General features: G+C 70.6%; 815 protein-coding genes, 12 tRNA genes, 3 rRNA genes, 34 pseudogenes and 1 riboswitch (2 of these 865 only partly in view). Of the genes and pseudogenes, 529 read left to right on the top strand and 335 right to left on the bottom strand.

The annotated features are described in order from the left end of the window. Positions 1 to 562, top strand: the end of a protein-coding gene (locus V4Y04_RS18680) for a serine hydrolase domain-containing protein (RefSeq protein WP_332429349.1). 824 nt of this gene lie to the left of the window's left edge; 562 of the gene's 1,386 nt are visible here — the last part of the coding sequence; its start codon lies off the left edge, out of view; the stop codon is at positions 560 to 562. 453 nt (positions 563 to 1,015) lie between these two features. Here V4Y04_RS18680 and V4Y04_RS18685 read toward each other — a convergent pair whose 3' ends face one another. Both V4Y04_RS18685 and V4Y04_RS18690 read right to left on the bottom strand, forming a co-directional pair. Continuing rightward, positions 1,016 to 1,468 carry a GNAT family N-acetyltransferase gene (locus tag V4Y04_RS18685; protein ID WP_332429350.1) on the bottom strand — a complete coding sequence of 151 codons (453 nt, stop codon included), beginning with the start codon at positions 1,466 to 1,468 and terminating at the stop codon, positions 1,016 to 1,018. A gap of 38 nt (positions 1,469 to 1,506) precedes the next feature. Further along, entirely contained in the window at positions 1,507 to 1,971 is a 465-nt protein-coding gene (locus tag V4Y04_RS18690; protein WP_332429351.1) for a MarR family winged helix-turn-helix transcriptional regulator, read from the bottom strand. A gap of 143 nt (positions 1,972 to 2,114) precedes the next feature. Here V4Y04_RS18690 and V4Y04_RS18695 point away from each other — a divergent pair, with 143 nt between their 5' ends. Then, a complete protein-coding gene (locus V4Y04_RS18695; RefSeq protein ID WP_332429352.1) occupies positions 2,115 to 3,323 on the top strand; it encodes an MFS transporter in 1,209 nt (402 codons plus the stop codon). A gap of 185 nt (positions 3,324 to 3,508) precedes the next feature. Next, entirely contained in the window at positions 3,509 to 3,946 is a 438-nt protein-coding gene (locus V4Y04_RS18700; RefSeq protein ID WP_332429353.1) for a GlcG/HbpS family heme-binding protein, read from the top strand. Between the two features lie 55 nt (positions 3,947 to 4,001). Here the strand turns inward: V4Y04_RS18700 and V4Y04_RS18705 are convergent, their stop codons facing one another. The 6 genes from V4Y04_RS18705 to V4Y04_RS18730 all read right to left on the bottom strand — a co-directional run bounded on the left by V4Y04_RS18705 (position 4,002) and on the right by V4Y04_RS18730 (position 8,772). Further along, complete coding sequence (locus V4Y04_RS18705) at positions 4,002 to 4,874, bottom strand: GNAT family N-acetyltransferase (protein WP_332429354.1); 873 nt, start codon at positions 4,872 to 4,874, stop codon at positions 4,002 to 4,004. 152 nt (positions 4,875 to 5,026) lie between these two features. Continuing rightward, positions 5,027 to 5,509, bottom strand: a complete 483-nt coding sequence (locus V4Y04_RS18710; protein WP_332429355.1) for an NUDIX hydrolase — start codon at positions 5,507 to 5,509, stop codon at positions 5,027 to 5,029. Positions 5,510 to 5,611: 102 nt separating this feature from the next. Beyond that, the gene (locus V4Y04_RS18715) at positions 5,612 to 6,514 is read right to left on the bottom strand and encodes a LysR family transcriptional regulator (RefSeq protein ID WP_332429356.1); all 903 of its coding nucleotides are present in this window, start codon (positions 6,512 to 6,514) and stop codon (positions 5,612 to 5,614) included. Between the two features lie 214 nt (positions 6,515 to 6,728). Further along, positions 6,729 to 7,901 (bottom strand): cystathionine gamma-lyase, encoded by a 1,173-nt coding sequence (locus V4Y04_RS18720; protein WP_332429357.1) that lies wholly within the window; start codon positions 7,899 to 7,901, stop codon positions 6,729 to 6,731. Continuing rightward, positions 7,898 to 8,389, bottom strand: a complete 492-nt coding sequence (locus tag V4Y04_RS18725; protein WP_332429358.1) for a low molecular weight protein-tyrosine-phosphatase — start codon at positions 8,387 to 8,389, stop codon at positions 7,898 to 7,900. Before V4Y04_RS18725 ends, V4Y04_RS18720 begins: the two co-directional genes overlap by 4 nt. A gap of 5 nt (positions 8,390 to 8,394) precedes the next feature. Beyond that, positions 8,395 to 8,772, bottom strand: coding sequence for a phage holin family protein (locus tag V4Y04_RS18730; RefSeq protein ID WP_332429359.1), 378 nt, complete (start codon positions 8,770 to 8,772; stop codon positions 8,395 to 8,397). 59 nt (positions 8,773 to 8,831) lie between these two features. On the opposite strand from V4Y04_RS18730, the gene V4Y04_RS18735 reads away from it, so the two are divergent. The 4 genes from V4Y04_RS18735 to V4Y04_RS18750 all read left to right on the top strand — a co-directional run bounded on the left by V4Y04_RS18735 (position 8,832) and on the right by V4Y04_RS18750 (position 11,073). After that, positions 8,832 to 9,149 carry a cupin domain-containing protein gene (locus V4Y04_RS18735; RefSeq protein WP_332432902.1) on the top strand — a complete coding sequence of 106 codons (318 nt, stop codon included), beginning with the start codon at positions 8,832 to 8,834 and terminating at the stop codon, positions 9,147 to 9,149. Positions 9,150 to 9,299: 150 nt separating this feature from the next. Beyond that, positions 9,300 to 9,512, top strand: a complete 213-nt coding sequence (locus V4Y04_RS18740) for a DUF5326 family protein (RefSeq protein ID WP_042163258.1) — start codon at positions 9,300 to 9,302, stop codon at positions 9,510 to 9,512. Positions 9,513 to 9,814: 302 nt separating this feature from the next. Continuing rightward, a complete protein-coding gene (locus tag V4Y04_RS18745; protein ID WP_332432903.1) occupies positions 9,815 to 10,540 on the top strand; it encodes a helix-turn-helix domain-containing protein in 726 nt (241 codons plus the stop codon). 98 nt (positions 10,541 to 10,638) lie between these two features. After that, positions 10,639 to 11,073, top strand: a complete 435-nt coding sequence (locus tag V4Y04_RS18750) for an SsgA family sporulation/cell division regulator (RefSeq protein WP_332429360.1) — start codon at positions 10,639 to 10,641, stop codon at positions 11,071 to 11,073. Between the two features lie 218 nt (positions 11,074 to 11,291). Here V4Y04_RS18750 and V4Y04_RS18755 read toward each other — a convergent pair whose 3' ends face one another. Further along, on the bottom strand, positions 11,292 to 12,872 hold the full coding sequence (locus tag V4Y04_RS18755) for a YibE/F family protein (protein WP_332429361.1): 1,581 nt from the start codon (positions 12,870 to 12,872) through the stop codon (positions 11,292 to 11,294). Between the two features lie 515 nt (positions 12,873 to 13,387). Here V4Y04_RS18755 and thiC point away from each other — a divergent pair. Then, on the top strand, positions 13,388 to 15,202 hold the full coding sequence (gene thiC / locus V4Y04_RS18760) for a phosphomethylpyrimidine synthase ThiC (protein WP_332429362.1): 1,815 nt from the start codon (positions 13,388 to 13,390) through the stop codon (positions 15,200 to 15,202). An 89-nt stretch (positions 15,203 to 15,291) separates the two neighbouring features. Then, a complete protein-coding gene (locus tag V4Y04_RS18765) occupies positions 15,292 to 16,827 on the top strand; it encodes a VWA domain-containing protein (protein ID WP_332429363.1) in 1,536 nt (511 codons plus the stop codon). A 191-nt stretch (positions 16,828 to 17,018) separates the two neighbouring features. On the opposite strand, the gene V4Y04_RS18770 is transcribed toward V4Y04_RS18765, so the two are convergent. The 3 genes from V4Y04_RS18770 to V4Y04_RS18780 form a co-directional block, all read right to left on the bottom strand. After that, positions 17,019 to 17,888 carry a hypothetical protein gene (locus tag V4Y04_RS18770; protein ID WP_332429364.1) on the bottom strand — a complete coding sequence of 290 codons (870 nt, stop codon included), beginning with the start codon at positions 17,886 to 17,888 and terminating at the stop codon, positions 17,019 to 17,021. A gap of 183 nt (positions 17,889 to 18,071) precedes the next feature. After that, the gene (locus tag V4Y04_RS18775) at positions 18,072 to 19,163 is read right to left on the bottom strand and encodes a metallophosphoesterase (protein WP_332432904.1); all 1,092 of its coding nucleotides are present in this window, start codon (positions 19,161 to 19,163) and stop codon (positions 18,072 to 18,074) included. Between the two features lie 450 nt (positions 19,164 to 19,613). Further along, positions 19,614 to 20,726 carry a LacI family DNA-binding transcriptional regulator gene (locus V4Y04_RS18780; protein WP_332429365.1) on the bottom strand — a complete coding sequence of 371 codons (1,113 nt, stop codon included), beginning with the start codon at positions 20,724 to 20,726 and terminating at the stop codon, positions 19,614 to 19,616. 535 nt (positions 20,727 to 21,261) lie between these two features. Between V4Y04_RS18780 and hisC the strand changes: the two genes are divergently transcribed. From hisC to V4Y04_RS18805, 5 genes are all read left to right on the top strand, one after another. Then, complete coding sequence (gene hisC / locus V4Y04_RS18785) at positions 21,262 to 22,341, top strand: histidinol-phosphate transaminase (protein ID WP_332429366.1); 1,080 nt, start codon at positions 21,262 to 21,264, stop codon at positions 22,339 to 22,341. Between the two features lie 261 nt (positions 22,342 to 22,602). Continuing rightward, positions 22,603 to 24,108: a cytochrome ubiquinol oxidase subunit I gene (locus V4Y04_RS18790; RefSeq protein ID WP_332429367.1), complete on the top strand. Its 1,506-nt coding sequence runs from the start codon at positions 22,603 to 22,605 to the stop codon at positions 24,106 to 24,108. A gap of 21 nt (positions 24,109 to 24,129) precedes the next feature. Beyond that, positions 24,130 to 25,134 carry a cytochrome d ubiquinol oxidase subunit II gene (cydB, locus tag V4Y04_RS18795; RefSeq protein ID WP_332429368.1) on the top strand — a complete coding sequence of 335 codons (1,005 nt, stop codon included), beginning with the start codon at positions 24,130 to 24,132 and terminating at the stop codon, positions 25,132 to 25,134. Positions 25,135 to 25,146: 12 nt separating this feature from the next. Then, the gene (gene cydD / locus V4Y04_RS18800; protein ID WP_332429369.1) at positions 25,147 to 28,707 is read left to right on the top strand and encodes a thiol reductant ABC exporter subunit CydD; all 3,561 of its coding nucleotides are present in this window, start codon (positions 25,147 to 25,149) and stop codon (positions 28,705 to 28,707) included. A gap of 195 nt (positions 28,708 to 28,902) precedes the next feature. Continuing rightward, the gene (locus V4Y04_RS18805; protein WP_332432905.1) at positions 28,903 to 29,967 is read left to right on the top strand and encodes a M23 family metallopeptidase; all 1,065 of its coding nucleotides are present in this window, start codon (positions 28,903 to 28,905) and stop codon (positions 29,965 to 29,967) included. A gap of 80 nt (positions 29,968 to 30,047) precedes the next feature. Here the strand turns inward: V4Y04_RS18805 and V4Y04_RS18810 are convergent, their stop codons facing one another. Continuing rightward, on the bottom strand, positions 30,048 to 30,974 hold the full coding sequence (locus V4Y04_RS18810; RefSeq protein WP_332432906.1) for an HAD hydrolase family protein: 927 nt from the start codon (positions 30,972 to 30,974) through the stop codon (positions 30,048 to 30,050). A gap of 219 nt (positions 30,975 to 31,193) precedes the next feature. Continuing rightward, a complete protein-coding gene (locus tag V4Y04_RS18815) occupies positions 31,194 to 32,087 on the bottom strand; it encodes an LLM class flavin-dependent oxidoreductase (RefSeq protein ID WP_332429370.1) in 894 nt (297 codons plus the stop codon). 101 nt (positions 32,088 to 32,188) lie between these two features. Between V4Y04_RS18815 and V4Y04_RS18820 the strand changes: the two genes are divergently transcribed. Genes V4Y04_RS18820 through V4Y04_RS18835 form a run of 4 tightly spaced genes read left to right on the top strand, consistent with a single transcriptional unit; the run spans position 32,189 to position 34,478 of the window. Next, positions 32,189 to 32,560, top strand: coding sequence for a hypothetical protein (locus tag V4Y04_RS18820; protein ID WP_332429371.1), 372 nt, complete (start codon positions 32,189 to 32,191; stop codon positions 32,558 to 32,560). Continuing rightward, positions 32,553 to 33,758: a hypothetical protein gene (locus tag V4Y04_RS18825; RefSeq protein ID WP_332429372.1), complete on the top strand. Its 1,206-nt coding sequence runs from the start codon at positions 32,553 to 32,555 to the stop codon at positions 33,756 to 33,758. Before V4Y04_RS18820 ends, V4Y04_RS18825 begins: the two co-directional genes overlap by 8 nt. Before the next feature lie 49 nt (positions 33,759 to 33,807). Beyond that, entirely contained in the window at positions 33,808 to 34,089 is a 282-nt protein-coding gene (locus V4Y04_RS18830) for a hypothetical protein (RefSeq protein ID WP_332429373.1), read from the top strand. After that, on the top strand, positions 34,086 to 34,478 hold the full coding sequence (locus V4Y04_RS18835; protein WP_332429374.1) for a DNA-binding protein: 393 nt from the start codon (positions 34,086 to 34,088) through the stop codon (positions 34,476 to 34,478). The genes V4Y04_RS18830 and V4Y04_RS18835 overlap by 4 nt, the downstream gene beginning before the upstream one ends. A gap of 54 nt (positions 34,479 to 34,532) precedes the next feature. Here the strand turns inward: V4Y04_RS18835 and V4Y04_RS18840 are convergent. The 7 genes and pseudogenes from V4Y04_RS18840 to V4Y04_RS18880 all read right to left on the bottom strand — a co-directional run. Continuing rightward, positions 34,533 to 34,775: pseudogene (locus tag V4Y04_RS18840) on the bottom strand (LLM class flavin-dependent oxidoreductase); the annotation flags it as partial. Then, positions 34,766 to 35,225 (bottom strand): annotated as a pseudogene (locus V4Y04_RS18845) (DUF72 domain-containing protein); the annotation flags it as partial. The pseudogenes V4Y04_RS18840 and V4Y04_RS18845, both read right to left, overlap by 10 nt. A 39-nt stretch (positions 35,226 to 35,264) precedes the next feature. Then, a pseudogene (locus tag V4Y04_RS18850) lies at positions 35,265 to 36,733 on the bottom strand (IS3 family transposase). Positions 36,734 to 36,809: 76 nt separating this feature from the next. Further along, positions 36,810 to 37,247, bottom strand: a pseudogene (locus V4Y04_RS18860) (DUF72 domain-containing protein); the annotation flags it as partial. A 482-nt stretch (positions 37,248 to 37,729) separates the two neighbouring features. Continuing rightward, on the bottom strand, positions 37,730 to 38,188 hold the full coding sequence (locus tag V4Y04_RS18870) for a hypothetical protein (RefSeq protein WP_332429377.1): 459 nt from the start codon (positions 38,186 to 38,188) through the stop codon (positions 37,730 to 37,732). Positions 38,189 to 38,220: 32 nt separating this feature from the next. Next, the gene (locus V4Y04_RS18875; RefSeq protein WP_332429378.1) at positions 38,221 to 38,769 is read right to left on the bottom strand and encodes an RNA 2'-phosphotransferase; all 549 of its coding nucleotides are present in this window, start codon (positions 38,767 to 38,769) and stop codon (positions 38,221 to 38,223) included. 211 nt (positions 38,770 to 38,980) lie between these two features. Next, positions 38,981 to 40,753: an SDR family oxidoreductase gene (locus V4Y04_RS18880; RefSeq protein ID WP_332429379.1), complete on the bottom strand. Its 1,773-nt coding sequence runs from the start codon at positions 40,751 to 40,753 to the stop codon at positions 38,981 to 38,983. 413 nt (positions 40,754 to 41,166) lie between these two features. Between V4Y04_RS18880 and V4Y04_RS18885 the strand changes: the two genes are divergently transcribed. From V4Y04_RS18885 to V4Y04_RS18910, 6 genes and pseudogenes are all read left to right on the top strand, one after another. Further along, positions 41,167 to 42,192, top strand: coding sequence for an ABC transporter ATP-binding protein (locus V4Y04_RS18885; protein WP_332432907.1), 1,026 nt, complete (start codon positions 41,167 to 41,169; stop codon positions 42,190 to 42,192). Further along, positions 42,182 to 43,099, top strand: a complete 918-nt coding sequence (locus V4Y04_RS18890; protein ID WP_332429380.1) for an ABC transporter permease — start codon at positions 42,182 to 42,184, stop codon at positions 43,097 to 43,099. Before V4Y04_RS18885 ends, V4Y04_RS18890 begins: the two co-directional genes overlap by 11 nt. Further along, positions 43,096 to 44,007 carry an ABC transporter ATP-binding protein gene (locus tag V4Y04_RS18895; protein WP_055591752.1) on the top strand — a complete coding sequence of 304 codons (912 nt, stop codon included), beginning with the start codon at positions 43,096 to 43,098 and terminating at the stop codon, positions 44,005 to 44,007. The genes V4Y04_RS18890 and V4Y04_RS18895 overlap by 4 nt, the downstream gene beginning before the upstream one ends. 11 nt (positions 44,008 to 44,018) lie before the next feature. Next, positions 44,019 to 44,738 carry an ABC transporter permease gene (locus V4Y04_RS18900; RefSeq protein WP_332429381.1) on the top strand — a complete coding sequence of 240 codons (720 nt, stop codon included), beginning with the start codon at positions 44,019 to 44,021 and terminating at the stop codon, positions 44,736 to 44,738. Between the two features lie 305 nt (positions 44,739 to 45,043). Then, positions 45,044 to 45,252 (top strand): annotated as a pseudogene (locus V4Y04_RS18905) (SGM_3592 family protein). Between the two features lie 377 nt (positions 45,253 to 45,629). After that, a tRNA-Ser gene (locus V4Y04_RS18910) sits at positions 45,630 to 45,714 on the top strand. A gap of 63 nt (positions 45,715 to 45,777) precedes the next feature. Here V4Y04_RS18910 and V4Y04_RS18915 read toward each other — a convergent pair. From V4Y04_RS18915 to V4Y04_RS18955, 9 genes are all read right to left on the bottom strand, one after another. After that, positions 45,778 to 46,581, bottom strand: a complete 804-nt coding sequence (locus tag V4Y04_RS18915) for an HAD family hydrolase (protein ID WP_332429382.1) — start codon at positions 46,579 to 46,581, stop codon at positions 45,778 to 45,780. Continuing rightward, entirely contained in the window at positions 46,578 to 47,855 is a 1,278-nt protein-coding gene (gene serS, locus V4Y04_RS18920) for a serine--tRNA ligase (protein WP_332429383.1), read from the bottom strand. Before serS ends, V4Y04_RS18915 begins: the two co-directional genes overlap by 4 nt. Before the next feature lie 598 nt (positions 47,856 to 48,453). Continuing rightward, positions 48,454 to 49,386, bottom strand: a complete 933-nt coding sequence (gene pheA / locus V4Y04_RS18925) for a prephenate dehydratase (RefSeq protein ID WP_332429384.1) — start codon at positions 49,384 to 49,386, stop codon at positions 48,454 to 48,456. Between the two features lie 102 nt (positions 49,387 to 49,488). Beyond that, the gene (efeB, locus tag V4Y04_RS18930) at positions 49,489 to 50,781 is read right to left on the bottom strand and encodes an iron uptake transporter deferrochelatase/peroxidase subunit (RefSeq protein WP_332429385.1); all 1,293 of its coding nucleotides are present in this window, start codon (positions 50,779 to 50,781) and stop codon (positions 49,489 to 49,491) included. Between the two features lie 6 nt (positions 50,782 to 50,787). After that, complete coding sequence (locus V4Y04_RS18935; RefSeq protein ID WP_332429386.1) at positions 50,788 to 52,920, bottom strand: copper resistance CopC/CopD family protein; 2,133 nt, start codon at positions 52,918 to 52,920, stop codon at positions 50,788 to 50,790. A gap of 13 nt (positions 52,921 to 52,933) precedes the next feature. After that, positions 52,934 to 53,437 carry a copper chaperone PCu(A)C gene (locus V4Y04_RS18940; protein ID WP_332429387.1) on the bottom strand — a complete coding sequence of 168 codons (504 nt, stop codon included), beginning with the start codon at positions 53,435 to 53,437 and terminating at the stop codon, positions 52,934 to 52,936. After that, entirely contained in the window at positions 53,434 to 54,090 is a 657-nt protein-coding gene (locus V4Y04_RS18945) for an SCO family protein (RefSeq protein ID WP_332429388.1), read from the bottom strand. Before V4Y04_RS18945 ends, V4Y04_RS18940 begins: the two co-directional genes overlap by 4 nt. An 89-nt stretch (positions 54,091 to 54,179) precedes the next feature. Continuing rightward, positions 54,180 to 54,938, bottom strand: a complete 759-nt coding sequence (locus V4Y04_RS18950; RefSeq protein ID WP_332429389.1) for a YcnI family copper-binding membrane protein — start codon at positions 54,936 to 54,938, stop codon at positions 54,180 to 54,182. A 263-nt stretch (positions 54,939 to 55,201) separates the two neighbouring features. Beyond that, positions 55,202 to 56,074, bottom strand: coding sequence for a hypothetical protein (locus tag V4Y04_RS18955; protein ID WP_332429390.1), 873 nt, complete (start codon positions 56,072 to 56,074; stop codon positions 55,202 to 55,204). 219 nt (positions 56,075 to 56,293) lie between these two features. Here V4Y04_RS18955 and V4Y04_RS18960 point away from each other — a divergent pair, with 219 nt between their 5' ends. Then, positions 56,294 to 56,758: an ATP-binding protein gene (locus tag V4Y04_RS18960; protein WP_332429391.1), complete on the top strand. Its 465-nt coding sequence runs from the start codon at positions 56,294 to 56,296 to the stop codon at positions 56,756 to 56,758. Between the two features lie 455 nt (positions 56,759 to 57,213). On the opposite strand, the gene V4Y04_RS18965 is transcribed toward V4Y04_RS18960, so the two are convergent. Beyond that, a complete protein-coding gene (locus V4Y04_RS18965; RefSeq protein WP_332429392.1) occupies positions 57,214 to 58,725 on the bottom strand; it encodes an aminopeptidase P family protein in 1,512 nt (503 codons plus the stop codon). 306 nt (positions 58,726 to 59,031) lie between these two features. Further along, positions 59,032 to 60,582: a PP2C family protein-serine/threonine phosphatase gene (locus V4Y04_RS18970; protein WP_443080187.1), complete on the bottom strand. Its 1,551-nt coding sequence runs from the start codon at positions 60,580 to 60,582 to the stop codon at positions 59,032 to 59,034. 527 nt (positions 60,583 to 61,109) lie between these two features. On the opposite strand from V4Y04_RS18970, the gene V4Y04_RS18975 reads away from it, so the two are divergent. Next, positions 61,110 to 61,775, top strand: coding sequence for a bifunctional DNA primase/polymerase (locus tag V4Y04_RS18975; protein WP_332429394.1), 666 nt, complete (start codon positions 61,110 to 61,112; stop codon positions 61,773 to 61,775). 462 nt (positions 61,776 to 62,237) lie between these two features. Here V4Y04_RS18975 and V4Y04_RS18980 read toward each other — a convergent pair whose 3' ends face one another. The 3 genes from V4Y04_RS18980 to V4Y04_RS18990 all read right to left on the bottom strand — a co-directional run bounded on the left by V4Y04_RS18980 (position 62,238) and on the right by V4Y04_RS18990 (position 65,148). Beyond that, positions 62,238 to 63,227, bottom strand: a complete 990-nt coding sequence (locus tag V4Y04_RS18980) for a DUF5926 family protein (RefSeq protein WP_332429395.1) — start codon at positions 63,225 to 63,227, stop codon at positions 62,238 to 62,240. A gap of 277 nt (positions 63,228 to 63,504) precedes the next feature. Next, the gene (locus V4Y04_RS18985; protein ID WP_443080044.1) at positions 63,505 to 64,125 is read right to left on the bottom strand and encodes an ATP-binding protein; all 621 of its coding nucleotides are present in this window, start codon (positions 64,123 to 64,125) and stop codon (positions 63,505 to 63,507) included. A gap of 195 nt (positions 64,126 to 64,320) precedes the next feature. Then, a complete protein-coding gene (locus tag V4Y04_RS18990; RefSeq protein ID WP_332429397.1) occupies positions 64,321 to 65,148 on the bottom strand; it encodes a glycerophosphodiester phosphodiesterase in 828 nt (275 codons plus the stop codon). 319 nt (positions 65,149 to 65,467) lie between these two features. Here V4Y04_RS18990 and V4Y04_RS18995 point away from each other — a divergent pair, with 319 nt between their 5' ends. From V4Y04_RS18995 to V4Y04_RS19005, 3 genes are all read left to right on the top strand, one after another. Next, the gene (locus V4Y04_RS18995) at positions 65,468 to 67,060 is read left to right on the top strand and encodes a S1C family serine protease (protein WP_332429398.1); all 1,593 of its coding nucleotides are present in this window, start codon (positions 65,468 to 65,470) and stop codon (positions 67,058 to 67,060) included. 65 nt (positions 67,061 to 67,125) lie between these two features. After that, a tRNA-Ser gene (locus V4Y04_RS19000) sits at positions 67,126 to 67,212 on the top strand. Between the two features lie 371 nt (positions 67,213 to 67,583). Beyond that, the gene (locus tag V4Y04_RS19005) at positions 67,584 to 67,955 is read left to right on the top strand and encodes a hypothetical protein (protein WP_332429399.1); all 372 of its coding nucleotides are present in this window, start codon (positions 67,584 to 67,586) and stop codon (positions 67,953 to 67,955) included. A gap of 2 nt (positions 67,956 to 67,957) precedes the next feature. On the opposite strand, the gene V4Y04_RS19010 is transcribed toward V4Y04_RS19005, so the two are convergent. From V4Y04_RS19010 to V4Y04_RS19025, 4 genes are all read right to left on the bottom strand, one after another. Beyond that, positions 67,958 to 68,158, bottom strand: coding sequence for a hypothetical protein (locus V4Y04_RS19010; protein ID WP_332429400.1), 201 nt, complete (start codon positions 68,156 to 68,158; stop codon positions 67,958 to 67,960). Positions 68,159 to 68,278: 120 nt separating this feature from the next. Then, positions 68,279 to 68,878 (bottom strand): DinB family protein, encoded by a 600-nt coding sequence (locus tag V4Y04_RS19015; protein WP_332429401.1) that lies wholly within the window; start codon positions 68,876 to 68,878, stop codon positions 68,279 to 68,281. 41 nt (positions 68,879 to 68,919) lie between these two features. Then, on the bottom strand, positions 68,920 to 69,351 hold the full coding sequence (locus V4Y04_RS19020; protein ID WP_332429402.1) for a hypothetical protein: 432 nt from the start codon (positions 69,349 to 69,351) through the stop codon (positions 68,920 to 68,922). Between the two features lie 118 nt (positions 69,352 to 69,469). Further along, positions 69,470 to 70,363: a bifunctional DNA primase/polymerase gene (locus V4Y04_RS19025; RefSeq protein WP_332429403.1), complete on the bottom strand. Its 894-nt coding sequence runs from the start codon at positions 70,361 to 70,363 to the stop codon at positions 69,470 to 69,472. A gap of 359 nt (positions 70,364 to 70,722) precedes the next feature. On the opposite strand from V4Y04_RS19025, the gene V4Y04_RS19030 reads away from it, so the two are divergent. The 4 genes and pseudogenes from V4Y04_RS19030 to V4Y04_RS19045 all read left to right on the top strand — a co-directional run bounded on the left by V4Y04_RS19030 (position 70,723) and on the right by V4Y04_RS19045 (position 74,232). Beyond that, positions 70,723 to 71,046: a hypothetical protein gene (locus V4Y04_RS19030; RefSeq protein WP_332429404.1), complete on the top strand. Its 324-nt coding sequence runs from the start codon at positions 70,723 to 70,725 to the stop codon at positions 71,044 to 71,046. Positions 71,047 to 71,335: 289 nt separating this feature from the next. After that, positions 71,336 to 71,548 (top strand): annotated as a pseudogene (locus tag V4Y04_RS19035) (OB-fold domain-containing protein); the annotation flags it as partial. Positions 71,549 to 71,879: 331 nt separating this feature from the next. Then, the gene (locus V4Y04_RS19040; protein WP_332429405.1) at positions 71,880 to 72,440 is read left to right on the top strand and encodes a SigE family RNA polymerase sigma factor; all 561 of its coding nucleotides are present in this window, start codon (positions 71,880 to 71,882) and stop codon (positions 72,438 to 72,440) included. A gap of 136 nt (positions 72,441 to 72,576) precedes the next feature. Next, positions 72,577 to 74,232 (top strand): long-chain fatty acid--CoA ligase, encoded by a 1,656-nt coding sequence (locus V4Y04_RS19045; protein ID WP_332432909.1) that lies wholly within the window; start codon positions 72,577 to 72,579, stop codon positions 74,230 to 74,232. 153 nt (positions 74,233 to 74,385) lie between these two features. Here V4Y04_RS19045 and V4Y04_RS19050 read toward each other — a convergent pair whose 3' ends face one another. Further along, the gene (locus V4Y04_RS19050; protein ID WP_332429406.1) at positions 74,386 to 79,158 is read right to left on the bottom strand and encodes a response regulator; all 4,773 of its coding nucleotides are present in this window, start codon (positions 79,156 to 79,158) and stop codon (positions 74,386 to 74,388) included. Positions 79,159 to 79,615: 457 nt separating this feature from the next. Here V4Y04_RS19050 and V4Y04_RS19055 point away from each other — a divergent pair. Together V4Y04_RS19055 and V4Y04_RS19060 are read left to right on the top strand one after the other, a co-directional pair. Further along, positions 79,616 to 79,706 (top strand) — tRNA-Ser (locus tag V4Y04_RS19055). A 190-nt stretch (positions 79,707 to 79,896) separates the two neighbouring features. Then, positions 79,897 to 79,969, top strand: a tRNA-Arg gene (locus tag V4Y04_RS19060). A gap of 144 nt (positions 79,970 to 80,113) precedes the next feature. Here V4Y04_RS19060 and V4Y04_RS19065 read toward each other — a convergent pair. From V4Y04_RS19065 to V4Y04_RS19075, 3 genes are all read right to left on the bottom strand, one after another. Beyond that, the gene (locus V4Y04_RS19065; protein ID WP_332429407.1) at positions 80,114 to 80,662 is read right to left on the bottom strand and encodes a potassium channel family protein; all 549 of its coding nucleotides are present in this window, start codon (positions 80,660 to 80,662) and stop codon (positions 80,114 to 80,116) included. 28 nt (positions 80,663 to 80,690) lie between these two features. Next, complete coding sequence (locus V4Y04_RS19070; protein ID WP_332429408.1) at positions 80,691 to 81,128, bottom strand: DUF7144 family membrane protein; 438 nt, start codon at positions 81,126 to 81,128, stop codon at positions 80,691 to 80,693. Positions 81,129 to 81,247: 119 nt separating this feature from the next. After that, a complete protein-coding gene (locus V4Y04_RS19075; protein WP_332429409.1) occupies positions 81,248 to 81,724 on the bottom strand; it encodes a MarR family winged helix-turn-helix transcriptional regulator in 477 nt (158 codons plus the stop codon). A 100-nt stretch (positions 81,725 to 81,824) separates the two neighbouring features. On the opposite strand from V4Y04_RS19075, the gene V4Y04_RS19080 reads away from it, so the two are divergent. The 7 genes and pseudogenes from V4Y04_RS19080 (at position 81,825) to V4Y04_RS19110 (ending at position 90,763) form a co-directional block, all read left to right on the top strand. Next, the gene (locus tag V4Y04_RS19080) at positions 81,825 to 82,250 is read left to right on the top strand and encodes an HGxxPAAW family protein (protein ID WP_332429410.1); all 426 of its coding nucleotides are present in this window, start codon (positions 81,825 to 81,827) and stop codon (positions 82,248 to 82,250) included. Between the two features lie 93 nt (positions 82,251 to 82,343). Next, a complete protein-coding gene (locus tag V4Y04_RS19085) occupies positions 82,344 to 83,243 on the top strand; it encodes a DUF2797 domain-containing protein (RefSeq protein ID WP_332429411.1) in 900 nt (299 codons plus the stop codon). Positions 83,244 to 83,352: 109 nt separating this feature from the next. Continuing rightward, a complete protein-coding gene (locus tag V4Y04_RS19090; protein WP_332429412.1) occupies positions 83,353 to 84,312 on the top strand; it encodes an amidohydrolase family protein in 960 nt (319 codons plus the stop codon). Between the two features lie 129 nt (positions 84,313 to 84,441). Beyond that, complete coding sequence (locus V4Y04_RS19095) at positions 84,442 to 85,182, top strand: response regulator transcription factor (RefSeq protein ID WP_332429413.1); 741 nt, start codon at positions 84,442 to 84,444, stop codon at positions 85,180 to 85,182. After that, on the top strand, positions 85,179 to 86,915 hold the full coding sequence (locus V4Y04_RS19100) for a sensor histidine kinase (protein ID WP_332429414.1): 1,737 nt from the start codon (positions 85,179 to 85,181) through the stop codon (positions 86,913 to 86,915). Before V4Y04_RS19095 ends, V4Y04_RS19100 begins: the two co-directional genes overlap by 4 nt. Before the next feature lie 14 nt (positions 86,916 to 86,929). Continuing rightward, positions 86,930 to 88,162: pseudogene (locus V4Y04_RS19105) on the top strand (glycosyltransferase); the annotation flags it as partial. A gap of 354 nt (positions 88,163 to 88,516) precedes the next feature. Continuing rightward, positions 88,517 to 90,763, top strand: coding sequence for a glycosyltransferase family 39 protein (locus V4Y04_RS19110; RefSeq protein ID WP_332432910.1), 2,247 nt, complete (start codon positions 88,517 to 88,519; stop codon positions 90,761 to 90,763). A 155-nt stretch (positions 90,764 to 90,918) separates the two neighbouring features. Here V4Y04_RS19110 and V4Y04_RS19115 read toward each other — a convergent pair whose 3' ends face one another. The 3 genes and pseudogenes from V4Y04_RS19115 to V4Y04_RS19125 all read right to left on the bottom strand — a co-directional run bounded on the left by V4Y04_RS19115 (position 90,919) and on the right by V4Y04_RS19125 (position 94,140). Then, complete coding sequence (locus V4Y04_RS19115; protein ID WP_332429415.1) at positions 90,919 to 91,389, bottom strand: PPOX class F420-dependent oxidoreductase; 471 nt, start codon at positions 91,387 to 91,389, stop codon at positions 90,919 to 90,921. A 514-nt stretch (positions 91,390 to 91,903) separates the two neighbouring features. After that, a pseudogene (locus tag V4Y04_RS19120) lies at positions 91,904 to 93,547 on the bottom strand (MDR family MFS transporter); the annotation flags it as partial. A 14-nt stretch (positions 93,548 to 93,561) separates the two neighbouring features. Continuing rightward, positions 93,562 to 94,140, bottom strand: coding sequence for a MarR family winged helix-turn-helix transcriptional regulator (locus V4Y04_RS19125; protein ID WP_332429416.1), 579 nt, complete (start codon positions 94,138 to 94,140; stop codon positions 93,562 to 93,564). Between the two features lie 525 nt (positions 94,141 to 94,665). Here V4Y04_RS19125 and V4Y04_RS19130 point away from each other — a divergent pair. Continuing rightward, entirely contained in the window at positions 94,666 to 94,863 is a 198-nt protein-coding gene (locus V4Y04_RS19130) for a hypothetical protein (RefSeq protein ID WP_332429417.1), read from the top strand. A gap of 162 nt (positions 94,864 to 95,025) precedes the next feature. Here the strand turns inward: V4Y04_RS19130 and V4Y04_RS19135 are convergent, their stop codons facing one another. The 4 genes from V4Y04_RS19135 to V4Y04_RS19150 form a co-directional block, all read right to left on the bottom strand. Then, a complete protein-coding gene (locus tag V4Y04_RS19135; RefSeq protein ID WP_332429418.1) occupies positions 95,026 to 95,946 on the bottom strand; it encodes an RNA polymerase sigma factor SigF in 921 nt (306 codons plus the stop codon). Positions 95,947 to 96,191: 245 nt separating this feature from the next. Then, a complete protein-coding gene (locus tag V4Y04_RS19140) occupies positions 96,192 to 97,190 on the bottom strand; it encodes an RNA polymerase sigma factor SigF (RefSeq protein ID WP_443080188.1) in 999 nt (332 codons plus the stop codon). Positions 97,191 to 97,352: 162 nt separating this feature from the next. Further along, positions 97,353 to 97,646 (bottom strand): Dabb family protein, encoded by a 294-nt coding sequence (locus V4Y04_RS19145; RefSeq protein ID WP_332429420.1) that lies wholly within the window; start codon positions 97,644 to 97,646, stop codon positions 97,353 to 97,355. Further along, the gene (locus V4Y04_RS19150) at positions 97,646 to 97,822 is read right to left on the bottom strand and encodes a hypothetical protein (RefSeq protein WP_332429421.1); all 177 of its coding nucleotides are present in this window, start codon (positions 97,820 to 97,822) and stop codon (positions 97,646 to 97,648) included. Before V4Y04_RS19150 ends, V4Y04_RS19145 begins: the two co-directional genes overlap by 1 nt. A gap of 197 nt (positions 97,823 to 98,019) precedes the next feature. Between V4Y04_RS19150 and V4Y04_RS19155 the strand changes: the two genes are divergently transcribed. Next, positions 98,020 to 98,199: a hypothetical protein gene (locus V4Y04_RS19155; RefSeq protein ID WP_332433155.1), complete on the top strand. Its 180-nt coding sequence runs from the start codon at positions 98,020 to 98,022 to the stop codon at positions 98,197 to 98,199. Here V4Y04_RS19155 and V4Y04_RS19160 read toward each other — a convergent pair. Further along, positions 98,196 to 98,510 (bottom strand): hypothetical protein, encoded by a 315-nt coding sequence (locus tag V4Y04_RS19160; protein ID WP_332429422.1) that lies wholly within the window; start codon positions 98,508 to 98,510, stop codon positions 98,196 to 98,198. The two genes, V4Y04_RS19155 and V4Y04_RS19160, sit on opposite strands and share 4 nt — an antisense overlap. 206 nt (positions 98,511 to 98,716) lie before the next feature. Here V4Y04_RS19160 and V4Y04_RS19165 point away from each other — a divergent pair. Continuing rightward, positions 98,717 to 98,830: pseudogene (locus V4Y04_RS19165) on the top strand (bifunctional DNA primase/polymerase); the annotation flags it as partial. A 171-nt stretch (positions 98,831 to 99,001) separates the two neighbouring features. Here the strand turns inward: V4Y04_RS19165 and V4Y04_RS19170 are convergent. The 4 genes from V4Y04_RS19170 to V4Y04_RS19185 form a co-directional block, all read right to left on the bottom strand. After that, positions 99,002 to 99,086, bottom strand: a tRNA-Ser gene (locus V4Y04_RS19170). A gap of 66 nt (positions 99,087 to 99,152) precedes the next feature. After that, a complete protein-coding gene (tadA, locus tag V4Y04_RS19175) occupies positions 99,153 to 99,584 on the bottom strand; it encodes a tRNA adenosine(34) deaminase TadA (protein WP_332432911.1) in 432 nt (143 codons plus the stop codon). A gap of 71 nt (positions 99,585 to 99,655) precedes the next feature. After that, complete coding sequence (locus V4Y04_RS19180; protein ID WP_332429423.1) at positions 99,656 to 100,198, bottom strand: tRNA adenosine deaminase-associated protein; 543 nt, start codon at positions 100,196 to 100,198, stop codon at positions 99,656 to 99,658. A 371-nt stretch (positions 100,199 to 100,569) separates the two neighbouring features. Then, entirely contained in the window at positions 100,570 to 100,740 is a 171-nt protein-coding gene (locus V4Y04_RS19185; protein WP_332429424.1) for a hypothetical protein, read from the bottom strand. A 273-nt stretch (positions 100,741 to 101,013) separates the two neighbouring features. On the opposite strand from V4Y04_RS19185, the gene upp reads away from it, so the two are divergent. Continuing rightward, positions 101,014 to 101,649: a uracil phosphoribosyltransferase gene (gene upp / locus V4Y04_RS19190; protein WP_332429425.1), complete on the top strand. Its 636-nt coding sequence runs from the start codon at positions 101,014 to 101,016 to the stop codon at positions 101,647 to 101,649. Positions 101,650 to 101,846: 197 nt separating this feature from the next. Here upp and V4Y04_RS19195 read toward each other — a convergent pair whose 3' ends face one another. The 3 genes from V4Y04_RS19195 to V4Y04_RS19205 form a co-directional block, all read right to left on the bottom strand. Continuing rightward, positions 101,847 to 102,467, bottom strand: coding sequence for a LytR C-terminal domain-containing protein (locus V4Y04_RS19195; RefSeq protein ID WP_332432912.1), 621 nt, complete (start codon positions 102,465 to 102,467; stop codon positions 101,847 to 101,849). 273 nt (positions 102,468 to 102,740) lie between these two features. Next, entirely contained in the window at positions 102,741 to 103,037 is a 297-nt protein-coding gene (locus V4Y04_RS19200; RefSeq protein ID WP_055572735.1) for a type II toxin-antitoxin system VapB family antitoxin, read from the bottom strand. 302 nt (positions 103,038 to 103,339) lie between these two features. Continuing rightward, positions 103,340 to 104,062, bottom strand: coding sequence for a siderophore-interacting protein (locus V4Y04_RS19205; protein ID WP_332429426.1), 723 nt, complete (start codon positions 104,060 to 104,062; stop codon positions 103,340 to 103,342). A gap of 75 nt (positions 104,063 to 104,137) precedes the next feature. On the opposite strand from V4Y04_RS19205, the gene V4Y04_RS19210 reads away from it, so the two are divergent. The 3 genes from V4Y04_RS19210 to V4Y04_RS19220 all read left to right on the top strand — a co-directional run bounded on the left by V4Y04_RS19210 (position 104,138) and on the right by V4Y04_RS19220 (position 109,498). Next, entirely contained in the window at positions 104,138 to 106,462 is a 2,325-nt protein-coding gene (locus V4Y04_RS19210; RefSeq protein ID WP_332432913.1) for a penicillin acylase family protein, read from the top strand. Next, positions 106,455 to 107,066: a GNAT family N-acetyltransferase gene (locus V4Y04_RS19215; RefSeq protein WP_332429427.1), complete on the top strand. Its 612-nt coding sequence runs from the start codon at positions 106,455 to 106,457 to the stop codon at positions 107,064 to 107,066. The genes V4Y04_RS19210 and V4Y04_RS19215 overlap by 8 nt, the downstream gene beginning before the upstream one ends. A gap of 305 nt (positions 107,067 to 107,371) precedes the next feature. Further along, positions 107,372 to 109,498 carry a copper resistance CopC/CopD family protein gene (locus V4Y04_RS19220; protein ID WP_332429428.1) on the top strand — a complete coding sequence of 709 codons (2,127 nt, stop codon included), beginning with the start codon at positions 107,372 to 107,374 and terminating at the stop codon, positions 109,496 to 109,498. 975 nt (positions 109,499 to 110,473) lie between these two features. Here the strand turns inward: V4Y04_RS19220 and V4Y04_RS19225 are convergent. Next, positions 110,474 to 110,695: a hypothetical protein gene (locus V4Y04_RS19225; RefSeq protein WP_332429429.1), complete on the bottom strand. Its 222-nt coding sequence runs from the start codon at positions 110,693 to 110,695 to the stop codon at positions 110,474 to 110,476. Positions 110,696 to 110,777: 82 nt separating this feature from the next. Here V4Y04_RS19225 and V4Y04_RS19230 point away from each other — a divergent pair, with 82 nt between their 5' ends. Continuing rightward, on the top strand, positions 110,778 to 111,491 hold the full coding sequence (locus V4Y04_RS19230) for an AAA family ATPase (RefSeq protein ID WP_332429430.1): 714 nt from the start codon (positions 110,778 to 110,780) through the stop codon (positions 111,489 to 111,491). A gap of 157 nt (positions 111,492 to 111,648) precedes the next feature. Here V4Y04_RS19230 and V4Y04_RS19235 read toward each other — a convergent pair whose 3' ends face one another. Continuing rightward, entirely contained in the window at positions 111,649 to 112,098 is a 450-nt protein-coding gene (locus V4Y04_RS19235; protein ID WP_332429431.1) for a DUF5707 domain-containing protein, read from the bottom strand. A gap of 201 nt (positions 112,099 to 112,299) precedes the next feature. Between V4Y04_RS19235 and V4Y04_RS19240 the strand changes: the two genes are divergently transcribed. The 3 genes from V4Y04_RS19240 to V4Y04_RS19250 are packed head-to-tail and all read left to right on the top strand — an operon-like array spanning position 112,300 to position 113,655. After that, positions 112,300 to 112,566, top strand: coding sequence for a hypothetical protein (locus V4Y04_RS19240; protein ID WP_332429432.1), 267 nt, complete (start codon positions 112,300 to 112,302; stop codon positions 112,564 to 112,566). Beyond that, positions 112,563 to 113,246, top strand: a complete 684-nt coding sequence (locus tag V4Y04_RS19245) for a response regulator transcription factor (protein ID WP_332429433.1) — start codon at positions 112,563 to 112,565, stop codon at positions 113,244 to 113,246. The genes V4Y04_RS19240 and V4Y04_RS19245 overlap by 4 nt, the downstream gene beginning before the upstream one ends. 55 nt (positions 113,247 to 113,301) lie before the next feature. Beyond that, positions 113,302 to 113,655: an SCO4225 family membrane protein gene (locus V4Y04_RS19250; RefSeq protein WP_332429434.1), complete on the top strand. Its 354-nt coding sequence runs from the start codon at positions 113,302 to 113,304 to the stop codon at positions 113,653 to 113,655. A gap of 92 nt (positions 113,656 to 113,747) precedes the next feature. Here the strand turns inward: V4Y04_RS19250 and V4Y04_RS19255 are convergent, their stop codons facing one another. Beyond that, positions 113,748 to 114,128: a winged helix-turn-helix transcriptional regulator gene (locus V4Y04_RS19255; protein WP_332429435.1), complete on the bottom strand. Its 381-nt coding sequence runs from the start codon at positions 114,126 to 114,128 to the stop codon at positions 113,748 to 113,750. A 23-nt stretch (positions 114,129 to 114,151) separates the two neighbouring features. On the opposite strand from V4Y04_RS19255, the gene V4Y04_RS37780 reads away from it, so the two are divergent. The 4 genes from V4Y04_RS37780 (at position 114,152) to V4Y04_RS19275 (ending at position 119,138) form a co-directional block, all read left to right on the top strand. Then, a complete protein-coding gene (locus tag V4Y04_RS37780) occupies positions 114,152 to 114,388 on the top strand; it encodes a hypothetical protein (RefSeq protein WP_443080045.1) in 237 nt (78 codons plus the stop codon). 130 nt (positions 114,389 to 114,518) lie between these two features. Next, on the top strand, positions 114,519 to 116,456 hold the full coding sequence (locus tag V4Y04_RS19265; protein WP_332432914.1) for a glycoside hydrolase family 5 protein: 1,938 nt from the start codon (positions 114,519 to 114,521) through the stop codon (positions 116,454 to 116,456). A 399-nt stretch (positions 116,457 to 116,855) separates the two neighbouring features. Continuing rightward, positions 116,856 to 118,550 carry an aa3-type cytochrome oxidase subunit I gene (gene ctaD / locus V4Y04_RS19270; protein WP_443080189.1) on the top strand — a complete coding sequence of 565 codons (1,695 nt, stop codon included), beginning with the start codon at positions 116,856 to 116,858 and terminating at the stop codon, positions 118,548 to 118,550. 3 nt (positions 118,551 to 118,553) lie between these two features. Next, a complete protein-coding gene (locus tag V4Y04_RS19275) occupies positions 118,554 to 119,138 on the top strand; it encodes a hypothetical protein (RefSeq protein WP_332429436.1) in 585 nt (194 codons plus the stop codon). A 191-nt stretch (positions 119,139 to 119,329) separates the two neighbouring features. Here the strand turns inward: V4Y04_RS19275 and V4Y04_RS19280 are convergent, their stop codons facing one another. Continuing rightward, the gene (locus tag V4Y04_RS19280; protein ID WP_332429437.1) at positions 119,330 to 120,298 is read right to left on the bottom strand and encodes a LysR family transcriptional regulator; all 969 of its coding nucleotides are present in this window, start codon (positions 120,296 to 120,298) and stop codon (positions 119,330 to 119,332) included. Positions 120,299 to 120,519: 221 nt separating this feature from the next. Here V4Y04_RS19280 and V4Y04_RS19285 point away from each other — a divergent pair, with 221 nt between their 5' ends. The 3 genes from V4Y04_RS19285 to V4Y04_RS19295 all read left to right on the top strand — a co-directional run bounded on the left by V4Y04_RS19285 (position 120,520) and on the right by V4Y04_RS19295 (position 124,222). Further along, a complete protein-coding gene (locus V4Y04_RS19285; protein ID WP_332429438.1) occupies positions 120,520 to 121,506 on the top strand; it encodes a serine hydrolase in 987 nt (328 codons plus the stop codon). Between the two features lie 83 nt (positions 121,507 to 121,589). Beyond that, positions 121,590 to 122,621 (top strand): MBL fold metallo-hydrolase, encoded by a 1,032-nt coding sequence (locus tag V4Y04_RS19290; RefSeq protein ID WP_332429439.1) that lies wholly within the window; start codon positions 121,590 to 121,592, stop codon positions 122,619 to 122,621. 1,058 nt (positions 122,622 to 123,679) lie between these two features. Beyond that, a complete protein-coding gene (locus tag V4Y04_RS19295; protein WP_332429440.1) occupies positions 123,680 to 124,222 on the top strand; it encodes an MOSC domain-containing protein in 543 nt (180 codons plus the stop codon). Positions 124,223 to 124,274: 52 nt separating this feature from the next. Here V4Y04_RS19295 and V4Y04_RS19300 read toward each other — a convergent pair whose 3' ends face one another. Together V4Y04_RS19300 and V4Y04_RS19305 are read right to left on the bottom strand one after the other, a co-directional pair. Further along, positions 124,275 to 124,502: a DUF6480 family protein gene (locus V4Y04_RS19300; protein WP_332429441.1), complete on the bottom strand. Its 228-nt coding sequence runs from the start codon at positions 124,500 to 124,502 to the stop codon at positions 124,275 to 124,277. Between the two features lie 699 nt (positions 124,503 to 125,201). Further along, positions 125,202 to 125,750 carry a DUF4232 domain-containing protein gene (locus V4Y04_RS19305; protein WP_332429442.1) on the bottom strand — a complete coding sequence of 183 codons (549 nt, stop codon included), beginning with the start codon at positions 125,748 to 125,750 and terminating at the stop codon, positions 125,202 to 125,204. Between the two features lie 328 nt (positions 125,751 to 126,078). Here V4Y04_RS19305 and V4Y04_RS19310 point away from each other — a divergent pair, with 328 nt between their 5' ends. The 7 genes from V4Y04_RS19310 (at position 126,079) to V4Y04_RS19340 (ending at position 132,467) form a co-directional block, all read left to right on the top strand. Beyond that, complete coding sequence (locus tag V4Y04_RS19310; RefSeq protein WP_332429443.1) at positions 126,079 to 127,554, top strand: helix-turn-helix domain-containing protein; 1,476 nt, start codon at positions 126,079 to 126,081, stop codon at positions 127,552 to 127,554. A 110-nt stretch (positions 127,555 to 127,664) separates the two neighbouring features. Continuing rightward, positions 127,665 to 128,291, top strand: a complete 627-nt coding sequence (locus tag V4Y04_RS19315) for an RNA polymerase sigma factor (RefSeq protein WP_332432916.1) — start codon at positions 127,665 to 127,667, stop codon at positions 128,289 to 128,291. Further along, complete coding sequence (locus V4Y04_RS19320) at positions 128,288 to 129,457, top strand: CU044_5270 family protein (protein ID WP_332429444.1); 1,170 nt, start codon at positions 128,288 to 128,290, stop codon at positions 129,455 to 129,457. The genes V4Y04_RS19315 and V4Y04_RS19320 overlap by 4 nt, the downstream gene beginning before the upstream one ends. Positions 129,458 to 129,758: 301 nt before the next feature. Then, positions 129,759 to 130,001 carry a DUF6411 family protein gene (locus V4Y04_RS19325; protein ID WP_332429445.1) on the top strand — a complete coding sequence of 81 codons (243 nt, stop codon included), beginning with the start codon at positions 129,759 to 129,761 and terminating at the stop codon, positions 129,999 to 130,001. Positions 130,002 to 130,033: 32 nt separating this feature from the next. Continuing rightward, positions 130,034 to 130,990, top strand: coding sequence for a polyphosphate kinase 2 (gene ppk2, locus V4Y04_RS19330; protein WP_332429446.1), 957 nt, complete (start codon positions 130,034 to 130,036; stop codon positions 130,988 to 130,990). Between the two features lie 156 nt (positions 130,991 to 131,146). Next, positions 131,147 to 131,470 (top strand): hypothetical protein, encoded by a 324-nt coding sequence (locus V4Y04_RS19335; protein WP_332429447.1) that lies wholly within the window; start codon positions 131,147 to 131,149, stop codon positions 131,468 to 131,470. A gap of 130 nt (positions 131,471 to 131,600) precedes the next feature. Next, a complete protein-coding gene (locus tag V4Y04_RS19340; protein WP_332429448.1) occupies positions 131,601 to 132,467 on the top strand; it encodes an AraC family transcriptional regulator in 867 nt (288 codons plus the stop codon). Between the two features lie 260 nt (positions 132,468 to 132,727). Here V4Y04_RS19340 and V4Y04_RS19345 read toward each other — a convergent pair whose 3' ends face one another. Continuing rightward, a complete protein-coding gene (locus V4Y04_RS19345) occupies positions 132,728 to 132,976 on the bottom strand; it encodes a hypothetical protein (protein WP_332429449.1) in 249 nt (82 codons plus the stop codon). Between the two features lie 1,096 nt (positions 132,977 to 134,072). On the opposite strand from V4Y04_RS19345, the gene V4Y04_RS19350 reads away from it, so the two are divergent. The 3 genes from V4Y04_RS19350 (at position 134,073) to V4Y04_RS19360 (ending at position 138,609) form a co-directional block, all read left to right on the top strand. Continuing rightward, a complete protein-coding gene (locus V4Y04_RS19350; RefSeq protein ID WP_332429450.1) occupies positions 134,073 to 136,112 on the top strand; it encodes a flavin monoamine oxidase family protein in 2,040 nt (679 codons plus the stop codon). Further along, entirely contained in the window at positions 136,109 to 138,019 is a 1,911-nt protein-coding gene (locus V4Y04_RS19355; protein ID WP_332429451.1) for a thiamine pyrophosphate-binding protein, read from the top strand. The genes V4Y04_RS19350 and V4Y04_RS19355 overlap by 4 nt, the downstream gene beginning before the upstream one ends. Positions 138,020 to 138,099: 80 nt before the next feature. Further along, complete coding sequence (locus tag V4Y04_RS19360; protein ID WP_332429452.1) at positions 138,100 to 138,609, top strand: inclusion body family protein; 510 nt, start codon at positions 138,100 to 138,102, stop codon at positions 138,607 to 138,609. Positions 138,610 to 139,308: 699 nt separating this feature from the next. Here the strand turns inward: V4Y04_RS19360 and V4Y04_RS19365 are convergent. Beyond that, positions 139,309 to 139,974: pseudogene (locus tag V4Y04_RS19365) on the bottom strand (transposase); the annotation flags it as partial. Positions 139,975 to 140,345: 371 nt separating this feature from the next. On the opposite strand from V4Y04_RS19365, the gene V4Y04_RS19370 reads away from it, so the two are divergent. The 3 genes from V4Y04_RS19370 to V4Y04_RS19380 all read left to right on the top strand — a co-directional run bounded on the left by V4Y04_RS19370 (position 140,346) and on the right by V4Y04_RS19380 (position 143,277). Continuing rightward, on the top strand, positions 140,346 to 141,143 hold the full coding sequence (locus V4Y04_RS19370; protein WP_332429453.1) for a bestrophin-like domain: 798 nt from the start codon (positions 140,346 to 140,348) through the stop codon (positions 141,141 to 141,143). A 194-nt stretch (positions 141,144 to 141,337) separates the two neighbouring features. Further along, positions 141,338 to 141,712: a hypothetical protein gene (locus V4Y04_RS19375; RefSeq protein ID WP_332429454.1), complete on the top strand. Its 375-nt coding sequence runs from the start codon at positions 141,338 to 141,340 to the stop codon at positions 141,710 to 141,712. Between the two features lie 245 nt (positions 141,713 to 141,957). Further along, positions 141,958 to 143,277 (top strand): phosphatase PAP2 family protein, encoded by a 1,320-nt coding sequence (locus V4Y04_RS19380; RefSeq protein WP_332429455.1) that lies wholly within the window; start codon positions 141,958 to 141,960, stop codon positions 143,275 to 143,277. Between the two features lie 612 nt (positions 143,278 to 143,889). Here the strand turns inward: V4Y04_RS19380 and V4Y04_RS19385 are convergent. Then, complete coding sequence (locus tag V4Y04_RS19385) at positions 143,890 to 145,356, bottom strand: hypothetical protein (protein ID WP_443080046.1); 1,467 nt, start codon at positions 145,354 to 145,356, stop codon at positions 143,890 to 143,892. A gap of 112 nt (positions 145,357 to 145,468) precedes the next feature. On the opposite strand from V4Y04_RS19385, the gene V4Y04_RS19390 reads away from it, so the two are divergent. Further along, positions 145,469 to 146,719 carry a molybdopterin-dependent oxidoreductase gene (locus tag V4Y04_RS19390; RefSeq protein ID WP_332429456.1) on the top strand — a complete coding sequence of 417 codons (1,251 nt, stop codon included), beginning with the start codon at positions 145,469 to 145,471 and terminating at the stop codon, positions 146,717 to 146,719. Beyond that, on the top strand, positions 146,719 to 147,243 hold the full coding sequence (locus tag V4Y04_RS19395) for a hypothetical protein (protein ID WP_332429457.1): 525 nt from the start codon (positions 146,719 to 146,721) through the stop codon (positions 147,241 to 147,243). The genes V4Y04_RS19390 and V4Y04_RS19395 overlap by 1 nt, the downstream gene beginning before the upstream one ends. A gap of 79 nt (positions 147,244 to 147,322) precedes the next feature. On the opposite strand, the gene V4Y04_RS19400 is transcribed toward V4Y04_RS19395, so the two are convergent. The 3 genes from V4Y04_RS19400 to V4Y04_RS19410 form a co-directional block, all read right to left on the bottom strand. Next, a complete protein-coding gene (locus V4Y04_RS19400; RefSeq protein WP_332429458.1) occupies positions 147,323 to 148,066 on the bottom strand; it encodes a TIGR04282 family arsenosugar biosynthesis glycosyltransferase in 744 nt (247 codons plus the stop codon). Further along, a complete protein-coding gene (locus V4Y04_RS19405; RefSeq protein ID WP_332429459.1) occupies positions 148,063 to 148,758 on the bottom strand; it encodes a glycosyltransferase family 2 protein in 696 nt (231 codons plus the stop codon). The genes V4Y04_RS19400 and V4Y04_RS19405 overlap by 4 nt, the downstream gene beginning before the upstream one ends. 109 nt (positions 148,759 to 148,867) lie before the next feature. Continuing rightward, positions 148,868 to 149,905: an NAD-dependent epimerase/dehydratase family protein gene (locus V4Y04_RS19410; RefSeq protein WP_332429460.1), complete on the bottom strand. Its 1,038-nt coding sequence runs from the start codon at positions 149,903 to 149,905 to the stop codon at positions 148,868 to 148,870. Between the two features lie 165 nt (positions 149,906 to 150,070). Between V4Y04_RS19410 and V4Y04_RS19415 the strand changes: the two are divergent. Continuing rightward, positions 150,071 to 150,393, top strand: a pseudogene (locus V4Y04_RS19415) (transposase family protein); the annotation flags it as partial. A 282-nt stretch (positions 150,394 to 150,675) separates the two neighbouring features. Here V4Y04_RS19415 and V4Y04_RS19420 read toward each other — a convergent pair. Then, positions 150,676 to 151,296, bottom strand: a complete 621-nt coding sequence (locus V4Y04_RS19420) for a hypothetical protein (protein ID WP_332429461.1) — start codon at positions 151,294 to 151,296, stop codon at positions 150,676 to 150,678. 434 nt (positions 151,297 to 151,730) lie between these two features. Continuing rightward, entirely contained in the window at positions 151,731 to 152,516 is a 786-nt protein-coding gene (locus V4Y04_RS19425) for a GntR family transcriptional regulator (protein ID WP_332429462.1), read from the bottom strand. Positions 152,517 to 152,839: 323 nt separating this feature from the next. Here V4Y04_RS19425 and V4Y04_RS19430 point away from each other — a divergent pair, with 323 nt between their 5' ends. The 3 genes from V4Y04_RS19430 to V4Y04_RS19440 all read left to right on the top strand — a co-directional run bounded on the left by V4Y04_RS19430 (position 152,840) and on the right by V4Y04_RS19440 (position 155,081). Next, the gene (locus tag V4Y04_RS19430; RefSeq protein WP_332429463.1) at positions 152,840 to 153,277 is read left to right on the top strand and encodes an ATP-binding protein; all 438 of its coding nucleotides are present in this window, start codon (positions 152,840 to 152,842) and stop codon (positions 153,275 to 153,277) included. A gap of 730 nt (positions 153,278 to 154,007) precedes the next feature. After that, complete coding sequence (locus V4Y04_RS19435) at positions 154,008 to 154,454, top strand: helix-turn-helix domain-containing protein (protein ID WP_332429464.1); 447 nt, start codon at positions 154,008 to 154,010, stop codon at positions 154,452 to 154,454. 42 nt (positions 154,455 to 154,496) lie between these two features. Further along, the gene (locus V4Y04_RS19440; protein WP_332429465.1) at positions 154,497 to 155,081 is read left to right on the top strand and encodes a PIN domain-containing protein; all 585 of its coding nucleotides are present in this window, start codon (positions 154,497 to 154,499) and stop codon (positions 155,079 to 155,081) included. 453 nt (positions 155,082 to 155,534) lie between these two features. On the opposite strand, the gene V4Y04_RS19445 is transcribed toward V4Y04_RS19440, so the two are convergent. The 3 genes from V4Y04_RS19445 to V4Y04_RS19455 form a co-directional block, all read right to left on the bottom strand. Next, complete coding sequence (locus V4Y04_RS19445; RefSeq protein ID WP_332429466.1) at positions 155,535 to 155,957, bottom strand: PIN domain nuclease; 423 nt, start codon at positions 155,955 to 155,957, stop codon at positions 155,535 to 155,537. After that, positions 155,954 to 156,169: a type II toxin-antitoxin system VapB family antitoxin gene (locus tag V4Y04_RS19450; RefSeq protein WP_332429467.1), complete on the bottom strand. Its 216-nt coding sequence runs from the start codon at positions 156,167 to 156,169 to the stop codon at positions 155,954 to 155,956. Before V4Y04_RS19450 ends, V4Y04_RS19445 begins: the two co-directional genes overlap by 4 nt. Positions 156,170 to 157,280: 1,111 nt before the next feature. Continuing rightward, a tRNA-Gly gene (locus tag V4Y04_RS19455) sits at positions 157,281 to 157,351 on the bottom strand. A gap of 569 nt (positions 157,352 to 157,920) precedes the next feature. Here V4Y04_RS19455 and dcd point away from each other — a divergent pair. Continuing rightward, entirely contained in the window at positions 157,921 to 158,496 is a 576-nt protein-coding gene (dcd, locus tag V4Y04_RS19460; RefSeq protein WP_332429468.1) for a dCTP deaminase, read from the top strand. A 114-nt stretch (positions 158,497 to 158,610) separates the two neighbouring features. On the opposite strand, the gene V4Y04_RS19465 is transcribed toward dcd, so the two are convergent. From V4Y04_RS19465 to V4Y04_RS19505, 9 genes are all read right to left on the bottom strand, one after another. Next, the gene (locus tag V4Y04_RS19465) at positions 158,611 to 159,678 is read right to left on the bottom strand and encodes a Yip1 family protein (protein WP_332429469.1); all 1,068 of its coding nucleotides are present in this window, start codon (positions 159,676 to 159,678) and stop codon (positions 158,611 to 158,613) included. 361 nt (positions 159,679 to 160,039) lie between these two features. Then, entirely contained in the window at positions 160,040 to 161,749 is a 1,710-nt protein-coding gene (locus tag V4Y04_RS19470; RefSeq protein ID WP_332429470.1) for a zinc ribbon domain-containing protein, read from the bottom strand. Further along, positions 161,746 to 162,357: a phage tail protein gene (locus V4Y04_RS19475; protein ID WP_332429471.1), complete on the bottom strand. Its 612-nt coding sequence runs from the start codon at positions 162,355 to 162,357 to the stop codon at positions 161,746 to 161,748. The genes V4Y04_RS19470 and V4Y04_RS19475 overlap by 4 nt, the downstream gene beginning before the upstream one ends. Continuing rightward, positions 162,354 to 164,312, bottom strand: coding sequence for a putative baseplate assembly protein (locus V4Y04_RS19480; RefSeq protein ID WP_332429472.1), 1,959 nt, complete (start codon positions 164,310 to 164,312; stop codon positions 162,354 to 162,356). The genes V4Y04_RS19475 and V4Y04_RS19480 overlap by 4 nt, the downstream gene beginning before the upstream one ends. Next, the gene (locus V4Y04_RS19485) at positions 164,312 to 164,773 is read right to left on the bottom strand and encodes a GPW/gp25 family protein (RefSeq protein ID WP_332429473.1); all 462 of its coding nucleotides are present in this window, start codon (positions 164,771 to 164,773) and stop codon (positions 164,312 to 164,314) included. Before V4Y04_RS19485 ends, V4Y04_RS19480 begins: the two co-directional genes overlap by 1 nt. Further along, positions 164,773 to 166,677, bottom strand: a complete 1,905-nt coding sequence (locus V4Y04_RS19490) for a VgrG-related protein (RefSeq protein WP_332429474.1) — start codon at positions 166,675 to 166,677, stop codon at positions 164,773 to 164,775. The genes V4Y04_RS19485 and V4Y04_RS19490 overlap by 1 nt, the downstream gene beginning before the upstream one ends. Continuing rightward, complete coding sequence (locus V4Y04_RS19495) at positions 166,677 to 167,414, bottom strand: CIS tube protein (RefSeq protein WP_332429475.1); 738 nt, start codon at positions 167,412 to 167,414, stop codon at positions 166,677 to 166,679. Before V4Y04_RS19495 ends, V4Y04_RS19490 begins: the two co-directional genes overlap by 1 nt. A gap of 155 nt (positions 167,415 to 167,569) precedes the next feature. Then, a complete protein-coding gene (locus V4Y04_RS19500; protein WP_332429476.1) occupies positions 167,570 to 167,995 on the bottom strand; it encodes a phage tail protein in 426 nt (141 codons plus the stop codon). Positions 167,996 to 168,067: 72 nt separating this feature from the next. Beyond that, positions 168,068 to 168,667 carry an extensin gene (locus tag V4Y04_RS19505; protein ID WP_332429477.1) on the bottom strand — a complete coding sequence of 200 codons (600 nt, stop codon included), beginning with the start codon at positions 168,665 to 168,667 and terminating at the stop codon, positions 168,068 to 168,070. Between the two features lie 490 nt (positions 168,668 to 169,157). Between V4Y04_RS19505 and V4Y04_RS19510 the strand changes: the two genes are divergently transcribed. Beyond that, entirely contained in the window at positions 169,158 to 169,439 is a 282-nt protein-coding gene (locus V4Y04_RS19510; RefSeq protein ID WP_332429478.1) for a hypothetical protein, read from the top strand. A gap of 2,351 nt (positions 169,440 to 171,790) precedes the next feature. Here the strand turns inward: V4Y04_RS19510 and V4Y04_RS19515 are convergent. From V4Y04_RS19515 to V4Y04_RS19530, 4 genes are all read right to left on the bottom strand, one after another. After that, positions 171,791 to 171,949, bottom strand: coding sequence for a DUF6760 family protein (locus V4Y04_RS19515; protein ID WP_215209509.1), 159 nt, complete (start codon positions 171,947 to 171,949; stop codon positions 171,791 to 171,793). Further along, positions 171,946 to 172,488, bottom strand: a complete 543-nt coding sequence (locus V4Y04_RS19520; protein WP_332429479.1) for a hypothetical protein — start codon at positions 172,486 to 172,488, stop codon at positions 171,946 to 171,948. The genes V4Y04_RS19515 and V4Y04_RS19520 overlap by 4 nt, the downstream gene beginning before the upstream one ends. Then, positions 172,488 to 172,931, bottom strand: coding sequence for a phage tail protein (locus tag V4Y04_RS19525; RefSeq protein ID WP_065004200.1), 444 nt, complete (start codon positions 172,929 to 172,931; stop codon positions 172,488 to 172,490). Before V4Y04_RS19525 ends, V4Y04_RS19520 begins: the two co-directional genes overlap by 1 nt. A 100-nt stretch (positions 172,932 to 173,031) precedes the next feature. After that, a complete protein-coding gene (locus V4Y04_RS19530) occupies positions 173,032 to 174,633 on the bottom strand; it encodes a phage tail sheath subtilisin-like domain-containing protein (protein ID WP_332429480.1) in 1,602 nt (533 codons plus the stop codon). Positions 174,634 to 174,942: 309 nt separating this feature from the next. Here V4Y04_RS19530 and V4Y04_RS19535 point away from each other — a divergent pair, with 309 nt between their 5' ends. Both V4Y04_RS19535 and V4Y04_RS19540 read left to right on the top strand, forming a co-directional pair. After that, positions 174,943 to 176,553, top strand: a complete 1,611-nt coding sequence (locus V4Y04_RS19535) for a peptidoglycan-binding protein (protein WP_332429481.1) — start codon at positions 174,943 to 174,945, stop codon at positions 176,551 to 176,553. 60 nt (positions 176,554 to 176,613) lie between these two features. Continuing rightward, positions 176,614 to 178,014, top strand: a complete 1,401-nt coding sequence (locus V4Y04_RS19540; protein ID WP_332429482.1) for a ricin-type beta-trefoil lectin domain protein — start codon at positions 176,614 to 176,616, stop codon at positions 178,012 to 178,014. Positions 178,015 to 178,114: 100 nt separating this feature from the next. Here V4Y04_RS19540 and V4Y04_RS19545 read toward each other — a convergent pair whose 3' ends face one another. The 3 genes from V4Y04_RS19545 to V4Y04_RS19555 all read right to left on the bottom strand — a co-directional run bounded on the left by V4Y04_RS19545 (position 178,115) and on the right by V4Y04_RS19555 (position 181,796). Then, positions 178,115 to 180,307: an ATP-binding protein gene (locus tag V4Y04_RS19545; protein WP_332429483.1), complete on the bottom strand. Its 2,193-nt coding sequence runs from the start codon at positions 180,305 to 180,307 to the stop codon at positions 178,115 to 178,117. Beyond that, on the bottom strand, positions 180,304 to 180,948 hold the full coding sequence (locus V4Y04_RS19550; protein WP_332429484.1) for a DUF4255 domain-containing protein: 645 nt from the start codon (positions 180,946 to 180,948) through the stop codon (positions 180,304 to 180,306). Before V4Y04_RS19550 ends, V4Y04_RS19545 begins: the two co-directional genes overlap by 4 nt. 164 nt (positions 180,949 to 181,112) lie before the next feature. Further along, the gene (locus V4Y04_RS19555; RefSeq protein ID WP_332429485.1) at positions 181,113 to 181,796 is read right to left on the bottom strand and encodes a helix-turn-helix transcriptional regulator; all 684 of its coding nucleotides are present in this window, start codon (positions 181,794 to 181,796) and stop codon (positions 181,113 to 181,115) included. 456 nt (positions 181,797 to 182,252) lie between these two features. On the opposite strand from V4Y04_RS19555, the gene V4Y04_RS19560 reads away from it, so the two are divergent. After that, positions 182,253 to 185,246: a helix-turn-helix transcriptional regulator gene (locus V4Y04_RS19560; protein ID WP_332429486.1), complete on the top strand. Its 2,994-nt coding sequence runs from the start codon at positions 182,253 to 182,255 to the stop codon at positions 185,244 to 185,246. A gap of 505 nt (positions 185,247 to 185,751) precedes the next feature. Here the strand turns inward: V4Y04_RS19560 and V4Y04_RS19565 are convergent. Further along, positions 185,752 to 188,034: a (Fe-S)-binding protein gene (locus V4Y04_RS19565; protein WP_332429487.1), complete on the bottom strand. Its 2,283-nt coding sequence runs from the start codon at positions 188,032 to 188,034 to the stop codon at positions 185,752 to 185,754. Positions 188,035 to 188,769: 735 nt separating this feature from the next. Here V4Y04_RS19565 and dnaK point away from each other — a divergent pair. The 6 genes from dnaK (at position 188,770) to V4Y04_RS19595 (ending at position 196,056) form a co-directional block, all read left to right on the top strand. Beyond that, the gene (gene dnaK / locus V4Y04_RS19570) at positions 188,770 to 190,614 is read left to right on the top strand and encodes a molecular chaperone DnaK (RefSeq protein WP_332429488.1); all 1,845 of its coding nucleotides are present in this window, start codon (positions 188,770 to 188,772) and stop codon (positions 190,612 to 190,614) included. Then, the gene (gene grpE, locus V4Y04_RS19575) at positions 190,611 to 191,282 is read left to right on the top strand and encodes a nucleotide exchange factor GrpE (RefSeq protein ID WP_332429489.1); all 672 of its coding nucleotides are present in this window, start codon (positions 190,611 to 190,613) and stop codon (positions 191,280 to 191,282) included. The genes dnaK and grpE overlap by 4 nt, the downstream gene beginning before the upstream one ends. Before the next feature lie 90 nt (positions 191,283 to 191,372). After that, positions 191,373 to 192,569, top strand: coding sequence for a molecular chaperone DnaJ (gene dnaJ / locus V4Y04_RS19580; RefSeq protein WP_332429490.1), 1,197 nt, complete (start codon positions 191,373 to 191,375; stop codon positions 192,567 to 192,569). A 5-nt stretch (positions 192,570 to 192,574) separates the two neighbouring features. Continuing rightward, positions 192,575 to 193,027, top strand: a complete 453-nt coding sequence (locus V4Y04_RS19585) for a heat shock protein transcriptional repressor HspR (protein ID WP_332429491.1) — start codon at positions 192,575 to 192,577, stop codon at positions 193,025 to 193,027. 515 nt (positions 193,028 to 193,542) lie between these two features. After that, positions 193,543 to 194,649, top strand: coding sequence for a sugar ABC transporter substrate-binding protein (locus V4Y04_RS19590; RefSeq protein ID WP_332429492.1), 1,107 nt, complete (start codon positions 193,543 to 193,545; stop codon positions 194,647 to 194,649). A 348-nt stretch (positions 194,650 to 194,997) separates the two neighbouring features. After that, entirely contained in the window at positions 194,998 to 196,056 is a 1,059-nt protein-coding gene (locus V4Y04_RS19595) for a helix-turn-helix transcriptional regulator (protein WP_332429493.1), read from the top strand. Here V4Y04_RS19595 and V4Y04_RS19600 read toward each other — a convergent pair. Then, a pseudogene (locus V4Y04_RS19600) lies at positions 196,019 to 197,024 on the bottom strand (helix-turn-helix transcriptional regulator). The gene V4Y04_RS19595 and the pseudogene V4Y04_RS19600 sit on opposite strands and share 38 nt — an antisense overlap. Positions 197,025 to 197,033: 9 nt before the next feature. Then, positions 197,034 to 198,011, bottom strand: coding sequence for a helix-turn-helix transcriptional regulator (locus tag V4Y04_RS19605; protein ID WP_332429494.1), 978 nt, complete (start codon positions 198,009 to 198,011; stop codon positions 197,034 to 197,036). A gap of 138 nt (positions 198,012 to 198,149) precedes the next feature. On the opposite strand from V4Y04_RS19605, the gene V4Y04_RS19610 reads away from it, so the two are divergent. The 4 genes from V4Y04_RS19610 (at position 198,150) to V4Y04_RS19625 (ending at position 202,736) form a co-directional block, all read left to right on the top strand. Continuing rightward, complete coding sequence (locus V4Y04_RS19610) at positions 198,150 to 198,383, top strand: hypothetical protein (protein ID WP_332429495.1); 234 nt, start codon at positions 198,150 to 198,152, stop codon at positions 198,381 to 198,383. A gap of 3 nt (positions 198,384 to 198,386) precedes the next feature. Next, positions 198,387 to 198,722 (top strand): hypothetical protein, encoded by a 336-nt coding sequence (locus tag V4Y04_RS19615; protein ID WP_332429496.1) that lies wholly within the window; start codon positions 198,387 to 198,389, stop codon positions 198,720 to 198,722. Between the two features lie 712 nt (positions 198,723 to 199,434). Beyond that, on the top strand, positions 199,435 to 202,032 hold the full coding sequence (gene clpB / locus V4Y04_RS19620) for an ATP-dependent chaperone ClpB (protein WP_332429497.1): 2,598 nt from the start codon (positions 199,435 to 199,437) through the stop codon (positions 202,030 to 202,032). A gap of 173 nt (positions 202,033 to 202,205) precedes the next feature. Next, complete coding sequence (locus V4Y04_RS19625) at positions 202,206 to 202,736, top strand: YbjN domain-containing protein (RefSeq protein ID WP_332429498.1); 531 nt, start codon at positions 202,206 to 202,208, stop codon at positions 202,734 to 202,736. A gap of 117 nt (positions 202,737 to 202,853) precedes the next feature. On the opposite strand, the gene V4Y04_RS19630 is transcribed toward V4Y04_RS19625, so the two are convergent. Next, a complete protein-coding gene (locus V4Y04_RS19630; protein ID WP_332429499.1) occupies positions 202,854 to 204,032 on the bottom strand; it encodes a serine hydrolase domain-containing protein in 1,179 nt (392 codons plus the stop codon). Positions 204,033 to 204,314: 282 nt separating this feature from the next. Next, positions 204,315 to 204,755: pseudogene (locus V4Y04_RS19635) on the bottom strand (aminotransferase class I/II-fold pyridoxal phosphate-dependent enzyme); the annotation flags it as partial. Between the two features lie 162 nt (positions 204,756 to 204,917). Between V4Y04_RS19635 and V4Y04_RS19640 the strand changes: the two are divergent. After that, positions 204,918 to 205,472: a Uma2 family endonuclease gene (locus V4Y04_RS19640; RefSeq protein ID WP_332429500.1), complete on the top strand. Its 555-nt coding sequence runs from the start codon at positions 204,918 to 204,920 to the stop codon at positions 205,470 to 205,472. Between the two features lie 321 nt (positions 205,473 to 205,793). Here the strand turns inward: V4Y04_RS19640 and V4Y04_RS19645 are convergent. From V4Y04_RS19645 to V4Y04_RS19700, 12 genes and pseudogenes are all read right to left on the bottom strand, one after another. Then, positions 205,794 to 206,231 (bottom strand): annotated as a pseudogene (locus tag V4Y04_RS19645) (aminotransferase class I/II-fold pyridoxal phosphate-dependent enzyme); the annotation flags it as partial. Positions 206,232 to 206,266: 35 nt separating this feature from the next. Continuing rightward, positions 206,267 to 207,580 carry an SWIM zinc finger family protein gene (locus V4Y04_RS19650; RefSeq protein ID WP_332429501.1) on the bottom strand — a complete coding sequence of 438 codons (1,314 nt, stop codon included), beginning with the start codon at positions 207,578 to 207,580 and terminating at the stop codon, positions 206,267 to 206,269. Next, the gene (locus tag V4Y04_RS19655; protein ID WP_332432918.1) at positions 207,577 to 210,420 is read right to left on the bottom strand and encodes a DEAD/DEAH box helicase; all 2,844 of its coding nucleotides are present in this window, start codon (positions 210,418 to 210,420) and stop codon (positions 207,577 to 207,579) included. Before V4Y04_RS19655 ends, V4Y04_RS19650 begins: the two co-directional genes overlap by 4 nt. A 317-nt stretch (positions 210,421 to 210,737) precedes the next feature. Next, positions 210,738 to 210,998, bottom strand: a complete 261-nt coding sequence (locus tag V4Y04_RS19660; protein WP_067029017.1) for a Txe/YoeB family addiction module toxin — start codon at positions 210,996 to 210,998, stop codon at positions 210,738 to 210,740. 9 nt (positions 210,999 to 211,007) lie between these two features. After that, complete coding sequence (locus V4Y04_RS19665; RefSeq protein WP_037676836.1) at positions 211,008 to 211,265, bottom strand: type II toxin-antitoxin system Phd/YefM family antitoxin; 258 nt, start codon at positions 211,263 to 211,265, stop codon at positions 211,008 to 211,010. A 161-nt stretch (positions 211,266 to 211,426) separates the two neighbouring features. After that, a pseudogene (locus V4Y04_RS19670) lies at positions 211,427 to 211,867 on the bottom strand (aminotransferase class I/II-fold pyridoxal phosphate-dependent enzyme); the annotation flags it as partial. 69 nt (positions 211,868 to 211,936) lie between these two features. Beyond that, positions 211,937 to 212,845: a hypothetical protein gene (locus tag V4Y04_RS19675; RefSeq protein ID WP_332429502.1), complete on the bottom strand. Its 909-nt coding sequence runs from the start codon at positions 212,843 to 212,845 to the stop codon at positions 211,937 to 211,939. Beyond that, a complete protein-coding gene (locus V4Y04_RS19680) occupies positions 212,842 to 213,570 on the bottom strand; it encodes a hypothetical protein (protein ID WP_332429503.1) in 729 nt (242 codons plus the stop codon). The genes V4Y04_RS19675 and V4Y04_RS19680 overlap by 4 nt, the downstream gene beginning before the upstream one ends. Continuing rightward, on the bottom strand, positions 213,570 to 214,886 hold the full coding sequence (locus tag V4Y04_RS19685) for a WXG100 family type VII secretion target (protein WP_332429504.1): 1,317 nt from the start codon (positions 214,884 to 214,886) through the stop codon (positions 213,570 to 213,572). Before V4Y04_RS19685 ends, V4Y04_RS19680 begins: the two co-directional genes overlap by 1 nt. A gap of 2 nt (positions 214,887 to 214,888) precedes the next feature. Continuing rightward, entirely contained in the window at positions 214,889 to 215,194 is a 306-nt protein-coding gene (locus V4Y04_RS19690; RefSeq protein ID WP_332429505.1) for a hypothetical protein, read from the bottom strand. Between the two features lie 58 nt (positions 215,195 to 215,252). Further along, positions 215,253 to 215,663 (bottom strand): annotated as a pseudogene (locus V4Y04_RS19695) (hypothetical protein); the annotation flags it as partial. Positions 215,664 to 216,535: 872 nt separating this feature from the next. After that, positions 216,536 to 217,726: a pyridoxal phosphate-dependent aminotransferase gene (locus V4Y04_RS19700; protein WP_332429506.1), complete on the bottom strand. Its 1,191-nt coding sequence runs from the start codon at positions 217,724 to 217,726 to the stop codon at positions 216,536 to 216,538. Positions 217,727 to 218,565: 839 nt separating this feature from the next. Between V4Y04_RS19700 and V4Y04_RS19705 the strand changes: the two genes are divergently transcribed. The 7 genes from V4Y04_RS19705 to V4Y04_RS19735 all read left to right on the top strand — a co-directional run bounded on the left by V4Y04_RS19705 (position 218,566) and on the right by V4Y04_RS19735 (position 226,459). Then, positions 218,566 to 219,084 carry a DUF2617 family protein gene (locus V4Y04_RS19705; RefSeq protein ID WP_332429507.1) on the top strand — a complete coding sequence of 173 codons (519 nt, stop codon included), beginning with the start codon at positions 218,566 to 218,568 and terminating at the stop codon, positions 219,082 to 219,084. 142 nt (positions 219,085 to 219,226) lie between these two features. Beyond that, a complete protein-coding gene (locus V4Y04_RS19710) occupies positions 219,227 to 220,948 on the top strand; it encodes a polyamine aminopropyltransferase (RefSeq protein WP_332429508.1) in 1,722 nt (573 codons plus the stop codon). Between the two features lie 180 nt (positions 220,949 to 221,128). Next, positions 221,129 to 222,025 carry an SRPBCC domain-containing protein gene (locus V4Y04_RS19715; RefSeq protein ID WP_332429509.1) on the top strand — a complete coding sequence of 299 codons (897 nt, stop codon included), beginning with the start codon at positions 221,129 to 221,131 and terminating at the stop codon, positions 222,023 to 222,025. Positions 222,026 to 222,094: 69 nt separating this feature from the next. Next, positions 222,095 to 222,892 (top strand): aldose epimerase family protein, encoded by a 798-nt coding sequence (locus V4Y04_RS19720; RefSeq protein ID WP_332429510.1) that lies wholly within the window; start codon positions 222,095 to 222,097, stop codon positions 222,890 to 222,892. Positions 222,893 to 222,995: 103 nt separating this feature from the next. Further along, positions 222,996 to 223,544, top strand: coding sequence for an orotate phosphoribosyltransferase (gene pyrE / locus V4Y04_RS19725; protein ID WP_332429511.1), 549 nt, complete (start codon positions 222,996 to 222,998; stop codon positions 223,542 to 223,544). Positions 223,545 to 223,827: 283 nt separating this feature from the next. Then, positions 223,828 to 224,859: a class II fructose-bisphosphate aldolase gene (gene fbaA / locus V4Y04_RS19730; protein ID WP_332429512.1), complete on the top strand. Its 1,032-nt coding sequence runs from the start codon at positions 223,828 to 223,830 to the stop codon at positions 224,857 to 224,859. Between the two features lie 121 nt (positions 224,860 to 224,980). Continuing rightward, the gene (locus V4Y04_RS19735; RefSeq protein WP_332429513.1) at positions 224,981 to 226,459 is read left to right on the top strand and encodes an MFS transporter; all 1,479 of its coding nucleotides are present in this window, start codon (positions 224,981 to 224,983) and stop codon (positions 226,457 to 226,459) included. A 60-nt stretch (positions 226,460 to 226,519) separates the two neighbouring features. On the opposite strand, the gene V4Y04_RS19740 is transcribed toward V4Y04_RS19735, so the two are convergent. Then, the gene (locus V4Y04_RS19740) at positions 226,520 to 226,942 is read right to left on the bottom strand and encodes a DUF3151 domain-containing protein (protein WP_332429514.1); all 423 of its coding nucleotides are present in this window, start codon (positions 226,940 to 226,942) and stop codon (positions 226,520 to 226,522) included. 60 nt (positions 226,943 to 227,002) lie between these two features. Continuing rightward, positions 227,003 to 228,163 (bottom strand): PP2C family protein-serine/threonine phosphatase, encoded by a 1,161-nt coding sequence (locus V4Y04_RS19745; RefSeq protein ID WP_332429515.1) that lies wholly within the window; start codon positions 228,161 to 228,163, stop codon positions 227,003 to 227,005. A gap of 302 nt (positions 228,164 to 228,465) precedes the next feature. Between V4Y04_RS19745 and V4Y04_RS19750 the strand changes: the two genes are divergently transcribed. From V4Y04_RS19750 to V4Y04_RS19790, 9 genes are all read left to right on the top strand, one after another. Continuing rightward, the gene (locus tag V4Y04_RS19750) at positions 228,466 to 229,296 is read left to right on the top strand and encodes a tryptophan 2,3-dioxygenase family protein (protein WP_332429516.1); all 831 of its coding nucleotides are present in this window, start codon (positions 228,466 to 228,468) and stop codon (positions 229,294 to 229,296) included. Then, entirely contained in the window at positions 229,289 to 230,596 is a 1,308-nt protein-coding gene (gene kynU / locus V4Y04_RS19755) for a kynureninase (RefSeq protein ID WP_332429517.1), read from the top strand. The genes V4Y04_RS19750 and kynU overlap by 8 nt, the downstream gene beginning before the upstream one ends. A 181-nt stretch (positions 230,597 to 230,777) precedes the next feature. Next, positions 230,778 to 231,656 (top strand): alpha/beta hydrolase, encoded by an 879-nt coding sequence (locus V4Y04_RS19760; RefSeq protein WP_332429518.1) that lies wholly within the window; start codon positions 230,778 to 230,780, stop codon positions 231,654 to 231,656. 180 nt (positions 231,657 to 231,836) lie between these two features. Beyond that, a complete protein-coding gene (locus V4Y04_RS19765) occupies positions 231,837 to 232,802 on the top strand; it encodes an alpha/beta hydrolase (RefSeq protein WP_332429519.1) in 966 nt (321 codons plus the stop codon). 52 nt (positions 232,803 to 232,854) lie between these two features. Further along, a complete protein-coding gene (locus V4Y04_RS19770; RefSeq protein ID WP_332432919.1) occupies positions 232,855 to 234,054 on the top strand; it encodes an acyltransferase family protein in 1,200 nt (399 codons plus the stop codon). Between the two features lie 22 nt (positions 234,055 to 234,076). After that, the gene (locus V4Y04_RS19775) at positions 234,077 to 235,429 is read left to right on the top strand and encodes a sensor histidine kinase (RefSeq protein ID WP_332429520.1); all 1,353 of its coding nucleotides are present in this window, start codon (positions 234,077 to 234,079) and stop codon (positions 235,427 to 235,429) included. Further along, complete coding sequence (locus V4Y04_RS19780) at positions 235,426 to 236,088, top strand: response regulator transcription factor (protein WP_332429521.1); 663 nt, start codon at positions 235,426 to 235,428, stop codon at positions 236,086 to 236,088. The genes V4Y04_RS19775 and V4Y04_RS19780 overlap by 4 nt, the downstream gene beginning before the upstream one ends. 157 nt (positions 236,089 to 236,245) lie before the next feature. Further along, the gene (locus V4Y04_RS19785; RefSeq protein WP_332429522.1) at positions 236,246 to 237,604 is read left to right on the top strand and encodes a sensor histidine kinase; all 1,359 of its coding nucleotides are present in this window, start codon (positions 236,246 to 236,248) and stop codon (positions 237,602 to 237,604) included. Beyond that, positions 237,601 to 238,281: a response regulator transcription factor gene (locus V4Y04_RS19790; protein WP_332429523.1), complete on the top strand. Its 681-nt coding sequence runs from the start codon at positions 237,601 to 237,603 to the stop codon at positions 238,279 to 238,281. The genes V4Y04_RS19785 and V4Y04_RS19790 overlap by 4 nt, the downstream gene beginning before the upstream one ends. Here the strand turns inward: V4Y04_RS19790 and V4Y04_RS19795 are convergent. Next, a complete protein-coding gene (locus V4Y04_RS19795; protein ID WP_332429524.1) occupies positions 238,251 to 238,700 on the bottom strand; it encodes an ATP-binding protein in 450 nt (149 codons plus the stop codon). The two genes, V4Y04_RS19790 and V4Y04_RS19795, sit on opposite strands and share 31 nt — an antisense overlap. 221 nt (positions 238,701 to 238,921) lie before the next feature. On the opposite strand from V4Y04_RS19795, the gene V4Y04_RS19800 reads away from it, so the two are divergent. The 3 genes from V4Y04_RS19800 to V4Y04_RS19810 all read left to right on the top strand — a co-directional run bounded on the left by V4Y04_RS19800 (position 238,922) and on the right by V4Y04_RS19810 (position 241,814). Beyond that, the gene (locus tag V4Y04_RS19800) at positions 238,922 to 239,773 is read left to right on the top strand and encodes a helix-turn-helix domain-containing protein (RefSeq protein WP_332429525.1); all 852 of its coding nucleotides are present in this window, start codon (positions 238,922 to 238,924) and stop codon (positions 239,771 to 239,773) included. A gap of 8 nt (positions 239,774 to 239,781) precedes the next feature. Beyond that, entirely contained in the window at positions 239,782 to 239,982 is a 201-nt protein-coding gene (locus V4Y04_RS19805; RefSeq protein WP_332429526.1) for a DUF397 domain-containing protein, read from the top strand. A gap of 614 nt (positions 239,983 to 240,596) precedes the next feature. After that, the gene (locus tag V4Y04_RS19810) at positions 240,597 to 241,814 is read left to right on the top strand and encodes a cytochrome P450 (protein WP_332429527.1); all 1,218 of its coding nucleotides are present in this window, start codon (positions 240,597 to 240,599) and stop codon (positions 241,812 to 241,814) included. Here V4Y04_RS19810 and V4Y04_RS19815 read toward each other — a convergent pair. Next, on the bottom strand, positions 241,797 to 242,039 hold the full coding sequence (locus tag V4Y04_RS19815; RefSeq protein WP_332429528.1) for a hypothetical protein: 243 nt from the start codon (positions 242,037 to 242,039) through the stop codon (positions 241,797 to 241,799). The two genes, V4Y04_RS19810 and V4Y04_RS19815, sit on opposite strands and share 18 nt — an antisense overlap. Positions 242,040 to 242,233: 194 nt before the next feature. On the opposite strand from V4Y04_RS19815, the gene V4Y04_RS19820 reads away from it, so the two are divergent. Next, positions 242,234 to 242,596 carry a hypothetical protein gene (locus V4Y04_RS19820; RefSeq protein ID WP_332429529.1) on the top strand — a complete coding sequence of 121 codons (363 nt, stop codon included), beginning with the start codon at positions 242,234 to 242,236 and terminating at the stop codon, positions 242,594 to 242,596. Next, positions 242,593 to 242,964, top strand: a complete 372-nt coding sequence (locus V4Y04_RS19825) for a hypothetical protein (protein WP_332429530.1) — start codon at positions 242,593 to 242,595, stop codon at positions 242,962 to 242,964. The genes V4Y04_RS19820 and V4Y04_RS19825 overlap by 4 nt, the downstream gene beginning before the upstream one ends. Before the next feature lie 82 nt (positions 242,965 to 243,046). On the opposite strand, the gene V4Y04_RS19830 is transcribed toward V4Y04_RS19825, so the two are convergent. Beyond that, on the bottom strand, positions 243,047 to 243,943 hold the full coding sequence (locus tag V4Y04_RS19830) for a diacylglycerol kinase (protein WP_332429531.1): 897 nt from the start codon (positions 243,941 to 243,943) through the stop codon (positions 243,047 to 243,049). A gap of 185 nt (positions 243,944 to 244,128) precedes the next feature. Here V4Y04_RS19830 and V4Y04_RS19835 point away from each other — a divergent pair, with 185 nt between their 5' ends. Further along, positions 244,129 to 245,412, top strand: coding sequence for an adenylosuccinate synthase (locus V4Y04_RS19835; RefSeq protein WP_332429532.1), 1,284 nt, complete (start codon positions 244,129 to 244,131; stop codon positions 245,410 to 245,412). A gap of 128 nt (positions 245,413 to 245,540) precedes the next feature. Here V4Y04_RS19835 and V4Y04_RS19840 read toward each other — a convergent pair whose 3' ends face one another. The 3 genes from V4Y04_RS19840 to V4Y04_RS19850 all read right to left on the bottom strand — a co-directional run bounded on the left by V4Y04_RS19840 (position 245,541) and on the right by V4Y04_RS19850 (position 248,644). Beyond that, positions 245,541 to 246,191, bottom strand: coding sequence for a hypothetical protein (locus V4Y04_RS19840; protein ID WP_332429533.1), 651 nt, complete (start codon positions 246,189 to 246,191; stop codon positions 245,541 to 245,543). Positions 246,192 to 246,374: 183 nt separating this feature from the next. Continuing rightward, positions 246,375 to 247,082 carry a GntR family transcriptional regulator gene (locus V4Y04_RS19845; protein WP_332429534.1) on the bottom strand — a complete coding sequence of 236 codons (708 nt, stop codon included), beginning with the start codon at positions 247,080 to 247,082 and terminating at the stop codon, positions 246,375 to 246,377. Between the two features lie 200 nt (positions 247,083 to 247,282). Continuing rightward, entirely contained in the window at positions 247,283 to 248,644 is a 1,362-nt protein-coding gene (locus V4Y04_RS19850; protein ID WP_332432920.1) for an aspartate aminotransferase family protein, read from the bottom strand. A gap of 158 nt (positions 248,645 to 248,802) precedes the next feature. Between V4Y04_RS19850 and V4Y04_RS19855 the strand changes: the two genes are divergently transcribed. From V4Y04_RS19855 to V4Y04_RS19865, 3 genes are all read left to right on the top strand, one after another. After that, on the top strand, positions 248,803 to 249,408 hold the full coding sequence (locus V4Y04_RS19855; RefSeq protein ID WP_332429535.1) for a DJ-1/PfpI family protein: 606 nt from the start codon (positions 248,803 to 248,805) through the stop codon (positions 249,406 to 249,408). Beyond that, positions 249,405 to 249,863 (top strand): MarR family winged helix-turn-helix transcriptional regulator, encoded by a 459-nt coding sequence (locus tag V4Y04_RS19860; RefSeq protein WP_332429536.1) that lies wholly within the window; start codon positions 249,405 to 249,407, stop codon positions 249,861 to 249,863. Before V4Y04_RS19855 ends, V4Y04_RS19860 begins: the two co-directional genes overlap by 4 nt. A gap of 77 nt (positions 249,864 to 249,940) precedes the next feature. Beyond that, positions 249,941 to 251,935 carry a protein kinase domain-containing protein gene (locus tag V4Y04_RS19865; RefSeq protein ID WP_443080048.1) on the top strand — a complete coding sequence of 665 codons (1,995 nt, stop codon included), beginning with the start codon at positions 249,941 to 249,943 and terminating at the stop codon, positions 251,933 to 251,935. A 95-nt stretch (positions 251,936 to 252,030) separates the two neighbouring features. Here the strand turns inward: V4Y04_RS19865 and V4Y04_RS19870 are convergent, their stop codons facing one another. Continuing rightward, positions 252,031 to 252,783, bottom strand: a complete 753-nt coding sequence (locus tag V4Y04_RS19870) for an SLATT domain-containing protein (RefSeq protein WP_332429537.1) — start codon at positions 252,781 to 252,783, stop codon at positions 252,031 to 252,033. A 332-nt stretch (positions 252,784 to 253,115) separates the two neighbouring features. On the opposite strand from V4Y04_RS19870, the gene V4Y04_RS19875 reads away from it, so the two are divergent. The 7 genes from V4Y04_RS19875 to V4Y04_RS19905 all read left to right on the top strand — a co-directional run bounded on the left by V4Y04_RS19875 (position 253,116) and on the right by V4Y04_RS19905 (position 260,288). Beyond that, a complete protein-coding gene (locus V4Y04_RS19875) occupies positions 253,116 to 253,457 on the top strand; it encodes a YbaB/EbfC family nucleoid-associated protein (protein ID WP_332429538.1) in 342 nt (113 codons plus the stop codon). Positions 253,458 to 253,516: 59 nt separating this feature from the next. After that, positions 253,517 to 254,116 carry a recombination mediator RecR gene (gene recR / locus V4Y04_RS19880; RefSeq protein ID WP_332429539.1) on the top strand — a complete coding sequence of 200 codons (600 nt, stop codon included), beginning with the start codon at positions 253,517 to 253,519 and terminating at the stop codon, positions 254,114 to 254,116. After that, positions 254,109 to 254,768, top strand: a complete 660-nt coding sequence (locus V4Y04_RS19885) for a DUF5063 domain-containing protein (RefSeq protein WP_332429540.1) — start codon at positions 254,109 to 254,111, stop codon at positions 254,766 to 254,768. Before recR ends, V4Y04_RS19885 begins: the two co-directional genes overlap by 8 nt. A 474-nt stretch (positions 254,769 to 255,242) precedes the next feature. After that, positions 255,243 to 256,520 (top strand): aspartate kinase, encoded by a 1,278-nt coding sequence (locus V4Y04_RS19890; RefSeq protein ID WP_332429541.1) that lies wholly within the window; start codon positions 255,243 to 255,245, stop codon positions 256,518 to 256,520. Next, a complete protein-coding gene (locus V4Y04_RS19895; RefSeq protein WP_332429542.1) occupies positions 256,520 to 257,581 on the top strand; it encodes an aspartate-semialdehyde dehydrogenase in 1,062 nt (353 codons plus the stop codon). Before V4Y04_RS19890 ends, V4Y04_RS19895 begins: the two co-directional genes overlap by 1 nt. Before the next feature lie 473 nt (positions 257,582 to 258,054). Further along, on the top strand, positions 258,055 to 258,729 hold the full coding sequence (locus V4Y04_RS19900; protein WP_332429543.1) for a SigE family RNA polymerase sigma factor: 675 nt from the start codon (positions 258,055 to 258,057) through the stop codon (positions 258,727 to 258,729). After that, positions 258,726 to 260,288, top strand: a complete 1,563-nt coding sequence (locus V4Y04_RS19905; RefSeq protein ID WP_332429544.1) for a hypothetical protein — start codon at positions 258,726 to 258,728, stop codon at positions 260,286 to 260,288. Before V4Y04_RS19900 ends, V4Y04_RS19905 begins: the two co-directional genes overlap by 4 nt. Positions 260,289 to 260,306: 18 nt before the next feature. Here the strand turns inward: V4Y04_RS19905 and V4Y04_RS19910 are convergent, their stop codons facing one another. Beyond that, on the bottom strand, positions 260,307 to 261,143 hold the full coding sequence (locus V4Y04_RS19910; protein WP_332429545.1) for an SURF1 family protein: 837 nt from the start codon (positions 261,141 to 261,143) through the stop codon (positions 260,307 to 260,309). A gap of 178 nt (positions 261,144 to 261,321) precedes the next feature. On the opposite strand from V4Y04_RS19910, the gene V4Y04_RS19915 reads away from it, so the two are divergent. Then, the gene (locus V4Y04_RS19915; protein ID WP_332429546.1) at positions 261,322 to 263,367 is read left to right on the top strand and encodes a S9 family peptidase; all 2,046 of its coding nucleotides are present in this window, start codon (positions 261,322 to 261,324) and stop codon (positions 263,365 to 263,367) included. 306 nt (positions 263,368 to 263,673) lie between these two features. On the opposite strand, the gene V4Y04_RS19920 is transcribed toward V4Y04_RS19915, so the two are convergent. Beyond that, the gene (locus V4Y04_RS19920) at positions 263,674 to 265,734 is read right to left on the bottom strand and encodes a potassium channel family protein (RefSeq protein WP_332432922.1); all 2,061 of its coding nucleotides are present in this window, start codon (positions 265,732 to 265,734) and stop codon (positions 263,674 to 263,676) included. A 365-nt stretch (positions 265,735 to 266,099) separates the two neighbouring features. On the opposite strand from V4Y04_RS19920, the gene V4Y04_RS19925 reads away from it, so the two are divergent. After that, positions 266,100 to 267,131: a permease gene (locus V4Y04_RS19925; RefSeq protein WP_332432923.1), complete on the top strand. Its 1,032-nt coding sequence runs from the start codon at positions 266,100 to 266,102 to the stop codon at positions 267,129 to 267,131. A 23-nt stretch (positions 267,132 to 267,154) separates the two neighbouring features. Then, positions 267,155 to 267,961 (top strand): TIGR03943 family putative permease subunit, encoded by an 807-nt coding sequence (locus V4Y04_RS19930; protein WP_332432924.1) that lies wholly within the window; start codon positions 267,155 to 267,157, stop codon positions 267,959 to 267,961. A gap of 21 nt (positions 267,962 to 267,982) precedes the next feature. Here V4Y04_RS19930 and V4Y04_RS19935 read toward each other — a convergent pair whose 3' ends face one another. Next, on the bottom strand, positions 267,983 to 268,285 hold the full coding sequence (locus tag V4Y04_RS19935; RefSeq protein ID WP_332429547.1) for a twin-arginine translocase TatA/TatE family subunit: 303 nt from the start codon (positions 268,283 to 268,285) through the stop codon (positions 267,983 to 267,985). Between the two features lie 139 nt (positions 268,286 to 268,424). Between V4Y04_RS19935 and V4Y04_RS19940 the strand changes: the two genes are divergently transcribed. Continuing rightward, a complete protein-coding gene (locus tag V4Y04_RS19940) occupies positions 268,425 to 268,814 on the top strand; it encodes a BlaI/MecI/CopY family transcriptional regulator (protein WP_332429548.1) in 390 nt (129 codons plus the stop codon). 6 nt (positions 268,815 to 268,820) lie between these two features. Continuing rightward, positions 268,821 to 269,756: a M56 family metallopeptidase gene (locus V4Y04_RS19945; RefSeq protein ID WP_332429549.1), complete on the top strand. Its 936-nt coding sequence runs from the start codon at positions 268,821 to 268,823 to the stop codon at positions 269,754 to 269,756. A 134-nt stretch (positions 269,757 to 269,890) separates the two neighbouring features. Here V4Y04_RS19945 and V4Y04_RS19950 read toward each other — a convergent pair whose 3' ends face one another. Further along, positions 269,891 to 270,826: a sporulation protein gene (locus V4Y04_RS19950; protein WP_332429550.1), complete on the bottom strand. Its 936-nt coding sequence runs from the start codon at positions 270,824 to 270,826 to the stop codon at positions 269,891 to 269,893. Positions 270,827 to 270,954: 128 nt separating this feature from the next. Between V4Y04_RS19950 and V4Y04_RS19955 the strand changes: the two genes are divergently transcribed. Then, complete coding sequence (locus tag V4Y04_RS19955) at positions 270,955 to 271,572, top strand: hypothetical protein (protein ID WP_332429551.1); 618 nt, start codon at positions 270,955 to 270,957, stop codon at positions 271,570 to 271,572. A gap of 20 nt (positions 271,573 to 271,592) precedes the next feature. Here the strand turns inward: V4Y04_RS19955 and V4Y04_RS19960 are convergent, their stop codons facing one another. Next, positions 271,593 to 271,895: a zinc-ribbon domain-containing protein gene (locus tag V4Y04_RS19960; protein WP_332429552.1), complete on the bottom strand. Its 303-nt coding sequence runs from the start codon at positions 271,893 to 271,895 to the stop codon at positions 271,593 to 271,595. Positions 271,896 to 272,181: 286 nt separating this feature from the next. Between V4Y04_RS19960 and V4Y04_RS19965 the strand changes: the two genes are divergently transcribed. The 3 genes from V4Y04_RS19965 to V4Y04_RS19975 all read left to right on the top strand — a co-directional run bounded on the left by V4Y04_RS19965 (position 272,182) and on the right by V4Y04_RS19975 (position 275,050). Continuing rightward, on the top strand, positions 272,182 to 273,255 hold the full coding sequence (locus V4Y04_RS19965) for a TerC family protein (protein WP_332429553.1): 1,074 nt from the start codon (positions 272,182 to 272,184) through the stop codon (positions 273,253 to 273,255). Between the two features lie 66 nt (positions 273,256 to 273,321). Beyond that, complete coding sequence (locus V4Y04_RS19970) at positions 273,322 to 273,522, top strand: hypothetical protein (RefSeq protein WP_332429554.1); 201 nt, start codon at positions 273,322 to 273,324, stop codon at positions 273,520 to 273,522. A 289-nt stretch (positions 273,523 to 273,811) separates the two neighbouring features. Then, complete coding sequence (locus V4Y04_RS19975) at positions 273,812 to 275,050, top strand: RNA-guided endonuclease InsQ/TnpB family protein (protein ID WP_332429555.1); 1,239 nt, start codon at positions 273,812 to 273,814, stop codon at positions 275,048 to 275,050. Here the strand turns inward: V4Y04_RS19975 and V4Y04_RS19980 are convergent. The 6 genes and pseudogenes from V4Y04_RS19980 to V4Y04_RS20005 form a co-directional block, all read right to left on the bottom strand. Next, the gene (locus tag V4Y04_RS19980; RefSeq protein ID WP_332429556.1) at positions 275,042 to 275,470 is read right to left on the bottom strand and encodes a hypothetical protein; all 429 of its coding nucleotides are present in this window, start codon (positions 275,468 to 275,470) and stop codon (positions 275,042 to 275,044) included. The two genes, V4Y04_RS19975 and V4Y04_RS19980, sit on opposite strands and share 9 nt — an antisense overlap. 97 nt (positions 275,471 to 275,567) lie before the next feature. Beyond that, on the bottom strand, positions 275,568 to 276,524 hold the full coding sequence (locus V4Y04_RS19985; RefSeq protein ID WP_332429557.1) for a hypothetical protein: 957 nt from the start codon (positions 276,522 to 276,524) through the stop codon (positions 275,568 to 275,570). Between the two features lie 290 nt (positions 276,525 to 276,814). Then, the gene (locus V4Y04_RS19990) at positions 276,815 to 276,964 is read right to left on the bottom strand and encodes a DUF397 domain-containing protein (protein WP_332429558.1); all 150 of its coding nucleotides are present in this window, start codon (positions 276,962 to 276,964) and stop codon (positions 276,815 to 276,817) included. After that, a pseudogene (locus V4Y04_RS19995) lies at positions 276,921 to 277,723 on the bottom strand (DUF5753 domain-containing protein); the annotation flags it as partial. The pseudogene V4Y04_RS19995 and the gene V4Y04_RS19990, both read right to left, overlap by 44 nt. Beyond that, positions 277,722 to 277,847, bottom strand: coding sequence for a hypothetical protein (locus V4Y04_RS20000; protein ID WP_332429559.1), 126 nt, complete (start codon positions 277,845 to 277,847; stop codon positions 277,722 to 277,724). The pseudogene V4Y04_RS19995 and the gene V4Y04_RS20000, both read right to left, overlap by 2 nt. A gap of 254 nt (positions 277,848 to 278,101) precedes the next feature. Then, the gene (locus V4Y04_RS20005; protein WP_332429560.1) at positions 278,102 to 279,520 is read right to left on the bottom strand and encodes a DUF2252 domain-containing protein; all 1,419 of its coding nucleotides are present in this window, start codon (positions 279,518 to 279,520) and stop codon (positions 278,102 to 278,104) included. 502 nt (positions 279,521 to 280,022) lie between these two features. Here V4Y04_RS20005 and V4Y04_RS20010 point away from each other — a divergent pair. Further along, positions 280,023 to 280,301, top strand: coding sequence for a hypothetical protein (locus V4Y04_RS20010; RefSeq protein ID WP_332429561.1), 279 nt, complete (start codon positions 280,023 to 280,025; stop codon positions 280,299 to 280,301). Between the two features lie 153 nt (positions 280,302 to 280,454). Here V4Y04_RS20010 and V4Y04_RS20015 read toward each other — a convergent pair whose 3' ends face one another. The 5 genes from V4Y04_RS20015 to V4Y04_RS20035 all read right to left on the bottom strand — a co-directional run bounded on the left by V4Y04_RS20015 (position 280,455) and on the right by V4Y04_RS20035 (position 284,343). Then, positions 280,455 to 281,759 carry a cation:proton antiporter gene (locus V4Y04_RS20015; RefSeq protein WP_332429562.1) on the bottom strand — a complete coding sequence of 435 codons (1,305 nt, stop codon included), beginning with the start codon at positions 281,757 to 281,759 and terminating at the stop codon, positions 280,455 to 280,457. 1,072 nt (positions 281,760 to 282,831) lie between these two features. After that, the gene (locus tag V4Y04_RS20020; RefSeq protein WP_332429563.1) at positions 282,832 to 283,104 is read right to left on the bottom strand and encodes a hypothetical protein; all 273 of its coding nucleotides are present in this window, start codon (positions 283,102 to 283,104) and stop codon (positions 282,832 to 282,834) included. Between the two features lie 82 nt (positions 283,105 to 283,186). Continuing rightward, on the bottom strand, positions 283,187 to 283,447 hold the full coding sequence (locus V4Y04_RS20025; RefSeq protein WP_332429564.1) for a hypothetical protein: 261 nt from the start codon (positions 283,445 to 283,447) through the stop codon (positions 283,187 to 283,189). 106 nt (positions 283,448 to 283,553) lie between these two features. Continuing rightward, the gene (locus V4Y04_RS20030; protein WP_332429565.1) at positions 283,554 to 283,778 is read right to left on the bottom strand and encodes a hypothetical protein; all 225 of its coding nucleotides are present in this window, start codon (positions 283,776 to 283,778) and stop codon (positions 283,554 to 283,556) included. A gap of 4 nt (positions 283,779 to 283,782) precedes the next feature. Beyond that, a complete protein-coding gene (locus V4Y04_RS20035) occupies positions 283,783 to 284,343 on the bottom strand; it encodes a DUF5994 family protein (protein ID WP_332429566.1) in 561 nt (186 codons plus the stop codon). A 278-nt stretch (positions 284,344 to 284,621) separates the two neighbouring features. On the opposite strand from V4Y04_RS20035, the gene V4Y04_RS20040 reads away from it, so the two are divergent. Both V4Y04_RS20040 and V4Y04_RS20045 read left to right on the top strand, forming a co-directional pair. Continuing rightward, positions 284,622 to 285,152, top strand: a complete 531-nt coding sequence (locus V4Y04_RS20040) for a DUF5994 family protein (protein ID WP_332429567.1) — start codon at positions 284,622 to 284,624, stop codon at positions 285,150 to 285,152. Positions 285,153 to 285,292: 140 nt separating this feature from the next. Then, positions 285,293 to 286,267 carry a magnesium transporter CorA family protein gene (locus V4Y04_RS20045; protein ID WP_332429568.1) on the top strand — a complete coding sequence of 325 codons (975 nt, stop codon included), beginning with the start codon at positions 285,293 to 285,295 and terminating at the stop codon, positions 286,265 to 286,267. 579 nt (positions 286,268 to 286,846) lie between these two features. Here V4Y04_RS20045 and V4Y04_RS20050 read toward each other — a convergent pair. Next, positions 286,847 to 287,413: a Uma2 family endonuclease gene (locus V4Y04_RS20050; protein WP_055628263.1), complete on the bottom strand. Its 567-nt coding sequence runs from the start codon at positions 287,411 to 287,413 to the stop codon at positions 286,847 to 286,849. Then, positions 287,410 to 287,916, bottom strand: coding sequence for a helix-turn-helix domain-containing protein (locus tag V4Y04_RS20055; RefSeq protein ID WP_332432925.1), 507 nt, complete (start codon positions 287,914 to 287,916; stop codon positions 287,410 to 287,412). Before V4Y04_RS20055 ends, V4Y04_RS20050 begins: the two co-directional genes overlap by 4 nt. A 69-nt stretch (positions 287,917 to 287,985) precedes the next feature. On the opposite strand from V4Y04_RS20055, the gene V4Y04_RS20060 reads away from it, so the two are divergent. Then, positions 287,986 to 288,249, top strand: coding sequence for a group II intron maturase-specific domain-containing protein (locus V4Y04_RS20060; protein WP_332432926.1), 264 nt, complete (start codon positions 287,986 to 287,988; stop codon positions 288,247 to 288,249). Between the two features lie 425 nt (positions 288,250 to 288,674). Here V4Y04_RS20060 and V4Y04_RS20065 read toward each other — a convergent pair whose 3' ends face one another. The 6 genes from V4Y04_RS20065 to V4Y04_RS20090 all read right to left on the bottom strand — a co-directional run bounded on the left by V4Y04_RS20065 (position 288,675) and on the right by V4Y04_RS20090 (position 293,608). Next, positions 288,675 to 289,154 (bottom strand): riboflavin kinase, encoded by a 480-nt coding sequence (locus tag V4Y04_RS20065; RefSeq protein WP_332429569.1) that lies wholly within the window; start codon positions 289,152 to 289,154, stop codon positions 288,675 to 288,677. A 243-nt stretch (positions 289,155 to 289,397) separates the two neighbouring features. Beyond that, complete coding sequence (locus V4Y04_RS20070) at positions 289,398 to 289,922, bottom strand: flavin reductase family protein (protein WP_332429570.1); 525 nt, start codon at positions 289,920 to 289,922, stop codon at positions 289,398 to 289,400. 35 nt (positions 289,923 to 289,957) lie between these two features. Next, positions 289,958 to 290,893 (bottom strand): SDR family NAD(P)-dependent oxidoreductase, encoded by a 936-nt coding sequence (locus V4Y04_RS20075; RefSeq protein WP_332429571.1) that lies wholly within the window; start codon positions 290,891 to 290,893, stop codon positions 289,958 to 289,960. Between the two features lie 135 nt (positions 290,894 to 291,028). After that, positions 291,029 to 291,988, bottom strand: a complete 960-nt coding sequence (locus V4Y04_RS20080) for an isocitrate lyase/PEP mutase family protein (protein ID WP_332429572.1) — start codon at positions 291,986 to 291,988, stop codon at positions 291,029 to 291,031. Then, entirely contained in the window at positions 291,985 to 292,506 is a 522-nt protein-coding gene (locus V4Y04_RS20085; RefSeq protein WP_332429573.1) for a cupin domain-containing protein, read from the bottom strand. The genes V4Y04_RS20080 and V4Y04_RS20085 overlap by 4 nt, the downstream gene beginning before the upstream one ends. 31 nt (positions 292,507 to 292,537) lie before the next feature. Next, on the bottom strand, positions 292,538 to 293,608 hold the full coding sequence (locus V4Y04_RS20090; protein ID WP_332429574.1) for an LLM class flavin-dependent oxidoreductase: 1,071 nt from the start codon (positions 293,606 to 293,608) through the stop codon (positions 292,538 to 292,540). Between the two features lie 113 nt (positions 293,609 to 293,721). Here V4Y04_RS20090 and V4Y04_RS20095 point away from each other — a divergent pair, with 113 nt between their 5' ends. Together V4Y04_RS20095 and V4Y04_RS20100 are read left to right on the top strand one after the other, a co-directional pair. Continuing rightward, the gene (locus V4Y04_RS20095; RefSeq protein ID WP_332429575.1) at positions 293,722 to 293,988 is read left to right on the top strand and encodes a hypothetical protein; all 267 of its coding nucleotides are present in this window, start codon (positions 293,722 to 293,724) and stop codon (positions 293,986 to 293,988) included. A gap of 484 nt (positions 293,989 to 294,472) precedes the next feature. Continuing rightward, positions 294,473 to 295,546, top strand: a complete 1,074-nt coding sequence (locus V4Y04_RS20100; protein ID WP_332429576.1) for an AraC family transcriptional regulator — start codon at positions 294,473 to 294,475, stop codon at positions 295,544 to 295,546. Here the strand turns inward: V4Y04_RS20100 and V4Y04_RS20105 are convergent, their stop codons facing one another. Then, complete coding sequence (locus V4Y04_RS20105) at positions 295,547 to 296,482, bottom strand: hypothetical protein (RefSeq protein WP_332429577.1); 936 nt, start codon at positions 296,480 to 296,482, stop codon at positions 295,547 to 295,549. It lies immediately after the preceding gene. A 335-nt stretch (positions 296,483 to 296,817) separates the two neighbouring features. Between V4Y04_RS20105 and V4Y04_RS20110 the strand changes: the two genes are divergently transcribed. Then, positions 296,818 to 297,249, top strand: a complete 432-nt coding sequence (locus tag V4Y04_RS20110; protein WP_332429578.1) for a hypothetical protein — start codon at positions 296,818 to 296,820, stop codon at positions 297,247 to 297,249. A 506-nt stretch (positions 297,250 to 297,755) separates the two neighbouring features. On the opposite strand, the gene V4Y04_RS20115 is transcribed toward V4Y04_RS20110, so the two are convergent. Further along, complete coding sequence (locus V4Y04_RS20115; protein ID WP_332429579.1) at positions 297,756 to 298,469, bottom strand: GIY-YIG nuclease family protein; 714 nt, start codon at positions 298,467 to 298,469, stop codon at positions 297,756 to 297,758. 695 nt (positions 298,470 to 299,164) lie between these two features. On the opposite strand from V4Y04_RS20115, the gene V4Y04_RS20120 reads away from it, so the two are divergent. The 3 genes from V4Y04_RS20120 to V4Y04_RS20130 all read left to right on the top strand — a co-directional run bounded on the left by V4Y04_RS20120 (position 299,165) and on the right by V4Y04_RS20130 (position 302,846). Then, positions 299,165 to 300,403, top strand: a complete 1,239-nt coding sequence (locus tag V4Y04_RS20120) for an IS701 family transposase (RefSeq protein ID WP_443080049.1) — start codon at positions 299,165 to 299,167, stop codon at positions 300,401 to 300,403. A gap of 333 nt (positions 300,404 to 300,736) precedes the next feature. Further along, on the top strand, positions 300,737 to 301,960 hold the full coding sequence (locus V4Y04_RS20125) for an IS701 family transposase (RefSeq protein WP_443080050.1): 1,224 nt from the start codon (positions 300,737 to 300,739) through the stop codon (positions 301,958 to 301,960). Between the two features lie 445 nt (positions 301,961 to 302,405). Further along, complete coding sequence (locus V4Y04_RS20130) at positions 302,406 to 302,846, top strand: hypothetical protein (RefSeq protein WP_332429580.1); 441 nt, start codon at positions 302,406 to 302,408, stop codon at positions 302,844 to 302,846. A 311-nt stretch (positions 302,847 to 303,157) separates the two neighbouring features. On the opposite strand, the gene V4Y04_RS20135 is transcribed toward V4Y04_RS20130, so the two are convergent. Both V4Y04_RS20135 and V4Y04_RS20140 read right to left on the bottom strand, forming a co-directional pair. Continuing rightward, positions 303,158 to 303,400, bottom strand: a complete 243-nt coding sequence (locus tag V4Y04_RS20135; protein WP_332429581.1) for a hypothetical protein — start codon at positions 303,398 to 303,400, stop codon at positions 303,158 to 303,160. Continuing rightward, positions 303,397 to 304,485, bottom strand: a complete 1,089-nt coding sequence (locus tag V4Y04_RS20140; RefSeq protein WP_332429582.1) for a DUF1152 domain-containing protein — start codon at positions 304,483 to 304,485, stop codon at positions 303,397 to 303,399. The genes V4Y04_RS20135 and V4Y04_RS20140 overlap by 4 nt, the downstream gene beginning before the upstream one ends. Positions 304,486 to 304,570: 85 nt before the next feature. On the opposite strand from V4Y04_RS20140, the gene V4Y04_RS20145 reads away from it, so the two are divergent. From V4Y04_RS20145 to V4Y04_RS20205, 13 genes are all read left to right on the top strand, one after another. Continuing rightward, a complete protein-coding gene (locus V4Y04_RS20145; protein ID WP_332429583.1) occupies positions 304,571 to 305,311 on the top strand; it encodes a GntR family transcriptional regulator in 741 nt (246 codons plus the stop codon). 281 nt (positions 305,312 to 305,592) lie between these two features. Beyond that, positions 305,593 to 306,030 carry an ATP-binding protein gene (locus V4Y04_RS20150; RefSeq protein ID WP_332429584.1) on the top strand — a complete coding sequence of 146 codons (438 nt, stop codon included), beginning with the start codon at positions 305,593 to 305,595 and terminating at the stop codon, positions 306,028 to 306,030. 89 nt (positions 306,031 to 306,119) lie between these two features. After that, positions 306,120 to 306,848, top strand: a complete 729-nt coding sequence (locus V4Y04_RS20155; RefSeq protein ID WP_332429585.1) for a GntR family transcriptional regulator — start codon at positions 306,120 to 306,122, stop codon at positions 306,846 to 306,848. 125 nt (positions 306,849 to 306,973) lie between these two features. Next, complete coding sequence (locus V4Y04_RS20160) at positions 306,974 to 307,324, top strand: SCO3933 family regulatory protein (protein ID WP_332429586.1); 351 nt, start codon at positions 306,974 to 306,976, stop codon at positions 307,322 to 307,324. Positions 307,325 to 307,329: 5 nt separating this feature from the next. Next, positions 307,330 to 308,703: an FtsK/SpoIIIE domain-containing protein gene (locus V4Y04_RS20165; RefSeq protein WP_332429587.1), complete on the top strand. Its 1,374-nt coding sequence runs from the start codon at positions 307,330 to 307,332 to the stop codon at positions 308,701 to 308,703. A gap of 82 nt (positions 308,704 to 308,785) precedes the next feature. Continuing rightward, positions 308,786 to 309,415 (top strand): DUF2637 domain-containing protein, encoded by a 630-nt coding sequence (locus tag V4Y04_RS20170; protein WP_332429588.1) that lies wholly within the window; start codon positions 308,786 to 308,788, stop codon positions 309,413 to 309,415. Between the two features lie 18 nt (positions 309,416 to 309,433). After that, positions 309,434 to 309,625 (top strand): hypothetical protein, encoded by a 192-nt coding sequence (locus V4Y04_RS20175; RefSeq protein WP_332429589.1) that lies wholly within the window; start codon positions 309,434 to 309,436, stop codon positions 309,623 to 309,625. Beyond that, positions 309,625 to 309,816 (top strand): mobile element transfer protein, encoded by a 192-nt coding sequence (locus V4Y04_RS20180; RefSeq protein WP_086680185.1) that lies wholly within the window; start codon positions 309,625 to 309,627, stop codon positions 309,814 to 309,816. The genes V4Y04_RS20175 and V4Y04_RS20180 overlap by 1 nt, the downstream gene beginning before the upstream one ends. A gap of 12 nt (positions 309,817 to 309,828) precedes the next feature. Further along, positions 309,829 to 310,023 (top strand): hypothetical protein, encoded by a 195-nt coding sequence (locus V4Y04_RS20185; RefSeq protein ID WP_332429590.1) that lies wholly within the window; start codon positions 309,829 to 309,831, stop codon positions 310,021 to 310,023. A gap of 14 nt (positions 310,024 to 310,037) precedes the next feature. Next, positions 310,038 to 310,295 (top strand): SpdD protein, encoded by a 258-nt coding sequence (locus V4Y04_RS20190; RefSeq protein WP_332429591.1) that lies wholly within the window; start codon positions 310,038 to 310,040, stop codon positions 310,293 to 310,295. A gap of 132 nt (positions 310,296 to 310,427) precedes the next feature. Continuing rightward, positions 310,428 to 311,729, top strand: a complete 1,302-nt coding sequence (locus V4Y04_RS20195; protein ID WP_332432929.1) for a replication initiator — start codon at positions 310,428 to 310,430, stop codon at positions 311,727 to 311,729. Beyond that, on the top strand, positions 311,726 to 311,932 hold the full coding sequence (locus V4Y04_RS20200) for a helix-turn-helix domain-containing protein (protein WP_332429592.1): 207 nt from the start codon (positions 311,726 to 311,728) through the stop codon (positions 311,930 to 311,932). Before V4Y04_RS20195 ends, V4Y04_RS20200 begins: the two co-directional genes overlap by 4 nt. After that, positions 311,929 to 313,227, top strand: coding sequence for a site-specific integrase (locus V4Y04_RS20205; RefSeq protein WP_443080051.1), 1,299 nt, complete (start codon positions 311,929 to 311,931; stop codon positions 313,225 to 313,227). The genes V4Y04_RS20200 and V4Y04_RS20205 overlap by 4 nt, the downstream gene beginning before the upstream one ends. 75 nt (positions 313,228 to 313,302) lie before the next feature. Here the strand turns inward: V4Y04_RS20205 and V4Y04_RS20210 are convergent. From V4Y04_RS20210 to V4Y04_RS20220, 3 genes are all read right to left on the bottom strand, one after another. Beyond that, positions 313,303 to 313,376: transfer RNA gene (locus V4Y04_RS20210), tRNA-Pro, on the bottom strand. Positions 313,377 to 313,409: 33 nt separating this feature from the next. Next, positions 313,410 to 314,213: a Pr6Pr family membrane protein gene (locus V4Y04_RS20215; protein ID WP_332429594.1), complete on the bottom strand. Its 804-nt coding sequence runs from the start codon at positions 314,211 to 314,213 to the stop codon at positions 313,410 to 313,412. Positions 314,214 to 314,359: 146 nt separating this feature from the next. After that, the gene (locus V4Y04_RS20220; RefSeq protein WP_332429595.1) at positions 314,360 to 315,286 is read right to left on the bottom strand and encodes a metallophosphoesterase; all 927 of its coding nucleotides are present in this window, start codon (positions 315,284 to 315,286) and stop codon (positions 314,360 to 314,362) included. 175 nt (positions 315,287 to 315,461) lie between these two features. Here V4Y04_RS20220 and V4Y04_RS20225 point away from each other — a divergent pair, with 175 nt between their 5' ends. Continuing rightward, on the top strand, positions 315,462 to 315,926 hold the full coding sequence (locus V4Y04_RS20225; RefSeq protein WP_332429596.1) for a GatB/YqeY domain-containing protein: 465 nt from the start codon (positions 315,462 to 315,464) through the stop codon (positions 315,924 to 315,926). 153 nt (positions 315,927 to 316,079) lie between these two features. Here the strand turns inward: V4Y04_RS20225 and V4Y04_RS20230 are convergent, their stop codons facing one another. Next, positions 316,080 to 318,401, bottom strand: a complete 2,322-nt coding sequence (locus V4Y04_RS20230; protein ID WP_332429597.1) for a transglycosylase domain-containing protein — start codon at positions 318,399 to 318,401, stop codon at positions 316,080 to 316,082. A 417-nt stretch (positions 318,402 to 318,818) separates the two neighbouring features. Between V4Y04_RS20230 and V4Y04_RS20235 the strand changes: the two genes are divergently transcribed. Further along, positions 318,819 to 319,157 (top strand): WhiB family transcriptional regulator, encoded by a 339-nt coding sequence (locus tag V4Y04_RS20235; RefSeq protein ID WP_332429598.1) that lies wholly within the window; start codon positions 318,819 to 318,821, stop codon positions 319,155 to 319,157. A 213-nt stretch (positions 319,158 to 319,370) separates the two neighbouring features. Here V4Y04_RS20235 and V4Y04_RS20240 read toward each other — a convergent pair whose 3' ends face one another. After that, on the bottom strand, positions 319,371 to 320,888 hold the full coding sequence (locus V4Y04_RS20240) for an ArsA family ATPase (RefSeq protein ID WP_332429599.1): 1,518 nt from the start codon (positions 320,886 to 320,888) through the stop codon (positions 319,371 to 319,373). Positions 320,889 to 321,198: 310 nt separating this feature from the next. Further along, a complete protein-coding gene (locus tag V4Y04_RS20245; RefSeq protein WP_332429600.1) occupies positions 321,199 to 322,176 on the bottom strand; it encodes an ArsA family ATPase in 978 nt (325 codons plus the stop codon). Positions 322,177 to 322,257: 81 nt separating this feature from the next. Here V4Y04_RS20245 and V4Y04_RS20250 point away from each other — a divergent pair, with 81 nt between their 5' ends. The 4 genes from V4Y04_RS20250 to V4Y04_RS20265 all read left to right on the top strand — a co-directional run bounded on the left by V4Y04_RS20250 (position 322,258) and on the right by V4Y04_RS20265 (position 324,823). After that, positions 322,258 to 322,419 (top strand): DUF4177 domain-containing protein, encoded by a 162-nt coding sequence (locus V4Y04_RS20250; protein ID WP_019355547.1) that lies wholly within the window; start codon positions 322,258 to 322,260, stop codon positions 322,417 to 322,419. Next, positions 322,416 to 322,886, top strand: a complete 471-nt coding sequence (locus tag V4Y04_RS20255) for a RidA family protein (RefSeq protein ID WP_332429601.1) — start codon at positions 322,416 to 322,418, stop codon at positions 322,884 to 322,886. The genes V4Y04_RS20250 and V4Y04_RS20255 overlap by 4 nt, the downstream gene beginning before the upstream one ends. A gap of 126 nt (positions 322,887 to 323,012) precedes the next feature. After that, entirely contained in the window at positions 323,013 to 323,978 is a 966-nt protein-coding gene (locus tag V4Y04_RS20260) for an NUDIX hydrolase (RefSeq protein ID WP_332429602.1), read from the top strand. Continuing rightward, entirely contained in the window at positions 323,975 to 324,823 is an 849-nt protein-coding gene (locus V4Y04_RS20265; RefSeq protein WP_332429603.1) for an MBL fold metallo-hydrolase, read from the top strand. The genes V4Y04_RS20260 and V4Y04_RS20265 overlap by 4 nt, the downstream gene beginning before the upstream one ends. 44 nt (positions 324,824 to 324,867) lie before the next feature. Here V4Y04_RS20265 and V4Y04_RS20270 read toward each other — a convergent pair whose 3' ends face one another. Next, positions 324,868 to 325,542 (bottom strand): Crp/Fnr family transcriptional regulator, encoded by a 675-nt coding sequence (locus tag V4Y04_RS20270; protein ID WP_055572875.1) that lies wholly within the window; start codon positions 325,540 to 325,542, stop codon positions 324,868 to 324,870. Between the two features lie 334 nt (positions 325,543 to 325,876). Between V4Y04_RS20270 and nth the strand changes: the two genes are divergently transcribed. The 3 genes from nth to V4Y04_RS20285 all read left to right on the top strand — a co-directional run bounded on the left by nth (position 325,877) and on the right by V4Y04_RS20285 (position 328,962). Continuing rightward, entirely contained in the window at positions 325,877 to 326,809 is a 933-nt protein-coding gene (gene nth / locus V4Y04_RS20275; protein WP_332429604.1) for an endonuclease III, read from the top strand. A 134-nt stretch (positions 326,810 to 326,943) separates the two neighbouring features. Continuing rightward, a complete protein-coding gene (locus V4Y04_RS20280; RefSeq protein ID WP_332429605.1) occupies positions 326,944 to 327,645 on the top strand; it encodes an NUDIX hydrolase in 702 nt (233 codons plus the stop codon). Between the two features lie 117 nt (positions 327,646 to 327,762). Continuing rightward, positions 327,763 to 328,962, top strand: coding sequence for a MarP family serine protease (locus V4Y04_RS20285; protein WP_332429606.1), 1,200 nt, complete (start codon positions 327,763 to 327,765; stop codon positions 328,960 to 328,962). 214 nt (positions 328,963 to 329,176) lie between these two features. Here V4Y04_RS20285 and V4Y04_RS20290 read toward each other — a convergent pair whose 3' ends face one another. The 6 genes from V4Y04_RS20290 to V4Y04_RS20315 all read right to left on the bottom strand — a co-directional run bounded on the left by V4Y04_RS20290 (position 329,177) and on the right by V4Y04_RS20315 (position 337,748). Continuing rightward, positions 329,177 to 329,365 (bottom strand): hypothetical protein, encoded by a 189-nt coding sequence (locus V4Y04_RS20290; RefSeq protein ID WP_332429607.1) that lies wholly within the window; start codon positions 329,363 to 329,365, stop codon positions 329,177 to 329,179. Between the two features lie 187 nt (positions 329,366 to 329,552). Continuing rightward, a complete protein-coding gene (locus V4Y04_RS20295; protein ID WP_332429608.1) occupies positions 329,553 to 330,503 on the bottom strand; it encodes an alpha/beta fold hydrolase in 951 nt (316 codons plus the stop codon). Beyond that, on the bottom strand, positions 330,500 to 330,988 hold the full coding sequence (locus V4Y04_RS20300; protein WP_332429609.1) for a phage holin family protein: 489 nt from the start codon (positions 330,986 to 330,988) through the stop codon (positions 330,500 to 330,502). The genes V4Y04_RS20295 and V4Y04_RS20300 overlap by 4 nt, the downstream gene beginning before the upstream one ends. Before the next feature lie 232 nt (positions 330,989 to 331,220). Beyond that, complete coding sequence (nhaA, locus tag V4Y04_RS20305; RefSeq protein WP_332429610.1) at positions 331,221 to 332,657, bottom strand: Na+/H+ antiporter NhaA; 1,437 nt, start codon at positions 332,655 to 332,657, stop codon at positions 331,221 to 331,223. 299 nt (positions 332,658 to 332,956) lie between these two features. After that, positions 332,957 to 334,912: an acetate--CoA ligase gene (acs, locus tag V4Y04_RS20310; protein ID WP_332429611.1), complete on the bottom strand. Its 1,956-nt coding sequence runs from the start codon at positions 334,910 to 334,912 to the stop codon at positions 332,957 to 332,959. A gap of 205 nt (positions 334,913 to 335,117) precedes the next feature. Beyond that, positions 335,118 to 337,748 carry a bifunctional SulP family inorganic anion transporter/carbonic anhydrase gene (locus V4Y04_RS20315; protein ID WP_332429612.1) on the bottom strand — a complete coding sequence of 877 codons (2,631 nt, stop codon included), beginning with the start codon at positions 337,746 to 337,748 and terminating at the stop codon, positions 335,118 to 335,120. 432 nt (positions 337,749 to 338,180) lie between these two features. Between V4Y04_RS20315 and V4Y04_RS20320 the strand changes: the two genes are divergently transcribed. Continuing rightward, the gene (locus V4Y04_RS20320) at positions 338,181 to 339,452 is read left to right on the top strand and encodes a polysaccharide deacetylase family protein (RefSeq protein ID WP_332429613.1); all 1,272 of its coding nucleotides are present in this window, start codon (positions 338,181 to 338,183) and stop codon (positions 339,450 to 339,452) included. A 94-nt stretch (positions 339,453 to 339,546) separates the two neighbouring features. Further along, positions 339,547 to 340,410: an oxidoreductase gene (locus V4Y04_RS20325; protein ID WP_332429614.1), complete on the top strand. Its 864-nt coding sequence runs from the start codon at positions 339,547 to 339,549 to the stop codon at positions 340,408 to 340,410. A 449-nt stretch (positions 340,411 to 340,859) separates the two neighbouring features. Here V4Y04_RS20325 and V4Y04_RS20330 read toward each other — a convergent pair whose 3' ends face one another. Further along, the gene (locus tag V4Y04_RS20330) at positions 340,860 to 341,693 is read right to left on the bottom strand and encodes an HAD family hydrolase (RefSeq protein ID WP_332429615.1); all 834 of its coding nucleotides are present in this window, start codon (positions 341,691 to 341,693) and stop codon (positions 340,860 to 340,862) included. 578 nt (positions 341,694 to 342,271) lie between these two features. Between V4Y04_RS20330 and ssd the strand changes: the two genes are divergently transcribed. From ssd to V4Y04_RS20365, 7 genes and pseudogenes are all read left to right on the top strand, one after another. After that, positions 342,272 to 343,378 (top strand): septum site-determining protein Ssd, encoded by a 1,107-nt coding sequence (ssd, locus tag V4Y04_RS20335; RefSeq protein ID WP_332429616.1) that lies wholly within the window; start codon positions 342,272 to 342,274, stop codon positions 343,376 to 343,378. Between the two features lie 209 nt (positions 343,379 to 343,587). Continuing rightward, positions 343,588 to 344,790 carry a TadA family conjugal transfer-associated ATPase gene (locus V4Y04_RS20340; RefSeq protein ID WP_332429617.1) on the top strand — a complete coding sequence of 401 codons (1,203 nt, stop codon included), beginning with the start codon at positions 343,588 to 343,590 and terminating at the stop codon, positions 344,788 to 344,790. A 136-nt stretch (positions 344,791 to 344,926) separates the two neighbouring features. After that, the gene (locus V4Y04_RS20345; protein ID WP_332432930.1) at positions 344,927 to 345,778 is read left to right on the top strand and encodes a type II secretion system F family protein; all 852 of its coding nucleotides are present in this window, start codon (positions 344,927 to 344,929) and stop codon (positions 345,776 to 345,778) included. Further along, positions 345,775 to 346,563: a type II secretion system F family protein gene (locus tag V4Y04_RS20350; RefSeq protein ID WP_332429618.1), complete on the top strand. Its 789-nt coding sequence runs from the start codon at positions 345,775 to 345,777 to the stop codon at positions 346,561 to 346,563. Before V4Y04_RS20345 ends, V4Y04_RS20350 begins: the two co-directional genes overlap by 4 nt. Positions 346,564 to 346,656: 93 nt before the next feature. Next, positions 346,657 to 346,866: a DUF4244 domain-containing protein gene (locus tag V4Y04_RS20355; protein ID WP_332429619.1), complete on the top strand. Its 210-nt coding sequence runs from the start codon at positions 346,657 to 346,659 to the stop codon at positions 346,864 to 346,866. After that, positions 346,853 to 347,239, top strand: a complete 387-nt coding sequence (locus V4Y04_RS20360; RefSeq protein ID WP_332429620.1) for a TadE family type IV pilus minor pilin — start codon at positions 346,853 to 346,855, stop codon at positions 347,237 to 347,239. Before V4Y04_RS20355 ends, V4Y04_RS20360 begins: the two co-directional genes overlap by 14 nt. 137 nt (positions 347,240 to 347,376) lie before the next feature. Next, positions 347,377 to 347,751 (top strand): annotated as a pseudogene (locus V4Y04_RS20365) (Rv3654c family TadE-like protein); the annotation flags it as partial. 89 nt (positions 347,752 to 347,840) lie between these two features. Here V4Y04_RS20365 and V4Y04_RS20370 read toward each other — a convergent pair. Then, complete coding sequence (locus V4Y04_RS20370) at positions 347,841 to 350,411, bottom strand: DEAD/DEAH box helicase (protein WP_332429621.1); 2,571 nt, start codon at positions 350,409 to 350,411, stop codon at positions 347,841 to 347,843. A gap of 79 nt (positions 350,412 to 350,490) precedes the next feature. On the opposite strand from V4Y04_RS20370, the gene bldG reads away from it, so the two are divergent. The 9 genes from bldG (at position 350,491) to V4Y04_RS20415 (ending at position 365,527) form a co-directional block, all read left to right on the top strand. Next, positions 350,491 to 350,832, top strand: a complete 342-nt coding sequence (gene bldG, locus V4Y04_RS20375) for an anti-sigma factor antagonist BldG (protein WP_003991900.1) — start codon at positions 350,491 to 350,493, stop codon at positions 350,830 to 350,832. Positions 350,833 to 350,945: 113 nt separating this feature from the next. Next, complete coding sequence (locus V4Y04_RS20380; RefSeq protein WP_332429622.1) at positions 350,946 to 351,371, top strand: ATP-binding protein; 426 nt, start codon at positions 350,946 to 350,948, stop codon at positions 351,369 to 351,371. Between the two features lie 533 nt (positions 351,372 to 351,904). Further along, the gene (locus tag V4Y04_RS20385; RefSeq protein ID WP_332429623.1) at positions 351,905 to 354,310 is read left to right on the top strand and encodes a sodium-translocating pyrophosphatase; all 2,406 of its coding nucleotides are present in this window, start codon (positions 351,905 to 351,907) and stop codon (positions 354,308 to 354,310) included. Positions 354,311 to 354,505: 195 nt separating this feature from the next. Then, positions 354,506 to 355,099 (top strand): small secreted protein, encoded by a 594-nt coding sequence (locus tag V4Y04_RS20390; protein WP_332429624.1) that lies wholly within the window; start codon positions 354,506 to 354,508, stop codon positions 355,097 to 355,099. 132 nt (positions 355,100 to 355,231) lie between these two features. Continuing rightward, positions 355,232 to 356,752: a class I SAM-dependent methyltransferase gene (locus V4Y04_RS20395; RefSeq protein ID WP_332429625.1), complete on the top strand. Its 1,521-nt coding sequence runs from the start codon at positions 355,232 to 355,234 to the stop codon at positions 356,750 to 356,752. A 382-nt stretch (positions 356,753 to 357,134) separates the two neighbouring features. Beyond that, entirely contained in the window at positions 357,135 to 357,332 is a 198-nt protein-coding gene (locus V4Y04_RS20400; protein ID WP_332429626.1) for a hypothetical protein, read from the top strand. Between the two features lie 257 nt (positions 357,333 to 357,589). Further along, a complete protein-coding gene (gene topA / locus V4Y04_RS20405) occupies positions 357,590 to 360,535 on the top strand; it encodes a type I DNA topoisomerase (protein ID WP_332429627.1) in 2,946 nt (981 codons plus the stop codon). A gap of 247 nt (positions 360,536 to 360,782) precedes the next feature. Continuing rightward, positions 360,783 to 364,034, top strand: coding sequence for a dTMP kinase (gene tmk, locus V4Y04_RS20410; RefSeq protein ID WP_332429628.1), 3,252 nt, complete (start codon positions 360,783 to 360,785; stop codon positions 364,032 to 364,034). Between the two features lie 287 nt (positions 364,035 to 364,321). Then, positions 364,322 to 365,527, top strand: coding sequence for a DNA polymerase III subunit delta' (locus V4Y04_RS20415; RefSeq protein WP_332429629.1), 1,206 nt, complete (start codon positions 364,322 to 364,324; stop codon positions 365,525 to 365,527). On the opposite strand, the gene V4Y04_RS20420 is transcribed toward V4Y04_RS20415, so the two are convergent. Next, a complete protein-coding gene (locus V4Y04_RS20420; RefSeq protein WP_332429630.1) occupies positions 365,514 to 365,657 on the bottom strand; it encodes a hypothetical protein in 144 nt (47 codons plus the stop codon). The genes V4Y04_RS20415 and V4Y04_RS20420 overlap by 14 nt on opposite strands. 123 nt (positions 365,658 to 365,780) lie before the next feature. Here V4Y04_RS20420 and V4Y04_RS20425 point away from each other — a divergent pair, with 123 nt between their 5' ends. Together V4Y04_RS20425 and V4Y04_RS20430 are read left to right on the top strand one after the other, a co-directional pair. Then, positions 365,781 to 367,379, top strand: coding sequence for an alpha/beta hydrolase (locus tag V4Y04_RS20425; protein WP_332429631.1), 1,599 nt, complete (start codon positions 365,781 to 365,783; stop codon positions 367,377 to 367,379). Between the two features lie 120 nt (positions 367,380 to 367,499). Further along, positions 367,500 to 367,573: transfer RNA gene (locus V4Y04_RS20430), tRNA-Thr, on the top strand. A gap of 474 nt (positions 367,574 to 368,047) precedes the next feature. Here V4Y04_RS20430 and V4Y04_RS20435 read toward each other — a convergent pair. Further along, positions 368,048 to 369,217, bottom strand: coding sequence for a hypothetical protein (locus tag V4Y04_RS20435; RefSeq protein WP_332429632.1), 1,170 nt, complete (start codon positions 369,215 to 369,217; stop codon positions 368,048 to 368,050). Positions 369,218 to 369,377: 160 nt separating this feature from the next. Here V4Y04_RS20435 and V4Y04_RS20440 point away from each other — a divergent pair, with 160 nt between their 5' ends. Continuing rightward, complete coding sequence (locus V4Y04_RS20440; RefSeq protein ID WP_332429633.1) at positions 369,378 to 371,708, top strand: 2OG-Fe(II) oxygenase; 2,331 nt, start codon at positions 369,378 to 369,380, stop codon at positions 371,706 to 371,708. 99 nt (positions 371,709 to 371,807) lie between these two features. On the opposite strand, the gene V4Y04_RS20445 is transcribed toward V4Y04_RS20440, so the two are convergent. The 4 genes from V4Y04_RS20445 to V4Y04_RS20460 all read right to left on the bottom strand — a co-directional run bounded on the left by V4Y04_RS20445 (position 371,808) and on the right by V4Y04_RS20460 (position 375,094). Then, a complete protein-coding gene (locus tag V4Y04_RS20445; RefSeq protein ID WP_332429634.1) occupies positions 371,808 to 372,200 on the bottom strand; it encodes a type II toxin-antitoxin system VapC family toxin in 393 nt (130 codons plus the stop codon). Beyond that, the gene (locus V4Y04_RS20450) at positions 372,197 to 372,457 is read right to left on the bottom strand and encodes a hypothetical protein (protein WP_332429635.1); all 261 of its coding nucleotides are present in this window, start codon (positions 372,455 to 372,457) and stop codon (positions 372,197 to 372,199) included. The genes V4Y04_RS20445 and V4Y04_RS20450 overlap by 4 nt, the downstream gene beginning before the upstream one ends. Then, entirely contained in the window at positions 372,454 to 374,142 is a 1,689-nt protein-coding gene (locus tag V4Y04_RS20455) for a bifunctional 3'-5' exonuclease/DNA polymerase (protein ID WP_332429636.1), read from the bottom strand. The genes V4Y04_RS20450 and V4Y04_RS20455 overlap by 4 nt, the downstream gene beginning before the upstream one ends. A gap of 151 nt (positions 374,143 to 374,293) precedes the next feature. Continuing rightward, positions 374,294 to 375,094, bottom strand: coding sequence for a Clp protease N-terminal domain-containing protein (locus tag V4Y04_RS20460; RefSeq protein WP_332429637.1), 801 nt, complete (start codon positions 375,092 to 375,094; stop codon positions 374,294 to 374,296). Between the two features lie 86 nt (positions 375,095 to 375,180). On the opposite strand from V4Y04_RS20460, the gene V4Y04_RS20465 reads away from it, so the two are divergent. Then, positions 375,181 to 376,341, top strand: coding sequence for a DUF2786 domain-containing protein (locus V4Y04_RS20465; protein ID WP_332429638.1), 1,161 nt, complete (start codon positions 375,181 to 375,183; stop codon positions 376,339 to 376,341). Between the two features lie 222 nt (positions 376,342 to 376,563). On the opposite strand, the gene V4Y04_RS20470 is transcribed toward V4Y04_RS20465, so the two are convergent. Both V4Y04_RS20470 and V4Y04_RS20475 read right to left on the bottom strand, forming a co-directional pair. Further along, the gene (locus tag V4Y04_RS20470; RefSeq protein ID WP_332429639.1) at positions 376,564 to 377,097 is read right to left on the bottom strand and encodes a DUF4232 domain-containing protein; all 534 of its coding nucleotides are present in this window, start codon (positions 377,095 to 377,097) and stop codon (positions 376,564 to 376,566) included. A 101-nt stretch (positions 377,098 to 377,198) separates the two neighbouring features. After that, on the bottom strand, positions 377,199 to 377,756 hold the full coding sequence (locus tag V4Y04_RS20475) for a hypothetical protein (RefSeq protein ID WP_332429640.1): 558 nt from the start codon (positions 377,754 to 377,756) through the stop codon (positions 377,199 to 377,201). Positions 377,757 to 378,380: 624 nt separating this feature from the next. Between V4Y04_RS20475 and V4Y04_RS20480 the strand changes: the two genes are divergently transcribed. Next, positions 378,381 to 378,680 (top strand): DUF397 domain-containing protein, encoded by a 300-nt coding sequence (locus tag V4Y04_RS20480; protein ID WP_388438688.1) that lies wholly within the window; start codon positions 378,381 to 378,383, stop codon positions 378,678 to 378,680. Positions 378,681 to 378,806: 126 nt separating this feature from the next. On the opposite strand, the gene V4Y04_RS20485 is transcribed toward V4Y04_RS20480, so the two are convergent. Beyond that, positions 378,807 to 379,301, bottom strand: coding sequence for an ATP-binding protein (locus tag V4Y04_RS20485; RefSeq protein WP_332429641.1), 495 nt, complete (start codon positions 379,299 to 379,301; stop codon positions 378,807 to 378,809). 363 nt (positions 379,302 to 379,664) lie between these two features. On the opposite strand from V4Y04_RS20485, the gene V4Y04_RS20490 reads away from it, so the two are divergent. From V4Y04_RS20490 to V4Y04_RS20515, 6 genes are all read left to right on the top strand, one after another. Continuing rightward, entirely contained in the window at positions 379,665 to 380,489 is an 825-nt protein-coding gene (locus V4Y04_RS20490; RefSeq protein ID WP_332432931.1) for a helix-turn-helix domain-containing protein, read from the top strand. Between the two features lie 239 nt (positions 380,490 to 380,728). Further along, positions 380,729 to 382,189, top strand: a complete 1,461-nt coding sequence (locus V4Y04_RS20495; RefSeq protein ID WP_332432932.1) for an aldehyde dehydrogenase family protein — start codon at positions 380,729 to 380,731, stop codon at positions 382,187 to 382,189. A 126-nt stretch (positions 382,190 to 382,315) separates the two neighbouring features. Next, a complete protein-coding gene (locus tag V4Y04_RS20500) occupies positions 382,316 to 382,864 on the top strand; it encodes a DinB family protein (protein ID WP_332429642.1) in 549 nt (182 codons plus the stop codon). A 25-nt stretch (positions 382,865 to 382,889) separates the two neighbouring features. Continuing rightward, a complete protein-coding gene (locus V4Y04_RS20505; RefSeq protein ID WP_332429643.1) occupies positions 382,890 to 383,531 on the top strand; it encodes a PadR family transcriptional regulator in 642 nt (213 codons plus the stop codon). Positions 383,532 to 383,627: 96 nt separating this feature from the next. Beyond that, positions 383,628 to 384,656, top strand: coding sequence for an ATP-binding cassette domain-containing protein (locus V4Y04_RS20510; protein ID WP_332429644.1), 1,029 nt, complete (start codon positions 383,628 to 383,630; stop codon positions 384,654 to 384,656). Between the two features lie 29 nt (positions 384,657 to 384,685). Further along, the gene (locus tag V4Y04_RS20515) at positions 384,686 to 385,414 is read left to right on the top strand and encodes an ABC transporter permease (RefSeq protein ID WP_443080190.1); all 729 of its coding nucleotides are present in this window, start codon (positions 384,686 to 384,688) and stop codon (positions 385,412 to 385,414) included. Between the two features lie 62 nt (positions 385,415 to 385,476). On the opposite strand, the gene V4Y04_RS20520 is transcribed toward V4Y04_RS20515, so the two are convergent. Both V4Y04_RS20520 and V4Y04_RS20525 read right to left on the bottom strand, forming a co-directional pair. After that, complete coding sequence (locus V4Y04_RS20520) at positions 385,477 to 386,886, bottom strand: glutamate decarboxylase (RefSeq protein ID WP_332429646.1); 1,410 nt, start codon at positions 386,884 to 386,886, stop codon at positions 385,477 to 385,479. Between the two features lie 168 nt (positions 386,887 to 387,054). Next, a complete protein-coding gene (locus V4Y04_RS20525; RefSeq protein ID WP_332429647.1) occupies positions 387,055 to 388,341 on the bottom strand; it encodes an ion channel protein in 1,287 nt (428 codons plus the stop codon). A gap of 213 nt (positions 388,342 to 388,554) precedes the next feature. Between V4Y04_RS20525 and V4Y04_RS20530 the strand changes: the two genes are divergently transcribed. Continuing rightward, complete coding sequence (locus tag V4Y04_RS20530; protein WP_332429648.1) at positions 388,555 to 389,325, top strand: MerR family transcriptional regulator; 771 nt, start codon at positions 388,555 to 388,557, stop codon at positions 389,323 to 389,325. Between the two features lie 81 nt (positions 389,326 to 389,406). Here V4Y04_RS20530 and V4Y04_RS37785 read toward each other — a convergent pair. After that, a pseudogene (locus tag V4Y04_RS37785) lies at positions 389,407 to 389,643 on the bottom strand (YbjQ family protein); the annotation flags it as partial. A gap of 327 nt (positions 389,644 to 389,970) precedes the next feature. Between V4Y04_RS37785 and V4Y04_RS20540 the strand changes: the two are divergent. After that, positions 389,971 to 390,990, top strand: coding sequence for a DedA family protein (locus V4Y04_RS20540; protein ID WP_332429649.1), 1,020 nt, complete (start codon positions 389,971 to 389,973; stop codon positions 390,988 to 390,990). A 114-nt stretch (positions 390,991 to 391,104) separates the two neighbouring features. Here the strand turns inward: V4Y04_RS20540 and V4Y04_RS20545 are convergent, their stop codons facing one another. After that, a complete protein-coding gene (locus V4Y04_RS20545; protein WP_332429650.1) occupies positions 391,105 to 392,811 on the bottom strand; it encodes a threonine/serine ThrE exporter family protein in 1,707 nt (568 codons plus the stop codon). 151 nt (positions 392,812 to 392,962) lie between these two features. Then, entirely contained in the window at positions 392,963 to 393,454 is a 492-nt protein-coding gene (locus V4Y04_RS20550; protein WP_332429651.1) for an inorganic diphosphatase, read from the bottom strand. A gap of 79 nt (positions 393,455 to 393,533) precedes the next feature. On the opposite strand from V4Y04_RS20550, the gene dacB reads away from it, so the two are divergent. The 7 genes from dacB (at position 393,534) to V4Y04_RS20585 (ending at position 402,444) form a co-directional block, all read left to right on the top strand. Then, the gene (gene dacB, locus V4Y04_RS20555) at positions 393,534 to 395,168 is read left to right on the top strand and encodes a D-alanyl-D-alanine carboxypeptidase/D-alanyl-D-alanine endopeptidase (RefSeq protein WP_332429652.1); all 1,635 of its coding nucleotides are present in this window, start codon (positions 393,534 to 393,536) and stop codon (positions 395,166 to 395,168) included. A gap of 66 nt (positions 395,169 to 395,234) precedes the next feature. Further along, positions 395,235 to 396,386 carry a zinc-dependent metalloprotease gene (locus V4Y04_RS20560; protein WP_332429653.1) on the top strand — a complete coding sequence of 384 codons (1,152 nt, stop codon included), beginning with the start codon at positions 395,235 to 395,237 and terminating at the stop codon, positions 396,384 to 396,386. A 295-nt stretch (positions 396,387 to 396,681) separates the two neighbouring features. Continuing rightward, entirely contained in the window at positions 396,682 to 397,776 is a 1,095-nt protein-coding gene (tilS, locus tag V4Y04_RS20565; protein ID WP_332429654.1) for a tRNA lysidine(34) synthetase TilS, read from the top strand. Positions 397,777 to 397,837: 61 nt separating this feature from the next. Next, entirely contained in the window at positions 397,838 to 398,398 is a 561-nt protein-coding gene (hpt, locus tag V4Y04_RS20570; protein ID WP_332429655.1) for a hypoxanthine phosphoribosyltransferase, read from the top strand. A 187-nt stretch (positions 398,399 to 398,585) separates the two neighbouring features. After that, positions 398,586 to 400,625 carry an ATP-dependent zinc metalloprotease FtsH gene (gene ftsH / locus V4Y04_RS20575; RefSeq protein WP_332429656.1) on the top strand — a complete coding sequence of 680 codons (2,040 nt, stop codon included), beginning with the start codon at positions 398,586 to 398,588 and terminating at the stop codon, positions 400,623 to 400,625. 149 nt (positions 400,626 to 400,774) lie between these two features. Next, positions 400,775 to 401,380, top strand: a complete 606-nt coding sequence (gene folE / locus V4Y04_RS20580) for a GTP cyclohydrolase I FolE (RefSeq protein ID WP_332429657.1) — start codon at positions 400,775 to 400,777, stop codon at positions 401,378 to 401,380. Between the two features lie 182 nt (positions 401,381 to 401,562). Next, positions 401,563 to 402,444 (top strand): hypothetical protein, encoded by an 882-nt coding sequence (locus tag V4Y04_RS20585; protein ID WP_332429658.1) that lies wholly within the window; start codon positions 401,563 to 401,565, stop codon positions 402,442 to 402,444. A gap of 3 nt (positions 402,445 to 402,447) precedes the next feature. Here the strand turns inward: V4Y04_RS20585 and V4Y04_RS20590 are convergent, their stop codons facing one another. From V4Y04_RS20590 to folP, 5 genes are all read right to left on the bottom strand, one after another. After that, positions 402,448 to 402,933, bottom strand: a complete 486-nt coding sequence (locus V4Y04_RS20590) for a DUF3180 domain-containing protein (protein WP_332429659.1) — start codon at positions 402,931 to 402,933, stop codon at positions 402,448 to 402,450. 54 nt (positions 402,934 to 402,987) lie between these two features. Next, entirely contained in the window at positions 402,988 to 403,599 is a 612-nt protein-coding gene (gene folK / locus V4Y04_RS20595; RefSeq protein ID WP_332429660.1) for a 2-amino-4-hydroxy-6-hydroxymethyldihydropteridine diphosphokinase, read from the bottom strand. Further along, positions 403,596 to 403,955: a dihydroneopterin aldolase gene (folB, locus tag V4Y04_RS20600; protein WP_332429661.1), complete on the bottom strand. Its 360-nt coding sequence runs from the start codon at positions 403,953 to 403,955 to the stop codon at positions 403,596 to 403,598. The genes folK and folB overlap by 4 nt, the downstream gene beginning before the upstream one ends. A 344-nt stretch (positions 403,956 to 404,299) precedes the next feature. Continuing rightward, positions 404,300 to 404,821: a nuclear transport factor 2 family protein gene (locus tag V4Y04_RS20605; protein WP_332429662.1), complete on the bottom strand. Its 522-nt coding sequence runs from the start codon at positions 404,819 to 404,821 to the stop codon at positions 404,300 to 404,302. After that, positions 404,818 to 405,732 carry a dihydropteroate synthase gene (folP, locus tag V4Y04_RS20610; RefSeq protein ID WP_332429663.1) on the bottom strand — a complete coding sequence of 305 codons (915 nt, stop codon included), beginning with the start codon at positions 405,730 to 405,732 and terminating at the stop codon, positions 404,818 to 404,820. The genes V4Y04_RS20605 and folP overlap by 4 nt, the downstream gene beginning before the upstream one ends. Before the next feature lie 514 nt (positions 405,733 to 406,246). Here folP and V4Y04_RS20615 point away from each other — a divergent pair. Beyond that, positions 406,247 to 407,872 carry a hypothetical protein gene (locus tag V4Y04_RS20615; protein WP_443080052.1) on the top strand — a complete coding sequence of 542 codons (1,626 nt, stop codon included), beginning with the start codon at positions 406,247 to 406,249 and terminating at the stop codon, positions 407,870 to 407,872. Between the two features lie 139 nt (positions 407,873 to 408,011). Here V4Y04_RS20615 and V4Y04_RS20620 read toward each other — a convergent pair whose 3' ends face one another. Together V4Y04_RS20620 and V4Y04_RS20625 are read right to left on the bottom strand one after the other, a co-directional pair. After that, the gene (locus V4Y04_RS20620; protein WP_332429665.1) at positions 408,012 to 409,346 is read right to left on the bottom strand and encodes a PH domain-containing protein; all 1,335 of its coding nucleotides are present in this window, start codon (positions 409,344 to 409,346) and stop codon (positions 408,012 to 408,014) included. Then, positions 409,343 to 409,753: a PH domain-containing protein gene (locus tag V4Y04_RS20625; protein WP_332432933.1), complete on the bottom strand. Its 411-nt coding sequence runs from the start codon at positions 409,751 to 409,753 to the stop codon at positions 409,343 to 409,345. Before V4Y04_RS20625 ends, V4Y04_RS20620 begins: the two co-directional genes overlap by 4 nt. 265 nt (positions 409,754 to 410,018) lie before the next feature. Here V4Y04_RS20625 and V4Y04_RS20630 point away from each other — a divergent pair, with 265 nt between their 5' ends. Continuing rightward, positions 410,019 to 411,170, top strand: a complete 1,152-nt coding sequence (locus tag V4Y04_RS20630; protein WP_332429666.1) for an NADH-quinone oxidoreductase subunit D — start codon at positions 410,019 to 410,021, stop codon at positions 411,168 to 411,170. 54 nt (positions 411,171 to 411,224) lie between these two features. On the opposite strand, the gene V4Y04_RS20635 is transcribed toward V4Y04_RS20630, so the two are convergent. Beyond that, positions 411,225 to 412,367 carry an SAM-dependent methyltransferase gene (locus tag V4Y04_RS20635; RefSeq protein WP_332429667.1) on the bottom strand — a complete coding sequence of 381 codons (1,143 nt, stop codon included), beginning with the start codon at positions 412,365 to 412,367 and terminating at the stop codon, positions 411,225 to 411,227. Positions 412,368 to 412,531: 164 nt separating this feature from the next. On the opposite strand from V4Y04_RS20635, the gene V4Y04_RS20640 reads away from it, so the two are divergent. The 3 genes from V4Y04_RS20640 to V4Y04_RS20650 all read left to right on the top strand — a co-directional run bounded on the left by V4Y04_RS20640 (position 412,532) and on the right by V4Y04_RS20650 (position 415,170). Continuing rightward, entirely contained in the window at positions 412,532 to 413,731 is a 1,200-nt protein-coding gene (locus V4Y04_RS20640; RefSeq protein WP_332429668.1) for a sensor histidine kinase, read from the top strand. Between the two features lie 68 nt (positions 413,732 to 413,799). Next, on the top strand, positions 413,800 to 414,471 hold the full coding sequence (locus V4Y04_RS20645) for a response regulator transcription factor (RefSeq protein WP_332432934.1): 672 nt from the start codon (positions 413,800 to 413,802) through the stop codon (positions 414,469 to 414,471). A gap of 66 nt (positions 414,472 to 414,537) precedes the next feature. Next, positions 414,538 to 415,170: an AAA family ATPase gene (locus tag V4Y04_RS20650; protein ID WP_332429669.1), complete on the top strand. Its 633-nt coding sequence runs from the start codon at positions 414,538 to 414,540 to the stop codon at positions 415,168 to 415,170. 45 nt (positions 415,171 to 415,215) lie between these two features. On the opposite strand, the gene V4Y04_RS20655 is transcribed toward V4Y04_RS20650, so the two are convergent. Together V4Y04_RS20655 and V4Y04_RS20660 are read right to left on the bottom strand one after the other, a co-directional pair. Continuing rightward, positions 415,216 to 416,358 (bottom strand): DUF5937 family protein, encoded by a 1,143-nt coding sequence (locus V4Y04_RS20655; protein ID WP_332429670.1) that lies wholly within the window; start codon positions 416,356 to 416,358, stop codon positions 415,216 to 415,218. Positions 416,359 to 416,535: 177 nt separating this feature from the next. Continuing rightward, on the bottom strand, positions 416,536 to 417,846 hold the full coding sequence (locus V4Y04_RS20660; RefSeq protein ID WP_332429671.1) for a threonine aldolase family protein: 1,311 nt from the start codon (positions 417,844 to 417,846) through the stop codon (positions 416,536 to 416,538). 165 nt (positions 417,847 to 418,011) lie between these two features. On the opposite strand from V4Y04_RS20660, the gene V4Y04_RS20665 reads away from it, so the two are divergent. The 10 genes from V4Y04_RS20665 to V4Y04_RS20710 all read left to right on the top strand — a co-directional run bounded on the left by V4Y04_RS20665 (position 418,012) and on the right by V4Y04_RS20710 (position 426,929). After that, a complete protein-coding gene (locus V4Y04_RS20665; protein WP_332429672.1) occupies positions 418,012 to 419,034 on the top strand; it encodes a Rossmann-like and DUF2520 domain-containing protein in 1,023 nt (340 codons plus the stop codon). Then, positions 419,031 to 420,026 carry a pantoate--beta-alanine ligase gene (gene panC, locus V4Y04_RS20670; RefSeq protein ID WP_332429673.1) on the top strand — a complete coding sequence of 332 codons (996 nt, stop codon included), beginning with the start codon at positions 419,031 to 419,033 and terminating at the stop codon, positions 420,024 to 420,026. Before V4Y04_RS20665 ends, panC begins: the two co-directional genes overlap by 4 nt. Further along, complete coding sequence (locus V4Y04_RS20675) at positions 420,023 to 421,891, top strand: L-aspartate oxidase (protein ID WP_332429674.1); 1,869 nt, start codon at positions 420,023 to 420,025, stop codon at positions 421,889 to 421,891. The genes panC and V4Y04_RS20675 overlap by 4 nt, the downstream gene beginning before the upstream one ends. Before the next feature lie 5 nt (positions 421,892 to 421,896). Further along, positions 421,897 to 422,886: a carboxylating nicotinate-nucleotide diphosphorylase gene (nadC, locus tag V4Y04_RS20680; protein ID WP_332429675.1), complete on the top strand. Its 990-nt coding sequence runs from the start codon at positions 421,897 to 421,899 to the stop codon at positions 422,884 to 422,886. A 9-nt stretch (positions 422,887 to 422,895) separates the two neighbouring features. Beyond that, positions 422,896 to 423,693 (top strand): type III pantothenate kinase, encoded by a 798-nt coding sequence (locus tag V4Y04_RS20685; RefSeq protein WP_332429676.1) that lies wholly within the window; start codon positions 422,896 to 422,898, stop codon positions 423,691 to 423,693. A gap of 392 nt (positions 423,694 to 424,085) precedes the next feature. Next, complete coding sequence (locus tag V4Y04_RS20690; protein WP_332432935.1) at positions 424,086 to 424,763, top strand: hypothetical protein; 678 nt, start codon at positions 424,086 to 424,088, stop codon at positions 424,761 to 424,763. 102 nt (positions 424,764 to 424,865) lie between these two features. Then, complete coding sequence (locus tag V4Y04_RS20695; RefSeq protein WP_332429677.1) at positions 424,866 to 425,045, top strand: hypothetical protein; 180 nt, start codon at positions 424,866 to 424,868, stop codon at positions 425,043 to 425,045. A gap of 212 nt (positions 425,046 to 425,257) precedes the next feature. After that, positions 425,258 to 425,767 (top strand): BlaI/MecI/CopY family transcriptional regulator, encoded by a 510-nt coding sequence (locus V4Y04_RS20700; RefSeq protein ID WP_443080191.1) that lies wholly within the window; start codon positions 425,258 to 425,260, stop codon positions 425,765 to 425,767. 9 nt (positions 425,768 to 425,776) lie between these two features. Further along, positions 425,777 to 426,310, top strand: a complete 534-nt coding sequence (locus V4Y04_RS20705; RefSeq protein WP_332429679.1) for an amino-acid N-acetyltransferase — start codon at positions 425,777 to 425,779, stop codon at positions 426,308 to 426,310. A 283-nt stretch (positions 426,311 to 426,593) separates the two neighbouring features. After that, on the top strand, positions 426,594 to 426,929 hold the full coding sequence (locus V4Y04_RS20710) for a histone-like nucleoid-structuring protein Lsr2 (RefSeq protein ID WP_332429680.1): 336 nt from the start codon (positions 426,594 to 426,596) through the stop codon (positions 426,927 to 426,929). Here V4Y04_RS20710 and V4Y04_RS20715 read toward each other — a convergent pair. Next, complete coding sequence (locus V4Y04_RS20715; RefSeq protein WP_332429681.1) at positions 426,908 to 427,705, bottom strand: SCO3374 family protein; 798 nt, start codon at positions 427,703 to 427,705, stop codon at positions 426,908 to 426,910. The genes V4Y04_RS20710 and V4Y04_RS20715 overlap by 22 nt on opposite strands. Positions 427,706 to 428,134: 429 nt before the next feature. Here V4Y04_RS20715 and V4Y04_RS20720 point away from each other — a divergent pair, with 429 nt between their 5' ends. Beyond that, positions 428,135 to 430,660, top strand: a complete 2,526-nt coding sequence (locus V4Y04_RS20720; protein WP_332429682.1) for an ATP-dependent Clp protease ATP-binding subunit — start codon at positions 428,135 to 428,137, stop codon at positions 430,658 to 430,660. Between the two features lie 70 nt (positions 430,661 to 430,730). Here the strand turns inward: V4Y04_RS20720 and V4Y04_RS20725 are convergent, their stop codons facing one another. After that, the gene (locus tag V4Y04_RS20725; RefSeq protein WP_332429683.1) at positions 430,731 to 431,390 is read right to left on the bottom strand and encodes an HAD family acid phosphatase; all 660 of its coding nucleotides are present in this window, start codon (positions 431,388 to 431,390) and stop codon (positions 430,731 to 430,733) included. A gap of 444 nt (positions 431,391 to 431,834) precedes the next feature. On the opposite strand from V4Y04_RS20725, the gene V4Y04_RS20730 reads away from it, so the two are divergent. Beyond that, the gene (locus tag V4Y04_RS20730) at positions 431,835 to 432,551 is read left to right on the top strand and encodes a M23 family metallopeptidase (RefSeq protein WP_332429684.1); all 717 of its coding nucleotides are present in this window, start codon (positions 431,835 to 431,837) and stop codon (positions 432,549 to 432,551) included. Between the two features lie 52 nt (positions 432,552 to 432,603). Here the strand turns inward: V4Y04_RS20730 and cseC are convergent, their stop codons facing one another. From cseC to V4Y04_RS20755, 5 genes are all read right to left on the bottom strand, one after another. Then, on the bottom strand, positions 432,604 to 434,241 hold the full coding sequence (gene cseC, locus V4Y04_RS20735) for a two-component system sensor histidine kinase CseC (protein ID WP_443080053.1): 1,638 nt from the start codon (positions 434,239 to 434,241) through the stop codon (positions 432,604 to 432,606). Beyond that, a complete protein-coding gene (cseB, locus tag V4Y04_RS20740) occupies positions 434,130 to 434,828 on the bottom strand; it encodes a two-component system response regulator CseB (protein WP_332429686.1) in 699 nt (232 codons plus the stop codon). Before cseB ends, cseC begins: the two co-directional genes overlap by 112 nt. A 245-nt stretch (positions 434,829 to 435,073) precedes the next feature. After that, complete coding sequence (locus V4Y04_RS20745; RefSeq protein ID WP_332429687.1) at positions 435,074 to 435,736, bottom strand: hypothetical protein; 663 nt, start codon at positions 435,734 to 435,736, stop codon at positions 435,074 to 435,076. Then, on the bottom strand, positions 435,724 to 436,263 hold the full coding sequence (locus V4Y04_RS20750) for a SigE family RNA polymerase sigma factor (RefSeq protein WP_332432936.1): 540 nt from the start codon (positions 436,261 to 436,263) through the stop codon (positions 435,724 to 435,726). Before V4Y04_RS20750 ends, V4Y04_RS20745 begins: the two co-directional genes overlap by 13 nt. Positions 436,264 to 436,698: 435 nt before the next feature. Beyond that, positions 436,699 to 437,634 (bottom strand): A/G-specific adenine glycosylase, encoded by a 936-nt coding sequence (locus tag V4Y04_RS20755; RefSeq protein WP_332429688.1) that lies wholly within the window; start codon positions 437,632 to 437,634, stop codon positions 436,699 to 436,701. 341 nt (positions 437,635 to 437,975) lie between these two features. Between V4Y04_RS20755 and V4Y04_RS20760 the strand changes: the two genes are divergently transcribed. Continuing rightward, positions 437,976 to 438,821 (top strand): hypothetical protein, encoded by an 846-nt coding sequence (locus V4Y04_RS20760; RefSeq protein WP_332429689.1) that lies wholly within the window; start codon positions 437,976 to 437,978, stop codon positions 438,819 to 438,821. A 266-nt stretch (positions 438,822 to 439,087) separates the two neighbouring features. Here the strand turns inward: V4Y04_RS20760 and disA are convergent, their stop codons facing one another. Next, on the bottom strand, positions 439,088 to 440,212 hold the full coding sequence (gene disA, locus V4Y04_RS20765; protein WP_332429690.1) for a DNA integrity scanning diadenylate cyclase DisA: 1,125 nt from the start codon (positions 440,210 to 440,212) through the stop codon (positions 439,088 to 439,090). 306 nt (positions 440,213 to 440,518) lie between these two features. Continuing rightward, a complete protein-coding gene (gene radA / locus V4Y04_RS20770) occupies positions 440,519 to 441,928 on the bottom strand; it encodes a DNA repair protein RadA (RefSeq protein ID WP_332429691.1) in 1,410 nt (469 codons plus the stop codon). 196 nt (positions 441,929 to 442,124) lie between these two features. Here radA and V4Y04_RS20775 point away from each other — a divergent pair, with 196 nt between their 5' ends. Further along, positions 442,125 to 443,990, top strand: a complete 1,866-nt coding sequence (locus V4Y04_RS20775) for a BACON domain-containing protein (protein ID WP_332429692.1) — start codon at positions 442,125 to 442,127, stop codon at positions 443,988 to 443,990. A 95-nt stretch (positions 443,991 to 444,085) separates the two neighbouring features. On the opposite strand, the gene V4Y04_RS20780 is transcribed toward V4Y04_RS20775, so the two are convergent. After that, positions 444,086 to 444,949, bottom strand: coding sequence for a hypothetical protein (locus tag V4Y04_RS20780; RefSeq protein WP_332429693.1), 864 nt, complete (start codon positions 444,947 to 444,949; stop codon positions 444,086 to 444,088). A 95-nt stretch (positions 444,950 to 445,044) separates the two neighbouring features. Between V4Y04_RS20780 and V4Y04_RS20785 the strand changes: the two genes are divergently transcribed. The 4 genes from V4Y04_RS20785 (at position 445,045) to ilvD (ending at position 449,969) form a co-directional block, all read left to right on the top strand. After that, positions 445,045 to 445,977 carry a Ppx/GppA phosphatase family protein gene (locus tag V4Y04_RS20785; RefSeq protein ID WP_332429694.1) on the top strand — a complete coding sequence of 311 codons (933 nt, stop codon included), beginning with the start codon at positions 445,045 to 445,047 and terminating at the stop codon, positions 445,975 to 445,977. 313 nt (positions 445,978 to 446,290) lie between these two features. Continuing rightward, positions 446,291 to 447,154 carry a sugar phosphate isomerase/epimerase family protein gene (locus V4Y04_RS20790; RefSeq protein ID WP_332429695.1) on the top strand — a complete coding sequence of 288 codons (864 nt, stop codon included), beginning with the start codon at positions 446,291 to 446,293 and terminating at the stop codon, positions 447,152 to 447,154. Next, positions 447,151 to 447,900 (top strand): TetR/AcrR family transcriptional regulator, encoded by a 750-nt coding sequence (locus V4Y04_RS20795; protein ID WP_332429696.1) that lies wholly within the window; start codon positions 447,151 to 447,153, stop codon positions 447,898 to 447,900. The genes V4Y04_RS20790 and V4Y04_RS20795 overlap by 4 nt, the downstream gene beginning before the upstream one ends. Positions 447,901 to 448,115: 215 nt before the next feature. Next, entirely contained in the window at positions 448,116 to 449,969 is a 1,854-nt protein-coding gene (gene ilvD, locus V4Y04_RS20800; RefSeq protein WP_332429697.1) for a dihydroxy-acid dehydratase, read from the top strand. 135 nt (positions 449,970 to 450,104) lie between these two features. On the opposite strand, the gene V4Y04_RS20805 is transcribed toward ilvD, so the two are convergent. Then, positions 450,105 to 452,435, bottom strand: coding sequence for a serine/threonine-protein kinase (locus V4Y04_RS20805; RefSeq protein ID WP_332429698.1), 2,331 nt, complete (start codon positions 452,433 to 452,435; stop codon positions 450,105 to 450,107). Positions 452,436 to 452,617: 182 nt separating this feature from the next. Here V4Y04_RS20805 and V4Y04_RS20810 point away from each other — a divergent pair, with 182 nt between their 5' ends. From V4Y04_RS20810 to proC, 5 genes are all read left to right on the top strand, one after another. Then, positions 452,618 to 452,932, top strand: coding sequence for an SH3 domain-containing protein (locus tag V4Y04_RS20810; RefSeq protein ID WP_332429699.1), 315 nt, complete (start codon positions 452,618 to 452,620; stop codon positions 452,930 to 452,932). A 142-nt stretch (positions 452,933 to 453,074) separates the two neighbouring features. Beyond that, positions 453,075 to 453,590: an EamA/RhaT family transporter gene (locus tag V4Y04_RS20815; protein WP_332429700.1), complete on the top strand. Its 516-nt coding sequence runs from the start codon at positions 453,075 to 453,077 to the stop codon at positions 453,588 to 453,590. 415 nt (positions 453,591 to 454,005) lie between these two features. Then, positions 454,006 to 454,854, top strand: a complete 849-nt coding sequence (locus tag V4Y04_RS20820; RefSeq protein WP_332429701.1) for an ABC transporter ATP-binding protein — start codon at positions 454,006 to 454,008, stop codon at positions 454,852 to 454,854. Then, the gene (locus V4Y04_RS20825; RefSeq protein WP_332429702.1) at positions 454,851 to 455,636 is read left to right on the top strand and encodes an ABC transporter permease; all 786 of its coding nucleotides are present in this window, start codon (positions 454,851 to 454,853) and stop codon (positions 455,634 to 455,636) included. The genes V4Y04_RS20820 and V4Y04_RS20825 overlap by 4 nt, the downstream gene beginning before the upstream one ends. A 141-nt stretch (positions 455,637 to 455,777) precedes the next feature. After that, entirely contained in the window at positions 455,778 to 456,590 is an 813-nt protein-coding gene (gene proC, locus V4Y04_RS20830; RefSeq protein ID WP_332429704.1) for a pyrroline-5-carboxylate reductase, read from the top strand. 125 nt (positions 456,591 to 456,715) lie between these two features. Here proC and V4Y04_RS20835 read toward each other — a convergent pair whose 3' ends face one another. Then, positions 456,716 to 457,303: a cysteine hydrolase family protein gene (locus tag V4Y04_RS20835; RefSeq protein WP_332429705.1), complete on the bottom strand. Its 588-nt coding sequence runs from the start codon at positions 457,301 to 457,303 to the stop codon at positions 456,716 to 456,718. A gap of 110 nt (positions 457,304 to 457,413) precedes the next feature. Next, positions 457,414 to 458,436, bottom strand: a complete 1,023-nt coding sequence (gene trpS, locus V4Y04_RS20840; RefSeq protein ID WP_332429707.1) for a tryptophan--tRNA ligase — start codon at positions 458,434 to 458,436, stop codon at positions 457,414 to 457,416. A gap of 881 nt (positions 458,437 to 459,317) precedes the next feature. Here trpS (V4Y04_RS20840) and V4Y04_RS20845 point away from each other — a divergent pair. The 12 genes from V4Y04_RS20845 (at position 459,318) to V4Y04_RS20900 (ending at position 472,086) form a co-directional block, all read left to right on the top strand. Then, a 16S ribosomal RNA gene (locus V4Y04_RS20845) occupies positions 459,318 to 460,846 on the top strand. A 309-nt stretch (positions 460,847 to 461,155) separates the two neighbouring features. Next, positions 461,156 to 464,275: ribosomal RNA gene (locus V4Y04_RS20850) — 23S ribosomal RNA — on the top strand. Positions 464,276 to 464,362: 87 nt separating this feature from the next. Next, positions 464,363 to 464,479: ribosomal RNA gene (gene rrf / locus V4Y04_RS20855) — 5S ribosomal RNA — on the top strand. Together the 16S, 23S and 5S rRNA genes form the textbook arrangement of a ribosomal RNA operon. 63 nt (positions 464,480 to 464,542) lie before the next feature. Further along, a complete protein-coding gene (locus V4Y04_RS20860; RefSeq protein ID WP_332429709.1) occupies positions 464,543 to 465,190 on the top strand; it encodes an HAD family hydrolase in 648 nt (215 codons plus the stop codon). A gap of 86 nt (positions 465,191 to 465,276) precedes the next feature. Then, positions 465,277 to 465,501 carry a hypothetical protein gene (locus V4Y04_RS20865; protein WP_332429710.1) on the top strand — a complete coding sequence of 75 codons (225 nt, stop codon included), beginning with the start codon at positions 465,277 to 465,279 and terminating at the stop codon, positions 465,499 to 465,501. A 66-nt stretch (positions 465,502 to 465,567) separates the two neighbouring features. Next, positions 465,568 to 466,839 (top strand): MFS transporter, encoded by a 1,272-nt coding sequence (locus tag V4Y04_RS20870; RefSeq protein WP_332429712.1) that lies wholly within the window; start codon positions 465,568 to 465,570, stop codon positions 466,837 to 466,839. Further along, positions 466,790 to 467,962, top strand: a complete 1,173-nt coding sequence (locus tag V4Y04_RS20875; protein WP_332429714.1) for an acetoin utilization protein AcuC — start codon at positions 466,790 to 466,792, stop codon at positions 467,960 to 467,962. Before V4Y04_RS20870 ends, V4Y04_RS20875 begins: the two co-directional genes overlap by 50 nt. A gap of 395 nt (positions 467,963 to 468,357) precedes the next feature. Continuing rightward, on the top strand, positions 468,358 to 469,143 hold the full coding sequence (locus V4Y04_RS20880; RefSeq protein ID WP_332432937.1) for a phosphatase: 786 nt from the start codon (positions 468,358 to 468,360) through the stop codon (positions 469,141 to 469,143). Between the two features lie 129 nt (positions 469,144 to 469,272). Beyond that, positions 469,273 to 469,485, top strand: coding sequence for a helix-turn-helix domain-containing protein (locus V4Y04_RS20885; protein ID WP_062193679.1), 213 nt, complete (start codon positions 469,273 to 469,275; stop codon positions 469,483 to 469,485). 155 nt (positions 469,486 to 469,640) lie between these two features. Beyond that, a complete protein-coding gene (locus V4Y04_RS20890) occupies positions 469,641 to 469,739 on the top strand; it encodes a 30S ribosomal protein bS22 (RefSeq protein WP_003948845.1) in 99 nt (32 codons plus the stop codon). Between the two features lie 104 nt (positions 469,740 to 469,843). Beyond that, the gene (locus V4Y04_RS20895; RefSeq protein WP_332429717.1) at positions 469,844 to 470,914 is read left to right on the top strand and encodes an NAD-dependent epimerase/dehydratase family protein; all 1,071 of its coding nucleotides are present in this window, start codon (positions 469,844 to 469,846) and stop codon (positions 470,912 to 470,914) included. Between the two features lie 14 nt (positions 470,915 to 470,928). Beyond that, complete coding sequence (locus V4Y04_RS20900) at positions 470,929 to 472,086, top strand: lysophospholipid acyltransferase family protein (RefSeq protein WP_332429718.1); 1,158 nt, start codon at positions 470,929 to 470,931, stop codon at positions 472,084 to 472,086. A 126-nt stretch (positions 472,087 to 472,212) separates the two neighbouring features. Here the strand turns inward: V4Y04_RS20900 and V4Y04_RS20905 are convergent, their stop codons facing one another. The 3 genes from V4Y04_RS20905 to V4Y04_RS20915 form a co-directional block, all read right to left on the bottom strand. Beyond that, on the bottom strand, positions 472,213 to 473,469 hold the full coding sequence (locus tag V4Y04_RS20905; protein ID WP_332429719.1) for a DUF5667 domain-containing protein: 1,257 nt from the start codon (positions 473,467 to 473,469) through the stop codon (positions 472,213 to 472,215). A 266-nt stretch (positions 473,470 to 473,735) separates the two neighbouring features. Then, positions 473,736 to 474,566, bottom strand: coding sequence for an ECF subfamily RNA polymerase sigma factor, BldN family (locus V4Y04_RS20910; RefSeq protein ID WP_332429721.1), 831 nt, complete (start codon positions 474,564 to 474,566; stop codon positions 473,736 to 473,738). A 646-nt stretch (positions 474,567 to 475,212) separates the two neighbouring features. Then, positions 475,213 to 476,124: an HAD family hydrolase gene (locus V4Y04_RS20915; protein WP_332429722.1), complete on the bottom strand. Its 912-nt coding sequence runs from the start codon at positions 476,122 to 476,124 to the stop codon at positions 475,213 to 475,215. A gap of 151 nt (positions 476,125 to 476,275) precedes the next feature. On the opposite strand from V4Y04_RS20915, the gene V4Y04_RS20920 reads away from it, so the two are divergent. From V4Y04_RS20920 to V4Y04_RS20950, 6 genes are all read left to right on the top strand, one after another. After that, positions 476,276 to 476,554 carry a glutaredoxin family protein gene (locus V4Y04_RS20920; RefSeq protein WP_332429723.1) on the top strand — a complete coding sequence of 93 codons (279 nt, stop codon included), beginning with the start codon at positions 476,276 to 476,278 and terminating at the stop codon, positions 476,552 to 476,554. A 301-nt stretch (positions 476,555 to 476,855) separates the two neighbouring features. Continuing rightward, positions 476,856 to 477,656, top strand: a complete 801-nt coding sequence (locus tag V4Y04_RS20925) for a redox-sensing transcriptional repressor Rex (protein ID WP_332429725.1) — start codon at positions 476,856 to 476,858, stop codon at positions 477,654 to 477,656. Then, positions 477,653 to 479,449, top strand: coding sequence for a glutamyl-tRNA reductase (locus V4Y04_RS20930; RefSeq protein ID WP_332429727.1), 1,797 nt, complete (start codon positions 477,653 to 477,655; stop codon positions 479,447 to 479,449). The genes V4Y04_RS20925 and V4Y04_RS20930 overlap by 4 nt, the downstream gene beginning before the upstream one ends. Continuing rightward, positions 479,446 to 480,405 carry a hydroxymethylbilane synthase gene (gene hemC, locus V4Y04_RS20935; RefSeq protein WP_332429728.1) on the top strand — a complete coding sequence of 320 codons (960 nt, stop codon included), beginning with the start codon at positions 479,446 to 479,448 and terminating at the stop codon, positions 480,403 to 480,405. The genes V4Y04_RS20930 and hemC overlap by 4 nt, the downstream gene beginning before the upstream one ends. Beyond that, positions 480,402 to 482,117 carry a uroporphyrinogen-III synthase gene (locus V4Y04_RS20940; RefSeq protein ID WP_332429729.1) on the top strand — a complete coding sequence of 572 codons (1,716 nt, stop codon included), beginning with the start codon at positions 480,402 to 480,404 and terminating at the stop codon, positions 482,115 to 482,117. The genes hemC and V4Y04_RS20940 overlap by 4 nt, the downstream gene beginning before the upstream one ends. A gap of 605 nt (positions 482,118 to 482,722) precedes the next feature. Beyond that, positions 482,723 to 483,286 (top strand): SET domain-containing protein-lysine N-methyltransferase, encoded by a 564-nt coding sequence (locus tag V4Y04_RS20950; RefSeq protein ID WP_332429730.1) that lies wholly within the window; start codon positions 482,723 to 482,725, stop codon positions 483,284 to 483,286. A gap of 438 nt (positions 483,287 to 483,724) precedes the next feature. Here the strand turns inward: V4Y04_RS20950 and V4Y04_RS20955 are convergent, their stop codons facing one another. Further along, positions 483,725 to 483,931, bottom strand: coding sequence for a DUF397 domain-containing protein (locus V4Y04_RS20955; protein WP_332429731.1), 207 nt, complete (start codon positions 483,929 to 483,931; stop codon positions 483,725 to 483,727). Beyond that, positions 483,928 to 484,761 carry a helix-turn-helix domain-containing protein gene (locus V4Y04_RS20960; RefSeq protein WP_332429732.1) on the bottom strand — a complete coding sequence of 278 codons (834 nt, stop codon included), beginning with the start codon at positions 484,759 to 484,761 and terminating at the stop codon, positions 483,928 to 483,930. The genes V4Y04_RS20955 and V4Y04_RS20960 overlap by 4 nt, the downstream gene beginning before the upstream one ends. A 277-nt stretch (positions 484,762 to 485,038) precedes the next feature. On the opposite strand from V4Y04_RS20960, the gene tgmA reads away from it, so the two are divergent. The 4 genes from tgmA to V4Y04_RS20980 all read left to right on the top strand — a co-directional run bounded on the left by tgmA (position 485,039) and on the right by V4Y04_RS20980 (position 488,056). Continuing rightward, complete coding sequence (tgmA, locus tag V4Y04_RS20965; protein WP_332429733.1) at positions 485,039 to 485,305, top strand: putative ATP-grasp-modified RiPP; 267 nt, start codon at positions 485,039 to 485,041, stop codon at positions 485,303 to 485,305. Positions 485,306 to 485,308: 3 nt separating this feature from the next. Further along, positions 485,309 to 486,289 carry an ATP-grasp ribosomal peptide maturase gene (gene tgmB / locus V4Y04_RS20970; RefSeq protein WP_332429734.1) on the top strand — a complete coding sequence of 327 codons (981 nt, stop codon included), beginning with the start codon at positions 485,309 to 485,311 and terminating at the stop codon, positions 486,287 to 486,289. Further along, positions 486,286 to 487,497: an ATP-grasp peptide maturase system methyltransferase gene (gene tgmC / locus V4Y04_RS20975; protein WP_332429735.1), complete on the top strand. Its 1,212-nt coding sequence runs from the start codon at positions 486,286 to 486,288 to the stop codon at positions 487,495 to 487,497. Before tgmB ends, tgmC begins: the two co-directional genes overlap by 4 nt. Before the next feature lie 127 nt (positions 487,498 to 487,624). Then, a complete protein-coding gene (locus V4Y04_RS20980) occupies positions 487,625 to 488,056 on the top strand; it encodes an ATP-binding protein (protein WP_332432938.1) in 432 nt (143 codons plus the stop codon). A gap of 623 nt (positions 488,057 to 488,679) precedes the next feature. Here V4Y04_RS20980 and V4Y04_RS20990 read toward each other — a convergent pair. Both V4Y04_RS20990 and helR read right to left on the bottom strand, forming a co-directional pair. Then, complete coding sequence (locus V4Y04_RS20990) at positions 488,680 to 489,207, bottom strand: SMI1/KNR4 family protein (RefSeq protein WP_332429737.1); 528 nt, start codon at positions 489,205 to 489,207, stop codon at positions 488,680 to 488,682. 409 nt (positions 489,208 to 489,616) lie between these two features. Further along, positions 489,617 to 491,794 (bottom strand): RNA polymerase recycling motor ATPase HelR, encoded by a 2,178-nt coding sequence (gene helR, locus V4Y04_RS20995; protein ID WP_332429738.1) that lies wholly within the window; start codon positions 491,792 to 491,794, stop codon positions 489,617 to 489,619. A gap of 701 nt (positions 491,795 to 492,495) precedes the next feature. Between helR and V4Y04_RS21000 the strand changes: the two genes are divergently transcribed. Then, complete coding sequence (locus V4Y04_RS21000) at positions 492,496 to 493,083, top strand: lamin tail domain-containing protein (RefSeq protein ID WP_332429740.1); 588 nt, start codon at positions 492,496 to 492,498, stop codon at positions 493,081 to 493,083. A 298-nt stretch (positions 493,084 to 493,381) separates the two neighbouring features. On the opposite strand, the gene V4Y04_RS21005 is transcribed toward V4Y04_RS21000, so the two are convergent. Continuing rightward, on the bottom strand, positions 493,382 to 494,722 hold the full coding sequence (locus V4Y04_RS21005; protein ID WP_332429742.1) for an NAD-dependent succinate-semialdehyde dehydrogenase: 1,341 nt from the start codon (positions 494,720 to 494,722) through the stop codon (positions 493,382 to 493,384). Between the two features lie 293 nt (positions 494,723 to 495,015). Here V4Y04_RS21005 and hemB point away from each other — a divergent pair, with 293 nt between their 5' ends. Then, entirely contained in the window at positions 495,016 to 496,011 is a 996-nt protein-coding gene (gene hemB / locus V4Y04_RS21010; protein ID WP_332429743.1) for a porphobilinogen synthase, read from the top strand. 82 nt (positions 496,012 to 496,093) lie between these two features. On the opposite strand, the gene V4Y04_RS21015 is transcribed toward hemB, so the two are convergent. Continuing rightward, the gene (locus V4Y04_RS21015) at positions 496,094 to 497,017 is read right to left on the bottom strand and encodes a helix-turn-helix domain-containing protein (RefSeq protein ID WP_332429744.1); all 924 of its coding nucleotides are present in this window, start codon (positions 497,015 to 497,017) and stop codon (positions 496,094 to 496,096) included. Then, positions 497,014 to 497,901 (bottom strand): peptidoglycan-binding protein, encoded by an 888-nt coding sequence (locus tag V4Y04_RS21020; RefSeq protein ID WP_332429745.1) that lies wholly within the window; start codon positions 497,899 to 497,901, stop codon positions 497,014 to 497,016. The genes V4Y04_RS21015 and V4Y04_RS21020 overlap by 4 nt, the downstream gene beginning before the upstream one ends. Before the next feature lie 287 nt (positions 497,902 to 498,188). On the opposite strand from V4Y04_RS21020, the gene V4Y04_RS21025 reads away from it, so the two are divergent. Next, the gene (locus tag V4Y04_RS21025; protein ID WP_332429746.1) at positions 498,189 to 498,650 is read left to right on the top strand and encodes a peptidoglycan-binding protein; all 462 of its coding nucleotides are present in this window, start codon (positions 498,189 to 498,191) and stop codon (positions 498,648 to 498,650) included. Positions 498,651 to 498,744: 94 nt separating this feature from the next. Here the strand turns inward: V4Y04_RS21025 and argS are convergent, their stop codons facing one another. Continuing rightward, positions 498,745 to 500,520, bottom strand: a complete 1,776-nt coding sequence (argS, locus tag V4Y04_RS21030) for an arginine--tRNA ligase (RefSeq protein WP_332429747.1) — start codon at positions 500,518 to 500,520, stop codon at positions 498,745 to 498,747. Between the two features lie 186 nt (positions 500,521 to 500,706). Here argS and lysS point away from each other — a divergent pair, with 186 nt between their 5' ends. The 4 genes and pseudogenes from lysS to V4Y04_RS21045 all read left to right on the top strand — a co-directional run bounded on the left by lysS (position 500,707) and on the right by V4Y04_RS21045 (position 504,662). After that, complete coding sequence (gene lysS / locus V4Y04_RS21035; protein WP_332429749.1) at positions 500,707 to 502,449, top strand: lysine--tRNA ligase; 1,743 nt, start codon at positions 500,707 to 500,709, stop codon at positions 502,447 to 502,449. 500 nt (positions 502,450 to 502,949) lie between these two features. Next, positions 502,950 to 503,390, top strand: a pseudogene (locus V4Y04_RS37790) (DNRLRE domain-containing protein); the annotation flags it as partial. 79 nt (positions 503,391 to 503,469) lie between these two features. After that, complete coding sequence (locus V4Y04_RS21040) at positions 503,470 to 504,177, top strand: fibronectin type III domain-containing protein (RefSeq protein ID WP_332429751.1); 708 nt, start codon at positions 503,470 to 503,472, stop codon at positions 504,175 to 504,177. Then, positions 504,177 to 504,662: a hypothetical protein gene (locus tag V4Y04_RS21045; RefSeq protein WP_332429752.1), complete on the top strand. Its 486-nt coding sequence runs from the start codon at positions 504,177 to 504,179 to the stop codon at positions 504,660 to 504,662. Before V4Y04_RS21040 ends, V4Y04_RS21045 begins: the two co-directional genes overlap by 1 nt. A gap of 299 nt (positions 504,663 to 504,961) precedes the next feature. On the opposite strand, the gene V4Y04_RS21050 is transcribed toward V4Y04_RS21045, so the two are convergent. The 12 genes from V4Y04_RS21050 to V4Y04_RS21105 form a co-directional block, all read right to left on the bottom strand. Next, on the bottom strand, positions 504,962 to 506,374 hold the full coding sequence (locus V4Y04_RS21050; RefSeq protein ID WP_332429753.1) for an ATP-grasp domain-containing protein: 1,413 nt from the start codon (positions 506,372 to 506,374) through the stop codon (positions 504,962 to 504,964). Between the two features lie 2 nt (positions 506,375 to 506,376). Then, a complete protein-coding gene (locus V4Y04_RS21055) occupies positions 506,377 to 508,893 on the bottom strand; it encodes an ATP-grasp domain-containing protein (protein ID WP_332429754.1) in 2,517 nt (838 codons plus the stop codon). Beyond that, the gene (locus tag V4Y04_RS21060; RefSeq protein WP_332429755.1) at positions 508,890 to 510,212 is read right to left on the bottom strand and encodes an MFS transporter; all 1,323 of its coding nucleotides are present in this window, start codon (positions 510,210 to 510,212) and stop codon (positions 508,890 to 508,892) included. Before V4Y04_RS21060 ends, V4Y04_RS21055 begins: the two co-directional genes overlap by 4 nt. Beyond that, a complete protein-coding gene (locus tag V4Y04_RS21065) occupies positions 510,209 to 510,901 on the bottom strand; it encodes a hypothetical protein (protein WP_332429756.1) in 693 nt (230 codons plus the stop codon). Before V4Y04_RS21065 ends, V4Y04_RS21060 begins: the two co-directional genes overlap by 4 nt. Next, positions 510,898 to 511,899: a hypothetical protein gene (locus V4Y04_RS21070; RefSeq protein WP_332429757.1), complete on the bottom strand. Its 1,002-nt coding sequence runs from the start codon at positions 511,897 to 511,899 to the stop codon at positions 510,898 to 510,900. The genes V4Y04_RS21065 and V4Y04_RS21070 overlap by 4 nt, the downstream gene beginning before the upstream one ends. Positions 511,900 to 511,904: 5 nt before the next feature. Beyond that, positions 511,905 to 512,774: a hypothetical protein gene (locus V4Y04_RS21075; RefSeq protein ID WP_332429758.1), complete on the bottom strand. Its 870-nt coding sequence runs from the start codon at positions 512,772 to 512,774 to the stop codon at positions 511,905 to 511,907. Beyond that, positions 512,771 to 513,556, bottom strand: coding sequence for a gamma-glutamyl-gamma-aminobutyrate hydrolase family protein (locus tag V4Y04_RS21080; protein ID WP_332429760.1), 786 nt, complete (start codon positions 513,554 to 513,556; stop codon positions 512,771 to 512,773). The genes V4Y04_RS21075 and V4Y04_RS21080 overlap by 4 nt, the downstream gene beginning before the upstream one ends. Then, on the bottom strand, positions 513,553 to 514,761 hold the full coding sequence (locus tag V4Y04_RS21085; protein ID WP_332429761.1) for an ATP-grasp domain-containing protein: 1,209 nt from the start codon (positions 514,759 to 514,761) through the stop codon (positions 513,553 to 513,555). The genes V4Y04_RS21080 and V4Y04_RS21085 overlap by 4 nt, the downstream gene beginning before the upstream one ends. Before the next feature lie 4 nt (positions 514,762 to 514,765). Beyond that, entirely contained in the window at positions 514,766 to 516,685 is a 1,920-nt protein-coding gene (locus V4Y04_RS21090) for a hypothetical protein (protein WP_332429762.1), read from the bottom strand. 720 nt (positions 516,686 to 517,405) lie between these two features. Then, positions 517,406 to 518,917, bottom strand: coding sequence for a DUF2637 domain-containing protein (locus tag V4Y04_RS21095; RefSeq protein WP_332429763.1), 1,512 nt, complete (start codon positions 518,915 to 518,917; stop codon positions 517,406 to 517,408). A gap of 174 nt (positions 518,918 to 519,091) precedes the next feature. Continuing rightward, positions 519,092 to 519,955, bottom strand: a complete 864-nt coding sequence (locus V4Y04_RS21100) for a DUF3558 family protein (RefSeq protein ID WP_443080054.1) — start codon at positions 519,953 to 519,955, stop codon at positions 519,092 to 519,094. A gap of 134 nt (positions 519,956 to 520,089) precedes the next feature. Next, the gene (locus tag V4Y04_RS21105) at positions 520,090 to 521,022 is read right to left on the bottom strand and encodes a DUF3558 domain-containing protein (RefSeq protein WP_332429766.1); all 933 of its coding nucleotides are present in this window, start codon (positions 521,020 to 521,022) and stop codon (positions 520,090 to 520,092) included. A gap of 214 nt (positions 521,023 to 521,236) precedes the next feature. Between V4Y04_RS21105 and V4Y04_RS21110 the strand changes: the two genes are divergently transcribed. Then, positions 521,237 to 522,430 carry an RtcB family protein gene (locus V4Y04_RS21110; protein WP_332429768.1) on the top strand — a complete coding sequence of 398 codons (1,194 nt, stop codon included), beginning with the start codon at positions 521,237 to 521,239 and terminating at the stop codon, positions 522,428 to 522,430. A gap of 79 nt (positions 522,431 to 522,509) precedes the next feature. Here the strand turns inward: V4Y04_RS21110 and V4Y04_RS21115 are convergent, their stop codons facing one another. Beyond that, positions 522,510 to 523,286 carry an SDR family NAD(P)-dependent oxidoreductase gene (locus tag V4Y04_RS21115; protein WP_332429769.1) on the bottom strand — a complete coding sequence of 259 codons (777 nt, stop codon included), beginning with the start codon at positions 523,284 to 523,286 and terminating at the stop codon, positions 522,510 to 522,512. Between the two features lie 246 nt (positions 523,287 to 523,532). Further along, the gene (locus V4Y04_RS21120; RefSeq protein ID WP_055573912.1) at positions 523,533 to 523,868 is read right to left on the bottom strand and encodes a YnfA family protein; all 336 of its coding nucleotides are present in this window, start codon (positions 523,866 to 523,868) and stop codon (positions 523,533 to 523,535) included. A 96-nt stretch (positions 523,869 to 523,964) separates the two neighbouring features. Here V4Y04_RS21120 and V4Y04_RS21125 point away from each other — a divergent pair, with 96 nt between their 5' ends. The 8 genes from V4Y04_RS21125 (at position 523,965) to V4Y04_RS21160 (ending at position 535,173) form a co-directional block, all read left to right on the top strand. Continuing rightward, positions 523,965 to 525,050: an LLM class flavin-dependent oxidoreductase gene (locus V4Y04_RS21125; protein ID WP_332429770.1), complete on the top strand. Its 1,086-nt coding sequence runs from the start codon at positions 523,965 to 523,967 to the stop codon at positions 525,048 to 525,050. Continuing rightward, entirely contained in the window at positions 525,047 to 525,721 is a 675-nt protein-coding gene (locus V4Y04_RS21130) for a CE1759 family FMN reductase (RefSeq protein WP_332429771.1), read from the top strand. Before V4Y04_RS21125 ends, V4Y04_RS21130 begins: the two co-directional genes overlap by 4 nt. A 311-nt stretch (positions 525,722 to 526,032) precedes the next feature. Then, the gene (locus V4Y04_RS21135) at positions 526,033 to 526,890 is read left to right on the top strand and encodes a response regulator transcription factor (RefSeq protein WP_332429773.1); all 858 of its coding nucleotides are present in this window, start codon (positions 526,033 to 526,035) and stop codon (positions 526,888 to 526,890) included. Between the two features lie 210 nt (positions 526,891 to 527,100). Then, positions 527,101 to 528,480 (top strand): HAMP domain-containing sensor histidine kinase, encoded by a 1,380-nt coding sequence (locus tag V4Y04_RS21140; RefSeq protein WP_443080055.1) that lies wholly within the window; start codon positions 527,101 to 527,103, stop codon positions 528,478 to 528,480. Between the two features lie 169 nt (positions 528,481 to 528,649). Further along, positions 528,650 to 529,918, top strand: a complete 1,269-nt coding sequence (locus V4Y04_RS21145; protein ID WP_332429774.1) for an ArgE/DapE family deacylase — start codon at positions 528,650 to 528,652, stop codon at positions 529,916 to 529,918. A 304-nt stretch (positions 529,919 to 530,222) separates the two neighbouring features. Next, positions 530,223 to 531,977 carry a sigma-70 family RNA polymerase sigma factor gene (locus V4Y04_RS21150; RefSeq protein ID WP_332432940.1) on the top strand — a complete coding sequence of 585 codons (1,755 nt, stop codon included), beginning with the start codon at positions 530,223 to 530,225 and terminating at the stop codon, positions 531,975 to 531,977. A 637-nt stretch (positions 531,978 to 532,614) separates the two neighbouring features. After that, the gene (locus V4Y04_RS21155) at positions 532,615 to 534,312 is read left to right on the top strand and encodes a sensor histidine kinase (RefSeq protein ID WP_332432941.1); all 1,698 of its coding nucleotides are present in this window, start codon (positions 532,615 to 532,617) and stop codon (positions 534,310 to 534,312) included. Positions 534,313 to 534,519: 207 nt separating this feature from the next. Beyond that, positions 534,520 to 535,173, top strand: coding sequence for a response regulator transcription factor (locus V4Y04_RS21160; RefSeq protein WP_332429776.1), 654 nt, complete (start codon positions 534,520 to 534,522; stop codon positions 535,171 to 535,173). A gap of 552 nt (positions 535,174 to 535,725) precedes the next feature. Here the strand turns inward: V4Y04_RS21160 and V4Y04_RS21165 are convergent. Both V4Y04_RS21165 and V4Y04_RS21170 read right to left on the bottom strand, forming a co-directional pair. After that, positions 535,726 to 535,824: pseudogene (locus V4Y04_RS21165) on the bottom strand (FAD-binding protein); the annotation flags it as partial. A 5-nt stretch (positions 535,825 to 535,829) separates the two neighbouring features. Further along, a complete protein-coding gene (locus V4Y04_RS21170; RefSeq protein ID WP_332429778.1) occupies positions 535,830 to 536,243 on the bottom strand; it encodes an arsenate reductase ArsC in 414 nt (137 codons plus the stop codon). A gap of 88 nt (positions 536,244 to 536,331) precedes the next feature. On the opposite strand from V4Y04_RS21170, the gene V4Y04_RS21175 reads away from it, so the two are divergent. Both V4Y04_RS21175 and arsB read left to right on the top strand, forming a co-directional pair. Beyond that, positions 536,332 to 536,640: an ArsR/SmtB family transcription factor gene (locus tag V4Y04_RS21175; protein WP_332429781.1), complete on the top strand. Its 309-nt coding sequence runs from the start codon at positions 536,332 to 536,334 to the stop codon at positions 536,638 to 536,640. After that, positions 536,637 to 537,746 carry an ACR3 family arsenite efflux transporter gene (gene arsB / locus V4Y04_RS21180; protein ID WP_332429782.1) on the top strand — a complete coding sequence of 370 codons (1,110 nt, stop codon included), beginning with the start codon at positions 536,637 to 536,639 and terminating at the stop codon, positions 537,744 to 537,746. Before V4Y04_RS21175 ends, arsB begins: the two co-directional genes overlap by 4 nt. Positions 537,747 to 537,994: 248 nt before the next feature. Here arsB and V4Y04_RS21185 read toward each other — a convergent pair. The 4 genes and pseudogenes from V4Y04_RS21185 to V4Y04_RS21200 form a co-directional block, all read right to left on the bottom strand. After that, positions 537,995 to 538,502 (bottom strand): annotated as a pseudogene (locus tag V4Y04_RS21185) (GNAT family N-acetyltransferase); the annotation flags it as partial. Between the two features lie 26 nt (positions 538,503 to 538,528). After that, the gene (locus V4Y04_RS21190) at positions 538,529 to 538,900 is read right to left on the bottom strand and encodes an ArsR/SmtB family transcription factor (protein WP_332429783.1); all 372 of its coding nucleotides are present in this window, start codon (positions 538,898 to 538,900) and stop codon (positions 538,529 to 538,531) included. A gap of 39 nt (positions 538,901 to 538,939) precedes the next feature. Next, positions 538,940 to 539,554 (bottom strand): hypothetical protein, encoded by a 615-nt coding sequence (locus V4Y04_RS21195; protein WP_332429784.1) that lies wholly within the window; start codon positions 539,552 to 539,554, stop codon positions 538,940 to 538,942. Then, on the bottom strand, positions 539,555 to 540,001 hold the full coding sequence (locus V4Y04_RS21200) for an FAD-dependent oxidoreductase (RefSeq protein ID WP_332429785.1): 447 nt from the start codon (positions 539,999 to 540,001) through the stop codon (positions 539,555 to 539,557). Between the two features lie 109 nt (positions 540,002 to 540,110). On the opposite strand from V4Y04_RS21200, the gene V4Y04_RS21205 reads away from it, so the two are divergent. The 3 genes and pseudogenes from V4Y04_RS21205 to V4Y04_RS21215 all read left to right on the top strand — a co-directional run. Then, positions 540,111 to 541,517: an NAD(P)-binding domain-containing protein gene (locus tag V4Y04_RS21205; RefSeq protein WP_332429787.1), complete on the top strand. Its 1,407-nt coding sequence runs from the start codon at positions 540,111 to 540,113 to the stop codon at positions 541,515 to 541,517. Between the two features lie 38 nt (positions 541,518 to 541,555). Further along, a complete protein-coding gene (locus V4Y04_RS21210; protein WP_332429788.1) occupies positions 541,556 to 541,999 on the top strand; it encodes an ArsI/CadI family heavy metal resistance metalloenzyme in 444 nt (147 codons plus the stop codon). Between the two features lie 239 nt (positions 542,000 to 542,238). Further along, a pseudogene (locus tag V4Y04_RS21215) lies at positions 542,239 to 542,520 on the top strand (tyrosine-type recombinase/integrase); the annotation flags it as partial. Positions 542,521 to 542,587: 67 nt separating this feature from the next. Here V4Y04_RS21215 and V4Y04_RS21220 read toward each other — a convergent pair. Beyond that, positions 542,588 to 543,202, bottom strand: a complete 615-nt coding sequence (locus V4Y04_RS21220; protein WP_332429790.1) for a hypothetical protein — start codon at positions 543,200 to 543,202, stop codon at positions 542,588 to 542,590. 531 nt (positions 543,203 to 543,733) lie between these two features. Here V4Y04_RS21220 and hemL point away from each other — a divergent pair. From hemL to ccsB, 7 genes are all read left to right on the top strand, one after another. Then, entirely contained in the window at positions 543,734 to 545,050 is a 1,317-nt protein-coding gene (gene hemL / locus V4Y04_RS21225) for a glutamate-1-semialdehyde 2,1-aminomutase (RefSeq protein WP_332429792.1), read from the top strand. A 32-nt stretch (positions 545,051 to 545,082) separates the two neighbouring features. Continuing rightward, on the top strand, positions 545,083 to 545,799 hold the full coding sequence (locus tag V4Y04_RS21230) for a histidine phosphatase family protein (RefSeq protein WP_332432942.1): 717 nt from the start codon (positions 545,083 to 545,085) through the stop codon (positions 545,797 to 545,799). Between the two features lie 186 nt (positions 545,800 to 545,985). After that, positions 545,986 to 547,419 (top strand): polysaccharide deacetylase family protein, encoded by a 1,434-nt coding sequence (locus tag V4Y04_RS21235; RefSeq protein ID WP_332432943.1) that lies wholly within the window; start codon positions 545,986 to 545,988, stop codon positions 547,417 to 547,419. A gap of 66 nt (positions 547,420 to 547,485) precedes the next feature. Beyond that, the gene (locus tag V4Y04_RS21240; protein ID WP_332429794.1) at positions 547,486 to 548,166 is read left to right on the top strand and encodes a TlpA family protein disulfide reductase; all 681 of its coding nucleotides are present in this window, start codon (positions 547,486 to 547,488) and stop codon (positions 548,164 to 548,166) included. A 91-nt stretch (positions 548,167 to 548,257) separates the two neighbouring features. Continuing rightward, positions 548,258 to 548,983: a cytochrome c biogenesis CcdA family protein gene (locus V4Y04_RS21245; RefSeq protein WP_332432944.1), complete on the top strand. Its 726-nt coding sequence runs from the start codon at positions 548,258 to 548,260 to the stop codon at positions 548,981 to 548,983. Between the two features lie 5 nt (positions 548,984 to 548,988). Next, positions 548,989 to 550,794, top strand: a complete 1,806-nt coding sequence (gene resB, locus V4Y04_RS21250; protein WP_332429796.1) for a cytochrome c biogenesis protein ResB — start codon at positions 548,989 to 548,991, stop codon at positions 550,792 to 550,794. After that, positions 550,791 to 551,939: a c-type cytochrome biogenesis protein CcsB gene (gene ccsB / locus V4Y04_RS21255; RefSeq protein WP_332429797.1), complete on the top strand. Its 1,149-nt coding sequence runs from the start codon at positions 550,791 to 550,793 to the stop codon at positions 551,937 to 551,939. The genes resB and ccsB overlap by 4 nt, the downstream gene beginning before the upstream one ends. Positions 551,940 to 552,001: 62 nt before the next feature. On the opposite strand, the gene V4Y04_RS21260 is transcribed toward ccsB, so the two are convergent. Both V4Y04_RS21260 and V4Y04_RS21265 read right to left on the bottom strand, forming a co-directional pair. Further along, positions 552,002 to 552,460 (bottom strand): nucleoside deaminase, encoded by a 459-nt coding sequence (locus V4Y04_RS21260; protein ID WP_332429798.1) that lies wholly within the window; start codon positions 552,458 to 552,460, stop codon positions 552,002 to 552,004. Between the two features lie 65 nt (positions 552,461 to 552,525). Further along, complete coding sequence (locus V4Y04_RS21265) at positions 552,526 to 553,353, bottom strand: MerR family transcriptional regulator (protein ID WP_443080192.1); 828 nt, start codon at positions 553,351 to 553,353, stop codon at positions 552,526 to 552,528. 125 nt (positions 553,354 to 553,478) lie between these two features. On the opposite strand from V4Y04_RS21265, the gene V4Y04_RS21270 reads away from it, so the two are divergent. Then, entirely contained in the window at positions 553,479 to 554,375 is an 897-nt protein-coding gene (locus tag V4Y04_RS21270; protein ID WP_332429801.1) for a hypothetical protein, read from the top strand. Positions 554,376 to 554,416: 41 nt separating this feature from the next. On the opposite strand, the gene V4Y04_RS21275 is transcribed toward V4Y04_RS21270, so the two are convergent. Further along, on the bottom strand, positions 554,417 to 554,803 hold the full coding sequence (locus tag V4Y04_RS21275; protein ID WP_332429803.1) for a PLD nuclease N-terminal domain-containing protein: 387 nt from the start codon (positions 554,801 to 554,803) through the stop codon (positions 554,417 to 554,419). Between the two features lie 93 nt (positions 554,804 to 554,896). Here V4Y04_RS21275 and V4Y04_RS21280 point away from each other — a divergent pair, with 93 nt between their 5' ends. Genes V4Y04_RS21280 through mqnP form a run of 3 tightly spaced genes read left to right on the top strand, consistent with a single transcriptional unit; the run spans position 554,897 to position 557,759 of the window. Next, the gene (locus V4Y04_RS21280) at positions 554,897 to 556,348 is read left to right on the top strand and encodes a menaquinone biosynthesis decarboxylase (RefSeq protein WP_332429805.1); all 1,452 of its coding nucleotides are present in this window, start codon (positions 554,897 to 554,899) and stop codon (positions 556,346 to 556,348) included. Continuing rightward, positions 556,345 to 556,839, top strand: coding sequence for a hypothetical protein (locus tag V4Y04_RS21285; RefSeq protein WP_332429807.1), 495 nt, complete (start codon positions 556,345 to 556,347; stop codon positions 556,837 to 556,839). Before V4Y04_RS21280 ends, V4Y04_RS21285 begins: the two co-directional genes overlap by 4 nt. Further along, complete coding sequence (gene mqnP / locus V4Y04_RS21290; protein WP_443080056.1) at positions 556,836 to 557,759, top strand: menaquinone biosynthesis prenyltransferase MqnP; 924 nt, start codon at positions 556,836 to 556,838, stop codon at positions 557,757 to 557,759. The genes V4Y04_RS21285 and mqnP overlap by 4 nt, the downstream gene beginning before the upstream one ends. A 577-nt stretch (positions 557,760 to 558,336) precedes the next feature. On the opposite strand, the gene V4Y04_RS21295 is transcribed toward mqnP, so the two are convergent. Then, positions 558,337 to 558,609, bottom strand: a complete 273-nt coding sequence (locus V4Y04_RS21295; RefSeq protein ID WP_332429808.1) for a GntR family transcriptional regulator — start codon at positions 558,607 to 558,609, stop codon at positions 558,337 to 558,339. A gap of 163 nt (positions 558,610 to 558,772) precedes the next feature. On the opposite strand from V4Y04_RS21295, the gene V4Y04_RS21300 reads away from it, so the two are divergent. The 3 genes from V4Y04_RS21300 (at position 558,773) to V4Y04_RS21310 (ending at position 560,032) form a co-directional block, all read left to right on the top strand. Beyond that, the gene (locus V4Y04_RS21300; RefSeq protein ID WP_332429810.1) at positions 558,773 to 559,099 is read left to right on the top strand and encodes a hypothetical protein; all 327 of its coding nucleotides are present in this window, start codon (positions 558,773 to 558,775) and stop codon (positions 559,097 to 559,099) included. Further along, positions 559,096 to 559,383, top strand: a complete 288-nt coding sequence (locus V4Y04_RS21305) for a hypothetical protein (protein ID WP_332429812.1) — start codon at positions 559,096 to 559,098, stop codon at positions 559,381 to 559,383. Before V4Y04_RS21300 ends, V4Y04_RS21305 begins: the two co-directional genes overlap by 4 nt. 76 nt (positions 559,384 to 559,459) lie before the next feature. After that, entirely contained in the window at positions 559,460 to 560,032 is a 573-nt protein-coding gene (locus tag V4Y04_RS21310) for a Uma2 family endonuclease (protein ID WP_332429814.1), read from the top strand. 61 nt (positions 560,033 to 560,093) lie between these two features. Here the strand turns inward: V4Y04_RS21310 and V4Y04_RS21315 are convergent, their stop codons facing one another. Beyond that, on the bottom strand, positions 560,094 to 560,639 hold the full coding sequence (locus V4Y04_RS21315) for a rhomboid family intramembrane serine protease (RefSeq protein WP_443080193.1): 546 nt from the start codon (positions 560,637 to 560,639) through the stop codon (positions 560,094 to 560,096). Positions 560,640 to 560,815: 176 nt separating this feature from the next. Here V4Y04_RS21315 and V4Y04_RS21320 point away from each other — a divergent pair, with 176 nt between their 5' ends. The 6 genes from V4Y04_RS21320 (at position 560,816) to V4Y04_RS21345 (ending at position 565,348) form a co-directional block, all read left to right on the top strand. Then, positions 560,816 to 561,523, top strand: coding sequence for a UbiX family flavin prenyltransferase (locus V4Y04_RS21320; protein WP_332429818.1), 708 nt, complete (start codon positions 560,816 to 560,818; stop codon positions 561,521 to 561,523). A 167-nt stretch (positions 561,524 to 561,690) separates the two neighbouring features. Continuing rightward, entirely contained in the window at positions 561,691 to 562,149 is a 459-nt protein-coding gene (locus V4Y04_RS21325) for an Lrp/AsnC family transcriptional regulator (RefSeq protein ID WP_332429820.1), read from the top strand. A 92-nt stretch (positions 562,150 to 562,241) separates the two neighbouring features. Then, a complete protein-coding gene (gene mqnE / locus V4Y04_RS21330) occupies positions 562,242 to 563,405 on the top strand; it encodes an aminofutalosine synthase MqnE (RefSeq protein WP_332429822.1) in 1,164 nt (387 codons plus the stop codon). Positions 563,406 to 563,442: 37 nt separating this feature from the next. Next, positions 563,443 to 563,967, top strand: coding sequence for a GNAT family N-acetyltransferase (locus V4Y04_RS21335; RefSeq protein WP_332429824.1), 525 nt, complete (start codon positions 563,443 to 563,445; stop codon positions 563,965 to 563,967). 225 nt (positions 563,968 to 564,192) lie between these two features. After that, complete coding sequence (locus tag V4Y04_RS21340) at positions 564,193 to 564,513, top strand: DUF4229 domain-containing protein (protein WP_332429826.1); 321 nt, start codon at positions 564,193 to 564,195, stop codon at positions 564,511 to 564,513. Positions 564,514 to 564,604: 91 nt separating this feature from the next. Next, complete coding sequence (locus tag V4Y04_RS21345) at positions 564,605 to 565,348, top strand: TetR/AcrR family transcriptional regulator (RefSeq protein WP_332429827.1); 744 nt, start codon at positions 564,605 to 564,607, stop codon at positions 565,346 to 565,348. Here V4Y04_RS21345 and V4Y04_RS21350 read toward each other — a convergent pair. Both V4Y04_RS21350 and V4Y04_RS21355 read right to left on the bottom strand, forming a co-directional pair. Beyond that, entirely contained in the window at positions 565,318 to 566,355 is a 1,038-nt protein-coding gene (locus V4Y04_RS21350; RefSeq protein ID WP_332432946.1) for a MaoC family dehydratase, read from the bottom strand. The two genes, V4Y04_RS21345 and V4Y04_RS21350, sit on opposite strands and share 31 nt — an antisense overlap. Before the next feature lie 5 nt (positions 566,356 to 566,360). After that, a pseudogene (locus V4Y04_RS21355) lies at positions 566,361 to 566,693 on the bottom strand (SDR family oxidoreductase); the annotation flags it as partial. On the opposite strand from V4Y04_RS21355, the gene V4Y04_RS21360 reads away from it, so the two are divergent. Then, positions 566,583 to 566,840, top strand: a complete 258-nt coding sequence (locus V4Y04_RS21360) for a hypothetical protein (RefSeq protein WP_332429829.1) — start codon at positions 566,583 to 566,585, stop codon at positions 566,838 to 566,840. The pseudogene V4Y04_RS21355 and the gene V4Y04_RS21360 sit on opposite strands and share 111 nt — an antisense overlap. 402 nt (positions 566,841 to 567,242) lie before the next feature. Here the strand turns inward: V4Y04_RS21360 and V4Y04_RS21365 are convergent, their stop codons facing one another. Further along, positions 567,243 to 567,446, bottom strand: coding sequence for a cold-shock protein (locus V4Y04_RS21365; RefSeq protein ID WP_003992177.1), 204 nt, complete (start codon positions 567,444 to 567,446; stop codon positions 567,243 to 567,245). A 312-nt stretch (positions 567,447 to 567,758) separates the two neighbouring features. Between V4Y04_RS21365 and V4Y04_RS21370 the strand changes: the two genes are divergently transcribed. Beyond that, complete coding sequence (locus V4Y04_RS21370; RefSeq protein WP_332429831.1) at positions 567,759 to 568,607, top strand: menaquinone biosynthetic enzyme MqnA/MqnD family protein; 849 nt, start codon at positions 567,759 to 567,761, stop codon at positions 568,605 to 568,607. A gap of 139 nt (positions 568,608 to 568,746) precedes the next feature. Here the strand turns inward: V4Y04_RS21370 and V4Y04_RS21375 are convergent, their stop codons facing one another. Continuing rightward, entirely contained in the window at positions 568,747 to 573,495 is a 4,749-nt protein-coding gene (locus V4Y04_RS21375; protein WP_332429832.1) for an FtsK/SpoIIIE domain-containing protein, read from the bottom strand. Positions 573,496 to 573,826: 331 nt separating this feature from the next. Here V4Y04_RS21375 and V4Y04_RS21380 point away from each other — a divergent pair, with 331 nt between their 5' ends. The 3 genes from V4Y04_RS21380 to V4Y04_RS21395 all read left to right on the top strand — a co-directional run bounded on the left by V4Y04_RS21380 (position 573,827) and on the right by V4Y04_RS21395 (position 576,165). Further along, entirely contained in the window at positions 573,827 to 574,129 is a 303-nt protein-coding gene (locus V4Y04_RS21380; protein WP_332429834.1) for a WXG100 family type VII secretion target, read from the top strand. Positions 574,130 to 574,386: 257 nt separating this feature from the next. Continuing rightward, a complete protein-coding gene (locus tag V4Y04_RS21385) occupies positions 574,387 to 575,292 on the top strand; it encodes a hypothetical protein (RefSeq protein WP_332429837.1) in 906 nt (301 codons plus the stop codon). Positions 575,293 to 575,625: 333 nt separating this feature from the next. Continuing rightward, a complete protein-coding gene (locus V4Y04_RS21395) occupies positions 575,626 to 576,165 on the top strand; it encodes a Uma2 family endonuclease (RefSeq protein ID WP_332429838.1) in 540 nt (179 codons plus the stop codon). Positions 576,166 to 576,273: 108 nt separating this feature from the next. Here the strand turns inward: V4Y04_RS21395 and V4Y04_RS21400 are convergent, their stop codons facing one another. Then, positions 576,274 to 576,714 (bottom strand): hypothetical protein, encoded by a 441-nt coding sequence (locus tag V4Y04_RS21400; RefSeq protein ID WP_332429839.1) that lies wholly within the window; start codon positions 576,712 to 576,714, stop codon positions 576,274 to 576,276. A gap of 393 nt (positions 576,715 to 577,107) precedes the next feature. Between V4Y04_RS21400 and V4Y04_RS21405 the strand changes: the two genes are divergently transcribed. The 7 genes from V4Y04_RS21405 to V4Y04_RS21435 all read left to right on the top strand — a co-directional run bounded on the left by V4Y04_RS21405 (position 577,108) and on the right by V4Y04_RS21435 (position 581,235). After that, on the top strand, positions 577,108 to 577,419 hold the full coding sequence (locus tag V4Y04_RS21405) for a WXG100 family type VII secretion target (protein ID WP_332429841.1): 312 nt from the start codon (positions 577,108 to 577,110) through the stop codon (positions 577,417 to 577,419). Further along, positions 577,416 to 578,696: a putative T7SS-secreted protein gene (locus V4Y04_RS21410; protein ID WP_332429843.1), complete on the top strand. Its 1,281-nt coding sequence runs from the start codon at positions 577,416 to 577,418 to the stop codon at positions 578,694 to 578,696. Before V4Y04_RS21405 ends, V4Y04_RS21410 begins: the two co-directional genes overlap by 4 nt. Before the next feature lie 33 nt (positions 578,697 to 578,729). Continuing rightward, complete coding sequence (locus V4Y04_RS21415; protein WP_332429845.1) at positions 578,730 to 579,326, top strand: hypothetical protein; 597 nt, start codon at positions 578,730 to 578,732, stop codon at positions 579,324 to 579,326. Then, positions 579,232 to 579,975, top strand: a complete 744-nt coding sequence (locus V4Y04_RS21420) for a hypothetical protein (protein WP_332429847.1) — start codon at positions 579,232 to 579,234, stop codon at positions 579,973 to 579,975. The genes V4Y04_RS21415 and V4Y04_RS21420 overlap by 95 nt, the downstream gene beginning before the upstream one ends. Then, positions 579,972 to 580,550, top strand: a complete 579-nt coding sequence (locus V4Y04_RS21425; protein WP_332429849.1) for a hypothetical protein — start codon at positions 579,972 to 579,974, stop codon at positions 580,548 to 580,550. The genes V4Y04_RS21420 and V4Y04_RS21425 overlap by 4 nt, the downstream gene beginning before the upstream one ends. A gap of 112 nt (positions 580,551 to 580,662) precedes the next feature. Continuing rightward, on the top strand, positions 580,663 to 580,926 hold the full coding sequence (locus tag V4Y04_RS21430; protein ID WP_332429851.1) for a hypothetical protein: 264 nt from the start codon (positions 580,663 to 580,665) through the stop codon (positions 580,924 to 580,926). 12 nt (positions 580,927 to 580,938) lie between these two features. Further along, positions 580,939 to 581,235 carry a hypothetical protein gene (locus V4Y04_RS21435; protein ID WP_332429852.1) on the top strand — a complete coding sequence of 99 codons (297 nt, stop codon included), beginning with the start codon at positions 580,939 to 580,941 and terminating at the stop codon, positions 581,233 to 581,235. A gap of 514 nt (positions 581,236 to 581,749) precedes the next feature. On the opposite strand, the pseudogene V4Y04_RS21445 reads toward V4Y04_RS21435, so the two are convergent. After that, positions 581,750 to 582,090 (bottom strand): annotated as a pseudogene (locus V4Y04_RS21445) (ATP-binding protein); the annotation flags it as partial. Positions 582,091 to 582,521: 431 nt separating this feature from the next. Between V4Y04_RS21445 and V4Y04_RS21450 the strand changes: the two are divergent. Next, the gene (locus tag V4Y04_RS21450; protein ID WP_332429854.1) at positions 582,522 to 583,457 is read left to right on the top strand and encodes a phosphorothioated DNA-binding restriction endonuclease; all 936 of its coding nucleotides are present in this window, start codon (positions 582,522 to 582,524) and stop codon (positions 583,455 to 583,457) included. Here V4Y04_RS21450 and V4Y04_RS21455 read toward each other — a convergent pair. From V4Y04_RS21455 to V4Y04_RS21470, 4 genes are all read right to left on the bottom strand, one after another. Next, on the bottom strand, positions 583,446 to 583,934 hold the full coding sequence (locus V4Y04_RS21455) for an HAD domain-containing protein (protein ID WP_332429856.1): 489 nt from the start codon (positions 583,932 to 583,934) through the stop codon (positions 583,446 to 583,448). The two genes, V4Y04_RS21450 and V4Y04_RS21455, sit on opposite strands and share 12 nt — an antisense overlap. Positions 583,935 to 584,011: 77 nt before the next feature. Further along, entirely contained in the window at positions 584,012 to 585,100 is a 1,089-nt protein-coding gene (locus V4Y04_RS21460; protein ID WP_332429858.1) for a hypothetical protein, read from the bottom strand. Then, the gene (locus V4Y04_RS21465) at positions 585,091 to 585,762 is read right to left on the bottom strand and encodes a hypothetical protein (RefSeq protein ID WP_332429859.1); all 672 of its coding nucleotides are present in this window, start codon (positions 585,760 to 585,762) and stop codon (positions 585,091 to 585,093) included. The genes V4Y04_RS21460 and V4Y04_RS21465 overlap by 10 nt, the downstream gene beginning before the upstream one ends. A gap of 193 nt (positions 585,763 to 585,955) precedes the next feature. Beyond that, on the bottom strand, positions 585,956 to 586,690 hold the full coding sequence (locus V4Y04_RS21470; protein WP_332429860.1) for a hypothetical protein: 735 nt from the start codon (positions 586,688 to 586,690) through the stop codon (positions 585,956 to 585,958). A 519-nt stretch (positions 586,691 to 587,209) separates the two neighbouring features. Between V4Y04_RS21470 and V4Y04_RS21475 the strand changes: the two genes are divergently transcribed. The 13 genes from V4Y04_RS21475 (at position 587,210) to V4Y04_RS21535 (ending at position 596,504) form a co-directional block, all read left to right on the top strand. Continuing rightward, on the top strand, positions 587,210 to 587,944 hold the full coding sequence (locus V4Y04_RS21475; RefSeq protein ID WP_332429861.1) for a hypothetical protein: 735 nt from the start codon (positions 587,210 to 587,212) through the stop codon (positions 587,942 to 587,944). 17 nt (positions 587,945 to 587,961) lie between these two features. Continuing rightward, entirely contained in the window at positions 587,962 to 588,996 is a 1,035-nt protein-coding gene (locus V4Y04_RS21480) for a hypothetical protein (RefSeq protein WP_332429863.1), read from the top strand. Then, positions 588,993 to 590,300, top strand: a complete 1,308-nt coding sequence (locus V4Y04_RS21485) for a CpaF family protein (protein WP_332429864.1) — start codon at positions 588,993 to 588,995, stop codon at positions 590,298 to 590,300. Before V4Y04_RS21480 ends, V4Y04_RS21485 begins: the two co-directional genes overlap by 4 nt. Before the next feature lie 262 nt (positions 590,301 to 590,562). Then, positions 590,563 to 591,588 (top strand): type II secretion system F family protein, encoded by a 1,026-nt coding sequence (locus V4Y04_RS21490; protein WP_332432947.1) that lies wholly within the window; start codon positions 590,563 to 590,565, stop codon positions 591,586 to 591,588. A gap of 14 nt (positions 591,589 to 591,602) precedes the next feature. Further along, positions 591,603 to 592,511 carry a type II secretion system F family protein gene (locus V4Y04_RS21495; protein ID WP_332432948.1) on the top strand — a complete coding sequence of 303 codons (909 nt, stop codon included), beginning with the start codon at positions 591,603 to 591,605 and terminating at the stop codon, positions 592,509 to 592,511. A 120-nt stretch (positions 592,512 to 592,631) separates the two neighbouring features. Then, positions 592,632 to 592,883 (top strand): hypothetical protein, encoded by a 252-nt coding sequence (locus tag V4Y04_RS21500; protein WP_042176810.1) that lies wholly within the window; start codon positions 592,632 to 592,634, stop codon positions 592,881 to 592,883. Between the two features lie 71 nt (positions 592,884 to 592,954). Beyond that, complete coding sequence (locus V4Y04_RS21505) at positions 592,955 to 593,404, top strand: TadE family protein (RefSeq protein ID WP_332429867.1); 450 nt, start codon at positions 592,955 to 592,957, stop codon at positions 593,402 to 593,404. Further along, the gene (locus tag V4Y04_RS21510; RefSeq protein ID WP_332429868.1) at positions 593,405 to 593,860 is read left to right on the top strand and encodes a TadE/TadG family type IV pilus assembly protein; all 456 of its coding nucleotides are present in this window, start codon (positions 593,405 to 593,407) and stop codon (positions 593,858 to 593,860) included. Next, positions 593,857 to 594,318: a Tad domain-containing protein gene (locus tag V4Y04_RS21515; RefSeq protein WP_332429869.1), complete on the top strand. Its 462-nt coding sequence runs from the start codon at positions 593,857 to 593,859 to the stop codon at positions 594,316 to 594,318. The genes V4Y04_RS21510 and V4Y04_RS21515 overlap by 4 nt, the downstream gene beginning before the upstream one ends. 26 nt (positions 594,319 to 594,344) lie before the next feature. Continuing rightward, positions 594,345 to 594,551 carry a hypothetical protein gene (locus tag V4Y04_RS21520; protein WP_332429871.1) on the top strand — a complete coding sequence of 69 codons (207 nt, stop codon included), beginning with the start codon at positions 594,345 to 594,347 and terminating at the stop codon, positions 594,549 to 594,551. Next, positions 594,551 to 595,885 carry a hypothetical protein gene (locus tag V4Y04_RS21525; RefSeq protein ID WP_332429873.1) on the top strand — a complete coding sequence of 445 codons (1,335 nt, stop codon included), beginning with the start codon at positions 594,551 to 594,553 and terminating at the stop codon, positions 595,883 to 595,885. The genes V4Y04_RS21520 and V4Y04_RS21525 overlap by 1 nt, the downstream gene beginning before the upstream one ends. Continuing rightward, entirely contained in the window at positions 595,882 to 596,367 is a 486-nt protein-coding gene (locus V4Y04_RS21530) for a hypothetical protein (protein WP_332429875.1), read from the top strand. Before V4Y04_RS21525 ends, V4Y04_RS21530 begins: the two co-directional genes overlap by 4 nt. After that, positions 596,364 to 596,504: a hypothetical protein gene (locus V4Y04_RS21535; RefSeq protein WP_332429876.1), complete on the top strand. Its 141-nt coding sequence runs from the start codon at positions 596,364 to 596,366 to the stop codon at positions 596,502 to 596,504. Before V4Y04_RS21530 ends, V4Y04_RS21535 begins: the two co-directional genes overlap by 4 nt. Positions 596,505 to 596,706: 202 nt before the next feature. Here V4Y04_RS21535 and V4Y04_RS21540 read toward each other — a convergent pair whose 3' ends face one another. The 4 genes from V4Y04_RS21540 to V4Y04_RS21555 all read right to left on the bottom strand — a co-directional run bounded on the left by V4Y04_RS21540 (position 596,707) and on the right by V4Y04_RS21555 (position 599,727). Further along, positions 596,707 to 597,042 (bottom strand): hypothetical protein, encoded by a 336-nt coding sequence (locus tag V4Y04_RS21540; protein ID WP_332429878.1) that lies wholly within the window; start codon positions 597,040 to 597,042, stop codon positions 596,707 to 596,709. Between the two features lie 35 nt (positions 597,043 to 597,077). Further along, a complete protein-coding gene (locus V4Y04_RS21545) occupies positions 597,078 to 597,725 on the bottom strand; it encodes a hypothetical protein (RefSeq protein WP_332429880.1) in 648 nt (215 codons plus the stop codon). A 61-nt stretch (positions 597,726 to 597,786) separates the two neighbouring features. Then, the gene (locus V4Y04_RS21550) at positions 597,787 to 598,161 is read right to left on the bottom strand and encodes a hypothetical protein (protein WP_332429882.1); all 375 of its coding nucleotides are present in this window, start codon (positions 598,159 to 598,161) and stop codon (positions 597,787 to 597,789) included. A gap of 3 nt (positions 598,162 to 598,164) precedes the next feature. After that, positions 598,165 to 599,727, bottom strand: a complete 1,563-nt coding sequence (locus V4Y04_RS21555) for a putative T7SS-secreted protein (RefSeq protein WP_332429884.1) — start codon at positions 599,725 to 599,727, stop codon at positions 598,165 to 598,167. Between the two features lie 220 nt (positions 599,728 to 599,947). Between V4Y04_RS21555 and V4Y04_RS21560 the strand changes: the two are divergent. The 3 genes and pseudogenes from V4Y04_RS21560 to V4Y04_RS21570 all read left to right on the top strand — a co-directional run. Continuing rightward, positions 599,948 to 600,145 (top strand): annotated as a pseudogene (locus V4Y04_RS21560) (SulP family inorganic anion transporter); the annotation flags it as partial. Between the two features lie 315 nt (positions 600,146 to 600,460). Next, entirely contained in the window at positions 600,461 to 602,002 is a 1,542-nt protein-coding gene (locus V4Y04_RS21565; protein ID WP_332429885.1) for a M28 family metallopeptidase, read from the top strand. Between the two features lie 107 nt (positions 602,003 to 602,109). Next, on the top strand, positions 602,110 to 602,352 hold the full coding sequence (locus V4Y04_RS21570) for a zinc ribbon domain-containing protein (protein WP_443080057.1): 243 nt from the start codon (positions 602,110 to 602,112) through the stop codon (positions 602,350 to 602,352). Positions 602,353 to 602,382: 30 nt separating this feature from the next. Here the strand turns inward: V4Y04_RS21570 and V4Y04_RS21575 are convergent, their stop codons facing one another. Together V4Y04_RS21575 and V4Y04_RS21580 are read right to left on the bottom strand one after the other, a co-directional pair. Continuing rightward, a complete protein-coding gene (locus tag V4Y04_RS21575; RefSeq protein ID WP_332429887.1) occupies positions 602,383 to 602,598 on the bottom strand; it encodes a DUF397 domain-containing protein in 216 nt (71 codons plus the stop codon). An 8-nt stretch (positions 602,599 to 602,606) separates the two neighbouring features. Beyond that, on the bottom strand, positions 602,607 to 603,380 hold the full coding sequence (locus tag V4Y04_RS21580; RefSeq protein ID WP_332429888.1) for a DUF5753 domain-containing protein: 774 nt from the start codon (positions 603,378 to 603,380) through the stop codon (positions 602,607 to 602,609). A 295-nt stretch (positions 603,381 to 603,675) separates the two neighbouring features. On the opposite strand from V4Y04_RS21580, the gene V4Y04_RS21585 reads away from it, so the two are divergent. The 7 genes from V4Y04_RS21585 to V4Y04_RS21615 all read left to right on the top strand — a co-directional run bounded on the left by V4Y04_RS21585 (position 603,676) and on the right by V4Y04_RS21615 (position 612,183). Beyond that, the gene (locus V4Y04_RS21585; protein ID WP_332429890.1) at positions 603,676 to 604,101 is read left to right on the top strand and encodes an ATP-binding protein; all 426 of its coding nucleotides are present in this window, start codon (positions 603,676 to 603,678) and stop codon (positions 604,099 to 604,101) included. A 33-nt stretch (positions 604,102 to 604,134) separates the two neighbouring features. After that, positions 604,135 to 605,025: a hypothetical protein gene (locus V4Y04_RS21590; RefSeq protein ID WP_332429892.1), complete on the top strand. Its 891-nt coding sequence runs from the start codon at positions 604,135 to 604,137 to the stop codon at positions 605,023 to 605,025. A gap of 254 nt (positions 605,026 to 605,279) precedes the next feature. Next, positions 605,280 to 608,288 (top strand): BTAD domain-containing putative transcriptional regulator, encoded by a 3,009-nt coding sequence (locus tag V4Y04_RS21595; RefSeq protein WP_332429894.1) that lies wholly within the window; start codon positions 605,280 to 605,282, stop codon positions 608,286 to 608,288. A gap of 61 nt (positions 608,289 to 608,349) precedes the next feature. After that, positions 608,350 to 609,225, top strand: coding sequence for a prepilin peptidase (locus tag V4Y04_RS21600; RefSeq protein ID WP_332432949.1), 876 nt, complete (start codon positions 608,350 to 608,352; stop codon positions 609,223 to 609,225). A gap of 315 nt (positions 609,226 to 609,540) precedes the next feature. Beyond that, positions 609,541 to 610,740 (top strand): cyclic dehypoxanthinyl futalosine synthase, encoded by a 1,200-nt coding sequence (gene mqnC, locus V4Y04_RS21605; RefSeq protein WP_332429895.1) that lies wholly within the window; start codon positions 609,541 to 609,543, stop codon positions 610,738 to 610,740. 14 nt (positions 610,741 to 610,754) lie between these two features. Then, complete coding sequence (locus V4Y04_RS21610) at positions 610,755 to 611,405, top strand: imidazolonepropionase-like domain-containing protein (protein ID WP_332429896.1); 651 nt, start codon at positions 610,755 to 610,757, stop codon at positions 611,403 to 611,405. 82 nt (positions 611,406 to 611,487) lie between these two features. Further along, positions 611,488 to 612,183 (top strand): demethylmenaquinone methyltransferase, encoded by a 696-nt coding sequence (locus V4Y04_RS21615; protein WP_332429897.1) that lies wholly within the window; start codon positions 611,488 to 611,490, stop codon positions 612,181 to 612,183. A 119-nt stretch (positions 612,184 to 612,302) separates the two neighbouring features. Here V4Y04_RS21615 and V4Y04_RS21620 read toward each other — a convergent pair whose 3' ends face one another. Beyond that, the gene (locus V4Y04_RS21620; protein ID WP_332429899.1) at positions 612,303 to 612,665 is read right to left on the bottom strand and encodes a PASTA domain-containing protein; all 363 of its coding nucleotides are present in this window, start codon (positions 612,663 to 612,665) and stop codon (positions 612,303 to 612,305) included. A gap of 123 nt (positions 612,666 to 612,788) precedes the next feature. Then, a complete protein-coding gene (locus V4Y04_RS21625; protein ID WP_332429901.1) occupies positions 612,789 to 613,295 on the bottom strand; it encodes a GNAT family N-acetyltransferase in 507 nt (168 codons plus the stop codon). A 98-nt stretch (positions 613,296 to 613,393) separates the two neighbouring features. On the opposite strand from V4Y04_RS21625, the gene V4Y04_RS21630 reads away from it, so the two are divergent. After that, positions 613,394 to 614,677 carry a geranylgeranyl reductase family protein gene (locus V4Y04_RS21630; RefSeq protein ID WP_332429903.1) on the top strand — a complete coding sequence of 428 codons (1,284 nt, stop codon included), beginning with the start codon at positions 613,394 to 613,396 and terminating at the stop codon, positions 614,675 to 614,677. Between the two features lie 424 nt (positions 614,678 to 615,101). On the opposite strand, the gene V4Y04_RS21635 is transcribed toward V4Y04_RS21630, so the two are convergent. Continuing rightward, complete coding sequence (locus tag V4Y04_RS21635) at positions 615,102 to 615,965, bottom strand: C40 family peptidase (protein WP_332429905.1); 864 nt, start codon at positions 615,963 to 615,965, stop codon at positions 615,102 to 615,104. Between the two features lie 1,273 nt (positions 615,966 to 617,238). Between V4Y04_RS21635 and V4Y04_RS21640 the strand changes: the two genes are divergently transcribed. The 15 genes from V4Y04_RS21640 (at position 617,239) to recQ (ending at position 635,851) form a co-directional block, all read left to right on the top strand. Continuing rightward, the gene (locus V4Y04_RS21640; protein ID WP_055570452.1) at positions 617,239 to 617,598 is read left to right on the top strand and encodes an NADH-quinone oxidoreductase subunit A; all 360 of its coding nucleotides are present in this window, start codon (positions 617,239 to 617,241) and stop codon (positions 617,596 to 617,598) included. Between the two features lie 13 nt (positions 617,599 to 617,611). Beyond that, complete coding sequence (locus tag V4Y04_RS21645; protein ID WP_332429908.1) at positions 617,612 to 618,166, top strand: NuoB/complex I 20 kDa subunit family protein; 555 nt, start codon at positions 617,612 to 617,614, stop codon at positions 618,164 to 618,166. Beyond that, complete coding sequence (locus tag V4Y04_RS21650; protein ID WP_332429909.1) at positions 618,163 to 618,912, top strand: NADH-quinone oxidoreductase subunit C; 750 nt, start codon at positions 618,163 to 618,165, stop codon at positions 618,910 to 618,912. Before V4Y04_RS21645 ends, V4Y04_RS21650 begins: the two co-directional genes overlap by 4 nt. Then, the gene (locus V4Y04_RS21655; RefSeq protein ID WP_332429910.1) at positions 618,909 to 620,240 is read left to right on the top strand and encodes an NADH-quinone oxidoreductase subunit D; all 1,332 of its coding nucleotides are present in this window, start codon (positions 618,909 to 618,911) and stop codon (positions 620,238 to 620,240) included. Before V4Y04_RS21650 ends, V4Y04_RS21655 begins: the two co-directional genes overlap by 4 nt. Further along, complete coding sequence (nuoE, locus tag V4Y04_RS21660) at positions 620,237 to 621,208, top strand: NADH-quinone oxidoreductase subunit NuoE (protein WP_332429911.1); 972 nt, start codon at positions 620,237 to 620,239, stop codon at positions 621,206 to 621,208. The genes V4Y04_RS21655 and nuoE overlap by 4 nt, the downstream gene beginning before the upstream one ends. Then, positions 621,208 to 622,554 (top strand): NADH-quinone oxidoreductase subunit NuoF, encoded by a 1,347-nt coding sequence (gene nuoF / locus V4Y04_RS21665; RefSeq protein ID WP_443080058.1) that lies wholly within the window; start codon positions 621,208 to 621,210, stop codon positions 622,552 to 622,554. The genes nuoE and nuoF overlap by 1 nt, the downstream gene beginning before the upstream one ends. Further along, positions 622,551 to 625,076 carry an NADH-quinone oxidoreductase subunit G gene (locus V4Y04_RS21670; protein WP_332429915.1) on the top strand — a complete coding sequence of 842 codons (2,526 nt, stop codon included), beginning with the start codon at positions 622,551 to 622,553 and terminating at the stop codon, positions 625,074 to 625,076. Before nuoF ends, V4Y04_RS21670 begins: the two co-directional genes overlap by 4 nt. Further along, on the top strand, positions 625,073 to 626,455 hold the full coding sequence (gene nuoH / locus V4Y04_RS21675) for an NADH-quinone oxidoreductase subunit NuoH (protein ID WP_332429916.1): 1,383 nt from the start codon (positions 625,073 to 625,075) through the stop codon (positions 626,453 to 626,455). The genes V4Y04_RS21670 and nuoH overlap by 4 nt, the downstream gene beginning before the upstream one ends. Continuing rightward, positions 626,448 to 627,089 carry an NADH-quinone oxidoreductase subunit NuoI gene (gene nuoI / locus V4Y04_RS21680; protein WP_332429917.1) on the top strand — a complete coding sequence of 214 codons (642 nt, stop codon included), beginning with the start codon at positions 626,448 to 626,450 and terminating at the stop codon, positions 627,087 to 627,089. The genes nuoH and nuoI overlap by 8 nt, the downstream gene beginning before the upstream one ends. Then, a complete protein-coding gene (locus tag V4Y04_RS21685; protein ID WP_332429918.1) occupies positions 627,086 to 627,943 on the top strand; it encodes an NADH-quinone oxidoreductase subunit J in 858 nt (285 codons plus the stop codon). The genes nuoI and V4Y04_RS21685 overlap by 4 nt, the downstream gene beginning before the upstream one ends. Continuing rightward, positions 627,940 to 628,239, top strand: coding sequence for an NADH-quinone oxidoreductase subunit NuoK (nuoK, locus tag V4Y04_RS21690; RefSeq protein ID WP_003974374.1), 300 nt, complete (start codon positions 627,940 to 627,942; stop codon positions 628,237 to 628,239). Before V4Y04_RS21685 ends, nuoK (V4Y04_RS21690) begins: the two co-directional genes overlap by 4 nt. A 15-nt stretch (positions 628,240 to 628,254) precedes the next feature. Continuing rightward, positions 628,255 to 630,231 (top strand): NADH-quinone oxidoreductase subunit L, encoded by a 1,977-nt coding sequence (gene nuoL / locus V4Y04_RS21695; RefSeq protein ID WP_332429919.1) that lies wholly within the window; start codon positions 628,255 to 628,257, stop codon positions 630,229 to 630,231. A 4-nt stretch (positions 630,232 to 630,235) separates the two neighbouring features. Next, positions 630,236 to 631,807, top strand: coding sequence for an NADH-quinone oxidoreductase subunit M (locus V4Y04_RS21700; protein WP_332429920.1), 1,572 nt, complete (start codon positions 630,236 to 630,238; stop codon positions 631,805 to 631,807). Then, complete coding sequence (gene nuoN / locus V4Y04_RS21705) at positions 631,804 to 633,453, top strand: NADH-quinone oxidoreductase subunit NuoN (RefSeq protein ID WP_332429921.1); 1,650 nt, start codon at positions 631,804 to 631,806, stop codon at positions 633,451 to 633,453. The genes V4Y04_RS21700 and nuoN overlap by 4 nt, the downstream gene beginning before the upstream one ends. A gap of 325 nt (positions 633,454 to 633,778) precedes the next feature. Then, positions 633,779 to 635,851 (top strand): DNA helicase RecQ, encoded by a 2,073-nt coding sequence (gene recQ / locus V4Y04_RS21710; RefSeq protein ID WP_443080194.1) that lies wholly within the window; start codon positions 633,779 to 633,781, stop codon positions 635,849 to 635,851. A 144-nt stretch (positions 635,852 to 635,995) separates the two neighbouring features. Here recQ and V4Y04_RS21715 read toward each other — a convergent pair whose 3' ends face one another. Next, positions 635,996 to 636,934 carry a M56 family metallopeptidase gene (locus V4Y04_RS21715; protein WP_332429923.1) on the bottom strand — a complete coding sequence of 313 codons (939 nt, stop codon included), beginning with the start codon at positions 636,932 to 636,934 and terminating at the stop codon, positions 635,996 to 635,998. 353 nt (positions 636,935 to 637,287) lie between these two features. Further along, positions 637,288 to 638,514, bottom strand: coding sequence for a fumarylacetoacetase (fahA, locus tag V4Y04_RS21720; protein ID WP_332429924.1), 1,227 nt, complete (start codon positions 638,512 to 638,514; stop codon positions 637,288 to 637,290). 337 nt (positions 638,515 to 638,851) lie between these two features. On the opposite strand from fahA, the gene V4Y04_RS21725 reads away from it, so the two are divergent. The 5 genes from V4Y04_RS21725 (at position 638,852) to V4Y04_RS21745 (ending at position 646,611) form a co-directional block, all read left to right on the top strand. After that, a complete protein-coding gene (locus V4Y04_RS21725) occupies positions 638,852 to 640,123 on the top strand; it encodes a DegT/DnrJ/EryC1/StrS family aminotransferase (RefSeq protein WP_443080195.1) in 1,272 nt (423 codons plus the stop codon). Further along, complete coding sequence (locus V4Y04_RS21730) at positions 640,116 to 642,779, top strand: lipopolysaccharide biosynthesis protein (protein WP_332429926.1); 2,664 nt, start codon at positions 640,116 to 640,118, stop codon at positions 642,777 to 642,779. The genes V4Y04_RS21725 and V4Y04_RS21730 overlap by 8 nt, the downstream gene beginning before the upstream one ends. A gap of 243 nt (positions 642,780 to 643,022) precedes the next feature. After that, the gene (locus V4Y04_RS21735; RefSeq protein ID WP_332429927.1) at positions 643,023 to 644,921 is read left to right on the top strand and encodes a glycosyltransferase; all 1,899 of its coding nucleotides are present in this window, start codon (positions 643,023 to 643,025) and stop codon (positions 644,919 to 644,921) included. Beyond that, positions 644,918 to 645,346 carry a hypothetical protein gene (locus V4Y04_RS21740; RefSeq protein ID WP_332429929.1) on the top strand — a complete coding sequence of 143 codons (429 nt, stop codon included), beginning with the start codon at positions 644,918 to 644,920 and terminating at the stop codon, positions 645,344 to 645,346. The genes V4Y04_RS21735 and V4Y04_RS21740 overlap by 4 nt, the downstream gene beginning before the upstream one ends. A 77-nt stretch (positions 645,347 to 645,423) precedes the next feature. Further along, on the top strand, positions 645,424 to 646,611 hold the full coding sequence (locus V4Y04_RS21745) for a glycoside hydrolase family 26 protein (RefSeq protein WP_332429930.1): 1,188 nt from the start codon (positions 645,424 to 645,426) through the stop codon (positions 646,609 to 646,611). A 90-nt stretch (positions 646,612 to 646,701) separates the two neighbouring features. On the opposite strand, the gene V4Y04_RS21750 is transcribed toward V4Y04_RS21745, so the two are convergent. The 3 genes from V4Y04_RS21750 to V4Y04_RS21760 form a co-directional block, all read right to left on the bottom strand. Further along, positions 646,702 to 647,457 (bottom strand): polysaccharide deacetylase family protein, encoded by a 756-nt coding sequence (locus tag V4Y04_RS21750; protein ID WP_332432950.1) that lies wholly within the window; start codon positions 647,455 to 647,457, stop codon positions 646,702 to 646,704. Between the two features lie 146 nt (positions 647,458 to 647,603). Continuing rightward, a complete protein-coding gene (locus V4Y04_RS21755) occupies positions 647,604 to 648,995 on the bottom strand; it encodes a glycosyltransferase (protein WP_332429932.1) in 1,392 nt (463 codons plus the stop codon). A 123-nt stretch (positions 648,996 to 649,118) separates the two neighbouring features. Continuing rightward, positions 649,119 to 650,210, bottom strand: a complete 1,092-nt coding sequence (locus V4Y04_RS21760) for a GNAT family N-acetyltransferase (protein ID WP_332429933.1) — start codon at positions 650,208 to 650,210, stop codon at positions 649,119 to 649,121. Positions 650,211 to 650,490: 280 nt separating this feature from the next. On the opposite strand from V4Y04_RS21760, the gene V4Y04_RS21765 reads away from it, so the two are divergent. Further along, positions 650,491 to 651,360: an HAD family hydrolase gene (locus V4Y04_RS21765; RefSeq protein ID WP_332429934.1), complete on the top strand. Its 870-nt coding sequence runs from the start codon at positions 650,491 to 650,493 to the stop codon at positions 651,358 to 651,360. 81 nt (positions 651,361 to 651,441) lie between these two features. Here the strand turns inward: V4Y04_RS21765 and V4Y04_RS21770 are convergent, their stop codons facing one another. Further along, the gene (locus tag V4Y04_RS21770; RefSeq protein ID WP_332429936.1) at positions 651,442 to 651,945 is read right to left on the bottom strand and encodes a transglycosylase SLT domain-containing protein; all 504 of its coding nucleotides are present in this window, start codon (positions 651,943 to 651,945) and stop codon (positions 651,442 to 651,444) included. Positions 651,946 to 651,948: 3 nt separating this feature from the next. After that, positions 651,949 to 652,118, bottom strand: a riboswitch (cyclic di-AMP (ydaO/yuaA leader). A 615-nt stretch (positions 652,119 to 652,733) separates the two neighbouring features. Here V4Y04_RS21770 and V4Y04_RS21775 point away from each other — a divergent pair. The 4 genes from V4Y04_RS21775 to V4Y04_RS21790 all read left to right on the top strand — a co-directional run bounded on the left by V4Y04_RS21775 (position 652,734) and on the right by V4Y04_RS21790 (position 657,459). Next, entirely contained in the window at positions 652,734 to 653,744 is a 1,011-nt protein-coding gene (locus tag V4Y04_RS21775) for a polyprenyl synthetase family protein (protein ID WP_332429938.1), read from the top strand. Between the two features lie 477 nt (positions 653,745 to 654,221). Next, on the top strand, positions 654,222 to 655,499 hold the full coding sequence (locus V4Y04_RS21780; RefSeq protein ID WP_332429939.1) for a LolA family protein: 1,278 nt from the start codon (positions 654,222 to 654,224) through the stop codon (positions 655,497 to 655,499). Between the two features lie 48 nt (positions 655,500 to 655,547). After that, the gene (locus V4Y04_RS21785; RefSeq protein WP_332429941.1) at positions 655,548 to 656,510 is read left to right on the top strand and encodes an ABC transporter ATP-binding protein; all 963 of its coding nucleotides are present in this window, start codon (positions 655,548 to 655,550) and stop codon (positions 656,508 to 656,510) included. After that, entirely contained in the window at positions 656,497 to 657,459 is a 963-nt protein-coding gene (locus V4Y04_RS21790) for an ABC transporter permease (RefSeq protein WP_443080059.1), read from the top strand. The genes V4Y04_RS21785 and V4Y04_RS21790 overlap by 14 nt, the downstream gene beginning before the upstream one ends. A gap of 81 nt (positions 657,460 to 657,540) precedes the next feature. Here V4Y04_RS21790 and V4Y04_RS21795 read toward each other — a convergent pair whose 3' ends face one another. Both V4Y04_RS21795 and V4Y04_RS21800 read right to left on the bottom strand, forming a co-directional pair. Then, positions 657,541 to 658,683 carry an amidase family protein gene (locus V4Y04_RS21795; protein WP_443080060.1) on the bottom strand — a complete coding sequence of 381 codons (1,143 nt, stop codon included), beginning with the start codon at positions 658,681 to 658,683 and terminating at the stop codon, positions 657,541 to 657,543. A gap of 79 nt (positions 658,684 to 658,762) precedes the next feature. After that, on the bottom strand, positions 658,763 to 659,269 hold the full coding sequence (locus V4Y04_RS21800; protein ID WP_332429944.1) for a DUF6668 family protein: 507 nt from the start codon (positions 659,267 to 659,269) through the stop codon (positions 658,763 to 658,765). A gap of 214 nt (positions 659,270 to 659,483) precedes the next feature. On the opposite strand from V4Y04_RS21800, the gene V4Y04_RS21805 reads away from it, so the two are divergent. Further along, entirely contained in the window at positions 659,484 to 661,034 is a 1,551-nt protein-coding gene (locus V4Y04_RS21805) for a tetratricopeptide repeat protein (protein ID WP_332429946.1), read from the top strand. Positions 661,035 to 661,039: 5 nt separating this feature from the next. On the opposite strand, the gene V4Y04_RS21810 is transcribed toward V4Y04_RS21805, so the two are convergent. The 3 genes from V4Y04_RS21810 to V4Y04_RS21820 form a co-directional block, all read right to left on the bottom strand. After that, on the bottom strand, positions 661,040 to 661,558 hold the full coding sequence (locus V4Y04_RS21810) for a VOC family protein (RefSeq protein WP_332429947.1): 519 nt from the start codon (positions 661,556 to 661,558) through the stop codon (positions 661,040 to 661,042). Between the two features lie 26 nt (positions 661,559 to 661,584). After that, on the bottom strand, positions 661,585 to 662,652 hold the full coding sequence (gene rarD, locus V4Y04_RS21815; protein ID WP_332429949.1) for an EamA family transporter RarD: 1,068 nt from the start codon (positions 662,650 to 662,652) through the stop codon (positions 661,585 to 661,587). Between the two features lie 146 nt (positions 662,653 to 662,798). Next, positions 662,799 to 663,653: an SDR family oxidoreductase gene (locus tag V4Y04_RS21820; protein WP_332429951.1), complete on the bottom strand. Its 855-nt coding sequence runs from the start codon at positions 663,651 to 663,653 to the stop codon at positions 662,799 to 662,801. 162 nt (positions 663,654 to 663,815) lie between these two features. Between V4Y04_RS21820 and V4Y04_RS21825 the strand changes: the two genes are divergently transcribed. Next, positions 663,816 to 664,175 carry a winged helix-turn-helix transcriptional regulator gene (locus tag V4Y04_RS21825; protein WP_332432952.1) on the top strand — a complete coding sequence of 120 codons (360 nt, stop codon included), beginning with the start codon at positions 663,816 to 663,818 and terminating at the stop codon, positions 664,173 to 664,175. Between the two features lie 81 nt (positions 664,176 to 664,256). On the opposite strand, the gene V4Y04_RS21830 is transcribed toward V4Y04_RS21825, so the two are convergent. The 5 genes from V4Y04_RS21830 to V4Y04_RS21850 all read right to left on the bottom strand — a co-directional run bounded on the left by V4Y04_RS21830 (position 664,257) and on the right by V4Y04_RS21850 (position 671,539). Then, positions 664,257 to 665,258: a 2-oxoacid:ferredoxin oxidoreductase subunit beta gene (locus tag V4Y04_RS21830; RefSeq protein ID WP_332432953.1), complete on the bottom strand. Its 1,002-nt coding sequence runs from the start codon at positions 665,256 to 665,258 to the stop codon at positions 664,257 to 664,259. Between the two features lie 103 nt (positions 665,259 to 665,361). Further along, on the bottom strand, positions 665,362 to 667,293 hold the full coding sequence (locus V4Y04_RS21835; RefSeq protein ID WP_332429953.1) for a 2-oxoacid:acceptor oxidoreductase subunit alpha: 1,932 nt from the start codon (positions 667,291 to 667,293) through the stop codon (positions 665,362 to 665,364). A 382-nt stretch (positions 667,294 to 667,675) separates the two neighbouring features. Then, positions 667,676 to 668,347 (bottom strand): response regulator transcription factor, encoded by a 672-nt coding sequence (locus V4Y04_RS21840; protein ID WP_332429955.1) that lies wholly within the window; start codon positions 668,345 to 668,347, stop codon positions 667,676 to 667,678. Positions 668,348 to 668,767: 420 nt separating this feature from the next. Continuing rightward, on the bottom strand, positions 668,768 to 670,153 hold the full coding sequence (locus V4Y04_RS21845) for a sensor histidine kinase (protein WP_332429957.1): 1,386 nt from the start codon (positions 670,151 to 670,153) through the stop codon (positions 668,768 to 668,770). A 159-nt stretch (positions 670,154 to 670,312) separates the two neighbouring features. Next, complete coding sequence (locus tag V4Y04_RS21850; RefSeq protein ID WP_332429958.1) at positions 670,313 to 671,539, bottom strand: sensor histidine kinase; 1,227 nt, start codon at positions 671,537 to 671,539, stop codon at positions 670,313 to 670,315. A gap of 251 nt (positions 671,540 to 671,790) precedes the next feature. Here V4Y04_RS21850 and V4Y04_RS21855 point away from each other — a divergent pair, with 251 nt between their 5' ends. The 12 genes from V4Y04_RS21855 to V4Y04_RS21910 all read left to right on the top strand — a co-directional run bounded on the left by V4Y04_RS21855 (position 671,791) and on the right by V4Y04_RS21910 (position 683,903). Further along, positions 671,791 to 672,210, top strand: a complete 420-nt coding sequence (locus V4Y04_RS21855; RefSeq protein ID WP_332432954.1) for an NADH-quinone oxidoreductase subunit A — start codon at positions 671,791 to 671,793, stop codon at positions 672,208 to 672,210. Then, the gene (locus tag V4Y04_RS21860) at positions 672,201 to 672,935 is read left to right on the top strand and encodes an NADH-quinone oxidoreductase subunit B (RefSeq protein WP_332429960.1); all 735 of its coding nucleotides are present in this window, start codon (positions 672,201 to 672,203) and stop codon (positions 672,933 to 672,935) included. Before V4Y04_RS21855 ends, V4Y04_RS21860 begins: the two co-directional genes overlap by 10 nt. Next, positions 672,932 to 674,425 carry an NADH-quinone oxidoreductase subunit C gene (locus V4Y04_RS21865; protein WP_332429962.1) on the top strand — a complete coding sequence of 498 codons (1,494 nt, stop codon included), beginning with the start codon at positions 672,932 to 672,934 and terminating at the stop codon, positions 674,423 to 674,425. The genes V4Y04_RS21860 and V4Y04_RS21865 overlap by 4 nt, the downstream gene beginning before the upstream one ends. Continuing rightward, positions 674,422 to 675,390, top strand: a complete 969-nt coding sequence (locus V4Y04_RS21870) for a complex I subunit 1/NuoH family protein (protein WP_332429964.1) — start codon at positions 674,422 to 674,424, stop codon at positions 675,388 to 675,390. Before V4Y04_RS21865 ends, V4Y04_RS21870 begins: the two co-directional genes overlap by 4 nt. Positions 675,391 to 675,392: 2 nt before the next feature. After that, positions 675,393 to 675,989, top strand: coding sequence for a NuoI/complex I 23 kDa subunit family protein (locus V4Y04_RS21875; protein ID WP_332429966.1), 597 nt, complete (start codon positions 675,393 to 675,395; stop codon positions 675,987 to 675,989). Then, positions 675,986 to 676,744: an NADH-quinone oxidoreductase subunit J family protein gene (locus tag V4Y04_RS21880; protein WP_443080061.1), complete on the top strand. Its 759-nt coding sequence runs from the start codon at positions 675,986 to 675,988 to the stop codon at positions 676,742 to 676,744. The genes V4Y04_RS21875 and V4Y04_RS21880 overlap by 4 nt, the downstream gene beginning before the upstream one ends. Beyond that, positions 676,744 to 677,193: an NADH-quinone oxidoreductase subunit NuoK gene (nuoK, locus tag V4Y04_RS21885; protein ID WP_332429968.1), complete on the top strand. Its 450-nt coding sequence runs from the start codon at positions 676,744 to 676,746 to the stop codon at positions 677,191 to 677,193. Before V4Y04_RS21880 ends, nuoK (V4Y04_RS21885) begins: the two co-directional genes overlap by 1 nt. After that, complete coding sequence (locus tag V4Y04_RS21890; protein ID WP_332429971.1) at positions 677,190 to 679,184, top strand: NADH-quinone oxidoreductase subunit 5 family protein; 1,995 nt, start codon at positions 677,190 to 677,192, stop codon at positions 679,182 to 679,184. The genes nuoK (V4Y04_RS21885) and V4Y04_RS21890 overlap by 4 nt, the downstream gene beginning before the upstream one ends. A 6-nt stretch (positions 679,185 to 679,190) precedes the next feature. After that, positions 679,191 to 680,819, top strand: coding sequence for a complex I subunit 4 family protein (locus V4Y04_RS21895; RefSeq protein WP_332429973.1), 1,629 nt, complete (start codon positions 679,191 to 679,193; stop codon positions 680,817 to 680,819). Next, positions 680,816 to 682,315, top strand: a complete 1,500-nt coding sequence (locus tag V4Y04_RS21900) for an NADH-quinone oxidoreductase subunit N (protein WP_332429974.1) — start codon at positions 680,816 to 680,818, stop codon at positions 682,313 to 682,315. The genes V4Y04_RS21895 and V4Y04_RS21900 overlap by 4 nt, the downstream gene beginning before the upstream one ends. A 335-nt stretch (positions 682,316 to 682,650) precedes the next feature. Continuing rightward, positions 682,651 to 683,514, top strand: coding sequence for a zinc metalloprotease HtpX (gene htpX, locus V4Y04_RS21905; protein WP_332429975.1), 864 nt, complete (start codon positions 682,651 to 682,653; stop codon positions 683,512 to 683,514). Continuing rightward, positions 683,511 to 683,903, top strand: coding sequence for a YccF domain-containing protein (locus V4Y04_RS21910; protein WP_332429977.1), 393 nt, complete (start codon positions 683,511 to 683,513; stop codon positions 683,901 to 683,903). The genes htpX and V4Y04_RS21910 overlap by 4 nt, the downstream gene beginning before the upstream one ends. Before the next feature lie 273 nt (positions 683,904 to 684,176). Here V4Y04_RS21910 and V4Y04_RS21915 read toward each other — a convergent pair whose 3' ends face one another. After that, complete coding sequence (locus V4Y04_RS21915; protein WP_332429979.1) at positions 684,177 to 685,427, bottom strand: APC family permease; 1,251 nt, start codon at positions 685,425 to 685,427, stop codon at positions 684,177 to 684,179. 142 nt (positions 685,428 to 685,569) lie between these two features. Here V4Y04_RS21915 and V4Y04_RS21920 point away from each other — a divergent pair, with 142 nt between their 5' ends. Beyond that, positions 685,570 to 685,836 carry a GlsB/YeaQ/YmgE family stress response membrane protein gene (locus V4Y04_RS21920; protein ID WP_332429981.1) on the top strand — a complete coding sequence of 89 codons (267 nt, stop codon included), beginning with the start codon at positions 685,570 to 685,572 and terminating at the stop codon, positions 685,834 to 685,836. A gap of 125 nt (positions 685,837 to 685,961) precedes the next feature. On the opposite strand, the gene V4Y04_RS21925 is transcribed toward V4Y04_RS21920, so the two are convergent. Beyond that, positions 685,962 to 686,450 carry a YajQ family cyclic di-GMP-binding protein gene (locus tag V4Y04_RS21925; protein WP_332429982.1) on the bottom strand — a complete coding sequence of 163 codons (489 nt, stop codon included), beginning with the start codon at positions 686,448 to 686,450 and terminating at the stop codon, positions 685,962 to 685,964. Between the two features lie 241 nt (positions 686,451 to 686,691). Between V4Y04_RS21925 and V4Y04_RS21930 the strand changes: the two genes are divergently transcribed. Together V4Y04_RS21930 and V4Y04_RS21935 are read left to right on the top strand one after the other, a co-directional pair. Next, positions 686,692 to 686,773: transfer RNA gene (locus V4Y04_RS21930), tRNA-Tyr, on the top strand. Positions 686,774 to 687,145: 372 nt separating this feature from the next. Further along, on the top strand, positions 687,146 to 687,883 hold the full coding sequence (locus V4Y04_RS21935; RefSeq protein WP_332429983.1) for a DUF4328 domain-containing protein: 738 nt from the start codon (positions 687,146 to 687,148) through the stop codon (positions 687,881 to 687,883). A 101-nt stretch (positions 687,884 to 687,984) separates the two neighbouring features. On the opposite strand, the pseudogene V4Y04_RS21940 reads toward V4Y04_RS21935, so the two are convergent. After that, positions 687,985 to 688,335, bottom strand: a pseudogene (locus tag V4Y04_RS21940) (site-specific integrase); the annotation flags it as partial. A 214-nt stretch (positions 688,336 to 688,549) separates the two neighbouring features. Here V4Y04_RS21940 and V4Y04_RS21945 point away from each other — a divergent pair. Then, complete coding sequence (locus V4Y04_RS21945; protein ID WP_332429984.1) at positions 688,550 to 688,762, top strand: hypothetical protein; 213 nt, start codon at positions 688,550 to 688,552, stop codon at positions 688,760 to 688,762. Positions 688,763 to 688,808: 46 nt separating this feature from the next. Here V4Y04_RS21945 and V4Y04_RS21950 read toward each other — a convergent pair whose 3' ends face one another. Together V4Y04_RS21950 and V4Y04_RS21955 are read right to left on the bottom strand one after the other, a co-directional pair. After that, entirely contained in the window at positions 688,809 to 689,465 is a 657-nt protein-coding gene (locus tag V4Y04_RS21950) for an NAD(P)H-binding protein (protein WP_332429985.1), read from the bottom strand. A 145-nt stretch (positions 689,466 to 689,610) separates the two neighbouring features. Next, positions 689,611 to 690,939 carry an amidohydrolase family protein gene (locus V4Y04_RS21955; protein ID WP_332429987.1) on the bottom strand — a complete coding sequence of 443 codons (1,329 nt, stop codon included), beginning with the start codon at positions 690,937 to 690,939 and terminating at the stop codon, positions 689,611 to 689,613. A 294-nt stretch (positions 690,940 to 691,233) separates the two neighbouring features. Here V4Y04_RS21955 and V4Y04_RS21960 point away from each other — a divergent pair. The 9 genes from V4Y04_RS21960 (at position 691,234) to V4Y04_RS22000 (ending at position 696,677) form a co-directional block, all read left to right on the top strand. After that, positions 691,234 to 691,306, top strand: a tRNA-Thr gene (locus tag V4Y04_RS21960). A gap of 46 nt (positions 691,307 to 691,352) precedes the next feature. Further along, positions 691,353 to 691,425 (top strand) — tRNA-Met (locus V4Y04_RS21965). Between the two features lie 95 nt (positions 691,426 to 691,520). Next, positions 691,521 to 691,685: a 50S ribosomal protein L33 gene (rpmG, locus tag V4Y04_RS21970; RefSeq protein WP_006347275.1), complete on the top strand. Its 165-nt coding sequence runs from the start codon at positions 691,521 to 691,523 to the stop codon at positions 691,683 to 691,685. 104 nt (positions 691,686 to 691,789) lie between these two features. Continuing rightward, positions 691,790 to 692,242 carry a MaoC family dehydratase N-terminal domain-containing protein gene (locus tag V4Y04_RS21975; RefSeq protein ID WP_332429989.1) on the top strand — a complete coding sequence of 151 codons (453 nt, stop codon included), beginning with the start codon at positions 691,790 to 691,792 and terminating at the stop codon, positions 692,240 to 692,242. 8 nt (positions 692,243 to 692,250) lie between these two features. Continuing rightward, positions 692,251 to 692,679, top strand: a complete 429-nt coding sequence (locus V4Y04_RS21980) for a MaoC family dehydratase (RefSeq protein WP_332432956.1) — start codon at positions 692,251 to 692,253, stop codon at positions 692,677 to 692,679. A gap of 116 nt (positions 692,680 to 692,795) precedes the next feature. Next, the gene (locus V4Y04_RS21985; RefSeq protein ID WP_332429990.1) at positions 692,796 to 693,365 is read left to right on the top strand and encodes a TetR/AcrR family transcriptional regulator; all 570 of its coding nucleotides are present in this window, start codon (positions 692,796 to 692,798) and stop codon (positions 693,363 to 693,365) included. Positions 693,366 to 693,516: 151 nt separating this feature from the next. After that, positions 693,517 to 694,968, top strand: a complete 1,452-nt coding sequence (locus V4Y04_RS21990; RefSeq protein WP_332429992.1) for an MFS transporter — start codon at positions 693,517 to 693,519, stop codon at positions 694,966 to 694,968. A gap of 107 nt (positions 694,969 to 695,075) precedes the next feature. Beyond that, positions 695,076 to 695,456 (top strand): DUF3291 domain-containing protein, encoded by a 381-nt coding sequence (locus tag V4Y04_RS21995; protein WP_332429994.1) that lies wholly within the window; start codon positions 695,076 to 695,078, stop codon positions 695,454 to 695,456. A 165-nt stretch (positions 695,457 to 695,621) separates the two neighbouring features. After that, positions 695,622 to 696,677 carry a UDP-N-acetylmuramate dehydrogenase gene (locus V4Y04_RS22000; RefSeq protein ID WP_332429996.1) on the top strand — a complete coding sequence of 352 codons (1,056 nt, stop codon included), beginning with the start codon at positions 695,622 to 695,624 and terminating at the stop codon, positions 696,675 to 696,677. 171 nt (positions 696,678 to 696,848) lie between these two features. On the opposite strand, the gene V4Y04_RS22005 is transcribed toward V4Y04_RS22000, so the two are convergent. After that, on the bottom strand, positions 696,849 to 697,889 hold the full coding sequence (locus V4Y04_RS22005) for an adenosine deaminase (RefSeq protein WP_332429997.1): 1,041 nt from the start codon (positions 697,887 to 697,889) through the stop codon (positions 696,849 to 696,851). Between the two features lie 145 nt (positions 697,890 to 698,034). Then, on the bottom strand, positions 698,035 to 699,261 hold the full coding sequence (locus V4Y04_RS22010) for a pyridoxal phosphate-dependent aminotransferase (protein ID WP_332429999.1): 1,227 nt from the start codon (positions 699,259 to 699,261) through the stop codon (positions 698,035 to 698,037). A 269-nt stretch (positions 699,262 to 699,530) separates the two neighbouring features. Between V4Y04_RS22010 and V4Y04_RS22015 the strand changes: the two genes are divergently transcribed. The 16 genes from V4Y04_RS22015 (at position 699,531) to V4Y04_RS22090 (ending at position 720,154) form a co-directional block, all read left to right on the top strand. After that, a tRNA-Trp gene (locus V4Y04_RS22015) sits at positions 699,531 to 699,603 on the top strand. A 109-nt stretch (positions 699,604 to 699,712) separates the two neighbouring features. Then, positions 699,713 to 700,000: a preprotein translocase subunit SecE gene (gene secE, locus V4Y04_RS22020; RefSeq protein ID WP_332430000.1), complete on the top strand. Its 288-nt coding sequence runs from the start codon at positions 699,713 to 699,715 to the stop codon at positions 699,998 to 700,000. An 80-nt stretch (positions 700,001 to 700,080) separates the two neighbouring features. Next, positions 700,081 to 700,956: a transcription termination/antitermination protein NusG gene (nusG, locus tag V4Y04_RS22025; protein WP_332430001.1), complete on the top strand. Its 876-nt coding sequence runs from the start codon at positions 700,081 to 700,083 to the stop codon at positions 700,954 to 700,956. A gap of 198 nt (positions 700,957 to 701,154) precedes the next feature. Continuing rightward, complete coding sequence (rplK, locus tag V4Y04_RS22030; RefSeq protein WP_332430003.1) at positions 701,155 to 701,592, top strand: 50S ribosomal protein L11; 438 nt, start codon at positions 701,155 to 701,157, stop codon at positions 701,590 to 701,592. A gap of 84 nt (positions 701,593 to 701,676) precedes the next feature. Then, positions 701,677 to 702,402, top strand: a complete 726-nt coding sequence (gene rplA / locus V4Y04_RS22035) for a 50S ribosomal protein L1 (protein ID WP_332430005.1) — start codon at positions 701,677 to 701,679, stop codon at positions 702,400 to 702,402. Positions 702,403 to 702,571: 169 nt separating this feature from the next. Then, a complete protein-coding gene (locus V4Y04_RS22040) occupies positions 702,572 to 703,558 on the top strand; it encodes a hypothetical protein (protein ID WP_332430007.1) in 987 nt (328 codons plus the stop codon). A 672-nt stretch (positions 703,559 to 704,230) separates the two neighbouring features. Beyond that, positions 704,231 to 704,761 carry a 50S ribosomal protein L10 gene (gene rplJ / locus V4Y04_RS22045; protein WP_094215524.1) on the top strand — a complete coding sequence of 177 codons (531 nt, stop codon included), beginning with the start codon at positions 704,231 to 704,233 and terminating at the stop codon, positions 704,759 to 704,761. 115 nt (positions 704,762 to 704,876) lie between these two features. Then, on the top strand, positions 704,877 to 705,260 hold the full coding sequence (gene rplL / locus V4Y04_RS22050) for a 50S ribosomal protein L7/L12 (RefSeq protein ID WP_332430011.1): 384 nt from the start codon (positions 704,877 to 704,879) through the stop codon (positions 705,258 to 705,260). Between the two features lie 626 nt (positions 705,261 to 705,886). Further along, complete coding sequence (gene rpoB, locus V4Y04_RS22055) at positions 705,887 to 709,375, top strand: DNA-directed RNA polymerase subunit beta (protein WP_332430013.1); 3,489 nt, start codon at positions 705,887 to 705,889, stop codon at positions 709,373 to 709,375. 111 nt (positions 709,376 to 709,486) lie between these two features. Next, entirely contained in the window at positions 709,487 to 713,386 is a 3,900-nt protein-coding gene (locus tag V4Y04_RS22060) for a DNA-directed RNA polymerase subunit beta' (protein WP_332430014.1), read from the top strand. Positions 713,387 to 713,687: 301 nt separating this feature from the next. After that, entirely contained in the window at positions 713,688 to 714,155 is a 468-nt protein-coding gene (locus V4Y04_RS22065; RefSeq protein ID WP_332430015.1) for a DUF1707 and DUF4190 domain-containing protein, read from the top strand. A 510-nt stretch (positions 714,156 to 714,665) separates the two neighbouring features. Further along, positions 714,666 to 715,037: a 30S ribosomal protein S12 gene (gene rpsL, locus V4Y04_RS22070; protein WP_003948652.1), complete on the top strand. Its 372-nt coding sequence runs from the start codon at positions 714,666 to 714,668 to the stop codon at positions 715,035 to 715,037. A 2-nt stretch (positions 715,038 to 715,039) separates the two neighbouring features. Further along, a complete protein-coding gene (rpsG, locus tag V4Y04_RS22075; protein ID WP_055597737.1) occupies positions 715,040 to 715,510 on the top strand; it encodes a 30S ribosomal protein S7 in 471 nt (156 codons plus the stop codon). Between the two features lie 39 nt (positions 715,511 to 715,549). Next, positions 715,550 to 717,676 (top strand): elongation factor G, encoded by a 2,127-nt coding sequence (gene fusA, locus V4Y04_RS22080; protein WP_332430018.1) that lies wholly within the window; start codon positions 715,550 to 715,552, stop codon positions 717,674 to 717,676. Between the two features lie 155 nt (positions 717,677 to 717,831). Continuing rightward, the gene (tuf, locus tag V4Y04_RS22085) at positions 717,832 to 719,025 is read left to right on the top strand and encodes an elongation factor Tu (protein WP_332430019.1); all 1,194 of its coding nucleotides are present in this window, start codon (positions 717,832 to 717,834) and stop codon (positions 719,023 to 719,025) included. A gap of 208 nt (positions 719,026 to 719,233) precedes the next feature. Beyond that, positions 719,234 to 720,154, top strand: coding sequence for a hypothetical protein (locus V4Y04_RS22090; RefSeq protein ID WP_332430021.1), 921 nt, complete (start codon positions 719,234 to 719,236; stop codon positions 720,152 to 720,154). 42 nt (positions 720,155 to 720,196) lie between these two features. Here the strand turns inward: V4Y04_RS22090 and V4Y04_RS22095 are convergent, their stop codons facing one another. After that, positions 720,197 to 722,650: an ABC transporter permease gene (locus V4Y04_RS22095; RefSeq protein WP_332430022.1), complete on the bottom strand. Its 2,454-nt coding sequence runs from the start codon at positions 722,648 to 722,650 to the stop codon at positions 720,197 to 720,199. After that, positions 722,644 to 723,381 (bottom strand): ABC transporter ATP-binding protein, encoded by a 738-nt coding sequence (locus V4Y04_RS22100; protein WP_332430023.1) that lies wholly within the window; start codon positions 723,379 to 723,381, stop codon positions 722,644 to 722,646. The genes V4Y04_RS22095 and V4Y04_RS22100 overlap by 7 nt, the downstream gene beginning before the upstream one ends. A gap of 195 nt (positions 723,382 to 723,576) precedes the next feature. Between V4Y04_RS22100 and V4Y04_RS22105 the strand changes: the two genes are divergently transcribed. Both V4Y04_RS22105 and V4Y04_RS22110 read left to right on the top strand, forming a co-directional pair. Further along, positions 723,577 to 724,866: a sensor histidine kinase gene (locus V4Y04_RS22105; RefSeq protein ID WP_332430024.1), complete on the top strand. Its 1,290-nt coding sequence runs from the start codon at positions 723,577 to 723,579 to the stop codon at positions 724,864 to 724,866. Then, entirely contained in the window at positions 724,839 to 725,498 is a 660-nt protein-coding gene (locus V4Y04_RS22110; protein WP_332430026.1) for a response regulator transcription factor, read from the top strand. The genes V4Y04_RS22105 and V4Y04_RS22110 overlap by 28 nt, the downstream gene beginning before the upstream one ends. A gap of 182 nt (positions 725,499 to 725,680) precedes the next feature. Here V4Y04_RS22110 and V4Y04_RS22115 read toward each other — a convergent pair. The 4 genes and pseudogenes from V4Y04_RS22115 to dapF form a co-directional block, all read right to left on the bottom strand. Continuing rightward, positions 725,681 to 725,986 (bottom strand): annotated as a pseudogene (locus V4Y04_RS22115) (helix-turn-helix domain-containing protein); the annotation flags it as partial. Between the two features lie 7 nt (positions 725,987 to 725,993). Then, a complete protein-coding gene (locus V4Y04_RS22120) occupies positions 725,994 to 726,446 on the bottom strand; it encodes an ATP-binding protein (protein ID WP_443080196.1) in 453 nt (150 codons plus the stop codon). Between the two features lie 21 nt (positions 726,447 to 726,467). Beyond that, positions 726,468 to 727,460, bottom strand: a complete 993-nt coding sequence (locus tag V4Y04_RS22125; RefSeq protein ID WP_332430029.1) for a fatty acid desaturase — start codon at positions 727,458 to 727,460, stop codon at positions 726,468 to 726,470. 248 nt (positions 727,461 to 727,708) lie between these two features. Then, positions 727,709 to 728,722: a diaminopimelate epimerase gene (gene dapF / locus V4Y04_RS22130; protein WP_332430031.1), complete on the bottom strand. Its 1,014-nt coding sequence runs from the start codon at positions 728,720 to 728,722 to the stop codon at positions 727,709 to 727,711. A gap of 156 nt (positions 728,723 to 728,878) precedes the next feature. Here dapF and V4Y04_RS22135 point away from each other — a divergent pair. Then, a pseudogene (locus V4Y04_RS22135) lies at positions 728,879 to 729,755 on the top strand (helix-turn-helix domain-containing protein). After that, positions 729,752 to 729,961 (top strand): DUF397 domain-containing protein, encoded by a 210-nt coding sequence (locus V4Y04_RS22140; RefSeq protein WP_332430033.1) that lies wholly within the window; start codon positions 729,752 to 729,754, stop codon positions 729,959 to 729,961. Before V4Y04_RS22135 ends, V4Y04_RS22140 begins: the two are co-directional and overlap by 4 nt. A 32-nt stretch (positions 729,962 to 729,993) precedes the next feature. On the opposite strand, the gene V4Y04_RS22145 is transcribed toward V4Y04_RS22140, so the two are convergent. Continuing rightward, a complete protein-coding gene (locus tag V4Y04_RS22145) occupies positions 729,994 to 730,335 on the bottom strand; it encodes a hypothetical protein (RefSeq protein ID WP_332430035.1) in 342 nt (113 codons plus the stop codon). 339 nt (positions 730,336 to 730,674) lie between these two features. Between V4Y04_RS22145 and gdhA the strand changes: the two genes are divergently transcribed. From gdhA to truA, 35 genes and pseudogenes are all read left to right on the top strand, one after another. Then, entirely contained in the window at positions 730,675 to 732,033 is a 1,359-nt protein-coding gene (gene gdhA / locus V4Y04_RS22150) for an NADP-specific glutamate dehydrogenase (protein ID WP_332430037.1), read from the top strand. 214 nt (positions 732,034 to 732,247) lie between these two features. Beyond that, positions 732,248 to 732,580, top strand: a complete 333-nt coding sequence (locus V4Y04_RS22155) for a cupin domain-containing protein (protein ID WP_332430039.1) — start codon at positions 732,248 to 732,250, stop codon at positions 732,578 to 732,580. Continuing rightward, positions 732,577 to 732,780, top strand: a pseudogene (locus V4Y04_RS22160) (hypothetical protein); the annotation flags it as partial. The gene V4Y04_RS22155 and the pseudogene V4Y04_RS22160, both read left to right, overlap by 4 nt. 744 nt (positions 732,781 to 733,524) lie before the next feature. After that, entirely contained in the window at positions 733,525 to 733,833 is a 309-nt protein-coding gene (gene rpsJ / locus V4Y04_RS22165; RefSeq protein ID WP_014054162.1) for a 30S ribosomal protein S10, read from the top strand. A gap of 18 nt (positions 733,834 to 733,851) precedes the next feature. Continuing rightward, positions 733,852 to 734,496 carry a 50S ribosomal protein L3 gene (gene rplC / locus V4Y04_RS22170; protein ID WP_326754270.1) on the top strand — a complete coding sequence of 215 codons (645 nt, stop codon included), beginning with the start codon at positions 733,852 to 733,854 and terminating at the stop codon, positions 734,494 to 734,496. Between the two features lie 8 nt (positions 734,497 to 734,504). Next, positions 734,505 to 735,164 carry a 50S ribosomal protein L4 gene (gene rplD, locus V4Y04_RS22175; RefSeq protein ID WP_332430043.1) on the top strand — a complete coding sequence of 220 codons (660 nt, stop codon included), beginning with the start codon at positions 734,505 to 734,507 and terminating at the stop codon, positions 735,162 to 735,164. Further along, entirely contained in the window at positions 735,164 to 735,583 is a 420-nt protein-coding gene (rplW, locus tag V4Y04_RS22180; protein ID WP_332430045.1) for a 50S ribosomal protein L23, read from the top strand. Before rplD ends, rplW begins: the two co-directional genes overlap by 1 nt. Before the next feature lie 40 nt (positions 735,584 to 735,623). Continuing rightward, positions 735,624 to 736,460, top strand: a complete 837-nt coding sequence (gene rplB, locus V4Y04_RS22185) for a 50S ribosomal protein L2 (protein WP_332430047.1) — start codon at positions 735,624 to 735,626, stop codon at positions 736,458 to 736,460. 12 nt (positions 736,461 to 736,472) lie between these two features. Further along, a complete protein-coding gene (gene rpsS / locus V4Y04_RS22190) occupies positions 736,473 to 736,754 on the top strand; it encodes a 30S ribosomal protein S19 (protein WP_332430049.1) in 282 nt (93 codons plus the stop codon). Positions 736,755 to 736,796: 42 nt separating this feature from the next. Next, entirely contained in the window at positions 736,797 to 737,144 is a 348-nt protein-coding gene (gene rplV / locus V4Y04_RS22195; protein WP_030619142.1) for a 50S ribosomal protein L22, read from the top strand. Then, a complete protein-coding gene (gene rpsC / locus V4Y04_RS22200; RefSeq protein ID WP_332430051.1) occupies positions 737,144 to 737,986 on the top strand; it encodes a 30S ribosomal protein S3 in 843 nt (280 codons plus the stop codon). Before rplV ends, rpsC begins: the two co-directional genes overlap by 1 nt. A 5-nt stretch (positions 737,987 to 737,991) precedes the next feature. Next, entirely contained in the window at positions 737,992 to 738,411 is a 420-nt protein-coding gene (rplP, locus tag V4Y04_RS22205) for a 50S ribosomal protein L16 (protein WP_004927269.1), read from the top strand. Continuing rightward, positions 738,411 to 738,635 (top strand): 50S ribosomal protein L29, encoded by a 225-nt coding sequence (rpmC, locus tag V4Y04_RS22210; protein WP_332430053.1) that lies wholly within the window; start codon positions 738,411 to 738,413, stop codon positions 738,633 to 738,635. The genes rplP and rpmC overlap by 1 nt, the downstream gene beginning before the upstream one ends. Then, positions 738,635 to 738,922 (top strand): 30S ribosomal protein S17, encoded by a 288-nt coding sequence (rpsQ, locus tag V4Y04_RS22215; protein WP_332430055.1) that lies wholly within the window; start codon positions 738,635 to 738,637, stop codon positions 738,920 to 738,922. Before rpmC ends, rpsQ begins: the two co-directional genes overlap by 1 nt. Positions 738,923 to 739,058: 136 nt before the next feature. Next, the gene (rplN, locus tag V4Y04_RS22220) at positions 739,059 to 739,427 is read left to right on the top strand and encodes a 50S ribosomal protein L14 (protein WP_003992364.1); all 369 of its coding nucleotides are present in this window, start codon (positions 739,059 to 739,061) and stop codon (positions 739,425 to 739,427) included. 2 nt (positions 739,428 to 739,429) lie between these two features. Then, positions 739,430 to 739,753, top strand: a complete 324-nt coding sequence (gene rplX / locus V4Y04_RS22225) for a 50S ribosomal protein L24 (RefSeq protein ID WP_332430057.1) — start codon at positions 739,430 to 739,432, stop codon at positions 739,751 to 739,753. After that, positions 739,753 to 740,310 (top strand): 50S ribosomal protein L5, encoded by a 558-nt coding sequence (gene rplE / locus V4Y04_RS22230; protein ID WP_042165103.1) that lies wholly within the window; start codon positions 739,753 to 739,755, stop codon positions 740,308 to 740,310. The genes rplX and rplE overlap by 1 nt, the downstream gene beginning before the upstream one ends. 5 nt (positions 740,311 to 740,315) lie before the next feature. Next, complete coding sequence (locus V4Y04_RS22235) at positions 740,316 to 740,501, top strand: type Z 30S ribosomal protein S14 (RefSeq protein ID WP_003948630.1); 186 nt, start codon at positions 740,316 to 740,318, stop codon at positions 740,499 to 740,501. Between the two features lie 237 nt (positions 740,502 to 740,738). Further along, positions 740,739 to 741,137: a 30S ribosomal protein S8 gene (gene rpsH, locus V4Y04_RS22240; protein ID WP_332430061.1), complete on the top strand. Its 399-nt coding sequence runs from the start codon at positions 740,739 to 740,741 to the stop codon at positions 741,135 to 741,137. Positions 741,138 to 741,161: 24 nt separating this feature from the next. Continuing rightward, entirely contained in the window at positions 741,162 to 741,701 is a 540-nt protein-coding gene (rplF, locus tag V4Y04_RS22245; RefSeq protein ID WP_332430063.1) for a 50S ribosomal protein L6, read from the top strand. A 3-nt stretch (positions 741,702 to 741,704) separates the two neighbouring features. Then, positions 741,705 to 742,088, top strand: coding sequence for a 50S ribosomal protein L18 (rplR, locus tag V4Y04_RS22250; RefSeq protein WP_332430065.1), 384 nt, complete (start codon positions 741,705 to 741,707; stop codon positions 742,086 to 742,088). A gap of 41 nt (positions 742,089 to 742,129) precedes the next feature. Continuing rightward, positions 742,130 to 742,735, top strand: a complete 606-nt coding sequence (gene rpsE, locus V4Y04_RS22255) for a 30S ribosomal protein S5 (RefSeq protein WP_332430067.1) — start codon at positions 742,130 to 742,132, stop codon at positions 742,733 to 742,735. 2 nt (positions 742,736 to 742,737) lie between these two features. After that, positions 742,738 to 742,920, top strand: a complete 183-nt coding sequence (gene rpmD / locus V4Y04_RS22260) for a 50S ribosomal protein L30 (protein WP_042165115.1) — start codon at positions 742,738 to 742,740, stop codon at positions 742,918 to 742,920. Positions 742,921 to 742,922: 2 nt separating this feature from the next. Then, entirely contained in the window at positions 742,923 to 743,378 is a 456-nt protein-coding gene (rplO, locus tag V4Y04_RS22265; protein WP_332430071.1) for a 50S ribosomal protein L15, read from the top strand. Positions 743,379 to 743,610: 232 nt separating this feature from the next. After that, positions 743,611 to 744,924 carry a preprotein translocase subunit SecY gene (gene secY, locus V4Y04_RS22270; RefSeq protein ID WP_332430073.1) on the top strand — a complete coding sequence of 438 codons (1,314 nt, stop codon included), beginning with the start codon at positions 743,611 to 743,613 and terminating at the stop codon, positions 744,922 to 744,924. After that, entirely contained in the window at positions 744,924 to 745,577 is a 654-nt protein-coding gene (locus V4Y04_RS22275; protein ID WP_332430075.1) for an adenylate kinase, read from the top strand. The genes secY and V4Y04_RS22275 overlap by 1 nt, the downstream gene beginning before the upstream one ends. Positions 745,578 to 745,712: 135 nt before the next feature. Next, the gene (gene map, locus V4Y04_RS22280) at positions 745,713 to 746,549 is read left to right on the top strand and encodes a type I methionyl aminopeptidase (RefSeq protein WP_332430077.1); all 837 of its coding nucleotides are present in this window, start codon (positions 745,713 to 745,715) and stop codon (positions 746,547 to 746,549) included. 47 nt (positions 746,550 to 746,596) lie between these two features. Then, positions 746,597 to 746,746 (top strand): annotated as a pseudogene (locus V4Y04_RS22285) (type I methionyl aminopeptidase); the annotation flags it as partial. A gap of 405 nt (positions 746,747 to 747,151) precedes the next feature. Next, complete coding sequence (gene infA, locus V4Y04_RS22290) at positions 747,152 to 747,373, top strand: translation initiation factor IF-1 (RefSeq protein WP_003948620.1); 222 nt, start codon at positions 747,152 to 747,154, stop codon at positions 747,371 to 747,373. A gap of 66 nt (positions 747,374 to 747,439) precedes the next feature. Continuing rightward, positions 747,440 to 747,553 carry a 50S ribosomal protein L36 gene (gene rpmJ / locus V4Y04_RS22295; RefSeq protein WP_003974245.1) on the top strand — a complete coding sequence of 38 codons (114 nt, stop codon included), beginning with the start codon at positions 747,440 to 747,442 and terminating at the stop codon, positions 747,551 to 747,553. Positions 747,554 to 747,760: 207 nt separating this feature from the next. Then, positions 747,761 to 748,141 carry a 30S ribosomal protein S13 gene (gene rpsM / locus V4Y04_RS22300; RefSeq protein WP_065004465.1) on the top strand — a complete coding sequence of 127 codons (381 nt, stop codon included), beginning with the start codon at positions 747,761 to 747,763 and terminating at the stop codon, positions 748,139 to 748,141. Positions 748,142 to 748,206: 65 nt separating this feature from the next. Next, on the top strand, positions 748,207 to 748,611 hold the full coding sequence (gene rpsK, locus V4Y04_RS22305; protein ID WP_003956432.1) for a 30S ribosomal protein S11: 405 nt from the start codon (positions 748,207 to 748,209) through the stop codon (positions 748,609 to 748,611). Between the two features lie 259 nt (positions 748,612 to 748,870). After that, a complete protein-coding gene (locus V4Y04_RS22310) occupies positions 748,871 to 749,893 on the top strand; it encodes a DNA-directed RNA polymerase subunit alpha (protein ID WP_042165128.1) in 1,023 nt (340 codons plus the stop codon). A 114-nt stretch (positions 749,894 to 750,007) separates the two neighbouring features. After that, positions 750,008 to 750,541, top strand: coding sequence for a 50S ribosomal protein L17 (rplQ, locus tag V4Y04_RS22315; RefSeq protein WP_332430081.1), 534 nt, complete (start codon positions 750,008 to 750,010; stop codon positions 750,539 to 750,541). A 73-nt stretch (positions 750,542 to 750,614) separates the two neighbouring features. Next, the gene (gene truA, locus V4Y04_RS22320; protein WP_332430083.1) at positions 750,615 to 751,478 is read left to right on the top strand and encodes a tRNA pseudouridine(38-40) synthase TruA; all 864 of its coding nucleotides are present in this window, start codon (positions 750,615 to 750,617) and stop codon (positions 751,476 to 751,478) included. Positions 751,479 to 751,716: 238 nt separating this feature from the next. Here the strand turns inward: truA and V4Y04_RS22325 are convergent, their stop codons facing one another. After that, positions 751,717 to 752,598: a hypothetical protein gene (locus V4Y04_RS22325; protein WP_332430085.1), complete on the bottom strand. Its 882-nt coding sequence runs from the start codon at positions 752,596 to 752,598 to the stop codon at positions 751,717 to 751,719. A 509-nt stretch (positions 752,599 to 753,107) separates the two neighbouring features. On the opposite strand from V4Y04_RS22325, the gene rplM reads away from it, so the two are divergent. The 3 genes from rplM (at position 753,108) to glmM (ending at position 755,872) form a co-directional block, all read left to right on the top strand. Then, complete coding sequence (gene rplM / locus V4Y04_RS22330) at positions 753,108 to 753,551, top strand: 50S ribosomal protein L13 (RefSeq protein WP_332430087.1); 444 nt, start codon at positions 753,108 to 753,110, stop codon at positions 753,549 to 753,551. A gap of 42 nt (positions 753,552 to 753,593) precedes the next feature. Further along, positions 753,594 to 754,124, top strand: coding sequence for a 30S ribosomal protein S9 (gene rpsI, locus V4Y04_RS22335; protein ID WP_332430089.1), 531 nt, complete (start codon positions 753,594 to 753,596; stop codon positions 754,122 to 754,124). A gap of 389 nt (positions 754,125 to 754,513) precedes the next feature. Further along, a complete protein-coding gene (glmM, locus tag V4Y04_RS22340; RefSeq protein ID WP_332430091.1) occupies positions 754,514 to 755,872 on the top strand; it encodes a phosphoglucosamine mutase in 1,359 nt (452 codons plus the stop codon). Positions 755,873 to 756,144: 272 nt separating this feature from the next. Here glmM and coaA read toward each other — a convergent pair whose 3' ends face one another. Continuing rightward, complete coding sequence (coaA, locus tag V4Y04_RS22345) at positions 756,145 to 757,134, bottom strand: type I pantothenate kinase (RefSeq protein ID WP_332430093.1); 990 nt, start codon at positions 757,132 to 757,134, stop codon at positions 756,145 to 756,147. A gap of 28 nt (positions 757,135 to 757,162) precedes the next feature. Between coaA and V4Y04_RS22350 the strand changes: the two genes are divergently transcribed. The 11 genes and pseudogenes from V4Y04_RS22350 to V4Y04_RS22400 all read left to right on the top strand — a co-directional run bounded on the left by V4Y04_RS22350 (position 757,163) and on the right by V4Y04_RS22400 (position 767,827). Continuing rightward, on the top strand, positions 757,163 to 757,318 hold the full coding sequence (locus V4Y04_RS22350; RefSeq protein ID WP_332430095.1) for a hypothetical protein: 156 nt from the start codon (positions 757,163 to 757,165) through the stop codon (positions 757,316 to 757,318). A 171-nt stretch (positions 757,319 to 757,489) separates the two neighbouring features. Continuing rightward, the gene (locus V4Y04_RS22355) at positions 757,490 to 758,269 is read left to right on the top strand and encodes a hypothetical protein (RefSeq protein WP_332430097.1); all 780 of its coding nucleotides are present in this window, start codon (positions 757,490 to 757,492) and stop codon (positions 758,267 to 758,269) included. A gap of 105 nt (positions 758,270 to 758,374) precedes the next feature. Beyond that, the gene (gene glmS, locus V4Y04_RS22360; RefSeq protein WP_332430099.1) at positions 758,375 to 760,222 is read left to right on the top strand and encodes a glutamine--fructose-6-phosphate transaminase (isomerizing); all 1,848 of its coding nucleotides are present in this window, start codon (positions 758,375 to 758,377) and stop codon (positions 760,220 to 760,222) included. A 55-nt stretch (positions 760,223 to 760,277) separates the two neighbouring features. Then, a complete protein-coding gene (locus tag V4Y04_RS22365; RefSeq protein ID WP_332430101.1) occupies positions 760,278 to 760,649 on the top strand; it encodes a holo-ACP synthase in 372 nt (123 codons plus the stop codon). 10 nt (positions 760,650 to 760,659) lie between these two features. Further along, positions 760,660 to 760,839 carry a hypothetical protein gene (locus V4Y04_RS22370; protein WP_332430103.1) on the top strand — a complete coding sequence of 60 codons (180 nt, stop codon included), beginning with the start codon at positions 760,660 to 760,662 and terminating at the stop codon, positions 760,837 to 760,839. A gap of 174 nt (positions 760,840 to 761,013) precedes the next feature. Further along, positions 761,014 to 762,215, top strand: a pseudogene (locus V4Y04_RS22375) (RNA-guided endonuclease InsQ/TnpB family protein). A 154-nt stretch (positions 762,216 to 762,369) separates the two neighbouring features. Next, positions 762,370 to 763,896 carry an NAD(P)H-hydrate dehydratase gene (locus V4Y04_RS22380; protein ID WP_332430105.1) on the top strand — a complete coding sequence of 509 codons (1,527 nt, stop codon included), beginning with the start codon at positions 762,370 to 762,372 and terminating at the stop codon, positions 763,894 to 763,896. Between the two features lie 332 nt (positions 763,897 to 764,228). Further along, on the top strand, positions 764,229 to 765,428 hold the full coding sequence (gene alr, locus V4Y04_RS22385; protein ID WP_332430106.1) for an alanine racemase: 1,200 nt from the start codon (positions 764,229 to 764,231) through the stop codon (positions 765,426 to 765,428). Between the two features lie 142 nt (positions 765,429 to 765,570). Next, positions 765,571 to 766,809: an alpha/beta fold hydrolase gene (locus tag V4Y04_RS22390; RefSeq protein WP_332430107.1), complete on the top strand. Its 1,239-nt coding sequence runs from the start codon at positions 765,571 to 765,573 to the stop codon at positions 766,807 to 766,809. 91 nt (positions 766,810 to 766,900) lie between these two features. Next, on the top strand, positions 766,901 to 767,407 hold the full coding sequence (gene tsaE, locus V4Y04_RS22395; protein WP_332430108.1) for a tRNA (adenosine(37)-N6)-threonylcarbamoyltransferase complex ATPase subunit type 1 TsaE: 507 nt from the start codon (positions 766,901 to 766,903) through the stop codon (positions 767,405 to 767,407). A 240-nt stretch (positions 767,408 to 767,647) separates the two neighbouring features. Next, the gene (locus V4Y04_RS22400; RefSeq protein ID WP_332430109.1) at positions 767,648 to 767,827 is read left to right on the top strand and encodes a hypothetical protein; all 180 of its coding nucleotides are present in this window, start codon (positions 767,648 to 767,650) and stop codon (positions 767,825 to 767,827) included. Positions 767,828 to 767,885: 58 nt separating this feature from the next. On the opposite strand, the gene V4Y04_RS22405 is transcribed toward V4Y04_RS22400, so the two are convergent. After that, on the bottom strand, positions 767,886 to 768,437 hold the full coding sequence (locus tag V4Y04_RS22405; RefSeq protein ID WP_332430110.1) for a hypothetical protein: 552 nt from the start codon (positions 768,435 to 768,437) through the stop codon (positions 767,886 to 767,888). Positions 768,438 to 768,711: 274 nt separating this feature from the next. On the opposite strand from V4Y04_RS22405, the gene tsaB reads away from it, so the two are divergent. The 6 genes from tsaB (at position 768,712) to V4Y04_RS22435 (ending at position 773,063) form a co-directional block, all read left to right on the top strand. Then, entirely contained in the window at positions 768,712 to 769,365 is a 654-nt protein-coding gene (gene tsaB / locus V4Y04_RS22410; protein WP_332430111.1) for a tRNA (adenosine(37)-N6)-threonylcarbamoyltransferase complex dimerization subunit type 1 TsaB, read from the top strand. A 5-nt stretch (positions 769,366 to 769,370) separates the two neighbouring features. Further along, entirely contained in the window at positions 769,371 to 769,961 is a 591-nt protein-coding gene (gene rimI / locus V4Y04_RS22415) for a ribosomal protein S18-alanine N-acetyltransferase (RefSeq protein WP_332432957.1), read from the top strand. Further along, positions 769,954 to 771,069 (top strand): tRNA (adenosine(37)-N6)-threonylcarbamoyltransferase complex transferase subunit TsaD, encoded by a 1,116-nt coding sequence (gene tsaD, locus V4Y04_RS22420; RefSeq protein ID WP_332430112.1) that lies wholly within the window; start codon positions 769,954 to 769,956, stop codon positions 771,067 to 771,069. The genes rimI and tsaD overlap by 8 nt, the downstream gene beginning before the upstream one ends. Further along, on the top strand, positions 771,066 to 771,323 hold the full coding sequence (locus tag V4Y04_RS22425; RefSeq protein ID WP_332430113.1) for a hypothetical protein: 258 nt from the start codon (positions 771,066 to 771,068) through the stop codon (positions 771,321 to 771,323). The genes tsaD and V4Y04_RS22425 overlap by 4 nt, the downstream gene beginning before the upstream one ends. A 353-nt stretch (positions 771,324 to 771,676) precedes the next feature. Beyond that, positions 771,677 to 772,771, top strand: coding sequence for a LacI family DNA-binding transcriptional regulator (locus V4Y04_RS22430; protein WP_332430114.1), 1,095 nt, complete (start codon positions 771,677 to 771,679; stop codon positions 772,769 to 772,771). 106 nt (positions 772,772 to 772,877) lie between these two features. Beyond that, complete coding sequence (locus tag V4Y04_RS22435) at positions 772,878 to 773,063, top strand: hypothetical protein (protein WP_332430115.1); 186 nt, start codon at positions 772,878 to 772,880, stop codon at positions 773,061 to 773,063. A gap of 72 nt (positions 773,064 to 773,135) precedes the next feature. On the opposite strand, the gene V4Y04_RS22440 is transcribed toward V4Y04_RS22435, so the two are convergent. Next, entirely contained in the window at positions 773,136 to 774,356 is a 1,221-nt protein-coding gene (locus tag V4Y04_RS22440) for a class I SAM-dependent methyltransferase (protein ID WP_332430116.1), read from the bottom strand. 139 nt (positions 774,357 to 774,495) lie between these two features. On the opposite strand from V4Y04_RS22440, the gene V4Y04_RS22445 reads away from it, so the two are divergent. From V4Y04_RS22445 to groL, 4 genes are all read left to right on the top strand, one after another. Further along, positions 774,496 to 775,410, top strand: coding sequence for a polysaccharide deacetylase family protein (locus V4Y04_RS22445; protein WP_332430117.1), 915 nt, complete (start codon positions 774,496 to 774,498; stop codon positions 775,408 to 775,410). A gap of 137 nt (positions 775,411 to 775,547) precedes the next feature. Continuing rightward, positions 775,548 to 776,453 (top strand): polysaccharide deacetylase family protein, encoded by a 906-nt coding sequence (locus V4Y04_RS22450; RefSeq protein ID WP_332430118.1) that lies wholly within the window; start codon positions 775,548 to 775,550, stop codon positions 776,451 to 776,453. 343 nt (positions 776,454 to 776,796) lie between these two features. Further along, complete coding sequence (groES, locus tag V4Y04_RS22455; protein WP_055609712.1) at positions 776,797 to 777,105, top strand: co-chaperone GroES; 309 nt, start codon at positions 776,797 to 776,799, stop codon at positions 777,103 to 777,105. 117 nt (positions 777,106 to 777,222) lie between these two features. After that, positions 777,223 to 778,842: a chaperonin GroEL gene (gene groL / locus V4Y04_RS22460; RefSeq protein ID WP_332430119.1), complete on the top strand. Its 1,620-nt coding sequence runs from the start codon at positions 777,223 to 777,225 to the stop codon at positions 778,840 to 778,842. A 446-nt stretch (positions 778,843 to 779,288) separates the two neighbouring features. Here the strand turns inward: groL and V4Y04_RS22465 are convergent, their stop codons facing one another. The 4 genes from V4Y04_RS22465 to V4Y04_RS22480 form a co-directional block, all read right to left on the bottom strand. Continuing rightward, on the bottom strand, positions 779,289 to 780,080 hold the full coding sequence (locus tag V4Y04_RS22465; RefSeq protein ID WP_332430120.1) for an AAA family ATPase: 792 nt from the start codon (positions 780,078 to 780,080) through the stop codon (positions 779,289 to 779,291). A gap of 361 nt (positions 780,081 to 780,441) precedes the next feature. Beyond that, positions 780,442 to 780,918: a hypothetical protein gene (locus tag V4Y04_RS22470; RefSeq protein WP_332430121.1), complete on the bottom strand. Its 477-nt coding sequence runs from the start codon at positions 780,916 to 780,918 to the stop codon at positions 780,442 to 780,444. A gap of 347 nt (positions 780,919 to 781,265) precedes the next feature. Further along, positions 781,266 to 781,475 carry a hypothetical protein gene (locus V4Y04_RS22475; RefSeq protein WP_332430122.1) on the bottom strand — a complete coding sequence of 70 codons (210 nt, stop codon included), beginning with the start codon at positions 781,473 to 781,475 and terminating at the stop codon, positions 781,266 to 781,268. Between the two features lie 14 nt (positions 781,476 to 781,489). Continuing rightward, positions 781,490 to 781,972: a DUF3293 domain-containing protein gene (locus V4Y04_RS22480; RefSeq protein ID WP_332430123.1), complete on the bottom strand. Its 483-nt coding sequence runs from the start codon at positions 781,970 to 781,972 to the stop codon at positions 781,490 to 781,492. A 339-nt stretch (positions 781,973 to 782,311) separates the two neighbouring features. Here V4Y04_RS22480 and V4Y04_RS22485 point away from each other — a divergent pair, with 339 nt between their 5' ends. Beyond that, a complete protein-coding gene (locus V4Y04_RS22485; protein WP_332430124.1) occupies positions 782,312 to 783,388 on the top strand; it encodes a hypothetical protein in 1,077 nt (358 codons plus the stop codon). Positions 783,389 to 783,990: 602 nt separating this feature from the next. Here the strand turns inward: V4Y04_RS22485 and V4Y04_RS22490 are convergent. Together V4Y04_RS22490 and V4Y04_RS22495 are read right to left on the bottom strand one after the other, a co-directional pair. Further along, a complete protein-coding gene (locus tag V4Y04_RS22490; RefSeq protein ID WP_332430125.1) occupies positions 783,991 to 784,455 on the bottom strand; it encodes a hypothetical protein in 465 nt (154 codons plus the stop codon). Continuing rightward, positions 784,452 to 785,192: a DUF433 domain-containing protein gene (locus V4Y04_RS22495; RefSeq protein WP_332430126.1), complete on the bottom strand. Its 741-nt coding sequence runs from the start codon at positions 785,190 to 785,192 to the stop codon at positions 784,452 to 784,454. Before V4Y04_RS22495 ends, V4Y04_RS22490 begins: the two co-directional genes overlap by 4 nt. Positions 785,193 to 785,556: 364 nt before the next feature. On the opposite strand from V4Y04_RS22495, the gene V4Y04_RS22500 reads away from it, so the two are divergent. Then, complete coding sequence (locus V4Y04_RS22500) at positions 785,557 to 787,680, top strand: RNase A-like domain-containing protein (protein WP_332432958.1); 2,124 nt, start codon at positions 785,557 to 785,559, stop codon at positions 787,678 to 787,680. Positions 787,681 to 787,701: 21 nt separating this feature from the next. Continuing rightward, entirely contained in the window at positions 787,702 to 788,358 is a 657-nt protein-coding gene (locus V4Y04_RS22505) for a contact-dependent growth inhibition system immunity protein (RefSeq protein ID WP_332430127.1), read from the top strand. On the opposite strand, the gene V4Y04_RS22510 is transcribed toward V4Y04_RS22505, so the two are convergent. Continuing rightward, positions 788,308 to 788,745: an RNA polymerase sigma factor gene (locus V4Y04_RS22510; RefSeq protein WP_332430128.1), complete on the bottom strand. Its 438-nt coding sequence runs from the start codon at positions 788,743 to 788,745 to the stop codon at positions 788,308 to 788,310. The genes V4Y04_RS22505 and V4Y04_RS22510 overlap by 51 nt on opposite strands. Before the next feature lie 121 nt (positions 788,746 to 788,866). On the opposite strand from V4Y04_RS22510, the gene V4Y04_RS22515 reads away from it, so the two are divergent. Then, positions 788,867 to 789,499 (top strand): hypothetical protein, encoded by a 633-nt coding sequence (locus V4Y04_RS22515; protein WP_332433156.1) that lies wholly within the window; start codon positions 788,867 to 788,869, stop codon positions 789,497 to 789,499. A 256-nt stretch (positions 789,500 to 789,755) separates the two neighbouring features. Here the strand turns inward: V4Y04_RS22515 and V4Y04_RS22525 are convergent, their stop codons facing one another. After that, entirely contained in the window at positions 789,756 to 790,667 is a 912-nt protein-coding gene (locus tag V4Y04_RS22525) for a hypothetical protein (RefSeq protein WP_332430129.1), read from the bottom strand. A gap of 257 nt (positions 790,668 to 790,924) precedes the next feature. Further along, positions 790,925 to 791,203 carry a GlsB/YeaQ/YmgE family stress response membrane protein gene (locus V4Y04_RS22530; RefSeq protein ID WP_332430130.1) on the bottom strand — a complete coding sequence of 93 codons (279 nt, stop codon included), beginning with the start codon at positions 791,201 to 791,203 and terminating at the stop codon, positions 790,925 to 790,927. A gap of 183 nt (positions 791,204 to 791,386) precedes the next feature. Here V4Y04_RS22530 and V4Y04_RS22535 point away from each other — a divergent pair, with 183 nt between their 5' ends. From V4Y04_RS22535 to V4Y04_RS22545, 3 genes are read left to right on the top strand one after another with little or no spacing between them, the layout of a single operon-like run. Next, positions 791,387 to 791,593 carry a hypothetical protein gene (locus V4Y04_RS22535; RefSeq protein ID WP_332430131.1) on the top strand — a complete coding sequence of 69 codons (207 nt, stop codon included), beginning with the start codon at positions 791,387 to 791,389 and terminating at the stop codon, positions 791,591 to 791,593. Beyond that, positions 791,590 to 791,886, top strand: coding sequence for a hypothetical protein (locus V4Y04_RS22540; RefSeq protein ID WP_332430132.1), 297 nt, complete (start codon positions 791,590 to 791,592; stop codon positions 791,884 to 791,886). Before V4Y04_RS22535 ends, V4Y04_RS22540 begins: the two co-directional genes overlap by 4 nt. After that, positions 791,883 to 792,134 (top strand): hypothetical protein, encoded by a 252-nt coding sequence (locus V4Y04_RS22545; RefSeq protein ID WP_332430133.1) that lies wholly within the window; start codon positions 791,883 to 791,885, stop codon positions 792,132 to 792,134. Before V4Y04_RS22540 ends, V4Y04_RS22545 begins: the two co-directional genes overlap by 4 nt. A gap of 133 nt (positions 792,135 to 792,267) precedes the next feature. Here the strand turns inward: V4Y04_RS22545 and V4Y04_RS22550 are convergent, their stop codons facing one another. From V4Y04_RS22550 to V4Y04_RS22580, 7 genes are all read right to left on the bottom strand, one after another. Continuing rightward, the gene (locus V4Y04_RS22550) at positions 792,268 to 792,672 is read right to left on the bottom strand and encodes a DUF6281 family protein (RefSeq protein WP_332430134.1); all 405 of its coding nucleotides are present in this window, start codon (positions 792,670 to 792,672) and stop codon (positions 792,268 to 792,270) included. Between the two features lie 214 nt (positions 792,673 to 792,886). Beyond that, positions 792,887 to 793,309 (bottom strand): hypothetical protein, encoded by a 423-nt coding sequence (locus V4Y04_RS22555; RefSeq protein ID WP_332430135.1) that lies wholly within the window; start codon positions 793,307 to 793,309, stop codon positions 792,887 to 792,889. Between the two features lie 556 nt (positions 793,310 to 793,865). Further along, complete coding sequence (locus tag V4Y04_RS22560; protein WP_332430136.1) at positions 793,866 to 794,498, bottom strand: RloB family protein; 633 nt, start codon at positions 794,496 to 794,498, stop codon at positions 793,866 to 793,868. Further along, a complete protein-coding gene (locus V4Y04_RS22565; protein WP_332430137.1) occupies positions 794,452 to 795,792 on the bottom strand; it encodes an AAA family ATPase in 1,341 nt (446 codons plus the stop codon). The genes V4Y04_RS22560 and V4Y04_RS22565 overlap by 47 nt, the downstream gene beginning before the upstream one ends. A 120-nt stretch (positions 795,793 to 795,912) precedes the next feature. Then, positions 795,913 to 796,617, bottom strand: a complete 705-nt coding sequence (locus V4Y04_RS22570) for a hypothetical protein (RefSeq protein WP_332430138.1) — start codon at positions 796,615 to 796,617, stop codon at positions 795,913 to 795,915. A gap of 131 nt (positions 796,618 to 796,748) precedes the next feature. Continuing rightward, positions 796,749 to 797,522 carry an SDR family NAD(P)-dependent oxidoreductase gene (locus tag V4Y04_RS22575; protein WP_332430139.1) on the bottom strand — a complete coding sequence of 258 codons (774 nt, stop codon included), beginning with the start codon at positions 797,520 to 797,522 and terminating at the stop codon, positions 796,749 to 796,751. A gap of 291 nt (positions 797,523 to 797,813) precedes the next feature. After that, a complete protein-coding gene (locus V4Y04_RS22580) occupies positions 797,814 to 798,518 on the bottom strand; it encodes an MOSC domain-containing protein (protein WP_332430140.1) in 705 nt (234 codons plus the stop codon). Between the two features lie 81 nt (positions 798,519 to 798,599). On the opposite strand from V4Y04_RS22580, the gene V4Y04_RS22585 reads away from it, so the two are divergent. Beyond that, positions 798,600 to 799,496 carry a LysR family transcriptional regulator gene (locus tag V4Y04_RS22585; RefSeq protein ID WP_332430141.1) on the top strand — a complete coding sequence of 299 codons (897 nt, stop codon included), beginning with the start codon at positions 798,600 to 798,602 and terminating at the stop codon, positions 799,494 to 799,496. Positions 799,497 to 799,665: 169 nt separating this feature from the next. Here the strand turns inward: V4Y04_RS22585 and V4Y04_RS22590 are convergent, their stop codons facing one another. Continuing rightward, entirely contained in the window at positions 799,666 to 800,061 is a 396-nt protein-coding gene (locus V4Y04_RS22590; RefSeq protein WP_332430142.1) for a WhiB family transcriptional regulator, read from the bottom strand. Positions 800,062 to 800,440: 379 nt separating this feature from the next. On the opposite strand from V4Y04_RS22590, the gene V4Y04_RS22595 reads away from it, so the two are divergent. The 4 genes from V4Y04_RS22595 (at position 800,441) to V4Y04_RS22610 (ending at position 805,494) form a co-directional block, all read left to right on the top strand. Then, positions 800,441 to 801,052 (top strand): response regulator transcription factor, encoded by a 612-nt coding sequence (locus V4Y04_RS22595; RefSeq protein ID WP_003948568.1) that lies wholly within the window; start codon positions 800,441 to 800,443, stop codon positions 801,050 to 801,052. An 802-nt stretch (positions 801,053 to 801,854) separates the two neighbouring features. Further along, the gene (locus V4Y04_RS22600; protein ID WP_055591952.1) at positions 801,855 to 802,442 is read left to right on the top strand and encodes a sigma-70 family RNA polymerase sigma factor; all 588 of its coding nucleotides are present in this window, start codon (positions 801,855 to 801,857) and stop codon (positions 802,440 to 802,442) included. Positions 802,443 to 802,625: 183 nt separating this feature from the next. Further along, entirely contained in the window at positions 802,626 to 804,134 is a 1,509-nt protein-coding gene (gene guaB, locus V4Y04_RS22605) for an IMP dehydrogenase (protein WP_332430143.1), read from the top strand. Positions 804,135 to 804,369: 235 nt separating this feature from the next. Beyond that, a complete protein-coding gene (locus V4Y04_RS22610; protein WP_332430144.1) occupies positions 804,370 to 805,494 on the top strand; it encodes a GuaB3 family IMP dehydrogenase-related protein in 1,125 nt (374 codons plus the stop codon). Positions 805,495 to 806,194: 700 nt separating this feature from the next. Here V4Y04_RS22610 and V4Y04_RS22615 read toward each other — a convergent pair. After that, positions 806,195 to 807,403 (bottom strand): nucleotide sugar dehydrogenase, encoded by a 1,209-nt coding sequence (locus tag V4Y04_RS22615; RefSeq protein ID WP_332430145.1) that lies wholly within the window; start codon positions 807,401 to 807,403, stop codon positions 806,195 to 806,197. A 271-nt stretch (positions 807,404 to 807,674) separates the two neighbouring features. Between V4Y04_RS22615 and V4Y04_RS22620 the strand changes: the two genes are divergently transcribed. The 8 genes from V4Y04_RS22620 to V4Y04_RS22655 all read left to right on the top strand — a co-directional run bounded on the left by V4Y04_RS22620 (position 807,675) and on the right by V4Y04_RS22655 (position 824,818). Beyond that, entirely contained in the window at positions 807,675 to 809,381 is a 1,707-nt protein-coding gene (locus V4Y04_RS22620) for a glycerol-3-phosphate dehydrogenase/oxidase (protein WP_332430146.1), read from the top strand. Positions 809,382 to 809,949: 568 nt separating this feature from the next. Next, positions 809,950 to 812,058, top strand: coding sequence for a serine/threonine-protein kinase (locus V4Y04_RS22625; RefSeq protein ID WP_332430147.1), 2,109 nt, complete (start codon positions 809,950 to 809,952; stop codon positions 812,056 to 812,058). A 153-nt stretch (positions 812,059 to 812,211) separates the two neighbouring features. Beyond that, entirely contained in the window at positions 812,212 to 815,067 is a 2,856-nt protein-coding gene (locus V4Y04_RS22630; protein ID WP_332430148.1) for a protein kinase, read from the top strand. A gap of 168 nt (positions 815,068 to 815,235) precedes the next feature. Next, complete coding sequence (locus V4Y04_RS22635) at positions 815,236 to 817,149, top strand: serine/threonine-protein kinase (protein WP_332430149.1); 1,914 nt, start codon at positions 815,236 to 815,238, stop codon at positions 817,147 to 817,149. 178 nt (positions 817,150 to 817,327) lie between these two features. Beyond that, entirely contained in the window at positions 817,328 to 818,701 is a 1,374-nt protein-coding gene (locus V4Y04_RS22640; protein WP_332430150.1) for a serine/threonine-protein kinase, read from the top strand. Between the two features lie 98 nt (positions 818,702 to 818,799). Then, complete coding sequence (locus V4Y04_RS22645; protein WP_332430151.1) at positions 818,800 to 820,659, top strand: serine/threonine-protein kinase; 1,860 nt, start codon at positions 818,800 to 818,802, stop codon at positions 820,657 to 820,659. Positions 820,660 to 821,049: 390 nt separating this feature from the next. Continuing rightward, positions 821,050 to 822,663: a succinic semialdehyde dehydrogenase gene (locus V4Y04_RS22650; protein WP_332430152.1), complete on the top strand. Its 1,614-nt coding sequence runs from the start codon at positions 821,050 to 821,052 to the stop codon at positions 822,661 to 822,663. A gap of 214 nt (positions 822,664 to 822,877) precedes the next feature. Further along, on the top strand, positions 822,878 to 824,818 hold the full coding sequence (locus V4Y04_RS22655; RefSeq protein ID WP_443080197.1) for a GMC oxidoreductase: 1,941 nt from the start codon (positions 822,878 to 822,880) through the stop codon (positions 824,816 to 824,818). A gap of 105 nt (positions 824,819 to 824,923) precedes the next feature. Here V4Y04_RS22655 and V4Y04_RS22660 read toward each other — a convergent pair whose 3' ends face one another. Beyond that, a complete protein-coding gene (locus V4Y04_RS22660; RefSeq protein ID WP_332430154.1) occupies positions 824,924 to 825,985 on the bottom strand; it encodes an LPXTG cell wall anchor domain-containing protein in 1,062 nt (353 codons plus the stop codon). Between the two features lie 278 nt (positions 825,986 to 826,263). Here V4Y04_RS22660 and V4Y04_RS22665 point away from each other — a divergent pair, with 278 nt between their 5' ends. Further along, a complete protein-coding gene (locus V4Y04_RS22665) occupies positions 826,264 to 827,505 on the top strand; it encodes a hypothetical protein (RefSeq protein ID WP_332430155.1) in 1,242 nt (413 codons plus the stop codon). Positions 827,506 to 828,129: 624 nt separating this feature from the next. Here the strand turns inward: V4Y04_RS22665 and V4Y04_RS22670 are convergent. Then, complete coding sequence (locus tag V4Y04_RS22670) at positions 828,130 to 828,429, bottom strand: chorismate mutase (RefSeq protein WP_332430156.1); 300 nt, start codon at positions 828,427 to 828,429, stop codon at positions 828,130 to 828,132. Positions 828,430 to 828,798: 369 nt separating this feature from the next. On the opposite strand from V4Y04_RS22670, the gene guaA reads away from it, so the two are divergent. Beyond that, complete coding sequence (guaA, locus tag V4Y04_RS22675; protein ID WP_332430157.1) at positions 828,799 to 830,379, top strand: glutamine-hydrolyzing GMP synthase; 1,581 nt, start codon at positions 828,799 to 828,801, stop codon at positions 830,377 to 830,379. An 88-nt stretch (positions 830,380 to 830,467) separates the two neighbouring features. Here guaA and V4Y04_RS22680 read toward each other — a convergent pair whose 3' ends face one another. Next, complete coding sequence (locus V4Y04_RS22680; protein ID WP_332430158.1) at positions 830,468 to 830,941, bottom strand: pyridoxamine 5'-phosphate oxidase family protein; 474 nt, start codon at positions 830,939 to 830,941, stop codon at positions 830,468 to 830,470. 260 nt (positions 830,942 to 831,201) lie between these two features. Between V4Y04_RS22680 and V4Y04_RS22685 the strand changes: the two are divergent. The 3 genes and pseudogenes from V4Y04_RS22685 (at position 831,202) to V4Y04_RS22695 (ending at position 834,191) form a co-directional block, all read left to right on the top strand. Next, a pseudogene (locus V4Y04_RS22685) lies at positions 831,202 to 831,998 on the top strand (class II aldolase/adducin family protein). Between the two features lie 248 nt (positions 831,999 to 832,246). After that, on the top strand, positions 832,247 to 833,527 hold the full coding sequence (locus V4Y04_RS22690) for a hypothetical protein (RefSeq protein ID WP_332430159.1): 1,281 nt from the start codon (positions 832,247 to 832,249) through the stop codon (positions 833,525 to 833,527). A 133-nt stretch (positions 833,528 to 833,660) separates the two neighbouring features. Then, on the top strand, positions 833,661 to 834,191 hold the full coding sequence (locus tag V4Y04_RS22695) for a DoxX family protein (protein WP_332430160.1): 531 nt from the start codon (positions 833,661 to 833,663) through the stop codon (positions 834,189 to 834,191). A 148-nt stretch (positions 834,192 to 834,339) separates the two neighbouring features. Here the strand turns inward: V4Y04_RS22695 and V4Y04_RS22700 are convergent, their stop codons facing one another. From V4Y04_RS22700 to V4Y04_RS22710, 3 genes are all read right to left on the bottom strand, one after another. Then, positions 834,340 to 835,779 (bottom strand): NF041680 family putative transposase, encoded by a 1,440-nt coding sequence (locus V4Y04_RS22700; protein WP_443080198.1) that lies wholly within the window; start codon positions 835,777 to 835,779, stop codon positions 834,340 to 834,342. A gap of 481 nt (positions 835,780 to 836,260) precedes the next feature. Continuing rightward, complete coding sequence (locus tag V4Y04_RS22705; protein ID WP_332430161.1) at positions 836,261 to 836,494, bottom strand: hypothetical protein; 234 nt, start codon at positions 836,492 to 836,494, stop codon at positions 836,261 to 836,263. Then, the gene (locus tag V4Y04_RS22710; RefSeq protein ID WP_332430162.1) at positions 836,481 to 837,926 is read right to left on the bottom strand and encodes a PspC domain-containing protein; all 1,446 of its coding nucleotides are present in this window, start codon (positions 837,924 to 837,926) and stop codon (positions 836,481 to 836,483) included. Before V4Y04_RS22710 ends, V4Y04_RS22705 begins: the two co-directional genes overlap by 14 nt. Before the next feature lie 179 nt (positions 837,927 to 838,105). Here V4Y04_RS22710 and V4Y04_RS22715 point away from each other — a divergent pair, with 179 nt between their 5' ends. The 3 genes from V4Y04_RS22715 (at position 838,106) to V4Y04_RS22725 (ending at position 840,437) form a co-directional block, all read left to right on the top strand. After that, positions 838,106 to 839,398, top strand: coding sequence for an ATP-binding protein (locus tag V4Y04_RS22715; RefSeq protein ID WP_332430163.1), 1,293 nt, complete (start codon positions 838,106 to 838,108; stop codon positions 839,396 to 839,398). Further along, on the top strand, positions 839,395 to 840,147 hold the full coding sequence (locus V4Y04_RS22720; RefSeq protein WP_332430164.1) for a response regulator transcription factor: 753 nt from the start codon (positions 839,395 to 839,397) through the stop codon (positions 840,145 to 840,147). The genes V4Y04_RS22715 and V4Y04_RS22720 overlap by 4 nt, the downstream gene beginning before the upstream one ends. Positions 840,148 to 840,209: 62 nt before the next feature. Beyond that, positions 840,210 to 840,437, top strand: a complete 228-nt coding sequence (locus V4Y04_RS22725) for a hypothetical protein (RefSeq protein ID WP_332430165.1) — start codon at positions 840,210 to 840,212, stop codon at positions 840,435 to 840,437. Here V4Y04_RS22725 and V4Y04_RS22730 read toward each other — a convergent pair. Beyond that, on the bottom strand, positions 840,428 to 840,691 hold the full coding sequence (locus V4Y04_RS22730; RefSeq protein WP_332430166.1) for an ATP-binding protein: 264 nt from the start codon (positions 840,689 to 840,691) through the stop codon (positions 840,428 to 840,430). The two genes, V4Y04_RS22725 and V4Y04_RS22730, sit on opposite strands and share 10 nt — an antisense overlap. Here V4Y04_RS22730 and V4Y04_RS22735 point away from each other — a divergent pair. Beyond that, positions 840,671 to 840,871: a DUF397 domain-containing protein gene (locus V4Y04_RS22735; protein ID WP_332430167.1), complete on the top strand. Its 201-nt coding sequence runs from the start codon at positions 840,671 to 840,673 to the stop codon at positions 840,869 to 840,871. The genes V4Y04_RS22730 and V4Y04_RS22735 overlap by 21 nt on opposite strands. A 227-nt stretch (positions 840,872 to 841,098) precedes the next feature. Here the strand turns inward: V4Y04_RS22735 and V4Y04_RS22740 are convergent, their stop codons facing one another. Continuing rightward, entirely contained in the window at positions 841,099 to 842,160 is a 1,062-nt protein-coding gene (locus V4Y04_RS22740; RefSeq protein WP_332430168.1) for a C40 family peptidase, read from the bottom strand. Between the two features lie 387 nt (positions 842,161 to 842,547). On the opposite strand from V4Y04_RS22740, the gene V4Y04_RS22745 reads away from it, so the two are divergent. After that, the gene (locus tag V4Y04_RS22745; protein ID WP_332430169.1) at positions 842,548 to 842,901 is read left to right on the top strand and encodes a hypothetical protein; all 354 of its coding nucleotides are present in this window, start codon (positions 842,548 to 842,550) and stop codon (positions 842,899 to 842,901) included. Here V4Y04_RS22745 and V4Y04_RS22750 read toward each other — a convergent pair. Then, positions 842,879 to 843,895 (bottom strand): tellurite resistance/C4-dicarboxylate transporter family protein, encoded by a 1,017-nt coding sequence (locus V4Y04_RS22750; protein WP_332430170.1) that lies wholly within the window; start codon positions 843,893 to 843,895, stop codon positions 842,879 to 842,881. The genes V4Y04_RS22745 and V4Y04_RS22750 overlap by 23 nt on opposite strands. Before the next feature lie 516 nt (positions 843,896 to 844,411). Here V4Y04_RS22750 and V4Y04_RS22755 point away from each other — a divergent pair. Further along, positions 844,412 to 845,803, top strand: coding sequence for an eCIS core domain-containing protein (locus V4Y04_RS22755; RefSeq protein ID WP_332430171.1), 1,392 nt, complete (start codon positions 844,412 to 844,414; stop codon positions 845,801 to 845,803). A 592-nt stretch (positions 845,804 to 846,395) separates the two neighbouring features. Here the strand turns inward: V4Y04_RS22755 and V4Y04_RS22760 are convergent. After that, positions 846,396 to 847,619 carry a C40 family peptidase gene (locus V4Y04_RS22760; RefSeq protein ID WP_332430172.1) on the bottom strand — a complete coding sequence of 408 codons (1,224 nt, stop codon included), beginning with the start codon at positions 847,617 to 847,619 and terminating at the stop codon, positions 846,396 to 846,398. Positions 847,620 to 848,097: 478 nt separating this feature from the next. Between V4Y04_RS22760 and pcrA the strand changes: the two genes are divergently transcribed. Continuing rightward, positions 848,098 to 850,638: a DNA helicase PcrA gene (gene pcrA / locus V4Y04_RS22765; RefSeq protein ID WP_332430173.1), complete on the top strand. Its 2,541-nt coding sequence runs from the start codon at positions 848,098 to 848,100 to the stop codon at positions 850,636 to 850,638. Positions 850,639 to 850,943: 305 nt separating this feature from the next. Here the strand turns inward: pcrA and V4Y04_RS22770 are convergent, their stop codons facing one another. Beyond that, positions 850,944 to 852,728 (bottom strand): M23 family metallopeptidase, encoded by a 1,785-nt coding sequence (locus V4Y04_RS22770; RefSeq protein WP_332430174.1) that lies wholly within the window; start codon positions 852,726 to 852,728, stop codon positions 850,944 to 850,946. Positions 852,729 to 852,911: 183 nt separating this feature from the next. Next, positions 852,912 to 853,777, bottom strand: a pseudogene (locus tag V4Y04_RS22775) (esterase/lipase family protein); the annotation flags it as partial. Positions 853,778 to 854,235: 458 nt separating this feature from the next. Here V4Y04_RS22775 and V4Y04_RS22780 point away from each other — a divergent pair. Next, complete coding sequence (locus V4Y04_RS22780; RefSeq protein ID WP_332432960.1) at positions 854,236 to 854,652, top strand: cobalamin B12-binding domain-containing protein; 417 nt, start codon at positions 854,236 to 854,238, stop codon at positions 854,650 to 854,652. A 163-nt stretch (positions 854,653 to 854,815) separates the two neighbouring features. On the opposite strand, the gene V4Y04_RS22785 is transcribed toward V4Y04_RS22780, so the two are convergent. Next, entirely contained in the window at positions 854,816 to 856,618 is a 1,803-nt protein-coding gene (locus V4Y04_RS22785) for a DUF5691 domain-containing protein (protein ID WP_332430175.1), read from the bottom strand. A 103-nt stretch (positions 856,619 to 856,721) separates the two neighbouring features. Continuing rightward, positions 856,722 to 858,080 (bottom strand): SWIM zinc finger family protein, encoded by a 1,359-nt coding sequence (locus tag V4Y04_RS22790; RefSeq protein ID WP_332430176.1) that lies wholly within the window; start codon positions 858,078 to 858,080, stop codon positions 856,722 to 856,724. 133 nt (positions 858,081 to 858,213) lie between these two features. Here V4Y04_RS22790 and V4Y04_RS22795 point away from each other — a divergent pair, with 133 nt between their 5' ends. From V4Y04_RS22795 to sucD, 5 genes are all read left to right on the top strand, one after another. Then, a complete protein-coding gene (locus tag V4Y04_RS22795) occupies positions 858,214 to 859,359 on the top strand; it encodes an ATP-binding protein (RefSeq protein ID WP_332430177.1) in 1,146 nt (381 codons plus the stop codon). Positions 859,360 to 859,477: 118 nt separating this feature from the next. After that, complete coding sequence (locus V4Y04_RS22800) at positions 859,478 to 861,949, top strand: DUF5682 family protein (RefSeq protein ID WP_332432961.1); 2,472 nt, start codon at positions 859,478 to 859,480, stop codon at positions 861,947 to 861,949. 285 nt (positions 861,950 to 862,234) lie between these two features. Further along, on the top strand, positions 862,235 to 863,416 hold the full coding sequence (locus tag V4Y04_RS22805; protein ID WP_332430178.1) for a VWA domain-containing protein: 1,182 nt from the start codon (positions 862,235 to 862,237) through the stop codon (positions 863,414 to 863,416). Between the two features lie 542 nt (positions 863,417 to 863,958). Further along, positions 863,959 to 865,137 (top strand): ADP-forming succinate--CoA ligase subunit beta, encoded by a 1,179-nt coding sequence (sucC, locus tag V4Y04_RS22810; protein WP_332430179.1) that lies wholly within the window; start codon positions 863,959 to 863,961, stop codon positions 865,135 to 865,137. Between the two features lie 21 nt (positions 865,138 to 865,158). Next, positions 865,159 to 866,043 (top strand): succinate--CoA ligase subunit alpha, encoded by an 885-nt coding sequence (sucD, locus tag V4Y04_RS22815; RefSeq protein ID WP_332430180.1) that lies wholly within the window; start codon positions 865,159 to 865,161, stop codon positions 866,041 to 866,043. A 123-nt stretch (positions 866,044 to 866,166) separates the two neighbouring features. Here sucD and V4Y04_RS22820 read toward each other — a convergent pair whose 3' ends face one another. Further along, positions 866,167 to 867,486 carry a helix-turn-helix domain-containing protein gene (locus V4Y04_RS22820; protein ID WP_332430181.1) on the bottom strand — a complete coding sequence of 440 codons (1,320 nt, stop codon included), beginning with the start codon at positions 867,484 to 867,486 and terminating at the stop codon, positions 866,167 to 866,169. Between the two features lie 96 nt (positions 867,487 to 867,582). Here V4Y04_RS22820 and V4Y04_RS22825 point away from each other — a divergent pair, with 96 nt between their 5' ends. After that, the gene (locus V4Y04_RS22825) at positions 867,583 to 869,343 is read left to right on the top strand and encodes a cell division protein PerM (protein ID WP_332430182.1); all 1,761 of its coding nucleotides are present in this window, start codon (positions 867,583 to 867,585) and stop codon (positions 869,341 to 869,343) included. A gap of 58 nt (positions 869,344 to 869,401) precedes the next feature. Here the strand turns inward: V4Y04_RS22825 and V4Y04_RS22830 are convergent, their stop codons facing one another. Then, positions 869,402 to 870,211 (bottom strand): hypothetical protein, encoded by an 810-nt coding sequence (locus tag V4Y04_RS22830; protein WP_332430183.1) that lies wholly within the window; start codon positions 870,209 to 870,211, stop codon positions 869,402 to 869,404. Positions 870,212 to 870,633: 422 nt separating this feature from the next. Here V4Y04_RS22830 and purN point away from each other — a divergent pair, with 422 nt between their 5' ends. Both purN and purH read left to right on the top strand, forming a co-directional pair. After that, positions 870,634 to 871,272 (top strand): phosphoribosylglycinamide formyltransferase, encoded by a 639-nt coding sequence (gene purN, locus V4Y04_RS22835; RefSeq protein ID WP_332430184.1) that lies wholly within the window; start codon positions 870,634 to 870,636, stop codon positions 871,270 to 871,272. Continuing rightward, positions 871,269 to 872,831: a bifunctional phosphoribosylaminoimidazolecarboxamide formyltransferase/IMP cyclohydrolase gene (gene purH / locus V4Y04_RS22840; RefSeq protein WP_332430185.1), complete on the top strand. Its 1,563-nt coding sequence runs from the start codon at positions 871,269 to 871,271 to the stop codon at positions 872,829 to 872,831. Before purN ends, purH begins: the two co-directional genes overlap by 4 nt. Positions 872,832 to 873,223: 392 nt before the next feature. Here the strand turns inward: purH and V4Y04_RS22845 are convergent, their stop codons facing one another. Beyond that, positions 873,224 to 873,874, bottom strand: coding sequence for a hypothetical protein (locus V4Y04_RS22845; protein WP_332430186.1), 651 nt, complete (start codon positions 873,872 to 873,874; stop codon positions 873,224 to 873,226). Between the two features lie 369 nt (positions 873,875 to 874,243). On the opposite strand from V4Y04_RS22845, the gene V4Y04_RS22850 reads away from it, so the two are divergent. The 11 genes from V4Y04_RS22850 (at position 874,244) to V4Y04_RS22900 (ending at position 888,650) form a co-directional block, all read left to right on the top strand. After that, complete coding sequence (locus V4Y04_RS22850) at positions 874,244 to 875,098, top strand: bifunctional methylenetetrahydrofolate dehydrogenase/methenyltetrahydrofolate cyclohydrolase (protein ID WP_332430187.1); 855 nt, start codon at positions 874,244 to 874,246, stop codon at positions 875,096 to 875,098. After that, a complete protein-coding gene (locus tag V4Y04_RS22855) occupies positions 875,088 to 875,714 on the top strand; it encodes a DUF3017 domain-containing protein (RefSeq protein ID WP_332430188.1) in 627 nt (208 codons plus the stop codon). The genes V4Y04_RS22850 and V4Y04_RS22855 overlap by 11 nt, the downstream gene beginning before the upstream one ends. Positions 875,715 to 876,203: 489 nt before the next feature. Further along, a complete protein-coding gene (locus V4Y04_RS22860) occupies positions 876,204 to 877,364 on the top strand; it encodes a helix-turn-helix domain-containing protein (protein ID WP_332430189.1) in 1,161 nt (386 codons plus the stop codon). 572 nt (positions 877,365 to 877,936) lie between these two features. After that, positions 877,937 to 878,926: a malate dehydrogenase gene (locus V4Y04_RS22865; RefSeq protein ID WP_332430190.1), complete on the top strand. Its 990-nt coding sequence runs from the start codon at positions 877,937 to 877,939 to the stop codon at positions 878,924 to 878,926. Positions 878,927 to 879,583: 657 nt separating this feature from the next. After that, positions 879,584 to 879,763: a hypothetical protein gene (locus V4Y04_RS22870; RefSeq protein WP_332430191.1), complete on the top strand. Its 180-nt coding sequence runs from the start codon at positions 879,584 to 879,586 to the stop codon at positions 879,761 to 879,763. Between the two features lie 463 nt (positions 879,764 to 880,226). Then, positions 880,227 to 880,949, top strand: a complete 723-nt coding sequence (locus V4Y04_RS22875) for a hypothetical protein (protein WP_332430192.1) — start codon at positions 880,227 to 880,229, stop codon at positions 880,947 to 880,949. A gap of 211 nt (positions 880,950 to 881,160) precedes the next feature. Further along, positions 881,161 to 882,681: an aldehyde dehydrogenase family protein gene (locus tag V4Y04_RS22880; protein WP_332430193.1), complete on the top strand. Its 1,521-nt coding sequence runs from the start codon at positions 881,161 to 881,163 to the stop codon at positions 882,679 to 882,681. A 342-nt stretch (positions 882,682 to 883,023) separates the two neighbouring features. Beyond that, the gene (locus V4Y04_RS22885; RefSeq protein ID WP_332430194.1) at positions 883,024 to 884,571 is read left to right on the top strand and encodes a GMC family oxidoreductase; all 1,548 of its coding nucleotides are present in this window, start codon (positions 883,024 to 883,026) and stop codon (positions 884,569 to 884,571) included. Further along, positions 884,571 to 885,746: a quaternary amine ABC transporter ATP-binding protein gene (locus tag V4Y04_RS22890; protein ID WP_332430195.1), complete on the top strand. Its 1,176-nt coding sequence runs from the start codon at positions 884,571 to 884,573 to the stop codon at positions 885,744 to 885,746. The genes V4Y04_RS22885 and V4Y04_RS22890 overlap by 1 nt, the downstream gene beginning before the upstream one ends. Further along, positions 885,746 to 887,692 carry an ABC transporter permease gene (locus V4Y04_RS22895; RefSeq protein WP_332430196.1) on the top strand — a complete coding sequence of 649 codons (1,947 nt, stop codon included), beginning with the start codon at positions 885,746 to 885,748 and terminating at the stop codon, positions 887,690 to 887,692. Before V4Y04_RS22890 ends, V4Y04_RS22895 begins: the two co-directional genes overlap by 1 nt. Before the next feature lies 1 nt (position 887,693). Further along, entirely contained in the window at positions 887,694 to 888,650 is a 957-nt protein-coding gene (locus V4Y04_RS22900; protein ID WP_332430197.1) for an ABC transporter substrate-binding protein, read from the top strand. Positions 888,651 to 888,841: 191 nt separating this feature from the next. Here V4Y04_RS22900 and V4Y04_RS22905 read toward each other — a convergent pair whose 3' ends face one another. Then, on the bottom strand, positions 888,842 to 889,297 hold the full coding sequence (locus tag V4Y04_RS22905; protein WP_332430198.1) for a carboxymuconolactone decarboxylase family protein: 456 nt from the start codon (positions 889,295 to 889,297) through the stop codon (positions 888,842 to 888,844). 275 nt (positions 889,298 to 889,572) lie between these two features. Between V4Y04_RS22905 and V4Y04_RS22910 the strand changes: the two genes are divergently transcribed. The 3 genes from V4Y04_RS22910 to V4Y04_RS22920 all read left to right on the top strand — a co-directional run bounded on the left by V4Y04_RS22910 (position 889,573) and on the right by V4Y04_RS22920 (position 893,042). Next, positions 889,573 to 889,875, top strand: coding sequence for a hypothetical protein (locus tag V4Y04_RS22910; protein WP_332432962.1), 303 nt, complete (start codon positions 889,573 to 889,575; stop codon positions 889,873 to 889,875). 35 nt (positions 889,876 to 889,910) lie between these two features. Further along, the gene (locus V4Y04_RS22915; protein WP_332430199.1) at positions 889,911 to 891,134 is read left to right on the top strand and encodes a glutathionylspermidine synthase family protein; all 1,224 of its coding nucleotides are present in this window, start codon (positions 889,911 to 889,913) and stop codon (positions 891,132 to 891,134) included. Positions 891,135 to 891,593: 459 nt separating this feature from the next. Further along, positions 891,594 to 893,042, top strand: coding sequence for a glycine hydroxymethyltransferase (locus V4Y04_RS22920; protein ID WP_332430200.1), 1,449 nt, complete (start codon positions 891,594 to 891,596; stop codon positions 893,040 to 893,042). 63 nt (positions 893,043 to 893,105) lie between these two features. Here the strand turns inward: V4Y04_RS22920 and V4Y04_RS22925 are convergent, their stop codons facing one another. The 3 genes from V4Y04_RS22925 to V4Y04_RS22935 form a co-directional block, all read right to left on the bottom strand. Next, complete coding sequence (locus tag V4Y04_RS22925) at positions 893,106 to 893,819, bottom strand: hypothetical protein (RefSeq protein ID WP_332430201.1); 714 nt, start codon at positions 893,817 to 893,819, stop codon at positions 893,106 to 893,108. Positions 893,820 to 894,000: 181 nt separating this feature from the next. Beyond that, the gene (locus tag V4Y04_RS22930; RefSeq protein ID WP_332430202.1) at positions 894,001 to 894,909 is read right to left on the bottom strand and encodes a hypothetical protein; all 909 of its coding nucleotides are present in this window, start codon (positions 894,907 to 894,909) and stop codon (positions 894,001 to 894,003) included. Continuing rightward, positions 894,906 to 895,466, bottom strand: a complete 561-nt coding sequence (locus V4Y04_RS22935; protein WP_332430203.1) for an RNA polymerase sigma factor — start codon at positions 895,464 to 895,466, stop codon at positions 894,906 to 894,908. The genes V4Y04_RS22930 and V4Y04_RS22935 overlap by 4 nt, the downstream gene beginning before the upstream one ends. 131 nt (positions 895,467 to 895,597) lie before the next feature. Between V4Y04_RS22935 and trpS (V4Y04_RS22940) the strand changes: the two genes are divergently transcribed. Then, positions 895,598 to 896,611, top strand: coding sequence for a tryptophan--tRNA ligase (gene trpS, locus V4Y04_RS22940; protein ID WP_332430204.1), 1,014 nt, complete (start codon positions 895,598 to 895,600; stop codon positions 896,609 to 896,611). Between the two features lie 260 nt (positions 896,612 to 896,871). Continuing rightward, positions 896,872 to 897,450: a 2'-5' RNA ligase family protein gene (locus V4Y04_RS22945; RefSeq protein WP_332430205.1), complete on the top strand. Its 579-nt coding sequence runs from the start codon at positions 896,872 to 896,874 to the stop codon at positions 897,448 to 897,450. Between the two features lie 78 nt (positions 897,451 to 897,528). Here the strand turns inward: V4Y04_RS22945 and V4Y04_RS22950 are convergent, their stop codons facing one another. Beyond that, positions 897,529 to 898,326: a decaprenylphospho-beta-D-erythro-pentofuranosid-2-ulose 2-reductase gene (locus tag V4Y04_RS22950; protein WP_332430206.1), complete on the bottom strand. Its 798-nt coding sequence runs from the start codon at positions 898,324 to 898,326 to the stop codon at positions 897,529 to 897,531. A gap of 125 nt (positions 898,327 to 898,451) precedes the next feature. Here V4Y04_RS22950 and V4Y04_RS22955 point away from each other — a divergent pair, with 125 nt between their 5' ends. Continuing rightward, on the top strand, positions 898,452 to 899,363 hold the full coding sequence (locus V4Y04_RS22955) for a YihY/virulence factor BrkB family protein (RefSeq protein WP_332430207.1): 912 nt from the start codon (positions 898,452 to 898,454) through the stop codon (positions 899,361 to 899,363). Here V4Y04_RS22955 and V4Y04_RS22960 read toward each other — a convergent pair. Further along, positions 899,311 to 900,711 carry a D-alanyl-D-alanine carboxypeptidase family protein gene (locus V4Y04_RS22960; protein ID WP_332430208.1) on the bottom strand — a complete coding sequence of 467 codons (1,401 nt, stop codon included), beginning with the start codon at positions 900,709 to 900,711 and terminating at the stop codon, positions 899,311 to 899,313. The two genes, V4Y04_RS22955 and V4Y04_RS22960, sit on opposite strands and share 53 nt — an antisense overlap. Positions 900,712 to 900,883: 172 nt before the next feature. Here V4Y04_RS22960 and V4Y04_RS22965 point away from each other — a divergent pair, with 172 nt between their 5' ends. Together V4Y04_RS22965 and V4Y04_RS22970 are read left to right on the top strand one after the other, a co-directional pair. Then, a complete protein-coding gene (locus V4Y04_RS22965) occupies positions 900,884 to 901,132 on the top strand; it encodes an SCO4848 family membrane protein (protein ID WP_055606233.1) in 249 nt (82 codons plus the stop codon). A gap of 24 nt (positions 901,133 to 901,156) precedes the next feature. Continuing rightward, positions 901,157 to 902,512 (top strand): metallophosphoesterase, encoded by a 1,356-nt coding sequence (locus tag V4Y04_RS22970; RefSeq protein WP_332430209.1) that lies wholly within the window; start codon positions 901,157 to 901,159, stop codon positions 902,510 to 902,512. A 36-nt stretch (positions 902,513 to 902,548) separates the two neighbouring features. Here the strand turns inward: V4Y04_RS22970 and V4Y04_RS22975 are convergent, their stop codons facing one another. After that, positions 902,549 to 904,057 (bottom strand): sensor histidine kinase, encoded by a 1,509-nt coding sequence (locus V4Y04_RS22975; RefSeq protein WP_332432963.1) that lies wholly within the window; start codon positions 904,055 to 904,057, stop codon positions 902,549 to 902,551. Between the two features lie 56 nt (positions 904,058 to 904,113). Continuing rightward, the gene (locus V4Y04_RS22980) at positions 904,114 to 904,803 is read right to left on the bottom strand and encodes a response regulator transcription factor (protein WP_332430210.1); all 690 of its coding nucleotides are present in this window, start codon (positions 904,801 to 904,803) and stop codon (positions 904,114 to 904,116) included. Between the two features lie 161 nt (positions 904,804 to 904,964). On the opposite strand from V4Y04_RS22980, the gene V4Y04_RS22985 reads away from it, so the two are divergent. Next, positions 904,965 to 907,403, top strand: coding sequence for an MMPL family transporter (locus V4Y04_RS22985; RefSeq protein ID WP_332432964.1), 2,439 nt, complete (start codon positions 904,965 to 904,967; stop codon positions 907,401 to 907,403). Here the strand turns inward: V4Y04_RS22985 and V4Y04_RS22990 are convergent. Both V4Y04_RS22990 and V4Y04_RS22995 read right to left on the bottom strand, forming a co-directional pair. Next, complete coding sequence (locus V4Y04_RS22990) at positions 907,396 to 908,235, bottom strand: TetR/AcrR family transcriptional regulator (RefSeq protein WP_332430211.1); 840 nt, start codon at positions 908,233 to 908,235, stop codon at positions 907,396 to 907,398. The genes V4Y04_RS22985 and V4Y04_RS22990 overlap by 8 nt on opposite strands. A gap of 156 nt (positions 908,236 to 908,391) precedes the next feature. Then, on the bottom strand, positions 908,392 to 908,802 hold the full coding sequence (locus tag V4Y04_RS22995) for a VOC family protein (RefSeq protein WP_332430212.1): 411 nt from the start codon (positions 908,800 to 908,802) through the stop codon (positions 908,392 to 908,394). Positions 908,803 to 909,003: 201 nt separating this feature from the next. Between V4Y04_RS22995 and V4Y04_RS23000 the strand changes: the two genes are divergently transcribed. The 3 genes from V4Y04_RS23000 (at position 909,004) to V4Y04_RS23010 (ending at position 910,386) form a co-directional block, all read left to right on the top strand. Continuing rightward, positions 909,004 to 909,477, top strand: coding sequence for a TM2 domain-containing protein (locus V4Y04_RS23000; protein ID WP_332430213.1), 474 nt, complete (start codon positions 909,004 to 909,006; stop codon positions 909,475 to 909,477). 49 nt (positions 909,478 to 909,526) lie between these two features. Next, positions 909,527 to 909,886, top strand: coding sequence for a DUF2752 domain-containing protein (locus V4Y04_RS23005; RefSeq protein WP_443080063.1), 360 nt, complete (start codon positions 909,527 to 909,529; stop codon positions 909,884 to 909,886). Between the two features lie 233 nt (positions 909,887 to 910,119). Further along, positions 910,120 to 910,386, top strand: a complete 267-nt coding sequence (locus tag V4Y04_RS23010; RefSeq protein WP_332430215.1) for a TM2 domain-containing protein — start codon at positions 910,120 to 910,122, stop codon at positions 910,384 to 910,386. 86 nt (positions 910,387 to 910,472) lie between these two features. Here V4Y04_RS23010 and V4Y04_RS23015 read toward each other — a convergent pair whose 3' ends face one another. The 3 genes in view from V4Y04_RS23015 to V4Y04_RS23025 are tightly spaced (at most 19 nt apart) and all read right to left on the bottom strand, a layout consistent with a single transcriptional unit that may run on beyond the window. Beyond that, entirely contained in the window at positions 910,473 to 911,252 is a 780-nt protein-coding gene (locus V4Y04_RS23015) for a succinate dehydrogenase iron-sulfur subunit (protein ID WP_332430216.1), read from the bottom strand. Next, positions 911,252 to 913,006, bottom strand: a complete 1,755-nt coding sequence (gene sdhA, locus V4Y04_RS23020; RefSeq protein WP_332430217.1) for a succinate dehydrogenase flavoprotein subunit — start codon at positions 913,004 to 913,006, stop codon at positions 911,252 to 911,254. The genes V4Y04_RS23015 and sdhA overlap by 1 nt, the downstream gene beginning before the upstream one ends. A gap of 19 nt (positions 913,007 to 913,025) precedes the next feature. Next, positions 913,026 to 913,299, bottom strand: the 3' portion of a protein-coding gene (locus V4Y04_RS23025) for a succinate dehydrogenase hydrophobic membrane anchor subunit (RefSeq protein WP_332430218.1). 209 nt of this gene lie beyond the right edge of the window; 274 of the gene's 483 nt are visible here — the last part of the coding sequence; its start codon lies beyond the right edge, outside the window — the gene reads right to left on this strand; its stop codon occupies positions 913,026 to 913,028.

Genomic DNA, 913,299 nt, shown 5'->3' on the forward strand with positions numbered 1-913,299 from the left:
TGCCTACGGCCTGGGGCTGGAGTTGCGTCACCGGGACGGGCGGGCTCTCGTCGGACACACCGGATCCCTGCCGGGCTTCCTCGCCTGTCTTGCGATCGGCGTAGAGGACGACGTGGCCGCGGTGGTCCTGGCCAACTGCACTTCGGGGCCACTGCTGCTCCCGGTCGCTGCCGATCTCATCCGGATCGTCGCCGAGGCGGAACCGCGTCTCCCTGCGCCCTGGCGGCCGTTGCGGGAGTTTGATTCCGCGGTGCTGGAGCTGGTGGGCCAGTGGTACTGGGGGACGCAGGGCTTCGCTCTGCGGCTGTCGGCCGACGGGCCGCTGTCGTTGGAGCCGCTGTCCGGCACGGGTCGTCGCGCCCGCTTCCGCTCGAACGGCGACGGAACCTGGACCGGCCTGGAGGGTTACTACGCCGGAGAGCTCCTGAAGCCCGTACTGCGGCCGGACGGGTCGGTGCGCCATCTGGACCTGGGGTCCTTCGTGTTCAGCCGTCAGCCGTACGAGGACGGGGCTTCTGTGCCGGGCGGAGTGGACCCTGAGGGATGGCGGGGGATCGGATAGGGCGTGTTTCGAAAGTAGCGCCGGCTGCCCGGAGGGCGGGCCCCGCGGCGTCATGGGGGTCCCCCCTGCTCGAGCGGAGCCGAGAGCTTGGGGGAGCGTGCGATCGCACGGCGGAGGGTCGCCCGCGTACCGGGTGCGTACGTGGGCGATCCCGACAACGCGGCTGGGGGTCCCCCCTGCTCGAAGAGCTTGGGGGAGTGCGTGCCGGACGCCGCGGGGCAGGCGGGACCTTCGAAACACGCCCTGGAAGGCCGCTGAAGATCTTGCTCAGGCCGCCCGGTTCACGCCGGATTGCCAGTAAACGCCAATCGGCATGAACCGGCGCAGGACGGGCGTGATGTCAAGATCTTCAGGACGCTCCTAGGGCCCGCACACCGGGCTTGGGGTATCCAGGAGGGATTGGGATCACCGGGGCCCCAGGGCTGTTCCACGTGAAACAGCCCTCCGTCGTCCTTACAGCGCCAGCTTGAAGCCCACATGGGAAGCCGAGAAGCCGAGCCGCTCGTAGAACTGGTGGGCATCGGTGCGGGTGTTGTCGGAGGTCAGCTGGACCAATTGGCATCCCTGACGGCGAGACTCGCCGATGGCCCACTCGATGAGCCGGGTCCCCAGACCGCTGCCGCGCTCATCAGCGTGGATGCGGACGCCTTCGATGATCGATCGCGTGGAGCCGCGACGGGACAGTCCGGGAACGATCGTGAGCTGGAGTGTGCCGACGACGCGGTCCTTGTGGACTGCGACGACCAGGTGCTGGTTCGGATCGGCGCTGAGCCGCTCCAGCGCGGCCAGGTACGGACCGAGGTCCTCCGGAGACTCGCGCTGCGCCCCCAAGGGGTCGTCCGCAAGCATGCCGACGATCACGGGGACGTCGTGGGCGGCCGCGACACGTATCTCAAGATCTTCCATGACGGCACCTTACGCAGGCGTGTGCCGACGGGGTCGGCTCATGCCGGTACGGATGCCTTCAAAGTCTCCACCGTGCGAACCAGCGGGGCCAGGTCGGGGTTCTTCGCCGCCGCGTCGAGTGCCTCGCGCAGTGCGGAGTCGTTGGTCGGCCGCGCCTTCTCGAGAAGAGCGAGGCCGGCCTGCGTGACGTTGGTGTAGATGCCACGCCGGTCCGTGGGGCACAGGTAGCGCTCCAGCAGGCCACGGTCCTCGAGCCGGGTGACCAGACGGGTGGTGGCGCTCTGGCTGAGTACGACCGCGTCTGCCACTTGCTTCATCTGGAGATGTCCCCCTTCGCCGTCGTGCTGTCGGCTCAACACGTCGAGCAGGGAGTACTCCCGCACGCTCAGATCGTGCTGGGCCTGAAGAGCCCGCTCGATGTGGGCCTCGATCCTCCCGTGCAGCAGGGAGAGTGCGCACCAGCCCTGCGCAAGGGCGGTGAGTGCGGGGTCCGTGGCTGTCATTGGCGTTTCCCTCCGTCCAGGAGCTGCTGGAACCAGGATAGAGCAGCAGCGAAATATGCCGCGTTTGCATGTAGCCAGCGCATGCAACTATTGTTTGAGCGCGCAAAGTGATTCTGCAATCGTTTGGGAAGGGTTGTCTCCTCATGCCTCTCGCGCTTCTGGCTCTCGCGATCGGGGCCTTCGGGATCGGAACGACCGAGTTCGTGATCATGGGTTTGCTGCCCGAGGTCGCCGGCGACTTCGGCGTCTCCGTCCCCACGGCCGGTCATCTGGTGACCGGCTACGCCCTGGGCGTCATGCTCGGCGCCCCGCTGATGACCGTGCTCGGCACCAAGATCTCCCGCAAGCGGATGCTGATGCTGCTGATGGGTCTGTTCATCGCCGGGAACCTGCTCTCGGCCCTGGCCCCGGTCTTCGGCCTCATGCTGCTCGGGCGGGTGATCGCCTCGCTGGCCCATGGCGCCTTCTTCGGGATCGGCTCGGTGGTTGCGGCCGGTCTGGTCGCTCCGCACAAGAAGGCCGGAGCTATCGCCCTGATGTTCACCGGGCTGACCGTGGCCAATGTCGTCGGTGTTCCCCTGGGCACGCTTGTCGGCCAGTCGGCCGGTTGGCGCATCACGTTCGGGCTCGTCGCCGTGCTCGGTGTCATCGGACTGGCCGGCATCGCCGGGCTCGTTCCCGACCTTCCCGCGCCCGAGGGCGTACGGCTACGTCATGAACTGGCAGCTTTCAAGAACGTCCAGGTACTGCTCGCCATGGCGATGACCGTCCTTGGATTCGGCGGTGTCTTCGCGGCCATCACCTACATCGCACCGATGATGACGCAGGTCGCCGGCTTCGCGGACGGATCCGTCACCTGGCTGCTGGTCCTCTTCGGCCTGGGCATGGTCGGGGGCAATCTCGTCGGCGGCAGGTACGCGGACCGTGCCCTGATGCCCTTGCTGTACGTGTCCCTGGGCGCTCTCGCCGTCGTCCTCGCGCTCTTCACCCTGACCGCGCATCACAAGGTCCTGGCGGCCGTCACGATCATCCTGATCGGAGGCCTGGGCTTCGCCACCGTCCCGCCTCTGCAGAAGCGTGTTCTCGACCAGGCCCACGGTGCCCCCACGCTGGCCTCGGCCGTGAACATCGGCGCCTTCAACCTCGGCAACGCCCTGTCCGCCTGGCTCGGTGGCCTGGTGATCGCGTCGGGCCTCGGCTACACCGCGCCCAACTGGGTCGGCGCCGTCCTCGCCGCGAGTGCCCTGGTGCTGGCCTTCGTCTCCGCCGCCCTCGACCGTCGTGAAAAGGCACTCAGCGCAGTGGGCGCCGACCAAGTGCCCGCCGAGCGGGGGGCCGCGGTCCTCCACTGACCGGAGCTTCTGTGGACAACGGAGGGTGCGAGGGCCGCCCCTGTGCCCTCCGTGTCCACAGACGCCCTCACCATCACAGCCGACGTCACCTTCACCACCGACATCCCCTTCCCTGCCGACATCACTTCCTTCACGGACCTCACCGCTTCGATCGGCATCCTTCGTACACCGAGGAGTACTTGTTCATGAACACCACCGCTGTCGCCCCACTCACCACCGCCGAGGCCGAAGCTCTCGTCATGGCCGCGCACCAGGCCGCCGAGGCTGCCGGGGTCACGGTGAGCGTGACCGTCCTGGACGCGGGCGGACATCTGCTCGCCTTCCGGCGGGACGACCGTGCCGTGCTGATCTCCGGCGAGACCAGCACCCGCAAGGCGTATACCGCTCTTCAGCTGAACACGCCCACCGCAGACCTCGTCGACGCCGTACAGCCCGGAGGGATCTTCCACACCCTGCCTACCGCACTCGACCGGCCGTTGTTGTTCATTGCGGGGGGCGTACCCGTCCAGCGTGGCGGCCGTCCGATCGGCGCGATCGGCGTCGGGGGCGGTGCACCGGAGCAGGATCACTCCTTTGCCACGGCTGCTGTGGACGCCCTCGTCCAGGGCTTGCGGCGCCCATAGCGCGTACGCCGGTTCCCGGTACCTCAGGGAACCGGCGTCGTCGTGTCCGGAGGCGTCAGCCTGCCGCAACCGTCACAGGGGCGAACCTTCGGGTCCAGTCGCCGGGCAGCTCCGTGATTCCGTACGTCATCACAGTGTTGAAGGCGATGGAATCCAGGCCATGGTCCTTCGCCCATGCCAGCAACTCTTCGTGCCGTACGTCGATGTCGGTGCGCAACGGCCGGTCGGTGCGGGCGGCGAGAGAGGCGAGGAGCGCCGTGGCCGTGGGCATGTCGCGGGCGATCAGCGGACCCACGACGTGGGTGTCCATATTGGGCCACGCGGCGGCGTAGCCGACGATCCGGCCGTCCTCCTCGGCCACACGCAACTGGTCGGCGAATGCGGGCAACCGGGTGACGATGTGTGTGCGGTCCGTCCCGAACACCTCCTCGTCGAGCCGGAGAAGGGTGGGCAGGTCCTCGGCGGTCGCGGCTCGGGTGGACACCCCCACCACGTGGCCGCCCGCGTCCGGGACGAAGCGCCCGCGGAGCATCTCCGCCCGGCCGGTGGCCTTGAAACCGAGCTCTTCGTAGAGTGGGCGGCCGTGTGGTGTCGCGTGCAGCGTCAGTGGGGTGCGGCCCATCACTGAGACCACGTGGCGCATCAGACGGCGTCCGACGCCCTGCCGGGCATGCCGTTCCGCGACCAGAAACATGCCGATGGCACCGAGTGTGGGTTGTTCCTGGGACCCGTACTCGGTCACGACGCAGGCGGAGGCCAGCCCGCCGTCGGGATCATCGATGCCGTAGCCCTTCCCGGCGGAGAGGAGAAGTCTCCACTTGTGCTCTTCGCGTGGCCACCCCCGGTCCTCGGACAAGTCGGCGCAGGCCGAGAGATCGCGGAATGTCAGACGACGGATGGGCAGAGAAGTAAAGGGGGGTGTCGGCACGCAGGTCAGGTTGTCCGACGTCGACGACGGCGTCCACTTGTTTCCAAAGATCGAGGTGGTCTCTCAGTCACGTGGAGGCCCGTGCAGGGCGCGGTTTCGGATACGGGATGTTTCACGTGAAACGCGCGAAATCGGCTAGGTTTTCGGGTGAGTCAGTCCAGGTCGGGGGCTTGCAGTGCGCGCACACCCTCGATGTTGCCGTCCAGATAGTGCCGTAGTGACAGCGGGACGAGGTGTACGGAGGCGATGCCCACGCGGGTGAACGGCACGCGGACGATCTGGTACTCCCCGGCGGGTTCGTCGACCTCCGGGCCGTGCCGCAAGGACGGGTCCATGGACTCGAGGTGGCAGACGAAGAAGTGCTGCACCTTCACACCGGTGGCGCCGCCGTCCGCACCGATGTGCTCCACCGTATCGACGAAACAGGGCACCACATCGGTGATCTTGGCGCCGAGCTCTTCGTATACCTCTCGGTGGAGAGCGTCGACGACGGTCGAGTCCTCCGGTTCGACACCGCCGCCCGGGGTGACCCAGTAGGAATCCACACCGGGCTTGGTGCGTTTGATCAGGATCAGGTGGTCGTCGTCCAGCAGAACGGCTCGAGCGGTGCGCTTGACCACGGGTCGGACGGTCATGGAAGAAATGTGGCCCAGCTAGTTCCACGTGAAACATTGCGACACATCACGACCGGATTTCCGGCGTGGGGCGCCCGGCGTGGAGCGTGCCCGACCGGAGGGTCAGCACCAGCCGGTGGCTGCCTGCTGCAGTGCCTCATGAGCACGTGCGACATGCGGCATGGCCAGGGCGCCGTTACGGACCACCAGGAAGTATGTACGCAATGGCGGCACCGCGGGCTCGTGCAGGGCGGTGACCTCCCCCCTTTCGAGTGCGGCCGTACACAGGTACCGGGGCAGCACGGCCAGCCCGGCACCCGCGACGGTGCAGGCCAGCACCGCGCGTAGATCCGGGGCGACGACAGCGCCCGCGGTGGCAGGCCGGGAGTCGAAGACGGAGGCCCAGTAACGGGAGACGAGGGGGAGCGACTCATGCACCTCGATCATCGGGATCTGTTCCAGCTCGGACACCCTGGCGGGATGGGCCCCGCCGACATCGAACCGCTCGGCCCAGTGGGGCGCGGCGACCAGGACGTGTTCCTCGTCGCAGAGCGGAGTCGCCGAGAGCGGAGCGCCGCGTGGTCGGACCGTGCTGATGGCCAGATCGTGTCGCCCGGCGGCCAACCCTTCCAGGGTCTCCTCGGCGGTTCCGAAGGAGGCACGCAGGGCGAAGCTCTGGCCGTTCCGGGGCAGCGCGGTGAGGGCGGGCAGTACCCGCTCGGACGTGAACTCCAAGGGTCCTGCCAGGTGCAGCGTCCGCGAGGAGGAGTCCTCGGCGATCCCGGTCTCGGTGATTTCCATCAGGGCGTCGAGGTGGGGCGCGGCTTTGTGGGCCAACTCGTCCCCGATGGTCGTGGGTGTCACTCCACGGGCCTGCCGCAGGAACAGCGGTCGCCCCAGCTGTCGCTCCAGGGTCCGGATCTGGGAGGTCACGGCCGGCTGGGAGAGGCCGAGCAGGGCGGCGGCGCGGGTGAAGGAACCGGCTCGGTGCACGGTCACGAAGGTCCGCAACAAGGCCAGATCCACAGCACGCCCTCCCGTTTGTCGGCCTCGCTGCCGCTCCGGCACAACTATAAATATGTCGATAGGTCGCTGTCGCTACAGTGATTGGACACTGACACTGAGTCAATTAGCCTTGGCTGTGTGGTTCTTCGCGTGCGTAGAACCAGGGCGGTCCGAGCCACGAGGGGGGAGGCTCGGACCGTCCGTCGTCGGGCGCCTGGCGACCCGCCCGGACCGGTCAGCCGGCCGAATCGTCCAGTGCGCGCAGCACGTCCGCCACCAGATCGGCAGGGTCCTCGGCACCGACGGAGAAGCGGATGAAGCCATCCGGCACCGCGTCCCCGCCCCACCGGCCCCGCCGTTCGGCTGTGGACCGCACACCGCCGAAGCTCGTCGCATCGTCCACGAGCCGCAGCGCGTCGAGGAAGCGGTCCGCACGCGCGCGTGAGGGCAGCGTGAAAGACACCACACATCCGTAGCGCCGCATCTGCCGTGAGGCGATCTTGTGAGAGGGATCGTCCGGCAGTCCCGGATAGCGCAGCCCTGTCACCTCGGGCCGTTCCCGCAGTGTCTGGGCGAGCGTCAGCGCCGTGGCGTTCTGCCTGTCGACCCGCAACTGGAGCGTGGCGATCGAACGGTGCGCGAGCCAGGCCTCCATGGGGCCGGTAATGGCACCGGCGATCTTGCGCCAGCGGCGTACGGCGGCCATCGCCTCGGCGTCGCGGCCGGCGACGTATCCCAGGAGGATGTCGCCGTGTCCGGTGAGCTGCTTGGTACCACTGGCCACGGTGAAGTCGGCACCCAGCTCCAGCGGGCGCTGGCCGAGCGGTGTCGCCAGCGTGTTGTCGACGGCGACCAGCGCACCACGTGCGTGTGCCGCCTCGGTGAGCCGCCGTACGTCGCACACGTCGAGCCCGGGGTTCGACGGAGTCTCGATCCACAGCAGTCTCGCGCCGTCGAGGAGATCGAGCTGGGCGTCGCCCCCGGTCGGTGCGGTGCGCACCTCGATGCCGTACGCCTCCAGTTGGGCGCGCACCAGGGGCAGTGCCTGGTAGCCGTCGTTCGGCAGGACAGCCACGTCCCCGGAGCGGAGCTGAGAGAAGAGCACCGAGGAAATCGCGGCCATACCCGAGGGGAACACCAGGGTTTCGACACCGTCCTGCTCCGGCGCCTCCAGCTCTCCGATGGCCCGCTCCAGCAGCGTCCAGGTCGGGTTCTCGTCCCTGCCATAGGTGTAGGGACCGGTGGGATCGCCGGGCAGGTGGAAGTGGGCGGCGAAGACGGGGCCGGGCAAGGTCGGTTCGTGCTTGACCGGCTCGGGCAGCCCGGCCCGCACCGCGCGCGTGCCCTCACCCGGAGACACTCCCCCCGCGCCCGCCCCATAGCCGCCGGTCATCCTCGAATCGCTCATGCCGCCCGTCCTTCCGCCTGCTCGCGTACCGAGGAGAGCAGCCCGGCACTCGCCGCCTCCACCATCTCAAGACATGCGTGGAAGCCGTCCGCCTCCCCGTAGTAAGGGTCCGGTACATCCAGATCGTCGCCCGCTCCGGGGTCGTACGAGCGCAACAGGCGTACCTTGCCCGCGTCCCGCGGGGTGGGGGCCAGGCGGCGTAGGGTTCTGAAGTGACCCGTGTCGAGGGCGATGACCAGATCGAGGCGGGCGAACCAGGAAGGGTCGAACCGCCGGGCGGTGTGGTCGGCGGCGTAACCGCTCTCCTCAAGGACGGCCACCGTGCGTGCATCGGCGCCGTCGCCCTCGTGCCAGCCGTCGGTACCGGCGCTGTCGACCTCCACCACGTCGTGGAGGCCGGCCTCCACGACGCGCGCGCGGAAGACGGACTCGGCCATCGGGGAGCGGCAGATGTTGCCGGTGCAGACGAAACAGACGCGGTAGACCATGGTGCTCAGTCTCCGTCGGGCAGAACGACGTTGAGGGCCCAGGAGACGACCGAGATGACCAGACCGCCCAGCACGGCCGTCCAGAAGCCCTCTACATGGAAACTCAGGTCGAACACGTCGGCGAGCCAGGAGGTGAGCAGGAGCATCAGAGCGTTCACCACCAGTGTGAACAGCCCGAGAGTCAGGATGAGCAGCGGGAGGCTGAGGAGCTGCACGAGCGGCTTGACCAGGAAATTCACCACGCCGAAGATCAACGCGACGAGTATGAGGGTACCGATCTCCTTGCCCGTACTGTCGCCGGTCAGGGTGATCTTGTCGATCAGCCACACCGCGACCGCGAGGGCCGCGGCGTTGGCGATCGTCTTGACTACGAAATTCTTCATGTGTCTGATCGTGGCAGACAGGATCGGACATGAGCAGTGAGGCAGGGGCGGACAAGGCTATGAAGGCATTCCGGCTGGACGAACTGGAGACCGAACGCGCTGCCAACGAGGGTGCCTACCTCCAGTTCCTGCGGGAGCGGAACATGTCGGTCGGCCTGTACGCCCTGGACGCGGGCGAGCAGGACCCACAGCAGCCGCACGGCCAGGACGAGGTGTACTTCGTCGTCAGTGGCAGGGCGTCGATCACCGTCGACATGGAGACCACGCAGGTGGCCCGCGGCAGCATCGTGTACGTGCCGGCCGGGGTCGCGCACAAGTTCCACCACATCAGTGAGGACCTGAGGGTCCTGGTGGTGTTCTCTCCCCCCGAGAGTTGAGCCGCGCTCTTTGGGTTCCCTAGGGGACCGCTCAGGGGAGGACAAGGGATCAGAGGCCCCCAGCAGGGCTCCTGCCGCCCTAGCATCGAGTGCAGGACATCATTCACGCGACCCGGTACGAGACGGGCGGAGCAGGTAAGGACGAAGGCGATGCGAGAGATCTTCATGGGACTGCCGTGGTGGGTGAAGTGGATCGCGGTGCCGGTCATCGCCCTGGTCGTGTTCGGCGGCCTGATAGCCAGCGTGGTCGGATTCGTGATCGGGCTGCTCTTCAAGGTATTGGTCTTCGTCGCCCTGGTCGGCGGACTCATCTATGTCGTAAGGAAGTTCACGTCGAGTTCGACGTCGCGTGGCGACTGGTGAGCCTCACGGGGAGCCGGTGAAGCGGTAACAGCCGGCGCCGGTTCCCTCGGGTGGGGGAAGTTTCCCGGACGGACCGTCTGTCTGTGGTGACAGACGGTTAGAGTCCGGAAGGCCTTGCGGGGACGATCCCCGCAAGCGGCGTACACCCCCACCCGTGTTCCCCCGCACGGGCTGCCCCCTCGCTCCGGGAGTGACCCTTGGCCACGGCTGCCACCGTCCCCGCACATCTGTCCGCCGTCCCCTGCCAGCCCCATGCGCGCGCAGCGTCCGAGCCGGCGCCCACCACGACCCTCATCGGCTCGGTGCAGCGCGCGATGCGTCTACTGGAGTCCGTCGCGGGACACGAGTCCGGGGCCCCGGCCAAACAGTTGGCCCGCGAGACCGGGCTGGCGCTTCCCACGGCCTACCACCTGCTGCGCACCCTTGTGCATGAGGGCTATCTGCGCCGAGACAAGGGGCTGTTCTTCCTCGGCGACGCGGCCGAGCGGCTGACCAGCAACGGAGCCCCGCAGAAACGTCGCAGCACGGTCGTTGCCGCGCTCGCGCGCTGGCGTGACGCTCTTGGGGCCCCCGTGTACTACGCGGTGTACCGCGAGGGCGAGATCGAGCTGGTGTGCGTTTCCGACGCTCCAGGCAATCCCGCGGTCCAGGAGTGGGCCGACTTCCGGGCGACCGGCCACGCGCACGCCATCGGGCAGTGCCTGCTGTCCCAGCTCGACGAGGTCGCGCGTCGGGACCACCTCGACCGCTACCCGGTGCAGCCCGTCACGCCGTACACCGTGCGCGACGGGCACAGCCTGCTCCGGCGCCTGGAGCGGACGCGTCGCATGGAGCCGGTGTTCGCACGTCAGGAATACGCGCTGGGGACGGTGTGCGCGGCCGTCCCGATCACGGCCGGTGCCACGGCCGCGACGATCGCCGTCTCCCTACCGGTCCATCAGGCCCACCGGCTGCACCCTGCCGCCCAGCAGTTGCAGACGGAAGCGGGCCGCCTGCTGGGGCCGTTGGCACTCTCTATCAGTATCTGAAAAATCACTCCTTGTAATTCATTGTGTACGTTGAGCAAGATTCATCCAGTGTCAGGGGTCCATTCCAGGCCGGTCCGTAGCGAATGACGGGGTAGGCGATGCGCGAGTCCGTGCAGGCAGAGGTCATGATGAGTTTTCTCGTATCGGAGGAGCTGTCCTTCCGTATCCCGGTGGAGCTCCGCTACGACACCTGTGATCCCTATGCCGTACGGCTGACCTTTCATCTTCCCGGTGACGCGCCGGTGACCTGGGCGTTCGGTCGGGAGTTGCTGATCGACGGCCTGGGCAGGCCGTGTGGTGAGGGCGACGTACGCGTTTCACCGGTCGACCCCGATGCCCTGGGTGAGGTGCTGATCCGGCTTCAGGTCGGAAGCGACCACGCGCTGTTCCGTTCGTCGACGGCGCCGCTCGTGGCCTTCCTCGACCGCACCGACAAGCTGGTGCCGCTGGGGCAGGAGGGGGCGCTCGCCGACTTCGACGCCCATCTCGACGACGCGTTGGACCGCATCCTGGCGGAACAGAGCGCCGGGTGAAGCCTTCCGGCACCGGGCGGTCTGCGGCGGAATCCTTCACCGTGTCCCGCCCGGCCATGCAGGAACGCTTCCGCAGCGGTGACCGAGCGACTCCGGTGCCGGTTTGACCAGAAATTGGTAATCGGTGGCCGACGGTCGACCACCGGAGTACGGGTTGCCGGGTGAGCGGCCGCGGACGATCGGAAGACGAAGCGGCGCGCGGTCCGGTGCCGGCGAGGTCAGCGCTTCCGGCGCCTGCCCCGCCCGCCGCGTGCCGCAGTCGGCCGGACGCCTTCCTCGGCCGCTCCCTGCGTGGTCGGACGGTCGGCCGAGACCACCAGAGCGGCCAGCACCGTGGTGACCGGAACCGAGGCGACCAGACCGATCGAGCCGATCAGCGTACGCACGATCTCCACCGCCACCAGTTCACTGTTGGCGACCGTCCCCACGCTGCTCTGCGCGATGGAGAACAGCAGCAGCAAGGGCAGCGCGGCGCCCGCGTAGGCGAGGACCAGGGTGTTGACGACGGACGCGATGTGGTCGCGGCCGATGCGTATACCCGCGCGATACAGCCCGCGCCAGCCCATCGACGGGTTGGCCTCGTGCAATTCCCATACGGCCGACGTCTGTGTGACCGTCACGTCGTCGAGCACACCGAGCGATCCGATGATGACGCCGGCCAGCAGCAGACCGCTCATGTCGATATCCGGGTAAAGTCCGTGAATCAGACCGGTGTTGTCGTCGGTGTCGCCTGTCAGCGCCGCCCAGCTGATGAAGACCGAACCCAGAAACCCGATCAGCAGCAATGAGATCAGGGTGCCGAGCACAGCCACAGAGGTGCGCGCCGACAGCCCGTGACAGAGATACAGGGCTTGCAGCATGATGGCGCTCGCCCCCACCACCGCCACGACCAGGGGGTTCGAACCCTGCAGGATCGCGGGCAGGATGAAGAAGTTCAGCACCAGGAAGCTGACCGCCAGCGCGACCAGCGCCATCACACCGCGCAGCCGTCCGACAGCGACGACGGCGATCGCGAAGATGCCGGCGAGCAGGGCCAGCGGTACGCGCCGGTTCACATCCGCCACCGAGTACTGGAGGTCCTTCGGCGCGGAGGGCTCGTAGGCGACCACGACCCCCTGACCCTCACTCAGCTGACGTGACTGGTCAGGCTGCACGATCTCGGTGAAGGTGCGGCCTGCATCGTCGCCGGTGTCGACCCGGATGGTCGCTTTCTTGCACGCGCCGTCCGCCTGCTGCTGAGCGGAGGACCCCTCGGCCGTCGAGGTGTCGCCGGTCGGGACGCCTCCGGACGCGTTGACGGACGAACAGCTCACCTCGGCCACCTTGGTGACCGTGGCCTGCTGCGTCTGCCGGTCGAAACCGACGCCGGTCCGCTCGTGGCCGGGTGTGCCACCCGGCCACAGCACTGCGAGGCCGATCAGCACCGCCGCGCCGAACGGGATGAGGACCGCCGCGATGACCTTGCGCAGGTGCTTCGAGACGGGAGCGGCCGGGCCGTGGCTGTGACTGTGTCCATGCCCGCCGGCGGTGCCCTGACCATGCCCGTGCCCGCCGTCGCCCGGTGGCGGACCGCCGTGCCCGCCACCTGAGTTCGGTCCGTCACCTGAGTTCGGTCCGCCGCGTCCGCGGCCGCCGGCGCCGGGGTCCGGGCTGTGGTCATGATCCGGATCATGACCCTGGCCGCGGGCTCGGCCCTGCGCTTGCCCTCCTTGCCCTCCTTGTCCCTGCCCGTGGCCCGGGCCCGGGAGGCCCGCGCCGGACCCGGGGGCCCTACCGGAAGGCTCGAAACCCGGGCTCACGGGTCCCGGGCCGGCGGGCCCGTCGAGGCTTCCAGGGCCGGGGCTTCCAGGGCCGGGCAGGTGGTTCTGTGTCGCCGGTACCTCACCGGGGCGGTGTCCATGCCCGAACCAGTCTTCGGAGCCGGGGCTGTCTCCTCGAACGTCCCCATGGCCCAGGCCGGTGCCGGTTGCGGGCCCTCTGCCACGGCCGCCGCCGATTCGGCCGCCGGAGCCACGGGATGGTTCGGGCGGTGGGTACGGGGGAGGTTGCGTCGAGGTCACCGCCTGATCATCGCAAGAACAACGGGGGCCCTCTGTTCACCGCGCCAGGATTCCCGCTAGCGTGGAGGTACCTTTTTGCACACGCGGGAGCTCGGAGCACCGGGCTGAGAGGGCGCTGACCTCCGTCCCAGCGACGTTTCACATGAAACATCACGTGTCCGAGTGATGTTTCACACGGAACGTCGGCAGACGGAAACCGCTGCGTCGACCGCTGAACCTGTTACCGGGTAATGCCGGCGTAGGGAGTAGGTCTCATGACCAACAAGGACGCACGTACGCCTGCCTCCACCCAGAAACCGACGGAAGCGTCGGTGGGGAAGGAGGCCGGGAAGTCCATCGGCTGGCACAAGGCGTACGTCGAGGGCACACGCCCCGGCCTGCGGGTGCCGGTCCGTCAGGTGCACCTCACCAACGGGCAGTCGGTCACGCTGTACGACACGTCGGGCCCGTACACCGACCCCCTGGTCGACACCGATGTGCGCAGAGGGCTGGCGCCGGTGCGGGAGAACTGGATCACCGCGCGCGGTGACACCGAGGAGTACACGGGCCGGCCGGTCCGCCCCGAGGACGACGGGATCAGGCACACCTCGCCGCGCGGTGGACTGCGCAATCTCGACGCGGTGTTCCCGGGCCGGCCCCGTCAGCCGCGCCGGGGCCGCGAGGGCGGGGCGGTCACACAACTGGCGTACGCACGCCGCGGTGAGATCACGCCCGAGATGGAGTACGTGGCCATCCGGGAGAACGTATCGCCGGAGGTCGTGCGTGAGGAGATCGCGGCAGGCCGCGCGGTGCTGCCCGCCAACGTCAACCACCCGGAGACCGAGCCGATGATCATCGGCAAGCGGTTCCTGGTGAAGGTCAACGCCAACATCGGCAACTCCGCGGTGACCTCGTCCATCGAGGAGGAGGTGGAGAAGATGACCTGGGCGACCCGCTGGGGCGCCGACACGGTCATGGACCTGTCCACCGGTCGCAACATCCACACCACCCGGGAGTGGGTGCTGCGCAACTCCCCCGTCCCCATCGGCACCGTGCCGCTCTACCAGGCACTGGAGAAGGTCGACGGCAGGGCCGAGGAGCTGACCTGGGAGATCTACAAGGACACCGTCATCGAGCAGGCCGAACAGGGCGTGGACTACATGACGGTCCATGCGGGGGTACGGCTGGCGTACGTGCCGCTCACCGCCCACCGCAAGACGGGCATCGTCTCGCGCGGCGGCTCGATCATGGCGGCGTGGTGCCTGGCGCACCACAAGGAGTCGTTCCTGTACGAGAACTTCGGGGAACTCTGCGAGATCCTCGCGGCGTACGACGTCACGTACTCGCTCGGCGACGGTCTCCGACCGGGCTCGATCGCCGACGCCAATGACGAGGCGCAGTTCGCGGAGCTGCGCACACTCGGGGAACTCAACCGGATCGCCAGGCGTTTGAATGTGCAGACCATGATCGAGGGCCCGGGGCATGTCCCGATGCACAAGATCAAGGAGAACATCGACCTCCAGCAGGAGATCTGCGATGAAGCCCCGTTCTATACGCTCGGCCCGCTGACGACGGACGTCGCGCCCGCGTACGACCACATCACCTCCGGTATCGGTGCGGCGATGATCGCCTGGTGGGGCACGGCCATGCTCTGCTATGTCACGCCCAAGGAGCACCTGGGCCTGCCGGACCGCGACGACGTCAAGACCGGCGTCATCACCTACAAGATCGCCGCCCATGCCGCGGACGTCGCCAAGGGGCATCCGGGGGCGCAGGAGTGGGACGATGCCCTGTCCGACGCGCGCTTCGAGTTCCGGTGGGAAGACCAGTTCAACCTGGCTCTCGACCCGGACACGGCACGGGATCTCCATGACAAGACGCTTCCGGCGGAGCCCGCGAAGACGGCGCACTTCTGCTCGATGTGCGGGCCGAAGTTCTGTTCCATGAAGATCAGCCGGAGCATCACGGAGCGGTTCGGCGGGACCTCGGCGGAGGGCGCGTCGGCCGAGGAGATCGCCGAGGGGATGCTGCGGAAGTCGAAGGAGTTCGCCGAGGCGGGCAACCGTGTGTACCTGCCGTTGACGGACTGAACGAACAAGCGGACCGGATGGACAAAGGGGCGGGCCGTTCGGGCCCGCCCTCTCGCCCCTCGGGAGGACGGGTCGGCAGACTGGATGTCATGACAGCGAGATCGATGAGCAAGGGCTCCAACCTTTCCGTCGACGCCCAGGCGGTGTGCGTCGAGCTGGCTTGGGCCGCTGGGGCCGGTGTGCCCGACATCGACGGGTCGGCTCTGCTGCTCACGGAGACCGGGCGGGTGCGGGACGACGGCGACTTTGTTTTTTACAACCAGCCGCGGCACACCTCCGGCGCCGTGACGCACCTGGGGAAGCGGCACACCTCCGGCGCCGTTACCGACACGGTCGAGGTGGACCTGCGCCTGCTGGAACCGGCCGTCGAGCGAGTCGTGCTGTGCGCGTCGTCCGACGGCGGGACGTTCGGCCAGGTACCGGGACTGGTGCTCAGGCTGCTCGAGGCCGGTACGGCAGCCGAGATCGCGCGGTTCGACATGGTGGCCGGGACGGAGACCGCGTTCATCGGCGGCGAGTTGTACCGACGGCAGGGAAAGTGGAAGTTCCGTGCGGTGGGGCAGGGATACGTTGCGGGGCTCGCGGGGCTGGCCACCGACTTCGGTATCACCGTGGACGACGCTCCCCGGACGGCAGCGGACTCCACGACGGCTGCCGGCTCCACCACGGCACCTGGCGCGACGAGGCCTCCTGCCGCGGCCGCAGTGCCACCGGTCCCGCCCGCGGTCCCCACCACCCCGTCCCAGCCCTCGGGCGCGCCGGCCACCTCCGCCCCGGTGCCCCCTGCCCCCGTCCCTCCGTTCGTCCCTCCGTCCGTCCCGTCGGCCGGCCCCTCGTCCGTCCCGCCTACCGCTCCGCGGCTCACCAAGGGTGAGGAGCGGCTGCCGGTGGACATGCGCAAGCGGCTGTCCCTGCGCAAGGAGCAGGTGGCGGTCAGCCTGCGCAAGCACGGGGCCGCCGGGGTCACCGCGCGCGTGGTCCTCGTACTGGACGCCTCCGGTTCCATGTCCTTCCTGTACTCCAAGGGAGTGGTGGCGGACGTCGTCGAACGGATGGCCGCGGTTGCCGCGCAGCTGGACGACGACGGTGAGATGCAGGCCTGGACGTTCGCCTCGCATCCGGCGCGGCTGCCGGACCTGCTCCTGGGCGAGCTGCCCGAATGGCTCCGGCTGCACGTAAGGGTGGGAGAGATGAGCCTCTTCCGGCGCGGACGGAAGAAGGGGCTGGACCCGCGCCAGGTCGACATGCGGGAGGTCGGCATCCAGAACGAGGAACAGAAGGTCATCGCCGAGGTCCGCTCGTTCGTCAGGGACAGTCCCGCGGCGGCCCCGACGCTTGTGCTGTTCTTCTCCGACGGCGGTGTCCACCGGAACGCCGAGATCGAACGGGAGCTCCGCGAAGCGGTGGAAGAACCGATCTTCTGGCAGTTCGTGGGCCTCGGCCGGGCGAACTACGGTGTGCTGGAGCAGTTCGACACGCTGCCCGGACGCCGTGTCGACAACGTCGGGTTCTTCGCCGTCGATGACATCGGCACTGTGCCGGACCCGGAGTTGTACGACCGCCTGCTGTCCGAGTTCCCCCAGTGGATCACCGCAGCGGGCCAAGCGGGCATTCTCCGACCCTGAAGACCGCTCCCCGGGCCTGTACGGGCACAGGGCGGCGAAAGCCGGGCCCACCCCGGCTCACGCTCCTCGGCGCGGAGCTCTGGAACGGGCTCCGCCGGTGAGGGAGCACATGCCGACGGCTGGGCCGTCCGCATGCTTCGGATCGTCCGGTGGGCCGGCTCCGGTGGGGCCGGCTTATTCGATTGTTCCGGCTATTCGGGCTTGTGTTCCGGCCCTCCGAAGTCCGGGCTGCTGTAGTCCGGGCTCGAGTAGCTCGGCCGCCGGCCGTGGTTCGTACCCTCGCCGGGACTGGTGAAACCCGGCCGGTCGTATCCGAGATGCGGGATACGGCCGGCCGGTTCGGACGGCGCCGCGTAGTGCAGTGCGACCGCGGTACCAGGGTCGGCGAGCGCGTCCCGCAGGAACGGGACGATCCCCTGTTCCCGCAGTGCCTCGTGCCAGGCTTCCCTGGCCAGGGACAGCTCCTCGTCGGCTTCGCCGTACGGCCCGCTCCGGGCCGAGGGCTTGTTGCGCAGGGCGGTCAGCAGCAGGCCCACCGCGGCGACCAGGATGGCGACCGCGGTCACGGCGCCGAATGTCCAGCCCGTGGTGAGCATGGTCCGGGCGAAGGCCGCGCCGGGATCGAGCATGCGCAGGATGTAACCGACGAGCAGGAATATCGCGGCCGCGGTGCCGGCCAGAACAGGTGCCAGGACGGCGACGACGGCGACGGCGCCCGCGCCGGCGGTCTCGGCGACCTCTCCCATGGTGGTGGCGAGCCCCGCCGTCTCCGGCCCCGGCTCGGAGGAGCCGGACGCCCGGGTGGGCGGGGTGGACGACGCCGGTGGCCGGCGCAGTTCCTCGCGGACCTTGGTGTAGTGCTGGTATTCGGTTGCCGCGGCCACCGTGATGATCGCGGTGGCGTTGAGTGCCATCGTGCGCAGTTGTTCGGAGGTGAGCCGCTGTCCGATCGTGGCCAGTTCCGGGCGTTGTGGTGCGGAGCGCAGCACCTCATCGAGAATCCGCGCGTAATCCTGGCGGTCCTCGGTCAACAGATGCTGCGGAACGCTGTTCATGTGCATCCCCCGATGCTCCGTAGGGCTTGTGACTCGGCATGCCGACGAGCCGTTGGGCAGAAACGGAGGGGAGCCTGCTACGGATGAGTTGATGGTAGAGCGCCAACGGTGCACCGTGACAGGGGGTTTACCGAAATTGGCCTTGGTCCGGTGTGGTTCCGGGCCGGGGGTGCCGGGTCCGGAACCCGCTCACTGGGCGAGCGGCAGTCGCTGGACCAGCAGCTTTCCGTCCATCGTCACGCCACCGTCCATCGCGATGGCCAGTCCCTCGGCATAGACGTGCGGACCCTCGACGACGGGACCGTTGTCGTCCTCGCCGTCCTCGGAGCCTACTTCGCCCAGCAGATACGGAATGGGGCTGTGCCCGTGAACAACCCGGGTGCCGCCGTACGTATCCAACAGGGAGCGCACCGCTTCGGCACCGCCCTCGTCGCGGAAGGAGAACCGCTTGGTGAACTTGCGGAACAGGTCCCAGACCTCGTCGGCGTCGTTGCGGGTGATCGTCTCGCGGACGGTGTCGTTGACTTCCTCGATGGAACGGCCGTAGTCGAGGTAGGCGGTGGTGTCGGAATGCAGCAGCAGATGGTCGTCGACGGTCTCGACGGCGTCCAGACGGGCCATCCACTGCAGGTGGTGGTCCTGAAGGCGGTCCATGTCGGTTTTCTGTCCGCCGTTGAGCAGCCAGGCGGCCTGGAAGGTGGCGGTACCCGCGCCGGAGTTGACGGGGGTGTCGCCGAACCGCTTGGCGCCGAGCAGCAGCAGTTCGTGATTGCCCATCAGGGCCTTGCAGTAGCCGCCGGCCGCGGCGGCCTCGGCGGACAGCCGCATCACGAGGTCGATGACGCCGATGCCGTCCGGGCCGCGGTCGGTGAAGTCGCCGAGGAACCAAAGCCGTGCGGGGCCGGCGCACCACTGGCCCGCGGAGTCGATGAGGTCCTGCTCCTGGAGGGCGGCCACCAGTTCGTCGAGGTAACCGTGGACATCGCCGACCACGTACAGCGGGCCGGGCCCGGTGGCGGGCTGCGGTGCGGGTGTGGACGCGGGGTCGACGGTCACCTGCACAGTGTCACCCCGATTGATGACCGGGAGGTCCCGTTGCGTGGGCGTGTATCCCTCCGGGTGGCTCGTCTCGGAGGGCGGGGCCACGTCGCCGGGGTGCATGCTGTGGGCGTACGGACCGGTCTCGTGGACGTAAGCGGGCACCCGGAAGTCGCGCACCGTCGCTGTGCGCTCCACCGCGGGTCCCTGACCGGCCCCCTGAGTCATCGACCCCTCCACCATCAAGCCGCAACTGCACCGCGTCGGACTGCCTGGTCGCAGCGGCCCGCGGTGTCGTGGGCCCATCATAGGAATGCGGATCGCGCCGTGTGATGACCCAGGGGTGGTGAATCGGCGCACGCGTCCAGTTCGCTGCTTCTTTTGCCCCGTTTTGGTAAAATTCTCAGCTTTCGCTCAGGACCTCGGCCGCCCAGGTGCCGTCCGGGGACGGTGCGGGTTCCTCACGCGCCCACGACCGCTGCCTCCGGGAGGCCGGCCCGGTTTCCCGCGGAGGAGAGCTTCGAAGGCCGGAGGAGGGCCGGAGAGCGCGGTGCCGCTTCACTCCCGCGGAAGCAATGACCTCATCCCTCCGGGAATCGCTGTCTCACCCTCCCCGTCCCTTGCCGGGTCGTCCCTGCCGGAAGCCGCTGCCGCCGAGTCCCCTCCGCCCCGCCGCCGAGCCCTCGCCGTCCGTCAGGTCCGTTCCGGTGACCGTGGCGGGCTGACCGTCGTACGTGGCGGGCGGCGCTGCGACGAGGTGCGCACGATCAGCTCGGTGGGTATGACCTGTGCCACTGTGTGCTCGGCGTCGACGCCCTCGATCGCGTCGATGAGCAACTGGACCACGGCCGTGCCGATACGGCGCGGTTTGAGCGAGAGCGTGGTGACGGGTGGCTCGGTGTTGGCGTAGACGGTCGACTCGCTGCAGCAGACCAGTAACAGGTCCTCCGGGACGCGCAGGCCGTAGCGGCGTGCGGCGGCGAGCAGATCGGTGCCGTTCGGGTCGAACAGACCGTAGACGGCGTCCGGGCGGTCGGGGCGGGCGAGGAGCCGGTCGGCGGCGACTGCGCCCGCGCACGGATCGTGTGCCGGATAGGCCTCGTACACCGGATCCTGGCCGACGCGTTCGCACCAGTGCAGATATGCGGTGGTCGACAGGTGGGTGTACGTGTCGGTCGTGGTCCCGGTCAGCAGGCCGATGCGGCGGGCGCCGGCGTCGGCCAGGTGGTCGAGGATCCCGAGGACCGCTGCTTCGTGGTCGTTGTCCACCCAGGCCGTGACCGGGAGCGAGCCGGCCGGGCGGCCGTCGGAGACCACCGGTAGACCCTGCCGGACCAGCTCGCTGACGACCGGATCCTGGTCCGAGGGGTCGATGACTACCGTGCCGTCCAGGGCGACGTTGGACCACACGTCGTGGCGGGAGGTCGCGGGGAGGATCACGAGGGCGTAGCCGCGGGCCAGGGCGGCGGAGGTGGCGGCACGCGCCATCTCCGCGAAGTACGCGAACTCGGTGAAGGTGAAAGGTTCTTCCCCGTACGTGGTCACGGTCAGACCGATGAGCCCCGACTTGCCGGTGCGGAGCGTGCGGGCGGCGGCCGAGGGACGGTAGCCCAGTCTGTCGGCGACCTCGCGGACATGGCGCCGGGTGGCGTCCGGGAGCCTGCCCTTGCCGTTGAGGGCATCGGAGACGGTCGTGATGGATACTCCGGCTGCGGCGGCCACGTCCCTGATGCCTGCTCGACCCGGCCTGCTGCTTCGGCGTGAGGTTTCCGTGCGGCTCACCTGGTGCTTCCCTGCTGCTGTCATGGCGAGCCGATAGTAGGGCTCATGCGGTGGGGTAGGGCGGACGCATATGCGCGCATCGACAGGCACGTTTCTGCATGCTCATTGAGGAGTGATCTCCTTGGAAAGCAAGGGTGTTGAACGTTTCAATACCAGGATCTGGTGTCTCGGCGCATACGGACCTGCCGAGGGGGTGATGTTGCGAAGAGGTCTCAACTCACCTGCACGAGGGATGCGCGCCACGGCGCAAGCCACCGGCGCGTAGATATATGTGTGAAGCGCCCCCTGCCCGGACACTCTTTGTGTGTCTTCCTGGCGTGATGCCCCTGTTGCCGAAAGGGCTGAGGTGGCTCATGGGGCTGATCGCCTTGGCGGTGTCACTGGGCAGGCGCGCCCAGCGGCCGGACCCGCAGGCCCGCCCCGCATCCCGCTCCTCGGCAGGCCCGTCCTCGCCGTCACCGCTGTACACGTCTACGCAGTGACGCCGAATCCTCATAAGGTGAGCAGTATTGGATGTCGGCGGCGGTCGAGGGCCGCCGGTCTTCGGAGGAGGACTGCGGTGAGCGAGACGAGCCCCAAGCTGCGCGCCGAGCTGGAGGGTATCCCCACGTACAAGCCGGGCAAGCCGGCGGCGGCCGGGGGGCCGGTGGCCTACAAGCTGTCCTCCAACGAGAACCCCTATCCACCGCTGCCGGGGGTGATGGAGGCTGTGACGTCCGCGGCTTCCTCCTTCAACCGCTACCCCGACATGGCCTGTACGTCGCTGATGGAAGAACTGTCCGAGCGCTTCGCCGTCCCGGTCTCCCACCTGGCCACCGGCACCGGCTCGGTCGGCGTCGCCCAGCAGCTGCTGCAGGCCACCTCGGGCCCCGGGGACGAGGTGATCTACGCGTGGCGTTCGTTCGAGGCGTACCCGATCATCACCAGGATCAGCGGTGCCACCCCTGTGCAGGTGCCGCTGACGCCGGGCGATGTACATGATCTGGACGCGATGGCCGAGGCGATCACCGAGCGGACCCGGCTGATCTTCGTCTGCAACCCCAACAACCCGACCGGCACGGTGGTGCGGCGGGCGGAGCTGAAGCGTTTTCTCGACCGGGTGCCCCGTGATGTCCTGGTGGTGATCGACGAGGCGTACCGCGAATTCATCCGCGACCCCGAGGTCCCGGACGGCGTGGAGTTCTACCGGGACCGGCCCAACGTCTGTGTCCTGCGGACCTTCTCCAAGGCCTACGGTCTGGCGGGGCTGCGGATCGGCTTCGCGATCGCCCATGAGCCGGTGGCCGCGGCGCTGCGCAAGACGGCGGTGCCGTTCGGTGTGAGCCAGCTCGCGCAGGAAGCCGCGATCGCCTCGCTGCGTGCCGAGGACGAGCTCATCGGCCGGGTCGGTTCGCTGGTGTGTGAGCGCAACCGTGTCATGGAGGCGCTGCGCGCCCAGGGCTGGGAGGTGCCCGAGAGCCAGGCCAACTTCGTGTGGCTGAGGCTGGGGGAGCGCACGACGGCGTTCGCGCAGGCGTGCGAGCAGGCGGGTGTGGTCGTCAGGCCCTTCCCCGGCGAGGGCGTGCGGGTGACGGTCGGCGAGGCCGAGGCCAACGACATCTTCCTGAAGGTGACGGAAGCCTTCCGCGAGGAGCTGTAGCCGCGCACGGCCAGGCGTGGGGTCAGGAGTGCCGGGTGACGGGTCGGCCGTCGCCCGGCACTCCTGTGGTTCGACCGTTGCGGGCGAGGGGTTGACGTCACAGGGGACCCCCCCTTCCGAATCCGAAAAGCAGTAGGCCATAATTGCTTGTGAATGTGAACGCGTTCACAAGCGTGTCCTGTTTTCACCTGGATGTCGGGGACGAACAGGATCAAGCGGTTGTTGTGACACGACGACGCAAGGCGATGTAAGGAGTGTGACGTGGACCTGGCTCTGGCGCCGGAGACGCTGGCGCGATGGCAGTTCGGCATTACCACCGTCTATCACTTCCTCTTCGTTCCCCTGACGATCTCGCTGGCCGCTCTCACGGCCGGGCTGGAGACCGCCTGGGTGCGCACCGGGAAGGAGAAGTACCTCAGGGCGACGAAGTTCTGGGGGAAGCTCTTCCTGATCAACATCGCGATGGGTGTGGTCACCGGCATCGTGCAGGAGTTCCAGTTCGGCATGAACTGGTCCGACTACTCACGGTTCGTCGGCGACGTCTTCGGTGCCCCGCTCGCCTTCGAGACCCTGATCGCCTTCTTCTTCGAGTCCACCTTCATCGGCTTGTGGATCTTCGGCTGGGACAAGCTGCCCAAGAAGATCCACCTGGCCTGCATCTGGCTGGTCTCCCTCGGCACGTTGCTGTCGGCGTACTTCATCCTGGCGGCCAACTCCTGGATGCAGCACCCGGTCGGTTACCGGATCAACGAGGAGAAGGGCCGGGCGGAACTCACCGACTTCTGGCTGGTACTCACCCAGAACACCACGCTCAACCAGGTCTTCCACAGTTTCTCGGCGTCCGCGCTGACCGGCGGCGCCTTCATGGTCGGCATCGCCGCCTTCCACCTGATGCGCAAGAAGCACATCTCGGTGATGCGGACGTCGCTCCGGCTCGGCCTGGTCACCATGGCCGTCGGAGGCATGTTCACCGCGATCAGCGGAGACACCCTCGGCAAGGTCATGTACGAGCAGCAGCCCATGAAGATGGCCGCCGCCGAGGCCCTGTGGGACGGCGAGAGCCCGGCGCCGTTCTCCGTGTTCGCGTACGGAGACGTCGACAAGGGGCACAACGAGGTCGCCCTGGAGATTCCCGGGCTGCTGTCCTTCCTGGCCCACGGCGACTTCGAGTCCTACGTGCCCGGTATCAACGACACCAATGAAGCCCTGCAGGAGAAGTTCGGCCCCGGTGACTACAAGCCCATCGTCCCCGTCGCCTACTGGGGTTTCCGGTGGATGATCGGCTTCGGCATGGCGTCCTTCTCGCTCGCGCTGCTGGGGCTCTGGCTGACGAGGAAGAGGTTCCTGCTGCCGGCCGCCCTGCGCACCGGAGAGGACGAGGTGCCGCATCTGGTGCTGCTGAAGAAGCCGCTGGGTGCGAGGCTCAGCCGGCTGTACTGGCGCCTGGCGCTCTGGACCATGGCGTTCCCGCTGATCGCCAACGCCTGGGGATGGATCTTCACCGAGATGGGCCGGCAGCCCTGGGTCGTCTACGGCGTGCTGCAGACCCGGCACGCGGTTTCCCCCGGAGTGTCCCAGGCCGAGGTCATCACCTCGATGACCGTCTTCACCCTGCTGTACGGCGTTCTGGCCGTGGTGGAGGTCAAGCTGCTCGCCAAGTACGTCAAGGCGGGCCCGCCCGAACTCACCGAGGCCGATCTCAACCCACCCACGAAGATCGGTGGCGATCTCCGTGACGCCGACAAGCCGATGGCCTTCTCGTACTAGGCCCGAGGGAGCCGCAGAGTCATGGAACTGCACAACGTCTGGTTCGTTCTGATCGCCTTCTTGTGGATCGGCTACTTCTTCCTGGAGGGCTTCGACTTCGGGATCGGCATCCTCACCCGGCTGCTCGCCCGTGACCGCGCCGAGAAGCGGGTGCTGATCAACACCATCGGCCCCGTCTGGGACGGCAACGAGGTATGGCTGCTCACGGCCGGAGCCTCGACCTTCGCGGCCTTCCCCGAGTGGTACGCCACGCTCTTCTCCGGCTTCTACCTGCCGCTGCTGGTCATCCTGGTCTGCCTGATCGTCCGGGGCGTCGCCTTCGAGTACCGGGTCAAGCGGCCGGAGGAGCACTGGCAGCGCAACTGGGAGACGGCGATCTTCTGGACCTCGCTCATCCCCGCGCTCCTCTGGGGCGTGGCCTTCGGCAACATCGTGCGCGGAGTGAAGATCGACTCCGACTTCGAGTACGTGGGCAGTGTCCTGGACCTGCTCAATCCGTACGCGCTGCTGGGCGGTCTGGTCACGCTGACGCTCTTCACCTTCCACGGTGCCGTGTTCGCCGCGCTCAAGACCGTCGGGGACATCCGGGACCGGGCCCGGCAGATGGCCCTGCGGGTAGGGCTGCTCACCGCCGTCCTCGCGCTGGTCTTCCTTGGATGGACGCAGATCGACAGCGGTGACGGCGCGAGTCTGATCGCGATGGCCGTCACGGTCGTCGCGCTGGTCGCCGCCCTGGTGGCGAACCAGGCGGGGCGCGAGGGCTGGTCGTTCGCCCTGTCCGGCGCCACCATCGTGGCCGCCGTGACGATGCTCTTCCTGACGCTCTTCCCGAACGTCATGCCCTCCACGCTGAATGCGGAGTGGAGCCTCACCGTCACCAACGCCTCCTCCAGCGACTACACGTTGAAGATCATGACCTGGCTCGCGGTGATCGCCCTGCCGCTCGTCATGCTCTACCAGGGCTGGACGTACTGGGTCTTCCGCAAGCGGATCGGCACCCAGCACATCGCCGATCCCGTGCACTGAGGTGTGTTTCACGTGAAACCAATCGACCCACGCCTGCTCCGCTACGCCCGTGCCACACGGCTCTTCCTGGTGGCGGTGGTCGCCCTGGGCGTCGTCGGCGCGGTGCTGGTGATCGCTCAGGCCATGCTCATCGCCGAGGTGGTGGTGGGTGCCTTCCAGCACGGCATGGCCGTGGCCGACCTCGGCACTCCCCTGGTGCTTCTGGCCTGCGTCGCGGTCGGCCGTGCCCTGGTCGGCTGGCTCACCGAGCTGGCCGCGCACCGGGCGAGTGCGGCGGTCAAGTCGGAGCTGCGGGGCCGGCTGCTGGAGCGGGCGACGACACTCGGCCCGGGGTGGCTGACCGGGCAGCGGACCGGCTCACTGGTCGCCCTGGCGACCCGTGGGGTCGATGCCCTCGACGGCTACTTCTCGCGTTATCTGCCCCAGCTGGGGCTCTCGGTGGTCGTTCCGGTGGCGGTGCTGGCGCGGATCGTCACCGAGGACTGGGTCTCGGCCGCGATCATCGTCGTCACCCTGCCGCTCATCCCGGCCTTCATGATGCTGATCGGCTGGGTCACCCAGTCCCGGATGGACCGGCAGTGGGAGCTGCTGTCCCGGCTGTCCGGCCACTTCCTGGACGTCGTGGCCGGACTGCCGACCCTGAAGGTGTTCGGACGGGCCAAGGCACAGGCGGAGTCGATCCGGCGGATCACCGCCGAGTACCGCAGGGCGACCATGCGGACCCTGCGGATCGCCTTCATCTCCTCCTTCGCGCTGGAACTCCTCTCCACCCTCTCGGTGGCACTGGTCGCCGTGACGATCGGCATGCGGCTCGTGTACGGCGACATGGATCTGTACACCGGCCTGCTCATCCTGATCCTCGCCCCCGAGGCGTATCTGCCCCTGCGGCAGGTCGGCACGCAGTACCACGCGGCGGCGGAGGGGCTGGCCGCCGCAGAGGAGATCTTCGAGGTCCTGGAGACACCCGTGCCGGCACCGGGAACCGGGGCGGTGCCGTCGGGTGCCCTGTCCTTCGAGGGCGTGACCGTCCGCTATCCCGGACGGTCGGCGGACGCCGTGTCGGACGTGTCCTTCTCCGTCGAACCCGGTGAGACGGTCGCGCTCGTCGGACCGAGCGGGACGGGCAAGTCGACGCTGCTGAACGTGCTGCTGGGCTTCGTGCGGCCGGCCGAGGGGCGGGTGCGGATCGGGGGAGCGGATCTCACCGGCATCGATCCGGTCCGGTGGCACAGCCAGGTGGCCTGGGTGCCGCAGCGGCCGCACCTGTATGCCGGGACGGTCGCCGAGAACGTACGCCTGGCCCGGCCCGACGCGGACGACGACGCCGTCCGCCGGGCTCTGCGGGACGCGGGCGCCCTGGAGTTCGTGGACGCGCTTCCCGAGGGCATCGGCACGGTCCTGGGCGAGGACGGGGCGGGACTGTCCGCAGGGCAGCGGCAACGGCTCGCGCTGGCCCGTGCGTTCCTCGCGGACCGGCCCGTGCTGCTGCTCGACGAGCCGACGGCCGCGCTGGACGGCGCCACCGAGGCCGAAATCGTGACGGCGGTACGACGCCTGGCGGCCGGCCGGACGGTGCTGCTGGTGGTACACCGTCCGGCGCTGCTCGCGGTGGCGGACCGCGTGGTGCGGCTGACGGAGACCGCGCCCGGCGACCGGCCGCTGCCCGAGCACGGTGACACCTTCCTCGGTGCCGGCCGGGAGCGGGCGGACGTCCAGCCCGCACTCGACTGGGAACGGGTGGAGGAGGCCGAGCCCGCCGACTCCGCGGGCCCGACGCCGGCCGAGCCGGTCACGGAAGCCGGAGCGGAAGGCGTGTTGGCCCGCGTCCGTGCCATGTCCGGTGCCCGTCGAGGGCGGCTCACGCTCGCACTGCTGCTCGGCAGCCTCGCGCTGGGCAGCGCCGTGGGCCTCATGGCGACGTCCGGGTATCTCATCTCCCGGGCCTCGCAGCAGCCGCCCGTGATGTACCTGATGGTCGCCGTCACGGCGACCCGGGCCTTCGGTATCGGGCGGGCCGTGTTCCGGTATGCCGAACGGCTCGTGTCGCACGAAGCGGTTCTGCGGATGCTGGCCGACACCAGGGTCGCGGTGTACCGGCGGCTGGAGCGGCTGGCGCCCGCCGGACTGCGCGGGGTCCGCCGGGGCGACCTGCTCTCCCGGCTGGTCGCCGACGTGGACGAGCTTCAGGACTACTGGCTGCGCTGGCTGCTGCCGGCGGGGGCGGCGGTCGTCGTCTCGGCACTGTCGGTCGGCTTCACGTCCTGGCTGCTCCCCGAGGCCGGTGCCGTCCTCGCGGCCGGGCTGCTCGCGGCGGGAGTGGGTCTGCCCCTGCTCACGGGCGCCGTGACCCGGCGTGCGGAGCGCAGGCTGGCGCCCGCCCGTGGAGTCCTCGCGACCCGTGCCACCGACCTGCTCACCGGGACCGGGGAACTGACGGTCGCCGGCGCTCTGCCCGCACGGACCGCCGAAGTCCGGCGGGCCGACGGTGTGCTCACCCGGATCGCCTCGCGCGCCGCCACCGCCACCGCCCTCGGCGACGGGCTCACCGCACTCGTCTCGGGCCTGACCGTCACGGCCGCGGCCCTCGTCGGCGTCCAGGCGGTGGCCGCCGGCCGGCTGGACGGAGTGGCACTGGCCGTCGTCGTCCTCACCCCGCTCGCGGCCTTCGAGGCCGTACTCGGGCTGCCGCTCGCGGTGCAGCACCGGCAGAGAGTGCGTAAGAGCGCCGAGCGCGTGTACGAGGTCCTGGACGCCCCGGTGCCCGTACAGGAGCCGGAGCAGCCCCGGCAGGCACCCGCGTCGCCGTTCCCGCTCGTGGTCAGGGGACTCGAGGCCCGGCACGCCGGGCAGGAACGGGACGCGCTCGCCGGACTGGACCTGACGCTGGAACAGGGCCGCAGGATCGCGGTGGTCGGCCCGTCCGGCTCCGGCAAGACGACGCTCGCACAGGTGCTGCTGCGGTTCCTGGACCCGGGTGCCGGTTCGTACACGCTGGCCGGTGTGGACGCGTACGCCCTGGACGGCGACGACGTACGAGGACTGATCGGGCTGTGCGCGCAGGACGCCCACCTCTTCGACAGCTCCGTGCGCGAGAACCTGCTGCTCGCGAAGCGCGAAGCCACCGAGGAAGAACTGCGCGACGCGCTCGCCCGGGCCCGGCTGCTGGAGTGGGCCGACAGCCTGCCCGACGGCCTGGACACACTTGTCGGCGAGCACGGGGCGCGGCTCTCCGGCGGTCAGCGGCAACGTCTGGCACTGGCCAGGGCGCTGCTCGCGGACTTCCCCGTGCTGGTGCTGGACGAACCCGCGGAGCATCTCGACCTGCCGACCGCCGATGCGCTCACCGCCGACCTGCTGGCCGCCACCGAGGGCCGTACGACGCTGCTGATCACCCATCGGCTGGCCGGGCTCGAGGCGGTGGACGAGGTGATCGTGCTGGACGAGGGGCGTGTGGTGCAGCGCGGCGGGTACGGGGAACTGGCCGCCGCGGCCGGACCGCTGCGCCGGATGGCGCGGCGCGAGGCGGAGTCGGACCGGCTGGTGGAGCTGGTGGAGCTGGTGGAGGTGGGCTGACCGGGCACGACGGGCACATGTGACGAGGCGGGCGCGCCGGGGATCGTGCGCGTGACGCAAAATGCTTGTCGGGGCGTCAACCTCGATCATAGGGGACCCTGTTCGGCGGTACCCCTGGTCCATCCGGGTCGTACGGTCCCCCAGGCGTACGACATGAACAGGACCGTGGGCCGGGGCGGGCCCAGGATCGCTGTCATGCGCCTCACCCGTCGTCATCCGCTTCTCGTCGCCGTGCCGTTGTGCGCGCTCACCGTGCTCGCCGCCCGTCCCACCGACGGGGAGGGCGACGGGCCGTACGCTCCGGGCCACGGCCCGGAATCCGGGACCAGCGCCCAAGTGGCTCGGCTCTACGAAGAGGCGGCCGCGGCGACACTGAAGTACGAGGCAGGCTGGCGCCAGGCAGACCGGCAGCGGACCGAGGTACGACGTCTGGAGGAACTGCTCGACCGGGAGCGCCAGGAGTCCGAGGTCCTGCGCGATGACCTCGGCCGCATCGCACGGTCCCAGTACCGCAGTGGCGGCGGGCTGCCGTTGACCGTGCACATGATTCTCGCGGACGACCCGGAGAAAGTGATGCGCGGTCAGCGTGCCGTGTGGAAGGCGAACCTGACCCTCGACAACGCGATCGAGAGGAACGCGCGGGCCGAGGCCCGGCTCGCCCGCGACGAGGCGAAGGCAGAGGGGGCGTGGAAGGCGCTGGAGAAGCGGAACAAGGAGCTCGCCGACCTCAAGAACGGCATCGAGCAGAAGCTCGAGACGGCGCGGTGGCAGCTACAGGGCCAGGCGGACGCCTCGGTGGCGGCCGGTTCCTGCCGCGGGGCGGTGCGGCTCGATCAGCCGGAGACCCGGTTCAACGAATCCTGGGTGACACCGGTGGAGATCTACACGCTGTCCGCGTCCTACGGGAGCGGCGGTGCACGTTGGGCGAACCGGCACACCGGCCAGGATTTCGCGGTACCGATCGGCACGCCGGTGCGGTCCGTGGGTGTGGGCAAGGTGGTGAAGGTCTCCTGCGGAGGTGCCTTCGGTATGGAGGTCGTGGTCGAGCACGCGGGCGGCTACTACACGCAGTACGCCCACCTGGCCGCCGTCGCCGTGGAGCAGGGTGAGCGCGTCTCGCCCGGCCGGTGGATCGGCCAGTCCGGGACCAGCGGCAACTCCACCGGGCCGCACCTGCATTTCGAGGTGCGGATCACGCCCGAGATGGGCTCGGCGGTGGACCCGGTGTCGTGGCTGGCGCAACGCGGGCTGACGCTCTGAGCGAGCACCGGGCCCGACGCGCTCTGCCGTCCACGTCGGGTCCACCTGAGGCGATCGCCCCACCGGGTGATCGGACCTGGTCACGGCAGCCGGTTCAGCAGTTGTTCGATCACCACGGCCACGCCGTCCTCGTTGTTGGCGACCGTGCGCCCCGAGGCGGCGGTGAGGACGTCCGGGTGGGCGTTGCCCATCGCGTAGGAACGGCCCGCCCAGGTCAGCATTTCGATGTCGTTGGGCATGTCCCCGAACGCCACGACCTCCTCGTGCGAGATCCCGCGCTCGGCGCAGCACAGGGCGAGGGTGCTGGCCTTCGACACGTCGGGGCCGCTGATCTCCAGCAGGGCGCTGGGGCTGGAGCGGGTGACATTGGCGCGGGTGCCGATGGCCAGCCGGGCCAGGGTGAGGAAGGCGTCGGGGTCGAGCTCGGGATGGTGGGCGAGGATCTTGAGCACCGGCTCGTCGTCCGCGGGGCCACCCGGCGCCAGCAGTTCCTCGGCCGGGGCGCGGACGTCCGGTATCTCCATGTGCAGCTTCGGATACGCCGGCTCCTGGTTGAAGCGGTAGGTCTGCTCGACGGCGTACATGGTGCCCGGCGCTGCCTCGCGCAGCAGTCGCACCGCGTCCAGCGCGTTCTGCCGGGCCAGCTCGCGTACCTTCACGAAACGATGGGCACCGGCACCGCCGTGCAGGTCGACGACGGCGGCGCCGTTCCCACAGATGGCGAGCCCATGGCCGTGGACGTGGTCGCTGACGACGTCCATCCAGCGTGCCGGGCGGCCGGTGACGAAGAAGACCTCGATGCCTGCTTCCTCGGCGGCGGCCAGTGCGGCGACCGTGCGGGGGGACACCGACTTGTCGTCGCGCAGCAGGGTGCCGTCGAGGTCGGTGGCGATGAGCCGAGGCGGGGTGACAGGTCTGTCTCCCCGCTCGAGCGAGGTCGAGAACTGGGGGGAGCCCGGGGTCTCGGGCTGTGCGGTCGCTGAGGTCACCTGGCCATTGTCCCGTATGAGCCCGCACGGCCGTGCGGCACTCCGCACATATGAGGGGCTACCGCGCTCGGTGAGCTGCCGAAACGGTTGAGACGGCCGAAGCCGAAGCTGAAACCGGGGCAGTGGCGGTGAGGGTCGGCTACGGACATCGATCCGGTTCGTTGCCCGCCTGCCCGCCTGCCCGCCTGCCCGCCTGCCCGCCTGCCCGCCTGCCCGCCTGCCCGCCTGCCCGCCCGCTCAGCCCAGCTGGGCCGGTGCTTCCATGGCGATCCGCTCGAAGATCTTCTGGTCCGCCGCGAAGTCCGAATCGGGGATGGGCCAGTGGAGCACGATCTCGGTGAAGCCCAGCTCCGTATGGCGGCCCGCGAAGTCGACGAACGCGTCCAGGGACTCCAGCGGGCGCCCCCGGTCCGGGGTGAACCCCGTGAGCAGGATCTTGTCCAGCTCGGCCACGTTCCGCCCGATCTCGGCACAGGCATCGGCCAGCTTCTCCACCTGACCGCGAAGGGCGTGCACCGACTGTTCAGATGTGCCGTTCTCGTACAGCTTGGGGTCACCCGTGGTCACCCACGCCTGCCCGTGCCGGGCGGCGAGCCGCAGCCCGCGCGGTCCGGTGGCGGCCACGGCGAACGGCAGCCGGGGCCGCTGTACACACCCCGGGATACCGCGGGCCTCGTGTGCCGCGTAGAAGTCGCCCTCGTACGACACGGAGTCCTCCGTGAGCAGCCGGTCGAGCAGCGGCACGAACTCGGCGAAGCGGTCCGCCCGCTCGCGCGGGGTCCACGGCTCCCGGCCGAGCGCGGTGGCGTCGAAACCGGAGCCGCCCGCGCCGATACCGAGGGTGACGCGTCCACCCGAGATGTCGTCGAGGGAGATCAGCTCCTTGGCCAGGGTCACCGGGTGCCGGAAGTTCGGCGACGTGACGAGCGTACCCAAACGGATATTTTGCGTCACGACGGCTGCGGCCGTGAGCGTGGGAAGGGCACCGAACCACGGCCCGTCCCGGAAGGTCCGCCAGGAGAGGTGGTCGTACGTGTACGCGGCGTGGAACCCGAGTTCTTCGGCACGCCGCCAGGTCTTCTGTGCTTTGCCCCACGGGTGGATGGGGAGGATCACCGTACTCAGACGCATGACCCCGACCCTACGCGGGCTTCCCGCTGCCACGGATGAGCCGACGGAGCAGATCCGGGAAGCCACGCCGGCGTCGCGGCGGAGGGCGCTACCGTGGCGCCATGGGCGCGCTGGGAAGGGCCGAACTCGAGGCCATGATCGAAGAGGCGACTGTCGACGCCTACGGCGAGGACGAGCAGCGGACCGGTCTGTTCACCATGCTCGAGGAGTACCTCGACCTGCCCTTCACCACCGCGGTTCTCGGCGTCGAGGTCACTGTGCACGGCGTTGACCTCATGCCCGACGGCAGGGTCGTCGCCCTGTGCTCTCGTGGCCGCGTCCGACAGTCGATCGGCATCCTGGAGCTGCCGTTGCCCAGCCCGGCACCTACGGGTGCGGAGTGGATCGAGGCGTACCGCCACTGGGCAGGTGGAGGCCGGGCGCCTCACGCTTCGGGCGGAACTGGTTTGCGTGGAAGGGCTGAACGTGGCTGACGCCGTACAGGGCACGCATCAGGGTGCCGGCGGACCGTCACTGGCCGGCCTCATCGAGCGCAGTGCCGAGTTGAAAGGGGAGCTGGTCGCCTTCGCGCAGAGCGCCCGCTTCGATCGGTGGTTGACGCCCCTCCTGCTGGACGCCGCTGGGCCTGAGCGGCAGTTGGACGAGGGGGAGGCGATCCGGATCATCGACCACTTCATCCTGCGGTCCCGCCTGCCGGACGGTTCGACCGTGGTGGACCGGTTCGTCGCCGGGCGGAAGGACTTGACCGCGGCCGAGCGGGAGATGTTGCTCGGCTGGCGTGACCCGGTCGAGGGCATCTTCGAGATCCAGCGCAAGGAACGGGATGCCATCGTCCTGCTGAACCTTGTCGACGATCTGGAGTACCGCACCTACTCGAACGTCGGGCGAGCGGCGTTCCGCGCAGTATCCAAGGGAGGATTCCTCCACACCTGCCTGGTACCCATTCAATCGGCCGACGGTGCGTGGCTGGTGTCCGGGGCGATGTCGAGCTATCCCAGGTCCAGCGCCACCGAGATCGCCCAAGCCGCCCTGCAACTCGCCACCGGCCGACCCGAACTGGTCTTCCGCAATCCCCGGAAGATCGAGCAGGGGTGGCAGCGGATGCGGGAGGACCGGGCCGCGTTCATCGAGTTCTGCGGCGGCGACGAACTGGTCCTTCCGCCTGCCGAAGCCGAGGATCTCCTCAACGCCTACTACCGCCACCGCCAGGAGGCCGCCGTCGCCGCACGGCCCGGCCATGCCCGGCGCAGGCGGCTCCCCGGCCCGGACCTGCCCTTCTTCGAACTGCCGGGAGAACTGGCGGACTCGGACACCATTGGCGTCATCTACGACGAGGTCGACGGGCTCAACTTCTACGCCGACTACGGGATGCTGCGGGACCTCTTCGCGGACCCCGCCCGCACGGGCCGCGGGCGGCACCGGGATCTGCTGCGCACGTACCTGCGCGAGGAGTCGATAGGGCCATTGCCGATCCGCCGTCTGGCCGCCGCCCACCCGGAGACCGCTGACGAGGTGTTCCGGAAACTGCTGCGGGAACCCGGATTCACCTGGAGCGAGCACGGTGAGGCGCTGCTGCGCCGACGCAAGCCCTGGTACTACGAGAGCGAGCCCCGTCCGGGCGTCTCGGTCATCGGCGACCGCCTCAGCAGGCTCGCCGCCGGCCGCCGGTAGTCATCGCGGAGCGCCAGCGAGTTAACAGGTCATGTACTACACTTTTCCTATGGGTACGCCCCGCCCCGGCAAGACCCGAGTCACCAGCGTCTCCCTGCGCGCCGAGACCCTGGAGGCGATCCGCGCACGCGCCGGCAAACAAGGCGTCTCCTCCTACATCGAGGAGGCCGTACAGCGGCAGCTCCAGCGCGAGGCCATCGACGAGTACATCGCCACCGCTGAAGCGGAACACGGTCCTGTCGACCCTGCCGAGGTGTCGGACAAGGCCGAGCGCATCCGCGCCCACCACGCCGCCCACCGCGGTGAGTCCGCTCCAGCGGACGCCGTATGAGCGGGACCCTCGTTCTCGACAGCGAGGCCCTCTCCAAGCTCTCCCGTCGCCACCGTGACATGACCGTATGGCTGGACGTCGCCCGCAGACTGGACCTGCTCGTCGTGACGAGCGCCGCCACGCTGGTGGAGGCACGCGACCCGAAGGTGCCGCAGTCGGCGTTCGACCATGCCGTCTCCCTGGCCAAGGTGCGCCCCGTCACGGAGGAGATCGCACGTGCGGCAAGCAGACTGCTCGCCGCCGAAAGCCTGCACGGTCACAAGTACGCCATCGGTGCGATGCTCGCGGCCACGGCTCACATGGAGCACGGCGACGTCACGGTCATCACGAGCGACACGGGTGACCTGCGCCGACTGTGCCGCCCTCGCATCGCCGTCGAGTCGATCTGAGCGTCCACGTCGGCCCTCCCTGAACCCTTGCCGTGCTTTTTCCACAGGTCAGCATGTGAGGGGTGAACGAGACTCGACCGAGGTGACGAGCGTGCCGAGCCGGAGCTGTTCGGTGGCCGCCGCGGCGGCGGTGAGCGTGGGTACCGCGCCGAACCAGAGGCCGTCCCGGAAGGTCCGCCAGGGCAGGTGGTCGTAGGTGTGGACGGCGTGGAAGCCCAGCTCCTCGGCGCGCCGCCACTTGTCGCGGCCCTCCTCGCGTCGGCGGTCGATCGACAGAACCACAGTGCTCAGTCGCATGGGGACGACCTTGCGAGACCGAGCAGGTGTCGCATCGACTGCGCGGCACGGACGGCGGCGTCACCGCAGCAGTTGTTGAACAGGACGTGGACCTCCCGCGCCTGCTCGGCCATCTCGCGGACGCGGTGTCCACTCGGAGAGCTCTTCGGGCGTGTACGAGTGGCGGAACCTCTCCTCTTTGGTGCCGGTGCCCCACGCGCTGTTGCGACCGTGGAAGCGCACCAGGGCGAGTCCCGGGGTGGTGACCCGTACGACCGGTGGTACGGAAGCGGGAAGCGTCTGCACCATGTCCACGGCCACGGCGGCCGTGTCCAGCTCCGTCAGCAGGGCGGTCGTCGCATCGACGTGCTCCTCACTCCACCAGCCGGGGTGCCGGAACTCCACGGCCATCGGCCATTCCGCGGCACGCTCACGGCACTGGCGCAGGAACTCCACCGCCGGCCTGCCCGGTACGGAACCTGTCAAAGCGATCAAGGCAGGTAGATCGTTCTAACGTTGTGCCGGGATCAGTGGGCCGTCTGGTGTCGGCTTGTTGATCCAGGCCGCTTGGGGGAGTTTCGGCGGCTCCGGTAGCTTGCGGACGAAGCGTTCGGGGTGCTTCGCGTAGACCGCCCGGAGGACGTCGGCACGCATCTCGCGGAGCTGCCCGGCGAGACCGAAGTGCACGTCGTAGGGCGTGTGCAGGCCGATCCCGGAGTGCCGATGCTCCTCGTTGTACCAGGTGAAGAACTGGGTGCACCACGCCCGGGCGTCCTCGAGGGATCCGAAACGCTCGGGAAAGTCGTGCCGGTATTTCAGGGTCTTGTACTGGCTCTCGCTGTACGGGTTGTCGTTCGACGTCTTCGGCCGCGAATGCGACTTGGTGACGCCGAGACCGGCCATCATCTGGGCGACGTTCTGCGCGACCATCGGGGACCCGCGGTCCGAGTGGATCGTCAACTGCCCTGGCCCGATGCCGTACTTGGCGATCGTCTCGGACAGGAACCGCTCAGCGAGATCCTTGTTCTCCCGGTCGGCGATCATCCAGCCGACCGTGTATCGGCTGAAGATATCGATGATCGTGTAGAGGCAGTAGTAGACGCCCTTGACCGGCCCCTTCAGCTTCGTGATGTCCCAGCTCCAGACCCGGTTCGGGCCCTCGGCGACCAGCTCGGGCACCGTCCTTGGTGGGTGGACGGCCTGACGGCGGCGTTCACGGACCTCGCCACGGCGTCGCAGGAGCCGGTACATCGTCGACTCCGAGCACAGGTAGACACCCCGGTCCAGGAGGACCGCGTAGATCTCGGCGGGCGCCATGTCGGCGAACTCCGGGGAATGGAGCACATCGAGGACCCGTATCTCCTCTTCGGGCGCGAGAGCGCGGGGGTGCCGGCGCCGTTTTTGCCGCGGCCTGGCCGGGGCGGGGCTCTGGCGGTGGTGGCGGTAGTAGGTGGCCCGGCTCACGCCGAGCGCGGCACATGCCTGGACGCGCCCGACCAGCCCGGTGAGCTCTTCGAGGGCGTGGTCGCGGGCGGTGTCGAACACGGCCGCGGGGTCGGCCTCGATCACTTGGTGTTCTCGCCGTTCTGGTTCGCGGCGCTGTCCGTGGCGAACTGGTCGAGCAGCGCGGAGAGTTTTCCCTGAACCTCGATCACGGTACGGGCCTTCGCGAGATCGGCTTCCAGGCGGGCCTTCTCCGCCTTCAGCTTCGCGATCTCCCTGTCCCTCGGGTCCATCTTCGGCCGTCCGGCCGGCGCGGCGAGCGCCTGCTGGGCGCCCTTGTCCCGCTGCTGCCGCCACGTCGTGATCAGCGACGAGTACAGACCCTCCCGCCGCAGCAGAGCACCCTTGCCCTTCTTGTCCAAGGTCTCGTACTCGGTGAGGATCCTCGCCTTGTACTCCGCGGTATACCGGCGCGGGCCGGTCGACCGGGCTTCCACCTGCGGATCAGGGGTCCCGTGGTCGTTCGTGCTGGCCACCCGGGCACTACTCCTTCTCCGCCCTCGACTCAATGAATCATCCAGTATGCCTGACTCGACCTACTTTGACAGAGAGGGGTACGAGCCGGTAGGGAAACTGGAAAACCAGCGTCCCCAGATGACCGGATGCGCGCAGTGGTTCGAGGGCCGCGCTGTACCGGTCCCACACATCGTCGAGCAGTCCGGGATCGATGCCTGCCCGCTCCTGCTCCCGCTGCCGTGCGAGGGCCGGGCGCAGTTCGGCGGGCAGTGCTTCCGGCCGCGTCGGATGCCCGGTGAGCAGGGAGAACGCCTTCACGTTGAACCGGAATCCCTCAGGAGTGCGGTCGGTCCACAGAAGGCTGTTACGAGTGCTGGGCAGCCCGTAATAGGTGGAGTCCACCTCTGTCACCGGGAACTGTGTGGCGCAGTGCCGCAGTCTGCCCTCCGCGTCGCGGTGGCCTGCCGGATACCAGCCGCTGGACACCAGCGCCTTGTCTGTCCACGAGCAGGTTCCGACCCGGATCTCTCCCATCCCGCCCGTCTTCCCCGGACGCGGTGACGGATTCGTCCGGTACATGGGGTCATCCGCCCGGCGGTCCGCCACGGGTCCCGGTGATGAGTAACGGACCCCGGTGGTTCCGCCGGAGCCGCCGGTCAGCGGACCTTGCCGTTCCTCCAAGGCGTGAGCGAGGCGCCGGGCGCAAGTTCTCGTCCGTCTCGTCACCGGGGAACGGGACGGCCGGCCATCAGGGTGACGGCCGCGGCGGCGGTCAGGGCCGGAAGGGCGCCGAACCGCTGGTCGTCTCGAAAGGTGCGTCACGGCAGGGATCGCAGGTGTATCCCGTGTGGAATCCGAGCTCTTCGGCGTGCTCTCAGGCCGAACGGCTGCTCTCGTTCCAGCGGCGGTACGGGAGGATCGCGGCGCTCAGGCGCGGACTCATGCCGTCGAGCCCAGACCGGTGGCTTTGCCGACCCCAGATGTTTCACGTGAAACGGTCGTCACGCGTCCAGCGATCACCGCACGCGTGCACTCAGCCAAGGGGTGAGGACGATCATGGGGATGAACTCCTTGTGCGTCCGGTCGCCGGGCAGCGGCACGATCAGGAATTGGCCCGGGGGGAAGCGTCGGCTTCGGACGTGGGTGAGGCCGTCGAAGACGGAGCGGAGGAAGGTGGGCACTTCGTCGCGGGGAACGTCGGGGAACTCCACGCCCTCCACGTCGATCAGGGCGTCGTCCTCGGGATAGAGCCGCACGCTGACCCGGGGCAGGCCGCCGAACTCGACGTAGGCCTCATGAGGGAGGGAGCCGTCCGGGTCGGTGGTCACGCCCACGCCTGCCGCGGTGCGGCGTGATGTCTGGTCGGCGCCGATGTCATGGGTCACCTCGACCTCGCGCCCGTATACGTCCGCGAGCGTTCGGAGGGCGATGACGGCGGCCTCGGTGGTGGGCAGATGTTCCATACCGCTGATCATGCGGTGCCGTCGGCCGCCGGGAAACCGCTGCGTCAGTGGCTCTCGGGGAACCGCAGATACCCAGGGGGCACGGTGTCGGTCAGCCACACACCGTTCGCGCTCACCCGGAAGACATGCCCGTCACGGTGCATGGCGGCCGAGTCCACGGAGAGCACCACAGGGCGGCCTCTGCGGGCACCCACGCGGGTCGCCGTCGCGCGGTCGGCGGAGAGGTGCACGTCGTGCCGGTTCATGGACAGCAGGCCCTCGGCACGGATGGCGGCCAAGTGGCGGGCGACGGTGCCGTGGAAGAGGTACGACGGCGGGGTGGCCGACGGCAGTCCGAGGTCGATCTCGATGCTGTGCCCCTGGCTGGCACGGATCCGGGTGCCCTCGATCGCGAAGCGCTGCTTGTCGTTGGCGGCGACGACATGGTCCAGTTCCGCCCGGGTGAACCGGAAACCGTGTGCGGCCGCCACGGTGATCAACGTGTCGATCTCGACCCAGCCGGCCTCGTCGAGGGTGAGCCCGATCGCCTCGGGCTGATGGTGCAGATGTCTGGCCAGGTACTTCGACACCTTCACGGTGCGTCTTTCGTCCATCCGCTCAGCCTGCCGTGAGAGACGCGAATCACGCGATCGATTTTGACCGGAAGGTTTGATCCACAGCAAAGTCTGTTTATCCACAGCGGGTCGGTCGGCCCTGTGGACAACCGTATCGGCGGCTCCCGGACGGCCCTGCGGTGTCGGCTGTCGGCCGATGCTCGCCCGGCCGACGCTCGCCTGGGGCTTCGGGTCGGCCCTCGCCGCAGCTTCACACCGGGGACTTCACCCGAGCGATCCTGCGTAGTACCCCCGGCATCCACCGCGCCAGCATGTACGCGCCGCGTGCCTCCGGGGTCACCGGTACCATCGCGTCGTTCCGCACCACCGCGTGCAGAATCGCGGCGGCGACCTTCTCCGGGGGATAGTTGCGCAGCCCGTAGAGGCGGACCGCCCGCTGCCTGCGGTGCTGTTCCTCCTCGGCGTCCGTGCCCGCGAAGCGCGTACGGGAGACGATGCCGGTGCTGACCATGCCGGGGCAGACGGCCGTCACTCCGATTCCCTGGCCCGCGAGCTCCGCACGCAGGCATTCGCTGAGCATCAGCACCGCCGCCTTGGACGTGCTGTAGGCGGGCAGCATCCGGGACGGCTGGTACGCCGCCATGGACGCCACGTTCACGATGTGCCCGCCCTGTCCGCGCTCGGCCATATGCGCGCCGAAGAGCCGGCAACCATGGATCACACCCCACAGATTGACGTCGAGAACCCGCTTCCAGTCCTCCGGGGTGGTGCGGAGGAAGGAGCCGCCCAAACCGACACCCGCGTTGTTCACCAGGAGGTCCACCACGCCGTGCTCCGCGGTGATCTCCTCGGCGAGCTTTTCCATGGCCTGCGCGTCGGACACGTCGACGGCCCTGGCCCACGCCTTTGACGCTCCGGCCGAACGGGCCTCCTCGGCGGTGCGGGCCGCCGCCTCCTCGTCCCGGTCGACGGCCACCACGCGCGCACCCGCCTCGGCGAGAGCGAGCGCCGTCGCCCGCCCGATGCCGTTGCCCGCCCCGGTGACCAGGACGAGCTGCCCGCCGAACCGCTCCGCGTACCTCCCCGGGGCGGTGACCTCTGTCCGGCCGGCCTCCACGGAGGTCACGAACCCGGTGATCCAGGTCGTGATCCGGTCCGGGTGGGTCCGCGGCACCCAGTGCTTCGCTGGAAGCGTCCGACGGGTCAGCCGCGGTGCCCACAGTTCGAGATCGTCGTAGAGCCGCTCCGACAGGAACGCGTCCCCCGACGGCGTGACGAGCTGTACGGGCACGTGCGCGTAGGCGTCCGCGCGGGGGGCACGCAGCCGGGCCCGGACGTTGTCCCGGTACAGCCATGCCCCGTGCGCCGCGTCCGACGGCAGGGACGAGGTCGGGTAGCGGCCGTCACCTCCGCGGGGGACGTTCTCGAACCGCTCCAGGGTGCGCGGCCAGCGCATGCCGAGAGGGCCGCGCCAGGCCAGTTCGGGCAGTACCGGTGTGTGCAGCAGGTACACGTACCAGGACTTGGCGCCCTGGCCGAGCAACTGGCCGACCCGGCGTGGGGTGGGCCGCCGCAGCCGACGGTTGATCCAGTGACCGAAGTGGTCGAGCGACGGCCCGGACATCGAGGTGAACGAGGCGATCCGCCCCTCGGTACGCCCGACGGTGACGAACTCCCAGGCCTGCACCGAGCCCCAGTCGTGCCCCACCAGATGCACCGGTTCGTTCGGGCTGACCGCGTTCGCGACGGCCAGGAAGTCGTCGGTCAGCTTCTCGAGGGTGAAACCGCCCCGCAGCGGGCGCGGCGCGGTGGACCGCCCGTGGCCGCGGATGTCGTACGCCACGACGTGGAAACGCTCCGCGAGGCGCGGTGCGACCTCGGACCACACCTCCTTGCTGTCGGGGTAGCCGTGCACCAGGACGACCGTCGGCCGCCCGGGATCGCCCAGCTCCGCCACGCACAACTCGACGCCACCCGTACGCACCCGGCGCTCACGCGCGCCCCGCAGCACCGTTCCGGACAAGCACGTCACTTCCCTTCGCCCCGCGCCGACGGGTGAGCCCGAGCGGCCCTCCCGCACCGTTCACGCCGGCGGACGCCGTCTCGCGGCTCGCCATGCGTCCGTACCGCCGACTGTGCCTGCGCCCTGTGCCGCGCTCTGCGTCCTGCGTCCTGCGCCATGCGCCATGCGGTCCTGCGTCCGCGCCCGCCTGCTGTGCCACGCGTCCGTACCGCGGGCTGCGCTCCGTATCCGTAGCGTGACACCGGCGAATCTGGCAGCTCACCGGAGGCCGGGTCAAGAGGCGACTCCTGGCTGTAGACAGCTCCCCGGCGGGAGGATCCCCTACGGGCCCGTACGACCAGAGGGGGATGCCAAGACGGCTCTCCGGGCTGACGATCCGCGTGGCGCGGGTCACTAATGTCGGGGACGTGACAGTGATCGCGACCGAAAGCCTGAGCAAGCGGTTCCCCAGGGTGACCGCGCTTGACCGGCTCTCCATGGACGTCGGGCCCGGTGTGACCGGACTCGTCGGGGCCAATGGAGCCGGCAAGTCCACATTGATCAAGATCCTTCTGGGTCTTTCCCCCGCCACGGAGGGCCGCGCCGAAGTGCTCGGCCTCGACGTCGCGACCGAGGGCGCCGCCATCCGGGAACGGGTCGGCTACATGCCGGAACACGACTGCCTGCCGCCGGACGTCTCGGCCACCGAGTTCGTGGTCCACATGGCACGCATGTCCGGCCTGCCGCCCACCGCCGCGCGGGAACGCACCGCGGACACCCTGCGCCATGTCGGCCTGTACGAGGAGCGCTACCGCCCCATGGGCGGCTACTCGACCGGCATGAAGCAGCGCGTGAAGCTCGCGCAGGCCCTGGTGCACGACCCGGACCTGGTCTTCCTGGACGAGCCGACCAACGGCCTCGACCCCGTCGGCCGCGACGAGATGCTCGGCCTGATCCGCCGCATCCACACCGACTTCGGCATCTCGGTCCTGGTCACCTCCCACCTGCTGGGCGAGCTCGAGCGCACCTGCGACCACGTGGTCGTCGTCGACGGCGGCAAGCTGCTGCGCTCCAGCTCCACCACGGACTTCACGCAGAACACGACGACCCTCGCGATCGAGGTCACCGACACCGACGAGCACCCCGACGGCACCCGCGCGGTGCGTGAGGCGCTCCACGCGCGCGGGGTGTCCGTCCAGGACGGCAGCGGGCTGCCGGGATCCGGACACATCCTTCTGCTCACCGCCCAGGGCGAGGAGACCTACGACCTGGTGCGGGACGTGATCGCCGACCTCGGACTCGGCCTGGTGCGCATGGAACAGCGCCGCCACCACATCTCCGAGGTCTTCACGAACGACACGGACACCGGCGCGGACACAGGTACAGGTACAGGTACGAACACCGGGGCCGGCCACGGCAACGGCGAGCAGCGGAAGGAGGCGGTCGGCCATGGCGGTTGAGCAGCCCCTGCGGACACCCGCACCGACGCCGGGTGACCAGACCCGGATCCACAACATCGGCTACCGCTCCTACGAGGGCCCCCGCCTCGGCCGCTCCTACGCCAGGCTCGCGCTGTACTCGCAGTCCCTGCGCGGCTCCTACGGCCTCGGCCGCTCGGCGAAGTCCAAGGTGCTGCCGATGCTGCTGTTCGTGGTGATGTGCATCCCCGCCGCCATCATGGTGGCCGTCGCAGTGGCCACCAAGACGAACGAACTGCCCGTCGACTACACCAGTTACGCGATCATCATGCAGGCCGTGATCAGCCTGTACATCGCCTCGCAGGCACCCCAGTCCGTCTCGCGCGACCTGCGCTTCAAGACCGTGCCGCTGTACTTCTCGCGGCCCATCGAGACCGCCGACTACGTACGTGCCAAGTTCGCGGCCCTGACCTCGGCCCTGTTCATCCTGACCGCCACTCCCCTGCTGGTGCTCTATGTGGGCGCGCTGCTGGCCGAACTCGATTTCACCGACCAGACCAAGGGATTCGCGCAGGGGCTCGTCTCGGTGGCACTGCTCTCACTGCTCTTCGCCGGCATCGGCCTGGTCATCGCGGCGGTCACCCCGCGTCGCGGCTTCGGCATCGCCGCCGTGATCGCCGTGCTGACCATCTCCTACGGCGCGGTCTCCACTCTCCAGGCGATCGCCCACGTCCAGGACAGCTCCCAGGCGATCGCCTGGATCGGTCTGTTCTCGCCGGTCACCCTCATCGACGGTGTGCAGTCCGCCTTCCTGGGCGCGAGCACCGCCTTCCCCGGCGGAGTGGGACCGTCGAACGGCGAGGGCGTGGTGTACGTCCTCATCACCCTCGGCCTGATCGCGGCCTGCTACGGCCTTCTGACGCGCCGCTACCGGAAGGTGGGTCTGTGACCACGCTCTCCATCGACCACGTCTCCCGCTGGTTCGGCAACGTGGTCGCCGTCAACGACATCACCATGACCATCGGCCCCGGCGTCACCGGCCTCCTCGGCCCCAACGGTGCCGGGAAGTCCACCCTCATCAACATGATGGGCGGCTTCCTCGCCCCCTCCACCGGCACCGTCACCCTCGACGGCCAGACCGTGTGGCGCAACGAAAAGATCTACCGGCAGATCGGCATCGTCCCCGAACGCGAGGGGATGTACGACTTCCTCACCGGCCGCGAGTTCGTCGTCGCCAACGCCGAACTGCACGGACTGGGTGCCAAGGCTGCCCAGCAGGCCCTGGCGACGGTCGAGATGGAGTACGCACAGGACCGCAAGATCGCCACGTACTCCAAGGGCATGCGACAGCGCGTGAAGATGGCCTCCGCGCTGGTCCACGAGCCGTCCCTGCTCCTGCTGGACGAACCGTTCAACGGCATGGACCCGCGCCAGCGCATGCAGCTGATGGACCTGCTGCGGCGCATGGGAGACGAGGGCCGCACCGTACTGTTCTCGTCCCACATCCTCGAAGAGGTCGAGCAGCTCGCCTGGCACATCGAGGTCGTCGTCGCCGGCCGGCACGCGGCCAGCGGTGACTTCCGCAAGATCCGCCGCCTGATGACGGACCGCCCGCACCGCTACCTGGTGCGCTCCAGCGACGACCGCGTCCTCGCGGCCGCGTTGATCGCCGACCCGTCCACGTCCGGCATCGAGGTCGATCACAGCGAGGGTGTCCTGCGCATCCAGGCCGTCGACTTCGCCCGCTTCACGTCCCTGCTGCCCAGGGTCGCGAAGGAACACGGCATCCGCCTGCTCACGGTCTCGCCGTCCGACGAGTCCCTCGAGTCCGTCTTCTCGTATCTCGTCGCGGCGTAGGAGGCCGAACCATGTACGACCCCACAGTCGCCCGACTCACCTACCGGGCCCTGCTCGGCCGTCGCCGAGCCCTCATCCTGGGGGCCCTGCCCCTGCTGCTGATCGCGATCTCCGTGGCGGTGCGCGTCCTCGCCGGTGCCGACGACCAGACCGCGGCCGACATCCTCGGCGGGCTGGCGCTCGCCACCATGGTGCCGATCATCGGCGTCATCGCGGGAACCGGTGCGATGGGCCCGGAGATCGACGACGGCTCGGTGGTGTACCTGTTGTCCAAGCCGATCAAACGGCCCACGATCATCTACACCAAGCTGATCGTGGCGATCGCCGTGACGATGGTCTTCTCTGCGGTGCCCACCCTGATCGCCGGCTTCATCCTCAACGGCAACGGCCAGCAGATCGCTGTCGCCTACACGGTGGCCGCGCTGGTCGCCTCCATCGCGTACGCGGCGCTCTTCCTGCTGCTCGGCACGGTCTCCCGGCACGCGGTGGTGTTCGGGCTGGTCTACGCGCTGGTCTGGGAGGCCCTGTTCGGCTCCCTGGTGCCCGGCGCGCGCACGCTGAGCGTCCAGCAGTGGTCGCTGGCGGTGGCCCAGAAGGTCTCCGGCGGCGACCTGATCACCTCGGACGTCGGTCTCACGACCGCGACGGTCCTGCTGGTCGTCGTCACGGTCCTGGCCACCTGGTACGCCGGGCAGAAGCTGCGCACGCTGACGCTCGCCGGGGAGGAGTGACCTCATCCCGTTCCGTACCCCGTTCCGTACCCCGTTCCGTACCCCGCTCCGCTCCGGCACACCGGGTACGGGGGACGCGGAGGGCTATGGCTCACGGTCCGACGGAAGGACCGGTCGCGAGGACCGACCGCGATGGCGGGTGGGACGGCCGGGCACGACGAACGACGGGGGCACGGGGGTGAGAGCCGGCCGGCCCACCGGCCCGTCCACGGGCCGGACGAACGGCCGGACCAAGACCCGGCCACCGGACCCGTGGCCGGGACGCCAAGACCGAGGTCGAGGCCGAAGACAGTGTCGCCACAGCCCTGGACAACGTGGTCCCGGACGATGTGGTCCTGGACGACGACTTCATCCGTGCTGCGGAGACCACCGAACCGTCCGCCCGCGCCCGCATGCTGATCGAACGAAGGCGGCACGAGGAGCCGGAGCCACAGCCCTGGTGCTCCGACGAGCCGCCGACGGGCTGGTCCTTCAGCAGGCACGCCGACGCGGGTGGCGTCGCCGCCGGGGATGAGTGCGGCGCCCATGGCCGACCCTGCTGCCCGCTGACGGCGGAGCGGTGGGGGCCTCGCGGCCCAAGGGCCCAGGCCCAAGGACCCGAGCCCAAGGACCCAGGTCTTTGGCATGACCCAGATAGCAGGCTCTAAATGAGTGGCACCCCACTCGCCCGGCGGGCAGAGTGGTGGTGTCCGCATCGCCGGGAAGGTCCGGTGTCGTGATCCGGGAGAGGAGCGGGGCGATGCCCATGCACGGCAGTACGTCCGGCTCCTGGCAGGGCAGCCGACGGCGGGCTCCGGAGTAGTTACTGCTCCTTTGCCGAGTCCGCCCCACGCAGAGCTGCCCGGGGCGGCCGCTTCGAGCACGCGCATCAGCCGCGTGGGCCGCCCACCCGGAGGATTGGCCGAGAGGTAAGGCACCGGCTTGCTGAGCCGCGGTCGGGCGAAAGCCCGCGCACGTTCGATTCGTGCATCCTCCGCAAGATGTTGAATCCGCCCGCTGAGCCCTTCGGTTTTTGAACGGCTCAGCGGGCGTCACGTCCTCAGCCCAGCAACCGCTCCAGCACCACGGCGATCCCGTCCTCCTCGTTGGAGGACGTCACCTCGTCGGCCACCGACCGCAGTTCCTGGTGGGCATTGGCCATGGCGACGCTGTGCGCGGCCCAGGCGAACATCGGGATGTCGTTGGGCATGTCGCCGAAGGCGATCGTCTCCGCGGCCTTCGTCCCGAGCCGGCGAGCGGCCAGGGACAGCCCGGTGGCCTTGGACAGGCCGAGGGGAAGCAGTTCGACGACGCCCTCGCCCGCCATGACGACGGTGACGAAACCGCCCGCGGTGCGGGTGGCCACCTCGGTGAGTTCGTCGTCGGTGAGGGCCGGGTGCTGTATATACAGCTTGTTCAGGGGGGCCGACCACAGGTCCGACGCGTCCTTGAGCGGCGTCGCGGGCAGTCTGCCCGTCACCTCGTAGCCGGGGCCGACCAGCACTTCACCGTCCAGACCGTCGCGGCTCGCGGCCAGGTGCAGCGGGCCGGTCTCCGCCTCGATCTTGGCCAGCGCCACCGCGGCAAGCTGCCGGTCCAGCGTCACCGATGTGAGCAGCCGGTGTGCCCCGGAGTCGTACACCTGGGCGCCCTGGCCGCAGACGGCGAGGCCCTGGTAGCCGAGGTCGTCGAGGATGGGCCGGGTCCAGGGGACCGCGCGGCCGGTGACGACGATGTGGGCGGCGCCCGCCGCGGTGGCCGCGGCGAGCGCGTCCCGGGTGCGGCGGGAGACCGAGTGGTCGTCACGCAGCAGCGTGCCGTCGAGGTCGGTGGCGACGAGTCGGTACGGGAACGGCGTGCTCACTTGGCAACCGGTTCCAGGAACTCCCGGCCGCCCAGATACGGACGCAGTACCTCGGGGATCCGCACCGAGCCGTCGGCCTGCTGGTGGTTCTCCAGGATGGCCACGATCGTGCGCGGTACGGCGCACAGGGTGCCGTTGAGCGTGGCGAGCGGGCGCACCTGCTTGCCGTCCCTGACGCGGATCTGGAGCCGGCGGGACTGGTACTCGGTGCAGTCCGAGGTCGAGGTCAGCTCGCGGTACTTGCCCTGGGTCGGAATCCACGCCTCGCAGTCGTACTTCCGTGCGGCGGAGGAACCCAGGTCGCCCGAGGCGACGTCGATCACCCGGAACGGCAGTTCCAGCGACGTCAGCCACTGCTTCTCCCATTCCAGCAGCCGCCGGTGCTCCTCCTGCGACTTCTCCGGAGTGACGTAGGAGAACATCTCGACCTTGTCGAACTGGTGTACGCGGAAGATGCCTCGGGTGTCCTTGCCGTGCGAGCCGGCCTCGCGCCGGAAGCAGGGCGAGAAGCCCGCGTAGCGGAGCGGCAGCCGGTCGGCGTCGATGATCTCGTCCATGTGGTACGAGGCGAGCGCGACCTCGGACGTGCCGACCAGGTAGAGGTCGTCCTTCTCGAGGTGGTAGACGTCCTGGGCCGCCTGCCCGAGGAAGCCGGTGCCCGCCATGGACTGGGGCCGGACCAGGGCCGGGGTCAGCATGGGGGTGAAGCCTGCCGCGGTGGCCTGGGCGATCGAGGCGTTCACCAGAGCCAGCTCGAGCAGGGCGCCGACGCCGGTCAGGAAGTAGAAGCGCGACCCGGAGACCTTGGCGCCGCGCTCGACGTCGATGGCGCCGAGGATCTGGCCGAGCTCCAGGTGGTCCTTGGGCTCGAAGCCCTCGGCCCCGAAGTCGCGGGCGGTGCCGTGCGTCTCGAGCGTGACGAAGTCCTCCTCACCGCCGACGGGGACGTCGGGGTGGACGAGGTTGCTCAGCCTGCCCAGAAGTTCCTGCGTCTCGACCGCTGCCGCGTCCCGCTCCGCGTCGGCCGACTTGACGTCGGCCGCGAGGGTGCCGGCTTTCTTCAGCAGCTCGGCCTTCTCGTCGCCGGTCGCCTTGGGGATGAGCTTGCCGAGCGCTTTCTGCTCGGCGCGCAGCTCGTCGAAGCGGACGCCGGACGACCTGCGCCGTTCGTCGGCGGACAGGAGGGAGTCGACGAGCGCGACATCCTCTCCACGGGCACGCTGCGAAGCGCGCACACGGTCGGGGTCCTCACGGAGCAGGCGAAGGTCAATCACGCGGTCAAGGCTACCGGTGCGTGGTGACGCCCCACGACTCACTATTCCATCGGAGCTGCTTGCGTCCCGTTATGAGGAAATTGTGCGATGTGTTCATAGGGGTGGAGCTGAGGTCACCGCGGGGTGTACCCGAGGGGTGACTCGGCGTCGATCGGGATCAAGGAGAGCGGTCCATTCCCTGGGAAGGGTCAGTTCGCGGGCAGCTCGTTGACTGGAATTCCTCGCGGAACCGGGATTCGAGGTTCGGTTGTCCACAGGTATCCACAGGGTGGGGAAAGTTATCCACAGGGTGTGAAGAAAGTCTGTGGACTTTGGAGCGATCCATTCCGGAACGCGTGACCAGCGGTGAGGATTCCTGCCGCGAACTCTCCCTTACCTCCACTTTCGGGCGGAAAGCGGTCACTTCAAAGGGTCGGCGAAGGGAAAAGGGTGGACGAGTGGCCTCCGCCGGGCGAGTGAGGGCGATCATGAACGCCGGGGGGATTTGTCGATGGAACGACACAGCGGTGTCGACTTGTCCCCGGATCGAGAAGTTGGCCTGTGGATAACTTCTGTGGATAACGAAAATCAGAAAATATGACTGATAGGACTGGAAATGTCAGAACCGGCCGTCCTGGCAGCGCGCCACCCAGTCCGCCGCGGACGCGAATTCGTCGTCCGAGGTCCCGGGCAGCGGCTCCCGTACCGCGGACGGCTCCGCATCCGCCCGCGGGTACGAACCGAGGAAGCGCACCTGAAGGCAGACCCGCTTGAGGCCCATCAGCGTCTCGGCCACCCTGCGGTCCGAGATGTGGCCCTCGGCGTCGATGCAGAAGCAGTAATTGCCGATACCGGCTCCGGTGGGCCGGGACTGGAGCAGCATCAGGTTGACGCCACGCGTGGCGAACTCGCCCAGCAGATCGCGCAGACCACCAGGGTGGTCGTCACGCTGCCACACCACGATGGACGTCTTGTCCGCACCGGTGGGCGCGGCGGGGCGTGCGGGCCGTCCGACCAGGACGAAGCGGGTCTGGGCGTTCTCCGCGTCGTGGATCCCGGTCTCCAGGGCCTCCAACCCGTACCGGGCCGCCGCGAACTCACCGGCGAAGGCCGCGTCGTACCGGCCCTCTTGCACCAGTCGGGCCCCGTCCGCGTTGGAGGCGGCCGATTCCCAGACGACGTCCGGGAGGTGCTTCTTCAACCAGTTGCGGACCTGCGGTTGGGCGGCGGGGTGGGCGGTGACGGTCTTGACCTCCGACAGCCTGGTGCCGGGGCGGACGAGCAGCGCGAAGGTGATCGACAGCAGCACCTCGCGGTAGATCGTCAGCGGGGCGCCCGCGACCAGTTCGTCGAGAGTGGTGGTGATGCCACCCTCGACGGAGTTCTCGATGGGGACGAAAGCGGCCTCGGCCTCCCCGGCACGTACCGCGTCGAGCGCGGACTGTACGGACACGTACGGGATCAGCTCCCGGGTGGCCGCCTCCGGGAGAGTGCGCAGGGCGACTTCGGTGAAGGTGCCCTCGGGGCCGAGATACGCATAGCTCGCTGGCATGACCTCACCCTAATGGGCCCACGCCGAGGGCATCCCCGGATGCCCTCCCAGGAGTGACATGCGAGTGGCATACGGGTGGCATGCGAGTGAGGCGGGGGCGCCTCATCCCTCCAGCAACCGCTGCCCCACATACTCGCTCTCCGTCGCGCCGCCCGGCACCGCGTACAGTCCGCTCGACTCGTGCCGGAGAAACGGAGTCAGCGCGTCGCCCCGGTCGAGCTTGCGCTGCACCGGCACGAAGCCGCGCAGCGGGTCGGCCTGCCAGCAGATGAACAGCAGACCCGCGTCGGGCACGCCGTCCGCGTCCATGCCGTCGTGGTAGGAGAGGGGGCGTCGGAGCATCGCCGCGCCGCCGTTCTGGTCGGGGCGGGTGATCCGGGCGTGGGCGTTGAAGGGAACCACCAGATTGCCCGCGGAGTCGGTCTTCTCCAGGTCCATCGCAGAGGTCTCCGTGCCTCCGGACAGCGGAGCCCCGTCGGACTTGCGGCGTCCGATGACCGCCTCCTGCTCCTTGACCGCGAGCTTCTCCCAGTCGTCGAGCAGCATGCGGATACGGCGTACGACCACGTAGGAACCGTTCGCCATCCAGGTGGGGTCGCCGTTCGCCGGCACGAAGATCCGCTGGTCGAAGTCGGAGTCGGACGGCTTGGGGTTGCGGGTGCCGTCGATCTGGCCCATCAGGTTGCGGGCGGTCATCGGGCGGGTGGTGGCGCCGGGCGAGCGGTTGAACCCGTTCATCTGCCAGCGCACCCTGGCCGCCGAACCGGCGTCCTTCTGTACGGCGCGCAGCGCGTGGAAGGCGACCAGGGCGTCATGGGCACCGATCTGCACCCACAGGTCGCCATTGCTGCGGGTTTTGTCGAGGTGGTCCGAGGAGAAGTCGGGCAGGGGGTCCAGAGCCACCGGACGCCGCTTCTCCAGTCCGGTGCGGGCGAAGAAGCTGTGGCCGAAGCCGAAGGTGAGGGTCAGGGAGGAGGGTCCGGCGTCCTGTGCCACACCGGTGTCGCCGTCGGCGCTCGGCTCGCCCGCCATGAGCCGCCCAGCCGTGTCCGACCAGCGGCGCAGCAGGGCGGCCGCTTCCCGGCGCCCGGCGCCCGGCGCGAGGTCGAACGCGATGAGATGTCCACGGGCCGGGAACCCCTCGGTAATACCGGGCTGATGTTTCCCGTGAAACATTGCCCGGCCCTCACCCACGGAAGCCAGCGGGGTGGCTTCCGTGGGTGAGGCGGCGTAGCCCACGGCGCCGCCCGCAGCACCGAGCACCAGCCCGGTGGCCCCGGCGGTGCCGAGCAGGCGGCGCCGGGAGAAGCCCTCCCGGGCGACGGGTGGGGCGGCGCCTTCCCGTGGGTCCGGGGCAGCAGGGATGCGGGCCTCCGGAATGGACTGGTCAGCCATGGTGGTTCAGCCGATCTGTGCGTTCTTGAAGACGGTCACCTGGTCGATGTCGGAGGTCCGCACGGTCACCTCGACGGTCCAGTCACCCGCCACGGGGATCTGCACTCCGCTCGCCGACAAGTGCCCGGTGGCGACGCGGTCGGGGGCGACGGGCAGCGGTCCGATGTCCTTCGCGGAGAGAGTGAGGGCGACCTTGAGCTCGGGAACGTCGAAGGCCTTGCCGTCGGTCCGCTCCACATAGACGTGCATGTCGTTGCCGCCCACGCGCGCGGGGTCCAGATCGACGGTGACGACGCCCTTGCCGTCCTTGCCGCCGGTGTCGAAGGGCATGTTCAGGGTCACCGCACCGGTCCCCTGGGCGGACGAGGGCGACGACGGGGCCGAGGACGACGAGGCGGCCCTCTCGGCCTCCTGCTCCGTACGCCCCGGCTCGGTCTGTGTCAGCACGGTGGTGATCGCGAGCAGGACGACGGCGATACCGGCCTCGGTGAGCACGGAGCGACGCAGCCCGAAGCGGTTCGGGTCGGCGTCCCGCAGTCGCTTCTGCCGGGCGGCCGACACGGCGGCCCGCTGCCGGGCCAGCTGCGCGGCCCGCGCGGAGTCCCCGCCGGCCTTCGCCCCGGCCCCCGACTCCTCCGACCGGACCTGGGCGGACCCCGTGTCGGCCGCGGGCTTCTCCCGTTCGGCGTCGGCGTCGGCGTCGGCGTCGATGTCGATGTCGGCCGAGGCCGTGGAAGCGGCTGCAGCCTTCTTCGTACCGGTCTTCTTCGTATCCGCCTTGGTCTTTCCGGCCTTGGTCTTCCCGGTACCGGTGGCCCCGGCACCTTCCTGGCCTGTCCCGCCCTCAGCGGCCGACACCGCCGCCACGGTTTCCTTCTGCTCCTCCCGGAGCGCCACCGCCCTACCGGGTTCCGCCAGTCGGGCCGTCCACCTCCGGGAGGCGTACGCGATCCCGACCATGATCACCACGAGCCCGATCTTGGCGAGCAGCAACTGCCCGTACCGGGTGTCGGTGAACGCCGACCAGGAACCGAGCTGCCGCCAGCTCTGGTAGATCCCGGTGACGACCAGCGCGACCACGCTGCCGAACGCGAGCCGCGAGAACCGCTGGACGGCGGCCGTGTCGACCGCGGTGTCGGCGGGTGCGCGGTAGAGCGCGACGAGCAGGGCGGCGAGCCCGCCCAGCCAGGCGGCGACGGCCAGCAGGTGGACGATGTCGACCGGCATCGCGAGACCCGGCTGGAGCCCCTGGGAGGCGTGTTCGGACATGGCCCAGCTCGCGGCGAGCCCGGCCGCCACGACCGTCCCCCCGATGGCGAGTCCGAGGGACAGGTCCCGCTTCTCCTCGTCGTCCCGCTGGTCCTGGGCGGCGCCGAAGAGCACCGCGATGAACAGCGCCGCCGCGGCGAGCAGCAGCAGCCGTGACACGAGCGCCGCGCCGGTCTTGGTCTGCAGCACCTCGCTGAGCAGCGTCAGGTCGAAGATGTCGCCGACCTTCCCGGAGCTCGTGTAGGAACCGCGCAGGAGCAGCAGGGCGAGGGTGGCCGCGGTGAGCGTGAGCCATCCGGAGACGACCAGCCGCTGCACCGCCCGTACGCCGGAGCCGCGCGGCCAGCAGGCGAGCACGAAGGCGGCCCCGCCGACCATGACCACGAACCCGGCGTACGACAGGTACCGTCCGGTGCCGTACAGCGAGCCGACCAGTCCGTCGTCGGAGGCCTGGGCGGAGGCTTCGACGGAGGTCTCCGAGGGGGCCCCGACGGAGAAGGTGAAGGCGCCGGCGACGGGATGGCTGTCCGCGGACACCACCTGGTAGGTGACGGTGTAGGTGCCGTCGGGCAGCCCGCCGAGCAGCTGCACGGTGTACGTGGTGCCGCTCGCGTTGGCCGGGTCGCCCTTGTCGACCCGTTCGCCCTTGGGGTCGAGGACGCGCAGGGCGTCGTCGCTCACCGCGACCGGTTCGGAGAAGGTGAGCGAGACCTGGGTGGGCGCTTTGTCGACCACCGTCCCCTGCCGGGGATCGCTGCCGGTCAGCGCGGCGTGCGCGGAGGCGGGAGCGGCCCCGGCGAGGAGCGCGCCGGTGACGGCCAGGAACAGCAGCACCAGGATCCGGACGCGGGGGGCGATGGTCTGGGTCACAGGGGTTTCTCCCTCAGTGTCCGTGCTTCGGGGTGTAGGTGGCAGGCTTCACCGGAATCTCGACCGTGACGGGGTCGGAGTGGGCGAAGCGCAGTTCGACGGAGACCTTCTGCCCCTGCTTCGGTTGCCGTGTCAGCTGTTCGAACATCAGATGATTGCCGCCGCTCTCGAGCACGAGGCTGCCCCGGGCCGGGATGTCGAGCGCGTCGACCTCCTGCATGGTCCCGTCGACGGTCTCGTGCACGGTGACGCGGTCGGCGGCGTCACTGCTGACCGAGGTCAGCCGGTCGGCCGCGCCGCCCTTGTTGCTGATGACGAAAAAGCCGGCCGCCATGTCCGAGACCGGCTGCGGCATGTAGGCGGAGCCGACGGACAGGTCTGTCTTGCCGCCCGAGCTCGAGCCCGAACCGTCCGAGTCCGAACCGCCGCAGCCGGCGAGGGTCAGTACCCCGGCGACGGCCACCGCCGCGAAGGCGTGCGGCCTCCCGGGGAACTGCCTCCTCGCGAGCCGTCTCACGGCTTCTCACCCTTGATGATCTTGGGGAGGTCCGCGGTGTAGTCCTCGACGGTGGCGTCCTCGCCGTAGAGGAGGTAGCCGCCGTCGGTCTTCGGGGAGAAGGCGATGACCTGGGTGCCGTGGTCGGAGACGACCTGGCCCTTGTCGTCCTTGCGCGGCGCGTTGATCGAGATGCCGAGGGTGCGGGCGCCTGCCTGGACCGTGTCGAAGTCGCCGGTCAGGCCGACGACCTGGGAGTCGATGCCCTTGAGCCACTTGCCGAGCGCGGCGGAAGTGTCCCGTTCGGGGTCGGTGGTGACGAACACGATCCGCAGCTCGTCCTGCTGGTCCTGGGGCAACTGCTTCTTGGCCACCGCGAGGTTGTTCATGGTCAGCGGGCAGACGTCGGGACAGTGCGTGTAGCCGAAGTAGATCAGCGTGGGCCTGCCGGCGGTCTCCGCGCGGAAGTCGTACTTCTTGCCCTGCGTGTCGGTGAGGACGAGGTCCGGCTTCTCGAACGGCTTGTCGAGGGCCGTGGCGGCCTTCTCCGCGCCCGCCTCCTCGGAAACGATGGCGATGGGCTCGCCGCTGTCGCCGTCGCCACTGCCGCAGGCGGAAAGGGTCAGGGCGGCGGCGGCGAGCAGGGCCGCCGCCGCGAGGGTCTTCTTGCGCATGATGGTGTCCAGAATGTAGGTGCTCCGGCACGCACCGGGGTCCCACCGGACCGGGGAACCCCGGTGCGTGCCGTTGAACAGGGGAGGGCTCAGGCGTCGGCGCGCCGACGCCCGGCGAGTACGCCGTAGGCGACACCCGCGGCACCGACCACGATGCCGACGATGCCCAGGACCCGGGCGGTGGTGTCCGTACCGCCCGAGTCACCGGAGGCGGCCGTCGCGGTGGTCTCCGCGGAGGCGTTCTCGGTGTTCTCGTCGGACTTGGCGTCCTCGCTCTTGCCGTCCGACGCACCATGCGAGTGACCGTCGCCGGAGGCCTCGGCCAGGGCGAGCACGGGGGCCGGGAAGTCGGGCTCCTCCTGGCCCTCCTCCGGCACCTCGATCCAGCGGACGACCTCCTTGTTGGAGTATGTCTGCAGCGCCTTGAAGACCAGTTCGTCGGCGTCCTCGGGCAGGGTGCCGACGGACACCGGGAACTTCTGGAAGAAGCCGGGCTCGATGCCCTTGCCGTCGGCGGTCCAGGTGACCTTGGTGACGGCCTCGTCGATCTTCTTGCCGTGCATCTCCAGTGGCTTGTCCAGCTTGGACTTGGTGACCTTGGCGTCCCAGCCGGCGATCGGCTGCGGCATCACGGAGGCCAGCGGGTGATCGGTCGGGAACGTCACCTCGAGCTTGGTCGTCGACGCGTCGTCGCGCTCGTTGGGGACCTTGAAGTTCACGACCGCGTAACCGCCCTTGGCCGCCTCGCCCTCGGGCTGCACGCTGACGTGCGCGAAGGCGGGGGCGGACAGGGCGAGGACGGCGATACCGGCGACAGCGCCGACGGCGGCGATACGGGAAGCCTTCATGGCAGAAGCACTCCGCTTCAGTTGGGTTTCACTGACGGTGAGGGAACCGCGTACGGCGCGTACGCCCTTGCCCGTCGGTGGCGACCGGGCCACGGACGGCTCGTCGTACGAGGTGAGTACGAGCGAAGCAGACGGGAAGTACGCGGTGAGTGCGCGGGGAAATACGTGGGAAAGCAGACACGCGCGCGCCGGGCCGTGCCGCATGCGGGCACCCTCTCCTTCCGTCCGGAGGTCCGGCGGTCGCGGAGGGGGGCCCGGTCGCGTCAGGCGGCGAGGGCGAGCACGCTGTCGGCCGGGGGCGGACCTCGGCGGATCACCGAGTGCTGGAGTGCGGCGGTATGGGGCGTGGACGGCACGGCCGGCACGGTGCGCAACCGGCGCGGGGTCATGTGCGGTGCCCCCGGGAGACCCGCGCGCAGGGCGCGCACCAGAGCGAGTGCCGCGCGGAGAGACCGTACGAGGGCGCCCTCGGCGACGCCGTGCGCCGACAGTTCGGTGAGCCGCAGCAGAGCCAGGTCGCCGCGGCGCAGCAGCCAGCCGGTGGCGAGTGCCGTGAGGACGTGCGCGAGCAGCATCGGCAGGGACGGCAGCAGCGGCATCGACGAGGCCGCGGCCGTGGGGTCCGCGGCCAGGGCCATGACGCCGTCCTGGGCGTGCCCTCCGTGGGTGCCGCCGACCGCACTCTCCGTACCGGTCGGGCCGGGGTGGATCCGGGCGTCGGTGAGGATGCGCTGCGCCTGCGCGGGGCTGATGGCCACCGTGCCGGCCCCGCACATCAGCCGGGCCGCCTGCTCGATCAGCGAGGCGTCGGACAGGGACCCGGGCACGGACGACGACACGTTCGCGGAGGTCGCGGCGCCGTGCTGGCCGATGCCGAACAGGGCGTGCAGCACCGTCTGACCGGCTGCCAGTGGGACGGCGATGCCCGAAAGGGACCGCGCGCGTCCGGCGAGCGGTACCGAGGCCACGAACGTCCCGAGGAATCCGACGCCCAGGGTCCACAGCGGAACTGCGGCGTGGGAGGCGAGTGCGTGACCTGCCCCGGCCAGCACGACACAGACCGCGGCGAACACCGCGGCCCGCAGTATCCGGAGCCCGCGTCCGGAGCGCATCGTGTGCGGATGGGGGGCAGTCATGGCGGGCTCATCATCGCACTGGGCCTCCGGCCGCCGTACGGCAGGTCCGCAAGGAGAGCTACGACCGGAAGATCGCTTATACGCGAGATGCCCCACATACACCGGTCGGCTCCATGGCGCACCCGCCATATGGGGGTTATCACGTCAGCGGGACGCTTACAAGCGTGTACGCAGGGCAATAGGTAACGGTATGTCGAGCCGCGGCCGGGAGGCTGGAGCATGAGCATCTGGTGGTCACTCCATCTGCGCCGTGATGCTGCGAGCGTGCCGCTCGCGCGTCGCCTTCTGCTCGGCGCGATGGAGACCGCGGGCGTCGACCCCGACATCTCCTACGACCTTTCCGTCGCCCTTACCGAAGCCTGTGCGAACGCCGTCGAGCACGGCGGGGGCACCGCCTGGGGCGGGTTCTCGGAGGCGTACCGGGTGACCGCCTATCTCGAGGGCGAGAAGTGCCGTATCGAGGTCGCCGACGTGGGCCCCGGCTTTCCCGCCGTGGCCGGTGGCCGCGTACACCCGCCGGCCCGCCCCGCGCCGCACGACGCGGAACACGGCCGCGGCCTCTGCCTCATCCAGGAGCTCGCCGATCACGTCCACATCGGCAACAAGCCCGATCGGGGCGGCGCCGTGGTGAGCTTCGACAAGATCCTCAAATGGCGGAAGGGAGCGCCGCTGATGGCGGTGTGACCTCACCACCGGATCGGGAAGCCGTAGGCGCGGGGAAGCGCCCCCGGTCGCACCGGCGCCGATAGTGCTGGCACCGGTCGCACTGAATCCGATCACGGCGCACCCGATCACACCGCGGCCGGGCATCCCGCACGGGGTACCCGGCCGCAGTACGCACATCAGCCCTGGGGCGTGTTTCGAGAGTCCCGCCTGCCCCGCGGCGTCCGGCACGCACTCCCCCAAGCTCTTCGAGCAGGGGGACCCCAGCCGCGTTGTCGGGATCGCCCACGTACGCCCGGTACGCGGGCGACCCTCCGCCGTGCGATCGCACGCTCCCCCAAGCTCTCGGCTCCGCTCGAGCAGGGGGACCCCCATGACGCCGCGGGGCCCGCCCTCCGGGCGGCCGACGCTCCGTTCGAAACATGCCCCAGTGACGATCCGCTGCTCGAACGGTCCATCCGCCGCTCGAGCGGCGATCAGCCCTTGAGGGCCGCCATCCACGCCTCGACCTCGTCGGACCGCCTGGGCAGCGCGGCGGAGAGGTTCCGGTTACCGTCCTCGGTCACCAGGATGTCGTCCTCGATACGGACGCCGATGCCCCGGTACTCCTCGGGGACGGTCAGGTCGTCGGCCTGGAAGTACAGGCCCGGTTCGACCGTGAGCACCATGCCCGGCTCCAGGGTGCCGTCGACGTACGTCTCGGTACGGGCGGCCGCGCAGTCGTGGACGTCCAGGCCGAGCATGTGGCCGGTGCCGTGCAGTGTCCAGCGGCGCTGCAGACCCAGCTCGAGCACCCGCTCCACCGGGCCCTCGACCAGACCCCACTCGACGAGCCGTTCGGCCAGGACCCGCTGGGCGGCGTCGTGGAAATCCCGGTACTTCGCGCCGGGCTTCACCGCCGCGATGCCGGCCTCCTGGGCGTCGTACACGGCGTCGTAGATTTTCTTCTGCAGGGTGCTGTACGTACCGTCGATCGGCAGCGTACGGGTGATGTCCGCCGTGTAGTACGTGTGCGTTTCGACACCGGCGTCGAGCAGCAGCAGGTCGCCGGAGCGGACCGGGCCGTCGTTGCGCACCCAGTGCAGGGTGGTGGCGTGCGGGCCGGCGGCGCAGATGGAGCCGTAGCCGACGTCATTGCCCTCGACCCGCGCGCGCAGGAAGAACGTGCCCTCGATGTAGCGCTCGCTGGTGGCCTCGGCCTTGTCGAGGACCTTCACGACGTCCTCGAAGCCGCGCGCGGTGGAGTCGACGGCCTTCTGCAGCTCGCCGATCTCGAAGGCGTCCTTGACCAGCCGTGCCTCGGAGAGGAAGACGCGCAGCTCCTCGTCGCGCTCGGCGGTGACCTTGTCGGTCAGCGCCGCCTCGATGCCGGCGTCGTGTCCCCGCACGACACGCACCGGACCGGTGGCCTCACGCAGGGCACCGGCCAGCTCGCGCACATCGGCGGCGGGGATGCCGTACCGCTTCTCGGCCTCGGTGAGGGAGTGACGGCGGCCGACCCACAGCTCGCCCTGGCCGTCCAGCCAGAACTCGCCGTTCTCACGGTTCGAGCGCGGCAGGAGGTAGATCGTCTCCTGGTGACCGTCGGCCGTCGGCTCCAGGACGAGGACGCCGTCCTCGGTCTGGTTGCCGGTGAGGTAGGTGTACTCGACCGAGGCGCGGAAGGCGTACTCGGTGTCGTTGGACCGCGTTTTCAGGTTGCCCGCGGGGACGATCAGACGCTCGCCCGGGAAGCGCGCGGACAGCGCGGCGCGGCGGGCGGCGGTCTCCGCTGTCTGGGGGATCGGCTCGAGGTCGCGCAGCTCGGTGTCGGCCCAGCCGCTCTTCATGTTCTCGGCCAGCTCGTCGGACACGCCGGGGTAGAGGCCGTTCTTGCGCTGCTTGACGGGCTCTTCCTCACCGGTGTCCGGGCCCGCCGAGGCTTGCGGATCTTCCGGGCCCGGCGTACCGGCGGCCTCGTCGAACGCGGTCGGAAGCTCTTCTGCCACAGCGGTCATCCTCCTCGGTAAGGCTCTGGACCTCCCCCAGGGTGTCGGTTTCGTCCGGGCCGGGGGACCTCCTCCATCGTACGGTTACCGACGAAACGGTCACCGGGGGGAAGGACCTGTTACCGAGGGCGCGCGGGAGGTGACGGGAGCGAGCCATCGGTACGGGAGGGGGGCACGGCACAGGCGCAGGAACGGGCCCAGGAACGGGTGCCGAGCCGGCCGCTAGTCGATGCTGCGAACCGGTCCTGCGAACCGGTATCTCCCTGCCTGTCCGGCGTCTCCTCCGCCCCGCCCCGCCCGGGGCGGCTACTCGAACCGTGCGGCCAGCAGGACGACGTCCTCCGTGGAGTCCGTCGTCTCCCTCCCCTCGGGCAGCACGGTGCGCAGGATGTGGTCGGCGATCGCGCCGGGGTCGTGCCGCAGCGCCTGGGGCACCCCGGCGGCAGCCGCGTGCAGCCGCGCGAAGGCGCGGTCGGTGGGATCACCGGTGCGGTGCAGCAGCCCGTCGGTGTAGAGCAGAACCGTCTCTCCCGGTTCCGCGTGGACCTCCACGCTCGGCGCCTCCCAGCAGGCGAGCATGCCCAGGGGGGCCGAGACCGACGTTTCCACGAACTCCGTGCGGCGCTCGCCGAGCAGCAGCGGCGGACTGTGCCCGGCACCGGCCAGCGTGATCCTGCGCAGCGCGGGTTCGCAGTAGCCGAACAGCGCGGTGGCCGACCTGGCCGGTTCGGTGAGCCTCAGCAGCAGTTCCAGGTCGGACAGGACGGCGACCGGGTCCTCTCCCTCCATCACGGCGTACGCGCGCAAGGACGCCCGCAGCCGCCCCATCGCGGCGACCGCGCTCGGCCCGGCCCCGGTGACGGACCCCACGGCGAGGCCGAGGGCGGCGTCCGGCAGCGGCAGCGCGTCGTACCAGTCGCCGCCGCCGTACGGGGAGGTGCGATGCCGGGCGGCGAGCTGGACGCCGGGGATCCGGGGCAGACGCGAGGGGAGGAGCTCCTCGGACATGGTGGCCATGGACGCACGCGCGCGCTCGAGTTCCAGGAGGCGGGCGAGATGCTCGGCGGCGTATCGGGCGTAGAGGCCGATGAGGTGCCGCTGGCGTTCCGACGGCTCGGCGGGCTCGTCGTAGAGCCACACCGCGGCGCCCAGTCGCCGCGTCGTCTCCGCTGCCTGCGCGGCGTCCGCGTCGGCAGCGGCCTCGGGGGTGAGGGGCAGCGTGTAGCTCGCGGCGTAGCCGAGGCGGGCGGCGACCTCACGGTGCCGGGGGTCGAGCCCCTTCTCGGCCAGCAGGTCGGGTACGGCGATGCCGTCGTCGGTGCCGGACAGGCCGTCGAGGATCCTGCCGTACGGCACCGCGCTGCGCGGGATCGTTTCGATGTGGCCGAGATCGGCGCGGGCCAGGCCGAGACCGATCATGGTGTCCGGGCCGCGACCGTCGGCGGGTTCCAGGACGACGAGACCGCGACGGGCGCCCACCAGGGCGGCGCCGGCGCGCAACAGCTCCTGGAGTGCCTCGTCGAGGGAGCTCGTGCGGGCCAGGCGTTCGGTCAGCTCATGGAGGGTCGTGAGGTCGGAGACCCATCCCGCGAGCCGGTCCTGCAGAAGCGCACCCGGTGCGGTCTGGGGGTTTGCCGGGGCGATCGGGGAGGTACCCGTAGTGACGGACGCGACAGTGTGTGCGGGTGCCGGAACCGTTGAATCGATTCCAGCCACTTTAGGAGGGTGCGGGGCGCTCATGGCGTCCGACTTTCCCGCCGGTACGAACTGCTCAAAAGCATCGCAAACCCCCATGTCATCCGGCGTTGCCGACGGTGTCTCCAGATGTACACGTTCTCGTGAGGAGATGTCCAGTATTGTCCTGCTGGGATTCCTGGTGTCCGTGGGTTCGGAGGGAGTCCGGAGGGAATTCGCTCCCGCCCTCTTGCCGAAAATCAAACTTGGCTTGAAACTGCCTCAGGGGGAGGCTGATTGCGGTCGACTGGGCTCGCTCGACGGAGCGTCACAGCGGTCGTGATGGGTACGTACTCGGATAAGGCCAGGGGTGGTTGGGAATCACCCGGGAACCTGGTGACGGACCCGAGCGTCTTAACCACCGACGACCGTGCCCCATCCTCCCGTGGCGGAGGCGGAGAGAAACACGCGCGACGGTAAACGCCAGACTTCGCCACCCCCGCGCCACCCCGTGCTTCCGATCGACGCGGTACGGGTGGTACGGCCGCGGAGGCAGTCCTTGCTCGGCCCATGAGGGCTCCCCCTGCCCGGTGCGGGGATGTGATGCGCCAACAGGTACGCACAGTAGGTACGCACAGTGCAGTGATCGACACATGTTGTGATGTGGACCACGGTGTTGCCAGGCGTGCAACGGAAAGGAACGAGCGCTCATGCGCGAGATCCTCGGAAGGCGACGCAGGCTCCTGTCCCGGCGAGGCGACAGTGGGCCCCAGCTGATCGAAGCAGCCCTGACCTTCACCTCGGACTGGCAGTGGCCGGTGCTCCCGGGTGTGGCGACGGACCCGCAGGGCGGGTCCCGCTGCGGCTGCCCGGACCCCGAATGCACGGTGCCGGGAGCCCACCCCTTCGACCCCGGGCTCCTCGCCGCCACCACCGACGCGCGCATGGTGCGCTGGTGGTGGGGCAACCGGCCCACGGCCCCCGTCATCCTGGCCACTGGAGGCAGGGCGCCCTGCGCCGTCTCCCTGCCCGCCGCGCCGGCCGCCCAGGCCCTGGGCGACCTCGACCGGCTCGGCATGCGGCTCGGCCCGGTCGTCGCCTCGGCGGACCGCTGGTCGATCCTGGTCAAGCCGTACTCCCTGGAGCAGCTGGGCGAGCTGCTGTACGCCAAGGACTTCGTCCCCGGCTCCCTCCGCTTTCACGGCGAGGGCGGCTATCTCGCGCTGCCCCCGTCCACCACCGGCCTGGGTGAGGTCCGCTGGGAGCGCGCGCCGCTGCCCGGCTCGGCCTCACCCTGGGTGCCCGATGTCGAGGCCGTGGTGGACGCCGTGGTCGAGGCCCTCACACGTACGGGTGTGAGCGCGCCAGAGAAGTAGCGGCCGTCGGTGGGGACGGCGTCCGGCATTCCCTGATCTGTTGCCGCGCGGCAACCGGTGGCTGCGCCGTCTCCACGGTCTCCACCCGAACCTCGGCGGGGCGGCTTCGAGCGGTGCTCCACGCAGGTTGCGCAGACACGGAGTTCGGGAACCGGGCCGGACGCGGACCGCTGTCGTGCCGTGCTCCGGAGAGCGGCCGACCGGTGGGAACCGGTGGTGGGCATGCGGCTGTGTTCTGTGAAGAAGAGTGGTCACAGAAAGACCCGGTTGCTGGCGACGGGGGATGCACCAGCAACCGGGCTACTGGAACGGTAACAAGAGATCGGCTGTTAGCAAATTCGATCTCAGCTTTTCCGGTCACCGACTGACTTGTCTCCACCGGGAGTTGTGGAGGGATCCGGTCATGGGGTCCGGGCGGTCGTGCTGACCGGGCAGTCGGCACGACCGGGGCGCACCCACGTCTCAGCTGAGGGTGACCTGACGGTTGGTCAGGCCGCCGCGCGCGCGGCGCTCGTCGGCGGTGAGCGGAGTGTCGGTGGCGAGGGCCGCGGCGAGGCGCTCGGCGAACTCGGCCGCCGGCTTCTCCACGTCCTCGGCGCCGACCCCGCTGGGCAGGTCCCAGACCGGCACGGTGAGTCCGTGAGCGCGGAAGGAGCCCACCAGGCGGGTCCCTTCACCGAGGGAGGAGCGGCCCGCCGCGTGCAGTCGCGCCAAGGCGTCCAGAAGCTGTTCCTCGGGGTGCGGCATGACCCACCGCAGATGGTTCTTCTCGGGTGTCTCGCACCAGTACGCGGAGTCCACGCCCGAGAGCATGACGGTCGGGATGGCTGCCGAGTTGGCCCGCTCCAGGGAGGCGGTCACGTCCGGGGTGGCGTTCTCCGGGTCGGGGACCCAGAACTCGAAGCCACTGTGCACCACCGGCTCGAACGCGCCTTCGGGATCGAGGAGATCCTGCAGCCGGGGCCCGTCGGCCGGAGCGCGGCGGGCCTGTACCGGGGTGCCCGGATCGGCGATGAGCGCGCGCTGGAGGGTGTCGGCGAGGTCGCGGCTGATGTCGCCGGACGACGTGTCGTTCTGCAGGCCGAGGAGGACCGAACCGTCGTCACGGCGCAGCGCGGGCCAGGCCATCGGCAGCACGGTGGCCAGGGTGACCGACGGGATGCCGTCGGGCAGGCCGTCCTTGAGGGGCAGCTCGACGGTGGCGGCGGGCACCAGTTCGCGCAGCGCCACCCAGTCGCACTCGCCCGGCAATCCCTCGAACGGGCGGTGCACCAGTTCGGTCACGGCGTGCGCGGCGGCACGGCCGTGGCAGGCCTTGTAGCGGCGGCCGCTGCCGCAGGGGCAGGGCTCGCGGGCGCCGACGACCGGAAAGTTCCCATCAGCGCCTGCGGCGCGGGCTCCGTCCGTAAGCTGCGGGCGCTCGGCCTTGGTCTGAGGGCGCTTCTTGGCCATCGTGGGTGTCTCCCGGTTACGGCTCATCTCGTACGGGCGGGAGCCTAGTCGTTCAGGACGCGGCTGACGGGATCCTGTGGACAACATGCCGACTGTGGGCAACGCGCGAGTCGTACGGAACCGGGTCCGTACGGAACCGGGTCTGCACGGAACCGGGTCGCACGGAACCGGGTCGCACGGAACCGGGTCTGCACGATGCGGCCGTGAGGCGGCCGTCAGCGGCTGACGGTGGACGGCCGCGCGGAGTGGTTGTGGGGATCGCCGCGCGCGTGCGTCGTCAGTCGAGTCGGTCGAAGGCGTCCGCGAACTCCAGTCCGGGCATCTCGGACACCATGGGGGCCGGCACCCGCGTGGCGAAGCCATTGCGCCGGTGTCCGGCATCCGGGTCGTGCACGTCGTCGTGGACGACGGCCCACACCGTGACCTCGCCCGGTACCTCGTCGCGCACACCCCAGTCGTCGGCCAGCGCCGTGATGATGTTCAGCCCCCGGCCGCCGTGCGCGGTGACCGACGGGGTCGCCGGCGCCGGCCGGGTCGGGCCTCCGCCGTCCGTGACCTCCACGACCAGCCGACCGCAGGGATCCACCTGCCAGGCCGCGCGGACGTCGCCGTCCCCGGCCGGGGCGTCGCCCAGAGGTCTGCCGTGCTTGTACGCGTTGCTCAGCAGTTCGGAAAGGATCAGTACGGCATCGTCGATGACCGTGTCCGCCACTCCGCCGTCGCGCAACTGCAGGCGCATACGGCGCCTCGCTTTCCCCACGCCCGCAGGGCCATGGGGTACGGCCATGCTCGACGACGTGGGCACTTCTTGTGCCACCACCAACGCCACCCCCGAGACCTCCTTCGCCCCACGCCACGGTGTGAATGCCCCATGGGCTTGAACCGGAAACCGGCCCATCCATGTGTGGTGACGCACTCGAAACAATCAGGCACGTAACGAATGCGCCGGAGCACTCCCCGTAACCGGGTGGCTGGATTTAGTCAATGTGGCCGAGATGTGAGGATGGGGCGAGAGGGGGCCCGTGGTCAAGAGCCCTGCATGGACGGGTCGGCCGGGCCGCATGGCCGACCCGTCCGACCCGACCCGTCCCGCTCAGCGGCCGAGCTGGTCGAGCACCGCGCGGGGGCGGTTGGTGATGATGGCGTCGACCCCGAGGCCGACGCAGGCGTCCACGTCCTGGGGGTCGTTCACGGTCCACACGTGTACCTGGTGGCCGGACCGCTTCAGGCGCTCGATGTACGCGGGGTGGCTGCGGACGATCCGGATCGAGGGGCCCGCGATCGGCACTCCTTCCGGCAGCCGCCCGTCGCGCAGGCGGGGCGAGACGAACTGCATGAGGTGGACCGTCGGCAGGGTGGGCGAGGCGGCACGCACACGATGCAGTGACCGCGCGGAGAAGCTCATCACGCGTACCGGGGACTCCTCCGGGATGCCGGGTGCGTCCAGGCCGAATCTCTTCAGCAGGAGCAGCAGCCGCTCCTCCACCTGCCCTGCCCACCGTGTGGGGTGCTTGGTCTCGATCGCCAGCTCCACGCGCCGGCCGGCGTCGGAGACGAGCCCCAGCAGTCGCTCCAGGGTGAGGACGGAGGTCGCCTCCCGGTCCTCCGGCCGGTACTCCCAGTCGGGCTCCTCCGCCCGCCCCCCGAGTGGGTCCCGGGTCTTCCAGGAGCCGAAGTCCAGGGTGGACAGATCGGAGAGCTCCAGTGCCGACACCGCGCCGCGGCCGTTGGACGTACGGTTGACGCGACGGTCGTGAACGCAGACGAGATGGCCGTCTGCGGTCAGGCGTACATCGCATTCGAGCGCATCCGCACCATCCTCGATCGCCTTGCGGTACGCGGCCAGGGTGTGTTCGGGGGCGTCCTCGGAGGCTCCGCGGTGGGCGACGACTTGGGGCAGGTGCTGACGTGCGTGGGTCACCGCGTCATGGTGCCATCGCATGGGGGTATCTGTGCGATCGCATGGGTGTCGATGGTGTGAGGGGCGCGGACGTCTGATCGGAGGCATGGGACTGGTGCACCTTTGGTGAGTAATGCCCTATATAAGGGATGGTCTCGCACCCACAGGAACGGCTTATGGTGCCCTGACGGCCCATGGGAAAAGCTGACGTCATACAAAGAGACATGCACAGCTGAAGCGCACCGGACTCGTCGACATGCGTGATCAAGCGTGAATGAACATGAATGAGCATGACTGAGTGCGACCTGGAACAACGGCCGTGGATCGAGGAGAGAGAGCTGTGAGCACCGAGAACGAGGGCACAAACGAGGGCGCATCGGTACCCCCGGCCCCGTCCGTACCGCCCACGCCGGTGGATGCTCCCGCTGCTCAGGCGCATCCGGGGCATCCGGTTCCGGACGGGGGCAGTCCGACGACCCCCCTGCCCCCGGTCCCGCCGAACGCGCCCGGTGCGGTACAGAGCCACGGTTCGTCGCAGTACCCGGGGTACGGCGATGTCGATCGCGGCGGATACGGCGAGCCGGCCGGACACGCCGCTCAGGGCACCCACGCGGGCCAGGGAGGCTACGGCGCCCAGGGTCAGTCTCCCGTCGGCCCTTTGCCGGGAGCCCCCGCGGGAACCTTCTCCCCGCCCGACGCCTCCTGGCCCCCGCCGCCGGCGCCGGGCGCTCCGTCGTACGACGGGGGCGCGGGTGGTGGAGCCGGTGGTGGCGTGGCCGGATGGGGCTCCTCGTACCAGGAGCCGGCGCCGAAGAAGGATGGCAGACGTGGCCGCCTGGTCGCCACGGTCCTGGTGGCCGCGCTGGTCGCGGGCGGCCTGGGCGGGGGCCTCGGCTACACGCTGGCCAAGAACAACGACGGCAACGGCTCGACGACCGTCTCGTCGTCCACCAGCGGCGGCAACGTCAAGCGCGACCCGGGCACGGTCGCGGGGGTGGCCGCCAAAGCGCTGCCGAGCACGGTCACCATCGAGGCGGAGAGCAGCAGCGGCGAAGGCGGCACCGGCACGGGATTCGTGTTCGACACCCAGGGGCACATCGTCACCAACAACCACGTGGTGGCGGAGGCCGTGGACGGCGGGAAGGTCGCGGCGACCTTCCCGGACGGCAAGAAGTACGACGCCGAGGTGGTCGGTCACGCCCAGGGCTACGACGTCGCGGTCATCAAGCTGAAGAGCGCCCCCTCGAACCTGAACCCCCTCACACTGGGCGACTCCGACAAGGTCGCCGTCGGCGACTCGACGATTGCCATCGGCGCCCCGTTCGGTTTGTCCAACACGGTGACCACCGGCATCATCAGCGCGAAGAACCGTCCGGTGGCCTCCAGCGACGGCACCGGCAGCCAGGCCTCGTACATGAGCGCCCTGCAGACCGACGCCTCGATCAACCCGGGCAACTCCGGCGGACCGCTGCTGGACGCCCAGGGCAACGTCATCGGCATCAACTCCGCCATCCAGTCGACCAGCAACGGCGGCTTCGGCACCGGCCAGTCCGGCTCCATCGGCCTGGGCTTCGCCATCCCGATCAACCAGGCCAAGTATGTTGCCCAGGAACTGATCAAGACGGGCGAGCCGGTGTACGCCAAGATCGGCGCGTCGGTCTCCCTGGAGGAAGGCACGGGTGGGGCGAAGATCACCGATCAGGGGGCCGGCGGCTCCAAGTCGGTCGACCCCGACGGTCCCGCCGACCAGGCCGGTCTGCGGCCCGGTGACGTCATCACCAAGCTCGACGACCGTGTCATCGACTCCGGTCCGACCTTGATCGGCGAGATCTGGACCCACAAGCCGGGCGACGAGGTCACCCTCACCTACGAACGCGGAGGCAAGGAGCAGACCACGAAGCTCACCCTGGGCTCCCGCGTCGGCGACAGCTGACCCCACCCCGCCCGCACCGACCCGTTACCCTTGTCCCCGCGCCGCCGATTACCCGGTGAGCGTGGGGAGGTGTGCCCGAGCGGCCTAAGGGAACGGTCTTGAAAACCGTCGTGGCAGCGATGTCACCGTGGGTTCAAATCCCACCGCCTCCGCTTGCTGAGCAGTGAGCACGGCCCCTGACCAGGTCATATGGTCAGGGGCCGTGCTGCTGCGCGCTGCCCGATCGTCACCGTGTCTCCCCGTGGTTTCCCGCTTCACGTGAAGCGGGCTCGAGGGAGAGTCGCTTGCTCGGGCCGGGGCCGGGTGCCGGCACCCATGCTCATGCCTGCCCGTATCGGGGAGGGTGCTGACGACCTCACCCGCGATGGCGAGCGGGCTCCCGACGCCCTGCGGCTTCGCCTCCGGCGTTGTCGTCAGTCGCGATGGCTCCGCCATCACTCCCTCCTCCGCCTTGGATGCGAAGCCGCATGACGCCGCTCGCTGATCCACTCCCCATCGCGGGTGAGGTCGTTATGGTGCCGAGGTGAAGAGCAACCGAAGGCTCCGGCGTTTGGTGGTGGGCGACACCACCTGGTACTGGACGGTCCGGCAGAGGGTCGAGCCCGCTTACGAGGACTGCAGCCTGACGCTTTCCCTCTACCGCGAGGACAAGAGGCACCGGCTGGCTCTGATCTTTCGCCCGGACTCGGATCGGGTCGTCTCGAACTCCTATTTCGAGTCCGGAACCCTAGTGCGTCTTCCGGACCGGAGTTGGCTCAATCTCTACGAGCCGGGAACCGTCCGGCGCCTTCTGGACGCTGCTGCGCCGGTCCGGGGCCTCTCCACGTCCGAGCAGATGGTCGAGTTGGAGGGATGGCAGTACTTCGATGCGGTCGTGGATCCGCTGTCGAGATGACGTCAGAGGCCTTGGCCCAGGGTCTGCTTGACGCCGCCGAGGAGCCCGCCGAGAAGGTCATTCGGGGAGCCGAGAGCGGCCTTTCCCTGTGGGGCCTCCTGGGGCCCCGAGTCCGTGGGTGCAGCGGCTGCGGTGCCCACGGCGAGGAATCCCGCGGTGACAAGGCCGGTGAGAACGATGGCGAGGCGACGCATCATCTTCATGTCCCTACGGTGGGTGATGATTGGTCACGGATAGTATCAGGCGGCGCGCTGGGAAAAGGGGAGCTCCAAGGGGTTTCGTCGGCACTCCGCTTCCGACCGGAGGGTGCGGGCCTTCTGTGGTCAGGAGGCCGCTCGCAGCAGGCGGAGCTGGCCGATTTCCGTTGCGTTCTTCAGGAGTTCGGTGTTCACCCAGGCGACCGTGTGGGCCACCGTGTACGCCGGGTCGCCCGGCCAGGGGAACGGGGCCGTGGCGTCGAGGCCGGTGTCGGTGAGGTTGTCCAGAACCACCTGCCACTCCGTTCGCAGGCCGCGCAGCCACCGGACGGTCGGCGCTCCCTCGCCGGGCCAGGTGACGTCAGTCCGTTCCCGGGGCTGTCGCCCGCACATGTGGTCCAGGGTCACGCTCCACCACCAGCCGATGTGCCAGCTGACCCAGGCGATGGTGGGGACGGGCACGGGGTCGGGCTCGGTCTCGGCCCAGTCCGGTTCCCACGTTCCGTCGGCGGAAGGGTGCAGCGTCCAGCAGTGAGGGGTGGGTTCCCACAGGAAATCGTCCGGTTCCAGCCGCTCCAGGTGGTACTCGAACAGCGACCAGGTCAGGTCGAACTGCCAGCGCAGGAGTTGTGTCCGGGAGACGGGTGAGGGACCGGAAGCGGTGAGGTCGGGAGTGCTGGGGTCCGGGGCGTTGAGGTCCGGGGTGCTCGGGTCGGGGGTGCTCATTGGGGCTCCTTGGCCTTCCGCCATGTGTGCGGTACGGATGGTCAGATCTCGATGTCCTGGGCGAGTTGCTCCCAGGACACCTCCCGCAGTACGGGCTCCGTGTCGTGGCCCGATGGAACGTGCGCGGCCGGCTGGAACCAGACGACGGTGAGGCGGGAGCGGTACAGGGCGCGGTCGTGGGCCGGGGCGAGTGCCTCGGAGCGGAAGTGGCCCAGGCAGGTCACGGAGGGCATGACCTCCACGGGGCCGAAGGCGCCGGCGTACTGGTCGGGGAGTTCGCGCGGGGGCGGAACCAGGTGGACCGGGGTTCCGGGGAAGGCGTCTTCGGCGGACCGCAGGGCCGAGGTGATCTTCCGGTCGTTGAGGGGCTTGCACGGGTAGCCCTCGAGCATGCCGCCGTATGTCGACGACATCCGCAGCTCGGAGAGGTCGACCGAGCGGCCGGAGGCGAGGACGACGCGCGTGAGTGACATGGTCGGCACTCTAGGGCGGTGGGGCATCCGGGGCTTTCGGTTTTCGTCGGGCGGAGAAGGACTGGGGGGGAGAGGAGGGACGGAGAGGAGAGGGGGTGGGGCGGGCTGTGTGGTGCCGTCAGGGGCGATGGCCTGTCATACGGGCTGCCGAGGCGATCGTCGCGCGGGCCTCGCGTTCGGACAGGCCGGTGTTGAGGGCCGCCTCCAGCAGGGGGCCCACCAGGGCGGTGCCGATTCCGTCCTCGTAGGCGCGGCAGGCCGCCCAGAACAGGCGGGTGTTGCGCTGGCCCTCGTGCGCCGCGAGGACGAACTGGACCAGCCCCTGCCCCTGCCCGTGGCCGCCGGTCGAGGGGAGCGTGGGGTGGTGGGTAGGGGGCGGCGGCAGCAGAAGCCGCAGGAGGGCGGGCGGGCACGCGGCGGGGGTGAGGTGTTCGGTACCCGGGGCGGCGGTGTACGTGCCGTGGTCCGTACGGGAGCCGGGACCGACCAGGTAGCCGCCGGCGCCCCGGATGTCGATGCCGGGGGCGAGCCGGCTCGCGGAGTTGGGGACGACGACGTCCGGCGGGCCGCTGAGCCACAGGTGACGGCCGCCGCTGGGGGTGAGGACGAGCACCGTGGCGGGGATCGTGAACAGATGGCGCAGGGCCAGTTCGCGCAGGGCGGCGGAGGGGTCGCTCCTGCTCTTCGTGTCCAGGTCGACACCGATGAGGTGATGCGGGTGCAGGCCGCAAGCGATGCCGTAACCGGTGGCACGGGGGGCGGCGGCGAACAGTGCGCGGATGCGGGCGGGGTCGGTGGAGGCGTCGTGGACACCGTGCCCGAAACGGCCGCACTCGCCGCGGCAGCGCGTGACGGGGCCGGAGTCGGGGCCGGAGTCGGTTTCGTCGCGGTGCGGGGAACGCAGTGCGGGGAGTTTCGTCCGGGACAGCGGAATGACGGCCAGTCCGCGCTCGGCGGCTGACAGGGCGTGTGCGAGGGCCAGCGTCCTGGCCTGCCGGTCGGTGGTGGCCATGCCTCTATATTCGTACCCGTGTTCGAATAAAGGAAGGGGGGGGCGGGGCGACACGCCGGGGTTCAGGTGGTTGGCGAGAAATGTGCCGGAACGCTTCACCTGTTGTGGGGCTTGGCGTGGAGGGCTCCTTGCCAGAGGGAGGGGGTGGATCGGGAGGCGAGGAGGGGTTTATCGACTTGCCCTCACGCTTGCGTGCGAATGATGGCTTCAGGGGTGGTTCGCGGGGATTCGGTGGGCAATTCTGATTTTGCGACGTCGAGAACAGCCCGGGGCGGTCGGCCAACTTCCCTGGTGACAGCCGTAGATCGGGCACACGCGGTCATGAACCGGTGCGTCCTTGGTTCTGGAGGAAACACAACATGGCAAGCATCCGTACCGCCCGCGTCATCGCCGCCGTCTCCGCCCTTCCGCTGGTGGCAGCCCTCTTCACCGGCGTCGCGGCAGCGGACAACGGCGCTTTCGCGGACAACGGTTCGAGTGCCACGGCTGCGAGTGCCACGGCGGGCGTGGTCGGCAGCGGCGTCGGCGGGGACAACTTCGGCACCTCGTCCACCACACAGCAGCAGGCCGTCGGTTCCGGCGCCTCGAACCAGAGCAACACCGCCCAGGTCAACGGCTCCGCGTTCACGGCCGTCAATCAGGGCAACGACAACGTGGCGATCACCTTCACCCCGCTGTGGTAGTGAGGTGAGGGGATCGGCGGCTCTTTGACGGTGTGGGATGTGCCTCGGGGGGTGTGAGGCGTGTGCGCGTCGGTGCTTCGGTGCCGCCGGGCATACGCCTCGCGAGGGCCGTGCTTGTCGACCAGGGTGGGGGGAGATCGAGCCGTGTGCGTGCGTCTGCGGGGGAACGGCTTCGGTGGAGATGGGATGTGATGGCCGGCCAGGAGATCTCGTGTGGGTGCGAGGAGAGGTGGTGCTGTACGGCGGAGGGCTGCGTAAGAGGGGAGTCGGAGGTGAGGGAGGAGTCGGGGTGGCCGCTGTGCTCGTCGAGGTGTGGTTGAGGTGGGACGAGGGGCGGGCAGCCACGGTGGGCGGCGAAGGCCGGGATCCTGTCAACGAGCCGATGATCCGGCACTGGTGTGAGGCCATGGGCACCATTGACCTGGTGTACGCGAGGCCGGGGGCGATCGCGTCGTCCACCGTGCTCCAGATGTGGACGATGGGCGGCCTCGCCGGCCGCCCGTACGGCGAGCACCGGCCCGAGGGGTGGCAGGGCCGGCAGAGCGGCAAGGGCAATGGGGGCGGTAAGGGTGGCGGGCGCGGGGCGCCGGCCTGGGGGCTGATCCTCATGGCGGGCCGGTGAGGGTAGGAGGGCGTCGGTGTGGCGCCGGGAACGGGTGAGGTCCCGGGGTGCGGGTGTGTTTCCCCACCCCCAGGGGCGAACCCGCAGTGGCTCTCCACCGCTCCTCCACCCTCAGGAGGTGGAGCAGGCGCTACCCCTACAACCTGAGAGGGACGTGGCTTCGGGACTTGTGGCCGATTTGCCGAGCGTGCCCCGCTCATAGCGTTGAGCCATGACCACACCCGTCTGCACCAGCGCTTCGAACGCCGCTGCTCCAGTGAAGCAGATTCTCCCGTACCCGTCGTTCTCGTCGTACATGAGGGCCCGCCAGCCGGTGCTTCTGCGTACCGCCCGGTCTTTGACGGGGAACCCGAGCGACGCGGAGGACCTGCTGCAGACCGCGCTCGCCAAGACGTATGTCGCCTGGGAGCGTATCGAGGACCACCGCGCGCTCGACGGCTATGTGCGCCGGGCCCTGCTGAACACCCGGACGTCGCAGTGGCGCAAGCGCAAGGTGGACGAGTTCGCCTGCGAGGAGCTGCCCGAGCCGGACCCGGCGTCCGCCGCCGACGACCCGGCCGAGCAGCAGGCGCTGCGCGACGCGATGTGGCGGGCGATCATGCGGCTGCCCGCGCGACAGCGCGCCATGGTCGTCCTGCGGTACTACGAGGACCTCAGCGAGGTTCAGACGGCCGAGGTGCTCGGTGTGTCGGTGGGTACGGTGAAATCGGCCGTGTCGCGGGCGCTCGGCAAGCTGCGGGACGACGCTGAGCTGAGACTTGTTAGATCCTGAACCGAAATGTCGTTTCGCGATACGTGATCGATCATCCGTTCCTCTAGTGACATACCGCGCGGTATGTGCGCAGAATCAGCACATCCGTTACCGCCGCGTAGGCAATGTCGCCCGGGAGGACGCCGTGCTGAGCACGATGCAGGACGTACCGCTGCTGATCTCGAGGATCCTGGCCCACGGGTCGACGATCCACGGCACGTCACAGGTGACCACCTGGACCGGCGACGGCGAGCCGCACCGCCGCTCCTACGCGGAGATCGGCGCCCGCGCGGCGCAGTTGGCCCACGCGCTGCGCGAGGACCTCGGGGTGTCCGGCGACGAACGCGTGGCGACCCTCATGTGGAACAACGCCGAACATGTCGAGGCGTACTTCGCGATCCCCTCCATGGGCGCGGTGCTCCACACCCTGAACCTCCGCCTCCCGCCCGAGCAGCTCGTGTGGATCGTCGATCACGCCGCCGACCGGGTGGTCCTGGTCAACGGTTCGCTGATCCCGCTGCTCGCCCCCCTGTTGCCGCACCTGACGTCGATCGAGCACGTCGTCGTGTCCGGTGCCGGGGACCGCTCCGCGCTGGCGGACGCCGCGGCGCAGGCGCAGGTGCGGGTGCACGAGTACGAGGACCTGATCGCCGGGAAGCCGACCGCCTACGACTGGCCCGAGCTGGACGAGCGTGCCGCGGCCGCCATGTGCTACACCTCGGGCACGACCGGGGACCCCAAGGGCGTGGTCTACAGCCACCGCTCGATCTACCTGCACTCGATGCAGGTCAACATGTCCCAGTCGATGGGCCTGACCGACGAGGACACCTCGCTGGTCGTGGTCCCCCAGTTCCACGTCAACGCCTGGGGCCTGCCGCACGCCACCTTCATGACCGGCGTCAACATGCTGATGCCGGACCGCTTCCTGCAGCCCGTGCCGCTCGCCGGGATGATCGAGAGCGAGCGTCCGACCCACGCCGCCGCCGTCCCCACCATCTGGCAGGGACTGCTGGCCGAACTGCTGGCCAAGCCGCGCGACGTCTCCTCCCTCACCCAGGTCACCATCGGCGGCTCGGCCTGTCCGCCCTCCCTGATGGAGGCGTTCGACGCACTCGGCATGCGGGTCTGCCACGCCTGGGGCATGACGGAGACCTCCCCCCTCGGTACCATCGCGCGTCCGCCGGCCCACGCCGTGGGCACCGACGAGGAGTTCGCCTACCGCCTGACCCAGGGCCGTTTCCCGGCCGGTGTCGAGGCCCGGCTCACCGGCCCCGGCGGCGAACGGCTCCCCTGGGACGGCGAGTCCGCGGGCGAGCTGGAGGTGCGCGGCCCCTGGATCGCCGGCGCCTACTACAACGGCACCGACGCCGAACCCCTGCGCCCCGCCGACAAGTTCAGTGAGGACGGCTGGCTGAAGACCGGCGACGTCGGCACGATCTCCCCCGACGGCTTCCTCACCCTCACCGACCGGGCCAAGGACGTCATCAAGTCCGGTGGCGAGTGGATCTCCTCCGTCGAGCTGGAGAACGCCCTGATGTCCCACCCGGACGTCGCCGAGGCCGCTGTCGTCGCGGTCCCGGACGACAAGTGGGGCGAGCGTCCGCTGGCCACGGTCGTCCTCAAGGAGGGCTCGGCCGCCGACTTCGACACCCTGCGCGACTTCCTCGCCGGCGAGGGCAGGATCGCCAAGTGGCAGCTGCCCGAGCGCTGGACGGTGATCGAGTCGGTGCCGAAGACGAGCGTCGGCAAGTTCGACAAAAAGGTGCTGCGCAGGCAGTACGCCGAGGGCACGCTGGACATCACCCAGCTCTAGAACCGCTCCGTTGCCTCCGCTGCACTGTGAAGCACTGTGACATGGCGTGACACGTTGTGGCACGCCCCGCGTGCGCCGGTCTCCAGGCCGGCGTACGCGGGGCCCCGTCGTGCGCCCGGAGACGCGGTTCCCTTGCTACGGGTGTGGTGCGGCTCAGTTGGTGCCGATGCGGGCCAGCAGGTCGACGATCCTGTCCTGCACCTCGTCGCTCGTGGAGCGCTCGGCGAGGAACAGGACCGTCTCGCCGGAGGCCAGCCGCGGCAGGTCCCCCTGGTCGACTGCGGCGGTGTAGACGACGAGCGGGGTACGGGTGAGTTGCCCGTTCGCCCGCAGCCAGTCCACGATCCCGGCCTGCTGACGGCGTACCTGCATCAGGTCCATCACCACGAGGTTCGGCCGGAACTGCCCCGCGAGTGCCACGGCGTCCGCGTCGCCGGCGGCCCGCGCGACCTGCATCCCCCGCCGCTCCAGCGTTCCGGTCAGCGCGAGCGCGATCTCCGCGTGCTCCTCGATCAGCAGCACCCGCGGCGGATGCTGCTCACTGTCCCGCGGCGCGAGGGCCTTCAGCAGGACGGCGGGATCCGCGCCGTAGGCGGCATCGCGCGACGCCTGCCCCAGCCCGGCCGTGACGAGCACCGGCACCTCGGCGGCCACCGCTGCCGTCCGCAGTGACTGGAGCGCCGTACGAGTGATCGGCCCGGTCAGCGGGTCCACGAACAGCGCGGCGGGGAACGCCGCGATCTGGGCGTCGACCTCCTCGCGCGAGTGCACGATCACCGGCCGGTATCCGCGGTCGCTCAGCGCCTGCTGCGTGGCGACGTCCGGCGCGGGCCACACCAGCAGCCGGCGCGGGTTGTCCAAGGGCTCCGGCGGCAGTTCGTCGTCCATCGGCTGTGGACGCGGAGGATCCGCCACCTCGACGGCCCCGCCCGGACCGTCCAGCGGCTCGGGTCCCTCGGCCGCGTCCGCGTCCGGCGCCCCTATGGCGTACGAGCGCCCCGTGCCCTCGGTCGTCGGCGCGAGCCGCGACTGCCCGGGCTGACCCGGCTGACCGGCGATCGGGTGCTGCGGCTGTGCCTGGGGCTGCGACGAGGTGTGCGGCTGGGGTTGTTGGGGCTGCTGGAGCGGTGGTGACTGCGCCGGCGTCCGGGGCCGTGCGGGCGCCTGGGCCGCCGCCTGGGCCTGCCGCTGGGCGGGGGCGAATCCGGTCGTCGCGTGCGGGGGCGCGCTCTGCTCCTGGACCGCGGCCGGATCGGGGGGCGTGCCGAGCTTGCGGCGGCGGCCCGAGCCGCCCGGCTGGTGCGGGGGAGGCGTGGCCGACGGAAGCGGCTGCTGGACCTGAGCGGCCTGCCGGGTGAACGGCACACCCTGCCCCAGCGTGCGCACACTGAACGCACGCCCCTGGGTCGAGTTCGGGTCCCCCGGAGTCCCCGGAGTCCCCGGAGTCCCCGGAGTCCCCGGAGCCGATGTCTCGACGGGGAGCGGCTGAGCGGCTCGTTGCGCGGGTGCCGCCGCGTTCTCGGGAGGCAGCGGGGTGGCCGGGGCGGGCGTCGGCATCGGCATGCCGTTCGGCGGGACGGGAGCACCCTGGGGCGGTACGGGAGTTTTGGCACCGGCGGCGGGCCACGGCGGCTGCGCGGACGGAGTGCCCTGGGGCGTAGTCCCCTGATCGGGCACGGCCTCGGCAGGCAGCGGCTGGGCCACGGAAGCGGGCTGTTCCGTGACCGCAGCGACGGGCTGTGCCTGTGCCTGGGCAGCGGGCGGCAGCACCGTCGGCTGGGGCAACGGCTGTCCGGCGGAGGCCGGCTGGAGCTGATCGTGGGGTGCCGGGGCCGGGGCCGGCACCTGTGCCTGAGGCGGCTGTCCCTGCCCGGCCATGCCCTGCGGCGGAACGGCCGACGGAAGGGCCGCTCCCTGCGGCGGTACGGGGGCGCGCTCCGGGGTGGCCCCCTGTACGGGCGCCACTGGTACGGGAACGGGCTGAGCGGCACCTCCGGCCGCACCCCCCGGGACCTGGACCGGGACCTGGACCGGGACCTGGACCTGGGCTTGCGCCTGCATTTGGGCCTGGGCAGCCTGCGCCGACGAAGGGACCGTGCCCTGCTCGGCGGGCTGGGCGGCGGCCCGTCGGCGGCGTCCCGTGGGGGCGCTTGTGGGGTGCGGCTGCGGAGGAGTGTGCTCGTCGGACTGATCGTGTGGGACGGCGTCATGGCGCCCCCCGCCGATCAGCGCGTCACCGGCAGCGGCCGGTCCGGGCATCACCACGGGCGACGAGCCCTGTGCCGAGCCCTGCCCCGCCGCACCGACGGCCCCGTCCTGTCCTTCCTGCTCCGCCTCGGCGGGCGGCAGGGCGAACACGGTACGGGGCGCGGCCTCCTGCGCCGCCGCACGCTCGGTGGCCGCCGCCAGCGCACGCCGGCGACGCCCGGCCGCCTGAGTCTGCTGCCCCTGCCCCTGCCCCTGCTCCTGCGGCCGGCCCTGTTGTTCCGAAGCCTGATCCCGGCCCTGTCCCTGAGAGGCACCGGCCGTTCCGTTCCCGCTGTCCACCGCGGGCAGCGCGGGCGGCAGGGCGTGCTGCTCACCGGAAACCTGCAGGGCACGCTGTCCCCCCGCCGGGACGGGTACACCCTGCGGCGGTACGGTCCCGCCCAGCCCGGTGTTCGAGGCGGCGGACCCCGCCGCGTACTCGGCGGCTGTGACAACGGCCCCCTCGGACACTCCGCCACCGGAGCCGCCCGCACCGATCGCACCGGCGACCACACCGGTGACCGCACCGGCGACCCCACCCGGGTCGGCAGGGGCAGCCGCCTCCGCGCCCTCGGCCGACCGGCCGCGCCGCCGTCCGGTCCCACCGGACGACACCGCCACCGCGCCCTCACCGGACGCCTGAGCCGGAATCTGCGGGGGCTCCGCGGCCGCCGCGGCCGCCCGGCGCCTGCGTCGTCCGGTGGGCGCCACGGTCTCCGTACCGGCTCCGGCACCGTCGTCCGGCCCCGGCACCTCACTTTCCAGGAAGGCGTCCACCGAGGACCGCCGGGCCCTCCGTCGTCCGCCACTCAAACCCTGCTGACCGCCCGCGGCAGTGGCAGCCCCCTCGGGCGGCACCGCTCCCGGTACCGGTACCTCTCCCGGCACCGGTACCGCTACCGGCACCGGTGCCTCGACCGTCGGTACTCCGGCCGGCAACGCGAGCTGGGCAGTCGCCTGAACTGCGGCGACGGCACCCGCGCCGGCCCCGATGGGCACTTCGAGGACGAACGCGCTGCCGCTCATTCCCGGCACCTCGTGCGTCTGCAGCACACCTCCGTGCGCCCGTACGATCCCGCGCACGATCGGCTCGTGCACCGGATCGCCGCCGCTGTACGGCCCGCGGACCTCGATCCGTACGACCTCGCCGCGCTGTGCCGCCGCGACCACGACCGTGTTGTCCAGGTAACCGCCCGTCGACACGGGAGTGCTGCCGGTGGCGTCGACGCCCGCGACATCCGCGACGAGATGTGCGAGGGCGGTGGCGAGCAGCCGCGAGTCGACCTCGGCCTCGATGGGCGGTGCATGCACGGCGAACTGGACCCGGCCCGGCCCGATGAGTTCCACGGCCCCGTCGACACCGGCGGCGACGACGGCGTCGAGCATCACCTTCGTACGAGTGATGCCGCCCGTCCCGGCGTCGAGCCGCTGGAAGCCGAGGACGTTGTCGATGAGGGTGGTGATCCGGGAGTAACCGGCCGACAGATGATGGAGCACCTGGTTGGCCTCGGGCCACAGCTGCCCGGCGTCGTCGGCGGCCAGCGCGGCCAGGTCGCGGCGCAGTTCCTCCAGCGGGCCCCTCAGCGACTGCCCGAGCAGGGTCAGCAGCTGCTCGTGCCGGCCGGCGAGGGCTTCGAAGCGGTCCTTCTCCCGCTCGCCGAGCGCGGCGTACCGCTCCTCGTTCGCGGCGAGTTCCTCGGTGTGCGCCTCGAGCAGTTCCTCCAGCTCGCGGACCTGTTCCTGGCGCAGGGCGGTGAACTCGGAGGCGTGCTCCCCGGCGATCCGCTCCAGTTGCTCGGCGTGCTCCCCGGCGATCCGCTCCAGTTCCTCGGCGTGCTGCCGTTCGGCCTCTTCCTTCTCCTTGACGAGCGTGTCGTAGGGACGCCGGTCGGTGAAGGTCATGACGGCGCCGACGAGCTGGTCGCCGTCGCGCACGGGCGCGGTCGTCAGATCGACCGACACCTTGTCGTTGCTCTTGGAGTACAGCACCTGACCGCGCACCCGGTGCTTGCGCCCGGAGCGCAGGGTATCGGCGAGCGGGGACTCGTCGTAGGGGAAGGGGGAGCCGTCGGCGCGCGAGTGGAGGATGAGGGTGTGCAGTTCCCGCCCGCCGAGGTCGCTGGCCCGATAGCCCAGTATCTGGGCGGCGGCCGGGTTGACCAGGACGATCCGTCCGTCGGTGTCCGTCCCGACGACACCTTCCGAGGCGGCCCGCAGGATCATCTCGGTCTGCCGTTGAGAACGCGCCAGCTCGGCCTCGGTGTCCACGGTGCCGGACAGATCGCGTACGACGAGCATCAGCAGTTCGTCGCCGGTGTAGCCGTAGCTGTCGGTGTCGTAGGCCTGCTGGCCGGTCTCCAGATTCGCACTGGTGACCTCGACCGGGAACTCGACCCCGTCGGTCCGCCGGGCGACCATCCGCGTCGGCTTGGTGCGGGCCCGAGGGTCGATGTGGTCGGGCCGGCGCATGGAGCCGGGGATGAGTTTGGAGTCGAACTCCGGCAGCAGGTCGAGCAGCCCGCGCCCCACCAGAGCGGTGCCCGGGGTCTCGAAGGCCTCGAGGGCGATGGTGTTGGCGTTGACGACCGTCCCGTTGGCGTTGACCAGCAACAAGGCGTCGGGAAGCGCGTCCAGTATGGCTGCGAGGCGAGCAGTGCCTCGGGATGGCCTGCTGCTCACGAGACGCTTCCTTCCTGTTCCGCGATGTGCCGACCGGTCGGGCCATCTTGCCGACCGGCCCTCAACGTGTCACCGAAGGGAGTCTAAGGGCTGGGGTTGCGCTCGCGACGCCGGATGAGACCGAGGTCGCACGTAACGTGACGGTGCTGTGACGCCCCCGCCGGCCGGCACCGGCCGTGGCCCGTCCCACCACGGCCCGGACCGTTGCGGGACCTCCACGCCGGCCCCCCGCCCCGCCCGGTCTGCCCACCGTCCCGATCGAACGCCCGTATGCCCTTGTGTCGAACGTCCGTACGTCTTTGTGGTGAGGCGACGGCCCGCCACGCGCCGTCGGAAGGACTTTGCTCTGTGGCCACCGCGCCTAGTACCGTAGGGGGCGATTGGTGACACCACGCACGGCTGTGTCATCATCGGCACGCACCACTTGAACCGCGCTCGCGCGCGGAAGGTTGTGCACGGAGGCGTCGCCTAGTCCGGTCTATGGCGCCGCACTGCTAATGCGGTTTGGGCCTTAAAGCCCATCGAGGGTTCAAATCCCTCCGCCTCCGCACCGATGACGAAGCCCCGGCCCACCCGGCCGGGGCTTCGTCACATACTCGGCCCTCCGTCACCGTTTCCGCAGGTCACAAGGGGCGGGGCAAACGGATTTCACATGGCGGCGGCGGTCATGTAATGTTCTTCCTGTCGCCGCGAGCGAGCCCGCAAAGGGCCGGGAGCGGCGAGAAAACTGAAGAGCAGGCACTCGTAGCTTAACGGATAGAGCATCTGACTACGGATCAGAAGGTTGCAGGTTCGAATCCTGCCGAGTGCACAGAGAGCAAGAGCCCCGCCGGTTGAACCGGCGGGGCTCTTGTCGTGTGGGAAGAGGGAGGGCCGGTATCCGGTCCCGTGGCTTCGCGCGAGCTCGCTCCGGCGGTGGACCTTGTGGGGGACGGGACGGGTGAGGTCGGCGGGGTCAGGGTTTGTGGTGGTGGTCGGTTCTGCGGTGGAGGAGCACGGTGCGGATCCGGTGGCTCAGGGCGGTGGCCGCCGCGGTGAGGAAGATGAAGGTGTAGAGGATCTGGAGCATGGTGACCAGGCGGGCCGTCTGGCTGTGCGGGGTGATGTCGCCGTAACCGACGGTGGCGAGGGTGACGATCGTGAAGTACAGGGCGTCCAGACGGGTGTCGAGGCCGATGAGTTCGCCGGGGCTTTGTGCCAGGCCCTGGTAGGCCGTGGCGAAGACCAGGATGGACAGGCTCATCAGCAGGGGGATGACCAGTCCGGGCCGGGCGTGCGGGTGGTTGAGGAGGACGTGGTTGATCTGCTGGAGCAGCAGGGCGGCGATGAGGGCCAGGGTCAGGCCGAAGAGGGTCCAGCTCAGGGTGGGGTGTCGAGGGCCCAGGCCGTTGAGGGGGAGCAGGAAGTAGGCGGTGACCAGGACGGTCGCGGCGAGAGCCTGGGTGAGCCAGCGCCACAGGGGGCTCCGTGTCGTGGCCGGCTCGCGGTTGTCGCTGCTTTCCATGGGGGTGAGGCGGAAGGGGCGGGTGTTGTTAGGTCTGGGGCGTCGTCTCGCGGCGTGGTGAGCACAGGGCCCAGATGATGAAGCCGTCGATGACGATGAGGACGATCGACCAGACCGGCGCGTAGGGCAGCCACACGAAGTTGGCGATCATGCTCAGTCCGGCCAGCGCGACGCCTACGGCGCGGGCCCAGGTCGCCCCCGTGAACAGGGCGAGACCCGCGGCCAGGACGAGGGCGCCGAGGATCAGGTGGATCCAGCCCCAGCCGGTCAGGCTGAACGCGTAGGTGAAGTTGCGGGTGGTGACGAAGACGTCGTCCTCGGCGATGGCGGCGATGCCCTGGAAGATCGCCATGATCCCGCCGAACGTCATCAGGACCGCCGCGGCTCCGGTCCAGCCCGTCGCCCAGGCGCTCTGGGCCTCCCGCCCGGCCCGCTGCTGGCGTGTTCCGCTGACATTGCTCGCCATGTGCTCGCCCTTTCGGCTGCCCCGAGCGGTCCCCGAGCTGTGTGTCTCCTCATCCAGGTTTGCACCCCGGGGTGTGCTCGGCACCTCGGGTGCCGGGCCGTGTCGTGCCGTGCGCCGCGTCACTTGGTGCGGCCGTGCTCCTCGAGGTAGTCGGCCGCGAGGGCGTTCGCGCGGGTGAACCAGTCGTTCAGGACGGCGATCTCGTCGGGGCCGTAGTCGGCGAAGAGCGCGGTGAGCCGGGTGTAGTGCGGCTCGTAGATCTCACGGACGCGAGCCACGGCGTCCGGCTGGGCGGCCACCCGGACGCGACGGCGGTCCGCGGGGTCGGGGCGGCGGGTGATGTAGCCGGCGCGTTCCAGGCGATTGAGGATGCCGGTCATCGCGCCCGTCGTGACGTGGACGCGTTCCGCCAGTTCCCCCGCTGTGGGCAGGTGCTCGCCCGACGCGATGACGAACCCGAAGCAGGTCAGGTCGGTGACGTTCAGGTCCACCTGCTGGGCGATCCGGTGCTGGCCCACCAGGTGGGTCGCGATGAGGCGGTCCATCGCCCACAGCGCCTGCTCCGGCGTGGCGGGCTGGCGCGGCTTCGCGTGCATGGTGTTCCCCATTTCACTTAGCGCGTGAGGGTTTTCTGCGCTAAATTGCTTACGTCGTGAGATATTTTCGCGCCCGTCGACCGTGTGAGGGAGCAGGTACGTGAGCGCACATCAATATGACCATGGGCATACCGTCGCCGGGTGGACCGGTTTCGGGATCGTCACCGTGGGGGCGGCCGTTCTCGCGCTGGGGGTGTGCACGGGGTCCGGGGTGTCGCGGGCCGCCGGCCTGGGCATCGTCCTGCTCGGCCTCCTCGTCACCTGGGCGCTGCACCTGGCCGGGTGGGGCAAGCCGACAGGGCGGCGGCCGAGGGAGCAGTGGGACTGGCGGGTCAGGGACCCCGAGGCCGGGGACGGACATCCGGGGTGCCTGGGATGCCGGCTGGCGGGCCGGGGCCGGGGCCGGACCACGGTGGCGGAATCCGGCGACCCCCTCCCCGACCCCCTTCCCGGCTCCGTCCCCGCCCCCAGGAACGGTGCCGGGGAGCCGGGCCCCGTGGGTGCCGGTGGCTCCTCCGTGCGCTGAGGCTTCCTTCGTGCGCGGCCCGTTGTCGGCGGACCGCTGCCAGTCCTGTTGCCAGTGGCTCGTTGTCAGTGGCGGCCCCTAGTCTCGTCGGAGATGGCACAGGTGTGGAGATGCTCGGGGCTGCGGTGGTCGGCAAGCGGTCCCGCGCTGGCGTGGGACGGTGGGCGGCACAGTGCCCTGACCTGGGGGAAACGGGTGGCCTTCGCGGTCGCGGAAGGGGGAGCGCGGACATGCGTGGGGGCACGGGGGCATGCGTGTCCGCTCGGCGCGGTGGTGCCGGGGCGAGGCACGGGAGCGCGGTGCGCGGAGTGCGCGCGGCTGGACCGGGCGCACTCCGTGGCCGCCGACACCCTCGCGGACGATCCGCGGCCGTACCGCGTATATCTGGCCTGGTTCGGTCCCGGAATGGTCAAGGTAGGGATCACCGGGGTGGCGCGGGGCCCGGCGAGGCTGCTGGAGCAGGGGGCGGTCTGTTTCAGCTGGCTGGGGACCGGCCCGCTGATGGCGGCGCGGCGCACCGAGGAGCTGCTGCGCGCCGCACTTCGGGTGCCCGACCGGGTCCCCTACGCGGACAAGCGGGCGGTACGCGCGGTACTTCCGGGTACGGAGGGCGAACGGGCTGCGGAGCTGGCGGAGTTGCACGGGAGGGCGGTCGCTCTGGCCGGGTGGCCGGAGTCGCTGGACCGTGAGGCGTTCCGGCCCGTCGACCAGGTCGGGATGTTCGGGCTGGCGGGGGCGCCGGCCGCTTTCGGGGAAGTGGGCGAGCTGGTTCCCGGGGGCGTGGTGAGCGGGGAGCTGGTGGCTGCCGCCGGACCGGATCTGCATCTGGCGACGGAGGGTGGTGTGGTGGTGCTGGATACGCGGTTCCTGCCCGGGTGGGGGCTGGTTCCGGCGGAGGGCAGGGAGTTCGACGTGCCGGTCAAGGCGCTCAAGGCGCTCAAGACACTCAGGGGGGCGGGGGAGGGGACGGGAGTGCAGGACGGCTTGTTCTGATCCGGTGCGCGAGGGGCCTCGGCAATCCATGCGGTGGTCGTCCGGTGCGTCGGCCCGTCCTGGCGGCAGGGGGTGGACCGGGGGCCGGGTCCCGGGTGATCGTGGCGGTATGAGCCATCACCTCACGGAGTCCGCCCGTGCCGAGGCCGCTGACGTGCGGCGCTTCTGGGAGGGGCTCGGGCTTCCCGGACTCGTCGACGTGCACACGCACTTCATGCCGGAACGGGTGCTGCGCAAGGTGTGGGCCTACTTCGACGAGCTCGGGCCGTTGACCGGCGGGGTCGAGTGGCCGATCACCTACCGGCAGGAGGAGAGGGAACGGGCCGAGCTGCTGGGGGAGTTCGGGGTGGCTGCCTTCACGGCCATGCTCTATCCGCACAAGCCCGGCATGGCGCGGTGGCTGAACGACTGGGCGGTCGGCTTCGCCCGCCGTACGCCCGGCTGCCTGCACACCTCGACGCTGTTCCCCGAACCCGGGGCCGAGAGCCTGGTCAGGGGTGCCGTCGAAGCGGGGGCGCGGGTCTTCAAGGCGCATGTGCAGGTGGGGGCGTACGATCCGGCCGACGCGTTGCTCGACGGTGCCTGGGGCGTGCTCGCCGAAGCGGGCGTCCCGGTGGTGATCCACTGCGGTTCCGGGCCCGCGCCCGGCAAGTACACCGGCCCCGAGCCGATCGCGCGGGTACTGGCCCGGCACCCCCGGCTGCGTCTGGTCGTGGCGCACCTCGGGATGCCCGAGTACGAGGACTTCCTCGACCTCGCCGAGCGCTACCCGGAGGTGCGGCTGGACACCACGATGGCGTTCACCGACTTCGCCGAGCGTATGGCGCCGTTCCCCCGGCGGGCCCTGCCCCGGCTGGCCGGTCTCGGTGACCGGATCCTGCTCGGCACGGACTTCCCCAACATCCCGTACCCGTACCTTCATCAGCTCCACGCACTGGAGCGGCTCGGGCTCGGGTCCGCATGGCTGCGGGCGGTGTGCCACGACAACGCGGCCCGCATCTTCGGCCTGCGGGGGGACGAAGACGGGAGCGGGAGCGGGAGCGGGATCGGAAGCGGCGCCGCTGGCTGACAGGAGCGTCGGGGCGGCTGGAGGGGTGAGGGGTGAGGGGTGAGGGGTGAGGAGTCGCCGGAGGACTTCTCAGGGAAAACACAGACTTCCGAAAGGGCACTCTCAGGGGTCCCCGCGAGGGTGTGGAGCATGACCACGACCTCGCCCCAGGGGCGCACCGAACTGCTGAGGCCGGACGGGAGCCCCGTCCGGGTGCTGGTGGTGGACGACGAGCAGCCGATCACCGAACTGCTCTCCATGGCCCTGCGCTACGAGGGCTGGCAGACCCGCAGTGAGGCGGACGGCCGGGGCGCTGTCCGGGCCGCACGCGAGTTCCGGCCCGATGCCGTCGTCCTGGACATGATGCTGCCGGACATGGACGGTCTGTCCGTGCTCGGGAGGCTGCGCCGCGAGCAGCAGGACATGCCCGTCCTCTTCCTCACCGCGAGGGACGCCGTCGAGGACCGCATCGCGGGCCTGACCGCCGGCGGCGACGACTACGTGACCAAGCCGTTCAGCCTGGAGGAGGTCGTCGCGCGGCTGCGCGGCCTGATCCGGCGCTCCGGCGCGGCCGACCGACGGCCGGAGTCCATGCTGGTGGTCGGCGACCTCACGCTCGACGAGGACAGCCGCGACGTGACCCGGGCCGGGGTGGACATCCACCTCACCGCCACCGAGTTCGAGCTGCTGCGCTACCTGATGCGCAACCCGCGGCGGGTGCTCAGCAAGGCGCAGATCCTCGACCGGGTCTGGTCCTACGACTTCGGCGGGCAGGCGAACGTCGTCGAGCTGTACATCTCGTATCTTCGCCGGAAGATCGACGCCGGCCGGGAGCCGATGATCCACACCCGGCGCGGTGCCGGGTACCTGATCAAACCCGCGGTGTCGTGAGCGGACGACGACGGCCGCGTCCACGGCGGAGAGCGGGCACACCGCGCACGCTACGGACCCGGCTCGTCGTCGCGTCCGTGGTCCTGATCGCCGTGGTGTGCGCGGTGATCGGCACGGTGACGACGCTGGCCCTGCGGTCGCACCTGTACGAGCAGTTGGACGGGCAGCTGCGTGAGGTGGCGATGCGTGCTGCCGGCGGGCCCGCGGACGGCGGGCCGCCCCTTCAGCTCCAGGGCGGACAGGGCCCGCTCGAATTCGTCGTCAAGGGCCCGCAGGGCTTCGGCACCATCGGCGCGACCGTCGAGGACGGCCGGGTGGCCGAAGGGATCGTCAGCACCTCCAGGGAGGAGAACGGGGTCACGACGCCCGAGGCCGCGCCGCTCACCGACGCCCAGCTCACCGCCCTCGCGGCCGTACCACGTGACGAGAAGCAGCACACCGCGGAGATCCCCGGCCTGGGCGAGTACCGCGTGGAGTACCTGAGCGGCCGCAACGGCACGTTCTACGTCGCACTGCCGACCGAGAACACCGACGACACCATCAGCACTCTCATCCTGGTAGAGGTGAGCGTCACCGGCGCCGGGCTCGTGGCGGCCGGTATCGCGGGGTTCGTTCTCGTCGGCGTCGCGACCGGCCCGCTGCGCCGGGTCGCCGCCACCGCCACCCGGGTCTCCGAACTGCCTTTGCACCGCGGCGAGGTGACGCTCGAGGAACGGGTTCCCGAGGCCGAATGCGATCCGCACACCGAGGTCGGCCGGGTCGGCGCCGCCCTGAACCGGATGCTCGACCACGTCCACGGCGCGCTGCACGCACGTCAGGCGAGCGAGACGCGGGTACGGCAGTTCGTCGCCGACGCCAGTCATGAGCTGCGTACACCCCTGGCCTCCATCCGGGGCTACGCCGAACTCACCAGGCGGGGACGGGAGGAGGTCGGCCCCGATACCCGGCACGCGCTGCGGCGGATCGAGTCCGAGGCGGGCCGGATGACCCTGCTCGTCGAGGACCTGCTGCTGCTCGCGCGCCTGGACGCCGGGCGGCCCCTGCAGTTCGAGGAGACCGACCTCGTCCCGCTCGTCGTGGACACCGTCAGCGACGCCCGCGCGGCCGGCCCGGATTATCACTGGCGGCTGGAGCTGCCCGACGAGCCCGCCACTGCGCACGCCGACGCGGCCCGCCTCCAGCAGGTGCTGGTCAACCTGCTCGGCAACGCCCGCCACCACACCCCGCCGGGCACCACCGTGACCGCGGGGGTGCGGCGGCAGGGTTCCTGGCTGTGCGTGGAGGTGGCGGACGACGGGCCCGGCATCCCGCCGACGCTGGTTTCGCACGTCTTCGAACGGTTCGCACGTGGTGACTCGGCGCGCACCCGCTCGCCCGGGGGTTCGGTGGATGCCTCTACCGGTGGGTCGGCAGGTGGTTCGACCAGTGCCTCTGCCTCTGCCAGCGCCTCTGCCAGCGCCTCCACCGGTGGCTCGACGGGTCTGGGGCTGGCCATCGTGCAGGCCGTCGCAACCGCACACGACGGTGCCGTGACCGTCGAGAGCGTGCCGGGAAGGACGGTGTTCACGCTGTGGCTGCCCGCGCTCGCCCCCCGCCCCGCGCTAGCCCCGGAGTCCGCGTGGGCACCCCGGCCGGCGCCCCGGCCGGCGCCCGCGCCGCGTCCGTCCCCGTACTCACCGGCGTACTCACAGGCGCAGCACAGCCTCGGCACACGGGCGGAACAGGGGCCTTGAGAAGAGTCGGCGCCATGCGAACCGACTCTTCTTCCGGCACTGAGCCGGCGTGGGAGCAGTTGCCGGCCCGGGAACACCTCCCGGTCGACGGAGCCGCCACGCCGGTCCTGGACCTAGTGATCCCCGTCCACAACGAGGAGAAGGACCTCCGGCCGTGCGTCCGCAGACTGCACGAGCACCTCACCCGCACCTTCCCCTACGCGTTCCGCATCACGATCGCGGACAACGCCTCCACGGACACCACCGCGCAGGTGGCGGCGGGACTGGCGGAGCGGATCACGGAGGTGAGGTCCTTCCGGCTGGAGCGGAAGGGGCGGGGCCGGGCCCTGCAGACCGTCTGGTCGGCCTCGGACGCCCCCGTCCTCGCCTACATGGACGTGGACCTGTCCACCGACCTGAACGCCCTGCTGCCGTTGGTCGCCCCGCTGATCTCCGGCCACTCGGACCTCGCCATCGGCTCCCGGCTCAGCCGGAGTTCACGAGTCGTGCGGGGTACCAAGCGGGAATTCATCAGCCGCTCGTACAACCTGATCCTGAGGGGTTCGCTCCAGGCCCGCTTCTCCGACGCGCAGTGCGGTTTCAAGGCGATCCGCCGGGACGTCGCCCAGGTGCTGCTCCCACTGGTGGAGGACAGCGGCTGGTTCTTCGACACCGAACTGCTGGTGCTCGCCGAGCGCGCGGGGCTGCGGATCCACGAGGTACCGGTCGACTGGGTCGACGACCCCGACTCGACCGTGCACATCGTCCGGACGGCGACCGACGACCTCAAGGGCGTGTGGCGGGTCGGCAGGGCCCTGGCCACCGGTTCGCTGCCGCTGGACCGGTTGACCAGGCCCTTCGGCGACGACCCGCGCGACCGCGACCTGACGGGCGTACCGCAGGGGCTGGCACGGCAGTTGGTCGGCTTCTGCGTCGTCGGCGCCCTGTCCACGCTCGTCTATCTGCTGCTCTACAGCGGCTTCCGGACCTTCGCCGGCTCTCAGACGGCCAATGGGCTCGCCCTGCTGGTCTCGGCGGTCGCCAACACGGCCGCCAACCGCCGGCTCACGTTCGGGGTGCGGGGGCGTGGTGGTGCGGTACGGCACCAGGCGCAAGGGCTGGTCGTCTTCGGTATCGGCCTCGTGCTGACCGCCGGTTCACTCGCCGCGCTCAACGCCGCGGCCGGCGATCCCGCCCACTCCACCGAGCTGGCGGTTCTGATCGCCGCCAACCTCGCCGCGACGGTACTGCGGTTCCTGTTGTTCCGGGCGTGGGTCTTCCCGGACCGCGGCCACCCCGACTCCCGGCACCACCAGGATCGTCACAAAGGGCCGGCCACGTCTCCCCTCGACGTCTTCGAAGCCCTTGACGCTTTTGACGCCTTTGACGGAGACCGCTCCCGGCGGGACGCGACCATGCGGCTGCAGCCGGTGCGTCCGCCCGCCGTGCCCCCCGTGCCCCCCGCGTCCCCCACGTCCCCCGCGTCCGCCCGCCGTGCCCCCCGTGCCCCCCGCGTCCCCCGTGCCCCCCGCGTCCCCCGCGTCCCCCGCGTCCCATCCGTCCGGTCCGGCAGCCCGGCCCCGTACGTCCGGCCCGTCCGGCATCGACCCGAGGAACCCTCGATGAGCACGCAGTCCGATCAGACGAGTCCCGGAACGATTCCCGGAACGAGTGCCGGAACGAGTGCCGGGGTGGCCCCCACCGTCTGGGGGCCACCCCGCCCTGCCTCCGCTCCCGCGGAGGAGGAACCACGGCAGCCGCTCGCCCGGAGACTGTGGCGCGGTGGGCCGGAGGACCCCCGTTGGGCGCGACCGGCCTTCCTCGGACTGCTGTTGGTGACCGGGCTGCTGTATCTGTACAACCTGGGCGCGTCCGGATACGCCAACTCCTTCTACTCGGCGGCGGTGCAGGCGGGCAGCGAATCGTGGAAGGCGTTCTTCTTCGGCTCGCTGGACGCGGCGAACGCCATCACCGTGGACAAGCCCCCGGCCTCACTGTGGCCGATGGGGCTCTCGGTGCGGGTCTTCGGCCTGAACTCCTGGGCGATCCTCGTGCCCGAGGTGCTGATGGGCGTCGGCACGGTCGCTGTCGTGTACGCGGCCGTGCGCCGCCGTTCCGGCCCGGCCGCCGGTCTGATCGCGGGCGCCGTGCTGGCGCTGACACCCGTCGCCGCGCTGATGTTCCGGTTCAACAACCCGGACGCCATGCTGGCGCTGCTGATGTCCCTCGTCTGCTACCTCGTGGTCCGTGCCCTGGAGGACGGCCGGACGAAGTGGCTGGTGTGGGCCGGTGCCGTGATCGGTTTCGCGTTCCTCGCGAAGACGCTCCAGGCGTTCCTCGTCCTCCCGCCCCTCGCGCTCGTTTACGGTGTCTGCGCTCCGGTGAAGCCGAAGAAGCGGGTGGTGCAGCTGGCGTGGGCGACCCTCGCGCTGGTCGTCTCCGGCGGCTGGTGGGTGGCGGTCGTCGAGCTGTGGCCCGCGTCCTCGCGCCCGTACGTCGGCGGCTCGCAGAACAACAGTTTCCTGGAGCTGACCTTCGGCTACAACGGCCTCGGCCGGCTCAACGGCGAGGAGACCGGCAGCGTCGGCGGAGGGGGAGCCGGTGGCCCCGGCGGTGGTACCGGTGGCGGGCAGTGGGGCGAGACCGGCTGGGACCGGATGTTCGGTTCCTCGGTCGGTGGCCAGATCTCCTGGCTGCTGCCCGCCGCACTGATCCTGCTGATCGCGGGGCTGGTCCTCACCCGCAAGGCCGGGCGGACCGACCCGGCACGCGGCTCGTTCCTGGTCTGGGGCGGCTCGCTGCTGGTGACCTTGGTCGTCTTCAGCTACATGGCCGGCATTTTCCACGAGTACTACACGGTGGCCATCGCGCCGTATCTGGCGGCTCTGGTCGGCATGGGCTCGGCCGCGCTGTGGGAGAAGCGGCGCTCGGTCGCCGCCTCGCTCGGCCTCGCGACCGCCGCGACGGCCACGGCAGCCTGGGAGTATGTGCTGCTCGACCGCACACCGGATTACCTGCCCTGGCTGAAGTGGCCGGTTCTGGTCGGCGGTCTGGTCGCGGCACTCGGACTGGTCTTCGTGGGCCGGCTCGGACACCGGCCGGCGCTCGCGGTGGCAGGGCTGGCACTGGTGGCGGCGTTGGCCGGTCCGACGGCGTACACGCTGAGCACGGTGCAGGAAGGTCACTCCGGTTCCATCGTCACGGCCGGTCCGGCGGGCGCGAGCATGGGTGGCGGGGGCGGTCCGGGCGGTGGCCCCGGCGGGGGCGGTGGCTTCCCCGGCGGGGGCGGTCAGGGCCGGCAGGGCCAGACCCCGCCCGGCGGCGGTGGCAACGGCACCGGCGGCTTCCCCGGCGGCGGCCCGATGGGTCAGGACAGCCAGGACGGTCAGGACGGCCGGCCCGGCCAGAACCGGCAGGACGGCACCGGTGGCAGTGCCGAGAACGGCATGCCGGGCGGTGGCGGCGGTGCGGGCGGCATGGGCGGACTGCTCGGTGGCACGAGCATCGACTCGGAGGCGAAGGAACTCCTGGAGACCGACGCCGGGAACTACACCTGGGTCGCCGCCGCGATCGGCGCCCAGAACGCCGCGAGCCACCAGCTCGCCACGGGTGAACCCGTCATGGCGATCGGCGGCTTCAACGGCACCGACCCCTCACCGACCTTGGCCCAGTTCCAGCAGTACGTGGAGGAAGGGAGGATCCACTACTTCGTCTCCGGCGGGAGCATGGGCGGGGGCATGGACGGGGGTGACGATTCCGCCGGCTCCAGTACCTCTTCGCAGATCACGTCCTGGGTGGAGGAGAACTTCGAGGAGGCGACGGCAGGCTCGGCCACCTTCTACGACCTCACCCGGAAGGTTGAAGGCTGAGGGTCGACGGTCAACGGCTGACGGTCAACGGCTGAAGGCCGACGGCCACTCCGCAGTCGGCAGCGAGTGGCAGCGAGTGGCAGCAAGCGGGCGGAGGGCGGGCGGAGGTCGGGGGGCGGTGGCACCGGGAGCAGCCACCGCCACCCGCCCGCTCGTCAGTCCCCTTCGACCAGCCGTGCCGGGAAGCCGCCCGTCGCCACCGGGCCCCACCGCTCCGGGGTGATCCGGATGATCGACTTGCCCTGCTTGACCATGGCCGCCCGGTACTCGTCCCAGTCGGGGTGTTCGCCGGCGATGTTCCGGTAGTACTCCACGAGCGGTTCCACCGACTCGGGTGTGTCGAGGACCTCGGCGGTGCCGTCGATCTGTACCCAGGGGCCGTTCCACTCGTCGCTGAGGACGATCAGGCTCACGTGGGCGTCCCTCTTGGCGTTGCGGGTCTTGGCGCGTTCCGGGTAGGTGGAGAGCACGATGCGGCCGGAGTCGTCGACCCCGCAGGTCAGCGGCGACCCCTGGGGGCTTCCGTCGGTTCGCCGGGTCAGCAGGATCGCGCGGTGCCGGGGCCGTACGAAGTCCAGCAACTCATCGAGGGGGACACGGGTGTTCGTCGCGATGTTCGGTGCCATGGCGCCAGCCTAGGACCGACGCCGGGTGCCGGTGGGTGCCTCGCCAGGCCGTCGGGGGCGAAGACCCGGGGGGAGTACCGGCGAGGAGGGCCGGTGAAGAGGACCCTGCTGAAGAGGACCGGCCCGCGGTGGGGGGCGCGCCTCCGCTGACGACCTCACCCGCGATGGCGAGCGGGCTCCCGACGCCCTGCGGCTTCGCCTCCGGCGTTGTCGTCGGTCGCGATGGCTCCGCCATCACTCCCTCCTCCGCCTCGGATGCGAAGCCGCATGACGCCGCTCGCTGATCCACTCCCCATCGCGGGTGAGGTCGTAAGAGCGTGCCGCCCGCCGCGGACCGGGGTCGGGTGGCCCGAAGGCGAAGGGGTCCGGACTACTTGCCGGAACCGGTGGGGCCGGTGGGGTCGGTGGACCCGGTGGACCCGGTGGTGCCTTTGCCACCGCCGGCGGAGGCCGAAGCGGAGCCGGACCGGCTCGGGACGTCGGCGGTGCCGGCCTCGGCCGCCCCGCCGGTGGTTTCGTCCGTCGTTCCGGCGGCCACCGGAACCGTTGCGGCGGAGAGCGACTCGGCGGCCTGGGCCAGCGCGCCCGAGGTCCGCAGCGGGACCTCCTTGATGAACAGGGTCACCAGGAAGGCGAGGAAGGCGACCGGGGCGACGTACAGGAAGATGTCGGCGATGCCGTGCCCGTAGGCGCTCTCCAGCCAGGTGCGGATGCCGTCGGGCAGCAGGTCCATGTCCGGCAGTTCACCGGAGCCGGCCGATTGGGCGGCGGCGGCCCGCTCCTGCGGGCTCAGTGAGCCGATGGTGTCCTCGGCGTAGTGGTTGATCCGGGTCGACATGACCGAGCCGAGCACCGAGACGCCCACCGCGCCGCCGAGCGACCGGAAGAAGGTGACGACGGAGCTCGCGGCGCCGAGGTCGCTCGGGTCGACCTGGTTCTGCGTGCACAGCACCAGGTTCTGCATCATCATGCCGGTGCCGAGGCCCATGATCACCATGAAGAGGCCGATGTGCCAGTACGGGGTGTCGTAGCGTATGGAGCTCAGCAGCCCCAGGGCGGCGGTCAGCAGCGCGGCGCCGGCGACGAGCCAGGCCTTCCACTTACCGGTCCGGGTGATGATCAGACCGGAGACGGTCGAGGAGACGAACAGACCGCCGATCATCGGAATGGTGAGGACACCCGACATGGTCGGGGACTCGTTCCGGGCCAGCTGGAAGAACTGGCTGAAGTAGATGGTGCCGGCGAACATCGCGATGCCCACGAACAGCGAGGCGACCGAGGCCAGCGTGATGGTGCGGTTGCGGAACAGCCGCAGCGGGATGATCGGCTCGGCGGCCTTCGTCTCGACGAACAGGAAGACCAGGGTGAGCAGCAGCGAGCCGCCGACCATCGCGTACGTCTGCCAGGACACCCAGGCGAACTTGTCGTCGGCGAAGGTGACCCAGATCAGCAGCAGGCTGACGGCAGCGGTGATGAAGAAGGCGCCGGCCCAGTCGACCTTCACCTTGCGCCTGGTCTCCGGCAGCTTCAGGGTCTTCTGCAGCACGAAGAGGGCGATCAGCGCGAACGGCACGCCGACGTACAGGCACCAGCGCCAGCCGAGCCACGAGGTGTCGGTGATCACGCCGCCGATCAGCGGGCCACCCACGGTCGCGATGGCGAAGGTCGCGCCCAGGTAGCCGGAGTAGCGGCCGCGCTCCCGGGGGGAGATCATCGCGGCCATGATGATCTGGGCCAGCGCGGTCAGACCGCCGGCCCCCAGCCCCTGGATGACCCGGGCCGTGATCAGCATGCCGGGGTTCTGCGCCATGCCGGCGACCACGGAGCCCACGATGAAGATGACCAGGGCCGTCTGGACCAGTGTCTTCTTGCTGACCAGGTCGGCCAGCTTGCCCCACAGGGGCGTGGACGCGGTCATCGACAGCAGCGCCGCCGTCACGACCCAGGTGTAGGCGCTCTGGCCGCCGCCGAGTTCGGTGATGATCTCGGGCAGGGCGTTGGAGACGATGGTGGAGGACATGATCGCGGCGAACATGCCGAGCAGCAGGCCCGACAGTGCCTCCAGGATCTGCCGGTGGGACATGGGAGCGCCGCTCGCGGAGGAGTCTCCCCCGCGCTCGGCCCGAGCCCGCACACCGGTCGGTGTGGTCGTTGCCATGGACTTCCTTACTCTTACGCGTTTGCGGGTGTACGGGCGGTCTCGGTGTCCTGGGGGGTACGAGGAGCCGGGGTCCCAGGGGCCTCGGAGGGCGCGGCGGCCTCGGGCGGCACGGGGGCCGCAGGGGGCGCGGGGCTGGGTGGTGGTGTCGCGCGGGGCGTGGGCCGGCAGTCGCTGAAGCTGTCCCGAAGGCGGGACATGAGCCGGGCGAGCAGGACGATCTCGTCCTCGGACCAGTCGTCCAGGCGTTCGGTGAGCAGTTGGGTGGCCCGTCGGAACAACGCGTCGAGCTGCACTCGGCCCGCGGGGGTCAGGCGCAGGATGCGGGAGCGCTTGTCGGTCGGATCGGGGGACCGCTCGACCCAGCCGAGCGCGACCGCGTGGGTGACCTGGCGGCTGGTGACCGAGAGGTCGACGGCGAGCAGCTCGGTGAGCCGGCTCATGCGCATGGCGCCGTGGCGGCCGAGGGCCGTCAGCACGGCGGCGGAGCCGCTGTGGAAGTCGGCCGGCATGCTCCGGCGCAGCTCTCGCTTCACCGCGCTGAAGGCACTGAGCTGCCGTACCAGCTCCTCGTACTGCGCCTGCTCGGCCATGACACCTCCCATTCGTTGCTTAGGGCAACGATAGAAGTGGTTGGTTGCTGAAGGCAAACAAAAAAGGGTGCAAGGGCCTCAAAACTTGGCAAAGGCAAGTATGTTAAATCGTAAACGCGCAGGTGGGAGGGTTTGTCGGCCAATCGGTACCAGCGGCCGGGCCCTGCGGCCCCGCTCCGATGGCTCACGTGGACCGCGCTCAGCCCGTACCGCCGAGCGACGTGTGCCCGCGCGCGATCCCTCTACGTGCCCCATGCGCGCCCCATGCGTGCCCCGTCCGCACCCCATCGGACCTCTTTCGAGAGAACCACCGACTTCAGCCGGTGGGGGAATCGAATCCCTGGTGTACGTTTCTGGTGTCCCGCAAGGGATCGGTTCGGGCTGGACCGCAACCCTCAGGTGGGAAGCCCCCTTCCTTCGGGAGGGGGAGCGGAGTCACAGGTGCCTTGTACGCGCCCCTGCGCGGCCGATCTGAGGGCGCCCCCGCTTGGGACCTTCGTGGACAGTTCGCTAGTGTCTCGGGCCATGGCTAACTCCCAGCCCCCGCAGGGCAACCACGACCCCGCCGGCAGCACCCAGATGTTCCGCGCGTTCGTCGACGACGCCCCTCAGGGGCAGCAGGCCGCCACGACGAGCGGTGGCGGTCCCCGTATCGGTCTGATCATCGGCGTCGTCGTCGCCGTGGCGGTCGTCGCGGCCGTGGCCTGGCTGGCTCTGCGCTGATCCGTCAGGTCCCGTCGGGTCCGTGTGTCCTGTCGGGGCCCGACAGGACACACGGAGGCCGCCGTTGCGCCCGTGAGGGACGCCCCGGCGGCCGTAGGTCCGTGTCCGGTCCGGTCCGGTGGCCGACGGTGGGAACCGATGGCTACCGGCGATCGATGTGTCTCAGTCCGAGATGAGGCCCTCGCGCAGTTGGGCCAGGGTCCGGGTGAGCAGCCGGGAGACGTGCATCTGGGAGATGCCGACCTCCTCGCCGATCTGTGACTGCGTCATGTTGGCGAAGAAGCGCAGCATGATGATGCGCCGCTCCCGGGGCGGCAGCTTGGCCAGCAGGGGCTTGAGCGACTCCCGGTACTCCACGCCCTCCAGTGCCGTGTCCTCGTAGCCGAGGCGGTCCGCGAGCGAGCCCTCGCCGCCGTCGTCCTCGGGCGCCGGGGAGTCCAGCGAGGACGCCGTGTACGCGTTGCCGACCGCGAGTCCGTCGACCACGTCTTCCTCGGACACGCCCAGTACCGCGGCGAGTTCGGGGACCGTCGGGGAGCGGTCGAGCTTCTGGGAGAGCTCGTCGCCGGCCTTCGTCAGCGCCAGGCGCAGCTCCTGAAGCCGGCGCGGCACGCGCACCGACCATGACGTGTCGCGGAAGAACCGCTTGATCTCACCGACCACCGTCGGCATCGCGAACGTAGGGAACTCCACGCCCCGTTCGCAGTCGAAGCGGTCGATCGCCTTGATCAGCCCGATGGTGCCGACCTGGACGATGTCCTCCATCGGCTCGTTGCGCGAGCGGAATCGGGCTGCCGCGTACCGCACCAGTGGGAGGTTGAGTTCGATCAGCGTGTCCCGGACGTAACCGCGCTCCGGACTGTTCTCGTCGAGTGCGGCGAGCCGCAGGAACAGGGAACGGGACAGGGTGCGGGTGTCGATGGCCGCTGTGGCCGGTGTCGCCGGTGTTTCCGGAAGATCTGGAGTGGGCGCGGCCGCGAGGGCCGGGACATCGTCGATGGGGCCGAGTACGTCGAGAGCATTGGGAGCTGTCTCGCTCTCCGCGAGCGTGAGCACCTTCGAGCTGCCCTGGTCTGCGGACATGCCACCCCCTTTGGGTCGCGGGACGGTCGCGGCGAACGTTCCTGTCCGAGGAACGCAGCCTTCACCTGAATACCGGAGCCGGAGCTTCGGCAAACGCGCTTCCGGCAGAATGTCACATGTCGGCAACGCGCTGTAGTGACATGTCGACATCCATAGGGTGAATCAGCCCTGGAAACAAGGGGTCTGACGTGGTTTCAGGCCAGAAGCTCAAGTAAAGGCACTGGTGAGCGATTCGCCCTCAGGGATTACGCGTCGATCCTGTTTGCGGACCGCAGGCGCTGGAAGCTGCGTGCGAGCAACCGGGACACGTGCATTTGGGAGACGCCCAGTTCGGCGCTGATCTGGGACTGGGTGAGGTTGCTGTAGTACCGCAGCAGCAGGATCCGCTGTTCCCGCTCGGGGAGTTGGACGAGCAGATGCCGGACGAGGTCGCGGTGCTCGACGCCGTCCAGTGCCGGATCCTCGTAGCCGAGCCGGTCGAGCAGTCCGGGGAGTCCGTCGCCCTCCTGCGCGGCCTCGAGCGAGGTGGCGTGGTACGACCGCCCGGCCTCGATGCAGGAGAGCACCTCCTCCTCGGTGATGCGCAGCCGTCCGGCGATCTCGGCGGTCGTCGGGGAGCGCCCGAAGGCGGTCGTGAGGTCTTCGGTCGCGCTGTTGACCTGCACCCACAACTCATGCAGCCGGCGCGGTACGTGGACGGTGCGGACGTTGTCGCGGAAGTACCGCTTGATCTCGCCGACCACCGTCGGCATCGCGAACGTCGGGAACTGCACGCCCCGCTCCGGGTCGAAACGGTCGATGGCGTTGATGAGCCCGATGGTCCCGACCTGGACCACGTCCTCCATCGGCTCGTTGCGCGAGCGGAAGCGGGCGGCCGCGTAGCGCACGAGCGGCAGGTTGGCCTCGATGAGCGCGGCGCGTACGCGGGTGTGCTCCGGCGTGCCCGGCTGGAGGTTCTTGAGCTGGCCGAAGAGCACCTGGGTCAGCGCCCGGGTGTCCGCCCCGCGGCGCTTGGCGGGTGACAGGGCGGCAGGCGGGGATGCGGTGGAGGAGGGACCGGCGGGCGTGGTGGAGAGAGGGGCGGGAGGAGGGACGGAGGGGGAGGCGGGAGGAGGGGCGGAGGAGGGAGGGGCGGCGCAGGGTGGGCCGACGAGTGGGGCCGGGGTGTCCGGGGACTGAGCCGGAGCCGGAGTCAGGGCGGACACCTGGTCCTGGGGCGGCGCAGTACTGGCCGACACGGTCAACGCCACCTCTTCATCGGTCGACTCATCCGTCAAAAGCGGTCATAGCATCACAAGACATGCTCGTCGTGTGCAAGCACCGCATATTCCGTGTTGAGGTCACGTCGTACCGATCATGCGCAAAAACCCCCCATCGTCGCGACGGGGGGCTGCTGGGGCGGAGGCTCAGAACTCGTAGTCGGCGATCACCCACGTGGCGAACTCGCGCCACAGCCCGACGCCCGCCTGATGCTCCGGGTGCTCCACGTAGCGGCGCAGCGCGTCGGCGTCGTCGAACGCCGAGTTGATGGCGAAGTCGTAGGCGATGGGCCGGTCGCTGATGTTCCAGGCGCACTCCCAGAAGCGGATCTCCGGGATTCTGCCCTCGAGCGAGCGGAACGCCTCCTCGCCCGCCACGACGCGCGGATCATCGCGTTCCACGCCCGCGTTCAGCCTGAAGAGGACCAGGTGGCGGATCATCATTCACCCCCGCTTGCGAGCCATGTCATGAAGTCCCCGACGGCGGTCGCCGCATCGGATATGCCCTCGAACGCTATCTGGACGTAGTCGGCCGCCTTGGCGGGATCCGTGATGATCACATACAGCGCGAAGACCACGAGGACGTAGACGGCGACCTTCTTGGCGTTCACCGCCATCGCGGCCCTCCCCTGTCACTGTTGCGCACTGGTGCCACTGCTGTGCACAGACGTCACCCTTGCTGCCGAGCGGGCCCATGATCGCACGAAGGGCCCCATCTGACGACGGGGCCCTTCAGGAGGGGTAGCGGTGGGACGTGAACCCACGGTGACTTGCGACATACTCCCTTTCGAGGTCTGTTCGCCCCGTCCGAGGCATGATCAGGAGCCGTTCACAGGCGTTCATCACCCAGCTCATCATCCTGGCCGCCGCCGCCGCCGCCGTCGTCGTCGTCGGCTGGATCGCCGTCCAGGTGCTCGGTCTTGGCGGTCGCAAGGGCGGCACCACGGCGAACGTCCGCAAGGCCGTCCTCCAGCGCAACCACTTCCACGGCTAGGGCATGCCGCTGACCTGGCGCTTACCGCCCAGGAGCTGACCCATCACCATCACGATGAGGCCGGTCACCATGAGCACGCTGCCTGTTATGGTCCCCCACTGTCGGATGCCGATGCCGTTGATCACCAGCCCGAAGACCACCTGGCAGCACAGGCCGACGGCAGCCACCAACTGACCCCAGCCGTAGAGGCGAACGTGTCGAACGTGACGCCGGTTCATGGGGAGCACCCAGCCACGGGTGATCGCCGCCATGCCCAAGGCTGCGAAGAGTAACGCCACCACTACAGACGGTATGGCGAGATAGAGCCGCATGGTTCCCCCTCCTTGCGCGCCGGCCCCGCGCCGGACGCCGCCGTGATCATGACACTCGCCGCACCCCGCGTCCACGCGCTTCCGTAGCCCACGATCCTCCTGAGCAGCCGGACAGTCCCGGCTACGCCAAGGGTGGCCCCGTCTCGCCGAATTCCGGGTCCGCCCTGAGTGACCAGCGCCCAACCAAGGAACTGGAGACCTCCAGCGTGGCCCAAGGCCCCCGTACCGCGCTGCGGTCCGCGGCGCTGGACGCCGCCGAACGCGGCTGGCACGTCTTTCCCCTCCGGCCCGGCACCAAGCGGCCCGCCCTGCAGGGCGAGAGACGGGCATGATCCTCGATCATGCTGCCGCAACTGTCTCCGGGTGAGGTCGTCAGGAGTTTCGACGGATTCAGCAGACAGCCGGCGGATGGGCCGTCGCAACTGAGACGCAAACTGAGACGGAGACGTGCGAAGGGCCCGGTCCATCGGACCGGGCCCTTCGTTCACCAGCGGTAGCGGTGGGATTTGAACCCACGGTGACTTGCGCCACACTCGCTTTCGAGGCGAGCTCCTTCGGCCGCTCGGACACGCTACCGGGAGAGACCTTACAGCACACGGCGCGATGGTTCGAAATCGGTATTCGAGGTGCGGCGGCCCCGCGTCAGCGGTTCCGGAAGAACGCCGTGAGCAGGCGTGCGCACTCCTCGGCGAGCACTCCTTCGACCACTTCGGGCCGGTGGTTGAGCCGCCGGTCGCGGACGACGTCCCAGAGGGAGCCGACCGCGCCCGCCTTCTCGTCCCGGGCGCCGTAGACGATCCGGTCGATCCGGGACTGCTGGATCGCGCCCGCGCACATGGTGCAGGGCTCCAGCGTCACCACGAGGGTGCAGTCGGTCAGCCGCCACTGTCCCAGCGTCGTGGCGGCCCGCCGGAGGGCGAGCAGTTCCGCGTGCGCGGTGGGGTCGCGGGCGGCCTCGCGTTCGTTGTGCCCGGAGGCCAGCACGGTGCTGCCGTCCGGTGCCAGGACGACCGCGCCGACGGGTACGTCCCCGCTCCGGACGGCCCGCTCGGCCTCGTCCAGGGCGAGCCGCATCGCGGCCCGCCAAGGATCGCGCACCGGGTCGGGCACCGGATCGCGCACCGGGTCGGGCGGGGTGGGCCCGGTCAGCGGACGGTCTCCAGGACCTCTGCGGCGCCCAGGACCTCGGCGATCTCACCGAGGGCGTCCCCGGACAGCGAGCGCAGGTCCTTCTCGCTCACGCCCAGGTCGTCCAGGACCAGGGCGTCACCGACCGGCCCGTGCGGTACGGAATCCGCGGAACCGGCGTCCGCCGTGCCGTCCTCGCCGGTGCCGGTGCCGTCCGGTTCACCGTCCTCCGTGCCGTCGAGGTCGAGGGCGTCCAGGTCGGGGCCGTCGACCCCGGGTTCCCGGCCGAGCAGCTCGTCGGTGAGCAGGATCTCGCCGTAGCTGCTGCGGGCGGCGGCCGCGGCGTCGGACACGTAGATACGAGGGTCGTCCTCGCCGTCCACGCGGACGACGCCGAACCAGCCGTTCTCCTGCTCGATCAGCACGAGCACCGTGTCCTCGTCGGGGGCGGCTTCCCTGGCCAGGTCGGCCAGATCCGACAGGGTCTCCACATCGTCGAGCTCCGTGTCGCTCGCTTCCCACCCGTCTTCGGTGCGCGCGAGCAGTGCGGCGAAGTACACCGTGACTCTCCCACTGGTCTTAGGTGTGCCGGTCGGGAATCCCCCCGGCGGCGGTGTGTGGACGAGGAGTGCTCTACGAGCCCCGCCCATTCGGAATCGTGGCAGAAACAAGGCCGACAGGGGACGTCTTCGGCTCCCTGTGTCCGGCAGTTTTGACCCCGTGCCGCCGAGTGTCCCCCGGAGCCTGCCCGGGACCCGTCGGCGCGCTCGCCGCCGCCACAGCGGATCGTACGCGGATCGGACTCCCGCGCTCGTACGGCCACGAGGCAAACACCCGCATGGGCCGTGCTCTTCCCGCAGCCGGGCCTGTGTCCACCGTGCTCACGACATCCCGTTCACCAGGAGCGTCCCGTCCTGCGGCCGTGGGCCTCCTACCAGCGGAAGGTCCGCATGCGCATCGCGTGCCGCAGCCGGGCCGCCTTGGCGCGGCGCGGCTGGACCCGGTCGCGCAGTTCCCGGGCTTCGGCGAGTTCGCGCAGGAACCGGGCGCGCCGCCGCCGCCGCTCGGCGTCCGTCTCGTCCGCCCCGGGCGGTCCGGTCATGCCGGGTACCCCGGACACCCCGGACACCCTCGATGCGCGGGTCACGTCGGGCGCGTCGGGCGCGTCGGGCGCGCCGCGCGGGGCGCCGGATGTCTCGCGTGCCGACGGCGCGTCTCGGGAATTCCGCTCAGGCATTGCTTCATCACCCCAGTCCGTCTCTCCCACTTTCCCCCGGACGGACGGTTTGACGCCAGCGAGGGAGTGGCGGCGGGCAGCGGGGCTTGCCGTGTGCGGGGGGCGCCGGGCCCTGTCCCGCCCGGTTAATGTGGGGACATGCGTCTCCACGTCGTCGACCACCCCCTGGTCGCACACAAGCTCACCACGCTGCGCGACCAGCGCACCGACTCCGCGACCTTCCGCCGTCTCGCCGACGAGCTGGTCACCCTCCTCGCTTACGAGGCCACGCGTGACGTGCGCACCGAGCAGGTCGACATCCAGACGCCGGTGGAGCGGACCACGGGCGTCAAGCTCTCCCACCCGCGCCCGCTGGTGGTACCGATCCTGCGGGCCGGTCTCGGCATGCTGGACGGCATGGTCAGGCTGCTGCCGACCGCCGAGGTGGGTTTCCTCGGCATGATCCGCAACGAGGAGACGCTGCAGGCCTCGACGTACACCACCCGGATGCCGGAGGACCTCTCCGGGCGTCAGGTGTACGTGCTGGACCCGATGCTCGCCACCGGCGGCACGCTGGTCGCCGCGATCCAGGAGCTGATCAAGCGGGGCGCGGACGATGTGACCGCGGTGGTGCTGCTGGCCGCCCCCGAGGGCGTCGAGCTCATGGAGCGCGAGCTGGCCGGCACGCCGGTGACCGTCGTGACGGCGTCGGTCGACGAGCGCCTCAACGAGCACGGCTACATCGTGCCGGGCCTCGGAGACGCGGGGGACCGGATGTACGGGGCCGCCGAGTAGGCCGTCCGCCGCGGGTACGCGTACGGGCGGGCGGTACCGGACCGGTCCACCCGTTCGCGCGACGGCCACAGGGCGACCGCGTGACGACCACAGGACGAAGCGGCCGCCTCCGAGCTCCGTCCTCGAGCTCGGAGGCGGCCGTCTCTGCTCCTGCTTCGCTCCTGCTTCTGTTCCTGCCTTTGTCTCTGCCTCTGGCGTCAGCAGCTCTTCTTCGCGGTGGGTTCGGGCTCGGGGTCGTTCAGCGCGGCCAGGGCCCGGTCGGCGTCCGCCTTGACCGTCAGCCGGGTGAAGGCGTCGCCGATGATCAGGTCGATCTCGCCGCCCTTGCGGGAGGCCTCGGTGCGGCGTTCGGCGTCGGCGAGCTGGGTGCCGAGCACCGGCAGCGAGGTCTTGAGGGCGGACGGGGGGCCGAGGAGCACACCGGTGCCCTTGACCTTCTTGTCGTACTCCTTGGCCGCGTTGCCGACGTCGCCGATCTTGAAACCGCGCTTCTTCAGCTCGTCGGCGGTCTTCTGGGCCAGGCCGGACCTGGTCGTGGCGTTGAGGACGTTGACCGTGATCCGGTCGGGTCCGGGCAGCGCGGTACTGGGGCTCGGGCTGGGCGAGGGGCTCGCCTTGGTGGCACAGCCCGCCTTGACGCCGACCGCGGAGGCGGGGTTGCCGCCACCGGTGAAGACGTCGAAGAGCTGCAGTGTGCCCCAGCCGGCCACGCCGAGCGCCGTGACGGAGGCGATGGCCAGGACGACGAGCTTGCCGCGGCGTCGGGGTCGGCGCATCCGCGGGTACTTGTCACCCCGGATCTGGTACTGGCCGCCCATGCCGGGAGGAGTCAGCATGCTCATGGGCGCAGCGTAATGCGCTCCGGCGGCGATGCCTACCAGATGATCATTCGATAGTGCGCAGTCCAACCCGAAAGGGTCAAACCCCGTGCCGAAAGAGGTGCGTCCGGTGGGATCGAGGGGCCTCGATGACGTGCCGGTGCCCGCCGTGTACCGACGGATGCCCGCCGTGTACCGGCGGGTGTCACCCGCACTCCGGCCGGATCCGCCCGCGCCCCGGCCGGTGGGGCACCGGTCTGCGGGAGGGGAGCGTCAGCCCAGATCGAGGACGCGTGCGTGCAGCACCTGGCGCTGCTGGAGCGCCGCCCGTACCGCGCGGTGCAGCCCGTCCTCCAGATACAGATCGCCCTGCCACTTCACGACGTGCGCGAAGAGGTCGCCGTAGAAGGTCGAGTCCTCGGCGAGGAGGGTCTCGAGGTCGAGCTGTTGCTTCGTCGTGACGAGCTGATCGAGGCGGACCGGGCGCGGCGCGACGTCCGCCCACGACCGGGTGCTTTCCCGGCCGTGGTCGGGGTACGGCCGGCCGTTTCCGATGCGCTTGAAGATCACACGGAAAGCCTACCGGCCCAGACGTTCCGGGCGCAGCCATGGCGGCGGAGTACGAAACGGGAAAAAACGTCCTGGAACGGGATGAAGCAGGAATGGATGAGGAGGGCCCGCGCCTTCTGCCGGCCGGCCCGGGCAGGTTCTTCAGCAGTTTCAGCAGCTTCAGCAGCTCCTCGCCGGCGCCCACCCCGTGCCGGGCACCGTCGGCGTCGAGGCCCGGCGTCGGGCCGGTGTCGTCGGCGGCGACAGGGCCCTGGGTGAGGCGAGGGTGATGTCCGTGCCCCGCTGACCGGTGTGTCCACGGGTCAGCTCGTGCGCCAGTACCCCAGGGCGTGCATCCGCTGCTTGGACACGCCCAGCTCCTTGCGCAGGAACGCCGACAGGGTCCGGGTGGTCGCGGTGTCGCAGGCGACCCAGACGTACGGGTCGGGGTGGGCCCGCAGCAGGTCGGGCAGGTCGGCCCGGACCCGCTCGACGAGGTGGGCGCCGGAGCCGAGGCGCGGGACCTCGCGCACCTCGTGCCGCTCGGGGTCGGCCAGGCAGGGCAGCCCGTCCAGGGTGCCCTCGAACCAGATGGTCGCCGGTGCGGATCCCAGGGCGCTCAGCAGGGAGTTGATGGCCGGGAGGGAGGCCGGGTCCCCCACCACGAAGACGTGCGAGGGCGCGGGAGCCGGCAACTCGAAGCCCGTCCCCTGGACGGTCGCCCCGATGGTGTCCCCGGGTTTCGCCGCCCGCGCCCAGTCGCCGGCGCACCCCTCGTGCAGGGCGAACTCCAGAGCGAAGGTGCCGGCCGCCGGGTCGGGGTCGACGAGGGTGTACGCCCGCTGGTGCGGCTTGCCCGCGTTGTCGAACCACAGCCGCACCCACATCGTCGGGTGGACGCCGGTCGAGGCGAGCATGCCGCCGTCGGTGCAGCGCAGCCGCCGGTAGTCGGGGGTGATGTCCTCGGCGCGCGTCACCGTGAACTCGAAGTCCCTGGCGCGCATCAGCTTGAGGACCGCGCACTCCCAGCCCCGCCCCTGCCTCATCGCGCGTTCACCTTTCGCGTACGATTCCGCCACGGCTCACTTAGGGGAGCCTAACCTAAAGTGAATGGGGGCACAGTGGCCGGCGAGATCTTCCGGGACGCCTGGGGCATTCCGCATCTGCGCGCGGGTGACGCCGTCGAACTCGCCCGTCTCCAGGGCCGGGTCACCGCCCTCGACCGGGCCTGGCAACTGGAGACCGAACGGCACAGGGCGCAGGGCACCTCGGCGTCCTTCCTCGGCCCCGAGGCCCTCTCCTGGGACCGCCTCGCCCGCCGGGCCCGCCTGACCGACACGGCCCGCCGCTGCCTCGCCGAACTGGACCGGCGGGACCCGGAGACGGGGCAGTGGCTCCGGGCGTACGTGGAGGGGGTCAACGAGGGGCTGGCGGCCCCGGGCGCTTCCCACTCCCCGGTCTCCGGGCCTTCCCCGGTCTCCGGGCCTTCCCCGGTCTCCGGGCCTTCCCCGGTCTCCGGGCCTTCCCCGGTCTCCGGGCCTTCCCCGGCCCCCGGGCCCTCCGCGGTACCCGGATTCGCCGCGGCTCCCGAATTCGCCCGTGTCGCCCTCAGGCCCGGCCGCTGGGAGCCCTGGACGCCGCTCGCGGTGTGGCTCTCCACGCACATCCTGTTCGCCGGGTTCCCCGCGAAGCTCTGGCGCGAGCGGGTCGTCGAGTGTCTCGGGCGGGACGCCGTCGGACTGTTCGCCGCCGACGGTCCCGGCACCTCCGGAAGCAACGGCTGGCTGGTCGCCGGGGAGCGGACGGTGACCGGGCGGGCGGTGATCGCGGGGGATCCGCACCGCTTCATCGAGGACCCCGGCGTCTATCAGCAGATCCACCTGTCCTGCCCGGAGTTCGACGTCGTCGGCATCGCCGTGCCCGGTGTTCCCGGCATCGCCCACTTCGGCCACACCGGCTCGGTCGCCTGGGCGATCACCAACGCCATGGCCGACTACCAGGACCTGTACCGGGAGCAGTTGCGCCGCACCGGCGCGGGCGTGGAAGCGCTCGGTCCGGATGGTGTCTGGCACCGGGCCGCCCGGCACACCGAGACCATCGAGGTCGCCGGCGAGGACCCGGTCGAGGTCGAGGTGATCGAGACCGACCGGGGGCCGGTGATCATCGGTGGCCCCGAGGGCCTGGAGGACGGTGTGTCCGAGCCCGGTGTTCCTCCGGTCGCCGTCGCCCTGCGTTACCCGCCCCGCGTCACCGGTGACCTGGGCTTCGGCGCCCTGCTGCCGTTGCTGCGGGCCCGCCGGGTCGCCGACGTGGACCGGGCCGTCGATCTGTGGGCCGAGCCGGTCAACGTGGTCCAGGCCGCCGACACCGAGGGCGGCACGCTGCACCGGGTGGCCGGACGGGTGCCGGTGCGGGCCGAGGCCAACCGGATCCGTCCGGTGCCCGCGTGGGAGCCCGGCCACGACTGGCAGGGGTGGCACGAGCCGCCGCGCGCCGGCCTGACCGACGGCGTCGCCGTGATGGCGAACCAACGCGGCCCGGCGGCCCCCCTCGGCGTCGAGTTCGCCGCGCCGCACCGCGCCGACCGTATCGCCGCGCTGCTCGCACGGCGGGAACGCTGGTCGGCCGCCGAGATGCCCGCCCTCCACACGGACACCCATCTCGCCTCCGCCACCGCCCTGCTGGACCATGTGGCCGTCCTCGACGATCTGACCGGTCCGGCGGCCGGCCTGCGCGACCGGCTGCTGGACTGGGACCGGCACATGGACGCGGACAGCACCGGCGCGGCGCTTTACGCGGCGGTGCGCGGCACGCTCGTACGGCGGCTCGCGCGGCATCCCGCGTTCGCCCGGCTGGCCACGCCCCCGGACTGCCCGGAGGTGTTCCAGCCCTGGCTCGCGCTGGTCCCGCGGATCGGCTACGCGCTCGAACACCTTCTGACCGCGAAGGAGCTGTACGGCATCGACCGTCCGGCGGCGGTGCGCGCGGCACTGGAGGAGGTGGCCGCCCGGCCACCGGCCGGCACCTGGGGCGACACCCACCGGCTGGCGCCCTGGCGAGCCGTGGCGCCCACGACGCCGTACGACGAACCCGCGCTGTCCGGCGACCACGACTGCGTGCTGTCCACCTCCTCCGTGCCCGGCCTCACCGACCTCGCGGCGCGCGGTTCGGCCGCCCGCTACGTCTGGGACCTGGCCCGCCGCGAGGACAGCCGCTGGGTGGTGCCGTTCGGCGCCTCGGGCGTCCCGGACTCGCCCCACCACCGCGACCAGCTGCCGCTGTGGCTCGCGGGAGACCTCGTCCCGGTCGTCACCGACTGGGACGGGCTCCGCAGGGAGAACGTGGTCCGGGACGGGGACGGGGGCGGGGGCCGGGACCGGGGCGCTCATGAGGAGACCGATGAACTCGACGAGCTCGATGAGCTTCAGGAGGAGACCGATGGCTGACCCGTACGCGTCCCGCGCGGCCGTTCACGAGCACACGGCCGACGGCTTCGGCTCCGTACGCGTGCTGCCGCTCGACCCGGCGGTGGACGCGGCCGTCCTGCACCGCTGGGTGAGCGGTGAACGCGCCGTCTTCTGGGGCATGAACGGCCTCACCGAGCGGCAAGTGGCCGATATCTACGCCCATATGGACACGCTCGACACCCACCACGCGTACCTCGTCGTCAAGGACGGCGAGCCGGCCGCGCTGCTCCAGACGTACGAGCCGGAGGCCGACCGGGTCGGCGACTGCTACCCCGTCGAGCCCGGCGACATAGGCCTCCACCTGCTGCTCGCACCGGTCGGCCCGGAGGGGGCGCGTTCCGGCTGGACCGGCGCGCTGCTGGCCGTCATGGTCGGGTTCGCCCTGCTGGGCCTGGACCGCAGGCGCGTGGTGGTCGACCCGGACGTGGCCAACGAGAAGGCGGTCGCCCGCTTCCTGCGGCAGGGTTTCACGGCGGGCCCCGAGGTCGTCCTGCCCGAGATCGATCTGCCGGACGTGTACCTGCCGGAGAAGAAGGCCCAACTCGCTTTTCTCACCCGGGAGGTGGCTTTCCGAGGCCGGTGATGCCGACCGGCCGGCGGATCGTCGTTCCGCCGGGCGGTGAGCATTCCGCGCCCCCCGTCCGTACCCCATCTGAAGCAGGATGGCCGGACATCTGGGTGGCCGGACAGCCGGACAGCCGGATGGCCGGACAGCCGGATGGCCGGGGAGGTGGGAACGACGTGCAGCGACGGCGCAGCGAGGCGGCGAGCGACAGTGGCGGACGAGGTGCGGGCGGGCGGGGCGACAGAGCGGGCCGCCGGGCAACGGATCACGGAACGTCCGGTCGCGGAACGTCCGGTCGCGGAGTCCGGCGGCTTCAAGGGCTGGTGCTGCTGGGTACCGTGCTGGTCCTGCTCCTCCTTGGCAGCGCCGGACCGGCGAGTGCGCACGCGGCCGTCCGCGGAGCCGTCCCCGAGGACGGAAGCGTCGTCAAGTCCGCCCCGCAGCACGTCACCGTGACCTTCACGGAGTCCGTCGCCCTGCTCGACGACTCGTTCCGCGTCTACAGCCCCGACAACCACCGGGTGAAGCTGGGCGAACCCGAGCACGCCGACGGCAGGTCCGACACCGCGCGCGTCGGCCTGCCCGGCGGGCTCGACGACGGCACCTACACGGTCGCCTGGCGGGTGGTCTCCGCGGACAGCCACCCCGTCTCCGGTGCCTTCACCTTCTCCATCGGCACACCCTCGCCCACCGCACCGGTGGCGCCCGCGACCCCGGCGGAGCACCCGATCACCGCGAGCCTCTACGACACCGGCCGCCATCTCGCGTACATCGCCGCCGCGCTGCTCATCGGCACGGTGGCGTTCGCGGCCCTGTGCCGGCCGCCGGACACCGCCCCGCTGCGGATGCCGCTGGTCACCGGCTGGTGGACGCTGCTGACGTCCACCGCGGTCCTGCTCGTGCTGAGGGCTCCGTACGAGAACGGGACGTCCCCGGCGACCGCGTTCGACCTCTCGGCCTTCGCCGGCGTTCTCACCGCGCGTCCGGGCATCGCGCTGCTGACCCGGCTCGCCCTGCTGGCACTGGTGGCGGCGGTCCTCCTGCGGCTGCCCCGCCTGCGGCAGGGCCAGGGGGAGCCGGACGGCCGGACACCGCCCGCCTTGCTCGCCCTGGGCACCGTCCTGGCCGTCGCCCTCGCGTTGACGTGGGCGTCGGCCGAGCACGCCTCGGCCGGTATCCAGGTTCCGGTGGCGATGACGTCGTCCGTACTGCACCTGCTGGCGATGGCCTGCTGGCTCGGCGGCCTCACGGCGCTGCTCGTCATCCTGTTCCGCGCCGACACCCCGCCGCCCGTCGCCACGGTCACCCGCTTCTCCCGCCTCGCCTTCCTCTCGGTGACGGTCCTCGTCGTCACCGGCGTCTACCAGTCCTGGCGGGGCCTCGGCTCCTGGTCGGCGCTCGCGGACTCGTCGTACGGGAACACACTGGTCGTCAAGCTCGTGGTGACGGCCGCACTGCTGCTGGCGGCGGGCCTGTCCCGCCGGCTGACGCTCGGCCTGGTGACGGCGGCCTCGGCAGCCTCGACCGTGGAGCACGAGACGGAGAAAGTCGGAGAAAGGACGGTGGCGGCCGTGCGGGAACGGATACCGGAACTGGTGGCCTCCGCCACTCCCGACAAGGCACCGTCCACGGGCCCCGGGCTGCCCGCCACCGGCGACGGCGCCACGGACTCCCCGTCGCCGGGCCCGGACTCGCCCGACCGGAACGCCCCGTCCGACCCGTCCACCCCGTCCGACCCGTCCACCCCGTCCGACCCGCCTGCCCCGTCCGACCCGTCCGACCCGCCTGCCTCGTCCGGCCCGTCCGGCCCGTCCACCCCGTCCGACCCGCCTGCCCCGTCCGACCCGTCCGACCCGCCTGCCTCGTCCGGCCCGTCCGGCCCGTCCGGCCCGTCCGGCCCGTCCGGCCCGTCCGGCCCGTCCGGCCCGTCCGGCCCGGACGAGCCGGCACTCGACCGCCACCGCCGCGCCCTGCGCGTCTCCGTCCTGGTGGAAGCGGTGGTGGCGGTCGTGGTGCTGCTGGTCACGACGGTGCTGACCAGCACCCTCCCGGCCCGGGCGGAGGCCGAGGCCGCGGCGACCGAGGCAGCCCCGATCGCCGGACTGCCCCCGGCGACGGTGGTCACGATCCCGTACGCCCTCGACGTCCCCGGCGGGAAGGGCAGCGTGCAGATCACTCTGGACCCGGGCCAGGTGGGTGAGAACGGCATTCAGGCGGTGGCCTTCAGCCCCACCGGCGCCCTGGACTCGGTCCCCGAACTCCGCCTCTCCTTCACCCTCGCCGAGAAGGACATCGGCCCCATCGACGCCGGACTGACCGACCGCGGTGGCTACTGGGCCACCAGTAACCTCAACCTCCCCCTGCCGGGCACCTGGACGATGAAGGCGACGATCAGGGTCTCGGAAGTGGACCAGGTGACCGAGTCCCACCCCCTGCGCATCGAACCCTGAGCGGCCCCGGCACCGGCAGGAGACGGGCGAGGGACTCACGGACCAGGGGGGGCTCGTGTGCATGGCCCCGCCGGCCACGTGGCACGGCGTTCCTCGGCGGCCGTGGAGCGGCCGTGGAGCGGGCGGGGGTCCGGCTGCCACCGGGTCACGGGCCGCCGAGGCCGGACCCCGTCGGCTTCTCCATGTGGGGCGGCCGAGGCTGTGGCCGCCGCGCGGAGGCCGGGCCGGGAATGCCCGCGGACCCGGAGGTGGACCCGGAGGCGGGTTCGGGTCCGCCTCCGTGGAGGCCGTAGCGATCGTGGAACGTGCGCAGGAAGCGCGGTGAGTACCAGGCGGAGCGGCCGGTTCGGTCGCACCGGGCCGGAATCCCGCGGCGGCACGGCGGACGGCGTCCAGCGGGAACGTTCTGCCCCGGCAGTGGCGTCCCGGGACGTGCGGGAGATCGCGGCGGGCCGTGGACCGGTGACGAACAGGCTCGGCGCCGGCCAGGAGCCGGGAGGCCCGGCCCTCGAAGTCCCGGTCGGACGTCTCGGCAGGCCTGTCCGCGGGAGCCGGGGCGCCCGACCGGGGAGCCGGGCCCGCGGCACGGCGAAGACCCCGGCTGCCATGCAGTCCGGGGTCTGTCGTGCCTGTTCACACGGCTGCGGCCTAGCGCGCCTAGCGGTGGGGCGTACCCGTGTCCAGGTCCGGGAAGGATGCGTGCGCATCCTCGAACAGGAAGGACTCGTCCTCCCCGAAGTCCGGGGCCTGGAAGGGGTCCGCCTCCGGACGGGGGGACGCTGCCGTGGCCTGGCGCGGCGCCCCTTCCGGGGCGGAGAACAGCGAGGTCGTGTCGATGAGAGGTCTCCGATTCGGTGCGGGGCCATGAAGGGGTCTGGCATGTGCGTGGGGTGACCGGGCCCGGCGGTCCTGGAGCCGTTGCCATGGCTGCGACATCGGTCGCGGCGGCGGCCTCGGCCACAGTTACAGGTGCGACTACAGCTTGCTCATCTTGGCGTACGGGCTCAGGATCCGTTCCTGCGCCGAACCGAAATCCACGAGTACCGCGATTCCGTCCTCGATGCCGATCACTCGGCCGAGACCGTACATGTCGTGCGTGACCTGGTCGCCCACCGCGAAGTGCTTGGGCGGCGGTGCGACCGGGGCCTTGAAGGGGCTGGTGGGCAGAATGCGCTTCGATGCAACTGGCTTTGTCATTGTCTCCAGTATGGGCCTGCGAGCGCCGCTTGCTACCGCCGTCCACGGTTCACTACGCGCGGCTTCATGGGAAACTCGGGGCGTGATCGTCGAACGCGCGCACGTATCCGGTGTCTCGCCCGGCGAGGACGAGGGGGAATGGCCGTGGTCCGTGCCCTGTGTGCGAGGACTCGTGGCGGAGGGAATGCGGCTCACCGCGCCGGTGACCTACCTGGTCGGTGAGAACGGATCGGGCAAGTCGACCCTGGTCGAGGCTCTCGCCGAAGGCTTCGGGCTGGACTCCTGGGGCGGCTCGCACGACTGGCGCTATGCCAGTCACCGCCCGAAGTCGGTGCTGGGCGAGCGGATCCGCTTCGACGCGGCACCGCGCGGACGCCACATGCTGAGCAGCTGGCGCGCCCGCAAGGGATTCTTCCTGCGCGCCGAGACGGCGCTGGACGCGCTGGACCGGGAAGGGTTCGCGCCGGATTCGGTCAGCCACGGCGAGGGCTTCCTCGCGGCGTTCCGGGGGAAGTTCCTCCAGCCCGGCCTGTATGTGATGGACGAGCCGGAGGCGGCGCTGTCGTTCACCTCGTGCCTGGAGCTGCTCGGACATATCGACCGGCTGGTGAAGGACGGGGGCCAGGTCATCTGCGCCACGCACTCTCCGCTGCTGACCGCCCTGCCCGGCGCGGACATCATCGAGGTCGGCGACCACGGCATGCGCCGGACGGCTTGGGACGAGCTCGCCCTGGTCGAGCACTGGCGCCGCTACCTGGCCGACCCGCGGTCCTACCTGCGGCACGTTCTGGACTGAGCCCGGCCGGCCCGTCACCGCCGTGCTTCCGTGCGTGGCCGGACCCTGTCGGAGGTCAGGTGCCCGGCCGTCGCGCGGCGGGTCAGCGCGTGACGGATCAGTGCTCGAGGGATCAGCGCGTGACAGGTCAGCGCGTGACAGGTCAGTGCTCGACGGGTCAGTGCTCGACCTCGAAGGTGGCGGCGGAGGGCACGAACAGGGTGTCACCGTCCTTGGCCGTCGCCAGCGCCGTGACCTTCCAGGTGCCCGCCTCCAGCGCGGGCGCCTCCTCCTCGGTGATCTTCAGCGTGTAGGTGCAGCGGGAGGTCTCGTCCGAGGTCTTGCGGCAGGTGGCCGTCTCCTCCGTGTCGCGGGTCTCCTTCTCGGTCGGGTCCAGCTTCAGACCGGCGGGCCACGGCAGGATATGGAGGCTCTTGACGCCCGAGTCGTCGCTCACGTCCGTGGTGAAGGAGAACGAGCCCGCGCTGTCGCCGGACGGAGCGGTGTAGCGGGCCGAGGTGTTTTCCAGGGACGGCTTCGTGGGGCCCGAGGCCATGGCGAAACCGGCGGCGGCTCCGCCGATGACGAGAGCACCGACGAAGGATCCGATGAGAACGTGTTTGGACATGGTGAATCCCCCCGTTTTGGCCGAATTCGCTTGAATTCGATTGGATTTAATTGATTTCGCTTTTACTTGCCTGGTCGGCCGGGTGGAAGTAACCGGGCCACCGGCCGTGACGTGGAGATACGGTTGACCGGCCGGGTGCCCGGACGGCTGCCCACCGCCGTGGACCTGACCGCGTAGCATGCGGCGGAGACCGTGCTCGCGGTGAGCGGTGAGGGGCCGGCGTTGCTGGAATTCGACGCGCACGACGGCTCGTTGACGCTCACGCTCACGGTCACGGTCACCGGGGTGCCGGGCGCCGCCCGCGGCCTCGTACGGGAGCGGCTGGCAGCACGGGTCGCGGCACTCGACGGTACGGTGACCAGCGGCCCGGCGGACAGCGTCCGCCTCCAGTTGCCCCTCGCTCCGGTCCCGGAGGCCACAGGTGCGCCGGCCGCCGAGCAGGGGGACGAGGAGATGGGGGAACGATGAGCCTCAAGGTGCTGGTCGTCGACGACCAGGGCATCGTACGGGCGGGGTTCGCCGCCGTGATCGGCGCCGAGGAGGACATGACCGTCGTCGGCGAGGCCGCCGACGGTGCCGCCGCGGTACGGCTCGCGGAGGAACTGGCCCCCGATGTGGTGGTGATGGACGTACGGATGCCCGAACTGGACGGCATCGCCGCCACCCGGATCATCACCGGCGGGGAGAACGCGCCCCGTGTCCTGGTGCTGACCACCTTCGACCTCGACGTGTACGTCTTCGACGCGCTGCGCGCCGGCGCCTCCGGCTTCCTGCTCAAGGACGTGCACCCCTCCGAACTGCTCCAGGGCATCCGGGTGGTGGCCTCGGGGGAGAGCGTGCTCTCCCCGTCCGCGACCCGCAGGCTCATCGGCCACTACGCGTCCGGCGCGCCCACCCGGGTCCAGGCCGCGAGCGGCCATCACGAGCTGGACAGCCTGACCGCGCGTGAGCGGTTCGTCCTCACCCTCGTGGCGTCCGGACTCACCAACATGGAGATCGGCGCCGAACTCGGCATCACCGTCGGCACGGTGAAGTCCCATGTGAACGCGCTGCTGCGCAAGCTGGGGCTGCGCGACCGGGTACAGGCGACGATCCTCGCGTACGACGTCGGCCTCGCCCACCCGAACCCGCCGGGCGCACACCTCTGACGCCCTGATCGCCACCGACGCCACCGACGCCACCGACACCGAGAGACCCACCGCCATGCCCGATTCCGGCCGATCCGCCCGACCTGGGCGGCCTGTCAGATCCCTTTTCCGCTGGCTGCGCCGCGTCTTCTTCGGTGACGTCCTCGCCCTCGTCTACCTCGGGCTCTGTGCCGCCCTGCTCGTGTGGGCGATCGGGGATGCCTTCGTCGGCGCCGGGGAGGACGCGTCCTTCGCCGGAATCATCCCGCTGCTGGCCGCGGCCCCGGTCAGCCTGCTGTTGCTCGGGCTGCCGGGCGGCGTCATGGCGTTCATCGGCGCGGTGGCCGGCGGCGCGCTGGTCAACGCCGCGGTCATCTGCTGGTGCGCCCGCACACTGTGCCGCGGTGGCCGCTCGGACTCCGCCGACTGAGCGAAGGGGCGCCGTGCACCGCCCCCTGACGTCGCGGTCCAGGCAGACGCAGGCAGACGCAGGTAGACACAGGCAGGTTTAGGCAAGCGTCGTCAGGCGTCGAAGCGGTGGCGGGCGGCGTCGATGTGGCTGAGGTTCCGGTGCGTCCACTCGCACATGCCGTCGACCGTGGCGAGCAGACCGCGGCCCGGCCCGGTGAGGGTGTACTCGACCCGGGGCGGCACGGTGGGGTACACCGTGCGCTCGACCAGGCCGTAACGCTCCAGCATGCGCAGGTTCTGGGTGAGCATCTTGTGGCTGATGCCCTCGACCGCGTTCCGCAACTCGCTGAAGCGCAGGGTCCGGTCACCGAGCCCTTCAATGATCAGCAGTGCCCATTTGTTGGCGACGTCCGAGAAGATCTCCCGCGCCAGGGAGTCCGCGCGCCTCAGGTCCGCGTCCTCGGGCGAGCCCGTGTACTGCTTGGTTCCCATCCGGTATCTCCCGTTACTGAAAAGTGCGTTCCTCCAGGTCGGCGGCCACTCTCCTGCAGTTCCCGAGTAACCACAAGAGAGCATGCCCGGCCGCCCGCACCGGAAGGACGAACGCCCTGGCCACCACCGACGTCTTCCGTCACCACGTCCCGGCCGAGAGCGACTTCGGCTATGCGCAGGCGATCAGGTCCGGCGACCTGATCCATGTGCCGGGTCAGTTCTCCCTCGGCCGGGAAGGGCGCGTTCCGTCACGCCGGTGACCTCGTGGCCCGGCCGGCGTGAGTGTGCGGGTGGCCGGGTCCGCAGGTCTCCTCCGTAGGCCTGGACCATTGCCGCCCCGTCCGTCATGATGACGTTGCCATGACAACGTAGTCCTTGGGGGTTCTCGGGATGGTGACCGTGCGCGGAACCTTCGCCAGGGCAGTTCTGGCCGCCGCGCTTCTGCTGGCGCCCGTGACGCCCGCCGCGGCGACGCCACGGGAGTCCGCGGGCGAAACCTCCGCCGTCTCCGAACCCGCCACCTCCGCCACCGACTGGACCGCGCCGCTCAGCACGCGCGGCCGCTGGATCGTCGACGCGGACGGTGACCGCTTCAAGCTGCGCTCCGGCAACTGGCACGGCGCCAGCGGCACATGGAACGGTTCGGGCAGCGCGGACGACGACGCCAACCATCACGCGGGCGAGAACGCCGGCCGGATCCCCCTCGGCCTGGACCGCGCCCCCATGGCCGAGATCATCGCCGGCTTCCACGAGATCGGGATCAACAGCATCCGGCTGCCCTTCTCCAACGAGATGATCCACGACACCCGCCCCGTGACGGACGGCACCGTCACCGCCAACCCCACCCTGCGCGGGAGGACCCCGCTCGAGGTCTACGACGTCGTGGTCCGCGAACTCACCGCCTCCAACATCGCGGTGATCCTCAACAACCACACCAACACCACCCGTTGGTGCTGCGGTGTCGACGGCAACGAACGCTGGAACGCGAGCCGCTCCACCGAGGCATGGGAAAGCGACTGGCTGTTCATGGCCCGCCGCTACCGGGACAACCAGCGCGTCGTGGGCGCCGACCTCTACAACGAGGTACGCCGGAACATCTGGGACGACCCCAACTGGGGCCTGGGCGACAACCACGACTGGTTCACCGCGTCCCAGCGCGTGGGCGACCGCATCCTGACGGAAGCCGACCCCGACCTTCTCATCATCGTCGAGGGCATCAACTGGACTGGCATCCCCGTCGACGGGTTCGCGCACGGGCGCCCCACCCTGGAGCCGGTACGCCATCTCTCGCACACACTCGTCGACTCCGGAAAACTCGTCTACTCCGCCCACTTCTACGGCTACACCGGCCCGAACCACAGCGGCGCCACCGGAATCGGCGAGACCACCGACCCCCGCTACCAGGACCTGAGCCCCGCCGAGCTGACCGACGTCCTGAACCGGCAGGCCCTCTACGTCACCGCCGAGGGGGAGCGGCACTTCACCGCCCCCGTCTGGATCAGCGAGTTCGGCGTCGGCGGCCGTGAGGAGACGGGAGCGAAGCAGCGCGCCTGGTTCACGAACTTCGTCGACCACCTGATCCGTACCGACGCCGACTTCGCGTACTGGCCACTCGTCGGCTGGCACGACAACCGCAGGGGCAACGGCTGGGCGCTGCTGCACTGGGACGCCGCGGGCCACCGCATGGGCCTGTACGACGGTGACGACTGGCGGGCCGCCGACTGGACCCGGCTCGTCGGGGCCCCGGGCCGCACCGGCCGCATCGCCCCGGTGGCCGACTGGTCGATGCTCAGCCCCGACCACGCCGACTTCATCGCCTCGCGGCGCATGCGCGCGCTCCCCGACTGGAACTCCGGCGCCCGCAAGGCCGTCTGCCCCGACGGGCAGCGCCTTCTCGGCCTCGGCCACACCGGAAACCGCGGCCTGTGCTCCGACGTGACCGCCGGACCCCTGTGGGCTCCGGCCGGCGGGCACGAGGTGGTCGTCGACGAACGACACGTCGGATCCGGCGGCGACTGGGCCTCCGGATACACCAAACTCCAGTGCCCCGCCGGCCACTTCCTCACCGGCTACAGCGTCCGCGGCGCCGCCGTCTCCGCCGCCCTGTGCGCGGCCGCCCGGCCCGGCGCGATCACCGGCACGAGCGGCCGTACGGTCTGGTTCGACCGCGGCGACAACAGGGGCCCGTCCCCCCAGGGCGGCGACTTCGCCCACGGCCACTACAAGGGCCAGTGCGCCGCCGACGAGTACGCGGCCGGCATCGCCTACACCGGCCGCCTCGGCTCCTCCCGCACCCCGGACGCGCTGCACTGCCGCAAGCTGACCTGACTCGCGCCGGCCGCCCGATTCCGCGGGGCGGCCACGCGGTTGCGTCCGTACGTACCAGACGTACCAGGGCGGTAGGCGCGAACACGCCGAATGATCTGAAACACGGCCGAATGATCCGAAACGTGGCGCGAAGGCGTCGGACGACCCGACGACGAGAGCGGGTTCCGCACCGCCGCGCACATCAGGGCCGTTGGTCCTTCGGTCCGGCGGGCAGTAGGGACTGTTCGGCCCTGGCCGACCCCCGTACCCCGGCGGCGATCATGTGACAGCGGCCGGGAAGCGTCGCGTCCACTCCCGTCCGTTCGGCACCTCCCGGCTCGTCGACGCCTGTCCGGACACGTACGGACGGGAGCGGAGCACGAGCAGAAGGAGAGGGCGCCGGCGGTGGCCGAGGGGCAGATACAAGAGGTGGGGGCCACGGAGACGCACGCCGTGGCCCCCGGCGCGGGCGAGGCGCTGGAGCGCCCCGGGAACACCGCGCCGGAGACGGCGCGCGCGTCGTGGGTGGACTGGCTGACGACCACCGACCACAAGCGGATCGGGACGCTCTACCTGGTCTCCGCGTTCGCGTTCTTCGCCGTCGGCGGTGTGCTGGCGCTGCTGATGCGCGCGGAGCTGGCCCGGCCCGGTCTGCAGGTCATGTCGAACGAGCAGTTCAACCAGGCGTTCACGATGCACGGTTCGATCATGCTGCTGATGTTCGCGATGCCGCTGTTCACCGGGTTCGCGAACTGGATCATGCCGCTCCAGATCGGCGCACCGGACGTGGCGTTCCCGCGGCTGAACATGCTGGCCTTCTGGCTGTTCCTGCTCGGCTCACTGATCGCGGCCGGCGGCTTCCTCACCCCGGACGGAGCCGCCAGCTTCGGCTGGTTCCTGTACGCCCCGCTGTCCAGCGAGCTCTACTCACCGGGCATCGGCTCCGACCTGTGGATCATGGGCGTGGCCCTGTCCGGCTTCGGCTCGATCCTGGGCGCGGTCAACTTCATCACCACGATCATCTGCATGCGCGCCCCCGGCATGACGATGTTCCGCATGCCGATCTTCACCTGGAACGTGCTGCTGACCGCTCTGCTGATCCTGATGGTGTTCCCGGTCCTGGCGGCGGCCCTGTTCGCGCTCGAGTACGACCGGAAGTTCGGCGGGCACATCTTCGACGCCGCGAACGGCGGCGCACTGCTGTGGCAGCACCTGTTCTGGTTCTTCGGGCATCCTGAGGTCTACGTCCTGGCCCTGCCGTTCTTCGGCATCGTCTCCGAGGTGCTCCCGGTCTTCTCCCGCAAGCCGATGTTCGGCTACATGGGCCTGATCGGCGCCACGATCGCGATCGCGGGTCTCTCGGTGACGGTGTGGGCGCACCACATGTACACCACGGGCGGAGTGCTGCTGCCGTTCTTCTCCTTCATGACCTTCCTGATCGCGATCCCCACCGGGGTGAAGTTCTTCAACTGGGTCGGCACGATGTGGAAGGGGTCGCTGAGCTTCGAGACGCCGATGCTCTGGGCCACGGGCTTCCTCGTCACGTTCCTCTTCGGCGGGCTGACCGGTGTCATCCTGGCCTCACCGCCGCTGGACTTCCACCTCTCCGACTCGTACTTCGTGGTGGCGCACTTCCACTACACGCTCTTCGGCACGGTCGTGTACGCGATGTTCGCCGGATTCCACTTCTGGTGGCCGAAGTTCACCGGCAAGATGCTCGACGAGCGGCTCGGGAAGATCACCTTCTGGACGCTCACGGTGGGTTTCCACCTCACCTTCCTGGTCCAGCACTGGGTGGGCGTCGAGGGCATGCCCCGCCGCTACGCCGACTACCTGGCCGCCGACGGCTTCACCGCCCTCAACACCCTTTCGTCCATCGGGTCGTTCATGCTGGGCATCTCGATCCTGCCGTTCCTCTACAACATCTGGAAGACGGCCAGGTACGGCAAGAAGGTGGAGGTCGACGACCCCTGGGGCTACGGTCGTTCGCTCGAGTGGGCCACCTCCTGCCCGCCCCCGCGCCACAACTTCACCTCCCTGCCCCGCATCCGGTCCGAATCCCCCGCCTTCGACATCCACCACCCGGAGATCGCCGCCCTCGAGGCGGTGAACTGAACCGTGTCCCATCCCGTCCTGGCCCTCGGTGCGGGGGCGGTGACCGCGGCCGGCTCCGTCTGGTACCTGCCGGCCCTCGCCGATCTGAGGGCCGGAGCCGACCGGCCCGCTTCCCGCCGGACCGGGGCAGTGGCCTGCCTCAGCGGCTGGAGCACGGCCGCCGCCGTCGCCGTACTGCTCCTCCTGGCCGACAGCTGGTGGCCGCCCTGCGCGGCGGCCCTGGCGGGCGCGACCGCCACGACCGGTCTGTGGACCCGCGCGGCCGTCCACCGCCGACGCGGCGCACGCGAAACGGCCCGCCTCTGGGCGCAACTGGGGTGGCCCGGTCCCTCCAGCCGTTCTCGCGGCGCCGCCGCCGTCGTCGCCGTCCTGGTCGGCGGCCTGGTCGCGGCCACGATCACCGCCGCCGTTCTTCGGACCCACGGCCAGGACACGGCCCCGCCCCCGCCCCCGCCCTGGCTGACCGCCACTGCTCCCCTCACCCTGGTCGCCCTGTCCCTTGCCCTCGCCGTCGCCCTCACCGCCACCCGCAGAACCCGCCACCGCGAGCACGGCACCCCGGACCGGCCCGCCCGGCAGGGGGAGTGAACGACAGGACGCCCCGGGGCGATGACCCGTCTCCGAAGACACGCTCCCGGGGGCCCGATCAACCGTGCGACGCACGGCACCGGACCCCGCTCCCTGACCGGGGCGGACCGGACCTGATCGGGCCGGGTTCGGGCCGGTCAGGGAGTGAGGTCCGGGTCCGGCCCGGTCCGGCCCGGTCCGGACAGGAGGTTCTATTCGTAGACCACCGACCACGGGCGTGGGGAATCGTCCGGCGGGTGGGGGAGGCCCTCGCGCCACGGGGCCGCGGTGTGGTCGCGGGCCAGGACGCCGGCCGCGAGTTCCGCGAAGCGGGCGGAGGCCGGGTGGACTCCGCGGCCGGAGGGCCAGGCGCCGCTGATGCGCAGGGTGAGGGGACGGCCGGCCAGGGGCCGCCAGGCGACGCGCGGCTCTTTGCGGGCCACCGGCCCCTGGTCGAAGGCGACGCCGTGGCCGGCCGTCACCAGGGCGAGCAGGAACTCGGGGTTGGACGCGTGCCGTACCCGGCCGGGTACGAAGCCGTCGGCGCGGCACACGTCGAGGATCCGGTCGTACCAGCCGGGCGCGTGTGCCCGCGGGAAGAGCACCAGGTCGTGACCGCAGAGCTCGCCGAGCGTCACCTCCGGCAGCCGGGCCAGTGGTGAGGTACGAGGCAGGACGACACCCAGATCGAGGGGGACCTCAGGGCCGAGTCGCAGGTCGGTGGCGTCCACGGGGTGATGCACGAGTCCGACGTCCAGCCCGCCGGAGGAGAGCAGCCGCACCTGCTCCCCGGTGGTGACCTCCTGCAGGTCCACGGACAGCCCCGGGGCGTGCGCAGCGCAGGCGGAGAGCAGCGCGGACAGCACGGCGGTCGTGGTGTCGGGCGGTACGCCCGCGCGGAGGGTGCCGAGGCCCCCGTCGGCGGCGCGGCGGGCCAGCGTACGCAACCTCTGTTCCCCGGCGATGAGTTCGTGGGCCTCGTCCAGCAGCACCGCCCCGGCGGCGCTCAGCCGGACCCCGCGCTGGGAGCGGTCGAACAGCTCTGCGCCGAGTTCCTTCTCCAGCCTGCGGATCGCCTGGCTGAGTGGCGGCTGGGCCATGCCCAGCCGCTCGGCGGCCCGGCTGAAGTGCAACTCGTCGGCTACGGTGACGAAAAGGCGCAGGTGGCGCAAGAGATCCACGGTAACGACCTTACGCGAAGGCCGCGGTGAGGATGACGCATCCGGTGGCCGGGTCCCACGGGCGGCCGCGGGCGGGGTCCGACGGGCGGCAGTCGGACCCGACGGGCCCCGCGGCCGCGACGCATGGACGGCCGGACGCAACCACCGCCCGGGACGGCCCGGGGACCGAGGGCCGGGGGGCAGAGGGCCGATGACCGAGGGCCGATGACCGAGGAGAAACAGTGATCGAGGAGCGGATCCGACAGGTCTTCGCCGAGGCGGGGGCCGAAGGCCGGCTGCACGCGATACCGGTCCACGAGCCTGCGAGTGCGGTAGGGGAGGCGGGAGCCGAGGCGGGTGCGAAGCCCGGTACGGGTACGGGTACGGGTATCCGTGCCGGTGCCGGTGCGGAGGCGTCGGGCGGGCGTGAGGTCGGCATCGGCGCCGACGACCTAGTGGTGATCGCCTCGATCTTCAAGGTGCTGCTGGTCCTGGAGTTCGCCCGGCAGGTCGCAGCCGGCCAGCTGGACCCGCGGGAACGGGTGCGGGTGACCGCGGCCGACCGCCTCGGCGGCTGGGGGACCGCCGGCTGTCTGGACGACGTCGAGCTGTCCCTACGGGACCTGGCCCACTTCGCGATGTCGGTCAGCGACAACTCGGCGGCCGACCTGCTGCTGGCCCGCGTGGGCCTGGACACCGTACGGCTGCTGGCGGCGGAACTCGGCCTGGAGCGGACCCGGATCGTGGGCGGCCCGCGTGACCTGCTGGAGTCGATGCTCACGGAGGTCGGGGCGCGCGACGAGCGGGATTTCGCCGTCCGCTACCCCGCCCTGCCGGACGACCGCAAGAGACGGCTGGCCGTGCTGGATCCCCGCCGCACCACGGCGAGCACGCCCCGCGAGATCACCCGGCTGCTCCGGCTCGTCTGGACCGACGCCGCCGGCCCGCCCGAGGCCTGCTCCTTCGTCCGTGAGCTGATGGGGCGTCAAGTTTTCAGACACCGCCTGGTGTCGGGCTTCCCGGACGACGTCACGGTCGCGGCCAAGACCGGAACCCTGCCGGGACTGCACATGGAGGCGGGCGTCGCCCGCTATCCCGACGGCGGGTGCTACGCGATCGCCGTCTTCGCCCGCACGCACGCCCTGGCCGCCTCCCGTCCCACGGTGGACGCCGCGACGGGCAGGGCCGCCGGGATCGCGGTCGGCTCTCTGCGTGGCGCCGGCCGGTGACCGGAGCGCATATGCGTTCGCATATCGGCGTAGCCGAATTCCGGTCTTGGACAGGGGAGTCGGCTCACTGATCTTCTGTCGCCATGACCCAGGACACACCTGCCGCAGACCGGCCGAACACGTTTTTCCGCCGAGGCCCAGACCGCCGTACGGTGCTGCGTGGTGCCGCGCTCGGCGCGGCCTCCACGGCCGCCACCGCTGTGGCAGCCACAGCCACGGCAGCCACAGCTCCCGCCCGGGGCGGTGACCGAGCCGCCGGTTCGGCATCATGGCGCTGGCTCGGCACCGCCGGCTGGCGCATCGACGTCGGCGACCGGACCGTACTCTTCGATCCGTATCTCACCCGCTTCCCCACGGGTCTCTTCGACGGCGCCTTCGACCCGGGGACCCGCCTGCGGACCCGGCCGGAGATCGTGGACGCGCACATCGGCAGTCCCGAACTCGTCCTGGTCAGCCACTCCCACTGGGACCACCTCGGCGACGTGCCGCACATCGCCAGGACCACCGGCGCCCGCGTCGTCGGCACCGAGACCACGTACCACCTGCTGGTTTCCCTGGGGGTCGACGCGGGACAGATCTCCGTGGTCAAGGGCGGCGAGGTGCTGGACTTCGGCGGGGGGATCACCGTGGAGGTCGTACCGAGCCTGCACAGCCGCAACAAGAAGTGCGCCTACTTCGCCCCGGGCACGCTGAACGGCCCGCCCGCGACGCCCCCGAGCAGCATCTCGGACCTGCCGGAGGGCGACACCCTCGCTTTCCACGTGACGGCGGGGGACGGCGGCCCGTCGGCGTTCCTCATGGGTGCCAGTGACTTCTCCGAACGGGCGGTGCGGGGCCTGCGCCCCGACCTCGCGATGATCGCCGTACCCGCGGGCACCGCCACCCACCGGTACGTACCCCGGCTGCTGCGCGCGCTGGACGGCCCGGGCGTCGTCGTCCCCGTCCACTGGGACAACTTCGAGGTGCCCCTGAGCGGCTCCCCCGTACGGGACCCGTCGATGGACCTGGAAGCGTTCCTCGCCCAGGTCGGGAAGGCGTCTCCGGCGACGCGGATCGTCGTCCCGGACCACCGCACCGTGTACGACGCGGCCATGCGCCCCGTAAGCGACCAGTGAGACAAGGGACCCGGGGGCCGGAGACCGGTACAACCGTCAGGAGCCGTGCGGTCGTGATCGACGGCGCTGCTTGAGGAGTTTCGCTCCCGGCCCCCTCCCCGGGGCTTGGCCGAACGGGGAACGGCGCCGGATCGAGGGGCCCTTGGATGCCTTCTGATCCCCGCTGTCCGTCGACGTCGATGTCAGTCGCGTATGCCATGAGGCGCGGGCTTACGGCTCCTGCGCTGTCCGACCAAACGGCGCAGCAAGAGGGCGGAAAAGGCGCCACAGAGCACCAGCCATCCGAGGCGACTCCACCACGGGCTGGAGGAGCCGGCGGCATTCCACGCGCATACGGCGAGCAAGAAGACCCACCAACCGGAGCTGTCGAAAAAAGATCGCTCCCGGTCCTGCGCCATGCGCTGCCCCCTTTTACCGGTCAGTGTGATCTTTCCACAGGGTGCGGCGTTCCGGCATGCGCGGAGCAGAAGTCGAGTCGTTCCCGGTGGAGCTTTTTACCGCGAGCGTACCGATGGCTCCCGTCGGCGGTGCGCCGCTGAACCGTCGGAGTGATCCCCCTTTATTCCCGAATCGGGCAGAGCACCCAGGTGATCCGCGATGCGGGGCCGCGCTAAGGGATCACGAGCCGGGTACTCGCCTCTCGATGGGAAGCGTGAACCCGATCACCGGCCGGAGGCGGACATGAGTGACGAGAACATGGCGGACGACGTCTACCAGCTCACTGGGAGCAACGAGGAGCAGGAGGATGGCGGGGTGGCGAAGGGATCGTACGGCGGTGTCCCGACGCGGCGCAGGGAATAAAGGAAGGGAGCGCGACCCCCACAGGCCCTTCGCCCGCACGGGCCGGCACACCGGAACCGCGTCATCCGGGCGGAGGCCGGGCCGGGCGGATACTCCGGGATCCCGGAGCGCCGACGACGGGAACGGCCCGACGAGCCCCGGTCCCGGAGGCTCCCCGGAGCCCGAGACGCCCGTGGATCCCCGCGATCGACCGTGTCGGCTGCGAGGCCCGGCGGTTAGGGTCGGGGCCGGTCGTGGTCGAAGAGGGGAATCCGGGGATGCGTGGGACAGTGACGGCGGTCAGCAGCAACGGCGAGTACTCGTTCACCAAGCCGAACCGGGACGACATCACGCTGCTCGCCGGGCTCGGTGTGGAGGGTGACGTCCACGCCGGTGTGACGGTCAAGCACCGCTCGCGGGTCGCGCAGGACCCGACCCGGCCGAACCTGCGCCAGGTCCACCTCATCCACGAGGAACTCTTCGCCGAGGTCGGCGCGGAGGGATTCGAGGTGACGCCCGGTGATCTCGGGGAGAACATCACCACCCGCGGTATCGATCTGCTCGGTCTGCCGGTCGGCACGCTGCTGCGCCTCGGTGAGGACGCGGTGCTGGAGGTGACCGGTCTGCGCAATCCCTGCCTGCAGATCGACGCCTTCCAGGACGGCCTGCTGAAGAGGGTGGTCGGCCGTGACGCCGCCGGGAACCTCGTGCGCAAGGCCGGAATCATGAGCATCGTCAAGGAGGGCGGCACAGTGCGCCCGGGCGACGCGATCGGAGTGGAGCTGCCCAGCGGACCGCACCGGCCCCTGGACCGGGTCTGACGCCCCTCCATCGGGCGGACCGTGGCCCACTACTGCCTCGCGTGGATAAAGATCACACGACCAGGGTCACCACCATGGCGATCAGTCCGACCACCACCAGTGCTACCACCGCCATGATCAGGACGAGCGGCATCGCCCCCCACCCCCTGCGCAGCTCGGGCGGCTCCGGATGCGAGATGCCGTACGTGCCGCCTTCGGCGGGAGGCGTCTCACCGGGGGAGACGCCGCTCCTCGGTGCGACCCCCGGGGTTCGCCTCGGGTCGGGATCAGGAGTTGTCATGGCGCACGCTCCTCTTGGCACTCATCTGCCGATGGGCTGGTTCCCCTTGACATCGCACCGCCCTCCTCCGTATGGAGGAGGCGCGCTCCTTATCGGGCCTCGCGGCGTTGACGTCGCCGAGGGCCGGCCCTGGGGCGCGCTCGACGACCGGAACGGCACCGATGTCTTCGCCCCGCATCATCCCGGCCACGCCCGTCCCCGAGGTCCGAGGTCCGAGGTCCAAAGGTCACCAGGTCACTCGTCATGACGTCGCGGACATGCTGAGCCATGGGACTGCCCCTCCGCGGAGTGGGAGTGGGTGGGCGGTGCTCTCCCCGCCGCTCAGCCTGCCGAGTACCCGTGGGTGACCGGTCCTCACGTGGTCATCGGGGGCGTGTGGGAGATCGGAAGCCGCCGTACCTCCCGGCCTCGTCAACCGGACACCGCGGGTGAGGTCGTAAGCCCGCCACAGCCTCGGGCGGGGTCGCAGGCGCGGGCCAGGAATGCGGTTCCGGAAGTCCGCCGCGCCGAGGTGATCGGCGTACGCGGGCGGTGGTGGGTCGGTGGCTCGCGGCACCGATGGCGTTCGTGACGCCGTGGGCAGCAGGCGGCGGCAGCCTGCGTGGTGTCCGCAGAGCCGCCGGCGGCACCGAGCCCCCCGGTGAAGGCGGGACGCCCGGTGCCGCCGTTGGCGGAGGTGTCGTGGGACGCCGGGCCGGGTTACCAGACGAGGGCGTCCGCCGCGTTGTCCTGCCAGTAGGTGACGGTGGCGGCGCTGTTGAAGAAGACGCCGCCGTTCGGCAGCTTCAGGGTCTTCTCCGCGGAGGTCGCGTTGCCCTTCTTGCCGGCGAAGAACACGCCCAGGGTCTTCTCGGTGGCGCCCCCCTCGCCCTCGGGGGAGGACGTCGTGATGCCCGCGTACGCGGACTGACCGGGCTCGAGCTTCACCACGGCCTGCGGAGTGCTCTTCTCGACCCACGGCAGCGGGGCCTGGGCGTCGGCGCCGGCCCTCAGGTAGGGGGCGCTGTAGGCGTAGCAGGGCTTGGTGCCGGTGTTGGTGGCCTTCAGCAGCAGGTGGTTGATCGGGCGGGACACCTCGGTGACGGTCAGCTTGGTGTTCGCCGTGGTGCAGGTGACGACCGAGGAGGCCTTCGTCGTGGCGGCGGAGGCGGACTGCCCGGCGGCCTGGAAGCCGACGAACGCGAGGGCGGCGGCGACGACCATGGAGGAGGCGGCCGTGCGGGAGGCGAAACGAGTGGCGATACGCATGAGTGGACTGCTTTCTCTGAACATCAGGAAGATGATTTTTTGGTGGTGAGCTGTGTCGGCCGGCTGACCGGCTGACCGGCCGGCCCTGGCCTGGCCGCGCTGCGTGGACGGAGTACGGGTGGGCACGCCGGAAGCGCGGGTTGTGAAAGGGAGTCGAGCGGGGAGGATCACCGTGCCCGGCGATGCGCCGTGTTTGGATGGCCCAAGGCTGTGCCAGGCGGCGTCCCATGCGCCATTCCATCGGGAGTTTCGGGACGCTGGGATGTGCGACCGGCTCTGACCTGGGGAAACGTGACCTTTATGGGATGCCGTACGGAATGGGGGACTGGTGGGGGCGGCTGAGGAGATCGCTGATTTCGCGGCGTTACTGAGCGAGTTGAAGCAGCGATCCGGACTGAGTTACGAGGCCCTGGCGAAGCGGGCGCACATGAGCACCTCGACGCTGCACCGGTACTGCAAGGGGGAGGGGGTGCCGGCCGACCACGAGGTCGTCTCCCGCTTCGCCCGGGTGTGCAGGGCGACTCCCGAGGAACGGGTCGAGCTGCACCGGCGCTGGGTCCTGGCGGACGCGGCACGGGAACGTGCCCGGCGGACCACAGCGGACGCGGACCCGGACCCGGACCCCGCGGACCGGACCGGAGTGTCCACGCCCGGCGGCTCGAACCCGGAGCCGCGCTCCGAGCAGGCACGCACGGAGGACCGACCCCGGCCGGAGGCCGTGCCGGACACTCCGCCCACGACCGCGTCCGCATCCGCACCCGCGCCGCCGACCGCACCCGCGTCCTCCGCCATGAGCGAGCCCGAGGACCCGCCCGCCCCCGCCACCGAACCGTCGCCGGAGGTGGCTGTCCTCACTCGCCGCCCACCGACGCTCCTCCGGACCGCCCGCGGAAGGCGGTGGACCCTGATCGCGGCGAGCACCGCCCTCGTCGTCGCCGTGTCCACCGTGCTCACGCTCGGCCTGAAGAGCGGGGGGACGGACCGGGCGGAGAGCGGCCGGCCGGCCGGCACCGTGTCCTCCTCCGACGAACCGGCGGCCTCCACCGCCTCCACGCCGCACCCCTCGGCGTCCACGTCCCCCTCCGCGCGTCCGAGCCGCCCTCCGACCCCGACCCCGACCCCGATCCCGGCCACCGGAACGCCCGACGCCGAGCCGTCGGCACCCAGCCCCGGTACGGGCCGCGCCCAGGACGGCGACGAGGCCGTCCCGCTCACGGTGAGCACCCGCACCTATGCCTGGGACGACCCGCAGTGCGAGGGGAAGTACCTGATCGACCGGCCCGCCGACAAGGTCTCGCCGCCGGTGATGGGGCAGGACGTGCCGGGCTGGGTGAAGGCGCACGGCGCCGTTGCCGCCGACCGGCAGCGGGTGGCGCTGACCGCGCAGGGCACAGGGGACGAAACCGTCGTCATCGAGTCCCTGCACGTCCGTGTGGTCAGTTCGAGCGCACCTCCGGCCTGGAACGCGTACCTGGGGTCGTCGGGCTGCGGCGGAGGTGTGGAGACGAGGTCGTTCGACACGAACCTCGACGCCGCCCACCCCGCCATCGTGCCGAAGGCCGGCCAGCGCGGTTTCCCCTACAAGGTCAGCCGGTCCGATCCCGAGGTGCTGTACATCACCGCCGGTGCCGACGCCCACGACGTGAACTGGTACGTGGAGCTGCAGTGGTCCAGCGGCGGCCGTCAGGGAACCATCCGGATCGACGACCACGGAAAACCGTTCCGCACCAGCGGCAGCCGGGGCCGTCCCGTCTACGAGCACCCGCTCGGCGGCACCGAATGGTTCAGCGTGGCGGAGGACTGACCCGGGCCGGCACCCCGCCCCTTTCGCCGGTGGTGTGGCCCATGCCACAGGAACCGGGCCGGGGCGGCGGAGAGTCAAAGGGTGTGAGCCATACAGAACCTGCGGAGTCGCTGCGTACGCGCATACGTTCGGGGGACCGTGCCGCGTTCGCCGGCCTGTACGACCGGCACGCGCGGGCGGTCTACAACCATGCCCTGCGGCTGACCGGTAACTGGGCGGAGGCCGAGGAGGCGATGTCCGAGACCTTCCTCGCCGCCTGGCGCACCCGGGAATCGGTGGAGCCGGAGGGCGGCTCGCTCAAGCCGTGGCTGCTCGGCATCGCCACGAACAAGGCGCACAACGCCAACCGGGGTCTGCGTCGACGGCTCGCCTTCCTGGCCCGCAGCCCCGAACCCCGCCAGGTCGAGGACTTCGCGGACGAGACGGCCGGCCGGATCGACGACGCCCGCCGGCTCGCGGTGGTCCACGCCGCCCTGTGCCGGCTGCGACGCCAGGACCGGGAGGTGATCGCCCTGTGCGTGGCGTCCGGGCTGGACTACCGGCAGGCCGCCGAGGCGCTCGGCATCCCGGTGGGCACCGTGCGGTCGAGGCTCTCGCGCGCCCGGACGCGACTGGCCCGGATCAGCTCCGCCCCACCGCGCGGACAGGGACGGAAGGCGGAACCACCCGGCGCCCACGGAGAGATGGAAAGTGAGGCCGCGTTCGCGGCCCTGTTCCTGCGGGAGGAAACCCGATGAACGCCGGCCATCCGCCCCGCGCGGACTCCACCGCGGGCTCCGCCAGGGGCTCCACCGCGGGCTCCACCCGGAGTGCGGCGGAGGACCTGCTGGCATCGGCCGAATGGGACCTCCCGCCGAGCCGTCATCTCCGTCACAAGGAAACCCTGATGCAGCAGATCGACCGCGCCCACGCCCCTTCGACCCCTGCCCCTTCGACCCCCGCTGCCTCGGCCCACAACCCCTCGGATCACGGCACCTCGGCCCACGGCACCTCGGCCCGGACGTCCCCGGCGCCGCGCCGCCGCCGGCTCCCGCGCCCCGTCCTGGTGTTGCCGGCCGTGTCGATGGCCCTGGCCGGGGCGCTGTTCATCACGTTCTCCGGTGGGGGCCACGACTCCGCCCCGGCGGCCGGAGCCGGCACCGCGCCGGCCAAGGTGAACAGTGCCTCCGTCACCCTCGACCGGATCGCCGCCGCGGCACTGGAGACCGACGCCACGCCGGTGAAGGACGACCAGTTCGTGTACGTCGAGCGCCTGATCCGCGGGAACACCGGCTCCTTCAACGGTCCGGTGCGGCTCGGCGCCCCGCACAAGCAGGAGGTGTGGACCGCGCAGACCCCCGGCCCGGTGACCAGGACCGGCTGGATGCGGGAGACCGGCGAGGACGCCGTCATGCCCGGTCAGGAGGTGCCCGTCGAGTTCGCCGAGCCCGTCCGGGCGGGCATCGACCACCCCACGTACGCGTGGCTGGCCTCGCTGCCCACCGAACCCGACGCCCTGCTCGAACTGCTCTACTCCCGGACCGGGGTGGAGGACGGAGACTCGAAGCACCAGGCCGTCTTCGGGAGGATCGGCGACCTGCTCAGCTCGACGATCATGCCCCCGGCCACCGCCTCCGGTCTCTACCGGGCCGTCGAGAGGATTCCCGGTGTGACCCAGATCCCCGACGCCGTCGACGCCGCCGGCCGGCACGGCATCGGCATCACCCGCGAGGACGCAGAGTCCGCGACCCGGGACGTGTGGATCTTCGACAAGCACACGTTCGCCCACCTCGGCTCGCGGTCGTACATCACCAGGGACGAGGCCAGGGGCATCACGACCGACACGCTGTACGGCATCGACGCCGTCATGGCCCGCGCGGTCGTCGACCGTCACGGCGAGGGACCCGCCGGGACCGAGAGCTGACCCGGGCTGCGCGGACGGGGGCGTGCGGCGGTTCCCCGGCCCGGAGCCCGGCCAGGGAGATGGGACCCGTGAAGCACCGGGGACCGGGGGTCCGATCCGCCGAGCGGACCGGACCCCCGTGCGGGCGGGGCCACCCGTGCCCGCCGTCAGGGAGATCGCCGGTGTCGTGCCCGGCGCGCCGGTCGCGCCGGTCGCGGGGGCCGTGTGCGGGGCCCGGTCCCGGAACGGAGCCCTCGCTGCCCACATGGGTGGGGCGGGACGGGGCACCTGTATGTCCGTCCACCAGCGAAAGGAGCCGGTCATGGCAGTCGTCGCCGTCATCGCCGTGTGTGTGGTCCTGGCCGTCCTGGCCTTCCTCGTCCCCCGTCTCTCCCGCCATCCCGAACGCGGCACGCAACGTACGCTCGGTGCCGGGGCGCGGGCCGGCGCCAAGGCGCCCGGCATCCTGGGCCGGCTCTTCAGCAAGCCCTTCCACACCGGTTCGCGTGCGGTGAGCCGCAGCGGCTCGGCAGGCCGCCGCACCCGCGGCCGTATGCCCTTCTGACCGGCTGTGCGAACCGAGCGGGGAGCCGGGCGATGAACACCGAAGACGCGGACAAACTGCTGGCCGGGCTGACGGTGGATGTCAGCCGGCGGGAGCAGCCGATCGTGCTGGACGCGGACGGGCGTCCCCTCCGGACATGGCGGGAGAACCATCCGTACGACCGCAAGGTGAGCCGCAGGGAGTACGAGCGGACCAAGCGCATCCTGCAGATCGAGTTGCTCAAGCTCCAGCGGTGGGTCAAGGACACCGGCGCACGCCTGGTCGTCGTGTGCGAGGGGCGTGACGCGGCGGGCAAGGGCGGCACGATCCAGCGGCTCACCGAGCGGCTCAACCCGCGTGGCGCACGCGTGGTCGCCCTGGACAGGCCCACCGAACGCGAGGCGGGCCAGTGGTACTTCCAGCGGCACATCGCGCAGCTGCCGACGGCCGGGGAGATCGTCTTCTTCGACCGCTCCTGGTACAACCGGGCCGGCGTGGAGCGCGTGATGGGATATTGCTCCAAGGACGAGTACGAGCTGTTCCTCGACCAGTGCCCGGCCTTCGAGCGGATGCTGGTCGACGACGGCGTCCTGCTGGTGAAGTTCTGGTTCTCCGTGTCCCGTTCCGAGCAGCGCACGCGCTTCGCGATCCGGCAGGTCGACCCGGTGCGCCAGTGGAAGCTCTCCCCCACCGACCTGGCGTCGCTGGACCTCTGGGACGACTACACCGAGGCGAAGGTCGACATGTTCCGCGCCACGGACACCGCCCACGCCCCCTGGACCGTCGTCAAGAGCAACGACAAACGGCGCGCCCGGCTGGAGACCATGCGCAGTCTGCTGTCGCGCATCGACTACGCCAGCAAGGACGGCGAGGCGGTCGGCACACCCGACCCCTTCATCGTCGGCGCCGCCGACACCCTTCTGGAGCCCGGCGAGGAGGACACCGCCCTGTCACCCACTCCGTTGTCCCCCGGCGCCGACGGGCCCGGCAAGCACCCCGGGACCGGCTGACGCGCACGGGACCCCGTGAGAGGACCCGGGCCTGCGTCACCGCTGCGCGGAGGCGCGCCTTCCACGCCCCCACGGTCACCGACCAGGGCGGAGGACGGAGACTCGAAGCACCAGGCCGTCTTCGGGAGGATCGGCGACCTGCTCAGCTCGACGATCATGCCCCCCGCCACCGCCTCCGGTCTCTACAAGGCCGTCGAGAGGATTCCCGGCGTGACCCAGATCCCCGACGCCGTCGACGCCGCCGGCCGGCACGGCATCAGCATCACCCGCGAGGACGCAGAGTCCGCGACCCGGGATGTGTGGATCTTCGACAAGCACACGTTCGCCCACCTCGGCTCGCGGTCGTACATCACCAGGGACGAGGCCAGGGGCATCACGACCGACACGCTGTACGGCATCGACGCCGTCATGGTCCGCGCGGTCGTCGACCGTCACGGCGAGGAACCTGCCGGGGAGGAGCCCGCCAGGACCGAGAGCTGACCCGGGCCGCGCAGACGGTGGCGCGCAGCGGTTCCTCGGCTCGGGCTGACCGGATCGGGCACAGGATGTCGGGTCGGGGAGGGGGGCTGCTCCCTAGCGTGGTGATGGCGAAAGAGGAAGGAGGCCGGGAGTGCTGGAGCGTCTCAACCAGGCCCTGGAACACATCGAGGGCCGTCGCGAGCAGCAGGTCGACGTGACGGAGCTGGCGTGCATCGCAGCCACCTCGGAGTACCACCTGCGCCGGATGTTCTCCGCACTCGCGGGCATGCCGCTGTCGGAGTACGTGCGGCGCCGTCGGCTCACGGTCGCGGGTGCCGAGGTGCTCGCGGGGCGGGAGTCGCTGCTGGAGATCGCGGTGCGCTACGGCTACGGCTCGGGCGAGGCCTTCGCCCGGGCGTTCCGTGCCATGCACGGCATCGGGCCGGGTGAGGCCCGGCGTACCGGTGCCGTGCTCGTCTCCCAGCCCCGGTTGGCCTTCCGCCTCACCGTCGAAGGGAGCAGCAGCATGCGCTATCGCGTAGTGGACAGGGCGGATTTCAGCGTCGTCGGGCTCAAGGCCTGGGTACCGCTGGTGCACACGGGACCGAACCAGGCGATCATCGACTTCGTCCGCGGGATCGACCCGCGGATGCTGGAACGCCTGGAGAAACTGTCGGACCAGGAGCCACAGGGCATCGTCGCGGTCTGCGACGACCTGGACCCCAGCCGCGCCGAGGGCACCGAACTCGACTACTACCACGGGGTGATCACGTCGGCGGCCGCCTCCGAGGGCACCACCGTGCTTTCCGTCCCGGCCGGCACCTGGGCGGTCTTCACCACCTCCGGGCCGGCCCCGCAGGCCATCCAGGAACTGTGGCGGGACGTGTTCACCCAGTGGTTCCCCTCCACCCCGTACCGCAGCCGCCCCGGCCCCGAGATCCTCCGCACCCGCTTGTCCCCCGACGGGACCGAGGCCGATGCCGAGCTGTGGCTCCCGGTGGAGCGGGACCAGGGCTGAACATGACACCGAGCCCATGGGCGTGGAGCTGCGACCGAGTGCTTCGGACGGCCGGAGGAGAAGCCGACTGAAGCACTCGGTAGGGGCCGGCCCGGGAGGGGACCCCTCCTGAGCCGGCCCCTACTTCTGTGCCCCTGGCAGGACGCGAACCCGCGACACGGCTCGAGGAGTTCGGTCCGAGGCCGCTCCGGCTGCTTCCTTCGACTGGTGTGACGGCCGAACGGAGTCGTTGGTGTACGCCCCGTCCGGCGTCGTCGAGGTCAGCCGTGGATGTCGGGCGGAGGGCTTACCGGGGTCTCGGAGATCTGTCGCGCCAACTCCTCGACGACCTGCGGGACGGCCCGCTGAGCGTCCTCGTCCTGTAGTGCTTCGACAAGTGCTCGATGCACTGCCGCATACGGCTGTCCGGCGTGTGAGGCGCGGGTCCGGTCGACCGCCCGCTCGATCTTCGCGAGGTGGGCTGCCACGAGTGGCATGGCTTTCTCGTACTCGCTGGGGTCTGTGGTCATAGGCTCAGCCGATCAAGGTGGGCCGACGGGGTAAAGGCCGGCGGTAGGCCATCAGCTTGGGAAGCTGAGTTCATTCGTGCGCCGTTGGTGCACTGACCTGCGTGAAGGGTCGGTCCGGGACCTCGTCGGGCTCGGCCGGCTTCACCGTGGTTCCCCGCTGTTCCCCTGTCCCCGCTCGATCCGGTGCGGATGTGGTGCAGTGCTGTGGCGCCCAGGAGGTGATCAGCCGGGTACGTTCCCTTCATCGAGCCTGATCTTCACCTGACGGTTGCGATCTGCGTGCCGGATCACTTCACCGGTGACGGTGGAGCCCACGGCGGGCGGTTCCATGGGGTGAGACATGGCGGTGATCTCGGCAAGGCCAACCGCATTCGGTACGCCATCGAGCACAAGGAAGACGCCGCACGGCTGTCGGCCGATGACCCGTCCGCCGACGTGAGATCCAAGGGGCAGTGCAGAGACGGTTGCCGGCCGACTCCGGTCCATGGCGTCCGAGGCCGGCACCTGGGGGCGGGTCCGGCCAACTGAACTCGGGCATGGGCCCGGCATGGCCAGAGCGGCGGAAGGTGTCGACAGCCGGTCTCGTCGCCCGGCCGCTCAGGCACGGGGCCGACAGCTTTCCAACGGGGGTGGTGGGAGGCCGGCCCCACTCGCCTCGTACCGGCGGCAGACCGCTGGTCGGCGGCAGGAGCCGGATGACGTCTCATGTCGGCGGATGACGTCTCGCGTCGGGCCGCCGCCTCCCCACATCGGCATCCACGATCCACGGCCCACGGCCCACGACCCCCGGGCGTCGACAGCGCCGAGTGAGGCCGCGGCGGCGACGGACGGGCGGAAAATCGCCGTTCCGGTGCCCTTTCCGCCCCGGCCGGCTGGCGGGACCACCACCATGGAGGCGCCGGGATCTCCGCACTCCGCAAGTGAATTATCGATTCGGCTTCGTTTCCCTTTTCCCATCCGCCCCTGGTGAATCTGCCGTCCGTCAAAAGAAAACCGAGCGGGTCGAATTTTCGTCAAGTGGTGTGATCGGTGGTTTTTGGACTTTATCTGCCGAAGGATCCGGGAAACCGTTTCTCCATATCTACGATCGCAAGCTATGACCGACATTTCACGGGAAAACTCGGCCATCCGTGAGCGCTGGCAGACCTGCCTCAGGCTTGCCCGCGAACTCCTTCTCGTCGGGCCGGACGACAAGGACCTCAAGCTCGGCTATCTCCACACCCTGATCGACACGGGCGACCTCGGCCCCACCCGTCACCCGCGCAAGAAGATCCTCGTCATCGGCGCCGGCATCACCGGCCTCGTCGCCGGCCGCCTGCTCAAGGACGCCGGCCACGACGTCACCGTCCTCGAGGCCAACGCCGGTCGCGTCGGCGGGCGCATCAAGACCTTCCGCGCCACCAAGCACCACCAGCCCTTCGCCGACCCCGCCCAGTACGCCGAGGCCGGCGCCATGCGGCTGCCCGACTTCCACCCGCTCGTCCTCGCCCTCGTCGACAAACTGGGGCTCGGCCGCCGTCAGTTCTACAACGTGGACGTGGACCCCTCCACCGGCAGCGGCCCCGACGTCCCCGTCCCGCCGGTGACGTACACCTCCTTCACCGGCCGGACCTGGACCCACGGCGACGACAGTCCCGACTTCCGTGAACCCGACAAGCGCGGCAACGCGTGGATCCGCGCCAACCGCGTCCAGGTGCGGCGGGCCGACTACACCGCCGGTCCCGAACGGATCAACGAGGGTTTCCACCTCACCGACGACGAGGTCCGCTCCCCCGTCGTGAAGATGGTCGACGACGCGCTGGAAAGCGTGCGCGACTACTATTCCGACGTCGTCGACGGCACGCGTGTCAACAAGCCGTTCGACGAGTGGGTCGAGGGCTGGGCCCGGGTGATCCGCGACTTCGACGGCTACTCCATGGGCGGCTTCCTGCGCGATCACGCCGGGCTCAGCGACGAGGCGATCGAGGCCGTCGGCACGCTGGAGAACATGTCCTCACGGCTGCACCTCTCCTTCTTCCACAGCTTCCTGAGCCGCAGCGACATCAATTCCACCGTCCGCTACTGGGAGATCCCCGGCGGCAGTTGGCGCCTGCCGCACGCTCTCCACCAGGGCCTGCGCGACGAGGTGCGGCTCGGCCACCGCATGATCCGCCTCGAGTACCACGACCCCAGCCGCGACGCCGGCCCCGAGGGCACCGGCGCCGTCGGTCCCGACGGCTGGGGTGTGGCCGTGCAGACCGTCGCCGAGCACGATCCGCAGGCCCCGCCGCGTCTGTGGACCGCGGACCTGGCGATCGTCACCGTCCCGTTCTCCGCCCTGCGCTTCGTGGAGATCGTCCCCTCGATGTCGTACAAGAAGCGCCGCGCCCTCATCGAGACCCACTACGACCAGGCCACTAAGGTGCTGCTGGAGTTCAGCCACCGCTGGTGGGAGTTCACCGAGGACGACTGGCGCGGCGAGCTGGAGAACATCGCACCCGGCCTCTACGCGTACTACCGGCTCGGCGCCGACGCGGACGCCGAGCCCCGCATCACCCTCCCCGATCCGGAGGCCGGCCTGCTCGGCGCCGCGGTCAAGGACAGCGGCGTCACCGAGGAGATGCGGCGGCTCGACAGGACCATGCCGCTGCGCGGCCCCGCCGTCCGCCCCGCCACCCACTGCTTCGGCGGGGGCTCCGCCGCCGACAACCCCAACCGGTTCATGTACTACCCCTCGCACCGGGTCGAGGGCAGCACCGGTGGCGTCGTGCTCGCCTCGTACTGCTGGTCCGACGACGCCGCACGCTGGGACTCCCTGTGCGAGGCGGAGCGCTACGTCTACGCCCTGCGCAACCTCCAGGCCGTGCACGGCCGCCGCGTCGAGGTGTTCTTCACCGGCCGGGGCGCCACCCAGAGCTGGGCCCGCGACCCGTACGCCTTCGGCGAGGCCGCCATCTACACCGCGCACCAGATGACCAGCTTCCACCTGGACGTCTCCCGGCCCGAGGGCCCCGTGCACTTCGCCGGAGAGCACACGTCCCTCAAGCACGCCTGGATCGAGGGTGCCCTGGAGAGCGCCGTCCGCGCCGCCGTCGCCGTCCACCGGGCCCCGCCGGTCACCACCCCGGGCCCGGACAGGGAGGAGTACTCGTCGTGATCGCGATCACCCCGGGGTGCACGGTCGCCCGCTACCTCGCCCTGCGCCTGGCCGAGTTGGGTATCACCCACCTGTTCGGCGTCCCCGGCAACCACCTCGGCCCGTTCCTGACCACCCTGCGCGCCGAGGGCGACATCGAGTGGGTCGGCACCCCCACCGAGGGCGGCGCCGGCCAGGCCGCCGACGCCTACGCCCGCATCCACGGCATAGGCGCGGCCGCCGTCACCTACAGCGTCGGCGCGTTCAACCTGCTGGGCGCGTGCGGCGGCGCCTACGTCGAGCGGGTCCCGCTCGTCGCCGTCAACGCCTCCCCGCCCTACGAGCAGTGGCAGAACTACCGTGCCCTCGGCCTGCTCACCTCCCACATGATCCCCCGCCCGGAGAGCAACCTGGACGTCTACCGGCAGGTCACCGTGGACGCGCAGATCATCTCTCACCCGGGGCTCGCCCCCGGCCAGATCGACGCCGCGCTCACCGCGTGCCTCTCCGAGCGCAGGCCGGTCTACCTGGAGGTCATGGAGGACCTGTGGGACGAGCCCTGCGCCGAGCCCGGGGAGCCGATCCTCCGCCGCGAGCGGCCGTTCGGCGCACGCGACCAGGCCATGCTGGACAGCGCCGTGCACGCGATCCTCACCCTGATCGAGGAGCACCCCGGCCCGGACGGCAGGCCCCGCCCGATCGTGTGGGCCGGCGAGGAGATCGACCGGTTCCGCCTCGGCGGGCGGCTCACCGACCTGGTGGAGGCCACCGGAGTGCCGTTCTGCACCACCGTCGGCGCCAAGGCCGTCGTCGACGAGGACCAGCCGCAGTTCCACGGCGTCTACAACGGCCACGCCAGCCACCCGGACATGCACTGGATCTTCCAGGACTGGGCCACCTGCCGTATCGGGCTCGGCGCCTGGTCCACGTCGAAGGACCTCGGCGGCGAGCAGTCCGTCGGCACCGACTGGGTGATGGCCGCGAACGGCGGCCTCAGCGTCGGCACCTCCTACTTCCCCGACGTCCGGCTCGAACAGCTGCTGCCCGCCCTCCAGGGCGCGCTGGTCAAGGGCTACGGCTCCGGGGGCCTGGCCGCCGACTACTACGCCGAGGCCCACGCCCACCACGGAGCGCCCGAGGACCGCCCCGCCGCCCTGGAACACCACCGCGCCTCACTCCGGGTCTCCGGCTCGCCGTCCCGGCACCCCGAACGGCTCACCTACGACGGCGTGTTCGACCGGATCAACCACTTCCTGGGCCACGAGACCCGGGAGGACTGGACGGTCGTCTCCGACGCCGCCTTCTCCCTCATCGGCTCGATGAACCTGTCCCTGCCCGCGGGCGGGTTCCTGTCCCAGGTCAGCTGGCTGTCCATCGGCTGGTCGGTCGGCGCGGCCACCGGCGCCGCGCTCGCCCCCGAGCGCACGCCCGCCCGCCCGATGGTGTTCGTCGGCGACGGCGCCTTCCAGGAGACCTGTCAGGAGATCTCCACCCACACCCGGCTCGGGCTGCGGTCGGTGGTGTTCGTCATGGACAACGGACACTTCTACGGCATCGAGCAGATGCTGGTGCGCCCGTCCTACTACGCCGAGCCGGGTTCCACCGGCCCGGACGGCTCCGTCGGCCCGGACGGCTTCACCGGCCCCGCCGACCCGGACGGCCCCGCCGACCCGGACGGCCCGGACTTCTACAACGTCCTCCACCCGTGGCACTACGACCGCCTCGCGGCCGTCTTCGCCGGCAGGAACACCCCGGCGAACGGGGTCGTCGTGGCGGACACCTCCGAGCTGGACGCCCTGCTGGCCCGCCTCACCGCCCCCGCCGACCCGGTCAACGCCGGACCGCTGCTGGTCCGCGTCCGCCTGCGCCGGCACGACTACCCGCGAGCGATGGCGTACAAGGTGCCGAAGCCCGCCACGACCGCCTGACGGGCCGCCCGGCCCGGCAGGAGCAAGAGGCGCGCCGAGGCGGTGCGCCGGAAGAAACCCGTGTCCGAAGGGGGCAGGAAATGGCTGATCTCAACGTACTGATCGCATTCGACGCGGCCACGATCGTCGAGCGGTACCCCGACGCGTCGAAGAACCCCGACGCGCCGACCTACGTCGACGAAAGCCTGATCTACATGACGACGCGCCAGGACCACATCATCGGCACGTCGGGCGCCGAGCTGAACCTCCGGGCCGAACCCGGGGACAGCGTCAAGTGGCGGGAGACGACGCTGTCGCTCGACACCGACCACAAGGCACTCCTGTACCGGTACGTGAGCAGCGACAGCGAGCACGTGCTCATCAGGACGCCGGAGATCGAGGTGATCGACGGCGTCTATCCGATGCCGAAGGAGGGAACCGAGGGCAGGCCGGAATTCGTGACGCAGAACTACCAGGATCATTACTGGCGGACGACGGTCAAAAGGACCGGCAAAGTCGTGTACCACTTCTCCTTCCAGATCCTGGACCGCCATCGGCAATTGAAGGGGTACTTCCAGTGGGACCCCTTCATCACCATCGAAAATCCCTGACGGCTCGGGTGGAGGGGGCGGTCGGCACAGAGGCCGCCCCCCCATCAGGGTGTCGTCTTCCGTCCAGGCAATGCCCGCGTTCTTGTCGGTGCCGTAGGAGCCGCCGGTCTTGTCGGCGACGGGTGAATGGCGCTCCCTCTGCATGCAGGGGCGGCTCGCTGTCCGCGCGGTGACGGCTCCGGATCTCGACTGAACGGCCGCGAACAAGGCTGAATGAGACGGGAACTGAGACGGGAACCGAGACGGTGATGCGCGTCCTCGGGCGGCCTCCCAGCTGAAGCGGCCCTCCGATCGGTCGGGACTGGGGTGGGCGAAGCCGGCGCCGTATGCGAAGTTCAGGAAGTACGGGCGAAGCACCCGGGCGCAACAACAAGGCCCAGGTTTCTGACCTGTGCCTTCGGTAGGGAGCGGGTGACGAGCACCGAACTCGCGCCCTCGGCTCGGGAAGCGGGGGCGCTCGTCCGATCGTGGCGGGTTCGGTGCTCTGTCACGGAGTGGGGGGGGGTGCCCCTATCTGTTTCGTCAACCCCGCCAGGGTCGGTTCATGGGAGTTGGCAACGGTTTTCGGGAGCGGCCCGCGAAGCGGGACGTTCCCGGCGGATCGGGTGCCTGATGGGCAGCCCGGCGGCCGGCAGGGCTGAAGTGGCCGTGCCGGTGCGTGGGCGTGATGGGGCCTGGAGGGCAGCAGCGGTGGAGTCGTCAGGCGGCGAGGCCGACGCCGTCGGGGGTGCGGGGCTCGTAGAGGGCGCCGGTGCGGATCATCGCGTGGATGACGTTCACGCGTTGCCGGGCCAACCGGAGGATCGCCTGGGTGTGGGTCCTGCCGCGTGCTCGCTGACGGTCGTAGTAGATCCGGGAGGACGGGTCGCTCTTGCAGCCGATCGCGGCGAACGCGGCCTGGAACAGGGCACGTTTGAGGAGCCGGTTGCCGCGGTGGGGCGCGTGCTCGCCGCGGATCGAGGTGCCCGAGGACTTCGTGGCCGGGGCGAGTCCGGCGTAGGAGGCGAGGTGTCCGGCGGTGGGGAAGCCGGTGCCGTCACCGATCGCCACGATCACCGCGGCCGTGGTCCTGACGCCCAGGCCGGGCAGGGACGTCAGGAGGTGGAAAAGAGGGAGGGCCTCCAGCAGGGCGGCGATCTCCTGCTCGGCCTGGCTGCGCTGGGTGTGGGCGGCGGCGAGCTGGCCGGCCAGCCCGGGCACGATCAGCGCGGACGCCTCGGTGCCGGGAACCACCAGGGTCTGCTCGGCCAGCGCGTCGAAGATCTCCCCGCTCAGGTGGTGGGCCTTGCGCGAGCCGTGTGCCCTGAGCAGGGCCTCGCAGCGGGCCCGGCCGAGTCTCTTCAGCCTGGCGGGCGAGCCATACCGGACCCGGGGGCCAGGCGCCCCATTGCGGGGCCACGAAAAAGGTAACGGGGGACCGGGATCGCCAGTGCCACCGCACAGGAGGGTGCGATGGGCGCGGCGGGGCGGCCCGTCTTCGTGCCGCATCCCCAGAGCGCCGGCCTCTTCAACAGGGAGACGGGCGCGGAGGTCGTTGTCGGTACGGCCTCGTACTGGGCCGTACTCGGCTGTTCGGCTGACGAAGCGGGATACCGTGCCGGGCGTCGCGAGCGTCGAAGGCCTTCGACCTGTGACCATGGGGCGTTCATTGAATGTGATCGACGAGGAGCTCCAGGTCCTGGGGCCGACGTGTCGCCGCCGTGAGGTGCTCATGGGAACGCGCTGCAGGTGATGTGGTGGACTGGCTGACCTCGCTGCCGGCGGTGGTGCTGGTTGTGGGCGGGCTCTTGCTCGCCTTACTGGTCGCGGCCGTGGCGCGGATCGGAGTCCGGGCGCTCGTACCGGTCGGGGAACGGGACCGGGTGCCGCAGATCGCCACACCCCTGATGCCGACACTCGGCGCTGCCTTCGCGATCTTTGCGGCACTCTCACTGGCCAGCGAGGCCGGCTACCTGCGCGCAGCAGAGGGGCTGGTGAGCGACGAGGCGGCTGCGGCCTCCCGCCTGGCATGGGCGGCGACAAGTCCGCGAGTCCAGTCGGAGCCGATCCATGCGGCGCTGCTGGACTACTTGCAGACCACGCGTGCCAAGGAATGGAAGAGTCCGGCAGCGGCGTCCGGTGACGACCCGGCCACCGCCCGCGCGATCGCACAGCTGGAACGGAGCGTGCGTGCCGAGGCGGCCCGGCCCGTGGTGGGGACCACGACAGGCACGGAGCTGGTGGTTTCCCTGGACGGTGTCACCAGTGGTCGTCGCGCCCGCGTCGCGGCCGCCTCGCGCGACGTTCCCACGCTCTACGTGGTCACGCTGGTGGTCAGCGGACTGGCCTTGATCGTGAACTCCGGCGCACTGGTCTTCCGCAGCAGCCTGCGAACGTCACTGCTCATCGTGGGTGTCGCGAGTGTGGTCGGGCTGAGCCTGGCGTTGCTCTTCGCACTCAGCGCGCCCTGGAGCGGACCGTTGATCGTCAGTGGGCATCCACTCGACGCCGTCATCGGGGACCTGAGGTCCGGCTTCTTCCACGGCGGGCCGTAGGCGGCGGGCGCGACCAGTACGCCGACCCCTGCCCGGACTCTTGGTCACATGAGTCATGTATAGGACAACTGCTACGATCCGGCCACTTGTCCGGGGGGACGAATGTCGCCCGTCGCAGGTTCGTGACCTGCGGCTCAACGGCGCGTCGCACAAGCCCCCCAAGCTTTCGCCCGCCATTCCCGGAGAGGACCCGCATGGCCAGACGTGCGCTCGTACGCGGCGCCGCCGTTTCTCTCACGCTCGCCATGGGCCTCAGCCTGCTGACGGTCGGTACCGCGCACGGTGAAACGGTCGCGGGAGAGGTGGTTCTCCCCGCTGCCACGGCCATGTTTCCCAGGACGGGCCTGCTGAGCGCGGGGCCCTCCGGGTTCCTCCGCTACGCGTACGGGCGCGGTCACCTGTGGACGACCCACGACGGCGTCGACACGGTCGTCGACGCGTCCGCCACGGACGTGTCCGGCCTCCCGGAGTTCGGCGCGGGCTCGGATGTCGTCGCCGACTACGACCAGTCCGACCGTGTGGTGACGCTGCGGGACATGACGATGTCCCGCACCGGAGCCGGGGGGTGACGTGCGGGACGGCGACGGACCCGTCGCAACCCGGGCTGTGCTCTTTCCGTCCTGCTTCGAAGGGCAGTTCTTCGTAGGGGGAAAGCGGTTCCGGTCGGAAGATGACGAGCGAAACCCGCCCTGACATGACCAAAATCTAACAAAGTGGCCAAGAGTTGAGATACATACCACCGCGGGACTTTCCGCGAATAAACCGAAGGACCGCGTTCTCCGTGGGGCGTCGACCACGCGCGAGACTCTGGGCCGTGGCGGGTGTCGCGGCCCTCGGATTCCTCATTGCGCTGGAGTTCGCCGCGCGTCGCCACGGCCTGCAGGGGCCGATCGCCAACCAGGTGCGAGAGCTGATATTCGCCCCCAAGTCGGGCGGCCTGCTGTACGCCGCCATGGCGTTGATGATGGTGGTCCTCACCTGGCGGCAACGGTTCATCGCGGTGGGTACGGCGATCGGTATCGATATCGCCTTCTCGCTGGTCCGGTGGGCGGTGGACGCCGAGACGACCGACGGCCACCCCTTCGGCAACGGCGCGTTGTGGGTGATCCTGGGCCACGCGGTCATCGCGGTCACTCGCCGCACCGGCCGGGAACGTGTCCTGCTGCTGAAGGGCGTCGGGCTGGGCCTGCTGCTGGTGGCCGGCCGCAAGACCGGCGACACCTGGCTGCTCATCACCTCGAAGACCCGCCCGACGGTGCTCGACCAGTACGTGGCGACAGCCGATCACGCGCTGGGTGATCCGTCGTGGCTGGTGGGCCGGGTCGTCACCGCCACCGGCCCCATCGGCTTCAACGTCCTCGACGTCGTCTACGGTCAGCTCGCGGTGGCCGCGGTCATCGTCGCGCTGTATCAACTGCGCGGCGTGGCGGTCGAGCGCCGCTTCCCGGGCCATCACCTGGTGCGCACCTTTCTGGTGATCGGCCTTCTCGGGCCGGCCTTCTACATGATCTTCCCGGTGGTCGGACCGCTCTTCGCCTACGGCACCGGCACCGAGTACTGGGCGACGGTCAGCCTGTGGTCGCCGGACATTCCGTCCAGCGAGCACTGGGCGGTGGCCGACCTGTGGCCGCGGACGCCGCCGCCGATCAGTACCCCGCACCCCATGCCCTTCGACGGGATCACCCCACGGAACTGCATGCCCAGCCTGCACACGGCGTGGGCTGTCGCGCTCTTCATCCATTCCCGGAAGGGCCCACGCGTTCTGCGGTACGCAGGCACGTTCTGGCTGATCGCCACGCTCACCGCAACGCTGGGATTCGGCTACCACTACGGCGTGGATCTCCTTTCCGGCGTGGTGTTCGTGCTCACGATCGAGGCGGCTCTGCGGTCGTTCGACCGCGGCTGGGATCGATCAGGGATCCGGCTGGTCGCTTACGGAGCAACGGTCTTCGCCGCGCTGTTGGTGTCCTACCGCTTCCTGCCGTTGAAGATGGCCGAGCATCCGTGGGTGTCCGGACCCCTGCTCGTGCTGGCGATGACCTCAGTGGTCTACGGCTACGTACGGACCACCACGGCGTGGGAACCGAGAGCCACGCCGACGCGACAAGCGGAACCGCAACCAGAACCGATCTGAATCGTGTCGCACCAGGTTGTCGGCTGCGCGCCGCCCGAGTGAGGCCGGGGTCGGCGTCACAAGGGCACCCGTGCCCTCGTCGAGCCGTGCGCCGAGCGTGTCGGCCTTCGCGACTGCGGCGTCGACCCTGACATGAGGCCGTAGCCGGTGACGCCGGCAGCCATGGTGCTCCGGTACAGGAACGCCATCCCGCCGAACACGCGCTTCTCACTGACTTCCGGGTCCGCTGCCCGGCGTTCCCGGATCCGTTGCGTGAATCCTTCGTCGTGCGCCGCCGTCCTCCCGACCTCTGCCACGAGTCCCGCTTCGAGGTCGCACAGGCCCTTGGCGGGGGTGGCGCTGACCTGCCGGGCCGGCAGCGGTGCCGCCGGCCGGTGGAAACCTCCCTCCCCGTCCCGCATGTGGGTGCGGGCGTGAGTGCCGCGTGAGTGCCGCGCGGGTGGGGCTCGAAGAGGTGGGTGACGTGCGGGGGCACCGGGCCGGCCACGGAGAGCAGGTCCGGCAGCCGTGGCGGGGCGTGCGCGGCGACGCGTTCGGGCGCGGGGCAGGAAGCGCCCGGCCGTCACGTCGATCGTCATTCATGGCCTCGGACTGCTGCCTCCTCGGAAGCGGTCACCATCGGGTGAGCAGCAGATGGTTGAGGAGCAGGGCGAGCAGTGCCTGGGCGGTGAGCCAGGCGCGGACGGGGGTCCCCTCTGCTTGTGGGGGTCCCCCCTGTTCGAGCAAAGTCGAGAACTTGGGGGAGGAGCCGGGACCTCGGGGGAGGGTGAGGAACGCGCAGGCCGGGAGCAGCCACAGGGTGAAGGGCAGCCAGACGCGTTCCGTCTCCGCCTTGCTCATGCCGGACAGGTCGGCGACCAGCAGGGCGAGGAGGGCGGCGGACACGAGGAGTGCGAGGCGGGTCTCGGCCGCCCGGCCGGGGGTGTCGTGGCGGCGGCGGACGAGCACCGCACCGGTCCGCCGCAGGCCCGCAGCCGTCGCCAGGCCCGTGACGAGCACCGTGCAGGCGAGGTTGGCCCACACCCAGTAGCCGTAGGGGCGGATGCCGCCCACGCCCTGGTGGTAGCGCGTGACCAGCAGGTGGTAGGCCTCCCACCAGTTGAACCCGGCGAGTGCGAACGCCGTCGGGACCACCGCCAGTCCGGCGAGCAGGGGCACCAGCAGGGCGGGGCGCCCCCGGATCCCGTGCCGGCCGAGGACCATGACCGCCGCCGCGATCAGTGCGACGAGCGTGAGGCCGTACGACAGGTAGCAGGTCAGGCCGAACAGCAGCCCGGACGCCCCCGCCCACCACAGGGACCGTCCGGTGACCGCCAGGGCGAGCAGCGCCACCGCCCACGCCGCCACCGCCGCGAAGTACGCGTCGGCCGAGGTGCCCATCCACACGGCGGCCGGGGCCAGGACGAGGAAGGGCGCCGCCCTTCGCGCGAGTGCCTCGTCGGCCAGGGCGCGGATCGTGACCAGTACGGCCGCGCAGGCCGTCGCCCCGACGGTGATGCACCACACCCCGGCCCAGCCTCCGCCCCGCAGCCCGATCCGGTCGAGCAGGACGAAGGTGAGCGTGGCCGCGGGCGGGTGGCCGGCGATGTGGGCGGGCCAGTGGTCGGGGGAGCCGAGCAGGATGTGCTGGGTGAAGTCCCGCAGCGCCGCCGGGATGTCATGGAAGCGGTCGACGGCCTGGAGGTACTCGTGGGGGGTGGTGAGCCGGACGGCGATGCCCCGGTGCCAGCCGTCGACCAGGGCGAGGGAGGAGGTCCACGCCAGGGACGTGCTCCACGTCAGGGGGACCAGGGCCCGCCAGGGGAGACGGGCCGCGAGGGCGGGGCCGTACGCCACGGTGGCGATCGCCACCAGGACGGCCGCCGGAGTGCCGGGGCCGAGGTGGGGGCCCCAGGACGCCAGCAGTGGGGGCCAGTCGGCGAACAGCGTACGGCTGGTCCCCTGGATGTGGCGGCCGACCAGCACGGCCGCCGTCACGAACAGCACGGCGGCCCCGGCGGCGTACAGGTCACGGCTCGGGCCGCGGGGCACGCCGGAGTGCGCTGCGCCGGGCTCGGCGGAGGGCGGGGTGCGGTTCACACCGGAACGCTAGGCCGCGCGGCCGGTCGCGGACCGCCGTCCGGGCCCGATGTCGGCGTTTCGTCATGGTCTGCGCACCTTCGACCGGGTGGTTCCGGCCTACCGTCGGGACATGCGCGCCCCCGGCCCCGACCCCGACACCCCACGGCTTCCCTCCTCGCCCGGCTTCTGGCGCAGCCCCCTGCGCGGCCCCTGGTTCACCTCGGTGCTGGGCCTCGTCCTGCTCGTCGGCATCACCGTGCTGTTCGTGACGGGCCTGGTCTCGTACGCCGCTTACAACCCCGACCTGTCGCCGGTGAACGACAAGACACCGGACAAGGGGATCCTCGGCTTCTACCTCTTCGCCTGGCCGACGGACCCGCACTGGCTGTACCGGCTCAACCAGGGCGTCCACGTCACCCTCGGCATCACCCTGATCCCTGTCCTGCTCGCCAAGCTGTGGTCCGTGGTGCCGAGGCTGTTCGCGCTGCCGCCGGCCCGCTCGCTCGCGCACGCCCTGGAGCGGATCTCGCTGCTGCTCCTGGTGGGCGGCGCACTGTTCCAGTTCGTGACCGGTGTGCTCAACATCCAGCTCGACTACGTCTTCCCCGGCTCCTTCTACCCGCTGCACTTCTACGGGGCATGGGTGTTCTTCGCCGCGTTCGTCGCCCATGTGCTGCTGCGGATGCCCACGGTGCTGCGCAATCTGCGACACCTGCGGGAGGAGCGGAACGACCTGGTGACTCCGCGCCCCGCCGAGCCGACCTTCTCCCGGCGGGGCGCCCTGTGGTTCGTCGGGGGCGGCTCGCTGCTGCTGTTCGCCACCACGGTGGGGCAGAACTTCGACGGTCCGCTGCGGCGCACCGCCCTCCTGGCACCGCGCGGCGGCGGCGATCCCGGCAGTGGCCCGAACGGCTTCCAGATCAACAAGACCGCCGCGTACGCCGGGATCGACGCGGCGGAGACGGGCGAGGACGCGTGGCGGCTCACCGTCACGGGGCGCGCGGGCACCGTCCGCCTCCGCCGGGACGAGCTGCTCCGGCTCCCCCTGCACAGCGCGGCGTTGCCCATCGCCTGCGTGGAGGGCTGGTCGACGTCGAACCAGTGGTGGCGCGGGGTGCGACTGCGCGACCTCGCGGCGCTCGTCGGGTACGACGACGACCCGCCGGACGTGTTCGTCGAGTCCCTCCAGCGGAGCGGCGCCTTCCGGGAAGCCGCCCTGCGCGCCAACCAGGTGGCCGACCCGCGTTCCCTGCTCGCCCTGTACGTCAACGGCGAGGAGCTGTCCCCCGACCACGGCCACCCGGCACGGATCATCGTGCCCGCCGCGCCCGGTGTGCTCAACACCAAGTGGGTGGCCCGGATGACGTTCGGAGACCTGTGATGCCTCCACGGCTTCGGCCACGGCTTCGGCGGCTTCCCCGGCCTCTGCGGCTTCCGCGCGTTCCGATCGGCAGCCCCCTGCAACTCCTGCTGCTGGTCTGCTCGTTCGCGCTCGCCGCCTACGCGGGTGTACGGCTGCTCGCGGACGACTGGTTCGGCGTGGCGCTGTGGTTCGTGGGGGCGGCGCTGCTGCACGACCTCGTGCTGCTGCCCTTGTACACGGCCGCGGACCGGGCGGCCGTACGGGGGCTCGGCGCGATCCGGCGCCGGGAGTGGGTGCTGTACGTACGCGTACCGGCGGCCCTCTCCGGGCTGCTCCTCCTGGTGTGGTTCCCGCTGATCAGCGGGAGGGTGGAACGGCGCTACCGGCTCGGCACCGGGCTGCCGGCGGACGTGTTCCCCGCCCGCTGGCTGCTGATCACCGCCGTCCTCTTCGGCGGCTCGGCACTGCTGTTGGCGCTGCGGTTGCGGCGGCTGCGGCGGCTGCGCAGGGCGGCGAAGCACCGTCCGCCGACCGTCCACTGACCGGCCGGCGGACGGCGGACGGCAGGGGGCGGGGTGCTCATCGGGGTGCGGCCGTGGGCGGATCCGGTTCCGCGACGGGTCAGGGGCCCGGTGGGGAGTTCGGTCGGCCGTTCGGTGGAGAGTCCGGCCCGGAGTCCGGCTCCGTGCCTGGCGGCGAGCCGCCCCTTGTGCCCGGTGACGAGTCGACTCCCGTGACCGGCCGCGCATCCGGCCCCGCGACCCCCGTGCACCGGGCCAGCCGTGCGGCGAAGCGGCCGTGCGGGGCAAGGGCGGCGACGGCGTGGGCGTCGGCGGCGGTGTCGACGTCGCGCAGGGGCGGCAGGTCGCGCACCCGCAGGCCGGCGGTGAGGAGCCGGTTCCGTTGGGCCGCTCCCGTGCCCGGGGTCGACATGGGCACGCCCCGCAGCAGGGCGGGATCGGGGCGCGCCAGACCGAGGGCCCAGAAACCGCCGTCCTCGGCCGGGCCGAAGTGGGCGTCGCAGTCGGTGAAGTCCACGGTGAGCAGTTCCGGCGTCACCTGCGGGGTGTCCATGCCGATGAGCAGGGCCGGGCCGTCGCAGCGCGCGAAGGCGTCCGCCAGCCGCTCGTCCAGCCCGCCCGCGCACTGCGGCACGACGTCGAAGCCGGGCGGCAGCCAGGGGCCGGGGGCGCCGTCGAGGACGAGGACGCGCCGGGAGGCGGGCGTGGCCGCCACGGCGTGCAGGGTGTCCGCGAGGGCCGCCTCGGCCAGCTCCGCCGCCTGACCGGGCGTGAACGGCGGGGTGAGCCGGGTCTTGACCCGGCCCGCCCGCGGCTCCTTGGCGATGACGAGGAGCGTGGTCAACGGACGGTTCCTCCCCCGTGCACGGGGGGTTCGTTCAACACACGACCCATGTCCCGCACGGCCTGCCAGGTGCCGCGCCAGGTGCCCGTCACCTTCGACGCCCCGGTGCGCGGCAGGTACGGCACGTCGTGCTCGGTGATCCGCCAGCCGGCGTCGGCCGCGCGGACGACCATCTGGAGCGGATAGCCGCTGCGCCGGTCGGTGAGGCCGAGGGCGAGCAGGGGTGCGCGGCGGGCGGCGCGCAGGGGACCGAGGTCGTGCAGGCGCAGTCCGGTGCGGCGGCGCAGCATCCGTGCGAGCGCGAGGTTGCCGGCGCGGGCGTGCGCGGGCCACGCGCCCCGGCCCCGCGGACGCCGTCGGCCGAGCACCAGGTCGGCCTCGCCGCCTTGGACTTCGCGGACGAAGGGGACGAGGAGCGACGGGTCGAGGGAGGCGTCGCCGTCGCAGAAGCACACCACGTCGGCGGTGGCGGCGGTCAGTCCGGCGTGGCAGGCCGCGCCGAAGCCCCGGCGCGGCTCGTGCACGACGGTCGCGCCGTACGCGCGGGCGACCTCTGCCGAGCCGTCGGTGGAACCGTTGTCGACGACGAGGGCGCGCCAGCCCGGCGGGATCCGTTCGAGCACCCAGGGAAGGGCCTCGGCCTCGTTCAGGCAGGGCAGCACCACGTCGACGTCCGAAGGAGTCGTCGTCACGGGGCCACCCTACAAACGCGAATCGGGCATACCGGGCTTTCGCTCCTCGCGAAACGCGGACGTCCGAGGCCGGGGCGGCGCTCGGGCGCGCACCGGCGACGGCGCGGTCCTATGCCCCGGCGCGGTCCTGCGCCCCGGCGCGGTCCTGTGCCCCTCGCATTCCGGCCCGCGCGAACTCCGCCATGCCCTCCTCGAAACCGACCTCCGGCTTCCACCTCAGCCCGGCCCGCAGCCGCGACGAGTCCGCGGTGATGTGCCGTACGTCCCCGAGCCGGTACTCGCCGGTGACGACCGGCTCGGGCCCGCCGTACGCGAGGGCCAGCGCCCGCGCCATCTCGCCGACGGTGTGCGGTTCACCGCTGCCGGTGTTGTACACCGTGAGCACACCCCCGGCGGCCGCCGCCTCCAGCGCCACCGCGTCGGCCGCCGCCACGTCCCGGACGTGCACGAAGTCCCTCAGCTGCCGCCCGTCCTCGAACACGCGCGGTGCTTCACCCCGGGCGAGCGCCGAGCGGAAGAAGGAGGCGACACCGGCGTACGGGGTGTCGCGGGGCATCCCGGGCCCGTACACGTTGTGATAGCGCAGCGACACCGCCGACCCGCCGGTGCAGCGGGCCCAGGCGGCGGCCAGGTGCTCCTGGGCGAGCTTGGTCGCCGCGTACACGTTCCGGGGATCGGCCGGGGCGTCCTCGCCGACCAGCCCGGGGGAGAGGTCGTCCCCGCACACCGGGCAGGTGGGCTCGAACCGGCCCGCCTCGAGGTCGGCGACGGCACGCGGCCCGGGCCGTACGACTCCGTGCCGCGGGCACTCGTACCGTCCCTCCCCGTAGACGACCATCGACCCGGCCAGCACGAGACGTCCGACGCCGGCCTCCGCCATGGCGGCGAGCAGCACGGCGGTGCCCAGGTCGTTGCGCGAGACGTACTCCGCCGCGTCGGCGACCCCGTCGCCGAGCCCGACCATCGCGGCCTGGTGGCACACGGCGTCCACACCGGACAGGGCACGGCCGACGGCTGCCGGGTCCCGCACGTCGGCACCGGGATCCTCCCGCACGTCGAACACGAGCGGCTCGTGCCCGCGCTCCCGGAGCACGGCGACGACCTGGGACCCGATGAACCCGGCGCCGCCGGTGACCAGTACGCGCATACGGCCACGCTAGGCCCGCACCGGCGCCGCACCACGGGACCGCGCCCGTAGGCCGTGACTCCGTCAGGCATGCGGGGGAGGTGTGCGCGGGTGCGTCGAACCGGGGCAAACCGGAAATCGTGCGAGAGGCTGCCGCCCATGACGGCCTCACCCTCCACCGACACCCCGTACCGCTACGACGACCTGACCGCGGCCCGCACCCACCGGATCATCCGAACCTGCGAACGCCAAGACGTCCCCGTCCTGGCCGACCGTGCCTACCAGGGCGCCGGCCCCTGAGTCACCACCGGACGCAGGCGGCCGCCCGGCGGGCAGCTGTCCCCGACACAGCGGACGGTCAACCGGGCACTGGCCATGTCCCGGGCGCCCGCCGAACGGGGCATGGCACTGTGCTGAAGTCCTGGCGGATCTTCCGAAGGTCCCGGATCAGCCCCAACCGCATGACGTCAGTCGCCGAAGCCGTCCTCACACTGGAGAGGCAGCGCTGAAAAAGCTCAATGGGCGTGGCAAGCGCTGGCAACTGCGGTCAGTAGCCGGTCTACTGATCAAGGGACTCGCTGAATAGCGAGATTGAGGAAGCCCACAGCTCTGACCAGGTCGGATGCCGTGGGCTTCTGTCGTTGTTGGTTGGCGTCGGCTCACCTCGGACAGCCCCAGGACGGCCCGGTGTCTCGTTCTCATAGAGGGGCGGCTACGCCCAGCGAGTGGCCAAAGCGCTGATCACCTGGCTCACCCATGCTTTGGCCGGGCCTTGGCACGCGAGCCCAGCCTCAGGGGCGTTGTGCGTTTTGCAACCGCTCGACCTGCCGGTTGACCAGATCGGCGGGGAAGGACGCGCTGCCATCGACGTTCAGCTTGTGGAACGTCACGATCGTGTTCCCGGCCCGCACCACGGTGAACTGCTCGTTGCGCTCCTCGGAGTGCTCAGGGCCCATGGGGATGGTCTCCCGGAATCGCACGGCTTCGTTCCCAACGTCTGGGGCCTGTTCCATCGTCAGCGTGGACTTGAACTTCCCGACCCAGCCCGTGCCTTCATACGAGCGGCAGGAGTCGAGTGCCTGCTTGAGCTGTGTGAAGGCCTGCTGGGCTTTCCCGTCTTCGTAGGCGGCAAGCGTCGAGCCGCCACCCCAGATGTCACCCTTCCAGTTGAAGACCTGAAAGACGACGGTGGACGCGCGCTCTCCGTTGCGGATATCGCGCGTGGTCTGGCAAGCGGGGTCGGACACCGGCGGGAAAGAGCGCTGTTCCTCTTTCGGCTTAGGGTCCTGCACCGGAATCCCGTCCTCGTGCGCCCCCGCAACCTCGCCCTCCTTGAAGGTGAGTGCCCGCAACTGTGCCCGCGTCAGAGGCGCTACGGCGGCCTTGGCCGATGCGGTCGCCCGCGGTCCCACCGAGTCTGGTCCTGCAGCTGGCCCTGCGGAGCACCCGGAGGCCATCAGAACCCCGGAAAACACAATGCCGAGTGCCGGCATAGGCCGCAGTGCGCGGACGTACATGGATGTTCCCCCAAGGGCTGTGAGAGTGAGGGCGCTGACTGTAGCCGTGCTGGGTCGTCCATGACCAGGGATTTCCTATGAAACTACGGGCGCGACGGTCGCTGAGGTTTACTGGGCTGGCCAGCCGCGTACGCGCAGGAATGGCCGACTGCGGTCGTGTCATGGCCTGCGCCGTGGACACGCGGTCGGCGTAGCGACTTTGGCCGGGAGCGGGCGGCTGGCGGTGCCGAGCGGGGCGGAGACATGAGCGCGGGCGCCGACGGACGCCCGCTCCCGCCCGGAGGAGCGAAGCGACGACGGGTGCTTGAACCTGTGAAGAAGGTTGTAACTCAGTTGTTGATTGGGGTGGTTCTCGGGCTCGCGTCGAAGTCGTACTCCAGGACGTACGAGGCGGCGTCCAGTGTCATCTCGTTGACCTCGACGGGGTGGCCCTTGTCCGTGAATGCGGTGCGGCAGATGAGGATGACCGGAGTGCCCGCGGACATGGCCAGCTGTGCCGCCTCGTCCTTCGACGGCATGCGTGAGCGGATCTCTTCGCGGAAGTGCACCGGTTCGTATCCGAGGTCGGCGAGCCTTGCGTAGGTTCCGCCCGGCCCGGTGTCCTCCTGGGTGATCGCAGAACCGGCGACCAGGGCCATGGGGAGGTAACTCGTCGCGAGCAGGACCGGCTTGCCGTCCAGGACGAAGCGCCGGCGCCTCACGCATGTCGTCCCGTCGTCGGTCAGGTTCAGGACCGCGTTGATGCGGTCGGGCGCCGTCTCCTCGGACACGGTGATCCGGTCGACCTCAAGTGCCCGGTTCTCGACGTCCGCCGACCAGATGGACCGGCCGTTGCCCCACTGGTCGCGGGCCAGTCGCTCGATGCTTCGGCGTCGGATCGGGCGGAAGGCCCGGACGAACACGCCGGCGCCCTTGCGGGCTTCGGCGACGCCTTCGTCCCGGAGGACGCTCAGGGCCTGTCGGGCTGTCATGCGGGCCACGCCGTACGTGGTCATGAGGTCGTTCTCGCCCGGAAGCCGATCACCGGGACCGTAGTCGCCCGACTGGATCGCCTCGCGCAGGGAGTCCGCGATCCGCTGGTACTTGGGCCGACGGTCGTCGTCGGTAGTCGCCATTCCGGAACCCTCCTCGCTTCTCTAGACACCTTAGGCCATAGGTCGGGGGCTCGCTCGCTGCGCGTAACCGCCCGTGATTCCTGCTCGCGGGCGTCCCGGTTGACATCTCTAGAGATGTGGCAGATTCTGGGGATGTCTAGAGAGGTCGCGCTTCGGTCTCTGTGGACGCGGGGGTGCCCGTCTGTCGTCGTTCGGCATCGGCCCCTTCTCGACAGCAGGGGCGGCGGTGCCGTCATCGAATTCTGTGGCGCCGCTCGAGACGCTTCGACGGCCGGAGCCAGCGCTGCTGTGATCACGACGGCAGTGGCAAGGAGTGAGCGCGGATGACCTGCATGATCGACCGTTATCCCTGCGAGGAATCACCGCGGCTCGGGGCGATGACCTTGCATCCGATTCCGGAGTCCGCCCCCCGGGCCCGACGCTGGTTCCGGAAGTTCATCACCCCGTACGGTCCGCTCTGCTCGGTCGACGACTGCGTTCTGATGATCTCGGAACTGGTGACCAACGCGATCCTCCACGGACGGTCGGACGAGGCGTGGGTCGTACGGGTCGAGTGGTTCCGGGAGGGGACCTCGCTGCGTGTGGAGGTGCACAACCCGGGATTCCCGGCGAGCGTGTGCCTCCGTCGACCGGACGCCGACGACGCGCACGGACGCGGGCTGCTCCTGGTCGACTCCCTCGCCGCATCCTGGCACTCCGGCCCAAGCCGTTTCGGGGGGACGGTCGTCTCCTTCGTGATGGTTGACGCCTGGCCCGCCTGAGGCGCTTGGGTGGCGTACGGCGCGGGGAGATCGCTGTGTGCCTGCGGGCCGGCGTTGGACGTCACCGTCGCAAATGCTTGACCGTCACGACCAGGGAGACGGGCGACGATTCTTCTGGCGTGGATCTGGCACACGACAACCGATGACCGGGGACAGCAAAAAGGCCCGGGTCTCCGACCTGGGCCTTCTGCGTGGAGCGGGCGACGAGAACCGAACTCGCGCCCTCAGCTTGGGAAGCGACGGCGCTTGGGGAGCAGGACGGCTTCCGACCTGGGCGTATCAACTCTGGTGCGGCGTCCCGGAGCGCGGGACAGCGCCGCTGTTGACCGTGGTTCACCGGTGTTGTGGGCACGTTAAGGGCACGCCGCCGGCCCGGAGGTTCGGGGCGCTCCACTCAGTGGGGGAACCTCGGATCGCTGTTCACCGCCCCTACTGGCACGGCTGCCCGTGTGGCGTCAGGAGGGAGGTCGATCGGCAGGGAAGTCGTATGTGCTCGGCGGTGGTGTGCTTCGGCAGGAAGTCCAGCCCTGGGGGCATGAGCTCGGCATGCCGCCGCTCATGGATCCGAACCGAGGGCCTTGTCGGACCGGTGGCAGCGGAGACGGGAAGGGGGCAAGCCGCTCCTGCGCACGGCCAGGGGGCTCGGCTTCTCGACGGTTGCCCGTACTGGTCCACCAGGTTACAGTTATTTCAGATGTATTCCTCGCCGGGGCAATGATGGGAGGCGGTCATGGCTCGTTCCAGCGTTCTTGCCCGTGCTGAGAAGATCGAACCGGATCCTTCGCACCAGGGCGCGTTCGCCGCGACTGCTCGGATGGCACCAGAGTCGGTCGAGCTGTTGGTGCGTACTCCGGACGGCCGGGAACTGGCTCTGCCTGGGGAGCTGGTCCGCGTACTCCTGGCCTCGGCCGGCGAGTTGGCCCGCGGGCATGCGGTTACGGTCCTGGCGTCCGAGGTGCAGTTGTCGCCCACTGAGGCCGCTGAGCTTCTTGGCTTGTCCCGGCCGTTCGTCGTCCGCTTGCTCGATGCCGGCGACATCCCCTCGACGAACCTGCCTGGCAGCAGCCACCGCGTGGTCCGCCTGGCGGACGTGCTGGCTTTCCAGCAGCGGCGTGAGCGTCGCAGGGAGGGGCGGCGCCAGATCGCTGATGCCCTGGAGGGCGCCGATCTGCCCTGATCATGGGTGCCGCCGGTAGCCGTCAAGGAGAAGAGGGGGAGTGTGGCAGCGCGGGTCTTTGTGGACACCAACGTCTTATTTCCGTTCTCGGTGATGGACGTGATGCTGGCCCTCACCGAAGACCTCATCCACGAGATCGTGTGGTCCGAACGGCTGCTCGCGGAGTGGGAGCGGGTCATCGTCCGGGAGGGACGGCGTTCGGCGGAGTCGGCTGCCGCGGTTGCGCAAGCCGTCCGACGTTTCTTCGCCGACTGTGAGATCGAGGCGGCGGCCTACAGGCACCTTGTGGATGAGATGCCGGGCGATGACCCTGACGACCGGCACCATGCGGCGGCAGCCGTGGCCGCCGTGGCCGCCGGGGCCGACGCGTTGATCACGTGGAACCTTGCCGACTTCCCTGCCGGTGAGTTGGCTGCGCGTGGAGTGCGGGTGATCGAGCCGGATTCTTACCTGTGCGGGCTCTGTCGCGAGTTTCCGCATGAGGTGGTGGAGACGGTGGTCAGGCTCGCCGGAGAGAAGCGCAACCCACCAGTCACGAGTGCCGACGCCGTCGCCCGACTCGCGAAGGCTGGTCTGCCCGGCTTTGCTGACCTTCTGACGCGCCACCTCGGGCGCCGAATGACGTGATGTGGTGCGAAGGCATCGCGGGGCGCCTGATTCGATCTGGACAACAAAGAACCCCCGGGTCTGTGACCTGGGGGTTTGTCGTGGAGCAGGTGACGAGAATCGAACTTGCGCTCTCAGCTTGGGAAGCGACGGCGCTTGGACTGCCTCGTCCCCTCTGACCTGCCCAGATTCGTGGTGCTGCTGGAGGTGCGGCGACCTGATGGCGCCGCTGTTCATCGTGGTTGTCCGCTCTTTTGGGCACGCCGTGGGCAGGGGAACGCGGCGAGCTGACGCGTGGGGCCTGCGAGAGGCTTCCTCTGCCATGTTGGACAGGGCGCATCGGCTGGCTCTGCTGTGCCCTTGCGGATGCACACGATGGTTGGCTGTTCCGTCCCTGCCGTGACGAAGTTGTTCCCGCCTGGCCGGTGACGGGCGGAGGGCCGAAGGAACAGCCGAACGCCCGGCTCCCTGGGTTCATTTGCCGGGTTCTGGCCCGTACCACTGGAGCGCCTGGCCTGTGACGGCGGCGATGCATGCGAAGTCCCGGTCGCGGTGCAGGAGGGTCAGTCCCTGCAACTCGGCCGTGGCGGCCACCACGAGGTCGACGGCTCCGGCACTGCGGTGCTGTCCGCGCTGGGTGAGGATGTTCTGCACCTGCCAGGCGCGGTCGTAGGCGCGGTCGTCGACCGGCACCCAGCCGAAGAGCAGGCGCAGGTCCTCGATGCCTTGGGCACGGTCGGCGGCGGAACGCGTGCTGTAGAAGAACTCCAGCTCGGTGATGGGGCACGTGGCGATGAGCCCGGCTGCCGCCGCCCGGTCCCATCCGTACTGCTCGGCGTCGCCGCGCAGCAGACGGGCGAGTGCGCTGGTGTCGATCAGGAACTGAGCGGCGTTCACCGACGGTAGTTTCCCTTGTCCTCAAGGAGATCGAGATCGAAGGCGCCCTCGGCCGCCGTCGCCCGCAGGCGGGTGAGGGCCAGCGCCCGCCGCCGGTTCTCCAGCACCTCGCGCAGGGCGGTGTTCACCGTCTCCTTCTTGGTGCTGGTGCCGAGGGCCTTGGCCACGTCGGCGACCAGCTGGTCATCGAGGTCTATTACGGTGCGCGTCATTGATGTGCCTCCATAGATATATCGAGTGCCATCAAGTATATATAGGGATGTCACTCCTGCTGGATGGTGACTGCGGACGAGTGGCGGTACGAGAGGGAGAACAGCCCCGGCGTGCCCGGCGGCCATCGCCTGATCACGCGTATGCGGAGCGCGGTCGTGGCAGAGGTGGCGCGAGCGGCCGTCACCACCTGGGAGCGGCGCGCGGCGGATTTCCCCGACCCCCGGCGTACCGTCGGCCAGGACTACTTTCACGAGTCGGAGATCTTGAGCCGGCTCGAGAAGGCACGGCCGGGGAGCCGGGAGTTCTCCACCCCGCTTCCCACGGCGTACCTGATGCCGACCGATCGGGGCGCTACCGGCTCAAGGCGGGCGACATCGTTTGCGTCCGCGCAGGCGCCATAGGGCCACCGGCCTCGGTACGGAGGGGGCAGCCGGCGGTGGGGCGCACGCGGCCGGGATGACGGCCACCTCTCCGGCGCCGTCGAAGTGCTCGCGCCCCACAGGGTGCTCTCCGGCGGCCTCCCTCACTCGGGTGCGCCAGAAGGTGAGTTCGGCGTAGTCGGCGGACCGGAACCTCCGGCCACCCGGGTCACCGAACTTCAGGTCGAGCCCTGGTCCGGGTCTGCCTGTGGTGCGTACGCACCACAGGCAGACCCGGACCGGAGCGGGGCTTGAGACCCGGAGTCCGGCCGGACTGTCATGCCCTCGGCGGACGAGCGGCGGGCCGCCTCCTGGGGCAAGGCCGTACTTGACGTGACCGGCTCGTGGGCCGAGTACACGAACTCGCCGCCCGAACTGCAAGGTCGTCGCCGACACGTACAGAAAAAAGCGGACCCTGCCGGCCTGGGCGAGCGCGATGAGCGTGCCGTCGTCGGCCGTCGCTACTTTCGAAACACGCCCTGGTCCACCCGCACCGCCGCGCCGAACAGGGCGGGCGCCTGGTCGACCGCATGGCTGCCCAGGACAGGATCCGAAGCCCTGGGTGACCACGCAAGTCCTTCTTCGAGTCCCGCTGTTCGAAACAAGTGGGTGGCACGTCCTTGGCGTGCCACCCCCGACTTGGACTGGACAATAAACAAACCCCAGGTCACTGACCTGGGGTTTCAAGAAGAGCGGGTGACGAGAATCGAACTCGCGTTCTCAGCTTGGGAAGCTGATGTTCTACCATTAAACTACACCCGCTTGTGATCCGGGACACTGATCTCGACCGGTGTCCGGATGCTCGCCCACTGTACCCCATGCCAGGTCCCCGGTGTTTTCCGTGCCGGGGGCCTGATGGCGTTTCAGGGGTGGAAGCGTGTGCGGAGGGCTGGAGTTGGGGCGTACGGTGGGGCCCCGAGTGGGGGGGTGCGCGGGCGGGGGTGCCGCCCGCAGGGTCGTCTCCTTGATCCCGTAATGTGGCTTTTGTCGTCAGGGCAGGAAGTCAGACGCGGTTCTTGGGAAGGGACTCTTGGACTTGATGGAGCGCACCGTCGTCCGCTGTGCCGATGGGCACGTATTCGCCGCCACTTCGTTCCCGATGCAGCAGGCCGAGCGACTCGGCCCCGGTCGGTTGCTGCGTTGTCCGCGCTGTGCGCGGCTTCGCAGCGTCGTACCGGTGGCTTTCGAGAAGCGGTAGGGCCGGCAGGGCCGGGTTCGGCCCGCCGGCCGGTCGTGAGACCGAGCGGTGGGCCGGAGCGGCACACCTTGGGCATGGGCGCGTGGGGCGGCGCGATGGTGGCCGGCCTGCGCGCCTTGCGTATCCTCGGGGAGTGCTTCTCTCAGACAAGGACATCCGGGCCGAGATCGACGCCGGGCGGGTACGGATCGATCCCTACGACGAATCCATGGTGCAGCCGTCCAGTATCGACATCCGTCTCGACCGCTTCTTCCGGGTGTTCGAGAACCACCGGTACCCGCACATCGACCCCTCCATCGAGCAGGCGGAGCTGACCCGGCTCGTCGAGCCGGAGGGGGACGAGCCCTTCATCCTTCACCCCGGTGAGTTCGTGCTGGCCAGCACGTTCGAGGTCATCTCGCTGCCCGACGATCTCGCTTCGCGGCTCGAGGGGAAGAGTTCGCTGGGGCGGCTCGGGCTCGTCACGCACTCGACCGCCGGGTTCATCGACCCCGGCTTCTCCGGGCACGTGACCCTCGAGCTGTCGAACCTCGCCACGCTGCCCATCAAGCTGTGGCCCGGTATGAAGATCGGCCAGTTGTGTCTGTTCCGGCTCAGCTCGCGCGCCGAGTTCCCGTACGGCAGTGAGCGGTACGGGTCCCGTTACCAGGGGCAGCGCGGGCCCACCGCCTCGCGGTCCTTCCTCAACTTCCACCGGAGTCAGGTGTGAGCGGGCAGGTTCTCGACGCGTAGAGAGCGGTCGAGGGTAGATCAACAGGAAGGGGGCTCCCGATCGGGAGCCCCCTTCCTCGTGTGCCTCGTGTGCCGCGTGTGCTGCTCGTGGTCAGAGCGTGCCCAGCTTCACCAGGGACAGCAGGGCCAGGAGCTGGATCGCGGACGCGCCCAGGGCCTTCGGCCAGGGGAGGTCGTGGGAGCGGCTGACCATCAGGGTGAGGAGCGCGCCGCCCGCGACCCAGGTGGCCCAGCCGACGATCTGGACGAAGCCGGCGTCGCCGCTCGCGAACATCGCGAGGATCAGGCGGGGGGCGTCCGTGAGGGACATGATCAGCATGGACAGGCCGACCGTGGGCTGCCAGGCGCCGTTGCCGCCGAGCTGGCGGGCCAGGGAGTGGGTGACCACGCCCAGGATGAGGAAGCTGATCACCATGGCCACGCCCGTCATCAGGATGATGGGTATGAGGCTGGTGACAGTGGCGTCGATCGCCTCTTCACGGGCGCCGTCGAAGCCGAAGATCGCGAGCAGGCCGTAGAGGAAGGTGACGGTGAGGGCGGGGCCCCACACCGTGTAGTCGCGCATCTGCAGGAAGGTCCGGTCAGGGGCGGTGACGATGCCCTTGAGCAGGTCCTTCCAGCGCAGGCGGGGGCCGACCGGACCGGGCAGGGGATCCGCGTCGCCGGGATACGGGTCCTCGCTGATCCGGAAGGCCTGGGTGTGCCCCGGGTTGTTGGCCGCGTACGGGTCGTGGGGGGTGTGTGGGGCATGCGGGGCGTGCGGGCCGGGAGGGTACGCGCCGCCGTCGCCGAAGTATTCGGGCTCGCCGTGGCCGCCGCCGGCACCGGGGCGGTGCTGTCCGCCGTAGCCGCCCGGACCGCCCGGACCGCCCGGACCGTTCGGCCCGCGGTTCACCTGCGGCCAGCCGCCGTTGCCGCCTCCGCCGTAGGACGGCTGCTGGGGCGGGTACGACTGAGGCGCCTGCGGGGAGCCGTACGACGGCCCCGGCGGCGTCTGCTGTCCGTACGGGGGTTGTTGCGGTCGCGCGTGAGGAGCGCCGTTGTTGTCCCGGCCGCGTCCGATCCTGAATCCAGCCACGTTGTCGAACGTACCTGGTCCCGGAGGGCCGCGTGCCGGGCCCGGGGTTTCGGGCCCGCCTTTGCGGCCGAGCTGTGACATCCCTTAAGGGGTCGTCAGCATGGTGGTCCGCCCTGCGGATGGCTTGACGCCGGCTCGGTCCTCCGCAGGACGGAGTCGGGGTCGGTCGGTGCCGGTCGGTCGGTGAAGTCGCCACCGGCGTACCGCGATGCCGTCCTGCGTCGTCGGGGCGGTGCTTGTGCCGCGCGGCGGGATGCCGCGCCGGTGGAGCAGGGTGGTTGCACGTGGACATGGCGAAGATGCGCGTGAGCGCGTGACGGGTGCGGGTGCGGGTGCGGGTGCGGGTGCGGGTGCGGGCCGGACGGTGCGGTCCGGCCCGCACCGCGCGGGTCTGCGCTCGGTGCGGGCCGGAGCCCCGTCGAGGGGAGAAGGGCGGCGGCTCCTAGGTGTTGTTGCTCGAGCGGCCGAAGAACTCGATCTCGGCGATCGCCACCTGCTTCTTCGGGGCGGCGCCGTAGGCCGAGCGCAGGACGAAGCGCACGGCGGTCACCTCACCGACCCGGAACTTGCGGCGCTGTCCGCCGGCGGCCTGGTCCAGGGTGATGGTGCGGGTGATCTTCTTGCCGTCGGCGAGGGTGATCTGGGCCTCGAGCTGACGCGGGAGCGCCGACTCCTGCAACTGTTCCGACTTGGTCGAGACGCCGGGGGTGATCACGAGGTCCAGCAGACGGGTCGGCTGGTCGAAGCGGGCCTCCAGCCACTCGCCCTCGGCGGACTGCGCGATGCCCGGGCCCCACCAGGTGTTGTTGAGCTTGTCGAAGGCGAGGGCCGCGCCGTGCTCGGCGTAGGAGCGGGACGCCTTGACGCTGGACGGGCCGACCGGGGCCCGCTTGGCGAAGTGGTCGCGGGTGGCCTGGATCATCGCGCCCATGTTCACGATCAGGGCGATGACCAGTCCGATGACGACGGCGGCGACGATCCAGTTCCAGACCTGGCCGAACCCCCTGCGCAGTCGCGGGCGGTCGCCCGCCCAGGCCGACTCGCCGTTGCGGTCGCCGAACATCCGGCGCCACCAGGGCAGGCGCTCCGGGGTGTCGTCGCCGCGGGTCATCGACATGGCGCAGCGGGAGCAGTAGTGCCGCTCCGGCCGGTTGAGGGTGGAGCACCAGGGGCAGGGGATGCCGCCCTCGGTGCCGGCCTGCGGGCCGACGGCGCGGACCTGGGGGCGGTGGGCGACGGGGCGTCCGGGCAGGACCGGCGCGACGGCGGGCTCGTCCGGGGCGCGGGGCTCCGGGTCGGCGACGGGGACGAGGAGGGACCTGGCCCGCGCGGCGGCGTCGTCGTGGTGGGGGTGCGGCCGGGGGGAGCCCGCCGCGTGCGGCAGGGGTTCGGTGTCGCCGTCGGGGTTCGTGGCGTACGGGTCGGCCGAAGGGGAGGCGGCGGCGGGGGCCCGGCGGTCGTCCTGGTGCCCGGGGGACCTCTCGGGCGCGGTGGTCGCCGCGGCGGCGGTGCCGGCGGTGCGGTCCGCTCCGTCGTCGTGGCCGTCGTCGTGGCCGTACGGGGCGTGGGGCGTGGTTGTCTCCCGGGCTTCCGGGGCGGTGGTCCGTTCGTCGGCGTGGGTCGCCGATGCCGATGCCGGGGTGGTGGTGCGGGGGCCGTCGTCCGCCGTTCCCGTCCGGGGGCGCGGTATCGCGGTGCGGCCCGGGTCGTCGGTGCCGGCCGTCCGGCCGGTGGCTCCCGGCCAGTCGTCGGTGTCGCCCCGGCGGGGCCGTCCGCCGTCGCCGTTGTCGCCGCCGGGCCAGTCGTCGGTGCCGCCTCTGCGGTCGCGGGAGGCCCGTCCGGGCCGTGCGTCGGTGCCGGGCCGCGTGTCGGTTCCGGCCCGGTCCGGGGTGTCCGGCCGGTCGTCGGCGCCGGGGCTGTCCGTGGTGCGGGTCCGGGCGGGGACGTCGGCCGTCGCGGCCCGCCCCGTGGACTCGGCCCGTCCTGTGGACTCGGTCCGTCCTGTGGGCTCGGCTCGTCCCGGCCGGCCGCTGTCGGCCCAACTGAGGACCGCTCCGCAGGAGTCGCAGAAGGACTGGCCGGGCTCCGCCGGGGTGCCGCACTCGGCGCAGCTGGGGGCGGCCCGGCCGGGTCCGGAGGTCTGGCTGGTCATCTGTCGGTGGTCCTTTCGGCAGCGGTCGCGGCGGTGACCTCGACCGTGTACGGCATGTGGGCGGGGCGGGCGGCCGCGACCAGGACGTCCAGCCGGTACTCGTCGGCGGGGGTCGGGTCGGGCAGCACCAGCGAGACGTGCAGATGCGGGCGGCGGTCGCCGGGCACCGGGCCGAGCGGCCGGGCGTGCCATTCGGCGGCGCCGCTCTCGGTGATCCGCGGCGGCACGCCGAACACCAGGCGAACGGCCTCGGACAGGCCGCGCCGGGTGCCCCGTACCCGGTGCAGATACGTGGCGGCGGCGACGGCGGCACGTAGCCGGCGTTCCCCCTCGGAGCCGCCGGCCGTGGCGCCGCCGGCCCCGATGGCGTCGGTCTCGATGCCGTCGGTCTCGGCGCCGACCCAGTCGGCCAGCCAGCGGGTGAAGTCGACCGGGGCGAGCGCGGGGTCGAAGTAGGAGTCCAGGTTGTCGAGGACGACGAGGAAGGGCGCGAGGACCTCGTCGAGTCCGGCGACGAAGCGCTGCGCCAGATCGTCGTCGGCGAAGATCGCGGGCAGCATCGCGCCGATCGGCGCGGAGGAGGCGAGTCCGTCGACGGAGCCCCTCATGCGCCGTCCCCGATCACGCGGATCCGGTGGTCGAAGGAGAACACGAGGGACGGGGCGGAGAGGTCGATCCGGTCCGTGGCCTCGCCGCGCTTGCCGGTGATCGGGTCGGCGGGGTGCAGCAGGACCTGGTCGACGAGTTCCACGCCGGGCACGCGTTGGAGCACCGCGAAGATCTCCCCGGCCTGTACGGGCCGGCCGAAGGGCCAGCCGGTGCCGTCGGCGCCGCCGGTGAGCGGGTCGAGGTGGCGGTAGAGGGCGTCGTGGGCCTGGCGGCGGACCCGGTCGGTGTCGGTGCCGCGGAAGGCGTGCACGGTGGCGACGACGGTGACGCCCTGGTAGAAGGGCGGGCCGACGGCGAGCCGGGTGCCGATCAGCCGGCGTTCGTCGAGGTAGCGGGTGATGCGGGAGAGCAGCGCGTCGCCGGGGACGAGCTGTTCGAAGCGCAGGCGTCCGCCGGGGTCCGCCACGGCCTGGGGGACGACCAGGACCCGTACCGCGTAGGCGCCGTGTTCGCTCTCCTCGCCCTCCAGGCAGGTGATGCGGGCGGTGTCGGGGGCGGCGCGGCGGGCGAGTTCCTCGTAGTCGCGCAGGGTGACGGCGCGTTCCTGGGCGCGCAGGGTGATGGGTGCCCGGGTCTTCGCCTCGTCCACGGTCTCGCCGTCGACGCCGCCGCGCGCGGCCTCCCGGTTGACGACCTCGGAGACGTACGGCACGGAGCGGCGCAGGACGCGGACGGCGCCGCGGGCGACGTTGCCGGCCCTGCCCCCGCCGGTGCGGTAGCGGAGGGCGCGGATGACGGCGCCCTTCGGGGGGACGGCGCCGTACTGGCGCAGGGTGCCGTCGGGTTCGCGTACCGCGGGGCCGAAGGCGATCTCGCCGGTCGCGGCGTCCAGGGTGATGTGCCGGTCGCGCGGGCGTGAGGCGGCGAAGTGGGCGACGACGTCCCAGTCGGTCCAGCCGTCGTGTTCGGCGGTCTGCAGCAGGACGGGCGGGGTGTCGCCGACGACGGGCGCGTGGGCGAGGCGCAGCCGCTGGCCGGGCAGTCCGGTGGACTCGCCGAGCGCCTCGTCGCGCACGGTCTCGGCGTGCACGGCGCCGGTGGTGCCGCCGAGGGTGTACACCTCGGCGGAGCGCACGGACGGGGAGGTGGTGTAGAAGGGCTGGCCGGCGAGGGGGTCGGTGACCCGGCAGCGCAGCCAGCCGCCCTCGTGCCCGCCGTTGCGGGAGAGCACGTGTCCGCCGGGGACGTGCAGGACGACCTCGCCGGGCCGGTTGAGGCCGCCGGTGACGTCGCGGTCGACCTCGCACTCCGTCCAGCCGTCCTCGGTCCACGCCTCCCACACCAGCGGGGGCTGGCGCGGGTCGACCCCGACGCCGTCGACGCGGCTGTCGAGTTCCAGGGCGACGGCGCAGTGCGGGACGGCGGCGCTCAGGCCGAACAGCATGCAGTCGCCGGGGCGGGGGGCCTCGGCGAAGCAGAGGACGTCCTTGCCCTCGGTCAGGTCGTCGGTGCGGTCGGCGACCGGCGCGCCCTGGTTCTGCACGGACAGCCGGCGCAACGAGGAGGGGACGACGGTCAGTTCGCGTTCGGTGGCGAAGACCACGGCCTCGTCGCGCTCGGTGCGGGTGGTGGCCACCTCGGTCCCCTCGGGCAGTACCACCGGTTCGTCCTGCGGCGCGGACAGCCAGAAGGTGACGTCGGTGCGGGCGGCCGTCGGGGGGAAGAGGGTGATGCCGACGAGGTCGAGGAAGGCCAGGTGGTTCTTCTCGGGCACCCGGTTGAGGCGGTACACGATCTGGTCCGCCATGTGCGCGACCGCCTCCACCAGCGTGACTCCGGGGTCGGAGACGTTGTGGTCGGTCCACTCCGGGGCGCGCTGCTGGATGTAGCGCTTGGCGTCGTCGACGAACTGCTGGAAACGGCGGTCGTCCAGATGGGGGGAGGGGAGGGCCATCAGCGGTCGCTTTCGGGGAGGGGGCCGCCCGACTCGCCCGCGCCGGCCGTGCCTGCCGTGCCGGGCTCGTCGTGGGAGGGGATGACGTAGAACGGGAAGACGAGGCTGCGCGGGTTGTTGGTGCCGCGGACGGAGAAGCGGACGTCGATGTGCAGGACGCCCTCGCCGGGGCCGGCGGTGACCTCCACGTCCTCGACCTCGATGCGGGGCTCCCAGCGGTCGAGGCTGGCGTACACCTCGTGCTGGATGCGGCCGGCGGTGGCCTCGTTGACGGGGGCGAACACCATGTCGTGGATGGCGCAGCCGAACTCCGGGCGCATCGGCCGTTCGCCGGGCGCGGTGGCCAGCACCAGCCGGATGGCCTCCTCGATCTCCTTCTCGCCGCTGACCAGGGCGATGCCCCCGGTGGGTCCGATGCGCAGGGGGAACGCCCAGCCGGATCCGACGAACTGCTCGGCCATCAGATCACCGGCTTTCCGTTGGCGGTGAGGAGGCCCATGATCGGGACGGTGGCGGCCCGGATGCCCACGCTGGCCACCGCGTTGATCTGCACGCTCGCCATCGCGGACAGGCTGGCCACGCCCATGGCCTTCAGGGAGAGCGCGCCCTTGGCGTCGACGTTGACGGCGCCGATGGACGAGCTGAGGCTGACCGCGCCGCGGCCCTCCAGGGTGAGCCGGCCGCCGCTCTTGATGGTCACCGACCGTTTGCCGTTCAGGGTGAGGTCGGTGCCCGCCTCGACGGACACCGAGCGGCTTCCCTTGATGACGACGGTGCCCTTGCTGTCGACGGTGATCTCCGTCTTCGTACGGTCCAGGTTGATGATCAGCTTGTCGTCGCCGGAGGCCACGCGGACGCCCTGCTTGCGGGCGCCGGTGGTCTGGCTGAGCAGATCGACGCGGTTGGCCTCGCGGTCGGACAGGGTGTGCCGGATCGCCCGCCGCTTCACGGTGTCGTGCAGCGGCACGTCCCGGACGGGGGACGGCTTGTCCACGCCGTTGTAGAGCCCGCCGACGACGAACGGGTGGTCGAGGGCGCCCCGGTCGAACGCCACCAGCACCTCGTCGCCCACGTCGAGCGGGAAGATGCCGCCGCCGCGCTTGCCGCCCAGCTGCACGGTGCGGGTCCAGTCGGAGACGTAGGTGTCGTCCAGCCACGGGAACTTCAGCTTGACCCTGCCCTGCTTGAGCGGGTCCTGTACGTCGGTGACCAGGGCGTTGGCGACACCGGGCAGGCGGGGCGCGGCCGCGCCGGTGCCTGAGCCGCCGGAGGCGAGTCCGAACAGGGAGCGCCACTGGCGGCCGCTGACGGTGATCCAGGTCTCGTAGTGGTCGCCGTCGCCGAACACGTGCCGGGCGGACGTCACCGTGTACTTGCCCTCGAAGGGGGCGCCTACTTTGGCGAGGGTGACGGGGACGCCGGGACGCAGCTTGGGGTTGCCGACCACGGCGACCTCCAGCTCGGCGAAGGACGAGGTCACGTCGTCGGCGAGGGAGTCCGCGGCGAACTTCACCTCGTTCTGCCGGTCGTAGGGCTTCTCCGTCTCCACGAGGGGGGCGATCCCGAACGCCGAGACGGCCTTCTGGGGAGTGGTGCCGATGGAGATGCCGGGGTTGGCGGTGGTGGGTGCCGTCGCGGTCAGCTCCTTCTTCGCGACGACGTCCCAGCCGCGTGCCTCGACCCGTCCGTACTGGTCGGCGGCGGTCACCGCGGCCCTGCAGCGCAGCACGTCGTTGCCGGCCTGGAGGACGAACGGGCTCTTCTCGCCCGGGGTGCTGGTGGGGGGCGCGCCGGAGGCGGGGTCGGGGCTGACGAACTGGAACTTCCCCTTGGCGTCGAGGGACATCACCATTTCGTTCTCGTCGGCGAGCCGGGACAGGAAGTCCCAGTCGGTGACGTTGGCCTGGCTGATGAACTCGTAGACCGTCCTGGTCGACTGCACCTTGCCGACGGCGACGCCGTCCTGGCCGGCCAGGGTGCGGGCGATGTCCGACGCCGTCTGGTTGCGGTAGGCGGCGACCCGGCGGCGGCGCATCATGCGGTGGCCGCGGTCGTAGCCGCGGATCACGGTGAAGGTGCCGGTGCCGTCGTAGTCGGTCTCCATGCCGGTGACCTCGCCGGTCAGCAGCGGATCGCCGGCGCCCTTGCCGTGGGCGACGGGGGAGATCACCACCTCGGTGCCGAACTTGATGCCCAGTTTGCCGAGCACCATCCCGTGCGCGTCCCGGAACGTGACCCGGAAGGCGCCCGGTACCCCGGCGCCCAGGTCGACCCAGCCGCCGACGAGCAGCGGGGTGAAGTAGGGCGGCACGGGCTTGCCGTCGAACGTGACGTCGATGATGTTGGAGAAGGAGTGCTTGACCATCAGAACGCGACCTCCCCGGCCGCCGGAAGGATCAGTTCGGTGCCGTTGGGCAGTCGGGACGGGTCGTCGATGTCGTTGACCTCGGCGATCGTGCGCCAGGCCGAGGCGTCCCCGTACTCCCGCCAGGCCAGCGACTGCAGCGTGTCGCCCGCCACGACCCGGTGCACGCGCCGCGCGGTGAGCGCGCCCGAGGTCGGGTTCTGGCCCTTGGTCCGGCTGGGGATCTCGTTCAGGTCCACCTGGCAGGCCGCCCGGATCGGGACGCCCGTGGTGCCGAACAGCGTGTAGTTCGCACTCACACTGCCGATGTACGCGGTGAACCGTGCCGTGGAGAACGAGCCCCATTCGAACACCACCCACGGTGTGGACGGCTGGTCCGCCGCGATGCTCTTGCTGGTCACCTCGCAGCAGGAGAACAACGCCTCGACCTTCTTCAGCACGCTGTTGTCACCGGGGTCCTCGGAGGAGTCCAGGAAGATCTCCGTCGTCAGGTTCCGGCCCTCGGACCCCATGAACTCGGGCAGCGGGCCGTCGCGCAGGGCGGCGGACGGCGTGCTCTTCCACTGGGCGCGGCGGGTGAGGGTCAGCTGCGCCGGGTTGAAGTCGAAGTCGAAGGTCCTGATCAGACCGCCCGGGGTGGTGCTGTCGCCGATCGGGGGCTCGTGGATGGCCAGCGTGGCCCGCACCAGGCTCTTGCCTGCGCCGCCCTTGGAGCCCTTGCCTCCCTTGGCTGCCATGGTCCTTCGTCTCCGTCCTCGGTGCTGATGCTGGTGCTTCGTACGCGGTACGCGGTACGCGGTGCTTGGTGGTGCGGTGGTGCGGTGGTGCGGTGGTGCGGTGGTGCGGGGCGGTCCGTCCGTGGAGTCCGCCCGGTCCGCGGGCCCGGTCCCGCTCAGTCCGTGAATCCGTGGTGCGCGATCTCCAGGACCTCCGTGGCCACGCCCGGGCTCGCGGGGTCCAGGGAGGGGCCCTGCCAGCTGACCGGCAGTACGTCGATCAGCCCCCAGCGCGCCACCTCCGAACCGTCCGCGCGCAGCGCCGAGATCTGGGCGGTGGGGCGGGTGACGCCGGTGGTCACGGACGAGATCCAGGCGGCGACCTTCGAGGTCTCCGGGGTCAGCGGGCGGGTCAGCCGGATGGTGGAGAAGGTGACCCGGGTCGGCAACTGCCACACGAACCCGTTGTTGCCGCCCTCCTGGTACTGCTCGATCTCCACCGTCGACGCCAGGCCCTCACATCCGTTGAACGCGCCGAGGCTCTGCCCGTCGATGGTGAGGGTGAAGAAGATGGTGGATCCCGGGTCGAGATCGCTGGGCATCGGAGGGCCTTTCGGGGACGGGCGCTGGGTGACGGTGGGCAGGCACGAGGCCGGAAACGGGTCAGGGACGGGTCAGGTGCGGGGGTCGCGGAGCCTGCCGATGCGTTCCCGGTCCATCCGCAGTTCGGTGCGCAGGAGGCGGGTGAGCGGGCCGATCAGACGATGCGTCAGCTCGTCGAGCTGCGCGTCGGTCAGAGTCCGCGGGTCGAAGGACTGCGCGGAGTGCGACCCGCCTCCGCCGGGGTGCGGGTCGTGGCGGCTGTACGGCGGGGGCGGCCCGGGGGTGTACGGCGGCGGGGGCGGCCCGGGGGTGTACGGCGGGGGAGGCTGCGGTCCCGGGGTGTACGGCGGTGGGGGACCAGGGGCGTTCGTCGGTGGCGAGGGGGTGTTCGTCGATGGCGAGCCGGTGAACTTCTTCCAGAGCGACTTGAGCGCGGTGGGCACGGCGCGCTGGACGGGGACCGGCAGGTCGGGAAGCGCCGGGGCGGCGGGGGCGTGCAACCGGGTCACGGAGGTGGCGGCCGCCGTGGACGGGCCCGCCGTGGTCGCCCGCTGCACGGGCGGTGCGGAGGAAACGGCGGGGACCGGGAGGGCGGGGGCGTAGGCGGCGGGTGCGCGGAGCGGGACCGGGGCGGGTGAGACGGGTGCCGCGGACGGGGGAATCGAGGGCATGGACATGGGGCTCTTCACCGGGCTCTGTGAGGCGGTGCGTTGGACGGGGACGGCGCCCTGTGCCCCGGGCAGCGCGGATCGCCCGGGTGCGGGTGCGGGTGCGGACAGCGGCGACGCGGGTGACGGCGTCGAGGACTTGGCGGAGGGCGTGGACGCGAGCGCGCCCGGAGAGCTCTCGGGGACGGAGCTGGACGCAGGAACAGGAACAGGAACAGGTGCGGGCGTAGGCGTAGGCGTGGTACGTCGTTGGAGGGGAGCGCCGAGACCGGGCCGTGCGGGGACGGAGGGAGCCTTGACCAGCGGGACGGAGAGCGTGGGGTGATGCCGTGCGGGCACGGAGCCGGCCGGGCGGGCGGGCTCCGTCGAGCCGGGCAGGGCAAGACGCTGCACGGGCGCGTCCGCTTCGGCGCGAGGTACGGGAAGGGCGCCGGGGACAGACGTGGGCGCCGTGCTCCTGCTGCCGACAGGACCGACAGGACCGACAGGACCGGTGGAACCGGCGGAACCGGTGGACTCGGTCGGCCGGGCGGAACCGGAGCGCTGGACCACGGGTGCGGTGGGCGCGGCCGGGGAGACGGACGAACCGGGTGGCTTGGGCCGGGTCGACGCGAGCCGCTGGATGGGGGGCCCGACGGGAGTGGCGGCGGAGGCCGGGGCGACGGACGCCGGGGCGGAAGCGGTGCGGCTCGGCTTCGGCACGGGGACGGAGGTGGAACCGAGCGGCGGCAGCGCGGCACGCCCCGTCCCCTCCGCTGACACCCCGGGGCCGTGACGGCGCTGGACGGCGGGGGCGGTGGCTCCGGGGGTGGCCGTTGTGGGCGTCGGAGTGGTGGCCGGGGCGCCGGGTGTGGCGGTGGTGTCGCCGAGGGCGGTGACAGGGAGTGCGGGGGTGGTTGAGGCGGGGGTCGTCGTGCCGGAGCCCGCGCGACGCTGGATGGCGGGGGCGGTGGCCCCGAGGGTGGCCGGGGTCGTCGCCCCAGGGCTCGTACGACGCTGCACGGTCGGAGCGGTGGCTCCGGGGGTGGCCGTCGCGGGTGCCGGAACGGTGGCCGGGGTGCCGGACGGTGATGCGATGTGCGTGTTCCGGGCCCGCTGGACGAGGGGTGCCTCGGCGGCCGCGGCGACGGACGGGGAGGAACCGGGTGTGGCCGTGGTCCCGGGGGATACGGGAACGGTCGTGTCCCGGTGCGCCGGTGACGACGACGGGGCGCGCCGGGTCGGCGCGGCGGGTGCGGTGGCGCCGGGCCGGGCGAGGCGCTGCACGGCGGACACGGGGACGGTGGCCGGTGCGGACGCGCCGGGGGCGGACACGGGTGTGCTGCCGCCGGTGCTCCCGGGAGGGCCGGCCGAAGGCCCGGCGGGTGTGCCCGGGGCGCGCCGCACCGTCGGCCCTCCGGACGCGACCGGCGTCCCCGACGGGCCGGCCGAAGGCGTCACCGAGGGCATGGCTGCCGGACTCACGGCACCGGACGTGGGAGGCGCGACGGAAGGCGTACCGGAAGGGAGCGCGGAAGGTGCGAGGGAAGGCGCAACGGAAGGCACCGGAGCGGGAGTCGCAGTACCGCCACCGCCACCGCCACCGCCACCGCCGTCCGCCGGGCCGGGGCCGGGGCCGGGCCGTCCGGGTCCTGGGCCGCCCGACGGCCCGGAGGCGTCTGGCTGCCGCGTGCTCGTGGCACCGCCGCCGGACCTGGCCGCCCGTCGCTGCACGGCGGGCGCGGTCTGTCGCAGCGGTACGGCCGCGGGTGCGGGGCGGAGCCTCGGCGCCATCGGCGACAGCGCGGACGGCACGGCGGGAGCCAGCGCGCGGGCCGGGGCCAGGGACCGCGTCACGGGAGGCGCCGGGGTGGCGGACGCCGGGGAGGGAACCGCTCGTGCCGGTGCCTGCTCCCCCGCGGCTCCCCCGGTGTTCCCGCGCGGTACGGACACCGGCGCCGGGTCGGGGCCGGGCGTACCGGACGCCGGTCGCACGGACGTGACGGATCGTTGGACCGCGGGATCCTGCCCGCCGGGGCGGCCGGCGTCCTCGGTGCCCCGAGGAACATCCACCCCGGCCCGCGTACCGGAGGCCGTACCCGTACGGGATTCCGTAGCGGTACCCGCACCCGCACCGATGCCGGAGTCCGTGCCGGTCCGACTACCGGGGGTCTGCGTGCCCGTAGCGGGCCGTACGGCCGCGCGCTGTACGGGGGTGGGGGCCGGGGCGTTCGTGCCGGCGGCCGGGGAGTCCGTGAGCGGGGCGGAACCCGGGGGCGGGGCCGTCATGGGCGCGCCGAGCAGCGGCCGGCGACGTGCGCCGGCGGGAGGGGTTCCCCCGGCGGCCGGGGCGGGGGAGGACGGCGGGGTGGCCGCGGGAGCCGGTGAGGCGGCCGGGCGGGTACCGGAGCCGCCCCTGCTTTTGCCCCCGGCGACCGGCAGGGCACGCCGTTGGAGGGGCGCTGTCGTGGCCGTCGTCCGGGTCAGTGCCGCGGGCCGGCGGGCCGGGGCGGGGACGGGGGTGACCGAGGGACCCGAGGGGCGGGTGACGGTGAGGGGAGCTGCCGCGCGCTGCACCGGCGGCAGCTCCGTGTCGTCGCCCGAGGGCCCGGCGCTGTGCCCGGTGCTGTGCTCGCCGGGCTCAGGGTGTGGTGTCCGGGGAGCGGCGACCGGCAGGGAGAGCGAGGGCAGTTCGAGTCCCGGCGAGGGCTCGGCCGAGGCGGCGAGGACGCCTTGGACCAGCCCGCCGGGCGCGCCGTCGAGCACGGCGTGGGAGAGCGTGCCGATGAAGGCCGGGTTCTGCCAGGTGCTCAGCCGGCCACCGAAACCGGAGTCGGCGACGGGCCACGAGGGCCGGGCGGTGGCCCGCTGGATCGGTGGCAGCCCGGGCCAGCCGGCGGTCCGCACCACGGGCGCGCCGCCGCCGCTGTCACCGGCGTCGGCGGATCCCGGGGACGCGGAGGACGCGCCCGGGGACGCGGAGGACGCGCCCGGGGACGCGAAGGACGCGCCCGGGGACGCCCCCGAGGGCTCCTGCGCAGCACTCGTGGCCGGGTGCGGCGTGGACGTGTCGGCCGCGCTGGACGCGCCGGCCCCGCCCCGCCTCCCCGGCGCGTTCCGCAACCGGTCGAGGAATCCCATGCCGTGTCAGCCCTCCGCCGTGGCGCGGGTGACGAGCGAGGTGATCTGCTCCGTGTACCGGCGGCGGTCGCCGTGTTCGAGGTCCAGGATGTTCTCCAGGCTCCAGTGGAAGTGGTAGGCGATGTACGCGATCTCCTCGTGCAGCCGGTCGGTCGCGTACGTCACGATTCCCCCAGGCGGCTCCCGCCGAGTTCGACCTCGAACGGCTGCTCGCAGTGGGGACAGGTCACGCCGGCCCGGGTGTGGCCCTCGGCGTTGACCTGCCGGTAGAAGTCCTGGAGGAACGCCAGGTCGGAGGCGAACATGTTCTCCACCACCCCGTCGTGCACCATCGGCAGCGTGCCCAGCCGGGTGATCACCCGGCCGAGCAGGACCACCGACAGGTAGGCGGGGTTCTCCTGCACCCGGACGTCGCGCAGCGGGATCAGCTCGTCCCGGGCGGTCGCGAGCCGCATCACACCGTGCCGGTGCACGGTTCCGGAGTCGTCGACGTACCCGCGCGGCAGTTCGAACGGGAACTCGGTGCGCAGTACCTGACCGGCCGGGGCCGCTTCCGCGGGCGGCGTGGGCTGGGTGGGCAGGGTGGTCCGCTCCGGGTGTGCCGGGCTCTCCGTGACGGCGACGGGCCCCTGATCGATTCCGGTGCCGGTGCCGGGACCGGCACCGGCCGGGACGGATCCCGGCCGGGCAGTGGTACGGCGCATTACTCGATGACCAGTTCTTCGAACGTGATGGTCACGGTCTCGGACAGGGCGGAGGCCTCACCGGCCTTCACCGTGCTGGTGTCGATCTTGCTGCACCACGCGTTGCGCATGTTGTACCGCTTGACCGGGTTGTTCTGGTAGTCCATCACCATGATGGTGGCGTTCTTGCGGGCCGTGGCCATCGCGCCGTTGACCGACTCGTTGATCCACTGGTTGAACGCCGCGGACTGGGTCATGCCGCGGACGACCGTGCAGGTGCCGGCCTTCTTCACACCCGGCATCTTCTTGGTGACGGGCTTGCCCTGGGCCGAGACCTGCTGGTACTCGATAACGTCCTGCTCGAGGCTGAGGCCGCTGACCTCGGCGAGGTACTCGACCATCACACCGTCGATCTGGAGGCCGAAATTGTGTGACGTAAGGGCGTCACCCGGCTGCAGACTCATTTATCTTTCTTTCCTTCTGACCTTGAGCGGCCCGCCCGCGGCGCGAGCCGGGGGCGGGACCGGGGGATGGGAGGGCGGAGAACGCGGGGGAAACCTCCCCCTACTCCTCCAGCTCCCCGCTGCCGCTGGAGAACTGGGCCAAGCGGAAGATCACGAACTCGGCCGGCTTGACCGGCGCGATGCCGATCTCGCAGATGACCCGGCCGAGGTCGACCGACTCCTGCGGGTTGGTCTCCTCGTCACACTTGACGTAGTACGCCTCCTCCGGCCGGGCGCCGAAGAGGGCGCCCGAGCGCCACTCGTTGACGAGGAAGGCGGAGACGTTGCGCCGGATCCTGGCCCACAGCTGGTGGTCGTTGGGCTCGAACACCACCCACTGGGTGCCGATCAGGATCGACTCCTCCAGGTAGTTGAAGTACCGGCGGACGTTCAGGTAGCGCCAGGCCGGGTCCGAGGACATGGTGCGGGCACCCCAGACGCGGATGCCGCGGCCGGGGAAGGCGCGGATGCAGTTGACGCCGACCGGGTTGAGCAGGTCCTGCTCGCCGCGGGTGATCTGGATCTCCAGGTCGACGGCGCCGCGCACCACCTCGTTGGCGGGCGCCTTGTGCACACCGCGCTCGAAGTCGTTGCGGGCCCAGATGCCGGCGATGTGGCCGCTCGGCGGGACGGTCCTGGTCTGGCCGCTCGCCGGGTCGAAGACCTTGACCCACGGGTAGTAGAGGGCGGCGTACTTGGAGTCGTAGCCGGCGGTCTCCTGGCGCCACACGCGGATGTCGCGGGCGTTCATGTTGGGCGGCGGGTCGATGACGGCGACCCGGTCGCCCATCAGCTCGCAGTGCGCGATCAGGCCGAGCTGGACGGCCTTGACGGCCTCCAGGTCGATGGCACCGCGCTGGTAGGCGGCCATCAGGTCGGGAACGGCGACCATGGAGATCTCGTCCACGGCCTCGAGGCCGCCGAAGCCGGTACGGTCCGCCGAGTCGCCGAGGTACTGGGCCGGGCCGGGGTGGCTCCCGGTGGCGTCGGCGACGGCCGGGGCGGCGGGCGCGGCGGGCGCGGCGGGCGGGGCGGCGAGGGCCACGGTCTGGTTCTCCGGGCGCACGAGCTGCGCGGCGGGCGCCGCCTCCTGCACGGCGATGAGCCTGGAGCGCTCCTTCACCTGCGTGACGACGTAGTTGCGGCCGCTCTTCTTGGCGGTCACGTCGAAGGACTCGACGGTCTTGCCGCCGTCCTTGACGACGAGCTTGAACCGCTCGGCGGGACCCTCGCCCTCGGGGTCGGCGACCTCGATGCTGAGCGGGCCGGAACCCGCGGCCACGGCGGTCACGGTGAACGTGCCGAGCTGCTGGGGTGCCCCGGCGGGCAGCGCGGCCGGCGCGGCCGGACCGGTCACCTCGGCGGGGGCGCCGGAGGCCTCACCGTCGGCACCGCCCTGGGCGCCGCCGACGCGGACCACGTAGGCGGCGCTGCCGCCGTTGTTGAAGAAGCCGTAGACGGAGTGCGCCAGGTAGTACCCGTCGGTGAACGCACCGAAGGCGGCGACGAACTGTGTCCAGTTGGTCACCAGTGTCGGCGTGTTCAGAGGACCGGATGGTGCGAGCCCGACGAAGGCCGCCACCGACGTTCCCACCCCCTCAATGGGGCGCGAGCCGCTGGCCACCTCCTCGACGTAGACGCCCGGCGACAGGTAGGACGGCATGCTCTGCTCTCCTCGGGGTACAAGTCAGGTCTACGCCCACCCTCGCGCGCGCAGCGCGTCGTACAAACGTCTGCGAGTGCCGCATGCGGGGCATTCGTGTTGCCCGGAAGGGCAACGGGGCGTCGGCTTCGGTGGCCTGAGTGGTCCTGCGGGCCTGCCCGGCGGGCGGCCTTTCCGCCCCGGCCGGGACGAAGGCGCGGGCCCGGTGTGGCCCCTGCGGCGGCCAGGGCAACCACTCGGCCTCGCAGGGCACTTGACACTGCCCCCGGGACTCCTGACGGTCCGTGCCGCAGACCGTAGCGTCGCTGCGTGAGCCTATGGACTTCTCTTGAGCCGGCGTCGACGACGGTGGATCCCGGTGGTAGTGCGACGGTGCGGTTGCGGGTGCGCAACACCGGTGACGTGGTGGACGAGTACCGGTTCGAGCCGGTGGGTGATCTCGCGCCGTGGGCGCGGGTGGAGCCGCAGTCGTTGCGGTTGTATCCGGGGACGACGGGGACGGTGGAGGTGTCGTTCGCTCCGCCGCGTACGTCGGACGCGGCGGCGGGTCCGCATCCGTATGCGGTGCGGATCACGCCGACGGAGCATCCGGAGGCGACGACCGTTCCCGAGGGGAATGTGACGGTCACGCCGTTCACGGAGGTGCGGGCGGAGTTGGTTCCGCCGGTGGTGAAGGGGCGGTTGCGGGGGCGTCCGAAGCTGGCGGTGGACAACCTCGGTAATACGAGGGTGACCGCGTCGCTCAGTGGCAGTGACAACGGTGATCAGTTGTCGTTCGATCTGGATCCGGGCAATGTGCAGATCGAGCCGGGTCGGGCGGTGTTCGTCAAGGCGCGGTTGAAGCCGCGGGAGATCATCTGGTTCGGTTCGAAGCAGGAGCGTCCGTACGCGTTGGCGGTGCAGCGTTCGGGGGTGGATCCGCAGAGCGTGGACGGGACGTTCGTCCAGCGCGGTTTCCTGCCCGGATGGCTGGCGTCGATGATGGGGCTGTTCCTGGCTCTGGCGATCGCGTTCGTCGTGATCTGGCTGTCCTACAAGCCCGACGTGCGCTCCCTGGCCACCGAACAGATGGCAGGGGTCGGTGCGACCGCGCTGCCCAACCCCGAGTCCGACGAACCGATCGTCGACGCGCCGTCGGCCCCGGCGGAGAACCCGCTCCCGAGCGCCCCCGCAGCCGCCGCCGGTGCCGGTGCCGGCGGCGGCGGTGGCGGTGGCGGTGGTGGTGGTGGCGGTGGCGGTGGCGACGATGGAGGCGGCGGCGGAGGCGGCGGCGAGGAGAAGGCGGAGAAGGCCGAGCCCACCGGACCGCTGCCCTTCCGCCCCGGCGACGGACCCAACCTGTTCGTGGAGTTCGCGCAGGTGCGGCTCAACACCCTGAAGCCGGACAACCCCTGCCGGCTCACGGCCCCCCACACCCCGGGCCTCATGGACGAGATGACCGTGGCCGCCCTGAAGTGCTTCCAGAAGCAGAACGACCAGCGGTACAACGGCGTCTCCGTCAAGACCGACGGCCTCGGCAACCTCGGCCGGTCCACCATGACCACCCTGGTGATGGCGCACTTCGGCACGGACCCCTCCGGTGTGCAGCTCGGCAAGAACAACTGGGAGGTCCCGTGGTTCGAGAGCGCCATGCTGTGGGCGTCCTACACGACGATCGACCAGGGTGTGGCCACCGCGCAGGGACTGTGGATCCGGACCAACATGATCTACCTGCGCGACGTGGACAACCGGGTGTCCGGCGAGGCCACTCAGCAGACGAGCGCCAGGGTCAGCGTCTACCAGGAGGGTGTCGGCCTCCCGGTGACCGGTGTGGTCGACGACAAGACGTTCGCCCACCTGCACGCGGGCAGGGTCGTCGCCCAGGGGAGCCCCGGCAAGGTCACCGCCAAGGACTACCCGTTCCCTCCCGAGAGCAACTGACCGCCCGGACACGGCGGCCCTGATCATCTCCCTTCTGAGCCGAGGAACCTGGACACGACGATGACCCTGTGGACTTCTCTTGAGCCGGCGTCGACGACGGTGGATCCCGGTGGTAGTGCGACGGTGCGGTTGCGGGTGCGCAACACCGGTGACGTGGTGGACGAGTACCGGTTCGAGCCGGTGGGTGATCTCGCGCCGTGGGCGCGGGTGGAGCCGCAGTCGTTGCGGTTGTATCCGGGGACGACGGGGACGGTGGAGGTGTCGTTCGCTCCGCCGCGTACGTCGGACGCGGCGGCGGGTCCGCATCCGTATGCGGTGCGGATCACGCCGACGGAGCATCCGGAGGCGACGACCGTTCCCGAGGGGAATGTGACGGTCACGCCGTTCACGGAGGTGCGGGCGGAGTTGGTTCCGCCGGTGGTGAAGGGGCGGTTGCGGGGTCGTCCGAAGCTGGCGGTGGACAACCTCGGTAATACGAGGGTGACCGCGTCGCTCAGTGGCAGTGACAACGGTGATCAGTTGTCGTTCGATCTGGATCCGGGCAATGTGCAGATCGAGCCGGGTCGGGCGGTGTTCGTCAAGGCGCGGTTGAAGCCGCGGGAGATCATCTGGTTCGGTTCGAAGCAGGAGCGTCCGTACGCGTTGGCGGTGCAGCGTTCGGGGGTGGATCCGCAGAGTGTGGACGGGACGTTCGTCCAGCGCGGTTTCCTGCCCGGATGGCTGGCGTCGATGATGGGGCTGTTCCTGGCTCTGGCGATCGCGTTCGTGGTGATCTGGCTGTCCTACAAGCCCGACGTCCGCTCCCTGGCCACCGAACAGATGGTGGAGGCCGGCGCCGACAGAATTCCCGCTCCGAGCCCCGCGCTGTCCGCGCCGACCGTCGTGACCCCCGCCGAACCGTCGGTGGAGGCGCAGGCGCCCGAGCAGGAGAAAACCGAGGACACCGGGGAATCCGACGGCGCGGGTGCCGAGGAGAAGGAGAAGCCGGAGGCCGGCGGTGGCGGTGGCGGTGGCGGTGGCGGGGAAGGCCAGGCCGAGGCCGAGGCCGAAAAGGTCGAGCTGGTCGGCGACTTCATCGTGGGCGTGAGCTCCGGGCGATGCGTCACCGTTCCGCTGAAGAAGGGCAAGGCGCAGGACGGCACCGGTCTGGAACTGCGGGACTGCGACGACGAGGCACCCAACCAGCGGTGGAGCTTCCAGGGCGACGGCACCGTCCGCTCCATGGAGATGTGCATGGACGTGGCCTGGGGTTCCACGGAGGCCGGCGCCCAGATCCAGCTGGCCCGGTGCAGCGGCAATCCCGCTCAGACGATCGTGAGGAGCCCGGACCGCGATCTCGTCAACCCGCAGGCGGACAAGTGCGTCGACGCCTATTCCGGGGGCACCGCCAACGGCACGAAGCTGGTGCTGTGGACGTGCGCGGGCGGGGACAACCAGAAATGGCTGGTGAGGACGGCCTGACCGGACAGGAGAAGGACCGACCGCGACCCGGCCTCCCGTGGGGGAGGCCGGGTCGCGGTCGGCCCGGTGGGAGTCGGCCCGGTGGTGGCGGCGCGCCCTGTTACCAGGTGCCCTCGCCCGGTACCAGCCGCCCCGCCTTGCGGTACTCCCGGCGCGCGCCCTCCAGCAGGTCGGCCGTGGTGACCGGGCCGTCCCGGTCCGCGGCCGCGTAGGCGGCGGTGACCACGGCGCTGCGGATGGAACCACCGGCCAGCTCGAAGTCCCGCGCGGCCCGGTGCGGGTCGATGCCGTCCGCGCACGGCACGTGGGAGAGGCTGTGCCGCCACAGCGCGAGCCGCTGACCGGCGTCCGGGAACGGGAAGTCGACCACCAGGTCCAGCCGCCGGGTGAACGCCTCGTCGATGTTCGCCCGCAGGTTGGTGGTGAGCAGCGCGATGCCGTCGAAGGACTCCAGACGCTGCAGCAGATACGCGCTCTCCATGTTGGCGTACCGGTCGTTCGCGTCCTTGACCTCGGACCGTTTGCCGAAGACGGCGTCCGCCTCGTCGAAGAGCAGGACGGCGTCGGTGCGGTCCGCCTCGGAGAAGATGCGCTCCAGGTTCTTCTCGGTCTCGCCGACGTACTTGTCCACGACCGAGGACAACCGCACGACGTACATGTCCAGCCCCAGTTCGGCGGCGACGACCTCGGCGGACAGCGTCTTGCCCGTGCCGGACTCGCCGGCGAACAGTCCCAGCACGCCCCGGCCCCGGCCGCCGCCGGCACTGAGCCGCCAGTCGCCGAGCACCCGGTCGCGGTTGCGGGCCCGCTGGGCCAGCTCCCGCAGCTGCGTCAGCGGAGTCTCGGGCAGTACCAGGTCGCCCCAGTCCACCGCCGGCCGGATCCGCCGGGCGTGCCGCTCCAGCCCCGACGCCGACTGCTGGCGCGCGGCGAGCCTGAGGTGGTCGGGGGTGAGCGCGGTGCCGTCGAACGCGGCGAGGCCCTGGGCGGCCCGCGCGGCCCGCAGCACCCGGTCCGCGCTCAGGTGGTACGGGGCCACGGTGGCGGCGAGGTCGAAGCCGAGGGAGCCGGTGGGTCCGTCGGCTCCGGTGGGTCTGTCGGGTCCGTCGGCTCCGTCAGGGGTGTTGAGGCCGGGCGGATCGGCGGAGGCGGGCGGATCGGCAGGGCCGGGGGGCCCGGCCGGTGTGCCCGCAGGGACGTCCGGTTCTGCCCCGACGTCCAGTGCCGCCGACCAGGTGTCCACGGCGCCGGCGCCCAGCCGGGGGGCGTCCAGGACGAGGGGATCGTGGTCGCACCACTCCGGGTCGTACGGCCGGGAGCCGGTGAACACCACGGGCACGTCGGGCACCGACAGTACCCGCACCAGTGCCCCGGGATCGTCGGGAAGCGGGGACACCACCACGCCGCGGTCCCGCAGCCGGGCCTCGCGCAGCAGAGCACTCAGCGGTTCCTCGGCATGCGGCCCTTGGGGGGAGTAGTGCAGGGCGCCGCCGGGGAGGGCCCGCGCGGCGTGGACCAGGCCCTCGCCGTCGCGGTGTTCGCGCAGGTAGACGGTGAGCGGCGCGGCGGCCAGTCGTGCGGCGAGCCGCCCGGCGAACGTGTCACCGCCGGGCCCGTCCGCGGTGGCCGGCACGGCGAGCGGGCGTACCCGCCCGGCGAGGGAGGGGTCCGGGGTGTCGTCGCCGAGGAGGTGGGCGAGAAGGCGGCCCGGGACCCGCAGCGACCGGCTGAGGAACGGGCGCTCCGGCTCGTCGACGCCTAGCAGGGCCAGGGAGCGCAGGGGGGCCGAGGAATGGAAGACGGCGCGGACCTCGGGCCGGTGCACGGGTGCGCCGCACAGGTCCAGGGCGAGTCCGATGGTGGCGCGGCGGCGGCCGACGTCGTCGTTGAGGTAGCCGTAGAGAGGCTCGAAGGAGCGGTCCAGGTCAGGGGCGAGTGCCATGAGCAGCACCGACACCTCCAGCGGACGCAGGCCGAGTCGCCGCGCGAGCGGCCCGAGGCGGTCGCCGGGGAGTTCGCCGTTGTTGCCCGCGAGGCCGTCGTCTCCCTCGTGGCCGCCGGAGTCGTCGTATGTGTCGGGCGGGGCGGGGGACGGGTGGGCGGAGGTGCGGAGGTGGTGCCGGACGGCTTCCTCGGACAGGTAGAGGCCGCGGAGCGGGTCGTCGGCGGTCGGGTCACCGGCGGCGCGGTGCTCGACCAGCAGGGCGACGCGTTCCCGGAGCCGTATGACGTGCTTCAGGAGCGCCTCGGCCGGGTCGTGGTCGTAGCCGTTCCCCGGGTCGTAGCTGTTCAACGGTTCCGCTTCCCCCGCTCGATCTGGTGCGGGCGGTGGCTGCGCTCGGGCGAGTCGTCCAGGGTGCCGTCGACCGCGCGGACGCGTACGGCCGCGCCCTGGGTGACCGGCGGGCCGGCGTCGTACTCCGGGAAGGCCGGGAACGGGGCGACCACCACCAGGTCGAGCGACGGCTTGAGTTCACCGCCGAGCGCGGACCAGATCTCGGCGAGGGACCGTGACTCGGTCTGGATACCGGCCACCGTCAGCGGTACCGAAAGCCCCAACGCTCCCAGAGCGCCAGGAAGTTCGTCGGGCGGCAGGATTTCGCGGGGCAGCAGGGTGGCCAGCACGGCGGACAGCAGGCGGTGTTCGTCCTGCGGCTGCTTGGTCCAGGCGGTGACCAGGTACGACAGCCGGAACCAGCGCGGCGGTTGGCGGCGCCGTACCACCTGGCCGCGGTCGTCGGTGACCGCGACCGTGCCGCGTTCGCGCCGCGCGACCTCCTCACGGATGTCGTAGAGGTAGGCGTTGATGGCGGGCGCGTTGCGGCGGGCCGCCCAGTCCCGGGTCGGGGCGTCCAGCGACACCTCGATGCCGGAGCCGGCCAGGGCCCCGCCTTCGAGGAGCCTCTTCAGGACCTCGTCCACCTCGTGGATCACCGTCGTACTCCTGCTCTGCCGTTCCGCGACTCTCCGGCTGCCGGACCCGCCGGGCCGCCGAGCTCTACCGATCCTGCCCGTGGGCGCGCCGTGCCGCGGACGCTCCGGCACGGGGGCGGGGCACGGGGCCCTGCCCGAGGGGGGCAACTCGATTGCCCGTTCGGTCAGATGTAGCCTTCCCGAAGGGCGTACGCGACGGCGTGCGCACGGTTGCGGAGGTGCAACCGGGTAGTGAGTCCGTGCAACACGTTCTTGACCGTGCGTTCGGAGTATGAGAGTTTGCCGGCGATTTCTCCGGTGTCCAGACCTTCGGAGACGAGCCTCAGGACATCGACCTCACGGGCCGTCAGCCCGGCGGCAGCGCCTCCGGGGTGGCCCGCCGAGGCGCGGTGCAGCGTGCCCACCTGGTTGATCAGCCGGCCCAGCAGGTCCGCGGGCAGGTCCCCGTCGCCCCGGGAGGCCGCCACGACGGCCCGCACCATCCGGTGCGCGGTGGCCTCGTGGCGCCAGACGATGGCGCCGACCCCGCATTCGACCACGTCGAGGAGCTCGGTCTCCCGGATCGCGCCGACCACGAGCACGGCCCGGCTGCCGTCGCTGCGCACGAGTTTGCGCATACGGGTCAACAGGCCCTCGTCCAGATGGTCGTTGATCAGGAGGGCCACGGTCCCCGGGCCGTTACGGCCGTCGTCCACCAGGTCGATCACCGGATGTCTGCGGAGTTCACTGACCGCTCCGGCCCGGGAGATGGGGTCCGGCGCGTCGACCACCACCGGAATCCGGGGTTCCTGCTCGGCCGCCTGGGCGGCCTCCGCGGTGCCGTACGAGCTGCGCAACCGAATCCCCATGCCCGAGTTCCGGGCACTGCTGGGGCGCCCGGGTCCGATGTTCCGGGTTTACATTCCTGTGCGGGGTGGGGCGCGGACAATCGTGGAGAACCACGAGACGGACCACGAGATCACGCGCGCCGGTCACCGGCCGGGCCCCTGCCGGGTACGCCTCGGCCGTGCTGTGTGCGGCGGTCAGGGGGCATGTCCCGGCTCTGCGGGAATGCAACACGACCCGGCGACCCACGTCCATACCTTTACCCGTGATTCACTCTCCCGCCCTTGCTTCGTGCCCCAAGAGGCCTTATTGACAGGTCCCTTGGGGCATCCGTCGGGCCGATTCCCGCGTCTTCCCCGGTGGGCGGCGGCACGCCTCCCCGCCCGCCTTCCCGTCTGCCGCCCGCTCGTTCGGGTGAGCCCTGGTGGTCCGCCCCCTGCCCGCCCGTTCACCGACGACGACCCGCCCGTTCACCGATCATGACCCGCCCGGCCCAGGAGGAACCGTTGTCCCCAGTGGAATCCCTCAGCGAGCGGGATGACGCCCTGCGGCTGCTGGCCGCTTCGGCCGAACGTGCCTGTGAGGGATCCGGTCGTCTGGTCCTGCTGCGCGGAGCCACCGGCACCGGCCGCACCGCACTCCTGGAGGCCGCCGCCGAGCAGGCGACGGCCCTGGGGATGCGGGTGCTGCGCGCGCGCAGCACCCCGGAGGACACCGGGGCCCACTGGGCCACCCTCCGTCAACTCCTCGGCGACGGAATGGACTTCACCGACAACGTCCTGGCCGGGTGCGGGGCGGCGGGGCCGGGGGACCCCGGTGCCGCAGACCCCCGCGCGTACAGTGCCCGGCTGTGGCGGCTGCTGCGGCGGCAGGCGGACCGCGCCCCGCTGTTCGTGGCGGTCGACGACGTGCACACCGCCGACCCGTCCTCGCGCCGCTGGCTGACCGAGGCGGCCCGGCGCCTCGACCGGCTGCCGGTGCTCCTGGTGGTCACCGAGCGCTGCCAGTACGACATCGACCCGCCCGACGCCGGTCTCGCCCACGCGCTCCCGCCCGACCTCGTGCGCACCCACACCCTCGCCCCGCTGAGCACCGACACGGCCGCGGAACTGGTCCGCGCCGCCTTCCCGGGAGCCGGGCCCGGCCGGGTGGCCGACTGCGTACGGGCCGGCGCGGGCAACCCGCTGCTGTTGCGTGCCCTGCTGGACGACCTGGCGTCCGGGGGCTGGACCGGCGAGCCCGTCCCGCCCGCGGAGCTGCCGGACACCTGCGCCGCCCTGTACCCGGGCGGATACCCGGACGCCGTCTCCTGGTGGCTGGCCAGTGCCGGCGGTGCGACGTCCGCGGTCGCCCGCGCCCTGGCCGTACTGGAGACCGGGGGAGCATGGACGGCCCCCGGCGCGCGGACCCTCCCGGACGCCCGCGTCACCACGGAGACCGGGGCGCGTGCCACGCGGGCTCCGTCCGCGGGGGACGGGGCGCCCGCGGCGGACGGCGGGGTGTCCGGGAGGGGCGGGTGGCCGGGGGCCTGCACCGCCGAACACCGCGAGGTCCAGGCCCAGGTCATCGCCAGGATGGCCCAGGTGGACGCGGCCCGCGTCGCGGGCTGGCTCACCGCGATGACCCGCCTGGGACTGCTGTGCCAGGACGCGGACGGACTGCCCCGGTACGCGCATCCGCTGCTGCGCGACGCGGTGCTGAGCGGCTGGACGAGCGGCCGGCGCAGGGCGGCCCACCGCACCGCCGCCGAGGAACTGATGCGCCGGGGCGCCGACGTCGCCGTGGTGGCCGGGTACCTGGCGCACTCCTCCGTGGTGGCCGAGTCGTGGGCCGTCGACGTACTGGTCCAGGCGGCGGCCGCCGAGGTCCGCGCCGGCCGCGCACGCGCCGCTGTGGCGTTCCTGCGGCGCGCCCTGGACGAGCCGATGGCATCCGGCCGCCGGGCCACCGTCCTCATCCAGCTGGGCTCCCTGGAGTGCGCCGAGCACCCGTCCGGCGGCATCACCCGGCTCACGGAAGCCGTACGGCTCCCGGGCAGCTCCCGGGACCTGGTACGGGCGATGGTGGCCCTGGCCACGGCGCTCTCCCGCAACGGTGAGACCCCGGCGGCGCTCCGCGTGCTCCGCACGGAGGAGGCCCGGCTGACGGACCACCCGGACCTGGTCCGCACGCTGCGCGCCGTCGCCGTACTGATCTCGGACCACGAACTGGGCGCCCTGCGGGAGGAGTACCGGCGGCGGCGCGGGCCGGACGGGGACACCCCGGACCTGCTCGGCACGGCCCACCGGGCACTGATCGTGCGGTACGAGGCGATGGCCGGTCTGGTCTCCTCCCGGGACGCGATGGCCCGGATCCGCGGACTGCTCGAGGAGCCGGCCGATTCGCTCGCCGAACCGTTCCTGCTCTGCACGGCCGCCGCCGTGGCCCAGTGGGCCGACGAGCTCGACGAGGCCGAACGCCTGGTGCGGCGCGCACTGGACACGCTGGGATCCTTCCTGCTGCACCCCATGCACCATGTCCTGCTCGACGTGCGGGTGGATCTCGCGGCGGCCCGCGCGGACTTCGCCACCGTGCTCGCCGACCCGCGGGCCCGGCCGTCCGTGAACGGGCATTCCGGACCCGGGCCGACCAGCGCGCACACGCAGGCCGTGATCGCGCTGGTGGAGACGGGCCAGCTGGAGGAAGCGGCCCGCCTCGTGGACGGGTTCGACCCGCGGACGGCACAGGACTCCTGGAGAACCCACCGCTTCCTGTACGCGCGGGGGGTGCTGCGCGCCGCCGCCGGGGACCCGGCGGCGGCCCTGGACGACTTTCTGGAGTGCGGGCGGCGCCAGACGGTACGCGAGGCGGCCAGGTCCGTGGTCGCCCCCTGGCGCATCGGCGCCGCCGAGTGCCGGCTGGCGCTCGGCCGGCCGCGGGAGGCGCTGGCCCTCGCCGAGGAGGAACTGCGGCTCGCCGAGGTGTGGCACACCCCGCGTGTCCTGGGCCGCGCGCTGCGCGTGCTGGGCGAGGCGACCGGCGGCCGGCGCGGCCTGGAACTCACCGGCCGCGCGGTCGAAGTCCTGCGCGAGGGGCCGGTCGGTACGGAGCTGATCTCGGCCCTGGTCTCCCACGGCCGACGGCTGGCCGCCTCGGGGGAGCGCTCCCACGCCCGGAAACCGCTGCGCGAGGCGGTGGAGCGCGCCGAACGCCTCGGCGCGGTCCGGCTGCGCACCGTCGCCGAGGGGCTGCTCCACGAGGGCGGTGCCCGGCGCGCGGGCGCCCCGCGGACCGGCCCCGCCGCGCTCACCGACAGCGAGCGCCGCATCGCCGGCCTCGCCGCCGAGGGCCGGACGAACGCGGAGATAGCCGCTCTGCTCCACCTCGCCCGGCGCACGGTGGAGACCCATCTGACGGCCTCCTACCGCAAACTCGGCATCCGCCGCCGCACCGAACTCCCCACCACCCTGTCCCTCGACACCGGCGGCGCCTGACCCGTTGTCGCCCGCCCCTCGGGCCGCTCGGGCAACCCACCCGGACGGGCTTCTGCTCGCCCTGGGCACGCTCGGCATCGCCCGTTCGAGGCGGTGTTCCTCGGCGACATCACCGGGGACGTCGCCGCCGCCCGCGCGGCTGGGGCCACCCCGCTCGGGCCGGATGGGGCCATGCCGGCTCCGACGCCCTCACGGCGGCCTGGGTCGCGGTGGTCCTGGCCGGATGCGGCCCGCACGGTCGGCGGCGGCTCCGGGGGCCGAGGACCCCTCGCCGGCGCCGGAGGACGCCGGCCAGAGGCCCTCGACGCCGCCCCGGGCCTCGCCGCCCGAGAGGCCACCCGCCTGCTCAGCGAGCACCGGGCCGCAAGAGAGGGCCTGCTGTCGGCAGGCCCCCTCGGCACATCCGGCGGTGACCGCACCGCACACCTCCAGCGCTCACGCACGACAGCGCCCCGCCGTCGGCCGGAGCCGGAGCGGGGCGCTGGGAGTGGGGCGGTCGTGCCGGTTACTTCACCGGCTCGGGCTCCGGGGTGTTCTCGCTCTCCGCCTCACCGGCGGGGTCGAGCGGCGTCTTGACGGACTCCAGCAGGAGCTGGGCGACGTCCACGACCTGGATGGATTCCTTCGCCGCGCCGTCGTTCTTCTTGCCGTTGACCGAGTCGGTCAGCATGACCAGGCAGAACGGGCAGGCGGTGGAGATGATGTCGGGGTTCAGGGCGAGGGCCTCGTCGACGCGTTCGTCGTTGATGCGCTTGCCGATCCGCTCCTCCATCCACATCCGCGCGCCGCCGGCGCCGCAGCAGAAGCCACGCTCCTTGTGGCGGTGCATCTCCTCGTTGCGCAGGCCCGGGACGTTGGCGATGATCTCGCGCGGCGGCGTGTAGATCTTGTTGTGCCGGCCCAGGTAGCACGGGTCGTGGTAGGTGATGAGGCCCTCGACCGGGGTGACCGGGATCAGCTTGCCCTCGTCGATGAGGTGCTGGAGCAGCTGGGTGTGGTGGATGACCTCGTAGTCGCCGCCGAGCTGCGGGTACTCGTTGCCGAGGGTGTTGAGGCAGTGCGGGCAGGTGGCGACGATCTTCTTCGCCGACTTGGGCTTCTTCGACTCCTCGGTGACGTTGCCCTCGTCGTCCGTCTCCTCGCCGAAGGCCATGTTCAGCGACATGACGTTCTCCATGCCGAGCTCCTGGAACAGGGGCTCGTTGCCGAGGCGGCGGGCGGAGTCACCGGTGCACTTCTCGTCGCCGCCCATGATCGCGAACTTGACGCCCGCGATGTGCAGCAGTTCGGCGAAGGCCTTGGTGGTCTTCTTGGCGCGGTCCTCGAGGGCGCCGGCGCAGCCGACCCAGTACAGGTACTCGACCTCGGTGAGGTCCTCGATGTCCTTGCCGACGACCGGGACCTCGAAGTCGAGCTCCTTGAGCCACTCCAGGCGCTGCTTCTTGGCCAGGCCCCAGGGGTTGCCCTTCTTCTCCAGGTTCTTGAGCATCGTGCCCGCCTCCGAGGGGAAGCTGGACTCGATCATCACCTGGTAGCGGCGCATGTCGACGATGTGGTCGATGTGCTCGATGTCGACCGGGCACTGCTCGACGCAGGCACCGCAGGCGGTGCAGGACCACAGGACGTCCGGGTCGATGACACCGTTCTCTTCGAGGGTGCCGATCAGCGGACGCTCGGCCTCCGCGAGGGCGGCCGCGGGCACGTCCTTGAGGGCTTCGGCCGACGCCTTCTCCTCGCCCTCCATCGTCTTGCCGCCGCCGGCCAGCAGGTAGGGGGCCTTGGCGTGCGCGTGGTCGCGCAGCGACATGATCAGCAGCTTGGGGGAGAGCGGCTTGCCGGTGTTCCAGGCGGGGCACTGCGACTGGCAGCGCCCGCACTCGGTGCAGGTGGAGAAGTCCAGCAGGCCCTTCCAGGAGAACTGCTCGACCTGGGAGACGCCGAAGACGTCGTCGTCACCGGGGTCGGTGAAGTCGATCGGCTTGCCGCCCGACGTCATCGGCTGCAGCGCGCCGAGGGCGACGTCGCCGTCGGCCTCACGCTTGAACCAGATGTTCGGGAAGGCGAGGAAGCGGTGCCAGGCCACACCCATGTTCATGTTGAGCGAGACCACGATCATCCACACGAACGAGGTCCCGATCTTGATCATGGCGACCAGGTAGACCAGGTTCTGCAGTGTGCCGACGTCGAGGTTCTCGAAGGCGAGCACCAGCGGGTACGAGGCGAAGTACGCCGCCTGGTAGCCGTCCACGTGGTGCAGGGCGCCCTCGAGGCCGCGCAGCACGTAGATGGCGAGGCCGATGGTGAGGATGACGTACTCGACGAAGTACGCCTGACCCGACTTGGAGCCGGTGAAGCGGGACTTGCGGCCCGGACGCGACGGCAGGCTCAGCAGACGGATGACGATGAGCACGGCGATGCCGAGCACGGTCATCACGCCGATGAACTCGATGTACATCTCGAACGGCAGGAAGCCGCCGATGACCGGCAGCGTCCAGTCGGCCTGGAAGAGCTGGCCGAACGCCTGGGCGAGGGTCGGTGGCAGCGTCAGGAAGCCGACGGCCACGAACCAGTGGGCGATGCCGACGACACCCCACCTGTTCATGCGCGTGTGGCCGAGGAACTCCCGCACCAGGGTCACACTGCGCTGGTAGGGATTGTCGGTCCGGGTGCCGGCCGGGACCGGCTGGCCCAGCTTGAAGTACCGGACGAACTGGCCGATCGCGCGTGCGAGCAGGGCAGCGCCGACCACAGCCAGGACCAGCGACACGATGATCGCGGCGAGTTGCATGGGGGCTCCTCGGGCCTGCGAGGGTTGTGCCGGGGGTCCCTGCCACGGGATTCCCGACATTACTAAGCGGTAACTTATGCAGTCCGTCTGAGACTACCCCCAACCCCAGCCGCACTGTAGTCGGGTACGGGGTGATCTGAATCGCTGAGGCTTGCCTTGGGGAACGCCCCGGACGCGGCCGCGCGACGGCCGTCAAAGCGGGGCATACGTCACCAACTTATATCCGTGACGCACACTTGTATCCGTATGCCGCTGTTCCGGCGCCACCGTCCCGGCGGCCCGCAGGCGTCTCCGCCGCCTCCGCGCGGTGCCTCGGTGTCTCCGCGCGGCGCCTCCGCGCGGTTGCCTCGGCGTCCCGCGCGGTGCCTCTGTGTCGCGCGCGAGGCTTTCGCGCGCCACCGGGTGCCGTTGCCGCCCGGCCACCGCGCGCCGCCGCCCCGGCCGCGTTGTCGCTGATGCCGTCCCCGGCGTGACCGCCGGAACGGCGGTGGCGGTGGCGTCGCCGCGGCGTCGCCGTCGAGGCCGCCGGTGGCCTGCTCCCGGCGGGTGGCTGTCGGCGGGTGGCTCCTGCCGCGTCCTCGCGTCTCGCGTCCTTGCGCGAAACCGCAGGCCGGCGCCCGGTTGCGCGTAAGGAGCGGATAAGAGTTGAGTCCCGTCGACTCAGTTCTGTTGACCCGGCGCCGGACGTCAGGCATGCTTGAGTCTGTTCCACTCAAGTCAGCTGGAGGAATCGAAATGGCACGTGCGGTCGGCATCGACCTGGGCACGACTAACTCCGTCGTCAGCGTTCTGGAGGGCGGCGAGCCCACCGTCATCACCAACGCCGAGGGCGCCAGGACCACGCCTTCCGTCGTCGCCTTCGCGAAGAACGGCGAGGTGCTGGTCGGTGAGGTGGCCAAGCGGCAGGCCGTGACCAACGTCGACAGGACCATCCGGTCGGTCAAGCGCCACATGGGCACCGACTGGAAGATCAACCTGGACGGCAAGGACTTCAACCCGCAGCAGATGAGCGCCTTCGTGCTCCAGAAGCTGAAGCGGGACGCCGAGGCGTACCTGGGCGAGAAGGTGACCGACGCGGTCATCACCGTCCCGGCGTACTTCAACGACGCGGAGCGCCAGGCGACCAAGGAGGCCGGCGAGATCGCCGGTCTGAACGTGCTGCGCATCGTCAACGAGCCGACGGCCGCCGCGCTGGCGTACGGCCTCGACAAGGACGAGCAGGTCATCCTGGTCTTCGACCTCGGTGGCGGTACGTTCGACGTCTCCCTCCTCGAGATCGGTGACGGCGTCGTCGAGGTGAAGGCCACCAACGGTGACAACAACCTCGGTGGTGACGACTGGGACCAGCGCGTCGTCGACTACCTGGTCAAGCAGTTCCAGTCCGGGCACGGCGTGGACCTGGGCAAGGACAAGATGGCGCTCCAGCGCCTCCGTGAGGCCGCCGAGAAGGCCAAGATCGAGCTGTCCTCGTCCACCGAGACCACGATCAACCTGCCCTACATCACCGCCTCCGCCGAGGGCCCCCTGCACCTCGACGAGAAGCTGACCCGCGCCCAGTTCCAGCAGCTGACCGCGGACCTGCTGGAGCGCTGCAAGACGCCGTTCAACAACGTGGTCAAGGACGCCGGTATCGCGCTGTCCGAGATCGACCACGTCGTCCTGGTCGGTGGCTCCACCCGTATGCCCGCCGTCGCCGAGCTCGTCAAGGGCATGACCGGCGGCAAGGAGGCCAACAAGGGTGTGAACCCGGACGAGGTCGTCTCGATCGGCGCCGCGCTCCAGGCCGGTGTCCTCAAGGGCGAGGTCAAGGACGTCCTGCTGCTCGACGTCACCCCGCTGTCCCTCGGTATCGAGACCAAGGGCGGCATCATGACCAAGCTGATCGAGCGCAACACCACGATCCCGACGAAGCGCTCGGAGATCTTCACCACGGCCGAGGACAACCAGCCGTCGGTGCAGATCCAGGTCTACCAGGGCGAGCGCGAGATCGCGGCGTACAACAAGAAGCTCGGCATGTTCGAGCTGACCGGTCTGCCGCCGGCGCCGCGCGGTATCCCGCAGATCGAGGTCTCCTTCGACATCGACGCCAACGGCATCATGCACGTCACGGCGAAGGACCTCGGTACCGGAAAGGAGCAGAAGATGACCGTCACCGGCGGCTCCTCGCTCCCGAAGGACGAGGTCGACCGCATGCGTGAGGAGGCCGAGCGGTACGCGGAGGAGGACCACCAGCGCCGCGAGGCCGCCGAGTCCCGCAACCAGGGCGAGCAGCTCGTCTACCAGACCGAGAAGTTCCTCGCGGACAACGAGGACAAGGTCCCCGGCGAGATCAAGACCGAGGTCGAGGCCGCCGTCGCCGAGCTGAAGGAAAAGCTCAAGGGCGAGGACGCCGCCGAGATCCGCACCGCCACGGAGAAGGTCGCGGCCGTCTCCCAGAAGCTGGGCCAGGCCATGTACGCCGACGCGCAGGCCTCCCAGGCGGCCGGCGGAGCCGGCGCGGGTGCCGGTGAGGCCAGGGCGGACGACGATGTGGTCGATGCCGAGATCGTGGACGACGAACGTAAGGACGGTGCGGCGTGACCGAGGAGACCCCGGGCTTCGACGAGCAGTCGCAGCAGCCCGACGTCCCCTCAGGCGTTCCGGCCGACGAGGCCGAGCCGAAGGCCGCCACCCCCTCCGCGGAGGAGGCGGCGGCCCCGGCCGGGGACCCGGGTCCCGACGCCGGGCTGGTGGCCCAGCTGGACCAGGTGCGTACGACGCTCGGTGAGCGCACCGCGGACCTCCAGCGGCTCCAGGCCGAGTACCAGAACTACCGCCGCCGGGTCGAGCGCGACCGGATCGCGGTCAAGGAGGTCGCCGCGGTGAACCTCATGACCGAGCTCCTGCCCGTGCTCGACGACATCGGCCGCGCGCGGGAGCACGGCGAGCTGGTCGGCGGGTTCAAGTCCGTCGCCGAGTCGCTGGAGTCGACCGTGGCGAAGATGGGCCTGCAGTTGTTCGGCAAGGAGGGCGAGCCCTTCGACCCGACGATCCACGAGGCCCTGATGCACTCCTACGCCCCGGACGTCACCGAGACGACGTGCGTGGCGATCCTGCAGCCGGGGTACCGCATCGGCGAGCGCATCATCCGCCCCGCGCGGGTGGCCGTGGCGGAACCGCAGCCGGGTGCCCAGCCGGGCAAGCCGGCCGAGGAGGGCACCGAGGCGGCGGCGGACGACAAGGAGACAGGTGGCCCCCAGGAGGGCTGACGCCTTCGCCGGCGTCCGCACGCCGGCGAGGGCGGGCAGGACGAGCAGGTCAGGAAAGACCGGCTGGGCAGGAGAGGAGGGACGTCGGGGATGAGCACCAAGGACTTCATCGAGAAGGACTACTACAAGGTCCTCGGCGTCCCCCAGGACGCCACCGAGGCCGAGATCAAGAAGGCGTACCGCAAGCTCGCCCGCGAGTACCACCCGGACGCCAACAAGGGCAACGCCAAGGCGGAGGAGCGGTTCAAGGAGATCTCCGAGGCGAACGACGTCCTCGGCGACCCCAAGAAGCGCAAGGAGTACGACGAGGCCCGCTCGCTCTTCGGCAACGGCGGTTTCCGCGCGGGGCCGGGGGCGGGCGGTGCCGGGTCGTTCAACTTCGACCTGGGTGACCTCTTCGGAGGCGGCCAGGGCGGTGCTCAGGGCGGCGGCCAGGCCGGCGCCGGCGGCTTCGGCGGCGGGATCGGCGACGTCTTCGGCGGACTGTTCAACCGCGGCGGCACGGGCACCACGCGTACCCAGCCCCGGCGCGGCCAGGACATCGAGTCCGAGGTCACCCTGAGCTTCACCGAGGCGATCGAGGGGGCGACGGTCCCGCTGCGGATGTCCTCCCAGCAGGCCTGCAAGGCCTGTTCGGGCACCGGCGACAAGAACGGCACACCACGCGTGTGCCCGACCTGCGTCGGCACCGGGCAGGTCGCCCGGGGCAGCGGCGGCGGCTTCTCGCTCACCGACCCGTGCCCCGACTGCAAGGGCCGCGGCCTGACCGCGGAGAACCCCTGCGACATCTGCAAGGGCAGCGGCCGGGCCAAGTCCTCGCGGACGATGCAGGTGCGCATCCCGGCGGGGGTCAGTGACGGCCAGCGGATCCGGCTGCGCGGCAAGGGCGCTCCGGGCGAGCGCGGCGGCCCGGCGGGCGACCTCTACGTGGTCGTGCACGTCGGCAGTCACCCGGTGTTCGGCCGCAAGGAGGACAATCTCACCGTCACCGTCCCGGTCACCTACCCGGAGGCGGCGCTCGGCGGTGAGATCCGCGTCCCGACGCTCGGCGGTCCGCCGGTCACGCTGAAGCTGCCCCCGGGGACACCCAACGGGCGGACCATGCGGGCCCGCGGCAAGGGAGCGGTCCGTAAGGACGGCTCGCGCGGTGATCTGCTGGTCACCGTCGAGGTGAGTGTCCCCAAGGACCTGCCGGGGAAGGCTCGTGACGCACTGGAGGCGTATCGAGAGGCGACCGCGGACGATGATCCGCGGGCGGAGCTGTTCCAGGCCGCGAAGGGAGCTTGAGGGCGATGGACGGTCGTCGACGCAATCCGTACGAACTGACGCAGGACACTCCGGTCTATGTCATTTCGGTGGCGGCCCAGCTCTCCGGGCTGCACCCGCAGACGCTGCGTCAGTACGACCGTCTGGGGCTGGTCTCGCCGGACCGCACCGCGGGCCGGGGCCGCCGCTACTCGGCCCGTGACATCGAGCTGCTCCGTCAGGTGCAGCAGCTGTCGCAGACCGAGGGCATCAACCTGGCCGGCATCAAGCGCATCATCGAGCTGGAGGACCAGGTCGCCGCGCTCCAGGCCCGGGTGGCGGAGCTGGAGGGCGCCCTGGACGGCGTGGCCGCGACCATGCGGCAGCGTGAGGCGGCGGTGCACGCGTCGTACCGCCGGGACCTGGTGCCGTACCAGGAGGTCCAGCAGACCAGTGCGCTGGTGGTGTGGCGGCCCAAGCGCCAGCAGCAGACCGACTGACGGCCGGCGTACGGTCCGGTCGACCTGCGTGCGTCCGGTCCGGTCGACCTGTGTGTCCGGTCCGGTCCGGTCGGCGTGCGTGCGGTCCGGTCGCCGTCGGACGGCGCGAAAGTGTCGGTCCGGGGCGGTGGTGCTGTGACGGAAGTGACTCGGCGGGAAGGCTGCGGCCTGACGGAGAAGTTCTGTTTGGCGCAAAAGTGAAGTACCGGCCGGGGCTCGGAGGTTCGAACGAACCTCTGAGTCCCTTCTGCGTACGGGCTGCTGACGGCTTGTCACCCGGAGTCCCCGGTGTCTCCGTGTACGCCCCGCGCACGGCTGTGAGCAGCACGTGTGTGCGCGTGTGGGATATGTGTGCGATTCTTTCGCCGAGCCCACACGACTTCAGCGCACGGTGCTGTGTTCATCTCGTTAAGTAGTTGGTCTTGACGCCACTGGTCGCTGGAGCGTTGGCTTTTCAGTCACATGGGCCGCAATGTTGTGCCCACGTCCAAAAACGTACTGAAGTGAGCCCTCGCATGCGTCGTATCGCCATATCAGTCGCCGCCGCCTCCATGTCCCTCACGCTCGCCGGTTGCGGCGCGCTCAACGCGACAGGGAGCAGCGACGGAGCGAGCCCCACCAAGGGGAACGATGTCACCATCGGGCTCCTGCTGCCGGAGACGGCCAACACCAGGTACGACCAGTTCGACTACCCCATCTTCAAGAAGAAGGTGGAGGAGCTCACCAGCGACAAGGGCAAGGTCGACTACGCCAACGCCGAGGCGAACGCCGGCAAGCAGTCGAGCCAGATGCAGCAGATGATCAAGGACAAGGTCGACGTCATCGTGCTGGACGCGGTCGACGCGCACGCCATCGCCGAGGACGTGAAGAAGGCCAAGGACGCGGGCATCCCCGTCATCGCCTACGACCGGCTGGCCGAGGGCCCGATCGACGCGTACATATCCTTCGACAACGAGCTGGTCGGCGAGGTCCAGGGCCGCTCCCTGCTGGAGGCGCTCGGCGGCGACGCCGGGGTCACCAGCAAGATCGTCATGATGAACGGCTCGCCGACCGACCCGAACGCCAAGCAGTTCAAGGCGGGGGCGCTGTCCGAGCTCCAGGACGCGGTGACCATCGCCAAGACCTACGACACCAAGGACTGGAAGCCGGAGAACGCCGAGGCCAACATGGCCGAGGCGATCACCGCGATCGGCGCCGGCAACATCGTGGGGATCTACTCCGCCAACGACGGCATGGCGAGCGGCGTCATCAAGGCGCTGAAGGCCGCCGGGGTCACCGAGATGCCCCCGATCACCGGCCAGGACGCCGAACTCGCCGGGGTGCAGCGGATCCTCCTGGGCGACCAGTTCATGAGCGTCTACAAGTCCTACTCGACCGAGGCGGACAACGCGGCGGAGATCGCGGTGGCGCGGGTCCAGGGCAAGAACATCCAGTTCGACGCGCTGACCAGCGACCGCGTCGACAGCCCCACCCACAAGGACATTCCGGCGCAGCTCGTGCCCGTGGTCGCCCTGACCAAGAAGAACATCATGGACACGGTCGTCGCCGACGGGTTCTACAAGGTCTCGGACATCTGCACGGCCGCCTACAAGGAGGCGTGCGACGAGGCCGGGGTGAAGTAAGGCCCGTCCGGCGGCGGGTCTTCGGCCGCCGGACCGCGTCGACCGCCCCGTCGACCGCTCTGCCGGGGAGCGCGGACAGCCGCGCTCCCCGGCAGTGTTCGTTCCCGCACGCGCCCGCGCCGCGCTCCGGGCCCCGCGCTCCGGGCCCCGCGCCCTGCCGCTCTCGCTCCGCTCATGTGGGGCCGACCGCCGCCGGTTTGCTGCAAGGTGGCGAGGCGAGGCGGGGAGATAGGTGGTCGTACCGGCGCTTTTCGATGGTGGCTCCGACGGGAGCCGTGTTGCGGAGCCGGGTGGGTCCGCGCATAGTTGCGCATCGGAAAGTGGCTGAACCGGGGGGTGGGACGGGCAATGGCCGGGCGCGGGACGGACGAGCATCCGCATGGTGCTGACCGACTGTGCGACATCGGGGATCGCGTGTACTCCCGGGCCGTACGGCGCGGGCGGGTGCCGCGCCGGGACGCGGAGCCGGTGCCCTGTCTGCTGGACCTGGCCCTGCTGCACCCGGACCCCGACGACATGGACTGGCTGGTGCCGACCGCCCCGCAGGAGGTCATGACCCGGCTGCTGCGCGGGATGTACGACGAGGTCAGCGCGAGCCAGCGCCGAGTGGGTTCGGCCGTCGACGCCTTCGAGTGGTACGCCGGCCTCGGCCGCGGGACGCAGTCACCGCAGGCCTTCGCCGCCTCGGCCGGGGAAGGCCCGGCGATCCGGGTGCTGGACGGGGTGGCCCGTATCCAGGCCGCGATGGACGAGGCGACGCAGGCGTGCACCACGGAGGTGCTGACGGTCCAGCCCGGCGGTATCCGGCGCGAGGCGGAGCTGTCGGAGGGCCTGCACCGGGCGACGGCGCTGCGCGGGCGCGGGGTGCGGATGCGGGACCTCTACACGCATGTGGCCCGGCACGGCCAGGGGCTGCACACGTACCTGGAGCTGATGGGTGACGCGGTGGAGGCGCGGACGCTGGACGAGGTGACCGAGCGGCTGATCCTCTTCGACCGCACGGTCGCCTTCATTCCCGCCAACGCCGAGCGCTCGATGGCCCTGGAGCTGCGGCACCCGGCGCTGGTGGAGTACCTGGGCACGGTCTTCGAGCGGCTGTGGCGGCTCGCCCTCCCGCTGGCCGCCCCGCTCCCCGACACCGGCTTCGAGGGCGTCTCCCACCGGGAGCGGTCCATCGCGGCGCTGCTCGCGGAGGGCCACCAGGACGCGGTGATAGCGGAGCGGCTCGGGATCAGCGTGCGCACCTGCCGGGCCCACATCGCCCGGCTGTCGGAGACGCTGGGCGCGGCCAGCCGCACCCAGCTGGGCGTCAAGATAGCCCAGACCGGCCTGGACGGCCCGCCGCGGTCAGCGGCGGCCTCCGCCTCCGTCACGAGTCCTGGTCGAGAATCCCGGACTGCCCGATGAGGTACCCGAGCTGAGCCCGGCTCCCGCTGCCCGGTGTCGCGGCGATCTTGGCGATGTGTACGCGGGCGGTGCGGACGTTCATGCCGAGGCGGTCGGCTATGACGGCGTCGGTGTGGCCCTCGACGAGGAGACGGGCGATGGCGTGCTGGCGGGGGGGTGACGCCGTCCAGCGTGGGCCGGCGGACCGCCCGGGGGTGCATCGGCGTGGCCAGGCGCCAGAAACGGTCGAAGGCGGTGGCCAGGTAGCCGACGATCGTAGGATGCCGGATCTCCAGCGCGACGCGGCCGTCGCTGTCGGAGGGGACGAAGGCGACGGTCCGGTCGACGACGATGAGACGGTCGGTCACTTCGTCGAGAGTGCGGGCCTCCGCGTCACCCCTCAACTGCTCGTATCGCGCGATGACCATCAGTACGTGGCGCTGGCTGTGCGGGTACAGGGTGCGGATACGGCCGCCGCGATCGAGGAAGGCCTGGTCGCGCTCCAGGGCGAGGGCCTGAGCGGTCACACCGCGCGCTGAGCTGTAGTGGTTCCTGTGCGGCTGGACGCAGAGGAGTTCATCGGTTCCTTCCGCCAGGGCTTCGAAGAGGGCGCTGTTGATCCGCTCCGAGCCGCTGAGAACCCGGATCATCGGGGGGTCCGTCCCCGTCGGGCGGGGCCTGCCGATTCGCGTGAGCGGTCGGAATGTCTCGGCCAGGCGCTCCTCGCGCCGCCGTTCGTCCGCGATCCGCTCCTCGCGGGCCCGTAGCATCCCGTGCAGGGCCACGGTCGGCTCCACGGGCTCCAGACGGTTCAGATCGTCGACGGCCGGGTGCAACAACCCGAAGTCGACCAGGCAGGGAGCAGTGCGCGCCTCCTGCACGCGGACGTGCCCTTCACGCAGGGAACGGGCGTACAACTCCACCCCCGCCCCGCACAGTTCCTCCCTTCCGTGGTCGTGCTTCCCCGCCGTCACAGGTGGCTCGCTCATCCCCGCTTCTCAGCGCTCCTGCTCGAGGATCCCCGACTGGGCGATAAGGTAACCCAGTTGGGCGCGGCTGCCACTGCCGAGGGCGGAGGCCAGCTTGGCTATGTGGGCGCGGCAGGTGCGGACGTTCATGCCCAGGCGCCGGGCGATGGCCTCGTCGACATGGCCCTCCACGAGGAGCTTGGCGATGGAGTGCTGGATGTCCGTGAGGCCGTCCGAGGCCGACTCGTACGGGGCGCCCATGCTCAGGGGGACCGCACGGGCCCACATGAACTCGAAGACCTTGATCAGGTAGCGGACGAGGCCGGGGTGGCGCAGTTCCAGGGCGACCTGACGGTCGTCACGGGTGGGGATGAAGGCCACGGTCTCGTCGCAGATGACGAGCCGCTCCACGAGCTCGTCGATGGTGCGGTACTCCACTCTGCCGGTGTCGAACCGTGCCACGTACGCCAGCGTCTCGGGGCTGTGGCGGGCGGTGTGCTGGTAGAGGGTCCGGATACGCACCCCCCGCTCGGTCAGCTGCTGGTCGCGCTCCAGCCCTTGGGCGAGGGTGTGTTCCAGCCGACGGCCGCCCGGCTGGACGGTGAGCATCTCGGACCGGCACTGCGCGGTGGCCAGATCGAGGGCGGCGTTTATCCGGCCGAAGCCCTCCAGCACCGTGATCGAGTGGGTGGTCATCGTCGTCTGGGCGCTGAGAGCCATGAACGGCTCGAAGGCGTCGGCCAGTTCGATCGACATCCGCCTGCGCTGGGTGATCTCCCGTTCCAGCGGGTTGAGCCGGTGGGCCAGGGCCACCGCCGGGGAGAGGGGGCGCAGCCAGGTGGGGTCGTCCGGGTCGGGGTGCAGCAGGGCGAGCTCCATCAGACAGGGAGCGGGCTCCACGTCCGTGCGGGCGATGCGGCCCGCGCGCAGGGCGTCGGCATAGAGACGGCTGCCGGCCTCGCACAGTTCGGTGACCGTATGGGGATGTGCCTCATTGGTCCGATTCATTGTCAAATCTCCACCCCACAGGGTCCTGAACATGCAGGAACATGATGCACCGATTGTGTGGCCATGACGTGCCCGAATGAGCCATCGTCGTACGTGACGGGGGAAAAGGGTGATCTTCGAGTGAGGACGAAGCCGACTATGCGCAAGAGAACGCTTCGCTCGGTGCTTGTCGCCGCGTTTTCCGCCGCCATGGCCTTCGGGGCACTGGGTGTCCTGGTCGACGCGGAGGGTGACGTCCGGGCGGACAGCAGCTGGGGCGTACCCGCTCCCGTGGCCGGGGACAGCAGCTGGGGCGCTCCCGCTCCCGTGGCCGGGGACAGCAGCTGGGGCGTGCCCGCTCCCGTGGTCGCGAACGACAGCAGCTGGGGCTGAGTGATGACCACGCCTCCCGACGACCGATCCTTTCGCCGCGAGATGGCCACCGCCTATCGGTCCGGATGGCACTTCATCGACCTGGTCACCGCTCTCCCCCACAGCGGTGACTCCCTGATGGTGACCGTGTTCGGTGAACCGGTCGTCGTCACGCGCGACGAGGACCAGGACGTACGGGCGTACCGGTGTCTGCGGCGGCCCCGAGGAGCGCCGCAGCCCGTGCGGTGTGCCATCCGGTACGGAATGATCTTTGTGAACCTGGATCAACGGGACCATGAGCAGGTGGAGTCCGACTCTCCCGCTCCCCGGACCATCTCGGCCACCCCCCGCAGCGCCTGACGCGATTCCCCCGTCGTAAAAGATCGCGCAGGCGCTTCCCCCAGCAGTGGCGTCACCGTGACCTGAACACGGTGACGCCACTGCATTTTTCAGGGACATTTCCGGGTATGGCCAGGATCGAGTGATGGCCGGAACCGGTTGTCGGACGCTACGGATCTTCACCGCCGCCTCACCCCTGTCCCACCCTGCCTCCCCACGCGTGTGAGTGCGATCGCCCTGGTCTCCCGGGTCGGACCCGGTACCGGCGGCGCCCACCCGTGGCCCCCTGCCCGCACCTTCGACGCGCACCCCGACCGGCCCGCACGACGCACCCGCCGCCCTCAGTGTCACCCACGGCCGGCGTTGTCGTTCCCCGCGTGCGGGCCCGCCATGCGCTGATCGCGTCCTTGCCGTGCCCTCGTGTCCGTGTCCGTGCCCTTGTGTCCGTGCCCGTGTCCTCGCGTCCTTGCCGTGTCCTCGCGTCCGCCTTGTGCCGGGACGCTCGCCGGGCTTCGTCTTCGTCGTATGGATGCCTGTGGGCGATGTGCGCGGGCGATGTGCGCGGGCGGTGGCCGCGCCTGAAGCCGGAATGCCCGGGAACTCGACCGCTGCGGCCCTCCCGTCCTCACCTTGAGTGGAATAGACTCAAGTTTGTGTACGCTGACCGAGTCAGCCAAGCCGATGTCAGCCATCGAGGCCGCTGAATGGTCATCGCAAGGAGGAGAACGCGAACGTGGACGCCGAGCTGACCAACCGGAGCCGGGACGCGATCAACGCGGCCGGCAACCGGGCCCTGACCGGGGGGCACCCCGACCTGACTCCCGCCCATCTGCTGCTCGCCCTGCTCGAAGGGCAGGACAACGAGAACATCACCGACCTGCTCGTCGCGGTCGACGCCGACCAGGCCGCCGTACGCGCCGGGGCCGAGCGCGTCCTCGCCGGACTGCCGAGCGTCACCGGGTCCACCGTCGCCCCGCCCCAGCCCAACCGTGAGCTGCTCGCCGTCATCGCGGACGCCCAGTCCCGCGCCCGCGACCTGGGCGACGAGTACCTTTCCACCGAGCACCTGCTCCTCGGCATCGCGGCGAAGGGCGGCGCGGCCGGTGAGATGCTGGCCGGACAGGGCGCCACCGCGAAGAAGCTGCAGGCAGCCTTCCAGCAGACGAGAGGAGCCCGTCGAGTGACGACGGCCGACCCCGAGGGCCAGTACAAGGCCCTGGAGAAGTTCGGGACCGACCTCACCGACGCCGCCCGCGAGGGCAGGCTCGACCCGGTGATCGGCCGGGACCAGGAGATCCGGCGGGTCGTGCAGGTGCTGTCCCGCCGCACCAAGAACAACCCCGTGCTCATCGGCGAGCCCGGCGTCGGCAAGACCGCCGTCGTCGAGGGGCTCGCCCAGCGGATCGTCAAGGGGGACGTGCCCGAGTCGCTGAAGGACAAGCGCCTCGTCGCGCTCGACCTGGGGGCGATGATCGCCGGGGCCAAGTACCGCGGCGAGTTCGAGGAGCGGCTGAAGACCGTCCTCGCCGAGATCAAGGAATCCGACGGCCAGATCATCACCTTCATCGACGAGCTGCACACGGTCGTCGGCGCCGGTGCCGGCGGCGACTCCGCCATGGACGCCGGCAACATGCTCAAGCCGATGCTCGCCCGCGGCGAGCTGCGCATGGTCGGCGCCACCACCCTCGACGAGTACCGCGAGCGGATCGAGAAGGACCCGGCGCTGGAACGGCGCTTCCAGCAGGTGCTGGTCGCCGAGCCGTCGGTCGAGGACTCCATCGCCATTCTGCGCGGCCTGAAGGGCCGCTACGAGGCGCACCACAAGGTGCAGATCGCCGACAGCGCGCTGGTGGCGGCGGCGACCCTCTCGGACCGCTACATCACCTCCCGCTTCCTGCCCGACAAGGCCATCGACCTGGTCGACGAGGCGGCTTCCCGGCTCCGCATGGAGATCGACTCCTCGCCCGTCGAGATCGACGAACTCCAGCGCGCGGTGGACCGGTTGAAGATGGAGGAACTGGCGATCGGCAGGGAGACCGACGCCGCCTCCCTCGAACGCCTGGAGAAGCTGCGCCGTGACCTCGCCGACAAGGAGGAGGAACTGCGCGGCCTCAACGCCCGCTGGGAGAAGGAGAAGCAGTCCCTGAACCGGGTCGGTGAGCTGAAGGAGAAGCTCGACGGCCTGCGCGGCCAGGCCGAACGCGCCCAGCGCGAGGGCGACTTCGACACCGCCTCCAAGCTGCTCTACGGCGAGATCCCCGGCCTGGAACGCGACCTGGAGGCCGCCTCCGAGGCCGAGGAGGAGGTCGCCAAGGACACCATGGTCAAGGAGGAGGTCGGCTCCGACGACATCGCGGACGTCGTCGCCTCCTGGACCGGCATCCCCGCCGGCCGCCTGCTGGAGGGTGAGACGCAGAAGCTGCTGCGCATGGAGGACGAGCTGGGCAGGCGGCTCATCGGCCAGAGCGAGGCCGTACGGGCGGTGTCGGACGCCGTGCGCCGCAGCCGCGCCGGAATCGCGGACCCGGACCGTCCCACCGGCTCCTTCCTCTTCCTCGGCCCCACCGGCGTCGGCAAGACCGAACTGGCCAAGGCGCTCGCCGACTTCCTCTTCGACGATGAGCGGGCGATGGTCCGCATCGACATGTCGGAGTACGGCGAGAAGCACAGCGTGGCCCGCCTGGTCGGCGCCCCGCCCGGCTACATCGGGTACGAGGAGGGCGGCCAGCTCACCGAGTCCGTGCGCCGCCGCCCGTACAGCGTGGTGCTCCTCGACGAGGTGGAGAAGGCCCACCCCGAGGTCTTCGACATCCTGCTCCAGGTCCTCGACGACGGCCGGCTCACCGACGGACAGGGCCGCACGGTCGACTTCCGCAACACGATCCTGGTGCTGACGTCCAACCTGGGCAGCCAGTTCCTGGTCGACCCGCTGACCACCGAGGAGCAGAAGAAGGAACAGGTCCTGGAAGTGGTCCGGTCCTCCTTCAAGCCGGAGTTCGTCAACCGGCTCGACGACCTCGTCGTCTTCTCGGCGCTGACCAAGCCCGAGCTGGAGCGCATCGCCGCACTGCAGCTCGACCGGCTGGGCCGGCGCCTGGCCGAACGCCGGCTCACCCTGGACATCACTCCCGAGGCGCTGGCCTGGCTGGCGGAGGAGGGCATGGACCCGGCCTACGGCGCCCGCCCGCTGCGCCGCCTGGTGCAGACCGCCATCGGCGACCGGCTCGCCAAGGAGATCCTGTCCGGCGAGATCAAGGACGGCGACACGGTCCGTGTGGACCGCGCCGGCGAGGGCCTCCTGGTGGGCCCGGCCACGGGCAAGACGCTGTAATACCCCCCAGGGGTGCGGCCTCCATGGTCATCTGGATGTGATCATGGAGGCCGGCGCGTGGGGAGACCCCTCGGCCAGGCAGGTTGCCCGGCACGTGCCAAGAGAGAGAGGGTGGGACATACGTCTGGTCCCATCCACGGCCGGACGCCAGACGACCGCAGGAGAGTCCCAGCATGTCCATCGACCCGTCCTCGATTCCTAGTTTCGGGGGCCAGCCCGAGCCGCAGCCCCAGGGCCCCGCGGGCCCCGTGGTCCCGGATCAGGACCTCGTGAAGCAGCTCCTCGACCAGATGGAGCTCAAGTACGTCGTCGACGACGAGGGAGACCTCGCGGCGCCGTGGGAGCAGTTCCGTACCTACTTCATGTTCCGCGGGGAGGACGACCAGCAGATCTTCTCCGTGCGGACGTTCTACGACCGGCCGCACGGGATCGAGGAGAAGCAGCAGATCCTCGAGTCGATCGACGACTGGAACCGCCGCACCCTGTGGCCCAAGGTCTACACCCACACCCATGACGACGGCACCGTCCGCCTCATCGGTGAGGCCCAGATGCTGATCGGCACGGGCGTCAGCCTGGAGCACTTCGTCTCCTCGACGGTCAGCTGGGTGCGGGCCGCGATCGAGTTCGACAAGTGGCTCGTCGAGCAGCTCGGCCTGGAGCAGGAGCTCAACGAGTCGGAGAAGCCCGAGGACGACGAGGAGTAGAGGCCCTCGGCCTCCCGCCCGCGTCCACGCGAAGGAGCCGGGCTCCGGGACGACCCCAGAGGTCGTCCCGGAGCCCGGCTCCTTCGGTTCTCCCGTGAGCCCGCTGCCCGGTCCTTCTCACCCGGAGTGGCAGAGGGCGCGGTCGACGAGATCGCGCAGCGCGTTCTCCTGGCGGTCCGCCGTCTCCGGATCCCCCGGGCGGCTGTGCGCGGAGACGGTGACGCTGCGACGGCCGTCCGTCGTGGTGGCGGCCCGGACGAGATAACCGAAGCCGCTTCCCCCGTGCCCGAGGTAACCGCCGCCGCAGGACAAGGGCGTGAAGAACAGTCCCAGACCGCTCCGGGTGCCCGCGGGATGGCCGCTGCCCCGGGGCATGGGGACGGTGGTCCGCATGGCGGCGAGGGTGGCGGGTTCCAGCAGTCGCCCCCGGATCAGGGCGGTGAAGAAGCGGTTGAGGTCACGGGCCGTGCCCGTCATCGCTCCGTCGGCCCCGAGGTCGAAGGGACGGTAGGGGATCGTGGTGTCGACCATCGGACCGCCCGGCGTGAACTGCTGGTAGTCGGCCGCGTGCGGCTGCGGGAGGAAGGGCCGGGTGCCGGGAATGTCCGTGTGCCGCAGCCCGAGAGGGCGCAGGACACGGTCGCGGACCTGCTGCTCCCAGGAGCGGCCGGTGATCTTCTCGATGATCATCCCGGCGACGACGTAGTTCGTGTTGGAGTACTCCCAGTCCGTTCCCGGAGGGAAGACGGGCTCGTGCCGCATGGCCATGGCGACCAGCTGCGCGGGCCGGTAGGCCCGCCACCGATGGGCGTAGTACGTCTCGGCGCTGTGCTCGGGGAACACGTCGGCCGTGTAGTCGTACAGTCCGCTGGTGTGCTGCAGCAGGTCGCGGAGCGTGATGGCACGACCGTCGTTCCCGGCACCGGTCACCACCCCGGGCAGTAATTCCTCCACCGTCCGGTCGAGAGTCAGCCGCTTCTCCTCCACCAGTTGCAGCAACACGGTCGCGACGAACGTCTTGGTGACACTGCCCAGACGTAGATGGCCGTCCTCGGGAACCGGACGACCACTGACCAGGTCACCCACACCGGAGCGGGCGGTGACGGCCCCCCGGGGGGTCTCCAAGCGGACTGAGACCCCCGTGACTCCGGTATCACGCAGCGCGTCGGCGCCGTGCTGCACGGACCGGTCCACGGCGGAAGCGCGCGGTGGGTGCGGCGAGGCCGCCGCCGACGGGGAAGCCGACACGGCCAACGCCAGAACAGCGGTGGACAAGGACAAACGACGAAGAATCATGGCCCGAGGCTAGGAACAACCCGTTCCACCGACCATCCGGGCCGCCCCCGGGCCTATCGGGTGCTACCAGGGTGGACACATGACCGGCTCGAGGAAGGGCGATCAGCGCAGGGCTTGGATGACGCGCTGCCGGAGGGTCGGGTCGCTGAGGGTCTCGGCATCGTGCCAGGCGGCATCAGCCACCTCTTCGGCTTGAAGCTGACCGATGCCGGCAGTGGTGCGGAAGAGGAAGCGGGAAGGACACCGAATAGTGTCCGGCAGCGCACCCGCTACGGGCTTTGCCTACCGCTTCCCCACCGCCTGCAGCCGGGAGGCCGCCTCCTCCAATACGCTCTTCCGCTTGCAGAAGGCGAAGCGGATGTACGGGGCGCCTGCCTTCCGGTGGTCGTAGAAGACCGAGGTGGGGATGGCGACGACACCGGCGCGTTCCGGGAGGGCGAGGCAGAAGGCTTCACCGTCGGTTTCGCCCAGGGGGCGGATGTCGGCGGTGAGGAAGTAGGTTCCGGCCGGTCGCAGGACGTCGAAGCCCGCCTCCGTCAGGCCCGTCGTCAGCAGGTCCCGTTTGGCGCGCAGGTCCGCGCGGAGTCCGGTGTAGTACGCCTCCGGCAGTGCGAGGGCCTCGGCGACCGCGTACTGGAACGGGCCCGCGGAGACGTACGTCAGGTACTGCTTCGCCGAGCGGACCGCCGTCACCAGTTCGGGTGTGCCCGTCACCCAGCCGACTCCTCGTTCGTACACTCATTCGCGTGCCACGCGGCAAGCCCCATGACGACGGAGCTGTGGCGGCTGCGGAGCCTGTCCCAGCTGATCTCACAGCCGTACCGCCGGGCTCGATGACACGGCGCTGTCCGCCGTATCCTGACCCCACACGGGAAGGAGCCGTCCATGAGCGTCGACGCGATCATGCACACCGAGTTCCCCGAGGGGTACACGGTCCTGTTCGGAGCTGACGGAAAGGTGATCATGACTCCGCAAAGCTTCGAGCACTCCAGCACGATCAAGTCGATGCAGTACGACACGGTCGTGTCCCTCGGACGCCACGCGAAGACCGCCTCGGACGTCTACATCGACTTCCCCGCCGACGAGAACTCCGCCCCCGATCTGGCGATCCTCCGCGAGGATGCCCGCCGGGAGGGAAAGCGCTACAGCTTCGAGGACGTCCTGCTGATCTCCGAGGTCGTCTCGACCTCCTCCGCACGCAAGGACTACGACGACTGCACCGCGAAGTACGGCCGCTACGGCATCCCCGTCTACCTGATCGTGGACCCCTACGCCCAGGAAGTCGTCCTCCACACTCAGCCGACCGCCACCGGTTACATCGCGGCACACACCCACAAGTACGGGACGGGCAAGCTCCCCATCCCCCTGGCCGACGGCCGCACCTTCACCCTCGACCTCGACGAACTCCCGCGCCCGGAGCCCGAGGCGGACGCCCGCTGACGACGGACTCCGGTGCGCCCGGACCGGGCCGGACTCGAAGAGCTCAGGCAGATGGCGGACCGGGCACTGCGTACCCCTGCCGCTCGACTCGGCCGCGCCCGCAAGCGCGGGCGCCCGGCTGCCGGGGGAGGTCGCAGGCGGAACCGCTGAGCACGGCAACAGCTCCCCGCCCCGCAGGGGCGGGGAGAGCCCGCACCGGCAAGTAGCCGGGACCAGGATGGATCCATGATCAGGGGTGCTGTCACGGTGTCGGGTGGCATGGGTCGATCACTGAGGTAAGCGAGTCCGCGCGCTGCGAGCGAGCCCGGTGGCGGCGTGAGTTCAGGACGCGAGGCGTTGCAGGCGACCGGCAGCCTCGTCGAGAACGTCGTCCTTCTTGCAGAAGGCGAAGCGGACCTGGCTGCGGCCGGCGTCGGGGTCGTCGTAGAAGACGGAGTTGGGGACGGCGACGACGCCGCAGCGTTCGGGGAGGGCGCGGCAGAAGGCGTAGGCGTCCTTCTCGCCGAAGGGGGTGATGTCGGTGGTGATGAAGTACGTGCCCTGGGGCTGGTAGACCTCGAACCCGGCCGCGCGCAGGCCGTCGCCGAGCAGGTCGCGCTTGCGGTGGAGGTCGGCGCGGAAGCTGTCGAAGTACGCGTCCGGCAGGCGCAGCGCTTCGGCGACCGCGTACTGGAAGGGGCCCGCGCTGACGTAGGTCAGGAACTGCTTGACGGTCCGGACGGCGGTCACGAGTTCCTGGGTACTGGTCACCCAGGCCACTCCCTATTCGCACGCCTATTTGTATGCGGCGAGGGTCAGGCTGCGAGGAGTGTGCTCAGGACGACGGCGGGGTCGGCGTCGGGCGGTCCGGCCGGCCACCAGGTGCCTCGGTCCTTGGTGTACGGGTACCACAGTCCGTCGCGGCCCAGCCGCAGTTGGCTGTCGTGGCCCTCGACGGTCCAGCGGTTGCGCCAGGAGCGGAGCCGGGGTGGTCTGCCGTCGGCCCAGTCTGCGCGCAGCGCTTCGCGGGCACGTTTCAGGTGGGAGGCGGGTGGGTTCCAGGGGCTTTCCAGTACGTCCAGGGATGCTGCGCCGCCGTGCCGCCACGCACGGGTGGCGGCTGCGAGCTCGCCGGGGGTGCGGCCGCAGTTCGAGGCGATCCTGGCGAAGACGTCCAGGGTGGGGTGAGTGGCGGCGAGGCGGACTGCGTCCTGCCATTCGGTGAGCGGGGCGGGTGGGGCGGTGTCGGCGTGCCGTGCGCCGAGAGCTCCGGCGAGGAGGTGGTGGGCACGCGCCGCGGCGTCGACGGCGAGCAGTTCCAGGGCTGCCGGGTCCAGACCGGGCTCCGGGACGGCGGAATCCACCAGCGCGGGGCCGCGGCCGGGCCGATCGGGGAGCGGCGGCGGGCCGGGCAGGGGCGGTAGCGCGGTACGGGAGGCGAAGGTGGGCCCGGCTGGATCACCGGGCCGGGCCGGGAGCGCGGCCGGGCCCGCGCCTGCGGTCGCCGCGGATGCGGCGGCTTCGGCGGAGGCGCGGGCGGTGTTGCGGCGGCCGAGCTCGTCCATCAGCTCCCGCTCGCCGCGACCCCGCAGGAGCAGCAGCACGAAGGGGTCGCGGTCCAGGAGTCGGGCGACCTGGTAGCAGAGGGCGGCGGCGTGTTTGCAGGGGTAGCCCCAGTCGGGGCAGCTGCATTCAGGGTCGAGGTCCCGGGGGCCGGGCAGCAGCGGGACACCGGCGGCTGCGGCGTCGTCGGCGAGCCCGGTGGGCATCTCGCCGTCCAGCAGCGCGGCGATGTTGGCGGCCCGCTCGGCGATCATGTCGAGCAGCTGGTCCCACTGCCGGTCCGTCAGCTGCTCGACCTGGACCGTGGAGCGGTACGGGGTGCGGTGGCTGCCCTGCACCGGGGCGGCGGCCGAGCCGGGGGCGATGGTGACCGGTCCGACCGCGCCGCCGCGCGCGTAGGTCCGGCCGCGCGAGAGGCGGCCGGAGTCCAGGGAGGACTCCTCCAGGGAGCGTAGCCATGCGCGGCCCCACCAGGACTCGGCGAAGGGCGCGCGGCTGCCCTTGGTCGGCGGGAGTGCCTCGAAGGTACGGGCGGCCGACTTGCCCGGCCGGCTGCGCCTGGTCATCGTCCCGTCCTTCGCAGCGTGACCAGTTCGGTCAGTTCGGTGTCGCTCAGTTCGCTGAAGGCAGCCTCGCCCGAGCCGAGCACCGAGTCGGCCAGTTCCCGCTTCTGGCGGAGCATCTCGGCGACCCGGTCCTCCACGGTGCCCTCGGCGATCAACCTGTGTACCTGGACCGGCTGTGTCTGTCCGATCCGGTAGGCGCGGTCGGTGGCCTGGTCCTCCACGGCCGGGTTCCACCAGCGGTCGTAGTGGATGACGTGTCCGGCCCGGGTCAGGTTCAGACCGGTCCCGGCGGCTTTGAGGGACAGCAGGAACACCTTCTTCTCGCCGGCCTGGAAGGCGTCGACCATCTCCTCGCGGCGTTTGACCGTGGTGCCTCCGTGCAGGAACAGGGTGTCCACTCCGCGGTCGGCCAGGTGGCGCTCGATCAGCGCGCCCATGGCCACGTACTGGGTGAAGACCAGGGTCGACCCGTCCTCGGCCAGGACGGTGTCCAGGAGTTCGTCCAGGAGTTCCAGTTTCCCCGAGCGGCCCGGGAGCTTGGCGCCCGCGGGTTCCTTCAGGAACTGCGCGGGGTGGTTGCAGACCTGCTTCAGGCCGGTGAGGAGCTTCATCACCAGGCCGCGCCGGGCGATGCCCTGCCTCTCCTCGATCTCGGTCATGAGCTCGCGTACCAGCGCCTCGTACAGCGAGACCTGTTCCTTCGTCAGGGACACCGGCTGGTCGGTCTCGGTCTTGGGTGGCAGTTCGGGCGCGATGCCGGGGTCGGACTTGCGCCTGCGCAGCAGGAAAGGGCGGACCAGCGCGGACAGTTGCCGGGCGGCCTGTTCGTCGCGGTCGCCCTCGACGGCCGTGGCGTAGCGGTCACGGAAGGAGGTGAGCGTGCCGAGCAGGCCGGGGGTGGTCCAGTCGAGCAGTGACCACAGTTCGGACAGGTTGTTCTCGACCGGGGTGCCGGTCAGCGCGACCCGCCCCCGCGAGGGGATCCGGCGCAGGACCTGGGCGGTGAGCGCGTGCGGGTTCTTGACGTGCTGGGCCTCGTCGGCGACGAGCAGTCCCCAGGGCTGCTGCGCGAGGCGTTCGGCGTCGCGGCGCATGGTCCCGTAGGTGGTCAGGACGAAGCCGCCGTCCGCTCCGCCGTCGAGGCCGGCCAGGTCGCGGCCGGGGCCGTGGAAGCGGCGCACCGGGGTGGCCGGTGCGAAGCGCTGGATCTCGCGCTCCCAGTTGCCGAGCAGTGAGGCAGGGCAGACCACCAGGGTCGGGCCGGCAGTGGTCTTCCGTTCCTGGCGGCGCAGGTGGAGAGCGATCAGGGTGACGGTTTTGCCCAGGCCCATGTCGTCGGCGAGACAGCCGCCCAGGCCGAGCGAGGTCATCCGGTGCAGCCAGTTCAGGCCGCGCAGCTGGTAGTCACGCAAGGTTGCGGCCAGGGCTTTCGGCTGTCCCTGGGGCTCGTGCGCGGCGCGGGCCTCGGGGGCGGCGATTCGGGAGCGCAGCTCTTCCAGTACGCCGCTCGCGGTGACCGCCACTTGTTCGCCGTCCACTTCGACGCTACCGGTCAGCGCGGCGCCCAGAGCGTCGATCGCGGTGAACGTCGCCGTCCTGGACTGCGCGGCCCGTCGCAGCCGGCGGACCAGCTCCGGGTCCACGACCACCCACTGGTCGCGCAGCCGCACGATCGGCCGGTGAGCCTGGACCAGCCGTTCCAGCTCCTCCTCGGTGAGTTCCCGGTCTCCGAGCGCGACCCGCCAGCGGAAGTCCAGCAGGCCGCCGGAGGACAGGAAAGATTCGGCCGCAGACTGCGTCCCCTGGTGGCGTACGGGTTCCAGGACTCCGGAGGCGGTCAGCTCGCGAACCAGCTCCTTGGGCCAGTGCACGGCGACCCCGGCGGCGGCAAGGCTTTCCGCCGCGTCGCCCAGCAGCGCCTGGGCCTCCTCGTCGGACAGCTCCAGACCGGCCGGGGCGGCGGAGTCCAGCATCCGGCCGGCCGGGGGCCAGGCACGGGCGGCCCGGCGCAGCGTCAGCAGCGTGTCCACCTTGGCCCGTGGACCGAACAGTTCGGGGGCGGTGGCCCTGCCGGACCACAGGTCCGCGGCGTCGGCGAGCACCGTGGGATCGGCCAGGCTGCGCAGTTGGACCACGGCTCGGAAGGAGTCCGCGCGGCCCAGTTCCAGCCGCAGCGACACCGCCAGACCTGCGTCGCGGCCGGCGGCGACCTCCGCCGCCCAGCCTCGCTGCTCGGGCACGGACTGCGGAGCTCGGACCGCGAACGCCGGTCCGCCAGTCACCTGGCGGGCGGCGGGAGGGCGGGCGAGGGAATCGGCCACGGCGTCCAGGAAGGCCCGCAGCAGCGGCTCGGCCGCCGGAAGCGTGAGGGGGGAGAGCCCGGGAACTGCGACCGCGCGGGCCTCCGGAGGCATGGCGGCGGCCAGGGAAGCCAACCGCTCGCGGTCCTCGGTGTCCAGCGGGCCGACCCGCCACGCGTCGAATCCTTCCGGCGACACCCCGGGCAGCATCCGGCCCCGGGCGAGCAACTGCAATCCCAGCATGGCCGCTGTGCCCCAGAACGCGGTACCGGCCGACGCCCGCCCACTGCCGTCCGCACCGAGTGCCCGGCAGCGGGTCAACAGCGGCAGCGCCTGCTCCACCGGCAGCAGCACGGCGACCACCCGCGCCCGGCGCACGGACGAACCGTGCGGGCGAACCACGGTGAGTTCCTCGGGTTCCACCCCAAGGTCCGGCGGCTCACTCCCGGGCATCCAGAACGCCATCCGTCCCATCCGGGGCGGATCCGCGGGAAGGAACACCGCCTCGCCCCGGGCGAGCTCCGGCAACCGAGTGAACATCCGTTCCCGGTCCGGAGTCGTCGACTCGTGCTCCGCCGACGGATAAACCTTCACCACTACGCCCACTCCTGGCACAGACTCCTGCAACTGTTCGGGAGGACGCGAGCCGCCCGCGAGCCCTCGGCGGGTAAGGCTATCCGCGCAGACGGACAGCGCGTGCCAGAAGTACTTCGCTCACTCGGCGCAGTGCGGGAAGATGTCACTGGCACCCGCCGGGGACGGTTGCGGCACTTTTGTGGTCGCAGTCCCTTGCCAGTGGGTGATCGCCGCGTGACACCGGTGTCAGCAGGTGCTGTGCTCGATCCGGTTGAGTCCTGTCAGCTCTCGTAGTGGTAGCGGCACTGTGCGATCAGGACGCCGTCCTCGGTGGCCTTGTAGATCAGTCGGTGCTCGTCGTTGATGCGGCGCGACCAGTAGCCCTGGAATCCGTGCTTGAGCGGTTCCGGTTTGCCGATCCCCTCGTTGCCGTTTCTGGCGATGTCCGCGATGAGCGTATTGATGCGCTTCAGGATCTTCCGGTCCTGAAGCTGCCACCACAGATAGTCCTCCCAGGCGCGGGAGGAGAAGGTGATCTTCATTCGCGGCCCTTATTCGTCGGTCGCCAGCTCGCGTACGGTGCCGCCGCCGTTTTCCAGCTCGTCGATGGACGCGAGCAGGCGCCGGGCGTTCGCCGGGCTTCGCAGCAGGTACGCCGTCTCCTTCAGGGACTCGTAGTCCTCAAGGGAGACGATGACGACCGGCTCATGTCCGGCCCGGGTGATAACGACTTCTTCGCGGTCGTCGGTGACGGAGTTGAGTACCTCGGCGTACCGGGCGCGCGACTCGGAATACGTCATGGTTTTCATGATCGACCCTCCTTACGTACAGGAAATTGTACGTCGGTCACTGTGGTGCGGCAAGCGCCGGAATGACGGCCGCGACCGGGCGGCCTCCGGCGTGAAGGTTCCGGGCGGGTGAGGTGCGGCAGGCAACGGGGAATGCGACGACCAGCCCCGCAGGGCGGCGGTCAGTGCGCGAATGCCTTGCGGAGCCGTTCCGTCGCGTCCACCAGTACCTCGGTGCGCTTGCAGAAGGCGAAGCGGATGTACGGGGCGCCTGCCTTCCGGTGGTCGTAGAAGACCGAGGTGGGGATGGCGACGACGCCGGCGCGTTCCGGGAGGGCGAGGCAGAAGGCTTCGCCGTCGGTTTCGCCGAGCGGGCGGATGTCGGCGGTGAGGAAGTAGGTTCCGGCCGGCCGCAGGACGTCGAAGCCCGCCTCCGTCAGGCCCGCCGACAGCAGGTCCCGTTTGGCACGCAGATCTGTGCGGAGCTCGGTGTAGTACGCCTCCGGCAGCGCGAGGGCCTCGGCAACGGCGTACTGGAAGGGGCCCGCGGAGACGTAGGTCAGGTACTGCTTCGCCGAGCGGACCGCCGTCACCAGCTCGGGTGTGCCCGTCACCCAGCCGACTCCTCGTTCGCACACTCATTCGCATGTCGCGCAACAGGCCCACCAGGGGCAATTCCAGCAGGCGAGCGCTCAATCCTGCGGGACTTCCTCGATCACGGTCTCTCCGAAGCGCCATGAACCCCGATTGCCGACCGCCTCCGCGCGCAGGCCCATCTCCCAGGCGATCCGGGCTGCCCGCTGCTGCGTCACGTCGGGGTACTCCCCGGGGTGCACCTTGATGTAGCCGCGGCGGTCGGCGGGGTACGTGCGCAGGGCCTCGCGCAGCTTCTCCTCCTGCTCCTCCTGCGTGGAGTGGTCGCCGGTGACGGTCTTGTACGCTTTCCGTGCACCGCCCGGTCGCTTCTGCGCGTCCCGGCGTCTCGCGGCGTCCGACCCGCGCCAAGTCATCCAGCCGACGGAGCCGAGCGCGGCGAGGGCAAGCGCCCCCGCGCCGAGCTGCTCAGCAGTGGCGTCCGCCTGGCCCGGGGTCCGGGGGCGGAGTTCACCCTCGGGATCCTCGATCACCGTCAGCACCTGGCCGACGTCGTAGAGGTCGGACGTCGTTTCCATCTCGGGCCCTGGGATGCGTGTGCCGTCCTGCCGCTCCAGCGTGTAGTAGGAGTGGCGGCCCTTGCGTCCCTGGGCCGGGTCGAGTCGTTCCTTCACCACCGTGGCTGTGACTTTCTCGCCGCGCTGCTGAAGGGTGAGGTCGTCGCGCGCCATGCCGATGACGTACACGGACATCGCAGACGTGATCACGATGAACAGCGCCGCGTACGTGCTCGACTCTCTGGCCCCCAGTTTCCGGATGAGCACGATGAGCGGCGTTCCGTGCACAATCCACAGGGAAACCTGGAGGACCGGCCCGAAGCCGTCCGCCAGGAGGAACATCCCTGCGATCACGGCGAACACGTAGCAGCCGATGCCGCCCGCCAGCAGGGCGGGATACCGGGTGCGCCTTTTGCGCGCCTCGTCCTCTGCCTGTGCACCGCCGCTCATGCTGGTTTCTCCGTTCCTACGGCATCCGGACCCTCGGCCTCTGGGGTGTTCTCCCCGTGCGGTTCGTCCGTCGAGACCGACTTCATGATGCCGCTGAGCACATCGAGGTATTCAGTCCGGTGTTCGATGTCCTCGGTCATGAAGGCGAAGAGGGCCGACCCGGGGCCGGTCTTCAGCGGCACGCAGAACTGCACCTGCTGGACCGTGGCGGCTACGGGTTCGGCCAGACCGAAGAGTACGCCGGGTATCTGCAGTTCCTGATCGCGTATGCAGAGGGCGGAGATGCCGTACGGCAGCATGACCAGCCCGATCTCGGCGTCCGGGTACAGCTTGCGCCACTGGGCGGCCGTGCGCTTCGCCGATGCCTGCCTGTCCTGGCTCTGCGGGCCGACGTCCGGCCGTTCGATGATCACGCAGAGGGTGCCCTGGGACAGTTTGTCCCCGGGCATGCGCAGCAGGCAGCTCGAGACGTGCTCGGCGCCCGCCGCGATCATCGTCTGGAGGATGTACTCACCCGAGACCACGAGGCTGAACTTCTGCTCCGGGGTGGCGCCGGCGAAGAGCGAGTCGGTCACGTCCGCCATCCGCAGCATGCGCGCCTCGGGATCCTCTCCGAGATCGAACTCCATGAAGCCCGGGGGAAGTTCGAACCACAGGTCGGGAACGCCGGAGGGGGAAACGGCCGTCCCGGAAGGCTCCGTCGTCGGTGCGTCGGTGGAGGTCATCAGTCCGTCAGCTCCCAGGCCCCCAGGCCGATGACACTGCCGACGGCGACGATCCCGCCGGTCCTGCCGCCTCCGGCGCCCGTGGCGATGTTGCCCACGCCGGTGCCCCAGGTGGCGGCGTCGTATCGGCCGGTGCTCGTCTCGTAGGTATTGATCACGGTCGGTGCCGTCCACGTGAGCTGCGCGGCGGCCTGAATGCCTTCCGTGGCGGTCAGGGCGGCACCGCGCGAGACCCCCAACTTGCTGGCGACGGCCATCACGGGCCTGTCGATCACTGCGGCGACCGGGTCGGCGGCCTTCATGACGTTCTTCGCCGTCGTACCGGCCGTCTTGATGCCGACCGTGGTACCTGCGACGAGACCGCCGGCTCCCCGTCCCGCCTTGAATCCGGCCATGATGCCCGCCTTCGCGGCACCGACGCCGGGCACCATGCCGAGCGCGTCGCCGCCCAGTGTGAGCCAGTTGCCGATGTTCTGGCCGGTGGGCGGAAAGAGTCCGTTCCAGCCGTATGCCGCGGCATGCGCAAAGAGCGCCACCGCGCTCAGTCCGATGGCCAGCGGAGCGAGCACCGGGCAGAAGATGGCGATGACGCCGATGACGGAGGCCGCGACGGTGATCCAATCCGCGTGGTCTTTGATCCATTTGCCAATGTCGGAGAGCAGATCGCCCACCTGACCCGGCAGGTCGGCCAGGGCCTTGCCGAGGCCCTCGATGGCGTCTCCGAGCTTGTCCCACATGCCGGGCTCGTCCGGGGCGATGTCCATGGCGTTCTTCAGGCGTTCGGCTGTCTCCTTGCCGTACTCCCCGTAGTTCCTGGCCATCCGGCGGCCCTTGCGGCGGAGTTCGTCCAGCTCGAGTTCCTTGGTGTTCACCGCCCGGTTGGCGTCCTGGACCTGGTCCTTGTGGTCCTGGGTGTCCTTCGTGTCGTCGTCGGCCTTCTTGAGCTTGTCGGCCTTGGCGTGAGCCTTGCCCAGTTGCTCGTTGAGCTCGGCCGCTTGGGCCTCCAGCCGTACGGCGGCCGCCTGCTTGTTCTCCATGTACGCCGCCCAGTCCTCCAAGGCGGTGGCGGCGTCGCGGAACGAGTCGCGGGCGTCGTCCATACGCGGGCGGAACTCGTCGTCGAACTTTTCGCGGAATGCCTCCGCGGTCTTCCCCTTCCAGTCGCCTGCACCAGTGCCGTGCAGAACCTGGCAGATCTCGACGAGCGCCTTTGCTGTCCTGCGGACCGTCTTGGCCACGTCATCGGCCACCGTGTGGTCACCGGGACAGGGAACGAACCCCAAAGCCGGGAAGTCTTCCAGCCTCGCCTCAGCCATGGCTACTTCCCGCCCCCTTTGCCCTGGTTCTTGTTCGCCTCGGCAAGGTCGTGGTCCAGCTTCTCGAAGGATTCCTTGACCTTGAGGAGTGCCTTGGAGGCCTTCTCGGAGAACTTCGTCAGCTGCTTGATGCCGTACGACCACTCGTCGCCGAAGTCGTCCATGCGCTTGGCGAGTTCAGGAACCCCCATGGAGTCGCCAGTGACGCGCTCCATCTCCCGGCCCGGCTTCCCCATCAAGTGGGCTATGTGGTCGAGGCTGTGTCTCACTCTGTTCAGCACTGCGTAGTCGACTGACAGGTCGCTCACAGTCCCCCCGTTTCTGTTCCGATGGTGTTCCGGTCGGACGCCGCTGAGAGGTCGGCGATCAGCGGCTGATGGCCTGGATCTCCTGCGCCGTCATGCCCTGGGTGGTCTCGAAGGTGCCGTTGGGCAGGTCGCCCTGTGCACCACCGGAGCCCCCCCAGGAGATCTTCCAGGTGATCGATGCTTTGAGCTGGTACGTGGCCCCACCGCTCGCACGCTGGTAGGTGATGCCGCACGGCGGAGTCTTGTCGGCGTCACCCTTGGCGTACGCAGTGCCGATGGAGCCGTCGTCGTCGATCGTGCAGTCGCCGGAGGCCGGGTATGTCACGGCGTCCTCGGTCCCGGGCTCCAGATGCAGTGCGACCGGCTTCGCGGTGGCCCCTGCCCGCAGACCGGTGTTCGGCAGTTCGGCGCACACCTTGACGTCCTGGAAAGTGGCCTTGTCCAGCCACACCCACGTGGGCAGTTTCACCCCCTCCAGAACCACGGGCGGTCAGCAGCAGGGCCGCCGGTGCGGTGAGCGCAGCCGTCACGAGCCGGGCGGGGCGATACACAGTGAACTCCGGTGAGGCGGGGGCAGCTCAGGCGAACCAACGCTATCCGTGACCCTGAAGTGACACTAGGGCGGGTCCTGCTGAGCGATGGGACGAGTGAGACAGAACATCGTAAGGTGGAAGTAGCAGCAACCGACAGCCTCCCGTCGAACCCACCCACGCCGTTCGGGTTTGCTCAGCCTGATCTTCGGCGTGGCCCTCATGCTGCTTGGCATATGCCTCATCACGGGCCTTGGGTGGATCGCGACGCGAATCTACGTTTTCCACGCTTCCTTCATGAACCCCGGACAGGCCGTCCCGGCGCAATACGGCACGTCGGATTGTTCAGGATCTTGGTGGACACCGGCTGGGTCGTGACATCCTTTCCGCTGAGGTAGCGGACCCTCAAATGAGACAAGGCGCGCCGGAGCACCTCCGGCGTGCCTTTAGCTTTCGAGCCCAACGGGGTCGGCTCACTCGCTCGTCTGCTGGATCGATTAGCTGACGCGAGGAACTGCTGTCGCTGTAGGCGGCTGTAGACCTGGAGACAGCAAACGCGCGCCGCTTCAGCGCAGGTCAGAAAACCCCCGCCCACTCCGGGCTCCCAGGTGAAGACTTGGAAAGCGTGCTGGCGCCCCCTGTCCCAAGCGCCTACGAAGTTTTGGGAGCCATCTGGGAGCCGAGCCACTTCCCCCAGTCTTCCCGACGCCACGGGAGGCCCACCGACTCCGATGCCCTGGCCTGCGCGAACAGCAACTCCGACAGGTAGGGCATCTGTCGGAACCTCATTCGGGATGAAAGGGGCGTGAGTTCAGGGAGCCAGGCGTTGCAGGCGGCCGGCGGCCTCGGTGAGAACCGCGTCCTTTTTGCAGAAGGTGAAGCGGACTTGGCTGCGGCCGGCTGCTGGGTCGTCGTAGAAGACGGATACGGGGACGGCGACGACGCCGCAGCGTTCGGGGAGGGCGCGGCAGAAGGCGTAGGCGTCCTTCTCGCCGAAGGGGGTGATGTCGGTGGTGATGAAGTACGTGCCCCGGGGCTGGTAGACCTCGAAGCCGGCGGAGCGCAGGCCGTCGCCGAGCAGGTCGCGCTTGCGGTGGAGGTCGGCGCGGAGGCTGTCGAAGTACGCGTCCGGCAGGCGCAGCGCTTCGGCGACCGCGTACTGGAAGGGGCCCGCGCTGACGTAGGTCAGGTACTGCTTGGCCGTCCGGACGGCGGTCACGAGTTCCTGGGTACTGGTCACCCAGCCGACCTTCCAGCCGGTGAACGAGAAGGTCTTGCCGGCGCTGGAGATGGTGACCGTGCGGTCGCGCATGCCGGGGAAGGTCGCCAGGGGGACGTGTTCGGCGTCGTCGAAGACGAGGTGCTCGTACACCTCGTCCGTCACCACCAGCAGGTCGCGTTCCACCGCCAGCTCGGCGATCGCGGCCAGTTCCTCGCGGGTGAGGACGGTGCCGGTCGGGTTGTGCGGGGTGTTGATCAGCAGCAGGCGGGTGCGGTCGGTGACGGCGTCGCGCAGTTCGTCGAGGTCGAGGTGGAAGCGGCCCTCACGGGGGCGCAGGGTGACCGGCACACGCGTGGCACCCGCCATCGCGATGCAGGCCGCGTACGAGTCGTAGTACGGCTCCAGGGCGACCACCTCGTCGCCCGGCTCCAGCAGGGCGAGCAGCGACGCGGCGATCGCCTCGGTGGCGCCCGCGGTGACCAGGACCTCCGTGTCGGGGTCGGGGGTGAGGCCGTAGTGGCGTTGCTGGTGCGCGGCGATCGCGGTGCGCAGTTCGGGGACGCCGGGGCCGGGCGGGTACTGGTTGCCGCGGCCGTCCCGCAGCGCCCGCACCGCCGCCTCCCTGACCTCCTCGGGACCGTCGGTGTCCGGGAAGCCCTGGCCCAGGTTGATGGAGCCGGTGCGCAGGGCCAGGGCGGACATCTCGGCGAAGATCGTGGTCCCGAACCCGGCGAGCCGGCGGTTCAGGAGGGGACGTGCGCTGGAGGTCATGCCGGCCATCCTGCGCCGAACCTCTGGAGTTGCTCAACTCTGCTTTGGGCCGTGCGGGCATCGGGCATCTCCCGTCCACACGCGTGAGCGAGGCACCCACGGGGGGTCGCTTCGAGTGCATCACGGGGGAGCGAAAGGACGGTGACGTCATGGTCATCGGCATCATTCTGACTCTGGTCTTCGCGTTGGTCGTCGGGCTTGTGGTGGCGGGACGGCGCCGCCCCGCGCGCCGGTCGCACCGCGGCGGCGGCGGAAGCGGGATCGGAGTCGGCGGGAGCAGCGGAGGCGCCTGGTGGGCGGGCGGTGACGGGGGCGGGGGAAGCTCCGACGGGTCGTCCTGTGGGGGCGGGTCGTCCTGCGGAGGCGGCGGCGGATGCGGCGGGGGCGGCGGCTGACGGGGGCGGCCGGGAGCAGTCGGGGCATCCGCCCCGGGAGGCAGTGGGGTCCGCGTCCGGGCGGGCCCCACTGCCGCGTTTCACGCCGGATGGGCGCAGGGTGGGCGCCGGATGTACTCCGGGTGCGCGCCAGGAGTGCGCCAGGCATGCGCCAGGAGTGCGCCAGGTACGCGCCGGGAGTGCGCCAGGTGCGCGCCGGGCTCGCCCTCCGTGAACAGGTGAGCTGATGAGCCCCCGAGGGGATGGAAACCGCACGAAGTTGGGTAAAGACGCTGTGGTGGGGCCATAGTTCATGGTTTCCTCTCATTACCAGCGCAGCCCTCGGACCTCCTGCGGACCTCATCCGACCGGTCGACGGGCTGGCGGGCCGAACCCCGGTACTACCGGGGCGTGACGGGCGCCCGCATCTTCCTTTTCCCGCCCCTTCTCCCTGTGCGTTTGCGGAGCCGTTCCATGCTCACGACCCTGACCACCTCCTACACCGACACGCGTGCGGCCGATCTCGCCTGGGCCCTGGGGTGCGAGCCGCTGCCCGCGCTGGCCACGCTCGACCTCGAACTGACGGGGGCCAAAGTCCAGTTGAGGCTCCTCGGCGCGTCCCACCAGGTGCTGCTGGAGGAGGAGCAGGGCGTCTGTTCGGAGACCGTGGCGTGCATCCGGGGCTCCAGAACGCCTCTTCCGCTGGGCGTCGCCACCCGGGTGGGCGACTGGGAGTACGAGTTCGCCGCCCGTGTGGAGATGCTCTCCCCGGGCTCCTTCGCGGGCCGTGCCCAGGAACTGCTCGCCCTGGTCTCCGACCATCCGCGCGGTCTCGCCGGCGTGTTCCCCGGGAGCCCGCACGCGTTCACCGCGATGCTCGCCCAGCGCCAGGGGAGCCAGGTCCACTGGCGGACCTGGCACGCCTATCCGCAGGACGGCCAGGTGGTGGCGACCCGGACACGGGTGGGTGTGCGGGTGAAGGCGGCGGTGTGAGTGCCGTGTGAGCGCCGTGCGCGCGGTGTCCCGCCGGCGACCCGCGCGAGGTTTTCCGGTTGTACCAACATCGGTCAACGGTAAACAAACATCACACGTGTGGGTGACGATCCGCAGTGGAGGCGTGACGTAACGTCGCAGGGTGATCGAACAGCAGGCCCCAGCTCCGCCCAGCTCCGCGCAGCCCCGGGACAGGCTGCGCGACAGCGACAGCGACAGCTATAGCGGTAGTGGCAGTGGCGGAGGCGGAGGCGGAGGGGACGACTCGGGCAGTTCGCTGCGGCTGCCCGTGCGGCAGGGCACCGGGCGGTTTCTGGTGCTCGCGGGTGTGTTCGTCTGTGCGGCCTGCGGGCTGGTGTACGAACTCGAACTGGTCGCCCTCGCGGCGTACCTGATGGGCGACTCGGTCACCCAGGCGTCGGTCGTGCTGTCCGTCATGGTCTTCGCCATGGGCATCGGCTCGCTGGCCGCCAAGCGGCTGCGGCGGCACGCGGCGGCCGGTTTCGGCGCCATCGAGGCCGCCCTCGCCCTCGTCGGCGGATGCAGCGCGATGGCCCTGTACGCCGTCTTCGCCTGGACCGGCGACTGGGGTGGCCCGTGGGCATACGGTCCCCCTGTCCTGCTGGTTGTTTTCTCGCTCGCCGTCGGCCTGCTGATCGGGGCCGAGGTGCCGCTCCTGATGGAGCTGATCCAGCGGATCCGCCGCCAGGACGCGGGCGGCGCGGTGGCCGACCTGTTCGCCGCGGACTACGTCGGCGCCCTCGTCGGAGGGCTCGCCTTCCCGTTCCTTCTCCTGCCGTTCCTCGGCCAGCTGACGGGGACACTGATCACCGGCGCGGTCAACACGGTGGTCGGCGGCGCGCTGGTGCTCGGCCTGTTCCGGCAGGATCTCACCCGCCGTGCCCGCCGGCTGCTGATCGTGGCCAACCTCTGCGTGCTGACCGTCCTCGCCTCGGCCACCGTCCTCGTCGACGACTTCGAACGGGCCGCCCGCCACGCCATGTACGGCTCGGACGTCCGGGTGGCCCTGCGGACCGACGTACAGGAAGTGGTGCTCACCGGCGACCGGGACGGCCGATCCCTCGACCTGTTCCTCGACGGCCGGCTCCGGGTCAGTAGCCGGGACGAACTCCGCTACCACGAGGCCCTGGTACACCCCGCGATGACCGGCCCGCACGAGCGTGTGCTCGTCCTCGGCGGCGGCGACGGGCTGACCGCCCGCGAAGTGCTGCGCCACCCCGGCGTGCGGCGGGTCGACGTCGTCGAACTCGACGCGGGCGTGCTGCGGCTGGCCCGCCACGACCCCGCCCTGTCCGCGCTGAACGGCCACGCCCTCGACGACCCGCGCGTACGCGTCACCACCGAGGACGCCTTCGACTGGCTGCGCGGGGCGCCCCCGGCCGCGTACGACGTGGTGGTGTCCGACCTGCCGCACCCGGAGATCACCGCGAGCACCAAGCTGTACTCGCGGGAGTTCTACGGTCTGACCCGGCGGGTGCTCGCCCCCGGCGGGCGGCTCGTGGTGCACGCCGGGCAGGTGACGTCCCTGCCCGAGACGTACTGGACGGTGGAGTCGACGCTCCGCTCGGCCGGCTTCCGCACCGTCCCGTACGGCACGGGCGGGCGGCCTGCCGGTCTCGTCACCGGACCCGCCCGCACCCCGGCGGACACCACCCGCGCCCTGCGCGACCGGGGTTTCGTCCTCGCCGCCCGTACGGACCCCGAGCTGCGCCTGGACCCGTCCGGCCCTCGCCCGCGCACCCTCACCGACAACTCCCTCGCCGCCGGAGCGCGGGCCGCCGAGCGCACTCGTGTCCCCGGTCTCCCGGCGTCGACGCTGATCCATCCCCGGTACGCGCGGTGAGCCGCGACCGCTGAGCCGCGACCGCTGAGCCGCGGCCACTGAGCCATGACCACTGAGCCATGACCACTGAGTCACGGCCGCCGGTCCGTGCCCCTCGGACGGGTGTCCGAGTCGTGCCCGCTGCGCCTTTCGTGCCGACGGGGATACAGTCCGGCGTTCCCGTGGGTAGGCTCCGCAGTCATGGAGCACGAGGTGTTCGTTCCGGTTCCGGTGGAGCGGCTCAGGGAGGCGCTGGACGATCCCGCACGGGTCGCCCGCGCGGTGCCGGGGCTCCAGCACGACGCCGGAGCCGATCCGGTCACCGGCCGGCTGAAGGTCCGCATCGGCAGCCACTCCATCACCTATCGGGGCGCCGTCCGGGTGACCCGGCGGGACGACGGTTCCTACGCCGTCGAGGGCGACGCCGTCGAGACCCGCGGCACCGGCACCGTGAAACTGGCGCTGCGGCTGAGGCTGCGGGACACGGAGGGCGGTGCCACACTCGCCGTCGACGGCACGGCGACAGCCGACGGCCGGGTCACGGGACTGCCGCCGGACGCGGTGGCCTCGACGATGGCCCGCCTGCTGAACCGCTTCGCGGCGAACCTGGGGACGACTGCGGGTACCACGGCGGAGGAGGATCCCGGGAAGGGAACGCCCGACGAGGAGACGCCCGACGAGGGGACGTCGTCCTCGGAGGAGCCCTCAGCCCCGGAGTCGCCTTCGGTTCCCTCGGTTCCCTCGGTTCCCTCGGCTCCCTCCGTCCCCGACGCGGAGATCTCCCTGCCGTCCCCCGGACCCGGGCTGCCGAACGATGTGGACGACGTGGACGAGACAGTGGACGGGCCGGTGGGTGAGGAGGACGGGGAGGACGGCGCCGACGAGGACACCGTCGCCGAGGCCGCGCACGCGCGCCGCACCATGATCGGCCGCAGCGCCGAAGAGGTGGACCACGCTCCGCCCCGGGGCCGCTACGCGCCCGTCCCCGTCCCCCAGACCGTCTCCGTCTCCACTCCGCTGCGCTGGGCCGCCCCGGCGGCCGCCCTGGCGGTGGCCTCGGCGATCGTCGCGGTGCGGGTCCTCCGCAGGCGCGGCTGAGGCCGTGTCCGGGAGGCGGGACCGGCCCGGCAGGCGGGGCACTCTTGATCACCCCAGTAGGGTCGTCCCGTGAGTGACGAAGACATCACGCTGACCGCGGGCGACGCGGAGGTGACCGTACGGCCGGGGAACGGCGGGCGGGTCTCAGGACTGCGGGTCGGGGGAGTGGAACTGCTGCGGCAGGGCGACCGTTTCGGGTGCTTCCCGATGGTCCCCTGGTGCGGGCGGACCAGGGACGGCCGGTTCCGGGACGGGGCGACGGTCCGGCAGTTGCCGTTGAACGCACCGCCCCACGCCATCCATGGCACCGCCCGTGACGCGGCTTGGCGCACCGCCCGCAAGAGCGCCGACGAGGTCGTGCTCACGTACGACCTCGTGGAGCCGTGGCCGTACCCCGGGCGGGTGACGCAGCAGTTCACGCTCGGCGAGGACGCGCTGACGCTGACCATGGCCGTGGAGACGTACGAGTCGTCCTTCCCGGCGCAGATCGGCTGGCACCCCTGGTTCAACCGCAGCCTCGGCGGCGCGGACGCCCAGGACGTACGCCTCGACTTCACCGCAGCCTGGCAGGAGGAGCGCGGTGACGACCACCTGCCCACCGGCAACCGGGTCGACCCCCGCCCCGGGCCCTGGGACGACTGCTTCGGCATGCCCGACGGGGTCGACGTCACCCTCACCTGGCCGGGGCGGCTGGAGCTGAAGGTGACCAGCCGTGAGAAGTGGGTGGTGGTCTACGACGAGCAGCGCGAGGCCGTCTGCGTGGAGCCGCAGACCGGGCCGCCCAACGGGCTGAACACCCACCCGCGTCTGGTCACCCCGCTGGAGCCGCTGGAGGCCACGACCACCTGGACCTGGCGGCGGCTCTAGGCGGCAGGCTCCGGGGCGTGCCCTGCAAGGCACGGCCTTACAGGGCACGCTCTGCAGGGCACGACCTGCGGGGCATGTCCCGGGGCCGTCTACCCTGGCTGTCATGAGTGACGTACGTGGCGCGCTGCTGCAGCAGATCAAGGACAAGGCCGTGGTGCACGGCAAGGTGACCCTCTCCTCGGGGCTCGAGGCCGACTACTACGTCGATCTGCGCCGCGTCACCCTCGACGGCGAGGCCGCCCCGCTGGTCGGCCAGGTGCTGCTGGACCTCACCGCCGAGCTGGACTTCGACGCGGTCGGCGGTCTCACCATGGGCGCGGACCCGGTGGCCGGTGCCATGCTGCACGCCGCCGCGGCGCGCGGCCGGCGGCTGGACGCGTTCGTGGTCCGCAAGGCGGCCAAGGCACACGGCATGCAGCGGCGGGTGGAGGGCCCGGACATCAGAGGGCGCCGGGTCCTGGTCGTCGAGGACACCTCCACCACCGGCGGCTCCCCGCTCACCGCTGTCGAGGCCGTGCGCGAGGCCGGCGGCGAGGTCGTGGCCGTCGCGACCATCGTGGACCGGGCGACCGGCGCCGCCGAGAAGATCCAGGAGGGCGCCGGGGTGCCGTACCTGTTCGCCTTCGGCAAGGACGAGCTCGGCCTGGACTGACCGGCCGGCCGCACCACGCCGGCAGCACCCACCACACCGGCCGGTGTCTCGGCCACCGGCCCTCGGCCACCGGCCACCGGCCACCGGCCCCCGACCCTCGGCCCCCGGAACCCGTGTTCCGGACCCCTTGGCATCCCCCGCATAACGACTCGACCAGCGCCGTCGCCGGGCGGGACAAGTCTGGGAGGATGGCCCCGACAACGACGTCGCATCCAAGGTTCCAGGTCAGGGCCGACAGTACGCAGTACGCCAACCCGCACGCGCTTGCATAAGGAGCGGACAGATGCCCATCGCAACTCCCGAGGTCTACAACGAGATGCTGGACCGGGCGAAGGCAGGAAAGTTCGCCTACCCGGCCATCAACGTCACCTCGTCCCAGACCCTGCACGCGGCACTGCGCGGCTTCGCCGAGGCGGAGAGCGACGGCATCGTGCAGATCTCCACGGGCGGCGCCGAGTTCCTGGGCGGTCAGCACAAGAAGGAGATGGTGACCGGTTCGGTCGCCCTGGCCGAGTTCGCGCACATCGTCGCCGAGAAGTACGACGTCAACATCGCCCTGCACACGGACCACTGCCCGAAGGACAAGCTCGACGGCTACGTCCGTCCGCTGCTCGCGATCTCGGAGGAGCGCGTCAAGGGCGGCCGCAACCCGCTGTTCCAGTCCCACATGTGGGACGGCTCCGCGGAGACCCTCGCCGACAACCTGAGCATCGCCCAGGAGCTTCTGGAGCGCGCCCGCGCCGCGAAGATCATCCTCGAGGTCGAGATCACCCCGACCGGCGGTGAGGAGGACGGCGTCTCGCACGAGATCAACGACTCCCTCTACACCACGGTCGACGACGTGATCCGCACCGCCGAGGCGCTCGGCCTCGGCGAGAAGGGCCGCTACCTGCTGGCCGCGTCCTTCGGCAACGTGCACGGTGTGTACAAGCCGGGCAACGTCGTCCTGCGCCCGGAGCTGCTCAAGGAGCTGAACGAGGGCACCGCCGCCAAGTACGGCAAGCCGGCCGGCTCGCAGCCGTTCGACTTCGTCTTCCACGGCGGCTCGGGTTCCTCGCCGGAGGAGATCCTCACCTCGCTGGAGAACGGCGTCGTGAAGATGAACATCGACACGGACACGCAGTACGCCTTCACGCGTCCGGTCGCCGACCACATGCTCAAGAACTACGACGGCGTCCTGAAGGTCGACGGCGAGGTCGGCTCCAAGAAGACCTACGACCCGCGCACCTGGGGCAAGCTGGCCGAGGCGTCGATGTCCGCCCGCATCCTGGAGGCCTGCCAGAACCTGCGTTCCACGGGCACGAAGATCAAGTAACCCGGCGGTTCACCGGCAGCGCGCAGCCGAGCCCGGTACCCCTTCCGTCACGTCCGTCCGCACCCGTTGCGGCGCGTGCGCAGGGGGTGCCGGGCTCGGCCCGCTTCCGTATGCTCCGAGCATGCCCGATGTCCGGCTGGCCTCACCGCAGGGCAAGTGGATCCTGCTCACCACGGTGCTCGGTTCGAGCATGGCCATGCTGGACTCCACCGTCGTCAACGTCGCCCTGCCGCGCATCGGCCGTGACCTCGACGCGGACCTCGCCGCCCTGCAGTGGACGGTCAACGCGTACATGGTCACGCTGGCCGGCCTGATCCTGCTGGGCGGGGCGCTGGGTGACCGGTTCGGGCGCCGGAAGGTGTTCGTGGTCGGGGTGCTGTGGTTCGCCGCGGCCTCCCTGCTGTGCGGTATCGCGCCGAACTCCGGTGTGCTGATCGCCGCCCGAGCCCTGCAGGGGATCGGCGGCGCGCTGCTCACGCCCGGCTCCCTCGCCCTGATCCAGGCCTCCTTCCACCCCGACGACCGGGGCCGGGCGGTGGGCCTGTGGTCCGGCTTCGGCGGGATCGGCGCGGCGGTCGGCCCGTTCCTGGGCGGCTGGCTGGTGGACGGGCCGGGCTGGCGCTGGGTGTTCCTGATCAACGTGCCGCTGGCCCTGCTGTGCGCCCCGATCGCCGTCCGTCACGTACCGGAGTCGGACAGCGGGGAGGAGGCCCCCGGCCGCTTCGACGTGCTCGGCGCGGTGCTCGGCGCGCTCGCCCTCGCCCTGGTGACGTACGCGCTGATCGAGGCCGGTGAGGACTCCCTCGTGGTCGCGGCCGCCGGACTGGTTGCGGCCGTCGCCTTCGTGCTCGTCGAGAAGTACCGACCGCACCCGATGATGCCGCTGGACATCTTCGCGTCCCGGCAGTTCACGGTGATCAACGTGGTGACCCTGTGCGTGTACGCGGCGTTCGGCGGCTTCTTCTTCCTCGCCGCGCTCCAGCTCCAGGTCGCCGTCGGCTGGTCCGCGCTCGCCGCCGGTACGGCGCTGCTGCCCACGACCGTGCTGATGCTGCTGCTCTCCGCCCGCTCCGGCGAGCTCGCCGTCCGGATCGGGCCGCGCATCCCGCTCACCGTCGGACCGCTGCTGTGCGCGGCCGGGATGCTGCTGATGACGCGGGTGGGGCCGGGCGCCTCGTACCTCACCGAGGTGCTGCCCGCTCTGCTGGTGCTGGGCCTGGGCATGGTCACCCTGGTGGCGCCGCTGACCGCCACCGTCCTGGCGGCCGTGGAGACCACACGGGCGGGTCTGGCCAGCGGTATCAACAACGCGGCGGCCCGCGCGGCCGGCCTGCTGGCGGTGGCCGCGCTGCCGCTGCTCGTCGGGATGGGGCCGGAGGCGTACCGGGAGCCGGACGCCTTCGATGAGGCGTTCGGCCGGGCGATGGTGCTGTGCGCCGCCGTCCTGGTGGCCGGCTCGGTCATCGCCTTCGCGACCGTACGGCGTCCCGCACCGGGCTGCCGCCGTCCCGAATGCCGTACGCACGGCAGTGTGGCCGTACCCCCACTGGAACCCGAGACCGCAGTGGGGCCGGCCGGTGGTGTTTCACGTGAAACGTGACCACCGTCCGGCACTGGCAACCCGGAGCCCAGGCCCTGAGGGCAGGCCCTGGTGCAGGCTTTAGGCCCGCTTCAGCTCCTCGTACGCCTCGGCGCTGCTGTCCTGGAGGAACTGCGTGCAGCGCTCCGCCTCGTCCTTCTCGTCGATCGCCTCGGCGGCGCGGGCGAGGGCGGCGAGGCAGCGTAGGAAGCCGCGGTTGGCGCGGTGGCTCCACGGGATCGGTCCATGGCCCTTCCATCCGGCCCGGCGCAGCGAGTCGAGTCCCCGGTGGTAGCCCGTCCGGGCGTACGCGTACGACTCGACCACTCGCCCCGCCTCGAAGGCGTCGTCGGCGAGCATGGCCCAGGCCAGTGAGAACGTCGGGAACTTCGCCACCACCTCGGCGGGCGGCAGGGACTCCTCGCCGAGCAGGCGGTACGCCTCCTCGTTCTCGGGCAGATGGGTCGGGTCCGGGCCGCCGAGCAGGTTCTTCTGAGTGGTCATGACGCCAGTCTGCCACCTGGCGGGGGGCCGTTCGGCCGGGCCGCGGTGCCGCGTCGCGGGCTACGTGCCGTGCCCGGGGCGGGGAGCCCGGGCGGTGTCCGAGGGTGGGACGGCGGTATTCGTCTCCGTGTCCGCGTCCAGGGTGACGGCGAAGAGCGCCGCGTCGTCCTGCAGCGCGCTTCCGGTGTGCCGGGAGACAGCGGAGAGCACGGTGTCGAGTACCGCCTCGGGATCGGGCGGGAAGCGCTGGGACAGCACCGGAACGGGGTCGAAGAAGACACCGTCCGTGTCGCGGGCCTCGTTGATGCCGTCGGTGTAGAGCACCAGAGTGGCCCCGGCCGGCAGCTCGAACCGGTCGACCGGGACGTCGGCGCCGTCCGGATCGCTGTTGAGCGCGCCCAGGCCCAGGGGCAGGGACGGGACGGCCGGTTCCAGCGGGAGCGCCTTGCCGTCGTGCACCAGCAGGGGCGCCGCGTGTCCCCGGACGGCGATACGGAGTTCGGAGTAGTCATGGGTGAGCTCCACGACGACGGCCGTGGCGAACGACTCGGCCTCCGCACCGCTCGCCTCCTCGATGCCGGCCCGCATCCGGTCCTCCAGTTGCCGGACGACACTCGGCAGATCCGGCTGGTGGAGGCAGGCCTCACGGAACGATCCGAGCAGGGCGTTCACCGTGCGGATCGCCTCCAGTCCCTTGCCGCGCACATCGGCGATGAGCATGCGGATGCCGTGCGGCGTCTGGTGGATCGCGAAGAGGTCACCGCCGATGGCTGCCTCCGCGTGGGCGACCTCGTACCGGGAGGCCACGGTCAGCCGTCCCACCCGGTGCGGCGGGTCCGGCAGGACCGCGCGCTGCACCGCCGCCGCCACCTCGCGGCTCGTCCTCAGCTGCTGCCGGTCGCGTGTCAGCAGCACATTGAGGCCTGCCGCGATGAGGGTGAGCACGACCAGGCTGGTGAACGCGGTGACATCGGCGCGGGTCGGCTCTCTTTCCAGTTCCACCAGAAGGAGCCCGACGGCATTCGCCGCCACGCCGGTGGCGATCGTCCCGCGCAGGGAGAGGATCGGCGCGGCCAGGACGGGGGCCGACGCGAGCAGGGGGAACGTGCTGACGTTGTTCAGGAGGACCAGGTCGAGGACGAAGGCGCTCGCGAGCAGCGCGGCGGGCAGCCACCGGAGCCGCCGCTCGCGCTCCCCCGCTTCCTCGCGCCTGTTTCGCATTCGATTCCGCGTTCCTGAGGTGGTCGTCCCGTCAGTGCGGCCGGCACTCAGTCTCTGACAGGCTTCTGGTGACGGCTACCGGAGGATCTCCGCGGGCACGGACCGGAACCGGCGGCCACGGCATTCCCTGGCCCACGGCCCCTGGCCCGTGACCCAGGCCCGTGACCCGTGGCCCGTCCGTGATCGGGCGGGCCTTGCGAGGCCGGGGGATCATTGCGGAGGATGCAGTACGGGGACCGGGGCCCCCGTGTCGGTAACGGCAGGGGCGGACCGCTACCCGGAGCACACTTCAGGAGACAGCGATGTCCCACGAGGCTTTTGAGCCGGAGACCCCGCATCTCGACTTCGAGGGCACGACCCCCTACGAGGACTACGTCAGGGCCGACGTCCTCACCCACCTCCAGCACACCCTCTCCGACGATCCCGGAGAGATGGTCTTCCTGGTCACCACCCAGGTGATGGAGCTGTGGTTCACCGTGATCGTGCACGAGTGGGAGACGGCGGCGAACGCGCTGCGGGGCGACGACATCCCCACCGCGGTCGACGCGCTGAAGCGGTCCGTACGGGAACTGGAGGCGCTGAACGCCTCCTGGAAGCCGCTCGGACAGCTCACCCCGGCACAGTTCAACGCCTACCGCGGCGCGCTCGGCGAGGGCTCCGGCTTCCAGTCGGCGATGTACCGGCGCATGGAGTTCCTGCTGGGCGACAAGTCCGCGTCCATGCTCGTCCCGCACCGGGGCGCGCCGCGGACGCACGCCGAGCTGGAGAAGGCGCTGCACGAACCGAGCCTGTACGACGAGGTGCTGCGCCTCCTCGCACGCCGCGGGCACGCCGTCCCCGACGAGGTGCTGCGCCGCGACGTGTCCCGGCGGTACGAGCCGTCGCCGCGGGTGGAGGAGGTCTGGACGGCCGTCTACTCGGGTGACGAGCGGGACGAGGTCGCCCGGCTGGGTGAGGCGCTCACCGATGTCGCCGAGCTGGTGTGGCGCTGGCGCAACGACCACCTGGTCGCCACCCGCCGCGCGATGGGCGCCAAGGCCGGTACGGGCGGTTCCGCCGGGGTGGCCTGGCTGGAGAAGCGGGCACGGAACAACGTGTTCCCCGAGCTGTGGACGGCGCGCTCCTATGTCTGAACCGAAGCTCAGGGCGAAGGAACTGGACGCGGCCGACGGGCTGGCCGCCCAGCGCGCCGAGTTCGTGCTGGACGAGGGCGGCGGCGGGAGCGGCGGCGAGGGTGGCGGTGCGGGCGGTGACGCGGTCTACCTCGACGGCAACTCGCTGGGCGCGCTGCCCGTCGCCGTCCCCGGCCGGGTCGAGGACGTCGTCCGCAGGCAGTGGGGCGAGCTGCGCATCCGGTCCTGGACGGAGAGCGGCTGGTGGACGGCGCCCGAGCGGATCGGCGACCGGATCGCCCCGCTGGTGGGCGCGGCGGCCGGGCAGATCGTCGTCGGCGACTCCACCAGTGTCAACGTCTTCAAGGCGGTGGTGGGCGCGGTGCGCCTGGCCCGGTCGGCGGACCCCGCCGGTGGGTCTGCCGGGCCCACCGGGCCCACCGGCCCCGCCCGTGACGAGATCGTGGTCGACGCGACCACGTTCCCCACGGACGGCTACATCGCCGAGTCGGCGGCCCGGATGACCGGCTGCACCCTGCGTCCGGTGGCGCCGTCCGAGGTCCCGGACGCGCTCGGCGACCGTACGGCAGCCGTGCTGCTCAACCACGTCGACTACCGCACCGGCCGGCTGCACGACCTGCCCGCGCTCACCGCCGCCGTGCACGCGGCGGGGGCGTACGTCGTCTGGGACCTGTGCCACAGTGCGGGCGCGCTGCCGGTCGGACTGGACGAGCACGGCGTGGACCTGGCGGTCGGCTGCACCTACAAGTACCTCAACGGCGGCCCCGGTTCACCGGCGTACCTCTATGTGCGCGCGGAGTTGCAGGACCGCTTCGACTCCCCGCTGCCCGGCTGGAACTCCCACGCGGAGCCCTTCGGCATGCGCCCGGAGTACGCACCGGCGCCGGGTGCGCTGCGCGGGCGGGTCGGCACCCCGGACATCCTGTCCATGCTCGCCCTGGAGGCGGCACTGGACGTCTGGGACGGCGGCGGCGTCACGATCGAGGCGGTACGGGCCAAATCCCTCGCCCTGACGGACTTCTTCCTGGAGTGCGTCGAGGCGTACGTCCCCGAGGGCCGGGTCGAGTGTCTGACCCCGAGGCCGCACGGGGAGCGGGGCAGCCAGATCGCCCTGCGCTGTCAGGATGCCGGGGACGTCATGCGGCGGCTGATCGAGCGCGGGGTGGTCGGCGACTTCCGTCACCCGGACGTGCTCCGCTTCGGCTTCACCCCGCTGTACGTCGGCTTCGCGGACGTGGAGCGGGCGGCGCGGGTGCTGGCGGAGGTGCTGGCGGAGGTGTCGGCGGAGACCGGGGTTTAGGGCGCTGCGGAGGCGGCCGGCGGGCCCGTGAAAGGGGCGGGATCCGCCTGCCGCCTCCCGGGAGGTTCACCGAGTGTGATAGGCCCATGTCCGCGCACATGATCGTCCTGATACCGTCCCGGCCAACGGTCGAACACTTCTCCGGTCCGCCACATACGTTTCATTGCTGAGAGGTTGGAGCATGACGGACGACGCCGCAGCTGCCCGGGCCGCCGCCGAAGAGGAGTCGGTCTTCTCCCATCCGCCGGTCGAGCCCGACGCCACGGCGGCCTACGGCGACGACCCGGACCAGCTGATCGACTTCTACGTCCCGCGTGCCACGGGCGGCCCCGGAGGCCCCGCGCCCGTGGTCGTCGTCCTGCACGGTGGTGCCTGGCGGGCGCCCTACGACCGGCGGCACATCAGCCCGTTCGCCGGCTTCCTGGCCCGCCGGGGCTTCGCCGTGGCCAGTGTCGAGTACCGGCGCGGGGCGGGGGCGACGGGCGGCGGGGACCCGGTCGCGGGGCGCTGGCCCGACACCTTCGACGACGTGGCCGCCGCGCTCGACGCGCTGCCCGGGCTGGCCCGCCGGCATCTGCCCGGCGCCGACCCGCGCCGCACGGTGGCCACCGGCCACTCGGCCGGCGGCCATCTGGCGCTGTGGGCCGCCGCCCGTCACCTCCTCCCCGCCGACGCCCCCTGGCGCACCGACGGTCCCGTGCCCCTGCGGGGCGTGGTCGCCCTCGCTCCGATCGCCGACCTGGCGGTCGCCGACAAGCTGGACGTCTGCGGCGGTGCGGTACGCCAACTCCTGGGCGGTGACGAGGGGTTCGCCGAGCGGCAGCCGTACGCCGACCCCACGCTGCTGCTGCCCACCGGAATCGCCACCACCATCGTCCAGGGCCGTTGCGACGCCGACGTCCCGCAGGCGGTCGCCGAGGCGTACGCGGACGCGGCGGCCAGGGCGGGTGAGGTGGTGGGGCTGACGTTGCTGGAGGACGTCGGCCACTTCCCGCCGATCGACCCGGCGGCGGACGCCTGCGCGGTGGTGGCGGAGGAGATCGCCCAACTCGCCTGGTGATCCCGGTCCGTTGATGGTGTCTGGTGGGACCCTCTCCCAAGTACCTCCGGTCGTACCCGTCATACCTGAGAGCCACCCCGGAGGTGAGCTCCCCGGTGGGACGCGGACCACCTGCGCCGATCCGTAACTTCCTTCCCTGAACGGCCCGATGAGCGGGCGGACGGACAGGGGGGAACAGTCATGGGGTACCGGTGGCGCCGCGCCGCACTCGCCGTGCTGGTCGCATCGGCGGTGACGCTCCCCGTGGTCGGGGCGGCCCGGCCCCGGGTCCCCGCCCCGCCACCGGTCACGCTCGCCGCGCCGACCGCGGCCACCCTCGACGCCACCTACGCCGCCCACCGGGCCAATGCCGGGGAAGCGGCCCGGATGGCCGCGGACCACGGCGACCGGCGGCGCGCGGCGGCCGACCGGTCCCTGGCCGGCCCCGCCCGGCAGTTGCTCTCCTTCGACGGCCGCGGCGCCGGGCTGGTGACCGAGGTCCTGGGCGACCTGGCGCACGCCGATCGGGTCGCCGTCCTGGTACCCGGATCCGACACCGGTATCGACACCTACGGCCGGTTCCGCGCCGCCGCCCGGGCCCTGCACATCCGGCTCACCCGTGAGGCCCCGGCGGGCACCCGTACGGCGGTCGTCGCCTGGCTCGGCTACGAGACGCCCCCGACGATCGGCCTCACTGTCGCCACCACCGACCGCGCGGACCGGGCCGCGCCCGAACTGCGCTCCCTCGTGGCGGACTTGCGGGCGGTCATCGGTCCGCGCCCGCGCATCTCCCTGCTCTGCCACTCCTACGGCTCGGTCGTCTGCGCCCGCGCCGCCCCCGGTCTGGATCCCGACGACGTCGACGACATCGCCGTCGTCGGCAGCCCGGGCACCGGTGCCGACACCGCCGCTGCCCTGCGCACCCGCGCCCGGATCTGGGCGGCCCGGGGCTCCGGCGACTGGGTGGAGGACGTTCCGCACCTCGCCGTCGACCTGTTCGGCACCCGCGTCGGCTTCGGCACCGACCCCGTCTCCCCGGCGTTCGGCGCCCGGGTCTTCGCGGCCGGCGGCGGCGGCCACAGCGACTACTTCGCACCCGGCTCCACCTCCCTGACCAACCTGACCCGGATCGTCCTGGGCGAGACCGAGGCGGTGACCCATGACTGACCCGACCCTCCAGAGTCCCCGGCGCGGCATACGGCACGGGATATGGCACGACATGGGCCACGGCGTACGGCACGGCGTACGGCGAGGTGCCGAGCGCGTCGACGCGGCCACCCCCGCCCACCGCGACCGCGCCGTGGACGCCCTGCGCGCCGTCGCCGTCCTCGGGGTCGTCCTCGGCCACTGGCTGGTCACCGCGCTGGTCGCGGACGGCCGCACCCTGCGCACGGCCAGTCCGCTGCAGCACCTGCCCTGGCTGACCCCCGTCTCCTGGCTGTTCCAGACCCTCGCCGTGTTCTTCCTGGTCGGCGGTCATGTGGCGACCCGCGGGTATGCCTCGGCCCGCGCCCGCGGCGTCCCGTACCGCCAATGGCTGCGCGGCCGTCTCGCCCGGCTGTTCGGGCCGGTCGCCGCCGTCCTCACCCTGTGGACCGTGGTCACGTTCGTGCTGCTGCTCTCCGGAGCGGAGTTCGCCACCGTCCGCACCCTGGTGAAACTCGCCCTGTCCCCGCTCTGGTTCCTGCTGGTCTTCGCCGCCCTCACCGCCGCGACCCCGCTGCTGACCCGGCTCCACCCGCTGTGGCCGCTCGCCGTCGTCCTGCACGTGGACGTACTGCGCTTCGGTCTCGGCGGCCCCGCCTGGCTCGGCTGGATCAACCTCGCGGCCGGCTGGCTGGTCCCCTACACCCTGGGTGCGGCCTGGACCCGGGGCGAGCTGGAGCACCGCCGGGCGGGCCGGTTCCTCCTCGTCTCCGGCACGGCGGCCACGGCCGCGCTCGTCGCCTGGGGCGGCTACCCGGCCTCCATGGTGGGCGTCCCGGGCGCCGCCGTCTCCAACCTCAACCCGCCGACCCTGGCCGCCGTCACCTTCGGCCTGGCCCAGTGCGGACTGGCGCTGCTGCTGCGGGAGCGGCTGCGGGGCGCGATGCGGAGGCCGATCGTCTGGGCGGCGGTGGCGCTGGTCAACCTCTCCGCGATGACGGTCTTCCTCTGGCACCAGACGGCCCTCATGGGGACCACCGCCACCGGGCTGCTCGCCGGCCGGCTGCCCGGACTGCACACCGTCCCCGACGGCCTCGGCTGGGTCGCCGCCCGGCTGGCCTGGCTGCCGGTGCTCGCCGTCGCCCTCGCGGTCTGCTGGGCGGCCTTCCGGTCCTGGGAGCGGGGCGGCGGGCGGCGCGGACGGTCCCGGGTGGTGCGCGCCCACCGACCGGCGGCGGACCGGAGTACCCGCAAGGGAGTACGACATGTATAGGACAGGATCTAGGCTGGCGCGGATGATGGAATCGAGGGTCGTGCGGGTGGTGGTCGGCCGGGTACGGCGCACCTGGGACGTGCTGCGGGACGACCTCGGCACCGTCCGCACCGACCCGCTGCCCCCGTCCACCTGGCTGCGCTGGCTGCCGCACGGGGCTCTGTGTCTGATCGCGTTCGGGACGTTCAGCGGTGGTCTGCCCCAGCTCATGGACCATGCGTCCCTAGTGGTCGGATACGCCGTCGTGATCACGCTCGGGCAGAGCGGCGCCGTGGTCGTCGCGCTGCGCCGGCCGGTCGTCGCCTGGTGGCTGTCGATGGCGGCCACGGTGCTGGGCGCGGTCGTGGTCCATCACCAGTTGTACGGCCCGGCGGCCGGGTTCCAGTGGCCCTGGACCGTTTCCGGCATCGTCTCCCATCTGTTCGTCCTGCTGCTGGTCGCGCTGCGCGTGCCCACCCGTGTCGCGGTCGAGGTACTGGCCCTGACCGCGCTGGTCACCTACGTCCTCCAAGGTCTGTGGGGCGGGCCGGACTACGAGTCCACCGGCATGGTCGCCGTCGTCCTGTTCGCCACCGCCGTCCTCCTCGGCATCGCCCTGCGCGGCCGCCGCGAGGCCCGCGCGGAACTGCGGCAGCAGACCACGCTCACCGCCGAGGAGCGGGCCCGGCGCACCCTGCTGGAGGAACGCAGCCGCATCGCACGCGAGTTGCACGACGTGGTGGCCCACCACATGTCGGTCATCTCCATCCAGGCCCAGGTCGCCCCGCACCTCGTCGAGAACCCGTCCGACGAGCTCAGGGAAAACCTGGCCGGCATCCGGCAGAACGCCCTCGACGCGCTCACCGAACTACGACGCGTCCTGGGCGTACTGCGCTCCGAACATCCCGACTCCCCCGGGCACGAGGACGGTTCCGGCACCGCCCCGCACGCCCCGCAGCCCACCCTGGACCGGATCGAGGCGCTGGTGGAGAACACCAGGGTCGCCGGACTCACCGTGACCACCGAAGTCACCGGTGAGCGGCGGCCGTTGCCGCCCGGCGTCGAACTGTCGGCGTACCGGATCGTGCAGGAGGCGCTGAGCAACGTGCTGCGTCACGCACCCGGCGCCACCGCCCATGTCGTCCTCACCCACGAGCCGCACGGGCTGGGGGTGGAGGTGACCAACACCCGGCCCACGGGCGAGGCGCCCCCGTCCGCCGGTGCCGGGCACGGGCTGCTCGGCATGCGGGAGCGGGCCGCGATGCTCGGCGGCAACCTCACCGCCCGCCCCCGGTCCGACGGCGGCTACCTGGTCACCGCCCGCCTTCCCGCCGACTCCCGCACCGGCACCGCCGACCCGGCCCTTCAGTACAAGCACAAGGACGGCACCCCATGATCCGCGTACTCGTCGCCGACGACCAGCAGATGGTCCGGCAGGGCTTCACCGTGCTGCTGAACACCTACCCCGACATCGAGGTGATCGGCCAGGCGGTGGACGGTCTCGACGCGGTCGCGCAGGTCGCCGACCTCGCCCCGGACGTCGTCCTGATGGACATCCGCATGCCCGAACTCGGCGGCATCGAGGCCACCCGCCGCATCACCGCCGCCACCCCGCACATCCGGGTGCTGGTGCTGACCACCTTCGACCTCGACGAGTACGTGTACGAGGCGCTGCGGGCCGGCGCCTCCGGCTTCCTGCTGAAGGACGCCTCCAGCGACCAGCTCGCCGAGGCCGTACGAGTGGTGGCGGCCGGCGAGGCGCTGCTCGCGCCCGGCATCACCCGGCGGCTGATCGCCGAGTTCGCCCGCCTGGAGGACAGACCCCGCCCCCCGCTCAGGGAGCGCGTCGGCGCTCTCACCGAGCGGGAGACGGAGGTGCTCGGGCTGATCGCACAGGGCCTGTCCAACGCGGAGATCGCGGCGCGGCTGGTGGTCGCCGAACAGACCGTGAAGACCCATGTGGGCCGCATCCTGGTGAAGCTGGGCCTGCGGGACCGCACCCAGGCGGCGGTCTTCGCGTACGAGTCGGGGCTGGTCCGGCCGTCGGGGTACTGACGTGAGGGGCGGCCCGCCGGGTGCTCCCGTGGGCCGGGGGCGTCACGGACCGTCGGCGGTCCTCCCCGTACGGCCCCTTGTAGTACCTGAGACGGAGGCCCGGGAACCCCTCTCAGCGGGGACGCCCCCGACCACCCGGTCGGCCTAACGTGTGACCGTGACTGAGACGACCCACGCCCACCCCGCGGCCCCGCCGCCCGGGGACGGGGCCAAGACCCGCAGCCCGGAGTACCGGCTGGCCCAGAACTCCCTGCGCGGGCTGCGCCACGACCTGTTCGACGAGGCCTTCGCCTACCGACCGCTGCCGCGCCGGCGGACGGACGGCCCGTTCGTCCGCCGGCTGCCCGGCCGGCTGAGGTCCTCCGCGGAACACCTCCCGCACGCGCTGGTGGGGGCGGTCGCGCTGCTCACCCTGTGCGCCGGCGCGCTGGCGGGCGGCCTGCCCGGCGGGGACGTACTGGCCCTGCTGGCCGGCCTGCTGTGCGCGGTCCCGGTGCTCGCCACGCTGGTCCGGCCGGTCGGCGCGTTCTGGCTGTCGCTGGCGGTGACCCCGGTGGTCGCGGTCCTCAACGGCAGCGGAACCGAATGGCCGTGGATGCCCGGCGCGTTCATCTGCCACCTGGCGGTGCTGGTCGTCGTGGCGCTGCGCACCCGGCCCCGCACCGCCGCCTGGATGTGGGTCCTGACCGTCGTGTACGCCTTCCTCTCGGACATCATTTTCGGCGGGTCGTACTACTACACGAACAGCGGGCCCATGATGGTGACGTCCGCCTTCGCCCTGCTCCTGGTCTCCCTCCGGCACGTCCGTCACACCGCCCAGCAGGAGGTGACCGCCCAGCAGACGGTCACCGCGCACGAACGCTCCCGGCGCACGCTCCTCGAGGAGCGCACCACCATCGCCCGCGAGCTGCACGACGTGGTCGCCCACCACATGTCAGTCGTCGCCATCCAGGCCGAGGCCGCGCCCTACCGGGTGGAGAACCCGCCGCCCGAGCTGGAGCGAGCCTTCGTCACCATCCGCGAGAACGCGGTGGCCGCCCTCACCGAGCTGCGCCGGGTCCTCGGCGTGGTCCGCGCCGAGGACTACGAGGTCCCCGACGCCCCGCAGCCCACCCTCGCCGACCTGGACGCCCTGCTCGCCAATGTGCGGGACACCGGTCTGGACGTGGAGAAGGCGGTGACCGGGGCGGTGCGCGAGCTGCCGCAGGGCGTGGAGCTGTCGGCGTACCGGATCGTGCAGGAGGCGCTGAGCAACAGCCTGCGGCACGCGCCCGGGGCGAGCGCCCGCGTCGAGATCGGGTACGTCCTCGGCGGCCTCGGCCTGCGCGTGGTCAACGGCCCGGCGCCCGCACCGAACCTGCTGAAGCCCTCGCCCGGCGCCGGGCACGGCGTCACCGGTATGCGCGAGCGGGTCACCATGCTGAACGGCGAGATGACGGTCGGCCCGACCGACGACGGTGGCTACGAGGTCGCGGTGTTCCTGCCGGTCGCCTCGGTGAACGAAGGTGACGCATGAGTGACGACGACCGCACCATCCGCGTTCTGATCGCGGACGACCAGATGATGGTGCGCGAGGGCTTCTCGGTCCTGTTGAACGCGATGCCGGGCATCGAGGTCGTCGGCGAGGCCGTCAACGGCCGGCAGGCGGTGGAGCGGGTCCGTGAACTCGCCCCCGACGTCGTCCTGATGGACATCCGCATGCCCGAGCTGAACGGTATCGAGGCGACCCGCGAGATCGTCGCCGCCGACAGCGCCGCGAAGGTGCTGGTGCTGACCACCTTCGACCTCGACGAGTACGTCTACCAGGCGCTGCGCGCGGGCGCCTCCGGCTTCCTCCTCAAGGACGCCTCCGCCCGCCAACTCGCCGACGGGGTGCGGGTGGTCGCCTCCGGAGAGGCGCTGCTCGCCCCCGCGGTGACCAAACGCCTGATCACGGAGTTCTCCAAGCTGTCCGAGGCCCCGCGCCTGATGCCGTCCGCGCAGGCGGCCTACGGCGACCTGACCGAACGCGAGACGGAGGTCCTGGTGCTCATCGCACAGGGCCTGTCGAACGCGGAGATCGCCGGCCGCCTGGTGGTCGCCGAGTCGACGATCAAGACGCATGTGAGCCGTATCCTGGTGAAGTTGGGCCTCCGCGACCGCACCCAAGCAGCCGTCTTCGCCTACGAGGCCCGGCTGGTGACACCGGGCTGACCTGGCTGACCGGGCTGACCGGCGAGTTCGCACCACACGTACTTGCCCCGGTTGCCGAACCTGGAGAGCGGATGCCAGCCCCACAGGTCGGAGCAGGCCCTGACCAGGGCAAGCCCCCGGCCGCCCTCATCGGTGGTGCTGCCGTTCAACTCCGTTGAAGTGTCAGGTGGTTCGGGGTTGGCGTCCCACGCGCCGATCCGCAGCACGCCGGCCGACCAGCGCACCCGCAGCGCGGCGGGCCCCTTGGTGTGCGTCACGGCGTTGGTGATCAGCTCCGCCGCCAGCAGTTCGGCGACGTCGACCAGGCGGATCAGGCCGTGCATCGTGAGGATCAGGCGGAGGGTGCGGCGACTGATGGCCACGGCGCGCGGATCGTTCGGAATGTACAAGGAGTACTCCCAGGACTCGTTTTCGGGCATGCGTCGACTCCGTTCGGTGAGGTGGGGGTGCCGCAGCCGCCGGGCGGTGTCTCTGCCGCAGCCGTCAGAACAGGACGGAGCGGTGCACTTCCGGTGCCCCGGGGTTTCGCAGCGTGTGCGTCGCGTCACTGACGGTACGGCAATAATTATTGCCGTTGCAAGGTGCTGTCGTAGTCTGGCACTCGAATGAGTGGTGCCGGCAAGTGGGTTGAGGAGGGTGAATGCCGCCGAGGAGTCATGCCACCGGGCGACAGGTGCGTCTGGGTGCCGAGCTGCGACGTCTGCGTGAGGTGGCTGGGCTGAAGGCGCGCGAGGTAGCCGGGTTGCTGAATTCGACCTCGGCTCAGATCAGCCAGATGGAGCTGGGCTTCGCCGGTGTCAGCGAAGAGCGGGTGCGGCGGCTCGCGGCTCACTACGCCTGCACGGACGAGGCATTGATCGATGCGCTTGTTGCCATGGCGACCGACCGTACGCGTGGTTGGTGGGAGGAGTACCGGGGAGTGCTGCCACCGGTGTTCCAGGACACCGCTGAAGTCGAGCACCATGCGACGTTCCTGCGGGAGGTCGTGATCACGCATGTTCCAGGGCTGCTGCAGACTGCTGACTACGCACGCGCGATCTACACATATGTGCATCCCGGCTTGCCCGAAAGCGAGTTGACCACCCGTGTGGAGCACCGGATGAAGCGACGTGCTGTGGTCGCAGGCGACAACGCGACCCCGTACGAGACGCTGATCCACGAGTGCGCTCTTCGTGTCCGCGTGGCGGACCGCAGTGTTTCTCGCGCTCAACTCCAGCAGATCCTGTACCAAATCGAGCAAGGACAGGCCAAGGTGAGGGTCATCCCGTTCGATCAGGACGGCTTTGGCGGCGCCGGGATCTCGATGATGTACGCGGGTGGTCCGGTCCCTCAATTGGACACCGGTCTTCGGGACGCCCCCACCGGGGTTGCCTTCATCCATGCGAACGCACAACTGAAGCAGCTTCGAACGCTTTTCCTTAGAATGCAGGACGCGTCGCTGACTCCCACCGCGTCGCGGGACTTCATCCACCGCTTGACGAAGGAACTGTGAGGCGAGACATGACTGAGGCCATGCGTTGGCGTAAGTCCACTTACTCGGGCGGCGGCGACGGCGACACCTGCGTAGAGATCGCGGAGTCGCACCCCCGCATAGCCATACGCGACTCCAAGGCCCCCGCCCGCGCCGTCCTTTCCGTCCCCGCCCTCTCCTTCGCGGCCTTCGTCGAGCACGTGAAGCGGAACGCTCGACCAGGGGCGTGATCCCGGGCGTTCAGCGGCCTCGCCGGTTCTCGACACAGGGGCCCGTTCCCGGCCGGGGCTCGGGGCGGGACATGTCGTTCCAAAAGCGTGAGCACTTCGGCCGCAAGTGTCCCAATGCCGCTCATCTGAGCTCTCACGTGACACTTGCCCACCAAGTGCTCACGCTTTTCAATAAGGCACCCGTCTCCGGCCCGCAACCACGGTGTCGGGAACCACGGCGCCGGGACCGCGGGAATCCGGTACACCACTCGACGGGCTGCATCGGACGGACGCTTCGGCGCTGCTGCGGGGTCGGCCTCCGGGGGACTCATCCGTAACGGGGCATCACCCAGGGGTATGGCCCAGGAGGTCCTCGACGGCGTGGATCATCCTCCGGAAGGATCTGCTTCCCTCCCTCGCGGCGTTCAAGCCGATCAACGCGGAGAACTTCGCCCGACGGAGGGTCTCCTTGCAGGACTCGCACATCACCGATTCCAGTCGGCTCCTGGCTCCCCGCTCGGCTTCCGGATCCGAGGGTGCGCAGGCGTCGTCGCGGACGGCCGGGTGGCTGCGGAGCGAGCCGGCCGGACGGACGCCTCTGGGCACAAACCCGGTCGGCGCCCTATGGTCCGTCCATGACGGCTGAATCCGACCTTGCGTTCGACCCGTGGAACCCGGCGTTCCTCGCCGACCCGTATCCCGCCTACGCCGAGCTGCGGGAACGGGGGCGGGTGCACTGGTTCGAGCCGACGAACCAGTGGCTGGTTCCCCACCACGCGGACGTCTCCGCGCTGCTGCGGGACCGGCGGCTGGGGCGGACGTACCAGCACCGCTTCACCCACGAGGAGTTCGGCCGGACCGCCCCGCCACCAGAGCAGGAGCCGTTCCACACCCTCAACGACCACGGCATGCTCGACCTGGAACCGCCGGACCACACCCGCATCCGGCGGCTGGTGTCGAAGGCGTTCACCCCGCGCACCGTGGAGCGGCTGAAGCCGTACGTGCGGGGGCTCGCGGACGACCTGGTGTCCCGGCTGGTGGCGGCGGGCGGCGGCGACCTGCTGGGGGACCTGGCCGAACCGCTCCCGGTCGCCGTCATCGCCGAGATGCTGGGCATCCCGGAGTCCGAGCGTGCGCCGCTGCGCCCCTGGTCGGCGGACATCTGCGGAATGTACGAGCTGAACCCGTCCGAGGAGACGGCGGCGAAGGCGGTCCGCGCGTCGACCGACTTCTCGGACTACCTGCGCGAGCTGATCGCGGCCCGCCGCAAGGAGCCGGGCGACGACCTGATCTCGGGGCTGATCGCGGCCCACGACGAGGACGACCGCCTCACCGAGCAGGAGATGATCTCGACCTGCGTGCTGCTCCTGAACGCCGGTCACGAGGCCACGGTGAACGCCACGACCAACGGCTGGCTGGCCCTCTTCCGTAACCCGGACCAGCTGGCGGCCCTGCGGGCCGACCACTCCCTCGTCCCGACGGCCGTCGAGGAGCTGATGCGCTACGACACCCCGCTCCAGCTCTTCGAACGCTGGGTCCTGGACGACATCGAGATCGACGGCACGGTGATCCCCCGGGGCGCGGAGATCGCCATGCTCTTCGGCTCCGCCAACCACGACCCGGCCGTTTTCACCGACCCCGCCCGCCTGGACCTCACCCGCGCGGACAACCCGCACATCTCCTTCAGCGCGGGCATCCACTACTGCATCGGCGCCCCCCTGGCCCGCATCGAACTGGCGGCGTCCATGACGTCCCTGCTGGAGCGGGCCCCGACACTCCGGCCGGCGACGGAACCGGAACGGAATCCGAACTTCGTGATGAGAGGCCTGGCGGGACTACACGTGGAACTCTGACCTCCGCCTCCGCCGCAGCACCCGCGCGCCCAGCCACCAGAGCAGAGCGGGCAGAACGGCTCCGGCGAGAAAGACGAGCGGCAGCTCGGTGAGGACGGCGCCGAAATCCATCCCCTCGTTCTCGAACCCGTTGCCGAGATGCCGCTGCGTACGGTCCGACGTCCCCCAGGCGAGCACGGCCCCCACGGCCCCCGCCACCGACACCAGACACCCTCCGCACGTCATCGCGTCCCGTTCCATACCCACCAGGACGCCCTCACCCCGGCTCCCGGTTTCCCCGCCCTGCCGGATATCGGCAGGCAACCGCGCGGGTCGTCTGCCGGGTCCGGCAGATGAAGGAGCGGCCTCCGGACGATCATGATGTTCACTCAGCGGTCCCGGCGTTGCGGGGGCTGCGGGAAGTGGGAGGGGAGGCGCGGATGTTCGGGAGCGTGAACGGGGTGCTGGAAACGGCCGTGTATGTGCTCGCCGCGGGCATGGGGCTGGGTTGTGCATGGCTGGGCTGGCAGGCGGTGCGCCGGCCGCGACGGCCACCGGGGTCGGTGATCCAGGGGTCCGTACGGGTGGTCCGTGCCTGGGGGTTCAGCTTTGCGCTGCTGGGGGTCCTCTTCGCCGTGAAGGCGGTGACCATGGCGGCCGGTGGGAACCCGGGCCGTGTGACGGACCTGATCACGTGGGTCGCCGGGCCGCTCGTGGTCGGCTCGGTGCTGGCAGCGGGTGTGTCCCGGGGGCGGGAACGCCGTCGGGCCCGGGCCGCCGCGAACAAGGCGGGGCAGGAGTGAGCCGGTTCGTCCCCTGGAGCGAGGCGGTGCTCGTGGCTGCCGCCTGCTGGACGGTCTGCGGTCTGGGATACGGGGTCCTCGCCGTGTTCGACGAGCCGCATGTGCCCGTTGCTCCCCTCGTCGGCATGGGACTCGTCCGGTGGTTCTTCACGCGCCACCGCTCCTGGCCGGCCGCGTTCGCGGCCGGTCCGGCGGGGGCCGTGACGCTGTTCGGTCTCGTCGACGTCCTGCGCCCGGCCCTGAACCACTACGTCGCGGACGCGCTGGCCACGGGGGCCGCGGCGTCGGTCGCCCTGACCGTCTTCACCCTGGTCGGGCGAGGAGGAAGAGGACACCGCCCCGATACCGGCACGCGGACGATGCCGTAGCCGCCGGCCAGGTCTGCGTCATCCGTCCCGTGCGTCATCCGTCCCGCGGGTCGTCCGTCCTATGGGTCGTCCGTCCCGCGCGTCACCTGGCCGGCAGCGTCAGCCCCCAGGCGTCCTCCCGGGCCACCCACGTCCGGGTGCCCACCGGCCCGGACACCAGGGCGTCCGCCCGGTAGCGGAAGTGCGCTCCCGACACCGTCACCGTGTGTCCCTCGGCCAGCAGCAGCGACGCTTCCGCGCCGACGGACACCGGCCGCACCTCGACCCGGGCGATCCCGCCGGGCCCGGGGACGATGGAGACGGACTCCACCGGCTGACGCAGGTCGACGAGGGTCTTCCCGTCGACCTCCACCCGCAGCCGGACCGGCCCGCCCTCGAGGGCGGAGGCGACCCGGGGCGGCCGGACCGGCACCAGGGTCCGTACCAGGGACTGGCAGGTCCGCAGCCATGGACGCTGCCCCGCCCAGGGGGCCCTGTAGGGGTCCTCCGGGTCCTCGGCCTCTTCGGCGTCCTCCTCCCGTACCCGGTCGGCGCCGACCGGCGGAATCCGCACCGCGCCGAGCACCACGCCGTCGCTGTCGTCCACCAGCAGGTTCATCCGCCGCTCGGCGCCGTCCAGCACGGCGCGCGCCGCGGCCACCGCCCCCGTGGGCACCCCCAGCGACCGGGCGAGCGACAGCGTGCCCCCGACCGGCACCAGGGACAGTGCGCAGCCGGTCAGCTCCCGCTGCCGGTGCAGCAGTCCCACCGCCCGCATCAGGGCCCGGTCGTCACCGACCAGCACCGGGCGCCTCGAGCCCCGCCGGGCGAGCGCGCGGGCGAACTCCTCCGGCCCGTCCGGCAAACACACTTTCGTCGTCGCACCCCCGCTGAGCACGTCTTTCGCGATACGTACGGACTCGCCGTCGCTGCGGCGGGCGACCGGATCGATGACCACCAGGAGCTGATCGGACGTCGGGGAAGTCGCCACCTCGGCCATGCCTCGCTTCCTCGGGTAGCATCTTTGTGCAAGAGCCCCTTGCGCTGTTGCGCAGGGGCTTCGTCTATTCCGGGGCATACGGTCCGACGGTTGGCGGCCACGGTGGTCGCGGTGTGTGCGCGGTGGAGATCCTCCGCGTATGCCCTTGACCCTGGACATGCCCCGCCCGGAAGGGGTGTACGCGCGTGCCCGCACTTGTGCTGCTCGGTGCTCAGTGGGGTGACGAAGGCAAGGGAAAGGCGACGGACCTGCTCGGCGGATCCGTCGACTACGTGGTGCGTTACCAAGGCGGCAACAACGCCGGCCACACGGTGGTCGTGGGCGACCAGAAGTACGCCCTCCACCTGCTCCCTTCCGGAATCCTGTCTCCTGGTTGCACTCCCGTCATCGGCAACGGTGTCGTCGTCGACCCCTCTGTCCTGTTCTCCGAGCTGAGCGGGCTGAACGAGCGCGGCGTCGACACGTCGAAGCTCCTGATCAGCGGCAACGCCCACATCATCACGCCGTACAACGTGACGGTGGACAAGGTGACGGAGCGCTTCCTCGGCAAGCGCAAGATCGGCACCACGGGCCGCGGTATCGGCCCGACCTACGCCGACAAGATCAACCGCGTCGGCATCCGGGTCCAGGACCTGTACGACGAGTCGATCCTCACCCAGAAGGTCGAGGCGGCCCTCGACGCCAAGAACCAGATGCTCACCAAGTTCTACAACCGGCGCGCGATCGCCGTCGAGCAGGTGGTCGAGGAACTGCTGGGCTACGCCGACAAGCTGGCGCCGTACGTCACCGACACCGTCCTGGTCCTCAACCAGGCCCTCGACCAGGACAAGGTGGTCCTCTTCGAGGGCGGCCAGGGCACCCTGCTCGACATCGACCACGGCACGTACCCCTTCGTCACCTCGTCGAACCCGACCGCGGGCGGCGCCTGCACGGGCGCCGGCGTGGGCCCGACGAAGATCAGCCGGGTCATCGGCATCCTCAAGGCGTACACGACCCGCGTCGGCGCCGGCCCGTTCCCGACGGAACTTTTCGACGAGGACGGCGAGGCGCTGCGCCGCATCGGCGGCGAGCGTGGCGTCACCACCGGCCGCGACCGCCGCTGCGGCTGGTTCGACGCGGTCATCGCCCGCTACGCGACCCGCGTGAACGGCCTGACCGACTTCTTCCTCACCAAGCTCGACGTCCTCACCGGCTGGGAGCAGATCCCGGTCTGCGTGGCCTACGAGATCGACGGCAAGCGCGTCGAGGAGCTCCCGTACTCCCAGACGGACTTCCACCACGCGAAGCCCGTCTACGAGATGCTCCCCGGCTGGTCCGAGGACATCACCGGCGCGAAGTCCTTCTCCGACCTGCCGAAGAACGCCCAGGCGTACGTCAAGGCCCTGGAGGAGATGTCCGGCGCCCCGATCTCCGCGATCGGTGTGGGTCCGGGCCGCGACGAGACGATCCAGATCAACTCGTTCCTCTAGTCCGCTCCCGCCGTACCCCGCCGCACCCCGACGTCCCGGTGGCCCGTCCAGGGCCGCCGGGACGTTTTCATGTCCGGGCCGTCCGGGGCGTTCAGGCCGTCCGGGACGAGCCTGCCGCCGCCCGGGGCTCAGCTGAAGACGATCATCGAGCCCTGGGCCAGGCTGCGGGTGGCCGCCGCGTGCAGGCCGAGCCAGACGTGGCGTTCGCGGGCGAAGGGGCTGGGATCGTACGGCGCGGGGACGGCGGGTTCCTCCAGCTCGGTCGGTCCCTGCGGAGGCTGCGGTGCGGCCGGCGGGTTCGCGGGGTCGATGCCGAGGGCCGGGGCGACGACCTCCAGTTCCCGCAGCAGCGCGTGGGAGGAGCCCAGCGGGCCGCCTCCGGCGAGGAGTTCGTCGCTGGAGAGCGGGTGCGGGAAGTCCACGGGCACGTAGGCCCCCGCGTGGTCGTAGTGCCAGACCAGGTGCGACTGCTGGGCCGTCGACTCGAACATCTCCAGCAACTGCTCGTAGTCGCCGCCCAGCTCGCCCACCGGCGTGACCGGCAGTCCGCACACCTGGAGCAGATACGTGCGCCGCAGGAAGTGCAGCGCGTCGTAGTCGAAGCCCGCGACCGGGGCGACCTCGCCGGACAGGCCCGGCATGTACTGATACACCGGAACCGGCGGCAGCCCGGCCCCGGCCAGTACCTCGTTGTACTGCGCGAGTTCCTCGGCGAACGGATTGTCGGGGGTATGGCACAACACGTCGACGAGCGGTACCAGCCACAGGTCACAGGCCAAAGAGGGCTCCTCGCATAGCGCGTCCACCACATCCGGTACGTCCGGTGCGTCCAGTACGGAGGTCAGGGAAGGGTACCGGCGGGGCACGAGGGTGACACCCCTCGTGCAGATCCTCTACCCATACCAACACAGACGACGCGGGCCCCGGCCCCCGGGCTCCACTTCGCGCTCGCTCCGGGCCGTTCAGTCCGCGGGGAGCTGTTCGACGAGGGCCAGGGAGTGGGCGTTGTACGACGCGACGACCGCGCGGGCGGAATCGGTGTCACGGCGCACCAGCGCGTCGACCAGCTCGGTGTGTTCGGACCACAGCTGCCCCCGCAGATCGGGCAGGCGCCGCAGGTGCTGGACCACGCAGACCCAGGTCTGGACGCGGATCCGGTGCAGGAAGGCGGTGAGGTGGGGGTTGCCGAACAGGGTCACGAGCTCGCGCCAGAAGCGCAGGTCGTAGCCGATCACCACGGTGAGGTCGCCGGCGAGGGCGGAACGCTGGGCCTCCTCCCCGCGTCGCCGGACTCCGGCGAGCGCGGCGGCGACCCGTGGTTCCTCGGGCCGCAGGCGCGCCAGGCGGCCGTTGACGTCGGACAGGGCCCGGAACATCCCGTCGATCACCAGCGTGCGGGCCTCGATCATGCCGCGGAAGTCGTCGACGGAGTACTCGTGCACCCGGAAGCCCCGGTGCTGGTCGGAGTCGAGCAGCCCCTGCGCCGACAGGTCGACCAGCGCCTCCCGTACGGGGGTCGCGGACACCCCGTACTGGTCGGCGATCTCCTTGACGGTGAACTCCTGCCCCGGCTCCATCCGCCCGGCCAGCACCTCGTCCCGGAGCGCGTCGGCGATCTGCTGCCGCAGCGTGCTGCGCGTCACCGCGCCGTTGCCGCTGATGCCGGGCATGGTCGGGCGTCTCCCTTGTCGTGTTCGAGTGGCGTGACCGTCCCACGTGTGGGGGCGGGCGGTGCGTGTGTCCCGGGCGCCGGCCGGACGCATCCAGCGCACGCACCCAGCGCACGTGTTCGGCGCACGTGTCCGTCCACGGTCACGCCACTTTACGTGTTCGAGTGGCCTACGCCTGTTCGAATGACCGGGTCATCTCCTCACGGCCGGTCCACGAACTCGTCCGCCGCCGACAGCGCCGAGTCCAGCGCGGCCAGGCCCTCCTTCAGCTCGGCCTCGCTCACGGTGCACGGCGGGACGACGTGGGTGCGGTTCATGTTCACGAACGGCCACAGTCCCGCCGCCTTCGCGGCGGCGGCGAAGGCGGCCATGGGGGCGCCCGCCTCACCGGTCGCGTTGTAGGGGACCAGCGGCTCCCGGGTCTCCCGGTTCCGCACCAGTTCCAGCGCCCAGAACATGCCGACCCCGCGGACCTCGCCCACGCTGGGGTGCCGCTCCGCCAGTTCACGCAGCGCCGGCCCGACGACGGACGCCCCCAGCCGTGCGGCGTTCTCGACGATGCCCTCCTCGGCCATGGCGTTGATCGTCGCGACGGCCGCGGCGCAGGCCAGCGGATGCCCGGAGTAGGTGAGCCCGCCCGGGTAGGGCCGTTTCGCGAACGTCTCGGCGATCGCGCCCGAGATCGCGACGCCGCCGAGCGGTACGTAGCCGGAGTTGACGCCCTTCGCGAAGGTCATCAGATCCGGCACGACGTCGTACAGGTCCGCCGCGAACCAGGTGCCGGTCCGGCCGAACCCGGCCATCACCTCGTCCAGGACGAAGACGATCCCGTGCTGGTCGCACAGCTCCCGCACCCCGGCGAGATAACCGGGCGGCGGCGGCATGATGCCCGCTGTCCCCGGGATGGTCTCCAGGATGATCGCGGCGATCGTCGACGGCCCCTCGAAGGCGATCGTCGTCTCCAGGTGCTCCAGCGCCCGCGCGCACTCCTCTTCCTCCGTCCGCGCGTAGAAGCGGGAGCGGTACAGGAAGGGCGCCCAGAAGCGCACGACCCCGGCCGTACCACTGTCGGAGGCCCAACGGCGCGGGTCGCCGGTGAGGTTGATCGTCTGCTGGGTGCCGCCGTGGTACGAGCGGTACGCGGAGAGCACCTTGGGCCGTCCGGTGTGCAGCCGCGCCATGCGGACGGCGTGCTCGACGGCGTCCGCGCCCCCGTTGGTGAAGAAGACCTTGTCCAGGTCGCCCGGTGTCCGCTCGGCGATCAGCCGGGCCGCCTCCGACCGCGCCTCGACGGCGAACGCGGGCGCGAACGTCGTCATCCGGCCGGCCTGCTCCTGGATCGCGGCGACGACCTTGGGGTGCTGGTGGCCGACGTTGGTGAAGACGAGCCCACTGGTGAAGTCGAGGTAGCGCCGGCCCTCGTAGTCCCAGAAGTACGACCCCTGGGCCCCGGCGACGGCGAGCGGGTCGATCAGCTCCTGCGCGGACCAGGAGTGGAAGACGTGGGCACGGTCGGCGGCCTTCACGGAGACCCCGGTCTCGGGGTTCGGCTGTGCGGTCATCGGCTGGGCAGTCATACGGGCGAGCGTAAGTCGCGACCCTCCATTTTTGACAGCATGCTGCACATCTGTCAGCATGCTGTCATGAGGGTCGGTCGGGGTCGGCCCGGCCGGCCGCCGTCGCGGCAGCCTCATTCACCGGCGCACGCCAGGGAGCGGTCATGACCCGCAAGCCCGTCCATCTCGCCGTCTACGACACCTTCGCCGACTGGGAGACCGGTCACACCACCGCGCACCTCGCCCTCGCCGGGTACGAGGTCCGTACCGTCGCGCCCACCGGGGCGCCCGTCACCAGCGTCGGCGGGCTGCGCGTGCTGCCCGACCTCGCGCTCGACGAACTGCGGCCCGAGGACAGCGCGCTGCTGATCCTCACCGGCGCCCGCCTCTGGGACGAGGGCGACGACCTCGCCCCCTTCGCCCGCGCGGCCCGCGCCTTCCTCGACGCCGGTGTGCCCGTCGCCGCCATCTGCGGCGCCACCGCCGGACTCGCCCGCGAGGGACTGCTCGACGAGCGGGCGCACACCAGTGCCGCCTCCTTCTACCTGGCCGCGACCGGTTACGCCGGCGGCGCTCGGTACGCGGAGGCCGACGCCGTCACCGACGGCGGACTCGTCACCGCCGGACCCACCGAACCCGTCGCCTTCGCCCGCGAGGTCTTCCGGCTGCTCGGCGCCTACGACGAACCGGCGATCGACGCCTGGTACCGGCTCTTCCACGACTCCGACCCCCAGGCGTACGCCGAGCTCGAGAAGGCCCTGGGCCGGTGAGCCGCGAACAGCGGGATCTGCTCAGCCGCGGCGCGCTCGGTGCCTTCCGGCTGAACGGCGAGTTCCTCGCGGTCGCCGAGGAACTCGCCCGGCCCGCCGGACTCACCGCCGCCCGGTGGCAGGTGCTCGGCGCGGTCCTCCGCGAACCCCTGCCGGTCTCCGGCATCGCCCGCGTCATGGGCATCACCCGGCAGAGCGTGCAGCGCGTCGCCGACCTGCTGGTCGAGCGCGGTCTCGCCGAGTACCGGCCCAACCCGGCGCACCGCCGCGCCAAGCTCCTCGCCGTCACCGAGCGGGGGCGCGCGGCCGTCGCGGGGATCGGCCCCGGCCACGCGGCCTACGCGCAACGCCTCGCGGAGGCGTTCGGCGAAACCGAACTCGCACAGGCGGTCCAGACGCTGGAACGCCTGTGCGCGGTGCTCGACGACCTCGGACCTCCTGTTACGGAACCGTAGACAACACCCGGCTCGCCCCGGACCGTGCCCGGCTTATCCTCAGGCTGTTGCTCACGGCGGGGGAAGGCGGCAGAGCGATGGACAAGCACGGACCGGGGGCGGGGGACGCGATGGGAAACCAGGACGCCCGGCATCCCGGCAGCATCGGCGCGTACCGGCTGCTCGCGCGGCTCGGAGCCGGCGGGATGGGGGAGGTCTACCTCGCCCGTTCCGACCGGGGACGCACCGTCGCCGTCAAACTGGTGCGCGAGGAGCTGGCCCAGCAGGAGGAGTTCCGGGCCCGCTTCCGCCAGGAGGTGCAGAACGCCCGGCAGGTCGGCGGCGACTGGACCGCGCCGGTACTGGACGCGGACACCGAGGCCCCGGTGCCCTGGGTCGCCACCGGATATGTCGCCGGACCCAGCCTCCAGCAGGTCGTCGGGAACGACCACGGCGCACTGCCCGAGCGGTCGGTCCGCATTCTCGCCGCCGGTCTCGCGCACGCCCTGAAGGACATCCACGCCGCCGGCATCGTGCACCGCGACCTCAAGCCGTCCAACGTGCTCGTCACCATCGACGGGCCGCGCGTCATCGACTTCGGGATCGCACGGGCCATGGAGACCGTGACCGACGGCGGCCTCACCCGCACCGGGGCGCTGGTCGGCTCGCCCGGGTTCATGGCGCCGGAGCAGGTGCGCGGCGATCGCCTCACCCCCGCCTGCGACGTCTTCTGCCTCGGCTCGGTGCTCGCCTACGCCGCCACCGGCGAGCTTCCCTTCGGCACCGCCAACAGCAGCGTGCACGCCCTGATGTTCCGTATCGCCGAGGAGGAACCCGACCTCGGCCGGGTCCCCGAGGGCCTCGCCGGCCTCGTGAAGGACTGCCTCAGGAAGGACCCCGCCCAGCGGCCCACCCTCGACCAGATCCTGCTGCGCACCGGCGCCGAGGAGACCGTCGCCGACGGCCGTTCCCGTGATCCCTGGCTGCCGGCCGCGCTGGTCGCCCAGCTCGGCCGGCACGCCGTACGGCTCCTGGACGCGGAGGACCCCCAGGCGCCGCCGCCCGCGCGGGACGGTTCCGCGCCCGAGGGCCCCGCTCCCGCCGCCACCCCCGAACACGCCCCCGCCGCCGACGACTCCGCGCCGCCCGTGCCCGGCACGCCCGGTGGCGGCGCGCAGGTGAACCACCTGCCCACCCTGGTCGTCGGCCCGAATGGCCCGAACGGCCCGAACGGCCCCACCGCACCCCCGGGCCCGGCCCCGGGCACCCCGGCGGCCGGGCAGAGTCCCGCCGCCTACGGCCATCCCCAGCCGCACCCCCAGCCGTACTCGCACCAGCACCCCCAGCCGTACTCGCACCAGCACGCCCAGCCGCACGCCCAGTCCCCCGGCTACGGCTACCCCTACAACGGCTACGGGGCCGCCGGCGCCACCCCTCCCTACGGCCCGCCGCCCTTCGGTACGAATCCGACGCCGTACGGCCCGCCGCAGTCCCCGCGCGACAACCGTTCCACCGCGCTGCTCGTCGTGATCGCGCTGGTCGTCGCGCTCGCCGCGGGCGGCACGGTGTACGCGCTGATGCAGGGCGGCGACGGCAACACCGCGGGCGGCGATCCCTCGGGCACACCGACCGACGGCACGTCCCAGGGCGGCAACCCCTCACCCGACGGGAAGTCCTCGACCGGGACGGACGGAACAGACGACCCGGGCGGCGTCGCCGGGACGGATCAGCCGTCCGCCGACGGGGCGATCCCGACCGGGTACCTCGGCAGCTGGTCGACGACCATCGACAACGCGAGCGGGCTGCACAGCCGCACGCTGACCATTCAGCAGGGCGAGGCCGGTGACACGGTCATGTCCCTCGTCGCCGACGGGCCCACCGGCAACGGCGCCTACCACTGCGTGTTCGAGGGCGACCTCACCAGCGCGGGTTCCGGCGGCCGGCTGGAGATCGGCCCGACCACCGTGACGGTCGGCCGACCGCGGAGCGCCTGCACCCCGGGAGCCGCCAGCGCCGTCACCCTCCTGCCCGACGGCTCCCTGAAGCGCGTGAACACCAGCAGCGGCGAACAGTTCACCTACACGCGGGACTGACACACCCTCTCGACCGCACATCCGCTCCGCGCCGACGCACACTCGGCGAACTCCGCTCCACGGGACTCGCCGCGGCCCTTCTGCCCGGGGCCGGCTCACCTCGGCTCCGGCGGCCGCTGCCGGGGCATGTTCGGGCGGGTGGCCCCGGGCGCGGACGAGAAGCGGCCGTGGGGCCGGCCGTCCGGCTCGGGGCGGCCCGTGCCCGCCGGCGCCCCCTGGATGCCCGGCGGCACGCTCGCGCCCGTACGGAAGTCCATCATCCAGTCCGCCGTCTCGACCCGCACCAGCTCGCTCACGTCCTCCGAGAACCGCCGCAGCACCGACAGGCACCGCTCGGCCGCCTCGCTCGCGGTGCCCTCGGCCGGTCCCAGTACCTCGCGGACGCACTCCGACGCCCAGTCGAACTGGAACGCCTGCAGCCGCCGCTGCACGGCCTGCGCGGTCGCCACGTCCCGCATCCAGCCGGAGGTCACCCCGAAGAACCGGTCCGCGGCCACACAGACGACCGCGAGCAGCAGCGACAGGTACCCCCAGGGGGCGACACCGTCGGTCGCTCCGGTCAGATCCAGCAGCGGCAGCGCCGCCCCGGCGGCCACCCCCGCCGCGGCCCCCGTACGCAGCGCCCGCGCGCACCGGCGCTTCCAGGCCCGCTCGGTGAGATACCAGGCGGCGGTGTCCAGCGCCCCGCGCTCCACCCACCGGTACAGCTCGTCCAGCCGGGGAGCGGGTTCGCCCCAGTCCCCGAGCGGGAACACCCGCCCGGTCAGATCACCCGGCCGCAGCCCGGCCGCCCCCTCGCCGACCCCGTCCTGCGGACGGCCCTCGGGCTGCATCTCCGGCTGAACCACCCGCTGCTCCCTACTTACCTCGGAATCCGATTCCGATCTCCCGGCCTGACCTCCACTGGCCCCCTGTGAGCGCCTGCCCGGCGCCTGCCCAACCCCTGCGCGGGCCCCTGCTCGGGTGCCGGACGCGGACGTGCCGGGCCCCTTCCTACCTCCCAAAGGGTGGCCGCGTCGGGGGTTCGAGCGCCGCTTCCGCCCGGAAGAGGGCTGTGATCAGGTATAGGGCGCGAGGGCGAATCACTCGAAAGAGTGCTGGGGCGACGGCCGCCCGGACCACGTAGGCTCGTGCCGAACGGGAAAGTCCCGTACGTACGGACCGACCAAGGAGCCGAATCGTGATCCCCGGTGGTGGCCAGCCCAATATGCAGCAGCTGCTTCAGCAGGCCCAGAAGATGCAGCAGGACCTGGCCCAGGCGCAGGAGGAACTCGCGCACATGGAGGTCGACGGTCAGGCGGGCGGTGGCCTGGTGACGGCCACTGTCACCGGTTCCGGTGAGCTCCGCGCCCTGAGGATCGACCCGAAGGCGGTGGACCCGGAGGACACCGAGACCCTCGCGGACCTCGTCGTCGCGGCCGTCCAGGCGGCCAACGAGAACGCGCGGAACCTCCAGCAGCAGAAGCTCGGCCCGCTGGCTCAGGGGCTGGGCGGCGGCGGCATTCCCGGTCTGCCCTTCTAGGACGGGCCGAAGGCCTCTACGGTACGTACTGAAGGAACCTCAGGAAGGACGGCAGTCCGTTGTACGAAGGCGTGGTACAGGACCTCATCGACGAACTCGGGCGGCTGCCCGGCGTCGGTCCCAAGAGCGCCCAGCGGATCGCCTTCCACATCCTCCAGGCGGAGCCGACGGACGTACGGCGTCTCGCCCACGCCCTCATGGAAGTGAAGGCGAAGGTCCGCTTCTGCGCCACCTGCGGCAACGTGGCGCAGGAGGAACTGTGCAACATCTGCCGCGACACCCGCCGCGACATCGCCGTCATCTGTGTCGTGGAGGAGCCCAAGGACGTCGTCGCCGTCGAGCGCACGCGCGAGTTCCGGGGCCGCTACCACGTCCTGGGCGGCGCGATCAGTCCGATCGACGGGGTGGGCCCCGACGACCTGCGCATCCGGGAACTGCTGGCCCGGCTGGCGGACGGCACGGTCACCGAGCTGATCCTGGCCACGGACCCGAATCTGGAGGGCGAGGCCACGGCCACGTACCTCGCCCGCATGATCAAGCCCATGGGGCTGAAGGTCACCCGCCTGGCCAGTGGCCTCCCGGTGGGCGGAGATCTGGAGTACGCGGACGAGGTCACCCTCGGCCGCGCCTTCGAGGGGAGACGACTTCTAGATGTCTGACGCCACGCTGCACGCCATCGACCGGGACCCGGACGACTTCTCGGTCCAGATCGCGGATCAGGTCGAGAGCTTCCTGGTCGCCGTCACGGAGGTCGCCAAGGGCGACGAGCCGGACTCGGCGGTCCCCTTCCTCCTGCTGGAGGTCTCCCAGCTCCTGCTGGCCGGCGGCCGGCTGGGCGCGCACGAGGACATCGTCCCCGACGAACGCTACGAGCCCGACCCGGGCCCCGAGGCCGACGTGGACGACCTCCGCGAGAACCTCGCCCGCCTCCTGGAGCCGGTCGACGTCTACTCCGAGGTGTTCGACCCGTACGAGCCCCGTACGGCGCCCGTGCCGGCCCGGATCTCCGACGATCTCACCGACGTCATCACCGATCTCCGCCACGGCATGGTCCACTACCGTGCCGGCCGCACCACGGAAGCCCTGTGGTGGTGGCAGTTCTCCTACTTCTCCAACTGGGGCTCCACCGCCTCCGCCGCCCTGCGCGCCCTGCAGTCCGTCGTGGCCCACGTCCGCCTCAACCAGCCCCTCGCCGCCCTGGACGGCCTCGACACCGACCAGGGCATGGGCGACGACACCCTGGAGATCGAGGCGGGCAGGGTCATGGTCGAGGAAATCGGGGAACCGCTGGGCCTGCGCCCGGTCACATAAACGCATGTCCCCGATACCGCGGTCGTGCGGGCCGAGATCTGTGCCTTGATGAAAAGCGTGAGCACTCAGCAGGAAAGTGTTGTTTGAGCGCTCAGAAGAGCGCTATGTGGACAGTGTTGGCCGAAATGCTCACGCTTTTTTGGGTAGGTGTGCCGCATGGCGACAGCGTGTACGTCGGCAACGCGGGCAAGGGCGCGGCGCCGGCCCGAGGTGTCCGACGCCGAGCGGGAGTTCCGCGGGCAGGCCGCACGCACGGCGACCGGGGCTCACATAGTGGCCATGAGGGTGTGACGCGGGGCACTTTCCGAGTGGTCCGCGTCGCCCTGGGCATGAGCTCCCCTGCGCGGGTGCCCGGAAGTCTCACGATGCGATATCGAGGAGGCGTTTTCCGGGTGCTCGATAGAATGAGCCGACCGCGCCGGGCGCACCCGTGCGCACAGCGTGGGACAACGACGGAATGAGCGAGGAGCGCACGTGGGCCTTGTCGTGCAGAAGTACGGAGGCTCCTCCGTAGCCGATGCCGAAGGCATCAAGCGCGTCGCCAAGCGGATCGTGGAAGCCAAGAAGAACGGCCACCAGGTGGTCGTCGTGGTTTCCGCGATGGGCGACACGACGGACGAGTTGATCGATCTCGCCGAGCAGGTATCCCCGATCCCTGCCGGGCGCGAGCTCGACATGCTGCTGACCGCGGGAGAACGGATCTCCATGGCCCTGCTGGCCATGGCGATCAAAAACCTGGGCCACAACGCCCAGAGCTTCACCGGCAGCCAGGCGGGTGTCATCACCGACTCGGTCCACAACAAAGCCCGCATCATCGACGTCACGCCCGGCCGGATCCAGGCCTCGGTGGACGACGGGAACATCGCCATCGTCGCCGGTTTCCAGGGCGTCAGCCAGCAGGGCAAGAACATCACCACACTCGGCCGGGGCGGCTCCGACACCACCGCGGTGGCCCTGGCGGCCGCCCTCGACGCCGAGGTGTGCGAGATCTACACCGACGTCGACGGTGTGTTCACCGCCGACCCGCGGGTGGTGAAGAAGGCTCGGAAGATCGACTGGATCTCGACCGGCGACATGCTCGAACTGGCGGCCTCCGGGTCCAAGGTGCTGCTCCACCGCTGTGTGGAGTACGCCCGCCGGTACAACATCCCGATCCACGTCCGCTCGTCCTTCAGCGGACTGCCGGGCACGTGGGTCAGCAGTGAGCCGATTCAGCGAGGGGGCAAGAAGGTGGAGCAGGCGCTCATCTCCGGTGTCGCGCACGACACCTCCGAGGCCAAGGTCACGGTCGTCGGTGTGCCGGACAAGCCGGGCGAGGCGGCCTCGATCTTCCGCACGATCGCCAATGCCGAGATCAACATCGACATGGTCGTGCAGAACGTGTCCGCCGCCTCCACCGGCCTCACGGACATCTCGTTCACGCTGCCGAAGACCGACGGCCGCAAGGCCATCGACGCCCTGGAGAGGAACAAGGGCTCCATCGGTTTCCAGTCCCTGCGCTACGACGACCAGATCGGCAAGATCTCCCTGGTCGGCGCCGGTATGAAGACCAACCCCGGGGTCACGGCCGACTTCTTCACCGCGCTGTCCGACGCGGGCGTGAACATCGAGCTGATCTCGACCTCCGAGATCCGTATCTCGGTCGTCACCCGCAAGGACGTCGTGGACGATGCCGTCAGCGCCGTGCACACCGCCTTCGGGCTGGACTCCGACAGCGACGAGGCCGTCGTCTACGGGGGTACCGGCCGCTGATGACGCGGTCCGGGCGACCGGCGCTCGCGGTCGTGGGGGCGACCGGAGCCGTCGGCACGGTCCTGCTCCAGATCCTGTCCCAACGCGCGGACGTCTGGGGCGAGATCAGACTGATCGCCTCCCCGCGCTCGGCCGGCCGCAAGCTGACCGTGCGCGGCGAGGAGACCGAGGTCGTGGCGCTCACCGAGGAGGCCTTCGACGGGATCGACGTCGCGCTGTTCGACGTCCCCGACGAGGTCGCCGCCCGGTGGGCGCCCGTCGCCGTCGCGCGGGGCGCGGTGGTGGTCGACAACTCCGGTGCCTTCCGCATGGATCCACAGGTGCCCCTCGTCGTCCCCGAGGTCAACCCGCACACCGCGCGGATCCGCCCGCGCGGGATCCTCGCCAACCCGAACTGCACCACCCTGTCGATGATCGTCGCCGTGGGTGCGCTGCACGCCGAGCTCGGGCTGCGCGAGCTGGTCGTCTCCTCGTACCAGGCGGTCAGCGGCGCCGGGCACGCGGGCGTGCGGACCCTGCGGGAGCAGCTCTCCCTGGTGGCGGGCACGGAGCTGGGGACCGGCCCCGGTGACGTACGCCGGGCCGTGGGGGACAACACCGGGCCGTTCGCGGAGCCGGTCGCGCTGAACGTCGTGCCATGGGCCGGGTCGCTGCGCGAGGACGGCTGGTCCTCGGAGGAGATGAAGGTCCGCGACGAGTCCCGCAAGATCCTCGGCCTGCCCCGCCTCCCGGTCGCCGTGACCTGTGTACGGGTGCCGGTGATCACCGTGCACTCGCTCACCGTGCACGCCCGCTTCGAGCACGAGGTCACCGTCGACGGGGCCCGCGAGATCCTCGCCACCGCACCCGGTGTCGTGCTGTACGACAATCCCGCCGCGGGTGAGTTCCCCACGCCCGTCGATGTCGTCGGCACCGACCCGACCTGGGTGGGGCGGGTGCGCCGTGCCCTGGACGACCCGACGGCGCTCGAGCTCTTCGTCTGCGGCGACAACCTCCGCAAGGGCGCCGCCCTCAACACCGCGCAGATCGCCGAGTTGGTGGCGGTGCAGGGCCGGCCTTGATCTTCCGTATTGTAAATAACCCTTGGTCACAGCATTTATTTTTGTAGGATCTATGCAAGTGATGTGAACCGGTCATGTGTCTCGGATCTCTTGATCCCGAACGGTTTGCGGTCAAGGATTTACCTTTCGCCCCACGCAACCGCGTGCCGGGCGAAGAGCGTCTCTGCGGGCATCCCCTTCGGGGTGCTCTTGAGGGGCGAGACGGTCTTTTTCGGACGTGGGGACGTCCGGAGCGGACGTGGGACGTCCGTTCATATGAGGCATAGGGGAAGAGCGGGACGCATGAGGGCATTCGGTGTGCTGTCGGTGGTGCTGCCCGGCGTGAACGAGGCGCAGTCGTCGAGGGGCGGCGTACGACCGGCACGGGGCGGTGATCGGCGGGGCCCGGGCGATGCGGAACGGTCTGTACCGGGCGCCGTGAACATCACGTCCGGCACGTACAACCCTCGTGGGGGGAAGCGTGTCCAACTGGCGTGGCTGAGGTACTCGATTTCGCAACGCCGCGCGGCCCGGCTCTACGGCCGCCACGCCAGGCTCTCCGACCCCGCAGGGCCGGTGCGTCCGGTGGCATGCCGGTGATCGCGCCGATGCCCGCAGCGCGGCCTGCCCGCATACCCAGTCAGCGTGACGGCGGTGCCGACGACGTAGTGGCGGCCGGCACGACCGTCGACCATCTCACCGAGACCTATCGCGCGCACTACCGCTCGCTGTTGGGCCTCGCCGCGCTCCTCCTCGACGACACCGCCTCCTGCGAGGACGTCGTCCAGGAGGCGTTCATCCGCGTTCACTCCGCACGCAAACGCGTCCGGGACCCGGAGAAGACCCTGGCGTATCTGCGCCAGACGGTCGTCAACCTCTCCCGTTCCACGCTGCGCCGCCGCATCATCGGCCTCAAGCTGCTCTCCAAGCCCATGCCCGACATGGCCAGCGCGGAGGAAGGCGCGTACGACCTGCTGGAACGCGACTCCCTCATCAAGGCCATGAAGGGGCTGCAGCGCCGTCAGCGCGAGGTGCTGGTGCTGCGCTACTTCGCCGACATGACCGAGGCGCAGGTCGCGTCGACGCTCGGCGTTTCGCTGGGCTCGGTGAAGGCGTACGGCTCGCGCGGGATAGCGGCGCTGCGGGTGGCCATGGAGGCGACCGTATGAGCGCCGGCAAGGACGTGCGCGGCGAGGAGCGCGAGCAGGAAGGACGCGGGGCGGAAGGACGCGGGGCGGAGGGGCGCGCGGCGGAGGAAAGCACTCCCGTGCGTACCCCCGGGAGTGAACAGTGTGACCCCGAGGGCGACGAGCGGGAACCAGAGGGAAGCGAACCCGAGGAACGGGAGCCCGAAGTGCGTGCGGCCGGGGAGCGCGAACCCGAAGAGGGCGCGCCCGAGGGGCGGACGGTCGGGGAACGGACGGCTGAGGAGCAGGCGGCCGAGAAGCGGACGACCGGGGAGCGGACGGCTGGGGCGCATGCGTCCGATGGCACGTCCGAGTCCGACGGCACGTTCGACGCCGAGGGCGTGACCGGAGCCGACGGCCCGGGATCCCCCGGCGTGGACGGTCCGCGCGCGCCGCGTGGGCCGGTGTCGCCGCTCGGACAGCAGATGAAGCAATCGCACGCTGGGAACGGAACTGTGAACGACGGCAGCGACCGCAACGCCGGTCCGAACGCTCAAGGACCCGAGCAGGAAGCGGGGCAGGGAACCGGCCTGCTCGCCCCGGACGAGCTGGAGCTGCGCAGCCTGCTGCACAGCTCGGTGCGCGTGGTGGAGCCGAGCGAGGGCTCGCTGGACTACCTGCGGCGCGCCGTGCCGGCCCGCCGGGCACGCAAGCGGCAGGTCCTCGTCGGCGCGGCGGCCGCCTTCCTCTTCGTCGGCACGGGCGTACCGGCTCTCGTCCACGTTTCCAACTCCGCCGACGCCGACCCGTCCGCCGTCGGTCATGCCTCGCAGGCCCAGGGCGGCACCGGCGAGGGCCTGGACCCCGAGGGTGGCGAGACCACCGCGGGCGGCACCTCGGACCAGGTCGAGAAGGAACGGAAGGACGGCGGGAAGGACAAGGAGAAGGAAGCCGACACCGGGGCGAGCACCGGCGTGACGGAGGGGGCGGACCCCTCGGCGAGCGCGGCCTCGGGGTCACCCGTCTGTACGGCCGCACAGCTCGGTCCGGCCGTCGCGAGCAGCGACGCCCCCGACTCCACCGGCGCGGTCTACGGCTCCTTCCGGGTCGCCAACGTGTCCACCACCGGCTGTACCGTCGGCGGCCCGGGAAGCCTGGGCGTGACGCCGCTGGGCGCGGCCGACGCCACCAAGGTGGGCTCGGCCCGGCACATGGCCGGGGACGCGGCGGCGGGCCTGCCGGACCCGTCCCTGGAGGCCGGGCAGCTCGTGCTCAAGCCGGGTGAGTCGTACGACGTGAAGTTCGCCTGGGTGCCCTCCGAGACCTGCCCCACCGACGGCGGGGGCGGCGACAACGGCGGTACCGGCGAGCCCTCGCCCGACCCCAGCCCCTCCGATGACCCGACGGCCGGCGACGGCACGTCCACGGGCGGCGACACGGGTATCGTGACCCAGCTCCTCACGGCGGACGGCACGGCCGACGGCAGCGTGACGCTGACGTACACCCCGGTGTCGGGAACGGGCGCGGTGACCGTCACGGTGTCCAACGCCTGCGCGGGGACCGTCTACTGGACGGGACTGCTGCCGACCACGGCGAGCTGAGCCGGCAACGCCTGCCCGTCAGACCCCTGACGGGCTGGGCTGGTCCTGCTGGTCCTGCTGGTCCTGCTGTCGGCCCGGCTCGGGCTTCGCATCCTCGTCCGGGACCAGGCCCAGTTCCGTGTCCCGGACGAGTTCCGCCTCGCGGCGCACCAGCCGGAACCACATGAAGATCACGAAGCCCACGAAGGCGAACCACTCGGCGGTGTAGCCGAGGTTCTGGAAGGCCTTGAGGTCCAGCCCGGTACCGCTGGGTGCGACCGCGGGCACCGCCCGCATCCCCGAGTCGCCCTGGTCGAGGGTGATCCACGCGTCGTACAGGTCGTGGGGCACCAGGTTCACCAGGGACGCCGAGCTGATCGCGCCGGTCTGTCCCCCGGGCAGGCCGCTGAGAGCGGGGACGCCATTGCTGCCGGGAGTCTCGGACGCCTGGAGCGCCCCGGTGACGGTGACCTCGCCGTCCGGCGGCGCGGGCGTGCCGGCCAGCTCCGGATCGCCGGGCAGCCAGCCCCGTACGACGGGCAGCACCTTGCCGGTGTCGGTGTGCAGCAGCGTCAGGACGTAGTGACCGGGTTCGCCGTCGAGGTCGCGGTGGGGCACGAGGAGCTGTTCCTCGTAGCGGCCGCTCGCGGTGGCCGGCTTGCCGGACGTCTCCTTGGTGACCGGCAGCAGCGCCTCCAGCGGCCGGGCTTTCTCCTGCCGGCCGGAGGTGACGTTCTCCTCGGCGCCGCGGTGGTTCTCGACGCGGTCCTCGAACCGGCCCAACTGCCATGAACCCATGAAGATGCAGAAGGGGATGGCGAGCAGCACGAAGACGTTGATCCCCCACCATCGGGGCGTCAGCAGAAACCGGTACACACCCCCACCGTACGGTGCCGCGTCCGGAAACCGTCCCGCGGGGCAGCCTCGGAGACCCGGGATTTCGCCGGTGGTCCACAGGTTGAGGATCCCGTTGTCCACAGGCTGGGGACCTCGGTTGTCCACAGGCTGATGGTCTCGGCGGCGCGACACCCGTCGGGAAGGGCACTATGGGGCCATGACTGAGAGCAACGGGTCCGGCGCATCGGCGGGTCGGACGGACCGGACCGAGCGAGTACATCAGGGCGAGCGGATGCCCGACTGGGAGAAGCGCTTCCGGGCACCCCGGGTGTCCCTGCCCGACTGGGCGGAGGACGCCCCCGACCGTTCCCTGTTCGTGTCGAACGCGACGGGGACGTACGAGCTGTATGCCTGGGACCGGTCGACCGGTGAGCAGCGCCAGGTGACGGACCGGCCCAACGGCACCACGGACGGCGTGCTCTCGCCGGACGGCGAGTGGATCTGGTGGTTCGACGACAAGGACGGCGACGAGTTCGGCGTCTGGCGCCGCCAGCCGTTCGCGGGTGGTCCCGACGAGCTCGCCGCTCCGGGGCTGGACGCCTCGTACCCGGCCGGTCTCGCCCTCGGCAGGGACGGACGCACGGCCGTCGTGGGCCGTTCCACGGACGAGGACGGTACGACGATCCATCTGGTGCGGACCGTCCCACGAGCCGAAGGGACCAAGGGGGCCGAGGGGGCTGAGGGGACCAAGGGGGCCGAGGGGACTGAGGGGGCCAAGGGGGCCGAGGGGACTGAGGGGGCTGGAGAAGCCGAAGGGGCCGAGGAGCCCGTGGTGCCGGTGGTGCCGGTGGTGCCGGTGGTGCCGGTGGAGATCTACCGGCACCGTGAGTCGGCGGGCGTCGGGGACCTCTCGCACGACGGATCGCTGATCGCCATCGAGCACACCGAGCACGGCGACGCGATGCACTCCGCGCTGCGCGTGCTGCGCCCCGACGGCACCACGGTCGCCGAGCTGGACGACACCAAGGGCGGCACCGAGGAGCTGGGCCTGGAGGTGCTGGGCTTCGCTCCCGTCGACGGTGACACGCGTCTGCTCATCGGTCACCAGCGGCGCGGCCGCTGGGAGCCCCTGGTGTGGGACGTGGCGACGGGTGAGGAGACGGACCTCTCCCTGGAACTGCCGGGTGACGTGAGTGCCGAGTGGTTCCCGGACGGCACGGGTCTGCTCGTCGCGCACGGCTTCGAGGGCCGCAGCGAGCTGTTCCGCTACGACCTGGCGGGCCCTGAGCTGGTGGAGATCGACACCCCGCGCGGCACCGTCTCGGGCGCGACGGCCCGGCCGGACGGCAGTGTGGAGTACCTGTGGTCGTCGTCGGCCCAGCCGTCGGCGGTCCGCTCCACGACCGGCGAGGTCGTCCTGGACCCGCCGGGGATGCGCTCGCCCGGTTCGGTGCCGGTGGAGGACGTCTGGGTGGAGGGCCCCGGTGGCCGTATCCACGCCCTGGTCCAGAAGCCCGAGGGCACGACCGGTCCGCTGCCCACCGTCTTCGACATCCACGGCGGCCCCACCTGGCACGACAGCGATTCCTTCGCCGCCGGCCCGGCCGCCTGGGTCGACCACGGGTACGCGGTGGTCCGCGTCAACTACCGGGGCTCCACGGGCTACGGCCGCGCCTGGACCGACGCGCTGAAGCACCGGGTCGGGCTGATCGAGCTGGAGGACATCGCCGCGGTCCGCGAGTGGGCGATCGGCTCGGGCCTCGCGGACCCCGACCGCCTGATCCTCACCGGCGGCTCCTGGGGCGGCTACCTCACCCTGCTCGGCCTGGGCGTCCAGCCCGACGCGTGGACGCTGGGCATCGCGGTGGTCCCGGTCGCCGACTACGTCACGGCGTACCACGACGAGATGGAGGCGCTGAAGGCGATGGACCGCACGCTGCTCGGCGGCACGCCCGAGGAGGTGCCCGACCGGTTCGCGGCGTCCTCCCCGATCACCTACGTCGACCGGGTGAAGGCGCCGGTCTACATCTCGGCCGGGGTGAACGACCCCCGCTGCCCGATCCGGCAGATCGAGAACTACGTCCACCGCCTCCAGTCCCGCGAAGCCCCCCACGAGGTCTACCGCTACGACGCGGGGCACGGCTCCCTGGTGGTCGACGAGCGGATCAAGCAGGTCCGCCTGGAACTGGACTTCGCGGAAAGGCACTTGGGGACGAGGGCGGGGACGGGGACGGGGACAGAACGAGGACAGAGGCAGGAGTAGGGGCAGGGACGGAGACGGGGACGGAGACGGGGACGGAGACGGGGACGGAGAACGGGGACGGGGACGGGGACGGGCAGGCGGGGCTGAGGGGTTCCGGCGCAGGTCTTTTTCCGGGCTCCGGCCCGGGGAGCGCCTGTGGGTGGCCCTCCTGGCCGCCGGCTCGCGCCCCGTCAGGTTGCGCTCCCACCGGCTCGTGCCCCCGCCGGCTAGTGCCCCCGCCAGGTCGCGCCCCCGGCCGGTTGTTCCGGTCGGTCGCCTTGGCCGGTCAGCCTGGCCGTTGCCCCGGCCGGTCACCTTCCCGGCCGGTCACCTCTCCGGCCGTCCCCTTCCCCTGCGCCCGAGCAGTTCCGCCAGCCCTCGCCGGGTGGCGCCCAGCACCACCCGGTCCTCGTTCCGCAGGACGTACGTGTCGGGCAGGTCCCAGACCAGCCCCGACGGCCCCTGCGGCTCACCGGCCACCGTGGCGCCGCCGGCCCCGCCACCGCGGCCGGCTCCGGTGTCGGCCCCACTGCCGGCTCCGGTGTCGGCCCCACTGCCGGCTCCGGTGCCGGCACCGGAGCCGGCACCGGCGGCGTTCCCGAAGCCGTTCCCGAAGCCGTTCCGGAGGCCGCTCCCGTGCGCGCCCGGCGCCGCCGCCCGGGTCGCCGCCGTGTCCAGGGCCAGCACCCGCCACGCCCCGGCCCGGAACGCCTCGCCGACCGTCTTCCCCTCCAGTTGCGGATGCCCGCCCACGGTCAGCGCCGCGAACAGCAGCACCCGCCGCTCGACCGGGATGGCTCCCAGGATCTGCCGGCCCATCATCGCCCCGGCGAAGGCGGGCGCGGCCAGGTGGGAGACGCTGCGGCTCCGGGTCACCGCGTCGGGGTGCGCGGCCCGCAGGGTGCGGTACACGGCCGTCGCGAACTCGTCGTCGTACAGCCGCAGGACGACCCGCAGGTCGGCGCGGAGGGCCCGCCCGTACAGCACGGCCTCCAGGTTGGTGGTGTCGACGCTGGTGAGCGCGAGGAGCGCGTCGGCCCGGTGGATCTTCGCGGCCTCCAGTACGCCCTCCTGCGTGACGTCCCCGAGCACCACCGGTACACCCAGTCGCCGTGCCGTGGCCATGCCCCGCGCCTCCGGGTCGGCCTCGACGCACACCACGGGGATGTGCAGTTCACGCAGCCGGGTCAGCACCCGCGTACCGATCTTGCCGAGCCCGAGCAGCACCACATGCCGGCTCAGCCCGCGCGGCGGCTTGCGCAGCGCCGACACGGTGCGGAAGGTGCCCAGCGCCTCGAGGACCGCCGCCAGCATCACCGGCAGCAGCAGCAACCCGACCAGTCCGGAAAGCAGTTGCAGGATCTGCCGGCCCATGGAGTCGTTGTGCGCGGGCTCGTTGATCGCGAAGAGGTCGAGCAGGGTGACGTAGGTGGCGTGCAGCGGGTGGTCGCCGGTGACCAGGGTCAGCACGACCGCCAGCGCCACCACCGCCGCCGCGAGACCCGCCAGCGACCACCGCAGCCGCTGTGAGAACAGCGAGGCGAACGGCGGGACCTGGGCCCTGACGGCGGGCAACGGTGTTCCGGAGTACGACACCTGTTCCAGCACCATCGTGCCGCGTCCGGTCGCCGCCGCGACGGCCGCCGCGTCGGGCAGCATCTGCGGCCCCTGGTCGCCACTTTCCTCCGAACCCTCCGAGCCCGCCGGGTCGTTGCTCGTCGCGGACAGCAACGCCAGCGTGCACAGTCCGGGGTCGGCGACCTCGCCGGGGCGCGGGGGACGCCGTTCCACCGCGCGCAGCATCAGCCCGTCGGTGTCGACGATCTTGCTGGTGCCGACGAGGGCGGTGGCGACCAGGGCGGGGGCGGCCGTGTCGGCGTCGGACAGCACGGTGGTGGAGGTGTCGGCCCTGGGGTACCCCCGCCCCTGCGTGTCACCGCCGGACAACTCGGCTGCCTGGTCGAGCAGTTCCTCGATGTGCCGGCCCAGGCGCCGGTTGTAGAGGCGCAGGACGAGACGGATCCTGGGGTTGATCCGGCGGGCGTTGAGGGCGGCGCGGATGTTGGTCTCGTCGTCGTCGTACACCAGGGCCAGCGCGGCGGCCCGCGCCACGCCCACCTCGACGAGTACGGCGTCGGTGGGTTCGGCGGCCTCCACCAGCCGCTCGTCGGACACGTCGTCCGAACCGCCTTGGACACCCGCGCGGTTGACGGTGGCGTTCACGAACCGGTCGAGCAGCGCGGCCGACGCGGCACGGGCCCGCCCCACCACCGGCTCCCGCACCCGGAGCCCGGAGGGCGGCACGACGAGTGTGACCTGTTCGCCGTACACGCCCCGGAGTTCGGCGGCGAGGCGGTGCGCGAGTCCGTCGTCACCGCACACCACCATGTGCGCGGGGGGAACGACCGGCAGGGTCTGATTCGGAAGGCTCACCACGAGAGGAAAGACTGCCGTATACACGCAGACGGTTCCAGGAGTACGCGGTGCCCGGTGCCGAACGATGCCCAACGGTGTCCAACGATGCCCAACGGTGCTGAACACGACCGCCCTTCGCTCCGTATCCACGGGGACGGGAGGGGAGACGCGCGTCCCCGCCCGGCTGACGTCCCCGCTGCCGCTCCGTGCGCGATTCCGGAGGTACCCGGCCCGTGGCCATGACCAAGCCGACTCCGCGGGGAAGCGGGATGAGGCACAGGCCGACCGGACCGGGACCCGGGCCGGAGGGCGGGCCGGGGAGCGGGGCCGACGGTGACATGGCGCCCGGTGGCGGCGGCAACAGTGACAGCGGCAACGGTGGCGGCGGTAACGGTGACGGCGGCGGGGTGCCCGAGGAGTCCCGGCACCTCGACTCCCCTCCTCTCCTCGTCCTGTTCCTGCTCTCCGCCATGATGCTCCAGGACCCGATCCGCCGAGCCCTGGGCGCCCCGGTGATGCAGAGCTGGACGACGGTGTTCGTGGCGGTGATGATCCAGGCGCTGCCCTTCCTGGTACTCGGCGTCCTGCTGTCCGCGGCGATCGCGGTGTTCGTCCCGCCGTCCTTCTTCGCCCGCGCCCTGCCGAAACGTCCGTCCCTGGCGGTCCCGGTCGCGGGCGCGGCGGGCGCGGTGCTCCCCGGCTGCGAGTGCGCGTCCGTCCCGGTGGCGGGGGCGCTGGTGCGCAGGGGAGTGGCCCCGGCGGCGGCCCTGGCGTTCCTGCTGTCCGCCCCCGCGATCAACCCGATCGTGCTGACGGCGACCGCGGTCGCCTTCCCGAACGATCCCATGATGGTCCTCGCCCGGTTCGTGGCGAGCCTGCTGGTGGCCTGCCTGATGGGCTGGCTGTGGCAGCGCCACGGGCGCGCGGACTGGCTGCGTCCGCCGTCCCGCTCGGCCTACGAGGGGCAGAGCCGGGGCGCGGCGTTCTGGGGGTCGGTCCGGCACGACGTGATGCACGCCGGCGGCTTCCTGGTGGTCGGTGCGATGGCCGCGGCGACGCTGAAGGCGGTCGTCCCGGCCCACTGGCTGCAACGGGCGGCCGATCACCCCGTGCTGTCGGTGCTGGTACTGGCCGCGCTGGCCGTTCTCCTGTCGATCTGCTCGGAGGCGGACGCGTTCGTCGCCGCGTCCCTGACCCAGTTCTCGCTGACGGCCCGGCTCACCTTCCTCGTCGTGGGCCCCATGGTCGACCTCAAGCTCTTCGCCATGCAGGTGGGCACGTTCGGCCGCGGATTCGCCCTGCGCTTCGCCCCGGCGACCCTCGTTCTCGCGGTGGCGGTCTCGGTCCTGACAGGAGCGGTGCTGCTGTGAACCGGTTGCGTCGAAACCTGAATCTGAACCGGCAGGCGCAGGCGGCCCTGCTGTTCCTCCTGGGCGCGACCGTGCTGCACGCCGCACTGACCGACCTCCATCTGCGCTACGTCAAGGCCGGCCTGCGCCCGCTGCTCCTGCTGTGCGGAGCAGTACTCGTCGTGACGGCGATGGCGACGGTCTGGTACGAGTGGCGCGAAGCCTCTGGAAAGCGCGCCCGCGACGGGAGCGGGAGCGGAAGCGGTGACGGTGGTGAGAGCGGCGACGGGAGCGGGAGCGGTGACGGTGGTGGCGGCGAGCATGATCACGACCGGGGGCATCGCGAGCCCCGTATCTCCTGGCTCCTGGCCCTCCCCGTCCTCGCCCTGATCCTGGTGGCGCCGCCGGCCCTCGGCTCGTACAGCGCCACCCATACGGGTACGGCCCTGCAGAAGCCGTTCGGCTTCCCGGACCTCCCCGCGGGTGAGGGCCCACTTCGCCTCGGGGTGGGGGAGTACGCGGCCCGCGCGGTCTACGACGACGGCCGCGACCTCCGTGACCGGCCCATCGAGATCACCGGCTTCGTCGCCCTGGACGCGTCCGGCACCCCCTACCTGGTCCGCATGTCCCTCAACTGCTGTGCGGCGGACGGACAGCCGGTGAAGATCGCCCTGACCGGCGAGGTCCCCCCGGTGCTGCAACCGGACGCCTGGCTCGAGGTCGGCGGCACCTACAGCCCGCGCCGGACGAAGGACCCGGTCAACGACGGTCCCGTCCCCTACTTCGAGGTCACGTCGGCGAAGCCGGTCCCCACCCCGAACGACCCGTACGACGACATCTGGAACGGCTGAACGGGCTCGCTGCCGCTACCGTTACCGCTGGGTGCGGCTGCCGTCGGCGGCCGTGTCCCGGGCGAGGGTCTCGCCCTTGATGACGGTCTCGCCCTGAATGACACGAGGGGCGTCCGACTGCTCCCCCTGGGGCTGGTGCGGCTGCTGGGACGGGGACCGCCGCTCGTCCTCCTCCGCCTGCGCCTCCGCCTTCGCCGCGCGGGCCTCGGCCTTGAGGATGCGGGCGGACTTTCCGGCCGAGCGGGCCAGGTCGGGCAGTTTTTTCGCCGCGAGCACGGCTATGAGGACGATGAGGATGATCGCGATTTCGCTCAGTCCGAACATGGGGGTCCGTCCGTCCTTCTCGTGAGCCGTTGCCGGATGCCGCCCGTAGAATCTACAGCAATGTAGAGAATTTGACGGTGTCCGCTCGTCTGTACGATGACCGCCCGGGAACGGGAGGGCGACGGAAGGAAGGCAGGCCGTGGTCGAACACAGTCAGGGTCACCGACGGCGTCGGCAGGGCGAGTTGGAGGCTCTGGTGCTGTCGGCGCTGCGGGAGGCGGACGGCCCCGCGACGGCCGGCCGGGTCCAGGAGCGCCTGGGCCAGGACCTCGCCTACACGACGGTCATCACGATCCTCACCAGGCTGCTCGCGAAGGGCGCGGTCACCCGTGAACGCGCGGGCCGCTCCTTCGCCTGGACCCCCGCCTCCGACCACGCCGGCCTCGCCGCCCACCGGATGCGCAGGGTGCTGGACGCCGAGAGCGACCGGGAGGCGGTCCTGGCCAGCTTCGTCACCGGCCTCGGCCCGGACGACGAACGACTGCTGCGGGAACTGCTGCGTCAGCCCCGGAGCGACGGGGAAGACTGAAGCCTCATGGGGGTGTTCGTCTTCCTGCCGCTCGTCCTGCCGTTGACGGCATGGCCGATCGCCCGGCTCGCCGCACAGCATCTCCACCCGCGCACCGCGACGCGGATGCTGACCTGGGTGGCGGCGGTGATGGCGGTGTGCAGCACGGTGTGCCTGTGCCTGGTGATGGTGGTCGGCACCGCCACCCTGCCCGGCAACCCGTTGCCCGACGGCTGGTCGGATCCGGAGGTGCGGGAGGCGGTCCCGTACGACGAGATCGTGGGGAAGGCCGCCATCCCGGCGCTGTGCGCGGTGCTGCTGGCCTGCGCCCGGACCCTGTGGCGGCACGTCCGCACCCGCCGCCGCGCCCACCGTGCCCTGGACGGTCTGCCGGACACGGAGGTGGCGGTCCTGCCCGACGGCACCCCGTACGCGTACGCCCTTCCGGGCAGCGGACCGCGCCGCGACCGCGTCGTGGTCACCACCGCGCTCCTGGACCACCTGGCCCCCGCCGAACGCCGCGCGCTGTTCGCCCACGAACGCGCCCACCTCACCGCGCGCCATCACCGGTTCCTGCTGGCCGTACGGCTGGCCGCGCACGCCAACCCGTTCCTGCGCCCCCTGCACACGGCGGTGTCGTACGCGGCGGAGCGCTGGGCGGACGAAGAGGCGGCCCGTACGATCGGCGACCGCCGTACCGTCGCCACCGCCATCGGCAAGGCGGCCCTCGCCTCCCGGGCCGGCGGCCCGCCCCTGCCCGCGTTCGCGGCGCCGGGACCGATTCCCCGCCGGGTGGCGGCCCTGCTCGCCCCGGCTCCCGCGAACCGGCCCTGGCCGGAGGTGTTCACCTCGGCGGGTCTCGCGGCCTGGGGAGCGGCCGCCGGTACGGCCGCGTCGGCGATGTCGTCCGCCAACGCGGCGGTGACCCTGTTCTGGATCCTGTGGACGGCGACACCGCTGTGACGACACCGCTGTGATGGCGCCGCTGTGACGACACCGCTGTGACGACACCGCTGTGACGACACCGCTGTGATGGCGCCGCTGTGACGACACCACTATCGTGGCGCCGCTGCAAGGCGGTGGCGGGAGCCGGGCTCTCAGCCGATACCCGGCCCGGAGGAGTGCGGTCCGCCGTGCCCGTACGCACTGTCGCTGCCGTACGCCTCCCGGTGCTCGACCAGCTCGCGCACCCAGCCGTCGACCTCGGTGACCCAGTCACGGGCGTCGTCGTGGCCCACGGTGAACCGGCTGAGCGCGTCGTGCCCGGTGTCGTCGTCGCCGCCAGCGTTCCCGCCGCCCCGTTTGTCGGCCTCCAGGACGATGTCGATGCCGCCCGGGCGGGTCAGGAAGGTCAGCTCGATCTCCTCCACCCGGTCCGTGTACGGGGGCGCCGGGGTGAGCCCGATCTCCTGGTGGAAGGGCAGCCGCTGCCCGGTGCCGCCGATGCGGCCGTGCTCGAGACCGGCGGACCGCAGCCCGTACCCGAGCTGCCGGAACGCGCCGAGGATCGCCTCCTGGGCGGGCAGCGGTCCGACACCGAGCGGATCGAGGCCGGAGTCGGGGTCGAGGCCGGGGTCGAGGTCGGGGGCGGAGTCGGGGTTGTGGGCGGGGTCGGGGTTGTGGCCGGGGTCCCGGTCGTTGCCTGCCCCCGGATTCTGCGGCCCGGCGACCTCCACCTCGGTCCGCACACCGAGGCGGACGTTCAGTTCCAGGCCGTCCAGCTCGGTGACGGGTGTCTCCCACGGCAGCGACACCCCGAACGGCACGGTGCGCGCCTCACCCTCGTCCAGCCGGAACCCGCCACCGACGGCGAAGCGCTCGAACGGCACGGCGACCCCTCTCCCGTCCTCCCGGTCCCGCACCCGGGCCACGAGTTCAAGGGCCACCTGCTCGACGTCGAACGCGGTGTCGCCGCCCACGAGCCGCACCTGCCCGGCGAGCGTCCCGCCGGGCCGGAAGGGCCCCGGCTCCAGAACCGTGTCGACCGAGGGCCCGCCCACACCCGGCGAACCGAGCAGCCGCTTGAACACCATCGAGGCATCCGCTCCTTACCTGCCACACCTGCCACACCTGCCACTTGACCTGCCGCTTGACCTGTCGCGTGGAGCATAGATGGGTTGCCCGGAAGGGTCCGTGCAGCCGATGTGACTATCATCCGGCCATGACCCTGCCCGACCGAGTGCTCGACGCAGGCCGCTTCGGTACCAGGGCGAAGTGGCTGCTCGTCGGCGCCCTGGTGCTCCTGTGGGTGTCGGCGCGGTACGTGGCGATTCCGGGGATCTGGAGCCTCCTCGACCGCGCCGAGGTGCTGGGAGCGGCGGCGACCTCGGGCGCGCCCTCGGCGGAGGCCGGTGACGGGGCGTACACGAAGGTCTACACGGCTGCGTATGCGGTGTCGGTCGTTCCGGCGGTCACGGGGGTGGTCCTCTACCTGCTGTGGCGTGTGCGGCACACGGTGGAGGAACGATTCCCCACACCCGTCCTCCTCGTCCTCGCGGCCCTGGCGACCTGCCAGGTGGCGTCCGTGGCGGCCGGCTGGGGTGATCCGTACACGGGCAGCGCGATCGAGGAGCAGTTGGAGGGCACCGGCATCAGCCTGTGGGCGCGGGGCGCCGTCGAACGCGGCTGGTACGCCGGTTACGCGGCGCTCGTCCTGGGCGCGGCGGCCCTGACCTTCGCGTTCACCCGCCCGCCCCGCCACCAGCCCCGCTGGATCCTGGCTCTGGTCCCCGTCGCCGTGGCCGCCCCGTGGGCCGCCCTCGCGGGCCCGTACTTCTGAGGGCCGGCGGGGTCGCGGCGTTACTGCTGGTACGGCTGCTGGTGCTGCTGGGACGGCTGTCCGTACGGCTGCCCGCCGCCGGGACCGCCCGAGGCCTGCGCCTGCAACTGCTCGGCCTGCTCCGCGGTCACCTTCGACTCGGCGCCGCAGAAGGTGCACTGCGTCGCGTACTTCGTCGAGACCGGGAACAGCGGCACGAAGAACAGCGTGAACTTCGTGACCCGCTTCCTGAGCGTGTGCGCGGAGGGGTTCCCGCACTGGGAGCACACCAGCGTGAGTATCGCGAGCTGGTAGAGGTACCCCTTGGTGCCGAAAATGATCATTTCATCGCTCCTGTCCCGGGCCCTCGCCCATCGAACCGTCCACGGTCACTGCCACTGCCACTGCCACTGCTACGAAAGTACTGGCCGCGAACCGTCGGCGGGCGATCGGCGAGTGATCAGTGGAGGATCGGCGATGTGACGGCTCGAATACCGCCGCACTCCGAGGACGGCCCGCCCGGCCGCGACGCGGTCAGGGTTCGTTTTGGATCGCTTAAGTGCACGAACAGACGCAGAATGCGGTAAACGGTCTCCATGTATCGATGCGGGTCGTGGAGGAGTGGTCGGTGTGCTCGAGGTCCCGCTTTGGCTGTGGGTGGCGTTCGCCGCGACGGTGGTGGTGTCGCTGACGGTGGACCTGCTGGCCCACCGCACCGCGCACGTCATCGGCTTCAAGGAAGCCGGCGCCTGGAGCGTTCTGTGGGTGGGCCTCGCCCTGACCTTCGGTGCGGTCGTCTTCCTGGTCCTCGGGGCGACAGCGGGCACGGAGTACATCACCGCATGGCTCCTGGAGAAGAGCCTGTCGGTCGACAACCTCTTCGTCTTCGCCGTGATCTTCGCGTACTTCAAGGTGCCCCGCGCCTACCAGCACCGTGTGCTGTTCATCGGGGTCATGGGCGCCCTGGTCTTCCGCGGGATCTTCCTCTCCCTCGGCGTCGCCGTGGTCAGCCGCTTCACCGCCGTGCTCTTCGCCTTCGCCGCCGTCCTCTTCTACAGCGCCTACAAGCTCCTCAAGGACGAGGAGGAGAGCTTCGACCCGGGCAGAAGCTTCGCCGTACGGCTGCTCCGCAAGATCATGCCGGTCCGCGACGAGTACGCCGGGGCGAAGTTCTTCGTCAAGGAGGCCGGCAAACGCGTGGCCACCCCGCTTCTGGCGGTGGTGGCCGCCATCGAGGCGGCCGACCTGATCTTCGCCGTCGACAGCGTTCCCGCCGTTCTCGCCGTCAGCGACGACGCTTTCGTCGTCTACACCAGCAACGCGTTCGCCATTCTCGGCCTGAGGGCCCTCTACTTCCTGCTGGCCGGTCTCCTGGACCGGTTCCACTACCTGAGCAAGGGCCTCGCGATCATTCTCGCCTTCATCGGCGTCAAACTCGTCCTTCAGGCATCCCACAAGACGATCAGCACCGGCGTCCCCGAGATCCCCTCACCGGTCAGCCTCGCGGTCATCGTCGTCGTCCTGGCCGGTTCCGTGGCCCTCAGCCTGCTCCGGCCCGCCCCGCCCCACCCGGTGCCCGCCGCTCCGGACGAGAAGGCGGCCCCGCCGCCGGAGTCGGCGACCACCGAGAACCCCGGCCCGGACCGAGGCGCGCACACCGAGCAGGACCAGGAGGGGAAGGACCCCCCTCGACCGGCGGGCTGATCGGCGCCGGAGGGCGCGCGCACGCTCCCGATGTCCTTATAAGCCCGAAAAGCCTAGTATTAAAGAATGAGCAAAGCAGAACGCGAGACCGGTCCCCAGGGAGCGCTTGTCTGCCCGGTCTGCAAGCAGCCAGTGACCACGATGGTGAAGGGGCGGCACAAGACTCTCGGAATCGTCGTGCCCGTGTGGCGCCCCGGCCCCTGCCACAACACCGAGTGCTCTGAACACCTGAAGGAATCGAAGCAGCTCGGACGCCAGAAGTACTGACCCGGCCGAGCCGAGCGTCGGTCGCCTGCCTCCGTTCCCGAAGGTCTTCCGCGGCGCTTGTTCAGCCTGTTCTTGCGAGGAACCCCGGGGCTTCAGCCCCGGGAGGAATCGCATCCTCGTGTATCGCGGCGCGGAGCGCCGCGGTGTCGCTGTGTCTGTCCGGCCGTGGAGCAGCCGGGTCTCGCCAACGGGCGCGGTGAGTCGGGCCAGGGGGCCGGGTTTCACTCGATGGGGTGGCCGGTGGGGAACGCGTGGTGCGGTGTCGTGCGGGTGCCTACGATCGGTGATCGTGAAGCTGGTGGTGCAGGTCAGGCTGCTGCCGACGCCCGTGCAGGCGGCGGCTCTGGAGGCGACCCTGCGCGCCTGCAACGAGGCCGCCACCTGGGTCAGCGAGGTCGCCTTCGAGCGCGGGGAGTTCAAGAACTTCGCCCTGCGCAGACTCACCTACGGGCAGGTCAGGCCGCGGTGGAACCTGGGCGCCCAGGCGGCCCAGCACACGATCAAGAAGACCTGCGACGCCTACGCCACCCTGCGGGCGAACCTGACGGCGGGCCACCTGGGCCGTCCCGGCTCGGCGCGCCACCGCCGCGCGACACAGAAGCCCGTTGTCTTCCGTCCCCTCGGCGCGCAGCCCTTCGACGACCGGATGCTCTCGTGGCAGCTCGCCGGGCGGACGGTGTCGGTGTGGACCACCGGCGGGCGGATGAAGGACGTGGCTTTCACCGCGTCTCCCGCACAGCTGGCCACGCTCGCCCGGTACCGCAGGGGCGAGTCCGATCTCATCTGCCGGGACGGCAGGTGGTTCCTGAACGCCACCTGCGAGGTCCCCGAAGCGCCGCTGAACACGGACCCGGTGGACTTCCTCGGCATCGACCTCGGTGTTGTGAACATCGCCACCACCTCCGATGGCGAGATCATGGCCGGGCGCGGACTCAACCGGATCCGGGCCCGCGAGCGCGGCCTGCGCACCAAGCTGCAGCAGAAGAACACCCCGTCCGCCCGGCGGCGGCTGAAGAAGCGCCGCCGCAAGGAGGCCCGGCGGGCCAAGGACATCAACCACAAGATCGCGAAACATGTGGTGGCCGAGGCAGAACGCACCGGTCGCGGAATCGCCCTGGAAGACCTGACGGGCATCCGCGGACGGGTACGGCTTCGCAAGCCCCAACGGGCCACCCTGCACTCCTGGGCCTTCCATCAGCTCGGGCAGTTCATCGCGTACAAGGCCCGCCGGGTGGGGGTGCCGGTGGTGCACGTCGATCCGGCGTACACCTCCCGCACCTGCGCCGAGTGCGGGCACATCGACCAGGCGAACCGGGCGAGTCAGGCCCGGTTCGCGTGCCGGAACTGCGGATTCGTTGATCACGCAGACCGGAACGGCTCCCGCAACATCCGCGCCCGGGCGTGGGAGTTGTGGCGACGCGGGGCCCTGTCAACGGCCCCCGCCCCGCCCCCGCGCCAGCGGGGTGGGGCTGGACGCAAACGCAGCATCACCGCCAGTGGTGCCCGTTGTGCAAGCCCGTCACTTTAGCGACGGGTAGTTGACGTAGCGGAGGTAGTCGGAGACCACCTCGTGGATGGGGGCCTGACCGTCCCGGGCCCTGCGGAGGTGCCCCAGCCCGTGCTCGACGAAGATGTCCACGCCGTCCGTCGCGATCCGCTTCGAGACGAGGCCGTAGGGGGTGTCGAAGGTGTCCCGTACGGCGGCGGCGGCTTCCCTGATCTCACTCATCCGCAGCCCCAGGGTGCGGAGGGAACGGAGAACGTGCGCCTCGGCCACCGCGATGAACGGCACCGAGGGCTGTCCCTTGCCCAGTGGTTCCACCTGGTGGACCAGCGGCGCCCCGGCAGCCCTGCTCTTCAGCCAGGAGATGAGCGTCGACTCCGGAATCTCCAGGTAGGAGGCTGTTTCCGTGGGAGTCAGGAGCCCGTCCGTGAACCGGTCGGCCATGCCCCACCTCCTCCGTCTGTCGAGTCCGTTGCCGGGTTTCGCATCGTCGCACATCAAGTCTGCCGTCCGGGGATCGATCGCACACCCGCCCATCGGCTCAGCCGGCCGCACGAAGAGGGCCCTGGACGAGACGGCCTCGGCAGTCCCGGCAGTGCCCGGGCTCCGGTGCGCGGAAGGCGCGCTCGCAGCCGTCGCAGGTCTGGAACGGCAGGAGGGCCGGGCGTTCGGCGAACGACGGGAGCGGTGCCGGAGGGGGCGCGGGCAGGGGCGTTTCCCGGAGGCGGAAGGCGAGGATGCCCGCCGGGCGGGTCAGGAGGTGGTCGGGGAGCCGTGCCGTGAGATGCGCGGTGATCCGGGAGGGCGCGACACCTGCCGCGAGCCACTGCCCGACGGCCGGCGCCAGCCGCACGGCCTCCCGCTCGGACAGGACGAGACGCGGATCGAGGCGGCGGAGCGAGGTCAGCACGGCGATTGCCTGCGGGTCGGCGTCGGAGAGCGACGCCGGTTTCTCGGGCTGGTCCGGAACGAGGGCGGGCGCCGCTTCCTCCGTGACGGTCGTGACGGTCACCGAAGAGGGCGTGGTCGGCTCGGCTGAGGACGCTTGCCGGGGCCGGGGCCGGGGCGGCTTCGGCGGTTCCGGGGGTTCCGGTGGTTCCGGGGGCCCGTCGGGGTCTGGAGCCCCGTCCGGGTCCGGGTCCGGGCCGCCGCCGGGGACGTCGTAGAAGTACGTCCGGGTACGGATCTGCCCGGACGGCCGGCGCTCACGGCGCCGTTCCAGGTATCCGGCGGCCTCCAGTTCCCTGAGCGCCCGCGAGATCAGGATTTCGCCCTCGCTGAAGTGCGCGCACAGGGCGGCGATGGACACGGGGGTGCCGGTGGGCAGGGAGAGGATGTACACCCCCACTCCGACGGTGACCGCGCTGCCGCGCCGCTGCGCGAGGGCGTTGGAGATCACGGTGAAGTCGGCGGTGAGCCGGGTGCGTACGTGGATCACGCCGGAGGTCGGAGCTCCGGCGTCGGCGCGCAGGCGCGCGTTAGACTGCGAGTCAGCCATTGGGAAGGTTGAGGCTTCCTGATCGGTGAGGCCCTCGTTCGGGATTGCCGTCCCGGCCGGGGGCCGTATCTGTTTGCGGTTGTCGAGCTTGTTGCGGTGAACGTAACCGCCCGAATCCCGCCCCCGCAAGCCGGTCACTCGCACGAGTGACGCGAGCCTTCCGGCGGGGAGGGTGGGTGGGCGGGTAGTTCTTTCTCCCGGTTCTTTCAGGAGGTCAGCGGCCCGCCGGACCCTCGCGGACAAGGACCCGGCGGACCCGGCGGGCGGACGGCTGCCGGGGCCCGGCCGCCTCAGGGACGGTAGGGGCGGTGCTGCACGTCGCCCTTCAACTCGCCTATGAAGGCGGCCCAGGAGGCGGCTTCGAAGCACAGCGCCGGACCGTGCGGCACCTTGCTGTCACGGACGGGCACGACGGCCCGGAACCCGTCGGCCACCTCCACGCAGTCGCCCCCGCCTGATTGCTGTAGCTGCTCTTGCGCCAGGCGACGCCGGTCGGATCGGGATGGGAGATTCGAGCCACGGTAGTCGCCCTCCATCGTGGACCGGATCATGTCGAGTGACATGATCGGGGGCAGGGCTGCCGCCCGTAGCCGATCGTAAATCACCTTGTAGCGTCCGACATCGGTTGGTTCCTCAATGAGTTGACCGTAGTCGGCACCCTCGGTGTAGGCCATCTCCGAGCCGTCCGGCAGGGCCAGGACCGTCAGCGAACCGCCCATCGCCTCGTGCCCGCCTTGGTCGAACGGCAGTACTTGTACGGTGATGTGCCGCTCCACCGCAGCGTCGATCAGGCGCGCCAACTGCTGTCGCATTACGGCATGGCTGCCGATCGGACGCCTCAGTACCGCTTCATCCAGCACCACGCACAGCTCTGGCCGGTCGGGTGAACTCAGCCGCCCCTGCTGTCCCCTACGGGCTGTGACACGTTCCTCCAACTGCTCGTCGCTCTCCAATAGGGCGTCCAGGCTCAGCACCGCCCGCGCATAGTTCTCCGTCTGCAACAGGCCCGGCACCACATGGGCCGCGTACTGCCGGATGACCACCGCCCGCTCCGAGTACTGCATGAACTTCCGTGACCAGTCCGGAAACGCCTCCCGGTACACGTACGGCCACAACTCGATCAGCAGGTCGTCCGCACCGAGGATCGTGTCCAGCGCACGGGCCAGCTCCAGCGTCGGCTTCGCGCCGGACGCCCGCTTAGACCGGCGAGGTGCAGGCGGGCGCGGCGGAGGCGGGCGTGGCGACGGTGGTGAGCAGGCCGCCCGCGGTGGCGAGCACGATCGCGGCCGCGGCCGCGGAGGTCGTGCGTCTGGCTGGGTTCATTCGGTCCTCTGATCGGATCAGGACGCAAAAGAGCGTTCATGACCACGACATGCGAGGTCGGGATGAGGTTGTGCCGATCTCTACGGTGCGCGGCGATGGCGCTGACCGTCGGCGCATGTCGGAGGGCCCCACCGCGAACGGTGGGGCCCTTCGACATCGTGCCCGGTGAGGCACTGGTGGAGGATACGAGATTCGACGCCTTCCCCGATGGGCCGCCGACAGACAGCTGCGCCAGATCGTCAGCATGGCCGACGTCAGGCCGCTTCGGCAGGGACCCGTCCGGCTCGGACGGCATCGACGAGGGCTTGGTGGTCCCTCTCGTTCTGGTCCGCGTACAGCTCGGCGAAGGTCGCCAGCGCGCGGTCGAAGACGTCGCTGCCGCCCAGGTACGCGGCGATGGCGATGCGGTCCCCGGACCTGGCGTGGGCGCGGGCCAGTGCGGCGCCGCACAGTCGGCCGAAATTGGCCATCCGCTTCGGTGACATGTCCTCGGCTACGGCGATGCCCTTCCAGTCCCGCAGTTGGCGTACGTAGAAGTCCCGCCGTTGGCCGTCGATGCCCTGGGCGCGTTCCCATCCCAGGAAGATGTCGCTGGTGGCCTGCATGAGCCGTTGGCCGGCGACGACGCGCTCGCCCTGCGTGCGGAAGGTGCTGCCGCCGACGTAAGGCGCCAGAACCGACTCGTCGGCCTCCTTGGCCTGGAGGAACAGGGGATCCTCGTCGTCCTTGCCGAGCAGCAGGATGATCCAGCAGCGGGTTCCCACACTTCCCACACCGACGACCTTGCGGGCCATGTCGGCGACGCGGTAGCTCTCCAGCAGGAATCGGCGGTCCGTCTGCAGGGTCTGGCCGTAGCGCTCGAGCAGCCGGTTGAGCTCTTTCTCCATCGTGCCGCGTTCAGCGGTCGGCAGCAGATCATGGAGCCGTACCAGCAGCGGCGGATCGGGAGAGACCAGACGCTTTCCATCGAGGATGTGCGTGAGCTTGTCGAAGACCTGCAGCGTGTCATGCGCACGGGCCCGTTCCGCGGCGCGTTCCCAGCGAGCACGCTGTCCCGCGCCCACGACCGGGCCCCACTGCTCCAGAAGCTCGTCCGTGTCGTAGCTGGTGTACCAGACGTCGAGATTGCTCATTTTGGCGAAGTTCCGCATGCGCTCGCGGTACGACCCCACGGCCGCCCGCACCACCGACGCCCGTTCCTTGGAGCTGAAGCCGTTCGCCCGGCCCGCGATGACGAGGCTGGCCGACAGCCGCTTGACGTCCCATTCCCATGGTCCGGGCAGTGTTTCGTCGAAGTCGTTGATGTCGAACATCAGGCGGCGTTCCGGCGAGGCCAGCAGCCGGAAGTTCAGCATGTGCGCGTCGCCGCAGCACTGCACCCTGATCCCGCTGACCGGTGTCTCCGCGAGATCCGAGGCCATGATGGCGGCGGCCCCGCGGTAGAAGCGGAACGGTGCCTCGCTCATCCTGGCGTAGCGGATCGGTACCAGTTCCGGCACCCGCTTCGCGGACTGCTTCTCGATGATCTCCACCGGGTCCGGGCGCTTCGGCGAGGGCCTGAACTCGGCGTGGCTGGAACGGGGCGCGTCCGAGCGGGCGGCCCTGCCGCGAGCGACCCGCTCCTGCGGGGTGAGGTGCCGTGTCTCCTCGCCGGAGAGATGGTTCTCGGTCATTGCGGACGCTCCACGAAGTGGTCGCCGACGCGCAGCGCGTTGAACGTTGGCGATGGCGGTCAGCGAGGGAGTGATGGCCTCGGTCCCGAGGAAGAGGCTCATATCGACGACATGGAGGTTGTCGCGGCCATGAGCCGGGGCCTTGCAGGTGACGTCGAGGGCGGAGCCGCCGCGTACCTGTCCGAAGCGGAGCGCGCCCGCCCGCCCGATGTCCCGATGTGGTGCTTCCTTTTCAACGTATCTCCGGACGGCGTCCCCAGCGACTCGGGCCGGACCCGGCCTCCGCGCCGGACGGGGTTCCTGTGCGATGACCGCGCCGGCGGTGATGCCCGGCACCACGACGATCGTCAGCACGTCGCCACCGGCCCCGGTCACCGGCGACTCCTCGCCTGCCGCCAGGGCCGCGCCTACCAGTACGGGGGCGCTCCGGCCTCTTGTGCCGTTGCCCGGGATGCGAGTGCCCGGGATGCGAGGTGGTCACCTGCCGTTGGATGGTGGAGTCATGAACCATCACCAGCCCCTGCAATCGATCGACATCGACACCCGGCTCGTCACGACCGGTGCCGTGCTCACCGCGGCCGGTGCCGTGGTGGCGGGCACCGGCATGGTCATCGCGGCCGTCGCCGTGTTCGCCGCAGGTCGGCGCATGATCCGCGACATGGACGTGCCTCCGGCCCAGCAGGCGGCCATGAAGTGGCAGCAGGCCAAGGAGGCGTCCCGAGCGGGCATGCAGGCGTGGCAGTCCGCTTCCGACACCCGGAACGGGTCGCTCGCCCGCTAGCCCAGGCCCGGCCCATGGCTGTGTGAGGCGCGGAAGGAGAATTGCTGCAACCGCCGACGCCTGCGGAAGCACTCGGAGCGGGGCTGTCTCGTACAGCCTGGGGTTCGCCATCGGCGAGCTCGAACGCCACGGGTGGCACAGTCGCCGTGTTCGTCAAGGGCTGTGGGGGCCTCGTACGCCGGGGGCGTTGTCGGCGCCGAGTGCGTTCTCCCGCAGGCCCGGTTCGGTGCGGAGCGTCCTGGTGAACCAGTCGCCGTAGCGGTTTCCCAGAAACGGGGCCGTTGCGCCGTGGAGGAGAACGCTCAGGCCCACGGTCACGGCGATGACGCCGTTCAGCAGCGTCGTCCCGGGCAGGCGCTCCTCGAAGGCCAGCAGGCCGAAGACCAGGGAGGCGAGCCCGCGCGGACCGAACCACCCGATGTAGGCGACGGAGGCGGCCCGCAGGCCGGTGCCGGCCAGGGCCAGAGCGACCGGCAGCATCCGGACCGCGGTCAGGCTGATCAGCGCGTAGACCACCATCCGCCACGTCAGGTGCTGAAGGACCGGCCCCAGGATGACCGCGCCGAAGACCAGGAAGCTCACCGAGGCGAGCAGGAGCCCGAGCCGCTCGCTGAACTTCGCGCTCTGCGTGGGACCCGGGCCTTCGGCCCGAGCGACACGTCCTGACGACGCGTCACGCAGCCGGCTTCCGAAGGCCAGACCGGCGACCCAGGCACCGATGAAGCCGCTGCCTTCGACCGCGGCACACAGCCCGTAGGTGATCACGGGAACGGCGAACGTCAGGAACTGTCGCCACGCAGGAGTGCTCCAGTCCCGAGCGGCCGACCAACGCAACACACCCGCCCCGGCCCAACCGGCGACGAGTCCGATCGCACCGCTCAGCAGCAGCGCACGCAGGAACGTCACGGCAACGCCCGGATGCCCCTCCCCCTCACCCGCCGCCGCCAGCGCCAGCACGAAGAACGGAAGCGCCAGACCGTCGTTCAGACCCGATTCGACGCCCAGGCCGCCTCGGACCAACGCCGGGACCCGCTCGTTGGAGAAAGCCTGCTGCCCGAGCGCGGCATCCGTCGGAGCCAGGATGACGCCGACCAGCGCCAGTTCCCACACACCCAGACCGGGCAGGAGGGGCCAGGCCACCAGCCACCCCAGCGCCATCGTGACGGGCAGCCCGACCACGAGCAGCCGCAACGGCAGGAACCCCTCCCTGCGCAGGTCCCCGATCCTGATCGCCGCCGCGTCCGTGAACAGCACAAGGGTGAGCGCGCTCTCCAGCAGCGTCCGGATGACCTCCGGATCCCGGTCCGCGTTCAGCAGGTCCAGGCCCAGAGGCCCGATCGCCAGCCCGCACACGACGAACACCAAGGGACCGGACAGCACCGTCGTCGACAGCCGCCGCGAGAGGGCCCCGTAGCCGACGACCACGCCACCGGCCACCACCACACCCCACTGGCTCATCCGTACTCCTCACCCGGGACCGGGGCGACCGCCCGGGCAGCTGTACCGGGGCGACGCGCCACGTGCCCGACCACCCGATCACGCCATCCGTCACGGTCACGCAGTGACATGATTGCTCACCCTACGTGTCGGTCCGGTCGGGCTGGGGACCTTCGGTCCTGGCGCGCAGAGCCGGGGAGGGGGGTTCTGGGGTCGCTCTCCGGGAGTGGCCACTCGGAGGCACTGCCGAAGCGATCGGGGCGGACATGGCCATCCGGCGCTGTCCTGGCGCCGCCCGTTACGGGCGCCGCGCCGCCATTTGGGCCACTCCCCGTCCTGCCCGCCGGTCGCGGCGTCAGGGGCGGGGCATTCCGCGATACCGGACGGAGAGGCTGATACCGGACGGAGGGGCTGGTGCCGTGGGTGCACCCGAATGCGGTGCTCACGGTGCAAGGCATCCTCGGAGCCAACGGCGCGAGTGGGCGGCGATGGCGGGCATCGGTGTCACGGAGCGGACCCTGCCTCTTCCCTCACGCTGACGGCGAGTGCCTGACGTCGCTTTCCTCTGCTGCTCATGGGCAAGTGGCATGTGAGCGATGCCGGGCCCTGCGCCAGTAGACGGTGGTGCCCCACGTAGGAGGGGGAGGTTGGCCGGTCGGCCGGCCGGACCGCCTCTTCACCGGACGCGGGGCTCCGCATCCTGAGGGGGCAAGGTCGGCGCCGAGCACAACCACCACGTGAGCAGTAGAGGAAACAGCACCACGTCAGCCTCCCGGCATCAGCGGTGGGCCAGTCGCTGTCCGCCGCCGTCCATGTAGACGGCGCGCTGGCCTCTCGGCCCTTCGGGTCAACGACGTCGCAGTTGCGTCACTCGCGGAAGATCGACCGAGTGGATCACACCTTTTCCCTGCGGCGTTTGCCGGTGACGCAACGGCCCCGGCGTATACACACCGGGGCCGCCCTTCCGGGTCGTTGCACGTGAGAGTGCGCAGGCCCACTCACCAGGGTATGCCCGGGGTGCCATTTCAGGCATATGGGATGAGGTGAGGCCGTCATGTGGCCGGCCGGAGCCCTGAGGGCGGCCTGTGCCGGGTCAGTCACTGTCCTTCTCCTCGGTCTCCATGAGCCGGACCCCCTTGTGCGTCAGTGTGACCATCGCGGGTGTGTTTCCTCGCGCCCAGTCGACCTGGACCAGTCCCTCGGCCGCCAAGTACGTGCAGGCGGCGGCCAGGTCCTCCTCGGGCATGACGAGATCCTCGCGCAGCCGCGCCCCGGTGAGGCCGAGGAGGCGATTGCCTTCGATGGCCTCGTACAGGGTCCTCATGATCGCCTCGCGGTAGTGCTGCCGCTCGTGCAGTGTCGCCATGGTCGCCTGTCTCTCGTGCCGGTACCGACGGAAACCCGTACGTCTGGGGCGGTGTCACCCTTCCCCGCTGAGGGCCGTCTCCTCAGATTTCGTCCGGCTGTGCGTGATCGTCCCCGGAGGACTGGCTGGTCGACAGCCAGGAGCGCACCGGCTCCGCCATGCGCGTGGTGTCCACGGTGAGGTGGAGGCGTGTTCCGCCGTCAGCGCCTGCGGGGTAGCTGCGCGCTTCGGTGGCGGCGTAACAACGGCGGAGAATCTCCGCGACATGGCGAGCCGCCTCCGGGTCCGCGGCGACGATACGAACCTCCGCGTGCCCGGCCGACGGCAGTTCCGGTGACTTCATGGTGAGCCCTTGCTCATACAGGACGACGTGCGTCAGGGGGCGACGTGTCGGCGTGTGTGACGGCCGTCGCCCCCTGCTCGCACCGGCTGGAAGCAGGTCTGCGTCATCAGCGGCTCCCCTCTCGGTGCTCACGGCGTGCGGCGTCGGCAGGAGGACCCTCCGGCGCGGTCGCACGTGGGTTCTTACGGGTCCGCCGACCGATTCCCGGTAGGGCGTCGCTGTAGCGGAACACCTTGATCCTTTCGTCATGCTGCGCGTTGAGCCGGTGGATCAGGAACATCCCCGCGATGATCACGAAGACGAACACGGCGACGGTGACGACTGTCTCCACGTCCTCACCTCCTCGGGGCGGAACTCAAGATCCCGATCGCGGCTCCGGCCGCCGAAGCGGCTCCGCCGTCGGACTCCCATTCCTCTTCCCGGCTCCGAGCCTCTTCCGCGTCGTGACTCATGGCCTCGTCGGCCATCAGACCGCTGGCGGTGCGGATACCTTCCGGAACGGTTGCTGCTGTCATCAGCCGGGCGGCGGCGGCCGGCTCCGTCTCCGGAGGGATCACCAGCAGGTCCAGGCGGCCCACCGTGTAGGAGAAGAGGATCACTTTGTTCGGGTCCTGCTCGTCGGCGAACCAGCCGACATGCACCGTGTGCCCCGTGACGGGGACCTTGCGCGGGATGACGGGCCAGTGGGCCGGGTTCACGGTGACGTGGGTGATCCGACCCCAGCACGCGTCCAGCGCGTCCGTCAGAGTGGGGATCTCCCGGAGGAGATCACGGGAGCGTGGCCACCAGGCACCGTCCAGGAGACCTGGAACCGAGCCGGTCGGGGCCAGGGACAGCCGGGCCGACGCCGAAGGCGGGCGTTCTTCGATGATCGTGGGTTCGATGGTCGCGGTCATGACGCGGACCTGTCCCCGAGCCTCCTCTTGGAGGCCGGTGTTGTTGCTCGCCGGGAACGACACCGGCATGGTGGTCGGTGTGCGAAGTGCTCCCGATTCCTCCACTCTACGCCGCTCAGAGGCCCCGGGACGTGCGCGTGAGCAGGCGTTTTACCGAGAGGCAACGCGTCCGGAACCGCCGGTGGGCGCAGCCGGTGCGGCGGCGCACGACTTACGGTGAGAGAACGGGGTCCCGCGTTCGGCGGTGACACCGAATCCCGCAGACAGGCGGACACAACATGACCGGATCCGACATCCCTCGTGCGCCCGGGTTCCTGCCGGACGCGATCCATCGGGCCGCGAAACCCGGGACAGTTCTTCTGCGGTTGGAGACGACGCAATCCCGGGAAGGCAATCTCGACGGCGCGTGGTGGCCGCGTTCCCGCGACATCGGCGCGGAGTTGCCCGACCTCATCCACGTGCTGACCGGGCACCTCGGCCCGATCACGCGCGTCGGCCTGGACGGCACCGCGTGGGATGAACTTCCCACACGCCTGGTCATCGACGACCAGGTCGTCCATATCGACTCCTTCCCGGTCGGTGATGACACCGCCCTGATCACCCGGGGCGACCAGGACCACTTCTCCCTTCTCGTGGTCCCGCCGCACGCGACACCCGATGCCGCCCGTGCCGCGATGGCCCGCGCAGTCCGGGCCGACAACGTCACCCATGCCGCACAGATCCTCATCGACACCGGCACCCATCAGGCACACCCGATCCCCGCGGAGGACCCCCGGACCGGCGAGGAACGCCACGAGCCCCAGGAATGACGTCTGGAGGCCCGAGTGCCCACAGGGCTGTCTTTGCCGCGGCGCCGACTTCAAGGTGATCGGGGCGGTACCGCCAGTCGGGGCGCATGCCCGGTAGTGGTGTCCGCTGATGTTCCGCTGGTGCCGTTAGTGTGCGCGACATGGCCCATACTCGGCTGTACCGCGCCGGCTCCCTGGTCGAGGAGGGCTTCCCGGTCCGGGACATCGCCCGGCATCTGGCGGATCCGTCTTCGACCGTGTGGTTGGACCTGTACCGCCCGAACCGCGCCGAGTTCACGGCGGTCGGCGAGGAACTCGGTCTCCACGAGCTGGCTCTCGAGGGCGCGTTGCACGAGGGACAGCGGGCGAAACTCGACAACTACCGTACCCATCACTTCCTCAGTGTCTACGCGGTCGCCGTCGACCCGGACGGCGCGGGACTGACGATGAGCGAGCTCGCGGTCATCCTCACGCCGCAGGCGCTGATCACGGTCCGCAAGGACGCCGCGTTCGCCCTCGACGAGCTGGTCGCCCGGTGGGACCGTACTCCGGCTCTGGCAGCGCACGGGGTCGCCTTCCTGCTCCACGGCCTGCTCGACCATGTCGTCGACGGGCACTTTGCCGCGGTACAGCAACTCGACGAACGTATTGAGGAACTGGACGATCTGCTCTTCGCCGAAGGCGGCCGGGAGATCCAGACCGTACAGCGCCAGTCCTACGCCCTGCGGAAATCACTGGTCCGGCTCCGTCGCGTGGTTCTGCCCATGCGGGAGGTCGTCAACGCCCTCATGCGCCCCGACCTCGACGTCGTCGACGGCCCCTTGCTGCCGTACTACCGCGATGTGTACGACCACGTGCTGCGTGCCGGCGAGTGGACGGAGTCGCTGCGCGACCTGGTGGCCTCGGTGATGGAAACCAACTTGTCGGTGCAGGCGAACCGGATGAACCTGATCATGAAGAAGGTGACGAGCTGGGCCGCGATCATCGCCGTGCCCACGGCGATCACTGGCTTCTACGGACAGAACCTTCCCTACCCCGGCTTCGGACACCAGTCGGGATTCATCGTTTCCAGCGCCGTCATCGTCGTTGTCTCTCTGACGCTGTACTTCGCTTTCAAGCGCTGGGACTGGCTCTGACCGCACACGCTCCCGCGTTCTCGTCGGCAGACGGGCCCTGGGAGCCGGTTCCCGAAGCCGGTTCCCGGACGGCTCCCAAAACGGGTCCGCACAACAGGTCAGGCCCGGCGCTGATCTCCCAGCACCGGGCCTGACCCGTTGTATCTCTGTCGGGGTGGCGGGATTTGAACCCACGACCTCTTCGTCCCGAATGAGGTTCGGTTGCTGAGCTCGCCAGGGCGGATGACGTTTTCCCTGGTCAGAGCGTCGGGCTGTCGTGGTCTCGAGTGGTCTCGAAGGGGCTCGGAGAGCGAGTCGGCTCCCCGATGGCTCCCAGAAGGACCCCCATCCGCCACCTCAGGCTGGTCGGCGCCGACGGACTGGCGATCCGCCTTCTGGCGTGCGTGCACTGGGGCGGTCGACAGAGATGAGACCTACACATTACGAGGGCTGGTGGGGTGTGCCGGGTGGTTCCGGACGGTGCTCCACTGCCCGGATCTGCCTGGTCAGAGTCCGTGACAGGTGTCGCGCGGTCTTCTCCGTGATGCCCTGTGCGGCACCGTCCGCTCACGCACAGCGGGCCGCTGAGCAGCATGTGGGTCAGATCTGCCCGAGGTCGATCTCCACCGGGAACGGAGCCGTGACCTTGACGACGCCGGTGAACACGTCACCCTCCCGGTATGTCTTCGTCGCAGGGTCGAGCACGTACGTGTACACCAGAGGAACGCCTGTCGCGGCCTGCTCGATTCGCCAGTAGAAGCCGATGCCTGCCTTGGCATACTGGTCGACCTTCACGATCCGGTCGGTGGTCTCCGAGCCCGGTGACACCACCTCCGCCGCCAGCAGCACGTGCTCGGGCCGGGTGGGCGTGACGTCGATCGTGTCCGCGCGGTACACCACGACGTCCGGGCGGCGATTGGTCAGCGGGACGTCTTGGAGCCGGACGTCGAAGTCGGTGTCTGCGTTCCAGTCCGGCCCCGCGGCGGCATCCAGGGCGTTCGCCAGAATCCGAGCCAGCCGGTTGTGCCGCTTGGACGCACTCGGGCTCACGACGACCATCCCGTCAACGATCTCGATGCCGGCGCACTGCTCCTCGGACCAGGACTCGTACTCCTCCGCCGTGATCTGCTCGTGCATCCACGCCGGGGCCACCATCTCGGCCGTCATGAAGCACCTCCCGGACACTGTGCGGCGGGCCCGATCCCGCTCGGTTCAGCGTACTGTCTCCGGCCCGTCGGACACTCTGCCTCAGGGCTGTCGGACATCGGCAACATGGGTGCCGGCCTTGTGGCCGACGCCCCTCCGGAGCTGCGCCGCTGATCAGCGACGGCGTGCTCTGCCTCGCCGCGGTCGCCGCAGTGGGAGCCGTCACGGTGGACCTGCGCCGGCCCGCCACTGGTCCTCATCCCAGCCGTGGGCGGCCGGCCCCTGCTCCAGCATCGCGGCCATTTTCTCGCACAACGCCGGGCGGAGTTTGCCACGCTGCCCACCGGGCCCCGGGAGGCCGACGCCGCCCGCCCTCCGGCGGCCCAGGCGCGCCGCCACTGGTAGGCGGACTTCGATGTCACCCTCAGCAGCTCGGCGACCTCCGGCGCACTGGCCCCGGCCGCGAACAGCTCGGCGGCCCGCAGGCGCAGCGCCTCGCGTCGCGCGCGTTCCTGAGCGGTCATCCCGCCGCTTTCTGTGCACCTCACACCTTCCGGTGCAGCGCTGTCGCCGCGTACCGCCACCCAGGCGGGCTGTCACCGGTCAGACCTCAAAGCGCCGAAGTCGGTAATCCAACCGTGCGGGGATGGATGCAGTATTTCGGCCGGTTCTACCGGTCGGCGCTGACACCCCTCCTGACGCGCATCAATGCCTGCTTGGCGCGATGGATTCGCCAGAAACACAAGAAGCTCGCGGCGCTACGCGAGGCGCTCCAGAAGATGTGGGAGATCGCTGATCGGTATCCCCGCATGTTCGCGCACTGGAGTTGGACCACTGTGGCGTCCGGGGCCTGGTGATCAGAGTGGCAAGAGCCGTGTAACGGGAGACTGTTACGCACGGCTTCTGTGAGAGCCGAGGGGTGAGATTCCCCTCGGCTACTCGGCGTCTTCTGGTTCAGGCAACACCCCATTGCCGATCCTCGCCCGCCGGATCATGCCGTCGCACTCCTTCACCGTCACCCGTCTGTCGACCGTTCCCGATCGCCGCACCCGACCCGGAAAGCGTCGTCAGCTCGGCTTCGGCAAGCCGACCGCACGATGCGGGGACGCCGGCGTGGAGCGCTCTGAATCTGCCGCGAAGAGGCAAGCGGACGTCATGCTTCGGCTGAGTCCGACTCGCCGTGCGAGCAGGTCGACGTCGATCCGTGCGCACCCGGCGCGACGCTGCGCCTCCACAGCGGCCACAACGCGCAGAATTGCCCACCGAGGCGGCCGACGCGGGGTCATCGCGCGCCCGCTTCGAGCGAGATTGACGTCGCCCAGTTGCGGACATCCTCAATGTCTTTCGCCAACTGCCCCACAAGGTCCTCGACGTCACGAAACCGGCGTTGCGAGCGGATTCGGTTCACGAGATGGACCGATATTTCCCGGTCGTACAGCTCGATCTCCACGTCGAGAAGATGGGCTTCGAGGAGTCGTTGGCCGTGGCGGCCGTAGAAGGTGGTTCTCCGTCCGATGGAGACCGCAGCAGGCCAGTGTCGGCCGTCATCCTCCGTGACAACTACGGCGGACCAGACACCGTCGAGGCGAGCGCTGGTCGACATGGTGAGGTTGGCGGTGGGAAAACCCAGCAGTCGTCCGCGGGCATCGCCGTGTTGGACGACGCCGGTGACGACCTGGTCGTGTGACTGAAGGCTTTCGATCGCGAACGGCCGGCTCGCTGTCAGGCGTCTGGCCGGGCTCTGCCGAGTTATCTGCAGCAACGGAATCCTCCTTGGTGCGGTCAGGGGCCACATCAGTGGACATCGCATATGAACCGATCGGCGGCTCGCCCATAGAGACCATTGAGGCGTTATGTCTTTTTAGAGATGGGGCCAGTTGTCTCGTGATTCTCAAACAGAATCACGAGACAACTGGATCGATTCCTGTCTCGGCCCGGTAGGGATTCGCGCGGCGGATCGCCTCCGCGTCGGAGATGCGGCGCGGAGTCGGTGTGCTCGATTCCGTTACGCGGCGTCGACTGCGGGAGGAGAGGCGAGCTCGCGGAATGTCGAACCGTGCCAGACGAGCGGCTCGTTCTCACCGGCACCGAGACGGTGTGCTTCGAGCAGCACCATCCAGTGGTCGCCGGCTTCCGAGACGGCGGAGATGGAGCAGTCGAGCCACAGCGCCGCACCGTCGATGAATACCGCACCGTCATCGCTCACTTCGATCGCGACCTGTTCGAATCGCGCAGCACGATCCTTATGGGCGAGCTGTCGGGTGAGACCGCTCTGCCCCTTGCCGAAGATCGAAACGCCGAGGCGGCCCGCCTTCGAGATCTGCTCCCATGTCACGGACGTCTTCTGCACCGCGACGGCGACGAGGCACGGTTCGAGGGACACGCCGACCATGAAGGACGATGCGACGAGCGCGTGCTTCGCTCCGTCGATGTCGGCCGCGAGCGCCGCAACGCCCGAAGGGAACTGAGCGAACGTCTGACGCACGATCAGCGGATCGGCGTCGAACCCACGCAGGCGGTTCTGGATCACGGTTTCTTGCTCCTTCACCTCTACGGACACCTGCGTCACCTCACTGACACGTCTGCCGCGTCGGCGGGCAGCACGGTATCGAGCTCGGGCGCGAGGTGGACCATCTGACCGCGGAACGACTGGCTCGCGTTCCGAAGCGGCTCGAGACCGCCGTCCTGCATGAGGTCGCCCGCGCTCGCCGCCCAGCTCTCGGGAGTGGGCTCAGCGGTCTTCATTCGCGGCATCACGGAGAAAGCCGTGCGGGCGGCGGCGACGCCTGCCACCTCGAAGGCTTCGCCGTAGACCGTGGTGTCCTGGTGCGCGAGCCATGCCACGAATGCCGAGACAGCACTTGCGGGCACGTGCGCCCGCATGGCGTCCTGGACGACGGGGTCACGGAACGCATCCTCCGTCATCGGCGTCCAGGCGACCGGCAGCACCGTACTGACCTGCACACCGACCTCCTTCGCCTCGGCGGCGAGAGTGTTGCCGAGACCCCAGATCGCCGACTTGGCGGCGGCGTACGCCGAGTCGAGCGGAACACCCATGAGGGCGTTCGACGACACGTTGATGAGGCGCCCGCTGCCGGAGGCGATGAGGTGCGGCATCGCAGCACGCGAGACCTCGACGACCCCCTTCACACTGACATCGAAGACACGCCACCACGTCTCGGAGTCCATCTCCCAGAACCGTCCGAAGGCGTTGATGCCGGCGTTGTTGACGACGATGTGGAGCTGTCCGAACGCGTCGAGCGCAGTCTGGACGATGTCCGCCGCCGCGGTGACGATGTCGTTGCTGTCGGCCACCGCGACGCCACCGTCGACGGTGATCTCGGCCACCGTCTCCGCGGCGCGCTCGGCGTTGATGTCGTTGGCGACGACACGTGCCCCGCGCGACGCGAGCATCTTCGCGTGCTCGCGCCCCATTCCCTGTCCCGCACCCGTGACGATCGCCACGCGGGCGTCGAAACCGAGTTCGTCGTTGATTCCCATTTCACACCTCTCCTCTCTGCCGATCGGACACGATCACGTGCGCGCCGTTCTTCGCCGGCGCCGGCGCGCTTGCCCACCCGATCCCGGATGCCGCGCCGGTCACGAGGCCGGCCTTTCCCCTCGCGAGCCGCGTCATCAGTAGTGCTCTCCGACGTGGGCGTTGTTGTCGTAGTCGCGCTGGGCGCTCCCCGGGAGGTACTTCTCCTCCGTCTCGCGCACGTAGTCGGTCGACGGGCGCCCGAACATGGCGCCCCAGCCGACGTCGTAATCCGTGCCGGCGTCGGCACCCATGCGGTCGAGGTACTCGGCGAAAGGCGTGGCCTCGCCCGACTCCTTGACGTCGGCCAGCAGTCGCCACACCTCGTGGATGCCCGGCAGAACGAACGGAACAGGCTGGATCGCCTGCCCCAGCGCGGTCATCTCGGCGACGGTCTTACGGCCGATCAGCCCCACGCTGACGGCGTAGGCCGGGCCGGGCGTCTCCTTCAGCGCGAGCTCGGCCTGTTCCCACGTGTGCATGCCTTCGAAGAAGATCACGTCGGCGCCGGTCTCAGCCTTGTAGAGCTGCGCACGACGGATCGCCTCGTCGACGCCACCCCCGGCGGCACCGTAGCCGTCGGTGCGGGCGACGATCACGAAATCCTCGTCGTGCTTGTCACGCGCGTCGACAGCGGCGTTCAGGCGCCCGATCGCCTCGGCGTCGGACACGAGCTCGATGCCGGCGACACCACCCGACTTCTTCGGTTCGCGCTGGTCCTCGATGTGGATGCCTCCGACACCGGCGTCGATGAACTCGGCCACCGTGCGCTGCACATTGATCGGCGCGCCGAAACCGGTGTCGGCATCGCAGTAGATCGGGATGTCCGCAGCGCGGGCCGTGCGCTTCGCGTGGTCGACGACCTCGGTCAGGGTGAGCCACCCCACATCCGAGATGCCCTGCCACCATGCCGACATCCCGCCCGAGAGCTGGAACGCCCCGAAGCCCGCGTGCTGCGCCATCGCCGCGTGGATCGGCAGCGAACCGAACGGCATCAACGCCGTCTCCTCGCTCTCGAAGACCGCGCGCAGCGCCTTACCGGGTGCAGTGAGGGTCACGATGCGACCTCGGGGGAGTTGAAGCCGACGGTCACGACGATGTACACGCAGTCCTCGTCGTAAGGGTTCTTCCAGGCGTGGGGAACGCCTGCCATCACGAGCAGGTCACCCGGAACGAGCGTGCGCTTCTTGCCGCCGGGGAGCACGAGGTCGACCTTGCCCGAGATCACGACCTCGTAGTCGATGGTGTCGCTCGCATGCATTCCGGCGTCGCCGTCGTCATCGGTGACGGTCATGCTGTCGCCGAGATCGTCGGCCCCCACCTCGCCCGACGAGTGCGCAGGGAAGCTGCTCACGCCGAAGGTGGATCCATTGGGGCCCGCCAGCGCGACCCTGCTCGGCGGGGCACCGAAGGTCTCCTTGCTGTGGCCGCCTTCGACGGCCCAGTAGAACGCACCTGCGGACACGCCGGGGAAGTCGAACTCGGCGGCAGGGCCCACGTCGAGGAAGTCGGCGTCGCCGGACTCGGTCGGGCCCGCGACGACGAGTCGAAACTGCTTGGGGTCAGGGAACGTCATCTGCCTTCACTCCTTTGTGAATGGTCGGACGTCAGGCGCGCAGGCCCGCGTCGCGCATGAGCGGGAAGATCTGCTCGTTCATCCGGTCGAGCCCCTCGTCGTAGTCGACGAGTCCGGTGCAGACGCCCGTGATGCCCGAGTCCTGCAGCTTCTGGAGCCCGTCGACGATCATCTCGGGCGTGCCCACGAGCGGAACGAGACCGGCCCGGAAGAACGTCTTGATGCTCTCGTCCTGCTTCGGGTCCTCGGACTTCTTGTAGTGATCCCAGCTCCACCCGCGGGAGTCGCCGTTCTGGATGATGTGCTTGTAGCGGAGGGCGCTCTCGTAATCGCCCTTCTCCTCGACGTACTCGAGGTACTCCCGCGCTTCCTTCTCCGTGTCCTTGCAGATGATGTGCACACCGGCCCACAGGCCGAGGTCCTCACGCCCGGCCGCGTCGGCGTTCTCGCGCAGCTTCGGCGTCACCGACCGGCTGTGCTCGACGCTGCCGATCGCCGCGAACAAGATGTTGGCGTGCTTGAACGCGAACTGCTGACCGGCGGGGCTGGAGCCCGCGCTCATCACCATCGGCCCGGGCGTCTGAACGGGCTTGGGCCACGACTGCGCACCCTGGAGGTGGAAGAAGTCCCCGTCGAAGTCGAACTGGTAGTCGTCTTCGACTGCCCAGAGCCGCTCGACGATGGTCATCCACTCGTCGGCGAGCTCATAGCGCGTGTCGTGCTCGGGCACCTCGACGCCGAACATGTGGTATTCGGGCTTGAAGTAGCCGGCTGTGGCGTTCAGGCCCATGCGGCCGCCGCTGATGTGGTCGACGGTGGCCATCATCTTCGCCGCCATCACCGGGTGGATAAAGGGGACGAGGCAGGTGGCGAAGATCTGTATGTTCTGCGTCGCTGCTGCCAGACCTGCGGCCCACGTGAACGTCTCGAACTGCCGGCCCCACGGGCGGTCGGGGCCCGAGAGCCCTTGCCAGCGGGCGATGGGGATGAACCCGTCGACACCGTAGCGGTCGGCCTTCTGCGCGAGACCTTGGATCTCGCCCCAGTTGCCGAGCTTGATCGTGTTCTCGGCGAGGTTGAGACCGCCCTGGCCGGTCGTCACGTTCGCGCCGAAAATCGCGACTTTGAACTTGTTCGGGCCACCTATCATGGGCCGCTGAGAACGTTCGACTGTGTGATCGGCGACGAAATCACGCGGTGCGACATTCTGCGTCATTGGTTTTCTCCATATCGTTGTGGCTTTGGGATGCCGAAGAGCACCTGGGCCGGATCGGATCGCGCGAAAAGGAATTCGACTGCTGCGATCGCGGACAGCGTGCCGACCGGACGCGCCCGATGGTGATTGCGCTCTCCACTGGGTGTATGGCGAGCCGCATTCTTGGCCTACTGGTTGCAGCCAATTGTGAGGGTGGCGTATACGCGATCCGCGTCGTCGTGGTTTTTCCAGACGTGCGCGATGTCGCCTATGACGAGCAACGATGATGACCCTGCCGCTGAGGGCGATCTCGTACGCAGGGGGTGCTCCCCGGATCTCCTTCGATGGCGGTGTGTTGGCTTCTCCACCGACCCCTGTTGCCGCATGACGCTAAGATCGGACAGCACCGGACCGTCATAGTAAGAGACGCCAACAACGCGGGAAAGCGCGCCAAAGCGCCTCCCCTTGCCGATTGGTGGCGCAAGATGTAAAGCTGCTGGCGTTACTTCAGATTCCTGGCGGTGCTCCAGTCGCCGCAGCGCTTCCGGAGCGGCACCCCATCGCCTCGACGAAGAGGAGAGAAATGCGTTCTGCAACTGTTCCTCCCGACAGCCGAGCGAACATTCCTTGCGGTGGAACGACACCCGGGCCGGCTTCGCCGGGACCCCTTGGCCGGCCGGCTCCCCACCGCGGCAGGTGGACGCGGCTTCCTCAGAGGGTTCCTGAACACGCCGGACCGCCTCCATGCGTCGGCGGCGAAAGAGCGCAGCGATGAAGCTGAGCTCTTATCAGAACTTGCGCGTGCCGAACTTCAGTGTTCACAACCTGCGCCAGATACTCGAGGAGGCGGATCTCGACTGGCGAACTGCGCTCGCGAATGCGGAGATCGACCCCAACGCGCTGACCCGACCGGGAAGCACTATTCCTGCGAGGAAGGAGCTGGCCTTCCAGCTTCAGTTCGTCGCTCTCACAAGAGATCGCGTCGATCTTTGGGTGCGAGCCTCGCGCGCTTACACGACGAGCACCTACGGCGCTCGCGGAATGGCCCTCGCGACCGCGCCGACCGTTGCGGCGTGGGCAGAAGTTGCCAGCGCGACTGATAACGCCCCCGGGCTCCTCGAGATCACACCTCTCCGGGCACCGGATGGGAGGGTGACGGGAATCGAATTCACCTACCCGGACGCCCCGGAAGAGTTGATCCCGTTCAGCGTCTACCGCGATCTCTGTACCGCCACCCCATCTCTCGCGTGGCTGTACGGCGGCACTTTTCCCTTCACCCGCATCGAAGTCCCTCTCGCGGAAGTCTCGCCCGAGGCCTTGACGTACGTCTCCTGCACCATCGAATGCTGTGCCGAGGCGTTGCGGCTGTGGTGGGACCCTGCGATATCAACAGACGAGCTCCCCTTCGGCAACGCCTTCCAGCACGAGGCATGGGTCAAAGCGGATGCCCAGATCATCGACTCGTTCAGGGCGACTGGCGACTGGCCCCACACTGTCGCGAAAGCCATAAGGGCCGCACCCAATCTCAACCGCACATTGGCAAATGTGGCCGCGACGCTGCGAGTCTCCCCACGCACCCTGCAACGCAAGCTTGAACTCACGGGCGACGACTTCGCCCGGGTGCGAGACGAGACTTTGAGTGACCTGGCCTGCGATCTGCTCTCGCATACAGATCACTCTGTATCGGAAATATCCCGCAAGCTGGGCTACGCAGATCCGGCCAGCTTCACGATGGCCTTCAAGCGGTGGAGGGGGATGCCTCCGACGGCGTTCAGGGAGGCTTCTCGCTACGGAGACAAGGATCCTGGACATCAGCACACTGAACGGCCCCGCAGTTGCTGGTGATTACCTGCGGTGTCGGCGGTGCTGGTCGACAGCGATGGAGACGGGTCCGAGTGGGGCAGCGTAGGGCAGTGAGTCCGTGGCCCGGGTGCTGTGCTGGGAGATCACCGTCGCGTTGGCGGGCAGGTCGGCCATGCGTCGCAGACGCCAGACGAGGACGTCGCTGACGGACTCGGCGGTGTGCAGTTCGCGCTGGGCGACGGCTTCGCGCAGCAGCGCTCGTGGGTCGTGGCCGGCCTGGTAGGCATGCGTGATGGTGGCCGCCAGGGCGGACCAGCCCGGCTCGCCGAGCACCCGCTCGGCGATCTGTGGCGCGGTGGTGCGCAGAAGGGCGGTGGACCAGTCGCGTACGGGCTGGGCCAGGCGCAGGCCCTGGGCTCGCAGGCGGGCCATCGATTCCTCGCTGGCCGCGGCGTACGCGGCCTGGAGGTGGCTGGCGGCCTGCCGGGCGGCTGCGGCCTGCTGGGCGTGCTGGCGCTGGGCGTGCCAGCGTGCGGCGGCGAGGGCGAGGAAGAAGAGCGTGTCGATCACCATGGTGGTCGTGGCGCCGTCCTCGCCCCGGCCGAGTGCCGGGCCGCTACGGACCAGGTCTCGGGCTGCGCGTCGTAGCTGCTGGCTGTGGCAGAACTCTGCTCGGGTGTGGGAGCGGGAGGCCCGTTCGAACGCCCAGGCCGCTTCGCGTAGCTGTTGTCGGGTGTGGAGGGCGGAGGTCTTGGCGAGGGCGTCGAGGACCTCGCCGGTGGCGGCGACCATGCGGCGGGCGATCTCGGCCCACTGCTCGTCGCTGAGGATCGGGTCGTCGGGGGCTGCGCGCACGGAGCAGTGCCAGACGTGCTTGTCGGGACGCTGGTCCGCATCGAGGAGGGCGAGGGGCTGGTCGAGGAGGTACTGCAGGTCCTTCTTCGTCGCCGAGGGGTCGCGTCCGGGGTCGGGGGCCATGGTGTCGAAGGAAGCGACCAGGTGCGGGTCGACGTGCTCCTCGTGGGTGCCCTTGCCGTACAGGTAGTGCAGGAGGCCGAGGGTGTTGCTGCCCTGCTTGTGGATCCGGGGGGAACTTCAGCATCCCGGCGCCCCCGTCGGCTCCTACGCCTTCCGGCTTGGGGTCCACACCCACCCCGCCGTCGGTCGAGCCCCGCAAGCTGGTCCCCTTGGCCGAACTGCAGGCGCGCACCCCAAAGGCCACCCGTACTACCTCCTCCTCGGAACCACGCTCGGCATCCTCCTCGGGAAGGCGACGTGCCGCCTCGCTGCCGCAACCGCGTCAGGGTGGGGCCGTGCCCATCGAGCGTTCCGGACTGCTCGGCTACCAGGATCGGGACAAGGAGAAGATCGTCCTGGAACTGCTTGCTCGGATTCTTCACGAGCAGGGGCGGACGCTGGAAGACCAGCGAGGTCTCCTTCGGCTGGGGGCGGACGCCGTCGACTCGGCAGACCACTTTTACGAGATTAAGGCTCACGGCGGGGCAGAGCCCGCCGATGTCTCCCTCACCAGCGCGGAACTCACGCGTGCTCTCGCAGAGGGAAGTAACTACTTGCTCGTCATCGCCTCGAACCTGGAAGAGGGCAGAGGAACTCCGACGCTCCGGATCATCACCGATCCGTTGCGATTCTTCGAAGTCGAATCCGCGACTGAGGTGAAGCTCAGGGGCGTACGTGACGCGGATGCCGACGCAACGGTGTGGCGATGGCCGGATGCCGGGGCGTGAGAGGTACAGCCGACGTGTCCTGCTGCTGCCCGCGCATGCCCTGCTGATCGTGACGGGTCGAGGAGCCCGGCTTCCTTCTGCCGATGAGGGCTGAGCGGCAGTTGCGGCGGGGTGATGGGAGCCGTTCGGGTGCCGGGATATGAAGTCGGCTCCCAAACGGCTCCCAAGATGCCCCCGGAACCACTCAGGGGCCAGACCCGCTAAGCGGATCAGGCCCCTGACCTGGTACTAAAGCGTCGGGGTGGCGGGATTTGAACCCACGACCTCTTCGTCCCGAACTCTCGGCTGGGCGGTTACTGAGGGCTGGTGGGCCGGTCAGTCGGCCGTTGAGGGGCGTTGGCGGTCAGCTGCGGTTGCGGTGGTTGCTGTACTTCGCTGCTGTACTGCAACCGGTATCCGACGCGCAGCTTCCCAGGTGCATCGGTGGTACAGGCAGGGCTTCGCCATCCGGAGCGATGGGAGTCACCCAAGTGAAACAGGCGCGCTGAAAACAGGCATGCGAGACCTCAACGGGCCTTGACTACGTACCCTTCGATAACGCGGGCCGCCTCCGCGAACGGCATGTGAAAGAACTCGCGATCCTTGCGGACGCGATAGTCAGCGAGGAGGGCGTGAACGTCCGCTTCAACACGGTGGGCGTGGGCGACCATCCAAGCGCCGCGGACGCCCCAGGGGATGATCACGCCGGTTGCAGAGTTGATCTCTTTGGCCCGGGTCAGGGGGTCGCGGTTGGTGTAACCGATCTTGAGCATCTCGGGGGCCTCGCGAGTGGAGAGTACGTAGACGAAGCCGTGGCCGCCAAGGGGAGCCGGTGTGCCGGTGGTGAAGTCACGCAGTCGGTCCGGGAGCCCTACCCTTTTCAAGGTCGCCGCGGCCTCTGTCGCAGCTTGCCAGTTCGCGTCTCGGAGGCACTTACGGAGGTGCTGGAGCGTGCCAGAGGTCTGGCGTGCTTCTTTAAAGGAGGGGTAGCCCAGTTGCGCGCACACTGTGAACCAGTCCCACTGGTCCTTCTCGTACGTCCGGGTGAACAGGCCCTTGATCGTTGAAAGGTCGTCGAGTCGGCCGAGGGCCGCGTGGTGCCCTTGAGTGATAGTGGCTAGGACTGTTCGAGCAGCTTTGACGCGCTCGCGCTGTACGTCCGGTTTGATCGGGGCCAGCCCAAAGCCCCACTTCTGCTCTATTCGCTTGACCTGCCGGCCAGTCTGACTGCGCGACTCCATGCGGCAATCTTAAGCAGCCACGAGTAGCCCACGGGCTCCCCTAGGAACCCCAGGGACCCGCAGTTGCGCGGCGCCTGAAAAATTCGCTGAGTCGGCTGTCCTCCCGGCCTTCGGCAGGAATCAGCTTGCGACCCCCGCGTTAGGAGAGAGGCTGGGGTGTCGTGCCGGTGACCTGGGGCTTCGATAACTGGCGAGATGCCCAGCAACTCGACCTCCAGACAGCCTCGTTGACCGTGGCTGACCGCTGCATCTGGCACGACAGTGCCACGAAGCTCAGCCGACGACAGTCAGCCACGACGGCGGGCGCGCCGGCCGACCAGGCGCGCGTGTGCCTCGCTGTACCCCCACCGGCCTCCGCCACGCTGTCGCTGCCGTCGACCAGAGCAAACGGCGACGACCGTCCCGTAACGACGGTGCCTGAGCCCTCTGCTGGGAGGCTGCGATCATTCGAAGCTCGTTCGAGGTGCTGACCTGGACGAACGGCTATGGTGTGGCCTCGTCGGGTGTCTGCGTTTCCCGTGATTCCCCGCTGTTCCCCTAGTGCTCCAGCAGTACTTCGTGGCTTGACGTGGGGAAACGTCGAGCGGTGGGAGTGTAGCGGGCAGGATGCTGTCACGGACGGCTTCTGCCCACAGGCCCCTCGAAGGAGTGCCCACGACGGCAAGGTCGACCCGGGCCCTGGGAAGCCTCAGGCCGTGATCACCGAACAGGCAGCCGAGACCTGGGACCGCGACCTGGACCACCTCTTCACCAACATCGGGCACCACTTCGGCCGCGTCGAACCACGCCGCCGCATGCGGGACTACGTGCGCGCACTGCTCGCCCCGGTGGCCCGCAAAAACAGCTGGCAACTCGCCGAACACGCCGGACATTCCACCCCCGACGGACTGCAGCACCTGCTCTCCCGAGCCCGCTGGAACCCCGACGACATCCGCGACGACCTGCAGACCTACGTCGCCGAACACCTCGGCCGCCCCGACGGGGTACTGATCATCGACGACACCGGGTTCCTGAAGAAGGGCACCACCTCCGCCGGAGTCCAAAGGCAGTACTCCGGCACCGCAGGCCGCACCGAGAACTGCCAGATCGGCGTCTTCGCCGCCTACGCCAGCACGGCCGGCCGCGCCCTGGTGGACCGTGAGCTCTACCTGCCCAAGTCCTGGACCGACGACCGCGACCGCTGCCGCGCGGCCAAGATCCCCGATCATCGGGAGTTCGCCACCAAGAACACCCTCGCGGCGACGATCGTCCGCAGGGCGCTGGCCTCGCCGCTGCCGATCGCCTGGGTGACGGCGGACGCCGCCTACGGACAGGACAACCGCTTTCGCCGGATGCTGGAAACATCCGGCGTCGGCTACGTCCTGGCCGTTCCCAAGTCCCAGTTCTCCCTGGCCGGCCCACGCATCGACATGGTGTTCGAGCAGGCCCCCGAACAGGCCTGGGAACGCCGTTCCTGCGGCGCGGGAGCCAAGGGGCAGCGCGAGTACGACTGGGCGGCCGTGCAGTTGCGCCCGGTGGCCGAGTACGACTACCAGGACGGCGTGCTGATCCGTCGACGGTGGGCGCTGGCGCGGCGCAGCGTGAGCCGGCCGGACGAGATCGCCTACTACCTCGGCTATGCGCCGCTGGATGTCGGCGTGGACGTGCTGGTGCGCGTCGCCGGCGTCCGGTGGGCGATCGAGGAGTGTTTCCAGGCGGCGAAGAACGAGTGCGGCCTGGACGAATACGAGGTACGCCGCTACGTGGGCTGGTACCGGCACATCACCCTCGCCATGCTCGCCCACGCCTTCCTCGCCGTGATGAGCGCGCAAGCAGCCGAAAAGGGGGATCCACCAGTGAGGATGCAGAGGTCATCGCGCTCACTGTGGCAGAAGTGCGGCGACTCCTGGCAGCTCGCGCGCCCCGAGATCCCCGCGCCCGCACCCGCGCGCTGAGTTGGTCGCGGTGGCGCCGACGACGCCAGGCGGTGGCCCGCCGCTGCCACTATCGCCGTCGTGGGCACTCCTTCGAGGGGCCTGCGGGCAGAAGCCGTCCGTGACAGCATCCTGCCCGCTACACTCCCACCGCTCGACGTTTCCCCACGTCAAGCCACGAAGTCCGGCTGGAGTACTAGTACTCCAGCAGGACTTTGCTGTCTGACCTGCGGGTTTCGCTGGGCGGCTGGAGTGTAGCGGGACTTCGATCGTGCGGGGGCGGTCTCACGGAGACCGCCCCTCGATCGTGCGACAACGCCGCAGGTAGTGACAGCGGCGGGGCAGCCTCCGAAGGTGATCACCGAGTATGCCGCCGCGCAGTGGGACCTCGAACTGGACGATCTCTTCCTGACCATCGGGCACCGCTTCGGCAGAGTCGAGCTCCGCCGCCGCATGCGTGACTACGTACGCGGGCTGCTCGCCCCGGTGGCCCGCAAGAACAGCTGGCAGCTGGCCGAACAGGCCGGCCACCCCACGCCCGACGGCCTGCAGCACCTCCTCGCCGGATCGAAGTGGGAGCCCGATGACATCCGCGACGACCTGCAGAAATACGTCGCCGACAAGCTCGGCGAGGCCGACGGCGTCCTGATCATCGACGACACCGGGTTCATCAAGAAGGGCACCACCTCAGCCGGGGTCCAGCGCCAGTACTCCGGAACCGCCGGCCGGACCGAGAACTGCCAGATCGGCGTCTTCGCCGCCTACGCCTCCGCCCGCGGCCGGGCCCTGGTCGACCGCGAGCTCTACCTCCCGAAGTCCTGGACCGAGGACCGGGAACGCTGCCGCGCCGCAAGGGTCCCCGACGAGAGGGAGTTCGCCACCAAGGGTGAACTGGCCCGGCACATGGTGTTGCGGGCCGTCGCCTCGCCGCTGCCCATTGCCTGGGTCACCGCGGATTCCGCCTACGGTCAGGACAACCGATTCCGCCGGCTGCTGGAACAGTCGGGTGTCGGTTACGTGCTGGCCGTCCCCAAGTCCCAGTTCAGCGTGGGCTGTTCGCGCATCGAGGTTCTGTTCGCGCAGGCCCCGGACGAAGCGTGGGAGAAGATCTCCTGCGGCGACGGCGCGAAGGGGCCCCGCGTCTACCACTGGGCAGCGGTGCGGCTGCCGGCCGTCGCCGAGTTCGACTATCAGGGCGAGGTCCCTCACCGGATGCGGTGGGCACTGGCCCGGCGCAGCATCAGCAAGCCCGACGAGATCGCCTACTATCTCGCCTACACACCCCTTCAGGTCACCGTCCAGGAGCTGGTGCGGGTCGCCGGCACACGTTGGGCGATCGAGGAATGCTTCCAGGCCGCGAAGAACGAATGCGGCCTGGACCAGTACGAAGTCCGCCGTTACGTGGGCTGGTATCGGCACATCACTCTGGCCATGCTCGCGCACGCCTTCCTGGCCGCCACGGCACGCCAGCCGTGGGAAAAAGGGGCGGAACAGGTGGGACAGCCGGGGCCATCGAGCTCACAGTGGCGGAGGTTCGGCGACTCATGGCAGCTTGTCGTGCCCGGCCCCCGCACCTGAGCGGACACCGAGGACTACACCACGCGCTGAGCTGGTCGAACTGGCGCCGCCGACGCCAAGCAGTCGCCCGCCGCTGTCACTACCTGCGGCGTTGTCGCACGATCGAGGGGCGGTCTCCGTGAGACCGCCCCCGCACGATCGAAGTCCCGCTACACTCCAGCCGCCCAGCGAAACCCGCAGGTCAGACAGCAAAGTCCTGCTGGAGTACTAGGCATCGACCAGGCCTGTTGGCCGGGGCGCTGCCGTGCCTGTCAGGACGACTGCGATGCTCAAGTAACCCTCAAAAAAGTGTGTTTGTGATTGTAGGTCAAAGTGGATCGTGGGACAGTTGTATCGCCTTGAGGGTTAGGTGCCTTCACGGTGTAGGGGGAATTTAGCGCATTCGAAGATGAAGAGATTCCCTGTTGTCCGATTTTGCTTGCTTGAGGACCTGGAGAACAGAAGTATGCGCATCACCAAGAAGACCAGCTTCACGGGGGCCGTCGTGCTGATGGCCGCAGCCGCAACACTCGTTCTCGCTGTTCCGGGAACCGCCCAGGCGGCGGCTTGGTCAACCAGTTGCGATAAGTGGGCTGCTGACAATGACCCCGGCTCCAACGATATGGTTGCCTCTCTTTGGAGGACAAGCGATTCCACCAAGGCTGCCCGAGCGTCCTTCAAGGGCAAGGGTGAGACATTGTCCGCTCGCAACTGGGCGGGGGCCTCGACAACAGTCAGTGTTGAATGGGCGACGGCAGACGGCTCAAAGATCGAGAGGATCTGGGACCGAGCCCTCGGGTCCGGGGAATCAGTCGATATGGATTTCGATATCCCTGAAGGGCGTACGGTTTGGGTGAGCATCGGAACGCCAGGGGGTTCAACAGCCGTGTGTAAGGGTAAGGCCTGATACTTGCAGAGCGATACTCCCGGGGAATCCCGGGGTGTGGGCTTCTGTATATGGCGGTGCCGAATAAGCTGAATGGCCTCGAAGGGGTCGGGCAGATTTTCTGTCCGGCCCTTTCTGTGCAGACAGAGTCATCGGCCGAGTCGAGTTCACCTTCCTCATCAGGCAGCTGCACACTGTGCGCGCGGCACGGTCGCCGGCCGGGCTGGAGCGGGGCGGAGACAGGAGCGCAGGCCCGGCCGGGGGTCGGGCCGCACGCGGGGAGCGGAGCGAGCCGCCTTGAACCCGTGAAGAAGGTTGTAACTCAGTGGGATTCAGGCTTCGGTTGGCCCGTCTGACCGCTTGGCTGCGGTGATCCTGCATGCTTGTCCTGCGGCGCGTTGGAGTGCCTGGGCCATCTGGTCGGCGTCGTCGGCGTTCAGCAGGATTTCTTGTGTCCAGAGGAGCGAGAGCCTGACGGTGCCATCGTGCAGGTGTACGGCTACGTCGACTTCTGTGTCGTGGCCGGCTGCGTCCCGGATGTCGTCCAGGCCTGGGTCGCTTGCGAACGCGCTCATGCTCCGATGTTCCACAGCGGGGCGTCGTACTGGTCCGGTCTGCTGTGGATGAGGAGCTGGCGTAGCTCGCCGCGCTGGGAGCCGCTGAGGTTCAAGGCCTCGGTGAGGTGGCGGAACGTCGTGTGGGTGACTCCGCGGGTTCGGGCCTCACTCTGGAACTGGTCGAGCCGAGACAGCACGTCGTCGCGGTCCAGCTTCGTCGGTGGCCGTTCAGTGAGCCATGCTGCCTTGTTGCGTTCGTAGTCGATTTCCGAGAAGCCGCAGATCTCGCGGCTGCATGCCTCGGCCTGGTCCAGGGTGGCGGTCGTCATGACGGCGCGGGCCAGGCTGTTGCGGCTGACCGCGTCGTCCAGGCCGACTTCGTGGACCGTGGGGCCTTCGTCGGTGAGGAGCACGGGAAGGCCGGCGTCGCGTACCTCGCAGATGCCGCGGGCTCCTCGGGCTGTTGCGGCGAGCATGGCGGTGGCCTCTGAGGGGTGCCATTCCAGGATGCTGCCGATCGTCTCCACGTCCTCGGCCGTGAAGGTGTGGACGGGAGTGCCGAACAGAGGGCGCAGATCCTCGGGGGAGATCTCGCCGTCCAGCCCGGGGCCTGCGACCAGGAGCCGGATCGGGGCATTGACCTGGCAGCAGGCGGCGAGGGTGAGGGCGTCGGCGAGTGGGCTCTTGAGGGTGGGTTCGTCGCCCTGGGCGAGGATGTCGCCGCCGACGTCGAGCAGATCGATCGATGTCGGTTCCAGATGGGACACCAGCTCTTCGAGTTGGCGGGTGATGCCCTCGGCGCCGTGGTGCGGGTCGAACAGGGCCAGGGTGTGCGGGAGTTCTGCCGCGAGGCGGGGGAGGGTGGAGCCCGCCGGGGCGATCGGCTCGGCCTCGGCCGGCACCGACCAGACGGACCGGGTGACGGGTTCGAGCCCCGTGAAGCTGTCGGCGCCTCGCGGTCCCGGAAGCGGGTCAATCAGGAGGCGGTCCCACGCGTACGTGAGGATCACCGCCTGGTCCTCGTCGCCGTAGAGGGCGGCGTGAAGCATGGCGGCGGCGACTGCGTCGCCCCCTCCTCCTGCTGCGACGATCAACCGCGTCATGCCTTCAGAGTACGGGTTCGAGGGTTGGCCACTCACCCTATAGTGGCCAAAGGCCATAGCCACTTGGACAAGGGAAGGAGGGGAGATGCCGCAGATCGAAGAGGCTCAGCCGAAGTATCTCCAGATCGCCCACTACATCCGTGACCAGATTCTTCGGGGTGACCTGCGGCCGGGGGACGAGGTTCCCTCGGAACGGCAGCTCGCCGCGGACTGGAAGGTGTCCCGGCCCACGGCCGCGCGGTCGCTGGAGGCGCTGAGCCATCAGGGCCTGGTCGAGAAGCGCCAGGGCTCGGGGACGTACGTGCGAAGCCTCGAAGTGAACCGGCGTGCACGGGAGTTGTATGGGCGTGCCCGGCAGACCGGGAAGATCTACACGCCCGGGGAGTACGCGGTGATCAATTCGGCCGGGTGGCTGGAAGCTCCGGACCACGTCGCCGAGGCCCTGGGTCTGGTGAAGGACCGCCGAGCCGTGCACCGCCGGCGCGTGACCAACAACCAGGACGGCCCGATCAACCTGTCCACCTCGTGGTTCGCTCCGGACGTCGGCCAGCGCGCGCCCAAGCTCACGGACCCCGAGCGAATCCAGGAAGGCACGCTCATGTACGTCGAGCGGATGACTGGGCGTCAAGGCAGTTATGCCGAAGACCGTATGTGTGCTCGGGCCGCCACGGACGAGGAGGCGGCCGACCTGCGGTTGGAGTCGGGATCCGCGGTCCTCATCGTCCATCACGTCGTCTTCGACCTCCAGGACCGCCCTCTGGAGTTCGCCGAAGCCACCTACCCGCCGCACCGCTGGGCGTTCGAACAGGGCTACCCGCTCACCTGACGACGACTCGCCAGTTCCGGCGAACCGCTTGCACTCTCGAAGTGGCTAATGCCACTATCCACAAAGTGGCTAAGGCCACTTGGAGGAGAAGGGGGCACGACGTGACGAGTCGGCGGCCGGAGCAGGATGCGCGGTTAGCTTGCCGGGGGTGTCGGGGGCGCGGTTGGAAGCGCGTCGGCTCCCGAACGGCGCTGGCGCTCTCCACGGCCAACGACCGCAGCCGTGCCACGTCGAAGCGGCGCTGTCTCGACTGCGACGGCAGCGGCAAGGAGTGAGCACGCATGGCCTACACGATCGACCGCCACCCCTGTGAGGACTCACCGCGGCTCGGAGCGATGACCTTGCATCCGGAGCCCGAGTCCGTCCCCCGCGCCCGGCGCTGGTTCCGGAAGTTCATCGCTCCCTACAACCCGGCCTGCTCGGTCGACGACTGCACGCTGATGATCTCGGAGCTGGTGACCAACGCCATCCGCTACGGGAGGTCGGACGACTCGTGGGTGGTGCGGGTCGAGTGGTACCGCGAGGAAACCTCGCTCCGCGTCGACGTACACAACCCGGGCTTCCCGGCGAACGTACGGCTGCGGCACCCGGAAGCGAACGACGCCCACGGGCGGGGACTGCTCCTGGTCGACTCCATCGCCGACTCCTGGCACTCCGGTCCCAGCTGCTTCGGCGGAACGGTTGTCTCCTTCGTGGTCGCCGATGCCTGGCCGGCGTGATGGGATAGCTTCCCCCTGCTACTGCGACCTTGAATCTGTCGTTAGTCTGGTTGACCAGTTGACTTGGCCAATCCCGACGGGCGGCGTTCATGGCGTATGAAGTGGAGCCACCGAAGTACGTGCGCCTCGCGCAGACGCTTCAGCGGCGCATCGAGGACGGCACGTACGCGCCCGGCACCCGCGTACCGAGCGAGAACCAGTTGGTGCAGGCCTTCGGGATGTCCCGCCCGACCGTCGTCCGGGCGCTGGAGCTGCTGAAGCGGGACGGCTGGCTCGAGTCCCGGCAGGGGTACGGCACGATCGTCCGAGGTCGGCCGGAAGTCGTCGAGCAGAAGGACCGGCGGGGGCATGAGGCGCTGGAACGCGACGAGTCGCAGAGTGCGGGCCGTCTGATCGAAGTTGGTCATGTGCTTGTTCCGGCTCGGGTCGCCTCGGCGCTCGGTCTGCCGAAGAGGGCCGAAGTCCTCATGCGCCGTTTCCTGGCCGAAGAGGACGGCGAAGCTGTCGAGCTGGTCTCGTCGTACTTCCCCGCCGGCCTGGTGGAAGGCACTGAGCTGGGGTCCGGTGAGCTCTTGAGCGGTAGCTCTCGTGAACACCTCGAAGTGCGGAAGAAGGTCCGCTTCGACCACGTGACCGAGCGGGTCTCCGCTCGACTGCCCGAAGCCCGTGAAGCCGAGCTGCTGGATCTGCCGGACGGCGTCCCCGTGCTGAGCGTCCTGGTCGTCGCGTGTGACGCCTCCGGCCGAGCCTTGCAGGTCGCTGACGTGCTCCTGCCTGCCGACCGGCAGGAACTCGAAGACACCTACCGTCTGAACTGACCTCACCCGGGGTAAAACTCCCGCGATATCAACTTGACAAGTCAACCTGTCATCTCTAGCTTCAAACTTGCTAAGTCAACCTGTCAGGTTGGCAGGTTGATCGACTCTCAGAAGGAGCAATCCCTGTGCGTGTGATCCGCGTTGACGCCTCGACCGCCACGATCCTGCTCACCGAAGCTCCGGCGCCGAAGGTGCGCGACCGGCAGACCGGTGAGATCGCCAAGGACGCGGTGACCGGTGAGGTGCTGATGACCGTCGGCGTCGTCTACATCGACGAGGGCGAGTCGTCGCTGATCCAGGTCACCGTCCCGGAGAGCGGAGTGACCGAGGGCCTGACGGTCGGTGCTCCGGTCTCGCTGCCGGGTCTGGTGGCACGGCCGTGGCAGAGCGTCTTCAACGGCAAGGAGCGGCACGGCATCGCCTACCGGGCGACCGCCGTCGCTCCGGGCGCCTTCCCGATCGCTCAGGCGGGCTGACCGCCGTGACGGACCTGGTGACCTGGGCCGAGCTGGGCGGTTCGCTCGCTGCGATAGGCGGCGCTGCCTACGCCCGGCACGCACACCCGGCGGCGTACTGGTCCACGGTCGGGTTGCCGCTCTCGATGGTCCGGCTGCTGGCCTCGTACTCCTCGACCATGGACGCCTGCGGCCTGACCGTCGAGCCGTCCCGGTGGCGGGTGCTGGCCGTCCGGGCGACCACCCGCCGTGAAGTCCGGCCGGTGCCTCCTCGTCGGGGTGCCATCCGTCCCACTACGACGGGCCTGCGCATGCGGCTGCGGCTGGCTCCGGGGCAGGAGCCGGCGGACGTGGCGGCCTCCGCCGAACGTCTCCGGCACGCCTGGGGTGTCCACGCCGTCCACGTGCGGGACGTCAAGCCGGGCGTCGTCGAACTGCGGCTCGTCGGCTTCGACGTGCTGCGGAAGGTGCGGATGCCCCGCCGACTGGACGACGGCCCGCTTCGGATCCCGGTGGCGTTACGGGAAGACGCGACCGCGTTCGTGCGGGACTACCGGGCCGTGCCGCATGAGCTGGTGCTCGGCGCCACGCTCTCGGGCAAGTCCATGTACCTGCGGAACCTGCTGACCGGGCTCGCTGCTCAGCCGGTGGCCCTGGTCGGCATCGACTGCAAGCGCGGGGTCGAACTGGCGCCCTTCGCGCCCCGGCTCTCCGCCCTGGCGACCGACCCGGACCAGGCGGCCGAGCTGCTTCCCGCGCTCGTGAAGGAAATGGAGGACCGATACGACCTGATCAAGGCCCGGCAGGGCATCGCGCCCGGCACCCCGGAAGAGCTGATCACCTCGGACGTCTGGGGACTGCCGGAGGACGAACGCCCGGCCCCGATCGTGCTGTTCATCGACGAGGTGGCCGAACTCTTCCTCGTCGCCACGCGGAAGGAGGAGGAACGGCGGGACGAGATGGTCACCCAGCTCATCCGACTCGCCCAACTCGGCCGGGCCGCCGGCATCTACCTCGAAGTCTGCGGACAGCGCTTCGGCGCCGAACTGGGCAAGGGCGCGACCATGCTCCGCGCCCAGCTCACCGGCCGCGTCTGCCACCGTGTGAACGACGAAGCCTCGGCCAAGATGGCGCTCGGCGACATCGCCCCCGAGGCCGTCCTCGCGGCCTGCGCCATCGCCCCCGAGCTGCCCGGCCTGGCCGTCGTCGGCGACACCTCCGGCGGCTGGTCCCGCATCCGCACCCCCCGCCTCTCCCTCGCCGACGCCGCGGCCACCTGCCGCGCGACGGCGAACCTCACCCCCGACGTACCGGCGCTCCACCCCTTCCGGCCGTACGCCCCGCCGACGCCGGTGGAGGCGTCCGGGCCCGTGGCCACGACCCGCCCAGCCACCGAGTAAGCACACCCCGCCCACGGCCGGCACGGCCGTCCCGTGCCACGTCCCTACCCCCTCCATGCCTGGAACCGGAAGGAGCCGCGCCGTGCGTGCCCTGCCCGTCCGCATCGACGCCGTACTCGTCCAAGCACTGATCGCCGCCGCGCTGTCCTTCGCCCACCTGCATGACCTGGCCTCGGCTGCCGGACAGCACGGATGGAAGGCCTGGGCCTACCCGGTCTCCGTCGACCTGCTGCTGGTCGCGGCCTGGCGGCGGCTCCGCTCCGGCGGGGCGAAAACGGCCGGGTGGTGCTGGTTCCTCGTCGCCCTCACCGCCTCACTCGGCGCCAACGTCGCCACCGCCGGACTCCTCGACCTCGACGACGTACCGGACTGGCTGCGCATCCTCGTCGCCGGATGGCCCGCGGTCGCCTTCCTGGGCGGAACGCTGCTCGCCCACGGAGCACCCGCGGATCCCCCGACGGGGAAGCACGAGTCGGCCCTGGGGCCCATGGCTCCCGAAGCCCCCTCCCCTGCTCCCGAGTTGCCCGCTGCGGAGCCGGAACCTGCTCTGCCTTCCACGCCTCCGGTCCCGCCGGCGCTCGTCACGCTCGCGCGCAAGGTCGCCGACGAACACCGCGCCCGGACCGGAACGCCCATCGACACCTCGACCCTTCGCGCCCGGCTCGGCATCCCGCTGTCGCTGGCCGAAGCCCTCTCCACCCACCTCACCTGACCCGGAGGACTTTCCCCCGTGCGACCGTCCACGCTCCGCGCGCTGAAGCGCGCCGCCGAGCTGACTCGACAGAACCGCCTCACCGAAGCCGTGCTCATCGCCGAGCCCGTGATCCTCGCCGCCGACGCGTACGAGGGCGACGAGATCTTGCGTTGGCTGGCCGAGCACGTCACCGACTTCACCGGCGAAGACCCGAAGGAGACCCCCTGATGACCGCCAACCGCCGCTTCCGCCGCGTCGTCCGCATCGGCCCCGTGCAGGTCGCCACCTACTACGACGGCCGCGGCCGCGAGAAGCACACCGCCGCCTGCACGGCTCCGCGCTGCGGCTTCGCCACGGACTACGACAGCCGCGCCGCCGCCGAGCTGGCCGCCCGTACCCACCGCTGCGCCGTCCGCTGAAGGGGAGCTCCCGTGACCGTCTCGCTGCCGCTCGTCTTCGTCCTGGGCGTCATCGCCTGGGCCGCGATCAAGTTCCTCGGCGTCCGGCTCTGGGTCGCCGTCGTGATCGCGCTCTTCGGCTTCTGGCTCTCGCACACCTTCCTCGCCCCCGCCATCGAGGCCGGCACCCGCTCCGGGGTCGACGTCGTCAACGGCACCCACGAGTGACAAGGAGATCCGCCGTGTTCCGTCCCAAGCTGCCCGACGTCCCGAGCCTGCCGACGCCACCCGTCACGCCTCAGCAGATGCAGGCCCCGGTTCCCTCGCCCGGTCGCCCGGTCGCCCCGTACGTGGGCATCGGTGCCGGGGCGGTCGCCGCCGTGGTCGTCGTCGGGATCGTGCTCACCGCGCTCCTGGCGGCCCTCGCCGTCTCGGCCGTGTCCGTGGCCATCGCCGCCGTAGTGCTGCGCTCCCTCGTCAGCAGCGCGCACCAGCGCTGACCGGCCGCCGGGGCGGCAACAAGCCGCCAAGCATCCCGCCGCCCCGGGGCCGTCCCTTCCGAACCGTCACGACAGCCGAAAGGAACTCCCATCATCACCCGGCAGACTCCGCCCCCGTTGGCGGAACTCTCCGTGCTGGCCTCCCTCAGCACCCTGCCCGAGCTGGCCCGCCAACTGTCCGGCCTGGGCGGCTGCACCCGCCCCGTACGCCTCGACGGCCACCGCACCGCATACGCGGTGGACCGGACGACCGGCGAGATCGGCCGCGTCCTGCATCACCTGGACTCCTCGGCCCTGCCCGCCGGTCAGCTCTTCGTCCGCTGCAACAACCGCCGCGCCACCCGGTGCGCGGCCTGCGCCGAGACCTACCGCCGCGACACCTACCACCTGATCACCGCAGGCCTCCGCGGCGGCAAGGGCACCCCCGAACGGGTCGCCACCCACCCGCGCGTCTTCGCCACCTTCACCGCCCCCGGCTTCGGCCCGGTCCACAACCGCCCCAGTGGCGGACGTCCCTGCCGCTGCGGCCTCCGCCACGACGACCAGGACCCGGCCCTGGGCACGCCCTTCGACCCGGGCACGTACGACTACGAAGCGGCCGTGCTGTGGAACGCGCACGCCGGGGCCCTCTGGCAACGCTTCTCGATCTACCTCCGCCGGGAGGTCGCCAAGCGAGCCGGCCTCACCCAGCGGGCCTTCCGCGACCATGCCCGGGTCTCCTTCGCCAAGGTGGCCGAGTACCAGAAGCGGGGCGCCGTCCACTTCCACGCGGTCATCCGCCTCGACGGCCCGGAAGGCGGCGAGACCGCGCCCCCGGCCTGGGCGACGGCCGAGCTGCTGACCGACGCCATCCGGGCCGCCGCCGCTGCCGTCCGCGTCGACGGCCCGGAGGTCGACGGCCGGCCGCACACCTTCGTCTTCGGCCGACAGCTCGACGTCCGCCCGATCCGCTCCGCCGACTTCACGGGCGGCCAGGACCTGACCGAGCGGGCCGTAGCGGCGTACGTCGCCAAGTACGCCACCAAGGGCGCCGAGACGGCGACCGGCACCCTCGACCGGCCGATCCGCTTCCTCGCCGAGCTGGCCCAGGCCCGGATCACCGAACACGCCCGACGCATGATCCGTACCGCCTGGACCCTGGGCGCACGCCCCGAGCTGGCAGACCTCCGCCTGCGGGCCTGGGCCCACATGCTCGGCTTCCGCGGCCACTTCTCCACCAAGTCCCGCCGCTACTCCACCACCCTCGGCGCCCTCCGTGATGCGCGCGCCGACTGGCGCCGGGCCCAAGCCGCTCCGGCCACGCCTCAGGAAGGCGAGACCACGCTCGTCCTCGCTCACTGGGTTTTCGCCGGTACCGGCCTGTCCCGCGCCGAAGCCTGGCTTGCCGCATCGCTTGAACCCGCCCCCGGAACAGAAGGAGAACCCACCCGATGACCCCGGCCACGGTCAGCCGGAAGTGGCACACGACCGCCGAAGTCGCCGAGATGCTCGGCTTCAGCCTCTCCAAGACCAAGTTGCTCGTGCTCACGGGCGAGATCCGTTCCGTCAAGGTCGGGCGCAACCGCCGCATCCTCCCGGCCTGGGTGGACGAGTACGTGAGTCGTTGCGCCGCCGAAGCTGAGAGGTGGTCCGCATGAGCGGGAAGCGGGGCAACGGTGAAGGATCCATCTATCCGTACCGGAACGGCTTCGCCGCGTACGTCTGGGTCACCACACCAGAGGGGAACCGCAAGCGGAAATACGTCTACGGGCCCACCCGCAAGGACGTCCACGAGAAGTGGCTGAAGCTCCACAACGAGGCCGGAAAAGGGCCGGTGGCGACCACCACGCCGACTCTCGCGCAGTACCTCGCCTACTGGCTCAAGGAGGTCGTGGAACCCAATCTCCGGCCTCTCACCGCAGCCACGTACGAGACGACCGTACGTCTCTACGTCGTTCCCTTCCTCGGCTCCAAGCGGCTCGACCGGCTGACCGTCCAGGACATGCGGGGCTGGCTGAACAAGCTCGCCGAGACCTGCCAGTGCTGTGCGCAGGGCAAGGACACGAAGCGACCCGAGGAGAAGCAGCGCTGCTGCGCCAAGGCGAAGTGCTGCCGACAGACACTCTCGAAGCGCTCGGTCAACGATGCGCGGACGATCATCCGCAGTGCGTTGACCAACGCCATGGTGGAAGAGCGCATCTCGAAGAACGTCGCCCAGCTGGTCAAGATCCAGCGGGCTCGGCGCAGGCGTCCGGACCCGTGGTCGGTCGAGGAGGCGTGCACCTTCCTGGAGAACGCGCAGAAGCGGCGGGACTACCTGTACGCGGCGTACGTCCTGATCCTCGTCCTCGGTCTCCGAAAGGGGGAGGTCCTGGGACTCACCTGGTCGGACGTGGACCTGGACACGGGGGAGCTGCACATCCGGCACCAGCTTCAGCGGGTCCGCCGGCGCCTGCTCCACACCGACACGGCCAAGACCGAGGCCTCCGAGGCGGTGCTTCCGCTGCCGGACATCTGCCTGACCGCCCTCCGGCTCCGGCGGAAGGAACAGGAGGCGGCGAAGGTGGCGGCGCGCGATCTCTGGACGGAATCGGATCTCGTCTTCACCACTCGCTACGGCACCCCGGTCGAGCCGCGGAACTTCACCCGTGAATTCAACCGGCGGTGCGACCGTGCCGGGGTCCGACAGATCCGCGTGCACGACACCCGGCACACCTGCGCCTCGCTCCTGGCCGCCCTCGACGTGCATCCCCGGATCGCCATGCAGATCCTTCGTCACTCCGAGATCGCCGTGACGATGGAGGTGTACACCCACGTGCCCTCGTCGGAGACTCGGCGGGCGCTCCGGAAGCTCGGGAAGGCTCTGGGCGGCAGCAAGCAGAAGGGCGGCAAGAAGAAGGGCAAGCGCAAGCGGGAAGAGCGGCCGGACGGGGACGGCCGGCAAGAGCCATAGAGGTTGCTGTACTCCGCTGCTGTACAAACGCTCAGAGGCCCATTCACGATCACGTGAATGGGCCTCTGACCTGTGTCGGGGTGGCGGGATTTGAACCCACGACCTCTTCGTCCCGAACGAAGCGCGCTACCAAGCTGCGCCACACCCCGATTGTCGCTGCTCTCGCGGCGACGTCGTTTACTTTAGCCCACCGGTGGCTGGAGACGAAATCCGGTTTTGGCGCCCAGGCGCAGGGGGGCCGGGCGGGTGCGGTCCAGGGCGATGAGGGCGAGGGCCAGGCAGTACAGGGCGAGAAGCAGGAGGAGGGAGACGCCCAGAACGTACTGGTGGCCGTGTCGGTCGGTGTCCTGGAAGGGGTAGAGGAAGCGGGCCGGGCCGACGGTGAGGAGACCGCCGAGGGCCAGGACGAAGACCAGGTGGGCCGTCGGGTACAGGAGCCATGCGGCGGCGTGGGTGAGGCGCATGCGGGCCGGCGGGGAGAGGAGCAGCCAGTCCAGTACCGCCGCGATCGGGAGCATCGTGTGCAGGGTGGGGGGCGCGAGTGCGGCCAGCGTGCCGGCCGGGCCGGTCAGGTCCGCAGGCTCCGCCGTCCCCGCCATCGTGTACGCCGGTGTCGCGCCCGCCAGGAGGACGTGGTGGAGCAGGGCCGCCGCGACCACGTACAGCAGCGTCGCTCCGGTCAGGGCGCCCGGGAGGGGGCGGCGGGCCGTCCAGGCACGGTGGGCCGAGGCGAGCATGACCGCGGTCAGCAGGAGCGTGCTCTGGATCGTGAAGTGGCTCAGGACGCGTGCCGGGCCGCCGAGCAGGATCTCGACGGTCACCGCCGCGAGCGCGGCCAGCGCCAGGAGCAGGCGGTACGCCGCTGTCAGGGGGCGGCGTACCGGTGGCGCCACGGCCCCCGCGGGGGCCGACGAGGGCATGAGGTTCGTCCGTCTCCCCGGGATGACGGGGAGGTCAGGGATGTCCCTGGGTATCGGGGCGGTCATGGACCCCAGAGTGGGTGAACCACCTGGTCGGGGCGATACGGGTGAGCCGGACGGGTGGCATGGGGGTTGAGCCGGTCGCGTCGCCCCCGTCTGGCCCTCCGGCCCCCCGCTCGGCTCCTCCAGCCCGGTCCGGCCCCTCGGGTCTGCTACTCCCGGCCCACCAGCGTCATCAGCGTCGCCTCCGGCGGGCAGGCGAAGCGGACGGGGGTGTAGCGGTTGGTGCCACAGCCCGCGGAGACGTGGAGGTAGGACGTGCGGCCCTCGGACGTGTGCGTGGACAGGCCCTTCACACGGTCGGTGTCCAGGTCGCAGTTGGTGACCAGCGCGCCGTAGAAGGGGATGCAGAGCTGGCCGCCGTGGGTGTGGCCGGCCAGGATCAGGGGGTAGCCGTCGGCCGTGAAGGAGTCCAGGACGCGCAGGTAGGGGGCGTGGACGACGCCCATCGAGAAGTCCGCCGTGCCCGACGGGCCGCCCGCCACCTCCGCGTAGCGGTCCCTTTTGATGTGCGGGTCGTCCAGGCCGGTCAGCTCGATCGTGACGCCCTCGATCTTCAGGGTGTCCCTGGTGTTCGTCAGGTTCCGCCAGCCCGCGCCGTCGAAGCCGTCCCGCAGGTCCTCCCACGGGTTGTGGATCACGTTGGCGACGGGGTCGTTGCCGTTCAGGCCGTGCCGGCCCTGGACCTTCTCGATCAGGTAGCGGGCCGGGTTGCGCAGCATGGGGCCGTAGTAGTCGTTGGAGCCGAAGACGTAGGCGCCCGGGAACTCCATCAGGGGGCCCAGTGTGTCCAACACCTCCGGGACGCTCTCCGGGTCGGACAGGTTGTCGCCCGTGTTGATCACGAAGTCCGGGCGCAGACCGGCCAGCGAGCGCAGCCAGCGCTGCTTCTTGCGCTGGCCGCTCACCAGGTGGATGTCGGAGACCTGCAGGACGCGCAGGGGGCGCATTCCGGAGGGCAGGACGGGGATCGTCACCCGTCGCAGCCGGAAGGAGCGGGCCTCGAAGCCCGCCGCGTACACCAGTCCGGCGGCTCCGGCCGCCGTGATTCCCAGGGGGATTCCGTATCGCGCGCGCATGCGCCCATCGTGTCAGATCCGGGGGGAGGGAACGGCCGCGGTACCTTTCCGGCGGCCGGTCGGAGCCGGTACCCGTCCGCCCCAACACGCTCGGGGACGCCGGGTCTTGGGGGAGTCCTGGGGCGGGGAGGAAATACGCGGGCGTCCCTCCTCCCCTTGCTGCGACAATCGGGGCATGACCACGCTCAAGTCGAAGCTGCACGACGACCTCAACGTTGCCATCAGGGCGCGCGACGAGCTCAGCTCCTCCACGCTCCGGCTGACGCTCACCGCGATCACCAAGGAGGAGGTCGCGGGGACGGAGAAGCGTGAGCTCTCCGACGACGAGGTCCTCAAGGTGATCACCCGTGAGGCGAAGAAGCGCCGTGAGGCGGCGGACGCCTTCGCGCAGGGCGGGCGTCCCGAGCAGGCCGAGCGGGAGAAGGCGGAGGGTGAGCTGCTCGCGCGGTACCTGCCCCAGCAGATGTCCGACGACGAGCTGAACGCGATCGTCGCTCAGGCCGTCGAGGAGACGAAGGCGGCCGGCGTGGAGGGCCCGCGGGCCATGGGGGCGGTCATGAAGATCGTCAACCCGAAGGTGGCCGGGCAGGCCGAGGGCGGCCGGGTGGCCGCCGCGGTGAAGAAGCTCCTCGCCGGCTGAGCCGACCGCGGTGAGCGGCCGGTCCGGCCGGACCGGCCGACGGCGAAGGGCCCCTCCCTCCCGGTGCGGGAAAGAGGGGCCCTTCGCGATGCCGCCGGTGCGCTGTGCCATCTGTGCGCTATGCCGCCGGTGTGCTATGCCGCCGGTGTGCTGTCAGCGCCGTCCGCCCGGTCCGTTGCCCGGGCCTTGGAAGAAGCCCTCCGGGATGGAGATGGTCGGGTCGGGTTCGGCCCCGCCGTTGGTACCGGTGCCGCCGTCGGTGCCGGTTCCGCCGTTTCCGCCGTTTCCGCCGCCGACCAGACCGCCGATGAACCCGCCGGCGTCGTCGTTGCGGCCGTCGTCACGGTTGTCGTCACGGTCGCCGTCGTTCCCGCGGCCCCGGCCCCGGCCCTTGTCCTCGTCGGGCTTCTTGCGGTCCGGGATGTTGACGAGGCTGAACTCGGGGGCCTCCTTGCCGTTCAGCGCGCCGCTCATCATGTCGCGCCAGATCGGGCCGGGCACCTGACCACCGAACACCTTCGAGTGCCAGGTCCCGCCGATCGAGATGTCGACCATCTGCCGCTTGTGCTCGGGGTCGCCGACCCACACCGCACCGGCCAGGTTCGGCGTGTAGCCCACGAACCAGGCGGCGTAACGGAAGTCCGTCGTACCGGTCTTGCCCGCACTCGGGCGGCTGCCGAGCCCGGCCTCCGTGCCCGTACCGTCCTCGACCACACCCCGCAGGAGCGTGTTGATGGTGTCGGCGGTCTTCTCCGACATCGCGCGCGAGCACGTCGACTTCGGGACCGGCAGCGACTTCGACTTCTCACCGACGCGCCGGCTGATGGACTCGATGGCGACCGGCGTGCAGTACATGCCGCGCGAGGCGAACGTGGCGTAGCCGTTCGCCATGGTCAGCGGGGACGCCTCCTGGGTGCCGAGGGCGATCGACGGCGCCTGCTCCATCTTGTTGCCGTCGGCCCGCCCGATGCCCATCTTCTTCGACAGCTCCGTCACCGGGCAGATGCCGATCTCGCTGATCATCTCGATGTAGTAGGTGTTGACCGACTTCGCGGTCGCTTCCTTCATGTCGTACGGGCCGACCTCGGTCTCGTTCTCGTTCTCGACCGGGACGCCCGGCTCGTTCCAGATCTTGCCCTCGCAGGCCTGGACCGGGGCCGGGTAGTCCATCTGGTACGGCGAGGCGTACGTCTTCGTCGCCGGCATCCCGCCCTCGAGGGCGGCCGCGGCCACGATCGGCTTGAACGTCGAACCGGGCTGATAGCCGGCGCCGCCGCCCATGCCCTGGTCCACGGAGAGGTTGATCTGCGTCTCGTTCTTGCCGAAGCCGTACGGACGCGACTGGCCCATGGCGAGGATCTTGCCGGTGCCGGGCTGGATGACGCTGGCGGCGGTGGCCACCTCGTCGCTCTTGTTGACGTGGTTCTTGACCGACTCCTGCAGGGACTTCTGCGCCTGCGAGTCGAGCGTCGTACGGATCGTCAGGCCGCCGTGGTTCCAGACCTTGGCCCGCGCCTCCGGGGTCTTGCCGAAGGCCGGGTCGGTCAGGAACACCTGACGCACGTAGTCGCAGAAGAAGCCCGCGCCGTCGACCGCCGTGATGCAGCCGTTCTTCGGCTTGCTGACCTTCAGCCCGAGCGGTGTCTTCGACGCCTCGACGGCCTCCTCCTGGGAGATGTCGCCGACCTGGGCCATCCGCGCCAGGACGATATTGCGCCGCTTGATGGCCTCCGTCTCGTCGTTGACCGGGTCGTACCGGCTGGGCGACTGGACGAGGCCGGCGATGAGCGCGGACTCCTGGAGGTTCAGGTCCTTGGCGGGCTTGGAGAAGTAGCGCTGGGCGGCGGCCTCCACACCGTAGGCCTGCTGGCCGAAGTACGTGATGTTCAGGTAGTTCTCGAGGATCTTCTTCTTGCCCAGCTCCTCCTCGACCTGGATCGCGAACTTCAGCTCGCGGATCTTGCGGCCGATCGTCTGCTGGGTGGCCTGCGCGACCTTCGTCGGATCGTCGCCGGCCTCCTCCACGAAGACGTTCTTCACGTACTGCTGCGTCAGGGTGGACGCTCCCTCGGAGACGCCGCCGCTCTGCGCGTTGCGGTTCATCGCGCGCAGTACGCCCTTCAGGTCCACCGCGCCGTGCTCGTAGAAGCGCGAGTCCTCGATCGCGACGATCGCCTTCTGGAGGTGCGGAGCGATGTCCTTGAGGTCGACCACCGTGCGGTCGCGCGAGTAGACGGTGGCGATCTTGCCGCCCCCCGCGTCGAGGATGGTGGTGCGCTGACTCAGCGGGGGAGTCTTGAGGCTGAGGGGGAGTTCGTCGAAGCTCTCCACCGACCCCTTGGCGGCGAGGCCCAGCGCTCCCACGGCGGGCAGCGCGATACCGGCCAGCACGGCCCCCGACAGGACACTGACACCGAGGAACTTGGCGGCCTGCTGCGTTGCCGACAGACCACCACCCGAGCGCTTCTTTGGCATGGGGGCAGCCTACGTTCTCATTCGCCGGACACGCGTACAGGCCTTGGCCTAAGCTGCCCACAACTGTCACAGCAGTGAGGTCACGTATCAATACGTCGGGCGACCTCGAATCGTTCCGGATCTCTCCGACTTTTTTGTCGGGGCGTGTGGGATATGTGTCCGGATCCACCTTCCGTGTCACATGATGTCCGTTGTGGCGCAAGCGAAACGCCCCGAAACGTCGATATTGTCGCGCATGTCGCCGGCTCACTCCCCCGGGTGATCTGCCGCTTACCCATAGTCCGTTCGGGCCATTCAAGATTGGGCCCGCTGGGGGTGTTGCGCTCTGCCCACCTTCCGTAACGTCCTCAACTGGCGGCGGTGAATATGCCGCTGTCGCCGTGGGGGAGCCTCGATTCGGGAGAGGACGGCGCCGGTATGGGCTGGGTTACCGACTGGAGTGCGCAGGCTGCCTGCCGCACTACTGATCCGGATGAACTGTTCGTTCAAGGAGCAGCGCAGAACAGGGCCAAGGCGGTGTGCACCGGTTGTCCGGTACGCACGGAGTGCCTGGCCGACGCGCTCGACAACCGCGTCGAGTTCGGCGTATGGGGAGGCATGACGGAACGTGAGCGCCGCGCGCTGCTGCGCCGACGTCCCACGGTGACGTCCTGGCGCCGGCTGCTGGAGACCGCGCGCACGGAGTACGAGCGGGGGACAGGTGTCATGCCCCTCGACGAGGACGAGGTGTACGCGAGCTTCGCGGCGGTGGGCTGAGGGCCCTCGGGGGGCCTTGGCCTCTGCGGCTTCCGTGGCCTCTGCTCCACTCCGCGTGAGCGGGACCCCGGGCGGGCCTTACCGGCCCCTGCGGCCGAGTGGGCCCTCGCAGCCGATTGGGCCTCCGAAGGCGAGTGGGCCTTCGAAGGCGACAGGCATGGTGCCGCCGTCAGGGCGTGCCGATGCGGGTCGGACGGCGGGCCGGACGGTAGGTCAGACGCTCGCCTCGGGCAGCTCCGGCCGGTTGGTCGCGAGCCGGTCGCCGATGTCCCGCAGTCCCGTGAGGTCGTGCACGTCGCCGGGCAGTGCGGCCACTTCCGTCACCGCCACCTCGGGGTGGAGCGCGGTGAAGCGGTCACGCGTGCGCTGCTCGCGTGAGAGCAACCGCATCCGCTCGGCGTGCAGTTTCAACAGACCCGCGGTGAACCGGTCGACGGACCGCTCCTCGTCCGCCTCATCCGTCTCGCCCGCCCTGGCGGCGCCGGTGTCGTCCACGGTGGCGGGGGAGCCTGTGTCGGGGACGTCGTCCTGTGCCGGTGCCTCGGGAGGGGCGGTTTCTGGAGTTCCGGGTGTCTCGGGAGTTCCGGGTGTCTTGGATGGCTCGGGTGCTTCCGGAGTGGGAGCCGCCGCAGCGGGGCCGTCCGAACTTTCTTGTGTGTCAGGGGAGTTACGAAGTCCAGCTTTCCCGTCCTCCTGATCCACAATGCGGGAGTCCTCAAGATTTTCCGCGGCGGTGAGGGCCCGCTCGGCCGACAGCCGGTCGGCGCCGCTGCCGTGGACCCGGTTGAGGACCAGGCCGGCCAACGGCATGTCCTCGGCGGCCAGCCGTTCCACGAAGTACGCGGCCTCGCGCAGCGCGTCCCGCTCCGGGGCCGCGACCACCAGGAACGCGGTCCCGGGCGCCTGGAGCAGCTTGAAGGTGGCGTCCGCGCGCGTACGGAACCCGCCGAACATGGAGTCCATCGCCGCCACGAACGTCTGCATGTCGCTCAGCAGTTGACCCCCGAGCACCTTGCCCAGAACGCCGGTCATCATGGACATCCCGACGTTCAGGAATTTCATCCCCGCCCGGCCGCCGACCTTCGCCGGGGTCAGCAGGAGGCGGATGAGCCTGCCGTCGAGGAAGGAGCCGAGCCGCTTCGGCGCGTCCAGGAAGTCCAGCGCGGACCGGGACGGCGGGGTGTCGACGACGATGAGGTCCCACTCGTCACGGGCCCTCAGCTGCCCCAGCTTCTCCATCGCCATGTACTCCTGCGTGCCCGCGAAGCCCGCCGAGAGCGACTGGTAGAAGGGGTTGCCCAGAATCGCGGAGGCCCGCTCGGGGTCCGCGTGCGCCTCGACGATCTCGTCGAAGGTGCGCTTCATGTCGAGCATCATCGCGTGCAGTTCGCCGCCCGCGGAGTCGTCTATGCCCTTCACCCGGCGGGGGATGTTGTCGAGAGAGTCGATGCCCATGGACTGGGCGAGTCTGCGGGCCGGATCGATGGTCAGAACGACCACCTTGCGCCCCCGTTCGGCCGCGCGCAGGCCCAGAGCCGCGGCGGTGGTCGTCTTGCCGACCCCGCCCGACCCGCAGCACACCACGATCCGGGTGCCGCGGTCCTCGATCAGCGGATCCACGTCGAGCGTGGGGACGGGGGAGAGTCGGTGGCGGGCCGAGCCGCCCGAGTGGGTTGAGCTGCCCGAGTTGGCCGGGTCGTGTGCGTGCGCCGGTTCCGGACGACGGCTCATGACATTCCCTGCTTCCGATACTTCCGACTCGGTTCCTGACTCGGTTCCTGGCTCGTTTCCTGACTCGGGTCCTGCTTCGGCTTCCGGTGCTTCAGGCCCGGTTCTCGACGCGTTTCCCGGTTCGGCATCCGACTCGTGACGAGGGGCGGCGCGACGGCCGGTGCGACGCGTACGGCCGCGACGGCGCCCGGGCTGGGTACACCCGGGCTGGGTACGGCCGCGACGATGCCCGGGTCGGGTACGTGCGCGACGACGCGCGGATCGAGTACGTCCGTGGTCGGCGCGGCGCCGGCGGGAGGAGTCCTGCCGGTCATGACACACCCTGGGCGCGGAGTTCCTTGGCCAGCGTGTACAGGCCCGCCAGGTCCATGCCCTCCGAGAGCAGCGGCAGCTCGTGCCGGGGCAGATCCACCCCGGCCAGCGCGGCACGCTGCTCGGCCTCCAGCGCGTACCGCTCGGCGTACTCCTCCGCCTGCGCGAGCAGCGGGCCCACCAGCCGCTCGGCGTGCCCTCCGCGCCGCGCGCCGCCGAGACCGGCGGAGGACAACGACCGCGCGACAGAAGAACGCGTGACCGTCCCCACGAGTTCCAGATCGGCCGCGTCCAGCAACTCCGGGCGCACCATGTTCACGATGATCCGCCCCACCGGCAGCCGGGCCGCCCGCAGCTCGGCGATGCCGTCCACGGTCTCCTGGACCGGCATCTCCTCCAGCAGCGTGACCAGGTGCACCGCCGTCTCCGGCGATTTCAGCACCCGCATCACGGCCTGCGCCTGATTGTGTATCGGGCCGATCTTGGCGAGTCCGGCGACCTCGTCGTTGACGTTGAGGAAACGGGTGATGCGCCCGGTCGGAGGGGCGTCCATCACGACGTAGTCGTAGACGAACCGCCCGCTCCTGTCCTTGCGCCGCACCGCCTCGCACGCCTTGCCGGTCAGCAGGACGTCCCGTACACCGGGCGCGATGGTGGTCGCGAAGTCGATCGCGCCGAGCTTCTTCAGGGCCCGCCCGGCGCTGCCCAGCTTGTAGAACATCTGGAGATAGTCCAGAAGGGCCCGCTCGGCGTCGATGGCGAGGGCGTGCACCTCCCCGCCCCCGGGAGCCACGGCGATCTTCCGTTCCTCGTACGGCAACGCCTCCGTCTCGAAGACCTGTGCGATGCCCTGGCGGCCCTCGACCTCGACGAGAAGCGTCCGCTTCCCCTCCGTGGCCAGAGCCAGCGCGAGGGCCGCGGCCACCGTGGTCTTGCCGGTTCCGCCCTTGCCACTGACGACCTGAAGCCTGCTCACGCCTTTGAGCCTAATTGCTCCCCGCGCGCCCCGGCGGCTCCGGGGGAGAGTTCCCCGGAATCCAGCGGCTAGAGTCGCCGCATGACGAAATGGGAGTACTCCACGGTTCCGCTGCTGGTCCACGCCACGAAGCAGATTCTGGACACCTGGGGCGAGGACGGCTGGGAACTCGTGCAGGTCGTTCCCGGTCCGAACAACCCCGAGCAGCTGGTGGCCTACCTGAAGCGGGAGAAGCAGGCGTGAGCGAGGTCGAGGCCAAGCTGGCCGAGCTCGGCCTGAGGCTGCCCGAGGTCGTTCCGCCGCTGGCCGCGTACCGTCCGGCCGTGCTCTCCGGGCGGTACGTGTACACCGCCGGCCAGCTTCCCATGGTGGACGGCGCGCTCGCGCTGACCGGCAAGGTCGGCGCCGAGGTCACGGCGGAGGAGGCCAAGGAACTGGCGCGCACCTGCGCGCTGAACGCCCTCGCCGCCGTGAAGTCCGTCGCCGGTGACCTGGACCGCGTCGCGCGCGTGGTCAAGGTCACCGGGTTCGTGGCCTCGGCCGCGGACTTCACGGGTCAGCCGGGTGTCCTCAACGGCGCGAGCGAGCTGCTGGTCGACGTCCTCGGCGAGAAGGGCGTCCACGCCCGCAGCGCGGTGGGCGTCGCGGTACTGCCGCTGGACGCTCCGGTGGAGGTCGAGATCCTGGTGGAACTGACCGAGACGGACTGACGGCCGCGGGCGGCCGGTGATCCGGTGATCCGGTGATCCGGTGGCCCACGGGGGCAGGGGCGGCCCTCGTCCCCTCTCCCCCGTCGGCCACTCGAACATCAGCCCGTCACGGGATAGCCTCCGGCCATGGCGCATGCGCAGGCTGGTGGGCAGGCCGAGGGTCGGACCGGTGGGCAGGCCGAGGGCCGAACGGGTGGTCGGACCGGCGGGCAGGCCGGTGAGCAGACCGGCGGGCAGTGGTATCCGCCGGACTGGCCGGAGCGCATCCGCGCGCTCGCGGACGGCACCCTCGTCCCGGTCGAGCCGAAGCGCGCGGCCACCGTCATGCTCCTGAAGGACACCGACGACGGTTATGTCGTCCACATGCTGCGCCGACGCGCCTCCATGGCCTTCGCCGGGGGCGCGTACGCCTACCCCGGCGGTGGCGTCGACCCGCGCGACGACGACCTTCACGTCCGCTGGGCGGGCCCCACGCGCGCGTGGTGGGCGGACAGACTCGGCGTCGACGAAATGACGGCCCAGGCGATCGTCTGCGCCGCCGTGCGCGAGACGTACGAGGAAGCCGGTGTGCTGCTCGCGGGCCCGACGCCCGACTCCGTGATCGGTGACACCACGGACCCGGACTGGGAGGCGGACCGCGTGGCGCTCGTCGCGCGGGACATGTCCTTCGCGGAGTTCCTCGACCGCCGGGGGCTGGTCCTGCGCTCGGATCTGCTCGGTGTGTGGACCCGGTGGATCACCCCGGAGTTCGAGCCCCGCCGCTATGACACCTGGTTCTTCGTCGCCGCCCTTCCCGAGGGGCAGCGCACCCGGAACGCCTCCACGGAGGCCGACCGTACGGTGTGGATCGCCCCGCGCGAGGCGGCCGCCGCGTACGACCGGGGCGAGCTGCTGATGATGCCGCCGACGATCGCGACCCTGCGCCAGCTGACGGCGTACACGGCGGCGGCGCAGGCGCTCGACGCGGCACCCGCGCGCGACCTCACGCCGGTGCTGGTCACCGCGCGGCCGGCCGAGGACGGGATCGTGCTGTCCTGGCCGGGGTACGACGAGTTCACCCGGCACATTCCGAACGGTGGAGCCCCGGCATGACGGATGCGGCAGCCCTTCCCGGCCAACCGCGCGGAGGGGTCCTCTCCGGACCCGCCACCGCGCGGGCGGTCAACGTCCTGGCCCCGAACGCCTCGGCGATGACCCTGGACGGCACCAACACCTGGATCCTGTCGGAACCCGGCTCCGCGCGTGCGGTCGTGATCGACCCGGGCCCGCTGGACGAGGGGCATCTGCGCAACGTCGTCGACACCGCCGAGCGGGCCGGCAAGCGCGTCGCCCTCACCCTGCTGACGCACGGTCACCCGGACCACTCCGAGGGCGCCGCCCGCCTCGCCGAGCTGACCGGCACGAAGGTACGGGCACTGGACCCGGAGCTGCGCCTGGGGGACGAGGGTCTGTCCGGCGGGAACGTGGTCACCGTGGACGGCCTGGAACTGAGGGTCGTCCCCGCCCCCGGCCACACCGCCGACTCGCTGGCCTTCCACCTGCCGGCCGACGGGGCCGTCCTCACCGGCGACACGGTCCTGGGACGCGGTACGACCGTCGTGGCCCACCCCGACGGCCGCCTCGGCGACTATCTGGACACGCTGCGCCGTCTGCGCTCGCTCACGGTCGACGACGGCGTCCACACGGTCCTGCCGGGCCACGGCCCCGTACTGGAGGACGCCCAGGGCGCCGTCGAGTACTACCTGGCCCATCGCGCGCACCGCCTCGCCCAGGTGGAGACGGCCGTCGAGAACGGCCACCACGGCCCGTCCGATGTCGTCGCCCACGTCTACGCCGATGTGGACCGCTCCCTCTGGCCGGCCGCGGAGCTCTCGGTCCGCGCGCAGCTGGAGTATCTGCGGGAGCACGGGCTCATCGAGGAACCCCGGGGCCTGTAGCTCTGGTCCCCGGGGTCCGTTGCCCCTCTGGGGGCGGGTTCAGGTCAGCGGGACCGCTTCGCGAGGCGTTCGACGTCCAGGAGGATCACCGCGCGGGCCTCCAGCCGGAGCCAGCCGCGCTGGGCGAAGTCCGCCAGGGCCTTGTTGACCGTCTCGCGGGACGCGCCGACCAACTGGGCCAGTTCCTCCTGCGTGAGGTCGTGGACGACGTGGATGCCCTCCTCGGACTGCACGCCGAAGCGGCGGGAGAGGTCCAGCAGAGCACGGGCGACCCGGCCCGGAACGTCGGAGAAGACCAGGTCCGACATGGCGTCGTTGGTCTTGCGCAGCCGGCGCGCGACGGCCCGCAGCAGCGCGGTGGCCACCTCGGGTCGGGCGTTCAGCCAGGGCTGGAGGTCGCCGTGGCCGAGGGCGAGCAGCTTGACCTCGGTCAGCGCCGTGGCGGTCGCGGTGCGCGGGCCCGGGTCGAAGAGCGACAGCTCACCGATGAGCTCGCTGGGCCCGACGACGGCCAGCATGTTCTCGCGGCCGTCGGGGGAGGTGCGGTGGAGCTTGACCTTGCCCTCGGTGACCACGTAGAGCCGGTCTCCGGGATCGCCCTCGTGGAACAGGGAGTCGCCCCGTGCGAGGGTCACCTCGGTCAGCGAGGCGCGAAGCTCCGCGGCCTGCTCGTCATCGAGCGCCGCGAAGAGCGGGTTCCGCCGCAGAACGTCGTCCACGTGTTCTCTCCTTGTCGACCTGCTCAGGGGATCCTGGTCCCCACGTACCAGGGAACCGGGGTGCCCATTTTGCCGGACAGTCCAAACAGTGTGATCTGTCACAAGGATGCCGCACAGGCCTGCCCGGGTAAGCGGCAGGGGTCCAATTGGGGTCTGATCTTCAGGGGCCGGGGCGGATGTCAGCGCCGAGCCGTAGGCTGGCCGGGTGGCCAAATCGCCGGTGAGAGTGCAGGCCCGAGGGGCTGATCGGGTGGCGGCACGCCGGGATTCCGCCGTGGGCGAACAGGGCTCCGATGGCGGCAGGGAAACGGAGAAACCGACAGGGAAGGCGCCGGTGAAGAAGGAATCGACCGCGAGTGCGGCCTCGGGCTCGACGCCGGGTTCGGCCGCTGCCCCAAGTGCGGGTGCGGGTGCGGGTGCGACCACGAGCGGAAGTGGAAGGGCGCGCGGTGCGGCCGGGGCGAAGTCCGCGGCCGCCGTCGAGCCGTCCAAGGCCGAGTCGCGCATCGCCCTCGTCCGCCGCGCCCGGCGGATCGACCGGGAGCTCGCCGAGGTGTTTCCGTACGCCCACCCCGAGCTGGACTTCGAGAACCCCTTCCAACTCGTGGTCGCCACGGTCCTGTCGGCCCAGACCACCGACCTGCGCGTCAACCAGACGACCCCCGCCCTCTTCGCGAAATACCCCGCCCCCGAGGACCTGGCCGCCGCCAACCCGGAGGAGGTGGAGGAGATCCTGCGTCCCACCGGGTTCTTCCGGGCCAAGACCAGGTCGGTGATGGGCCTTTCGAAGATGCTGGTGGAGGATTTCGGCGGCGAGGTGCCGGGCCGCCTCGAGGATCTCGTCAAGCTGCCCGGTGTGGGCCGCAAGACGGCCTTCGTCGTGCTCGGCAATGCCTTCGGCCGACCCGGCATCACCGTGGACACGCACTTCCAGCGTCTGGTGCGCCGCTGGAAGTGGACGAAGGAGACCGACCCGGACAAGATCGAGGCGGCCGTCGGCGCGCTCTTCCCGAAGAGCGAGTGGACCGACCTCTCGCACCATGTGATCTGGCACGGCCGCCGTATCTGCCACGCCCGCAAGCCCGCCTGCGGCGCCTGCCCCATCGCCCCGCTCTGCCCGGCGTACGGCGAGGGCGAGACCGACCCGGACAAGGCACGGAAGCTGCTGAAGTACGAGAAGGGCGGCTTCCCGGGCCAGCGGTTGAACCCCCCGCAGGCCTACCTCGACGCGGGCGGCCGGCCGGCCCCGCCCCTGGGCGCCGCATGACGAGGACCTGCGCGGAGACCTGCGCGGAGACGTGTACGAGGGCATACACGACGGCCGCCGGTGGAACGATCTAGGCACCGCCGGGCGTTGGACGGGGAACGGGAGCGGCGGGGGCCAGGACGACAGGGGTGGCGATGACGCGGGTGACCGACCCCAGGGGCGGCCGGGTGACGCTCAGCAAGGAGGGGCTGCCCGACTGGCTGGACCCGGTGGTCCGGGTCGCGGAGACGGTCGCACCGGGCGAGCTGAGCCGTTTCCTGCCCCCGGCGGACGGCGCGGGGCGCCAGGCCGCCGTCCTCGTCCTGTTCGGCGACGGTGACGGCGAGCGCGGACCGGAGCTGCTGCTCATGGAGCGGTCGGCGGCGCTGCGCTCGCATGCCGGGCAGCCGGCCTTCCCCGGCGGCACCCTCGACCCCGAGGACGGAGACCCGCTGACCGACGGGCCGCTGTCGGCCGCGCTGCGCGAGGCCGAGGAGGAGACGGGACTCGATCCCGACGGGGTCCAGCTCTTCGGCGTCCTGCCGAAGCTCTACATCCCCGTCAGTGGCTTCGTCGTCACGCCGGTCCTGGGCTGGTGGCGGACTCCCAGCCCGGTCGACGCCGTCGATCCGAACGAGACCGCTCGGGTCTTCACCGTCCCCGTGGCGGATCTCACCGATCCGGCCAACCGCACGACCACCTTCCACCCCAGCGGCCACCGGGGTCCGGCATTCCTGGTCGAATCAGCCGTGGTGTGGGGCTTCACGGCCGGGGTCATCGACCGGCTGCTCCATTACGCGGGGTGGGAGCGCCCCTGGGACCGGGACAAGCAGGTCCCGCTGGACTGGCGGTCATGACAGGGTGGGCGCGGTGCCGTGCGGTACGGGGGCTTGTGACGACGGCGGTTCGTGCCGTATGCCCCCGGACTCCGGCCGAGTAAGAACGACCGGAATGACGAGGCGAGGCAAAAAGCGGTGAACGTGCTGGACATCCTGTTGCTGGTCGCCGCCGTGTGGTTCGCGGTCGTCGGCTACCGCCAGGGCTTCGTCGTCGGCATTCTGTCGGTGATCGGATTCCTGGGCGGCGGTCTCGTCGCCGTCTACCTTCTCCCTGTCGTCTGGGACGTCCTGACGGACAACGCGGAGGTCAGCACGGCCGCCGCCGTCGTCGCGGTCATCGTCGTCATAGTCTGCGCCTCCGTCGGCCAGGCCCTGACCACCCATCTCGGCAACAAGCTGCGCCGTTACATCACATGGTCCCCGGCCCGGGCGCTCGACGCCACCGGTGGTTCCCTGGTCAACGTCGTCGCGATGCTTCTGGTCGCCTGGCTGATCGGCTCGGCCCTCGCGGGAACGACCCTGCCGACGCTCAGCAAAGAGGTCCGCCAGTCCAAGGTGCTGACCGGTGTCTCCCGGGCGCTGCCCGACCAGGCCGGCACCTGGTTCGCCAACTTCTCCTCCGTCCTCGCGCAGAACGGTTTCCCCCAGGTCTTCAGCCCGTTCGCGAACGAGCCGATCACCGACGTCCGGCCCCCCGACCCCGCGCTGGCAGGCAGCCCGGTGGCCGGCCGCGCACAGCGGTCCATCGTCAAGGTCATGGGCACCGCCCCGCAGTGCGGCAAGGTCCTCGAGGGCACCGGCTTCGTGTTCTCCGAGCGCCGTGTGATGACCAACGCGCATGTCGTGGGCGGCGTCGACGAGCCGACCGTGCAGATAGGCGGCGAGGGCAGGAAGTACGACGCGACGGTCGTCCTCTACGACTGGAAGCGTGACATCGCGGTCCTCGACGTCCCGGACCTGAAGGCGCCCGCGCTGCGGTTCACCACCGAGGACGCGGGCAGGGAGGACGGCGCGATCGTCGCCGGCTTCCCGGAGAACGGCGCGTACGACGTCCGGTCGGCGCGGGTCCGCGGGCGCATCACGGCCAACGGCCCGGACATCTACCACCGGGGCACAGTCCGTCGTGACGTCTACTCCCTTTACGCGACGGTCCGTCAGGGAAACTCCGGCGGACCGCTGCTGACCCCCGACGGCCAGGTCTACGGTGTGGTGTTCGCCAAGTCCCTCGACGACGCAGAGACGGGATACGCCCTCACCGTGGACGAGATCCAGGAGGACATCGACAAGGGCCGCTCCGCGACCCGGCAGGTGGACAGCGACAGCTGCGCACTCTGAGCGGCACGAGGCCTGCTGCCACCGCTGCCACTGTGCCTGCGGACGGAGATACGGCCCTCCGCAGGCACAGTGGTATGTACGGACGGAGGCCTGCCACAGGCCCCTGCCGCGGGCCCCTGCCGCGGGCCCGCCCGGAGAGGTCGTACGGAGGGGGTCGGGGACGGGTGTACGCCCAGGAGGCCCCTCGGGAGCACGGCCGGGCGTACGCCCCTCGTCAGCCGCGTGGGTGATGGTGGCGAAGCCGCACCGAGACCCAGCGGGCCCGGCGGCGGAGGATATGCGGAATCCCGACCCTGAGATCCGTACCTGCCATCTCCGGTGCACCGCCTTGCTGGTGGGATCCCATACCGCCCGCCGAGCGGCGGTCGCGGCTTGCGTCACTGTAGTCGTGCGTCCAGCCCATACTCCGACCACTGCCCCCGACTCATGGTCGATAACCGCCTTGCGCAGAGCCGATTGGCCTATGCGCCAGGCAAGTGGCCGTTTGTAGGACAGGTGTTCAGATCCGATGATCGGTCTTGCGTAAGGAAGGGAAACGGAAGGGGTGCGGAAGGAGCACGGAAGGGACGTGGAAGCCGCCTGGCGTCCTGTCAGCGGTCGGGTTCCGGGTCCTTCAACCAGTTGATCAGCTCGGAGGAGAACGCCACCGGGTCCTCCTCGTGCGGGAAGTGGCCGAGCCCGTCGAACAGCCGCCAGCGGTACGGTGCTTCGACGTACTCCCCGGACCCGGCGGCGTTGCGGACGCTTGCCACGGGGTCGAGCGAGCCGTGCAGATGCAGGGTCGGGACCCGTACCGGCCGCTTCATCCGGCGGTTGAACTGGATGCCGTCCGGCCGGGCCAGCGACCGCACCATCCACCGGTACGGCTCGATCGAGCAGTGCGCCGTGGACGGGATGCACATGGCCCGCCGGTAGTTCTCCAGCGCCTTCTCCTCCGGCGGGCGGGGCCCGGACCAGGCCTGGATCAGCTTGGCCACCAGCGCCCCGTCGTCCGCGGTGAGCTGCCGCTCCGGGACCCAGGGCCGCTGGAACCCCCAGATGTGCGACATGGCGGACGACTGCCTGACGTCGGCGAGCATGGCCGCCCGCCAGCGCCGCGGATGCGGCATGGACGACACCGCGAGCCGTCGTACGAGCTTGGGGCGCATCGCCGCCGCCGTCCAGGCCAGGTATCCACCCAGGTCGTGCCCGACCAGCGCGGCGTCCGGCTCACCGAGGGAACGGATCACACCGGTGACGTCCAGCGCGAGGTTGGCCGGGTCGTAGCCGCGCGGTGTGCGGTCGCTGCCGCCGACGCCCCGCAGGTCCATGGCGACCGCGCGGAACCCGGCGTCGGCGAGCGCCGTCAGCTGGTGCCGCCAGGTCCACCAGAACTGCGGGAAGCCGTGCAGCAGCAGTACCAGCGGCCCGTCGCCGAGCTCAGCGACGTGGAAACGCGCGCCGTTGGCGGCGACGTCCCGGTGGGTCACCTCGGCACCGCCGGGGATGTCGAGGCGTACGGCCGAGAAGGGTTGCGCCGAAGGAGTGGCGGGGTCCGTCATGAGGACGAGCGTGCCACAGCTTCGATCGCCTCGGGGATCCGGTCCTTGGGGAGTTCCGGACGCGGGTGCGGCTTGGCCTTCTGCAGCACGACCGCGGTCTCCTTCACCGAGGCGGCCACCTTCTGCGGGCCGCGGCCCTTCTTCGCCTTCTTGGCGAAGACCATCCCGATCAGGGCGAGGACGAGCGCGACCAGCACGTTCGCCGCGAACGACAGCAGGAAGCAGACGGCCAGGTTCCAGTCGCTCCAGGTGTGGATGCCGTAGGCGAGGGCGAAACTCAGCATCGGCAGCGAGAACAGCAGGACGAGACCGGCCGCGGTGAGCAGTCCGCCGCTCGTCGCACCCCGCTGCACATCCCGCTTGAGCTGTGCTTTCGCCAGGGCGATCTCGTCGTGCACCAGCGCGGACATGTTCTCCGTCGCCGAGGCGAACAACTGGCCGATGCTGCGTTCGGCGCCGACCGGGCTGCCGTCGGGTGCGCTCATCGCGGTCTCCCTCTTCTGCTTTCGTCCTGCGTGCCTCTGCGTACCTCTGAGTAAGGATCAGTCTGCCGCCTGACGGCCCCTGTCCGCCCCATCACCTGCGTCGACCGCGTGTGTCCGGTGGTGTGTGTCCGGCCGACCCCGACTGAATCCGACAGACTTCGACCGACTCCGACTGGATTCGACCGGCTCCGGATGACTCAGACTGTCCTGACCTTTGTACTGTCCCGTCAGATCATGCCGGATCGTCGTGATCCTCGCCTGCCCCGCCCGGCACTTCGGCAAGCCTGCGGTGTTCCTCGGTCTTCTCCCGGGCGAGCCGGCGGTGCTCGGCGGCCTTGCGCTCGTGGATCTCCGCCATACGCAGGTGGTACGCCGGATCGTCCTCCTCGTAGATGTCCGGGACGCCGCTGAGGTCGTCGTCGCGCTCCTCCTCCTCGGCCAGCCTGCGGTACTTGGCGTTCCGGATCCTCAGCAGCACGGTCGCGACGGCGGTGGCGATCAGCGATCCGGTCAGTACGGCGGCCTTGACACTGTCCGCCATCGACGCGTCGTCCTTGAAGGCGAGTTCGCCGATGAGCAGGGAGACGGTGAAACCGATCCCGGCGAGTACCGCCACCGCCAGGATGTCCGCCCAGGCGAGGTCGTCGCTGAGCGACGCCCTGGTGAAACGCGTGGTCAGCCACGTACCGCCGAAGATGCCGACCGTCTTGCCGACGACCAGGCCGAGGACCACGCCGAGCGTCTCGGGCTGGGTGAACACGTCCGCGAGCGCGCCACCGGAGATCGCCACGCCCGCGCTGAACAGGGCGAACAGCGGGACCGCGAGGCCCGACGAGAAGGGCCGGACGAGGTGCTCGATGCGCTCGCCGGGGGACTGCTCCTCACCCTCGCGGCGGTGGCAGCGCAGCATCAGGCCCATGGCGACACCGGCGATGGTGGCATGGATCCCGCTGTTGTACATCAGGCCCCAGACGGCCAGGGCGAGCGGCACATACACGTACCAGCCGCGTACACCCTTGCGCAGCAGCAGCCAGAAGGCGGCCAGGCCCACCACGGCACCGGCGAGCGCGAGGAAATCGAGGTCGTCGGTGAAGAAGACCGCGATGATCAGGATCGCGAAGAGGTCGTCGACGACGGCGAGGGTCAGCAGGAAGGCTCGCAGTGCGCTCGGCAGCGAGGTGCCGATGACGGCGAGTACGGCGAGCGCGAAGGCGATGTCGGTGGCGGTGGGCACGGCCCAGCCGGCCGGTGAACCGCCGCCGATGCCGCTGGTGAGCGTGTAGACGAGGGCCGGTACGACCATGCCGCACAGGGCGGCGATGACAGGGAGCGCGGCGGCCCGGGGGTCGCGCAGATCACCGGCGACGAGTTCGCGTTTGAGCTCGACGCCGGCGACGAAGAAGAAGACCGCGAGCAGTCCGTCGGCGGCCCAGTGCGCGACGGACAGGTTCAGCCCGAGCGCCTCGGGCCCGAAGTGGAAGTCGCTGACACTCTCGTAGCTGTCCTGCAGGGCGGGCACGTTCGCCCAGATCAACGCGGTGATCGCGGCGACGAGCAGCAGCATGCCGCCGACGGTCTCGGTGCGCAGCGCGTCCGCGACGTAGGTCCGCTCGGGCAGGGAGAGGCGGCCGAAGGCCTTGCGCGGGCTGGGGGTGCGGGAGGCGGTCACGGATGGTCCTCTGGTCGTCGGGCAGCACGAATCGTGTGCCGACCAGACTTCCCGGCGCTCCATGAGACAACTGTGGGGGGACGGCTTGCTGTGGCCGTCCTTCGTGGTCACTGTAGCCAACGTGCTCCGGCACCGCACGAAGGGCTTTCGATGACGGACATCACAGAGGCACCCGGCGTGCGTACGACGCCGGGTGCCTCCGCGGCCCGTGGGCGGGCTGTGACCGGTGGGCCCGAGGGGAGGAACCAGGAACCCTCCTCGGGCCGGTTCTCGGGTCGGTCCTCGGGCCGGTCCCCGAGTCAGTCCTCGCTGGACGACTGAGGAAGCTTCGCCTGGATCAGATTCATCACGGTGGCGTCGGTCAGCGTGGTGACGTCCCCCAGCTCACGGTTCTCCGCGACGTCCCGCAGCAGACGACGCATGATCTTGCCGGAACGGGTCTTCGGCAGCTCGTTCACCGGCAGGATCCGCTTGGGCTTGGCGATCGGGCCCAGTGTGGAACCCACGTGGTTACGCAGCTCGGCGACCAGTTCCTCGGTCTCCGCAGCCGTACCGCGCAGTATCACGAAGGCGACGATGGCCTGCCCGGTCGTCTCGTCCGCCGCGCCGACCACGGCCGCCTCGGCGACCGACGGGTGGGAGACGAGCGCCGACTCCACCTCGGTGGTGGAGATGTTGTGCCCGGAGACCAGCATCACGTCGTCGACCCGGCCGAGCAGCCAGATGTCCCCGTCGTCGTCCTTCTTGGCGCCGTCGCCCGCGAAGTACTTGCCCTCGAAGCGGGACCAGTACGTGTCGAGGAACCGCTGGTCGTCGCCCCAGATGGTGCGGAGCATCGACGGCCACGGCTCGGTGATGACCAGATAGCCCCCGCCGCCGTGCGACACCTCGTTGGCCTCGTCGTCGACGACGGTCGCGGCGATGCCGGGCAGCGGGGTCTGGGCGGAGCCCGGCTTGGCGGCGGTCACGCCGGGCAGCGGCGAGATCATGATCCCGCCGGTCTCGGTCTGCCACCAGGTGTCCACCACGGGGGTGCGGTCCGCGCCGATGTTCTTGCGGTACCAGATCCAGGCCTCGGGGTTGATCGGCTCGCCGACGGAGCCGAGGACCCGCAGCGAGGACAGGTCGAACTTCGCGGGGATGTCGTCGCCCCACTTCATGAACGTCCGGATCGCGGTGGGCGCCGTGTAGAGGATCGTCACGCCGTACTTCTGCACGATCTCCCAGAAGCGGCCCTGGTGCGGGGTGTCGGGCGTGCCCTCGTACATGACCTGGGTCGCGCCGTTGGCGAGCGGCCCGTAGACGATGTACGAGTGTCCGGTGACCCAGCCGACGTCGGCCGTGCACCAGAACACGTCCGTCTCCGGCTTGAGGTCGAAGACCGACCAGTGGGTGTACGCCGTCTGGGTGAGGTAGCCGCCGGAGGTGTGCAGGATGCCCTTCGGCTTACCCGTGGTGCCGGAGGTGTAGAGGATGAACAGCGGCTGCTCGGCCTCGAACGCCTCGGGGGTGTGCTCGGTGCTCTGGCCTCCCACCAGGTCGTGCCACCACACGTCGCGGCCCTCGGTCCAGGCGACGTCCTGGCCGGTGCGGCGGACGACGAGGACATGCTGCACGGTGTCGACGCGGCCGGCCGCCTCGTCCACGGCGGGCTTGAGCGCGGACGGCTTGCCGCGCCGGTAGCCGCCGTCGGCGGTGATGACGACCTTGGCGTCGGCGTCCTGGATGCGGGTCGCGAGCGCGTCCGCCGAGAAGCCGCCGAAGACGACGGAGTGCGCGGCGCCGATGCGGGCACAGGCCAGCATCGCGATCGCGGCCTCGGGGATCATCGGGAGGTAGACGGCGACCCTGTCGCCCTTTTGGACACCCAGCTCCAGCAAGGCGTTGGCGGCCTGGGAGACCTCGTCCTTGAGCTGGGCGTAGGTGATCGCGCGGCTGTCACCGGGCTCGCCCTCGAAGTGGATGGCGACCCGGTCGCCGTGCCCGGCCTCGACATGCCGGTCCACGCAGTTGTAGGCGACGTTGAGCTCGCCGTCCTTGAACCACTTGGCGAACGGCGGGTTCGACCAGTCGAGGGTCTCGGTGGGCTCCTTGGCCCAGGTCAGTCGGCGGGCCTGCTCGGCCCAGAAACCGAGCCTGTCAGCCTTGGCCTGTTCGTACGCCTCCGCGGTGACGTTGGCGTGGGCGGCCAGGTCGGCGGGGGGTGTGAACCTGCGTTCTTCCTTGAGCAGGTTGGCCAGGCTTTCGTTGCTCACGGCATCTGCCTTTCCCGGAGTGTCCGTTGTGTCCCAGGCCACAGCTCATCAGACCCAGGGGTGCGCTGACAAGGGTCGTCGGCAAAGTGGTTTAGACCTTTTGAGGTCGGCTCTGCTTCCGTGGCCAGGGGTCATCCCTACCCACGGACGCCGGTGGCGTGCGGTTCACCCTCGGCAATGCCTCGTATGCCCGGAGAGCGGATTTTCACAGCGCCAGGTCCTCGGCCCGTACCCGGTCGAACACCCGCTCCCCGGCGACCTCGGTGAGGAGATACGCCTGTGCCTCCCCCACGTGGAAGTAGAGGCCATGGAGCGTCAGGAGCCCGTCCTTCAGGGCGCGGGCCACCGATTCATGGGCGCGCAGGTGCTCCAGCTGCTGGACGACGTTGGCCAGGCAGAGCTCCTCGGCCGTGTCGGCCGGCGCCCGCCCGGCCAGCCGCACCCGGGGCCCGCTCCCGTTCCGCACGTGCTTCAGACTCGGCAGTCCGTGCCGCAGCCACCGTCTCAGCGGTGTGCGGTCACTCGGGCCGCCGTCCGGCCGGGGGTCGAGCAATGCCTGCATCGCACCGCAGCCCGAATGCCCGCACACCGTGATGGACCGCACCGCCAGTATCTCCACGGCGTACTCGAGGGCTGCCGCCACCGAGTCGTCACCGCTCTCCTCACCCGGCGGCGGCACGAGGTTGCCGACGTTGCGGACCACGAACAGGTCGCCCGGACCGCTGGAGGTGATCATCGAGGTGACCAGGCGCGAGTCGGCGCAGGTGAGGAACAGCTGTGTCGGCCGCTGTCCCTCGCGCGCCAGCCGGGCCAGCTCACCACGTACCCAAGGAGCGGTGCTCCGCTGGAACGTACTGAGTCCACGCACCAGGTCGGTCCCGGTCCCGGTTCGGGACGTCCCCGGCCCACCGGCACCCGACACACTCCCGGTGCGGGAGACAGGCCCCGTGTCTGCGCCCGTGTTCGCGCCTGTTCCCGTGCCCGACGGGTCGTCTCCTATGCCGGGCCAGGTCGGCCGCCCGTCGTGACCGGCCCGTCCGTCTTCCGCGTCATGGAGGTCGCCGGTATCGCCGGTATCGCCGGTATCGCCGGTATCACCGGTGTCACGGCTGTCACGGCTGTCGTGGTCTCTCCGGTCGTCCTCGGGCGCGAAGAGCGGGGGCTCGCACTGGTGGTTGCGCCAGGTGGTCCAGGGCCGGCAGCGGCACCCGGCGCCGGACGGCACGTCGGTCCCGTCGGTCCCGTCCGTCACGGGAGAAGAGGTGAGGACCGCGGGTTCGGCGATCCGAACGCCGACTCCGGGCCGGCGGCCGGTGATCTCCACCGCTCCGCCCCGGGCGGTGTGCGTGTTCTGCCAGTCCTGCAGTGCCTCGTACGCCGCGTGGTCCATGAACGAGCCGTTCAATGCCACGACCCCGGTGGCCCCCTGGGGCACCAGATGCAGGATCCGGCTGAGTCTCGGCACTGCGAGGAACGTCAACTGCCCTCGTACATGTACGTGATGGACTCCTTCCCTCTCCTCATGCGTGATCCGGGTACGGGTGAGGCGGTGCAGAGCCACGCCCACGGCGACGGCGATCCCCAGGGCGACGCCCTCCAGGACCCCCGCGAACACCACGCCGACGGCGGTCACGGCGTAGACCAGGGCTTCTCGGTGGCGAGTCACCGTACGGATGTGGTGCAGGGAGACCATCTGGATGCCGACGGCCATCACCAGGGCGGCGAGTGAGGCCAGCGGGATGAGCTCCAGGGCCGGAACCATAAGCAGCGCGGCGACCACTACGAGAACGCCGTGCAGCATCGTGGAGTTCCGGCTCACGGCACCGGCGCGCACATTCGCGGAACTGCGCACGGCGACCCCTGCCACGGGCAGGCCGCCGAGGCAGCCGGAGGCGATGTTCGCGGTGCCCTGGCCGAGCAGTTCGCGGTCCAGGCCGGAGCGGGGGACATGGTCAGGACCGGGGCGGCGGGCCACCAGCTTGTCCACGGCGACCGCGCCCAGCAGCGACTGCACGCTGCACACCAGCGTGGTGGTGAGCACGGCGGCGACGAGCCCGAGCACGGGCCCCTCGGGGAGTCCGGCGAGTGCGTGGCTGCGCCAGGACGGCAGGTCCACCTCGGCCAGGACGAGACCGGTGGCCGCGGCCGTCACCGTGGCCCCGGTGACGGCGACGAGCGGAGCGGGGACCATGCGCAGAACGCGGCCGGCCCGTCCGGGCAGCTTCGGCCACAGCAGGAGCAGGGTGAGGGTGAGCACGCTCACCGCGACGGCCGCGGGGTCCACGTTCGCCAACTGGGCGGGCAGTGCGCGGAGGTTGTCGGGGACGGAACTCTGTGGGGTACCGCCGAGGACGATGTGCACCTGGGCGACGGCGATCGTGACGCCGATGCCGGCGAGCATCCCGTGCACGATCGCCGGGCTGACGGCGAGTGCGCCGCGGGCCACCCGCAGGCAGCCCAGGCCGATCTGGGCGAGTCCGGCGAGGACGGTGATGGCGCAGGTCGTCCTCCACCCGTACTGCTGGATGAGGTCGGCGGTGACGACGGTGAGCCCGGCGGCCGGACCGCTGACCTGGAGCGGGCAGCCGCCGAGCCGTCCGGCGACGACCCCGCCCACGGCGGCGGCGACCAGGCCGGCCTGGAGCGGAGCGCCGGTGGCGAGAGCGATACCGAGAGACAGGGGCAGGGCGATGAGGAAGACCGCGACGGCGGCCGACAGATCCGCCCCCGCGATGAGCGGGAGGCGGCGTGGCCGGTCCGGCGGCGGACTGTGGGGCGGATGGGCACGCTCGGGCCGGTTCGGGCCGGCGGTATGGGTGGGAACACAGGCTGGCATGCTTCCCGTCTCCTCCGGGGCTACGTGGTCGAGGGATGGGGGCGGCCCGCTCGAGGGCGGGGGTGGGAGTGGCGGGGGGGACGGCTCGGGACGGCGGGAGCCGACAACGGCGGGGTGGTAACTGCGAGGTCTGGCAACGGCAGGGTCAAGAGAGGGCGGGGCCGGTCAACGGTGGTGAGGCGCCTTGATGACGGGGAGATCCCAACTGTCAGTAAACGAATCGTAATTCAGAGTAAAGGGCAGGCATAGACTTTCCCGGCAAATGGGGTAGTTGGCCACCCTCATGGGTGAACCGGGCATTTTATCGGCTTGTCGTATTAATTCCTTCTCGACCACGTGCGACTTTGGCGGCGTTGCCGGCGCGGACCGGCGCAGCACCAGACATCTCCCCCCGCCAGGGTTGGCCCGAGAGAAGGAAGAAGGTGGGCGGACATGGCCGCCACCCGAAGGATCGCCGTGAGCACCGTGATCACCGCGGTCTGCGCCGCCTCGCTCGCCGGCTGCGGAACCGGTATCGACGGCTCGGGGAAGGAACCGCCCGGCCTCGAGAAGGCGAAGCCGGCGCCGGCGCCGGAACGGGCGGCCCGGCTGATCGGTGACGGCTCCACCGCGTACACCGGGGCGCAGCCGCACCTGGCAGAGCCCGAGCGGCTGAAGCCGGGTGAGAAGCCCCCGCAGTTCGTCGTCTTCTCGTGGGACGGCGCGGGTGAGGACAGTCAGAAGCTCTTCTCGCACTTCCGCGAGGTCGCCAAGGAGAACGACGCGACCATGACGTACTTCCTGAGCGGCGTCTACATGCTCCCGGAGGAGAAGCGTGACCTGTACCGTCCGCCGCAGCACTCGCCCGGCCGTTCCGACATCGGCTTCAACGACGCGGAGGGCATCGCCGCCACCGTGAAACAGCTGCGTCTCGCGTGGCTGGAGGGCAACGAGATCGGCACCCACTTCAACGGCCACTTCTGTGGCGCCGACGGCGGAGTCGGCGAGTGGTCGGTGGCGGACTGGAAGGACGAGATCGCCCAGGCCAAGCAGTTCGTGAAGGAATGGAAGACACACACCGGCATGAAGGACGAGGCCCCGCTGCCCTTCGACTACGACAAGGAGCTCATCGGCGCCCGCACCCCTTGCCTGGAGGGCCAGGAGAACTTCACGAAGGCCGCGAGCGAGCTGGGCTTCCGCTACGACACCAGTGGCGTCAACAACCAGGTGTGGCCGAAGAAGAAGCGGGGCCTGTGGGATCTGTCGCTGCAGCTGGTCCCGTTCCCCGGGCACTCCTTCGAGCAGCTCGCCATGGACTACAACTTCATGGTCAACCAGTCCGGCACCACCACCCAGGGCGACCCCGCGAAGCACGAACTGTGGGGCGACCAGATGCGGGACGGCCTGCTCGCCGGCTTCCAGCGGGCCTATGACGGCAACCGGGCACCCCTGATCATCGGCAACCACTTCGAGTCCTGGAACGGCGGCACCTACATGCGCGCCGTAGAGGAGACCGTCGAGGCGGTGTGCACCAAGCCCGATGTCCGCTGTGTCTCCTTCCGGCAGCTCACGGACTGGCTGGACGCCCAGGACCCGCAGACCCTGGAGAAGCTGCGCACCCTGAATGTGGGTGAGAGCCCGAAGCGGAGCTGGAAGTCCTTCTTGGCCGCCGACCCCGCCCCGGCCCCCAAGGGAGTACCGGGGGCGCCCGCGACGAAGGGGTGAGCGATGACCTTCGGCGCGGCTTCGGCCGGCGGCCCGGCGTGAAGAAGACCACTCCGTCGCGGGGCGGGGGCCCAGAGTGCGTAATGTCGTACTCATGAGTACGACAGGAGCGACCGCCGATCCTCCCCCGAGCTCTCGGAAGAGCTCGAACGGGGGGGACCCCCTTGCGGCCCTGGGCTCGCTGCCCGGTGTGGCCGACTCCGTGGAATCCGTGCGCAAGGCCGTGGACCGGGTCTACGGACACCGGGTCATGCGGCGGCGCAGCAACGAGATCACCTCCGAGGCGGCGCTGCGCGGCGCCCGCGGCTCGGCAGCGCTGTCCGGCGCGGACTGGGCGCTGGAGGAGGTACGCAGGCGCAGCGACTTCGGCACCGACGACGAGGCGCGCACGATGGGTGCCGCGCTGCGACTGTCCGCCGAGGCGGGCCAGCTGCTGACCATCTGGCGGCAGTCGCCTCTGCGGGTGCTCGCCCGGCTGCACCTGGTGGCAGCGGCCGACCGCGCCGACCAGGCCGGGCGGCCCCGCAAGGAGGGCGAGCCGGTCGACGAGCCCTTGATCGGCCTCCCGCTGCCCGGCACGGCGGAAGCGCACGGCAGGCTGGAGGGTCTGGCCGAGCTGATCATCGGGGGCGGTTCCGCCCCGGCGCTGATCACGGCCGCCGTCGTGCACGGCGAGCTGCTGGCGCTGCGCCCTTTCACCTCCTGCAACGGCCTTCTCGCGCGTACGGCCGAGCGCATCGTGCTGGTCGGCAGCGGGCTGGACCCGAAGTCGGTCTGCCCGGCCGAGGTCGGCCACGCCGAGCTGGGCCGCGAGGCCTACCTGACGGCTCTGGAAGGCTACGTCTCCGGCACTCCCGAGGGCTTGGCAGGCTGGATCGCCCATTGTGGACGGGCGGTCGAGCTGGGGGCGCGTGAATCCATGGCGGTGTGCGAGGCGCTGCAGCGAGGGGCGGCGTAATACGCGTGTGAGGCCGGCCTGTGCGTCGAGTGAAGGCGTGAAAGCGGTAAGGCGGTGGAGAGACGCTTGCGCCGGCAGTTGTGCAGAGATGCGGCGGTACGAATTCTCGTACCGCCGCTGGCATGTCCACCTGGTTACCAAGCGTCCTCGATATATGCCCATCAGGCCGGGAACTCTGCCCGTTCCTGGTGCGGCTGGCCCGTAATCGACGGGTCGACGTCGCGTGGGTGCCCTGTGACCATGCTCGGTCCGTGGGGCCAAATGCGTTGCGAAGGTGATCCTCTCGGATGTCCTTGGTCTCGCGGGCCGTTGATTCCTTTGTACTCCAGGTTCCAAGCAAGCGGAAGTGGGGGACTCGCTTCTTTACTTTTAGGTTCAAAGGCGCGCCAATCGGGCGCCGGTGTGTCGGGCGGAAACCGGCCAGGTCGGTGTGTCTTCGCGGTGGCCGGTCAGGCCACCGTCGCGCGGCGTCGGCTGGCGTACCAGACCATGCCCGCGGTGGCCGCGGCGGCTCCTATGGCGGCAGCCGCCACCAGGGCCGGACGGGGCGGGACGGAGAGTGCGGGGAGGCGCTGTTTGAGCCGGACGGGCCGGTGGAAGTCCAGGATCGGCCACTCGCGCGCGACGGCTTCGCGGCGCAGTGTCCGGTCCGGGTTCACGGCGTGCGGGTGGCCCACGGACTCCAGCATCGGCAGATCGGTCACCGAGTCACTGTAGGCGTAGCAGCGGGCGAGGTCGTAGCCCTCCGACCCGGCCAGCTGCCTGATCGCCTCGGCCTTCGTCGGTCCGTACGCGTAGTACTCCACCTCTCCGGTGAAGCATCCGTCGTCGCCCACCACCATGCGGGTGGCGACGACCCGGTCCGCGCCCAGCAGCTCGCCGATCGGCTCGACCACCTCGGCTCCCGAAGTGGACACGATCACCACGTCCCGGCCGGCGGTGTGGTGCTGCTCGATGAGGGTGGCGGCCTCGTCGTAGATGATCGGGTCGATCAGGTCGTGCAGGGTCTCGGCGACGATCTCCTTGACCTGCCGGACGTTCCAGCCTCGACACAGCGCGGACAGGTACTTGCGCATCCGCTCCATCTGGTCGTGGTCGGCACCGCCGGCCAGGAAGACGAACTGGGCATATGCGGTACGCAGGACTGCCCTGCGGTTGATCAGGCCGCCTTGGTAGAACGACTTGCTGAACGTGAGCGTGCTCGACTTCGCAATGACCGTCTTGTCCAGATCGAAGAAGGCGGCTGCGCGGGGCAGTGAGTGGTTTTCCACGCCCCTGAGCATAGGTGCAGCCCATTCGGCGTAAGGCGTGGCGCGTGGGTTTGCCTGAGAGGGCTCTCGGGTACACCATGGAAGTCACGGATCGTTCGCGACCGTGCTAACCCGGTCCGGCTCCTCCCCCCCCGAGTCGGCCGTGGGGACGACCCCCGCTCTCCCCCCCGGCGGGGGTCGTCGCATGTCCAGGTGGGGTTTCCTTCTTCTCGACACGGTCGAGGCGTCGCTCGCGGAGTGAGCCTCGGTCATTTTGTCATGCTCATGACTGGTCACCCTGTGTGTCCGAGGGGATGCTCTGCGGGATTTGTGCGTGAGTTACTCGGGGCTCACCGGTATGGGTGACGGCGATATTCACAAGCGTCGACCTGTCCACAGTTTTTGACCAAGATCCACACGATTTTCCGGATCGCTGCACCGTGATTCCAGCGCGTCCCGCTCGCGGCGAGTTCACCGCTCGTTCCGTTTGTCGAGTCGCGTACGGCCCGGTTTCTGTCGGCCGTTCATATCGAGGCGGCTTGCCGGTTCTCACACGTTGGGGAATCGCGGGGCCGCAGAGGCATCGGGAGATGCGACGAAGGGGGAAGGAAATGGCAGGAACCGTCACACACGATCCGCCGCCCGCCGCCGGAGGAGGCAGGCCGGGCGGACCGCTGATCGTCACCGAGGACGCCGGGCTTCTCGACGACCTGCTGCGCCTGTGCGCGGCGGCCGGTGCCACCCCGGAGGTCCATCACGGGGTACCGGAACAGCGGGGCAGCTGGGAAGCCGCACCACTCGTCCTCGTCGGTGACGACGCCGCGCGGCGTGTGCGCGGTGCCGCGCGGCGGCGCGGAGTGGTGCTGGTCGGCCGCGACCAGGACGACCCAGGGGTCTGGCGCCGGGCCGTCGAGATCGGCGCCGACCATGTGCTGATGCTGCCCGACGGTGAGCAGTGGCTGGTCGACCGCATCGCCGATGTGGCCGAGGGCGTCGGCCGGCCGGCCCTGACCGTCGGTGTCCTCGGTGGCCGGGGCGGGGCCGGGGCCTCCACGCTCGCGTGCGCGCTCGCCGTCACTTCGGCGCGTGAAGGGCTGCGCACTCTCCTGGTGGACGCGGATCCGCTGGGTGGCGGACTCGACGTGGTCCTCGGCGGCGAAACGGCGGAAGGGCTGCGCTGGCCCGCTTTCGCCGCCTCGCGGGGGCGGGTCGGTGGCGGAGCCCTGGAGGAGTCGCTGCCCGAACTGCACTCCCTGCGAGTGCTCAGCTGGGATCGCGGCGACTGCGTCACCGTACCGCCGCAGGCCGTACGCGCCGTGCTCGCCGCGGCCCGGCGCGGGGGCGGCACGGTCGTGGTCGACCTGCCGCGGCGTGTCGACAGCGGGGTGGCCGAGGTCCTCGCGCAACTCGACCTCGGACTCCTGGTGGTCCCCGCCGAACTGCGGGCCGTCGCGGCGGCCGGACGCGTCGCCTCCGTCGTCGGCATGGTCCTGCGCGACCTGCGGGTGGCGGTGCGCGGGCCGTACGCACCCGGTCTCGACGACCGTGAGGTGGCCAGGCTGCTCGGACTGCCCCTCGTAGGCGACGTGCCCCTCGAGCCCGGCCTGCAGCACCCGCCGGGCTCGGGACGGCCGCCCGGGGCGTCCGGCAGGAGCCCGTTGGCCCGCTTCTGCAAGGAGTTCTGGGAGCGGGCGCTGGTGGAGGCGAGGGCCGCGTGAACATCAGAGGGCTTCAGAGGCCGGATGGGCCGCACGGGATGCCGGCGGACGGCCGGGAGAGCACGGTACCCGTGGAGCCGTGGGGAGTGCCGCCGGCTGGGTTCGGGGGCATGGCTCCGGCGGGTGTCGGGGATGGCGGTGCGGCTGCTGCGGGCTCCCGGAGCGCGGTGGCGGCGGGGCACGGGGCCGGGGCGCCGGTGGCGGGAAGGATGCCCGGTACGTCGCAGAGCGCGCCGGAGGGCGCACCCCACATGCCTGCCGGACTGCTCGACGGGGTACGGCGGTGGCTCGCGGAGAGCGGGTCCGAACCGACGCCCGCGCGGGTGGCGCAGGCACTGCGGGAGCAGGGGCGGGTGCTCGGCGCCGCCGAGGTGCTGGGCACCGCGGAACAGTTGCGGTCCGAACTGATCGGCAGCGGCCCGCTGGATCCGCTCCTCGCCGACCGGTCGGTCACCGATGTGCTCGTGTCGGCACCCGACCGGGTCTGGGTGGACCGGGGCGGCGGGCTGGAGCTGACGGGCGTCTCCTTCCCGGACGCGGTGGCCGTACGCAGGCTCGCCCAGCGGCTCGCCGCCGTGGCAGGCCGGCGCCTGGACGACGCCCGGCCCTGGGTCGACGCGCGGCTGGCCGACGGGACGCGGCTGCATGCCGTGCTGCCCCCGGTGGCCGTCGGCTGCACCTGCCTGTCGCTGCGCGTCGTACGGCCCCGCGCCTTCACCCTGGACGAACTGACGGCGGCGGGCACGGTGCCACCGGGCGGCGAGCGGATCCTGCGCGCGCTGCTCGGCGCGCGACTGTCCTTCCTGGTCAGCGGCGGCACCGGGACCGGCAAGACGACCCTGCTCAGCGCATTGCTGGGGCTGGTCGGTCCGGACGAGCGGATCGTCCTCGCCGAGGACTCGGCCGAACTGCGACCCGACCACCCGCACGTCGTACGCCTGGAGACCCGGCCCGCGAACCAGGAGGGCGCCGGACTCGTCACGCTCGAGGACCTGGTGCGCCAGGCGCTGCGGATGCGGCCGGACCTGCTGGTCGTGGGTGAGGTGCGCGGCCCCGAGGTGGTCCATCTGCTGGCAGCCCTCAACACCGGACACGCAGGCGCCGGGACCGTTCATGCCAATGCCGCCGCGGACGTGCCCGCCCGGCTGGAAGCGCTCGGCACGGCGGCCGGGCTCGACCGTTTCGGGCTGCACAGCCAACTGTCGGCAGCCCTGTCCGTGGTGCTGCACCTCGTCCGTGACCGGGCCGGACGACGGCGGATCGCCGAGGTGCACGTGCTGGAACGGGACCCGTCGGGGCTGGTGCGGACGGTGCCCGCGCTGCGCTGGGGCCCTGACGCGTTCGTCCCCGAGCGGGGGTGGGATCGGCTGCGGGCACTGCTCCGGAACACCGGCGACGGCGGCGGGCCGTGAGGGGGCGGCTCCTGGAAGGCCGGCTCGCGAAAGAGCGGCCTTTGGGAGATCAGTACATGAACGAGGGGCCGTCGAACCGGTGGGAGCGGCAGATGCCGAGAGGGGACCGAGGGTGAACGGGACTGCCGGAATGTCGATGGGGACGGCCACGGTGTGCCTCGGGGCCGCCGCCTGGCTGCTGGGCGGCCGACGGGCCGGAGCCCGGCGGGCACGGCTGCTGCTGGCCGGTGGGGGACCGGTCGGGAGCGGGCCGCCGGGATGGCCCGGGGTGATCCGAGTGTGGGGGCGCATCCGGGGGCGGCTGAGCGCCGAATGGTGGGCCCTGGCCACCGGGACGGTACTGGCGCTGCTGGGCACATCGGTGCTGCCGTTCGTCGCGGGCGCGGTGGGGGTGCCGCTGCTGCGGCGGGTGCGGCTGGCCGCTGGGGAGCGCCGGGTCCGTGAGCGCAGGAACGACGCGGTGATCGCGCTGTGCGGGGCCCTCGCCGGGGAGGTGCGCGCGGGGCGGCAGCCGGGTGAGGCGCTGCCACCGGCCGCGCGTGACTCCGGCGGGCTCGGCGACACCCAGGCGGCGGTGCTGGCGGCCGCACGCTTCGGCGGGGATGTCCCGGACGGGCTCGTGGTGGCGGCGAGGCAGCCGGGCGCCGAAGGGCTTCGCGGGCTCGCGGCATGCTGGCGGGTCGCCGTGGACCAGGGGGCGGGACTCGCGGCCGGACTCGACCGGCTGGAAGCTGCGCTGCGTGCCGAACGGGACCAGCGGGCCGACCTGCGCGCCCAGTTGGCCGGCGCCCGCGCCACCGCGGTGATGCTCGCGGGGCTCCCCGTCCTGGGGCTGGGGCTCGGCGCGGCCCTCGGGGCGGACCCCCTGCACATCCTCCTGCACACCCCGTCGGGGCTCGGCTGCCTCGTGGCCGGCGGGGTCCTGGAAGGGCTGGGGCTGTGGTGGGTGCTGCGGATCATGCGGGGTGCCGAGGATGCGACGACATGAGCGGTGACGTTTTCCACGGGCTGGGGGTCGTCGTGGGGGTGGCGACGGCACTCGGCTGGCCGGCCTGGTGGCTGCGCCACGCACGGTGCGAGCGCCGGCTGCGACGACGGCTGGCCGGGACGCTGGCTGTGGAACAGGAGGCGGCCCGGCCACGCCTCACGGTGCCGGAAGGCGCGCGCGGGTGGCTGCCCCCGGTGGGAGTGGTCTGCGCGGGCTGGGCGCTGGTGGGCGGTCTCGCCGGAGTGCTGGTGGGGCTGGCCGGAGCCGTCGGACTGTGGCGGTGGCGCCTGCGGCAGACGGCGTCCGGGGCGCACGAGCGGGAACGTGCCGCGGCCCGTGCGGCGCGACAACTCCCCCTTGCCGCCGATCTGCTGGCCGCCTGCATCGCGGCCGGCGCCGGGCCGGTGCCCGCCGCGCAGGCGGTCGGCGAGGCCCTGGGCGGGCCGGTCGGGGACGCGCTGGCCGGAGGCGCTGCGGAGGTGCGGCTCGGTGGGGAACCGGGCGCGGCCTGGCGCCGGCTGGCTGCCGTGCCGGGAGCCGCGACCCTGGCCCGGTTGCTGGAACGGGCCGACGTGTCCGGGCTCCCCATGGCCGCGCCCGTCGCACGGCTCGCCGCGGAGTCCCGTGCTCGGTGGGCCCGCGCGGCGACGGCACGGGCACGGCGGGCCGCCGTCATGGTCACCGCGCCGGTGGGTCTGTGCTTCCTGCCCGCCTTCGTCGCGGTCGGCGTGCTGCCCGTGGTGATCGGGCTCGCCGGCGGGGTGCTGGGAGGAGGTGGTCGATGACGGGAGAGAACCGAGAACGGCGGCAGGACAAACAGGCAAACGGACAGACAGTCGAGTGGTTTTTCAACAGAACCTTTCCATAAGGGGGTTGAGATGTATCAGGTGGTACGGGCGCGGCTGCGTGCCCTGGTGTGCAGGATGCGCGCGGCACGGAAGGACTCCGGAATGGTCACTTCCGAGTACGCCATGGGCATCGTGGCGGCGGTGGCGTTCGCCGTCGTGCTCTACAAGGTGGTCACGAGCGGCCCGGTCGCCGCGGCGCTGACGAAGATCGTGGAGCAGGCGCTCGATGGCCGGATGTGAACGGCGCTCGGACCGTGGCTTCGTGACGGCGGAGTCGGCGATGGTGCTGCCCGTGCTGGTGATGTTCGCGATGGCGTTGGTGTGGGGGCTGTTGGTGGTGGCGGCGCAGATCCGGTGCGTGGACGCGGCTCGCACCGGGGCCCGCGCGGCGGCCCGGCAGGATTCTCCCGGCGCCGTCGTCGAGGTGGCCCGCCGGGCGGCGCCGTCCGGCGCGGAGGTCACCGTGCGCCGGGAGGCGACGCAGGTTCGTGTGGTCGTCGTGGCCAGGCCCCCGTTACTGCACGGGCTGCCCTTCGAAGTACGGGAGGAGGCGGTGGCGGCCGTGGAGGGAACGGTGGCGGCCGTGGAGGAGACGGCGGGGGCGGACACGTGAAGCACGGGATCCGTGACCGGCGGCGACGGCAGAGCGGCCGGGTTCGCGGCCGAGGGCATGGGCGTGGGCGTGGGGCCGGTCCGCCGGACCGGGGGCCCGAGCGTCATGCCGGCGGGGAGTGCGGTGGGACGCGCACCATGCGGGCCGGGCAGGAGGCCGGGCCGGGGCGTGGCCTCCGCCGGGACAGCAGCCGGCACCGGGACGGGGGCAGGCACCCGTCCCGGTGCCCAGACCGACATCGGTACTCCGGGCAAGGCCCCGACCAGGGCTCCGCGACCGTCTGGAGTGTCGGGGCCATCGCCGTGCTGTGTGTCGTCTTCGGCGTCGTCCTCACTCTGGGGCAGGCCGTCGTGGTCCGGCACCGGGCGGCCGGCGGTGCGGACCTCGCCGCGCTGGCGGCGGCGGACCGGTGGATGGACGGTGCGGCGGAGGCCTGTGCGCGGGCCCGCCGGGTGGCCGGGGCGCAGGGTACGCGCCTGGTGCGGTGCACGGTCGAGGGCGAGGTCTCGGACGTGTCGGTGGCCGCGGGGCGAGGACCGTTCGAGGCGGAGGTCAGGGCGCGGGCGGGGCCGGCCGGTCCGGTGGCGGCCACCGCTGCCGCTCACCCCTGGCCGGCCTCCGCTGTCATGCCGTCCGTCCGGCTTGCCTCTGTCCGGTTCGCCTCCGCCACCATGCCGTCCGTCCGGCCTGCCGCCATCTGCTCCGCCTCCGTCACGGTCTCCTTCGCCGGTGCACCCGCCAGCAGCACCGTGAGGAGCCGTACCGCACCTCGCTTGTGCAGCGGTTCGTTGCCGTTCCCGCACTTGGGGGACTGGATGCAGGACGGGCAACCGGCCTCGCACTCGCAGGAGGCGATGGCCTGCCGGGTGGCGGTGAGCCAGTCGCCGGCGGTGTGGAAGGCGCGCTCCGCGAAGCCGGCCCCGCCCGGATGACCGTCGTAGACGAAGACGGTGGGCAGCAAGGTGTCGGGGTGCAGGGGCACGGAGACCCCGCCGATGTCCCAGCGGTCGCAGGTCGCGAAGAGGGGCAGCATGCCGATCGACGCGTGCTCGGCGGCGTGCAGGGCACCGCCGAGGATCTCCGGGTTGATCCGGGCCCGGTCCAGCTGGTCCTCGGTGACCGTCCACCACACCGCGCGGGTGCGCAGCGTACGGGGCGGCAGGTCGAGTTTGGTCTCGCCCAGTACCTCGCCGGTGATGACACGTCGACGCAGGAAGGAGACCACTTGGTTGGTGACCTCGACGGAGCCGTAGCACAGGCGGCCGTCGCCCCACGGGATCTCGGTGTCCGTCTCCAGTACGGAGATCGACGTCGTGTCGCGGGCGACCGTCGTGTAGGCCGGGGAGGCCTCCTCGACCAGGGCGACGGAGTCCTCCAGGTCGAGGGAACGGACGAGATACGTGCGGCCCTGGTGCAGATGGACCGCGCCCTCGTGGACGGTCGTGTGCGCGGCGCCGGCGTCCACCGTGCCGAGCAGCCGTCCCGTACCGTCCTCGACGATCTGGACGGGACGGCCGCCCTCCCCGCGGATGTCGGTCAGGTCGGCGGCCCGTTCCCGACGGGTCCAGTGCCAGGCCCTGGTCCGGCGGCGGAGCAGCTTCGCGGCCTCCAGCTGCGGCAGGAGCTCCTCGGCGGCGGGTCCGAACAGCTCCAGGTCCTCGTCCGTCAGCGGCAGTTCCTCGGCCGCCGCGCACAGGTGCGGGGCGAGCACATAGGGGTTGTCGGGGTCGAGGACGGTGGATTCCACGGGCCGGTCGAACAGGGCTTCGGGGTGGTGGACGAGGAAGGTGTCCAGGGGATCGTCGCGGGCGACCATGACGGCGAGGGCGCCCTGCCCGGACCGTCCCGCACGGCCCGCCTGCTGCCACAGGGAGGCCCGGGTGCCCGGGTAGCCGGCGATCACCACGGCGTCCAGGCCGGAGACGTCCACACCGAGTTCCAGGGCGTTCGTCGCGGCGAGTCCGAGGAGTTCGCCGGAGTGCAGGGCACGTTCGAGGGCGCGGCGCTCCTCGGGGAGATAGCCGCCCCGGTAGGCCGCCACCCGCCGGGCCAGCGAGCGGTCGACCTCGGCCAGGCGTTCCTGGGCGATCACCGAGATCAGTTCGGCGCCGCGCCGAGAACGTACGAAGGTGACCGAGCGGACGCCCTGCAGGGTGAGGTCGGTCAGCAGGTCGGCGGCCTCGGCGGTGGCGGTACGGCGGACGGGGGCGCCCTTCTCGCCGTGCAGTTCGGTCAGCGGAGGCTCCCAGAGAGCGAACACCAGTTCGCCGCGAGGTGAGGCGTCGTCGGCGACCTCGACCACCGGCAGGCCGGTGAGGCGGCGGGCGGCGACAGCGGGCTCGGCGGCGGTCGCCGAAGCGAGAAGGAACACGGGCGAGGCGCCGTAGCGGGCACAGAGCCGGCGCAGTCGGCGCAGCACCTGGGCGACGTGCGAGCCGAAGACGCCCCGGTAGGTGTGGCACTCGTCGATGACGACGTACTTCAGGGACTTCAGGAAGGAGGACCAGCGGGCGTGGGACGGGAGGATGCCCCGATGCAGCATGTCCGGGTTGGTCAGGACGTAGTTGGCGTGCTGGCGGATCCACTCGCGTTCCTCGAACGGAGTGTCGCCGTCGTGGACCGCCGCGCGCACCGAATGGCCCAGAGGTTGTGAAAGTTCCTTCACAGCACGGCACTGGTCGGCCGCCAGGGCCTTCGTGGGGGCCAGGTAGAGGGCGGTCGCACCGCGGCCGTTCGGGGCCTCGGAGCCGTCCAGGAGCGCCGACAGGACCGGTGTGAGATATGCCAGGGACTTGCCGGAGGCGGTGCCGGTGGCGACCACGACCGATTCGCCGTCCAGGGCGTGCTCGGCGGCGCGTGCCTGGTGGGCCCATGGATGGTCGATGCCCGCGGCCTGCACGGCGGCGAGCACCTCCGCCCGGATCCGGTCCGGCCAGACGGCATGGCGGCCCTCGCGCGGGGGCAAGTGCTCCGTATGAGTAATGCGCGAAGCCCTGCTCGGCCCGGCGGCGAGCCGGCCGAGGAGCGCTCCCGGCGAGGGCCGGGGAGCGCTGTCCGTCGGGGACCGATCGGGTCGGAGATTCTTGGCCATCGGCACCGAGTGTGTCACCGGCATGACGGACAATGGGGCCAAGGCGTCGTGCACGCCTGCCGGTAAGTGATTGAATGCCATCGCGGCTGGCGAACCGTCCAGGGGGCTGAGCCGAGATGCCCCAAGGGCGACCGCTCGATAGCTAGGTGCTGGAGGATCCGTGGACCTGTCCCTGTCGACCGAGACCATGGGCGATCGCACGATCGTCAGGGTCGGTGGCGAAATCGACGTATATACCGCGCCCAAGCTGCGCGAGCAGCTGGTCGAGCTGGTGAATGACGGCAGTTTCCACCTTGTCGTCGACATGGAGGGTGTGGATTTCCTCGATTCAACCGGACTCGGCGTGCTGGTCGGCGGCCTGAAGCGTGTGCGTGCCCATGAGGGCTCGTTGCGCCTGGTCTGCAACCAGGAGCGCATTCTCAAGATCTTCCGCATCACCGGCCTCACCAAGGTGTTCCCGATTCACACCTCGGTCGAGGAAGCGGTGGCGGCCACCGACTGATCACCGGTCCCGGGCGTCCGCGCCCGGGAGAGCAGTGAAGTACGAGGAGGACCGGGCTCTTCGGCGGCCCGGTGCCTCCCCACGGCTACGCCCGAAGTTTGCGAGGGGGATGCATGGCCACCGTTGAGCTCCGCTTCAGCGCGCTGCCCGAGCATGTCAGGACCGCCCGACTGGTGGCGGCAGCGGTGGCGCGCAGGGCCGGAGTGGACGAGGCGGTCCTCGACGAGGTCCGGCTCGCCGTCGGTGAGGCGTGCACACGTGCCGTCGGACTGCACCAGAACGGCGGAATCTCGGCCCCTGTGAAGGTGCTGCTGATCGAGGAGGAGAAGCAGTTCTCCATCGAGGTCGGTGACGAGGCGCCCCACGCGACTCCCGGCGGGCACACGCCCGGAGGCACCGGGGCCGAGATCGAGGAGGACGAAATGGGCCTCGCGGTCATCAGCGGGCTCGTCGACGATGTCGAGGTCAGTGCCGGGGAACACGGCGGATCGATCCGCATGAGGTGGTCAACCACGCCGCCGACCACCTTCCCCGTCTGACTCGGCTGACCGGACGTATCCGACTCACCCGGCTGCACCGGTCTCACCCGGCTGCACCCGAATCGCCTGATTCGCTCGCTTCACCCGAACAGCGACTCATGTCGAAGGGCCCCACCCGTGGGGCCCTTCGGCATGTGCGGGTGTCATCACCCGCGCCTGCAGTGGTTCCTTTGCCGGCCGTCCCCCCCGGCCGTCTCTCTCCCCGGGCCGGCCCCACCGGGCGGCCCCGGTGGGAGCGGTCCCGGCGCGAGGGGTGCTCGCGGTACCTTTCACCGCGTGAATCCATTCACGATCAGCCGGATGGCCGAAGAGGTTTTTGTGCGATCACTGAAAGGATCATTGGTCTGATCAGGTGAATGATCCCGTCACATGCCTCAGTGGCATTACGGATTTCTGTCCCCGGGCCGCCGGGTGATCATCGTGCGAAGAACATGTGCAGCCATTTACATTTAACGCACTCTGTTTTGATCAGGTTCCGGGTATCTACAATCCCGTCCACATCTTGAGCTCAGCCCAAGCGTCAAGGAGGACGAATGGCGGAGCTTTTCCTCTCACATCAGCCGGGCCGACCCATCTCCCTCGCGGCTGCCGTGCTGACCGACGGCAACCGTCTGCTCGTGGTGGTCATCGGGGTCGTAGCACTGGCGGCGCTGGCCGTCGCGGGGGTCCTGGTGCGCCAGGTACTCGCGGCCGGCGAGGGCACCGAAAAAATGAAGGAGATCGCCGCGGCGGTCCAGGAGGGCGCGAACGCCTATCTGGCCCGTCAGCTGCGCACGCTCGGCGTATTCGCCGCCGTCGTGTTCTTCCTGCTTCTGCTGCTGCCCGCGGACGACTGGAATCAGCGTGCCGGACGATCGGTGTTCTTCTTGATCGGAGCGGCGTTCTCGGCGGCCACCGGGTATATCGGCATGTGGCTCGCCGTCCGCAGCAATGTGCGAGTCGCCGCGGCGGCCCGCGAGGCGACACCGGCTCCCGGAGAGCCGGAAAAGGATCTCACCGCCGTCTCGCACAAAGCGATGAAGATCGCTTTCCGTACGGGCGGCGTGGTCGGCATGTTCACCGTCGGGCTCGGCCTGCTGGGTGCCGCCTGCGTGGTGCTCGTGTACGCGGCCGACGCGCCGAAGGTGCTCGAGGGCTTCGGGCTCGGGGCCGCGCTGATCGCGATGTTCATGCGGGTGGGCGGCGGAATCTTCACCAAGGCCGCCGATGTCGGCGCCGACCTGGTCGGCAAGGTCGAGAAGGGCATTCCGGAGGACGATCCGCGCAATGCCGCGACCATCGCCGACAACGTGGGCGACAACGTCGGCGACTGCGCGGGCATGGCGGCCGACCTGTTCGAATCGTACGCCGTGACGCTGGTGGCCGCGCTGATCCTGGGCTCGGCCGCGTTCGGCGACGCCGGACTGGCCTTCCCGCTGCTCGTGCCCGCGATCGGTGTGCTCACCGCGATGATCGGCATCTTCGCGGTGGCCCCCAGACGCGCCGACCGCAGTGGCATGAGCGCGATCAACCGCGGTTTCTTCATCTCCGCGGTGATCTCACTCGTCCTGGTCGCGATCGCCGTGTACAGCTATCTGCCGTCCTCGTACGCCGGCCTCGACGGTGTCACCGACGCGGCGATCCAGGGCAAGGACGGTGACCCGAGGGTCCTCGCGCTCGTCGCGGTGGCCATCGGCATCGTGCTCGCCGCACTGATCCAGCAGCTCACCGGCTACTTCACCGAGACCACCCGGCGCCCCGTCAGGGACATCGGGAAGACCTCGCTCACCGGCCCGGCCACCGTCGTCCTCGCCGGGGTCTCCCTCGGGCTCGAATCGGCCGTCTACACCGCCCTGCTGATCGGTCTCGGCGTGTACGGGGCGTTCCTGCTCGGCGGTACGTCGATCATGCTGGCACTGTTCGCGGTGGCGCTGGCCGGCACCGGCCTGCTCACCACGGTCGGTGTGATCGTCGCGATGGACACCTTCGGGCCGGTCTCCGACAACGCTCAGGGCATCGCCGAGATGTCCGGCGACGTCGAGGGCGCCGGCGCCCAGGTACTCACCGACCTGGACGCCGTCGGCAACACCACCAAGGCCATCACCAAGGGCATCGCCATCGCCACGGCGGTGCTCGCGGCGGCGGCCCTGTTCGGCTCGTACCGTGACGCCATCACCACCGGCGCGCGGGACGTGGGCGAACGGCTCAGCGGTGAGGGCGCGCCGTTGAGTCTGATGATGGACATCTCGCAGCCCAACAACCTCGTCGGTCTCATCGCGGGCGCGGCGGTCGTCTTCCTCTTCTCGGGGCTGGCGATCAGCGCGGTGTCGCGGTCGGCGGGTGCGGTGGTCTTCGAGGTGCGGCGGCAGTTCCGCGAGAAGCCCGGGATCATGGACTACAGCGAGAAGCCGGAGTACGGCAAGGTCGTCGACATCTGTACCAAGGACGCCCTGCGCGAACTCGCCACACCCGGTCTGCTGGCCGTGATGGCACCCATCTTCATCGGGTTCACGCTGGGTGTCGGACCGCTCGGCGCCTTCCTGGCGGGCGCGATCGGCTCGGGCACGCTCATGGCGGTGTTCCTCGCCAACTCGGGTGGCGCGTGGGACAACGCCAAGAAGCTCGTCGAGGACGGCCACCACGGCGGCAAGGGCAGTGAGGCCCACGAGGCGACCATCATCGGCGACACCGTCGGCGACCCCTTCAAGGACACCGCGGGGCCGGCCATCAACCCGCTGCTGAAGGTGATGAACCTGGTGGCGCTGCTCATCGCGCCCGCGGTCATCCAGTTCTCCTACGGCGCGGACAAGAACGTCGGCGTGCGGGTGCTGATCGCGGTTCTCGCCCTGACGGTGATCGTCGGCTCCGTGTACGTGTCCAAACGGCGCGGGATCGCCATGGGTGACGAAGGTGATACCGAACCGGATTCCACATCGGCCGATCCGGCGGTGGTTTCGTAGGACCGGTCACCGAAGCCGGATCAAGGTGCGGGCGGGCGGCGCGTGTTGACGACGCGTCGCCCGCCCGCACTGTGCGATGTGCGCCCCCGTCGTGAGCCTTCTCTCGCTGGTGCAAATGGCTTCAAAAGTGATCTTAGCGGACGTTCGACGGGGAGATGTCGCGCACCTGGCGTGTATGTTCCGGGGCCGGGAGCCATGGAAGGGGCCGATCCGGTGAACAAGAAGCTCGCGGCCGCGCTGTCCGGCGGCGCGGTACTGGTACTGGCGCTGACGGGATGCGGCGGCGGCGACGACAACAACGAGAAGCTGAACTCCTGGGCGGACCAGGTCTGCGGCGCGGTGCAGCCGCAGGCGAAGAAGATCCAGGCCGCCAACGCCGCGATCCAGAAGGAGACCTCGGACAACAGCACCCCGGAAGAGGTCCAGAAGACCGACTCGAAAGCCTTCCAGGACATGTCCGACGCCTACAGGGCGATCGGTGCGGCCGTGACCAAGGCGGGGGCGCCGGACGTCGAGAACGGCGAGAAGAAGCAGACGGACGCGGTCAAGGAGCTCAACAGCATCTCCACGTCGTACGCCTCCCTGAAGGAGCAGGTCGACGGGCTCGACACGGACGACCAGGCGAAGTTCGCCGACGGCCTGAAGGACATCGCCACCGAGCTGGACAAACTCAGCAAGAGCGGCAACGACGCCCTCAAGACGCTGGAGGAGGGCGAGGTCGGCGAGGCGATGGCCCGGCAGGCCAGTTGCAAGACGGCCGCCGGTTCGGGGCAGGCCACGACGGGCTGACGGCGCGACAGCGCACAGCCGCCCGCACCCCGCACCCCGCGGTCGTCGGGACCGCCGCGGCGGTCCCGACGACCGCCACCGCCGCGGCGGTCACGACACGCGCGGGGTGCGGGCGACGGCCACAATGGGGGTGTGAGTAACCCCGGCCTGCCGCCCCTGCCCTCGTCCGACCGTCCCGACACCGCCGCCCGCCTCCGGGACGCGCTGCTCGGGGCCTCCTTCACCGCCGACGGACTGCTCGAACTGCTCGGCGCCCCCGCGTACGCGGCGCTGGCCCGCAGCGAGACCGTGCCCGCCTTCCGGGCCACGCGCGGGGACACCCCGCTGGAGACGCTCGTACGCCTGTTCCTGTTGCAGCAACCCGTGCCGCACGCGCGCGTGGTGGACGTGCTGCCCGTCGACGCCTGTCTGGAGGACGGGTGGCTGGCGCGCGCCGGCGAGGACGACGTCGTCGCGACCGTGGACGTACGGCCGTACGGCGGGCCCGCGGACGAGGACTGGTTCATCGTGTCCGACCTCGGGTGCGCGGTCGGCGGTGCGGGCGGCATCGGCAGTGCGCACGAGGGCGTCGTCCTCGGCGTCGGCGGCGCGTCCACGACCCTGGCCGGTATCACCGTCCGCACGCCCGTCGCCTCCGCGCTGGACCTCGGTACCGGTTCCGGCATCCAGGCGCTGCACGCCACTCGGCACGCCACGCGTGTGACGGCCACCGACGTCAACCCGCGCGCGCTGCACATCACCGCGCTCACCCTGGCCCTCTCCGGGGTACCGGCCGCCGATCTGCGGGAGGGGTCGCTGTTCGCGCCCGTCCGCGCGGACGAGAAGTACGACCTGATCGTGTCCAATCCGCCCTTCGTGATCTCGCCGGGCGCGCGGCTCACCTACCGCGACGGCGGAATGGGCGGGGACGATCTGTGCCGCACGCTCGTTCAGGAGGCGGGGGAACGGCTCGGCGACGGCGGGTTCGCGCAGTTCCTCGCCAACTGGCAGCACGTCGAAGGGGAGGACTGGCAGGACAGGCTCAGGTCGTGGGTGCCCCGTGGGTGCGACGCCTGGATCGTGCAGCGCGAGGTGCAGGACGTCAACCAGTACACCGAGCTGTGGCTGCGGGACGCCGGAGACCACCGCGGTGACACGGCCGAGTACCGGGCGCGGTACGACGCCTGGCTGGACGAGTTCGAGGCGCGTGGCGTGAAGGCGGTCGGCTTCGGCTGGATCACGCTGCGCAGGTCGGGCGCCGACCGGCCGTCGGTCACGGTGGAGGAATGGCCGCATCCGGTCGAGCAGCCGCTCGGCGACACGGTGCGGGCCCACTTCGAGCGGCTCGGCCATCTCCGTGCGCACGACGACGCCGCGCTGCTCGAAGCGCGCTTCAAGCTGGCCGCCGAGGTGGTGCAGGAGCAGGTCGGGCTGCCCGGCGCGGAGGACCCGGAGCATGTGGTGCTGCGCCAGAACCGTGGCATGCGCCGGGCCACCCGGGTGGACACCATCGGTGCCGGTTTCGCGGGTGTGAGCGACGGCACGATGAGCGCGGGCCGCATCCTCGACGCCATCGCCCAGCTGCTCGGCGAGGACCCGGTCCTGCTGCGCGACCGCACACCGGCCCAGATCCGGCTGCTCGTGGAGCAGGGCTTCCTGGAGCCGGTGAAGTGACGGGGCGGGCCTGCCGGTCCTGAGATCCGCCGAGGAACACGAGTCCTGAGATCCGCGGAGGAACACGAGTCCTGAGGCCGGTGGGGCGCGTGAGTTCTGAGGCCGGTGGGCCCCTGGGCCCTGAAGGCCGACAGGGGCGTGTGAGTCCTGGGGCCGGTGGAGCGCGTGGGGCCGGAGGCCGGCGAAGGCGTGGCGGGGGCTCGGGAGGGTGATGGGTTCGCCAAGTTTCGAGTTGTTTCGGACACCTCGCCGAGGGCCGGTCGCCGTCGCACCCGTCCACGTGGTCCCCGCGTTCACTTCCGGTTCGCCTTCCCGCCGCTCGCGCGTGCCAGCCTCACCCCGGACCCGGCATCAGCGGCCGGGAAGAAGGGCTCGGGAGACCATGGAGAACGGACCGGCGATCTTCGCGGGGATGGTGTTCTGCCTGTTCGGGGGCGGACTGTTGGCCTGGATCGCGACCAGCGTCCGGCGGCATCGCCCCGTGGCCCAGGGGGTGAGCCCGGTCGCCTCGGTCACCGTCGCGAGCCTCGTCTCGCTGGTCTCCCTCGTCGCCGGGGTGTGGTGTTTCACCTGGCTCTGAGCATCGCGGGCGAGCAGGGGATCCCGGCAATCGGGAGGTCTCGCTCCGCATAGGGGCGGGCAGGGTCTGGACAGTCCGGGCGGCAGGAACGGTGCAAGTCGGGTTACCGTTCGAGTGGCCGTTGCGGGCTTTTCCCGTTTGACACGGGGGCGGGATGTACCGTCACACTCCGCAGCGTCACAAACCGTGAGTACAGACCCGACCCCGGGACGACAGCCCGGGGAGGCCCCAGCGTCGATCCGGAGAGAAGAGCGAAGTTGTCCCCGACCAGCGAGACCGCGAAGGGCGGCCGCCGACTCGTCATCGTCGAGTCGCCTGCCAAAGCGAAGACGATCAAGGGCTATCTCGGCCCTGGCTACATCGTCGAGGCGAGCGTCGGGCATATTCGCGACCTTCCCAGCGGCGCCGCGGAGGTGCCCGAGAAGTACACCGGTGAGGTCCGCCGTCTCGGTGTGGACGTCGACCATGACTTCCAGCCGATCTATGTGGTCAACGCAGACAAGCGGGCCCAGGTCAAGAAGCTCAAGGACCTGCTGAAGGAATCCGACGAACTCTTCCTCGCCACCGATGAGGACCGCGAGGGCGAGGCCATCGCCTGGCACCTGCAGGAAGTGCTCAAGCCGAAGATCCCGGTCAAGCGGATGGTCTTCCACGAGATCACCAAGGACGCGATCCGCGCGGCCGTGGCCAACCCGCGCGAGCTCAACCAGAAGCTGGTCGACGCCCAGGAGACCCGCCGCATCCTCGACCGCCTCTACGGCTACGAGGTCTCGCCGGTTCTGTGGAAGAAGGTCATGCCCCGGCTGTCCGCCGGCCGGGTCCAGTCCGTCGCCACCCGGCTCGTCGTCGAGCGGGAACGCGAGCGCATCGCGTTCCGCTCCGCCGAGTACTGGGACCTGACCGGCACCTTTTCCACGGGCCGTGCCGAATTCGAGGGGAGCGAAGCGACTTCGTTCGAGGGTGGCGGTGGGCGACGGGCGGGCGCCTCCGACCCGTCCTCGTTGCTCGCCCGCCTGCAGACCGTCGACGGCAGGCGCGTCGCGCAGGGCCGCGACTTCGACTCCCTGGGCCGGCTGAAGAACGCGAACACCCTCCAGCTCGACGAGGCGAACGCCCGCGCCCTGGCCGCCGCCCTGGAGAACACCCGGTTCTCCGTGCGGTCCGTCGAGTCCAAGCCGTACCGCCGCTCGCCGTACGCCCCGTTCCGTACGACGACGCTGCAGCAGGAGGCGAGCCGCAAGCTCGGCTTCGGCGCGAAGCCCACGATGCAGATCGCGCAGAAGCTGTACGAGAACGGCTACATCACCTATATGCGTACGGACTCGACGACGCTGAGCGGGACGGCGATCACCGCCGCCCGCGCCCAGGTCACGCAGTTGTACGGCGCCGACTACCTGCCGCCGCAGCCGCGCACCTACGCCGGGAAGGTGAAGAACGCGCAGGAGGCGCACGAGGCGATCCGCCCCTCCGGCGACCGCTTCCGCACCCCTGCCGAAACCGGTCTGACCGGCGACCAGTTCCGGCTCTACGAGCTGATCTGGAAGCGGACCGTCGCCTCCCAGATGAAGGACGCCACCGGCAACTCCGTCACTGTGAAGATCGGTGGCACGGCGGCCGACGGACGGGACGTCGAGTTCACCGCGTCCGGCAAGACCATCACCTTCCACGGCTTCCTGAAGGCCTACGTCGAGGGCGCGGACGACCCGAACGCCGAACTCGACGACCGCGAGCGCCGGCTGCCGCAGGTGTCCGAGGGCGAGGCCCTCACCGCCGAGGAGATCACGGCCGACGGCCACGCCACCAAGCCCCCGGCCCGCTACACCGAGGCGTCGCTGGTCAAGGAGCTGGAGGAGCGGGAGATCGGCCGCCCCTCGACGTACGCGTCGATCATCGGCACGATCCTCGACCGCGGATACGTGTTCAAGAAGGGCACGGCCCTCGTGCCGTCCTTCCTCTCCTTCGCCGTCGTCAACCTGCTGGAGAAGCACTTCGGCCGGCTCGTCGACTACGACTTCACCGCCCGCATGGAGGACGACCTCGACCGCATCGCGCGCGGCGAGGCGCGGTCCGTGCCGTGGCTCAGGCGGTTCTACTTCGGCGAGAGGGCCCCCGACAGCGACTTCCCTGCGGGCGGCAGCGGTGCGGCCGAGGCGGGCAACGGTGACGGGGACCACCTCGGCGGCCTCAAGGAACTGGTGACCGACCTGGGCGCGATCGACGCGCGCGAGGTGTCGTCGTTCCCGGTGGGCGACGGCATCGTGCTGCGGGTCGGGCGCTACGGCCCGTACATCGAGCGCGGCGAGAAGGACTCCGAGAACCACCAGCGCGCCGACGTCCCCGAGGAACTGGCACCCGACGAGCTGACGGTGGAGTTCGCCGAGGAGCTGCTCGCCAAGCCGAGCGGTGACTTCGAGCTGGGCACCGACTCGGCGACGGGCCACCCGATCGTCGCCAAGGACGGCCGCTACGGCCCGTACGTCACGGAGATCCTTCCCGAGGGCACCCCGAAGACCGGCAAGAACGCGGTCAAGCCGCGCACGGCCTCCCTCTTCAAGTCGATGTCCCTGGACACGGTGACGCTCGAGGACGCGCTGAAGCTGATGTCGCTGCCGCGCGTGGTCGGCACCGACGCCGAGGGCGTGGAGATCACCGCGCAGAACGGCCGGTACGGGCCGTATCTGAAGAAGGGCACCGACTCGCGGTCGCTGCAGTCCGAGGAGCAGCTCTTCACGATCACGCTGGAGGAGGCGCTGGCGATCTACGCCCAGCCCAAGCAGCGTGGCCGGGCCGCGGCCAAGCCGCCGCTGAAGGAGCTGGGCGAGGACCCGGTCAGCGGCAAGCCGGTCGTGGTGAAGGACGGCCGCTTCGGCCCGTACGTCACCGACGGCGAGACCAACGCGACCCTGCGTTCCGACGACAGCGTCGAGACGATCACCCAGGAGCGCGGGTTCGAGCTGCTCGCCGAGAAGCGTGCCAAGGGACCCGCCAAGAAGACGGCCAAGAAGGCCCCGGCCAAGTCGGCCGCCAAGAAGACGGCCGCCAAGAAGGCTCCGGCGAAGAAGACGGCGGCCGCCAAGAAGACCGCGGCGAAGAAGACCGCGACCGCCGCGAAGACGACGACGGCGTCCACGGCCACTGCGACGAAGGCCGCCGCCGCCAAGAAGGCGACGGCCGCCTCGAACGGGACCGGCGCCGAGGACTGAGGACTGAGGGATCTTCAGGATCCTGATGACGGCGTGGGAGTTCCCGGGGTCCCCGGGGTCCCCGGGGCCCTCGGGGCTCCGGGAACTCCGGCGAAGTTCTCGCGGAACCCTCCGGACCTGCCCGTTCCTCGATGTGGATCTTCGCGAGGGTTTGGAATGCGAACGTCACGGCAATACTTCGGTGTCGGGACGTGTACATGCCAGGGTGGAGCCCCGAGGTGTCGGCACGGGCCGATAGGCTGAACGCATGACGCGATCCGAGCCGCCAACGGCCCCTCAAACGGCCCCCGACGACGCCTTGGTCGCGGACTCCCGCGAGCGCGCGGTCCGTGCCCTGCTGCGTCGCCCGCAACTGAAACGCCTCTGGAGCGCGCAGCTCGTAGGGGGTGTCGGCGACGTCCTCGCCCTCCTGGTGCTGGTGCTCCTCGCTCTCCAGGCGTCGATCGCCGAAGAATCGTTCGGCGGCGGCTCCCGGGGCGCGGCGTTCGCAGTGGCGACCGTTTTCGGGGTGCGGATCCTCGCGACGCTGCTGTTCGGCGCCGTCCTCCTCGGCCCGCTCACGTCGCTCACCTCCCCGGGCGGCCCGCTGGACCGCCGCTGGACCATGATCGCCGCGGACGGACTGCGGGCGGCCCTGCTCATCGTCGCGCCGCTGTGGATCGACTGGACGCCCGACGACGCGCTCGCCCTGATCCTCGTCACCGCCTTCGTGACATCGGTCGCCGAGCGGTTCTGGACGGTCTGCCGCGAGAGCGCGGCGCCCGCGCTGCTGCCCGCCCCTCCCCCGGAGGGCGCGACGGTGCGCCCGCTGCCGGACCACATGGACGCGCTGCGCCGCCTGTCGCTGCGCACGAGCTTCGTGGCGGTGCCGGCCGCGGCCCTCACCCTCGTCGCCGCGGGACTCCTCAACAACCTGCTGGGTACGGGCATCGACTGGTTCGAGCAGCACCAGGCGGCGCTCGCCTCGTATGTCGCGGCCGGACTGTTCGCCGCCTCGCTGTCCATGGTGACGTTCCTCGAACTGCCCGGTACGCGCACCCCGCGCGCCCGGTCGCCGCTGGAGGGGCTGCGCCGCCCGAAGAGCACCGCCGGTTCCGGTTCGGACAAGGGCCGCACCGGCGCCATGCCGCTGCTGGTGCTCGCCTCCGCTTCCGTGGCCGCCGCGGTGTCGGCCGCCGTCGCGGTGTTCGTGCTGCACGCCAAGGACCTGGGCGGCGGGCCCGTGCTGTACGGCCTGCTGGTGGCCGCGCTGACCGGCGGTGTCGTCGTCGGCATACGGACCGCGCCGGCCCTGCTGCCGTCGCTGTCGCGACGCCGGCTGCTCGCGCTGGCCCTCGCCTGCACCGGCGTCGCGCTGCTCGCCGCCGGACTCGTACCCGACGTCACCAGCGTGCTGCTGATCGCCGCGCTGGCCGGTGTCGGCGCGGGCACGGCGGCCAACACCGGGCACACCCTGCTCGACCAGGAGACCGAGGAGGCGCGGCGGGCCCGTACGACGGAGCACCTGCACGCGGTCGTCCGCCTCTTCGTGGCCCTCGGCGCGGTGATCGCCCCGCTCGTGGCCGCGGGCATCGGACCGCACCGGCTGGAGAGCGGCCGGTTCGTCTTCGCGCACGGCGGTGCCGCGTTCACGCTGATGCTGGTGGGCGCGCTGCTGCTGCCGGTGGCCGCGCTCGTCCTGGCCAAGGCCGACGACCGTTCCGGGGTGCCGCTGCGCCACGACCTCCGGGACGCGCTGCTCGGCGGCGACGACCCCGAGCCCGCAATGGCGGGCACCGGCTTCTTCATCGCCCTGGAAGGCGGCGACGGGGCCGGGAAGTCCACCCAGGCCGAGGCACTCGCCGAGTGGATCCGGGACAAGGGACACGAAGTCGTGCTCACGCGTGAGCCGGGAGCGACGCCGGTCGGCAAGCGGCTGCGGTCGATCCTGCTGGACGTCTCGAGCGCCGGACTGTCCCACCGCGCGGAGGCCCTGTTGTACGCGGCGGACCGCGCCGAGCACATCGACACGGTCGTACGGCCCGCCCTGGAGCGCGGCGCGGTCGTCATCTCCGACCGGTACATCGACTCCTCGGTGGCCTACCAGGGTGCCGGGCGCGACCTGTCGCCCACCGAGATCGCCCGCATCAACCGCTGGGCCACCGACGGCCTCGTACCGCACCTCACCGTGCTCCTCGACGTGGCGCCGGAGACCGCGCGCGAGCGGTTCACCGAGGCGCCGGACCGGCTGGAGTCGGAGCCCGCCGAGTTCCACGCGCGCGTGCGGGCCGGTTTCCTCACCCTGGCCGCGGCCGACCCCGGCCGGTACCTGGTCGTCGACGCCGGTCAGGAACCGGACGCGGTCGGTACGGTCGTCCGGCACCGGCTCGACCAGGTGCTGCCGCTCTCCGAGGCCGAGATCGAGGCCATCGAGGAAGCCCGGCGCAAGGCCGAGGAGGAGGCCCGCCGCAAGGCGGAGGAGGAAGCGGCGCGCAAGGCCGAGGAGGAGCGACTGGAGCGCGAGCGCCAGGAGCAGCTGGCGCGGCTGCGTGCCGAGGAGGAGGAGCGCAAGCGGCGCGAGCTGGAGGAGGCGCAGCGGCGCGAGGCCGAACGGCAGGCGGAGGAGGCCCGGCAGCGTGCTGAGGAGGCCGCCCGCCGTGCCGAGGAGGAGCGGCAGCGGCTCCTCGCCGAGGAGAAGGCGCGCGCGGAGGCGGAAGCCCGCCGCAAGGCGGAGGAGGAGCGCCGCCGCAAGGAGGCCGCGGAGGAGGAGCGGCTGCGCGCCGAGGCCGAGGCACTGCGCCTGGAGAAGCAGCGCAAGGCCGAGGAGGCACTGCGGCGGGCCGAGGAGGCCCGACGCCTCGCGGAACTGGCCGCGGCCGCGGCGGAGGCGGGGCCCACCACGGTGAGCTGGGCCGGCGCGGCACGTGGGTCGGACGCGTCGAGCGGATCGGCTGTGCCGAGCAGGCCGGACGTGTCTGGCGGTTCGGACGCGTCTGGTGGTTCGGCTGCGGCGGACGAGACGGCGGTGCTGCCCAAGGTGACGGACGACGCGGCCGGAGGGGACGGGCCGGGCTCCGGCGAGTCCTCGGGTCGGTTCCGCAAGGGCGGGCGTGACTCCGCGCGGGGCGGGAGCGAGGGGCGGTCCGGCTGGACCAGGCCCTCCCAGCCGTCCGAGGCCGAGGTGACGACCGAGCTGCCGCAGGTGTCGGTTGCGCCGGGGGCGGCCGACGAGACCGAGGTACTGCCGGCCGTGCCGCCGCCGAGTGCCACGGAGGAGACGGCGGTGCTCCCCGCGATCACCCAGGACGACGAGGTGGTCAGTACGCGCGAGCTGCCCCGGGTCGACCTCGAGAACATGCCGGACCGACGCAGGCAGCGCTCGGACTGGGCCGAGGAGACCCCGCTGGACGACCTGCCGACCCTGGCGGACGAACTGCTGGGCTCGCGCGACGACGAGCAGGGCGAACCGGGTGAACCCGACGAGGGTGGCCGGGGCAAGGGCAAGGGACGGCGCCGCTGACACGAGCGGCGGTCCACCGAGGTGCCGATGCTGGGCGGGGGCAGAACGACGGCCCCCGCCCAGCGCCGTTCCCCGGTTCGGTCCCGGGCCGGCCCCGCGACTGGCCCGCGACCGACCCGGAACTGGTCCGGAACTGGTCCGGAACTGTCAGTGGTCACCCCCACAATGGTTTCGGGCAAGAGATCCAGCCATGGGAATCAGTCATCAGAATCAGTCAGTGGACAATGAGTGGCGAACGTGGCGAACGTGGCGGACATGACGAAGATGACGGAAGGGCGGCGTGACCCATGACCGTGTGGGACGACCTGGTCGGGCAGCATCGGGTGAGCGACCAGCTCGCCGCCGCCGCGCGGGACGCCGACGCCCTCGTCACGGCCGCGACGGCCGGCGCCCCACCGCCGACGGCGTCGAAGATGACCCACGCGTGGCTGTTCACCGGGCCGCCCGGCGCGGGGCGCAACCAGGCGGCGCGCGCCTTCGCCGCCGCGTTGCAGTGCGTGAGCCCCGACCGCGCGCTCGGCGGGTCCCCGGGCTGCGGATTCTGCGACGGCTGCCACACCGCTCTGATCGGTACCCACGCCGACGTGAGCACGATCGCCGCCGTCGGCGCGATGATCCTGGTGCGCGACATGCGTGACACCGTCCGCAAGTCGTTCACCGCACCGGCGAACGGCCGCTGGCAGGTGATCCTCGTCGAGGACGCCGAGCGGCTGAACGAGAGTTCCGCCAACGCCGTCCTCAAGGCCGTCGAGGAGCCCGCGCCCCGCACGGTCTGGCTGCTCTGCGCCCCCTCCGTCGAGGACGTCCTGCCGACGATCCGCTCCCGCTGCCGCCACCTCAACCTGAGCACGCCCTCCGTGGACGCCGTTGCCGACCTGCTCGTACGCCGTGAGGGCATCGAGCCTGACGTCGCCGCGGCCGCGGCCCGCGCCACCCAGGGGCACGTCGACCGGGCCCGCCGGCTGGCCACCGACCCGGCCGCCCGTGAGCGCCGTGCCGCCGTACTGAAGCTGCCGCTGCGCGTCGAGGACATCGGGAGCGCGCTCAGGGCGGCCCAGGAACTCGTCGACGCCGCCGCCGAGGACGCCAAACAGCTGGCCGAGCAGAGGGACACCAAGGAGACCGACGAGCTGAAGGCGGCACTCGGCGCGGTGCAGGGCGGTCGGCTGCCGCGCGGCACCGCGGGCGTGGTCAAGGACCTGGAGGACATGCAGAAACGCCGCAGAACGCGTACCCAGCGGGACAGCCTCGACATGGCCCTGACCGACCTCACCGGCTTCTACCGTGACGTCCTCGCCCTCCAGCTCGGCTCCCGCGTGGCCATCGCCAACGCGGACGCGGAGGACGCCCTGGAGCGCCTGGCCCGGGGCAACTCCCCCGAATCCACGCTCCGCCGCCTCGAGGCCATCGCCGCCTGCCGCGACGCCCTCGACCGCAACGTGACCCCGCTCCTGGCAGTGGAGGCGATGACGATGGCCCTCAGAGCAGGCTGATCCCGAAGCCGAAGCCGAAGCCGAAGCCGAAGCCGAAGCCGAAGCCGAAGCCGAAGCCGAAGCCGAAGCCGAAGCCGAAGCCGAAGCCGAAGCCGAAGCCGAAGCCGAAGCCGAAATCCCGCATCCGCATCCAAAAACCGCATCCGGAAACCGCATCCGGAAACCGCATCCCGCAGCCCGAAAATCGCGACTCGCACAACGCACGACACGCACACACCGCACTCACCCCATCGCGCAGAGTTACGCTCGCAGCATGTACACAAGGCGCCCCCTCCGCAGGACCCGTACCGGAGCCACGCTGCTCGCCGCCGCCGCGCTCCTGGTCTCCGGCTGCTCCTCCGGAAGCACGACGAGCACCACGAGTTCCACGAGCTCGGCGACGAAGGAGGAAGCGGAGGCGGTGCTGGCCGCCCTGCCCCGCTCCACGCCCAAGGCGCTCACGCCGTACTACGAGCAGAAGCCGTCCTGGCGCGACTGCGGAGTGCCCGGCTTCCAGTGCGCCACGCTGAAGGCCCCGCTCGACTACGCGGACCCGTCCGCCGGCGACATCCGCCTCGCCGTGTCCCGCAAGAAGGCCACGGGTCCGGGGGAGCGGCTGGGCTCCCTGCTGGTCAACCCCGGCGGACCGGGCGGGTCGGCGATCGACTACCTCCAGGCGTACGCGGGCATCGGCTATCCGAAGGAGGTGCGCGCCCGCTACGACATGGTGGCCGTGGACCCGCGGGGCGTGGCCCGCAGCGAGCCCGTCGAATGCCTGGACGGCCCCGAGATGGACGCGTACACGCAGACGGACTTCACGCCGGACGACGCGAGGGAGGCGGACACGCTGGTCGCCGCGTACCGGAAGTTCGCCGAGGGCTGCGGGACGGACGCGCCGAAGCTGCTGCGCCACGTGTCCACCATCGAGGCGGCCCGGGACATGGACATCGTGCGGGCGGCCCTGGGCGACGAGAAGCTGAACTTCGTCGGCGCCTCCTACGGGACATTCCTGGGGGCGACGTACGCGGGGCTGTTCCCGGACCGGACGGGCCGGCTGGTGCTGGACGGCGCCCTGGACCCCTCCCTGTCCGCGCGGCAGCTCAACATCGAGCAGACGGCGGGCTTCGACACGGCGTTCACGGCCTTCGCGAAGGACTGCGTACGGCAGAGCGACTGCCCGCTCGGCGGCAAGAACACCAGCCCCGAAGAGGCCGGCAGGAACCTGAAGGAGTTCTTCGCCAAGACCGACGCCCAGCCGATCCCCACCGGTGACGCCGACGGCCGTGAGCTCACCGAGTCGCTGGCCACCATCGGCGTGATCGCCGCGATGTACGACGAGGGCGCCTGGCCGCTCCTGCGCAAGGCCCTGACGGCGGCGATGAAGGAGAACAACGGCGCCGGACTCCTCGCCCTCTCCGACAGCTATTACGAACGCGACGCCGACGGCGAGTACGCCAACCTGATGTTCGCCAACGCCGCCGTGAACTGCCTGGACCTCCCGCCCGCCTTCGACTCCCCGGACCAGGTGAGGGACGCGCTCCCCGACTTCGAGAAGGCGTCCCCGGTCTTCGGTGAGGGCTTCGCCTGGGCCGCCCTGAACTGCACGTACTGGCCCGTCGCCGCCACGGGTGAGCCCCAGCGCATCGAGGCCGAGGGCGCGGCGCCGATCGTCGTCGTCGGCACCACGCGCGACCCCGCGACCCCCTACCGCTGGGCACAGGCCCTGGCCGGCCAGCTCGCCTCGGCCCGCCTCCTCACCTATGAGGGCGACGGCCACACCGCCTACGGCCGGGGCAGCGACTGCATCGACTCCGCGATCAACACCTACCTCGTCGACGGCACCCCGCCCGCAGACGGAAAGCGCTGCTCATAGCGGGTACGCCCACCCCGGAGGCAGGCCCCCGCGCCCGCCTCCGGGGCAGGTGCGAAGCACCATCCGAAACTGTGTAGAATTACCGTCGTCGCTGACCGCATCATGGTGCCGGTAGCGTGCGCCGCCTTAGCTCAGATGGCCAGAGCAACGCACTCGTAATGCGTAGGTCTCGGGTTCGAATCCCGAAGGCGGCTCTGTGAAAGCCCTAGGACTCACTCGCCGTGACCTGGGGCTTTTGCTTTTTTGCTGGAGCAGATCGGTGACGGCGTCACCCTGATCCAGGCCGGCTGCCTGCCGCGGGAGCTCGTGGCAGCCGCTTTCGTCCGCTACCCGCACCGGCCTGGCTCGGTACCACTGCGGCTGAGCGGCAGGTGGCCGAGCCCGCCCTGTGCGCGCTGTGGACGGAGCCCCGGCCGGCTGCGCGAGGACCTGCGTGATGCTGTACATCCGGCGTTTGCTGCAGGCTTCACCTACGGCGACGGCACCGCGATGGAGGCGAAGGACACCGAGCGGCTGCTGTGGAGGTTCTGGCACACCGGCCGCGAACTCGGTTACCTCGACGAGCGGGAACGGTCCATCGGCGCCCTGATCTCCCTGTCCGCCATCGGCCGCTCTCGCCACCCTCCGTCTCCTGGCCGAGGGCCCGCGCGACCGCATCTGAGCGTGCCTCAGCCGGCCGTCAGCCCGGCGTCGGTGAAGCGCCGCATCAGTGAGGACTTGCCTCGGTGCCGCTCGCGCAGGTCGTGCAGGCGCCGGGCGAACTCCTCGGGGGTGCCCGCCCGGTCGTGGACCTCGCGGAGATCTTTCAAGAGGGTGACGGCGGCGGCGTAGGGGCCGGGCTGCTTCTGCCCGATCAGGTGGGTGATGTCCTGCCAGGCTTGCTCGGTGTTCTCGGCCAGGCGGTCCAGATGGCTCTCACGACCCCGCTGTTCCGCTCGGCGGGCCTGGGCAAGGGCCTGCTCCCGCTGCCGGGTGTGCTCGCTGCGCACCTCATGGGCGGCGTCGAGGAGTTCCGCGGCCGAGCGTCGCCGGGTGGCGGTGGACGGTTCTGCCGCACCCCGGGACACGGCGCGGTGGCGGGCCAGCAGCGCGGGGCCCGGCTGTGGGGCGGTGCCCAGCGCGGCGTCCAGCAGCAGGGCGTCCTTCTCACGTTGTGGCAGGGCGCGGATCCAGGCGGCGAGAGCGTCCTTGTCGATCGCCTGCGAAGGAGCGGTGCCGCCGGCGCGGGCAGCAGCGGTCAGCAGGTGCGGGTCGATGCGCAGGAAGTCCGCCAAGGCCTGCTGAGGGCCGGTGAGATGGGCGAGGCCGGCGGGTACGGGCGGCTCGATGGCAGAGGTGTACTCGTCCTCGTCGACGTCCTCCTCCAGCTCCCAGCGGGTGAGTGCGGAGAGCCAGGCCAGATAGAGGGGACGCAGGTCGCCCCCGGCGAGTTCGGTGCGCAGGGTGGTGAACGAGGCGAGGGTGAAGGAGGTCTCGAAGTCCCATTCGCCGCCGTCCTCGGTCTCGTGGGCGAAGTCGAGCAGCAGGTGACCTTTCCTGGTCCAACAGCTCAAGGCGCCTTCCATGCAGTACGGTTCGGCGCTGCGAGCGGGCAGCAGCGTGGTGGGCAGGCGCAGCATCAGGCGCCGCGAGCCCCAGTTGGCGAAGTACAGGTGGGCGTCGTAGAGCCGCTCCATCAGTTTGCGCTCGTCGCCGCGGAAGTTGCCGTAGTGGTACTCGTTGACGAAGTGCGTCGCGCTGATCCGGGCCCGGCTCGACAGGGCCCGCACCTGCTCGAGCTCGTCCTTGGCCAACGGCCGGTCGATGGCCTGGAACTCGTAGTACTGGTACTCGCTCACGGCTGTGCAGACTAGCGTCAGACGCTGCGGTTCATCTCACGGGACCTGGATGTGATCCCTCGTTCGGGGCCCATCCACGGGTACGGCCCCGGCGGCGCCGTCGGATTCGTAGGATCGGGCCGAGAACGAAGGGGTCGCAGGGTCGGAGGGCGGGTGTGTGATGGTGACACCGAGGGAAAGGCTGGCCGGGCTGCTCAACGGGGCGAAGGCGGCGGGGGCTTTCAGTGCCCGGCTGGAGGCGCCTGTGGCCGGGCTGGACCTTGAGGTGGCCGGAGTCGGGCCGGTGCGCCTGCCGCTGCGGGCGCCCCAGGTGAAGCGGCTGATCTCGGTGGCACGGCCGGCGTTGTTCGGGCGGGGTGAGGAGACGCTGAGCGACACCGGGGTGCGTGACACCTGGCAGATCTCGCCGGATCGGTTCAGCCTTGCCGGTCCTGCCTGGCCGTCGCTGCTGAGCGGTGCGCTGGAGGACTTCCGGGACGCTCTAGGGCTCCCGGCGGCGACCCGGCTGCGGGCCGAACCGCACGCGATGCTGGTGTACGGCAAGGGCCAGTTCTTCCTTCCGCATCAGGATTCGGAGAAGGACGACGCCATGGTGGGCACGCTGGTGCTCTCCCTGCCGTCGGCGCACACGGGGGGAGAACTGGTCGTCGAGCACGCAGGGCACAAGTGCGCGTACCGCGCCTCGAAGACGGATCTGACCCTCGTCGCCTTCTACGCCGACTGCCGTCACGAGGTCACCCCGGTCCGGTCCGGGTACCGGGTGACGCTCACCTTCAACCTGCTCGCAGAGCAGGAGTCTTCGAAGCAGGAGTTTTCGAAGCAGGAGTTTTCGAAGCAGGAGACTTCGGAGCAGGTGTCCGGGCCGCTGGCAGAGCTGGCACACAGTCTGGACCGGCACTTCGGCTCACCTGCCGAGCCGCGTTACAGCAGCCACGAGCTGGATCCGCCGACTCGCCTCGTCTACCTGCTCGATCACGAGTACACCCAGCGGAGTCTGAACTGGGAGCGGCTCAAGGGCGCGGATGCGGGACGTGCCGCTCTGCTGCGCGCCGCCGCCGGGCAGGCCGGGTGTGAATCGGTGCTCGCGCTGGCAGAGGTGAAGGAGACCTGGGACGCCTGTCCCGAAGGGGAAGATCCCTGGGACGACTACGGGTACGACGAGGATGACGAGGACGATGAGGAGGAGAGCGGCGCCACGGACACGGACTACGTCCTGCAGGAGCTGATCGACGACGAGATCACCCTGGGCTGGTGGACCGGTCCGGACGGCGCCGGCGGTGAGCAGATCTCGTTGCAGGTTCACGACTACGAGGTGTGCGCGAGTACCGCGAGCACGGATCTGACGCCCTACGACTCCCAGTACGAGGGCTACATGGGGAACTACGGCAACACGCTGGAGCGGTGGTACCGGCGGGCCGCGGTCGTCGTGTGGCCGCGTGAGCGGGCCTTCGCCGCCCGTGGCGAGGCCGGATCGCGGTGGGCCCTGGAGGAACTGCGCGCCGGCATCACGCGGGGCGACGTGGACCGGGCGCGCGACCACGCCCGGTCCCTCGCGCCATTCTGGAGGCACACCAGCCCGCAACCCGATCTGCTGGAGTGCGCGTTGCGGGTGGCCGTGGGCCTGGACGCGGCCGAGACCGCGGCCATGCTGCTGGAGCCGTTCCAGGTGGACGCGCTCGCCCCGGAGCTCGCGGGTCCACTCGCCGAGGCGGCGGCGCGGTACGGAACAGGGTGGATGCGGCGGGTCGTCGACGACTGGTTCGCATCGGAGCGCCACCACCCACCGCAGCGGTATCAGTGGACCGAGCGGCTGCCCCCGCTGTGTACGGCGCTGCGCGCCCATGGGGAGGCGACGGCGGTGCGGCTGCTGCCCGCCGGGGTCTGGGCAACGGTCGACAGGGGTTTGCGGCTGTGGACCACGACCGGTCCGGCCGAGATCCGCCGTGCACAGTTGGAGCAGCTGGCCCTGCCGCTGCGACACCTCCTGGCGGCGGCCGACGAGGAACTGCGGGACACCATTCTGGCTTCCCTGCGCGAACGCGGTGACACGGTGCTCGAGTGCCTGATGCCGGTACTGCGCCGCGCCGCGGAGGAGAGCACACCGGCCGAGTGGGGTCGGGTGGGGCTCGACGCGCTCGCGCGGGACTGCGCGGACCGGCTCCGCACGATGTGCGAGGGGCCGCCACGCGCCACCGACGACTGGTCGGTGGCATGGGCCGGGTGTGGCTGCGGACTGTGCGATGTCCTTGGTGAGTTCCTCGGCTCCCGGTCACGGAAGGTGCTCGAATGGCCGCTGGCGAAGGAGGGCCGACGCCACGTGCACTCCGGAATCGACTCGGCCGAGCTGCCGGTGCTCCACCGGACCAGGGGACAGGGGCGCCCGTACACGCTGGTACTGACGAAGACCCAGGAGCTGTTCACCCGTGAGCAGACAGTCCGGCGCCAGGCCGCGGCGGACCTGGCATGGCTGAGGTCGCTGCGGAACGGATGACTGCGGCGCCGGGCTGGTCAGCGCCAGACCATGATCGGAGAAGGGCCGGGCGGAGCGACAGTGAGCCGGAGGGCGAGGACGGGCCGGAATCGTACGGTGTCAGATCTTGATCACACGGATGCCGGGGCCGCACAGCATGTGAAGGTCTTCGGGGTCCGACGTCAGGACGGTCACGGGGGCGGGTGAGGCGTGTGCGGTGGCGGCCACGAGGGCGTCGAGGGCGTATTCGTGGCCGTGGAGGCCCGCTGCGGCGAGGAGTCCGTTCGCGTGGCGGGCGATGGCTTCGGCGGGCGGGACGATGTTCACGCGGGAGGCGGCGTAGTCGAAGCGGGCCTGGTTGGTCTTGGGGTCGCGGGCTTCGACGAGGGTGACCGAGCTGATGATGACGCGGATGTCCTCCGCCTCGGCTGCAGTCAGCCATTCGGTGAGTTCGGGTGTGCGGCGTACGAGTGCGGACAGGCTTTCGCAGTCCAGGATGAGGGTGCCGCTCACACGGCGTCCGCCGAGCCGGCCGTGTCACCGCGCAGGAGCACCCGCTTGGCCTCGACCGCTGCCTGATCCACCGGCCCGTGCTCGGTCTCCGCGTCTTCGATGAGTTCGCGCAGCCGGTCGCGTTCGAGTTGGCGCTGGATGAGGGCTTCGACGTAGGGGGACATGCCGGGCTTTCCGGTGCGTGCCTTGGCGCTGTTGCCCACGGGGCGCGGGCAGAATTCCCCGAGCGTGCCGGGGGGTCCGGTCTCCGGGGTCACTTGGCGTCCGCGTAGCACTCCACCACCGCCGTCGTGAACGGGAACCGCACCGGGGTCGGGCCGAACGTCAGCCGTCCGGCCAGCTCCGCCGCCTCCCGGATCGCCTCCGCCACCGTCTCGGCTTCCTCTTTCGGGCAGTGCACGATCACTTCGTCGTGCTGGAAGAAGACCAGCTCGGCCGCCATGTCCGTCAAGGTCCGCCGCAGCGCGGCGAGCAGCAACAGGGTCCAGTCGGCGGCGCTGCCCTGGACGACGAAGTTGCGGGTGAAACGGCCTCGCGCGCGGGCGTCGGTCGAGGTGTGGCCAGGCGCCCACTGCCGGGCGGCGTCGGGTTCCTCCTCCGTGAGCGGGATGCCGGCCTCCTCCACCGCGTCGTCCGTCGTGCGGGCCGCGGGCGGGCAGGTGCGGCCGAGCCAGGTCCGTACGAGCCGGCCTTCCTCGCCGGCGCGGGCGGCCTCGTCGACATAGGCCACGGCCCGGGGGAAGCGGCGTCTGAGGGCGGCGAGGTTCTTCAGGCCGTCGCCGGACGTCTGGCCGTAGACCGCGCCGAGGACGGCGAGTTTCGCCTGCGCGCGGTCGCCGGAGAAGGCGCGGTCGGACACCGACTGGTAGAGGTCGGTCTCCCGGCCGGCCACCTCCATCAGCCCTGGGTCGCGGGAGATCGCCGCGAGGACGCGCGGCTCCATCTGGTCGGCGTCGGCGACGACGAGCCGCCAGCCCGGGTCGGCGACGACCGCGCGGCGGATCACCTTGGGGATCTGCAGCGCGCCCCCGCCGTTGGTCACCCAGCGTCCGGTCACCGTCCCGCCCGCCAGGAACTCGGGCCGGAAGCGGCCGTCGCGCACCCAGTCCTGGAGCCAGGACCAGCCGTGGGCGACCCGGATGCGGTACAGCTTCTTGTACTCGATCAGCGGTTTCACCGCCGGATGGTCGAGGGACTCGAGTTCCCATCGGCGGGTCGAGGAGACCTTGATCCCGGCCTGCGCGAACGCCTTGACGACGTCGGCGGGCAGGTCGGGCCGGACCCTGCGGCCGAAGGCGGCGGACACCTCGTCGGCGAGCTCGGCGAGTCTGCGGGGCTCGCCGCCGCCCGCGTACCGCTCGCCGAGCAGGTCGTGCAGCACCGCGCGGTGCACGTCCGCCCGCCAGGGCACCCCCGCCCGGTTCATCTCGGCGGCGACGAGCATCCCGGCCGACTCGGCGGCCACCAGCAGCCGCATCCGGTCCGGGTGCGCGGTGGCCTCGATCCGGCGCTGCTGTTCGGCGTAGACCGCGAGGAGGTCCGCCAGTGGGACGTGGGCGTCCCGGTGTTCGAAGAGGGGCGACTGCGCGCCCGGCTCGGCTGAGCGCTGCGGCGGGTCGGGCGGTACGGGGCCGCCCCGGAGCCGAGCCAGGGCGGCCGCGGCCGAACGGGGCTGCCCGTGCCGCCCTTCGTGGCCGAGCAGGAGGGTCTCGGCGGCCTCGATGTCGTAGCACCGCTCCACTCGCACCCCCGTGGCGAGCAGGCGCGGATGGGCCTCGGCGGTGGACCGCCACACCCACCGGGTGACACCGGGACGGCTCCGCACGGCCTCGGCCGGATCCGCCTCCCGCCGCACCGGAGCGGCGGGCAGCCCGTCCGGACCGAGGGGGACGACATCGACGCCACCGTCCTCGGCCAAAGAGAGCGCCCACCGGTCGGCCATGAGGTGAGTGTGACAGGGGGGTCTGACAGCGGGGCCGGGAGCGGACTCGGGAGCGGGGTTCGAGACCGGGCCCGACAGTGGACCCGGCAATGAGTCCGACGGCGGGCCCGACAACGGGGCCCGGCGCAACGGGGCCCGGCAACGGCCCGGATCAGCTCTCCGGCGAGGACTTCTGCTCGCTGTCGCCGTCCTCCTTCTCCCGGCCGTCCTCCTTCTCCCGGTCTTCCTCCTGCCGCGTCTCCACGACCTGCGCCAGCAACTCGGCGACGTACCGCTCGGTGGCCGTCTTGTCGACGCCGAGGCCGCTGAGGACGCCCTTGCCGTTCTCGTGCTCCAGGAGGGCGAGCAGGAGGTGCTCGGTGCCGACGTAGTTGTGGCCGAGGCGGAGGGCCTCGCGGAAGGTGAGTTCCAGGACCTTCTTGGCCGCCGGGCCGTACGGCACCAGCTCGGGGGCGTCCTCGACGGCCGGCGGGAGGGCCGCGACGGCGGCCGCGCGGACCGCGCCCAGGGTGACGCCCTGTTCGGTGATCGCCTTCGCGGCCAGGCCGCCCGGCTCGGCCAGCAGGCCGAGGACCAGGTGCTCGGGCAGACCCTCGGCGTTGCGCGCGGCCTTGGACTCGTTGTGCGCGGCCATCACCACGGCGCGGGCGCGGGGCGTGTAGCGGTTGAAGCCCTCGTTCGGGTCGAGGGCGGCCGACTCCTTGGGCACGAAACGCTTCTGGGCCGCCTGCCGGGTGACGCCCATGCTCTTGCCGATGTCCGTCCAGGAGGCACCCGAGCGCCGGGCCTGGTCCACGAAGTGGCCGATCAGGTGGTCCGCCACGTCGCCGAGGTGCTCACCCGCGAGCACCGCGTCCTGAAGCTGCTGGAGGGGTTCCTCGTGGACCTTCTTGATGGCCGCGATGAGGTCGTCGAGACGTACGGATGACTTGATGCCGGGATTCGTCGTCATGTGTCAACGGTAGGTTGACAGTGAAGGGGTGTCAACCGTGAGTTGACACTTGTGAGTGAATTCCGGCGACATGGCACGATCGGCCCGTGAGTACGTCCAGCACCGTCGATCGCGCCTTCCGGGCCGCCCTGTACGCCACCACCGAGGACGCCCTCGACACCGGCGCGTCCCTGCTCGCCGTCGATCCGGCGGCGGACGCCGAACTCGCCCGGCGGGGCGAGGAGTTCGTGGCGAACGCCTGGCGGCGCGGCTGGCAGCCCGCCGACGTCGCACGGATCGTCCGGCGTGAACTGGGCGACGTACACCTACGGCTCGTCACGGGGCTGATCCGCGCGCAGGCGCCGCACGACCGGCCCAGAGGGCCCCGTTGGACCGCCCAGCTCGACGCTCTCGGCGCCCCCGGCGAACCCGGCGCCGCGCCCGCGCCCCGCACCGATCGCTTCTCGCACGCCACGGCCGTACTGGAGCTGTACCGGCTGCTGCTGCGCCTGCCCGCACTCGAATCCCTCGACGAGGCGGCGGCCGAGGCTGCCGGCGCGACGGGTCCGGGCGCGCGGGACCGGCGTCCGGAGTCCCGCATGCTCGGCCGTATCCGCGCGCTGCTGGCCAAGGCGGAGGCGACCGGATTCCCGGAGGAGGCGGAGGCGCTCACCGCCAAGGCGCAGGAGCTGATGGCGCGGCACAGCGTCGACGAGGCCCTGCTCGCGGTACGGACGCACACGGCGACGGTGCCGGGTGCGTGCCGGATCGGGGTGGAAGCGCCGTACGAGCAGACCAAGGCCGTCCTGCTCGACGCGATCGCCGACGCGAACCACTGCCGGGCCGTGTGGAACGAGCCCCTCGGCTTCTCCACCGTGGTCGGCTTCGACGCCGACCTGGAAGCGGTCGAACTTCTCTACACCTCACTGCTCGTGCAGGCCGGTACGGCCATGACGAAGGCGGAGGCGGCCCAGAAGGCGGGTGGACGCAAGCGGACCAAGACCTTCCGGCAGTCCTTCCTCGCGGCCTACGCCCACCGCGTGGGCGCACGTCTCGCGGCTGCCGCCGAAGGGCGGGCGAGCGGGCTGAGCGACGACCTGCTCCCGGTGCTCGCCTCCCGCGACGTCGCGGTCACCGAGCGGCTGGACCGCCTGTTCCCGGAGACGACGACCACCCGGCTGCGCGGGGTGAGCGACGTGGCGGGCTGGGAGGAAGGCGCTCGGGCGGCGGACAACGCCCAGGTCGAAGCCCGCCGGCGGCTCGGCTGAACCGGAGCCGCACCCCGCGACACCCCGCGACCCGCGCGGTCCGGAGTCCGCGCGGGTGGTGGGCGCGCATCGCCAGGCCCCGCGCGGGTGGTGGGGTGTGGGCCGTCCTCCGCGCGGGGGCAGGCTGAGGTCGTGGGCAGCCTTGCCGGAAGGCCGCCAGACGGCTCGGTCGCCCGTTTGCAGGCTGGTCGGTCGCCCGCCGGTCGCCCGCCCGTCCGCCGGTCAGTCGCCCGTCCGCTGGAAGGCGCTCACGGAGGCGTCGGCCGCGGCCTCGGTATTTTCCTTGACCGCCACCGGACCGTACGACCAGGGGACGTCCTGGGTGGCGGAGTCGCCGGGGAGGCCGATCTGCACGGTCTTGGCGTCCAGGCTCTCGCCCGCGCCCTCCGGCCCGCGCACGTAGGTGATCGTGAAGGAGACCGACTCGCCCTCGGCCAGGGTCAGCTTCTGTGCCGTCGCGCCCTCGACCGGGGTCAGCGTGACGAGGTCGTCCCCGGCCACCAGGCTCGCCTCGGGAAAGCCGTCCAGAACGCAGGCGGCACCCTGGTTGACGAGGTTCACGGGGACCTCGCCGGCGTCACCGGCGGCCGGCGCCTCGCTCGCGGGCCCGGCTTCCATGCTCACCGTCGCGCTCGTGCAGGCCCCGCTCTCCTGCTTCGCGTCGTCCTTCGCCCCGTCACCACCGCCCTCGCCGCCGCAGGCGGTCAGCAGGAGGAGGGCGGTGACAGCGGTGACGGTGATCGGCGTGGCGCGCATGAGGATTCCCCTGGGGTCGTGGAGCGGCCCACAGATCATCACATCTGGGGACCCCCCTCCGTGCAGCCGGAGGGCCGGTGTCCTCACGGTAGGAGCAGGCCCTACGATCCCAGCCCCGCGGTCGGAAGCCCCGACGGCATTCTGCCGCCCTCGGCCTTCGTGTACGTCTCGGTGCCGAGGGAGCCCTCCCAGGTGACCTTCAGGGTGGACCCGCTCACCGAGTCGACCGTGCCGCTCGCCCGGTCCTCGTCGCCCCTCGCGCATCGGAGGCTGATCGTCGAGGTTCCGGCATCCTCCTGTGCGGTGCCGCTGCACACGGTGCCGCCCGTGGCGAAGAGGGCCGCCTGCTCCCCGGTGAACATCAGCGCCACGGCCTTGCCGTCGACCGTGGTGAGCCAGCTGCCCTCCAGTTCGCCCGCCGGGGCGTTGCTCGTGTCCGGACCGTCCGGACCGTCCGGACCGTCCGTCCCACCGGTGCCTCCGGTGCCGCCGTCGGGATCGGCACTGGCCGAGGCGGACGGCTCAGCGGATGGCGTGGAGTCGTCGCCGGAGTCGCTGTCACTGCCGCACCCGGTGAGGACGAGCGCGCCGGCCAGCCCCGTGGCCGCGACCGCGAGCCGTATGCGCCGACGTGACACGGTGCGCCAGGAGCGCGACACGGACGCCGCCGTTTTTGAAGCCCTCACCGAAACCGTTCCCGAGCCCGCCGACGCCTCCGTACCGTCCTGATCCACCGATGTCACCGCAAGCCCCTACCTGTAGCCGGCCATGTCGGCCGCAACGACCGCAGACAGCTAACAGGACGTACCCGGCACCCCACCAGCCCTGGTGGCTCACTTCGCGCCGCACCGTCACCGCGCGGTGACGGAAACAGGTGACGGGAGCGGGGAGCGGGAGCGGGGAACAGGGAACAGGGAGCGGCACGAGGGTGAGGGCGGCCCCGCCGCACTGCCGCGGCGGCAACTCGCGCGGGTGGTCGGAAAAGGTCGGGCGACAGCCCTGCTTCCCTATGGCGAAAGGAAGTTGACGAAGAAAAGAGACCGCTTGCAGGACTGAAGGGGGTGGAGTAGGACAGGCGAAGGCGACGAGGGAACAAGCGGGCCCCCGTATGCGTCTCAATCCACACGGGGTTCGGCAGGTCGGGCCGCAGGGCTGTAACTGCGGGAACACCGCGCGTGCACGTGCATCTGCCCATGCATTTGCACTTGAACAAAGCTATGATCCGGGTCAGTTGACCACTGCATCAATGGCAACACCAGCCAGTGCACAACGGGGAGCGACCTGTGGACCACGACGTGTACGACGGTGATGTGTACGACGGCGACGTGTACGGCGTCGCCGGCGCGTCCCGCGTGTTCAACGGCATGGCGGCCACCGGGCTGAACGGTGTGGCCTGGCAGAAGAGCCGGCACAGCAACTCGCAGGGTTCCTGCGTCGAGTTCGCCCGGCTGCCGGGCGGCGAGGTGGCGGTGCGCAACTCCCGCTTTCCCGAGGGGCCGGCGCTCGTCTACACCCGGGCGGAGATCGAGGCGATGCTCCTCGGTATCAAGGACGGCGAGTTCGACCATTTGGTCGCCGGCTGACGAAGGCGCTTGCCGTGCCGGCCTTGTCCGCCGCACGGGCCTCGCCCGCCGCGGCGGCTTCGCCCGGCAGCCCCTGAGTTCCGCGTGACGCGCGTAGAAAAGCGGCGCCCCAAGGTGCCGCTTTCGTCATTCCCTGCCGGGGGGCCGCAGCAGGAACAGCGCCCAGACGATCTTGCCGCGTCCGCTCCGCATCGGCTGCCAGCCCCAGCTGTCGCTGAACGACTCGACCAGGAGCAGTCCGCGGCCCGACTCCGCGGAGAAGTCGTCCGCGTCGCGGGTGACGGGCCCGCGGGTGACGGGGCTGTCGTGGCTGGGGTCGCGCACCGCGCACACCAGCCGTCCGGTCCACCGCATCAGGTGCAGCCGCACCGGAGCCTCCTGGCCCGCCGGTCGCGGCGCACAGGCCGGCAGGCCGTGCCGCAGGGCGTTGGTGACCAGTTCGGAGACGACCAGGCACACATCGTCGAAACGGTCGTCCAGGTCCCACTGCTCGCAGGTCTTCCTGGTGAACTGCCGCGCCTCGCCGACCGCTTCGTAGCGGGTGGGCAGGGAGCAGGAGGCGGTGTCGGACACGGCCGCGGGGTCCAGCGGCGGAAGGCCCTGCCGTAACGGCTCGAGCATGGTCGATCCATTCGTCCCCATGCGAGGCACTCCCGGGATTCGCGGTCGTAGCGATACGGCGGTGGTGCGAAGGCCATGGTTTCGGATGCGTACGGCAGATGCAAGGGCAGATGCACGTGCAGCTGACCGAAATGGGCCCTGCCGTACCGCTTGTTGGGCAATTTTTCCGCCATATTCGTGTCCCTCCTGTCGCTTCCGTGGCCTGCTTTCTCCTCCTCCCTGCTCGAAACCTCCGCCCGGTTCCATTTCCGTAACCGGGCGAGTACTGCTCGGAGTGTTTTAGTGGCAGACTTCGGCCCCTGGCAGACGTTGGGGAGGCTGGCGAACGTGAGCGCGGGAGAGCCGGGATCGGTGGTGCGGCGCATGCTGCTCGGATCACAACTCAGGCGACTGCGTGAGGCTCGGGGGATCACGCGGGAGGCGGCGGGCTATTCGATCCGCGCCTCCGAATCGAAGATCAGCCGGATGGAGTTGGGCCGGGTGAGCTTCAAGGCCAGGGACGTCGAGGACCTGCTGACGCTGTACGGCATCGGGGACGAGCAGGAGCGGGCCTCGCTGCTCTCCCTGGCCAAGGAGGCCAATGTCGCGGGCTGGTGGCACAGTTACTCGGATGTGCTGCCCAGCTGGTTCCCCACCTATGTGGGCCTCGAGGGTGCCGCCGCACTGATCAGGGCGTACGAGGTGCAGTTCGTGCACGGTCTGCTGCAGACCGAGGAGTACGCGCGCGCGGTGGTCCGGCGCGGCATGCAGGGCGCGAGCGAGGCCGATGTCGAACGACGGGTGGCGCTGCGCCTGGAGCGGCAGAAGTACCTGGTCGCGGAGAACGCCCCCGAGTTCCACGTGGTGCTCGACGAGGCCGCGCTGCGTCGGCCGTACGGCGACCGCGGGGTGATGAAGGGGCAGCTCCAGCATCTGATCGAGATCTCCGAGCGGCCCAACGTCCGGCTGCAGGTCATGCCGTTCGGGCTCGGCGGCCACTCCGGTGAGTCCGGGGCGTTCACCGTCCTCAGCTTCCCCGAGTCCGACCTCTCGGACGTCGTGTACATGGAGCAGCTGACGAGCGCGCTGTACCTCGACAAGGCCGAGGACGTCGCCCAGTACGAGAAGGCGCTCAAGGAGCTCCAGCAGGACAGCCCGGGCCCTTCGGAGAGCCGGGATCTTCTGCGAGGTCTCCTCCAACTCTCCTGAAACACCAGTACGATGACGGTCGATCAGGTGCTCGTGGGGCGGACCGGCACCGGGTCGTGCGGCCGAACCGGTCGCACGCCGGTCGTATGCCGCTCACACGCCGGTCGCACGACCAACTGCACGCTGGTCGCACGGCCAATTGCACGCCGGTCGCATGCCGATCGCCCGGCGGTCGGGGTGTGAGCCGATCCGGGGTGGGCCCGCTTCGGCAGCGAGGGATTGAGGGGTTGAGGGATCACATGTCGTCGTACTTCACCGACCTGGCCCAGCAGTACATCGACGGTGAGTGGCGTCCGGGCACCGGCTCCTGGGACATCATCGACTTCAACCCGTACGACGACGAGAAACTGGCGTCGATCACGATAGCCACCGTCGACGAGGTCGACGAGGCCTACCGGGCAGCGGCCCGCGTGCAGAAGCAGTGGGCGGCGACCAACCCGTACGCGCGCCGCGCGGTGCTGGAGAAGGCGCTCGCCCTGGTCGAGGAGCGCGAGGGCGAGATCACCGAGGCGATCATCGCCGAACTCGGCGGCACGCGCCTGAAGGCGGCCTTCGAGCTCCACCTCGCCAAGGAGTTCCTGCGCGAGTCGGTGCACCTGGCGCTGCGCCCCGAGGGCCGGATCATCCCCTCGCCGGTGGACGGCAAGGAGAACCGCGTCTACCGCGTGCCCGTCGGTGTCGTCGGCGTGATCAGCCCGTTCAACTTCCCGTTCCTGCTGTCGCTGAAGTCGGTCGCCCCGGCGCTCGCGCTCGGCAACGGCGTGGTGCTCAAGCCGCACCAGAACACCCCCGTCGTCGGCGGGACGCTGATCGCGAAGATCTTCGAGGACGCGGGCCTGCCCGGCGGTCTGCTGAACGTCGTCGTCACCGACATCGCGGAGATCGGCGACGCCTTCCTCGAGCACCCGGTCCCGAAGGTCATCTCCTTCACCGGCTCCGACGCGGTCGGCCGCCACGTGGCCACCGTCTGCGCACGCCTCTTCAAGCGCTCGATCCTCGAACTCGGCGGCAACAGCGCGCTGGTGGTCCTCGACGACGCCGACGTCGACTACGCGGTCGACGCGGCCGTGTTCAGCCGGTACGTCCACCAGGGCCAGGTCTGCATGGCCGCCAACCGGGTGCTGGTGGACCGCGCGGTGGCCGACGAGTTCACCGAGAAGTTCGTCACCAAGGTCAAGTCCCTCAAGGCCGGCGACCCGCGCGACCCCGGGACCGTCATCGGCCCGGTGATCAACTCCCAGCAGGCGGACTCGCTGGCCGGGGTCGTGGAGCAGGCGCTCGCCGAGGGCGCGACCGCCCTGGTGCGCGGCGCCCGGACCGACAACCTGGTCGAGCCGTCCGTGCTCACCGGCCTCCCCGCCGACTCCGCCCTGCTCCGGCAGGAGGTCTTCGGCCCGGTCGCCTTCCTCGTCCCGTTCGACGGCGAGGAGGAGGCCGTACGCCTCGTCAACGACACCCCGTACGGCCTGAGCGGCGCGGTGCACACCGGGGACATCGAGCGCGGGGTCAACTTCGCCAAGCGGATCGACACCGGCATGTTCCACGTGAACGACGGCACCGTGCACGACGAGCCGATCGTCCCCTTCGGCGGCGAGAAGAGCTCCGGCAACGGCCGGCTGAACGGCGAGGCGATGCTGGACGCCTTCACCACGATGAAGTGGATCTCGGTGCAGCACGGCCGCAGCGGATTCCCCTTCTGAGCCGTCGCTCCCGACTCGTTCCTCCTCGCCGGGCCCTTGCGGACAGTACCTGTCCGCAAGGGCCCGTAGCGTCGTCGGTGTCAGGGAAACCGGGGCGGAAGCCCTCACCGACGAAAGGCGGCCGTCATGGTCACTCACGTTCCCGCGGAGACCCAGGGCGACGAGCGGGGGGCGCTGCTGGCCTTCATCGAGGAGCAGCGTGGGGGCATCCGCCGGTCGGTGCTCGGCCTCACCGACGAGCAGGCCGCGTCGCGGCCCACCGCCAGTGAGCTGTCCCTGGCCGGGCTGCTCAAGCACGTCGCCGAGATCGAGCAGGTCTGGATCGCCCGGGCCAAGGGCGAGCCGCCGGCCGTCCACCGGGACGAGTCGAACTGGCACGAGTGCTTCCGGCTGGTCGGAGACGAGACCGTGGAGTCCTGGCTCGCGTACTACGAGAAGGTGGCCACCGAGACGGAGTCGTTCATCCGCGCGGTGCCCAGCCTCGACGACACCTTCCTGCTGGCGAAGACGTCCTGGAACCCGAAGGAGGAGTGGCTCTCGATGCGCTGGCTGTGCCTGCACCTGATCCGCGAGATCGCGCGGCACGCCGGCCACGCCGACATCATCCGCGAATCCCTGGACGGGGCCACCGCCTTCGAACTGGTCGCCAAGGAACAGGGCAACTCCTGGGGGTGAGCCGTGGCGCCCTACGCTGGACCGCATGTCAGCGATCCGTCTCCTCGTGCTCGGCGCGGTGCGCCAGCACGGGCGGGCCCACGGCTACCAGGTACGCAACGACCTGGAGTACTGGGGCGCGCACGAGTGGTCCAACGCCAAGCCCGGCTCGATCTACCACGCCCTGAAGCAGATGGCGAAGCAGGGACTGCTGCACGCGCACGAGATCGCGCCCTCGACGGCCGGCGGTCCGCCGCGCACCGAGTACGAGATCACGGCGGCGGGCGACGAGGAGTACTTCAGGCTGCTGCGCGAGGCCCTCGTCTCCTACGACCAGAAGACGGACGTGAAGTCGGCGGCGATCGGCTTCGTCGTCGACCTGCCGCGGCAGGAGGCGACGGCGCTGCTCAAGGAGCGGATCCGGCGCATCGAGGAGTGGCGGGCCGCGGTCACCGAGCACTACGTGCCCGAGGGCGGTCCCGAGCCGCTGGGGCACATCGGCGAGATCATGAACCTGTGGGTGCACACGGCCGACGCCGAGGCCGAGTGGACCAGGGGGCTGATCGGGCGGATCGAGGCCGGGGCCTACACCTTCGCCGGGGAGGGCGAGCCGTTCGTCGGTGTCCTGGCCGAGGACCAGGAGAACCCGTACGCGACGGGGGAGCGGCACCCGGGGGACGAGGGCTGATCCGGTCGCCCGCCCATTAATCAAGTTTGACCAATGGGCTGGATGCCGCTTACCTTCGAAAGCGTGTAGTCAAATTTGACTAGCAAGGGAGTCGCAGTGGCCGACGCGGCGATCATCGTCGAGGAAGCACGCAAGACGTACGGCGGGAAGAGCGCGAAGAGCGCGAAGAACCCGAGGAGCACGAGGAGCACGAAGAGCACGAGGATCACAGAGCACGGCAGGCCCGCGCTGGACGGGCTGGACCTCACGGTCGCGCGCGGCACGGTGCACGGCGTGCTCGGCCCGAACGGCGCGGGCAAGACCACCCTGGTCCGGGTCCTGGCCACCCTGCTGCGCCCCGACGCGGGCCGGATCGAGGTGGCGGGCCACGACGTGGTGCGCGAGGCGTACGCGGTACGCCGGCGCATCGGCCTGCTCGGCCAGCACGCGGCCCTCGACGAGGAGCTCGGCGGCCGGCAGAACCTCGAACTGTTCGGCCGCCTGCACCACCTGGGCGCGCGACGCGCCCGTGCGCGGGCCGACGAACTCCTGGCGCGCTTCGACCTCGCCGGAACCGGCCGCAAGGCGGTACGGCAGTACAGCGGGGGCATGCGGCGCCGCCTGGACCTCGCCGCCTCCCTGATCACCGAACCGGAGGTGCTCTTCCTGGACGAACCGACCACCGGTCTCGATCCGCGCGGCCGCGCGGAGGTGTGGGACTCGGTCCGCTCCCTGGTCGACGGCGGTACGACCGTCCTGCTCACCACCCAGTACCTGGAGGAGGCCGACCAGCTCGCCGACCGCGTCTCGGTCGTGGACGCCGGCCGGGTCGTCGCCGACGGCACGGCGGACGAGCTCAAGGCGGCCACCGGCGGCGACCGCGTCGACGTCGTCCTGCGCGACGCCGGGCAGCTGGGCGCGGCCGTCGCCCTGCTGCCCGTACCGAAGGACCGGATCACCGTGGACACCGACCGCCGACTGCTGAGCGCCCCGGTCACCGACCGCATGGCGGCCCTGGCCGGGATCGTCCGCGCACTGGAGGAGGCGGACATCCAGGCCGAGGACATCGCCCTCAGGCGCCCGACGCTCGACGAGGTGTTCCTGCGGCTCACCGGCCACGACGAGCGAGTGAAGGAGACCGCGTGACCACCCACGCCCTGACCGACTCCTGGACCATGACCCGCCGCGAACTCGCCCGCTGGGGACGCCAGCCGGTGGCGGTGGTGGTGAACCTGGTCTTCCCGGTGATGCTGCTGCTGATGTTCGGCTACCTGATCGGCGGCGGCCGGGGCGTGAGCGGCGCCTACCTCGACTACCTGCTCCCCGGCATGCTCGCGCTCACCATGGCCTTCGGCCTGGAGGGCACCATGGTCGCCGTCACCCAGGACCTGAACAAGGGCGTCGTCGACCGCTTCCGCTCCATGCCGATGGCCAACGGTGCCGTTCTGGTCGGCCGTTCCGCCGCCGACATGCTCCAGTCGGCGCTCGGCCTGGCGGTGCTCCTCGCCGTCGCCGCCGCGCTCGGCTGGCGCACGCAGGGCGGCCCGGTCGGCTTCCTGGGTGCCGTGGGGCTGCTCCTGCTGTTCCGTTTCGCGATGCTGTGGATCGGCATCCACCTGGCACTGGTGGCGGGGAAGCCCGAACTGGTGCAGGCGGTGCAGATCCTGGTCTGGCCGGTCGGTTTCCTGTCCAACGCCATCGCCGTACCCGAGTCCATGCCCGACTGGCTCGGCACGGTCGTCCAGTGGAACCCGATGTCCCAGACGGCCACGGCCGTACGCGACCTCTTCGGCAGTCCCGGCGGGGAACCGGGGCACGTGTGGGCGGCCGTCGCCTGGCCCCTGGCGCTGCTCGCGGTGTTCTTCCCGCTGGCGGTACGCAGGTTCGCGCGGCTGAGCCGTTAGCCGGCCCCGGCGGCCCGGCCCCGGGCCCGCTCACCACTGAGCGGGCCCGGGGCCGGGTCCGCTCAGTGGTGGAACCCCGTGGCCGCCTTCCTGTCCCGGTCCAACGGGTGCGGCTGCCGGCGCAGCTCCGGGAGGAGCCGGTCCAGGTCCTCGGCGAACAGGTCGGCGAGGTCCTCGGAGAAGCCGTTGCGGCACACCACCCGCAGCACCGACAGGTCCTGACGGTTCGCCGGGAAGGTGTACGCGGGCACCAGCCAGCCGCTCTCCCGCATCCGCCGGGACACGTCGAAGACGTCGAACGCCGTCACCCCGGGCGCGGTCGTGAACGCGAACACCGGCAGCTCGTCGCCCCGGGTCAGCAGCCGGAAGTCGTCGAGCTCCCCGATCCGTCGGGCGAGCCCGCCGGCCACGTCCCGGGAAGCCTGCTGCACCGCGCGGTAGCCGTCGCGGCCCAGCCGCAGGAACGTGTAGTACTGCGCCACCACCTGGGCGCCCGGACGGGAGAAGTTCAGGGCGAACGTCGGCATGTCGCCGCCCAGGTAGTTCACCCGGAAGACCAGTTCCTCCGGCAGGGCGTCCGCGTCCCGCCACAGCGCCCAGCCGACGCCCGGATAGACCAGGCCGTACTTGTGCCCCGAGGTGTTGATCGACGTCACGCGCGGGAGGCGGAAGTCCCACACCAGGTCCTCGTCGAGGAAGGGCGCGACCATCGCGCCGGACGCCCCGTCGACGTGCACCGGGACGTCGAGGCCGGTGCGCTCCTGGAGCTCGTCCAGCGCCGCGCACAGGTCCGCGACCGGCTCGTAGGACCCGTCGAAGGTGGAGCCCATGACGCCGACGACGCCGATGGTGTTCTCGTCGCAGAGTTCGGCGGCGGCCCTCGGGTCGAGGTGGAAGCGGTCGCCCTCCATGGGCACCTGACGGGCCTCCACCTCCCAGAAGGTGCAGAACTTATCCCAGCAGACCTGGACGTTGACACCCATGACGAGGTTCGGCCGGGCGTCCTTCGACGGGTACCGGTCGGCGTTGCGCCGCGCCCAGCGGTGCTTGAACGCCATTCCGGCGAGCATGCACGCCTCGCTCGACCCCGTCGTCGAACAGCCCACGGTCGCGGACGGGTCGGGCGCGTGCCACAGGTCCGCGAGCATCGACACACAGCGCCGCTCCAGCTCGGCGGTGCGCGGGTACTCGTCCTTGTCGATCATGTTCTTGTCCCGGCACTCCGCCATCAGGAGACCGGCCTGAGGCTCCATCCAGGTGGTGACGAAGGTGGCCAGGTTCAGCCGTGCGTTGCCGTCCAGCATCAGCTCGTCGTGCACCAGCTGGTACGCCGTCGTGGGCGCCATCGGCGCGTCGGGCATCCGGTGCTTGGGCGGCGCCTCGGTCATGTCCCCGATGGGGTTGGCCGGGCCCAGGAAGGGATTGACGGACAGGGGGCGCTCATCGCGCCGGGGAGCATGGTGCAGCGGCATGAAGACCTCCGGGAGTGTGTACGGGAGCGCGTACGGCGGGATCGTGCGGGAGTTCCTGGGGGTGGGCCCACGAGGGCCACAGCGACCACGGGAAGCGCGGGGAACGCGGGGAGCGAGGGGAGCGAGGGGGAGTCGTCGCCGGGCCGGGGCGCACAGGCGGCCGGGTGTTCACCGGACCGGTGTCCCGTCCGCCCGCAGCTGCATCTGCGGGCGTCCCGTCACCAGCAGCCAGGCCGGCAGCGACGCGAAGCACAGGAGCGCGATGATGGCCGGCGAGGAGACCAGGACCGCGGCGACGAACAGGCTCACCCAGCCCTGCCGGGTGATGGCCAGCAGCACCCCCAGAACCCCTGCCGACACACCCACCGCCGGATGTACCCCGGGCACCAGCGCGTGGGCGCACAGCCCGAGCGCGGTGCCGACGAACACGGCCGGGAAGATCCGTCCGCCCCGGAACCCGCAGGACGCGGCGACGAGCAGGGCGGCCAGCTTCACCACCGTCATGGTGGCGAACTCGCCCGCCGACCAGCCCCCGGGATCGGCCGCCAGCACCGCGATCTCGTCGAGCCCCTTGAACAGCGTCAGATGCCCGCCCAGGGCCGCCAGCGCGCCCAGCACGGCCCCGCCCGCCGGAAGCATCAGCATCGGGTGCCGAAGCCGCCGGAAGGCACCGTGGACGTACGGGAAGGCGTGGACGGCGCACATGCCGAGCAGCGCGCCCACCGAGGCGACCGTGAGAGCGGACAGCAGGTCGGCCCAGCCGGGGCTGCCGAACGGCGGCAGGTCCAGGTCGAAGCTCGGACTCGACACCAGGTCGGCGGTGAGCGCGCCGGCCGCCCCGGCAGTCAGCGGTGCGAAGAGGCTGTCCCACAGGTGCCCCTTGATCCGCTGCCCCGCCAGCGCCTCGGAGATGACGAGCGCGGCGGCCACCGGGGTACCGAACAGCGCGCCGATCGTCGCCGCTTCCGCGAGCACCACCCAGCCCCGCTCGGGGGCCCGGGGCGCGGCCCTGGTGCCCAGCCAGACCGCCAGGGCGACGTTCACGGCGATGATCGGGTTCTCGGGCCCCAGACTCGGCCCGCCGGCCAGCATCAGAGCGCTCGCCAGCAACAGCCCCGGCAGCACCACGGGCGGCAGCACCGGGGCGTCGAGGCCGGTCGTCGCCGGATCGGGGCCGGCGTGGCCCGGCACCTTCCACACCACCAGACCGACCGCGATCCCGGTGGCGACCAGCACGACGAACATCCACAGCACGGAGTACCTGCCGACCCCGAGCGCGTCCGGCAGGGTCTGCCACAGCACGTCCTGGAGTTCCTCGGCCGCCAGGCTCACGCCCACCAGCAGCAGGCTGCACGCCACCCCCACGACCAGCGCGGGGACGACGGACGGCAGCAGGTCGCGTGCCCGGGTCGCCGGGGCGGCGGAGGGTTCCTGCTGCGCGCTGTCCTGGACCACGCGCACACGATATGAGGATCAAGCGCTCAAAGCGGTATGAAATCGCATGAAACGGTCGGCGTGAATCGGTCGGCGTACAGAGCGGGCGTGCACGGGCGGTGTGCACGGGCAGGCGTGCACGGGCGGCCGGCGTGAAACGGCCGGAGGCATCCGGCTTGCACCTCACGTGGCGTGAGGACCCAGGGTGGAGTGCGTACCGAGAAGGGAGCGGAAGTGAGTCATTCCGTGGGACAGGTGGCCGGCTTCGCCGGGGTCACGGTGCGCACCCTGCACCACTACGACGCCATCGGCCTGCTCGCCCCGAGCGAGCGCAGCCACGCGGGTCACCGGCGTTACACCGACGCCGACCTCGACCGGCTGCAGCAGATCCTGTTCTACCGGGAGCTCGGCTTCCCGCTCGACGAGGTCGCCGCCCTGCTCGACGATCAGGCCACCGGAAAAGCGGACCCGCGCGCGCACCTGCGCCGGCAGCACGACCTGCTGACCGCCCGGATCGAGAAGCTGCGGAGGATGGTGGCGGCCGTGGAGCACGCCATGGAGGCACGCACGATGGGGATCAGTCTGACGCCCGAGGAACGGTTCGAGGTGTTCGGGGACTCCGACCCGGACCAGTACGAGGACGAGGTCCAGGAGCGCTGGGGTGACACCGACGCCCACCGGCAGTCCCGGCAGCGGACCGCGTCCTACACCAAGGACGACTGGAAACGCGTCACCGAGGAGTTCGACTCCCTCCACCTGCGCATGGCCGACCTGATGTCCGCCGGTACCCCGGCCGACTCCGAGCAGGCCATGGACACGGCGGAGGAGCACCGGCTGTTCATCACGGGCGCGTACTACGACTGCGGGCACGAGACGCACACCTGCCTGGGTGAGATGTACGTCGCCGACCCGCGCTTCACGCGGACGTACGAGAACATCCGCCCCGGTCTGGCGGTCTACCTGCGTGACGCGATCGTCGCCAACGCGGCCCGGCACGGCGGCTGATCCCGTACCGCGCGGTGACCGCCCGGCGACCCCGCGGCGGCCGCCCGGTCCCTCCCCGGGGCCGGGCGGCCGTCCGCGCGCTCAATCGCGTACGAGCACCACCGCGGTGCCGTACGCGCACACCTCGGCGCCCACGTCCGAGGCGTCCGTGACGTCGAAGCGGAACGCCGGCACATCGTTGGCGCCCCGCGCGCGTGCCTGCTCGACCAGGCGCTCCACGGCCTGGTCGCGGGTCTCCACCAGCGTCTTGGTCAGCCCTTTGAGCTCGCCGCCGACCATCGACTTCAGACCCGCGCCGATCTGGCTGCCGAGATGCCGAATGGGGTCTCCCCTGCTCTGGGGGCACCTCCCAGCGGTAGCTGGGGGAGAAGCCGAGAGCTTGGGGAATCACGGTCAGCCCGAAGACCTCTCCGATCACCTCCCGCACCCTGTACCCCGGGACGTCGTTCGTCGTGACCACCAGGACGTCGGCCCCGGGGCCCTGTCCACCGCCGTACTCCTCGATGCCCATGGCCCCAGCTTCGTGGGGGAAAGGGAACGGTGCAATCCTGGGTACGCCCGTGGAACCTGGGCCGAGACGGCTGCGTTGGTAGTTTTGGCAACCAGTCTCCGCCCGCCCCCTCAACCAGCAGGAGCCACAGCCCCGTGACCACCCTTGCGCTCGGCCCGGAGTGGCTGAGCCCGGACTATCTGATCGAGACCTTCAGCCTTACCGGCATCCTGCTGATCGTCTTCGCCGAGTCCGGATTCTTCGCGTTCCTGCCCGGTGACTCCCTGCTGTTCACGGCGGGCCTCTTCGTGGCGGAGGGCAGCTACATCAGCCAGCCGCTGTGGCTGGTGTGCACGCTGATAGTGATCGCCGCCGTCCTGGGCGACCAAGTCGGCTACATGATCGGCAAGTTCTTCGGCCCGAGACTCTTCAGCCGACCCAACTCCAAGCTCTTCAAACAGGAGAACCTGGAGAAGGCCCACGAGTTCATGGAGAAGTACGGTCCCAAGGCGATCGTCCTGGCCCGCTTCGTACCGATCGTGCGCACCTTCGCCCCCATCACGGCCGGTGCCGGCCGGATGAAGTACCGCACCTTCCTCACATACAACCTCATCGGCGGTGTGGCCTGGGGCTCGGGCGTCACGCTCGCCGGCTACTGGCTCGGCCAGATCGGCTTCATCAAGGAAAACGTCGAGACGATCCTCATCCTGATCGTCTTCCTCTCGGTGGTCCCGATCATCATCGAGTTCCTGCGGGAGCGGGCCAAGAAGAAGCGCGGCGGCGGCGAGAACGCGGACGCCCCGCAGCAGGGCGAGTACGACGCGTACGACCGGCAGGCCCCCCAGTACGCCCAGCCGGTCATGGACGACGCCACGACCCAGCTCCGCCGCATCACCCCGGACGGACCGCCGCCCCGGCAGCAGGCCCCACAGGCCCCACAGCCCCAGCAGCCCTACGGCAACCAGGGCTACCCGCAGCAGCAGCCCCAACAGCCCCAACAGCCCCAGCAACCCCAACAGCCGTACGGCAATGACCAGGGCGGCTACGACCAGTACTACGGCGGGCAGCACCCTCAGGCCCAGGGGCAGCACCCCCACGCCCAGGGTCAGGGCGGCCCGGGACAGGCCCAGGGCCCGGACCCCCGTCGGCAGCAGCCCTACAACCAGGGCTACTGAGCCGCCGCACCGAACCCGTCCCCGGGGCGCGCGACATCCGCGCACCCCGGGGATCCGTGTGTCCGGGGGCCTGTGTGTCCGGAGGTCGGGTGCCGGGGACAGGGCGGCCCCGTCTCAGAAACCACGTGTCCGCTTCGCCGCCCTGCGCTTCTCGGCGGAGCCGATCCGCAGGAACAGCCGGGAGATCTCCGAACCGAGGTTCACCCCGATCGCGATGGCCATGGCGAGCGCCACGGCCTTCGAGAGGGACACCAGACCCGCGTCCACCTCGTTCTGGGCGATCGCCAGCAGACCGAAGTACGTGGCGGAACCGGGCAGCAGGGGACCGATCGCCGCCGTGACGTACGGCAGCGCCGAAGCGAACCGGTACCGGGCCAGCAACTGCCCGAACAACCCGACCAGGCCCGCCGCCGCGGCGGTGGAGGCCACCGGAGAGATGTCGCCCGGGTAGGCCATCGCGCCGTACACCACCCAGGCGACGCCGCCGTTGAGGGTGACCAGCAGCACCGTGGCCCGCTCCTGCTGGAGCAGGACCGCGAAGGCCAGCGACAGTGTGAGCGAGGCGGCGATCTGCCACAGCGGCCGCTCGGACTGGCCGAGTGCCGCGTCCGGGTTCAGCTGGGCGCCCAGCTGCACGCCGAAGTAGAGCACCACCAGCACCCCGATCACGATGGCCGTGAAGAAGTACAGGACCTCCAGGAGCCGCGCGGCCGCGGTGATGTAGAAGCCGGTCAGGCCGTCCTGCACGCCTGCCACCAGGGCCCGCCCCGGCAGCAGGGCGAACAGTCCACCGGTGATCACCGCGGACGCCTTCACATCCGCGTGCGCCAGCGTCAGCGCGACGCCGATCGCGGCCGGCGGCATCGCGGCCACCGTGAACTGGTAGAACTCCGGCAGACCCCGGTCGGCGCACTTCCATGCCAGCCGGTCACCGAGCATCGCGCCCATCGCCGCGGCGAAGAACACCAGGACACCACCGCCGACCAGCACCGACGCCGAGCCCGCCAGCAGCCCGCTGGCCGCGTTCAGTACCCAGGTGGGGTAGGGGTGCCGGTTGCGGCGGATCTCCGCGAGCCGCCGGTAGGACTCCTCCAGGGAGATGTGCGTCTCGTCGTCGCTGAGGTCGTCCACCAGCTGGTACACGGCCGCGAGCCGGGTGTAGTCGGTGCCCCGGCGGCGCACCGTGCGCGACGCGGTCACCGGGTCCTCCACCAGCGACGGCTGGTGGGAGATCGACAGCAGGGTGAAGGTGGCGGTCGGCTCGCACTGGTCCAGGCCGTAGGAGCGGCAGACGGCGAACATCGCGCCCTCCACGTCCTCCGCGCCCTCGCCGCCCGCCAGCAGCAGCTCCCCGATACGCAGCGTCAGGTCGAGCACGCGCGGTACGGCGGGCCCGGTCTCGTCGTCGTGCCGGTGCACCTGCTCCGGCGCCGGCCGCTCGGTCACCGGCATGCGCAGCATGGTGCGCATCCGGTCCTGCCAGGGCGCGTCCCGGTGCAGCGAGACGGCCGGGGTCCCGCGCGGCGGGGTGAACGCCGACGGAGCCTGCTTGGCCTGGTACGTGCGCGGCAGGTTGAACGCCGATCCCTCCGCCTCGGCGGGTGGCTGCGGAGCCACGTCCAGGCCCTGGGGCAGGGCGAACTCCGACGTCGTCTCCGACTCCGTGGGGCCTCGTCCGGCGCTCGTGAGCGCCAGCCCTTCCGGGACGGCGAACTCCGACGTCGTCGACTCGGTATCCGTCGAAGCCGTCAGTCCCACCGGAGCGCTGAAGGGGCTCCTCGCCTCGTCCGACCGGGGCTTGCGGTCCTCCGTGTCCGTCACCTGTGCTGCGCTCCCTGTACGACACGTCCGTTGTACCTGCGCCCCCGTCGGGGCCAGGCCGGCGACCCCCAGGGCTCAGTATGCGCACGGACAGCGGAACGGGCCGCACACATAGGTGTGCGGCCCGTTCCGCGTCTCGTGCTCAGGGGGCTCAGTGGCCGCCCGTGTCCTTGAAACGCTTGTAGGACCGCTCGATCTCGATCTCGGCGTCCGTCCGGCCGACCCAGTCGGCGCCCTCGACCGACTTGCCCGGCTCGAGGTCCTTGTAGACCTCGAAGAAGTGCTGGATCTCCAGCCGGTCGAACTCCGACACGTGGTGGATGTCCCGCAGGTGCTCCACGCGCGGGTCCGTCGAGGGGACGCACAGCAGCTTGTCGTCGCCGCCGGCCTCGTCCGTCATCCGGAACATGCCGATCGCGCGGCAGCGGATCAGACAGCCCGGGAACGTCGGCTCGTCGAGAATGACCAGCGCGTCCAGTGGGTCGCCGTCCTCACCGAGAGTGTTCTCGACGAAGCCGTAGTCGGTCGGGTAGGCGGTCGAGGTGAAGAGCCGACGGTCCAAACGGATCCGACCCGTCTCGTGGTCCACCTCGTACTTGTTCCGCGAACCCTTCGGGATCTCGATCGTGACGTCGAACTCCACCGGACGCTCCTCCATGATCAGCACATAGTTCTGGTGGTTAAGTGTCCCTCACGCAGGTGTGTGATCGCGAAAGGGGCTGGTGGTCGTGCCGGAGCTGAGGCCTTGGCGGGCCGTGAGACCGCATGTGGCACGGTTCACGGGCGCCGTACGCCCTCGCCTGGCACGGACCGCGGCGGCTGTCCGGCCGCGTCTGGCACGGTTGCGGCCGAATCGTCCCGCGGGTGTCGCCACGGCCGCCGGGTCACGGATCACGCGGTCGGCGGCCTGGCCGGGGACCTGGTCGAGGACCTGGCGGTTCACCGCGGTCGCGGCCACCGCCGGAACGGTGCTGGCCGCGGGAGCGGTGACCGCCGCCGGTCCCTGGGACTCCACCGGCAGGCGTACGGCCGAGCAGGACCGGGCGGTGGCCCTGGAGGCCACGCGTGGCGCAGCTCACGGCGACACCCGCGGCAACGCCGGTACCCCGCCGCGCGGCCCCCGGACGGCCCCCAGCGCCCCCTCCGTACTCACCGGCCTCGGGGGCGGCGCCACCACCGTGAAGTCGGCGCCCGGCGGGAAGGCCCTCACGGGCACCCTCGCCCCGCTGCTGAAGTCCCCGGCGTTCGGCGACCTATCCGCCTCCGTGGCCGACGTGTCCACCGGCAGGAGCGTGTACGGCGACGATCCCGGCGCCGCCCTCACCCCTGCCTCCACCACGAAGATCGCCACCGCCGTCGCCGTCCTCACCGCGCTCGGCCCCGACCACCGGCTGACCACCCGCGCCACCTTCGAACCCGACACGAAAGAGGTCATCCTCGTCGGCGGCGGCGACCCCACCCTCACCGCCCGGGAGAAGAACCCCGCCGGCTCGGCGAGCCTGCGGGACCTCGCCGGCCGGACCGCCGCCGCCCTCGCCGAACGCGGCGTGCGCGAGGTGACCCTGTCGTACGACACCACCCTCTACGCGGGCGGCGAACGGCACCCGATCGGGGTCAACCCCAACCTCGCCGCCCTCACCCCCCTGATGGCCGACGAGGCCCGCCTCAACGACTCCGCCAGCGGCCCCGCGGACCGCGTCGCCGACCCCGCCGCCGACGCCGCGCGGAAGTTCGGCGCATTCCTGAAGGACCATGGCATCAAGGCCACGCCCCCCGGCCCGTCGAAGTCCACGGCCCGCGCCGGCGCCCTCGCCACGGTCTCCTCACCCCCGCTCGCCACCCTGGTCGAACGGATGCTCACCAACAGCGACAACGACCTCGCCGAGGCCCTCGCCCGCCAGACCGCGATCGCGGCCGGCGAACGCGCCGACTTCGCGGGCGCCGCCGCCGCGGTCCGCGCCCAGCTCCAGAAGCTCGGGGTTCCGCTGAAAGGGGTCGCGTTCAAGGACGGCAGCGGCCTCGACCGCGACAACCGGCTCACCGCCGGCCTGCTCACCGCGCTGCTCGTGAAGTCCGGCGACCCCGCCCACCCGGAACTGCGCCCGGTCCTCACCGGCCTGCCCGTCGCCGGCTTCACCGGCACCCTCACCGGCCGCTACGCCGACGGCGCGGCCGGCGTCGTACGGGCCAAGACCGGCACGCTCACCGGCGTCAACGCCCTGGCGGGCACCGTCGTCGACCGGGAGGGCCGGCTGCTCGCCTTCGCCTTCCTGGCGACCGGCACCACCGACCCGACGGCCGCCCAGACCGCCCTGGACAAGGCGGCCACGGCCCTGGCGGCGTGCGGCTGCCGGTGACTTCCACCTCCGGCCGGCTGCCTCGCCGCCCTGCCCCGCGCCGCGCTCCTCACGTACCGTTGCGACATGACGAGTTTCGGTGGTGCTGCCTCTTCCGGGATGGTCGACTGGGATCTCGCGGTCACGACCGCGACCCGGCTCATGCGGCCGGGCCCCGATGTGAGCCGTGACGAGGCCCGGGCCGTCGTCACGGAGCTGCGCAAGCACGCGAAGGCGTCCGAGACGCACGTCCGGGGCTTCACCCGGCTGGGCACCGACGAGACGCACGACACCCCCGTCCTCGTCGTCGACCGGCCGGGCTGGGTCCGGGCCAACGTCGCCGGCTTCCGCGAACTGCTCAAGCCGCTCCTCGACAAGATGCAGGAACGGCGCGGCACTTCGCCCGGCGGGGTCCTCCTCGGCACCGTCGGCGGCAAGGTCACCGGCGTCGAGGTCGGCATGCTGCTGTCCTTCCTCGCCTCCCGCGTCCTCGGCCAGTACGAGACCTTCGCCCCCGCCACCCGCGACCTGCCGGCCGGCGGCCCGGCCGACGCGCCGAACGGCGGGGGCAGACTGCTGCTCGTCGCCCCCAACATCGTCCACGTGGAACGCGAACTCGACGTGGATCCCCACGACTTCCGACTGTGGGTGTGCCTGCACGAGGAGACCCACCGCACCCAGTTCTCCGCCGTGCCCTGGCTGCGTGACCACATGCAGGGCGAGGTCCAGTCGTTCCTCGGGGAGACCGACGTCGACCCCATGACCGTCCTGGAGCGGGTCCGCCAGGCCGTCCAGTCCTTCGCCGGCGGCCGGCCCGAGGGCGAGGAGGCCGAGGACGACGGGCGCTCCCTCGTCGAACTCGTGCAGACGCCCGCCCAACGGGAGATCCTCGGCCGGCTCACGGCGGTGATGTCCCTGCTGGAGGGACACGCCGACTTCGTGATGGACGGCGTCGGGCCCGAGGTCGTGCCGAGCGTCGCCGAGATCCGCGAGAAGTTCCAACAGCGCCGCGCGAAGGGCGCCTCCCGCCTGGACCTGGCCCTGCGCAAACTGCTCGGCCTGGACGCCAAGCTCCGCCAGTACCGCGACGGCGAACGCTTCGTCCGCGCGGTGGTCGAGGAGGTCGGCATGGACGGCTTCAACCGGGTGTGGACCTCGCCCAACACCCTCCCCACCAAGGCGGAGATCGCCAAGCCCGCGGAGTGGGTCACCCGCGTGCACCGCAAACCCGAGGCGTGAACCGCAAACCCGAGGCGTGAATCGAGCGTGCGCCGCGCGTGCACCCGAACGCCGGGCGTACGCCGCGCGGGTACGGGCCGGTGCGACACCCGGTAACAGGGTTGCAAACGGGGCGAGATGGGACGGAGTGAAGTCAATCCGGCGGACGGGCCCTCAATCACCCGTCCGAGGGACCGTGAGCGAAGAGTAGGCGTGCAATGCTCGGGGAACGTCCCGACTCTGTCACCATCTACACACTCTGAGTGACCGATCCGGGGCGCTCACCTCCCGAAGAACTTCATGAAGGGAACCGGACATGGGTCCCCATCCTGCGGTCGCGGCGATACGCCTGGCGGTCCGCCGCGTACTCCACGACATCCTCGACGAACACACCCGAAACCTCGACGAACACACCCGGGACCCCGGCGAACACAGCCGGACCCCCGCCGGGCCCGGCGGGCCCGGCCGCATCCCCGGGGCCCCGCGCGAGCGTGAACCGTCCCCGCTCGTGCTCGTGGCCTGCTCCGGCGGCGCCGACTCCATGGCACTCGCCTCCGCCCTCGCCTTCGAGGCACCCCGCCTCGGCGTGCGCGCCGGCGGTGTCACCGTCGACCACGGCCTCCAGGCCGGCTCCGATCTGCGGGCCGCCGAAGTGACCCTGCGCCTGCGCGGACTGGGCCTCGACCCCGTCGAGCCCGTCGCCGTCACCGTCGGCCGCGACGGCGGACCCGAGGCCGCCGCCCGCGACGCCCGCTATGCCGCCCTCGACGCCGCCGCCGAACGGCACGGTGCCGTCGCCGTCCTGCTCGGCCACACCCGTGACGACCAGGCGGAGACCGTCCTGCTGGGACTCGCCCGCGGCTCCGGTATCCGCTCCCTGTCCGGAATGGCCGCGGTCTCGGGAGCCGCCGGCCGTTATCGCAGACCCTTCCTGCGGCTCGACCGGCAGACGGCCCGCACGGCGTGCATGGCCCAGTCCCTCCCCGTCTGGGACGACCCGCACAACACCGACCCCGCCTACACCCGGTCCCGGCTGCGCCACGAGGGTCTGCCCGCCCTGGAGAAGGCCCTCGGCAAGGGCGTCGTCGAGGCGCTCGCCCGGACGGCCCAGCTCTCCCGCGACGACGCCGACGCCCTCGACGCCTGGGCCGGCCGGGCCGAGGCCGGCGTCCGCGACGCCGACGGCCGGCTGGAGTGCGCGGGGCTGCACGCCCTCCCGCCCGCCGTGCGCCGCCGTGTGCTGCGCCGTGCGGCCATCGACGCGGGAGCCCCGGCCGGTTCGCTGTTCGCCCGGCACATCGAGGAGGTCGACCGGCTGATCACCGGCTGGCGCGGTCAGGGGGCCATCAATCTCCCCGGCCGGGTCGTGGCCCGTCGCCAGGGTGGCAGACTGGTGATTCGGCAAGGCTGAAAAACGTATCCTCGGCAGAGCCGCGGACAGTACGGGACAGCCGCTGGGACGACCGAAAGTGATGCGGGTGGACGCGAAAGACATGGGTGCCGACCTCGAGAAGGTGCTCATCACCAAGGAAGAGATCGACGCCAAGCTGGCTGAGCTGGCCGCGAAGATCGACGCGGAGTACGCGGACAAGGAACTGCTGATCGTCGGCGTCCTCAAGGGCGCGGTGATGGTCATGGCCGACCTCGCGCGGGCGCTGTCCACCCCGGTCACGATGGACTGGATGGCCGTATCCTCGTACGGGGCGGGTACCCAGTCCTCCGGTGTGGTGCGGATCCTCAAGGACCTCGACACCGACATCAAGGGGAAGCACGTCCTGATCGTCGAGGACATCATCGACTCCGGCCTGACCCTGTCATGGCTGATCTCCAACCTCGGCTCGCGCGAGCCCGCCTCCCTCAAGGTGTGCACGCTCCTGCGCAAGCCCGAGGCCGCCAAGGTCAACATCGACGTGGAATGGGTCGGCTTCGACATCCCCAACGAGTTCGTCGTCGGCTACGGCCTGGACTACGCCGAGAAGTACCGCAACATCCCGTTCGTGGGCACGCTCGCGCCTCATGTCTACGGCGGCTGAGCAATCGCGGCCGCGGCGCCGTATGTGATCGGGAACCCCGGCGGCGTCCGCGCCGTTGGAGCATGCGTGGACGCGAATGCCGACTGTCCCTCGCAGCTTCGGGGGGCAATGCTGGGGTACCGTCCGAAGAACAGTCTTTATCAAACTCACTATGGCAGGAGGGACGGGGCGACACCGCTCCGTATGGATGGACGTGAAGCGATACTTCCGTGGGCCGGTCATGTGGATCGTGCTGGCCGTCCTCGCCGTGGTCGTGTTGATGAATGTCGTCGGCTCGTCCGGCGGCTACAAGACGGTGGACACCGGCCAGGTCGTCCAGGCGATCAACGAGAACAAAGTCAAGTCGGCCAAGCTGACCACCGGCGACGAGCAGATCATCAAGGTCGAGCTCAAGGACGGCGAAAAGGTCAAGGACAGCTCGAAGATCCAGGCGAGCTACATCGGTGACCAGGGCGTCACCATTGCCAACACGCTGCAGGACAAGTACCAGAACGAGCAGATCCCGAAGGGCTACACGGTCTCGCCGTCGAAGCAGAACCCCTTCGTCAGCATTCTGCTGTCGCTGCTGCCCTTCGTCCTCATCGTCGTGGTCTTCCTGTTCCTGATGAACCAGATGCAGGGCGGCGGCTCCCGCGTCATGCAGTTCGGCAAGTCCAAGGCGAAACTCATCACCAAGGACACGCCGAAGACGACGTTCTCCGACGTCGCCGGATCGCACGAGGCGGTCGAGGAACTCCACGAGATCAAGGAGTTCCTGCAGGAGCCCGCGAAGTTCCAGGCAGTCGGGGCGAAGATTCCCAAGGGCGTGCTGCTGTACGGTCCGCCCGGCACCGGCAAGACCCTGCTCGCGCGCGCCGTCGCGGGCGAGGCCGGCGTTCCCTTCTACTCGATCTCCGGGTCCGACTTCGTCGAGATGTTCGTCGGTGTCGGTGCCTCCCGGGTCCGTGACCTGTTCGAGCAGGCCAAGGCCAACGCTCCGGCGATCGTCTTCGTCGACGAGATCGACGCGGTCGGCCGCCATCGCGGCGCCGGCCTCGGCGGTGGTCACGACGAGCGGGAGCAGACCCTGAACCAGCTCCTCGTCGAGATGGACGGCTTCGACGTGAAGGGCGGCGTGATCCTCATCGCCGCCACGAACCGGCCCGACATCCTCGACCCGGCGCTGCTGCGTCCCGGCCGCTTCGACCGTCAGATCGCGGTCGACCGCCCGGACATGCAGGGCAGGCTGGAGATCCTCAAGGTCCACCAGAAGGGCAAGCCGGTCGCTCCGGACGTCGACCTGTCGGCCGTCGCCCGCCGCACCCCCGGCATGACCGGTGCCGACCTGGCCAACGTGCTGAACGAGGCCGCGCTCCTGACCGCGCGCAGCGATCAGAAGCTGATCGACAACCACATGCTGGACGAGGCGATCGACCGAGTGGTCGCGGGCCCGCAGAAGCGGAGCCGGATCATGTCGGACAAGGAGAAGAAGATCACCGCGTACCACGAGGGCGGACACGCCCTGGTCGCGGCGGCCTCCCCGAACGCCGACCCCGTCCACAAGATCACGATCCTGTCGAGAGGCCGTGCCCTCGGGTACACGATGGTGCTGCCGGACGAGGACAAGTACTCCACCACGCGCAACGAGATGCTGGACCAGCTGGCCTACATGCTGGGCGGCCGCGCGGCCGAGGAGCTCGTCTTCCACGACCCGACCACCGGTGCGGCCAACGACATCGAGAAGGCCACCGGCCTGGCCCGCGCGATGGTCACGCAGTACGGCATGACCGAGCGTCTCGGCGCGATCAAGTTCGGCGGCGACAACACCGAGCCGTTCCTCGGGCGTGAGATGGGTCACCAGCGCGACTACTCGGAAGAGATCGCCGCGCTGGTCGACGAAGAGGTCAAGAAGCTCATCGAGACCGCGCACAACGAGGCGTGGGAGATCCTGGTCGAGAACCGGGACGTCCTCGACAACCTCGTCCTCGCGCTCCTCGAGCGGGAGACGCTGGGCAAGGAGGAGATCGCCGAGGTCTTCGCGTCGATCGTCAAGCGCCCGGCCAGGCCCGCCTGGACCGGATCCTCCCGCCGTACGCCGTCCACCCGCCCGCCGGTGCTCTCCCCCAAGGAGCTGGCACTGACGAACGGGACGAACGGCGCGACGCCGGCCATCTCGACCGTGAAGAGCACCGTCGCGGAGCCCGAGCCGGTGCGCGAGCCGGCTCCGGAGGACCGCCCCGAGAGCTGACCGGCTCTCCCGGCGGCCCCACCGGGCCCGGAATGGATGCCGCGCCCCCCAGGTTCTAGCCTGGGGGGCGCGGTTCTTTTGTGTATCCGCAGTTGAGAGCACGTGCGGTCAGGTCCGACACGCGCGCAGGCACAGGAACGAGGCATCACATGACCGACCCCGTGACGCTGGACGGCGAGGCCACCATCGGCGAGTTCGATGAGAAGCGTGCCGAGAACGCCGTACGCGAACTGCTGATCGCGGTCGGCGAGGACCCGGACCGGGAGGGCCTGCAGGCGACGCCGGCCCGGGTGGCGCGGGCGTACAAGGAGCTCCTGGCGGGTCTTCGGCAGGAGCCCGAGGACGTTCTGACGACGACGTTCGACCTGGGGCATGATGAGATGGTTCTGGTGAAGGACATTGAGATCGTCAGTCTCTGTGAACATCACATGCTGCCGTTTCACGGTGTTGCGCATGTCGGCTACATCCCGGCGGAGTCCGGCAAGATCACCGGTCTGTCGAAGCTGGCGCGGCTGGTCGAGGTGTTCGCCCGTCGTCTGCAGGTGCAGGAACGACTCACTACGCAGATCGCCGATTCCCTCATGCGGATTCTCGAAGCTCGTGGCGTGATCGTCGTGATTGAGGCCGAACACATGTGCATGTCTGTGCGCGGCATTCGCAAGCCCGGCGCGAAGACCACGACCTCGGCGGTGCGTGGGCAGCTTCGGGACTCCACATCCCGGGCCGAGGCAATGAGCCTGATACTGGCACGTTGACCCGATTGTCGGCGGTGCCCGATATCATCCCTGATCGGTGAGGTTTATCGCTGGTCAAGGGGGGGATCGCGGTGGGGTACGGGTTGCCCGGCAAGCAACTGGTGAGCGTCGTCGGCGGGTGCCGACAGGCCAGGAATGTCGAGGTGGGCTCGAAGCTCTGGAGCCTGGACGGGACGCGTACGGTGCAGACGACGGTCGTGGAGGTGACGGCTGTCAAAGCCCGTGAGGTCGTGGATGTGGTGACCGATCGGGTGACGTTCACGGTGGCACCGGAGCAGATGCTGGGCACGGCCGAGGGGTGGATTCGGGCGAAAGACGCCAAGGGGGCCATGCTTGCGTGGTCCTACGCGCGGAAGCTGTGTCGGGAGCGGCTGGCCATCCGGCCCTGTTACGAGTTCGGGTACTTCGTCGGAGCCACGTGTGCTGACGGGACGGTGGGCAGGAACTACGTGTCCCTCGTGGTCAACGAGGAGGATTTTGCCGCGCGTTACGCCGGTTGTCCGACCAAGGCGACCGGGCCGGCCGCTCGACTGGAACCGGTGACCCGACCCTCCGGGTATCTCAGGCGCGACGTGCCCGGTTTTCGCGTACGGGTTGTGTCGTCGTACCTCGCGGACACCATGCGGCAGTACGTGGGCGGGGACCCGCATCACATGCGGCAACGCTTTCCGAGAGTGGTTCTCCGGGACATCGACACGTTCGTGGGCTTTCTGGACGGCTATGCCGAGGGAGACGGGTTTCGCCACAAGAAGTGGGACGGGCGCACTGTGATCAGTTCGAATGTGCCGTTCCTCGTGGAACTGGCCCAGATCATCGGTGCGAGGTTCACACCAAGACCCAAGGGGTCTTCTTCCCAGTTGGTCATCACTGACCGATGGCAGGTGCGAGGAACATTTGTGCCCGAGCGCCACCCCTTGGAACCGAACGAGTCGACCTGGGCCGGGGTGAACGAGATCCGGCGTCGTCCGGCAGCCGGGACGAAGCCGTTCATCCTCTACGACTACCACCTCGATCCCTGCCCGGGCTTCCTGGCCAACGGTCACTTGGTCCGTCGGCCTCGGTGACTGTCATATTGCCGGAGCTGTCCCCGGGCTGTCGTCCTCGTCCTCCGGGAGTTTGCAGACGTGCTCCAGGAAGAGGGCCGCCGCTATGACGGCGATGCCCGCCACGACCGAGGACCCCGCGTAGATGGCCTGGTCGCGGCGGGCGGGGATGTCGAGGGACTCCAGGAGGAAGACGCCGGTGCCGCCGTACATCCCGGCGACGAGGGCGGCGACCAGGGCACTGGCCTGGCCGAAGACGACCGCGCGGGCCGCCATCATCGGGTCGACGCCCTTGGCGCCGGGGCGGCGTTCACGCTGGTCCCTGAGGCGGGCGCGCAGGGACAGCGCCGTGGCCGTGAGGACCACGGCGATCAGGGCGAGGACGACGGGCGCCGCCAGCGGAACGCTCGGCAGGGTGCCGAGGGAGTTCCAGAGGCGGGCGACGGCCCAGGACAGGATCCCGGCCACGACGAAGACGCCGGCCAACACCCGGATGCGCAGCTCTCTCACGGTGTCCCTTCGGTTCCCCGGTACCCCGGTATGCGGTCCTGTCGACCTTAACGGCTACTCGGGCAGCCGGAGTTCCAGGTCGTCGCGGGGCGTGACGTCCTCCCGGGGGACCGTGCCCAGCAGGGCGGCGACGGGTCCGCGTCCGGGGAGTTCGGCCTCGGGGTCGACGTCGTGCCAGGGGACCAGCACGAAGGCGCGTTCGTGGGCGCGGGGGTGGGGGAGGGTCAGCCGCGGGTCGTCGGAGCGGAGGTCCGCGTAGGAGACGATGTCCACGTCCAGGGTGCGCGGACCCCAGCGCTCGGCGCGCACCCGGTGAAAGGCCTCCTCGACCGCGTGGGCCCGCTCCAGCAGGGAGGACGGGGGCAGGGTGGTCCTCAGGACCACGACCGCGTTGAAGTACGAGGGCTGGCTGCCGGGCTCGACGCCCCACGGCTCCGTCTCGTACACGGGCGACACCGCCTTGACCCGGATGCCGGGGGTGTCCTCCAGGGCGTCGACGGCCCCCTGGAGGGTCTCCAGCCGGTTGCCGAGGTTGGCGCCCAGGGAGACGACGGCCCGCTTCGGGTCGTGCAGGGTGGTGTCGGCGGCGTCCACCCGCTCGACCACGGAGGCGGGGACGGGCTGGACGGTCGGGTCGGTATGGCCCTGGGTGGACGGCCTGGTCATGCGCGGCTCCGGATGATGGTGACGGTCACGTCGTCGAAGGGCACGGTGATCGGTGCGTCCGGCTTGTGGACGCGGACCTCGACCTCCTGGACCACGTCGTGCTTGAGGCAGACCTGTGCGATGCGCTCGGCGAGCGTCTCGATGAGGTTGACGGGCTCGCCCTGGACGACCGCCACGACCTCCTCCGCCACGATGCCGTAGTGCACGGTCCTGGTCAGATCGTCGTGGGCCGCGGCCGGCCGGATGTCCAGGCCGAGGACCAGGTCCACGATGAAGGTCTGGCCCTCCTCGCGTTCCTTGGGGAACACACCGTGGTGCCCACGGGCCCTCAGGCCGTGCAACGCGACACGATCCACACGAATCCACTCCTGCAAGTCGTCGGTGCGGCCGGTCGGTGCCGTGTGCGGACGGCGCCCCTGCCTCGGTCGAATTTACCCGCGGGTACCGGCAGGGCGGACCACGAGGTGGGCGGGTCCGGTCCGTGCCGGGAGATCTCACCGTGCGTTTTCCCCGGGAAGACCTGGGGCTCACGGACAGGTAGCGGCCCCTACCCGTACGGGGGCGATGCCAATCCCTTCCCGGTCGGGGAGGGGAACGGCGGGCTCCGGCCGGGCCCTGTGGTCAGCCGGGTCCGGCCGGCCCGGTGGTCGGGCCGGTCCGGGGCGATGGTCGGTCCGGGCCGACGGTCGGTCTGTTCCGCTCAGGAGGGGGGTTCGGCGTCGTCGGGTGCCTCGGAGTCCTCGGTCTCGTCGTTCTCGGCGAGGACGGGGGAGGCGTGGTGGGACCAGAGCCTCCAGCCCGCGGGAGTGCGCCGGTACACGTTGGTGGCGACGACCAGCTGCCCGAGCAGGGGGCCGAGCTCCTCGCCGGCCTCCGGGGCGGGGCCGCCGCTGAGGATGTTCTCGGTGCAGGTCACGACGGCGGTGTCGCCGGTGACGGAGACATGCACGTCGGTGAGGAAGAACTGGATGTAGTCGGTGTTCGCCATGATCAGGGCGTACGACCGGAGCACCTCGCCGCGGCCCGTGAGCACCGGCCAGCCGGGGTGCACGCAGGAGATCACGCCGGCGTCCGCCGGGTCGTGGTAGGTCTCGTCGACGCCCAGGTCGGCCGGGGTCAGCCAGAGCGACGCGACCTCTTCGAAATCGCCCTGCTCGAGCGCCTCGTAGAAGGCGGCGTTGGTGGCTTCGACCTGCTCGACATCGGTGTGCGGGGCGCTCACCGGGCTCCCTCGGCACCGTGCGCGCCGGGTACGGGAGGCGTGCCGTCCGGGGTGCGTGCCCGCTCGACGGCGTGGGCGACCCGTACGGCGTCCGCGGTGGCGCGCACCTCGTGCACGCGGACCGCCCAGGCGCCGCCCTGGGCGGCGAGGGCGGAGACGGCGGCGGTGGCCGCGTCGCGCTCCCGGGCGGGCGGGGGCGCGCCGTCGGGGCCGGCCAGGACGTGGCCGAGGAACCTCTTGCGGGACGCGGCCACGAGCAGCGGGTGGCCGAGCGCCCGGAGGCGGTCGAGACGGGCGAGGAGGGCGAGGTCGTGGTCGGCTCCCTTGGAGAAGCCGAGCCCGGGGTCGACGATCACGCGGTCGGCGGCGACGCCGCCCTCCAGTACGGCGTCCACGCGCGCGCGGAGTTCGTCGACGACCTCGGTGACGACGTCGTCGTACGTGCCTTTCACGTTGTCGCCCTCCAGCAGGCCGCGCCAGTGCATGACGACGAAGGGGGCGCCGGCGTCGGCGACCACGGGGATCATGCCGGGGTCGGAAAGACCGCCGCTCACGTCGTTGACGAGCGCGGCGCCCGCCGCGAGGGACCGCCCGGCGACGGAGGCGCGCATGGTGTCGACGGATACCGTGACGCCCTCGGAGGCGAGCCCACGGACCACGGGGATGACGCGCTTGAGTTCCTCGGCCTCGTCGACACGCGTGGCGCCGGGGCGGGTGGACTCGCCGCCGACGTCGATCAGGTCGGCGCCCTGGGCGACCAGGTCGAGGCCGTGCTTGACGGCGGTCGTCGTGTCGAACCAGCGGCCACCGTCGGAGAAGGAGTCGGGCGTCACGTTCACGACGCCCATGACCGCGCAGCGGCCCCAGTGGGGAAGGCCCGGGACGTGAAGGTGTCCGCTCCTGTTGCTCATATGTTCAGCGTAGGCCCAGAACGGGGCCGGGAAGCACCTGGATCAGGGGGACGCGGCCGGAAGCCGGCTCCGCGGAGCTCGTGACCCGGAGCGCCGGAGCCGGACCGCGGCCCGGTATTCCGGCGGGCGTGGGACGGCCGGCGGGTGTATCCGGATCTCGTCGGTCGCCCCGGAAAGCGGCGGGCCGGGATGGGGCGCCTTGGGACGTGACTCGGGTACGCCTCGGGTACGCCTTCCTTACCTGGGAGTAGGTTCTTCGGGCGGAAGCCCGAATGGATCCGCGGACGCCGGAAGGGCGGTGCGGGGCGGGACCGTTGCCGGCGCGGGAGCCGATCCGATGCGGGGCCGGGGGTAACGAAACCGGCTTTCCGCCCGGAAAACGATCTTGATAATTGAGGCGCGGGCCTATTCACGGTTCGGCGGAGTTCCCCGATGCCCTGTGAAAGCCTCGGTACGGCTTTGTTTTTACGGGGCGGGGCTCCAACATTCGCCTACGCGCGGTAAGTTTCTGGCCATGCCACGTGGACGTCACCGTCATTCCCCGCCCCTGCACAGGATGTTTCCCCCGTCGGCGATCGCAGGCGTCTCGCTCGTCTGCGCCCTGGGGCCCTGGGTGTTCACACAACCGATGACGCTTCGCCTCCTGGCCGCTGCCGCGGCGGCCGTGGCGATCCTCGGTGCGGTCGTCATGCGGCACTGGGACGCCCAGGCCGGCAAGCAGGTCGCCGACCTCACGCGCGCGCGTGCCGGTGACGAGTGGCGTTTCGAGGAGCGGGTCGCCGAACTGGAGTCCGACCTCGAGGAGTCGCGCGAGCTGCGCCTCAAGGTGGAGCACCGGCTGCGCGCCAAGCGCACGGAGCTGGCCGCGCTGCGCAATGAGCACGCGGCACTGCTCAGGCGGTACGCCGCGGCGGAGACAGGCCGGGCGACGGTCCTGGAGGAGCGCCGGGTGCTCGAGATCGAGGCGACGGTTCCGGCCCGCGCGTTGACGGCGGGACCGTCGGCCGCCGAGTCCGGTGCCGCCCCCGACGGCAAGGCGACCGTTCCGGCGGCAAGGACCGAGGGCGGGACCGAGGGCGGGACGACGACCGTGCCCGAGTCCGAGGCCCCCGAGTCCGAGGCCCCAGGGGCCGGGGTAACCGCGGACGGTGGGGAGGAGGCCGGGCAGCCGGAAGCTCCCCAGGTCTTCTCGCCGGCGGGGTCCACACTGTTTCTGCGGGCCGACTCGGCGCTGGCACGGCTCGCCGGCGACGACGAGGGAGACGACCGCCCCGCGCGGGACGTCACCGATGCGGCCGATGCCACCGATGCCACCGATGCCACCGATGCGGCCGATGCGGCCGATGCGGCCGATGCCACCGATGCCACCGATGCCACCGATGCCACCGATGCCACCGATGCGGCCGACGCGACCGAGGTGACCGATGCGGGGGCCGCGGAGACGCCGGCCGACGACGCGCCGGTCGACGCCGGCACCCCTCGGGTCGGCCACCCGGCGAAGGGCGGTGACTCCGCGTCCAGGAGGGAGGACACCCTGCCCGGGAACACCGTCGGGTCCCCCCGGAGCGACGGCGCCCCCGAGGACGACGACCCGGAGGACGACGACCCGGAGGACGACGACCCCGAGCCCCTCAGGGCGAGGAAGCCGCAGCAGCCGCAGGAGGGCGAGGCGGAGGGGCGGTCCGAGGCGATGACCGAGCGCGGACGCGCGACCGCCTCCTCCGGCTCGGACACCGGCACCACGCCCGAGCAGCCGGCCCGGTCCGCACAGCCTGTCCTGCCTGCCCCGTCGGCCCCGCCCGGCAGTTCCGTGCGGCGGCCCGCCGGGCACTTCACCGTGCCGACCGCGGTCGCGGTGGCACCACCGACCGAGCCCGTGCGGCGCCCGGTGTCCGACGGCACCTTCGACTTCTTCGGTACGCAGAACGAGGCGGAGGGCGCCGACGTGGCCGCGGCGGAGACGGTTGCCCCGCACACGGCAGAGGTCGATCCGGAGTTCGAGCCGGCCGGCCACGCGCGGGGCGTCGGCCAGGTCATCGACCTGACGGCGCACGACGAGCCGGAGCCGGCGGACGAAGAGGCAGAGGCCGGGACCGGGGCCGGGACCGGTACGAAGGGACTGCGCAGCGCGGTCTCCTGACGGCAGGGAGCGCACACGGCAGACCCGCCCACGGCGAACGGGGTGACGCGAACGGGGTCCCGCACGGGAGACGTGCGGGACCCCGTTCGCGTGTCCGGCCAGGTGCCAGGTGCCAGGTGCCAGGTGCCGGGTGGCCGGGTCAGGCCATCCACCGGTCCGGGCGGGCGTCCCGGCGACCGGTCCGGGACCGTTCCGCCTGGGCCCGCAGCAGCTCCGCCGCCTCGCCTGCGTCCCGGAGCCGGGCCGTCACGGACTTGTTGGCCCCGGTGTCCACATGGACGTCCGCGACGCCCCGGGCGCGCTCCCAGGGCCCCTGGGACAGCCGTACGCTCTGCACCTTGGCGTGCGGCACCAGTGCGACGGTCCGGGTCAGCCGGCCGTGCCGCGCGGCGAACACGGTGCCGGTGACGGCGAGTCCGTAGCCGCGCCACCACACCGGCATGCACCACCGCGCGCGCCGCGGCGGCCGGGAGAGCTCCGCGTGCGACGGCACTTCGACGCCGGGCAGCACCCGCGCGACGACGGATTCGGCGATCTCGCGCGGAGCGACCGGCAGCAGCAGGGAGTTGGACGAGCCCGCCACGTCGAGCTCCACCCGCACCCAGCCCCGGCGCCGCCACAGCAGCGGCTCCACGATCCGCACGGTCTGCACCCGCCCCGGCGGGACCGTCTCGTGCACCCGGTCGAGGAGACCGTGGTCGATCCGCAGCCCGTCGGGCGACTCGCCCAGGGTCCAGTCGTACTCGGTGACGAACCGGCCGACGCTGCTCGCGCCCACCGCGCCGGCCATCGGGACGGCGGCGGCGAGGAGCGTCCACAGGCTGTGGGTGGCCGTCCACAGCAGCGGCAGCGCGACGGCGGCGACGATCAGCCAGATCCAGGTCGCGCCGGTGAGCACGAGGGAGAGGGCGAGGACGCCGGGGGGCACGCGCAGCAGCTGCCGGGACGGGGCCTCACCCACCTCGTGCGCCGTCTCGGGTGCGAAACCGGCCGCCCGCGCGAGCAGTTCGGCACGCAGCGCGCGGGCGTCGTCGGCGCCCAGGAAGGCCAGCTCGTCCTTCTTGTCGGTACCGATGACGTCGAGCTTGAGCTTGGACACGCCCGCGACCCGCGCGAGCAGCGGCTGGGTGACGTCGATGGCCTGGATCCGCTCCAGCCGGATGTGCGCGGTACGCCGGAACAACAGCCCGGTGCGGATGCGCAGTTCGCTGTCGGTCACCGCGAAGTGGGTGAACCACCAGGTCAGGAAGCCGTAGAGGGCGGCGGCCGGGATGAGGACACCGAGCCCGATCAGCAGGGTGGTCGTCGTCAGCCGGGTCAGCTGGCGCTGTGCCTGGTCCGGGTCGTGCAGCGCCCACCCGATGATGACCGCGACGGGCGCCCACGCCCGCCTGAGCGGCGTGACGGGGTGCAGCCGGCGCTCGATCACGGGCCGCCGCTCGCGTACGGCCTCGGAGGCCTGTGAGGCGGTCACAACCCCGCCGATCGGGCTTCGCCCAGCTCGGTGAGCCGGTCGCGCAGTCGTTCCGCCTCGGCCGGGACGAGACCGGGGATGGTGGCGTCGGACGCCGCGGCCGCCGTGTGCAGTTGCACGCTGGCCAGCCCGAAGTGCCGTTCGAGGGGCCCGGACGTCACCTCGACCAACTGCATCCGCCCGTACGGCACGACCGTCTCCTCACGCCACAGGACACCCCGGCTGATCAGCAGGTCGTCGGAGCGCTCGGCGTACCGCCAGGAGCGCCAGTTGCGCTCCAGCATCACCCAGCCCCAGACCAGCAGGGCCAGCGGCGGCAGGGCGAACGCGGCCCAGCCGGGGCCGGCCAGCAGACCCGGGACCAGTCCGGCGGCCAGAGTGAGCAGTCCCAGCCACACCACCAGCATCAGTCGGCGCACCTTCAGCAGCCCCGGTGGCAGTGCGATCCACTGCGGCTCGTCGCCGGGGGCCGACGGCGCGCCGGAGGGGACCTCCGGCTCCTCCGGCCCCACCGGCTCCGTCGGCGCGGCCGGTTTCGCCGTCGGTCCCGTCGTCGTCCCGGTGGTCGCCGTGGCCGCCGTCGCCTCAGCGGTCCGTTCCGGTCCCGCTGTACCCGTGTCGTGCGGGTTCCCCGTATCCATGGCCCCAGCGTACGTAGGGGAGACTGTGTGCATGACTCCTACGACGGAGACCATGGTCGGCATCGGCGGCGCCGCGGAGAGCACCGACATGGTGCTCAACATCGGGCCCCAGCATCCGTCCACGCACGGCGTGCTGCGGCTGAAGCTCGTCCTGGACGGCGAGCTCATCACCAGCGCGGAGCCCGTGATCGGCTATATGCACCGGGGCGCGGAGAAGCTGTTCGAGGCGCGGGACTACCGGCAGATCATCATGCTGGCCAACCGCCACGACTGGCTGTCGGCGTTCTCCAACGAACTGGGCGTGGTCCTCGCCGTGGAGCGGATGCTCGGCATGGAGGTCCCCGAGCGCGCGGTGTGGCTGCGCACGCTGCTCGCGGAGCTGAACCGGGTGCTCAACCACCTGATGTTCCTCGGTTCCTATCCGCTGGAACTCGGTGGCATCACACCGGTGTTCTACGCCTTCACCGAGCGCGAGGAGCTCCAGCACGTCATGGAGGAGGTCTCCGGCGGGCGCATGCACTACATGTTCAACCGCGTGGGCGGCCTCAAGGAGGACCTTCCGGCGGGATGGAGCACCCGCGCGCGCGGTGCCGTCGCCGACGTGCGCTCCCGCATGGACCGCTTCGACGACCTGGTGCTCGGCAACGAGATCTTCCGCGGCCGCACGCGCGGTGTCGGCGTCCTCTCCCCGGCGGCCGTGCACGCGTACGGGGTGAGCGGACCGATCGCCCGCGCCTCGGGCGTCGATCTCGACCTGCGCCGCGACGAGCCGTATCTCGCGTACGGCGAACTGGCGGACGTCCTGAAGGTCGTGACCCGCGAGGAGGGCGACTGCCTCGCCCGCTTCGAATGCCTCCTGGAGCAGACGTACCACTCCCTCGACCTCGCCGAGGCATGCCTCGACCGGCTCGCCGACCTGCCCCCGGGCCCCGTCAACCAGCGGCTCCCGAAGGTACTCAAGGCGCCCGAGGGGCACACGTACGCGTGGACCGAGAACCCGCTCGGCATCAACGGGTACTACCTGGTCAGCAGGGGCGAGAAGACGCCGTACCGGCTGAAGCTGCGCTCGGCGTCGTACAACAACATCCAGGCGCTCACCGAGCTGCTGCCGGGGACTCTGGTCTCGGACATGGTGGCGATCCTGGGGTCGATGTTCTTCGTGGTGGGCGACATCGACAAGTAGGGCGGCAGGACGGCATGGCAGCAGGGCGGCAGGACGCGGAAGCGGGGAGCCGCCTCAGACGGCGTCCGCGAGCACGTCCGGGATCCCCACCGGCTGCAGCAGCCACCCGAAGCCGCCGAACCCGCCCGGCGCGACGAGCTCGGCGGCCTCCGAGGCGGCCGCCAGAGCCCGTACGTAGCCGGCGGGGTCGGTGGACGCGAGGGTGAGCGGAGGGCGCGAGCCGGTGAGGCCCAGGGCGCGCAGGGCGGCACGCTGGGGGAGCAGGCGGGCGCCGGGCAGTGCGCAGGCCGCCGCGCAGGCGTCCAGGGCGACGTGCGCGGTGATGTCGCACGACCCGTCCGGTACGGGTGCGGTCTCCCTCCCCTTCCGGAAACCCGTGAGCGTCCCGAACGGCGGGCGCGCGGTCGCCGTGTGGGCGTAGTCCACGGCGACCGCGAGCCCTCGCGCGAGCGTCCCGACCGCCGACGCCCAGGCCAGGTCCCGGGTCAGCCCGATCTCCGCCCGCAGTCCCGCTCCGCTCGTGGCTCCCGCAGTGGCCTCCCCCTCCGTGGTCTCTCCGCCGTCCGTCACGGGCCCCTCGTCCGTCACGGGCCGCTCGTCCGTCACGGGCCGCTCGCCCGTGAGGGGCCACCACCGTGCCAGCCACTCCGCCTCCGGGCCGGTGACCGGCGGTCCGAGCCGTTCCGTTCCGTGGTCGTCCACCAGGACCAGTCGGGGGACGCCCGCCGGGTCGGCCTCGGCGACCTCCAGGGGCACGTTGTCCAGCCACTCGTTGGCGAACAGCAGCCCCGTGATCCGCTCCGGGGGCTCGGCCCGCCACTCGACCCGTCGGTCGAGGCCGCCGGGACGGCCGGCGAGTTCGACGGCGTACGCACGTGTGCGTCCCGCCACGTCGGCGGGCAGCGCGGCGAGCACCCCGGCGGCCAGTTCGCCCCGGCCCGCCGCCATGTCCACGAAGTCGAGCACCGCGGGCCGGCCCAGCGTCTCGTCGACCCGGCACAGCAGACGCGCCACGGCCCCCGCGAACAGCGGTGAGGCGTGCACCGACGTACGGAAGTGCCCGGCGGGGCCCTCCGGCCCGCGGTAGAACCCGTCCGGTCCGTACAGAGCCGCCCGGGTCGCCGCCCGCCACCCGCGCGGGCCGCCTTCCGCACCCGCCCCCGCCGTCACCGGCGCCACCCGCTCGTCGCCGCCCATGTCACCGGTGCCACCGGCTCGCCGTCGCCACTGCCGCCGTCGTCATCGGCCCAGGTTACGTCCGGGGAGGTGCCGGACCTCCACCTTGCGGAGTACACGTGCGGACCGGGGATCGGCCCTCCGGTTGACCCCTGCACGCATTTCGCTTCCCTACGCTGGGTCACGTGCAGCGCTTCTACGATTTTCTCCGCAGGCACCCGGCATGGGTCGACGGCTTCTGGGCCGTGGTCCTGTTCGGGATCTCGTTGTTCAGCGGAGCGCCCGTCGAGGAGGGGCACGGGACCCCGCCGACGGCCGTGGCCGTACCGGTCATGCTGCTGCTTTCCCTGGTCGTCGCGCTGCGCCGCCGGATGCCGGAGCGGATGCTGGTGCTGGCCCTCGTGGTGGGCCTGCTCCAGGTGGTCCTCGACGTGGCGGTCCTGCCCGCGGACTTCGCCATGCTGGTGATCGTCTACACGGTCGCCGCCGTCGGCGCCCGCTGGGCCTCCCTGCTCGCGCTCGGCGCCGGACTGTGCGCGGCACCGGTGGCGCAGGCGCGCTGGCCGTTCGAGGACGTGAGCGTGGCGGGCAACATCGCCATGGTGATATTCCAGACCGTGCCCTTCGTCCTCGCCTGGGTGCTCGGCGACTCCATGCGCACCCGGCGTGCCTACTTCGCCCAGCTCGAGGAGCGCGCCGCGCGGCTCGAGAAGGAGCGCGAGGCGCAGTCGAAGGTCGCGGTCGCCGCCGAGCGCGCCCGCATCGCGCGCGAACTGCACGACGTCGTCGCGCACAACGTGTCGGTGATGGTGGTGCAGGCGGACGGCGCCGCCTACGTCCTCGACACGGCGCCCGACCAGGCGAAGAACGCCCTGGAGACGATCTCCTCCACCGGCCGGCAGGCGCTCGCCGAGATGCGCCGCCTGCTCGGCGTGCTGCGTACCGGCGAGCACCAGGAGGCCGGGGAGTACGTGCCGCAGCCCGACGTACGGCAGATCGAGGATCTCGTCGAGCAGTGCCGGGAATCCGGGCTGCCGGTGGACTTCAAGATCGAGGGCACCCCGCGTCCCCTGCCCAGCGGCCTCGAACTCACCGCGTACCGCATCGTGCAGGAGGCGCTCACCAACACCCGCAAGCACGGTGGGCCCAACACGGGCGCCGGTGTGCGCCTGGTGTACTTCGACGACGGTCTCGGCCTGCTCATCGAGGACGACGGCAAGGGCGCCCCGCACGAGCTGTACGAGGAGGGCGGGTTCGACGGCCAGGGGCACGGTCTGATCGGGATGCGCGAGCGGGTCGGTATGGTCGGCGGCACCCTGGACGCGGGTCCGAGGCCGGGCGGAGGGTTCCGTATCAGTGTCCTGCTGCCCCTCAAACCCGCTTGACGTCCCCACGCTTGCGCACGCCCTTTATTGACACCTGTAACACCTTCTGGATGAGGGAAGAGGCCCCGATGGCGATCCGCGTGATGCTCGTCGACGACCAGGTACTGCTGCGCACCGGATTCCGGATGGTGCTCGCCGCCCAGCCGGACATGGAGGTCGTGGCGGAGGCGGGCGACGGCGTGGAGGCCCTCCAGGTGCTGCGGTCCACCGCCGTCGACGTGGTGCTCATGGACGTCCGGATGCCGAAGCTGGACGGGGTGGAGACGACCCGCCGGATCTGCGCGGACACCGACCCGCCGAAGGTGCTGATCCTGACCACGTTCGACCTCGACGAGTACGCCTTCTCCGGGCTGAAGGCGGGCGCCTCCGGCTTCATGCTCAAGGACGTGCCGCCCGGTGAACTGCTCGCCGCGATCCGCGCGGTGCACAGCGGCGACGCCGTGGTCGCCCCGTCCACCACCCGCCGGCTCCTGGACCGCTTCGCACCCATGCTGCCGAGCACCACCGCGCAGCCCCAGCACAAGGAACTGGAGCGGCTCACCGGGCGGGAGCGGGAGGTCATGGTGCTGGTCGCGCAGGGCCTGTCCAACGGCGAGATCGCGGCCCGTCTGGTGCTGTCGGAGGCGACCGTGAAGACGCACGTGGGCCGCATCCTGACCAAGCTGGGGCTGCGGGACCGGGTGCAGGTGGTGGTCCTCGCCTACGAGACGGGACTGGTACGGGCCGGCGGACAGGGCTGACCTCGCCGCAGAGCCGACTTCGCGCACGGGGCTGACCGGACGCCCGCGCGTCGGTAGGGTCTGCGCATGCTCCTGTGGATCAACGGTCCCTTCGGGGGCGGCAAGACGCAGACCGCGCACGAGGTGCGGCGCCGTCTGCCGGGCAGTGTCATCTGCGATCCGGAGCATGTGGGCTTCGGCCTGCACCGGATGCTCCCGCCGCAGCTCCGGGGGGACTTCCAGGACCTGGCCTCCTGGCGGCAGGGGGTTGTCGAGGTCCTCGACCTGGTGCTGACCCGGCACGACGGCGTCGTGATCGTACCCATGACGGTCACGGACCCGGACCACTTCGCCGAGACCGTCGGGCGTCTGCGGGAACTCGGCCACGACGTACGCCACTTCACCCTTCTCGCCGAACGCGGGACGGTGCTGCGGCGGCTGCGCGAGCGCGGCTTCGGGCGCCTCCTGAAGTACGTCGGCGGGAAGAACGCGGTCCCGCGCCGGGAGAACTGGGCCGTGCGGCGGCTCGACCACTGCCTGGAGCGGCTGGCCGAGCCGGAGTTCGCCGAGCACCTGTGGACCGACCACACGACCGTCCCGAAGACGGCGGACCGCATCGCCGTCCTGGCCGGACTGACCCTGCGCCCCAACCACGAGGGCCCGCTGCGGACTTGGCTGCGGCAGGCGGGCGTCGGAATCCGGCACATCCGCTTCGACTGAGGCACCGTCGTACACGGGCCGGTCGGCCGGTGTCCGGGGCCGCCGTCAGCGCAGAATGCCCTCCAGGAAGTCGCTGCCGAGCCGGGCCACGACCGTCACGTCCAGCTGGTGCAGTACGTACCGGCCGCGGCGGCGTGTGGTGAGCAGACCCGCCTTCTTCAGAACGCCCAGGTGCCGGGATATCTCCGGAGCCGTCATGCCGTGCACCTGGGCCAGCTCACCGGTGGTGTAAGCGCTGCGCGCGAGGTGACGGCACAACCGCATGCGGACGGGGTGGGACAGCGCCGTCATCCGCAGGGCCAGCTGCTCGACCGTCGGCGGCGCGGCGAGCTCGGGGGAGCCGACCGGGTAGTGCAGCACCGGCTGCCAGCCGTACCGGTGCAGGACCACCAGGTGCGGCCGGCCCAGGCTCGTCGGGATCAGCAGCAGACCGCCGTCGGCCGTGGCCGTACGGCCGTCACCGAGTTTGTCGACCGTGATCAGGCCGGCGTCCAGGTCGACGGTGACCGCCGGGGACACCGCGGCCAGTGCCTCGGCCAACCCTTTGTGCCGCAGCAGGTCCGTCTTGAGCCGGGTGTCGGCGGCGAGCTGATGGCGCAGCCGGGACCAGGCCTCGGCGAAGAACGCCTCGTCGCAGTCCTGGAGGAACTCCCGCAGCCAGGCCCGGATCCGGGGCGGATCGGCCAGCAGCCCTTGCGCGAACCGCACCTGCCGGGGCCCTCGCGCCGCCGCCAGCTCCAGGGCCCGGTGGCGCATCCTCGCGTCGGTGAGCGGGCCGGGGCCCGGCTTGTCATAGGGGAACGCGCAGGTGAACTCCAGCGCGGCGGCCACGAACTGCTCGTCCGACAGTTTGTCCAGCAGCTCCAGTTCTTCGGCGAGGTCCGTGCCGGGAAGCGCGCCGCCGGGGACGCCCGCGCATGCCAGGAACAGGTCCGAGAACGTCGTACGCCACAGGAAGTCGGCCTCGCACATCCGGTCCGCCAGGTGCGGGTCCAGGCGCGCGGTCACGCCGGTCACCCAGCTCTGGAGCCCTGGATGGTGGGCCGGCTCGGACAGCGCGTGCAGCGCCATGCCGAGCTCGGCCAGCGGGGACGGCACGGCGGCGATCCGCCCCCAGGCGCTCGACCCCGCCCGGGCGGGGGACATCCCCGTCGGCCACAGCCCCGTGATGTCGATGCGCACACTCATGCCCTCATCGTGCACCCCGCCGCCGACAGCGCCGCCCCGATTGACGGCTGTCGTCAATCGGGGCGGGAAGGGGCGGCGATCGGGAGCCGCTGCGCCCGGTCGTCGCCCCGAGCCTCTGCGCGCCTTCGCCTTCGCCTTCGCCTTCGCCCTCGCCCTCGTCCTCGTCCTCGCCTACTCCTACGCTTCCGGCAGCCGTCGTACGAAGTCCGCGGCCGCGGCCCGTACGTCGTCGGCCGTCCACTCCAGGCCCGCCGCACGCACGTACACCTCGGTGAAGGCCAGACCCGGCCCCTTGGGGTCCCAGTGGTTGGCGAACAGCGCGGCCCCCGTCTCCTCGGCCGCCCGGACGGCCGTCTCGGCCAGGACATCGGCCTCGTACGGCAGCCACACCTGGAAGTCGTGGGTGTGCGGCACCTCGGGGTGGACGCGCGCCCACGGCACCCCGGCCTCCGCCAGCCCTTCGCGCAGGGCGGCGGCCACCACACGCGCGTGGGCGACGTACTCGGGCAGCCGGGGCAGCTCGCGCTCCAGACCGATCAGCGCCGCCAGGGCGGTCGGGAACTGCTGGAAGACATTGCCTCCGTACCGGTGCCGCCAGGCCTTGGCCTCCTCCACCAACACCGCCGGACCGGCGAGCGCCGCGCCGCCGAAGCCGTCGAGGGACTTGTAGAACGACACGTAGACGCTGTCCGCCAGGGCGGCGATCTCCTCCAGCGGACGGCCGAAGTGCACCGTGCACTCCCACAGCCGGGCCCCGTCGAAGTGGACCACGGCCTCGCGTTCCCGCGCGGCGTCCACCACCTCGGTCAGTTCCTCCCAGGTGGGCAGCACGAAACCGGCGTCCCGCAGGGGGAGCTCCAGCATCAGCGCGCCGAAGGGCTCGTCGAAGTCCCGCACCTCGGCGGCGCTCGGCATCCGGGGCTCGCCGGTCACCCGCACCGGACGCAGGCCGCTGACCCGGCTGAACGCGTTCCGTTCGTGCACCTCGGGGTGGCTGAGCCCGTGCAGCGCGACCACCGGGCTGCCGGTACGGCCCGCCCAGCAGCGCAGGGCCACCTGCTGGGCCATCGTCCCGGTCGGGAAGAACGCGGCGGCCTCGGTGCCCAGGAGTCCGGCGACCCGTTCCTCCAGCGCCTCGACGACGCCGTTGCCGTAGAGGTCGGCCGTCTCGTCCAGGTCGTACACACTCCCCGCCGCGTCCAGTAGGGCCAGCCGCTCCCGGAGAGGGCCGAGGAAGCCGAGGCGCGCGAGCGCGCGCGGGGCGCCGCGGCAGGCGGCGATCCGCCGCGCGCGGAGCTTTTGGCCCTGTTCCTGATCCGGCTCCTGATCCGGCTCCTGATCCGGCTCTTGGTCCGGCTCTTGGTCCGGCGCTCGGTCCTGGTCCGGCCCCTGGTCCTGGTCCTGGTCCTGGTCCTGGTCCTGGTCCGCCCCGCTCCGCCGTCCGTTCCCGTCCTGTGCCGCGGTGCCGTTCTCCGCCGTATCACCCATGCCCGGGATCATCCCGCGTACGGACGCGCGCGGGCACCGGGTTTTCCCCGCGGAACCCACAACCTGTGGACCACCGCGTGCCGGGGAACCGGCCGCGTTTCGCGTTAACATGACGAAAAATCGTCCGGTACCCCGAGCGGACTGGAACGGGAAGGCCGTCGTCGCGTGAACACAAGCCCACAGCCAGATCCCAGGGACCGCCCCGCGCGGCTCAGTGTCGGTGTGGTCGGCGCCGGGCGCGTCGGACCGGCCCTGGCCGCGTCCCTGCAGCTCGCCGGACACCGCCCGGTGGCCGTGTCCGCCGTCTCGGCCGCCTCCCTCAGGCGCGCCGAGCAGCTGCTCCCCGACGTGCCGGTGGTCACGCCCGCCGAGGTGCTGGAGCGGGCCGAACTGGTGCTGCTGACCGTTCCGGACGACGCGTTGCCCGAGCTGGTGGCCGGGCTCGCCGAGACGGGTGCGGTACGGCCGGGACAGCTCCTCGTGCACACCTCCGGGCGGTACGGCGTGAAGGTGCTGGACCCCGCCCTGCGGGCCGGCGCGCTGCCGCTGGCCCTGCACCCGGCGATGACGTTCACCGGCACGCCCGTGGACGTGCAGCGGCTCGCCGGATGCTCCTTCGGCGTCACCGCGCCCGAGGAGCTGCGGCTGGCCGCCGAGGCCCTCGTGATCGAGATGGGCGGCGAACCGGAGTGGATCGCCGAGGAGAACCGCCCGCTCTACCACGCGGCCCTCGCCCTGGGCGCCAATCATCTGGTCACCCTGGTCGCCCAGTCCCTGGAGCTGCTGCGTACCGCCGGGGTCGGGGCCCCCGACCGGATGCTCGGCCCACTGCTCGGCGCCGCCCTGGACAATGCCCTGCGCTCCGGCGACGCGGCCCTCACCGGCCCCGTCGCGCGCGGTGACGCCGGCACCGTCTCCGCCCATGTCACCGAGCTGCGCCGGCACGCCCCGCAGACCGTCGCCGGCTATCTGGCGATGGCGCGCGCGACCGCCGACCGCGCCCTCGCCCACGGCCTGCTGAAGCCGGAGCTCGCCGAGGACCTCCTCGGGGTACTCGCCGACGGGACGACGAGCCCGGGCGATCCAGGAAACCGGGACGGCCGGGGCAAACCCGGTGACCCCGGTAACCCTGGTGACCCCGGTGACCAGGGCGATCAAGGCGGCGAAGGCGAAGGGGACCCCCGATGACCACCACCCTGCTGCGCACCGCGGCCGACCTGCACGCACGCGCGCGGACGGGCCGCCGGGCCGTCGTGATGACCATGGGCGCCCTGCACGAGGGCCACGCCACCCTGATCCGCGCCGCGCGCGACCTCGCGGGCACCGGGGGTGAGGTCGTGGTCACCGTCTTCGTCAACCCGCTGCAGTTCGGCGAGGGCGAGGACCTCGACCGGTATCCGCGCACCCTGGACGCCGACCTCGAGCTCGCCGGGCGGGCGGGTGCCGACGTGGTCCTCGCCCCGTCGGTCGACGAGGTCTACCCGGGCGGCGAGCCCCAGGTCCGCGTCAGCGCCGGACCCATGGGCGAACGCCTGGAGGGGGCCGCCCGCCCCGGCCACTTCGACGGTGTGCTCACCGTCGTCGCCAAGCTGCTGCACCTCACCCGCCCCGACATCGCCCTGTACGGCCAGAAGGACGCCCAGCAGCTCGCGCTGATCCGCCGTATGGTCCGCGACCTGAACTTCGGCGTCGACATCGTCGGCGTCCCCACCGTCCGCGAGCCCGACGGACTGGCCCTCTCCAGCCGCAACCGCTATCTCTCCGCCGCTGAGCGGCGCACCGCCCTCGCCCTGTCCGGCGCCCTGTTCGCCGGCCGGGACCGGCACGCCGCGCAGGAGGCGCTGCGCGCGCGGGCCCGCGAAGTGCCCGCCACACACGCGCGCGTCGAGGCGCTGAACGCGCTCGGGGAGTCCCGCGCGGCGGCCGACGCGCACGCCGTCGCCACGGCGGGCGGGCCCGAGGCCGTCCGCGCCGCCGCCCGCCAGGTCCTCGACGGGGCCGCCCGCCTCACCCCGCCGCTCACGCCGGACTACCTGGCCCTGGTCGACCCCGCGGACTTCACCGAGATCGGCGACGACTTCACCGGCGAGGCCGTGCTCGTCGTGGCCGCCCGGGTCGGCACGACCCGCCTGATCGACAACCTCCCCCTGACCTTCGGCACCCTCGGAGCCGCCTCGTGACCAGCACCGGCATACGACTGCACGCTCCCGCGCCAGGGTGGTCCATCGAGGCGGACGTCGTGGTCGTCGGCTCCGGCGTGGCCGGACTGACCGCCGCGCTGCGCTGCGAGGCCGCCGGACTGGCCACCGTCGTCGTCACCAAGGCCCGGCTCGACGACGGCTCCACCCGCTGGGCCCAGGGCGGCATCGCCGCTGCCCTCGGCGACGGCGACACCCCCGAGCAGCACCGGGACGACACCCTGGTCGCCGGCGCGGGGCTGTGTGACGAGGAGGCGGTCCGCATCCTCGTCACCGAGGGCCCCGACGCGGTACGCCGTCTCATCGCCACCGGCGCCCACTTCGACGAGTCCGAGGAGGGCGGTCTGGAACTCACCCGCGAGGGCGGCCACCACCGCCGGCGCATCGCGCACGCGGGCGGGGACGCCACCGGTGCCGAGATCTCCCGCGCGCTGGTGGAGGCCGTCCGCACCGCCGGGAGGGGCGAGGGCGAAGCGCTCCCGGGCGAGGGCGGTGGCGGGCGACGGGCGGGGCTGCGCACGATCGAGAACGCGCTCGTCCTGGATCTGCTGACGGACGCCGAGGGGCGCAGCGCGGGTGTGACCCTGCATGTCATGGGGGAGGGCCAGCACGACGGCGTGGGGGCCGTGCACGCCCCCGCGGTGGTGCTGGCGACCGGTGGCATGGGCCAGGTGTTCAGCGCGACCACGAATCCCTCCGTCTCGACCGGCGACGGGGTGGCACTGGCCCTGCGCGCGGGTGCCGAGGTCAGCGACCTCGAGTTCGTGCAGTTCCACCCGACCGTCCTGTTCCTCGGCCCGGACGCGGAGGGCCAGCAGCCCCTGGTCTCCGAGGCGGTCCGAGGTGAGGGCGCCCACCTGGTCGACGCCGACGGCGTGCGCTTCATGGTGGGGCAGCACGAGCTCGCCGAGCTCGCCCCGCGGGACATCGTCGCCAAGGGCATCATGCGCCGGATGCGGGAGCTGGACGCCCAGCACATGTACCTCGACGCCCGGCACTTCGGCGCCGACATGTGGGCGCACCGCTTTCCGACGATTCTCGCCGCCTGCCGTGCCCACGGCATCGACCCGGTCACCGAGCCCGTCCCGGTCGCCCCCGCCGCCCACTACGCATCCGGCGGCGTCCGTACCGACTTCCACGGCCGCACCACCGTCCCCGGGCTCTACGCCTGCGGGGAGGTCGCCTGCACCGGTGTGCACGGAGCCAATCGGCTCGCCTCCAACTCGCTCCTGGAGGGCCTGGTCTACGCCGAGCGCATCGCCGCCGACATCGCCGGGAGCCGGACCGGGAACGCCCTCCACGCGCGTACGCCGCAGCCCCTCCCGCCCGCCGAGCGCCCCGGGCACCCCCTCCTCCCCGCGGAGGCCCGTTTCACCATCCAGCGGATCATGACGGGGGGAGCCGGTGTCCTGCGTTCCGCCGCCTCCCTCGAGCAGGCCGCCGAAGCGCTCCAGCGGCTGCACGCCGACGCCCGCGACGCCCTCGCCGAGCAGGGCAAGACAGCCGAGCCCGGAGTCGACACCTGGGAGGCGACCAACCTCCTGTGCGTCGCCCGTGTCCTGGTCGCCGCCGCGCTGCGGCGCGAGGAGACCCGGGGCTGCCACTGGCGCGAGGACCGGCCCGAGCGCGACGACACCGCCTGGCGCCGCCACATCGTCGTACGGCTGAATCCGGACCGCACGCTGGCGACGCACACCACCGGCACCACGGACTTCCCCCCGACCCTCCCCGATGCCCCGACCCTCCCCGATGCCCCGACCCTCCCCGATGCCCCGGCCTCCCCGACGTCGGACTTCCCTGACGTCCAGGCCTCCCGACCCTCCCGCACCAGGCCCCAGGAGCAGTGACAGCAGTGAGCACCCCAGACCTTCCCCTCGCCCCGTCCGGTGGCTGCGGCGACGGCTGCGCCTGCGGCGCGGACGGCGACGAGAACTACGACGAGACCTACCTGGAGTGCGGCCTCGACCCCGCGCTCGCCCAGCTCCTGACCGACGCCGGTCTGGACCCGGTGGAGGTCGAGGACATCGCCAACGTCGCCATCCAGGAGGACCTCGCCCACGGCGTGGACGTGACGACGGTCGCGACCATCCCCGAGGACGCCGTCGCCACCGCCGACTTCACCGCGCGGGAAGCGGGCGTCGTGGCGGGCCTCAGGATCGCCGAGGCGGTCGTCTCGGTGGTCTGCACGGCGGAGTTCGAGGTCGAACGACACGTGGAGGACGGCGACCGGGTGGAAGCCGGTGACAAGCTCCTCTCCGTCACCACCCGCACCCGCGACCTCCTCACGGCGGAACGCAGCGCCCTGAACATCCTGTGCCGCCTCTCGGGCATCGCGACGGCCACCCGCGCGTGGGCCGACGCCCTGGACGGCACGAAGGCCAGGGTCCGCGACACTCGCAAGACCACCCCGGGCCTGCGCTCCCTGGAGAAGTTCGCCGTGCGCTGCGGCGGCGGGATCAACCACCGCATGTCGCTCTCCGACGCCGCCCTGGTCAAGGACAACCACGTCATCGCCGCGGGGGGCGTCGCCCAGGCTTTCCAGGCCGTCCGGGAACGCTTCCCCGACGTACCGATCGAGGTCGAGGTCGACACCCTGCACCAGCTCCGCGAGGTCGTGGACGCGGGCGCCGACCTGATCCTGCTGGACAACTTCACCCCCGGCGAGTGCGAGGAGGCGGTGGCCCTCGTCGCAGGCCGCGCCATCCTGGAGGCGTCCGGCCGGCTCACCCTCGACAACGCCAAGGCGTACGCCGACACGGGGGTCGACTACCTCGCCGTGGGCGCCCTCACCCACTCCTCGCCGGTCCTGGACATCGGCCTGGACCTGCGAGCGGCTGAATAGGGGTCTGCCATGCTGCTGACGATCGACGTGGGCAACACGCACACCACCCTGGGCCTGTTCGACGGTGAGGACATCGTCGAACACTGGCGGATCTCCACGGACGCGCGCCGCACCGCCGACGAGCTCGCCGTTCTTCTCCAGGGCCTGATGGGCATGCATCCCCTGCTCGGCGACGAACTGGGCGACGGCATCGACGGCATCGCCATCTGCGCGACCGTCCCCTCCGTCCTGCACGAACTCCGTGAGGTGACCCGCCGCTACTACGGCGACGTCCCCGCGGTGCTGGTCGAGCCGGGCGTGAAGACGGGGGTGCCGATCCTCACGGACAACCCCAAGGAGGTCGGCGCGGACCGCATCATCAACGCGGTCGCCGCCGTCGACCTCTACGGCGGGCCGGCCATCGTCGTCGACTTCGGGACCGCCACCACCTTCGACGCGATCAGCGCGCGCGGGGAGTACATCGGCGGCGTCATCGCCCCCGGCATCGAGATCTCCGTCGAGGCGCTCGGCGTCCGCGGCGCGCAGCTCCGCAAGATCGAGGTGGCCCGGCCCCGGAACGTGATCGGCAAGAACACGGTCGAGGCGATGCAGTCCGGCATCGTCTACGGCTTCGCCGGCCAGGTCGACGGCGTCGTCCGCCGGATGGCCCGCGAGCTCTCCGACGATCCCGAGGAGGTGACCGTCATCGCGACCGGCGGACTCGCGCCGACGGTCCTGGGCGAGAGCGAGGTCATCGACGAGCACGAGCCGTGGCTGACCCTGATCGGCCTGCGCCTGGTCTACGAACGGAACGTGTCGCGGATGTAGCGCATCCCGGACGCGGCGCTCCGGGACCGGCCCGCGGGCCACGGGCGGCCGGTCCCGAGCCGTACGGGAGCTGCCCGGCCCCGCCAGGCCCGTACGCCTCGCGGAGCGGGTCGGAACCCTCGGGGAACGGGCCGGGGCTCTTGGGGAGCGGATGCCGCCGGCCGGTTCCCCCGGCCGTTTCGGGCTCCGCGAGCCCGCGCCCTGCGGCACCTGCTCCTCGCCGGGGCCTCCGTCCGGTCCGGCCTCCGTCCGGTCCGGCCCTCGTCCGGTCCGGGTCCACCCGGGTGGACCCGGACGCCGTACCCGCACGCCACACCCGTGCGCTATGCCTTGTTTGTCCGATTAGCGCGTACCGTCGCCGCATGCCCACGCCCTACGGATCCCGCGGCGGCATGGCGTTCGGCGCGGAGGAGCTGCGTGTGCTCCGCCGCGCCCTCGCCCTTGCCCTGCACCCCATGTCCGCCTCGGCCGAAGACGTCCAGGACTGCCTTCGCCTAGCCGATTCCCTCGACGAGGCGACGCGGGAGAGTTCCCGCCTGCGCACCTTCCTGGTGGCCGACCTCGGCCGCTACCGCGCCGCCCTCCCCGGCACCGTCGCCGGCTACCTCGCGCTCCTGGAGGAGGCGCTGGGGGCCGGCTACCGTCCCGATGCCGACGACCTCGCCGCCCTCCGGGCGCTGTGCGGGAACCCCACCGCCGCCGCCCTCCTGGGCCGCTGCCGGCTGCTGGCCGAGCAGGATGTACGGGCCCGCCTCGCAGGCCGCACGGTCCGCGCGGCCACCACCGGCTCCCCGCCCGGCGTCCCGTCCGCCGCTCCGCTGCCCGAGGGCCCCCTGTCCGTCGTCCCCGCCTCCCGTCCCCGTCTCCTCGCCCTGCCGGGCGGCCAGGCCGCCGAGGAATCCGAGAAGGAGTCGGAGCGCAAGCCGTCCGCACCCCGGCCCGAGCCCGCCGCCCCCGCTCCCGCTCCCGGCGCACCGAAACCCGGCCGCCCCGTTCCCACCCCGGGCGAGGTCTTCCCCCGTCGTAAGCCCGCCCGGCCCCCGCAGGGCAGGCGACTCGCCGCGGGCTGAATCGTCGCCGCGCGCCCATCGCGCCCGCGCAGGCGCGCCGTGCCCGCCGCGCATTCGCCCCCGCTCGGCCGTCCGCCGGGCCGCCCTCGCTACCCTGGACCCATGGACTACGTCTCCGCGCTCCTGCCCCCGGTCGTCATGGCCGTTCTCTTCATCGGTGTGATCCGGGTGATCGTGAAGACCCAGGGTGGCGCCAACAAGACCAAGGAGGACGCCGCCGTGGACGCGGCCCTCGCCCGCGCGGAGGCCACCCACCAGGCCACCGCCAAGACCGACGTCTGATCCGCCCGCCGCGCCGCCCACCGAGCCGTCGGCCGCCCCGCCGGCCGCGGGCGGCACGGGAGACGGCCCCGGCGTACGACTCGAGTGCGAGTCGTACGCCGTTTTTTGTTCATGAGCGAAGATCCTCATATATGTTCGGCACGCCATGAGGGTGATTACGCACTATTGTCTGATATGTGCCTCGCCCCCTGGGAGAACTCGAAGACGCGGTCATGACGCGGGTGTGGAAGTGGAACCGCCCGGTGACCGTCAGGGAAGTCCTTGAAGATCTGCAGAAGGAACGGTCCATCGCGTACACCACGGTGATGACCGTTCTGGACAATCTCCATCAGAAGGGCTGGGTGCGTCGTCAGGCGGAAGGCCGGGCCTATCGATATGAAGCGGTCTCCACCCGCGCCGCGTACGCTGCCGCGCTGATGAACGAGGCATGGTCGCAGAGCGACAACGCCGCCGCCGCACTCGTCGCCTTCTTCGGCATGATGAGCGAGGAACAGCGTCAGGCCCTCACGGATGCCGTACGCGTTGCACAGCTTCCGGAAACCGGGGAACAACGCCGGCCGGCGGAACGAGTCGGATCGACGGAACAGGCCGGTTCGACGGAACAGGCCGGTTCGACGGAACAGGCCGGTTCGCCCGAAGAAGCAGGGTCGCCCGAACAGCCTCCGCCCGCGGAACCCTCTGTCGAGAACCCCGCCGCGGGCGAGGGTCCGCGCGGGCGATAGCGTCCGCTCATGTCAGCAGACAGCCCGGATGTCACCGCAAAAGCCATCACCGTCCGGCGGGCCCGCACCGGCGATGTCTCCGCCGTGCGCCACCTCCTCGACGCCTACGTCCGCAAGGGCATCCTGCTCGACAAAGCAACGGTGACTCTTTACGAGGCGATCCAGGAGTTCTGGATCGCGGAACGGGACGACAACGGGGAGGTCGTCGGCTGCGGCGCACTGCACGTGATGTGGGAAGACCTCGCGGAAGTCCGTACTCTCGCCGTGAAGCCCGGACTCAAGGGCGCCGGTGTGGGGCATCGCCTGATGGAGAAGTTGCTGCAGACCGCCCGCTGGCTCGGTGTGCGCCGTGTTTTCTGTCTGACCTTCGAAGTCGAGTTCTTCGGCAAGCACGGCTTCGTGGAGATCGGTGAGACGCCCGTCGACACCGATGTGTACGCCGAGCTGCTGCGTTCCTATGACGAAGGTGTCGCGGAGTTCCTCGGTCTCGAACGCGTGAAACCGAACACTCTGGGCAACAGCCGGATGCTTCTGCATCTGTGATCGTCGGCGTTCCGCACCCGACGCCTTGCGGCGGAGGTCTCGGTGTACCACGTCAAGGCATATTCCGTACTGCTTCCGTGCCGTGAGCCTTGCCGGTTCCCTATGTCCGAAACGCGCACGTTTCCGGGCTGTGTGCGGCAGTGGGTCCGTCCCCGGGGTTTGTGTTTTTCCGGCAAAAGCGGTTTGCTTTCCGACGTACTGCAGTAGTGCATATAACAGGGGACGGCGATACGGCGGAAGCCGGTACACCGGGGCCCTGACGTTATCGATGAAAGGAAATCCGGTGGCACAGAAGGTTCAGGTCCTTCTTGTCGACGACCTCGACGGCGTCGAAGCGGACGAGACCGTGACGTTCGCGTTGGACGGCAAGACATACGAGATCGATCTCACCACCGCCAATGCGGACAAGCTCCGTGGCCTTCTCGAGCCTTACGTGAAGGGCGGCCGTCGCACGGGAGGCCGTGCTTCGGGCGGGCGCGGAAAGGCGCGTGCCGCTTCCGGCGGCAACCAGGACACCGCGGCGATCCGCGCCTGGGCGAAGGCGAACGGCCACGAGGTCAACGACCGCGGCCGTGTCCCCGCGGCCATCCGCGAGGCCTACGAGCAGGCCAACGGCTGACCGTCGGCCCTCCCCGCCTCACGCACTCCGGCCTGCGGCCGGCCGCAGGCGCGCAGGATCCGGACCCGGTGGCACTGCGTGGCCACCGTGTTCACCAGCCGTACGAGATCGGGGGCGCCCCCACGGGTTCCCGTCACCGACAGCGTCGGCAGCGAGGCCTCGACCTCGCGCCCCGGCTCGGGGGGCCGCAGCCATACGGCGGCCCCCTGCGAACCGGCGCTTCCCGGGGAGAGCGGCCGGACGGCATCATGGCCGGCGACCCCAGGGGGCGGTGGAGCGTCGATGAGGCCGCCCGTGCCGATCGCGGCCAGATCGAGGGCCAGCGTGCCCCACTCCAGCCAGGTGAGCAGCTCCGGCAGTTCCTCCGCACTGCCCGCGGCCACCAGCAGCCGCATCCGGCCCCCCTGCAGAGCCACCGGAAACCACCCGGCAGTGTGTCCGGCCCGCCGGGGGCCCTTTGGACGTTCCGGAGACTCCGGGCGCTCCAGGCGCTCCAGCGCCGCACGGCCCGCCTCGGCGGGGACGTCCAGGACGTCGAAGCGCACCCCCACCGACAGGCGTACCGGAGAACCGGGCACCGTCGGCCACCTTTGCTTGTTCTCGTACCAGTGCCGGACCGGATCATCCGGGCCGCCCGGAGTGCCCGGCTCGTCCGCCCCGGCCGGATCGGGCGCACCGAGGGGCCCGCGAGAGCCCGGGGCCCCGTCGGCCGCGCTGACGGAACGGTGCGCGGGGATCGAGGGGACCGCGGTGACGGATGGGACGGTGCCGGCCATGCAAGCGCAACTGCCGGAAGGCCGTTCGGGTTACGCTGGGTGCTCTCGCGTATGCGCAGTGTGTCGAACAAGGGGGCGTGAGGGAGCCCGGGGAGGCGCAAGGTTGTTCGCCCGTAGCGGAGGGAACCCCTGCTCTCGGCATGGATTGCCGGTCGCAGCGGGTAAGACATCCCTAGTGGGAGGGGTCGACACGCAGGGCGGCACATCTCGCGTTCGCCGTCGGCGTACTGGCGATGAGGGTAACTGCCTGGCCTGCGGGAACATCGTCTCGCACCATCGGGTTGAAGCAGATGTCGGCGTTCGGGGTCAGGAGGCCATCGACGGTGTCGGCAGTTGGAATGAGCGGTCCCCGCTTGCGGGACTAAGCTGCGGAAGGACAGGGAGGGGAAGTTCCCCCCACTGCCTGACCGCTCTGAGGAGCGATTAACGATGTTCGAGAGGTTCACCGACCGCGCGCGGCGGGTTGTCGTCCTGGCTCAGGAAGAAGCCCGGATGCTCAACCACAACTACATCGGCACCGAGCACATTCTCCTGGGCCTGATCCACGAGGGTGAGGGTGTCGCCGCCAAGGCCCTTGAGAGCCTCGGGATTTCGCTCGAGGCGGTCCGCCAGCAGGTGGAGGAGATCATCGGGCAGGGCCAGCAGGCCCCGTCGGGTCACATTCCCTTCACTCCCCGTGCCAAGAAGGTTCTCGAGCTGTCGCTCCGCGAGGCGCTGCAGCTGGGTCACAACTACATCGGCACGGAGCACATCCTGCTCGGCCTGATCCGTGAGGGCGAGGGCGTCGCCGCCCAGGTCCTGGTCAAGCTGGGCGCAGACCTCAACCGGGTGCGGCAGCAGGTCATCCAGCTGCTCTCCGGTTACCAGGGCAAGGAGACCGCCACCGCCGGCGGTCCTGCCGAGGGCACCCCCTCCACGTCCCTGGTCCTCGACCAGTTCGGCCGGAACCTCACCCAGGCCGCTCGTGAGTCCAAGCTCGACCCGGTCATCGGGCGCGAGAAGGAGATCGAGCGGGTCATGCAGGTGCTGTCCCGTCGCACCAAGAACAACCCGGTGCTGATCGGTGAGCCCGGCGTCGGCAAGACCGCCGTCGTCGAGGGCCTCGCCCAGGCCATCGTCAAGGGCGAGGTGCCCGAGACCCTCAAGGACAAGCACCTCTACACCCTGGACCTCGGTGCCCTGGTCGCCGGCTCCCGCTACCGCGGTGACTTCGAGGAGCGCCTGAAGAAGGTGCTCAAGGAGATCCGCACCCGCGGCGACATCATCCTGTTCATCGACGAGCTGCACACGCTGGTCGGTGCGGGTGCCGCCGAGGGCGCCATCGACGCGGCCTCCATCCTGAAGCCGATGCTGGCCCGCGGTGAGCTGCAGACGATCGGCGCGACCACGCTGGACGAGTACCGCAAGCACCTGGAGAAGGACGCGGCCCTCGAGCGCCGCTTCCAGCCGATCCAGGTCGCCGAGCCGTCCCTGCCGCACACCATCGAGATCCTCAAGGGTCTGCGCGACCGGTACGAGGCGCACCACCGCGTCTCGATCACCGACGAGGCGCTGGTGCAGGCCGCCACCCTGGCCGACCGGTACATCTCGGACCGCTTCCTCCCGGACAAGGCGATCGACCTGATCGACGAGGCCGGCTCGAGGATGCGCATCCGCCGGATGACCGCGCCGCCGGACCTGCGCGAGTTCGACGAGAAGATCGCCGGTGTCCGCCGGGACAAGGAGTCCGCGATCGACTCGCAGGACTTCGAGAAGGCCGCCTCCCTGCGCGACAAGGAGAAGCAGCTCCTCTCCGCCAAGGCCAAGCGCGAGAAGGAGTGGAAGGCCGGCGACATGGACGTCGTCGCCGAGGTCGACGGCGACCTGATCGCCGAGGTCCTCGCGACGGCCACCGGCATCCCGGTCTTCAAGCTGACCGAGGAGGAGTCCTCGCGTCTGCTGCGCATGGAGGACGAGCTCCACAAGCGGGTCATCGGCCAGAAGGACGCCGTCAAGGCGCTGTCGAAGGCCATCCGCCGTACGCGTGCCGGTCTGAAGGACCCGAAGCGTCCCGGTGGTTCGTTCATCTTCGCCGGTCCGTCCGGTGTCGGTAAGACCGAGCTGTCCAAGGCCCTCGCCGAGTTCCTGTTCGGTGACGAGGACGCGCTGATCTCCCTCGACATGTCGGAGTTCAGCGAGAAGCACACGGTCTCGCGTCTCTTCGGTTCGCCCCCCGGATACGTGGGCTACGAGGAGGGCGGCCAGCTGACGGAGAAGGTGCGCCGCAAGCCGTTCTCGGTCGTCCTCTTCGACGAGGTCGAGAAGGCCCACCCGGACATCTTCAACTCGCTGCTGCAGATCCTGGAGGACGGTCGCCTGACCGACTCCCAGGGCCGGGTCGTGGACTTCAAGAACACGGTCATCATCATGACGACCAACCTCGGCACCCGGGACATCTCCAAGGGCTTCAACCTGGGCTTCGCCGCCGCGGGCGACAAGAAGACCAACTACGAGCGCATGAAGAACAAGGTCCAGGACGAGCTCAAGCAGCACTTCCGTCCCGAGTTCCTCAACCGCGTCGACGACGTGGTCGTGTTCCCGCAGCTGACCCCGGAGGACATCCTCGCGATCGTCGACCTGATGATCGAGAAGGTGGACGAGCGCCTCAAGGACCGGGACATGGGTATCGAGCTCTCCCAGTCGGCCAAGGACCTCCTCTCCAAGAGGGGCTACGACCCCGTCATGGGTGCCCGGCCGCTGCGCCGGACCATCCAGCGCGAGATCGAGGACTCGCTGTCGGAGAAGATCCTCTTCGGCGAGCTGCGCCCCGGCCACATCGTGGTCGTGGACATCGAGGGCGAGGGCGAGAGCGCGACCTTCACCTTCCGCGGTGAGGAGAAGTCGGCCCTGCCCGACGTCCCGCCGATCGAGCAGGCGGCCGGCGGAGCCGGTCCGAACCTCAGCAAGGACGCGTAAGCGTCACGGCAGCCGAAAGGGGCCGGTGCCCGGGAAGGGCACCGGCCCCTTTCGGCTGCCCGGGGCCGGGTCAGGAGAGTTGGCCGTCGTAGTCCGGCAGCTTGTAGGTCTTCTCGGCGTGGCCGCCCGCCAGGTCGGTGGTGTTGTTGCCGATGTTGGCGATGATCGTGTAGCCCTTCGACTCGATGTCGACGCGCTGGGCCGTCTTGTACTCGGCCACATTCCGGAACAGGTCGAGGAAGCCGCGGACGTACAGCCCGGCGGACTCGTATCCGGCGTGGTCGAGGTTGTACTCGGTGAAGGCCTCGATGATGCCCGGCCGGGCGGTCACGAAGAACACCGCGACCCCGCGTTCCTGGGCGTACTGCGCGACCTCCAGAACCGGCTCGTTGGCCGGTGCCGGGAACTTGAATCCGAAGTCGGACTCCAGGGCGGTGTTGTCGATGTCGAGGACGATCGCCTGCTTCTCGCCCGGCCGCGGGTTCGCGATCCGCTGCGTCAGCTGCGGCAGGGCCTGGTCCATGACCGCCTGGCAGTCCCGCTGCCAGGTGTCGTAGTCGACGTCCGCGGCGGCTGCCGCAGCCGTCACGTTGGCCGTTGCGGCCGTTGCGGCCGTTGCGGAGGTGCCGGGGGCGGTCGCTGCCTGGGCGGGGGCGGCCAGGGCCACCAGGGCCGCGGTGGAGACGGCGGTGACCGATGCGCGGCGCAGCCAGGAGCGTCGGCTTCTCATGTGGTGGGGGTCCTCTCGGGCTCGTCACGCTGCCGATGTGTCGTGTGCATGTTCCTCTTCGAGGGTGACGCGAGGTGAACCGTAGGGTTGCCGAGCGGTGGGTGGCCAGAGAGGCGCACGCCACATTTATGGAATGGCCGAACCCGCCCCTCGGTGACATGCTGCACAGCCGATTTGTCCGTTACGAGCCGTAATAGTAGCGAAACGCTGAAACGTGAAGCGGACATTTGGCGTAAGCGCCTGATCGATCAGCCCTGAATGGGGCTTTCGTCCGGTACGGGCCTGGTGTCAAGAGACGCCCATCTCACTCCAGAAGTACGAACTTGGTTCGTAGATCACCCTTTTTGTGGCTTTGCGGGTGAAGGGGTTACCAAGGAATGGCCACTGCGGCGGGGACCAGTTCGCCCGGTGGCTTTCCCCTGCTCCCTTCCTTACGAGGTTCAGATGTCCCAGCGCGTCACGCCCCGTTCCTTCCTCACGTCCCACCTCCGCACCCGTGCGGCCGTTCTGGCCGCCGGCATGGGAGTCACGGCCGTCGTGGGAGCCGGGATCGCGGCCGCCGCCGACACCAAGGCCGTCACCGGCAACACCGCCAAGGCCGTGCAGGCGCAGGCGGACGCCCAGGCCAAGGCCGCGGAGACCAAGACCGCCGAGGTGAAGAAGACCGCCGAGGTGAAGAAGACCGCCGAGGTGAAGAAGGCCGCGAAGGCCAAGAAGCCGGCTCAGCCCGCCAAGAAGAAGGCGTCCTGGGTCGACCCGGTGGAGCAGTACACGATCTCGGCGACCTACGCCCAGGCCGGCGGCATGTGGCAGTCCGCCCACAGCGGTCAGGACTTCGCGGTGCCGAACGGCACCGAGGTCAAGGCCACGCACGGCGGCACGGTCGTCAAGGCGGGCGGCAACGGCGCCGGCGACGGCCCGGCCTACGGCAACGCCGTGGTCATCAACCACGGCAACGGGGCGTACTCCCAGTACGCCCACCTCTCCCAGGTGAACGTGCAGCCCGGTCAGGTCGTCAAGACCGGCCAGAAGATCGCCCTGTCCGGCAACACCGGCAACTCCAGCGGCCCCCACCTGCACTTCGAGATCCGGACCGGCGCGAACTACGGTTCCGCGATCGACCCGGTCAAGTTCCTGCGCGGCAAGGGCGTGCAGTTCTGAGGACTCCGGTCCGGGTGGACATCCCGGCCCCGGGTCTCCGCGGCCGGCCACCCTACGGGAGCATCGGATAACTTCCCGTGTTCGTCGGTGCGTGCTCCGGCAGCCACAGCACGGCGACCGCCCCCTCGGCCGGCGAGTCCTCGGACACGCCGGCCGGCCGTATGTTGCGGAAGGTCAGCCGCGCGCCCAGGACCCGGGCCTGCCCGGCCGCGATGGTCAGGCCCAGGCCGTGACCGCGGCCGGCCCGGTCCGCGCTGCCGGTGCGAAAACGGCTCGGCCCCTCGGCGAGCAGGTCCGCGGGGAAGCCGGGCCCGTGGTCGCGGACCCGGACGACCCGCCCCTCGACGGAGACCTCGACAGGTGGCCTGCCGTGCCGGGCGGCGTTGGCCAGCAGGTTGAACAGCACGCGTTCCAGGCGCCGCGGATCGGTGGTGACCTCCGACTCGCGTACCACGCGCACCGTGACATCCGGGTCCCCGGGCCCTCCCGTCCGGATCAGGCCGGGCTCGCGGGACCGGGCCTCGCGCCTCGCCGCGACCCGTCGGGCGACGAACTCACCCAGCAGGATGTCCTGCAGCTCGGCCCGTTCCGAGGCGCCGTCCAGCCGGGCCACCTCCAGGACGTCCTCGACCAGGGTGCGCATGGCCTTCGCCCGGTCCAGCACCAGCTCGGTCGGCCGGCCCGGCGGCAGCAGTTCGGCGGCGGTCAGCAGACCGGTGACCGGGGTGCGCAGTTCGTGTGCGATGTCGGCGGTGACCCGGCGTTCGGCCTCCAGCCGCTGGCGCAGCGCGTCCGCCATCGCGTCCACCGCGCTGGCCAGATCGTCGGTCTCGTCCCGGACGACCCCGCCGATGGCCTCCCGCACCCGGACCTCCGTCTCCCCCTTGGCGACCCGGTTGGCCGCGATCGCCGCCTTGCGCAGCCGGCGGGACAGATGCCCGCCGATCAGCACCCCGAGCGCGCTGCCGCCCAGGACGACGGCGATGGAGCCGATCACCAGGGCCTGGTCCAGGTCCTTGAGGATGTTCGAGCTGCGGCCCGTGAAGCCCGAGTGCAGGGACATGACATGGCCGTTCTTCAGCGGCACGGCCGCCCAGATGTCCGGCGTTCCGTCCGCCCGGTTCGCCACGTAGGTCGCCCGCCTGCCCTCCTCGGCCTTCGCCCGCAGCTCCTCCGGCAGGTCGGGGTCGTCGATCCTGGTGTTGGGGAAGTTCAGCCGCCCCGACAGCTCGTAGTTGCGCTGGGCGATGACGATGCGTTCGTCGGCGAGGTCGCGCGCGTTGTCCAGCATCGACACCCGGGCCGCGTTGTGCACGACCAGGCTCAGCGCGACCGCCACCAGCGCACCGACCAGGGCGATGGCCGCGCTGAGCTTCCATCTCAGCCCGGTGAGCACACCCGCCCGTTCGAGCCCCGCGCCCACCAGTCGCCCGAATCTGCCCCGCGTGCCGGCGCCCGCAGACGGCCCGAATCCCTCCCGGATGCCGCCGCTCGCCGGTCTTCCGGGAGCCCCACTCCTGGAATCCCCCTGTGTTCCCGCGCTCACCAGGCGCCCGACGTACCGCCGCATGTCCGTGCTCAGGCCTTCAGTTTGTAGCCGAAGCCGCGGACCGTCTCGATGCGGTCCTGGCCGATCTTCCCGCGCAGCCGCTGCACATGGACGTCGACGACGCGGGTGTCGCCGCCCCACCCGTACTCCCACACGCGTTCGAGCAGTCGGTCGCGGGAGAGGACGGTGCCGGGTGCCGAGGAGAACTCCAGCAGCAGCCGCATCTCGGTCGGTGTCAGCGCCACCGGCGTCCCGGCCCGCCGCACCTCCATGCCCACGGTGTCGATCTCCAGTTCGCCGAAGGCCAGCGCGCCGGTGGGGGCCACGGCCTCCGCTTCCTCCCGGCCGCCGTTCGCCCGGGCGAAGCGGCGCAGGACCGCGCGGATGCGGGCGACCAGGACGGCTCCGTCGAACGGCTTGGTCACGTAGTCGTCGGCGCCCGCCTCCAGGCCGAGCACCACGTCGATGGCGTCCGCGCGCGCCGACAGCATGATCACCGGCACCATCGACTCGTCGCGGATGCTCCGGCACAGGCTGACGCCGTCGAGGCCGGGCACCATGACGTCGAGGAGGGCGATGTCCGGCCGGTCGGCGCGGAACGCCTCCAGGCCCGACAGCCCGTCGGGCATCGCGGTGACCGCGAAGCCATCCCGCTCCAGGGCGAGTTGGGTGGCCTCACGGATGACGTCGTCGTCCTCGACGAACAGGACGTGGGTCTGGTCTGTCATCCCGGTCTCTCAGCTCTCGGCTCTCGGCTTTCGGTTCTCGTACGCTCTCGGGCCGGTGGGAGCGTTCCACCCCGCCCACCGGGCAGACGCGGAAACCGCGCGGAGGGTTCATCCCCCTCATCGGACCGCGCGGCCCACCGGTTCACGCCACGCGTCACGAAACGTGGTGCGGGCCCCACCCTTCAAGGCTCCGGCCCGGGCCCCGGGCCCCGGGCCCCTGAGTCCAAAGCCCCGGGTTCCGGATCTCAGCTGTCGGGCATCGGGGTCGGCTCCGTGCCGGACACCCTGCCGTACTCGTTGTGGGTGCGGAACTCCTCGGTGAACCGGCCGGCGCTCCAGCGGTAGGTGATCACGTTCTCGCCCGACGGACTCGACACCGGGTCGCCCCGGTCGTACACCTGCATCGTCACCACCAGGTCCCCGCGGTCGATCTCCGCGTACACGGGGGGCTCCTCGGACTTGAACACGTTCACGTACGCGTCACCCTGGTCGCGGTACACGTACGAGCCGACGCCCACCGTGTCTCCGCAGGTCAGCACGTTGATGACGACATCGTCCGCGGGCCCGTCGGTGACGTTCCCGTAGCTCACGTCCACGGGGTACTCGTCGGCGACGCACGGCCTCAGCAGCCGCTTGACCTCGGCCGAGACCATGGGATCGTCCTTGACGAGCCGCACGGCGTCCACCCGGCCGGCAGCCGCGACCGGGGTTTCCGAGCCGGTCTCCGAGGAGGCGGGGGGGCTCGCCACCGAGTCCGCGTGCGCCGGGCCCTCGTCGCGGGCGCCGGTGCCGCCCCTGCCGCAGGCGGTGACGAAAAGGGCGAGGGCGACGAACACGGACGTCGCCGTGGTCGCCGCCCGGGCGGTTCTCCGGACCCGCACGGGTCCTACGCCGGTCAGGCCGCGCAACGCTCCCGCTCCTCACGCTCCAGCGCGCGTGCGTCCAGCTCGCGGGCCTCCAGCTCCTCGCGGAGCCGGGCCAGGGCCCGGTGCAGCGTGCTCTTGACCGTTCCGGCCGACATGCCGAGTGCGGCGGCCGTCTCCTCCGTGGACATCTGCTCCCAGTGTCGCAGCACCACCACACTGCGCTGCTTCGGGGCGAGCACCTTCAGTACGTCCATCAGGAGGGCGCGGTCGGCGTGCTGCTCGGTGACGTCGTCCACACAGGCGTCCGGGAGCTGCTCGGTGGGCACCTCCTCCAGCCTGCGGGCGCGCCACCACTCGGTCCGGGTGTTGATCATGACGCGGCGAAGGTAGGCGTCGGCCAGCCGTTTGTCGGCGATCCCGTCCCAGCGACCGTACGTCCGGGCCAGCGCGGTCTGCAGCAGGTCCTGCGCGTCGACGGGGTCGGGCACCAGACGGCGTGCGCTGCGCAGCAGCGCGTCCTGCCGGGTACGGACGTACTCCTCGAACCCGAGCACCTCGCCCTGCGTCATGGTGAACCGCCTTCCGCTCCCCGTACCGGCCCGCCCGTGCGGTCCGGTCCCCCTGCTGTGATCCGTGGTGATCGCGCCCCTGTGCGCCGTGTACTGCGTGCGGGGCATGGGAACGAAGGTACGGAGGCGTTGTCACGGCACTGTCCGAAGCAGCCTGCGGCCTGCCCTCGGCTGTCCGTCGGTTGTGTAACGGAAGTAGGAACGAGGTAAAGCTGCAGGAGAGTTGGGGAGTCTATGGGGTGATGTGCGCCCCGCGGGTGGATGCGCGGGTGTGACGACATGGCCCGTACGCGGGTGAGCCCACCGGCGTCGGTCCGGTGACCGGCCGGCTGGGTCGGTCGGTCGGGTTGGTCGGTCGGGCCGGTCGGTCGGGTTGGGCCGGTGACCGACCGGCCCAGCCGGCCGGTGGCCGGTAGCCGGTCGGGTCGGGTCGGGTCAGGTCAGTGGCAGCCGGTAGAGCCCGCCGGGCAGTGGTTCGACCAGACCGTCGGCGACCAGGCTGTCCAGTGCGCGGGCGCGCTGCACCGGCTCGTGCCACACCCGGTCCAGGGTCGCCTGCGGTACGGGACTGTGCGCCTCCCGGAGCACGGCCAGCAGCCGCCCGCGGACCTGGCGGTCCGTGCCCGCGTACGTCTGTCCCCGGCGCGGCGGGCCGTCGTGCGCCGGCTTGTCCGCGAGTCGCCAGGCGCACTGTGCGGCGATCGGGCAGCGATGGCACGACTCGTTCTTCGCCGTGCACACCAGCGCCCCCAGCTCCATGGAGGCGGCGGCCCACCGCGCGGCGGTCCGCTCGTCCTCGGGCAGCAGCGCGCGGGCGAGCCGGCGCTCGGCGGCCGTGGTGGCGTTCGGCGGGTACTGGGCACCGGTCACCGCACGGGAGAACACCCGGCGCACGTTGGTGTCCAGTACGGCGTGCCGCTGCCCGTACGCGAACGACGCCACGGCGGCGGCCGTGTACTCGCCGATGCCGGGCAGCGCCAGCAGCTGCGCGTGGTCGGCGGGTACGTCGCCCCCGTGCCGTTCCGTTATGGCGGCGGCGGCGCCGTGCAGCCGCAGGGCGCGGCGCGGGTAGCCGAGCCGGCCCCAGGCGCGGACGGCCTCACCGGGCGCCTCGGCGGCGAGGTCGGCGGGGCGCGGCCAGCGGGCCAGCCACTGCTCGTAGACCGGCAGAACCCGGTTCACCGGGGTCTGCTGGAGCATGAACTCACTGACCATCACCCCCCACGCGCCGGCCTCCGGGCGTCGCCACGGAAGATCCCGGGCGTGCTCGTCGAACCAGTCGATGACGGGGTAGTGGAGCGACGCTCCGGGAGCGTGCTCGGACGAGGGATCGGCGGTGCCGTCGGGCTGGGGCTTCGTGAGAGCAGTCATGGCCTCTCGATCCTGCCACGACCACCGGCACGAACGGGGACACCGCCACCCCCGTCGTGCCGCAATGGCGGTCGGAGCCGTGGCCAGAGCTGCAAGGGACACGATCGCGAACACGGGGTGTCGGAGTGTGGAGCTTCCGGCGGCGGCGAGGGCCACCTCCCCGCCCTCGGTCACGGACCGTAGGTAGAGTACTCGTATCGTCACACTTCGTGACCGTCGCATGTTGTGCCTGACCGAGAGCGGCAACAGGCAGCCGTTTCCGGGATGATGATCCGGAAAAGTTGAGTTCTCGGCGGCGGGTGGGATCAGTGAAGGCCCGGATCTCTCGTACAGTTTGAGCTGTGGGATCTCTGCGCAATCCGGTCGGGCCGCTTCCCTCCTCCATCTACTGGCGCAGGAGGGCCGTACTGCTGTCCCTGCTGGGCGTGTTGGCGTTGCTGGTCGCCTGGGTCGTCGTCTCCCGCGACGGGGGCGGCGGCGGGCACGACAACGGGGCCGACGGCAAGAATCCCGCACCCTCCACCATCGCTCCGGGACCGTCGAGTTCGGGGCCGGCCATCAGTCAGGCACCGGGCGGTCGTGACGAGTCCGGTGACGAGGACTCGGGCGGCTCCTCGACCGGCACGGGGGACGACGAGGCGAACGGCGACCCCGGTGACTCCGGCGGCAGCGGATCGGACGGCGGCGGCGGGGGCGGCGGAAAGGGCGGCGCGGGCAGCGGCTCCGAGGGCGGTACGACGGCGGGGGTCGGTGTGGGCGACGCACTGCCGGCCGGGTCCGGACTCTCCAACTGCACCGCGAGCGACGTCAAGTTCAGCCTGAGCAGCGTCCGCAACTCCTACGAGCCCGACGGGACGCCCACCTTCCGGCTGACCGCGCGGAACATCTCCAAAAGTGACTGCAAGGTCGATCTCGGCCCGAAGAGCGCGGTGTTGACGATCACTCAGGCATCCGCCGACGACGTGTACTGGGCGTCGGACGACTGCCCCAAGGGCGCGGGGAGCCTGGTGTTCCGGGTGCCCGCGGGCGACAGCATCACGTACACCGTGAAGTGGGACCGCAAGCCGAGCGCCCCGCAGTGCGCGACCCCGCCGGCCGGGTCGGCCGAGGCGGGCACGTACTTGGTCGAGGCGAAGACACCGGTGTTCGCGAAGGTGCAGACGTCCTTCGTGCTGAAGAGCGCCTGACCGCCCCGGGCACACCGCTTCCCGCGCGTACCAGGGCTCCTGGGCGTACCGGAACTCCCGCGTGCACCGGCATGGGCGTACCGGGGCTCCTGGGCGTACCGCGTGCACCGGCATGGGCGTACCGGGGCTCCTGGGCGTACCGCGCCCTGGAAGCGTCCTGAAGGTCTTGAAGTCACGCCCGTCCTGAGCCGGTTCACGCCGATTGATATGTACCGGCAATCCGGCGTGAACCGGGCGGTCCGAGCAAGATCTTCAGAGTCTTCTAGCTAGACGTACCGCTCCAGGATCGAACTCTCCGCCAGCCGTGACAGGCCCTCCCGGACGCTGCGGGCGCGGGCCTCGCCGACGCCGTCCACCGTCTGGAGGTCGTCCACGCTGGCGGCCAGCAGCTTCTGCAGGCCGCCGAAGTGCTCCACCAGGCGGTCGATGATCGCGCCGGGCAGCCTCGGCACCTTGGCGAGCAGCCGGAAGCCGCGCGGTGACACGGCCGAGTCCAGTGTCTCGGGGGAGCCGGTGTAGCCCAGGGCACGGGCCACCGTGGGCAGTTCCAGCAGTTCCGCGTGGGTGAGGGCGTTCAGTTCGTGCAGGGCCTGGTCGACCGTGCGGGAACGCTTGGCGGTGGGCTCGGGCACGTAGTCCCGCACGACCAGCTCGCGTTCCGGCTCCACACCCGCGATCAGCTCGTCCAGCTGAAGGGCGAGGAGACGGCCGTCGGTGCCGAGTTCGAGCACGTACTCGGCGATCTCGGTGGCGATGCGGCGCACCATCTCCAGCCGCTGCGCGACCGCCGAGACGTCCCGCACGGTCACCAGGTCCTCGATCTCCAGCGCCGACAGCGTGCCGGCGACCTCGTCGAGGCGGAGCTTGTAGCGCTCCAGTGTCGCGAGCGCCTGGTTGGCACGGGACAGGATCGCCGCCGAGTCCTCCAGGACGCGGCGGTGACCGTCGACGTAGAGCGCGATCAGGTGCATCGACTGGGAGACCGAGACGACCGGGAAGCCGACCTGCTTGGAGACCCGGTCGGCGGTGCGGTGCCGGGTGCCGGTCTCCTCGGTCGGGATCGTCGGGTCCGGCACCAGCTGGACACCCGCCCGCAGGATCTTCGACAGGTCGGACGACAGGACTATGCCGCCGTCGAGCTTGCACAGCTCGCGCAGCCGGGTCGCGGTGAACTCGACGTCCAGGACGAAACCGCCGCTGCACAGCGTCTCGACGGTCTTGTCGGAACCGAGCACGATGAGACCGCCCGTGTTGCCCCGGAGTACGCGCTCCAGGCCGTCACGGAGGGCGGTGCCGGGTGCCACGGCACTCAGCGAGGCGCGCATCAGGCGATCGGAACCGGCGCTCCCGCCGGACTTTCCGGGAGCTGCTGCCCGGTCGTTGGCTGCCACTGCACTCCTCCGGTCGCGATGACTGGGCGCCCCCGTTCAGGGTCTCCCGTTCGAATCATGCCGGGCTCGCGGGGCCGGACACGCGCTCCCCCGAGCTCTTCGAGCAGGGGGACCCCCAACGGTGTTGCCGTCGGTCGCCGACGCCCCCGAGCTCTCGACGAGCTCGAGCAGGGGGACCCCCACCGCGTCGACTCCAACCTCCGCCTTGCAGCTGCGCGTGCCCGGCCCCGCTCCCTATCCGGCATGATTCGAACGGGAGACCCCGACGCACTCGGTTCGTACGGACGGGCGAGACCAGGGCAAAGTCTACCGGCGCTCCTCCTCGTCCCGTGGGGCGTCCCGGCGACGCGAACGCGGAAGGACGCGCAGAGCGTCCCCTATGTCCGCGACTTCCAGAACCTTCATCCCTGACGGGATTTTTCCCGGATCGCCCGGCACGAGCGCGTGGGTGAAGCCCAGGCGATACGCTTCGGAGAGCCTGCGCTGCACGCCCGTCACCCGCCTGACCTCGCCCGCGAGCCCGACCTCGCCGATCGCGACCAGGTTCTTGGGCAACGGGGTGTCGCTCGCCGCCGACGCGAGGGCGAGCGCGATCGCCAGATCCGCCGCCGGCTCGGAGAGCTTCACTCCGCCGACCGTCGCGGAGTAGATGTCCCGCTTGCCCAAGGCGCTGATGCGCCCACGCTGTTCCAGCACCGCGAGCATCATCGAGACACGCGAGGTCTCCAGCCCGGACGTGGTGCGGCGGGGGGAGGGGATCTGCGAGTCGACGGTGAGCGCCTGCACTTCGGCGACCAGCGGGCGGCGGCCCTCCAGCGTCACCGTCAGACAGGTGCCCGGCACCGGCTCCGCACGGCGGGTCAGGAACAGCCCGCTGGGGTCGGCCAGGCCCGTGATGCCCTCGTCGTGCAGTTCGAAGCAGCCGACCTCGTCCGTGGTGCCGTAGCGGTTCTTCACGCCGCGCACCAGGCGCAGGCGCGCGTGCCGGTCGCCCTCGAAGCTCAGGACGACGTCCACCAGGTGCTCCAGCAGGCGCGGCCCCGCGATCGAGCCGTCCTTGGTGACGTGGCCCACCAGCAGGGTGGCCATCCCGCGCTCCTTGGAGGCGCGGATCAGCGCGCCCGCCACCTCGCGCACCTGGGCCATGCCGCCCGGCGCGCCGTCGAGCTCCGGGGAGGCGATCGTCTGCACCGAGTCGAGGATCAGCAGGGACGGCTTCACCGCGTCCAGATGGCCGAGGACGGCGGACAGATCCGTCTCGGCGGCGAGGTACAGATGGTCGTCGATGGCGTGGATCCGGTCGGCGCGCAGCCGGACCTGGCTCGCCGACTCCTCGCCCGTGACATAGAGCGTGCGGTGCTCGTCGCTCGCCGCCTTGGCCGCGACGTCCAGCAGGAGCGTGGACTTGCCGACACCCGGCTCACCCGCGACGAGTACCACCGCGCCGGGGACGAGCCCACCGCCGAGCACCCGGTCCAGCTCGGGAACACCGGTGGAGCGGGCCGTGGCCTGACGGCCGTCGACCTGGCCGATGGGCACGGCGGAGGTGGTGACCCGCCCCGGCGCCGTCGTACGGACCGCGGGCACGCCGTACTCCTCGACCGTCCCCCAGGCCTGGCACTCGGGGCAGCGGCCGAGCCACTTGGCCGTCTGCCAGCCGCACTCGGTGCAGCGGTAGGACGGTCGGTCCTTGGTGGTCTTGGTACGGGCAGCCATGGTCGAAACGGTAGCGCCCGGCACTGACGGCCGGGCGCGCAGTGCCCGGTCACCGGTCCCGGCACCGGGCCGATTTCCCCTCCCCACCCGTGGAGCGAAGGGTTCTCACCCCCGATTGAGGGATCGTTTCACCCGTACGGATTAAAAGTGCGCAGGGCTCCGGGAGGGGCCGACTCCGGCCGCCTACGGTCGCCGAATGACGAGCAGTGGCCCGGAGATCCCGACCCGCACGACCGGCACGCACCGGGCGCACCGGGAGATGCGCGACCGGGGGGCCGCGCACACGCCGGCACACCGGCCGCCCACCTGCCACGAACCGTGTCTGGACGGCCTCTTCACCTACTGCCTGTCAGTGCTGTGCGACCACGACGCGGCGACCGCCGCCCTGGCCGACGTCCTCACCCTCGCGGAGCGCCGCGGCCGGCACCTCCCGGAAGCGTCCGGGGACCACAGGGCCTGGCTGTACGCGCTGGCCCGCTGGGCCTGTCTGCGCAAGCTGGCCGAGGCCCGGCAGAAACGCCAGGCCACCCATGCGGCGGGCCGGGCGGCCCGGCAGCGGGCGGCACGGACCGCCGCCGCCCCGGCCGTCTCCGAGGAGGTACGGGAGCAGCGCCGCCGTGAGCTGGCCCTGCTCGCCTGGCCGGAGGCCGCGGGCACCACGCCGGAGCAGCGCGAGGCGCTCGAACTCGCCGTCCGGCACCACCTCGGAGCCCACGAGGTCGCCGCCGTGCTCGGCATGGAACCGGACGCCGCCCGCGAACTGCTCGCCTCCGCCGCCTGCGAGGTCGAGCGCACCCGCGCGGCGCTCGCCGTCGTCGAGACCGGCGCCTGCCGGGGCGTGGCGCATCTCACCGGTGACAGCCGGCTCGTGCTCAGCAGCGCGCTGCGCCGCGAACTCGTCCGGCACGTCGACGACTGCCCGGGCTGCCGCCGCACCGCCGGGCGCGCCCTCCCCGGCCGCTGGCCCGGCACCGGCGTCACCCCCGACGCCCTGCACGTCCTTCCGGCTCCCGAAGCGGCCCTGCGCACCGCCCTGGCGCACCACCCACGCGCGCGCGGCGGCGCGCCCCGCTTCGACCGGCGCGGATTCCCGATGGATCCCAAGGACCGTGTCGCCCGCCGGAACCGGCTGCGCGCGGGTGCGGTCACGACGACCGTGGTCGCCACCGTCGTCGCCGCCCCCGTGCTCGCGCTGTACGCCGCCTACCGGAGCGCCCCCGTCGGCGAGGCCCGGGACGACCGGACGGCCTCCGCGCGGGAGACCGACATGCCCCTCGACCTCGCCGGCGGGGACCCGGGCGGCTACGAGAACACCGGCAACGCCGACACCCGGCCCGGGAGCCGCTCCGGCGAGGACGGCGGGCACGGCAGGGCGGACGTGTCCGTGGAGGTCGTCGAGGTCACCGGCGCAGGCCACAAGGGTGCCGCCGTGCTGGGTGTCACCGCCGGTCACAGCGGCGACACCACGCTGATCACGCTCACCGCGCGGGGCGCGGTGCCGGTCCGCTGGTCCGCGTCGACGGGAGCGCCCTGGCTCTACCTGAGCCAGGGCTCGGGGACGCTCCGGCCGGGGCAGTCACTGACGATCAGGGTGTACGTCGACCAGCTGCGCGAGCCGTCCGGCCGCTGGAGCGCGCGGGTGGCGGTCTCGCCCACCGGCGCCGTGGTGACCATCGACGGTCACGGCAACGCCCCCCTCCCGTCCTCCTCCGGTGCGTCCTCCTCCGGCGCGCCCCTTCCCGGTCGGTCCGGGGGGCCCGACCGTCCCGGCAGCCCGGCAACCTCGCACCCCGGTTCCCCGTCCACCCCGCCCCCGAACTCCGACGACCCGGGCGGGCCCCCGCCGTCGTCCCCCACCCCGGACCCGACGCCCACACCCACGTCACCGCCCCCGCCGGAGCCCGCTCCGAGCGATCCGCCCCGGTCGCCCGACCCGGAGCCCACAGATCCGGCCCCCGGTGGCCAGGCCGCCCCTGCCCAGCCGGCGTCCCCGCCCGCCGAGGACGGCGGCGGTGGCATCGGCGATGACATCCGCGGCGCCCTGAGCCCGTCCGTTTCGTGACTGCCGTGACTGCCGTGACTGCCGTGACTGCCGTGACTGAGGGGGCTGTCGGGACCCGAAACCGGTGATCCGGGTCCCGCGCACGGGGAGGCGGGTCAGGCGGGATCCGCCGGATGCGGTGCCAGCAGCGGGAGCTGCGAGGCGAGCCGCTCCTCGCACAGCTCGGCCAGCCGGGCGTAACCGGCCTTGCCCATCAGCTCGGTCAGCTCCGCCCGGTAGGACACGTACACGGGGTCGCCCGCGCCGTGCGCCGAGGTCGCCGACGTGCACCACCAGTGCAGGTCGTGACCGCCCGGGCCCCAGCCCCGGCGGTCGTACTCACCGATCGACACCTGCAGCACGCGCGTGTCGTCGGGCCGGTCGATCCAGTCGTAGGTCCGCCGGACCGGCAGCTGCCAGCACACGTCCGGCTTGGTCTCCAGCGGTTCGCGGCCCTCCCGCACGGCGAGGATGTGCAGCGAGCAGCCCATGCCGCCGGCGAAGCCCGGCCGGTTCTGGAAGATGCACGAGCCCTGGAAGGGGCGGGTCTGGCGGTCGCCGTCCTCGTCCTCGGAGACCCAGCCGCCCCGGATGCCCTCGTCGTGGTGCTGCCAGATGTCCGGCGTCAGTCTCGCCACATGCCCCGCGACCCGCTTCTCGTCGTCCTTGTCCGAGAAATGCGCCCCCAGGGTGCAGCACCCGTCGTCCGCGCGGCCCGCCTGGATGCCCTGGCAACCGCTGCCGAAGACACAGTTCCAGCGAGAGGTCAGCCATGTCAGATCGCAGCGGAACACCTGCTCCTCGTCCGCCGGGTCGGGGAACTCCACCCACGCCCGAGCGAAGTCGAGGCCCTTCTCGTCGTTCGGCGGCACCCGCGACGGACCGTCGACCGGCTTGGCACTCTTGGCCGGCTTGACACTCTTGGCCTGCTTGGTCGCTTTGTCCGTCTTCTCGGCCTTCGCCTTTTTCGTCTTTGGCACCCGTCCAGGGTAAGTCGCCCACATCACTGTCCCGTACCGGACCGACTGCTCCGGAGCGGACTTTTCGCCGCGTCACGCGCAGTAGCGTTCCGTACATGAGACTCGGTGTCCTCGACGTGGGTTCGAACACGGTGCATCTGCTGGTGGTCGACGCGCACCCCGGGGCGTGCCCGCTGCCCGCGCACTCGCACAAGGCGGAGCTGCGCCTGGCCGAGCTGCTGGACGCCGGCGGAGCGATCGGCCCCGGTGGGGCCGATCAGGTGATCCAGGTCGTCCACGAGGCGCTCCAGGCCGCCGAGGACAAGGGCGTCGAGGAGTTGCTGCCGTTCGCGACCTCGGCGGTGCGCGACGCCCGCAACTCGGGCGAGGTCCTCGAGCGTGTGCGTGCGGAGACCGGAGTCGAACTCCAGGTCCTCACCGGTGCCGAGGAGGCCCGGCTGACCTTCCTCGCCGCCCGCCGCTGGTTCGGCTGGTCGGCGGGGAAGCTGCTGGTCATCGACATCGGAGGCGGCTCCCTGGAGATAGCCTTCGGCATCGACGAGGAGCCCGACGCCGTGGTGTCGCTGCCGCTGGGCGCCGGCCGCCTCACCGGGACCCGGCTGCCCGGCGACCCGCCGGCGCCGGACGACGTGCGGGTGCTGCGCCGGCACGTCCGCGCGGAGATCGGCCGTACGGTCGGCGAGTTCAGCCGTCTCGGTCCGCCCGACCACGTGGTGGCCACCTCCAAGACCTTCAAGCAGCTCGCCCGCCTGGCGGGCGCCGCCCGTTCCACCGAGGGTCCGTACGTCCCGCGCGAGCTGAAGCACCAGTCCCTGGAGGGGTGGGTGTCGAGGCTGTCCGTGATGACCACCGCCGAGCGCGCCGCGCTGCCCGGCGTCTCCGAGTCGCGCGCCGGCCAGCTGGTCGCCGGGGCGCTGGTCGCGGAGGCCACGATGGACCTCTTCGGGGTGGAGTCCCTGGAGATCTGCCCATGGGCGTTGCGCGAGGGCGTCATCCTGCGCCGCCTGGACCACATGGGGCCCGCGTAGTCGCGCACCGCGACCGCCCGCCGCGCGGATGCGACCGCCCGTCGCGCGGGGACCACGAGCCGGGGGCGTGCGGGACGATGTGCCGATGCTGTGCGGGCTTCGGTGAGCCGGGCCGTGCGGGGATCACGAGCCGGGGCGGCGGGGCAGGTGTCCGGTTAGCTCGATCACACGGCGGCCTTCGGGCCGCGGGACCGCCGGACGGACGAAGCGTCCCGTGTCCTGTGCTCATGTGCTCACGGCCGGGGCGAACGCCTCCGGCCGAAGCCCGTCGTCCGCGTCCCACCCGTCGAACACAACCCGTACGCTGTCCCTCGTGGCAGATCCAGCGGTGCGCATCCCGGATGCGAAGGTCGCTCTGTCGACGGCCTCCGTCTATCCGGAGTCGACGGCGACGGCCTTCGAGATCGCCGCGCGCCTCGGGTACGACGGTGTCGAGGTCATGGTGTGGACCGATCCGGTCAGCCAGGACATCGAGGCGCTGCGCCGCCTCAGCGACTACCACCGCATCCCCGTCCTGGCCGTGCACGCCCCCTGCCTGCTCATCACGCAACGCGTGTGGTCCACCGACCCCTGGACCAAGCTCCAGCGGGCCCGTACCGCCGCCGAGAAGCTCGGCGCCGCCACGGTCGTCGTTCATCCGCCGTTCCGCTGGCAGCGCCAGTACGCCCGTGACTTCGTCGACGGAATCTGGCGGATGGCCGACGAGACGGATGTGCGGTTCGCCGTCGAGAACATGTACCCGTGGCGCTACCGCGACCGCGAGATGCTCGCCTACGCCCCCGACTGGGACGTCACCAAGGACGACTACCGCCACTTCACGATCGACCTCAGCCACGCCTCGACCGCCCGCACCGACACCCTGGGGATGCTCGACCGCATGGGTGACCGCCTCGGTCACGTCCACCTCGCCGACGGCCGGGGCTCGGCCAAGGACGAGCACCTCGTGCCCGGCCGCGGCGACCAGCCCTGCGCCGAGGTGCTGGAGCGCCTGGCCCTCAACGGTTTCGACGGCCATGTCGTCGTCGAGGTCAACACCCGCCGTGCCATGTCCGGTGCCGAGCGCGAGGCCGACCTGGCGGAGGCGCTGGCGTTCACCCGCCTGCACCTGGCGTCGGCGACCCCAGGTGCCCCCGGGTCCTCGACGGCGACCTCGGCGCTGCGGGCGCCACGCCGATGACCGGCGTCACCGTGCCCGGTGACCCGGACGCGTCTCCCGGCGGTCCGGGCATGACGTCCGGCGGTCCGGGCGCGACGTCCGGCGGTCCGGACGAGTCGGTCCCGGATGCGTCCGCCACGGCCCCGGACACGTCCCCCGGCCGCCCCGCCGCCGCACCCCGACGCCGTGGCCGGCCCTCGCGCACGGAGTCGGCCGGCACCCGGGACCGCATCCTGGACGCCGCCCGCGAGGAGTTCTCCGAACGCGGGTACGACAAGACATCCGTACGGGGCATCGCCAAGTCGGCCGGGGTCGACTCCGCGCTGGTGCACCACTACTTCGGTACCAAGGAGCAGGTGTTCGAGGCGGCCGTCGAGGTCGCCTTCGCCCCGGTGCTCAAGGGCAGGGAAGCCGTCCTCGACGCTCCGTTGGAGGAGGTCGGCGAGCGGATGACCCGGATGATCCTCGGCCTCTGGGAGAACCCGGTGACCCGGGCCCCGCTGCTCGCGATCGTCCGGTCCGCCGTGAACAACGAGATCGCCGCCGGTGTCTTCCGTCGCCTGGTCGCCGGCCAGCTGCTGCGCCGTATCGCGGGGCGGCTCGACCTGCCGGACGCCGAACTGCGCGCCGAGCTCGCCGCCGCCCAGCTGGTCGGAATCGCGATGATCCGGTACGTGATCAAGGTCGAACCGCTGGCCTCGGCGGACGCCGAGCAGATCGTCGAGCGGGTGGCGCCGGTCGTGCAGGGCCACCTCACCGGCCGCTGAAGCGCCGCGCCCCCACAGGTGCCGCGCCGCCCCCCCACAGGTACCGCGCCGCGCCCCCCCACGCGTACCGCGGGCCCCGCACCGCTCCCGCACTGAGATATGTATCCCGCATTCCGGACACCCCGTCCCGCCCCCTGGATGACGGGCGTACGCTCGACGGCAGTCAGGAATCTCTGACCCCGGCACCCCGAGAAGGTCTGAAGGAGCGAGCGACGATGCCCGAGCTGAGGTCCCGCACAGTCACCCATGGCCGCAACATGGCGGGCGCCCGCGCCCTGATGCGAGCCTCCGGTGTACCGGGTGCGGACATCGGCCGGAAGCCCATCATCGCCGTCGCCAACAGCTTCACGGAGTTCGTCCCCGGCCACACCCACCTCGCGCCGGTCGGCAGGATCGTCAGCGAGGCGGTCGTCGCGGCCGGCGGCATCCCGCGCGAGTTCAACACCATCGCCGTCGACGACGGCATCGCGATGGGCCACGGCGGCATGCTGTACTCCCTGCCCTCCCGCGACCTGATCGCGGACAGCGTGGAGTACATGGTCGAGGCCCACTGCGCGGACGCCCTGATCTGCATCTCCAACTGCGACAAGATCACCCCGGGCATGCTCAACGCCGCCCTGCGGCTGAACATCCCGACGGTCTTCGTCTCCGGCGGTCCCATGGAGGCCGGCCGGGCGACGCTGGTCGACGGCACGGTCCGCACGCTGGACCTGATCGACGCGATGGTGGACGCCGCCGACGACAGGATCTCCGACGCCGACGTCCTGCGCATCGAGGAGAACGCCTGTCCGACCTGCGGCTCCTGTTCCGGCATGTTCACCGCCAACTCGATGAACTGCCTCACCGAGGCCATCGGCCTGTCCCTCCCGGGCAACGGCTCGGTCCTCGCCACCCACACGGCCCGCAAGGCGCTCTACGAGAACGCCGCCCGCACGGTCATGGACATCACCCGCCGCTACTACGAGCAGGACGACGAGACGGTCCTGCCCCGCTCCATCGCCACCGTCGCCGCCTTCGAGAACGCGATGGCGCTGGACATCGCCATGGGCGGCTCCACCAACACGATCCTGCACCTGCTGGCCGCCGCCCAGGAGGCGGAGGTCCCCTTCGGCCTGAACGAGATCAACGCCCTCTCGCGCCGCGTGCCCTGCCTGGCGAAGGTCGCGCCGAACGTCGCCAAGAGCCGTACGTACTACATGGAGGACGTGCACCGCGCGGGCGGCATCCCCGCCCTGCTCGGCGAACTGCACCGCGCGGGCCTGCTGAACGAGGACGTGTACTCCGTCCACAGCCCGACCCTCGCCGACTGGCTGAAGACCTGGGACATCCGCGGCGGCTCCCCCTCCCCGGAGGCCGTGGAGATGTGGCACGCGGCCCCCGGCTGCGTGCGCTCCGCCGAGGCGTTCTCCCAGTCCGAGCGCTGGGACACCCTCGACGAGGACGCCGAGGGCGGCTGCATCCGCTCCGCCGAGCACGCCTACTCCAAGGACGGCGGTCTGGCGGTGCTGCGCGGCAACCTCGCCGTGGACGGCTGCGTCGTCAAGACGGCCGGCGTCGACGAGTCCATCTGGACCTTCGAGGGCCCGGCGGTCGTCTGTGAGTCGCAGGAAGAGGCCGTCGAGAAGATCCTCACCAAGCAGGTCAAGGAGGGCGATGTCGTCGTCATCCGCTACGAGGGCCCCAAGGGCGGCCCCGGCATGCAGGAGATGCTCTACCCGACGTCGTACCTGAAGAGCCGGGGCCTCGGAAAGGCCTGCGCCCTGATCACCGACGGACGCTTCTCCGGCGGTACGTCCGGCCTCTCCATCGGCCACGCCTCCCCGGAGGCGGCCTCGGGCGGCACCATCGCCCTGGTCGAGGAGGGCGACCGCATCCGCATCGACATCCCGAACCGCTCGATCGAGCTGCTGGTCGACGAGGCCGAGCTGGCCCGCCGCGAGGAGGCACTGGGCGGTGTGTACGCCCCGAAGAACCGTGAGCGCAAGGTCTCGGCGGCGCTGAAGGCGTACGCGGCGATGGCCACGAGCGCCGACAAGGGCGCGGTGCGGGACGTGTCGAAGCTGGGCTGAGCCGCCCGACGCCGACCCGGCCCTGACGCCGCCCCGACGCCCGACGCCGATGTCCGAGAGGCCACCGGACATCGGGCGTCGGGGCCGCTCACAGGACCCACGAGACCCACAGGACCCAGGGGGTTTCCGTGGGCCCTACCAGTCGGCCGGGTCGTGTCCGTCCACGGCGAAGACCGTGCCGTCGGGGGCGGTGGCGTAGACGTGGCCGTCGGCGATCACCGGATCCGGCAGGGTGGCGGCCACGCGGTCGGGGGTGCCGTCCATCCGGGGCGCCGTCTGCCCGGCCAGTCGCCCCTCCCGCGCGTGCACGGCGAGCAGCCGGCCGTCCGGCGCCGTGAAATAGACGTGCCGCTCGTCCGCGACCGGTGTGGACGAGCGGGCGATCCCGCTCTCCAGGCTCCACCGCTGCCGCAGCGCGGTCATGTCGACGGCCACCAGTCTGCCGCCGGTGCCCGTCAGGTAGGCGATGTCCCCGTGCACGGTGCCCCGCGCCTGGGCCAGCGGCACGGGCAGCGTCACCCGGCGTGTCTCCCCGCTGGCCGGTGTGTAGCGGATCAGGGCCTGCGTGGTGTCGTAGACCGGGTCGGCGGAAGCGAGGACGAGCGCCTCGCCCGTGCTGCCGACCGGCGTCAGCATCCCCTCCAGCCGGGCGTCCCACCGCACCGCACCGGACCGCGGATCGACCGCTGTGACCTGTGTGCTGGAACCGTCGTCCGACGTGCTCGCCACGTAGGCCAGCGGGTCCCCCGCGAACGTGCGGAAGTACAGGGTGTCGTGCCCCGGCACCCGCCCGCTCCACAACGCGTCGCCCGAGGCGCTGTCCACGCCGGTGACCGTGCCGTCGGCTCCGGTGAGCAGCAGCACGTCCCCGGTACCGGTCAGGCCGTTGTACTCGGCGTTCTCCTGCCGCCACCGCGGCTTCCCCGAGGCCGGGTCGAGGGCTTCCAGGCCGCCGGCCGGCTCCGGCGCGGGCTGCACGAGTCCGCCCGACACGACCGGCGGTCCGCTCGCCGCCGTCCCCGCGGCGGTGTGCCGCCACAGCAGGCCGCCGTCGTCGGGGTCGAGGGCGAACACCGACCCCGCCTGGGCGCACACCAGCAGATCAGCCCCGTACGAGCACTGCGGGTTGCCCGGCTTGCCCGACGGCGTCGCCTCCCACGCCCGGAACGCGTCCGGCGTGGTCCGGGCGCCTGAGGTGGTCTGCCGCACCGGGGGCTCGTCGCCGAGCAACTGGACGGAGAAGAGCGTGCCGAACACGGCGAGGGCGAGCGCTCCGCCCCCGAGCAGCGACCGTTTGCTGAGGGTCGGCCGCGCGGAACGCCGGGCCGCCGTCGGGCCGACGCGACGCCCGGGACTGGACGCGGTGCCGGGTTCGGGACCGTGAGCAGGTTCGGGAGCGGTTCCGGCGACGAGCTCGGCCGCATGGCCGGCTCCGGGCCGGTTCGCGGGCCCGGAGCCGATCCCGCCCTCCGCTTCGGGCACCCCCTGGTGGCCGGGCACGGCGCCCGCTGAGGCCGCTCCCGCTCCTGCCCTCGCCTCCGCTCCCGGGTCAGCCTCCGCTCCCGCCTCCGGGCCCGGGTCCGTCTCCGCTCCAGGCTCCGCCCGCTGTGCGGGGATGAAGGCCTGGGTGTCGTACGAGGCCGCGACGGACCGCAGTTCCCGCATCAACTCGTCGGGGGAGGGCCGGTCCTCGGGCTCCTTGGCCAGGCAGTTCAGCACCAGGGGGGCGAGGCCGTCCGGCACGCCGGTCAGATCGGGATCGTCGTGCACCACCTGGTAGGCGACCACGTACGGGCTGTCGGAGTCGAACGGTCCGCGTCCGGTGGCGGCGTGCACGAGGAGGGAGCCGAGCGCGAAGATGTCGGCGGAGGGGCCGACTTCACGGGGACGCCGGAACTGTTCGGGCGCCATGAAGGGCGGGGTGCCGATCAATTTGCCGGTCTCGGTCCGCAGTTCGCTGTCCTTTGGCCGAGAAATGCCGAAATCGATGACCTTCGGCCCGTCCTCGGCGAGCAGTACATTGCTGGGCTTCAGATCGCGGTGCACGACCCCGACCCGGTGGATGTCCCGCAGTCCCTCCGCCAGTCCGGCCATCAGCCTGCGCAACTGGGGCGGGGGCATGGGCCCGTTCCGCTTCACATGCTGGGCGAGCGTCGGGCCGGGTATGAACAGCGTGGCCATCCAGGGGCGTGCGGCCTCCGGATCGGCGTCGACGACCGGCGCGGTGAAGGCACCGCTCACCCGTCGCGCCGCCGCGACCTCCTGCCGGAAACGTCCCCTGAACTCGCGGTCCCGTGCGAGTTCGGCGTGCACGACCTTCACCGCGAGCTTCAGCCCGGACGTACTCCGGGCCAGATGCACCACGCCCATTCCGCCGGAGCCGAGGCATGACTCGAGACGGTAGTGACCGGCGTACTCGGGAAGTTCCGCTTCCGTGTCCGCTCCGATGTTCTGCTGTGGCGCCATGGGACCACCCCCGTGCTGTTCGTCCACGTGCGCGCCGCACAGACCCTAGTCGATGGGATGTACGGGACCGAGGAGGCATGGCCGTGCCGGTGTTCAAACAACGTACATGTGTGCGTGGCGGGATTTCAGGGTATGAAGGGGGCCCATGACAGACATGGGATGCACAACGGGGGAGGTTTTCCATGGCAGTTGGCCAGGTTGGAGAAGCGGAGGGCGCCGGCACGGCGGAGTCGGCAGCGGCGGCGGCCGTGCAGTACTACCCGGTCGCGCCGGGCCACCGGCTCAACGTCCGCAGCGGTCCGGGCACGAACTACGCGATCGTCCGCACCCTGCCGCTGGGCGCGCAGGTGCCGATCTTCTGCCAGCGTCCGGGCACGACCGTCACCGGCCCGTACGGCACGTCGAACATCTGGTGCAACATCGCCGGCGGCCAGTACGTCTCGGACACCTACGTGAAGACCGGCAGCGACGGCTACGTGGCCCCGCGCTGCAGCTGATCCCGACAGATCCCGACTGATCCCAACTGATTGCTGCTGATTGCCGCTGATCCAAGCCGATCGCAGCCGATCGCGGCCGATCCCAGCCGGTCGTGGCCGATCCCGTTCGGAGCCCGCGGGGCGCCGGAGCCATAATCGAAGCGTGAGCGCAGAGAACGGCACCCCGGACGACCACCCCGCGGGCTCCCCGGGAACCCCCGTCGGCCCCCGCCCCGAACCCATCCGCTTCTTCGGTACGACCTGGGTCGACCACGGCAGCGGCTACGCGGCCCGCCGCATCGGCGTCGCCGTCGGCTCACTCGCCGCCGCGGCCGCCGCCTGCCTCGTTCTGCGCATCGCCTACCAGGGGTTCCAGATCGCCGAGGTCGGCGGTTTCGTCACGCTTCTGATGGTCGTGATGTTCGCGGTCTGCAGTGCCCTCGCGTTCGGGCACACCTGGGAGGCGTTCAAGCGCCGCCCCGACCCCGACCGCCGGCGGTCCCTCCGCGGCCTGCTCACCGTCGGCTTCGTCGGTTCCCTCCTCGCCTACTTCTTCCGCTCCCTCGCCGAGGCTCCCGGTGAGAAGCTCCACCGCGAGGAGTACGAAACGGCCCGCGCCCAGTACGCGAAGCGGATGTCCCGCCGCTCCGGCAACCCCAAGAAGCGCCGCCGCTCCTGACCACCGCAGGGAAACCGTCGGCCCGCGCCGAACGGTCCTCTCCCTCTGTCGCCGGGTGCTTCCCCGCATCCGGCGTGCCGCTCCGCCGTCCGCCTCAGGCTGCCCGCCCGCGTGCCCGCGCTTCCCGTGCCGACAGCTGTGTGCGCACCCGCGCCTTTTGTGCCGACGCCCTTCGTGGGCCGCTTCCCGCCGCGCACCGCGCTGTGTCTCCCGCCTCGCCCTTCGGCCGCCCGCCACGCGCCGTGCCGCGCCGTGCCTTCCATCGGCCTTGCCCGCTCGCCCTCACATGGCCGTCCCCTACCCCGGCCCGGCCACATGGTCGTCCCCTGCCCAGTCGTACGGCCGTCCCCTGCCCCAGCGCGAACCGTTTCGCCACCGCTTGACGCGTCCTGCCTCCGAGAGGATTATTCATCACATGATGAATTACGCCTCCGGCACTCCGCACCCGGACACCGGCGAGGGAGAAACCCCCGCCGTCCGCGCCCAGGGCCTCACCGTCGTCCGAGGCCCCCGCACCGTCCTGCGCGGCCTCGACTTCACCGTCCCGCGAGGACAGGTCACCGGCCTCCTCGGCCCCTCCGGCTGCGGCAAGTCGACCCTGATGCGGGCCATCGTGGGCACCCAGGCCAAGGTCACCGGCACGCTGGACGTGCTCGGCCTCCCCGCGGGCCACCCCACCCTGCGCACCCGCATCGGCTACGTCACCCAGGCCCCCTCGGTCTACGACGACCTGACGGTCCGGCAGAACCTCGACTACTTCGCCTCGGTCCTCGACCCCGGCCTCCCCCACGCTCGAACTCGCTCGCGCGGGGGGACCCCCACGGCCGCCGACCGCCGCCGCGACAACGTCATCCGGGCCATCGCCGACGTCGACCTCACCACCCACGCCGACGCCCTCGCCGGAAACCTCTCCGGCGGCCAGCGCAACCGCGTCTCCCTCGCCGTCGCCCTCCTAGGCACCCCCGAGCTGCTGGTCCTCGACGAGCCCACGGTCGGCCTCGACCCCGTCCTGCGCCGCGACCTCTGGCAGCTCTTCCACACCCTCGCCGCCGAACGGGGCGCCGGCCTGCTGATCTCCTCCCACGTCATGGACGAGGCCGAGCGCTGCCACCGCCTCCTGCTCATGCGCGAGGGCGAGATCCTCGCCGACGACACACCCGACGCCCTGCGCACCGGCACCGGATCCGACACCGTCGAGGCGGCCTTCCTACACCTGGTGGACGCGGCCGTCGAAACAAGCCGCACGAAGGAGACCTCACGATGAGCACCCCCCGTACGACGCCACGGCCCTCCGTCCCGACGGGCGCCCTGAACGCCTCGCGCACCCTCGCCACCGCGGCCCGGGTCCTGCGTCAACTCCGCCACGACCCGCGCACGATCGCGCTGATGCTGCTGGTCCCCTGCCTGATGCTGCTCCTGCTCCGCTACGTCTTCGACGGCAGCCCGCGCACCTTCGACACCATCGGCGCCTCGCTCCTCGGGATCTTCCCGCTGATCACGATGTTCCTGGTCACCTCGATCGCCACCCTGCGCGAGCGGACGTCCGGCACTCTGGAACGCCTCCTCGCCATGCCGCTCGGCAAGGGCGACCTGATCGCCGGCTACGCCCTCGCCTTCGGCGCGATCGCGATCGTCCAGTCCGCTCTGGCCACCGCACTGGCGGTCTGGTTCCTGGGGCTCGACGTCGTCGGCAGTCCGTGGCTGTTGCTCCTGGTGGCCCTGCTCGACGCACTCCTCGGCACAGCCCTCGGCCTCTTCGTCTCGGCCTTCGCGGCCTCGGAATTCCAGGCGGTCCAGTTCATGCCGGCAGTGATCTTCCCCCAACTCCTCCTGTGCGGACTCTTCACCGCGCGCGAGAACATGCACCCCGTCCTGGAGGGCATCTCCGACGTCCTCCCCATGTCCTACGCCGTCGACGGCATGAACGAGGTTCTCGGGCACACGGGCATGACCGCCCCCTTCATACGCGACATCCTGATCGTCGCCGGCTGCGCCCTGCTGGTGCTCGTCCTCGGCGCGGCGACCCTGCGCCGCAGGACGGCCTGACACCCCCCCCGGAGCCCTCCGGCGCCGGCGTTCGCCACCGTCCACCCCTCGTCCGCCCACCGGACACCACCCCGCCCCCACGCCCCCCGGGTGCGAGGATGAACCAGGACGACGCGCCCACTCCGGAGGACATCCCCAGTCATGGCTCAGAAAGTCGCAGTCCTCGGCACCGGCAAGATCGGTGAAGCCCTGCTCAGCGGAATGATCCGCGGCGGCTGGGCCCCCGCCGACCTCCTGGTCACCACCCGCCGCCAGGAACGGGCCGACGAACTCCGCGCCCGCCACGGGGTCACCCCGGTCTCGAACCTCGAAGCCGCCAAGACCGCCGACACCCTGATCCTCACGGTCAAACCACAGGACATGGGCACCCTCCTCGACGAGCTGGCCCCGCACCTCCCCGCCGACCGCCTGGTCATCAGCGGCGCCGCGGGTATCCCCACCTCCTTCTACGAGGACCGCCTCGCCGCAGGCACCCCGGTCGTCCGCGTCATGACGAACACCCCCGCCCTGGTCGACGAGGCCATGTCGGTCATCTCCGCCGGCAGCCACGCCACCCCGGAACACCTCGCCCACACCGAGGAGATCTTCGGCGCCGTCGGCAAGACGCTCCGCGTCCCGGAGTCGCAGCAGGACGCCTGTACCGCCCTGTCCGGCTCCGGCCCGGCGTACTTCTTCTACCTGGTCGAAGCCATGACGGACGCCGGCATCCTGCTCGGCCTGCCCCGCGACAAGGCCCACGACCTGATCGTCCAGTCCGCGATCGGCGCCGCGATCATGCTCCGCGACAGCGGCGAGCACCCCGTACGGCTCCGCGAGAACGTCACCTCCCCCGCCGGCACCACCATCAACGCCATCCGCGAACTCGAGAACCACGGCGTACGAGCCGCCCTCATCGCAGCCCTCGAAGCGGCCCGCGACCGCAGCCGCGAACTGGCCTCCGGCACCAAGGACTGAGGGCAGGCCCCCGCCCGGAGCGCTCCTGACGGGGCGCTCCTGACGGAGCGCTCCTGACGGGGCGCTCCTGACGGGGCGCTCCTGACGGGGCGCTCCTGACGGGGCGCCCCGTCGGTTCCCGCCCCTCACCTCGCTCCGGCGAGCACGTCCGCCGACATCACCACGCGCGCGAACCCGCCCCCGTGCAACGTCACCGCCGACGCCTGTGCCGCCTCGTCCGCACTGCGCCGCCAGCCGAACGGCCCCTCCACGTCGAAGGTGTACGTCGCGTCGAACACGACCACCACGTCGTACCCGAGGTTCCCGCCCACCCGGGCCGTCGTCTCCACACACATGTTGGTCTGGATCCCGGTCAGCACCACCTGGGAGATCCCCGCGTCCTTCAGCCAGGCGCCGAGATCCGGGGTGCCGTGGAACGCCGAGTTCACGCTCTTGGTCACCAGCAGCTCGGCGCCCTCGCCTCCCTCACCGCGCCGCCGCTCCACGTACTCCTTGAACCCGTTGCCCGGCTGCCCCGGACGCAGGGGCGACGCCGGCTCGACCGAGTCGTGCCGCACGAACACCACCGGCCGCCCCGACGCCTGCCACGCGTCGATCAGCCCGGCGATTTTCTCGTCCGCCCCGGGATGGTTCCGCCGTCCCCAGAAATCGAGGTCCTCGAAACCCTGCTGCACGTCGACGACCACCAGCGCCGCGTTCTCCGCAATGTCCATGCCCCCGATCGTGCCGCCCCCGCACCCCACCCCCCAGAGGTACGGAGGTCAACGACCGACGACTTACTGCCAAGCGAGCCGGACGCCCGGCACGGACACCGGTACCGGTACTACCTTCCGGCGCCGTCCCCGGCCCCGGATGCCGGGAGCAGACCGACAGCCCGATAGGCGGCATCCACGACCGGCCGTGCCATGGCGCGAGCCCTTTCGGCTCCGTCCCGCAACACGCCCTCCACATGACCGGGATCCGCGCACAACTCCTTGTGCCTTTCCCGCAATGGCTTCAGCGCTTCGACCACGGCCTCCGCGGTGTCCTTCTTCAAAGCCCCGTACGAGTCGTAGGCATCGCCCAGGGTCTTCGGGTCACCGCCCGAGCAAGCCGCGAGAATCTCCAGCAGATTCGCCACCCCGGGCTGCTCCTCCCTGTCGTACACGACGTCGCGTCCGCTGTCGGTCACCGCCCGCATGACTTTCTTCCGCACCACGTCCGGCTCGTCCAGCAGGTAGACGATTCCCGGCCCGACGTCGTCGCTCTTCCCCATCTTCGACAGGGGGTCCTGCAGATTCATCACCCGCGCGGCCACGTCCGGATGCGTGGCCCGGGGCACCACGAAGGTGTACCCGTACCGCTGGTTGAACCGCACGGCCAGATCCCGTGTGAGCTCCACGTGCGGCGCCTGGTCGTCCCCCACCGGCACCTCGTCCGTCCCGTACGCCAGGATGTCCGCCGCCATCAGCACGGGATACGTCAACAGCGACAGCCGCACGCTCCCGCCCCGCCGCTGCTCCCGCGCGGCTTTCTCCTTGTACTGGATCATCCGCCGCATCTCGCCGTCGGTCGCCACGCACTCCAGCACGTACGACAGGCGGGTGTGCTCGTCCACGTGACTCTGCACGAACACGGTGCACAGCTCCGGATCCACCCCGGTCGCCAGCAGCAGCGTCGCCGCCTGCCGGCTCAGTCTGCGCACCCGTGAGGGGTCGTGGTCCACGGTCAGCGCGTGCAGATCGACGACGCAGAACAACGCGTCCGCCCGGTGCTGGTCGACCAAGGCCCACCGCCGCATGGCGCCCAGGTAGTTCCCCAGCGTCAGATGCCCGGTCGGTTTGATCCCACTGAAGACCCGTGTCATCGCTTCCTGTCTCCGTCTCCTGGTTGTGACCGCCGCCCCGGCCGGCCGCCCCCGGAGTCCTGGGGCCGGAGCCCTGGAGGGAGAAACGAAAACGGCCACCGAAGCGGCGGCCGTTGAGCGCATACGTACGGACGGCCGCTGTCAGGCGGCCCGCCAGAGCTGGCTGTACGTACGCGTAGTCGTCATGCGGGCCAGGCTACGCTCTGAAGAGGGGCACCGGGTGGTGATGACGGCAGCGAGTTGACACACCCTGGCTCCATCCGTACTGTTCTCCGAGTTGTCCGACGTGAGTACCGACTCCGGTCGGCCCCGGACAGCCATTCCGTACGTACCGCACCAACTCGACGGCAGTCGTCTGTCTGTCGTCATGGCATTGGTGTGCGTATTCGCGAAATGAGGAATCCGTGTCCGAAAGGGCGCAGGCCCCCGATTAGCTCGGGAGCAGGGAATCCGCTACAGTCTCACTCGTCGGAACGGCCCAACAGCCGGAAAGACGAACCCCGCTGACTGGGGGTCAGGTCGAAAGAAAAAGATCTGATAGAGTCGGAGCCGCCGGAAAGGGAAACGCGAAAAGCGGAAACCCGGAAGGCGAAACCCCGAGGAAACCGGATCACAAAGATCTGATAGAGTCGGAAACGCAAGACCGAAGGGAAGCGCCCGGAGGAAAGCCCGAGAGGGTGAGTACAAAGGAAGCGTCCGTTCCTTGAGAACTCAACAGCGTGCCAAAAATCAACGCCAGATTATGTTGATACCCCGTTCCCGGCCCACGGCCGGGGCGAGGTTCCTTTGAAAAAAACACAGCGAGGACGCTGTGAACGGCCGGGCCTATTCCGCCCGACCGTTCCGCTCTCGTGCGTGTCCTTCCCGATCACGGGAAAGCATTCACGGAGAGTTTGATCCTGGCTCAGGACGAACGCTGGCGGCGTGCTTAACACATGCAAGTCGAACGATGAACCACTTCGGTGGGGATTAGTGGCGAACGGGTGAGTAACACGTGGGCAATCTGCCCCTCACTTCGGGACAAGCCCTGGAAACGGGGTCTAATACCGGATAATATCCGCGTCCGCATGGACGGGGTTGAAAGCTCCGGCGGTGAGGGATGAGCCCGCGGCCTATCAGCTTGTTGGTGAGGTAACGGCTCACCAAGGCGACGACGGGTAGCCGGCCTGAGAGGGCGACCGGCCACACTGGGACTGAGACACGGCCCAGACTCCTACGGGAGGCAGCAGTGGGGAATATTGCACAATGGGCGAAAGCCTGATGCAGCGACGCCGCGTGAGGGATGACGGCCTTCGGGTTGTAAACCTCTTTCAGCAGGGAAGAAGCGAAAGTGACGGTACCTGCAGAAGAAGCGCCGGCTAACTACGTGCCAGCAGCCGCGGTAATACGTAGGGCGCGAGCGTTGTCCGGAATTATTGGGCGTAAAGAGCTCGTAGGCGGCTTGTCGCGTCGGTTGTGAAAGCCCGGGGCTTAACCCCGGGTCTGCAGTCGATACGGGCAGGCTAGAGTTCGGTAGGGGAGATCGGAATTCCTGGTGTAGCGGTGAAATGCGCAGATATCAGGAGGAACACCGGTGGCGAAGGCGGATCTCTGGGCCGATACTGACGCTGAGGAGCGAAAGCGTGGGGAGCGAACAGGATTAGATACCCTGGTAGTCCACGCCGTAAACGGTGGGAACTAGGTGTTGGCGACATTCCACGTCGTCGGTGCCGCAGCTAACGCATTAAGTTCCCCGCCTGGGGAGTACGGCCGCAAGGCTAAAACTCAAAGGAATTGACGGGGGCCCGCACAAGCAGCGGAGCATGTGGCTTAATTCGACGCAACGCGAAGAACCTTACCAAGGCTTGACATACACCGGAAACGCCTGGAGACAGGCGCCCCCTTGTGGTCGGTGTACAGGTGGTGCATGGCTGTCGTCAGCTCGTGTCGTGAGATGTTGGGTTAAGTCCCGCAACGAGCGCAACCCTTGTTCTGTGTTGCCAGCATGCCCCTTCGGGGGTGATGGGGACTCACAGAAGACCGCCGGGGTCAACTCGGAGGAAGGTGGGGACGACGTCAAGTCATCATGCCCCTTATGTCTTGGGCTGCACACGTGCTACAATGGCCGGTACAATGAGCTGCGATACCGCAAGGTGGAGCGAATCTCAAAAAGCCGGTCTCAGTTCGGATTGGGGTCTGCAACTCGACCCCATGAAGTCGGAGTTGCTAGTAATCGCAGATCAGCATTGCTGCGGTGAATACGTTCCCGGGCCTTGTACACACCGCCCGTCACGTCACGAAAGTCGGTAACACCCGAAGCCGGTGGCCCAACCCCCTTGCGGGGAGGGAGCCGTCGAAGGTGGGACTGGCGATTGGGACGAAGTCGTAACAAGGTAGCCGTACCGGAAGGTGCGGCTGGATCACCTCCTTTCTAAGGAGCATCTAGCTGCCGCAAGGCGGCCAGAGCCACTACGCCGGCATCCGTCCGGCGGTGGTCAGCTCATGGGTGGAACGTTGATTATTTCGGCACTCCCGCTCGTCTTCTCCTTCCAGTACTGCCCCTTCGGGGCGTGGAACGGCGGAGGAGACGCCAGGGGGTGCCGGGCACGCTGTTGGGTGTCTGAGGGCACGGCCGCAAGGCCCGCTCCTCGATGCCGACCCCGGTACAGCACCGCGCAAGCGGTGTGTGACGGGTGGTCGGTCGTTGTTTGAGAACTGCACAGTGGACGCGAGCATCTGTGGCCAAGTTTTTAAGGGCGCACGGTGGATGCCTTGGCACCAGGAACCGATGAAGGACGTGGGAGGCCACGATAGTCCCCGGGGAGTCGTCAACCAGACTTTGATCCGGGGGTGTCCGAATGGGGAAACCCGGCAGTCGTCATGGGCTGTCACCCATACCTGAACACATAGGGTATGCGGAGGGAACGCGGGGAAGTGAAACATCTCAGTACCCGCAGGAAGAGAAAACAACCGTGATTCCGGGAGTAGTGGCGAGCGAAACCGGATGAGGCCAAACCGTAGGCGTGCAAGACCCGGCAGGGGTTGCGCCTACGGGGTTGTGGGATCTCTCTTTCATGGTCTGCCGGCCATGAGACGAGTCAGAAACCGTTGATGTAGGCGAAGGACATGCGAAAGGTCCGGCGCAGAGGGTAAGACCCCCGTAGCCGAAACGTCAACGGCTCGTTTGAGAGACACCCAAGTAGCACGGGGCCCGAGAAATCCCGTGTGAATCCGGCGGGACCACCCGCCAAGCCTAAATATTCCCTGGTGACCGATAGCGGATAGTACCGTGAGGGAATGGTGAAAAGTACCGCGGGAGCGGAGTGAAATAGTACCTGAAACCGTGTGCCTACAAGCCGTGGGAGCGTCGGAATGAGGCTTGCCTCATTCTCGTGACTGCGTGCCTTTTGAAGAATGAGCCTGCGAGTTTGCGGTGTGTTGCGAGGTTAACCCGGGTGGGGAAGCCGTAGCGAAAGCGAGTCCGAACAGGGCGTCTCAGTAGCATGCTCAAGACCCGAAGCGGAGTGATCTAGCCATGGGCAGGTTGAAGCGGAGGTAAGACTTCGTGGAGGACCGAACCCACCAGGGTTGAAAACCTGGGGGATGACCTGTGGTTAGGGGTGAAAGGCCAATCAAACTCCGTGATAGCTGGTTCTCCCCGAAATGCATTTAGGTGCAGCGTCGCGTGTTTCTTGCCGGAGGTAGAGCACTGGATAGGCGATGGGCCCTACCGGGTTACTGACCTTAGCCAAACTCCGAATGCCGGTAAGTGAGAGCGCGGCAGTGAGACTGTGGGGGATAAGCTCCATGGTCGAGAGGGAAACAGCCCAGAGCATCGACTAAGGCCCCCAAGCGTACGCTAAGTGGAAAAGGATGTGGAGTCGCACAGACAACCAGGAGGTTGGCTTAGAAGCAGCCACCCTTGAAAGAGTGCGTAATAGCTCACTGGTCTAGTGATTCCGCGCCGACAATGTAGCGGGGCTCAAGCGTACCGCCGAAGTCGTGTCATTGCAGCTATAGGGCCAACGCCCGCTGTGATGGGTAGGGGAGCGTCGTCTGCCGGGTGAAGCCGCGCCGGAAGGCAGTGGTGGACGGTTGACGAGTGAGAATGCAGGCATGAGTAGCGATACACACGTGAGAAACGTGTGCGCCGATTGACTAAGGGTTCCTGGGTCAAGCTGATCTGCCCAGGGTAAGTCGGGACCTAAGGCGAGGCCGACAGGCGTAGTCGATGGATAACCGGTTGATATTCCGGTACCCGCTGTGAAGCGTCAAACATTGAATCAGGCGATGCTAAGCCCGTGAAGCCGTTCCGGACCCTTCGGGGAAAGGAAAGTGGTGGAGCCGGCGGACCAGACTTGTAGTAGGTGAGTGATGGGGTGACGCAGGAAGGTAGTCCAGCCCGGGCGGTGGTAGTCCCGGGGTAAGGGTGTAGCCCGTCATCCAGGTAAATCCGGATGACATGGGGGTGAGACCCGATGCCGAGCCGATTGTGGCGAAGTGGATGATCCTATGCTGTCGAGAAAAGCCTCTAGCGAGTTTCATGGCGGCCCGTACCCTAAACCGACTCAGGTAGTCAGGTAGAGAATACCGAGGCGTTCGGGTGAACTATGGTTAAGGAACTCGGCAAAATGCCCCCGTAACTTCGGGAGAAGGGGGGCCATGTCCGGTGATCCGATTTACTCGGTGAGCTGGGTGTGGCCGCAGAGACCAGCGAGAAGCGACTGTTTACTAAAAACACAGGTCCGTGCGAAGCCGTAAGGCGATGTATACGGACTGACGCCTGCCCGGTGCTGGAACGTTAAGGGGACCGGTTAGTCACTCTTCGGGGTGGCGAGGCTGAGAACTTAAGCGCCAGTAAACGGCGGTGGTAACTATAACCATCCTAAGGTAGCGAAATTCCTTGTCGGGTAAGTTCCGACCTGCACGAATGGCGTAACGACTTCTCGACTGTCTCAACCATAGGCCCGGTGAAATTGCACTACGAGTAAAGATGCTCGTTTCGCGCAGCAGGACGGAAAGACCCCGGGACCTTTACTACAGTTTGATATTGGTGTTCGGTTCGGCTTGTGTAGGATAGCTGGGAGACTGTGAACCCATCACGCCAGTGGTGGGGGAGTCGTCGTTGAAATACCAGTCTGGTCGTGCTGGATGTCTAACCTGGGTCCGTGATCCGGATCAGGGACAGTGTCTGATGGGTAGTTTAACTGGGGCGGTTGCCTCCTAAAGAGTAACGGAGGCGCCCAAAGGTTCCCTCAGCCTGGTTGGTAATCAGGTGTTGAGTGTAAGTGCACAAGGGAGCTTGACTGTGAGACCGACGGGTCGAGCAGGGACGAAAGTCGGGACTAGTGATCCGGCGGTGGCTTGTGGAAGCGCCGTCGCTCAACGGATAAAAGGTACCCCGGGGATAACAGGCTGATCTTCCCCAAGAGTCCATATCGACGGGATGGTTTGGCACCTCGATGTCGGCTCGTCGCATCCTGGGGCTGGAGTCGGTCCCAAGGGTTGGGCTGTTCGCCCATTAAAGCGGTACGCGAGCTGGGTTTAGAACGTCGTGAGACAGTTCGGTCCCTATCCGCTGCGCGCGCAGGAGTCTTGAGAAGGGCTGTCCCTAGTACGAGAGGACCGGGACGGACGAACCTCTGGTGTGCCAGTTGTCCTGCCAAGGGCATGGCTGGTTGGCTACGTTCGGGAGGGATAACCGCTGAAAGCATCTAAGCGGGAAGCCTGCTTCGAGATGAGGACTCCCACCCACTTGATGGGGTAAGGCTCCCAGTAGACGACTGGGTTGATAGGCCGGATATGGAAGCACGGTAACGTGTGGAGTTGACCGGTACTAATAGGCCGAGGGCTTGTCCTCAGTTGCTCGCGTCCACTGTGTTGGTTCTGAAACCACGAACGACCCCACGTACTTGGCGTGGTGCGGTTGTTGTCTGTTTCATAGTGTTTCGGTGGTCATAGCGTAGGGGAAACGCCCGGTTACATTCCGAACCCGGAAGCTAAGCCTTATTGCGCCGATGGTACTGCAGGGGGGACCCTGTGGGAGAGTAGGACGCCGCCGAACAATTCTTGAATGGGAAAGCCCCGTGCCACCGGCACGGGGCTTTCCTGCGTTTAGGGTCGGGGCATGCGCTATGACCTGGTCATTTTTGACAACGACGGTGTTCTCGTCGACAGCGAGCCCCTTTCCAACCGGCTACTGGCCGACTACCTCACCGAGCTCGGGCATCCGACGTCGTTCGAGGATTCCATCCGTGACTACATGGGGTCCGCCATGCATCGGGTGCACGACCTGGTGGAGGAGCGGACCGGGCAGCGGTTGCCGGACGACTTCGACGATGTGTTCCATGCCCGCGTCTTCGCCGCGTTCGAGCGGGAGTTGAAGCCGGTGGCCGGTGTTGTCGATGTGCTGGAGACGCTGGCGGCCGAGGGGGTGCCGTACTGCGTGGCCTCGTCCGGGAGCCATGAGCGGATCCGGGTGGGGCACCGTACGACCGGGCTCGACCGGTGGTTCGACGACGAGCGGATCTTCAGCTCCCAGGATGTGGGGCGGGGCAAGCCGGCACCGGACCTGTTCCTGTACGCGGCGCAGCGGATGGGCGTCGTGCCGGCGCGGTGTGTCGTGGTCGAGGACAGCCCACTGGGCGTACAGGCGGCGGTCGCGGCCGGGATGGACGTGTACGGGTTCACCTCGATGACACCCGCGGAGAAGCTGGCGGGGGCCACCCGGCTCTTCGCGGATCTGCGGAAGCTGCCGGACCTGTGGGCGGGGTGATCCGCGTCCGCGGCTGACAATCGTCATGCGGAGCAGCGGACGTTCGTTTCTACTGCCCGGCCGGGACCGGCCACGAAGCTGGGTGCATGACGACGAAGGCGTACTCCCGGCCGGTGGACACCATGGTCCGGCTCGGCACCGTCCTCATGATCGTCACGATGGGCGGGGGGTTCCTGGTCGGTGGGGCGCTGGGGGCAGGTCCCATGCCGGCCATGGTCGCCGCCGAGGTGAAGACAGCCGGAGCCCGGGTGCCCGCTCCCACCGCAGCCGTTCCCGCTCCCACCGTCGCCGCCTCTCCCGAACTCCGTTGAAACTGAGCACAATTCATCTTTGGCTGGATCTACCCACCAGTACGCCGGGGCTCTACGCTCGCCGCCATGACTGATGTGCTGCGGCGCGGCAGGGCCTCGCTGGCGTTCGCCTTCCTGGTGCAGGGAGTCGCCTTCGCTCTGCTCGTGACGCGGATCCCGGCCATCCAGGACCGGTACGGGGTCTCCGACGCGCTGTTGCCCGCCTTCCTCGCCGCGGTGCCGGTGCTCGCAGGGATCGGGAGCGTGGTGACGGAGCGGCTGGTGAAGGGGGTGCGGCCGAGCAGGGTGCTGCGGTGGTCGCAGCCGGTCGTGCTGCTGGCGCTGCTCGGGGTCGGGGCGGGGGAGCACATGGCCGGGCTGGCCGTGGCGCTGGCTGTGTTCGGGCTGGCCGTGGGGGCGTTGGACGCCTCGATGAACATGCTCGGGGTGAGTCTCCAACGGGCGTACGGGCGCAGCATCATGCTGAGTTTCCACGCCGCCTACAGCCTGGGGGGAATCGTCGGGGCGTCGCTCGCGTGGGTGGGGGCGCACTGGCAGCTGGCGCTGTGGGTGTCGTATCTGCCGGTCGCGCTGGTGCTGATGCCGGCGGCGTTGATCGGGAGCCGGTGGTACGTGGACCAGGAGCAGCAGCAGCAGGAGGGCCGGGGCGAGGGCCGGGGCGAGGGCCGGCATCAGGACCGTGTCTCCGGTGGGGCCTCCGAGAGGGGGGACGGGGCAGGGCCCGTCGCCTTCAAGTTGCTGCTGCCGTTGTGTCTGGTGATGACGGTGGCGTACATCGGGGACTCGACGGTCTCGAACTGGAGCGCGAAGTACCTCCAGGACGTGCTGGGGAGTTCGGAGCAGACGGCGACCGTTCCGTACAACGTCTACATGGTCACCACGCTGCTGGGGCGGACGATCGGGGACTTCGGGGTGCGGCGCTTCGGCGCCGTGGTGGTGGTGCGGGCCGGGGCGCTGGTGGCGGCGGCGGGGTTCGCCGTGGTCGCCGGGGCGCCGGGGGAGTGGGTGGGGATGCTGGGGTTCACGCTGCTGGGGCTGGGGCTCTGTGTGCTGGTACCGCAGACCTTCGCGGCGGCGGGGCGGTTGTTCCCGGGGGCGTCGGACGCGGCCGTCGCGCGGCTCAACGTCTTCAACTATGTGGGGTTCCTGATCGGTTCCCCGCTGGTCGGGGTGCTCGGGGACGTATGGAGCTATCGCGGGGCGATGCTTGTGCCGATGGTGTTGGTCCTGGTGACACTCGTGTATGCCAGGTCGTTCACTCCTGAACCGGACCGATACGGTGGCGGGCATGAGCGGCCGCGCACAGCTGATGTGGGACGAGGCAGTAACGGGCTATGACTTCGGCCGGGACCACCCGATGGACCCGGTCCGGCTCGCGCTGACCCGGAGTCTGGTGGGCGCCCTGGAGCTGGACCGCGAGGTCGCGGTGGTCGCCGCGAAGACGGCCGGTGAGTCGACGCTGCGGCTGGTGCACCGCGAGGACTACATCGACGCGGTCAGGGCGGCGTCGGCGGATCCGGCGGCCGCGGACCAGTCGTACGGGCTGGGGACGACGGACGATCCCGCCTTCGTGGGGATGCACGAGGCGGCGGCGCTGATCGCGGGGCAGTCGGTGGGCGCGGCGGAGGCCGTGTGGCGCGGCGAGGCCCTGCACGCCGTGAACTTCACGGGCGGGCTGCACCACGCGATGCCCGGGGCGGCCTCGGGGTTCTGCGTGTACAACGACGCGGCGCTGGCCATCGCCCGGCTGCTGGAGCTGGGCGCCGAACGCGTTGCGTACGTCGACGTCGACGTGCATCACGGGGACGGGGTGCAGGCGGCGTTCTGGGAGGACCCGAGGGTCCTCACGGTGTCGCTGCACGAGCATCCCCGGACCCTGTTCCCGCAGACCGGGTGGCCGGAGGAGACCGGCGCGGACAGTGCGCAGGGCAGCGCGGTCAACGTCGCCCTGCCGGCCGGGACCGGGGACGAGGGATGGCTTCGGGCGTTCCACGCCGTGGTGCCGGAGCTGCTCGCGGACTTCCGGCCGCAGGTGCTGGTGACGCAGCACGGGGCCGACACACACTTCGAGGATCCGCTGGCACATCTGGCGGTGTCACTGGACGCGCAGCGTGCGGTGCAGGTGGCATGCCACGAGCTGGCGCACGAGTACGCCGACGGCCGGTGGGTGGCGCTGGGCGGCGGCGGTTACGCGGTGGTGGAGGTCGTCCCGCGGTCCTGGACGCATCTGGTGGGGATCGCGGCCGGGAAGCCGGTGGATCCGGTGACGATGATCCCCGAGAGCTGGCGGCAGGAGGTGTACGCCCGGACCCGGCAGCTGGGGCCGATGCGGATGACCGACGGCCGATGGCCCGTGTCCTGGGCCTCCTGGGAGGCCGGCTACGACCCGGCGGACCGGCTGGACCAGGCGGTCCTGGCGACCCGGCGCGCGGTGTTCCCGCTACGAGGACTGCTGCCCTAGGTCGTACAGGGCGGGGACGCGGCCCCGCGTCGTCGCCCGATGGTGTCGCTTCGGCGTCGCCGGCCCTGTGTCTGCGCGTCCTGCGTCCGCTCCCGTGTGGTTACGCCGACCGTGCGGTGTTTCCCGGGTTCTTGGGGTGGCCCGGGACCGGATCGCGCACCATCGCTGCCGTGCCGACCACGACCGACCCTCCCACAGGCCCTCCCACAGGCCCTCCCGCCGACCCATCTGCCGTTCTGGCCCCTGGCCCGTCGGCCGGTCCTTCCGGCGGCCCTCCCGCCGACTCTCCCGGCGGCCCTTCCGCCGACCCGCCCGCCGGTCCAGCCCCCGGTCCGTCGGCCGGACCGGCCTCCGCCTCTCCCGCCGGTCCGGGTGTCGCCGGTCTTCGTGCGCATCTGCTGGCCGCCCGGCTGTCCGGGACCGTGGCCACCACGAGGGAGGAGAGCCTGCGGAGTTACCGGCTCTTCGCCGCCCGGGACCCGCGCGCACTGATCGGCCTCGACCCGGAAGGGGTATGGGGACAGCGGGAATTGATCGAACTGATGGCGGCCAGGTGTGGTGTTTCGGCCGATCCTCGTCATGTTTCCGGGCATGATGTGATCGACCCGGAGCGGACCCTGGACGCCCTGGACGCCTGTGCGGAGCGGATCGAGGCCGCGGCCCGGAGCGGTGTGCCCGTGCTGCTCGGCACCGGTCACCCGCACCGGCTGCTCGGTTTCTACGCAGCTCTGGCAGACGCCCTGTCGGCGGCCGGATGTGAGGTCCTCACCTCTGCGCAGGGTCGCTGTGTCGACATAACGACCCGGTTCGGCCTACGCACGCACCACCTCGACTACGTACGAGGAGTCGCGCTGGTCCGGGGCGCACATTCCGAACGCTCCGGTGGTGAGCCCGGCGTACATACGCACTCCCCGCTCCCGGTTCGGACCGCGCTCGCCGCGGCCGCCGAAGCCGGCGGGCCGCTTCCCGGGCTGGTGATCGGAGATCACGGCTGGGCCTGCGGGGCAGGTCAGCTGGGGTTCGAGGTCATCGCGCTGGCCGATGTGAACGACCCCGCCCCGTTCGTGGGGGAGGCCGAGGGGTGCCTCTCGGTGGTCGTTCCACTTGATGACGGTGTGCGGTCCGCTCACTACCTGCCGCTGGCCCGCTACGTACTCAATCGAGCGTGTCTGTCACAGTAGGCCGCCGATGGGTGCACCTCTTCCCCACTCGCATCACCCGCCCCTACATTGGGGAGTGAGCACGCAACGACGAAGAGTCACCGGAAGGGGAAGCCGGTGCCCGTCGAGTGCGGAAGGTTCAGGTGTGTCATGGCTGCAGCTGGCGAGAGGCCTCTGAACGAGGTTCGGTTCCTTACCGTGGCGGAAGTCGCCTCGGTGATGCGAGTGTCGAAGATGACCGTGTACCGCCTGGTACACAGTGGTCATCTGCCCGCGATCCGGGTGGGGCGGTCCTTCCGCGTCCCCGAGCAAGCGGTTCACGAGTACCTCCGCGAGAGCTATGTGGGGGTGGAAACGGCCTGACGACAGGCCGGGGAGATCCGAACAAAGGCACTCTCGGGCCTCCCCGGCCGTCTCGATTACGACCTCAGCGCTCGGGCGGGTAGGCTTGCCCTCCGTAGGTCGTGTGGGCCCATGGCGCCCAAACACCGAGTGATGAGAAGTGAGCGAGGGTAGTCGTGGGCTCTGTTATCAAGAAGCGGCGTAAGCGGATGGCCAAGAAGAAGCACCGCAAGCTGCTCAAGCGCACGCGCGTTCAGCGTCGCAACAAGAAGTAAGCGACGACGCGGAAGCGTGTTCAGTGGCCCCCCACCGATGCGGTGGGGGGCCACTGTCATCACATGGGTCGGACTCGTGGCGAAGGCAAGAGGAAGGCACTGTCGTGGGGAAAGTCGTGCTGGTGACCGGAGTGGCCCGCCCGCTGGGGGGCCGTTTCGTCCGGCGGATCCAGCGTGATCCGGACGTGGACCGGGTCGTCGCCGTGGACGCGGTCCGGCCCACGCACCACCTCGGCGGCGCCGACTTCGTCCAGACCGACATCCAGCAGCCCACCGTCGCGCGCGTGCTCGCCGAGGCCGGCGCCGACACCGTCGTCCATCTCGACGTCACGGGCACGCCGCTCGGCGGCGGCAGCAGCCGGACGGCGCTCAAGGAGACCAACGTCATCGGCACCATGCAACTGCTCGGTGCCTGCCAGAAGTCCCCTACCGTCAAGCGGCTGGTCGTGAAGTCCAGTACGAACGTCTACGGTTCCGCGCCCCGCGACCCGGCGGTCTTCACCGAGACGACCTCGCCCAAGTCCCTGCCCAGCAGTGGTTTCGCGAAGGACGCCGTCGAGGTCGAGGGCTATGTGCGAGGCTTCGCGCGCCGCCGCCCGGATGTCGCCGTGTGTGTGCTCAGGTTCGCCAACATCCTGGGGCCCGCCGCGGACAGCCCGCTCGCCGCGTACTTCTCGCTGCCGGTCCTGCCGACCGTGTTCGGCTACGACCCGCGGCTGCAGTTCGTGCACGAGGACGATGTGATCGACGTGCTGCGCCTCGCCTCGTACGAACCCCGGCGGGGCACGCTCAACAGCGGCACCTTCAACATCGCCGGGGACGGCGTCCTGCTGCTGTCCCAGTGTTCGAGGCGGCTCGGCCGGCCGACCGTGCCTCTGCTCCTCCCGGCGGTCACCTGGGCGGGCTCGCTGGTGCGTACGCTGGGGATGTCGGACTTCTCACCCGAGCAGATCCGGCTGCTCACGCATGGCCGGGTGGTGGCGACGGACCAGATGCGCGAGACGCTGGGCTTCACGGCGAAGTACACGACAGCAGAAACGTTCGCGGACTTCGTGCGCGGCCGCGGCCCCGGGCTGCTTCCGCCGGAGGCCCTCGCGGGGGCCGTCGACCGGGTCGCCGCACTGCCCCTGCCGGGCACGGGCAGCGGGCACCCCCCGAAGCAGAGCGCCAACTGAGGAGCGCAGCAACGATGGCGGACGCCAAGGTCATTCCGTTCGACGACGACCGCTCCCGTGGGGGAGCGGGGGGAGCAGGGGGCGCCGCGCAGCGCCCGGCGCGCCGCCGGGGGGCGGGAAGCCGGCGACACGGTGCGGGGAGTGCCGGGATGGGCGATGTCCAGCCCCTGCCGGGGCGGGCGTCCGTCGGGGACGAGGCTCCGGCGCCCCGTGAACCCCGTGAATCCCGTGAGCCTCGTAAGCTCCGCGCCGAGCATGAGGGCGGGGCCGCCGCATCCGGCGCTGCCCCCGGCGCTGTCCCCGGCGCGGAATCCGGTTCCGGGGACGAGGCCGGCAGCCTGGAACAGCGGGTCGCGAGCGGGCTGGCCTTCCTGCGCCGCCGGCTCACCGGGGACTACGCGGTGGACGACTTCGGCTATGACGAGGAACTCACCGACCAGGTCCTGATGTCCCTGCTGCGCCCGATGTACGAGAAGTACTTCCGGGTCGAGGTGAAGGGCATCGAGAACATCCCCTCCGAGGGCGGCGCCCTGATCGTCGCCAACCACTCCGGGACGCTGCCGCTGGACGGTCTGATGATGCAGGTCGCCGTCCACGACAACCATCCCGCCGACCGGCATCTGCGACTGCTCGCGGCGGACCTGGTGTTCATGCTGCCGGTGGTCAACGAACTCGCCCGCAAGCTCGGTCACACCCTGGCCTGCGCCGAGGACGCGGCACGGCTGCTGGAGCAGGGGGAACTGGTGGGGGTGATGCCGGAGGGCTTCAAGGGCCTCGGCAAGCCCTTCGCCGACCGCTACAAACTGCAGCGCTTCGGCCGGGGCGGCTTCGTGTCCACGGCGCTGCGCGCACGGACACCGATCATCCCGTGCTCGATCGTCGGAGCCGAGGAGATCTACCCGATGATCGGCAATGGCAGGACCGTCGCACGCCTGCTCGGGTTCCCGTATTTCCCGCTGACGCCGACCTTCCCGTGGCTCGGCCCGCTCGGCGCGATCCCGCTGCCGACGAAGTGGACCATCCAGTTCGGCGAGCCCATCCACACGGAGAGCTACCCGCCGGAGGCGGCCGAGGACCCGATGCTGATGTTCAACCTGACCGACCAGGTCCGGGAACAGATCCAGCACACCCTCTACAAGCTGTTGGTGCAGCGACGGTCGGTGTTCTTCTAGGAAGCTCCGTACGTGCAGGAAGCCCCGTACGGGGTGTGGCGGGACCCCCGGTGACCGGGGCCCCGCCACACCACGTACTCCAGCTCTTCCAGCTCTTCCGGCTCTACAGTTCCCTGTCCAGCGTCCTCACTCCGCGTCCTCGCTGTCGATGCCCAGTCCCGGGAGCAGGCCGGGCAGGAGGGGCGGGAGGGTGACGTCGGGCCGGGCCGAGGCGGTCGCGCCGCCGGCCGGCGGGGAGGTACTGGTGTCGCCGCTCTCCTCCGGCGGGTCGAGCAGCCCGCCGGTGTTGCCGCCGAGCAGGCCCTCGTTCCGGTCGCCGGAGCCGGCGGATCTGCTGGGGGCGCTGCTGCCGCCGGTGCCGTCCTTGTCCGCGGCGCCGTTGGTGCCGGTGCCGGTGCCGGGCATCTGGGAGCGGTCGGTACCGGGCGGGTCGCTCGGGGTGGGCCCGGAGTCGCCGCGCCGTCCCCTGCCGTCGTCGCCGCCCTGCCGGGACGGGGGTTCGGGGAGCAGGGACTGCAGCGGGGCGACGTCCTCGTCTATGGCGTCGAACACCGACGAGACCTGCTCGCTGACGTCACCGAGCTGCGGGGGCAGCCGGTCGCGGAGGGAGCCCCAGGTCTGCCGGTGCGCGTCCGAGAAGGAGGAGAGGGCCTGCATGGGGCGCAGGGAGTCCGGGTCCTTCCGGTACGCCTCGCGTAGCAGCCGGTGGCCCTCGGACGCGTCGTGCCGCATGCCGGACAGGGCACGGCGGATCTCGCCGAGGGACTCGTGGTCGAGGTGGCCGCCGCGGTCGCGCTCCATCAGCCTGCGGGCCTCGCCGAGGCGGGTGGAGGCGTGGTCGAGGAGGACGCGGCCCCGCTCGTCGTCGCCGTCGGCGAGGCCGAGCTTGACGTCCTCCATACCGCGCTTGAGGCCGTAGAGCGAGTCGCCGGGGAGGGCGTCGGAGCTGGCGGCGGCGACTCCGCCGAAGGCGCCCGCGGCCACGGTGATGCCGAGTCCGCCCGCGGTGAGGCCCTTGGCCAGGCGCGAGCGCGGTTTCAGCTTCCCCAGCGGGGTTGCCCGGTGTGCGCCCCGGGCGCGGCGTGAACGCTGATCGGGTACGGACGCATCCGCTCCCTCGCCCGCGGCGGTGCCTTCTTGGAGCATGGCCTCGAACGCGGCCATCAGTTCGGCCCGATGGACGACCTTGACCTCGGGATCCAGCTCCGGCTTGGGCAGCTCGCCGAGACCGACGGCCAGCGCGAGCAGCCGCGCCTGTTCGGTCTCCACAGCGGCCGGGGCCGATTCTTCGGACTGCCCGGCCGCCGTGCCCCGGTCGGACTGCTCCTCCAGGGCCTGGGCGAAGGCGTTCGCCCGCCGGTGCGCCGATACGTTCGCGATCACTGGCGGCACCTCCTCTCATCATGACGGTCGACTCCCCAGGGGATCCTGAGGGTTCCCTCCCCTGACCATGTCCACACGATCGGGTGATCGAAGTTGGTCGGGGATTGACCACAGGGAGCCTGCATCCCGCACAACGAGCGGCACGGCGCCGGGGTTACGCGCGTCGGTGGGCCGGTTCGGGAAGTCAAGGGAGTGTCACTCGAAGCGGGTGGGCCGTCATGGGTGGTGATGCGTCGGCAGCGGGTCCGTCCCGTTCGCCGGGCCGCTCAACGCGTGTCTTCGGGGAGGAGTCGGGCGAGGGTGCGGACGGCCCGGTACTGGAGGGTCTTGATCGCCCCCTCGTTCTTGCCCATCACGCGGGCGGTCTCCGCGACGGAGAGACCCTGGAGGAATCGGAGCGTGACGCATTCGCGCTGTTGGGGGTTGAGACGTTGTACGGCATCGAGGAGGGCGGCATTGGACAGGTATTCGAGGACGGAGTCCTCGGGGGACCGTGCGACCTCGTTGGCGTCGAGCATCTCCCCGGTGGTGACCTCGAGGCGGAAACGGCTGGACTTGAAGTGGTCGGCCACGAGGTTGCGGGCGATGGTGACGAGCCAGGCGCCGAAGTCGCGCCCCTGCCAGGTGAAGGTGCCGATGCGGCGCAGTGCCCGCAGGAAGGTCTCGCTGGTGAGGTCCTCGGCGTTCGCCTTGCTGCCCACCCGGTAGTAGATGTAGCGGTACACGGTGTCGCTGTACTGGTCGTAGAGCCGCCCGAAGGCGTCGGCCTCGCCCGCCTGGGCGCGCTCCACGAGCTCCATCATCCTGGCGCTGTCACTGTCCGCGGCGGGACGGCGGGTGGTGGCGGCGCCGGACGGGCGTCCGCGCCTGCCTACCGCGGCGCTGTCCTCGGCGAGGGCGTAACAAGGACCGACGGGCGCGTCGGCGACGGTGGGGCAAGGGCCGGCGGGAGCGGGGGCGGGGGCGTAGACGGGGACGGCGTATGCGGGGACGGCGTATGCGGCGGGGGCGAAGCCGCGCAGCAACTCCCGGGCTGCCGTGACTGCTGTGCGCAGTGCGGTCAGGCCCGGGTCGTCAACCCCGACGTGTGGGTACACGGGACTCCCAGAGGCAGAGCTTCCATCACGTGCAGTGCGGAACCTTTCACCCGTCGTGGCGACGGAAGGGCACCGGTTTGCGTCTGAGGAGAATAACGCTTCGTGCAGAGCCCGCTACGCCGAGTTGCTGAAATCGTCGATTACGTTGTTTCCGTGGCCGGTTGACGCATGTTCAAGCACTCGACGCTGACCGAATGTTGACCGAAATGCTTCGCATTTAGGTTCGGTACAGGATGTGTCGTGGCCGTGTGCAGCCAAGAGGACTGGACAGCGGGGTTGCGGGGCAGGGCAGTTGGATTGGCCGGGTTTACGGGTGGGGCGCCACTTCTGTTCCCCGCTGATCGGACCGTCGGCCGTACGGGTGTCCGTCGCCGCGGAGTTGACCGGCCGACCGGAACTGTCGGTGCCGATCGGAGCTACCGGTGCCGACCGGTGCGACCGGTGCGACCGGAGTCACCGGTGCCGACCGGAGCAGTTGAGGCCGGTCGACGTCGACCGACGTCGCCCGGTGCGACCGGTGCTGTCGGTGCCGGCCGGAGTTGATCTGAGCGGCCGAGGCCGGCCGGTGTCGGTATCCGGGCCGTGCCGCGTGCCGGATTCGGTGCCGGATTCGGTGCCGAACGCGGTGCCGGATTCAGCGCCGCGTTCAGCGCCGGCGTCGGTGCATCGCGATGGCGGCCGCCGTGCCGCCGGCCACCGCGCCCACGCCCGCCGCCGCGGGGATGCCGACCTTCGCGGCCTTGCGCCCTGTGCGGTAGTCCCGCAGGCGCCAGTCCATGGTGCGGGCGTGCTTGCGCAGCTTGGAGTCCGGGTTGATCGCGTACGGGTGTCCGACCAGGGAGAGCATCGGGATGTCGTTGTGCGAGTCGCTGTACGCCGCGCAGCGGCTCAGGTCCAGGTTCTCCGCGGTCGCCAGCGCGCGTACGGCCTCTGCCTTCGCCGGGCCGTGCAGCGGCTCGCCCACCAGTTTGCCGGTGTACACGCCGCCGAGGGACTCGGCCACCGTCCCGAGCGCCCCGGTCAGGCCCAGCCGGCGCGCGATCACCTGGGCGATCTCCACCGGCGCCGCCGTGACCAGCCACACCCGCTGGCCCGCGTCCAGGTGTGCCTGCGCCAGCGCCCGCGTGCCCGGCCAGATCCGCTCGGCCATGTACTCGTCGTAGATCTCCTCGCCGATGGACTTCAGTTCGGAGACCCGGTGGCCCTTGACGATGGAGAGCGCGGAGTCGCGTGCGTCCTGCATGTGCTCGGGGTCCTCGACGCCGGCCAGCCGGAACCACGCCTGCTGCCATGCGAACCGGGCCAGGTCGCGCTTCTCGAAGAACTTCCGCTTGTACAGGCCCTTGCCGAAGTGGAACAGGGCCGCGCCCTGCATCACGGTGTTGTCCAGGTCGAAGAACGCGGCAGCCCGCTCGTCGCCGTGAACCGGGAAATCCGGTTCGCGGTCGGAAACTTCCTGAGTGGACTTGCGTGCGGCCTCCGCCGAAGCCTCGCCTGCCAACACGCTCCGCGCCGTGGCGGAGCGCCTACGGGGGGTGAGCCATCCTAGAGCGGCCATGGCGTGAGCATAGCCAGTCCGCCCGTCGGTTCCGGAGCCGAGAGGTTCGGACACCGTGAACTCTGCGCGTCCGTGTCGTTAAAGCACTCCTCCGGGCTCACCGGGGACCAGTGGCCGCAGAGGGGTTCCCCTGTCCCGTCGGGAGGTGAGAATGGCCGGCATGAGTCCGCTCTTCCGCCGCAAGGCTCCGCAGGATCGTCTCGTCACCCTCGTGGGCAAGCCCGGCTGTCATCTGTGCGACGACGCCCGGGCCGTGGTGGAGAAGGTGTGCGGTGATCTCGGGACCTCGTGGGAGGAGAAGGACATCACCCAGGACCCGGGACTGCACGAGCAGTACTGGGAGCAGATTCCCGTCGTTCTCGTCGACGGCCGTCAGCACACGTTCTGGCGCGTCGACGAGGTTCGTCTCCGCAAGGCCCTGGCCGACTGAGGGTGTGACTGACCAGCCAGTGCAAAGCGGAGGGAAAGTCGCTTAGGATCGATGGCGATCAGGTCTCGGGGGCGGGATACACAGAGGAGAGTGTGCGGTTTTGCCCCCAAAAGCAAGGGAGCGATGGTGCTCGCGCGCCGGTTCCGTATGCGTGCGCCGGGGGCGCGTGACCCCGGTCACTTTGGGTGGGCAAAACGGACATCATCTTTGTGCACGCGTTCACAAAGACATAGCCTGCACTCGACGGGGCGGTCCGGGGACGTATGACCGCCTGAAGCCCCGCTCTACCCGCAGGAGCACCGTGGCAACTGGCCGAACTCACCGACCGGCGACCCGTAGCCGAGGGATTCCCGAGGCCACCGTCGCCAGGCTTCCGCTGTACCTCCGCGCCCTCACCGCGCTCTCCGAGCGCTCGGTGCCCACGGTCTCCTCGGAGGAACTGGCGGCTGCCGCGGGCGTCAACTCCGCGAAGCTGCGCAAGGACTTCTCCTACCTGGGCTCCTACGGGACCCGGGGTGTCGGCTACGACGTCGAGTATCTCGTGTACCAGATCTCCCGTGAACTCGGCCTGACCCAGGACTGGCCGGTTGTGATCGTCGGTATCGGTAACCTCGGTGCCGCGCTCGCCAACTACGGCGGGTTCGCCTCCCGCGGATTCCGGGTCGCCGCGCTCATAGACGCCGATCCCGCGATGGCCGGAAAGCCCGTCGCCGGGATCCCGGTGCAGCACACCGACGAACTCGAGAGGATCATCCGGGACGAGGGTGTGTCGATCGGCGTCATCGCGACGCCCGCCGGTGCCGCCCAGGAGGTCTGCGAGCGTCTCGTCGCCGCGGGGGTCACCTCCATCCTGAACTTCGCACCGACCGTGCTGTCCGTCCCGGACGGAGTCGACGTGCGCAAGGTGGACCTCTCCATCGAACTGCAGATCCTCGCCTTCCACGAGCAGCGCAAGGCCGGTGAGCTGGCCGCCGCCGGGACCGTCGTCCCGGCCGCCTCCCGCCGGGAGACCGCCGCCCAGCGCCGGGGCGCTGCCGCGAACCAGGCTCCCACCGCCGACCAGGGACCCGACGGGGACGTACCCGCCGTGATGCCGACATGAGTCTCCTCGTCGTCGGACTGAGCCACCGCAGCGCGCCGGTCAGCGTGCTGGACCGGGCCTCGCTGAGCCTGGACGCGCAGACCAAGCTGCTGCATGACACGGTCGCCGCCGAGCCGGCCACCGAGGCCGCGGTGCTCGCCACCTGCAACCGCATCGAGCTGTACGCCGACGTGGACAAGTTCCACGCCGGTGTCGCCGAGCTGTCCACACTGCTGGCCCAGCACAGCGGGGTCGGCCTGGACGAGCTCACTCCCCATCTCTATGTGCACTACGAGGACCGGGCCGTCCACCACATGTTCTCGGTGGCCTGCGGACTGGACTCGATGGTGGTGGGCGAGGGACAGATCCTCGGCCAGATCAAGGACTCGCTGGCGCGGGCGCAGGGACTGCACACCGCCGGCCGGCTGATGAACGACCTGTTCCAGCAGTCGCTCCGGGTCGGCAAGCGTGCCCATTCGGAGACCGGCATCGACCGCGCCGGGCAGTCCCTGGTCACCTTCGGCCTGGAGCAGCTGGCCCTCGGCACGCCCGTCGCGACCTGGGCGCGGGGCAAGAAGGCCCTGATCATGGGCGCCGGTTCGATGTCGTCGCTGGCCGCGGCCACGCTCGCGCGGGCCGGTGTCTCCGAGATCGTGATCGCCAACCGCACCGCCGACCGCGCCGAGCGCCTCGTGACCCTGCTCGGAGAGCAGTACGGACAACCTTTGACCGAGGGCGAGGGCACGGGGGTGCTGGCCCGCGCGGTACCGATGGGATCGGTGCCGTTCGAGCTGACACGTGCAGACGTCGTCGTTTCCTGCACGGGCGCGACCGGGCTCGTCCTCACCGCCGACGCGATCGCCGCCGGTGTCGAGGGCCGGGTCGGGACGCGGCCGGAAACCGTGCGCGACAGGGCGCCGGAAACCGTACGCGGTGAGGTGCCGGAGGCGCGGACGGCGCCCCTGCCTCCCGTGGGCACCGGTGCCGACGAGGACTGTCCGCTGGACCTGGCCTCCGTGCCGCCCGGCTTCTCCGTGATGGGCGAGGCGGCCGTCGCCGGCATGGACGCGGCGACGCTGGAGCAGCACGCGACGTGGGCCGCGGGCAGCGCCGTCGACCGGCGCCGGAGCGCCCGGCGAGGCGTCGACGCGGACCGGGCGGACCGGGCGGACCCCGAGCTGATCGGCGCGCTGGCCGCGACCGCGGCGAGCGTCGGACGGATCCCCGAGCGGCGCCGTCCGGAGCCGGTGGCCGAGCCGCCGCGCCCGGAACCCGTGCTGTACCTGCTCGACCTCGCGATGCCCCGCGACGTCGACGCCGCCGCGCACCGTCTCGCCGGGGTGCGGCTGGTCGACATCGAGACACTCGCGGAGGCGTCCGCGGACGCTCCGATGGCTGCCGATGTGGACCAGGTCCGGCGTATCGTCTCTGATGAGGTGGAGGCGTTCGGGGCGGCACAGCGGGCCGCGCACATCACGCCGACCGTGGTCGCCCTGCGCACCATGGCCGCGGACGTGGTGTCCGGTGAGATCGCCCGTCTCGAGGGCCGGCTGCCCGGCCTGGACGACAAGCATCGCGCGGAGATCACCCAGACCGTACGGCGGGTGGTCGACAAGCTGCTGCACGCGCCGACCGTGCGGGTCAAGCAGCTCGCGGCCGAACCCGGCGGCGCCGGGTACGCGGACGCGTTGCGCACCCTGTTCGACCTCGACCCCGAGACGGTGGCCTCCGTCTCCCGAGCCGAGGAAAGCACCGAGAAGAGCGCGAAGAACGCGAAGAACGCGAACATCGCAGAGAACCGAGGGCCGGCATGACTGGAAAGGCACTGAGGCTCGGGACCAGGCGGAGCAAGCTCGCCATGGCCCAGTCCGGGCAAGTGGCGGATGCCGTGAGCCAGGTGACCGGACGGCCTGTCGAGCTCGTCCCGATCACCACGTACGGCGACACGTCGCGCGAGCACCTCGCGCAGATCGGCGGGACCGGCGTCTTCGTGGCCGCGCTGCGCGAGGCTTTGGTGCGCGGCGAGGTGGACTTCGCGGTGCACTCGCTGAAGGACCTGCCGACCGCGCCGCACGACGAGCTGGTCCTGGCCGCCGTACCGGTGCGCGAGGACCCGCGGGACGTGATGATCGCGCGGGACGCGCTCAAGCTCACCGACCTCCCGCGCGGCGCCCGCATCGGCACCGGCTCGGCACGTCGCATGGCCCAGCTGAACGCGTACGCGGTCAGTCACGGCCTGGATTTCGTGACGGTGCCGATCCGTGGGAACGTCGACACCCGGATCGGGTACGTCACCAGCGGTGAGCTGGACGCCGTCGTGCTGGCCGCCGCCGGACTGAACCGGGTCGGACGCAGCGACGAGGTGACCGACTTCCTGTCGGTCGACACGGTTTTGCCCGCCCCCGGCCAGGGGGCCCTGGCGGTCGAGTGTTCCGTGCGCGACACGGAGCTCATCGCCGCGCTCGCCGAGCTCGACGACCCGTTCACACGGGCCGCCGTGACGGCAGAGCGGTCTCTGCTCGCCGCCCTGGAGGCCGGCTGCACCGCCCCTGTGGGGGCGCTGGCCGATCTTCTGACGGACGGGCCGATTGTCAAGGAAATGCGCCTGCGGGGCATCGTCGGCACGACCGACGGCACCACGCTGGTGCAGTTGTCCACCACTGGTCCCGTGCCCGAGACGCATGAGGCGGCGATGGCGCTCGGTCGCGAACTCGCCACCGAGATGCTCGCCCAGGGCGCGGCCGGTCTGATGGGGGAGCGAGCACAGTGAGCCCCACCACCCTTCCACCTCCTCCGGAACACGGGCACGTCACCTTCCTCGGTGCCGGACCCGGGGATCCGGGACTGCTGACTCTGCGCGCCGTCGAGGCGCTGGCGAACGCGGACGTCCTCGTCGCCGAGCACGAGGTACTCGGCGTCGTACGCCGGCATGCCAGGCAGGGCGTCGCCGAGGTGCCCACGGAAACGGACTCGGCGGGTTCCTCCGCGCTGTCCGCTCCGGGCACAGGCACGCCCCAGCTCACAGTTGTTGACGGTACGTCAGCAACCGTAGGCGCACCCGCGGTGCGGGATGCGGCACATCTTGTCATGGAGGCCGCACGCGGCGGCAGGCGGGTCGTCCGTGCGGTGTCCGGTGATCCCGGCCTCGACGCGTACGCCGCCGAGGAGATGCTGGCGTGCGTGGCGGCCGGGGTGCCCTTCGAGGTCGTCCCCGGTGTCGCGGCCGCGGTCGGCGTGCCCGCGTACGCCGGTGTGCCGCTGCGGGACGCGCACGGCGCGGACGTACGGTTCGTGGACGCGCGCACCGCGTCCGACCGGTGCTGGACCGAGGTCGGGGCGTCGGACGGCACGGTGGTCGTCTCCACGACACTCGACTCGGTGGGCGCCACGGCGGGCGAACTGGTGTCCGCCGGTCGCAAGCCCGACACCCCGCTGACGGTGACCGTGGCGGGCACGACGACCCGGCAGCGCACCTGGACGGCGACGCTCGGCACGATCGCGCAGACGCTGAAGCAGGCGAAGGTGCTGCCGTCGCCCGAGGGCGGCCGGCCGGTCATAGCCGTGGTCGGTGAGCGTTGCGCCCCCGCCCAGCGCGACCGGCTGTCGTGGTTCGAGTCCAAGCCGATGTTCGGCTGGAAGGTGCTCGTGCCGCGGACGAGGGAGCAGGCGGCGTCACTCTCCGACCAGCTGCGCTCCTACGGCGCGGTGCCGCACGAGGTGCCGACCATCGCCGTGGAGCCGCCGCGCACCCCGCAGCAGATGGAACGCGCGGTCAAGGGCCTGGTGACGGGCCGCTACGAGTGGATCGCCTTCACCTCGGTCAACGCGGTCAAGGCGGTGCGGGAGAAGTTCGAGGAGTACGGCCTCGACGCCCGCGCGTTCGCCGGGATCAAGGTCGCCGCGGTGGGCGACCAGACGGCCAAGGCGCTGATCGCCTTCGGCGTGAAGCCGGACCTGGTGCCGAGCGGCGAGCAGTCGGCCGCGGGACTCCTGGACGACTGGCCGCCCTACGACTCGGTCTTCGACCCGATCGACAGGGTCTTCCTGCCGCGCGCCGACATCGCCACCGAGACACTGGTGGCCGGTCTCATCGACCTGGGCTGGGAGGTCGACGACGTCACCGCCTACCGCACGGTGCGCGCCTCGCCCCCGCCCGCGGAGACCCGCGAGGCGATCAAGGGCGGCGGCTTCGACGCGGTGCTCTTCACCTCGTCGTCGACGGTACGGAACCTGGTCGGCATCGCGGGCAAGCCGCACAACGTGACGGTCATCGCCTGTATCGGCCCGGCGACGGCGAAGACGGCCGAGGAGCACGGGCTGCGCGTCGACGTCATGGCACCGGAGCCGTCGGTGCACAAGCTGGCGGAGGCCCTGGCCGACTTCGGCACCCGCCGCCGGCTGGCCGCGCTGGAGGCCGGCGACCCGGTCACCCGCCCGAGCGAACGGCGCCCGGGGGCGCGCAGGCGCCGGTCGACGACGTAACGCTCCACCCGTTGTGAACGACTCCGTGCCCCGGGAACCGCCGTCAGGCGGTTCCCGGGGCACGGAGTCGTTTCTCCGCCCTGCTCGTCCGCCGGCCCGCGCTCGTCCGCCGGCCCGCCCGCCTTGGGCGACTGCTCGCCTTCGACAGCCGTGGCCCCGAACCGGTCACCGAGATCTTCGGCGACCTCGCGCACGCCGACCGGGTCGCCGTCCTGGTCCCCGGCCCGGTTCCAGCACCATCGGCCTCGACGCCTCCGGCCGGTTCCGCCGTGGTGCGGAGGGCGCGCGGGCTCGGCGTCCGGCCCCGTGGGGTCCGTCACCGGCACGGAGTACCAGCAACCGCTCGACGGCGTGGTGCCGGTTCTGCCGAGCCGGGAACGCGGGGCACGGACGGGCCGGGCAGGGCCCGCGTGTGGCCATGCGGGCCCTGCCCGGCCCGGGATGGCCGGATATCAGGCGCGAAGCAGTGTCGTGCGGTTCCGTTCGGGTGAGTACCTTTCAAGTGATCAGTCCGAAAAATCATGTGTGCCCCCTCTGGTGGAGGCTCCCGGGGCCGGGGTGTCCGCTTCATCCGTGAACGGCCGGCTCGCGGGCAGAGCCGATTCTTGAGAGAGCAGGCCAACGTGAGCGGCGGCTACGAGCTCCAGCGAACCGATGCCAAGGGGGAAGGCGTGTTCACCACCCGGCCCTTTCAGTCAGGCGAGACGGTGATGGTCGGCACCATCGACCGGGAGCTGGACCACAACCATGCGCACGCCTCCCAGGTCAGCGAGGGTCGGTTCGTGCTGCACGGCGGGCTCATCCCCAAGGTGAACCACTCGTGCGAGCCGAACTGCGGAATCCGCCTCAACGCCGACGGCGCGCACGACCTCGTCGCGCGTCGGCCCATTCCGGCAGAACACGAGATCACGTTCGACTACGCCATGCGGAACTACTCGGTCGATCACTTCGCCGCCCACTGCCGGTGCGGCTCACCACACTGTCGTGACCGCATCACCGGCTGGAAGGATCTCCCCGCCGAGCGCAAGGCGGCTTACCGGGGCTTCACCGCCCCGTATCTCACCGACTACGACAGCCGCCGCGCCACCGAGTCCGCCGGCCGACTCGCGCGGACCGCCGGGGCCGGTATCGGCCGGCCACCACTGGCCGAGGTGGCCGACCACGATTGAGATCACCGACGGCTCCCGACGGGACGGTCGCGCCGGTGCGGTGGGCGCTTGCCGCGAAGAGCTCCGGGCCTTGCCGCTCACCCGAGAGCTGCTCCGAACCGTCGGGTGGCGGTGGTTCGGAGCAGCTCTCGGGTGTCGGTAGTCCTTGCGGAATCGATGACACTTGCCACTCAACTGTTGGTTGTGCGCACATGTGAGCGGAATGCGTACAAGGTGAGGCAAAGTGTTCACGCCGAACGAGGTGAGGGCGCCGGGCAGCCGCTTGAGTTCGTTGACGACCGCCGAACCCGGTCGGCCCGGTCGGCCCGGTCGGCCCGGTCGGCGGGACGTCGCCCGCGGCCGGGACTCTCGCACGCCGGAGCCCGGAGCCCGGAGGACGGTGCCGCGACTGCCGTATCGCCGCAGTCGCGGCCGACATCAGTAGCTCGTTTCGCTCCGTCAGCGCCCGGAGGCGTAGGGCAGGAAGGTCGCCCAGGTGGTGGGGGTGAGGGCGAGGCGGGGGCCGTGGGGGTTCTTGGAGTCGCGAACGAGGATCTGGTCGGGGACGGCCGCGACCTCGACGCAGGACGGACCGTCCGCTGTGCTGTAGCTGCTCTTTATCCACTCCAGCTCGGTGATGTTTCCACCAAAGGGCTTGAGGGTCATGTCTCTCCCCGGATTTTCTCGATGAGGGCCAGCGACTCTTGAGGCGTGAGAGCTTGAGCCCGGATGATTCCGTAGCGCATGTCGAGGGCAGTGGTCTCCTTGGGGTTACAGAAGACGCGGCTTGTGAGTGGCGCTTCGCTGAGTCCCACAGTGGCCCCGTCCTTGAGGTTGAGCAGTCGGAACGAGCCGTCGACCCCCGAGTTCTCCTCCCGGTTGAGGGGCAGGACCTGAAGATCGACGTTGCGCAACCGGGCCACCTCCAACAGGCGTTCGAGCTGCCCACGCATCACCATCTTGCCCCCGATCAAACGGCGTAGTGTCGCTTCACACAGCACAAAACTGAAAAGCGGGCGTGCCGTTGCGGTGCCGAGGATCTCCTGACGAGCCAGCCGCGCAGTCACCTGCTGCTCCAACTCCTCCTCTGTGAACGGCGGGCGTCGGGAGCTGAACACGGCCCGCGCGTACTCCTTGGTCTGCAACAACCCGTCGATGACCGAGTTGTTGTAGGAGCAGATCTCGATGGCTTCCGCCTCCAGGCGCTTCACATCCCGCACCTTTTTCGGGTATCGGGCTTCCGCCACGTCCCCCTTCATCGCAGCGATCCTGCCGCCCGCATCCAGGACCTCGTCCGCCGCGTCCAGATACTCCGGCCGGGGAATCCGCCGCCCCCGCTCCACCGAGGACACCAGTTCCTCCCCGTATCCGATGGCCGCCCCGAACTCCGCTTGCGTGAGGCCGACCGACTCCCGCCACAGCTTCAACTGCCGTGTGACCGTGCGCATCACGGCCCCGGCCTCTTCGTCGTCCGGTCCCGCTTCCCACCCGTTCATGCCTGTCGTCCTTCCGCCGTGCGCCCTTCCCCGGACCAACTCCGGACGCCCGCGCCCGGTCACCCCGTGCAGCCCGGACAGAACCGGACACCTCACGGACAGCCACCGGCCGTACGAGCTGTCAGGCTTCACAGATTAAGCATGAGTGAACACACTCGGTGATGTGAATCAGGGGGTCGTCGCATCGCGCACTGATCGTGGTGGCTGCGGGCCGCCGATTTCGCTCATGGAGCAGCCACCCGGCTGCCTGCTCCCCGCATCAGAGAAGGGACACCGCATGACAACGCTCGTTTCCGAGGCTCCGTGGGCGCTGCGCCTGGTCACCGACCGGCTGCCGGTCGGGCCGCCGTCGTACGCGGCGGTGACGCTCGACCCCGTCACGCAGACCGCCCGCTACACCGACGCCGCCGGGCGGCCGGTCGAGATGGGCAAGCACGGGACGTCGAAGACGACCGTCACCGCGCCCGTGTCCGGGGGCGGTGACGGGAACGGTCCGCAGTCCCAGAAGCAGGACGACAGCACCACCGACTACGAATCGGACTGACCGATGGCCTCCACCGTCCTGGTCGTCACCGCACTGGAGGATGTCACCGCGGACTGGGTCGTCGCCGCGTTGAACGAGCGTGGGGTGCCCGTCGTGCGCGTCGATCCCGCCGACCTCGGACCCGCCCTGACGTTCGGCTTCCGTATCGACGCGGGCCGTCCGGCGTGGTGCGGACGACTGCATACGGCGAGCCGGGAGGTGGAGACGGGGGAGGTGGCGGCGGTGTACTACCGCCGTCCCACTCCGTACGGCACCCGGTTCGCGCATCTGCCCCGGCAGCAGCGGGAATTCGCCGTCGCCGAGGCGAGACACGGGCTCGGCGGTGTCCTGAACGCCCTGCCCGGCGCCCTGTACGTCAACCACCCGGCCGCCGTGGCCCGTGCGGACTTCAAGCCCGCCCAGCTCCGGAGGTTCGCCGGGCTCGGGGTGAGGATTCCTCCGACACTGATCACCAACGACCCGAAGGCCGCGGAGGAGTTCGCCGCCTTCCACGGACCCGTGGTCTGCAAGACGTTCCGGGGCCTGCCCGCCGCCGACGACGGGCGCACCGGGGCGATCTGGACCCAGCGGGTCGACCCGGAGACCTTCGACGACACGCTCACCGTGACCGCCCACCTGTTCCAGGCCGAGATCCCCAAGACCGGTGACGTACGCGTCACCGTAGTCGGCCGTCGTGTCTTCGCTCAGCAGATCGCCGCGCCCGACGGCGCGCTGGACTGGCGCCGGGGCGACTGGGACGCCCTGCTCCACGCCCCCATCACCGTGCCGCCGCCCGTCGAGGCGGCGCTGCACGCCTACCTGACCTCGTTCGGTCTGGTCTTCGGCTGCTTCGACTTCGCGCTCACCGGCGACGGGGACGACCCGGAACACTGGACGGCGATCGAGTGCAACCCGAACGGACAGTGGGGCTGGCTTCCCGACGCCGAGGGCATCACCGAGGCGTTCGCCGACCTCCTCACCGTGGAAAGAGAGGGCGGTTCATGACGATGCCCGTAGACCTCGAAACCGATGCCGCGCGGCTGCGCGGAGCCATGGCGGGGGACCTTGCCGCACGCGGGTTCCTCGACGATCCGGCCTGGCGTGCGGCGGTGGAGGCGGTGCCCCGGCACCGATTCGTGCCCGGCTTCTATCTGTCCGACGCCGACGAGCGCGAGGGGCAGGGGCTGACCCGGTGGCAGCCGACCACCGCCGCGCTCGACCACGGGCGCTGGCTGGCCGCCGCGTACTCCGACGCCACGCTCATCACCCAGTTCGACGGTGACGAACCCGACTGGGAGAACCCTGCCGAACGGTACGGAGGGGCCCCGACCTCGTCCTCCACCCTGCCCTCGCTCGTGCTGCGGATGTGGGCCGACGCCGATGTGCGGGAGGGGCACACCGTGCTGGAGATCGGCACGGGGACGGGCTACTCGACCGCGCTCGCCTGCGAACGCCTCGGTTCCGGCGGCGTCACGAGCATCGAGGTGGACCCGCGACGGCTGGAGCGGGCCGCGAGCGCGCTGCACGCCTGCGGTTACGCGCCGACGCTCGCGGTCGCGGACGGGCTGTACGGGTACTGGCCCGAGGCTCCGTTCGACCGGATCGTCGCGGCTTGCTCCTTCCGGGCCGTGCTCCCGGCCCTGGTCGCCCAGACCCGGCCAGGCGGGAAGATCCTGCTGACGCTCTCCGGCTGGCTCTACGGGTACGCCCGCGTGCTGCTCACGGTCGCCGGGGACGGCACCGCCGAGGGGCGTCTGCTGGGCGGCACGGTCTCCTTCATGCCGGCCCGTGCGCACGCGGCACCGGCCTTCGGCAACCCTGCCCACTGGGCGGCCGGGCCGCCGGGAAGGCCGCGGGTCGCCCGGCACGGTCCCGAGCGGGTCACCGCCGCGACCGAGGAGGCCTTCCACCTGCGCTTCCTCGTGCAGAGCGCGGTGCCCGACGCGCAACTGACCACCGTCGGCGACGTCGTGCACCTGGTCGACGTGGTCAGCGGATCGGCCGCCACGCTGACCCCGGACGGCGACGGCGACGGTGGTTGGCGGGTGCGGGAGGGCGGGCCGCTCAGGCTGTGGGAAAGCGTCGAGCAGGTTCTCGACGTCTACGAATCGGCCGGGCGGCCGGAACCGGAGACCTTCACCCTGTGCGTCCACGGCGGCGGGCAGCACCTGCGGCACCCACGGTTGCCCTGCCTGTCACTGCCGTCGCCCTGAGGGGTGAGGACCCCGCGCTGCCCGGCGCCCCGCCACGCCGGGCAGCCCGGACGGAACCGGGCACACCACGGACAGCCGCCGGTCGCACGGGCCACTCGCCTTCACAGCGGGCGCGCGAGAGAACACGCTGAGTGACGTGAATCGAGAAACCGTCGCACCGCGCGCCCCACTCCACCAGTTCACCGTGCCGCTCTCCGCCACCCGCCGGGGTGCCCGTCTCGCCCGCCTGCTCGCCGCCGAGCAACTGGACGCCTGGGGGCTGCCGTTGGACCCGGACCGGCTTATCGTCGCCGAACTCGCCACGAACGCCGTCGTGCACGGCCGTGTCCCCGGCCGGGGCTTCCGGCTCACTCTTACGGTCGCAGCGCACGGGGTGCTACGCATCGAGGTGACCGACCCCGGGGGCGAGGGTCTACCCACGAGCTGGAACGCTCCCTCGGAACCTGCCGAGTCCGGCTACGGCCTGCTACTGGTCGAGGAGTTGGCCGACCGCTGGGGCGTACGCAGTGGTCCGGTGCCGGCCAAGACGGTGTGGGCGGAGCTGGGCCTCGACCGGTGACCGATACTCCGTCAGCCGCGCGTACCCGATGTGCACCACGTCGTACACGGCGGCTCGTGCGGGTGACCGTGACCAGGCGCTGTCGATGATCGAAGAGGCCATGCGTGCTGCCCGTGATCTACCCGCCGTAGCGTCGGCCGGTCGTCTTTTCTCCATCACTCCGGCCTCCGTAAGGCTGTACCAAGTGGGTGTCCATTGGGCACTCGGTGACGCCGGAGCCGCGATCAGAGCAGGTGAACAGCTCCGCCAGGAACAGTTCACCACCGCGGAACGACAGGGACGCCTGCACACCGACATGGCCCGCGCCTGGTGGCAGTGGGGGAAGCCCGAGCAGACCGCGCGGTCTCTGTTGGAGGCCTTCCGTGTGACGCCCGCGGAGGTGCGGGACCGGCCCAGCATGCGAGCGATCGTCAGGGAGCTGTATCGCGCACACTCTCGTGTCAGCGGCGTTCGTGAACTGTCCCACGTGGTCCTCGTCGAAGAGCCTCGGACCGGAGCCGGTATGCGCGTGTTCCGAGGGCCGGAAGGCTGAGCTTCGGGCCGGCGAAAAGCCATCGCGCTCGGGCGGTCATTGGTGGAGACGTGGTGCGAGGGCTGTTCCCGATGACAATTCCCTTCCCGGCTCAGCGGCAGAGGGCGGCGATGTCCTCGGCGAAGGTCGGGAACTCGGCGCGGGCCTCGGCGATGATGGCGTGGGCCGGGCGGCGAGGGGTGGTGGCGTGGCGTTCGGCGAGTGCGGTGAGGGCCGCGTCGGGGCGTGACGCGTCGACCCCGAACAGCACGGCCTCCAAGGGGCCGTAGCCGTCGGCCAGCATCCACAGGAAGTCGGACAGGTTCCCGGCGACCACGCCGCACTCGCCCTCCGAGCTCATGAACACCACGGGCTGCTCGGCGAGGGGCCGGCCGGACCGTCCGTACCAGAGGGCCGCGAGGCCGCCGGTGCCGTCCTGGCCGAACAGCCGGTAGGCGTCGCCGTCGAGCTCGGGGTTCCCGGTCCACTGGCGCAGCCGGTCGGTGGTCTCCTCGGCCGAGGAGAAGGTGTCGTAGGGCTCGAAGTCGATTCCGTTTCCGTCGTCGTAGTCGAACTCGACGCGGGCCACGTCGGCGAGGCCGGGCGGAAGGCGGCGGTCGTCACCGGTCATCTCGTTCACGGGCGTACCGTAGCCGCCCGCACTGACATTCGGCCGTCGCGCAGGTGTCCCGGGCGGGCGGCTCACCGGCGCCGGGAAACGCACCCCCGCCTCTTCCCGCGATCCCCACGCCCTCGCCGGGCGCGGCGGCGAGCACGGGCGGTGCTCACCGCCCGCACCCCTTCCAGGACTGTGACGGCTGCGGACGGGTTTTCCGCGCCCCGGAACCGGGCCACCGCCGTGACTGCCGGTCCGGCCCGAGGGCAATGAGCGAGGGTGCGTGCGCGGCCTGAGCACATGCCCTGCGACGGGGACCCGGACCGGACCGGACCGGACCGGGGCCGGGTCCGGACCGGACCGGGGCCGGGGCCGGACCGGACCGGGGCCGGGGCCGGACCGGCACAGGTGGTCCGGCCGAGGGAGCGGAGCGCTAGGAAGTGAGGACGACCAGTTGCTGGGTCGCCCGGGTCATCGCCACGTAGCGGTCGACCGCTCCCTCGATGCCCTTGCCGAACCTGTCCGGGTCGACGAGGACCACCAGGTCGAACTCCAGGCCCTTCGACAGTTCCGGGGTCAGGGACCGGATGCGGGACGTCGAACGGAACGAGGGGTCGCCGATGACGCAGGCGATTCCGTTGCCGTCGGCGTGGGCGTCGAGCCAGGTGGCGAGGATCGTCTCCAGGTCGGAGACCGGGCCGTGGACGACGGGGAGGCCGCCCGCGCGGATGGAGGTCGGGACGTTGGCGTCCGGGAGGGCGGCGCGGATGACCGGCTCGGCTTCCGCCATCACCTCTTGCGGTGTGCGGTAGTTGATGTTCAGGGAGGCGACGTCGATGCGGTCGAGGCCGATGCGCCGGAGCCGTTCCTGCCATGATTCCGTGAAGCCGTGCCGGGCCTGGGCGCGGTCTCCGACGATGGTGAAGCTGCGGGACGGGCAGCGCAGGAGCAGCATCTGCCATTCCGCGTCGGTGAGTTCCTGGGCCTCGTCCACCACGACATGCGCGAACGGGCCCGCGAGCACGTCCGGTTCGGGGGTGGGCAGGGCGCTCCTGTCGATCAGGCTGTCCCGCAGGTCCTGGCCGTGCAGCATGGTCACCGCGCCCTCGCCGTCGTCGTCGGAGGCGATGACGTTGTCGATGACGCCGGCCATGCGTTCGCGCTGGGCGGCGACGGAGGCGTCGTGGCGGCGCTTGCGCAGGGACGACTTCGGGTCGCCGAGCCGCTGCCGGGCCGCGTCCAGGAGCGGGAGGTCGGACACCGTCCAGGACTGGGCGTCCTCGCCCCCGCGCCGCAGGCGCTCGACCTCGTCGGGTCCGAGCCAGGGGGCGCACATGCGCAGGTAGGCGGGGACCGACCACAGGTCGGAGACGATGTCGGTGGGTTCGAGGAGCGGCCAGTGGTCGTTGAGGGTCTTGACCAGTTCGTGGTGGGCGCGCAGTGCCCGCTGGAGCAGGTTCGGCGGGACGTCGTCGCCGTGTTTGTCCCCGAGGATCGTGACCAGCTCGTCCCAGATCTGCTCGCGCGCCTCATTGTGCGGGGTGCCGGGTTCGACCGCCTGGAACGCCTCGGCCCAGTCCTCGACGGTCAGGGGGACGGAAGCCCAGGGGGTGGTCACCGTCATGCCCCGGACGGGCGGGTCCTCGTAGAACCGTACGGCCGTCTCGATCGCCCTCACCATGTCCACGGACGACTTCAGGCGGGCCGCCTCCGGGTCGGTCTCGGCCGCCGCCCCGGCCCCCTCGGGGACGAGGTCGCGCAGGGTGCAGGTCTGCACGCCCTCCTCGCCGAGGCTGGGCAGGACGTCGGCGACGTACGCCAGGTACGGCTGGTGCGGGCCGACGAACAGCACGCCGCCCCGGCGGTGACCGAGGCGGGGGTCGGAGTAGAGCAGGTACGCGGAGCGGTGCAGGGCGACGACGGTCTTGCCCGTTCCCGGGCCGCCGTCGACGACCAGGGCGCCGCGCGAGCCCGCGCGGATGATGGCGTCCTGGTCGGCCTGGATGGTGCCGAGCACGTCCCGCATCCGGGCCGACCGGTCGCCGCCCAGGCTGGCGACGAAGGCGGAGTGGTCGTCGAGCGCGGCGGCGTGCCCTTCGAGGCCGTCGGCGGTGAACACCTCGTCCCAGTAGTCGTTGATCCGGCCGCCGGTCCACCGGTACCTGCGGCGGCTCGCCAGCCCCATCGGATCGGCGTGGGTCGCCGCGAAGAACGGCTCCGCCGCGGGGGAACGCCAGTCGAGCAGCAGGCGGCGGCCCGTGCTGTCGGTGAGGCCGAGGCGTCCGATGTACACGGGCTCGGGGTCGTCCGCGCTCACGATGTGCCCCAGGCACAGGTCCAGGCCGAAGCGGCGCAGGGCGCGCAGACGGGCGGAGAGCCGGTGCACCTCCAGGTCCCGGTCCATCGCCTCCCGCCCCACGCCGCCGGGCGCCCTGAGCGTGGCGTCCCGGAGGTCGGACAGCTCGGCGATCGCCTGCTCCAGGCTCTCCGCGATGGCCGCGAAGTGCGCCTCGTCGCCGGAGATCAGCTTCGGGTCGGCCTTCGCGGAAAGACGCCCGGGGAGATCGAACACGCTGGTAGGGCTGATGGTCGGGTGGTTAATCGGCTTCACGAGGATCGATTCTGCGCCATGCCGGGGGCCTTGCCGCAAGCCCCCCGGTGCGCTATACGTTGAGAGTGGCAAGGAGTGGGTTCGCCTCCTTGCCTTTTTGCCGTCTTCTTGCCGCCCTCTCGCGGCGCTTCCTCGCCGGCCCTCGTCGCCGCCTCGATCGTCACCGCGGGTGGGCCGGCTCTCCTCACCATGGCGCGGTGTCTCGGCGTGCCTCCTGCGCTCACGTCCTTCAGCGCTCGCTCGACGCCTTTGGGCAAGGTGCGCTCTTCGGCACCGGGGCCGTAGTTCGGGACCGGTCCGGCAACGCTTGCCGCTCCTGTCCCTGCGGAACCGGGTTGAGGAAAGGCCTCCACCCCCCGTGCCCCGTCGGCTCTGTTACTCACTTTCGGGTGAACGGCAGGGTGGCGCGCGTGGTGGCGCACCAGGGCGCGACTCTGGCTGAAATGCGACGGACCTGGGCAGGTCACGGGTCGATGCGTGACGCATCTATTCGAACTATGTAATCGAATGATATATGTGCATTCGGCAACCGAGTATTGCGGACATGTCCGCATTACGTCTCCAGTGGGGGAACTTCCTACGAAAGGACCCGCTACGGCGGCAGAGTGTGGGACCTCGGCAGTCAGCCGGGACGTACCACTCGGAGAGCGCCGCCCGTCCCTAAGCCGGGTGGGCCGGCGCACGAATACGAAGGGGACCACGTGTCTGCTTCTTCCGCCGCTCGCCGTCTGACCGCTGTCGCCCTGGTGACCGGTTCCGTCGTGGCGGCCGCCGCCCTGCCGGCGTCCGCCGACCAGGACAGGGGCCCCGACCGTCAGCGGGTCGTCATCAGCGACGTCCAGTACAACGCTCCCGGCCCGGACAACCGCGGCAACCGTTCGCTGAACGGCGAGTGGGTGAACATCACCAACCGGTCCCGCCAGAGCGTCGACCTGAAGGGCTGGACCCTGCGCAACAGCGACGGCGACAGGTACACCTTCCGCCACCTGCGGTTGAACGGCCGCTCGACGGTCAAGGTCCACACGGGAGCCGGCCGTGACACCCGCCACGACGTCTACCAGGACCGCCGCAATCACATCTGGGACAACCGCTCCGACCGGGCCACCCTGTCGAACCGCCGTGGCTCGGTCGTCGACACCGAGAGCTGGGGCCGTTTCCGCGGCAACGACCGCGACGACCGCCGTAACGACCGCGGCGACGACCGCCGTAACGACCGCGACGACCGCCGTAACGACCGCGGCGACGACCGTAACGACCGCGGTAACGACCGTGGTCACCAGCAGCGCTGATTCACCGTCCCGAGGGCGTGTCACGGCAGCCGGCCGTGACACGCCCTCCGGCGTTCCTCCGTTCCTCGGGGCCGGCCTGCGCGGCGGGCCCCGACGGCCCGTTCAGCGCCGTGAGGAGTCCATGCCGAGGGGCAGGTCGGCCCACGCGACGGCGCGGTGCCCCGGGCGTGCTTCCCACCCTCATGGTGTGGACCAGGAACCGGACCGAGCCGCCTGGTCGCACTGCTGAGGTGCGACGACCGCTCCCGGCCCGAACTCACTGACCGGGCCGGGAGCGGTCGGCGGTGCGCGTGAAGCCCTACTGGGACACCGTGCGGATGAGCTTCTTGTTGACGAACTCCTCGGTGCCCGGGCGGCCGAGCTCGCGGCCGAAGCCGGAGCGCTTGATGCCGCCGAAGGGGAGTTCCGCGCCCTCGGCGCCGACGCCGTTGACGAAGACCATGCCGGCCTCGATGCGGTCGGCGACGCGTTCGGCCTGGGCGGGGTCCGTGGTGAAGAGGTAGGAGCCGAGACCGTACGGGGTGTCGTTGGCGATGCGCAGGGCGTCGTTCTCGTCGGTGGCCGGGAAGACCATGGCGACCGGGCCGAAGAGCTCCTGGCGGGCGGCCGCGTGGTCGGTGGTGAGGCCCGTGAGGACGCCGGCCGGGAAGTACGCGCCGTGGCGCTCGCCCTCGGTGTGCAGCGTGGCGCCCTCGGCGACCGCCGCGTCGACCTGGCGGCCCAGGTTCTCGGCCGCCGCCGCCGAGGAGAGGGGGGCGCCGGTGGCGCCGGCCAGCAGGCGGGCGGTGAACTTCTCCACGAACGCGTCGTAGAGGTCCTGGACGACGATGAACCGCTTGGCCGCGTTGCACGCCTGACCGGTGTTGTCGAGGCGCGCGGCGACGGCGGAGTCGACGACCGGGTCCAGGTCGTCCGTGGACAGCACGATGAACGGGTCGGAGCCGCCCAGTTCCAGCACGACCTTCTTCAGGTGGCGCCCGGCGATCTCCGCGACGGCCGATCCGGCCCGCTCCGAGCCGGTGAGCGAGACGCCCTGCACGCGCGGGTCGGCGATCACGTCGGCGATCTGCTCGTTGGTCGCGTAGACGTTGACGTACGCGCCCTCCGGGAAGCCCGCCTTCGTGAACAGCCGCTCCAGCAGGGCCGCCGTGGCCGGGCACTGCGGGGCGTGCTTGAGCACGATGGTGTTGCCGATGGCGAGGTTCGGGGCGGCGAACCGGGCCACCTGGTACGCCGGGAAGTTCCACGGCATGATGCCCAGCAGGACGCCCAGCGGGCCGCGCCGGACGACGGCGGTGCCGGGGCCGGAGGTGACGTCGAGCGGTTCGTCGGCGAGGAACTCCTCGGCGTGGTCGGCGTAGTAGTGGTAGATGTCGACGCAGAAGCCGACCTCGCCCTCGGCCTCCGCGAGCGGCTTGCCCATCTCGCGCACGATGCTCGCCGCCAGCTCCTCGCTGTGCTCCTGGTGCAGGTCGCCGATCCTGCGCAGCAGCGCCGCGCGCTCGGCCACGGTGCTCCCGCGGCCCCACGTGGTGGCCGCGTGGGCGGCGGCGGTCAGCGCCGCCTCGACCTCGGCGTCACTGGCGGTCGGGTAGAGCTCGGCGACTTCGCCGGTGGTGGGGTCGGTGACGGCGTACATCGGATCTCCCAGGGGTGGTCGGATGCGGTTGAGGTCCTCGAAGGCGGCCGACGCCTTGTGGAGGCGGCGGGTGGTGCCGGCCGGTCCGGCCGGTCCGACCGGCGAGGTCGGCCCCCTGAGGGAGGCGGGTCGACCACGGGATGCCGATCTTTCCGGAATGCCGGAACCGTGTGCAGCCGAGGATACGTTTCTCCTGCCCGAGGGGGTTCAGCAGGTTGAACGACTCCGTCGCGTCGGCCGGGCCGACCGGCCGTCGGTAAAGGCAGCGGGCGGGCGGGCGTAGCGTGGGAGGTATGACGACGTACGGATCATTTCCCGGCACCCGGCCCCGGCGTCTGCGGAGCACCCCCGCCATGCGCCGGATGGTGGCCGAGACCCGGCTGCACCCCGCCGACTTCATCCTCCCCGCCTTCGTGCGCGAGGGGGTGGGCGAGCCGGTGCCGATCGAGGCGATGCCGGGCGTGGTGCAGCACACCCGGGACACCCTGAAGAAGGCGGCCGCCCAGGCCGTGGCGGCCGGGATCTCCGGGATCATGCTGTTCGGCGTGCCCGAGGAGTCCAAGAAGGACGCCCTCGGCACCCCCGGCACCGATCCGGACGGCATCCTCCAGCTCGCCCTGCGGGACGTACGGGCCGAAGTCGGGGACGACCTGCTCGTCATGTCCGACCTGTGCCTCGACGAGACGACGGACCACGGGCACTGCGGAGTCCTGGACGAGAAGGGCCGCGTCGACAACGACGCCACCCTCGAGCGGTACGCCGAGATGGCGCAGGTCCAGGCCGACGCGGGCGCCCATGTCGTCGGGCCCAGCGGGATGATGGACGGGCAGATCGGCGTCATCCGTGACGCCCTCGACCAGATCGGCCGCGAGGACGTCGCGATCCTCGCCTACACCGCCAAGTACGCCTCCGCCTTCTACGGGCCCTTCCGCGAGGCCGTCGGCTCGTCGCTCAAGGGCGACCGCAAGACGTATCAGCAGGACCCCGCCAACATCCGTGAGTCGATGCGTGAACTGGCGCTCGACCTCGAGGAGGGCGCCGACATGGTGATGGTCAAGCCGGCCGGGCCCTACCTCGACATCCTCGCCAAGGTCGCCGACGCCGTGGACGTGCCCGTCGCCGCGTACCAGATCTCCGGCGAGTACGCGATGATCGAGGCCGCCGCCGAGAAGGGCTGGATCGACCGGGACCGGGCGGTCCTGGAGTCCCTGACCGGCATCAAGCGGGCCGGCGCGCAGAACATCCTCACCTACTGGGCCACCGAGTTCGCCCAGAAGCTCGACGCGTAGCGCGTAGCGCGTAGCGCGTAGCGCGTAGCGCGTAGCGCGGAGGGCGTAGCGCGGAGGGCGCGGGGCGGGCCGGTGGCGCGGGTCAGCGTACGGTCGCCTCGAAGCACTCCTCCCGCCGTGTCTGCCCGGCGGGGCGGAAGCAGGCCCGTACGAGAGTGCCCGGAGTCGTTCTCGTCATCGGGGTGTAGATGTACGCCGTCGCGTCCAGGGCGTCCGTGATCTCGGCGGAGCGGGTCGGGCCGGCCGCGGTCAGCTCGACGCGGTCGCCCACCCGCGTGCCCCAGATGCGGCCCCAACTCGTCCCGCACGTGGGGCTGTAGCGCACCTGCAGGTGAGCGCCTGAGGCGGTGCGTTGCTCGATGAGGGTGTCCAGGTCGATCCCGCAGAGCATGTTCAGCGGGTCCCGGCCCTCGCAGGCGCCGCCCTGGCAGCGGGGCGGGGGAGGGCTGGTTCCGGTCCCGGCCCCGGTCATGGTCGTGGTCGGTCCACGTGTGTCGTCGGGCGTCCGGTCCGGTGGCAGGAAAAGGGCGGTCGCGGTCACGCCGCCGGCGGTCACGGCCAGTACGGAAACCATGACGGCGGTGACCCGCCAGGACCGGCGGTGCGCGGTGGCGGTGGTCGTAGGGGGTGCGGGCCGCGGCGGGGCGGGACCCCCGGGCGCCGGTCCCTCCTCCGGTCTCTCCCCCGGTCCCTCCTCCGGTTCTTTCGCCGGTTCCGGTCCCGGTGTGGTCTCCGGACGCGCCGGGGGCGGGACCTGGGCGGCCCGGCCGCTGCTTTCCGACTCCGCGAGCTCCCACAGGGCCAGGCAGCGGCCCTCCGGCTCGTCCGCCAGCCGGCACAGCTCCCGCACGGCCTCCCGGGGTGGCAGTGTCTCGCCCTTGAGGTAGCGGCCCCAGGAGGACTTGCTGAACGAGGTGCGTTCCCCCAGCCCGGTCAGGCTCAGGCCCGCGCGCTCCTTGAGGCTTCGCAGGGTGGCCGTCAGCCGGGCGCGCTCCGGCGACCTCATCCTCGCAAGGCCCCCCAGGTGTGCGGGCCGACGATGCCGTCCACCACCAAGTCCGCTTCCACCTGCAGGCGTTTGACGGCCCGCTCGGTCATCGGGCCGAAGATGCCGTCGATGTCACCCGGCGAGTAGCCGGCCCGGCTGAGCAGGCACTGCACCTCGGCGACCTCCGGTCCGGCGTAGCCGTTCGCGACGATGGCGTCCCGCGTGGTGCTCTGCCCCGCGTACCAGAGGCCGTCGATCCGCTCCACCCGGCAGGTGTAGGCCGGCAGGGACGGCGGCGGTGACACCGCCACCGGTGCGGCCGACGACGTGGGCGGCGCGGCGGTGCCGCGAGCATCCTCCGTGCCCACTCTGCCGGCCAGCACCACCACCGCCGACGCGGTCAGCGCGACGGCGACCACCCCGGCGGCGACCGCTACGTGGAAGGCCCACCCGCGTGCCGGCTCGGCCCCGGGGCCGGCGGGCCCGGGGTCGGCGGGCCCGATCGGATCGATGAGTCCGACGGATTCCGCCCTGCTGGGTTCCGCCGCCGATTCCGGAGCCCGATCCTGATCCCCGGGCGGAGCCCCGGCCTGAACGGCAACCGCGATCGGACCCGCGGGCGCCGTCGCCGTGCGGCCGCTCCATGCCTCCGCCGCGACCTCCCACACAGCCAGCAGCCGGGTCGGGTCCTCGCCGGTGACCGACGCCAGCGCCTCGACCGCGTTCCGGGGCGGCAGCGACCTGCCACCGAGGTAGCGCTCCCACGACGACGTGCTGTACCCGGTCTTCGCCGCGAGCTGACGCAGGCTCAGCCCGCTGTGGTCCTTCAGCCGCCGTAATCGCACCACCAAGTTCCGGACACTCGGGTCGAGTTCCGCGGGCAGGCCTTTCCAGCGCGACATGCTTCCCCACTCGCGTATGTGGTTCCGGTCCTCCGTCGGATTGTGCAACAGCATCCCCAGTGTGCCCGGTGATGCGGTTCCCGCACCCACACCGATTCGGCCATCGCCCGTCCCGTTCCGTCCCGCGACACCGTCCCGGCGGGACGCGTCCCTGCAGGTCGCCGGGCGGGGCATCCCATGCCGACGTCACTTCTGCGGCAATCATGGCCGGGCCCGGCACCGACCCGGCAGTCTTCGTGTCGAGCCGGCCGCCCCGGTCGGTACCGCCCATTCCAAGGGGGAAACGAATGCGAGCCATGACCAAGGCGCTCGTCAGTGTCACCACGGCCGTCGGAATCGCCGCCGGCGGCCTGGCCACCGCGAGCACCAGCTTCGCCGCACCCGCGCAGGACACCAGGACCGTCGCGTCCGCCGAGGCCGTGGCTCCGCTCGCGGTGGTCAACCTGGGTCTGAACACCACCCAGGCCAAGGGAGTCCAGCGCTGGCTGCGGGCGAACTGGAGCTACACCGACTCGATAGACGGCGAGCTCGGCCCCAACAGCTGGAAGGCCTTCCAGCGCCACCTCAAGGCGCACCACGGCTACACCGGCGCCATCGACGGATCCGTCGGCAGCGGGACGGTCTCGGCGCTGCAGCGCTTCCTGAAGAACAACGGCTGGGGCTACACCGGCGCGATCGACGGAATCGCCGGTTCGGGCACCCAGGCGGCCTTCAAGACCTTCGCCAACTGGGCGGTGAGCAACTACTAGGGCGCACACGCCCGGACACGGCGAGGCGGCCCGCCCTCCCATCGGGGGAGGGGGCGGGCCGCGTTCGTGCGTGTGCCGAAGGAAACGAGGGCGCTCAGAGCCGCTCGGGCGTCCTGATGCCCAGCAGCGCCATGCCCCGGTGCAGCGTGCGGGCCGTGACGTCGCACAGGAACAGGCGGTTGGCCACCTGGTCCGGCGACTCGGCCTTCAGCACCGGGCACTTGTCGTAGAACGACGTGTACAGGGAAGCGAGTTGGTACAGGTACGCGGCCAGCTTGTGCGGGGCGTACTCGCGCGCCGAGTCCGCCACCGTCTCCGCGAACGCGTCCACGTGCAGGCCCAGTGCCCGCTCGGCCTCGTGCAGGGCCAGCTCCGGGTGCGCGGACGGGCGCACGCCCTCGGGAGCCTTGCGCAGGATCGACCGGATACGGGCGTAGGCGTACTGGAGGTACACCGACGTGTCGCCGTTCAGCGAGACCATCTGGTCGAGGTCGAACTTGTAGTCCCGGTTCGCCGATGTCGACAGGTCCGCGTACTTCACCGCGCCGACGCCCACCTGGGTGCCCCGCTCGGCGATCTCCTCCTCGGACAGGTCCTGCGCCTTCTCCCGGACCACCGCGGAGGCACGGTCGATCGCCTCGTCCAGCAGGTCCACCAGCTTTACCGTCTCGCCCTCACGGGTCTTGAACGGCTTGCCGTCCTTGCCGAGGACCGTGCCGAACGCGAGCTGGACCGCCTTCACGTCGTCACCGAGCCAGCCGGCCCGGCGCGCGGTCTCGAAGACCATCTTGAAGTGCAGCGCCTGCCGGGCGTCCACCACGTACAGCAGGGTGTCCGCCTTCAGGTGGAAGACACGGTCCCGGATCGCGGACAGGTCGGTCGCCGCGTAGCCGTAGCCGCCGTCCGACTTCTGGACGATCAGCGGGACCTGCTTGCCGTCCGGGCCCAGGACGTCCTCGAAGAACACGCACAGCGCGCCCTCGGAGCGGACCGCGACACCCGACTCCTCCAGCAGGCGGCAGGTCTCGGCGAGCATGTCGTTGTAGCCGGACTCGCCGACGATGTCCGCGTCCTGGATCTCCATGTCCAGCTTCTCGAAGACGGAGAAGAAGTAGATCTTCGACTCGTCGACGAACTTCTGCCAGATGGAGAGCGTGTGCGCATCGCCCGCCTGGAGGTCGACCACCCGGCGCCGGGAACGCGTCTTGAACTTCTCGTCGGAGTCGAACAGCTTGCGCGCGGTCTTGTAGAGGCGGTCCAGGTTCGACATCGCCTCCTCGCCGGAGATCGCGCCGTCCTCGGAGGACTTGTGGTCCAACTCGTGCGGGTGCTCGTCCAGATACTGGATGAGCATGCCGAACTGGGTCCCCCAGTCGCCGATGTGGTGGCGGCGCACCACGTTCTCCCCGGTGAACTCCAGGAGCTGTACCACCGAGTCGCCGATCACGGCGGACCGCAGGTGGCCGACGTGCATCTCCTTCGCGACGTTCGGCTGGGCGTAGTCGATCACCGTGGTGCCGGGGTTCGCGGTCACCGGCACGCCGAGGCGCTCGGGGTCCGCGTACCGCGCGGCGAGGTTCGCGGTGATCGCCCGGTCGGCGATCGTGATGTTGAGGAAGCCGGGGCCGGAGACCTCGACGTCCTTGATCAGCTCGTCACCGGTGACGATGTGCGAGACGACCTCGACGGCCAGCTCCCGCGGGTTCGCCTTCGCCTTCTTGGCCAGCGCCAGGATGCCGTTGGCCTGGTAGTCCGCCCGGTCGCTGCGTCGCAGCAGCGGGTCCGCGCCGGCGGCCTCGGGCCGGGTGGCCGAGAGCGCGGACGCGAGATGCTGCTGGACGGAGTCGCTGAGGGACGTGACCGAGGCCATGGGGTGGCTGCCGTTCTGCTCGGGTTGTGGAGCTGTTGACTGCTGCAGGAGGGCTACTGCAGGTGACTACTGTTGAACCCGAGTATCCCACGCGCGGAAAAGCGGTTTTCGCGGATGCGGTCCGGGCTGGGAGAATGAAGGGGTCAGCCGTGCGACCGTACGGGCTGCCCGAGCAGAAAGAAGGACGTGCCGATCGTGGCTCAGAGCACCGAGACCACCGACTGGGTCTCCCGTTTCGCGGACGAGGTCATCGCCGAGTCGGAGCAGCGTGCCCCGGGCAAACCGGTCGTCGTCGCGTCCGGACTGTCCCCCTCGGGCCCGATCCACCTGGGCAACCTCCGCGAGGTCATGACCCCGCACCTGGTCGCCGACGAGATCCGCCGCCGCGGCCACCGGGTCCGCCACCTGATCTCCTGGGACGACTACGACCGGTACCGCAAGGTCCCGGCCGGGGTCGAGGGTGTCGACGAGACGTGGTCCGAGCACATCGGCAAGCCGCTCACCTCGGTCCCCGCCCCCAAGGGCTCCCCGTACCCGAACTGGGCCGAGCACTTCAAGGCCGCCATGGTCGAGTCGCTCGCCGAGCTGGGCGTGGAGTTCGACGGGATCAGCCAGACGGAGCAGTACACCACCGGTGTCTACCGCGAGCAGATCCTGCACGCCATGAAGCACCGCGGCGACATCGACGCGATCCTCGAGCAGTACCGCACCAAGAAGGCCCCGGCGAAGAAGCAGCAGCAGAAGGCGGTCGACGAGGCCGAGCTGGAGGCTGCGGAGGGCTCCGGCGCCGCCGCCGAGGACGACGGCAGCACCGGCTCCGCCGGCTACTTCCCGTACAAGCCCTACTGCGGCAACTGCGAGAAGGACCTCACCACCGTCACCTCCTACGACGACGACAGCACCGAGCTGACCTACTCCTGCACCGCCTGCGGCTTCGCCGAGACGGTCCGGCTCAGCGAGTTCAACCGCGGCAAGCTGGTCTGGAAGGTCGACTGGCCGATGCGCTGGGCCTACGAGGGCGTGATCTTCGAGCCGAGCGGCGTCGACCACTCCTCGCCCGGCTCGTCGTTCCAGGTCGGCGGGCAGATCGTCGGCATCTTCGGCGGCAAGCAGCCGATCGGCCCGATGTACGCCTTCGTCGGCATCAGCGGCATGGCCAAGATGTCGTCCTCACGCGGCGGCGTGCCCACGCCCGCCGACGCCCTGAAGATCATGGAACCCCAGCTGCTGCGCTGGCTGTACGCGCGGCGCCGGCCCAACCAGTCCTTCAAGGTCGCCTTCGACCAGGAGATCCAGCGCCTCTACGACGAGTGGGACCGGCTCGACGCCAAGGTCGCCGAGGGTTCCGCGCTGCCCGGCGACATCGCCGCGTACTCCCGCGCGGTGGGCACGGCGGGCGGCGCCCTGCCCAGGACGCCCCGGCCGCTGCCGTACCGCACCCTCGCCTCCGTCGCCGACATCACCGGCGGGCACGCGGACCAGGCGCTGCGCATCCTGAGCGACCTGGACCCGTCGAACCCGCTGGGCTCCCTGGACGAGGCGCGGCCGCGGTACGACAAGGCCGAGGCGTGGATCTCCCTCCACGTCCCGGCCGACCAGCGCACCATCGTGCGTACGGAGCCGGACGAGGAACTGCTGAAGTCCCTCGACGAGCAGGGCCGCCGGTCGCTGCGGCTGCTGATCGACGGGCTGGCCGACCACTGGTCCCTGGACGGGCTGACCCACCACGTGTACGGCGTTCCCAAGGTCCAGGCCGGCTTCCCCGCCGACGCCACGCCGAAGGAACTGCCGGCGGAGATCAAGACCGCGCAGCGGTCGTTCTTCGCGCTGCTGTACCACCTGCTCGTCGGTCGCGACACCGGCCCGCGCCTGCCCACCCTGCTGCTCGCGGTGGGCCAGGAGCGGGTCCGGAGGCTGCTCGGTCACTGACCGGCGTATCGACGCACACGACGATGGGGGCGCCCGGTGTTTCACCGGGCGCCCCCATCACCTCGGCACTGCCGGACGGCACCCACCTTCGGGTTCGGGCGCGCACCAGTGACGGGATCGATACCTCCAACTGGTCCGGCCGGACGGCGTTCCAGGTCGACGCGAGCGCTGTGTTGCCCGCAGACTTGCCCACTCAGCTCCAGACCGGAGCGACCGATACCACCTCTCCCCTGGTCACGGGCGTTGTCACCTCGCCCAATGGGGGCATGGTCGAGGCCCAGTTCCGGCTCGGCAACGCCAGCGGGATCCAGAACTTGGGCAGTCAGTTCGTGCCCAACGGCGAGCGCGCCGGTTTCAAGATTCCTGCCGACCGGCTCGATTCCGGCGGGCCGTTCAACTGGTCGATGAGAGCCTGTTACGAGGGCAAGTGTTCCGCCTGGACCGAGAAGACCGCGATAGCCGCAGGATCCGGTACGGAGGCCGTCGAGACGCCCGCCAGTATGTCGGTGAGCGTTCCGCTCACCAAGGCCACCGTCTGTACCGGTACGGTCACCTGTGTCGGCGAAACCGGCACGGCGCTGAGGGTGGGCAGTGTCTCCGGCAAGAACTGGCGCACCTATCTCAAGGCCGATCTGTCGAAGATCCCTGCCGGAGCACGAGTGACCGGCGCCACACTGCGGTTGCAGTCGAGCGCGACGACACCCGACCTGGCCGTACATGCTCTCAACGATGCATGGGCCACCACGGGGACGGGAAGTGACTTGGACAAGGTCACGGCTTTGGGTGTCAACCTGGATGCGGCGGCCCCTTGGGCGATCGACGTCACCGGCCTCGTCACCGGCTGGACCGACGGCGCCAACATCAATCACGGTCTGGTGCTGCGAAGGGCGGATACGGCGCCGAGCACGGCGGGCATCAGTTTCGCCTCGGCCACATTTACGGTCGAGTACGGGCCGGCCACACCGCCGTCACCGCCTGGAGGGCTCCGTGCGCGGGCGGGGGGACGGGGGAGCTTTGGTCATGTGGGACGCCGGCGCGGACAGCGGTTACAACGACACGGACCTCACATACGAGGTGACCGCACTGGATGCTGCCGGCGCCGTGGCGGCCGAGCGCACCACGCATGGTACGGACATGGTGATCACCGGCCTCACCAACGACGCTCCCTACACCTTCAAGGTGAGCGCCTCGAGCCCGTACGGCACCAGCACTACGGTCACCAGCAATGCAGTCAGACCGCTGCGTGCTCCCCTGAGCGCTGCCACCTGCACGGCGACCGTCAACGAGTACCTCGAAGCCACCGCTGCTTTGAACACCGGTGCGCACAACAGTGCAAGCGCCGCGATCAACGGTCGGCCCAACGCCGAGAAGCACTCCTGGTTGTCGAAGGCGGAGGAATTCCGGCTGATCGATACTCGCGACGCCCTGAAAGCGGACAGCCTCACCTATACGTCCAGCACGTCCACTCTGTCGGACGTGCTGGCGATGCCTTCCGCTCGTGAACACCGAATCCAAGCAGAAGGAGGCCAAGGTCGGCGACGTGGTCTTCTTCAACTGGGGTGGCAAGGGGGTTGGGACCACGGGGGCGTCATCACCAAGATGGCGAAAGGGAAGGCCTACGTGAGCGCGCACGACAACAACCGCCTGAACCAGCGCCTCGACACCTACATCCGAAGCCAGAGGGGCACGTGGGCGAACATCCATCGCGTCAGGCCGGAGTGGTACTGATGCTCAAGACCTCAGGAGCCAAGTGGCTCATGGCGGCACTCGTCACCCTGTGCCTGGGCGGAGGCGTCCTCGCATGGTGGCTGCTCCGTGAACCGGCGCCCTACGCCTTGCGGGACACCCCCGAGGTGAAGGTGACGGTCCGCGCCGCGGAGTCCACCCACCCCGAGGCCGAGGAGGTCGCTCGCGAGGTCGAACTGGTCCTCGGGGTGTACGTCCAACGCCTCCGGGGCGGTGACGCTGCGGACCTGGCCGGGATCGGTGCCCCGTGGTACACCGGCCGGGAGGAGGCCGTGCAACGCCTGATCGCCGAGTTCGGCGCACATGCCGACAAGCCGGTCGAAGCGGTCGTGGCCGACCCTGTCGCACCGGGCCTGGCCACTGCGGAACTCCGCTTCAGTGACGGCCGGCAGCAGGTGCTCGACCTCACCCGCGACGACGATGTGTGGTGGCTGAGTGTGGGGAACGGTGATCCGGTGAAGCCGTAGGCACCGGTACCCCTTGATGGATCGCGACCGCCGTCCAGAAGCCTTGTGCTTGTGGCCGGCGGTCGCTTGTGCGGCTTCGCAGACCGTTCACAACAGCGCAAGGCGGGTCGACCTGATGACGGCGGCGGCGGACGGGAGCCGCTGTAAAGAGATCCGGCTTCCCCACCGCCTTGTCCAAGGCGGTGGGGAAGCCGGATGGTGGTGGCGTAGCGGTGGTACGTCGCCGTCCTCATCCGCTCGTTTTCCGGCGCGAGCCGCTCGCTGATCGACTGCTTGAAGACCTGGCCGGCGGAGTGGCGTCATTCCTGAAATGCGCTTGACGCCGGTGAGGGTGAACTGTCCGGTTCCGCAGCCCGGGTCGGCGTGGTTTCACGGGGTGTCGTCGGAGCGGGCGAACCACACGTCGAAGCTCCTTCCGCTGTGCGCCGAGCGGGCTGGGGCGCGATCTCCACCCGTATGGCGTCTGTCGCGGTCAGCAGCGAGCCCTCGACCGATGCAGCGGTGTCGCCGGTGGCCATGACCGCGCCGATGGCACAGGAGGAGAAGTGCTCGGGCGGGAGCTTTACGGTCGTGCCGGGGGCGCGGTCGAGGACGACGTGCTGGACGCCCGGGACGGCGAGCGCGGTGTCCACGCCCTCGACCCGTACCAGCCTCCCTGCCACCGGGGCCATCACCTTGCGCAGTCCGGCGTGCAGCAGCGGACGGTTGGGCAGGCGCGGAGCCCGGCCGGTCGCCACGCGGATCACGTTCTCGTGGAAGGGGATCCCGCTCGCCAGGCCGACGAGATGGGATCCGATGAAGTCACCGCCGGCGCGTGCGGCGACCTCCACGAGCCGGGCACCCGACTCCGCGTCGTACATGCACTCCAGATGGAAGGCGCAGTCGTCGAAGCCGAGGGCGGTCACGACCTCACGGGTCAGCGCGCGCACGGCGGATCCTGCGGCGGCGGGCAGGACGCTGGGGTGCAGGTGCGCGAGTTCCAGGCGGAACGGCTCGGTGGTGGTCTTGTCGGTGATGCCGCAGACCGTCACCTCACCCTGGTGCACGAAGCCCTCGACGCTGTGCTCGGTGCCGCCGAGCAGCTCTTCGAGCACGAGTTCGCCACGGTCGTGACGGAAGATGCTGTCGCCGTCGGCGCCGGTGAGACGGGCCAGTTCGGCGAACGCGGGCAGTAGGTCCCGTGCGGAGCGCAGCAGGAAGATGCCCTTGCTTCCGCTGCCCGCGGCGGGTTTCAGCACAGCCGGGAGCCCGACGTGCTCCAGCGCCTGTTCGGCGTCCCGCAGGGTCCGTACCCGGGCGTAGCGGGGTATCAAGTGGGGACAGCCGGCGAGGGCCTGGCGCATGAGGTACTTGTTGCGGGCCAAGCGAGCGACTTCGGGCTCGATGCCGGGCAGGCCCAGGCGGTGGGCGGCGCGAGCGGCAGGTTCCACGCCCGCGTCGGACCAGGTGACGACGCCGGCGACGGGGTGCGCGGCGGCGGCCTCGTCCACTGCCGCGTCGAACGCGGCGGTGTCGTGCGGGTCGACCGCGCGGACCTCGGCGAGCAGTGCTCCGGGCAGCCCGGCGGGCGGCAGGGCGGCGGGCGGCCGGGCGGTGAGGAGCACCACCGCGTAGCCCTCGCGGTGGGCGGCCTCGAACGCGGGCCGGTGTTCCAGGGGGTTCTTGCGCAGGCCGACGAAAAGGACGGCGGGACGTGGAGCGGGGGCAGACACGGTCACTCCACCTCGATGGTCAGCTCGGTCTCGACGCGGTCGAGGGCCGCCTCGAACTCCTCGGCCGTGTCCGCACCCACGATCACCAGCAGGCACCAGTCCATGGCGTGGGAGAAGCCGAACCGATCCCCGGTCTTCTTCCTCAGGCGCCAGTCGAGAACTCCGTCGACGGCCTCGATCTGCTCACCCGTCGGCAGGGCGGTGATGGTGCCGGCGCGGGGCGGGCGCAGGTGCAGCGCGCCGATGTGCCGGTGCGGGGACACGGTGTCCCCGCCGGCTTCGAGGTTGCCGTACAGCAGCCCGGTGGCGATGATGTCGTGCACGTTGTGCCCGAGGCGGGCAGTGAGCATGTCGGGGATCCAGCCGCCGCCGATCCGGGTGGCGATCTCGGAGAAGACGAGGTCGCCCGTGAGTGTCTCGAACACCTCCAGATGGGTGACGGCGGTGTCGATGCCCAGGGCCTCGTTCACGGTGGTGTGCATCGCGAGAATGCGTTCGTGCAGCTCGGGGTGCTCCTCGGGCGCCAGCATGTACGAGCCGTCCCGGGCGGGCGGGGCATCGTGCACGGCACGGTCCGTGGCGACGTGGTCGAGTCGGGGCGCGTAGTACGCGCTCACGTTCAGGAAGAGCGGCTTGCCCTCCCGCCACAGCGCGTCGATGTGCAGTTCGCGGCCGGACACGAAACGTTCGACGATGAGGTGGCCCGAGGAGAGCCGGTCGGGCTTCGGCAGATCGCGCAGGACGGCGGCGATCTCCGCCGCGTTCTCGGCGCGAATCGTACTCATCGTCCCGAAGCCGAACGCGGGCTTCACGATCGCGGGGAATCCCACGTCGGGCAAGGTGTCGCCGTCGGCGAAGGTGACGTCTGTCGGCAGCGAGGCCCACTGGGTGACGGGCACACCGGCGGCGGCAACGAGGTGCTTCATCATCCGCTTGTCGCGGACGGCTGCCCGCATCTGCGCGCTCGCCTCATCGCAGCCGAGCAGTGCGCGCAGCTGGGCGGCGCCGAGCTGCCCGTCCTCGGAGAAGGACAGTACCTGGTCGACCCGGACATCGCGTACGGCGAGATCGACGGCGACCCCGGTCAGCTCTTCGACGGAGTCGACGCTGCCGACCCGGTAGACGGAGCGGACGGCAGTGGTCAGTTCGGGCGACGCCGCGGCGGTTGCCAGCTCGGACTCCTCCAGCACGAGATGGAGGTTCGGCGTCGCGGCGAGCAGAGCCCTGACCATGTCGGGGCGCCATTTGCAGAGCACGACGACCGGCCCGTCCTCAGCGATCCGGGGCGGCTCTGCGGATGGGGTGGCGGGGGCGGGAGCCGGTGCGGGCACGTCGTCGGTCGGTTCCACGCGGATGTCGATCTGCCGGCGCATGTCGTCGGCCGCCGCGTCCACGGCGGCGGGAGTGTCCGCGAGGAACAGTGCGTGGGCGATCCGGTCGCCGGACGAATGGAGGCCGGTGACGACGTCACCGGCGTGCTTTTTCTGGCCGACCCGCACCACCTCGGGCCGGTTCGCCGCCGCCTCGATGCCTTCCACGGCCGCAATACGGCCGGGGCGAGGCGCAGTCAGGAACAGTACGCCCGCAGTGCGGGGACGTCCGGTGGGGAGGCCGACCTTGCGGCCGAGGGACAGCTCGACGACGCTGCGGAAGAAATCGTGCCGGTACGCCCGGCACATCAGCTCCAGGATGTGGTCGCCGGGGGTGCGCACGGCGAATTCCATGGGCTTCAGCACGGTGCCGTCGTCCCGGTACTCCAGGTGCACGATGCCGGTACGGATACCGGCAGCGGCCACCAGCGCGGCCGTCTGCCCGTCGACGCGGTCACGGTCGGCGGGGAGGTGGGGCAGCTGGTGCTGCAGTTCGACGAACTCGGGCGGGCCGGTGGTCACCTTGCGGGTGTGGTTCCCGAAGATCACCTCGCCGTTCTCGACGAGCCCTTCCCAGCTGTACTCAGGAGCGTCCGAGTACTCCTCGATCAGCACATGCTGTCCCACGTCCCGGCGGGCCAGGTCCGCGCGGAGCTCGTCCTCGCCCGCCACGCAGCGCACTCCGCTGCTGCCCATGCCCCGCAGCGGCTTGACGACGACCGGGTAGCGGCCGCGACTCCACCGGGCGGCCTGGTCCGCGTCGTCGATGACGGTGTGGTCGGGCTGCGGCAGCCCTGCGTGTGCGAACAGGGCGCGTTGAACGGCCTTGTTGCGGCTCGCCCCGGCGGCGGCGAGGGAAGGGCCGGGCAGCCCCAGCAGGTCCTGCACCCGCGCCGCGGCCAGCACATGCTGCTCGGCGAACGGCACGACTCCCTGCGGCGGGTACCGGTCGGCGGCGTCGAGTGCGGCCCGCAGCCAGTGCGTCTCGGTGCCGCCCGCCGGGCTCTCGAAGTGCGCGACGTGCTGCTCGTGCTTCTCGCGCCAGGCCTCGTCGTCGAGTAGTACGGTGCGCAGCCCGAGGTCCTGTGCGGCGGCGACGTAGCCGCGCCCCATGATGCCCGCGCCGACCAGCAGCAGTGTGTCCGTCATGTCGTTTCCCCTGTGTGTGACGCGGGTGTCTGTTCCGGTGCGGCTCCTGCGGTTCCGTCGGCGGGATTCCGTGCCGCGAGGTGGCGCCGGCCGAGGGTGAACAGCAACAGCAGGCAGAGCGAGGCGAGGCCGAGCCACACCACGGGGGCCTCGCCGGTGAGGGTCAGGGCGACGCCGATCGAGGGGCCCGCGGCCGTACCGATGCCCATGGCGCCGCTGGCCAGGGCGGATACCCGGGAGACGTCCTTCGCCTCGACGGAGTCGATCAGCCAGGGGTGGAACGAGCAGGAGTACGCGCACTCACCGATCGCGAAGACGACGGCGAACAGCAGGAGTCCCGCGTACCGGACAGGCAGGGGCCCGAACGCCGACCCCATGGCCACGACGTACGCGGCGACCCACAGCAGGACCGCCGTCCGCAGCCCGAACGTCTCGTCACGGCTGCTCAGCAGGCGGGTGACCCAAGTCTGTCCGAGGGCCACGACGGCGGTGTTCACGAGCAGCAGCGCGGAGACCGTGCCGAGTCCGATGCCCATCAACTGAACGGCGACCAGCGGCGACGTCGCCTCGAACTGGCTGTGCCCGAAGAGGTACGCGCCGAGCTGGAACAGCACCGCGAGCGCCCCCGCGGCCCCGAGCCACTTCAGTCGTCCGTCGGCCGCCTCCTGCGCCTCGGCGGCCTCCTCACGAGGCGCACCGGCCGCCTCCCGCTCCGCGCCCCGCACCTCCTCGCGGCGCTCCCGCGCGCGCAGGCGGTGGAAGGCGTAGGTGAGCGGCAGATAGCTCAGCGCATTGGCGACGAACAGCCACGTCACCGCCGAGGTGGCGAAGAAACCGGTGGTCAGACCGGCGACGACCGCACCGAGGCCCAGGCCCACGTTGATGGCCCGGTAGCGCCGCGCGAACACCGAGCGTCGCTGCTCCCGCGGCGTCAGCGAGCTGAGCACCGGCACCATGGAGACCAGCAGACAGCCCTGGCCGCACCCGATGAACAGCACGGCCGCGAACAGCGCGGTCAGCGAGCCCGCCGCCGCCGTCCCCAAGAAGCCCACGGCGAGCATCAGCGTCCCGGCGAACCCCAGGCGCGTGGGCGGCGGTTTGATCCAGCCGGTCGCGAGCACCGCGGCGGTCACCAGGTTGGCCGCGGCGGCGGCGCCGTAGAAGACGCTGATGCCCGCCGTGCCCATCTCGGGCAGCTCCGAGAGGTAGAGCGCGGTGTACGGGTAGACCAGGCCGGAGCCGAACGTGGACACACCGTTCAGCAGGATCAGCGCGTCGGCCCCGGTAAAGCGGCGGCCGGGGCTCCGGGGCGTGCTCATAAGGCTGTCTCCCGTTCCCCGAAGGCCGCGTTGAGGAAGTACGTCCAGTCGGCGGCACCCGGGTCGGAGACGTGCAGCAGGTTCTCCACCGCGTCGTAGTGGGTGGTGGGATAGCGCACGACGCGGCGCACCATCTCCTTGAAGATGTGCAGGGTCGACAGCTCCTGCATGCCGGTGTACCGGTAGATCTCGACTTCCTGGCCGACCAGGTAGTCCCGCAGGCTTCCGGCGAGCCGGGTGAAGTGGGTGTTGTCCGCGTACAGACCCAGGAAGTCGCGCTGGGTGCAGCGGGTACGCAGGCGGTCGGCGACCGTGAACCCGAGTGCCTCCGCGACGCCGAGCACCAGGTCGGCCGTGTGGACGGTGTCCTCGCCCGCCGGGTCCAGGAGCGGTCCGGCCAGCAGGGCCCGCAGGGCGGCCAGGTCGCGGCCGGGGTCGTTCAGGGTGCGGACGTACCAGTGCCTGGCGCGGACCTTGCGCTCGATGTTGCTGAGCGCCCAGGCGACGGCCTGCTCGGAGGTGTCCGCCTCGTAGGCGTACCCGGTCGACGGCTCGTACACGGACAGGAGTCCGCGCACGGTGTCGCGAGCCAGCGCGGGGGAGCACCGCGCGCACGGACCGGTGAGGATGTCGGGCTTGAGAATGAGCAGGGCGCCCGCGCTCTTGGCGGCTTCTCCGGCAGGATTCATCGGGCCTCCTCCAGCAGGACGTCGAGCAGACCGGCAAGGCGTACGAGATCGTCGTCGCCGCTCGTGCGGCCGAGGCCGACGCACAGCGCGGTCGGCCGGTCCGGGTCGGCGAGCCCGTACACCAGGGCCCGGCTCTCCACGAACTCCACCAACTCCCGTACGGCGGCCGGAGCGAGCAAGGTGGGCAGGACGCACGCGAGGTCACGGCCCCGGCGATACGGCGGTCCGGTCAGCCAGGAGCGGCCGATCGTGTGCGCGCGGACCAGCTCGAGCCGGGCCCCGATCTCGCCTTCGAGGCGCTCGGGGTGCGACTCGGCGAGGGTGCGCACGCCGTGGGCGAGCATCATCAGGTCCGAGGCGCTGGGGCGGGGCGTACCGGGCGCGTCCGCGTCGAGCAGGGCACGGATGCCGAAGGGGCCGCTGTCCTCCTCGGCGCGGGCGGCCGCGGCCGCCCGCGGGGACAGAGTCAGGACCGTGATGCCGGGCACAACGCCGAGCAGCGGGCCCGGGCAGAAGGCCGCCACGTCGAGCTCCGCCAGGAGCCCGTCGGCCAGCGGCCAGGAGGTGCCCGAGAGGTCCGCGGCACTCCAGCCCTCGGGTCCGTCGGCGCTGAACGGCCGGACCGCTCCACCGACCGGCCGGGGCACGACGTCGTGGGCCACGGCCCACTTCTCCCGGGCGAGCAGCCCGGCCAGGGGCTGCGGCAGGACGGGCACGAGCAGGCAACTGTGTCCGTCCGGCAGACCCACCAGCGCGCGCAGTTCCTTCAGGAGCGAGGCGGTGAAACCGTCGGTGCCGACCGGCCCGGGCCGCAGGCCGAGCACCGCGGGCCCCGACCGGGCAAGGGACGCGAGGCGGTCGTCGGGCACGGCGACACAGGCGCCGCCGAGGCGCGGCTCGCGGGGCAGCACCGCGTCGGGTATGTCGTACAGCTCGACGGGTGTGAACTTCCGCTCCCCGGTGGCGGGGAGCGGGCTTTCGGAGTCGACGAGTGCCATCGGCGTCATCCCAGTTTCGATCGGGCCACGAGGCGTACATAGGGGCCTGCCTGCTCGCCCGCGGAGTCGATCACCGCCGCGAGTTCGGCCCGTGTCTCCCGGAGCGCGGCGGCCGTGTCGGCGGGAGGAGCGAGCAGTCGGCGGGCGGTGTGCGCGGCGCACCGGGCGTACGCGGGATCGCCGTCGACCCGGTGTTCCGCCGCGCGCTGCAGGAGCCGTACCAGCCACTTGACCGAGGGGACGGTCACACCGGCGGCGGCGAGCGCGCACTGACCGGTGTGCACCAGAGCCTCCCGGTACATCCAGGCCGCCGAATCGCCGTGCCCGTCGGCCAGTTCACCCGACACGTCCGTGAGCCGGTTGACGGCGGCCACGGCGGCGACGTTCAGGAGATAGCGGGGCAGATCCCCGGTGCCGAGGTCGTCGCGCAGCCCCTGGAGCCGGTCGGGACGGCGCAGGGCCTGCCCGGTCCGCACGCGGTGCAGGATCTTGAGGTTGTCCTCGTCGACCAGCTGGGAGATGCCCTTCTCCTGCGACAGGCTTGCCACCGCGGCACGAAAAGCATCCCGCAGCCGGTCGAGCGCGGCCGGGTCCAGCACCGCGACGTTCACCTCACGGCCCTCGTGGAAGGCGACCGTCGCGGTCCGTTCGCCCTGGCGTGCAGCCGTCTCCGAGCCGGCCACGCGGAAATCGCCCACGATGTACAGGTCGAGATCGGAATTGCGGTTCGCGAGCCCGTCGGTCGTCGAGCCCGCGAGGAAGAGCAGCTCATCGCCGCCGCAGCCGGCCGCGGCGAGCGCGGTGGCGGCGAGGGCCTCATGATCGACCGCGGCCGGGCCGGTCGCGCGAGCGATGGGGGTTCTTGACGCGTTCACTGGCGTTGCCTCGACTCCATCCAGGACCGGCAGCGTCGGCCGAACGCGGCCAGTACCGCCCGGTCCAGGGGCGATTGATCGGTGTGGTGCTCGAAATGCCACTGCACGCCGAGCACGAAGCGCTCCGGCGCGCCGACGCTGACTGCCTCGACGGTCCCGTCCGGGGCGGTGGCCTCGACGAACGCCTGACCGGGCACCTTGGCCACCCGGTCGCTGTGCTGCGAGTTGACGGGTACGGCACCCGGATCCTGGCCGGGGCCCACCAACGGGGCCAGCAGTCCGCCGGGACGGACGTCCACGGTATGCGCGGGCGCCCAGCGGTCGGGCCCGTCCGCCCCGACCCGCAGCCGGTGCTTCACGTCGGAGGCGGGCACGGCTTCGAGTGTGCCGCCCTGGTGCGCGACGAGTTCCTGCAGCCCCCGGCAGCTCGCAAGCACGGGCAGGCCGGGAATCCGGTCCGCCGCCCGTAGCAGCGCCGCCGCCGTCGCGTCCCTGGGCAGGTCGTACTCCCGGCCGGGCACGGCGTCCGCCTCCTGCCCGCCGTAGCGCATCGGATGCACGAACGACCCGCTGCCCGGCAGCACGAGGCCGTCCAGGCGCGCCAGCACGCCGGCGGCGTGCTCGGGCCGCACCGTGTGCAGCAGCACCGCGGCCACGGCCGCGTGATCCAGAAGCGATTCCGTCAGATGGTCGTTGACCCGTGAGTACGTGGTGCCGTTGGCCCGCTCCTTGCGACAGGCGAGGATCCCGACCAGCGGAAACCGCGGCGCACCGGTGCTCACCAGGCCGACTCGCGTACGTCCGCCACGGCAATGGGCAGCTCGGCCGGATTCTCCGTGACGACGACGGTCACCACCGAGTCGGTGCCCGGCCAGTCCTCGGCGACGACGACCTTCGGGTGAGTGCGCACCGATGCGGCCAGCTCCTCCGCCGAGCGCCCCGCCCTCGGCAGCAGCACCATGGCCGCGCCACGTTCCGGCTCAGGAGTCTCGTCGGGCAGCCTCCCATGGGCGAGCAGCGCCAGCAGGGTCTCGTAGGGCCGTACCGCGTCCCGGTGCGCGTACGGAATGAGATGGGAGTTGATCAGATCACCGCCCAGCCGCCCGCCGACCTCCAGGACGACCGGACCCTCCGGCGCGAGCCGCAGATCGGCGTGGAACCCGCCGGTGAGCAGACCGACCGCGAGCACGGCCTGCTCGGCCGCCTGCTGCAACTCCTTGACCTGCGTCTCCGTACGGGCGGACGGGACCGCCGTCGCCCATGACGCGGACAGCGGACCGTCCACGTACTTGTCGGTGACGCCCAGGACCCGTACCGCGCCGTCGTGCACGACACCCGACACGGAGTGTTCGGAGCCCTCGACGTACTCCTCCACCAGGAAGTCGGTGGTGCCGGAGTAGTTCGCCGAAGTGAGCGCGAACACCTCGTCCGGATCGGAGTCCGGGCCGATCACGGCCATGCCCCGGCCACCGGAACAATGCGCGGACTTGAACACCAGCGGCCTGCCCGCGGCACCGAGCTCCACCACGGCGGCACGCAGCTCCTCCACCGTACGGCCCGCGCGCCAGGGCGGGTTGAGGCCGAACGGTTCCATCGCGCGGCGCTGCGCGACCTTGTCCGTGGCGACACCCGCGGCGGTGGTGCCGATGCCGCGCACACCGAACCGCTCGGCGAGCAGCGCGGTGAGGCCGACGTACTTGTCGCCCCAGCAGGCCACCACGGCCGGCTCCGCACCGGAGCCCGCCCGCACGGTCTGCGCGGCCTCCGTCGCCTGGTCGGCGAGCGCCGAACCGCGGTCGAAGGAACCGCGCCGCTGCTCGGGCAGCCCCGTATGGGACACGTCCGCGTCGGAGGCGACATGGGCGCTCAGCCCGCACGCGGCGGCCGCGTCGATCTCGGCACGCCACTCCAAGGGCGAGCGGCGCAGGCCCAGATAGAGAACCGCGGGGTGGTCGGCCGTCGTCGGGGAAGTCCCAGCTGTGGTCATGAGGTCAGACACCGTTCTCGTTCGCCGTGCTCGCCTGCGCGTTCGCCTCGGTACCGTACCGGCCCTGGTACCAGGTGTTTGCGAAGTCTTCGACCACGAAGGGCTTTTCGTTTTTCTCGATGCGGATCGCGTGCTCCTGGTAGTAACCGCGCAGGACCTCGCCCATCGCGATCGCCGACCGCAGGTCACGCAGCCCGTAGACGTCGCCCTCCGTGCGCATCAGCCGCAGGTCGTGCACACCGGGCCGGTGCGCCCCCGCCAGGGTGATACCGAAGGGAACGCGAATGGCATGCCGTACGCCGTTGGCGACATGCCCCTGGTGGTGGTGTGAGGTCCACTCCGTCATGTCGGGCATCGAAGGGGCGAAGAACCAGTCGCGCTCGGCGAAACTCTCGTCGTCCGTGACGGCCGCCGCGTGCGGCATGAAGTGCCAGCCGTTCCAGCGCATACGGGCCGCGATCGCGCGCACCACCTGAGGCAGCTCGGCAGTGGCCCCGGCTGCGGCCAGCCGCTCGCGGAAGCCGTCGCCGGGCACCACACAGCAGTAGTACTCACTGGTCTTCCAGTGCCCCGGTTCGATGCTGCCGTCGGCCAGCAGCGAACTCAGCCGCAGTATGTCCCGCGGTCCGCGGGACATACTGACATCCGAACGGGTGGCGGCCGCAGCGGCAGCCACCAGCCGGTGCAGCACCTCCTCGAAACGGCTGGCGAACCCCGGCTGCGAAGGCGCCGGATCACCGTCGAGCAGCGACTGCCAGTCCACGCCGAAGTCACCGCCGCGTACGGCGTCCGGTGCGGACGGCACCAGATCGGCGAGAGTGTCGAGGAACACCTCCGGCACATCCGCCCCGGTCACCGGGGTGTCGAAGAGATGCTCCTTCTTGTTGATGGTCATCGCCTGCACCGTGCGATAGACCACCGTCCCGGACTCCAGCTCACGCAGCCGTGACTTGCTTGCCAGTTCGGCGATTTCAAAGAGTCTGTTGATGGGAGAAACCGACGCTCCCGGGTCCGGGACAGCGCCGCCGTACGCCCGGATCCGGCCCTCGATGAACTCGGTGAGCCTGTCCGGCAGTAACTGCGTGCCGCTGAACTCCTCAGTACGCGACGGGGTTCCTGATGCGATCAGCGCGGACATGCAGACGACGAAACACGCGTCGGCGGCACTCCACTCCGGCAGCGGGGTCTCGGCGAGCACCTTCATCCGGCAGCGATCGGACTCCGCACCGATGGACTTGCCGACGAGATTGCCGCCCTTGCCCAGATTCGTGTAGCAGGCGTCCCCTATATAGAGCCGTATCGGCCCGACATGCCGGAACAGGAAACGCAGCCGGGCCACAAGACCCGCCGCATGCTCCTGCCCCTGCTCGGACAGCCAGCCGCGGACTGCCTCGATCTGGGCGGCCGCACGTCCAGCGAGCTCCGCACAGGCGGCCTCAAGACCCTCCGGTGGACCGTCGGGCCAATGGATCCCGGCGACCACACGCAGATCGGGCCTCCCCGTCTCCCCGGGGCAGAGGATGCAGGCCTTGCCCGCTTTCAGCTGCCCGAATCGGTAGCTGCCCGCATCCTCCGCGGCCGACACGTCGACCATGGCGCCGGCGGCCTCCACCGCCTCGAGCAGGTGATGCTCGCCCGGTCGCAGCGCACCGAGTGCCACTTCCGGCGCGAGCCGCTCGCCGATCGTGGCTAAGTGACGAACGGCGTGGCCGGCGGACGTTGACTTCGCGGCCTCGACGGCGACCTTCTCCAGAAGCTTGTCGAATCCTTCGGCGCGAAGGAGACCCATCTGCGATTCCCTTGTGAAGACGTGATGTTTCGCAAGCGATCGCCAGTGAACGCCAGATGCCGGACAGGAGGACGAATGAGCGTGTGAAAGCGCTCGGACGGGCGCGGGTCGACCGCGCGCAATGACGAGTGCCAAAGAGAGGCCACGGGGAGGCCGGTAGACCTGCGCCGTAGAAAATCCGGAAGAGCTCCGTTGCTCAAGGGGTGGCCGCTCACAGGTGGTGCGAGGTCCGCCACGCGAGGTGACTCTAACCTCTGAGGTAACAGGCGGCAATCATTTGATGTACAGCAGTTACCTGAAACGTCTCGGATTCAGCCACGCTCGAAGAACATGTGTCTTGATAAGGGTGGTTGCTTCGAGGATCGGGCATCGTGCCCATGCGGGGCAGGCACAGAAGAGGACCCGCGAGGGCTCTGCTCATGAAGCGTCCCCTGGCAGGAGCCCCGGTGGCGTCCCGCCGAGTGATGTAGCCGATCGAGGCGCCGGAATTCGCAGGCCGGGGACGGTGGCTCCACCGGACCGAGCGTTCGACTCGCTTCAACAGGACGCCTCGCGGACTGCCGTCTCTCCGGAGATCGTCAGGGGCCTCGTACCGGAACGCGTAACGCTTGATCCCCTGCACCACGACGCGGGCCACGACCGGAGCCCCGGGGCCTGTGCGGCGTGTCGGGCGGCGGGTCGGAGTCGCGGGCAGCGATGCGCACCTGGTGCGAAGCGAGGACGCGCCTCGGCCAGGTAGTGCTCCAGCACCTCCATGATCCAGTCCATCTCCGGGGGCGGGGCAGCCCGGTGAGAACACCGGGCGCCCCCTCGCCGTTCGCGTGCGGTCAAGCGCTGTGGCTCAGGCGCTGCGGCTTACGCGATGTGGTCTTCCTCCAGCTGCGCGGAGTGACGGTTCTGGAAGTCCATGACCATGTTCTTGGCCTCGGCGTCCGGCAGGGAGTGGCCGTACGTCGCCTGGACGTTGTCGCCGAACTCGCGCGGAGTCGGGTAGCCGCTGCCGCTGATCGACTGCTTGAAGACCTGGTAGTAGCCGTCGTCGTCCGGGACCGGGGCCGGGGCCTCCGGAGTGCCGCCGCCCTCGCCCAGCTCACGGGTGCGGCCCGGACCGACCGGGATGGGGAACGTGCCGGTGTCCTCCGGGGACGGCTCCCGCACCGGGGGTGCCTCCTCGAACTGCCCGCGGTACTGCTCGGCCCGCTCCTGCTCCGCCGCCCACTCGGCGTACTGCGGGTCCTCGGTGGGGTCGTAGGTGGGGTCGTAACCGCCGTGGTACTCGACGGACTGTGGGTTCCGGGCGTGCAGCCACGAGCTCTGGTCCGGGTCGGGCGGCTGCTGCTCGTACGGCGCGTTCGGGCCGTACTGCTCGTACGGGGGCATGGACTGCGCGTCCGGAACGCCCCGGGCGTCACGGGTGCTGCGGGCGTCGCGGAAGGCCCGGGGGTCCCGGGCCTCGAGGCGGTCGCCGTCGCGGTGGCCCTCGTCGTACGCGCCGCCGTCGTCCTCGTCACCGGAGGTGCCGTGGCCCCCGCGGTTGCCGCGGTTGCCGGGGCCGCCCGTCAGTTCGGGGCGCTGATCGGCGGGCGGGGCCGCCTTCTGCAGGGAGAGCGCGGTAGCTCCGGTGGCCGGGCCGTCCATGGTGGCCCGCTGCTCCGGTGCCGGCGGCAGCACCGCCGGTTCGATACCGGCCGCCGCCAGCCCCGCCGGGGCCGTCTCGGCGAGGGGGACGCCGAACTTGGCCAGGCGCAGCGGCATCAGGGACTCCACCGGGGCCTTGCGGCGCCAGCTCCGGCCGAAGCGGGAGCGCATCCGGGCCTGGTAGACGAGACGTTCCTGCTCCAGCTTGATGACCTGCTCGTAGGACCGCAGTTCCCACAGTTTCATCCGCCGCCACAGCAGGAACGTGGGTATCGGCGAGAGCAGCCACCGGGTGAGGCGGACGCCCTCCATGTGCTTGTCCGCGGTGATGTCGGCGATCCGGCCGACCGCGTGCCGGGCGGCCTCCACGGACACCACGAACAGGATGGGGATCACACTGTGCATCCCCACACCGAGCGGATCCGGCCAGGCGGCCGCACCGTTGAAGGCGATCGTCGCCGCCGTCAGCAGCCACGCCGTCTGACGCAGCAGCGGGAAGGGGATACGGATCCAGGTCAGCAGCAGATCCAGGGCCAGCAGGACGCAGATGCCCGCGTCGATGCCGATCGGGAACACGTAGCTGAAGTTCCCGAAACCCTTCTGCAGGGCCAGTTCGCGGACGGCCGCGTAGGACCCCGCGAAGCCGATGCCGGCGATGACCACGGCTCCGGCGACGACCACACCGATGAGAATCCGGTGTGTCCGTGTCAGCTGAATGGGCGCGGCCACCCGTACTCCCCTCCTCAAGCGTGTTGTTGCGCGCAACAGAGTGGCACATGTGTGCGGAGAACGAGTGGCCGGTTCCGTATCGGAATTTCACCGCCCGTCTTCGGGCTCGTCCTCGGGTCTGTCTCGAACCCGCCTTCGTGCCCGTCTTCGGGCACGTCGCCGTGGCCCCGGAGCTCAGTCCTTCGCCGGTGCCGGCTCCGACGGCGAGGAGGATGCCGGCTCCGACGGCGAACCGCTCTCGGTGGCCCCGCCGGAGCCCTTGCCGCCGTTGGACCCGGTCACGGTCTTCACCGCTTCCTTCGCCGCCTTCTTCGCGTCCTTCATCAGGTCGTCGGCGCTCGGCGACTTGTCGCCGGCGAGACCCGCCCCGTTGTAGTCGAGGGTGAGGACGACGTTCTCGACGCGGGCCACGACCGTCTGCTGCTTGAAGGTGCCTTCCTTCTTCTTCAGGTCGTAGCGCACGGCCGTCGCCTCGTCACCGGTGTCCGTGACGGGTTCGGCCTTCGTGTCCGTGGCGCCCTCGGCGGCCTGGACGTCCTTGACCTGCTTGTCGTAGTAGTCCTTGGCCAGTTCGTCACCCGCGCCCCGCGTGGTGTCCGACTCGAAGCGCAGCATCGACACGCTCAGCCAGCGGAACTGTGAACCGTCCACACCGTTGTTGGCGAGGCTGTCCCAGGAGCAGCCGGCGCGCGTCGAGATGTCCTCGGACCGGCTCTTCTTGCCCGACTTCGACTTCGGTACGAGATCGTCCAGGGTCTTCTTCGACAGGACGTCGCACGCGTCCGGCAGGTCCTTGTACACCGCCGCCCGCACCGTCGGGGACGGGCTCGCGGACGCCGACGCGGGCGCGGACGCCGAACTGCCGGCCGCCTTGTCCTTGCCGTCGTCGGAGCCGGAGTCCGAGGAACAGCCGGCGACGATCAGCATCGCGGGGACGGCCGCCGCGCCGACAAGGACGCGGTGGAGGCGCTTCGCGCTCCCCCACGGGCTGGACGACGTGGGCGGTGCCCCCACGTCTCGCTGTGCTCGTCGCTGCATGGTTCCTTCACTCATGACGCTTGTGTTCCCTGCGGTCAAAACGGAGGCCAAGGGGTCACCGTACGCGGTGAGCCGGTCGTGTGGTCTTCCTTCGGACGCTTTGCACAGGGCCGTGGAGGAGGCGTGTACGGGGCTCAGCCGCCCAGTGAATCGGTCAGCAGTGAGGCCAGTTTCCGCGCTCTGTCCTGCATTTCCTTACTGTCCGGAACGGTGCCGACGGTTGCCGGCTGCTCCGCGTACTCGATCGTCACGACCACGTTGGACGTGCGGAACGCCACAGTCACCGAGCGCTGTTTGACGGTCGATCCGGAGCTGCTCAGCTCGTCGTCGATGAAGGCCTCCTCGCCGAATTCGTCCAGGAGACGGGGCTGGAGGTCGGCGGGCGGGACGGACGGCGACGCGGGGGAGGACTCGCCCTCGGACGGCGAGCCGGAGCCGGTGGCCTTGGCGGCCGCGGCGGAGTCGACACCGGAGGAACCGGAGGGATCGGAGGAACCGGAGGATGCGGAGGGGCGGGCCGAAGAGGGCGAGGACGCGTCCGGATCAGCGGACGCGCTGCCGCCGTCCTCGCCGGAGTCGTCGTCCGTGTCCGCGGAACCGGACCGGGTGGCAGTCGGCTCCGGAAGGTCCGCCGCCGCCCGCTTCGTCGCGAAGAGCTCCTCGGCCTGGCTGTCGTCGCTGACGGCGTTGTCGTAGGAGACGACACGCTCGAAGTCGATCACCAGACGGTTGGTGGCCTCGGCCGACTCCACCTTCCAACTGCAGCCCACCTTGCGGTCGGTGTCGTACGTGAGCGTCGCCTCGCCCGCGTACGCCTTCGTCCGCAGGCCCTCGTCGGTCATCTCCCCGATGCCGGGCAGGAGTTCGTCGAGTATGCCGGTGCCGACCACGCCGCAGGGCTCCGGAAGCGTGGCGTACCTGCCGGGCTGGGCCGCCTGCGACGCCGTCCCGGCGCTGCCCGGGTTGGAGTTGTCCGACCGGCTCCCGTCGCCCGAACCGCCGGTGCATCCGGCCAGCAGGGCCGCGAGGAGCGCGGTGACGCCGGGTACGTAGGCCCTCCGTTGCACGACCGGGCTCCTCTCGACGGTGGGCGCGGGCCTCGGCCCGCCGGGTCTACCAGTGTCCCCGCTGCTTAATCGCTTGCCGCACGGGGGGACCCGCGGCAGACAATGTGTATCGCACGCACTGCCGTGAACGCCGGTCCGAAGTCCCTTTCGTTGATCCTGGCGACGGTTTTTGCGCTTTCGCACTTCTGTTGCTTTTCGGGGGAATGGGGAAAACATGTCGTACGTGGAAATGCCGGGTGCGAAGGTGCCGATCCGCATGTGGACGGACCCGGCGTCGGTGGAGGAGGGCGCCCTCCAGCAGTTGCGGAACGTGGCGACCCTGCCCTGGATCAAGGGCCTCGCCGTGATGCCGGACGTGCACTACGGCAAGGGCGCGACGGTCGGCTCGGTCATCGCGATGCGGGGTGCGGTGTGCCCCGCGGCGGTGGGGGTCGACATCGGTTGCGGCATGTCGGCGGTGAGGACGTCCCTGACGGCGAACGACCTGCCGGGCGACCTGTCCCGGCTGCGCTCGAAGGTCGAGCAGGCGATCCCGGTCGGGCGGGGGATGCACGACACCCCCGTGGACCCGGCCCGCCTGCACGGTTTCGCGATCGGCGGCTGGGACGACTTCTGGGGACGGTTCGACGGGGTGGCGGAAGCGGTCAGGTTCCGTCACGAGCGGGCCGGTAAGCAGATGGGAACGCTGGGCGGCGGAAATCACTTCGTCGAAGTCTGTACGGACACGACCGGTTCTGTCTGGCTGATGCTGCACTCCGGTTCCCGGAACATCGGCAAGGAACTCGCCGAGCACCACATCGGTGTGGCCCGGGAACTCCCGCACAACCAGGGCCTGGTCGACCGCGACCTCGCCGTCTTCGTGGCGGACACCCCGCAGATGGCGGCCTACCGGAACGACCTGTTCTGGGCGCAGGAGTACGCGAAGCGCAACCGCTCGATCATGATGGCGCTCCTGAAGGACGTGATCCGCAAGGAGTTCAAGAAGGCGAAGCCGGCCTTCGAGGCGGAGATCAGCGCGCACCACAACTACGTGGCCGAGGAGCGCTACGACGGCATGGATCTGCTCGTCACCCGCAAGGGCGCGATCCGCGCGGGCTCCGGCGAGTTCGGGATCATCCCTGGCTCCATGGGCACGGGTTCGTACATCGTCAAGGGCCTCGGGAACGCCGACTCCTTCAACTCGGCGTCCCACGGCGCCGGCCGCCGCATGAGCCGCAGCGCGGCGAAGCGGCGCTTCTCGACCAAGGACCTGGAGGAGCAGACGCGGGGCGTGGAGTGCCGCAAGGACTCCGGTGTCGTGGACGAGATTCCCGGCGCGTACAAGCCGATCGAGCAGGTCATCGACCAGCAGCGGGACCTCGTGGAGGTCGTGGCGAAGCTGAAGCAGGTCGTCTGCGTGAAGGGCTGAGCGGGGCCTGGCCGGCCCGGTCCGACGTGATGTGCCGGACAGGGCCCGGCATGGCCCGGCCTGGGCGTCGGCGCCGGCCTCAGCGCTCCCGGTGGACCTTGCTGTTCGACGCCTGGGCGCGGGGGCGGACGACCAACAGGTCGATGTTGACGTGGCTGGGGCGGGTCACCGCCCAGGTGATGGTGTCGGCGACGTCCGCCGCGGTGAGGGGCTCGGCGACGCCCTCGTACACCTTGGCGGCCTTCGCCTCGTCGCCGCCGAAGCGGGTGAGGGCGAACTCGTCGGTCCTCACCATGCCGGGCGCGATCTCGATGACGCGCACGGGCCGGCCGACGATCTCCAGGCGCAGGGTCTCGGCGAGGACGTGGGCGCCGTGCTTGGCGGCGACATAGCCGGCGCCGCCCTCGTAGGTGGAGTGCCCGGCGGTCGAGGACACGACGACGACCGTGCCGTCGCCGCTCGCCTCCAGCCTGGGCAGCAGGGCCTGGGTGAGGTTGAGGGTGCCGATGACGTTGGTCTCGTACATCGTGCGCCAGTCCTCCGGGTCGCCGGTCGCGACCGGGTCGGCGCCCAGCGCGCCACCGGCGTTGTTGACCAGGACGCCGACGGTTTTGAACGCGGTGGCGAACTCGTCGACGGCGGCGCGGTCGGTGACGTCGAGCGGATACGCGGTCGCCGTGTGGCCCGCCGCGTTCAGCTCCTCGGCGAGCGCCTCGATCCGGTCCTTGCGGCGGGCGGTGAGGACGACGCGGTAACCGGCCTCGGCGAGTCCGCGTGCCGTGGCGGCCCCGATCCCGCTGCTCGCGCCGGTGACGACGGCGATACGCGACGCTGCGGACGGTGTTGCGGCGGCCATGGGGCTCCTCCATGCGGGCGACTGCGGTGCAGGGCCCGGTGGCGTCACCGGGCCCGGCCAGGATATGCGGGAACGAGTGGTCCGCCGGGGTGGCCCCGGTCCGTGCGGGCGCGAGGGGGGCGGATGCGTGAGGGCGGCGGCCGTGTGGGTGCGGTGGGTGTCCCCGCCTCCGCCACCGTGTGCCTCGACTGCGAGTGGTAGCCGTGTGGGTGCGGTGGGTGCGGTGGGTGCGGTGGGCCCGTGGGGTCAGCCGTTGCGCGGGGCCCACATGATCACGGCCATCCCGGCCAGGCAGATCAGCGCGCCGGCGATGTCCCAGCGGTCCGGGCGGTAGCCGTCGGCGACCGCGCCCCACAGGAGCGAACCGGCGACGAAGATGCCCCCGTACGCGGCGAGGACGCGGCCGAAGTGCGCGTCGGGCTGGAAGGTCGCGACGAATCCGTACGCGCCGAGGGCGAGGACACCGCCGGCCGCCCACATCCAGCCGCGGTTGTCCCGTACGCCCTGCCAGACCAGCCAGGCGCCGCCGATCTCCAGGATCGCGGCGAGGACGAAGAGGGCGGCGGAGCGGGCGATCAGCATGCGGGCAGCTTCGCACGCCGGGTTTCGGAATAACGGGAGCAGGGGACTCGTTCACGGGTATAGTTGAACCGTAAACAACCTGGAAGGTGAGCGGCCATGCAGTTCGGGATCTTTACCATCGGTGACGTCACGCCCGACCCGACCACGGGGCGTACCCCCACCGAGCGTGAGCGGATCAAGGCCATGGTCGCCATCGCGCTGAAGGCCGAAGAGGTGGGCCTGGACGTGTTCGCGACCGGTGAGCATCACAACCGGCCGTTCGTCCCGTCCTCGCCGACGACCATGCTCGGCTACATCGCGGCGCAGACGGAGAAGCTGCACCTCTCCACCGCCACCACCCTGATCACCACCAACGACCCGGTGAAGATCGCAGAGGACTACGCGATGCTCCAGCACCTGGCCGACGGCCGGGTCGACCTGATGATGGGCCGGGGCAACACCGGGCCGGTGTACCCGTGGTTCGGGCAGGACATCCGGCAGGGCATCAACCTCGCCATCGAGAACTACGCCCTGCTGCACCGCCTGTGGCGCGAGGACGTCGTCAACTGGGAGGGCAAGTTCCGCACCCCGTTGCAGGGCTTCACCTCCACGCCCCGCCCGCTGGACGACGTACCGCCGTTCGTCTGGCACGGGTCGATCCGCTCGCCCGAGATCGCCGAACAGGCCGCGTACTACGGCGACGGCTTCTTCCACAACAACATCTTCTGGCCGGCCGACCACACCAAGCGGATGATCGAGCTGTACCGCGCCCGGTACGCGCACTACGGCCACGGCACGCCCGAGCAGGCCATCGTCGGCCTCGGCGGCCAGGTGTTCATGCGGAAGAACTCGCAGGACGCCGTGCGCGAGTTCCGCCCCTACTTCGACGTCGCCCCCGTCTACGGGAACGGGCCCTCGCTGGAGGAGTTCACCCGGCAGACCCCGCTGACCGTGGGCTCCCCGCAGCAGGTCATCGAGAAGACACTGTCCTTCCGCGACTACGCGGGCGACTACCAGCGCCAGCTGTTCCTCATGGACCACGCGGGACTGCCGCTGAAGACCGTGCTGGAGCAGATCGACATGCTGGGCGAGGAAGTCGTGCCGGTGCTGCGCGAGGAGTTCGCCAAGAACCGCCCGGCCGGCGTGCCGGACGCGCCGACCCACGCCTCGCGACTGGCCGCCCGAGAGGTGAGCACCGTATGAGCGTCGTCGTCGTGTCGGCCGGCCTGAGCGTGCCGTCGTCCACCCGCCTGCTCGGGGAGCGGCTCGCGGCCGCGACCACCGGACAGGCCCCGGAAGACGTGCGGGTGATCGAGCTGCGGGACCTCGCGGTCGACATCGCGCACAACTTCACCAGCGGTTTCCCCGCGCCCGCGCTCGCCGAGGCGATGGACGCGGTGACCGGTGCGGACGGGCTGGTCGTGGTCACGCCGGTGTTCTCGGCGTCGTACAGCGGGCTGTTCAAGTCGTTCTTCGACGTGCTCGGCGTACGGGACCGGGAGGCGCTGGCAGGCAAGCCGGTGCTGATCGCCGCGACCGGGGGCACGCCCCGGCACTCGCTGGTGCTGGAGCACGCCCTGCGTCCCCTCTTCGCCCACCTGCGCGCGGTCGTCGTCCCCACGGGGGTGTACGCCGCGTCCCAGGACTGGGGCGACAAGGGCCTGGACGCCCGGATCGAGCGGGCGGCGGGCGAGCTGGCCGCCCTGACGGGCGCGCTGTCGGGCGCCTCCGGAGGCGCTTCCGTAGCTACGGACGGCGGTACGGGCGGTGGTGCGATCAGCGTCACGCGCGGGGGCGCGGCCGCCGACAAGTTCGACGCGCGCAACGTGGTGCCGTTCGAGGAGCAGCTGGCCGCGCTGCGGTCGGCGGGCTGAGCGCACCGGGGCGCCGAACGCGCCGAATGTGCTGAAGGTGCCGAACGTGTTGAAGGTGCCGAAGGTGCGAAGGTGCTGACGGCGCCGAGTACAGAACTCCCGGCGGTCTTCCCTGGACAGCGGCCGTCGGGTGAGGCGACCGGTTCCGTCCGGTTCCGGTCGCTCGCGAGGAGCCGGTCGCGGGCGGGGACGCCTGCGACCGGACCGCGGGTCGTACGGCGGTCCGGGGGAGAGGGCGGGGGAACAAGAAGACGGCGGTGTCCGGCCACCGGTCGTTCGCCGGGGCGGCGGTCCTTGGCAGACTGAACACCGTGCCCCCTACCGCGTCCCCCACTCCCACCCCCACCGTGCTGCTCGCCGAGGACGACCGTGCCATCCGCAACGCCCTGGCGCGCGCCCTGACCCTGGAGGGCTACCGGGTCACCGCGGTCGCCGACGGCGTCGAGGCGCTGGCGCAGGTCCACCGCAGCCGGCCCGACGTCCTCGTGCTGGACGTGATGATGCCCGGCATCGACGGGCTCCAGGTGTGCCGGGTGCTGCGCGCCGAGGGCGACCGCACCCCCGTACTGATGCTGACGGCGCTGGTGGAGACCGCCGACCGGATCGCGGGGCTGGACGCGGGCGCCGACGACTACGTCGTCAAACCGTTCGACGTCGAGGAGGTCTTCGCCCGGCTGCGCGCCCTGCTGCGCCGGGTGGCACCCGCACCCGAGTCCGCACCCGAGTCCGCATCCGCACCCGAGTCCGCACCCGCACCCGAGTCCGCCGAGTCGTCGAGGCGGCAGCCGGCATCCGGGACCTCTGGGACACCCAGGAACTCCGGGACACCCAGGACATCGGGCGGGCGGTCGGACGATCCGGCGGCAGGGCGGTTCGTCGACGCGGCCGGGCTGCGCATGGACCCGCGGGCGCGCCGGGCCTGGCGGGGCCGGCGGGAGCTGGAGCTGACCCGGACCGAGTTCGAGCTGCTGGAGCTGCTGGTCCGCAACGCGGGCATCGTCCTCGACCACTCGACCATCTACGACCGCATCTGGGGCTACGACTTCGGTCCCGGTTCCAAGAACCTCGCCGTCTACGTCGGCTACCTGCGCCGCAAACTCGACGAGCCCGGGGCGCCGCAACTGATCCACACGGTGCGTGGGGTGGGTTACGTGCTGCGGGAGGACTGAGTGGTTCACGACACCGCCGACGCCCCAGGTGCCTCACGTACCTCGAGTGCCTCATGCGCCTCATGCGCCTCATGCGCCTCGGGCGGCTCGCGTGCCCCGGGCTCCTCACGTCCCCCGGGCGCGTTACGTACTCCGGGTGCGTCGCGCGCTTCGGGTACCCCGGCCGGACGGCGTCGGCTGCGGCTGCTGTCACTCGGCGCCAAGTTCGCGGTGGCCTTCGCCGCCGTGACGGCCACGGTCACCGTTCTGGTCGGCATCCTGTCGTACGGCGCCGCCGCCCGGCTGCTGCGGGTGGACCAGCAGATGGTGTTCGACGAGGTCGTGCGGGACCTGCGCGGCGAGGTCCGGGCGAACCGGATGTCACCGGTCGACTTCTCCTCCGCCGCCCCCGGCCACGACCTGGTGCGGCCCGCCCGGACGGACGTCCAGGTGCTCGGGCCGGACGGCCGGATCGTCGACCCGGGCGACCCGGGGCTGCCGGTGGTCGCCGCCGACCGTACGGTCGCGGGTGCCGCCACAGCCGGGCGGGTGGTCGAACACGCGGACGTCGACGTCGGCGACGACATCTACCGCGTCGCGACCGTCGCGCTGGGCGACGGCCGGGGCGCGGTGCAGGTCGCGCAGGAGTTCAGCGATATCGAGGACCTGCTGCGGACCCTCCAGCGGCGCACGCTCGTCCTGATGGCGGCGGTGGTGATCGCGGCCGGTCTGTTCGGCTGGTGGCTGGCCCGGCGGATCACCCGCCGCCTGGTCGTCCTCACCGCCGCCGCCGAGGACGTCGCCCGCACCCGCCGGCTCGGCATCCAGGTGCCCGTCACCGGTCACGACGAGGTGGGGCGGCTCGGCCGCGCCTTCGACCGGATGCTCGGCCGGCTCGCCCAGTCCGAGGACGACCAGCGCCGGCTCGTCCAGGACGCGGGCCATGAACTGCGTACCCCGCTCACCTCCCTGCGGACCAACATCTCCCTGCTGCGCCGGATCGACGAGCTCCCTCCCGACACCCGTGAGGAACTCGTCACCGACCTCACCCAGGAGGCCCGTGAGCTGACCGACCTGGTCAACGAACTCGTCGAACTCGCGGCCGGCCAGTCCGACACCGAGCCGCCGTGCCGGGTCGACCTCGCCGACCTCGCCGAGGGCGTGGCCGAACTGGCCCGGCGCCGGGGCGGCCGCGAGATCACCGTCCACGCGAGCGGCGACACCACGACCGACGGGCGGCCCGGAATGCTGACGCGGGCGATGTCCAACCTGGTCGAGAACGCCGTCAAGTTCGACCGGAACGGCACCGCGTCCATCGACATCACGGTCTCCGGGCCCGCGCGGCCGGGCACGGTACGGGTGGAGGTCCGCGACCGGGGGCCCGGCATCGCCGCAGGCGATCTGGTCCGCGTCTTCGATCGCTTCTTCCGTGCCGCCGACGCCCGCTCCCTCCCCGGTTCGGGCCTCGGCCTGTCCATCGTCCGCGAGGTGGCCCTGGCCCACGGGGGCGCCCCGTACGCCGTCCGCCGGCCCGGCGGCGGAACGGTGATCGGCTTCACGGTGGGCGGCGGCCCGCTGACGGATCCCGAGGACGAGGACCCGGGCCCCTGACACGCCGGTGCCGATGCCGGCGTCATGCCACGGCCACCGTCGCGGTCGCCGTCGCCGTCGCCGTCGCTGTTGCTGTCGCTGTTGCCGTTGCCGAGTACGGGCCGCCGGAGGTGAACATGTATGCGAGCGGGGCGCTCCGTACGCGTCCCGGAAGGGGAGGAGTGGCGACGTGCTGACCGATGAGGAGACCGCCGCGCTGGCGGCGATCGACGAGGCGGCCCTGGGGCGGACCCTGCTGGAGCTGATCGGTGTGCCGAGCGTGACCGGGAGCGCCGCCGAGTCCGAACTCCAGCACCAGCTGGCCGGCCGGCTGGAATGGCTGGGGATGGAGGTCGACCTGTGGTCCATGGACCTGCCCGCGCTGCGCGCCCGCCCTGGCTTCCCGGGCATGGAGGTGCCCCGCGAGGAGGCGTGGGGCCTGGTCGGGACCAGCCCCGACGGCGGTGACGGGCCCACCCTGATCCTCCAGGGCCACGTCGACGTCGTACCGCCCGGCGACCTCGAGGCCTGGGGGGACGGTGACCCGTTCGTCCCGCGTGTGACCGGGGACGTCGTACACGGGCGCGGTGCCTGCGACATGAAGGCGGGGCTCGCCGCGCACCTCGCCGCCCTCGCCGCGATACGGGCGGCCGGGATACGGCTGCGCGGCCGGGTCGCCGCCCACTTCGTCGTCGGCGAGGAGGACGGTGGCATCGGCGCGTTCGGCACCCTGGAGCGCGGACACGGGGGCGACGCCTGCGTCATCGCCGAGCCCACCGGATCCACCCTGATCACCGCGAACGCGGGAGCCCTGACGTTCCGGATCACGGTGCCCGGCAAGGCGGCGCACGGCAGCGCGCGGGAGCAGGGGGTGAGCGCGGTCGACGCGTATCTGCCCCTGCACCGGGCGCTCGCCGACCTGGAGGCCGAGCGGAACCGGGACCCGTCCCCGCTGCTCGCCGAGTATCCGATCCCGTACGCGCTGTCGGTGGGCACCGTACGGTCCGGGGACTGGGCGAGCAGTGTGCCGGACCTGCTGGTCGCCGAGGGCCGGCTGGGCGTACGCCTCGGCGAGGACCCGGCCGAGGCGCGCGCCGGCCTGGAGCGGTGCGTGGCGCGGGCCTGCGCCGCCGACCCCTGGCTGCGCGACCACCCGGCGACGGTGACCTGGCCGGGCGGGCAGTTCGCGAGCGGCCGGCTGGAGGAGGGACACCCGCTGCCGGACGTCGTCGGCGCCGCGTACACGGACGCCACGGGCGGCCCGGCACCCCGGCAGCGCGGCGCGACGTACGGCAGCGACCTGCGGCACTACACCGGCGCGGGGATACCGACGCTGCAGTTCGGGCCGGGGGACATCACGGTGGCGCACAGCGCGCGCGAGCACGTGTCCCTGCGGGAGACGGTGGCGGCGGCCCGGACCCTGGTGCTCACGGTGCTGCGGACGGTGGGGACCAAGTGAGGAAACCAGGTGAGGCGGACCGAGTGAGGCGGACGGTGACGGCGCTCACTGTCACACGTGGGGTCCTGTGCCACACTCGCCCCGCCGTGGTCGAACGCGCTTACGTGCATGGGGGGTCGCGCGTACGTGCATGGGGGTCGCGTGTGCCGGAATGACTCCCGCGCTTTGTGTTATCCGGCCCTCGGTGACGGCTCTCCTCCTGTGACAGCGCAGTACGAGCCAGGACCGAGAAGGAGCGTGGACGAGCGTGGCAGCGAGCAGCGAACCCGGCAGGGAGACGGTCGAGGCCGCACAGCGCGGCGACATGCGGGCCCAGGACGAACTCGTCGCCGTCCACCTTCCATTGGTCTACAACATCGTGGGCCGGGCCCTGAACGGCCACCCCGACGTCGAGGACGTGGTGCAGGAGACCTTGCTCCGCGCCCTCGGTTCGCTCGGCTCGCTGAAGGACCCCGACAGGTTCCGGTCCTGGCTGGTCGCCATCACCATGAACCAGATACGTCACCACTGGCGCAGCGAGAGCCACGGCGGGGCGGCGCCGGTCCGTTCGGGCCTGCACGACGCGTACGACGTCGCCGACCCGGGCGCCGACTTCGTGGACCTGACGATCCTGCGGCTCGGACTGGAGGGCCAGCGGCGCGAGGCCGCCGAGGCCACCCGCTGGCTGGACCCCGACGACCAGGCGCTGTTGTCGCTGTGGTGGCTGGAGGCGGCGGGCGAGCTGACGCGGGCCGAGGTCGCCGCCGCGCTGGAACTGCCGCCGCAGCACACCGCGGTGCGCGTGCAGCGGATGAAGGCCCAACTGGAGACGGCCCGGCTGGTGGTGCGGGCGCTGTCCGCGCAGCCGCGCTGCGTCCTGCTGGACGACCTGACGGAGGCCTGGGACGGCGTCCCCTCGGCCCTCTGGCGCAAGCGCATCGCACGCCACGCCCGGGACTGCACCGTCTGCGCGGGCTTCCAGTCGGGGCTGGTCCCGGCGGAGGGACTGCTGGTCGGACTGGGACTGGTGCCGGTGGCGGCGGGCCTGCTCGCCGCTCTCGGCACCGGGGCCGGGACGACGAAGGCGGTGCCGGTGTCCTTCGCGAGCCACGCGCCGGCGGACTCGGAGGACATACCGACAGGGCCGTACGGGGACACGGGCGGCCCGGCGCCCGCCGGTTCCCCGGCCGAGCCCCTCGCAACGGTGGAGGTGGGCCGCCGCGCGAACCGCCACCCCAGCGGCCGTACCAGCGGCAATGGCCGTACGGACGGCCCCGCGGGCAGCCGCGCGCAGAGCCGCGCACGGCGTCGGCGAAGCAGGAACATCGTGGCCGTGGCCGCGGCGCTGCTCGTCACCGGCGGCGCGATATCCGGGTGGGTCCTCCTGACGCCGGACGGCGAAGCGGACAAGGTGCAGTCGGCCTCGACGGGCGCCCCGGAGGAAACCGTCTCCGAGCCGTCGTCGCCGGACCCTTCCGTCTCGTCCTCCGCTTCGCCCTCCCCCTCCCCCTCCTCCTCCCCTTCCGCTTCGTCCTCCCCCTCGGCCTCCGCCTCCCCGGACGCCTCACGCAAGCCGAAGCCCTCGGCCACACCGAGCGCCGAGGCGACCCGTACGAAGTCCGCCCCCGCGGCCCCCGTACAGCCGGAGAAGACGACGACGCGCCCCCAGGCGGCACCGACCACCGCGTCCGCGCCCGCGGCCGCTCCGGGAGGCAGCAGCGCCACTCAGGTCCTGGCCCTCACCAACGCCGAGCGTGCCGCGGCGGGCTGCTCACCGGTGACGCTCGACAACCGGCTGAACGAGGCGGCCCAACTGCACAGCGAGGACATGTCCGCCAACGACTACTTCTCCCACACCGGGCAGAACGGCAGCAGTTTCGTCGACCGGGTCACGGCGCAGGGTCACCCGAGCCCGGGCGCCGAGAACATCGCCCGCGGCCAGAGCTCCGCCGAGAGCGTCATGGAGGCGTGGATGAACTCCGAGGGCCACCGCGCGAACATCCTCAACTGCTCGCTCACAACGATGGGCGTCGGAGTGGTCACGAGCGACTGGACCTGGACCCAGGTCTTCGGCCGCTGACCGGGGTCGCCGACCACCGGATGCCCTGCCGGCCCGGCGCCGGCGCGCGCAGGACGGGGGGAGGCCGCACGCTCAGTGCTGGGACGGAGACAGACGGGTGAGCTCTCCCTGGGGGCCGGACAGGGAGAGTGCTTCCGCGGACCGGCTGTCGGCGCTGCCGATACAGTGCGGCACGCGGGTCCGGCCCCCAACTCCCCTGCCTCGGACGGGACTTTCGGCCCGTCTCCGCGCGGTACCTCCAAACCCCGTTCCCGTTCCCGTTCCCCGCGGCCGGGTCCTGCGGGCTGACATACCGCGACGCCGGCCGGCGAGACCGGCACCGGCACCGTCCTGCTTGTTCGACGGACCGCTTCGACGGACCGCCCCGTGAGTGCCCCGCCGTACGACGACCGAAGCCATCGGACATGCTCGTGCGTCAGCGGTCCCGCCAAGGTCGTGCCGAGGCCACCGGACGACTTTCGTCGTCGGCCGGTGCGACCAAGGGCCACTGCGCCGGCCGTCCGGAGGGTTCTAACGTGAGCGCGTGACTCGTGTGGACTCCATGACTTCGGCAGCGTCGGCTCTGTGGGTACCGGTGGTGAGGGCGCGCTGGGCGTCCCGGTCGACCGCACCGGTGCGGAACCTCTTCGCTCCCGGCATGTGGCCCGCCCGGCGCATCGTGGGCGAGTCGCTGCTGAGTTCGGCCCTGGTCCTGCCGGCGATGGGTCTTGAACTACTGGACGACGGAAGCCTGATACGGGCCGTCGGTGTCGGACTGGCGATCGGGCTGCTCTCGCCGCTGCGCCGGGTGCTGCCCGCGACCGCACTGCTGGCGACCGCCGTCGGCTCCGCGGTGATCACCGGATTGGCGCCGTTCCTTCTCGTCGCCGCCTGGTCGGCCGGGCGGCGGATCGGCGGACTCGGCAGGGCCTCCGGTGTCTTTGCCCTGGCTTATGCCCTCGCCTTCGGTTCAGACCTGTGGAACCTGCCCCACTTCTCCCTGCCCTTCCTGGCCTTCGGTGCCCTGTTGCTGCTGGTCATGATCGTCGTGCCGGGCCTCGCCGGACACTACTGGGCGCAGCGCCGGACCCTGGCCGACACCCTCGGCGAGTACCACGCCCAACTCGTCCGCGAACGCGAGATCATCGCCGAGCACGCCCGGATACGGGAGCGTCAGCGCATCGCGCACGACATGCACGACAGCCTCGGCCACCAGCTCGCGCTGATCGCGGTGCACACCGGCGCGCTGGAGGTCGACCCGGCACTGACCGGACGGCAGCACGAGGCGGTCGGTGTGCTGCGCGAGGCCTCGGTGGCCGCGATGCACGAACTGCGCGACGTGGTAGGGGTGTTGCGGGACAACGCCGAGGCGACCGACCCCGAGGGCGCCCCGGGGGCCGCGGAACCGGACGGTGAGAACCCCACACAGCGGTCACGCGGCGTGGCCGGTATCGACAGCCTGGTGGAGACCTCCCGAAAAGCTGGTACGCCCGTGGAGTTGCTGCGCTCGGGTGAAGAGCATCCCCTCAACCCCACCGCCGGCCACGCGGCGTACCGGCTGGTCCAGGAGGGCCTGACCAACGCGCACAAGCACGCCCCCGGCGCCTCGATCACCGTCGGCCTGCGGTACGAGCCGGACTCGCTGGTCGTCGAGGTCGCCAACGGCCCGGCGGCGGAGCCCGCGCACCCCGACGTGGCGAGCGGCGGCCAGGGGCTGACCGGGCTGGGGGAGCGGGCCCGGCTCGTCGGCGGCATGGTGCACGCGGGCCCCACGGAGGACGGCGGGTTCCGGCTGGCGGGCGTACTGCCGTACACGTCACCGGGTGCCGGCTTTCCGAAGCCGGCACCCGGTGCGGCCTCGACGACGTTCGTCGCACGCACGGACGACTTCCGGGCGCAGAACTCGGCGGGCCTCTCCGGTCAGAGTGATCCGGTCATCGAACGGATCGCTCTCCCCAAGGAGTTGGCCAAGGCAATGAACAGGAACAAGACGCACAACGGAGTGGCCGTCGGATGCGGAGTGGCGGCCCTGGTCGTCCTGTTGCTGGGGATCGCGGTGGCCGTCGGAGCGGTGTTCCTCTTCCGCGAGGTGGACAAGAGCATGATGGAGCCGAAGGAGTACGACGCCATCGAGGTCGGTCAGGCCGAGGCGGAGGTCCGCGACCGACTGCCCGACGGTGAATCGTTCCTGACCGGGAACCTGGAGAAGGGCGCGCCCCCCGTGCCCGCGGGGGCGAAATGCCTCAGCATCCCCTCCACGGAGGTCGGGGACGACTGGGACAGGGAACCGGCGTACCGGTTCTGCTTCAAGGACGGAAAGCTGATCGAGAAGAAGTCCTTCGAGGCCGAGGTCTAGAACGAGGGACGAAGATCCCGCCCGCCCTGCGGACAGACGGGCGGACAGATGGACGGACAGACGGGCGGACAGACGGGCGGACGGCGTGGCTTGCGCGGCGGCCCTGGCGAGCGGGAACCCGATGCCTCGCCGTAAGGCGGGCGTTTGGATCGGGGATGATGACCGGGTGCTCGCAGGTATGGCCGCTCAGGACCGCACGGGAGAGTCGTGATCAGGGTTCTCGTCACGGATGACGAACCGCTCATTCGGGCAGGCATCAGGATGATCCTCGCCTCGGCCGACGACATCGAGGTCGTCGCCGAGGGGGCGAACGGCAGGGAGGCGGTCGAACTCGCCCGCACCCAGCGCGTCGACGTCGCGCTGCTCGACCTCCAGATGCCGGTCATGGACGGGCTGACGGCCCTGGCCGAACTGCACCGGGCCGCCCCTCGGGTGCGCGTGCTGATCCTGACGACGTTCGGCGAACAGCGGAACGTGCTGCGCGCCCTGGCCGAGGGAAGCGCGGGTTTCCTGTTGAAGGACTCGGCGCCCGCGGAACTCATACGCGCGGTACGGGCGGCGGCGGCCGGCGAGGCGTACCTGTCCCCCGGCGCCACCCGGCACGTCGTGGACTCGCTGGCCTCCGGCGGAACGGCACGGCGTGCCGAGCAGGCCCGCCGCCGGCTCGAGAAACTGACCGACCGCGAACGCGAGGTCCTGGCCCTGCTGGGCGAGGGTCTGTCCAACGCGGACGCCGGTCAGCGGATCCACATGAGCGAGGCCACGGTCAAGACGTACGTGAGCCGCATCCTCGCCAAGCTGGAGTGCGAGAACCGGGTCCAGGCCGCACTACTGGCCCGGGACGCCGGCCTCGGAGCCTGACGGTGGTTTCGGAGCCTGACGGCAGTTTCGGGGTCTGACGGCGACCGTCCTGCCCCCGGGACCGAGGCCCTGTCGCCGGGCACATGACGAGGGCGGGACCCGGAAGTCCCGCCCGAATTCCGTGAAACCCCGGCTCGGACCAGCTCAGGGCCACACCAGGCAGTACGGCTGGTGCCCCGCCTCGTGCAGCCGGTGCGAGAAGTCCTGCCATTCGTGGAGCGATTGGCGGAGACGGGGCGCTGACCTGGGGTTTCTTGGAGGTATACGCGTTGACCTGCGGAAACGGCTCTTGTTAGTTCTCACTGTTCGGCGGCGTTTCCCAGGCTCATGTGCCCTGGATGTGCCTTGGATGTGCCCTCGCGGGCGCTTTGGCGCGGCACGTCGATGAGGGCTTCACACAGGGATCCGGCATCGTCCAGGGCTCGACGGCACATGGTGTCGGTGAGTACGAGGCGCTGGCCGATCCGCGGTGAGGCTCTCGAACGGCCTGGCGCGGTCCAGCAGTGCGAGGATCCGTCTGAGGTATTGATCCTTCCTCAGTAGTGGTTGTCACGGCTTGAGCTGGGCCCGGGCCGTGTAGAGGGCAGCGGTGTATCCGGCAGGGCCGGAGCCGATGACGATGACCTCGCGCACGTCGTCGGCTTGGGTCACGGAGTTCACGCCTCCTGCTTGGCGTCGATCTCGGCGATGAGCGCCTCGATGCGGGTCTTGATCCCGTCGCGGATGGGGCGGACGGCTTCGACGCCCTTGCCGGCCGGGTCTTCCAGGGCCCAGTCGAGGTACTTCTTGCCGGGGAAGATGGGGCAGGCGTCGCCGCAGCCCATGGTGATGACGTAGTCGGACGCCTGGACGGCCTCGGTGGTGAGGATCTTCGGCTTGGCGTCGGCGATGTCGATGCCGACTTCCTCCATCGCCTCGACGGCGGCGGGATTGACCTGGTCGCCGGGGACGGAGCCGGCGGAACGGACCTCGATCCGGTCGCCTGCGAGGTGGTTGAGGAATCCGGCGGCCATTTGCGAGCGGCCGGCGTTGTGGACGCAGACGAACAGCACGGAGGGCTTGTCGGACATCAGAGGTCTCTCTTGTCTCACGGGATCAGGTGCACGTGAGGTCAGCACCCGGTGGTGTCAGCCACCACTGATGTGAAACTATCAGCCCATGATGACGTCAGTTGACACTGACCTGATCCGGGTTCTCGCCGACCCGCTCAGGCTCCGAATCGTGACCCTGCTCGCCCGAGAGACGCTGTGCACCACCCACCTGGTGGAGGAGACCGGCGCCCGGCAGACCAACCTCTCCAACCATCTACGGGTGCTGCGCGAGGCCGGGGTGGTGGAGACCGAGCCGTGCGGCCGGTACACGTACTACAAGCTGCGCCCCGACGTCATCGCCACGCTCGCCGGGCAGTTCGCCGACCTGGCCGAGTCCGCCCGTACCGCCGCCGAGAACAAGAGGGCCTGTCCGTGACCCGCACCGAAGCACCCGCGACCACCGGCGTGGAAACGTCGATCGCCGCGAAGATGTCGACCCTCGACCGCTTCCTCGCGGTGTGGATCCTGCTCGCCATGGCCCTCGGCCTCGGCCTCGGCCGCGCCGTTCCCGGCCTGAACGACGCCCTGGCGAAGGTCGAGATCGGCGGCATCTCGCTGCCCATCGCCGTCGGCCTGCTGGTCATGATGTACCCGGTCCTGGCCAAGGTCCGCTACGACAAGCTCGACGCGGTCACCGGCGACCGGAAACTGATGGTCTCCTCGCTGGTCGTCAACTGGCTCGTCGGCCCGGCGGTGATGTTCGCCCTTGCCTGGATCTTCCTGCCGGACCTGCCCGAGTACCGCACCGGCCTGATCATCGTCGGCCTGGCCCGCTGCATCGCCATGGTCATCATCTGGAACGACCTCGCCTGCGGCGACCGCGAGGCCGCCGCCGTCCTGGTCGCCCTCAACAGCGTCTTCCAGGTCCTGGCCTTCGGCCTGCTGGGCTGGTTCTACCTCGACCTCCTGCCCGGCTGGCTGGGCCTCGGCGACGGCGAGAACCTCGACATCTCCATGTGGCAGATCGCCCTGAACGTCGTCGTCTTCCTCGGCGTCCCGTTGCTCGCGGGGTTCCTCACCCGCCGCATCGGCGAGAAGAGGATGGGCCGCGAGCGGTACGAGAACGGCTTCCTGCCGAAGATCGGTCCCTGGGGGCTGTACGGGCTGCTCTTCACGATCGTCATCCTCTTCGCCCTGCAGGGGAGGACCATCACCTCGCAGCCGCTGGACGTCGCCCGCATCGCGCTGCCGCTGCTCGTGTACTTCACCGTCATGTGGTTCGGCACGTTCGCCCTCGGCAAGGCGATCGGCCTGGCCTACGACCGGACCACCACCCTCGCCTTCACCGCGGCGGGCAACAACTTCGAACTGGCCATCGCGGTCGCCATCGCCACCTTCGGCGTCACCTCCGGCCAGGCCCTGTCCGGCGTGGTCGGCCCGCTGATCGAGGTGCCGATCCTGGTCGGCCTGATCTACGTGTCCCTGGCCTGGCGCAAGAAGTTCGCCCCGTCCGCACTGACCGCCGACGGAGGACGCCCCTGATGCATTGCCCCGCGACACGGCATGCGACGTAGTGGTGATCGGCGGCGGCGGCCGGCAGGCCGGCCCGGGACGCGGCCCGCGAGGTAGCCGAGCTGCTGTGAGCACTGGTGATGGCAAGTGGAGGCGGCGGGCCGTCCCCGGCCGCTCGGCGTCGAGCGGCCGGGGACTTCCGGCCATGCGATGAGCCCGCCGCCGTCTGCTCGATCATCGAGGACGCCTGAGCTCCACCACCTTGCCGGTGTCGGCCATGTGATGGCCGGGCTGCGGCGCTCGACGAGAACGACGTCGCGCCACACGCCGTGGTGGTGTCCGATCCGCTCCCGCGTACCGATGATGCGGAAGCCGTGGCGCTGATGCAGGGTGAGGCTGGCAGTGTTCTCGGGGAAGATCCCGGCCTGGATGGTCCAGATCCCGGCCTGCTCGGTGGAGTCGATCAGCGTCTTGAGCAGGGCGGAGGCAATGCCGCGGCCGCGTGCGGCGGGGTGGACGTAGACGGAGTGCTCGACCACGCCCACATACGCGCACCGGTCCGAGACCCTGCTCGCGGCGACCCGGCTCAGCATCGCCCCCCTCGTCCTCGTCAAGGGCGGCGAAGCGGTGCTCGGACAACTTCGCGGCGTCGTACGTCTCCCAGCTCGGCGCGTTGGTCTCGAACGTGGCGTTGCCCTCGTCGATGCCCGCCTGGTAGATCGCCAGTACCTGGTCGGCGTGCTCCGCCGCCAACGGCACGACCACCGCACTCAACGCCCCGCTCACCGCTTTCCCCTCTGTCCGCCCGGTCGTCAGGCCGCAGCCGGCATGGCCAGCAGCTTGCCCATCGCGGCGAGCACCGACGGTTCGACCCGGTAGTACACCCAGGTGCCGCGCCGCTCGGAGGTCAGCAGGCCCGCCTCCCTCAGCTTCTTCAGGTGGTGGGAGACCGTGGGCTGGGAGACGCCGACATCGGAGATGTCGCACACGCACGCCTCCCCGCCCTCGTGGGAGGCGACGGCGGAGAACAGCCGCAGGCGGACCGGGTCACCCAGCGCCTTGAACATCCGCGCGGCCCTCTCAGCCTCCTCGGCGGTTATCGGGCGCTCGGTCAGCGGCGGGCAGCACGGCGCCACATCCTGACCGTCGGCTTCGAGTAGCGGCAGCACCTTCGCATTCGACATACATCTATGTTGACACATGTCGAACCACCGCGAGGTCCGTCACCGGCGCGCGAGGTGGGCGGCCAGGCGCCGGGCAATCCGGTCCGCGTCCCGGCCCACGCCGCGCAGCGAGTTGGACGACAGGCTGCGCTGCCATTCCAGCCCGACGAACGCCAGACCCGGCACTCCCACCGCGAGCCCTTCCCGGTGCCGGGGGTCCTCGACGGCGTCCAGAGCGCCGTCGAGGCGGGCGAGGTAGGGCAGGTCGGGGCGGTAGCCGGTGGCGAGCACGATCGCGTCGACCTCCTCCCGCTCCCTGTTCGGCCAGACGAGCTTGGCTCCGTCGACGCCGGTGAACAACGGCCGGCGCTCCGGCCGTCCGGCGGCCAGGGCCGTCCGGTAGCGGCCGTCGTCGAGGACCGGCTGCGCCGGAGGGCGCGGGAGGAGCCGGCCGAGGGGTGCGGTGTCCAGGCCGGTGCGGGTCAGCCAGAAGTGCAGGTCGCGGCCGAGGGCGCGTTGCGTCGCGAACTTCACCGGCCCGCGGGTGGCGAGCGTGACGCGCGCGGCCCCGGCGAGCTCGGCGGTGATCTGCACCGCCGAGTTCCCCGCCCCGACCACCACCACCCGGCGGCCGGTGAACGGGGCCGGGTTGCGGTAGTCGGCGGCGTGCAGCATCTAGCCGGTGAACTCCTCCAGGCCCGACAGCGCCGGCCGGTGCGGGCGGCCGAACGACCCGGAAGCCGCCACGACGGCCCGCGCGGACAGCCAGCCGCCTCCCTCCAGTTCCACCTCGAAGGCGTCGCCGGTGCGGCGGACCGCGCTGACGCGGCAGCCGGTGCGGATCTCGGCGTCCAGGCGGCCGGCGTAGGCAGTGAGGTAGGCGACAACCTCATCGTGGTGCGGATAGTGGTTCCGGTCGGCGCCGGGGAACGGCATCCCCGGCAGAGAGCTGTACCGGGTGGGCGAGAGCAGCGTGAGGCTGTCGTAGTAGCGCGGCCACGACCCGACCGCACGGCCGGATGCTTCCAGTACCACCGGCCGCAGCCCTCGGCGCAGCAGGGCGTGGGCGGTCGCCAGTCCGGACTGGCCGCCACCGATCACGGCGACGTCGATGTGCTCCACCGGCAATCTCCCCGGATTCGATGAATGTCTATGTTGACGTCTATCGATACAGGTGTCATGCTGGATCGCGCAAGCCATCGACAGATGTCGAAACATGCAAGGAGTCGCCGTGAACGCGCCCGCCACCACCGAGCTGCCCGTCGTCGTGATCGGAGCAGGACCCGCCGGTCTGGCCGCCGCTGCCCACCTGACCAGCCGCGGCATCGAACCGCTGGTCCTGGAGGCCGGCACAGCCGCCGCAGCGGCGGTGCGCGACTGGTCGCACGTGCGCCTGTTCTCCACCTGGGGCGAAGTGGTCGACCCCGCAGCCGAGAAGCTGCTGGCTCCCACCGGCTGGATCCGCCCCGACCCGGCCACGTACCCGTCCGGTGGCGACTGGGCGGACCAGTACCTCCAGCCGCTCGCCGACGTCCTCGGCGACAAGGTCCGCCTCGGTGCCACGGTCACCGGCGTCTCCCGGGCCGGCCGTGACCGGATCGTCGACGCCGACCGCGAGACCCAGCCCTTCGTCGTGCACGTCGCCTACGCCGATGGCCGTGAGGAGCGGCTCTTCGCCCGCGCGGTGATCGACGCCTCCGGCACCTGGACCTCCCCGTCTCCGGCCGGCGGCAGCGGTCTGCCGGCGCTCGGCGAGAAGGCGGCGGCCGACCGGATCACCTACCGCGTCCCGGACTTGAAGGATCCCGCTGTCCGCGCCCGGTACGCGGGCAGGCGCACCGCCGTGATCGGCTCCGGCGCCTCCGCGTTCACCGCGCTTGCCTATCTCGCCGACCTGGCCAAGGCCGACGACGGCACGGGCACGCACGCGGTGTGGATCCTGCGCCGGGGCATCTCCGGCTCGACCTTCGGCGGCGGCGAGGCCGACCAGCTCCCCGCTCGCGGCGCCCTCGGCCTCGCCGCGAAGGCCGCCGTCGAGGCCGGACACGCCGACGCGGTCACAGGCTTCCGCACCGAAGCGATCGAACGCGATAGCGAAGGGCGTCCGGTGCTGGTGGGCGAGGACGGCCGCCGCCTTGGCGCCGTGGACGAAGTGATCGTGCTGACCGGTTTCCGCCCCGACCTGTCGTTCCTGTCCGAGCTGCGGCTCGGCCTGGACGAGCGGCTCCAGGCCCCGGTGGCACTCGCCCCGCTGATCGACCCCAACCAGCACTCCTGCGGCACCGTCTCCCCGCACGGCCACCGCGAGCTGTCCCACCCCGAACAGGGTGTCTACCTGGTCGGCATGAAGTCCTACGGCCGCGCCCCGACGTTCCTGGCCATGACGGGCCACGAGCAGGTCCGCTCCGTCGCCGCCGCGATCGCCGGAGACCTCGACGCCGCCGACCGCGTCGAACTCGCCCTCCCCGACACCGGAGTCTGCGGCGGCGCCGGCCTGTTCGACGCCCCCGACACCCAACAGGCCGACGGCGGCGGCTGCTGCGCCCCGGCGCCTGAGCCGCAGCTCGTTCAGCTCGGCACGCTTGCGGCAGTAGGCGCGCCTGCCGAGGAGACCCCGGCGGGCGGCTGCTGCGGCTGACCCGAACCCCTGTCCACCCACCCAGGAGGAGGTACGTCATGTCCCGCGTGCAACTCGCCCTCCGCGTCCCCGATCTCCAGGCGGCGATCACCTTCTACAGCAAGCTGTTCGATACCGAGCCCGCCAAACTCCGCGACGGCTACGCCAATTTCGCCATCGCCGAGCCCCCGCTCAAGCTCGTCCTCTTCCAGGGCGAGCCGGGCGAGGACACCCGCATGGACCACCTCGGCGTCGAGGTAGCCACCACCGACGAGGTCCACACCGCCACCGGCCGTCTCGCCGACACGGGCCTCGCCACCCGGGAGGAGAACGACACCACCTGCTGCCACGCCCTCCAGGACAAGGTCTGGGTCCAGGGCCCCGGCAGCGAACGCTGGGAGGTGTACGTCGTGAAGGCCGACGCCCCAGCGCCGGCAACACCCCCTGGCTCTGTACACGTCGAGGGGCAGCGTTTTTCACAGCAGTTCGGGAGGTACTTCTGAGGCCGGTGCCGAGCTATCGTTCACGACGGCGGACGGCACCGCCTATCGCAGGAGAAGCGCTCCGCCGTCCGCGCCGCCATCGGAGAGCGGGTGCCCGAGGTCAAAAGCGCTGGCTACGGGGCCAGGCGATCGGTGGCGCAGCATCGACGCCGAGATGTCGACCACAGCGGCGTACTGCCGCCCGTTCTCACCGACATCCCGTCGTGAGCAACTGCTGTCGTGGGTCGTCGATAAAGCCACACGCCCTCCGGCATGCGTACGCCTCCGTGCTCCTGGACACGGGGGAGAGCATCAAGGCGCTCTCCGAGTACCTCGGCCACTCGGACCCCGGCTTCACGCTGCGGACGTACACGCACCTGCTGCCGTCCAGCGAGACCCGGACCCGCAAGGCGATCGACGACGCCTTCACCGAAGCCGAAGAAACCGAAGAAGCCGAAGACGACGGCGCTCCGCCCGCTGCCCAGGGCACATCAGCACCACCAGCGAAACCGATGTGCCCTCGATGTGCCCTGGCCGCCTGACGGCCCCTCTCCGGCACTGAAAAGGGCGAGGCCCGAAGACCCCGCCCACTACTAGTAAAACCCCAGGTCAGGGCCACACCAGGCAGTACGGCTGGTGCCCCGCCTCGTGCAGCCGGTGCGAGAAGTCCTGCCATTCGTGGAGCAGTCGGTAGACGTTGAACGCGTCGCTGGGGCCGCCGCGGTCGGGGACCGTGGACCAGATGAAGGCGGCCGCGCCCACCGCCTCCTCGCCTATGTCGCGGAGGCGGTCGACGGCCGTCATCGGGAGTTTCACGACCGCGTAGTCGGGGTGCAGGACGACCAGTTCCAGCGGCGGCACCTTGTGCAGGGGGACACCCTCTATGCCGGTGAGGACCATGGCGGCCATCGTCTCCGGCTTGATCTTGGTGAACATGCCGCCCATGCCGAGCTCGTCGCCGCCGAGCTCCTCGGGGCGCATCGAGATCGGGACGCGGGCGGCGGTGGCGCCGTCCGGCGCGCCGAAGTACTTGTAGGTCACCCCCACTCGCCCACCATTCCTGCTCCCCGCACTCGACGGGCCGATCGACTCGGCCTCGCCCGGAGCACCGTGTGCCCGACGGGCCGCGTCCGCCTCTTCCGCCTCGCGCCGGTGCCTACCCCGCCGGGAACGTCGAGGACCGAGGTCGTCAGTCCCCTCGCCCAGTCCGCCACCGCGATGCATATCTCCACCCGACTGCTTTTCTAGGCCGCGTGGCCCCGCCGCGCAACCCGATCATCGTGTCAGTGACCTCCCCCACGGCCGCCCGCCGAAACGTGCGGTGCTGCATCTGCCCGCGGGTCCTTCCCAGCGCCCGGCCGCCCCGGACCGGGTGCGCTGTGTGCATTCCCACGCCAGTTTCGCAGATCACGGGCGAATCGGGACCGGATGCCCTTGTGGGGGGCCGAATACCCGCGTCCGTGAACGGCCGCGCGGGGCGACCGTGCGAAACAGGTGTGCGAAATGGTCGTACGAAGAGGTGGTACGGGCAGGTGGGGCCGGATTACTCACCCGGCTCCCACCGGGCCCCCGCCCGGCCCCGCGGAGGACTTCGGGGCGAGGACCGTCGGCCCCGCCCCGAGCCCCGGTAGGGGCCCTGCCCCGAGCCCCGGTAGGGGCCGGGCTTCCGGCCCTCCGCCCGTGCCTGGCCTACCCTGAACAGGTCACTCGCAGCCCGAGTCCGAGATGTCGGAGATGCCGGAGAAGTCGCAGGTCATGAGCGAACTGCCCTACCCGTACGAAGCCCAAGCCTCGCAGGCGCTGTTCGAGCGCGCCGCGGCCGTCACTCCCGGTGGTGTGAACTCGCCGGTGCGTGCCTTCCGGGCCGTCGGCGGCACGCCCCGGTTCATGGTGTCCGGCACCGGCCCGTACCTCACCGACGCCGACGGGCGGGAGTACGTCGACCTCGTCTGCTCCTGGGGCCCGATGATCCTCGGGCACGCGCACCCCGAGGTGATCGCCGCCGTACAGGACGCCGTCGCACGCGGTACCTCCTTCGGGACGCCCGGTGAGGGTGAGGTCGCGCTCGCCGAGGAGATGGTCGCCCGGATCGAGCCGCTGGAGCAGGTCCGGCTGGTGTCCAGCGGCACCGAGGCCACCATGTCGGCCATCCGGCTCGCCCGCGGCTTCACACGGCGCGCCAAGGTGATCAAGTTCGCCGGGTGCTACCACGGCCACGTCGACGCGCTGCTCGCCGCCGCCGGGTCGGGTGTCGCCACCTTCGCCCTGCCGGACACCCCCGGGGTCACCGGAGCCCAGGCCGGCGACACGATCGTCCTGCCCTACAACGACCTCGACGCCGTACGCGCCGCCTTCGCCGCGCACCCCGGTGAGATCGCCTGCGTGATCACCGAGGCGTCCCCGGGCAACATGGGCGTCGTACCGCCGCTGCCCGGGTTCAACCAGGGGCTCAAGGACGCCTGCGCCGCGAACGGCGCGCTGTACATCTCCGACGAGGTCATGACCGGGTTCCGTACCAGCCGCACCGGATGGTTCGGCGTCGACGGCGTACGGCCCGACCTGATGACCTTCGGCAAGGTGATGGGCGGCGGCTTCCCGGCCGCTGCCTTCGGCGGGCGGGCCGACGTCATGGCCCACCTCGCCCCCGCCGGGCCCGTCTACCAGGCGGGCACCCTCTCCGGGAACCCCGTCGCCACCGCCGCCGGGCTTGCCCAGCTGCGGCTGCTCGACGACGCCGCCTACGACAAGGTCGACGCCGTATCGGAGCGGATCCGCTCCCTCGTCACCGAGGCGCTCACCAAGGAGGGCGTCGCGCACACGCTGCAGAACGCCTCCAACATGTTCTCCGTCTTCTTCACCGACCGGCCGGTGAAGAACTACGAGGACGCCAAGGCGCAGGAGTCGTTCCGCTACACCGCCTTCTTCCACACCCTCCTCGAGAACGGCGTCTACCTGCCGCCCTCGTCCTTCGAGTCCTGGTTCGTGTCCACCGCGCACGACGACCGGGCCGTCCAGCGGATCGCCGACGCCCTTCCCGTGGCGGCCCGAGCGGCAGCGGAGGCGACGGCATGAGCGGCGGGATGGGCGACGGCATGAGCGGCGGGATGGGCGACGGCACGGGCACGCACCAGCGGGGCAAGGACCTCACCGTCGTCCACCTCATGCGGCACGGCGAGGTCCACAACCCGGAGGGCGTCCTCTACGGCCGCCTCCCCGGCTACCAGCTCTCCGAGCTGGGCCGGCGGATGGCCGACCGGGTCGGCGAGCACCTCGCCTCCCGTGACGTCGTCCACGTCGGCGCCTCCTCGCTGGAGCGGGCCCAGGAGACGGCCCAGCCCATCGCCAAGCCGCACGGCCTGGACATCGCCACCGACGACCGGCTCCTCGAGGCCGAGAACGTCTTCCAGGGCAAGACCTTCGGCGTCGGCGACGGCGCGCTGCGCCGGCCCGAGAACTGGAAGCACCTCGTCAACCCGTTCAAGCCGTCCTGGGGCGAGCCGTACGTCGAGCAGGTCGTCCGCATGATGGGCGCGCTCGACGCGGCGAAGGACGCGGCGCGCGGTCACGAGGCGGTGCTGGTCAGCCATCAGCTGCCGATCTGGATCGTGCGGTCCTACGTCGAGAAGCGGCGCCTGTGGCACGACCCGCGCAAGCGGCAGTGCACCCTCGCCTCGCTGACCACTTTCACCTACCTGGGCGACAAAATCGTTTCCGTCGGCTACAGCGAGCCGGCCCGCGATCTCGTCCCCGCCCATCTCCTCGCCGGTGCCAAGCCGGTGAAGGGCAAGGGCGCCCCCCAGGGCAAGGCCTTCGGGGCATAGCCACCGGCGCGGGCCACCGGCGCGGGCCACTCGCGCGGGCCCGCCGCCCGCGGGACCCGCGCCGGTGGCGGCTCGGCACGCTCTCGTGACGTTCGTTGCCGAACCCTCGCACGAGGTGGGGAACTTTTGTTCCTGTCGCGTCCTCTGAAGGAGTGAACACCGGAGGACGTGACGATCGGGGATGTCATGCGTGCGCTCACCCGCAGGGGAATGCTCGGACTCGGCGCAGGGGCCGCCGCGGCCGTCTCGTTGGCCGGCTGCGGCGGCGACAAGGGCTCGGGAGGATCGGGAGCCTCGGGGGGCTCGGGGGGAACGGGTGGTTCCAAGGGCGGCGGACGCCCGGGAGAGCCCGAGCCGACGAAGACCGCCCGGCCGATCGGCGACGGCTCCACCGCCTTCACCGGCAAGCAGCCCCATCAGCCCTCCCGGCCGGTGCCGCTGGAACCGGGTCAGGCCCCGCCGCAGTTCGTCGTCTTCTCCTGGGACGGGGCCGGCGAGGTCGGCAACGGGCTCTTCCCGCGCTTCCTGGACCTCGCCAAGGAGCACGACGCGCACATGACGTTCTTCCTCTCCGGTGTCTATGTGCTGCCCGAGTCGAAGAAACGGCTGTACGACCCGCCGAACAACCCGCGCGGCGCCTCCGACATCGGCTACCTCACCGACGACCACATCAAGGACACGCTGAAGAACGTCCGCCGTTCCTGGCTCGAGGGCCACGAGATCGGCACCCACTTCAACGGTCACTTCTGCGCCGGCTCCGGCAGCGTCGGCAACTGGACGCCGCGGCAGTGGCGCAGCGAGATAGACCAGGCGAAGTCGTTCGTGAAGGAGTGGCGGACCAACTCCGGCTGGACGGATCTGCCGTCGCTGCCGTTCGACTACGACAAGGAACTCGTCGGCGGCCGTGCGCCCTGTCTGCTCGGCCAGGACAACCTGTTGACCACCGCCCGCGACCTGGGCTGGCGCTACGACGCCTCCTCGCCCGGGGGCCTTCAGGTCTGGCCGTCGAAGCGCCAGGGCATATGGGACCTGCCCCTGCAGCAGATACCGTTCCCCGGGCGGTCCTTCGAGGTCCTGTCGATGGACTACAACATCCTCGCCAACCAGTCCGTCAACTCCACCAACGCGCCCGCGAGCAACCACCCCGCCTGGCGGGAACAGGCCACCCAGGCACTCATATCGGGATTCAAGCGGGCATACGAGACGAACAGGGCGCCCTTCTTCGTCGGCAACCACTTCGAAGAGTGGAACGGCGGTATCTACATGGACGCCGTCGAGGGCGCCATCAAGCACATCGCACGGGAGAGGGAGAAGGGCGGCGACGTCCGCATGGTCTCCTTCCGGCAGTTCACCGACTGGCTGGACGTGCAGAAGCCCGAGGTGCTGGAGCAGTTGCGCACGCTGGGGGTCGGGCAGGAACCGGCCGGTGGCTGGAAGAACTTCCTGGGCGGCTCCGGCGACACGGGCGGTACGGGAGGCTCCGGCGGTACGGGCGGTACGGGCGGTACGGGCGGTACGGGTGGTACGGGTGGTACCGGAGGCTCCGGCGGCATCCCGGGGGCGGGGAGCGGGACGGGCGCGGGGGCGGGCGCGGGGACGGGAGTCGCGGGCGGCGCCTGATATGCGGGTTTCCGTCCGCAAGGGGGGTGCCCAAGATCCCCGGAACGGACATGCGAAACTTTTCACATGAGTGCCGTCAGTCGCGCCCTTCAGCGCTCGAACCGCGCCACCGGCGTCCGTGACACCAGTGGTCGCGCCGCCCGCGTGCGTGTCCCGCGCGTCCGCGCCCGCCGTCGTGCCGCCCTGACCGCCGGCGCCGCGGTGGCCGCACTGCTGCTCACCGCGTGCGGTTCCGGCGGAACCTCCGGCGGGGGCGGCAACACCAACTTCGTCACCGGCACCGACGGCATCTCCACCGCCGCCAAGGGCGAGCGTGCCGCCGCGCCCGAGCTGTCCGGCAAGACACTCGAGGGTGAACACCTCGACGTCGCCGACTTCCAGGGCAAGGTCGTCGTCCTCAACATGTGGGGCTCCTGGTGCAACCCGTGCCGCGCGGAGGCCAAGTACTTCGCCAAGGTGTCCGAGGACTACGCCGACCAGGACGTGCAGTTCGTCGGCATCAACACCCGCGACAGCACCACCGGTGCGGCACTCGCCTTCGAGAAGGACTTCGGCATCACCTACCCGAGCCTGTACGACCCCACGGGCAAGCTGATGCTCCGCTTCGAGAAGGGCACCCTCAACCCGCAGGCGATCCCCTCCACCCTGATCCTGGACCGGGACGGCGGGATCGCGGCCCGCTCGCTGACCGCGCTCAGCGAGGAACGGCTGCTGAAGATGCTCGAGCCGGTCCTCGCGGAGAAGTGACGTGACCGTCCTCACCACGCTCGCGACCGAGGCGAGCGCCCTCTCCGCCGGGACGGCGCACCTCGCCGCCGACCAGGTCTACAACGGCACGGTGCTCAACGGCGCCCTGCTGGTGGCGCTGCCCATCGCCCTGCTCGGCGGGCTCGTCTCCTTCTTCTCGCCCTGCGTCCTGCCGCTGGTCCCCGGCTACCTCTCCTACGTCACCGGCGTGTCCGGCACCGACCTGGCCGAGGCCCGGCGCGGCCGGATGGTCGCCGGCGCCTCGCTCTTCGTCCTCGGCTTCACCGTCGTGTTCGTCTCCGGCGGGGCCTTCTTCGGCTACTTCGGGCAGACGCTGCAGGAACAGTCGGGCATCCTCACCAAGGTGCTCGGCGTCCTCATGATCCTCATGGGCGTCTTCTTCATGGGGATGATGCCCTGGCTGACCCAGCGCGAGTTCCGCTTCCACAGGCGGCCGGCGGCCGGACTGGCCGGCGCGCCCGTCCTCGGCGCCCTCTTCGGCATCGGCTGGACGCCCTGCATCGGCCCCACCCTCGCCTCCGTACTGACGCTTTCCGCACAGCAGGAGAGCGCCGGACGCGGGGCCGTGCTGACCGTCGCGTACTGTCTGGGGCTGGGTCTGCCCTTCGTCCTCGCGGCCGTGGCCTTCCGCAAGGCCCTCGGTGCCTTCGGCTGGGTCAAGCGGCACTACGTCTGGGTCATGCGGATCGGCGGCACGATGATGATCGTGACCGGAGTGCTGCTGCTCACCGGCGTGTGGGACAGCCTCGTGATGGAGATGCAGACCTGGTCCAACGGCTTCACGGTGGGGATCTGACGGCGATGAGCACGACATCCGAAACCGGGCCGGGACACACCCCGGCGGGATCCGAGGGCGACGCGGCCGACACCGCCGCCCGGGAACAGGACCGGGATCTGGGCGAGGCCGGCTCGCAGCTGTCCACCGCGCCCAAGGAGGACCTGCCGAACCTGCCCGCCCTGGGCGTCATCGGCTGGGCCCGCTGGTTCTGGCGGCAGCTCACCTCCATGCGGGTCGCGCTGCTGCTGCTCCTGCTGCTGTCGCTCGCCGCGATCCCCGGCTCGCTGATCCCGCAGACCGGTGTCGACGAGGCCCGGGTCGCCGACTTCCGCGAGCGGCACGAGGTCCTCGCGCCGGTCTACGACCAGCTCGGCCTGTTCAACGTCTACAGCTCGGTGTGGTTCTCGGCGATCTACATCCTGCTGTTCATCTCCCTCATCGGCTGCATCGCGCCCCGCACCCTGCAGTTCGTCGGTCAGCTGCGCGGGCGCCCGCCGGGCGCCCCCAAGCGCCTGACCCGGCTGCCCGCGTACACCACCTGGCGCACCGAGGCCGGCCCCGAGCAGGTTCGCGAGGCCGCGCTCGCCCTGCTGCGCAAGCGCCGCTTCCGCGCCCACCTCGCCGGTGACGCCGTCGCCGCCGAGAAGGGCTATCTGCGCGAGGCTGGCAACCTCGCCTTCCACCTCGCCCTGATCGTGATGCTGATCGCCTTCGCCTGGGGCCAGCTGTTCAAGTCCGAGGGCAACAAGCTGATCGTCGAGGGCAACGGCTTCGCCAACACGCTCACGCAGTACGACGACTTCAAGTCCGGCAACCTCTTCGACGTCGCCGACCTGGAGCCGTTCAGCTTCGACGTGAAGTCCTTCACCGGCACCTACGAGCGCAGCGGCCCCAACAAGGGAACGCCGCGCACCTACGAGACCGAGCTCGTCTACACCCAGGGCGCGTACGGCGAGGAGGAGACGACCACCGTCAAGGTGAACGAGCCGCTGGTGATCGGCGACTCCAAGGTCTACCTCGTCAGCCACGGCTACGCGCCCGTGGTCACCGTCCGCGACGGCGACGGCAAGGTCGTCTTCAAGGACGCCGTGCCGCTGCTGCCGCTCGACGCCAACGTCACCTCCTCCGGTGTGGTCAAGGTCCTCGACGGCTACCGCAACGCCGAGGGCAAGAAGGAACAGCTCGGGTTCAACGCCTTCTTCGTGCCCACCTTCGGTGGTTCGGAGAGCGGCACGATGCTCTCCCAGTTCCCGGCCCTCGACTATCCCGTACTCGCCCTGTCCGCCTACCACGGCGACCTGAAGGCCGACTCCGGCATTCCGCAGAGCGTGTACCAGATGGACAAGACCAAGATGAAGGAGTTCAAGGACTCCGACGGCGAGCTGTTCAAGAAGTTGCTGACGCCCGGCGAGACCATGACCCTCCCGGGAGGGGCGGGCTCGGTCACCTTCGAGAAGGACGTCAGGGAGTGGGCCGGCTTCCAGATGGTCCAGGAGCCGGGCGGCGGCTGGGCTCTCGGCGGTGCCCTCGTCGCCATCGCCGGCCTGGCCGGCTCCCTGTTCATCCAGCGGCGCCGGGTGTGGGTGCGCGCGGTCGAGGGCCCCGACGGCGTCACCGTCGTCGAGATGGCCGGGCTCGGCCGCAGCGAGTCCGCCACCGTGCCCGAGGAACTCGGCGACCTCGCCGGAATCCTCTACGACCAGGCCCCGGGCGCCCCGGACCCGGACCCGGAGCTTTCCTCCGATCCACCGGATTCCCCCGAGCCCTCCGAGCCCTCCGAATCCCCCGATCCTCGAGCCGTACCTGCCGAAGGGGCTGAGAAGCCGTGAATCTCGCCGCCGCACCCGATCTGGCCACCGCCACGAGCCTGGCCGCCGCGCAGAACGAGAACCTCGCGGAGATCAGCAACGTCCTGATCTACTCCGCGATGGCGGTCTACACCCTGGCCTTCTTCGCGTACATCGCCGAATGGATCTTCGGCAGCCGCAGCAAGGTCGCCCGCACCGCCGCCGCGCTCACCCCCCGCGGGGAGGCGGCGAGGAAGGCACCCGCCGTCACCGTGAGGCAGGAGGGCGGCACCGCCGTACTGGAGCGGCCGAAGGTCGTCGTACGGGCCGCGGCCGGCGCGCGGGACGTGCCCGACGGGCCGGGAGCACACGGCGGGGACGCGCAGGGCGACCTCTTCGGGCGGATCGCCGTCTCCCTCACCGTGCTCGCCTTCCTGGTCGAGTTCGGTGGAGTGCTCACCCGGGCGCTGTCCGTGCAGCGGGCGCCCTGGGGCAACATGTACGAGTTCAACATCACCTTCACCACGACCGCAGTCGGCGTGTACGTCCTGCTGCTGGCCCTGAAGAAGAACGTGCGCTGGCTCGGCCTGTTCCTGACCACCACGGTCCTCCTCGACCTCGGCCTGGCCGTCACCGTCCTGTACACCGAGAGCGACCAGCTGGTCCCCGCGCTCGACTCGTACTGGCTGTACATCCACGTCTCCACCGCGATCCTGTGCGGCGCGGTCTTCTACGTCGGCGCGGTCGGCACGATCCTGTACCTGTTCAAGGACTCCTACGAGAGCAAGCTCGCGCGCGGCGGCAAGCCGGGCAGCTTCGCCACCTCGGTCCTGGAGCGGCTGCCCGCCGCCGCCTCGCTCGACAAGTTCTCCTACCGCGTCAACGCGGCCGTCTTCCCGCTGTGGACGTTCACGATCATCGCGGGCGCCATCTGGGCCGGCGACGCCTGGGGCCGCTACTGGGGCTGGGACCCCAAGGAGACCTGGTCCTTCATCACCTGGGTCGCCTACGCCTGCTACCTGCACGCCCGCGCCACCGCCGGCTGGAAGGGCCGCAAGGCCGCCTACCTGGCCCTGGCCGCCTTCGGCTGCTGGCTGTTCAACTACTACGGCGTGAACATCTTCGTCTCCGGCAAGCACTCCTACGCCGACGTCGGCATGAGCGCCCTCACCGCCATCGGCTTCTGACGAACCGCGTACCGCGAAGGCCGGTTCCCCTGACCTGAGTCACGGGAACCGGCCTTCGCGGTTCAGTTCCCGATGTCCTCGCTCCACAGCTGTGGATGACGCGCGACGAACTCCCGCATCATCGAGGCGCACTCCGGATCGTCAAGGAGCACGATCCGTACGCCGTGCTCGGCGAGCCAGTCGTGCCCGCCGTGGAAGGTGGCCGCCTCGCCGATCACCACCCGCGGGATGCCGAACTGCCGGACCAGCCCGGAGCAGTACCAGCACGGCGACAGGGTCGTCACCATCGTCGTCCCGCGGTACGAACGCTGCCGCCCCGCCGCCCGGAAGGCGGCCGTCTCCGCGTGCACCGACGGGTCGCCGTCCTGCACGCGGCGGTTGCGGCCCCGGCCGAGCAGGGTTCCGTCCGCTCCGTACAGCGCGGCGCCCACGGGGACGCCGCCCTCGGCGAGACCGGCGCGGGCCTCCGCGACGGCGGTGGCGAGCCAGGCACGGGCCGTTTCCGCATCGATCGACTCCATGACCCCAGTCTCCCCTCGAAGCCGTCCTCGTCCCGGCCGGTGACGGGCCGGCCGGGCGACGGAAGTCAGTCCCCCGCGGGTCCCCCCGCAGAGTCCGCGGCAGGGTCCCCGGCGTGCCCCCCGGCAGAACCCCCGGTGTGGCCCCCGGCAGTGACCGACCCCAGGTAGGCGTGCAGGGCTCCCGCGCCCTCCAGCATCGCCCACGTGCGCGCGGTGAGCGCCTCGCCGCGCGCGACGAGGGCCACCCGCAGCGCCTCGCTGCTGCCCTCCCGGCGCAGCCCGTCCAGCACCGGGCGGATCCGGTCGAACAGGTAGTGGCTGCTCCGCAGGGTGTGGACGAGCCGGGCGTCGCGGACGTCGGCGGGATCGAACAGGCGGTACCCGGTGCCGCGTTCCCGCCGGGGTGTCAGTAGCCCGGCGGCCTCCCACACCCGCAGCGCCGACGTCCGTACGCCCAGCAGCCCGGCCACCTCCCCGATGCGCAGCGCCGGGCGGGACGACGCGGCGGGCTCGGTACCGGCCAACGCGCGCAGGGCCTCGTCCGCGGCACGCAGCGCCACCCGCTCCTCGTGCAGCGCGGCATGCGCGGCGTCGACCAGCGCCAGCGCGCCCGGCACGTCCCCGCGGTGCACCCGCCGCATCACCGGCGTCGCGGTCACCGGCCCGTACCCCTTCATCAGCGCCCGGAACGCCAGCAGAGCCTGCCGGTGCACCTCCTCGAACACCCGGTACCCCGACTCGGTCCGCGGAGCGGACGGCAGTACCCCGGACTCCTCGTAGTTCCGGATCTGCTGCGTCGACACCCCGGCCAGCCGCGCCAGATCGACAGACCGCAACCGCGCTTCACTCCCCACGGCCCCCCCTTCCCCGTACTCACTCGAGTGGGTGAACATCACCGCCCGAACCGGATCTTGAGCCTTCACCCTCCTACGCTCGGCGTACCCAGGCCATAGCCATGCTGCGGCCTGCGCCGCAACCGCCGAACGACTGGCGCCCGGCCCTGATCCGAACGGACACCATGGTCAGTTCTTCCCACGAGGCGATGCACCGCATCTTCCAGCACGACCCCGGACTGTTCAGCCGCGTCTCCCGGTTCCTCGGGGTGGACGTACCCACTCCGGTGAAGGCGTCCATCCTGCCGACCGACCTCACCGAGGCCAACCCCGTCGAACGCAGGGTGGACACCCTGCTGCGGCTGGAGACCGCGGAACAGGGCGCGTTCCTGCTGGCCGTGGAGGCCCAGGGCAACAGGAAGCCGGACAAGCCGGCCAGCTGGGCGTACTACGTCAGCTACCTGTGGACGAAGTACCGGCTTCCCACGGCGCTCCTCGTCGTCTGCCAGGACCACGCCACGGCCCGCTGGGCCCAGCAGCCGGTGTGCAGCGGGCCGTCACAGATGCCCACCCTCACCCTGCGGCCCCTGGTCGCGGGCCCGCACAACATGCCCGTGATCAAGGACCCGGAGGAGGCCCGTGCCGACCTGGTGCTGGCCAGTCTGGCGGCCATCACACACGCCGCCGATACGGCCGTCAATGAGATACTGAAGGCGCTCTCCACAGCACTGCGGGACACCCCCGAAGACATCGCGGATCCCATTGTCGAATTCACCGCACAGGGGCTGGGCAACCGTCCGGCCAAGCACCTCTGGAGGAACCTGGTGGCCGTGGACCTCTCCTTCTACAAGTCCTACATCTCCGAAGAAATCCGGGACGAAGGGCGCGCGCAAGGGCTTGAGCGCGGCCATGTGCAGCGGGGGGCCGAGGACGTCCTGCTCGTGCTCGAGCAGCGGGGTCTCAAGGTTTCGGACGAGGTGCGCGGGCGGATCACGGAGTGCGGTGACGCGGAGATCCTCCGGGCGTGGCTCCTCCGGGCGGTCACCGTGGCTGAGGCGGAGGAGGTCTTCGAAGGCGAGTGACCCGGCGGTGGTTCGGAGCGGCGGGCCCGTGTCTTTTGAGCTCAGTCGGCTTCGGGCTTCTCGTCCCGTTCCTTGCCCTTGTCCGTACCCTTTTCCCGGTCCGGGTCCGGGTCGGTGTTCTTCCCCCCGGGTCCGTTCTTCTCCTCGCCGAGCGACTTCAGGAAGTCGGGGTTGTCGTCCGGGGCCACCCACTGCTGCCGGCTGCCGCCCCGGCTCCAGGCGGAGCCGACGGCACCGGCGCCCGCGGGGTGCCGCTTCTTGCCGGCGATGATCCACGAGATCGAGCCGACGAGCGGGAACAGCAGCACGAGGATCGCCCACAGCGGCTTGGGCATGTGACGAATGTCCTCGTCCTTCGTGCTGATGCAGTCGATGAACGCGTAGACGCTCAGGGCGAGGGGGACGAGGAACATCAGCACCCTGAGCATGGGCCTCTCCAGAGAAGGGGTCGTCGGGGGCGTCGGCACGGCCACGGCCCCCAGGTACAGGGCAAGGGTAGCCGCTCGGGGATACTTGACCCCATGGCTTACGACGATCTTCGCTCCCTGCTGAGGGCTCTGGACCGCGAGGGAGACCTCAAGCGAGTCAAGACCGAGGTCGACCCCCACCTCGAGGTCGGTGAGATCGTCGACCGGGTGCAGAAGGCCGGCGGCCCCGCCCTGCTCTTCGAGAACGTGCGCGGCTCGAGCATGCCCCTCGCGATGAACGTGTACGGCACCGACCGCCGGCTGCTGAAGGCGCTCGGCCTGAAGTCGTACGCCGAGATCAGCGAGAAGATCGGCGGTCTGCTCAAGCCCGAGCTGCCGAACGGCTTCGTGGGCATGCGCGAGGCGTTCGGCAAGCTCGGTTCGATGACCCACGTACCGCCGAAGAAGGTGAAGGACGCCCCGGTGCACGAGGTCGTCCTCCAGGGCGACGACGTGGACCTCGATCAGCTCCCCGCCCTGTTCACCTGGCCCAAGGACGGCGGCTCCTTCTTCAACCTGGGCCTCACCCACACCAAGCATCCCGAGACGGGCATCCGCAACCTCGGCCTGTACCGGCTCCAGCGTCACGACAAGCGCACCATCGGCATGCACTGGCAGATCCACAAGGACAGCCGGAACCACTACCAGGTGGCAGCCCGGCGCGGTGAGCGGCTGCCGGTCGCCATCGCCTTCGGCTGCCCGCCCGCCGTGACGTACGCCTCCACCGCGCCGCTCCCCGGCGACATCGACGAGTACCTCTTCGCCGGGTTCCTGCAGGGCAAGCGGATCGAGATGGTCGACTGCAAGACGGTTCCGCTCCAGGTCCCGGCGCACGCCGAGGTCGTCATCGAGGGCTGGCTTGAGCCGGGCGAGATGCTCCCGGAGGGACCGTTCGGCGACCACACCGGGTTCTACACCCCGCAGGAACCGTTCCCCGCACTGACGATCGACTGCGTCACCATGCGCAAGCGTCCGCTGATCCAGTCGATCGTGGTCGGCCGGCCGCCGACGGAGGACGGGCCGCTGGGCCGCGCGACGGAACGCTTCTTCCTGCCGCTCCTCAAGATCATCATCCCGGACATCGTGGACTACCACCTCCCCGAGGCCGGCGGCTTCCACAACTGCGCGATCGTCTCGATCGACAAGAAGTACCCCAAGCACGCGCAGAAGGTGATGCACGCGGTCTGGGGCGCCCACATGATGTCGCTGACCAAGCTGATCGTGGTCGTCGACTCCGACTGCGACGTCCACGACCTGCACGAAGTCGCCTGGCGGGCCCTCGGCAACACCGACTACGCCCGCGACCTCAGCATCGTCGAGGGCCCGGTCGACCACCTCGACCACTCCTCCTACCAGCAGTTCTGGGGCGGCAAGGCGGGTATCGACGCGACGAAGAAGTGGCCCGAGGAGGGGTACACGCGCGACGGCGGCTGGCCCGACATGGTCGAGTCCGACCCGGACACGGCCGCGCTGGTCGACCGCCGCTGGAAGGAGTACGGACTGTGAGTCCCGTCGCCGTGGGCGGCCCGGCCCTCTTCATCGGCACCGACACCGACTACGTGGCCCTCGTGCGTCCCGAGCTGGACCCGGCCGACCCCGGAGTCCGGCGGGCCGCCGAGCAGGCGGGCGTCACGGCGGAGGAGTTCGCGGGCGCCGGTGACACCTGGGCGGTCCTGGTCGAGCACGACGGCGAGGGCGGCGGCTTCGAACTGCCCGGGGTGCGCGACACGGAACCCGCCGACCTCGCCGAGCGGCTGCGCGCCGAGCTGGCCGCCGCGACGGGCGGGCCGTTCACGGTCGACGGCGGCGCGCTGCTGCGGCTGGACGCCCGCCCGGCCGGAGCGGACGCCTACGCCTTCACCGCGCACGTCACCCCGCCCGACGCCGACGATCCGTCCGGCGACGACGCCGGGACACCGCTGACCGTGGAGACGGGTCCGCTGCCCGTCGCCGGCCTCCTGGCCGACCTCGACACGTTCCTCGGGAGCCTCGCATGATGACCACCGCCGACGGGGTCGTGGACTCGGGCGCGGCACCGCGGCCGGCCGGCCGCGTGAAGGCCTTCCTGCGCCTGGTGATGATCGAGCACTCCGTGTTCGCGCTGCCCTTCGCCTACATCGCCGCCCTCACCGCGATGTACGAGTGGGACGAGAACATCCACTGGGGCAAGCTGCTCCTGGTCACGATCGCCATGGTCGGCCTGCGCACCTTCGCGATGGCCGCCAACCGGATCATCGACCGCGAGATCGACGCCCGTAACCCGCGCACCGCCCACCGTGAGCTGGTCACCGGCGCGATGTCGGTCAGGCACGCGTGGACCGGCGCGATCATCGCCCTGGTGGTGTTCCTGGGCGCGGCGGCGCTGCTCAACCCGCTCTGCCTGATCCTCGCGCCGGTCGCGGTGATCCCGATGGTGGTCTACCCGTACGGCAAGCGGTTCACGAACTTCCCGCAGGCCATCCTCGGACTCGCCCAGGCCATGGGCCCGGTCGGCGGCTGGCTGGCCGTCACCGGTTCCTGGTCCTGGGACGCGGTCGTCCTCGGCCTCGCGGTCGGCATCTGGATCGGCGGCTTCGACCTCATCTACGCCTGCCAGGACGTCGACACCGACCGCGAGGTCGGCGTGAAGTCGGTCCCGGCCCGCTTCGGCATCCCCGCCGCCGTCTGGGGCGCCCGCGCCTGCCACGCCGTGACGACGGCCCTGTTCGTCTGGTTCGCGGTGCTCACCGGCGCCGGCGCGTTCTTCTGGCTCGGCCTGGTGATCGTCGCGGCGGCCTTCGTCTACGAGCACACCATCGTCCGCCCGACCGACCTGACCCGCCTGAACAGGGCGTTCTTCTCGACGAACGGCTTCATCGGCATCAGCCTCTTCGTCTGCGCCCTGATCGACCTTTTGGTGCGTGGGCTCACCTTGTAGCCCTTTTCGGGTGGTCGTGCTTGGTTTTCGGCTGCAGGAGAGTGAGCGGGCCGTAGGTTCCCCTCGTTGCTCCCTGATCCGGGGATGTTCCGAGGGCTATGCCCATGAACCCGTTCACGCTCACCTGCTCCCCGCACACGCGGGGATGACTGCTCGGAGCCGTCGGCCTGGGCAGGGCGCACTGCACACGGCCGGTGGAGCCGGCGGCGGAAGAGGAACGCCGCCGTCATGCCTGCTGCCAGGCCGATCAGGTGGGCTTTCCGGTTGATGCCAAGCCGTACTTACGCTGGGCGCGGATCAAGTCGTGCGTGACCACACCAGGACCGTCCGGCGCGCCGCGGGCTTCTCCTGGCGGTACGACGGCAAGTCGTTCCTCACTGGCACCGGACCGGTCAACAGCGCCTTCCCGGGCACAGTGGCAAGGTGCTGGCATGCGACGCATCCTGCCCACCCGCGGTGTGGACCGCGATCCTCCGTGTCGACCCCGCCAAGGGGCTCACATCACCCAAGGGCCGGTCCCTGGGGTGAGGTGACCCGGGCGCCGGAGCCAGCCGCTCCGATGCCGGGGCTTCGTGCGTCAGGCGTCTTCTTCCTTGGCGCGGGCGTTCCTGAGGATGTCCAGCGCGTCCGCGGTGACGAAGGAACCCATGCCTACCTCGGTGTAGACGAGCCCTTCCTTCTTCAGGCCCACGTTCACCTTGCCGGCGGTGGCAGTCGCGATGCCGAACTCCTCTACGAGCTGCTGCACCGAGGGGACACGTCCGCGAGGGGGATAGGTGCCGTCTTCGATGCGGTTACGGATGACGGCGGCCACTTGCCGCCAGCGGGGAACGTCAGGCTGGAACTCCATCACCGTTCCATAGTTAGCTCAGTACGCCTGACTTATCGATCTATAGTTCCCCTAGGTTCCTACAGGTCTCTGCAGGTTCCTGGTGTTAGGTTGGGCGCAAGAAGCCCCGGCGACGGATTGCGGCCGTCCCGGGGCACGGCACCAGCCAACAAGGAGCTGACGCGTGTCCGAGCCTATCCCTGCCCTCCTGCCCTGTGCGGCCCTCTTCCTCGCATCCGCCGCGGTCCTGCTCACCCTCGCCCGTACGGTGCTGCCCGCCCCGTCCGAACCGGCGGCCGGACGGCACAGGCGTACCGCGCGGCCTCTCACGTACCGAACCGTCGCCCGCTCCCACCGCCCGGAGCAGCCGCTCGCCGGTGAGGCCACCCGCGCTGTCCGTCCGTACGTCGTCGCTGCCGAGCGGGCGGCCCGGCGGTGGGAGCGGGAGCTCGCGGCGCTGGGGTTGGACGGGCCCGGCCCGTATGTGATGCACGGGGCGGAGGTTGCATGACGTGCGAGTCGGCGTCCGGAGAGAGTCACGAGCCGCGCCCTCTGCCCTGGCCCGGTCCTGACGGCAAGCGCGCCTACGTCATCGCCGACCCGGCGCGGCCCGGGCCGGTCTCTCGTCGCGCGAACGCGGTGGAGGCCGCCCAACTGGAGATGGCGGCCGTTCTGTTGGGGCACGCCCGGCAGCTGGTGAATGAGGCGGGTCCGGAGGAGCTGCGGTATCTCGTGACCGAGCTGACGCGGACGCTCACCGACACCTTGCGCATCGCGCTGAGAGTGAAGTCCTGAGAAAACCGGCACACATGGCCGCACGCGTCCGTAGCGTGCGGCCTACCATCGGGGGCAGGACACCAGGGAGGTTTCCGTGACCGTCTCGGACCTTGACCGCCTGCACTCGCAGCTCAGCAGGCTGGAGGACCTGTTCCCCGGCTATCACACGGAGATCGTCGAGGGCAGCATCATGATGAACCCGGTCAGGCCGTTTCACGGAAAGACGATCACGCGGCTGTGGACCGAGCTCGAGCCCCAGCTCCCTTCCGCCTGGGCTCTGGTCACGGACGTGGCCTTTCCGTTCGACGACGACAACGAGTTCTGCCCCGACCTGGCGGTCATTCCGGCTGAAGCGGAGGAGAAGAACAGCGGCGCGTACCAGCCCGACCTGATCGAGTTCGTGGCCGAGGTGGTGTCGCCGAGCAGCATCCGCCGCGACTACGAGGTGAAACCCCGCTGGTACGCCTCCCGTGGCATCGCCAACTATCTGGTCTTCGACCCGCTCCGGGGCCACGTCGTCACTTTCTGGAACCCGGGCCCGGACGGCTACCGGGGTCGCGACACCCTCGCCTACGGCCCTGACCTCACGGTTGACTCCCCGCTCGGCAAACTGACGATCGCCACTGCCGCTCTCCCCGTGGATCCCAAGGCCCCCGGCCGGTCCTGACCCCGCCCGCAGGGGCCCCGCACCGGTCTGTGCGCGCCTCTCCCCGCACCGGAACTCGGCCTCACGCGGTGAGCGCGCCCCGGCGGGCGGGTGCGCGGCGGAACAGGAAGGCCGAGGCCACGCCGGCCAGCAGGCCGATGAGGTGGCCCTGCCAGCTCACGCCGGTCTGACCGGGCGCGATGCCCGCGAGGATCGAGCCGCCCCAGACCGCGCCGACCAGCACGGCGACGACGACGCCCATCGGCCGGCGCTCCACGAAGCCGCTGCACAGCAGGAAGCCGAAGAGGCCGAAGACCAGGCCGGAGGCGCCCGCCGTGTTGGTGTGCGCCGGGGCGATGAGCCACACCCCCAGACCGTCGCAGACGATGATCAGCGCGCACACGGCGGCGAACCGGCGCAGGCCGCCGAGGGCGGCGAGGAAACCGAGCACCAGCAGCGGCACACTGTTCGCCGCGACATGGGCGAAGCCGAAGTGGACGAAGGCGGAGGGGACGACGTCGACCAGCTCCGAGGTCGTGCGCGGCACGACGCCGAAGTCGTCCAGAGCATGACCGGAGGCCATGTCGGCCACTTCCAGCAGCCACAGCAGTGCCACCCAGGCCACCATCACCACGGCCGCCGTCTTCGCCCGCTCGCGCCCCGACCACCGCGTATCGATGTCGGACACGGCAACCCCCTTGACTCGTTCGCCCGCCCGGGATGGGACCGGTCGTCCGCCGCGGAGGCGGATCGGCCGTCCGCCTGAGAGACGGACGGGACCCCTTGGCCGGTTCCCCTCCCACGATGCCGGATAGGCTCGGTCTCGTGAACCATCTCAAGCCAGGAGAGACAACGCGAACGCCTTGGATCCTGGGGGTGTCCGGTGCTTCCGGCACGCCTTATGCGGCAGCGGTCCTCCGTGCGCTCCTCCAGGCGGGGGAGAGTGTCGACCTCGTCGTCAGCCGTGCCTCGCGGCTCACCCTGCTGGACGAGACCGGCATCTCCTTCCGGGACGCCCACTGGCGCGACGACCTGCGGGAATGGCTGTCCCGTGGAGCGGACGGCAAGCCGGACACCTTCACCGCGGACCTCGACGGCGTACGTCACTGGGGCGCCGGTGACCTCGCCGCGGGCCCCTCCTCCGGCTCGTATCCGAGCAAGGGCATGCTGATCGTGCCCGCCTCCACGGCCTGCGTGGCCGGGGTGGCACTCGGGCTGTCCAAGGACCTGCTGCAACGGGCGGCGAGCGTGACCCTCAAGGAGGGGCGCCCCCTGGTCGTGGCCGTGCGGGAGACCCCGCTGAACGGCCAGACCCTGCGGCACCTGGTCTCCCTCGACGACGCGGGCGCGACCGTGGTGCCCGCCTCGCCGGCCTTCTACGCGGGCGCGACGCACATCCAGGACCTGGTGGACTTCGTCGCCGGCCGCGTACTCGACGCGGCGGGTGTCGAGCACCGGCTGTACCGCCGCTGGAAGGGCGAACTCGGAAGCGGGTCCACCCGGACCGAGTGACCCCGACGCCGCGCCGGCGACATCACCACCCGGACCGCCCACCCGGACCGCCCGGACCACCCGGACCGCCCACCCGGACCGCCCGGACCGCCCGGACGGACCGAACGAACCACCATTCAGCTCCCCAGCTCTCAACTTCAGACTCTTCAGCGGAAGGCTTCGATCGCATGGACGCGGTGGACAGGCAGCTCATCCAGGCCCTGAGAGAGAACGGCCGGGCCTCCTACGCCGAGCTGGGGCGCCTCGTCGGCCTGTCGGGGCCCAGTGTCACCGACCGGATCAACCGGCTGGAGACGGCCGGTGTCATCACCGGCTACCGCGCCACCGTGGACGCCGCCTCGCTCGGGCTCGGGGTGACCGCCCTGATCGGCATCTCGCTCTCCGACGCCGCCGACCACGAGGACGTGGCGCAGCGGTTGAAGGATCTTCGGGAGATCGAGGACTGCTGGTTCATCGCGGGCGAGGACTCCTTCATGCTCAAGGTGCGGGCGGCCGACGTGGACGGGCTGGAGCGGACCATCCGTCGGCTGTCCGGTACCAAGGGCGTCTCCCGGACCCGTACCACCATCGTGCTCTCCACGAAGTGGGAGAACCGGGTCGGTGAGCTGCCCGAAGAGGTCCAGTAGCCGGGGCGTTACGGTTGGCTGAGCCGGCCGGGACGGCCAGAACAGGCAAGCCGGGTAAGCCGGGCAGGAAAGTTCAGGAAAGAGGGATCCGTATGGACGTCGGGCTCAAGCGCGAGCTGGAGGAGAAGGTCCGCTCCGGTGAGCGGCTGTCCCGCGAGGACGGCATCGCGCTGTACGAGTCGGACGACCTGGCCTGGCTGGGCGGGCTGGCGCACGAGGTGCGGACGCGGAAGAACGGCGACGTCGTCCACTTCAACGTCAACCGCCACCTCAACATGACGAACGTGTGCACCGCCTCCTGCGCGTACTGCTCCTTCCAGCGCAAGCCGGGGGAGAAGGACGCGTACACGATGCGGATCGAGGAGGCGGTGAAGCTCGCCAAGTCGATGGAGGCGGAGAACCTCACCGAGCTGCACATCGTCAACGGACTCCACCCCAACCTGCCCTGGCGCTACTACCCGCGCTCCCTGCGCGAGCTGAAGGCCGCACTGCCGGACGTGTCGCTGAAGGCGTTCACCGCCACCGAGATCCACCACTTCGAGACCATCTCCGGGATGTCCGCGTCCGAGATCCTCGACGAGCTGATCGACGCCGGGCTCGAGTCCCTCACCGGCGGCGGCGCGGAGATCTTCGACTGGGAGGTCCGGCAGCACATCGTCGACCACCGCACCCACTGGGAGGACTGGTCGCGGATCCACCGGCTGGCGCACGAGAAGGGGCTGAAGACCCCCTGCACCATGCTCTACGGCCACATCGAGGAGCCCCGCCACCGCGTCGACCACGTGCTGCGGCTGCGTGAGCTCCAGGACGAGACCGGCGGCTTCCAGGTCTTCATCCCCCTGCGCTACCAGCACGACTTCGTGGACATGAAGGACGGCAAGATCCGCAACCGCCTCCAGTCCAGGACGCAGATGGCAACCGGCGCCGAGGCGCTGAAGACGTTCGCCGTCTCCCGTCTCCTCTTCGACAACGTCCCGCACGTCAAGGTCTTCTGGGTGATGCACGGCGTCAACACCGCTCAACTCGCCCTCCAGCACGGTGCGGACGACATGGACGGCTCGGTCGTCGAATACAAGATCACGCACGACGCGGACGACTTCGGCACGCCGAACAAACTCACCCGCGAGGACCTGCTGGACCTGATCCGCGACGCCGGTTTCCGCCCGGTGGAGCGCAACACGCGGTATGAAATCATCCGCGAGTACGACGCCGCCGACCCCGCCCGCCGCGAGTCCCCGCAGCCGATGCGGGTCTGAGGAAGAACGCCCGCCCCTGCCGGAGAGCCCCCGTCCCATGCCGTTGACCTTCGTGCTGGATCCGTCCGTCACTCCCGAACTCCGTGACAGCATCCTGGAGTTGTGGGTGGACGTCACCAACGCGGGCGGAGCCGTCGGCTTCGTGCCGCCGGTGACGCCGGAAGTCGTCCGGCCCGAGCTGCTACGGCAGTTCGTGGCGATGGAGGAGCAACGGTCCCGGCTCCTCGTCGGGTTCGACGAGGAGGGGCGGGTCGCCGCGACGGCGTTCCTCACCCTCAACACCCACCGTCTGATGACGCACTGGATCTGGCTGTACACGGTGATGGTCCACCCCCGTCACCAGGGCAAGGGGTACGGCCGTGACCTGCTCGCCGCCGCAGAGCAGGCCGCCCGCACCCTGCCCGGCATCGAGGCGATCCGGCTCACCTGCCGCGGCGGCCTCGGCCTGGAGCGCTTCTACGGTTCCTGCGGCTACAAGGAGGTCGGCCGGATCCCCGACGCGATCAGGGTGGCCCCGGGCGACGACCGGGACGACATCGTTCTGCTGCTGTCGCTGACCTGACTCGACCTGGCCTGACCCGATCGACCTGACCTGGTCCCGGCGCCGGGTCGGGTTCGGGGCCGGGTCCGGGGTCGGGTTCGGGGGCAGGGCCGGGAAGGCTGTCATGTACACGTCTACGCGTGGGCCCCGCCGCGGGTGTGCGAGGGTGGACGTGCTTCACTGGAGGTGTCCCATTGGGAACCCCTTGGGTACGTTCTGGCCGTTCGTCCGGGAGAGTGGAAGAAGATGCTCCGCTACACGTTGATGCGCTTCGGGATCTTCGTGGGCTGCCTCCTGGTCGTCTGGGGTCTCGTCTACTCCGGCCTCGCCCCGCGTGGCCTGGGCGATTCCAACGGGCTGTGGATCATCCTGCTCGCCCTGGTGTTCTCGGCGCCGATCAGCTTGGTCGTGCTCCGCAAGCAGCGGGACCTGGCCTCCGAGAACATCGTGCGCCGGGTCGACCGGGCGAAGGCCAACCTGGAGGCCAACCGCAGCCAGGAGGACGACACCGCCGACGACGTCCGCGGCACACAGGCGCAGGGCCAGGCGCAGGCGAAGGCCTCGTAGGGCCCCGGCGGCATGCGTCCGGTTCGGGCGAGGCGGGGCGGGTTTCCCGCGCGGGCGGGGGAGGGTGCCACCGCCCCGTAGGCTGCTCCGTATGGGTGCCGTGAAGAGCAAGCGGATGCCGCGTGCGGTCCGCGAGCAGCAGATGCTGGACGCTGCCGTGCAGACCTTCGGCCAGCGCGGCTACATGGCCGCGTCGATGGACGAGATCGCCGAACTGGCGGGCGTCTCGAAGCCGTTGGTCTACCTGTATCTGAATTCCAAGGAAGACCTGTTCATCGCGTGCATCCGCCGCGAGGCGAAGGCTCTCGTCGAGGCGGTGCGCGCCGGTGCCCGTCCCGTGCTTCCCGCGGACCGCCAGCTCTGGGCGGGACTGACGGCGTTCTTCACCCACACCGCGCGGCACCCGGACGGCTGGGCCGTGCTGCATCTCCAGGCCCGTACGTACGGTGAGATGTTCGCCGCCGAAGTCACCGCGCTGCGCGCGGACATCGTGACGTTCGTGACCGAGCTGATCCTCGCCGCCGCCCGGGAAGCGCACCGGGACCCCCACCTGCCCAGCGGCGAGGTCGTCGGGCTGGCGGAAGCACTGGTCGGCGCCGCCGAGGCGCTCGCGGACTGGGCCAACAGCACCCCGGGCGTCACCGCCCGGCAGGCGTCGGCCACCCTGATGAACTTCGCCTGGGCGGGACTGGGCGACCTGATGGCGGGCCGCCCCTGGTCACCGCCCGACGGCGAAGCCCTGGACAGCGGTACCGGTGTCGGCACCGGCACCGGCACCGAAGACGCTGATGCCGGCGCGGCCGTTCACGCCGGGCGGACCTCCCCGGTGAGGTGAAGGCGGTCGCCGGGACCGCGCAGCTCGAAACACCCGTCCCGTGCCCCGTACGTCACCGTGCCCGGCAGCAGGACCGGCGCCTTGAAGTCGGCCCGGACCGTCACCGCTTCCGGGGCGCCGTGCGCGGCGAGGCAGCGGGCCACGGTCCACATGCCGTGCGCGATCGCACGGGGGAAGCCGAAGAGCCGTGCGGTGAGCGGGTACAGGTGGATCGGGTTGCGGTCGCCGGACGCGGCACCGTACCGCCGTCCCGTGTCCCCGGCCAGCAGCCACGCGTCGACGACGGGCAGCGGCTGCGCCCGCGCCGTCACTGATTCCTCCTCCGGAGGCGGGGTGGGCCGGCCGGAGGGGGACGGCCCGGAGGAGGGCGGCCCGGAAGTGGGGTGCCGGGCCAGATACGTGCTCCGCGACTCCCATACGAGGCCACCGCCGGGTGACCGCAGCCCGGTGACCACGGTGGCCTCCGTACCGCGCCGGTGCGGTGCGGGCCCCTCGAGGTGCACACTCAGTCCGTGCGTCCCGGCGACGGGCACGTCCCGGTGCCGGGTGATCTCGATCGACGTGTGGACGAGCCCCAGCAGCGGCAGCGGGAAGTCCAGGCCGCTCATCAGCCGCATGGCCGCAGGGAAGCCCAGTACATGGGGATACGTCAGCGGCAGCGCGCCGGATCCCTCCCCGGTTCCCCCGGCCTTCTCGGTCTCGCCGGCCTTCTCGGCCTTCTCGGCCTTCTCGGTCTCGCCGGCCTCGCCGGTTCGTCCTGTTCCCGCGGCGGGGAAGCCGCACACCCGCTCGTACGCCGCCAGCCTCGCGGGATCCACCCGCAGGGAGGGCAGGACGAGCCGGGTCCGCGGGAACACGGCGTCGGGGCGGGGCCGTTTGAACGGTGACAGCAGCGCACCGCGCGCCAGCAGGGGGACGAGGGCGGGGGAACGGGCGAGGGTCACCGAGGCCGAGGCCGAGGGCGCGGCGGGGGGAGGTACGGAAGGTACGGAAGGTACGGAGGCCATGGCGGTCACGCCCCCAGCAGACTCTGGCCGCAGACCCGTACGACCTGTCCGTTGACCGCGCCCGAGGCCGGGTGGGCGAGCCAGGCGGTGGTCTCGGCGACGTCGACGGGAAGGCCGCCCTGGGCCAGGGAGTTCATGCGCCGGCCCGCCTCGCGGACGACCAGCGGGACCGCCGCGGTCATCTTCGTCTCGATGAACCCGGGGGCGACCGCGTTCACCGTCACCCCGTGCTCGGCCGCCGCGCGCGGGGCGAGGTCGAGGCCGGACCTGCCCGCGGTAGGTGGAGCGGATCGCCGTCGAGGTCCGGCCGCGCCGCTGACCAGCGCTTCAGCGAGGACGGCTGGGAGAGGCCCGGCCGACGGCTCAGAAAGCGGCCGGGCGTGGTCCCGGTGAAGCTCGGACAGCGGTCGGCCATGTGCGACTCCCAGCCCTGGATGCGTGCGGTGCGCGTCTGTGCGTACGTGCTGGTGTACGCGCTCCAGTAGGACTTACTTCGAAGTAAGGTTACCGCTGGTAATACTATGTCGGTGTTGAGGAACCGGCGACCGGCGGCCGACGTGCGGGATGCGGGCGATGCGCGTGGTGCGGGCGAGGGGAAACGCCTGGGGTGTCGACTCGTCCTGTTCCTCGGCCGCGGCCCGCTCGGAGTGCGGGACGAGTTCCTCCGCTGTGAACCCGGCAGCCTCCAGGGCCTCGGCCATCCGGTCCGGGCGGCGCCCCCGGAAGTCCAGGGCGACCATGTGGCCGAATGGACGTTCGAGGCGGAGGCCTCGGCGAGTCCGCGGCAGGCCCGTGGCGGATTCCGTGGGGAAAAAGGCAGGAGCCCCTTATCGCCTGACGGCGAGGGGCTCCTTGGGTACTGCTGGTCGTTCCCGGATCGGAGAGGATCAGACCGGGGTGACGTTCTCCGCCTGCGGGCCCTTGGGGCCCTGCGTGACGTCGAAGGACACCTGCTGGTTCTCCTCGAGCGAGCGGAAGCCGCTCGCGTTGATCGCGGAGTAGTGGACGAAGACGTCGGGGCCGCCGCCTTCCTGGGCGATGAAACCAAAGCCCTTTTCGGCGTTGAACCACTTCACGGTTCCGGTAGCCATAAGCCCTCCTTGGGCCCAAAGGGTTGCCCTGCTCCAGAACCCAGCAAGTGTGAAGACCAATTCTGCACAATCGCATCCGTCTGAGAACGACGAGAGCCCGCGGTCACATGCTCCGCAGGCTCTGTACTGCAAGGGAAACCAAACTGCAACTTGCGGACGAGACTAGCACGCGACCACCCGCGCGCAATAGAGGTCAAGATCACGTCACCCGAAAGTTTGAACGTCGCTTCCGCCGCATGCGCCAGGGCGCCGGTCGGGCCGGTGGCGGGGCCCGGAGAACCCGCCCCGCGGCATGAGGGCTAGCCTCGCGATGTGGACAATTCTCGCACCCGGCCGCGCGTCGGGCACATTCAGTTCCTGAACTGCATGCCCCTCTACTGGGGGCTTGCGAGAACGGGCACTCTCCTCGACTTCGAGCTGTCGAAGGACACCCCCGAGAAGCTCAGCGAGAAGCTCGTGCAGGGAGACCTCGACATCGGGCCGATCACCCTGGTCGAGTTCCTCAAGCACGCCGACCGACTGGTCGCCTTCCCCGACATCGCCGTCGGCTGCGACGGCCCGGTGATGTCGTGCGTGATCGTCTCGCAGGTCCCGCTGGACCGGCTGGACGGCGCCCGGGTCGCCCTCGGGTCGACCTCACGGACCTCCGTACGCCTCGCCCAGCTCCTGCTCGCGGAGCGGTACGGCGTGCGGCCCGACTACTACACGTGCCCGCCGGATCTCAGCCTGATGATGCAGGACGCCGACGCGGCCGTCCTCATCGGCGACGCGGCCCTGCGCGCGACCATGATCGACGGGCCGCGCTTCGGGCTCGACGTGCACGATCTGGGCGCGCTGTGGAAGGAGTGGACGGGACTGCCGTTCGTCTTCGCCGTCTGGGCGGCACGCCGCGACTACCTGGAGCGCGAGCCGGTCATCACCCGCAAGGTGCACGAGGCGTTCCTCGCCTCCCGCGACCTCTCCCTGGAGGAGGTCGGCAAGGTCGCCGAGCAGGCGTCCCGCTGGGAGGCCTTCGACGAGAAGACGCTGGCCCAGTACTTCACCACCCTCGACTTCAGCTTCGGCCCGCCGCAGCTGGCGGCGGTCGAGGAGTTCGCGCGCCGAGTGGGACCGACGACGGGCTTCCCGGCGGACGTGAAGATCGACCTGCTCCAGCCGTGAGGGCCGGCCTGCTCCGGGCGTTCACCTTCTTGTCCGCGGACGGCACGGAAGGTCCGTCCGCGAGGCGCCGGTACTCCAGGGAGGCCCTGGCGGTCCTGCGTCTCTTCGGCCGGGCCGCCGCCCCTCACCCCGCTGCTTCTCACCCCGGCACCACCACGGTCCGCAGTTCTCCGTCGCCCAGGTGCAGCATGCCCTTGCCGGGAACGACCTGGCCGCCGACCATGCTGCGGGACAGGCGTACACCGATGAGGTCGCCGCTGGACGACTCCTGCGGCGAGAGCAGGATGCCGCGACGGGCCTTCTTGGCGTCGACCTGCCAGCCGGAGAAGCCGCTGCACACGTCCTCCTCGTCACCGGCGATGACGAGGGCCAGACCGCGTTCGGCGCCGCGCGAGACGATCTTCTTCATCTGGCTCCCGGCATCGCAGTCCTCGAGGATCTCCCCGTCGTCGACGAGGACGGCGATCGGCTCCTCGGGCGTCGCCTCGTCGATGAGTTCCTCGAAGTCGTCCTCGTCGATGTCGTCACCGGTGAAGACCTTCAACACGCCGTCCGTACCGTCGAGTCGCCGCAGCGGCGACTGGCGTGGCGCCGCGACGACCAGACGGGTGCCGCGCGCGAGGAACGACTGGGCGATGTTCATCAGCACCGTCGAACGGCCCGACTTGGCCGGCCCCGCGACGACGAAGGCCGGTACACCGTCCGCGAGATCGGGGCCGAAGCCGACGATCTCGTCACCACCGATCCCGGCCAGCGCCCACAGCCCGGAGCGCGACGCCTCCGGGTCCCGCAGCTCCCACGCCTCCGGGAAGGAGATCCGGCCGGGCAGACTGTCGACCCTGAACGGGCGCCTGGAACGCGGCACTTCGGTGTCGCGGGCGGCGGCCGCCTCACCGATCGCGGTCAGTGCCGCCGCCTGGCCCTGACCGGTGGTGTCTTCGGCGAGCAGCGCGAACTGGGTCTCCGTACCGGCCTCGTTGCGGAAGGCGCGGCCCGGCGGAATCTCCTCGGGCACCTTGCGGGACGGAATGCCGAGCGAGGAGAAGTCGCTGCGATCGGCCAGCCGCAGGCCGTACTTGTCCTCGGTGAGCGCGGCGATCCGGCCGACGAGCAGGGTGCGGTCACCGGTCAGGACCAGGTGGATGCCGACGCTCGCACCCTCCCGCATCATCGTCTGCAGCTCGTCGGTGAGCGAGCCGTGGTCGATCTCACCGAGGGTGGGCACCCAGCCCTCCCAGCGGTCGAGCAGCACCACGATGTGCGCCAGCCGCTCGCCCTCGGCCGCCGCGGCCCGCTGCTCGCCGATGTCGGCATACCCCTTGTCCGCCAACAGGTCCTGGCGGCGGGAGAGTTCGCCTTTGAGCCGGTTGACGAGCCGGACCACCCGTTCGGTCTGGTTCCGGCCCACGACCGCACCGCAGTGCGGCAGCCGGGTCAGCGCGTTGAGGGCGCCGTTGCCGCAGTCGATGCCGTAGAGGTGGACGTCGGCGACGGAGTGGGTGCGGGCGAGGGAGCCCGCGATCGTACGCAGCACCTGGGAACGGCCACTGCGCGGGGCGCCGCCGATCATCAGATGCCCGAAGGAGGAGAAGTCGACGGCGACGGGGCGGCGGGCCTGGTCACCGGGCAGGTCCTCCACACCGTACGGGGCGGGCGCCAGCCTCCCGGCGGTGAGCGCGACGGCCGGGGCCTCGATGTCGTCGAGCAGCAGCGTCTCGTCGAGCGCGGGCAGCCACGGGCTGTGCTGGGCGGAGATGCCGAGCGAGCTGTTGGCCTCGCGCACGGCGTCGACGAGAACCTTGAGGTCGGTGATCTCGTCGTCCTCGCGGGCCTCGGACTTCGGCTTGGCCAGCGCGGCCCGGCCGAGGTCCTCCCAGCCCAGCGGCCCCACCCAGGGCGCGAGCGCGGCCGGGTCCGCCGCCCCGGGCCGGCGCCCGCCGACCCGCCCCGACTGGAAGGGCACCAAGGAGGCGTGGCCCAGCCGGACGTAGGCGCGCCCCGGAGTGCTCTTGGAGATCTGCCCGGCCTCGGGCGAGTCGATGACGTCGCTCGACTCACCGCCGTCCGTCACCCGCAGCGCGATCCGGAGGTTGGTGTTGGCCCGGATCTCGGGCGAGACGACACCGCTCGGCCGCTGCGTCGCGAGCAGCAGATGGATGCCGAGGGAACGCCCTCGCTGGGCGATGTTCACGAGCCCGGTGACGAAGTCGGGCAGGTCGCGCACCATCGACGCGAACTCGTCGATGACGATGAGGAGCCGGGGCACGGGAGCGTGCGAGGGATCGCGGCGCACCAGGTCCTGGTAGTCCTCGATGTCCTTGGCGTCGGCGGCGGCCAGGATGTGCTCGCGCCGTTTCAGCTCCGCGCCCAGCGACTCCAGGGCCCGCTCGACGAGATGGGCGTCGAGGTCGGTCACCATGCCGACGGTGTGCGGCAGTTGGACGCAGTCCTTGAACGCGGAGCCACCCTTGTAGTCCACGAGGACGAAGGTCATGTTCTCCGGCGTGTTCGCCACCGCCAGCGCCGCCACGATGGTCTGCAGCAGCTCCGACTTGCCGGAACCGGTCGTGCCGGCGATCAGACCGTGCGGCCCGTCCTTGCGCAGGTCGATGCCGAACGGCCCGTCGTAGGACTCACCGATCACGGCCATCGTGGACTGGCCGCCCATGCGCCAGCGGGCGGCGATCGCGTCGCTCGCCGGCGGCTCCAGTTGCAGCACGTCGAGCAGCCGGCTGGAACCGGGCAGCGCCGAGTCCTCGGACTCCCCGCTGATGTCGCGCAGCGGCGACAGGGAACGGGCGAGCCGCAGGCACCAGGCCGCAGGGACGAAGTCGGGCCGTACGTCCTTGATGCGCTCCACGCCCGCCTCCTCGACGCGCAGCCGCAGCTTGTCCGGCCGGGCGGCGCGGCCGGGTTCGGGCGTGGCCGTGTGCCACGCCTGGAAGGAGGGGAAGCCGCCGCTGGCCTGCTGAGGCCGAGCGTGCTGCCGGTCCCGGACGCCCCGGCCGTGTTCCTCGGGGCGGGGCTCGGCGACGACGAACGCCTGGCACTCGCCGGGCAGGAACCGCTCCTCCGCGTCGAGACAGACCGCGTACACGGACACGGCCGGCCCCTCGCGCAGCAGCCGCACCACACCCGGCAGCGACCGCAGCCGCCGCGATCCGTCCCATACGACGACGATGTCCGGGTCGCTGAACGTCGTCCCCTGGGACCGGTTCTGCTCGGCGGCCTTCTTGCGGGCGTCGAGGATCTGCGTCAGCTCGCCGATACGGGCGCCGACGGTCTCGGCGTCGGTACCGATGAGGACGTTGACGTCCTGCCCGCTGGAGGGGCGGGCGTGCGGCAGCCACCGCACCCAGTCCCACGACGGCTGCGCCGAGTTCTCACTCAGCACGTAGAACTGCACGTCCATCGGGCTGTGCAGCGCGGCGGTCTGCGCGACCGCCCAACGTCCCAGGGCTCGTGCGCAATCCCCGGGCCCGGCCATGCCGACGACACCGAGGGCCCGCAGATCGAGCGCGACCGGCGCGTCCTCGATCTTCCAGGTCACCTGGCGCCGGTGGTCGTCCTGCTCGGGATCGTCGAGCACGACCTCGGAGGGCAACTGCCCCGTCCCGACCCGGATCAGCAGATGATCCCGGTCGGCGCGCCGCCGTTCCCAGAGCCGGGTGCGCGGCCCGGTGCCGAGGGACAGGACGGCCGCGGGATCGGGAATGGCGTGCCGCCGGTCGTCGCGCTCCTGGACCAGCGCGTCCTGGGCGTCCTTCTCGATCCGCTCCTTCTGCTCCTCGTACTCCTTGACCTGCTTGGCGTGGGACGTGCGCCCGTGCTTCTTGTCGTTGAAGTAGTTGGCGAAGAGCAGGATGGGGCTGAGCCCCGCCATGATCAGGTAGTACCAGCGCTGGAAGACCAGCACGGCGACGACGGCACCGACCAGCGGCGTCAGCGCCATCAGCCAGGGCAGCGGCCGCGGCTCGTACTCACGGGGCGCGGAAGGCAGCCGGAAGGTGGTCTGCCGGGTCGGCGGACGCAGCCGGGGCGGCCGGTTGTAGTCGAGCCCGACCCCGTCGTCGGACCATTTGAGGGCGGCATCGGGCGGCGTGTACCGCCCGAGCTCGAACAGCGTGTTCCCGACCCCGATCTGAGCCCCGAGGGGCCAGTCGTAGGTACCGGCGCTGGAGGTCTTTTTGCCGCTGCCTTCCTTGTCGCCCTTGTTCCTGCCCCTGCCCCTGCCTTTGGTCCTCTTCTTCTCCGCCTTGTCGTTCTCCTTCCGGCCGTCGCCCTCGGAATCCTGGATGGGCACCCCGTCAAGGGTGACGTGCTCCTGATTCTCGTCCCGGCCCTGCTCCCGGCCCTGCTCCCGGTCCTGCCCCCGGTCCTGCTCCTGGCCGTCGCCGTCACGATGGACGGTGACGCGGCAGGTCCCGTCCTTGGCGACGGAGAGGGTGAGGGCACGGGCACCGACCTCGGGATCGTCGACGCGGACGGCCGAGGCGGCCCCGCTGCCGATGTCGTACCGCCCGACCCCGAGCCGGTGGACGAAGCCGGCGGCGGGACCGCCGACGACGCGCAGCTCGACCAGCCCGGTGGGTTCACCGGGCAGGCACCCGGAGGGATCCTGGAGCGAGACGACGGCCCCCTCGCGCAACGGCGACCCGATGACGGTCGCCGAGGGATCGACGGCGTACCCGTCCACGTACACGAGCGGCGCACTGCCGGCCGGCCCCTGCCGTTGCTGCCCGATGGGAATCACCTGGGCGCCGCCGTGCCCGACCTGGGCGGCCAGCTCCGCCGCGATGTCCCCCACGGTGGACTCGGGATCGGCGTCGAGCACGACATCGGCGGCATCCCCGCCGAACGGATCGACGACGGTCAGAGTCAGGCGCACGCTTGTCCTCCCCAGGCGGCCCTGTGTCCGCTTCCACCCCGCGAGCCACAGTTCTCGTGACGATATCCGCTGGGAACGGGACTGAGGCAGTGGGGAGGAGGCATGACGTTCCCCTAGGCAATGTCGTACACGACTTCACAACGCCGCCCCACAAAGCGGTTATGTGGCATCGCAGTTGCCCCCCCGTAAGCTGCTGCCGCAAGAGCGGACGACCACACCGCTCGCCACAGGCGGCTCCTGTGTCGCAGGGGGCGCGGCGGCGGACGGGTAGTTCCGCACACAAGGGAGCCACGGGGGTTGGCCCTGCGGCGTTGCGAGAGGAAGCGGCTTCATGGCCAAGGACCTTGACATCACATACCAGGACATGCGGGAAGCGGCCAAGCATGTCGTGAAGGAGAAGGAGAAGCTCCAGGAGAAGCTGGACGGCCTCCGCAAGTACATCAACAACCTGGTCCAGTCCGGCTACGTCACGAAGAGCTCCTCCAAGGCCTTCGACGAGAACTTCGACGAGTTCACCAACGGCGCGAAGACGACGCTCGACGGCCTCGACGGCATGGGCGACTACCTGACCATGGCCGCCGACAAGTTCGAGCAGATCGACGACGAACTGGCCAAGGCGGCCCGGAGCAAGTAGGGCAGGCGGGACCGCACACGAAGGCGCGGCGCGAGCGTGGGTAAGGCCGGTCGCCGCGCTTTCGTGTGCGACTCGGACACAGCGAGCCTTTCCATCCTCGGTCTGAGCAGCTCAGACCGAGGATGGAAAAAGCTCACTGGCCCGAATATCTCGAGTTGCTCAGCAGCATCATGAAATCCGTCTCGGCGGAGGAGCCGTATCGGGGAGGACGCCCCAGGGGGTGGCGAACCGGTGGGCGGGGAAGTGGAGAAGCCGTCATGAGTGAGGCCGCGGAGGGCGAGGTGCGGGCCGGGCGGGCGCGATATCCCCTCGCTCTGGCGGTCGGCATCGGCTGTTACGTGCTCGCCGCGATCGCAGGAATGTTCGTCCTGGCCGACGACTTCGGACCTGGCTTGCTCATCCCTCTGTGGATCGCCCACGGGGTGCTGCTCATCGGGCTGATACGAAGGCTGGGGACCAAGGAGTCCAGCACCTACGCGACGCTGTTCATCGTAGCTGCGTCCCTGATGTCGGTGTACGTCGCAGATATGGCGCGGGAGGACCTCACCCTCCAGCAGCGAGGTGAGGAAGTCACGGCCACCGTTGTCAGGGAACGGCGAGACGCCGCTGAGGGGCGCAAGGCGCGCGACTACCACTACGCGTTGGAAGGGCAGGACGGCACCGCGGTTCCCGGTCCCGCCATGAAAGCGACGTCCGACCGGTATGACGTCGGCCAGGACATCACAGTGATCGCGGATCCCAAGGGAGAGTTGCGCCCCCAGACTCCCGGCCAGGCGGATCCCACGGGCGAGGCGGTCGGCTCAGCGGCATTCGCTCTCGCGGCACTTGGCTCCGTCGCCTGGATGACCTGGCGAGGCTCGGACACCGCGAGGGGTCGGGAGGCCCGGAAACGGGGTCCGGGTCGGATACAGAAGGGGTACAAGGCCGTCACCCGCAACCACTCCACGCGGGCGGAGCAGGAGGAGAAGCTGCGAGAGGCGCTGCGCACCTACCCCGTGGACCGTCGTGGCTACATCAAGGTAGAGCCCGAGGAGTATCCCGACCTGTCGCAGGGCCGCGCAGCCCGGATCGCCTGGGAGGCGGGGCTGCGGGCGGAGGCGGTGGGCAACCGGGGCTCGTGGCGTTTCAAGGAGAACGTGATGGAGGAGGTTCCACACGACTGATGCCGACGCAGGGTGGGCTCTCGGCCGCTTGCAGAATCGCTGCTGCGGCGCCCGGTGCTCACATCATCAAGGCGTTCAACCTCTGCCACGAAGATGTGTGGTGCATGAACCTGCCCGTCTTCGACGGCCGACGTCTCGCCGTCCCGGTCTGCGGCGACGGTCAGGGGGACCTTGGGGTGATCCGCTGCCGGAGCCGAAAGTGTCTGTCGGCGAGTGATCGCATGCCACGCAGTGACCAGGATCAGGAATGGTCGGCTTTGGCCGGGCGAAAGCACGGTCGGTTGCGCCCCGGCCAGCCATAATACGGGTAGGAGGTGAGCTGCCGTGTCTGTGATGAGCGAACTGATCGAGCGGGGTGCCATCCCTGAGGGGTACAAGGTCGAGGTGTTCGACGGCAGGGTGATCATGACGCCACAGAGCCCGGAGCAGGACTGGACCGTTTCCGACGTCAAGGATGCGGTCAAGGCCTCCGGCATCGCGCGAGAGCGTGTCTTCGGTGATGTACTCATCACCTTCCCCGGGGAGAACGACGCCGCGCCGGATCTCACGATCATCGATTTCGACGCCGAACGCCGGAAGAACAGCTACTCGTGTCTCGACGTGCTCGCAGTGGTCGAGGTGCCTTCCGAACCGAAGGACGAGAAGGACTACGTTCGGAACGTCCAGAAGTACGGTCGCTTCGGGATCGACTTCTACATGATCGCCGACCCCTTCACGACGACGGTCACCTTGATGTCCGAGCCGCACGCCGCGGGGTACGGGCGGGTTGTCGAGATCCCGTACGGCGAGCCGGTCACCTTCACTCTGGCCACTGGGGAGCGGGTCGAGATCGACACAGGGACCTTCCCGACGCGCGCTGCGGACGGAGCATGATCTCGGACCGACGTACATCAACAGCCTGGTCAACCAAGGTCGCGGTGCCTGCTCGGTGCGGCAGCGGATGTTGAACGTACCGGGCAGGCGCCCGGTGGACAGGGCCTGTCAGTTGTCGGCGAGGGGATGCCGGAGCACGTACATGTGGAGAGCGCTGCGGGGCTCCTCCGTGTCGACGCGTAGCCAGGATCCGTCCTGGAACCGGATCAGCAGCATCCTCGTCTCGAACTCACCGAAGAAGGGGTCGACGAGGGTCGCTTCGGGGGCGGGAAGGCGGGCGACGACCTGCATGTGCTTCTCCCGCCCCACGCTGACGCGCCGCGGTGGAGCGGCGAGCACGATTCCGTCCCGGGTCGCGAGCAGCAGTCGCTGATGGTGGGGCGAGTGGCTGTACCAACGCAGCAGGAACTGCCCGGCGTTGCCGTGCCAGTTCCCGTCGAAGGGCTTGTCGAGGCACTGTTGGGCGATGGTGGCGTCCCGGCGTCGCTTCTCGTCCTCCATCTTGGCCCGAAACCGCTTCTTCTCGTCCCTCGTGTCAAGGGTTCGCATGACTGCTTCTTCTGTTTTGGCCAGAAGCTCGAAAAACATGATGACGGGTATGAACGGTGCACCGAGCACTGCACCGACCATGCCCAACGGGGTCATCCTGGCAGGACGGAGCCGCGGGTTGTCCGCAGCATGGAGCACCTCCGCCGGAGGTTGTGGGATCTTGCCGATCGTGCACCAGTCACCCGCCTCGGCGTGGACGCCGAGACGGCCCGTCGCCACGCGCTGCTTACTCCTACGTGTCACGTCAGGACTCTCCTTGCCGACGGGAACAGGATCGGTGTGTCGAGAGGGTATCCCGTACGGGGCGACAGAGGGGTAAAAGAGTCCGCAATCGTTCCCGCACTCGCCGGATTTCACCGGGAACAGCCATAGAGTCATGGAAAGGAATTACTCGTGGGAGACCACATAAAGGCGGATCTCGCCGCCATCAAGCAGTGCTCACGCGATCTGACAAAAATCCATGGCGAGTTCGAGCGAAACGGAAATCCTGCGGACGAATACGGTCAGGCGGTAGGGCACGGCGGCCTCAAGGACGCATTCTCGGACTTTGGGGACACCTGGAAGAAAACCCGGAAGAACCTGCTGAAGGAGCTTGAGCAACTGGCCGAGTTCACCCGGACCGCCGCCAAGACGTACGACGAGATCGACCAGGAACTGGCCAAGGCGATTCGGAATGCCAAGGCGGAGAGCAAGGGGAAGAAGTGAGCAGGAGGGATGAGGACTGGCCGCCTCTGTGGCACGACGACCCGACGCCGGGCGACCCCGAAGAAGTGGCCGAACTCGGCCGCAAACTACGCAAGATGGCCGATATGATCGACGAGCAGTCCCGGGTCATCAAGGCACTTGCTTCGGTGGAGGGTTGGGACAGTGAGGCCGGAAAGGGCTTTCATGAGATCGCCGGCGGCACGGCGGACAAGCTGAAAAAGTCCTTCGAGAGGTATGACGAGGCGGCCAAGGTCATCGGAGAGGAGGTGTATGAAGGAGGCTCCGACCAGTTCGCCGGCGAAATGCGCCGCGCGCAGCGTAAGGCAGATAAGGCGCTTGTCGATTATCGCGAAGCCAAGGCCGACCATGACCTCGCGGACGGTGAGGTGAAGAAGTTCACCGAAAAGTATCCCGCGCAGAACATTCCTGCCGCGGAGAAGGAGGAGTACGAGCGTTGGGTCAAGAGGCGCGCCGAGGCGCTGCACCGCATCGGTGGCGCACGTAAGTTGGTGAAGGACGCCAGGAGCGTCTATGACGACGCGGGAGACAAAGCCGCCCGTCATATAAGGAACGTCGTGCACCATGATGCGGTCCGGGACCCGGGTGGTTTCATGAATTTCCTTGCTGACTGGGCGGACATGTTGTCCAATATCTCGGCCGTCCTGTCCGTGCTTGCGGTGATCTGCGCATTCGTCCCGCCACTCCAGTTCCTGGTTCCCCTCTTCGCGACCCTTGCCGTGCTGGCCAGTGCCGCCGCGCTCGCCGGACATGCGTACGACATGACTGCGCGTGGTGGGAAGGTCGACTGGCTGAAGCTCGGTACCGATGTGCTGGGAGTGCTGCCCGGGCTTGGCGCGCTGAAGGGATTCACGGCCCTCAAAGGTCTCAACGGGATTTCCAAGGTGAAGGCATTCGGAAAGCTGAGGATTTATGCGACCGGGCTCGACGGTGTCGGGCATAACTTCCTCAACGGGGTCGCCGTCAAGTTGGTCAACAAGGTTCTGGGTAGGACCGCGCGCAAAGATCTCCTTGACGGAAAGAAGATCACGGCTGTGATCAAGGGGGCGGGGCTCGCAAGCGCTTTGAGTAAGATATTCAGTGGTGAGAACGGCGAGAGGACCGGCTACCAGGAGCCCGCCAAGGCCGGCACCACGCCCACGCCCACTCCTACGCCGCCACCCACACCCACACCCAGTCCCCGCCCCAGTCCTCGCCCCAGTCCTCGCCCCGCTCCGAACGTCTCACCGAAGGCGTTCAACGCGGCCCTGGCGGCGTAGGCCCTGGCGACCTGTTCAAGGAGGACAGGCACCATGAGCGACGACAATCACGCCTTCGGGCCCTGGGAATTCATCGGTCGTCGAGGCGGTGACGCTGTCACCTTGATCGGCGGCTCGGTGATCGCCGCCGTGCCCGAGGCGAAGCGGGCCGTCGAGGAGGCTCGGCGAGAACTCCGGTTCGACTTCCTGGACGACCGGGCAGTGCTCGAACTGCTGCGGCGGCGTCACCTCGATGAAGAAGACATGTTCAACGCGGGCTTCAAACACGGAGTGCCGTTGGCGCTCGTCGGCTTCGGGGGCGCAATTTACTGGGGCGGTGTCGCCCGGTACTGGGAGACTGCCGCATCCCGTAACGCCTATCTGACGGTCATAGTGGCCGTTGTAGTGCTTCAAGTCTTCTTCTTCGTACGCAGTGCGATGTCGCACTGGGGCGATCCGGTCCAGCAGAACCTGCGGGCCCGTGCGGGAAAGTACCGTGAGATCACCCACCTTGCTCGACGAGGAGGAGCCGACGTCCCTGCTCACTATCCGCACTATGGGCCTTACCCGTTCGCCGCGAGATTCCGTCCTGAAGTGGATGATCTCGAACAGTCCGAGAGCGAAGGTTCAGATGACCACGGACACAGTTGAAGAAACCCGGCGCGGCCTCACGGGAAGTGGCGGTGTGGAGGTTCGCTGGATCATGCCGGAGGGCTTCTTCGAGCTGCCCTTCGAGGCGGACGACCTCGACGAACTGGCCGAGCGCCTGGTCGATTTGGCCAAGAGGGTGCTGCCCGGTGCCGATGAGGAAGTGCAGTTGCAGTATGCCGCGATGTGCGCGGCGAACTACGACGAGTTCATCGAGGCAGGCGTGCAGTACGCCGGCTTCGTCACGACGGAGGTCGACGGCGTCCGCTGCACGGCCACGATGAACATCAGCCTCATGGACCTTGATGAGCGAGCCGGTAACAGCCCGGCGGGTTTCATCGCGACCACGATGCGGCACTTGGAACTCGGACAGATCGGCGAAGTGCGGTTGCCCTGCGGCCCGGCGGTGACATGCGTCGGCAACCGGCCGTCCAGCGTCGACGGCAGCCTGACGCAGTCCGGGCAGGACGAGTCGATATGGACGTCGTTCATACAGGTTCAGATCCCGCTGGACAACGGGACCGTGCTGTTGCTGGAGATGGGCACGCCGACGGTCGAAGGGTGGGAGGTCTTCTCCGCCATGTTCGCCGGCATCGTGAAGAGCGTCCGTTTCTTCGACGACCACGGATCTCCCCTGGTGATGCCGGGGTGAAGGAGACAGCAGAAGTCGAGGCCCGGCACCAGGGGGGCACCCCGACGGACTACAGGCTGCTGGTTCCACGGGAGTGGTTCCGCATCGACCTCATGCAGGAACGCTGGCGTGGCCAGCTCAAGACCTTCGTGGAACAGCAGGCAGAGGGCCGACGTGTTTCTGCGGAGCTCACACAGAACGTATGGGCCGCACTGCGCAACACCGCGGAAGCGGGCCGAGCGCGCGGCGCCATGGAGTTCTTCCTCCTGACGACCTCGCGGGACGGGGGACTTCCCGCCTCGCTCCTCGTGTCCCTGGTGCCGCTGGGTGAAACACCCGCTGATCCTCATGAGTTCGCGGCGTGGCTCGAGGCACGAGAGCTTGAAGACCGTATGCGGCAGCACGTGTCGGTGGTGAACCTCCCGGCAGGCACTGCCGTTCGGGTCGTCGGCCCCGCAACGCTGAGTGTCCATGTCCTTGTACCTGGCGGCACAGGCTACTTGACACTTTCTTTCTCGGCACCGTTCACCGGAATGTCCGGCCCGATGGGGCGGTTGTGCGACGCCATCGCGTGCTCGTTGCGGTGGGTGATGTGACAGGTCGCCCCGCAGTAGTTCCGCGGCCCATGACCCGCCGTCACCATCGCCACAGCTGAGTCCGAAGTCGTTCCAGAGGACTTTGACGCTTACTGCGTAAGGAAGACGATCCGTGAGTGATTACCGGGCCTTGGAGTTCGGCAAGTTCGTCGATGACCAGGGGACCGTCCACAGCATGGTCGGCTCGGCCGTCATCGCCGCCGTTCCCGAGGCCAAGGCAGCGGCGGAGGCTTACGGGCGGGAGGTCCGTTTCGACTTCCTCGACGACGGTGCCGTGCACTGGATGCTGTTCCAACGGCGGGAGGACACGGCGAAGGCCGGCCTCCTCGGCTGCCTGTTCGTCATCCCGCTGTTCGTCTTCGGTGCGGGTGCCTGACCCTTCTGGGACTTGATCGCATCCCAGAAGACACGCCAGTTCCAGATCGCCTTCATCGTCGTGGACGCGCTGATCGTCGGAGCTCTGATCCTCGGTGCCTACCTCATGCGACGCCGCACTCTGCTCGATCCCGTCATACGGAACGTGCGCTGCCGGGCCCGGCTCTACCGCAAGATCGCCGGCATCGCCCGCAGGGGTGGCGCCGACATTCCGCGCCTGTACCCCTACTACGGCATGTACGCCACCTCGCGGAAGTTCTTCCCCGAAGCGCCCGACCGTCCCGTGCCCGAGAAGGAACAGTCGTTGTGACGACCCGATCCGAACTCGTAGGACTGTTGCCGGACGGAGCGCGGAAGTGGACGGGCAGGGGCTTTTCTGTGCGGCCGGAGGGGCCGCTGCCGTCGGCGGACAGGTTTACGGAGGCGTAACCGGACTCGCCCGGCTCGAGTGTGAGGGCGGCCTGCGGGTGGGAGTCCTCGACGACGGGCGTCGCCGAAGCGCACCGCCGGGTAGCCGTTCAGGTGGCGGGTGCTGCTGCCGGTGTTGGTGCCCGGTGGCGGCGCGCGATTTCCTCGGGGGAGCAGCGGGCCACCCTGACCGTTCAGCCCACGGTGACGGACTGACCGGAGCTCCCGGCACTACGGGTGCGCCGCCTGGAAGCGGAGACCTTGCCGGAAACTGTGAGCACTTGGGGCCTGAGTGTCACATGGGAGCTCAAATGAGCGGCATCCGGACAGTAGCGGCCGAAGTGCTCACGCTTTCCGAACCGGGTGTCACGTCGAGGGCGGAGGCGGGGTGCCGACGGTGTCGTTTCCGGCTCGACCGCCCATACCGTTTTGCCGAACGGATCGCGAGGCGCCCAGCCCCAGCGCAGCGCCAGGACATCCACCAGGAGCAGGCCATAGCCCGACTCGCCGTCGGGATGCGCGGCGGGCGCGGAGGTAGGCAGAGGTTTCGCATCGGCTGCGTCGGACACTCCGGACCGGCCGGCGCGTCGAGGTCCAGACGGAGCTGGAAGTCGCGCCCCCGGCACTCGCCGTGCTGAACGGCGTTCGCCGCGAGTTCTCCGACGACGAGCACGACCGCGCAGGACGCGTCCGACTCCGGAGGGTGGCCCCACTCCTCCATGCGCCGCACGGCGAGCCGCCGGGCGAGCCGCGTGCCGTCCCGACCCGTCTTCCACTTCGGGTGGCTGAGCCCCGGCCCTCACCATCGAGTCCCCTACCTGCGGATTCGCCGCGATTTGAGGGCTTGTTTCTGTTCATGTGCCGGGTGCCGGGCGAGGGCTTTCCATGTGGAGGGCGAGCGCGCACAGGGCCCGGAGTTCGGTTGGCGTCCAGTGGCTGCGCGCCTTCGCGGATGAGGGCGAGCCAGGTTCGGGGGCGCCGACCGAGGTAGCCCTTTGTGCACGGCGAGGGAGCCGAACTCGATCCAGTCCGACTCTCGGGCGATGGTGAGAACGCCGACCGGGCGCGGCTCGCAGCCCCGATGAAAAGCTACCGGGAGCTGAAGCGGTGGGCGGGGCACGTAAGAGGGCGTACGCACCGACGAGACGGCCGGGTGACGGGGCGAAGGCGTTACTACGATCAACTGTCATGAACTGGGTCGAGCGGGCAGCCGAGTTGAGGCAGTGGAGTCGGAGTGGGGTACGGGCTCCGCACAAGCCGTTGCTGATGCTGTACGCGCTCGGGCGCTTCCAGCGCGACGGCGGCGGTGGTAGCGGCGGTGACGGTGCTCTGGCGTACAGCGCGGTGGAGAGCGATCTGCGGCGGCTGCTGGCCGAGTACGGGCCGCCTCACCGGACGTCGCCCTCGTACCCGTTCCATCACCTGGTCAGCGACGGGGTGTGGGAGGTACGGACCGACCGGGGGGCGGGGAGCCCGGGCACCGGGGTACGGGAGTTGCGGGCGACGAACGCGGCGGGCCGGCTCGTGCCGGAGCTGCGGACCGCGCTGCGCCGGGAACCCTCGTTGCTCGGCCGTATGGCGCGAACGCTGCTCGATACGAACTTCCCGCCCTCTCTGCACGAGGAGTTGTGCGCAGCGGTCGGTCTGGAACCGGACCCGGCGGAACCCGAGACGCTCTCGGCCGCCCGGCGCCAACGGAACCGGCGGATGCGCGAACGGGTCCTGACGGCCTACGAGTACCGGTGCGCCTTCTGCGGTTACGACGGCCGGATCGGAGCGGTATCCGTGGGGCTGGAGGCAGCGCATGTGCGCTGGTGGGCGTTCGACGGTCCGGACGACGTCGACAACGGGCTGTGCCTGTGCTCCCTGCACCACAAGCTCTTCGACAAGGGTGTCCTCGGGGTCGGCGACCACCACCGAGTGCTGGTCTCACAGCACTTCGTGGGGCACAGCGCCACTGCCCGCACCCAGGTGACCGAGCTGTCCGGACGCCCACTCATGGGTCCTCAGCCGGGCACCCGGCCCGTCGCGGCGGAACACCGTGCCTGGCACACCGCACAGGTGTTTCACGGGGCGGCCCGCCCCGCCGTCACCCCCGCGTCACCACCACCGTCACCGGTGTAGCCGCAGCCACTCCCCGACCACCGCGAAGTCCTCCCCCGTCAGGCCCCGCGCCGGGTCCACCCGGTGCGGGAGGGCCGGGGCCGGGTGGGCCGCCGCGATCCACAGCTCGTCCATCGGGCCGATCTCGTCGTCCAGCCAGACGAACGGGCGGTGGCCGGCCCACTCGGACAACAGGGACGTCTTCCAGTGGAGGCCTCGCGGCATGCCGGTGGTGACGGCTTCGTCCGGCCACCGCACCACCGGGAGCGTCGGCAGACCGATACGAGGAGACACGGTGTCGTTCGCCTCGTCGAGCCAGGTCGTGGCCCACACCAGTTCGCAGCCCAGGGCCAGCAGGCGCGGGCCCAGCGTGGGGTCGAGCCGGTCCAGGAGGGGGTTGCCCCGTTCCGGAAACGGTCCTCGCGCGGGCGCCCCACCGAAGGGGAGGAGCGGGCCGTCCACATCGAGGAACAGCACGGGACGCACCGGCTCTCCCACCGCCTTGTCGTCAGGCTTCGTGTTCGGGTTCGTGTTCGGGTTCGTGTTCGGGTTCGGGTTCGTTCGATGGTGACGGATCAGCGGTTGATGGCCTGGATCTCCTGGACGGTGACGGCCTGGTCGTTGCCGAAGGTGCCGTCGGGGAGGTCGCCGCCTGCGCCGCCGGTGCCGGTCCAGGTGATGTCCCAGGTGATGGTGGCCTGGAGGTCGTAGGTTCCGTCGCCGGAGGAGCGAAGGTAGGTGATGCCGCAGGGCGGGGTCTTGTCGGCCTTGCCCTTGGCGTAGGGCTCGCCGATGGAGCCGTCGGCGTTGATGGTGCACTCGCCGGAGGCCGGGTAAGTCTCGGCGTCCTCGGTGCCCGGCTCCAGTGTGAGGGACACCGGTTTGGCGGTCGTCGTGGCCTGGAGGGCGAAGCCGGGGACGTTGAGGGCCGCCGTGGCCCGGACCTCGTCGAAGACGGCTTTGTCGAGCCAGGCCCAGGTCGGCAGATTCACTTTCGTGGTCTCCTCGGGGGCGAGGCTCACCTCGGTGTCGGGAAGCTGCATGTGCTGGTAGGCGAGGGCGGCGAGTATCTCCGGGGTGATGGCCTCCTCGTACCGGGGTGGCGGGGCCTCCCCGTTGTCGACCCAGAAGGGGAGGTTGTTGCAGGCGCTCCGCTTGAGGACGTCAGGCTCGTTGGGATTCTCGACACCGGCCCAGAACATTCCCTCGCCGTCCTTCTCGACGTTGTAGTCCTTGTAGCCGGGATTGTCGGTCCATCCGAACTCGTCCTCGTAGTGGCGCTTCGTCTCGCCGATCGCCGCGCCGGCGTGACCGGTCATGCCGGGTGTGCTCGCGGCGTTCTCGATGTCCGCCGACATCTTCTTCTTGAAGTCCTCGGCACCGAGGTAGGGGGCGTACCAGCAGGGTGGCGGAGTCCAGTTGACGTCGGAGGACGTCACGTTGCCGGTGCCGCCGCTCTTGGCGACGGATCCGGAGTACTGGATGCGTGCGGCGGCGTAGATGCCGGTGTCGTTGCTTCCGCCCGAGTGCTCTGTGTTGGAGCCCTGGGTGTTGCTCGGCTGCTCTCCCGCGTAGGCCGGTTCCGCGAGGGCGACGCCCAGGGCCAGCGTGAGGGCGGCCGCGCTGGTGCTGAGGGCCGTACGCCGTGACCTGGTCACTGGCATTTCGCCGCCTTCGCCTCGACGTACACCTTGGACGCCTGCCACAGACCGTCTCCAGTGGGGAACTTGACCATGATGATCTTGAAGTAGTCGAAGTCCGTGATGCTGGGCGTGCCCTTCAGGACCTTTCCGGTCTTGACCTCTTTGGAGTAGAACTTGCTTGAGTCCACGCAGAACGCGACCTCCACCGAGTTGCCGTTCGACGCGGATCGGGTGGTGGCCTGGTAGTGGCGCCGGATTCCGGTTGCCGTCCAGTCGCCTTCGATCCTGGCGTCAATCTGCGTCTTCGCGTACTTCAGGCCATCGCCTGTCGAGTAAGCGACCAAGGCCGCATCCTCGGTCGTGCGCTTGTCGACGCCCCGGTAGATGGCCCGGAAGAAGTTGGCCGCGTCGTCCATCGCCGCCGCCTCGTTCTCGTTCTTCGGCTTCTCCCAGTCGAAGACCAGGTCCATGTCCTTGGGAAGCGAGACGTCCACGCCGTCCGGCTTGTCCTCCGCCGGTGCTCCCGAGGGCTCCGCCGACTTCGTCGGCTTCTCTGCGCCCTGGTCGGCCCCAGCGATCTTGTCAGCGGCCTTACCGTTGTCGTCCCCGCTCCCGCATGCGGTCAGCAGTAGGGCTGCGGTTGCGGCAAACGTGGCAGCGGCGGACAGTGTGCGGCGCTTCACAGTGGCTCCCCGTGAGACAGATGTGTGGTTACGAGCAACGACGGTATCGGTGAGCTTCCCGGTTTCGCCACAGCGAACTTCGCGGAGGTCTTGGTCAATTGAGGACCTGGCGGACCCGTGTGACGCGCTGTGTCTCACTCGTGTCCGGTAGCGGGAGCTTGCACGGGAGGGGTTACTCACGGACGGTCTCAGCTCAGCCCAGCTTCGCGTTCTGGGCCTTCACCACTGCTGGTTCCAGCTCTGCGTCGCTCGGACGGCTGTTGGCGATGGCGAGGCCGTTGACGGAGAAGAAGACGGCGAGGACGTCGTCGTTGCGTACGGCCTGGGTGTGCAAGGTGTGGGTCGCGCCGCGGAAGGTCAGCTCCGACGCGAAGGGCAGGGTCTCGTCGCCGGTCTCCTCCACCGGATCCTCGGCCGTGACCGAGTCGTACGTGCTCGTGCCGTCCGCCTTCGCGGTGAAACCGGAGCCGCAGGCGTCCACCGCCTTCCCCAGGCCGGCCAGCGCCGTCTTCGCGCCGCCGGACGCGTAGGTGGTGAGCGTGATGTAGGTGTGCGCGCCGTTGAGTCCGTTCTCCTTGTTTGACAGTACCCGTGTCAGGTCGGCCTTCGGTTCGCCCAGGGGGAGTTGGTTCATCGCGTACGCCAGTGGGGCGCAGGCCGGCTTGTCCACCGTGACGTCGTCCTGGGACTCGGCGAAGACGGAGTCGTCGGAGGGCGGCTGCACGTCGTATCCGGAGACGTCCGCGTCGGTGACCATGAGCTTGGCCGGCTGCTGGTCGGGCGTGAGTTCCCTCGCCCGGGAGGTGGACGGCGAACTCTCCGGCTTGAAGCCCGTGGCGTCGGGTTCGGGGCTGGAACAGGCCGTCAGTACGGAGGTCAGTACCAGGGCGACTGCGGAGGCGGCAGCCAGGGCCGTTGTGCGCTTCATCGGAGGGGGTTCCTTGGGCTCGTGGAGTTCGTGGGGGAGGGGGTAGGTGGCGCGCCGGCCACCGCGAGCCGTCCGGCCGGACTGACCAGACCGGAGATCATGGCATGGTCCGTAAAAGCCCTCGTGAGTGATTCGTGCAGACCTCATGGGTGGGGCGTGATGAATCGGACAGCTGTGGCGGTGGCTTGGGCGTCTCGTCGGTTCGCTCTCGCACAGGTGCTGTCCTGTCCGTCGGAGCAGTTGCCAACAGAGTTCTGCAAGGGTTCGGTTGATGCCGCAATTGCAGACGAGCAACGATGTACCCGGTGGTGTTCGTGACGTTGGGTGTGCCTTGAGGGGGTCATGTGTGACTGGTACGGTGCCATGGTTTGACACTCACCTCAGCGCTGGTTACTGGCCAGGGCCGGGCCGATGGGCCCAGCGCGTCCCGCATGTCTGTGTGCGAGTGGGCGTGGGTGAAGTGTCTGAATTTCCGGGGTACTTGGCAGACATCGTCTTGGATGTACGGGGAGCGGTTGCGTGAAGATCCAGGAGCGTACGGGGGCGGGCGCGGGGCGTTCCGCCGCTCCGGCTCAGCCGTCGGTCGGTGACCGGCTTCCCACGCCGCCTCGCGAGCGTAAACCCGCGTTGGCCGCGCTCGCGGTGCTGCTGATCCTCGTGGGCGCGCTCGGCGCCACGATGCTGGTGCTCCAGGTGGGGGACCGGATCGAGGTCGTCAAGGTGACCAAGGAGATTCCGGCGGGACAGGCGGTCACGGGCAGCAATGTGACGTCGGTTCTCGTCGTCGAGGATCCCGGGATCCACTACATCGAGTGGACCCAGCTGTCCGCGCTGAAGAAGCTCAAGGCCGTCAGCACCATCCCCGCCAACGTCGTCGCCGTCGGCGAGATGTTCGGCAGCGAGGCCAAGGTCCCGGACGGCAAGTCCATCGTCGGACTGGCCCTCAAGGAAGGGCAGTACCCGAACGGGATCGAGTCCGGCGACACCGTCGCCGCGTACCGCGTCGGCGGCAGGGCGTCGAGTTCCGGGAGCGAGGCCGACGAGGACGGCGGCTCCACGGCGGGCGCCGGCGGTTCCGTGATCGTCGAGCAGGCTCGTGTGGCTTCCGTTCCGGAACAGAAGGACGGCGACGGCAGCATCGTCAGCAGTGCCAACCTGCCCGTGACGCTGGTCGTCGACAGTGCCCAGGCCGCCGCGCTCACCCAGGCCGCCTCCAACGGCGAGGTGGCTCTCGTCCTCGTTCCTGGCAACTAGAAGGCGGCACCCCACTCATGGCCTTGATCGCCCTCGCCGCCGACAAGGGTTCCCCCGGCGTCACCACCGCGGCCGTCGCTCTCGCGGCGGTCTGGCCGCGGCGTGTACTGCTCGCCGAGACCGACCCGGCGGGCGGTGACCTCGTCTACCGCAGCGCCGCCGCCCACGGCGGTCCGCTCAACCCCAACACCGGCATGCTGTCCATCGCCGCCACCGCGCGCCGCGGACTCGTGCCCGACCAACTGTGGGACCACGTTCAGCCGTTGAGCGGCGGCCTCGAAGTGCTCGTCGGACTCGGCAACTCCGAGCAGGCCGCCGGCCTCGCCGGGCTGTGGCCGACCCTCGGGCGTGCCTTCGCCTCCCTCGCCGACTCCCCGCACGCGGCCGCCGACGTCATCGCCGACTGCGGGCGGATCAGCGGTGACACCCCGGCCGTCGAGCTGTTCCCGCACGCCTCCCTCGTCCTGCTCGTCTCGCGTACCGAACCGGAGGCGCTCGCCCGGGTCCGGGACCGTGCCGCCGCCCTGGCCGGCAAACTGAACGGTGGTGCGCGCGTCGCCGGGCCGGGCAGCCCGATGGTCGGTGTCGTCCTGATCGCCGACACCGGCAGTGCGGCCAAGCTCGCCTCGCAGGTCAACGACATGCTCGTGCACGCCCAGACCGGTGCCCGCGTGGTCGGCACCCTCGCCGACGACCAGGCGGGCGCCGAGCAGTTGGCGGGCCGCAGGCGGGGCCGACTCGACAAGTCGCTGCTGATCCGCACCGCCCGCAAGGTGACCGCCGACCTGTACCAGCAGTACGGCGCCGCCTGGTCCGCTTCCGCTCACGCGGTACAGCCCCATCAGTCCCATGAGCCTCAGCAACCGCGGCAGGCCCAGCACCAGTCTCAGCCTCAGCAGCAGGGCCAGTACGCGCCCTCGGCCCAGCAGCACCAGCCGGAGCAGCCCGGTCAGCAGCACCAGCCGGGTCAGCCCGGTCAGCGGGCCGCCCCGCAGGGCAGCCCGCAGGGCGGCGGCCGGTCGTCCGACGGCCGTGCCGGAGCCGGGCGATGACCGCTGTCGACCATCAACTGGTCAAGCGGTTCCGTCAGGACGCCGGTGACCGCATCTCAGAACAGCGCCGCCTCGACCAGGTCAACGGCGTCACGCCGATGTCCACCGAGGACGAGCGCCAGTTCGCGCGGGCCGTCATAGCCCAGATCCTCGAGGAACAGGCCCGCTCCGAGATCAACGCGGGCCGTACGCCGCTGGACGCCGAGACCGAGGAGCAGTACGCGGCCGCCGTGCACGCCGCGCTGTTCGGCGTCGGGCGGCTCCAGCCGCTGCTCGACGACCCCGAGGTCGAGAACATCGACATCAACGGCTGCGACCAGGTCTTCGTCGGCTATGCGGACGGCCATGAGGTGCAGGGCGAGCCCGTCGCCGAGACCGACGAGGAGCTCATCGAGCTGATCCAGGTGCTCGGCGCGTACTCCGGTCTCTCCTCCCGGCCCTTCGACTCCGCGAACCCGCAGCTCGACCTGCGGCTGCCGGACGGCTCCCGGCTCTCCGCCGTCATGGATGTGACCAGGCGTCCCGCGCTGTCCATCCGGCGGGCCCGGCTGGGCAAGGTGTTCATCTCCGACATGGTTGGGAACGGCACGCTCACACCCGAGTTGGGGCACTTCCTGGCCTGCGCGGTGCGCGCCCGCAAGAACGTCATGATCGCGGGCGCCACGAACGCCGGCAAGACGACGCTGCTGCGCGCCCTCGCCAACGAGATCCCGCCGCACGAACGGCTCATCACCGTCGAACGCGCCCTGGAGCTCGGCCTCGACTCCTTCCCCGAACTCCACCCCAACGTCGTGGCGTTCGAGGAACGCCTGCCCAACTCCGAGGGACAGGGCGCCATCTCCATGGCGGAGCTGGTGCGGCGGTCACTGCGCATGAACCCCTCGCGGGTCATCGTCGGTGAGGTGCTCGGCGACGAGATCGTGACGATGCTGAACGCGATGTCGCAGGGCAACGACGGTTCGCTGTCCACGATCCACGCCAACAGCTCCAGCGAGGTCTTCAACCGTATTTCGACGTACGCGCTGCAGGCGACGGAGCGACTGCCCATCGAGGCCAGCCAGATGCTGATCGCGGGCGCGGTGAACTTCGTCGTCTTCGTCGAGCGGCGCAACGAGTTCCAGAGCGGCGGCCGGCTCCAGCGCATGGTCACCTCCGTCCGCGAGGTCAACGGCGTCGACGGACGCGTCCTGTCCAGCGAGGTGTTCGCCCGGACGCCCGACGGCCGGGTTGTGCCGCACGCCCCCGTCGCCTGCCTGGAGGAACTGATGGCCCACGGCTACCGGCCCAGCGGAACGTGGGGGTGACCCGGTGATCCGTACGACCACGAACCTCACCGCCGCCACGGACCTCACCGCTGCCACAGACCTCACCGCCGCCACGGACCTCACCGCTGCCACAGACCTCACCGCCGCCACGGACCTCACCGCTGCCACAGACCTCACCGCCGCCACGGACCTCACCGCTGCCACAGACCTCACCGCCGGCACGGACCTCACCGCCGGCACGGACCTCACCGCCGGCACGGACCTCACCACCACCGCTGCCTCGCTCGGCTCGCTCGGCAGCCTGTTCTCCACCACCGTCCTGTACGCGCTCGTGTGCGGCGTCGCCGTCGGCGGCGGCCTCGCGCTGTTCGTCGTCGCCGTGCGCGGACTGCCCGCCAAGCCGGAGCACGAGAAGCGGAAGACGGGCGAGCGCGCCGCCGAGCTGATCCGGTTCGCGGGCCGGCGCGGCTCCCTCGCCGCGATCGTCGGCCTCGCCGTGCTGCTGCTGACCCGCTGGACCGTCGCCGGTGTCGCCGCCGCCGTCCTCGTCTTCTTCTGGGACCGCCTCTTCGGCGGAGCAGCGGAGGAGCGGGCCGCCATGCGGCGCGTGGAGGCCCTGGCGTCCTGGACGGAGTCGCTGCGCGACACCATCGCCGGCGCGGTGGGCCTCGAACAGGCCATCCCGGCGTCGGCACGGGCGGCCGCACCCGTCCTGCGCCCCCATCTCGACGCGCTCGTCGACCGGCTGCGCTCCCGCACCCCGCTGCCCGAGGCGCTCCAGTATCTCGCCGACGAGATCGACGACGCCTCCGCCGACATCATCGTCGCCGCGCTCATCCTCAACGCCAAGCTGCGCGGCCCCGGCCTGCGGCAGGTACTGGGCGCCCTGGCCAAGTCGGCGCGCGAAGAGGTCGACATGCGGCAGCGCGTCATGGCCCAACGGGCCTCCACCCGGCGGTCGGTGCAGATCGTCGTCGCGGTCACGATCGCGTTCGTCCTCGGACTGGCCGTCTTCAACCGGGACTTCGTCGAGCCGTACGGAACGGCCGTGGGCCAGCTCGTACTCGCCTGTGTCTGCGGGCTGTTCGCGCTCGGCTTCTGGTGGCTGCGCAAGCTGTCCACCATCGAGACGCCCGAACGCTTCCTGGTACGCGACGAGGCGGCGGTCCAGTTCGTACGGCCCCGTACGCCGGGGGCGGCGACCGCCACGGCACAGCAGCAGGCGGAGCGGGGGAACGCGCCGTCACTGCGGCTCCCGCAGGGCAGGGACCAACAAGGCCGGGATCAGCAGGGCAGGGGCCAGCAGGGCAGGGGGGTACGACGGTGAACGACGAACTGACGATGCCGGTGGTCGTCGGCGCGGTCCTCGGTCTGGGCGTCTACGTCCTGATCCGGGCCCTGATGCCCACCAAGCGCAGCGCGGTCGCCCAGGTCGCCCGGATCGACGCGATGCGGGCGCGGGGCGCGGCGTACGGGTCGGCCCGCACGCAGAAGGACACCGGACGGTTCGCGTCACTGCGTGGCGAAGTGGGCGCGCGCATCGCCGAGTTCTATCTTCAGCAGGGCTGGGAGCAGCGTTCGCTGCGCGCCGATCTGGCCGTACTGGAACGGAGCTGGGAGAAGTTCCTGGCGACGAAGGTGCTGCTGGCGGCGGGGGGCCTGTTCTTCGGACCGTTCCTCTTCGCGGTCGTCTGGACGCTCGGCTTCAGCCGCAGCCCGATCGTCCCGGTCTGGCTGGCCCTGCTCTGCGCGGTCGTCTTCTTCTTCCTGCCCGACCTGGAGGTGCGCCGGGACGCCGCCGAGAAGCGGCGCGACCTGCGCCGGGTCATCGGCGCCTACCTGGACCTGGTGTCGATGAGCCTGGCCGGCGGGCGGGGCCTGCCCGAGGCGTTGATGGCGGCGGCCGAGGTGTCCGACGGCTGGGCGACGCAGCGCATCCGCAACGCCCTCGCCGACGCCCGGATCACCGGTATCAGCCAGTGGCAGGCGCTCGGGCAGCTCGGTGAGGAGCTGGGCGTCGAGGAGCTGAAGGACCTCTCCGCCTCGCTCGCCCTGGTCGCGGACGACGGCGCCAAGGTCCGCGAGTCCCTCGCCTCCCGCGCGGAGACCATGCGCCACCGCGAACTCTCCGAGATCGAGGGCAGCGCGGGCGAGAAGTCCCAGTCGATGCTCGTGGCGCAGCTGCTGCTGTGCGCGGGGTTCCTCGTGTTCCTGATCTTCCCGGCGGCGATGAGGGTGTTCCAGGTGTGAGAACCGTGAACGGGAGCGGTGTCACCGCGCACCATGAGACCTGCACCGCCCCTTGCGAACCAACAGCCGTGAACCGTACGTCAGAGCATCTGTGAACCGAACACGAGAGGACGAAGCGTCATGAACGGACGTACCTTCCACACCGGCATCCCCGCCGTGGACTTCCTGGTCACCTTCATGCAGGCCCGTGTGGAGCGCGCCCGCTCCGGCGAACTGGACCGCGGCGCCTCCGCGGTGGAGTGGGTCATCATCTCCGCGGTCGTCGTCGCGATCGTCGGCGTGGTCGCCGCCATCATCAACGCCGCCCTGAGCGAGGGCGCCAACAAGGTCGGTGACTGCATCAAGGGCGCGAACGCCGGCAGCACCTGCTGAGCGTACGTACGCCGAGGCCGAGGACAGGACCGCAGGTCGAGGACAGGACCGCGAGAGGACTGGGACGGGGAATGCCGGTGCGCGTATGTCGCTGGGTACGCCGACGGGTGGAGGCCGCCTCCGCCCGCGGTGACTCCGGCATGACCGCGATCGAGTTCGTGCTGCTCACGCCTGTCCTGTTCTTCATGATCTTCGCGACGGTGCAGTTCGCGCTGTACTTCTTCGCGGACCACGTCGCCCAGGCGGCGGCGCAGGCGGGCGCTCGCAAGGCACGGGCGACGGCGGACGCCCAGCCGGGCGGCTGGCAGGGCGAGGCGCGGGACGTGGTGGACAGCTACATCCGGCAACTGGGCCCGCGGCTGGTGCTGTCGCCGGACGTGAGGATGCTCCAGCCGGAGCAGGACACGGTGGGCGTGGAGATCACGGCCCGCATCCCGACGGTGTTCCCGGGCTTCGACCTGACGGTGCACGCACGGTCGGCGGGGCCGGTTGAGCGGTTCGTGGAAGAGGGGGAGGACTGAATGCGCGCAGCCCTCTCTCGCGTCGGAACACGCCTGCGAGCGGCCGGCCGTGACGGTGTCGCCGGCGGCGACCGAGGACTGTCCACCATCGAGGTGGTGATCCTCGCCCCGGTGATGATCCTGTTCATCCTGGTGCTGGTGGCGTTCGGCCAACTGGTGAGCGGTCGCGGTGCGCTGGACGGCGCGGCCCGGGACGCGGCACGCGCGGGCTCCATCCAGAAGGACCATGGACGGGCGATGGCGGAGGCGCGCAACGCGGCCGAGGCGAACCTCGCGGACATCTGCTCGGGCCCGGTGAACGTCGTACAGACCAGCCAGGGCTTCGAACCGGACACCCTTTTCACGGTCGAGGTGAGCTGCGAGGTCCGCGGACTGGCCACGCTGGGCCTGAACATCCCGACGACCCTGTCCGCGAGCTTCAGTTCACCGCTGGACCCGTACCGGAGGACGGCGTGAGAGCACGTGTGCGTACGTGGCTGACGTATCGCGGGCCGAGATTCGACGACCGCGGCTCGGGCGCCGGCGCGGTCATCGTCTTCGCGCTGGTCTTCATCTCCCTCGCGGCCTTCGTCATCGACGGCGGCCTCTCCATCTCCCAGCGCGAGCGCGCCGCCGACATCGCCGAACAGGCCGCCCGCTACGCCGCCCAGGACATCGACCGCGAGGCCCTGTACGAGAACGTGGACGAGCCCGCGCCCATCAACTACGAGAACTGCGACGCCCGGGTGAAGGCCTTCGCCCGCGAGATGGACATGTCCGGCGCGGACGTCGCCGGCACCCACTGCGTGGCGGCGAGCGCCCAGGGGGTCGAGGTACAGGTCCAGTTGACGTACTCACCCGTCTTCACCGGCGTGTTCTACGGCGGCGACGTGGTCGTCCGCGGCCAGGCGGTGGCGGAGAACGAGGTCGGCTGAGCCGAGGGCGGGAGTGAGGGCGCGGAATGAGGGATGAGAAGGCGGGCACGGTCGTCCCGGTCTTGACAGCATCGAGCCGGCTGCGCGGGAACTGCCCCGCGGCCGGCAGTGCGCTGAACCACTTCACCGGCCGGACCAACGTCTGGGCCGACGCCACGGTCAACGGCGTCGCCGCTGACGCGGAGAGTGTCCACGGCAGGGTCGCCTCCCTCTACGACGGGGCCACCCGGTGATGCCCGAGCACGCCCTCAGGCCGGCCGCCTCGCGCGGCCCCGGCCTGGAACGGTGCCACGCCTCCCGTCTCTTCGCACAGGACGGCGCCCTCGTCCTGCGTACCCCCGGCCGCTCCCGCCGCTTTCCGGTCGGCGGAACCGCCGGAATCACCCGCGCCGTGTTCGTCGACGCGGCGGGCGGGGACGGGACGCGCGGGGCCGAGGCGCGTGGGGGACCCGGCCTCCCTGGTTCCTGGGGAGAGGTGCAACTGCAGGACAGGGACGGGGCGCTGATCGGCCGCTTCGACATCGAGGACTGGCTGCCCGAGGCACCCGCGCTGCCCGCGAGGTCCGTGCGGGGGGAGCAGTTGCTCGCCCGGTCGGGTGTGGCCGGGCTGCTGCGGGCCGCGGGGATACCGCTGCACGTGGCACGGGACAGAAACGATCCTCTGGTGGCCTCGAAGGGCACGGGCACCTCCCTCGGCCCGGGACGTTCCTTCCCGCTCTGGTACTGGGGCGTGCGCGCCGTCGCCGGGAGTGTGTGGTTCGCCGTGTTCACGCTGGTCGTCTTCTCGGACACGACGGTCCCCTGGGTGGTCCTGCTGCTCGCCGCGACCGCCTTCTCCGCGCCCGTGGCACGGCTGGCGCTGCGGCTCTGGACCCGGCTGCGGACGAGGCGCCACGACCCCGTCGTCCGTGAACGGGTCCGGCCCAGTCCCGCGCGGGGAGCCGGGGAGACGGTCAGGTCCCGTCGGGACACCGAGATCCGGATACAGGACCGGGACCTCGTCCTGCGCGACCTGGGCGGCCAGGAGTACTGGTTCGCGCTGTCCGGCCCGCACGCGGTGACCTCGCTGGTCCGGGTGGAGGACAGCGCGGGCCGACCGGTCGGTGTCGAGCTCCGGGGCCCCGGGGAGCAGGTGCGGGCGGTGTTCCCGTGGGACCTGTGGTTCGGTGGTGAGGAGGGCGCCGCAGGATGGTCGCGGCTGCGCCGGGCCGCCGGACCGGCGGTGTCCGAACGCCGCCTGGGCGGTAAGGGGACCTGGCCCAAGGGCCCGGTGCTGGGCACGGGACTGCTGCCCCGGACCGGAGGGGAAGCCCGTCGCATAGCGCGGTTCCCCGGCACCGTCGCCGGGGTGTCCTCCACCGCCGTCATGGCCTTCGGCTCCTTCTTCTCCGTGATCCAGGGCCTGCGGATCACGGAGACGGCCTCCGGACCGGCGGCCGCCGCGATCCTCATGGGGGCTCTCGGCCTCGTCCTGCAGGCCGTGCCGTACGCGACCCACCAGCTACGCGGCCGGCTCCTGCTCGACCGGCCGGTTCCGGCACAGAAATCCAGGGAAGCCACTCGATGACACACACGGAGAAGACCGCCCCGCCCGCCGACTACCGTCTGCTCCTGCCCGAGGGCTGGTTCCGGATTCCGCTGGACCCGGAGCAGCGGGACAGGTCGGTCGACGCGCTGGTGGAGCGGCAGTTCCACGGTATCGACAACGCGCCGCACCTCAAGGAGGAGCTGCGCGCGGACCTGCGCCACCGTGCCGCCGAGGCGCACCGCGGCGGCGGCATCGAGCTGTACCTCAGCCTCCAGGAGGCGGGCCCCTTCACCGTCCCCGCCTCATTGCTGGTGAGTCTGGCCCCCGCTCCGCCACGCCGAACCGCTGCCGCCGGACGCTCTGGCGCGGGCGTTCGCCCAGGACGCCGACCCGGCCGCGGCGACGGAGGTGAGCGTCGAGGAACTGGCGGCGGGTACGGCCGTACGGGTCCGCAAGGCGACGCGTCGACCGGGGCAGGAGAGGGAGGGGCAGGAAACGCCTCCTCGGGCCGCGTCCGGTGATCCGCACCCTCTTCTACGGCGTCCGACCGGAGACGATGCCCGCGGCCGTCACTCTTCTGGTGTCCTGGACGGAACCGGTCCTGGACGAACCCCTGGAAGGCATCGTGGACGGCATCGCCCGGACGCTGCACCTGTGACGCGGTTCGGTGGTGGTGGCGATGGCAGGGACGGGGCGGACACCGTCATCCGCGCTGGGGGAAAGAGAACCCGCACCGGCGCAGTGCCTCTGTCCCGGCCGGTCTCACAGCTTCTTCGTCAAGTGGCGGATGAAGCCCGGCGCCGGCACAGGGTGTGAGCCGGTCGACCCACGTCCGTCGAGCCGATGAACCTCTCGCGCCCCTACTTGGCACCGCCACTCTTGCCGCCCCGCTCGTCCTTGACCTTCATCTTTTCGTTGACCTGCTTGGTGAGTTCGTCGTCGAGTTTCTTGAACTCGCGGACCACGGCGTCGGACATGCTCGCGAGCGCGTCGAGCTGCTGGGTGATGTCCTCGCGGCCGTCCTCCCAGTTGGACTCGAAATCGGAGAGTGCGTCATTGACGCTGCCGTCGCCGATGTCGTCCTTGTAGGACTCGAAGAGCTTCTTGGTGTGGTTCAACCGTGTCTTGAGCGACCGCAGCCGGCGCCCGTAGTCCTCCATCTCCGTCAGCGGGAGTGCGAGGTCGCTCTTGCCCATGGTCCGGAGTCCTCTCTGCGGATCTGCTGATCGGCTCAGACGAAGCGGAAGGTGCTGGTCACGGCGTCGAAGATGTCGTGGAACGCCTCGGCGAGGTCCAGCACCGGGCTGGCTCCGGAGACGAGGACGACCTGGTCGGTGGTTCCCGGGACGGGAATGTACGTCTGGGTCAGCACCATACGGAGGGTACGGCTGTCACCCCGCGCGACGGGCACGTCCTCCACCCCGTACGTCCGCGCGGTCGTGCCCACCTCGGGAATCTCCACGGTCGTGACCTCGCGCCAGACGTCGCCCTCGCGGCGAGCGGTGATCGTGCCCAGGCTCTCGGCGATGGCCCGGGGATCGGTGGACAGGGCCACACCCTGCTCGTTCTTGGCGCCGAGGACGGACACGGTGACGGTCGCGGAGAGCGGGACGCCGTCGAAGTTCTCGGCCATGCAGCCCAGGTAGATGGCGCCGGAGTCGTGGGCGTCCTTCGCCATCTTGCGGAGCATGGTGGTCAGGTCGGTGCGGTAGGGGGCTAGTTCGGGAAGTTCCCGGGTCCGCTCGTCGACCAGGGCCCGGATGGTTGCCTCGCGGCCTTCGGGACGGACCTCGAACTCCCACCAGGACTCGGGAACAGAAATTGAGATACCGAAGAGGGTGTCCAGAGATTCAGTGCTTACGGACTGTTTTTCGTTCATTATTCAGAGTTTCCAGCCTGATTCAATGTCTCTGTTCTTTTCCCCTGGCCCATGCCCTGTCTCATTCGGGCAGGGGGATACCCTCGGCCTCTACGATCTCCATGGCTCGCTCGACGCTGATCTCTGGAGCCCGGTAGCCCAACGCGGCCACGTGTTCGATGAACTCGCGTGGTGGGGAAACGCGGTGGTACTGGACGTAGTCCGACCAAGCGAGATGCCACACCCATTCTCCGTCGGTCATGATGCCAACGCGTACTTGCATGCCCGGGGAGTCTGAAAAGGGGTCCGGCAGGGTTCCCGGTGAGAACAGCAAAGGCTCGGCTTCTTCCAAGAAGCTGGAAAGCCGACCGGCCAACTCCTCGGTGAGCGTGTTGGGAAGGAAAACTTCTTCCACTTCAGGTTCGCCAATGCGGTGAGGTGCAGGGACCTTGATCATGTGCTACTTCACTCCGTTGGGGTGGAAGGTTTCGAATGCGCCGCGAATGGTCGGATGAATGGACTTGCCGGCGTCGTCGAACGGTGCCACGGCCGTTTTCCCGTGAGGGTACACCCAGAGGAAGTCATTGGGGGCCTCGACCGTGACGCCAAGGTTGTTCGCCAAGTTCTGGGCGAACCCGTCCGGCTTTACGCCGGTTTGGCAAGAAAGGAGTCGCACAGGTTCGCCGTTCCATCCATGGGCACGCATCAATGATGCTATTTCGCGATGGTTGAAGCTGTGCCAGTTTTCGGCAAGATGTGCGGCGCCGTCTTTGATTTGATAGCCCACGGATGTGGGAGATCCATGAATTCCCACATCATAAGTGCCCTGTTTTTTGATGCGGTTCATGCTTCGGAGCAGAGGGTCTCCGGGTTTGAATACCAACAGGCCTGGCCTGCCGTCCTTGAACGATTGGACATTGAAGGACAGCGGACTCTTGCCGCGGGAGGCCAGTCCCTTGACGGTCGAGACGACATTGGCTGATCCGTTCCGGATTCCGGTGGCAAGACCTTGGATGCCGCCGCCGATACCGCCCATGGCTCCGGCGCCGAGGGCTTTCAGCCCTCCGGCCTTCCACAGCTTGCCGAGCTTGGCGAGGCTCGTGAGACCTTTGGTCGCGGGTATGCAGTCAAGGGCCGCCCAGAGAAGGTCGCCCCAGCCTGCCTCGCCTTTGACGACTTTCCGTAACGTATCGGCCATCACGATGAGGGCGGCCGCGAAGACCAACCAGCCCAGCGGGCCGCCGACGATCATCACGATGATGCCGAGGACGGCCACGACCCATTTGCAGACGACGACGATCTCGTCCCAGTGGTCGGTGACCCAGTCGCCGATCTCCTCCCACCAGCGGCGGTTGGGAATTCCGGCGTCGGAGGCTTCCCTGAGCTTGGTCACCGTCCGGCGGGCAGCCTCCTCGCGCAGGCCCTTCGCCTGACCGGCGAGCTTCTTCGCCGCGTCGAGGGCACTCTGCGCGCTCTCGACGTTCCGCTCGGCCGTGGCCTGGCGGGCCTTCGCATGCTGGGCGTCGCGGGTTGCGCGGCGGACGTCGGCCTCGTCGGGCTCGGGGACGTCCCTGCCTCCGCTCTTCGCGGGGTCGTACGAGTCCACCTTCTCGGTCGCCGTACGGACCCAGCCGTCAGCACCCGACAACGCCGTCTGTGCGGTGGTGAGTTCGTCGCGGGCCTTGCGGCCGTCACGCAGCGCCTTGTCGGCCTTCTCCTGGGCGTTCTGGAGGTCGGGCCAGAAGGTGGTCAGCGCGTCACCCGCCAGGTCGTACGACTTCCTCAACTTCCGCAGCTTCTTGGGGGCGTCCGCGAACTCCTCGGCGAAAACGTCCGCGGTCTTGCCCGCCCAGGAGAGGATCTCGTCCTCCTTGGCGATGCCCTTGAGGTCGCGCAGGGCCTCGCCCACGTCGTCGGCGAAGTCGTGCAGAGTGCCGGCGAGTCTGCGGATGCGTTGCGGGTCGCCCGGCGTCGGGTCCTTCTCCAGGTCGAGCACGTGCCAGTCGGTCGGCCTGATGGACACGCGTGTACCCCCGTAACACTCGCAACGCGCTTACCAGAAAGCGCGTTTGAACCTACCAGGAGCTGTTCGAGGGGATGGGAGGACTCAACCGGCTTGTCAGCGGCGGGTGGGTGCGCCCGGGAGCCTGAGAGATGCGACGAAGTCGGCGAAGGCGGCGGCGCAGCGTTGCCGCGAAGCCTTCGGCCGTCTCCAGGCGGGCGCGCGGCGTCTCGCGGCGGGCGTCGGCTCCATCGCCGCGATGGTCATCTTCGCCAAGCGGGTCGCCCACCTGGCCGACGTCTCCGGGGTGGTCGACCCCGACGGCAAGCAGGTCGTCCACTCCGTCACCGGCGAACCGTTCTTCGCCTCCTCCGACGACCTGGTCCACCAGTTCGACTACAAGGGCGACCCGGACGACGTCGTCATCGACCTCTCCGGCACCGCCCGTCGTAGCAACCGGGTGACACATCGCCACGGGGCGAACGGTGCCTGATGCGGCCCTGGCCAGCACTGGTGGCTTCCAGCCGACTTCGGGTGGGCCGGCGGCCGATCGGTGCGTTCGGGTGGCGCCGGCGCCGAAGATTCCCGTCGACCCATTACCAAGCGTTTACTGAGCAGATACCTTTCTTCTTGCCGGTGGCAGGGGAAGGCAGAGCGATCCGGCCGTTCCTGCCTGCCCGGAGTACCGCTGCACGTCGTTCGGCCTGTTTTCGGTTTTACGCCCATTCCTCATGGACCGCCGAAAGGAAGCGTTTTGAACGCTCGGAACCGCCGCACCACGGTAGCCGCCGTATCCGTCGCAGGGCTCATAGCGCCGCTGCTGCTGATCGGATCGAGCGCCGCCTCCGCCCACAGCGACCCTGCCAAGGAGGCTGCCAAGCTCGCGAAGAAGCTCGTCAAGAAGAGCGACGCCAAGGATGCCCACGAGCATCTGAGACAGTTCCAGCGGATCGCCGACAAGAACGGGAACACCCGGGTGGCCGGGTCGGAGGGGCACCGGCAGTCGGCCAAGTACGTCGAAGGCCTGCTGCGGAAGGCCGGGTACTCGGTGACCCGGAACGAGTTCGACTTCCCGTTCACCGAGACGCTGGCGCAGAGCCTGCGGGTGGTGTCGCCGCAGCAGCAGGACGTCCCGGTGACCGCCATGACGTACTCCGCCAACAGCCCGGTCGGCGGCATCACCGCCCCGGTCGCGGTGGTGCCGGTCGACGACACCACCGGCTGCGAGCAGGAGGACTACGCCTCCGAGACGTTCACCGGCAAGATCGCGCTGATCAAGCGCGGCGGCTGCACCTTCGCGGAGAAGCAGGAGACCGCCGCCGGTGCGGGCGCGGTCGGCGCGATCATCTACAACAACACCGAGGGCGCGCTCAACGGCACCCTGGGCGACCCGTCCGTCGCCAGGGTCCCGGCAGGCGGCGTCACGCAGGCGGACGGCGAGGCGCTCGCGGCCAAGGCCGCCGCCGGCACCGTGACCGTCAACCTGGAGATCCGCACCTTCTCGGAGACCCGGCGCACCCACAACGTGATCGCCGAGACCAAGGGTGGCAAGGCCGACAACGTGGTGATGTTCGGCGCCCACCTGGACTCGGTGGCGGACGGCCCGGGCATCAACGACAACGGCTCCGGCTCCGCCGGCATCCTCGACGTGGCCCTGAACCTCGCCCACGAGAAGACCAAGAACAAGGTGCGCTTCGCCTGGTGGTCGGCTGAGGAGTTCGGCCTGCTGGGCTCGGAGGCGTACGTGAACGGCCTCTCGGCGGCGGACCGTGCGAAGGTCAAGCTGTACCTGAACTTCGACATGATCGCCTCGCCGAACCACGCCCAGTTCGTCTACGACGGCGACGACTCCGACCAGGTCGGTGCCGGCCCCGGCCCGGAGGGCTCGGCGCAGCTGGAGCGGCAGATCACCGACTACCTGGACAGCCGGCGCACCCCGTACGAGGGCACCGACTTCACCGGCCGGTCGGACTACGGGCCGTTCATCGAGGTGGGCATCCCCTCGGGCGGCACCTTCACCGGCGCCGAGGGCGTCAAGACGGCCGAGCAGGCAAAGCGGTACGGCGGTAAGGCCGGTGTCGCGTACGACGCCTGCTACCACGCCGCTTGCGACAACCTGAAGAACATCAGCATGAAGGCGTTCGACGTCAACGTCGACGTCATCGCCAACGCGGTGGGCCAGTACGCCTGGGACACCAGCCTTCTGAGCAAGCCGGTGGCGCCGCGGAACACCAAGGGCTCGGCGGGCAGCGGTGGTGGCCTGCACGAAGGCCATGACCACGAGGTCGCCGAGTAACTCCCCATACACACAGGGGGGAGGGCCGGACTGTCCGGCCCTCCCCCCTCGATGCTGCGGCGGGAGGCGCAGTCGCCACGGTTCCTTGCGGAGGGAGACCCTGGCGGGTGCCGCCGCCCTGCGGCAGGCGCGCCGTACCCGCCGCCGCGAAGAAGATGCCGCTGCACGTCCGCACCTGGACCTGCACATGCGGCACGACCCACGACCGGGATGTGAACGCGGCGAAGAACCTTCTGGCGGCCGGGCCGGCCGTGGCTGTCTGTGGAGCGGGTGAGGTCGTAAGACCTCAGCGGAGTTCTCCGGACGGGCAGTCGGCGACGAAGCAGAACCCCCCACGGCGCGAGCCGTAGGAATCCACCTCGTTCACGAGGTGGAGGAAGTCAACGAAGGGTCCAGGGGAGGGCCGGTACGTCGGTGGCCTTGAGGGTCGCGACGAAGTTCGCGAAAGCGCCGGCGGGGAAGGAGAGGGGGCCGTGGGTGGGGCGTTTGGAGTCGCGTATGGCGATGCGGGTGGGGAGGGTTGCTATCTCGACGCAGGTATTGCCGTCGCCGCCGCCGGAGAACGAGGACTTCCGCCAGTGCAAGGGCTCGGTCATGGCTCGTCTCACAGCTCCTTCGTCAATCGGTGGATGAAGTCCTGCGACGCTGCGGGGTCCAGCGACGCCTTCTCCACTTTACGGAACAGTGTTCGAAGCTGGTTCAGTTGAGATTCCGCGTCGATGAAGGCAGTCCCGATAGGGAAGTCCCGGAGCACAGTGTCCAGCTGGGGTACGGGGCCGCGTGCGTGCATCATCGAGGCCTCGGCGCCGGCGAAGTCGTCCTGGTTGGTGGGGATGACTCGTACGGTCGCGTGACCGTCCTCGATCTGCTCCAGGATCTGACGGAGTTGAGCCCGGGTCACCTGACGGTCGGCCACACGGACCCGAAGGGCGAACTCGTGGATGATCGTCTCGTACGGCGTCGGGTTGTCACCCTCGATCACGGCACGCCGCCGCATCCGGTGTTCCACACGAGGGGTCAGTTCGCTCTCGGGCAGGCCCGGCAGCATGTACGTGTACACCGCGCGGGCGTAGTCAGGGGTCTGAAGCAGCCCAGGAACGTGCGTGATCACGATTTCGCGCAGGGCCGACGCATGGTGCTCGACTTCTGCGGTGTCCAGGAACACCGGGGGCAGCACTCCCCGGTACTCCTCCCACCATCCACGGGTGCGGTCGGTGGCCATGGTGGCGAGCGCGTCGATCAAGCCCTCGTCCGTGCAGGCGTAGTGCGCCGCAAGGCGACGTACGCGCTTGGCACTCACACCCGCGACACCGGACTCGATCTGGCTCATCTGTACGGAGTCGGCGCCGAGCAGCTCCGCGGCTTCTCTGGACTTCATGCCCGTCGCCTCGCGCAGTTTGCGCAGCTCAGCGCCCAATCGCACCCTGCGGGCCGTGAGATGTCTCTTCGGCGGCAACCGATGCCTCCTGGTTTCAAGTACCTGACCCACGTACCTCGTTCGAGGGTCAGAATACGGCAGCCGCTTGCAGTTTCCTAAAACTAGGAAATACCGTCGGTGACGTGCCGCATACGGTGCGGCATTACTCGGTGCCGGAAGTGCACTGCTTCGTCATGCCCTGATGGAGCGGCGGTGCCACCGGCCGATGTCCCCCTTCTCCGAGCGGAGTTCACTCATGCCCGAAAGCGAGCCCATCGACTCGACGCCTCCCTGGGAGTACACCCTCCACATCCCGAACGACCTGCGTGCCGTCACCGTCTCCCGCCGCACCCTCCGGCTGATCCTCACCATGCACGGCCTGATCGGACTCGTCGACACTGCCGAACTGCTCGCGACCGAGTTGGTGTCCAACGCCGTACGCCACACCAAGGGGCCTGCCGCGCTGCGCGTGCGCTGGTCGGCCGGCGTGCTGCGGATCGGGGCGTGGGACGCCGATCCGGAGCCACCCGGGCCGCCGGGGCGGCTGGAACCGCTTGCCGAGGCGGAGGAGGGGCGGGGACTCGCCCTGGTGCGTGCGTGCGCGGACCTGTGGGGCTGGCAGCCGCTGGCCAGGGATGGCGGCCAGGGCAAGTACGTGTGGTGTGACCTTGTGACGGTCTGACGCGTTGATCATGTCGATCAGGAAGGAGAGCTGATGGTCGGCTCGTCGCATGAGGCACTGCACCGGGTTTTCCAGAAGGACCCCGCGCTGCTGACGCGAGCACTGCAACGCGTACTCCACGTTCCGTTCCCCGAACCACGTGACTTCGCTGTCCTCAACGCGGACCTTACGGAGATCGAGCCCGTCGAACGGCGTGTGGACACGTTGATGCGTGTGGAGACGGATGAGGGGGCGTACCTCCTCGTCATCGAGGCGCAAGGGAAGGTGGACGAGAGGAAACGGGGGAGCTGGGCGTACTACCTGTCGTACCTGTATGCGAAATACCGGTGCGAGCCAGTGCTCATCGTGATCACTCAGAGTGGCGCCACGGCGCGCTGGGCGGCTCGGCCTATTCGGCTTGGCTTGCCCGGATGGCATTCATTGACCGTTCGGCCGCTGGTATTGGGACCTGAGAACGTTCCGCTGATCGTGGACGAGAAGGAGGCCGAGCGGGATGTACCACTTGCGGTCCTCTCGGCCATGACGCATGGCCGCGGAAAGCAGGCCACCGCCATACTGAAGCCGTTGGCTACCGCCCTGCGGACCGTCGACGCCGAGAGCGCGGCGGTGTTCGTTCAGTTCGTCGACTCGTGCCTGGTTGATCCCCAGGCGAAGGAAATCTGGAGGGACCTGATGGCGGCGATCCACTACTTCTTCCGGCACCCAGTGGCCGAGCAGGTGCGAGAGGAGGGCCGGGAGGAGGGCCGGGAGGAGGGCCGGGTCGAGGAGGGTGCCGAGATGACGCTCCGCATTCTGGAGTGGCGTGGCATCCCCGTCCCGGACGAAGTCCGGGAGCAAGTGCTGGCATGCACCGACCTGGAGCAGCTCGAGGTCTGGGCGCGGCGGGCGGTGCGCGCGGAAGCAGCGGAGGATCTGTTCCGCTGACGGGTTTCGTGCGGTTGCCGCAACCGCCGCTCCTGAGCGGTGACGGCATATGACGTCGGGCGCTTGAAGGTGCTCGAGGACTGTGCGGAAGTGTGGTGCGGTGAGGGTGAGGATGCCCTTCGACGGGGCCGGTGCGAGTTCATAGGATCTCTGTAGGCTCAGTACGCTCAGTGCGTCCTCGCTCACCTGATCCCGTCTCACTCCACGCAGGCGCCTCGACTCTTCCCCTACCCACACGACCCGGGACACCCGCCATGCCACGACGCCGTAGTCCAAGCTCGTCCAGCGCGACGGGAGACCGCAGCGGGGGTTCCGCCGTGACTCCGCGGAACCGGACGCCTCAGCCGGTGCGGATACGGAGGCGGACCTTCGGGGACTTCGTCAAGGCGTTCTTCGCCTTCGTGGCGCTGCTGGTGCTGGTGGTGGGGGTGCCGGCCGCGCTCGCGACGGTGGCGGGCTGGCCGTTGCCGAGGACGTTCGAGCCGATGGAGTGGCTCAGGGCGGACGTCTCGGTCCAGACCTTCCAGAGCATCCTGGTGTTCTTCGTCTGGCTCGCCTGGGCCCAGTTCACCGCCTGTGTGCTCGTCGAGATGAAGGCCGCGCTGTCCGGCGTCGGGGTGCCGGGGCGAGTGCCCGGGGCCGGGCCCAGCCAGCTGCTCGCGCGTCAACTCGTGGCCGCACTGCTGCTCGTCGGCGCGGTCGCGGGGAGTTTCACGCCGGGACTCTCGCAGTTGGGGCAGGGCATCGAGGGGAACCAGCAGGCAACGGCCGCCACCGCCCAGCAGACGCCGGGGCTCTTCGCGCAGCAGCAGGAGCAGGCCGCCGGGGCCGCCGCCGCGCTCGCCGAGCAGGCGTCCCACGCCGCCGCGCAGGCCGAGGCGGGTGGCGGTACCGCCCAGCGGGACGACACGAAGTTCTACCGGATCCAGCCGCCCGAGGGGCGTCACCACGACTCCCTCTGGGAGGTGGCCGAGCGGCATCTCGGGGACGGGCGCCGGTACAAGGAGATCTTCGCCCTCAACAAGGACCGCACCCAGCCGGACGGTTCCAAGCTCTCCGAGGCCAGTCTCATCCGGCCCGGCTGGATCATGGAGATGCCCGGCGACGCGCGCGGCGGCGATCTCGTCGAGATGCCGGACGACGCCCCCGAGGTCTCGCCGGACGTGCAGCAGCAGATCCACGACTACGCCAGGACCGGGGAGCACGCCCAGGGCGGTGGCGGGGGCGCCGCCCAGGTCTCCGTGCCCGAGCAGCGGCCCGCTCCCGAGCAGCACCCCGCGCCCGCCGCCGACCACGCCGGTCACCAGCAGCCCGCCCCCGCCCCGGCCCCGCAGCACGCCACTCCCGCCCAGGACACGTCGTCTTCCTTCGGCCTCCCCGAAGCCCTGCTCACCGCGCCCCTCCTCGCCGCCGGCCTCCTCGGTGCTCTCGGGCACCGGCGGCGGCAGGCGCTGTGGCAGTCGGCGTTCGGGGCGGTCGGCGGGCGGCGCGGGATGGAGCCGCCCACGCCGGAAGGCGACGCCCAGGACGTCCAGGACGCGCTGCTCGTCGGCGCGGACCCCGAGGGCGTACGGCTGCTCGACCGGTCCCTGCGCGGGCTCGCCGCCTCTCTCGCCGCCGAGTCGCGTGCCCTGCCGGTCGTGTACGCGGCCTGGCTCAGCGCCGGTGACCTGCACCTCCAGCTCGCCCAGCCGGCCGGCAAGCCCCCGGCTCCGTGGCGGCTCGGGCAGGACCAGACGTTCTGGACGCTGGCCAAGGACGACGCCGGGGGGTACGAGGACGTCGACACCGCCGCCCCCTATCCCGGTCTGGTCAGCCTCGGCACCATGGACGACTCGCGGCTGCTGCTCAACCTGGAGTCCGTCCCCGGCATCGTCTCGCTGAGCGGCAGTGAGGCCGACCGGGCGGCCGTGTTCGCCTCCGTCGCCGCCGAGCTGGCGACCAACGGATGGTCGGACCGTATGACCGTCACTCTCGTCGGGTTCGGCGAGGACCTGACCCCGCTCGCCCCCAACCGGCTCCGCCACCTCGACGACATCGAGGCACTCCTCGAGACCATGGAGGCGGAGACACGGCAGCGGCGGGGCGCACTGGGCGCCGCCGGGCACGACTCCGTCCTCACCGGACGCACCGGCCCGGCCCGGCACACCCGCTGGGCCCCGCAGCTCGTCCTGCTCGCCGCCGAGCCGTCCGCCGAGGACGCCGTCAAGCTCGCCGAACTCGCCGCCGACGCGAGCCGCCTCGGCATCGGCTACCTCGTCGGCACCGGCAGCGGTGACCTGCCGGGCGCCGCCTGGGAGATGGAGATCACCGGCGAGGGCAAGCTGCTCGCGCCCCTGCTCGGCCTCGAACTCGACGCGCAGCTCCTGCCCGCCGCCCAGCAGCGCGCGGTCGTCGAACTCTTCGTGGCGGCCGACCCGGACCGCGGTCCCGACGGACCGGGGCCGGTCAACACCCCGCCGTTCCTCGTCGACATCAGTGAGCAGGGCCGGCCGGCCGTGTACGCGCGGCTCGTCGGGCCGTACGAGATCATCGGCCTCGACACCCCGGACGGCGAGCGCAGCGCCCTGCTCCACGAGGCGCTCGCCCTCCTGCTCCTGCACCGCGAGGGCGTGCACCCGCGTGTGCTGTCGTCCGCGCTGTGGCCGCGCGGCGTCACCGACGACGTGCGCGAGGCGCTCCTGGACCGGCTGCGCGCCTGGCTCGGCACCGACCCCGACGGCACCCCCCGCCTCGGCACCGACCGCACCGGCCGGCTCACCCTCGCCCAGTCCGTCGTCTCCGACCTGGACGTGCTGCGGTCGCTGTACCACGAGGCGACCCAGGGCAGGGGCGTCGACAGCCGGGCCGTGCGCGGGCGGCTGCTCACCGACGCGCTGGTGCTGGTGCGCGGGCCACTGCTCGCCGACCGGCCCGAGGGCCGCTACCGCTGGCTCACCCACGAGATCGTCGACGCCCAGCTCCCGCTGCTCGTCGCCGACACCGGGCTCGCCCTCTCCGCGTTCCACCTGGAGAAGGGCCGCGCGGAGAAGGCCATCGAGGCGCTCGACGCGGCCCTGCGCACCGCCCCGGCCGACGAACGGCTGTGGAACGAGCTGCTGCGCGCCACCCACGCCCTCGACGACCCCTCCCGGCTCACCGCCCTCGCCGCCGACCTCATCGGCCGCGGCGGCGCCCGCGGGCTGCCGCCGCGCACCGAGGCACTGCTCGACGAACTGCTGCCGGCCTGGCGCGACGCGGTCGGGTCAGCGGCCGCGGGATGAGGGACACGTGAGCGGGCTTCCGGCGGCGGTGACCGCCGGTCCGGTGCCGGATGTGGTCGTGATGCTGGTCGCCGTGGTGTGGGGCGCGGTGACGGGCGCGCTGCTGCCCCGCGCGGTGTACCGGTTCGCCGTCCCGGCGGGGGAGGCGTGGCACACCCGGTGCCCCGAGGGGCATCCACTGCGCGGCTGGCTCGGACGGGCCCGGTGCGGACAGTGCGCCCCGCGCGGAGAGGGAGTCCCGCGCGGGAAGTGTGCCCCGCGCGGAGAGGGCGCCGGGAGTGAAGAAGGCGCCGGAGACGGGGAGGACGTTCCGCGCGGGGACGGAGACGGGGAGGGTGCCCCGCGCGGGGAAGGATACGGGTACGGAGACGGAGGGAAGGCTGCCGGGACGGCGTACGGCATCGGGCCCGTCGCCCCGGCAGCCGTCACCGCGCTCGTGTGCGCCGCCCTCGCCGCCGCCACCGGGACCCGGCCCGAACTGGCCGTCTGGCTGCTGCTCGCGCCCGTCGGAGTGCTGCTGGCGGTCGTCGACTTCCGGGTGCAGCGGCTGCCCGACCCGCTCACCCTCCCCTTCGCCGCGGCCGCCCTCACTCTGCTCGGCGTCGTCGCACTCGTCCCCGAGCACGCGGGCACCTGGACGACCGCCCTGCTGGGCGCCCTGGCGCTCGGCGCCGGCTACTTCGCCCTGTTCCTCATCAACCCGGCGGGCATGGGCTTCGGCGACGTGAAGCTCGCCCTCGGCGCGGGGGCCGTCCTCGGCTGGTACGGCTGGCCGACGGTGATGCTCGGTACCTTCGCCGGGTTCCTGTTCGGGGCGCTGTACGGGGGTGCCCTCGTCGTCGCGCGGCGGGCGGGACGCGGGACGGCCATCCCGTTCGGGCCGTTCCTGATCGCCGGGGCGTTCGCCGGGTTGCTGATCGGCGCGTACACGGCGTGACGCGTCCGGCGTCACCGACCGGGTGCGTACTCGGGCCGACGGGTGCCGGCCTGACGGGTGCCGGGGCCGGTGGGTGGCCGGGCCTGACGGGTGCAGGCCCGACGGGTGCCGGGCCCGATGCGTGCCGGACCGCCGCGTGACGCGCACCCGGCAGTGGTGTGACGCACTCCGGCCACCATCGGCGCGTACACGATGTGACGGTCGGGCAGGTGCGACGGGGTTGCCCATCGGCCTGACGTCGGGCACCCGGGGCCGCTGGCGTAGGCTGGTCCAGCCCGTCCACAACCCTTGCGAACCCGACGAAAGGGACGCCCGGTGACCGAGAAGGCCGACCTTCAGCCCATCCTCGACCGTGCTGCCGCCGGTGGGCGGATCACCCCCGAAGAGGCGCTCGACCTCTACCGTGACGCCCCGCTGCACGCGCTGGGCGCCGCCGCCGACGCCGTACGCCGCCGCCGGTACGCCGGGACCGAGCACATCGCGACGTACATCATCGAGCGCAACATCAACTACACGAACGTCTGCGTCACGGCGTGCCGCTTCTGCGCCTTCTACGCCGCGCCGAAGGACACCGCCAAGGGCTGGACCCGCGACCTCGACGACATCCTGCGCCGCTGCGCGGAGACGGTCGAGCTCGGCGGTACGCAGATCATGTTCCAGGGCGGCCACCACCCGGACTACGGCGTCGAGTACTACGAGAAGCACTTCTCCGCCATCAAGAAGGAGTTCCCGCAACTCGTCATCCACAGCCTGGGGGCGAGCGAGGTCGAGCACATGGCCCGGATCTCGAAGGTGCCGGTCGAGGAGGCCATCACCCGGATCCACGCGGCCGGGCTCGACTCCTTCGCCGGGGCCGGGGCCGAGCTGCTGCCCGAGCGCCCGCGCAAGGCCATCGCGCCGCTGAAGGAGTCCGGCGAGCGCTGGCTGGAGATCATGGAGATCGCGCACGGGCTGGGCGTCGAGTCGACGTCCACCATGCTCATGGGCACCGGCGAGACCAACGCCGAGCGCATCGAGCACCTGCGCATGATCCGGGACGTGCAGGACCGCACCGGCGGCTTCCGCGCCTTCATCCCGTACACCTACCAGCCCGAGAACAACCACCTGAAGGGCCGCACCCAGGCCACGATCTTCGAGTACCTGCGGATGATCGCCATCGCCCGGCTGTTCTTCGACAACGTCGCCCACATCCAGGGCTCCTGGCTCACCACCGGCAAGGAGATCGGCCAGCTCTCCATGCACTACGGCGCGGACGACCTCGGCTCGATCATGCTGGAGGAGAACGTGGTCTCCTCCGCCGGAGCCAAGCACCGCTCCAACCGCCTGGAGATCATCGACCTCATCCGCAAGGCGGGACGCGTCCCCGCCCAGCGCTCCACGACGTACGAACACCTCGTCGTGCACGACGACCCGGCGAACGACCCCGTCGACGACCGGGTGGCCTCCCACATCTCCTCCACGGCGATCGAGGGCGGCACGGCCCACCCTGAGCTGAAGCTGCTCGCCTCCAACTGACGGCCGGTATCGCCGTGCTGACGATTCATGCCGCGGACCTCGTGCTCGCCGGGGACGGGCGGCCGCCCCTGCCCGGCGGCGCGGTTCTCGTCGACGGCCGGGAACTCGCCGCCGTCGGCCCGTACGAAGTACTGGCGGACGCCCACCCGGATGCGCGGATCCGGCGCTGGCCGGGGGTGCTCACGCCGGGACTGCTCAACCCGTACGGTCCCGAACTGCTGGAGCAGGCCTACCACCCCGACCCCCGCGAGGCGGACGAGTTGGGCAGTGAACCGCTCACCGGCGAAGCGCTCGCGGGGCTCGCCATGACCGAGGTCCGCCGGGGCGCCGGCGCGCGGCGCGGTGTGCAGCGTCTGCTGGCGCACGGCGTCGTCGCCGTGGCGGGGGACCTGTGGAGGCCCGCCGTCGTGGGCGCCGTGCACCGGGTGGGACTGAGCGTGGAACAGCGCTTCGAGCGTCCCGCCGGCCCGGTGACCCTCGACCCGCTCGCGGGGCGGAGCCTCGCGGAGGCGATCCTGCTGCCCCTCCCACCGGACGGCGTGGGTGGCGTGGACGCGACGTTCGCCGTCTTCGACGTTCCCGACGAGGCCGCGCTGGGCGAACGGGGAGCCGTCACGTGCGTGGCGACGGTCCTGACGGGACGACTGGTGTACCGACGCCGGTAGCCCGGCTTGCCGCCTGCCGCCTGCCGCCTGGCGTGCCGGGGGCTCCGGGGGCGTGGCGGGCCCGTGCTGCCACAATGGGCCCGTGACCCGCGCATCCCTGAACAAGCAGCCGCACGAAGTCGCCTCGATGTTCGACCACGTCGCGGAACGGTACGACCTGACCAACGACGTGCTGTCGCTCGGGCAGGACCGGATCTGGCGCAAGGAGGTGGCGAAGGCGGTCGGCGCACGCCCCGCGGAGAAGGTCCTGGACCTGGCGGCCGGTACGGCGACGTCCTCGCTGCCCTTCGCGCAGGCCGGTGCCTACGTCGTCCCCTGTGACTTCTCCCTCGGCATGCTCCGGGTCGGCAAGCAGCGCCGGAACTGGCTGCCCTGCACCGCCGGCGACGCGACCCGGCTGCCCTTCAAGGACGACGTCTTCGACGCCGTCACCATCTCCTTCGGGCTGCGCAACGTCCAGGACACGGACGCCGCGCTGCGCGAGATGCACCGGGTGACCCGGCCCGGCGGGCGCATTCTCATCTGCGAGTTCTCGCAGCCCACCTGGACGCCGTTCCGCACCGTGTACACCGAGTACCTGATGCGCGCGCTGCCGCCGGTGGCCCGCGCGGTGTCGTCCAACCCCGACGCGTACGTCTACCTCGCCGAGTCCATCCGTGACTGGCCCGACCAGCCCGCCCTGGCCGGGCGGCTCCAGGACGCCGGCTGGACGAAGGTGGCCTGGCGCAACCTCACGGGCGGTGTGGTCGCGTTGCACCGGGGCTTCAAGGCGAGCTGAGGCGGGGCGAGGCGGGGCGAGGCGGGGCGAGGCGGGGCGAGGCCGGGGAAGGCAGGGCCGAGGTCGGTCGGGAAGGTAGCCCTGACCGGTCAGGGCGAGCCGGGGAAGGCGCTGACCGGTCAGGGCGGGCCGAGGAGCGCCGTCGCCGTGCGGGGTGCGGCCGGGCAAGGCGCACCCGGTTCGTCCAGCTCCCGCCGGAAGCCGCCGCCGGGAGGTGCCGGTCCGCGCGGCTCACGCACTCCTCCTCCGCCGTCCCCCTCCCCGAGGTCGAACCACACGTGCACCGCGGAGTCCCGCGGCACCTCGGCGTCGGGCTGCGGATACTGGCGTACGACGTATTCGACGACGGTCAGGTGGAAGTCCGGCCGGTCGGGCGCCTCGAGGGACAGGCCACGCGCACGGGCCGACTCGCGCGCGTCCATGGCCATCAGTCCGACCAGTCGAGGAACGCGTACCTCGGGTGTTCTGGGTTGTATACGCACGGATGTCACCCCCAGCGGTACCGGCAGCGTAGGCACGGCCGCGCACCGGAAGGAAGCATTCCGTGGCTTACTGTGACAATCGGCTACAATGGGTGACTGAAGTGGGAGTTTCTGATTCCGCTTTCAGAAGGCCAGCCGGTAGCAGTGAGCCTCCCGGCGCGAGGCCGGGATCGGGAACGTCTCGGCGAGGCGCATTCCGAGCCGCCGGGCGACCGCCGTCGAGCGGGTGTTGCGGGGGTCGACCATCGCGACCACGTCCCGCACGCCGGCGGCGCGCACCCGTTCCAGCGTCTGGTGCGCCGCGGCGGTGGCGTACCCCTTGCCCCAGTGCTCCCGGCCCAGGCGCCAGCCGATCTCGATCTCGCCCGTCGGGCCCCAGTCCCGCTCCCAGGGCTGGGCGCCCGTGAAGCCGACGACGCGGTCCGCCCCGTCGACCATGGTCCACAGGCAGAAGCCGAGTTCGGCGTCGTGCCGCCGCTGACGGGCGGTGAGCTCCTCGTAGACCGACAACTCCGCGGCCCTGCCGCCGTGGAACTCCATGACGTCAGGGTCGGCGAAGAGCCGGTGCCAGGTGAAGGCGTCCTCATGACTGGGTACGCGAAGCCGTACAGCGGGCAGAGCTCGGTGCATTGAGGCAGCCCTTCAGCCGGGTGATCAATTGTCCTGCATAGACTGCCCGTGTCCAGTGCCGGTCGGCACGCAGATTTCGAACTGGGGGAGATCCCGCCGTGACCGAGCCCCTCTCCGAAAACACCGCCGATGTGATCGTCGTGGGCGCGGGCCCCGCCGGTTCCGCCACCGCGTACCACCTGGCCAGGTCCGGTCTCGACGTGCTCCTGCTGGAGAAGACCGCCTTCCCGCGGGAGAAGGTCTGCGGCGACGGCCTCACCCCGCGCGCCACCAAGCAGCTCGTGTCGATGGGCATCGACATCTCCGAGGAGGCGGGCTGGCTGCGCAACAAGGGCCTGCGCATCATCGGCGGCGGGGTCCGCCTCCAGCTCGACTGGCCGGAACTCGCCTCCTTCCCCGACTACGGCCTGGTCCGCAAGCGGGACGACTTCGACGAACAGCTCGCCCGGCAGGCCCAGAAGGCCGGCGCGCGCCTGTACGAGCGCTGCAACGTGGGCGCGCCGATCATCGACGACCGCACCGGCCGCATCACCGGTGTGAAGGCCAAGCTCGGCGAGGAGAAGCGGGAAGTCACCTTCCACGCCCCGCTGGTGGTGGCCGCCGACGGCAACTCCACGCGGCTGTCCCTGGCCATGGGCCTGCACCGCCGCGAGGACCGCCCGATGGGCGTCGCGGTCCGTACGTACTTCACCTCGCCGCGCCACGACGACGACTACCTGGAGTCCTGGCTGGAGCTGTGGGACCGGCGCGGCGCGCAGGACCGGCTGCTGCCCGGCTACGGCTGGATCTTCGGCATGGGCGACGGGACGAGCAACGTCGGCCTCGGCGTGCTCAACACCTCGGCCTCCTTCAAGGAACTGGACTGGCGCGAGATCCTGAAGGCCTGGTGCGCGTCGCTGCCCGAGGACTGGGGCTACACCCCGGACAACATGACCGGCCCGATCCGCGGCGCCGCACTCCCGATGGCCTTCAACCGCCAGCCGCACTACACGCGCGGACTGCTGCTCGTGGGTGACGCGGGCGGCCTGGTGAACCCGTTCAACGGCGAGGGCATCGCCTACGCCATGGAATCCGGGCAGATCGCCGCCGAGGTCATCGTCCAGGCACACGCGCGGGCGACGCCGGCCCAGCGGGAGATCGCCCTCCAGCGTTACCCGCGGGTCCTGAAGGACACCTACGGCGGCTACTACACGCTCGGCCGCGCGTTCGTGAAGCTCATCGGCAACCCGAAGATCATGCAGATCGCCGCCCAGCGCGGGCTGACGCACCCGATGCTGATGAAGTTCACCCTGAAGATGCTCGCCAACCTGACGGACCCCACGGGCGGCGACGCGATGGACCGCATCATCAACGGCCTGAGCAAGGTGGCGCCGAAGGCGTGACGCGTCCCGCGGCACGGCTCCCGTGTACACGTGATGCGTGCCGCGGGAGCCGTGAGGGGCGCTGTGGGCGGCCGGGGCCGGACGGACGGGCTCACGGCCGCCGACGCGTGTCGGGGGCGCTGTGGGGGCCTGCCACGCGGTTGTGTGCGGCCCGGTCGGCGGATACCGACCCGTCAGTCCTCGCGAGACGGCCGACAATTCGGGCATGCGGGTGATCTCGGCCCACTGGGGCGAGGGGGAAACGCGCAAGCGGACGGCGTGCGAGGGGCGCGGGCGAGGGGGACGCGTGGGCAGGGGTGCGTGAACGCATACGAGGAGAGCCGCTGCCCCCGAGCGGCAGCGGCCTCTCGGCCCATGTGGACCCGGCCCGGCGACCCGGACCACCGTGGGTCCGGGTCGCCGTCCGGGTTCGTGCAGGCGTCGCTCAGAGCACGCGCACGGCGCCCGACGCGGGGTAGCCGGAGAGGTCCTGGATGACGACGCCCTTGGACGGGTTGGCGGCGTCCAGGTACTGGCCGTTACCGATGTAGACACCCGTGTGGTACGCGGAGCCCTTACCGCCCCAGTACAGGATGTCGCCGACCTGGAGGTTGGACAGCGAGACGTCGGTGCCGACCGTCGACTGGTCCTGCGAGACGCGCGGGAGGTCCACGCCGACCTGCTTGAACGCGGCCTGCACCAGGCTGGAGCAGTCCCAGGCGTTGGGGCCCGTCGCCCCCATGACGTAGGCGTCGCCCACCTGCGCCTTGAGGAAGGAGATCACCGTTCCGACGCTGCCACTGGCCGGCGCGGAGGCGGTGGTCGTGGTGGCCGTGGTGGCCGCCGTGCTCGTGGCGCCCGAGTCGGCGGTGAGGGTGGCGCGCTCGGCGTCGCGCGTGGCGCGCTCGGCGGCGGCCTTGCGGGCCTCCTCGGCGGCCTTCTTCTTCGCCTCGGCCTTCTCCTTGGCCTCGACGAGGTCGGCCTTGGCCGCCTTGGCGGCCTTGGCGGCGGCGGCGTCACGCTCGGCCTGCAGCTGGTAGTTCGCGGCGGCCTGCTGGGTGGCCTCCGCGGACTGGGCGACCTGAGTGGACAGGTCGGCCGTCAGGGCGGGCAGTGAGAGGGTCTGGGTCACCGGCTCTGCGGCGACCGCCGAGGCCGACGCCCCGGCCACTGCCAGAGTGCCGAGGACGCCACCGGCGACTCCGGCCCGCATCGCCATCGTGGTCTGCGCGGTGCGGCGGGGTTTCCGGTGGCTTCGTATGTGAGCGGTGTGGGACATGGGAACAACCGGTACCAGGGGCTCCTTCATATCCACAAGAAACGTGTGCTGCGCCACAATTGTTCAATCGTGGCGCAGCACCCCGGTCACGTCGCTCCTTATTGACGCCGTAACGGACATTGCGGGCGCGAGGTAATGGGCCCGTGATCACGCCCTTTCGTCTTTACGTCCGAATTGCCCCGCGCCTACCATCGGTTGAAACGATTGGCCAAGCCCTCCTTTTGTGCCTTCGCGTCAGATGTGGCGGAGGTCACGGAACGGTTACCCCCGCCGTCGCGCCCGGTGTGCGAGCCACGGGCGGATTGCGGATGGATTGCGACGACGGTGCGGCCGGGTCGCAACGAGAACCGGACCCGGGGTGCCCTCGAGGACGGGTGCGGGGTGGGCCGCGGGACAGGTGCGAGGTACGGCCGGGGTCGGGTTCGGGGGTGCGTGCCGGTCCGGGCTTGGGGGTTGTGTCGGGGTCGGGTTCGGGAGTGCGTGCCAACCCGGGCTTGGGGGTTTGCGCCGGCTCGGGTTCGAGGGGTGCGTCGGGTCGGTTCGAGGTGCGCCCGGACCGAGCCCCGGGGTGCGTCGGCCCGCGCGTGGGCGGTGCCGGACCGAGCCCCGGGGTGCGTCGGCCCGCGGGTGGGCAGGGTCGGGACGGATGCGGTGCGCGTCCGGATCGTGACGGTGTGCGTCTGAATCGTGACGATTCGCATTCGGGTTGCCTCGGATCGCGCCCGGAGGGCGCCCGGTTCGAAGCCGGCTTGCGGTCGAAGTGGTCACCGAGGTCACCGGGGTTGCCGCTCGTTTTCCGGTCGGGCCCGCGCTCGGTTCCGGGCTCGGGCTTGCGTGCCGACCGGCGGCGGACCCGCGGCCCCCGCGCGGACTTCGTGAACGCGTGCACACGTCCACTTCGCGCCCCGCGTCCCTCCGATGTGTGAACGCGGCTTCTAGCAAGTGATTGCGTCCAGCACCAATTTGCATGCAGGGGAACCCTCTTGATATGGAGACGATCCTTCTGACCTGCGCCGATGCGGCAGAATGTCACTTCTGGTGACCGCTCGGACGCTTCGCGTGTGAAGATCACCGCTCCTCCGGCTTCATGATCGTTCGTCAGGTGGTGGAGATCACAAAGGTTGTGCAATACCCCGTGTCGCAGATCACAGACCGGCGGGCATAGGATGCGGAGCGGTTGGGCTTGTGACCTGCTTCACATGTTCTCGATCTTCGCCGGGGCGGGCGTGGTTCGTGGGACGCGTGGGGCGCAAGTGAGCCCGACTCGCCAGCAGTCAGTGCCGACTGAGAGGAGCGAGGAGCGGTGAACGCGTATGCGCCCATCCTCGTACTGGGAGCCCTCGGGGCCGGCTTTGCGATCTTCTCCGTGGTCATGGCCACGCTGATCGGTCCGAAGCGGTACAACCGCGCCAGGCTCGAGGCCTACGAGTGCGGTATCGAACCGACCCCCACGCCGGCCGGCGGCGGGCGCTTCCCCATCAAGTACTACCTGACGGCGATGCTCTTCATCGTCTTCGACATCGAGATCGTCTTCCTTTATCCCTGGGCCGTCAGTTTCGACGCCCTGGGGATCTTCGGGCTCGTGGAGATGCTGCTCTTCGTGCTCACCGTCTTCGTCGCGTACGCCTACGTATGGCGACGCGGCGGGCTGGAATGGGACTGAAGGGCCTTTGACCATGGGACTCGAAGAAAAGCTGCCGAGCGGATTCCTGCTGACCACCGTCGAGCAGGCCGCGGGCTGGGTGCGCAAGTCGTCCATGTTCCCCGCCACGTTCGGACTCGCCTGTTGTGCCATCGAGATGATGACCACCGGCGCCGGCCGCTACGACCTGGCGCGCTTCGGCATGGAGGTCTTCCGCGGCTCGCCGCGGCAGGCGGACCTGATGATCGTGGCAGGCCGGGTCAGCCAGAAGATGGCGCCGGTGCTGCGGCAGGTCTACGACCAGATGCCGAACCCCAAGTGGGTGATCTCCATGGGGGTCTGCGCCTCGTCGGGCGGCATGTTCAACAACTACGCGATCGTGCAGGGCGTCGACCACATCGTCCCGGTCGACATCTACCTGCCCGGCTGCCCGCCCCGGCCCGAGATGCTGCTGGACGCCATTCTCAAGCTCCACGAGAAGGTCCAGGGTTCCAAGCTCGGCGTGAACGCCGAGGAGGCGGCCCGCGAGGCGGAGGAGGCGGCGCTCAAGGCACTGCCCACCATCGAGATGAAGGGGCTGCTGCGATGAGCGACGCGAACGGCACCGCGGGCGAGGGCGTGAACCCCGAGAAGGACCTCTCCGCCGAGAACCTCCCCGGCCGGCGGGGCGACGGAGGTGAGGAGATCCGCGTCCAGCGCGGCATGTTCGGCGCCAACAACGGCGGCGACACCTCCGGTTACGGCGGCCTGGTCCGCTCGATCCGGTTCCCGGGAGCGTCGAACCGCCCCTACGGGGGGTGGTTCGACGAGGTGGCCGACGAACTGGAGGGCGCGCTGGAGGAGCAGGGCCTGCTCCCCGACAACGCCATCGGGAAGACGGTCGTCGACCGCGACGAACTCACCTTCCACATCGAGCGCGAGCACCTGCTCCGGGTCGCGACGACCCTGCGCGACGATCCCGCGCTGCGCTTCGAACTGTGCACCGGCGTCAGCGGCGTGCACTACCCCAGCGACAAGGGCCGCGAGCTGCACGCCGTCTACCACCTGCGCTCGATCACCCACAACCGGCTGATCCGCCTGGAGGTCGGCGCTCCCGACAGCGACCCGCACATCCCGTCGCTGGTCTCCGTCTATCCGACGAACGACTGGCACGAGCGCGAGACGTACGACTTCTTCGGCATCGTCTTCGACGGTCACCCGGCCCTGACGCGGATCCTGATGCCCGACGACTGGCAGGGCCATCCGCAGCGCAAGGACTATCCCCTCGGCGGTATCCCCGTCGAGTACAAGGGCGCCCGGATCCCGGCTCCGGACCAGCGGAGGTCGTACTCATGAGCACCTCGAACGCATCCGCGGCCTCGGCGCGCGAGACCACGGAAGGCACCGTCTACACCGTCACCGGAGGCGACTGGGACGAGGTCGTCGAGACGGCGCAGCGCAGTGACGACGAGCGCATCATCGTCAACATGGGCCCGCAGCACCCGTCCACGCACGGCGTGCTCAGGCTGATCCTGGAGATCGACGGCGAGACGGTCTCCGAGGCCCGCTGCGGCATCGGCTACCTCCACACCGGCATCGAGAAGAACCTCGAGTACCGGAACTGGACCCAGGGCACCACGTTCGTGACGCGCATGGACTACCTGACGCCGTTCTTCAACGAGACGGCGTACTGCCTCGGCGTCGAGAAGCTCCTCGGCATCGAGGACCAGATCCCCGACCGCGCCACGGTCGTCCGCGTGCTCCTGATGGAGCTGAACCGGCTCTCCTCCCACCTGGTGTGCATCGCCACCGGAGGCATGGAGCTCGGCGCCACCACGATCATGATCTACGGATTCCGTGATCGTGAACTCATTCTCGACGCCTTCGAGCTCATCACCGGCCTGCGGATGAACCACGCGTACATCCGTCCCGGCGGACTCGCCCAGGACCTGCCGCCCGGCGCCGTGGACCAGATCCGCGAGCTGGTGAAGAAGCTGCGCAAGAACCTCCCGGAGTACGACGCCCTCGCCACCGGGAACCCCATTTTCAAGGCCCGTATGCAGGACGTCGGTTATCTGGACCTGGCCGGCTGCATGGCCCTCGGGGCGACCGGCCCGGTCCTGCGCTCCACCGGCCTGCCGCACGACCTGCGCAAGGCGCAGCCGTACTGCGGTTACGAGACGTACGACTTCGAGATCCCCACCGCGGACACCTGCGACTCCTACGGCCGCTTCCTGATCCGGCTGGAGGAGATGCGCCAGTCGCTGCGCATCGTCGAGCAGTGCCTGGACCGGCTCCAGCCCGGACCGGTCATGGTCGCCGACAAGAAGATCGCCTGGCCCGCCCAGCTCGCCATGGGGCCGGACGGACTGGGCAACTCCCTCGACCACATCAAGAAGATCATGGGCACCTCCATGGAGGCCCTGATCCACCACTTCAAGCTGGTCACCGAGGGCTTCCGCGTACCGCCGGGACAGGTGTACGCGGCCGTCGAGTCACCCAAGGGCGAGCTCGGGGCGCATGTCGTCTCCGACGGCGGCACCCGCCCCTTCCGGGTCCACTTCCGCGACCCGTCCTTCACCAACCTTCAGTCCATGGCGGCGATGTGCGAGGGCGGCCAGGTCGCCGACGTCATCGTCGCCGTGGCATCCCTCGACCCCGTGATGGGAGGCGTCGACCGGTGACCACCACACCTTCGGAGCGGGGCGTCAGCCTGGGCATGCCCCAACTGCCCGCGCCCGCCTACCCGGACGAGGTCCGGGCCCGGCTGGAGACCGACGCGCGCGAGATCATCGCCCGCTACCCGGACTCCCGGTCGGCTCTCCTGCCGCTGCTGCACCTCATGCAGTCGGAGGAGGGCCATGTCACGCGCACCGGGATGCGGTTCTGCGCGGACGTGCTCGGCCTGACCACGGCCGAGGTCACCGCCGTCGCCACCTTCTACTCCATGTACCGGCGCCGGCCGAGCGGTGACTACCAGGTAGGGGTGTGCACCAACACCCTGTGCGCCGTCATGGGCGGCGACGCCATCTTCGAGGAGCTCCAGGAGCACCTGGGCCTCGGCAACGGCGAGACCACCGAGGACGGCAAGGTCACCCTCGAGCACATCGAGTGCAACGCGGCCTGCGACTTCGCGCCCGTCGTGATGGTCAACTGGGAGTTCTTCGACAACCAGGACCCGCAGAGCGCCAAGCGCATGGTCGACGACCTGCGGGCCGGCCGCCCGGTGGCGCCCACGCGCGGGGCGACCTTGTGCACGTTCAAGGAGACCGCCCGGATCCTGGCCGGTTTCCCCGACGAGCGGGCCGGCGCCGTCGACGCCACGGGAAGCGCGGGACCCGCCTCCCTGGCCGGTCTGAAGCTGGCCAAGGGGGAGGCCTCCCCCGCACGCGTGGTGCATCCGCGGGGCGAGGCGCCCCAGGACACCCCGCCGCACGACCCGTCACCGGCGGAGCACCTCAGCTCGCACGACGCGCCCCAGGACACCCCGCCGCACGACCCGTCACCGGCGGAGCACCTCAGCTCGCACGACGCGCCGCAGGACACGGCGGCCTCCGATCCGGCCCACCCGTCGCCCACCACCACCCGTGACGGAGAGGCTCCGCCCCGCCCCTCCGGTTCGGCCGGACCCACCGCCGAGGAGGGGGAGTGATGACCTTGGCACCCGAACTCAAGGACACCAGCCCGGAGAACCTGCTGGCACCCGTGCTGTCGGCCTTCTGGGACGAGGACAGGTCCTGGACGCTGGACGTCTACAAGAGGCACGAGGGGTACGAGGGTCTTCGCAAGGCCCTCGCCATGTCACCGGACGACGTCATCGCGTACGTCAAGGAGTCCGGTCTGCGCGGGCGCGGCGGCGCCGGCTTCCCGACGGGAATGAAATGGCAGTTCATTCCCCAGGGAGACGGAAAACCGCATTATCTGGTGGTCAACGCCGACGAGTCGGAACCCGGAACGTGCAAGGACATTCCGCTCCTCTTCGCGAACCCGCACAGCCTCATCGAGGGCATCGTCATCGCCTGTTACGCCATCAGGTCGTCCCACGCCTTCATCTATCTGCGGGGTGAGGTCGTCCCCGTGCTGCGGCGGCTGCACGAGGCCGTGCGCGAGGCCTACGCGGCGGGTCTCCTCGGCGAGAAGGTGCTGGGCAGCGGACTCGACCTCGAACTCACCGTGCACGCGGGCGCCGGCGCGTACATCTGCGGTGAGGAGACCGCACTGCTCGACTCGCTCGAAGGCCGCCGTGGTCAACCGCGGCTCCGCCCCCCCTTCCCCGCCGTCGCGGGCCTCTACGCGTGCCCGACCGTGGTGAACAACGTCGAGTCGATCGCATCGGTTCCCGCCATCATGAACCGGGGCAAGGAATGGTTCCGCTCGATGGGGAGCGAGAAGTCACCCGGCTTCACGCTCTATTCCCTCAGCGGCCACGTCGCACGCCCCGGTCAGTACGAGGCGCCGATGGGCATCACGCTGCGCCAGCTGCTCGACATGAGCGGCGGCATGCGGCCGGGGCACCGCCTGAAGTTCTGGACGCCGGGCGGCTCCTCGACGCCGATGTTCACCGACGAGCACCTCGACGTCCCCCTCGACTACGAGGGAGTGGGCGCCGCCGGTTCCATGCTCGGCACCAAGGCCCTCCAGTGCTTCGACGAGACCACGTGCGTCGTACGGGCCGTCACCCGCTGGACCGAGTTCTACGCGCACGAGTCCTGCGGCAAGTGCACGCCCTGCCGCGAAGGCACGTACTGGCTGGTGCAGCTGATGCGTGACATCGAGGCCGGCAAGGGCCGGATGTCCGACCTCGACAAGCTGAACGACATCGCCGACAACATCAACGGCAAGGCGTTCTGCGCCCTCGGCGACGGCGCCGCCTCGCCGATCTTCTCCTCGCTGAAGTACTTCCGTGAGGAGTACGAGCAGCACATCACGGGCCGTGGCTGCCCGTTCGACCCGGCCAGGACGACGGCCTGGGCCGACCGTACGGAGGTGCACGCATGACCGTGACCACCAGCGCTCCCTCCGGCGGGGGAGAGGCGGCCCTCCCGCCGGAGGACCTCGTCACGCTGACGATCGACGGTGCCGAGCTCAGCGTGCCCAAGGGCACCCTGGTCATCCGGGCGGCCGAACAGCTCGGCATCGAGATCCCCCGGTTCTGCGACCACCCCCTCCTCGACCCGGCCGGCGCCTGCCGCCAGTGCATCGTCGAGGTCGAGGGCCAGCGCAAGCCCATGGCCTCCTGCACCATCACCTGCACCGACGGGATGGTGGTGAAGACCCACCTCACCTCGCCCGTCGCCGAGAAGGCCCAGCACGGGGTGATGGAGCTGCTGCTCATCAACCACCCGCTGGACTGCCCGGTCTGCGACAAGGGCGGCGAGTGCCCGCTGCAGAACCAGGCGATGTCGCACGGCAACCCCGAGTCCCGCTTCGACGGCAAGAAGCGGACCTACGAGAAGCCCGTCCCGATCTCCACCCAGGTGCTGCTGGACCGCGAGCGGTGCGTGCTGTGCGCCCGCTGTACCCGGTTCTCGAACCAGATCGCGGGCGACCCGATGATCGAGATGGTCGAGCGGGGCGCGCTCCAGCAGATCGGCACCGGTGAGGGCGACCCCTTCGAGTCGTACTTCTCCGGCAACACCATCCAGATCTGCCCGGTCGGCGCGCTCACCTCGGCGGCCTACCGGTTCCGCTCCCGCCCCTTCGACCTGGTCTCCTCGCCGTCGGTGTGCGAGCACTGCTCCGGCGGCTGCGCCACGCGCACCGACCACCGGCGCGGCAAGGTCATGCGGCGGCTCGCCGCCGAGGACCCGGAGGTCAACGAGGAGTGGATGTGCGACAAGGGCCGCTTCGGGTTCCGGTACGCACAGCAGCGGGACCGGCTGGGGACCCCGCTCGTGCGCAACGCCGAGGGTGACCTGGAGCCGGCCTCCTGGCCCGACGCGCTGCAGATCGCGGCCCAGGGCCTGCTGGCCTCCCGCGGCCGCACCGGCGTCCTGACCGGCGGCCGGCTCACCGTCGAGGACGCCTACGCGTACAGCAAGTTCGCGCGCGTGGCCCTCGACACCAACGACATCGACTTCCGCGCGCGCGTGCACAGCGCCGAGGAGGCCGACTTCCTCGCCGCGCGGGTCGCGGGCCGCGGGCATGACCTCGGGAGCGCGGCCGGCACGGACTCCGCGGGCGGGGTCACGTACTCCTCGCTGGAGAAGGCACCCGCCGTCCTGCTGGTCGGGTTCGAGGCCGAGGAGGAGGCGCCCGGCGTCTTCCTGCGGCTGCGCAAGGCCTGGCGTACGCACGGGCAGCGGACCTTCTCACTGGCCACGCACGCCACGCGCGGACTGGAGAAGGCCGGCGGCACGCTGCTGCCGGCGGCTCCCGGCACCGAGACCGAATGGCTCGACGCGCTCGCGAGCGGGGTCGGCCTGGAGGGCGACGGGGCCCGGGCCGCCGAAGCGCTGCGGGCCGAGGGCGCGGTGATCGTCGTCGGCGAGCGGATCGCCGCCGTCGAGGGCGGCCCGACCGCCGCCGTACGGATCGCCGCCGCGACCGGTGCCCGGCTGGTGTGGATCCCCCGGCGGGCCGGGGAGCGGGGCGCCGTCGAGGCGGGCGCGCTGCCGTCGCTGCTGCCGGGCGGGCGCCCGGCGACCGACCCGCGCGCGCGGGAGGAGGTCGCCGCCGTCTGGGGCGTCGCCACCCTGCCGCACCGCTACGGCCGCGACACCCGCGAGATCGTCGAGGCCGCCGCGACCGGTGAGCTGCAGGCGCTGCTGGTCGCGGGCGTGGAGGTCGCCGACCTGCCCGACCCCGCACGCGCGCGGACGGCACTCGCCGAGGCCGGGTTCGTGGTCTCGCTGGAGCTGCGGCCCGGCGAGGTCACCGAACTCGCCGACGTGGTGCTGCCGGTCGCGGCCGTCGTCGAGAAGGCCGGCGCCTTCCTCAACTGGGAGGGCAGGGTCCGGCCCTTCGAGTCGGCGCTCAAGCCCGAGCAGCTGACCCGTACCCTCCCGCCGACCGACGCGCGCGTGCTCCAGATGCTCGCCGACGCCATGGACGTACACCTGGGCCTGCCGGACCTGCGCACCGTCCGCGCGGAGCTCGAGCGGCTCGGCGTCTGGGACGGCCCGCGGGCCACCGGACCGCTGGAGACCGCGGGCACGCTGCCCCGGCCGGCCGCCGGGGAGGCGGTGCTCGCGGGGCACCGCCTGCTGCTGGACCAGGGGCTCCTGCAACAGGGCGACGAGGCGCTCGCCGGCACCCGGCACGCCGCGTACGCGCGCGTGTCGGCCGCCACGGCCGCCGAGGTCGGCGTCAAGGACGGCGACCCGATCGCCGTGACCGGCCCCGCGGGGACGGTCGAACTGATCCTGGGTGTCACCGAGATGCCTGACCGCGTGGTGTGGCTCCCGCTGAACTCCGCCGGCGGCGGTGTCGGCTCCGACACCGGGGCGCTGCCCGGCTCCCTCGTCCGCATCGGCCCGGCGGGACTCGCCGGCGAGGCCCTCAAGGAGGTGGAGGCATGAGCTTGTACTTCGCCGCTGAAGACCTCTCGATGTTCGGCCGCGACCCCTGGTGGCTGGTCGTCGTCAAGGCGGTGTTCTGCTTCGCCTTCCTCATGGTGACGGTACTGATCGCCATCGTGATGGAACGCAAGATCGTCGCCTGGATGCAGCTGCGCGTCGGCCCCAACCGCAACGGCCCCTGGGGCATGCTCCAGTCGCTCGCCGACGGCGTGAAACTGATGCTCAAGGAAGACCTCGTCGTCAAACGCGCCGACAAGGTGGTGTACATCCTCGCGCCGATCGTCGCGGCCGTCCCGGCCTTCATGGCGATCGCGGTGATCCCCTTCGGACCGTCCGGCAACGAGATCTCGATCTTCGGTCAGCGGACCACGATGCAGCTCACCGATCTGCCGATCGCGCTGCTCTACATCCTCGCGGTCGCCTCCATCGGCATCTACGGCATCGTCCTCGCCGGCTGGAGCTCCGGATCCACGTACCCGCTGCTGGGCGGACTGCGTTCGTGCGCGCAGATGATCTCCTACGAGATCGCCATGGGCGCCGCCTTCGCCTCCGTGTTCCTCTACTCGGGGTCGATGTCGACGTCGGCGATCGTCGAGCAGCAGGCCGACCGCTGGTACATCCTGCTGCTGCCGGTCTCCTTCATCATCTACATCGTCACGATGGTCGGCGAGACCAACCGCGCGCCCTTCGACATGCCCGAGTCCGAGGGCGACCTGGTCGGCGGCTTCAACACCGAGTACTCGTCGATCAAGTTCGCGATGTTCATGCTCGCCGAGTACATCAACATGGTGACCGTCTCCGCCGTCGCCGTCACCCTCTTCCTGGGCGGCTGGCGCGCTCCATGGCCGGTCAGCACCTTCTGGGAGGGCGCGAACCACGGCTGGTGGCCGATGCTCTGGTTCATCGTCAAGGTCCAGCTGCTGCTGTTCATGTTCGTCTGGCTGCGCGGCACGCTCCCGCGCGTGCGGTACGACCAGCTGATGAAGCTCGGCTGGAAGGTCCTCATCCCGGTCTCCCTGGTGTGGCTGATGGCCGTCGCCACGGTGCGGGCCCTGAGGAACGAGGGCTACGGCTTCGCGGACCTGGCCCTCTACATCGCCGGCGGAGTGCTCGTCCTGCTGTTGCTGTCCTTCGTCGCGGACATGTTCCGGTCGAAGGGCAAGGACGGCAAGGAGGCCGAAGGGGCCGGAGGGCCGGGCGGGGCACCGGCCGCCTTCGATCCGATGGCGGGCGGATTCCCCGTACCGCCGCTGCCCGGACAGGAACTTCCCCCGGTGCCGCGACGCCGCTCGCGCCAGGAGCGGGAGCTCGTTGTCAGTGGTGGCACCGATACTCACAGTGACGGATCTCTGGATGGAAAGGAGGCGTCCGATGGCTGAGGAACCCAAGGAGACCAAGCCCGGTTTCCTGAACCCCGTGGCCGGCTTCGGCGTGACCTTCAAGGCCATGTTCAAGAAGCGGCTGACCGAGCAGTACCCGGAGCAGCAGAAGACCACGGCCCCGCGCTTCCACGGCAGGCACCAGCTCAACCGCCATCCGGACGGTCTGGAGAAGTGCGTCGGCTGCGAGCTGTGCGCCTGGGCCTGTCCCGCCGACGCGATCTACGTCGAGGGCGCGGACAACACCGAGGAGGAGCGCTACTCGCCCGGCGAGCGGTACGGCCGCGTCTACCAGATCAACTACGCCCGCTGCATCCTGTGCGGCCTGTGCATCGAGGCGTGCCCCACGCGCGCGCTGACGATGACCAACGAGTTCGAACTGGCCGACTCCAGCCGCGCCAACCTCATCTACACCAAGGAGCAGCTGCTCGCCGGTCTGGAGGAGGGCATGGTGGACAGCCCGCACGCCATGTACCCGGGCACCGACGAACAGGACTACTACCGGGGCCTGGTGACCGAGGCCGCCCCCGGTACGGAACGGCAGGCCGGCCACTCCGAGGGCGAGGTCGTCCAGGAGGCGGACTCGGCCTCCGGCGAGGACGAACCGGCGTCGGAGGAGGTGATCCGGAAATGACCGAGTACCTCGCCGCCTACTCCACCTCCACCGGGGAGGCCGTCCAGTTCTGGGTCCTCGGCACGGTCGCCGTCATCGGCGCCCTGTGCACGATCCTGATGCGGCGGGCCGTGCACAGCGCGCTCTGCCTGGCTGGAACCATGATCGTCCTGGCGGTGTTCTACCTCGCCAACGGCGCCTACTTCCTGGGCGTCGTCCAGATCATCGTCTACACCGGCGCGATCATGATGCTGTTCCTGTTCGTGGTGATGCTGGTCGGTGTCACCGCGGCGGACTCCCTGAAGGAGACGATCAAGGGACAGCGCTGGCTCGCCGCGCTGTGCGGGCTGGGCTTCGGCATCCTGCTCGTCGGCGGCATCGGCAACGCCGCGCTCACCGAGTTCAACGGTCTCGGCCAGGCGAACGCGAACGGCAACGTGGAGGGCCTCGCCGCTCTCCTCTTCACCAAGTACGTCTTCGCCTTCGAGATCACCGGCGCCCTGCTCATCACGGCCGTCGTCGGCGCCATGGTGCTCACCCACCGCGAGCGCACCGAACGCGCCCTGACCCAGCGGGAGCTGGCCGAACAACGCGTCCGCGAGGGCAAGCACCTTCCGCCGCTGCCGGCCCCGGGCGTGTACGCCCGGCACAACGCGGTGGACATCCCGGGCCTGCTGCCCGACGGTACGACGTCCGACCTCACCGTCAGCAGCACGCTGCGCGAGCGCGGTCAGATCCGGGACGTGTCCCAGGAGGCGCTCAGTGACCTGCGGGCGCTGGAGCGGCGCTCCGAGGAGCGGCTCGAGCGCACGGAGATCGAGCCGCCGGCGCCGCACCGGACACCGTCGCAGCGGGCCGAGGAGGCATCCAAGTGAACCCGGTCAACTATCTGTATCTCGCGGCCCTGTTGTTCACGATCGGTGCCACCGGTGTCCTCATCCGGCGCAACGCGATCGTCGTCTTCATGTGCATCGAACTGATGCTCAACGCCTGCAACCTCGCGTTCGTCGCCTTCTCCCGTATGCACGGCAACCTCGACGGCCAGATCATCGCCTTCTTCACGATGGTCGTCGCCGCGGCGGAGGTCGTGGTCGGGCTGGCGATCATCGTGTCCCTGTTCCGTTCCCGCCACTCGGCCTCGGTCGACGACGCCAGCCTGATGAAGCTGTGAGGGGTCGCTAGAACCGTGAGTAATGCAGAGAATCTGATTGCGCTGCTGGTGGCGGCGCCCCTGCTCGGAGCGGTGGTCCTGCTGTGCGGCGGCCGCCGGCTGGACGCCGTCGGTCACTGGATCGGCACGGCGCTCGCCGCCGCGTCCTTCCTGATCGGTGCCGTCCTCTTCACCGGCATGCTGGGCGAGGCCGCCGACGACCGCACCCTGACGCAGCACCTGTTCAGCTGGATCCCGGTGGAGGGCTTCCAGGCCGACGTCGCCTTCCGGCTCGACCAGTTGTCGATGACGTTCGTCCTGCTGATCACCGGCGTCGGCTCGCTCATCCACCTGTACTCGATCGGGTACATGGAGCACGACGAGCGGCGCCGCCGCTTCTTCGGCTACCTGAACCTGTTCCTCGCGGCGATGCTGATCCTCGTCCTCGCCGACAACTACCTGCTGCTGTACCTCGGCTGGGAGGGCGTCGGTCTCGCCTCCTACCTGCTGATCGGTTTCTGGCAGCACAAGCCCAGCGCCGCCACCGCGGCGAAGAAGGCCTTCCTGGTCAACCGCGTCGGCGACATGGGCCTGTCGATCGCGATCATGCTGATGTTCCTGTGGTTCGGCACCTTCGCCTTCGGGCCGGTGCTCGGCAGCCACGACGAAGCCGGACTGGCGGGCGCCGCGAGCGAGGGCAAGCTCACCGTGATCGCCCTCATGCTGCTGCTCGCCGCCTGCGGCAAGTCCGCCCAGGTGCCGCTGCAGTCCTGGCTCGGGGACGCGATGGAGGGCCCGACCCCGGTCTCGGCCCTGATCCACGCCGCGACCATGGTGACGGCGGGCGTCTACCTGATCGTCCGCTCCGGTGCCATCTTCAACGGCGCCCCGGACGCGCAACTGGTCGTCACCATCGTCGGCGCGGTCACGCTGCTGTTCGGTGCGATCGTCGGTTGCGCGAAGGACGACATCAAGAAGGCGCTGGCCGGCTCGACGATGTCGCAGATCGGCTACATGGTGCTCGCGGCGGGCCTCGGCCCCATCGGCTACGTCTTCGCGATCATGCACCTGGTGACGCACGGCTTCTTCAAGGCCGGGCTGTTCCTCGGCGCCGGTTCGGTCATGCACGGCATGAACGACGAGGTCGACATGCGCCGCTACGGCGGACTGCGTACGTACATGCCGGTCACCTTCGTCACCTTCGGGCTCGGCTACCTCGCCATCATCGGCTTCCCGGGCCTGTCCGGCTTCTTCTCCAAGGACATGATCATCGAGTCGGCGTTCGCGAAGGGCGGCACCGAGGGCTGGATCCTCGGCTCCGTGACCCTGCTGGGCGCCGCGATCACCGCGTACTACATGACGCGCGTGATGCTGATGACGTTCTTCGGCGAGGAGCGCTGGCGCAAGGCCCCGGAGCCGTCCCCGTCCTCGGCGCCCGGTGTGGAGCCGACCGCGGGCACGGGCGAGGCGTACGCTCCGCCGCACCCGCACGAGTCGCCGAGGAGCATGACGATCCCGATGATCGTGCTCGCCTTCGGCTCCGTGTTCGCCGGTGGGTTCTTCAGCATCGGCGACCGGTTCGTGCACTGGCTGGAGCCCGTCACCGGGCACGACCACGGCAACGCGCCGATCAGCGCCCTGACGGTCACGCTGTCCACGGTGGCCGTCATGGTCATCGGCGTGGCGATCGCCTGGGGCCAGTACGGGCGCCGCCCGGTCCCGGCCGTCGCCCCGCGCGGGTCGCTGCTCACCCGGGCCGCCCGCCGCGACCTGCTCCAGGACGACTTCAACCACGTGGTCCTGGTGCGTGGCGGCGAGCACCTCACGCGCTCGCTGGTGTACGTCGACCACACCCTGGTCGACGGGGTCGTCAACGGAACGGCGGCCTCGTTCGGCGGTCTGTCCGGACGGATGCGCAAGCTGCAGAACGGCTTCGCGCGCTCCTACGCGGTCTCGATGTTCGGCGGCGCGGCCGTCCTGGTCGCCGCGACCCTGCTGATGAGGGCGGTCTGATCCGATGTCCTTTCCTCTGCTGACAGCGACGGCGGTGCTCCCGGCCCTCGGGGCGATCGCCACGGCCGCCGTACCGGCCACGAAACGCACCGCCGCCAAGTGGCTGGCCCTGCTGGTCTCGATCGCCACCCTGGCGCTGGCGGTCGTCGTCGCGGTGCGCTTCGACCCGGGAGGCGACCGCTACCAGCTCACCGAATCGCACGCCTGGATCGCGGACTTCGGAGTCCGCTACGAGCTGGGGGTGGACGGTATCGGGGTCGCGCTGATCGCGCTGACCGCCCTGCTGATCCCGTTCATCATCCTGGCGGGCTGGCACGACGCCGATCCCCTGGAGACCGGAAGTAAAAGGTGGCGGCCCACGCAGGGCTTCTTCGCCCTGATCCTGGTCGTCGAGGCGATGGTGATCCTCTCCTTCGAGGCCACCGACGTCTTCCTCTTCTACATCTTCTTCGAAGCCATGCTGATCCCGCTGTACTTCCTGATCGGCGGCTTCGGGGACCGGGCCCACCAGGACGGCGAGCAGGCGGCGGCGACACAGCGGTCGTACGCGGCGGTCAAGTTCCTGCTCTACAACCTGGCCGGCGGTCTGGTCATGCTGGCCGCGGTGATCGGGCTCTACGTGGTCGCCGGGAACTTCTCGCTCACCGAGATCGCCGAGGCGCGGGCCAACGGCTCGCTCGAGATGTCGACGAGCACCGAACGCTGGCTGTTCCTCGGCTTCTTCCTCGCCTTCGCGGTGAAGGCGCCGATGTGGCCGCTGCACACCTGGCTGCCCAACGCCATGCAGGAGTCCACCGCCCCGGTCGCCGTGCTCATCACGGCCGTCGTGGACAAGGTGGGCACCTTCGCGATGCTGCGCTTCTGCCTCCAGCTGTTCCCGGAGGCGAGCAAGTGGGCGACGCCCGTGATCATGGTGCTGGCGGTCATCAGCATCATCTACGGGGCCCTGCTCGCGGTCGGCCAGCGCGACATCAAGCGGCTGATCGCGTACGCGTCGATCTCGCACTTCGGCTTCATCATCATGGGCATCTTCGCGATGACCAGCCAGGGCCAGTCCGGGGCGACGCTCTACATGGTCAACCACGGGATCTCGACCGCCGTCCTGCTGCTGGTGGCCGGATTCCTCATCTCGCGGCGCGGTTCGAGGCTCATCGCCGACTACGGCGGGGTGCAGAAGGTCGCGCCGGTACTCGCCGGCACGTTCCTCATCGGCGGCCTGGCGACGCTGTCGCTGCCCGGACTCGCTCCGTTCGTCAGCGAGTTCCTGGTCCTGGTCGGCACGTTCACCCGCTATCCGGTGATCGGCGTCATCGCCACCTTCGGCATCGTGCTCGCCGCTCTCTACACCCTCGTCCTCTACCAGCGGACGATGACGGGCCCTCTGCGGCCCGAGCTCGCCAAGATGCCCGACCTGCGGGTGCGTGAGATCGCCGTGGCCGCGCCGCTGATCGTGCTGCTGGTCTTCCTGGGCGTCTACCCGAAGCCCGTCACGGACATCGTGAACCCGGCGGTGAAGCAGACCATGTCAGACGTCCAGCAGACGGACCCCCAGCCCGAGGTGGAGGCGGCCAAGTGAGCGCATCAGCCGTCCACAGCCTGTGGACAAGCGCGGTCGACCCGATCGCGAAGATCGACGCGCCGAAGATCGAGTACGCGCAGCTCGCGCCCACCCTGATCGTCGTCGGTGCGGCGGTCCTGGGGATCCTGATCGAGGGCTTCGTCCCCCGCAGATCCCGTTACCACGCACAGCTGTTCGTCGCCTCGGTCGCGCTCGTCGCCGCGTTCGCCGCGGTCGTGGCGCTCGCGGCCGACGGATACGGCACGACCAAGGCGGGCATCGCGGCCATGGGCGCGATCGCCGTCGACGGCCCCGCCCTGTTCCTGCAGGGCACGATCCTGCTGACGGCCCTGGTCGGCCTGTTCACCTTCGCCGAGCGCAGACTCGACCCGGAGGCGGAAGGCAACCGGGTCGACTCCTTCGCCGCGCAGGCCTCGTCCGTGCCCGGCAGCGACGGAGAGAGGAAGGCCGTCAAGGCGGGGTTCACCACCACCGAGGTGTTCCCGCTGCTGCTCTTCGCGGTCGCGGGCATGCTCGTCTTCCCCGCGGCCAACGACCTGCTGACGCTCTTCGTGGCGCTGGAGGTCCTCTCCCTCCCGCTGTACCTGCTCTGCGCGCTGGCCCGCCGCAAGCGGCTCATCTCGCAGGAGGCCGCGGTCAAGTACTTCCTGCTCGGCTCGTTCGCCTCCGCGTTCCTCCTCTTCGGGATCGCGCTGTTGTACGGCTACGCGGGCTCGATGTCGTACGCGACGATCGCGCAGGTCGTCGACGGCACGATCGCGGAGGTCGACCCGGCGCTCGCCAACACCATGGGCAACGACGTGCTGCTCCTGGTGGGCGCGGGTCTGCTGATCATGGGCCTGCTGTTCAAGGTCGGCGCCGTCCCCTTCCACATGTGGACGCCGGACGTGTACCAGGGCGCGCCGACGCCGGTGACGGGCCTGATGGCGGCGGCGACCAAGGTGGCCGCGTTCGGTGCCCTGCTGCGGGTGCTGTACGTCCTGCTGCCCGGCCTGCGCTGGGACTGGCGGCCGGTCATGTGGGCCGTCGCGATCGTCACCATGCTGGGCGGCGCGATCATCGCGATCACCCAGACCGACATCAAGCGGCTGCTGGCGTACTCGGCGATCTCGCACGCGGGCTTCATCCTCGCGGGCGTCATCGCGACCACACCGGAGGGCATCTCGTCCGTCCTCTTCTACCTGGCGGCGTACTCGTTCGTGACGATCGGCGCGTTCGCGGTGGTGACGCTGGTGCGGGACGCCGGCGGTGAGGCGACGCACCTGTCCAAGTGGGCGGGGCTCGGCCGCCGTTCGCCTCTGGTGGCGGCCGTGTTCGCGGTGTTCCTGCTCGCCTTCGCGGGCATTCCGCTGACATCCGGATTCACCGGGAAGTTCGCCGTGTTCAAGGCGGCGGCGGAGGGCGGCGCGGTACCGCTGGTCGTGGTCGGTGTGATCGCGTCGGCGATCGCGGCGTTCTTCTACATCCGGGTGATCGTCCTGATGTTCTTCAGCGAGCCGCGGCCCGAGGGCCCGACCGTCGCGGTGCCGTCACCGCTGACGATGATGGCGATCGGGATGGGCGTGGTGGTCACGGTGGTGCTGGGCGTGGCACCGCAGTACTTCCTGGAGCTGGCGGGCAACGCGGGAGTGTTCGTGCGCTGACCCGGCGCCCGCCGACGACAGGGCGGCCCGGCACCCGCTCGGGGGGTGCCGGGCCGCCCTGTCGTCGGCGGGCGTGTTCGGTCGCGCTCGGTCGTGGTGGGGTGTGGCGGCCGGTCGTGGCGGCCGGTCACGGTTGTCCGGAGGGGGACCGGCCCGTGAACGCCGATGTGCTGATGTGATGGATACGGGGCCCTGTGGAAACGTCCGGGGTGGCGGTCTGTGGACAACGCCGGGGATGTCGGTGGAGGCGCCTATCGTGGACGCAGTGGTCGAGAGCGGCCGCAGTGGACGCGGCGGCCGCACGTGGTCGTACGGGGGCGGGACGATGGGTGGGACGGGCGGTAGTGGTGGGATGGCAGTGATGGAGAGTGAGGCGCTGGCGGCGCTGCACCGGGTGTTCGGATTCGACGCCTTCCGCGGTGAGCAGCAGGCGGTGATCGAGCATGTGATCGCCGGCGGGGACGCCGTGGTGCTCATGCCGACCGGTGGCGGCAAGTCGCTGTGCTACCAGATTCCGGCCCTGGTCAGACCGGGTACGGGAGTCGTCGTCTCGCCGCTGATCGCGCTGATGCAGGACCAGGTGGACGCGTTGCGGGCGCTCGGCGTGCGCGCCGGGTTCATGAACTCCACGCAGGACTTCGAGGAGCGGCGCGTCGTCGAGGCCGAGTTCCTCGCCGGCGAGCTGGACCTGCTGTATCTCGCGCCGGAGCGGCTGCGGCTGAACAGCTCGCTGGAGCTGCTGTCGCGGGGGAAGATCTCCGTCTTCGCGATCGACGAGGCGCACTGCGTGTCCCAGTGGGGGCACGACTTCCGGCCGGACTATCTCTCCCTGTCGCTGCTCGGCGAGCGCTGGCCGGACGTGCCCCGGATCGCGCTCACCGCGACGGCCACGCATGCCACGCACCAGGAGATCACCGAGCGGCTGGCCATGCCGGACGCCCGGCATTTCGTGGCGAGCTTCGACCGGCCCAACATCCAGTACCGGATCGTGCCCAAGGCCGACCCCAAGAAGCAGCTGCTGAACTTCCTGCGGGAGGAGCACGCGGGGGACGCGGGCATCGTCTACTGCCTCTCCCGCAACTCCGTGGAGAAGACCGCCGAGTTCCTCAGTCGCAACGGCGTCGAGGCGGTGCCGTACCACGCGGGACTGGACGCGGGGACGCGTGCCGCGCACCAGTCCCGCTTCCTGCGGGAGGACGGCCTGGTCGTGGTGGCGACCATCGCCTTCGGCATGGGCATCGACAAGCCGGACGTCCGGTTCGTCGCCCACCTCGACCTGCCCAAGTCCGTCGAGGGCTACTACCAGGAGACGGGCCGTGCGGGCCGCGACGGTCTGCCGTCCACGGCCTGGATGGCCTACGGCCTCAACGACGTCATCCAGCAGCGCAAGCTGATCCAGTCGGGCGAGGGCGACGAGGCCTTCCGGCGCCGGGCGGGCGGGCACCTGGACGCGATGCTCGCCCTGTGCGAGACGGTCCGGTGCCGGCGCGGGCAGCTCCTGGCCTACTTCGGCCAGAACAACCCCGACCCGGCGGGCTGCGGCAACTGTGACTCCTGCCTCACCCCGCCGGAGACATGGGACGGCACCGTCGCCGCCCAGAAAGTGCTCTCGACGGTGGTCCGGCTGCAGCGGGAGCGCGGGCAGAAGTTCGGCGCGGTGCAGATCGTGGACATCCTGCTGGGCAAGCGCACGGCCAAGGTCATCCAGTTCGACCACGACCAGCTCTCCGTGTTCGGGATCGGCGACGATCTGGAAGAGGGCGAATGGCGGGGCGTCGTCCGGCAACTGCTGGCCCAGGGGCTGCTCGCGGTCGAGGGGGACTACGGCACGCTGGTGCTGACCGAGGCCAGCGGAACCGTGCTGCGGCGCGAGCGGGAGGTTCCGCTGCGCAAGGAGCCGAAGAAGCCGGCGACCTCCCGGCCGGGAGCCTCGGGGTCCTCGGGCTCGGGGAAGGGGAAGACCAAGGCAGCGGCGGCCGAGTTGCCTGAGGAACTCCTCCCGGCCTTCGAGGCGCTGCGCGCCTGGCGTGCCGAACAGGCCCGCGAGCAGGGTGTCCCCGCGTACGTCATCTTCCACGACGCCACGCTCCGCGAGATCGCCACGGTCTGGCCCGGCTCGGTCGCCGAGCTCGGCGGGATCGGCGGAGTGGGCGAGAAGAAGCTCGCGACGTACGGGGAGGGTGTGCTGGGGGTGCTCGGGGCGCTGGGCGGGCCGCAGGGCGGAGCACCGGCTGGATCACCGGCCGGAACGCAGGGCTCGGGCCCGGCCGAGGGGAGCGGCAGCGGCGAGGGGATCGGCGCCGGCAGCGGGAGTGCCGGGCGGGAACACGCGGGGTCGGTGTCCGACGACGACTGGCCGGAGATGGACGCCGAGCCGGAGCCCGAGGACTGGATGTAGCTGCCAGCTGCCGGCTGCCGGCCGTCAGCTGTCAGGCGCCGGCCGTTAGCCGTGAGGCGTCGACCGTCAGGTGTCGACCGTTGGTCGTCAGGCGTCGGTTGTCAGTCGTCAGGTGTCAGGGGGCGGCTGTCTGGCTTCTGGCGGCTATGGCAGGGCGGTGAGGCCCGGGGCGAGGGTGATCAGGAGGGGGAGGAGAGGGACCAGGGCTGCCGCTGTCGTCGTCAGGGCGCGGTCGCGGCGGCCGAGGCGGGGCGGGGGCTTCAGGAGGCGGTCGACGCGCTCGCCGAGCAGGCGGTGGCTGGAGGCGCAGGACAGGACGCCTCGGTGCCGGTTGAGCTCGATCAGCGCCAGTGCCGTGGTCAGGTGGCCGCAGCGGCGGGAGGCGGTGTCGTCGGCGGCCAGCTCGACCAGACGGTGGGTCTGGTCGCAGAAGTGGGCGAAGAGCGGGACGCGGGAGAAGCCGGTGGCCAGGGCGGTGGCGAGGTGCAGCAGCCAGTTGTGACGGGCGCGGGCGTGGCCGTGTTCGTGGGCGAGGACGGCGTCGATCTGGTGGTCGGTGAGGCGGCGCAGGGCGCCGGTGGTGACGATCAGTTGGGGCGGGCTGCCCGGCATCCACCAGGCGTCCGGGTACTCGTCCTCGAGTACCAGCAGGGGGCCGCGGGCCGCGGGAAGACCGGCGGGCAGGTCGGGGGCGCGCTCCCGCAGATGTGCCCGTGCCCGGGCCCGGCGCCGGCGGGCGTCGACCAGTTCACGTCCGAGCATGGCCGTGGTCCAGGCCGCGCCGCAGGCCAGCAGCACGGTGAGGGCGGCCGTCCAGGGCGGGGCGGCGGACAGGTCGTACGCCGCGGTCACCGCGGGCGGAGCCGGCGCGAAGAGCTGGGCGCGGACCGTGCCGAAGACGGCCGCGGCGGCCAGGGCCAGGGCGGTCACGCAGCACAACAGGACCGTGGCGACCAGACACTGCCAGACCCACAGGGCGACCACCGGCTCCCGCTCCGGCCACTTCGCCCGGGTCAGCGCACGGGGCACGGGCCCGGCGGCCGTCACGGCGACAACGCTCAGCAGGAGCAGGCAGAGGGTCATGCCACGGGCTCCGGATCCTGTGAGAAGAGGAAAGCTTCGGACGTGCGTGCGACGTGCGTGAGGTGCGGGACGTGCGTGGGGTGCGGGCCCGGCATGAGGTGCGGAGGGCACGAGGCGTGCGCCGCGTGCCGCGCAGCGCGGGGTATGTGCTGGATGCGTGGTGCGGGACGTGCGGGAGCCGCACACCGCCCGACGCCACATAAGTATGGCGGCGAAGGGCGGTGCGAGGCAGGGGTGGGCGTGGACCGACGGCTTCGGCGACGTGGCCCGCGAGCCGTCACTCGGAGCCGGTTCGTCAGGTCGGCCTGTCGGGCCGGTCCGTCGGGTCGGTCTGTCGGGGTGGCTCGTGAGGGTCAGCTCGCGGGGTCGGCCCGTGGGGTCACCCGTCCCGTGACCTCGCCGAGGCCGACGCGGACTCCGCCCGGGCCCGGGGCCCAGGCCGACAGGGTCACCACGTCGCCGTCCTCCAGGAAGGTCCGCTTGCCGTCGGGGAGTTCGAGGGCGTCGCGACCGTTCCAGGTCAGTTCCAACAGGGATCCGCGCTGTCCCTCGGCGGGGCCGCTCACCGTGCCGGAGCCGTAGAGGTCGCCGGTGCGCAGGGAGGCGCCGTTCACGGTCATGTGGGCGAGCTGCTGGGCGGCCGTCCAGTACATCGTGGAGAAGGGGGGTTCGGAGACGACGTGCCCGTTGACGGCCACGGAGATCCGCAGGTCGTAACCGCCGGGTTCCTCGTCCGTGTCGTCCAGGTACGGCAGCAGCGCGTGGGTGCGCTCCGGCGGCGCCACCCGGGCCTCCTCCAGGGCGTCCAGCGGGGTGATCCAGGCCGCCACCGAGGTGGCGAAGGACTTACCGAGGAACGGGCCGAGGGGAACGTACTCCCAGGCCTGGACGTCGCGTGCGGACCAGTCGTTGAGGAGGCAGAGGCCGAAGACGTGGTCGCGGAAGCCGCCGAGCGGCACCGGCCGGGCCGGCTCGGACGGCGCCCCGACCACGAAGCCGACCTCGGCCTCGATGTCCAGCCGCACCGACGGGCCGAAGACCGGGGCGGGATCGGTGGGCGCCTTGCGCTGTCCCGAGGGGCGTACGACATCGGTGCCGGACACCAGCACCGTGCCGGCGCGGCCGTGGTAGCCGATCGGCAGGTGCTTCCAGTTCGGGGTGAGGGAGTCGGCGGCGTCCGGGCGGAAGATCCGGCCGACGTTCCGGGCATGGTTCTCGGAGGCGTAGAAGTCGACATAGTCCGCGACCTCGAAGGGGAGGTACAGGGTCACCGACGACAGCGGGTGGAACAGCGGCTCGACGGTCTCCCGGTGCGCCGGCACGGTCACCCAGGCCGTGAGGGCGCGCCGGACGTCCGACCAGGCCGTACGGCCCGCCGCCAGCAGCGGGTTGAGCGTCGGACGGGCGAGCAGGGAGGCGTACGGGGAACCCAGGGCGTGTGCGGCCGCGCCGGCGTCGAGGACGTGGTCGCCTAGCCGGACGCCCACCCTCCGCTCCGACGAGCCGGGGGGCGAGAACACGCCGTACGGCAGATTGTGCGGACCGAAGGGATCGCCCTCGGGGACATCGAAGGGGGGCATCGGGTGCTGCCTCACTTTCGTGTGCGCAGGTGCTCTGGTGCTTCATGTGTTCGTGGTCGTGCCACACGTTACGGGTGTCGCGGTGGTCTTGGGCAGAGGCGGAAGAGCGGGTCCGGGGTGCGGGAGGCGTGTGTGTCCGGGACGGCCCGACGCGTGCGTTGCTCTCCCTCGCGTACCGGAGGTCGTCCACAGGGCGGATACGCAATCTTGACGGAGTGGTGCGAACGGGGCGACTCTGGGCGGGTGCCGGAAGGCCTCGGGGAGGGGGCGTTCCGATGGCACACCAGGGGGACGGATGGCCATTGGGGAGGCCGGTCCGGGATCGGCGCGTTCCGGCATGCGGCCGAAAAGGCTGGAAGATGCCATGCGCGACCGGCTCGGCCGGGAATGTGTGTATGTGCCGTCGTGCAGGTTCGGGCTGTTCGTGGCGCTGCGCCACTGGTGCCCGCCGGGTGGCAGGGTGCTGATGTCGCCGGTCAACGACGACGTCATCTTCTTCGTGGTGCTCGCGGCGGGCCTGCGTCCGGTGCAGGCGCCGCTCGACCCGTTCGACGCGTCCATCGACATCGACGCGGTGCCGGACGGGACTTGGGGATCGCTGTCCGCCGTACTGACCACGAACCTGTACGGCAACCCGGATCCGGCACCCGAACTACGTTCCCGCTGCGACGCGCTGGGCATCCCCTTGTTCGAGGACGGGGCGCACGCCATCGGCAGCGAGGTCGGCGGGCGGCCGGTCGGGGCCTGGGGTGACGCCTCCGTTTTCAGCCTTTCCAAGCATGCCGGGGCCCAGACGGGAGGCATCCTCGCGCTGGCCGACCCGGACCGGAGCACGGCGGTGCGGGAGGCCTGCGCCGAACTGCTCGCCCCGCGGCGCATGGCGTCCGAACTCACCTACGCGGTAAGGCCGTACGCCGAAGCCGCCGTGCGGCGACTGGGGCTGCGCCGGGCCGCCTGGGCCACGATGGGGCTGCTGGGCCTGACGGAGCGTGAGGGGATCCGGATGCCGCTGCGTCCGGAGGCGCTGGCCGGCGCCGTGCGCTCCGCGCCGGACCTGGGTGCGCACGACCCCTGGGTGCGGGTCGACATGCACGACTACCGGCTGGAGCCCGGCCCCGTCCGGTTGCGCCGTGTCCACCGCAGCCTCGGGCGGCTGGACGACGTCTTACGGGCCTCACGGGCGGGCACGGAACTGCTGTTGTCGACGCCGTGGGCCCGGCCGCCGGCGGACGGCACGGTACAACCGCTGTTCCGGGTGCCCCTGCTGGTGGCGGACCGGGACGCGGCGATCGCGGCACTGGCCCGGCGCCGCATCGTGGTCGGCTACCTCTACGACCCGCCCCTGGACGACTATGCGGGAGCGGCGTTCACGGACCCGTCGCCCGCACCCGGGAACGCCCGCTGGTTCGCGCGGCACGCGCTGCCGGTGGACCCGCTGCGGGCGCGTGAGGCGGCGGAGGCGCTGGAACGGTCCGGGGCACAGCCGGCCGAGCCCCCGGAGCCCCCGGAGCCCTCGGAGGTATCGGAGCCCCCGGAGGTATCGGCGTCGCGGCCACCGGAGCCGCCGAAGGGGGCCGCGGCGAGAGGGCTGGGGCCGCCCCGTGACTGAGATCCAGGTGCACGAGCCCGCCGCGGTGCGCACGGGCGGCGGGCCCGGACCCGCCGACGACGAACCCGGCTCCGACAGCTCCGACTCGCTGTTCAAGAACGCCTACTTCCTGATGCTCAGCACCGGCGTGTCCGCCGTCCTCGGGCTGGGCTTCTGGCTCGTGGCCGCGCGCTACTACTCCGAGGACGCGGTCGGCCAGGGCTCCGCGGCCATCGCCGCGATGCGGCTGCTCGCCGGCATCACCGCGACCACGATGATCGGCGCCGTGGTCCGCTTCGTGCCGCGTGCCGGGCGCGAGACCGGACGCCTGGTATGGGGCGTGTACGGGGCGAGTTCGGTGGTCGTCGCGCTGGCCGCGGGTGTCTTCCTGCTCACGCTCGACCTGTGGGGCGCGTCGTACGAGCCCCTCGGTGCCCCGCTGGCGGGTGCGCTGTTCGTCGCGGCATGCGTGGCGTGGGCGCTGCTCACCCTGCAGGACGGGGTGCTCACGGGCCTGCGCAGGACCGCGTGGGTGCCCGTCGGGAACGCCGTCTTCTCCACCGGGAAGCTGGTCCTGCTGGCCGTCTTCGCGAGCGCGCTGCCGGTGCTGGGCATCTTCGTGTCCTGGGCCGTCGCGATCGCGTTCTCCACGCTGCCGCTCGGCTGGCTGATCTTCCGCAGGCTCATTCCGCGTCAGGCCGCCGCCGACCGCGACCGGGAACCGCCCAGGATCCGTGACATGAGCCGTTTCCTCGCCGGTGACTCGCTCGGCGCGCTGTTCAGCCTGGCGATGATCAACCTCCTGCCGGTGATGGTCGCGGTCCGCTTCAGCGCCGCCGAGAACGGCTACTTCTACGTGGCGTACACCGTCGGCGGCACCATGGAGTTCATGGCCATGAACATGGCCGCGTCGCTCACCGCCCACGCCTCGCACGACCCGCGCCGGCTCGCGGACGGGGTCCGGGGGGCGCTGCGCCGGATGGGACTGCTGCTGGTACCGGTGGTGCTGGTGCTGGTGGTCTTCGCGCCGCTGATCCTCACGCCGTTCAGCGCGGACTACGCCGAGCACGGCTCGATGGTGCTGCGGCTGCTCGCGCTCGGGGCGCTGCCCCGGGTGGTCGTGGAGCTGTACATCGGGGTGCTGCGGGTGCAGGGGCGCACCGGTGTGCTCGCGATGCTCCAAGGGGTCATGTGTGTGCTGGTCCTGGGCAGCGCGACCGTGCTGTTCACTCCGGCGGGCATCGCGGGCGCCGGGTGGGCGGTGCTGATCGGCATGACGGTGGTCGCCGTCGTCTCGGTGTTCGGCCTGCGCTCGGCGCTGCGCGACACGCGTGACGGGCACGGTGCGCATGGCGGGCTCGTCGACCGGACGGGTGGGGCCGGTGGCAAGGACGGTACGACGAGTACGACGAGCGGGACGGGGCGGGCGGGGGTTGCCTCGGCCGGTCCCGCGTACGGCACGCGCTGGGCGCAGCTGAACGCCACCGCCGGGTACGGCACGGGCTGGGCCCGCCGGGCCGCCTACGAGGACAGGGGCCGGGAACAGGACGACGCGGACACCGTCACACTGTTCATCGGCCGCCCCGGTTACGAACGGGAGGCCCTCCAGACGGACACGATGGCGTTCATCGTCCGGCCCCGGCCCATGGACGCGGCCCCCGAGCCGCACGCGGCCCCCGAGCGGGGTGTGGGCCCGGACCGGGACTCCGAGCCGGTCACGGACGCGGGCGCCGGCGCGGGCATCGGTGCGGACGCCGAGCCCGGGGAGCACCTGGGCGCCGACGCGCACGAGCGCGAGACCGGGGGCGATCGGGAGCCCGGCGAGCACGCGGGGCCCACTCCACGCAACGCACACGCACACGCACCGGTCCGGTACGAGACACCACACGAGCGTGGCGAGCTCGGTGAGCAGGACGAACGGGGTGGAGAGGACGGGGGCCGGGACGGCGCGGGTGCCGCCGAAGCGTTCGCGAGCACGGCCGGCCGTGTCGCCCCGTCGCCGGCCGGTCACGGGTCCGACCGACGACTGCGGGATGTCCTCTGGGGACTGTTCGGACTCGCCACCGTCGCCTTCTGGGCGTCGGCACGCCCACTGCACCGGCTCGGCGGACCGTCGCCGGAGGGACAGGGCGAACTGACGGGACGGCAGTTGCTGGAAGGGCTGCCGCTCGTGGCGCTCGCGGCGGGCGGCGTGCTGCTCCTGGTCTTCGTCGCCGCGGTGACGCTGTGCACGGCACCCGACCCCTGGCTCCCCGGTACCGCGCTGGGTTCGGCCCTGCTCGCCCTGTATGCCGCACCGGTCGCGCTCGGCCGGGAACCCTCGCCGGTGGGCGGGGCGTGGTACGTCCGGACGGCCGAGTTCCTCGCGGACGCGGTGGGGACCGACGGGCCGGAGCCGCTGCTGCGCTGGACGCCGCCGGTGTGCCAGTTGCTGTGCCTCGTCGCACTGTGGCTGCTGCTCGAGCGGGTGGGCGGCGGCCGGCTGTCCTGGCCGGGGCGCTGGTGGGCGCTGTACCTCCTCGCCGTGGCCGGCTGGGTGTGGCGGGACGCGCTCGCCCCCGTGGCACCGCCGCTGCTCGCCGTACTGCTTCTGCTGCTGCTCCTTCTCCGACTTCCGCCGCTCCGCCGTGCCGTACCGGCGTCGGGGCTGCCCGACCACAGACAACCGAACGGCTGAACCAGCGAACGAACCGAGCTTTTGGAGCCGAGCCGCCAGGGGGGAACCACCGTGCGTCCGCCAGTCACTCCACGCGAGAGATCCGTGTCCGCGCCCGAGCCCTCACCAGAGAGCACATCGGCGCCCGTCACCCCCGCGGGCACCTCCAGGGGTACCTCTGCGGACACCCCCGTGGAGCCGCCTTCGCGGACGGAGTCGCGGACCCGTCCCTCCTCGGAGTCGTCGACCCCGGCCCATGAACCCGTGACGGATCTTTCCGACCTGCCGCCCTTCTGGCCCGCGCGCCGTTCCCTCGGGCTCTGGCCCGCCCTGCCGCTGCTCGCGGCGCTCACCCTGTGGCTGTACGCGGTCCGACACACGGATGTGTCGCGGCTCGACGACTACGGTCTGGTCACCGCGCTCCACCCGAGCTTCTGGGCCGGCCTCGCCGTCCTCACCACCGGCTTCTGGTGCACGGTCCGGGACCGTCGCCGGCCCGGCGGCTGGCCGGCGGCGTACGTGGTCGGCCTGCTGGTGATGGAGCGGGCCACGCAGGCCGTGCTCTATCCGACCCCGCTGTACGCCTGGGCGTGGAAGCACGACGGTGTCATCGACCACCTGCTGACCGCCGGCGGGCTCCAGACCGCCGACCGGATCGGTGACATGGCGGTCTACGACCAGTGGCCGGGCTTCTTCGCCGCGCAGGCGGCGCTGGTGCGGCTGCTGGGCGTGGACTCGGCCGCGATGTACATGGCGTGGTGGCCGCTGGCGTCCAGTCTGCTGCTGCTGTTCCCGCTGCTGCTGATCTACCGCACCTTCACCGAGGACCGACGGCTGATCTGGACCGCGGTCTGGCTCTTCTTCGTCGCCAACTGGGTGGGCCAGGACTACTTCTCCCCGCAGTCCGTCGCCTTCGCGCTGCACCTCGGTGTGCTGGCCGTGGTGCTGCGCCGGTACGGCCGTTCCGGCGCGGGCGGCGGCAGTGGGCGGCGGGGGCAGGCGGTCTGGACGCTCGTGCTCACCGTGCTGGTGATGGCGATCGTCATCTCGCACCAGCTCACCCCGGCCATGCTGGTGGTGTCGCTGCTCGCGCTGGCCCTGCTCCGCCGTCACCGGGACTGGGTGCCGGTGGCCACCACGGTCGTCATCTTCCTGGCCTGGTGCGCGACGGCCGCGCTGCCCTTCCTGTCCGCCGCGCTGCCGGAGATGATCCGCGCCGTGGGCGACGTCGGCGGCAACGTCGAGAGGGGGTACGGTGCCACCCCGACCGGTGCCGGCGCGATCGCGACCTCGTGGGCGGCGAGGCTGCTCTCGGGCTCCGTCCTGCTGCTGGCGGCGGCCGGGCTCTGGCGGCAGCCCGTACTGCGGTACCGTGCGATGCCGCTGCTGGTGGTCACGGCGGCACCGCTGCCGATGTTCGTCGCGAGCAGTTACGGCAGCGAGATGATCTTCCGGGTCCTGATGTTCATGCTGCCCGGTGTCGCCTTCTTCGCCGCCGCCGCACTGTTGCCCAAGGTACGCACCCTCGCCGCCGCGGAGGCGGCGGCGGAGAGCGGAGTCCGCCGGAAGGCCGAGCCGCCCGCGCGCCGCGGTATCGGCGCCCGGTTCCGGGCCGGCTTCGGCATCAGGGCCTGGGGCCCACTGATCGTGCTGCTCGCCGGGACCCTGGCGTTCGTTCCGAGCTACTCGGGCAAGGACCGGATCAACTACTTCCCGCCGCAGGAGGTGGCCCTGGTGGGGCAGCTCTTCGACGAGGCCCCCGAGGGCTCGCTGGTCGTCGCCGCCAACCGCAACTACCCGCTCGCCTATGCCTCGTACGGAAGCATCGACCACTACTGGTTCCTTGAGGACGACCGGAGCCATGTCGACGAGATCGTCCGGGACCCGGCCGGTGCCCTCGCCACCGACATGGCGGGAGTGGAACGTCCGAGCCGGGCCTACTTCCTCTTCACACAGGGCCAGTCGGCGAACTCGGAAATGAACGGTCAGCTCACCGGCACCCAGTTGAACAGCGTCCTGGAGTCCGTCGCCGCGTCCCCGCGGTTCCGGCTGGTGACGGAGAACAGCGCGGGGGCGGTCTACGAACTGAGACAACCGGAAGAAGCAGAGGGAGCAGGGGGAGTCGAGGGGACGGAGGCAGAAGAAGGGGGAGGGGAGCGATGACACCGCAGGATCTCGTGATCCGGATGCTCCCGCCGTTCGCCGGCTGGCTGGCGCTCGCCACGCTCGCCCTGCCCGGCGGTTCGCCGCTGCGCGGGGCGGCCGTCGTCGTTTTTCTGGCGGCGGGGCCGGGCACGGCCCTGGTCGGTCTCTGCGGTCCCGCGCTGCGCGTGCGGTCCGCACGGGGCCCCGTCGAGCGGCGCGACCCCGGCTTCGTCCGCCACTCCGACCTGCTGGAACGGATGATGCTGGCCGTTTTCGTCAGCGTCGCCACGGTGATGATCGTCGCGACGGTGCTGATCGCCACGCACACCTTCAGTGCCCGGCGGGTGCTGCTGGCCCTGACCCTGCTGACCACGCTCGCCGCGTTCTGCCCGCGGCTGCGTGCCTCCCCGCCGTCGAGGACACCGAAGGGTTCCGTCCTGTGAGGTTCGTCCGCCCTCTCCGCCGTATCATCGCCGCCCTGCGCGGTGTTCGCCCGGGAACCGGCCCGACCACCGGCCTTTTGACCCCCGGCCGTTCGCCCACCGGCCGCCCGGCCACCGACCCTCCTGACGGCCCCGAATCCCGTGCAGATGCGGGCGGCACCGGCACCGGCACCGGCAGCACGGCAACCGGTCGGCGCCGCAAGCCGAAGGCCGGCCGGCCGGCCGCGAGTCGCCGTCGGGCGCTGATCACCTCGGCCGCGGTCGTCTGCGCGGTACTGGTCGCCGTACTCGCGCTGCGGAACGCCTCGGAGACCTCCGGGACGGACGAGGAGTGCCGGCCCACGGAACTGCTCGAACCACCCTGCGGCGCATGGTTCGGAGCCTTCGTGCCGCACGAACGGGCCGACCTGGAGGAGAAGGTGAAGGCCTACGAGGAGAAGGTGGGCCGCAAGCTCGACATCGTCTACACGTACCACGACATGTCCCTGCCCGAAGGAACCCGCAGGGAAGGGCAGTTGCTGACTCCGGAGGAACAACGGGTCGGTGAGGACCACATGTTGCTGCTGTCCTGGGAGAGCAAGTGGTGGGGCGGCACGAAGGGGCAGCAGCCGAGGTGGACGGAGATAGCCGCCGGTGACCTGGACACGGCCGTGATCGACGTCCAGGCAGAGCGCATCAAGGACTACGGGCAGCGCACGGGGAAGAAGGTCTTCCTCTCCTTCGACCTCGAAATGGACACGCGCACCCCGGCCAACGGCACCCCGGCCCAGTACGTGCGGGCGTACCGGCACATCCACGACCGGTTCCGGGAACTCGGTGTGGACAACGTGGTGTGGACCTGGATCATCACCGGCTATCTGAACCACGGAGACCTGTTCAAGGGCATGTATCCGGGGGACGAGTACGTCGACTGGATCGGCTACAACCAGTACAACTACTACCGCTGCCACAAGACGGAGTGGCTGACCTTCGAGCAGACCCAGACGGCCACGCACGAGTGGATACGCGAGAACATCTCCGCCGACAAGCCGCTGATGCTCTCCGAGTTCGGCAGCGCGGTCGACTCCACCCGGCCGCAGCGGCAGGCCGAGTGGTACGCACAGGTGCCGCCCGTGCTGAAAGAGCTGGAGGGCGTCAAGGCCGCGCTCCAGTGGAACTACCGCGACCCCGGGCCGCACTGCGACCTGGCCGTGGCCGACGAGGCGGCGTGGGAGAGCCTGCGCGAGGTGGTGGCCGACCCGTACCTGAACCAGCCGACGAAGTGAGCGGGTGGGCGGTGAGCGGGCGGTCACGGCCGCCCACTCACCGCCCACCCGCTCACTCGATCCGTTCGCTCTGCCGTACCGGCCCGCGAGTCAGCCCGCGAACTCCGGCCCACGGACCGCTGCCCGGGTGCGCCGGTACCAGCGCCAGACGATCGTCTTCGGGCCGTCGCGGTAGGGGGCGACACGGGCGCCGTCGCCCGCCAGCCAGGCCCTGACGTCGGCGACGGTGTGGCCGCGGCGCACGATGAGCCGGGCGATGCGGTAGCGCTCGTCCCGCTCCGAGCTCAGCGCGTGCCGTACCGCGGTCGCCGTCTCGTACCCGGCGCGGGACGCCATGGCCCTCACCCGGGGGCTGTTGTAACCGTGCGGGTAGGCGAGATGGGACACCGGGTGACCGAGCGCGTCCTCCAGCACGGATTTGGAATCGAAGAGTTCGGCGCGCAGTTGTTTTCCGGTCAGTGTGTCCAGTTGAGCGTGGCTGACCGTGTGGCTGCCGATCTCCATGCCGGAACGTTCCAGCTCCGTCACCCGGTCCAGGGTCATCATCGGCGCCGGCGGCAGCAGGCTGCGGCCGCCCGGGGTGATGGCGCCGGTGGTGAGGTACGCGGTGGCCGGCAGGGAGCGCCGGGCCAGGAGGTCGGCGGTGGGGCCGGGCAGGTCGGCGAAGCCGTCGTCGAAGGTGAGGAGCACCGGCCGGGGCGGAAGGGGCGCCCTCCCGGCGAGATGGCCGGCGAGGGCGCTGATGGTGACGGGGGTGCGGCCGCTGTCCTCGAGGGCGTCGAGATGCGCCGCGAACTCCCTCGGCGTGACGGTGAACTCGGCGATCCAGTCGGGCGGGTCGTCCATCACCGCGTGGTAGAGGAACACCGGGATGGCCGGACGCTTCGTGTCCTCCCCGCCGTCCTCGTCCCCCGATCCGTCCCGGGTTCTTCGCGTCGCCGGACCCCGCGACGCCGGGTTCCGCATCGCCGGATCCCGCGGGGACGACGCCGTCATCGCGCACCCCCGGTCGTCCGGCTGCCGGAGGACGCCTTTCCCGTCGTACCGCCCGCCGCCCGTCGGGCCCGCAGGTAGCCGACGGGGCCGTACAGCATCCCCTTGCGCTGCAACCGGGAGAGGCGGCGCGGCCAGGGGTGGGTGGTGCGGGTGTCGTGGCCGCCGGGGGCGGCTGAGCCGCCCCCGGCGTGCCTGGCGTGCCCGGTGCCCTCGGTGCCCCCGGTCTCCCGTACGGCGGTGAGGCCGCGGGCGTGGGACAGGCCGCGGGGCAGCCGGGCGAGGAACGCGGGCAGCAGCGCGGGCCGGTTGACCAGGATCGCCGTGAGGTAGGCGGTGAGACCGGCGCCGTAGCCGAACGCCTGGGACTCCAGATCGGCCCAGGTCTCCCGGTGGTGGTGCCACACCAGCGCCCGGGGCGTGTAGTGGAGCCGGTGCCCCTGGGCGAGGACCCGGACGAACCCGTACAGGTCGTCGCCGCCCCGGGCGGGTGTCCCGGCGCCGGTGGCCGGGTCGAAACCGCCGACCGCGCGCAGCACCTCGGTACGGAACGCCATGTTCGCCCCGGAGCCGAACCGGCCCGCGGTGAAGGGGAACAGCGGTTCGTCGCGGGGCGGGTTCCGAGGGTCGTACGTCGTCGGCGTGAACCCCTTCGCGAAGCCGCCGTGGCTCTCCAGCAGGACCTGGGCCGGGGTGCGCAGCCGGGCGGGCAGGATCAGGCCGGTGGCGCAGCCGATTTCCGGGTCGGTGGCGAAGGGCGCGGTCAGCCCGGTGAGCCAGCGGGCATCGGCGACGACGTCGTCGTCGGTGAACGCGATCACCTCGCCCAGGGCGTGGGCGAGCCCGGTGTTGTGCGCGGTCGCGAGCCCGGGGACCGGCTCGCACACGTACCGCACGCGCTCCCCGTACTTCCGGTGCACCAGGTCGCGTGTCTCGTCCGTCACGGGCGCGTTGTCGACGACGACGATCTCGAAGTGCGGATGGTCCTGCGCGAGGAGCGAGTCGAGGGCGCGGGCGAGCTGTCCGGCCCGCTCCCGGGTGGCCACGACGACCGAGGTGAAGGGCGGCGGCACGGTGGTCTCCACGGTCGCCTCCGTCGTGCCGGGACCTCGCCCTTGCTCCTGAACCTGCTCCTGAACCTGCTCCTGCCGTGCGAGTGCCACCAGGACCGTCATCGGATCGGCCCCCCCCGGGACCCTCCCCAGCAGCGTGCCCACCGGCAGGCCGTCTCTCCTGACCAGCAGGAACACCTCGCCGTGCGTCACCGGCGGGCTGCCCGGACCGGGTCTCAGGACGGTCTCCTCACCGTTCAGGTCCAGTTCGGCGACCTGAACCGCGCCGATGTCCAGGAACCGCCGTATCTCCTCCTGCGTACGCGCTGTGCGGGACATGAGACCTCCCCTCCTCACGAACCGTTGAACCGTTGAGTCGCTGAACTGCTGAACTGCTGAACTGCTGAACGGTTGTCGCGAGCGGCCGTTGCCGTCCCCAGTGGTTCCCGCGGCCCGGACCCCTCACGGTCGGCGCAGCCGCGCCGTCCCCTTCAGGGTCCGCGACGCCAGCGAGGCGAGACGCGGCCGGGCGACGACGAAGCCGTGCGCGCGGCGGGCGGGCTCACGGCGCAGCAGCTGAAGCGCGGCGCCCAGACCCGGACGCGTCGCCTCCCCTTCGTAGACGGCGCGTTCGCCCGTCTTCAGGGAGTCCTTGTACTCGGCCGGGCCGCGGCCCATGTCGAGCAGGCCGATGCCCTCGCCGGCCGCAGCCTCGGCCATCCGCAGATGCAGCACGAGCCCCGGCGAGAACTTCGCGAACTCCGGGTCGTACGCCGGGAACCAGCAGGCCAGCACCGAGGCCGAGCGCAGGCCGAAGTGGGCGGCCACGGGACGGTCACCGGCGTACAGGACGGACAGTGTGCCCGTGCACTCCGGAGCCCGGGTCCCGGCCAGGTGGCCCACGAGCCGGGTGATCCACTCCTGCGCGAACCGGTCGCGGCGCCCGGTCCTGCGGTACTGCGCCGACTTCCACCCGATGAGCGCGCGGAGTGCGGCCGGGTCGCGTTCGTCGAACACGAACCGCACCGGTCCGGCCTGCCGGCCGAGCCGGCGCTCCTTGGCCAGGGTGGTCTTCAGGAACTTCGGCGACTGGGTGCGCAGTACGGACTCGTAGGTCTCGTACCCCTTCTCCACGTCGATGACGAAGGTGGCGTGCTCCTCGTCCGCGTGCGGGACGAACAGGGCCTGGTCCGCCTCCAGGTTGTCGAAGGCGAAGCTCGACACCGAACAAGCACGCAGCAGTTCACCGGTCTCCGGTGCCGGACCCGGCCTCAGGACGGCGCCCTGGCAGTCCGAGACGCCGAGCCCGATCGCCCGGCCCTGCCCCAACGCGCCCCGCTCGTACGGCAGGAACCCGGCCGGCTCGGCGGACGCCCCCTCGTACAGCACCGCGACCCGGGCCTGCGGCCGCACCCTCGACACGGCGGTGGCGAACTCCGGTTCCATGAAAGGGCTGCGCGGTGCCTCCGTCGCGGCACGCAGCTCGCGCCACCGTTCCCGCTCCCCCTCGCCGAGCTCCTCGAGCCCCAGCACACGCGTGCGTCCACTGCTCACCTGACCCCCCGATCAAGTCCCCCCTGGACACTTGGAAGGTACCGCCCAAGACCACGAGGGCGGTAGGTAGCGGAGCATGTTGTTGCCAAATGGTGCAGAAGCCGCGGATGGACCCCGGGGCACTCACGCCTCGGGTACCCGTGCCTCGGGCGGAGCGGGCCGGCTGGGCGGAGCGGGCCGGGCGGGAGCGGGTCAGACGGAGTGGGCCGGGCCGGGGAGCCGGGCCGGGTGGGCTCGGGCGTGGTGAGTCGGGCGGGCCCGGTATCCGTATTCTCTGATCATGGCCGCACCCACCGATTGCTCGCTCATCGCCACCGACCTGGACGGGACGCTGCTGCGCGGCGACGACACCCTCTCCGACCGCTCCCTCGCCGCACTGGCGCTGGCGGCGCGGGCCGGTGCCCGGCACCTCGTGGTGACGGGGCGCCCGGCGCCCAGGGTGCGGCCGCTCCTGGACGGCCTGGGGGCCACCGGGCTCGCGGTGTGCGGACAGGGCGCGCAGGTGTACGAAGCCGGTACGGACCGGCTGCTGTGGTCGGTCACCCTGGACCGGGAACTGGCGGAGACCGCGCTGGGGAAGATCGAGGCCGAGGTCGGGGAGCTGTACGCCGCGGTCGACCAGGACGGGGTGGACGGACTCACCCTGATCGAACCGGGCTATCTGATGCCGCACCCGACGCTGCCCGCCGTACGGGTCGAACGGCGGGACGAGCTGTGGGTCCGGCCGATCAGCAAGGTGCTGCTGCGCCATCCCCACCTGACCGACGACGAGTTGGCGGCGACGGCCCGTTCGGTGGTCGGCTCGCTGGCCACGGTCACCATGTCGGGTCCGGGCACCGTGGAACTCCAGCCGTACGGTGTGACCAAGGCGACCGGTCTCGCGCTGGCCGCCGAGCACCTGGGGCTGGAAGCAGGGCGGACCGTCGCCTTCGGCGACATGCCCAACGACATCCCGATGTTCGACTGGGCGGCCCACGGGGTCGCCATGGCCAACGCGCACCCCGAGCTCAAGGCGGTGGCCGACGAGGTCACCACGTCGAACGAGGACGACGGCGTGGCCATCGTCCTCGAGCGGTTGTTCGGCGGAACGGGGCGGCACGTGCCCCCGCACGTGCTGCCCCGCCCCAGGTCCGGGAGAGTGTCCCGGTAGGCCTCGGTGCCGCGGGTGTGGCCGGTGCCGCCGGTGCCGCCGGTGTTCCGGTGCTCAGGCGTCCCGATGGGTCCGGGTGCCTCAGTAGGCGCCGAAGACGTTGTCGATGGAGCCGTAGCGGTCCGCCGCGTAGTTGCAGGCCGCCGTGATGTTCGCGACCGGGTCGAACGGGTCGAAGACCGTACCGGGCACGTGGTAGGCCTGGAAGGTCGGGTCGATGACCTGGAGCAGGCCCTTCGACGGAGTGCCGGCCGCGGCGTTGGAGTCCCACAGGTTGATGGCCTGCGGGTTGCCGGACGACTCGCGCAGGATGTTGCGGTGGATGGAGTCGTAGCTGCCGGGGATGCCGTGCTGCGCCATGACGGACAGCGACTCGTGGATCCAGCCGTCGAGGTTGTCCGGGTACGCGGTCACGGAGCCGGCGTCGGACGTCGCGGCAGCGGCGGAGGCGGGGACGGCGGGGACGGCGGCGGAGGCGGGGGTGGCGCCGAACAGCGGGAGGGCGACCGCCACGACGCCGGCGACGGCGAAGGAGCGGACGAGGCGGGAGCGGCCGAAGCGGCGGGGCGGACCGGATGCGGTCATGTCTGTGTTCCTCTCCTACGCCTGCGAGGTGAGCTGTCGGGTTCGGGCGGGAGAGTGCCCGGCCGTGCCCCTGCGGGCATGGCTTCACCCCGAGCCGTTCCGGGTGCGAACCGGTCCGGCGGCTTACCTGGGTCCCCCGCTCCTGCCGTGCGTGAGTTCATCGATGGGTGGCGCGGGCGGTGGCAGGATTCGGCGTTCGCCCGACAGGCCGGGAACGTATGCGAGTGCACTTGTCGGAAACAAGTGCAACCGTCACAGAACACGCTGCTTGATCTTGTATCGGGCTGTTTGCGACGCTTGGATCTTTGTGGATGCAAAGGGTCAACTCGCTCCCGGCGCAAGGGGAATCGCCGACGGGCGTGAGGGGGTGGGTGTGCCGGGGTGCGCGTGACTCACTTCACTGGCCGTACGGCGTGTTCACATTTGCCACCAGGAGGGATTTACTTGGTAATTACGGCAAATCGGGCCTCTGGGTGGGCAGGATGATTCGCGTGCCGGATCGTGTGCCGGATCGCGGTTCGGGGTGCGTCCCGAGGGTGGGTCGTCGCGCCCGAAAGGCGAGGAATATCCTTTGTTACCAACTGATCAGAAACGATCTGGTTGTGATCCGATATCGGAGGGTGCCGTGAGACGCCGTGCACGCCTGCGCAGGTGAGTCTGGGGAATGTGGGTGCTGGCGGTGATCGAAACATGACCGGATACGCTGACGCGAGTGATGTCAGCGACCTATCGACAGACTGTGCACGACGTCTAAGCGCCAGTGGACACCAGCAGACAGGAGACCCCTCGTGACCGTCGTCGGGCCGTTCGGGCTGAGCGTGCGGGACCAGGCTCTGGAAGCCGATGTCCAGGCCGGGATGACGGCTGTCGAGGAGGGGCTGCTCGAGGCCACCAAGAGTGAGGTGCCCTTCATCACGGAGGCCGCCCAGCACCTGGTGCGGGCCGGCGGCAAGCGGTTCCGGCCGCTGCTCGTGATGCTCTGCGCCCAGTTCGGCGACCCCTACGCGCCCGGCGTCGTACCGTCCGCCGTCGTCGTCGAGTTGACCCACCTGGCCACCCTGTACCACGACGACGTGATGGACGCCGCCGAGGTACGGCGTGGGGTGCCCAGCGCCAACGCACGCTGGGGCAACTCCGTCGCCGTCCTCACCGGTGACTTCCTCTTCGCCCGTGCCTCGCACATCCTGGCCGACCTCGGACCGGAGGCCGTACGGGTGCAGGCCGAGGCGTTCGAGCGACTGGTCACCGGTCAGATCCTGGAGACCGCGGGGCCGCAGGACGGCCGGGACCCGGTCGACCACTACCTGGACGTCCTCAGCGGAAAGACCGGCTCGCTGGTCGCCGTCTCCTGCCGGTTCGGCGCCATGATGGCCGGGGCCGACGACACCGTCGTGGACGTGCTGACCCAGTACGGCGAGCGCCTCGGGGTCGCCTTCCAGTTCGCCGACGACGTACTGGACATCGCCTCCGACTCCCACGAGTCCGGCAAGACCCCGGGCACCGACCTGCGTGAGGGCATCCCGACCCTGCCCGTGCTGCGGCTGCGCGAGCGGACGGCCCGGCTGGGACTGGCCGAGGACATCGCCCTGTGCGAGTTGCTGGACTCCGACCTCACCGACGACGACCGGCACGCCGAGGCGCTGCGGCTGCTGCGCGCCCACCCCGCGCTAAAGCAGGCCCGCCGGGACACCGTGCGCTATGCGGAAGAGGCGCGCTCGGCGCTGGCTCCGTTGCCGGAGTGCGAGTCGAAGACGGCCCTGGTCGAGCTGTGCGACGCGGTGGTGCACCGGGCCGGCTGACCCGCCTGCCGTCCCTGTCCGCCGCTTCGGTCCCCCGCACCCGGCCGTCACCGGCCCGCACAGGTCGTCGTCGGCCCTGACGACCTCACCCGCGATGGGGAGCGGGCTCCCGGCGTCATGCGGCTTCGCCTCCGGCGTTGTCGTCGGTCGCGATGGCTCCGCCATCACTCCCTCCTCCGCCTTGGAGGCGAAGCCGCATGACGCCGCTCGCTGATCCACTCCCCATCGCGGGTGAGGTCGTTACCGCGGCCCCCCGACCCCTACTGGTCGGGAGGCGGAACATCGGCCCGTGTCATACCGCAGCAGTACACGGAGTTGAGCCCGGGGTCTGACGCATCCGCCCGCCTGGTTTGGTCAGATGGAACACGACGGACATCACCACTCCTCACCGATTCGGGTGAGAATGGCGGCTCAGGGTGTGACTGGTGCGAGCGACACGAGACGCAGGCCGCCGCCGACCACGGAGGTAGGGCACACATGGCACCGTACGAATCCGACGACACGACGACCGCTCGTGAGGCCGGCGAGCCGGGCGCACGCCGGAGCAGGGCCGCGCGGTACATCGTCCCGGTCACGGTGATGGGAGTGGCGGCCGCGACCATCGGGCTCGTCCCCGCGCTCGCCGACTCCGGCGACCCGGACCTGCCGAAGATCACCGCAGCGCAGCTGATCGAGAAGATCGCCCAGTCGGATGCCGAGCAGCTCTCCGGCACCGTGAAGATCACCACTGACCTCGGGCTGCCGGACCTCGGCGGCCTGGAGAGCAGCCTGGCCTCCGACGCCATGGGCCAGGGTGGGGAGGGCGGTTCCTCCGCCGACCCGACGGCCAAGCTCACCGAGCTGGCCTCCGGCACGCACACCCTGCGCATCGCGGCGGACGGCCCCGACCGGCAGAAGCTGTCACTGCTCGGGAACGCCTCCGAGTACAGCCTGATCCACAACGGCAAGGACGTCTGGGGCTACGACAGCGAGTCCAACGAGGTCTTCCACAGCACCACCGAGGAGTCCGCCGGGGACAAGGACCGGGAGCACCAGCCCCCGGTCACGCCCAGGGGCTTCGCCGAGGAGGCGCTGAAGTCGGTCGACGACACCACGTCCGTCACCGTCGACGGCACCGCGCAGGTGGCCGGCCGGGACGCGTACAAGCTGGTCGTCAAGCCCAGGCAGTCCGGCTCCACGGTCGGTGCCATCAGCATCGCGGTGGACCACAGGACCGGTACGCCGCTGAAGTTCACGCTGACCCCGGCGAGTGGCGGTGCCGCCGTCGTGGACGTCGGCTTCACCAAGGTCGACTTCGACCGGCCGGCCGCGTCGACCTTCGACTTCACCCCGCCCAAGGGCGCCAAGGTGACCGAGGAGGGCGAACTGGACGGCGGTGCGAAGGGCAGCGGTGCGAAGGGCAGCGGTGCGAAGGACAGCAGTGAGAAGGGCGGGGAGCACGGGAAGCCGGAGCGCGCCCCGAAGTCCGAGGAGGACCTGGCAAAGGGCCTCGACGGGCTGAAGGTGCTCGGTGAGGGCTGGAACTCCGTCGCCACCTTCGACACCGGCGGCGAGGGCGGTCTGCCGGCCGGCTCCGGAGGCGGTGACCTCGACGGCTTCCTCGGCTCGCTCGGCGACCAGGTGAAGGGCGAGTTCGGCACGGGCACCGTGTTCAGCACCCGCCTGGTCAACGCCCTGTTCACCGAGGACGGCAAGGTCTACGTGGGCGCCGTCACCAAGGACGCGCTGGTGAAGGCGGCCAACGAAGGGAAGTGACCCGGGCGACGGTGCCAGGGGGACAGCACGGCAGAGAACGAGGGAGCCATGGGCGAGGCGTCCGCCACGCAGGGTACGGGTGACGGCGTCATCGTCACCCGTGCGCTCACCAAGCGCTACCGCGGCGGACAGCTCGCCGTCGACGGTCTCGATCTGACCGTTCCGTCGGGCAGTGTCTTCGGTTTCCTCGGTCCCAACGGCTCCGGCAAGACCACCACCATCCGCATGCTGATGGGCCTGATCGAGCCCACCTCGGGCACGGCGCACGTCCTGGGCCGGCCCATGCCGCGCTCCGCGCGCGCCGTGCTCCCGCGGGTGGGGGCCCTCATCGAGGGCCCCGCCCTGTACGGCTTCCTCTCCGGCCGCGACAACCTCCTGCGCTACGACGCCGCCGACCCGACCGCCGATCCGCGCACCCGGCACGCCCGCGTCGCCGCCGCCCTGGACCGGGTGGGCCTCACGGCCGCCGCGGGCAAGAAGGCGAAGGCGTACTCCCTCGGCATGAAGCAGCGCCTCGGGCTGGGGGCGGCCCTGCTCCAGCCCCGCCGGCTGCTCGTCCTGGACGAGCCGACCAACGGACTCGACCCGCAGGGCATGCGGGAGATCCGCGCCCTGATAAGGGAGTTGGCGTCGGACGGCACGACCGTCTTCCTCTCCTCGCACCTGCTCGACGAGATCGGACAGGTGTGCACGCATGCCGCGGTGATGGCGCGCGGCCGGCTGCTCACCCAGGGACCCGTCGCCGACCTGGCCGCGGGCAGCCGCGGCCGGCTGGTGGTGACCACACCGGACCCGGCGGACGCGGCGCGGGTGCTGAAGGAGCAGGGGATCGGCGACGTCGTGGTCACCGACGACCGGGTGACCGGCGAGGTGCCCGAGCGCGACCTCGCCGAGGTGAACACCGCGCTGGTGACGGGTGGCGTCCGGGTGCGCGGCTTCGGGGTCGAACGGGCCTCGCTGGAGGACGCGTTCGTGGCGCTGACCGGGGAGGGCTTCGATGTCGCGGGCTGAGACCGTCCGGGAGCCGGAGGGGACGGCGGGGCCGGAAGTACGGGGAGCGCCGGGCGAACCGGACAGGCCGGGGACGGGGACGGGGAAACGGACGTGGACCGTGCGTGTCCTCGGGGCCTTCAGTCTGTTCCGCAGCGAACTGCTGATCACCTTCCGGCGTTGGCGCACCCTCGCCCTGCTCGGGGTCCTGGCCGCCGTGCCGGTCCTGGTCGGGATCGCCGTGAGGATCGAGACCGGTGACGGTTCCGCGGCCGGCGGCGGGGGAGGGGGCGGCGCGGGGCCGGCCTTCATCTCGCAGATCACCAACAACGGCCTGTTCCTGGTGTTCACCGCGCTGGCGGCCACGCTGCCGTTCTTCCTGCCCATGGCGATCGGTGTGGTCGCGGGCGACTCCATCGCCGGCGAGGCGAACGCCGGCACCCTCCGCTACCTCCTCGTCGCTCCCGCCGGCCGTACCCGGCTGCTGCTCACCAAATACGCCACCGTCATCGCCTTCTGCCTGGCCGCCACTCTCGTGGTGGCCCTCTCCGCCCTGGCCGTGGGGGCGCTCCTGTTCCCGCTCGGCGACCTCACGACCATCTCCGGCACCCGGATCGGCTTCGCGGAGGGACTGGGCAGAGCCCTGCTGATCGCCCTGGTCGTCGCCGCGTCGCTGATCGGGGTGGCGGCACTCGGCCTGTTCGTGTCCACGCTGACCGGCAGCGGCATCGCGGCGATGGCGACGACGGTGGGGCTACTGATCACCGTCCAGATCCTCGACCAGATCCCGCAGCTCGACGCCCTCCACCCGTACTTCTTCTCCCATTACTGGCTGTCCTTCGCCGATCTCCTGCGCGAGCCCGTTTACTGGGACGACCTGATGAAGAACCTCGGCCTCCAGTCCCTGTACGCGCTGGTGTTCGGCTCGGCGGCCTGGGCGAGGTTCACGACGAAGGACATCACCGCGTAGCGAAACGTGGTGGCAGCGGCGGACACCGGCATGCAACGGTTCAAGCGGCGGCCCCGGCTCCGGGGGACGTCCTTCAGCCCTTCAGGCCCTCGGCTTCTCTGCCGCCCCCGCCACGGCGAACAGCAGTTCCTCCTGCCCATGCGGTGCCACCAGTTGGAGTCCGGCCGGGCAGCCGTCGGTGCCGAACCCGGCCGGGAGATTCAGCGCCGGGTGCCCGCTCAGGTTGAACGCCCAGGTGAGCGCGGTGGAGTAGGCATCGCCCGGCCCTTCGTGGCCGTGCGGCGCGGTGGGCGCCGTAGGTGTCAGCAGCAGCTCGGCGCCGGCGAAGAGGCGGGCCAGACGTCGGTCGTTCTCCGCCCGGACGTGGTGGGCGTCGGCGAGTCCGGCCGAGTCCGTGCCGGGATCGCGCAGAGCCCGCCAGGCCGGGGCCGGGTCCAGGAGCAGCGGCGGCGCCTGCGGCCGTACGAGCCGTACGAGCCCGGCGTCGACGAGCCGGTCGACCGCTGCCCGTGCCAGTGCGACGGGCTCCGGGTCGGGACCGGCGAAGCCGAGGTCGGGGGACCAGACAGCGGGGAGAGGGAGGGACGGCGGCGGCGCGTCGACGGCGCCGGTCGGCGACACCGCCCGCCACCAGGCCGCCGCGTCGGCCGCCGTACGGGCGAGGACCCCGGGGGCCGCGAGACCCGTGCGGTCGCGCGACGGGAGCAGACCGTTGGTGACCTTGAGACCGACGACCCCGCACCACGCCGCCGGGATGCGCACCGACCCCGCGCCGTCGCTGCCCGTCGCCAGCGGCACCAGGCCGGCCGCCACCGCCACCGCGGCCCCGGCCGAGGAACCGCCCGGCGTACGGTCGGCCCGCCACGGATTGACGGTGCGTCCGCGTGCCCCGAGACCCCAGGTCTGCCAGGCGGTGCCGGGCCCGGGCACCGCGGTGGCCCCCAGCACGACACAACCGGCCGCGAGCAGCGGAACCGCCGCCCGCAGCCCGTGCCGCCCCTTCACCGCGACCGGCACCCCGGCCAGCGGCAGCCACGCGTGAGCCCCGGGCCCCTCGCCCCCGTTCGGACCGGACGGACGCGGCGGACCCGCCTCGATCAGGGTGTCCACCTCCCCCGCCCGCCGCAGCGCCTTCTCGGCCCACACCTCGGTGAACGCGCACAGCACCGGATCGGCCCGCTCGATCCGCTCCAGCGCCTCCGCGACCACATCGACGGCCCGCACCCTCCTCGCGCGTACCGCGGAGGCGATCTCCGCCGCCGAGGCGGACGTCCGGGCCCCGGCCCCCTCCCCGCTCGGCGTTTCAGCCCGCCGATCCCGTCAGGCGGGCCAGTGGCCCGGCCTCGCGCGGCAGACGGCCGCTCAGATTGCCCAGGCGCCACTCGGGCACCCACGGCACGCGGTAGACGTCGATCACCGACTCGATGCGCCGGATCCGCTGGGAGAGGGGGCGCGGGAGACGGCCCGGCGCGTCCGCCACCACGACCACGGCGTCGAGATCGAGACCGTACGGGACCACCCCGTGCCGGAACATCTCCACGGCCGGGACGACGGTCTCCAGCCCGGACGCGTGTGTCCGGGCGACGAGCAGCACCGACCGTGGATCGCCCGGTCCGGGCCAGACGCGGCCGCTGTCATGACCGCCGTGCACCGCGGCGAGCGTGGAGACCCCGGCGCCGCCATGGGTGCCGACCCAGGAGAAGCCCCGCGCTGCCGCACGGGCGTGGGAGGGCTCCGGCGGGCCCGGTTCCGGCACTCCCACCGGACCTCGGATCCAGATCTCCGGTCCCTGTCGCATGCCTGTACGCATGCCCACTCTCCTGCCTCGCCATCCCGGTCCTCATGCCGGCGGACAACGGACAACGGACGGCGGACAGCGGACGGCAGGCATGGGGAGAAGAACACGGGAGAGGGCGCCGGACGCGGGAGGACCGTTGGGACGAGCCTGTGACAACGCGGTGACGTGAGAAACGGGGCCCAGCGGACAGACTCGGCGGTAGGTTCACGACCCGAATGAGGGAACGATGGCGCGACTCAGCCGCGAGAAGAAGCGGGAACAGCAGCAGGCCGCACACGCGGCGAATCTTGCGGCAGTGCCGATCGACGTCCATGTACCCGTCGCCGTGGAGGGCGGCGCGGGCACGCGGAGGGCGTTCGTCGGCGGGGCACTGGTGGTCGCCGGACCCGGTGAGGAGGTTCAGCAGGCCGTGCTGAACCGGCTCCACCGCATCGCCGTCGCCTCGGGACACACCGTCCTGGCCACCATCCACGACGAACGCATCGGTTACGTCGTCCCGCTCCAGGTCGACCCGGACGGCGCCAGCCGCTTCACGGGGGAGCCGGCGCCGATGACACCGGAGTCGGAGCAGAGGCCCGCGTCGGAGGAGAGGCCCGCGTCGGGGTCGGCACAGGCACCGGGCCGGGGTGTGGTCCGGGAGCGGCCGGTGGCCGCGCCGCACGACGACGCCCTGCCCTTCTCCGCAGCCCCGGCTCCGGCTGCCGTCCCGTCACCGCGCCCCGGGCGCGACCGGCCCACCCACGTCCTGCACCCCGTACCGGACCCGACCCCGATTCCGGCCTCACCCCTGGGCCCGGACCCGGACCCGGCCTCACCCCTGACCTCGGACCCGGCATCACCCCCTGCCCCGGCCCCGGCCCGCGGTCTCGTACGGGACTCCGCCCCCACCTCCCGGCTGCGTCCGGTGCCCGGGACGCCGGGAGCGACACCCCTGGGAACGGTCGCGCCGCCGACGGGTGAGTTCGGCCCGCCCCCGTCCATGGACGGGCGGCCGCGCCCCGTCCCCGAAGCCGACGGCTTCTCCCGGACCCCACCCGCGTCCCCGAGGCTTCCGGCGCCTCCCCTCCCCCCGGCCGACCGGATACCGAGCCCCCTGCCCGCGACGGCCGGCCCGGTGTCGGACCAGGGGACGGGCCCGCTGCCCCGGCCCGACCGGGCACCGGGCGGCCCGGAGCCGGTTCGCCCCCGGACGCCCGCACCGCACTCGGAGGTCGTGCACGGCACCGGCATCGACCTCGAGCCCAAGCCGACCCCGCCCCGCGGCTTCGACGCCGTGGCGGAGGCGGTGCTCGCCGACGAGCCGCCGGCGGTGCCGGGCGGGACCCACCTGGCCGAACCCATGGGCCGGATCAACGACGCCGTCCGGGCGGGCCGGATCGACACGGCGGCGCGACTGGCCGGGGAGACGGTGACCGAGGCCTCGCGGTCCCTGGGGCCCGAGCACCCCGAGGTACTCCGGCTGCGCGAGCTGACCGCGTACATCGCCTACCTCGGCGACGAGCCGCTGCACGCCTTCCGGCTCTCCGTCGAGCTCGCCGGGATCCACCGCCGGGCGGGCGACGCGGAGGCCGCTTACGGCAACGTCCGCAGCGCGGCCACCGCCTGGCGCGCGGTGCGCGACCCGTTGCGCGGGCTGGAGCTGGGGCGCGACCTGATCGGGTTGTGGACCGCACTCGCCGCCGAGGACGGCCCGGCCGCCGACGAGGTCGAGGAACTCGGGTCCGCCCGCGCCCGCATGGCCCGGCTGACCGACCGCGCCCGCGCCCAGCACGGGTGAGGGCGTCAGTGCACGCAGTACTCGTTGCCTTCCGGGTCCGTCATCACGCTCCACGAACCGGACGGTTCCCGCACCTGACGGAGCACCCTCCCGCCGAGCCGCTCCAGCCGCCGCACCTCCTCCTCGCGGCGTCCCTCACCGGGGTGCAGGTCGAGGTGGAGCCGGTTCTTGACCGTCTTCGCCTCCGGCACCCGCTGGAAGAGCAGCCGCCGCCCCAGACCCGTGCCGCTCTGCTCCTCGTACGGGTCGTCGGGGTGCCGCACCGCGATCAGGTCCCGGAAGGCGCGACGGCCGTGGTGCTCGACGGTGAGGTCGGCCGTCAGAGCGCCCAGACCGAGCAGTTTCTCGATGAGCGGGCTGTTGTCCTCGACCGTGTACCCGAGGGCGGCGGCCCAGAAGTCGGCCTGTGCGTGGGGATCGGCCGCGTCGATGACGAGCTTCCAGTGGAGGGGAGCGACGGCGGCGACAGGGGCGTCGGCGGTGCCGGGCGGGCCGGGGGTAGGTGATGTCGGTGGCTGCGTCATGGAGTCATTCAACGCGCCGAGAAGCGTTACGGCCCGACCTTCGGTGCGTTCACCGCATTCACCGCATCCGCCGGGTTCACCGCATCCACCGCGTTCGCCACGACCACCGGGTTCGCCACGACCGAGGGGTCCACCGGGCTCGCCGCCGCGCCGGTCGCTGTCGCTGCCGCCGCCTTCGCCCGCTCCCCGGCGAGCGTGCGGGCGGTGCGACGGGCGGTGCGCAGGGCGTCCCAGGTCAGCAGCATGAGCGCCAGCCACACCAGTGCGAAGCCGGCCCAGCGCTCGGGCGGCATGGCCTCCTTGAAGTAGAGGATGCCGAGCAGGAACTGGAACACCGGGGCCAGGTACTGGAGCAGCCCCATCGTGGACAGTGGCACACGGATCGCGGCGGCGCCGAAGCAGACCATGGGGAGCGCGGTGACGATCCCGGTGGCGACGAGCAGCGCCGCGTGTCCCGCGCCCTCGGCGCCGAACGTGGACTCGCCCCGGTTGCTCAGCCACAGCAGATAGCCGAGCGCGGGCAGGAACTGGACGGCCGTCTCGGCGGCCAGCGACTCGACACCGCCGAGGTTGATCTTCTTCTTCACCAGACCGTAGACGGCGAAGGAGAAGGCGAGGCAGAGCGAGATCCACGGCGGGCGGCCGTAGCCGATGGTGAGGACGAGCACCGCGGCGAAGCCGACCCCGACCGCCGTCCACTGCACGGGGCGCAGCCGTTCCTTCAGCAGCAGCACGCCGATGGCGATGGTGACCAGCGGGTTGATGAAGTAGCCGAGCGAGGCCTCGACGACGTGCCCGGAGTTCACCGACCAGATGTAGACGCCCCAGTTGACGGTGATGACCGCCGCGGCGACCGTGATCAGGGCCAGCCGGCGAGGCTGCCGCAGCAGTTCCCCGAGCCAGGCCCAGCGGCGTATGAAGAGCAGGGCGGCGCCCACGAAGAACAGCGACCAGACCATCCGGTGGGCCAGGATCTCCACGGCCCCCGCGGGCTTGAGCAGGGGCCAGAAGAGAGGGACGAGTCCCCACATTCCGTATGCCGCGAAGCCGTTCAGCAGTCCCTTGCGCCGCTCGCCGGCCGACTTCTCGGTCACGGGCCCTCCTTCTTGCCTGGCATATGCCCTGGGGTGAGCGACGCCCGCCCGGACGACGGTAACGCCGGACGCCCCCGCATGTCATGCCCGTATCGGAATACGGTCATGACATGCGGGGGCGTCCGGGCCGCGGACCTGTGGGGAGGTCAGGCCTTCAGCGCGGCGGCGACGGCGTCCGCGAGCGGGGTGGCCGGACGGCCGGCCAGCCGGGACAGATCGCCACTGGTGACCACCAGCTCGCCCTTCTCGATGGAGGCGTCCACGCCGGCGAAGATGGCGGCCACGGGCTCCGGCAGTCCGGCACCGGCCAGGATGCCGGTGAGCTCCTCGACCGTGACCGGCTTGTAGGCGATCTCCCTGCCGGTCTGCCGGCTCAGCTCGGCCGCGTACTCGGCGAGGCTCCACGCCTCGTCGCCGCCCAGCTCGTACGTCTTGTTCTCGTGGCCCTCGCCGGTGAGTACGGCGACGGCGGCCGCGGCGTAGTCGGCGCGCGCGGCGGAGGAGATACGGCCCTCACCGGCGGCGGCGACGACCGCGTCGTGCTCCAGCACCGGGGCGAGGTTCTCGGTGTAGACCTCGTGGTACCAGCCGTTGCGCAGCAGGACGTACGGCACGCCGGAGTCCAGCAGGGCCTTCTCGGTGCCGCGGTGGTCGTCGGCGAGCGCGGCGGTCAGCGTCTTGGGGGCGCTGGTGTAGGCGAGGAGGGCGACACCGGCGGCCTTGGCGGCCTCGATGACCACCCGGTGCTGCTGCACCCGGCCCTTGTCGAACTCGTTGCCCGAGATCAGCAGCACCTTGTCGCCCGCCGCGAACACGCCGTCGAAGGTCTCGGGGGCGTTGTAGTCGGCGACCGCGAGCCGGACACCGCGTTCCGCCAGGTCGGCGGCCTTCTCCGGGCTGCGGACGACGGCGGTGACCTGCTCGGCCGGAACCTTCTCCAGCAACTGCTCCACGACGTGGCGGCCGAGGTTTCCGGTGGCTCCGGTGACGACGATGCTCATGCTCAGAACTCCTTGTGGGGGTGCGGTGGCGCCAACGCTAAGGCCTGCACTAACTTTTTGTAAGTACCCACTTTGAAGTAAGGTACTGGCGTGACGGTAAGTAAGAGTGTGTTCGCGCCTCCCGCACTGGCGTCCGGGCCCCTGCTGAGCGAGCGGGAGGCGATGTGCCCGCACCGCCTGGTCCTGGAGCATGTGACGAGCCGCTGGGGCGTACTCGTACTGATCCGGCTCCAGGAGCGGTCCTACCGCTTCAGCGAGCTGCGCCGGGCGATCGGCAGGGTCAGCGAGAAAATGCTCACCCAGACCCTCCAGACGCTGGAGCGCGACGGTCTCGTCCACCGTGACGCCAAACCGGTGATCCCGCCACGCGTCGACTACTCCCTCACCGGCCTGGGACACGAGGCCGCCGAACAGGTGTGCGCACTGGCCTCCTGGACCGAGCGGCGCATGGACGGTGTACTGGCCGCCCGCCAGGCGTACGACGAGGCTCGGCGCGCGGACGGTGAGGCCCGGCCGCTCTGAAGCGTCCGGGCCTCGTGCGGGGCGTGCGGGTCGCTCTGCGTGCGACCGCCCCTGAGCGGCCGTACCGCCTCGGGCGACTGCTCAGCCGACGACCGTCCACGTGTCGTTGCCCGCCAGCAGTGCGCCGAGTTCGCCCTTGCCGTGCTGCTCGACGGCTGCGTCCAGCTGTTCCGCCATCAGCGTGTCGTAGACCGGACGGTCCACGGAGCGGAAGACACCGATCGGGGTGTGGTGCAGGGTGTCCGGATCGGCGAGCCGGGACAGCGCGAACGCGGTGGTCGGGGAGGCCGAGTGTGCGTCGTGGACCACGATTTCCGCCTCGTTCTCCGGCGTCACCGCGACCACCTCCAGGTCCCCGGTGGTCCGGTTCCGGACGACACCCTTCGCACGGTCCGCCCCGAAGCGGATCGGGCTGCCGTGCTCCAGCCGGATCACCGCCTCCTCGGCCTGTTGCCGGTCCTTGAGGACCTCGAAGGCGCCATCGTTGAAGATGTTGCAGTTCTGGTAGATCTCGACCAGGGCGGTGCCCGGATGGGCGGCGGCCTGCCGCAGCACCTCGGTCAGATGCTTGCGGTCCGAGTCGACCGTACGGGCCACGAAGGACGCCTCCGCGCCGATCGCCAGCGACACCGGGTTGAAGGGCGCGTCCAGTGAACCCACCGGCGTCGACTTGGTGATCTTTCCGATCTCGGAGGTCGGCGAGTACTGGCCCTTGGTCAGACCGTAGATCCGGTTGTTGAACAGCAGGATCTTCAGGTTGACGTTACGGCGCAGCGCGTGGATCAGATGGTTGCCGCCGATGGACAACGCGTCCCCGTCACCGGTGACGACCCACACACTCAGATCGCGCCGGGACGCGGCCAGACCCGTCGCGATCGCGGGGGCGCGGCCGTGGATGGAATGCATCCCGTAGGTGTTCATGTAGTACGGGAAGCGGGACGAGCAGCCGATGCCGGAGACGAAGACGATGTTCTCCTTCGCCAGCCCGAGCTGGGGCATGAAGCCCTGCACGGCGGCCAGGACGGCGTAGTCGCCGCAGCCGGGGCACCAGCGCACCTCCTGATCGGACTTGAAGTCCTTCATCGACTGTTTGGCCTCGGCCTTGGGCACCAGGGCGAGCGCGTCGCCGAAGGGGGAGTTCCCGAGGGGAGAGTCGCCGAGGGAGGACGGACCGCCTGCCAGTGTCTCAGTCATCGATGGCCTCCTTCAGTACCTCGGCGAGTTGCTCCGCCTTGAACGGCATGCCGTTGACCTGGTTGTGGGAGTGGGCGTCGACCAGGTACTTCGCCCGGATCAGGGTGGCGAGCTGGCCGAGATTCATCTCTGGTACGACCACCTTCTCGTAACGCTTCAGAACCTCCCCCAGATTCCGCGGGAAGGGGTTGATGTGGTGCAGATGGGCCTGCGCGATCGCGCCCCCTGCGCCCCTGATGCGCCGTACGGCCGCGGTGATGGGCCCGTAGGTGGATCCCCAGCCGAGCACGAGCACCCTGGCGTCGCCGTCCGCGTCGTCGACCTCCAGATCGGGGACGTCGACGCCGTCGATCTTCGCCTGCCGGGTGCGCACCATGAAGTCGTGGTTGGCCGGGTCGTACGAGATGTTGCCCGTGCCGTCCTGCTTCTCGATGCCGCCGATCCGGTGCTCCAGGCCCGGTGTGCCCGGGATCGCCCACGGCCGGGCCAGCGTCCGCGGGTCCCGCTGGTACGGCCAGAACACCTCGGTGCCGTCGTCCATCGTGTGGTTGGGGCCCTGCGCGAACCGCACTCTCAGATCCGGCAACTCCTCCGTGTCCGGGATGCGCCACGGTTCGCTGCCGTTGGCCAGATAGCCGTCGGAGAGCAGGAAGACCGGCGTCCGGTACGTCAACGCGATCCGGGCCGCCTCGATCGCGGCGTCGAAGCAGTCGGCCGGTGTGCGCGGCGCGACCACCGGGACCGGGGCCTCGCCGTTGCGCCCGTACATCGCCTGGAGCAGGTCCGCCTGCTCGGTCTTGGTGGGCAGACCCGTGGACGGGCCGCCGCGCTGGATGTCCACGATCAGCAGCGGCAGCTCCAACGACACCGCGAGCCCGATCGTCTCGGACTTCAGCGCCACCCCCGGCCCCGACGTCGTCGTCACGGCCAGCGAACCTCCGAAGGCCGCCCCCAGCGCGGCGCCGATGCCGGCGATCTCGTCCTCGGCCTGGAAGGTCCGCACACCGAAGTTCTTGTGCCGGCTCAGCTCGTGCAGGATGTCCGACGCCGGTGTGATCGGGTACGACCCCAGGAACAGCGGCAGGTCCGCCTGCCGGGACGCCGCGATCAGCCCGTACGCCAGGGCCAGGTTGCCGGAGATGTTGCGGTACACGCCCGGCGGGAACGCCGCGGCGGCCGGAGCCACCTCGTAGGAGACGGCGAAGTCCTCCGTCGTCTCCCCGAAGTTCCAGCCCGCGCGGTACGCGGCGATGTTGGCCGCCGCGATGTCCGGCTTCTTGGCGAACTTCGAGGTCAGGAACCTCTCCGTGCCCTCGGTCGGCCGGTGGTACATCCAGCTCAGCAGACCGAGCGCGAACATGTTCTTGCTGCGCTCGGCTTCCTTGCGGGTGAGGTCGAACTCCCTCAGGGCCTCGACCGTCAGCGTCGTCAGCGGCACCGGATGGAGGCTGTAGCCGTCGAGCGAGCCGTCCTCCAACGGGTTGCTCGCGTAGCCGACCTTTTGCAGCGCCCGCTTGGTGAACTCGTCCGTGTTGACGATGATCTCCGCGCCACGGGGCAGATCCCCGATGTTCGCCTTCAGAGCGGCCGGGTTCATCGCCACCAGCACGTTCGGCGCGTCACCGGGGGTGAGGATGTCGTGGTCGGCGAAGTGGAGCTGGAAGGACGAGACACCCGGCAGGGTGCCGGCCGGGGCGCGGATCTCGGCGGGGAAGTTCGGCAGGGTCGACAGGTCGTTGCCGAAGGAGGCCGTCTCCGAGGTGAAGCGGTCACCGGTGAGCTGCATACCGTCACCCGAGTCCCCCGCGAACCTGATGATCACCCGGTCCAGGCGGCGGACGTCCTTCCCGCCCGCCGCTTTGCGCTGCTCTCCTAGGACTGTTCCGTCGGTCTGCTCCGCTGGGCTGCTGACCTGGCTGGTCACTGAACTGGACCTCCTCGAGGGCGGCTGTCCGGGACCGCCCTCCCGCGGGCCGTCCCTGGATCAACCCTACGTCCGTAAGGGTCGCCTTCCTCGGGTCATTCGCATCTTGGACACGACTTCGCGACGTCCCGCGGGACGTCGGCACGACGTTCGGACACCGACGTGTCCCGCCTCCTGCCCGGATTCCCCCTGGTCGCCGACCCACCGGCTCCTGTCCTCCAGGACGTCCCCCGCCCGCCGACGGTTCAACTGGCGCCCGCTGACGTCGGCCGTGCCCTGCCACCGTCACTCGAAGGTGGGTCGGGGGATTCCGGTGCAGGGACGCGGGGGGCGTGGGGTGCAGGGTCGCGGGGCGCGGGATTCAGGCCAGGGGAACGGGTGCTCAGGAGTTGAGGTAGGTGAGGACGGCGAGCACCCGGCGGTGGTCGCCGTTGCTCGGGGAGAGCCCCAGCTTCAGGAAGATGTTGCTGACGTGCTTCTCCACGGCTCCGTCGCTCACCACCAGCTGCCGGGCGATCGCCGAGTTCGTCCGCCCCTCGGCCATCAGTCCCAGGACCTCCCGCTCACGCGGGGTGAGTCCCGCGAGAACGTCCTGCTTGCGGCTGCGGCCGAGCAACTGCGCCACCACCTCGGGGTCCAGCGCCGTACCGCCCTCGGCCACCCGCACCACCGCGTCCACGAACTCCCGCACCTCGGCCACCCGGTCCTTGAGCAGGTAGCCGATGCCCCGGCTGGAACCGGCGAGCAGTTCCGTGGCGTAGCGCTCCTCCACGTACTGCGACAGCACCAGCACCCCGACACCCGGATGCGCCTTGCGCAGCTGGACGGCGGCCCGCACCCCCTCGTCGGTGTGCGTCGGCGGCATCCGGACGTCGGCCACCACGACGTCCGGCAGCTCCCCCTGATCGTTCAGCTCGGTGACCGTCTTGATCAGCGCGTCACCGTCGCCGACCCCGGCCACGACATCGAGGCCCCGGTCGGTCAGCAGCCGGGTCAGGCCCTCCCGCAGCAGCACTGAATCCTCGGCGATGACCACACGCACCTTGTTCTCCATAATCCCTCGGCCCCCACGCCCCTCCTCCGCGCCCGCCCGTACGGCGGGCCCGGCTGACGGGGACCAGCATCCCAGCATCCGGTGGGCGATGCGGAGAGACGTGGAAGGGAGGTCTTCGCGGGCAGGGGCACACACACCGGTCGCAGGGCCCCTCTCCCGGCACGGGGAAGGGGCACTTCCCGGCACAGGAGTGTGTGCGGGTACGGGCCCACCGCCCCTACCCGCACACCTGTCGGTCGCTTCCGCGTCGTCAGCCGCCGCTCACTCGCTCATCCTTTGCCCTGTTGCCCTGTTGCCCTGTTGCCCTGTTGCCCTGTTGCCCTGTTGGCCGACTGACCGGTCGACCTGTTGGCCTGCCGATGTGCCGATGTGCTGATGTGCTGACCGCGAACTTGCTCACCCACCGGCGAGCTCACCCGGTCACCGCGTCCGCTCCGCCCGCCAGGGCAGTTCCGCCGTCACCCGGGTCGGGCCGCCGGCCGGTGAGTCGACCACCAGGATTCCGTCCACCGCGCCCAGCCGCTCCGCGAGACCGGCGAGTCCGGAACCCTCGGACACGTCGGCGCCACCCACGCCGTTGTCCTCGACCTGCACCATCAGCCGGTTCTCCGTCCGCCACACCTCCACGGTCGCCCGGGTCGCCCGCGCGTGCTTGCTGATGTTCTGCAGCAGCTCCGAGACCGTGAAGTACGCGATGCCCTCGATCGCCGGCGCCGGGCGCTCCGTCAGATCCACCTCCACCTGTACCGGGACCGTGCACCGGGAGGCGACCGACGACAGTGCCGCGTCGAGACCCCGGTCGGTCAGCACGGCCGGGTGGATGCCGCGGGCCAGGTCCCGCAGCTCCTGCAGTGCCGTCTTCACCTCGCCGTGCGCCTCTTCGACCATGTGGGCCGCGCTCTGTGGGTCCTCCCTCAGTTTCTCCTTCGCCAGCCCCAGGTCCATGGCCAGCGCCACCAGCCGGGCCTGCGCCCCGTCGTGCAGATCGCGCTCGATGCGCCGCAGGTCCGCCGCCGCCGTGTCCACCACGGCGCCCCGGTCGGACTCCAGCTCGACCACCCGCGTCGCCAGCCGCGACGGCCCGAGCAGCCCGTGCACCAGCAGCCGGTCCACCATGGTCAGCGCCCGCACGATCCACGGCGTGGCGATGGTGAACAGCAGTCCGATCAGCGCGGTCACCGTGATCTCGAACGGGTTGTCCAGATAGATCTGGTGCTGCCCGTCGCCGTACAGCTGTATCCCGCCTTGGCCGGCGTACATCGGGAACACCCAGAACCACAGGGGGTAGGTCAGCAGCGACCAGCCGATCGACCAGACGGTCACCGCGACGCTGAAGGCGAACACCGCCCACGGCAGGTGCAGTACCGCGTACAGCAGCGACCGCCACGAGGCACCGCTCTTCAGCACCGCCCCCATCCAGGCCACGAACCCCTGACGCTTCATCCGCAGCGGCTCCGGCTCGGCCACGTCCAGGCCCAGCAGCCCTCGCGCCCGCATCCGCTCCAGCGCACCGAACCCGCGGCATCCGGCGAGCCCGGCGGCCAGCACCGGTACGCCGAGGAACGTCACCAGCAGACCGGCTCCCAGCGACACCATCGTGACCGCGTAGGTGAAGAGCAGAACGCTGATCGGCAGACTCAGCAGGACGTACACCAGCTCGCGCCAGGTCCGTCCCTCGACCGGCGCCCGCAGCACGGCCGGCACCCGGTGCCGCCGTTCATCGGCCCTCCCGGAGCCGCCGGTACTCCCGGGGTGCCCGGTGGGCGTGCTGTAGAGCCCGTAGCCCTGTCCGTACTCGGTGGCCATCGACGTCGTCCTTCTCCTCGTCCGGCGGCTGTGCTGTCGTATCCACAGGCTCCTCCGCAGCAGGCCGGTGGACCATGGAGCACGTCGCAGTCTTGGACGGGGGGTTTTCCCTACCTCCGACCGGGGTGGGCGGCCGTGCGGGGGTCGTGCCGGGCGCGGTTACGTGGCCGGCCGTACGGAGTTCCGCGTGGGCGCGGGCGTACGCGTGTCCTCGGCGAGGACGCCGGAACGGTCCCGCCACGGCAGCTCCGCCGTCACCGTCGTAGGGCCGCCCTCCGGCGACTCCACGACGAACAGACCGTCGACCGCGCCCAGCCGGTCCGCGAGACCCCGCATCCCCGTGCCCCCGTCCAGGCTCGCGCCGCCGTGGCCGTCGTCCTCCACCTGGATGAGCAGGCGGCCCTCCGAACGCCACACCTCGACCGAGGCCGTACGCGCCGCACTGTGCTTGCTGACGTTCTGCAGCAGCTCGGAGACGGTGAAGTAGGCGATGCCCTCGATGGCCGCGGCCGGCCGCTCGGTGAGATCGACCGTCACCCTCACCGGCACCGTGCAGCGCGAGGCGACCGACGACAGTGCCGCGTCGAGACCCCGGTCGGTCAGCACGGCCGGGTGGATGCCGCGGGCCAGGTCCCGCAGCTCCTGCAACGCCAGTTTCACCTCACCGTGCGCCTCCTCGACCATCGACGCCGCCGCGTCGGGATCCTCCAGCAGTTTCTCCTTGGCCAGGCCCAGCCCCATGGCCAGGTTGACCAGCCGGGCCTGCGCGCCGTCGTGCAGGTCGCGCTCGATCCGCCGCAGGTCCGCCGCGGCCGTGTCGACCACGACACCCCGGTCGGACTCCAGCTCGGCTATGCGCCGCTCCAGTTCGTCGGACGGCGACAGCAGGCCGCGCACCATCGCCCGGTCCGCGTTGGCCAGCCCCCGCGCGATGAACGGCAGTACCGGCCACAGCACGAACAGCGAGACCAGCGTGATGGTGAAGGTGACGATGCCCCACGGCAGGCGTATCACCTCGTACAGCGCCGTGCGCCAGCCCACCGGGTCCTTCAGCGCCATCCACAGCCGCGGCAGGAACCCTCCGGCCCCGTGCAGCGGCAGCCGGCTCGGTTCCTCCACCCGCACCCCGAGCAGCGCCCTGGCCCGCGCCCGCTCCCCCCTGCCCAGCAACCGCGTCCCCACCAGACCGGCCGCGAGCAGCGGGAACCCGACCACCGTGACGGTCAGTCCGAGCCCCAGGAGCAGCACGGTCACGACATAGGTGAAGCCCACCAGCGACACCGGAAGGTTCGCCAGGAGATGGGCGATCTCCTTCCAGGTGTGCCGGTCGTAGGCGAAACGCGCAGGTGGTGGACGATCGGCGGGAGAAGGGAAGGGTTCGGTCATGTGTCATAGCGTGCACGGCCACGGATGCCCACGCCATGAGGTGGACCCCTGATATCCACTGGGGAAATCCCCACCCCCCCGTGCCAGGGGATGACAGGCTGCTTACGGGGCACTTATCAGGGCCTAGACTCCCGTGCGTGCAGATCGTCGAACAGCGAGGGGCGGACGTGCGGCAACCGACCGGCGTCGATCCGACCGACTTCGACCCGACCGGCGTCGATCCGACAGGCTTCGGCGCGGCCCGCTTCGGCATGACCGGCGGCGATCCGGCTGCCGCGATCGCTTCGCACCAGGTCGCGGCGGCAGACTACTTCCAGGCGTACTCGGTCGTCGGACTGCTCGCCGTCGTCGGCGTGCTGTTCGTCGCGTTCGCCTTCGGCGCGGGACGCCTGTTGCGGCCGGTGGTGCCCACGCCCGAGAAGCTCATGACGTACGAGTGCGGAGTCGACCCCGTCGGCGAGGGCTGGGCCCACACCCAGGTCCGCTACTACGTCTACGCCTTCCTCTACGTGATCTTCGCTGTCGACTCGATCTTCCTCTTCCCCTGGGCGACCGTCTTCGCCGCCGACGGCTACGGCGCGACCACGCTCGTGGAGATGTTCATCTTCCTCGGCTTCCTCGCCGTGGGCCTGCTGTACGCATACAAGAAGGGCGTCCTGACATGGACGTGACCCACACCCACTCACCGGCCGCCGCCACCCCGCCGGGCGCGGGATCGGGTTCGGCCCCGGCCCCGGGCCCGGGTTCCGGACCGGTGCTGCTGCCCGAGCCCGTCGTGCTCCCCGCCGAGGGCAGCGGAAAGCTCGGCGCGCTCGCCCGGCTCGCCCCCGAGCCGATGAAGGTGATCCTCAACTGGGGCCGCCGCTACTCCCTCTGGGTCTTCAACTTCGGCCTCGCCTGCTGCGCGATCGAGTTCATCGCCGCGTCGATGGCCCGCCACGACTTCATCCGCCTCGGCGTCATCCCCTTCGCACCGGGACCACGCCAGGCCGATCTGATGATCGTCTCCGGAACGGTCACGGACAAGATGGCACCCGCGGTGAAGCGTCTGTACGAGCAGATGCCCGAGCCGAAGTACGTCATCTCCTTCGGCGCGTGCAGCAACTGCGGCGGACCGTACTGGGACTCCTACTCCGTCACCAAGGGCGTCGACCAGATCATCCCGGTCGACGTCTACGTTCCCGGCTGCCCGCCGCGGCCCGAAGCGCTGCTCCAGGGGATCCTGAAACTCCAGGAGAAGATCGCGCGGGAGTCGCTGGGGGAGCGGTACGGGTCCGGTGGGCGAGGCGCTTCGGCGACGGCACTGCAGAGCGGGCTGGTGAAGCCGCCGACGCCGGGCGAGTCCGGTGCGGTGCGGTCCGGTGCGGTGAAACCCGGCCGGGAGGAGGACCGATGACCGCGGTCGGCTGGCTACCCGCCGACGCCGAGGAACTGTTCGGTACGGAGGCCACGGCCGAGGAGTCGTACGACGTCCTCACCGTCGATGTCCCGCCCGCCTCATGGCTCCCGGCCCTGGAGACCGCGCGCGACCGGCTCGGCTGCACGTACTTCGACTGGTTGAGCGCGGTCGACGAGCCCGGCACGGGCTTCCGCGTCGCCGCCCACGTCGTGGCCCTCTCCCCGGTACGGCGGCTGCTCCTGCGTACGACCGTCCCGCACGAGGCCCCGACGCTGCCCTCCGCGGTGGGCGTCTACGCGGGGGCCGCCTGGCACGAGCGCGAGACGCACGAGATGTTCGGCGTCGACTTCACCGGCCACCCCGCACTCGACCCCCTGCTCCTGCCGGACACCTTCGAGGGCCACCCCCTGCGCAAGGACTTCGTCCTCGCCGCCCGCGTGGCCAAGGCCTGGCCCGGTGCCAAGGAACCCGGCGAGTCCGAACACGGCGGCCCCAAGCGCCGCCAGATGCTTCCCCCGGGGGTTCCCGATCCCAACGAGTGGGGCCCCCTGAAGGGCCAACTCCCTCCGGCCCCGTCCCGTCCGGCCCGGGGCGCGGGCCGGACGGCCACCGGCACCGGACCCGCCGCAGGACGAGCACCCGGCGACCGTCCGCGCCGAACCCGTACGGCGGCCGAGGGCTCCGCGAGCCAGTCCGCACCCGCGGGGGCGGAGGGCGAGAGCCGTCCCGCACCGCCGCCGCGCCGGAACCGTACGGCGGCCGAGGGCTCCGCGAGTCGGCAGGTCGCGCCCGCCCCCGAGTCCCCGGCCGCCGACGCCGTGGCACAGCCCGGGACGCCCCCGCCGGCCGCGCCCCGGACGCGCCGTTCCCGGAGCGCGAGCGAGGGCTCGGCATCCCAGCGCGAGCGGTCGACGGCAGCCGCGTCCGGGACGTCCGAAGAGGCGGAAAGGGCCGCGGAAGACACCATCGCCTCTGCTCCCGCCCCCGATTCCGCTCCCGCCCCCGGTCTCGCCCCCGGCCCCGGCACCGACACACCCGAAGTGCCGGCCGTCGGACGCCGTACCCGAAGTGCATCCGAAGGCTCCGCAAGCCGTCCGGCCACGCCGCCGGACACGACCGGGACGCCGGACACGACCGGGACGCCGGACACGACCGGGACGCCGGACACGACCGGGACGCCGGACACGACCGGGACGTCAAAAGAGGCGGAGAAGCCGGACCGGACCGGAGCATCGGGCATCAAGCCCTCCATCGCACCGCGCAGCCCGGACGCCCCCTGGCACAACGCCCGCCCGGCCCATGCCGAGCCCGAGGCCGACGCGGCGGGTGAAGCCGAACCCGAACCCGACGCGGCAGGTGACCCTGAGCCCGAGGCCGAAGCGCAGACCGAACCCGAGTCCGCCCCGGCCCCTGACCAGGGCCCCGACCCGGACCCGGGTTCCTCGGGCCCTGCGGCCCCCGGTACCCCCTCAGGAGGCCCGCGGTGAACGACGTACTCGACGTCGCTCTGCGACTCCTGATCGTCTTCGTCGTCTTCCTCACCTTCCCTCTGATCGTCGGCCAGACCGAGCACAAGGTGATGGCGCACATGCAGGGCCGCCTGGGCCCGATGTACGCGGGCGGCTTCCACGGCTGGGCCCAGCTCGTCGCCGACGGCGTGAAGTTCGCGCAGAAGGAGGACGTGGTCCCGGCCGGTGCCGACCGCCGTGTCTTCCAACTCGCCCCCGCCGTGGCCCTCCTGCCGTATCTCCTCGTCCTGCTGGCCATCCCGGTCGGGCCGGGCGAGGGCGCCGTCGGGCAGGCGCTGGACGCGGGCGTTTTCTTCGTGCTCGCGGTGATGGGCGTCGGCGTCCTCGGCTCGCTCATGGCCGGGTGGGCCTCCGCCAACAAGTACTCCCTCCTCGGCGGCCTGCGCACCGCCGCCCAGCTCCTCGCCTACGAACTGCCGATGCTGCTCACTGCCGCCTCGGTGGCGATGGCGGCCGGCACCGTCTCGCTCGTCGGCATCCTCGACGCGTTCGAGTGGTGGTGGCTGCCCTGGCAGATCGTCGGCGCGATCGTCTTCTTCGTCGCCGGCCTCGCCGAACTCCAGCGGCCGCCCTTCGACATGCCCGTCGCCGACTCGGAGATCATCTTCGGTGCGTACACCGAGTACACCGGCCTGAGGTTCGCGTTCTTCCTCCTCGCCGAGTACGCCGGGATCGTCGTCCTGTGCGGCCTGACCACCGTCCTCTTCCTGGGCGGCTGGCACGGCCCGTGGGGTGCCGACGGCCTCGGCTGGGTCTGGACCCTGCTGAAGACCGCGGTCCTCGCCTTCGTCGTCATCTGGCTCCGCGTCAGCTACCCCCGCCTGCGCGAGGACCAGCTGCAGAAACTGTCCTGGACCTTCCTCGTTCCCCTCGCCCTCGCCCAGATCGCCCTCACCGGCGTCGTCAAGGTGGTGATCTCCTAGCCATGTCCCCTCTTCCTGGCTTCCCCGGTTCCGGCCTGGCCAAGGGCCTGGCCGTCACCCTGCGGACGATGACGAAGAAGTCCGTCACCGCTCAGTACCCGGACACCCAGCCGGACCTCGCGCCCCGCACCCGAGGGGTGATCGGCCTGTTCGAGGAGAACTGCACGGTCTGCATGCTGTGCGCCCGCGAGTGCCCGGACTGGTGCATCTACATCGACTCCCACAAGGAGACCGTCCCGGCGACGGCACCAGGCGGCCGTGACCGCAGCCGCAACGTCCTCGACCGGTTCGCCATCGACTTCTCCCTGTGCATGTACTGCGGTATCTGTATCGAGGTCTGTCCTTTCGATGCCCTGTTCTGGTCACCCGAGTTCGAGTACGCCGAGACCGACATCCACGAACTCACCCACGAACGCGACAAACTCCGTGAGTGGATGTGGACGGTTCCGGCGCCGCCGGCCCTCGACCCCGCCGCCGAGGAACCGAAGGAACTCGCCGCCGCCCGTAAGACAGCCGACAAACTGGCCGCTGCCCAGCCCGACCCGCAGCCCGACCCGCAGGCAGACCCGCAGCCCGACCCGAAGGGGGAGGATTCGTGACCCTCGCCGCAGCCGCCGGCACGGTCGCGCACGCCACGACCACCACCGTCACCACCACCACCGCCGAGGCGCAGGGCTTCCTCTCCCCGACCGGTGTGGAGGTCGCCTTCCTCCTCGTCGGCCTGGTCACCTTCGGTGCCGCCGTCGGCACAGTCACCACCAGACAGCTGGTGCACGCCGCCCTGTGGCTGGTGGTGGCCCTCGGTGGACTCGCCGTTGAATACCTCCTGCTCACCGCCGAGTTCATCGCCTGGGTGCAGGTCCTGATCTACGTGGGTTCGGTCGTAGTCCTGCTCCTGTTCGGTCTGATGCTCACCAGAGCGCCCGTCGGCCGTTCCCCGGACGCCGACTCCGGCAACCGCTGGATCGCCCTCGCCGTGGCCGTCGCCGCGGCCGTGGCACTGATCTGGGTCGTCGTCGACGCCTTCCGCACGACCTGGATCGACCTGGACGGCCCGCCCGCCGGCTCCACCGACGTGACCGGCGCCAGCCTCTTCCAGCACTGGGTTCTCCCCTTCGAGGCCCTCTCGGTCCTTCTCCTGGCCGCTCTCGTCGGCGCGATCGTCCTCTCCCGCAGGGCGAACACGGCCGCTGCGGCCCGGGAACCCGGGGCACGGGAGACGGTCGCCGGAGCCACCCACGGATCGCCCTCGGGGTCAGCTCCGGAACCAGCCCCGGAAGCAACCCCCGGACCGGCCCCTGGCCCGGCCCGCGCGTCGACCGCCCGCCGCCGCGACGCGGAAGGGAACCGCTGATGCACCTCGCCTATCCCGTCGTGCTGTCCGCCCTCCTCTTCTGCACCGGCCTGTACGGAGTCCTCGCCCGCCGCAACGCGATCCTGGTCCTGATGTCGGTCGAGCTGATGCTCAACGCCGTCAACCTGAACCTGGTCGCCTTCGACGTCTGGCTCAGCAGGACCGCCGAGGAGACCCTGCACTCCGGTCAGGCCCTCGCCCTGTTCACCATCGCCATCGCCGCCGCCGAGATCGGCATCGGCCTGGCGATCGTCCTCGCCGTCCACCGCAACCGCGGCACCGCGGACATCGACAAGCTCCGCGACACCGCCGAGGGCCACGACCCCGACGACCCCGACGACCCCGACGGCACGGGCAGCTCCGGCGGGCCGGGCGGCCCCGTATCCGACAGCGACGACGACGTTCCCACCACCGGGGCGGCCGTCACGAAGGCCGAGGCCACCGCGTGACCACGACCACCCTCGCCGTCCTCGTCCCCCTCCTTCCGTTCCTCGGCGCGATCGCCGGACTGCTCCTGGGCCGAACGGCCCCGGGGTTCGTCCGCCCGCTCGCCGTCCTGCCCACGCTCACCGCTCTCGCACTGGCCGTCGTGGTCGCCGTGCGCCAAGGCGGCGGCCGGGCCGTCGACGCCGCCACCGAGCTCACCCCCACCGGCTCCGTCCCCGTCGAACTCGCCCTGCACATCGACGGCTTCGCCGCCCTCACCGCCGTGGTCGTCGGCGCTGTCGCCACCTGTGTGCAGATCTACTCGACGGGCTACCTCCGCGACGGCCCGCGCTACCCCTCCTACGCGGCCCTCGTGTCCCTGTTCACCTCCGCGATGTTCCTCGTCGTCTACTCCGGCGACCTGATGGTGCTGCTGGTCGGCTGGGAGGTCATGGGCATCTGCTCCTACTTCCTCGTCGGCCACTACTGGGAGACCCCCGAGGCCCGCGCGGCCTCCCTCAAGGCCTTCCTGGTCACCAAGCTCGGCGACGTCCCCTTCCTCATCGGCCTGTTCGCCCTCGCCGGCGAGACAGGCTCCTTCCTGATCACACACGTCCTCGACGCCGTCGCGCACGGCGGCATCGAGCACCCCACCCTGATCACCCTGCTCCTCCTGGCGGGCGTGGCGGGCAAGTCGGCGCAGTTCCCGCTGCACACCTGGCTCCCCGACGCGATGGCGGGCCCGACCCCCGTCTCCGCGCTGATCCACGCCGCGACGATGGTCGCCGCCGGTGTCTACTTCGTCGCCCGTCTCCTCCCGCTCTTCGCGGCCTCCCGGGCCACGATGACCGTCCTCGCCGTCATGGCCGCCGTCACCATGGCCGGCTCGGCGCTCGCCGCGCTCGCCCAGGACGACATCAAACGCGTCCTCGCCTACTCGACGATCGGCCAGCTCGGCTACATGACCGGCGCCCTCGCCGTGGGCGAACGCGGAGCCGCCGTCTTCCACCTCCTGTCCCACGGAGCCTTCAAGGCACTGCTGTTCCTCGCCGCCGGCGTGATCATCCACGCCGCCGGCACCAACTCGCTGGCCGTCATGTCCCGCATGAGCCACCTGCGCGACCGCGTCCCCGACGCCTACTGGACGATGACCGTGGCGCTCCTCGCGCTGGCCGCGATCCCGCCGTTCAGCGGCTTCTTCTCCAAGGAGGCCGTCCTCGGAGCCGCCGAACACGTCGTCACCGGCCACACGGAGCAGGCCCCCGCCGCGGCGGGCTGGATCGTCCTCCTCGCCGGCCTGGTCACCGCCCTGCTCACCGCCGCGTACGCGACACGGCTGTGGCTGCTGACCTTCCGCGGACACGGCACCGAGGCCCCCGACCACGGCAGGCAGCCCCTCACCATGACCGTCGTGCTGTGGGTGCTCGCGATCCCCTCCCTCGCACTGGGCGGCCTCGCCTTCCGCGTGCTCCCCGGCTGGTTCGACGGCCACGACCTCACACCGACCCTCACCACCTCGGTGCTCGGCACCGGCGTGGCCCTGGTCGGCGGCATCGTCACCTACTCCACCTGGCGGCACACCACCGCCCACGCCACCCGCCTCGCCCTCGGTGCCGTCGCCGCCCACCCGGAACGTGGCGCCGGACAGGTCGAGGCGGAGGCGATCGCCAGTCACGGGCCCGTCCACGGAGACATCGCCTCCGCACCCGACCCGTCGGATCCCGGGCGGCTGCTGCTCGGCCCCCTGCACCGCCACGCGGCCGTCGGCTTCCACCTCGACGCCGTGTACACGGCCCTCTTCGTCCGGCCCGTCCAGGCCGCGGCCGGACTCGTCCGGTTCCTCGACCGCGAGGTCGTCGACACATACGTACGCGGCGCGGGAACGCTGCCCCGGTGGCTGGGCACCGCCGTACGACGTGCCCAGACCGGCAATCTGCAGACCTATGTGAGCGCGCTGCTCGCCGGCACCGTCGTCCTCGCGGTCGCCGTCGTCCTCGCCGCCACGGGAGCGTGACCAGACGTGATCGATATCAGCGAGTCCGTGATGCAGTTCCTTCTGGCGTTCCTTGTCGTCGGCCCGCTCCTGGGTGCCGTCGCCGCTCTCCTCCCGGCCCCGCCGGGACTCAAGGGAAAGTCACCCGACCAGGCCGTGCTCCGGCACGGCGTGACCGTCACCGGCGCCGTCCTCATCGCGGCGATCGTCCTCGCGCTCGGCTTCGACCACGACCGACCGTCGACGATGCAGGCCACGACCGACATCAGCTGGATTCCCGCACTCGACGTGCGGATCCACCTCGGCACCGACGGCATCTCCCTCCCCCTTCTGGTCCTGACCGCACTGCTGACCTTCCTCAGCGCGCTCCACACATACTTCAAACCGCCCGCGGGCCCGTCCCCGAAGGCCTTCGTCGCCCTGCTGCTCGTCCTCGAGTCCGGCACCCTCGCGGCCTTCGCCGTCCTCGACCTGATCCTGTTCTTCCTCGCCTTCGAGATGGTCCTGATCCCGATGTACTTCCTCATCGCCCGCTGGGGCGGCGAGGGCCGGGCCGAGGCCGCCTGGAAGTTCGTCCTCTACACGCTGCTCGGCTCCGTGGTCATGCTGCTCGGCCTGCTCCTGATCGGAATCGAGGCGGGCACATTCGACATGGTGGCACTCGCCACTGACAACGGCCGGTCACTCACCGTATCCGTGCAGATCATCGCCGTACTGGCGATCGGCATCGGGCTCGCGGTCAAGACCCCGATGTGGCCGCTGCACAGCTGGCTGCCCGACGCCCACACCGCCGCCCCGACCGTCGGCTCCGTCCTGCTGGCCGGCGTCCTGCTGAAGATGGGCACGTACGGGTTCGTGCGGATCCTGCTCCCCGCCGCACCGGACGGCTTCCGCACGTTCGCGCCCTACCTCGCCGCCTTCGCCGTCGTCGGCATCATCTACGGATCCCTCGCCTGCCTCGCCCTCGCAAGGGAAGGCGCCAAGGGCGACCTCAAACGCCTCATCGCCTACTCCTCCGTCGGCCACATGGGCTTCGTCCTCCTCGGCATCGCCACCATGACCCCGACCGGCGTCAACGGCGCCCTCTTCGCCAACATCGCCCACGGCCTCATCACCGGCCTGCTCTTCTTCCTCGTCGGCGCCCTCAAGGACCGCACCGGCACCGTCGACCTCGACACCCTCTCCCGCCTGTCATCCGGCCTCCGCTCCTCATCGAACGGCTCCGCCGCACCGGATCGGCTCCCGGCCGGCGCCGCCCTCTACGGCAGGGCGCCGCGCCTCGGCGGACTGCTCGCCTTCGCCGCCGTCGCCTCCCTCGGCCTGCCCGGCCTCGCCGGGTTCTGGGGAGAGATGCTCGCCCTCTTCGGCGCGTTCGACCCCGCCGCCGGACTCAGCCGCCCCGCCTTCCTCGTCTTCATGTCGATCGGCGCCTTCGGCACCCTGCTGACCGCGGCGTACCTGCTCGTCGTGGTCCGCAGGGTCTGCATGGGCGCGCTGCCGGAACAGGCCCCCGCGCTCCCCGACGTCCGCGGCTACGAGTTCGCGGCCTGGACCCCGCTCGTCGTCCTCACCGTCGTTGCCGGACTGTGGCCCGGGGCCCTGATCGGACTGACCGATCCGGCCGTGCAGCAGCTCCTCACAGGAGGCACCCGATGAGCTCCCTCGTCCAGTCCGTCGACTGGCTCGCCATCGCGCCGCCCGTCATCGCGGCCGTCGTCGGACTCGCCGTCCTCGTCGCCGACCTGTTCGTCGGCGAGGCCAGGAAACCGCTCCTCGGGTGGTTCGCGGTGACCGGACTCGCCGCCGCCACGCTCATGCTGCTGCCTCTCCTCGACGCCGACCGCAGCACGTTCTGCCTGGTCGGCGACCCCGGAGTGTGCAGCTACACCGCCGACCGGTTCACCCTCGTCATCCAGTTCCTGGTGCTCGGCGGCGCGCTCCTGACCGCCCTCCTGTCGGTCACCGCCCTCAAGGACGCCGACAAGCGGCTCCCCGAGGGCGAGTACTGGTTCCTGTTCCTGTCCTCCGTCGCGGGCGCCGCCCTCCTGCCCGCCTCCCGCGACCTCGCGACCCTCGTCGTCGCCCTGGAGGTCGCCTCCCTGCCCGCCTTCGCCCTGGTCGGCCTCAGACACGGCGACCGGAAGTCGTCCGAAGCGGCACTGAAGTTCTTCCTGTCCTCGGTCACCGCCACCGCGGTCAGCCTCCTCGGCATCAGCTTCGTCTACGCCGCCACCGGGACCCTCCACCTCACCCTGGTGGCCGAACGCGTCCAGACCGTCGACGGACAGCTCCACACCCTCGCCCAGACCGGCGTCGTCCTCACCCTCGTCGGCTTCGCCTTCAAGACGGCCGCCGTCCCCTTCCACTTCTGGGTGCCCGACACCTACGTGGGCGCCCCCCTGCCGATCGCCGCCTACCTGTCGGTCATCGGCAAGGCGGTCGGCTTCACCGGCCTGATCCTCGTCACCGTCGTCGCCCTCCCGTCGTACGCCGAGGTCTGGGGCCCGGCCCTCGCCGCGCTCGCCGCGCTCACCATGACCGTCGGCAATGTCGGCGCCCTCGGCCAGCAGGCCACGCGCGCGTACAGCGCGGTACGCCTCCTGGCCTGGTCCTCCGTCGGCCAGGCCGGCTACCTCCTGGTGCCGATCGCCGCCGCCGCGTACTCCGGCGACGCCGAGAAGTCGATCGGCTCCACCCTCGCCTACGCCCTCATGTACGGCGCGGTGAACCTCGGCGCCTTCGCCGTCGCCGCCCTGGTAGGCCGTACGAAACTCCTCAACCGGGTCTCCGACTACCGCGGCCTGTACACCTCCAGCCCGCTCACGGCACTGCTCCTGGCCTTCTTCCTGCTGTGCCTCGCCGGACTCCCGCCCGGCATCATCGGCCTCTTCGCCAAGGTCACCGTCTTCTCCGCGGCCGTCGATGCCGGACTCGGCTGGCTTGCCGTCGTCATGGCCGTCAACGTCGTCATCGCGCTGGTCTACTACCTCCGCTGGACGGCCCTGCTGTTCCGCGCCCCCGACGGCGAACCGGCCGTGCACCGCGTCCCGGCCCCGCTCACCGCCGCGATCGCCCTCACCGGAGTCCTCGGCATCGCCCTGTCCGGCGCACCACAACTGATCCTGCGCCTCACCGACACCGGGCTCTTCTGACCCGACCCCCGGGGCCATGCCGACCCCCGGGGCCCCGAGGTCCCGAGGCCTTCCAGGTTTTCTCCGGCCAGGTCTCCTCCGGCGCCCGGCCCGCATCCACCGGCCCACGCTTTCCGGCCACCGGACGGGCGCGGCCCGCACTGCGCCGAGGGAGGCCGTCACCCGGACGGTTTACACGCGCCACCACGCGCCCCGGGGAACCTGTGCCGCTCGCCTGGCGTTGACGAATACGGGAGGGTCCACTGGACGTGAGGCCGAAGCACCCGGGGCCGTCGCAGGTCAGAAGGAAGATCGGCAGACAAGGGTGCCCCGCCGCACGATTTGGAGGGCGTACTGTGCACCGCCGGCACAACGGGCTCAGGACCGCGGTCCTCCTCGGGGGACTGTCCGCGCTCATCATCGTCATCGGCAGCTTCTTCGGCCGTACGGGCCTCGTTGTCGCTGTCGTGATCGCGCTGGGCACCAACGCGTACGCGTACTGGAACAGCGACAAGCTCGCCCTGCGCGCGATGCGGGCCCGCCCCGTGAGCGAGTTCGAGGCCCCCGGCCTGTACCGCATGGTCCGCGAGCTCTCCACCCAGGCCCGCCAGCCCATGCCCCGCCTGTACATCTCCCCGACCGAGGCGCCCAACGCCTTCGCCACCGGCCGCAACCCGCGCAACGCCGCCGTGTGCTGCACCGAAGGCATCCTGCGCCTGCTCGACGAGCGCGAACTGCGCGGCGTCATCGGCCATGAGCTCAGCCATGTCTACAACAGGGACATCCTGATCTCCTCGGTCGCCGGAGCCCTCGCCTCCGTGATCATGTTCCTGGTCAACTTCGCCTGGCTGATCCCGGTCGGCCGTTCCAACGACGACGACGGTCCCGGCATCCTCGGCGTGCTGCTGATCATGATCCTGGGCCCGCTCGCCGCTTCCCTCATCAAACTGGCCATCAGCCGCTCCCGCGAGTACGAGGCAGATGCCTCCGGGGCTCAGCTGACCGGCGACCCTCTCGCCCTGGCAAGCGCCCTGCGCAAGCTGGAAACGGGCACCAAGCAGCTCCCCCTGCCCCCCGAGCCCCGCATCGAGACCGCCAGCCACATGATGATCGCGAACCCGTTCCGACCGGGCCAGGGGTTCGCGAAGATGTTCTCGACCCACCCGCCCATGGCGGAACGCATCGCCCGACTCGAGAAGATGGCAGGTCGAACGCAGTGAAGACCATCCTGAACGTCATATGGCTCGTTCTGAGCGGCTTCTGGCTGTTCCTCGGCTACCTGCTCGCCGGCGTCCTGTTGTGCATCACGGTTATCGGTATTCCTTTTGGCATCGCCGCCTTCCGGATCGGTGTCTATGCCCTGTGGCCCTTCGGGTACACGGCGGTCGAGCGCAGGGACGCGGGCGCCGCCTCCTGCATCGGCAACGTGCTGTGGCTGGTCCTCGCGGGCTGGTGGCTGGCCATCGGCCACATCGTCACCGGCCTCGCCCTGTGCGTGACGATCATCGGCATCCCGCTCGGCATCGCCAACTTCAAGCTGATCCCTGTTTCGTTGCTCCCGATGGGCCGCGAGATCGTACGCACCGACCAGCCGTTCGCGTCCCGCTAGTCCCACTGGCCCCGGCTGGATCGACTGGGTTCTCCACAGCCCACGAGCGCGTCGACGAGGGTTGTCCACAGGGGTCCGCGACTGTCGGTGGCGGCGTGCATCATGAGTCCATGACCGAGAGTGAGCATTCGCCGACATGTGGTGGTGGTCGAATTCCAGCGGGCCCAGAAGGCCGGGCCCCGCCCGCAACGCCACCTGCTCCTGTCCTGCCATGGGGCTGCCCCGCCGTGGCCCTGCCTCGCCCTGCAGGGCCCGCCCGGGCCCGGGGGCGGTCTACCGTACGGCGGCCCTCCACCGCCGCACCGTGTAGGCGGCCGTACCCACCGTCAGCACTCCCGTGCCGAGAGCCACGGACATCCCCGGCAGCGAGAACGCCAGGACCAGGCACCCGGCGAGCCCGGCCGCCGGCAGTACCCGCGCCGCCGGCCCCGGCCGAAGCGTCCAGGCCGACGCGTTGGCCACCGCGTAGTACACCAGCACCCCGAAGGAGGAGAACCCGATCGCGCCCCGTACGTCCACCGTGGCGGCCAGGACGGCGACCACCACTCCCACGGCCGCCTCCGCCCGGTGCGGCACCCGGAAACGGGGGTGGACGGCGGACAGGGAACCCGGCAGATGCCGGTCCCGGGCCATGGCCAGCACCGTCCGCGAGACACCCAGGATCAGGGCGAGCAGCGACCCCAGTGCGGCCGCGGCCGCACCCACCCGTACCACCGGCGTCAGTTCCGGAACCCCGGCCGACCGCACCGCGTCGGCCAGCGGCGCGCCCGAGTCACCCAGCTCCTGGACCCCCAGAACCGAAAGGACGGCGACCGCGACAGCCACGTACACGACCAGTGCGATGCCCAGCGCCAGCGGGATCGCGCGCCGGACGGTGCGCGCCGGATCCCGTACCTCCTCGCCGAGGGTCGCGATCCGCGCGTACCCGGCGAAGGCGAAGAACAGCAGACCGGCGGCCTGGAGCACACCGCCCGCGCCGCCCGGCGCCGCGAAGGAGAGGCGCCCGGCATCGGCCTGCCCCGAGGCCAGGCACACGACCACCACGGAAGCGAGAACAGCAAGGACAACGGCCACGATCACCCGCGTCAGCCACGCGGACTTCCGCACACCGCCGTAGTTCACCGCGGTCAGCGCCACGACGGCGGCGACCGCCACGGCGTGGGCCTGCCCCGGCCAGAGGTACGCCCCGACGGTGAGTGCCATCGCCGCGCAGGAGGCGGTCTTCCCGACCACGAACGCCCAGCCCGCGAGGTACCCCCAGAACTCCCCGAGCCGCTCCCGCCCGTAGACATAGGTGCCGCCCGATTCGGGGTACAGCGCGGCCAGGCGTGCCGACGACGTGGCGTTGCAGTAGGCGACCACGGCGGCAGCCGCGAGCCCGAGGAGCAGCCCGGAGCCGGCCGCCCGCGCCGCGGGTGCCAGAGCGGCGAAGATCCCGGCCCCCACCATGGAGCCGAGACCGATGACGACGGCGTCCCCCACGCCGAGCGTGCGACGCAGTCCGGGACCGGAACGGGCTGTCATGAGGCCGCACCCTACTGACCGCGGGAACCGTCACACATGCCCACGCCGTCCTCTGTCCCAACACGACATGAACGGAACGCCGGGCGCGGTTTTCACAGGCCGTGCCAGGTGAGAGCACGGTACGAGAGGTCAGGGGCAGGACATGACGATCATCAGCTGGATCATTCTGGGGCTGCTGGCCGGAGCGATCGCGAAGTTCCTGCTGCCGGGCCGCGACCCGGGCGGCTTCATCGGGACGACTCTCATCGGCGTCGCCGGAGCGTTCATCGGCGGCTGGGTCTCGGCCCGTTGGCTGGACCACCCGATCACCAGGGACTTCTACGACGGTGCCACCTGGGCCGCCGCGATAGGGGGCTCCCTGGTCCTCCTGATTGCCTACCGACTCCTCTTCGGACACTCACGCGACTGACGCCACCGGCATCCCGGGAAACAGCCGCCGGCCGAGCAGAGCGGGTGCCCGGAGACACCCGCCCTGCCGCGTACACGCATGCACGAGACTCCCGAGGCGCACGCGGCTTCGCTCTCCGCCCGGACCTAGCGGTAGTTCACGAACTGCAGGTCGAAGTCGAAGTCCTGGCCCTTGAGCAGGGAGATGACGGCCTGAAGGTCGTCACGGCTCTTGGAGGAGACCCGGAGTTCCTCGCCCTGCACCTGAGCCTTCACACCCTTGGGGCCCTCGTCCCGGATGAGCTTCGCCACCTTCTTCGCGTTCTCCTGGGTGATGCCCTCCTGGATCGACGCGAAGAGCTTGTACTCCTTGCCGGAGAGCTGCGGCTCACCGGCGTCCAGGGACTTCAGCGAGATACCCCGCTTGATCAGCTTGGACTGGAAGACGTCGAGGACAGCCTTCACCCGGTCCTCGGAGTTCGCCTCCAGAAGAATCTTCTCCCCGGACCACGAGATCGAGGCACCCACGCCCTTGAAGTCGTAGCGCTGTGAGATCTCCTTGGCGGTCTGGTTGAGGGCGTTGTCGACCTCCTGCCGCTCGACCTTCGAGACGATGTCGAAACTGGAGTCGGCCATGTCCTGTGGCTCCTTGTATCGGGTTGTGTATGGGGCTGAGAGCCGGATGCGTACCGGCTACCGGCGTATGTGGGCGGCCGTCGAGTCCGGCATCGGTCCCGGGCCGCATCCTCACAAGCCTAGCCACCCCGGGGCCCCCGGGTGGCGATCAATCGGGTGGCGAACCACCCCTCCCCATCAGGTATCGTTTACGTCGTTGCCACGGAGCGCCGCCGCAAGGCGGTTCGAGGGCAGCAACCTTGGCGGTGTGCCCGAGCGGCCAAAGGGAGCAGACTGTAAATCTGCCGGCTCAGCCTTCCCAGGTTCGAATCCTGGCGCCGCCACAAGACCGAAAGGGTCTGCGACCAGCAGAAATGCTGACCGCAGACCCTTTCGGCGTTGACGGGCCACGCTTGGCCGCTATGGGTGCTTTTTCCTCGTGTGTCTCACTCTGATTCGCGTGCTGGCCAGCGCGTGCTGGCCAGCGCGTGCTGGCCAGCGCGTGTGGGGCAGACGTGGGGCAGCTTTCGGGCCCGCTAGGCGGGTTGACCGAAGTCATGTGCTGATCCCGGGGGCTGCCAAGGGACCGATGGGCTGGGTCAGCTGCGCTGCGGGGCCCGTGAACTGCTTGGACGGCGGCGGACAGCCTGACTATCGTCCTGTCTGGCCCGCCGGTCGGCGGGCGTTTCGCTGCCCATGGGGGGGCTTGCTCAGCCATGTCCGACACTTCGCAGAACACATTCGATCCGCCTCCGGCGACCACCGGACACCTTCCGCCGTACGTCGCGCCGTTCCGATCGCCGAGGGGTCTCGCGACGGCGCTCACCGCACTCTTCAGCCTCACTATCGGGGTGGACCTGCTCGCCGCTGTCTTCGACGTCAATATGTGGCGGCTGATGGACGAGATACTGGGCGGCGGGTCCGTCGAGGACGCCGATCTGACGCGGGCCGACTACCTCCAGGCTGTGGGAGGCGTGCTGCAAGTGACGCTCCTGGTGGCGACGGCTGTGGTCTTCGTCATCTGGTTCTACCGGGTGCGCAGGAACGCCGACTTCTTCGCGCTCGACTCCTGCGAGATGAAGAGCGGCTGGGCCATCGGCGCCTGGTTCATACCGATCGGCAACCTATGGTTGCCGCGCAAGGTCGCGGGCGAGGTGTGGAACGCCAGCACTGACTGGGACTCCGAGGCGCGCCGCACGTCCCGCACCCCGATGAACGTCTGGTGGGCGTTGTTCGTGGCGACATGGTTGGTCGACCGGGTCGCAGGCTCGGCCTATGAGGACGCCGCCAGCGCGGCGAAGTTGAAGCAGGCCGCGGGAATGATGATGTTCTCCGACGTCCTCGACGCGGTGGCAGCAGTCTTCGCGCTCCTCTTCGTACGGAAGCTGACCCGCATGCAACTCGACAAGGCGACCGCGCGCCAAGAGCAGATCCTGCCGCAGACCCAACCGTAGTCCTGACGGGTCGGGCGAGGTCAGATGCCCGCGTTCTAGGCCACCAAGGCACCAACCTGAATGAGAGCACGAGGATCAGCACCGCACTTTCTCCAGGCCGCTTAGCCGCCGTTCTTCAGGGCCCGTTCGATTCGGGCGTTCGCCGTGGCGGCAGCGTCGTCCAGGCACTTCGCGTACACCCGGAACAGCACGGCCACACTGTGGCCGGCGCGCGCGGCGACGACCTGTGGTTCCACTCCAGAACTGAGCCATGTGGAGACGGCAGCGTGGCGGAGATCATAGGGACGCTTGGCCAACTGCGACGCGCGCTGAGCGGGTGTGAGGGCGCGTAAGCGAGCCTCGGCCCAGACTTCGCAGTATCCGGTGTCCTGGACGAGTCCGCCGCGCTGGGTCCGGAACAGCCGGCCGTCGGGGGCGACGCCGTAAGCGGTGACATGCCACCGCAGCAGGGTGAGGTTCCCCCGGCAAACGGCGGCACACGGAATGCCGCAGGTCGTAGGCGGTGAACGGGGCCCGCTGTAATCTGCCGGCTCAGCCTTCCCAGGTTCGAATCCTGGCGCCACCACAAGGGGAGACCCCCTCCGGACTGTGAGACACAGTCCGGAGGGGGTCTTCGCGTTTGTTGTGGGGTATGTGCGGGGCGGGTCGCTCGGGGAGACTGGCGGGATGTCGTCGCGTCGTAGGCGTTGTCCCGAGTGTCGTCGTGAGATCGCCGTCGTGGCCGGGCGGTACGCGCGTCACGATCCGCCCGGTGCCAGGGGGAGCGGGGAGCTCACCTCGTGCCCGGGGTCCCGCCGATATGCCCGGGCCGGAGCCGAACAACCGTCGCTGGACGGGTACGTCGTACCGGATTTCTCGGGGCAGATGCCGCTGTTCTAGCCGTCCTCGAGAAGCTTTCCGTATCCTCCCGCGTGTCTCCCGCGGCTCACTCGCCCGCCACCGCCTTCACCGCCACCGGGATCGGCACGGAGCCGCTGATCAGTTCCAGGGTCAGGCCGGCCGTCGAGGAGCCCTCCACCAGCTCGGCCAGGACGGCGGCCACATCGTCGCGGGGGATCGGGCCGCGGCCGGTGTGGGCCTCCAGGTGGACCAGGCCGGTGCCGGCGTCGTCGGTGAGCATGCCGGGGCGCAGGATCGTCCATTCGAGGCTGCCCAGGCCGCGGACGTACGCGTCGGCCTCGCCCTTGGCGCGCTGGTACACGTCGAAGATCTCGTCGCCCTGATGGGTCGGGTCCGCGCCCATCGACGAAACGACCACGAAGCGCCGCACGCCGGCGCGGACCGCGGCGTCGGCGAAGAGGACCGCCGCGGCCTTGTCCACCGTCTCCTTGCGTGCCGCGCCGCTCCCCGGGCCGGCGCCTGCGGCGAACACCGCGGCGTCCGCGCCCCGGAGTTGCTCCGCGACGTCCGCCACCGACGCCGACTCCAGGTCGAGTACGACCGGCTCGGCGCCCAATTGCCGCAGGGTGTCGGACTGTTCGGGCTTGCGGATGATGCCCGCCACTTCGTCTCCGCGCGCGACGAGCAACCGCTCCAGCCGCAGCGCGATCTGACCATGACCACCAGCGATGACAATGCGCATGCCTTCGACCGTACGCCGCGACGATCGCATCCGCCGCACGGCACGGCGCGGAAAGAGAGGAACGAAAGGGGCAGCAGCAGGAACAGCAGGAGCAGGGGGGGAGCAGGGGGAGCAACTGGAAGCGAGGGAGGGGGCGGCGGAAGGGCTATGCGATTCCTGTCCGGCCCTGCCGGGGCAGGTCCGTTGCCGGGTCCGTTACGGGGTCCGTTACGGGGTCCGTTGCCGGGTCCGTTGCCGGTTCCGTGGGCGTCGTCGACGAACCGCAGTACTCCCGTACCGCGCTCGTCCGTGCGACCACGCGTCCCCGGTGCACCACGATCCGGCTGTACGCCAGGGACAGTGCGGTCGGCAGCCGGTCGCCGCGGACCGCGAGCAGTTCGGCGGGGAAACCCGCCTCCACCCGCACCTCGGGCAGTCCGAGGGCAGCGCGGGCCGACGTGCTCACCGCCTCGTAGGCGTCCTCGGGGGACAGTCCGTGGCGGGAGGCCAGCAGGTAGGCCGCCTCCAGCGGGTCGCCGCGGCCGACCGGGTTCGACACGTCCCGCAGGGCGCCGCTCCCGGCCGCCACCCGTACGCCCGCCGCGCGCAGCAGCCGTACCGGAGCCGTGCCCGTGCCCCGGCGGTCGAGGCCTCCGCAGTCGCCCTGGGGCAGGCACACCACGGTGACCCCGGCCGCCGCCAGTTGGTCCGCGGTACGCGCGGCCGTCTCGGCGGGCAGCCGGCCGAGGCCGCCGCACGGGCTGAGTGTCACACCCGGCCGCAGCCCGCCCGCCATCGCGGCGAGCCGGGCCACGCGGGCGGGGTCGGCGGTGTCCGTGTGCAGGTCGACGGGGCAGCCGTGCTCGGCGGCGACCTCCAGGACCGCTTCCACGTACCCCGTGGGGTCGGGGTCGACGTCCGGACAGCCGCCCACCACCGACGCGCCCATCTTCATCGCGTCCCGCAGCATCGCGATCCCGTCGGCCCCGGCCACCCCGGTCAGTACGCGCGGCATCGCCACCGTCGTCAGCTCGGTCAGCCCGCGCAGCGAACGCCCCGCCTGCAGTACGGCGGTGAGCGCGCCGAGTCCGGTCATGTCGTCCACGCGCACGTGTGCCCTGAGTGCCGTCGTCCCGTGCCCGAGCTGGAGCAGTGCGGCCTCCGTCGCCCGGCTCCGGACGTCGTGGGGGTCGTACGAGACGGGGCCGTCGGATGCCCCGGACAGGGCGGTGTCGGAGTGGGCGTGCGGCTCGACGGGGGCCGGCAGGAGCAGATGGCCGGCCAGGTCGACCCGGGTGCCGCCCGTACGGGTGCCGTCCACGGTCAGGCTGCCGGCCGTGCCGACCGCCTCGATGCGCCCGCCGCCCAGCCGTACGTCCACGGTGCGGCCGTCGGTGAGCCGCGCGCCGCACAGCAGGAGCGGTGCCGGGCCGGACGGGTCCGGGGGCGGTACGGGCGACGAGGGGGGTGGCGGCTGCGGCCGGTTGTCGGGCATCGCGCTCCTGAGGCTCGGACTGCGCACGGTTGTCGCAGGATCACACAGAGAGAAGATCACGCAGAGTGAGTCGAGCCTAGGGCGGAGGCCCGTTCCTCGCCGGGAGGAGCGTGAGAGTCAGCAATAGTCGTATTGGTGTGGCCGGGCAGGGGTCACCGTGGTCCGGAGGGAGTGTCGCGGGGGGCCGGAGGGGGTGTCCGGGACCGTCGGGAGGGAGTGGCCGACAGGGTGGGACAGGGGCCGCGAAACGGATTTGGGTGAACGGCGGCAGAGCGTGTAATGTCTTCCTCGCTCGCCCCAATAGCTCAGTCGGCAGAGCGTCTCCATGGTAAGGAGAAGGTCAACGGTTCGATTCCGTTTTGGGGCTCTGGTGTGTGAGGTTCCCGTCGCGAGGCGGGAATCGATCGCATCACAGCGGTGTAGCTCAGTCGGTAGAGCAAGCGGCTCATAATCGCTGTGTCACCGGTTCAAGTCCGGTCACCGCTACACACAGTAGCCGATTGCGGGGTCGGTCCTTCGATCGGCTACTCTTTCTGCGTTCATTCAGTTTCATTAATCCCGTCCGTCCAAGGAGCACTCACGTGGCTGCCACCGACGTCCGCCCGAAGATCACGCTGGCCTGCGTGGAGTGCAAGGAGCGGAACTACATCACCAAGAAGAACCGGCGTAACAACCCGGACCGCCTGGAGATGAAGAAGCACTGCCCGCGTTGCAAGGCGCACACCGCGCACCGCGAAACGCGATAAATCAGGCTCGTACGCGAGGCCGTCCCCCTTGTCGGGGGGCGGCCTCGCGTTGTTCTTCCCGCCGGCCGACCAGGGCCGCACGAGACACAGGAGGTGCCGCGCGCATGGCGCTCGACCAGTCCTTCGTGGGGCGGAGCTACCCGCCCACCGATCCCTATGAAGTGGGCCGGGAGAAGATCCGAGAGTTCGCCGAGGCGGTGGGGGACGCCAACCCGGCGTACACGGACGCGGAGGCCGCCAAGGCTCTCGGGCATTCCGATGTGATCGCTCCGCCGACCTTCGTGTTCGCGATCACCTTCAAGGCCGCCGGGCAGGTCTTCACCGACCCCCAGCTCGGCCTGGACTACAGCAGGGTGGTGCACGGCGACCAGAAGTTCGCCTACCGCCGCCCGGTGCGCGCCGGTGACCGGCTCACCGTCACCTCGACCATCGAGGCGATCAAGTCGATGGCGGGCAACGACATCCTGGACGTCCGCGGCGAGGTGCACGACGAGGCCGGAGAGCACGTCGTGACCGCCTGGACCAAGCTGGTGGCCCGTGCCGCCGAGGGGGCGTGAGCAGCATCATGACGGCGAAGATCTCCTACGCCGACGTCGAGGTCGGCACCGAGCTGCCCGCGCAGACGTTTTCCGTGACCCGGGCCACTCTCGTCCAGTACGCGGGCGCCTCCGGCGACTTCAACCCCATTCACTGGAACGAGAGGTTCGCCAAGGACGTCGGTCTGCCCGACGTCATCGCGCACGGCATGTTCACCATGGCCGAGGCGATCCGCGTGGTCACCGACTGGGTGGGCGATCCGGGCGCGATCGTCGAGTACGGCGTCCGCTTCACCAGGCCGGTCGTCGTCCCCGACGACGATCAGGGCGCGACCATCGAGGTCACGGGCAAGGTAGCGGCCAAGCTCGACGACCACACCGTCCGCGTCGACCTCACGGCGACCAGTGCGGGGCAGAAGGTGCTGGGGATGTCGCGGACGGTCGTACGGCTCGCCTGACCGGAAAACCGTGTCGCGTGACATGACGTAGGGGGCGCTCTTCACGGAGAGCGCCCCCTACGTCGTACCGGGCCCGCCTCTTGACGTAGTTAGTGATTGAGTACTAACTTTGCGGCATGGTCAGGATGAGCGCAGAGGAGAGGCGCGAGAGCATCGTCCGCGCGGCGAGCGCCGAGTTCGCCCGCGGTGGCTACCACGGCACGTCGACCGAGGCGATCGCCAAGCGGGTCGGTGTCTCGCAGCCGTATCTCTTCCGGCTCTTCCCGGGCAAGAAGGCCATCTTCCTGGCGGCGGCGGATCGCTGCGTGGAGGACACCATCCGCATGTTCGCGGAGGCGTCCGAAGGGCTGAAGGGTGAGGATGCCCTGCAGGCCATGGCGATGGCCTATACCCGGACCATCGCGGAGCGGCCCGAACTGCTCATGATGCAGATGCAGATGTACCTCGCCGTCGCGGCCGCCGAGCAGGAGGGCGACGAGGAGTTCGGTGCGAGCGTGCGCGCCGGCTGGCTGCGGCTGTGGGACACCGTCCACCTCGCCCTGGGGGCCGACGTCCACGAGACGACGGACTTCATGGCGCACGGCATGCTCATCAACTGCCTGTCCGCCATGGGGTTCCCGGCCGGACACCGGATCTGGGAAGGGCTGGACCTGTCGACGCGGGTCGAGGGCCCGCGGAAGGAATGAGAAGCAGCGCCATCGGTGGCTCCGGTGGTGCCGGCGGAAGTGGTGGCTCCGGCGGAAGTGGCCGAAGTGAAGGAAGGCGTTATGGTGCCGCCTTTTTCTGCGCGTGAAAGTTAGTCATCAATAACTAACAACATCATCTCCTGGGGGAGCGATGTCACAACAGAAAGCACGCGGCGGTTCGGCCGCCTGGGCACTCGTCATCACCAGCGTCGCCGGCTTCATGGCGGCCCTCGACAACCTCGTCGTCACCACCGCACTGCCCTCCATCCGCAAGGACCTGGGCGGCGGCCTGCACGACCTGGAATGGACCGTGAGCGCCTACACGCTCACCTTCGCCGTCCTGCTGATGTTCGGCTCGGCACTCGGCGACCGTTTCGGCCGCCGCCGGCTCTTCATCGCCGGTATCACCGTCTTCACCGTGTCCTCCGCCGCCGCGGCCATGGCCCCCGGCATCGACTCCCTGATCGCCGCCCGCGCGGTGCAGGGCGCCGGTGCCGCGGTCATGATGCCCCTCACCCTCACCCTGCTCACCGCGGCCGTACCCGAGGCGCGGCGCGGTATGGCGTACGGCATCTGGGGCGCCGTGAACGGCCTCGCGGTGGCCTCCGGACCGCTGGTCGGCGGCAGCCTCACCGAACACATCTCCTGGCAGTGGATCTTCTGGCTGAACGTCCCGCTGGGCCTGGTCCTCATCCCGCTCGCCCGCCTGCGCCTCGCCGAGTCCCACGGGACCGGAGCCCCGCTCGACCTGCCCGGCACCCTGCTCGCCAGCGGCGGACTCTTCGGCATCGTCTACGGACTGATCCGTGGGCCCGTCGACGGCTGGACCGGCACCGTCGTCCTGACCGGCCTGTTCGCCGGGACGGCGCTGCTCGTGGGCTTCGTGCTCTACAGCATCCGCGCCAAGAACCCCATGCTGCCGATGCGGCTGTTCCGCTCCCGCGCCTTCTCCGGCATCAACGCGGCGAGCCTGCTGATGTTCCTCGGCATGTTCGGCTCGATCTTCCTGCTCAGCCAGTACATGCAGGGCGTGCTCGGCTACACGCCCACCGAGGCGGGCCTGCGGATGCTGCCATGGACCGGCATGCCGATGCTCGTCGCCCCGATCGCCGGCATCCTCTCCGACCGTGTCGGCGGCCGTCCGGTCGTCGCCACCGGCCTCTTCCTGCAGGCCCTCGGCCTCGGCCACCTGGCCGTGGTGGCGACCGCCGACGCCTCCTACGCCGCCCAGCTGCCCGCCCTGATCATCAGCGGCATCGGCATGGCGCTGTACTTCGCCCCGGCCTCCCACCTGGTGATGTCCAGCGTCCGCCCGAAGGAACAGGGCATCGCCTCCGGAGCCAACAACGCCCTGCGGGAGGTGGGCGGCGCTCTCGGCATCGCGATCATGGCGTCGATCTTCGCGTCCCGGGGCGGCTACGAATCCGGCCAGGCCTTCGTCGACGGTATGCGTCCGGCGCTGGTGGTCGGCGCCGCGGCGGTCGCCCTCGCAGGCGTCGCGACCCTGTTCATACCGGCCCGCAGGCGGCCCACCGCGCCCACCGCGCCCACCGCGCCCCCGGCCGGTCCGGCGCCGGAACCGGTACTGGAAACGGCCTCCTGAGCTCCGCTGGAAACAGTCCCCTGAAGCCCTGCCGGAAACGGTCTCCTGAGCCCATCGGAATGCCATGGACCCCCATGAGCTCCCACCCACCACGGAAGGACCCGGTCATGCCCACGCTTCCCTGGACCGTCCCGAACATCCCACCGCCCCACACCGAAGTGCACGTCTTCGCCTCCCGCTTCGAGACCCGCACCCTCTGGGGAGCCCTGCGGTTCTTCCTCAGGACACCCGGTGTCTGGCGACAGGTGAGCAGGGCTCCCGGCGCGTACGGAGCCTCCCTGAAGGCACAGCCGCTGCGGCGGACGTTCTGGACCGTGTCCGCCTGGGAGTCCCCGGAGGCCCTCGGCGCCTTCGCCCGTACCGGCCCGCACGCGCCGACCGCCCGCGGGCTCGTTCCGCGGATGCGTGACGCCGAGTTCGCCGGCTGGACCGCGAAGAGCGAGGACCTCCCCGTCGACTGGACCGAAGTACGGCGCCGCCTCACCTGAACGCATGTCCGCGCGTGCGCACGGCCCGCCCCGGGCGGACGCCGGCGCCCGCGCAAGCACTCGCGCCCGCGCAAGCACTCGTGCACGCGCACGTACCCGTGCACGCGCACGACAGCGCACCCGGCCCCCGCCGTCCCGTCCGGCGAGGGCCTTAGTCTTGAGCCCGTGCAGGAACTCCACGACGCCCCCCTCGCCCCGCTGACCACGTTCCGCCTGGGCGGCCCCGCGACCCGGCTGGTCACCGCGACGACCGACGAAGAAGTGATCGCCGTCGTCCGCGAGGCCGACGACGGCGGTACGCCCCTGTTGATCATCGGCGGTGGCTCGAACCTGGTCATCGGCGACAAGGGCTTCGACGGCACCGCACTCGTCATCGCCACCCGGGGCCTCACCCTGGACGGCACGCGCCTGGAACTGGCGGCCGGAGAGGTGTGGACCGACGCCGTCGCCCGCACCGTGGAGGCCGGCCTGGCCGGGATCGAGTGTCTGGCCGGCATCCCCGGCTCGGTGGGCGCGACCCCCATCCAGAACGTCGGCGCGTACGGCCAGGAGGTCTCCTCCACCATCACCGAGGTCGTCGCCTACGACCGCCGGACCCGCGAGACGGTCACCCTCACGAACGAGGAGTGCGCCTTCTCCTACCGACACAGCCGCTTCAAGGCCGACCCCGAGCGCTACGTCGTCCTGCGTGTCCGCTTCGGCCTGGAGGACGCCGACGGCCTCTCCGGCCCCATCCGGTACGCCGAGACGGCCCGCGTCCTCGGCGTCGCGCCGGGCGACCGCGTCTCCCTGCCCACGGCCCGTGAGACGGTCCTGAAGCTCCGCGCCGGAAAGGGCATGGTCCTGGACCCCGAGGACCACGACACCTGGTCGGCCGGCTCCTTCTTCACCAACCCGATCCTCACGGGCGAGGAGTTCGCTGCCTTCCGGGCCCGGGCGAAGCAGCACCTCGGCCCCGACACCGAGCCCCCCGCGTACCCCGCCGGCGAGGACCGCACCAAGACCTCCGCCGCCTGGCTGATCGACAAGGCCGGCTTCACCAAGGGCTACGGCGAAGGCCCGGCCCGCATCTCCACCAAGCACACCCTCGCCCTCACCAACCGTGGCGAGGCGACCACCGAGGACCTGCTGGCACTCGCCCGCGAGGTGGTGTCCGGCGTACGCGAAACCTTCGGCATCACCCTGGTCAACGAGCCGGTGACGGTAGGGGTCGGCCTCTGAGGGGCCACGGACCGCCAGCCTTCACTCCGTCGGAGCAGTCGGCTCCCGCCCCCATCCCGCCGGAGCAGTCGGTTCCCGTGCTCACTCCGTCGGAGTCGTCAGCCCTCGCCCTTACTCCGTCGGAGCAGTCAGCTCCCGCCCCCATCCCGCCGGAGCAGTCGGCTCCCGCGTTCACCCTGCCGGAGTCGTCAGCCACCGGTCGATCCCCGCCAGCAGTTCCGCCCTGACCGCATCCGGAGCCCTCGATCCGCGCACCGACTGCCGTGCCAGCTCCGCCAGCTCGGCGTCCGTGAACCCGTGGTGCTCACGCGCGATCTCGTACTGGGCCGCCAGCCGCGAGCCGAACAGCAGGGGATCGTCCGCGCCCAGGGCCAGCGGCACGCCCGCGTCGAACAGCTTCCGCAGGGGCACGTCCCCCGGCTTCTCGTACACGCCCAGCGCCACGTTCGACGCCGGGCACACCTCGCACGTCACCTGCCGGTCCGCGAGCCGCCGCAGCAGCCGTGGGTCCTCCGCCGCCCGCACCCCGTGCCCGATCCGGTCGGCCTCCAGATCGTCCAGGCAGTCCCGCACGGACGCGGGCCCGGACAGCTCACCCCCGTGCGGCGCGGACAGCAGTCCGCCCTCGCGCGCGATGGCGAACGCCCGGTCGAAGTCCCGGGCCATGCCGCGCCGCTCGTCGTTGGACAGCCCGAAGCCGATGACCCCCCGGTCCGCGTACCGCACCGCCAGCCGGGCCAGCGTGCGCGCGTCCAGGTGGTGCTTCATCCGGTTCGCGGCGACCAGCACCCGGATCCCGAGCCCGGTGTCCCGCCGCGCCGAGTCCACCGCGTCCAGGATGACCTCCAGCGCCGGGATCAGCCCGCCCAGCCGCGGCGCGTACGACGTCGGGTCGACCTGGATCTCCAGCCAGCCCGACCCGTCCTTCAGGTCTTCCTCCGCGGCCTCTCGCACCAGTCGCTGGATGTCCTCCGGCTCCCTCAGACACGAGCGCGCCGCGTCGTACAGCCGCTGGAACCGGAACCAGCCCCGCTCGTCCGTGGCCCGCAGGCTCGGTGGTTCCCCGCTGGTCAGCGCGTCGGTCAGCGCCTCGGGGAGGCGCGCACCGTACTTGTCGGCCAGTTCCAGCACAGTGGCGGGGCGCATCGACCCGGTGAAGTGCAGATGCAGATGGGCCTTCGGCAGCAGGGAGAGGTCACGTACACGTTCCATTCCGAAATCCTGCCGCACATCCCGGGAACCTCGGTAGCGCTTTCCCCGAACGTGGTCTTGCTCGCACGTCAGTACGAGGAAAACGGAAGCGGGCCGCCCCCCGGAGGGAAACGGCCCGCGACCCGCTCTCGTGAGCAGTTCGGACTCAGTCCTGTGCCTCCGCCAGCAGCTTCTGGATCCGGCTCACGCCCTCCGCCAGGTCCTCGTCGCCCAGCGCGTAGGACAGCCGCAGGTATCCCGGAGTACCGAAGGCCTCGCCGGGTACGACCGCGACCTCGACCTCCTCGAGGATGAGCGCGGCCAGCTCCACGGAGTTCCGCGGCCGCTTGCCCCGGATCTCCTTGCCGATCAGGGCCTTCACCGACGGGTAGGCGTAGAACGCGCCCTCGGGCTCCGGGCAGACCACGCCGTCGATCTCGTTGAGCATCCGGACGATGGTCCTGCGCCGGCGGTCGAAGGCCTCGCGCATCGTGGCGACCGCGTCCAGGGAGCCGGAGACCGCGGCCAGCGCCGCCACCTGGGCGACGTTCGACACGTTGGAGGTGGCGTGCGACTGCAGGTTGGTGGCGGCCTTCACGACGTCCTTCGGACCGATGATCCACCCGACCCGCCAGCCGGTCATCGCGTACGTCTTCGCGACACCGTTGACCACGATGCACTTGTCCCGCAGCTCCGGCAGGACCGCGGGCAGCGAGGTGAAGGTGGCGTCGCCGTAGACCAGGTGCTCGTAGATCTCGTCGGTCAGCACCCACAGACCGTGCTCGACCGCCCAGCGGCCGATCGCCTCGGCGTCCTCGGCGCTGTAGACCGCGCCGGTGGGGTTCGAGGGGGAGACGAACAGGACGACCTTGGTCCGCTCCGTCCGCGCGGCCTCCAGCTGCTCCACGCTGACGCGGTAGCCGGTCGTCTCGTCGGCGACGACCTCGACCGGGACACCGCCGGCCAGACGGATCGACTCCGGGTACGTCGTCCAGTACGGGGCCGGGACGATGACCTCGTCGCCCGGGTCGAGGATCGCGGCGAAGGCCTCGTAGATGGCCTGCTTGCCGCCGTTGGTGACGAGGACCTGGGCGGGGTCCACCTCGTAGCCGGAGTCGCGCAGCGTCTTCGCGGCGATCGCGGCCTTCAGCTCGGGCAGTCCGCCGGCCGGCGTGTAGCGGTGGTACTTCGGGTTTCGGCAGGCCTCGATCGCGGCGTCGACGATGTAGTCCGGAGTCGGGAAGTCGGGTTCACCGGCGCCGAAGCCGATCACCGGTCGCCCGGCGGCCTTGAGGGCCTTGGCCTTGGCGTCCACGGCGAGGGTGGCGGACTCGGAGATCGCACCGATCCGGGCGGAGACCCGGCGCTCGGTGGGAGGGGTTGCAGCGCTCATGACCCCATCGTTCCAGACCGGCGACCTGCCCGGCACGAGGGTTTCACGGACTGAACGGGTCCTGGTCAACCTCTGGACACCAGTCCGAGTCCCTCCCGCGGGCCCTCTCCATCGGGACGATCTTCGGCCGGGAGGCCGGGCACGGGTCTTTTCTGTTCGACGCCCGGCCCCGGAACACGTACACTCACACCTCGTTGGCCTTCTGCGGCCGCGCTCATCGGGTGCACACCAAGCATCCGGTCGGATGCGGTACGTTGGGGGACACACAAAGGGTCGTAGCTCAATTGGTAGAGCACTGGTCTCCAAAACCAGCGGTTGGGGGTTCAAGTCCCTCCGGCCCTGCTATGCACAACCTTAGCCAGGATGTGTACGCATGTACGTACAGCAATGCACCGCCGTGCGGCTCATACCGGGCGCGGCACGGCCATGACCCGGAATCAGGTGAGGACGAGTGACGGACGCCGTGGGCTCCATCGACATGCCTGATGCCGAGGACGAGGCGCCGGACTCCAAGAAGAGGACCCGCAAAGGCGGCAAGCGGGCCAAGAAGGGTCCGCTGAAGCGCCTCGCGCTCTTCTACCGCCAGATCGTGGCGGAGCTTCGCAAGGTTGTCTGGCCGACCCGGAACCAGCTGACGTCGTACACAACCGCAGTGATCATCTTTGTGGTCGTCATGATCGGCCTGATCACTCTGATCGACTACGGACTCAGTCACGTCGCCAAGTACGTATTCGGCTGAGCCGCCTGCGAAGAGCGCCGAGGTACCCGGCGCTCCTTTCGCGTGTTCCACCCCTATGTATCCAGGAAGAAGCAGCCACCGTGTCTGACCCGAACGTGAACGACGCCATCGAGCCGGTCGAGTCCGTCGAGGACGAGCTCGACACCGTCGGGGGCGCGGACAGTGAGGCCCCCGAGGCCTCCGCCGAGGTCGAGGCTGCCGATGCCGCCGCGGACGAGTCCGAGACGGCGGCCGATGCGACCCCCGAGGCCGAAGAGGCCGACGACGCGGACTCCGACGAGGACGCCGCGGACGAGACCGACGCCGCCGAGGACGAGGCCGAAGAGGCCGCGGACAAGCGCGACCCGGTCGAGAAGCTCCGCGAGGAACTGCGGACACTGCCCGGCGAGTGGTACGTCATCCACACCTACGCGGGCTACGAGAACCGGGTGAAGACCAACCTGGAGCAGCGTGCCGTCTCACTGAACGTCGAGGACTTCATCTTCCAGGCCGAGGTGCCGCAGGAAGAGGTCGTCCAGATCAAGAACGGCGACCGCAAGACGATCAAGCAGAACAAGCTCCCGGGTTACGTCCTGGTCCGCATGGACCTGACGAACGAGTCCTGGGGCGTCGTCCGCAACACTCCCGGTGTCACCGGTTTCGTGGGCAACGCCTACGATCCGTACCCGCTGACCCTGGACGAGATCGTCAAGATGCTCGCCCCGGAGGCCGAGGAGAAGGCCGCCCGCGAGGCGGCCGAGGCCGAGGGCAAGCCGGTTCCGCAGCGCAAGGTCGAGGTCCAGGTGCTGGACTTCGAGGTCGGCGACTCGGTCACTGTCACCGACGGCCCGTTCGCCACGCTCCAGGCGACCATCAACGAGATCAACCCCGACTCCAAGAAGGTCAAGGGCCTGGTGGAGATCTTCGGCCGTGAGACGCCGGTCGAGCTCTCCTTCGACCAGATCCAGAAGAACTGACCCGGTTCCGGACGGACCGGACAGCCAGGACAGTCTGGACCACAGCTTCCGAACAGGTCAGGCGAACGCTCAGGCGTCTGCCTGACCTGCTCGGTTTTTGGCCGCACATCCATACCCGCTATCGTTGTGCGGTATGCCTGTGTCCGGGGTGATTCCCGGTACGCGGGCAGGACCCGAATCGAAAGGACCCGGAGAGTCATGCCTCCCAAGAAGAAGAAGAAGGTCACGGGGCTCATCAAGCTCCAGATCCAGGCCGGTGCGGCCAACCCGGCTCCGCCGGTCGGCCCCGCGCTGGGTCAGCACGGCGTCAACATCATGGAGTTCTGCAAGGCCTACAACGCCGCGACCGAGTCGCAGCGTGGCTGGGTCATCCCGGTGGAGATCACGGTCTACGAGGACCGTACCTTCACCTTCATCACCAAGACCCCGCCGGCCGCGAAGATGATCCTCAAGGCCGCGGGTGTGGAGAAGGGCTCCGGCGAGCCGCACAAGACCAAGGTCGCGAAGATCACCGCTGCCCAGGTCCGTGAGATCGCCACGACCAAGATGCCCGACCTCAACGCCAACGACCTGGACGCCGCGTCGAAGATCATCGCCGGCACCGCCCGTTCCATGGGCGTCACGGTCGAGGGCTGACCTCCACCCCCGTAAGCCAAGCAGAAGTGTGGAAGGGCCCGCTCGGCCCGGACCACAACTCCTAAGAACCCACAGGAGCTACACGTGAGCAAGCGCAGCAAGTCTCTCCGCGCTGCGGACGCCAAGATCGACCGGGAGAAGCAGTACGCCCCGCTCGAGGCCGTCCGTCTCGCCAAGGAGACCTCCACCTCGAAGTTCGACGGCACCGTCGAGGTCGCCTTCCGCCTGGGTGTCGACCCGCGCAAGGCCGACCAGATGGTCCGTGGCACCGTGAACCTCCCGCACGGCACCGGCAAGACCGCCCGGGTCCTGGTCTTCGCGACCGGCGACCGTGCCGAGGCCGCGCGTGCCGCGGGCGCCGACATCGTCGGCGCCGACGAACTGATCGACGAGGTGTCGAAGGGCCGTCTGGACTTCGACGCCGTCGTCGCCACCCCGGACCTCATGGGCAAGGTCGGCCGCCTCGGCCGCGTGCTCGGTCCCCGTGGTCTCATGCCGAACCCCAAGACCGGCACCGTCACCCCGGACGTCACCAAGGCTGTCAACGACATCAAGGGTGGCAAGATCGAGTTCCGCGTCGACAAGCACTCGAACCTGCACTTCATCATCGGCAAGACGTCCTTCGACGACACCAAGCTGGTGGAGAACTACGGCGCCGCGCTGGACGAGATCCTCCGTCTGAAGCCGTCCGCCGCGAAGGGCCGGTACATCAAGAAGGCCGCGATCACCACCACGATCGGCCCCAGCATTCCGCTCGACTCGAACCGCACCCGCAACCTCCTCGTCGAGGAGGACCCGGCGGCGGTCTGAGCCCGTCGGGCCGGCCCGTCCGGCCCCGCCCGCTCACCGAGCACGCCCCGAACCCGTCCCCGCGCCTTCCAAGGCGCGGGGACGGGTTTTTTCATACAGCGGTGTCAGTCAAGCGGGTTACGGTTCGACGGACTTCACTGAGCAGGCGAAACAACCAGGGGTGGGAATCATGGGCATGTCCGCATGGAAGCGCGCGGGTGTCTGCGTGGCGGCCGTGACGGTCGTCGCGGGGGCCGCGGGCTGTCAGGCCGGTGACGGCGACGGGGGAGCGAAGGCCAAGGCGGCGGAGCCCAAGGTCCTGTCCCGGGGCGAGGCGTCCGAGGTCCTTCAGGCCGCCTTCAAGAAGACGACGGAGGCGAAGTCCGCCAAGGTCCGGATGACCATGTCAATGCCCGCGAGCATGCAGGGCATGGGGGACATGGTGGGTGCGGCGGGCGACGGCACCATGGAGATGACCGGAGTCCAGGGCTGGGACCCCGCGGTCATGGATATGACCATCAAGGGATCCGACCTCGCGGGGCTCGATCCCGACGCGCCCTCCGAGATCCGCATGATCATGCTGGACAACGTGATGTACGCGGACATGGGTACGGAGCAGGCTGCCGGGATGGACGGCAAGCGCTGGATGAAGCTGGACTTCCAGGCCATCGCCGAGGAGGCCGGGAGCAAGGAACTGCAGAAGCAGATCACCGGCAGCCTGGAGAGCATGAACCAGGACCCGGCCCAGCAGCTGGCCCTGCTGCTCGAGTCACCGAACCTGAAGCACGTCGGCCCCCAGAAGGTGGACGGCGTCCAGGCGCAGCACTACAAGGGCACCCTGACCTTCGAGGAGATCATCAAGGGCAACGGGGCGCTCGACCTCCTCTCCGGGGAGGAACGCAAGGAGCTCATCGCCAACGCCGAGGAGTCGGGCCTGAAGGGCTACGACACCGAGGTCTGGGTCAACGAGGACGACTACCCGGTCAAGATGGTCCTCGGCATGAAGTCGGACGAGGGCACGGTCGACATCACCACGCACTACTCCGACTACGGGGCCCGGGCGACGGTCGAGGCACCGCCGGCCAAGGAAACGGTCGACCTCTTCGAGATGCTGCAGGGCCTCGAGGAAGGGCTCTCGGACATCGGAGCGGACGCCGGGGCCGACGCCGACGTCTGAGTGGCGTGACCCTCCCGACGGACGGCTCGACCGCCGGGAGGGACCGCTCTGACGGTCCCGCCGGGCCTGACGCCCCGCTGTCCGGACGGCCCATCGTCCGGCCCGCCGTCCGGCTCTGACGGCCCGCCGTCCGGCCTGACGGTCCGCCGGCGGGCCGGACCGTCGGGCCCGACGCCCCGCTGTCCGGACGGCCCATCGTCCGGCCCGCCGTCCGGCTCTGACGGCCCGCCGTCCGGCCTGACGGTCCCGCCGGGGCTGACGGTCCGCCGGCGGGCCGGACCGTCGGGCCCGACGCCCCGCTGTCCGGACGGCCCATCGCCCGGCCCGCCGTCCGGCTCCGACGGCCCGCCGTCCGGTCCGACGGTGCGTCCTGAACGTCCCGACGGGAACGGATTTGCCTCGCGGCGATCCGTTCCCGTACTCTCCACAGGAAGCCAAAGACCGCTGGTCGTTGCCGTGCACTCGCAAGAGGGTGCGGTGGCCGAAGGATCCGCTGAACTGCGGACGACCCGCGCAGGTGACTGTGGAAGAGTTCCCGGAAATTCGCGGCCGCGAGGATGCGAATCACCGGTTGAGCCTCGCCCCGTGCGCCTGCGCCCGGGGCGTTTCGTTTTTCCCAGTCCTCCTTCGGGTCCGCGCGGTCCGAATCACCCGGAAGGAGGCCGAGACTCTATGGCGAGGCCCGACAAGGCTGCCGCGGTTGCCGAGCTGACGGACAAGTTCCGCAGCTCCAACGCCGCCGTGCTGACCGAGTACCGCGGTCTCACCGTGGCGCAGCTCAAGACGCTGCGTCGTTCGCTCGGTGAGAACGCCCAGTACGCCGTGGTGAAGAACACGCTGACCAAGATTGCGGCCAACGAGGCCGGGATCACGCTGGACGACCAGCTCTTCGCTGGTCCGACGGCAGTCGCCTTCGTCACCGGTGACCCGGTGGAGTCGGCGAAGGGTCTTCGTGACTTCGCCAAGGACAACCCGAATCTCATCATCAAGGGCGGTGTCCTTGACGGTAAGGCGCTGTCCGCCGATGAGATCAAGAAGCTCGCGGACCTCGAGTCCCGCGAGGTTCTGCTCTCCAAGCTGGCGGGTGCCTTCAAGGGCAAGCAGTCCCAGGCTGCTCAGCTCTTCCAGGCGCTTCCGTCGAAGCTCGTCCGCACTGTGGACGCGCTTCGCGCCAAGCAGGACGAGCAGGGCGGTGCCGAGTAATTCGGCTCGCTTTCCGGCTCTTGCCGACATGAGGCAAGGGTCATAGCGGGCCCGTAGTACGCCCGCCTCACCCAGTACACCCGGCACCTGCCGATTTAGTGGAAGGACCGCCATCATGGCGAAGCTCACCCAGGACGAGCTGCTGGCCCAGTTCGAGGGCATGACCCTCATCGAGCTCTCCGAGTTCGTGAAGGCCTTCGAGGAGAAGTTCGACGTCACCGCCGCCGCCGCGGTCGCCGTGGCCGGTCCGGCCGCCCCGGGCGCCCCGGTCGAGGCCGAGGCCGAGCAGGATGAGTTCGACGTCGTCCTCACCGGCGCCGGCGACAAGAAGATCCAGGTCATCAAGGTCGTGCGCGAGCTGACCTCCCTCGGCCTGAAGGAGGCCAAGGACCTGGTCGACGGTGCGCCGAAGGCCGTCGTCGAGAAGGTCAACAAGGAAGCCGCCGCGAAGGCCAAGGAGGCCCTCGAGGGCGCCGGCGCCTCCGTCGAGGTCAAGTAAGACCTTTCGGGTCCGACAGGACCCCCAGCGGCCCGGCAGCGCCGGATCCGCACCGCGTCCACCAGGGCGTGTAACGCGCAAGCGCCGAGGAGCGATCATCCATCCGGGTGGTCGCTCCTCGGTGTCTCCGGGAGCGGTGACGGTTGCCTCGAACCCGGGACGGCGGGGGGTAGGGTGATCTTCGTCGTGGCCCTGTGCGGGCCACGGCGGGTCGCCTGTCGAAGGGCGGTATCGGGCAAGGGGGCCTTGACGAACCGCACGCGGCGCGCAATTCTCAGGACGCGTCGTCACAAGGATCCGAATCCGAGGCATGGATCGGCGGCGAAGAGGGCAGTATCACGGTGCGTTGAGGGCATGACCGTGTCACAGGAGTTGAGAGCAACGAGGGCCTTCGAGGATCTCGAAAACCCGCACTGGACATCAGTGTGCCAAGTGGCTACACTGACCCTTTGCGCTGCCTGTTAGCTGTCCCCTGCCCGTCACCAGGGGCATGCCCTCACTTGAGCACTGACGATCAGATCCTCTCTGACCTGGCCTTTCTTGCCGGGAAGCGAAGTGTCTGCCGTGGTGTCCCGTGGGGGGCCGGTACGCGCGTAGTGAGTCCGAGCCCTCGGAAGGACCCCCTCTTGGCCGCCTCGCGCAATGCCTCGACCGCGAATACGAACAACGTTGCCAGCACTGCTCCGCTGCGCATCTCTTTTGCAAAGATCAAGGAGCCCCTCGAGGTTCCCAACCTTCTCGCGCTGCAGACCGAGAGCTTCGACTGGCTGCTCGGCAACGACGCCTGGAAGGCTCGCGTCGAGGCCGCTCTGGAGAACGGTCAGGACGTCCCCACCAAGTCCGGTCTTGAAGAGATCTTCGAGGAGATCTCGCCGATCGAGGACTTCTCCGGGTCGATGTCGCTGACCTTCCGCGACCACCGCTTCGAGCCGTCCAAGAACTCCATCGACGAGTGCAAGGACCGCGACTTCACGTATGCGGCTCCGCTCTTCGTCACCGCCGAGTTCACCAACAACGAGACCGGCGAGATCAAGTCCCAGACCGTCTTCATGGGCGACTTCCCGCTCATGACGAACAAGGGCACCTTCGTCATCAACGGCACCGAGCGTGTCGTGGTGTCGCAGCTGGTTCGTTCGCCGGGTGTCTACTTCGACTCCAGCATCGACAAGACGTCCGACAAGGACATCTTCTCCGCCAAGATCATCCCGTCCCGGGGTGCCTGGCTGGAGATGGAGATCGACAAGCGCGACATGGTCGGCGTCCGCGTCGACCGCAAGCGCAAGCAGTCCGTCACCGTCCTGCTCAAGGCGCTCGGCTGGACCACCGAGCAGATCCTCGAGGAGTTCGGCGAGTACGAGTCCATGCGCGCCACCCTGGAGAAGGACCACACCCAGGGCCAGGACGACGCGCTGCTCGACATCTACCGCAAGCTGCGTCCGGGCGAGCCCCCCACCCGGGAGGCCGCGCAGACGCTGCTCGAGAACCTCTACTTCAACCCCAAGCGCTACGACCTCGCCAAGGTCGGCCGCTACAAGGTCAACAAGAAGCTGGGTGCCGACGCGCCGCTCAACGCGGGCGTGCTGACCGTCGAGGACATCATCTCGACGATCAAGTACCTGGTGCAGCTGCACGCCGGCGAGATCGAGACCGCCGTCGGTGACAGCGGCCAGACGATCGTCGTCGAGACGGACGACATCGACCACTTCGGCAACCGTCGTCTGCGCAGCGTCGGCGAGCTCATCCAGAACCAGGTCCGTACGGGTCTGGCCCGGATGGAGCGTGTCGTGCGTGAGCGCATGACGACCCAGGACGTCGAGGCGATCACGCCGCAGACCCTGATCAACATCCGGCCGGTCGTCGCCTCCATCAAGGAGTTCTTCGGCACCAGCCAGCTGTCGCAGTTCATGGACCAGAACAACCCGCTGTCCGGGCTGACGCACAAGCGTCGTCTGTCCGCGCTCGGCCCGGGTGGTCTCTCCCGTGAGCGGGCCGGCTTCGAGGTCCGTGACGTGCACCCCTCGCACTACGGCCGCATGTGCCCGATCGAGACGCCCGAAGGCCCGAACATCGGTCTGATCGGCTCGCTCGCCTCCTACGGCCGGGTCAACGCGTTCGGTTTCGTCGAGACCCCGTACCGCAAGGTCATCGACGGTCAGGTCACCGACGACGTCGACTACCTGACCGCCGACGAGGAGGACCGCTTCGTCATCGCGCAGGCCAACGCCCCGCTGAGTGACGACATGCGGTTCGCCGAGGCCCGCGTGCTGGTCCGCCGCAAGGGCGGCGAGGTCGACTACGTCAGCCCCGACGAGGTCGACTACATGGACGTCTCGCCGCGCCAGATGGTGTCGGTCGCGACCGCCATGATCCCCTTCCTCGAGCACGACGACGCCAACCGTGCCCTCATGGGCGCGAACATGATGCGTCAGGCCGTGCCGCTGATCAGGTCCGAGTCCCCGCTCGTCGGCACCGGCATGGAGTACCGCTCCGCCGCCGACGCCGGTGACGTGGTCAAGGCCGAGAAGGCGGGTGTGGTCCAGGAGGTCTCCGCGGACTACATCACCACGACCAACGACGACGGCACGTACATCACGTACCGCCTGGCCAAGTTCGCCCGTTCAAACCAGGGCACCTCGGTCAACCAGAAGGTCATCGTCGACGAGGGCGACCGCGTCATCGAGGGCCAGGTCCTCGCCGACGGTCCGGCCACCGAGAACGGCGAGATGGCGCTCGGCAAGAACCTGCTGGTCGCGTTCATGCCGTGGGAGGGTCACAACTACGAGGACGCGATCATCCTGTCGCAGCGCCTCGTCCAGGACGACGTCCTCTCCTCGATCCACATCGAGGAGCACGAGGTCGACGCCCGTGACACCAAGCTCGGCCCCGAGGAGATCACCCGGGACATCCCGAACGTCTCCGAGGAGGTCCTCGCCGACCTCGACGAGCGCGGCATCATCCGCATCGGTGCCGAGGTCGTCGCCGGTGACATCCTCGTCGGCAAGGTCACGCCCAAGGGCGAGACCGAGCTGACCCCGGAGGAGCGCCTGCTGCGCGCGATCTTCGGTGAGAAGGCCCGCGAGGTCCGCGACACCTCGCTGAAGGTGCCGCACGGCGAGATCGGCAAGATCATCGGTGTGCGCGTCTTCGACCGCGAGGAGGGCGACGAGCTTCCCCCCGGTGTGAACCAGCTGGTGCGCGTCTACGTCGCGCAGAAGCGCAAGATCACCGACGGTGACAAGCTCGCCGGCCGTCACGGCAACAAGGGCGTCATCTCGAAGATCCTGCCGATCGAGGACATGCCGTTCCTGGAGGACGGCACCCCGGTCGACATCATCCTCAACCCCCTCGGTGTGCCGTCCCGAATGAACCCGGGACAGGTTCTGGAGATCCACCTCGGCTGGCTCGCCAGCCGCGGCTGGGACGTCTCCGGCCTCGCCGAGGAATGGGCGGAGCGCCTGCAGACCATCGGCGCCGACAAGGTCGAGCCCGGCACCAACGTCGCCACCCCCGTCTTCGACGGTGCGCGCGAGGACGAGCTGGCCGGCCTGCTGCAGCACACCGTCCCGAACCGGGACGGCGAGCGCATGGTGCTCCCGACCGGCAAGGCGAGGCTGTTCGACGGCCGCTCCGGCGAGCCGTTCCCGGAGCCGATCTCGATCGGCTACATGTACATCCTCAAGCTGCACCACCTGGTCGACGACAAGCTGCACGCCCGCTCGACCGGTCCGTACTCGATGATCACCCAGCAGCCGCTGGGTGGTAAGGCCCAGTTCGGTGGCCAGCGCTTCGGTGAGATGGAGGTGTGGGCGCTGGAGGCGTACGGCGCCGCTTACGCCCTCCAGGAGCTGCTGACCATCAAGTCCGACGACGTGACCGGCCGCGTGAAGGTCTACGAGGCCATCGTCAAGGGCGAGAACATCCCCGAGCCGGGCATCCCCGAGTCCTTCAAGGTCCTCATCAAGGAGATGCAGTCCCTGTGCCTCAATGTGGAGGTGCTGTCCTCGGACGGCATGTCCATCGAGATGCGCGACACCGACGAGGACGTCTTCCGCGCTGCGGAGGAGCTCGGCATCGACCTGTCCCGGCGCGAGCCGAGCAGCGTCGAAGAGGTCTGACGGGAGTTCCGGTCAGGAGGTTCGGTGATGAAGATCCCTGAACCTCCGGCCGGCCCCAGGACCCCCGTATCAGACCCCATGACTTACAACCCTGAGAGGGATTGACGCATAGTGCTCGACGTCAACTTCTTCGATGAGCTCCGGATCGGCCTGGCCACCGCGGACGACATCCGTCAGTGGAGCCACGGCGAGGTCAAGAAGCCCGAGACCATCAACTACCGCACCCTCAAGCCCGAGAAGGACGGACTCTTCTGCGAGAAGATCTTCGGTCCGACCCGGGACTGGGAGTGCTACTGCGGCAAGTACAAGCGTGTCCGTTTCAAGGGCATCATCTGTGAGCGCTGTGGCGTCGAGGTCACGCGCGCCAAGGTGCGCCGTGAGCGGATGGGCCACATCGAGCTCGCCGCGCCCGTCACGCACATCTGGTACTTCAAGGGCGTTCCGTCGCGCCTCGGCTACCTGCTCGACCTCGCCCCGAAGGACCTGGAGAAGGTCATCTACTTCGCGGCGTACATGATCACGTTCGTCGACGAGGAGCGCCGCACCCGCGACCTGCCCTCGCTGGAGGCGCACGTCTCCGTCGAGCGTCAGCAGGTGGAGAACCGTCGCGACGCCGACCTGGAGGCCCGGGCCAAGAAGCTCGAGACCGACCTGGCCGAGCTCGAGGCCGAGGGCGCCAAGGCCGATGTGCGCCGCAAGGTGCGCGAGGGTGCCGAGCGTGAGATGAAGCAGCTGCGTGACCGCGCGCAGCGCGAGATCGACCGCCTCGACGAGGTGTGGAACCGGTTCAAGAGCCTCAAGGTCCAGGACCTGGAGGGCGACGAACTGCTCTACCGCGAGCTGCGTGACCGCTTCGGCACGTACTTCGACGGTTCGATGGGTGCCGCGGCGCTGCAGAAGCGCCTGGAGTCCTTCGACCTCGAGGAGGAGGCCGAGCGTCTCCGCGAGATCATCCGTACCGGCAAGGGCCAGAAGAAGACCCGTGCGCTCAAGCGCCTCAAGGTCGTCTCCGCGTTCCTGCAGACCAGCAACAGCCCCAAGGGCATGGTGCTGGACTGCGTGCCGGTCATCCCGCCGGACCTGCGTCCGATGGTGCAGCTGGACGGTGGCCGCTTCGCGACCTCCGACCTGAACGACCTGTACCGCCGTGTGATCAACCGCAACAACCGCCTGAAGCGGCTTCTCGACCTCGGCGCGCCCGAGATCATCGTGAACAACGAGAAGCGCATGCTCCAGGAGGCCGTCGACGCGCTCTTCGACAACGGCCGTCGCGGCCGCCCGGTGACGGGCCCCGGCAACCGTCCGCTGAAGTCGCTGTCCGACATGCTCAAGGGCAAGCAGGGCCGCTTCCGTCAGAACCTGCTCGGCAAGCGCGTGGACTACTCGGCGCGTTCCGTGATCGTCGTCGGTCCGCAGCTGAAGCTGCACCAGTGCGGTCTGCCGAAGGCGATGGCGCTGGAGCTGTTCAAGCCGTTCGTGATGAAGCGCCTGGTCGACCTGAACCACGCGCAGAACATCAAGAGCGCCAAGCGCATGGTCGAGCGCGGCCGCACGGTCGTGTACGACGTGCTCGAAGAGGTCATCGCGGAGCACCCGGTTCTGCTGAACCGTGCGCCCACGCTGCACCGCCTCGGCATCCAGGCCTTCGAGCCGCAGCTGGTCGAGGGCAAGGCCATCCAGATCCACCCGCTCGTCTGCACCGCGTTCAACGCGGACTTCGACGGTGACCAGATGGCCGTGCACCTGCCGCTGTCCGCGGAGGCGCAGGCCGAGGCCCGCATCCTGATGCTGTCCTCGAACAACATCCTCAAGCCCGCCGACGGCCGTCCGGTGACGATGCCGACCCAGGACATGGTCCTCGGTCTGTTCTTCCTCACCACCGACGGCGAGATGCGCGAGCTCAAGGGCGAGGAGCGGTCCTTCTCCTCGGTCGCCGAGGCGATCATGGCCTTCGACGCGGGCGAGCTGTCGCTCCAGTCGAGGATCGACGTCCGCTTCCCGGTCGGCACCATCCCGCCGCGTGGCTGGACCCCGCCGGCGCGCGAGGAGGGCGAGCCGGAGTGGCAGCAGGGTGACAGCTTCCGGCTGAACACCACGCTGGGCCGCGCGCTCTTCAACGAGCTGCTGCCCGAGGACTACCCGTTCGTCGACTACGAGGTCAGCAAGAAGCAGCTCTCCGAGATCGTCAACGACCTCGCCGAGCGCTACCCGAAGGTCATCGTGGCGGCGACGCTCGACAACCTGAAGGCGTCCGGCTTCCACTGGGCGACCCGTTCCGGTGTCACCGTGGCCATCTCCGACGTCGTCGTTCCCGAGGCGAAGAAGGCGATCGTCCAGGGCTACGAGGCGCAGGACGAGAAGGTCCAGAAGCAGTACGAGCGCGGTCTGATCACCAAGGACGAGCGCACGCAGGAGCTCATCGCGATCTGGACCAAGGCGACCAACGAGGTCGCCGAGGCGATGAACGACAACTTCCCGAAGACCAACCCGATCTTCATGATGGTGAACTCGGGCGCACGAGGCAACATGATGCAGATGCGTCAGATCGCCGGTATGCGTGGTCTGGTGTCGAACGCGAAGAACGAGACGATCCCGCGGCCCATCAAGGCCTCGTTCCGTGAGGGTCTGTCCGTGCTGGAGTACTTCATCTCCACGCACGGTGCCCGTAAGGGTCTGGCGGACACCGCTCTGCGTACCGCCGACTCGGGTTACCTCACCCGTCGTCTGGTCGACGTCTCCCAGGACGTCATCATCCGCGAGGAGGACTGCGGCACCGAGCGCGGTCTGAAGCTGCGGATCGCCAGGCGCGACGCCGACGGGACGCTGCGCAAGGCGGACGACGTCGAGACCAGCGTGTACGCCCGCATGCTCGCCGAGGACGTCGTCATCGACGGCAAGGTGATCGCGCCGGCCAACGTGGACCTCGGCGACGTGCTCATCGACCAGCTGGTGCACCACGGCGTCGAGGAGGTCAAGACCCGTTCGATCCTGACCTGCGAGTCCGCCGTCGGCACCTGCGCCATGTGCTACGGCCGTTCGCTGGCCACCGGCAAGCTGGTCGACATCGGTGAGGCGGTCGGCATCATCGCCGCCCAGTCCATCGGTGAGCCCGGTACCCAGCTGACGATGCGTACCTTCCACACCGGTGGTGTGGCCGGTGACGACATCACCCAGGGTCTGCCGCGTGTCGTCGAGCTCTTCGAGGCCCGTACCCCGAAGGGTGTCGCCCCGATCTCCGAGGCCGCCGGCCGCGTCCGGATCGAGGAGACCGAGAAGACGAAGAAGCTCGTCGTCACCCCCGACGACGGCAGCGACGAGACGGCGTTCCCGATCTCGAAGCGCGCCCGTCTGCTGGTCGGCGAGGGCGATCACGTCGAGGTGGGCCAGAAGCTCACCGTGGGTGCCACCAACCCGCACGACGTGCTGCGCATCCTGGGTCAGCGCGCCGTCCAGATCCACCTGGTCGGCGAGGTCCAGAAGGTCTACAACTCGCAGGGTGTGTCGATCCACGACAAGCACATCGAGATCATCATCCGGCAGATGCTCCGCCGGGTGACGATCATCGAGTCCGGCGACGCCGAGCTGCTGCCCGGCGAGCTGGTCGAGCGGTCGAAGTTCGAGACCGAGAACCGTCGTGTGGTGCAGGAGAGCGGTCACCCCGCCTCCGGCCGTCCGCAGCTGATGGGTATCACCAAGGCCTCGCTGGCGACCGAGTCGTGGCTGTCGGCGGCGTCCTTCCAGGAGACGACCAGGGTCCTCACGGACGCGGCGATCAACGCCAAGTCCGACTCCCTGATCGGCCTCAAGGAGAACGTCATCATCGGTAAGCTCATCCCGGCCGGTACGGGTCTGTCCCGCTACCGCAACATCCGGGTCGAGCCGACCGAGGAGGCCAAGGCCGCGATGTACTCGGCCGTCGGCTACGACGACATCGACTACTCGCCGTTCGGCACGGGCTCCGGCCAGGCCGTTCCGCTGGAGGACTACGACTACGGTCCGTACAACCAGTAAGCGAGTCGCCCGACGTACCGCAGGGGCGGTCACTCCCGTTTCGTACGGGGTGGCCGCCCCTGCGGCGTTCCCATGACCTGTACCGGTTTCGTGACGCGCTGCGGTGCCGGAAGGCGTCGCGGGGGGCGCATGATGGGATGACGTGTGAAGTCGGGGGAGGTACCTGGTGTCGCAGTCGCCGTATCCGTCGTGGCAGCCCTGGCAGGGGCGGGGTGTTCCGCAGCCGTGGGGAGGACCTGGGGGACCGGTAGGGCCTGTAGGTCCGGTGGGGCCGGGAGGGCCGCCGCAGGGCGGGCCTCCGATGCTGGCCTCGCACGCGGACCGGGAGCGCACCGTGGACGTGCTCCGGGCCGGGTTCGCCGAGGGCCGGCTGGACCAGCAGGAACTCGAGCGGCGGGTGGCCAGGGCCTACCAGGCGCGCACGGTGGCGGATCTGGCGCTGCTGGTGTCCGATCTGCCGCAGGGCCCCGTACCGCAGACCGCGCCGGTGCAGTACGTCGCTCCGATGGCGACGGCGACGTTCCTGCCCCGGCCGCCGAAGACCAATGAGAAGGCGGTCGGGTCCATGGTGTGCGGGCTGCTGTGTCTGGCGACGGGTGGCCTGACCGGTATTCCGGCCGTGATCCTCGGGCACACGGCCCGCGCGGAGATCCGGCGGACGGGCGACGCCGGCGACGCGTACGCGCTGACCGGACTGGCGTTCGGCTGGCTGTCCACGGTCGGCTGGGCCCTGCTGATCATGCTGATGGTCCTGGCCGGCGGCGGGTAGGGAAGAGGTCCGGGCGTTGTCCGGGCGGCGTGCGGCCGGGATCCGGCCGTTGTCTGGCCGGCGTATGGCGGGGTCCGGTCGGCGTGCGGCTGTGGTCCGGGCGGTGTCCGGTCGGCGTGCGGCTGGGATTCGGTGGCGTCCGGTCGCTGTCCGGCCGGCGTGCGGGTGATGTCTGGCCGGCGTCCGGTGGGGGTCCGAAGGGCCGGAGACCGCCCATTCGAAGATCATTACCCGTGTTCGGGCTTCACTCGCTTCGCGCGGCGATGGGGTGAGGGCCCATTTGTTTTGACCGCAGCCAATGCTATAGGTACGCTCAGACCTTGTGCCTGGGGTGTGCCCTGGTCTCCGTGCGTGCCATCACCCGTATCGGGGGCTGTGAACGGCCATCGCGATCATGCGTTTCTTTCTGCCGTGCGGCGGGAGTCCGCGAGATTCGACACACCCGACCGCGTGGGTCGGGGAATGTTCCAGGTTAGCTTCACCATTCGGCACACAGAAACCGGAGAAGTAGTGCCTACGATCCAGCAGCTGGTCCGGAAGGGCCGGCAGGACAAGGTCGAGAAGAACAAGACGCCCGCACTCGAGGGTTCGCCCCAGCGCCGTGGCGTCTGCACGCGCGTGTTCACGACCACCCCGAAGAAGCCGAACTCGGCCCTGCGCAAGGTCGCGCGTGTGCGTCTGACCAGCGGTATCGAGGTCACTGCTTACATTCCGGGTGAGGGACACAACCTGCAGGAGCACTCCATCGTGCTCGTGCGCGGCGGCCGTGTGAAGGACCTGCCGGGTGTTCGCTACAAGATCATCCGCGGTTCGCTCGACACCCAGGGTGTCAAGAACCGCAAGCAGGCCCGCAGCCGCTACGGCGCCAAGAAGGAGAAGTAAGAATGCCTCGTAAGGGCCCCGCCCCGAAGCGCCCGGTCATCATCGACCCGGTCTACGGTTCTCCTCTTGTCACGTCGCTCATCAACAAGGTGCTGATGAACGGTAAGCGCTCCACCGCCGAGCGCATCGTCTACGGCGCCATGGAGGGCCTTCGCGAGAAGACCGGCAACGACCCGGTCATCACGCTGAAGCGCGCTCTCGAGAACATCAAGCCGACCCTCGAGGTCAAGTCCCGCCGTGTCGGTGGCGCCACCTACCAGGTGCCGATCGAGGTCAAGCCCGGCCGTGCCAACACCCTGGCGCTGCGCTGGCTGGTGGGTTACTCCCGCGCCCGTCGCGAGAAGACCATGACCGAGCGCCTGCTCAACGAGCTCCTCGACGCCAGCAACGGCCTCGGTGCCGCGGTGAAGAAGCGCGAGGACACGCACAAGATGGCCGAGTCCAACAAGGCCTTCGCGCACTACCGCTGGTAGTCGCTACCCACATCGAGACCGAGAGAAGACCGAAGCCTTATGGCTACTACTTCACTTGACCTGGCCCATGTCCGCAACATCGGGATCATGGCCCACATCGACGCGGGCAAGACGACCACCACCGAGCGGATCCTGTTCTACACCGGCGTGTCGTACAAGATCGGTGAGACCCACGAGGGTTCCGCCACGATGGACTGGATGGAGCAGGAGCAGGAGCGTGGCATCACGATCACCTCTGCTGCGACCACCTGTCACTGGCCGCTCGAGGACAACGACTACACGATCAACATCATCGACACCCCGGGGCACGTCGACTTCACCGTAGAGGTGGAGCGTTCCCTGCGTGTGCTCGACGGTGCCGTGACCGTGTTCGACGGTGTCGCCGGTGTCGAGCCGCAGTCCGAGACGGTGTGGCGTCAGGCCGACCGTTACGGCGTGCCGCGTATCTGCTTCGTCAACAAGCTTGACCGTACCGGCGCGGATTTCCACCGCTGCGTCGACATGATCAAGAACCGCCTGGGTGCGCAGCCGCTGGTCATGCAGCTGCCGATCGGTGCCGAGGCCGACTTCACGGGCGTCGTGGACCTGGTCCGCATGAAGGCGTTCGTGTGGTCCGCCGAGGCCGCCAAGGGCGAGATGTACGACGTCGTCGACATCCCGGCCACGCACGTCGAGGCCGCCGAGGAGTGGCGCGGCAAGCTGATCGAGGCCGTCGCGGAGAACGACGAAGAGATCATGGAGCTGTACCTGGAGGGCCAGGAGCCCACCGAGGAGCAGCTGCACGCCGCGATCCGTCGTATCACCATCGCGTCCGGCAAGTCCGACGAGATCACGGTCACCCCGGTGTTCTGTGGCACCGCGTTCAAGAACAAGGGCGTCCAGCCCCTGCTCGACGCGGTCGTGCGCTACCTCCCGACCCCGCTCGACATCGAGGCCATCGAGGGCCACGACGTCAAGGACCCCGCGGTCGTGGTCAAGCGCAAGCCGTCCGAGGACGAGCCGCTGTCGGCCCTCGCGTTCAAGATCGCGAGCGACCCGCACCTCGGCAAGCTCACCTACGTCCGGGTCTACTCGGGCCGCCTGGAGTCCGGCACCGCCGTGCTGAACTCCGTCAAGGGCAAGAAGGAGCGCATCGGCAAGATCTACCGCATGCACGCGAACAAGCGTGAGGAGATCGCGTCGGTGGGCGCCGGCGACATCGTCGCCGTCATGGGCCTGAAGCAGACCACCACCGGTGAGACGCTGTCCGACGACAAGCAGCCGGTGATCCTGGAGTCCATGGACTTCCCGGCGCCGGTCATCCAGGTCGCCATCGAGCCCAAGTCGAAGGGTGACCAGGAGAAGCTGGGCGTCGCGATCCAGCGCCTGGCCGAGGAGGACCCGTCCTTCCAGGTCCACTCGGACGAGGAGACCGGCCAGACCATCATCGGTGGTATGGGCGAGCTGCACCTCGAGGTGCTGGTCGACCGTATGCGCCGTGAGTTCAAGGTCGAGGCCAACGTCGGCAAGCCGCAGGTCGCCTACCGTGAGACGATCCGCAAGGCCGTCGAGCGCGTGGACTACACCCACAAGAAGCAGACCGGTGGTACCGGTCAGTTCGCCAAGGTGCAGATCGCGATCGAGCCCATCGAGGGCGGCGACGCCTCGTACGAGTTCGTGAACAAGGTGACCGGTGGCCGTATCCCGAAGGAGTACATTCCTTCGGTGGACGCCGGCGCGCAGGAGGCCATGCAGTTCGGTATCCTCGCGGGCTACGAGATGACGGGCGTTCGCGTCACGCTCATCGACGGTGGCTACCACGAGGTGGACTCCTCCGAGCTCGCCTTCAAGATCGCCGGTTCGCAGGCCTTCAAGGAGGCCGCGCGCAAGGCTTCGCCCGTGCTCCTCGAGCCGATGATGGCCGTCGAGGTCACCACGCCCGAGGACTACATGGGTGAGGTCATCGGCGACATCAACTCCCGCCGTGGCCAGATCCAGGCCATGGAGGAGCGGGCCGGTGCCCGCGTCGTGAAGGGCCTCGTGCCCCTTTCGGAGATGTTCGGCTACGTCGGGGACCTCCGCAGCAAGACGTCGGGTCGCGCAAGCTACTCGATGCAGTTCGACTCCTACGCCGAGGTTCCGCGGAACGTCGCCGAGGAGATCATCGCGAAGGCCAAGGGCGAGTAACGGTCTCCGTTCACACGCTTTAGGCTTGACCCCGGAGCCTTGCTTGGGGCATTCCACCGCGAACCGGTGGAATGCCCCCGGCCCCGGGCTTTCCAGCAAAGATCACCTGGCGCCGATGAGTAAGGCGTACAGAACCACTCCACAGGAGGACCCCAGTGGCGAAGGCGAAGTTCGAGCGGACTAAGCCGCACGTCAACATCGGCACCATCGGTCACATCGACCACGGTAAGACGACCCTCACGGCCGCCATTACCAAGGTGCTGCACGACGCGTACCCCGACCTGAACGAGGCCTCGGCCTTCGACATGATCGACAAGGCGCCTGAAGAGCGTCAGCGTGGTATCACGATCTCGATCTCGCACGTCGAGTACCAGACCGAGTCGCGTCACTACGCCCACGTCGACTGCCCCGGTCACGCGGACTACATCAAGAACATGATCACGGGTGCGGCGCAGATGGACGGCGCCATCCTCGTCGTCGCCGCCACCGACGGCCCGATGCCGCAGACCAAGGAGCACGTGCTCCTGGCCCGCCAGGTCGGCGTTCCGTACATCGTCGTCGCCCTGAACAAGGCCGACATGGTGGACGACGAGGAGATCCTGGAGCTCGTCGAGCTCGAGGTCCGTGAGCTGCTCTCCGAGTACGAGTTCCCGGGCGACGACGTTCCGGTCGTCAAGGTCTCGGCGCTGAAGGCGCTCGAGGGCGACAAGGAGTGGGGCAACACCGTCCTCGACCTGATGAAGGCCGTGGACGAGGCCATCCCGCAGCCCGAGCGTGACGTCGACAAGCCGTTCCTCATGCCGGTCGAGGACGTCTTCACGATCACCGGTCGCGGTACGGTCGTCACCGGCCGTATCGAGCGCGGTATCCTGAAGGTCAACGAGACCGTTGACATCATCGGTATCAAGCAGGACAAGACCACCACCACGGTCACCGGTATCGAGATGTTCCGCAAGCTGCTCGACGAGGGCCAGGCCGGTGAGAACGTCGGCCTGCTGCTCCGCGGCATCAAGCGCGAGGACGTCGAGCGCGGCCAGGTCATCATCAAGCCCGGTTCGGTCACCCCGCACACCGAGTTCGAGGCCCAGGCCTACATCCTGTCGAAGGACGAGGGTGGCCGTCACACCCCCTTCTTCAACAACTACCGCCCGCAGTTCTACTTCCGTACGACGGACGTGACCGGCGTCGTGACCCTCCCCGAGGGCACCGAGATGGTCATGCCGGGTGACAACACCGAGATGAAGGTGGAGCTCATCCAGCCGATCGCCATGGAAGAGGGCCTGAAGTTCGCCATCCGTGAGGGTGGCCGGACCGTGGGCGCCGGCCAGGTCACCAAGATCAACAAGTAAGCTCCGGCTGCTTGCCGATCGACCTGGTAGCTCCACTGCGAGCACCTGAGAGGGCCCGCACGACTTCGGTCGTGCGGGCCTTTTCGCGTTGCAGGTGCCAGGTGGCCGGTAGCCGGTGGTGTCAACCTCCGTGCCCTGCCTGTCACCCGATCGCGGGAAGGATCGGCATATGTGCCCGTAGGGCGGGAGGCCGCCCTAGTTTTGGATCATGCTCAGCTCATCCCATGAGGCCCTGCACCGGATCTTCCAGGAGGACCCGGGCCTTTTCGCCCGTGCCGTCAGAGGGCTCGGTGTTTTCTTCCCGCCGCCTGTTTCCGCCTCCCCGCTTCCCACCGACCTCACGGAGAACCGTCCGATGGAGCGACGGGTGGACACGCTGCTGAGGATGGACACCGAGGACGGCGAGTTCATCCTGGCGGTCGAGTCCCAGGGGAAACGGGCCCCCGACAAGCCCGCGAACCGGGCGTACTATCTCTCCCACCTGTACGCCAAGTACGGCATTCCCCCGGTCCTCCTCGTCGTCTGCGCGGACCGGTCCACCGCGGCCTGGGCGGCCCGGCAGGTCGACATCGGCCCGCCGCAGTGGCCCTCGCTCACCCTGCGTCCTCTGGTCCTGGGGCCGGACAGTCTGCCGGTGATCGCCAGCCCCGACGAGGCCGCTCGCGACATTCCGCTCACGGTCCTGTCGGCGGCTCTGCACCGCCGGGATCCGGACGCCGATGCCATACTGAGTGCGCTGGCAAAGGCACTGAAGGGCTTGTCGGCCGACGACGAGGACACCGCGGGCACCTTCATCGAACTCACTGAACAAGGCCTCGGCAAGACGCCGGCCGCGGATCTCTGGAGGCACCTGATGGCTGTCGACCTCTCTTTCTTCCAGTCGGAGACTGCTCAGAGGCTTCGGGCGGAGGGCCGGGTGGAGGGCCGTGACGAGGGCCGGGTGGAGGGCCGGGTGGAAGACATCCTGCGGCTGCTCGACGGCCGAGGGGTCGAGGTGTCGGAGGGGGAGCGGGAGCGTATTGCCGGGTGCGGTGATCTGGGCGTGCTGGATGTCTGGTTCATGCGGGCGATCACGGCCACGTCGGCGGCGGAGGTCTTCGCGCCGGAGGGGGACCGAGAGACCGCGTAGGGCGGGAGGTCCGGCGGCGCGGCAGCGAGGTGTCGCAGGTGGTCATTCACGGATGCCCGCGAGTTCCACCGGACGACGCCGCAGGGCCAGGCAGGCCGGGGCGACCGACGCGAGTACCGCGAGGAACGCACAGGCGGTGACGACCGCGCCGATCGCCGCCCATGGCAGTTCGAGTGCGGGGCGCACCGAGAGCAGCCCCAGCGCCGCCCACATCCCGGCCAGGTTGACTCCGGTGACGAGCAGCCCCAGGAGAGCGCCGACCACCACGACCATCAGCGACTCGGCGCCCACCAGCCGCAGCACCTGCCCCTTGGTGGCCCCGGCCAGCCGCAGCACCGCCAGGTCCCGGACCCGGTCGGAAGTCGCCATCATCATGGTGTTGACCAGGGAGATGCCGGTGTAGAGCAGGGCGATGCCGAGGATCAGCAGAAGACCGAGCCGGGTCGGACGGTTGGTCTGCGGAGAGGTGGCCGCGACCCATTCGTCCTTGCCGAGCACCTGTCCGCCGGCCGGCCGCACCGCCTCGCGCAGCCCGGCGGCCACGGCTCCGGCGTCGGCGCCGTCGGCCAGGGCCACGTCCACCCGGTCGACGGGGGCGCCGGGAGCGTTGGCGGGAGTGACGTAGACGCCGTTGTCACCGGTGCCGGTGGTCATCACCGCGGCGATCCGCAGCGTCTTTTCGGTGCCGTCCCCGAGCCACACCCGCACGTTCCGACCGAGGGAGTGTTGTTCCCACTCCTCGTTGACGATGATCGAACCGTCGTCGAGGTCGGACATCCTCCCCGCGGCGATCGGCAGCCGGGTGGTGGCGGTCAGGGCCTCGGGGACGGCGGCGCGTGCGTCGGACTCGAGGAGGACCATGCCCTCCTCCAGGACGTACACCGCGCTCGACGAGGTCGGTGACACCTCGGCGCCGGGCACGGCGCGCAGCCGTTGCACGGTCCGCGCGTCGAAGCCCGCGCCGTCCGGCGCGGTGACCACGAAGTCGGCGGTCCGCTCGCGCGTCTCGGTGGCCTTGGCCTCGTTCAGGGTCGCGGTGGCGCCGAGCAGTGAGCCCGCGAGGGCGACCGTGACGAGCACCGGCGCCGCGATGGCCGCGGTGCGGCGTACGCCGGCGGCCGCGTTCTCGCGCACCAGCATGCCCGTGGCGCCCGGCAACCGGGCAGGCAGCCAGGCCAGCAGCCGGGTAGGCGGACGCACCAGGAGGGGCGCGAGCAGCGCCACCGCGGTGATCAGCAGCATCGGCCGGCTCACATAGGTCTTGCGGTGCAGCAGGTCGCCGGGGTCATCGGCCAGGGTGATGCCGAGCGTCACCAGGGCGGTCAGCAGCAGCCCGAGACCGGACAGCCACCGGCCCGGGGTCATCGCCCCGGTGTCGACGGACGCCTCGCGCATGGCCTCGGTGGGGCCGGTCCGGCCGGCCCGCCAGGACGCCGCGACCACTCCGCACAGGGCGACGAGGAGCCCTGTCCAGAAGGCCATGTGGTAGGGCCAGGTGTGGTCGCCGATGGTGAACCAGGCCGGTGCCAGTCCGCCGTCGACCACCCACGCGGCCAGGTGCGGCGCACCGTACGAGCCGAGCACGCAGCCGGCCGCGGAGGCGAGCACGCCGACCCCGAGGGCCTCGGCCAGCACCATCCTGCGGATCTGCCCCGGTGTCGCCCCGGCCGTGCGCAGCAGCCCGAACTCCCGCCGCCGCTGGGCGACCGGGAAGGCGAACGTGGACGCCACGACGAACACCGAGACGAACGTGGTGACCCCGCCGGCCGTGCCGAACAGGGAGTTCATCGCGGTCAGCGCCTCGCTGTCCCGGTCGGGTTCGGCGTCGGCGTACCGGCGGTCGTCCCCGGTGAGCACCCGCACGCCCGCGCTGTCGCGCACCGCGTCCCGCACCGCCGACGCGTCCGCGTCGACGATCAGTTGCACGCTGAGCGGGGAGAGCCGGGCGGCGCGCGCGTCGGTGTGGAAGACGGCGTTCTCGAAGCCGCGGTCGGGCACGGTGCCCACGACCCGTACGGTGCCCCGGTCCGTGCGGACCCGCTCGCCCGGCTCGGCCCAGCCGCCGGTGACGACGACCTCGTCGGCCGTGCGCGGCGCGCGGCCCGCCGCTATCTCGTACGGGGCGAACGCGGCGGTGGACCAGGGGTGGCCCACCAGGTCACCGGGCGCGCCCTCGGCGCGTACCGCGAAGGACCGGTCCTCGACGACCCGGCCGAGCTTCTCCAGTTTCGAGACCGCCCCGGCGGGCACGGCACGCGGCTGCGCCAGTTCCTGCGTACGGGCACCGACCGGTGTCGGCACCCGCAGGGTGTCCTGGCCCCGGACCACGACCGGCGCGGCGGCGAATCGCTCCGGCGTGCGGTTCGGCGCGTCCAGCGAGGAGGCCAGGGCCAGCCCCATGACGACGAGCAGTGCGACACCCAGCGACAGCGCGACGAAGCTGCCGACGAAGGTGGTCCAGCGGGTGCGCAGGGTGCACAGGGTGACGCTCAGCACGGGACGGTCTCCAGCCGGGTCATGTGCGCGGCGATGCCATCGGCTCCGGCCCCGGCCAGTTCGCCGTGGACCCGGCCGTCGACGAGGAAGACCACGCGGTCGGCGCAGGAGGCGGCCACCGGGTCGTGCGTGACCATGATGACGGTCCGGCCCTCGCGGTCGACCATGGTGCGCAGCAACGCCAGCACCTCGCGCCCGGTCCGCGAGTCCAGGGCACCGGTGGGTTCGTCGCCGAACAGCACCTCGGGGCGGGTGATCAGCGCGCGGGCCAGGGCGACGCGCTGCTGCTGGCCGCCGGACAGCTCCGTGGGCCGGTGCCGGGCCCGGTCGCCGAGGCCGACCTGGGCGAGCGCCTCGCGCACCTGCGCCCGGGAGGGGCGGCGGCCGGCCAGGCGCAGGGGGAGCGCCACGTTCTGTGCGGCGGTCAGCGACGGCAGCAGGTTGAACGCCTGGAACACGAACCCGATGCGCTCACGGCGCAGCAGGGTCAGCCTCCTCTCGCTCAGCCCGGTCAGCTCGGTGCCGCCGACGACGACCGATCCCGACGTGGGCCGGTCCAGGCCGGCGGCGCACTGCAGGAGGGTCGACTTGCCCGAGCCGGAGGGGCCCATCACGGCGGTGAAGGTACCCCGGGGGAAGGCGAGGGAGACCTCGTCGAGGGCCGTCACGGTGCTGTCGTCCGACCCGTACCGTCTGCTGACGGAGCGCAACCGGATCGCGTCGTCGTTCATTCGTCCCCGCTCGTCGGGTGCCGGGCCTCCCGCGCATCCGGCGGGCGGCTTCTTTGTCGATGACCCCACGAAACCGCCCGCGGTCCCCCCGGCGCAGTGCGGCAGGGGCGAGAACCGGGGTAGGGCGGGCCATACCCCCAGCAGGCCCCCTGGACCGGTGGTCCGGCCGCACGCGGGAGTTCTACGGTGATCCGCATGCACCCCCGGAATGTGTGGCAGGCCATGTCCGCCCCCGGCTTCCTGCTGTCGGCGTGGCCGTGGCGTGCGGCCGCCTACCTGGTGACCGGGGTGGTGGCCGGTGCCGTGACCCTGGTGGGGATCGTGGCCGCGGCGGCCGCCGGCGGTGTCCTCGCCGTCGTCGTGGTGGGTCTGCCGCTGCTGGTCCTCACCGCCCTCGCGGGCCTGCCCGTCGCCCAGGTGGAACGGCACCGGCTGCGCCTGGTCGACCGCGACCCCGCACCCGGCCGGCACCGGCAGCCCACCGCCACGGGGCTGTGGGCCTGGCTGACCACCCGGCTGCGGGAGCGGGCGACCTGGCGGGAGCTCGGCTACGCCCTGCTGTTCGCCGGCCTGCTCTGGCCGGTGGACGCCCTCGTCGTCACCACGGCCCTGGTCCTGCCGCTCTCCACGGTCGCCACCCCGCTGCTGATGGCCACCGTCGGTGAGGGCGAGGAGGCGAAGGTGCTCAAGCAGTGGACGGTCACCACCTGGCCGACCGCGTTCGGCATGGCGGTGCTGGGGCTGCTGCTCCTCGCCCTCGGCGCCTACGCGCTGGGCCTGGCGGCGGGCGTGCGGGCCGAGCTCACCCGCTTCCTGGTGGCCCCGCGTGGTGGTGACCTGGGGGACAGGATCGTCGAACTCACGCGCTCACGTGTGCGTTTGGTCGATGCCTTCGAATCCGAGCGGCGCCGGATCGAACGCGACCTGCACGACGGCGCACAACAGCGCCTCGTCGCCCTGACGATGGCCCTCGGCCTGGCCCGTCTGGACGCACCGCCCGGCCCTCTCGCCGACCAGCTGGCCAAGGCCCACGGGGAGGCGGGGAAGGCATTGGAGGAGCTGCGCGAGCTGATCCACGGCATCCATCCCAAAGTGCTGGCCGACTACGGCCTCAAGGCGGCCGTCGACGATGCCGCCGACCGGTCCGTCGTCCCCGTCGACGTCCGTCTGGAGCTGTCCGGACGGCTGCCCCAAGCGGTCGAGGCAGCCGCCTACTTCGTGGTCTGCGAGGCCCTCGCCAACACGGCCAGGCACAGCGGCGCCGACCGCGCGGAGGTGACCGGCGGGCACCGCGACGGCCGGCTGTTCCTGGAGATCCGCGACGACGGCCGGGGCGGCGCCGAGGCCGGGGCGGGCAGTGGACTGACCGGGCTCGCCGACCGGGTGTCCGTACTGGATGGCAGACTCTCCCTGTCCAGCCCGCCGGGCGGCCCGACCCTGTTGTGCGTGGAGATTCCTTGCGAGTGGACCGAACGCTTCGCGTAGTACTGGCCGAGGACAGTGTGCTGCTGCGGGACGGCCTGACCGGCCTGCTCACCCGCTTCGGCCACGAGGTCGTGGCGGCTGTGGGCGACGCGGAGGGGCTCGTTGCCGCCGTGGGGGAACACGCCCCGGACATCGTTGTGACGGACGTCCGCATGCCGCCCGGCTTCCAGGACGAGGGCCTGCACGCGGCGGTACGGCTGCGGGAGGAGCGTCCCGCCCTGCCCGTCCTCGTCCTCAGCCAGTACGTGCAGCGGGCGTACGCCGTCGAACTGCTGGACTCCGGCAACGGCACGGGCGTCGGCTACCTGCTGAAGGACCGCGTCGGCCAGGTCGAGGAGTTCGTCGACGCGCTGGCCGAGGTCGCGGACGGCGGCACGGTCGTCGACCCGGAGGTGGTACGCCAGTTGCTGCGCCGCCGCCGCGACCCCCTGGAGCGGCTCAGCCCGCGCGAGCGGGAGGTGCTGGCCCTGATCGCGGAGGGCAGGTCCAACGGCGCCATCGCCCGCGAACTCGTCGTCTCCGAAGCGGCCGTGGGCAAGCACATCGGCAGCATCCTCACCAAGCTCGACCTGCCTCCGGCGACCGAGACGCACCGCAGGGTGCTGGCGGTCCTGGCGTATCTGCGGGCCTGAGGTGGCGCACCGTGCGGAGGGAGCAACCGGCGCGTGACGCCGGGCTGCCCGTCACGCGCCGTTACGCTGCCGTCAGCGGTAGCGGATCACATGCAACCGGTGGACGCCGGCCGGATCGAAGGAGACCGGTTCGTCCGACGAACCGTCGACCACCATCACGCCGGTCTTCAGGCGGAGCGGGGGCGGGTGGCCTTCGGCTGGTTGCAGGAGACCGTGCGAGTGATGATCCGGCCTGCGGGGGTGCGGACGCGTTCGCGGCGCAGGTAGCCGTGGGCCTCCAGCTCGCGCAGGGCGGCGGCGATGCGGGTGGGGCCCTCGGGGAAGCGGGTGGTGAGCGACTTGATGTCGGCATCGGCACCGGTGGGCAGCGACTGGATGTGGCAGCCGAGGCCGATCGCCAGGAGCGACAGCTCCGCGTGCTGGGTGAGGTGGTTGCCGATCACCGCGAAGCGGGTGGTGTGGCGGGGTTGGTAAGGCACCCACGGCACCGGAGCCTCAGGACGTGGGTTCCGGTGGTGTGAGGCGCAGTTCGGCCCAGACGGTCTTGCGCGGGAAGAGGTCCTCGGTCACGCCCCAGCGGTCCGCGAGCGCCTCCAGGAGGAGCAGGCCGCGGCCCGACTCCGAGTCGGCGGAGGGCGGTTGGAGCTCGGGCAGGAGTTCGCCGCGCGTGTCGGTGACCTCGATACGGAGCATGCCGTCGACCACGTGGAGCGCGAGGCGGAAGTCCCGGCCCGGGACACGGCCGTGGGTGACGGCGTTGTTGGCCAGTTCGGCCACGACCAGGCGGGCGGCGTCCGAGTCGTATCCCCAGTCGCGGAGTTGGGCGTCCGCGAGGAGACGGGCGAGGCGGGCACTGCGCGGAGTGGAGGACAGCAGCACGCTGAAGTGGGGGAAGTGGCTGGTCGGTTGAGCCGTGATGCCGGCGGTTTCCTGATGCACGTCATCCAGAGTGACGGCCCGCACCGGTCGCTACGAGTAATAAACAGGGCGCGTACGGTGACTGTCTGTGCCGTGTCCGGTGCCGTCCGGGCTGTCGGGGCCGTGACGTGGGCTCACGACTGTGGGGCCCACGGCTGTGGGGCGCATGGCTGCCGGGCGGACCGCGAGCGCACGCCGGTGGCGGCGCAGTACGGCGGACTCGCCGAGGAGCAGCGCGTGCGGCCGGTACGCCGGCCCACGCAGACAACGCTCCAGCACGGGCAGGTAGTTCCAGCGCACCGCCGGGTGCGCGGAGTGCGCGAAGTGGTAGAGGTCGCCGAAGGGCAGCCAGGTGCCCCGCGCCAGCAGGGCGAGCAGCGCGTTGCGCGGGTACAGCCGCAGACAGCGGCCCGCCTCCACCGCGACCGGCGGGCCGGTGACCGGCTCGGGGTCGAACCAGCGGTGCTCGACCAGCAGCGACATCCAGGCGAGCTGCGGATACAGCAGCAGACGGGGAAGCAGGAACACGAACACCGCCGCCTGCCAGCCGAGGGCCAGTGCCAGGGCCGCCGCCACGGCCACCGGCCCGGCTGCCCGCAGCCGCCCGGCACCCGGCTCCCGCCACAGGGCGGCCATGCTCAGTACGGTGCCCCACATTCCGGCCGGAGTGAGCGGGTGGACCATGCCGAGCGCGTACCGTGCCGTTCCGGCCCCCGCCCGCAGGCCCGCCCGGTGCAACTCCGCCAGGTTCGGGTCGGCCCCGGCGACCGTCGCGTTCGGGTGGTGCTCGCGTACGTGCCGGCGGCGGCGTACGGCCACGGGTTCGAAGCCGGGCGGTACATGGACGGCGGCTTCGGCGAGCAGCGTGTTCGTCCGGCGGCCGCGTGCGAGCACACCGTGCACGGCGAAGTGGCTGATCTCCTGCAGCCTGCGCAACGCGACCGCTCCCGCGAGCGCCGCGGCCACCCACAAGGCCGGACCGCCGTGTACCGCGACGAGCCCCCACCCGGCCAGCTCCAGCCACTGCCCGAGGAGCAGCAGCAACCGGGGTGACGTCGTTCAGCCGCTCCCGCTGGAGTCCCATCACGGCCCGCAGCGAGTCCGGGCCGGGACGCCCGGGGCGGCCCCGGGCGACGGTACTGAACCACCACCGGTCCACCTGCCGCAGCGCGATCCCCGCCGCGACGACCGCCCACCCCGCCCACAACGCCGTCACGCCGCCCGCCCCTCCCGCCGTCCGTCCCGGGCCGGCCGGACCGGCGCGCGGAAGGCGCAGTGGGCGCAGTGCTCGGTCAGACCTCGCTCGGGTGAATCCCCGCCTCGTGCAACACCTTCATGTTTTCCCCGCTCAGCTCCGCGAACGCGCCGATTTCGGCCAGGTGCGCCGCGCCCGCGTACTCCACGGGGCCGTCGCCGAGAAGCACGGCGGTGTCCAGCTCGGTCTCGTAGACGATGGTCGCGTTGCCCTCAAGGACGGGCTGCCACACGTCACCGACCGGCTGAAGCAGACTCCGGGCGATGCCGCCGGGATTGCGCACGGTCACCGGCCGGTCCGGCTCCACGAGCCCGAGGCGGGACAGGGCGGCGCGGGAGGCGGCGATGCCCGAACCGCAGGACGGCGTCAGACCGGCGCCGCGCTCGTACGTGTGGACGAACACCTCGGCGTCGGACAGCGGCAGCACGAAGGACAGGTTGGCGCCGATGGGGAACACCGTCGGCGATTCGGCCACCCGGCGGCCCGTCTCGACCAGCTCCGCCTCGTCGTAGGAGTCGATCACCGTGATCAGATGTGAGTTCGGCACCGCGACCGCCGTCACACGCCGGGACGGGTGGAAGGCCGGCAGCAACCGGTCCACGTACTCACCGCGCGCGCCCGCCTCCGCCACGATGGGATCGGCCGGAGCGAAGTCGACGGCGGGCAGCTCGACGGAGACCTCCCGCACCCCGTGCGGCGTACGGCCCCGGTCGCGCACGGTGAAGGAGTACGGCCCCTGGTGCATGACGACGGACTCCGCCTGATGGCGGTCGAGCAGTATCCGCCCGGCGCACCGCATCCCGTTCCCGCACAGCAGCGCCTCGGACCCGTCCGGGTTGTAGAACCAGGCCCGCGAGGTCCCGTCCCCGTGATAGGCCACGAAGTACACCCCGTCCCCGCCCAGCCCCCGCCTGCGGTCACAGAGCCGCCCGACGGCCCGGGTGAGCTCGGGGGGTGTGGCGAAGTGGGCGAGTGGGGCGCCGTCGGTCACGAAGATGTCGTTGCCGGAGCCGTGGGCCTTGATGAGTCGGAGAGTCGATTTCTGCTTCACGTCACTCAGCGTGCTGGCGTGTGCGTACCGTGAGAAGTGACTCAGCGGATGCGTGTAGTGACTGTCCGGTGGTTGTCCGGTGCTGTCCGGGCTGTCGGGGCGGTCGGTACGGGTAGGGCGTCGCGGTACGGCGCGGAGAACCAAGGAGGGGTGCGGATGTCGGTGGACGGCGAGGCGGTACAGCTCAGGAGCGAGGCGGACGAGCCGGGGTGGGAGGTCGATCCGGACGACGAGTGGGGCGTCGCCGTGATCACCACCGTCGGGCGGCAGTTGAAGCTGCGGCGCGAGGCGGTGGGGATGCGGGCCGGCGAGTTCGGGGTGGCGGTCGGGTACGGGGAAGACCTCGTGTACAAGGTCGAGGGCGGCAAGCGGATTCCTCGGCGGGAGTATCTGGACAGGGCCGACGAGGTGTTGGGGGCGGGTGGGTTGCTCTCGGCGGCCTGGGAGGACGTGAAGAAGGTCCGGTACCCGAAGAGGGTGCGGGAGCTGGGGAAGCTGGAGGCCAGGGCGGTTGAGATCGCCGTGTACCAGTGCAACAGCGTCAACGGCCTGTTGCAGACACCGGATCACGCACGAGCCGTGATCGGGGCGGCACAACCGCCGTACTCACCGGACGACGTGGAACGCATGGTGGCTGCGCGCATCGCCCGGCGGACGGTCTTCGAACGCTCACCCGCACCCGCGCTCAGCTTCGTCCTGGAAGAGGGGGTCCTGCGTCGTCCCATCGGGGGGCACAATGGTGTGGCGTCAGCAGCTCGAACGTCTGCTGGAGGTGGGGCGGTTGCACAACGTCGTGCTCCAGGTGATGCCGATGGACTGCGAGACCCATTCCGGGACGGACGGCACGATCGAGTTGCTGAAGTTCGAGGACGGGTCGGCGGTCGGCCGGTCCGACGGTGCATTCAATGGTCGGCCGACTTCGGACCCCAAACACCTGCGCATCCTTGAGCTGCGGTATGGCACGATCCGAGCTCAGGCGCTCTCGCCTCGGGAATCGCTGGCCTCTATCGAACAACTGCTGGGAGAGACATGATCCGCAAGCCCACTGCCGGGGACGCCTCCGAGCCGGCGTGGTTCAAGAGCAGCTACAGCAGCGGCAACGACGGCAACTCCTGCGTTGAGCTTGCCGTCACCCCCGGCGCCGTGCATGTCCGCGACTCCAAAAGCATTGACGGTCCTCGGCTGGCGCTCACGCCTGGTGCATGGGCGAACTTCGTGCCGTATGTCTCGGAGAGCTGACATTCCAACGGCTTGCGCCCCGCGCCTGGTAGCTACCGGGCACGGGGCGCTGTGGTGTCTCGGGGGCAGTTGCTTCGTGCTTCGCCCCGGATCATGGGGATGTCCGGCCTCACCTTGGTGATGGCCGCGAAGTCGTCGTCGGCATGGAGAACGGTCACGTGATGGTGCTCGGCGCTGCGGGCGGGGTCGTCGGTGGTCAGGGTGGAACGGGTCACCTCCGTCACCACCCAGGGGCGGTTGCGTACGGCCACCAGCTGGCCGGGGGCGACGGGCGCCGCGCCGTCGGCCGGGCGCGTCAGGTCGGCGCCGTCGTCGGCCGCCGCGTCGTCGGTGTCATCGATTCCCGGCCGCACAGCCGCCCCACCCCTTGTCATGACGCCCCGTTCTCCCGTCCCGCCCCGCCCCGATCGGCGACCGCCCCACACGGGGGCAGCACCGTCCCGGAAGACTAGGGGGCGATATAGGTGATGTGGGTAGGTATGGCAAAGGGAGGGCCTGAACCCGGTCAGCTGTCCCGAACTCTGCACGAAGGGTCTCGAATAGCGGACATTCGCGCGGGACCCTTAGCCTTCCGCTTAACACATGAGTAACACTGAAGGGTCGACTGCCGTACCGAGGGCTCCCCGGGCAGTCGCCGTCCCCGCGCGAGGCAATGGCGCCGCGCGCCCATCACCGGGCCCGTTCCGGTGTCAGCCGCGCCAGAAAGGGACCCCGTGACCTCACGACCCGACCGCACCACAACGCTCGCCCACCTGCATGCCGAAATCGTCCGCCGCAATCCGGCGGAACACGAGTTCCACCAGGCCGCACGCGAGGTGCTGGACAGCCTCGGACCGGCGCTCGCGGCACGCTCCGAGTACCGGGACCCGGGACTCGTCGAGCGGCTGATCGAGCCGGAGCGGCAGATCATTTTCCGGGTGCCGTGGCAGGACGACCAGGGCTGCGTCCACGTCAACCGCGGATTCCGGATCGAATACAACAGCGCCCTCGGCCCGTACAAGGGCGGCCTGCGCTTCCACCCCTCCGTGAACCTCGGCATCATCAAGTTCCTCGGCTTCGAGCAGGTCTTCAAGAACGCGCTGACCGGCCTCGGTATCGGCGGCGGCAAGGGCGGCAGTGACTTCGACCCGCAGGGCCGCAGCGACGCGGAGGTCATGCGCTTCTGCCAGTCCTTCATGACGGAGCTGTACCGGCACATCGGCGAGTACACCGACGTGCCCGCGGGTGACATCGGTGTCGGCGCGCGCGAGATCGGCTACCTGTTCGGCCAGTACCGGCGGATCACCAACCGCTGGGAGGGCGGCGTCCTGACCGGCAAGCGCGCCGGCTGGGGCGGCTCGCTGATCCGGCCGGAGGCGACCGGGTACGGCAACGTGCTGTTCGCCGAGGCGATGCTGCACGAGCGCGGCGAGGACCTCGAGGGTCAGACCGTGGTGGTCTCCGGCTCCGGAAACGTCGCGCTCTACACCATCCAGAAGCTCATCGCCCTCGGTGCCAACCCGGTGACCTGCTCCGACTCCAGCGGCTACGTCGTCGACGAGAAGGGCATCGACCTGGAGCTGCTCTGCCAGATCAAGGAGGTCGAGCGCGGCCGGGTGAGCGACTACGCCGAGCGGCGCGGCTCCTCCGCGCGGTTCGTGCCCGGCGGGCGGGTCTGGGAGGTCCCGGCCGACATCGCCCTGCCGTCGGCCACGCAGAACGAGCTGAACGAGGACGCGGCCGCCACACTCATCCGCAACGGAGTGAAGGCCGTCTCGGAGGGCGCGAACATGCCCACGACACCGAAGGCCGTGCAGCTCCTCCAGCAGGCCGGAGTCGCCTTCGGCCCCGGCAAGGCCGCGAACGCGGGCGGGGTCGCGGTCAGCGCCCTGGAAATGACGCAGAACGCGTCGCGTACGACCTGGAAGGCCGACCAGGTCGAGAACGAGCTGGCCCGCATCATGATCGACATCCACCGCACCTGCGCCGAGACCGCCGAGCGCTACGGCGCCCCCGGCGACTACGTCACGGGCGCGAACATCGCCGGCTTCGAGCGGGTCGCGGACGCGGTGCTGGCGCAGGGCGTCATCTGACGGTGCCGGACCGTCACCGGCGGGGGGAGGGCGAAGCCCCTTCCCCCGCTCGGCTGGGCTCGGCCCGCTTGCCCCGCGCTGCCTGGCCCGGCCCGCCTGCCCCGCCCGGCTCGGCCTTGCCGGGGTCCGCTTGTGCTCGGCCCATCCCCGCTCGGCGGGGGCTACCCCACATGGCCCTGGTGCTCGCCCGCCCCGGTCATGGAGACTCGGACCCATGCAGAAGCTCTCCCTCGACGCCCTCGCCCGCGAACATCTGGAACGCGCCGCCACCGCCTCCACCGGTCGCAGCGCGAGCACGGTCTACGGCGGCCACGAGCACACACTGCGCCAGACCCTCCTCGCCCTGACCTCCGGCACCTCCCTCGCCGAGCACGAGAACCCCGGCGAGGCGACCCTGCTGGTGCTGCGCGGCCGGGTCCGCCTCACCAGCGGCGACACCACGTGGGAGGGCAGGGACGGCGACCTGATCGTCATCCCGCCGGCCCGGCACGCCCTGGAGGCCCTGGAGGACGCGGCCGTACTCCTCACCGTCGCCAAGCCGAACTGAGCGAACCGGTCGAACGCGGCGGTTTCCGGATCAAGGTGCCGGAGTCGTGGTGGGAGTTCGACGTCCGGCCGGAGTCGCGGGACGACTCGAGCCACCGGATGGTGACCGAACGCCCGCGCCGGCACCCGGAGTTGGAACCGCACCGGGACACGTGCACCACGTTCCTGCGGAAGGCCGCCGCAGATGCCTGGAAGTCGGGCGTGCAGGCTCGCCAAGGTTCTGCATGACTTCGCCTACGACGTGTCCGAAGCACCGCGCCCGGTGAAGGGCATGGCCGGTGAGGGGATGTTTCGTCAACCAGGGAAGTGATCCACGGTGGCACAGCGGAAGAATCGCTCCGAAGGGTTCAGGTGGGATTCAGTGGACCCGCAGGCCGCCATCGCCCGCTTCGCCGGCACTGCCCCGCTCAACGGGCTGGACCGGGCAGGGGAACCTGAACCCAGTGCTGCACGCGGCCTTCCCGGTGCGGCAGGCGGGGCCGTGACCGGCCCCGGTCGGGAACGCGAGGCCGGCCGCGTTTGACCCTCGCCGCTCCCGGGGTATTCTCTCCGGCCCGATTGGCCAGGCCGCCGCCCGCTGTGGCAGACTAGCGGGGTTGCTCGGTCGAGCGCCGATGCTGTGCGCCCCCCGCCGGGGGGACCGGAAGCGAGTCCCACAGTACTCGTCGTCCCATGCGTTACATCGAGAGATGTAGGGGCGGACGTACGGGAATCTTCCGGGAAGTGTCAGCGGGGTGCAGACCAGGCACCCGGTGGGCCTCTCGCCCCCGCCCGCGGTTCCGGAAGGGTCCGCACTCCCACGCAGGGAAGTTCCGACAAGGGACATTCATGTCGACGGGAGCGCGACACGCCCGACCGCGTGGGTCGGAGGAGGGAGGGTGAGTGACAGAGCAGGCAAACCATCGGGTTCCGGAGCGTTACTAGAGACAGGACTACGAAGCAGCCATGGCGGGACAGAAGATCCGCATCCGGCTCAAGGCCTACGACCACGAAGTCATCGACTCCTCGGCGAAGAAGATCGTCGAGACGGTGACGCGTACTGGTGCGTCGGTCGCGGGCCCGGTGCCGCTGCCCACTGAGAAGAACGTGTACTGCGTCATCAAGTCGCCGCACAAGTACAAGGACGCGCGCGAGCACTTCGAGATGCGCACGCACAAGCGCCTGATCGACATCCTCGACCCGACGCCCAAGACCGTTGACTCCCTGATGCGACTCGACCTCCCGGCCGGTGTCGACATCGAGATCAAGCTCTGAGGGCCGGTGATCTGAGAGATGACCAAGCAGATCAAGGGCATCCTGGGCGAGAAGCTCGGCATGACGCAGGTGTGGGACGAGAACAACCGCGTTGTTCCCGTCACCGTGCTCAAGGCCGGGCCCAATGTCGTCACCCAGGTCCGTACGAACGACGCCGACGGCTACGAGTCCGTCCAGATCGCGTTCGGTGAGATCGACCCGCGCAAGGTGAACAAGCCCCTCAAGGGCCACTTTGCCAAGGCCGACGTCACCCCCCGTCGCCACCTCGTCGAGATCCGCACCGCGGACGCCTCCGAGTACACGCTGGGCCAGGAAGTCACCGCTGAGGTGTTCGAGGCCGGCGTGAAGGTCGACGTGACCGCGAAGAGCAAGGGCAAGGGCTTCAGTGGCGTCATGAAGCGCCACAACTTCAAGGGCAACAACTCCTCGCACGGTGCCAAGCGTGTGCACCGCATGCCCGGTTCCATCGGCGGATGCGCCACCCCGGGTCGTGTGTTCAAGGGCCAGCGCATGGCGGGCCGCATGGGCAACGAGCGGGTCACCACCCAGAACCTGACCGTCCACGCCGTTGACGCGGAGAAGGGTCTGCTGCTCATCAAGGGCGCGGTTCCCGGTCCGAACGGCGGCCTCGTCCTGGTCCGCACCGCGGCCAAGGGGGCCTGAGGTAACCGATGAGCACTGTTGACATCCTTTCGCCTGCCGGCGAGAAGACCGGAAGCGTCGAGCTCCCCGCGGAGATCTTCGGCGTGGAGAAGATCAGCATCCCGCTGATCCACCAGGTCGTCGTCGCGCAGAACGCCGCTGCCCGCCAGGGCACGCACAAGACCAAGCGTCGCGGTGAAGTCCGTGGTGGCGGCAGGAAGCCGTACCGCCAGAAGGGCACCGGCCGCGCCCGTCAGGGCTCGACCCGTGCGCCGCAGTTCGCAGGCGGTGGCGTCGTCCACGGCCCGCAGCCGCGCGACTACTCGCAGCGGACCCCGAAGAAGATGAAGGCCGCGGCCCTGCGCCACGCCCTCACCGACCGGGCCCGCCACGACCGCATTCACGTCGTCACCGGCGTGATCGAGGGCGAGAACCCCTCCACGAAGGCCGCCCGGACGCTGTTCGGCAAGATCTCGGAGCGCAAGAACCTGCTCCTGGTCGTCGACCGCGCCGACGAGGCCGCGTGGCTGTCCGCCCGCAACCTGCCCCAGGTCCACATCCTGGAGCCGGGCCAGCTGAACACGTACGACGTTCTCGTCTCGGACGACGTGGTCTTCACCAAGGCCGCTTTCGAGTCCTTCGTCGCCGGCCCGAACAAGGCCAACGACAACGAAGGGAGCGAGGTCTGATGGCAGTCCGTCACCCCTCCATCGCCTCCAAGGCGGCGAAGAAGGTCAAGGCCGCGCGTGTCGCCAAGGCGCACCGCCACGCCACCGAGGGTAAGAACACCGTCGTCACCCCGGCGAGCAAGGCGTACACGGACCCCCGTGACGTCCTGATCAAGCCGGTTGTGTCGGAGAAGAGCTACGCGCTCATCGACGAGAACAAGTACACGTTCATCGTCGCTCCGGGCTCCAACAAGACGGAGATCAAGGAGGCCGTGCAGGCGGTCTTCTCGGTCAAGGTCACCGGGGTCAACACGATCAACCGCCAGGGCAAGCGCAAGCGCACCCGCACCGGCTTCGGCCAGCGCGCGGGCACCAAGCGCGCGATCGTGACCCTTGCCGAGGGCGACCGTATCGACATCTTCGGCGGTCCGACCTCCTGACGGAGGTCCGGATCGTCCGGAATCGGACGAGGACTGAGAAATGGGAATCCGCAAGTACAAGCCGACTACGCCGGGCCGTCGTGGCTCCAGCGTCGCCGACTTCGTCGAGGTCACGCGGTCCACGCCGGAGAAGTCGCTGGTCCGTCCCCTGCACAGCAAGGGCGGCCGTAACAACTCAGGTCGTGTGACCGTTCGCCACCAGGGTGGCGGACACAAGCGCGCCTACCGCGTGATCGACTTCCGTCGTCACGACAAGGACGGCGTGCCGGCGAAGGTCGCGCACATCGAGTACGACCCCAACCGCACCGCGCGCATCGCGCTGCTGCACTACGCCGACGGCGAGAAGCGCTACATCCTCGCCCCGCGCAACCTACAGCAGGGTGACCGCGTCGAGAACGGTCCCGGGGCCGACATCAAGCCGGGCAGCAACCTGGCGCTCCGCAACATCCCGGTCGGTACCACGATCCACGCGATCGAGCTCCGTCCCGGTGGCGGCGCCAAGCTCGCCCGCTCCGCCGGTGCCTCCGTGCAGCTGCTCGCGAAGGAGGGCTCGATGGCCCACCTCCGCATGCCGTCCGGAGAGATCCGCCTGGTCGACCAGCGCTGCCGCGCCACCGTCGGTGAGGTCGGCAACGCCGAGCAGAGCAACATCAACTGGGGCAAGGCCGGGCGCAAGCGCTGGCTGGGCGTCCGCCCGAGCGTGCGTGGTGTGGTCATGAACCCGGTGGACCACCCGCACGGTGGTGGTGAAGGCCGTACCTCCGGTGGTCGCCACCCGGTGTCCCCGTGGGGTCAGAAGGAAGGCCGTACTCGTTCGCCCAAGAAGGCGTCGAACAAGTACATCGTCCGCCGCCGCAAGACGAACAAGAAGCGCTAGGAGCGGGTTTAGATGCCGCGTAGTCTCAAGAAGGGGCCCTTCGTCGACGACCACCTGATCAAGAAGGTGGACGTCCAGAACGAAGCTGGCACCAAGAACGTCATCAAGACCTGGTCCCGTCGCTCGATGATCGTCCCGGCCATGCTCGGCCACACGATCGCGGTGCACAATGGCAAGATCCACATTCCGGTGTTTGTCACCGAAGCGATGGTCGGCCACAAGCTCGGCGAGTTCTCGCCGACGCGCACCTTCCGGGGTCACGTCAAGGACGACCGGAAGTCGAAGCGCCGCTAAGCGCGGGGTGGAATGACCATGACAGACACTGGAAGGACAACCATGGAAGCCAGGGCCCAGGCGCGGTACATCCGCGTTACGCCCATGAAGGCCCGCCGAGTGGTGGACCTTATCCGTGGCATGGATGCCACGGAGGCTCAGGCGGTCCTGCGTTTCGCCCCGCAGGCCGCGAGCGTGCCGGTCGGCAAGGTGCTGGACAGCGCCATTGCCAACGCCGCGCACAACTACGACCACACCGACGCCGACAGCCTCGTCATCTCCGAGGCGTACGTCGACGAGGGCCCGACCCTTAAGCGGTTCCGGCCGCGTGCCCAGGGCCGCGCCTACCGGATCCGCAAGCGGACCAGCCACATCACCGTGGTCGTCAGCAGCAAGGAAGGAACCCGGTAATGGGCCAGAAGGTTAACCCGCATGGGTTCCGGCTCGGCATCACCACCGACTTCAAGTCGCGCTGGTACGCCGACAAGCTGTACAAGGACTACGTCAAGGAAGACGTCGCCATCCGTCGGATGATGACGTCCGGCATGGAGCGCGCCGGCATCTCGAAGGTGGAGATCGAGCGCACCCGTGACCGTGTGCGGGTGGACATCCACACCGCGCGTCCGGGCATCGTCATCGGCCGCCGTGGCGCCGAGGCCGACCGCATCCGCGGCGACCTCGAGAAGCTCACGGGCAAGCAGGTCCAGCTGAACATCCTCGAGGTCAAGAACCCCGAGACCGACGCTCAGCTGGTTGCCCAGGCCGTCGCCGAGCAGCTCTCCTCCCGCGTCTCCTTCCGCCGCGCCATGCGTAAGAGCATGCAGTCGTCGATGAAGGCCGGCGCCAAGGGCATCAAGATCCAGTGCGGTGGCCGCCTCGGCGGCGCCGAGATGTCCCGCTCGGAGTTCTACCGCGAGGGCCGTGTGCCCCTGCACACGCTCCGCGCGAACGTGGACTACGGCTTCTTCGAGGCCAAGACGACCTTCGGCCGCATCGGTGTGAAGGTCTGGATCTACAAGGGCGACGTCAAGAACATCGCCGAGGTCCGCGCCGAGAACGCCGCTGCCCGCGCCGGCAACCGCCCGGCCCGTGGCGGCGGCGCCGACCGCCCGGCCCGTGGTGGCCGCGGTGGCGAGCGTGGCGGCCGCGGTCGCAAGCCGCAGGCCGCCGCTGCCGAGGCCCCCAAGGCCGAGGCTCCGGCTGCCGCTCCGGCTGAGGCGGCGCCCTCCTCTACCGGTGGAACGGAGGCCTGACCGACATGCTGATCCCCCGTAGGGTCAAGCACCGCAAGCAGCACCACCCGAAGCGCCGTGGTCAGGCCAAGGGCGGTACTACGGTCGCATTCGGCGAGTACGGCATTCAGGCCCTCACGCCGGCGTACGTGACCAACCGCCAGATCGAGGCGGCCCGTATCGCGATGACCCGCCACATCAAGCGTGGCGGCAAGGTCTGGATCAACATCTACCCGGACCGTCCGCTGACGAAGAAGCCTGCCGAGACCCGCATGGGTTCCGGTAAGGGTTCTCCGGAGTGGTGGATCGCGAACGTGCACCCCGGTCGGGTCATGTTCGAGCTGTCCTACCCCAACGAGAAGATCGCCCGTGAGGCGCTGACTCGTGCGGCCCACAAGCTGCCGATGAAGTGCCGGATCGTCAAGCGCGAGGCAGGTGAAGCGTGATGTCGGCCGGTACCAAGGCGTCCGAGCTGCGCGAACTGGGTGACGAGGAGCTTCTGGCGAAGCTTCGCGAAGCCAAGGAAGAGCTGTTCAACCTCCGCTTCCAGGCGGCGACCGGACAGCTCGAGAACCACGGTCGGCTGAAGGCCGTCCGCAAGGACATCGCGCGGATCTACACCCTGATGCGCGAGCGCGAGCTGGGCATCGAAACGGTGGAGAACGTCTGATGAGCGAGAACAATGTGACCGAGACGAACACCGAGGCCCGGGGCTTTCGCAAGACCCGCGAGGGCATCGTCGTCGGCGACAAGATGGACAAGACCGTCGTCGTCGCCGTCGAGGACCGCAAGAAGCACGCGCTGTACGGGAAGGTCATCCGCAGCACGAGCAAGCTCCAGGCCCACGACGAGCAGAACTCGGCCGGCGTCGGCGACCGTGTCCTCCTGATGGAGACCCGGCCGATGTCCGCGACGAAGCGCTGGCGCATCGTCGAGGTCCTCGAGAAGGCCAAGTAGGTAGTTCCCGCAAGGGAATTCCGACAAGTACGCCTGCGAGGCACCCCTCGCAGGGCAGTTCCGCCAGGCTCCGGGGACCGTTCGCCCACGTGGATGAGCGGCCCCCGGGGAACCGGCAGACAAACAGGAGACAGACGTGATCCAGCAGGAGTCGCGACTGCGCGTCGCCGACAACACGGGAGCGAAGGAAATCCTTTGCATCCGTGTACTCGGTGGCTCCGGTCGCCGCTACGCGGGCATCGGTGACGTGATCGTCGCCACCGTCAAGGACGCGATCCCCGGCGGCAACGTGAAGAAGGGTGACGTCATCAAGGCGGTCATCGTTCGCACCGTCAAGGAGCGCCGCCGTCCGGACGGCTCGTACATCCGTTTCGACGAGAACGCCGCCGTCATTCTGAAGAACGACGGCGACCCTCGTGGCACCCGTATCTTCGGCCCGGTCGGCCGAGAGCTGCGCGAGAAGAAGTTCATGAAGATCATCTCCCTCGCGCCGGAGGTGCTGTGAGCATGAAGATCAAGAAGGGTGACCTGGTCCAGGTCGTCACCGGCAAGGACAGGGGCAAGCAGGGCAAGGTCATTGCCGCTTACCCGCGCGAGGACCGTGTCCTGGTCGAGGGCGTCAACCGGGTCAAGAAGCACACCAAGGCCGCCCCGACCGCCGGCGGCTCGCAGGCCGGCGGGATCGTGACCACCGAGGCCCCGGTCCACGTCTCCAACGTCCAGCTGGTCGTGGAGAAGGACGGCAACAAGGTCGTCACGCGTGTCGGTTACCGCTTCGACGGCGAGGGCAACAAGATCCGCGTTGCCAAGCGGACGGGCGAGGACATCTGATGACGACCACCACCACTCCGCGTCTGAAGACGAAGTACCGCGAGGAGATCGCGGGCAAGCTGCGTGAGCAGTTCTCCTACGAGAACGTCATGCAGGTTCCCGGCCTCGTCAAGATCGTGGTCAACATGGGTGTGGGCGACGCCGCCCGCGACTCGAAGTTGATGGACGGCGCCGTGCGCGACCTCACCACGATCACCGGTCAGAAGCCGGCCGTCACCAAGGCCCGCAAGTCCATCGCGCAGTTCAAGCTGCGCGAGGGTCAGCCGATCGGTGCCCACGTCACTCTCCGTGGCGACCGCATGTGGGAGTTCCTGGACCGCACCCTGTCGCTCGCGCTCCCGCGCATCCGCGACTTCCGCGGTCTGTCCCCCAAGCAGTTCGACGGCCGTGGCAACTACACCTTCGGTCTCACGGAGCAGGTCATGTTCCACGAGATCGACCAGGACAAGATCGACCGCGTCCGGGGTATGGACATCACCGTGGTCACCACGGCGACCAACGACGAAGAGGGCCGTGCCCTTCTCCGTCACCTCGGCTTCCCGTTCAAGGAGGCGTGAGCGAGATGGCGAAGAAGGCTCTCATCGCGAAGGCTGCTCGCAAGCCCAAGTTCGGAGTGCGCGGCTACACCCGCTGCCAGCGCTGCGGTCGTCCGCACTCCGTGTACCGCAAGTTCGGCCTGTGCCGCGTGTGCCTTCGTGAGATGGCTCACCGCGGCGAGCTGCCGGGCGTGACCAAGAGTTCCTGGTAATCCGGTAGTTCCGGACTCCCAGGGCTCTCGGTAAGCAAGGGGAACGGCAGGAGGCCCGCTCCGCATGGCTTAGGCTTGCGGGGTTGGGCACCTGCCGTGCCCGCACGCACGCGGGCCGCGCCCGCTAATGTTTGCTTACTACGCCGTAGGTCCACCGCGCCGCACCCGTCCCGTCTCGGATCGGGGAGAGGGATGGCGCACCAGGAAACCACGGCGAGAGAGGCCGAAGGCCAATTCATGACCATGACTGATCCGATCGCGGACATGCTGACTCGTCTGCGGAACGCGAACTCGGCGTACCACGACTCTGTGACGATGCCGGCATCCAAGATCAAGTCGCACATCGCGGAGATCCTCCAGCAGGAGGGCTTCATCACGGGCTGGAAGACCGAGGACGCCGAGGTCGGCAAGAACCTCGTCCTCGAGCTGAAGTTCGGCCCGAACCGTGAGCGCTCCATCGCGGGCATCAAGCGGATCTCCAAGCCCGGTCTCCGGGTGTACGCGAAGTCCACCTCCCTGCCGAAGGTGCTGGGCGGCCTCGGCGTGGCGATCATCTCCACGTCGTACGGGCTCCTCACCGACAAGCAGGCCGGCAAGAAGGGCGTGGGTGGGGAAGTCCTCGCCTACGTCTGGTAGCAGAAGGGAACGGAGGAAACAGCTATGTCGCGCATCGGCAAGCTCCCCATCGCGGTTCCCGCCGGCGTGGACGTCACCATCGACGGCCGCACGGTCGAGGTCAAGGGCCCGAAGGGCTCGCTGGCTCACACCGTCGTGGCGCCGATCGAGATCGCCAAGGGTGAGGACGGCGTGCTGAGCGTCACCCGCCCCAACGACGAGCGTCAGAACAAGGCCCTCCACGGCCTGTCCCGCACGCTGGTGGCGAACATGATCACCGGCGTGACCCAGGGTTACGTGAAGAAGCTCGAGATCAGCGGTGTCGGTTACCGCGTGCTCGCCAAGGGTTCGAACCTGGAGTTCTCTCTCGGTTACAGCCATTCGATTCTGATCGAGGCCCCCGAGGGCATCACCTTCAAGGTGGAGTCCGCGACCCGTTTCTCGGTCGAGGGCATCGACAAGCAGAAGGTCGGCGAGGTTGCGGCGAACATCCGCAAGCTGCGCAAGCCCGACCCGTACAAGGCCAAGGGCATCAAGTACGAGGGCGAAGTCATCCGGCGCAAGGTCGGAAAGGCGGGTAAGTAAGCCATGGCATACGGGCAGAAGATCCTCAAGGGCGACGCCTACAAGCGTGCTGCTATCAAGCGTCGTCACATCCGGATCCGCAAGAACGTCTCTGGTACCGCCGAGCGTCCCCGCCTGGTCGTGACCCGCTCCAACCGTCACATCGTGGCACAGGTGATCGACGACCTGAAGGGCCACACGCTGGCTTCGGCGTCCACGCTGGACGCATCGATCCGCGGTGGCGAGGCCGACAAGTCCTCGCGGGCCAAGCAGGTCGGTGCCCTGGTCGCGGAGCGCGCCAAGGCCGCCGGTGTCGAGGATGTCGTATTCGACCGCGGTGGCAACCGGTACGCGGGGCGCATCGCCGCCCTGGCGGACGCCGCCCGCGAAGCCGGACTCAAGTTCTGAGTCGGTTCCGTAGCTAGCGGAAACAGAGAGAGGTAATTCCAATGGCTGGACCCCAGCGCCGCGGTGGCGGTGCCGGTGGCGGCGAGCGGCGGGACCGGAAGGGCCGTGACGGTGGCGCATCTGCCGCCGAGAAGACCGCATACGTTGAGCGCGTCGTCGCGATCAACCGTGTCGCCAAGGTTGTGAAGGGTGGTCGTCGCTTCAGCTTCACCGCGCTGGTCGTGGTGGGCGACGGTGACGGCACCGTGGGTGTCGGATACGGCAAGGCCAAGGAGGTGCCGGCCGCCATCGCCAAGGGCGTTGAGGAGGCCAAGAAGCACTTCTTCAAGGTCCCCCGCATCCAGGGCACCATCCCGCACCCGATCCAGGGTGAGAAGGCCGCCGGCGTCGTGCTGCTCAAGCCCGCGTCCCCGGGTACCGGCGTGATCGCCGGTGGTCCGGTGCGTGCCGTGCTCGAGTGCGCCGGTATCCACGACATCCTGTCGAAGTCGCTCGGCTCCGACAACGCGATCAACATCGTGCACGCGACGGTGGCGGCCCTCAAGGGCCTGCAGCGTCCCGAGGAGGTCGCGGCCCGCCGCGGTCTGCCGCTCGAGGACGTCGCTCCCGCGGCTCTCCTGCGTGCACGTGCCGGGGCGGGTGCGTAATCATGGCGCAGCTCAGGATCACGCAGGTCAAGTCCTACATCGGCAGCAAGCAGAACCACCGTGACACCCTGCGTTCGCTGGGCCTGAAGAGGCTCAACGACGTGGTCGTCAAGGAGGATCGTCCCGAGTTCCGCGGAATGGTGCACACCGTCCGCCACCTCGTGACGGTCGAGGAGGTCGACTGATCATGGCGGAGCAGAACCCGCTCAAGATCCACAACCTCCGTCCCGCCCCGGGCGCCAAGACCGCCAAGACCCGTGTGGGTCGTGGTGAGGCGTCGAAGGGTAAGACGGCCGGTCGTGGTACGAAGGGCACCAAGGCCCGTTACCAGGTTCCGGAGCGCTTCGAGGGTGGCCAGATGCCCCTTCACATGCGTCTCCCGAAGCTGAAGGGCTTCAAGAACCCGTTCAAGACCGAGTTCCAGGTCGTGAACCTCGACAAGCTGGCCGCGCTCTACCCCGAGGGTGGCGAGGTCACCGTCGAGGGTCTGGTGGCCAAGGGGGCCGTTCGCAAGAACAGCCTCGTCAAGGTCCTCGGCCAGGGCGAGATCTCCGTGGCACTGCAGGTGACGGTCGACGCCGTCTCCAGCTCCGCCAAGGAGAAGATCACCGCCGCCGGCGGTACCGTCACCGAGCTCGTCTGAATCAGTCAGGCGTGCCGATGACTTGAGCGATCCCGACCGGGGATACCCCACATATGGGGTATCCCCGGTTGGTCGTTCCTAGGGCGGTGGTCCGCCGGTAAGGTGGCCTGCACTGCCCACTTTCCCCGGGCGCCCCACACGGGCACTTCGGGCGAAGGTTGACCGTTACTTATTCGTCGAACCTCAAGACCATCACCCTTGACGCGGTTGCGCGGGGGTCGCAGGAGGCACCGTGCTCACCGCGTTCGCCCGGGCGTTCAAGACGCCCGACCTGCGCAAGAAACTGCTGTTCACGCTCGGCATCATCGTGGTGTACCGGATCGGTACGAACGTGCCGGTTCCCGGTGTCGATTACCGGAACGTGCAGACCTGTATCGACGCGGCCCAGGCGAACCAGGGCCTGTTCGGGCTGGTCAACATGTTCAGCGGCGGCGCGCTGCTGCAGATCACGGTCTTCGCGCTGGGCATCATGCCGTACATCACGGCGAGCATCATTCTCCAGCTGCTGACCGTGGTGATCCCGCGGCTGGAGGCCCTGAAGAAGGAGGGCCAGGCCGGTACCGCGAAGATCACGCAGTACACCCGATACCTGACGATTGCGCTCGCCATCCTGCAGGGCACCGGCCTGGTGGCCACCGCCCGCAGCGGCGCCCTCTTCCAGGGCTGCCCGGTGGCGAGCCAGATCGTCCCCGACCAGTCGATGTTCGTGACCATCACCATGGTCATCACGATGACCGCCGGTACGGCCGCTGTGATGTGGCTCGGCGAGCTGATCACCGACCGCGGCATCGGCAACGGAATGTCGATGCTGATGTTCATCTCGATCGCCGCCACCTTCCCCTCCGCCCTGTGGGCCATCAAGGAGCAGGGCACCCTGGCGGACGGTTGGATCGAGTTCGGCACGGTCATGCTCGTCGGTCTGGTCATGGTCGGCCTGGTCGTCTTCGTCGAGCAGGCGCAGCGCCGGATTCCCGTGCAGTACGCGAAGCGCATGATCGGCCGCCGTTCCTACGGCGGTACGTCCACCTACATCCCCCTCAAGGTGAACCAGGCGGGCGTCATCCCCGTCATCTTCGCCTCGTCGCTGCTCTACATCCCGGCGCTGATCGTCCAGTTCTCCAGCTCCACCGCGGGCTGGGCGACGTGGGTCACGAAGAACCTGGCCGACACCGGAGCAACGGCGCACATCATTCTGTACTTCTTCTTGATCGTATTCTTCGCATTCTTCTATGTGGCGATTACCTTCAACCCCGAAGAAGTCGCCGACAACATGAAGAAGTATGGTGGTTTCATCCCGGGCATCCGGGCTGGCCGACCGACCGCTGAGTACCTGAGCTACGTACTCAACCGGATCACCTGGCCGGGTTCGCTGTACTTGGGCCTGATCTCTCTCGTGCCGACGATGGCGTTGGCCGGTTTCGGGGCAAACCAGAACTTCCCGTTCGGCGGGACCAGCATCCTCATCATCGTGGGTGTCGGTCTCGAGACGGTGAGGCAGATCGAGAGCCAGCTCCAGCAGCGCAATTACGAAGGGTTCCTCCGCTGATGCGAATCGTCCTCGTCGGGCCGCCCGGTGCCGGAAAAGGCACGCAGGCCACCCGCCTAGCCGAGAAGCTGAGCATCCCCCACATCTCCACCGGCGACCTGTTCCGCGCCAACATCAGTCGGCAGACCGAGCTGGGCAAGCTCGCGAAGTCCTATATGGACGCGGGCAACCTGGTACCGGACGAGGTCACCATCGCCATGGCGAAGGACCGGATGGAGCAGCCGGACGCCGAGGGCGGCTTCCTGCTGGACGGCTTCCCGAGGAACGTCTCCCAGGCCGAGGCCCTGGACGAGCTGCTGGAGACCGAGGGCATCACGCTGGACGCGGTGCTCGACCTGGAGGCCCCCGAGGCCGAGGTGGTCAAGCGGATCGCCGGACGGCGGGTCTGCCGCAAGGACTCCAGCCACGTCTTCCACGTGACGTACAGCAAGCCGGCCAAAGAGGGCGTCTGTGACCTCTGCGGCGGCGAGCTGTACCAGCGTGACGACGACTCCGAGGAGACGGTGCGCACCCGGCTGGAGGTCTACCACACGCAGACCGAGCCGATCATCGACTACTACAAGGCCCAGGGCCTCGTGGTGACGATCGGGGCGACGGGCCCGGTGGACGAAGTCACCGGGCGCGCGCTGGAGGCGCTCAAGCAGGACCAGTAGCTGTGCCCGTCCGGCCGCGGTTCCCCTGCGGGGAGCCGCGGCCGACGTGTGTGCGGGGGGAGCGGGCACGGACACCGTCCCCCGTATCGTTGACGGTGTCCGTACTCTCCCCGGTCCAGAAAGGCCGTCGTCCTCATGGTGCAGATCAAGACCCCCGAGCAGATCGCCACGATGCGTGAGGCGGGACTGGTGGTCGCTGCCATCCACGCGGCCACCCGCGAGGCGGCCGTGCCCGGGGCCACGACGAAGGATCTGGACCAGGTCGCCCGCAAGGTACTCGCGGAGCACAACGCGAAGCCGAACTTCCTCGGCTACGGCGGTTTCCCCGCGACGATCTGCACCTCCGTCAACGAGGTCGTCGTCCACGGCATCCCCTCCGACGAGGTCGTCCTCAAGGACGGGGACGTCATCTCCATCGACTGCGGTGCCGTCATCGACGGCTGGCACGGTGACGCGGCCTACACGGCCTTCGTCGGGTCCGGGCACGCGCCGGAGCTGGTCGAGCTGTCCCGGGTGACCGAGGAATCGATGTGGGCCGGCATCGCGGCCATGAAGCAGGGCAACCGGCTGGTCGACGTCTCCCGCGCCATCGAGACCTACATCCGCCGGCAGCCGAAGCCCGGCGGCGGGCGCTACGGGATCATCGAGGACTACGGCGGCCACGGCATCGGCACCGAGATGCACATGGACCCGCATCTGCTGAACTACGTCGAACGCCGCCGGGGCAAGGGGCCCAAGCTGGTCCCGGGCTTCTGCCTGGCCATCGAGCCGATGGTCTCCCTGGGCACGGCGAAGACGCAGGTGCTGGAGGACGACTGGACCGTCATCACGACGGACGGGACCTGGTCCTCGCACTGGGAGCACTCCGTCGCGGTGACGGAGGCGGGCCCGCTGGTGCTGACGGCCCCGGACGGCGGGAAGGCGAAGCTGGCCGAGTACGGGATCACGGCGGCGCCGGATCCGCTCGCCTGAGGACGGCTCCCGCCTGAGGACGGTCCCCGCGCGACCGCCGGCCGGACGTCATGACGACGGACGGGACCTGGTCCTCGCACTGGGAGCACTCCGTCGCGGTGACGGAGGCGGGCCCGCTGGTGCTGACGGCCCCGGACGGCGGGAAGGCGAAGCTGGCCGAGTACGGGATCACGGCGGCGCCGGATCCGCTCGCCTGAGGACGGCCCCCGCCTGAGGACGGTTCCCGCGCGACCGCCGGCCGGACGTCATGACGACGGACGGGACCTGGTCCTCGCACGGGGAGCACTCCGTCGCGGAGGCGGTGACGGAGGTGGGCCGAGGCTCGCCGGGCACGGGAACACGTCCGCGCCGCACCGGATCCGCCGCGCCGGATCCGCCGCACCGGATCCGCCGCACCGGATCCGGCGGGATGGGCCCGGTCCTCGCGGAAGCCGACGGGTTAAAGATCTCGTGGGTGGGGCAGACTTTCCCGATTCGTCTTTCCGGGGACCCCTGACGTAGACTGACTCGTCGGCTCTTGTGCACCCGCATGTCTGCATGCACGTCATGCACACACGGTGCGCGGCAGAGCCGATCAAGGTAGTCGATTCGAAGGGCGAAGCGTGGCCAAGAAGCAAGGTGCCATCGAGATCGAGGGCACTGTCGTCGAGTCTCTTCCGAACGCCATGTTCAAGGTCGAGCTCCAGAACGGCCACCAGGTTCTGGCACACATCAGCGGCAAGATGCGTATGCACTACATCCGCATCCTCCCTGACGACCGGGTCGTGGTGGAGCTCTCTCCGTACGACCTGACCCGTGGCCGGATCGTCTACCGGTACAAGTGAGCAAGTAGATCTTGCTCCCCTCTCCTTGTGATGCGGGGGGCACTGAGCCCGGAGAACTTCAATCCCATGAAGGTCAAGCCGAGCGTCAAGAAGATCTGCGACAAGTGCAGGGTGATCCGCCGTCACGGCCGGGTCATGGTCATCTGCGACAACCCGCGCCACAAGCAGCGCCAGGGCTGAACCGCACGATCCACCCTCTGCGACTTTCCGCAGAACTTCGCGCGACGCGAGCAACACATGTTCATACGCAGAGCCCGAGCCCTCCGGCTCGACACCCCCGGCTCGGAGGCTGGGGACCCAGTCCGTACCAAATCGTCACAGCAGGCGAGGACGGCGGCTGGGGGACGGTTCTGCGGAAGACCTCCGACAACAAACTGGAGCCATTGAATGGCACGCGTTTCCGGTGTTGACATCCCGCGCGAAAAGCGCGTGGAGATCGCCCTCACCTACGTGTTCGGCATCGGCCGAACTCTCTCGCAGCAGACGTTGGCCGCTGTCGGCGTCGACCCGAACACCCGCGTTCGCGACCTCTCCGAGGAGCAGCTCGTCGCGATCCGTGAGTTCGTGGACAACAACATCAAGACCGAGGGTGACCTCCGCCGCGAGGTCCAGGCCGACATCCGCCGCAAGGTCGAGATCGGCACCTACCAGGGTCTGCGGCACCGCCGCGGTCTGCCCGTCCGCGGTCAGCGCACCAGCACCAACGCGCGTACCCGCAAGGGCCCGCGTCGCGCCATCGCCGGCAAGAAGAAGCCGGGCAAGAAGTAGTCCGCAGCGGACACCCGTCCACGGTCTTCGCTGAAGGACCGACCACCTCCCGTAGGAGTTAGTAGATGCCCCCCAAGGGACGTCAGGGCGCTGCCAAGAAGGTGCGCCGCAAGGAAAAGAAGAACGTCGCTCACGGCCACGCGCACATCAAGAGCACGTTCAACAACACGATCGTCTCCATCACGGACCCGTCCGGCAACGTGATCTCCTGGGCCTCCGCCGGCCACGTCGGCTTCAAGGGCTCCCGGAAGTCCACGCCGTTCGCCGCGCAGATGGCCGCCGAGTCGGCTGCCCGCCGCGCCCAGGAGCACGGCATGCGCAAGGTCGACGTGTTCGTCAAGGGCCCGGGTTCCGGTCGTGAGACCGCCATCCGTTCGCTCCAGGCGACCGGTCTCGAGGTCGGCTCCATCCAGGACGTCACCCCGACCCCGCACAACGGCTGCCGCCCGCCGAAGCGTCGCCGCGTCTGAGTCGACGGTGTCGGCGGTCGGCCTCCTGCTGGGGGTGCGGGGGTCGTCCCCCGCGGTGTCGCAGCACGGCTGCCGCCCGCCGAAGCGTCGCCGCGTGCGAGCCGTTGGCTCGAAAGCGCTACGCAGGCAGTGATTTTTCGGGCGGTACGCTCCGTATACGGACCGTACCGCCCGTACCCTTGCAGTGCCCGCACTTCTCACCGGGTGCGGTGTCCGTCGGACGTCAAATAGCGGGCGTCCACGAGAGAAGGATCCACACATGCTGATCGCTCAGCGTCCCTCGTTGACCGAAGAGGTCGTCGACGAGTTCCGGTCCCGGTTCGTGATCGAGCCGCTGGAGCCGGGCTTCGGCTACACCCTCGGCAACTCCCTCCGCCGTACCCTCCTGTCGTCGATCCCCGGCGCTGCTGTCACCAGCATCCGCATCGACGGCGTCCTGCACGAGTTCACCACCGTGCCGGGCGTCAAGGAGGACGTCACCGACCTGATCCTCAACATCAAGCAGCTGGTCGTCTCCTCCGAGCACGACGAGCCCGTGGTGATGTACCTGCGCAAGCAGGGCCCGGGTCAGGTCACCGCCGCCGACATCGCGCCCCCGGCCGGTGTCGAGGTGCACAACCCCGACCTCGTCCTCGCCACGCTCAACGGCAAGGGCAAGCTGGAGATGGAGCTGACCGTCGAGCGCGGTCGCGGCTACGTCTCCGCCGTGCAGAACAAGCAGGTGGGCCAGGAGATCGGCCGTATCCCGGTCGACTCCATCTACAGCCCCGTGCTGAAGGTCACGTACAAGGTCGAGGCGACCCGTGTCGAGCAGCGCACCGACTTCGACAAGCTGATCGTCGACGTCGAGACCAAGCAGGCCATGCGTCCGCGTGACGCCATGGCGTCGGCCGGTAAGACCCTGGTCGAGCTGTTCGGTCTGGCCCGCGAGCTCAACATCGACGCCGAGGGCATCGACATGGGCCCGTCCCCGACGGACGCCGCTCTCGCCGCCGATCTGGCGCTGCCGATCGAGGAGCTGGAGCTCACGGTCCGCTCGTACAACTGCCTCAAGCGTGAGGGCATCCACTCCGTGGGTGAGCTCGTCGCCCGCTCCGAGGCCGACCTCCTCGACATTCGCAACTTCGGTGCGAAGTCGATCGACGAGGTCAAGGCGAAGCTGGCCGGCATGAGCCTGGCTCTGAAAGACAGCCCGCCCGGATTCGACCCCACCGCGGCCGCGGACGCCTTCGGCGCGGACGACGACGCGGACGCCGGGTTCGTCGAGACCGAGCAGTACTGAGCCCTTTCCGGGGCTTCCCTCCGGGGGCGTCCCGGATCTCCGACAGGCGACCGCCTGCTCGGATACTGACCCCAGTACCTGATACGGCCGGGGCAGACACCTAGGAGAGACACCATGCCGAAGCCCGCCAAGGGTACCCGTATGGGCGGCAGCGCCGCGCACCAGAAGATGCTCCTCGCGAACCTCGCGAAGGCGCTCTTCGAGCACGGCCGGATCACCACCACCGAGTCGAAGGCGCGCAAGCTGCGTCCGTACGCCGAGCGTCTGGTCACCAAGGCGAAGAAGGGCGACCTTCACAACCGCCGTCAGGTGCTCCAGGTCATCACGGACAAGAGCATCGTGCACACGCTCTTCACCGAGATCGGCCCGCGGTACGAGAACCGGCCGGGTGGCTACACCCGTATCACCAAGATCGGTAACCGTCGTGGCGACAACGCGCCCATGGCCGTCATCGAGCTGGTCGAGGCCCTGACGGTCGCCCAGGAGGCCACCGGCGAGGCCGAGGCCGCGACCAAGCGCGCGGTCAAGGAAGACGCCCTCACGAAGGACGCGGCCGTCGAGGACGCGAAGCCCGAGGACGCCAAGCCCGAGGACGACGCCAAGGACGAGGCCGCCGAGGCCCCGGCCGAGGAGTCCAAGGACGCCTGAGGCACTGTCTCGCCGAAGCGGGTCCGCCCTTCCCGGGGCGGGCCCGCTTTCGTCTGCCTGAGAGGATCTGTACGTGAGTGACGAAGCGCAGCCCGGACACGTCCGTATCCGCCTGGATCTCTCCTACGACGGGACCGATTTCTCCGGCTGGGCCAAGCAGGCCGGGGGCAGGCGGACCGTGCAGGGGGAGATCGAGGACGCCCTGCGGACCGTCACGCGGTCCGGGGGGACGACGTACGAACTGACCGTGGCCGGACGGACCGACGCCGGGGTGCACGCCCGCGGGCAGGTGGCCCATGTCGACCTCCCCGCCGAAGTGTGGGAGCAGCACCGGGAGAAGCTGCTCAAGCGGCTCGCGGGGCGGCTGGCCCGCGATGTGCGGATCTGGTCCCTCGCCGAGGCACCGGCGGGGTTCAACGCCCGCTTCTCCGCGGTCTGGCGGCGCTACGCGTACCGCGTCACCGACCACCCCGGCGGGGCGGACCCGCTGCTGCGCGGCCATGTGCTGTGGCACGACTGGCCGCTCGACGTCGACGCCATGAACGAGGCGGCGGGCCGGCTGCTGGGGGAGCACGACTTCGCGGCGTACTGCAAGCGGCGGGAGGGCGCGACGACCATCCGTACGCTCCAGGAGCTGAGCCTGGTGCGGGGCGCGGACGGGGTGATCACGGCGACGGTCCGGGCCGACGCCTTCTGCCACAACATGGTGCGCTCGCTGATCGGGGCGCTGCTGTTCGTCGGCGACGGCCACCGCGCGCCCGACTGGCCGGGCAAGGTGCTGGCGGCGGGCGTACGGGACTCGGCGGTGCATGTGGTGCGTCCGCACGGGCTGACCCTGGAGGAGGTCGGTTATCCGTCCGACGACCTCCTGGCCGCCCGTTCCAAGGAGGCCCGCAACAAGCGGTCGCTGCCGGCTGCGCCGGCCCGGTGCTGCTGACCCCGGGCCCGGCCCGGCTCTCCGCCCGACTTCTTACCCGGCTTCCCGCTCCGCCCACTGCGTGAGCCGTCCGCGCGGGGGCCGTCCACGACCCCCTGTATGACCCCTGTATGACCCCTGTATGACCCCCTGGAGCAGCGTGAAGCGGCTGTGAGGAACTGAGGGAACGAAGCGCCGAAGCGCCGAAGCGCCGAGCCGGGCCCGGCTCGGCGCTTCGGGGGAGTGCGTCCGGCCGTCGTCACTCCTCCGCGGCGGCCGAGGCCTGGGCCTCGCCGCGGCGGCGGATCTGACGGAAGGTGAACTCGGCGAGGTCGTTGCCGGTGGCGAAGACGGCCGTGTCCTTCTCCGTCACGTTCTTGGCGGCGGTGAAGCCGGAGAGGGTGAAGTAGGCGTAGCGGCCGTAGGAGTTGGTGGTCGAGCGGCAGACCGCGCCGTCGCAGAACTCCTTCACACCTCCGCCCGCGAGGGACTTGATGATGCTCTTGGCGTCGGCCTGCTGCTTGGCCTTGGCGGCCTGGGCCTCGGTGTCGAAGACGGCCACGCCCACCGTCACCGCGATGTCGTCCTTGGTGTAGGTGACCCGGAGCAGGCGGCTGCAGCCGTTGTCCGTGAGGACCTTGGGCAGCGTGACCTTGGCGGCCGAGGCGCAGTTGCGGGTGTCTGCCGTCGGACCCTTCTTGTACACCGTGTCGCCCATGGTGAGCTGCGTGCCCGGGAAGAGGACGTCGGGGCCCAGCGGCGCCCGGTCCTTCTGCGCACTGGAGATGAAGTCCTTCGGGTCCAGCGGCGGCGGCGCGCTCGTCGGGGCGAACGACGGGACCGTGCCGGTGGCGCTCGGCAGGCCGGCGGTCACCGGTAGCGGGGAGGACGGGTCGGAGGCCTGGTTGCTGCCGTTCGCGGAGACGACGGCCACCGCCACGGCCGTGCCTATCGCGACGGTGGCGATCGCGCCGCCGCCGATGAGCAGCAGCCGCCGTCGCTTGTGACGTGTCTCGGACGCATCGGCGAGCGCGGCCCAGTCCGGTGACTGGCCGCTGCCGCCCCCCTTGTTCCAGGGCTGCTGAGACTCCGGTTTCCAGGGATCCCACTGCGAAGGAGGTCCCCCCTGCCCATAACTCATGGGGCGCATCTTAGACGGGGAGCGGGGTGCGTCGGCCCGCCCCGACCCCGTGCACGCTCCTCACCGTTGCCACCGTCCGGGGGCAAAAGCGACAACTCCGGGTGGTTGGTGCGAGGCGCGCGGGAAAGGCCCCGACACGCGGGAGAGGAAGGGCCCGACGTGGGGGAGGGGAAGGCCCTACACGCGAGAGGGGGAAGGCCTCGACACGTGAGAGGGGGACAGGCCCGGCGAACGGGAGCGGGACGGGTGGTGGCGAGCCCCTGTAGAGTTGGTGTAGCCCATGCCTGGTGGACTCGTTTTGACCCGTCCGGCCGAGCGTGGGTATTCTGCATGTTTGTTATGTGTATTGGCTTGCTCATTCTCACGTGAGGGGCCCTTACACCGGTCCACCGGGCCGATGACCAGCGACCTGCACACGGTATGCGTCACCGTGGTGCGGTCAGGGCTGTCGTGATCGTCTTCGGTGACCATGTCAGGACCACTCACTGAAGAAGCGAAGGCTACGAACCGTGCGTACGTACAGCCCCAAGCCCGGCGATGTGACGCGCCAGTGGCACGTCATCGACGCTCAGGACATCGTCCTGGGTCGTCTGGCCACCACTGCGGCCACCATCCTGCGCGGCAAGCACAAGCCGATCTACGCCCCTCACGTCGACACCGGTGACTTCGTCATCATCGTCAACGCCGACAAGGTGCACCTCTCCGGCAACAAGCGGACCCAGAAGATGGCGTACCGCCACTCGGGCTACCCGGGCGGTCTGCGCTCGGTCAGCTACGAAGAGCTGCTGACGAAGAACCCCGAGAAGGCCATCGAGAAGGCCGTCAAGGGCATGCTCCCCAAGAACACCCTGGGCCGTCAGATGCTGTCGAAGCTGAAGGTCTACTCGGGCGACCAGCACCCGCACGCTGCGCAGCAGCCGGTGCCGTTCGAGATCACCCAGGTCGCGCAGTAGTTCCGGCCACCCCCTAAGACTGAACAGAATCTGAGGAGCATCGTGGCCGAGACCACTGCCGAGCAGCCGCTCGAAGAGACCGACACCGACGTCAACATCGACGTCGACAGCTACACCACCGAGTCCGAGGTGCCCCTCGAGGGCGAGTACACCTCGGAGTCGATGGCGCCCGCCTTCGGCGACCCGCAGCCGGCTGCCGGCCTGGGCCGTCGCAAGAACGCCATTGCCCGCGTCCGGATCGTTCCGGGCACCGGCAAGTGGAAGATCAACGGCCGTACCCTCGAGGACTACTTCCCGAACAAGGTGCACCAGCAGGAAGTGAACGAGCCCTTCAAGGTGCTCGAGCTCGAGGGCCGCTACGACGTCATCGCCCGCATCGCGGGTGGCGGTGTCTCCGGTCAGGCCGGTGCGCTCCGTCTCGGTGTCGCCCGTGCGCTGAACGAGGCGGACTTCGACAACAACCGCGGCGCGCTCAAGAAGGCCGGCTTCCTCCGCCGCGACGACCGTGCGGTCGAGCGCAAGAAGGCCGGTCTGAAGAAGGCCCGTAAGGCCCCGCAGTACAGCAAGCGCTGATTGCAGCTGCCCCTGCATGTACTTCGAACGCCCCGGCGGCACGCCACAGTGCCGCCGGGGCGTTCGTTTTCTCTCCACTGCGGGCGTATAACGGCACAAGGTGCTCGACGGCTAATCTGATCGGATGGCCCGGGAGTGCTTGCCTCGGGATGTGGAAGCCGCACACGCATCACGACCGCCGAACACCTCACCTGCGCCCATGGGCCGTGCCGTGGCCTACGGGCCGAGGGGCATGTCCGGCGGCCGATGCCTGCCGGCCGGTGGCCGGATCCTCGGTCCGCGGTCCGGCAGCACGTCCTCGCGACATCACGCTTGATACGACTTCCGGTACGGCATTCGATATGACATTTCGATACGGATTTCGATACTGACGCTTCTCAGGAGGACAAGTGGGACGACTCTTCGGCACGGACGGCGTGCGCGGTGTCGCCAACGGGGACCTGACGGCCGAGATGGCGCTGGGCCTCTCCGTGGCCGCCGCGCACGTACTGGCCGAGGCGGGCACGTTCGAGGGGCATCGGCCGACCGCCGTGGTCGGGCGTGACCCGCGGGCGTCCGGGGAGTTCCTGGAGGCCGCCATGGTCGCCGGGCTGGCCAGCGCCGGTGTGGACGTGCTGCGGGTCGGCGTGCTGCCGACGCCCGCCGTGGCGCATCTGACCGGAGCGCTCGGCGCCGACCTCGGCGTGATGCTGTCCGCGAGCCACAACGCCATGCCCGACAACGGCATCAAGTTCTTCGCGCGCGGCGGCCACAAGCTCGCCGACGAGCTGGAGAACCGGATCGAGTCCGTGTACGAGGAGCACCGCACCGGCGCCCCCTGGGACCGCCCGACCGGTGCCGGCGTGGGCCGTGTGCGGGACTACGAGGAGGGGCTCGACACGTACGTCGCCCACCTCGTCGGCGTCCTGCCGAACCGGCTGGACGGTCTGCGGATCGTCCTCGACGAGGCGCACGGCGCGGCTTTCCGGGTCTCGCCGGAGGCGTTCGCGCGGGCCGGGGCCGAGGTCGTCACCATCGGCACCCAGCCGGACGGGCTCAACATCAACGACGGCTGCGGCTCGACCCACCTGGAGCAGCTGAAGGCCGCGGTCGTCGAGCACGGGGCCGCCCTCGGTATCGCGCACGACGGCGACGCCGACCGCTGCCTGGCCGTCGACCACACGGGTGAAGAGGTGGACGGGGACCAGATCCTCGCCGTGCTCGCGCTGGCGATGCGGGAGCGTTCCGCACTGCGCTCCGACACCGTCGTCGCGACCGTGATGTCCAACCTCGGGTTCAGGCTCGCCATGGAGCGCGAGGGCATCCACTTCGTGCAGACCGCGGTCGGCGACCGGTATGTGCTCGAGCAGATGAAGCAGCAGGGCTACGCCCTCGGCGGCGAGCAGTCCGGCCACGTCATCGTCCTCGACCACGCCACGACCGGCGACGGCACGCTCACCGGCCTGCTGCTGGCCGCGCGCGTCGCCGAGACCGGGCGTCCGCTGCGCGAGCTGGCGTCGGTGATGGAGCGGCTGCCGCAGGTGCTCATCAACGTGCCCGACGTGGACAGGACCCGGGTGCAGACCTCCGGGGAGCTCGCGGTGGCCGTGACGGAGGCCGAGCGTGAGCTGGGTGAGACCGGCCGCGTGCTGCTCCGCCCCTCGGGCACCGAACCGCTGGTCCGCGTGATGGTGGAGGCCGCCGACATCGACCAGGCCCGCTCGGTCGCGGGACGCCTGGCGGACGTGGTGAAGTCGGCGCTGGGCTGACGGAGCGGGTGGCCGCCGTCCGGCAGCGCCGGTCCGGCGGCCGCCGGCCACCGGCCGGCCGGTCGCCTGTCTGCCGGGCGGTCACCCGGGCCGCCGGTTCCCCGTCACCTGTCCGCCGGTTGGTCACCTGTCTGCCGGTCGGTCACCCGGCCACCGGTTCCCCGTCACTTGCCCGCCGGTCGGTCACCCGGGCCGCGGGGCAGGCGACGGTGGTTGCCCCGCCCTCGGGCCGCGACCGGTGTCGGTGCCGGTGCCGGTGTTCCGCCCCGCGGTCACAGTTTGCGCAGGCTGAGGCGCTGGACCTTGTGGTCCGGGCCCTTGCGCAGGACGAGGGTGGCCCGGCCGCGGGTGGGGGCGATGTTCTCCACCAGGTTGGGCCGGTTGATCGTCCGCCACATCGTGCCGGCGTAGTCGAGGGCCTCCTCCTCCGTGACCTGGGTGTACTGGCGGAAGTAGGAGGAGGGGTCCTGGAAGGCGGTCGCGCGCAGCTTGCGGAAGCGGTTGAGGTACCAGCGCTCGATGTCCTCGGTGCGGGCGTCCACGTACACGCTGAAGTCGAAGTAGTCGGCGAGCCCGACCCGGGTGCGTCCGTCCTTGCCGGGGAGCGCGGGCTGCAGCACGTTGAGTCCCTCGACGATCAGGATGTCCGGGCGGCGCACGCTGAGCAGTTCGCCGGGGACGATGTCGTAGATGAGGTGGGAGTAGACCGGTGCCGTCACCTCGTCTTTGCCAGCCTTGATGTCGGCGACGAAACGGGTGAGCGCGCGACGGTCGTACGACTCGGGGAAACCTTTCCGCGACATCAGGCCGCGCGCCTGGAGCTCTTTCGTCGGCAGCAGGAAGCCGTCGGTGGTGACCAGTTCGACGCGCGGGTGCTCGGGCCAGCGGGAGAGCAGGGCCTGGAGCAGCCGGGCGACCGTGGATTTCCCGACGGCGACGGAACCGGCGACCCCTATGACGAAGGGTGTGCCGGACTGGGAGCCCTGCTCACCGAGGAAGGTGTTCAGCGCGCCGCGGAGCCCGTCGGTGGCGCCGACGTAGAGATTGAGCAGCCGGGACAGCGGGAGGTAGATGTCCCGTACCTCGTCGAGGTCGATGACGTCACCGAGCCCGCGCAGCCGCTCCACCTCGTCGGCGGACAGCGGCAGCGGCGTCTTGTGGCGCAGCGCGCTCCACTCCGCGCGGGTGAGGTCGAGGTAGGGAGTCGCCTCCGGCCGCTGCCGGTGGGCGCTCCGGGACGTCGAGGAGACCGGTGAGATCACAGTCCATTGTTAACGGAGTTTGAACGGGATGGTTCGTGGGCTGCGTCACGTGATGGAGGCCAACGAGCGGTACGACGCCTTCGTCGTACCGCCGGCGAACGCCTTCCGCCCCGCCTTCCAGACGTCCCCGGACCGGCTGCCGGCCCTGGAGTGCCGCAGCTCGAAGCCCGGCGAGAAGGACTGATCGGACCGGGCCGGACCGGGCCGGAACGGCAGGCGGACAGAGCAGGATCACGTGGTTGTCACAGTTGCCCCACGAGTGTTCTTCCGATGATCATTCGTGAAGGGGTTGCGTTTATATTTCGCGCACTGTGCCGCGGAGTCCTCCGCGCCTTGGAAGAAAGAGTTTTCCCACGTGAGAACCACCGCTGTCCGCCGTTCCGCTCTCGCCGCCTCCGCCGCCGCGCTCGCCCTGCTCGCCACCGCCTGCGGTGGCTCCGGCGACAGCGACAGCGGCAAGGGCGACGAGGGCAAGGCCGACTCCGCCTCCGCGCCCGCGGCCAAGGCGCTGACCGCGGCCGAGCTGGAGAAGGCCGCGCTGGTCCAGGCGGACGTCAAGGAGGGCAAGGTGGTCACGAAGGTGCCCGCGGCGGACGACCTTAGCGCCGACAAGGTCAAGGTGGACGACGAGGCGTGCCGGCCCCTCGCCAACCTCCAGCTCGCGGTCCCGGTCGGCTCGCCCGCCGCCACCGTCAAGAGCTCCTGGACCGGTGAGGCGAAGAAGCCCGCCGAGGGTACGGACCCGGCGGAGGCCCTGCTCGCCGGCCTCGACATGGACAAGGTCTTCGTCACGCTCGCCTCCTACGAGGACGGCGGCGCCGAGCAGGTCATGAAGGACGTCGACGCCGCGGTCGAGAAGTGCGCCAAGGGCTTCACCTCCACCGCCGCCGGCGAGAAGATCGAGTTCCTGAAGGCCGCCAAGACCGAGGGGCCGAAGGGTGCCGACGAGTCCGTCGAGATCACCGTGACGATGGCCGCCGATGAGGGCGTCGAGGCGCCCGTCAAGATCGTCGTCGCGCGCACCGGCGCCACCGTCACCGGCTTCTCGGCGGTCAACTTCGGTGCGATCGCCGCCGGCGAGGAGGCCCCCTTCCCGACGCAGATCTCCGACGCCCAGCTCGCCAAGCTCGGCTGACGCACCCCCTCCGTTCCCACCGGTGCCTCGTGCACCGGTGGGAATTTCCGATTCCGGGCACGCGGCGGCCCTGTCCGGCGCCTGACGGATCGTAGGCTGCCGGGCATGTGCGGAATCGTGGGATACGTGGGGCCGCAGTCGGCGCTGGACGTCGTGACGGCCGGACTGAAACGGCTGGAGTACCGGGGCTACGACTCGGCGGGCGTGGCCGTTCTCGCGGACGGCGGGCTCGCCACGGCGAAACGGGCCGGGAAACTGGTCAACCTGGAGAAGGAACTGGCCGCCCGGCCGCTGCCCACCGGGGCGACCGGCATCGGCCACACCCGCTGGGCCACGCACGGCGGTCCCACCGACGCCAACGCGCACCCGCATCTCGACAACGCGGGCCGGGTCGCCGTCGTCCACAACGGCATCATCGAGAACTTCGCCGAACTGCGGGCCGAACTCGCCGGGCGCGGCCACGACCTGGCCTCCGAGACGGACACCGAGGTCGTCGCCCACCTGCTCGCCGAGGAGTTCTCCTCCTGCGCCGACCTCGCCGAGGCGATGCGCCTCGTCTGCGGGAAGCTGCTCGGCGCCTTCACCCTGGTCGCCGTCCACGCGGACGCGCCGGACGTGGTCGTCGGCGCGCGCCGCAACTCGCCGCTCGTGGTGGGCGTCGGCGAGGGCGAGTCGTTCCTCGCCTCGGACGTCGCCGCGTTCATCGAGCACACCCGCTCCGCGATCGAACTGGGCCAGGACCAGGTGGTCGAACTGCGCCGTGACAAGGTCACGGTGACCGGTTTCGACGGCGCGCCGGCGGACGTCCGGACGTACCACATCGACTGGGACGCGTCGGCCGCCGAGAAGGGCGGCTACGCCTCCTTCATGCTCAAGGAGATCGCCGAACAGCCCAGGGCCGTCGCCGACACCCTGCTCGGCCGCATCGACGGCTCGGGCGCCCTCTCCCTGGACGAGGTGCGCATCCCCCCGAAGGCGCTGCGCGAGGCCGACAAGGTCGTCATCGTCGCCTGCGGGACGGCCTTCCACGCCGGGCTGATCGCCAAGTACGCCATCGAGCACTGGACGCGGATCCCCTGCGAGGTCGAGCTGGCGAGCGAGTTCCGCTACCGCGATCCGATCCTCGACCCGCAGACCCTCGTCATCGCCATCTCCCAGTCCGGCGAGACCATGGACACCCTGATGGCCCTGCGGCACGCGCGCGAACAGGGCGCCCGCGTCCTCGCCATCTGCAACACCAACGGCTCGACCGTCCCCCGCGAGTCCGACGCCGTCCTCTACACCCACGCCGGCCCCGAGGTCGCCGTCGCCTCGACCAAGGCCTTCCTGACCCAGCTGGTCGCCTGCTACCTGGTCGCCCTCTACCTCGCCCAGGTCCGGGGCACGAAGTACGGCGACGAGATCCGCGCGGTCGTGAGGGACCTGTCCTCCATCGCCCGCTCGGTGGAACGGGTCCTGGAGACCATGGAGCCGGTACGGGAGCTCGCCCGCGCCCTCGCCCACAAGAAGACCGTGCTGTTCCTGGGCCGGCACGTCGGCTACCCGGTCGCCCTGGAGGGCGCGCTCAAGCTCAAGGAACTCGCCTACATGCACGCGGAGGGCTTCGCCGCGGGCGAGCTGAAACACGGCCCGATCGCCCTGATCGAGGACGACCTGCCCGTGGTCGTCGTCGTCCCGTCACCGCGCGGCCGCTCCGTCCTCCACGACAAGATCCTCTCCAACATCCAGGAGATCCGCGCCCGCGGCGCCCGCACCATCGTCATCGCCGAGGAGGGCGACGACGAGGTCGTCCCGTACGCCGACCATCTGATCCACGTCCCGGCCACCCCCACGCTGTTGCAGCCCCTCGTGACGACGGTGCCGCTCCAGGTCTTCGCCTGCGAACTGGCCACGGCCCGCGGCAACGAGGTGGACCAGCCCCGCAACCTGGCGAAGTCGGTCACGGTGGAGTGACCCCGGAGCCCGCGTCGGAGTCCGCACCGGGGTACGGGCTCGTAAGGTGCTGCGCATGAGCATTATCGGAGTCGGGATCGACGTGGCCGAGATCGAGCGGTTCGCGGCGTCGTTGGAGCGGACGCCCGGGCTCGCGCGGCGGCTGTTCGTGGACGGCGAGTTGCTGCTGCCCAGTGGGGAGCGGCGGGGGATCGCCTCGCTGGCGGCGCGGTTCGCGGCGAAGGAGGCGCTGGCCAAGGCTCTTGGCGCGCCCGGTGGCCTGTACTGGACCGATGCCGAGGTGTACTGCGAGGACAGCGGGCAGCCGCGGCTGCGGGTGAAGGGGACGGTGGCGGCGCGGGCCGAGGAACTGGGGGTGCGGTCGTGGCACATCTCGCTCAGCCATGACGCCGGGGTGGCCTCGGCGGTCGTCGTTGCCGAGGGGTGAACGAGGGCGGGTGACGGGCATGGACCGGTCGGGCCTGCTGGGGTTTCCCGGGGTCGGGGAGGCCGGGGGACGGCTGCCGGTGTGGGGAGAGGCGCTTCTCGCCGCTGCCGCCCTGCTCGTCGTGGTGTCCACGGTGGTGCGCATGGTGCGGACGGCTCGTCGGGCGGGGCGCGGGCGGCGGCGTCGGTGACCGGCCGGGCGGGCGGAATGGGAACTTGTGTTCCCCGCGGTCGCTGGCCCGGGTGGTGTCCGTGTGATCGGGGCACCGATGTGCGGCGGTCGCGCATACCGTCTCACTGGAGGGCTCGGGAGGTCACGCCGTTCCCGTTGGCAACCTAGAGGGATCGGGAAAGGTGAAGGCATAGTGCAGGCAAGGACGGTCGCAGAAGCGGTCGGCTGCGCCCGTTACACCTACCGGCTGCGCGTGCCGTCGGCTGCGCGGGTGGCGTTGGAGGCCGAGTGGGATCGCTGCCGGTGGGTGTGGAACGAGTGCGTGGAGCGCGCGAAGAAGGACCACCAGGACGGGGAGTCCTGCGGTCCCGCCCGACTGGACAAGATGCTGACCGGGGCCCGTTCGGCCACACCCTGGCTGGCCGCAGGTTCCTCGGTGCCTCAGCAGCAGATCATCCGCGACTACGCCAAAGCCCGGGCGAAGGCTCTCATGGACATCACGGACCGTCTGCCGCTCGGGCGGCGGGCGGGTCTGCCGAAGCATAAAAGGAAGCGTGTGTCGCGGCCGACGCTGAACTACACGCGGCGTGGGTTCCGGCTCAGGGGCGGGCGTCTGCACCTCGCGGGCGGCATCGCGATGGGGGTGGTGTGGTCGCGTGCGCTGCCGGCCGAACCGTCGAGCGTGCGGGTCTATCGCGACAGCCTCGGCCACTGGTATGCCTCGTTCGTCGTCCCCGCCGCGGTGCAGCCGCTCCCTTCGGCCGGTGCGGTGATCGGCATCGACTGGGGCGTGCGGGAGACGGCGACCACCACCAGCGACGCCCACGATCTCCCGCACGCCCGGCACGGCCACAAGGCCAAGGAGAAGCTGACCCGTTACGACCGGATGATGGCCCGCCGTAAACCCGCCAGGGGGCAGGCCGCCTCGCGGGGCTACCGGGAGGCGAAGCGGCTGCGGGCGAAGGCGTACACGAGGATCGCGCGGCAGCGGCAGGATGCCGCCCGCAAGTGGGCCAAGAGGGTTGTGCGCGAGCATGACGTGATCGCGGTGGAGGACTTCCGCCCGAAGTTTCTCGCCCGCACATCCATGGCCCGCAAGGCCGCGGACGCGGCGATCGGCGTCACCAAGCGGGCCCTGGTCGAGATGGGCCGCAAGCACGGCCGGGATGTGCGTCTGGTGCATCCCGCACACACCACCATGGACTGCGCCCGGTGCGGAGCGAGAGCCAAGCACGCACTGCCGCTGTCGGAACGTACTTACACCTGCACCGCGTGCGGAGCCGTCTCCCCCGGGACAAGAACTCCGCCCGCGTGATGCTTCTCCGGGCAGGTCTGAACCCGGCTGGTGTTGATCGCGTAAGACTCGATCGCTCGCCGAGCGAACAAGCAGCGTGAGCCAGGAATCTCCCTCGTTCGCGAGGGAGAGCATTCAAGTTGTAGCAGTTCTCGACGGACGCGCGGGCTTCGACAGCTTTCGACCGGCTTCCGAGCTGCGGGACGGCCTCCGGCGAGCGGCAGTCGGGCCGTTCCGTGCGGGACACTCGGACGTATGCGGACTGCGTACGGCGTGGAGACGGTCAGGGCGGCGGAACGGGACCTGATGGCGCGGCTGCCGGAGGGCGCGCTGATGCGGCGCGCCGCCGCCGGGCTCGCCGCGGCCTGTGCGGACCTGCTCGGGCGGGGCGACGGACGGAGCCGCGGCCGGGTCTACGGCAGCAGGGTCGTCCTGCTGGTCGGCAGCGGGGACAACGGCGGCGACGCCCTCTACGCCGGGGCCGGGCTGGCGCGGCGCGGCGCGGGTGTCACGGCGGTGCTGCTCGCGCCGGAGCGCGCCCACGCCGCCGGGCTCGCGGCACTGCGCCGGGCGGGCGGCCGGACCGTGGGGATCACCGACGCCGATGCCGATGCCGATGCCGACGCCGTGGCCCACGCCAACAGGGGGGCCGATGCCGACACCGCCGCCGTCGCGGCGGTCCGGCGGGCCGATCTCGTGGTGGACGGCATCGTCGGGATCGGCGGCACGGGCGGGTTGCGCCCGGAGGCGGTGCCGCTGGCCGAGGCCGCCGAACGGTCCGGTGCCACGGTCGTCGCCGTCGACCTGCCGAGCGGCGTCGAAGCGGACACCGGCGAGGTGCGCGGCACCGCGCTCCGGGCCGACCTCACGGTGACCTTCGGGACGCACAAGCCGGGGCTGCTCGTCGACCCGGCGCGGGAGTACGCGGGGTCGGTGCGGCTCGTCGGCATCGGGCTGGAACTGCCGGCCGAGCCGGAACTGGAGGCGCTCCAGCACGCCGACGTGGCCCGGTTGCTGCCGGTGCCCGGCGCGGAGAGCGACAAGTACCGGCGCGGTGTCGTCGGCATCGCCGCCGGGTCCGCCCGCTACCCCGGAGCCGCCGTGCTCGCGGTCGCCGGTGCGCTGCGGGGCGGCGCCGGGGCCGTACGGTACGCCGGTCCCGCCACGCGGGACGTGATCGCGCGCTTCCCCGAGACGCTGGTGTCCGACCGGGGTCCGAAGCACGCCGGGCGGGTGCAGGCGTGGGTCGCCGGGCCGGGTGCCGGGGACGACGCGGGCCCGGTGACGGAGGTGCTGGCGGCGGATGTCCCGGTGCTGATCGACGCGGACGGTCTGCGGCTGGCCGACGCCTCGGCCGTACGGGCACGCAGGGCACCCACGCTGATGACCCCGCACGCCGGCGAGGCCGCCGCGCTGCTCGGGGTGGAGCGCGAGGAGGTCGAGGCAGGCCGGCTGGCCGCGGCGCGTGAACTGGCCGGACGGTACGGGGCGACCGTGCTGCTCAAGGGCTCCACCACGTTGGTCGCCGACCCGGGAGACGGTACCGCCGTACGGGTGAACCCGACCGGGACGTCCTGGCTGGCCACGGCCGGGAGCGGGGACGTCCTGTCCGGCCTGGCGGGCTCGCTGCTGGCGGCGGGGCTGTCGCCGCTGGACGCCGGCAGCGCCGCGGCCTATCTGCACGGGCTCGCGGGACGCTACGCGGCGGACGGCGCGCCTGCGGGGGCGCACGACGTGGCGGCGGCGATCCCGGAGGCGTGGCGGGACGTCATGCGCGGGTGAGTCCGGAAGTCCTCCGGGGCTCAGGGCGGACGGAATCCGGGCTCCGTCGGCGAATACGGCGGACCTGGGGCATGTATGTGCCCGCAGACCGTGGCACTTTCTGACGCTTTCTGACGCTTTCCGGAAACGTGTCACGGTTCGCAGCGGGAGGGAAGGACCGAGTGCCGCGCCGGTACGGGTTCGCGGGCTCGGAACGCCGTGCCGAGTTGACCGGCAGCGTCCCGGTGGAACCCCCGCCCGGGGCCCGCTGGTGCCGTGGCCACCCCACCGCGGTGGTCCTGGCCGTACCACTCCTGGTGAGGCGTCGTACCGCTCTGAGAGACTGGGGCGCGATGAACGAGAACGATGCTGTGCGGAAGGCGACCCTCCGGGCCCGCGCCGAGATCGATCTGGGCGCGCTGCGCGCCAATGTGCGGAGCCTGCGCGCCCACGCGTCCGGTGCCGCCCTCATGGCCGTGGTCAAGGCGGACGCCTACGGGCACGGCGCCCTCGCCTGCGCGCGGGCGGCCGTCGAGGCCGGGGCGGCCTGGCTCGGTACGGCCACCCCGCAGGAGGCGCTGGCGCTGCGCGCGCCCGGCGCCGGGATCCCCGCCGACGTACGCGTCATGTGCTGGCTGTGGACGCCCGGCGGGCCGTGGCGGGAGGCGGTCGAGGCCGACCTCGACGTCGGCGTCAGCGGCATGTGGGCGCTGGAGGAGGTCACCGCGGCCGCGCGTGCCGCCGGGCGGCCCGCGCGCGTGCACCTCAAGGCCGAGACCGGCCTGGGCCGGGGCGGCTGCGCGCCCGAGGACTGGGCCGGGCTGGTCGCCGCGGCCCTGGCCGCCGAGGCCGGCGGCCTGCTGCGCGTCGTCGGCCTGTGGTCGCACCTCGCCTGTGCCGACGAGCCGGGACACCCCTCCATCGAGGCCCAGCTCACCCGCTTCCGGGAGATGGTGGCGTACGCCGAGCGGCAGGGGATCGATCCCGAGGTCCGGCACATCGCCAACTCGGCCGCCGTCCTCACCCTCCCCGACAGTCACTTCGACCTCGTCCGGGCCGGCGTCGCGACGTACGGCGTCTCGCCCAGCCCGGAGATCGGCACCCCCGCCGACTTCGGGCTGCGCCAGGTGATGACCCTGACCGCCTCCCTCGCCCTGGTGAAGCACGTCCCGGGCGGGCACGGCGTCTCGTACGGCCACCACTACGTCACCCCGGGCGCCACCACCCTCGGCCTGGTCCCGCTCGGCTACGCGGACGGCATCCCGCGGCACGCCTCCTCCACCGGCCCGGTGCTGGTCGAGGGCAAGTTGCGTACGGTCGCCGGGCGGATCGCGATGGACCAGTTCGTCGTCGACCTCGGCGGGGACGAGCCCTCACCGGGCGCCGAGGCGGTCCTCTTCGGCCCCGGCGACCGCGGCGAGCCCACCGTCGAGGACTGGGCGCAGGCCGCGGGCACCATCGGGTACGAGATCGTCACCCGGATCGGAGCCCGTGTCCCGCGCGTCCATGTGAACGACGCAGTGGGCGACGTGACGGACGACGTGACGGCATGACGTGACGGCATGACGTGACGAACGACATGACGGCGTGACGAAGTAGTACGCCGATACCCCAGTACGCCCGTATACCCGTACGCCGTATGTCCGTACGCTCGTCCGACCGCACACGCATGAGGAACGACAGAGGAGCCAGTACGTGAGCGAGAGCAGCGCGGAGACCGTCGGCGCCGCCGTCACGACGGTTGCCGCCTCCGTCGCCGAAGCGTCCAACGGCTGGCGCCGGGCGACCGGGATCGCCGGTGTCGCGATAGGCGTGCTCGCCACGGGCGCCGCCGCCGGGGTCGCCATAGAACGGATGACCGTCGGCCGGGGCATACGCAAGAAGGCCCGGCTCGCCCTCGACTCCACCGGGCCGTACGGCTCGCTGCGCGGCACCCCCGGCAAGGCGTACGCGGAGGACGGCACCGAGCTGTACTACGAGGTCGATGACCCCGACCCCGACCCGGACGCCACTCCCGCGCGCCGCCGCCGGCTGTTCGGCCGCAGGTCGCCCGCCCCCGTCACCGTCGTCTTCAGCCACGGTTACTGCCTCAGCCAGGACTCCTGGCACTTCCAGCGGGCCGCGCTCAGGGGCGTCGTACGGGCCGTGTACTGGGACCAGCGCAGTCACGGCCGTTCCGCGCGGGGCGCGGCCCAGGTCGAGCGGGGCGAGCCGGTCACCATCGACCAGCTGGGGCAGGACCTCAAGGACGTCATAGACGCCGCCGCGCCCGAGGGGCCGATCGTGCTGGTCGGGCACTCCATGGGCGGGATGACGGTGATGGCCCTCGCCGACCGGTACCCCGAGCTGATCCGTGAGCGGGTCGTCGGTGTCGCCCTGATCGGCACATCGCCGGGACGGCTGGGCGAGGTCAATTTCGGTCTGCCCGTGGCCGGGGTCAACGCGGTGCGGCGGGTGCTTCCGGGGGTGCTGAAGGCGCTGGGGCAGCGGGCCGAGCTGGTGGAGAAGGGACGCCGGGCCACCGCGGACCTGTTCGCCGGGATCATCAAGCGGTACTCGTTCGCGGCCCGGGACGTCGACCCGGCCGTCGCCCGGTTCGCCGAGCGGATGATCGAGTCCACCCCGATCGACGTCGTCGCCGAGTACTACCCGGCGTTCAACGAGCACGACAAGACCGAGGCCCTCACCCACTTCACCGGTCTCCCGGTGCTCGTGCTGGCCGGGGTGAAGGACCTGATCACGCCCAGCGAGCACAGCGAGGCCATCGCCGGGCTGCTGCCGGACGCCGAACTGGTGCTGGTCCCGGACGCCGGGCACCTGGTCGTCCTGGAGCATCCGGAAGTGGTCACCGACCGTCTCGCCGATCTGCTCGCCCGCACCGGGACGGTGCCCGCCACGACTACCGTGGGTGGCTGTGACCCCGCCTCCTCCTGACGGAGGCGGCTGCCGGCGCTTTCCGTCGGTGGTCCAGCCCGAACCGGCCCCTTGCGGGGTGTGTCCCGTGTACTACTGCGAGTGAGTGATGATGGAAGAAGCCGCAGCGTCCCCTCCGTCCGTCCGGCTGGTCGTCGGTTCCCCCGACCGGATGCGGGACCTGGGCCGGGCCCTCGCCAAGCTGCTGCGCGCCGGCGACCTCGTGATGCTCACCGGCGAGCTGGGGGCGGGCAAGACCACGCTGACCCGCGGGCTCGGCGAGGGGCTCGGAGTGCGGGGCGCCGTCACCTCCCCGACCTTCGTGATCGCCCGCGTGCACCCGTCCCTGGGGGACGGGCCGCCGCTGGTCCACGTCGACGCGTACCGGCTGTCGGGCGGACTGGACGAGATGGAGGACCTGGATCTCGACGTCTCGCTGCCCGAGTCGGTGATCGTCGTGGAGTGGGGCGAGGGCAGGATCGAGGGACTGACCGACGACCGGCTCCGGATCGTCATCCACCGCGCGGTCGGCGACACCACGGACGAGGTCCGGCACGTGACGCTGACCGGCCTGGGCGACCGCTGGACGGGCACGGACCTGAGCGCACTGTCGGCTTGAGCGCACCACCGGCTTGAGCGCACCACCGGCCGGAACGCACCACCGGCCGGAGCGGGGGCCGCCCGGGGCGGGGCAGGGCGGTCCGGGCCGGCGCACTGTGCCCGTGGGGGTACGTTCTCCCCGCGTTCCGACAAGGTGTCGGTAAAATCTTGCTTTTGGTGTCCCGGCCGTGGTCACATGGTATCCAGCTCGTAGTTAGGTGCGCCTAACTATCTCCGCCCCCGACCCCAGGAGGCGTCCATGCCGGTCATCGAGAGCTCTCGCCGGACCGATGTGCGGCCGCAGTCGTTCGCCGGGGTGTCGATGCGCGAACTGCTGGCGGCCGGCGTGGCTGCCGCCGCGATCTCCACCCCGCCCCGCGCTCCCGAGCCGCAGCCCCGCCTCGGCGAGCCGGGCAACGGCCGCCGCGAGGCCGCCTGATCCAGCCCCGCCGCCGCGGTCGCACGTCGTACGTCCGCGGGCGTGGGCGTGGGCGTGGCTACCGTACGACGACGACCTTGCGGCCGATGGTGGCGAACTTCCACATCGCCTCGCCGTCCGCACGGGTTTCGCGGATACCGCCGGTGGGGATCTTCGGGTCCAGTTCCGGGGCCGATCCGTCGATCGCCGCGCTGAAGCCGATCGCCGTGCCGTCGTCGCTCGCGAAGCGGACGACGTGCTCGACGGGGATGCCGTCCGATCCCGTGACGGTCTTCGAGCGGGAGGTGACCCGGTAGGTGCCCGGCTCGGGGTCCACCGTGCTGGGGCTGACCACGAAGGCGTGCCGGACCTTGCCGTCGTTCTCGACCAGCCACACCCGGTCGGTGCCCAGGGCGTAGACGACCCGGGCACCCTGGCCGGAGTCCCTGGGCAGGGCGGTGGGGGAGTCCTTGCCCCGGTCCGCCCGCAGGGCGGCGGACCGTGCGGTGTCCGTACGGGCGGCGTGCGGAGCGACCCGTGCGTTCGCCGACGCCTGGTAGCCGAGGACGCCGACCGTCAGGAGGGCCGCCGTGGTCAGCCCCGCCACGATCGCCGAACTGTTGCCTGCCACCGCCGTCACCACCTCTGTCCCGGCCTGGTCCGCCCTGTCCGGGCTTGGTCCGCCGTGCTCCGTGTTCCGTGTGCCGTGGTCCGTCGCGCCCGGCTGCCGCGTCGTCCCCGACGGCACCGCCACCGCTCCGGTGGTGATCATTCGGGATCACCGGGAATCACCAGGAATCACCAGGAATCATCCGGATTGTTCATACGTCGATGCGACGGTAGCAGCACGTGACCGTTCGACCGGGCCGTCCGACACGGGGTGCTGGGAGCCGTAGGCTGTTTGTGTGCTCCTGCTCGCTCTGGATACCGCCACCCCCGCCGTCACCGTCGCGCTGCACGACGGCGACGATGTCATCGCCTCGTCGAGCCAGGTGGACGCCCGCCGCCACGGCGAACTGCTGCTCCCGGCGATCGACCGGGTGCTCGCCGAGGCCGGCCTGAAGGCGGACGCCCTCACCGGGGTCGTCGTCGGCATCGGCCCCGGACCGTACACCGGGCTGAGGGTCGGTCTGATGACCGCGGACACCTTCGGGTTCGCGCTCGGTGTCCCCGTGCACGGTGTGTGCACGCTGGACGGTCTCGCGTACGCCGCCGACCTGGAGGGCCCCTTCGTCGTGGCGACCGACGCCCGCCGCAAGGAGGTCTACTGGGCGCGGTACGCGGACTCCCGCACCCGCCTCACCGACCCCGCCGTCGACCGGCCCGCCGACATCGCCGGCCGGGTCGCGGGCCTGCCCGCGGTCGGCGCCGGCGCGCTGCTGTACCCCGACACCTTCCCCGAGGCGCACGAGCCCGAGTACGTGAGCGCCGCCGCCCTCGCCCGGCTGGCCGCCGAGCGGCTGGCGTCCGGCGTGGAACTGCCCGCGCCCCGGCCGCTGTACCTGCGCCGTCCCGATGCCCAGGTCCCCAAGAACTACAAGGTGGTCACCCCCAAGTGACACAAGTGACAGGGCCCGAGAAGGTCGCGCTGCGCGAGATGCGCTGGTGGGACATCGAGCGCGTGTTCCGGCTGGAGCGCGAGCTGTTCCCCGAGGACGCCTGGTCACGGGGGATGTTCTGGTCCGAGCTGGCCCATGCGCGTGGCCCCGCGGCGACCCGCCGTTACTTGGTCGCCGAGGAGGACGGCCGTCTCGTCGGCTACGCGGGCCTCACCTCCGCCGGTGCGGCGGCCGACGGCGACGAGGGCACGGGCGCGCCGACCGGGGTGGCCGACGTCCAGACGATCGCCGTCAGCCGGGACCACTGGGGCACCGGCCTCGGCTCGAGGCTGCTGACGGAGCTGCTGCGGGCGGCGACCGCGTTCGAGTGCGCCGAGGTGCTGCTGGAGTGCCGGATCGACAACACCCGGGCCCGGAAACTGTACGAGCGCTTCGGCTTCGAGATCATCGGGGTCAGGAAGGGCTACTACCAGCCGGGGAACGTGGACGCCCTGGTGATGCGGCTGACCGACCCGTCCACCACCGTCGACCCGGCGAACCCCGGGGACCCCGCGAACCCGGTGAACGCCGCAGAAGGAACCGAGACCCATGGCTGACGAACCCCTGGTGCTGGGGATCGAGACCTCCTGCGACGAGACCGGTGTCGGCGTCGTCCGGGGCACCACCCTGCTGGCGGACGCCGTCGCCTCCAGCGTCGACGAGCACGCCCGTTTCGGGGGTGTCGTCCCCGAGGTCGCCTCGCGCGCCCACCTGGAGGCGATGGTCCCCACCATCGAGCGCGCGCTGAAGGAGGCGGGGGTGAGCGGCCGGGACCTGGACGGCATCGCCGTCACCGCCGGTCCGGGTCTCGCCGGCGCGCTGCTGGTCGGCGTCTCGGCGGCGAAGGCGTACGCCTACGCCCTCGGCAAGCCCCTGTACGGCGTCAACCACCTCGCCTCGCACATCTGCGTCGACCAGCTGGAGCACGGGCCGCTCCCCGAGCCGACGATGGCGCTGCTGGTCTCCGGCGGCCACTCCTCGCTGCTGCTCTCCTCGGACATCACCTCCGACGTCCGTCCGATGGGCGCCACCATCGACGACGCGGCCGGTGAGGCCTTCGACAAGATCGCGCGCGTGCTCAATCTCGGTTTCCCCGGCGGCCCGGTCATCGACCGGTACGCGCGTGAGGGCGACCCGTCCGCGATCGCGTTTCCGCGCGGGCTGACCGGGCCGCGCGACCCGGCGTACGACTTCTCCTTCTCCGGTCTGAAGACGGCGGTGGCCCGCTGGATCGAGGCCAGGCGGGCGGCGGGGGAGGAGGTCCCGGTGCGTGACGTGTCGGCCTCCTTCCAGGAGGCGGTCGTGGACGTGCTCACCCGTAAGGCCGTACGTGCCTGCAAGGACGAAGGCGTCGACCATCTGATGATCGGCGGTGGAGTGGCCGCCAACACGCGGCTGCGGGCACTGGCCCAGGAGCGCTGCGAGGCGGCGGGCATCCGGCTGCGCGTGCCGCGCCCGGGGCTGTGCACGGACAACGGCGCGATGGTGGCCGCCCTGGGCGCCGAGATGGTCGCCCGCAACCGGGCGGCTTCCGACTGGGACCTGTCCGCGGACTCGTCCCTCCCGGTGACGGAACCGCACGTACCGGGCGAGGCCCACGCGCACTCCGACGCACACGGTCACGATCACGTGCACGAGGTCGGCAAGGAGAACCTGTACTCGTGACCGTCGCGCTGATGTGGGAGGCGCGGGCGGTGCCAGGCCGGGGCGAGGAGCTGCTCGCCTGGGCACGGGCGCAGCGGCTCGACGGTGAGCCCGTGCGCAGGGAGACCCTCCGCGCCCCGCAGGACCGGGTCCTCGTCATCACCTGGTGGGACGCCCCGTACGACGCCGACCTGCCCGAACTGCCCGAGCCCGGCACGGACTTGGTCGCACGGGCGGTGCACCGGTGGCGGTTCGAGTCGGTGGGGGCGGACTGACCCCGTTCGCTTCACGGCTCGTTCACGATCGGCCGGTCGAACTCACCTTGTGGGCGAAGGGCATTCGTTCTTCCTCCCGTGTCGACTTCTGGCTTGACGGGGCCACAGCGAGATCATGCCCGGGGTTCACCGGAGGGGCAGGCCGTCGACACGGGCGGCGGGCCCTCTCGCAAAGGTTCTCGACGCGGTGACCGGGGCGAGGCCGGGGCAGGCCGAGTCGGGGCGAGGCCGGGCCGGGGCGGGTGTGTACCGGCCGGGCATGCGAATGTTTCGGACTCTCTGGCGAATGTTCCGGGAGCCCGTGGCGTGAGGAAGACTTCGCCAAGAGGGCTCGCAGGGATACGATCGCGGCCATGACTTCTTCGCAGCCCGCCGAAACCCGGACGCGAGGGCGCAGTGCGCGGACTGCGACCCTCGCCGAGATCGCCCGTGAGGCCGGTGTCTCGGCGCCGACTGTTTCGAAGGTCCTCAACGGCCGTGCCGATGTGGCCCCCGCCACCCGGAGCAGGGTCGAGGAACTGCTGCGTGCCCACGGCTACCGGCGCCGGCGCGCCGAGGCCACCCGTTCGCCCCTGATCGACCTGGTCTTCCACGAACTCGAGAGCGCCTGGGCGATGGAGGTCATCCGGGGTGTGGAGAACGTGGCGAGGGACGCGGGACTGAGCGTCGTGCTCTCCGAGAGCGCGGGGCGGCTCACCCCGGGGCGGACCTGGGCCGACCAGGTCGCCGCCCGTCGCCCGCACGGGGTGATCCTCGTCCTGTCCGGGCTCGACGAGTCCGGGCGGGCCCTGCTGACCAGCCGCTCCATCCCGTTCGTGGTGATGGACCCGGCCGGTGACCCCGGTACCGACGTGCCCTCCATCGGCGCGACCAACTGGCAGGGCGGGCTCGCCGCCACCCGACACCTGGTCGAGCTGGGGCACACCAGGATCGGGGCGATCAGCGGGCCCTCGCAGATGATGTGCAGCCGTGCCCGCATCGGCGGTTACCGGGCCGCGCTGGAGGCCGGCGGGCTTCCGGTGGACCCCGGGCTGATCATGGCCGGCGACTTCCATCACGAGACCGGTTACCGCCAGGGCCTCGCCCTGCTGCGCCGCCCCGACCGGCCCACCGCGGTCTTCACCGGCAACGACCTCCAGGCGCTCGGCCTCTACGAGGCCGCGCGTGAGCTGGGCCTGCGGATTCCCGAGGACCTGAGCGTGGTCGGGTTCGACGATCTGCCGGTGGCCCGCTGGGTGGGGCCGCCGCTGACGACCGTACGGCAGCCGCTGACGGAGATGGCGGAGGCGGCGGCCAGGCTGGTGCTCGACCTCGGCAAGAGCAAGAGCAAGAGCAAGAGCAAGGGCGAGGGCGAGGGCGAGAGCACTGCGGCGGCCGCGACCCGGGTGGAACTGGCGACCAGCCTGGTGGTGCGCAGCAGCACGGCGCCGCCGCCGGCCGGGGGCTGACGTTTCCCGGGGCTGACGTTTCCCGGTCTCCCGGATCGCCCGCGGTGGAACAGACGCCGCCGGGGTCGAGACGGTCATCGAGGTCACCTCGCCCGGCCACCGGAACGTGCGGCGCGACCGGGTCCGTACATGCCGGGAGTACGCCCGTGCGGGGAGTCCGGTGTACGTGATCGTCGACGACTCCGACGACGAGGGGGCCGTGCTCGTCCTGACGTCCCCCCGACGCCAAGCGACGCCAAGAAGGCCGAGTACGCGGACGGACACCGGGTTCCCTACGGCGTCGACGCGGTGATTCCGGAGGGTCCGGCCGAGGGCTTCGCCGTCGGTGAGGCGATCGTCGGGTCCTGAGCGGGCCCCGCGGGTCTCACCGCACCGGATGGCCGAGCAGCATCGTCGGAGCGTCGGCGACGCGGGTGAGGAAGACGGTGACGGACGCGGTGCCGTGGGGTTTCGGGAGGGCCTTGCGGCGGAGCTCCTCCGGTTCCACCGCCGAGCCGCGCTTCTTGACGGTCAGGGTGCCGACCCGACGCTCACGCAGCAGCGCCTTCAGCTTCTTGACGTTGAAGGGGAGCCGGTCGGTGATCTCGTAGGCGGTGGCGTACGGCGTCGGGCGGTGTTCGTCGGCGGTGACGTAGGCGATCATCGGGTCGATGAGCCCGCCGTCGAGCTGTTCGGCGACCTCGGCGACGAGATGCGAGCGGATGACGGCGCCGTCGGGCTCGTACAGGTACCGGCCGGGCGGACGCACCGCCGGGTCGGGCAGACCGCGGGAGAGGAGCGTGCGGGGCCCGGGGAGCAGCGTCGCCCGGATCGCCGGGGCCGTGCCCGGTCCGGCGGTCACCTGTCCGGTGCCGAACCACAGCACCGCCTCCTTCACGTCCCCGCCGTCCGAGATCCACTCGGCCTCCGCGTCACCGGGAACGGCCTCGTGCGGGATGCCCGGCGCGACCTTCAGGGCGGCGGCGAGGGGCGCCCTGCGGGCCGCCTCGATCGCCCAGGACAGCGGGGGCGAGCAGGCCTCGGGATCGAAGATGCGGCCCCGGCCGCCGCGTCGGGCCGGGTCGACGAAGACGGCGTCGTAGCCGGCCGTGTCCACCTCCGTGACGTCGGCCTCGCGTACCTCGATCAGCGCGGCCAGGCCCAGCGCGTCCGCGTTGGCACGGGCCGTCGCCGCGGTGAGCGGGTCCCGGTCCACCGCGAGCACCCGGATTCCGGCGCGGGCCAGCGCGATCGCGTCCCCGCCGATCCCGCAGCACAGGTCGGCCACCGAGGTCACCCCCAGCTCCTTCAGCCGCCCCGCCCGGTACGCCGCCACGCTCGCCCGGGTCGACTGCTCGACCCCGTTCGGTGTGAAGAACATCCGTCCGGCGTCCTCGGCCCCGAACTTCGTCACCGCCCGCTGCCGCAGTCGGGCCTGGCCGAGCGCCGCCGACACGAGCTCCGCCGGATGGTCACGGCGCAGCCGGGTCGCGACGGCGAGTTCCCGGGCCGGGTCGGTGTCGCGCACCTCGTCGAGGAGCGCGCGGCCCTCGGGGGTGAGGAGCGGTGCCAGGGGCGGGGCGGAAAGGGGGGTGCGGTCGTTCACCGGCCCATTGTGGGTCAGGTGCGGGCCCGCTGTGGGCCAGTCGGTGGACGGTGCGCCGCCCGTCGCGGTGTCGGGCCGGGGCGGCGGCAGGTGACTGCGATGATCCGGCTCCATGCGAGTAGTAGGACAAAACGACAAAATGCGGTCAGTGGTGGGTGTGCGGGTCGGGGTCGCCGCACTCACCCTCGCGGCCCTCGCCCCACTCGTCGCAGGCTGCGGCGAGGACCGGAAGGGCGGCCCCGCCGCCGTCCCGCCCGCGGGTGGTCAGCAGCCCCTCCAGGCGCCCCCGGCCCGCGCACTCGACTCCTATGCCGCCGAACTGCGCGCCGCGCACGCCGCGCGCACGGCCGTCGCGAAGCGCTGGGGGCTCAAGCGGGTGCCCCTGACCGCCCCGTCCGCGCCGGAGGAGAAACCCAGGATCACCACCCGTAAGGGCTTCGAGGTCGACGGCCACCGGAAACTGGGCCTCCCCCCGGTCTTCACCACCGTCCCCACCGAGGAGAAGGTCGTCTTCCTCACCATCGACGACGGTGCCGAGAAGGACCCCGCGTTCCTGCGCATGATGAGCGAGCTGGAGATCCCGTACACCGCGTTCCTCAGCGACTACGTCATCAAGGACGACTACGGGTACTTCGAGAAGATGCGGGACAGGGGAGTCGGCCTGCACAACCACACCCTGAACCACCCGTACCTGCCCGGCCTGTCCTACGCCCGCCAGAAGGACGAGATCTGCGACATGCAGGACGTCATCGAGAAGCGGTACGGCGAGCGCCCCGTCCTCTTCCGCCCGCCGTTCGGCAACTACAACAAGGACACCCTGCGCGCGGCGAAGGCCTGCGGCATCGAGTACGCCCCGCTGTGGAACGAGGAGGTCTTCGTCGACCGCTGGGACTACCGCGAGGGGGACAGGGAGTTGCACCCCGGCGACATCGTCCTCACCCACTTCCGGGGCCGCGACGAATGGGCGGGCACCATGCCCGACATGATCCGCCGCTTCCTGGACAAGGTCACGGCCGAGGGGTACGCGGTGGGACGCCTGGAGGACTACCTGTGATCCGGTCGGTCCGGTCACTCCGGTCGGTCCGGTCACTCCGGTCGGTCCGGTCACTCCGGTCGGTCCGGTCACTCCGGTCACTCCGGTCGGCCCGGTCGGCCCGGTCGGCTCTGTCGGTCCGGCGGGGGGCGGCCACGGTGGTTCTCCTGGCGGCGAGTCTCGTCCTTCCGGCGGCGCTGGCCGGCTGCGGCCCGTCCGGCGGGCGGCCGGACGCAGGCCCGACGGCTCAAGGGGCCGGGACCGAGGCGGGGGAGGAGACGGAGGCGGAGGCAGGGAAGGGGACGGAGGCGAAAACGGGGCCGGGGGCGGAGGCGAAGACGGGACCGGAGGTGAAGACGGGGCCGGGGGCAGAGACGGAGACGGGGGCGGAGGCGGGGAAGGGGGCCGGGGACGGTGCGGGCCGGTCGTCCGGCCCCTCCGACTCCGACTCCGAGCCGAACCGCCCTGCTCCCGGCCGCCCGCCCGTCGTCGACCACGTCCCCACCCGGGACAAGGTCGTCTTCCTGACCTACGACGACGGCGCCGAACGCGACCCCCGCTTCATCGACCTCGTCCGCCGGCGCCGCCTCCCCGTCAGCATGTTCCTCACGGACAGCGTGGTCGGGCCCGGCTACGCCCACTTCGCCCGGCTGCGCTCGGTCGGGGCGAGCCTGCAGAACCACACCCTCGACCACCCCGCCCTGCGCGGCCTGCCCTACGCCGGCCAGCGCGCCGAGATCTGTGGCCAGCAGCGCAAGATCGCGTCCCGCTTCGGCGTCCGCCCTCACCTGTTCCGCCCGCCCTACGGCACGTACGACACCACGACGCTCCGGGCCGCCGCCGACTGCGGCATCAAGGCGGTCGTGCTCTGGCGGGTCACCCTGGAGGGGGACGGCACCCTCACCTACACCCGCGGCGCCCATCGCCTGGCCCCCGGCGACATCATCTCCGTCCCCGCGGGCGAGACCCCGCCGCTGACCCTTGCGGAACGGACGACGCGCTTGCTGAGCGAGCTGGAGGAGCGGGGGCTGAAGGTCGGGAGGCTGGAGGACTACGTCCGGTGATGCGGGCCCGTCCGGGGCGCCCCGCCCGTATGGCTGGGGCGGTCGAGGACGAGGCCGTTCGGACCGAAGCGGGGGTCCGGGGGACGGCAGCCCTTAGGGGTGAACCCTCGAACACGGGTCGGTTTCTCGGGCCGGCGCACCCGGAAAACCCGGCGACGCCACGCAGTGAATTGGCACTCCGCTTGACCGAGTGCTAATCGCGGTCATAGTCTCGGGTCTGGCACTCCCCACTGGAGAGTGCCAACACGGCGACGGGCAGGTCCGGCACCCGCGACGACGGATCCATCTGGTCGCCACCTCAGACAGTTCACCCCGTGAGATCTCCGAAGGGGGAGGTCGGATCGTGACGACCGCCAGCTCCAAGGTTGCCATCAAGCCGCTCGAGGACCGCATTGTGGTCCAGCCGCTCGACGCCGAACAGACCACGGCTTCGGGCCTGGTCATTCCGGACACGGCCAAGGAGAAGCCCCAGGAGGGCGTTGTCCTGGCCACCGGTCCCGGCCGCATCGAAGACGGCAAGCGCGTCGAACTCGACGTGACCGTCGGCGACGTCGTGCTCTACAGCAAGTACGGCGGCACCGAGGTGAAGTACAACGGCGAGGAGTACCTCGTCCTCTCGGCTCGCGACGTTCTCGCGATCATCGAGAAGTAAGTCACCTCGTAGCAGATTTGCTCCGAACTGCGCCCCTGGTCCCGACACGCTTACTGAGCCGGGGGCCCGGGGCGCAGTGTTTTCTCACCCCAGAATTCCGAGAGGGCTCCCGCTGCCATGGCGAAGATCCTGAAGTTCGACGAGGACGCCCGTCGCGCCCTTGAGCGCGGCGTCAACAAGCTTGCCGACACGGTGAAGGTGACGATCGGCCCCAGGGGCCGCAACGTCGTCATCGACAAGAAGTTCGGCGCCCCCACCATCACCAACGACGGTGTCACGATCGCCCGCGAGGTCGAGGTCGAGGACCCGTTCGAGAACCTCGGTGCCCAGCTGGTCAAGGAGGTGGCGACCAAGACCAACGACATCGCGGGTGACGGTACGACCACCGCGACCGTGCTGGCCCAGGCGCTCGTCCGCGAGGGCCTGCGCAACGTCGCGGCCGGCGCCTCCCCGGCCGCCCTGAAGAAGGGCATCGACGCCGCGGTCGCCGCGGTCTCCGAGGACCTCCTCGCCTCGGCCCGCCCGATCGACGACAAGGCCGACATCGCCGCCGTCGCCGGGCTGTCCGCCCAGGACTCGCAGGTCGGCGAGCTCATCGCCGAGGCGATGGACAAGGTCGGCAAGGACGGTGTCATCACCGTCGAGGAGTCCAACACCTTCGGTCTGGAGCTGGACTTCACCGAGGGCATGGCCTTCGACAAGGGCTACCTGTCGCCGTACTTCGTGACGGACCAGGAGCGCATGGAAGCGGTCCTGGACGACCCGTACATCCTCATCACGCAGGGCAAGATCGGCTCCATCGCCGAGCTGCTGCCGCTGCTGGAGAAGGTCATCCAGGCCAACTCCTCCAAGCCGCTGCTGATCATCGCCGAGGACGTCGAGGGCGAGGCCCTGTCGACCCTGGTCGTCAACAAGATCCGCGGCACGTTCAACGCCGTCGCGGTCAAGGCCCCGGGCTTCGGCGACCGCCGCAAGGCGATGCTGCAGGACATGGCCGTCCTCACCGGCGCCACGGTCGTCTCCGAGGAGGTCGGCCTCAAGCTCGACCAGGTCGGCCTGGACGTGCTGGGCTCCGCCCGCCGCGTCACCGTCACCAAGGACGACACCACGCTCGTCGACGGCGGCGGCAAGAAGGAGGACGTGACCGGTCGCATCGGCCAGATCAAGGCCGAGATCGAGTCCACGGACTCCGACTGGGACCGCGAGAAGCTCCAGGAGCGCCTCGCGAAGCTGGCCGGCGGCGTGTGCGTCATCAAGGTCGGCGCCGCCACCGAGGTGGAGCTGAAGGAGAAGAAGCACCGTCTGGAGGACGCCATCTCCGCGACCCGCGCCGCGGTCGAGGAGGGCATCGTCTCCGGTGGTGGCTCCGCGCTCGTCCACGCCGTCAAGGTCCTCGAGGGCAACCTCGGCAAGACCGGCGACGAGGCCACCGGTGTCGCGGTCGTCCGCCGCGCCGCCGTCGAGCCGCTGCGCTGGATCGCCGAGAACGCCGGCCTCGAGGGCTACGTCATCGTCTCCAAGGTCGCCGAGCTCGAGAAGGGCAGCGGCTACAACGCCGCCACCGGCGAGTACGGCGACCTGGTCAAGGCCGGCGTCATCGACCCGGTCAAGGTCACCCGCTCCGCCCTGGAGAACGCCGCCTCCATCGCTTCCCTCCTCCTGACGACCGAGACCCTGGTCGTCGAGAAGAAGGAAGAGGAGGAGCCGGCCGCCGGCGGCCACGGCCACTCCCACTGAGCGACTCGCTCATAGCGGCGGGCGTCGGTGACCGACGTCCGTAGCGGACACGAAGGCCCGGTACCGCCGACCAGCGGTGCCGGGCCTTCGTGCTGCGCCCGTACTCGCACTCGGTATCGATGCCGGTACGCGGTGCGGCGGGATCGGGATGGAAAGGAGCGGCGGGTGGGGCGCGAGTGGCCGGTGGGGCCGTGCGGGTCACGGACCGGTGTGCGGCTGCCCGGAGCCGTCCGGTATCGGTCGCCCTGAGGCTACGAAGAACGCTGGGGCGGGACACCGGCGAGTGCGGCGGACAGGTCCGCCACGAACGCTCGCCGGGGACCGCAGCCAGCTCAGGTCCGGTGCGCTCACCGTCACCGGGACCCGTAGATCGGCCGCGATTCCCTCCACGTGACTCACCAGCCCCTGGTCGCTGGTGCCCTCGCTCAGGAACAGGACGCGCACGGTCATGCCGCACGTCCGTCCAGGTCGAGGGCGAGCTGGGCGTCCGGCGGTGCTTCCAGGTAGGGCAGGATGTCGAGTTTGGTGACGAACTCCCCGGTTCCGTCGGACGCACGCCAGGTCCCGGCCAGCGGGCGCAGCCGCAGCCGCCGGGTCACCTGGCCTTTCTCGGACCGGTAGGCGGAGGTGTCGGCGAAGAGGAGGTCCTGGGGGTCCACGAGCTGGACGAATCCGGGGGAGTGAGTGTTGATGAGCACCTGGCGGAACGGGTTGTCGTCGCCCGGGATCTCCTGGGGATCCACCGCCAGATCCCGCACGAGGTCCACCATCGCCGAGAGGTTGGCCGGGTGGATGCCGTTCTCCGGTTCCTCCATGCACACCAGCCCGCGGATCTCGGGGTCCTCCAGCAGCACGCACAAAGCGAGGAACCGCAGCGTCCCCTCGGACAGGCTCCGGGCGGGCAGCACCATGCCGCTGATCTCGTGCAGCCGGATGGTGAGCAGTTCCCGCACGTCGTCCTCCTGCACGTCGAGCGTGCGTACCTGGAGGCCGGACAGGTCCGAGAGCCGGCCGGCCACCCGTGAGTAGACCTGGTCGGGATCGTCCGGTGAGCCGTGCAGCGCGATGCGGAACAGCGTGCCCGGCAGGTGCAGTCCGTTGGGGCCCATCGACCGGGGATCGGTGTAGCCGTCGGAGCTTCGCAGCGCCGACGGTTCCAGGGCGAGCCGCCGCCACGACTGCATCTCCCGGCGTACCGCCAGGATGGTCGGGGCGTCACTGGTGTTGACCGTCGACACGACGGTGGCCCGGGCCCGGGACGCCGCCGCGGGCCGCGGCTGGCCGCGGCTGGCCGCGGCTGCCTCCCCTGTGTCCCCTCAACCGTCACCGTCACAGCCGCACCTCACATCCCGCTAGCAGGCCCCGCGATCGTCGCGGATGCACAGATTCCCCAGCGCCCCCCAAGGCCCGCCGCCCCATCCTGCCAGCCCGGCCGCACCGGGCTCAGGGGGATCGATGCACATTGAACTGTTCACATGGTGCGATCCGGCATTTACGCTGCTCAGACGGTTGATCGTGCACCAGCCGTCCGGCTCGCGGTGTCCTGCGGGGTGGTGGCCCGGGCCGGATCGTCGGGCCGGGCCACCACGACGGTGGTCGTCAGGAACGCGGCGGGTCGGTCGCAGAGGTTTCCTTGCCCGGCTCGCCGGGCTGATCGGTGAAGACCGTCAGGTGCCAGGTGCCGTTCTCCCGCGTGACGGTGAAGGTGTCCTGGAGGGGCTTGCCCGCCTTGTCCTCGGCCAGGAGGCGGGCCGAGCCGACGTCCGGGCCCATGTCGTGCTGGATCCGCACGTCCTTGATCTTCCATCCCCGTCCGCCCCGATCGGCGAGGATCCGCTCGGCCTCCTGCCGGGACCACTCCTCGTCCTTGACGCCCCCGACCGACATCAGCCCGGCGGCGCTACGGGAGTTGAGGGCCCGCACATAGGCTTCGACGGCCGCGCGGGCTCCGTCGGAGGATGCCGAGGCCGAGGACGAGGGTGCCGAAACACCGGGCGGCGCTTCATCCTCCTGGGACGAGCAGCCGGATGCGACGACCAGGGCGGCCGCCACGGCCAAGAGGCGTCGACGTTGCACAGCACACTCCTGTTTTCCGGTGAGGGAACGGGCAACCTGTCAGGTGCGGTGCGCATGAATCCCCCTGCATGAGCTGACCGGTCGGCCTCAGCCTGTATGTCAGGAGATCGAATACGAACACGTCGTTCCCGTATGGCAGGTTCCAGATCCAGGAATGGCCGGTTCCTGTTCGAGATATTTTCGACGTGAACCAGATCTGGTTCCGCTGGAGCATGTCAGCACGGGCCTTGCGGCCCACCGGGCTCACGTCGTGCCTGCCGAGGAGCGCGGCAACACGCGAGAAGCTGCTCGGGGAGGACGATCCGGCAGGAGCGCCGCCGCTCGAGTCGCCCCGATGTGTGGTGACGTCATCCCGTGCCGTCCACATGCGGGCGGGCCAGGCGGCGCAGCGGGGACGTCCTGTCCCACACGTGCCGGCGCGCACCGCACACCGGGTCCGTCGCGTACGTCACCTCGGCCGGGAAGCCGTCGGCCCTGACCCGCTCGGCCGACGGCTCGGCGAGACGCCTGCCGCAGCGGGGACAGTGGTCCGGGGTGCGCATGGGATACATGCCCATGGTTCTTCTCCCGCTTACGCCGGCGCCGACTGCGCGGACGCCGTCCACCCGCTCACCGCCACGGCGGCGGTGTCACACGCCAGGACCCGCCAGGCGCCGGGAGTCCAGGCGAAGACCGCGTCCTGCCTGAAGCGGCGTCCCAGGTCACGCGCCGCGGCATCGCTCAGGCCGACGACGGCGACGCTCTCCTCGCGATGCGTGCCGCACGCGTCGCCTCCCTCAGCGGGCCACCAGGTGAGACCACGGTGACGGACCTCGTCGAGCAGCAGGCGTTGAGCGTGGGCGTTGGCGTCGTCCGACGCGGTACGGCCACGGGGGTTCCAGGCGGTGATCACATGGACGGTGGCGCTGTCGGCCGGTACGGGGAAGAAACCCTCGGCCGTGCCCCGAGGGCGCGGCTCGACTCGAACGGCCCGGTCCTCGAACCGGATGTCGACGACTGCCGCCCGATAGAGATCCCAGTTGAGGGGTGTACCGGCTGCGTCGGGAGCGTGCACGAGGGCCTCCTGTGGAACGAAGACCCCCTTACACCTCGTGCAGGGAGATCGGTGCTCACCCCCACGGGAACATGGGGGCATAGGCCGCAACATTTCATGATCCGGGTCCTGAAGCAAGAGGGTTGTGAAGATATTGCGGAAGATCGGCGCGGGTGTTAGCTTCCCGTCCGGCCGTGTGATCCTGTGCCAAGCCCTGGTTTGCTGGGCGGCACCACTTCCGGCGCGAGACGCCCCGGGCGAGGTGACGGCCGATCCGCGTGAGGTGCGCGGGGAAAGCACAGATCACCGGGGTGCGGCAGCGCGCTACCGGGGTCCTTCGACTCCGGGAGGCTGCCCGACATGCCCGTACCCTCCGAGACAGAGCCAGGCCGCGCGGGCCTGCCGCTCATCGACCTCGCCGCCGCGCGGGAACTGTTCCGTACGGCCGAGTCGAGCGGCCTCGGCCGACCGGGGACCGACGAGGTCTTCGACCAATGGCTCAACGACTCCTACGACATCGCCTTCTACCGCAACGCGGACCGACCTCTGCAGGCGCGTGCGGTCGACACACGCGACGAGGTGTCCGAGTGGCTGAGCAACAGCCGTGTCGGACATGCACGGCTGGAGGCGGTCTGCCTCAACCCGTACCGGCCCGTCCCTCCTCCGCGTGAGGAGCCGGCCTGCGCGTCCGCGGAGGCCGAGGCGGTCGAGGAGACCGTGGAGGCCGAGGAGGCGCACGCCTGCACATGGAAGGGCATGCCCGGTCTCTGCTCGGACTGCGAGGGCGGCAATGAGCGCTACGCGACGGTGAGTGGACGTCGGGCCCATGCGGACGTCGATGACGACGGATTCGGCCTGGAAGACGGCGGCGGTGACGTCCCGGAAGAAGACAACGGTTACGTCCTGGAACTCATGGACGCCTGCGCCGGAGGGATGGGAGAGGGCCTGGCCCACGACCTGAGCGGCGGACTCCGGCAGGGCTTTCGCGCATCGTCGCTCCAGGGCCTCAACGTCCTCACCGAAGTCGCCCAGATGAAGCTGGACATGGAGAGGTGGGACACGGCCGGGCCATGGCGCCTCTCGTGGTCTTTCTGCGAAGGCGACATCACCGACCCCCTGGACGACACCGAGGACATTGATTCCTCCGGTGACGACCTGGACGGAGGATCAGGCGATGTCCATTACAGCGTCTCGGTCGAGAACGACGGCGACGCCCACATCGTTCAGGTCGTGGGGACGCGTTGGGGGGATCAGCACGTGTTCTACCGCGAGCCCGTGCCGGAACCCGACGGCGAGTCACAGGACACCGAAACCCTTGAAGGGCTCCGCAGCCTCCTGGAACGGGCGACCCGCCAGGTACATGACGAGGCCGGTTACGAGGTCAACGGCGAATGGACCGTGAACTGGTCGCGTTGCCACGTTCTTCTGGCTGAATGACACGGCAGCCGTAAAGCCCTTCACCAGGCGACAGCCAGCATTTACGCTGGTCAGAAGGTTGCTCTCGCATCACCCGTCCCGGTGGTGCGGTGTGACCGCAGGGAGGTGGCGGCCCCGGGGAGGGCTGCAGCGGACGGCAGGTCGTCGTCCGCGCGGATCGGTGACATGTGGGGGTGTGGTGGGCAACTCCGGGAACGGCCGGGTCGGCAAGCCGCCGGTGAAGATCGAGAACAAGCGAAGCAAGGCCGCGAAGCGGCTCTCCCCGCAGCAAGAGGAACTGCGGCGCCTGCGCGCACTGCGGGACCTGGAACGCGTCCGCGAGGCCGAACGGCGGCGCAACGGACTGGACGCCGCTCCGGTCAGAGCCGAGGAGCCGTCGGGCCCGTCCGCGCCCGGGTACGGGAAACCGCCCAGGCAGCGCACGAAGAAGACCTCGGCCGCCGCTCCGGTCAAGGCCTGGAAGTCGTCGGTCACTCCGGTCAAGGCCGAGAAGCCGTCGAACCCGGACGACGTCCGCACCGCCGGGACCGTCGGCGAAGACCTCCCCGTTCCGACTCGACAGGGCGGCTCCCCGCGCAGACCCGCAAGGACACGCCCTGCCGTTACTCGCCACTCCGTTTGTTCGCCCGTTCCAGGATCTGTTCCAGACGGGCTTGCAGCGCGTCGGCCGGCACGGCGTGCAACCCGCCGCGGGTGAGCTTGTAGGCCCAGGGGCCGGGGATGTCGGCGAGAGGCAGGATGTGCTCGTACAGCTCGCGGAAATGTGCGATGCGCCGACGCGTGGGGGTGTTGTTGTCGGTGAACACCAGATAGCGGGCAGAGTGCTCGAGGATGGCCCGGAGTTCGAGCGGGTTGCTCAGAATGGCCTTGTCGGCTCCTACACAGATGCGGCCGTCCGCAGTGGCATCGGCGATCCACTGCTGGTCCTGCACGGCTTCGGCGGGCGTGACGCCGTACAGGTCGCCGATGGTGAGAACGTCCGGGCACAGCTCTCGGGCCGCCTGAGCGAAGCTCTTGGCGTTCGTGCTCCGGTCCAGGAACAGGCGCAGCCCCCCGGCTTCGGTCATGCCACCTCGCGATCGATCCGTTCCTGTACCTCGGTGACCTGGTCCACCGGCAAGCCATAGTCGTCCGCGACGTCCGCCACCGGTTCCCCGGCACGAAGATCGCCGGCCACGACATACAGAGGCGTTCCGGTTGCGGTGAAGAACGGCCGTCCGAAGTTCACGCCCGGAAGCACGGACAGCTCGGCGACCTCGTACCCGGGGAGGTCGATCCTTCGGGCGTAACCGTCTCCCGGGCTTTCGCCTGGCTCGTCGTACTCGATCCGGGTGAGGAACCGGTCGATGACCTCGCGGAACACGTACTGCCCGTTCTTCAGGACGATCAGCTTGCGTGTCTCCCGCTTGTCCTCGCCACCGAGGTCGTCGCCGATCTCGTACAGGAGGTCCGCGCCCGCCACGTACAACCGACGGGAGGCCAGAGCGTGCTCGACTCCGATCCGCTCGCGGACCATCTCGAGCGCCGGCCGGATCTTCTGCAACGGCACCTCCGCGCGACGCAGCGCGGACAGGAACATGCCCTCGGCCAGTCCGATGAACGGGATGGACGGGCGAGGCGAGTGGGGCGAGCCCAGGTAGGTGATGAGGGGGGAACCGACCACCTGCGGACGGTCCCGGAAGGTGTTGCGATAGCCCCGCGCCCAGTTCCGGAAGGTGGAAGGTGCCATGTCCAGGTACCCGGCGGCTTCCGCCTGGGTGTACAGCGGCACGCTGAAGCGGACATCGTCCATCCGGTCGGTCACCGCCACCACCTCCGCCCCCAGTCTTTCAGCCGCGGGTGTCGGACGATATACGGACCTGACGCCGACTGTGCACGCTATCCACTATCGAGTGAGTTCCGGCTGTGGAGCTCCGGGCCCGCGGCGCCCTGGGTGCGTCGCCACGGATGCGGCACCCGAGAACGCCGACCCCCCGTCCGGCGTCCCGTCCCCGTCCGCACCGGTACAGCCAGGGCAGCCCGCACTCTGACTCTCGTCCACGGGTGTCGTCGGGGGTGGGGATCTCGCCAACTCCCTTGCTGTGGTGGCAGTTGACTCCCTAACATCACGTTCACCATCGCGAATCAAATAGTTGTTCGGGCGCGGCGGGGGGCCTGGTGTGACGTTGATGATGACGGTGGCGGCCGTCTGGGGTGTGCTGCAACTGTTCGCCGTTTCCTGGCCGACGCGTTCGGTGCGCCTGTCGACCGTGCTGCTGGCGCTCGTGGTGGGGGTGTACGGGTGCGGTGTGGCGACCGCGCTGGTGCAGCTCGCCTACACCCGCATCCACGCGGACCGGTCGGGGCAGTCGCTGGTCACGGTGGTGAACACCACCGGCTACACGGTGGCTCCCTGGGTGGAGGAGCTGATCAAGATCACCCCGCTGCTGCTGGCGGGGTGGAGCCTGAGGATTCGCCGCCAGTGGGGCCTGACCGACTTCGTCGTGCTGGGTGGGGCGCTGGGAGCCGGATTCGGGCTGCTGGAGGCGGTGCTCCGGTTCGGCCTGGACGCGGACCGGGCGCTTGTCCGCGGCGAGGGCTGGATCATCCCCGACAGCCTGTCCCCGCCCTATGTGCCGGGCGCGGGGCAGGTGTTCACGGCCTGGCTGCCCGCACCGTTCAGCCAACTGGACATGGCCGGACCTCCGGTCACGGAGACCTTCACGCACCTGGTGTGGACGGCCACGGCCGGATTCGGGGTGGGGCTGCTGTGGCGCACACGCGGGTGGGCGCGCCTGCTGTCGGTGCCGCCCATCGCGGCCGCCGCCGTCCACCACACGGTGAACAACTACGCGGGGCGGAAACCGGGCAGCCAGGCCACGCAGTGGCTCGAGTTCCTGGACGGGAAGGCATGGGCGGCGCCCCTCCTGTGTCTGGCCGTCGCCATGGCCGTCGACCTGCACCGACTCCACCGGGGCAAGCGCACCGTGCCGAGCGTACTGCTCGCTTCCGAACGCGCCGACGGCGACAGTCTGGCAGCCCTGCTGCGCTACGCGGCCTGGCGTCCGCCATGGAGCCTGCTGATCGTGCTGCGCTACGTCGGACTGCGGCGATCCCTGCTGTACGCCGCCGCGTCGGCGCCGCCCGACGACACCGAAGAACTCCGCCGCGTGGTCGCCGGGATCACCGCGCGGATGGACGCGTCGGACAACCAGCACGCCTGGCGGACGGTCGACATCCGTGCCTGGCGGAAGGCGGCCCGAAAGGCCCGCCGTGCCCGGGATCGGTGGCTCCTGCTCATCCCGTGCGTCCTCATGCTGCCGTCGCTGCTGTTCCTGGGCGTGGGCTCGTTCCCTTCCACGGCCGGCCTCCAGGAGTCCTTCACCACCGGTGCGGGGCCGAAGATCCTGATGGGCTTCGGCATCGCCGCCCTCGCCTGGATCGCCTATCAACTCACCATCCTGCTGCGGACCTGGCGGCCCGTGTCCGCCCAGCCCGTGGGGGAACTCCTGGCCGTCCACCGCTTCCGCCTCGGAACCGCACTGGGAGCGGCCACCACGGGGACGCTCCTGCTGTGGCGCGGGTTCGGGGAAGCGGGTCCCGACGGCAGGGCGATCCGAACACTGCATCTGCTCGACGCCCTGAACACCTTCCTGGTCTACCTCGGCTTCGCCCTCCTCCTGCTCTCCCTGCTCGCCCTGTTCCCTCCCGGAGGGCTCGCGCTCGCGGGAGGCGGAGTGGCCGGCGCCCTCACCGCCGAAGCCGCCCTCAGCGCCGGCGTCCTCGGTACGGCCGGAATCGTCCTCATGGGGCTGGGCTCCTCTCCTGGCTCTGCCTCCGGCGGGGACTACAACGCGTGGCCCAGGAGCAAACGCAAAGGGCGCACCAGACCCGAGCATCGTGCGGATGTCCGCGGTGACGAGGGCAAGAGCCTTGGAGGCAAGAGCAAGGCCCATACCATCGACAAGCATGTCGACAAGACCATTGACGGCATGCGCAGGCGTCTGCGTGAGGACCCAGGACTTGCCGCGGACTCACGCTACGTCGACGTCGATGCGGCACAACGCTTCACCGACAGGACTCTCGCCCTCGAAAAGAACCAGCGGAAGATATCGACCTGGCTCTCCAAGGGCGCGAAGGGGCCACTGCGCCTGGAGGCAAGGTTCGACGAAAACACGGGACTCCACCTCACCCGCTACGACTTCACTCATGGACAGCCGACGCAATGGGTGAGAGGGGCTCGTGTCATTCTCAAGGCCGATCCGTCGGCGCCGTCCGGATACCGCGTCCTCACCTCGTTCCCGCAGCCCTGACACGCACGCTTGGAGCACCTCATGAGTCAGGCACTTCCGCCAGGGCACCGATTCCATGAACTCGGCAACCTGCTCGCGGCCTACACGTACACCGGCTTCACGTTCTCCGACACCACGGAAGCCCCGGGCCCCGGCCTGGCCTCCTACCTCAGGATCGCCGCAGGGGACCCTGAGCGTGCCGCAGTTGCGATCCAGCAAATCGACGACCTGCTCTCCGTCGGACTCTTCTCCGAAGAGATCGCGGATGAGGTGGAATGCCTCCCTCACATCCGCCCTCCGATGGGGGCAAGCGTGGAGGACTGCCTGCGCATCGCAAGGGGCCACCTTCACCGGTTCCTGGAGGACCCGTCCCGAGTTCCCCCGGCGAACCCGCAGACCCCTTGGGAGTGGAACGAGCGATTCCCGGCCCTGAGTCAGTTGCTCGGCGCCTACTTCCACCGGGATTTCTCCTACCTCTACGATTCTCGCGACGAGGCTCTCGACGAGTACGCCAGCGAAACCGAACCGGAGGACCGTGCGCAAGCAGTGCAGGAGATCGGTGAACTCCTGACCACGGTGTCCTCGGATCAGGAACTCCACACCGCGGCTACAGCACTGGGACTCGACCTTCTGCCGCCGCAAGGGATGTCACTCCGGCAATGGCTGGAGTCGATCCGCCGAAGGATCGCTGCGGCATAGCGACGGGCGTACACCGGAGTGCCACCGAAGGGTACGGACCGCATCAGGTTCCAGGGTCTTGAGGACCGCGGAGTCCTCCCCGGACGCGGGAGCGCGGTCCAGTTCGTCGGTGATGCGCCGGTGGAGTTCGGTGAGCCGGGCCGTCGCCCGGTGGTGGTTGCTCAGCAGGTTCCGTGCGGTGACGAACAGCCAGCCGGTGCTCACCTCCTCGCCGCCGAGAGTGCGTTCCCACGCGATCCGGAAGACCTCGGCCGTCAGTTCCTCCGCCGTGCCGCGGTCACCGACGCGCCGGTGCACAAAGGCGGACACGCGCGGATGGTCACGGGCGTAGAAGGCCGTGAACCGTGCGGCGCGCTCCCGGTCGGTAGCAGTCTGGATGTCGTCCACACCCCGTACATGTCATGAGCCCGGCACTTCCTTACACCACACCCTCCGGTGCCGGCTGCCGCGTGCCGGCCGTTGTCGCTACGGTGGGGCGGCAGTCGGAGCGCGACGGGAAGCGGTGGGGATGAGAACGGACCTGGCTGAGCGGCGGCGGCAGGCCCGGCGGGAGCGCCGTGCGCGGGTCGAGAGGCTCGCCGGGACGATGTCGGCGCCGGAGGCGCCGCTGGTGTGGGGTGCCGGGTGGGGCGCAAGGGGGACGGCGGCGGTCTGGTGCGTCATGTTCGTGGCAGTGGCCGATCACCCGGCCGAGGCGGCCCTGGCGCATCCGCAGCCGGTTGCCTCGATCTTTGCGCTGTGGTGTTCGCTGGTCGTCGGCTGGATATGCAGCTGGCTGGCGCTGTGGCGGATCACCGCTGACCGGGACGGCGTGCACATACGCCGCCTGTGGTCCACGCGGTTCCTGTCGTGGTCGACGATCAGCCGTGTGGAGATGCGGCACGACGGGCAGCTGGAGTTCTTCGGCCCGGAGAAGGAGCCCATGGCCGGGCTGTTCTCGCCGCCCTGGCTGAGCCGCGTCCTCCGTCGTTCCGGCGGGAGAGGTCAGACGGCGGCCGACATGCTGTCCGCCATGGTCCGGCACAGCCGGCTGCGCCCCACCGCGCAGGCCGAACGTGCGCTGATCGGTTCAGGACTCGTCCGATGGGCGGTCGCCCTGGCCGTCGGGCTGTACGGCGCGGCCGCATTCCTGCACCGCTGACACCACCTGCCCGTGTCCACCTCTCCAGCACCCTCTCAGCAGTGAGGAATGCGAAGGCGAGCACGGCGATGCAGTGCGCGTCTTTCTCCTGGACCAGGAACTTCGCGTGGTCGGTCTGGGTCGGCAGCGCGTCGAAGGTCACCACCGCGCCGGTCAGGTCAAGCGGGTCCAGCAATGGCCGGAACGCGGTGATCTCGTTGCTCTTGGCATCGACCTCGCGCTGGGCCGGGGCGAACTCCGCCTGATGTGGCACCAGTCAGTACAGCGGCGTCTGCGGTATGTGGTGCTCCGGCCAGAAGGGGTCGTGCGGAGGCTGGGGCGGGTTGGCCCGGGCCTCCGCGGCGGCCTTCGCGAGGCGGCTCGGCCATTCCGCCGCCCACATCAGGGCGACCGTCCCGACGAGGGGCCAGAAGCCGTCGACGTGCAGCAGACCGGTGAGCCAGACGATGAGCCAGAGCACCAGCGCGTTGACCGACACGAGGATCAGCGACGCCACACCAGGCACGGGCAGCGTCAGGGTCAGCGAGAACCGCAGATGGAACAGGGCGGCGACGACGGCGAGCGTCAGCCACTGCGTGCCCGTCGCTTCCACGCCGTCCAGCCACACCACCGCGAGCGCCAGGCCCGCCAAGCACAAGAGGCAGTTGATCAGCGAACGCAGGGCCCCGGGGCGGCGGCGCTTCACCGGCACGGCGAGCACGAGCAGCAGCACCGTCTCCACGGCGGCGACGGCGAGTCCGGCGGTGACGAGGGCCTTGAGCCCACCGCCGAACTCAACGTCCAACCCCAGCCCGGCACCCAACTCCACCCCGGCCCACAACCCCGCAGGCCCCACCACTGTCAGGACGACGGCCGACAACACCATGCCCAGCCCGACAAGGACCGCATGCCTGCGCAGCGGCGCGAAGAACTCCCAGTCGGAGCCGCCCCAATCGGGCTCCTCCCCCATGCGCCGCTGATTCCGCACCACGGCCCGCCCGAGCATCCGCATCAGGGGCATGGGCACGAGCGTGACGACGGCGGTGAACACGGCAGCGAGGGCGACCACGGACCCCACCCGCTCGCCCACGGTGCCGCCAACCCGTAACTGGCCCACGACCTCGGAGGCCACCCACACCCCGACGGCCGCGCACCCCCACTTTCCGATGACCCGCCCCGTTGTCTTCATGGAGCCAGAATCCCGCCCGGAACGCCGCGGCGAAACCCCACCGGCACGGAGTCGCCGGTTCACCCGGCCGTGACCTCGACGACAGCTGCTACCGCTGGTGCCCGCTCCGCCGGCCCTCACGGCAGGCATGGCCACCGCAGCCGGCGCGCTCACTCGTTGCGCCGTCTGTACCGGCCGTTCCGGCGCCCGGTCCGGACACGGCCGACGGCTCCCGCCCTGCGAACAAGGGGGAGCCGTCCACAAGCGCCGTCGGGGGGTCAGGCGTGACGGTGGGAATGCCGGTTGCCGGCGATGAGGCGGTACAGGGCGAGCAGGATGAGGGAGCCGACGATCGCGGCGATCCAGGTGGAGAGCTCGAAGAACCCGTCGATGGAGTCGACGCCGAAGATCACCTTGCCGAGCCAGCCGCCGAGCAGCCCGCCGGCGATGCCGATCAGCATGGTGATGATGATGCCACCGGGGTCCTTGCCCGGCATGATGAACTTGGCGATGGCGCCGGCGAGCAGGCCGATGACGATCCACGCGATGATGCCCATTGCTGTCTCCGTCCCGTCGTAAAGACCGTGTCAGTTCCTCGTCTGTACCGTCCGCGCCCGAACAAACCTGTTCTTCGTCCCGCAACCCCGACCGCCCTTGAGCCGAGTGAAGTGGCGCGGCGTCGAATCGGGCCCCCACCGCGCTGCGGGCCGGCGGTGAACGTCCCCCACGCAAGGAGCAGCATGACCAAGCGGCACATTGGCACCGCCCTGGCAGCCGCAGGAGCACCACTGTCCCTGACCGGGGCCGTGCTGTACGTCCTGCCCGGACCCGGCCTCCCCGTCCTCGTCACCGGTTTGGCCACGCTCATCGCCGGCCTCTTCACACTCGCCCTGACCCGCCGTGACCGACCACGCCCACGACCCCGACAGGAACCCCACGACCGATGACCTGGCAGTGGATCGGCCTCGCCGTCTCCTCCCTCACCCTGCTGCCGGCGGGCGTCGCCCTGCTCACCGGCCACGTGCCCCAGCGGCTGCGCCCCCGCCTTGCCCCGATGCGCCTCCGCGGCCTTTGCCTCCTCGCCTTTTACACCGTCGCGCCGCTCAACGCCGTTCCCCGCCTAGCCGGCGCCTCACCTTCGATCACCCTGGCCGCCACCGGCCTGGGAATGCTGGTGGCGCTCGCGGTATGCATCACGATGACCGTCACCGCTCAGCGGACCGGGGAGACGGCCCGATGACCGGCCGCACACGCCGGCGGCGGCACGCCTGGTCGCTCACAGCCTGGTGGCTGCTGCTCACCCTGACGCTGTGGATCCTCGGGCAGGCCGTCGACCAGGTCGCCTCTCCTGCGGCCTGCGCCGCCTCCGCGGCGTTGCTGGCCGGCATCGGGGAGACCGGCGATTGGGTGCGTCGACGCTGGACGACACACCGTGGACAGGCAGGGGCGGCTTCGAAGAGGCCCCGTTCCCCGCACATGCGGGGGTGAGCCGCGCGCTCTCGTCGGTGGGAGGCCTCGCTCAGTGCGGTGTGTGTGCCTGCCGGGATTTCCGGCGCGTCACACCGGACGTCGTGCGGGCGCGGTCGCCACACGGCGGTGCCGTCCGCGCCCGCAGTCGGTTTCAGGATCCCTTGATCAGTTTCGTGACCTCGGGCGGCAGGTCTTCGGAGAAGTCGACGGCGACGAGGAGAACGTCGTCGGGCGCGTCGTCCACCGCGAGGGCGATGCGGGGATCCACTCCCTCGATCGCGTAGGCGACCGTCGAGTCCGGTGACGCCTGGTCGCTCCCGTCATCCGACGAGTCGTCGCAGGGCACGAAGACAGCCGGCCCCAGCTTCTTGCCGAGAGTGAATTCGGCGTTGGCCACGTCCGAGTACATACGCTCGTCGTACTCGACTCGGAACTCGCACGACGCTTCCGACCCGCCGTCGCTCGACGACGTGCAGGCGGCGGACAGCACGAGGGCGGCACCCGCCACCAGTGCCCTCACGAGGGCCTTCCGCCCGACCGGCAGTACGGCTTTCACCTGGATTACCTCCTCCCGGAGCGTTCGCCCCGGATCAGTGGACGCCGCGGAGGCCGAGGACATCGCCCTTGCCCGGGTCCTCGCCCTTGCCGAACACTCGATCGAGCTGCCGTGCCTCGTGAGGTTGCTGTGCGAACCACGGATGTCCTTCAGTCCGAAGACGTGTCCGGCCTCATGAACTCCGACGGAGCGGACGTCATATTCGTTCGAGGTCTCAGGACTGGTGGTTTCCGGAAATCACCGCGATCTTCCAGACGGAAGTATCGCCGACCACCTGGATCTTGAGGTGCTGGGCCTTCTTGTCCGCATGGATGACGCCCACGGTGGGGACCCCGCCACAAGCGACCGGATGGGCGTTGCTGCTGTTTCGGTTCAGGATCGACACCTTGCCCTTGCCCTCACACGCTGCGTAGACGGTGTAGGCACCTTCCTCCGAGGTGAATTCGGGCAGTTCCTGGTCCTTGTTGCCAGTGGTCTCGGCTACCAGGACCTGCGCGTTCCCGGGCAGGTCCAGGCCGGGTGACTGTGTGGCAGGTGTCCGTGTGGGCTGGTCCGAGGAAGCTGTCGGACCGGCAGAGACCGGACGCTTCGCCTCGGGCTCGTCGGAGCAGCCTCCAGCGAGGAACAACGTGGCCACGACGGCAACGGTCAGGGTAGAGCGACGCAATGGGGTCTCCCGAGAGTGAGGGCGGGGCGCCCGGCCCTGTGTCAGGGCCGGGCGCGGGGGCCAGCTGACACGCCAGCCTTCGCGGTAGGGGGCCCAAACGGTCATGTTCTGCTTGTTGGCCTTCTGACAGGCGCTGCCACGGTAGTACTTGCAACGCCCACAACTCGTCGTCCACGATCCCCGGTCGAGTACCCACACCATCACGAACGGCCGAATCGGCACACCGGTCACGCCCGGCCAGCACACTTCAGCAAGATCGCGTTACGAGCTCGTTGCACAGGAGAGAGACACCGAAGACGGCGACAAGACGTGCGGTCTTTTCCAAGGTGCACCGCGAGCAGATGAAGGGAACACCCGACTCAAACCGGACGAGCTGCATGCTGCCACGAGGCGGGTGGGTCTTGATGCCCCTCTTGCCGAGAAACTCTTCACCGACGTTCATGTCCGCCCATCCCCTGGAGGCCCTGCCGTCCCGATTCTCCCTCAGCCTCCCTCAGTCACGGCAGGGGCCGAAGACGAGTACGGCTCAGGTCTGCGGATACGCCGGCACGATGTGCTCGACCAAGCGCCACATTGCGGTTGACGGGTTCCTCTTGTGCTCCTCACCCGGCTTCGCCAGCGCCCGCGCCCGTTCCACTGCCTGTGGCCAGGCCTCCCGGTAAAGGTCGAAGGCGAACCTGTCCGCGGCCTTGCTGTACCCGCGGTGGTGGGGGACGAGGTGCCGCTCGGCCTGCCGGAAGCCGTCGACCGGGGCGCGGTGGTCGCGGAAGTGGAGCAGCAGCCACAGCTCGAAGCACGGGTTCGACAGGGCGACGTCGATGCCCTCACTGTGGGCCAGCCGCAGCGCCTCGTCGAGATGCGCGAAGTCATCCACGTCCAGGACGCACCAGGCGTGGGAATAGTGGTCGCCCGCGCGCCTGCGCTCGCCCGCCGCGTGCCGGACCACGGATACCGGATCCTGCGGACAGACCTTGACCCGGACATCCACGGCACGATTGTCGACCGCTCTCAAAAGGCCTCTGAGGTAAGCCGGTTCGGTATTCCTCGCCCCGCACACCACCAGGATCGTCGGTAACGAATCCCGGTACGCCGGCCTGCGGCGCAGCGTGGACTCACGCCTCGGAGCCCTCCGGCCGTCCCGCTTCGGATCCCTCGCCACCCGTTTCCCCCCGCCCGGCGATCGCCAGCGTGAACGTGTCGTCGATCATGGGCACCGCGCCGTAGCTCCCACTCAGATAGCGCCGTTCCCGGTTCTCTTCCTGGCGCGGCCGGAAGTCGGACAGCGGATACAGCGAGCTCTCTCCGAACTCGTTCTTCGTCACGAACCAGATCTGGTCCCGCTTCAGAATGTCCTCCCCGGCCCTACGGCCCAGCAGGCTCACGTCATGACTGGTGAACAGCAATTGAGCGCCCCTCGGGTTGCGCTCCGGGTCCTGGAAGAGACCGACCAGAAACGAGCTGAGCCGCGGGTGCAGGCTGCTGCCCAGCTCGTCCACCACCAGGGTGCCACCGCGACGGGCCACCCCCTCCAGCGTGAACGCGTACTCCACCAGCGCCTGCGTACCGGCGGACTCCGCGTCCAGCGGCACCTCGAACGGACCGTTCCTACCGGTGTGCCTCAACAGCAGCTCGTGGCGTGTCCGTCGGTGGGGCCTCGGCATGTCGAAGAGCGTGTCCTTTTCGGCACCCCGGGGGACGGACCGCGACGAGTACAGCTCCTCCTCGACCGTCTCCACGCGGAAATCCTCGATACCGAGGTCCGCGACGCGCAGCAGATCCCGTAGATGGGCGGGCTCTCCCTGTCGGTCCAGCCGACGTGCGAGGTTCCTGAGCATCAGCGCGCGGTGCATCGGCCCATTCGTCAAGGAGCCGCCAAACACCAGGTCGCTCCGGAACCACCTGTACACCGGGTAGACGACGTCCGTGACCCTCTTCGATCGGGCGGCCACCGAAAGGAACAGCGCATTGGGAGCCGTCACGTCGGCGACCGTGTGCAGTTCCTTGTGCCGGTCCTGCGAACTGCCGACACGGAAGTCGTCCCCGGTCCGCTCGAACACCACCCGCCTGCGTCCCTCCGGGTAGGTGTACAACCACTCGCCGACGACACACTCGTCGTCCACCTCGAAGCCGTACACGTACCTGATCCCGCGCACCAGGAGGTCGGCGACGTACCAGGACGAGTCCGTCTCCCGGACGTCTGAAAGGAACGGCTGTCTGCTCACGCCCTCGCCGTCCTCCGCCAGGAGATGCGAGCGGTTCACCATCTCCGCCATGTAGCGCAGCGCGTCGACGATGTTCGATTTACCGGCCGCGTTCGAACCGAAGATGCCCGCGACCGGTACCGCCTCCCATGCGGTGCCCGGCGGCCGGTCCCCCTCGTACACCGGTTGAAGCTGCCACTCCAGCTCCTCGCGGATCGAGCGGTGATTGGCCACCCTGAAGTTCAGAAGCATGAGCACCCCCTCCCGCAGCTAGTTTCACCGGGCTTTGTGCAAGTGAATCGCCGGTGGAGGGGGTTGGCAAGAAAAATCGCGCAATCAGGTACCGGAACAAGCCGTACGGGTGTCGTTCCGTCAGGGCACCGGTGGTGCGGACCGGAGGTCCTTGACGAAGAGGCTGTCCAGCACCTCCCACTCGCTGGCCCGGTCCACCACCTCCACGGTGCGACCGTCCAGCACGGGTGTGGCACGCGGGTCCTCCGCCGGCAGCAGCAGCCACAGGCCGTGCGGGACGTCGGCCGGCCGTCTGGCCGCCTGCTGGAGAGCGGCCAGGAGTTCGCGGCCGCCGGCCTCCCAGTAGCGGGCGATCAGACCGGCCTCGTGGGCGAGCAGGACCGTGCGCGGACCCGAGCGTTCCGCGAGGTCCACCACCCGCCGCCGGACCCGTTCGGCCGCCGACCGCGTGTACGAGGCGAGCGCCGCGCCCAGCAGACCGGTCACCGTGAACTTGGCGTCCGCCTTCAACAGGGCCTGCCGGCGCACGGACTGCTCCTCGGCCAGCTCCTTCAGCGCGTCCAGGAACAGGGTGTTCAGCGGGACACCGGTCACCTCGAACCGCTCCGCCAACGCCCGCGCGGTCCCCGGCAGCTCGGCACCCTTCAAGGTCAGGGCCACGAAACCGCCCCGGCGGCGGGCCTCACCCAGCCGCGCGGACAGCACCTCCCGCGGATCCCTGCCCTCGGCGATACGGCCCTGCGCGGCGGCGTAGAGCGAACCGGTACTCGGCAGGACCGAGGAGGACAACCCCAGCCGACTGCCCGGCGGCTCTGCCGACTCCACCCTCAGCCCTGGACGGTGCCGGTGCCGGTGCCGCTGCAACTGCCACCCGCCCAGGCCGTGGCAGCCTGGGCGGTCATGGCGGTCATGGCGGTCCGGCCGGTCGGAGTGGTCCGACCGGTCATGGTGGTCCGCTACTGAGGTCCGTACTTGCGGCCCGTCCGTGAGGAGAAGCCGCCCAGGAGACCGCGCGGCACCAGCTTCGCCGCTCCCATCAGGGTCTTGTAGCGCACGTCCGGGATCGACACCGACTTGCCGCGGGCCAGGTCCGCGAGAGCAGCCTCGGCCACCTTGTCCGCGTCCAGCCACATCCAGTTCGGGATGTTGTCCGTCCCCATCCCCGCCCGCTCATGGAACTCGGTGCGTACGAAGCCGGGGCACAGCGCCATCAGCCGTACGCCGCTGCCCGCCAGGTCCTGTGCCGCACCCTGGGTGAACTGCACGACCCACGCCTTGGACGCCCCGTAAGTGCCGCGCGGTACGAACGCCGCGGTCGAGGCGACGTTCACGACGCCTCCGCGCCCGCGCTCCCGCATCGCCTCCACCGCCGCCGTCGTCAGCCGGAGCACCGCCTCGCAGTGCACCTTGAGCATCCTCAGCTCGTCCGCCATGGGGACCTCGAGGTACCGGCCCTTGTTGCCGAAGCCCGCGTTGTTGATCAGCAGGTCGACGGGGTTCTTACGATCACCCAGCCGCTCGGTCACCGTCTCGATGCCCTTGTCCTCGGACAGGTCGGCCGTCAGCACCTCCGCCTCGATGCCATGGCGGTCGTGGAGCTCGGTCGCCTGCTCCCGGAGTCTGCCGATGTCGCGGGCCACCAGCACCAGGTCATGCCCGTCGGCCGCCAGCCGCCGCGCGAACGCGGCACCGATCCCGGCCGTCGATCCCGTAATCAGAGCGGTTGTCATGGCGCAAGACTAGTTACCCGGAGTCGGGGCGTCCGGTCGGGATCACCGTCCCGGCCGGTGCACTGAAGCCCGGCCGGATCAGTCGCTCCCGCGCCCGCCCCTCAACCCGCCCCACCCTTCCACCCGTTTCCGTCTCCGTTTCCGTCTCCGTCTCCGTTTCCGTCCCATGCCCGGCATGGCCCGGCGGGGTACCGGCCGGACTGACGGACTGTCGGACTGCCGGTCAAGAGCAGGTGCTCGGTGCTCACGGGACGGCCCTGCAGGCCGTGGCCGGTGAGCGGCGACCGGCCGTCAGGGGCCCTGGACTGCCCCGGACTTCTCCCCGAGGCTTTCCTCGTACTTCTCCTTGTACTTCCGTGCCCTCGCCAGTGCCTCCGGGTGGAGAGCGTCGCCCGCCGCGAGCAGCAGCGGCAGCAGCGTCTGCTCGGTCGTCACCGCCCGGAACTGCAGAGCGACCGTCACCTCGTGATCCGGTCGGTGCACGATCCGTATCGCGTCGCCCGCCCGGATCTCACCGGGCCGGACCACCCGCAGATACGCGCCCGGCGCGCCCCGCCGCGTGAACCGCTTCACCCAGCCCTTCTCACCCAGATGGCCCTGGAAGGTGCGGCAGGGAATGCGACCGGAGGTGACCTCCAGCACCACCTCGGACCCGATGGCCCATCGTTCACCGATCCGGGCGCCGGACAGGTCGATCCCCTCGGTGGTGAGGTTCTCCCCGAACGAGCCGTTCGGCAGTGTGCGCCCCAGCACGCCTTCCCACTCGTCGAGGTCCTCGCGGGCCATCGCGTACACCGCCTGGTCGTCGCCCCCGTGGTGCCGCGTGTCGCACACCGCGTCCCCGGCCAGTCCGCTCGCGCCGAACCCCTCCGACCCCGGCGCCGCCACCCGCACCGGTCCGTCCACCGGCCGCTTGCCGATGCCGGTCAGGCCCTCGGGCTGGTCCGTGTACGGAACGGCCTCGGGGCGACCCAGGTTCACAGACAGAAGTTTCATGGGGCGCACCGTAAGCGATGCGTATTCAAAGCGTCGAAGCGATATTCGGTGCCGCGTCAAAGGGCGGCTTATTCTTGGGGCGTGATCGAGGCCCGTCATCTCCGAGTACTGCGCGCCGTGGCCACCGCCGGTTCGTTCTCCGCGGCGGCCAGGGAACTGGGCTGCACCCAGCCCGCCGTCAGTCAGCAGATGAAGGCGCTGGAGGCGTCCGTCGGCACGCCCCTGCTCGTCCGCACCGGACGGGAGATGCGCATGACGCAGGCCGGGGACGCGCTGGTGCGCCATGCCGCAGGCATCCTCGCCGGGCTGACGGCCGCCGAGGAGGAGGTCGCCGCGATCGCCGGGCTGCGGGCGGGGCGGGTGCGGCTCGTGTCCTTTCCCAGCGGCAGCTCGACGCTCGTCCCGACAGCCCTCGCCGCGCTCCGCGAAGCCCACCCGGGCACCCGCGTCTCCCTGGAGGAGGCCGAACCGCCCCGGTCCGTCGAGATGCTGCGGGAGGGCGACTGCGACGTGGCCCTCGCCTTCCGCTACGAAGGGGCGGCGGGCGCGGAGGAGTGGGACGACCTCGTCGTGCGGCCGCTCCTCACGGACCGGCTCGTGGGGCTCCTGCCCGAGCGGCACCCGCTGGCGCACATGGACTCCCTGGCCATAGGGGAACTCGCCGAAGAACCGTGGATCGCCGGCTGTCCGCGCTGCCGGGGGCAGCTGATAGAGGTGTGCGAGACGGCCGGTTTCACCCCCCGCATCGACTTCGCGACCGACGACTACCCCGCTGTGGCCGGCCTGGTCGGCGCGGGGCTCGGGGTGGCCGTTCTGCCTCAGCTGGCCATCGAGTCCGTACGGCCCAGGGGTGTGCGCACTGTCGCGCTGGAGCCCGCGGTGCGGCGGGAGATCGTCGCCCTGACCCTCCCCGACCTCGCCCAGGTGCCCGCGGTCGGCGCGACCCTCGACCAGCTGGCGCGCGCGGGCGGCCGTTAGCCGGGACCCGGCACTCAAGGGAGCCGGTCTCTCCCGTCCCGCCCCTTCTCGGATCCGGGGTTCGGTCGCCGTCTTCTCTCCTCCGTCGCCCTGTGGGGACAGAACGCCGGGTACCCCCGCGAAAAGCCAAAAGGGCACACGTGTGCGCCCGATGTGAAGAAACGTTCCTTCAGTTGTTCGAAGCGGCGTGCTCGCCGACCGACGCGACCGATGAAGCAACCGACGACACCGCCGACGCCGTCGGCGAACCCGGTGCCGATGTCGCTGCCGGTGCCGACACCAGCCGGTGGCGCGCCCGACCCATCAGTTCTTCGCGCTCGTCCTCGGTCAGTCCGCCCCACACGCCGTACGGCTCGCGCACGGCCAAGGCGTGGGCGGCGCACTCGGCGCGTACCGGGCACCTCATGCAGACCTCTTTGGCCGAGTTCTCGCGAGCACTTCGTGCCGCACCGCGCTCACCCTCGGGGTGGAAGAAGAGCGAGCTGTCCACCCCGCGGCACGCGGCCAGGAGCTGCCAGTCCCACAGGTCCGCGTTCGGTCCTGGAAGGCGGGAGAAATCTGCCATTGCGTGACCCCTAGTAGCCGTTCTGGGCGGATCCGGTGTCCACGACCGTACAACTACGATCCAAGTAGATGAAAATATGACTCATTGCGAATCTAGCCTCAGACACCAGTAAATGGGAAGAAAAGGGGCCGAACGGGGCACGGGTTGTGATGAAAGTTCGAGGGTCTCCGCGCGTGTCTGCGCCGTATTCGTCCCCTCACGTAGAGTGCCGAAGACGGCAGACGGCCCCGTAACTCTTTTGAGTGACCGTCGTTGAGAGTGCGAGGCGGTTGAAGGAACAAGCGCTCGGGCAGGTGTCCGAAGCGGTCGACCGCACGGGTGACGATTTCGTACCAGCCTGGAGGCTCAAGGTGACGCGCATCAGCTGCGGAGGGCGGTCATGACTTCCGTCCTCGTCTGCGACGACTCCCCGCTTGCCCGAGAAGCGCTTCGCCGCGCGGTTGCGACCGTGCCCGGCGTCGAGCGCGTGACGACGGCTGCCAACGGCGAGGAAGTTCTCCGCCGCTGGGGGGCCGACCGCTCGGATCTGATTCTGATGGACGTGCGCATGCCCGGCCTGGGGGGTGTCGAGACCGTCCGGCGACTGCTGTCCGCCGACCCCGGCGCGCGGATCATCATGCTCACCGTCGCCGAGGACCTCGACGGCGTGGCGCTCGCGGTGGCCGCCGGCGCCCGTGGCTATCTGCACAAGGACGCCTCCCGCGCGGAGCTGCGTGCGACGGTCACGCAGGCCCTCGCCGACCCGACCTGGCGGCTCGCCCCGCGGCGGCTGCGCTCGGCGGAGATGGGCGCCGCGCCCACGCTCACCGCGCGTGAGATCCAGGTCCTCGAAGGCATGAGTCACGGCCGCTCCAACGCCGAGATCGGCCGCGAACTGTTCCTCTCCGAGGACACCGTCAAGACGCACGCCCGGCGGCTCTTCAAGAAGCTCGGGGCGTCGGACCGGGCCCACGCCGTGGCACTCGGGTTCCGGTGGGGCCTGGTGCGCTAGGGCGTGTTTCGAACGTAGCGCCGGCCGTCCGGAGGGCGGGCCCCGCGGCGTCATGGGGGTCCCCCTGCTCGAGCGGAGCCGAGAGCTTGGGGGAGCGTGCGATCGCACGGCGGAGGGTCGCCCGCATACTGGGCGCGTACGTGGGCGATCCCGACAACGCGGCTGGGGGTCCCCCCTGCTCGAAGAGCTTGGGGGAGTACGCGCCGGACGCCGCGGGGCAGGCGGGACTCTCGAAAACGCCCCAGGGCCTGCCCTTCGGATCGGCCCGGTTCCGGTGCACGGCACCGAGAGGTGGCCGGTGGGCGGGGGCGCGCGGATGAACCCGCCCGGACCGGATTCGTCCGGACCGCGTCTGCCGAGCCTGTGTCTGCCGGGCCTGCGTCCTTGTGGGACCGTGTCGGAGGCGGGCAATGTTCTCCGACACGGGCTGCCGTTGCCCGTCCGGACGTGGTCAATGGTCCGTGGTCAATGATCCGTGATCCGTGGGCCGGCAGGGTGCCTACCCCGCCGGACGGCTTCGGGCCGATCCGGACGTCAGGTCCCGCGGTCGTCCGCGCGCACCTCGTCGGCAGGGACGTGAAATGCCCGGTCCGGCAGGGCGCCGAAGGCGGTGACCGGGTGCCCTGTGCCTGTTTCGCCGCGGATGACGCATCCTTGAGGTGTGGAGTTCCTCGGGGACAAGTCGGTCGAGCGGAAGAGGAGGGCGCAGGGGATGAGTTCCGCCGCACCTGCTCATAACGCTTCGGTGCACAACAACGGACGGGGTGCCGCAGAGCCGACGCCCGCAAGGCACCATGGACCGATGCGCGACGACGAGGCGGGCACTGCCCAAGGGGCGATCGGTGCGCTCGTCCACCGAGCCGTCGACGGGGACGAGCAGGCCACGCACGATCTGCTCGCCCATGTCCACCCCCTGGCACTGCGGTACTGCCGCACCCGGCTGTCCCGGCTGCCGGGCGACGCCCGGCACTTCGTCGAGGACCTCGCCCAGGAGGTCTGCGTAGCGGTGCTCCTCGCACTGCCCCGCTACAAGGACACCGGCCGCCCCTTCGAGGCGTTCGTCTTCGCCATCGCCGCACACAAGGTCGCCGACCTGCAGCGCGCCGCGATGCGTCACCCCGGTCTGACAGCGGTGCCCTCCGACGAGATGCCCGAGCGTCCCGACGACTCCCTCGGGCCGGAGGAGCGCGCCCTGCTCAGCAGCGACGCCGAATGGGCCAAGAAGCTGATGGCCAACCTGCCCGAGAACCAGCGCGAACTGCTTCTGCTGCGGATCGCCGTGGGCCTCACGGCGGAGGAGACCGGCCAGATGTTGGGAATGTCACCCGGTGCCGTCCGGGTCGCCCAGCACCGCGCCCTGAGCCGGCTGCGCGCCCTGGCGGAGCAGTAACCGCCGTTGCGGAAACCATCCGCCGCCCGGCCGCCCCGTGGGTGATGAACGGGCGCCCGGCCGATTCCGTACGAACATACGAACTTAAGAACACCGGAGCCCTGTGGAACCGTGGAATGAGACGCCTCTCATTCCCGTTAGCATGGACATCCGCACCGATCAAGGCCATTTGGGGAAGGTGTCATGACTGCGAACGTCGACGGAGTGCCCGGTAAATTCGCGACACTCGGGCTGACCTACGACGACGTGCTGCTGCTGCCGGGCGCGTCGGACATGGCGCCCGACGAGATCGACACCGCCTCGCACGTCTCCAGGAACGTGCGGGTCAACGTCCCGCTGCTGTCCGCCGCCATGGACAAGGTGACCGAATCGCGCATGGCGATCGCGATGGCCCGCCAGGGCGGCGTCGGCGTCCTGCACCGCAACCTGTCCATAGAGGACCAGGCGAACCAGGTCGACCTGGTGAAGCGCTCCGAGTCCGGCATGGTCACCGACCCCATCACCATCCACCCGGACGCCACCCTCGCCGAGGCGGACGCCCTGTGCGCCAAGTTCCGCATCAGCGGCGTCCCGGTCACCGACGGCAACAAGAAGCTCCTCGGCATCGTCACCAACCGCGACATGACCTTCGAGACCGACCGCTTCCAGCCGGTGCGCGAGGTCATGACGCCGATGCCGCTGGTCACCGGCAAGGTCGGCATCTCCGGCGCGGATGCCATGCAGCTGCTGCGCCGCCACAAGATCGAGAAGCTTCCGCTGGTCGACGACCACGGCGTCCTCAAGGGCCTGATCACGGTCAAGGACTTCGTCAAGGCCGAGCAGTACCCGAACGCGGCGAAGGACGGCGAGGGCCGGCTGCTGGTCGGCGCCGCGGTCGGCGTCGCCGGCGACGCCTTCGATCGCGCCCAGGCGCTGATCGCGGCGGGCGCCGACTTCATCGTCGTCGACACCGCGCACGGCCACTCCCGCCTCGTCGGCGACATGGTCGCCAAGATCAAATCGAACTCCGCCGGCATCGACGTCATCGGCGGCAACGTCGCCACGCGCGACGGTGCCAAGGCCCTGGTCGACGCGGGCTGCGACGGCATCAAGGTCGGCGTCGGCCCCGGCTCCATCTGCACCACGCGCGTCGTCGCAGGTGTGGGAGTGCCGCAGGTCACCGCGATCTACGAAGCCGCGCTCGCCGCCAAGGACGCCGGCGTCCCGGTCATCGGCGACGGCGGCCTGCAGTACTCCGGCGACATCGCCAAGGCCCTGGTGGCGGGCGCCGACACGGTGATGCTGGGATCGCTGCTCGCGGGCTGCGAGGAGTCTCCGGGCGAGCTGATGTTCATCAACGGCAAGCAGTTCAAGTCGTACCGCGGCATGGGGTCGCTCGGCGCGATGCAGACCCGCGGCGACCGCAAGTCGTTCTCCAAGGACCGTTACTTCCAGGAGGGCGTCGCCTCCGACGAGCAGCTCGTCCCCGAGGGCATCGAGGGCCAGGTGCCCTACCGCGGCCCGCTCTCCTCGGTGGTCCACCAGCTGGTCGGAGGCCTGCGGCAGTCGATGTTCTACGTCGGCGGCCAGACCGTGCCCGACCTGCAGGCGAACGGCCGCTTCGTGCGGATCACCTCCGCGGGGCTCAAGGAGAGCCACCCGCACGACATCCAGATGACCGTGGAAGCACCCAACTACAGCAACAAGCGCTGACAGCCCCGCGCCCGCGCCCGAACCCGTGTCGGACGGCCGTCCGGCAGCGACGGCCCCTACGCGCCTCGCGCATACGCGCGCGCAGGCCGTACGACGGGGCGCACGGTGTGTGACAGTCGTCCGAGGGCGGTCCGGGAGAGCTCCGGGCCGCCCTCCCCGTTCGTCCGGGGCGATGCGGGGCGGGACTGTCGGGGATACTGGAAAGCGCTGCAACGCATAGGGAAAGGCCACAAACGTGACTGAGATCGAGATCGGGCGCGGCAAGCGCGGCCGCAGGGCGTACGCCTTCGACGACATCGCCGTCGTCCCCAGCCGCCGTACGCGGGACCCGAAGGAGGTCTCGATCGCCTGGCAGATCGACGCCTACCGTTTTGAGCTGCCCTTCCTGGCCGCCCCCATGGACTCGGTCGTCTCACCGGCCACGGCGATCCGCATCGGTGAGCTCGGCGGCCTCGGCGTGCTGAACCTCGAAGGACTGTGGACGCGGTACGAGGACCCGCAGCCGCTGCTCGACGAGATCGCCGGGCTGGACGCGGAGACGGCCACGCGCCGCTTCCAGGAGATCTACGCCGCTCCCATCAAGGAGGAGCTGATCGGGCAGCGCATCAAGGAGGTGCGCGACTCGGGTGTGGTCACCGCGGCCGCGCTCTCCCCGCAGCGCACCGCGCAGTTCTCCAAGGCCGTCGTCGACGCCGGCGTGGACATCTTCGTGATCCGCGGTACGACCGTCTCCGCGGAGCACGTCTCCGGCTCGCACGAGCCGCTCAACCTGAAGCAGTTCATCTACGAACTCGACGTCCCGGTGATCGTCGGCGGCTGCGCCACCTACACCGCGGCCCTGCACCTGATGCGTACCGGTGCGGCCGGTGTCCTGGTGGGCTTCGGCGGCGGCGCCGCGCACACCACCCGCAACGTGCTCGGCATCCAGGTCCCCATGGCCACCGCGGTCGCGGACGTGGCCGCCGCACGCCGTGACTACATGGACGAGTCCGGCGGCCGGTACGTGCACGTGATCGCTGACGGCGGTGTGGGCTGGTCGGGCGACCTGGCCAAGGCGATCGCCTGTGGCGCCGACGCGGTGATGATGGGCTCCCCGCTCGCGCGTGCCACCGACGGTCCGGGCAAGGGCAACCACTGGGGCATGGAGGCGGTGAACGAGGAGCTGCCGCGCGGCAGGAAGGTCGACCTCGGCACCGTCGGCACCATAGAGGAGATCCTCACCGGCCCGTCGCACACGCCCGACGGCTCGATGAACCTCTTCGGCGCCCTGCGCCGCGCCATGGCCACCACCGGTTACAGCGAGCTGAAGGAGTTCCAGCGCGTCGAGGTGACGGTGGCGGACTCGCAGCACCGGCGATGACGTGACGCCGCGCTCGCCCGGAGCGCGGCGCCCTTGAGACGACGACTGGGCCCGGCCGTCCCTGTGGGGACGGCCGGGCCCAGTCGTGTGTCCGTGAGGTCCGTGAGGTCTGTGAGGACGGTGCCGTGACGGTGGGGGCGCGTGGGGCGGCAGGGGGCGCGCGGTTGCCTTCGGCGTGAATACCGGGAGATGGGCTGATTCGGGGCGGTAGCGTCCGTGTCCGGCGGCTCGCTTCTCCGGGTCGCCCCCTTCCAAGGAACACGTTCCGGACCCCGCCCTTCAGGGCCCGGCCCGATTTCGAACGGACCGCCCTACCGGGCTGACGGGCGGCCTCGTGGAAGGGGGCGTGCCCATGGGTCGTCACCGCAAGCCCACCCACTGGGACCGGATCCGTCTGTGGACGGTGAAGTGCCGGAGGAGGTGGATTCTGCGGATTTTCGGATGGTGAGCGACCACCCCTATGAGAAGTAGGGGTGGGCACTTTGTGAACCATCCTGGAGCCTGCCGCAGTGTCCGCTGCGGTGGGCTCCACCTTTTTTGGCGGCCACCCCTACGAGAACTAGGGGTGGGCACTTTGTGAACCATCCTGGAGCCTGCCGCAGTAGCCTCTGCGGTGGGCTCCGCCTGTCTCCCAAGGTACCCGCGCGGGACGCCGCCCACCACCAAGCCCTGGAGCGCGGTGCGCCGTGGGCGCCCTCTCTCACAACCGGTGCGCCGCCCCCGTCGGGGTGGCCCCGCGCGTGTCCAGCAGCAGCTGGGCCTTCACGGACAGGCCCTGGAGGTCGTACGTGCGGTGCTGCTGGAGCAGGATCGTCAGGTCGGCTTCGGCGGCGGCCTCGTACAGGGAGTCCGCGCGGGGGAGGGGGCGGTCGAGCACGCTCCAGGACGGGACGTGCGGGTCGTGGTAACTGACGGAGGCGCCCAGCTCCATCAGCCGCATCGCGATCTCCCGCGCCGGACTGCCCTGCTGGTCGGCGAGGTCGGCCTTGTAGGTGACGCCGAGGAGCAGCACGCGTGCGCCGCGGGCCGACTTGCCGTGCTCGTTGAGGAGCGCGGCGGCGCGCTGCACGACGTAGTGGGGCATCCGGCCGTTGACCTGCTGGGCGAGTTCCGCCATCCGCAGGGTGCGGCCCGTGTGGGCGGTCAGGTCCTGGGTGACGGCGTGGCCGCCGACGCCGGGGCCGGGGCGGAAGGAGTGGAAGCCGAAGGGCTTGGTCTCCGCGCAGCGGATGACGTCCCACAGATCGACCCCCAGGTCGTGGCAGAGCACGGCCATCTCGTTGACGAGGGCGGTGTTGACGTGCCGGAAATTGGTCTCCAGCAACTGCACGGTCTCCGCTTCCCGCGGGCCGCGCGCGCGGACGACCTTGTCGCTGAGCCTCCCGTAGAACGCGGCGGCCGACTCGGTGCAGGCCGGTGTGAGCCCGCCGATGACCTTCGGCGTGTTGGCGGGGGTGAAGTCACGGTTGCCGGGGTCGACGCGGCTGGGGGAGTAGGCGAGGTGGAAGTCACGGCCCGCGCGGAGGCCGGATCCGGATTCGAGGAGGGGGCGGAGGAACTCCTCGGTCGTCCCGGGGGGCACCGGGGACTCGAGGATCACCGTGGTGTGCGGTCGCAGCCGCGCGGCCAGGGTGCGGGCTGCCGCTTCCACCTGGCCGAGATCCAGTCCGCCGTCCGCGCCGCGCGGGGTCGGCGCGCAGATGACCGCGGTACGTACCCGGCCGAGCTCGGCGGGGCCGGTGATCGCGCGGAATCCCTGCGCGACCATGCGGCGCAGCTCGGCGGGGCTGAGGGAGGCGGCCTCCGGGCCGGTCCGGTAGCCGATGGTGGGGATGCCGGCGGCGACGGCGGCCTGGGCCAGGGGCAGGCCGTACGGGCCGAGTCCGATGACGGCGAGATCTGCGGGCATGGCGTGGGCCGTCCTTCCCAGTAACCGAAGCGGGACAGGCGCGCAAGTCCTGTGGACAGAACGAGCGAGCGCAATGTCAGACTAGGAGTAAATATGACCGATTTGCTGTATTGATCGCCCGAGTTTCGCCGAGTCGGGGCGAGAGTTATCCACAGGTTGGGGCGTGTGGTGGCTGAAGTCGGACAACCCGGCGAGAATTTGGGCATGAGGGAGGGGGGCCGGGCTTCGCCCGACGGGTGCGGCCGATGCGACCGACGAGCGGGAGGCAGCGGTGAGGACAGCGACACTGGGACCGGCGGAGCGTGCCGAGTCACTCGCATCCATGGCGGAGCGTGAACTGGACGTGCTGGTGGTGGGCGGCGGCGTGGTCGGTGCGGGCACCGCGCTGGACGCCGTGACACGCGGCCTGTCCACAGGACTGGTCGAGGCACGCGACTGGGCGTCGGGCACGTCCAGCCGATCCAGCAAACTGATCCATGGAGGCCTGCGCTACCTGGAGATGCTCGATTTCGCCCTCGTGCGGGAGGCGTTGAAGGAACGCGGTCTGCTGCTGGAGAGGCTCGCCCCGCACCTGGTGAAACCGGTGCCGTTCCTCTACCCGCTGCAGCACAAGGGCTGGGAGCGGCTGTACGCGGGGGCGGGCGTCGCCCTCTACGACGCCATGTCGATGGCCCCCGGACACGGACGGGGACTCCCCGCGCACCGGCACCTGAGCCGTCGTCACGCGCTGCGCGTGGCACCCTGTCTGAAGAAGGACGCCCTGGTCGGGGCCCTCCAGTACTACGACGCCCAGATGGACGACGCCCGGTTCGTGGCGTCCCTGGTGCGCACCGCGGCGGCGTACGGCGCGAGGGTCGCCAACCGCGCGCGGGTGACCGGATTCCTGCGCGAGGGCGAACGGGTCGTCGGCGCGCGGGTGCAGGACGTCGAGGGCGGCGGGGAGTACGAAGTCCGCGCCAAACAGGTCGTCAACGCCACCGGGGTGTGGACCGACGACACCCAGGCGATGGTGGGCGAGCGGGGCCAGTTCCACGTACGGGCCTCCAAGGGCATCCACCTGGTCGTCCCCAAGGACCGCATCCACTCCACCACCGGGCTCATCCTGCGCACGGAGAAGTCCGTCCTGTTCGTCATCCCGTGGGGGCGGCACTGGATCGTCGGAACCACGGACACCGGCTGGGACCTCGACAAGGCACACCCGGCCGCGTCCAGCGCGGACATCGACTACCTGCTCGAACACGTGAACTCGGTGCTCGCGGTCCCGCTCACGAGGGACGACGTCCAGGGCGTGTACGCCGGTCTGCGGCCGCTGCTCGCCGGTGAGTCCGACGCGACCAGCAAGCTGTCGCGGGAGCACACCGTGGCGCATCCCGTACCCGGACTCGTGGTGGTCGCGGGCGGCAAGTACACGACGTACCGCGTGATGGCCGAGGACGCGGTGGACGAGGCCGTGCACGGGCTCGATGCGCGGGTCGCCGCCTGCGTCACCGAGGACACACCGCTGGTCGGGGCCGAGGGGTACCGGGCGCTGTGGAACGCGAGGGCCCGGATCGCCGCACGCACCGGACTGCACGTGGTGCGGGTCGAGCACCTGCTGAACCGGTACGGGGCGCTGACCGAAGAGGTCCTGGAACTCATCGCCGAAGACCCCTCGCTGGGCCAACCGCTGCAGGCGGCCGACGACTACCTGCGCGCCGAGATCACCTATGCCGCCTCGCACGAGGGGGCGCGGCACCTGGACGACGTGCTGACCCGGCGCACCCGTATTTCGATCGAGACGTTCGACCGGGGGACGCGCAGTGCCCGGGAGGCCGCCGAGCTGATGGCGCCGGTGCTGGGCTGGGACAAGGACCGGATAGAGCGCGAGGTGCGGCACTACGAGAAGCGGGTGGAGGCCGAACGGGAGTCGCAGCGGCAGCCGGACGACCTGACGGCGGACGCGGCCCGGCTGGGGGCCCCGGACATCATGCCGCTGTAGGACGGTGCCGTCGGTACGCCGGTACGCCGGTACGCGGCCGTCGCAGCCCTCTCCTCCCTCTCCTCGCACGAGTTTCGGCAGATGTTTTTTCCACGGTGCCGGGCAGCGACAGGAGGTGTTCATCCGTCAGTCGCAGCCCGGGCGCCGCGATGAACGTCTTCGTGACGCGGCCGGCGCGGAAGAGGTCGGCCCGGCTCGAGCCCTTGCGGCGGGGGCACGGCACGGGCCGGATTCCTCCACGGCCGCCAGGGCCTCCGCCGAGGCTCCACCCTGTGTGACCAGCAACGGGAGGAGTGCGTCCGGGGAAGGAGGGAGACGCAGCCGAGGAAGCCGGCGGTGCCAGGGAGAGCAAGGCCACGGACACAGCGATGGTCAAGAGCCTCCTGGGGTGGCGGTATCCGGTTCCCCTCGTGCCGGAGGGACATCGTGCGGGGCCGCGGAGCACGCCCTTCACACGGGCCCCGGGCGCGCCGGGCGCGGGGTACGGCCAGGGGCACCCTGGGCGCTGAGCACTTGTCGGGTGAGGGACAATGAAGGCTCTGTCAGGCCGGGTTGCATGAGGGGACGCATGTCGGAGCCGGAGCGGGCGGGGACAACCCGTCAGGACGAGAGCGCACGTCTGCTCGCCGGGCGGTACCGGCTGGGGGATGTGCTCGGCCGCGGCGGCATGGGGACGGTGTGGCGCGCCGAGGACGAAACCCTGGGACGGACCGTCGCCGTCAAGGAGCTTCGGTTCCCGTCGAGCATCGACGAGGAGGAGAAACGGCGGCTGATCACACGGACGCTGCGCGAGGCCAAGGCGATCGCGCGGATCCGTAACAACAACGCCGTGACGGTCTTCGACGTGGTCCAGGAGGACGACCGGCCCTGGATCGTGATGGAACTCGTCGAGGGCAAGTCGCTCGCCGAGGCCATCCGGGAGGACGGTCTGCTGAAGCCCCGGCGGGCCGCCGAGGTCGGGCTCGCGGTGCTCGACGTGCTGCGTTCCGCGCACCGCGAGGGCATCCTGCACCGTGATGTGAAACCGTCGAACGTACTGATCGCCGAGGACGGCCGGGTCGTACTCACCGACTTCGGTATCGCCCAGGTCGAGGGCGACCCGTCCATCACCTCGACCGGCATGCTGGTCGGTGCCCCCTCGTACATCTCTCCGGAGCGGGCCCGCGGGCACAAGCCGGGGCCGGCGGCCGACCTGTGGTCGCTCGGCGGGCTGCTGTACGCCGCGGTGGAGGGCACGCCGCCGTACGACAAGGGGTCCGCGATCGCGACGCTCACGGCGGTGATGACCGAGCCGCTCGAGGAGCCCAGGAACGCGGGACCGCTCAGGGACGTCATCTACGGGCTGCTCGCCAAGGACCCGGCCCAGCGGCTCGACGACGCCGCTTCGCGGGCCATGCTGAACGCGGTGATCAACGCGCCCGGGACCAAGGGGGGCGAGTCGGAACCGGCGGACGCGACGAAGGTCGTGCCGCTGCCCGAGCAGCCCGACGGACGGGGCAGGGGCAGGCGGGGCGGCGAGGAGGCCGGGGAGAAGCTGCGCGGCGCGATGCGTTCCGTGCGGAAGGCCGCGGGGGCGGCCGGGGCGGCCGGTTCCGCGGCTGCGACGCGCGCCAAGTCCGGCAGCGGTGCCGCCGGTTCGACGGCCGGCAGGGCCGCCTCGGTGACACCGGCGAATCCGGCGGCCTCGGCCACCGCGCCGACGACGACGGCTCGAGCTGGAACAGGGGCCGGGAGCGGGGTGCGCCCGGGTGGCCCGGCCGCGGCCCGCGGGTCCGGTCCGGTGCCCGGCGTGGCTTCCGGATCGGCGTCGAACTCGGCAGCGGGCGCCCGGGATTCGGGATGGCCCGTGATGACGCCGCCGGACCTGCCGGCGCGTCCCGTGCCGAAGGCGTCGCTCACCGATGTGGTGCCGCGGCGGACGTTGGTCGTCATCGCGGTGGTCGTGGTGCTCGCCGTGCTCGGTACCGTGCTCGCCCTCACGCTCGACGGCGATGACGACGAGGGCGGCGCGGGGGCGAAGGGCGGTACGGAGCAGGTCGCCTCCGGCCAGGCGCCCAGCGCCGACACCAAGAAGGACGACGGCTCCGAGGCCGGTGAGGACGACGGCACCCGCACCGACGGTGAGACGGCCGAACCGAAGGACGACGGCACGGGAGCGGGATCCGGCGACACCGGCACCGGGGCGGGCGACAGCGACGAGGGCGACAGCGGTTCGAGCGACTCGGCCGGGGACGCGGGGGACGCCCCGGTGGCGAAGACGCACGAAGGAAGCCAGGGTTACACGATCGGGCTGCCCGAGGGCTGGAAGTACGCGTCGACGGGGACGGCCGGCGACCGGTTCACCGGGCCCGACGGGCAGAAGCTGCTCGTCGCCTGGACCTCCACGCCGGCGGGCGATCCGGTGGCCGACTGGAAGAACCAGGAACGCTACATGGTGCGTTCGCAGTACGAGAGGGTCCGAATAGAGGCGGTGGACTACCGGGGGTGGAACACCGCCGACTGGGAGTTCACCTACGTGGACGGCGGTACGAAGTACCGGACCATCGACCGGGGGTTCGTCGTGGACGGCCGGGTCGGGTATGCGCTGATGTACACGGCGAAGGCCGATGGGTGGGGCGACGAGCAGCGCAAGGAGACCTGGCAGGCGCTGACGCGGTCCTTTGAACCCACGTCCTGAGCATGAGTGGCCGTCCGATGGGGAAATGAGATGTGGCATCCCCTCTCTTCGGGTTGCCTCCGGCACGTATCGTGAGTGTTTGCGGACCGTACGCAGCCGGAACAGGCCGCCGGGCGAGCGGACCTGACCGACCATCATGCCGGGGGAGGCGCAGTGGACGAATACGCGGGGCGGGTCCTCGCCGACCGCTACCGCCTGCCGTTGCCGCCCTCGGACGAGTACGAACTGACCGAGACCCGCGCCTTCGACACCTACAGCGGGCAGGAAGTCCTCGTCAGGCAGGTCCCGTTGCCGGAGGTCGTCGAGGCCGAGGTGCTCGACGCGGAAGGACTGCCCGACGGTTTCACGGCGCGTGACGGAAGCGCCCGCCGGGCCGGCGGGCGTACGGCCGACCGCGCGGGCGCGCGGAGGCCCGCCGACCCCGTGGTGCGGCGAGCGGTCGAGGCCGCGCAGGCCGCGGCGGCCATCCCCGACCATCCGCGGCTGGACCAGGTCTTCGACGTGTTCGCGGAGGGCGGTTCCCTCTGGATCGTCAGTGAACTGGTGTCCGCCCGTCCGCTGGCGGCGCTGCTGGCCGAACGGCCGCTGACCCCGTACCGGGCGGCCGAGATCGCCGCCGACGTTCTGATGGCCGTACGGGTCCTGCACGGCCACGGCTGGGTGCACCGGAACATCACCACGCGCACGGTGCTGGTCTGCGACGACGGCCGTGTGATGCTGACCGGTCTCGCGGTCGGCGCGGCGGAAGAGGCACTGTGCGGGTACGACCCGGTCCCTGCTCCTGACACGTTCCTTCCGGAAACCGCCTCTCCGGGCAGGGCTCTTCCGGGTACGGCTGTCCCGAACCCGGCGGTACCGGGCGCGGGATCGGGCTCGGGCTCGGCAGCCGAGGCCTTGGGACCCGTGGCACCCACGGGAACCGGTATTCCGGCACAGGCGCCGGGGCGCACTCCGTCGTGGCCGCCCGGCTTCACCGCCGACCCCGCGCCCGGTTCTGGTCCCGCACACCGTTTCGGTACCGGTCCCGCCCAGGGGCCGGGCTCCGAACCGAATCCTGATGCCGTGCGGAGGGCCGCCATCGAGGCGCGGGCCGGTCGGCTGCCCGGGGGCGGGGCGACGGACCCGGGCAGTGGGGCCTCCGCCGCGGCGGAACCGCGGGCCGTGGACGGCGCCGGAGACGTGAGGGCCGCCCGCGCGGGGGCGATCGCCGCGTACCGTGCGGGAGCCCGTGCCGCCGCCCGGGTGCAGGAGGCACAGCGGTTGGACCGGACCGCCCTGCCCGGTGCCGCTCCCGCCACCGAGGGCGGCGGCCCGGCCGCCCTCGCACCGCACACCAATGGTTCGTCGGGCACCCCGGGCGGTAGTGGGACCGGTGCGCTCCCGCCGGGGCTGATCGCCGACCCGTACGGGGTGGAGGCCACCGGCCGGTACGGTGCCACGTCCCGCCGTGCTCCCGCCGTCGAACCGGGCACCGACAGCCCACCGTTGCCCAGTGGCAGTGGCAGTGGCAGTGGCAGTGGCAGTGGGAACGGGAACGTGGGTGGTGGCGTTCCCGGCGGGGGCGACGGGTACGGGCGTACGGCCCTGCCGCCCGGCGGATTCGCACCGGCACCCGCGCTCGGCCCCGCGGCCGGAGCGACAGACCCGGCCGGGGCCGCACTGCCCGACGGAGCCGTCCCGGCCGCCCGCTGGGACGAGCCGGCGGCCCACGTACCCGCGCGCCGGGGCCCCACCACAGCGTTGGCCGCCGAGCGGGCACGACAGACGCGGATGGCCGTCGTCGGTCCCGTGACGGAGCGGTGGGCGCCGGAGCAGGCCGGGCCCGTGCACGAGAACTGGCGACTGGCCGCGCCCATCGGCCCCGCGACCGACCTGTGGGCGCTGGGCGCGCTTCTGTTCCGGGCCGTACAGGGGCACGCGCCCTATCCGGAGGAGTCGACGGCCGAGCTGGTGCAGATGGTGTGCGCCGAGCCCGCCGCGTTCGCCGAGGAGTGCGGGCCGCTCAGGCCGGTCGTGGAGTCGCTCCTGCGCCAGGATCCCACCGAGCGGCTCGACTTCGAGGAGCTGCGCGGCTGGCTGCGTTCGCTGGTGCGGTCGGCGCCCGAGCCGGAAGCCGGCATGCACGTCATAGCGGCACCCCCGGTCGACACCAGCCGGCTGCCGATCGTGCGCCGTCGGGGCGAGCTGGTGCGCAGGCGCCGCGCCGGGCTGCCCGCGCACCACGGACGGCACAAGCGGGCCAAGCAGGATTCGGGGTCCCCACGACGGCTGGGCCGTACCCTGCTCCTGCTGGTGCTGCTCGCCATGGCCGCCGCGATCACGTACGCCGTGATGTTCATGCCGAAGGCCGGCGAGGAGACCTCGGGCACGGGGGCGGCCGACCGTACCGGCGCGGCCGGTGCGACCGGCGAGGCGACTCCGTCGCAGGAGGCGGGCGGCGCGCCGGGAGCCGGTGACTCATCGGCGGAGCCGCAGGATCCGAAGAACCCGGAGGGCGGCACCGGGGAGTCCGGCGCGGCCGACGAGACGCAGACCACCGGCCCCGACGATTCCGGTGTCCCCGAGGGCTTCACCCTGCGCGAGGACCCGGAGGGCTTCCGCGTCGCCGTGGCGAAGGGCTGGCAGCGCACCGGGAAGAACGGCAGCGGTCAGGTCCTCTACTCCAGCGGCACATTCGAGTTGATCGTCGTACCCGGCCGGGACAGCGCCGCGCAGTACGGAGACGACCCGATGGCCTATCAGCGGGACGACGAACGCGAGCTCCAGCCGTACCGCGACTCCAGCTGGGCCACCTCCACCGGTCTGAAGACCATCAAGGTGGGCGGACGGGCCATGGCGGAGGGCCAGTTCACCTGGACCGGCGACAGCGGCGAGCTGTACATCCGCAACCTCGCGGTGCTGATCGACGGCCGGTACCACGTGCTGCAGGTGCGCGGCCCGGAGGGCGAACGGGACGAGGTCACCCGGCTGTTCGAACAGGCCTCGGTGACCTACCGGTTCACCGGCTGACCCGGCTCCGTACGCCTCCGCGGTCGCCGCCGTCGCATCTGCCACCGCCCGTTTCCCGCAGTGGGAACCATCACAGTGCGGTTTCCATGGCCCGCCCGGTGTTCCCAGGCCGGACCCCGGAAACCTAACCTGACCCTGTCAAGACCATTGCGGGGCAAGGTGAATCAGATGCAGGGCCTGCTCATCGCGGGTCGCTACCGGCTGGGCGATGCCATCGGCAGCGGTGGCATGGGCCGGGTGTGGCGCGCACATGATGAGGTGCTGCACCGGTCCGTGGCCATCAAGGAGTTGACCGCCGCGCTCTACGTCTCCGACGGGGACCGGGCCATGCTGCTGGCGCGTACCCGTGCCGAGGCACGCGCGGCGGCACGGATCAACCACTCCGCGGTCGTCACCGTGCACGACGTGCTGGAGCACGACGGCCGGCCGTGGATCGTCATGGAGCTGGTCGAAGGGCATTCGCTCGCCGACGCCGTCAAGGAGCGGGAGCGCGTCGAGCCCCGTGAGGCGGCCCGTATAGGCCTGTGGGTGCTGCGCGCGCTGCGCGCCGCGCACGCCGCAGGGGTGGTGCACCGTGACGTCAAGCCGGGCAACGTGCTCCTCGGCGGTGACGGACGCGTGCTGCTCACCGACTTCGGCATCGCGCAGATCGAGGGCGACACGGCGATCACCCGTACCGGAGAGGTCGTCGGTTCGGTCGACTACCTGGCACCCGAGCGGATCCGCGGCCTGGATCCCGGCCCCGCCTCGGACCTCTGGGCGCTCGGCGCGACGCTGTACACGGCGGTGGAGGGCCGATCGCCGTTCCGCCGCACGTCTCCGCTGACCACCATGCAGGCGGTCGTGGAGGAGGAGCCCGACGAGCCGCCGTACGCGGGCCCGCTCGCACCCGTCATCAGCGCGCTCCTGCGCAAGGATCCGGCCACGCGGCCCGACGCGGAGGCGACCGAGCAGATGCTCGCCGAGGCGGCGGAGGGACGGCGGCCCGCCTCGGCGCAGACGTACGTGATGACGCAGGCCGACGGCGACCGGGTGCCGTCGGCGCCGGAATCGGCGCCGGAATCGGCGCAGGCACCGGCGTCGGCATCGGCATCGGCACCGCATTCGCCGGTGCCGTCGAGCCCGTCGCCATGGTCGTCGGGAGCGACGGCGCACGAGCCGGGCGCGGGCGCGGGCGCGGGCGCGGGTGCGGGTGCGGGTGCCGTGCCACCGTCGTACTTTCCACCGGCGGCCGGCACGGGAACCGGACCTGTGCTTGGCGCGACGGGTGCCCCCAGCCCCGGTACGACCGGTGGGGCTTCTTTTGGTCCGGCGGGCGGTGAGGGCCCCGGGGCCACGGCCGTCCAGTCGTCCTCCGGAGGCGTCACCGCGGCCGGGCCGCGGCGGCTCGGGCGCGGGCGTCTGGTCACCCTGGTCGTGGTCCTGGCCGCGCTCGTCGGCGGAGGGACCGCGATGCTGCTCGTCCAAAGAGGCGACGGCAAGGCGCAGGACAGCAGCAGCTCGGCGTCCCCCTTCGACAAACCGATGCCGAACCCCACTCCCACCCCCGCTTCCACGCCCACTCCCACGCCCGGGGAGACCGGGGCGGACGGCAGCGAGCAGACGGGCGGGCTTCCGGCGGGCTGGGTGCGCCGCGACGATCCGTTCGGCTTCAGCATCGTCCTGCCCGGCGACGACTGGCAGCGGGTCGTCTTCGACGAGGACACACGTCAGGTCGACTACACGCCCGACGGCGGCAGAAGCTTCATCCGTATCGCCGCCGACGACTCTCCCGACTTCGACGACCCGTACGAGCACCTGAGCGATCTGGACCAGCAGATAGGACGGCGGCTGGTCGACTACCGGCAGCTGGGTCTGGAACGCCGCGTCTACCGCGACCGCGAGAGCGCGCGACTGGAGTACACCTGGACCGCGCTGGCGAAGGACACGGAGTTCCCGGGGCCCTACCAGGCCGTCGATCAGATGTACATCTCCCGTGACGGAGTCGAGTACGCGATCTACATGGCGTCCCCGGCCGAGGACTGGGCCACGACGAGCAAGCAGTTCGAAACGGTCCTGCGGGGATGGCGGGAACCCCGCTGACCCCGCTGGGACAGGCCACGACCCCCGGGGGAATCCGACGGTCCGGATCCGCGACGGGTTCGCGACGGCCATGGCGACGGTTCCGTGACGACGGTTCCGTGACGACGGTTCCGTGACGACGGGGCTTGGCCGGATAGGCCTACCGGAGGGATGACATCCGGTGGGGCATGATGGCCCCATGGTGACCGAGGGGGAGCCCGGAAGCGGGCCCGCACGGCACAACACCCGTGTCATCGCGGGCCGTTATCGCCTGGAGGCGAGGCTCGGACGCGGCGGCATGAGCGTGGTGTGGCGGGCGACCGACCAACTGCTCGGGCGTGGCGTAGCCGTCAAGGAACTCCCCCTGGACGAGACGCTCTCCGCGGCGGAGGCGCGGCGGCAGCGGGACCGCACCCTGCGGGAGGCACGGGCGCTCGCCCAGTTGAGCCATCCGCACATCATCGTCGTCCACGACGTCGTCGAGGACGACGACCGTCCGTACATCGTCCTGGAGCTGATCGACGGCGGTTCGCTCGCCGACCGTATCGCCGTACAGGGCCCGGTCGACGCGGTGGAGGCCGCGCGCATCGGCATCGACCTGCTCGGCGCACTGCGCGCCGCCCACGCGGCGGGCGTCCTGCACCGCGATCTCAAACCAGCGAACGTGCTGCTCGAGTGCGGCACCGGCCGGGTCGTCCTCACCGATTTCGGCATCGCCCGGGTCGCGGGCGCCACCACGCTCACCGAGTCCGGCTCCTTCGTCGGCTCGCCCGAGTACACCGCCCCCGAGCGGATGTCCGGGGCCAGGACCGGACCCGAGTCCGATCTGTGGTCGCTGGGCGCGCTGCTGTGCACGGCGCTCAGCGGCGAGTCGCCGTTCCGCCGGGACTCGATCGGCGGGATCGTGCACGCGGTCGTGGCCGACGAGATACGGCCACCCTCGCAGGCCGGCCCGATCCTGCCCGTCGTACGCGGCCTGCTGGAGCGGGACCCCGACCGGCGGCTGGACGCGGACCGCGCGGAGGGGATGCTGCGGCTCTTCCTCGAGACCGGCCGCACACCGGAGTCTCCGCCGCTCGGGTACCTGCCGTCCGGACATCTGCCGTCCGGACATCTGCCGTCCGGGTACCTGCCGTCCGGATATCCGGCGCGCGGGCGGGGCCGAACTCGTCGGCCGCCCCCGGAGCGGCGAGCAGCGGCCGGGTGGGGACGCACCCCCGACGACCTCGCCGTCACCGTCGTGCGCTCGCCGGGGCGGCCCACGAGGAGCGTGCTCGTGGCCGCGCTGGCCGCCGCCGCGCTGATGGGCGCCGGGGTGTCCGCCGCGGTCCTGCTCCTGGACCGCGAGGGTGACGGGAGCGGTGGCGGGGGCGGCGGAGGTGGTACGCCGTCGAGCACCGGGTCGCTGACACCCGCGAGCCGGCCCCCGGAGCCCCGCCCGTCCCGTACGGCCGGCCCGTCCCGTACGGCCGGCCCCTCCGCTTCTCCCGCTTCTTCGGTTTCTCCGGTTTCTTTCACAGGGATGCCGCTTTCGGGATATGTGGCGTCCGGCACGGCGTCGTCCGACGTGTAGTCGCATAAAGGTAGATAAGCCACGGACGGGGTCACGGGTCTGTGACCGGACGGCACCCGCTGTGGCTCCGCGACGGTCTGGCGCGATATGGATGGAGCATGAGCAGCAACGGGGGAGCCCGCCACGGCGCGGCCGACGAGCCAACGAGTTTTGGTCTGCAACCGCCGAAACCGAGCCCGAACCCGCCCGCGTCCGTGCCGCATCCGGGCAACCCGTACGCGGCGCCCACGCAGGTGGTTCCGCAGCAGTCCCGGCAGCAACCGCAGCAACCGCAGCAACCGAACCGGCAGGCGCCGGCCGGGCCGCCGGTGCCGCCATCGGCCCCGTCGCTGCCGGCGCGTCATGAGCCGCCCGGCCACGACTCGTCCCGTCATGAGCCGTCGCACCCTCGGCCGCCGCAGGACGAGCCCGGTGTCGGTCGGCTCATCGCCGGTCGTTACCGGCTGCTTTCCAAGCTCGGGCACGGCGGTATGGGCACGGTGTGGCGGGCGGCGGACGAGACGGTGGACCGCGAGGTCGCCGTCAAGGAGCCCCGCGTCCCGGACCACCTTCCCGAACGCGAACGCGCCAACGCGTTCGAGCGCATGCGTCGCGAGGCCCGTGCGGCCGCCCGGCTGGATCACCCCGCAGTGGTCAACGTCCATGACGTAGCGGTCGTGGACGGGCAGCCGTGGATCGTGATGGAGCTGGTCCAGGGCCGTTCCATGGGCGCCGTACTGCAGGAGGAGGGCACCCTCTCGGCACGCGAGGCGGCCAGGGTCGGTCTGGAGGTGCTCGGCGCGCTGGAGGCCGCGCACGCGGCCGGCATCCTGCACCGGGATGTGAAACCGGACAACGTCCTGCTCGGCCGGCACGACCGGGTCGTCCTCACCGACTTCGGTATCGCCCAGATCGAGGGTGAGACCAGTCTGACCGACACCGGCGGCTTCGTGGGCTCACCCGAGTACATCGCGCCCGAGCGGGTGCTGGGCCAGCGTCCCGGACCCGCCTCCGACCTGTGGTCCCTCGGGGTCGTGCTGTACGCGGCGACGGAGGGAGTCTCGCCGTTCCGGCGCAGCAACACGCCCGCGACACTCCAGTCCGTCCTCAACGCCGTGCCCGCGTCGCCCGCCGCCGCGCAGGGTCCGCTGGCCGAGGTCATCACGGGCCTGCTGCAGAAGGACCCGGCACACCGCCCGAACGCCGCCCGGGTGCGCGCGCTGCTGGACGCCGTCGCGAACCCGCCGGCACCCCAGCCCACGCAGATCGTTCACGCCCCGGCCCTCGGCGACGGCACCGGGCCCGGTACCGGTACCGGTGCCGGCAGTGGATCCGGAGGCAAGGGCATCCGGATCGGCTACAAGACGCTGAGCGGACTGGTCGCGGCGGTCGTCGCCGGAGCGGTGGCCGCGTATCTGGTGATCGCGGATCCGTTCGCGGGACCGCTGCCGGACGACTGGAAGACCCACAAGGAGAAGGACGTCGCGGCGTCCGTGTCGGTGCCGAAGGACTACCAGCGCACCGTGCCCGACCCGGAGAAGTCCCTGGGCGGCGACAAGGAGCACTGGGTCAGGTACACGGACCACAGCGGCAGCATCTGGATCGGTCTGACGCTGGACCGGAAGGCCGAGGACACCCGCAACAGCATCGAAGCCTCCGCCGATGCCGAGATGTACGACGACAACAAGAGCTTCAAGGAGAGCGGCAATTACGCCCTTGACATGCCGCAGGGCTCGGAGACGAAGCCGAAGCCGGACCTCACGTACAAGGGGAAGAAGGCCGCGGAGAACACCGTCGTCTACCAGACGAACGACAGCCAGAACCCCCGCCCCCGCGAAATGCGGATCTTCTACTACATGACGTCCGGCGAGGACATGTACAAGCTCACCGTCAGCTACCCGGGCAAGGGTGACTTCACGGAGCGCGGGCGCGAAGTGGCGGAGACCGTGATCGCCAACCTGGACGTCGACGAGCTCTGAGCCGGTCCGGTCCGGGCAGGGCTGTGCCGCGCCCGGCACGGGCAGGGGCACGGGCAGGGGTACGGGTACGGGCGCGAAGCAGTCCTCGCCGACACGGCGTAGGGCCCGGACGAGCTGCGTATCCGGGTCGTGCGGCTGATGCTCCTAGCCGACGAGGACCGCATGTACGTAAGAGGTCCGTGTCGACATGCCCGAGGGCGCGCCCGGGGAAAGGGAGGGGGCGACGGTGTCCGAGGGAGCTCGCGACCTGCTCGAGATCGAGGTGGGCCGGTCGTCAACGCCCTGATCAGCGGGTTTGTTGCCAGCATTCACTGGCGGGGTGTGTGAGTAGTCCGTGAATCTGTTACTGCCGGGTACACAAAGTGTTCGCGCGGGCATACCCTGCGGCTCATGACGGACGCGCAGACCCGGGACAAGACCGGTACCAATCCTCTCGCCCCCGCCCCGGCGGGCGCCCGGACCGCGGTCGACGTGGTCACGCCCGAACTGGTCGCCCAGCTCACCAAGGGCGTCGTCGGGTCCGGGCGGACCGCCGGCCACACGCCGTTCACCGGCGAGAAGCTGGCCGACCTGCCCGAGTCGACCCCCGAGGACGTGCAGCGGGCCTTCGAGACGGCCCGCGCCGCCCAGGCCGTGTGGGAGCGGACCCCGGTACGTCAGCGGGCCGCCGTGCTGCTCCGCTTCCACGACCTGCTCCTGGAACGCCAGGCCGAGGTGCTCGACCTGATCCAGCTGGAGACCGGCAAGGCCCGCCTGCACGCCCACGAGGAGATCCAGGGGGTCTCCGTCGCCGCCCGTCACTACGGCCGCCGGGCCGTCGCGTATCTGCGGCCCAAGCGGCACGCGGGTGCCATGCCGGTCCTCACGAAGGTGACCGAGCGGCGTCACCCGCGTGGTGTCGTCGGCCAGATCGCCCCTTGGAACTACCCGCTCGAACTGTCCGTCGGTGACGCGCTCCCGGCGTTCGTCGCGGGCAACGCGGTCGTGATGAAGCCCGACACGGAGACCTGCCTCACCGCCCTGTGGGCCCGTGACCTGCTGATCGAGGCCGGACTGCCCGCCGACCTCTTCCAGGTCGTGCTCGGTGAGGGACCCGTCGTCGGCCCGGAGGTCGTCAAGCGCGCCGACTACGTCTCCTTCACCGGCTCCACCCGCACCGGCCGCGAGGTGGCACAGATCGCCGCCTCCCGGCTCGTCGGCGTGTCCCTGGAACTCGGCGGCAAGAACGCCATGCTGGTCCTGGAGGACGCCGACCTGGACAGGGCCGCCGCGGGGGCCGTCCGCGCCTGTTTCTCCTCCGCGGGCCAGCTCTGCATCTCCGTCGAGCGGCTGTACGTCAACGAGTCGGTCGCCGACGCCTTCCTGGAGCGCTTCGCCGCCCGGACCCGCGCGATCCGCCTCGGCACCTCCCTGGCCTACGGCGCCGACATGGGCTCCCTGGTCGGCGAACGCCAGCTGGACGCGGTCACCCGGCATGTGGACGACGCCGTCGCCAAGGGCGCCAAGGTGATCGCGGGCGGCACGGCACGCCCGGACGTCGGCCCTTATTTCTACGAGCCGACCATCCTCGACGGCGTCGACGAGACCATGAGCGTCTGCGCGGAGGAGACCTTCGGCCCGGTCGTCTCCCTCTACCGCTTCGGGTCCGACGACGAGGCCGTCGAACGCGCCAACGCCACCCCGTACGGCCTGAACTCCTCGGTCTGGACGAAGGACGCCCGGCGCGGCGGCGAGGTGGCCGCCCGGCTGCGCACCGGCACGGTCAACATCAACGAGGGATACGCGCCCGCCTACGGCAGCGTCCAGTCGCCGATGGGAGGCATGAAGGACTCCGGCCTCGGCCGCCGGCACGGCTCCGAGGGCATCCTCAAGTACACGGAGGCCCAGACCGTCGCCCACCAGCGGCTGCTGCCCATGGCCCCCGCCCTGGGCATGGACGACGAGCAGTACGCGGCGTTCATGAGCCGGAGCCTGCGCCTGATGAAGGCCTTCCGCTTCCGCTAGCCGGCTCGGTGCGGCGGACAGCCGCCGGACAGTCACACACAGCCGCGGACAGCCGCACACAGCCGGCAGCAGGCGACAGAGTCCCGTCCGGCGGGCAGCCCCGCACCGCAGCTTTCGACGAGGAGAGCACGTGTCACAGGAGAGCTCCGTCCCGGAACAGGACGACGACGGTCACGGCGGTGAGCCCGCCCCCGGCCACGACGCCGTGCCGGGCATGGACCACGACGCTGTGCCCGCCCCCGGCCACGACGCCGTGCCCGCCCCCGGCCACGACGCCGTGCCCGACACCGGTGCCGGTGCCGACCCCGCGCACCACTACGACTACGACGTCCTCGTCGTCGGCTCGGGCTTCGGCGGCTCGGTCACGGCCCTGCGCCTGACCGAGAAGGGGTACCGCGTCGGCGTCCTGGAAGCGGGTCGCCGCTTCACCAGCGAGACCCTCCCGAAGACCTCCTGGGACCTGAAGAACTACCTGTGGGCCCCCCGGCTCGGCATGTACGGCCTCCAGCGGATCCACCTCCTCGGCAACGTCATGGTCCTGGCCGGCGCGGGCGTCGGCGGCGGCTCCCTCAACTACGCCAACACCCTCTACGTACCGCCCAAACCCTTCTTCGACGACCCGCAGTGGCGCGACATCACCGACTGGCAGGAGGAGCTGAAGCCGTACTACGCACAGGCGCAGCGCATGCTGGGCGTACGGCTCAACCCGACGACGACCACGACCGATGTGCATCTGAAGGCGGCGGCCGAACGGATGGGCGTGGGCGACACCTTCCACATGGCCCCGGTCGGCGTCTTCTTCGGCGACGGCGAGGACGCCGACGGGAAGGCGAAGGCGAAGCCGGGACAGGAGGTGTCCGACCCTTACTTCGGCGGGGCGGGGCCGTCGCGCAGGGCGTGCGCGGAGTGCGGCGAATGCATGACGGGCTGCCGGCACGGCGCGAAGAACACCCTCAACGAGAACTACCTGTACCTTGCCGAGAAGGCCGGTGCGGTCGTCCACCCCATGACGACGGCCGTGGCGGTGACGGAGGACGCGCAGGGCGGGTTCGCCGTCGTCGCACTCCCCACCGACAACCGCCGCAAGAGCAAGAGCAAGGGCAAGAGCAAGAGCAAGGGCAAGGGCAAGGGGGAGGGGGAGGGCAAGGACAAGAGCAGGGTCCGGACCTTCCGGGCCGGCCGGGTCGTGCTGGCCGCCGGCACGTACGGCACCCAGACGCTGCTGCACCGCATGAAGGCGAACGGACGGCTGCCGCGCCTCTCGGACAGGCTGGGCGAGCTGACCCGCACCAACTCCGAGGCGCTCGTCGGCGCCCAGACCGATGACCGCCACTACCGCAAGGCGACGGGGGCGCCCAAGGTCGACTTCACCCGCGGTGTGGCCATCACCTCGTCGATCCACCCCGACGAGCACACCCACATCGAGCCGGTCCGTTACGGCCGCGGATCCAACTCGATGGGCAGCCTCTCGATCCTCCAGATCCCTTACACGGGCACCGATTCGGGCCCGGCGAGGGTCCTGGGCTGGCTCGGGCACGCGGCGAAACACCCATGGCTGATGGTGCGGTCGCTCTCCAAGCGGCGCTGGTCGGAACGGACCATCATCGCGCTGGTGATGCAGTCGTTGGACAACTCCCTGACGACGTATCTGAAACCGTCCGGCCCGGGGCGCGGGCTGCTCACGGCCCGGCAGGGCCACGGCGCCGCCAACCCCAAGCAGATCAAGGCGGCCACGGAGGGCGCGTCCGCCCTGGCCGCGGAGATCAACGGGTTCGCCGGCTCCAACATCGGCGAGTTGACGGGCATGCCGCCGACGGCCCATTTCCTGGGCGGCTGCACCATCGGCGCCACCCCGGAGACCGGCGTGATCGACCCGTACCACCGGCTCTACGGTCACCCCGGCATCTCGGTCGTGGACGGAGCGGCGGTCTCGGCGAACCTGGGAGTGAACCCGTCCCTGACGATCACGGCCCAGGCCGAGCGGGCGATGTCGTACTGGCCCAACAAGGGCGAGCCCGACCGGCGGCCGGAACAGGGCGCGGCCTACGAGCGGCTCCAGCCGGTCGAGCCGAAGTCCCCGGCGGTCCCGGAGAACGCCTTCGGCGCACTGAGGCTGCCGTTCCTGGGGATGCCGGCGATGCCCCCGAAGAACTAGCCGCGGCAGCCGGACGAGCCGGGAAAGGAAAGAGGACCTGCGCCCCCCTCCGAGCGCAGGTCCTCTTTTCTTGTCCGGTCAGGCGTCAACCGCCGTACGGCGTGCTTACGCCACCGCACCGGCCTTGCGGCGGCGCACCACGAACACCGCACCCGCACCGGCCACGACGGCGGCACCGCCGAGGAGCCCGATCATCGGAAGCGCGGAGCCGGCACCGGTCTCGGCGAGGCTGCCGGTGACCTTGGGGGTGTTGCTGCGGACCGGCTTCTTGTCGGTGACGGGCGCCTTGCCGCCCACCTGCGGCTTGGTGCCGTCCGTGTCCGTACCGGCGGCCACGATCTGGAACTTGTACGACACGGAGCCGTAGCCGAGGCACTCGCCGTCGCTGTCGCCGTAGACGGTCATGCCGATGGTGAAGCCGGCGCCGACCGGGGCCGAGGCCTTCACGTTGAGGCGCATCGGGATGTTGACCTGGTAGCCGGCCTCGAGCTCGGTGCTGTAGCCGATGTAACCGGCCGCGTAGCCGTCCTCGTCGAGGATTTCCCAGGTCTTGTTGTCCGGGTTCTGGACCTGCAGCTCGACCTGCTTGCTCTTGAACAGGTCATAGCCGTCCCCGTCGGCGGAGGCGGCTCCGGCGAGGTAGTCGAGGTCCTCGAGCGTGGAGTCGGAGTTGTTCACCACGTCCAGCGAGAACTCGCGCCAGCCGCTGCCCGCAGTGATCTTGCCGGGCAGCCCGGAGATGTCGACGTCGACCTTGCTGTCCTCACATATGGAGAACTCGGGGTCCGGGGACTCCGACTCCTCCGACTCGGACGGGCTCGGGGCAGGCTCCGCCTCGTCCTCCGGGTCGTCGGGCGTGGGCTCCTCGTCCTGCGGGTCGTCGGGCGTGGGCTCCTCGTCGTTCCCGGACTCGTCGTTTCCGGGGTCCTCTGTCTCGGTGTCCTCGGCCTCGCCGGGGGTGCCCGCGTCGTCGGTGGGCTCCGTCGTGGTCGGCGGGGTGTCCGTCCCCTCCTCGCCCTCCTCGCCCGTCCCGGGCGTGCCGGTCGACGTGGCGGTCGGTGACGGGCTCGTCGGATCGGTGGCGTAGGCGGCCGGAGCCGCGAGGAGCGCAGCCGGGGCTATCACTGCTGTTGCGGCGGCGACGGCCATGGCACGGCGGAGCTTCATGAAGACCTCGGGAAGTCTCGGGGGTACCGCGTGTCGCGATACGCGTCAGTAGAGGCCTCCGCGGTGGGGCGCGGGAGTGGCCCGTGGTTCCGGTGGTTTGATCACCGAACCCTGTGAATGGTTGTCCCCGACCTGACAGAAATTTTATGTGAAGTAGATCACTGATATGAACTGATCGACATCGACGTACGCTCGCTCTTCGATCCGCCCGATCCGCCCGATCCGCCCGATCCGCATGGACGGAATCCGACATCGCCTGACAGGAAGCGCGCCACCCGGTGCCCGAGCAGCAGCCGCCCGAAGAACCCGCAAGACCGGACTCCTCTCCCCTGTCGGACGACGTGTGGGGAAAATTCGTCGAGGACAGCGAGCGCGACATCCGCGGCTCCGCTCCCAAGGAACCGTCCGCGCGGGCGCGGATGGTGATCGAACGACTGCGTGCCATGGACGAGGCCCAGGCCAGGTCCAACGGCGGCGGCAGGAAACGGGGCTGGGGCCGGAACAAGCCTGCCGCCCCGCCCGCCCAGCCCGAAGGGTGGCGCACCGGACCCGCCTGGCAGGAGATGGACGGTCGGGCCACGCGCCGGCGCAGGGGCTGGAGCGTCGTCGGCGTGCTGGTGGCCGCTGCCGTGGCCGTGGTCGCCGTCAACCCGTCCGGCGCACTCTCCTGGCTCCCCGGCGGCCTCGGTGACGGGTGGGGCACGTCGGGCGGGGCGAACGGTGCTTCCGCCGTGCCGCTGGTCCCCGAAACCGCCCGCCCCAGCAGTGCCCCGTCCGCGGAGCTCGCCGATGTGCCGACCCGTGAGCGGCCGTTCGCCGGGTCTCCGGCCGTGCGGTGGGAGTCGGGGGCGGAGGCGATCCGGTTGCCGGAGGGGAAGGCGAAGGCCGTCAACGGCGTCTCGGCCGCCGCTGTCGAGGCGGCTCTGGAGGGAGCGAGGGGCTTCCTGATCGCCTCGAACCTCGACCGTGAGGTGATCATGGGTGCCGAGCCGAAGAAGGCGCTGGCCCTCCTGGACCCGTTGATGGTGGATTACCTCGCCGACGTGCGCGCAGGACTGCGCAAGCCCACGGTGGAGAACGACCCGGTGTGGATGTTCACCCGGTTCGACCCCGATGAGGTCGAACCGGTGGATGACGTGAGGGTGCGTGGCCGTCTGGCGGTCGAGCCCGTGCGCGGAACCGCCAAGAAGGCCGTGGTCAAGGGTGACTACACCTTCGTGTACGCGCTCCACCGCCCCGGTGGTGGCGAGGTGGCCCGCGTGATCGTGCGTCGGGTGATCGAGGTGGAGGCGGTGGATCCCGTCAGGTTCCAGGCGACCGACGGGCGCATCTGGCTCGCAGAGATCAACAGTGAGATCAGCAACGACGAATGCCGCGACGGTGACGGAGTGATCCGTCCGTACTTCCTCGCCGACCTGGAGGCCGGCCCCACGGAGCAGGGGGAGGCGCGGGATCCGTACGACCGGAGCCAGGGACTGGACGGGGCCGCCGAGGAATGCGGCGTCGCGTCCCGGACCTGACGCCACGTCCCGGACCTGATGCTGTGGCCCCTGCCTGACACCACCTCCCGCACGGGAGGCGGTGCCAGGGGAAGGGGGCTCCGCGAGGCGGGGTCGTGGAGCCCCCTTCCCCTGCGCGAGCACCGACGCCGGGGCGGCACCGGTGCCGGGAAAGCGGCGCAGAGGTGGGCGCCGCTGGTCTCGTCCGTCGTCCGCGAGGACGCTGTCTGCGGAGGGCTCTGCCCATGGAGGACGCTGCCCATGGAAACCCTGGGCCCACGGTTCCGGCCGGACCGGGACTTGTCCCGCCGGTCGGCCCCGGGCGTCCCCGGAGCCGGCCGTTCTCTCGGGTGACCGGGCTGCTGTCCCCTGCCGTCCGGTCACCCGTCCGGAACGAGGTCCCACGACGCACGCAGATCCGTACGTCTCATCGCTCCGGCGAGCCACGCGTGGTTCTTTCGGGCCCGCCCCTGGCTGACACGGACACCCGTACCAACGGCGCGACCGCGGTTCCGGTCACGTGCCGTGCGGGTGAGGGCAAATACGTACGTCTGTGCCTGGAGGACGGATTCAGTGGGCGGCGGCCGGTTCCGGTGCTCAGGTCCGGTGCTCGGGCCCGGTGCTCGGGTCCGGTGCTCGGCGGGTTCAGATCTTGCCGCGGCACAGCTCCAGCAGGGTCATCGCGAGCGCGGTGCCCGGCTTGCCCAGGGCGTCCCTGTAGTGGCCGAGGATCTCCATCTCGCGGGAGAGGTTCACGCGCCGGCCACCGGAGGTGATCCGTTCCCGCTGGATGACGGCCGACACGGCCATCCGTTCCTGGACCAGGCCGATGATCCGATCGTCGAGCGCGTCGATCCGCTCGCGCGCACCGGTGATCACGTCGGCTGCTTCGGCGGTGCGGGCGCCGGTCTTCTCGGTGTTCATGGCTTCGATGGCGGTGCTCATGTCAGGGGTTCCTTGTCGGACGGTGCGGAACGCCCCGGGGTGCCATGGTCCGAAAACGCCAGGCGCCCCGGACCTTGTCGGCCCGGGGCGCCTGGAAAGTTGCTTGTCAGTGGCTCAAGCAGCACGACCATGGCAGCCGGTGGGCCGGTTGCCATAGGTAAAGAGGAAGGTCGGGTGCGTGAGCATGGGACCCAGTATGCCGCGCGGTTTCCGGACATCCAACCAGGGCCGCATGGTGAGACGAACCTCGCTGCGTGATGCGGTCGCGGCGCTGTGGCGTGAGCTTCGGAAGTGAGGGGGAGAGCGGGCACGTGCCTCCCGGTAGAATCGGGAGGCACCAGATCCCGCCCCACCGCCGGAAGGCACCTCGTGTCCTCAGCGACTTCCGCTGCCCACGCGCCCGACACCGTCCTGGTCGTCGATTTCGGCGCGCAGTACGCCCAGCTCATCGCCCGTCGCGTCCGCGAGGCCCGGGTCTACAGCGAGATCGTGCCGAGCACCATGCCGGTCGCGGAGATCCTCGCCAAGAACCCGGCGGCGATCATCCTCTCCGGCGGCCCCTCGTCCGTGTACGCCGAGGGCGCTCCCACCGTCGACCGCGCACTTTTCGAGGCCGGCGTCCCGGTCTTCGGCATGTGCTACGGCTTCCAGCTCATGGCGCAGAGCCTCGGCGGCCAGGTGGACAACACCGGCTCCCGTGAGTACGGCCGTACCGGACTGCACGTCTCCAAGCCGGCCTCCACCCTCTTCGAGGGCACCCCGGAGGAGCAGGAGGTGTGGATGTCGCACGGCGACGCCTGCTCCGCCGCCCCCGAGGGCTTCGCCGTCACGGCGTCCACGGACATCGTCCCGGTCGCCGCCTTCGAGAACGACGCCAAGAAGCTCTACGGCGTCCAGTACCACCCCGAGGTCATGCACTCCACGCACGGCCAGCAGGTGCTGGAGCACTTCCTGTACCGGGGCGCCGGCCTGAGCCCGGACTGGACCACGGGCAACGTCATCGAGGAGCAGGTCGCCGCCATCCGCGAGCAGGTCGGCGACCGGCGCGCCATCTGCGGCCTCTCCGGCGGGGTGGACTCCGCCGTCGCCGCGGCCCTCGTCCAGAAGGCCATCGGATCCCAGCTGACCTGCGTGTACGTCGACCACGGTCTGATGCGCAAGGGCGAGACCGAACAGGTCGAGAAGGACTTCGTGGCCGCGACCGGCGTCCAGCTGAAGGTCGTCGACGCGTCGGAGCGGTTCCTGGCCGCACTCAAGGGCGTCTCGGACCCCGAGGAGAAGCGGAAGATCATCGGCCGCGAGTTCATCCGGGTCTTCGAACAGGCCCAGGCCGAGATCATCGCGGACGCGGGCCCGGCCGTGGAGTTCCTGGTCCAGGGCACCCTCTACCCGGACGTCGTCGAGTCCGGCGGCGGCACCGGCACCGCCAACATCAAGTCGCACCACAACGTCGGCGGACTCCCCGAGGACCTCGAGTTCCAGCTGATCGAGCCGCTGCGCCAGCTGTTCAAGGACGAGGTACGGCGGGTCGGCCAGGAACTCGGCCTGCCCGACGAGATCGTCCAGCGCCAGCCGTTTCCCGGCCCCGGGCTCGGCATCCGTATCGTCGGCGAGGTGACCAAGGAGCGGCTCGACCTGCTGCGCGAGGCCGACGCCATCGCCCGCAAGGAACTGACCGAGGCCGGTCTCGACCGGGACATCTGGCAGTGCCCGGTGGTCCTGCTCGCGGACGTGCGGTCCGTCGGCGTCCAGGGCGACGGCCGGACCTACGGCCACCCGATCGTCCTGCGCCCGGTGTCCTCCGAGGACGCCATGACCGCGGACTGGTCGCGGCTGCCGTACGACGTCCTCGCGAAGATCTCGACCCGCATCACCAACGAGGTACGGGACGTCAACCGCGTCGTCCTCGACGTGACGTCCAAGCCGCCGGGGACCATCGAGTGGGAGTAGTACCCGGCGGGTCCTGACGGGCCCCGCCGTGACGGGCCGGCAGGACCCCGGCAGCCCTTGTCGGTCCTGCCCGTCCTGCCCGTCCTCGTCAGGCCCGCTTGAGCGTGCGTACCGGCTCACCGGGCTTCCAGACCTGGAGGACGAGATACGTCTCGTCCTCCACGTAGGTGCGTACGACCTCCGTCAGCTCGGTACGGAAGAGGTGGAACGGCTCCGGCGGTTCCACCTCTTCCATGTACCTGTGCCGGATGCCCTCGTCCTCGACCTCGATCGCCCGTCCGCTGATCCGGACGTCCCCGCCGCCCATGCCCGTGCCCGGACCGGGGTTCGCCTGGAGCGCGAAGCGCGGGTCGCGGCGCAGGTCGAGCGCCTTGAGCGAGTCCGGCATCATGCCGAGCCACAGCTCGCCGTTCAGGAAACGCGCCTCCAGGCCGGTGGTACGCGGCGCCCCGTCCTTGCGGAGGGTGGCGAGGACATGGTGCGTATACGTGGCGAAGCGCTCCTCCACGGTTTTCGCGAGTTCGGGTTCGGCGGTGGTGAAGGCCCCCCAGTTCATGTTCATGTGCCGAGTGTGGCGCGCATACCGGACGTCTTGTGTCGGGTATCCACCGACTCCACCGGACGGGGGTCCTCCGGACGGCGGCTTCCGGAAAGTGACCTCGAGGGCCTCGGGAAGGCGGCCTCCGGCCGGCACGACGGGCACCGTACGGAGCAGCGGTGTCGCGTTTTCACGTCGCACCGGATCTTTACGAAACCGAACTGTCGCCCATGGCTGCACGACGGTAACTTCCGCACCATGCGACCCCCCTTGCAGGAGGACTTATGCACGGGCAGACTCCGCCCCCGCTTCTGCCGGTGCCGACCGGCTGCGGTTCGCCATGCCGCCCATGCACGAGTCGGTCGAGGACGAGCGCCGGCATCGCAAGGAGAGGCTCGCGGGCGCCCTGCGGCTCTTCGGGCGGCTCGGCTTCGAGGACGGGGTCTCCGGCCACATCACCGCACGCGATCCCGAATTCTCGGACTGTTTCTGGGTCAACCCGTTCGGAATTCCCTTCCGGCACGTCACCGTGAGCGATCTGGTGCTGGTCAACCGGGAGGGGCGGGTCGTCCAGGGCGGCCACCACGTCAACCAGGCGGCGTTCACCGTGCGCGCGCAGGTGCACACGGCGCGGCCCGACGTCGTCGCGGTCGCCCACTGCCACTCGGTCTACGGCCGCGCGCTCGCCGCCCTCGGAGACCTGCTCGACCCGATCACCCAGGAGAGCTGCGCGTTCTACGAGGACCACGCCCTCTACAACACCTACAGCGGTGTCACCGTCGACGCGGACGAGGGCAGGCGCATCGCCGCCGCGCTCGGCCCCCACAAGGCGTTGGTGCTGCGCAATCACGGGCTGCTCACCGTGGGCGACTCGGTGGACGCGGCGGCCTGGTGGTTCGTGTCCATGGAACGCTCCTGCCAGGTGCAGCTCAGCGCGAAGGCGGCGGGCCGGCCCGTCCTGATCGACCACCGGCAGGCGGCGGCGACACGGGAGCAACTGGGCGGGGACCTGGTGGCGTGGATCAACTATCAGCCGATGTGGCAGGACATCAGCCGGAGCGAGCCCGACCTGCTGAGCTGACCGGAGCGAGCAGTGCCTGGAAAACCCACCCCGGCGGACAATGTCGGCCATAAGGTAATTCTTGCTTCCGGGTCAACACGGTGTCCCGGGCATCACTCCCGCCGGCCGGGCCTGCCGGGTGGAGAGGGCCGAATGTAGGGCACAATTCGCTGTCATTGCAGGGTAGTTGCGTGCACCGGCGCAGGTGGCCGGGAACGTGACCGGGATCGTGATCGTGAATGTGGATGCGAGGAAGGCGGGCTTCGGGCGTGGCGGTGCAGGAGGCTAGGCAGGGCGGCGCGGACGCGGGCGCCCACGAGGGCGGCTGCGCCTGCGGGGACTGTCCGCACGGAGTGCGTGAGGGGCATCGGCGCGCGGTCGCCGCGTTCCTGCTGAAACGCGAGGAGTTCGCGGCCGGGCACGGGCTGCCCGCGGCGGTGGCCCACTCGGCCTCCGCCTCCCGCCAGTGGGTCTCGGAGGAACTGGCACAGGCCGCCGAACTCGTCGCCCGGCGCGGCCGGGCCGAGGGCGCGGCCTGGCTGGCACGCTTGTGGCGCCGGACGGCCGCGGTGGTGTGGTCGGCGGTCGTCCTGCTGCTCCTGGGGCAGGCGCTCACGGCGATCGGCCCGGGGTGGAGTGCCGCCCGCACGGCCGGACTGCTGGCCGCGCTGGTGGTCGCCGGTGCGCTGACCGCGGCCTCGTGGTTCCACCGGACGCGCGGCGGGATCCTGGCCCCGGTGATCGGAGAGGACAACCGCCTCTCCACGTCCCGCGCGGTGGCGGCCGCCTGGGTGCTCTTCCTGGCATACGCGGTCCTGGTCCTGGCCGGACAACTGGCCGTCGCCTCCGATCACCGGGAGCGGGACGCGCTGATCGCGGGGCTGGAACTCGCCCGCGGTGCGGGTGTGGTGACCGTCCTCGCCGTGGTGTGCGGGATCGCCGTGGTGGTGCGGCGGGTGGTCGGGCTCCGGGTGCAGGGGCAGCGGCTGCAGAAGGTCCGTGCGGACCGGCCCCGGGCAGCCGATCTGCTGACCGACGACGCGGGCCGGGGCGGCTTCGCCGACATCCAGTACGTCGTGATCAGCGGCGTCGCGCTGGCGTTCGCGGCGGTGCGGCTGGCGCGGCGGCCGGACCAACTGCCGGACCTGCCCTGGGGACTCGCCGTGGTGGTGCTGGTGTCGGCGGCGACCTATCTTGCCGGGAAGTACGCGGAGGGCGGCCGGCCGGTGATCCTTTCGGTGGTGCGGGCACGGGAGGCGGGTGACCTGGACGCGCCGATCCGGACCGGCGACGACATCGAGATCCGCGGGGCAGGCTTCGTTCCGCTGGGCGCACAGGGAGCCGACCGGCTGGCCCGGATGGTCGTCCGGGTGGGGGCCGTACACGTTCATGTGCCGCTGGTGCCGGTGGCCGGCGGCTTCGACAACCCGACGGACGCCCTGCTGACGGTCCCGGTCCCGGTGGACGTGGAACCGGGGCGGATCGAGGTGCAGGTCGTCACGGCAGCCGGGGTGGAAACGAACCGGTACGCGATCGACGTGACGGACTAGAAGCCTCCTTTCCGTCGCCGTTCGGTGAACGTCCGAAAAAAACCGAGCGGTCTTGGATTGATCCGGTGTTGATTGTCGTACGTATGGTCTGTTGAGGGGGTCTCGGTACGGCGGCGAGAGGCGGCAGACGGCGATGACTCACGGTATGCGAGCGGATGCGCACAGACCTCACCTCGATGGCGACAGGGACTGGCGGGACACCGCCACTCGGTACGCCCTCCTTCCTCTGCGGATCTTTCTGGGCGTCACCTTCATCTACGCGGGAATCGACAAACTCACCGACAGCGCGTTCATGAAGGACGCCGGGGCCGGGTCGATCGGCGACATGATGCGGGCCGTCCGTGATTCCTCGGCCATTCCCGCACTGGTCGACATGTCCCTGGAAAGTCCGGTTGCCTTCGGGTACGCCATCGCCTTCGGCGAGTTGGCCGTCGGGATCGGAATCCTGATCGGTCTGTTCACCCGACTGGCCGCCCTCGGCGGTGCGCTGATCTCCCTCAGCCTGTGGCTGACCGTGAGCTGGGCCGCCGAGCCCTACTACTACGGCAATGATCTCCCTTACCTCGTGGCCTGGACTCCTCTGCTGCTCGCGGGTGCTCCCCTCCTCTCCGTGGACGCCGCCCTACGATCGCGACGAAGGCGGCGGGTGGGGGACTACCGGTAGTACCCGGTAGAGCCCGCTCCTCGAACGGGCGGCTCCACCCTCTTCACCCCGCCAGGCCCGCCGGGCCCCGCCCGGGCGGGGCAGGCCGCCCGTCCGCTCCGGCGCGGTAGGCCACCCGCATCGAGCTCGGCCCGCCTTAGCTTGGCGTTTATGCTGCCTGCCGCTTTGGGGCGGACTTCGCAGTGTCCGTTTTGCTTTGTTTTCCGACGGGGTGCTCGCGGGCTCGGTGCCTGTTCTTCGAGCCCGCCGGCCGACCGGGGCCTGCCGTGCCGGATTTCGGCGCGCCGGCCGGCTGAGGCGTCTTCTCGTGGAGGCGGCGAAATCCTCGGCGGACGCGGGCAGGGGTGAGGCGGCCGGGCCGGGCGGATCGTTCCCAGGGCCGACGGAGGTCCTCGGCCAGGGGCCGGGCGAGGCGGAGCTGGGTGTGGGCGGAGATGATCAGCCAGGTCCAGCGGTCCGCCGCCTCGGGGGTGCGGAGCTTCGGGCGGGTCCAGCCGAGCGTCTGCTTGATCATCCTGAAGGTGTGTTCAAGATCGAATCTTCGCAGGAACGACCGCCAGAGCCGGTCCACATCCGCGGCCGTGGCGTCGACGCCCGACCACCACAGCCACACCGGTTTGGGGGCGCGGTCCCCGGGCAAGCGATCGACCCGCAGGCGGACCACCGTGCCTGATATGACCGGGAGTTCACCCTTGGGGTAGTCGGCCCATGCCGAGCGTCGGCTCAGCAGCGGATGCAGCCGGTCCCAGGCGGTGGCGACGGCCTGACCGTAGCGGCTGGTCGCGCTCGTGGTGGTACGGGCCGGTGCGGGCCAGGTGGCCTCATCCTCGAACTTGAACTCCGCCCCGCGCTTGGGCTTGCGCCCGACCTTGCCCGGCGGTTGCGGCGGGGGCGGGAAGTACAGGACGCGGTCCGAGCGCATCCGCCCCAGCAGCTCCACCGGCAGGTCGGCCAGCAGGAAGGCGAGGCGGGTGACGTCGTAGCCGGCGTCGAAGACGATGAGGACCGGCAGGTCGCCGTCCTGGACGTGCCCGGCCGTGCGCAGGCGCTCGATCACCTCGCGCAGCTGCGCGGCGGTCACGGCGGTCTCGTCGTCGCCCGGCCCGAGCCGGACCGCGTCCAGCAGCGCGGTCCAGGAGGTGCGGCCCGGCTCCAGGGCGGCGACGATCGAGTACGGCCACCCCGGGATCATCTGCGCCGAGCCCCTGCCCCGGCCGTAGGTGTGGCAGAACAGCCGCTCCGCGCTGGTGGCCGCATCCGGCCGCAGCCAGTTGCTGACATCGCAGGCCAGCACGATCCGCCCGTCGGCCGCGCGTGGCAGCGGCAGGCCGCTCAGTGTCCGGCGCAGCCGCGCCACCTCCAGCCGCCCATGGTTCAAGGCTCCGTACAGTGCGCCGTGCCCGCGCCGGTGCTCGGGCGCCAGCGACAGCTCGACCAGCGTCTTGACCGGTCCGTCCGTGCACAGCAGCGCGTCGGTCAGCTCGAACAGCGCATCGGCGCGGGCGGGCAGACAAGCGTAGAAGTCGGTCCGGAACCGGGACAAGGCGGTCAGGGACTCGACGTGGGCAGCATCGTCCAGCAGACTCACCCTCACGGCCTTTGTTGTGATCAACGTCGACTTCAGCGAGAAGACATGATCACGCAAAGGCCGCCCTGCTGTCTGTAGAACGACGAGGCCCGTGGTCAGCTCAACGAGCTGACCACGGGCGGAGCTTAAACGCCAAGCTTAGGGCTCGCAGAGAAACAACTTGTGGGTTTCCGGACTTGATGCCGCAGGTCAGCGCGCCGCCCACCCGCATGTTGTTCTCCGGCAGACCCTTACGACCTCACCCGCGATAGTGAGCGGGCTCCCGACGCCCTGCGGCTTCGCCTCCGGCGTTGTCGTCGGTCGCGATGGCTCCGCCATCACTCCCTCCTCCGCCTTGGAGGCGAAGCCGCATGACGCCGCTCGCTGATCCACTCCCCATCGCGGGTGAGGTCGTTACCGCCCGCTCCATCGGCCGGGTCGCCTCGCCGGCCTCGCCAGGTCGCCCCATCAAGTCGCCCCGCCAAGCCGGTTTGTCGGGTTCTCAAGTGGGGGACTTGGCGCGGGGACTCCGAGTGTCGGAGCGTTTGTGCCGCCGTATCAGTCCTGTCACCGCGGACACCGATCCGGCCAGACACAGACCGCCCGCGACGACGGGGATCACGACGAACCACGGCGTCTCCCAGGCACCGCCCGCGTCGCCTGCGTAGAGCACGGCGGCGAGGGTCAGGAAGAGGCCGGCGATCAGCCTGCCGGGCTGGAACTCATGACGTAGCACGGCTCACCTCCGCCTGTCCCGCACCGACCTGGAGGTCCAGGTCGAGGGTTCCCGTCTTCTTGACACCCGCGGGAGGAAGCAGGGTCGTCTCCTTGTGCTTGCCCGGTGCCACGTCCACGTCCTTCTGCTTGTCGCCGGGCAGTTGGATGTCGCCCACTCCCACGTCGATGCTGAGCTTCACGGTCATGCCCTCGGGCACGATCACATGGATGCGGCCCACGCCGACGTTCGCCCGCGTCGACACGGTCTCTCCCTCGGGTATCCGTGCCTCGGACAGATCCAGGGTGCCGGTGCCGGTGCCCAAGTCGTAGACCGGGCGTATCTGGGCGGCCGAGGCGGGCTCCCAGGTGGTGCGCATCCACTCGGTGCCGATGTCCTTGGGCACGGCCGACGAGGCGGCGAGCAGCCCCGCGGTGATGACCGCCAGGAGGATCGACCCTGCTCCGGTGCGGCCCAGGAAAGCACTGACCGCCAGGCCGATGCCGAAGATGGCGAGCGCACACGCGAGACCGGTCTGCAGGCTGGTGCCGAGTGGCTGCGTCTCCCAGGTCAGTCCTGCGCCCAGGCCGGCCGCGAGCAGGGCGAGCAGGAAGATCCAGCCGCCGATCCAGCGGGGGCCGCGCGGCTTCGCCGCCAGGTGCCGGGTGGACGAGTCGTGGCGGGCGGAGGAGTGGGGGTCGAGTCTGACGTTGATCGCGGAAGCGATGTCCGGGGCCCGGGAGCCCTGGGGTCCCCACAGATAGCCCGTGCCGCCGATGTGCGTACCGTCCTTGACGATGGGGTCGCGCCACCACGAGGAGAAGGCGGCGGGAACCGGCGGTGCCTGGGGCTCCGGCGGGGCGTCGGCGGCGGCCTGGGCGGCGAGGGGGTCAGGGCTGGGGGTACCGCGCTGCCGCGACCAGTACCCGGCACCGGCGAGCAGCAGGGAGAGCATCACGGCGAAGCTCAGCACCCCGCCGTTGTTCAGCATGGTGAGGAAGACACCGCAGCCGACCAGCGCGAAGAGTATGGCTGCCAGCGTGTGGCCGTCGACCCGGCCGGTCAGCAGCCTGCGGATCTCATTCTCCTCTTCGCCCTCGTACGGGACGAGGAGCCAGGCGAAGCCGTAGAAGATGAGGCCGACGCCACCGGTGGCGGAGAGCACCGCCAGCGTGATGCGGAAGATCACCGGGTCCATGTCGCACTGCCGACCGAGCCCGGAGCACACTCCGCCGAGCATCTGGTGCCGGCGGTCGCGCCGGAAACGGTGCGGCGGCTCGGGCACGGGCGCCTCACCGGGAGGGCGCGGAGCTCCGGCGGAGGCGGTCTCCCCGGCAGACGTACCGCCTGTCGCGCCCGAGGCGGACGCGCCCTCCCGCGGCCCGGCGCCCTCGGAAGGGCGCGGGCCGGAGCCGGGCCCCGGACCCGTCGCGGCGTGCTGGTGATCTGTCATGAGTCCATGGTGACGGGCGAGCCGCCGGGACGGCAGTCGGGACGACCCTGGCCGGACCCTGATATCGGCCCTGAGAGGCGGCCGGGGAGCGTTCGAGGGGCCGGACCCCCGGAGATCAGGGGAGTCTCCGGGACCGACCCTGATGCCTCGGAACCAGGGGCCGTGTGACCATCATTGGCATGTCGGAAGCCGCAGCAGCGCCACTCGCAGAGCCGCGGCCGCCGCGCAAGCTCTACCGCAGCAGTGACGGACGCTGGCTCGGTGGTGTGGCGCGGGGGCTCGCCGGACACCTCGGGCTGCCCGTGATCTGGGTACGGCTCGTCTTCGTCGGCCTGTTCATGGCCGACGGCCTGGGCACACTGCTGTACGCCGCCTTCTGGTTCTTCGTACCGCTCGGGGTCGGCGGAGTGGACGCACAGAAGCCGCCCACGCCGGTCGCGACCGAGAGCTCGCCGGACGGCCGGCGCAGACTCGTCACCCGCAGACCGGACAAGGGCCAGATCGTCGCCCTGCTCCTCATGGTCGTCGTGGCCATGGTCTTCGTCGGCAATGTGAACCTGTCCAACGGTGCCAGGGCCTACCTCTGGCCGACCGTGCTCGTCGGCGCGGGCGTCGCCCTGGTCTGGCGGCAGGCGGACAACGCGCGCCGGGCCCGCTGGGTCGAGGTCGGCAGCCGCCGCCGCACGATCACCCTGCTGCGGGCCGGCGCCGGCGTACTGCTGGTGACGGCCGGTGTGTCGGGCATTTTCGTCCTGCGGGGCTCCGGCGCCCACCTCGCGTCGGTGCTCCAGGCGGCCCTCGCGGTCCTCGTCGGGATCACGCTCCTCGCCGGTCCCTACCTCGTGCGCATGACCCAGGACCTCTCCGAGGAACGGCTGATGCGCATCCGTGCCCAGGAGCGTGCCGAGGTCGCCGCCCACGTCCACGACTCGGTGCTGCACACTCTCACCCTGATCCAGCGCAACGCCGACAGTCCGGGCGAGGTGCGCCGGCTCGCCCGCGCCCAGGAGCGCGACCTGCGCACCTGGCTCTACAAGCCCGAGGGCACCGGCAAGGACGAGGCCGACGAGCCCACCACCCTCGCCGACGCCATACGGCGCAATGCCGCGGAGGTGGAGGACAAGCACGGTGTCCCCATCGAGGTCGTCGTCGTCGGCGACTGCCCGCTCGACGAGAAGACCGGCCCGCAGATGCAGGCCGCGCGCGAGGCGATGGTGAACGCGGCCAAGTACGGTGGCGAGGGGGGTGCTGTACAGGTCTACGCCGAAGTCGAGGGAAGGACGGTCTTCGTGTCCGTCCGGGACCGCGGCCCCGGTTTCGACCTCGACTCGATACCCGCCGACCGCATGGGTGTCAGAGAATCGATCATCGGCCGCATGGAGCGCAACGGCGGCACGGCGCGGCTGCGCGCGGTGCCGGACGGCGGCACGGAGGTCGAGCTGGAGATGGAAAGGGCGGAGAACACGTCATGAGCGAGCCGAACGAGCCGACCGAGCCGAACGGAACGGCGGGACCGGCCGGCCAGGCCGCCGAGTCCGCGCAGTCCACCGGGGGCGCCGGACGCCATGTGCGGGTCGTCCTCGTCGACGACCACCGCATGTTCCGCACGGGCGTCCAGGCCGAGATCGGACAGACCGAACAGACCGGCGTCGAGGTGGTCGGCGAGGCCGCGGACGTCGACCAGGCGGTCACGGTCATCACCGCGACCCGGCCCGAAGTCGTCCTCCTCGACGTGCACCTGCCCGGTGGCGGCGGCGTGGAAGTACTCAGGCGCTGCGCCCCGTTGATGGGCGACACCGAGCGGCCGGTCCGTTTCCTCGCACTGTCCGTCTCGGACGCGGCGGAGGACGTGATCGGCGTGATCAGGGGCGGCGCCCGCGGATACGTGACCAAGACGATCACCGGGATCGACCTGGTCGACTCGGTCTTCCGGGTCCAGGAGGGCGACGCCGTCTTCTCCCCCCGCCTGGCCGGCTTCGTTCTCGACGCCTTCGCCTCGACCGACGCCCCGCCGCTCGACGAGGACCTCGACCGCCTCACCCAGCGCGAGCGCGAGGTGCTGCGGCTCATCGCCCGGGGATACGCGTACAAGGAGATCGCCAAGCAGCTCTTCATCTCGGTGAAGACGGTCGAGTCCCATGTCTCGGCGGTGCTGCGCAAGCTCCAGCTTTCCAACCGCCACGAACTGACCCGCTGGGCAACGGCCCGCCGTCTGGTGTGACCAGCTGCTGGGCGAGTAGGCGCTCATTTCATCAGGGCGGACCCGCCGGGAGGAGGGGCTGCATGCTGCTGCGTTTCCGTACGGTGAACGTACGGTCACTGCGCGACGAGCAGGAGCTGTCCTTCGTCGTATCGCCGGACGAGGAGTCCGACGCGGCGCGGACCGTCCAACTGTCCGACGGCAAGCGGATGGGGATCTACCCGGTCGTCGGGCTCTTCGGGCCCGACGCCTCGGGGAAGTCCGATGTCATCACCGCGTTGTTGCTCGCAGGGGCTGTGAGTTACGGATGAGCGGAGACGGTGAGTTCGAACCACACCGTCTTGCCGATTCCGCACTCCCTTCTCGCCGCACCCCAGTCGTCCGACAGCTTCGCCACCAGTTCCAGGCCCCGGCCGGATTCGTCGTCCAGGGCTGCCCTTGTCGGTGTCGGCAGTGTGCTGTTCGCGTCGGTCACCGTGATGCGGAGGCGGTTGTCCGTGAGTTCGCAGCGGGCCCGGATCTCACGGCCGACCGGAGCCTTCGCGTGACGGTAGGCGTTGGTCATCAGTTCACCTGGTACAAGTCCAGTTATAGCGACAGTCAGGGAGGTGCCTGCGTCGAAGTCGCCCCCTGCCCCCACACCGTCCACGTCCGGGACTCGAAGCTCGGGTCCCGGAGTCCTCGGTTCGCCGTCGCAGGAGGTGCCTGGACCGTGTTCGTCGCGTATGCCCGTACCGAAGCTTGAGCTTCGAGGGGCGAGCCTCGGGATCCGAGCAGCGGCGGCACCCGGAGGAACGTCGTACGGGAGGCTCCGTCGGTCACTCTGCCTCGCGCCGCCGCCCTCGTCCGCGAAGCCGTCCTCGCTGCCCGCGACCGTCGGCAACCGGCCACATCCTGTCCGGAGCCGGTGCCGCACCCGTAAGGAACCGGCCTTCGAGCTGCCTGAAAGTGGCTCCCGGTCCCAGACCGCCCTCAGGCCACCCGGGCGGCTCCCGCGAAGGGCATTTCGGTGAGCGGGGCGATGCGGACCGAGGAGCCGGAGTTCGGGGCGTGGATCATCTGCCCGTTGCCGATGTAGAGGCCGACGTGGGTGATGCCGGAGTAGAAGAAGACCAGGTCGCCGGGGCGGAGTTCGGACCGTTCGACGCGGCGGCCGGCGTTGATCTGGGCGTAGGTCGTGCGGGGCAGGGACACGCCCGCCGAGCGGTACGCGGCCTGGACGAGGCCCGAGCAGTCGAAGGTGTTCGGGCCGGTGGCGCCCCAGACGTAGGGGCTGCCGAGCTTCTGGTAGGCGTAGGAGACGGCGTCGGCGGATCGAGGGCCGGGTGCCTGGGCGGTGACGGAACCGGGCGCGGAACCGGGCGCGGAGGTGGGGGTGGCGGGGCCGGTGCGGTCCGTTCCGCCGTCGGTGAGTTCCGTGCGCTGCTCGGGTGTCAGCCGGGACAGCAGACGGCGTGCGGCGTCCAGCTTGCCGGTGACTGTCTTCTTGTGCCGTTTCAGCTCTGCCTGGCGGGAGGACAGTGAGGTGAGTTCGAGGCGGGCGGCACCGCGTAGTTGCTCGATCTCGCGGAGTTGCCCGCGTACGCGTCCCACCGCCGCGTTCTGGCGGCTGCCCGCCCGTTCGGCGAACGCGGCGCCGTCCAGGTAGCCGTCGGGGTCGTCGGAGAGGACGAGCTGCAGGGCGGGGTCGAGGCCGCCACTGCGGTACTGGGCCGCCGCGACCGTTCCCAGCGCCGTCCGTGCGGAGTTGAGCCGGTCCTCCTCGCGGGCGGCCTCGTCCTGCAGGTCGTGCAGCCGCTGCCGGGCCGACTCCGCCTTCTCCTTCGCACCGTTGTACTTCTCGGTGGCGGCCTCCGCCTCCTGGAACAGCTTGTCGGCCTCGGCCTTGACCTGTCCCGGTGCCGGCTGGGGCTCGGCGTGCCCCGTCCCGTCGAATCCGGTCGCGGTGGCCGCGCCGGCCAGGGCGAGAGTGACGGCCCTGCGGGTCCTGCCGCCGCCCAGCAGGAACTGTCTGGGCTTGCGGTGTGCTGCCACGTGGACTCCACGTCCTTTCCCGACGACCGCCCGGTCCGTGTGCACGGCCGGCCGGAGGCTCGGCCGCCGCGCCTTCCGGGCGATGGTGTCCGGCTGCCGCCCCTGGTCCGGGCAGCGGTGGGGAGCCGGTCACCTGGTGGAGGACGCTATTCCGGGTCCGGACGACCCGGTGACGGGTTGATCGGAAATGACAGGAGCGGATCGTTGAGTGAATGCGGGAGACCGAAGGCGCAGGGCACGGCCGTCGCCTTCCGTCAGCGCGATGATCAAAGCGCTGAATGAGGGGCGGGGCGGTGGGCCTGGGTGCTATGCGGCGCGCCGGGCCATGAGGCCGACGGGGCAGGGTGGTGTCGGCTGGGGGACGGGGGCCTCGTTAGGCTCCGGCTCATGGACGTACTCATCCACCTCTTCGTCGGCCTGCACATCATCGGCATCGCGTCGCTCCTCGGTGGCTTCCTCACCCAGATGAAGGCGATGGGGCAGGGCACCGCACGCTTCGTCCCCGCGATGCTGCACGGTGCGCTGACGATGCTGGTCACCGGTGTGGTCCTGGTCGGGCTGAACCAGGCGCAGGACTATTCCGTCGACAACATCAAGATCGGTGTCAAGCTGGCCCTGCTGATCGTGATCCTCGGCCTGGTCTACGTGAAGCGGGACGACGAGAAGGTGGACAAGGGCCTGTTCGGCCTCGTCGGCCTGTTGACCACGGCGAACATCTTCATCGCCGTGCTGTGGACCTGACGGGTTCCCGCACGGGTCCGGACGTGATCGCGGCTCGCGCCGAGGCCACCGCCCCGACGGCGACCACCAGCCAGACGGCCACCGCGACCCACAACAGCACACGCCCCAGGCCCTCGAGCCACGGGACGCCGACGGCGGTGGACGCGCCCAGCGTCGCCGCCGCCGTCATGCCCAGGGGGAACACGGTCGCCCAGCGCCGCGTGTCGTACCGCGGCCGCGGCCGGACGGCCTCACCGACCAGCAGTACGCCGTACCAGGCCAGGTCGAGCACCAGCAGGTCGACGGTCATCACGCGCAGGACACCGAGGTCGTCGTCGTTCCACAGATGCAGCCGGGCGCTGTCGGCGACGAGCAGCTCCGCCCCGGCGAGCGCCGAGATGGCAATCGCACCGCCCGCGACCCAGTGGTCCCCGGCCCCCTCGGTCACCTGCCGCAGGTCGAAGCGGAACAGGGCGATGGCGTAGAGCACCAGCCCGGACCAGAACAGCACCAGCGCCACCCGCGCGAGCCAGGTCGCCGACTCGGCCGCGGCGAGCGTCGCGGCCAGGACGGCGAGCCCCTGCGTGGCCACACAGCACAGGAACACCGATCCGGGCATGCGAGGCTGCCGGCGTCGTACGACCAGTACGAGCAGCGCAGGCCAGAGCACCGCGGCCGGCGCGAGCAGCGCCCCGGCGAGCGCGTCGTGGCCCAGCGCGGACACCTGTGCGCCGAGCACGGTCGTCGCGGCGACCGCGGTGAGCGTGGTGAGCGCACCGGGTGTCTCCGCCTCCGGGATCCATCGCTCGCGTTCCCGCAGCAGCCGTAGGACGAACTCCGCCGCCAGCCCCAGCCAGGCGGCGCAGGCGAGCACGAGGAAGATCCGCGAGAGGATCTCCCGCCCCGCCAGATGCAGGGCCGTCGACACGATGCCGGTCGCCATCACGGCGGCACCGGCCGCCGGGGAACGCTGCGCCCACCAGGCGCGGAAGGGGTAGGCGGGAGGGGTGGGCATGGGCCGATGCCAGAAGAGCCTGCCGTGCCGGAAGGGGCGCCGCGCGGTGACCGTCCGGGCACTGAACATATGGCGTCAACCGTGCCTTACGGACCGAATTCAGGGCCTTTTCGCCTCCGGTGGCGCGAGAGCCGGACAGGCGAGAGACCGTTGGGCCGGAGACGACCGGCTTGAACACGGCCTGCTCGGCCCGCAGCAGCGCAGCCTCGGCCGGCGAGTTCGTGCACGGTGAGTGGGGAGATGCCGAGGGAGGGAGATGCCGAGGGAGGGAGAGACGCCGAGGGTTCCGGCGGGGTGCGGTGTTCGGATCTGCCGTGCTGGGATTCAGGACCTCGAAAGCCTCCTCCTCGCGGGTCCGAGAGGGTTTTTTGCTCACCTGGTCGACTGTCGGACAGTATTCTTCCATAAGCGTGAGGTCAGGTATGCGTCAGCGCTGCCTGGAAGAGGCTCGCCAATACGCGAGTGCGTGAGAACCCCGTGTCGAACCAGCTGCCGAGGAAGAGAGTCAAGAGTCAGATGCGCATCAATGAACAGAGCGCTGATCGCAAGCCGCCCGGCCGCGCCCCGGCCACACCCCAGACACCCGGTGTCGTCCCTGCGGGCCTTCTCGCTCTCCAGAGCACTGCGGGAAATGCGGCCGTCGTGCAAATGCTCCGCCAGGCCGGCCATACCCGGGCCCCGGCGGAGCAGCACCAGCACGGAGCGGGCTGCGGTCATCAGCAACAGCCCGCCGTGCAGCGTTCCGCGGTCCACGATGTCCTGCGCGCCGGGGGCCGGCCCCTCGACACCACGACCCGTACCGACATGGAAACCCGGCTCGGAGCCGACTTCTCCGATGTCCGTATCCATAACGACAGCGCCGCGAAGGCTTCAGCCGCCGAAGTCGGCGCCCGCGCCTACACGTCCGGCAGTCACATCGTCATCGGCGAGGGCGGCGCGGACAAGCACACCCTCGCCCACGAATTGACCCATGTTGTTCAGCAGCGCGAGGGACCTGTCGCAGGAGTCGACAACGGGGCGGGGTTGCGCGTGTCGGATCCCTCGGACCGATTCGAACGTGAAGCCGAGGCCACCGCGCGGCGGGTGATGTCGGGCCCGGCCGTTACCCGACTGGATGTTCAAGGCGCGACGGAGCGTCAGGCACCTGTCGGTGCGCAGGTCGTGCAGCGGGCGCCCGACGTCCAGGATTTCCTGAAGGACGACCACTGGGCAAAGCGGGCGGCCGGACTTCCGAAGCAAAATCCGCGTCCGACGTCGAAACCGCGCTTGCTGAAGGAGGTTCTCGCGGAGACCGGGCCCGCGCTCCTGGATAAACTGAGGAAAAAGTATACGAACACGACCGCCAAGCAGCGCGCAGCCATGGGTCAGTTGGAAATTTTCAGGACCATGGAGATCGATGAATGCGAGGCGATAATGCACTGGTGGAACAGTGATCATCAGCGCAACACGGCCGACTGGATGAAAAAGAACAGGGATGATCCGGAAGGTATCGCCGCCCGATTCAAGGAAGAAGCCTCCATGGAGGAGCCAATGATTGGCGTCATCCCGGTGAAGAACCATCTTGGTGATGAGGGGCAGGCCCGCACCTATATCGATGACAGGCGCCCGGGAGAGCAAGCGCTGATGAAGTTCACATTGAAGCCCGGAGTGCATGAAATTCTTTTCGACTCGGAGCACATGGCGGTTTCGGGAGAAAGTAATAATCGCACCCCCCAGAGCCTCAGAAATATTGCCGGGGCGAAGGGCGGTTCCATGCCCGAGGCTTCTACTGGTGAGGGCGTACTGGGCGGGCATATCGGACTGAAGCAGGAGAAAAAGGGGGATTTCAGTTTGAGTGTGGGTGACAGTGACGCCTCTCGGCTGCTGTTTCAGCAGTTCCTCACGAAGGTTGAGATCGTCCCGGCCTGATGGCCTGATGGCCTGATGGCCTGATGGCCTGATGGCCTGACGGCCTCACGGAGGGCGTAGCTGTGACGTTCCTCCGGTCTGCCGGGTGATGGACAACCGCGCTGGCGCCCGCCGGCGGAATCCGGGCGGGCTTCAGACGGCTTTTTGGGTAATCGGTGGCTCGCCCGACGTGGTGTATCGCTGGGCCGAGCTGGGCCGCCGCTTCCTGCCCCGCGGAAGTCCCGGACCGGCCGCCCGGCTGCCGCCTCTTCACCGACCAGTAGGCCTCACGAGGTGTCCGCGAAGACTCCTGCGGCCCGGCGGCAGCGGACCTCGGCAGCTCCGGCCCGGTCATCGGTTCTCGAACCGGGCGGTCTCGCACCGTCACGCCCGATGTGCGTAACCGGAGGGACGCACAAGGTGATTCCGGCCGAGGTTGTCCAGCGCCCCCGCCATGCCATGCACCCGTGGGGCACCCGTGGGGCGCACGAATGCCCTGAGCGGCGGCGGCGGGGGGCGCTCGGCGAAGCGGTTCTCGTCGGTCTGTCGCAAGTGGCGAGTCGACGACGGATCGCTGAGAGTCCGACAGGTCCGAAGTGGTCCCTCGCGGGGATCAGGCCGGGCGGACCACGCTGTGGATCGACGAGTCGCCGTCGTAGAAGATCGACTCCTCGCGGACGTAGGTGCCGGGCTTCGGCGCGTGGATCATCATGCCGTTGCCGATGTAGACGCCCACATGAGTGATGTCGTCGTAGAAGAAGACGAGGTCACCGGGCTGGGCCTGGGACACAGTGACCGTGGTGCCTGCCTCGACCTGGTCGTAGGTGGTGCGGGGGAGGGAGACACCGGCGGCCTTCCACGCGCCCTGGGTCAGGCCCGAGCAGTCGTAGGAGCCGGGACCGGTGGCGCCCCAGACGTAGGGCTTGCCGATCTGCGCGCGGGCGAAGGCGAGGGCCTTCTCGGCCTTGGTCGCGTACGAGGAGCCCGTCGAGGCCGGCGGTGCGGTCGACGTGGAACCCGAGGAGCCGGAAGCGCCCGAGGAGCCGGAAGTGCCGGAGGGATCGGAAGTGCCGGAGGGGCCGCTCTCCGCCTGCTGCTGTTGCCGTGCCTCCTCCTCGACCTCCTGTCGCTCCGCCTGCTGCTGGGCGAGCTCGGCAGCCTTGCGGGCGGCTTCTTCCCGCTTCTTCTGCTCGGCCGCCGCGAGCCGCGCCTTCTCCTCGGCGGTCAGTTTCGACATCAGCTCACGCGCGGTGCTGAGCTTCTTCTGGACCGTGGCCTTGGCGGTCTTCAGGTCGTCCTGCGACTCGGTGAGCGTCGTGAGGCTCTCGGTGGCCTCCTTGCGCTTCTCCATCGTCTCGGACTGCTGGGTGACGTAGTCGTCGACCGCCGCCTTCTGGCGGCCGGTCATCCGGTCCATCAGCTGGTTCCGGTCGAAGAAGTCCTGCGGGGAGTCCGCGAGCAGGAAGGTCGCCGTGTCGGGGACGCCGGCACCGGTCCGGTACTGGGCGGCGGCGAAGGAACCCAGCTCCTCCCGTGCCTCGTTGAGCGTCTGGGTGCGCTTGGCCACGTCGTCGAGGAGGGCGTCGGCGCGCTTGCGCTGCTTCGAGGTCTTCTCCTTGACCGCGTTGTACTTCTCGGTCGCCGACTCCGCCTGGCGGTACAGGTCGTCGACCTTCTTCTCCACCTCCTCCAGGCTCGGCCGGTCGTCGTCCGAGGGGGCGGCGTCGGCCGTCTGGGAGAGGAGGGCCACGGAGGTGAGGGCCGCCGTGGCGAGAGCGGGGGTCCGTATGCCGGTCACGCGCGTACCCGGGGTGCGCGAATTGCGGTGCGACGCCAAGGGAGGCGACTCCTTCCAACGTTCTGCCGCGGGGGAGCGGCGAGGGCTCCCCCGCCGTCCTGGCTCCAGGGGATTCGGGAGGGGTGCGGGCGGGTAGGCCGGAAGGGCCGTCCTACGGCTGCTCCGGGGAAGGAGCGGGCCGATTCACCCCGGGTTCCCGGTGGGTTCCCGGCTCCGGCTGCCGCGGCGGCAGTGACGGACTCGGCGGAAGCCGCTCGCCCGGCGGGGTTCGCCGGTGGGGATCGCACGGCCCGCCCGAACCGTAGCCAACTCATGTGCCTCATGTGAAGGTTGATGGGTGATATGCCCGATACGTTTTCGTGACCTTCTTCGTCACGTCACCCAGGGTGAGCGCGTGATTCTTGAGGGTGGACGCACGTCCGGTCACCGGACGCGGGGCGGTGGCGAGCGCCGGAATACGGGGATGTTCCCGGGGTGGCCGCAGGTTGTCAGTGGGGCGCCCTAGACTCGGAGGGCGATGAGCAGCCTCTTTGACGACAGCTTCCTGGCGGACCTCCAGGGCCGGCGCGGCCCCGCGGACGAACCCCCGCCGCCACCCGAGGACGATCATGTGCCGGAGCAGGTTCCGGACGATCTGTTCGGCGGGAAGTTCGACGTGTCACCGGACCGGGACACCCACTACCGCGACGGCGCCCCGCGCCCGGTGCTGGACCCCGCGGCCCTCCTGGAAGGGCTGAACGACAACCAGCGCGCCGCCGTCGCGCACTCCGGCTCCCCGCTGCTCATCGTGGCCGGCGCCGGCTCCGGAAAGACCCGCGTCCTCACGCACCGCATCGCGTACCTGCTCGCCGCGCGGAGTGTCCACCCGGGCCAGATCCTGGCGATCACCTTCACCAACAAGGCCGCCGGCGAGATGAGGGAGCGCGTCGAGCAGCTCGTCGGCCCGCGCGCGGGCGCGATGTGGGTGATGACGTTCCACAGTGCCTGTGTGCGCATCCTGCGCCGCGAGAGCAAGAAGCTCGGTTTCACGTCGTCGTTCTCCATCTACGACGCCGCCGACTCCAAGCGCCTGATGGCCCTGGTCTGCCGTGACCTGGACCTCGACCCGAAGCGCTACCCGCCCAAGTCCTTCAGTGCCAAGATCAGCAATCTCAAGAACGAGCTGATCGACGAGGAGGACTTCGCCGCACAGGCGGGCGACGGCTTCGAGAAGACCCTCGCCCAGGCCTACGCGCTCTACCAGTCGCGGCTGCGCGAGGCCAACGCGCTCGACTTCGACGACCTGATCATGACCACGGTCAACCTGCTCCGGGCCTTCCCGGACGTCGCCGAGCACTACCGCCGCCGTTTCCGGCACGTCCTCGTGGACGAGTACCAGGACACCAACCACGCCCAGTACGCCCTCGTGCGCGAACTCGTCGGCCCCGGAGAACACCCCGCCGAGCGCCCCGGCGAGCACCCCGGCGACGTGCCGCCGGGCGCGGACCACCTGCCGCCCGCCGAACTGTGCGTGGTGGGCGACGCCGACCAGTCGATCTACGCCTTCCGCGGCGCGACCATCCGCAACATCCTCCAGTTCGAGGAGAACTACCCCAACGCGACGACGATCCTGCTGGAACAGAACTACCGCTCCACGCAGACGATCCTGAGCGCCGCCAACGCCGTCATCGAGCGCAACGAGTCCCGCCGCCCCAAGAACCTGTGGACCAACGCGGGCACCGGCGCGCAGATCACCGGATACGTCGCCGACACCGAGCACGACGAGGCCCAGTTCGTCTCCGACGAGATAGACCGGCTCACGGACGCGGGCAAGGCCAAGGCCGGCGACGTCGCCGTCTTCTACCGCACCAACGCACAGTCCCGTGTCTTCGAAGAGGTCTTCATCCGGGTCGGCCTGCCCTACAAGGTGGTCGGCGGCGTCCGCTTCTACGAGCGCAAGGAGGTCCGGGACGTCCTGGCCTACCTGCGGGTGCTCGCCAACCCCGAGGACTCGGTGCCGCTGCGCCGCATTCTCAACGTCCCCAAGCGGGGCATCGGTGACCGCGCGGAGGCCATGATCGACGCCCTCTCCCAGCGGGAGAAGATCAGTTTCCCCCAGGCGTTGAAGCGCGTCGACGAGGCGTACGGCATGGCCGCGCGCTCCACGAACGCGGTCAAGCGGTTCAACACGCTGATGGAGGACCTCCGTACGATCGTCGAGTCCGGCGCGGGCCCGGCGACCGTCCTGGAGGCGATCCTCGAACGGACCGGCTACCTCGCCGAGTTGCAGGCCTCCACCGACCCACAGGACGAGACCCGGATCGAGAACCTTCAGGAACTCGCCGCTGTCGCCCTGGAGTTCGAGAAGGAGCGTGGCGAGGGCGCGGTGACACCGGCGACACCGGGGGCCGCCGCCCCGGGGAGCACGCTGGCCGACTTCCTGGAGCGGGTCGCCCTGGTCGCCGACTCCGACCAGATCCCCGACGAGGACGAGGACGGTTCCGGCGTCATCACCCTGATGACCCTGCACACCGCCAAGGGCCTGGAGTTCCCGGTCGTCTTCCTGACCGGCATGGAGGACGGCGTCTTCCCGCACATGCGCGCCCTGGGGGAGACCAAGGAGCTGGAGGAGGAGCGGCGCCTGGCGTACGTCGGCATCACGCGCGCGCGTGAGCGGCTGTATCTCACCCGCTCCACGCTGCGCAGCGCCTGGGGGCAGCCCTCGTACAACCCGCCCTCGCGTTTCCTGGAGGAGATCCCGGCCGCCCATCTGGAGTGGAAGCGGACGGGCGCGACGGCGCCCGTGTCCTCCGGACCGGTGTCCGGGGTGGCGGCTTCGCTGTCGTCGTCCCGGTCCCGCTCGTCGGCGTCGGGCGCCTCCGGCTTCGCCACGCGCAGGGCCGCCGAGAAGCCGGTGGTGTCGCTGACGGTCGGGGACCGGGTCACGCACGACCAGTTCGGACTCGGCACCGTCGTCGGGGTGAAGGGCACGGGCGGCAACGCCGAGGCGACGGTCGACTTCGGGGACACCAAGCCGAAGCGGTTGCTGCTGCGGTACGCGCCGGTCGAGAAGCTGTAGGCCGAGAAGCCGTCACCGGGAATCCGATCCGGCACACCCGGAGCCCTCGCGGCCACTGAGCGGCGAGGGCCCGCGGGCGGCGCGCAGGACGAGGCGGTGCGAGGGCCGGGCGGGGGGACGGTCGTCCGCCCGGGATCGGTCCGACGGCCGGTCCACGACGCTCGGCCGGTTCTGCTTCCGGGACGGGCTGCCCGCCGGCCACGGCCGGCTCTGCGACGGCAGGATGGTTCTACGACGGTCAGACGGTTCTGTGGCGGCCGGCCTGCTCTGTGACGGTCGGTCGGTTCTGCGACGGCAGGGTGGTTCTACGACGGCTCGAGGCCGTGGCTGCGGAACCAGGCCAGGGGATCGATCGCCGATCCGCCGGCCGGGCGGACCTCGAAGTGGAGGTGCGGGCCGGTCGAGTTGCCCGAGTTGCCCGAGAACGCGATCGGCTGGCCGGCCTTCACCGTCGTGCCGGAGGCGACCTGGTAGCTGGAGAGGTGGCAGTACCAGGTCTCCGTGCCGTCCATCGCCGTCACGATCATCATGTTGCCGTAGGCGCTGTTGTACTGGGTGCGGACCGTGCCGTCGGTCGCGGCCATCACCGTCGCGCCGTACGAGACGGGGAAGTCGATACCACTGTGCACGGACATCCAGTTGATGCCGGACTGACCGTAGTAGGCGCTGAGGCCGTGCTGCGCGACGGGGAGCGCGAACTTCGGACGCAGCCGCTCCTGGCGGGCCGCCTCCTCGGCCGCCGCCTTGCGGTCGGCCACCTGCTGTGCCTTCAGGTCGATGCGTTCCTGGGTGCGGCTGGCCCGGTCGGCGAAGTCGCCCGCCCCGGCGGAAAGGATCTCGAGCTGGGTGTCGAGCTGATTGTTGGCCACGGCGGGCTGTACCGGCTGCGTGTCCGCGGCGGCCTTCGTGGTCTCCTGACCGCCGCTTTCCTCCGCGAGATCGCCGACCGAGGCCGCCGCGATACCGGCGACCCCCATGACGCACGCCGAGGGTACGGCCACCGTCAGCAGCGCGGAGCGCTTGGCGGGCGTACGGCGGCGGGAACGGGAGCCGCTCCGCGAGGCCGCGCGCGGCGAGGGGACGGGGATCGACTCCTCCTGCTCGTCGAGCAGAGGGGTCGTGGCGGGCGGTTCGCCGGTGTCGCCCGAGGCGTCCTGGTGAGACCTGTACGGGTCGTCGCGGACGTTCTCATAGGAGTCACGGCCGGAATCACCGGATTCCCGCGCGGGAGTCCGGGAATCGAAGGCGGGGTGATCAGGAGCCTGCGGATCGATGTCCGGGGCGGTGGAGACGGCGGACGCCTGTGGAGCGGGATGCTGTTCGAACGTGGCCGTGGCCTGCTGGTCGAAGGGCACCGACTGGTGTTCGTAGGGGTCCGCGTAGGCGTCCGGGGCCGGTGCGACCGCGTTGCCGTCGGAGTTCCACTGAGTGGCGTCATGGGCGCCGGTGTCGAAGGTCTGGGTGCCCCAGTACCACTGCTGGGTCGGATCGGCGGCGCTCTGGGTCTGGTCGGGCCGGAGCCACGCGCCGGAGTCCCACTGGCCGCTCGCATCGGGTGCCGTGGCCTGCTGTGGCACCTCCGGTGCCTGCTGCTGCCCGGTGGTCCAGGCGGTCGCGTCGTAGCCGCCGGTCTCGTAGCCGCCCGTGCCGTAGCCGACCTGCTGCTGAGCCGCGTACGCGTCGTAGTGCGCGGTGTCGTGGCCTGCGGTGGACCACGTTCCGGTGGCATTTCCGGTGGCGTACGGCCCCTGGTCGTGGCCGGGGAGGTCGGCGAAGAGGGGGTCGGCGGAGAAGGCCGCATGGGTGTGGCCGCCGGTTTCCGGGCCCATGGGGGCAAAACCGTTGGCGTCGTAGCCGCCGTACATGGTGAAGTCGCCGTACTGGGCTTCCGGGGTGCCGTACGGCGCGTAATGCGCCGACGAGGTATCGGAAGCCGGGGCCGGGGCCATGGTCCCCGACGGGTGACGGTCGTTCACCAACTTCTCTTTCGCCTCGACAACAGGGGCTGCCAGAGCAGTGCGGCGACTGTACCCGGCGGTATGCGGGCGCGACAATCTTCTGCAGGTTTCACGCGCGCAGGAAACGGGCATTCGGTTGCGTTTTGGCGGCGCTCAAACACGGTCTTGGCTTTGTGTTCGAAACCTGTTCGAGATTTGTTAGGGGTCACGCCCTCAAGACGGCCGGGCGGGGCTGTCGTTGTTCGGGTGGGCGCGTGATGTCGCGATGGTTGACAGGGCTGGATGATTCGGGCGTGTCGGACGGGGCGAGGGCCGGGCGACCGTCAGGCCGTCCGCGCGCGACCGGCGACAGGCTCCCCGGGATGCGCCGTGTCCAGTGCCTGCCGTATACCCGAGGCCACGGCGGGGTGCACGGGCAGGGCGAGGTGGCCGACGCCGCTCACCCGCACGTTCTGCGCGATGAGGTCCTGGTGCTCGACGCGAGCCGCTTCCAGCGGGTCCATGATGTGGTCCAGGTCGCTCCAGAAGGCGACGAAGTGCGTGCGGCAGCCGGGTGCGGGGCGGGTGAGCTCCTCGATCACCGGTGAACCGGGGCGCATCTGGCGCACGATCGGGTGCGCGTTGGCCAGCGGCGCGACGCGGGTGCCGGAATGCGGGGTACCCAGCGTGACCAGGGTCCGTACACGGCTGTCACCGCCCAGGCGCTGCACGTAGTACCGCCCGATCAGTCCTCCGAGGCTGTGCCCGACGACATCGACGCGGCTGCTGCCGGTGCGCTCGCACACTTCCTCGATGTGCCGGCCCAGCAGTTCGGCCGCGACGCGGATGTCGCACGTCAGCGGAGAGTAGTTGAGCGACTCGACCCGCTGCCTGCCGTGCTGGGCGAGACTGCGGCGCAGCAGCACGAACACCGAGCGGTTGTCGATGAACCCGTGCAGCAGGACGACCGGGGGCCGGGCCTCCGTCGGCAGCTTCGCGGTGCCGTCCGGTGCGGGAGGCTCGGGGATCGTGTCCCGCCGCTCCTGCGCCATGCCGACGGGATAGAGGAGGGCGTGGCCCGCGAGGATCGCGAGTTCCAGGGCGGTCGCTTTCAGCAGGGCGGTGGAAAGAACCGCCGGCCGGTTCGGCGCCAGGCGCCGGCAGAGCGGCAGAAAGGGAAGTGCTGCCTCGGTGACCTTCATGGCCGACCTCCTGTCGGCACACGGAGGGACAGCTCCGTCCCCCGTGTGCCCTCATGGGGCGTCGCGACGAAAGCGGTCGACGCCGCGCGCGGCAGGCGCTCGGTGCGGCCGCGGTGTACGGCGGCCTCGTCGCGAAATCCCTTATGCGCATGTTCCCACTGATGCCCGTGTGACGCATGGGCGCGAGGTTCGGATGCCGAGGCCCCGCAACGGTGCGCGGTGAACATGTCCCTCCGTGTGATTTCCCCCTCGGTCCGCACCGTGAAACCGCCGGTTGCGGGATGCTGGCGATAACGTTCGTTCACTTCCCCGGCCGGTTCGGCCGGGGCGCCCGTACCGCGGTGGCGCCGTCGGTGCGGTGAGCGGCGGAGTGTGCGGTACTCGTGAGGGGTACCGGACGACTGATATGTGCGCTACGTGTCGGTACGGATGGATGGAGGCGCTTCATGGAGGCAGTGATGGGTGTGGCAGCCGGTCCGATCCGCGTGGTGGTGGCCAAGCCGGGGCTCGACGGCCACGACCGCGGGGCCAAGGTGATCGCGCGCGCCCTGCGCGACGCCGGTATGGAGGTCATCTACACCGGGCTTCACCAGACCCCCGAGCAGGTCGTCGACACCGCGATCCAGGAGGACGCCGACGCGATCGGTCTGTCCATCCTCTCCGGCGCGCACAACACGCTCTTCGCGGCGGTGATCGACCTGCTCAAGGAGCGGGACGCGGCGGACATCGTGGTCTTCGGCGGCGGGATCATCCCCGAGGGGGACATCGCACCGTTGAAGGAGAAGGGCGTCGCGGCGATCTTCACTCCGGGAGCCACGACCGCGTCGATCGTGGACTGGGTCCGCGAGACCGTACGGCATCCCGCGGAGGCATAGGGCCCGCCGTGAGGCATAGGGCCCGTCGTCCGGACAGGCCGGGTTCGCGGGGCCCGGCACCGCGCCTCGGGCGCGTCGCTGTCGCCCCCGAGGCTCCGCCCTGTGGTGGGCGCGCGGTCCGGGGCCGGGTTCGGGTTCGGCGGGCCGTGCCGGGGAAAGTGCGTCAGGACTGTGCGGCCGGGCTCAGTTCCGCCAGCATCGCGGCGCGCAGGCGCAGGGTGGTGACCAGCCGCTGGAACGCCTCCGACCAGTAGCCACCGGCACCCGGTGAGGCGTCCTCCGCCTCGTCGGGTACGGCCAGGAGCGCATCCAGGTGGCTCGCGTCCAAGGGCTCGAGGCAGCGCTCGGCCAGGCCCATGACACCGCTGAAACTCCAGGGGTAATTCCCCGCGTCCCGTGCGATGTCGAGCGCGTCCACCACAGCCCGCCCGAGGGGCGGCGCCCACGGCACCGCACACACACCGAGCAGTTGGAACGCGTCCGGCAGTCCATGTGTCCCGATGAACCCGGCCACCCACTCCGCCCGTTCGGCGGCAGCCAGAGTGCCGAGCAGTTCGGCGCGTTCGGCCAGGGACACCGCCCCCGGGCCGCCCGCCTCCGCGGCGGAGGGCTCGCCGAGCAACGCCTGTGCCCACTCGGCGTCCCGCTGACGCACCGCCGCGCGGCACCAGGCCGCATGCAGCTCGCTCCGCCACTCGTCCCCGACCGGCAGGGCCACGATCTGCTGCGGTGTACGTCCGCCGAGCCGGCGCGACCACGTACTCAGAGGTGCCGCCTCCACCAACTGCCCTAGCCACCAAGACCGTTCACCACGGCCCGCGGGGGCCTTGGCCACCACACCGTCCCGCTCCATGCCCGCGTCGCACTCGTGCGGGGCCTCGACCGTGAGCATGGGAACGTCCCGCATATGGTCCACGGCCACGCATGCCCCGGCCCGCACCGCCATGCGCCGCGCGAGGGCCGAGCCGGGCAGCGCCGACAGCAACTCGGCGGCCGTCGCCCGTACGTTGCGGCTGCGGTCGGCGAGCGACTGCTCCAGGAACGGTTCGTCGTCCGGGCCGAGGCGGGTACGGAGCGAGTCGAGGAACATCAGCCGGTCCTCGGCCCGCTCCGTCGCCCAGGTCGTCGCGAGCAGTTCGCGTGCGGCGGCGGGCTCGCGGGAGCGCAGCGAGGAGAGCAGGGCGACCCGCTCCGCGAAGAGGCCCTCCTGCCAGAGCCGCAGGACTCTCTCCCTGTCCCCGGGCCCCGGCAGCGACGTGCCCCCACCCGGTGCCGAGCGCAGGGCGAACCGCCAGTCCGGGTTGAGGCGGGCCAGCCACAGGCCTCGCGGTCCCGCGAACCGCAGGGCCGCCGGCCGCAGATCCGTACGCCCCCGCGCGGCGTCCAGCAGGGCGGGCAACGCCGGCGGGGGCGCCGCGAAACCGTGGGCGTTCGCTGCCGCGAGCCACTGGGGCAGCAGTTCCAGCAGATCCGGTGCCGCACCCCGGCGGCCACCGCCGGAGGCGCCGGAACGGTCGGTGAGCAGCGTCGTCAGCCGGCGGGCGGCGGCCGGCGGCAGTTCGGGGCGCGGGTCCTCGGGCGCCGGCCGCGGACGCTCGGCCGCCCTGGCAGGGCGCAGCCCGGCCCGGCGCCGTACGGTCGCCACGGCCGCCGCGTCCAGCAGGACCGCCGGGGCGTTCGCACCGGGCGCGGAGCCCGCCGGAGTGCGGCGGTCCGTCCCTAGCAGGGCGGTGGTCACGAGGTCCTCCCAGACGTCCGGGAGGGACGAACCCGACGAGGTCACCGAGTCCGCCGGGCCCGATACGTCCGGGGCGTCCACCGAGCCTGTCGGGCCCGCCGATTCCGACGAGGTCGCCGGGCCCGGTACGGCAGGGGCGTTCGCCGAGCCCGCGGTGTGCGGGGCGGGGCCGGAGGGAGTGGTGGCGTGCGGGCCGGACGGTGCCGCGGCGGCGACGGTCCTGTTCATCGGATTCCTTTCCGGCGGGTGTCCGCGAGCAGCCGGGGGGTCTCGCGCATCGGGTGTGCGGCGATGCCCGAGAGGCGGCCGGGGAGGGGCCCGGTGAGGTGGCTCAGCACAGCGGCACCACCTCACCGGGCCCCTCCGGCCAGGCCGACAGCGGGGTGAATCCCCGGTGGCCGCATTCGCCGAAGACCTTGACCGGTGCGCCGCCCGAGAGAGCGACGAGACGCCACAGGCCGGGACGGGAAAGCGCGGCCGGGGTGAGCGGCAGGGCCGCGTCCTCGTCCGCGTCCGCGAGCTGCCAGGAGTCGCCGTCCGGGACCGGTGTCACCCGGTCCAGGGTCACCGGCACCGAATCCAGCCAGGGGTCGTCGCGCAACGCGTCGCCGTACCGGGCGACGGCCAGGGCCGTCGTCGTCCCGGGAGGCCGTTCGACTGTGGGTGCGGGCGGTGCGAACTGCTCGCCCAGCGCCGCTCGCGCCTGCCCCGCGCCCGGATAGGCGGACAGCTCCGCGTCCAGGGCCAGCCCCACCGGCAGCGCCGGTTCGGGGGCACGCCCCGCGGCGCCGTAGGAGAGGAGCAGCGAGGTGCGCCGCGACCGTGTGCCGTACAGCCAGATCCGGCGGGTCGTCAGACGCGCGTCCACCGTGTCGTACTGGGCGAGGACCAGCCAGCGGTCGCGCACCGGCGGACCGTCCGCCGAGGCCGGCAGTCCGATGCGGGAGCGGACCGTCGCGGCCAGGCCCTCCGGCAGCCGCTCGCGGCGCAGCCAGCCCTGATCGAGGAGGTGGAGCAGCGCGCACTCCTCCAGCAGCCTGGACGGCCATTCCGGACCCGTGCCCGGGACCGCCCCCAGCTCACGCACCCTGGCGGCCAGTCCCTGTGCCTGGGCGTCGACCATCCGGGCCGCCGTCTCCTCCCACGGGCCGTACCCGGACTGCTCCGCCGTGGCCAGCCCGCCGCGGAGCAGGTCGGCCAGCCGCTGCTCCAGCTCCGACGCACCCGCCGTGACCCGCTCGGCGCGCCGCTCCGCCCTGCGCCGGGCCGCCTCCGGATCGGCGAGCCCGGACGAGGAACCCGATGGGGAGGCCGCGGTCTTCTCCTGCTCCGCGCGCCCGCGTCGGCCCTCGATCCACCGGCCGGCCCACTCCGGCACCTCCGCCCGCGGCACCGCCCCTTCGTCGCCCGCCCAGAGCAGCAACAGACCGAGCGCGTGCTTGCAGGGGAACTTACGACTCGGGCAGCTGCATCGGTACGCGGGCCCGGAGACGCCCGCGAGGTCGACCACCGTCCGGTACGGCTTGCTGCCGCTGCCCTCGCACAGCCCCCACATCGCCTCCTCGCCCGAACGGCCGGCCCCGGACCACGGACCGGCCGCGCCGAGTCTGCTTCCCGCCTTGCGCGACGCGGTGTCGGGCGCCAAGGCCAGCACTCGGTCCGCGGTCCAGCGCACCCCCTGCAACGTCATGTCATCGAAGGTAGATCCCCCCACTGACAATCGCCCCGGCGATTGCGTTTTCCCAGGTCACAGCGATTGTCAGTGGGGTGGTGCAGGGTGGTCACCAGATCCGAACCGGCTGAGCCGGAGGGGGAACTCCGCCATGACTGTCTCCGTTGAACCGACATCCCTCGACCCGCGTCAGAACGGCTCCGTGCCCGCGGCCCCGGCCGAGGTCCTGCGGGCGCACGCCGAGGACGCCTTCGCCGCCGAACTCGCCGCACTGGCCGCGCAGGACGACCGTCCGCGGCCCGCCCGGTGGAAACTGTCCCCGTGGGCCGTCGCGACCTACCTGCTCGGGGACACGCTGGCGGACGGCACCCTGATCACACCCAAGTACGTGGGCCCGCGCCGCATCGTCGAGGTCGCCGTCACCACCCTGGCCACCGATCGCGCGCTGCTCCTGCTGGGAGTGCCCGGCACCGCGAAGACCTGGGTGTCCGAGCACCTCGCCGCCGCGGTCAGCGGCGACTCCACCCTGCTGGTCCAGGGCACCGCCGGCACCCCGGAGGAGGCCATCCGCTACGGCTGGGACTACGCCCGGCTGCTCGCCCACGGGCCCAGCCGCGACGCCCTCGTGCCCAGCCCCGTCATGCGCGCGATGGCGGAAGGGGCGACGGTCCGCGTCGAGGAACTGACCCGTATCCCGGCCGATGTCCAGGACACGCTCATCACGATCCTGTCGGAGAAGACACTGCCGATTCCCGAACTGGGCCAGGAGGTGCAGGCGGTCCGCGGCTTCAACCTGATCGCCACCGCCAACGACCGCGACCGCGGGGTCAACGACCTGTCCAGTGCCCTGCGCCGCCGTTTCAACACCGTGGTGCTGCCGCTGCCGGAGACCCCCGAGGCGGAGGTCGACATCGTCTCGCGCCGAGTGGACCAGATCGGCCGCTCCCTCGACCTGCCGCCCGCGCCCGACGGCATCGACGAGATCCGCCGGGTCGTCACCGTCTTCCGTGAGCTGCGTGACGGGGTCACCACCGACGGCCGGACGAAGCTGAAGTCGCCCAGCGGCACCCTGTCGACGGCCGAGGCGATCTCCGTCGTCACCAACGGGCTGGCGCTGGCAGCCCACTTCGGCGACGGCGTGCTGCGGGCCGGGGATGTCGCGGCAGGCATTCACGGCGCGGTCGTCCGCGACCAGGCGGCGGACCGTGTCATCTGGCAGGAGTACCTGGAGACCGTCGTCCGCGAGCGCGACGGCTGGACGGACCTCTACCGGGCCTGCCGGGAGGCCGGCACATGAAGGGCCGGGAGAGCCGGGAGAGCCGGGGGGACCGGGGGAGGAAGGCACGTCGGAAGCCGGCGTGCCCTCCCGGCGGGGCTTCGAGGGGGGCGGGGACGGCATGGACAGCGCGGGCGGCATGAGCGGACCGGACCGGCCCGGAGGCGGCCGGGGAGCGGGGCCGCTGCTGCTCGGGGTGCGGCACCACGGGCCGGGGTCGGCGCGGGCGGTGCGGGCCGCATTGGAGGAGACCAGGCCGGAGGTCGTCCTGATCGAGGGCCCGCCGGAGGCGAACAGTCTGATTCCGTTTGCCGCGGACGCCGACATGCGTCCGCCGGTCGCCCTGCTCGCTCATGCCGTGGACGAGCCCGGCCGCTCGGCGTTCTGGCCGCTCGCCGAGTTCTCCCCCGAGTGGGTCGCGATCCGCTGGGCGCTCGAACACGGCGTCCCCGCCCGCTTCATCGACCTGCCGGCCGCCCACAGCCTGGCCTGGGGCAGGGACGAGGAGGCGGACGGGGCGGACGAGGCGGACGAGGAAGGCACGGCGGCCGAGGGAGATCACGAGGAGCGGGCGACCGGTACCGCGGCGGGCGGCGAGGTGCGGCTCGATCCGCTCGGGGCGCTGGCCGGGGCCGCCGGGTACGACGACGCCGAGCGGTGGTGGGAGGACGTCGTCGAGCACCGGGGCGTGAGGGAGAGGGGCGACGCGCTCGCACCGTTCACCGCCCTGGAGGAGGCCATGACGGTGCTGCGGGAGGAACACGGGAGCGGAGGGCGGGACCCGGGCCCCGGTCCTGCCCCGGGTTCTCCTGCGGTGCCGGGCCGGGACCTTGTGCGCGAGGCGTACATGCGGCTCCGGATCCGGGAGGCACAGCGTGAGTTCAGGGGCGGTGTGGCCGTCGTCTGCGGTGCCTGGCACGTGCCCGCGTTGCGGCGGAGGGTCACCGTCGCCGCCGACCGGGCCCTGCTGAAGGGGCTGCCGAAGGTCAAGGCGGACATGACCTGGGTGCCGTGGACGAACCGCAGGCTGTCCCGCTTCAGCGGATACGGCGCGGGCATCGACTCGCCCGGCTGGTACGGGCATCTGTTCGGCTCGGCGGACCGGCCCGTCGAGCGGTGGATGACCAAGGTGGCGTGGCTGCTGCGGGCCGAGGACCGGATCGTGTCCTCCGCCCATGTCATCGAGGCGGTACGACTGGCGGACACGCTCGCCGCGATGCGCGGCCGGCCACTGCCCGGACCGGGCGAGACGACCGACGCGGTACGGGCGGTGATGTGCGAGGGCTCCGACGTGCCGCTGGCGCTGGTGCACGACCGGCTGATCGTCGGTGACGTGCTCGGGGAGGTGCCGGCGGCGACGCCCGCGGTACCCCTCCAGCGGGACCTCACGCGAGCCCAGCGCAGACTCCGGCTGAAACCCGAGGCCGCGGACCGTGAGCTGGAACTCGACCTGCGCAAGGAGACCGACGGGGAGCGCAGCAGACTGCTGCACCGGCTGCGGCTGCTCGCCGTGGACTGGGGGGAGCCGACGGCCTCGTACGGGAGCACGGGCACCTTCCGGGAGACCTGGCGGCTGCACTGGGAACCGGAACTGTCCGTGCGGGTGGCCGAGGCCGGGATATGGGGGACGACCGTACACGCCGCCGCGACCGCCAAAGCCGAGGCGGACGCCGTCGCCGCGCGTGGCCTGGCCGACGTCACCGGGCTCGCCGAGCGCTGCCTCCTGGCCGCACTGCCCGACGCTCTGCCGACGGTGATGCGGATACTCGCCGACCGCGCGGCCCTCGACTCGGACGTCGGCCATCTTGCCCAGGCCCTGCCGGCCCTGGTCCGCTCGCTGCGCTACGGCGATGTGCGCGGCACCGGCACCGCGGCGCTCGCGGAGGTCGCCGCCGGGCTGGCGGAGCGGATCCTGGTCGGCCTGCCACCGGCGTGTGCCGGCCTGGACGCGGACGCGGCCGCGGAGATGCGGCGCCATCTCGACGCGGTGCACGGGGCGGTCGGCCTCCTCGGTGACGCGCCCGCGCCGGGCCATGGGAACCTGCGTGTCCGCTGGGCGTCGGTGCTGCGCACGCTGGCGACGCGGGACACTGTGCCCGGGGTGATACGAGGGCGGTCCGTTCGCCTGCTGCTGGACGACGGGGAGCTGGGGCAGAACGAGGCGGCCCGGCAGATGGGGCTGGTGCTGTCGTCACCGGGCACGGCACCGGCGGACGCGGCGGCGTGGATCGAGGGCTTCGTCGGCGGCTCGGGCGGCGGCCTGCTCCTAGTCCACGACGAGCGGCTCCTCGGACTGGTCGACGCGTGGCTGGCAGGTGTACCGGCGGAGGCGTTCACGGACGTACTGCCGCTGCTGCGGCGGACGTTCTCGGTGTACGAGTCCGGGGCCCGGCGCACGCTGGGCGAGCTGATCCGGCGCGGACCGGGGGCGCCGAGCGGCTCGGCGGCCACCGGTTCCGGGGCACCCGGGTTCGCGTCCGGCCTCGACTCCGGTCGCGCGGACGCGGTCCTGCCCGTGGTACGGCTGCTGCTCGGCCTGGACGAGAACACCCGGGGTGGTGAAGGCGGCAGCGGGGACGCGCGCGCCGGCCTGGTCGAGGTGGCGCGATGACCGACGTACGGCAGCAAGGCGCATCGCCGCAGAGCCCGCGCGCCCAGGTCACACGAGCCAGGTCACACGAGTTCCGGATGCACGGGCCCTGGACGAAGGCGCCCAGGACACACGAGCTCCGGACACACGCACTCCGTATGCACGCACTCCGTACGCACGAGCCCTGGACGCACACGCTCCGGACGCACACGCTCCGGACGCACGAGCCCAGGATGCACGAGTACAGGACGGACACGCTCCGGAGGCACGCGTCGGCACGAAGGGGCACGGTACGAAGGGGGACCCATGTCGGCTGCGGTGACGGACGTGGAGCAGGAGCGGCTGCGACGGTGGCGGCTGGTGCTGGGCGGGGGTGAGGCGGACGGCACCGGATGCCGTCTGTCCGGACAGGACGCCGCCATGGACGGAGCCCTCACCGCGCTCTACGGCAGGGAGGACGGGCCGCGGAAGGGAAGCAGGCCGCGGGCAGGACAGGAGCGCTCGGCGGGGCTGGGGGCGTCCGCGCCGTCGGTGGCGCGCTGGCTCGGGGACATCCGGACCTATTTCCCGTCCTCCGTCGTCCAGATCATGCAGCGCGACGCCATCGACCGGCTGGGGCTCGCCACCCTCCTCCTGGAACCGGAGATGCTGGAGGCGGTCGAGGCCGACGTCCACCTCGTGGGCACCCTGATGTCGCTCGACAAGGCGATGCCGGAGACGACGAAGGAGACCGCACGGGCCGTCGTCCGCAAGGTCGTCGGTGAACTGGAGAAGCGGCTCGCCACCCGGACCCGGGCCACTCTCACCGGTGCCCTCGACCGGAGCGCCCGCGTCGACCGGCCCCGTCACCGTGACATCGACTGGAACCGCACCATCGCGGCCAACCTCAAGCATTACCTCCCCGAGTACCGGACGGTCGTGCCCGCGCGGCTCATCGGTTACGGGCGTGCCGCGCGGTCGGTGAGGAAGGAGGTCGTCCTCTGCGTCGACCAGTCCGGGTCGATGGCGGCCTCCGTCGTGTACGCGTCGGTGTTCGGGGCGGTCCTCGCGTCCATGCGGTCGATCGACACGCGGCTCGTCGTGTTCGACACGGCGGTCGTCGACCTCACGGACCAGCTCGACGACCCCGTCGACGTGATCTTCGGGACCCGGCTCGGCGGCGGTACGGACATCAACCGGGCGCTGGCGTACTGCCAGTCACAGATCACCCGGCCGGCGGAGACGGTGGTCGTCCTCATCAGCGACCTCTACGAAGGGGGCATCCGCGACGAGATGCTCAAGCGGGTCGCGGCGATGAAGGCGTCCGGGGTGCGGTTCGTGACGCTGCTGGCGTTGTCCGACGAGGGAACACCCGCCTACGACCGGGAGCACGCGGCCGCCCTTGCCGCACTGGGCGCGCCGGCGTTCGCCTGTACGCCCGACCTGTTCCCGGAGGTGATGGCCGCGGCGATCGAGAAACGGCCGCTGCCGGTACCGGACCCCGTGTGAGGACGCACGAGGAGCGAGGGGGCGGCCTCGTCCCGCACGCCGTGCGATGTGTTCCGTCCTGCGCGCGCAGAATCTGACTCCGGAGCAAGGAAGACTTCGGGGGCATCCCGACGCGGATGGCCGAAGGCCGTCGGGACCTGTCCGGTCGTAAACCCGTGGATGGGGTGAGCCGGTCTCCCATGGGGGTGAGGGCCGGTCGTCCCGCGCTCGGAGGGGCGGGAACAACCCTGCCCCTCCGAGTACGCGGCCCTGCCCCTCCGAGTACGCGGCGGGCCTCACCGGGTCGGCCCCAGCCCGGTGAGACCACTCACCGATGGCACTCTGTGTCACCAATCCGGGCATCATGTGACAGGTATCACCGCTCATGTGTGACCCCGCGATTTCGAGAGGCCTCGCAACCGGCGATAGCCTGCTAGGTGGACATGCCGCGCGCTCGGTCACCGTGTGCGCATCCCTTGTGACACAGCGGACGTCGTCACGTTGCCCTTCGCGGCACGCCCACGCATCAACGACCGCGAGATCACTGATAGGGACGGAAGCGCGTGGACCTGTTCGAGTACCAGGCGAGGGACCTCTTCGCCAAGCACGATGTACCGGTGCTGGCCGGTGAAGTCATCGACACGCCTGAGGCGGCGCGCGAGATCACCGAACGTCTCGGCGGCAAGTCTGTCGTCAAGGCGCAGGTGAAGGTCGGTGGCCGCGGCAAGGCCGGTGGCGTGAAGCTGGCAGCAACCCCGGACGAGGCCGTCGCCCGCGCGACGGACATTCTCGGTATGGACATCAAGGGCCACACGGTCCACAACGTGATGATCGCCGAGACCGCTCCGGAGATCGTCGAGGAGTACTACGTCTCCTTCCTCCTCGACCGTGCCAACCGCACCTTCCTCTCCATCGCGTCCGTCGAGGGCGGCATGGACATCGAGGAGGTGGCGGCCACCCGTCCGGAGGCCGTCGCCAAGACGCCGATCGACGCCAACGAGGGTGTGACCCCCGAGAAGGCGCGCGAGATCGTCGAGGCCGCGAAGTTCCCGGCCGAGGTGGCCGGCAAGGTCGCCGACGTCCTCGTCACGCTGTGGAAGACCTTCATCGCCGAGGACGCGCTCCTCGTCGAGGTCAACCCGCTGGCCAAGGTCGCCTCCGGCGACGTCCTCGCCCTCGACGGCAAGGTCTCCCTCGACGAGAACGCCGAGTTCCGTCAGCCGGAGCACGAGGCCCTCCACGACAAGGCCGCGGCCAACCCGCTGGAGGCCGCCGCCAAGGAGAAGAACCTCAACTACGTCAAGCTCGACGGCGAGGTCGGCATCATCGGCAACGGCGCGGGGCTCGTGATGAGCACCCTGGACGTCGTCGCCTACGCCGGTGAGGCGCACGGCGGCGTGAAGCCCGCCAACTTCCTCGACATCGGCGGTGGCGCCTCCGCCGCCGTCATGGCGAACGGCCTGGAGATCATCCTCGGCGACCCGGACGTCAAGTCCGTGTTCGTCAACGTCTTCGGTGGCATCACCGCCTGCGACGAGGTCGCCAACGGCATCGTGCAGGCGCTGCAGCTGCTCGCGGACAAGGGTGAGGAAGTCACCAAGCCGCTGGTCGTGCGTCTGGACGGCAACAATGCCGAACTGGGTCGCAGGATCCTCTCCGACGCCAACCACCCGCTCGTACAGCGCGTGGACACCATGGACGGCGCGGCCGACAAGGCCGCCGAGCTCGCGGCTGCGAAGTAAGGGACGAGGGACTAAACAGCCATGGCTATTTTCCTCAACAAAGACTCCAAGGTCATTGTCCAGGGTATGACCGGCGCCACCGGCATGAAGCACACCAAGCTCATGCTGGCCGACGGCACGAACATCGTCGGCGGTGTGAACCCGCGCAAGGCGGGCACCTCCGTCGACATCGACGGCAACGAGATCCCGGTCTTCGGTACGGTCGCCGAGGCGATCGAGAAGACCGGTGCGAACGTATCCGTCCTCTTCGTACCGCCGGCGTTCGCGAAGGCCGCCGTCGTCGAGGCCATCGACGCCGAGATCCCGCTCGCGGTCGTCATCACCGAGGGCATCGCGGTCCACGACTCGGCGGCGTTCTACGCGTACGCCGTGTCGCAGGGCAACAAGACCCGGATCATCGGCCCGAACTGCCCCGGTCTGATCACCCCGGGCCAGTCGAACGCCGGCATCATCCCGGGTGACATCACCAAGCCGGGCCGCATCGGCCTGGTCTCGAAGTCCGGCACGCTGACGTACCAGATGATGTACGAGCTGCGGGACATCGGCTTCTCCTCGGCCGTCGGCATCGGTGGCGACCCGGTCATCGGCACGACCCACATCGACGCGCTGGCCGCGTTCGAGGCCGACCCCGACACCGACCTGATCGTGATGATCGGCGAGATCGGTGGCGACGCGGAGGAGCGGGCCGCGGCGTACATCAAGGAGAACGTGAAGAAGCCGGTCGTCGGCTACGTCGCGGGCTTCACCGCGCCCGAGGGCAAGACCATGGGCCACGCCGGCGCGATCGTCTCCGGTTCGTCCGGTACCGCCCAGGCGAAGCAGGAGGCCCTCGAGGCCGCGGGCGTCAAGGTCGGCAAGACGCCGACCGAGACGGCCAAGCTGGCACGCGAGATCCTCGCGGGCTGATCAGCCGCAGAAGCACGGATGGGCCCGACCCCTCGAGGGGTCGGGCCCATCCGTGCTCCGGACGCGGAACCCGGACCCGGACCCGGACCCGACCCGGGTGCCCGGGCACCCGGGTCGGGTCCGTCACCATGGCCGAGGTGCCAGCCGCTCCGGGCCGTGCAGCAGTTCCTCGCGCAGCTCGGCGCGCAGCTTCCGCTCCTTGTCCGAGAGGGGCCCCGGTGCCACGCGCGGCGGCACCCCCTGGACCGTCTCGCCGGGCGGCACCGGCGGGTCGTAGTGGGTGGGAGCCGTGTGCAGGGTGAGCGCGGTGGCGCCGATCAGGGCGAGCGTGAAGGCGATGGCGGCCCGGGTCCAGAAGCGGGCCCTGCGCTCGCTGCCGTCGCGCACCTCCGGAGGTCCGGCCGGCCGGAGGTGTTCGGTGGAGGACAGTTCGGCCAACCGCTGGTGAAGTACGAGCGGGTCCGACAGTTCTGGCAGCCGGGCCGCGAGGGTCTCATGCGCGTGCAGCAGGCGGCGCGCGGTCGCGGGCGTGCTCGCTTCCGTCTCCGCCGCGGTCTCCGGCAGGTCGAGGCCGACACCGTCGTAGAGCACGACCGTGCGACGGTACGGCGGCGGCAGGTGCAGCAGGACGTCCAGCAGCACGCGGTCGGAGGGCTGCGAGGGTGGTGGTTCCGGGCGCCGGTGGCGGGGCCGGAACCGGTGCCACGGGGCGAGCGCCCACTCGTACGCCGCCGCGCGCACCCAGCCGGCCGGGTCGCGGTCGCGGGCCACCTCGGGCCAGCGGTCCCAGGCCAGTTGGAAGGCCCGCTCGACCGATTCACACGCCAGGTCGCGACGACCGGACAGGAGATACGCCTGTCGTACGAGCGCCGGGGCACAGAAGGCGTACAGGGCGTCGAACGCCTGAGTGGGCGTCAGGGCGGTGGGATCGACGGCCTCCCCCCGGACGGACCGGTCGGGCCGTCCGGACCGGTCAGGTCGGTCAGACCGTCCGGACCGGTCCGGTCGGTCAGGTCGGACGGACCGGACGGGCCGGTCGGGCCGTCCGGGCGGGCGCAGGATGCTCCGCCCGGCGGGGTGCACGGGGGGAGGCTCGGCCGAACATGCCGGAGAAACGGCCGACTTGATGGTTTCGGTGAATTCGGCGGGCGCGGAGTGTCCGGCGGGCTCAGAGCGTCCGGAGTGTCCGGCGGGTTCTGAGGGCTCCGGGAATCGCTGCTGTCCGGTGGGCTCGGGTCTCGTCGGGGTGGTGGTGGTCAGCAGCTTCAGGTAGGTGTCCCCTTTCCGGCCACGCGGCGAGGTGCGGCCGGACTCCCACGCACGCACCGTCTCGCGGCTGACGCCGACCCGCCGGGCGAGCTGAGCCTGGGTCAGCGAGTGGGACTCGCGCAGGCGTCGGCGCTCCTCGGGCGGGGGGAGGGGGGTGGCAGGGCTCCGTGTCACAGGATGCCCCTTCGTGCGGAAAAGTACATAAACTTATATTGGGCGACACAGCGGCGTTTCGCCTGTTACGCGGGGAAAGCGCGTGTCGTTGGGAGCATGACGGGTGTGATCCAGACGACCGCCCGGCGAACGAGGCCGGCCCTCCTGCTCACCCGGATGCGCGACCGCTCGCCCGGCCTGGACTCCGCCCTTCTCGGCGGTGCCCTCGCGGCGGGGCTCGGGCTCGCCGCGTTCACCATGCTCGTGATCCTGTTGTGGATCGGCTCGCGGTACCCGGACAGCGGGCCCGACGGCGCGCTGAGCACTGCGGCGGCGCTGTGGCTGCTGGCGCACGGTGCCGAACTGGTCCGCACCGACACACTCTCCGGCGTGCCGACCCCACTCGGCGTCCCACCGCTGCTGCTGCTCGCACTCCCGGCGTGGCTGCTGCACCGGGCGGCCCGCGACGCCGCCGACGGGGGCGCGTCGGACGCGTCGGTGGCCCCGGACGATGCCCCGCTCGTCGGTGGACCGACGGCCTGGGCGGGCGTCGTCCTCGGCTACCTGGCCGTCGGCACGCCTGCCGCGCTCTACGCCGCGGGCGGTGGGCTGCGACCGGCGTGGGCGTCGGTGGGCATGTGCGTGCCGCTGATGGCGGCGGTGGCCGCGGGCGTGGGGGTGTGGCGGGCTTACGGCTGCCCGCGAGGGCCGCTGGAACGAACCGTGGGTGCGCTGCTGCCGAGGGGCGTACGCCATCTGCTCCTGGGCCCGGACGGACGCCTCGGCGTCGCGGCGCGCGCGGCGGCGGCCGGGACCGCGGTGCTCGTCGGCGGCGGGGCGCTGCTGCTGACGCTGTCACTGCTGTGGCACGGAGGCGAGACCCGGGCGGCCTTCCTGAGGCTGACGGAGGGATGGCCGGGGCGGATCGCGGTGCTGCTGCTCGGCGTCACCCTGCTGCCGAACGCGGCGGTGTGGGCGGCGTCGTACGCCCTGGGCCCCGGGTTTCTCCTCGGCGTCGGCCATGCCGTGACACCGCTCTCCGCCTCACCGGCCCCGCTGCTGCCCGCGTTCCCGCTCCTCGCGGCGGTGCCGGACGCGGGGATGGGGACGCCGGTGAACTGGGCCGCCGGGACAGTGCCGTTGGCGGCCGGGGCGGTGGCGGGGTGGTACGTCGCGAAGGGCGCCGGCACGGCCGGGCACCCGGTGGATCCCGGAGGCGGGAGGCCGGGACAGGAGCCGGACGCGGTCTGGTCACGGAGCCGGACGGCCGGTGTCGCCGGAGTGGCGGCGGCGCTGTGTGCGGCCCTGCTGGCGATGCTCGCCGCGTTGGCGGGCGGACCGATGGGGGTTGCCGCGCTCTCCCGGTTCGGGCCGGTGTGGTGGCAGACGGGGGGCGCGACGCTGGTGTGGATCGGGCTGACGGCCACGGTGACGGCCCTGGCGGTACGGGCCTGGCGGTGCCGCGCACCCCGGAGTGAACGGGGGAAGCGGGCACCGGCGGGCCCGGACGAGGAGAGGCGGGCGGGCGTGCGGGCGGGTACGCGGGCCAGGATTCCGGGGATCGGCCGCCCGCGACGGGGGTCACCGGAGGGCGATACCGGTGCGACGGCGGGTGGCCGACCGCTCCGGGGCGCCGCCGACCCCTACGACTTGCTTCCGACGGACCCCGTCCCCGACCGGGACCCCCTCGGCCGTGATTTCTCCAGCCGCGAACCCCACAGCCGCGAACCCCACAGCCGCGAACCCCACAGCCGCGAACCCCACAGCCGCGAACCCCACAGCCGTGAACCGCACGGCCGCGAACCCCACAGCCGTCACCTCCCCGACAGTGGCCTCCCCGCCGCTCCCGAAACGCCGAAGCCGCCCCCCGCCCAGTAGGGCGGGGGGCGGCTTCGGGAAGTGGGGGTGACTTCGGGGAGCGGTGGCCGGTCGGCCGTCAGTCGGTCGTCCCGAGCAGGTTCCGGAGCTCGCTCGGCAGGAGGTCGTTGCAGGACTCCTTGGACTGCTGAGTGAGGGCGTCACTCGTGCACGTGTAGTAATCCTGGTAGACCATCTGTGCCGTGAAGCTGACGGCGACCAGGATGAGAGCCAGGGAGGCCGTGACCAACCCGCTCACCGCCGCCGTGGTCTGCGGGCGGCCCTTCTGCTCGGGCGGAGCCGGGGAGTCGGGGTCGGAGGCCGCGCGGGGCTTGGCCCGCAGGGCGCTGACGGCCCAGTGCACGGCGAGCGCACCCAGCAGCAGCGCGACGTACGGCCAGCCGAACAGGGCGAAGAAGAAGGCCCACATGCCGGACAGCAGGGAGTAACGCGCCCGGCGCTGGGCCGGATCCGTGGGATCCCAGCGAGGGCCGGGGCGTTGAGGGCCGCCGGTTCCGCCGCCGCCCTGGCCCTCCGGACCGTGTGGGCGCTCACCGAATCCGCCGGAGGAGCGGCCGGGCTGGCGGTCGCTCCACCGCCCGCCCCAGAGGGAGCGGCCGCCGCTGCCTCTCTGCTGTCCGCGGCCGTCACCGTCCTCGTCGCCGGACGAGTGCCGGGGCTGCCAGGGCTGGTCGGGAGACCCCTCCGGTGGCGGCGCGAACGGATTGTTCTCCTCGGAGCCACGGCGCCCGTCGCCGTCGCTGCCGCCCTCGCCCCGGGGCGTCTCGGGCGGCGAGGAGGGGCGCTCCCGCAGCAGCGCGGCGCCACGCTCCCCTTCCTGCGCCGACGGCCGGGGGAACGTGAGGAGTCGCAGGCTGCGGTCCGGCATCAAGTGAGCGTCTTCCCCTTAATCAAGTCCATCAAGTTACGACTGTGACGACTAATGCTCGATTACTGCTTCCACTGCTTGTACTGCCTGTACGGCTACTGCTCGACGGGCTGGACATGCGCGGCTGAGCCGGGGCATTCCCGTCCGTTTTCCGGTCCCGGCACCTTGTCCTGTGAACGCTTGGTGCCCAGGTGGCGTTCCCGGGCGACCGGACGTTCCCGGACGCTCCCGAACCGGCTCTTCCCAGACGCTACCTTCCGGCCACGCCCCCGTCCCGTGGGGGCCGCTCCCTGTGCCGGTATCGTTGCTGGCGGTCGGCCGCTTCGTAGGCTTCCCCGTATCCGAGGGTGCGAAGCATTTGTATGAATGTACAAAGCGCTGGTCTCCGACCGCACCGGCGCTCCCCGAGAAAGGGCCCCACCGTGGCCGCCAAGCCCGTGGCCGAGCGCGCCAGGCGTCTCGTCGTGCTGGTCTCCGGATCCGGCACCAACCTTCAGGCGCTCCTCGACGAGATCGGCGCCGCCGGCGTCGGGGTGTACGGAGCCGAGGTCGTGGCCGTCGGCGCCGACCGCGGGGACATCGAGGGGCTCGACCGCGCCGAGCGCGCCGGGCTGCCGACCTTCGTGTGCCGGGTCGGGGACTTCGCCACCCGCCAGGAGTGGGACGCGGCGCTCGCCGAGGCCGTCGCCGCCCATGAGCCCGACCTCGTGGTCTCCGCGGGGTTCATGAAGATCGTGGGCAAGGAGTTCCTCGCGCGCTTCGGCGGGCGGTTCGTCAACACCCACCCCGCCCTGCTGCCCAGTTTCCCCGGAGCCCACGGCGTACGGGACGCGCTCGCGTACGGCGTCAGGGTCACCGGCTGCACCGTCCACTTCGTCGACGACGGCGTCGACACCGGACCGATCATCGCGCAGGGCGTGGTGGAGGTCCGGGACGAGGACGACGAGAGCGCGCTGCACGAGCGCATCAAGGAAGTCGAGCGAAGGCTGCTCGTCGAGGTCGTGGGGCGGCTCGCCCGCAACGGCTATCGCATTGAGGGACGAAAGGTAGTTATCCAGTGACCGCCGAGAGCAACAAGCGGGCCATCCGACGGGCGCTCGTCAGCGTCTACGACAAGACCGGCCTCGAGGACCTCGCGCGCGGCCTGCACGAGGCCGGTGTGGAGCTCGTCTCCACCGGGTCCACCGCCGGCCGCATCTCCGCCGCCGGCGTCCCCGTCACCAAGGTCGAGGAGCTCACCGGCTTCCCCGAGTGCCTGGACGGCCGCGTCAAGACCCTGCACCCGAAGGTCCACGCCGGCATCCTCGCCGACCTGCGCCTCGACAGCCACCGGCAGCAGCTCGGCGAGCTGGGCGTGGAGCCGTTCGACCTGGTCGTGGTGAACCTCTACCCGTTCCGCGAGACCGTCGCCTCGGGCGCCACGCCCGACGAGTGCGTCGAGCAGATCGACATCGGCGGCCCGTCGATGGTGCGCGCCGCGGCGAAGAACCACCCCTCGGTCGCCGTGGTGACCAGCCCCGCCCGCTACGCCGACGTCCTCTCGGCGGTGAACGACGGCGGCTTCGACCTCACCACCCGCAAGCGGCTCGCCGCCGAGGCCTTCCGGCACACCGCCGCGTACGACGTGGCCGTCGCCTCCTGGTTCGCCTCCGAGTACGCGCCCGTGGACGAGTCGCACTTCCCCGACTTCCTCGGCGCCACGTACGACCGCGCGCACACTCTGCGCTACGGCGAGAACCCGCACCAGCCCGCCGCCCTCTACACCTCTCACGCCGGCGGCCTGGCCGAGGCCGAGCAGTTGCACGGCAAGGAGATGTCGTACAACAACTACACGGACACGGACGCCGCCCGCCGTGCCGCGTACGACCACAGCGAGCCGTGCGTCGCGATCATCAAGCACGCCAACCCGTGCGGCATCGCGGTCGGCGCGGACGTCGCCGAGGCGCACCGCAAGGCGCACGCCTGCGACCCGCTGTCCGCGTTCGGCGGTGTGATCGCCGTGAACCGGCCGGTCAGCAAGGAGATGGCCGAGCAGGTCGCCGAGATCTTCACCGAGGTCGTCGTCGCGCCGGACTACGAGGAGGGTGCCCTCGAGGCCCTCACCAAGAAGAAGAACATCCGCGTGCTGCGCGCCCCCGAGGCCCCCGCCGCCCCGGTCGAGGTCAAGCCGATCGACGGCGGCGCCCTCCTCCAGGTCACCGACCGCCTTCAGGCCGAGGGCGACGACCCGGCGAACTGGACCCTGGCGAGCGGCGAGGCGCTGTCGGAAGCGGAGCTGGCCGAACTGGCCTTCGCATGGAAGGCGTGCCGGGCCGTGAAGTCCAACGCCATCCTGCTCGCCAAGGACGGTGCCTCGGTCGGCGTCGGCATGGGCCAGGTCAACCGGGTCGACTCCGCGAAGCTCGCGGTGGAGCGGGCGGGAGCAGAACGCGCGCAGGGGGCGTACGCGGCCTCCGACGCCTTCTTCCCCTTCCCGGACGGCCTGGAGATCCTCACCGGGGCCGGCGTCCGGGCCGTGGTCCAGCCGGGCGGTTCGGTCCGCGACGAGCAGGTCGTGGAGGCAGCGAACAAGGCCGGCGTGACGATGTACTTCACGGGGACGCGGCACTTCTTCCACTGAGCGCCACGCCGTCCGACGGCACGAACGCCGAGCACCGAGCGCCACACCGTCCGGCGACACGACACGACACGACACGACACGACACGACACGACACGACACGACACGACACGACACGACATGCCCGTGCCCCGGGCGGCCCGCCGGCCGCCCGGGGCGAGCCGGAGTTGTGCGCTGCGGTGTCCTGCCTCCCCCGGGGTCGGCGGAGGTACGACGACGGCGCTGTACGAGGTACGTCTCCCCGTGCCTGACGGTTACTCCGTCGGACCAGGGCGACGCACCAGGGCGGTGTCTCACCCGTACGGGTGAGACACCGCCCTGGTGCGTGATCGGCCGGAAGCGGTGCCCGGCGGAACCGGAGCAGCGGCGGGGCCGGTTCGGTGGCGGAACCGGTTCAGTACCGGGGCCGGTTGAACCAGTAGCTTCCGTTCCGGTTGGCACAGAACACGATGATCAAGATGCCGGGTATCAGGCTGATCAGCGCGAAGATGTTGCCGGGTATCAGGGTGATCACGCTGAACAGGGTGACCACCGAGGCGTAGATGATCGCCGAGACGCGGACCCCGCCGTACCCCGTGGCCATCTTCGCGGCGGTGAGGACCGCCCAGAACGCGAACGCCAGAACGATCACGCCGAGCACGATCATGAAGCCCGCACCGATGTCGCTGACGGTGTTCAGATCGTCCGACGAGATGTTCGGGTCCGAGGAGATGCTCGGGTCCGAGGAGATCTCCTCCTCGATGTAATCGGCGAACCGTGCGCTGGCCACCATCGCCAGCACACCGCCGAGGGCCTGGAGCCCGCCGAGCACGAACAGCATCACACGCGCGGCCTTCACGCTGCCCGGCATGACCGCCACGGGACCGGGACCGGGACCCGGCTGCCCGTAGGACTGCGGGAACGCCGGTGGAGAGGGGTAACCGTAGCCAGGCCCGCCGGGAGGCTGCTGCTGGGGATACCCGTAGCCGGGCCCGCCGGGCCCGCCGTGCTGGCCGGGCTGCTGGGGCGGCTGCCCGTAGGGGTTGTTCGGGTCGCCGAAGCTCATGGCGGTTCTTCCTCCGTTGTCGCTTCAGGTGCGGGAACACGCGGGGCGCGGTTCGGAGGAAGGTCTACAGATGCGGTCCGGTCCCCCCGGTACTGCCCGCGGCACTGTGTGTTCATCGTTCTCGACGTGTCTGTCGATTGTCCAGCCGCAGGCAGATTGTGTTGTGCAAGTGCAACATTGCTGATCTTGGCCGGATACGGGTGGAACATGACCGGTGCGAGGGTGAACCGGGGCCGGCCTGCGGGATCGCGAACCCCGTGGTCGCCCGGCGCGCACCCGCGGTACGAGCCACGGGTACGGCCCCGGTGCGCGGCGCCCGGAATACGGGCGGATTGGAACCCGGGCCCGGTCATCCGCGAAGATGGGGCCATGACCGCCCAGATTCTCGATGGCAAGGCCACCGCAGCAGCGATCAAGTCCGATCTGACCGCCCGCGTGGCGGCGCTGAAGGAGAAGGGCGTCACGCCCGGCCTCGGCACGATCCTCGTCGGGAGCGACCCCGGCAGCCAGAAGTACGTCGCCGGCAAGCACCGGGACTGCGCCCAGGTCGGCATCGCCTCCATCCAGCGGGAGCTGCCCGAAACGGCCACGCAGGAGGAGATCGAGACGGTCGTCCGCGACCTGAACGAGGACCCGGCGTGCACCGGGTACATCGTCCAACTGCCGCTGCCCAAGGGCATCGACGAGAACCGCATCCTCGAACTCATGGACCCGGACAAGGACGCCGACGGCCTCCACCCGATGAACCTCGGCCGCCTGGTCCTGAACGAGCCGGCCCCCCTGCCCTGCACCCCCAACGGTGTCCTCACCCTGCTGCGCCGTTACGGCGTGGAGATCAAGGGCGCGGAGGTCGTGGTCGTCGGCCGCGGGGTGACGATCGGCCGCCCGATGCCGCTGATGCTGACCCGGCGCAGCGAGAATGCCACCGTGACCCAGTGTCACACCGGCACCCGCGACCTGTCGGCGCATCTCAAGCGCGCGGACATCATCGTCGCCGCCGCCGGCTCCGCCCACCTCGTCCGCCCCGAGGACGTCAAGCCCGGCGCGGCCGTCCTGGACGTCGGTGTCTCCCGCACCGCCGAGGGCAAGATCGTGGGTGACGTGCACCCCGGCGTGGCCGAGGTGGCCGGCTGGATCTCCCCCAACCCCGGCGGTGTCGGCCCGATGACCCGGGCCCAGCTGCTGGTCAACGTGGTCGAGGCGGCGGAGCGCAGTGCCGGCTGACCCCAGCGCCCGAGAGGCGGAGACCAGGGCCCGCGAGACCGGGGCGAACCCGGATGAGACGCACGAGCAGACCCAGGAACAGGCCCAGGAACAGGCCCAGGAACAGGCCCAGGAACAGGCCGAGGGTGCGGTCGAGGAAGCCGCCGACGGGAAGACAGCCGACGAGGGTGGCATCACGGTCACCGACCCGGTCAGCGCGCCCGACGCCACGGGGCGGCCGCGGCGCGCCACCCGCCGCTTCCCGCTGTTCACCAGGGACACCGCACGTCCGGAGGGCGGCGGCCGGGCCGCACCGGGCGACGCCCCCGCGCCCGCCCGGCAGTGGCCGATCCTCGCGGTGCTGTTCATGGCCGGACTCGGCCTGCTGCTGACGGCGTTCGACCTGTTCCGGCTCGGCACGCTGCTGATCGGTGTGGCGCTGCTGGCGGGCGGGGTGTTGCGCTGGATGGTTCCGGACGTCGGCATGCTCGCCGTGCGCTCCCGCTTCACGGACATCGTCACGTACGGCGGGCTGGGCCTCGTGATCGTGCTGCTGGCGCTGATGGTGCAGCCCAAGCCCTTGCTGGAGATCCCTTTCCTGAAGGACACCCTGCACTTCACCGTCAGTAACAGCTGACGCCGCCGCCGCCTCGTGCCGTCCGGTGAACGGCGGCGGTCCGTCCTCACCCCCGTGAAAGGACGGGCCGCCGCCGGGAACAACCTTCCTGCACCGGGAACCGGCTGTTCAACGGTTCTCCGGGCGCTGTGGCACGGAAGTGACCATTCCGCTACGTCCTCCGGATGGCTCTGGAAACTTCCCGACGTGCCCCCGAAGCATCCTTGGAGCGCAACCGGCGTGATAATCATGACGATCCCGGACAATCGTGATGTCCCACGCGTTGTGATGGTTCTGTACGGCCGAAGGGAGCGCCGGTGGGAGACTGGGGACACGAGCGGGTGAGCGTGCGACGCCGCGTGCCCGCGGCCCTGACGCTCCCGTGCGCCCCCACCCTGGGAACTGAGATCCCGACTGGCGACATCCATGTGGGTAGCCGGACCGGGGACTCGGCAGAGGCACCAGGCGCGAGGGAAAAACCAGCACGACCGGGGGGAAGGTAGGGAAGCAATGCCTCGTTGGAAGGCCTTGCCGGATGAACTCGATCCGCAGATCAGGGAGTTCACCAGCCAGCTCAGGCGGGTGGTGGACCGCAGTGGCATGAGTGTCGCGTCGGTCTCGGACCGCACGGGCTACAGCAAGACGTCTTGGGAGCGTTACCTGAACGGCCGGCTGCTCGCGCCCAAGGGCGCGATCGTGGCCCTGGCCGAGGTCACCGGGACCAATCCGGTGCACCTGACCACGATGTGGGAGCTGGCCGAGCGGGCCTGGAGCCGCTCGGAGATGCGTCACGACATGACGATGGAGGCGATCAGGATCTCGCAGGCGCGCTCCGCGCTGAGCGAGCTCGCCGGACCGTCGTCGACCGGCGCGGGCGGCAGAGGGCGCAAGAGCGGGGGTGCCGCGGTCCGGCCGGGCGTCGCCGGGCCGGCCGGGATCGCACCGTCCGTGCCCCCCCAGCCCACCGCCTCGGACGCCCGTGACGCCTCGGGGGCGAACTCCTGGGGCATGGCCGGGTACACCGGACCGTCCCCGTCGGGCCGCCGGGGCGGCCCGGCCGCGCAGCCTGCCGAGGGCGGGCGCACGCCGGGTTCCCCGGGCGGGCCGGGCGCACCGTCCCGGCGAGCGGCGAGCCGTGGAGGCTCCGGCGGTTCCGGTGGCAAACGGCGGACGGGGACCTTCCTCGCGGGCGCCGTCGGCGCTCTGGTGGTGATTGCCGCCGCCTTCTACGTCACCGGGCTCGACAGCGAGAAGGGCGGCGAGGCCGCGAAGTCCCCGTCGCCCACGGCCTCCGTCCCCGCGAATCTGCCCGCCGGAGTGGAGTGCAGCGGTGACAGCTGCGACGGCAAGGACGCGGAGAGCATGGGGTGCAGCGGTGACCTCGTGACCACGACGCAGACGGCGACCGTCGGCACCACCCTGGTCGAGGTCCGCTACAGCAAGACCTGCGGTGCCGCGTGGGGTCGGATCACCCAGGCCGCTCAGGGCGACAAGGTCGAGATCACCGGCGGGAAGACGAAGCAGAGCGCCGGCATCACCGAGGTCGGCGACACGGTCACGTACACCCCGATGGCAGCGGTCGCGAAGGCGACGGACGCCCGGGCCTGCGTGGTGCTGGCTTCCGGCGAGGAAGGGTGCACGGAGGCGACGGAGGCGGGGGGCACGGAGTAGGGCCGTCCGGTGCGCCCGCCGACCCGACGGGTGTGCGCGGCGGGCGCGGTACGGCCTCCGGGGTACGTCGCCGGTACGGCCCCCGGTGCACGTCGCCGGTACGGCCCCCGGCACCGGATCTGCCGGGGCGGCCCCCGGGGTCAGGCCTGCCGGCACGGCTTCCGGGGTGGCACCGAGGGGGTCTCCGTGAAGTTCGTGGCGCGGGAGGGGCGTAGGGCGGCAGATTCCGGGCACGCGAACGTCACCCCCACGGGAGTCCGGAAGGATCGGTCACCCGAACGGCGGCCGTCTCCGTCCCCCTCTCCCGGACGGGCGGCCGCCTTTCCCATGGGTACGTTCGGGTATCCCCCGGTCACCCTGTGGGACGGGCCACATGGAGCCCGGCCGTCCGCGATCGTGGATGCGCGATAGCCTGACCGCTGGATCTCTTGACGCCAAGAGATCGGTCATCGTGGCGGCGACCTCTCCGTACCGGTGATCGATCATCGCGGCGGGCACCGGTCAGGAGCCGGACGGGATCCCGTACCCCGGGGCAGGGACGCCCCACCGCCAGCTGTCATACGGAGAACGCCATGACCCGCACTCCCGTGAACGTCACCGTCACCGGCGCGGCCGGCCAGATCGGTTACGCCCTGCTCTTCCGCATCGCCTCCGGCCAGCTGCTCGGCGCGGACGTGCCGGTCAAGCTGCGGCTGCTGGAGATCACCCCCGCGCTCAAGGCGGCCGAGGGCACGGCCATGGAGCTGGACGACTGCGCGTTCCCGCTGCTCCAGGGCATCGACATCTCGGACGACCCGAACGTGGCCTTCGACGGGGCCAACGTCGCCCTTCTCGTGGGCGCCCGCCCGCGCGCCAAGGGCATGGAGCGAGGTGACCTCCTGGAGGCCAACGGGGGCATCTTCAAGCCGCAGGGCCAGGCCATCAACGCCCACGCCGCGGACGACATCCGGGTGCTCGTGGTCGGCAACCCGGCCAACACCAACGCGCTCATCGCCCAGGCCGCGGCTCCGGACGTACCTGCCGAGCGCTTCACCGCGATGACCCGTCTGGACCACAACCGCGCGCTGACGCAGCTGGCGAAGAAGACGGGTTCGACGGTCGCCGACATCAAGCGCCTGACCATCTGGGGCAACCACTCCGCCACCCAGTACCCGGACATCTTCCACGCCACCGTCGCCGGCAAGAACGCCGCCGAGGTCGTGAACGACGAGAAGTGGCTGGCCGAGGACTTCATCCCGACCGTCGCCAAGCGCGGTGCCGCGATCATCGAGGCCCGTGGCGCCTCGTCGGCCGCCTCCGCCGCCAACGCGGCCGTCGACCACGTCCACACCTGGGTCAACGGCACCGCGGACGGCGACTGGGTCTCCATGGGCATCCCGTCGGACGGCTCCTACGGCGTCCCGCAGGGCCTGATCTCCTCCTTCCCGGTCACCGTGAAGGACGGCGCGTACGAGATCGTCCAGGGCCTGGAGATCAACGACTTCTCCCGCGCCCGCATCGACGCCTCCGTCAAGGAGCTCGAGGAGGAGCGCGAGGCGGTCCGCGGCCTCGGCCTCATCTGATCACCTCGTCCGACCGCGGGCCACAGGCCACGCACCCCGGACCCCGCCCCGGTACTGACCGGTGCGGGGTCCGTCCGCGTACGGGGATCAAAGTACTGGCCAAAGCTTGACGCATGTCACATGATCGCACTCTTGACAATCTGCTTCCTTTCGGCTCAATCCCTCCCCTATGCTGATGTCTCGTCAACTCAGCCGTCGCCGAAGACGCACGCAGCATCGGGGGGACCGCCATGAGCACCGTCCACGTGCCGCGGCGAGCGGATCACCCGGACGGCCCGGCCCCGCCGGAGGCCGCGTCCGTCGCGCCGCACGCCGGCGAGGCGACCCGGCTGCTGTGCGGGGGCGTCTACGTGGACCCCGACTACCGCGACCGCGTCATCTGCGAGCCGTATCTCCATGAACAGCGGATCGTGGCGCCGGTGAGAACTCCAGCGCCACCAACGGTGGCCCCGCGCCGCGGAGGAGAGCCTCCGGCGATGACGGCGCGTGAGGAGGGCGGCGTCCGCATCGGGGACGTCCACCGCGGTCCCTTCGCCATCGGTGGGAACGCACACGCGGAGAGCCGCCACGGGGCCCCGGCGCCCGGTGACGCGGCCGGTGCGGAACCGCTCGCCGCGGTGAGGGAACTGCGGGCCGATCCGGCCCGGCTGAGGCTCGGTGGGCAGACCGCACGCGCAGCTGGACGAGGCCCTGGCGGAGACCGAGGAGGAGACCGACCGGACCGGTACGGCCGGAGAGAGCCGCCGCCGGCGGCTGCGTGACCTGCTCGCGGGCGCCGGGACACTCACGGCGTTGCTCGCCTCGGCCGCAACCGTGGCGGGGCTGCTCGGGATGTGACACCGGTGGGCGAAAGACCGAAGGGGCGAGGGGAACGAGGGGGGAAGCGATGAACGGGGCACCGCGGTACTGGAACGAGGAGACCGAGCGCTGGGAGGAGAGGGGCCCGGAGGGGCAGAGGGCACAGAGGGAGACGGGGGAGACGGGGGAGACGGGGGACGAGGCCGCGACCTCACCGGCGGTGACGCCGCCTCCGGCGGTGACGCCGCCTCCGGCGGTTCCGTCATCCCCGGGTGCCCGGTCCCCGGCTGCCCCGCCGCCTCCGGATGCTTTGTTCTCCGCTCCCACCCTCACGGGCATCCGATGGCCGGGCGGCGCTGCCCCGCCGGCGGCCGGGCCGCCCGCACCGTCCCCCTGGTCGTCCCCCGAGCTGCCCCACGGCCCCGCCGGGCCCTTCGTCCCGCCCGTTTTCCCGGGCCCGCCCCCGGCTCGGCACGGGCTCGACCGGAGGCGGGTGTGGTCCGTGGTGGGCGGGGCCGCCGTGGTCGGGGTGGTCGTGGGACTGGCGCTGACCCAGACCCTGGGAGGCGGCAACGGGGAGGACGGCCAGGGGGACGACAAGGCCGCCTCGGCGAGTGTGTCGCGGCCGGCCGGCTCCGGGGCGCCCGGGACGGAGGAGGTCCCGGCCCCGAGGCAGCCGACGTCCGCCGCGGAGGAGCCCACCTCGCCCGCTCCCGATCCGGACAGTACGGTCCCCGCCGGTTACGACCGGTACGCCGATTCCGAGGGCTTCACCATCGCCCGCCCCACGGGGTGGACCCGTAGCAGTGTGTCCTCCCAGTACGGGATGGACGTGGTCACCTACCGCAGTCCCGACCGAGGCATGCGGCTCCAGGTGTTCGAGGTGGCGGAGCCCTCGCCCGACGCGTCGTACGAACTGTTCCTCTCCGACGCCACCCCCAAGGCCCCCGGATTCGAGCGGCTCTCCCTCGAGACGCTGGACGACGGCGACTTCACCGGCTCCCGGCTGGAGTACCTGGCGGACTCCATGAGGGGGGAGCCCGACATCGGGACCTGGCACGTCGTCGACCTGCGCTTCCAGGCCGCCGACGGCAAGCTGTACGCGCTCGCCGCCTACGGGGCCGACTCCGACGGTCACGAGGACGAGCGGGAACTGATCCGGACCGCCCTCGGACACTTCTGTCCGGCGGAGACCACCTGCGGGACCGCCATGGACTCCGGCTGAACCGACCCGGACCGGAGTTTTGCGATGTTTTTCCCTGCTTCGACCGCATGTTCTGTGATGCGGCACACTTCCCGTGATGAATCGCGCATGCATTCGGGGTTCGAGGGAAGGAGCCCTCCCGTTCCGTGGGTGACGCCCGTGTGACTCGACATGGTCATTCGACCTGTGTCACTCATGGGCGCTGAACAGGAACGGAAGGCAGCAGGCGATCATGGCGGACAGTACAGAGCTTCAGGCGCGCACCTCCATCCACGCGGGAGGTGAGTGGCGGGCGGCCGTCTCGGGGGCCACGCGCGAGATCCTCGACCCAGCGGACGCCCTGCCGTTCGCCGTCGTCGCGGAGGGCGACGAGAAGGACACCGACCTCGCGGTGGCCGCCGCCAGGCAGGCGTTCGACGAGGGCCCGTGGCCGCACACCCCCGTTGCCGAGCGGGCCGCGCTGCTGCGCCGCGTCGCCGGTCTCCTCGCCCGGGACCGGGAGGAACTCGGCCTGCTGGAGAGCCGGGACGCGGGCAAGACCGTCGAGGAGGGGCGCGTCGACATCGACTGTGTCGCCGACGCCTTCCGCTACTTCGCCGACCTGGTCGCCGGGGAGGCCCCCGGCCGGGTCGTCGACGCGGGCTCCACCGACGTCCACAGCGTCGTCGTGCACGAGCCCGTCGGTGTCTGCGCCATGATCACACCCTGGAACTATCCGCTGCTCCAGGCCAGTTGGAAGATCGCCCCGGCGCTCGCGGCCGGCAACACCTTCGTCGTCAAGCCCAGCGAGATCACTCCGCTGACCACCGTCGCACTCATCGCCCTGCTGGCCGAGGCGGGACTGCCCGCCGGTGTCGCCAACATCGTCACCGGCCCCGGCCACACCGTCGGCGCCCGGCTCGCCGAGCACCCCGACGTCGACCTGGTCTCCTTCACCGGCGGACTGGCCAGCGGCACCAAGGTCGCCCAGGCCGCCGCGCCGGGCGTGAAGAAAGTCGCCCTGGAACTCGGCGGCAAGAACCCCAACGTGGTCTTCGCCGACGCCTGCGCCACCGAGGAGGGCTTCGACACCGCCGTCGACCAGGCGCTCAACGCGGCCTTCATCCACAGCGGCCAGGTCTGCTCGGCGGGTGCGCGGCTCATCGTCGAGGAGTCCGTCCGCGACCGCTTCGTCACCGAACTCGCCCGCCGCGCCGAGAGGATCAGGCTCGGCCGGGGCACCGCGGACGGCGTCGAGTGCGGACCGCTGGTCTCGGAACAGCAGCGCGACAAGATCGAGGCGTACGTCGCCTCCGCGTTGCAGGAGGGCGCGGTGCTGCGCTCCGGCGGCAAGCGGCCCGAGCCGTCCGCCGAGCGGCCCGAGGCCGGCTACTTCTACGAGCCGACCGTCCTCGACCACTGCCACCGCGAGATGCGGGTGGTGCGCGAGGAGGTGTTCGGGCCGGTCCTCACCGTCGAGACCTTCCGCACCGAGGACGAGGCCGTCGACCTCGCCAACGACACCGAGTACGGGCTGGCCGGTGCCGTCTGGACCACCGACGCGGGCCGCGCCCGGCGGGTGGCCGGACGGCTGCGCCACGGCACCGTGTGGATCAACGACTTCCATCCCTACCTCCCGCAGGCGGAGTGGGGCGGATTCGGCAAGAGCGGAGTGGGCCGCGAACTCGGCCCGGCGGGCCTCGCCGAGTACCGCGAGACCAAGCACATCTACCAGAACCTCGCGCCGAAGCCGGTGCGCTGGTTCGCGGGCTGAGCCGCCACCACCGAGCGGCACCCGTGGTGAACACGGCGCCCGCGCCCCGCGGGAGGCACCCTCGGCGTGCACAGCGCACACGCCGCCCGCGTGCGGTCGCGGCCGCCGGACGGCACACCGGGGGCACCCTCCCCCGGGAGAGTGCCCCGGAGCCCTCTCCGAGGCCGCCCGCCCCGGAGCCCTTCACCTGCCGTGCGCCCCGTGCTTCCCGCACGTCCTGTGCTTCCCACGCGTCCCGTGCTTCCCGCGTGACGACGTACCACTTCGAGCATTCCCCTGCCCGGGGTTTCGCCCGTGGCTCCGCCGACACCCCTTGTTTCCGAGTTCCCGGAGGAGTAGCCCATGCCAGATCACGCTCACGAACATGCCCACGAACACACGTACGACTATGTCGTCATCGGTGGTGGCACCGCAGGATCCGTCATCGCCTCCCGGCTGACGGAGAACCCCGACGTCACCGTCGCGGTCATCGAGGGCGGTCCCAGTGACGTCGGCCGCGACGACGTACTGACCCTGCGCCGCTGGATGGGCCTGCTCGGCGGCGAGCTGGACTACGACTACCCCACCACCGAGCAGCCGCGCGGCAACTCGCACATCCGGCACAGCCGGGCCCGCGTGCTCGGCGGATGCTCTTCGCACAACACCCTCATCGCGTTCAAGCCGCTCCCGTCCGACTGGGACGAGTGGGAGCAGGCCGGCGCCCAGGGGTGGGGGGCGACGCGGATGGAGCCGTACTACACCCGGCTCAGGAACAACATCGTCCCGGTCGACGAGAAGGACCGGAACGCCATCGCCCGTGACTTCGTCGACGCCGCACAGGCCACACTCGGCGTGCCGCGCGTCGAGGGCTTCAACAAGAAGCCGTTCGACGAGGGCGTCGGCTTCTTCGACCTCGCCTACCACCCGGAGAACAACAAGCGTTCCTCGGCGTCGGTCGCGTATCTGCACCCGGTGATGGACGAACGCCCCAACCTGACGATCCTGCTGGAGACCTGGGCGTACCGGCTGGAACTGAACGGAACCCGCGCCGAGGGCGTCCACGTCCGCACCAAGGACGGAGAGGAGATCCTCGTCCGGGCCCGGGGCGAAGTCCTGCTGTGCGCCGGCGCGGTCGACTCGCCCCGGCTCCTGCTGCACTCCGGTATCGGCCCGAAGGCCGACCTGGAGGCGCTCGGCATACCCGTGGCGCACGACCTTCCCGGTGTCGGCGAGAACCTGCTCGACCACCCCGAGTCGGTGATCGTCTGGGAGACGGACGGGCCCATCCCGGACAACTCCGCGATGGACTCCGACGCCGGCCTGTTCGTGCGCCGGGACCCCGGACACGCGGGACCCGACCTGATGTTCCACTTCTACCAGATCCCGTTCACGGACAATCCGGAGCGACTGGGCTACCAGCGGCCGGAGTTCGGCGTCTCGATGACCCCGAACATCCCCAAGCCGAAGAGCCGCGGCCGGCTCTACCTGACCAGCGCCGACCCGGAGGTCAAGCCCGCGCTGGACTTCCGCTACTTCACCGACGAGGACGACTACGACGGCCGCACCCTCGTCGACGGCATCCGCATCGCCCGCGAGATCGCGAAGACCGAGCCGCTGGCCCACTGGCTCAAGCGCGAGGTGGCTCCCGGCCCCGACGTCACGGGTGACGAGGAGCTGAGCGAGTACGCCCGCAAGGTCGCGCACACCGTCTACCACCCGGCGGGCACCTGCAGGATGGGCGCCGCGACCGACGAACTGGCCGTGGTGGACCCCGAACTGCGGATCCGCGGAATGCAGGGCATCCGGATCGCGGACGCCTCCGTCTTCCCGACCATGACCGCAGTGAACCCGATGATCGGCGTGCTGATGGTCGGCGAGCGGGCCGTCGACCTGATCGGAGGCGATGCGTGATGAGTACCGCGACCTCTGCGACTCCCCAGCCCTCCGGTGCCACCGCTGACCCGGAGGGCGGCCCGCCCGTCTTCTCCGTCGAAGGACTGTGGAAGGTCTTCGGCCCGAAGGCCGGCCGCGTCCCCGGCGACCCCGGGCTCACCGCACTCGACCCGGCCGAACTGCGCGCCCGCACCGGCTGCACGGTCGCCGTCCGGGACGTGAGCTTCGACGTCCGCAAGGGCGAGGTCTTCGTCGTCATGGGCCTGTCCGGCTCCGGCAAGTCCACGCTGGTGCGCTGTCTGACCCGGCTGATCGAGCCGACCGCGGGCGCCATCGCCATCGACGGCGAGGACGTGCGCGCGATGGACAAGGCACGGCTGCGCGCACTGCGCCGGCACCGGGCCGCCATGGTCTTCCAGCACTTCGGCCTGCTGCCGCACCGCACGGTCCTGGACAACGTGGCCTACGGCCTCGAGATCCAGGGCATGGGCCGGGCGCAGCGGCGCGCGAAGGCCGCCGAGGTCGTCGCCAAGGTGGGCCTGGAAGGCATGGAGCAGCGCAGACCCGCCCAGCTCTCCGGCGGTCAGCGCCAGCGCGTCGGGCTCGCCCGCGCGCTCGCCGTCGACCCCCAGGTGCTGCTGTTCGACGAGCCGTTCAGCGCGCTCGACCCCCTCATCCGGCGCGACATGCAGGAGGAGGTGATCCGGCTGCACCGCGAGGAGGGCCGCACGATGGTCTTCATCACCCACGACCTCAGCGAGGCGCTGAGGCTGGGCGACCGCATCGCCCTGATGCGCGACGGGCGGGTGGTCCAGCTGGGCACCCCCGAGGAGATCGTGGGCTCGCCCGCCGACGCCTACGTCCGCGACTTCGTCCGGGACGTCCCGCGCGAACAGGTCCTCACCGTCCGTACGGCCATGCGCCCGGCCTCGTCGGCGGACGAGGCCGGCAGCGGACCCGCAGTCCGCCCCGACGCCACGGTGTCGGAGGCCATCGAGGCCGTCGCCCGCGCGGGCTCCCCGGCCCGGGTCCTCGACCAGGGCCGCTGTGTGGGAATCGTCGACTCCGCCGCCCTGCTGTCGGTCGTCGCGGGGATGGGGACGCCCGCCGCCACGGAACCGTCCGCCGGACCTGAGCCCGCAGCCGCCCCCGAGCCCTCCGCAGGGGCGGAGCGCCCCGAGGGGGCCGTCTGATGGCGACCGTCACCGCCGCCGCCCCCCGGGCCGGCGAGCGGCCGGGCCTGCTCGGACGTGCCGCCGTGCGCAAGCTTCTGCTGCTCGCCGCGGCCGCCGTGGTCCTCGTCCCGTTCGCCGCGGCCCGCTGGGCGAGTGGCGGCTGGCCCGAGGCGCTGACCGTCGACGTCTCCGGACCGCTGGCCGACGCCAGCGACTGGATCATCGACAACCGGGATTCCCACCCCCTCTTCCTCCACTTCTTCGGCCACGTCAGCAACGTCGTCGTCCTCGCCGTACGAGCCGTCTACCTCGCCCTCCTCGCCGTCGGATGGGCGGGAGTGACCGCCGTCGCCGGGCTGGTCGCCTGGCGGGTCGCGGGCCTGCGGCTCGCGCTCGGCACCGCTGTCGCATTCCTCGCCTGCGGTCTGCTGGGCATGTGGGTGCCCACCATGCAGACGCTCGCCCTGATGGTGGTCGCGGTCGCCGCGTCCGTCGTCCTCGGCGCGTTGCTGGGACTCGCCGCCGGACTCTCCGACCGCCTGGACCGCGTTCTGCGCCCGGTGCTGGACACCATGCAGGTGTTCCCCGCCTTCGCCTACCTCCTGCCGGTCGTGCTGGTGTTCGGGATCGGTGTCCCCGCCGCCGTCCTGGCCACCGTGATCTACGCCGCGCCGCCCATGGCCCGGCTGACCTCGCTCGGCCTGCGCGGCGCCGACAAGGAGGTGCTGGAGGCCGTCGAGTCGCTCGGCGCCGGTGCCCGTCAGCGCCTGCTGACCGCCCGCATCCCGCTGGCCCGCAGGGAACTCCTCCTCGGCCTCAACCAGACGATCATGATGGCGCTGTCCATGGCCGTCATCGCCTCGGTGATCGGCGCGGGCGGCCTCGGCGACCGCGTCTACCAGGCGCTGGCCTCCGTCGACGTCGGCGCGGCCCTCGCCGCCGGCATCCCGATCGTGCTCCTCGCCGTCGTCCTGGACCGCGTCACCGCCGCGGCCGGGGCGAACACCGACGGGACACCCCGGCCCCGTACGCACTGGCTGTACGTCGTGGCCGGCGCCACGGCCGTCGCGGTCGCCGGACGTCTGGCGGACCGGCTGGAGTGGCCGGACGGGTGGGTCGTCGCGATCGCCGGACCGGTCAACCGGGCCGTCGACTGGATGACCGACCACCTCTACTCGGGTGTCCCCGTCGTCGGCGGCACCGCCGACTGGGCCGCCCGCTTCACCACCTGGGTGCTCGACCCGGTGCGGGACGGACTGCAGTGGCTGCCCTGGTGGTCGGTGCTGCTCGTCGTCGCCGCCCTGGCCTGGCTGATCGGCACCTGGCGCACCGCGCTCACCGCCGTCCTCGCCATGGCCGCCATCGGGGTGCTCGGGGTGTGGAACCCGTCCCTCGACACGCTCTCCCAGGTCCTCGCGGCCGTCGCCGTCACCCTTGTCATCGGCTTCGCGACGGGTGCCGCCGCGGCACGCAGCGACCGCGTCGATCGTCTGCTGCGGCCCGTGCTGGACGTGTTCCAGACGATGCCGCAGTTCGTGTACCTGATCCCGGTCGTCGCCCTGTTCGGCGTCGGCCGCGCCCCCGCCGCCGCCGCGGCCATCGTCTACGCGCTGCCGGCCGTCGTCCGTATCACCGCGCAGGGGCTGCGCCAGGTCGACCCGGCGGCCCTGGAGTCGGCCCGCTCGCTCGGCGCGACCAGTGCCCAGCAGTTGCGCCAGGTCCAGCTCCCGCTGGCCCGCCCGGCGCTGCTCCTCGCCGTCAACCAGGGCGTGGTCCTGGTCCTCGCCGTCGTCATCATCGGCGGCATGGTCGGCGGTGGCGCACTCGGTTACGACGTCGTCTTCGGCCTCGCCCAGGGCGACCTGGCGACCGGCCTGGTCGCCGGTGCCGCGATCGTCTGCCTGGGCCTGATGCTCGACCGGGTGACCCAGCCCACCGAACGCCGCGCGAAGAAGGGAGCCTGAGATGCGACTTCGTACGACGTCGGCCGTGGCCGGAGTGTCCGCGCTCGTCCTGCTGACCGGCTGCGGCGCCGCCGACATGACCAAGCAGGCATCGCCGTTCGCCAACGCCGAGGGCGCGCGGACGGTCACCCTGTCCGTGCAGTCCTGGGTGGGCGCCCAGGCCAACGTGGCCGTCGCCCAGTACCTGCTGGAGCAGGAACTCGGCTACCGCGTCGACACCGTGCAGGTCGACGAGGTGCCCGCCTGGGACGCGCTCAGCCAGGGCCGGGTCGACGCCATCCTGGAGGACTGGGGTCACCCGGATCAGGAGCAGCGGTACGTCCAGGACAAGAAGACGATCACGCCCGGCGGTGATCTCGGGGTCACCGGGCACATCGGCTGGTTCGTGCCGACGTACTTCGCGGAGAAGCATCCCGACATCACCGACTGGAAGAACCTCAACAAGTACGCCGATCAGTTCCGCACCGCGGAGAGCGGCGGCAAGGGCCAGCTGATAGACGGGTCACCGGCCTACCTCACCAACGACAAGGCGCTGGTGAAGAACCTGAAGCTGGACTTCAAGGTGGTGTTCGCCGGATCGGAGGCCGCGCAGATCACCCAGATCCAGCAGTTCGCCAAGGAGAGGAAACCCTTCCTCAGCTACTGGTACACACCCCAGTGGCTGTCCGCGAAGGTGCCGATGACCGAGGTGAAGCTGCCCGAGTACGAGGAGGGCTGCGACGCCGACCCGGAGAAGGTCGCCTGCGCCTACCCGCACACTCCGCTGCAGAAGTACCTCAACGCGGACTTCGCGAAGGACGGCGGCGACGCGGCGGACTTCCTGAAGAAGTTCCAGTGGACGACCGAGGACCAGAACGAGGTCTCCCTGATGATCGCCGAGCAGCGGATGGCGCCTCAGGAGGCGGCGGAGAAATGGGTGGACGGCAACGAGTCCACCTGGAAGGCCTGGCTGTCCTGAGGACCGGACCGGGGACCGGTCCCCGGTCCGGTCCGCCTGACGGTCGGTCCGGAGCGGACCGGATATGACGCGCGGCCCCGGGATCACCGAGCGAGGTGAACCCGGGGCCGCTTGTCACGCGACACGCGCGGTCACGCGGCGGATGCCGGATGCCGGATGCCGGATGGCGGGTGCCGAGGGCCGGGTGCCGGTCAGGCGTGCGAGCCCGGCCGGTAGTGGCCCGGAGCGAGGCGGCAGGTCACGCCGAACCGGTTCCAGGCGTTGATCACCGTGATGGCGGCGATCAGGTGTGCCAGCTCGGCCTCCCCGAAGTGCTCGGCGGCCCGCCCGTACACCTCGTCCGGCACGAACCCTCCCCCAGACTTCGTCTGGGAGGTGCCCCCAGTCAGGACCGTCACCGCCTCGGTCAGCTCGATCGCCGCGAGCTCCTTGGCTGTGTAGAAGTGCCGCGACTCCTCCCAAGCGGCGAGCTGCACGATCCGCTCCACGCTCTCGCCCGCCGCGAGCGCGTTTTTGCTGTGCATGTCCAGGCAGAAGGCACAGTGGTTGAGCTGCGAGGCCCGGATCTTCACCAGCTCGAGCAGCTTCGGGTCGATCCCCCTTACGGGCCGCCGCAGCAGGCGTGCACACCATCCCAAAAGCCCCACAACCATGGCCGATCGAGGCCGTGTTCAAGGGTCCCCCGCCCCCTCTCGCCGCCCGGCGCCTAGGCTGTCCGCCGCGAGCCGGGGAGCACGGCGCACCGCGGCGGCGAGGCGGCACACACGGGGGAGTGGAGAACATGACGCAGAAGACGGCGGGTCAGGAGACGGCGGGCCAGAGGGCGGCTCAGAAGACGGTGGCCCAGGAGACGGTGGCCCAGGAGACGGTGGCTCAGGAAACGGCCCCGAAGGCGATACCCGCGGCGCGGACACGGCGGCGGATGCGGTCCGGCACGGTGATGCTCGGTGGCGCGGGGCTCCTCGCGGCGGCCCTGTCCGCGTGCAGTTCGGAGCCGGACCGCCGCTGCGTGGACCGGGACAGTTACGACCACCTCAACGGCTACAGGATCGTCGCCGACGAGAACTGCACGACGAGCTCCGGTTCCCTCGGCGAGGGAGCCGACGCCGACTGGTACTACGACGCCGACGTCAGCGACGGCTGGGCCGACGACGGCACCTTCAGCCGGAGCAAGGCCGTCGACCGGGGCGGCTTCGGCTCGTCCTCGGGCAGCAGCGGCGGCTGACCACCCCGTCGAGCGAAGGAACGAAGGACCCGCCCGTGGAACGCCGCACCATCGAACCCCGCCCCGGCTGGCAGCAGACCGTCGAGGAACAGGGGCTCATCTACCCCCTCACCCTGCCCGAGCCGCTCGAGGCCGACCGGGCGGCGGGCCTCCCCGTCCCCGACGACGCCTGGGTCCCGTACTGGGACGAGAGCGCGTACTACGTCTTCGGCCTCGACGAAGTGGAGGCGCTGGAGGAGGTCGTCGAGGAACTGCACCGCATGTGCCTCGCGGCCGCCGACCACATCGTCACCGCCGACCGCTTCGCCGACCTCGGCATCACCGATGCCCGGGTCGCCGGCGCGGTCGCCGAGGCCTGGCGCCGGCGGGCCGAACTCCCCTCCCTCTACGGCCGTTTCGACCTCCGTTACGACGGCACCGGTCCCGCGAAGCTGCTGGAGTACAACGCCGACACCCCCACCTCCCTGGTGGAGGCCGCCTCACCCCAGTGGTTCTGGATGGAGGAACGGTTCCCCGGCGCCGACCAGTGGAACTCCCTGCACGAACGCCTCGTCGACGCCTGGCGTAAGCAGGCCGCGCTCCTCCCGCCGGGCAGCCCGCTGTACTTCGCCCACTCCTCGGCCGACGTGCTCGGCGAGGACCTCATGACCGTCGCCTACCTCAAGGAGACCGCCGAACAGGCGGGCCTCGCCACCGAGTGGCTCACCGTGGAGGAGATCGGCTGGGACCGGCTCTCCGGCCGCTTCGTCGACAACGGCCTCCGGTTCATCCGCAGCATCTTCAAGCTGTACCCCTGGGAGTGGCTCACCACCGACCGCTTCGCCGGTCATGTCCTCGACACCCTCGACAACGGCGGCGGCACCGGCAGCACCCTGTGGATCGAGCCCGCCTGGAAGATGCTGCTCAGCAACAAGGCCCTGCTGGCGATCCTCTGGGAGCTCTTCCCGGACCACCCCAACCTCCTCCCGGCCCACCTCGACGGCCCCCGCGACCTGGCGTCGTCCACCGGCTACGTGGCCAAACCACTGCTCGGCCGCGAGGGGGCCGGGGTGACGATCCACCCGCCGGGCAGCGCCCCCGTGGTCCGCGACGAACCCTGCTGCTACCAGCAGCTCTCCCCGCTGCCGGACTTCGACGGCAACCATGTGGTCCTCGGCGCCTGGACGGTCGGGGACGAGTCCGCCGGTCTCGGCATCCGCGAGTCGGCGGGCCTGATCACCGACGAGTACGCCCGCTTCCTCCCGCACGTGATCCTCTAGTCCCGCGCCCCGCACCTGGTCCGAGCCCCGGGTCTGGCCCGCACACCGCACCAGGCCCGCGCCCCGAGCCACGTCTTCGCGCCGGGCCACGCCCTCGTGCCGGGCCACGCCCTCGTGCCGGGCCACGCCCTCGTGCCGGGCCACGCCCTCGTGCGAACGCCCGTACCCCGGGCCAGGTCCGTACCCCGGGCCAGGCCCGCGCCCCGAGCCACGTCTTCGCGCCGGGCCATGTCCTCGTGCGAACGCCCGTACCCCGGTGGATTCCCCCGACCGGATGATGGACGCCACGCCCCGCCCTCCGCGCCGCCCGGTAGGCTGGCCGACGGGCCGTGACTGGCGTGCTGGGATGGGACCGACCATCGGGGAGCGGCCCCCGGGCCGTGCTGTGGGCCCGGTACGAGTGCCGTGCGCCTGGGCCGCCATGCCGTGAACGCCGAACGCCACGTCCGGAGGTCCCTCATGCCCACCGAGCCCCTCTCCACCGCTTCCACCGCCTTCCGCTCCGCCCTCGACGTGATCCGCGCCGTCGAGCCGCGCGTCGCCGACGCCATCAGCCAGGAGGTCGCCGACCAGCGCGAGATGCTCAAGCTGATCGCCTCCGAGAACTACGCCTCCCCGGCCACCCTCCTGGCGATGGGCAACTGGTTCAGCGACAAGTACGCCGAGGGCACCGTCGGCCGCCGCTTCTACGCCGGCTGCCGCAACGTCGACACCGTCGAGTCGCTGGCCGCCGAACACGCCAAGGAGCTTTTCGGCGCCCGCCACGCCTACGTCCAGCCGCACTCCGGCATCGACGCCAACCTGGTCGCCTTCTGGTCCGTGCTCGCCCAGCGCGTCGAGGTCCCCGCTCTGGAGAAAGCCGGCGTCCGCCAGGTCAACGACCTCTCCGACGGGGACTGGGCCGAGCTGCGCCGCGCCTTCGGCAACCAGCGCATGCTCGGCATGTCCCTGGACGCCGGCGGCCACCTCACCCACGGCTTCCGCCCGAACATCTCAGGAAAGATGTTCGACCAGCGCTCCTACGGCACCGACCCGGCCACCGGCCTCATCGACTACGAGGCCCTGCGCACCTCCGCCCGCGAGTTCAAGCCGCTGATCATCGTCGCCGGGTACTCCGCGTACCCCCGTCTGGTGAACTTCCGGATCATGCGCGAGATCGCCGACGAGGTCGGTGCCACGCTCATGGTCGACATGGCGCACTTCGCCGGTCTCGTCGCCGGCAAGGTCCTCACCGGCGACTTCGACCCGGTGCCGCACGCCCAGATCGTCACCACCACCACCCACAAGTCGCTGCGCGGCCCGCGCGGCGGCATGGTCCTGTGCGACGACTCCCTCAAGGATCAGGTCGACCGCGGCTGCCCGATGGTTCTGGGCGGCCCGCTCCCGCACGTCATGGCCGCCAAGGCGGTCGCCCTGGCGGAGGCCCGGCAGCCCGCCTTCCAGGACTACGCCCAGCGCATCGTGGACAACTCCCGCGCCCTCGCCGAGGGCCTGATGAGCCGCGGCGCCACCCTGGTCACCGGCGGCAGTGACAACCACCTCAACCTGATCGACGTCGCCGCCTCCTACGGCCTCACCGGCCGGCAGGCCGAGGCCGCCCTGCTCGAGTCGGGCATCGTCACCAACCGCAACTCCATCCCGGCCGACCCGAACGGCGCCTGGTACACCTCCGGCATCCGCATCGGCACCCCCGCACTGACCACGCGCGGCCTGGGCACCGCCGAGATGGACGAGGTCGCCGCCCTCATCGACCGCGTACTGACCACCACGGAGCCCGGCACCACCAGCAAGGGTGCCCCCTCCAAGGCCCAGCACATCCTCGACGCGAAGGTCGCGGACGAGATCTCCCGCCGCGCCACCGACCTGGTCGCCGGTTTCCCGCTGTACCCGGAGATCGACCTCGGCTGAGGAGTTCCTTCTCGACGCGTCCCATGGCGGTCCGGCCATGTGCCGGGCCGCCATGCGCCGTCGTCAGGCGTCCAGCAGCTCCTGCCTCGGTCCCGGATCCTCCCGGTCCTTCCGCCGGCGGATCAGCGGCAACCGCAACACGTACGGGCGCAGCACCAGGGCCAGTGCCGCTCCGGCCGCCAGGCCCGGTATCGCCCACCACCAGTCGGTGCCGTCGCCCGTCGCCGGTGCGGCGTGGGTCTCGGAGGCTGCCGCGGCCGCACCCTGGTCCGTCCCGGGGCCGGCCTGTTCCGTTCCCGACCCGGCCTGCTCCGTCTGCCACGGTGCCGGGTAGAACCCGGGGGCCGATCCCGTGCCTGCCCTCTTGCCCATCACGCCCAGCTCGAACAGGAACTTGTGCACATCCGACGAGTGCTCGGCGCGATGCCAGAGGCCGTTCGGCGTTTCGGCGAGATGCCCCGCCGTGTGTATCCACGTGTACTGGCCCATGTCCGCCAGGAAGACCCGGTCCACACGCCAGGGCGTCACATCGTGCACCATCCACGTCACGTTGATCAGCCGGGCCGAGGCCGAGGGTGCCTCCGGCGGCTTCTCCCGCACGCCCGTGCCGATCGAGCCGAGCAGCCGCTCCAACTCGGCATACCTCTTGTCGTCGTGATACAGGGACGCGGTCTCCCCGCTCTCCGGCGAGACCACCAGCACGCTCGTCGGCCCCCCGGCCGAGGCGGGCGACGCCCCCCACACCATCAGGGCCATCGCCGCCGTCAACGCGCCCATGCCCGCCGTAAGACGTCGAACCCTGCATGTCCATCCGCGCATCCGGACCCCCACTCGGCCGGTCGATCCCCGTACGGCCCACGCATGGGCCGCCTGTCACTTCTGGTACACCGCCCGACCCGCCGGGGTTCCCAGCCGGGCAGACCCAATTCCGGGGCGCACCCGGACATCTGGCCGGCTGTCAGCCCGCCGCCCCGCCCAGCTCCTCCACGGATTCCGCGATCTCCAGCGCCCGTGTCTTCGAGGCCTCCCCCTCCAGCCGGAGCGTCACCTCACCCGCATCCCCCACACCGGCGGTCCCGCCGCGGTCGGTCCACAGCAGGGTCGGCCCGGCGGTGCGCTTCTCCCGGGTGAACCGGTGGCCGTCCGCGTCCACCAGCCAGAAGCTCAGAAGATGCGGCCGTGGGAACCACAGCGCCGGATCCGGCACACCGCCCTCGGAGCCCTCTCCGCCGAGTGGCAACCGCACCGGCTGCTCCCGCACGCTCTTGGTGAACGTGAAGTCCAGACGGGCCGGAAACTCGTCCAGCCGGATCGCGCGCCCCTGCTCCCGCCAGCACAGGCTCACCATGAACCGGCCGCGCGGCAGCCCGCTCACCGTCACCGCGTCCGGAGCACCCAGCGCCTCCGGCACCAGCGGTGCGAAACCGGCCTGCCGCTCCGCCTGGGCGAGCGACAGCGACCGCCCGCAGCCCGGCACCTCGGCGTCCGGAGAAGGCACCGCCGACGGGTCGTACCGCACCTCCACCCCGCCGAAGCCGAACCAGTCGGACACCGCCGCCCGCACCGGCGGCGTCAACGCGAGCACCATCAGCAGTCCGCACAGCGTGGCGGCCAGCGACCGCCACCGCGCCCGCGCCCAGCTCCGCGCCCCCCGCAGCCGCTCCGCGGCACCCGGCGGCCCGGTTACCGCAACGGGCACGTCCTCGGTGAGTATCCGCTCCAGCACCCGCTCGACCATCGACTCGGGCCCGCCCGCGCCCCCCTGCCCGTCCAGGGACCGGCCGAGCGCCCGCAGCTCCTCTCGCAGCCGGGCGGTCTCGGCGCGCCCGCCCTTGGTGGCGTCGCCATCGTCGTACGACTCGCTCATGCTCGGTTGTCACCCACTTCCCGGGGCCGGAAGTCCGGCAGCAGACGCTCCAGCTTCCGCAGGGCGCGGTTCAGCCGCGACTTCACCGTGCCCCGGGGCCAGCCCAGGGCCTGGGCGGTCTCCCGCTCGTCCATCTCCAGCAGATAGCGGTAGGTGACGACCAGACGATGCTCCTCGCTCAGCTTCTCCAGAGCGGCCATCAGGGCGGCGCGGCGCTCCGTCTCCAGCGTCGCCACCGCCGGATCCGCCGATTCCGGTATCACCGGCTCCGTCTCCGCGAACGCCGCCTCGCGGCCGGCGAGGCTGTACCGGCGGGCCGCCGCGCGCACGGTGTTCCTCGTCTCATTGGCCACGATCGACAGCAGCCACGGCCGGAACGCCATGTCCTCCCGGAACCTGCCCAGCGCGCAGTACGCCTTGACGAAGGCTTGCTGCACCACGTCCTCCGCGTCCGCACCCGCCCCGAGCGCGGTGGCCGCCCTGAGCGCGATGCCCGTATGGGCTCGCACCAGCTCCGCATACGCCTCCGGCTCTCCGGCGCGCACCCGTGTGATCACCGCGGTCTCATCGACGATGCGGCCCCCCTCCCGCGTCCTCACACTCTTGTTACACCGCCGGGGACGATCCGGTTCCCACCTGTTTCCGGTCGGTTCCGGACCGCTCTCGGGAACCTGAGAGAATAGGGGCCATGGCCTCTGAAAGTCCTCGCGTGCTCTCCGGAATCCAGCCCACCGCAGGCTCGTTCCACCTCGGCAACTACCTCGGCGCCGTCCGCCAGTGGGTGGCCCTGCAGGAGACGCACGACGCGTTCTACATGCTCGCCGACCTGCACGCGATCACGGTCACGCAGGACCCGGCCGAGCTGCGGGCCAACACCCGGCTCGCCGCCGCCCAGCTGCTGGCCTCCGGACTCGACCCGGACCGCTGCACGCTTTTCGTCCAGAGCCATGTCCCCGAGCACGCACAGCTCGGCTGGGTCATGAACTGCCTCACCGGCTTCGGCGAGGCCTCCCGTATGACCCAGTTCAAGGACAAGTCAGCCCGGCAGGGTGCCGACCGCGCCTCCGTCGGCCTGTTCACGTACCCGGTCCTCCAGGTGGCCGACATCCTGCTCTACCAGGCGAACGAGGTGCCGGTGGGCGAGGACCAGCGCCAGCACATCGAGCTCACCCGCGACCTCGCCGACCGCTTCAACGGCCGGTTCGGTCCGACCTTCACCGTCCCGAAGCCGTACATCCTCAAGGAGACGGCGAAGATCTACGACTTCCAGGACCCGACGGTCAAGATGAGCAAGTCGGCGTCCACGCCGAAGGGCCTCATCAACCTCCTGGACGAGCCGAAGGCCACTGCCAAGAAGGTGAAGAGCGCGGTCACCGACACCGACACCGTGATCCGCTACGACGTCGAGAACAAGCCGGGTGTGAGCAACCTCCTCACGGTCCACTCGACCCTCACCGGCACGAGCGTCGCCGAGCTGGAGGAGCGTTACGCCGGCAAGGGCTACGGCGCGCTGAAGACGGACCTCGCCGAGATCATGGTCGAGTTCGTGACCCCGTTCAAGGAGCGCACCCAGCAGTACCTGGACGACCCCGAGACGCTCGACTCGATCCTGGCCAAGGGCGCCGAGAAGGCCCGCGCCGTCGCCGCGGAGACCCTCGCCCTGGCCTACGAGCGGGTGGGTTTCCTGCCCGCCAAGCACTGACCCGGCCCCCGGCCCGATTCCGATCCCGGCTCCGGCTTCGGTCACCACGGAACTGAACGCGGACCCGGTACCGACTCGTACCACCGGGTGAGCGCCGTACATCACTCCGGCTGCGCCTGCCCGGGAGCGGGCCGTGGTCGTACAGTCGGTACGAGGGCGGCCGCTCCGGCGGTCACCCGCTGTGTGCCGGACCGGTATCACCACCCGGACCGGCACCACCACAACGGAAACGACGGCAACGACGGAACGAAGGAGACGACGTGGGGACCGTAACGATCGGTGTGTCGATCTCGGTCCCGGAGCCTCACGGCAGCCGGCTTCAGCAGCTGCGCGCGGGCTTCGGTGACGCCGCTGCTCACGGTATCCCCACGCATGTCACCCTGTTGCCGCCGACGGAGGTCGACGAGGGCGACCTGCCGGCCATCGAGACGCATCTGAGCGAGGTCGCCGCGACCGGCCGCCCGTTCCCCATGCGGCTCTCCGGCACCGGCACCTTCCGGCCCCTGTCACCGGTCGTGTTCGTCCAGATCGTGGAGGGCGCCGAGGCCTGCACCTGGCTGCAGAAGCAGGTCCGCGACGCGTCCGGTCCCGTCCCGCGGGAGCTGCAGTTCCCGTACCACCCGCACGTCACCGTGGCGCACGGCATCGAGGAGGCGGCGATGGACCGCGCCTTCGAGGAACTCGCCGACTACGAGGCGCGGTGGCCCTGCACCGGGTTCGCGCTCTACGAACAGGGCGCCGACGGGGTGTGGCGCAAGCTGCGGGAGTTCCCGTTCGGCTCGCTGGTGGTGCCCCCGCAGCCCGGCCGCGCCGATCGGGGCTCCGTCACCGCGCGCTGATCTTTGTGACCTCAGGCCCCCGCAGGGTCTCCGGCCCGCATGACCTCCGGCCCCGCATGATCTCCGGCCCGCAGGGCCTCAGGCCGGCAGCCGCCGGAACACCGCCCGGGGCAGGTGCCGCAGCGCCGACATCACCACGCGCAGCCTGCCCGGCACCCACACCGTTTCCGCGCGGCGGCGCAGCCCCAGCTCGACCGCCGTCGCGACCGCCTCCGGGGTGGTGGTGAGCGGGGCCCCGCGCGAAGCGCCGGCCGTCCGGGTACGGACGAAGCCGGGGCGTACGACCATGACGCGCGCGCCCGTGCCGTACAGCGCGTCGCCGAGGCCCTGGGCGAAGGTGTCCAGGCCGGCCTTGCTGGAGCCGTAGATGAAGTCCGCGCGGCGGGCCCGCTCACCGGCGACGGACGACAGCACCACCAGGCAGCCGTGCCCCTGGTTCTGGAGGGCGCCCGCGCACACGAGGCCCGAGGAGACCGCGCCGGTGTAGTTGGTCTGCGCGACCCGGACTGCGGCCCGGGGCGACCGCTCGTCATGGGCCTGGTCGCCGAGGGTGCCGAAGGCGAGCAGCACCATGTCGATGTCACCGTCCGTGAAGGCCTCGCCGAGGACATTCTCGTGGGAGGCGGGGTCGAGGGCGTCGAAGGCGATGACGCGCACCTGGGCGCCCAGGCCGCGCAACTGCTCCGCGGCCTGTTCCAGCGCGGGGGAGAGCCGGCCCGCCAGCCACACCGTGCGGGTGCGGCGGGCGATCAGCCGGCGGGCCGTGGCCAGGGCGATCTCGGACGTACCGCCGAGGACGAGCAGGGACCGGGGCAGCCGGGCCGCGGCGGGAGCGATGCGGTCCCATCCCGCGGGGGAGACGGTGTCATCAGGCATGCCGGTGACCGTATCGCCCCTATATGGGCGATTGGTTTTGAAACCTTGCGCCACTCGTCGGAACGGGTGATTAATGGGATGTCGCTCCGGACATGGGATTTCCCCCGCAGGGGCAAGGACGGTTCATGGACTGGCTGAAGAAACTCCCGGTGGTCGGCCCGTGGGCCACGCGGCTGATGCTCACGCACGCGTGGCGGTCCTACGAGCGGATGGAGCGGGCGCACTGGACCCGGCTGGCCGCCGCGATGACGTTCACCAGCTTCGTCGCACTGTTCCCGCTGCTCACCGTCGCCGCCGCGATCGGCGCCGCCATGCTCAGCCAGGAGCAGCAGGACACCCTCCAGGACAAGCTCACCGAGCAGGTGCCCGGTATCTCCGACCAGCTGGACATCGGGAGCCTGGTGGAGAACGCCGGCGCCGTCGGCCTCATCGCCGGTGCCGCCCTGCTGTTCATCGGCATCAGCTGGGCCGGATCGATGCGGGAGTGCCTGCGCGCGGTGTGGGAGCTGTCCGACCCGGAGGAGAACCCCGTCCTGCGCAAGGCCAAGGACGCGGGCATCCTGGTCGGGCTCGGCGGCGCGGTCCTGGTCACCCTGGTCGCCTCCACGGTCGCCTCGACGGCGGTCGGCTGGATCAGTGACGCCATCGGGCTGGAGAAGGGCGGCTGGGGCGGGATCGTGCTGCGGATCGCTGCCTTCGCCGTCGCCGCGGGCGCCGACTTCCTGCTCCTGCTGTACGTCCTGTCACCGCTGCCCGGGGTCGAACCCGCCCGCCGCCGTCTGGTCGTGGCCGCGCTCATCGGCGCGGTCGGCTTCGAACTGTTGAAACTGCTGCTCAGCGGCTATATGCAGGGCGTGGCCGCGAAGAGCATGTACGGCGCGTTCGGGGTCCCGGTCGCCCTGCTGCTGTGGATCAACTTCACCATGAAACTGGTCGTGTTCTGCGCCGCCTGGACGGCGACGCAGAGCCGGGAGACCGAGGGAGTCACGGACGCGGACGACGGCGCACCAGATCCGGCAGCGGCCAGCGGCGGTTGACCAGGAACGCCCCGCCCGCGAGCAGTACCAGCACCCCGCCCGTGACGGCGAGCGCGGTGCCGACGCCGCCGGCCCCGCCGGCCGCGGCACTCGCCACCGGCTTGCCGTCCGCGGCGCCGAGCGTTCCCTCGCCCGTGCCGCCCGCCTCGCCGGGGGAGGCACTGGCACCCGGCCGGGCGCCGGCCCGCACGGCGCTCCTGGGCGGCACCAGCTCACCCACCGGATCGACCTTGCCGGCCGCCTCGAACCCCCAGTCGAACAGCTTCGCGGTCTCCTTGTAGACCCCGTTGCTCTCCTTCTTCTCCGGGTTCATCACGGTGACGAGCAGGACCCTGCCACCCTGCTCGGCGACACCGGTGAAGGTGGCACCCGCGTCGGTGGTGTTGCCGTTCTTCACTCCCGCTATGCCCTCGTAGACGGGCACGTCGTAGTCGCCGGACAGCAGCCGGTTGGTGCTCTGGATCTCGAAGGAACCGCGGACCTTCTTGCCCTTCTTGTTCTTCTTCGTCTCACCGGGGAAGTCCGCGCGGACCGTCGAGGCGTACTCCCGGAAGTCCTTCTTCTGCAGCCCGGAACGGGCGATCAGGGTCAGGTCGTACGCGGACGACGTCTGCCCCTCGGCGTCGTAACCGTCCGGGCTCACCACGGCCGTGTCGAGGGCCTGGAGCTCCTCGGCGTGCTCGTTCATCTCCTCGACGGTCTTCTCGACACCCCCGTTCATGGCAGCCAGCACCCGCACGGCGTCGTTGCCCGAGCGGAGGAAGACCCCGAGCCACAGGTCGTGGACGGTGTACGTCTCGTCCTCCTTGAGCCCCACCATGCTGGAACCGGAGCCGATGCCGGCCAGGTCGGAGGACTCGACCTTGTGCTCCGTCGAGCTGGGCCACTTCGGCAGCAGGGTGTCGGCGAACAGCATCTTCAGGGTGCTGGCCGGGGCCAGCTTCCAGTGCGCGTTGTGCGCGGCGAGCACCTCGCCCGACTCGGCGTCGGCGACGATCCAGGACCGGGCCGACAGGCCCTTCGGCAGCACCGGCACGCCGCTCGCGAGGTTGACCTGGGTCCCCGCCTGCCCGAGCCGGGCGCCGCCCACCGTCGACATCTTCGCCGGGGGAGCGGCCTTGGAGCCGTTCGGCTTCTTCGGCTTCTTCGAGCCCTTCGACGGGCTCTTGGACGGGCTCTTCGACGGGTCGGCCGAGGCCGTGGCCGAGGAGTCGGCCGAGGGTATGGACGAAGAGCCGGCCGACGGGCTCGGGGCTGCGAGGGCAACGGGAGCGGTCAGCGCGGTGGACAGAAATATGGCGGAAGTGACCAGCAGCGAGCGCCGGATGGAGTTTTTGGGTGCGGGCACGGTCGGAAACGTACATGCAGTGCCTGCGGAAGTCCCCACTCCCTCCCCACCCCGTGAACGGAACCGGACACCGGCCGGTGATACTGGACCCATGCCGTGCCCGCCCGGGGGACCACCCCCGGAGCCCCGGCCGAACCCGGGCGCCCGGCGTTGCGATGAAAGGTCAGATCTGGTGAAACTCAGCCGTCCCGTCTCCTGGTTCCTGCTCGCCTTCGGGGTATGGAGCTGGATCATCTGGATCACTTTCGTCAAGAACCTGGTCAAGGACGGCAGCGGGCTCGCCTTCGACGACGGCGAGCCGACGGCGTATTTCTGGGTCCATCTGCTGCTGGCCGTCGTCTCCTTCGTATTGGGGACGGTCGTCGGAGGCATCGGGTTGCGTGGTCTGCGCGCACTGAGCCGGACGTCACGGACGTCGTAACGGAAATCTGGGGAACACCGCACCGTGGTCATCGTCTTCGTACTCGTCGCGCTCCTGGTCCTGTCCGTCCTGGTGACGGGCAGCTGGTACCTGTGGCGCCGTCTGTTCCGCGACACGACCCGGGCTCCGGGCGCCGTGCGGCGCGTCGGCGTGGCGGTGATCGCCGGCGGCTGGGCGCTGACCTTCGCGGCGTTCTTCGCCACGCGCAGCGGTGTCCCGTTCTGGCTCAAGCAGGTCCTGGCCTGGCCCGGTTACCTCTGGCTGGCCCTGTGCCTCTACCTGTTCCTCGCGGTGCTCGTGGGCGAGGCCGTCCGCCCGGTGCTGCGCCGGGTCCTGGAGCACCGGGCACGGAGCACGGCAACGCCGCCGAGCCAGGAGCCGGCACCGATACCGGAGGGTGCGGCGGCCGCCGCACCCACGGCACCGTCAGGACCGCCCGCACCGGGAGCGTCACAGCCGACGGACGCGGACGCCCCCGCGCCGGCCGGCACCACGCCCCCCGCCCCCGCTGCCGACACCCCCGAGGACCTCGCCGGTCCGACGGACCCCGCCGGTCCCTCCCGGCGGCTGTTCGTCTCCCGGGTGGTCGCCGGGGCCGCCGCCGTGGCGGCCGTCGGGACGGTCGGGTACGGAACGTACGGCACGGTGCGCGGGCCGCAGGTGAAACGGGTCACCGTGCCGCTCGCCAAGCTGCCGCGCGCGGCGCACGGCTACCGGATCGCGGTCGTCAGCGACATCCACCTGGGGCCGATCCTCGGCCGGGGCTTCGCGCAGAAGGTCGTCGACACGATCAACTCCACCCAGCCCGACCTGATCGCGGTCGTCGGCGACCTGGTGGACGGCACGGTCAAGGAACTCGGCCCGGCCGCGGCCCCCCTCGCGCAGCTGAGGGCACGTCACGGCTCCTTCTTCGTCACGGGGAACCACGAGTACTTCTCCGGTGCCGAGGAGTGGGTCGACGAGGTGCGCCGGCTCGGCCTGAACCCGCTGGAGAACGCGCGCACACAACTCCCGCACTTCGACCTCGCCGGGGTGAACGACCTGGCCGGCGAGAACGAGGGCCAGGGGCCCGACTACGCGCGGGCGCTCGGCGACCGGGACCGGGCCCGCGCGTGCGTGCTCCTCGCCCACCAGCCGGTGATGGTCCACGAGGCCGTCGACCACGGCGTCGACCTCCAGCTCTCCGGCCACACCCACGGCGGCCAGCTCTGGCCCGCCAACTACCTCGCCGCCGCTGCCAATCCGACCCTCGCGGGCCTGGACCGCTACGGCGACACCCAGCTGTACGTCAGCCGTGGCGCCGGCGCCTGGGGCCCGCCGACCCGGATCGGCGCGCCGTCGGACATCACGGTGATCGAACTGGCGTCGAAGCAGACCTGACGGCGGTGACCGCAGGCCACGGGACCGCCTCGGGGCCTACGGTGCGGCCTCGGCGGCCTCGGCGGCCTCGGCGGCCTCGGCGGCCTCGACGGCGTTGTGCGTCTCGTCCGGCACCGACGTTTCCGCCCGCGCCGGCAGGGTCACCGTCACCGCCAGGCCCTCGCCCGGGGCCGTCCGTACCGTCACCTCGCCGCCGTGCGTGTGGACCACGCCCTGCACGATCGCCATGCCCAGCCCGCTGCCCGCCCCGCCGCCGGCCCGGAAGAAGCGGTCGAAGAGGCGCGCCGCGTCCTGCGCGCCGAGCCCCGGCCCGTCGTCCGCCACGCACAGCCGCACGACGCCGCCGGCGCGGGTCACCCCGAGCCGTACCGGCACCTCGGCGGGCGTGTGCGTGCGCACGTTGCCCAGCAGGTTTCCCAGCACCTGCCGCAGCCCGGACTCGTCGGCCCGTACCAGCACCGCACCGCCGGCGTCGACGGTCACCGGCCGCTCCGGCTGCTGCACCCGCAGGTCCTCGGCGGCGTCCCGCACCAGCCGGCACACGTCCACGTTCCGCAGCCGCAGTTCGGGCCGCTGGTCGAGGCGGGCCAGCACGAGCAGCTCGTCCACGAGCCGCGCCATGCGGTCGGACTCCGCCAGCATCCTGTCCCAGGCCCGGCGCCGCTCCGCCGGCTCGCGCAGCATCCCCCGGTCGTACAACTGGAGGTAGCCGCGGATCGCGGCCAGCGGGGTGCGCAGTTCGTGCGAGGCGTCGGCCACGAACCGGCGCAGCTGGGCCGCGCTGCGCTCGCGCGTGCGGTACGCCGACTCGACCTGCTGGAGCATCGAGTTCAGGGCGAGCCGCAGCTGCTCCACCTCCAGGATGGGGTCCCGGCTGGAGGGCACGCGCCGGGTCAGATCGCCCTCGGCGATCGCCGACGAGGTCTCCACCATGTCCTCCAGCGGCCGCATCCGGCGGCGGACGCTGACCATCGTCAGACAGGCCAGCAGCGCGAGCAGCAGTGTCCCGATGGCCGCGTCGAGCCTGATCGCCTTGGCGACCCCCGCGTGCAGCGACTCGGTGGAGGTGGCGATCAGGACGTACGTGCCGTCCCCGAGCTGTGTGGCCGTCGCGCGGTAGGCGGCGCCCCGGACGGTGAGGTCGTGCGGCTCGGGGTCCCGGGCCAGGGTGCGCGGGTCGCCCACCTCGTCGGCCAGGGCGCGCTGGGCGGCGGTCGGTTCGAGGCCGAGGATGCCCACGGCCTCGCCCCCGGGACCGACGGCGGCGAAGATCGAGTCGGGGCGGTTCTCCCCGTTCCACTCCGGGTGCACCCGTTCGGTGAAGAAGCTCAGCACGCTCAGCGAGTCGATCTGCCGCAGGGTCAGCTGGGAACCGCCGAGCGAATCGCGGTTCTGGGTCAGCTCCGTGTCGATCTGGTCGAGCAGGTAGTAGCGCATGACCAGCACGCTCACCAGGGTCGCCGCCGTGATGCCGATGGCGAGCAGCACCAGGTTCGCCAGCGTCAGCCGGCCGCGCAGGGAGTGGACGCCCCGCTCGCAGCACATCAGGCGGCGCAGCCGGGAGAGGTGAGGGCCGCGGCGGGGTCGCGGCTTCGGCGCCCTCACGTCAGGCCGTATCCGACCCCGCGCCGGGTGGTGATCACCGGCGGTCCCAGGGTGTCGAGTTTGCGGCGCAGGTAGCTGATGTAGGTCTCGACGACGGTCGACTCCGGCGGAGTGTGCTCGTACTGCCAGACGTGGCGCAGCAGTTGGTCCTTGGGCACGATCCGGCCGCCGTTGCGCACCAGGAAGCGCAGCAGGGCGTACTCGGTGGGGGTCAGTTCGACCGAACGGCCCGCGCGGCGCACCGAGTACGTCGTCTCGTCCAGCTCCAGGTCGCCGTGGCGCAGCGGTGCCCGCTGCGGCAGGACGTCGGCGGGCCGGGTCCGGCGCAGTACCGCGGTGACCCGTGCGACGACCTCGTCGATGTTGAACGGCTTGGTGATGTAGTCGTCGCCGAAGCCGAGCGCGCCGACGATCTCCGCCGGGGCGTCCCGGGCGGTGAGGAACACCAGCGCCAGCTCCGGCCGGCGCAGCCGCAGTTCACGGCCCAGTCCGCGGCCGTCGCCGTCCGGCAGCATCACGTCGAGCAGGGCCGCGTCGGGCCTGGTGTGCTCGGTCAGCGCGAGCGCCTCGCGGACGGTGCCGGCCGTCATGACCTCGAAGCGGTGATAACGCAGGGCGATGGCGAGGACATCGGCGATGCTCTCCTCGTCCTCCACCACCAGCACGGTTCCCGGAGCCGTCGTCATGCTCCCAGTATCGGTGCGGACGCCCGCGGCCGTACCGCTTCCCGCTTTGGAGTTCCTTGAGAGTCCCGGGCGAGCCGTGCCCCCGCGCGGGGCCCGTCGTCGATCCTGCTGCGAGGACCTGGGGGACCTCGGAGCGACGAAGGAGCTTGAACGTGGCGGTACTGGCACGCTGGTGCTATCGGCACCGGCTGGTGGTCGTGTTGCTGTGGGTGGGGGCGCTGCTCGGACTGGGGGCGGCGGCGAGCAGCGCGGGAACGAACTACGCGAATGTCTTCTCCCTGCCGGACACGGACTCCAAGCGGGCGTACGACCTGATGGAGAAGGCGTTCCCGGAACGCGCCGGCGACACCGACACCGTGGTGTGGAAGGTCGAGGACGGTTCCGTGCGGGACGCGTCCGTGCGGTCCCGGATGGAGCCCGCGCTGGCGGCGATCGGGCGCATGGAGGGCGTCGGTGACGTCACCGGCCCCTACGGGCCGCAGGGCGCGGCCCAGATCAGCCGGGACGGGCGGACCGCGTACGCGCAGGTCACCTTCGCCGAACAGGCGGACGCCGTCCCGAAGGAACTCGTCGAGGACGTCGTCGACACGGCCGAGGACGCCGCGGGCGACGGACTCCGGGTGGAGCTGGGCGGCCAGGCCATCACGCGGGTCCAGGAGCCGCCCACCGGCACGGCCGAGCTGGTCGGCGTCCTCGCCGCCGCCGTGGTGCTGTTCGTGGCGTTCGGCTCGCTGCTCGCGATGCTGCTGCCGATCGTGATCGCCGTGTTCGGCGTCGGCACCGGCATGTTCGGCACCCAGCTGATCAGCCATGTCACGAACGTGCCCGAACTCGCCTCGCTGCTGTCGACGCTGATCGGTCTCGGGGTGGGTATCGACTACGCCCTGTTCATCGTCACCCGGCACCGGCGCGGCATCCTGCGCGGCGACGACCCGGAGGAGGCCGCCGTCACCGCGCTCGACACCTCCGGGCGGGCGGTGCTGTTCGCGGGCGGCACGGTGTGCATCGCGCTGGCCGGCATGCTGGTGACGAACCTGCGTTTCCTGGACGGCGTCGTCATCGGCACGTCGCTGACCGTGGTGCTGAGCGTGCTCGCGGCCGTCACCCTGCTGCCGGCGCTGCTGGGGCTGCTCGGCCACCGGGTGCTCAGCCGCCGCCAGCGCCGCACGCTCGCCGCGCGCGGCCCGGAGACGGACCGGACCACCGGACTCGCGGCCCGCTGGGCCGCCGGCGTCGAACGCCGCCCGCGGTCCACCGCCCTCCTCGCCGTGGTCCTGATGGCCGCGCTCGCCGTCCCGCTGCTGTCGCTGCGCCTGGGCACCGTGGACCAGGGCAACGACGGGGCGTCCACGACCACCAGGAAGGCCTACGACCTGCTCGCCGAAGGCTTCGGGCCCGGCTTCAACGGCCCGCTCCAGGTGGTCGTGGACGGCGAGGCGTCGAACAGCCTGGTGACGGCCGTCGAGCGGACCGAGGGCGTCGCCCAGGTCGCCTCGATGCCACCCGCGAACGGCGTCACCGTCATCCAGGTCGTCCCCACGACCTCACCGCAGGACGAGCGGACGGACCGGCTCATCGACGTCCTGCGCGAGGACGTGATCCCCGAAGCGGGGGTCCGGGCCCACGTCGGCGGCGTCACGGCGGTGTCGAAGGACTTCGCGTCCGTGACGGGGGACCGGCTGCCGCTCTTCATCGGCACGATCATCGGCCTGGGCTTCCTGCTCCTGCTGCTCGCGTTCCGCTCCCTGGTGGTGCCGCTGACGGCCGCCGTGATGAACCTGCTCGCGGCGGCGGCCTCCTTCGGCGTCCTGGTGGCGATCTTCCAGTGGGGCTGGGGCCTGGACCTGCTCGGTTTCGGCAGGGAGGGCCCCATCGCGGCCTTCCTGCCGATCATCATGCTGTCGCTGCTGTTCGGGCTCTCCATGGACTACCAGGTGTTCCTGGTGAGCCGGATGCATGAGGAATGGGTGCACACCCGGGACAACGCCCGCGCGGTGCGCGTCGGCCTCGCGGAGACCAGCCGCGTCATCAACTCCGCGGCCCTGATCATGGTGTGCGTCTTCCTCGCCTTCGTGCTCAGCGGCGACTACGCGGCGGGCATGGCGGGCGTGGGGCTCGCCGCGGCCGTCGCCCTGGACGCGTTCATCCTGCGTACGGCGCTGGTACCGGCCGTGATGCATCTGATCGGCAAGGCCAACTGGTGGCTGCCGGCGGGGCTGGAGAAGCGGCTGCCGCATCTCGCGGTCGAACCGAAGGAGAAGGAGGAGGAGGGCGGCTCGGGCGTGGTTCCGGACACCCGGGCCCCCGGCGAGGGGGCCGCTCCGGCCGCCTCGGTCGTGCACGGCTTCGTCCGCACCGTCGACGGCGACCCCGTGGACGGCGCGGCCGTCACCCTGCTGACCTCGGGCGGGCGGCAGGTGGACCGGGTCGTCTCCCTCGCCGACGGCTCGTACATCGTCTCCGTCCCGTCCCCCGGCACGTACCTGCTGGCGGTGACGGCGGCCCCGTACGGCTCCCGCGCGGGGCGGGTGACGGTGCCCGGCGGCCCGCTGGTGCACGACGTGGAACTCGCACCCGGTGAGGTGGACGCCGTCAACTGACCGGACCGGGGCGCCCGTCGCTGCCGGGGGGCGCTCCGTGGGACTCTTCGCCGTGGCCGGCGGGTGCTCCCTGGGACTCCTCGTCGTGGCCGGCGGGCGACCCCCGGTCCTTCGCCGGGTCCGGCAGCATCTTGGTCATCCCCGGCAGGAACTCCGTGAACATGTCGTGGACCTCGCGGACCAGCGGGCGCAGGACCCGGAAACGGGCCAGGGCGACGCCCCGCGCGGTGATGCGGGCGCCGCGCTCGGCGAGACGGTAACTGCGTTCACGGTCCTCGGTACGGTCGAAGATCCAGTACAGGACGAGGCCCATCTGCGCCAGCCACATCAGCTCCGGCAGCACCTCCCGCAGCTCCGGGGGCACCTTGGCCCCGGAACCGGCCAGCACCTCCTGGTGGACGCTGATCGCCTCCACGCGCGCGTGCTCCGACTCGGGCGAGAAGGGGCTGAGCGGGCTGTCCGGATCGGCGGCGTTCTTGAAGAACTGCACCGCGAACTCGTGGTACGGCGTGGCGATGTCCAGCCATGCCTTCAGCACGCCCGCGAACCGGGCCTCCAGATCGGTCTCCCGCTCCAGGGTCTCCCGGGCCACCCGCTGGTGCTCGGCGGCGATCCGGTCGTAGAACCCCTGGATCAGGTGTTCCTTGCCCTCGAAGTAGTAGTACGCGTTGCCGACGGAGACCCCGGCCTCCGTGGCGATGGCCCGCATGGTCGTCCTGCCGTACCCGCGTTCCTGGAACAGCCGCATGGCCGTCTCCAGGATCAGGGCGCGGGTCTGCTCGGACTTGCTGAGTGCGGCACCGTCACCGGGACCGTCGTTCTTCACGGACACGGACAGAGCTTAGGGCCTGCCCCCGGACACACAGGGCTCGCGGGCCTCCCGGGTGCTGCGGCGTCCGGTTCCTGCGGCGTCCGGCCCTTGCGGTGTCCGCCCCCGCGGTCTCGTGGTCCGTGCCGGCGAGGGGTGGGGCGCCCGCGCCGACCGGGCCTACGGCCGGCGGCTCAGTTCCGGGCGCTTGGTGTAGTCGGTCAGGCCGACCACGTTCCCCCAGGGGTCGGAGAACTCGACGGTCCAGCCGGTGGCGCCCGCGAACGGCCCGTCGAGCAGGCCGATCCCGGCGCTCTCCAGCGCCTCGGCGGCGACGCGGGCGTCCGGCACCTCCAGCCACAGCCGGGCGGAGGGCCGGGCCGGCGGTCGGCAGCCCAGGTCCTCCTCGTGCCGCAGCAGCACCCCGGGTGTCTCGCCGCCCACCTTCAGCAGGACGATCCCGGCCTCGTCCAGCCGGAAGCCGACCGGGAACCCGGCCCGGCCGTAGAATCCGACGGCTTCGTCGAGGTCTCCGACGGGCAGCAGCACATGGTCGAACCCGAGCAGTTCGTAGGACTCATCGTCTGACATGACGTCACATTAGGTGGTACCGGCGCAAAGCGGGCAGAGGTGGTGGCCGGGAGGCGGTGGGTCACTCGTCCGGGCGGACGGCCCCGGAACCCATCCGGCGGATCATGCGGGAAAGCTCCTGATCGGGTTCCGACTTCTCATTGCCGCCCGAGTCCTGCAAGATGACCGTCAGTTATCCGTATCTTTCAGGAGAGACCCACTGTGAGCGAGCAGCCGCAGCAGCCGTCCCCGCCGCCCGGCTTCGGCCCCCCGAATTCCGGCGGAGCCGGCCCGTCCGGCCCCTACGGCTACCCGCAGCCCGGATCCCAGCCGCCCGCCGGCGGGCACCAGCCGCCCGGCGGGTACCCCCCGCCGCCCGGTGGCTACCCGCCCCCGCCCGGCTTCCAGCAGCCCCCGCCCCCCGGGTTCTTCCCCGGTGCTCCCGACCCCGGCGCGCCCTACGGGTACGACCCCTACGGGCGTCCCCTTTCCGACAAGTCGAAGATCGTCGCCGGTCTCCTCCAGCTCTTCGTCGGCTCGTTGGGCATCGGCCGCTTCTACACCGGTTCGGTCGGCATCGGCATCGCCCAGCTGCTCACCTGCGGCGGGCTCGGCATCTGGTCGCTGATCGACGGCGTCATGTACCTGGTCAGCAACGACCGCACGGACTCCCAGGGGCGGATCCTGCGTGGCTGACGCGGCCTCGTCCGTCCCGTCCCGGGGGCGGCCGCGGTGGCATCCCGCGGTGGCCCCCGTCGCGGTACTGGCCGCGGGCGTGGCGGGGGCCGCCTACCTGTGGGGCACCGACCCGCACGAGCCGGGGCACCTCCTGCCCCGGTGCCCGCTGCGGGCCGTCACCGGCCTGCTGTGCCCGGCCTGCGGGGGCACGCGCATGGTGTACGACCTGATGAACGGTCAGTTCGCCGCCGCCTGGCTGGACAACAGGGCCCTGCTGCTCGCCGCGCCGTTCGCGCTGGCGCTGTGGGGGCGCTGGACGCTGGAAGGGCTGCGCGGCCGCGCCTGGGCGCCCCGGATCGCACCCCGGGTCCAGGCGGTGATCCTCGTGGCGGCGGTGGCCTGGACGGTGGCTCGCAACATCGTCTGAAATGCGCGAAAACCGGGCTTAGTTGATCACGGATAGAAAACATTCGACTTTTCACTTCCGCGTTCGAACGCCAGTCCCCTTACGCTCCTCTGACGCAGGGGGGACGGTTCGCGAACCGTGAGTTACAGCGCAGTAGTTGCGCGGGATCCGCACGCGGGTTTCCGGTGGTCCCTCCTGAGCCGTCCGGGCAACCCGCCCGGCGCGTCACACTCTTTTCCCCAGGAGCAAGCGCCATGACCGTCCCCGCCGATCCCCAGGCCCCCTACGGCTACGACCCGCAGGGCCGTCCCTACTCCGACAAGTCGAAGATCGTCGCCGGTCTCCTCCAGATCTTCCTGGGGACCCTGGGCATCGGCCGCTTCTACGTCGGTTCCGTCGGCATCGGCGTCGCCCAGCTGCTGACCTGTGGTGGCCTCGGCCTCTGGTCGCTGATCGACGGCGTCCTGTTCCTCACGAGCAACGACCGCACCGACAAGCAGGGCCGCGTCCTGCGCGGCTGACGCGGCACCGGCCGCTCCGGTCGCCGTACATGTCCGAGGCCCCGATCCAGCCGGATCGGGGCCTCGGACATGTACGGGCGAAGCCGTCAGAAGCGGCGCGTGATGAGCGCCCGCTTCACCTCGGCGATCGCCTTGGTGACCTCGATGCCGCGCGGGCACGCGTCCGTGCAGTTGAAGGTCGTACGGCAACGCCACACGCCGTCACGGTCGTTGAGGATCTCCAGGCGCTGCTCGCCGGCCTCGTCGCGCGAGTCGAAGATGAACCGGTGCGCGTTGACGATGGCGGCCGGACCGAAGTACTGGCCGTCGTTCCAGAACACCGGGCACGAGGACGTGCAGGCGGCGCACAGGATGCACTTCGTCGTGTCGTCGAAACGCTCGCGGTCCTCGGCGGACTGCAGCCGCTCGCGCGTCGGCTCGTTGGTCTCCTTCGTGATCAGGAAGGGCATCACGTCCCGGTAGGCCTGGAAGAACGGCTCCATGTCCACGATCAGGTCCTTGAGGACCGTCAGGCCCTTTATGGCCTCGACCGTGATCGGCTTCTCGGGGTTGAGGTCCTTGATCAGCGTCTTGCACGCCAGGCGGTTCTTGCCGTTGATCCGCATGGCGTCGGAGCCGCAGATGCCGTGGGCGCAGGAACGGCGGAAGGTCAGCGTGCCGTCCTGATCCCACTTGATCTTGTGCAGCGCGTCGAGGACGCGCTCCTTGGGGTCGATCTCCAGCTGGAAGTCTTCCCAGACCACCTCGTCGGAGACCTCCGGGTTGAACCGGCGGATCCGGAAGGTCGCGGTGATGTACGGGGAGTCGCCGAAGCCGGGCTCGGGCGATCCGGCCGCGTCCGCCTTGTCCATAACAGGGGTAGCCATCAGTACTTACGCTCCATCGGCTGGTAGCGGGTCTGGACGACCGGCTTGTAGTCGAGCCGGATCGACTCGGTGCCGTCGTCGCCCACCTCGCGGTACGCCATGGTGTGGCGCATGAAGTTGACGTCGTCCCGGTTCGGGTAGTCCTCGCGGTAGTGACCGCCGCGGGACTCCTTGCGGGCGAGCGCGGACGTGGCCATGACCTCGGCCAGGTCGAGCAGGTTGCCCAGCTCGATCGCCTCCAGCAGGTCGGTGTTGAACCGCTTGCCCTTGTCCTGGATGGAGACGTTCAGGTAGCGCTCGCGCAGCTCCGCGATCTTTTCGACCGCCGTCTTGATCGTCTGCTCGGTGCGGAACACCATGACGTTGGCGTCCATGGTGTCCTGCAGCTCGCGGCGGATCTCGGCCACCCGCTCGGTGCCGGTGGAGGACCGCAGCCGCTCGATCTGCCCGACGACGAAGGACTCCGGGTCGTCCGGCAGCTCGAGGTAGTCGGCGGTGTGCGCGTACTCGGCGGCCGCGATACCGGCCCGCTTGCCGAACACGTTGATGTCCAGCAGCGAGTTGGTGCCCAGCCGGTTGGCGCCGTGCACCGACACGCAGGCGACCTCGCCGGCCGCGTACAGGCCGGGGACGACGGTGGTGTTGTCCGCCAGCACCTCGCCCTGGACGTTCGTCGGGATGCCGCCCATGGCGTAGTGCGCGGTCGGCTGGATCGGGATCGGGTCCGTGTACGGCTCGATGCCCAGGTAGGTCCGCGCGAACTCCGTGATGTCGGGCAGCTTGGCGTCCAGCTGCTCCGGCGGGAGGTGGGTGAGGTCCAGGAAGACGTGGTCGCCCTCGGGACCGCAGCCGCGGCCCTCACGGATCTCCGTGTAGATGGACCGGGACACGACGTCGCGGGAGGCGAGGTCCTTCATGACCGGCGCGTACTTCTCCATGAAGCGCTCGCCGTCCTTGTTGCGCAGGATGCCGCCCTCACCGCGGGCGCCCTCCGTCAGCAGGATGCCCATGCGCCAGATGCCGGTCGGGTGGAACTGGAAGAACTCCATGTCCTCCAGCGGCAGCCCGCGCCGGTACACGGCCGCCTGGCCGTCACCGGTCAGGGTGTGCGCGTTGGACGTCACCCTGAAGAACTTGCCGTTGCCGCCGGAGGCGTAGATCACGGACTTCGCCCGGAAGATGTGGATCTCGCCGGTGGCCAGCTCGTACGCCACCACACCGGCCGACTTCTTGACGCCGTCGACCTCGGTGATCAGCTGGTCCAGGACGTAGAACTCGTTGAAGAACTCCACGCCCTCCTTGACGCAGTTCTGGTACAGCGTCTGGAGGATCATGTGACCGGTGCGGTCGGCCGCGTAGCAGGAGCGGCGGACCGGCGCCTCGCCGTGGTTGCGGCTGTGGCCGCCGAAGCGGCGCTGGTCGATGGTGCCGTCCGGGGTGCGGTTGAACGGCAGGCCCATCTTCTCCAGGTCGAGAACGGAGTCGATGGCCTCCTTCGCCAGGATCTCGGCGGCGTCCTGGTCGACCAGGTAGTCACCGCCCTTGACCGTGTCGAAAGTGTGCCACTCCCAGTTGTCCTCCTCCACGTTGGCCAGCGCGGCGGCCATGCCGCCCTGTGCGGCGCCCGTGTGGGAGCGGGTGGGGTAGAGCTTGGTCAGGACGGCGGTGCGACTGCGCTTCGTCGACTCGATGGCCGCGCGCATGCCCGCGCCACCGGCGCCGACGATGACGGTGTCGTACTTGTGGATCTTCATGATTCTCGCAGCCCCGTGCCTAGCGGATGTTCGGGTCGAAGGTGAAGATCACCAGCGTGCCCAGCAGGATGGTGAACACCGTGGCGGTGTAGAGCAGGCCCTTGAGCCACAGCCTGGTGTTCGCGCGCTCCGCGTAGTCGTTGATGACCGTGCGCAGGCCGTTCGTGCCGTGCAGCATCGCGAGCCAGAGCATCAGCAGGTCCCAGACCTGCCAGAACGGCGAGGCCCAGCGGCCCGCCACGAAGGCGAAGCCGATCTTGGAGACGCCGCCGTCCAGCACGAGCTGGATCAGC

The sequence above is a fragment of the Streptomyces sp. P9-A2 genome (assembly GCF_036634175.1).
In the GTDB taxonomy this organism is placed as follows: domain Bacteria; phylum Actinomycetota; class Actinomycetes; order Streptomycetales; family Streptomycetaceae; genus Streptomyces; species Streptomyces pratens.

Bases quoted from the DNA above. Each gene is read 5' to 3' on its own strand.
- V4Y04_RS19745 (WP_332429515.1), bottom strand. From the start codon at position 228,163: ATGCGAAACAGGCGCGAGGAAGCGGGGGAGCGCGAGCGGCGGCTCCGG.
- V4Y04_RS21875 (WP_332429966.1), top strand. From the start codon at position 675,393: ATGTCCCCTCTTCCTGGCTTCCCCGGTTCCGGCCTGGCCAAGGGCCTG.
- V4Y04_RS21110 (WP_332429768.1), top strand. From the start codon at position 521,237: ATGTCGTACGTGGAAATGCCGGGTGCGAAGGTGCCGATCCGCATGTGG.
- V4Y04_RS20240 (WP_332429599.1), bottom strand. From the start codon at position 320,888: ATGAGCCGTCGTCCGGAACCGGCGCACGCACACGACCCGGCCAACTCG.
- V4Y04_RS19040 (WP_332429405.1), top strand. From the start codon at position 71,880: ATGACCACACCCGTCTGCACCAGCGCTTCGAACGCCGCTGCTCCAGTG.
- V4Y04_RS20390 (WP_332429624.1), top strand. From the start codon at position 354,506: ATGGAAGGGGCCGATCCGGTGAACAAGAAGCTCGCGGCCGCGCTGTCC.
- V4Y04_RS20440 (WP_332429633.1), top strand. From the start codon at position 369,378: ATGGTGACACCGAGGGAAAGGCTGGCCGGGCTGCTCAACGGGGCGAAG.
- V4Y04_RS22575 (WP_332430139.1), bottom strand. From the start codon at position 797,522: ATGACAACCGCTCTGATTACGGGATCGACGGCCGGGATCGGTGCCGCG.
- V4Y04_RS20320 (WP_332429613.1), top strand. From the start codon at position 338,181: ATGGCCGCCACCCGAAGGATCGCCGTGAGCACCGTGATCACCGCGGTC.
- V4Y04_RS21460 (WP_332429858.1), bottom strand. From the start codon at position 585,100: ATGCCAGTGACCAGGTCACGGCGTACGGCCCTCAGCACCAGCGCGGCC.
- V4Y04_RS20495 (WP_332432932.1), top strand. From the start codon at position 380,729: ATGTCGTCGTACTTCACCGACCTGGCCCAGCAGTACATCGACGGTGAG.
- V4Y04_RS19705 (WP_332429507.1), top strand. From the start codon at position 218,566: ATGCTCACGACCCTGACCACCTCCTACACCGACACGCGTGCGGCCGAT.
- V4Y04_RS20020 (WP_332429563.1), bottom strand. From the start codon at position 283,104: ATGGCGACACTGCACGAGCGGCAGCACTACCGCGAGGCGATCATGAGG.
- rplE (WP_042165103.1), top strand. From the start codon at position 739,753: ATGACGACCACCACCACTCCGCGTCTGAAGACGAAGTACCGCGAGGAG.
- V4Y04_RS21545 (WP_332429880.1), bottom strand. From the start codon at position 597,725: ATGAACGAAAAACAGTCCGTAAGCACTGAATCTCTGGACACCCTCTTC.
- recQ (WP_443080194.1), top strand. From the start codon at position 633,779: ATGGGTGGGACGGGCGGTAGTGGTGGGATGGCAGTGATGGAGAGTGAG.
- V4Y04_RS21945 (WP_332429984.1), top strand. From the start codon at position 688,550: ATGTCGTCGCGTCGTAGGCGTTGTCCCGAGTGTCGTCGTGAGATCGCC.
- V4Y04_RS22275 (WP_332430075.1), top strand. From the start codon at position 744,924: ATGCGAATCGTCCTCGTCGGGCCGCCCGGTGCCGGAAAAGGCACGCAG.
- V4Y04_RS20265 (WP_332429603.1), top strand. From the start codon at position 323,975: ATGACGGATGCGGCAGCCCTTCCCGGCCAACCGCGCGGAGGGGTCCTC.
- V4Y04_RS19115 (WP_332429415.1), bottom strand. From the start codon at position 91,389: ATGGCACCGAACATCGCGACGAACACCCGTGTCCCCCTCGATGAGTTG.
- V4Y04_RS22790 (WP_332430176.1), bottom strand. From the start codon at position 858,080: ATGACGTTGCAGGGGGTGCGCTGGACCGCGGACCGAGTGCTGGCCTTG.
- V4Y04_RS22140 (WP_332430033.1), top strand. From the start codon at position 729,752: ATGATCCGCAAGCCCACTGCCGGGGACGCCTCCGAGCCGGCGTGGTTC.
- V4Y04_RS21500 (WP_042176810.1), top strand. From the start codon at position 592,632: ATGAACGGACGTACCTTCCACACCGGCATCCCCGCCGTGGACTTCCTG.
- V4Y04_RS20295 (WP_332429608.1), bottom strand. From the start codon at position 330,503: ATGACGGACCCCGCCACTCCTTCGGCGCAACCCTTCTCGGCCGTACGC.
- V4Y04_RS20490 (WP_332432931.1), top strand. From the start codon at position 379,665: ATGCTGCTCGGATCACAACTCAGGCGACTGCGTGAGGCTCGGGGGATC.
- V4Y04_RS20025 (WP_332429564.1), bottom strand. From the start codon at position 283,447: ATGAAGTCACCGGAACTGCCGTCGGCCGGGCACGCGGAGGTTCGTATC.
- V4Y04_RS21955 (WP_332429987.1), bottom strand. From the start codon at position 690,939: ATGCCCGACAACCGGCCGCAGCCGCCACCCCCCTCGTCGCCCGTACCG.
- V4Y04_RS20150 (WP_332429584.1), top strand. From the start codon at position 305,593: ATGGCCTACACGATCGACCGCCACCCCTGTGAGGACTCACCGCGGCTC.
- V4Y04_RS19955 (WP_332429551.1), top strand. From the start codon at position 270,955: ATGACCCTGCCCGACCGAGTGCTCGACGCAGGCCGCTTCGGTACCAGG.
- V4Y04_RS21020 (WP_332429745.1), bottom strand. From the start codon at position 497,901: ATGTCGCGCTGGAAAGGCCTGCCCGCGGAACTCGACCCGAGTGTCCGG.
- V4Y04_RS20820 (WP_332429701.1), top strand. From the start codon at position 454,006: ATGATGAATTACGCCTCCGGCACTCCGCACCCGGACACCGGCGAGGGA.
- V4Y04_RS19295 (WP_332429440.1), top strand. From the start codon at position 123,680: ATGCGTGGGACAGTGACGGCGGTCAGCAGCAACGGCGAGTACTCGTTC.
- V4Y04_RS19195 (WP_332432912.1), bottom strand. From the start codon at position 102,467: ATGGGCGGCCAGTACCAGATCCGGGGTGACAAGTACCCGCGGATGCGC.
- resB (WP_332429796.1), top strand. From the start codon at position 548,989: ATGAGCACGACATCCGAAACCGGGCCGGGACACACCCCGGCGGGATCC.
- V4Y04_RS20695 (WP_332429677.1), top strand. From the start codon at position 424,866: ATGGACTACGTCTCCGCGCTCCTGCCCCCGGTCGTCATGGCCGTTCTC.
- V4Y04_RS21155 (WP_332432941.1), top strand. From the start codon at position 532,615: ATGTGGCCCGCCCGGCGCATCGTGGGCGAGTCGCTGCTGAGTTCGGCC.
- V4Y04_RS21595 (WP_332429894.1), top strand. From the start codon at position 605,280: ATGCCACGACGCCGTAGTCCAAGCTCGTCCAGCGCGACGGGAGACCGC.
- V4Y04_RS22920 (WP_332430200.1), top strand. From the start codon at position 891,594: ATGCCCACCGAGCCCCTCTCCACCGCTTCCACCGCCTTCCGCTCCGCC.
- V4Y04_RS20705 (WP_332429679.1), top strand. From the start codon at position 425,777: ATGTCAGCAGACAGCCCGGATGTCACCGCAAAAGCCATCACCGTCCGG.
- V4Y04_RS19560 (WP_332429486.1), top strand. From the start codon at position 182,253: ATGACCCGCCCGGCCCAGGAGGAACCGTTGTCCCCAGTGGAATCCCTC.
- rplK (WP_332430003.1), top strand. From the start codon at position 701,155: ATGCCTCCCAAGAAGAAGAAGAAGGTCACGGGGCTCATCAAGCTCCAG.
- mqnE (WP_332429822.1), top strand. From the start codon at position 562,242: ATGGACGTCGGGCTCAAGCGCGAGCTGGAGGAGAAGGTCCGCTCCGGT.
- rpsK (WP_003956432.1), top strand. From the start codon at position 748,207: ATGCCCCCCAAGGGACGTCAGGGCGCTGCCAAGAAGGTGCGCCGCAAG.
- V4Y04_RS20650 (WP_332429669.1), top strand. From the start codon at position 414,538: ATGCTCCTGTGGATCAACGGTCCCTTCGGGGGCGGCAAGACGCAGACC.
- V4Y04_RS21635 (WP_332429905.1), bottom strand. From the start codon at position 615,965: ATGAAGGAGCCCCTGGTACCGGTTGTTCCCATGTCCCACACCGCTCAC.
- V4Y04_RS19830 (WP_332429531.1), bottom strand. From the start codon at position 243,943: ATGGCCGAGGTGGCGACTTCCCCGACGTCCGATCAGCTCCTGGTGGTC.
- tilS (WP_332429654.1), top strand. From the start codon at position 396,682: ATGGGTCCCCATCCTGCGGTCGCGGCGATACGCCTGGCGGTCCGCCGC.
- V4Y04_RS22975 (WP_332432963.1), bottom strand. From the start codon at position 904,057: ATGTGCTGCGAGCGGGGCGTCCACTCCCTGCGCGGCCGGCTGACGCTG.
- V4Y04_RS22065 (WP_332430015.1), top strand. From the start codon at position 713,688: ATGCTGGCCTCGCACGCGGACCGGGAGCGCACCGTGGACGTGCTCCGG.
- sucD (WP_332430180.1), top strand. From the start codon at position 865,159: ATGGCTATTTTCCTCAACAAAGACTCCAAGGTCATTGTCCAGGGTATG.
- nuoI (WP_332429917.1), top strand. From the start codon at position 626,448: ATGGCTGAGGAACCCAAGGAGACCAAGCCCGGTTTCCTGAACCCCGTG.
- V4Y04_RS18805 (WP_332432905.1), top strand. From the start codon at position 28,903: ATGCGCCTCACCCGTCGTCATCCGCTTCTCGTCGCCGTGCCGTTGTGC.
- V4Y04_RS18690 (WP_332429351.1), bottom strand. From the start codon at position 1,971: ATGACAGCCACGGACCCCGCACTCACCGCCCTTGCGCAGGGCTGGTGC.
- V4Y04_RS20690 (WP_332432935.1), top strand. From the start codon at position 424,086: ATGGCGTTCGGCGCGGAGGAGCTGCGTGTGCTCCGCCGCGCCCTCGCC.
- V4Y04_RS19305 (WP_332429442.1), bottom strand. From the start codon at position 125,750: ATGCGTATCGCCACTCGTTTCGCCTCCCGCACGGCCGCCTCCTCCATG.
- V4Y04_RS20875 (WP_332429714.1), top strand. From the start codon at position 466,790: ATGAGCGGCCGCGCACAGCTGATGTGGGACGAGGCAGTAACGGGCTAT.
- V4Y04_RS19345 (WP_332429449.1), bottom strand. From the start codon at position 132,976: ATGACCACAGACCCCAGCGAGTACGAGAAAGCCATGCCACTCGTGGCA.
- V4Y04_RS22105 (WP_332430024.1), top strand. From the start codon at position 723,577: ATGCACCCCCGGAATGTGTGGCAGGCCATGTCCGCCCCCGGCTTCCTG.
- V4Y04_RS19155 (WP_332433155.1), top strand. From the start codon at position 98,020: ATGATCAGGAGCCGTTCACAGGCGTTCATCACCCAGCTCATCATCCTG.
- V4Y04_RS21260 (WP_332429798.1), bottom strand. From the start codon at position 552,460: ATGGAGTCGATCGATGCGGAAACGGCCCGTGCCTGGCTCGCCACCGCC.
- V4Y04_RS22600 (WP_055591952.1), top strand. From the start codon at position 801,855: ATGCGCGACGACGAGGCGGGCACTGCCCAAGGGGCGATCGGTGCGCTC.
- V4Y04_RS21800 (WP_332429944.1), bottom strand. From the start codon at position 659,269: ATGCGTACAGGCATGCGACAGGGACCGGAGATCTGGATCCGAGGTCCG.
- V4Y04_RS20215 (WP_332429594.1), bottom strand. From the start codon at position 314,213: ATGACCGCCCCGATACCCAGGGACATCCCTGACCTCCCCGTCATCCCG.
- V4Y04_RS21470 (WP_332429860.1), bottom strand. From the start codon at position 586,690: ATGAAGCGCACAACGGCCCTGGCTGCCGCCTCCGCAGTCGCCCTGGTA.
- V4Y04_RS20715 (WP_332429681.1), bottom strand. From the start codon at position 427,705: ATGGCCGGCACCGTCCCATCCGTCACCGCGGTCCCCTCGATCCCCGCG.
- V4Y04_RS20645 (WP_332432934.1), top strand. From the start codon at position 413,800: ATGGCGATCCGCGTGATGCTCGTCGACGACCAGGTACTGCTGCGCACC.
- V4Y04_RS22540 (WP_332430132.1), top strand. From the start codon at position 791,590: ATGACCTGGCAGTGGATCGGCCTCGCCGTCTCCTCCCTCACCCTGCTG.
- V4Y04_RS20625 (WP_332432933.1), bottom strand. From the start codon at position 409,753: ATGCTGGTGGTGTGGCTGGGACTGCTCACTCTGGCCGCCGGACTGGTC.
- V4Y04_RS22595 (WP_003948568.1), top strand. From the start codon at position 800,441: ATGACTTCCGTCCTCGTCTGCGACGACTCCCCGCTTGCCCGAGAAGCG.
- V4Y04_RS21650 (WP_332429909.1), top strand. From the start codon at position 618,163: ATGAGCGACGCGAACGGCACCGCGGGCGAGGGCGTGAACCCCGAGAAG.
- V4Y04_RS19090 (WP_332429412.1), top strand. From the start codon at position 83,353: ATGAGCCATCACCTCACGGAGTCCGCCCGTGCCGAGGCCGCTGACGTG.
- trpS (WP_332429707.1), bottom strand. From the start codon at position 458,436: ATGACACGGGTCTTCAGTGGGATCAAACCGACCGGGCATCTGACGCTG.
- V4Y04_RS19185 (WP_332429424.1), bottom strand. From the start codon at position 100,740: ATGACCGGACCGCCCGGGGCGGACGAGACGGACGCCGAGCGGCGGCGG.
- V4Y04_RS19800 (WP_332429525.1), top strand. From the start codon at position 238,922: ATGCCGCCGAGGAGTCATGCCACCGGGCGACAGGTGCGTCTGGGTGCC.
- rpsH (WP_332430061.1), top strand. From the start codon at position 740,739: ATGACCATGACTGATCCGATCGCGGACATGCTGACTCGTCTGCGGAAC.
- V4Y04_RS21450 (WP_332429854.1), top strand. From the start codon at position 582,522: ATGAACTGGGTCGAGCGGGCAGCCGAGTTGAGGCAGTGGAGTCGGAGT.
- rpsC (WP_332430051.1), top strand. From the start codon at position 737,144: ATGGGCCAGAAGGTTAACCCGCATGGGTTCCGGCTCGGCATCACCACC.
- V4Y04_RS18770 (WP_332429364.1), bottom strand. From the start codon at position 17,888: ATGCACATGAACAGCGTTCCGCAGCATCTGTTGACCGAGGACCGCCAG.
- V4Y04_RS20290 (WP_332429607.1), bottom strand. From the start codon at position 329,365: ATGGGCTGGACGCACGACTACAGTGACGCAAGCCGCGACCGCCGCTCG.
- V4Y04_RS21485 (WP_332429864.1), top strand. From the start codon at position 588,993: ATGACCGCTGTCGACCATCAACTGGTCAAGCGGTTCCGTCAGGACGCC.
- V4Y04_RS19530 (WP_332429480.1), bottom strand. From the start codon at position 174,633: ATGCCGTCCTACCTGTCGCCGGGCGTCTACGTCGAGGAGGTGGCCAGC.
- V4Y04_RS19085 (WP_332429411.1), top strand. From the start codon at position 82,344: ATGGCACAGGTGTGGAGATGCTCGGGGCTGCGGTGGTCGGCAAGCGGT.
- V4Y04_RS19020 (WP_332429402.1), bottom strand. From the start codon at position 69,351: ATGTCACTCACGCGCGTCGTCCTCGCCTCCGGCCGCTCGGTCGACCTC.
- V4Y04_RS19660 (WP_067029017.1), bottom strand. From the start codon at position 210,998: ATGAAGATCACCTTCTCCTCCCGCGCCTGGGAGGACTATCTGTGGTGG.
- V4Y04_RS21625 (WP_332429901.1), bottom strand. From the start codon at position 613,295: ATGCACCGAGCTCTGCCCGCTGTACGGCTTCGCGTACCCAGTCATGAG.
- V4Y04_RS18815 (WP_332429370.1), bottom strand. From the start codon at position 32,087: ATGCGTCTGAGTACGGTGATCCTCCCCATCCACCCGTGGGGCAAAGCA.
- V4Y04_RS21275 (WP_332429803.1), bottom strand. From the start codon at position 554,803: ATGCTCAGGGTGCTGATGTTCCTCGTCCCCCTCGCCCTGAGCGTCTAC.
- V4Y04_RS19945 (WP_332429549.1), top strand. From the start codon at position 268,821: ATGGGGGTGTTCGTCTTCCTGCCGCTCGTCCTGCCGTTGACGGCATGG.
- V4Y04_RS21060 (WP_332429755.1), bottom strand. From the start codon at position 510,212: ATGAGCACGCCCCGGAGCCCCGGCCGCCGCTTTACCGGGGCCGACGCG.
- V4Y04_RS20415 (WP_332429629.1), top strand. From the start codon at position 364,322: ATGACCGTGTGGGACGACCTGGTCGGGCAGCATCGGGTGAGCGACCAG.
- V4Y04_RS22650 (WP_332430152.1), top strand. From the start codon at position 821,050: ATGACGGACGCGCAGACCCGGGACAAGACCGGTACCAATCCTCTCGCC.
- V4Y04_RS21715 (WP_332429923.1), bottom strand. From the start codon at position 636,934: ATGACCCTCTGCCTGCTCCTGCTGAGCGTTGTCGCCGTGACGGCCGCC.
- V4Y04_RS22930 (WP_332430202.1), bottom strand. From the start codon at position 894,909: ATGAGCGAGTCGTACGACGATGGCGACGCCACCAAGGGCGGGCGCGCC.
- rplQ (WP_332430081.1), top strand. From the start codon at position 750,008: ATGCCGAAGCCCGCCAAGGGTACCCGTATGGGCGGCAGCGCCGCGCAC.
- V4Y04_RS21865 (WP_332429962.1), top strand. From the start codon at position 672,932: ATGACCGCGGTCGGCTGGCTACCCGCCGACGCCGAGGAACTGTTCGGT.
- V4Y04_RS19430 (WP_332429463.1), top strand. From the start codon at position 152,840: ATGACCTGCATGATCGACCGTTATCCCTGCGAGGAATCACCGCGGCTC.
- V4Y04_RS21420 (WP_332429847.1), top strand. From the start codon at position 579,232: ATGGGCCTTACCCGTTCGCCGCGAGATTCCGTCCTGAAGTGGATGATC.
- V4Y04_RS20075 (WP_332429571.1), bottom strand. From the start codon at position 290,893: ATGGGAATCAACGACGAACTCGGTTTCGACGCCCGCGTGGCGATCGTC.
- V4Y04_RS22545 (WP_332430133.1), top strand. From the start codon at position 791,883: ATGACCGGCCGCACACGCCGGCGGCGGCACGCCTGGTCGCTCACAGCC.
- V4Y04_RS18960 (WP_332429391.1), top strand. From the start codon at position 56,294: ATGAGCATCTGGTGGTCACTCCATCTGCGCCGTGATGCTGCGAGCGTG.
- V4Y04_RS19565 (WP_332429487.1), bottom strand. From the start codon at position 188,034: ATGCAACTCGCCGCGATCATCGTGTCGCTGGTCCTGGCTGTGGTCGGC.
- argS (WP_332429747.1), bottom strand. From the start codon at position 500,520: ATGGCCTCGGTCACGTCCCTCAGCGACTCCGTCCAGCAGCATCTCGCG.
- V4Y04_RS22090 (WP_332430021.1), top strand. From the start codon at position 719,234: ATGCTCAGCTCATCCCATGAGGCCCTGCACCGGATCTTCCAGGAGGAC.
- V4Y04_RS20050 (WP_055628263.1), bottom strand. From the start codon at position 287,413: ATGACGGCCGAGATGGTGGCCCCGGCGTGGATGCACGAGCAGATCACG.
- V4Y04_RS19885 (WP_332429540.1), top strand. From the start codon at position 254,109: ATGTCTGACGCCACGCTGCACGCCATCGACCGGGACCCGGACGACTTC.
- V4Y04_RS20135 (WP_332429581.1), bottom strand. From the start codon at position 303,400: ATGAGCGCGTTCGCAAGCGACCCAGGCCTGGACGACATCCGGGACGCA.
- V4Y04_RS20520 (WP_332429646.1), bottom strand. From the start codon at position 386,886: ATGCCGCTGCACCATGCTCCCCGGCGCGATGAGCGCCCCCTGTCCGTC.
- hemL (WP_332429792.1), top strand. From the start codon at position 543,734: ATGAGCGAACTGCCCTACCCGTACGAAGCCCAAGCCTCGCAGGCGCTG.
- V4Y04_RS22565 (WP_332430137.1), bottom strand. From the start codon at position 795,792: ATGCTTCTGAACTTCAGGGTGGCCAATCACCGCTCGATCCGCGAGGAG.
- tgmA (WP_332429733.1), top strand. From the start codon at position 485,039: ATGACAACGCTCGTTTCCGAGGCTCCGTGGGCGCTGCGCCTGGTCACC.
- V4Y04_RS19960 (WP_332429552.1), bottom strand. From the start codon at position 271,895: ATGATCATTTTCGGCACCAAGGGGTACCTCTACCAGCTCGCGATACTC.
- V4Y04_RS20015 (WP_332429562.1), bottom strand. From the start codon at position 281,759: ATGAGCCAGTGGGGTGTGGTGGTGGCCGGTGGCGTGGTCGTCGGCTAC.
- V4Y04_RS22040 (WP_332430007.1), top strand. From the start codon at position 702,572: ATGGGCATGTCCGCATGGAAGCGCGCGGGTGTCTGCGTGGCGGCCGTG.
- V4Y04_RS21395 (WP_332429838.1), top strand. From the start codon at position 575,626: ATGAGCGAACTGATCGAGCGGGGTGCCATCCCTGAGGGGTACAAGGTC.
- trpS (WP_332430204.1), top strand. From the start codon at position 895,598: ATGGCCTCTGAAAGTCCTCGCGTGCTCTCCGGAATCCAGCCCACCGCA.
- V4Y04_RS22645 (WP_332430151.1), top strand. From the start codon at position 818,800: ATGAGCAGCAACGGGGGAGCCCGCCACGGCGCGGCCGACGAGCCAACG.
- rpsE (WP_332430067.1), top strand. From the start codon at position 742,130: ATGGCTGGACCCCAGCGCCGCGGTGGCGGTGCCGGTGGCGGCGAGCGG.
- V4Y04_RS22925 (WP_332430201.1), bottom strand. From the start codon at position 893,819: ATGGGCGCGTTGACGGCGGCGATGGCCCTGATGGTGTGGGGGGCGTCG.
- fusA (WP_332430018.1), top strand. From the start codon at position 715,550: ATGGCTACTACTTCACTTGACCTGGCCCATGTCCGCAACATCGGGATC.
- rplC (WP_326754270.1), top strand. From the start codon at position 733,852: ATGACCAAGCAGATCAAGGGCATCCTGGGCGAGAAGCTCGGCATGACG.
- V4Y04_RS21645 (WP_332429908.1), top strand. From the start codon at position 617,612: ATGGGACTCGAAGAAAAGCTGCCGAGCGGATTCCTGCTGACCACCGTC.
- V4Y04_RS21340 (WP_332429826.1), top strand. From the start codon at position 564,193: ATGCTCCGCTACACGTTGATGCGCTTCGGGATCTTCGTGGGCTGCCTC.
- V4Y04_RS22525 (WP_332430129.1), bottom strand. From the start codon at position 790,667: ATGAAGACAACGGGGCGGGTCATCGGAAAGTGGGGGTGCGCGGCCGTC.
- rplD (WP_332430043.1), top strand. From the start codon at position 734,505: ATGAGCACTGTTGACATCCTTTCGCCTGCCGGCGAGAAGACCGGAAGC.
- V4Y04_RS21990 (WP_332429992.1), top strand. From the start codon at position 693,517: ATGTCACAACAGAAAGCACGCGGCGGTTCGGCCGCCTGGGCACTCGTC.
- V4Y04_RS22885 (WP_332430194.1), top strand. From the start codon at position 883,024: ATGCCAGATCACGCTCACGAACATGCCCACGAACACACGTACGACTAT.
- V4Y04_RS19815 (WP_332429528.1), bottom strand. From the start codon at position 242,039: ATGACGTGCGGAGGGTGTCTGGTGTCGGTGGCGGGGGCCGTGGGGGCC.
- V4Y04_RS19590 (WP_332429492.1), top strand. From the start codon at position 193,543: ATGCGTCGTATCGCCATATCAGTCGCCGCCGCCTCCATGTCCCTCACG.
- V4Y04_RS21265 (WP_443080192.1), bottom strand. From the start codon at position 553,353: ATGTTCACCCACTCGAGTGAGTACGGGGAAGGGGGGGCCGTGGGGAGT.
- V4Y04_RS18900 (WP_332429381.1), top strand. From the start codon at position 44,019: ATGTACGACCCCACAGTCGCCCGACTCACCTACCGGGCCCTGCTCGGC.
- V4Y04_RS20900 (WP_332429718.1), top strand. From the start codon at position 470,929: ATGGCGGACGCCAAGGTCATTCCGTTCGACGACGACCGCTCCCGTGGG.
- V4Y04_RS21590 (WP_332429892.1), top strand. From the start codon at position 604,135: ATGGTCGGCTCGTCGCATGAGGCACTGCACCGGGTTTTCCAGAAGGAC.
- V4Y04_RS19225 (WP_332429429.1), bottom strand. From the start codon at position 110,695: ATGACAAAGCCAGTTGCATCGAAGCGCATTCTGCCCACCAGCCCCTTC.
- V4Y04_RS20635 (WP_332429667.1), bottom strand. From the start codon at position 412,367: ATGGGCGGCGACGAGCGGGTGGCGCCGGTGACGGCGGGGGCGGGTGCG.
- V4Y04_RS19390 (WP_332429456.1), top strand. From the start codon at position 145,469: ATGCGCGCCCCCGGCCCCGACCCCGACACCCCACGGCTTCCCTCCTCG.
- V4Y04_RS19805 (WP_332429526.1), top strand. From the start codon at position 239,782: ATGACTGAGGCCATGCGTTGGCGTAAGTCCACTTACTCGGGCGGCGGC.
- V4Y04_RS21550 (WP_332429882.1), bottom strand. From the start codon at position 598,161: ATGATCAAGGTCCCTGCACCTCACCGCATTGGCGAACCTGAAGTGGAA.
- V4Y04_RS19010 (WP_332429400.1), bottom strand. From the start codon at position 68,158: ATGAAGATGATGCGTCGCCTCGCCATCGTTCTCACCGGCCTTGTCACC.
- V4Y04_RS19985 (WP_332429557.1), bottom strand. From the start codon at position 276,524: ATGGCTGACTCGCAGTCTAACGCGCGCCTGCGCGCCGACGCCGGAGCT.
- V4Y04_RS22895 (WP_332430196.1), top strand. From the start codon at position 885,746: ATGGCGACCGTCACCGCCGCCGCCCCCCGGGCCGGCGAGCGGCCGGGC.
- V4Y04_RS21850 (WP_332429958.1), bottom strand. From the start codon at position 671,539: ATGACCGAACCCTTCCCTTCTCCCGCCGATCGTCCACCACCTGCGCGT.
- dnaJ (WP_332429490.1), top strand. From the start codon at position 191,373: ATGAGCACCAAGGACTTCATCGAGAAGGACTACTACAAGGTCCTCGGC.
- V4Y04_RS19775 (WP_332429520.1), top strand. From the start codon at position 234,077: ATGATGGAATCGAGGGTCGTGCGGGTGGTGGTCGGCCGGGTACGGCGC.
- upp (WP_332429425.1), top strand. From the start codon at position 101,014: ATGCGTCTCCACGTCGTCGACCACCCCCTGGTCGCACACAAGCTCACC.
- V4Y04_RS18955 (WP_332429390.1), bottom strand. From the start codon at position 56,074: ATGACTGCCCCCCATCCGCACACGATGCGCTCCGGACGCGGGCTCCGG.
- V4Y04_RS21810 (WP_332429947.1), bottom strand. From the start codon at position 661,558: ATGACGCAGCCACCGACATCACCTACCCCCGGCCCGCCCGGCACCGCC.
- V4Y04_RS18875 (WP_332429378.1), bottom strand. From the start codon at position 38,769: ATGGACGAAAGACGCACCGTGAAGGTGTCGAAGTACCTGGCCAGACAT.
- V4Y04_RS22890 (WP_332430195.1), top strand. From the start codon at position 884,571: ATGAGTACCGCGACCTCTGCGACTCCCCAGCCCTCCGGTGCCACCGCT.
- V4Y04_RS19610 (WP_332429495.1), top strand. From the start codon at position 198,150: ATGCGCAAGAGAACGCTTCGCTCGGTGCTTGTCGCCGCGTTTTCCGCC.
- V4Y04_RS21320 (WP_332429818.1), top strand. From the start codon at position 560,816: ATGCCGGATAGGCTCGGTCTCGTGAACCATCTCAAGCCAGGAGAGACA.
- hemB (WP_332429743.1), top strand. From the start codon at position 495,016: ATGACGACGTACGGATCATTTCCCGGCACCCGGCCCCGGCGTCTGCGG.
- V4Y04_RS20630 (WP_332429666.1), top strand. From the start codon at position 410,019: ATGACTCCTACGACGGAGACCATGGTCGGCATCGGCGGCGCCGCGGAG.
- V4Y04_RS19135 (WP_332429418.1), bottom strand. From the start codon at position 95,946: ATGTCCGCAGACCAGGGCAGCTCGAAGGTGCTCACGCTCGCGGAGAGC.
- V4Y04_RS20100 (WP_332429576.1), top strand. From the start codon at position 294,473: ATGAAGCTGAGCTCTTATCAGAACTTGCGCGTGCCGAACTTCAGTGTT.
- rplJ (WP_094215524.1), top strand. From the start codon at position 704,231: ATGGCGAGGCCCGACAAGGCTGCCGCGGTTGCCGAGCTGACGGACAAG.
- V4Y04_RS21235 (WP_332432943.1), top strand. From the start codon at position 545,986: ATGCGTGCGCTCACCCGCAGGGGAATGCTCGGACTCGGCGCAGGGGCC.
- V4Y04_RS20350 (WP_332429618.1), top strand. From the start codon at position 345,775: ATGAGCGGTGACGTTTTCCACGGGCTGGGGGTCGTCGTGGGGGTGGCG.
- V4Y04_RS19480 (WP_332429472.1), bottom strand. From the start codon at position 164,312: ATGGCCCTCCCCTCCCCCCATCTGGACGACCGCCGTTTCCAGCAGTTC.
- V4Y04_RS21950 (WP_332429985.1), bottom strand. From the start codon at position 689,465: ATGCGCATTGTCATCGCTGGTGGTCATGGTCAGATCGCGCTGCGGCTG.
- efeB (WP_332429385.1), bottom strand. From the start codon at position 50,781: ATGGCTGACCAGTCCATTCCGGAGGCCCGCATCCCTGCTGCCCCGGAC.
- V4Y04_RS21530 (WP_332429875.1), top strand. From the start codon at position 595,882: ATGACACACACGGAGAAGACCGCCCCGCCCGCCGACTACCGTCTGCTC.
- V4Y04_RS22500 (WP_332432958.1), top strand. From the start codon at position 785,557: ATGATGACGGTGGCGGCCGTCTGGGGTGTGCTGCAACTGTTCGCCGTT.
- V4Y04_RS20700 (WP_443080191.1), top strand. From the start codon at position 425,258: ATGACGCGGGTGTGGAAGTGGAACCGCCCGGTGACCGTCAGGGAAGTC.
- cseB (WP_332429686.1), bottom strand. From the start codon at position 434,828: ATGACAGACCAGACCCACGTCCTGTTCGTCGAGGACGACGACGTCATC.
- V4Y04_RS21380 (WP_332429834.1), top strand. From the start codon at position 573,827: ATGGCCAAGGACCTTGACATCACATACCAGGACATGCGGGAAGCGGCC.
- V4Y04_RS19325 (WP_332429445.1), top strand. From the start codon at position 129,759: ATGGCAGTCGTCGCCGTCATCGCCGTGTGTGTGGTCCTGGCCGTCCTG.
- V4Y04_RS21995 (WP_332429994.1), top strand. From the start codon at position 695,076: ATGCCCACGCTTCCCTGGACCGTCCCGAACATCCCACCGCCCCACACC.
- V4Y04_RS20250 (WP_019355547.1), top strand. From the start codon at position 322,258: ATGACGAAATGGGAGTACTCCACGGTTCCGCTGCTGGTCCACGCCACG.
- V4Y04_RS20385 (WP_332429623.1), top strand. From the start codon at position 351,905: ATGGCGGAGCTTTTCCTCTCACATCAGCCGGGCCGACCCATCTCCCTC.
- V4Y04_RS21055 (WP_332429754.1), bottom strand. From the start codon at position 508,893: ATGACGGACACACTGCTGCTGGTCGGCGCGGGCATCATGGGGCGCGGC.
- rplP (WP_004927269.1), top strand. From the start codon at position 737,992: ATGCTGATCCCCCGTAGGGTCAAGCACCGCAAGCAGCACCACCCGAAG.
- V4Y04_RS22625 (WP_332430147.1), top strand. From the start codon at position 809,950: ATGTCGGAGCCGGAGCGGGCGGGGACAACCCGTCAGGACGAGAGCGCA.
- groL (WP_332430119.1), top strand. From the start codon at position 777,223: ATGGCGAAGATCCTGAAGTTCGACGAGGACGCCCGTCGCGCCCTTGAG.
- V4Y04_RS18730 (WP_332429359.1), bottom strand. From the start codon at position 8,772: ATGAAGAATTTCGTAGTCAAGACGATCGCCAACGCCGCGGCCCTCGCG.
- V4Y04_RS22720 (WP_332430164.1), top strand. From the start codon at position 839,395: ATGAGCGAGCCGAACGAGCCGACCGAGCCGAACGGAACGGCGGGACCG.
- V4Y04_RS20860 (WP_332429709.1), top strand. From the start codon at position 464,543: ATGCGCTATGACCTGGTCATTTTTGACAACGACGGTGTTCTCGTCGAC.
- panC (WP_332429673.1), top strand. From the start codon at position 419,031: ATGACCACCACCCTGCTGCGCACCGCGGCCGACCTGCACGCACGCGCG.
- V4Y04_RS21210 (WP_332429788.1), top strand. From the start codon at position 541,556: ATGTCCCGCGTGCAACTCGCCCTCCGCGTCCCCGATCTCCAGGCGGCG.
- V4Y04_RS21540 (WP_332429878.1), bottom strand. From the start codon at position 597,042: ATGGGCAAGAGCGACCTCGCACTCCCGCTGACGGAGATGGAGGACTAC.
- V4Y04_RS21575 (WP_332429887.1), bottom strand. From the start codon at position 602,598: ATGACCGAGCCCTTGCACTGGCGGAAGTCCTCGTTCTCCGGCGGCGGC.
- folE (WP_332429657.1), top strand. From the start codon at position 400,775: ATGACCGACCCCGTGACGCTGGACGGCGAGGCCACCATCGGCGAGTTC.
- V4Y04_RS21345 (WP_332429827.1), top strand. From the start codon at position 564,605: ATGGGTGCCGTGAAGAGCAAGCGGATGCCGCGTGCGGTCCGCGAGCAG.
- V4Y04_RS21305 (WP_332429812.1), top strand. From the start codon at position 559,096: ATGACGTGCGAGTCGGCGTCCGGAGAGAGTCACGAGCCGCGCCCTCTG.
- tadA (WP_332432911.1), bottom strand. From the start codon at position 99,584: ATGCGGCTCGCCCTGGACGAGGCCGAGCGGGCCGTCCGGAGCGGGGAC.
- rplV (WP_030619142.1), top strand. From the start codon at position 736,797: ATGGAAGCCAGGGCCCAGGCGCGGTACATCCGCGTTACGCCCATGAAG.
- V4Y04_RS19250 (WP_332429434.1), top strand. From the start codon at position 113,302: ATGCCCGATTCCGGCCGATCCGCCCGACCTGGGCGGCCTGTCAGATCC.
- V4Y04_RS19095 (WP_332429413.1), top strand. From the start codon at position 84,442: ATGACCACGACCTCGCCCCAGGGGCGCACCGAACTGCTGAGGCCGGAC.
- V4Y04_RS22800 (WP_332432961.1), top strand. From the start codon at position 859,478: ATGAGCGGACCGGACCGGCCCGGAGGCGGCCGGGGAGCGGGGCCGCTG.
- V4Y04_RS22995 (WP_332430212.1), bottom strand. From the start codon at position 908,802: ATGTCAGACGATGAGTCCTACGAACTGCTCGGGTTCGACCATGTGCTG.
- V4Y04_RS19045 (WP_332432909.1), top strand. From the start codon at position 72,577: ATGCAGGACGTACCGCTGCTGATCTCGAGGATCCTGGCCCACGGGTCG.
- V4Y04_RS20730 (WP_332429684.1), top strand. From the start codon at position 431,835: ATGTCCCAGCGCGTCACGCCCCGTTCCTTCCTCACGTCCCACCTCCGC.
- pheA (WP_332429384.1), bottom strand. From the start codon at position 49,386: ATGCCAGCGAGCTATGCGTATCTCGGCCCCGAGGGCACCTTCACCGAA.
- V4Y04_RS22845 (WP_332430186.1), bottom strand. From the start codon at position 873,874: ATGAGCTTCGGCGACCCGAACAACCCCTACGGGCAGCCGCCCCAGCAG.
- V4Y04_RS22590 (WP_332430142.1), bottom strand. From the start codon at position 800,061: ATGGCAGATTTCTCCCGCCTTCCAGGACCGAACGCGGACCTGTGGGAC.
- map (WP_332430077.1), top strand. From the start codon at position 745,713: ATGGTGCAGATCAAGACCCCCGAGCAGATCGCCACGATGCGTGAGGCG.
- V4Y04_RS20810 (WP_332429699.1), top strand. From the start codon at position 452,618: ATGGCAGTTGGCCAGGTTGGAGAAGCGGAGGGCGCCGGCACGGCGGAG.
- V4Y04_RS19075 (WP_332429409.1), bottom strand. From the start codon at position 81,724: ATGCACGCGAAGCCGCGCCAGCCCGCCACGCCGGAGCAGGCGCTGTGG.
- rpmJ (WP_003974245.1), top strand. From the start codon at position 747,440: ATGAAGGTCAAGCCGAGCGTCAAGAAGATCTGCGACAAGTGCAGGGTG.
- V4Y04_RS22445 (WP_332430117.1), top strand. From the start codon at position 774,496: ATGCGGTCAGTGGTGGGTGTGCGGGTCGGGGTCGCCGCACTCACCCTC.
- V4Y04_RS18720 (WP_332429357.1), bottom strand. From the start codon at position 7,901: ATGAGCGATTCGAGGATGACCGGCGGCTATGGGGCGGGCGCGGGGGGA.
- V4Y04_RS22980 (WP_332430210.1), bottom strand. From the start codon at position 904,803: ATGACGACGGCTCCGGGAACCGTGCTGGTGGTGGAGGACGAGGAGAGC.
- rplF (WP_332430063.1), top strand. From the start codon at position 741,162: ATGTCGCGCATCGGCAAGCTCCCCATCGCGGTTCCCGCCGGCGTGGAC.
- V4Y04_RS20010 (WP_332429561.1), top strand. From the start codon at position 280,023: ATGAACCATCACCAGCCCCTGCAATCGATCGACATCGACACCCGGCTC.
- V4Y04_RS20515 (WP_443080190.1), top strand. From the start codon at position 384,686: ATGACCCGCCGCGAACTCGCCCGCTGGGGACGCCAGCCGGTGGCGGTG.
- V4Y04_RS22780 (WP_332432960.1), top strand. From the start codon at position 854,236: ATGGGTGTGGCAGCCGGTCCGATCCGCGTGGTGGTGGCCAAGCCGGGG.
- V4Y04_RS22325 (WP_332430085.1), bottom strand. From the start codon at position 752,598: ATGAGTTATGGGCAGGGGGGACCTCCTTCGCAGTGGGATCCCTGGAAA.
- V4Y04_RS20455 (WP_332429636.1), bottom strand. From the start codon at position 374,142: ATGGCCGACCGGTGGGCGCTCTCTTTGGCCGAGGACGGTGGCGTCGAT.
- V4Y04_RS22860 (WP_332430189.1), top strand. From the start codon at position 876,204: ATGCCTCGTTGGAAGGCCTTGCCGGATGAACTCGATCCGCAGATCAGG.
- V4Y04_RS21980 (WP_332432956.1), top strand. From the start codon at position 692,251: ATGACGGCGAAGATCTCCTACGCCGACGTCGAGGTCGGCACCGAGCTG.
- V4Y04_RS20920 (WP_332429723.1), top strand. From the start codon at position 476,276: ATGGCCGGCATGAGTCCGCTCTTCCGCCGCAAGGCTCCGCAGGATCGT.
- V4Y04_RS20400 (WP_332429626.1), top strand. From the start codon at position 357,135: ATGGAGAACGGACCGGCGATCTTCGCGGGGATGGTGTTCTGCCTGTTC.
- V4Y04_RS19615 (WP_332429496.1), top strand. From the start codon at position 198,387: ATGACCACGCCTCCCGACGACCGATCCTTTCGCCGCGAGATGGCCACC.
- V4Y04_RS19490 (WP_332429474.1), bottom strand. From the start codon at position 166,677: ATGGTCAAGCACTCCTTCTCCAACATCATCGACGTCACGTTCGACGGC.
- V4Y04_RS20885 (WP_062193679.1), top strand. From the start codon at position 469,273: ATGGCTGCAGCTGGCGAGAGGCCTCTGAACGAGGTTCGGTTCCTTACC.
- V4Y04_RS21520 (WP_332429871.1), top strand. From the start codon at position 594,345: ATGAGGGATGAGAAGGCGGGCACGGTCGTCCCGGTCTTGACAGCATCG.
- V4Y04_RS19500 (WP_332429476.1), bottom strand. From the start codon at position 167,995: ATGCCCAGCGATCTCGACCCGGGATCCACCATCTTCTTCACCCTCACC.
- nuoF (WP_443080058.1), top strand. From the start codon at position 621,208: ATGACCTTGGCACCCGAACTCAAGGACACCAGCCCGGAGAACCTGCTG.
- V4Y04_RS19235 (WP_332429431.1), bottom strand. From the start codon at position 112,098: ATGTCCAAACACGTTCTCATCGGATCCTTCGTCGGTGCTCTCGTCATC.
- V4Y04_RS20825 (WP_332429702.1), top strand. From the start codon at position 454,851: ATGAGCACCCCCCGTACGACGCCACGGCCCTCCGTCCCGACGGGCGCC.
- V4Y04_RS20805 (WP_332429698.1), bottom strand. From the start codon at position 452,435: ATGGCGCCACAGCAGAACATCGGAGCGGACACGGAAGCGGAACTTCCC.
- V4Y04_RS20470 (WP_332429639.1), bottom strand. From the start codon at position 377,097: ATGCGCGCCACGCCGATCACCGTCACCGCTGTCACCGCCCTCCTCCTG.
- V4Y04_RS20045 (WP_332429568.1), top strand. From the start codon at position 285,293: ATGGCCCATACTCGGCTGTACCGCGCCGGCTCCCTGGTCGAGGAGGGC.
- V4Y04_RS19765 (WP_332429519.1), top strand. From the start codon at position 231,837: ATGGGGTACCGGTGGCGCCGCGCCGCACTCGCCGTGCTGGTCGCATCG.
- alr (WP_332430106.1), top strand. From the start codon at position 764,229: ATGAACGAGAACGATGCTGTGCGGAAGGCGACCCTCCGGGCCCGCGCC.
- V4Y04_RS18775 (WP_332432904.1), bottom strand. From the start codon at position 19,163: ATGGTGGAGGGGTCGATGACTCAGGGGGCCGGTCAGGGACCCGCGGTG.
- V4Y04_RS19435 (WP_332429464.1), top strand. From the start codon at position 154,008: ATGGCTCGTTCCAGCGTTCTTGCCCGTGCTGAGAAGATCGAACCGGAT.
- V4Y04_RS22900 (WP_332430197.1), top strand. From the start codon at position 887,694: ATGCGACTTCGTACGACGTCGGCCGTGGCCGGAGTGTCCGCGCTCGTC.
- V4Y04_RS19850 (WP_332432920.1), bottom strand. From the start codon at position 248,644: ATGACCGCACAGCCGAACCCCGAGACCGGGGTCTCCGTGAAGGCCGCC.
- V4Y04_RS19555 (WP_332429485.1), bottom strand. From the start codon at position 181,796: ATGGGGATTCGGTTGCGCAGCTCGTACGGCACCGCGGAGGCCGCCCAG.
- V4Y04_RS21780 (WP_332429939.1), top strand. From the start codon at position 654,222: ATGGCACCGTACGAATCCGACGACACGACGACCGCTCGTGAGGCCGGC.
- V4Y04_RS19920 (WP_332432922.1), bottom strand. From the start codon at position 265,734: ATGGTGGTGTGCGGTGACGACGGACTCGCGCACCGCCTCGCCGCCGAA.
- V4Y04_RS19790 (WP_332429523.1), top strand. From the start codon at position 237,601: ATGAGTGACGACGACCGCACCATCCGCGTTCTGATCGCGGACGACCAG.
- V4Y04_RS21295 (WP_332429808.1), bottom strand. From the start codon at position 558,609: ATGGAGTTCCAGCCTGACGTTCCCCGCTGGCGGCAAGTGGCCGCCGTC.
- V4Y04_RS21025 (WP_332429746.1), top strand. From the start codon at position 498,189: ATGCGAGCCATGACCAAGGCGCTCGTCAGTGTCACCACGGCCGTCGGA.
- V4Y04_RS21685 (WP_332429918.1), top strand. From the start codon at position 627,086: ATGACCGAGTACCTCGCCGCCTACTCCACCTCCACCGGGGAGGCCGTC.
- V4Y04_RS22830 (WP_332430183.1), bottom strand. From the start codon at position 870,211: ATGCCGGACCGCAGCCTGCGACTCCTCACGTTCCCCCGGCCGTCGGCG.
- V4Y04_RS18950 (WP_332429389.1), bottom strand. From the start codon at position 54,938: ATGAAGGCTTCCCGTATCGCCGCCGTCGGCGCTGTCGCCGGTATCGCC.
- V4Y04_RS22100 (WP_332430023.1), bottom strand. From the start codon at position 723,381: ATGAACGACGACGCGATCCGGTTGCGCTCCGTCAGCAGACGGTACGGG.
- V4Y04_RS22715 (WP_332430163.1), top strand. From the start codon at position 838,106: ATGTCGGAAGCCGCAGCAGCGCCACTCGCAGAGCCGCGGCCGCCGCGC.
- V4Y04_RS19025 (WP_332429403.1), bottom strand. From the start codon at position 70,363: ATGGCCACCACCGACCGGCAGGCCAGGACGCTGGCCCTCGCACACGCC.
- V4Y04_RS21220 (WP_332429790.1), bottom strand. From the start codon at position 543,202: ATGCATCGCGGTGGCGGACTGGGCGAGGGGACTGACGACCTCGGTCCT.
- V4Y04_RS21845 (WP_332429957.1), bottom strand. From the start codon at position 670,153: ATGGCCACCGAGTACGGACAGGGCTACGGGCTCTACAGCACGCCCACC.
- V4Y04_RS22580 (WP_332430140.1), bottom strand. From the start codon at position 798,518: ATGAAACTTCTGTCTGTGAACCTGGGTCGCCCCGAGGCCGTTCCGTAC.
- V4Y04_RS19700 (WP_332429506.1), bottom strand. From the start codon at position 217,726: ATGGCCGGCATGACCTCCAGCGCACGTCCCCTCCTGAACCGCCGGCTC.
- V4Y04_RS19905 (WP_332429544.1), top strand. From the start codon at position 258,726: ATGAGCGCCGGCAAGGACGTGCGCGGCGAGGAGCGCGAGCAGGAAGGA.
- rpsS (WP_332430049.1), top strand. From the start codon at position 736,473: ATGCCGCGTAGTCTCAAGAAGGGGCCCTTCGTCGACGACCACCTGATC.
- V4Y04_RS22660 (WP_332430154.1), bottom strand. From the start codon at position 825,985: ATGAAGCTCCGCCGTGCCATGGCCGTCGCCGCCGCAACAGCAGTGATA.
- V4Y04_RS21365 (WP_003992177.1), bottom strand. From the start codon at position 567,446: ATGGCTACCGGAACCGTGAAGTGGTTCAACGCCGAAAAGGGCTTTGGT.
- V4Y04_RS19425 (WP_332429462.1), bottom strand. From the start codon at position 152,516: ATGGCGACTACCGACGACGACCGTCGGCCCAAGTACCAGCGGATCGCG.
- V4Y04_RS22400 (WP_332430109.1), top strand. From the start codon at position 767,648: ATGCCGGTCATCGAGAGCTCTCGCCGGACCGATGTGCGGCCGCAGTCG.
- rpmC (WP_332430053.1), top strand. From the start codon at position 738,411: ATGTCGGCCGGTACCAAGGCGTCCGAGCTGCGCGAACTGGGTGACGAG.
- V4Y04_RS18710 (WP_332429355.1), bottom strand. From the start codon at position 5,509: ATGACCGTCCGACCCGTGGTCAAGCGCACCGCTCGAGCCGTTCTGCTG.
- V4Y04_RS18780 (WP_332429365.1), bottom strand. From the start codon at position 20,726: ATGACAGCAGCAGGGAAGCACCAGGTGAGCCGCACGGAAACCTCACGC.
- V4Y04_RS20660 (WP_332429671.1), bottom strand. From the start codon at position 417,846: ATGGGTGATACGGCGGAGAACGGCACCGCGGCACAGGACGGGAACGGA.
- V4Y04_RS19970 (WP_332429554.1), top strand. From the start codon at position 273,322: ATGAGCAAAGCAGAACGCGAGACCGGTCCCCAGGGAGCGCTTGTCTGC.
- V4Y04_RS20795 (WP_332429696.1), top strand. From the start codon at position 447,151: ATGACCGGCGTCACCGTGCCCGGTGACCCGGACGCGTCTCCCGGCGGT.
- V4Y04_RS19335 (WP_332429447.1), top strand. From the start codon at position 131,147: ATGCCCCCCGCCACCGCCTCCGGTCTCTACAAGGCCGTCGAGAGGATT.
- V4Y04_RS22680 (WP_332430158.1), bottom strand. From the start codon at position 830,941: ATGAACATGAACTGGGGGGCCTTCACCACCGCCGAACCCGAACTCGCG.
- V4Y04_RS22785 (WP_332430175.1), bottom strand. From the start codon at position 856,618: ATGAACAGGACCGTCGCCGCCGCGGCACCGTCCGGCCCGCACGCCACC.
- V4Y04_RS19665 (WP_037676836.1), bottom strand. From the start codon at position 211,265: ATGAAAACCATGACGTATTCCGAGTCGCGCGCCCGGTACGCCGAGGTA.
- V4Y04_RS21190 (WP_332429783.1), bottom strand. From the start codon at position 538,900: ATGTCGAATGCGAAGGTGCTGCCGCTACTCGAAGCCGACGGTCAGGAT.
- V4Y04_RS22535 (WP_332430131.1), top strand. From the start codon at position 791,387: ATGACCAAGCGGCACATTGGCACCGCCCTGGCAGCCGCAGGAGCACCA.
- V4Y04_RS18735 (WP_332432902.1), top strand. From the start codon at position 8,832: ATGAAGGCATTCCGGCTGGACGAACTGGAGACCGAACGCGCTGCCAAC.
- V4Y04_RS19585 (WP_332429491.1), top strand. From the start codon at position 192,575: ATGGACGGTCGTCGACGCAATCCGTACGAACTGACGCAGGACACTCCG.
- rpsQ (WP_332430055.1), top strand. From the start codon at position 738,635: ATGAGCGAGAACAATGTGACCGAGACGAACACCGAGGCCCGGGGCTTT.
- V4Y04_RS21855 (WP_332432954.1), top strand. From the start codon at position 671,791: ATGACCGGCGGCGATCCGGCTGCCGCGATCGCTTCGCACCAGGTCGCG.
- V4Y04_RS20055 (WP_332432925.1), bottom strand. From the start codon at position 287,916: ATGACCGCTCAGGAACGCGCGCGACGCGAGGCGCTGCGCCTGCGGGCC.
- V4Y04_RS20370 (WP_332429621.1), bottom strand. From the start codon at position 350,411: ATGGCATTCAATCACTTACCGGCAGGCGTGCACGACGCCTTGGCCCCA.
- V4Y04_RS21740 (WP_332429929.1), top strand. From the start codon at position 644,918: ATGACACCGCAGGATCTCGTGATCCGGATGCTCCCGCCGTTCGCCGGC.
- V4Y04_RS22825 (WP_332430182.1), top strand. From the start codon at position 867,583: ATGACGGGTGTGATCCAGACGACCGCCCGGCGAACGAGGCCGGCCCTC.
- V4Y04_RS22505 (WP_332430127.1), top strand. From the start codon at position 787,702: ATGAGTCAGGCACTTCCGCCAGGGCACCGATTCCATGAACTCGGCAAC.
- V4Y04_RS19110 (WP_332432910.1), top strand. From the start codon at position 88,517: ATGAGCACGCAGTCCGATCAGACGAGTCCCGGAACGATTCCCGGAACG.
- V4Y04_RS18765 (WP_332429363.1), top strand. From the start codon at position 15,292: ATGACAGCGAGATCGATGAGCAAGGGCTCCAACCTTTCCGTCGACGCC.
- V4Y04_RS19485 (WP_332429473.1), bottom strand. From the start codon at position 164,773: ATGGCCGAGCAGTTCGTCGGATCCGGCTGGGCGTTCCCCCTGCGCATC.
- V4Y04_RS21505 (WP_332429867.1), top strand. From the start codon at position 592,955: ATGCCGGTGCGCGTATGTCGCTGGGTACGCCGACGGGTGGAGGCCGCC.
- V4Y04_RS22805 (WP_332430178.1), top strand. From the start codon at position 862,235: ATGTCGGCTGCGGTGACGGACGTGGAGCAGGAGCGGCTGCGACGGTGG.
- hpt (WP_332429655.1), top strand. From the start codon at position 397,838: ATGCGGGTGGACGCGAAAGACATGGGTGCCGACCTCGAGAAGGTGCTC.
- V4Y04_RS22145 (WP_332430035.1), bottom strand. From the start codon at position 730,335: ATGACAAGGGGTGGGGCGGCTGTGCGGCCGGGAATCGATGACACCGAC.
- V4Y04_RS19245 (WP_332429433.1), top strand. From the start codon at position 112,563: ATGAGCCTCAAGGTGCTGGTCGTCGACGACCAGGGCATCGTACGGGCG.
- V4Y04_RS19065 (WP_332429407.1), bottom strand. From the start codon at position 80,662: ATGGAAAGCAGCGACAACCGCGAGCCGGCCACGACACGGAGCCCCCTG.
- V4Y04_RS21325 (WP_332429820.1), top strand. From the start codon at position 561,691: ATGGACGCGGTGGACAGGCAGCTCATCCAGGCCCTGAGAGAGAACGGC.
- V4Y04_RS19205 (WP_332429426.1), bottom strand. From the start codon at position 104,062: ATGAGGCAGGGGCGGGGCTGGGAGTGCGCGGTCCTCAAGCTGATGCGC.
- V4Y04_RS21315 (WP_443080193.1), bottom strand. From the start codon at position 560,639: ATGGTGGCCTGGGTGGCACTGCTGTGGCTGCTGGAAGTGGCCGACATG.
- V4Y04_RS19070 (WP_332429408.1), bottom strand. From the start codon at position 81,128: ATGGCGAGCAATGTCAGCGGAACACGCCAGCAGCGGGCCGGGCGGGAG.
- V4Y04_RS21985 (WP_332429990.1), top strand. From the start codon at position 692,796: ATGGTCAGGATGAGCGCAGAGGAGAGGCGCGAGAGCATCGTCCGCGCG.
- V4Y04_RS20140 (WP_332429582.1), bottom strand. From the start codon at position 304,485: ATGACGCGGTTGATCGTCGCAGCAGGAGGAGGGGGCGACGCAGTCGCC.
- V4Y04_RS19760 (WP_332429518.1), top strand. From the start codon at position 230,778: ATGACGGACGACGCCGCAGCTGCCCGGGCCGCCGCCGAAGAGGAGTCG.
- V4Y04_RS21045 (WP_332429752.1), top strand. From the start codon at position 504,177: ATGCTCAAGACCTCAGGAGCCAAGTGGCTCATGGCGGCACTCGTCACC.
- V4Y04_RS21270 (WP_332429801.1), top strand. From the start codon at position 553,479: ATGGTCAGTTCTTCCCACGAGGCGATGCACCGCATCTTCCAGCACGAC.
- V4Y04_RS20155 (WP_332429585.1), top strand. From the start codon at position 306,120: ATGGCGTATGAAGTGGAGCCACCGAAGTACGTGCGCCTCGCGCAGACG.
- V4Y04_RS21670 (WP_332429915.1), top strand. From the start codon at position 622,551: ATGACCGTGACCACCAGCGCTCCCTCCGGCGGGGGAGAGGCGGCCCTC.
- V4Y04_RS19650 (WP_332429501.1), bottom strand. From the start codon at position 207,580: ATGACCAGGCGCAGCCGGCCGGGCAAGTCGGCCGCCCGTACCTTCGAG.
- V4Y04_RS19865 (WP_443080048.1), top strand. From the start codon at position 249,941: ATGGACAAGCACGGACCGGGGGCGGGGGACGCGATGGGAAACCAGGAC.
- V4Y04_RS20750 (WP_332432936.1), bottom strand. From the start codon at position 436,263: ATGACGCAGGGCGAGGTGCTCGGGTTCGAGGAGTACGTCCGTACCCGG.
- V4Y04_RS21130 (WP_332429771.1), top strand. From the start codon at position 525,047: ATGAGCGTCGTCGTCGTGTCGGCCGGCCTGAGCGTGCCGTCGTCCACC.
- V4Y04_RS22755 (WP_332430171.1), top strand. From the start codon at position 844,412: ATGCGCATCAATGAACAGAGCGCTGATCGCAAGCCGCCCGGCCGCGCC.
- V4Y04_RS19450 (WP_332429467.1), bottom strand. From the start codon at position 156,169: ATGACGCGCACCGTAATAGACCTCGATGACCAGCTGGTCGCCGACGTG.
- V4Y04_RS21755 (WP_332429932.1), bottom strand. From the start codon at position 648,995: ATGTCCCGCACAGCGCGTACGCAGGAGGAGATACGGCGGTTCCTGGAC.
- V4Y04_RS20955 (WP_332429731.1), bottom strand. From the start codon at position 483,931: ATGACCCTCAAGCCCTTTGGTGGAAACATCACCGAGCTGGAGTGGATA.
- V4Y04_RS22910 (WP_332432962.1), top strand. From the start codon at position 889,573: ATGCGGTCCGGCACGGTGATGCTCGGTGGCGCGGGGCTCCTCGCGGCG.
- V4Y04_RS20105 (WP_332429577.1), bottom strand. From the start codon at position 296,482: ATGGCCCCCGACCCCGGACGCGACCCCTCGGCGACGAAGAAGGACCTG.
- V4Y04_RS20145 (WP_332429583.1), top strand. From the start codon at position 304,571: ATGCCGCAGATCGAAGAGGCTCAGCCGAAGTATCTCCAGATCGCCCAC.
- V4Y04_RS20085 (WP_332429573.1), bottom strand. From the start codon at position 292,506: ATGACGTTCCCTGACCCCAAGCAGTTTCGACTCGTCGTCGCGGGCCCG.
- tsaD (WP_332430112.1), top strand. From the start codon at position 769,954: ATGGCTGACGAACCCCTGGTGCTGGGGATCGAGACCTCCTGCGACGAG.
- V4Y04_RS19410 (WP_332429460.1), bottom strand. From the start codon at position 149,905: ATGCGCGTACTGGTCACCGGCGGCGCCGGGTTCATCGGGTCCCAGGTC.
- V4Y04_RS19980 (WP_332429556.1), bottom strand. From the start codon at position 275,470: ATGGCCGACCGGTTCACGGACGGGCTCCTGACTCCCACGGAAACAGCC.
- V4Y04_RS22635 (WP_332430149.1), top strand. From the start codon at position 815,236: ATGCAGGGCCTGCTCATCGCGGGTCGCTACCGGCTGGGCGATGCCATC.
- thiC (WP_332429362.1), top strand. From the start codon at position 13,388: ATGACCAACAAGGACGCACGTACGCCTGCCTCCACCCAGAAACCGACG.
- V4Y04_RS18820 (WP_332429371.1), top strand. From the start codon at position 32,189: ATGGGCGCGCTGGGAAGGGCCGAACTCGAGGCCATGATCGAAGAGGCG.
- rpsJ (WP_014054162.1), top strand. From the start codon at position 733,525: ATGGCGGGACAGAAGATCCGCATCCGGCTCAAGGCCTACGACCACGAA.
- V4Y04_RS19795 (WP_332429524.1), bottom strand. From the start codon at position 238,700: ATGCCCGAAAACGAGTCCTGGGAGTACTCCTTGTACATTCCGAACGAT.
- V4Y04_RS22235 (WP_003948630.1), top strand. From the start codon at position 740,316: ATGGCGAAGAAGGCTCTCATCGCGAAGGCTGCTCGCAAGCCCAAGTTC.
- ssd (WP_332429616.1), top strand. From the start codon at position 342,272: ATGGCAGGAACCGTCACACACGATCCGCCGCCCGCCGCCGGAGGAGGC.
- V4Y04_RS19375 (WP_332429454.1), top strand. From the start codon at position 141,338: ATGGCCAGACGTGCGCTCGTACGCGGCGCCGCCGTTTCTCTCACGCTC.
- V4Y04_RS19520 (WP_332429479.1), bottom strand. From the start codon at position 172,488: ATGCGCCGTACCACTGCCCGGCCGGGATCCGTCCCGGCCGGTGCCGGT.
- V4Y04_RS19525 (WP_065004200.1), bottom strand. From the start codon at position 172,931: ATGAGTCTGCAGCCGGGTGACGCCCTTACGTCACACAATTTCGGCCTC.
- V4Y04_RS21770 (WP_332429936.1), bottom strand. From the start codon at position 651,945: ATGACCGCATCCGGTCCGCCCCGCCGCTTCGGCCGCTCCCGCCTCGTC.
- V4Y04_RS20200 (WP_332429592.1), top strand. From the start codon at position 311,726: ATGACCCCGGCCACGGTCAGCCGGAAGTGGCACACGACCGCCGAAGTC.
- V4Y04_RS21700 (WP_332429920.1), top strand. From the start codon at position 630,236: ATGTCCTTTCCTCTGCTGACAGCGACGGCGGTGCTCCCGGCCCTCGGG.
- V4Y04_RS19015 (WP_332429401.1), bottom strand. From the start codon at position 68,878: ATGAGCACCCCCGACCCGAGCACCCCGGACCTCAACGCCCCGGACCCC.
- V4Y04_RS22770 (WP_332430174.1), bottom strand. From the start codon at position 852,728: ATGCCCGTTTCCTGCGCGCGTGAAACCTGCAGAAGATTGTCGCGCCCG.
- V4Y04_RS21240 (WP_332429794.1), top strand. From the start codon at position 547,486: ATGAGTGCCGTCAGTCGCGCCCTTCAGCGCTCGAACCGCGCCACCGGC.
- V4Y04_RS21120 (WP_055573912.1), bottom strand. From the start codon at position 523,868: ATGCTGATCGCCCGCTCCGCCGCCCTCTTCGTCCTCGCCGCGATCCTG.
- V4Y04_RS20035 (WP_332429566.1), bottom strand. From the start codon at position 284,343: ATGACCGCGACCATCGAACCCACGATCATCGAAGAACGCCCGCCTTCG.
- rplL (WP_332430011.1), top strand. From the start codon at position 704,877: ATGGCGAAGCTCACCCAGGACGAGCTGCTGGCCCAGTTCGAGGGCATG.
- V4Y04_RS23010 (WP_332430215.1), top strand. From the start codon at position 910,120: ATGACCGTCCCCGCCGATCCCCAGGCCCCCTACGGCTACGACCCGCAG.
- V4Y04_RS19215 (WP_332429427.1), top strand. From the start codon at position 106,455: ATGGCTGACCCGTACGCGTCCCGCGCGGCCGTTCACGAGCACACGGCC.
- dnaK (WP_332429488.1), top strand. From the start codon at position 188,770: ATGGCACGTGCGGTCGGCATCGACCTGGGCACGACTAACTCCGTCGTC.
- V4Y04_RS19895 (WP_332429542.1), top strand. From the start codon at position 256,520: ATGACGCGGTCCGGGCGACCGGCGCTCGCGGTCGTGGGGGCGACCGGA.
- V4Y04_RS21480 (WP_332429863.1), top strand. From the start codon at position 587,962: ATGGCCTTGATCGCCCTCGCCGCCGACAAGGGTTCCCCCGGCGTCACC.
- V4Y04_RS22005 (WP_332429997.1), bottom strand. From the start codon at position 697,889: ATGGAACGTGTACGTGACCTCTCCCTGCTGCCGAAGGCCCATCTGCAT.
- V4Y04_RS22155 (WP_332430039.1), top strand. From the start codon at position 732,248: ATGCAGAAGCTCTCCCTCGACGCCCTCGCCCGCGAACATCTGGAACGC.
- V4Y04_RS22955 (WP_332430207.1), top strand. From the start codon at position 898,452: ATGGACTGGCTGAAGAAACTCCCGGTGGTCGGCCCGTGGGCCACGCGG.
- V4Y04_RS22485 (WP_332430124.1), top strand. From the start codon at position 782,312: ATGCCCGTACCCTCCGAGACAGAGCCAGGCCGCGCGGGCCTGCCGCTC.
- V4Y04_RS21065 (WP_332429756.1), bottom strand. From the start codon at position 510,901: ATGAATCCTGCCGGAGAAGCCGCCAAGAGCGCGGGCGCCCTGCTCATT.
- V4Y04_RS22310 (WP_042165128.1), top strand. From the start codon at position 748,871: ATGCTGATCGCTCAGCGTCCCTCGTTGACCGAAGAGGTCGTCGACGAG.
- V4Y04_RS23015 (WP_332430216.1), bottom strand. From the start codon at position 911,252: ATGGCTACCCCTGTTATGGACAAGGCGGACGCGGCCGGATCGCCCGAG.
- V4Y04_RS19265 (WP_332432914.1), top strand. From the start codon at position 114,519: ATGGTGACCGTGCGCGGAACCTTCGCCAGGGCAGTTCTGGCCGCCGCG.
- V4Y04_RS21920 (WP_332429981.1), top strand. From the start codon at position 685,570: ATGACGATCATCAGCTGGATCATTCTGGGGCTGCTGGCCGGAGCGATC.
- V4Y04_RS20835 (WP_332429705.1), bottom strand. From the start codon at position 457,303: ATGGACATTGCGGAGAACGCGGCGCTGGTGGTCGTCGACGTGCAGCAG.
- folK (WP_332429660.1), bottom strand. From the start codon at position 403,599: ATGACCAGGCCGTCCACCCAGGGCCATACCGACCCGACCGTCCAGCCC.
- V4Y04_RS20615 (WP_443080052.1), top strand. From the start codon at position 406,247: ATGCCACGTGGACGTCACCGTCATTCCCCGCCCCTGCACAGGATGTTT.
- V4Y04_RS21335 (WP_332429824.1), top strand. From the start codon at position 563,443: ATGCCGTTGACCTTCGTGCTGGATCCGTCCGTCACTCCCGAACTCCGT.
- V4Y04_RS18750 (WP_332429360.1), top strand. From the start codon at position 10,639: ATGCGCGAGTCCGTGCAGGCAGAGGTCATGATGAGTTTTCTCGTATCG.
- V4Y04_RS18685 (WP_332429350.1), bottom strand. From the start codon at position 1,468: ATGGAAGATCTTGAGATACGTGTCGCGGCCGCCCACGACGTCCCCGTG.
- V4Y04_RS22850 (WP_332430187.1), top strand. From the start codon at position 874,244: ATGACCGCCCAGATTCTCGATGGCAAGGCCACCGCAGCAGCGATCAAG.
- V4Y04_RS22865 (WP_332430190.1), top strand. From the start codon at position 877,937: ATGACCCGCACTCCCGTGAACGTCACCGTCACCGGCGCGGCCGGCCAG.
- V4Y04_RS21585 (WP_332429890.1), top strand. From the start codon at position 603,676: ATGCCCGAAAGCGAGCCCATCGACTCGACGCCTCCCTGGGAGTACACC.
- pyrE (WP_332429511.1), top strand. From the start codon at position 222,996: ATGAGTGACGTACGTGGCGCGCTGCTGCAGCAGATCAAGGACAAGGCC.
- V4Y04_RS21580 (WP_332429888.1), bottom strand. From the start codon at position 603,380: ATGAAGTCCAGAGAAGCCGCGGAGCTGCTCGGCGCCGACTCCGTACAG.
- V4Y04_RS21860 (WP_332429960.1), top strand. From the start codon at position 672,201: ATGGACGTGACCCACACCCACTCACCGGCCGCCGCCACCCCGCCGGGC.
- ppk2 (WP_332429446.1), top strand. From the start codon at position 130,034: ATGAACACCGAAGACGCGGACAAACTGCTGGCCGGGCTGACGGTGGAT.
- rplR (WP_332430065.1), top strand. From the start codon at position 741,705: ATGGCATACGGGCAGAAGATCCTCAAGGGCGACGCCTACAAGCGTGCT.
- ftsH (WP_332429656.1), top strand. From the start codon at position 398,586: ATGGACGTGAAGCGATACTTCCGTGGGCCGGTCATGTGGATCGTGCTG.
- V4Y04_RS22380 (WP_332430105.1), top strand. From the start codon at position 762,370: ATGCGGACTGCGTACGGCGTGGAGACGGTCAGGGCGGCGGAACGGGAC.
- V4Y04_RS19605 (WP_332429494.1), bottom strand. From the start codon at position 198,011: ATGAATCGGACCAATGAGGCACATCCCCATACGGTCACCGAACTGTGC.
- V4Y04_RS22530 (WP_332430130.1), bottom strand. From the start codon at position 791,203: ATGGGCATCATCGCGTGGATCGTCATCGGCCTGCTCGCCGGCGCCATC.
- V4Y04_RS19150 (WP_332429421.1), bottom strand. From the start codon at position 97,822: ATGGCGGTGAACGCCAAGAAGGTCGCCGTCTACGTCCTCGTGGTCTTC.
- V4Y04_RS21765 (WP_332429934.1), top strand. From the start codon at position 650,491: ATGGCCGCACCCACCGATTGCTCGCTCATCGCCACCGACCTGGACGGG.
- V4Y04_RS21040 (WP_332429751.1), top strand. From the start codon at position 503,470: ATGTGGGACGCCGGCGCGGACAGCGGTTACAACGACACGGACCTCACA.
- proC (WP_332429704.1), top strand. From the start codon at position 455,778: ATGGCTCAGAAAGTCGCAGTCCTCGGCACCGGCAAGATCGGTGAAGCC.
- V4Y04_RS21750 (WP_332432950.1), bottom strand. From the start codon at position 647,457: ATGGACGACCCGCCCGACTGGATCGCCGAGTTCACCGTCACGCCGAGG.
- V4Y04_RS19675 (WP_332429502.1), bottom strand. From the start codon at position 212,845: ATGAGCGGCGGTGCACAGGCAGAGGACGAGGCGCGCAAAAGGCGCACC.
- V4Y04_RS22475 (WP_332430122.1), bottom strand. From the start codon at position 781,475: ATGGGCATGTATCCCATGCGCACCCCGGACCACTGTCCCCGCTGCGGC.
- V4Y04_RS22640 (WP_332430150.1), top strand. From the start codon at position 817,328: ATGGTGACCGAGGGGGAGCCCGGAAGCGGGCCCGCACGGCACAACACC.
- rpmD (WP_042165115.1), top strand. From the start codon at position 742,738: ATGGCGCAGCTCAGGATCACGCAGGTCAAGTCCTACATCGGCAGCAAG.
- V4Y04_RS19820 (WP_332429529.1), top strand. From the start codon at position 242,234: ATGTTCGGGAGCGTGAACGGGGTGCTGGAAACGGCCGTGTATGTGCTC.
- hemC (WP_332429728.1), top strand. From the start codon at position 479,446: ATGACTGGAAAGGCACTGAGGCTCGGGACCAGGCGGAGCAAGCTCGCC.
- V4Y04_RS18740 (WP_042163258.1), top strand. From the start codon at position 9,300: ATGCGAGAGATCTTCATGGGACTGCCGTGGTGGGTGAAGTGGATCGCG.
- rplO (WP_332430071.1), top strand. From the start codon at position 742,923: ATGGCGGAGCAGAACCCGCTCAAGATCCACAACCTCCGTCCCGCCCCG.
- V4Y04_RS20115 (WP_332429579.1), bottom strand. From the start codon at position 298,469: ATGGAGTCGCGCAGTCAGACTGGCCGGCAGGTCAAGCGAATAGAGCAG.
- V4Y04_RS22010 (WP_332429999.1), bottom strand. From the start codon at position 699,261: ATGAGCGCTGCAACCCCTCCCACCGAGCGCCGGGTCTCCGCCCGGATC.
- folP (WP_332429663.1), bottom strand. From the start codon at position 405,732: ATGAGCAACAGGAGCGGACACCTTCACGTCCCGGGCCTTCCCCACTGG.
- V4Y04_RS19290 (WP_332429439.1), top strand. From the start codon at position 121,590: ATGACCCAGGACACACCTGCCGCAGACCGGCCGAACACGTTTTTCCGC.
- V4Y04_RS19350 (WP_332429450.1), top strand. From the start codon at position 134,073: ATGACCGACATTTCACGGGAAAACTCGGCCATCCGTGAGCGCTGGCAG.
- V4Y04_RS19845 (WP_332429534.1), bottom strand. From the start codon at position 247,082: ATGCCCGGCATCAGCGGCAACGGCGCGGTGACGCGCAGCACGCTGCGG.
- tmk (WP_332429628.1), top strand. From the start codon at position 360,783: ATGACGCGATCCGAGCCGCCAACGGCCCCTCAAACGGCCCCCGACGAC.
- V4Y04_RS19950 (WP_332429550.1), bottom strand. From the start codon at position 270,826: ATGGTGTTCAAGCGGCTGCTCGGTTCGCCGGGTGTGGGCGGGCCCTCG.
- V4Y04_RS21400 (WP_332429839.1), bottom strand. From the start codon at position 576,714: ATGCGAACCCTTGACACGAGGGACGAGAAGAAGCGGTTTCGGGCCAAG.
- V4Y04_RS21385 (WP_332429837.1), top strand. From the start codon at position 574,387: ATGAGTGAGGCCGCGGAGGGCGAGGTGCGGGCCGGGCGGGCGCGATAT.
- nuoK (WP_332429968.1), top strand. From the start codon at position 676,744: ATGCACCTCGCCTATCCCGTCGTGCTGTCCGCCCTCCTCTTCTGCACC.
- glmS (WP_332430099.1), top strand. From the start codon at position 758,375: ATGTGCGGAATCGTGGGATACGTGGGGCCGCAGTCGGCGCTGGACGTC.
- V4Y04_RS20500 (WP_332429642.1), top strand. From the start codon at position 382,316: ATGGTCACTCACGTTCCCGCGGAGACCCAGGGCGACGAGCGGGGGGCG.
- V4Y04_RS22670 (WP_332430156.1), bottom strand. From the start codon at position 828,429: ATGAGCACCGCCATCGAAGCCATGAACACCGAGAAGACCGGCGCCCGC.
- V4Y04_RS19810 (WP_332429527.1), top strand. From the start codon at position 240,597: ATGACGGCTGAATCCGACCTTGCGTTCGACCCGTGGAACCCGGCGTTC.
- V4Y04_RS22515 (WP_332433156.1), top strand. From the start codon at position 788,867: ATGAGAACGGACCTGGCTGAGCGGCGGCGGCAGGCCCGGCGGGAGCGC.
- V4Y04_RS20300 (WP_332429609.1), bottom strand. From the start codon at position 330,988: ATGAGCGCACCCGACGGCAGCCCGGTCGGCGCCGAACGCAGCATCGGC.
- V4Y04_RS22880 (WP_332430193.1), top strand. From the start codon at position 881,161: ATGGCGGACAGTACAGAGCTTCAGGCGCGCACCTCCATCCACGCGGGA.
- V4Y04_RS21975 (WP_332429989.1), top strand. From the start codon at position 691,790: ATGGCGCTCGACCAGTCCTTCGTGGGGCGGAGCTACCCGCCCACCGAT.
- V4Y04_RS21525 (WP_332429873.1), top strand. From the start codon at position 594,551: ATGCCCGAGCACGCCCTCAGGCCGGCCGCCTCGCGCGGCCCCGGCCTG.
- kynU (WP_332429517.1), top strand. From the start codon at position 229,289: ATGTCTGAACCGAAGCTCAGGGCGAAGGAACTGGACGCGGCCGACGGG.
- V4Y04_RS20005 (WP_332429560.1), bottom strand. From the start codon at position 279,520: ATGACCGAGAACCATCTCTCCGGCGAGGAGACACGGCACCTCACCCCG.
- V4Y04_RS20345 (WP_332432930.1), top strand. From the start codon at position 344,927: ATGGGGACGGCCACGGTGTGCCTCGGGGCCGCCGCCTGGCTGCTGGGC.
- V4Y04_RS19300 (WP_332429441.1), bottom strand. From the start codon at position 124,502: ATGACAACTCCTGATCCCGACCCGAGGCGAACCCCGGGGGTCGCACCG.
- V4Y04_RS20230 (WP_332429597.1), bottom strand. From the start codon at position 318,401: ATGCCAAAGAAGCGCTCGGGTGGTGGTCTGTCGGCAACGCAGCAGGCC.
- V4Y04_RS18975 (WP_332429394.1), top strand. From the start codon at position 61,110: ATGCGCGAGATCCTCGGAAGGCGACGCAGGCTCCTGTCCCGGCGAGGC.
- tsaE (WP_332430108.1), top strand. From the start codon at position 766,901: ATGGAAGAAGCCGCAGCGTCCCCTCCGTCCGTCCGGCTGGTCGTCGGT.
- V4Y04_RS21840 (WP_332429955.1), bottom strand. From the start codon at position 668,347: ATGGAGAACAAGGTGCGTGTGGTCATCGCCGAGGATTCAGTGCTGCTG.
- V4Y04_RS18725 (WP_332429358.1), bottom strand. From the start codon at position 8,389: ATGGTCTACCGCGTCTGTTTCGTCTGCACCGGCAACATCTGCCGCTCC.
- rpsG (WP_055597737.1), top strand. From the start codon at position 715,040: ATGCCTCGTAAGGGCCCCGCCCCGAAGCGCCCGGTCATCATCGACCCG.
- V4Y04_RS19145 (WP_332429420.1), bottom strand. From the start codon at position 97,646: ATGATCCGCCACCTGGTCCTCTTCAGGCTGAACGCGGGCGTGGAACGC.
- rplW (WP_332430045.1), top strand. From the start codon at position 735,164: ATGGCAGTCCGTCACCCCTCCATCGCCTCCAAGGCGGCGAAGAAGGTC.
- V4Y04_RS20380 (WP_332429622.1), top strand. From the start codon at position 350,946: ATGGCCACCGTTGAGCTCCGCTTCAGCGCGCTGCCCGAGCATGTCAGG.
- V4Y04_RS19780 (WP_332429521.1), top strand. From the start codon at position 235,426: ATGATCCGCGTACTCGTCGCCGACGACCAGCAGATGGTCCGGCAGGGC.
- V4Y04_RS19935 (WP_332429547.1), bottom strand. From the start codon at position 268,285: ATGTTCGGACTGAGCGAAATCGCGATCATCCTCATCGTCCTCATAGCC.
- V4Y04_RS21070 (WP_332429757.1), bottom strand. From the start codon at position 511,899: ATGGCACTCGTCGACTCCGAAAGCCCGCTCCCCGCCACCGGGGAGCGG.
- V4Y04_RS19740 (WP_332429514.1), bottom strand. From the start codon at position 226,942: ATGACCACTCAGAAGAACCTGCTCGGCGGCCCGGACCCGACCCATCTG.
- V4Y04_RS21820 (WP_332429951.1), bottom strand. From the start codon at position 663,653: ATGAGCATCGTCGTCACCGGAGCCACCGGAAACCTCGGCCGCCACGTC.
- ilvD (WP_332429697.1), top strand. From the start codon at position 448,116: ATGCCCGAGCTGAGGTCCCGCACAGTCACCCATGGCCGCAACATGGCG.
- sdhA (WP_332430217.1), bottom strand. From the start codon at position 913,006: ATGAAGATCCACAAGTACGACACCGTCATCGTCGGCGCCGGTGGCGCG.
- V4Y04_RS21825 (WP_332432952.1), top strand. From the start codon at position 663,816: ATGTGCCCGCACCGCCTGGTCCTGGAGCATGTGACGAGCCGCTGGGGC.
- V4Y04_RS20460 (WP_332429637.1), bottom strand. From the start codon at position 375,094: ATGACGACGAATCCCGGCATCAAGTCATCCGTACGTCTCGACGACCTC.
- V4Y04_RS21280 (WP_332429805.1), top strand. From the start codon at position 554,897: ATGGCTTACGACGATCTTCGCTCCCTGCTGAGGGCTCTGGACCGCGAG.
- cydB (WP_332429368.1), top strand. From the start codon at position 24,130: ATGGAACTGCACAACGTCTGGTTCGTTCTGATCGCCTTCTTGTGGATC.
- V4Y04_RS20560 (WP_332429653.1), top strand. From the start codon at position 395,235: ATGACGAGTTTCGGTGGTGCTGCCTCTTCCGGGATGGTCGACTGGGAT.
- V4Y04_RS18700 (WP_332429353.1), top strand. From the start codon at position 3,509: ATGAACACCACCGCTGTCGCCCCACTCACCACCGCCGAGGCCGAAGCT.
- V4Y04_RS19680 (WP_332429503.1), bottom strand. From the start codon at position 213,570: ATGACCTCCACCGACGCACCGACGACGGAGCCTTCCGGGACGGCCGTT.
- V4Y04_RS19685 (WP_332429504.1), bottom strand. From the start codon at position 214,886: ATGGCTGAGGCGAGGCTGGAAGACTTCCCGGCTTTGGGGTTCGTTCCC.
- V4Y04_RS21900 (WP_332429974.1), top strand. From the start codon at position 680,816: ATGAGCTCCCTCGTCCAGTCCGTCGACTGGCTCGCCATCGCGCCGCCC.
- V4Y04_RS20865 (WP_332429710.1), top strand. From the start codon at position 465,277: ATGACGACGAAGGCGTACTCCCGGCCGGTGGACACCATGGTCCGGCTC.
- V4Y04_RS19030 (WP_332429404.1), top strand. From the start codon at position 70,723: ATGGCAAGCATCCGTACCGCCCGCGTCATCGCCGCCGTCTCCGCCCTT.
- V4Y04_RS19655 (WP_332432918.1), bottom strand. From the start codon at position 210,420: ATGTTCACTCGGTTGCCGGAGCTCGCCCGGGGCGAGGCGGTGTTCCTT.
- V4Y04_RS20485 (WP_332429641.1), bottom strand. From the start codon at position 379,301: ATGCTCGAGCCGTTACGGCAGGGCCTTCCGCCGCTGGACCCCGCGGCC.
- V4Y04_RS22745 (WP_332430169.1), top strand. From the start codon at position 842,548: ATGGACGTACTCATCCACCTCTTCGTCGGCCTGCACATCATCGGCATC.
- V4Y04_RS21350 (WP_332432946.1), bottom strand. From the start codon at position 566,355: ATGGCCTCCGTACCTTCCGTACCTTCCGTACCTCCCCCCGCCGCGCCC.
- V4Y04_RS22695 (WP_332430160.1), top strand. From the start codon at position 833,661: ATGACTCACGGTATGCGAGCGGATGCGCACAGACCTCACCTCGATGGC.
- V4Y04_RS20960 (WP_332429732.1), bottom strand. From the start codon at position 484,761: ATGAACGGGTGGGAAGCGGGACCGGACGACGAAGAGGCCGGGGCCGTG.
- guaB (WP_332430143.1), top strand. From the start codon at position 802,626: ATGACTGCGAACGTCGACGGAGTGCCCGGTAAATTCGCGACACTCGGG.
- V4Y04_RS21230 (WP_332432942.1), top strand. From the start codon at position 545,083: ATGGGCGACGGCACGGGCACGCACCAGCGGGGCAAGGACCTCACCGTC.
- V4Y04_RS21510 (WP_332429868.1), top strand. From the start codon at position 593,405: ATGCGCGCAGCCCTCTCTCGCGTCGGAACACGCCTGCGAGCGGCCGGC.
- V4Y04_RS21125 (WP_332429770.1), top strand. From the start codon at position 523,965: ATGCAGTTCGGGATCTTTACCATCGGTGACGTCACGCCCGACCCGACC.
- V4Y04_RS20330 (WP_332429615.1), bottom strand. From the start codon at position 341,693: ATGCTCAGGGGCGTGGAAAACCACTCACTGCCCCGCGCAGCCGCCTTC.
- V4Y04_RS20425 (WP_332429631.1), top strand. From the start codon at position 365,781: ATGTACACAAGGCGCCCCCTCCGCAGGACCCGTACCGGAGCCACGCTG.
- V4Y04_RS22710 (WP_332430162.1), bottom strand. From the start codon at position 837,926: ATGACAGATCACCAGCACGCCGCGACGGGTCCGGGGCCCGGCTCCGGC.
- V4Y04_RS20180 (WP_086680185.1), top strand. From the start codon at position 309,625: ATGACCGCCAACCGCCGCTTCCGCCGCGTCGTCCGCATCGGCCCCGTG.
- V4Y04_RS21175 (WP_332429781.1), top strand. From the start codon at position 536,332: ATGATGACGTCAGTTGACACTGACCTGATCCGGGTTCTCGCCGACCCG.
- V4Y04_RS19735 (WP_332429513.1), top strand. From the start codon at position 224,981: ATGCCCGATGTCCGGCTGGCCTCACCGCAGGGCAAGTGGATCCTGCTC.
- V4Y04_RS20420 (WP_332429630.1), bottom strand. From the start codon at position 365,657: ATGCGGATGCGGGATTTCGGCTTCGGCTTCGGCTTCGGCTTCGGCTTC.
- V4Y04_RS20685 (WP_332429676.1), top strand. From the start codon at position 422,896: ATGCTGCTGACGATCGACGTGGGCAACACGCACACCACCCTGGGCCTG.
- V4Y04_RS21495 (WP_332432948.1), top strand. From the start codon at position 591,603: ATGCCGGTGGTCGTCGGCGCGGTCCTCGGTCTGGGCGTCTACGTCCTG.
- V4Y04_RS20325 (WP_332429614.1), top strand. From the start codon at position 339,547: ATGAGTACGACAGGAGCGACCGCCGATCCTCCCCCGAGCTCTCGGAAG.
- pcrA (WP_332430173.1), top strand. From the start codon at position 848,098: ATGAGCAGCCTCTTTGACGACAGCTTCCTGGCGGACCTCCAGGGCCGG.
- V4Y04_RS20720 (WP_332429682.1), top strand. From the start codon at position 428,135: ATGTTCGAGAGGTTCACCGACCGCGCGCGGCGGGTTGTCGTCCTGGCT.
- V4Y04_RS19715 (WP_332429509.1), top strand. From the start codon at position 221,129: ATGGAGCACGAGGTGTTCGTTCCGGTTCCGGTGGAGCGGCTCAGGGAG.
- V4Y04_RS19395 (WP_332429457.1), top strand. From the start codon at position 146,719: ATGCCTCCACGGCTTCGGCCACGGCTTCGGCGGCTTCCCCGGCCTCTG.
- fbaA (WP_332429512.1), top strand. From the start codon at position 223,828: ATGCCCATCGCAACTCCCGAGGTCTACAACGAGATGCTGGACCGGGCG.
- V4Y04_RS21935 (WP_332429983.1), top strand. From the start codon at position 687,146: ATGTCCGACACTTCGCAGAACACATTCGATCCGCCTCCGGCGACCACC.
- V4Y04_RS20725 (WP_332429683.1), bottom strand. From the start codon at position 431,390: ATGAGAAGCCGACGCTCCTGGCTGCGCCGCGCATCGGTCACCGCCGTC.
- V4Y04_RS20280 (WP_332429605.1), top strand. From the start codon at position 326,944: ATGACGCGGGTGACCGACCCCAGGGGCGGCCGGGTGACGCTCAGCAAG.
- V4Y04_RS20360 (WP_332429620.1), top strand. From the start codon at position 346,853: ATGGCCGGATGTGAACGGCGCTCGGACCGTGGCTTCGTGACGGCGGAG.
- V4Y04_RS18835 (WP_332429374.1), top strand. From the start codon at position 34,086: ATGAGCGGGACCCTCGTTCTCGACAGCGAGGCCCTCTCCAAGCTCTCC.
- V4Y04_RS19495 (WP_332429475.1), bottom strand. From the start codon at position 167,414: ATGGCAGCCAAGGGAGGCAAGGGCTCCAAGGGCGGCGCAGGCAAGAGC.
- V4Y04_RS20205 (WP_443080051.1), top strand. From the start codon at position 311,929: ATGAGCGGGAAGCGGGGCAACGGTGAAGGATCCATCTATCCGTACCGG.
- V4Y04_RS20315 (WP_332429612.1), bottom strand. From the start codon at position 337,748: ATGCCAGCCTGTGTTCCCACCCATACCGCCGGCCCGAACCGGCCCGAG.
- V4Y04_RS21790 (WP_443080059.1), top strand. From the start codon at position 656,497: ATGTCGCGGGCTGAGACCGTCCGGGAGCCGGAGGGGACGGCGGGGCCG.
- V4Y04_RS20130 (WP_332429580.1), top strand. From the start codon at position 302,406: ATGCGCATCACCAAGAAGACCAGCTTCACGGGGGCCGTCGTGCTGATG.
- V4Y04_RS21150 (WP_332432940.1), top strand. From the start codon at position 530,223: ATGCGGGCCCAGGACGAACTCGTCGCCGTCCACCTTCCATTGGTCTAC.
- fahA (WP_332429924.1), bottom strand. From the start codon at position 638,514: ATGCCCCCCTTCGATGTCCCCGAGGGCGATCCCTTCGGTCCGCACAAT.
- V4Y04_RS20040 (WP_332429567.1), top strand. From the start codon at position 284,622: ATGACCGGATCCGACATCCCTCGTGCGCCCGGGTTCCTGCCGGACGCG.
- V4Y04_RS20755 (WP_332429688.1), bottom strand. From the start codon at position 437,634: ATGACTGCTCTCACGAAGCCCCAGCCCGACGGCACCGCCGATCCCTCG.
- V4Y04_RS20655 (WP_332429670.1), bottom strand. From the start codon at position 416,358: ATGAGTGTGCGCATCGACATCACGGGGCTGTGGCCGACGGGGATGTCC.
- V4Y04_RS18870 (WP_332429377.1), bottom strand. From the start codon at position 38,188: ATGATCAGCGGTATGGAACATCTGCCCACCACCGAGGCCGCCGTCATC.
- nuoH (WP_332429916.1), top strand. From the start codon at position 625,073: ATGAGCTTGTACTTCGCCGCTGAAGACCTCTCGATGTTCGGCCGCGAC.
- V4Y04_RS21785 (WP_332429941.1), top strand. From the start codon at position 655,548: ATGGGCGAGGCGTCCGCCACGCAGGGTACGGGTGACGGCGTCATCGTC.
- mqnP (WP_443080056.1), top strand. From the start codon at position 556,836: ATGATGACCACCGCCGACGGGGTCGTGGACTCGGGCGCGGCACCGCGG.
- V4Y04_RS19160 (WP_332429422.1), bottom strand. From the start codon at position 98,510: ATGCGGCTCTATCTCGCCATACCGTCTGTAGTGGTGGCGTTACTCTTC.
- V4Y04_RS22655 (WP_443080197.1), top strand. From the start codon at position 822,878: ATGGACCACGACGCTGTGCCCGCCCCCGGCCACGACGCCGTGCCCGCC.
- V4Y04_RS19470 (WP_332429470.1), bottom strand. From the start codon at position 161,749: ATGACCAGCCAGACCTCCGGACCCGGCCGGGCCGCCCCCAGCTGCGCC.
- tgmC (WP_332429735.1), top strand. From the start codon at position 486,286: ATGACGATGCCCGTAGACCTCGAAACCGATGCCGCGCGGCTGCGCGGA.
- V4Y04_RS20235 (WP_332429598.1), top strand. From the start codon at position 318,819: ATGGGCTGGGTTACCGACTGGAGTGCGCAGGCTGCCTGCCGCACTACT.
- V4Y04_RS20930 (WP_332429727.1), top strand. From the start codon at position 477,653: ATGAGTCTCCTCGTCGTCGGACTGAGCCACCGCAGCGCGCCGGTCAGC.
- V4Y04_RS20000 (WP_332429559.1), bottom strand. From the start codon at position 277,847: ATGAACCCAGCCAGACGCACGACCTCCGCGGCCGCGGCCGCGATCGTG.
- rpsM (WP_065004465.1), top strand. From the start codon at position 747,761: ATGGCACGCGTTTCCGGTGTTGACATCCCGCGCGAAAAGCGCGTGGAG.
- V4Y04_RS18945 (WP_332429388.1), bottom strand. From the start codon at position 54,090: ATGCGCAAGAAGACCCTCGCGGCGGCGGCCCTGCTCGCCGCCGCCGCC.
- V4Y04_RS19595 (WP_332429493.1), top strand. From the start codon at position 194,998: ATGGCCGGGCGCGGGACGGACGAGCATCCGCATGGTGCTGACCGACTG.
- V4Y04_RS18985 (WP_443080044.1), bottom strand. From the start codon at position 64,125: ATGGGCCGGTTTCCGGTTCAAGCCCATGGGGCATTCACACCGTGGCGT.
- V4Y04_RS19540 (WP_332429482.1), top strand. From the start codon at position 176,614: ATGACCCTGTGGACTTCTCTTGAGCCGGCGTCGACGACGGTGGATCCC.
- V4Y04_RS22730 (WP_332430166.1), bottom strand. From the start codon at position 840,691: ATGACCAACGCCTACCGTCACGCGAAGGCTCCGGTCGGCCGTGAGATC.
- V4Y04_RS18695 (WP_332429352.1), top strand. From the start codon at position 2,115: ATGCCTCTCGCGCTTCTGGCTCTCGCGATCGGGGCCTTCGGGATCGGA.
- V4Y04_RS19255 (WP_332429435.1), bottom strand. From the start codon at position 114,128: ATGGGAACCAAGCAGTACACGGGCTCGCCCGAGGACGCGGACCTGAGG.
- V4Y04_RS22430 (WP_332430114.1), top strand. From the start codon at position 771,677: ATGACTTCTTCGCAGCCCGCCGAAACCCGGACGCGAGGGCGCAGTGCG.
- V4Y04_RS20220 (WP_332429595.1), bottom strand. From the start codon at position 315,286: ATGCGCGCGCGATACGGAATCCCCCTGGGAATCACGGCGGCCGGAGCC.
- V4Y04_RS22365 (WP_332430101.1), top strand. From the start codon at position 760,278: ATGAGCATTATCGGAGTCGGGATCGACGTGGCCGAGATCGAGCGGTTC.
- V4Y04_RS20870 (WP_332429712.1), top strand. From the start codon at position 465,568: ATGACTGATGTGCTGCGGCGCGGCAGGGCCTCGCTGGCGTTCGCCTTC.
- V4Y04_RS19465 (WP_332429469.1), bottom strand. From the start codon at position 159,678: ATGTCACAGCTCGGCCGCAAAGGCGGGCCCGAAACCCCGGGCCCGGCA.
- V4Y04_RS20785 (WP_332429694.1), top strand. From the start codon at position 445,045: ATGAGACTCGGTGTCCTCGACGTGGGTTCGAACACGGTGCATCTGCTG.
- V4Y04_RS19925 (WP_332432923.1), top strand. From the start codon at position 266,100: ATGGCGCCCGGTGGCGGCGGCAACAGTGACAGCGGCAACGGTGGCGGC.
- V4Y04_RS22750 (WP_332430170.1), bottom strand. From the start codon at position 843,895: ATGCCCACCCCTCCCGCCTACCCCTTCCGCGCCTGGTGGGCGCAGCGT.
- V4Y04_RS19125 (WP_332429416.1), bottom strand. From the start codon at position 94,140: ATGGCCGAGCAGGCGCAGTACGAGGAGCTGGTACGGCAGCTCAGTGCC.
- V4Y04_RS21805 (WP_332429946.1), top strand. From the start codon at position 659,484: ATGGCGCGACTCAGCCGCGAGAAGAAGCGGGAACAGCAGCAGGCCGCA.
- V4Y04_RS19640 (WP_332429500.1), top strand. From the start codon at position 204,918: ATGAGCGTCGACGCGATCATGCACACCGAGTTCCCCGAGGGGTACACG.
- V4Y04_RS21830 (WP_332432953.1), bottom strand. From the start codon at position 665,258: ATGAAGGACTTCAAGTCCGATCAGGAGGTGCGCTGGTGCCCCGGCTGC.
- V4Y04_RS19630 (WP_332429499.1), bottom strand. From the start codon at position 204,032: ATGATTCTTCGTCGTTTGTCCTTGTCCACCGCTGTTCTGGCGTTGGCC.
- V4Y04_RS21005 (WP_332429742.1), bottom strand. From the start codon at position 494,722: ATGTACGCCGTCACCGACCCCACCACCGGCGAAGTCGCCGAGCTCTAC.
- V4Y04_RS21085 (WP_332429761.1), bottom strand. From the start codon at position 514,761: ATGACCACAGCTGGGACTTCCCCGACGACGGCCGACCACCCCGCGGTT.
- V4Y04_RS19130 (WP_332429417.1), top strand. From the start codon at position 94,666: ATGGCTAACTCCCAGCCCCCGCAGGGCAACCACGACCCCGCCGGCAGC.
- V4Y04_RS18980 (WP_332429395.1), bottom strand. From the start codon at position 63,227: ATGGCCAAGAAGCGCCCTCAGACCAAGGCCGAGCGCCCGCAGCTTACG.
- rplB (WP_332430047.1), top strand. From the start codon at position 735,624: ATGGGAATCCGCAAGTACAAGCCGACTACGCCGGGCCGTCGTGGCTCC.
- V4Y04_RS22725 (WP_332430165.1), top strand. From the start codon at position 840,210: ATGCTGCTGCGTTTCCGTACGGTGAACGTACGGTCACTGCGCGACGAG.
- V4Y04_RS20505 (WP_332429643.1), top strand. From the start codon at position 382,890: ATGTCAGCGATCCGTCTCCTCGTGCTCGGCGCGGTGCGCCAGCACGGG.
- V4Y04_RS19915 (WP_332429546.1), top strand. From the start codon at position 261,322: ATGACTGAGAGCAACGGGTCCGGCGCATCGGCGGGTCGGACGGACCGG.
- V4Y04_RS19360 (WP_332429452.1), top strand. From the start codon at position 138,100: ATGGCTGATCTCAACGTACTGATCGCATTCGACGCGGCCACGATCGTC.
- V4Y04_RS19855 (WP_332429535.1), top strand. From the start codon at position 248,803: ATGACCCGCAAGCCCGTCCATCTCGCCGTCTACGACACCTTCGCCGAC.
- V4Y04_RS19505 (WP_332429477.1), bottom strand. From the start codon at position 168,667: ATGCCCTCGATTCCCCCGTCCGCGGCACCCGTCTCACCCGCCCCGGTC.
- V4Y04_RS20225 (WP_332429596.1), top strand. From the start codon at position 315,462: ATGACCACGCTCAAGTCGAAGCTGCACGACGACCTCAACGTTGCCATC.
- V4Y04_RS19625 (WP_332429498.1), top strand. From the start codon at position 202,206: ATGTCCATCGACCCGTCCTCGATTCCTAGTTTCGGGGGCCAGCCCGAG.
- radA (WP_332429691.1), bottom strand. From the start codon at position 441,928: ATGGCTGCCCGTACCAAGACCACCAAGGACCGACCGTCCTACCGCTGC.
- V4Y04_RS21170 (WP_332429778.1), bottom strand. From the start codon at position 536,243: ATGTCCGACAAGCCCTCCGTGCTGTTCGTCTGCGTCCACAACGCCGGC.
- V4Y04_RS22615 (WP_332430145.1), bottom strand. From the start codon at position 807,403: ATGCCCGCAGATCTCGCCGTCATCGGACTCGGCCCGTACGGCCTGCCC.
- V4Y04_RS21195 (WP_332429784.1), bottom strand. From the start codon at position 539,554: ATGCTGCACGCCGCCGACTACCGCAACCCGGCCCCGTTCACCGGCCGC.
- V4Y04_RS22350 (WP_332430095.1), top strand. From the start codon at position 757,163: ATGGTTCGTGGGCTGCGTCACGTGATGGAGGCCAACGAGCGGTACGAC.
- V4Y04_RS22490 (WP_332430125.1), bottom strand. From the start codon at position 784,455: ATGACCGAAGCCGGGGGGCTGCGCCTGTTCCTGGACCGGAGCACGAAC.
- V4Y04_RS21915 (WP_332429979.1), bottom strand. From the start codon at position 685,427: ATGACAGCCCGTTCCGGTCCCGGACTGCGTCGCACGCTCGGCGTGGGG.
- V4Y04_RS19770 (WP_332432919.1), top strand. From the start codon at position 232,855: ATGGGCCACGGCGTACGGCACGGCGTACGGCGAGGTGCCGAGCGCGTC.
- V4Y04_RS20340 (WP_332429617.1), top strand. From the start codon at position 343,588: ATGCCCGGTACGTCGCAGAGCGCGCCGGAGGGCGCACCCCACATGCCT.
- V4Y04_RS21100 (WP_443080054.1), bottom strand. From the start codon at position 519,955: ATGCAGCGACGAGCACAGCGAGACGTGGGGGCACCGCCCACGTCGTCC.
- rplX (WP_332430057.1), top strand. From the start codon at position 739,430: ATGAAGATCAAGAAGGGTGACCTGGTCCAGGTCGTCACCGGCAAGGAC.
- V4Y04_RS21925 (WP_332429982.1), bottom strand. From the start codon at position 686,450: ATGGCCGACTCCAGTTTCGACATCGTCTCGAAGGTCGAGCGGCAGGAG.
- V4Y04_RS18890 (WP_332429380.1), top strand. From the start codon at position 42,182: ATGGCGGTTGAGCAGCCCCTGCGGACACCCGCACCGACGCCGGGTGAC.
- V4Y04_RS21015 (WP_332429744.1), bottom strand. From the start codon at position 497,017: ATGAGGTCGCCGGAGCGCGCCCGGCTGACGGCCACCCTGCGAAGCCTC.
- V4Y04_RS19320 (WP_332429444.1), top strand. From the start codon at position 128,288: ATGAACGCCGGCCATCCGCCCCGCGCGGACTCCACCGCGGGCTCCGCC.
- tgmB (WP_332429734.1), top strand. From the start codon at position 485,309: ATGGCCTCCACCGTCCTGGTCGTCACCGCACTGGAGGATGTCACCGCG.
- V4Y04_RS18830 (WP_332429373.1), top strand. From the start codon at position 33,808: ATGGGTACGCCCCGCCCCGGCAAGACCCGAGTCACCAGCGTCTCCCTG.
- V4Y04_RS21655 (WP_332429910.1), top strand. From the start codon at position 618,909: ATGAGCACCTCGAACGCATCCGCGGCCTCGGCGCGCGAGACCACGGAA.
- V4Y04_RS22950 (WP_332430206.1), bottom strand. From the start codon at position 898,326: ATGCCTGATGACACCGTCTCCCCCGCGGGATGGGACCGCATCGCTCCC.
- V4Y04_RS20260 (WP_332429602.1), top strand. From the start codon at position 323,013: ATGGCGCATGCGCAGGCTGGTGGGCAGGCCGAGGGTCGGACCGGTGGG.
- V4Y04_RS22795 (WP_332430177.1), top strand. From the start codon at position 858,214: ATGACTGTCTCCGTTGAACCGACATCCCTCGACCCGCGTCAGAACGGC.
- V4Y04_RS19750 (WP_332429516.1), top strand. From the start codon at position 228,466: ATGTCCCACGAGGCTTTTGAGCCGGAGACCCCGCATCTCGACTTCGAG.
- V4Y04_RS21115 (WP_332429769.1), bottom strand. From the start codon at position 523,286: ATGGCCGCCGCAACACCGTCCGCAGCGTCGCGTATCGCCGTCGTCACC.
- V4Y04_RS20775 (WP_332429692.1), top strand. From the start codon at position 442,125: ATGACGAGCAGTGGCCCGGAGATCCCGACCCGCACGACCGGCACGCAC.
- V4Y04_RS20355 (WP_332429619.1), top strand. From the start codon at position 346,657: ATGTATCAGGTGGTACGGGCGCGGCTGCGTGCCCTGGTGTGCAGGATG.
- V4Y04_RS21725 (WP_443080195.1), top strand. From the start codon at position 638,852: ATGCGGCCGAAAAGGCTGGAAGATGCCATGCGCGACCGGCTCGGCCGG.
- V4Y04_RS19475 (WP_332429471.1), bottom strand. From the start codon at position 162,357: ATGAGGGGCTCCGTCGACGGACTCGCCTCCTCCGCGCCGATCGGCGCG.
- V4Y04_RS21600 (WP_332432949.1), top strand. From the start codon at position 608,350: ATGCTGGTCGCCGTGGTGTGGGGCGCGGTGACGGGCGCGCTGCTGCCC.
- V4Y04_RS21415 (WP_332429845.1), top strand. From the start codon at position 578,730: ATGAGCGACGACAATCACGCCTTCGGGCCCTGGGAATTCATCGGTCGT.
- V4Y04_RS20915 (WP_332429722.1), bottom strand. From the start codon at position 476,124: ATGGCCGCTCTAGGATGGCTCACCCCCCGTAGGCGCTCCGCCACGGCG.